This window comes from Saccharibacillus endophyticus (genome assembly GCF_013185185.1).
GTDB lineage: Bacteria > Bacillota > Bacilli > Paenibacillales > Paenibacillaceae > Saccharibacillus > Saccharibacillus endophyticus.
The window spans coordinates 115,343-1,038,088 of record NZ_JAAZWE010000002.1 but is presented as its reverse complement, the minus strand read 5'-3'; the positions used below and the strand labels follow the sequence as shown (position 1 = coordinate 1,038,088).

Sequence of the window (922,746 nt, the reverse complement as noted above, 5' to 3'; positions counted from 1 at the left end):
TGCGGCGTACGAAGCGCCGATCGCCGTTACCGTTCCCAGCGGGATGGCCCATAGCAGACGGCTGCGCAGCGGTTTGAGCATTTCGATCAAGCGGAGTTTGGGAGGCGAAAGTTTACGCCTGCCGCGTTCCAAGATTCGCATCGCCTTTTTCGCATCGGCTTGCTGCATGTCCGTCCAAAGCCGTTCGTATTCGGCTCGGATTTCGTCGAGCTCCGGACTGTTTTGTACCGTCGCGCGTCTGCCCATAAGATCATCTCCTTTGCTTTCATTACTTGTTTAACCCTTGTACGAGCCAGATCGTTACGAGCATCGCCGAAATTTTTTACATGCGGATAAAACCATGTCTTTAGTCTAAAGTTCCTAGTTCTTTTTACCGATTAATAAAGGGTGTGACGAAAACAACCGGGGATGTGAGCGCATTGAAAGACTGGAACAAACTGCGTTACGAAGATTTACGTCTCAAAAACCGTCTCGTGTTTTACTCGCTGGCGATTATCGCCGCGCTTGTGGTGCTGATGTATCTGTCGGTGGAGATGGAAGCAAGCGATCGCTATATTTTGATGGCCGGCGATCTGACCTGCGCGATTGCCGTGGGCATCATGCATTTCGGCCGCAAAAAAGAGAACGCGATTCCGTACGTGGCGCTCGGCGTTTTGGCGCTCACCCATACGGCCGCCAATCTGATCGTGCCGAGCCCGGTCAATATCGTGCCGGTCTATCTGCTGCTCGTACTGTCTCTCGTGTATATGCAGCGCGGTCCGCTGTACGTCGGATTCGCGGGAGCGGCGTTGATGCTGACCACGTATATTCAGAGCGGCAGCACGTTCGGATTGGAAAAGGACCATATCGTCGCGCATCTGTTTTTCTTCGTGATCATCAGCGTCATTTTGTTCAATTTCCAGCGCATCGCGAACCGGATGTTCCGTCAAGTGGCCGAATTGCAGCAGGAAACGCAAAAGCTGTTGGAGCGCACGGAACGTCAAAGCGCTTCGCTTCGGGAAAACGTCCGGGTCGTCTCGGATAATATGGAAGTCGTATCGGCCGGCAGCCGCGAAAACGCGACGTCGTTCGACGAAATGAATATCGCTGTGCAGGAAGTGACGCACGGCGCGGTCTCGCAAAACGAGCTGCTGGGCGGCGTTACCGAATCGATTCGCGTCAGCGGCGACCAGCTCGGCGGCCTGATGGAATCGCTGCGCCAGCTGCGCGAGAAAAGCGGCGCCGCGGCCGATTCTTCCCATCGGGGCGACGAGATCGTCGAAGGGCTGCATCGCCTGATCGGCGAATTCGAAAGCCAAGTGCGGGCCGCGGCGGACGAAGTGAACCGCCTGGCCGGACAAGTCTCCGCTTCTTCGGAGCTGATCGGGACCATTCAGGAAATCTCGTCGCAGACCAATCTGCTGTCGCTTAACGCCAGCATCGAAGCGGCCCGCGCCGGAGAATCCGGCCGGGGCTTCGCGGTGGTGGCGGACGAGATCCGCAAGCTGGCCGATCTGTCCGCGAAAGCGGCGGAGCAGATTTCCGGCAACTTGACGCTGGTCGGCGGCCATTCGGACATCACGCAGCGCAGCATGCAATCGATCGCGGTGCGGATGCAGGAATGCATGGGCATGGTATCGGAAACGCGCGACGTGTTCGCTTCCATTACGTCCGCCGTGGATCAAGTCAGCGAATCCGTGCTGCACTGCGACGATCAGATCGGCACCGTCCGGGCTTCGTCGGACGAGATCGAGCGTTCTTCCGAAAGCCTGGCCGCGATCGGCGAGCAGTCCACCGCCGCCATGCAGCAGGTGTCCGCTTCGCTGGTCGAACTGGTGCGCAAAAACGCCGATATTCTGGAACGCATCCGCCATAACGAAGCCGCGCTGCGCGGCATGATCGACGAATCGGCGGAATCGGCATCGGGCGACGAGGATCAGCCGCAAGCGCGCCTCGGCTGATTTCTGTTTGCCGCATCGACGCCGAGTTTTCCTTGCCGAATCATGAAAAAGCGCGTCGTCCGACGAACGGACGACGCGCTTTTTTGCTGCGGACCTATCGGTACGGCACGTTCGCGAGAAGCCGGACATGCCTATCGTCCGGCGTCCGCGCGACGAAGCATCGCTTGGCTGCCGGCACGGATCAGCCGTCTTCGGCTCGGCGTCCGATTCCGTCCAGCATCCGTGCGGCGGAACGCTCCGAGCGTTCGGCGCCGTACGACGAACGGTTATCGATATCGGCCAGCTCCCGAATTTCCGCGCACAGCCGGTACAGATTACTCAGCGATTCCCGCTGCGATTCGTTCGGCACGAAGCGCACGCCGGACGGCCCGGCGCCGCTTGCGGCCGCTGCCGATTCCAGTTTGCCGAGCGCCCGGCCGCGGTTGGCCGTCGCCGCGGTCGGCGCGTCTGCCGGGGGCAGCGATTGGAAAGCGGCGATCCCGTTGAACAGCAGCAGCCGTTCCGGTTCGACCAATCGGCTTTTTTCTTCGTTGCTTAGCGCCCGGTACAGATCGGCGTACGCTTCGATTAGCCGATGCTGCTCGCGCTCGATCTCCAACGGGAACGAGGCCGGATAACTTCCTGCCGCCGCCGCTTCCCGCGAAGCCATCTCAATCATTCCGGCGAGGGTATCCGCGGAAGCAGCCAGCCGATCCGTCGTTTCCCCGTTGAAGTAACGCTTGACCGCGCGGCGACGTTCGACTTTTCGCACGGCGGAGATCAGCGTGGCCGTCAGCAGGAAAGCGGCCGCGCCCGCGATCAGCGCCGCCCGGTTCGGCTTCGATTCTGGCTCGCCGTTCAAAACCGTCGATCCCGTTCTTCGCTGAAGCGAATATTCGCGGGGATCTTGCATGGGTGTCAATTCCGGTAGGTTCATCGGATACGTCCTCCTTTGTCCCTGATGAGGGGTCGCTTTTCCAGTTAAGGAAGAGCGAATTTTTTATCGCGTTTTATCTTTTTCGCCGCGACGCAACCCTTACTTTCTTTTCACCCCGAAATCCGATTCCGCAATCTGTTCCGAAACGAAAAGGCGTAAAAATTCAGGCTGCGGTTGATTGGACGGCAAAAAAGCTCTTAAACGACGACCTTTCCCGAAAAGATTGCGCGTAAAAGGCCGTTGGGTTTAAAGAGCTTTTTGAGTTCTTTTTTATACGATCGGCAGTATTAAAATGTACACGCCGAGCACTGCTACTGTGACAACCGTCGTCAACAGCGTCGCGACATGCCTGCGGGATTCGCGGATATATCGCCATTCGAGGAAAGCGTAGTAGCCGCCGAGCAATGCCAATAAGCCGAGCAGTATGCCTTGAGCGGTCGCGACATCCAGTCCCCAAAAGCGTAAGCTGAAGCCCAGGATAATGACGATGAGACCACCGAGCGTCGTTGAGATGTATCCTTTTACCGTCTGATGCAATTTGCGCGAATCGCTGCGGTTGACGAACAGTTTGCCGAATAAAAGCCGGGCTCCGATGATGATCGCGAGTAGAATCATTGCGGCTGTACCTTCTGGTGTCATGGATAGTCCTCCTTTTTAACTGCATTCAGCTTGGATCGCAACTCCATTCGCGTCGATCGTGATGGTGGATTCCCCGCTCAATCTTGACGTGTAGCCGCAGGCGATACCTGTGTAACGGCGACCTTCGGCGTCCGCGGCGGTAAAGGTCATCTCGCCTTCGACCAGATTCTCGAACTCCGGTCGGATATTGCGGCTCTCGCCAGCGGGGACGGTTCGTTCGAATACGTACGGAGTGTCCATGTGGGTCATACGAAACTCGACGGAAATGATTTCGGAATTCGTATTATTTTTCAACGTAACGGTGAGCGGGCGCATCGAGTGAAGAATTCCGAAGGCCTGCGTGGCAATGATGACGATCGCGCAGACAGAGACGACGATGGTGATTAACGACAGCAGCCGATTTCTTTTTAGCTTTTTGGACGGAGGCGCGGATTTAAGTTCGGTCGGATTCATGCTTTTGGCTCCCTTCGATCATTCGGACAGATTGGTTTGCAAAGAAGACGAAGGGAATCGCATTTTTGTATCACCGAGCCGTTCAGAAATAAGCGACCCATCCATAGATGGCGAACACGATGCACATCCCTGCGACCCAGCATAACGTGACCCAATAACGCCTTGTGCCGGGCAAATACTTTTTCTCTAATAGGGCAAACGCAATCCCCGTCACCGCAATCAACGCGAAGAAGATCAGTTCCATTTGCGGTCGCGGAAGTTCCAAGACAACCGTTACGAACATGAGCACCAGCTGCGTCCAAGCCACGATATTCAGGTAACGATTAAGCTTCGGCACGTCTTTGTGGATGAGCTTGCCCGGTCCGGTAACGACGATCCAGCGCGGCAGCACGGCGTAAGCCAATATGGATACGATAATGATGCCGGGGAGCACGATAGAGAACAAGGTGGCAGTCATGCGGCAGGCCTCCTATTCATGTTTTAAAAATAAGCGACTCCGAAATAAATGCCGAAAAGCACGCACGTAAAGCCGATCCAGCACAGCGTGACCAAGTGGCGACGCGTTGCGGGCAAATATTTTTTCTCCATGAACAGGATCAGAAGACCGAAAAGGATCGCGAGCGGAAATCCGACAAAGTCGAGATTCATATTCAGGGCGGCCGCTATGAGCAGGATGACGATCACGGAAAAAAGAGCGATTTTCACAGCCAGATCCAATCGCGGAATGTCTTGAAGCCTGCGCTGGTCCGGCCCCGTTACGATAAAGCGCGGAAAGACGAAATAGATCAGCAGCACGACGACCAGGTTACCTAACGTGATGATCGGGAAAGCGGCGTAGTTCATGGTAGGGGTCCTCCTTTTGCGTATAAGATTGGCGAATCAGGCCATCGGATAAAACAGCATATAAGAGCCGAGCACGATTATCGCGCACCCGATCGAAAGCAAGGTTGCGATATGACGCTTGGTATTCGGCAGGTACTTCTTTTCCAGCCACGATTGAGATAGACCGAACAGCGCAAAAAGGCCAAGGGCAAGTCCTACGAATAAAGGCGTATCTCCGACGAAAATAATCAATGCAATAATCGAGGCGATCACGACTCCGTTGATGATCAATGAGTAGATTCGCGGCTTATCCAGATCGGTAAGCCTGCGACGATCTTCGCCGCGAACGATCAGCCGATCCATAAGAAATCGCAAAGCAACAATCAATACAATGACGATCAAATTCGAGTAATCTCCCATAAGCGTTCACCTCTATATGAATAAACGCTTTATAAGTGGAATTAGTTGGGTGATCGATTCAAAAATTTAGGTATAATACCGCAGACGTTCCGATATAAAGCACCGACAGAATCGCGGACGCCAGATGCTGCCTTTTTGCCGGTGCGTATTTGCGTTCGGCTGCGGCATTCAGCGCAAAGGTCAATGCGATCAAGCTCATGACCGTCGGCCACGCTTCGCGTCCTTCGAAAGGGTAAAGCAGCGGGAAGATCGAGTCAGCAGGCGGCCCGCCGTTATTCGATCATTTGAAAACGCGGGTCGCTCAGATGCTGAACATTGCGCTCGGACCATTGCTTTAAAAGATTCTTCATGTCCCGCTCCGAACGCGGTTTGTTGATAAATTCGTATCCGCTCTCTTGATTCAGCAAACGAATATCCAGGCAGATCGCATAGAGGTCTTCCAACGCTTTACGGTTCAGTCCGTCGGGTTCGATCAGAGCGTTCGCCGCCGCCTTGTACGGATCGTGTTCATTTTCGACCGGGCGGTAATAACCGGCGGGATCGAAGCGGATCAGATACTCCGGGCGGAACAAGTCGCCGCCTTCTGACGGTTCGAACAGCAGATAGACGCTCTCGTAAGCATCCCGAAGTTCAAACTGCAAACGATCGATCTCCCGTAGATCCGAAGCTTTATAGCTTTCTTTTAGCTTTTTCGAAGTGTCATCGCTTGTCCCCTCTTCAATCAGAAAGACGAGCTCGTCGGCCGGAACCATCATGCGTTGAACCGTTTCCGCGTAAAAGACTTCGCTGACCTCCCGGTAATGCAGCATGCGTACGCTCGTATAGGTCAGCGCTCCGATCAGCAGCAGAACGGCCGCAAGCCCGATTAGCCCGCTTCGCGTACGCAGCAGCTTTCGGACGGACTCCGCGAAAGTCGTAGGCGGAATCTGTTGTTCTTTTTGCCGATCAAGTCGGTGATATACTTCTTCCGGACATTCATTCGTCATCACAGTATGCCTCCTTATATGTAAAACAATGTATTATGTTTGAGGCTTGGTTCTTTGTTCTTACTTTTGAATAGACTCTCGGGAGAATGGCGAAGTTACGATTTTTATCTAATTCCGAAGGAGGGTTTTTCTTGAAAAAGGTTCATTCCGGCGCCGGAAAAACAGATATATAAAAGGGAAGAAATAAACAGGGTCATCACGGCTGACGGAAATCAACCTTCAACGAATAAGCAGAGGCAAAGGGGATAGGGCTCACATGAAAAAGGGGTTAAAAACGCTGCTGGCGATCGCGCTGGTTGCAGGAACGATCACGACAGGCGCGGTGCCGGGAGCGGAAGTTGCCACGGCGGCAGCTGCGACCTCGTCCTCGGCCAAAATCTTCGGATACTCGGACCCGGCGGCGGGCCGCACGTATATTCCGATCCGCGTGCTCAGCACGTTCGCCGGAGCGAAAGTCAATGCGGCGCAGGATGCGAGTAAGTTGGAAATCGTGAAAGGCAACAAGAAGATCGTGCTCCATATCGGAAAAAAGAAAGCGGAAGTGGACGGCAAAAAGGCAAAGATCGACGCGGCGCCTTTTGCCTATGACGGGGTGACTTACGTGCCGCTCGGCTTTGCCGCGCAGCATCTGGGATTGAACGTCAAATGGCACGAATCGACTTCCTCGATGCGCATCGCGAGCGGCGGACAGTCGATGGATCTGCCGATCATCGCGCGCGGTTCCTTGACGGACAAGCCGGTAACGTACCGCCAGCAGGTGTTCTACTCCGGCGGTGCCGCGTTCCGGGCGAATATCGTCACCGTGCAGCTGATGCACCCCCGGGTGTCGCTCGATGCGGCTTTTGCCCATAACAAAGCGGGAACGGTGCAGAATCTGAAATGGATCGCTTCGGAAAACTATGCGTATGCGGCGATCAACGCGACGTATTTCGACGCGTACAGCTCGGCGCTCTACAGAGCGCCGTACGGGTATCTGGTCAGCAAAGGGAATATGAAGTTCGTCAATGGCGGTTCCAACCTGACGGTATTCGCGTATGACCAGAACCATATGACGCGTCTGATTCCGGGTCTGAAATTCGGCCAGGCGTATGCAGCGGGACAGGTGGAAGGAGCCGTGCAAGCGGGACCGCTGCTGGTGCAAAACGGCGTCGTCGCGGTCAACGCGCCGAGAGAAGGCTTCCGCGATCCGGCGATCCTGCGAGGTCAGGCGGCGCGCAGCGCGATCGGGATCACGCGGAACCATGAGCTGATCATGGTGACGACGCCGAGAGCCTCCATGCCGCAGCTTGCCCGGATCATGAAGCAGGCGGGCGCGTATCAGGCGATGAACCTTGACGGCGGCGCTTCGAGCGGATTGTACATGAACGGGAAGTATATTACGAAGCCGGGGCGGCCGGTGAGTAATGCGCTGTTGGTGAAGGTGAAGAAGTAGAAGGTGCCGAGCGGGAAAGCAGACCGTGCTTCGATAAGAAAAAAGACCGGCGTCGGTGTTTCCGCGACGCCGGTTTGTCATGTTTTGGGCAAAAAGCGATATGCGACAAATTATTTTCCAATCCTCTAGAGGATCGTATTCAAACTTGTCCAACGCTGATATAGTAATGACAGTAAACATGCAATGAAAAATCATATACGGAGCGTGAGCGATGCAGCGGCAGAGGTCAGAAAAAGAAACGGGAAAGTATAGCAAGCGTGTGTTTAACATAGCGACCAAGTCCGCGTTGAGCGCGGTATTGATTGGAACGCTGGGATGGCCCGCAGGTTTGTCGCATGCGGCGGAAAGAGAAGTGTTGGATCAGGTAAGCAAGAAAGGCGGGGCAGGGTACTCAACAGCAGACGGATTTCAACGACAGACTTTTATGCCCGGTTATTCCGGAAAACTAAGTCGAGTCTCATATGAGATAAGCATCTCGTCTACGCAAGTTATGAATAAACCCGTATTTTTTGAGTTGCAAATCGTGGATCAAAGCAATTCCCAAGTGATCGCTTCTCAAAAGCTAGAGAAAGACCAAATTAATGGGGGGATGCAACTCGAATTCAAATTCGATTCTCCTCCGAATTTGATTAAAGATCAAACTTATTTGTTCGTAATTCAATCTTCTGAATCCTTTATGTTCAATGCAAGTTCTTCTAATGGGTATCCCAGAGGAGAGATGCAGGGGATTCCGAACTGGGATCTTGCTTTTGAAACTTATATGCTGATCGGCGACGCAGCTGATCCGCAAAAGTCCTCGATCACGCCTACCTTGAGTAAAGTCGAAGGTGACGGAATCGAAAATTCAATGATTCAGGTACAACTTCGGGACGCTTACGACAACCCGTTTGCCGACAAGTCGATCAAGTTGATTTCCGATTCTTCCACGGCTCAAACCCAACCTTTGACGGCCAAAACCGATCAAGACGGCAAAGCAGCGTTTACCGTGACCCATACAGCTGCCGAAAAAGTGAAGTACTATGCTGCCGATGCAGTCGATGAGACCCGATTGACCGCAGATACGGAAATTCAATTCGTTTATGAGAAAAAGCCTTCGATCAAACTAACCGAAGCTGCCGGAACGGATACGTTCTCGCGCACGATCAACGTACAAGCTGAAGCCAGCGGAGGCTCCAACTCGATCGTTTCGGAAAAATGGGCATCCGGCGAAAAAATGCTCACCGATTTCCAAACGGGGGGAACAGTCGTGACCGACCACCAATTCACCGTTAACCGCGACGGCGTGTATTCGGTCTACGCCAAAGACGCGGCAGGCAACGAATCGGTCGAAACGATCACCGTCTCAGGGATTACCGTTCCGTTTTCCGCATTTACAAGCACGGTTACAACGGAGCAAACGACGTTGAAAGCGGGCGGTACGTCGACTATCGCGATCAATTTGATCGACGAAGACGGTCTGGCTTACTCGGCCGCTTCGGACGTGCAAGTCCAACTTCAATCCGAGCTCGGCACGATCAGCGGGATCAAGTCGCTCGGAAAAGGGCAATATGAAGCAGTGTTCCAAAGCACCGGCAAAGTCGGCGAGGAACAAGTTTCCGTAACGGCGGACGGCAAAAAGTTGGAGCAAGAACTTCGACTCACGATTTTGCCCGAAGAGCTGGACGCCCGGCAGTCGATTGTAACGGCGAGCCCAGAATCGGTAAGCGCGGACGGTGAAAGCTTCGCTACCGTGACGGCGTCCGTTTACGACAAGTATCAAAATCCGCTTCAAGATATCGAAGTAAGGTTGGAGTCCGATCCGGTCGAAGCCGACGTGCTTCCGCAGCGTTCGATTCGTACCGACGAGTCAGGTCGAGCGGTATTCAAGGTGACCAGCGAAACGGCGCGGAAGATCGACTTAACGCTGTACGCCGTGCAAAACGGCCATCAACCCGTCGTTCTCGGCAACCCGGCCCAAGTCACGTTCGTGCATAAGAAAAAGCCGGAAATTACAGTCTTGTCCGAATTGAACGCAGGACTGCCGATCACGAAAAAAGTGACGGTGTCCGCAGACGTGTACGGCAAGCTCAATCTGCTGGAATCGTTAAAATGGGCGGTCGGTGAGCAGACTGCCGAATATTTCTTGAACGAAGGAACCCAGCTGGCGAACGGACAGACTTTCGACGTATCGACAAGCGGAACTTATACGTTCTACGCGCGTGATGCGTCAGGCAATGCAACGGTGAAAACGCTGGATATCGACGTCCCCTTATCGGCGGATACGGCTCTTGCAGGTATTTGGTGGAGTAAGGCGGCCGAAGATCCGCAACAACCGCTTGCATATAACGCGGACACCCGCGCTTACGAAGCGACCGTCACCTCTGACGTGTACAGCGTGAAGTTGACGCCTTTCACTCTAGATCCGAACGCTTCCGTCGCATTGAACGGCGAAACTATCCCTCAGGGAGAGTCTTCGAAAGAGCTGGTTCTGCAAACGGGAGAAAATCGGTATGATCTGGTCGTAAGCGCGCAAAACGGCGAAGCGGATCAGTCGTACACGATCGTCATCGTACGAGACGCGGTCAAACCGGAACCTCAGCCGCAACCCCGGCCTCCGGTAAGCGGTAACGATTCGGGCAGCGGATCGAATGCCGCCGTAACGCAAAGTCCGGTTCCCGTCACGATTACTCCGCCTTCTTCATGGAATCTGCCCGGTCTAAACGGTGAGTTTTCCGTTTCCCGTCAGGACGTGCTGAACGGCAATATATCCTTGACCAGCGAAAACGCAGCTTCGGCAGCTTCGCTCGACGCAGGTCTGGTCCAAGCCTGGTATGAGCTGAATCCGAAAGCGCAAGTCACGCTCCAAACGGCGGGAGGAACGTTGTCTTTGCCGGTTGCGGCTTTGCAAGAAGCATTGAGCGGCGCAGCTGGCGGTTCCGCGCCGCGCACGGTCGTATTAAGCGCTTCGCAGCCTGCGGAGTCCGCGATGCAAAGCGTTCGTTCGGAAGCCGCGCGTCTGGGCGCAGACATGCTGAACACTCCCACAAGCTGGTCGATCACTCTGACCGGGGAACCTAGCAACGCAGCCGACAAGGCGTCCGCAGCCTTGCGCAAGGCTGCTAAGGCTCGACTGGTCTGGGCAGCGAACAAGACGGATTCCGGCACTTCGTCGATATCATCGATCTTGAAGGGACAGCGTGCCGGGCTGTTAGGTGCATCTGTTTCGAATACGGGTGAAACCGCGCAACCAAGCGGTACGCTGGTGCGTTGGGATACTCAAGCCGGCGCGTTCCGTTTCGTCACGGCGGCACTTGGAGCCGGCGAAGTCGGCGTTCCGGCGGACGGCGGCATATATGCGATCGTGAACCGTCCGGTCAACTTCACGGATCTGTCCGATCATTGGGCGAAAAAAGAAGTAGATCGATTGGCGTCCAGCTTGATCGTCGAAGGCCGCACGTCATCGACCTTCGATTCGAACGGTAAGTTGACCCGCGGCGAACTGGCTGCTTTGCTGGTACGGGCGTTAGGCCTGAACTCGTCGGCCGAAGCCGTGCCGTTCGCCGACACTGCCGACGGTTGGTATACCGACGCGGTCAATACGGCTTACGCCGCAGGATTGATCCGCGGCAGCGAAGACGGTTTCCGTCCGAACGCCGAAGTCACGCGAGAAGAAATGGCCGTTATGTTGGAACGGGCGTTGTCGTTACAATACGCGTCGCAAGCTGCGATGAACGGGTCGACTTTGCCCGGCGCAGTTGCAACTTCGGCTTCGATGCCGAAAAATGCGGCCAATGAACAGATATCCTCGTGGGCCGAAGAAGCGGTTCAGAATCTGCGCCAGCTTGGTATCATGCAAGGCGATGCAGCCGGTAAGCTTCATCCTCAAAACGACGTCACACGCGCTGAAGCCGCAGCTCTGATCGTGCGTCTGCTGCAATACGGCGGCCGGATGTAAAACGTTTTGACATAAAATCATGCTGCTTGGCCAAATGCTGAATGTACAGCGTTGAATTGAATACGGAATTCATGTTAACAAAAAGACCGGCATGGGCGCACGCTAACCCACACTGCCGGTCTTTTTGATCAGAACATGCAAAGAATCGAGGAGCCGCGACGCTCATAGCGCACCATCGTTCCAGCCGAATACATACAGCGCGATCGCAAGCACCACATATACGGCGGCCATGATCGCGGATACGAGATGTTCTTTCGTGCCGCGTACATACTTGAATTCGACCAGAGCATTCGCCAGATAGATCGAGCCAAACACCAAAATCGCCGTAGGCAGCGCGACTTGATCCGGTAGCAGGTAAAGACATAGCAGCGCCGCAATAATCAGCAGTGCGGTCAGCCCGGTGTGCGTCCAGACGTAACGCCTTTTCAGGTTTTTGTCGATGAACTCGGCTTTGTCTTCCACGATAAACAGTCGAAGCGGCATTTGGATAATGAAGAGCAGGCTGATCAGAGGGAAAAAGATGTTTGTCATAGAAGGTAGGCTCCTTGAGCAAGTATGGGATGAAAATCGTGCAGATGCAGTTGGCTTCAAGCTACTTGTTAAACGCCGCAGCATCATTAAAGTTACGTTTTAAAGAAAGTGACTCCACTCACTCAAATTGACAAATTAACAATCGTTCACTGATTTGTTATTCCCATTTGTGTCCAGACCAAGTACAATAAGGTCAGCAAGCAAAGCAGTCTTACGGCCTATGACATTCGAATCATTCTTGATATAGAGTTATACCTTGTATTTTTTTACGCACGGATCGTCTTCTGACGGCTCGATGCCTCATCTCGCCCAGATTCCGGAAGCACCGGACCTATACGGGATCTGCACGCATCAAGGAGTGACACCTTATGGCTTATATGATCCCGGAGACCCTTCCCCGTGGCGCGAAAGTTACCGCAGGCGAACGCCTGCTATTCGGTACCCTCAAAGAACACCTGCCCGACGATTACATCGTCTACTACGAACCCGGTATCTTCGGCCGCCAGCCCGACTTCGTCGTGATCGGCCCGGACCTCGGCATGCTTGTGCTGGAAGTGAAAGACTATACCGAAAGCACGCTGTACGAACTTTTTCCCAAAGAATGGCGCATTTATACCGAACAGGGCGAACTGCAAACAGTCGTCAATCCGCTGCATCAAGCCCGCACGGATGCTTTTAATATCGTGGATAAACTCAAAAAAGATAAAAGCCTGATTCAAGTCGGCGGCAGCTATTACGGCAAACTCAAATTCCGATTCGGCTTTGGCGTCGTATTTACCCAGATGCGAGAAACGCATATCGTCAAACACCAACTGCATCGGGTGATCGAGCCGCAGTTTATGCTGACCCGGGACGATATCGATGCCGATCGCGAAGACTTCGACGGCACGACGCTGCTGGAGCGGATGCTCGACATGTTCACCGTTCCTTTTCACCAAAATCAGATGCTCAGCGAAGACGATATCAAAGCGATCCGCTACCATTTGTTCCCCGAAGTGCGGATCAGCGCGGAGTACATGCCTCCCGTGCATCACGATGATCAATTGCTACTGTCGTTACATAATCTTCAGGCGATGGATTTGCATCAAGAATCGCTGGCGCGTCAGCTCGGCGACAAAAATCGCTTGATTCGCGGCGTCGCCGGAAGCGGCAAAACGCTCATCTTGTCCGCCCGCGCCCGCCTATTGTCCAAAGAACATCCCGAATGGAAAATTCTCGTGCTCTGCTACGGCATTCCGCTGTCTCGCGTGTTGAAGTCCATGATCCACAACATGATGGAAGAACCGGAAGATTTGTTCGACTTTGCGGAGATGAGTGCGGAAGAAAGCGGCAATTCAGCTGCCAAGAAGCACAACATCGAGACGGCGACGTTCCACGAATGGTTGAAAAATACGCTGCGCATCCCGGATGCCGGAATCGAGCCGCTGCTGGAAAAGGTCAAACTCGGCGAAGCGATCCTCCCGACGTATGACGCGATCCTGATCGAAGAAGGCCAGGACTTCGAACCGAGCTGGTTGGAGCTGCTGAGCAAAGTGCTCAATCCGGAAACGCAATCCCTGCTGCTGGTTGAAGACAAGGCGCAAAACATTTTCAGACGCAAAAGCAGCCTCTCGTCCAGCACCGGTCTCGATTTCCGCGGACGGTCCAAGATCCTGAGCATCAACTACCGCAATACGTCGCAGATCGTGAACTTCGCCTGGGACTTTTATCGAACGCATTCCGCTCTGAAAGACCGCGTCAAAGAAGGCAGCAGCGTCGACGGCGTGGAGATCATCCCGCCTCAAAGCACCAAGCGCAAAGGCCCGGAACCGATCATCAAGCAGTGCGCCAACTTTGGCGAAGAAGCCGCTTGGGTCGCCCGCGCAATCCGCAAGCTGCATGAAGAGAAAAAGGTGCCCTACTCGGAGATCGCGATCCTATACCGGGTGCGGAATCGCTATTCGTATTCGTACGTGGATCGGCTGCGGAAGGAATTGGATCGGTTGGAGATTCCGCATGACTGGATCGCGGAGGATGCGAATTCCAAGCGGGTTTACGATCGGACGGCGGATACGGTGAAGCTCTCGACGATCGATAGCTCGAAAGGGCTGGATTTCCGCGCGGTGTTTATCGTGAACGTGGAGAATATGCCGTTTAAGTTGGAAGAAAATGTGAAACGGGAAGTTTCGTTGTTTTATATTGGGATGACGAGGGCGATGGAGTGGTTATTTCTCAGCTATTGTAAGGCGGAGGGGTTTGCAGTTAGTATGAAAAACTTGAGATCAATAAAAGTATCTATTAGTAAATTTGAAATATCAAGAACATAATAATTGAAAAGCTATAACAAGTTTGTATATCGGTATTTTAATTTGAATGGCTGATTATTTATTAAATACGGAAAATAGTTTATATTTTCTTTCATCTGTTGAGCCTCTCTAAGATAGCTGTTGATAAGTACTCTGGTAAAAAAGCTGAATTGATACAAGTAGAAAACATAAAAAAGGAGCTTATCATGAGCTTGCAAAACTTACAAATAAAAAGGGCATATCGTACCTCAACTGATAGAATACCAACGGATTTTTATATTCCGTTACTTAGCGAAGCGATTTTATACAAACGAGCAGTTGGATTTTTTTCTTCTACAATTCTTAGCAAAATATCTATAGGTATATCCAACCTTGTAAATAAAGGAGGTAAAATCCAAATTGTAGCTTCTCCAAAATTATCAGAAGCTGATTTTGAAGCTATTAGAAAAGGTTATCAAATGAGAGATGTAGTGTTACGTAATGCTATTATTCGCGAAATGACTGAACCTCAAACAATTTTCGAGGAAAAGTGTCTAAATCAACTTGCAAATCTTATTGCAGATGGAATATTAGATATAAAAATTGCTTTTACAGAAATCAATAATAGCATTGGCATGTATCATGAGAAAATGGGATTGATTTCAGATCATAAAGGCAATACCGTGGCATTTTCAGGCTCCATGAATGAAACGTTAACTGCCGTATCCCTTAATTATGAATCAATAGATGTATTTTGTTCATGGAAAGGAGATGAACAGTTTGAACGTGTCCAGGACAAAGAGGCTACGTTCTCTTCAATATGGAGTAACAGTGAATCTGATATTACGGTATTAGAATTTTCTGAACTAACAGAAGAAATTATTCAACGGTATAAAAAAGAGAAGGTTGAGCAATATGAGAATTTTGAAAATGAGATTGAAAATGAATATTTTGAAGTAGTTTTCCAAAGGAAAAATATACCTTCTATTCCTGTGGATGTTATACTTCGCTCATATCAATTAGAAGCAATTGATGAGTGGGAACGAAACGGATTTCGAGGAATATTTGACATGGCAACGGGAACAGGAAAGACATATACGGGGCTTAGTGCGTTAGCTCGTTTAAGCGATACTGTAAATCATAAAATGGCTGTCGTTATTGTCTGCCCATATCAACACTTAGTTGAACAGTGGGTTGAAGATATTGAGAAGTTTAATATTAAGCCAATCATTGGATATAGTGCTTCGCCGCAAAAAAACTGGTTAAAGCGCTTGGAGATAGCTATCCGTGACCAGAAATTGAAAATTAAAAACAGAGAATTTTTCTGTTTAATTTGTACAAATGCAACCTTTTTAGCAGCTAAAGTTCAAATGTTACTTAAAGAAATTGGTTCGGATGTATTGCTATTAGTGGATGAAGCTCATAATTTTGGAGCAGAGCGGTTGAGTAAAATGATGTCTGAAAGATACAAATACCGACTAGCTCTATCAGCAACTATTGAACGGCACAATGATGAGGAGGGCACAAATCGTCTGTATGATTATTTTGGGGAAAAGTGTATTGAGTATCCAATTGAACGTGCTATTAACGAAAAGAAATTAACACGGTACAAATATCACCCTATAATTACCACGCTGAGTGAAGACGAAATGAGTGTTTATACTGATTTGACTATTCAGATGAGTAAATGTCTTGTAAAAGGAGGAGATGGTGGATACAAGTTGAATGAACGTGGGAAAAAGATAGCATTGAAACGAGCAAGACTTGTAGCTGGAATTGAAGATAAACTAATAAAACTTAAAGAATATATTCAGCCGTATTTAAATGATAACCATCTGCTTGTATATTGTGGTGCTACTACTCTTTTGCAAGATAATCGAGATCGTACAGATACAATTAAGGATGATTTGCGTCAAATTGATGCTGTAACAGATTTACTAGGTAATGAATTAAATATGAGAGTTTCGCAGTTTACTTCTAAAGAAGATGTAGAGGAACGAGAAGTCCTCAAACGTGAATTTGCTACTGGAGAAACATTGCAAGCTTTAATTGCAATAAAATGTCTAGACGAAGGTGTGAATATACCAGCTATAAAAACGGCGTTTATTTTGGCGAGCACCACTAACCCTAAAGAATATATACAAAGACGTGGGCGCGTACTTAGGGTATATAAAGGCAAAGATCACGCTGAAATTTATGACTTTCTTGCTTTACCCAGACCACTCGAGGAGGTCGCCTCCTTAACAGAGGAGGAGTTAAAACGGGAATTAAGCCTTGTGCGAAATGAACTGACTCGTGCTATGGAATTTGCACGAATTGCAATGAATATGGGTGAAGCTGAGCAAATTATAGATGAGATCAAAGCAGCTTATTCAATCAATGATTACAAAATAGAATTTGAGGAGGACTATAGCTATGCTGAATGATAAAGAAGTCCAAATAGTTAACGGTATCAGCGTGGATATCAAAAAAGCAGAAAAGATACTGGCTTGGCTTATACGAAAAGAAGCTGAAAATGTCAGAACGAAAGCCCTCTCCGATGTCAGGATGATAGCAGAGATCCAAGATCGCATTAAGGAGGAAAAGCAGTGTTACTAAAATCACTGAAGTTAAAAGATTTCCGACAGTTCAAAGGTGAACAATTTATAACTTTTGCTGATGATCCTGTGCAAAACGTAACAGTAATTATGGGGGATAATGGGGCGGGGAAAACAACCCTTGCTCAGGCGTTCACGTGGTGTCTCTACGGGGAAACTTCTTTCAAAGATAAAGTTTTGTTGTGCAGATCGACTTCTTCACAAATGTTACCGGGACAATTAGAAAAAGTACGTGCAGAACTTACGTTGATACACAAGAATACGGAATATACTATAATCAGCGAACAGAATTATAAGAAGACAGATAAAATTGACAAGCCTGTAGAAAGTGTCGGACAACGTGAGGCTACCATCATATTCAAAAAAGATGGTCAACAAGAATATGTTAAGACTTCTCAACGCGATGGTCGGCTGAAAGAGATTCTGCCTGAAGAATTAGCAAGGTACTTTTTCTTTGACGGTGAGAACATTAAAGATATGGGTGATGACCTAAGCCAAGGCAAAGGAACTGAGTTCGCTAGAGCTGTCAGAAGTTTGCTTGGTCTTGACGCCTTTACTGCAGCTATTGATCATTTGAATAAGACAATAAAAAGCTATAAGCCTAATTCGGGGGCTAATCTCATGATCGAGCAATATAATCAGCAAATAGAGGACTTAGATAAGGAAATAGATAAAATAGAGAAACGTCTTGAAGACATTAGGAAGCAAGAAGTTCCTATGGACGCAAAGATAATTGAATTACAAACGTTAATTGAGAAAAACAAAGCAAGCGAACAACTTGCTGCCAATAGGAAGAAACTCTTAACGCGTCATGAAGCATTAGAAGCTTCAAAGTCTAGAAATATTGGTGAGCTGCTTTCTGTTTTTAAACAGGCACCAGCTTACTTCTCGAAAAAAATGATGAAAGACAGTTTGCATTTAGTGCAGGACGCAGGAAAGCTTGATAAATCTGTTCCTTTTGTGAGGGCTGAAACGATTAAGTATTTGCTTGAACGCAATCGTTGTATTTGCGGGACGGAACTTAGTATCGGCAGCGATACTTATGCTGAGCTTAATAGTTTATTCAATTACGTGCCACCAAAATCAATTGGGGATTCAATAAACGATTTTAGAAAGAAATGTCGTGATAGAGTTCGCAGTTGTGAAACTATGCTTGAGTCCATGGAAGCTAAGTATGCAGACATTTGTTCTTTTGATAGTGAATATGAAGATGTTGAGCAAGAACTTATCGAAATAGACAAGCAACTCTCTAGCTTAGATGATGTAGGTAAAGTGCAAGCTGATTTAATGCGCTATAAAACAGAGCTTCGTAATTTAGATAAAGAAAAAGACGAGCTAAATGTTAAAAAAGGCATTAAAGAATCAGAGAAACAAAGGAAAGAGAAAGAACTTTCTACTCTTGCTCTTCAAGACAAGCAAAATCGCCAAATTATGCTTTATAAAGCATATGCACAATATATGTATGATTCCCTACGGATGAAATATGAGGAAGAAGAAGCAAAAGTGCGTGAAAAACTCGAAAAAACGGTGAATGAAATTTTTCACGATATTCTTGGAGAAGGATTCTCATTAAAGCTAAATAGTAAATATGATGTTGAAGTTGTATTAAACGAAATTGGGGGTTCCTCCGAAACGTCTACAGCACAGAATATATCTATTATCTTTGCATTTATTGCAGGTGTTATTCAAATGGCAAGGGACAGCCAAAATGACGATGTTGGTTTATTGGTATCTGAGCCATACCCTCTTGTTATGGATGCGCCACTCTCTGCATTCGACAAGACACGTATTCAGACTGTGTGTGATGTTCTGCCCAAAATTGCTGAGCAAGTTATTATTTTTATAAAGGATGCTGACGGTGAGATAGCTGAGGAACATCTTGGGAACAGAATCGGCCGTCGTTTGTCTTTTAATGCAGTTAATAAGGTCGAAACATATGTTACGTCATAAGGAGGAATAGGAGAATGTTATTTCAAGGTCAATACCGATTTTTAGGTACTCATGCTGATAAAGCGAAAAAACTCACATCAGAATTTGACACTAATAAACACAAGTTATTTTCTAATGGATATGAAGTATTTCAACTTGCACCTATTGTGGGGTTTTTGTATAAAAGGAAGGCGAACCAAAATAGAGACATTCCAGGAGATTACAGTATATTCGATGAACAGATGTCAAGATATAATGATATTTTCCAGTTTCATTACCATCTGATTATCTTGCTTGACGAAGAACATGAACCAAACTTTGAAATCCGAGTGGACAAAGCATTCAAATTTTATGGTACAGATAGAGCTGCTCCTGATGAAGAGCTTTATGAACAGTATCTTCGCGGAGGAGTTGATGTGCTATATGAAAAACTCATTGAGCCTTCAACATCAGCTGATGATTATACAAAAAATTTATATGAATTTATGAAAGACTTTGAATTTCGATATGGTCAGAATACGGATGAAATATTAGATTTATGCCAAATTGCAAGGAGTTAAGAGCATATGAGTTCAGCACTTAGCCAGCAAATGATTATAGATAAGTTGTATGCTCTATATAAACAAAACGGCTATTTGCGTGAAGAGGATGCTCTTGACCTAATGATTACTGAAAATACTCCTCTTGTAAGAATAAGCCGAATAACCGATAAGTTAATTGAAATGGGCGTAATTTTTCTTGAAGATTTCTCTAATGAAGACGATGAAGAATATTATGATCGAGCACAAGTTGATTATGATTCTATTTACAAGGAAGTTCTAAAAATTTCTCCTCAACAAGAGATATTTATAAGTTATTTGCGAGAAGTTAGACCTGCACAGAATAATGAATGGAGGATACTTCTCAAGCAAATAAGTGATGGAAATAATTATGCTTATAGTCGTCTTTTTGAAATGCATTTACGAGTAGTAGTTCGAATCGCGCTGCGCTATGCAAAAGATGAAAATATCGAACTTGATGATGCGATTCAAGAAGGAGCAATGGGTTTGATGCGTGCTATAGAGAAATTTGATCAAACTCAACATGAGAATTTTGGATCGTATTCACCTTTGTGGATTCAACAATATATTAGTAGAGCCGTGGCTGATACAGGGAGAACAATTAGAATTCCTGTGCACATGTTAGAGACAATGGATAGGATACGAAAATCCAAAAAAAAATTGGTTGCTTTGCATAGTAGTGAGCCAAACCTTAAACTGTTGTCTATAGAAAGTGGTATTTCCATCAAAAAAATAAGAGAAAGCGTACGTATAATTAAGAACATTTCAGGTTTGTTATCCTTAGAAGAATTAGCTGAGAATATGCAAGAAGACAATGTTTTTAACTGTAAGGAAAATAGCTATTCAATTGACAAGGCTATTGAATATATTTTTCTTCGTCAAGATTTAATTGAAGTGATGAAAACTTTAAAATCACGTGAAGCAAAAGTTCTTTTGATGCGCTTTGGTTTAGTAAATGGTTTGGAATATACACTAGAAGAAATAGGTGCCGAGTTTGCTGTCACCCGCGAACGTATACGTCAAATTGAAGTTAAATCGCTGGTGAAAATGAGAAGTTCAAAATCTATTGTCAAACTAAAAGATTATATTTAAAATTCATTTTATTAAAAAATTGGATAAAATGAAAATAGTGAGAAATAAAATCTGAGTAGGATAGAACTGTTTTGCTAAACTTATATATGAATAAATCTCGAGTTATAGAATTGGTGAAATAATTTAAATTCGTATTTAAGAAAGTTTTACTGCGAATATACGTTCCTTAAAGTATTGTAGATCAGTAATAAGTCCTGTATAATTACTCCTGGAGAATGATATCCAGGAGTAATTATAGTTATATAGGAGATGATATATATATGGCATATGCAAGACATCAAAGCTTTTATATAAGGGATAAATGGTTTAGCAAGGGCCTTAGAGAAGTGAAGCGTAATTCTAGGTTTTTATTAGAAGAAGGTTCTTTTGAAAAAATTGGACTAGGAAAGAATATGCTAGAAGCACTAAAGTATTGGTTGTTAGCTCTTGGAGTTATAAATGAAATACAGAAGCACGGTCAACGCAGCCATGAGCTTACTAAACTAGGCAACTATTTTTTTGAAAATGACAAGTTACTTCAAAAGCCAGAAACGCTAGCCATATTGCATTATAACTTGGTAAGAAATAAAGAAGATCAATCTACAATTTTTGAATGGTTTTTCAATGTATATAAAGAGACAAGTGTCAGTAAGCCTGATCTCATTCATTCTTTTACAACATGGGTTGAACAAAGAGAGCCGAAAGCCATTTCAGAAAAAACGTTAAAAAGGGATCTTGATTGCTTAATTCAATTTTATGCAAAGGGTCCAAATGAAAATGATCCAGAAGATATGATATTTAGTCCTTTTTCTTCTTTATCTCTTATAAAAGTTGAAAAGTCTGGAGAAGGATTTGATCGCATCAAAAAAAAATCTCTTTCTATAGAAAACATAGGAACCCTGGCTCTGTATTATGTTTTGTTAGAATATGCTGAAAATAAAAAAGTTGATCTTATAAGCATAGATGAGATTCTTAATGGAGATTTTTTATGGGGTAAAGTATTCAATTTTTCTAGAAATAAAGCAGTCGAAGCTTTAAACCTACTCGCAGAGGATCAAAAAAAACCGATTCAATACGTACGAACCAATAATTTAGATTATATTAAAGTGCCTAAACTCTCTCCTACGGAATTACTTGAAGTCGGTGTAAACGAAGGAGTACTGAAATGACTTTTAAAACTAGTGTAAATATTAAATTTGATATAGGTAATAATGAATTAATAGAGAGGTATATTCCTACTCCTTCTCACGCGGAAGCTATAAAGGGTATCCTAGAAGGTTTTACCGAAACAAGTACTGACCATTCACATATGATTTTGGGACCTTACGGGACTGGTAAATCATTAATAGCTAATATCGTAGGCACACTAGTTTCAAAGCAAGGTAAAGAACTAGAAGTTAATGGGTTGCTTAATAAGTTTAGTCAAGTTGATGATAGCATTGCTAAGCAAATTGACAAAGCGACTAAACTCGATATTCATTATTTGCCTATATTACTGAGTGGTAATGAAGGACGATTTAGACAATCTATAATTTCTGCAATACTCAAACAACTTAAGCAGCTAGGGATCGAAGTTGTGTTACCAGGGTCATCTTCTAAAATCTTAGAAACTGTAGACCTTTGGAAGCATGAATATCCTTATACCTATGAGGCTTTAACCTCTAGATTGATTTCAGATAACAAAGAGTATGAGAGTTGGATGCAAGCTATTAAAGATCAAAATGCAGAAGAAGTTAAATATTTTTCTGCTATTTATCCAGCTCTTACTTCTGGAGCCTCCTTTGAAATTGGTTATGAGTGTGGATTTATTTCGCAAATTGAATTCTTATTATCTACTCTCAACAAAAATAGTTTAGGAATCTTTGTAGTTTATGACGAATTTGGACGCTTTCTTCAGGGACTGAGTGCTTCACAGTTTAATGAAGCTATGCAAGATATACAAGACCTAGCTGAACTTGCAAACCGCGTAGAATCTCTTCATTTTCTTTTGATTACTCATAAAAGCTTACGACTTTATTTCAATACAAATAGTGAAGAGTATAATAGGGAATTTCAGAGAATAGAAAAGCGATTTAGACATTATCTTGTAAAAAGCGATCAAGCTACTTTTTTGAGAATAGCGGAAGCTATTGTATCTGAAAACTTAGAAAATAAACCTAAGATTCCTTCAGATATCTATCAGTACATTCAAAGCATAATGCGAAAATTCCCGTTGTTTCCTAGCATTAATCAAACGGAAAGAGATGAGTTAGTCATTAAGGGAATGTATCCCTTGCACCCAGTCTCTCTATTTCTTCTTCCTAATTTAACGCGCATATTTGGTCAAAATGAGAGAACTTTATTTACCTTTTTGGAAAGTAAAGAAACAGGTGGCTTGCTTAATCATATTCAGAAAAGTAAGAATTACTATCTTTCCTATCAATTATTCGATTTCTTTTTCCCAGAAACAAACGAATATATTAATGAAGAAATCACACAACATATCTTGCTTTACAAAAAAGCTTTAGCTCGTATGCCAGATGATTTGCAAAATAAAGACTTAGTATTGAACGTAACGAAATTTATTACACTTTGGAACTTATGTGGATTACAAAATGAGCAGAGGTTAAATAATGAATTTCTATCTTTTGCAACAGATATAGACTCGAAGCAGCTAGAAGAAATGCTTGCGATACTTAGCTCTAACAAAATTGTCCGCTTTAATCGGATCAATAATTATTGGGAATTATTTTCTGGGAGTTCTGTAGATTTACATGAACGTTTAGAAAATGAGAAGCAATTGATTAAGGGGAACAAGATTAGTGAAATGAATGTTTTGTATCAAAACCTTCCTGCAAAATATTACTTTCCTGACCGTTATAATGACGATAAAGGGATGACTCGCTTTGCCAAGGTGGAGCTCCTTCTTGCTAAAGATTTAATTGATTTTAAAATTCATGAAGATCAAAAATCTTCTGATTTGATTCTTTATTATGTTTTATTTGAGGAAGAAATCAATTCAGAGACATTGTTGCAAAATGCAAAATTGATCAGTGAACAACGAACAGACCTTATATTCTTTTTCCATCCAGAGTCTGTTCAATTGATAAGTAAAGAAATCCTAGACTATATTGCATTGGAGTCACTGCAAAGAAATAAAGAACTGAATGCTGAAGATAAAGGGATTAAAGAAGAGATTGAGCTTTTATTGCTAGAAGCTAAGTATACAATCGAGAATTATTTGAGAGAGCTTTCTTTGTTCAAAGAACAAGAGAACTGGTGTATAAATGGGGAAATTTCCAAAGTTGATAGTCGTCAAAAACTAACTGAGATTTTATCGAAGAAATGCTACATTCTTTATGGAGAAACCCCCCAAATTTTAAGTGACTCTTTCAATCGAAATCAAGTATCGGGTGTTCAAAGAAATGCTGCAATTAAGCTGATTGATCAGATGCTGGGAGAACCTCAAACTGAAAGATTTGGCATTGTGGGGAACGGTCCTGAGTATGCTTTATACGCAGCTATATTTAAAAATAATGATGGTCTTGATCAGCATGTGAATCAACTTGATTATACGAATATTCAAAATCCTCATTTTGCACATTTACGGACCAATTTAATCGAGTTCTTAGAACAATCTCCAACAGGTAACTTAAAAGAAGTCGTAAGTCTTTTCATGGGTTCACCGTTCGGAATTAGAAAACCCTTAGTTCCTATTTTGTTAGTAGCTTTGCTTAGAGACAGATGGAGCGAACTGATGCTGTACAGGAATCAAATGTTTGTTCCAGGACTAGACGGAAGCAAATTATATGAAATCATTGTAGAGTTAGGTGCAGAAAATTATGAGTACGAGTATGAGCAAATTGATCAAAATCAGTTAGACTTTTTCAATAGGATAGAAGTTGCTTTTGCGGATTCAATAGAAAAGCGTTTGGAAAACCAATCAAAATTGCTTTATATTTGCGGGACTTTAATGAAATGGCTTAGAAGTCTTCCTAAAGTCATTCAGACTACTGAACGTGCAAGTGCAGAATTTCAGCTTCTTAGAGATTTGATCCGAAGATCTGAAGTTCAGCCTCAAGAAGTGATTGCTAGAATTTACGAGCTTTATAGCAATAAATTTGAAGATCTTCTTCGTCTCAAGTATTATGCAGAATCGTACCTGGAAAGTTTCCAGAATGAGTTAGTAGAAGTTATGCTAGATAAAGCTGAAGTCAGAACTATCGATGAATTCGAAGGGTTAGTACTTGCGCAAAAAAGAAACAACAATTTTAGTAACAAACTTACAAGACATATTTCCACCCTTGGAACTACTATTTCTGATCCACAAGAGAGAATGATAATTTTTGCGAAAAATTATATTGGCGTAGACATAGAGAGCTGGTCTGACGTGACTTTTGACTTGTTCTCGAACCAGCTTAGTTATGATCTTAAGCAAATCTATATGGATGATGCTCAACAAGTTGACGGAGCAAACGAAAATAAAGTAATGGTGCAATTAAATCATGAAGTGAAAGCTATAGAAAAGATTGAATTATCTGAAAAGTCTAAGAGTGTGTATACAAACTTAGAGAGAATGGTCAATTCAGCTGGTTCTAGATTGCCTCGACAGGAGTTAGAGTATTTGCTTTATCAACTGTTCGAGAATCATGTGATGAAATGAGAGTGGAAAATATGAGTAGTACAAGTGAGAAAAAAGTCGTTCATATAGCGATGTTTAGCGGCGGGGCAGGTAGCGCTTATGTCGCCAATCACATGGTGCAAACCTACGGGAAAGAGAACTGCATTTTATTTTTCACTAATACGCTTTGGGAAGATGAAGACAACTATCGTTTCATGGACGAAGTTGCTAACCATATCGGTATTGAAATTACAGAGCGAATAGATGGGCGTACACCAGAAGAAGTGTTTCACGATGAGCGCTTTTTAGGGAATGCTAGATTAGCAAAGTGTTCGGAAGAGCTTAAAGTGCGGCAAACAATTATCTTCTTAGAAGAGGAGCTTCGTAATCAACAAGGCTTAGAACCTATTCTTTACTTTGGTATTGGACCACATGAAACCCATCGTGCAGACAATCTAAAAGAATTCTACAGTCACTTCCCTCTTGAACCGATTGAAACTCGTTTTCCATTAATCGATTTGATGCGCGCTGACTTAGATGCAAAAGGTATTATTCAGGAAGAATGGGGAATCAAGCTGCCGCGGATGTATACGATTGCGGAAGAAATGGCAGACCAGGGAAATGAGAATGCGAAAGTTGTTTTGAATAGCGGGATTAAGGGGTTTTCTCATGCTAACTGCGCTGGGAGATGTGTACGAGGTGGTTTCCAACATTACGCGCTTCTTTACGCAATTTGGCCAGAACGTTATAAGCAACAAGAAGATATGGAAGAAAATTTCCGCGCATCATTCAAAAAGAATGTATCAATCTTGAAGAAGAATGCAGGGCCATATACTTTGAAAGAATTTAGAGAAGTAATGGAGAGAGAGGGGTTTGAACAATTTTTATTCAAGGAAGATGCTGATATTCCTTGTGTATGCTCATTCTCTTAAGTTTTTGATTAGGAGATCTAAAAAATGATCAAACAAAATCAAAGTTGGTGGAAGGACAGCGAGATCCCTGACCTGATAGGACGAAAAAAGGTAGATCCTTCAATGCTAAAGTTCGGAACACACATACCTGGTGATTTTCACTCGGATTTTAGGGTTGCCAATAAAGGTGACCTTCCTGAAGTCGGAGAGAGTCATGCTATAAAGTTACTTTATCAAGATGGAGCAATGAATTTATCATTTGATGCAGAGCTGAAGTATATAGATCAGCACTCCTACAATCGTAGTTCTTTGCACCTTCGGTATGATTCTAATAAGGACCTTCAAAAACTTTTCCAAAGCATTTTCAATTTTTCGTATAATTATTTTTTGGATCATATGCAAGCGAAGGAGCCAGGCCGCAAGAATAAAATTATTATCCCAGATGAAGAAGCTGAGTATATTTCATTTTATATGACCTCTATATCCTATACTTATCGCATCATATTATCACAGCATAACAAGAATAAGTATTGAGTGGAATTTATAAAGATCAATGGAAATCATCATTGATCTTTTTTCTTTCATCCAAAGCCTACCTCTTCGACTACGAAAACGGGGAAGGGCTGCTGATCGTCGGCTCTTCCAACTTTTCGTTTTCGGCGCTGAAGACGGGGTATGAATGGAACCTGGCGATGAACGCGCAGGCGGAGCCGTATACGTTTCAGGACGCGATGGATCAGTTTATGGAGATATTTGTATCACGATGCCACGCTGCCGCTGACCGAGGATACGATCGCGCTGCACGAAGAGGAGTATCTGCTTAATCACCGCAAAAATTCCGAATTGTAGCGTCAGGTAATCCAGACGGAGGAAGCCGAAGTGGATGTCGGAGAGGTATAGGTCGAAGCGCAGGCGTAGGAAAAAAGCACGGATACCTCTATTCAGCTGAGGCCCGCTCAAGCTATGGCGCTAGATGCACTAGACTCGACGATCGAGGAAGAATACGATCGTGCAATGGTAGTGATGGCGACCAGGCTGGGTAAAACGTATCTGGCCGCTTTTTAGCGAAATGTTATCGAAGAGTGCTGTTCGTCGCTCACCGCGAGGAGCTTCTTCAGCAGGCTACGTATTCGTTCCGGCATGTGCTTCCGGAGCGCAGCTACGGTCTGTACAACGGACAGAGCAAAGACGGCCAAAGCAACTGCGTATTTGCCTCGATCTATACTCTGGGTATGAAAAGCATCGCGAAGCCTTTTCCACAGATAATTTCGATCTGATCGTCATCGACGAGTTTCATCATGCAGCGGCGAGATCTTATCGATCGGTACTCGACTATTTCCGGCCGCAGACTCGTACGACCGCATTTTGCTCGTCGATTCAGCAAGCGGATTATCTAAACGATTATTTCCGCATTCGGGGCAGCCGCACGCTGAGCTTGCACTCGTGTATCAAGAAAATGAGCAGGGAAGAAGACATTCGGCGGTTAGACGCGAGAGATTTGTGAGTATCGGCTGCATGTGCATTTTGAGAGGCGAGCATTCAAATAAAGAAAGGAGATAGTGAATGCAACATTTTCGAAGCGACTTAGAAAAAAAAATTGATGATTTTATCAATAAATTTAATCTAAGTGAAGAGATTAAAAAGTCCATTATTTGTGGAGAAGCTTCTTTTTTGAATGAAAACTATGGTTTTGATTTTGACGCTTATTCTGAACAATGGTGTTTTCGAAGCATGAGAAAAGATGAGGAATTTTCAGAAGAATGTAAGGAGGTTGATCATACCTTTTCAGAACGAACAGAGGACCTTGAGAATTATTTGATTAATACAATATGTGATTTAAGAGATTCTATTAATGATAACGAATTGAAAAAAAGTAAAAATCCTAGTTATAGTAAGTTTCTTGCAGCACCACTTTTCAAATATAAAAGAGGAAATGGACCTTTAGTGATAAATAAACTTTTTTTGAACTCTGTAGGAATAGGTTTAAATGTACACTGTTTTGATTGGATTGGAGAGAAGGATATCGCATTTGATCGTTTTGGGAATGAGAGACAACGATATCACATCGAAGATTTTTACATTATTGTTCCCTTTAAAGATCTTTTTTCAAAACAGAAATTAAAAAATTATATTTATGATGAACTGAAATATGTATTTGAAGAAAGAAATGGAATGATGAGTATAGATAATATTACTTTTGTTATAAAAAATATAACTCTGGATGTATCTAAGGTTAGTAGAAAAGTATTTGATGATTTTTTGAGGAAATATGGGGGGAATTATCACTTAAAAAGGTATGCAAGCTATAAGAAGGATCAAGAAGTTATCACGACTCATGAAGGAGCTTTATACAAAGCGTTTGTTTTAAGAAATCAGAAAGCCATTCAAATGGTTAGGTTCATTTATTTGTTGAAAATAGGAAATTGGTATAATGACTATATAGACGATTTTATATCTTCCATGCTGAAAAACACATATTCTCATTTTCTAAAGCTCGATTATAAAGACATTGAAGCTATTCGTTGGATAATAACTTATCTTAGCTGTTCAAGTAAAGTAGCTGAAGAGCGTGAAATATATGCAAATACTTTAAAAAAACGTGCACCTTATAAATTCACTGAAAAAGATAGTATATCAAGTATTTTCAATTTTGCAAAAAATGAAAATTATTTTGAGAGAGATTTCGAAGAAGAATTGCTTGAAATTTTGAATTAGTTTTATTGAATGGAAAATGTGAAGGCAAGAGAATCTAAATATCCTCTTGCCTTTAGTATGATAAGTACTAACCTCGAACCAAATACCCATACAACTTACTCTCCACCGCATTCTCCAACACCAAATTCATATGCACAACGGGAATTGAATTGCCATCTTTATCCGACATAGTGCTATCTACGGCGCTTTTCCCGTCATAATGCGCTCTGCCCAGGTAGTAAAACTCCGTTCCTTCCGCATCATCCTTCTTCACAAAGACATGCAGCTCGATTCCTTCCTGATCGGCATCCAGAATCATCCGAACTTCCGGAGACATCGTCGTGCGCCGGCTGCGGGTCGACCACTTCAGCACTTCCGGATTGATGAGTTCTTCCTGGTACTTCGTGCTAGCCTCGATATCGGAATGTTTCTCGTAGGTCACGAAGATCGGGCATGTTCCGTGCTTGGTCTTATACCCGTACATCGTCGAACTCTCGTCGTTTTCCCAATTCAGCAGCTTGCAGGAGTCTTTTCGCGAATATTTCTTATGCAAAGTCATAGGAGCTTGGCCGTCGTACTGTTCGTTTTTGGAAAAGGCCGTTTGGATCAGGTCTACGATAAGCTCTCTGAAGTATTCTCGTTGCTGCAACGCTTCTTTCATCACGGGATGGAGGCTATACCTTTGATCGTCATGCAGCTCGACTATCGGTGTGGTACCGTACTTTTTCCGCGTCGGATCGGTGAAGAATTCCATACTCAGAACGCGCATGACCGAATACAACGTGTCTACGCCTACCCGGCAGTTCTCTGCTCGAAGACGTTCGACGTATTCTTGTTTGGTCACGTGATCTTGAGTCATGAGCATGTCCAGCAATACAATCTCATGCCGGCGCTTTCCGTTTAGCACTTCCGAAGAAAGCATCATCAAGTACTGTTGATCCTGCTCGGATAAACTCGGAACCGGCTCCTTGATCTTCAACAAGAAGTGATAATAACTTGAAAACTCGTCAGCGAAGATCAGTGGGTCGAGCGAGTTATTTTGCATGAAATCCAGCAGCAGCGGAATACGGTTCAATCGATTTTTAAGTTCGATATACGCTTCGCGAAGCACCTTGAGCGCTGTGAGGTTGCTATTGCTGATCGATTTGAAAATTTGTTGCTTGGCGACTTCTTCGAAGTTGATCGAAGAGACGCCTTTGATGTAACTAGTATCTTTCATATGGCGCCGAATATTATCTTTGTTCTGCGACTTGTCTCCGGAGAGGGCGATCGGGATCATATAGTTGTTTTTGTAGTTGCCGATGAAGTCAATCACCGTAACGAATTCTTTATCCTCATGCTTACGTAATCCGCGACCGAGCTGCTGTACGAAAATGATGCTGGATTGCGTTTGGCGCAGCATGACCACTTGGTTAATGTATGGAATATCGATGCCTTCGTTAAAAATGTCCACGGTGAGAATATAGTCAAGCTCTCCGTTTTCCAACTGCGTCACCCGAAGTTCGCGTTCGTCTTGATCGTGGCTGCCCGTCAGCGCTGCCGTACGATAACCGCGAGCGTTAAGCATATCCGACAAGTCGCCGGCTTCATTCAAGTTCGCGCAGAAGATCAGACCTTTTACCGCTTCTCCCGAATGCCCGTAGTAGACGATTTTCTCTAGTAAATAGTTCACGCGTTCTTCTTGATCCAGCTGGGTCAAACGAGTCGGATCGTCGATCAGTTCGCCGTTTTGAATGAAATCCGTCACGCCGAAGTAATGGAACGGACACAACATATCTTCTTCCAAAGCTTGTTGCAGCCGGATCTCATACGCGATATTGTAATCGAACAATTCATAGATGTTGAATTCGTCCGTACGTTCAGGCGTAGCCGTCATGCCGAGCAGGAACTTGGGTTCAAAATGGTTGATCACTCTCAAGTAGGTATCTGCGCCCGATCTATGTACTTCGTCGATCAAGATGTAATCAAAAGCATCGGCGGCAAAGTGACTTAGATTGTCTGCTCGGGATATGGTCTGGATCGTGGCGAATACGTATTTAGCTTCCGTTTCCCGACGATTACCGGAGAAAATGCCGAAGTCCGAATCCGGTCCGCCGATGATTTTCTGATAGTCGCTCATTGCCTTTTTAAGAATTTGCTCTCTATGCACGATAAAGAGCATTCGACGCGGAGCGGCGTTTCTGACATCAAAAGCAGACAGATACGTTTTTCCGGTTCCCGTCGCCGAGATCACCAAGCCTCTGCGGGCTCTGCTGTCTCTTAATGCGCTAAGATTCTGCAAAGCCTGAACTTGCATTTTGTTGGGTTCGATTCGTCGAAGCGTGTTGTAAGGAACCGCGACTTCCGGCAAGAAAGGAACAGGAAGCTGAATCCGCTCGTTCGCTTTTTTAACTTCTTCATACAGAACTTGATAAGCCTCGATCCAATACGGAGTGAGCGGGGTCGCGGTTTGCCAGGCTTTGTCGAATTCGGTATGGAACTGGCCCAACAATCCGCCGTGTTCGAAAGAGGTGAGCTTCACGTTCCATTCATAATTCGTTTTCAGAGCAGCCGAAGTCAGGTTCGAGCTTCCCATGATGATTGTGGAATGGTTCGGATGCTGGAATACATAGCCCTTTGCATGGAATCCGTCGAGATGAGTAATGCGGACTTCTACATTCGTAATCTTCAGCAGCTCCCGGAAAATCTTAGGCTGGTTGAAGTTCAAGTAATTCGAGGTCAGAATTTTGCCGCGAATGCCTTTGGCGTTAAGATCCGCAAGTTGAGACTTCAATACGGCCAGACCGCTCTCCGTGATAAAAGCTACGGAGAACGTAAAGGTCTGGCATTGCTGAAGCTCTTCAAGCAACGGCGTGAGGACGTGATCGCCTGTGTCTTTATTGTTGATCAGCAGCTTAGGCTTATATTGATCCAACGATTCTTGCTCGTGATTGATGAATCCCCAACTCAGGGAGTCGTTCAAATGCTGCATCGAATTGTCCATCAGTTCTTCATCTGCTCCTGAATTTTCTCAACAGCCGGAATATCCGCAGGAGCCCAGTCTAGCGTCATCAGCTCGGAAGCGGCCAGCCATTTGATATCGACATGTTCGGTCAGCGTAGGTTGTCCGTCGATCAACGTACAATAGAACGTGGACAGATGAACAAAGCCGAATTCGTATTCGTGCACGGTCGTTTCGATGAACTCGCCGATCTCCACCGTGCAATTCATTTCTTCGTCGATCTCGCGTTTTAGAGCTTCTTGCGGCGTCTCGCCTTCTTCGATCTTTCCGCCGGGGAACTCCCATTTGTAAGATAGGGTTTTAGTATTGCCGCGCTGCGCGCAAAGGATTTTTTCATTTTCGATGATGACTGCTCCAACTACGTGAATATGTTTTTTCATGAATGCCTCCGGTATGCAGCTTAGGATAGGTTGTGCTTGTTCTGCATCTATATTCCTATTCTATTATGGAAATGGGGAAGAGGCTAGAAGGGGATGTATGGTGTTCAAAATGTGATTGACTTCCCGCATAATGTGTTCGAATTCTTGATGCTTGAAATCAAAAGACCATTTGTAGATCGAGTTATAAAGGCCGCTTCGATTTTGCGTTTGTCGCCCGCTGTAGGGAAGGTTTTGCTGGCAAAGCTGCACTACGGTTTGTCTCAATGTGCTTAGATCGCTTTGCGGCAGCCGATTCTTCTCGTCGATCTTCACTTTCAAAATAAAGTCTTGATAATTGAATTCCCAATAGAAATGAACGGGATAACCGTTAATTTGCTTGGCAAGCCAGCCCGGGTTCCAATTCATCACGGGATTATTTCCTCCGCTATAAATCTCCCATTGATCGTTCGTGCTCGAATGTCTTTTCAGTTCGTCGTAGATATAGTAGAACAAGGGGAACCACAATCGATAACCCTGACCTCGCCAGTATTCGTTCTCCTCTTCATTCAGCTTCATGCTCGGTGCAAGCTTGATCTTCTGCTCCAACCTATGTGATCTTGAGTTTTCTTCTTGCAACGAATCCAGCCATTCCGTGTATGCGTAATAAGGCACATTCAGATTGGCGAATACGTCCATGATTTGTGGCAATCGTAAAACATGAAAGGAATAAAGCTCAGGCTGAATGCAAACTTGCGAAGAGCCGAACAATAAGAGCAGGAATAAAGCGTCATTTTCCGCAAATCCTTCGGTTTGACTAAAGTCTTCGATCGTGCCGGATAATTGCTCCTTATAAGGAATAGAATCGACTTTCATCTCCATGACCAGGTATTTGGGAGATTGCTCCCGCAGCGCGATTTTCACGACCAGATCGATTTTGCGCCTGCGTCCGAACGAATGCTCCGGCTTGCAGACGATCGAATGAATATCGGACAGTTCAAAAGGAACAGCTTGATTGGCGGCACTGTATATTCTGCTTAAGATTTCATATTTCTGTCGAGGCGTTACTAACGGGTTTGTCCAATCCAACAACCAAGCGATCATTCCGGTATGTACGCGTTCGAATTGATAGCCGACAATATTAATGAAGTTTGGGCTCAATATGTGCACGCTCCTTTTATTTGAAGATCAGAATCGCTAAACTCTACTCTATAGTAACGTTCCTCATGCCAAACAGCGCCCGCCTCGAAACTCCCGAAGCGAACGCTGCATCTTTTTTAACCGTAAACTGCTTATTCCTTATCTTCGTCCTCTTCTTCGTCTTCCTCGTCCGCATGCTCGGAGAACAGTTCCAGCGTCTCCAGCAGCATCGTGACGTCTCCCGACACTTTCATGAGCACGGTGTTTTCGTCCTGCACGCCGACGCGTTCGAACTGCACGTCGGTCAGCAGATCGCTGTCCGTCAATTGGATCGAAAGGTGGTCGGCCAGTTCTTCGGGAGAGAGATCGGAAACGTCCTGCAAACTTACCGGGAGAACAGCGGCAATGCGATTGTTTTCCTGAATGTCGTGAATCTGTTCGAGCGTGAGCGGTTGAGTCTGGATGTCTTGCGCGGAACCGGATGTCGTTGCCATAATGTAGCGCTCCTTTGGGTAGGGGGTGAAAAGCCGGACTTGCATGGAAATTGAGGAAAAGTTGAGGCGGACGTGCGAAATACGAAATAAGCGGTAATATGTAAAAAATTGAGGATACATCCCCAGTGTAGGAGCAGATACCTAATTTAGGTACTTAGCAATACGATATCTGCAACAAAATGTTACGGTGGACCCAGGGATAAGAGATAACTGGTCTATGCAATGGATAAGGATGTTTTCTCATCTAACGCCGCACCGTATTGAACGTGCCACATGTCCGATCACAAAAACCAAGAATTCAGCACCGCTATACAGCGACACAACGACCAACAACACAATCCACGGCTTTTTCGATCGCTTCATGGCTCAATCCTCTTTTCCCGGTCACGCTCGCACTTTCCTTCCCTTCAACACCCAACCGACCACCCAAGCAATTGCCCCATAAGCCGCGCCGTAAATCACCCAACTATCCACATTCGCTTTCAGCGTCGACCAATCCGTCCAGATAAAAAGCAGCGGAATGAACAAGCTCGCCGCTACGCTCCACCCGGCATGCAGCTTCAACCGTTTACCGATCAACACCAGCGCCACGGCCAAGATCGGAGCGATCACAAGGATCATAAGCAGCGGATTCAAATCCGGAAAAAGTTCAAATAACATGGTTAACCCCTTTTTGCATGCATATGCTAAACGCATTTTTTCTTTTTCTATAAAGATGAACCCGCCGCCCGGTATAATAGTTATGGAAAGGCTGAACGAACGGCCAAAGAACTTATTTTTACCCGCAGAAAGGAATTTTATCGTATGAAAAAAATTATCGTCGTCGGCTCCGGCATTCTCGGCGCTTCGGCGGCTTATCACCTATCCCGCTCGGACGCCGAGGTGACCCTGATCGACGCCAAGCATCCCGGACGCGCGACGGACGCGGCGGCCGGGATTATTTGCCCGTGGCTGTCGCAGCGCCGCAATCAGGCCTGGTATCGGCTCGCCAAGGCGGGAGCCAGGTACTACGCCGAGCTGACGGAGCGCCTGCGCGCGGAAGGCGAGCATGATACCGGATATGCCCGAGTCGGCGCGCTGAGTCTGCATACGGACCCGGGCAAGATTGAGCAGATGCGAGAACGTGCCGAGAAACGCAGGGAGGATGCGCCGGAGATCGGGGAGATTACGGTGCTGGACGAGACGCAAGTCCGAGAGCTTTTCCCGCTTTTAAACGAAGGCTATCTGGCGGTTCAGGTCAGCGGAGCGGCTCGGGTGGACGGGCGTGCGCTGCGGGATGCGATGGTGTCGGCAGCCGTGCGCAATGGCGCGAAAGTGAAGGAAGGACAAGCGTCATTTGAAGCGTCTGAAGGGCGGATAACCGGAGTGAACGTGAACGGGGAGACGGTGGCTGCGGACGAAGTGGTCATTTGCGCAGGTGCATGGTCCGGCGAGCTGCTTCGGCCTCTGGGGCTGGATTTCCAAGTGACGTATCAGAAAGGGCAGATCCTGCATCTCGACGTTCTGGGCCAGCCGGATAGCGGCCGTTGGCCTGTAGTAATCCCGCCGACCGATCAGTATTTGCTGGCGTTCGATGACGGGAAAATGGTCGTTGGCGCAACGCACGAGAACGGGGTGGAGCTGAGCGACGTGCGCGTAACGGCGGGCGGCATGCACGAGGTACTGGACAAAGGACTGGCGCTTGCGCCCGGGCTGTCAGACGGAGAAGTAGAGGAGGTCCGCGTCGGATTCCGTCCGTTCACGCCGGGGTTTTTGCCGGTGATCGGACGCGTTCCGGGCTGGGAAGGACTGATCACTGCAAACGGCTTGGGCGCGTCCGGCCTGACGATGGGACCGTTCCTCGGCAGCCAGTTGGCGAAGCTCGCGCTGGGACGGGAGACGGATTTGCCTTTGGAAGATTATGCAGTGGAGAAGGCGCTGGGGGAGAAATAATCCGGAAGCCCATTTGAATCTATCAATAAAGAGACCTTCATCGCCTCGATAAGGTCTCTTTGCCATGCCTGAATCCCGGTCTAAATCCCTTGCTCCAACAGCCCGATTTCCACCGGATCGAAGCGATACAGCGGACGCGCATACGATTCGGTGCTATGCCCCTCCATCATTTCGCGCGCGGAAAGCTGGATCTCGATCCCTTTTACCGCTTCGTCTTCAGTTGGGAAAACGTATCGGATTGCCCCGTCAAGCGCATGTTCCGCTGGCGTTGAGGAAGCCGTACCGATGATGGGATCGGCATCGGAAGCGACCCTTGACGGCGGCGCAGCAGCTTGACCCGCGGGCAAATACATCGAGAGAAATAACACGGCACACGCCGCTCCTTTTTTCAACACGACCATCTCGATCCCTTCTTCCCTCATATTCCTTTATTTTACATGAAAAAAGATCGAAAAGAACCCCTCGGCCATACAAAAGACCGCTTCGCAAAGAAACGGTCTTTTCATCCTGCTTATTCGGTTCAACCCGTCATTTCAAATGCTTATCCGCATTCGCCGCCGCTTTCAATGCCAATCGGGTCAGCGTCGCCAGCTCCTCTTCGGTAAATCCTTCCGTCGTCGCCTGCTCCACCTGCTGCCAGACCGCCGTCACGCGCTGCTCCAACGCACGTCCTGCATCCGTCAGCGATACCAGCGTGACGCGGCCGTCTTCGGGCGAGCGCGAGCGTGAGACCAACCCAGATTCTTCCAGCCTTTTGACGGATTTGGCTACGGTGGAATGGTCCAGTCTCAGCGCGCGTCCCAGACTATTCTGCGATTGCGAGTCGTTGTCCCAGAGCTGGAATAACAGAATCTCTTGCCCGGCAAACAGCCCGATTTCCCGCAAAAGTTGAGCAGCTAATCCTTTGTGCGAGCGCCCCATGGCAAAGATCGCGAAGCTGACCGGATACCGCTCGCCGGCGCTGAACTCTCGGGGAGCGGGTAGGGAAGAAGGAGTTGCGACATCGGAATCTGCCGACGTGCCGGTTCGATGGTTAGGTTGAAAATCTTCAGGTGGCTGAGCGTGTTCATGAGTCATCGCGTTTTCCTCGTTTCTGCCTGGTCTGCGTACGGAAATCTCAAGTTTGCGGACTCCCGTACGCGTCAAGGCACTGCTGCTTCTATCATACAGCGTATGCCGGCATTTTGTCCCGCTTCAAGCTGCGTTCACGCTTCGGGATTCAACAGAATCCGTCCGCGTCCGCGGCGCTGTTCGCTGAAGCGCTGCGCTTCTCCGGCTTCGCTCAGCGGATAGGCGCGTCCCGTTTCCATTTTCAAAGTGCCGTCCGCAAGCAGGTCGACGATCTGAAGCAGATGCTCGCGAGCGGCAAACACCGTGTTGAACTTCGCCGTCACCCCGTGCGCGGCGGCCTGCTGCGCATCCGGATCGCCGACGAGGGAGACCAGAATGCCGCCGCGCTTCAGCACGCCCCATGAACGCTGCTCCGTATCCCCGCCGACCGTATCGACCACCAGATCGACATCTTTTACAAGTTCGGAAAAGTCTTCGCTGCGGTAGTCGATGACCATATCCGCGCCGAGCGATTTCACGAATTCCAGATTGTCCGCCGAAGCCGTGCCGATCACGGTCGCTCCTTTCCACTTGGCGAGCTGAACGGCGAATTGACCGACTCCGCCCGCAGCGGCATGGATAAGCACGGTTTGCCCGCTTTGCAGATTTCCTTCGAGGAACAGCGCTTTCCAGGCGGAATCGGCTCCGGCTTTGATCGCGGCGGCGTCTTCGAGCGAGATGGAGTCCGGCAGCTTGACCAACGCGTCTTCTTTGGCGACGGCATACTGGGCGTAAGAGCCGCGCAGATCGCCGAAGACCCGGTCGCCCGGTTGAAGCTCCGCAACCTGCGAGCCTACCGTTTCGACGATGCCCGAGGCGTAAAAACCAGGCGTATAAGGGAACGTCGTCGGGAAGACCTGCTCCAGCCAACCGTTGCGAATTTTCCAATCCAACGGGATCATGGCAGCGAAGGAGATGCGTACAAGCACTTCGTCTTCCTGCGGCTTAGGGCAGTTCGTTTCGCGCAATTCCAGAACGTCGGCGTCTCCGTATTGATCGACCAGAATAGCTTGCATCTTAGTTTGATTCATGTTTATCGTCTCCTTTTTAAGTGGGAAGTTGGTTATAAAATCGATTAATGTTGCCGGCCACATAAATATAAACCTAATTTAAGTGGTTGGCAACATATTTTTTGAAAAAATAAAAAAACGATATTCCTCGCCGCTGAAATTGGGGTCGATTCGGGCGGGAATATCGTTTGTCGATCAGGTGCCGAATAGGTACAAAAGAGGCGTGAGCAGCAGCAAATACAGCACCGACACCGCTGAAGAGGCGTATAGCGATACCGCGTACAGTCGGGAGCGGCGGCGATACGGAAGCAGGAAAAACACGCTGATCTACCGATTAACGCGATCAGGAACCCGGGAAGCCATTGCGAGGCGAGCAATTTCAGGATTCGACCGCGTCGCCTCGGAGCGTGTACCGTTGGTTTTTCGTCTGCGTCTGTCCGTTAGCCTTTGCCTCGCGCACTTCCATGTAACCGCCGCGAACCAGATCGCCCACCTTCATGAGATAAAGGTCTATCCGATCCTGATCTTGCAGACTCAACTGCTTGCGAAGCTGCGGATGATCGGCGGAAAACTTGTACGTGTTGACGCGCTGGCCGTACAGCGATGCGAGATCGGCTTCGGCCGAACTTCGATACGAGCGGAGAAGCTTCGAGGCTTCCGCATTTGCGGCAAGTACCGAAGAGTCCGTCATCCCCAGCCTGTTCACGTCGGTAAACCCGTACGCTTCCAAAAAGGCGGCATACTCCGCGTTTTGCGCTTCCCGATCGACCAACTGGGGAGGAATGCGGGAGTCCAACAGCACGAAGTTCCCGGGCTGCTCTTCGTCGGGTTTGAACGTGTAGGCGCGATCCGGATCATGGGCAAAACGCACGAACACCGGGTATGTCGGCAGCATGGAGCGCTTGGCTTCGATGCCTACAATCTCTGATTCGGCAACGCCGTGATCGACGAGATACAAGCGCATGTCGCGTTCGAATCCGTTTAATTTGAGCTGAAGCAGCACGTAAAAAGCAGCGGCCAGCAGGACGGGAATCAGGATGAATCCGAGCAAGACTTTCCTTTTTACGGTGGAAAACACGATGAATTGCCCCCTTGCGAAGCGATAAGCTCCTTTTTAATCCAATAAACGCCGGGACAGGCGGCGGAGTTGTCGCATTCGAAAAAAAATTGCAAAAGCGGATGTGCATCGGCTCTGCATTAGGAGGAAAACCCTATTGCTGGAAATCGGTAATCCGTCGTTTTTGAAAGCGGCAAAAAAGTAGAGCGAGGTAGATCGATCAAGATTGTCCGTCTGCTGAGTACAAATCGGCAAATTTTTTTACGAAAAATTCCAAACGTTTCGATTGTCTCCTATATATGAAGCAAAAGAAATTCATTTTTAATATTTATCAGTTACTTTACCTGACATGAATAAGGAGTTATAGAAAAAAATATTGCGAATCAACCGCTGTTCATGTAAGTTATATTCACTCGACTCGGAGCCAATGCTCAAGCGATCACACCAATATACATAATAATTACAAAATGTTGGGCTTGGCGGGCGATGTGCGCGGGCAGAATGCAATCTTGAGGGGAGCGTACTGTTCATGAGAAAAAGATTGGGATTGCTGCTTACGTTAATGTTGTCATTGGTGCTGGTGCTTGCCGCCTGCGGAGGCGGAGGGGAAAGCGCGACGGAACCGGCAGCTTCGACGGAAACGGGAACGGAAGCGACGACGGAACCTGCAGCCGAGCCTGCTGGAGAAGCAGCCGGCGGCACATTGATCGTCGGACGGGGCGGGGATTCGGCAGCGCTTGATCCCTCGATCGTAACGGACGGCGAATCGCTCAAAATCGCGCAGCAGGTATTTGATCCGCTGCTCGCTTACAAAGCGGGCACGACGGAAGTCGAAGGCGCGCTCGCCGAAAGTTGGGAAATTTCCGACGACGGCCTGACGTATACGTTCAAGCTGCGCCAAGGTGTGAAGTTTCATGACGGAACCGACTTCAACGCCGACGCGGTCGTATTCAACTTCAACCGTTGGAACGATCCGGACAGCGAATTCAAGTTCGAAGGCGATTCCTTCGACTACTACGACTCCATGTTCGGTCCGGCCGAAGCCCGCGTCATCAAAAGCGTAACGGCTTCCGACGAATCGACGGTAGTGTTCGAACTCAATCAACCGCAAGCTCCGTTCCTGCAAAATCTGGCGATGCCTCCTTTCTCGATCGCCAGCCCGAAAGCCGTTCAAGAATCGGGAGCCGACTTCAAAGCCAATCCGGTCGGAACCGGCCCGTTCGTGTTCAAGGAATGGAAACGCAGCGACTCGATCACGTTGGAAAAGAACCCGGAATACTGGCAGGAAGGCCTGCCTAAGGTCGATACGGTCATCGTGCGTTCGATCCCGGACAACACGGCGCGCTTCAACGCATTGCAAAACGGCGAGATCGACCTGATGGAAGACCTCAGCCCGGACGATCTGGCGACGCTGGAAAGCAATCCGGATCTGCAAAAGTTCAACCGCCCGCCGTTCAACGTCGCTTACCTGGGCTTTAATGTCACGAAAAAGCCGTTCGACGATCCGAAGGTGCGCATCGCGCTCAGCCACGCCGTCGACAAGCAGGGCATCGTGGACGCGTTCTTCGCGGGACAAGCCGAACCGGCCAAAAACCCGATCCCGCCGTCGCTGTGGGGCTACAACGACAGCATCGAAGATTACCCGTACGATCTGGAGCAGGCCAAGCAATTGCTTGCCGACGCCGGATACGCGAACGGAATCGAGCAGCCGCTGACTTTCTACGCGATGCCGGTATCCCGCCCGTACATGCCGGACGGCCGCAAAGTGGCGGAAGTCATTCAAGCCAGCTTCGCGCAGATCGGCGTGACGGTCAATATCGAGTCGCCGGAATGGGCCACATACCTTGACGACCTGAGCAAGGGCGAAAAAGACGATCTGTTCATCATAGGTTGGACCGGCGACAACGGCGACCCGGACAACTTCTTCTACCCGCTGCTCGACAAAGATTCCATCGGCGGCAACAACTACAGCCAATACGCCAGCGATCCGCTGCACGAAGTGCTGGTGAAGGCGCAGCAGGAAACGAATCAAGACGAGCGCGCCAAGTTGTACGAAGAAGCGCAGGTCATCGTGCATGACGACGCGCCGTGGGTACCGCTGGTACACTCCACGCCGCTCTTGGCCGCTTCGAATAACGTCCAAGGCTACGTGCCTTCGCCGACCGGCTCCGAGCCGTACGCGGAAATTTCGATCACGCAGTAAACCGTATCGTTTCTGAATATCAGCTACGGCCCGCGAGGTGCGCCGCTCACAGCGGCAGGCTTCCCGGGCCGTAATTGATCTGTTGATCCGGTATCGACCTTGCACCGATTCCCGATTCATACCAAACCGACAGCGGGTGACGCACAATGACTTCCTACATATTCAAACGGTTGGCCGTACTGATTCCGGTACTGCTGGGCATGACGATCATTGTCTTTTCGATCATTCACGCGATTCCGGGCGATCCGGCCGATACGATCCTGGGCGAAAAAGCGACCGAGCAGTCCAAGCAGGCGCTGCGAGACCAACTCGGACTGGACAAGCCCTGGCTTCAGCAGTATTTCAGTTATCTTGGAGATTTGCTCACGGGAGATCTCGGCAATTCGATTCGAACACGCGCGCCGATCTCGGAAGAGATCGTGCCTTATCTGGCCGCGACATTCGAGCTTACGGTTGCCAGCATGCTGTTCGCGGTGTTTTTCGGCGTTAACGCGGGCATCATCAGCGCCTGGAAGCATAATTCGTGGTTCGACTATATCTGCATGCTGATCGCGCTGCTCGGCGTGTCGATGCCGGTCTTCTGGCTCGGCTTGATGGAGCAGTGGATCTTCGCCAACGAGCTGCATTGGCTGCCGTCGAGCGGGCGGATGAACGCGCGCGATCCGCTCGACGCGGTGACCGGGTTCTACGTGCTCGACGCGATCATTCAAGGACAGTTCGCGCAGCTGTGGACGGTATTCAAGCACCTGATCCTGCCGGCGATCGCGCTCGGGACTATTCCGATGGCGGTCATCGCCCGCATGACGCGTTCCAGCATGCTGGAAGTGATGCAGCTCGATTACGTGCGCACGGCGCGGGCCAAGGGACTGTCTCAGTTCGCGGTCGTGTATCGGCACGCGCTCAAAAATTCGTTTATCCCCGTGCTGACGGTGATCGGCATCCAAACGGGCGCTTTGCTCGGCGGCGCGGTGCTGACCGAAACGATCTTCGCTTGGCCGGGAGTAGGGCGCTACATCTTCGAAGCGATCAGCAACCGGGATTATCCGGTGATCCAATCCGGCATCCTGATCGTCGCCGTCATTTTCGTGCTTATCAATCTGCTGGTGGATCTGCTGTACGTCGTGTTCGATCCGCGCATCCAGTACAAATAGGGGGACTCACATGAGCGACGCATTCTTGAAGGCCGACGTCCGGCCGAACGCCGACTCCAAACAGAGTAACGTGCAGCATGGCCCCTGGCGGGATGCGGCCCGATCGTTCGCGAAAAACAAAACGGCGCTGGTCGGTCTGTGCCTGGTGATCTTCTTCGTCCTGCTGGCTTTGGTCGCACCGTTAATCGCGCCGTTCGATTACAAAGCGCAAGTGCTGTCCGACCGGCTCAAGCCGCCGTCCGGCGAGCACTGGTTCGGCACCGACGACCTCGGCCGCGATATCTTCAGCCGCGTGATCTACGGCGCGCGCATCTCGCTCTGGGTCGGCCTGCTCTCCGTCGTCGGCTCGATCGTGATCGGCACGCTGCTCGGGATTATCGCGGGCTTTTACGGCAAATGGGTAGACATGCTTATCTCGCGCGTGTTCGATATCCTGCTCGCGTTCCCCGGCATCCTGCTGGCGATCGCGATCGTCGCGATTCTCGGCCCTTCGCTGCAAAACGCGTTGTACGCGATCGCGATCGTCAACGTCCCGACCTACGGCCGCTTGGTCCGCTCCCGCGTTCTATCGCTGCGGCAGGAGGAATTCATCACCGCCGCCCGCGCTTTGGGAGCCAACGACGGCCGCATCCTGTTCAAGCACATCCTGCCCAACAGCTTGACCCCGATCATCGTGCAGGGCACACTCGGCGTCGCCACCGCGATCATCGAGGCAGCCGGCCTGGGCTTCCTCGGTCTCGGCGCCCAACCGCCCGATCCCGAATGGGGCAAAATGCTGTCCGATTCCCGACAATTCATCCAAACCGCCCCGTGGACCGTTATCTTCCCGGGCTTGTGTATCCTGCTGACCTCGCTCGGCTTCAACCTGATGGGCGACGGCCTGCGAGACACGTTCGATCCGAAGATGAAGGGGAGATAAACGATTCAGGATCTTCTCGAAAGTTTCGTTGGTGGGGGAAGCGAGAAGACTCCGAGAGAAATTGTCAGCATAAGCTTCCGAAGTGCATTTCTTCGAAATGCTTCAGGTCGCGTGTTGAAACCGGGAAAATAGGATTGAACTTTTATTTGTATTTTCCCGATTTCAAAGGCGAACATTTCATTCCTTCACTGAATTTCTCTCTCCGTCTTCTCGCTTCCAGTTACGTTGGATTTTCTCGACACGTAGAGCGTTTTTTTAAAGTTCTCTAGTCAACGTCTTACAATAGCTATGCAGACTCGAGTCACAAGGGCAGAGGTCAGCTTAATCGATCTGTAAGTCGACCTCGCTTGAAGTCAACAGCCGATTGCCTCCATCCCAATATCAAATGTTGACGCGATGTCAGCAAATAGTGCTCCAATCCTGTTTTCTGAGCAAAAATGCTGACATTACGCTCACATTTTTGCTCGAAAAACGTCATAATACCTCTTTTCTCTGAAACATTTGAACGAAACGTCAACATTAATCAAGCAGCAAGCAGCAGTCATATCTAAAAAATTGAACCGCCCTTCCCAAAGGGCGGTTCAATGCTTTTTAACCCCCTCCATGCAAGCGGTAAGCGAAGGGAGAAATTCAGTGAAATACAGGATTTCGAAGAAAGCCTGCGGTAACGTCCGACAGCACGTTGGCCTTTGAACGCGGAAAACTGAAAGTTTTCTGCGTGAGACAGCGACTTGAACGAATTTCTCCCGCAGCGCCTCCCCTTGCACGTTGACAACAACTCCCGTACAATCCTTTTATAACACATTCGTATTAAAAAAGGAGGCATCATGCAAAACTCAAAACGCATCGAACTACTCGACATCCTGCGCGGCTTCGCGATTCTCGGCACGCTGGGCACCAACATCTGGCTGTTCGCCACCTATTCGGACCTCACGACCTTCCTCGACCTGACCGACTGGAGCGCATCGGCCGAAGGCATCGTGACCGCGCTTCAGTCCGTTTTCGTCAACGGCAAAATGCTCGGCCTGCTGACCATTCTGTTCGGCGTCGGCCTGGAAATGCGCTACCGTAAAGCTCAGCGCACCGGGATGCCCTGGCGGCGATTCATCCTGTGGACGATGCTGCTGCTTCTGCTCGACGGCCTGCTGCATTACGTGTTCGTGTTCGAATACGACGTGCTGATGAGCTATGCCGTAACCGGCATGATCGTGGCGATGCTGATCGGATTATCCGAACGTAAGCTTACCGTCATCATGATCGTCTGCCTCTCGCTGCACGCTCTTCTGATGCTGCCGCTGTCGCTCGGACTCGGCTGGATCATGCAGGATGCCGGTTTTCAAAAGGAGTTATTGGCGCTCGGTCAGGAAACGAAAGTTCTTTACGCAGACGGCAGCTATATGCAGCAAATCTTGTATCGCCTGAACAATTTCCTTTCGCTGCGGGCCGAAGGCGTGATGATCGGTCTGATGAATATCGGGCTGTATATCGGCGGGATCAAGCTGCTGCGCGGCGAGGCGTTCCAAAACACCGACAAAGGACGCCGGACGCGCGGCATGCTGCTCAAAGTCGTGCTGCCGATCGCGCTTGTGCTCAATATCGTTCCGTTGTTCGCAGGCGGCTATCTGGATCTGGCCCTGCGTTATATTTTCGCTCCGCTGCTGTCGGTCGGCTATATCGGATTGCTGGGCTGGCTGGCGGAAAAGAAACAACTGCGCGGTCTCAACGACCGTTTTGCGGATATCGGAAAAGCGGCGCTCAGCTGCTACGTGCTGCAAAACGTTCTGGCGTCGGTCTTTTTCTACGGCTGGGGATTGGGACTGGGCGAACGCTACAGCGTGTGGCTGACGCTCGGCATGTTCGTCGTCATTGCCGTATTGATCGCCATCGCCGCCAACCTGTTTGTGCGCAGGTGGCAGGCGGGGCCGCTGGAGTTGTTATGGCGCAAGCTGTCCTACGGTCCGTTCCGGAATTCGCGATCGTCCTGAGTCGGTTCGCCGCTGCCGTTTGGGTATAACTTCTATAATGCTTGTTGCGTATACAGCTTTTTGGGGGTCATTTTGTATATAATACGGGTTATAGAAAAGACCTTCGGGTTTCGACCCGACAATCGGTAACGGAGGAGCCTCATGATTAAACAAAACGGAAGCTGGTGGAAAGACGATCGCATCCCCGGCCTGATCGCGCGCAAACAAGTGGATGGATTTCTGTTCGGGCACGGCTTCGAGATTCCTCCGGACTTTCGTGCGGATTTTGCGGAAGAAGGAGGCTCGCTGCCCGCGGTCGGAGAAAGCCGTCCGGTTCGTCTGCTGCACCAAAGCGGAGATACGATTGCCACTTACGAAGCAAGACTGGAGCATTGGCGAATTGCCGTGCCGAGCGGGAAGTCTTCATTAGAGATTCGTTACGATTCCAATAAAGAATTCAAAGATTTTTTGCGGTCCGCTTTTCAAATGACCTATCGGGAAGTGGAGGAGTGGGCCGCTCGATTTGCGAGGCAGCAGGGAGGAGACGGCGACGGGAAGGAAACGGGCTCGTCTGCGGAACATACAACTCAGCAGACGGCAGTCGACAACGCGTCCGCTCGATCTTCGGCTTCGACTGAAAACTCTTCCGGTTCCGCAGAACGCGGCGGTTCGTCCGGTGCACGCCGGATTCCGCCGCGCGGATCGGTCGAGATCGCGGCCGTGCGGAATCCTTTCGATACGCCGGATGCTTATTTGCCGCGGGAAGAACGAGCGGAGTATCTGTATATCTACGAGACGGATACGCCGTTCACTTACCGGATCGAACTGCGAACGCTCGGCGGACGCGAGTTGAGCCGGGCTCATTTTCATATCGCGGAAGCCGGGGCCGAATATTCGGTTGAAGGGGAAAAGGCAGAGGGTGAAGCGGCCGAAGCTTCGACTTTGAACGCGATTCCTGTTCCTCGGCCTTTGCCGCATATTCCCGACAAAGAGGTTCGAGGCGCTATCGCAGGCGTATCCGCCTACATTCGGCAGCGCGGCTTTTCGTTTCCGGACGGACTGGTGGAGCATTTTTATTTGTCGCTCAAAACCCGTCCGTTCGTCATCCTCGCAGGCATCTCCGGCACGGGAAAAACGCAGCTTGCGCGCCTGTTCGCCGAAGCGCTCGGTTCGACGCCGGACAACGGCCGCTTCACGCTGATTCCGGTGCGGCCCGACTGGAACGATCCGGCCGACCTGATCGGCTACAAAGACCTGTCCGGCGCGTTCAAGCCCGGTCCGCTGACGCTGGCGCTCAAAGAAGCCTCGCGCCCGGAAAATGCGGAGTACCCGTATTTTATCGTGCTGGACGAGATGAATCTGGCGCGCGTCGAGCATTACTTCAGCGATGTACTCAGCCTGATGGAGACGCGTCGGCGGTACGTTTTACAAGAAAGAGACGGCGCACTGGATGTATCTCAAGTCGGCAGCATCGTCACCCAACCGCTGCTGCCGGAAGCTTCGCTCGAACGGGTGCAGGATCGGGCGTTGTACGGCAATCTGGCCATTCCGGGCAACGTGTACGTGGTCGGTACCGTCAACATGGACGAGACGACCTATCCGTTCAGCAAAAAAGTGCTCGACCGCGCCGGAACGATCGAGTTCAATCATATCGACCTGATGCGGCTGCCGCAGCTTTTTGCCGAAGTCGAACAAGAAGCGGAAGTGCTGTCGGCCGACCGCCATCTGCTGGGCAGCGATTATTTGCAGCTGGTGGACGCGATGGAGAACCACTCCAAGCTGATCGAACGAACTGCCGAAGAGTTGGCTCGGATCAACGGCATCCTGGAAGAAATTCAGGCGCATGTCGGGTTTCGGGTGCGGGACGCGGTGTGCTTTTACCTGATCTATAACGAACGCTTCGGCCTGATGACCCGCGCGGAAGCCTTCGATGCCCAGCTCATGCAGAAGATTTTGCCGCGGATTCAGGGAAGTCGTTTTTTGGTCAAAAGAGTGCTGCTGGATTTGCTGCGCCATTGCCTCGGAAGCGAAGCGGAAAAAGCGTTCGATTGGCGCGAGTTGGAGGATTCGGCGGAAAGCGTCTACTCCGGACGGCGCAGCCGAGAAGCGCTGGCCGCCGCCCGTTATCCGCAAAGCGCTCGCAAAATCGCGTATATGCTGCGGCGATTGGACGAGGACGGGTTTACTTCGTATTGGCTGAGTTAATAGCTTGTCCCACTTTAAATGGTAGGCTTCAGTCAAACTTAACCTTACATTAGCCTGGAACAAGCTACGAACACTACGCACCCCTACGTTCACTTGTAACAAAGTACCGCTCCCTCGCCCCGTCGCCTTATCGCTGGCAAGGTATCGAAATAGGCGATATAATACAGGAACACGCCGGGGCGCGAGCGCCTCGCGCTCCCAAGTTATCCTATGCCAAGAAACAGGTGAATCCCATGAATGCCAACGAGTCGAACGGACTTTTGAATAATTGGTTGGAGCTGGCGAACCTTCAAGCCAAGATCTCGCAGCGTTTGGAACAAGCTCTTGACGAAGAGGCCCGCCTGTCGCTCAACGAGTTTTACGTGCTGCACTTTTTGTCCTTGAACGAGGATAAAAAGCTTCGCCTTCAGCAGCTTCAAGAACGCGTCGGCCTGAGCCAAAGCGCGATGTCGCGGTTGGTGCTTCGGATGGAAGCGCCCAAATGCGGCGCGCTGCGCCGCCATATCTGCGAAGACGACCGCCGCGGGATTTACACCGAAATGACCGCCCTCGGCGAAGACAAACTCAAACGCGGAACGGAAGCCGTAAAAACCGTTCTTCAATCCCTAAGCACCCCTGGCGAACTGCCGCCCGAACTAAATGCTTTCCTTGTCCGAGCCGCAAGCACAGTCGAATAAAACCACTTAAGAGACCGGAACCCTACCGGTCTCTTTTTTTACTTCCCCCAAATGCTGACAGCGAAGCTAGGCGAAGGGAGAAATTCAGTGAAAGACGCCTTTGAACGAGGAAAGCTTTCTGCGTGAGACAGCGTCTTGTGAAGCATTTCGAAGAAATGCACTTCGGAAGCTTATGCTTGCAATTTTTCCCGCAGCCGCCCTGCCGATTCTCCCCGAATAGGACCTCCCTTTGAGTTGACAACACGAAAAACTAAATGCTAATATACATGCAGGCGCATGCATTTTATTTAATCCAAAAGAAACCGAGGCGAGTTCTCCATGAATAATCTCTTCATCCCGTATCGTTTGAAAAACCTGGAACTGAAAAACCGCGTAGTCATGCCTCCGATGTGCCAATATTCTGTCGACCTGAAAGACGGAATCGCGACAGACTGGCATTATGTGCATTACGTCAGCCGCGCCATCGGAGGCACGGGCCTGATCATCGTGGAGATGACCGACGTCGAGCCGGACGGTCGGATCAGCGACAATGATCTGGGCTTGTGGTCGGACGAACAGATCCCGGCTTTGAAAAAAATCGTCGACGCCGTCCATGCTCACGGCGCGAAGATCGGAATCCAGATCGCTCATGCCGGACGCAAAGCCGAAGATGCCGAAGTTCCGGTCGCGCCGTCGGCGATCGCATTCGACGAAGGCTGGAAAACGCCGCGCGCGTTGACTACCGAAGAAGTCAAAGAAATGGTCGCCAAATTCGGTCGTTCCGTTGAACGCGCCGTTCGTGCCGGGTTCGATACGATTGAGCTGCACGGGGCGCACGGCTACTTGATCCATCAATTCCATTCTCCGCTGACCAACAAGCGCGAAGACGAATACGGTCAAGATCGTACGTTGTTCGGCCGTGAAATCATTCGCGCCGCTCGCGCCAATATGCCGGCGGACATGCCGTTGATCATGCGCGTTTCCGCGAAGGAGTATGTGGAAGGCGGTTACGGAATCAAGGAAAGCCTGGAGTTTGTTCGTGCTTATCGCGAAGAAGGCGTGGACATGTTCGATGTCTCGTCCGGCGGCGAAGGCCCGATCGGCGCATCCGGCAAACCGGGCACGCATGCAGGCTATCAGGTTCCGCTCGCTCGCGAGATCCGCGACACGCTGGATATTCCGGTAATGGCGGTCGGCCGTTTGGACGATGCGGTGTTGGCGAATGCGGTCGTGGGCAACGAAGATGCGGATTTGGTCGCAGTCGGGCGCGGGATGCTGCGGAATCCGTATTGGGCGATCGAAGCGGAGAGCATTCTGCGTCAGCCTTCTACTGCGCCTAAACAGTATGCGGGGGGGTTCTGATTGCGCTACTCAGGAGGCGCTGCGGGAGAAATTCGGTCAAGACGCTGTCTCACGAAGAAAGCTTTCAGCTTTCCTCGTTCAAAGGCGTCTTGACCTGAATTTCTCCCTCCGCTGGGCTTGCTGCTCAGATGAAGGGGTTATAAAAGAAAGCCGATCTCCTTTTTTGGGAGATCGGCTTTTTGCTGCGCAATGGATTTGATGCAGTTCATTTATTACCTTAAACCACAACTTTTTAATCGTCCGCGTTTACGGTCGAGATGCCGGGCATGCCGGATTTGGATGGGGTGAACCAGATGTCGCCGTCGTCGACGGAGGCGCCTTTCCAGTTGACGAGCAGTTCGGAGAACGAGGTTTCGGCCAGGTTTTCGCGGACGTCGTCGGTGAAGATTCGGTTGTAATTATTCAGGAACTGGGCTTTGGTTTTGATCACCAGTTTTTTGTTGTTGTCGTCATCGTCGTCATCCATGAATACGGTGAGCGGGTAGTGGACGCGCGCGGCTACTGCGGCTTTGTCGCCTTTGGCGACGGCGCGCTGCAAGTTGGCGTAAAAGGCTTTGAAGTTCGAAGCACTTTTGAAGCCGGCGACGTTTACCAGGCTGTTCTCGACGGTCGAGGCTTTGGATGAAGCGGCTGCCGAGACGGCGGATGCCGAGCCGGAAGCGGATATGGAAGCTGGAGCGGCGGATACCGGGACGGCGATCGCGGCGGCCAGCAAGCTAGTCGTTGCCAAAGCGGTTGTTTTCTTTCTCCATGCGTTTTTCATCGTAAATCCCTCCAGTGATTGCTGTAATTATCGAATGTCGAATAATGTGCAGCTTTGTCAGGTCGGCGTTACAGTATGGTTTTGGACGGAATCGGGCAATTTGAATCATCGTCGTCCCGTTTTCGTTATGCGCCGCTCTCGGGTAATATAGAGGAATCCATATTAACCGAGCAACGGAAAGGGGAACGCCGCATTTGAAACTGTTCATTCACCGCAAAGACCTGCGCACCGAGGATTTGGTCGCTTTCGATTATTTGAAGGAAGCCGGCGATCCCGTGCTGCATCTGCTGATTCTCGATCCTTTTTTGCTGCAAAAAGGCCGGGATCAAGAGCACAGCGGCGTCAACTTTCTCCGTCACGTCGTCCGTTTGCGCAAGCTGTACGACCAAACCGGGCGCATGCTGCATATCGCGCACGGCGATCCGGCGGAAGTGCTGGAATGGCTGCTCGATCAGCAAAAAGGCGGCGAGCACGAGATCGACGAAGTGGTGGTGCACCGCGACTTCACGCCGTACGCGCGCGAGCGCGACCGCAATTTGAAAAAGGCGGCGGAGAAGCACGACGTCGCGTTCACGCCGCTGATGGATACGTTGATGATCGATCTGGACCGTTTCGCCGAATTCACGGGCAAAGACGGATACTACAAAGTGTTCGCGGCGTTTCATAAAAAATGGCTGGAGTATTTGGCGCATTCGCCGAATCAGCCTTCCTCGGTATCTCTCGACGATCTGCCGAAAAGCGAAGCGGAGTTCGAACTGCCGAAAAAGTATCAGCCTTCACTAAATCTCGACGAGATCGAACCGGCCGACGAATGGGAAGACAAGGTTGCCGACTTTTTGGAACACAATATCCGCGAATACGGCGACAAGCGCGATTATTATCCGGAACTTCCGGCGAGCGGCGTCAATCCGCACGTGAACGCCGGAGCGGTGTCGCTGCGGGAACTGTATGCCCGGGCAAAACGCCGCAAAGAGCATGACGAATGGGTCCGCCAGCTGTCTTTCCGCGACTTCTATTATTATCTGGCGATCTACGACGAGAACTATTTTTCCTACGAGAAAAAATACGATCTGTCCGCGCTGACCGACGAGCATTTCGAAAAATGGGCCAAAGGGCAGACTGGCATGCCGGTAATCGACGCCGCTATGCGGCAGTTGAACGAAACGGGATTGATGCCGAACCGGCTGCGGATTCTGTGCGCCATGTTTTTGACCAAAAACCTGCAATGTCCGTTCACGCTGGGAGAGAACTATTTCCGCCGCAAGCTGCTCGATTACGATAATATCCAAAACCGCGGCAATTGGCTGTGGTGCGCGTCGCTGGGCGCCAACTCGGCTCCGTATTTCCGCGTCGTCAACCCGGTCACCCAGTCCGAGAAATATGATCCGAACGGCGAACATATCCGCGAATGGCTGCCGGAGCTTGCGGACGAGGACGTCAAAACGGTGCACAAGCCGCGCAAAGACGCCATCGTCGATCTGAAGGCTTCGCGGGCGGCGGCGATCGAGACGTATAAAGGCATCGTGAACGGTAAATAGACGACGAACCTTTTCGTTCAACACGCAAAAAGAAGGAGGCTTAAGTCATGCGGATCATCGATTTGCACTGCGACGCGTTGGCTAAGATCGAAGCGTCCCGCGGCGCGTTATCCTATACGAATGCACCGGAGCTTGCGAGTAATCGGGATCGATTGAAGGAAGGCGGCGTGGCCGTTCAGGGTTTTGCGGTGTTCGTCGATCCGGCATTGCCGGGCTCGATGCGTTGGCAATCGTGCCTGGATCAGATTCATTATTTTTACGCGGAGATTCTGGAGAAGCATGACGATATGCAGCTGATTACCGAATGGTCGCAAATCGGGAAGTTGCCTGAAGGAACGATAGGGGCGCTGCTGACGTTGGAAGGCGTAGACCCGATCGAGAATGACCTGAAAAGGCTGCATTTGCTGTACCGCCTGGGTGTTCGTTCAGTCGGATTAACATGGAATTACGGCAATCAAGCCGGAGACGGCGTACTGGAGCCGCGCGGCGCGGGACTGACGTCGCTGGGCAAAGAAATGATTGCGCTCCATAACCGCTATGGCATATTGACGGATGTTAGCCATCTGAATGAGCGCGGGTTCTGGGAAGTCATGGAGCTGGCGAGCTATCCGATCGCCAGTCATTCCAATGCGAGAGCGCTGTGCGATCATCCGCGCAATCTCACCGACGAGCAGTTGACGGCAATGTTTCGTCGCGGAGCTCCGGTTCATGTCGTGTACTATCCGGAATTCGTTATTGATGCGCGGAGCTCCGGTCCTGCGACGATTGCCGATCTGATTCGCCATATCGATCATATGTGCGGGCTGGGTGGGGAGCATCATATCGGCTTCGGCTCGGACTTCGACGGAATCACGCTGACGGTCGAAGGATTGGAGCATGCGGGTAAAAGCCAACGTTTGATTAGCGAGCTGCTGAAGCACTACAGCGAGGAGCAGGTGCGCGGATTCGCATTCGATAACTTTGTGCGGTATACGGCGGAAATAAATTTAAATTCTTAACATAGACGTCCGACTTTGCTAAACTTCAACGTAAGCGTTACCTTTTCATTGATTTATTCCCTGAAAACAGGAAGGAGCGATCAAATGAAAGCAACGAGAACGGAAGAAAAGCAAGTGGCGAGGCGAAGGTGGAGAATAGAAAGCAGAGGCTCAGCCGGATCTTCGGCAGGGCCTTTTGGCCGTGCAAGCTGGATGTTCCGATGCATGATGATGATTCTTTTTGTCGGGGTAGCCGTCGGAAATTCGCAGGTAGAAGCAGCAGAAACGTCGCCGATTCGGGTGATGCTCAACGAGGAGACAACGCCGTTATCCTTTACGGTCGATCCGATCAGTCGGCAGGGAACCACATTGGTTCAGATGCGACCGCTGTTTGAAAGGCTGGGCATGGAGCTAACTTGGAACCAAGCAACGGGAACGGTCAAGGCTGTTAAAAGCGGAACGGAATTGACATTGAAGTTGGGCTCCAAAACCGCTACGGTTAACGGCAAGAACGTTGCGTTGGATTATCCGGCAACTAGCATCAACGGCAATACGCTGGTTCCGCTGCGATTTGTCGGTGAAGCGACAGGGGCTATCGTGCACTGGAACGGTGCCGGGCGGCAAATTCTGGTCGTTACGACAGAATGGATGCAGGAGAACGGCGTGACGCCTGCTCAGGTCAAAGAAGAGCTGGCGAAACTGCAAGCGGATGCCAATGCCAAGCATGCGGAAGCCAAGGCATCCGAGAAAGCGGAAGCGGACAAAAAGGCAGAGGCCGACAAAGCGGCTTTCGGCAGTGCCGGCACGACTCCGGTCAATGTGAGCAAACTATCCGGCATGTACTATGGCGCCGAATACGATTATGCCGGGTACGAATGCGGCGGAATCTGCTGGAAGTTCTATACGTTCCTCCCCGATAATAAAATCGTGGTGGGCGAACCCGTCGGCGGAGGCCCGGAAACCGTCAATTGTTCCAAAGATCAGTGCCGAACCTATTCGGTCAGCGGCGGGCAGTTGAAGATTCAAGGCGGTGAGACGCTGCCGATCTCGATCAGCAAGGAAGGCCGGTTAGTGATTGATGAAGTTTCTCTCGACTCCGTAAAGCCTGCTGCGGCAGGGACCAAGTTGAACGGTGAATACATTTCCCGAGGGTACTACGGTCTAGTGGGCATTACTCCGTTCTCGACGTCTTGGACCGATTATCTCACCTTCTACTCGGATGGACGATTTACGAGTGATACCCTGACTATTGCCGCTTTGGATACAGGAGCAGCGCGGACGGACAGTAGTTCTTCGGCCAAGACGCTCAACGGAACCTACACCATTTCCCAAAATACGATTACGCTGAAATACAGCGACGGCAAAACGGAAAGCTATGTCTTCTACAAGCTTCCTCCCGACAAAGAAGGCGTGGTCTACGTCCAGATCGGCGGTCGAAGCTTCCATTTGAAATAATACAACCGAAAACACGTCCGTAACGAGGAGAACTCTTCTCGATAACGGACGTGTTTTGTTTAGGGATAAAGTTTCAAGGAATCATTCCGGTTCCCGTGTATTTATGTTTGGCAGCGTTCCAAGTATAAACCGCTTCGACAGGATACCAACCTCCGACTTCCCATTCCCGGTATTTTTTCCAATGCTGATGAATACGGCCCTTGCTGTCTATTTCCACACCTTGGTCCCCCATGACATCCAAGGTTTTTACCAAAGTGCCGCCTTGAAGACGATAGACTTTTGTCCAAGTGTTAGAAGGGCCGAAGGAATGAAACGTGGCGATTTGCTTTTCGGTCGGACTCACCGCGAAAACTTGCAGGGTCGGATTTTCAAATCCTTCATTGCTCAGAATTTCGGTTGCGATCGGAATCAGGTAGCCCTTGGAATTATAAAGAAAGAAATTGCCGGTCTCGGTCAGCATGAACGATTCATATTTTTTGTCATTATTCAAATCTGCTGTACGAATCGAATAGATATGTTCATGGGGGTACTTTTTCGCAAGTGCTTTTCTGGCTTGAACGGCTTGAGCCTTGAGGTCTGAACTTTGGGAGGCGGAAGCCGACGGCAACGGGGCTAATGAGGCTAAGGAAGTTCCGAGCCATACGGCGCCCAATAATGATAAAATGAACTTATTACGCATGAATACTGTTCTCCTTTGCGCTTTTTGACGAGTATAAGAAATTTCCTTTTTTTATTTTTCCATATTATGTATAAATAAGCAAGCAAAATGATTTAAAGGATGGATGAGCATGTCGATATTGCCGGCGTCTTTCGACTCCAGCACCGAACTGCTTCGGATCGAAAGCAATCTGTTTGAACTGTATATTGCCGGAGAACCGCTGCACGAGACGGCGGAGCAGCTTGGGCTGCATCGCGATTCCGAGACGGGAGAGCGGTTGAGCGCTCATTTTGATGCGGAAGTGCGATCACTGCGCTTGACGGAATGCCGCATTAGTTTGTTCTCGCCGGAAACGGGAAAAGCTGAACGATGGGAGCCTGGAACGCTGGTGTTTCCGTGTTTTTATGAGACAAAAGCTTACGAGTTGACGCTAGTTAAAGCCGATCCCGCGTTAAACCTCACTTTCTATCACGAGAACGTCAATCTGCGCCGCCGGATTAAGCCGAGAGGCAGCCGCGTGTTGTCGGGAACGCTCGATTTCGGAAACGAGATCGGAGAGACGGAGCTGGAGATTCGGCTGAACGATCGTCCGCTGCTGACGATCGGGATCGAGATTTTTCCCGCGAAGCTGGATTATCGCCGGGATTACATGCGGTTGATGGAGGAGGTCAGCGAGGAAGGGTATGATCTGACCTTCGACTTTCTGCGCCGAACGTACCGGCCCGCCGAAGAGCGGGAGACCTCGCGCCAGAGTCTGACCGAGTTTCATACGATTTTGCGGCGGGTGTTCGAACGCTTGGAGAATGCGATGCGGCGCATCGAAGCCAATCCGCATCAACGGCTGGACAACGAGCACCGATTGGTCGACGCCGGAAAAGCCCGCCGCGCGGATCGCCGAACGTTGGCCGACTTGCGACGCCATCCGCAGCGCTTGCAGGCGGATCGACAAGGATGGTTGCAGATCGAGGGAGCGGGAGAGCGAGATCGGACGTATTTGCCGGGGATCGGCGACGGAAGAAGCATCGGCGAATCGTTAAGCCGTTTCATGCCGACCCGCCTGCTGGAAGCCCGCCGGGTCATTTCGACCGATACGGACGAAAACCGGTTCCTGCGCTGGATGCTGGAACGTACGGCGGGCCGCGTCGATGCGCTGCGGCGCGAGTTGAAAGAAACCCGACCCGGCCGCGATCCGCTGCTCGACCGGGAGCTGGAGCGAATCGGACGCCGGATCGGCATCATGCTGAACATGGACTTTTTGCGGGACGTCGGACCGATGCAGCGGGTAAACGTCAGCCTGGTTCTCCAGATGGCACCGGGATACCGCGAGATGTACAAGTTGCATCTGCTCCTGCTCAAAGGCCTGTCGCTGCGCGAAGGCATGATGCGTTTGTCGCTCAAAGACATGGCGCAGCTCTACGAATATTGGTGCTTCCTGAAGCTGCACCGACTCTTGTCCCGCCGCTGCCGGGTGATCCGCCGCGAAGGCGCATCCGTTGACCGAGCCGGATTGTTCCCGTCCCTGATCCGCGGCGGCGCTTCGCGAATCGAATACGAAGACCCGGAACGCAGCGCGCAGCTGTCGCTGGTCTACAACCCGTCCATGCTGGGCCGGGCGCGTCCCACGACCGAACAAAAGCCCGATCTTCTGCTGACGCTTCGCTCGGATAGCCGGGAAGTTTCTTATGTGCTCGACGCCAAATACCGAATCGACCCGGCCGTTCCGGGCAGCTCCTACGCTTCGCTCTACGGAACGCCCGGCCCGCTGGAAGAAGACATCAACGTCATGCACCGCTACCGCGACGCGATCGTCAAACCCGGCGCGTCCGGTTACGAGCGCAGCGTATCCTCCGCCTGCGTGCTGTTCCCGTACGCGGACGAACGCGAATATTCCGGCCACCATTTCTATCAAAGCCTGTCCAAAGTCGGCGTCGGCGCCCTGCCGTTTCTCCCGGGCTCTACCCGATTAGCCGAACGCTGGCTCGATGACCTATTAAGTCGGCCCTAAGGTTTTCAGGCTATCGAAAAATTTACGTAGGCGGGGGAAGCGAGAAGACTGCGAGAAAAATTGCCAGCATAGGCTTCCGAAGTGCATTTCTTCGAAATGCTTCACAAGCCGCTGCCTCACTCGGAAAATGGATTGGATTTAAATAAGGAATTTTCCGAGTTCAAAGGCGTCAACATCGCACTGAATGTTACCGCAGGTTTTCTTCGAAATCCTGTATTTCACTGAATTTCTCTCTCCGTCTCCTCGCTTCCAGTTACGTTGGGCTTTCCAGATACGTTTAAGGCCTTACCCTCTATAGCATAGAGGGTAAGGCCTTCTAATAGTTCTTATATACAAAATCCGGTTGAGGGCTAATACCCCGAAACCAGTCTCTTCACCCTACCCTAAAGTAGGAGAAAAGTTCATATGCCTGAGCGAAGCAATAGGCGGAGGGAGAAATTCAGTGATAGGCGCCTTTGAACTCGGAAAACTTCCACTTAAATTTCATTCCAGTTTTCCGAGTGAGACAGCGCCTTGAACGAATTTCTCCCGCAGCCGCCCCAGCTTCCCTCCCGAATAGGAACTTCTCCCCCTACTTCGCCAACGCCGCGATTTCCGCCGCGCTCAGCGCTTTATCGTAAATCCGCACTTCGTCGAGGCTCCCTTTGAAGTAAGCGTCTGCCGCGAATCGGCTTTTGCCGAGCCAGGCTTCGCTCGTTTGCAGATCGCGCGGATTATACGTCATCGCCGCGTTCGTGCCTGCCGCTTTTCCGTCGATATACAGCGTTCCCGTGTCGCCTGCAAGCGTCACGGCTACATGAACCCATTTGCCCGTCGGCAGCGGGGAAGAGGTCAGAATGCTCTGATCTTTGCCTTCGCTGTGGATCGTGAATTGCGCGCCCTGCCCTTGCGAAGGGGTAAGGAACATATGGCGGGTCATGTCGTTGCCGAAGTCGAAGACGCGCTGCCAAGCGGCTCCGCCGTCCCATTTGACCCAAGTCGCGAACGTGTAATCCGAAGCGTCCGTTACCGAGCCGGGCAGCTGGACGTATCCGTCTTTGCCGTCGAGCTGAACCGCTTTGCCGTTTTTGCCGCCTTTTACGTACGAAGCGCCTTTTTCCAGCGTGCCGTTATACCCGTTCGGGGAAGCGTCCTTGAGGCGGTTTTTCGACGCGTCTTCAAATCCGTAGGAGGCGATCAGCGGGCTTTGCGCTTTTTCGGCTACGTTGAGTTTGAATGACTTGGTTTTTTTGGCGCTGCCGTTCGTGATCGTGGCGGTCAGCGTCACTTTGGCATCGCCTTTGCCCGCAGCCGGCCGAGTCACCGTACCTGTGCCCGAGATGACGGATGGCTGCGAAGAAGACCAAGCAATCTTGGTGCCCTGCGTGCCGGATACCGGAAGCGTCACATCATAGTACACGTCGCCGGATTTGCTCAGACTGAGTGCTTTTTCGACAGCGGCCACCGTTTCCTTGGCGTTGCTTGCGGTTGCTTTCGTGCCCCAGACGCTGGTCCCTTCCGCGGACAGTGCCGTCAGAGTCAACGTTTTGTCGCCGGACACGGGATTCGTTTCGCGTAAAAAGACGCCTTTATACGTTTTGCCGCCTGTCGTGATCGTCACGTCGTTGCTGCCGCTGAGCTGCCATGTACCCGCTGCCGCGCCGCTCAGCGTTCCGTTCGCGTTCAGCGTAACGGATACGTCGGTGACGATGTCGGCGCTGATTTCTTTGCCCTGCGCGATCCAGCGATAATCCCCCGGAATCTCCGAAGCCTGAACGGCTGCATCCGCATCGCTCTCGCCCGCATACCGATAAGGTGCGACAACCGGCCAGCCGTCCGCGTTCATGAACATTTCGTGTACCCGAATCTCGTGTTGCTCGCCGCGTCCCGGGAAACGCGAGTGGAAGATCAGGAACTGTTTGCCGGTTGCTTCGTCGTAGTAGGCGGAGTTATGCCCCGGCGATACGGCGCCGATACCGAGACCCGTGCCCGGATCGCCCAATTGGCGCTCGAACAAATAGTTGCCGATCAGCTTGACGCCGTACGGTTCGATCGACTTATCGTCGAAAATCGGTTTGGTCGGATCTGCTTTTACATTGGCCATGTCGTTGCCCTGCGCATCGAGGAACGGACCGTCCGGCGTTTTGGAGCGTGCCACGCGCACATTGTAACCGCCGACCGCATCAAGACCGCCGAACGACAGGTACATGTAGTAGTAGTCCGTTTCCGGGCTGTACAGCATGTAAGGCCCTTCAATGCGACTGTGGTTGCCGCCCATTACCTTTTTGCCGTAGCCTTGGTTGGGGAGCGGTTTGCCGGTGGTCGGGTCCATTTCCATAATGAAGATTCCGCCGGAATACGAACCGTAGACCATCCACAGCTTGCCGTCTTTATCGAAAAAGACATCGGGATCGACCGCGTTCGGATGTTTGGTCGCGTCGTAGATCGTGCCGTCCTCGCTGATCTGATCCCACATGCCCGATTTCAAAAAGATGCCGGTATCTTTATAAGGGCCTTCGACGTTATCCGCGACCGCGATGCCCATTGCCGAACGGGGGGAGTCGCCTTTACAAGCGTTGTAGTACATGTAGAATTTACCGTCCGCCAATTGGATGACGTCTGCCGCCCAAAGCGTGTCGGTCTGTGCCCACTCCAGCGTTTCCTTCAGCTCGGTGGTTACGTTCGGAATGATCGGATTCGAATCGGTCACGCCGGAAGCGATCAGGTCCCAGTTCATGAGATCCTTCGACTTGGCCGCTGCAAGGTGAGAGCCGAACACGTAGAAGGTATCGCCCACTTTAATAACGGAAGGATCGTGGACGGACGCTTCGCGGAAGGTAGGGGATTGCGCGTTAAAAGTCGGCAGGGTTACGGCTTTTTGTATAACCGAAGCGGAAGTCGAAGCTGCATGGCCGGGTAACGGAGCCGCTCCGGCAGATAGAGGCAGCAGCAGGGCAGCCGTCACGGCCGTAATTCCGGTTTTGGTCCAAAGTGTTCGAGTCATTAGAATCTCCTTTTCATTTAAATTAATTTTTTTGTTAATTTAATTGTAGTTATGTCTAAGTTGATTTATTAAAAAAGAAACTTTGATATCGCTTACAAGAAATAATAAACACAGAATCTACCTTTTTACAAGTGTTTATTTCAGTAATCAGAGAAAATTCTTTTTAAAGGATAACAAAAATATTAATTAAAATTACATGTAAGCAAGCTTGAATCTCTTATGCGAAGCCTACAGGTTTTCAACGTACAGCAAAAACCCCGAATTCCGACAGGGCGGATTCGGGGTTTTGATCGTTCATAAAGGAAGTGGCTGATGGCATGACGTAACAGGCTGCTTCGCGTCCGTCATCCGTTTGGAGGTCAGCCTACGGCAGGGAAAGGGTTGTGTTTCAAGCAGACGAGCGTGACGTAACCGTCATGGACGGATACGACGGCGCGGGTCGTGCGAACGCCGTACAAAATGTACGAGCAGCCGTTGTCGCGCCTTCCTTCGTACTTGTCGATCCGGCGCGGCGCACGGAGGAACTCACCCAGCATCTCGTCGTCGAAATGGGCGCGTTCCATGTCTCGTTCCGCACGTTCTGTGAGAAGCAGCCGATTTTTCTCCAATGCCTCTTTTAAATGTGCCGCAATCACTTCCGATTCCAATTCGGGGGATTTGATCATTAGTAAGCCTCCTTGTGCTTTTTTGCGTTTCTGCTTTTTAGCTGTTTCGCTTTAATGAGTGAATGCTGTTTGCTTAGCTTCTATTTTGCACACAAAAGCTTGTTTCGTAAAGAAGTTTAATAAAACAGCGGTCAGATTATCTGACGCAAGTCGTGGAGAAATCGAACGAAATGCCCGTTGTTATTGCGATTTTGGCGATCTCTCTATCCATAATAGTTCCACTTTTAACCAGATTGATAGGAAGCATATCATTGCTTTTTAATTTTGTAAGCGCTTTAAAATTTGAAAGAAGCAAGTTGCGTCGTTGAAAAAAAGTCGGGTTAATGGGGATGTAAGTGGCTGCTTGATTGGTTGACTGCAATTGTTTTTTTGTTTAATCTGGAAAACGAATTGCGCGTGAATCGGACGTCTAAAATAAAATGTAAAATTAACAATATTTTTACTTTTGCAAAGATCGAATATGCTATTCTCGTGGGCAAGGAGGTGTTCAAGCTGAGCGGCATCGTATTGTTGTCAGTCACGACGTTTATCATCCTGATGGGCGCTTCATACTTGATCTATAAAAGGCATCCTTATCAGCAGCAACTGGTGTATATTCCGTCGGGGATAGCGTTACTGGTAAGCTTTCTGATGATTTTTATAAGTTTTGATCTGAATCGGATCGACGGCTTGACGATGAGCGGCATGAGCGTGGCGGTCGGGTTGGCCAGCCTTGCGGCTTTTATGTGTTCGCCGTTGATCGATTATTATTTGCGTTATCGGCAGCATTGACAAGAGCGGACGTGAACGCTAGAGTAGACACGTAACGTCGACCGCCTAGGGCGTGTCTTCAATCGAATAGCGTATTCCACTGGGGGGGCCGCACTGCGGCTGAGACAAGAACTGTTCTTGGACCCTTAGAACCTGATCCGGCTCGTACCGGCGTAGGGAAGTGGAGCAGGTCCTTTTTCAAAACATCCATTCGCTTGAGCGTGGTCCCACCGGATTGCCTTAGGTGCTCGTTTATTCCTGATCGGGAAATAACGCGCAGCCGGGGAATCGATCGGTGCGTGATAACGCGGGCTTTCGACTTTGACGGGAACCGCTCCATTTCGGAGCGGTTTTTTTGCGTGCGCTCTTCCGGTGAGCCGTATTCGAACGATAAACTTATTTTTGAGAGGTGCGTGACTTTTATGTCTTTTACAGAAGAACTTCGCCGCGGGGCGGACCCTATTTACGAAGCGATCTTCAAGCATCCGTTCGTGCGCGGGATCGCGGACGGTACGCTGGCGAAGGAGCAGTTGATCCACTACGTGAAGCAGGATTTCGAATATCTGAACGCCTATATGCGGATTTACGGCATCGCTATCTCCAGATGCGAGCAGCGGGAGCATATTCAGATGTTCAACGAGCAGATCGGTTTTATTTTGAACAGCGAAATCCATCCTCATCAGAACTTTTGCGATCGTGCGGGCGTGACGTACGAGGAATTGCAGGGGTATCCGCTTGCGCCGTCGGCCCATCATTATACCCGGCATATGCTGAACGCGGCTTACGAAGGCACGCTTGAAGATATTTTGGCCGCGCTGCTGCCTTGTCCGTGGACGTACATGGAGATCGGGCAGCGGCTGCTGGATGAAGTGAAGCCGGGGCCGGAGCATCCTTTTTACGAGTGGATTCATTTCTACGGGGATCGTGAAGCAGGCGTAACGGACAAAATGCGCGCGCTGCTCGATGAATGGGCAGAACCGCTCAGCGAGGCGCGCAAGCGCAAGCTGAAAGAGCAGTTCGATGCCAGCTGCCGCTTGGAGTACATGTTCTGGGACATGGCGTATAAGTTGGAGGATTGGCCGGTTTAGAAGCTTGAAGGAGCATCGACAACCGACAAACAACGGAAGCGGGAGGTTGAATCGTATGGAAAAAGAACTGGGCGAACGGTTGGGAAAATTGAGGAAAGAGCGGCCTTTGGTACATAACATCACGAATACGGTCGTTACCAACTTTACGGCGAACGGATTGCTTGCGCTGGGCGCATCCCCCGTTATGGCTTATGCGCGCGAGGAAGTTGCCGATATGGCGAAGGTTGCGGGCGCCTTGGTACTCAATATCGGAACGTTGACGGCCGAGTTGGTCGAAGCTTGCATCATTGCCGGAAAAGCGGCGAACGAAGCGGGCGTGCCGGTGCTGCTCGATCCGGTCGGAGCCGGAGCGACGCCTTATCGAACGGAGTCTTCTTTGCGTATCCTGCGCGAAGTGAAAGTGGCGATCGTACGCGGCAACGCGGCGGAGATCGCGCATTTGGCGGGAGAAGTTCGCGAGATCAAAGGCGTGGATGCCGGAGACGGCAGCGGGGAAGCGTCGGTGGAACTGGCGGTGAGAGCTGCGGATAAGCTGGGAACGGTGGTGGCGGTGACCGGGCGCGAAGACGTCATTACGGACGGCAAAAAAGGGTTTATCGTGACGGGCGGCGATGAACTGCTGACGAGAGTCACGGGCAGCGGATGCCTGCTCACCTCGGTCATGGGCGCGTTTGCTGCTGTGGAAAAGGATCCGCTTCAAGCGGGGGCGGCCGCCTTGGCTTGGTATGGAGCGGCAGGCGAAATAGCGGCTTCCGCGGCGGGAGGCCGAGGTCCCGGCAGCTTCCAAGTCGCTCTGCTGGATGCTCTGGCGGGTCTGGGCGAGGCTAACGTGCCTAAGGGAGTCGTGCGCACGCTGCATATCTCTCCGGTGACGGGCGGAGGCGCCAGATGACGGCCCCGCGCGCGCTGACGATCGCAGGCTCGGATAGCGGCGGGGGTGCGGGCATTCAAGCCGATTTGAAGACTTTTCAAGAATTGGACGTGTTCGGCATGTCGGCCATCACGGCGGTTACGGCGCAAAATACGCTCGGCGTGCACGGCGTATACCCGATGACGCCGCAGGCCGTCGCGGCGCAGATTGACGCGGTCGGTCAGGATCTGGGCGTCGATGCGCTGAAGACGGGCATGCTGTTCGACGCGGCAATCATCGAAGCCGTTGCCGAACGAATCCAATCTTTCGGCTGGAATCGGCTGGTGGTCGATCCCGTCATGATCGCCAAAGGCGGAGCCGAGCTGCTGCGCGCCGAAGCGGTGGAAGCGTTGAAAAAGCACTTGCTGCCGCTGGCGCTCGTGGTCACGCCGAATATCCCGGAAGCCGAAGCATTGACCGGGATGAAGATTGCAACGATGAACGATCGTCGGGAAGCCGCGCGGCGAATTGCCGATTTCGGAGCCGCCATGGTCGTGATTAAAGGCGGTCACGCGGTTGTCGAAACCCAAAAGCGGGAAAAACAGCTTCAGGTCGTTGATCTCGTTTATGACGGTTCCGAATTCGAAGAGTTGGTCGGCGAACGGATAGATACCCGGCATACGCACGGAACGGGCTGCACTTTTTCCGCCGCCGTAGCGGCACGGCTGGCTGCCGGTTCGGATACGCGCGAGGCGGTACGGACGGGGCGGCGCTTTATTCAGGCCGCAATCGAAGGTGCCCCGGCTTTGGCTTTGGGAAGCGGGCACGGCCCTACCGATCACGCGGCTTACCGAAGATCCCGCAAGCTTTGATTCGAAGCGATCGGGCGAATCGTTCCGCCGCTTTCGCCTTCGGCCGATCGAATATGTTTTCCGCGAGGCGGACCTGACGGGTCCGTCTTTTTGCATGCGCGCGCCAATTTCTTCGATGTTATAACCGCTGCAGCAAACTTTGCGCCGCGCCGACCACTCCGGCGTATTCTCCCAGCGTCGCCGCATGAAAACGGATGCCGTCGCCCCGATATACCGGCATGATCCTGCGTTCGGTTTCGGCGGCGATCCGATCCAGCAGAAACCGGCCCTGCGCGGCGATCGCTCCGCCGATCACGAAGTCTCCCGGATTCAGTGCATGAATCAGGTTGACCAGCCCCGTAGCGACGCGGGCGGCGTATTCGTCGACGATCGCGACGGCCTGCCGGTCGCCTGACCTGGCCGAATCGAACAGGCGTCTCGGATCGACGGCGGAATACTCGATCGCGGCAATTCCGGTCCGGCTGGATCCTTTTATCGGCAAGCCCTCGTACGTCCGGCCGGCGCGTTCGACCATAAGTCTTTTTAACGCATTGACGGAAGCGTACATTTCCCAGCAGCCGGAGGCTCCGCATCCGCAAGCAAGACCGCCTTCGCTTTGCACGATCTGGTGACCGAATCCTCCGGCGTAACCGTCGCGTCCGCGTACGATGCGGCCGTCTTCGATCAAGCATCCCCCGATTCCGGTCCCCAAAGTAATGCACACGAAATCGCGCAGGCCGAGCAAAGCCGGCCCGCCTTTCCAAGCTTCCCCCAGCGCCGCCGCATGGACGTCGTTCAATACGGAGACCGGCAGATCGGATGCCTGTTCAAGTTCCGAACGAAGCCTGGTTCCCGTCCATCCCCGCAGATTGTCGGTCGCGTAGGCGATATGTCCGTCGGTATCGACGAATCCGGCTGTTCCGATCCCGATGCCGATCGGAAGAAGACCGAGCAGTCTTGCTTCGCCGACGGCTTGTTCGCAGCTTCGCTTGAGTTTCTCAAGCAGGTACCCCGGGCCTTTTTCGCTTTCCGTGGGAAACGATCGAAAAGCCGATACTTTTCCCGAACGGTCCACAAGGCCCGTTTTGATTCGGGTGCCGCCCAGGTCCACGCCGATCACGGTTTCCTTCGAGTCGTTTTCGTTCATGAAGATCCTCCTTTTATACAGGTTCCGCTTTAACGTTCTGACAGTTTTTGCGCGAATATTCGCGTCAACGTGTGCGGCCGGGTGATCGCCGTTCCGACGACGACGGCATGCGCTCCCGCCGACAGCGCCTCGGACGCGAGTTCCGGCGTATCGTAGCGTCCTTCGGCAATCACCGGAAGCCGGCAGCGTTCGGAGAGCTTCGCGACCAATTCCAGATCCGGCCCGGATTCTTGGCGGCTGTAGGAGGTATATCCCGATAAAGTCGTAGACAACAAATCAAATCCCAAAGCTTCGGCGGCGATGCCTTCTTCGAGCGTCGATATGTCGGCCATCAGCAGGGGGAGCGCAGCTTGAGGCGGATCGTTCATGAATTCGGCCCGCCGGATTTCGCCCGAAAAAGCTCGTACTTTTTCCAACAGACTTTTCAGCGTGCCGCCGTTCGGCCGCGGACGCGAAGTGGCGTCGAGGGCGACGATATCCGCTCCCGCGGCGAATAAAGCCATGACGTCTTCCGCGGAAGGCGTAATGTAGACCTCGGAATCCGGAAACGTTTTTTTCCAGATACCGATGACCGGAAGTCCGCTTTGTTCGCGAATCGCGGCCGTATCCTGCGGCGAATTGGCGCGGATCGCGACGGCTCCCCCGTCTCGGGCCGCCCGTGCCATGGCCGCCATGTGATGGCTGCCGTACATGGCTTCGCCGGGATAAGCCTGGCAGGAAACGATCAAGCCGCCCCGCAATTTAGCCAACAGTTCATGCATAAGGGATTCCTCCTTGGGATGGGAAAAGATGAATCCAGTATAAATTTCATAAACCTAACGTGTAAAGAAAAATATTTTCTAAAAAAACGGATAAAAAGAAAAAAATAAACGAAAAGCGTTTACATTCTTCTGTCGCTCTGCTAATTTAGAGGCATGGATTTTCAAGATCCTGGATAAGCCTTACAAAACTCAGTCGGCTAAGGAGGGATTCGCGAATGAAATCGTACGACGTAATCGTCATGGGCGGAGGCGTGTCGGGAGCCATGGCAGCCTGCGCGGCGGCCAGAAGCGGAGCAAGCACCCTGATCATCGAATCGCAAGGTTATCTGGGAGGGACGCTGACGGCGAACGGGGTCGGCCCGATGATGACCTTTCATGCGGGAGACAAACAGGCGGTTCAAGGGGTAACGGACGAGCTGATCGAGCGGCTTAAAGCCGTCGGCAAATCTCCGGGGCATATTTTCGATACCGTGGGTTACACCTACTCGGTCACGCCGTTCGACGCGGAAGCGATGAAGGTGGAATTGGAATCCATGGTATCGGAAAGCGGCGGCGAAATTTTGTACCATACGATGCTGGCGAAACCGAAAACGGAAAACGGAAAGATCGTCGGAATCGAGGTTTGCAACAAGTCGGGAATCGAACAACTCGAAGCGAAGGTGTTCATCGACGCGACCGGAGACGGCGACCTGTCGGTTCGCTCGGGAGCGGAATTCACTAAAGGACGCGAGTCGGACGGAGCGGCGCAGCCGATGACGCTCAACATGAAGATGAGCGGCGTCGATATCGCGAAAGTGAAAGCTTACATTCACGCCCACCCGGAAGACTTTCCGATCTACAAAGGCGACACGTCGATCATCGAGAAGTCGCCCCGGTTGTCGACGGCGGGATTCGTGGGACCTTTCCGCGCGGCCAAAGCCCGGGGGGAAATCCATATTCCGCGCGAAGACGTGCTGTTTTTCGAAACGAATACGCCCGGCGAAGTCATATTCAACACCACGCGCATTCTGGGACATGACGGCACGGATGCATGGAGTCTGAGCCGCGCCGAGATCGAAGGACGCAAGCAGTGCCGGGAACTGGAACGTTTCGTTAAAACGTATATTCCCGGATTCGAAAGCGCCGTCGTCGTCTCGACGGGACCTTCGATCGGCGTGCGGGGCTCCCGCCAAATCAAGGGCCTGTATACGTTGAATGCCGACGATATCCTGAATCAGACGAAATTCGAGGACGCGATCGCGCATTCCGGGTACCCGATCGATATTCACAGCCCCGACGGCGAAGGAACGAACAGCCGCAAGCTGGAATGGGGAGGCATGTACAGCATTCCTTACCGGAGCCTCGTAACGGACGGATTGTCCAATCTGATCGTGATCGGCCGCTGCCTTTCCGCCACGTTCGAAGCGCAGGCGGCTGTCCGAACGACGCCGACCACGGGAGCGATCGGACATGCGGGCGGCGTTGCCGCCGCATTGGCGGCGGCCGGAGACGGCGATGTGCGAAGCGTGAACGTTTCTGACGTGCAGGAGCTGCTTAAGAAACAGGGCGCTTATCTGGAAGTGTAAAAGCTCCGGCGGCGAATACGGGATGCTCCGAACGAAACATATGCAGTTCACCTGAACAAGCAAAGGGGAAAATTCAATGACTACATGGATGTGGGTACAGGCCGTCGGGATTCTGCTCGTTTTTCTGCTGTTCGTCGGCTTAATGATGGCGCGCAAGATGCCTACCATTCTTGCCCTGCCGAGCATGGCTATTCTGTTCGCGCTGATCGCGGGCGTTCCGTGGACCTCCGCCGATCCCGAAACGGCAACCATCAGCGGTACGGTGCTGGCGCAGGGAGCGATGAGGCTGTCTACGGCGATCGCCGGCTTGATCTTCGGCGCCTGGTTCGGTCAGATCTTGAATAAAGTCGGCATTACCAAAGCGATTATTCGCAAAGCGGCGGAACTGGCCGGAGACAAGCCGATTCTGATCGCGCTGCTCTTTTTCGTCACCGCCTCGATCATCTTTTCGGCCGCGAACGGCCTGGGCATGGTGATCCTGGTCGGCACGATCGTGATTCCGATCATGCTGACCGCAGGCATTTCCCAATTCGTCGCATCCATCGTCGTATTGGCCGCCGTCGGAATCGGGGCGCTATTCAACGTTTCAACCTGGGCCGTTTACGTCGACGTGCTGGGACTGCCGGTATCCACGATCGCCGATTACACGTTGATCGCCGCCGTGCCGTTATTCGTAGTCAGCGTGGCGATGATCGTGTTTCATATTAAGCGCGGAGGACAGGGACGCCGGGCATGGGCGATGCCTAACGGGTCGTCTTCGGGCGAAGGCCGCAAAGTTCCGACCGTGGCGCTGATCAGTCCGATCGTGCCGGTGCTTATGGTCTTCATTTTTAAAATGGATATCGTGCCCGCCGTCATTATCGGAGCGCTCGCGACTTTGATTTTGTCGCTGCCGAAGCGTCCGATCCATATTTTGTCGAGCGCGCTCGTGGAAGGAATCCAGGACGTGGCCGGCGCCCTTGCGCTGATGATCGGGATCGGCATTCTGCTGAATTCGGTTATGGCCCCGCAGGTCACGGCCGTTATTTCTCCCTTGATCGAAAGCGTGCTTCCGGGCAGCCCCTGGACGTATATCCTGTTCTTCACCATCCTTTCCCCGCTTGCGATCTATCGCGGGCCTCTTAACGTGTGGGGACTCGGAAGCGGAATCGCCGCTTTGTTCGTCGGAGCCGGCATGACCCCGGTCGCGGCCATGCTTGCGCTTCGGGTCGTCAGCAACGTGCAAGCCGTGTCCGACCCGACCAACTCCCACAACGTATGGGTGGCCGACTTCACTAAAAGCGATATCAATGAAATCCTCAAAAAAACGCTGCCTTGGATGATGGCATCGGTGTTGCTGTCCATGCTGTGGGGAGCATTCATGGTATTTTAAAAGTCGTCTGAAAAGCAAGCCGATGAAAGGAGTGGAGTCATGTCCCGGAAAGTGAGGGTCGGAATCGACGTCGGCGGCACGTTTACCGACGCCGTTGTGCTCGATAACGAAACATTCGAAATCTTGGAACAAATGAAAATTCCGACGACCCACCATGAAGAAGAAGGGGTAGCGCGGGGAATCGTCGATATTTTGCAGGCCGTTTTGGGCAAATGCGGGGTCTCTCCCGAAGACGTTGCTTTTATTGCGCACGGTACGACCCAAGCCACTAACGCTCTGCTTGAAGGGGATGTGGCTTCGGTTGGCGTCGTCGGCATGGGCACCGGAGTGGACAAAATCAGCGCGCGCGGAGAATCGAATCCCGGACGGATCGAACTTGCGCCCGGCAAGCTGCTGGAGACGCGCCATACGTATCTGGATTCCAAAAATCTGACGGAGGAACGGGCGGCGGCGGCGGTCGACGAGCTGCTGGGACAAGGCGCCGAGGTCATCGTTGCTTCCGAAGCGTACGGCGTCGACGACCCCGGAGCGGAACTGAAAGTCATCGCGGCGGCAAACGGCAAAGGCGCGTTCGCGACGGGCGGTCACGAAATTTCGCAGCTGTACGGGTTGAAGACCCGAACCCGAACCGCGGTGGTCAACGCCAGCCTGATTCCGAAAATGATGGAAACCGCCAACATGACCGAAAAGTCCGTCAAAGACGCGAATATCGTATCGCAGCTTATGATTATGCGCTGCGACGGCGGGGTTATGAGCATCGAAGAAGTACGCAAGCGTCCGATCCTCACCATGCTGTCGGGACTGGCCGCGGGCGTCGCCGGCGCGCTGATGTACGAAAAAATTTCGGACGGCATTTTCTTCGAAGTCGGCGGAACCAGCGTCGATATTTCCGTGATCAAAAACGGCAAAGTCATGATCCAGAACGCTCAAGTCGGCGGTCACCGCACGTATTTGCAGTCGCTAGACGTACGCACGCTGGGCATTGCCGGCGGCAGCATGATCCGGGTAAAGGATGGGCAAATCGTCGACGTGGGGCCGCGCAGCGCGCATATCGCCGGATTGGCTTACGAATGCTTCGCGGATACGGCCTCGTTGGAACGCTGCGAAGTCACATTCGTCAGCCCCCGTCCGGGCGATCCCCAGGAATACGCGATCGCGAAGTCGGGAGCGGGAGAGCATTATTCGTATACGCTGGCCGGGGCCGCGAATTTGCTCGGTTACGTGCCGGAAGGCGATTACGCGCATGCGGGCCGCGAAAGCGCGGCTGCGGCTTGGCGTGCGTTCGGCGAATATCTGGGCATAAGCATGGAAGAAGCCGCGCGACGGGTGCTGGATCTGGCGATCGCCAAAACGATGAAAACGGTAAACGAAATGATCGCCGATTATGAGCTGGACCGTTCCTTCATCACGTTGGTGGGAGGAGGCGGAAGCGGGTCGGTGCTGGTGCCGGCCATGGCGGAGAAAGAAAGCCTGAAATGGAAAATCGCCGATAACGCGCCTTACATTTCCACGATCGGGGTCGCGCTGGCCATGGTCAAAGAACAGATCGAACGCACGGTCGTCAATCCGACGGAAGAGGATATCAAGCGGATTCGCAGCGACGTCATGGATAAGATCGTCCGTTCCGGAGCGAATGAAGAAACGGTCGAAGTCTCGGTCGAGATCGACGCGCAAAAAAACGTGCTCCGAGCCGTGGCTACCGGTTCGACGGAGCTTCGTTCGAAAGATTTGGCGCAGGCCGAACTCGGCGAGCCGCAGATGCTGGAGATCGCCGCCGCTTCGGTGGACGCTTCGAAGGAACTCACGCGGTTGAACGCCAAAACGGGAAGATGGAGTTTGTTCGTGGCCGAGGAGATTCGCAAAAGCTTTTTCGGCCTTTTGAAAAAACGACGGTCGTCCGTCAGCGTGTTGGACCGCGAAGGGGTCGTGCGCTTCAAACAAGCAAATGCCCAGTACGGATTGTTCCGGAAAAGCGAAAAAGACGGCAGGTTTGCGGAATTCCTCGACGACAGCACGATTTACTCCGACGCGAACGCGACGATTCCGAAAGTGTTTTTGTTTTATCGGGAGAAAATGCTGGATCTGACGGGCATGCAGACGAAAGATCAGTTGATGTCCATGATAGAGCTGGAGACGGAGCGTCTGGACGGGGAAGAACAATGGATCGCGGTGGCTTATCATTAAAAAGGCGAAATGCCGGACAAGGAGGAGCGGAGGATGAAAAGCAGCCATGATGAAGACGAAAGCGCGTTTTGGCGGCAGCTCGGCGACGGCGGCTGCTCCGATTCGATTCTCGGTCTGATGGAACTTAAGCGGGATCCGTTATTTCGCCGGATTCCGAAAGATCGCGTGCGCGAGTACGTGGATCGGTCGCTCACGTTCGGAAAAAGCGAAGCGGCCGAAAAAAAACATCGTCCGATCCGGTACTGGCTGGAACAAGAAGGCATTTCGGTCGAGACGGACGAATCGTCGGGCAGCATGTTCGGGACGGTTCTTCGTGCCCAGATCGACTGGACGGGAACGGTACCCCGCATCCGCGTGTACCGCGATTCCATGAACCAGTTGGCGGAAGCCGCTTCGGCGTACCCGGAAGCATTCGGCACGCTGAAGCCCGGGACGGCGGAAGATATTCATCTGGCACACGAATATTACCATTGGCTCGAATATCGAAGCGGCCGGTTCACGGCGGATCGGCTCGAATCCGTCGAGAAGCTTCGCTGGGGCCCGTTTAGCCTGAAAGCGTCTGTTCGTCAAAGCGGAGAGGTAGCGGCCCATGCTTTCGCGCAAAGCCTGCTCGATTTGCCGCATATGCCGAATCTGCTCGATTATTTGTATCTTCTTCGGCAGGGCGAATGGGAATGGCGAACGTTCGAGCGGGAAATGGAAAAATGCAGGGAGGCTTTGGGCGTCGAACGTCGGCATATGGTATAATGGGGCAATCGTTGATGTCGCAAGCGCGATTCGCGCCCTGTCCGTTACGGACAAGGGAAGCAGCGGGCGCTTCGCGCTGTGCAGGAGGACAAAACATGGCTCAGGAAGTACCGGCTGTCATCGCGAAAATCGTATCGCTACAGCAAAAATTCACTTACGGCGAGAACCAGATCGCCAACTTCGTTATCGAACACGCCGACTTCATTACCCGGCATACGATCACCGCGCTGGCAAACGAAATCGGAGTATCCGAAACGAGCATCAACCGCTTTTGCAAAAAAATAGGGTTCAAAGGGTTCAACGATTTCAAAATCGCGGTTGCCCAAGATTCGTTTTACCGGGAAATGCAGACGCGAAAAAAAGAACGTCGGGAAGTGACGCTCGTCGACGGCCTGGCGCTGGATTACAACGAGTTGATCGTCAGTACGGCAGCGATGGTGGACGAACAGGAGCTCCGCCGTTTGGCCGATCTGCTCAAGAATGCCCGTCGCGTCCATTTGTTCGGCATATTCGATTCGTTTCTGGCCGCGACGGCGCTAAAAAACCGCCTGCTGCTGCTCGGCATCCATGCCGAGGCGGTCAACGACAGCCGGGCGATGAAGATCGTCGCTTCGCAGTGCACGGAAGAAGACGCAGTGATCGCTTTTACCCGTTCGGGAACGACGGAAGAAATCGTGGAGTCCATCGCTACGGCGCGAGCCAATCACGCACAGACTGCGGCGATTACCTGTTACCACTCCTCGCCCGTAACCGAATCGGCGGCGATCAACCTGATCGTGCCGGATAAAAAATCGGTAAGCAGCAGCGCCATGATGTCCAACCATATCACGTTTTTGTTCGTGGTGGACGCCGTGATGAGCTTGTTGATTTCTTCGGACAAGACTTATTTGAAAAAGAAACTGGATAGCGAAGGGCTGATCTCCAATCGCCCGCGCTTGAGCGATTATTACTGAATATTCGAGACCATCTACCAGGCTCGGCCGTTTAGACCCCATGACGCTGCGGGGTCTTTTTTTGCGGCTCGCGCAATAAGGGATAAGATCTCCGAGAAAAACGGCGCAGCCGGAAGGCGGGTTATGTAAAGGAAGAAAAGGCTGCGGCAGATTTGCCCGATCTTGCGCTCAATCGTTGAACGTCAAAACGGAAGACGGCGAAGAAGGGACTTGGACGGCCAGCGAAGCGGCTTCATTGCTCCACGACCATGCGCTGATCAGCAGCAGTCCGGCAGCCAGAACGACCATCCATTTATTTTTGTTGCGGTTCGGCATCAGGGTTCTCCTTTCTTAGGGAAGGACGCAGCATGAAAAAACCTTCAATTGTGTCTATTTTAAAACAGGTTTATGCATAAAGCTATGATTTCCTTCTCTTCAAACAAACAGAGGACGAATTCATGCTGCCGTGAGTTCGTCTTCTGTTTGCTCCGCATCCTCCGAATTTCTAAACTTCGTGCAGCAGCACTTTGAATATTCCGTCATCGGACGAAGGCGTGATCCGAATGCCGTGCTCGCCGGGAACGTATTCGGCCCCTTCGACCGATTCGATCCCGTCGATTCCGCGCAAAATCAATTCCCAAGGCCTGCGCGACCCGACGCTTTCGCGCGGCCGTGCCGCTTCGGCGTTTACGATCAACCGACGCCCTTCGCGTCTTGCCGACACGGTCAGTTCCGGCGTACGCTTCGCGCCGGTCCGGACGAGTTCGTCGAAATCCGCCGTCTTATGTTCGGCTTTGCCGTCGCCGGCCTCTTGGTAGATCGTCGCGGCTGCTTCGCATCCGTCTTCCAGCGCGAACAAGTGCAGCTGCGCACCGTCGAGATAATCGTAATCCGGACGCGATTCTTCGCTGCCGAGGGCAAGCAGCGTATTCGGACGCACGAACAGAGGCAGTCCGAAGTAGTCGTATTGCTCGCGCCGCCAGCGACCTCCAAATACCTCTTCGCCGGTAAGCAGATGCGTCCAGCGTCCTTCCGGTAAATAATACAGACCTTCGCCGCGTTCGTTGAAGATCGGCGCAACCAGAAGCGATCCGCCGAGCATATACTGGCGATCCAGTTCCTCGACCGCCGGATCTTCGCCGAATTCCAGCAGCATCGCCCGCATCATGGGCAGTCCGCCTTGGACAGCCTCGATCGAAGCGGCGAACAGATACGGCATCAGCCGCATTTTGAGCCGGGTAAAATGCCGCAGCACGTCGCTCGCCTCGTCGTCGAACAACCACGGCACGCGGTACGACTGGCTGCCGTGCAGGCGACTATGCGAAGAGAGCAGGCCGAATGCGCTCCAGCGCTTATAGATGTCCGGCGAAGCCGTGTTTTCAAACCCTCCGATATCGTGACTCCAAAATCCGAATCCGCACAGCCCCAGCGACAACCCGCCCCGCAAACTTTCGGCCATCGAGACGTAAGACGCCGTGCAGTCGCCGCCCCAGTGTACCGGGAACTGCTGGCCTCCCGTTGTCGAGGAGCGTGCGAACACCAACGCCTGGTCCGGGCCTTTGATTTCTTCCAGCACTTCGAACACGGCTTTGTTGTACAAGAACGTGTAATAATTGTGCATCTTGACCGGGTCCGAACCGTCGTGATACACCACGCCCGTCGTCGGAATCCGCTCGCCGAAGTCGGTTTTGAAGCAATCGACGCCCATGCGGATCAGCGGACGAAGCTTGGACTTGAACCATTCCGCCGCATCGGGGTTCGTGAAGTCCACCAGCCCCATGCCGCCCTGCCAACGGTCCCACTGCCATACGTCTCCATCAGGCGTTTTGACCAGATACCCGTGCTCCATGCCTTCCCGGAACAGGTAAGACTTTTGTCCGATATACGAATTGATCCAAACGCAGATGTTCAGTCCTTTGGCTTTGAGCCGATCCAGCATGCCTTGCGGGTCCGGGAACTGCGACTCGTCCCAACGGAAATCGCACCATTGGAATTCCTTCATCCAGAAGCAGTCGAAGTGGAACACGTGCACCGGAATGCCGCGTTCGAACATGCCGTCCACGAAGCTGTTTACTGTTTGCTCGTCATAAGAGGTGGTAAACGAAGTGCTGAGCCACAGTCCGTACGACCAGGCCGGAGGCAGCGCGGAGCGTCCGGTGAGCGCGGTATAGTTTTTCAGTACGTCCTTCAGCGTTTCGCCGCCGACGATATAGTAACGCAGCCGCTCGCCCGGCACGCTGAACTGTACCTTTTCCACCTGTTCCGAACCGACCTCGTACGAGACTTTTTCCGGATGATCGACAAAGACTCCGTAGCCGAAGCTGGATAGGTAAAAAGGGACGTTTTTGTACGCCTGCTCGCTGCACGTCCCGCCGTCTTCGTTCCAGAGATCGACGACCTGTCCGTTTTTCACGAAAGGCGTGAAGCGTTCGCCCAGGCCGTAAATCCGTTCGCCGACGCCGAGATCAAGCTGGTCGCGCATGTAGACGTCGCCGTCGGGAGTCCGAACATGCGCAGGACCTTTGTACCCGCTTCCGGTCAGTCGTTTGCCTTTGTAGTCGAAATGCGTGCTCCAGCCGTTATTTTTATCGATGCGCACGCTTAAATTGCCGCTAGTTAAGGTTGCAAAAGACTCATTTTCTGCAATGCGGACTTGAGTCGTCGGATCGGTTGCTTTTTCAAAATGAGGACCGAGTACCCGCTTGCCTTCGTGATGCACAGACTCCACGCAGATTACATCGGGGAGAGGAGAGGAATAGCGGAAAGTGAGAATGGCATTGTTGAGCGTATCGCCGCGGGAGACGATCTTTTTGGAGGCGGCAAAAACTTCGATGTCTTCCTCATGGGCGTGCAAATCACGAACTTCTGTAGCGATGTTAAGCGTCATGCCCGGGCGGACATGCCAGTAACCGTCGGTGAACTTCATCGGGCTATACACCATCCTATATATAATAGTAGAGAAAAATAAAAACGGACTGCCCGTGCTGCTTCAAATAAGTAAAAGAGAGACTGTTTATCAAAATGACGTACGTACATCATTTTTTCTAAAAAGGAGGAGTGTCCGTCGGGTACGGAACTCCAAGAGAGGGTTTTGGCTGGCCTGGGTGAGCGTTCAGATGTAGTAGCGTGCGTTTTCCTTGGTAACCAGTTCTAATTTCGTGATGTTTTCGCGTGTATCAGGCAGCTTTCTTGAAGATAGATACTCGAACAGCGACTTTACGATCAGATAGCCTTGGTTAAAAGGGTCTTGGCAAATCGTGGCGGTGACGATGTCGCGTTGAAGACCGTCGTAAATCTCTTCGTTCATGTCATGCCCGATCAAAGCGACGCTGCCCGCAAGTCCTGCCGTTTCCAAATGCTGCGCAATAATGTGCAGCTTGGCGCTTGCCACATAAACGCCGTCCAATCCTTCGAAATATTCGGCAAACGTCTCGAACGACGTGTATTCCTCCTGATCGACTTTCAGCGGCGCGCGCAGTCGGATTTCCGGGTAGCTGCCGATCACCTCGCGGAATCCGGTCACCTTTTGCTGCATCTGAAAGTTGGTGTAGGACATGATCAGACCGATCCGACCGCGGCGTCCGGCAAGTCTGCAAAGCGTATCCGCGGCGAGACGGCCAGCCACCCGATAATCGCAGCCGACATAGAACATGCGTGAACTAAGCGGGGAATCACTATTGAAGGTGCCCACGGTCAGATTGCGGCTTACCGCATGATCGATTACGTCGGTCATTTCTTGCGGATCATTGGGAGATATCGCAATGGCATCGTATTCGCCGGAATCGACAAGTTGGAGCATCGTCTTTTTTTGATCCGTGAGATCATAGTCTTTGGAGCGAATCGTGTGGACCTGAAGACCGAAATCGCGAAATTCGCTTACCGCTGCATCGATGCCCGTCTCCACTTGATTCCAGAAATATGCCGGCAGTTCCGGATAGGCGACGGCTAAAGAAATGCTGCGGCCCTTCGATAGAAAGCTCGCGGAGAGGTTGGGGGTGTACTCCATCTCGCGAACCTTGTTCATGACAAGTTCCGCGGTCTTCGGCTTGACGTTTCCCCGATTGTTGAGCACGCGATCCACGGTAGCGACGGAGAGTCCGACTTCTTCGGCGATTTCTTTGACGGTTAAGCGTTTCTTCGGTTTCATGGCATCGAGTCCTTTGCATGTAAAATTGGCCGGAATCGGCAATAGAGAGGGAACGAAATCCATGTATCGGTTGGTGAAGATGATAGACTACGCAGTGAAAGCTGTCAATCGAAATGATGGCTTGTTCGTTTGAATTTTGATGGAAGTACATCATTTCGGGGATCGCTTAATGGGGTCGTTATCGGACGTGCTTTTATAGGAAGATTCGGGGCTTGGACGCGTCTGCTTAGTCACGGTAAAATGAGAATAAAGGGGTAGCGGTTCTTTAGCGGTTTCTGGAAAGGGGAAAGCGATGAACGAAGGCAGAAAGTTATTTATTACGGACATTCACGGCGAATATCAAGGGCTGATCGAGCTGCTGCGGGAAATGGATTATGACGCCTTCACGGATCAGCTTGTCGTGGGCGGCGATCTGATCGATCGAGGACCGGACAGTGCGCTGGTCATTCGTTATCTGCGCACGCTTCAGCGGATGCACCCGGATAACGTGGTGGTATTGACCGGGAATCATGAGGAGATGCTGCGCTGGTACCGGCAGAATCAATCGGATATGTGGCTGATCCATGGCGGAGCGGAGGCTTTGAAAAGCTTCGAGCATACTTTTGCGGACGACGCGGAGAGCCGCGAGAATCTGGATTGGCTGCTGACGCTGCCGATGGTGGCGGAAGATGAAGAATATGTGTATGTTCACGCGGGATTCGTACCGGATCAGCCGCTGTATACGCAAAGCCGGGATATTTTATGGATGTCGGAAAACGAGTTTTATGCGTACGGAGTCGAAGATGTGCTGAACGCGACGGGCGGGAAGACCGTCGTGCATGGCCATACGCCGTGCGAATTCATTTGCTTCGACGGGGCGAGGTTGAACTGTGACCTGGGATCGCATACGTATGCGATCGCGGAGTCGCGCGGACTTGCGCTCGTAGATCTGACGGGCGGGGAGTATGCGGTGTATAACTGCGGCAGCCGGGAGATGACGCGGCGGACGTGGCGGAGAAGCCTATCTTAAAACGGTAACGGAACGCATATCCTTTAGAGCCCCTTTTTTGCATCTTTTTGATTTTTAACGGAACAGATAGAGTACGACTTTGCCGACTTCTGATTGCAAAAAAGAAACAGGGACGGTTTGTCTACTGACAATGGTCCCTGTTTCTTTTCCGTTCTGAACTTGAAAATTCCCACTCATGAACAAGTGAACATCCCAGCTCAAGAAGTCGGAGCGGAAGGCCATTCTTTCTTTTTCCGTTTACGACGCACCAGCCAGAACACGATTCCCCCGATTACCAAAATCAACCCCGCAGATGCCGCATAAATAATCCGTCGAACATTCGGTACATCCAGCGTAAGCTCAATCCGATTCTCGCGGGTAGCCGCAAGGTTCCAAGTCAACGTACGTCCGTTATCCGACACGATATCCGCATTGTTCTCGCCAGGCTTGATCGGCAATGTCAGTTTAAAACGGAAATCGAATTCGTTTTCAACAAATCTTCCCAACAGCTTCGATCCGAGAAATCCCGTGAGCGACGAAGATTCGCGCGGAATCAACTCCGGCGGATCGGCTACGATTACGAAATGATGGGTCGTGGAAAACAATTTCTCTTCCTTGCGATCTTCAACCGTAATCCCGTCCGGCATCTCGGGAAGAGGCCCGCCGTCAAACTCTACCGTTCGCGAAGCACTGATGCCGGATTGCCCGTCTTGCCGAATCGCCTGAGCCTCCAAACCTTGTTCCCGCAAACTTGCAGCAATCTTCTCCGGCAAATCCCCTTGTCCCAGCGTGTTCAATGCAGAGTCATCGATCGTCGCGTTCATTTTAATATCAGCAGTGCCGTCCGTCTTGACCGTCACGTCAATTTCTCCTTGCGCGCACGCGCTCAACAAAATTCCCAATGCCAAAGGCAGAAGCAGCATCGGCCAACGAACACGAATTTTTCTTGCAGACTGCTTCGATTGATTCATCAAACTCGCCACTTCCTTTTCCTCATCCGAATTCACGTTCTAACTATACCCGATTTCGCGAAATAGTTCACACCCCTACAAAACCTGGACACAATTCGGAGCGGGAAACGAAGATTCGGTTCGAAGCAGATTTACCCTCGAATATCCCTGCTTTTCCAAAAGAAAAACCGCCCGGTAACGGACGGTTTTCACAGCAATGACGGAGTTGAACTAAGGCGTCGTTTCGCGTTCCAGCCATTCAAGGTAAGCAAAAGCCTCCTCGGTAGACGTTCCGCACATTTCAAGCGAAGGCGGCAGGCCGCCGCAGACCGCCGGGCGTTCGGGACTTCCGAACAGCTTGCAGCGTTTTTTCTCATTGAGCTGCACGCAAGGCACGCCGGCGGGCTTGCCGTTCGGCATGCCGGGAATCGGCGAAGCGATCGAGACGGCCGTGCAGCAGGCTCCGCAGCTTTCGCGACATTCGAAATCGGTGCTCATGTTACTGGATTTTCTCCGGCTCCGGATACTCTTTGCCGAAGGTGTCCACCGTTACCGTCTTCATAGTCGCTCCTTCCGAAGAGGTCGGTTTATCGGCGCCGTCCGTCGGCAGTGCCGCGATGGCGTTAACGACGTCCATCCCTTCGATCACTTTGCCGAATGCCGCGTATTGCTCGTCGAGACTCGGTTGTTCGGCCAGCATGATGAAGAATTGCGAGCCGCCCGAATCCGGTTCGGATGTCCGCGCCATCGACAGTATGCCTTCGGTGTGTTTCAGGTCGTTGGTGAAGCCGTTCGACGTGAATTCCCCTTTGATCGCGTAACCCGGCCCGCCGCCTCCGGTGCCGTCCGGATCGCCGCCTTGAATGACGAAGCCCGGAATGATGCGGTGGAAACCTACTCCGTCATAAAAACCGGATTTGACCAGCGCGATGAAATTATTGACGGTATTCGGCGCGACGTCCGGATACAGCTCCAACTTGATCAAGCCTCCGTTGTCCATTTCGATCGTCACAACCGGATTTTGCGTGCCGTCGGCAGAAGTGCCGGAGGTTGCCGGGGTGGTACTTGTCGAACCTTCTTCGGTCCGGGTTGGTGTTTGGGTCGTTTCTGTTGCCGGGTCGGCTTGCTGCTGAGGTGTCCGGGTGCCGCAAGCGGCCAGCAGAAGCAGGGTCAGCATCAGGAGTACGACCAGCGCGGATTTGCGTCCGGTTCTCCCGTGTTTGTGCATGGATGTTGCCCCCTTGATTGTAATTGTCGGCGATCTTTCGCCTTTTTGCGTATCGCTGCATCTGATTATAGCACAGCCTTGTACGAACTCCATTGCGCAGTAGGTAAAATCTCATTAAGATGGAGGGGAGAGGGGGCAATCAGACATGCAATATCAAATTTTGTATCAAGGTGCTTTTCCGCTGCTTCAGGTACAGCTTGATAGTGGCGAAAGTATCAAGGCCGAGTCCGGCGCGATGGTATCGATGTCGCCGAATATCGAGTTGAAAGGCACGACGGAAGGCGGCATCATGCGCGGCTTGGGACGGATGCTCAGCGGAGAGTCGTTTTTCTTCCAGGAGTTGTTGGCAATGGGACGTAACGGCGAAGCCACATTGGCTCCATCAAGCCCGGGCGCGATCGAAGCGGTGGAGCTTGACGGTTCGTATAGTCTGCTTGTACAAAAGGACGGATTTTTGGCGGGGACCGCCGGTATTCAAGTCAATACCAAAATGCAGAATTTGAGCCGGGGATTGATGTCGGGCGAAGGCTTTTTCATCGTCGAAATCAGCGGCAAAGGTACGGTGTTCCTGTCTTCGTACGGAGGCATCCACGCCATTAATCTGCAAGCGGGGCAAGAAGTCGTCGTCGATAACGGGCATCTGGTCGCTTGGCCGGATTACATGCGTTACGAGATCGAAAAAGCGTCCAAAGGTTGGGTATCCAGCTTTACGAGCGGCGAGGGTCTGGTCTGTCGCTTCCGCGGCGAAGGCGTCGTGTTGATCCAGACTCGCAGTCCGAAATCGTTCGGCGAATGGATCAGACCTTATATTCCGGGCGGACGCAGCTAGTATATCTGACGTTGACAAGGTACGAGTCGTTGTTCGTCAGAAGCCTACATAAGCGAAAGCTGACGATCTTGCATGAATTGAAAAAGAAGGCTTGGGCGTTCGATTCGACTTAACTTGAATCGGCGCCGTTTTTGCTTGCGCATAGTTTGATCCTCCGGATTGGCCATGCCCTTATTTTGTCATATTTTCGTATCCGATACGTAACTTCTCTTGGCATGTCCGGTGATAAGATGATGGCGAGGCCGGGAAACCGGCTATTTGAGAACTCGACATTCCTTAACAACCATCTTCGAGAGGAGAATCGATCATGAAGACCATCAAACGGGAATTCCCCGCTTCGAGAAAAACGGCGGCTGCCGTATTGGCAGCGGCCATGTTGTGTTCGCCCGTCCTTGCTACTCAAGCAGCGGCGGCGGAAACCGGCGAATCGATGAACTTTACGACGTCAGCGTTGACTCGGGCCGTGCCTGACGGCGCGAAAGTCTCGTCGGCCGAAGCGGCAGCGGCCGTACAGAAATTGTTCCCGACGCTCGCGTCGGCTCAAGTGACCGCTGCGGATTACAGCGCCTATTACGAGGCGGACAGCAGCCCGATCAAGGCATGGAGACTTACATATGTAGGATCCGACCGGGAAAACGCGAATGCGTCGGTGTCGGTTGATGCCGTGAGCGGAATCGTGACGGATGCCTATCTGCCAACGCCGGCTCCCGGACAATCGGATCGCGAATTGACCGCAGACCAGGCGTCAGAGCAGGCGATTGCGTTCTTGCTGCGGGCGATGCCGGAGCAAAAAGCTTCTGATTTTGTCAAAGAAGACCTTTCCTATGCCTATCATGAGGGCGCGTCCGTTACTCCGCTTTTCGGCAGCCCGAGTTATTCATTCTCCTTCCGAATCAAAGTAAACGGCGTCCCGTCGCAAAACGAAACGGTCTTTCTGTCGTTGGGTCAAAGCGGCGATGTGACCGGATATACGCGAAGCATCAATCGGCTCCCTTACCCGTCGGCAACGCCGAAGCTATCCGCGACCCGAGCCAAGCAAATCTTCGAGTCGGAGTTTGCGCTGCACCTGGCCTATCTGCCTATTAACGGCTGGGGCGCGCCTTCATCCGGCTATTACCTCGGTTACGTCCCTTACGATGCCTCGTTAGCACCGATCGACGCGAATAGCGGCAAGCTGCTTAATTCGCTGACCGGCCTGCCTTATACCGAATCGATTGCCCGGGAAGGGATCGCGCTCAAGGTTGGGAATTCTCCGGCGCCGGCTGCTCTTCGTACGGAAGAGGCGGCACAGCTTCAGTTGAAAAAACTGGACTTGATTCCTTCCGGTTACAAGCTGACGGGACAGCAGACGTATACGCAGGACTATCCGCAGAAGAACACTAAAGTTTGGGTACTGGATTTGAACCGTACGGTCAAAGGCAATCTCGGAAATATCAACGTGCAGCTGAATGCCCAGACGGGTCAAGTGTACAATTACTATTTATACGAACAGGATGCGCCGACGGGAGAACCCGTGAAGCCGACGGAAGCGGATCAATCGCGGGCTGTAGCTTGGGCCTCCAAGTTGCTTGCGAATGCAGGCGAGTGGAGATTGATCTCCGCGCCGAAAGAAGGAGATTGGAACCTGACGTATACGTTCTTGCGGTATGAATCGGATATTCCGGTCATGGGAGACACGGCTAGCGTTACGATCGATAACGAAGGCATGCTGACCGAATTCAATACGAGCGAACCTTCCGTTTCGATGACGGGCCGATTCCCTTCGGCCAATACGGTCAAGCTTACGGCTGCCGAAGCCGAAGCGAAGTTCCTGGAAGCCGTAACGCCGGAATTGTACTATAGTCGTTTTGACCGCCAATCAACGGACGAGTCCGAAAAGGGCGAGTCGGAGATTGGATTAACGTATCTGCCGATGCTCAAAACAGGCGGTCAATTAAACGGCTTTAACGTATTGGATGCTTCCGATGGAACATGGAAGACTCTATACGGGGCAAACTCGCCGCAGCGTCCGTCTGCTGCGACGACGGATATTTCGGGACATGAACATCAGGCCGCATTGCAAGAGATGTTGGATCATGCCGTGCTTGTGGCGGACGAGTCGGGTAAAGTGAATCCGGACGCCCGGTTGACGCGCGGAGAATGGGCCGATATGTTAGCACGCGCGATGCAGCCGGATTACTCAACCTACAATGCTTATGCAGGGATGTCTTTGTTCCGGGATGTAAGCGCGGATAGCCCTTATCAGGCGGCGATCGGCTTCCTCGTAAGTCAAAATTGGCTGAAACCCGACAAGTCGGCCGACTTCCTGCCGGATACGCTGCTGACTCGCGACGAGATGGCGCATGTCCTGATGGGGGTATTGAATTACGATAAGCTGGCCTCCTATTACAATTCGACGGTCGATCTGCCGGGAATCGCGGATGCTGCCGGCATCTCGCACAAAGGCGACGCCGCGCTGGCGATCAAGCTCGGTCTGCTGCCGGCAGTCGACGGCTATTTCCTGCCTCAAGAAACCGTCACTAAAGCGGACGCTGCGGTCGTATTAACGAAGCTTGCGGACTTGCAGGGGAAGACCGATACGTTCATGAATTGGAATTCGTGGTAAAGCAAGAAGACTTTCTCGACTGCTTGACGCTTGAGCACGGCATCTTTCTCGGATGCCGTGCTTTTTGCTATGTCATCCGCAGTCAATCAAGCATTATACGGAAAAAGAATTAATTCCGACTAAAAAACTGCGAAATAAAACACAATCAAATTCCAAAAACGAAATTTTGAGCCTTATGTAAAGCAAAATGTACAGGGTTTGGTTATATCTAAATTCCAAAAGGTTGCACATTGTCGAAACTTTAAGTCCTTTTACTCATAAGCAAGAGAGCAATAGCAACCAAAAGTCTTATTCAAGTTTGTTTGAATCTGACAGATGCATAACACGAGTGAGACTTTTGCTTACTGTAAAAGGAATTCAGTTCAAGAAAAAGGATAAAAACACTTTAAATTTTCGACAATTTTTGTCGATTGGAACATTTGAAACACTTTTCCTTAAAAATTTACAGGTGGTCAACTCTTTTGGCTGATGCTAGCATAGGTGGCAAGCTTTTTGACGAGGGAAGGAAGGAGGACCGTTTTAAAACGTATTATTGGATGACCTGTAAACATAGCTGACAGGAAGTGTGCTTAAGCTCCACGAACGCGATTATATTTCACGAATAAGAGAGGGGAAGTTGCATTGAAAAAAGAGCAGCATCTGTTCCGTAAACTGTCTGGAGTATCGCTAAGTCTGGCTTTGGTTTTGGGTGCAGCACTCCCGACCGCAGCCTCCGCGCAATCGCCGAGCGGGCTCGTTCCGTTCAATCTATCCAAAGATTCGATCAATAGCGGGGCCGCGGATGGCGCGATCAGCACGTTTTCCCTCAAAGGCCGGGACCCGGCTTCCATCATTTCGCCTAAACTGGACACCAAGTCCCTACATACCGTGCGTGCGATCGTGCAGCTCAGCCGGGAACCGGTAGCTGCTGCGGAATCCTCCGCCAGCGAAGCCGGATTGCGAAGCTTTTCCGCAACCACGACGGAGCAGTTGGTCGACAGCGAGCAAGCCGACTTCCTGAGTCAAGCCGCGGCGCTGGGCATCAACGTGAAGGTCAACTATCAATATAATACGGTCCTGAACGCACTTGAGGTGACGGTGTCGTCGAAAGATCTGTTGACGCTGGCATCGATTCCGAACGTGGTCGCGATCGACGAGAACCAGACGTATTACGAAATTCCGATCGACGAGACGGAAGCCTCCGCAGGGGATAATTTCGAGATTCAGCCGCTGAAACAGATGGGCGTGGATGAAGCATGGGCGGACGGATTTACCGGAAAAGGATTGAAGGTCGGCGTCATCGATACCGGCGTCGATTATCTGCACCCGGATCTGAAAGACGCCTACAAAGGCGGTTACGACTCCTTCGAGCAGGATAACGATCCGTACGAAGAGCCGCCGGTCGAAATCAACGGCACGTCTTACGCCGGAACGAGCCACGGTACGCACGTCTCCGGCACGATCGTCGGACGCGGAACGAACTCGACGTCGGAACTCGTGCAAAAAGGCGTCGCGTACGAAGCCGATCTGTACGTGTACAAGGTGCTCGGCCGCAATATCGAGACGGGACGCGCTTCCGGTTCGTCCGCCCAGGTCATTGACGGCATCGAGCACGCGGTAAAAGACGGCATGGACGTCATCAACTTGTCGTTGGGCTCGGATTCGAACAAAGATCCGAACTCTCCGGATGCGGTGGCGATCAACAATGCGGTATTATCCGGCGTCACGGCGGTCATTGCCAACGGCAATGCGGCCGACTCGGGTCCTTACTATTATTCGATGGGTTCCCCGGCCTCGTCGCAATTGGCGATCTCGGTCGGTGCCACGACAAGCGAGAGCAGCCACTACACGGGCACGTTCTCGGCTTCGGTCGGCGAAGCGCTGGCGGAAGAGACGCCTGTGGAAGAAACGCCGGATACCGTACCGGCTCCGGAAGAAGCGGTAGAACCGGAAGCTCCGGCGGCAGACGCAGAGAACGCGGAAGAAGCAGCGGCTCCGGCATCCGAACAACCTGCGGCTGATGAATCGGCGGCAGAGGACGCGGCCGTCGAAGCTCCGGCCGCGGAAGAACCGGCTCCGGCTGCAGCGCAAGAGCCTGCTGCCGATACGGTATCACAAGCGGTATACGGCAGCGAATACGGTCCGTACACGCAAGACATTCTGGCTTGGAAACTCGGTCAGGAAGACTTCGCGTCGCTGCTCGGCACGGAGCCGAATGATGCGGTCTACGCAAATCTCGGCACCGATGCCGACTATGACAAGTTGGCTGCCGACGGCATCGACGTAACAGGCAAAGTGGTAGTGGTTTCCCGCGGCAACTTGACGTTCGACGCCAAAGTGCGCGGAGCTGCGGCGCACGGCGCCAAAGCGATCGTCATCTTCAACGGCAACACGCTAGCCGGCAATCCGAATCAAGCGGACCTGTCCGAGTCCATTCCGGGACGCGATGAACCGGTCGGTTCGGTCGCATTCCTGGGAGACAGCTTCGATTACGTGCCTTACTTCGATATGAGCGGCGTCGAGGGCCGTAAGTTGGCCCGCGAATTGGTCGAATCGGGTTCGCCTGAATTCGATATTACATTCGGAAGCGAATATCCGAAGACCGTCGTCGAAGGCGACCGGATGGCAAGCTTCAGCTCGCGCGGCCCGAACGGCGACGACGATCTGAGCATCAAGCCGGACGTGGTAGCGCCGGGCGTCAATCTGTTGTCGACTTATCCGGAATACGGCAAATTCGACAGCGGCGTCAGCTATGATGAAGCTTATGCTCGTTCCAGCGGCACAAGCATGGCTTCGCCGCATGTCGCGGGACTTGCCGTGCTGCTGAAACAAAAGTATCCGGAGTGGACGCCGTTCGATGTTCGCGCGGCGCTGGCGAATACGGCGGATACCATTTCCGATGAAGACGGAACGCCTTACGATGTGTATTCCCAAGGCGCGGGACGCGCTTATGTAGCGGATGCGCTGGATACGCCTGCACTGCTGCAAGCGATTGAAGAAATCAAGATTCTGAACACGGATTTGGTTGAAGTTCCGGTGACGAACTATGCCTCCTCGACAGCGTTCGGCGTACTGGGCGCGGACAGCGAAGAGGTAAGCCGCGAACTGCAATTGAAGAGCGTGACGGGAGCGCCTGTTTCTTATTCGGCAAGCGTCGTATGGCACGATGACGTAACTTCCGATCCGACGAACCCGATCGCTACGCCGGATACGAGCAAGATTTCGGCCGAACTGACAGGGCTCGGAGCAGGAAACACGGTTACGGCTTCCGCGGGAGCGCCGGGAACGTTCGAACTGGCGATTGATCCGGCATCCGATGCGGCTCAAGGCGTGTACGAAGGCGAAGTGCTGCTGAAATCGGCAAACGGACCCGATCTGCATCTGCCGTTCGCGGTGCATATCGGCGACGAGAAACCGTCGACCGGCTTCGGCATCCAGGATATCGAACTGTCGGAACGCATTATTACGCCTGACGGCGACGGCAACCGCGATACGACCGATGTCTCCTTCACGCTGTCGGCGGATGACGTGAACTATATCCAGATCGCGGTATACGGCATCGACGACAAGTATATCGGCCTGCTGGATCAGATTTACAACGAAGACGCGAACGGCAGCTTGGCGCTGCTTGAACCGGGACGTTATACGTTCGAAGATCTGGATGATTATTACCTGAACGAGAATACCGGCAAGGTCGGCCAGCTCGCTCCGGGAACGTATCAGCTCGAAATTCTGGCTACCCAATTGGATGACGCCGGATACGTGGTCGACGAGATCCAATACCTGGCTTACTCCAGCTACCGGATCGCGGATCGCAGAGAGCTGCTGGTCGACGAAGCGATTGCCGCATTCGACAAGCAAGCCGCTGTCGTGAACACGACGCGCATCGGACCTAACGTGCTGGAATTGAAATCCACAAGCGAAGTCAAATTCCAAGTCACGGGCAGCGACCATCCGAACCTCATCAACAGCAAGGGAGCATTGCGCGCCCTGCCGAATGAGCCGACGGTCGTGAACCTGGAGGTTACGGCTTCCTACAAGAAAAATTCCAAGATCAACGAGACGTTCACTGTACCGGTGACGCTGCTGCCGAAGAAGTAAGCGGCGGCCGACGATTCGGGCGCCTTTACGGGATTATCCGTAAAGGCGCTTTTCTTTTGTGCGGAGAGTGAGGAAGTCGAGTTGTTTTTCGTTCATTTTATTATAGAAGGAAAAGGATTTGATCCGGCTTCGGCATTCCCGCGGATCGATTGGGAACAAATCGAGGGTCAGTCGGTATATTTGCGCAAAAAAGGAGTGACGTTCGAGCAATTCGATCATGAAAAGAACGGAAAGATTCCGGAAGGCGTATTTTTCGTGCAAGATCAGCCGACGACGAATCGTACGCTGGATGCCGTACGGCATGAACTTGCGAAGCGATCGTGACATACAAAAAACCGACTCTAAGCCGCGCAGCATAGGGTCGGTTCTTTGCATTGCATCTATTACGAATCGAACAAAGCTGCCTCTCAAGCGGCCTTGATTCTTATAGCGTTACTCCTTCGTCGTTCGAATCACGACTTTGCCGCGCGTTTTCCCGGATTCCGCAAGCTCATAGGCCTGACGCGTTTCGTCCAATGAAAAAACGGCTTCGATCAGCGGCTTCAGTTGACCCTCGTCGCACCATTTTCGCATCAGGCTCAGGTCCGTATCGTTGGAGTTCGCCATGACGAAACGGGCTTTGCGGCCTTTTGATCCGGTCAGTGCACGCCGAAGCATCACGGAAGGGCCCGGTATCGTCGTGACGTAAGTACCTTGCTCTTTCAAAAGGGACCGGCACTCGCCGAACCCGGATTTGCCCGCCGCGTCGAAAATGACGTCAAACGCCTGTCCGCTCTGCCTAAAGTCTTCTTGATCGTAAGCAATTACGGCGTCGCAGCCGAGCGCTTTGGCCGTCGATGCGCCGGAAGACCGGCAAACGCCCGTCACATGAGCTCCCGCGATCGCGGCCAGCTGCACCGCATAATGACCGACGCCGCCCGTTGCGCCGATCACGAGCACCTTCATGCCCGACTTCAAGCCGCCTTCGCGCATCAGTGCCTGGTAAGCCGTCGAGGCCGCCAGCGGGACGGCAGCGGCTTCCTCGAAGCTGAGCGAAGCCGGCTTTTTCGAAGCGACCGAAGCTTTGCAGCACAGCACCTCCGCCGATGCGCCGCCTTGCGAAGCGCCGTTCGTGAATCCGTAGATTTCATCGCCTGCTGCAAATCCGCTCACCCCTTCGCCGCACGCCTCCACGATCCCGGAAAAGTCGGAGCCCAGAATCTTGGGGAAGCGAAAGCCCGATAAGAAAAACATATATCCTTTGCGTACCTTGAAATCAATCGGATTGATCGAGGTAGCCTGCATGCGCACTTTGAGTTCGCCTGCGCGGAGTACGGGTTCCGGTCGATCTTGGATCTGAAAAGCGTCGGGTCCGCCGTACTTGGTGATCACTGCTGCTTTCATGGTTGGAATCGCCCGCTTTCTGTCGACTTTCTGCGTACGACTCGATCATACCCGTTTTCCGATCAAAAAAGAAGCTTCGCTCGCGACCGGAACACCGATAAAAACCGGCATGCCGACCGCAGGCAAAGCTTCTGGATAGGAAAGGGATAAAAAAGAAATGCCGAACTTACAGTCCGCTCGTTACCGGCGCTTCCGCGCTGTCGAACAGGAAGTCTTCGTCGCGCAGCGGCTCCACGTGTACCGTGCGCACATAACCGTTGCCTTTTTTGGAGAAGAAGTCGTGCTGCTTGGTTTGCGTTTTCAGGCCGTTGAGGACGATCGGGTTAATGCTTTCGTCGTCTTCTTCGAACTGCGGCTCGAGGCCGAGGTTCATCATCGCTTTGTTGGCATTGTAGCGGACGAACTTGTTCACTTCTTCCGTCAGGCCGATCTTCGTGTACAGCTGCTCGGTGTACTGTTCTTCGTTCGCTTGCAGCGTATGCAGCAGCTCGTACAGTTCCTTCGTCGCCGCTTCGGCTTCCGATGCCGGGAGGTCGCGCAGGATTTCTTGAGCCAGCACGCCGACGTACAGACCGTGGATGCTTTCGTCGCGCAGGATCAAGTCGATGATCTCGCCGCTGCTCGTCATTTTGCCTTGTCCGGCGAGGTAGAGAGGGTAGAAGAAGCCGCTGTAGAACAGGTAGCTTTCCAGCATGACCGAAGCGCCCATTGCCAGGTACAGGTCTTTTTGCGTCTCGATGTTTTGGTAATACTTCGAGATGATCGAAGCTTTTTTCTGAAGCAGCGGATTTTCTTCGACCCAACGGAAGACTTTGTCGATCTCTTCGGTAGACGCGAGCGTCGTGAAAATGCTGCTGTAAGACTTGGCGTGGATTTGCTCCATCATGCCCATGAAAGCCAGAACGGCTTTGCGCTGAAGGTTCTCGACGTGCTCCATGATTTGCGGCATGCCGACTCCGCCTTGTACCGTATCCAGCAGCGTCAGGCCGCCCAGCACCTGCATGTAGGCTTCCTGCTCGTCCGGCGTCAGCGTGATCCAAGACATTTTGTCGTCGGACAGCGGGATTTCGTCGTCCGTCCAGAATTGCATAATATTTTGGTTCCAGAACATCAGGGTGAAGTCGTCGGCAGGACGGTTCCAGTTAACGGCTTTGATCATGTTCGGTCATCCCTTTCTCTCGTGGAGTATGATTTTATATATAAAGGTATTAGTGGACGATTTTGGATGGATCGCTCATAAGCAGCAGCCGATCTCGTTGGAACGGCGCACAAGTTACTTATTATGGCGGATAAATAAGCAAAAGTAAAGCGGGGCGTTTTACTCAGACCGGCAGTCCGGATCGTGAAAGGCGCCCCGCAGTTTCTGAAGATCATGTGGATCGAACAGGCATGAAGCCGTAACGCTCAAGGTGAAGCTTACCGCTTGAACAAACTTAGATCGCGCAGCTGATGCACTCTTCCACGCTCAAGTGGTTGGTACGCGTGTAGTAGAGAGCTTTCAGGCCTTTGCGTGCCGCGTACAGGTAGTAACGGGCCAGTTCGCGCGTCGTCACGTTGCTGTTGACGTGCAGGATCGCCGAGATGCCTTGGTCGATATGCTCTTGAATGACCGAGATCATGTCGATGACTTTGAACTGGTCCATTTGATACGCGGACTTGTAGTAGAAGAAGTTATCCTGCGCCAGATAAGGCATCGGGAAGTACGTCGTCGAGTTGGCGTACGTACGCGTTTCGATCGCGTCGACGATCGGCATCACGCTCGACGTCGAGTTTTGGATGTACGAGATGCTTTGCGTCGGCGCGATCGCCAGACGGTAGGCATGGTACAGGCCGTTCGCTTGAACAAGCGTGCGCAGATGCGCCCAGTCGGCAGTCGTCGGGATGTGCATGTCGCCGAACAGCGCTTTGATTTTATCCGTGCGCGGGCTGTAATCGGTCTGTACGTACTTGTCGAAGTATGTACCCTTTGCATATTCGGATTGCTCGAAGCCTGCGAACGTTTCGCCCCGATCGCGCGCGATTTCCATGCTTTTTTCGATCGAGTAGTAGTTCATCATCATGAAGAACGTACGCGCGAAGTCGATCGCTTCGTCGCTTTCGTAAGCGATTTTGTTTTTTGCCAGGTAGCCGTGCAGGTTCATCGCGCCGAGGCCGACGGAGTGCATCTCGCGGTTCGCTTTGGCTACGCCCGGAGCGTTTTGCACTTCGGTCATGTCGCTGACGGCCGTAAGTCCGAGCATCGCTTCGTGTACCGACTCCTGCAGCTTGCCGTGATCCATCACGTTCGCGATGTTCAGGGAAGCCAGGTTGCAGCTGATGTCGCGGCGGATATCGTTGGCTTGTCCGTAATCGCCGATCGTCGACGTTTCTTGCAGTTGGTAGATCTCCGTGCACAGGTTGGACATTTTCACCATGCCCAGATCTTTCAGCGCGTGATTGTTGTTGGCGTTGCTCTTGTTCATGATATACGGATAACCGGATTCAAGCTGAACCATCGCGATCTTGACCAGCATGTCGCGCGCGCTCATCACGGTTTTTTTCTTGATTTTGTCGTTGGCGAGCAGTTCGTCGTACATCTCGTCGATGTCGAGGTCGTCGAGGTGCTTGCCGTATTCTTTGTAAACGGAGTACGGTCCGAATACCACGAGCGGCTTGTTCTCTTCCGCCAGCTTGTAGAAGCGGTTCGGAACGATCAAGCCGATCGACAGCGTTTTGAGGCGCGATTTTTCGTCGGCGTTGATTTTTTTGCTGTCCAGGAATTCAAGCACGTCCCAGCCGAAAATGTTGTAGTACGCCGCGCCGGAGCCTTTGCGCTGACCCATTTGATCGGCATACGAAAAAGCGTCTTCCATCAATTTCAGTACCGGCATAACGCCTTTGGCCGCGCCTTCGACGCCTTTGATCGGCTCGCCGCGTCCGCGCAGCTTCGACAGGTTGACGGCTACGCCGCCGCCGATTTTCGACAGCTGCATGCAGGTCGACAGTACATAGTTGATCGAGTTGAGCGCGTCGTCCATTTCCAGCAGGAAGCACGATACCAGCTCGCCGCGGCGGCTTTTGCCCGCGTTCAGGAATGTCGGCGTCGCAGGCTGCACGCGCTGCTCCATGATTGCCGTCACGAGCGACTTCGCCGTTTCCACGTTGCCGCCGCCCAGGTGCAGGGCCACGATCGCCGAACGGTCCGCGTACGTCTCGAGGTACTGCGCTTTGTCGTTGCTTCTCATCGCGTAGTCCGTGTAGAACTTCGAAGCGGCCATGTACGAAGCGAATTCGAACGGCACGTTGTGCGAAGTTTCGAATACCGAGACGACTTCCTCGCGGGTGTAATTCGCGTACACGTTCTCGTAGTAGTCGTTTTCGATCATATAGTCCACTTGGGAACCGAAATCAGGGAAAGTCAGGCTGCGTTGCCGTACTTCTTCCATGAATGCGGCTACCGCTTCTTTATCTTTCTCGAGACGGAAAAATCCGTCGGCGTTTCTCAGCATCAGTTGGTTGTTCAGTTCAATATGCCGCAAGGGTGTTCAGCTCCTCTTTGAAATGTAGAATGTCTTTATTCGTTCCCGATAATTCGAATTTGCACAATACCGGTACGCCGTAAGTTTGGGAAATCGTGTCTGCGCTTTTGGCAAAAGAAAGTCCCCAGTTGCGGTTGCCGCTGGCGGATACGCCGCGCAGCTGCTGTCCGTTGTTCTGGAGAAACTGATTGACTTTGTCCGGTATTTGACCGAAGCCCGTTGTATAAGTGACGAGGATGAAAGGCTCTTCCAGCTTCATCGTTTCGTCGATTTGAACCGCGGGAAGATCCAGTTTTTCGATAAATCTCCGCACGTTTCCTGTTCTGGAATCGTAAGCGATCACCATGTTCTTTCACGCTCCTTGATTGCCCGGTTAAATCTATATCTAGTTTTATCCGGGTCAGTGTTACTCATTTTATAACCAGATATGGGGTTTGTCAAAGCACAAATTTTAGAAAATAAAAGAGTCGGAAGTGGGAGAAAAGGCGAAAACGGGAGCAATTAAGGGAAAAAAGGCGCTTTTACGACGGAACTTTCCCTAAACGGGGATTGACGGACAAAAGAGTAAGGAGGCTTTTTCGGAAATGCCGCAATGGTGCGGGGTAGAGGATTGATCAAGACAGAAAGAAGGTCTTCAGTCGACAAGAAGTGCAAATTAATTTTTTTGAACAAAGTGATAAAAAGTTAGTTGTGCGGGAAAAGGATGGGGATAAGCCGTGGAAAACCGGTAGGATCGAGCGGCGCAAACTGTGGATGGCGGGGATAATTCAACGCGGTCGATTGTGGACGGCGGGGATAATGGGGATAGGGGGGATGACGGGAGACTGGGTTCGGCGGGTAAGCGAGGGGCGCTGCGGGAGAAATTCGTTCGAGCCGCTGTTTCACTCGTAAAGCCGCGGGATGAAGAATCAGGGAGTAGCTTTCCGAGTTCAAAGGCGTCAACATGACACTAGATGTTATCGCAGGTTTTCTTCGAAAGCCTGTATCTCACTGAATTTCTCCCTCCGCTTGGCGCTTGCACCGAAAAGGCTCCCGGCATCCGGGTGGATGGAAGGGGAAAAGAATAAAAGCATAAAAGATATAATTGTGATCAAAACATCCAGTAAGTAGAAAAGGAATAAGCCTAGCTCTGCTGGGCTTATTCCTTTCGTGTAAAGGTTGAGCGTATGAACGTGGTTGTGGTTGCTTCCAAAGTGATGCGTTCAGGCGTGAGAACTGATCGGTTTGATCATGCGTTGGTATCGATGGCCGCTCAGCTCGAGCCAGCCGTCGGGGCGGTAGCCCAGGCGTTCGTAGAGGGCTCTGGCTTTGGTATTTTCGCTTTCGACGAGGAGCATGGCTCGGGATTGGCCGAGGTCTGCCGCGCGTTGTTCGAAGGCTTCGATCAGTCGGGTGCCGAGACCTGCGCCGCGGTAGGCGCCGCTTACGGCTACGGAGTCCAAATAGTATTCGCCGGGGTTGGCTTCGGGAACCAGTCCGTCCGTCGGCAGGCCGCGTTCTTGCAGGCGACGCAGCAAAGGGATATCCAGCGCTATGGCTTGTTCGCCGGGATAACTCAGGACGAAGCCCGCGATGCCGCCGTCTTGGTCTTCGCAGACCAGAGCGTTGTCGTAGCCGAGTCGACAGTCCGGCAATTGAAATAGTTCCTCCAGTACCTCCAGCGTATCGGGAAGGTCGGTCGTTCCCGCGATAGTGTGGGCGATATCGCCGATTGCTTCGTACATGAGCAGCGAGACCGCTCTTGCATCGGTCGGCACGGCAGGGCGAACGGTAAAGTTGCCGTTCATGTTAAACACTCCTTTTTGGCTCGGATAGTAATCAATCGGGATCGTGGTTCGGATCGGCGGCTTGACGTTTTTTCTCTTCGACGTGCGTCGGATGGCCGAGATAGAAGCGGCGGATCGGTTTCACGTCGTCGTCCAGTTCATAGACGAGCGGAACGCCGGTCGGGATATTCAGATCCAACAGCTCGTGTTCTTCAAGATCCTCCATGAATTTGATCAACGCGCGAATCGTATTGCCGTGCGCGGCAATCAGGATATGATGACCGTCTTGCACCAGCGGCACGATTTTTTCGTCCCAAAATTCGCCTACGCGCTCGATCGTATCCTGCAAGCTTTCGCCGGCGGGCAGCCGCTCGGTCGGCACATCGGCGTAGCGGGGATCGAACTTCGGAAGCCGTTTGTCGTCTTGTTCAAGCATCGGCGGGCGTACGGAAAGGCTGCGCCGCCATAAATGAACCTGCTCCTCGCCGTATTTTTCGGTCGTCTCGGGTTTGCTCAGTCCTTGAAGCGCTCCGTAATGACGTTCGTTCAGCTTCCAGGACTTCTCTTCGGGAATCCATAACAGCCCCAACTCGTCCAGCGCGTAGTGCAGCGTCTTGATCGAGCGTTGAAGCACCGAAGCGAACGCGATATCGAAGCCGTAATCCGACTCCCGCAAAATGCGTCCGGCGTCTTTCGCTTCCTCGATTCCGTTCTCGGTCAGGTTAACGTCCGTCCATCCGGTAAACAGGTTCTTTTGATTCCATTCACTTTGCCCGTGTCTGATCATCACTACCCGATACATATCCGCATCTCCTTTTGGCAAAAATTCGGCATCGTTCAAAAAGCCCCTTGCAGCGAACCGTCAGGTCCGCAGACCTTAAAAATCCCCCTTGTCCGGCCGAAGCCGGGCAGAGAGGGAGCAGTGCTTACGCAAGCGTGTTATTCGAGTCAGGTAAAAGGTTCGGTTACTTGGCTTCTTTGATGTCCGTGATCGTCAGTACCTTCGTTTCGGAATCAAAGTCTTCTTCCGTATACGTGAACGTGACTTGGGCATCCGCCGGAATTTGACCGAGCTGCGCTTGGGCTTCTTCGGACAACTGGTACATGACCGGCTCGCCGTCCACTTCGATCTCCGCGCTGTGGGCGTCGGCAAGGCCGACGTACGATCCTTCGCCGCTTTGCTCGTCCGCCGCAGGCGTAGTCGCGGGAGCGGTTCCGGTCGTTCCTCCTGTCGCTGCGCTGTTCGTCGAACTTACCGAATCGGAAGCGAACTCGTCCGGCTTCGTTTCGGCAGGCGTGCTGTCGGTTTCCGCGTTATCCTTCGACTCGTCGTCCGCAGGAACAGGATCGCCTGTGGTCGCGTCGAGGTCCGTTTCTTCCTGAGCTTCTCCGATCGCCGAATCGGTAGGGGACTCCGTGCTGTTTTCTTTGTCGATGTCCACTTCGTCTGTCGGGTGCGCGTCGTTGTCTTCTCTGGATTGGTCGTTCGCCGAGCTATCCGCCTGGGAATCCGAAGACGTCGACGGAGACGGCGAAGCCGCTTGATCGTTGCCGCATGCGGCCAACACGCCGGTCAGCATCAGGGTAAGAGCCAAAACGGATAAAGATTTCATTTTATTCATACAGTCAAACACCTCCAAAAGGTTATACGCTTGAGTTTATTAAAAGTTACACAGTCGGCAGCCTTTAGAAACAACGGGGTCGAAAAACCGAAAGCCGCATCCGTCGTTCCGAAAAAATCCTTTCTTCAATATTGTTACCCAAAAATGACCCTTGATGCAAATCTGGCGGCAGGACTGAAAATTATTAATTGGAATAACTCCTTAAATAAATGTGGCTTTTATTATTTAGTGAAAATATTCACTAATGATAATGTAGACATTGAAGTACGACTCTTTTCAAGCCGTAACCAAAGAAGCGAACGAGAAAGGAAGATGAATTTGACTACGCATGTCTATTATGTTCCTCCCGTTAATCTGATGGGCCGAGGTTGTCTGAATGAGGCCGGCCTGCATTTTACCAACTCGGCGGCCGCAAGGCGCTCGTTGTCACCGACGCATTCCTGCTTGCGAGGAAGGATGCCTGCGCTCCGGGCAATCCGTTCCAACGGACGAAGGAAGAAGTCGTGAAGATGTTCGAGCATATTTTATAAGTAAACAGCTTGCTGTTATTAATAGAAGGAAAAGTTAAAGTAGATACTGTAAAAAACTGCACATCAGCATGAGTCAGGCGAAGAGTAAGCATCTTCAAGAAAGATTTATTAGTCGTTCATTCGCAAAGAGGACACCGTCAGCGACCGAGACCGATTTGTTTGAAATTAACTTCCGCTTCGCATTCTCCTCCTCGATTCGGTACAATGAATAGAAGTTTTCATTACCGAGCCGTATCGAAAGGAGTTTTTCATCATGACCCAAGAACAAAACCCGCAACAACAGCAGCAGGTACGCGAGGCTGCGGATCTGGCCGCGCATTTCGACGTAACGGTGGAGCAGGCGAGAGAGCTTCCGTTCGCGGAAGGACAGACGTTGATCTGGGGAGAGGCATTCAAGCTGGACAGCTGGTTGATTCTCATGCAGCCGAGCGATAACCCGCAGCAGCCGGAGCCGTTTTTCGGCAACGTTGACGGACAAGGCTGGGCGTTCCTGTTCACCGATCCGATGCATGCCCAAGTGTTCGCGCGCAATAATCAGTTGATGACGCCGGGCGGACAGGTGCTTATTGCCAAAATGCAGGTCGATCCGATGATCAATTGGCTGCAAGAGATCGAAAAGTCCGGCTTGTACGGCGTGCGATTCAACGAAGGCGAGCAAGGGTGGTTTTCGCCGATCTCCAACTTGCGCGACATGCAGGAATACGTGGAGCAGCGGAGATCCTAGTACTCTTCCAGTTAAAATAAGGCGGGTCGAGCTGCCGGATCGGTGAAGCGAAAAAAATCCGTAAAAAAGACGCGTACAGGGAAGTCTTCCCGTACGCGTCTTTTCGCATGTTTTGACGTTTCGTTTAAAAAGCTAACGTTTCTCCGTCAGCCGGGATGCGTACCCGATCTTGAAGTCCCTGCTGCTTCATTTCGCTTGCCAGCGTCTCCCGCGTCGTCTGGCAGTGGTTGATCGCCTCCAAATGCACGGCCACGATCGCGGTATCCGCATTATGGCGGCAGAGCGACGCTACGTCCTCCGGCGTCATGATGATCGGATCGCCTTCGCCGAATTGCGCGCCGCCCGCGTTGACGACCGTCACGTCGGGGCGATGCGTGTCGAGCGCCTGAACGGCGTCGTCGCACCAGATCGTATCGCCCGCGATGTACAGCGTCGGTTCATTCCGGGCGCGAAGCACGAACCCGGATACCCGGCCCATCTTTTGACCGATCTCGCCGATGCCGTGTTGACCGGATGTGCGCGTGATCGTAACGTCCCGATAAGTCAGCGTTTTTTCGATTTCGGTCACATCAGAGAAGCCGAATGAAGCGATGCGTTCGCGGTCGCCCGGTTGGGCCAGAATCGGAAGCTCCGAACCGCCGCGTCCCGCAAGCAGAGCTTTGGCCGCAGGTTCGTCCCAATGGTCCGGATGCAGATGAGTCAATAACAGGATATCCGGCGAAGAAAGACTTTCGGCCGTCGCCGGAAGCGGGACGAGCGGATTGGGACGCGAATCGGGAACATGCGGAATTGCCGGAGTAGAGCCTTGGTCGGCGAAAGAGGGATCGACGAGCCAATTCAGGCCGCCGTATTCCAGCCATAATGTGGCGTTGCGGATAAGGGTGATTTTCATGATGAACCTCCTGATGGCCGCTTGTCTCGCGATCTCAAAAGAGGCCGAGAGCGGTAGGCCGTGATATACTTTTCATTATAAAGACGCCAAATCCGCCAGGACACGCTTCGGTGAAACGATCCGGAGCTTTCGGTTTTCGGCGTGAAAATAAAGATGACGAAAAGGAAGGAAGCGACATGATTAACGATGAAAATCCGCAGACGGAGCGTGAACGGATACGGCAAGAACGCAAAGAAGCAAGCGTGCGGCATAGTGACAGATTGATGAGCGAAAAACGTCTGTCTTCGGGTGCCGACGCATCGTTTGACGAAACGGATCTGCGGATTTTGGATTTGCTGACCGAAGACTCTACCCGTACGTACAAAGAGATCGGGGAAGAGGTTCATTTAACCGGACAGGCGGTTGGCGCAAGGGTAAGGCGAATGCGCGAAAGCGGCGTGATCGAAGGGTATACGCTGCGCTGGAATCCCGCGAAAGTCGGGCTAGCGGTCGAAGCGTACGTGACCGTTTTTCTGGATGCGGGGACGATTCACGCCGCGTTTCTCGCGTTCGCTCAAGCGGATGAACGCGTTGTGCGAATGGATCGGACGAACGGCGAAGGGTGTTATTTGTTGTTGACGCGTACACGTACGATGGAGGAACTGAACGGATTTTTGCAGGATATGTTGAAGTACGGGAACTATCGGGTGAATCTGTCGATGGGGAGATTGAAAGGTTGAGTAAAAAAGGAAAAAGAAAGACGCAGGCGATCCGGCTTTGATCCGGCTGCCTGCGTCTTTTGGTGTTCTACTTCGGCACTACGCCCGGCGTTCCGTCCTGCGGAATCTCGAAAGACCATTCGCCGTCGCGGTACAGATGTTGAACCTCGGTACGCTTGAGCGTCAGTTTGCTCGGCATGGTCTCCAGACCCTCGACGATGAACGTCTGGCTGCCGTCCAGTTTCGGATCTCCTATGGTTAAGGCTCCGCGGAATTGAACATGATACTCGTTTCCTGCATCGTCCAAAGCGATCCAATCGTCGGTCGGGAAGCCAGGATTGTTATAACTTCCTCCGAAAGTGATGATCCCGGCAGAAGGGATATCGGAAGCTCCGCTACCCTCCCAGTTGGGGTCGGGACCGACGGTCATCCCGGTCAGTTCGAACTCGTCCCCGGAATCTTTGAACACCGCAGGATTTTGTGCAGAAAGGGAAGACGGGTCAAAGGTGACCGAAGCGTCGCTTTTTTCCCGAATCATATAACCTTCCAGTACAAAGCGCAGCGGTTCCGTATCATACGAGAAATTGCTGAACCGATAAAACCAGCGATTGATGCCGGTCCAACGATCGAAAACGGGAGAAGCGAAATCGTAAGAGCCGTAATTCCAAGGCAATTCTTCGCCGTCTGTCCGTTCGATTCGGTACAGAACCTCATGCTTGCTTTGGATGCCTTCCGTTCCTCGCTTTTGCGCTTCCGGCGTCAATGAAGTTTCGAATTCGAGCGCGCCTCCGCTGGGCGTGCGAGCTGCTCCGAGCATATTGATTTTCACGCCGGAAGGCGTTTCGTAAGATTCGTTCAAACGGGTTATTAAGGAAACGTCTGCGGCCTTGATCAAGTCGATGTCGACGTTTAACGTCCAAAGGCCGCCGACTTTCTGTCGTTTGGAATCGCTCAATAATTCGCCGGGGCTGATCAGAAGTTCTCTTGCGTCAATTTCCAACGATAGGCTTTGGCCGACAGCGGCACGCCCGAACCTGAATTCGATCTGGTCAAGACTCGAGTTCCCGCCGATCGAGCTGGTATATGCGATCTCTCCCTGACTGTCCCGAATCCGAAATTGATTACCCTGTCCTTGGGTCAACTGACCCGCAACTGAATTACCGTGCTTGTCCGATACAGTAAGCCCGACAACCAACCGGGTGGAATCCGCGATCAGCTCTTCGACTTTGACCGTGTACCCGCTCGCTTCATCCGTAGCAAAAACGTCGGTGCGGGTCAAAAATCCGGCGTCTCTCGCTTCGGACATCCCTTTATCGGCCATGGAGTCTTTGGAGAACAGAGAGCGTACATGTTCGGCGATCGTAGGATGGGTAGACAGCAGGATGCCTCCGGCAAGGAATACGACGACGGCCGCTGCCGTCCATATACGTTTGCGACTTTTTCGTTTTTTTGGAACTTTCCGTTCGACAGGGCCCTCCGACACCGAGTCCATCCCGATCCCTTCCAGTTCGGCCATAAACCGCTCCGTAAAATCATCAGGCAGCTTTTCCTGCGAGAAGAGCGATGTCCACTGCGCGTCTTCGCGAGTCGCGCGATCCTCATGGTTCCGTGTGTCCTCGCGTACCGCATCCTCATGCTTTTCCGAAAAACGATCGTTCGAATTCTCTCCGTCGGCCCGCCCGCTTCCGTACCCTTCCGCACTGCGTTTATCGTGCGGAACTTTTGCCGTTGTCGACTGCGATCGGAAATTCATAGCGCATTCCCTCCTTCGCTTTGATCTTGCCGCGTAAGCTGCATTTTGCCCGATACAGCGCGTTGTTCACCTGACTGACGTTCATGCCCGTAAGCTCCGCTATCTCGTCGTGACTCAATTGCCCGGTATAGCGCAGCACCATCGCCAGTCGATAATGCTCCGGCAGCGTATCGAGCAAGCGATCCAATTCTTCGCGCAATTCGGCCCGAATCATGCTTTCTTCCGGCATTTCTATGTTTGGAGCAGCAGTCTCCAAGATCGGTTCGTGCGGAACAGGAACTTTCTTTCGCCCGCGATCCCGAAACAAATTAAGCGCGATCGTATGCATCCAGGCGGAAAAGCTTTGTTCGGTCCGCTGCGAGTCCAGCTTTCGGTAAGCCTTGAACAGCGTTTCCTGCGTCAGATCCTGGGCATCCGCTTCACCCAGTCCCATTTTCCGAAACAATCCGTACAATTTATTTTTATACCGATCCACGATGCCCGCGTAAGCCTGTTTATCGCCCGCGAGTACGGCATCCACGATGATCCGGTCATCCGGTATTTCCACGCATTCTCCTCCTCCGTGATGATTTACTGCTAAGACGCATGCTGCTTCGAAGTTCTCTCGCTTCGTTTTCCGATTTTTTTACCGCCCTGATTTGGGGTATCATAATAGAGATTATAATGGAGAATGGAGAGGAGCGAACATCATGCCTAGCGCCCTGGAACAGATCCGCAGCTATATGGAAAAGGAAGAGGAAGAAGCCCGCAGAGTCGATCTTCCGGCGTGGCTGAATATTTTGGCGTCCGCCGAAGAATACATCGTCAATTACGAACGGATCGGCTCGATCGGGGAACTGGAGCAGTTGAATCCGGTACTGGCTTACGTGGAGCGTAGTCTGGAGCTTTTGCAAGGAGAGCCCATGTCCTTTTGGATGAAAGAGCTGCTCGAAGAAGTGCTGGCCTGGAGCGAAACGGCAAAAGGCGGCAGCAGGCTGGATCGGATCGGCTGGCAGCGCCAGGGCATTAACGTATTTGTACATAATGAAGGTTCGGCGGATTTGTATCTGCAAAAGTCGACGGATAGCGCCGGGGACCGCCGCCGCTTGACCTCGCTATTGATCCGCACGCACGGGCTGCTCGGCCAATATTTGCGGGGCGAAGTGCCTTTTGCCGCGAATATGCCGCTGCACGGCCCGGTAGACGAAGGGCTGTTGACAGAGACTGAACTGGCCCGGCTGCTCATGGCGCTCAACCGCTGCGTTATCGGAGCCGTGTCGGAGGAATTATGGGAAACGGTCGCTGCCGATCTCGAAGCTTGCGTGCTGCATGTCTCGCTGGGCACGGTGCCGGAGGGGGACGGATTGCAGCGGCGGTTACGGCGGTTGCGCACGGAATCGATCCGGCGCGGCGAAGACTTCGACGGCGAACTGGCGGAAGTGGAGCAAGCGTTGAAAAAGGCCGGCGTCGAAAAGGGGTTGGAGCAGGCTTTTGCGCGCTTGAACGATAAAACGCTCTGGTACGTCGAGGCGGCATTGAGCGAGTTTTCGTTGGAGGAGTTCGTCAAAATGATGCTGCTGGCGCTGCGCGGCGCAGACGAAGGCACTGGAGCGCGGCATATCAGCTTCGAACGTTTGATGCACGGCTTGTACTACGATTACAAAGGCGTCAAAAAGATCAATCTGTACAAAAAGCGGATCATCGAAAAGGTTTTGCGCGAGCTGGACTGGGCGGCGGTACTGGAAGGCGGGCAGCATGCGGACAGTCCCCATCTGCACCATCGGGTCAGCCGGGAAAAAGGCAATACGGATACGTGCTTTTTCGGCTTCGTGTTTTCGCCGGCCGCGGAAAAGCTGATCGATTTCTGCGTGGAAGCCGAGAAATCGCCGCTGTACGAACGGGCCGTGCTGATGCTGATGGACCTGTTCGGACTCCGGCGCGACGCGTATGACCGTTTTCATAACGAAGACGAATATCTGGAGTCGATGAACAGTTCGGCGGACGATAAAAAAGTGCTGCTGTCGTACATTTCCGGTTCGCGCGTGCTCGATATCGGTCCGGGCGGCGGCGTGCTGCTCGACCTGATCGAACAAGAACTGCCGGACAAAGAAGCGATCGGCGTCGATATCAGCGAAAACGTGGTGGAAGCGCTGGAGCGCCGCAGAAGATTGGAACGCCGCAATTGGCGGGTGCTTAAAGGCGACGCGTTGAATCTGACCGAAAGTATCGAGCCGGGCAGTATCGATACGGTCGTATTTTCCTCTATTTTGCATGAGCTGTATTCGTATATTCCGTTCAACGGGAAAAAGTTCAATCTGGCAACCGTTCGTGCGGCGCTGCAAAGCGCTTTTCAACTGATTCCCGTCGGCGGGCGCATTCTGATCCGGGACGGAATCATGACGGAGCCTGCGGAGCAGATGCGAAGATTGACGTTCTCCGACCCGGAAGCGCTGGAGAAGTTGGAACGTTACGCCGCGGATTTCGTCGGGCGCGAGATCAAGTTTGAGCAGGTTGGCCCGAACGAAGTCCGAATGCCGGTCAACGACGCGATGGAGTTCTTATACACGTACACGTGGGGCGAGGAAGCGTATGTGCACGAGGTGCAGGAGCAGTTCGGATACATGACGCCGTCGCAATATGAGTCGTGCATCGCGGAGTTGTTCGGAGAGCAGGCGAGAATCGTGGTCAGCCGTCACTTTCTGCAGGAAGGCTATACGCTGGCGCTGCAAGACCGGGTGAAGGTAACGGACGACGCAGGCCATGAACTTCCGCTGCCGGACAGCACCTGCCTGATCGTGATCGAAAAGGTGTCGGGGAGCTGAAATTCGGGGTATGCTTAAGCGTCGGTTGAACCTTTTTCAAGCAAAAAGCGGAGAAGCCGGAACCTTGCCCTGCGCTTGGTCGTAACATAACGAGAACACGTTGAACGCATAAAGGTATGCAGAAGTTTTGGAAAGTCACCGCGAACCGTTCAGGGAAGGCGGCGGTTCGCGATCCGTTCGAGGAGGTTGTTTCATGCCAAAATGGGCAAAACTGGTGCTGTATCTGCTGGTCGCGGCGGTGCTGACCCGACTGATTCCTTTTTCATCGTTATTTCGCAATCTGAACACGATGATCCATGAATTCGGTCACGCGGTGGTCGCGCTCGCCACGTCGGGTCATGTCTCTTCGATCGACCTGAACGCGAACCACAGCGGAGCCACCTACGTCATGACGTATTCGACCTGGAGTTCGATTCTGGTCTCCTTGGCCGGATACATGTCCGCTTCGTTATTTGCGGTCCTGCTGTTCTACGGCTATTACAAAAAGCAGCAAAAGCAGGGCTTGATCTTGATGACGGCCGTTGCTTTGATCATGTTGATCCTGTACGTGCATGACGGCTTCGGCGTGGTCTGGCTGATCGGATTTATCGCATTGAATGCGTTGATGTACTTCGTTTGGGAGCCGCTGCGTAATTTCTACTATATGCTGCTCTGCTTCCTGACGCTGGAGGAGTCGATTACGAGTTCCTTCTACCTGGCGTGGGTGTCGGTCACGTCTCCGCGAGCGGCGGGCGATGCGGCGCTGCTGGCGCAGGACACCTTCGTGCCGGCAATCGGCTGGTCCATTCTGTTCGTCGCGTTCTCGCTGCTGTGCGCCAACTGGTGCATCCGATTATTTGCGAAAACGCATGAGGGACGTTCGAGTAATCGCAGTTCGAGCAGCGGTTCGCGGCGATCCAAGATACGGGCTTAAACGAAAAAAAAGTTTGGCAAGCGCGATGTGGTTATGAAAGCGAAACGAGCGTATCTGCATGGGATAGCCGCTCGAAAAATCGTACACAGGAGGTCATGCCGATATGGCGGATAAAAAAAGCTGGAAAGACCGCGTGTCCGATTACGGCCGCGACAAACTCGGAATCGGCGTGAATGCCAAAGACCCGGCAGGCGATCCGATCAACGAGTCCGAATTGAACGAACGGATCAAAGGCTATGGCAATCAGTATTCGGAAGATTCGTTCTGGGAAAAAGTCAAAAAGTTCGGCAAAAAAGCAGGAGTCAAAGTCGTGTACGCGGCGCTTCTGCTGTTCTACACGCTTAAAGACGCGGACGTTCCGCCGTGGGCGAAATCGGTCATCGTCGGCGCGCTGGCCTATTTCATCGCCCCGATCGACCTGATCCCGGACTTTATTCCGGTGGCCGGATACACGGACGATTTCGGTACCCTGATCGCGGCCGTAGCCGTCGTCGCGAAGCATATCAACGACGATACGCGCGGCAAAGCCCGTGCCAAACTGGTCTCCTGGTTCGGCGAAAGCGCGACGCTCGATCTGGGCGAAGTGGAAGCGAAGTTGGAGGACAACATACAGGATAAGTAAGGAGGAAGCTCATGGACAAGCATCCAAGCAGTTCGGGTACGGAACGATTGATCAAGCTTATGAATGCCGCCGACTTCGTCTTTTTCCTGATCGGAGCCGGGGCCATCGTGTATTTGCTGAATGACGATCTCGTCATGGACAACAAAATCATCTATTTCATTTTGTTCGGCTTGATCATGCTCAATAGTATGTTTCGGATCGGATACCGATATTGGCGGAGGGGGAGACGTGGATGAGGTGGGAGGCGGAGGCGCTGCGGGGTGAAGGGTCTTCGATCGCGTGTTGAAAATGGGTTTCCTCGGATTGTATAAAACAAGCTGGAGGTAGGAAATCCATTTTCAAAGGCGAACGCTTCGCTTCTACGACTCCTTCACCCCTCCGCTCACCTCAGCACGTGGTAGGTAGTTTTTAAAGGGCAAGGACAAGGGCAAAAGAAAAAGCAACAGCAACAGCAAGAAAAAGGCACAGCCGATTATGGGGCTGTGCCTTTTAGTTTGGCGTATACTGCTATTCATGCCTTTATCTATCTTCCAAACACCTAAAACGGCCTTCAAACCGTCCTTAATGTTAATCTTTTTAACTAATTTATCTAAGGAAGTGCCTGCACGGCGAGCAGCAGCGGAGGGAGAAATTCAGGTCAAAATGCCTTTGAGCGCGCTCTTTGCGCGAGACAGCATTTTGACCGAATTTCTCCCGCAGCGCCACCTAAGCCCGCAACCGTCCAGCCGCTTCCACGCCCAAGGCCACTGAGCCGACTAAGCCGGCGTTGTCGCCCAAACCCGGAGGTACGATATAGCGGTCCAGATCGTCCAATGCCGAAGAAGCCACATATCCGTTCAGGTTCTTCGCCACCTTTTGACGGATCAGCGGGAATAGCTGGTTTTGGTACATGACGCCGCCGCCGAGGATGATCTTTTTCGGCGACAACAGCAGGATGGCTCCCGTGATCGCTTCGGCCAGATAATGGGCTTCGATATCCCAAGCGGGATGATCTTCGGAAAGGCTGTCGCCGCTTTGTCCCCAGCGCTTGGCGATCGCGGGGCCTGCGGCCATGCCTTCCAGGCAGTCGCCGTGGTACGGGCATGCGCCCGCGAATGTGTCGTCCGGATGACGCCGGACAAGGACATGTCCGCCTTCCGGGTGGATCAGCCCGTGGATCAATCGGCCTCCGGCATAGACGCCGACGCCGATTCCGGTACCGACGGTGTAATACAAGCAGCTGTCCAGGCCTTGAGCCGCGCCCCAGCGGGCTTCGCCGAAAGCGGCGGCATTGACGTCCGTATCGAATCCGGCAGGGACGTTCAGTTCTTTTTTCAAATGCCCGAGCAGATCGTAGTTCGCCCAACCCGGCTTCGGAGTCGTGGTCACATGGCCGTAAGTCGCGCTGCTCGTATCCAGGTCGAGCGGACCGAATGAGCCGACGCCGAGTGCTTCGATCCCTTTATCCTTGAAGTAGTCGGCGGCTTTTTGCGTCGTTTTCCCCGGTTCTTCCGTAGGAAAGCTGATGCGATCCGAAATCTCTCCGTGCTCATTGCCGATTCCGCAAACAAACTTCGTTCCGCCTGCTTCGATTGCTCCGATAATCATATGCAGCGCCTCCTCTAAAAGATGATGATCGTACCTTATTATACGCGTTCTTCTGTTCACCTTCACCGCCTTATGCTATTTTAGATGAAGAATACTGAAAGCGTTATCTCGAAAAGGGGGAACTCAAGCATGGACACGAACGACAGCGGCGCGGCAATAACCACAGAGTTGAACGGGAGCTGGAGAATCAAAGACTTCGCGCCGGGGGCTGCGCCTTCGCAGGAGAATGCGGCACCCGGATTGGATGATCGGTACTGGATGACGGGACGGGTACCGGGAGACGTACATAGCGCGTTGACGGAACGTCGGGTGATCGATCCGCCGTACTTCGGGCATAATGATCTGAAAAGCCGCTGGGTCGAAGACCGGGAATGGTGGTATCGGCGCGGCTTCGAATACAGCGGCAAACTGACGAAGGACAAAGCCGAGCGCTTCGAGCTGACCTTCGACGGGCTGGATACCTTTGCGACGATCTTCGTCAATGGACACGAAATCGGCCGGAGCAGCAATATGCTGATGGCGCATACGTTCGACGTGACACGGGTGATTCGTCCGGGCTGGAACATGGTCGCCGTTCGTTTCGATCCGCTGCTTCCGCATCATAAGGATAAGGAACGCTTCGACTGGTCTTCGTATACGAAGGAACGTCCGTGGCTGCGCAAAGCGGCGATGAATTTCGGATGGGACTGGGGTCCGCGTCTGGTCACGGTCGGGATCTGGGGCGGCGTGCGATTGAAACGGCATATCCAAGCCAAGATCGAAAGCGTATTCGTTGAAACTCTTTCGATTACGGAGCAGGAAGCCGAGCTGAATATTTCGGCCGAGATCCAGACGTATCGCGGAATGTCGGATGTGCCTCTTACGTTAAAAATGAAGCTTGCGGATGCGGAAGGAAAGATCGTGTACGAGGCTGCTGCGAAAGAGGAAGGAGCGTCCGTATCCGCGAGCGCGTCATCCGAAACCGCGCGTCCGGCAAACCGCCGCAAAGCGTCGTTCGCCGCGGCGGTCGTTCTGCCCGATCCGAAGCTCTGGTGGACGCACGACTTGGGCGATCCGCATCGCTATACGCTGACGGCGGAGCTGCATGCGGGGGACGCGCCGATCGATACGGTGACACAGGCAGTCGGGGTGCGCATGATCGAACTGCGGACCGAAGACGAAGAGGGCCGCGCGGCGTTCCGCTTTTTCCTCAACGACCAACCGGTTTACGCCCGCGGCGCCAACTGGATTCCCGCGGACAATATGATCGGGGCGATTCCGGATTCCCGTTACCGGGAGTTAATTGCGCTGTCGGCCGAATCGGGGATGAACATGCTGCGGATCTGGGGTGGCGGCATTTACGAAAAAGAAGTCTTTTACGAGGAATGCGACCGTCAAGGGGTGTTGGTCTGGCAGGACTTCGCTTTCGCCAACGCGTTGTTCCCGGACTTTAATCAGGATTTCATGAACAATGTGCGCGCCGAAGTACAATACAACGTGAAAAGGCTGCGCGGACGACCTTCGCTCGCGCTCTGGTGCGGCAACAACGAGATAGACTGGCTGTACGATATGAAAACGGCGGGCGGAGATATCAAAAGCGACTTTTACGGCGAGCTGATCTACCACGAGCTGATTCCGGAAGTGCTGGAGCTGCTCGATCCCAATCGTCCCTACTGGCCGTCCTCGCCGTTCGGGGGCAATGACGCCAACGATCCGGAGGTCGGCGATCGGCATAACTGGCAGGTGTGGCATGGTTCCGTTTACCCGCGCAAATTTGGCGAAGCGCCGATTCTGGATTACAGCATTCAGGGTGTGACGTTCAAAAATTACAAGCAGGACATGGCGCTGTTCAGTAGCGAGTTCGGCATGCACGCTTCGGCCAACCGCTATACGCTGGAGAAAAACATGCCGCCGGGCGAGCTGGTCTGGGGCGGCGAAGAGATGGCGTACCGCAACAAGGACACCAATCATCTCAAAGGCATTTTGCTGATGGAAGGTTATACCGGCATCCCGCGCGATATCGAGGAATACATGAACTTCTCGATGCTGACCCAGGCGGAAGGACTGCGTTACGGAGTCGAGCATTATCGTCGCAATCCGCGCAGCGGGGGCAGTCTGATCTGGCAGCTCAACGACAGTTGGCCGGGAACGAGCTGGGCGATGATCGATTACGAGCTGCTGCCGAAGGCTTCCTATTATTACGCGAAAAAGTTCTATCATCCGCTGTTGTTGTCGCTGGAACACGAACCGGGAGAGCCGCTGAAAGTATGGGCGGTGAACGACGGGCTTGAGCCGATCGAAGCGGAAGCGGCGCTGGAAGTGTGGTCTTTCGACGGGGAAAAGATCGGGGAGTATCGTTTCTGCTCGGAAAGCGCGCTGCGCGGGCCCGAGCTGCTTGGGGAGATCGGCGAAGCTGAAGCTTTAAACGGCACGGATGCGGCTGAAGCGGTAGTCCGGCTGCGCTGGATCAGCGGGGGAGAAGCAGAGTTCGAACAAACGTACATGCTGCGCGACCATCGGGAGCTGAAGCTTAGAGCGGCGGCGTTGGCATGGAGCTTAAACGAGTCGATAGACGCCGCGCGGACGATCGGGAGAAACGCTGCTTCCGCTTCGGCATCGGAAGAGCGCGCGACGGGCTGCACAGTAACGGTCAGCGCCGCCGGTTCGCTGGCCCGGATGGTCAAGCTGGAACTGCCGCGGGGACGGGTGCACTTCAGCGACAATTATTTCGACCTTCTGCCGGGAGAAAGTAGGACGGTGGAGCTGTCGATGCTGGACGGTTCGGAGCTGCCGGAAGATTTCGTACGAACGGAGTTGAGAGTGAGCGTGTTAAACGCTTAATAGATTCCTTTTAGTGTATAAAGTAATTAAATTTTATTCTTGAATAGTTAGACTAATATCTTGTTATATACGGATATTAGTCTTTTTTTATTACATTTCAGTGACTGAATTCCGAAAATATTTCCTAAAAAAGTAAATCAATAAAGGAAAACAAGCAAGTAAGATAGAAATGTAAATATAACAATGAAAAGTTATCCATTATATCTATATACATTTGAATTTTGGGGAACTTTGAAATTCGATGTCTTATCAAAAAATGAAGGAGTGTCAAAATGAGTACAAACGAAAATCATTCTAAAAAACAGCCGGATGTTCGAATTGGAGCACGTGACTTAAAAGAACAAGTCTACAAAATTATACCTACTTATGACTTGTTATTGGAGCAATTAAAAGAGATTGAAAATTCGGCTACATATTATTCAGTTTATAGAAATAATGAGCAAAATCAAAAAGATAGGCAGGATTTCAATAATACGATAGGGATTTTTGGCCCGAGAGGAACCGGTAAATCTTCGGTGTTGTACACGCTTCAAGCAAAATTGTCAGAGAGAAAAACAAATATTCTGCTTCCTCTGATCGAACCAGACAATTTTGGAGAGAATACGAAAATCATCGGTTCGATTGTAGGTTTATTATGCGAGGAAGGAAAATCGCTGTTAAAAGCGTTGAAAAAACAACAGGCTTTTCATGAGGATCCTAACCCGTATTTTAACAACGGAATACTGAAGCCCAACAATCCGCTTAAACAAATTATCGACGAGACGATCGAGTACCATCTCTACACCGAACGTCAATACCGCGATATTATCGGACAAAATTATGCCGATTTTGCTACCCATATACGCAAATCCGAAAGAGTATTGATTCCGGATATCGAATTCAAAAAAAAGCTTATGACGTTGATCAATACGATAATCGAAGTCAAGCATTTCCTGGTCAAGCAGGAGCCTTGCCAAGACGAGAAGGAAGGAAACAAAGTTCAAACGGATGAAGCTATACTGATCTACATTTTCATCGACGATATCGATTTGAAAACCTCCAAGACGCGAGAATTAATGGATGCTTTGATGCAGTATACCAATCATCCTAATATTGTGACCGTCTTATCAGGAGATTACGAAATTTTGACAGAATCGCTGACACTTGCATTGCTCAAAGACGAGCCTTTGCAGCAGCTTGGCTTAACAGCGATAAGTTCGCTGAAAAGATTCAAAGGAAAACTTGAAGATTTGGAAAGCGAAGGAGTATCCAATGAAGCGATGACTATCTTGGAACGAAAAACGGGATTAGCCCATGAATACATTAAAAAAATTATTCCTCCTGCACGGCGGCATCAATTAATCAAATGGAACGAAAAAACAATTCCGAACTTTGCTTTTGGAGAAGTGACGTTAGCAGATCAATTAGCTGAAGCATTAGGCGAATGGTCGGTATTCGGTTATCCAGTCGAAGAACAAGAACAAAAATCTCCTACAATAAAAGCTAACAGTAGAGGTTACATTATTTTCGATGAAAGACCACGAGGAATTGTAAATGCTTATTATCATCTCAACCAATTGGTGAAAACTAAGAACAATAAAAACAAGGATGTAAAAAAATACTTTCAATTAGTAAAAGCATTTGTCGATACATTGATTTTGTCCAATAATAAGCTATCGCTTTATCAAGGATTTATTTATGAAAGTTTTTTGATATGGGGGAGCGATGAAACAAATTCCGTCATAAAATATGAAATTCTTAACGAATTAGAGACTCAAACGGCTACTACAAACGACCATTATTATCTTCGCATGGCGCTGTATACGATCGCAGAACTTGTCACGGCATTGCTACCGCAGATGACTAAAGACTCGAACCATTATTTCGGGTGGCGTAAACAAGTGATGGACAATGTATTATCAGAGCCAGAAACTATTCAAAAATTAAACGAACAAGAAAAAAATAAAGAAGCGATAAAAGAACAGTATATTGTATCCAATTATCTGAATCGAAACCAATATGCAGAATATAGATTGTTCTTTTTATTAGAAAGCCTGGCTGTTTTTTCTGACCCAACAATTGCCGCAATTTTTGCAGAATCAGTAGTCGATTTTGTGAGACCAGAATTCTATTATCGCACCCGATGGGACGCCAGCGATGCTCAATCTAAAGATGAGAATGCTATTCGGGCGATTCATGAGCTTTTGCTTAAAGAAAAAAAATTGAGAAAGTACAAAAAGGATCTGAAAGAAAGTGTGGCATTTCCAGAACGTGCTCTGATCCAAGAACTTTATTATCAAGCTTATTACGCCCAAGACCTTTTCAGAAAAAGTTTGGCTAACTTTAGTATAAATCTTATGGAATCCCTGTGTGCAGAAACGGCGGAGTCCGTAAAAGCCGAAAGACAATTTGATCTTGTCATGCAAGTATGGAACTCTAAAATGTCTGAATTTAGTTATACAGATCGAGAAAAACAAAAAGGAAATACTAACTTTGGCTTGCAAGCCAAAAGGACACTATTTTTGAATACAATTGTAGAACTCAAAAAAAGTCCACTTGTTTATGCTAAATTCAGAGAGACTTCTGCTCATGCTGGAAAACTATTGAATACGATTAATGCCGAAATAAGTAGTAAAGGGAGTTTGTTAGGATTGCCGGAGTCTTTATTTTTTATGGTAGAAAGCAGAATGAAAAAATTTTCTAGCGATCTTATACAAAAACTGTTTGATCAAGAGCTTTTTATTGATCTGAGCGCAATGAACAAAAAAGAGTCAGATGATTTTCTCAATGCTTATTCGGGAGTGACGTATACCCGATACGACGAAGCCAAAGCTATTTATAGTCAAATCGCTAATAAAGAAAAAGTAACTTTCTTATCATATTATAAAGCGCTTGAAAAAATAGAAAGTTTGGCTCAAAATAACAGAGTTTATTATGGAAGGACGGACGCTAACAAATTTTTGCCGGAACTCAGAAACGGTGCCAAATTATCAAACGCTTTTTCGAGACAAGAATCATTTACGATTCAGCAGTATTCACTTTATGTGCAAGCAAGTGAATCAGAAGTGAATATAGTGGCTTACGAAGAAGCAAAAGAATTTATTTCAGAAGAGTTACGGTTTGCACAAAATACTTTTCAGAAAAAGACTGCTCAATATATTCAAGAATACAATATTTTGATGAACGAACTAGACGAAGACCGATTGAATCAAGAAGAAATTCAAGAACTTAAATTGAGTATCGACGGAATCAATCATAAGGACTTTTGATGATGATCAACAAAATCACCTTACTTATCAACGTTTCGCTTTTCCCTTTTCAGAACCTCCGTTTTGTTGATCATTGTGAGATTTTGGAAGTATTAGGCTATACAAGTGGAACCAATACGGTCGGCAAAAAAGGGCGCGAAAAAGCGCGTAAACATTTGCATACGGAAATTCAGAACGAAATTCTAAGAAAAGCGCGTCCAAAAAGTATAGACGAAATTACTTTACTATTGCAAAAATTTTACCCTATGCTGTGCGATGACGAAGAAGCGGAGAAGAACGGATTCCGTTTTCAGTCCGGAGAATCATCAACAGCACCTGAAAAAAAGCTTTATTTACATTATTTCAAAATATTAGAGGAGTTCGGAAATGCATTAATTTCTTATCGAGATGGAGATGTGGTTTTCAAATACTGGAAAAATGATATTAATCATGATAAAAAGTGGAGATTTATCGACTTTATGGAGCAATACAGCGCCCCCCACAAAGTCCATTTCTTTCATACTATCAGTCGGTTCATTCCTCTAGATTTGATGATCATATTGCATTTTGTAAAGAACGGACTGCTTGACCCGATCCAGCTCCATGAGTTTTATCAACATGTTAATTTGGCGGATGCGGCGTTGGATGATATTTTACGACGCGGGGTAGCGGAAAATCATATCCATGCTTCGGCTGCGTTTAACTTTTCGATTCTGTGGCAAGCCGTGATGAATGGGCGCATAGAAACAGACTATTTAAAAAAGTTCCAGCCAAATCATCTGTCTTCTGACAAAAACGTCGAATCTTATATTTTGACGGCACGACTACTTCGATTTATCATGACCTTGTATCTTAAAGATCAAGAAGAAGGTGACAATCAAGAACTTACTTCACGGGAGTCCTTCAGAAGTTCTCGGCAACATTTATTTGATTGGATAAAAAGTCAATTTAAACAAGAAGACCCCGACACTTTCTATTTACTGATGGATATGCTTAGGGATCGTAAACGCGAATTCGCGTCGATTGAACGATTGACGCAAGCAATCGACCGGATTAGACTTGCTTTCACAGAGGTTCGAGAAATTGAAGAAACGGATTTCATTTTCGAAATTTTCCCGAATACTCGAGGCATAAATACTTACGGGGAAAATGTTTTTCTTCATTTTGCCTTGTCTTATAAGCATCGAATCGAGAACGATCCTATGTTAAAAGAACACTTCGAACAATTTTTTCGTACCTTCTTTTGGTATCTGTCGATTAAAAACGAGTTTTATCAGCAAGTCACACAGCCCACCGTACTTCATGGCCTCGATTTTTTCAGAGGCTACTTCTCCAGAGCGACAGACGGCTTAGCCAAAAGTCAAGATTATTATAAAACAATGTTGCGGACATTGTTCCAGAACCGCTATTTAAAAAAAGTTGAACTGAGGATATCGATCCAAGATGAGTTGCAAAAAAACAAGCAAATTTTGTTGAATATTTTGAAGTCTTACAAAGAGATTCTGCAAAAAGACTACCATATCGACAAAGATCCTCAAGTCGATTTCCCAGTAATCGGAATCGTTTATCATCTTATCAAGAAAACGGACAACTTAAGCAAGGACTTGTGGACATACGACGAAGAAAGAGACCATACGTTGCACAAATCATTACGCTTCGGTAAGTTGCAAGAGCAATATATCAAGCAAGTCCAACATCTTCAAGAACTTCGTAGCGAAGTGCCTATGGCCACAAACTTTATTATCGGATTAGACGCGGCTAGTCTCGAAAATAACACGCCGGTACAGGTATTCGCTCCTGTATTCGAGGAAGCGCGGGATAGCAGGTATGATGCCTTGCGTATCGTGGATCCGCAAGGCAATATCCTACCGAGACAGAGTTTGTTCTTCACGTTTCATGCAGGTGAAGATTTTCGTCACTTGATTTCAGGCCTGCGCCGCATCGATGAAGTACTCCGGTATTGCAAGCTCCATGCTGGCGATCGGATCGGGCATGGAATCGCGCTCGGTGTAAATATCTCGGAATGGGTCAGACATAATCCACTGGTCGTTTTACCACGCGGTGAGTACCTGGATAATTTGCTTTGGGTATGGGGAGTCTACAGCTATGCACCCAAAATCCAAATGGAAACGCTGGTTTATTTGGAGCGAACGATCGATCGGATTGCGGTAGATTTGTTCGGCGATTTTATATCTGCAGGTGACTTACGTATTCCAGTGTTGTACGACGTTTATGAACGCAGGTTTAAACGTATAATAATCGAGGCTGAGAAGCTGCGATACGAAAAAGAAAACTCGGCCGATCCGCAAGAATATGAACGCACGATGAAACTTCAAGACAAGCTCTATATCACTTATCATCAGGAGAAGACTCTTCGGAGGATGGAAGAACCAATTTATGTCATGACGAACGAAATCGAACAGATCATGATGAACGATATGCAGGATTACCTGATTCGTAAAGTCGCCGCCGAAGGAATCGTAATCGAAGTTAACCCTTCTTCGAATGAGGCAATTGGAGAAATCGATTCGGTATTCGGAAATCAGCTTTTTAAACTGCAAGCTGCAGGAAACCCGGAGTTGGGCAACGTATTGGTCAATGTGAATTCAGATGATCCGATGGTATTTAATACGAACGTGAGTAACGAACTCGTATATATGTATTACGGAATGCTTCAGCAGGGAATGGGGAGAGAAGCTGCTTTAGATTGGATTGAAAAGTTGAGAAAAGCAGGGATGGATACTTCTTTTATAAGAGGTTCGCAAAGTAAAAAACAATATCTTCATATTCTAAATATGACGATCTCTGCTTTGGAAACTTATGGGTCTCCAAGATAAAAAATGCGAATTCGGTTTACGCCGAATTCGCATTTTTTAATAGTGTTAACCTATACAGCTTATTTTTTCACCATTTCTAAGGCCGTTCGTCCGGCAAAATTTCGATCGAGACGCCTTCCATGTGCCTACGTTCCATCTTATGCCGTTTTTTGCGATTTTCCTTGGAGTCCAGCACGATGCTGAGATCGTAATCGTCCGGGTACAGCGATTCGCGAGCGATATGCGGTTGAAGACGTTTGCGGGCGATGCGAACTTTTTTACCCTGAATCTGTACGCCGATATTGCCCATGCCGTCTTCCTCCGCATAGATGATCCCCGTCTTCCCGAGGTAAGGAATCGAGACGCTGTCCCCGATACGAAAGGCTGCGGATTTCGAAAAGGTTTCTTCGGAATCGGAAATCCCGTCGCTTGTCACCTCTGTTGATTTCGGAGACGTTGCAGTTTCAGGTTCTGCACGCCGCAGCGAGGCTCCCGGCAAAAGCGCTGGATCTTCGCGTATGACGTTACGGGGCGCAGTAGTCAGGTCAGCGGAAACTAGCTCCCCAGAATCGCAAAGGTTCTCCGTCGTTCCTGTCGCTATCTGCCTAGATGGACCGACTTCCAGTGTCTTCGTGCGCCGCGTCAATTCCTCCGCCCGCCGAGTCACGGCATCCGGGATACCGAGCTTCTTGGCGATGGCGAACGCATAACTGCGCCCGGCTTCGCCGATCGTCAAGCGATACAGCGGCTGCAGCGTCTCGGCGTCGAATTCCATTCGGGCATTTTCGCAGCCGGGCGTCGACGAAGCGAAGTTTTTGATTTCGGTAAAATGCGTCGTCACGACCACGCAGGAATCGCGTCTTCGCAGCTCTTCCAGTACGGCGATCGACAAGCCTACGCCTTCGCCCGGGTCGGTGCCGGAAGCCATCTCGTCGATCAGCACCAAAGTGCGGCGGTCGGCCGTTTCCAAAATGCTTTTGACCCGGCGGATATGGGCGGAAAAGGTGCTGAGCGCTTGTTCGATGCTTTGTCCGTCGCCGATATCGGCTTCGATGCCGGTGAATACTGCCATTGTGCCGCCGGTCTCGGCCGGGATCAGCAGGCCGGATTGCGCCATCAAAGTAAGCAAACCGACCGTTTTCAGCGCCAGCGTTTTGCCGCCCGTATTCGGTCCGGTCACGATCAGCATGCGGAATCGTTCGCCCAGTTCGAAATTCAGAGGAATCATCTTCGATCCCATCAGCGGATGGCGGGCGCCGCGCAAAATAATGATTCCGTGTTCGTTCAGCTTGACGTTGACGGCATCCAGCGCCAGCGCGTAACGGGCTTTGGCAAACAGGAAATCATATTCGCCGACCAGCTGCGCATTGACGACCAGCTCGCCGCGGAACTCTTCGGCAAGCCCGGTCAGCTCGCTGAGAATCTTCGTTTCTTCGCGTGCCTCCTCGGTTCGCAGCAGCTCCAATTCGTCGTGGAACTGACGGATTTCTTCCGGTTCGACATAGACGGTCTGGCCGCTGGAGGATTCGTCCAATACCGATCCTTTCACCATTTTCCGATACTCCTTGCGCACCGGAATCGCGGAGCGGCCTCCGCGCTGCACGGCAAGGCTTTCCTGCAAGATCGAGCGGTGTTTGGCCATCAGTTCGGCGAGTCGGCGCGAGCTGCGTTCTTCGACGGTTGCCATGCGGCGGCGGACTTTCGATAATTCGCGGCTGGCGGAATCCAGCACGCGGCTGTTGCGAATGCAGCGCTCGATTTCTTCTTGCAGCCGTTCCAGCCGGTGCATGCCGGAAGCATAAGAGGCGGCGTTAGGTGCCCAATCGGCTTTTGCGCGCATATAGTCGATCAACTGGGTGCAGCTGCGCAGGAACTGATGCAGATGCGTGAAATCTTGTTCTTGGAAGACGTAACCGGAGCCGAGCAAATCGAGGATCTGCTCCATGCCCGTCAGCGACGGAAGCGGAATGCTGGCTCCCCGTCGCAGTACGCTTGTCGCTTCGTCGGTCTCGTCCAGGCGCCGCCGCAGGATTCGGGCGTCAGTGATCGGCTGGAGTTCGACGATATGTCTTTTGCCCAAATAAGAAACGGCATAGACGGATAATTCATGTTTGACGCGCTCGTATTCGAGGCGTTCCAGTGTTTGAGGTTGAATCGTCGAAATGGTGGTCATGATCGGAATCGCTCCTTCGTGTTGGTCTTAGTATTAGCATATGCAGTGTTGAAGCAGACATAGCCGGAAAACAAAAAAAGACGGAAGACAGGCCGATTCAGTCGGCGTCTTCGAAATCGATGGTTCGATTTCGAAGACGCTCTGATCAGCTTATCTTCCGTCTTCCGAGGTCTGGTTCCGGCACTCCCGTGCCTCCGAACGCGATGCTTATCGTGCAGATTCGGCGTTTCGCCGAATTTTCGCACCAAAAGCCGCAACGCGTTCGTTTCTTTCAAAGATTCGTCCGCACTCCGCAGTATCCGCGCGGAGCAGGCGTTCGGCGCGTAAGGAAGGAGACGGCACCGAGCCGCCGATCCTTTCTTGCGCGCAGACGCCAAAAAGGCCGCGCTTCAGCTACAGCGCGGCCCGAAAACTCGAAAGAGTAAAATACCCGCCTCAAGTTTATGGAGAAATGATTCGCTGTTCTTAACTGAATTCCGGACAGCTTCGAGCAGGCAACGCGAAATAAAACCGCTTGACGCGATTTTTCGATCGTTCCCGATGAATACTATCCATTATGGAATTGATTAGTTAAGAACATACCCCGTCATCAAAATTTCCCCTTTGCACTCAAAGTTATCCTCATCATAAAGCGGAGGGTCGAGCCGGTCAAGCTTATTTTGGCGCGGACGAAAAAACGCACCGGGCAGCGGCTTCGTACGGAAGCTTTTTGTCCGGTGCGTTTGCCTATGCAGGCGATCTTCATTCAATCAGGTTTTACTCGTCTTCGTCCGTATAGACTTCGTCGCGATAGCCTTGATCCGTCTCGGAATCGATCAGATTTTTCTGAACTTCGTCCGGCAGGGAAGAAGGGAAAGAACCTTCGCGGAACAATCCGTTTTCCGGATCGGTATCGCGTTCGGTCACCAGGTTATCCGGATGATGCACGGTCTCGCGGTCTCCGTCGGTGATCAGGGGCCGGTCCGGATCTTCGGATTCTGCAGATAGTTCCGCGCGGCCTTCTTCTCCGCCGGCGCCGTTAAGCAGGTCCGTTCCGTGAGGTTCGTCCTGAGCGGGAGCCGCCGGATCGACGGGACTGTCCGGATGCAGATCGTCGGCGTCCGGTACGTCTTCCAATAACGGAGAGTCCAAATGCGGATCTTCTTCCGTACGGTTCGGGTACGCTTCCGGGTCGGTTATCGCCTGACCGGCATCGACGGGCGCGCCTTCTTGAACCGTATCGACATATTCCAGCGTTTCGTCAGGAATGCCGCGTTCCTCGGAGTAAGGGGTATCCCGTTCCAATTGAAAACGCTCGTGCGCGCGGTCGGATTCGTTTCTCGGATCGAAAGCCATGATGTCATCTCTCCTTCGTGTTCATCGTATTCGTTGTATACATACGTTTACCCGAAAGGCTGCGGATGTAACCTTCTTGCCGATTTACGACCCGGTTTCCCGGGAATGCGAGTTCAGCCTGTTTTCGCCCGGTGCAGGGGAATCCGAGCATCCGGCCGCGATCCGTCATGCTTTTGCGCTTTGCGGAGCCTGCTGCGTCATATGACCTGAAATCGGGTTTAGTTTCGCTAGAACCCTCCGGGTTCGATTGGGAATTTTTATCGAATAGGAGTAAAATTAATAGGTTAGAAACAACGGGCGTTTGCGGCGTGGCGATTGGGTCGGCGGAGGTATCGCACGCATTGTAGCGAATGTCGACTTCGGCAGGGCGGCGGACCGATCTCTTCGGATCGCTTTCGGATCATCGGGCGATATCCCTATAGGAGCGGACGTCGTCTTGCATGCGAAAGGGCGTGCGGACGGATGGAATTTTCATGGAAGAAAAACTTGATCGTATTATGGGCCGGCGTATTTTTTTGCAGCATGGCCTATTCGATCTCGATCCCTTTTTTGCCGATTTTCATGCATGACGAGCTCGGCGTAGGAAATCAATATTTATCGATCTGGGCGGGCGTGGCTTTCGGGATCACGTTTTTGTCGAGCGCGTTGATTTCCCCGTTCTGGGGATCGCTTGCCGACAAGTACGGGCGCAAGCCGATGTTGATTCGCTCGGGCTATAGTTTGGCGGCTTTATACTTCATCAACTTTTTCGTACAGGATCCGGTTCAGCTTGTGGCGCTTCGCCTCTTCCAGGGCCTGCTTGCCGGATTCATTCCGGCGGCGATTGCCCTGGTCGGTACGAACACGCCGGAAGAAAAGACGGGGTATGCGCTCGGCATCATGGCTACGGCCAGCGCTTCCGGGAACATTATCGGACCGCTGATCGGCGGCGTGGTCAGCTTTACGCTCGGCAACCGGAATGCTTTCCTGTTCTCCAGCGCGATCGTCCTGATCGCGGCGTTGGTCGCGACGTTCCTGGTGCACGAAAAAGAATTCAAACGGCCGAAGGTTCGCTCGCGGGTCAAAGACGATTTGAAGCAGGCGGCAGGCATTCCGGTATTTTTCGCTTTGCTCGGACTCGTCGCGATGAGCAACTTCTCGGTCATGATCCTGGAACCGCTCATTACGATCTACGTGCAGGGCATGGACATCGCGTCCGACCGAATATCGCTGGTATCGGGCGTCGTCTTTTCCGCGGTGGGCGTGGCGACCGTCATCATGGCGCCGCGTTGGGGCAGAATCGGCGGCAGGATCGGTTACGGCAAAGTGCTGATGATCGGCTTGATCGGCGGCGCGGTGGGCAATCTGCTGCAATTTTTCGTGACCGGTTATGTCGGATTCGGCATTTTGCGCTTTGTGTACGGATTATTCTTCGCGGCTGTATTCCCGGCAGTCAATGCCATGATCGTGCAGGTGACCAAGCCCGAATTCCGCGGCCGGGCTTTCAGCCTGAATCAGTCGGCGACGCAGATCGGCACGATGGCCGGACCGCTGATCGGCGGCGTGCTGGGCGCGGTGATTCCGATCCACTGGATTTTCGTGATCAACGGCGTGGCGCTGCTGGCTTGTGCCTTTATCGCTCATTATAAGAAGATCGACCAGACCGCTCCGTTCCGGAAGACGAATATCGCGGACGGCAAATCGAAGTAAGCCGGAAAAATCGACTTTCGTAAGCGGTTGACAAGACAGTCGCTTCGTCTTACCATTACCGAAGGCTGCGGTGTATTCCGTTAATCGGGCGCAGCATGAACAGACAAGCAGGCCGGCAGTTCGGATCTTCGATCCGCGCTGCCAACAGGCTTACAATATAGACCCAGGAGGCGTTTGGAAGATGACGATACCTAAAGTTTTGACGATTGCCGGTTCCGATACAAGCGGGGGCGCAGGCATTCAAGCTGACCTGAAAACATTCCAGGAGTTGAACGTATACGGAATGACCGCGCTCACCTGCGTGGTTACGATGGACCCGCAGTTGTGGAGCCATCATGTAACGCCGATGTCGGCAGAGTTGTTGGAAAGCCAATTGGACACCGTGTTGAACGGGATCGGCGTGACCTCGGCCAAAACAGGCATGCTGAGTACGGTTGCGATCATCGACGCGGTTGCGCGCAAGATCGAAGAACGTCCGTTGGAGCATTTCGTCGTCGATCCGGTCATGGTCTGCAAAGGCGAGAACGAAGTTTTGAACCCGGATACGGCGGAAGCCATCTTGGAAAAGCTGGTTCCTAAAGCGACGGTCGTCACGCCGAACCTGTTCGAAGCTTCCCAGCTTGCGAAGACGGCGCCGATCCGCACGGTAGAAGACATGAAGAACGCGGCCGCGAAAATTCACGAACTTGGCGCGAAACATGTCGTGATCAAAGGCGGAGGCAAGCTGCTGCACGAGAAAGCGGTCGATCTGATCTACGACGGCCAAGAATTCGAGCTGCTTGAGTCCGATCGCATCGAGACGAATTATATTCACGGTGCGGGATGCACGTTCTCGGCGGCCATTACGGCTGAATTGGCAAAAGGCGCGGATGTGCGCACGGCAGTCAAAAATGCAAAAGCATTCGTGACCGCAGCCATTCGCCACGGCTTCCCGATCAACTCCTTCGTGGGACCTACGCTGCACGCGGCTCATCGGTTATATCGCGACTAAGAACAGGTCCAAGGACTTGCGATGTCGGAACACCGACTGATAAAACGACAAAAAACGGATTTCCGGGGCAATCGCCAAGGAAATCCGTTTTTTTGCATATCGGGACGTTTGAACGGCCCTGCTTTACGGTTATTGGAACATCGGGAAGACATAACGAACGAGGAAATACAAGATGCCGAACGTGATGATGATATACGCGGCATACTTGATGAATGTTGAAGCAACCATGCTCGAGTCCGACTTTTTCTCGATTCTGCGTTCTTCGACATCCACGTCTCTATGCGAATTATTCATGTTGAATTCCTCCTTGATGTATCTTGTTTTCGCTTAGCCCCAAGTTGCAGAGCAGTTAAGTTGATAATTTATACACAGGACCCCCGTACCTTGAAACAAGGGCTTTTTACCCGTAATTCCGAAAGGAAGAAGAAAGACGGCAGGGAACCGGGGGGACGACGGCGAATGGTACATAAGGGCAAGGATCGAAGGTTAAAGGATCAAGGGATCAAGAGATCAAGGGATCAAGGGATCAAGGGATCAAGGGATCAAGGGATCAATAGATCAAAAGATCAAAAGATTAAGGTCAAGAGATCAAAGTCAAGAGATCAAGATCGTTTGAATAGAATCGCTTGTCGCGGGTTCATTCGATCTTCTTGCCCGGAGGGGTCGAAGATCGAATGGACCTTATAGGAGGGCTTATGCGAACTTTACCGAAAACAATAGCCGTTCTAATCGGAGTCATGATCATTATTTTTTTGTGCATAAAAGCTTTCCCCGGCGAAAAAGACGAAGCGGCGGCGGTCGAAGTCGGGTCATGGCAATTTTTATGGGATCCGGGCGGTTGGGAGCAAGGCTCCGTCACGCCGCCCGAACGGGTGCTGCATTCGCCGGATTGGATCGCCATGGACGAGGAGTCGATGCCGCCGTCCAGACCGCTCGGAGCGGCTTGGGCCTGGGTAAGGATCGATATTCCCCAGCTCGACTGGCCGATTCCCGCCGTGTTGATCGAGAAAGCGTACGCCCGCAACGTGGTGGTGTATACCGAGTATCGGGAGCTGTTCGATTCCCATCGGCAATACCGTTACGCGATGAACGAACTGCTGCTGCCGCTTCGCGCGGAAGACGCGGGAAGCTCCGTCTATATCCGCCTGCAGCTCACGGAAGAACGATCGGGAATCGTGCAGAACATCGTGTTCGGAAGTTTTTATGAACTGCTGACCGTATATTTGACCAAGGACATGCTGGATATCATGCTCGGCGGCTCTTTTGTGCTGATCGGGGTGGTCATGCTGATTTGCGCGCTGTTTTTGCATCGAAGTTATGTTCAGGCCTGGTTGTCGCTCAGCTTCGTCATTTTATCGATCGGCCTGCTCGTCGCGACGTATTCTCCGTTCTTATTCACGCTTTACCCCGAATACGGACGAATGCTCCAGTTGTTGTTCGATGTGGGACTCTTCGCGCTTCTGCCTTCCTTCCTGTATTTTTTCCAGCTTATCTTCGGAAAAGGATACAAAAACTCTATCTTGTATCTAAGCCGGTTCCAATTAGGCTACTCGTTCTTCTGTTTGCTTCTTTTACTCGGAAACGTGTTGACGAACGAGCGCTTTTTCTCCGTCTACTATCTCCTGACAACGACGGTGCTCGGGGGATTAATGATCGTTGAGCTGCTGACGATGCTGGTCTGCTCGGTGGTATACAGCCTGCAAAAGAACAAAGACGCATGGATTTTCAACGCGGGCTTGGCCGTTTTTGCGGGAGTGGGAGTGTTCGAATTGTTCCGTTATTACGCGACAGAGGAGCAATACGATTTGTACTGGTGGAAATGGGGCATGGTGGTCTTCGTTATTTCGCTGATCGTGGTCTTGGGTCGGCGCTTTGCCGAAACGCATAATCAGGTGCTCCAATACTCGAAGGAACTCGAAATGTTCAACAATGAACTGCAGCATGCGGAGAAGATGGAGATTATCAGCGAGCTGGCGGCATCGGTTGCCCACGAGGTACGCAATCCGCTTCAAGTGACCCGCGGGTTTTTGCAGCTGCTGGGCGAGCGCTCGGCTTCGTCGGACAAAGCGTACATCGATATGGCGCTGGACGAACTGGATCGGGCTTCGGGAATCATTACCGATTTTCTGACGTTTGCCAAGCCGGGTGCGGAAAATATAAAAACCTTGTCGATTGCGGAAGAATTCCGTCATATCGAAGGGGTATTGACGCCGCTGGCCAGCATTCATCACGGAACGATCGTTATGGATATTGCTCCCGATCTTTACGTCAAAGGCAATTCGTCCAAGTTCAAACAGGCGTTCATCAATATGATCAAAAACAGCATCGAGGCGTTTCAGGACGAAGGTCAGATTACGATCGCGGCATCCAAGGAAAACGGCGAGATCGTGATCCGCATCCGCGACGACGGGGTAGGCATGGGACCGGAGGAGTTGAAGCGGCTCGGCGAACCTTATTTCTCCAATAAGACAAAAGGAACAGGCCTTGGGCTTATGGTTACATTCCGGATTATCGAAGCCATGCAGGGAACGTTAAAATTCAGCAGCGAAAAAGGAGCGGGAACCGAAGCAACCATTCGTTTACCGGAAGCCTCCGAGTAGGAGGGTTCCGGTAGATCGAGGTCGCGGGGGTCCCGCTCCTTGCGTGTTTGGATCAATATGCTGGATGAATATCGCTGTTAGCCGCCTGTTCCCCACATGGCTGCCGGCTCGATGGTGATTCGCTCGGCTTTCGGAATAATGTCGGAAGGGTTCGGAGGGATAACCAGATAGAAATCATTCGCTGACTCTTCGACTGCGGTCAGGCGAATATGGTCAGGCAGTTCGATGCCGAAAGCGTCGCGCAGGGCGCTCTTCGGATCGGCCAGCAGACGGGCCCGGAATTCGGGATCTTCCCATGCTTTTTGAATCACTTGGGTTTTGATCAAAGTTTCCGTTGTCAGGGTTGCCATTGAACATCATCCTTTCGCGTGCGAATTCATGATTGTTGAACAGTAGGACAAGTGACGTTGGGTCCATCCGAGGCCGATCGAAAATTCATGGGATCGCGATCGAACTGAGAAGGTTTTGTTTTTATGGCAAATCATAACATGGATAAGAGGGGATAGCAAGCGGGAAAGCAACGTCTTGAAAAGAGCTGAAAAGAAGGCTACTGACCGAGGAGCCAGTAGTTTAATCCGCCTAGCGACAGCTTCTGCTTTTCTTCTTCGATCCGGGCTGCGATGCGTTCCAAATCACCGGCCAGAGCAGCATGAAAGCCGATCAAGCCAGGGAAGTCTGCACGGTAGTCCTCAAGTTCAGCTTGTCTGGCAGCCGAAAATTCCGCGTAGCGCCCGAGCATGCCTTTTTCATAAACGGCAGCTTCGATATCGCGAGAAGAGATCGGGGTTTCGATTGCGTTTGCGTATTCTTTGCGATAGAGCGAGACGAGGCAGTTGTAGGAGCCGTCGTGCAGGTCGTCCGCATAATCCGCCCAATCATCGGCCATTTGGAGGGTAATCAGAGTCTCGCGAACCGCATGCAGCGCACGTGCCTGCAAAGCTTGGTTTTCAGGGAATAAGGCTAGCGGGCATAGCAGTAGCGGAGCGGATCGGGCTGCAATATCTTGCGTGCGTTCGTAAAAAGGATCTGTGCTTCGTTCAGCGGCAAGCCCTGCTGCCCATTCGGCCGTGCAAGAAATCAGAGCTTCGCGGAAGGTGCTTGCGGAGCGGAACAGCGCGGCATATCGAACGGTCATCTCTGCGTTTAATAGTTGGGACAGTGCGATGTGAGGGCGATCCGGACCGGACTGACGATCCATTCGTTCGTCCTGAATATGGAAATGCAGCATGCCGAAGATGTTGGCTTCGGCGATTTCCCGACAGTGTTCAAGCGCGGCTCCTGCCGCCTCGCGCAGCCAATAGGGGAGCAGGCAGCAGATGTAATTGGTGGGGCCGTTTCCCAGTCCCGGATCGAATCGATCCAAATAACGAATGCCGAGCCGGGCGAAGGGCTGGGGAAAACCTCCGATCGTCTCCCGGCAGGCTTCGAATGCGCGCTGCATTTCCCGCCTTGTTTCTACCGATAGTTGCATGGAATCTCTCCTTACGGCAAGGTTTTCGTTCTGCCCTTATATACCCGTAAATCAGATGCTGCTCCCGTAAAATTTCATACGGTCTCGCCGAGCATGAAACACAAAAATCGTTTGGTTGAAAAGCCGATAGTATAGTATGCTGGAAATCAGAAATCTTTACTAGAAAATCTTTATTGAAGGAAGGAAGAACCTTACCCATGAATTCAAATCGATCATTCCAACTTTCCCCCCTGGTTGAACTGTTGGGACTTGAAGGTCATATCGAAGGCGGATGGCATAAAGAGCTGTGGAAATCTTCGTTCACGATTCCGCAGAGCGTGCTGCCGGAAGAATACACGGGAGACCGTTTCGCGGCAAGTTCGATCTATTTCCTGCTGCACCCGGGCGAAGCGTCGGAATGGCATGTCGTGCATTCCGACGAGCTTTGGCTCTGGCATACGGGCGGTCCGCTGGCTCTGACGCTGGGCGGCGACGGGGAAGAACCTGTTGAGGGCGAAGAAATTATCTTGGGTCCGGATACGGCCAACGGCCAAACTTTCCAGGGGCTGGTTCCGGGCAAACACTGGCAAAAAGCTCGGCCGATCGGTGACGAGCCCGTGTTGGTGACTTGTATCGTGGCGCCGGGCTTCCACTATGATGATTTCAAAATGATCGAACGGAAGTAGCATGAACTGGTACACGTTCGGCCAGATGCTGCACGCGATCAAGCTCGGACAATTAGCGGAAGCGGCTGACGGACACCGGAGGATCAGGCTGCTTCCGGAAGGAATGATTTGGATAACGGGACCTTATGCAGATCGTCTTGTAAAAGTGGAAGGGTATCTGCTGAGCGATCTCTGGACGATCCGCGAAGACGAGACATCCGAACGATTCGCAGAGCAAAGAGCGGATTGGGAACGCAAGCGTATGGAAATGCTGGAAAACCAGTTGTTCGAACAGCGTGCGCGGCGGCTCGATCCGCCAAACATCAAAGATTAAACTGAGCGAAGCGGAGGGCATGGAAGTGCCGAAAAAAAGACGTTTTAACATTCGCGCGAAAATACTGGCCGGGTATTTGTTTATTCTGGTCTGCCTGGGATTATCGCTGCTCGCGGTATCCGCACAGGTGCGCAGTCTTCAGGAAGCCAATGCGTTTATCAGCGATCATGATATTGCCGTGCATGACGAACTGAGCGCGCTGCAAAAAAACGTGCTGGACATGGAGACCGGTCAGCGGGGGTATCTGCTGACCGGAGACCGCGATTATCTGCAGCCGTACACCAGCGGACGTACCGAATGGGAGACGACCTACAGCCGATTGTACGAGCTGGTCGGCGACAATATGTCCCAGCAGCAGAGCCTCGGGCTTATCCGTTCCAATATCGAGAGCTGGATCGCGGAGATGGGCGATCGCACGATCGAACTCAAAACCGAAGGCAAAGAAGCTGACGTATTGGCTTACTATACGGGTGACGCGGGCAAGCGGGAGATGGATCAACTGCGCGTTCAATTCGATGCGTTTCGCGATACCGAGCAGCGGTTGACCGACGCGAGAGTGGCCGAATTGAAAGCGGACAGCGACCGGATGATTTATGCGATGATCGGACTGTGGGCCTTGGTCGGGATCGTGTCCATCGTGGCAGCTCTCGCTATTGCAGGCAATATTTCAAAAACGATTTCCCGAGTGACGGACGCGATTCGCTCGATCACGGTCGGCGGCGATTTGCGCGAACGGATCGATGTTCGTTCCCAAGACGAAGTGGGCGATCTGGGCGATTCGACTAATCTGCTGCTCGCGAAGATCGAGGCCGAAGATCGGCATAAAGAACGGCTGATTCGCCTGGCGGAGCTGCTTCAGGAGAAGTCTTCCGGTTCAAGCACCGAGCTTGCCGAAGCTTTCTTGTCGAAAGTGTCCGAGACGACGGAGATTCCGGTCGGCATTTTCTACGTGGTGGACGCGGAACGCAAGATGCTGTCGAAAATCGCGGCTCTGGCCGAAGACGCCGAGCATGCGGCACGAACCGAATCGGTCGATATTCGATTCGGTGAAGGCTTGATCGGGCGCTGCGCTCTTGAAGGAAAAATACTGCATCTGAAGGATGTGCCTGCGGATTATGTGAAAATCTCTTCCGCGCTCGGTTCTTCGTCGTCGGCCGAAGTGCTGCTGATTCCGGTATTCTATGCAGGCCGGGTGAAAGCCGTTATCGAATGGGCGTCGCCGAAACCGTTCGAAGCGGACGAGATCGAACGCCTGCAGCGAAAAGCCGAACTGCTCGGCAGTACGCTTCAAACGGTGGAAGCAAGGCAGGAGATCGAACGTCTGTACCGGGAATCGCAGTCGCTCAATGAAGAACTCCAAGCTCAATCCGAAGAGCTTCAAGTGCAATCGGAAGAACTTCAGGTACAATCGCAGGAGCTGATGACGCAGCGCGACGAGTTGGAGAGTATCAACGAGCAGCTCAGCGAGCAGAAGCATGCAGCCGAAATCGCGGTGGAAGAGACCGAGAAGTATGCGCAAGAATTGCAGATCAGCTCCAAGTACAAATCGGAATTTCTGGCCAATATGTCGCATGAACTGCGCACGCCGCTTAACAGTATGTTGATCCTTTCGCAGATCCTTGCCGAAAACGAGAATCGCACGTTAACGGCGAAGGAAGAGGAGTACGCTTCGAGTATCCACGAGTCCGGCAAAGATTTGCTTAATCTGATCAACGACATTCTTGACCTGTCCAAAGTCGAAGCCGGCAAAATGCAAATCGAGGTAAACACTGTGCATCTGGCAAAAGTAGCTTCGGATATGGATCGTTACTTTGCCGAGATCGCGATCCGCAAACGGCTTGATTTCCGAATCGAGATTGAAGAGAACGTGCCGGGTTACATTTTCACGGATGAGCTGAGGCTTCAACAGATTCTGCGCAATTTGCTCTCGAATGCTTTCAAGTTTACGGAACGCGGGGAAGTGGTGCTCCGAATCGGCCGCGTACCGGGCAAACGAGTGAATCCGGAAGGCTCGGCGTATGATCAGTTGGCATTCAGCGTGAGCGATACGGGTATCGGCATCAGTGAGGAAAACCGTCAGTTGATCTTCCAGGCTTTCCAACAAGCAGACGGAACGATTGCCCGCAAATACGGCGGCACGGGCCTAGGCTTGTCGATCTCGACGCAGTTGGCGTCCTTGCTGGGCGGCGAAATTACGCTCGATAGCCGTTACGGTGCGGGCAGCACATTCTGTCTGTACGTTCCATGCGTGAAGAATGACGGGGAATCGGCGGATTTGTTCCTTCCGCTGAACGCTCGCCGATCCTGGTCAAGCATCGCATCCCTGAAAGAGGCATTGTTACCGGAGGAAGCCGATTCGGCGGCAGCCGCCCAAGAAGAATCGGAAGCCTCTATCGAATTATCGACTCCCGATTCCCAACGATTTATTCGAATCGTGCCGGATTCCGCAGGCGGAGAAGGCGGGGGGGCGTATGCGGGCGGGATGTTATTCCCGCCGACTCTGCATGAGCCGGACATGCCGTTTGAAGGGATGCGCATGATGATCGTGGACGACGATATTCGTAACGTTTATGCGCTGACAAGCATGCTGGAGAAGCATGGCGTGGAGATTATCGTTGCTTTGACCGGGTTGGACGCGTTGGATAAGTTGAACGCGGAAGGACCGTTCGACATGATCTTTATGGATATCATGATGCCGGAGCTGGACGGGTTCGAAACGATGCGCCGTATTCGTTTGGAACCGGGACTTGCGCATATCCCCATTTTGGCCCTCACTGCAAAAGCAATGAAGGAGGATCGGGAGAAATGCCTGAATGCGGGAGCTTCCGATTACCTGACCAAACCGCTTGACATGAATTTGGTCGTAGAACGAATGAAGATATTGCTGGATATGTCCGGCCGAATCGCTGATTAGGCGTTTCGACTCGACATAGCGGCAGCGAAAAGGAATAACGGCAGCAACCAAGAAGCCCCTGAGACCGGATTGTCGGTTTCAGGGGCTTTTTTCGATATGGAAATATAAGGTCTATTTTGTTCAACCGGGTAATTGCTCGCGTCCCGATTGCCTTGCGTGTCGGTACAGCTCCGCATAATGACCGCCGCGCGCCAGCAGTTGGGCATGCGTGCCCTGCTCCGTCAATTCGCCGTCCTGCATGACCAGAATGCGGTCGGCATGCATGATCGTCGACAGACGGTGGGCGATCACGATCGTGGTTCGGCCTTGCGCGACGGAAGAGAGGGCTTGCTGGACAAGCTTTTCCGTTTCCGAATCGAGATTGGCGGTCGCTTCGTCGAGAATCAGAATTTTCGGCCGGAATACGACGATGCGGGCGAAGGAAATCAACTGCCGTTCCCCGGCCGACAATCCGCTGCCCCGTTCGGACAAATGCGTATCGTAACCGTTCGGCAAACGAAGAATCATCGGATGGGCGCCTACGAAACGACACGCTTCGATCACCTGCTCCCGCGTGATGTCCTCACGGAACAAACGGACGTTATCGATGATCGAGCCGGCGAACAGATAAGGGTCTTGTTGAATCAATCCTACGGCCGCGTGCAGATCGTTTTGCGTTACTTTTCGAATATCGACGCCGTCAATTTCCACTGTGCCGGCATCCACGTCGTAAAAGCGGTTCAACAGGCTGATCAGCGTGCTTTTGCCGGCTCCCGTCGTTCCGACGACGCCGATCATTTCGCCGGGCTGGATATGCAGGTTGAGATTTTTCAGCACGGGACGATCTGCGCGATAGCCGAATGTCACATTGTTGAAATTCACTTCGCCGCGCAGAGAAGAGGACGGGAGTCGGATTTGTTCTTTTTCTCCGGGCTCGCGCACGTCCGGTTCGGTCTCCAACACCCGCTGAATGCGTTCAACGGCAACCGTCGTCGATTGGAATGTATTCCACTGCATGGTGATCTGGTTGATCGGCTGGAAAAATTGGCGGATATAACTGACGAACGCGTACAGCACGCCGACTTCCATGCTTTGCCCGAGTACGGCGCGTCCGCCGAGCCAGACCATCAGCACGAGCGCGGCGTTGCCCAGAATATCGAAGGTACGGTTAAACAGCACGTTGGAACGAATTTGCCGCAGATTGGCGTTCCAGTAGTTGCGGTTCTGCTCGGTGAAGCGCCCGAATTGTTCTTCTTCCTGACGGAAAGATTGAATCAGGCCCATACCCGACAGATTCTCCGCGGTAAAAGCGATCAGGCGGGACAATCGGCTGCGCGCCTGCTGATACGTGCTGCGCAAATAGGAACGGAACAAAGCGGCGACGATAAAAATGACCGGGAGGATCAGCATCGAGAACATGGCCAACTGAGCGTCGAGACTGAACATCAGTACAATGATAAGCACCAGCATCATGCCGTCGCGCACCAGACTCAGCAGCACTTGGGTGAAAAATTGGCTGATCGTTTCGGTGTCGTTGGAGACGTTGGTCACGAGACTGCCGCTGTGCGTCCGATCGAAAAACGACATCGACATTTTCGAAATATGCCTGAACAGGTCTTTGCGAATCCGGGCGATAATGCTTTGTCCCGCGTATTGCAGCAGGTTGTTTTGTAAATAGGTAAACAAGAAGCTGATCACGGCAATGCCCAGATAGATCAGGCCGAGCCGCAGCAGCGAGCTTCCGCCTTCGCCTTTGGCCAGATGGTCGTCGATCGCGATCTGGACGATCAGCGGCTGAAGCAGTTCCGCCGATATGCCCAGCAGCGCGCAGACGGAGACGCCCAAAAACGCCGTCCGATGAGGTTTGGCATACCCGAGCAGCAGCTTCAACGTGGAGGAAGTCGACGGCTTGCGTTCCTGCGAAGGGCTTGAAGCCGTTTCGGCCGACTGTCGTTTATTCAAGTTCGTCATGTTGAAGTCCCTCCTCTTGAAGCCGGTGCATCATCGCGTACGCGCCTTCGCGCCGCAGCAGCTCTTCGTGCGTTCCTCGCTGAACGATCTGTCCTTCGCTCAATACGACGATCTCGTCCGCATGTTTGACGGCGCTGATCCGGTGCGAAATGATAAGCGTGGTTTTGCTGCGGCGTTCGCGCACCAGATTGTCGAGGATGCCGGTCTCGGTGACGGCATCCACGGCGCTCATGCTGTCGTCGAGGATCAGCACCTGTGCTTTTTTCGTCAATCCGCGCGCAAGGCTGGTCCGCTGCCGCTGCCCGCCGGAGAGCGTTACGCCTCGTTCGCCGAGCCGGGTCTCGAAGCCTTCGGGGAAACGCGAAATGTTTTCGTAGATCATGGCACGTTTCGCGCCCGTCTCTACTTTTTCCATCGGAGCGTCCCGGTCGCTGAACGCGATGTTGTCGCGAATCGTCGTGCTGAACAGGAATCCGTCCTGCGGAACGTAGGCGACGCGTCCGCGCAAGCTTTCCAGCGACAGGTCGCGAATATCCGTGCAGCCGAAGAACAGCGAGCCGCGAGGCGGTTCGTAGATGCGCAGCAGCAGCTTGACCAAAGTCGTTTTGCCGCTACCCGTCCGACCGACGATGCCGATCGTTTTTCCGGGCTCGATCGTGAGATTGATATCTTTCAGCGCGGGTTCGCGACTGCCGGGGTAAGAAAAAGTCATGTGCTCGAAACGAATCTCTTTCGGCTTATCCAGCGTGCGCGCGTTCTCTTCGTCCTGCACGTCGGGTTCTTCGTTCATCAGGCGGTTGACCCGCTCGAGCGAAGCGCCGGAACGCTGCATCATATTGATGACGTTGCCGATCTGTTGGAGCGGGCCGACGATAATGCGCATGTACAGCGTCAGCGAAACGAAGCTGCCGAGCGTGATCGCGCCATTGAGCGTTTGCGCGCCGCCGATCAGCAATGCCAGCACCAGCGACAGAGCGCCGAGAAACGGAATAGCCGCCTGAAACAGCGAGGACAACCGGACGAGGAACAGTTGGGCGCCGCGGATCAGATCCACCTTTTCCCCGAACCGACGACCCGAAATTTCTTCCGTACCGAACGTCTTCGTGACGCGAATCCCGCCGAATTGCTCCTCGGCGGACTCCGTCATACCGGCCAACGATTCCTGTACGTGCATCGAACGCTCCCGTACCTGCGGGCCGATGCGGACAACGATCAACGGTATCAAAACGAGCGGGCTGATGCAGATCAGGATAAGCGACAGCGGAATGTCTCCGATCATCATCATGACGATGCAAGAAAGCAGCAGCACGACGGCATTGGTGGTCTGCGTCACGCCGTTCGAGATCGATTCGCGCACGGATTGCACGTCGTTGGTGACGTAGCTGAGCAGCTTGCCGGTGCCTTGTTTGGAAAAAAAGTGTTCGCTGAGCGTGGCGAATTTGCCGAACAGCTTCTGACGGACTTCGAATTCGAAGCGACGGCCCAGCCGCATGACCTGATATTGGCCCAGACCGAACAGTACGCCGTACGAGAGGCCGATCCCGAGGAGCAGAAGAGCGAATCGGGTCACGGAATCGTAATTGAGCGTTCCGGCCTGAAGATCATCGGTAAAGCGTCCCAAAACGAGAGGGAGTGCAGACTGGATAACGTTGGCAACGACGATGAGCAGCACGGCGGTCATGTACCCGGGGATATGCGCCGTGACATAATCCTTGAGTAATTCTTTGCCTTTCAAGTCTTCTTCAACTCTCTTTCGGACCGCCCGGCGGCCGCCGAGGCTTATACGCGAAGCCGCGACGCATTGCTGGCCGCTCGGGTCGGAAATGGGGTGGAATGATAGGTGAACACGGGTATCGTCTCCGGCGATGCGACTTTTAGGCGCGATGACGGAAAGCGCGCAGGTGACGAAGAGGCAGAGCGTAGGCGCATGCTGCACGTCTTCGCTTTGCCTCTTCTTCGAGATTCACTGAGCTTGCCGCTTCACGGGTCGCGTTCGCGGGAGGTTAATCTCCTATTTCATCATATACATATTACCCTTAGCTGGAGAACGCAAACGCGTAAAGGCGAGGGAAAGGAAGTCCGGTTTGGATGAAGGTTTTTTAAAAAAACTCAGATATAATGCAAGCCGTAAGGATTCGGGAGAGGAATAGGGTCGAACCAAATAGGGATGTCGCCGGGACGAGGGTAATTCGGATCGAACAGCGTTCCGTACCATTCCGTTCGGCTGAGTTCTCGGTTGCTGGTTGTAGCGAATACGCGGCCGTCGGCATCGACGCGGAGCGCTTCTTCCCAAGGCAGCGGCCAGAGATCGTAGGCTTGTTCGAGCATAAGGCGAATGTCGGTTACGAGCAGGGTACCGCCGTTGCGGATCGATTGAAGTTCGGCTCCTTTTTGTTCGAGCAGCGTTTCCAGAGCTTGATCTTGCCAGGGAATCTCGACATGCAGTTCGTCCAAGCGGCAGAAGTCGGGCAAAGCATGGATCAGGTTAGCCGTATTTTGAGCATCGCCGCCGTAAGAGATAACTGTTGCGGGGTTGCTTGTTTCCGGTTGGATTTCTGATGAAGGCATGGAGCTGCTTTGGAGTGCCGATCGTATAGGATGCGGGACGCCTATTACCGCATAGGCGGCAAGGCCGTTTTGATTTTCGGCAACGACCGTAAGCTGTGCCAGTCCCAATACGTTGCAATAGGCAGCGGCGCCCAACAATTCGCCCAGGCCTGCCGCGCTTTCTTCGAATCGCGTGTCGTTCAACTCATGAAGATGATGCACATGCAGCAAATCTTGCGGTTCAGCAAGACGGAGTCGAACCGATGGCTGCGCCGGAACCGATGAATCGGTTGCAGCGGAAGACGCATCGATCGAACGGCGAAGGATCGCTTTTGCGGCCCGTCCGAAATAGGCGCTTCCTGCGCGTGTATATAACGAACGCTCGCCGGAGATAAACAGCAGCGGGGCTTCGGCTTTTTGCGTATGCGCGATGCAAAGATTCAGCAATTCGCCCGCCAGCCCGGCTCCCCGATGCTCCGGTGCGGTAAGGACCGAACCCATCGAGAAAGCGCGAAGCGAGGCTGCTCCGCCTATGCGCAGCGTCGAAGGAGCAAGCCCCATGAACGCGGCCAGCGTGCCTTCTTCGGTAAATGCGCCATAGGATTGAATAACGCCCGGCGCGAACAGGCGTGGAAACATGTCGGCCATCGTCGGTTGAATATCCGGACGGAATACGGAATTGGAAAGCTGCGCGGCATCGGTAAGTTCGCGTGTTTCAAGCAAACGAAAAGTAGTCATCGGTCAAGGCTCCTTTGGTGGGTCGATATCTGCCGCGAATATAACAGAAAGCGCTTTGATTTGCAAAATGGGTCAGCAAAGTAGGTACAAAAACAGGTGGAAAATTCTCTTTGAAAAAGTTCTGTTTCTTCCAGAAAATAAATTGACATTTCATTAAAATTCTATGTATAGTTACTTAGTCACAAATTAATGTCTATATATGATAGTGGAGGGAACCGAATTGGGATTTCCGGAGTTGTTTTCTGGGCCTTACGGCCTTGTAACAGGATTTGTTTTTTGGTATCCGTTTGTTATGGCTCTTTTTTGGATGGCCGGTTCTCTTCTATTCCTTAGAACGAAAGAATCCAAAAGCAATCTTTTGAACATCGAGGAAATCGATTGGCCGATGATCAGCATATTGGTTCCTTGTTATAACGAAGAAGAGACGATCGAAGAAACCGTACGTAACCTGAACGGACTTTCTTATCCCAAGAAAGAGATCATTTTGATCAATGACGGTTCGAAAGACAGAACCGGGGAAATCATCAAAAGATTGTCGGAAGAATACGAGATTGTCAGATCGATTCAACTGAATGAAAACCGCGGCAAAGCCAATGCTTTGCAAGTCGGATTGTTCGCTTCAAGGTCCGAATACCTCATCTGCGTCGACTCCGACGCCCTCCTTGCCGATACGGCTCCCTATTATTTGATTCGCCATTTCTTTAAAGGCGGCGAAAGACTCGGTGCCGTAACCGGCAATCCGGCGATCCGCAACCGAAACAATCTCCTTAGCCGAATGCAGTTGGTCGAATACGCCTCGATTATCGGAGCGATTAAGCGCACGCAAAGACTTCTCGGAAAAGTAATGACAGTCTCCGGAGTCGTGGTCGCTTTCCGCAAAAAAGCGCTCGTGGATGTCGGGTTATGGGACCGCGACATGATTACTGAAGACATTGCGGTGAGTTGGAAACTCCAAAAACGCTTTTGGGATGTTCGCTATGAGCCGCAGGCTATTTGTTGGATGCTTGTGCCGGAAACCTTGTCCGGCATTTGGAAACAGCGCGTTCGTTGGGCACAGGGCGGCCAAGAAGTCATTCTTCGCCATTGGAAAATCTTGTTCAGCTGGAAACAACGCAGAATGTGGCTGATTTACCTCGAACAATGGATCAGTATCTTTTGGGCATTCAGTTGGCTTTTTGTTACGCTATTATTATTGGTTACGGCCGACAGCGTAACGGATATGCTGCTTTGGTTTACGCTTACTTCATTTGCGTTGGTATTCATTAGCTTGATTCAATTGTTGATCGCGCTTTTGATCGACTCCAATTACAACCGCGTGTTGAAATACTATTTTTGGGCAGCTTGGTACCCGGCCATTTACTGGATGGTGAATACATTCGTGGTAATGGCTGCTGTTCCCAGAGCGATCTCGTCGCGTCTGAAAGGAGGTTACGCCGTATGGAACAGTCCGGACCGCGGAATGAAGAAGAAAGCTTCCTGATCGTAGGTAACCGATCTTGGTTTCGAGCCTGCCTTGATTTCTTTTTCTCTTTACTTTTTTGGGCGTATGGATTAGTGGTCGTTTTGTTTTTCGTATCGGCTACTTTCGGACTGCCTAACGGTTTGACCAAAATTTTGCATGCTTCCTTCCATACCATGGATCAAGATGTTCGTAATTTGGTTATATTGGCTTTCGGCATCTTCCTTTTGTTTTATGCAACCCTTTATATCAACCGCGCATACAATAAAAAAAGATTCGGCACTCTGCAAAGGCGAACTTATCCTGCTGCTGTCGATAATCTGGAACTTAAGTCTTTGGGCTTGCTGGATCTGGAGATCATCGAAAAGTTGCAGGCTAACGATTACACCGTTTTTGAAACCAATCCGATCGCCCCGCTCGGAAGTAAAAAGCCGTGATCACACGCATCGGACGGGCGTAACTTTACTTTTAACGTTAACAAGGTACTAGTGGCTTGACCGCATTCAATTTATCGAAAAGGGACCGACGGCTATCTAACAAGCTGTCAGTCTCTTTTTCTATTTGATTCGGAATCGTTTACGAGAAAGCTCTTACCCGATTCGCTATGTGGATTTTTGCAAAATCTTTGACTATGATAAGAGAAGGTGTTTTCATATTCGAAATTTTCATTTTACATAAGGATGAAAACTTGGGGGTCGCAAAGAAATGGATGGATTTACGCAGAAACTGGAACAATACGCGGAGCTGGTCGTAAAGGTAGGGGTCAACATTCAGAAGGGGCAAGTGCTTCATCTGCAATCCCCGATCGAAGCGGCGGAGTTCACGCGATTGGTCGTTCAAAAAGCATACGAAGCGGGAGCGAAGTATGTCGAGATCGAATGGGAAGACGAAGCGTCGACGCGCCTGCGCTACGAATACGCTTCGGAGGATACGTTCGACTATTACCCGACGTTCAAAGCCGAAGCGCTGGAAAAGCTGGCCGCCGAAGGCGGAGCGGTCATGCATATCAAAGTCCCCGACCCGGAACTGTACCGAGGCATTGACTCTTCCCGCGTGGCGCGGGCAACCAAAGCGGCGGCCGCGGCACGCAAAGGTTACCAGCAGTTCGTGCGCACGAATCAACTGGCATGGTGCCTGATCAAAGCGCCGACTCGGGCCTGGGCGAACAAAGTATTTGCGGATCTGCCGGAGAGCGAACGCGTGGACGCGATGTGGGAAACCATTTTCCGAATGAATCGGGTCGGCGAAGGCGATGCGGTACAGAATTGGCAAAACCATATTCAGACGCTGAAAGACATGCAGGCCAAATTGAACGAGAAAAACTACAAAAGCTTGCACTATCGCGCGCCGGGTACGGATCTCAAAGTCGAGCTGGCACCGAATCATCTATGGCTCGGCGGCGGCGACACCAATCGTGCAGGCGTGTATTTCGTAGCCAACATGCCGACCGAGGAAGTGTACACGATGCCGAATCGCACGGGCGTCAACGGAACGGTCACGTCCACCATGCCGCTTAACCTGAACGGGCGTTTGGTCGAAAAGCTGTCGCTGACTTTCGAAAACGGCCGCGTGATCGCATTCGATGCCGAATCCGGACGCGAGCATCTGGAGTCGCTGCTCGATACGGACGAAGGCGCGAAATATCTCGGCGAAGTGGCACTGGTGCCGTACGACTCGCCGATCTCCAACCTGAACCGCGTCTTTTACAACACGGGAATCGACGAAAACGCGTCCTGCCATTTTGCGCTCGGCAGCTGCTACCCGGTCAATATGAAAGGCGGAGCGGAACTGACGCAAAACGAGCTGCTGGCACGCGGCGGCAACTCGAGCCTGACTCACGTGGACTTCATGGTCGGCTCGAACCAGATGGACATCGACGGCGAACTGCAGGACGGGACGGTCGAGCCAGTGTTCCGCGCAGGGCAGTGGACGATTTGAATTCTGATTTTGCAAAATCTTTTAATTAAAAATTCATCAATCTCGTCACATAATATGATACATTAAAAGAAGGAGGGATGGGCATGGAGGAGCAGTATCAGCGCCAACTTGAGGAGCAAAAGCGGCTGTTCAAACAGCTCGGCATCAAGCTCGACGCTTTGCAAATTCATGAGAAGGACTTTCCCGTCAAAATGCGCGGGTATACGAAAGAGGACGTCGATGCGTTTCTGGACGACGTCATCCTCGATTACGAGCGGTTTTATCAGGTGATTTCCGACTTGTTGGACAAGTACAACGCGCTTCAGCGCCGTCAGGGTTACGATCTGGAGAAGAAAGACGCCGAGATCGCGAGACTTGCGGAAAAAGCGAAAGTGCAGGACTATCTGGTTGACCGTCGCATCGTGGATGAAGCCGTGCAGGACATGGAACGCGCGCTTCAAGCGGCAAAACGTCGGATGCGTCCGGGTGCGGGCGATTCGTACAACGATCCTTACTGAAGCGGCGGGCGTAACCTTTTACGAGTATATCCGATCAGCGCGGACGGACCCTTTCCCGAAACCGAGAGGAGAATGCGCATATGGAACGAATCGAGAGCTTGGAACAATATAATCAACAAATCGGCGGAGACGGCCTGACCGTCATCAAGTTCGACACCAATTGGTGCCCGGACTGCAAAAACCTGGACCGTTTCATCGGCGGCATCATCGAAAACAACCAGGACAAGCAGTTCTTCGCGATGGACGCGGAGAAATTCCAAGAGGTAGCCGAGTCGAACGAAGTACGCGGCATCCCGAGCCTGCTCGTGTTCAAAAACGGCGAAAAAATCGCCCACCTGCACAGCAAATTCGCCAAAACCCCGACTCAAGTATCCGAATATCTGGAGTCGATCGGCAAGTAAATAAGGAAAAAAGAGCCGTTCGATCACGATCGAACTTCGCTCGACTGGAAACGAACTCGCCCCACTTAATTGTGGAGCGAGTTCGTTTTTCTTTGGGAAAGAAGGACGGCTTTCGTCCGGTTCTTTTAAGAGTGAAGAAGAATTTTCGTAAAAGAAGCGAACCTAGCGGAGGGAGAAATTCAGTGAAAAACGCCTTTGAACTTGGAAAACCTACACTTAAAATTTCATTCCAGTTTTCCAAGTGAGACAGCGTCTTGAACGAATTTCTCCCGCAGCGCCTCTCTGCTCGCACGAATAGTATTTGGACGGTCCCCAGCCGTCCTTTTTGCTATGAAAAATTCGAAGCGAAAATGGAACCTATTTGATCCCCCGCGTGTTCTTATGGTCGAGTGATCACTACACAGAGGGGCAAAGGAAGTGAGAAACGTTGGACGATAAAGAACTTTTTGAAACCCATAAAGAGGCGGTCTACCATTACTGCCTGTACATGCTTCGCAGTCGCGCGGACGCGGAGGATGTCTGTCAGGAGGTATTCGTCAAAGCACTGATAGCGGACCGAAGTGGCATCGAATACGTGAAAGCATGGCTGATGAAGATCGCGGCTAACGAGTGCCATTCGATGCTCCGGCGCAGAACGAACGGCGAGATCAAGGAAAAGCGGGCGTTCTGGCTAGGCATGCCGCTGCGTTCTCCGCAATCGGTCGAGCAGGCGTACGAACGGCTCGAGACGTCGGGCGAGTTCGAGGAACTGTTGGGACGACTGAAGCCGAAGCTGCGCGAGGCGCTGCTGCTGTATTATATGGCGGACCTGTCCACGAACGAGACGGCGGATGCGCTAGGCGTACCGATCGGAACGGCCAAGTCAAGAATCAGTCGGGGATTGAAATCGTTAAAAAAGTTTGCGGAAAAAGAATCGGCGATGCCGGAGAAAGAAGGTGACGGTCGTGCTTCGAGCTACTGAAAACGAAACGGAAAAGAAGCTGCGCGGATTGAAAAAAGAAAATCCGAACTACGACGCGATGTGGAGCCGGATTCGATTGGAGGCGGACAAGAGGGGATCGGGTTGGCAGGAACAGACTGCCGCGCCGATCCGCAAAGAGTCGCCGAAGAAAAGATGGGTCATGCCTGTAGCATGCGCGGCGCTTGCAGCCGTAATCGCATTGGGAGCCGCAGCTTCTCAAGGGTATTTGGAACATTTGATTCCGGATACGAAAGCCGCACCGCTCGGTCAGTCGATTGGCGCACAGGCGGAAGTGGACGGGATTATGTTGAAAGTGAACAGTGCGGTTCAAGGGATGGATCGAAGCTACGGACAAAGCGAAGCGCAAAAAAGAATGGTACTCGACTTGTCGCTCAGCGGTTTCGGCAGCGAAAACGTGCGCTACGCGGCATTCGATAAAGCGTCGATCACCGATCTCGATACCGGCAAAAAGCTGGAATTGAGCATGGGCGATTTCAATACGGACGATGTTCGCAGCGTCGGAGATTGGGAAGCCAATCGGACGCTGAACACGACGTCGAGAGTGACCGGAGATCTCGACGATACGGAAGGGCAACATCGCTATCGTCTGGAAACGTCCGGCTTGTACATGATTCGCCGCGCGACTGTTCCGATCGAGGGCAGCGTGAAGCTGGGCGAAGAATATACCGTGCTGCCGGATCGGGATTTCAAAATCAAAATCACTGATATCGATTGGGATCAGAAGCAAGGGCTGATGAAGATCAAGTTCCTGCCGAACGAAAACGTGCCGAGACTCGACACGGAGGATTCGGCCACGCTCGGGATGGATCGGGGGATTTCGGTCAACCTGAAAGTGGGCGATAAAGATCTGGGACCGGGCAGTTGGGGCGAACCCGTCGAACCGGAGCCGGGCGTGAGCGAAGCGGAAGGCGAGTACAACATTCAAGGACTGACCGAAGACCAGATCGCCGACATGACGATGACGTTCAGTTACGCGGAGCCGGTCCGGGTCATCGAAGGGCCGTGGACGATCGATTTCACGCTCGATTCGTCGAAAGCCATCGTTCAAACGGAAACGATTCCCGTCGAAGACGCGTCGGAGCTGACGGAGAAGACCGGCTGGACGCTGGGCGACGCGCAGTTAGACGCTTACGGCGTTACGATTCCGGTTTATCGGAATGAAGAAGATTCGGAAACCGGATGGAAAGACGGTCAGGTCGTCGATTACAGCATCTCCATCACCGACGGCGAGGTCACGACTTCCGGTTCTCAAGATCCGGTTCCGAGCATGCGGATCCTGCAGGGACGGGAAGGCGAGCAGGAGTATATCAAATTCGGCGTGCAGGGCATGTCCAAAAACGCGACGGCCGGTCAAATGACCTATGACTATTGGGAAAGTTATGATTTCCGAAACAAGCCCTTAACCGCCACGTTCAGCAATGCTTGGGTCGTGCGCCGGCACGACGACTATTGGAAACAGATTCCGATTCCGACGGAAAAAGAACAACCAACGACGGATACCCTTCCGGAAGGTCTGCCGATCAAGTACATCGTGCACCGCGAAGGAAGCGACGTGCTCGTGCAGGTTCAAAGACCGGACGGCATGAATATCTATGAAGGCATCCGATTGAAAGTCGACGGAAAATCCTATGCTCACGATACGGATGCATTCGAGGAAAAGTCGATTCGGAATACCGAAACGGGATTTTACGATCGCGTGTACGTTTTCGACAACGTGCCGGAAGGCGAGAAGTTCGAACTCGGGCTTCAAGCCTACGGCACGGTCGACGACTCGAAAAACGCTACAGTCATCATCCGCAAATAAAACATCGTTCGAAAACCGCCCGGGATTTGCGACCCGGGCGGTCTTTTTTGCGTATATAGAAGATCAGCATGAAAGAGGTGAGAGCATGATTGTTATTCCTCCGATCGTCGTCGCTTTGGCTGTTCTCCAGTGGCTGCTGGATCGAATCCTGTTGCAGAGCAAAGAAAAACTGTGGGACGTGGACGGAGACGGTTTTAAACCTTATGTAGGGTTCATGATCGTCAGCGCCGTTGCGGTCATCGCTTTTTTGATTGGATTCTCCGCGCCTCACGGCTATTTCTGGTTTGCAGGGCTGATTACCGCGCTGTTCGCGGTACGCTCCGTGTTCGAACGCAAGTATATACCGGGAGCGCATGCGCATATCGTGTCCTATTGGATGGGCGGCTTGGCATTTGTGGTAACCGTGCTGCTCGCGATCGGCATTTACGTTTAACGGTTGGTTGATCATCGAGTGAAGGCGGCCGTCGGGGAAATTCCCGGCGGCTTTTTCGCGTTCGCCTTTTTGGAAGCAGGCGTATCATTAAAGTTTTCGGCGAATCATCAAACGGGAACTTCTTCGCCGTTTCGGAAGTCCTCTATACGAAGCGCGCGCTCATTCATGATCTTGAAGGAGGCAAACGGAAGTCGATAAGGATGTGAGAAGAGGGATGAACGACCTGGAGTTGTTCGAACATTATAAAACGACGGTATATCGATACTGTCTGTACATGCTCAAACATAAAGGCGATGCGGAAGACATCTGCCAGGAGGTTTTCGTGAAAGCGATGTTGGCGGACCGAAGCGATCTTCGCAATGAAAAAGCTTGGCTGCTGAGGATCGCGGCCAACGAATGCCACAGCCTCATGCGGCGCAGGAGCCGAGGAAGGGATAAGGAGCAACAAGTTTTTCTCCAGAACGATCCGCTCCGGCATGCCCTATCGGTTGAAACTGCTTATGAACGTCGCGAAACGGCAGTCGAATTCGGTTCGCTGCTCGGGCAGGTCAAGCCGAAATTTCGGGAAGTCCTGCTGCTGTATTACATGGCGGATCTGCCGATGGCGGAGGTGGCCGAAATGCTGGGTCTGCCGCTCGGAACCGTCAAATCAAGAATTAACCGGGGATTGCGGTCGCTCAGGAAGCTGAAGGAAGAACAAGATATACACGTGAAGAAAGGAAGCGATGTTCATGTCTCGAATTACTGATCCGGCTGCGGAGCAGGAACTGCGCGAATTGGAAGACGACAATCCGGATTACGCCGGCATGCGAAGACGGATTCTCCTCGAAGTCGACAAGCGAAGATCCGGATGGAAAGCCGAAAGCGTATCTGCGGAAAAAAGATCGTTACGCCGAGGATGGACCATGTCTGCGGGAGCGGGCGTGTTGGCTTGCGTAGCCGTTGCAGGCGTACTGTTTTGGCAAACGGACACAGCGACCGAACCTGCATCTACAGTGACTTCAAACTTAAACGAAACGAGCAAAGCCTACACGGCGCCTGCCGGGCAAGCATTGGAAGCTTCGGCTACGGTCGACGGGATCAAGCTGACGATCAACAACCTGATTCAAGGACATTTTCAAGGCAGGTCTACAACGGAAAAACCAAGCGACAGACTGGTGCTGCAAATGAGTCTGAGCGGTCTGAATGTGCCGAACGCCGAATACGCCGGGTTCGCATCCACGCGCCTGACGGATCTGGACAGCGGAGCAACGCAGGAATGGAAAGGAGCCAGCTTCGACCTGCGGCAAGGCATGCAGAACGTGTCTGACGCTCAAGTGTTCGACGGGGATTGGGCCGAGGAAGGGCAGGCTCGCCGTTTCCGTTTCGAAACGAGCGATCTGTATACGGTACGTCGCCACGATATTTCGCTTGAAGGTGTTGTTAAGGATCAAACCGAATACCCCATTCCTTCACTCCAAGGCGCGTCCGTATTGCTCACCGATTCGAAATGGGACGAAGAGCAAGGGCTGTTGACCTTAAATTATAAGCTTCAAGGAACGGAGGCTTACAGTTTGTCTTCGCTTCCGGAATCCTTGTTTTCCGAGACTCAAACACAGCTTCTTTTAAATACCGGCACCCGAACCATAGCACCCACTTCAGGCACTAGGGGAGATGATGCGTTCAGTATGAATTACGAGTTGTACGACATGAGCGCCGAAGAGCGTCAAGCTTTGACTTTAACTTATAGTTACGCCGAAACGGTTGAAAAGATCGAAGGGTCTTGGCAGATGGATTTCACGCTCGACGGAACGCAGGCTCAAGAACGGGTGGTTCAAATCACGCCGGAAAACGCTTCGGAAATCGAACAAAAAATCGGATGGAAGCTTGGGCAAGCCGATGTCAGCGCCTATGGCGTGTATCTTCCGATCGAAAGAGAACGGAAGGACCGGAAGCTGCACGACGGTCTTGTTCTATATTATGAAAAATCGGTACTTGTTGCGGAAGGTTTCGAATCCTGGCAAGGTGAACATGCAGAACATCCTTCGCTCCTATCTTCCGGCCAAGCGGCTCAAGGGCAGGAGGCGTTATCTTTCCGATTCATGAGCGAAGCCGTGCGCAATCTGACTACGGGGCCGCTGGCGATTCGTCTGCAAAATGCCCTAGTGGTTCGCGAAGCACCGACAGGGAGCGGAACCGTTCTTGCCGCTCCGACGCAACAAGAACAACGGATCGATGCCGAACTTCCGGACGGCAGCATCTTGCATTACCGTTATTCGCGCGAAGGCGACGTTCTTAAAGTCATTACGGAAACGGAAAATTCGCTGCATCTGCTGGAAGCCCCTATCGTGAACGCAAACGGCGATACCTATCGGGCGGACGGCAAATCGTCTTATGCGCATTACCGTCCGAACGGCGATTACCGGGTCGACGTGTACCCGAACGTTCCGCAGGGCGTTGATCCCGAACTTGTATTGGGCTTGTACAGTCAGATCGATCCGTCGCTGGATACGGAGATCGTGCTGCGCAAATAACGATCGGCCGGCCGCGTGTTCGCGCATGCCGTCGCGTCAAACCCGTTTCTTTCCGATCCGGAAAAGAAACGGGTTTTTCGATTTGTTCAAAAGGCGAACCGTTTTTCCCGCCCGCAAGTCTCTATAACGAGCAAACGATAAAAAAGAGACAAAGGACGTGGGAAACCGTGGACGATCATAAGTTGTTCGAAACGTATAAAGAAGACATATACCGATACTGCTTGCATATGCTGCGAAGTCAGTCGGACGCGGAAGATATTTGTCAGGAAGTGTTCGTCAAAGCGATGCTGGCGGACCGGATCCAAGTCGAATATATCAAAGCCTGGCTGATGCGCATCGCGGCCAATGAGTGCCATTCGTTGATGCGGCGGCGCAGCAACGGGAATCAAAAAGAAAAAAAGGCGTTCTCGATCAACTTGCCGCTGCATCCGTCGCCGTCGGTGGAGCAGGCGTACGAACAAGCCGAAACGGCCGACGAATTCGGCAGGCTGCTGGACAAGCTGAACCCCAAACCCCGGGAAGCGCTGCTGTTGTATTACATGGCCGATCTGTCGACGAACGATACGGCACGGACGCTGAACGTTCGGGTCGGGACGGCCAAGTCGAGAATCAACCGGGGATTGGGAGTATTGAAAAAACTGTACGAAAAATTACCGGAAGCGCAGAGGAAAGGAAGTGGGCATCGTGCTTCGAGTTACTGAGCAGCAGATCCGTCAAGGACTGCGCGGGCTGCCGGACGGCAGTCCCGATTATGAAGCCATATGGCAGCGGATTTGCACGGAAGTAAAGCTGCGGCGTTCCGGTTGGAACGAGCAGCCCGGTTTGCCGGCGGAAAAGCCGACCGCCTCGCGTGCCCGCCGATGGGTGGTAGCGGCGTCCGCGGCGGCGGTCATGGCCGCGTCCGGAGGAACGGCCGTGTATTTCGACCATGCCGCGAACCGGGCATGGACTGCCGCCGACGCGGGACAAAAGTTGGAAGCTTATGCCGAAGCCGAAGGCGTCCGGTTGACGTTGAACAACGCGGCGATCGGTCGTCAACCTTTAACGGAAGAAGAGCAGATGTCGCTTCGCATGAGTTTGCGAGAGACGGCGGGCAGAAGCTTCGAACTCGCCGAGTTCGGAGAATCGACTTTAACGGATCTGGATACCGGACAAAAGCTGGAGATCTCGGGAACGAAGCGAAATATCTTCCGTCGCGACGCGCAAGGCGAAGAGCCCGTGTTGACCCAGTATTTCTCGGGCAGCCTGCCCGCGACCGGAGAAACGAAAAGGTACCGGTTGACGATGAAGGATTTATTTTTCAATCAGACGGTCGAGACGCCGCTGGAAGGCGAGTTTGCGGCAGGCAGCGAATACGTCGCGATCCCGGAAGAGGATCTGAAGATCAAGATCACCGCTTACGACTGGGTGTCGGGCGGCAATCGGCTGAATCTGAAATACGAAGCGAATCGGGACTGGCCGGATTCGCAAAGCGGCGATCTGCCGTCCGTTTTTTCCAAAGAACCGGGCAAGATCGTGATCAAAAACGGCGAAAAGCCGCTGACTTCGCCGGTATGGGGGTCGATCGGTGCCGAACAAACCTGGTCACGGAACACCTCGTTCACGTTCCGAAAACCTGAAGGGCAGCAGATCGAAGACTTATCGTTCGCTTATGCGTACGTGAGAACGACCGACAAAGCAAGCGGCGAATGGACGATCGATTTCGCGGTCGAAGGATCGCAAGCGGCCGAATCGAATTACACCCTCAAGATCGACGGGCAGCAGGCGCTTGAAGAGCGGACGGGCATGACGCTGCCGGAAGCCGTCGTCAGCCCGTTCGAAGTGAGCATTCCCGTGAATCGCCAAGAGGGGAATAACGGGCTGCCCGGCGGGCGATTTTTGTTTTATCGGGATATCTTATTACAGGTGGATGATCTGGAAATCACCGGCTTTCAGGCTCCGATACCCGGCCAACCTTACGTGCCGCCGGGCATCGATCCGAAAAGCCCGGAAAACATCGCGTTCGATCTGGTTCCCGACGCCGTCACCGATCTGAGCGGGAAGACGTTGACGCTGAAGCTGCGAAATGCGGTAGTCGTGAACGAATATCCCGACGTGTGGACCGGGATCGAGCCGCCGGGCGATCAAGGTCAGTCGTTTTCCGAAACGATGCCCGATCAGAGCGTAATGGCTTATAAAGTCACGCGAAAAGGCAAAGACGTGCATGTCCAAACGCTGACCGAAAACAAATTCTACCTGATCGGCGGCACGCATTTGAAAGTCGACGGCCGTATGTACGAAAGCGATCTGAACGAAACGTCGAGCAAATACGGCGGCGATTTCGGCTACCGGATCGACGTGTTCAAAAACGTGCCGGAAGGCAGCGATTTTTCGATCAACGCGGGCTCTTACGGCGTTTACGATTCTTCGCGCGATCTCGATCTTCCGATCTCCGATTAAGCCTTCGGAATCATACCGAACATTCCGCTCCTTTTCGCACGATGAAAAGGAGCGTTTTTTTGAATTTTTTTGAAAAGCGAACTGTTTCTCCGACTCGCGAGTCTCTATAAAAGGGATAAATCATAAAGAGGGGCGAAGGGCGTGAGAAATGGTGGACGATAATACGTTATTTCGGACGTACAAAGAAGACGTATACCGATACTGCTTACATATGCTGCGCAACCAGACGGACGCGGAAGATATCAGTCAGGAAGTGTTCGTCAAAGCGATGCTGGCGGATCGGAGCCAAGTCGAATATATCAAAGCCTGGCTGATGCGCATCGCGGCCAACGAGTGCCATTCGTTGATGCGGCGGCGCAACAAAGGGAATCAAAAAGAGAAAAAAGCATTTTCGATCCATCTGCCGCTGCGTCCGTCGCAATCGGTGGAGAACGAATACGAGCGGGCCGAGACCGCCGACGAGTTCGGAGAGCTGCTCGCCCGGTTGAAGCCCAAAGTTCGCGAAGCGATGCTGCTGTACTATATGGCCGACCTGTCGACGGTAGAAACCGCGAAAGCGCTGGATATTCCGGTAGGGACGGCCAAATCGAGAATAAACCGGGGCTTGAAAATGTTGAAAAAGCTGTACGAAAAATCGTCGGATTCGCGAGGGAAAGGAAGTGACCACCATGTCTCGAATTACTGAACAGCAAGTACAACGGCGGATGCGCGAACTTTCGGACGGCAGCCCGGATTATGACGAGATGTGGAGTCGAATTCAATTGGAAGTGAAGCGTCGGCGTTCAGGTTGGAGCGAACAGTCGAACACGCCGCCAAAAGAAAAACGCGGCATTTCGCGCGCCCGCCGTTGGGTGATGGCTGCATCTGCCGCCGCAATTCTCGCGACGGCCGGAGGAGCGGCCGTTTATTTCAATCCGTTGACGCAGCAAGAAGACATCGCGATCGAAATGGGTCAACAGGTCGGGGTTTCGGCCGAGGTCGACGGTATCGAAGTGACGTTAAACAGCTTAGTCGTAGGGCGTAAGCCGTCGGAACAGGACAATCAACTCGCGCTGCACCTGAGTCTGGCCGATTTGCAAAACCGCGGGTTCACTACGTTCGAATTCGAACAAATGACATTGACCGATTTGGATAGCGGCGAGAGTCTGCCGATGCTTGGAGAACGAAGTTTGTTCCAACCGGACGGCGAAGATCTGACGAACCAGACGCTTACTCAATATTTCGAAAGCAATCTGTCCGCGGACAGCCAGAATAAAAAGTATCGGTTAACGCTAAAAAACTTAACCTATTCAACGATCCGGATCGTCGATACGATTCCTGGAGATTGGAACATCGATTTCACGGTCGAAAACGGGGAAGCTGTCACTTTCGGGTATACCCTGCCGATCGAAGAACAGGCGGCTCTCGAAGAACGCACGGGAATGAGACTGGAAGCGGCGGAAATCGGTCCTTTCGAACTGCGGATTCCGTTGATTCGCGCACAAAAAAACGCCGCGGACGGTTCCGAATTTCTGTACTATGAAGAGGTGAGTCTGCGAGTGGACGAAAAAGAAGTCAAAGGCAGATGGGATCCTAGGCCGATGAATGCGAATATGCTCGCAGATACCGGCCCGAACGCTCAGGAAGCTCTTTACTTCAATTTCGTGGATTACGCGGTGGACGATGTGAGAGATCGATCTTTGACGCTTCAATTGCGGAATGCGGCAGTGGTCAACGAATATGCCGATATTTGGACGCCTATTGCTCCTCCGACCGATCAAGCGCAGCGTCTCCAACAAACGATGCCGGATCAAAGCATCATGGATTATAAAGTGACCCGAGAAGGCAATGACGTACATGTTCAGACGTTGACCAAAAACAAGTTCCAAATGATGAGCGGAACAAAACTCAAAGTCGACGGCAAGACGTATCCGTCCGACCCCAAACAAGCCAGCAACAAGTACACCGGCGACTTCGGATACCAAATCGACGTATTTCCGAACGTTCCGGAAGGCAGCGAGTTTTCGATCAACGCGGGAACGTACCGCATTCAAGATTCTTCGCGGGATTTGGATATTCCGATTTCCGACTAATTATCGGCAAATCAAAGGTTGAAGCATGTTGGGGCATGCGATAAAAGGCAAAAGAAAAAGGAAAACCTTTGCGGTTTTCCTTTTTTGCGCGATGTCGGCGCATCACGGTCAAGAACTTAAACTTCCGCCCCGTTTTCCTTCGCCCATCCGTTCAATTTCGCATCACTCGGCAGCAGGAACGTCAGCACGCCGAGCAGCGGCAGATAGCTGCAAAACTGCATGACCGTAGCAACGCCCGCGACGTCCATCCAATTGCCGAGCACCAATCCGCCGAGACCGCCCATGCCGAAGGCAAGGCCCGTGACCAGACCGGACACCGCGCCGACGCGGCCCGGGATCAGCATTTGGGCATAGACGACCGATACGGAAAAGCTCGACAGGAGCGCGAATCCGATCAGCGCCAGCAGAATGCCTGTCCACGTCAGATCGGCGTACGGAAGCGCCAACGTCAGCGGGGCGGCGACGATCATGGATCCGAACAGCACGTTGCGCTTGCCGATCCGGTCGGCCAACGGTCCGCCGAAAAAGGTTCCGACCGCTCCCGCGGCCAAGAACAGAAATACGTAAATTTGCGCGTCGGCGATGCTGACCGCAAATACGTCGCGCAGATAAAACGCGTAATAACTGCCGACGGAGGTCACGTACCACGAGCGGACGAATACGAAAAGAAGCAGAACCGTCATCGCGGAAGCCACTTTCTTGCGAATCGCCGGGTCCATCGCTTTTTTGACGACCGTCTTTTTCGTCTGTGCCGCCACTTTCAGCGTGCGTCCGTACCAGCGGGCGATAAAGATCTGCACGACGATCCCGAGCGCCGCAAGCCCCGTGAACCAGATCGCGCCGAATTGACCGAGCGGGATAAAGATCATGCGGGTCAGCAGCGGAGCCAGCGATTGGCCCGCGTTGCCGCCGACCTGGAAGATCGACTGCGCCAGGCCGCGGCGCGGACCGGCGGCCATATGCGAGACGCGCGAACCTTCCGGGTGGAAGGCCGCGGAACCTAACCCTACGAAGATGACCGCGATAATGACGCCGGCGTAATTCGGCGCGTACGCGAGCAGCAGCATGCCCGTCAGCGTCGAAGCCATCGCCATCGGCAGCAGCGCGGGCGTCGGCCTTTTATCCGCGAACAATCCGATCACCGGCTGCATGATCGAAGCCGTGAAGTTGATTGCGAACAAAATCCAGCCGAGCTGCCCGTAGCTCAGCTGCATGGAATCCTGCAAGATCGGCATGATCGCCGGAATGACGGATTGCATCGAATCGTTGAACAAATGCACCAGACTGATCGCGAACAGCACGCCGTATACCGTATTGCGGGAACGTCCGTCGGACGCGCCGGGAGCGGAAGATTCCTTCGAGGCAGAGCGATCCGAGGCATCCGGATCGATCCGTTCGGCTTTGGCGCCGTTTTTGACAAGCATAATAGAAGTACCTCCAAATCGACGCAGGTCGTTCGAATGAGCAAAAGCCGAAAGGCTTTTCGCTGATGAACGAAAGGCCGCATTGACTGAATTTTCCGGTTATGTAGGGTTTACGTTCGGAATGTGTATCATTTTAGGCCAAGCTGCGGTATCCGGCAAGACTTCTTTGAACGATTCGAACAAGCAAGTAAATCGGTGAATGCGGTTGACGCCGTTTTCGGCTAGTGCTATGATAGCCGCGAGGCTTGTTACCGGTAATGCGGGCAATACCCACGATGAATTGACGAGACGTACAGACGGGAGTCCAGGCTCCTTTATCCGGACGTACGCTTTTTTCATTGTAGGTATTGCCCTTTTTGGTGCTTATCCCGAACTAAGCTGCTTCCGTCGAAGACGGCGGGACGATCGCCCGGCTTTTTATTTCGGGATAGGCACTTAATCCTCAAAAACAGGTGGTCCATGTGATAATTAAGCAGATTTTCAATAACAATATCGTCAGCACCGAAGATGAAAAGAATCAAGAACTGCTGATCCTCGGCCGGGGAATCGGGTTCAATTCGAAAGTCGGCGATCCCGTCGATGAAGAGCGGATCGAGAAAGTCTTCCGTTTGCAGGACGAGGTGCTGTACGAGAAGTTCAAAGCCACGATCATGGAAGTTCCGATCGATATTCTGCAAGCGACCGACGATATCGTGACGCTCGCGCGCATGCAGCTCGGCAAAACGATCAGCGACGGCATCTACGTTTCGCTGTCGGATCATATCCATTTCGCGATTCAGCGGATGAAGGACGGCATGATCGTTCGCAACCCGCTGTCGTGGGAGATCCAGCATTTTTACAAAGCGGAATATGACGTGGCCAAAGAATCGCTGAACGTGCTGAAGGAACGTCTCGGCGTCGATTTTCCCAAAGAAGAGATTTGCAACATCGCGCTGCATTTCGTCAATGCGGAAGTCAACGACTCGATGAACGACGTGACGCATCTGATGCAGCTTTTGCAGGAGATCATGAACATCGTCAAGTACCACTACGGCGTGGAACTTGACGAGGACAGCGTGAATTACTTCCGTTTTATCACGCATCTCAAATACTTCTGCCAGCGCGTCGTGACGCATTCCAGCCATGAGGACGTCGAGGAATATCTATACGAGATCGTAAAAAAGAACTACCCGGAAGCCTTCGCCTGCATCGGGAAGATCGAACGTTTTATCCGCAAAAATTACCAGTACGACATGACCCACTCCGAGCAGCTCTATCTGTCTCTGCATCTGGAGCGTCTCATGAAAAACCGAACTTCATAACGCAAAGTGTGCGGATCCCAAAGCCGATTCGCACACTAAAAGGGCTTGTTACTGTTCAATCAGGCAATACCCGGACGAATACGGATGCACCGCAGCGCGGGAGACGTCTATTCGTTCGGGTATTTTTTGTGCCTGCGCATCGCAATTCACATTATGGGGGAACGAACATGAACAATCAGGAGACGGCCAAAAAGATTATCGAATCCGTCGGCGGACTACATAACGTCAACTCGGTCTATCACTGCATCACCCGTTTGCGTTTCAGTCTGAAAGACAATGACAAAGCGAACGCGGCCGAGTTGAAAAAGCTGGACAAAGTGATGGGAACCAACATCGCGGGCGATCAATACCAGGTCATCATCGGAAACGACGTGGCTAAAGTATTCAACGCCATGGCGCAGGAATACCCGTCGCTGAAAGGCGATGCCGCGCCTGCTCCCCAAACTTCCGGTCAAAAGAAAACGAAAAATCCGATCTCGCGTTTGTTCGACTTTATCGCGGGCGTATTCGCGCCGATCCTTCCGGCGATTGCCGGCGCGGGCCTGCTCAAAGGTTTCGTGGCGCTGTTCGTCGCATGGAACTGGATGTCCGTCGATACCGACGTTTACCGCATCATTTCGGCGATCGGCGACGGCGTATTCTACTTCCTGCCGATCCTGATCGCCGTCAGCGCATCGCGCAAATTCGGCGCCAATCCGTACGTCGGGATCGCCGTCGTCGCCGCGCTGCTGTACCCGGATATGGGCGCGTTGTTATCGTCCGGCAATCCCGTATCGTTCCTCGGCCTGCCGGTCACGGCGGTTACGTATTCGTCGACGGTCATTCCGATTCTGTTGGCGATATGGCTGATGGCTTACGTGGAAAAATGGGTCGATAAAATCATGCCGTCTTCGGTCAAGCTGCTGTTCGTTCCGCTGATTACGTTGGTCGTCGTGGTGCCGATCACGCTGATCGCGATCGGACCTCTGGGTACCGTGATCGGTAACGGCCTGTCCGGCGGCATCAACTGGCTGCTTGCGAGCGGCGGGGTTGTCGGCGGCGTCATCCTGGGAGGTGCCATGGCCCTGATCGTCATGACGGGCATGCACTACGCGATCGTTCCGGTCATCCTGAGCAATCTGGCAACGGTAGGCTTCGATAAATTCCTGCCGCTGACGTATATCTCGAATATGGGTCAAGCGGGCGCGACCTTCGGCGTATTTTTCCGTGCCAAAGATAAAAAGCTCAAATCCGTAGCGCTCTCGACCAGCTTCACAGCTCTGATGGGCGTGACCGAGCCTGCGATGTACGGCGTCAACATGACGTACAAAAAGCCGTTCATCGCCGGCATGATCGGCAGTGCCGCAGGCGGGGCATTCGCGATGGGCTTCGGCGTCAACGCGTATGTCTTGGCGGGTAACGGCGGTCTTCCGGGCCTGCCAGCCATGATTGGACCGACATTCATTTATGCGATTATCAGTATGGCAATCGCCTTTGTCGTAGCAACGGCAGTGTCATTGATCCTGGGCATCAAAGAAGACATTCCGGTTCCGGACGCGACCAACTTCGGCGCTAAAAAAGCAGAGCCTGCGCAAGCCGCGACTTCTTCGCCGGCAGCATCCGATATCACCGTCGTTGAAGAGCCTGCCAAAATCCCGGCAACCAACGAAATCATTCTGTCGCCGATGAACGGCCGTTCGATTCCGCTGACCGAAGTGGCCGATCCGACCTTCGGCGACGAACTGATGGGCAAAGGGATCGCCTTCGTTCCGTCGGAAGGCCTTCTGACTTCGCCGGTCAACGGCACCGTAATGAATATTTTCAAAACCAAGCACGCCATCGTGATCCACAGCGACTCCGGCGCGGAGCTGCTGATCCACGTGGGCATCAACACCGTCAAGCTCCGCGGTCAATACTTCGAAGCGCTGGTGGAATCGGGTACGAAGGTCATGGCTGGTGATCCAATCTTGAACTTCGATCTGGAGAAGATCGCGGCAGAGTACGATACGACAACCGCGATGGTCGTGACGAACACGCCGGATTACGCGGTCGTGGAAGCGCTGGAAATCGGCGATGTAGCCGTGACGAAGCCTGTACTGAAGGTTGAAGTGTAAAGCGAAGCACGCAAAAGGTGAAGCTGCTGCAGATGCAGCAGCTTCACCTTAACTCTCAATCATTTCTGAATTTGAAAACGAAAAGGAGCGCTAACCCATGACAAAACCAACAATGTTCCCTGCCGATTTCCTCTGGGGCGGCGCGATTGCGGCCAGCCAAGCAGAAGGCGGATTCGACCAAGGCGGAAGAGGCATGTCCACGTCGGATATGGTTCCCTACTTCAATAAACAGAATTATACGGACCTGAGCTCCCAAATGAGCCGCTCCAGCGATTCGATCGCCGAAGCCATGGCCTACAAAAGCGCAAAAGGCTATCCGAAGCGCTACGGCATCGACTTCTACGGCCGCTATAAAGAAGACATCGCGTTGTTCGCCGAACTCGGCTTCAAAACGTTCCGCATGTCGATCTCATGGAGCCGTATCTTCCCGACCGGAACCGAGACCGAGCCGAACGAAGAAGGACTGCGTTACTACGATTCGGTGTTCGAAGAGCTGAACAAGCACGGCATCGAGCCTCTGGTGACGATGTCGCACTATGATATGCCGATTCATCTGTCGCTTGAATACGGCGGTTGGAAAAACCGTGAAGTGATCGACTTGTTCGTCCGCTACGCCGAGACGCTGCTGACGCGCTACAAAGGCAAAGTGAAATATTGGTTGACGTTCAACGAGATCAACACGACGATTATCGAGCCCTACACGGGCGGCGGATTGATCATGGACCGCGAAAGCAACCCGCGCGAAGCTTCGTATCAAGCGGTGCATCACCAATTTATCGCGAGCGCGTTGGCGACGAAAGCCGCTCGCGCCATCGATCCGAACGTTCAAGTCGGCTGCATGCTGGCCCGCATGATCCATTATCCGGCGACAAGCAGCCCGGACGACGTGCTGGCGGCGCAGTTCGAGAACCAACTGAACCTGCTGCACACGGACGTTCAGGTACGCGGGGCTTACCCGCCGATCGCCAAGCGCTACTTCGCGGAAAACAACATCAATCTGGTCATGGAACGCGGTGACGAAGAAATCCTCCGCCAGCACACCGTCGACTTCATCTCGTTCAGCTACTATACCTCCCTGGTGGCCGCAGCCGATCCGAGCAAATACGGCGTCACCGGCGGCAACCTGTACAGCACGATCAAAAACCCGAACCTGCCTGTCACCCAATGGGGCTGGCACCTCGACCCGGTCGGTCTGCGCACCACGCTCAAAGACATGTACGACCGCTACGAAGTGCCTCTGTTCATCGTCGAAAACGGCCTAGGCGCCAAAGACACCCTGGAAGCCGACGGCTCGATCAACGACGATTATCGGATCGACTACATGCGCCAACATATCGAGCAGATCGGCGAAGCCATCCTCGACGGCGTCGACGTGATGGGCTACACCGTCTGGGGCGTCATCGACATCGTCAGCGCCTCGACCTCCGAAATGTCCAAACGGTATGGAGTAATCTACGTGGATCAGGACGACGAAGGCAACGGCACGCTGAACCGTTCGAAAAAGAAGAGCTTCGATTGGTACAAAAACGTGATCGCGACGAACGGGGTGGAGTTGAACTAAAAACGTTCACTCATTCCTCTGCGCATCTCGATCGCTGCCAATAGTCCTGCTGTTTGATATAAATAAAAAAAGCCTGCTTTCGGAATCTACCGAAAGCAGGCTTCTTCATGTTCTTCTTCCTTACCTCTAACCGGAAGCGTACCGGTGCGGAGGGGGAAATTCAGTGTAGGAGCGTTAGCGTTCGCCTTTGTATTTGGGAAGCTTCCTTGCAAAATCCAATTCTGCTTCCCAAATGCAACACGCGACCGAAACGAATTTCCCCCGTAGCACACCTTCTTACGCTTCCTCCACCTCAAACCCAGCCTGCTTCCAAGCCGCAGTCCCGCCGTCGATAAACGCCACGTCCGTAAAGCCCATCAGCTTCAGCGCGTAAGCTCCCAGAGCCGCTTGTCCGCCTGCGCCGCAGGTCACCAGGATCGGACGGTTCCGATCGCTTAACCGCTCGTCGCGCAGTTCCGCAGGCACGCCGAGATCGGCGCGGATCGGCAGCATGCCGAGCGAAATGTTCGCGCTGCTCGGGATCAGTCCGCAGGCGCCGGCGTCTGTCGCGTCCTGTACGTCGATGATGAACGTATCCGGATTCGCGTTGATTTTCTCGCGCGCTTCCTGGGAAGAAACAGCGGGTACGTTGTTTCTCGCTTGGGTTACCATATCCGTAAATGTCAAAGCCATGTTTATTCATCCTCCTCGAAATAGGGTTGCATCCGTTACTCTTTTACCCAAAGTCAGCTTCTTCCAAAGCAGCTTAGATAAAGTTTTGCCAAATCTTATTTTACACAAAAAATGCCTTGCGCACCAGAATTAATTCGGATGCGGCAAGGCAGTCGTCTGTTTTGGTCGAGTAGCAGGGCGAGAACGCCCGGATTTCCGCTTTAGCGGTTGTCTACCTTTTCCGGGTAAAGATCGTGGTTCGTCAGTCGGTTGAACGCCATCTCTTCGTATTTCGTGCCCGGCTTGCCGTAATTCGTATACGGGTCGATCGAAATGCCGCCGCGCGGCGTGAACTTGCCCCATACCTCGATATAGCGCGGGTCCATCAGCTCGATCAAGTCGTTCATGATGATGTTCATGCAATCCTCGTGGAAATCGCCGTGATTGCGGAAGCTGAACAGGTACAATTTAAGCGATTTGCTTTCCACCATTTTCACGTCCGGGATGTAGCTGATGTAGATCGTGGCAAAGTCCGGTTGACCGGTAATCGGGCACAGGCTGGTGAACTCCGGGCAGTTGAATTTCACGAAGTAATCGCGGTACGCATGCTTGTTGTCGAACGATTCCAGAATGCCCGGGTCGTATTCGAACGCGTATTTCGTGCCCTGATTGCCCAGCAGCGTCAAATCTTCAAGTCCGTCTTGGCGGGAGTGGCTCATGTGTCAGTCTCCTTTATATGAAAAAAGTAAGGTCGAACGAATCTATACGCCGCGCTTATTGCCCCATACGAGCGTATGAAGCTGCGGAAGCGCGCGGGCGTCTTTGAGGTCGGCAAACTCGGACAATCGTCCGATCAACCATTCGTAACGGTTCAGCAGGGAAGCGACGTGGTCGTCGGATTCATGCGATACCTGAGGATTTCCGGTTTGCAAAATGAACGGGATATCCGGGTATCGCTTATGCACGCCGCGCGCGTACGTCAGATCGTCTTCGTCGAAGATGACGATCTTGATGCACAGGTCGCGTCGGCCGGAAGCCTCGCGCAGACGGGAAACGATATCGTCCAGCGCTTCGAAATCCGTTTCCATGCCGGAGCTCGGGGGCTTGGGCGACAGCGTCACCTCGTCGATGCGCACCAGCCAATCCTGCCAGCGGGATCCTTGCGTTTCGACGGCGATGCGGATGTTTTTCTCGTGCAGCCGCTGCGTAAGCAGCGCGATCTGCGGAAGCAGAAGGGGATTGCCGCCGGAAATGGTGACGTGATCGAACGTGTCTCCGCCGATCGAGAAAAGCTCCGTGACGATCTCGTCGGCGGACAGCATGCGGATCTCGTCTTTGGCGCTGCCGTCCCAGGTGAACTTGGAGTCGCACCACGAGCAGCGGTAATCGCAGCCTGCTGTGCGGACGAACATCGTTTTGCGTCCGATCGCCATGCCTTCGCCTTGGATCGTCGGACCGAACACTTCGAGCACGGGGATCGGGCGGGCGGACGGATGGTTGGAGGACTCGCTCATTCTTCCATCCACTCCCGTCTGGCTTCCGCGTACGACGTCGGCGTTTCGAACAACCGGACGAATTCCGTGCGCGCGCCGAGTGCCGCATAAGCATCCGACGTCAGCGCTTGTTCCATCTGTTCGTAAATCCAGACCACCATGTTTTCCGCCGTCGTGTTCATCAGCGGAAGCGTCTCGTTCAGGTAACGGTGATCCAGATAGGTTTCGATGCGTTCTTTCCAAATGCTTTTGATCTCGCCGAAGTCCACGGCGATCCCGTTGGACGAAGGGACGCCCGAGATGCCGAACACGACCTCATAAGTGTGCCCGTGCAGGTTTTTGCATTTGCCCTCGTAGTCATGCAAGTGATGGGCGGCATCGAAAGCGAACGACTTGCTCACCAACACGCGTTTGCGATGGTAGCGAAGCTGCTCGCCCGTGATGTCTTGTCCGAAGACTTGAAGTTGCTGCACGATATGAAAAGGTCCCGGTTGGCGTGTTTCTTGATTGTGTCCGCTCATACGCTTGCCTTCCGTTCCGTAAGATATTTTTCCAGGCCGGCGCGTCGCAGCTGGCAGGCCGGGCATTGTCCGCAGCCGTCGCCGATCACGCCGTTGTAGCAGGTCAGCGTGCGCTCGCGCACGAAATCGAAAGCGCCCAGCTCGTCGGCCAATCCCCAAGTTTCCGCTTTGTCGAGCCACATGAGCGGGGTATGGATCACGAAAGGATAATCCATGGCGAGGTTCAAGGTGACGTCGAGCGACTTGATGAACGTGTCCCGGCAGTCCGGATAACCGCTGAAATCCGTTTCGCAGACGCCGGTAACGATGTGGCGCGCGCCGGACGTTTTGGCGAGAATGGCGGCAAAGCTCAGGAAAAGCAAATTGCGGCCTTCCACGAACGTGCTCGGCAGCTCGCCTTCTTCCTGCGTGATTTCGATATCGTCGCGGGTTAACGCGTTGGGAGCCAGTTGGTTGAGCAGGCTCATGTCGAGCACCGTATGCTTGACGTCCAGCTCTTCGGCAATGGCCCGGGCACATTCGATCTCGAGCTTGTGACGTTGTCCGTAATCGAAGGTAACCGCTTGAACTTCGGCAAACGTTTGCTTGGCCCAGAACAGGCAGGTCGTGCTGTCTTGGCCGCCGCTGAACACGACGACCGCTTTTTCGTTTTTAAGCATGCAAAAAACCTCTTTCTTCTTCATGAAATGGGAAGGAAAGAGGTCCAGGAACTTGCCGGTAAAAAACAGCTGACGACCGATTTTGGGCATAGATGTCCCTCAGGTCGCAGGATCGCGCTTCGAATACGCCGAAAAAGCCTCGGTATCGGCGGGGCAGCGATTAGTTTTTTATAGAGGGAGTTCTCGAACCTCTCCCGTACTTGGAAAGTACGGAGTCTCTTCGTCTATGCGATTGTGCGCCGCGGAGGAACATCTCTTCGCAGCGTGCTATAGTATAGCACAAATTTGTTGCGCGCGATACAAATAAGAGTCCGCTCCGCAGCTTTTTTTGCCCGAACCGACTCATAAAGATCCCCGAATATTCGTTCGCGAAAATGCGGTGTTCGTATTGAGGTGCGAACACGGCTATGATATGATTGGAGCAGCAAAACATACATAGACTTTGCCAAAAGGTTTTAAATAAATCAAAGGTGTCAAGGAGCGTGTTTCCGTTGTAAAAGTGGACTAATTTTTGAAATTTTGAAGAATGACAAATTCCCTATGAGCATCCCAACCATCTACGGTATCATGAATGTTTCCATAAGGGGATGCCCGAGCGAGATCGTAGATGGCGACAAGAGGAAAGGACAACCAAGACTATGATGGGAAAGGCTCACTTCATCATAGGGACCGGCGTTTCGCTGTCCCTATTGGCATTAACCGGAGCACCTGTGACGTTCGGGGCAGTCGCGATTGCGGGCATCAGCTCGCTGCTGCCGGATATCGATCATCCCAATTCGATACTCGTTACCCGCGCGCTGCCGGATCGGCTTCTGCGCATTTTGCAGTCGGCGATGCTGCTGATCGCCGCGGCGCTTTTGTTTTACGCGCCGATCGAACAACCCTGGAACAGCGTGCTGGCCGCGATCGCGGTCGTCGCCATGTTTTTGCCCGAGCAGGCCCTGCGCAAAGGCGCGTTCGTGCTGATCGGGTTGGCCGTCATCGTGCTGGGAGAGAAATATGCTCCCTGGAATCGCATGGGCGGCATTTTGCTTATCGTTTTTTCGCTGGCTCCGCACCGTGGCATTACGCATACCTTTTACGCGACAGCGGCCTGGACGCTGCTGTTATACGGACTGACCGGCTCGCACGGACCGTCGATTTGGCTGGCCGGAGGCATGGCTTATGCGCTGCATCTGATTTGCGATTCGCTGAGCAAGAACGGCATTCGGCCTCTTCCTCCTTTGAAATGGAAGATTCGTTTCGCGATCATGACTACGGGCAAAAAGTCCGGAAAGCGGATCGAACGGATCGGAATCTGGATCACGATCATTCTGTTTGCCGCCGTGTTCGGCATTCGTTTGATCGAGTACGGCGCACGCTTGTATCTCCAATGGACGGCTTGAGTGGGCAAAGACGGTTTGATTGTCAGTCATACGTTCTTTGACATTTTCATATTCCAGTACCTTAGGAGAGAATCCAGTGATGAAAAGACAGTCTTTTTATTGGCTATGGTCGTCGCAAACGATGTCCAACGCGGCCGATATTTTATACGTGACGGCGTTGACCGTACTCGTTCTTCAAGGCACGGAATCGGTGGTCTCAACCATTCTGGTGCCCTTTTTCCGTATTTTTTCGCAGATCATCAGCGGTTTTTTGGCACCGCTCATGCTGCGCAGGTTCCGTTTGCCTCGCCTGATGCTGTTATCGCAGGGCGGTCAATTGCTCTTTTTTGCGGCGTTGGCCTGGTATTTGCAGTCTGCCGAAGGTTTGCCTTCGCTGATCGTCGTGTTTACGCTGGTGTTCCTGATGTCTTTTCTCGATGGATGGACGACGCCCGTACGCAACGCTTTGGTTCCGCGCCTCGTCGAAAAGGATTGGTTGATGCGGGCTAACGGATTGATCTCGGTCAGCGACCAGACGGTCCAGTTTGCAGGGTGGGGCGTTAGCGGGGTTCTTGTAGCGTTTGCCGGTGCTCCTCGGGTGATGGGGATCGCTTTTGTGTTGTATGCCGCAGCTTTCGTTTTCACCGCGTTGATTCGGGAGCCTTCACGGCGCGATCGGCTCGAAGGTCAGGTATCCGCAGCGACTGAAGGAGTCGAAGGGGATCGGCCTGCGAATCTTCAAGCAACCGTAACGCGCCGCGAAGCCTTGCTCGAAGGGTGGAAGTTGATCGGTCGCAGCCGAAAACTTCGTGCCCTGACTTTGATCGACTCCATCGATATGCTGGGCGGTTCGGTCTGGGTCGGCGCGTTTACGCTGTTGTTCGTTCAGGAAGCTTTGGGGCAGGGAGAAGAATGGTGGGGATTCATCAACGCCTCGTACTTTGCGGGTGCCGTGCTGGGCGGAATCCTCGTAGTCGCTTTGGTCAAAAAGTTGCAGCGGCGCCTATTCGATTCCATGCTGGCCGGGATTTTCGTTTATGCGGCGATCACGCTCGTTTATGCGCAAACGACTTCACCGGCCGTCGCGCTGCTTTTGGTTCTGATCATGGGTCCGTTCGCGGAATTGTCGATGATCTCGCGCCGTACATTGATTCAGCAAAGCGCAAACGAAGAAGAACTGCCCAAAGTGCTGTCCGCGCAAGCGACCGTGCTTAACCTGATCTTCTGCGCGTCGCTTTTGGGCATGGCCAAGTTGGCGGAAACGATCGGAATCGTCAACTTGTACGTCTATGCGGGCGGCATGTCGTTATTGGCGTTTGCCATCGGAATCGCGGTGCGCCGTCATTTTGCGGTTCGAACCCAAACGGAAGAGAGCATCCAATAAATTCCTTTTAGAAAAGCCCCTGCAATGTTAGAGTGAGAGGCAAAGGCGTCTGTCTCGGGCCGTGCGTTCACGTTCCAAGCAGGCGGAAAGGGGATGCAAACATGAGTATCGATTTGCGCAAAAAGGCAGAGGAGAACCTGATCAGCCTGTCCAAGACGGCCACGATTTCGCTGGATAAAAGAGGGCTGGGCAATCAACGGGCCAAAGTGGCGTTGGCGCTCGACATTTCCGGTTCGATGACGGGACTGTTCTCGAACGGCATCGTTCAAGCGGTCTGCGAGCGGACATTGGGGCTGGGCATGAACTTCGACGATAACGGAGCGGCTGACGTCTTCCTGTTCGGCGTGAAGGATTACGAGGTCGGCGAAATCCAGAAGGATAACTTCTACGAGTTCGTCAGTCGGGAGATCCGTCCCAATTATCCGCTGGAAAACGGGACGAATTATGCGGGCGTCATGCAGCGGATTGCCGATTTCTATTTCCCCGGCGCGACCAGCGTGAAAAAAGGGCTGTTCGGACTCGGCAAAGGAAAAGTCACCGTAAACGCGACAAGGGTCGAGGAAGAACCGGTTTACGTGATTTTCGTGACCGACGGCAACTGCTTCGATGCGGACCGCGCCGCCGAAATCGTACGCCAAACGTCGCGGCTCGGCATCTTTTGGCAGTTCGTCGGCGTAGGCCGCGAGAACTTCCAGTTCCTCAAGCAGCTCGATGATCTGGACGGCCGCCTGATCGACAACGCGAACTTTTTCCAGGTCAACGATCTCAAGAAAATCTCCGACGAAGAGCTGTACGACCGGCTGCTCGGCGAGTTCCCGGACTGGCTGAAAGCGGCGAAGGAGAAATCGCTGATTAAATGAGTTATACTGAGGTTACAACAGAAGCAAGCGGCATCTTAGAATAAAAGCGAAGTTCCAACCATTTCATATAAAACGGAGGCGCATGCGATGAGTTCGTTTCAAAGCTGGTTGAACAAGACGAAGACGGGTTTGCAGGATCAGGTAAGCCGTTTCAAAAATAAGGATCTGATGGATGCGATCGTGGCAGGCTGCGCAATCGTATCAGTAGCCGACGGCACGATCGACGCAACGGAAAAGCAAAAAATGGCGGGTTATATCGGCCGCAACGAGCAGCTTAAAGTGTTTAACATGAGCGAAGTCATCGACCGCTTCAATCATTTCGCGGGAAACATGGAATTTGACGTCATGGTCGGCAAGCAGGAAGCGCTTCGCACGATTGCGAAATTCAAGTCGAAGCCGGAAGTAGGCCGCGTCATCGTAGGCGTGTGCTGCGCGATCGGCGCGGCCGACGGCGATTTCGACGAGTTGGAAAAAGCCGCGGTACGCGATATTTGCAACGTGTTGAATCTGCAACCGGGCGAATTCGGTCTGTAAGATCTTTTTTCGCGCCGCTTTATTCATTGAGCGTTAAGATGGAGGAAGAACCTCCGGCTTGTCCGTTTTACGGTCCGGGCCGGAGGTTTTTTTTAAAGAAAAGCTTAATTTCGAAACCTGCCGAGTCTTGCGGCGTATACCTATACCATGCGGCCAGGCAAGGACAATCGAAACCGGTTCGTCCGCGCGAAGCAAAGTTGTTTTGTACCCTGGAGAACAGGTATAATTCAAGGTATCTTGAATTACGCCCAGTTGTAACCATCCGGCGCAATTCAAGCAGGCTTCTATCACACCATTCCACTTGGGAGGGCAATAGACAGCAATGACAATTTCTTTGGTAAAAGGTCAGAAAGTCGATCTGACGAAAGGGAATGCCGGCTTGTCCAAGATTACGGTCGGATTGGGCTGGGACCCAGCCGAGTCGGAAAGCCGCGGCCTGTTCGGCATGAAGAAGAAGGCAGCGAACATCGACTGCGATGCGTCGGTGCTGCTGCTGAGCGAACAGGGCAAGCTGACGAACGGCAAGCATGTCGTCTGCTTCCATAACTTGCAGAGCCCCAACGGTTCCGTCGTACACGGCGGGGATAACCTGACGGGAGCGGGAGACGGCGATGACGAGCAGATTCATATCGATCTGTCCGCCGTGCCGGCCGACGTGCATCGTCTGCTTGCCGTCGTGAACATCTACGACTGCGAAGCGCGCAAACAGCACTTCGGCATGATCCGTTCGGCATTCATTCGAGTGTTCGAATCCGGCAGCGGCCGCGAATTGATTCGCTTCAACCTGACGGACGATTACTCCGGCATGACGGCGCTGCTCGTAGGCGAGATTTACCGTCATAACGGCGAATGGAAATTCAGCGCGGTCGGCGAAGGCGCGCAAGCTCCCCATATCGATCTGCTTGCACGTCGCTACAGCTAATCCGTCCGTATTCAAGCTTCACCCAAAACCAAACGAAAGAAGGAATTTAACATGGCAATCAGCTTATCCAAAGGTCAAAAAGTCGATCTGACAAAAACAAACCCGGGTCTGAAAAAAGTTCTGATCGGTCTGGGTTGGGATACCAATAAATACGACGGCGGCGCGGACTTCGACCTTGACGCTTCCGCGTTCCTGCTCGGCGGCAACGGCAAAGTAACCGCAGACACGGATTTCATTTTCTATAACAATCCGAAAAACGCCAACGGTTCGGTTGTACATACGGGCGACAACCGCACGGGCGAAGGCGAAGGCGACGATGAGCAGTTGACGGTCGAGCTGGCAAGCGTGCCTGCCGAAGTCGAAAAAGTATCGTTCTGCATCACGATCCACGACGGCAACGGCCGTTCGCAAAACTTCGGCCAAGTCTCGAACGCGTTCGTGCGTATCGTAAACGAAGAAACGAACGAAGAACTGATCCGTTATGACCTGGGCGAAGACTTCTCGGTCGAAACGGCAATCGTGGTTGCCGAATTGTACCGTCACAGCGGCGAATGGAAATTCAGCGCTGTAGGCAGCGGCTACCAAAACGGTCTGGAAGGTCTTGTCCGCGACTTTGGTTTGGCCGTAAATTAATTTTTAAAGAAGTCCGCGACCGGGCTTTAAGCGTCAAAACCGAAGGCCGTCTTTTACATAGACGGCCTTCGGTCGTCATTACAGGTTTGATTTGAATTTTCAATAATGGAAACGGAGGGATTTCTCATGACGATCAGCTTATCCAAAGGACAACGGATCGATCTCACCAAAACAAACCCGGGCCTGCAAAAGGTCGTGATCGGCCTTGGTTGGGATACGAACAAATACAGCAGCGGCGCGGATTACGACTTGGACGCTTCGGTATTCCTGCTTCATGAAGACGGTCGCGCGAAGGGCATTGAAGACTTCGTATTCTATAACAACCCGAAAACGCCGAACGGCGCGGTCGAGCACACGGGCGATAACCGCACGGGCGAAGGAGAAGGCGACGATGAGCAAATTATCGTAGACTTCTCCCTGGTTCCTCCGAACATCACGCGTCTGGGCATTACGGTTACCATTCACGATGCCGAAGCTCGCGCGCAGAACTTCGGACAAGTCTCCAACGCTTTCGTTCGCGTGGTAGACTCCAGCGACAACCGCGAAGTGCTGCGTTATGATCTGGGCGAAGAATTTTCCGTCGAGACGGCCGTTGTCATCTGCGAATTGTACCGTCAAGGAAACGACTGGAAATTCCAGGCCATCGGTTCCGGATTCGCGGGCGGTCTTGCCGCTTTGTGCAAAAACTACGGCCTCGACGCCCAATAATTCAGATCGTACCTTAACGAGAGCGAAAGGCGGAATTCCCAGTGACGACCACGATCATCAGGGGGCAGAAAGCCGACCTGACCAAAACTAATCCCGGTCTCGACCGGATCGTCGTCGGAATGGGCTGGCAAGGATCGCCGGGAGTCGACATCGACTTCTCGGCGTTTCTGCTTGGTCCGGGTTCCAAAGCGACGGCCGATGAAGATTTGATCTTCTACGGTAACCCTGCCGGAGCAGGAGGCGCCGTTCAGCTTCAGACGGAAAACCGAAACGCTTACGCGGGCGTTACGGATAATGAACAGGTTTCAATCTCATTAAGCGGCGTGCCGGCTGCGTATGAACGCATCGCTTTTTCTTTGACGTTGTACGAAGGCGAGAAGCGGCGGCAGAACTTTGCGGGCGTGAACGGCGTATATCTTCGTATCGTTGATGCTCGCAGCGGTTCCGAGTCGGTGCGTTTCACGCTGGATAAGACATCCGGCGTGGAGACCGCCATCGTCGTTGGCGAGTTATATCGGTATAACGGCGAATGGAAGTTCAGCGCTGTAGGCAGCGGCTACACGGGCGGACTCGAAGCGTTATGCAGCAGCTTCGGCATCGACGTGCAGTCGGAACCGGAGCCTGCACCAACGCCTGCTCCTCCAGCGCCGACTCCGTCGGCACAGCCGTTCAATCCGGTTCCTTCGCAGCCGCCGCAGCCTCAAGGAGGCAATCCGTCACCGCTGAATCTCGGGCGTCCTTCGCAACAAAGCGGGGGTAATCCTCCTGCATCTTCAGACGGCGGACAAAACGGTTCTTCGCCTCGCGTGATTCCATCACCGGGCAGTGGTGCTGCTTCCGGAACTTCGAGCGGAAATCCAACTCCTGCGCCCGCACCGACTTCGACTCCGCAGCCCGCATCGCCGAGTCTCCAGAAGATCGAGTTGACCAAGCGCGGAGACAAGATCAGTTTGGAAAAGAAAGCAGGCACGAATTCCATCGGAGAAATTCTGGTCAACCTGAATTGGAACCAACGTCAAGGAAAAGGATTCTTCGGCAAGACATCCGGGGTCGATCTGGATCTTGGCTGCTTGTTCGAACTCAAGGACGGCCATAAAGGCACGGTTCAGGCACTCGGACGCGCTTTCGGATCGCTGAACGACGAACCGTACGTCATGCTCGACGGCGACGATCGGACGGGAACCAAAAGCGGCGGCGAAAACATGCGCATCAACGGTGCTCGTTTGCGCGATATCAAACGAATAGTCGTCTATGCCTTCATTTATGAAGGAGCGGCGAACTGGGCGCAGGCGGACGGCGTCGTCACGATCAAAGGCGGCGGCCCGGATATCGTGGTCCGTATGGACGAACACGGAAGCCGCAAAGGCATGTGCGCCGTGGCCATGATTACCAATGTCGGCGACCAGACGTTCAGCATCGAACGCCTCGTCGAGTACTTCTCCGGTCACCGCGAGCTGGATCAGGCTTACGGCTGGGGGCTTCGCTGGACGACCGGCAGCAAATAAGTTTTTCGGCATGAGCGATACCGCTAACCAGAAAAAGCACGACGGTTCGATCCGTCCTGTACACAGGTCTCTGCCCGCATGACCATGCTCGCAGTCTCCATAGCAGGCCGCCTCTGAACCGCCTTGAAGGAGAGAGACATCATGGCGGACTTTTTTCAGAGTTTCTTCGGCAATTTCGCCAATTATTTTCAATGGGAGCATGTCGGCGCAGTCTTGAGCCAACCGGCAACCTGGGGCGTGATCGGCACGCTGGTCATTCTTGAAGGGCTGCTGTCCGCCGATAACGCGCTGGTACTGGCTGTCATGGTGCGGCATTTGCCGCCCAACCAGCGTAAAAAAGCTTTGTTCTACGGGATCATCGGCGCGTATATTTTCCGTTTCGTCGCAATCGGCGTCGGGACGTTCCTGGTCAAGATCACCTGGGTTAAGATCGTCGGCGGGATTTACCTCCTTTGGATCGCGATGAGCAATCTGTTCGGCCTTGAATTGCGGTGGGGCCGTCTCGGAGGGGTTCCGCTCATTCCGAAGATCGGACGCAAAGACGAATCGGCTGACGAATCCGAAGGGGAAGAGAAGAATTACGGCTTCTGGCGCACGGTTCTTGCCGTCGAGATGATGGATATCGCCTTCAGCATCGACAGCGTGTTGGCCGCTTTCGGCGTCAGTCAGGAAGTCTGGGTGCTCCTGCTCGGCGGAATGATCGGCGTGCTGATGATGCGCGGCGTCGCCCAATTGTTTCTCAAGCTGCTTGAGAAGTTTCCGGAATTGGAGCGCGCGGCTTTTATTTTGATCACGATCATCGGATTGAAAATGATCGTGGCCGCCGTATTCGATTACGAATTGCCGCAAGCCGTCTTTTTCCCGATGTTGATTGCCGTCTTCGTCGGTACGATTTTATTGAGTTTGGTTCGCCGACGGCGGCAAAACCGGCAGGATAATGGAAGCCGGCCCGCGAATTAAAACGTGAGCGAACAACGAATAGGATGAATCGCCTTCGCCGTGCGTCAGGGATTTGGCGCACGGCGGTTTCATGGCGAATATCCGAGTTTATAAATTTTATTCCTCCGCATGCGGAGAAAGGCTTCCTGCTTTAGGAAAAGTCCTCGTCGATTTGAAATTCGGGCTTTTCTCGAAGCAGAAAGATTTTCTCCGTTCGGCGGAGTTTTTTCAAATATGCCGCTTGTGGGAGGGGAACTCATTCATGCATTACTTTGATTATTTGTCGGTCGAAGAGATCGAAAACTTGTTCCATTTGGCTCCCGCACCGTTCTGCAACCGTTCGGAAAAAGAATTGCTTTCCCATGCGATCGGAGCGGCTTTGTACATGCCGGCCACCCGGCCGACAATTGCACGGGATCTAAGTACGGGCAAACATAAAGGATTAACCTCCGTCGTGATCGATTTGGAGGACGCGGTAGGGGATCTGAAGGTAGAGGAGGCCGAAGCTTCTCTCGTCTCGCAGATTCATAGTTTGGACGAATGGGCGAACGAAGGCGTGATCGATTCGGAATTGCTTCCGCTGATCTTTATACGGATTCGCACGCCGGAGCAGGCAGAGCGGATCTTGGAGCAGATCGGCAGCGCTGCAGTCCGATTGACCGGACTCGTATTTCCGAAGTTCGATGTATCTACGGGCGAGGGCTATCTGAAAATCCTTCGTGATTACAACGAGTCCAGACCCTCTGACAGTCCCGTGTTGTACGGTATGCCGATTCTCGAAAGCGCAGAAGTCATTTACGCGGAGACGCGAAGACAGACGCTGCTCGGAATCAAAGCGTTGCTTGACCAGTATCGCGAATACATATTGAACGTTCGCATCGGAGCTACCGACTTTTCCAGCCTTTTCGGTCTGCGACGCAAGCCGGATATGACCATTTACGATATCGGGGTCATTCGGGATTGCGTGGCGGACATCGTCAATTTGTTCGGCCGGGCAGGCAGCGGTTACGTGATCTCGGGACCGGTCTGGGAATATTTCAAAAGCGACCGTGTACTGAAGCCGCAACTTAGAGAGACTCCTTTCCAAGAAACGGCGGGCCCGGAAGGACTTCGGTTGCGCATGCAGTATATCAATAAGTACGTGGACGGCTTGATCCGCGAGGTCGAGATGGATAAAGAGAACGGCATTATAGGCAAAACGATTATTCATCCTACGCATATCTGCCCGGTTCAAGCGATGTATACGGTCACCCACGAAGAGTACATGGATGCTTCACATATTCTATCCAGCAGCGGCGGCGAGATCGGCGTCGTCAAAAGCGGCTATGACAATAAAATGAACGAGATCAAGCCCCATATGAATTGGGCGCGGCGGATCATGATTCGTTCGGAAATTTACGGGGTGCTGAATGAAAACCAAAACTTCACCGCATTACTCGTTCGCTAAGAACGATTCGGAAACCCATCGATCGACAACTGAAGAACCTGTTGTCGGAAAAGCAAACTCTCGGCAGGATGAATATGTATACGCAATGCCGGAAGGATTAACGGTACGCGTTCGTTTGAATGCCAACCCGTTCAATCTTCATCCCGACGACCTTTTTCAAATGGCGGCCCGGATCAACAAAAAGCGCAGCTTTTTGTTCGTGAGTCGGATCCTCGGCAAGCATATTCCCGTTGACCCGCACAAATCGTTGCTGGGAGGCGCGGCGCTCGCCCTGCTGTGGCAGCGCCGAAGAGCAGAATCGTCGTTGAACGATGATGCGGAGATTGCAGCTAGAGAAGCGAATGCGTACAGCCTGGAAGCAGTATGCGAAGCAATCCGCAGCGACGGCGTTGCGGCAAGCCGGCTTTATGCCAAACTGCAAGCGGACAAGCTGCATGTCGAGATGCCTGCTTTGTTTATTGCTTTTGCGGAAACGGCCACGGCGCTCGGCCATGCGATGTATGACTGTTTTGCGGGGGATACGCGATTTCTGCATACGACGCGCGAGGAACTGGTGGGACAGCAACCCGTGTTGAGCTTTGAAGAAGAACATTCGCATGCGACCGCACACCGCTGCTATGCGCGAAAAACGTCGTTTTTTGCGGGAGAAGATACGGTTGTGCTCGTGGATGACGAAGTCACGACCGGCAATACGGCGCTCAACATCATTCGCGATTTGCAGAGCAAGCATCCGCGCCGCCATTATGTCGTAGCGAGTCTGCTGGACTGGCGAGGGGCTGAAGATCGCGAACGTTTTGCCCGACTGGAAAAGGAACTGAATATTACGATCGATACGATCGCGTTGATCGAAGGAGAGATCGAGGTCGAAGGAGGGCCGGTCGAGCGTCTGCCGCAACCTGCGCCGGATCGACGGAACCGCCAAGAGATGAAGCTGCTTACGCATGATGCATCTGACTTTTTCACGCATCTGAAGGTTAGTTCTTCCGATTCTTCGGGTACGGTCTCCGATTGTCCTTATCTGGAATGGACAGGACGGTTCGGCATGTACGAAGCGGATAATGCGGCGTTGAGCGAGCAGGTGGCGAAAGCTTCGGCTTATCTGGCGGATCAGCGTCTGGGAACGCGTACGTTGTGCATGGGTACAGGAGAATTTATGTATGTGCCGATGCGAATCGCGGCCGGCATGGGTGACGGCGTTTTGTACCAATCCAGCACCCGCAGTCCGATTCACGTGCTGGATCAAGAAGGGTATGCCGTACGCAGCGGATTCCCGCATGCGTCGCCGGACGATCCGGGCGTGGCGAACTTTTTCTATAATGTGCCGGAAGGACAATATGACGAAATTTTTGTTTTTCTGGAGCGCGCGTCAATCGAAGATCGCGTAAAGCCGTTGTTGCATGCTTTGGAAAATAGCGGAGTGCCGATTGTGCATCTCGTCGTTGCGGGAACAGGATCAAACGAGCTTAACGTATCGGAAGGGGAAAAATAATATGTCGAATCACGTATCCTCCAAACTGCTGCCCGCGCCTGAACGATTGGGTAGTTACAGCCCTGACGATGTTGTCTTTTTGCTGAAAAACTTAAGCGACGTGAATCTGGAGCGCGGAACCGAAGATCGCGAGGAAGCGATTCAAGGCGGCACGCATTATTCCGAGATGCTGCCGGTGGAATACAAGCCGACCGCGGAGTATTTGAAGTTGTTCCACGAGACATTGGAAGCGACCGCGCGAAAAGTGGCTAGGGACGCAGGCATTGTCTCGGAACGTTTGGCAGCCCGGCACGGTACGGACTTCGTATTGGCTTCGCTGGCTCGTGCCGGCACGCCGATCGGGATTCTGATCAAGCGTTATTTCCTGGCGGTGTACGGGGCGGAACTGCCTCATTACAGCATCTCGATCATTCGCGGCAAAGGAATCGACGAGAACGCGGTGCTGTATATGCTGCGCGAGCATCCGGGACGTCGCATTCAATTCGTGGACGGCTGGACAGGCAAAGGCGCGATTCGGGGCGTATTGGCCGAAGCGAAGGAAACGATGCAAAGCAAGTACGGCATCGAACTCGACGACGATTTGGCGGTTCTGGCCGATCCGGGGCGCTGCTCGGAAACGTTCGGCACGCGGGAAGATTTCCTCATCCCGAGCGCTTGCCTGAACTCCACGGTATCCGGGCTAATGAGCCGTACGGTGCTGCGCGACGACTTGATCGGGCCGGATGATTTTCACGGAGCGAAATATTACGAAGAGTGGCTGGAAGACGACGTATCCAATCTGTTCGTGGACGCGGTATGCAGTTACTTCGACGAGATCCGCGAAGAAGCGAAAGCGGAAGCGGAGCGGCTGGAAAATCTGCCGGAAGCGAACGTATCGAGCTGGCAGGGGATGAAAGATATCGCGCGCATCCAGCAGGATTACGGGATCGCGGACGTCAACTTGGTCAAGCCGGGCGTGGGCGAGACGACGCGCGTGCTGCTGCGCCGCGTGCCGTGGAAGATTCTCGTGGACCGTCTGGACAATCCGAACCTCCGCCATATTTTGCTGCTGGCCGAAGATCGCGGCGTGCCGGTCGAAGTGTATCCGGAATTGACTTACTCCTGCTGCGGGATCATCAAGCCGTTGAACGGAGGACAATCATGATCTTCGCAAGCGATCTCGACCGTACGCTGATTTATTCGAAAAAAGCGATGGGCGAAGCTTTCGGTTCGACGGAAGTCATTCCGGTCGAGTTGTACCAAGGCGAGCATATTTCGTTCATGTCGCCGGAGACGGCAAGATTGCTGATCGAGTTGTCCAAAACGGCGCTGTTCGTGCCCGTGACGACGAGAACGATCGAGCAGTATGAGCGTATTTTTTACATAAGGGAGACGTTTAAGCCCAAGTACGCCGTGACCAGCAACGGAGGCAATGTACTGATCGACGGCGTGCCTGATCCACATTGGCAGCGCCATGTGGCGGAGGCATTGACTCGCAGCGAAAATGCGGAAAAGGTGATTGAAGCCTTCGATCGCATTTCCTCGCCGGATTGGGTGAAATCTTACCGTCACTCGGACAGCCTGTTCTACTCCATCATTTTGGAGCGGGAGAATATGCCTTTGGACGTCGTCGAGGATTTTCGAAAAGAGCTGGCGGACATGCGCTGGAATCTTTCCGTGCAAGGTCGCAAGATGTATCTGGTTCCGGACGGCGTGAGCAAGGGGGACGGACTGCTGCATGTCAAAGCTTTGGCAGGCGCTTCCCGGATCGCGGCTTCCGGCGACTCGCTGCTGGACGAAAGCCTGCTTAAGGCTGCGGATTACGCGATTGTTCCGAGGCACGGGGAAATTTATGCGGCGTATATGGAGGCAGGCCTATACACGTTCACGGATCGCGACGGAATGGGCGCTGCCGAGGATCTGATCGCAAAGATTGCTGACTGGTTTGCTTTGCCTGCCGAGGAAGAGGCTTCAGAATCGCCAAAAATGCGCTGAAGCGAAACCGGGCAGCCTTTTCGAGCGTAGTACACCGTAATTCCGACACCATCATTGCGTTGACCGTATAGGCTAACAAGCTGAACCCATGTACCGGAAGCGCTGAAAAAGGAAGATGACAATGAGAAAAATATGGATGAATCGCTGGTTTTCCGTCGCTTATCATTATGTGAATCTGATTCGTGAGAACGAAGAAGGAGAACGTTTCGAGTTTTACGGGACGCATCCCAACATTGATCATGTCTCGCTGGGAGCAAGCGACGTCAAAGAAGTCGAGCCGGAAGTCGAAGGCGAAGCCTATATCGCGTTCTGCCTCGACTTTTGCAAACGGCATGGCATAGACTTGTTCATTCCGCGTCTGCATATGGAATCGATTGCGCAAAATATCAAACGGTTTGAGGAAGTCGGCACGAAAGTCATGGTCTGCGGCGATATGGAATTGCTGCAAAATATGATGAATAAGGAAAAGTTCTATCGCTCGCTGGAAGGAAAAGGCGTCGTGGAGATTCCGGACTATCGGGTCGTGCGGACAGCGGAGCAGTTTGCGCAGGCTTACCGGGAGTTGACGGAAGCGGGGGAACGCGTCTGCTTCAAACCGACGGAGGCCGAAGGCGGCATGGGTTTCCGGATCGTGAAGGATAAAGCCGGCGATCCGCTGGAGGAACTGTACGGTTACGTGACGCTGGAGACGACCTATGAAGAGGCGTACCGAACGCTCTCTTCCGTGGAAAGCTTTCAAGATCTGATGGTTATGGAGCTGCTCGAAGGCGAAGAGTACAGCATCGATTGCCTGGCGGATGCGGCGGGGAACCTGTTGACGGCCGTTCCCCGGCGCAAATCGGAAGGTCGCGTGTATCACCTGGAGTATTCGGAAGAGCTGTTGGCGCTCTCGCGCCGGATTGCGGAAAATTGCCGCATTCCCTATGCTTTTAACGTGCAGGTGAAGTACAATAAAGGTATTCCCAAACTGCTGGAAATCAACCCTCGCATGTCGGGAGGGTTGTACATCACCTGCCTATCCGGCGTGAATTTCCCTTACCTGGCCGTCAAATCGGCATTTGGCGAGACATTCCCGATGCCGCATCCGCAGTTCGGAATCAAAGCGAGTTACGTAGAGCAAGCCGTAAGGCTGGACCCTGTTCGCGGCGAGGCGGGAGCGCACGGCCTCAAGTAACTTGTCTGAACGGACAAGCGACCAAAGCGGACGTGGGCGGGGCGGCTTAGGCTCTGCCATCAAGCTGGAGGTGTTCAAGGCATGATTGATTATATCAAACGTTACGGTCTGGCTATTACGGCCTTTATCGCGGGTTATGCGCTTACGATTGCGGGGAACGATTTTTTGCCTGTATGGGTTTCGGCATTGATTCCCGGCGGCGCGGTATTGCTGAGCATCGGCGCGTTCAAACGCCGCAAGCCCAAACCAACCCCGATCGACGTGTCTCCGCAGTCTCAGCCGCAGCCTGAAGTGCTTCCGCCAAGCGGAAGGCGCACAGGTATTCCGGCAGTCGATCAGGCGGTAGAGCGCCGTCTGCGCGAGGAGCAGGCTGCTCGGCGCGAAGAGGAGAGTCGGAAGGCAGCAGCCGCTGCCGCGAATCCTCCGGCGCCTCCCAAGCCTGCCGCGGAACCTGACGAGATGTGGGACCCGGTTCACGAGTATATCTCGGTGATCGAAGAGCTGATTATTTCGGAAGGACAGAAAAACGCGCTGGATGACGAGATCGTCGAAAAGACGATGTCGCTGCTGGCCCGGATTTCCCGCCTGATTCCTCAGCTCAAGGAATTGAACGACAGCAAAGTCAATCATAATATTCAGCGTCTGGTCTTCAAAGACCTGAATGGCGCAATTAACCCGTTCTTGAAGCTAAGCGGCGAAGCCAAGCGCAAAAACCGCCGACTGCTTCTGGACGGAATCAAAGACATCAACTCCCGGCTATCGTTGTATGTGGAGACGATCGAGCATCGCGACTTGATCGAGTTGCAAAGCCGGATCGATCTGATTCAACAGCGATACCGGACTTCTGATTAAGGTTCGTTCCATCTTCGACCCCTCCGGGCAAGAAGATGGGATAGGCCCGCGATAAGCGACAGTATTTGTCTGCGTATACCGGATTAAAAGGAGGAACTTTTATGTCGATGAATCTTGCGGTAGATTTGAAAAAAGACGATGCGGCCAAGGTGGAGCAAGAAGCGAAGCAGGTTATTCAAAAAGTCGCGAATACGGATAATCTCCAGCTCGACGAGCTGATGGATCAGATCGGCCGAATGGGTCAACGCACGATGGAAAAGGCAGGCCAGTCGCTCGAAATGCTTCAGCGTCCGGTCAACGATATGGTGTCCGGCAAGCGTTCCGAAGTCGGCGGCAACATTTTGCGCCTGCGCACCGAGATCGATTCGCTGAGCAAGAGCAAGCAGTTGGGCTTTTTCGATAAGATCATGCGCAAGACGCCGCTCAAGAACTACATTTACAAGTATCAATCGGTTAAAACGAACGTCGATGCCATCGTCGTATCGCTGCGCAACGGCAAAGATACGCTTGAAGAAAACATGGCGTATATGCGGAACCTGAAGCGGACTTCCATCGAGGAAGTGTACAATCTGCAAATGCGGATCGCGATGGGCAACCGTCTGAAGACGTTATTCGAGGAAGAGATCGCCAAGCCGGAAAACGCGAATCGCAAAACGACGCTGGAGCGCGGCCTGCGCAAAGTCGTAACGCGTATCCAGTCGTTCACGGAAATGATCATGTTGTATCAGCAAGCGATTGCCGGTACGGATATCATTAACGACAATAACGACAAGCTGATCGACTCCGTCGATGCGACAATCGATAAGACGCAGCATTTGATTACGGTGTCGGCGATGATCGCGATGGCTCTTCAAGATCAGATGGAGACGATCGAAGCGGTCAATACGGCGAATCAGACGCTTCAGAACATGTTCGAGGAGAACTCGCGCATGTTGAAAGAAACGACGCAAAAAACAAACGAACTGCTCGGAAAACCCGCTATGCAGCTTGAAGCGGTGGAACGCGCGATGGGCGATCTGTTCACGGCTATGGATCTGTACGAACAATCCAACCGTACGATCATCAAGTCGGCAACCGAGCAAACCGGCCGCATGACGGAAATCAACAAAAAGATGAACGACCGCCTGGGCCTGATGCAAAGCGGGGGTTCAGCAGGACCTGAGCGCGTCACAGCCGGGCAACAGAGCGAAGCACAGCGGTTGCAGTCCATTTCTAATTTGCTGGATTAAAAAGATGATAAGGCCTGTTCGGCAGGCATGAAGACGAGAGAGGGAGGACTGCGTGGAATGAACATCAAGATCCTTAATGCACGTATGGAGCGCAGGGAAGATAAGAGCTACATGGGGAAGGTCGAAGCGGAAGTTGAGGGTCATAAAGAGCCTTACGAGCTAACGATCTACAGCAAAAAGGGAGATGCGTGGGAATATAGCCTGCATTTCTTGCAACAACCGGGGCCGGAGGAAGAAATTCTGGCGTTCGAGGAACATATCGAAAATGATGACGAAGCCTTTGACATCATGGTCGATGCGGCTTGGGATTCGATGGAGCCGGAAGAAGCATAAAAACAAAAAGAGCCGCCTTGACCGCGTATGCGGCGAGGACGGCTTTTTTGTATGCGTATTTATTTGATAAAGATATTCCCGAAAGGAATGGCTTCGCGCAGAATACGCTTGACCAGCCCGTCGTCTTCCATATGCTCGCGGAGTTCTTGGCTGCGCGTACCGCCCGCCTGAAGCAGCACATGGCCGCGCCCGGTCATTTTCCAGTGATAGTTCATATGCTGGCTGGCGAGATGGTTGCCGTAGACGGCGAGGTCCAGCTTGGCGTTCTCCGGATAGGCCAGGATGCTTCCTGCGTTGACGAACAGCGGTTCTTTCTCGTGCAATTCGGCTTGGAATACGGTACCTTGGGTCATGATGCCAATCTGTCCGTTACCGGAAAACTTCATTTTGATCGCGTCTTGGGTGATGAGCATATTTTTCAGTTTCAATATGCGGCTCTTCATCTCAATGCCGTCCGTATAAAAAAACAATTGGCGGAAATCGTACAGCATATCGCTGCCGCCGGATAGATCAAGCATTTGCAGGCCAAAGCCGGCTGGCAGCACGGCGGTAAAAGTACAGCGTCCTTTGAAATCAGCGCGGATCAGCTTGCGTTTGCGCATCATGCGGCTGATCTCCAGCAGACGGTCGCTCCGTCCCCGGGGATGCCCGCGGTAAGACATGACCTGCTGGGGGTGCAGGATATGGACGCCGTCGTCGTGTTCAAGCTCGAACGTGTAGGCTTGCGCACCGAAGGAGTCGCCGGATTGTTCATGGATGATATTCATGCAAGTCCTCCGTTCATCGTCTGCCGCGCAGGCCGAGACGAAGCACGCGAATAAACAGGAAATAACCGACGAACAGGCCGATCAGAACGAAAATAATGATTTTCATGGTTCTTGCGCTGCGATCGCGTTCTTCCTGTGCCGCATTCAAGGCCGCGACGGTCTGCTGAAGCTGCTGGTTTTGTTGGTCGAGCCGTTGATTTTGTTCATTTAACTGGGTCACCTGATCCCGATAACCTTCCATGTCTTCCCGGTAGCTTTGGATATCGGATTTAGCGTCCTCGAGCTGATTCACGGTTTCCTGGTAGCTTTGCCTGAGCTGATTGACTTCGCTCGGCAGTTCGCCGAACATTTCCAATCCGTTGACGAAGTTGTCGAACGGTTCCCAAGCATGCGCTTGGCGTCCCGCAGGCAGGAGCAGGATTCCGACCAATAAGGCGACAGGGACGCATTTGCGTAAAGCGAAGGAGAATCTATGCTTCATGATGAAAAGGTCACCTCGATTTAAGATGTCGAATAGCAGTAGGGTCGATTTAGGGCGTATGCGTTTTATAAGGAGAATGTTTAATCAAGCAGTCAATCGGGTATACATAAACAACAAGCGGACAAGACGTTATGCCGAATGTGTCCGTCATTTGCAGTGCTTAAGATTGTACGTCATTAAGTGTACCGAAGTTTCCGGACAAACACCAATTTCGGTTAAAAAAGATCACTTCTGGCCGTACGATGAAAGCACGCTTACATTAATCATCGAACGGGAGCGAATATATATGTATACGACAAACTCGAATTTTACGAAAATCACGGTCACGCTTAACGGAGAGCCGGTCGGAAACGAACTGCTGCTCGATAGCGTGACATTCCGCCCGGTGACTACCGAAGCGGCAGCGCTTGAAATCGAAAGCAAAGTTGCTTCGAAGCATTGATTAGAAGCGAATTCCTTCGACCATTCACGGACGAAAATCGAAAAAAGCTGTCATGTTCACATCCGTTCAGACAACGGAATGAGCAGGCAGCTTTTTTGTTTAGATTTTAAATCGGTCTACCAGCGTGAACAGGTCTTCGGACAGATGCGAGAGCATCGTGGACGAAGCCTGAATTTCCTGCATGGAAGCATGTTGATCGCCTGAAGAACCCGCCAGCAATTGCGCACGTTCATGCGTACCGTCGGCAATCGAGGCGCTGAGTCGGATTCGCTCCGAGACGGAGTTGGCGTCTTCCGCGAGGCGCTTGACGTCGATCATCGCCGCGCCGGCATTTTCTTTGGAGACGGACCAAGCACTTTGAATGGCAGCGAATGATAACGAAGCCGAGGCGAACGTCTGGGTGCCGCGGTCGGCGGCGGAGGATACGGAGAACATCGCACCGGCAGCGGCTTCGATTTGACCCAGCGTGGACTCGATAATTCCATGGATTTGTCGCACCGCCGATCCGGATCGATCCGACAGTTTGCGAATATTGTCCGAAACGACGGCGAAGCCGCGTCCATGTTCGCCTGCGCGGGCGGATTCAATGGCTGCATTCAAAGCAAGCAGCTGAGTCTCTTCCGAGATTTCTGTAATCACGCCCAGAATTTGACGAATCTTCTGCGAATGCGAGCGCATGTCTTCAATGGCAGCCTGCAATTCGCTTAATGCAGCGTCCGTCAAGTTCAATTCATGAGAGGCTTGATCCAGGTCTCTTCCAGCCGTGCGCGAGTGCCGCTCCGATTCGGAAGCGCTATGGGCCAAGTCTTCAACCCGTCCCAATACCTGCTGGGCAAAGGTTGTGATTTGATCCAGCAACTCCGAGCTTTCCGTCAGCGAGTGATGCTGGAGCGAGGCTTCTTTTTCCAAAGCCATGGCAACATCGTGAATTCGTTCTCCGGCAGAACCCGTTTGTCCGGCGCTTGCGGTAAGCTGCTCCGAAGCGGAAGCGACCTGATACGAACTGTCCCGAACCTCGGTCAAAATGCTGCGGAAACTGCCGGCCATTATATTAAAGTCGGAAGCCAGCATCGATGCTTCGTCGCGCCCCCGTACCGGGATCGCCTTCATGCTGAGATCGCCCTGTGCCAGCAAACGAGTCTGTTCGGATAAATGAACGACAGGAGAAATCATTCGACGGATGATGAAATAAACCGCAATCAATGCGATGGTGAGCAGGATAGCCCCGATCAGCAGCGGAATTTCGAAAACGGAGAGCGTGCGTTCCTGAATAATCGAGGAATCGAAGTTGATTGCCATCAATGCGACGACTTTCTGGTTTTCGCCCTCGCCGGAATAAATAGGGCCATAACCGGTTTTGAGTCCGACTCCGTCATAGGCATAGACTTTCGAGTAAACGCCGTGCGACATCGTCGTTGCCATGTTCCGATCTTCGTCGGTGAAATAGAAGCTGTCTCCTGCCTTGTAGCCGCGTTCTCTCAGATTGGAGTCGGCTGCGAGGATTTTTCCGTCCACGGATAGAATAAAGGCTTCTTTGAAAATCGGTTTGTGATCGTGAATCCAGTTGATTTTGTTTTGGATTGCTTCCAGTTTCGAGGTATCGCCTGCGGCTAGCGCTTCGATATCGGCGGGAGCTACCAAGCCAGTCGTAATATTTGCGCAGCCTACCAGCTCGATTCCGACGGCTTCGTCAACTTGGCCGTAAGCCGCCCGATAGGCCAGCAAGCCGACAGCTAATCCGATCACGAGAAATAAAGATACGATAGCCGTTGTGATTTTCCCGGCGAGTTTCATAATCGATTTGATCCCCCTTTGAATTGTACGTTAAACAACATCGTGCTTACCGCTGCCGTCATTGAAGAGGGATGAATCGGAGAGGGCGAGGGGATCGGAATCGAGTTGTCATACGTTCATATCCTGCAAGATTAAAGAAACGGTCGCTATGATAAAAATCTCAAAATGCTCTATTCCATGATTTAAATTAGTGGCGCATGTTCTAACGGTAAACAAAGTTGTTCAGGTTAAACAGCGGGGATACAAAGTATAAAGCATGCAAAAATGCCGCTCCTTCCGAAGAAGGAACGGCATTTCTTTGATCAATCAGAATAGGATCGAAACCTTTAAAATCTATTATTTCTTCACCGTTACCGAGATCGTAACGGTCTTGTTGCCGAACTTGCCTTTGATCGTTGTTTTGCCTTCGGCTACGGCCGAGATTTGACCCGCAGCCGAGATCGTGGCTACGGACGGTTTGGAGCTTGTCCATGTCGTTTGCGCAGCTACGCTGGCTGTTGCACCGGTATCGTAAGCAGCTGTGACGATAACCGTTTTTCCGGCGCCGGGAGCCAGTTTCAACGATTTCTCGTCAACCGTCAACTTCGTCAGCTTCGGTACTACCGTCACATCTACGGATACGGCAATGTCTTGGTAAGAGCCGCTCAGCGTTGCTTTGCCTTCGGAGACGCCTTTCACGGAAGTCGTCTTGATCGAAGCAACCTCGGGATTGGAAGATTCCCAACCTACCTTGCTGCCCAGCGAGATCTTGGAACCGTCTGCGAAGAAGCCGGTCACCTTAATCGATTTGCTGGATTTGATATTGAGTTCGATCGAAGTCGGTTCGACCACGATTTTAGTGATTTTTTGTTCGATCTTCACCGGAACGGTGATCGACTTGTTCAGGTACGTGCCTTTCAGCGTTGCGGAACCTTTGAGCAAGCCTTTGATTTCTTGGCCTTTATCGGTTGTCTTGATCACGGCATTCGTGCCGCTTACGGTCCAGGTAATCAGCGAAGAAACGTCTTTCTCTTGGCCGTCTTCCCAAACCGCATTCACGGTCGGAAGCTCGGAAGAATCGCCGACGATCAGGTTCAGTGCTTCGTCCGGACCGATCAGGACCAGAATTTTTTCGTTGATCGTGACTTTGAATTCAACTTGTTTGCCTCGTACGGAAACGTCGCCCGAAGGCGTGTTTACGGAAGTGGAGTCAGGCAGAGAAGCAGTCAGCGTAACGGTACCTGCCGACTTCGCAATAACTTTGCCATTTTCAATATAAGCAATCTCTTCATCGCCCGAGGTCCATTTCACGTCGTTGCTCAGATCCAGCTTCGAATCGTCGAGCTTCAGCGCATTGACCTTTGGAAGAGTCTCCGACTCGCCCTTGTACAGTTCGGTTTCTGTCTTTGCCGCTTCAAGCGACTTCAGCGTCGGATAAACCGTCACTTTGATTTCTTTGGAAATCCCGCCGTAGTCGGCTTTGATCGTGGTGCTGCCTACAGCTTTAGCCGTAACTTTGCCGCCGTCGACGGTAGCGGCCAACAAGCTGCTGGACGTCCATTTGGAAGAAGCGGATACGTCGAGCGAAGAGTTGGCACGGTCGCGAACTTCCGCTTTCAGATCAAGCGTTTCGCCCAGGAAGATCGTTGTCGCTTCGGAAGGAACCAACAGCAGTGCTTCGTACGGTGAACGCACATAAACGTCCAGCGTGCCGGTTACGCCCAAATATTGAACCGTAATCGTAGCTTTGCCCGCAGCTTTTACGGTAAGAGCGCCTTTTTCGACGGCAACGACGGATTCATTGGAAGTTGTCCATGTTGCATCGGCCGTAACATCATGCTCTCCGCTGCCGCCGGCAGCCGGAGCAATGGATTTCAGTTTGATTTCATCGCCGACGATCAATTCAAGATCCGTTGCTTTTCCTTTGTCGTCGCGGATTTCAAGAGAAGAATAAGGCAGGGCGACCGTAGCTTTGAATGTACCTGTTTGACCTTGGTACTTGGCCGTGATCGTTGCCGTGCCTTTGCCGACCAGCGTGATTTGTCCCGCTTCGACCGTCAATACGGAAGAGTTGGAGCTGGTCCATGTCGCGAGCGAAGTGACGTCGGTGACTTTATCTTTTTCTTCGCCGCCTGTGAGCTTGGCTTTGATTTTCAAATCGTTTTCGGAATCGCCCAGTTGATATGTACCGCTTTTGACCGGTTCAAGGGCGAGCTTGGTATACGGATACGAAGCTGCGATTTCTACCGTTGCGACTGCGCCTTCGTAAGTGGCCGTAATCATGGCCGTGCCTGTATCTTTAGGCGTGACCAGACCTTTGACAACCTGCGCGACGTCTTCGTCGGAAGAAGTCCATGCTGCGGTTGCCGTAATATCTTTTTTGGAAGTCGAGCCTTCGAGGGTCGCATAAACCTTCAACTGTTTGGCCGATTGGCCGATCACCAATTCTTTTTTCGTCGCGTCGTCGAACGAAATCGAGGTGACGTCTCCCGTGGCGGCAAAAGCATTCGCAGGGAACGCAATCGCGGCAATCATAAGCAGCAGAGCCAGGGTTCTCATCACTCTTTTTTGTCGGATCATGATCTTCTCCTTCAATAAATAAGTTTTTTGAATCAAAGTGGAAGGCGGGTTCAGCCGTTCCGTCTTCTTTATTATCGGAGAAAAACCCTAGAACGTTACGTTTTGAATATAAAAAAATGGAAATGGGCAATATGTCCTAATCGCTTCTGGAACGTATGTTCGATCATTGGACAAAAAAATAAACGCATTCCGCCGGAATTCCGCTGCGCAGCAAAAACCGTTCGAACGATTCGCCGGGAATCGGTTCGGTCTTGCTCGTAAGCAGCAGCATGGCGAAGCGATTGGCCTGCCGTTCAAGCTTGCCTGCGCTGAAAAAAGAATGCTCCTCGATAAAAAATCGATTCACTCCCTTATGCAGGCGGTCATGCCCGAGCTCGTGCGCGCAAACAAAGTTACGCCATTCCTCGGGAAGATGTTCGTTGATCACGATAAAACGCCTGCGGAGCTTCCGGTAATAAAGCCCTTTGGTCGATTTGCCGAGGTCCATGTAGCGGATATGGATACCGAGCGCCTCCGCCATGGCAAACGGATCGGTCGTGCGCGTCATGCGGATAAGTCGGTTGACGAGTTCGTTCATTGAATCCACCGTCCGTGCCCTCCTTTTGGCGGAATATTCGGAATCGGAAGTAATCAGACGATCAGCTTTTGCGTTTGTTCATTTGCTTGGCTTCCCAGAAAAGGCCGGTCAGCACGTCCTTGATGCGCTGCTTGTCTTCCCGGTCCAACGGGATGCCGTCGAACATCAGCTCTCCGTCTTCTTCAAGCATCTTTTTGAAATCCCGCTTGTCGCGCGAGCTGGCCCACTCCGGCGTTGTCCCTTCATGAGCATCGGGCAAATAACCGGCTTCGTTCATCATTTCTTCGTACGGAACGCCGAGCGCTTGCGCGATCTTGGTGATCGTCTGCGGTTTGGGCACGCCCCGAAGGCCATGCTCGATACGGGAGATCTGCGACGTGCTGACACCCGCAGCTCCGGCCAGACGGTTAATGCTCCAGCCTTTGCGTTCGCGAACTTGTCTCAAATAACTGCCGAATCGCTTTTCCATATGCGCATCCTTCCTCGCTTCGTCAATTTAGGGCATGTTTCAAAACTCGGCAACACATCCTTTACCGTCTTTTCGCCCGGCGTTCCCTCTCTGTTTAATATACCCAATATCCGGTGCCGGGTAAATGTGTTAACAAAAAATATTGCCAAAAGGCGGAAAATACAAAAAAATTCATGTATGGCGCTGATGTGGAAGAAAACGTCAAAATGGTTCTTTACGAGTTTGGAAAAGATGTGGTAAGGTTAAAACATAATACGAACAAGATGCGAACAAAACCTTAAGAAAACGGAGTTTTTTGCTTTAAGTATTGCCAAAAGACAACAAAAAGGAGAGATAAACATGGATGCCACATTGAATTTGCCCAAGCTCGATCGCCGAAAAACGCAGGCTGCTATCGAGGCCGCCATGGAAAAATACCGAATTTACAAGACGATCACGTTCGAGGAGCGGGAAGCCCGCGTCACCTCTTCTTATAACGAGATCCCTTCGGGTTACACGGGGACGACCGGCGACTCCACGGCTCGAACCGCCATTTATAACGTCGATATGCCGGCTGCCCGCGTCGCTTACTGCGAACGGATCGAGCGGATCGTGGAGCGGTTGAACGATCGGGAACGGCTGCTGCTGCGCGAACGCTACATGAAGCAGGACGACGTATTCGACTATAAGGTGTACAATCACGTGTTCGATCCGCCGATCAGCAAGGACACCTATGTTAAAGTACGCACGGGTGCTTTTTACAAGATGGCGCTGACGCTGTCCGCAATGGGACTGATCGAGCTGGACGAATTGTTGGCGAAGAAGCCGGAAAGCATTCACGGCAAAGGAAACAAGAAGCAGGCTTAATCGACTGAACGCCCAAGAAAATACCGTTACGTTTTAAACATCGGAAGTTTTTCGGGAAAAAAGGGAACGATCTTCGCCCTGTCTTGTCTAAAAGAGTAGAAGAGGTGAGCAGATGGATAAGACGAGAGAACATTCGGACGCGAATATGCAGGCTGCCGATCCGGATACCGTCATACGCACTCATTGGGGCGAGGTGTGGAAATATCTCTTCTTCATGACGGGGAGCCGCTCCACGGCCGACGATCTCACGCAGGATACGTTCGTGCGGGCGCTGCGCGGGTGGAAATCTTTTCGAGGAGAGTCTTCCGTCAAAACGTGGCTGATGACGATCGCGCGGCACGCGTACATCAACCACAAACGTTCCGCGTTCGTGCGCCGGGTACTGCCTTTTTCAAAAGTAGAACAGGGCGGCACGGAAGCATCGGCGGAAAAAGCCTATCTGGCCGAGGCGGGCGAGCGGCGTATATGGGAGTTCGTGTTCCGGCTTCCGGATAAATTGCGCGAGACGCTGCTGCTTGAAGCGCATTACGGCATGACGGCGCGCGAAGGCGCGGAAATGTTGGGCATCCCCGAAGGCACGTACAAGTCCAGATTGTCGCGGGCGCGAAGCCGGATGGAGCGCATGATGAATGAGGAGGAACAAGCATGAACCGATTCAATGAACCGGACGACAGTCGGAAAAAGGGACAAGATCGGGACGTGCGGCCGAATTGGTACGATACGCTTGGCCGCGAGCCTGGGCAGATGAGCAAAGAGCCTACGCTCGCGCAAATGCGCAAGATCAAGGAGGAGTCGACGATGAAAAACGCATATGTACCGACACGGAATAAAGGGAAAACGGCTCTTGGAGCGATAGCAGCAGCCGGAGTGATTTTCGGAGGCGTTTGGGGAGCGAATTCTGCGGGGTGGCTGGACGACGGAATGCCGAACGCCGCGCAGACGCAGGTTGCCGGGCAGGCACAGAACGGTCCGGGATCGGGCGGAAATCAGGCGGGAGGCGCAGTCGGCGGCGGACAGACGGAGGAGCAACATACGCAGATATCCGCAGAGGCGTCGGCCGAGGCGGAAGCCCGGAAAGCGGCGGAGACGTTCAAGCGGGAAGATTTAACGGTAACGCAAGCGCAATTGGATGTATTCAAAAGCGAATTTCAATCGGGAGACGAAGACGGAGAAGGCATGCTCGCTTGGATCGGAAGGCGTCATGCAGAGTTGTCTCCGTACGCGGAGAGCGAATTCTTGACGATCTATTTTAACAACCAAGCAGGTAATATGCCTTATCACGTAGCCATAAGCACGGATTCGGAGCTGGCGGTTGAAAATATCGAAATGAAGACGAGAAGCGTGGACTTGGAGCAGGAGCAGGCCGTGTTTGATTATACGCTGGATATCGTGTTCTCCGGGGGTCATGATCCGCTCCCCATGAAAGGTTCGATCCGCATGCAAAAAGGAGAAAACGGATGGAAAGTGCTAAAAGATACGCCGCAAAAAGCAAGCTATCTGGAATTTTATAAGATCGCTTGGCCGGAAATGGCAGGCGACGAATAAGATTCAAGAAGATCGGATTCCATTTGAATAAAGAAAAGCCGCGATTCCCGTTTCGGGTGTCGCGGCTTTTGCGTTCTGCTCAAAGAAACCTTACGAAAAAACGCAAAAAAAACAGGCGTCGGAAGATTCCGCTGCCTGGTCGTAGAAGTTCGCTTGCGCGAGCTTGATCTTACAGGTTGTATTTCTTTTTGAAACGCTCGACTTGGCCGCCGGCGTCAAGAATCTTCTGTTTGCCAGTGAAGAACGGGTGCGAATCGGAAGTGATTTCCACTTTGATCAGCGGGTAAGTGTTGCCGTCTTCCCAAGCTACAGTTTCATTGGATTTACGAGTCGAAGCGCTCAAGAACTGGTGTCCTGTGCTCGTGTCCATGAATACTACCGGTTGGTAGTTAGGGTGAATTCCTTGTTTCATCTATTTTCAACTCCTTCTTAAAATAATCAATAATCACATACACTATATAGTAGCATAGGGCAAGCATCTTGACAATATTGAAATATGGAGAAGCTGTTGAATTTGTTTGAGAGGGAGGTGCCAAGGCGACAAATCGTACATCTTATATAGAAGAAAGACGAAGTAGCTCGGCCCAATTAAAAGTAACAGCGGTCCAGTCGGCAGGTTGGGCAAACAAGTCCGGATTATGGCGCATTGGAAAAGTTCAAGCATCTAAAAAGTAGCAGAAATCCCGTGGTTAAAAGGTTTGCAGAAGTGATTCGCTCTTTTTCCGCCGAAGACTCGTCTTTTTCCCGCTTTTTATCGGACAAAAGTCGGACGCTTCACCGTCTTCGTTTGGCGAAAAAGGCGGTAAGATTATATCATCGGGAAGTTGAGCGAGAGGCCGGGCGCCGAAAGCTCAGAGAAGCTCATATCCGCTGAAAAGACGGGTGCGGCCCTTGCGGGCGACGCAGCCGTCTTTGTCATGCAACAGGCGGCGCGAAAAGGATCTGGCGAGACTCCCGAGGTTAGCAAAAGTATCAGAACTAGACGCGAAACGGTTCGAACCGTCGTCGGATTACCCGTCGGCGGTTTTGAGCGTGGAGCGGGAAAGGAAGGAGGGCGTGTCATTCGCGAGACGATCAAAAAAGTATTGGAAGAACGAATTCCGGAATTGGCGGATCGCGTTCACGATTTGCCTTCATCGGGACAGACGTATACGGGGCTTGGCGCGGTGGTCACTTTCGGCGAGGAGATTCGCAAAAACGATTGGGCCGGTTATCGGCGTATCGTGAAGATTTGGCCTTATGCCGATGAGGCTGCCGGCGGCTTTGACAAGGTCGAAGAACTGGCCGGGCAGATCGAAGCGGCACTGCACGAGTCGGTGCTCGGCGGTGATACGGTTGAAGAAAGCTTGCCTAATTCTGTTGAGCAAACGTCGAGCAGCACAAGCAACTTTGCCAAACCGGCGTTCACCTGCGTGTTTGCCGGATCGGCTGACGGGGATCGCACAGACGCTGCGTTCGGTAGCGGCAGTATGACGCGCGGCTTGCGGTTTGCGGTATACCGACAGCCGACGAACACGATTGCATCCGATACGGGCGAAGCAGGCGCAGAGTTAACGAGCTTGACCAAGTTGACGTCTGAATTGCTTGGAAGCGATTGGCAGATCCATACGGATCGCTGGTCATCTGCGGTTGCAAGACCTTGCGTATTATGGCGGCTGGCAGGCAGTCGAAAAGTAACCGCGAAGCCGTCCGCATTCGACGTACGGCGGACCTACGCCGCGCATGTATTGGGGCGTATGCCGTCCGAAGAACGCGAGGCGCTTTCGAGATTGGCTGAACGACTTAGCGCGGCGCAGAGATTGAAGCCAACGGCGCCAGGACGTCGCGGGGCAACGATTGCGGACGTGGTTGCGGATCTGGAAGCCGACGGTTTTTTGAAAGGTCAGCTCCGGCTCGACGTTCTGGAGCGTGTCGTTGATCCTGGAGGTCGACCTGGAGAGACCGACCCGCCCGTATTAATCGGACGAGTCGGACTGAAGCAGGGAGATTGAAGCGCCCTTTGAACCTACCGATCATTATGGACAGTAAGGCGGGATGAATATGGCAAGTACCACGAAGATGGCAGCCGATACTCGCCGAGAAGCGGCCTTGCATACGGCAGACGAACTGATGTCGCATGCGGAAGATCTATTCGGTGTACGCAAAGAAGTCGTGCACGCTGCGCTCTTCGGCGAATCGGAAGAACGTTTTACAGTCGAACAAGTCATGCAAAAGATCAAACAATTTATGAAAGCGAAGGTGAAGTAATATGGCAGGCGGAACTTGGAGTGCAACGGAAAAACCGGTCCTTCCGGGACTTTACATGAATTTTCAGGCGGCAGCGGCTTCGGCGGTACAGCCGGGCAGTCGCGGAACGGTAGCGGTATTGGTCAAAGGCAACTGGGGACCCGAGCGGCAGTTTGTCGAAATCGGCAGCGAGGCGGCGATCAGCCGTACGTTCTCGAACGAAGCGGCAAACGGCGCCACGGCTTACGATTCTTTGTATCTGGCTTTGCTGGGCGGGCCGAAAAAGCTGCTCGCTTACCGCGTTGCCGACGATAAGGCAGCTGCGGCATCGCTGTCACTCAAAACGGGTGAAACCGATGTGCTTCGTCTGACCGCTTCTTACACCGGCAGCCGCGGCAACAGCTTCCGCGCCGCGGTTCAGCCGAACGTTGCGAACGAGAATGCACTGGAGCTGCGTCTGTACGAAGGCGCGAAGCTGCTGCGTACATTCGTTTCAGAAACCGGCAGCGCAGCGACATTCGTTGAGGCGATTAACTCGGATGCAGAAAACATTTGGGTGAAAGCCGAAGCGCTGGCACCGGAATCGATTCTGTCGCAAGTTTCCGGCGTAGCGTTTACGGGCGGTGCAAGCGGCAATGGCGAGCTGACTAACGCGGATTACATTGCGGCGCAGTCGGCCTTGGAAGGCACGGACTTTGACGTATTGTCCTTGGATTTCGCAGCCGATTCGGCCCTGCTGCAAAGTTTTGCGGCATTCGTGAAGCGTCTGCGCGGAGAAGGCCGCGGCGTAACGCTGGTTGTCGGCGGTACCGAAGCGGACGATAAGGCCGTCAACGCGCCGGAGCTGGCCTCCGCCCGTTCGACGGCACTCAACCACGAAGGCATTATCAATGTCGGTACAGGGGTCAAACTGGGCTCGGCTTCCTACAGTTCCGCACAGACAAGCGCGTATGTCGCAGGTCTGATCGCCGGACAGCGTTTGAACGAATCGACGACGTACCATGCGGCTCCGTTCGAAGACGTGACTCGCCGCTGGACGCGTTCCGAGCAAGAAACGGCGGTCAAAAACGGCGTATTCCTGCTGTTCCATGACGGCCGTCAGGTCAAAACGCTGCGCGGAATCAACACCTTGGTTACGCCGGCCGCAGGTCAAAACAACGCCTGGAAAAAGATTCGCTCCGTCCGCGTGATGGATGCGATCAGCAGCGACCTGCAACGTACGGCGGAAGACTCGTACATCGGCAAGGTCAACAATACGGAAGAAGGCCGTCTGGCGCTGATCGGCGCGATGAAGGAATATCTGGCCCTGCTCGCTCAAAGCGGCGTGATCGAAGCCAACGGCTTCGACGTGCTTTTGGACCCTGCCTACTACGGCGACGCTCCCATCATTAAGCCGGAGGCGGATCAGGTCTTCCTGCAATGGAACGTGAAGCTGGCCGACGTGATGGAGCAATTGTTCGGTACGTTCAACGTCCAGTAAAAGCAGGCTGAGGAGCGTTGGCGCAAAGTATGAATACCGCGCAGCAGCTCCTTTTTCATCATCGATATTCATTAAAATAAACCATTCCCAATTTCAAGGAGGAAATATTATGTTGGATGCTTCGAAAGTCATTCTCGGCACGTACGGTCAACTGCATATCGACGGGGTGTGGCAGTCCCATATCAACAAGCTGGAAGCCAGCGTGGAGATCGAAAAGCGCGAGCTGAACCTGACCGGTACCGATTGGAAAGTGCATAAAAAAGGCGCGAAAAAAGGCACGGGCACGATGAGCGGCTACAAAGTCACTTCGGACATGATCCGCCGCGGCTTTCAAAAGTTCGATATCATCTCCAAACTCGACGATCCGGAATCGTACGGCCACGAACGCGTTCGCTTGATCCGCTGCATGCCGGACAAGATTCAGTTGGCGAACTGGACGGCAGGCGAAGAAGTCGCGGAAGAAACGACGTTTACCTTTGAAGGGTACGAGCTGCTCGATCCGATTCGCGCGAATTGATTCGTTGTCATATCGATCACTGCTTGGTGATTGAAAAGCGTTGCCGAGCTGCCGATTGCAAGAAGACGTACGTATGATAAAAGCAAGCAGCATCAATCAAACATTTGATCCGGATCGCCGTCTAAAGGGCTAAGATGCCTTACGCGCGATCTTTTTTACGTAAACGAATCGGCGTGTGCGGCAGAAGACTTCTTCCGGCACGTCGTTTGCGTTTTCGCTCCGCCATCACATCCAAATCCGAGGAGGAATTATCAATATGAGTATCAACGAAAACCTGTCCGAAGAACAAATCCTGGACGTGCTGTTCGAAGCAGCGGACAAGCTGCCTGAAGAAACGGTCGCGATCCGTCGTCTCGACCTTCGTATGACGCTGCGCGGCCTGACGTCCAGCAAGGTGGACAGTATCCGCGAGCGCTGCATGGTGCGCAAGACGGTCAAAGGCCGCACGGAAGAAAAAGTGGACAGCGAGACGTTCAACGCCCTGCTGATCTCCGAAGCGACGGCGAAGCTCGAAGTCAAAGGGCTGGAACTGAACGGCTGGGGCGATCCGCGCATCACGAGCCGGCTCAAGCTGTCCGGCGGCGAGCAAGCTGTGCGCCGGATGCTGCTGGCGGGCGAACTGGATGCGGTAGGCGATAAGGTCTTGGAGCTGTCCGGCTTCGGCGTGGAGCTGGCTGACGTAAAAAACTAATCCGCTCCGGCGGGGTGACGACGATGATGTACCACATGTGGGTACGCCATCATCTCCGTCCCGGAGAGTTTTGGAAGCTGCCGCGCGGGGAGAGGCTGCTGCTGCTGGCTTTCTCGGAGGAGGAGCTGGAAGCGCTGAGCACCCGCGCCTAGCGATCCATCGATATAAGGAGGTGAAATGATGGCAGATCCTAACGGGTTCGCAATGAATGCCGGTGAACTCAAAGCCACGGCGCGTTATTTCGACCAGATCCAGCGGGCTTCGGATCGACTGGGTAGAACGCGCTACCAGAATATTATCAAACTGAATAACGAATTGAAGTTCACGGCGCGGCATTTCGATCAGATTTATCGGACGGCGCTGAAGCTGTCGAGGTTGAAGTTGATGCCTCGGGTAACGCTGGACGATAAGGCGTCGGGGGATATTGATCGGTTAATCGCGAAATTGGGGCAGGTTAAGTCGAAGCGAGTGCAGGTGGCGGCGGAGGCGAAGATGCCACCGGTAGTAAAACCCCCGTCTGTAATTCAAGAAAAAACAAAGAAACTTATTGAAAATAAAGAACCTATTCAGAAAAAAGAACCGCCGGCTTTGAATGATGTAAAAGAAAATAGTAACAACCCTAATCGACAGTCTAGTCCTATAAATACGCAATCTACTACTGCTGTTGTGTCTGAGCAGACAATCACTGTTACAATGCCTGATTTTCAAGCGATTACAAACGCCCTATCTTCAAACACAATAGCTATTGATCGATTATCCAGCTCTTTAGGGAATTTAAGTTTTGCTTCCAGTAGCGGAGGAGAAAGCGCCCCCGAAAAAGAGAAAGGAATATGGGACCGTATCGAAAGCGGGCTCGGCAATACCAAGAAGATAGGATCAGGCTTCAAAGGAGTAGGCGAAGGAGTTAAAAGTGGAAACGACTTTGTAAAAGCTTGGAAAGACCCTGCTGGTCCTGGGTTCAAAGGGAAAGTAAAAAAAGGTGCTCTTTTAAGCGAACATTTTGGTAAATCACTTGTTTCGTTTTCTGATGCAGGATTAGGATTCATTGGTGGAGCTAGAGGGCTTGCGAGCGATTTCAGCTCATTAGCTTCGTCTTCTTTGATTCAAGATGCGCTTCCATCTTTTGCGAAAATGGGAATGAAGAAATTGCTGGGGCCTATCGGATATGTTGCAGATATCGCCAATATTGCTCAAGCTACTGAAGGTAAGGAAAGATCTCAAGCAATTGGTGCAACCGTAGGCGGCATGATGGGATCTGCCATTCCGTTTGTTGGGCCTGTCACTGGTGCAATAGGAGAATGGGCAGGTAATACGATAGGCGGTGCTCTATACGATCACAAAGACTCTATCAAAAAAGGAGTCACTTCACTAATTGGAGAGAATAACTTCAATAAGCTTGAAGAGGCAGGCCAAAAAGTAACAGATGGCTTCAATTCTGCAATGGATACGGTCTCTCAATTTGGCGATTCGGTAGCATCATTTTTCAAATGGGGAGATAAAAAAGAAGAAACAAAACCAGTTATCGAACCGGCAGTACCTCCCGTTACGGAGCCTGTTCCACCTCAACCTTATGCTGGAATGATAGTAAATAAGCCCAACATCATGGATATGAATTCACCATACAACCCGGGCGCAATATTGAATCATCAAATGAGTAAACAAAACGCGCCTCAAACTTTTTCACCGATGATGGTACAAGCTACTCAAACGGTAAAAACAATTCAAGCGATGCCATCTAGCACGAATCCAGCAGTACCAATAGACCAAACAATGAACGTTCAACTCAGTGAAGGTCAAATCGGTACTCTATCCGGCATGATCCAAGACGCCAAAGCCGAAGTCACCAACCAAATCTCGATCAACATCTCGCCCGGAACGGTACAACTCGATATCCACGAAGAGATCGACTATGCCGAAATCGAAGGCAAGATCGGAGCGGCGATCGTGGCGAAGGTGCGTCAAGCGTTCCAAAACTACAAGCCGTCCGGCGGAGGCGGAGGTTCGGCCGGGCCTGCGCAAGCTATGGCGACGTAAGAAAGCGGACCGGGCTGCACAGCCTTGGTCCCGGAAAGGAGGACAGCCGTGGAGATTTATCTGTTTTACGGCGACAAAAAGTATTTTCATTTTCCCGTCAATCCCGAAGAAATTCATTTTTCTCGTTCCAAAGGGTACGAGACGGTCAACATGCTGCAGCATGGGGAATTCGATTTCGCGCAGGGTGACAAGATCAAGGAGATCAATTTTTCTTCTTTTTTCCCGAAAGAATACGATCCGTCTTACTGCCGTTTCCGCAAGATTCCCGATCCGATGGTCGCGGTCAACGTGCTTAATCGTTTTCTCGTTTCGGCCGAGCCGGTTCGCTTGGTCATCTCGCATACGGGCATCAACGTGCCGGTGTATCTGATCAGCTACAACAGCTCGTTCCGCGGCGGAGAGCCAGGGGACATTTATTTCGATCTGACGTTCCGCACGTGGCGCGATGCCAAGCTGCAAAGCAAGTCCGGCGGAGTCAAAGCGCTTAAACGAACCGATCTTAAGCCGACAGGCAAGACGTACACGGTCAAAAGCGGAGACTCGTTGTCCAAGATCGCCAAGTTGGAACTGGGTTCCGCCAACAAGTGGAAAGCCCTTTATGCGCTAAACGTGAAAGTGATCGGTCCTGACGCCAACCTGATCAAGCCGGGACAAAAGTTGGTGATGCCGAAATGAGTTACAAAGTAATCGTAGGCAGCAACACCGATATCACGCCGATGGTCGAAAGTATCAGCATGCGCGACGCGCTCGACCAGATCGCTTATCAGGCGAGCGTTCGACTGGCCGTATCGACAGCGAAAACGCTGCCCGACTTCACGCCGGGAACGCCAATCCGTGTGAGTGGCGTTCCTTTCGGCAAAGAAGAACAACTTTTTCCTTTGCTCAACCCCGGCGTGATCTGGGAAGCGGAAAGCACGAACAGCGGCACTAAACGTATTTCGCTGACGCTGTATGACCGGATGATCTATCTGGAAAAGTCCGAAGACGAATACCTTTTCCCCAAAGACCAGACTGCGACGCAGCGCCTGCAAAAGTACGCCAAAGACTGGGGGATCACGCTCGGCAATCCGACGGACACGAAAACTAAACTGGCGAAGGCCGTATATCGGTCGCAAACGATTTTTTCCATGTTGTTCGCGGATCTAAAGGAAACGTCCAAGTCGGGCGGCGCCATGTATCATCCCCGGATGACGAGCCGCGGATTGGAACTGTTCGAGCTGGGCAGCAATACGCACGTGCATGAGCTGGACCGCCTGATTGACGTCGCGCAGATGCGTACGCTGGAAGGCGCGGTCACCAAGGTGAAAGTGCTTGCCGCAGCCGAATCTTCGAACGGGAAGGAAGTTGCGTCCAAAATCCTGACTGTCGAGGAAAAGGGAACGAAAGAACTCGGGACGCTGCAAAAGGTAGTCTCCGACGATCAGGTCAAAACGGCGAAAGCAGCCAAAAAGCTCGCGCAAAGTTATCTGACCGGAATCCAGGAGACGTTTACCGTAACAGCCCCTGACGTCAATACGATTCGGGCGGGCGACGCCGTGAAGCTGAGCGGAATGAAGCTGCTTGTCACGTCGGTCGGTCACGATCTCGGCAATCCGGGTACGATGACGTTGGAGCTGGCGACCGAATCGTCGGTAAAAAGGAGGTTTTATCTTGACTAAAGATCCGTATGGGCAATTCGCCGACATGATGAGTTCTGCGATGAAGGGGCACACCAAGCAAATGGCGAGCGGTCTCGGCGGCGTGCTGGGGACGATGACGGCCTCCGGCGTGAAGCTGGATGATTTCAAGCATGAAATGCAGAATTACATGATCGCGGAACTGCCGGGCACGATGGAAGCCGGAAAAAGCGGCGGAATTGCTGTACCGAACGCCGACGATTCCTTAGGCAGTCCGGGTGCGGGAGGCGAAGTTACGCTGCAAGTCAACGGATTTCAATCGGGTGACCGCGTGCTGGCGATCCGGGTGAACGGCGGCAGCGATGTCGTCGTATTGTGCAAGGTGGTGGGCGCGGATGGCTAATCTTTTTCCGGATAACGGAGGTTTTTTCTGGGGAGACGAAGAGACGGACGTTGAAGCCGATTCCGCTGCGGTCACGTTCGGTCGGAGTTGGAAGTTCGACTACGACCGCGGTGAATTTGTGACGACACCAAGCGGACGGATCGCGGCGGCGAATCCGAGAGAAGCCTGGGTCGAGTGGTGTGAAAAGGCGATCCGTACTCCGCGCTATCGGCATGTGATTTATTCCCGCGACTACGGCAACGAGCTGGAAGACCTGCTCGGTAGCGATCATCCGCGTTCCGTTATCGAAAGCGAAGTCGAACGCATGGTGACGGAAACATTGCTTGCGGATGATCGAACGGGATCGGTGGATCAGTTTTCTTTTGCCTGGATCGCAGACGGGTGCACATTCAGTTGCCAAATCACCAGTGTACAGGAGGACGTTGAAATTTTGGAAAGCGAGGTGATTGGATTTGGCTGAGTTTCCTTATTATTTGGAGGAACAAACGGAGGAGGCGATCCGAAGCCGGATGTTGGATCGTTTGCCGGATGACCTCGATAAGTCGGAAGGATCGTTTTTGTGGGATGCGCAGGCTCCGGCGGCTTTTATGTTATCGGAAGCGGCGTTATGGGCACAGGAGCTGCTGCGGCGAGGATTTGCGAGCACGGTTGCCAGCACGGATGAAAACTTTCGTTCGGAAGAGCTGGATCTGCGGGCTTCCGAGCATGGCGTGACGCGCCGGACTGCGACTTTTGCGGAAGGCAGCGTCACGTTTACCGGGGAGCCTGGGAAAATCGTACCGATCGGAACCACAGTCTCATCGCCTTCGGACGAAGAAATCGGCGAGGCATCGAAGGAATACGAGACGATCGCAGCGATCACGATCCGAGAAACGGGCAAGGCGTCAGTCGCCGTACGTGCGGTGATCGCCGGAAAATCCGGAAACGTTCCGCCCGGCGCGATCTCGCTGATCTCCGATTCGATTTCCGGCGTGACGGGAGTAACGAATACGGCAGCGATGACAGGCGGGACGGACATCGAATCGGATGCCTCGCTGCTCGAACGCTTTTACGCCAAAGTTCGCAATCAGGGTACGAGCGGCAACAAGGCGCAGTACAGACAATGGGCGAGCGAGATTCCCGGCGTCGGCGCGAGTCGCGTCGTTCCGCTTTGGAAAGGCCCGGGCACCGTAGGGATTTATCTGTTGGACAACGAAAAACGCGCCGCCGGCCCTTCGATTGTTTCTGCGGTGCAGAACTCTATCGATCCGACGCAGGACGGGCAAGGCGAAGGTACGGCTCCTGCCGGCCCGATCGTGACCGTTATGCCTGCAGAAGAAGTCGCGATCGATATCGAAGTAACGCCGACGCTGGCTAGCGGAGCTTCCGTAGCGGACGTGAAAAGGCAGATCGAGGAAGGCGTGACCGCGTATCTGAAACAGTTGGCTTTTCAAGATCCGCTGGTTCGTTATACTCGGATCGCCGCCATTCTACTCGATATCCCGCCGCTGATCGACTACGTTGACCTAATCGTAGGCGGCGCCAGCGACCGGAATATCGAGATGGAAGAGCATCAGGTGGCGGTGTTGGGGACGGTGACGGTGCATGAGTGAAGTGGTAAAAGATACGGTCAAAGGCGTCTCGACGCTCCATGCTGTGAATGTCGACGGGCTCCCCCTTTCGGAGAAAGGACAGGAGCTCTTTTCTTACCTGCCGTATTATTACGAGACTTCCCGGATCATGCGCGCGGATGCCGAGACAAAAGGTCGGGAAATGGATCTGCTGCATCAGGCGCTGGAAGAAACGCGGGATCAGTTTTTCGTGCGGACGGCGACATGGGGCTTGGATATCTGGGAGCGGGAGCTGGATATTGCGGTCGATCCTGTCAAGCCGATCGAGCAGCGACGCTCCGTCGTGGAGTCGAAACTGCGCGGCGGAGGCGTATTTTCCGGAAAAATGGTGCGCAATGTGGCAGCGGCGTATGAACGCGGCACGGTGGACGTGACGTTCCGGCCGGAAGAATGGGCATTCACGATTCATTTCGTCGACACGATCGGCTTGCCGCCGAACCTGGACGATCTCAAAGCTGCGATCGAAGCGATCAAACCGGCGCATCTGGCTGTGGAGTACGAGTTCAGCTATTTGCTGATTCGCGATGTGCACGGCGTGATGACGCTGGGACAACTGGATCGGACGACGCTCGACAAGTTTGCTTTTAACTAGCACGTTGACCGCATCAAATCAAAGGGTTGCGTTCATCGGAAACACGCACGGTTCAAGCGGGTTTTTGAGGAACGTAATCTGACATCTTAAGCGGCCAACATACTAAAGCTTTACCATTAAAGGAGGGAAAGGCATGTCTTCGAAGACACCGAATGTGGATCTGTATAAAGCGGACAAAGCTGCCGACGCGGATCAGACTTTTAATATCGACACGATGCTGAACGAGAACTGGGACAAGCTGGACACGGCGATCGGGGAAATGCGTACCGAGATCGGCGAGATCGAACCTGAGATTCCGGATGCATCGACGACGCAGAAAGGGATCGTGCAACTGGATGATACGACGAGTAGTACGAGTAAGGGGAAGGCGGCTACGGCGGATGCGGTGCGGCGGGTGAAGGAGATTACAGATACGAAAATAGCAGGGGATCGACCTGCTAATTTACTGCCTAATAGCACAGGTGCATATGGACTGGCTGGTTGGAGAAAAGTTGGAGGGGAAAGCGGATGGTATGCTTCTATAGATGCAGGAATTAATCCGGCCTTCTTTCAATTTACAGAACCTTCGGGTGCAAATTGGCGTATGCTCGAATCGGACCAGATTCCTGCAATCGAAAACATGGAATATACGGTTGGAGTAAATTTTAATGGTGCAACCGAATCAAATCAAATGTTTTTGGAAGTTGTAGATCAAAGTGGAACTCCAATAAACAATATTTATGCCACTGGAAAAGGTGGATATCATCGAAAAACGCTGACTATCAAAACTCCATTAGGAACGAGTGGACTTCGAATTCGTTTAGGAGTTGCTCCTAATGTAGCAGCTTCTTTCAAGGCCTTTTCTTTAGTCACACTTCATTATGGACCATCGCCCCACCCTTGGAATGATGACGTAGATGCAAGAATTGTACAAGCTAGTGTTAAAAAAGTTCGAGCTCTTGAACTGGGGATGGACGTAGCCGGAGAAGGACCTGCTTTTATTGATTTTCATTCTGGAGCACAGCAAACTGATTACGATGCTAGAATTATTGCCCATAACGGGAATGGTACTACTGGTAAAGGGGATTTGACTTATTATGCAGAGGGGGGGCATTATTTTGATGCTCCGATTTATGTTCAAGGTATAGACCTAAAAAAATCTGTCAGTGATGGCAAACTCGCCGTTCGCAATGCAATCACTGGTAAAGGGGGAACAGTAGCAGACGCAGACGGCGACGGCGTCCCTACGCATGTAGAGTTGGTAGCAGGAATAAATACCATCTCAAAACGTATTTATTCCAGAAGTGACTACGGAACGATGAATCCTGGTTCGGGTACTCGTACAGTTAATTTTGCTTTTGTACCCAGAATAGTTGTTATAAGTGGAACAAGTAGTTTTGGGAATGAAGCTTTACAAGTTTTGTTTAATACGGTAAGAGGGAGCGCAGTTAATAATGCATCTAACGGATCATGGTATTACGTCAGCAGTGCTCTTTCAGCAACGTCTACTTCTATTACTTTCCAAGTTCAAGGTGGGATCTCTGAACTTTACAATATTGTTGTAGAAGCATGGCAATAAATAATATGTATACAAAAATATCCATGATCGACCAATTACCAAGATACGCCGCCGTACTCCTCGGAGCGGCGGCCGGCTTTTTGAGAGGAGGGATGAATATGCTAATCGCACTGCTGCTTGTACTGGTCAGCATTGATTGGGCAACGGGGTGGGCGGCGGCGTGGGTGCGGGGGGAGCTGAGGAGTCGAACGGGGTTTGTCGGGATCATGCGCAAGGTGGCGATCTTCGCGGTCGTTGCCATCGCGCACCTGATCGACGGCGTACTGGGAGAGTTGCACATCTTCCGGGACGCCGTCGTTTTTTTCTACCTGGCCAACGAACTGCTTTCGGTCATTGAAAACATGGGCAAGATCGGAGTTCCGATGCCGGACTTCTTACGCAATGCCGTTCAGATTTTTGAATCGAAGTCGAATCCGGCAGAAAACTCGCAGTTGACCCCGGACGCACAACCCGAGCCAATCAAGTTAGAAAAAGAAAGCGAACATCCTGAATCGGATGACTCGCCAGAGACGCCGGATAGCAACCGAACTGCCTAGCACCAAGTCGTTCCGCGATTACTTTATAACGTGATAACACAACGAACAAGAAAGGAGTCTTTTCCTTGAACGTGCAAAAATACCCCATCCAGCGCCGCTACATCGCCAAGCGCTCGAACACCAGGCCAGGCCTCCGGCTCATCACCGGAGTGCCGGCTTTTTTTGTCGCCCACGATACCGGCAATCCCGGCGCGAGCGCGGATAACCACTACCGCTATTTCAACGCGCTCACGGACCGTTCCGCCTCGGCGCATGTCTTTATCGACGACAAACAAATCCTTGAAATTATCCCGACAGGCACAGCTTCCGACCCGGCCGAAAAGGCTTGGCATGTGCTGTACAACGTGACGACCGACAACGAGCGCTTCGGCTACGATGCCAATGATGCCGCGCTCGGCATAGAGCTATGTTACGGAGGCAGCATTAATTTTGACGAAGCGTACAAACGCTTCGTCTGGTACTTGGCTTTCTGCTGCAAAAGGTGGAACAAAGACCCGCGTCTGTTCATTCCGAGTCACAAGCAACTCGATCCGGCCCGGAAAATCGACTGCGATAACGCGCTCAAGTCGGGCGGTCGCACGCTCAAAGACCTGATCGCAGACGTGACAGTTGAGCTACAGACTCTCAACGGCGGAAACGCAAGCGGTAATCCAACGACAGGAAGCGCGACCTCGCCCAAACCTGTTCTGCCTACCGATCCCGCGCCGAATGAGCCTGCCGATTTTGTCCCGCTTCCCACTGAGATCGCCCTAGCGCTGATCGCCGAATACGTCCGCCCCGCTTGGGCATCTGCGCGGGCAGCCGACCAGCAGCCGGAAGCGGACCATTTCCATCGGCTGGCCGTCAATCTGCGCTCCGCAGCCGGAATCGACGACGCAGGCCGGAAGCTCGCAAGTGCCGTCCAATTGCACAAGTCGAATGTACAAGAGTTGGTCTTTCGTTGGCTGTCTCCGGCTTGGTATCGAGCGAAAAGCGCAGGCGATACCCAAGCGGCGAATACTGCTCACGATCGCGCCAATCGCCTGCGGCGTGCAGCCGGATTGCCTGAACAGTAATGATCATTCAAACGCACGCATTCAAACCTCGATATGACTTCCCATCCAGACGGGAGGCGTATCGAGGTTTTTTGTTTTGTGCAAAATTCTATGAATTGGGTCAAGCGACTACAGTGTGACGCTTGTCCGTGCAGCAGGGCCGTCGAATGTTTTAAGCTGGACCTAGCAACGAAAATCCCTTTGCCAATATGCGATGCTCAACAGCAAACGGCGGACTCTGACTCCCGCATACTCTCACCACGATCGCGCTACGCGAAGGAAAAGGAATAAGAGAGGTGGCTTCCATAATGACAAACTCGAATCAAGCACGCTCCCGCAAGACCCAATCCGCAATACATGCAGCCAACCCCAGCCGAACTCGTCAAGCATCATCCAAGCAAAAGTCTACCCCCGCCGCAGCGATCTTCCTCATCCTTTTACACGCAATCCTCGGCTTCGGTGCCTTGGGCGGCGGAGCCATGCTGATCTTCGACCCGACCGGAGAAGCAATGGGCATGCCCGTCTCCATGTTGGAACGCACCTTTTTCCCAAGCTTCCTGATCCCCGGCATCTTACTGCTAGTCGTCTTCGGCCTATTCCCGCTGCTCGTCGCCTACGCCATCTGGCGCCGCCCCGATTGGAAAGCCGCCCAAGCTCTCAATCCCTACCGAAACGACCTGCATCCCGCCTGGGCTTTGTCCCTATACGTCGGCTTCGGACAAATCATCTGGATCACCGTACAAACCTACATGATGAACGCCGTGCATATCGTACATCTCGGTTACACAGCTCTTGGCCTCATAATCCTGATCGTAACCTTACTCCCTTCCGTACGAACCTATTTGCTAAAAAATGAGTAGTCTTCCTTAACCCAAGAATGTAAGGTTATGCTCAGCCAAATGTAAACCCAAAAACTAAGAAGCCGATATTCTAACCTCAAGCACAGCGCCCTCTCATTCCTTCATTTTTCTACTACAAAAAAGCAACAAGCGGAGGGAGAAATTCAGTTCGAGACGCCTTTGAACCCGGGATTTGCAGTTGGAATGTACATTCTAACTGCAAATCCCGGGTGAGACAGCGGCTCGTGAAGCATTTCGAAGAAATGCACTTCGGAAGCATACGCTTGCAATTTCTCCCGCAGCCCCCTGCTTTTCCCCCTCCCCTCTTTTACAGAATAGCGAAAACAGGTATAATCGACTCCAACTGATTCAACCTGATTTAAGAGACAGAGAGGGCGGCTGGACCGATATGAGTTTGACGGAAAAAAGAGAACACCGGCAGCATGCCGAAGACAAGCACGAAGCTTCGCGTTCTTCGTTCGAGCGCGACTATTCGAGGCTGATCCATTCCCCGACGTTCCGCCGCTTGCAGGGCAAGTCGCAAGTATTCGGCGCGGGCACCGGAGATTACTACCGCACGCGGCTCACGCACTCGCTCGAAGTTGCGCAGATCGCGCGTCAAGCAGCGAAAAATCTTGTTTTCCAATATCCCGAAATCACGTTGGAACGGGCAGACAGTCCGGGACTGGTGCTCGATCCGGAAGTCGTGGAATGCGCGTCGATCGCCCACGACTTCGGCCATCCTCCGTTCGGGCACAAAGGCGAAGAAGTCTTGGCCGACATTTTGGAGAAGCTGATCGAAGAACGCACGCGCAAAGAACTCCGGGGCAAAAAGGAAAATGCGGACAAAAAACGGGAAAAACATAACGAAATGCGCTACCGCTACGAACATTTCGAGGGCAACGCGCACAATTTTAGGTTAATGATGTTTTTGGAGAAGCGGGAAAATCTCGACGGGCTGAACCTGTCGGACGCGGTGCTGCTCGGCATCAACAAATACCCGTTCTCCGGACTTGAAAATAAAAAAGGCATGTACCGCAACGAATGGAATTACATTTCGGGCATTCGCAAAGAGTGGCAGATCCCGGAACGCAAAACGACGCTGGAAGCCCAACTGATGGATCTGTGCGACGACATCGCGTATTCGGCGCACGATCTGGAAGACGGCATCAAGGCAGGCAAGATCGAGGTCCACGAGCATTTCATGCACGACGAAGGCACGCACCGCTTGATTCTCGAAAAGATTCAAACGCTCGAAGACCGGGTATGGCAGGGCGTTGACCGCGAAGCGATCAGCATGAAGGTCAGCGCGGTGCTCGACGATTACCTGCAGGCGTGGAATTCCAAATGGCCGGTGTGCGATCGGGACTTTTCACGGACGCGGCGCGAGGTTAAAGCTTATTGGGTGAATCATTTCGTCAGCAATCTGGGCGTGATCGACGACGGCAACTGGAAAAAAATCACGTTCGTCAAAGACGGCGCTGAAAACGACGATATGCTGCGGACGGTGAGCGTGCTGAAAAGTTTCGCTTGGGTGACCATGATCCGCGATCTGCGCGTGCAGCGTCTGCAAAAACGCAGCGAGTGGATCATCCGCAGGCTGTGGGACGCGTTCGTCGATCCGAAAACGGCGACTTCGATCATTCCGAGCGACTGGATTCACCGTTTCGAACGGGATCAGAAGCAAGAGACGCCGGTATGGACGTGGGAGCGCATGGTGATCGACTATATCGCGGGTATGACGGATATGTTTGCGGAAAAAATTTACAATGAACTGTACGGACTGAAAGTCGGTTCCATTTACGATATCGATTGATTTCCTTGCTTCGCGCAACAAAAACAGGGAATTTACGTCAAAAGAAGCAGGAATCAAAAAGCAGGAATCACAATGATGGAAGCACCGCGGCGAATCGGGGAAACCCGGGCGCCAGGGAAGGGGTAAGTCATCATGACGAAAATGGCATTGGGAATCCTGGATATGTCGCCAAGGTTCGATCAAGTCTCGGACGAAGAAGCGTTGAACCAGTCGGCAAGGCTGGCGAGCAGCGCGGAAGAGTGGGGATACGGCCGATATTGGCTGTCCGAGCATCACGGGATGGATTCGCTCGCTTGTACCGCGCCCGAAGTAATGTTGGCGCATATCGGAGCGCGCACGAGCCGGATTCGGATCGGAGCCGGTGCCGTGCTGCTGCCGCATTACAGCCCGCTCAAAGTGGCCGAGTGCTTCAATTTGCTGGCTGCCTTGTATCCGGGGAGGATCGATCTCGGCATCGGCCGGGCGCCGGGCGGCGACGCGCATACGACGATGGCGCTGAGCGGCAACTTCCTGGCGCATGTAGGGGAGATGCCGGATAAGGTGCATCAGCTCTGCGAGTTGATGGACGGCAGCTATCGCTACGACGGCGAATCGGTACGGGCGCGTCCGCAGCCGAAGCAGCCGCCCGAGTTATGGATGCTGGGCACCAATACGAAAAGCGCGAATATGGCGGCCGCTTGCGGCTCCTACTACGCGTTCGGACAGTTCATGAGCGCAAGCGACGGGCCGGAGATCGTGCGAACCTATCGCGATGCGTTCAAGCCTTCGGCGCAGCGCGAAAAGCCGCATGTGATCGTCGCGGTAAACGTGATCTGCGCGTCGACCGACAGCAAAGCATTGACGCTGGCCGAAAGCTTCCGCGACCAATTTCCGGAATCGCCGATCGGCCGGTCGGAATTGAAAGGGAACGATGACCGCATGTCGTTGATCGTGGGAGACATGAAGCGCGTGCGGGAACGTCTTCTGGATATTCGCGATACCTACGAAGCGGACGAAATCATGGTCGTTTGCCCGGGGATCGGGTACGAAGCCCGAATGGAATCGTTCCGTTTGATCGCCGAGGCGGCAGGTCTGGAAGCATCGAAATAACCGCATCAGACGCAAATACGCAATCTTTTAAAATCGATAAGCGGAAAACAAAGCGAGCTTTTTTGTTTTCCGCTTTTTTCGTGCGCTTTTTCTTGCTTGTTCGGACTTTGGCACCCAGGGCTTTTTACACGGGCTGCGCCTGCGCCAAGATGATTGAAACCGCTGCTCCGTCTTCGGTCGCCAGCCGACTCGGTCCGCGGACGGAGAACAAATCAGGTCCGGCGTCCAATTCCTCATCCTTCTTCTTTCCTTATACTGGATATAGCAGCAACAAAACAGGAGAGCGGAGGAGATTACGATGAAAAAAGGGACTGACAGAGCGGTCGACGGTGCGTCGAAGGGAACATTCAAGCGGTTAGCGGCATACATACGTCATTACAAAACTCTCTACGCAGGACTTGGTATCATTACGCTGGTCAAAATAGGCCTGAGCTTAAGCATTGCCTGGTTTTTGGCACTGGTCACGAATGCGGCCGTCTACGGTTCCGAACAATCCTGGCCGACGCTGCTCATGATCGGCGGCGGAATCTTGGTCGGCGAAGTGATCGTGCATTATGCGGATCAGGTGCTGCGGACCAAAGCTTCGGCCTCTATTCGAAAAGACCTTCGGGAAGATACGCTGAATCATATCCTTCGTCTTCCGGCCAAGTGTACGGACAAGCATCACTCGGGTGAATTTTTATCACGGATGACCAGCGACAATCAGGCGGTCGGCGAGGCGATGGGCACGACTCTTTTCGGCTTGATCAGCAATCCTTTGCTTGCGCTCGGCGCATTCATCTATCTGTTGACGATCAGCTGGCCGATGGCCCTGCTTTGCTTCGCGATGGGACCCGTCATGATCCTGATCGGCGGCCTTACAGGCAAAGCGATACGCCGCAGCGCAGCGGGTCAACAGGAAGCGATCGGAGAAGCGACCGTGTATTTGCAGGATGTTTTCGGCGCTCCGTCCGTCGTCAAAGCATACGGCATGGAACGCCGCACATTTACTGCTTTTCTCCAACGCAGCCGTGAAATTTTCGGATGGGAAATGAAAAGCGCACGAATTCAAGGAGGCAGCGCATCGGCGAGTGCTTTTGCGGGCAACCTGATGTTCGTCGGCGCAATCGTGGCTGGCGCTTATCTGGTTCATATCGGCAACATTACGGTAGGTTCGATGCTGGCGTTTATTCAGCTCATGAACTACTTGGTGATGCCTTTTACCGTGCTGCCGAGCATGTGGGCGGGCATGCAGCAGGGCTTGGGCGCAGCCGACCGAATCTTTAAAGTCACCGACGCTCCGGCAGAAACCGAAGAACTGCTAGAAGACAACGCTGCAGTCGAGTCCCTGCAGGAGCTTCGTTTGGAAAACTTAAGTTTCTCCTACGATACAGAAGGCGGGAATGAAACGGAGAACGAGCAAACTCATGAAGGCAAAGGATTGAAGGATGTCACTCTTACGGCAAAAGCAGGCGAGACCGTCGCGCTGGTCGGTGAAAGCGGCGGCGGCAAAACCACGCTTTTCAAGCTTCTGCTCGGCATGTATCCACCCCAGTCAGGACGCATGCTGCTGAACGGCGAAGATGCCCGGCAAATGGATCTCGGACAACAACGCAGCCACTTCGCCTGGGTGCCGCAAGAGGCGCATCTGTTCTCCGGCACGATCCGCGAAAATATCGCCGACGGAAAGCCGGAAGCCAGCGGGCAGGAGATCGAACGGGCAGCAAAAATGGCCGAAGCCCACGACTTTATCCTCGAATTCCCGGAAGGGTTCGATACCAAGATCGGCGAACGCGGCGCCCGCCTCTCCGGCGGCCAACGCCAACGAATCGCCATCGCCCGTGCCCTGCTTCGAAACGCGCCGGTTCTTCTACTGGATGAAGCGACCTCCGCCCTCGACAACGAATCGGAACGCAAAGTCCAACAAGCACTCGAACAGTTGAAAAAAGGCCGCACTACCTTCGTCATCGCCCACCGCCTCTCCACCATCCAGGGCGCAGACCGTATCATCGTCATGGAAAAAGGCCGCGCCGCCGAGACCGGAACCCACGCCGAACTCATGACCCTCCGAGGCCGTTACTTCGACCTCTACCAAGCCCAACTTCGAGAAACCCAAGCCGAACATCTAGACACTGTCCCCGTTTCTTGAGAGCAAGCATAATTGTGAATGCGATGCGATGCGATGCGATGCGATGCGAGCAGTGCAACAAAACGCAAAAGCGTCCGGCCTTAGGCCCGGACGCTTTCTTTTTTATATCCCAAACATATACGAGCAAACCGAAGCAGGATTTTAGTTGTAGACGAAGCGAGAGGCGGAGGGAGAAATTCAGTGAAGGAGCGTTAGCGTTCGCCTTTGAACTTGGGAAGCTTCCTTATAAAAATAATTCAGCTTCCCAAGTTCAACACGCGACCGAAACGAATTTCTCCCGCAGCCTCCCAAGCTTCCCTCAACGAAAACCCTGCTTTTCCGCATGCGCTCGCAGTAGCGCAACACCTTCCGAGATCCGCCGCTCGTTCAACATCGAGAAGCTCAGCCGAATATGCGGGTCGGGCCGGCTTTCCGGATCGAAAAACGATCCCGGCACGAACGATATCGTGTCCTCGCCCGATCCGCTTCCCAGCGCGTCGGCGAGCAATCGCTGCGGACTGATTCCTTCCGGGAGCTTAATCCATAAATTCAACCCGCCCTGCGGCGAATGCCAGGTCCAGCCCGAGCCTTCCAAAGCTTTTTCCATCGCTTCCTTACGCAGCTGCAACGCCGTGCGCAATTTATGCAGATGGCGGCGCGAACGCTCCGACTGGAATTGATGCGCGAACACCTTCTGATTGAGCAGCGGCGTTCCGCCCGTGCTGCGTGCTTTTGCCGTCAACAGACGGCGCATCAGATCGGCACGCGCGGCGAGACACCCGATGCGCAGACCCGGAAACACATATTTGCTGAAGCTGCGGATATAAATCGTATTGCCCGCCGTATCGTAACTATATACGGGAGGAGGCGGCGGGGTATCGAAATACACGTCGCGGAAAGCATCATCCTCCACCAAAATGCAGTTGTACGTTTCGGCCAGATCGGCAAGGCGCTTGCGCTGCTCGGCGGGCACGCACCATCCGGTCGGATTATGGAACGTCGGATTCAGATAGAACAAGACCGGACGATGGCGGCGCATCAGCGCTTCGATCTCGTCCATCCTGTAGCCGTCCGGATGAATATCGACCGGAACAAGGCGCGCATTGCGATGCTTGAACATCTCGATGGCGACGCTGTAGCTCGGCTGCTCGATCAGCACGGCGTCGCCGGGACGAACGAGCGCTTCGCAGGTCAAATGAATGGCTTCCTGCCCGCCGCTCGTAACGAGCAGTTCCTGGCCTTCCGGCACGAAGCCGCAGGTCTCCGACATATAGCGGCGCAGCACGTTCAGCAGCTCTTCGTCGCCCTGCAAAGGCGCATACGTCCCGAGCACGCGCGGATATAGATCGAATACATGCTTGGCTTCCTCGGACAGATAAGAGTTGGGCAGCAGCAGCGGATCGATCAACGCCTGCGAGAACTGATAACGGCATTCTACGCTGTGCAGCTCGCCGAGCAGCGCAGGCTGCGGAGCTTCCGCGCCGGGCGATTCGTTCTCTGACTGCTCGGGCGATCGAAACCGCTGCACGCTGCCGAACCCGGTTTCCGCAGGGCGACGGGGCACGGTCAGATAATACCCCGACTTTTCTCGGGATTCGATCAATCCTTCGTCCTTGAGACGATTATACGCTTTATACACGGTCAGGCGGTGCAGCCCCGTTTCTTCCGACATGCGGCGAACGGAAGGCAGCTTTTCGCCTTCGATCCAGTCGCCGCGCGCAATGCGAATACGCAGCTCGACCGCAAGTTCGGACGAATTGGCAAGGGGGAGAAGAAAACCGTCGGGAACTTCCGCAGAACGTCCCGATCTTGAATTCGCCCGGACGGAAGTGCTGCCCGCCGTGCGATCTCGTTTATTTGAATGAACGGAAGAGTTATGTTCCATGTGCGTTGCTCCCTGCTTCCGGATTTGCCGGATCGAAGTTGGGTTTCCTTTTAAAAAGTATACTCATCATAGCCGATTTTGCGACGCTGCGAATTTGATCTGTTCTGCGTTCGTCCATCTGTTCTAAGGACTCCCCTTTACAATAAGGCAAACGAAGGAGGAAGAACAGATGATTATTCTCGGCTATGTCGCGATGTGCCTCATTTTCGGGACGACTTTTTTGGCGATCAAGTTTGGCGTCGAAGCCGGTTTGCCGCCGTTTTTGGGCGCAGGACTTCGATTTTTCGCGGCAGGCTTGCTGGTGATGTTGGGGATGTCGGCTCGGCGCAAGATCAGTTTCTCATTATTGCTGCGCAAGGAGACGCTTTTCACCGGTTTCGGACTTACTTTCTGTACGTTTGCAGCGTTATATTGGGCCGAACAGTATATCTCGTCGGGACTGGCTTCTGTTCTGTCGGCGACAGGCCCGGCTTTTATCCTGCTGCTGCAAGCGGGCGTGTCGCGGATTCGCATTCCTCGGCTTGCGCTGACGGGAACGCTGGTCGGTACGGCCGGCGTCGCGTTGCTGCTGCTTCCGGGGGCGGAAGGGGTGCACGGGCAAATGTGGCTGATCGCAGGCCTTGTCGTAGTTGCGGGAGAGATCGGTTATGCCGGCGGAGCCTTATTAGCCAAATACGCCAGCAAAAAGCTGCCTGATGCTTCGCCGATCTCGCTTAATGCGGCGCAGATGATGCACGGGGGCTGGATGCTGCTGTTGTTGTCGGCGTTGACCGAAGGAGGAGCCGCCGGTATCAGCAACTTCTCGCAGGCGATGATCTCCTTGCTCTATCTGACCTTGATCGGCTCGATGGCTGGGCATACGCTGTTCTATTGGTTGGTGTCCCGCACGCATCCTGTGTTTCCGACGACATGGCTTTACGTTTCTCCGTTTATCGCGCTCGCGCTTGGCGCCCGCCTGTACGGCGAACCGCTGCACTGGAATGCGGCGTTAGGTTCGGCGGTCGTCTTGGTCGGGGTGCTGCTGACGAACGCGGAATCGATCCGTTCGCTGCTGCGTGCGCGCAAAGCTTCAACGGCGATACGCAGCGAATCCCGAGACTCGGCGTAGACAGGGAAGATTCTTATTTGATGCAAAAAGCACGGCATCCGACGCTTGCATGCGGATGTCCGTGCTTTTTCCTTCTAAAATAATAGGTTGCCGTCGATCGGTATCAGTACTTGCGCGAGTAATCCACCAGGTTGCACGGCAGCGTTTCCCCATTTACGAAGGCTTTCAAATTGTCGATAAAAATCTCCGTGGCGCGGACATCGTAGTGGTCCGTGTTTCCCGCGACATGAGGCGTAATGATGACGTCTTCGCGTTTCCACAGCGGATGGTCTTCCGGCAGCGGCTCCTGCTCGAACACGTCGAGCGCGGCGCCGGACAGTGTACCTGAATCCAGTGCCGCCACGAGCGCATCCGTATCGACGCTCGGCCCGCGGCCGACGTTGATGAACAACGCTCCTTTTTTCATGTAACCGAAGCTGTCTTTGTCGAAAAAGTGGCGGGTATCGTCGGTGAGCGGCAAAATGTTCACGATCACGTCACCCTTACCGAAGGCTTCCTCGATTCCGTGCGTTCGGTACATCTCGTCGATATACTCTTCGGGGCGGCCGGAATGGCGAACGCCGATCGTGTTCATGCCGAACGCTTTGGCAAGCTTGGCGGTGGCGCGTCCGATATGGCCCGTGCCGACAATGACCATCGTGCGTCCGGCAGCTTCGCCGTATGTGCCGTTTTTATCCCATTTACCGCGGACTTGGCTGCGGATGTTGAGGTGAACGCTGCGGGTCATGGAGAGCAGGACCGCGAAGATATGCTCGGAGATCGGAATCGCATGCACGCCGCCGGAGTTGGTGAGCAGCACGTTTTTCTCGGCAAAACGATCCATCGGGAAATAATCGACGCCCGCGGACCAGGACTGTACCCACTTGAGCGTGTCGCTCTCGACAGCCGCTTGCTCCATTTTACGGTTCCAGCCGACCAAAATATCCGCCTCGCGGATTTGTTCGGGAGTAACCTCCTTGATCGGAACGGTCTTCAGCTCGTAGTCCGGCGCAATGTCCCGGATCTGCTTCGCGTGTTCATCGGAAAATTCATACAATGTCAAAATCGTCGGCATTTCGGGTATTCCTCCTTCGGCTTCGAAAAAATCTACCTGTTTATCTTAGCAAAGTTTGCTTCATAAATCTTCCTGCCGCCGCGTTGACGCGAGAAGGGAGGTGAAAACGGGTATACTACGAGTAGGCAAGGAAGCGATAACTGCCCGAAGCGGAACGGGTTTCGCTGCGAATCCGGCCCAATAACGCGTGAAAAGCGCTTATAAGGAGCGATTTATGATCGGAAAATACGCCATGTACGCTTTCGATTTCGGTTACCGGCTGTTCGTGCGCATTCGCGACGACGAGGTGAGCGGGATCGGTGCCCAGCTTGCTTATTATTTGCTTTTGTCTTTTTTCCCGTTTCTGATTTTCATCGTGACGCTGGTCGGCTATGTCGATCTGTCGATCGAGGAAATGATGCGATTGGCGCGAGAGATGGTTCCGGGAGCGGCCATGGATACGGTGGAAGGGATTTTGAGCGAAGTGACCCAAGGCAGCGGCGCGCTGCTGTCGATCGGCATGATCGCGACGCTGTGGACGGCTTCCAGAGGCATCAACGCCGTCATCAAAGGATTGAATAAAGCCTACGACGTCGAAGAGAGCCGGAAGTTCTGGCAGATCCGTCTCGTATCGCTGCTGTCGACGCTCGTGCTGGGCGTCGTGCTGCTCGTCAGCGTCCTGCTGCTCGTATTCGGACGATGGATCGGCGGACAGTTGAATCAGCTGCTGAACGACCCGCCGGGTTTCGAACGCGTCTGGGGACTGCTTCAGTACTGCATCCCGCTCGTGGTATTGATCGCGGTATTCACGGCGCTGTACTGGATCGCGCCGAACCGGCAGATCAAACTGCGCGAAGCGATTCCCGGCGCGGTATTCGCGACGTTGGGTTGGATCGTTACTTCGCTGGCGTTTTCGTTTTACGTCAACAACTTCGGCAATTTCACGAAAACGTACGGCAGTCTCGGGGGGATCATCATTCTGCTGACCTGGTTGTACCTCAGCTCCATCATCATAATGGTCGGCGGAGAGGTCAATGCTACGCTGAAAGCGGGCAAAAGCGAGCGCGTACCGGTGCGGCACGCGACGAAAAGGAGCGGATAAGCATGAACGAACAGGGGGAGAACGTTCAGGGCCGCGAAAACGAACTTTCGATCGGAAAAGACCGGCCGCGAATTTTTGTCGCGGTGCCGGTCGGCGCAGAAATCGCGGATATTTTGGCGTCATGGGCAGAGCTTGCTTTCGGCGCGGATGCATTTCGCCGCTGGACGGATCGGCGGGATACTCATTTTACGCTGAAGTTCCTCGGCGATGTGGAACAGGGGAAGATTGCGGCGATCGAGGCCGCGCTGAGGGAAGCTTTTGCGCGCGAGACGCCGTTCGCGCTGGGAGTGGCGGGCGCGGGAACTTTCGGCTTGGCCGAAGCGCCGCGCGTGTTGTTCGCCGAGCCGAATGAAGGCTCGGAAGGGTTGAGTCGCTTGGCCGAGGCGACGGAAGCGGCGCTTGCGCCGTTGGGTTTTGCGCGGGAGAAGCGAAGCTTCCATGCGCATTTGACGCTGGCCCGCAAATACGCGGCAGGCGAGAAAGCTTTTGAGCCGTCGAAGCTCGCGACGGCTCCGGCCTTGTCCGTCGGGACGGTGGACCGGGCGGTGCTGTACCGGACGCATATGCATCAGCGTCCGATGTACGAACGTATTGCGGAGTTTCCGTTAGGGTCGGAGGATCGGCATGCATAATTCGCATAGCCCTTGTTGCAGCAACAATCCCGAATAGCGTTCAATAGCCGGTTTGCCATTCAGACGATAGCCGGCTTTTTGCAATGTCGGAAAAGCATCGCTCCAGGCAGATTGTACGCCTTCGGCAGTATGAGGAATACGGAACACGACATAAGCATGCAAAGAACCCCTGAGGTTTCCGCGGAGAATCGCGGAAACCTCAGGGGTTCTTTTGTTTCGACATCTATCTGGATGGAAGGAAACTTAAGTCAAAGCTCCGGTCAAAACCATTCGTCCGCGAGGTTGGTCGCCTTCCGCATCCGGTTCCAGCGTAATCGCGACCATGTCGTAATCGCCCGGCTCCATCGTGTACGTCAAGGCTCCTTTTCCGTCGCCTGACAGGAAAGTGCCTGCATTGATCGGCTGTCCGTCTTTGATCAGCCAGACTTGATAAGCTTCATTGCCGCTTAATGCAGGCAAATCGCTGGCTTGAACCACCAGACGGGTACCGGTTTCGTCTTGGACCATTGCGGCCATCCCGGAGGCGTTCGGATCGTCTTCGCTTCCGACGAGCGCGACCGTACGATCTACTTGAGCACCCACGGCAGGCTCGTTCGCGGCCGCCAACTGCTGCTCCATATCCGATGCGCGTTGCTCCATCGCTGTCAGGTTAGAGCGCATCTCGTTCATCTCGCTGCGAAGCTGCCCGGAATAGATGGCTAAAATAACGGCTGCTGCGGCCATAAGGGCAGCCGCACCGGCCCATAGGCTGCGGCTGATCCTTGCTTGTAGATTTCGCGGCTCGCTATCCGTCCGTGCCTCGGAAGGAAGTTTTTTCTTCGAGTCGCTAGCGGTCGTCTGATCTCGAGCACGATCAGGCAAGCTGACGACATTGGCTCCCTGACTTGTTTTTGCTCCGGCAGATCCTTGTACGGCATCGGTTGCTTGAATGATATTGCTGCGTTCTTCGGCGTCCCGTCGGATGGCTTCAGCTTCAATCGTCTGTTTTGCTTGCTCGAGCAAAGCTTCCGGCTCATGTCCTTGTTGCGTATCAACCGCGCCTGAGCTGCCCAGCACATTCGCCAAAATCCGCCCTTTCATTCCTGTTGGGGGAGCCGCTGGTCTTACGGCGAGCGCCAACATGCCGGTCGTGTCCCGCAATTCGGTTACGCGTTGTTTTTCTTGGGCATCGTCATGTAAAAAAGCTTCATATTCTGCCTGTTCCGTTGCGTCCAGTTCGCCAAGCACATAGGCTTCGGCGAGTTCCATCATTGATTCTTTGCGTTCGCTCATGCTTGCGATTCCCCCCTTTCCATTCCCGCCAGTCGCTTATGCAACTGTTTCAAGGCCAGTCTGACCCGGCTCTTGACCGTTCCGAGCGGGATTGCGCAGCGATCGGATACTTCCTGCTGCGTCAATCCCTTGTAGTAAATCAGGTCGATGACCTGTTGTTGTTCGTCGCCAAGTTCTTGCAGCGCGGCCAAGACGCGTTCGCCTTCCAGCGTTCGCTCTACAGTCAGCTCGGTGTCCGATGTTTCGTCGAGTACGGCATTCAAATGTTCGTCCTCGACCGGAATGGCTGCTGCTCTTGCGCTGCGCCGTCTAAGCATATCGATTGAAATGTTGCGCGTGAGCGCGAACATCCAGGTCGACAGCTTGCCATGTGAGGAGTCGTAACGTCCTGCATTGTTCCAGATGCGCATGAATAGCTCTTGTACCGCTTCCTCTGCCGCCATCGAGTCGTTCAACAACCGATAGGCAAATGCATAAACAGGTCGTTCGTAGGTGTCGTATAAGTGTTCGAGCGCCCCCGCGTCCCGATCCGCGATTCGCTGGATCAGTTGGAGGTCTTCCGCTTGTTCGTTCATCCAGGAGCTCCTCTCAGTATTCTCCCTTCTATTATAACGTTCGCAAAATCTTTTACTATGGATGACTCTATTTTCAAATAAAATTTCCGACTCCTAAACTTTTAATGGCTTAAAAGGATATAAATGGTTATAATAGGAAATGGTAAGCTTACCGTACAGGCTGCCTAGTCCATAAAAAGGAGTTGTCAGAGAATGGGAAAAAGATTGGCGAAGTCGATTTCGGTTTTGTTGGTGATCCTGCTGCTTGTTCCGACGCTTGCATCCGCTGCACCGACCACGCAGGGGAAAGCGGAAGATTTGCGCAGCGCATTAGGAAGCGTTCTCGGCGAACATGCACTGCTCGCCGTTATCGCGATGCAGAAAGGTTATGACGGAAAAGGCGATTTTGCTCAGTCCGCTGCCGCGCTCGGTGCGAACACGGACGATTTGACCGCCGCGATCGCTTCCGTATACGGCGCGGAGGCCGGAGCCGCTTTTAAACCGATCTGGGCTTCGCATATCGGATTCTTCGTCGACTATGTTACGGCAGTCAAATCGGGGGATGCGGCAGGCAAGCAAAAAGCTCTGGACAATCTGGATGCCTACCGCGTGCAGCAAGCGAAGTTTTTTGCCGACGCTAACCCGAACTTGAATCAAGCTACTATTGAGGCAGGTTTAAAAATGCATATCGATCATTTGCTCTCCGCCTTTGATAGTTACGTAGCCAAAAATTATACGCAAGCCTATTCGCAAGCAGACATGGCCTATAAACATATGTACATGACAGGCGATGCGATCGCCGGAGCCATCGTCAAACAATTTCCGGCCCAATTCCCCGGGAATTTGACCAGTCCGTCTTCGAATCTTCGCTCCGGATTGGATCAAATTCTTGGCGAACACGCCATTTTGGCCGTATGGACGATGCAAAAAGGAATTGACGGCGCGCCGGATTTCCAAAATGCAGCGGCTCTTCTTTCGAAAAATACGGATGAACTGACAGCGGCAGTTTCTTCCGTATACGGGAATGAAGCCGGTGCGGCGTTCAAGCCGATCTGGGCTTCGCATATCGGATTCCTTGTCGATTACGTAACCGCGACGGGAGCCAAAAACACAGCCAATCAACAGCTTGCCAAAACCAATCTCGCCGATTATATCGTCAAGCAAGCAACCTTCTTCGCCGGGGCCAATCCGAATCTGCCGCAGGCCACGCTCGAAGCCGGTTTGCGCGAACATATCGACCAATTGATCAGCGCTTTCGACGGCTATGCGGCAGGCAATTACGCCAATGTATATCCGACCGCGCGCGAAGCTTACCATCATATGTTCATGTTCTCGGGCGCGCTCGGCGAAGCGATCGTCAAGCAGTTCCCGGCCAAGTTCGAACCCGCAACGACGACGCCTCCGACGACGACCGATCCGGGAACGCCGACTATGCCGGACATGACTCCGCAAGTGATCAAGCTTAAAGTCGGCAGCCGCACAGTAACCGTAGACGGCATGGCGATGACGATGGATGTATCCCCTCTTATTCGCAACAATACGACCTATATTCCGCTGCGTTATTTGGCAGAGAGCGTAGGCGCTGAAGTGAAATACACAAAATCTTCCAAGACTGTGCAGCTTAAGCAAGGCGGAGCTGCCGTAACGTTCCAAATCGGTCAAGATGCTTTTTGGGTAAATGGAGCTAAACAAAGTTTGGGCGCGGTTGCGATTGCCGAAAATGGACGAACGCAAATCCCTGTTCGAGCTGTAACGCAAGCCCTTGGATGGACGGTCGGATGGAGTGCTTCAAGTGGTGAGATTACGCTTACAAAAACTCCATAAAAAATTTTTTCAAAGCGGAAAAAGCGGCTCTGCACGCTACTTTGAAGGTACTGGAAAACATTGAGAAATGAAAAAAAGATGAAAAAAACGCACAACTGGGCTATAATAGTCTTTGTGCGTTTTTTTGATTTTCCCTTTCTAACCGTAAAAACACCAAAAAACACGAACGTACTTTCGGCAAAATTCGGATTCAAATGCGATTCGAACGGTTACATAGGAAGGGAGTATGCCGAGAGCAAGGAGGCAAGGAGGACATTATGGAACAACTTAAAAATAATCGTTGGGTCGTGCTATTGGTAGGCGTGATCTTAATATTCGTTTGTGCAGGGACCGTATGGGCAGTGAATGGGGTACGCCCGTCGTATGCGGAAGCTGCGGAAGTAACAAGCGCGGGCATGGGGGCCTGCGAACTGACTGACGTGGTGATCGAAAACGCGTTGCATCCGGAATTTAAGGCAAGGACCGCCGCTTGGACGCAACATGAAGGGCAGAAGGTGGGCTCTTCGGCGAACAAGCAGCAAAGCGATCATAAGTCCGCTGCCCAAGAAAAGTCTGTTTCGGGACAAAAAACGGCTTCCGAACAAAAGTCCGTTTCTAAACAAAAGTCCGAAAACCCGACGACCGCCGCTTCGAAAACTACTCAAAAAGAGACTACTTCGAACGTCTCTAATCAAAAAAAGAGCACACAGGAAAAGGCTACGTCCACGCCGGTTTCCGCTCAGAAGTCCGCATCCGCGGCACAAGTCGATTCGAAAAAAGAAAGCGCGGCAAAGGCCCAAACCGCTGCAGCCAAAGAATCGGCAAAATCTCTTACTCCCCCAACCCAACTGTTTTTCACTAGGACTGCTCTGCTCAGTCAAGATCAGGCTTCCCAGGCAACCTGGACCTATGATCTGTCTAATGAAGACCTGCTTTTGCTTGAACGAATCGTCATGGCAGAAGCGGAAGGCGAACCGTACGCAGGCAAAGTGGCTGTCGCCAACGTTGTCCTGAACCGTCTTCGGTCTGCCAATTTTCCCGATACCGTAAGAAAAGTGATCTACCAGAGATATCAGTTTTCGCCTGTCCAAAACGGACGTTTTGATCGTGTCGCGCCATCCGAGGATTCCGTTAAGGCTGTTGCCGAAGCTTTGAACGGCCGCAAGGAAGTTCCGGACGACACGTATTATTTCGTGTCCATTTCGTTGGCTACAGATATGACGATTCCCAACACGCGCACACCGGTCAAGAAGATCGGGCATCACACCTTTTTCAAATAACTCATGGATAAAGGCAAGTCTTTAAGCGAATCGATTGCGAATTTGGTATACATATCTTTACGCGTTATAATAAAGCGAAAGTCGTATACGCAAAACCGTTTCTTGAACACGTGGCCGCACGTTATTCAAGCACGTCCATTCGAACGCGAAAGGAGCATGTCGTTTATGAAAATTACGTTTCTCGGGCACTCTGCATTATTGGTGGAGGGCGGGGGTAAATCCGTCATCATCGATCCGTTCCTGACCGGCAACCCGAATTCGGGAGTCAAGCCTGCCGATATCAAAGTGGATGCCGTATTGTTGACCCATGCGCACGGCGATCATTTCGGCGATTCGATCGGCATTGCCAAAGCTAACGATTGCCCGATTGTTGCCCCGGTTGAACTGGCCAATTATTGTCTGGAACAAGGCGTAAAAGCAGTCGGGATGAACATCGGCGGTTCGCATCAATTCGATGGTTTTAAAGTCAAGTATACGCTGGCTTTCCATAGCTCTTCGCTGACCGTGGGCGACCGTGTCATTTATGGCGGCGAACCGGCAGGAATTCTGCTGACGCTGGGCGGCAAAACGCTGTACCATGCAGGCGATACCGCGTTGTTCGGCGATATGAAGATCATCGGCGAATTGAACGACATCGATATTGCGGCACTTCCGATCGGGGATTTCTTTACGATGGGTCCTGAAGATGCTCGCATTGCAGCCAAGTGGATCGGAGCGCCGAAGGTTCTTCCGTTGCACTACAATACGTTCCCGGCGATCGAACAGGATGTCGAGGCTTTCTGCGCAGGCTTGAAGGAAGACGGCATTGAAGGCGTTCCTCTTAAAAATCGTGAAAGCGTCGACGTATAACGGAAGGTTGCCATCATTGGAGTTTCGAAATTAAGAAGCTTGAGGCAGCATTCTTCTGACAGGTCCTTTCCGTCAAGACGGAAAGGGCTTTTTTCAAATCATAAAGAATCGAATAAGAGAAATAGCTTGCCATTCGGAAAAGGCTATGATAAATTGAGATTGACCGAATGACCATTTTATTTTTTTAGTCATATAATTAAAAGAAAGAGGAGGGGGAATATGGCTGTCGTCGACCGCCGCGAGCAGGTACTGCATGCGGCTGCCCAGTCGTTCTCGCTATTCGGATACAAAGCGACCACGATGGACCAGGTTGCGAAGATCGCCAATGTGGGCAAAGGGACCATCTATACCTTTTTCGAAAACAAAGAAGAGCTGTTCGACGAAATTTTGCTGGGTGCGATTCGCGAGCTGCGCCGTCGGGCCGAAGCCGAGATCCACGCCGAACGACCTTTTTTCGAAAATGTTTATCAAGCGTTGGATGCGATTCTGGAATTCCGCGAGGAGCATGAGCTGTTCTTGAAGCTGTCGCAGGAACTGCGGGATATCGGAACGCCGCAGGCGAAGGCCGCGCTGTTCAAGGTGGAGAGCGTCGTTCTGGAATTCCTCGAACGCGTGATCCGCGAATCGATGGAAAAAGGTTCGATCCGCGAAGGCAATGCCGAGGTGATCGCTTTTGGCATGCTGAAGCTGTTCGTTGCGTTAACCGGCGAATGGGAGATGCATCACCCGCCGATGTCGAAGGAAGAGCTGAAGCGTCATATGTTTACTTTTTTGACGCAAGGATTTACCGCCGCACCCTGAGGTTTAATTTCGGGAACGACGGGCCTGCTGCAGAGGCGGGCCGTTTTTTTGTTCTCAATTGACCAAATGATTAATATGGTCATTCGGTTCTGTTGAAAAGAAAATAGAAAAGTTTGAAACCGAGGAGAGAAACGAAGTGAAATCTTTAGCCGTATTTTTCAACGATTTGAAGACGCACTTGAAAAATCCGAAGATCCTGATTCCGATTATTGTCGTGTTGTTTATTCCGGTGCTGTACAGCGGATTGTTCCTCAAAGCTTTTTGGGACCCTTACGGCAAAATGGACGAAATCCCGGTTGCCGTAGTCAATCTGGATCAAGGTGCGCAATATGACGGGACGACCTTGCAAGCGGGGCAGGATCTGGTCGATGAGCTAAAGAAGGACGGATCATTCGATTGGCAGTTCGTTGATGCGGATATGGCTGCCCAAGGCATGGAAGACGAGACGTATTACATGCGAATCACGATCCCTGAGGACTTCTCGCAAAAAGCGACGACTGTACTCGATGAACAACCGCAGACCGCTCAGATCGAATTTTCGCCGAATAAAGGCTATAATTTCCTCGCAGGTCAAATCGGCGAGACGGCGATGAAGGAAATCAAAACAAAAGTATCGGAAAAAGTCACGAAGACATACACCGAGAAGCTGTTCGTCAAGTTGGATACGATCTCCGAAGGATTCGGCGATGCGGGTGAAGGCGCCGGCAAGCTGAAGGACGGAGCCGGAGAACTTGGCGATGGAGCCGGCGCACTCAAAGACGGTGCTGCGCAATTGAAGGACGGCCTGGCGCAAGCGGGCGACGGGGCGGTTCAATTGAAAGACGGCGCAGGCCGTTTGGAAGAAGGAACCCTCAAGCTTCAGAACGGGACCGTAACGATTCAAGAAAACCTGGACAAGCTTGCTGCGGGGGCCGTAACTCTGCAAAACGGGCAAGCCGAACTTGAAAAGGGTGCAGCCCAATTGACGGCGGGAACCGGCTCTCTGCAAACAGGGGCCGGCCGGTTGGCAGACGGTCTGGGCAAGTTGTCGGATGCGCACGGTGCGATCGAGACCGGTTCGACGCAGCTGATGCAGGGAGCGACGCAGCTTCAAGCCGGAATCGGTCAAGCGACCGAAGGCGTAGGCAGCCTTCGGGATGCGTTGAAGCAAAGTGCCGCTGGCAGTACGCAGTTGAAAGAGGGCCTTGTCGCTTCCGGCGCAGCGAGCGCGCAATTGAATGCAGGAGCGCAAGGAGTGGCCGACGGGCTGGAGCAGCTGCTTCAAGCATCGCCGCAATTGGCACAAAGCCCGGATGCGCAGAAGTTGCTGGCTGCGGCGAAGACCGTGGCTGCGGGCAGCAGCGAATTGAGTGCGGGCCAAGCCGAATTAAGCGCAGGAGCCGAGCGGCTTGATGGTGCGCAGCAGCAAATGCTGAGCGGAGCCGAACAGCTTGCCGCCGGAGGCGCGCAGCTTCAAAGCGGTGCGGCCGGGCTGGTTGCCGGGCAGCAAAAGCTTGGCGAAGGTCTGAAGCAGTTCGGCGTTAAGCTGAATGAAGCGGCGACCGGCGGACAGACATTAAGCGCAGGAGCAGGCAAACTCGCTGCGGGTAGCGAACAACTGTATGCCGGGCTGGGTCAAGCCAAAGCCGGAGCAGGCAAATTGGCGTCCGGTGCGGAGCAGCTGAGCGCAGGAGCAGGCAAGCTTGGCAGCGGAGCAGGAGAATTAGCCTCCGGTGCTGCGCAGCTTGGTGCCGGCACGGATGCATTGGCTTCCGGAGCGACGAAGTTGCAAGACGGAGCAGGCAAGCTTGAAGACGGTGCGGGCAAGCTGCAAAAGGGTGCAACCAAGCTTGCTGACGGTTCCGGTGAACTGCAAACCAAGCTGGGCGACGCGGCCGTCGAGACTGCTGAGGTCAACAAAGCCGATGCCAACGCGCAAATGTATGCCGCTCCGGTGGAATTGAACGAAACCGTCTATCACGATGTACCGAACTACGGGACCGGATTCGCGCCGTACTTCTTGTCGTTAGGCCTGTTCGTGGGGGCTTTGATCTCGACGTTGGTTGTTCCGCTTCGAGGCTCTTCCGTCGCGGAGACGACAGGATGGAACCGATTCGTCAGCCGTTTCCTGTCGTTCTTCGGGATGAGTTTGCTGCAATCGGCGCTGGCGATCGTCGTGACCTTGTTCGTATTGAAACTCGAAGTTCAAAGCGTCGCGTTGTTCTGTCTGTTCACATGGGTAACCAGCTTCTCGTTCACCATGATGATTCAGGCGTTCGTCACTTGGTTGGATAATCCGGGGCGGTTCATGATGCTTCTGCTGCTGATCTTCCAACTCACTACCAGCGCAGGCACGTTCCCGCTTGAGCTGATCCCGGATTGGATGAAAGCCTTCAACCCTTGGATGCCGATGACCCATACCGTAATCGGTTATAAAGCCGCGATTTCCACCGGCTTGACCGAACATGTATGGAGTCAGACCCTTCTGATGGCCGCGATCGGCGTCGTCTGCATGATCTTGACGCTGATTTACTTCCTGCGCAACCGCGATGTTCGCAGCCCGGAGACGAGCGTAAAAGCGGCTCCGGTACAAGCACACGCTTAAGCGTTTAGGAAAGCGAGCAAGCATAACGGAAATATCGCTCTATTCGATACGCTCTATATAATGGTAGATAGGCGATTTTGTTAAAACGTGTACGATGGACGGACATCCTCATCTTCGCGTTAAAAGCATCCTTGATTTTAAACATAATCAGTGTTCGAACCCATCGCCGACCCTTTGCAAAAGGGTCGGTTTTTTAGTACAAGTTAGTCCAAACTCGGTAATTGGCTCTGCTTCTGTTGAATCGGAGTCGCCGTAATATCTTGAGTCAATCTCTAACGGAACGAGACAACCCTTAGCGGCCTTTTTTGGGCTTCTGAAAAATCTAACGGAAACAGATGACGCTTAGAATGGAAAAGGCTCTGTTTTTGGCATGAAAAGCGGCAAAATGAACATGTAAGGGACATGCGATCCGTCAAAATCGCAGCAGGGGTTGATTTGGGCTTTTAAAAGACATACAATCCTTTAGCCCAGCCCAGCCCAGCCCAGCCCAGCCCAGCCCAGCCCAGCCCAGCTGTTGAACTTTGCTTTCCAAACTTTTGCCTTTCGTTCTTCAGTCTTCGTTCCTTTGATCTTCGTCCCTTCCTCCCCCAAAAAGAAGGAGCCTCGTTTCGCCGCGCAGCCGGCCGAAACCCCGGAAGCCACAGGTCCGGAGGGAGAGAGCGGTGTAGGAGCGCCAGCGATCGCCTTTGCCTTCGGGAAGCTTCCATCCAAATACAAGCCCGGCTTCCTGAAGGCAACACGCGACCGGAACCGTCCTCCCCCGCAGGCCCGCCCGTGCTTCCCCCGGTTTCCGCCCTGCCGCGCCGACAACAAGGCGCCTTCCCTTTTCTCATCCTTTTGCACATTTTGCATCATTGCTTGGACTAATCGCCAGAAGCGTAGGCAAAGCCTTTTTTTTGTCGTATAATGACTCAAAATCATACCTGTATTTCTCTGTAATCCTTTCGGCAGGTTATCGTCCCGCTTAACGCATCACTGCACTAATGCTTCTCCGTACCAGTAAGTTTGATCAGGCGTATAAAAGATTTGAATTGCACGTCTTGTAAGCCGAATGTTACAATGGGGGAACTAAAAATCCAACTGCGAACCTGCTTTTTTTGCAGGATGTGGAAGACTGCTTTTTGTCCCCTGCGGAGCCTCCGTCGGGTGCGAAAAGGAGTCTGTTCTCTTATATCTATGGCTTTTCAGCAGCGCGCTGCGTGCGAGCGCCTGATCTCTTTGTCGGGATGAATGAATTTCATTATAGAAAGGTTGTTTGATGAAATGACTGGATTGCCTCCGAAACAGGGTCTATACGATCCGCAGTTTGAAAAAGACGCCTGCGGCATGGGCTTTATTGCCAATATCAAAGGAACGCCTGCCCACAATATCGTTCGCGACGCGTTGACGATGCTGGAGAACATGGAACACCGCGGCGGTCAGGGCGCGGAGCCGAACTCCGGCGACGGAGCGGGCATCATGCTGCAAATTCCGCACGACTTTTTCGCGTCCCAAGATCTGGGCTTCGAGCTTCCGGCGGAAGGCGATTACGGGGTCGGCATGTTGTTCCTGTCCGTGGACGACAAGATCCGTGCCCGTCACGAGTATCTGCTGGGCGAGATTATTCAGGCGGAAGGACAGAAATTGCTCGGATTCCGCACCGTACCGACGGACGACAGCACGCTGGGCTTCTCCGCAAAAGCGGCTAAACCTTGCGTTCGCCAAGTATTCATCGGACGCGGCGAAGTGAACGGGACGGACGATTTGGCTTTTGAACGGAAATTGTACGTCATTCGCCGTCTGGCCGAGATGTCGATCCGCTATGCGGAAAGCGAAGGCGCCGAGTCGTTCTACATTCCGAGCTTGTCGAGCCGCAAGATTGTCTACAAAGGCATGCTGACAACCGCGCAGGTGGGATTGTTCTACCCGGATCTGGCGGACGAAAAGTTGGCTTCGGCAATCGCGCTGATCCACTCCCGTTTCAGCACGAACACATTCCCGAGCTGGGATCGCGCCCACCCTTACCGCTTCATGATCCATAACGGCGAGATCAACACGATGCGCGGCAACGTCAATTGGATGCACGCGCGCCAAGCGCTGTTCGAGAGCGAAGTATTCGGTCCCGATCTGGACAAAGTAAAACCGGTCATCAACCCCGACGGCTCCGATACCGCGATGTTCGACAACACGTTCGAATTCCTGTACTTGAGCGGACGCTCGCTGCCGCACGTCGCCATGATGATGGTGCCGGAACCGTGGAGCAAGCACGAGACGATGGACGATACGAAAAAAGCCTTTTACGAATACCACAGCTGTCTGATGGAGCCTTGGGACGGACCAGCCGCGATGGCGTTTACGGACGGCGTGCAAATCGGCGCGATTCTCGACCGCAACGGACTTCGCCCGGCACGCTACTATGTAACCAAAGACGACCGGATCATTCTGTCTTCCGAAGCCGGCGTACTGGATGTCGCGCCTGAAGACATTCTGTACAAAGACCGCCTGCGTCCGGGCCGCATGCTGCTGATCGACACCAAGCAGGGCCGCATCGTGTCCGACGAAGAGGTGAAGGAGCAGATTTCGTCCGAGCAGCCGTACCGCGAATGGCTGAACGAGCATATGATCAATCTCGACGAACTGCCTGACGCGCAGGAGGCACCGGCTCCGAAGCATGAGAACGTGACGCAGCTGCAGCTGTCGTTCGGCTACACCTTCGAGGAACTGCGCAAGACGCTCGAACCGATTGCCTCCACAGGCATCGAAGCGACGGGCTCGATGGGCTACGACGCGCCGATCGCGGTGCTGTCGGACAAGCCGCAGCGCCTGTACAACTACTTCAAGCAAATGTTTGCCCAGGTCACGAACCCGCCGATCGACGCGATCCGCGAAGAAATCGTAACCTCGGCTTCGACCGCAATCGGCGCGGAGCGCAACCTGCTGCTCGCGGAACCGGAAAGCTGTCGCATGATCTCGCTCGATACGCCGGTCCTCTCTAATGAAGACTTCGCGAAAATCCGCCATGTGCACCGTCACCGTCCGGGCTTCCGCGCGATGACGATCCCGATCTTCTTCGAAGCCGCCCGCGGCGCGGAAGGTCTGCGCGACGCGCTGGACGAGATGTGTAAAGCAGCCGACCGCGTTATCGATAAAGGGCATAACATCCTGATCTTGTCCGACAAAGGCGTGGATCGCGAAAACGCGGCGATTCCGGCACTGCTGGCCGTCGCGACGCTGCATCACCATTTGATCCGTCAAGGCACGCGCACTAAAGTGACCATGCTGCTCGAATCGGGCGAACCGCGCGACGTGCATCATTTCGCGCTCCTGCTCGGCTACGGCATCAGCGCCGTGAACCCGTACCTGGCGTTCGAGACGCTGAACGACATGATCTCGCAAGGCATGCTGAGAGGAATCTCGCACGAGAAAGCCGTCAAAAACTTCATTAAAGGCATGACCAAGGGCGTCGTGAAAATCTTGTCCAAAATGGGCATTTCGACGATCCAGTCTTACCGCGGCGCACAGATCTTCGAAGCCGTAGGTCTCAAATCCGACTTCGTGGACCGTTACTTCACTTGGACTCCGACCCGCATCGGCGGCATCGGCCTGGAAGAAGTGGCGTTCGATACGCTGCTTCAGCATAACCGCGCGTTCTCCGACAAAGACGGCATCGACAAAGTGCTGGATTCCGGCGGCGATTACCAATGGCGCAGCGACGGCGAGGAGCATTTGTTCAACCCGCAAACGATTCACCTGCTCCAGCACGCCGTCCGCACGGGCGATTACGAAACGTACAAGAAGTATGCGAGATTGGTCGAAGGCGAGTCGAAAAAGCATCTCACCCTGCGTGCTTTGCTGAACCTCAAGCCTGTCGGCGAACCGGTCCCGCTTGAAGAAGTCGAACCGATCGAGTCGATCATGAAACGCTTCAAAACCGGCGCCATGTCGTTCGGTTCGATCAGCAAGGAAGCGCATGAAGCCTTGGCGATCGGCATGAACCGCATCGGCGGCAAAAGCAACACGGGCGAAGGCGGCGAAGATCCGGCGCGCTTCGTGACGGACGAAAACGGCGATTCCCGCCGCAGCGCGATCAAGCAGGTGGCTTCGGGACGCTTCGGCGTGACCTCGAACTATCTGGTCAATGCCGACGAAATTCAAATCAAGATGGCGCAGGGCGCGAAACCGGGCGAAGGCGGACAGCTGCCGGGCCGCAAAGTGTATCCTTGGGTAGCCGAAGTCCGCGGTTCCACGCCGGGCGTAGGTCTGATCTCGCCGCCGCCGCACCATGATATCTACTCGATCGAAGACTTGGCCGAGCTGATCTATGACTTGAAAAACGCCAATCCGCGCGCGGACATCAACGTGAAACTGGTATCCGAAGTAGGCGTCGGCACGATCGCGGCAGGCGTTGCCAAAGGCCGCGCCGATATCATTCTCGTCAGCGGTTACGACGGCGGCACCGGGGCATCGCCGCAAGGTTCGATCCGTCACGCGGGCATGCCGTGGGAGCTGGGGCTTGCCGAAACGCACCAGACGCTGATCCTGAACAATCTGCGCGACCGCGTCGTATTGGAAACGGACGGCAAAATGCTGTCCGGACGCGATCTGGCGGTAGCCGCACTGCTCGGAGCGGAAGAATACGGCTTCTCGACAGCGCCTCTGGTAGCGGTCGGCTGTATCATGATGCGCGTCTGCCAGTTGGATACATGTCCGGTCGGCGTTGCGACGCAGAACCCGGAACTGCGCAAGAACTTCATGGGCGATCCGGAGCATGTCGTGAACTTCATGAAATTCGTGGCCGAAGATCTGCGCGAACTGATGGCAACCCTCGGCTTCCGTACCATTCAAGAGATGGTCGGGCGCACGGATTGCCTGGATGCCGTAGACGCTTCGCACCATTGGAAAAAGAAAGGCCTGGATCTGACTCCGCTGCTGCATATCCCGCAGCTTCCGGAAGGCAGCTCGCCGTTCCGCACGCAGACGCAAAATCACGGTCTGGAGCACACGCTCGATATGCGCGAACTGCTGACTGCCGCCGCTCCTGCATTGGAGAACGGAGAGAAGGTTGAAGCGAACTTCAAGATCACGAACGTAGACCGCGCGGCGGGTACGATTCTGGGCAGCGAAGTCACTCGCAAATACGGAGCGGACGGACTTCCGGACGATACGATCACGCTGAGATTTACCGGTTCGGCGGGTCAAAGCTTCGGGGCATTCGTGCCGAAAGGCATTACGCTTCAAGTGTCCGGCGATTCCAACGACTATGTGGGCAAAGGTCTTTCCGGCGGCAAAATTATTGTGAAGCCCGATCCGAAATCGACGTTCAAGTCCGAAGAAAACATCATCATCGGCAACACGGCTCTCTACGGCGCAACGGGCGGCGAAGCCTATATCAGCGGGATCGCCGGCGAACGGTTTGCCGTTCGCAACTCGGGTGCCAAGGTTGTCGTCGAAGGCACGGGCGATCACGGTTGCGAGTATATGACCGGCGGACGCGTTGTCGTACTCGGCACAACGGGACGCAACTTCGCGGCAGGGATGTCCGGCGGCGTCGCTTACGTCTATGACGGATCAGGCGACTTCGTGGACCGCTGCAACCTGGAGATGGTGCTGCTTGAGACGATCGAAGACGCGGCGGAAAAAGAAGAAGTCCGCGGCATGATCGAACGTCACGCCGAGCTGACCGATAGCGGCGTAGCGAAGCTGATTCTCGACGGTTGGGAACAGACGTCGGCACGTTTCGTCCGCGTTATTCCGAAAGACTACAAGCGCATGCTGGAGCAGATCGAGAAAGCGGAATCGACAGGTCTGACCGGCGAAGCCGCGCTGCTTGCGGCATTCGAAGCCAATATGCGCGAGCTGGCTCGTACAGGCGGTTAATTACCGGTTTACTTTTCAAGCAATGATTTGACAGCTGCAAGCCTACCCGTTTCTCTCAGAGAAGCGGGTAGGCTTTTTTGATGAAAATAAATAGACGGGGCGCCAAGCTATGTTACATTGTTAACGTAGGGGTTTTTCAAGGATTATCAAAAGGAGGCATGCATATGGAACCCATCAGCGATAAAATTGCTCACGCCAACGACAACGGCGCTACAACCGGAGAACCCGTCGTCCGCTTCACGAACGTCGTCAAAAAAATCGGGCGCAAAACGATCATCGAAGGGCTGACGCTCGACGTTCCGCCGGGACAAGTATTCGGATTCCTCGGACCGAACGGATCGGGCAAAACGACGACGATCCGCATGATGACCGGCTTGATGAAGCTCACCGCGGGCGATATCGCCGTTGGCGGACACAGCATTGCGAGAAATTTCGAGCAGGCGATCACGCAGGTCGGAGCCATCGTCGAAAATCCCGAAATGTACAGTTATCTCAGCGGCTATGCGAATTTGCGGCAGTATGCCCGAATGAGATCCGACGTATCCAAAGAGCGGATCGACGAGGTTGTTCGGTTCATGGGCTTGCAGCAGAGGATTCATGACAAAGTGTCCACCTATTCGCTGGGTATGCGCCAACGATTGGGCGTCGCGCAAGCGATCCTGCATCGGCCCAAGCTGCTGATTCTCGACGAACCGACCAATGGTCTCGATCCGCAGGGCATTCGCGAATTGCGAGACTATCTGCGTGAGCTGACGCGCCGCGAAGGGACAACGGTCTTCGTGTCCAGTCACCTGCTCAGCGAAATGGAACTGATGTGCGATTCGGTCGCGATCATCCAGGCGGGCAAGCTGATCGACGTTCGGCAGTTGAACGCAGAATCAGATGCCGAGACCCTGCTTGAAACGATTTTCGATGTAGAGCAAATAGAGGAAGCGATCGCCTTGCTTGAGGGAGGCGAAATTCGCGAGGGTCGATTGGTCGTGCGAACGAATCGCGAAGGGATTGCCGAAATCAATGCGCGTCTGGTGCAAGCAGGCATCGCGGTATACGGCATTCGTCCGCAGAAGCGTTCGTTGGAAGATCAATTCCTGGAGATGACGGGAGGCGGGCAGATTGTCTAACTTTTTCCGATTGGTGCATAATGAAAATATTAAAATCCATGCCCGGACGCGTACGTGGATCATGCTGGGCATTCTGCTGCTGGCCGCGATTCTGATGCCTGTATTGTTCCACTTTATCAGCGACGGAATCGGCGTATGGAGCTCCATGAACACGATGCTGCAATTCTGGTTCCTGCCGACGGTATTTTCGATCGCCGTCGCGGCGGATTCGGTAGCCGGCGAGTTTTCCCGCGGGACGATCAAGCTGCTGTTGATTCGCCCGTGGAGCCGGATCAAGATCTTGCTCTCCAAGTACGTATCGATATTGTTGTTCGTTTTGACCGTGTACGCCCTGCTTATGTTGGTCAGTCTGGGGATGTCCGCGCTGTTATTCGATACGTCTTCGGGTCCTAGCGATATTTTGGGAGAATTGGCGGGAAGTCTGGCCGATTATTTCTGGTGGGCGTTGTTATACCGTCTGGTCGATACATTGATGTACGTGACGATGGCCTTTATGTTCGCATCGCTGTTCCGCAGCAATTCGCTCTCCGTAGCGCTGACGATCGTATTGATCTTCATGGGCTCTTTGGTCACGCTGCTGGCGAATCCGTCCCAATACGAGATCGGTCGTTATTTGATCTTCGCCAACTTGAATCTCGGTCAGTATCTGGCATCGGACACGGGGAATTATGGCGTTACGACGCTCGGGTTTTCGATCGCCGTCTTGGCTGTCTATTATATAGTGTTCCTTGCGCTGACTTTTTGGGTATTCCGGAAAAGGGACGTTGCATAAAGGGGAGTGTTGGGCATCCGTCATTTGCGCTATAATGAGGAGATCAACAAACCGGCCGGCTTGAACGTCATGAGTCGACCGGACAGGAAGCGAAGGTGGAAGAAAGCGTGCACGCATATGAAAAAGTAACGAAATCGTGGGTATCGCACGGTGAAGCCGACACCGCCGCGCTGGCCGAATATTTTGCGAACTTGGCTAAGCCGGGGACGATCCTTGCGCTCGACGGCGATCTGGGCGCGGGGAAAACGAAGTTTTCGCAAGGTTTTGCCGCCGCGCTGGGAGTCAAGGGTGTCGTGAACAGTCCTACTTTTACGTTAATCAAGGAATATGAAGGGCGTCTGCCCCTCTATCATATGGATGTTTACCGAATTTCGCAGGATGAAGCAGAAGATCTGGGATTGGACGAGTATTTCGAAGGCCGCGGCGTATCGCTGGTCGAATGGGCCTCGATCATTCCCGGTCTGCTGCCGGAAGAACGCCTGAACTTGCGCATCGAGCATACGGGAGGCGAAGGCCGAATCATTCATTGCGAAGGCGTCGGTACTCCTTATGCGCAGTGGATAGCAGCGCTGCCTGAGTCAGCACTAATGATGACTCAACCAGGCGCAGGGCAAGGAGAATCGAAGAAGGATGGGGAATTAGAAGATGGAAAAGCATAACCGGCCGCAGGGTCGGATTCTCGCGTTGGACACGTCCAGCGCCGCGCAAGCCGTGGCGGTGCTGGACGGGGCCGACGTATTGGTCGAAAGCAATAATCTGGCGGAGCGCAACCATTCGGTCAATCTGCTGCCGGAGATCGAGCGTGTCCTGCATGAATCGGGGACAAACAAACGCGAGCTGAACGGAATCGCGGTCGGCGTGGGACCGGGATCTTACACAGGCGTGCGCATTGCCGTAACGACGGCGAAAACCTTGGCTTGGGCGTTAAAGCTGCCTGTAGCAGCCGTATCCAGCCTGGAAGCGCAAGCCGCTTCGGGATTCGAGACTGCGGTTCTTCGTGGACGGACCTGGATCATCCCGCTTGTCGACGCCAGACGCGGACAGGCTTATACCGCGTTATTCGAAGCGAACGTACCGGGAGAAAAAGAATCGGTTTCCGATGCGTCATTAAGCGATTTTTCCCTGCATCGTCTGGCAGAGGATGCCATTTTGCTTACCGGCGAGTGGACGGCGAAGCTTGCCGAACGATTCAAGGCGCTTGCTCCGTCCGAGCGACCCGATCATATCCTGTTTACCGGAGAGACGGTCAAGCATGCGGAGACCGTACTTGCGATTGCCGAGTTGACCGGATTATCTTCGGAGCAAGTACGCTTGCAGGATTGCGTAACCGAAGCGCGTTGGATCGGTCGCATCGGACAACGCAAGCTTGCCGCAGGCGATACGGCCGAAGCGCATTCGCTGCTGCCGAACTACACGCAGGTCACCGAAGCGGAAGCGAATCTGCTTCGTAACCCGCAATAATTTTATCCATAAAAGGGGGCCGCATTTTATGCAGCATCGAGAAACTGAATCGGCAGAGCCTTCGGGCGAGCCGTTTGTAACTTTTCGCGCCATGCGGCTCGAAGATATTCAGGATGTCATGATTATCGAACATGAGTCTTTTTCGCTGCCGTGGACGGAGCAAGCCTTCCGCAGCGAGCTGACCATGAACCATTTTGCCCGTTATCTGATGATGGAAGTCGACGGGGTTCCGGCCGGCTACGCAGGAATGTGGACGGTCGTCGACGAGGCGCATATTACCAATATTGCGGTGCGCACCGCGTATCGCGGACGCAAGCTGGGCGAACAGCTGCTGAGTGCGCTGCTCAACGTAGCGGCAGCGCAGGGGCTGGAACGCGCGACGCTCGAAGTCCGGGTGAGCAATGAAATAGCCCGCAATTTATATGCTAAAATGGGATTCCGGGAGATCGGAATCCGCAAAGGGTACTATTCCGACAACAACGAGGATGCCGTGATCATGTGGATCGATTTTCAAGATCATCCGCAAACGGCCGGAAATACGGAAGGAAGCGTGTAACAGGCATGAATAACGCATCAACTGAACAAGAACAGCACGTACCGGGCAAAGACGTGCATATTCTGGCGGTAGAGACCAGCTGCGACGAGACTTCGGTCGCCATCGTCAAGAACGGCCGCGAGGTGCTGGTCAATCTCGTGGCAAGCCAGATCGAAACGCATAAAGCTTTTGGCGGAGTCGTGCCGGAAGTCGCGTCAAGACAACATGTCGAGTGCATCACGCTGCTGTTGGAACAAGCGATTGCCGAGTCCGGTCTTCAGCCGGATGATTTGGACGCGATTGCGGTGACCGAAGGTCCGGGGCTGGTCGGCGCGCTGCTGGTCGGCATTATGGCAGCGAAAGCTTTTGCTTTTGCGCTGGACAAGCCTCTGATCGGCACCCATCATATTGCCGGACATATTTACGCCAACCGACTGATCGAAGACGTGCAATACCCGGCAATCGCGCTGGTCGTTTCCGGCGGACATACGGAGATCGTGCGGATGGAGAGCGAAGGACGCTTTGAAGTCATGGGGCAGACGCGCGATGATGCGGTCGGCGAAGCTTACGATAAAGTGGCTCGTGCATTGGGGTTCCCGTATCCGGGCGGCCCTCATGTCGACAAAGCGGCACAAGCTTCCGAGTCCGCGGTACCGCTGCCGCGCGTATGGTTGGAAGAAGGTTCCTATGATTTCAGTCTGAGCGGCTTGAAGTCGGCCGTGCTGAATCTGGTCAACCAGAGCCGGATGAAAGGCGAAGAAGTCGACAAAGGCGGTATCGCCCGAGGCTTCCAGGAGTCGGTAGTCGAAGTGTTGGTCGCAAAAGCGATTCGTGCCGTGCATGAGTTCGGCGCGAAGCAGCTGCTGCTGTGCGGCGGCGTTGCGGCGAACGGCGGTTTGCGGAGCGCCTTGACGGCACGCTGTGCGGCAGAAAGCATCCCGCTGCTGATCCCTCCTATGAAATATTGCACGGACAATGCGGCGATGATCGGAGCGGCGGCTTATATCAAATGGATACGCGGCGAAGTCAGCGATTTGTATATCAAGGGAGAGCCGGGCATGTCGCTGGAAGGCTGGTCGGTCGAAGCCGCGGCCGCGCCTTAACCGGGCACGCATTATGCGAAGCATCAACGTTAAGCATCCTTACGAACGCGATTCGCGTTTGTCGGGATGCTTTTTTGTTGAAGAAATCCGTCAGCGAATTGTAAAAAAGAATCTTGAATCCGATAAAGACTTTTACGCACAGTTTACCTCCGCTTGTCAATCCCTGAATAAACTTATCCACATATCCCCTTCAATTTGTGGAAAAGCACCTCGAATGCCCGTCAAATAACGTCTCGATTTTGTCTGCAAAAGGGGATATGTTTTTCAAATCACAAACTTAAAATCTGTGGATAATGTGGATAAAAAAGTGGATAAAATTGGTTTGGAGTTAAAAAAGGCCGCGAGAAAACAAAAAAACCGACCAAAATGGCCGGTAAGCTAGCGAGTCAACTCTGTTTTCTGTGGATAAGACGGTGGATAACAGGGATAGACGAAAAAGTCTCTTGACAAAAAAATTATTCTGCCGCTAAGGCTTCCCATTCATCGAAAGCGGCGGCAAGCTGCGTTTTGTTGGTATCGATCGCCGACTGACGTTCTTGAATCGCCATGTAGTCTTCGTAAATTTCCGGAAGTGTCAACTCCAGTTCAAGTGCCGCTATGGCGCTCTCAAGCTCCACGATCAGTACTTCCAACTGCTCCAGGCGACGCTGACGGTTTCGCTCTTCGCGCTTGGCCTGTTTGCTTTCCTCGAACGAAGCTTGCGTATTGTTCGCTTCCTGCGCGACATCGTTGGCCGCCGCCGAAGCCGAGCTGAACGTAGAAGGCTTTGGTCGATTGCCGCTCAGCACGGCCGCTTCGCGCGCAATCTCTTCCAGCTCCTGCTTCTTCTCTACATAATCGTCATAGTTGCCCAGATAAGCGTCAATGCCGTTCGGGCTTAATTCGATCACGCGCTCTGCCATTTTGTTCAGGAAGTAACGGTCGTGGGAAATAAACAGCAGCGTGCCGTCAAAATCCATTAACGCCGATTCCAGCACTTCTTTACTGTACAAATCCAAGTGGTTGGTCGGCTCGTCGAGCACCAGCGTATTGGCTTCGAGCAGCATGAGCTTGGAGAGCAGCACGCGTGCTTTTTCCCCGCCGCTGAGTGCCGAGATTCGTTTCAATACGTCTTCGCCGCTGAACAGGAAGCTGCCCAGCACAGTACGGATACGGGCTTCTTCCATATGCGGATAAGTGCCCCATAGTTCTTCTAATACCGTATTTTGCGGATTCAACGTATCCTGGTCCTGGTCGTAGTAGCCGATCTGGATTTTGGCTCCCCAGGTGATACGGCCTTCGTCCGGTTGGCGTTTGCCGATCAGCGTCTTGAGCAGCGTGGACTTGCCGACGCCGTTCGGGCCGATCAACGCGACCGTCTCGCCGCGGCTCAGCGCGAACGAAGCGTTGCGGAACAGTTTGTCTTTGCCGTCGTAGGAAGCGGACAGGCCATCGACGTGCAGCACGTCTTTGCCTGAAGAGTATGCGGCCTGGAACGAGAAGTTGGCCCGCTTCAGATCGCCGGCCGGACGGTCGAGGCGTTCCATTTTTTCCAGCGCTTTGCGCCGGCTCTGCGCACGCTTGGTAGTCGAAGCCCGGACGATATTTTGCTGGACGAACGCTTCCATTTTCGCGATCTCGCCTTGCTGCTTTTCGTACTGCTTGAGATCGGCTTCGTACTCGGCAGCTTTGACCTCCGTATAGCGGCTGTAGTTGCCTGTATAACGGCGTGCGCGGTGACGTTCGATCTCCACGATCGCCGTGACCGTTTTGTCCAGGAAGTAGCGGTCGTGGGAAACGATCAACAGGCCGCCTTCGTAACTGCGCAAATAGTCTTCCAGCCAGGTCAGCGTCTCGATGTCCAAATGGTTGGTCGGTTCGTCGAGCATGAGCAGGTCGGGACCTTGCAGCAGCATTTTCGCCAAAGCCAACCGGGTGCGCTGACCGCCGCTCAGCGTCGATACGATCGTGGCCGGATCGAATTCGCCGAAGCCCATCCCGTGCAGCACGCTGCGGATTTTGGTGCCGATCTCGTAACCGCCGCGGTCGCGGAACCAGTCGGAGCGCATCGCGTAGCGGTTGAGCAGATCTTGGTACGCTTTGTCCTGCTCGGAATGGGAGGAACCTTCGGTGATCTCCAGTTCCATCTCGCGGATTTCTTTTTCGGCATCGAGCAGGTCGGCGAACACGTCCAGCATTTCTTCCTGGATGGTTCGATCCGACTGCAATCCGCTGTTTTGGGCCAGGTAGCCGAGCGTCGTTTCTTTGTTTTTGAAAATCTGGCCTTCGTCGTGCGACATTTCGCCGGCCAAAATTTTGAGCAGCGTCGATTTGCCTGCGCCGTTTACGCCGACCAGGCCGATGCGTTCGCGTTCGAGCACTTGAAACGTAATGCCTTCCAGGATGCTCTGAACGCCATATCTTTTCGTGATTCCCGTAGCTTGCAGTAGCATGATTCCGTATCCTCCATCGCTTCTCGCGGGTCTTTTATTTTTTTATTTTACATTAATAGCGTCGAAAAACCAAAAGGAAGAAGGACATTTAACGAGAAAAAGCCACCTATGGCCTATGAGTGCTTCGTCAGCGGTGGTTATTTGCGCAAAACAATGATAAACTTGAGCATGTGAGAACAAAAAAGAGAACAGAAGAGAATTCGGGAGGCGAGCGGCATCGAACCTGTAGCGGATAAGGCGGAGCTTCGGAGCCGAATGGAGCGAATCAGGGAGGAAGTGCCGCAATCGCTGCGTCCGTTATACTCGGCTGCCGTGTGCGAATTGGCTGCAAGCCGGCTGGATACGCTGCGCGAACGCAAAGGGAAACCGTTGGTCGTGCTCGGCTATCTGTCTTTTCGCAGCGAGCTGGACGTGCGTCCGCTGCTGGCCGAGTGCCGACGGCGCGGCGATATCGTTCTGGCGCCGCGGATCGAAAAAGGAACCCGCCGCATGCGGCTGCTGGAAATGAGCGATGCTGCGGACGAAGTGCCGGGGAGTTGGGGCATTCCCGAGCCGAAAGCGGAATTGCCGGAGTGGCCGGAAGAGCGGCTTGGCGAACTCGACGCAGTGCTCGTACCGGGACTGGCCTTCGATCTTAAAGGAGGACGGATCGGTTACGGGGGCGGCTTCTATGATCGTCTGGCCGAGCGTTTCCTCGTTGCCGGAGCCGCACCCGCATATTGGGCATTGGCCTTCGACGAGCAGATCGTGGCGGAAGTGCCGATGGAGCCGCACGACTTTCGACTGGAACTTCTGATCGTGCCGGCCGGTATGACGAGTACGACAGGCAATGCCTGAATATCCGATGATCGGCCTTGCGGAGCCATATAGATTTAGAGATGAACGCGTCCTTGCGTGATACGCCGGGAGCAAGAAGAGCGATGGATGAGAAGAGGTGACCTCATGCTGTGGAAAGTGGCAATCTTGACGGCCAGCGATAAGGGAGCACGAGGCGAGCGGGAGGATACGAGCGCGCAGGTGATCCGGGAGCTGGTGGAAGAAGAAGTGGGCGGGGAGATTATCGAATACCGGATCGTACCCGACGAACTGGATGAGATTATGGCTGCATTGATCGAAATGACCGATTATTTTCAAGCGGATCTGGTCCTCACGACCGGAGGCACGGAGCTGGCTAACCGCGACGTGACGCCGGAAGCGACCAAGCGCGTCATCGAGCGTGAAGTACCGGGGATGGCTGAGGCCATGCGCATGAGCGTCATGCAAAAAAATCGGGCGGCGATGCTGTTCCGCGGCATATGCGGAATTCGCGGACGTTCGCTGATCGTGAACCTGCCGGGAACGCCGAAAGGCGTGCATGAGAACTTTGCGGCGATCATGGATCAACTGCCGGAAGCTCTGTTGATGGTTACGGGCCAATATCGGCAGTAGAAGATTCGAGTACCGATTCCTTGGGGAATAGGTTGCTGGGGTCTTTAAAGAAGCGCCGAACAAGAAGGACGACCCTGGGCATTCAAGGGAGTCTTTTTTTGTGCGGGGGGACTTGAAATTTTGCGCGGAGACTAGTAATATAAAACTTGGCTGTTAGCACTATACGTTGTCGAGTGCTAACAATGAAGCTATACCGCTTTTCTCAATTAACCTTTCAAGGAGGCTATTTTTCATGATTAAACCGTTGGGTGAACGCGTACTCGTAGAACCGATCCAGCAGGAGGAAACGACTTCGTTCGGCATCGTGCTTCCGGATGCTTCGAAAGAGAAGCCGCAAGAAGGCAAGGTTATCGCCGTGGGCAGCGGCATTCTGAAAGACGGCGTGCGCACTCCGCTCGAAGTCCAAGAAGGCGACCGCGTCCTGTTCTCCAAATATGCCGGTACCGAAGTGAAGTACGAAGGTAAAGAATACCTGATTATGAAAGAAAGCGACATTCACGCCATCTTGGCTTAAGTGTCATCCTTACACATAAGCGTTTCGGCAAGACTCGGATCAAGCAAGACAAGTTGCTCCATCATCCATAATTTCAGGGAGGTTATTCGATAATGGCTAAAGATATTCTGTTCGGAGAAGAAGCCCGTCGTTCGATGCTTCGCGGCGTGGACGCATTGGCAAACGCGGTAAAAGTAACGCTCGGTCCAAAAGGACGCAACGTGGTGCTGGAGAAAAAATTCGGCAGCCCGCTGATCACGAACGACGGCGTTACGATCGCGAAAGAAATCGAACTGGAAGACGCTTTCGAAAACATGGGCGCTCAACTGGTTAAAGAAGTCGCGACCAAAACAAACGACGTAGCCGGCGACGGTACGACTACGGCGACCGTTCTGGCTCAAGCGATGATTCGCGAAGGCCTGAAAAACGTAACGGCAGGCGCCAACCCTATGGTTATTCGCAAAGGGATCGACAAAGCGGTAAAAGCGGCCGTAGCCGAACTGCAAAACATCGCGAAGCCGATCGAAGGCAAACAATCGATCGCTCAAGTCGCGGCAATCTCCGCAGCTGACGAAGAAGTCGGCGAACTGATCGCGGAAGCCATGGAAAAAGTGGGCAAAGACGGCGTTATCACCGTTGAAGAATCCCGCGGATTCGCTACGGAGCTGGAAGTCGTGGAAGGCATGCAATTCGACCGCGGCTACATTTCCCCTTACATGATCACGGACACGGACAAGATGGAAGCGGTTCTGGAGAACCCGTACATCCTGATCACCGATAAAAAAATCAGCACGACTCAGGACATCCTGCCGCTGCTGGAGAAAATCGTGCAGCAAGGCCGCGCCCTCGTCATCATCGCCGAAGACGTGGAAGGCGAAGCTCTGCCGATGCTGGTTCTGAACAAACTGCGCGGCACGTTCAACGCGGTTGCGGTCAAAGCTCCTGGCTTCGGCGACCGTCGCGAAGCGATGCTGCAAGATATCGCGGCTCTGACAGGCGGTCAAGTGATCACCGAGAAGCTCGGCCTGGAACTGAAAGCGGCGACGCTGGATCAACTGGGTACGGCTCGTCAAGTACGCGTAACGAAAGAAAACACGACGCTCGTGGACGGCGCCGGCGACAAGTCCGACATCGATGCTCGCGTGAACCAAATCCGTTCGCAGCTGGAAGAAACCACTTCCGAGTTCGACAAAGAAAAACTGCAAGAGCGTCTGGCTAAACTGGCCGGCGGCGTAGCGGTTGTCAAAGTCGGCGCGGCGACGGAAACGGAACTGAAAGAACGCAAACTGCGTATCGAAGACGCACTGAACGCGACTCGCGCAGCCGTTGAAGAAGGTATCGTATCCGGCGGCGGTACGGCTCTGGTTAACGTATACAAAGCCGTAGCGGCTCTGACGGTAACCGGCGACGAGAAAACGGGCGTGAACATCGTTCTGCGCGCTCTGGAAGAGCCGATCCGCACGATCGCGGCTAACGCCGGCGAAGAAGGTTCCGTTATCGTGGACCGTCTGAAAAAAGAAGAAGTCGGCATCGGCTACAACGCCGCAACCGGCGAATGGGTCAACATGTTCGAAGCGGGTATCGTAGACCCTGCGAAAGTAACGCGTTCCGCTCTGCAAAACGCGGCTTCCGTAGCGGCTATGTTCCTGACGACCGAATCCGTAATCGCGGACAAACCGGAACCTGCCGGCGCTGCTGCTCCTGATATGGGCGGCATGGGCGGTATGGGCGGCATGATGTAATAAATTTCCAATACCGAGCGTCAAACTCTGATCATCAGGGTTTGGCGCTTTTTTTTGCTATCTGAGTCTCTTTAATGAAATAAAGGGTAATAGCATTAGAGAGCACATTTTAGCAACGACCCACGACCCACGACCCATTAGCTTGACCAAGCTAAATTAAGGTTGGTCAAGCTACTGTTACCTTGTCAACACTAAATGTAAGGTTACGCCCAGCTGAACGTAAACCTCTGATTAAGAGTTGACAAGCTCCTATTCAAACGGTAAAAAAAGCGAGGTTATCTTATTGTTCACTCTTATGGCTGCAAGGTTGCTTCGTCTCCTGCCCAATCGGGCGCTCAAAACGCCCATGCTCCCTTTCGAGCCGGTGAAAGAAAAAAAAGAACTGAAGGTCGAAACATCGGTAACAACCGCGGATATCTCCTTTTATTATCCCTTGGAAGCCGAACGCGATAAGCTCCCCGTTTACATGAATCTTCACGGCGGGGCTTTTATCATGCACGACAAGGAAATGGACGATCCGTACTGCCGTTATTTGGCCAACCGGGCCGAATGCGTCGTGGTGAACGTGGAGTACGCCAAAGCGCCGGAGTATCCTTTTCCGAAGCCGATCGAACAGCTGTATGACATTTTTCGGTGGATCAAAAAAAACGCCGACGATTTGAATCTCGATGCGCGGCGGATCATGGTCGGCGGACAAAGCTCCGGCGCGAATCTGGCGGCCGCTCTTTGTTTGTATCTGGAAGAAAAAGGGGAGACGCAGCCGCTGCTTCAAGTGCTGAACTGCCCGATGCTGGATTTTGCCACTCCGCATTCGAACAAGCCGGAAACGGATATGTGGCGCGCCCGGTATCCGCAAGCCGCCCATTTTTTGAACATGTGTTACGTGCCCCAAAAAGGCCAAGCGGAAAATCCGCTTGCTTCTCCCGTTTACGCGACGGTCAGCGACCGATTGGCGCCGGCGCTTATCTTGATCGCGGGACAGGACGCGTTCAGGCCGGAAGCCGAGCGTTACGCGGAGAAATTAAAAGCAGCCGGGGTGAAGGTGGAAGCGAACGTATTCAAAGACTGCAAACATGCTTTTACCCATCTGGGCCCCAAGGAAAAATCGGAGCAAGCCTGGGCGATAGTCGCAAGGAATCTCAAGGATTACATAAAGGCAGCAGCGCACATTTCGGATCGACGGGAAGGGGAAATCAATTAAGTGAACACGACAAAGAAAAGCGTAATGGTTATCGGAGGCGGGCTCGGAGGATTGTCGGCGGCCATATCGTTGGCGCAGGCGGGATACGAGGTCTCATTGTACGAAAAAAACAATCATATCGGGGGCAAGCTGAACCGGTTGGACCAAGACGGGTTCGGTTTTGATTTGGGACCGTCCATCCTGACGATGCCCCGCGTGTTCGAACATTTGTTCAACGCCAGCGGGAAATCGATGAACGACTACGTGCGGATCGAAAAGCTGGACCATCAATGGCGTTCTTTTTTCCCGGACGGAAACGTGATCGACTTGTACGAAGACTTGAAGCAAATGGGCGAGAATAATCCTTCCTTGAGCAAAAAAGACATGCGCGAGTACGGGAAGCTGCTGGAGTATTCCAAAAAGATTTACGACATGACGGATCAGACTTATTTCAAGCACGGCGTGGATTCGACGAGAGAAATCATGAAGCATACCACCCTGCTTGGCGCGTTGAAAAATTTCGATCTGTTTTCCACCGTTCACGAAGCGATCGATAAACGGATCAGCAATAAGCAGCTGCGCGACATGCTGTCGTACTTTATCAAATACGTCGGTTCGTCGCCTTACGACGCGCCGGCCGTATTGAACATGATGATCTACATGCAGCATGATCAAGGCTTGTGGTACGTGCCCGGCGGATTGAATAAGCTGGCGGACGGTTTGGTAAAGCTTGCCGAAGAGATCGGAGTCCGTTTCCATTTTGGGATGTCGGTTACCAAACTCGAAAAAAAGAAAGACGTCATCACGGGTGCTTGGCTGGAAAACGGAACGCGGCTTACCGCGGATTATTACGTGTCGAATATGGAAGTCATTCCGGTGTACGAACGTCTGCTTGAGGAAGACAGCCGCTTCGTGGACAAATTGAAGAAAAAATTCGAACCGGCAAGTTCCGGTCTCGTGCTGCATTTGGGCGTGAAAGCAAGTTATCCGCAGCTTCGCCATCACAATTTCTTTTTTGCGAAAAACATGAAGAAGCAGATGCAGTCTATTTTCCATGACCACAAGCTGCCGAATGATCCGGTCATTTATTTGGTCAACGTCAACAAAACCGATCCTTCGCAGGCGCCGGAAGGCCATGAAAATATCAAAGTACTGCCGCATATTCCGTATATCCAGGATAACAAACCGATCAGCCGTCAGGAATACGAGCAGTTCGCCGAGCGCGTCCTGATCAAGTTGGAGAAAATGGGCTTGCACGATTTGCGAGCCAATATCGTCACCAAAGACATGTGGACGCCGGAAGATATCCGCAACACGTACGGCTCGGACCGCGGCGCCATTTACGGAACGGTATCGGACCGCAAAAAAAATAAAGGATTCAAGCATGCCAAAGAAAGCGAACTTTACAACAACCTGTATTTCGTGGGCGGAACGGTGAATCCGGGCGGCGGAATGCCTATGGTGACGCTGAGCGGTCAGCTTGTCAGCAAAAAAATCGTGCAAAAGGATGCCTCACATGCCCGACGCTGAACCTTTGACGGATGATCGAATCCTTTTTTTGAAAAGCCTGCCCGAAAAGCAGCGGAAAGAAGGATTGCCTGAAGGCAGTCCTTCTAACGAAAAGCGCAAAAAACGGCTTTTGAAGCTGAAGGCCCTGCTGACGGAGCACGAAAAAGCACTGACCGACGCTCTTTATGCGGATCTGGGCAAGCCGGCTTTCGAATCGTTTTCCTCGGAGCTTGCCGTTCTCTTGAACGAAATCGATCATGTGTGCAAACATTTGAACAGATGGAACCGATCGACAAGCTCCCGGCATCTGAAATTGGGCTATCTGGAAGTTCTCCGAAAAAAAAGGCAGCCGCACGGCAGCGTCCTGATCATCGGTTCGTGGAATTATCCGGTCCAGCTTACGTTGATGCCGGTAATCGGAGCGATCGCCGGCGGGAACTCCTGCGTCGTCAAACCGTCCGAATACGCGCCGGCAACGGCCGAACTGCTCCAAACCGTCATCAATCAAGCGTTTCCTCCCGAACAAGTGTATGTGGTAACGGGAGACGGACAGGTCGCCGGCACGCTGACCTCGGCTTCTTTCGATCTGATTTTTTTCACGGGCAGCGGGCAAACAGGGAAGCGGGTCGCCGACCAGGCCGCCAAGCGGCTGACGCCGGTTATTTTGGAACTGGGCGGCAAAAACCCGTGCATTATCGACGAAACGGGCTTTTCCGAAGCGGCCGTCAAAGACATCGTTTGGGGGAAATTTCTGAATGCGGGCCAGACGTGCATCGCGCCGGATACGCTTTTCGTGCATCAATCCGTGTACGAGCAAACGCTGAACGAAATTTCAGCCGCGCTGTCCGCTTTTTACGGCGATCAGCCTCAGGCAAGCGCGGATTACGGACGAATTTGTACCGATGCCCATTTTCAAAAAGTTGCCGGCTTTATCGGTCAGGGCACCGTACGGCACGGCGGCGATCACGATCGCGCCGACCGGTTTATCGCGCCGACCGTATTGACGGATATTCGGCCGGGAAGCCCGGTTTTGGAGGAAGAAATTTTCGGTCCGGTTCTTCCGGTCATTCCTTATGCCGATCTGGATGCATTATTGTCCGGCGGCACTCTTCAGCGCGACGCGTTGACCGGCTACCTGTTCAGTACCGATAAGCATCATATTCAACGGTTCAACGACTATATGCGGTCCTCGACGACCAGCGTCAACCAAGTGATCCATCATGCCGCCAGTCCCCATATCGCGTTCGGAGGGGTGGGACAAAGCGGCTACGGCGCTTATCACGGCAAAGCCGGTTTTCTGGCGTTCAGCTACGAAAAAACGAGCGTCCGCACGTATCATTACCTGCGTTTTTCGGGTAAATTCCCGCCTTATTCCGAACGGAACATGAAAGCTTTGAAGAAATTTAGAAAGCGGATTCTGTAAGGGAACCGGTATCGGAATCAAGCAAATCGGATTTGGAAATGAGGATTTTGCATGAGCAAAAAGGTGATTGTCATCGGAAGCGGAGTGGCGGGGCTTGCTTCTGCCATCAGGCTTCAATCCGCGGGCTACCAGGTGGAAATCTACGAAAAAGGATCGAAGCCCGGAGGCAAAATGAACCGCATCGAACTGGACGGGGGATACACATTCGATCTGGGACCGAGCATCGTGATGATGCCGGAGATCTACCGGGAAATATTCGAAGTATGCGGACGCGACCCGGACGATTATATTCCCATGCAAAAATTGGACCCGATTTATCGGGCTTATTTCAGCGATATTCCCGACCGGCCTTTCGATATTTCGTCCGACATGACCAAGCTGACCTCAACGATCGAGTCGATCAGCGAAGAAGACGCGGCGGGCTTTTTTCAATACATGCACGACATTTATCAAAAATTCATGATCGCCAAGCATCATATCCTTTCGAGGCCTTTCCGCAAAAGAAGCGATTTTTATAACCTCCCGATGCTGAAAAAAGCGTTGAAGCTGAAGCCGTACGATACCGCGGACAAATTCGTCGGCCGGTATATCAAGGATAAAAGGCTCAGACAGATGATCAGCTTTCAAACGTTGTATATCGGGATTTCCCCTCTAACCAGTCCTTCTTTTTATACGATGATTCCTATGCTTCAATTTTTATACGGCGTATGGTTTATCAAAGGCGGCATGTATACGATGGCGTTGTCGATGGAGAGACTGTTCAAAGAGCTCGGAGGCGTCGTGCATTACGGCAAAGACGTGCAGCAGATCGTCATTCGAAATCAAAAGGCGGAAGGGATCGTCGTGGACGGACAAAACGTCTTTTCCGATTTCGTCCTTTGCAACGCGGATTTCCCGTATGCGATCAAGCAGCTGGTCCAAGACAAGCCGGCCAAAGGGAAATTTACCGACGAGAAAGTGGACAGCATGCAGTATTCGTGTTCCTGTTTCCTGCTGTATCTCGGCATGGATCGAAAGTATGAAGAAACCGACCATGTGCATAACTTCATTTTCAACGAGGATCTCGACCGCAACCTGAAAGATATTTTCGACGGCAAAAAACTGACGAACGCTTCGTTTTACGTGTACATCGCTTCCAAGGCGGATGCGTCCATGGCACCTGAAGGAAAAGACGGACTGTATATCCTGATGCCTGTATCGAACGCGGCCGAATCCGATTATGAATGGAACGAGGAAACGGTTGCTTATTACCGCGGGTATATCTTGAGCGAATTGAAGAAAATCCGCGGCTTCGAAAACGTCGAAAACGAGATCGTGACCGAAACGCATATTACGCCGCTGGATTTCAAGACCAAATTCAATGCGCATAACGGAGCCGCGTTCGGCCTGCAGCCTATATTGAAGCAAAGCAACCACTACCGACCGCAAAGCAAAGCGAGCCACTGCGAAAATTTGTATTTTACCGGAAGCAGCACGCATCCCGGCGCCGGCGTCCCGATCGTGCTTCTGTCGGCCAAAATCGCCGCTCAGGAATTGATCCAGGACGATACGGGCGAACCGTTCGATTATTCGGTAAAATGAAAAAGTCGGCAAAGATACAAAATACCGCGCGCGCACGCATAGAAAGGGGGTTGATCGCATGACGACCGTGGAAATCGTCCGGCTGGTCATCGGATTCGCGGGAATGGCTATCGGCGTTTTTATGTTCTGGTCGCTGCCGGTGCCCGGTTCTTCTTCCAAGTCCAAGGCCGACCTGCCGTTTCTGTCCATCATCATTCCGGCCAGAAACGAAGAAAGCCGAATCGTGCCTTTGCTGCAATCGTTGAAGCAGCAGCGGTTCAAGTCATTCGAAATTCTGGTGGTCGACGACGATTCGTCGGACGGGACGGTCGCCGTCGCGCAAAGCTACGGCGCCAACGTGCTGCGTAACGACGGATCGGGCAAATCGTCGGCCTGCTGGTACGGCGCCGAACAGGCCCGGGGAAAATGGCTGTTATTTTTGGACGCGGATACGAAATTCGACAGCGAAGACGGCTTAAGCCGTTTGTTGGAGTTTTACCAAGGCAAGGGAGCCCGAGGCATTACGGCGCTTCAGCCTTTTCATACGGTAGAACGGTTGTATGAGCATATTTCCGTCATCTTCAACATCATTGTGGTGGTCGGGATGAACCTGTTCACGATCCGGGGCTCCAAGCTCAAAACGGCCGGTTCGTTCGGTCCGTGCATTTTATGCGACCGCGACGATTATTTTTTGTCCGGCGGACATCAAAAAATCGAAGGCGCGATCATGGACGATCTGGCGCTGGGCGAAGCGTTCCTCGAACAGGATCTTCCCGTTCGCTGCCTGGGCGGCAAAGGCATCATCTCGCTGCGCATGTATCCGGAAGGCGTAGGCAGCTTGATCGAGGGTTGGTGCAAAAGCTTCGCCGTCGGCTCCAAGTCGACGCATCCCCTTGTGATGCTCATGGTCATTTTCTGGATTACCGGCAGCTTCACGACATTGGGAGCCTTGGTGTCTTCACTTGTCGAGCAAAACCCTGCCGCCATCGCGCTCAGCGGGATCTTGTATGTGCTGTATGCCGTTCAAACCGCATGGTTTGCCGGGCGGGTCGGAAACTTCAAAAAAGTAATTTTTCTTGTCTATCCGGTATGGTTCGCGTTCTTCATCGGAATCTATCTCTATTCCTTCATCCGGGTGAACGTGTTTCACTCCGTCAGTTGGAAAGGGCGTAAAATCAAGGTCTGAATACGGGCTGATCCGATGTCCTGCGCGTCTTCGATGCCGCGAATAGGGGAGACATGAGCGGCCTGACGTAAACAAGCTTTCAAAACCTGATAAGCAATACCGGCGACGGATCCCCAAAGGGCTCCGTTTTTTTCTATATTAGACTCCATTTTACAATGAAGAAAATTTTATTTGCTTACTATTGAACGTTCTGACGAATTTTTATAAAATTAAGGCGTACATGGATAAGGGCGATGGGGCGCTTCGATCTTATGGTACAAGGGGACCCTGTAATGAGCGACAAAGAACGACTAAGAAACAAGCTGCAAGCCATTTTGATTTTGATCAAAGCGTTCATGAAAGATTCTTCGATGACGTATATTGAAGGATCGTCCGAGATCGTGGAAAGCGGCGCTTACGAATGGCTGCCTTTGACGCCCGGACAAGCGCTCGACCAGGCCGAGATTTGCAAACAGTATACGGTCATTTTGCAAGAAACGACTCATTTGAAGCTGGACGGGGAACTGCTGAAGCAGTTTAACGAAAGCGGAGAACGCGTGCTCAGTTTCTTGAGGCAGGATTCGATCGTGTGGCAAAGCACCGGTCCCGAAGTGTATGAAGAGATCGTTAGAGAACTGGATGCTCAGTTGGAACTGAGTCAAAGCATTTGAACGCATAGCCTGTCGCCGAGCGGCAGGCTTTTTGTAATAATGATCGTATCGAATCGGTTAACCGGAGGTGCAGACCAATATGATTCATGAACGCGGCGAAACTTTTTCGAACGAACAGCGCATTCAGGCCGATACGGAAACGAAACGGCTGGCTTCTTTGGTCGCTGCCCATATCCGTGAAGACGGAACGGGCGAGTCGTCGATTCCGGGCTTGTATCTGAACCGTTATTCGCGGATCGAGCCTTCCCATTATTCGTATACGATGTATTGGCCGACGGTAGGCATAGTCGCGCAGGGTAAAAAAACCGTCAAAGTCGGCGAAGAGGAAACGGAATACGGCGGTTCGAAAGTCATCGTGGTGCCCGTAGCGATTCCCGTGCGGATGCAAACGGTTCAGGCCAGCCCGACGGAGCCTTTTTTGGGCGTCGGCGTGTATCTGAATCCGCAAAAAATCGCCGCGTTGATTCCTCGCGTTTTTCCGGACGGACTGCCCAAATCGAAATCGTACCGTGCCAAATACGTGCTGGAATCGCAGCCGGAGCTGATCGCCGCGATTTCGCGCTTGGTCGCCTGTCTGGATGATCGGCAGGACGAAGGCTTATTGGCTTCGCTCGCCATGGACGAAATTTTCGTTCGCCTGCTGCGCAGCTCGATCGGCGTCCATGTGGCGGAAACGGCATTGGCGGAATCGAGCGTGCGGCGCATCGCCGAAGCGATCGCCTGGCTTCAGCAGCATTTTGCCGAACCGTTGAAAATGGCAGACTTGGCGCAGCGCGCGCATTTCAGCGAATCGTCGTTCCGGGCGCAGTTCAAATCCGTCACGTCCATGAGCCCGCTTCAGTACCAAAAAGAGCTGCGTCTTCAGGAAGCACGCCGTTTGATGCTGGCGGGCGAATACGACGCGACGACGGCCTGCCGGCTGGTCGGTTATATCAGCGACGCTCAGTTCAGCCGCGATTACCGCCGATTGTTCGGCAGCCCGCCGAGCCGCGATATCGCCAAATGGAAACAAATCGAATTATCCTCCGGTATGCAGGCGAACGCGAACGAAGCGAGCTTGTAAGATATTCGCCGCCCGTCGTTTACCGCTTCTTGAATGATTTTTCGCTTTCAACCCGCAGCTTCAGGCTTTGCGGGTTTTTCGGTTTATCCGCTGATTCGTCGGATCGGGCAAAAAACGGCGCGAAACGGTCAAAGATCGTTCGGGCGAACCTTATATACTGATCACAAGCGGAATATACGATTCGCAAAGCGGTCGGTACGAAGACTCGCCGATACGAAAAAAGCGTCAGGATCGACAAATCGAAGGAGATGGAAAAATGAAGGTGTTGGTAACGGGAGCAAACGGATTCGTAGGTTCCGCGATCGTACGGGAACTTCAAAAACGCGGGCATGAAACGGCGGGACTGGTCCGGTCGAAAGAAGCGGCCGAGCAGTTGGAAAAAGCAGGGATTCGGGCGATCCGAGGATCGATCGAACGCGAAGAACTGCTGCGAAACGCGGCGAAAGAAATGGATGCGGTCATTCATACGGCTTTTTTCCATAAGTTTTCGCAGGCCGGCTTATCCGCGAAAACGCGCATACTGCTCGGCGGAAGTCCGGGCCATATTCCGGCGCGGTTCATGAAGGAAGCGGTCGGCGCGGAGTGCCGCGCGATTCGCGCGTTGGGCGAAGGCTTGTCGCGAAAAAGCGGATCGATCGTGATCGCCCTACCCACGATGACGTTAAAAGCGGGAACGGTCGGAAAAGAAAGCGACGACGGCGATCCCGGTTCGGTCGGAGGCGGGAGGGTCGCGTCCGAACGGACGCTGCTCGAGCTTGCCGGGCGCGGCATTTCCGCTTCCCTGGTCCGTTTGCCGCCGATCGTATACGGAACGGGCGACCGGGGCGGCCTGCTGCCTTCGTTGATACGGATCGCGCGATCGAAAAACGCGGCCTCTTATATTGGCGACGGCATGAATCGTTGGGCGGCCGTGCACCGATCGGACGCGGCGAAGCTGTTTGCCCTGGCCGCCGAGCAAGGGGAAGCCGGTTCGCGGTTTCATGCGGTCGGAGAAGCCGGCATGCCGTTCAAGCAGATTGCCGAAAGCATCGGCAGGCATACCGGAACACCGGTCCGATCGCTGCAGCCGGCGCAAGCCGGAGCGTACTTCGGCTGGCTGGCGTCTTTCGCGGCGGCGGATAACCCGGTTTCTTCCGAACAAACGCGGGAACGGATGGGCTGGAAGCCCGAGGAGCGGAGCTTGAGCGAAGAAATGGAGCAGGGAGACTATTTTAAATCCTGACGTGTAAGCCTTGCCTTGACGCGTCTACGGGGTCAGCGCGCGGACGAACGTCCGAACGCTCTCCTCGATCACGGCATCCAGGGACAAGCCCGGGAAGCGGGTTCCTTCGACCAAGTCGCTGAGAAAAATCCCGTAATTCATAGAGATGAAAGAGAAGGCTTGAAGTTCGGCATTCGTTTCGATCAGTTTGCCTTCGACATTCATGCGCTTGAAATATTCCGTCAGAAAAGCCATGAGCTGACGGGGGTGTTCGGACGTGTTTTCCAGAAAACCGGGGAGATTTTCCGCTTCCTTGAGTCCGATCAAGATCATCTTGCGGTTGCGGTTCATGATCTCATGATAATTGCGGCTGATCAGCAGAAGATCCGCGTGCAGTTCTCCGACCAGTCGTTCGCTGAAGATCCGGCTCATTTCTTCCTTATAATGAAAACGGCCGAATGCCGCTTCGAGCAGATTCTGCTTGCTGCCGAAGTTGCGGAACAGCGTTTTTTCGCTTAGGCCCGCAGCCGTCGCGATTTCGAGCGTCGTGACGCTTTTATACCCTCTGCTTGCGATCAGATCAATCGCGATCCGCATCATTTTGTCGCGATTATTGTCTTTTCGATCTTCGTTCATTCCTTCACCTCATCACGGGTACGCTCCGATATCCATGCGGACCGGAGCGTCATCTGGATGATGATATACGATCCCGCATAGGTTGTCAATGATCGCTCAAGCCTTGCGCCGCGCGGCATTATCGAAGAAAATCCGATAAAAAACCGTCATTCCGACCGTCAAAAACGCAAGCGTGATCAGGATATTGCTGTGCAGCAGCCCTGCGCCGGCGGGCGGAATCGGGTTCAGCCGAACGGCGGTGTTTCCCAGATCCAGCACCTTGCCGGTCACGGCCGTAACGGCGGCCATCGCGATGAAGTTGGACATGGACAACAAGCCCATTCCCGTGCCGACCTGTTCCGGAGCCAGTGCCCGGGACACGGTGTTCGATAACGTAATTTGCATATAGGATTGACCGAGCACGCCGAAGATCAGGAAGACGGCAATCCAGATCGGCGAGAATCCCACCGCGGACGACAAGCAGAGAAAGCCTGCGATCAGCAGCGTTGAAGCGACGTAGAGCAAAGCCGCATTCCCTTTTTCATCCGCAAGCTTGCCGCCCCGGCGTCCGAGAAATGCGGTAATAAGCGCCGACGGAAGCATCGCGGCTCCGATCATCACGGGCGAGAACGCGTACACGCCGGCCAGAAGCTGAGGCGCGATGAAGGGGATGCCGGAGCTGATCGCCATCATGAAAAAGGCAAGCAGCAGGCTGGACGAATACGCGCGGTTCCGGAAGATCGCCGGCGCGATAAAAGGTTCGGCGGCGGAGCGGATACGCCAAACGAACAACACCAACAGCACGGTCCCGATTCCGACGTATCCAATTTGCAGATTGCTTAACGCCAGCAGCATGGACGCCACGGTTCCCGCAAGCAGCAAGCCGCCGAGCAGGTCGATCTTTTTGCCGGAACCTTTCGCATCGTCCAGATATTTGCGGTAAAAAGGGAGCGTCAGCAGCGACAATACCGGAATCGCGAACAGCACCTGCCAACTCCATGCGCTGGTGACGAATCCGGCCGTGATCGGTCCGATCGCCGAACCGAGCGAGATGCCGACGGCCATGGTGCCTAAAGCCCGGCCTCTTTTGTCGGGCGCGAAATAGCGAACCGGAATGATCATGGCAACCGCAGGAATGACGGAAGCGCCGACGGCCTGCAGAATACGCGCGACGATAATCATCCCGTACGAACCCGCGACCAGCCCGATCAACGACCCGAAGACCAGGAAACAAAGCCCTGACGTCAGCAAATTTTTCAGGCTGTATTTCTCGGAAAGTTTGCCGAACGTCACGGTTCCGATCGCATACACGATCAGATATCCGGTGACGATCCAACTGACCTGCGAAGGAGAGAGCGCGAACTCCCGGCTGATGACGGGGAGCGCGACGTTAAACATCGTTCCGTTCATCACGGATAAAATCAAAGTGAACACGAGAATGCGCATGAGCGCATTCCCGTTTTTCGGAAGGGCGGAGGGAGCGGTAGACATGGATGTTCCTCAATTCTTTATCGAGTGTAATGACTGTCAGTACTTACTGTCATTCGGTATGATCATAGTCGATTGGGACGGGAACTGTCAATCTGAAATCAAAAGCGAGCAGCAGGCAAAAAAAGTTCTATGCCCGTCTGCTCGTCCGAAATTGCTCCGGCGTCATTTTTTCCGCTTTTCGAAAACATTGAATAAAATAACTGCTTTGCGAAAAGCCCGAGGCAAGCGCGATGTCCTTCACCGTCAGGTCGGTGGACATCAGAAGCTGCTTGGCGCGCAGTACCCGGGCTTCCAACAAATAGACGCTTGCCGTCCGGCCCATCAGCTGATGGAACTTGCGGCTGAAGTACGGAGTACTGTAACCGCTGGAAGCGGCGATCTCGGCGATCGAGAGTTCTGGGTCCGTGCATTGGCCGCGAATCCGGTCGGCCGCGGCATGAATGCCGGGGATAGACGGATCGCGGGGCAATGCCAGCGGCGAAGCTTCGTGCACCAGATTTACCAGCAGCTCGTACAAGAGCGCGGAAGTTTCGGCTTCTTTTCCGAAATCGGAGGCCCGTCCGAGCGTAAGCAATCTTTCCATGCATGCATGCACGCGCGTCTCGTCCGGCAGTCCGAACATCCATACCTCGCCCAGTCCGCGATTGCCGAGCAGCCGATCCGCGACCGCGCACGAAAAGTGAATCCAACGAATATCCCACGGTTCCGCGAAATCCGAAGCGTAACGCTGCGCGGTGCCCGGTCCGTATAAAAATCCGCTGCCCGCGCCGAGTTGGAACGCGCGTCCGCCGAAAGTCACGGTTCCTTTTCCGCTGCGCACGATATGCAGGTTGTACAGCCTATCCAGCTGAAGATCGCCGCTTCGGGCCGGGCGGTCGACGGCATGCGCCGGATGATCGCCATAGCCTCCGATAAAATCCGGATAACACAGCAAATGCGTCAAAGAAGGCGCAGGGAAAAAATATGCTCCTGCATGAAATAATCTCCCGTCATGAGAAATGATTGATATGTAGCCGATTAATTGTATCATCAAAACAAGATGAAGCAGAAGGAATAATCGCAAAAAATTGATAGATGCGCAAGAAACCGTTATATCGAGTTTCCCGGGATCCGTTTACAATCAAAAGTACGGAGGACCGTTTTCGGTCCGGAAGAACAGAAGAATTCCCGTACGCGGAAAAAACGGAGGACTCGCATGATGGCGAAATCGATCAAGCTTCACACGCTGCAATTAGGCGTCTGTTATTACCCGGAACATTGGTCCGAAGAACTATGGAAAGAGGATTTCGAACGGATGCGGGAGATGAACATTTCCGCGATTCGGATCGGGGAATTCGCTTGGGCGTTATTCGAACCCGAAGAGGGCGTGTTTGAATTCGAACTGTTCGATCGGGCATTGAATGCCGCGCATCGTTACAGCCTTCAAGTGATTATGGGAACGCCTACCGCGACGCCGCCGGCTTGGTTGACGCATAATTACCCGGAAGTATTGAATGCTGCCGCGGACGGTACCTTGTATCGGCACGGAATGAGGCGCCATTACAACTATAACAGTCCGAAATATCGGGAATTCTGCGCAATCATTACCCGGGAAATGGCCGAGCACTTCAAGGATCATCCGGCAATCATCGGTTGGCAGCTCGACAATGAATTCAACTGCGAGACGAATGTCTTCTATGCTGAAGCCGATCATGTCGCGTTCCGCGAATGGGCAAAGCGCAAATACGGTACATTGGATGCGCTCAACAGAGCTTGGGGAACCGTCGTTTGGAGCCAAACTTATACGGAGTGGGAGCAGATTCATTTGCCGCGCCCCACGGTTGCCGATTCGCCGAACCCGCATCTGGCCCTGGACGAAAAGCGATTTATTTCGGACAGCGTGATCGAATTCGCTCGTATTCAGGCCGATATTTTGCGTGAAGTCGCGCCGAACCATTGGATCACGACCAACGGTTTGTTCGGTCATTTGGATAGCCATGCGCTGACTGACGAGCTGCTGGACTTCTTCTCGTATGACTCGTATCCGCAGTTTTCGACCATTTTCCCGAGTGCTGACGAAAATTCGCTGTTGGATCGAAAATGGAGTCTGAATCTGAGCGCCACGCGCGATATCTCGCCGAATTTTTGCATCATGGAGCAGCAGGCGGGGCCGGGCGGTTGGGTGAATAGGATCGATATGCCTTCGCCGCGTCCGGGACAGATGCGGCTCTGGACGTACCAGTCGGTACTGCACGGTGCGGATCTGGTACTGTATTTCCGCTGGCGCACGGCAACGGTCGGTACGGAAATCTATTGGCACGGACTGAACGATTACCACAATCGGCCCAACCGGAGAGTTCACGAAGCGGAACAGGTGGGACGGGAGTTTGCGAAGATCGGGGATATGATCGCGGGCACGACGTACAAAGCGAACATCGCGATTCTTCGCGATTACGACAATGAATGGGATGGGGAGTTCGATGTCTGGCACGGACCGTTGACCGCGCGCAGCACCAACGCCTGGTTTAAAAGACTTCAGTATCGGCATATTCCGGTCGATTATGTCTCCTTGTCTGCAATCGGCGCGGATGTGGCCAAGCTGCTGCGTTATCAAGTGCTGGTGTATCCGCATGCGGCTATTTTGAGCGAAGAAACGGCAGCGCTGCTGAAGACTTACGTTGAACGCGGCGGCAAGCTGATTTTCGGTGCACGGACCGGTTATAAGAACATCCACGGACATTGCCGGATGCAGCCGTTCCCGGGACCCGTTGCGGAGCTGTGCGGAATCACGGTAGAAGACTTTACGCTGATTAAGGGAACGGTAAAAGCGCCGGCACTGCGTTGGACAACTTCGACCGGCGCATCGCAGGAGGCGTTTGCCGAAGCTTTCAACGATATTTTACAGGTGGAAGATCCTACGGTCGAAGTATTGGCCGAATATGCAAGCGATTATTACGCAGGCCGCCCGGCATTGACGAGACGCAAGCACGGATCGGGCGAAGCCTGGTATTACGGAGCGGCATTCAGCGACCAAGCGGTCGATAACCTTTTGAATTTGCTTGCATTGAGTTCGCCGATTTCCGCATGGCTGCAAGCGCCCCAGCAAGTAGAGGTCGGCATTCGCGAAGCGGATGACGGATCGGAACACGTCTTCCTGCTGAATTACGGAGCCGATTCCGCGCTTATCGGAGTAAAAGAAGATTATACGGATCTGCTCGGCGCTTCGATCGCGGAAGGATCATTGGAACTGCCGGCATACGGCGTAGCGATTTTGGTGAAAAGTTCGGCTTCCGATTAACGGATACACGGATACAAAAAGACCCTTCTTCGGCTATTGAACGGAGAAGAGTCTTTTTCATGTTTGAATGATTGGTCAGAGGACTTTTTATCGATACCCATCAGCATCACGTACGTGATCAACAAGTTGGAGAAGCAGCAGTTGGTCGAGCTGTTGAAAAAAGTGGGGTTGAACGCTCCGAGGTTGGACGCTTAGGCTTCGAATAGAGCATCGCCGGGAACCGGAAATGTCCGCTGGAGACATTTCCGGTTTTTTGGCGCGTCTGCGGATTCTTGAATCATTGTTCTGGTATTCGTACGCCTGCTAAGATAAAATTAAGTATTTCGATCCATCTTTTGTTACAGCAGCCGTAAATTAAGGTACTTTGAGATAAGAGGGAAAGCGAAAGGGTAGATGATCAGTCATGGACGAATCGGAGAAAAAAGGACAATCGCCGCAAAGGCATCACGAAGACGTTTCCGGCTTCACGGAAAAGCAGCAATCGGAATCTTCCGTGCATGATGCCAAAATCGCCGTTTTTTCGCTGCTTGCGGAAGAACAAAACATTTACCGTTCGCTGTACACCTACAGTACCGATGCCGTTTTTTTGCTGGATGCCGAAGGCAATATCATGGATATTAATCCAAGCGGCGAAAAAATGAGCGGATACAACCGGGAAGAGCTTCGGTATTCGGATTTCAATCGCTTTCTGCTTCCCGCGGACGTACCGAAATCCAAAGATAGCTTCCAAGCTGTTTTTTCGGAAAAACGTACGGAAACGCTGGAATTCTCGTTCCGTTCGAAAACGGGCGGGTTGGTCACGGTCAACGCGACCATCGTTCCGATTTTGAAAAACGGCGAAGTCGTGGCCTTGCTCGGCATTTCCCGGGATATCACGGAGCAGGAGCAGTCGGTCCGCATATTGGATGCCCAAAACAAGGTGCTCGAAATGATCGCCAAATCGACTCCGTTGGAAGAAACGCTCGACAATCTGCTGCGCATGGCGGAATATCAGACCGGAGCAAAATGCTCGATCCACCGTTACGACAAAAAAAGCCGCACGCTGTCCAACCTCGCCGCGCCGAGCCTGCCGGACGATTACATGCAAGCGATCGAAGGCATGAAGATCGGCGAACTCGGCGGTTCCTGCGGCGCGTCCGTTTCGCGGAAAGAAATCGTGATCGTGGAGGATATCGGGCGCAGCGAACTGTGGGAACAATATCGGGACATCGCGCTTCGAAACGGGCTGCGCGCGGGGTGGTCGCTTCCGCTGATCGACGGGGAAGGCGAGATTCTCGGCACGTTCGCCATGTATTACGAAGTCAAGCGGCTGCCGACGGAAAAAGAGATGGAGCTGATTCGCAAAACCGGGTATTTGGCCCGTTTGGCGATCGAACAGGACCGTTCCGCGTCGCTGATCTACCGGATGGCGTATCATGACAGCCTGACGGGTTTGCCGAACCGGCGCTCTTTTCAGGAAAAGCTCAGTCGTTCGATCGCCGAAGCTTTGCGAAGCGGCGACAAATTATCGATTCTGTACGTGGATCTGGATCGGTTCAAAACGGTCAACGATTCACTGGGGCACGGCGCGGGAGACGCGCTGCTCGCGCAAATCGCCGCCCGTTTGAAAAGTTCGCTGGACGGCGAGGCCTTCATCGCGCGTCACGGCGGCGACGAGTTCGCGATTTTGACGGAAGATTGGCGGGCGTCGGAAGCCGGAGCGACGGCTCAACGGATTCTTGACGCGTTCGCCGAACCGTTCGAAGTCGGCGGTTATGAATTGTTCGTGACGCCGAGCGTCGGGATCAGCATCTATCCGGAACATGGCAATAATGCGGCAGCGCTGCTGCAGCATGCGGATGCCGCCATGTATAAAGCGAAAGAAGCCGGCAAAGACACCTATGCCGTGTACGAAGCGGAAGACGAGATGAAGATCGGAGCCAGAATCCTGTTGGAGAACGACCTGCGCAAATCATTGGAAAAAAACGAACTGCATCTGTTCTATCAGCCGCAAATTTCGCTGTTCCCGGAGCAGCGAATCGGAGCCGAGGCGCTGCTGCGCTGGCATCGGGGCAACAGCGAATGGGTATCGCCGGTCGATTTCATCCCGTTGGCCGAAGAAACGGGCTTGATCATTCCGATCGGGGAGTGGGTGCTTCGAACGGCTTGCAGGCAGGGCAAGCGCTGGATCGACGAAGGGTACGAACCTTTTATCATGGCGATCAATTTGTCCCCGAGACAATTCAGGCAGCGCAACCTGGTCGAGCTGATCCGTACCATTTTGGACGATACCGGCTATCCGCCGGAATTTCTGGAGCTGGAAATCACGGAAGGGTTGACGCTGGACGTGGAGTCCGCTTCGGAGAAAATGAAACAGCTTCGCGATTTGGGCGTCCATATTTCGATCGATGATTTCGGGACCGGCTACAGCTCGTTGAATTACTTGAAAAGGCTGCCGATCAGCCGATTGAAAGTGGACCGCTCGTTCGTGCGCGATATCGAGACCGATCTGGGAGACCGCGACATCGTCAAAGCCATTATCTCGATGGCGCATAATCTCAAAATCACCGTGATCGCGGAAGGCGTGGAAAACGAGGAGCAGCTCTCTTTCCTCAAAGAAAACGGCTGCGACGAAGTGCAAGGTTACCTGTTCGGACGCCCCGTCCCCGCCGACGAGTTTAGGCAGGGCATGGACGTACAGAATGCGCCGAAGCAATAAAATCAGCGCCGAATGAAATATGTTCTTTTTATGCATTTGATCGTTGTGCGAAGCGGCAAAGCCCGTTACCGCGCAAACGAATCGTCGCGCGAAGGATTGATCGAAATGCTGCTGCAAATGAAGGCGCGCAGCGCAGTTTGGCCGAGCTGGTTCGTATCCTTTCGGATAAAACGGAATACCCGTCTCTGAAAGTCAAAGCCGCTTCTTGATACATATAGAAGCGGCTTTTCCGATGTTTACGTTTCGTGAAATAATGGCGGATGGTTTCGGGACGGATTCATCGCTTTTTTGCTGCGTACGCGTACGCCTTCGAACTTCAAGTTGTCCATGTCGGCATTTTCTTTTCTGCGCAAATACCGTTCGAAAAAAGCAAGATGATACGATGACAGAACGTCGCGCAGCAGCGTCTTGTCGCGTTTGCCGAGCAATTTCAGCAGCTTGAGCTGCGGCGCGTAGAAAATCATATCGGTAAAGTCCATATGCTGCGTGCTTTCGACGATGATGAGATACGCGTCGTTCGAATTCGCCAGAAAGTTAGGCCGCGCCAGCAGGTCCATCAGTTCGCTGCCCAAAATCATGAACGGCTTTTGCAAATCCCGATCCCAATAGTCGCCGTAAGTGGGCGCGTCGATATTGACTCCGCAAGCAAACCGCGCATCGTCGAGACAGACTTGGCTGGCGGTGCAACCTCCATAGGAATGTCCGGTAATGCCGAAGCCGAGTTCCAAATCCAATTTGCCTGCGAAAGGGGAGCCCGACGATTGTTCGTTCAGCTTCTCCAGCATATCGGCGATAAACATATTGTCATCGGCCCAAATTCGGATATGGTTCCATACTTTCGTGGATTTGAAATTTTCGAAAAAATTTGCGGCGGCAGGCCGTATTTCTTCATCGCTGTAGCTTCGCTTTTTCATGGTTTTGAACGTCGGTTGATTGCGGGCCATCGTGTGCTTGAATTCATTGCCGATGGCTTCGTCCGCCATCACGATCCGGCCGTCGGGATATCGGATCGCGCCGGCTTCGTACGGGTGGCCGACAGAAACGACGATATATCCTCGACTGGCCAAATCGCAGCACAGAACGACGTTTTGCATCATATGGCCGGAGTATCCGTGATTGAAAAAGACGACCGGATACCGTTCTTGATTTTCGGAGATAGGCAGATCGCGGTACGCGGGAATAGGCATGAATCGGTTATTGGCGGATACGATTCCTTTGCTTGCCTTTTTGAACGATTCCGCTTCTTCTTTGAAAGAATACAGCGACGGTTCGCGGTTTTGCGCGTCGTCGGACGGATAGAAAATCAGAATAGGAACTTCCCTGAATTCGTCAGGCGCGAAGTCGAAAAGGCCTTGGCGCGCCGGATCGGTAAAAGACATTTCGTTCAAGCCGACGATATATTCGCCCGGCGGTTCGGGAAATTGTTTATTTTTACGCAGCATTGCGATTCCTCCGTTTGCATGATTATGTGTCAATTCTATATAAACACAAAATTTCCGATTCAGAGGGTTGAATTCAAAAAAGGTTGCGGGAGATGACGATTGAAAGCGAGCGAAGTAAGGGTGCTGCTGGCAATCCGAAAAGAAGGAACGCAGGAGCGCCAGGCGACCGTGACCCAAATGATCAATAATTTGATTCCAAACGGTTATGTGTCGCGCGTCAAGCTTTCCGGCGACCAGCGGATATCGCTGTTGACGCTTACGCAGCGGGGCGAAGAGTGCGCGGACGAAGCGAACAGGAAGTACACGGCGCTGTTTCAAGGCATGATCGATCATTTGGGCGAAAAAGACAGCGAGCATCTGATCACACTGCTGGGGCAAGTGTTCGAGTACTTGGAAGATCATGATTTGGAGTAAAATTCATCATTTATAGTCGAATGATTAACAACGCAAAAAGCCTCTTATAAAGAGCATAAGAGGCTTTTACGAAATCAAAGGGTTTTTTGCTTAAGAAACTTTGTCCGATTCCGCGTCGCTCCCCGGAACCGTCTCCAGCAGTTCGTCCCCGGCCTGTACCTCGCCTTGCTGCAGCGGCAGTACGTCGGCATAATCGAACGTATTGGTCACGATTACCGGCGTAACGGTCGGATACCCCGCAGCGCGGATCTTCTCGATATCGAATTCCAGCAGCAATTGTCCGGCTTTGACGCGGTCGCCTTCCTGGATATGCGAAGTGAAGTGTTCGCCGTCCAGCTTGACCGTATCGACGCCGACATGGACCAGAATTTCCGCGCCTGTGTCGGATACGACAGCCAGCGCATGTTTCTTTTTAAACGCAACGGTTACGGTACCGTCGAACGGAGCCACGACGCGACCGACGCTTGGCTCGATCGCAACGCCTTTGCCCATTGCTTCAGCGGCGAAGGCCGGGTCCGGTACATCAGCCAAGGCTACAACTGTTCCGCTCAGCGGGCTAAGAGCCGTCTCGCCGACGCTGCCTGCTGCGCTTGCCGTTGCTGGAGCGCTGTTCGAAGCTGGTGTCGTGATGCTTTTGCCTGTAGAAGAAGCATCGGATTTAACTTTTTCTCCTTCGCCTTCTTCGACCGGGTCTTTGAAGCCGAGGATGTAAGTCAGCGTCGCCGAGATGACGAACGAAGCCACGATACCGATGATCAGAGCCGGGAAGCCTTGACCGCCGGGGCCGTAAAAGATCGGCAGGGTCAGCAGGCCGGGTGCGCCGGAAGCGAAAGCCTGCGTACCGCCTTGACCGATGATCGCGCCGCCGACCGCGCCGCCGATGATGCCTGCGATAAACGGACGTTTAAGCGGCAAGGTTACGCCGTAGACGGCAGGTTCGGTGATGCCGAATACCGCCGATAAGGTAGCGGAGCCGGCCAGCGTTTTGAGTTTTTTGTTTTTCGTTTTCAACATAACGCCGAATGCGGCACCGGTTTGGGCGAAGATGGAAGCGGTAGCGGCCGGCTTGATGCCGTCGCGTCCGTAAACGGCGATGTTGTTGATGAACACCGGAACCAGACCCCAGTGAACGCCGAAGATGACGAGCAGCTGCCAGCCTGCGCCGAGAATGGCGCCGGCGATCAGCGGGCTGAACGAGAAGGCGGCGAGCAGGGCGTCCGCGATGCCGTTGCCGACGTATACGCCGAACGGACCGAAGACCAGCAGGGTCAGAGGAACCATGACCGCGAGCGAGATCATCGGAGTCAGGAAGTTTTTCACGCTCTCATGGATGACGCGGTTGAAGAATTTCTCCAGCTTGCTCATCGCGATAACGGCCAGGATGATCGGAATGACCGTCGAGGAGTAGCTCATCATGACGACCGGAATGCCGAAGAACGTCACGTCGGTTTCGGCGCCGTTGAGCGCGGTGACCGAAGGAAGCAGCAGCGCCCCGGCGACGGTCATCGCGGTGAAGATGTTGCCTCCGAATTTGCGCGCCGTCGTGACGGCGAGCAGGACGGGCAGGAAGTAGAACAAGCTGTCGGCCGCGCCGAACAAGATAATGTAAGTCGAGCTGGTTTTAGGCAGCCAACCGAAGTTGTCGGCGATCAGCAGCAAACCTTTCAGGATACCGGCACCGGCCATAACGCCGAGCAGCGGAGCGAAGATGCTGGAGATGACGTCGATCACCGCGCCGAAGCCTTTTTTGCCGGCCGAAGCTTTGTCTTTCGAGCTTTCGCCGTCTTTCGATTCGTTCAGAATTCCGGAAACTTCGCCGATCGCGGCATAGACTTCCGGAACTTTGTTGCCGATGACGACCTGGAACTGCCCGCCGCTTTCTTTGACCGTAATAATGCCGTCCGTTTTTTCCAGTGCGGCTTTGTCCGCTTTGGCATTGTCCTTCAGCGTAAAGCGGAGCCGGGTTGCGCAGTGGACCAGGGAAACGACGTTGCTTTCGCCGCCGACGCCCTGCACGATTTCGCGCGCCAATTTTTCTTGACTCATGAGTTGCACCTCCAAATATTTTCTGAACATGAACATTTTGGGTGATTTTGACAAACAAAAAACCTAAGCCTCGAAAAAGAGCAGAAAGAAAAAATCCGCTATTTTTCGCGACTTAGGTTTTGCCTGCATCACCAGTAACAATCCCGATCGATGATATTCGGTTTGGATGTGTTTAGGATATAACGCTTTCAACTGCTTGTCAACGCATACATTGCGATTCTTTTTATTTTTTCGCGAAAATCGTTCGGCTGATGCTGAAGTTAACGATTCACGACACGCTCCAGATGCACGGTCAGATACAGCATTTCCTCGTTCGTCAGCTCGTGATTATATTCTTTTAACACGAAATTGCGGATTTTTTCCGTGCAGCGGGCGGCTTCGGGATGCTTTTCCTTAATTGCGTCATAAAGATGATCGTAGTTGTTTTCGTAATGCGTGCCTTTGAACACCCGCTGCGCGAAAAACTTCAGATGGGTGATAAAGCGGAAGTAGCTCAGCGACTCCTCGTCGAATTCCGTTTTGAAATGGTATTTGACGATGTTGATGATCTGCTGCATGAATTTGGTAATGTTCATCGTCGTCGAGACATCCTCGTTCATCTCGGCATTGACGATATGGATCGCGATGAACGCGGCCTCGTCTTCGGGAAGCTCCAGCCCCATTTTGACGCGGATTTGCTCCAGCATTCTAAGACCGATGCCGAACTCGTCCTTATAAAGCTGCTTCACCTCCCACAGCAGGGCATTCTTGATCTCGATGCCTTCGTTATGCCGCTCGATGGCGAAGTTCACGTGGTCGGTCAGCGACACGTACAAATTTTCGTTCAGCTTTCGGCCGAGCGTTTGTTTGGCATGACCGATGATTTCTTCGACGATGACAATGAGTTCGATCGGTACTTCGCGCAGCAGCATTTTGAAGTTGTCGGAGGTCTGTTTGTTTTTGAGCGCGAAGACTTTTTGGACATTGCGTTCGTCTACCGGGTCGCCCGGCTTTTTCTTGAACGCGATGCCCCGGCCCATGACGACCAGTTCGGTGCCGTCCGCCTGATAGACGCTGACGACGTTATTATTGATGACCTTGGCTATTTTCACGGTGCTTCCCCTTTCCACGCAAAAAAACCAAGGCACGACAAATCGGCAAGACTCGCAATTACGCTCGGCGTCTCGATCTGCTGCGACTTGGGTTTTGCCTGCGTTTGCAGTAACAATCCCGTTTGGACTTATCAAGTTATCATCTAGTGTAGCGGGAGGTTGTAAGGCTGTCAACGCTTTCAGTGAAGTTGATGTCAGGAATAGCGGGAAAAAGGCCCGATTCCTTGACGGAACCGAGCCGGGTTGCCTCATCGCATCGAAGTTTGAAAAAAGCCCGAATAAAGGAGTTTAGCCTTCCAGATCGGTTCCGTCGCTTGCGATCACGGTTTTGTACCAGTTGAAGCTTTTCTTTTTGGAGCGTTCCAGCGTGCCTTCGCCCGCATTGTCGCGGTCGACGTAGATATAGCCGTAGCGTTTGCGCATTTCGCCGGAAGAAGCGCTGACGATATCGATCGGGCCCCAGCAGGTGTAGCCGAGAATGTTGACGCCGTCTTGAATCGCTTCGCCCATCGCGGCGATATGGCGTTTGAGGTAGTCGATCCGGTAATCGTCGTTGATGGAGCCGTCTTCTTGCGGCTCGTCATGCGCGCCGAAGCCGTTTTCCACGACGAACAAAGGTTTTTGGTAACGGTCGTGCAGTTGGTTGGCCGTGATGCGCATGCCGAGCGGATCGACCGTCCAGCCCCATTCGGATTTCGCGAGATAAGGGTTGGCAACCGAACCGAACACGTTGCCGCTGGTCATGTTTTTGTTGATTTCGGGGTCGGTGCTCGTCGTGCGGCTGGAGTAGTAGCTGAAGCCGATGTAGTCGACGGTGTTGTTTTTCAAAATCTCGGCGTCGCCGTCTTCCATCACGATATCAAGGTTATGATCGCGGAAGAAACGCTTCGCGTAACCCGGATATTCGCCGCGCGATTGCACGTCGATGAAGAAGTACGATTCGCGGTCTTTTTCCATCCCTTGATACACGTCTTCCGGGTTGCAGGTGAACGGATAGAAGCTGCCCGCCGCCAACATGCAGCCGATGATCGCGTCCGGCGCGATCTCATGGCAGGCTTTAACCGCCAAAGCGCTCGCGACGAGCTGGTGGTGAGCCGCTTGGTATTTGATCTGCTCCACGTTGTCGCCTTTTTTGAAAACGAGACCCGCTCCGAGGAACGGCAGATGCAGCAGCATGTTGATCTCGTTGAACGTCATCCAGTATTTAACCTTATTTTTGTAACGCTCAAGGACCGTTTTCGCATACGTCTCGAACAATCCGACCAGCTTTCGGTGACGCCAGCTTCCGTATTTTTCGACCAGGTGTACCGGAACGTCGAAGTGGGCAAGGGTGACGACGGGTTCAATGCCGTTTTTGATCAACTCGTCGAACAGATTATCGTAAAATTGCAGACCTTCCTCGTTCGGCGTTGCTTCTTCGCCCGTCGGGAAGATCCGTGCCCAAGCGATCGAGACGCGCAGCGACTTGAAGCCCATTTCGGCAAACAACGCGATGTCTTCCTTATAGCGGTGATAGAAATCGATCGCTTCGTGCGACGGATAAAATTCGCCTTCGATCGGAGTCAGCGAAGGAACGTCGCCTTTCATGATGGCACGACGCTTGTCGCCGGTCGGCAGCAGATCGACGACGCTCAGTCCTTTGCCCCCTTCGAGATAAGCCCCTTCAGCCTGGTTCGCCGCAATCGCGCCGCCCCACAGAAAATCTTTTGGGAATGCATAGTTAGTCATGTTATTTCTCCTCCCGGTTAATCGATATAAAGCGAATGCATCCTTGTTCGGACAAATAAAAAACCTGAACCGGCCTCGCCGCGCGCGTGCGCAGGCCAAGCCGATCCAGGTTATGCCCGAAAGGTAACATCCCTGAAACATGATGAAGTTGATGTTCAAACTGTATCAAGACGGTATCGGGATGTCAAATGGCAAAGCGTTCAATCTTTGTCGCGATGACGTCTCACGCGCGCCACGTTGCCGCAGATGTCGCTGCTGCACCACTGCCTTTTGCCGTTTTTGGTGTCGTCGTAAAATACCCATTTACAAACGCTGTTGCGGCAGGTTTTCACGCGTTTGATTCGGCCTTCTGCCAAAAGCGAGGCGAAAGACAAAGCGACCTCGGACAAAAAGGCATCCCAGTTTTCTTCGGCGGGCTTGTCAGTCCATGCGTATTCGCCGCCGATTCTCGTCAATTCTTTGCGCCTCCGCGCGCGGGCGAACCAGCCGTTCAATGCTTCGAGCTGTTCGTCCGCGATCGCTTCGCCTGCTGCCTGAAGGTCCGACATTTCGCGAAGCAGGCTTCGAAGGCGCTTGAGCTGCACCAACTGCTCAAGGTCGGGTTGGAGAACGGGCGTGTTCCAATCCCGAAAAAAAGACTCTCGCCATACGGGCACGTCCAAGCGATCTTCGGATCTCGTGCCGAGATGGTCGTGCCACATCGAATTGATGACTTCGATCGCCAATATGCGTCCGCTCATTTCGTTATCCTCCTCGGTCGAAAAAAGCTTGTCTTTCGTCAGTATATCATGTAATGTTCTAAAATGATATAGAGTGTTACTTCATTCGAGAATTCGGATTCAAGCACAAGAGTCCGGTTATTTTTTTAATGTGTTGTAACGTTCTAAAATTATTTTAAACATTACATAAGACAGGGGTACTAAAAATGGAAAAAAATCGATTGCCGCGAAAGCCTTGCGCCGGATCCGGTCTGCTGCGCAACAGGGATTTCATCGTTTTCTGGTTCGGAGAAACGCTCGCGATGTTCGGCGGCCGCATCACGGCTCTCGCGATCCCGCTTGTCGCCGCGGTTACGCTGGGAGCGACGCCCTGGCAGATGGGCATGCTCAACGCGGTGCAAATCGCGCCGTACCTTGCCGTCACGCTTTTTGCAGGAGTATGGGTCGACCGCATGCGCAAACGCCGATTAATGATCGCGGCCAACCTGATTCGGGCGCTGCTGCTCGCTTGCGTTCCGGCCGCTTACGTTTCGGGAATTTTGGGCATGGGAACATTGTACGCATGCGGCTTTCTTATCGGCGCCTGCACGCTGGTGTTCGATCTTTGCTACCAGTCCTATCTACCGAGCCTCATCGAAAAAAAAGAGCTGGTCGAAGGCAACAGCAAGCTTGAAATCAGCCGCTCGGCCGCGGAGATCACCGGTCCCGGAATCGCCGGAGCCATGGTCGGGCTGCTTGCCGCCCCGTTCGCGATTCTGGTGCATTCCGGCATGCTGCTGCTGTCGGCGATCTCGATCTTCTCGATCCGTCGTCCCGAAAAATCGCCGATCGGTTCGGACGGGCGGAGACGTCCCATGTTGGCCGAGATTCGCGAAGGTTTATCGCTCGTATTTCGGAATCCGTATCTCAAAGCGATCGCTGGAGAAGCGACAACCTATAATTTTTTCAGCCAAATCACGTGGTCGGTCATGATTTTGTACGTCACCCGGAATCTCGGCATCGGCTCGGGCGCGCTAGGCTTCGTCATGAGCGCGGCAGGCATCGGCTCTTTTGCGGGTTCGTTGTTCGCCGCGCGTCTCGCGCGGCGTTTCGGGTTGGGCGCGACCGTATTCGGCGCGATGCTGATCGGGTGCGGAGCGCCGCTGTTGGTTCTTTTGACGGGAGGCCCCGTCTGGGCATCCGCCTCAATCCTGTTCGTTTCTTTTTTCCTGGGCGGATTCGGCATCGTGGTTTCCAATATCCACGTGGTCAGTTTGCGGCAGACGGTCACGCCCGAGCACCTGCTGGGTCGGATGAACGCCAGCTACCGCTTCGTCGTCACCGGAGCCGCGCCGGCCGGTTCGCTGATCGGCGGATGGATCGGACAATCGTTCGGGCTGTATCCGGCTTTGGTCGCGGGAGCGGCGGGAACGCTGCTCGCGCTGCTATGGATCGCGTTTTCCCCTATTCCGAAACTTAAAGAACTGCCGGCAATTTAGAACGGATCGTCGCATCGATTTCACAAAATGCTCAAAAAATGCTAGCGCTTTCTTGATTCAGTCCTTTATATTTAGGATTGTGAGTGAACTTCTAAATTGCAGCGGTATACAGGAAGGGAAGATTGGCTTATGAACAGTGAAGAAACGCTTCAGCTTGTCATTGTCGGATTCGGCGGAATGGGGAGTTACCACGGGCAATTGGTCGAACAAGCGGAAGGCATCGTCGTTCGCGGCGCCTATGATCCGATCGAATACCGGATGGAACTGGCGAGCACCCGGGGCTTCCGGACGTATGATAGTTTCGAAGCGGTGCTGAGCGACGAAGAAGTCGATGTCGTCTTGATCGCTACGCCGAACGACGTACATAAAGAACTGGCGATTCAAGCGCTGCAAGCCGGCAAACATGTGATCTGCGAAAAGCCGGTTACCGTTACGGGTGCGGAATTGCTGGAGATCGCGGAAGCGGCGGAAAAAGCGCAGCGTCTGTTCACCGTGCACCAGAACCGGCGTTGGGACGAAGACTTCCTGATCATCAAAGACCTGATGTCGCAGAAAAAAGTCGGCGACGTGTTCCATCTGGAATCCCGCGTGCAGGGCGCGAACGGCATTCCGGGCGACTGGCGTCAGCTTAAAGCCTACGGCGGCGGCATGCTGCTGGACTGGGGCGTGCATCTGCTCGATCAACTGCTGCTGCTCACCGACAGCAAGATCGAGAGCGTTCACGCCGATCTGAGCTATATTTTGGGAACCGAAGTCGATGACGGGTTTACGACCACGATCAAGTTCAAGGACGGGCTGACCGCCGTGATCGAAGTGGGCACGACCAACTATATCAAGCTGCCGCGCTGGTATGTCAAAGGTACCGAAGGCACCGCGGTCATCTACGACTGGGATCTGAGCGGGGAGATCGTGACGCGCAACCGCGAGGTTGCGCATGTCGAACCGACACCGATCCAGGCCGGAAAAGGACTCACCAAAACGATGGCGCCGCCTTCCGAGGAATCGACGATCCGTCGTCCGATCGAGAAGGCGGAAGACTTGTCGGACGGCTTCTATACGAATCTCGTATCGACGCTGCATGGCGCTTCCCGGCAGGCGGTGCCGAACCATGAAGTACACCGCGTATTGACGCTGATCGAAACGATTTTCGAATCGGCGGAGAAGAACGCGGTCATCGTGCGGGAGATTTAAAAACAAGATCGTCAAATTCGCGGCTCGGCCGCTTGGGAGGAACATCGTCCGATGAGAAAATATCCGCTGCAACATCTGGAACAATTGCGAACCGAAACGTCCATGCTGCCGGGGAAAAACATCGAAATCATCGTCAAGCCGAGCCCCGGCGAAGACCGCCCCGGTTATATCGATCCGGCGGAATTCGCTTTGCTGAACGAACACTGGGCGGGCGCGACGAAAAATCCGGAAGAGCAGCCTGCCGAAATGCCGCCGATCGAAGTCATGCTGCCCGCCATACGCGAAAGCATGGGCTTTCCCAACTACAATCTGAACACGGTGGAGATCCATACCCGTTACGAAGAATTGAAGGGCAGCGGCAATCGGGTGGGCCTGTGGCGGCATTACCCGAGAAAATCGTCCGGAAATGTTAAACGTCCCGCGCTGGTCTTTTTCCACGGCGGCGGTTGGATCGGCGGCAGCGTGTACACCGTAGAGAATATTTGCAGGCTGATCGCCGAACTGGCGGATGCCGTCGTGTTCAACGTCGATTATTCGCTGGCGCCGGAAAAGCCTTATCCGCACGGATTGAACGATAATTTCAACGCGGTCAAGCATGTGTACGATCACGCCGAGGCTTACGGAATCGATCCGGAACGGATCGCCGTCGGCGGAGACAGCGCGGGCGGCAATTATGCGGCGGCCGTGGCCCTGAAAGCTCGCGACGAAGGATCGCCCAAGATCGCGCTGCAAGTATTGATCTATCCGTGCGTGGTGATGGCGGACGCCGCGGCGGAAGGGTACGAATGGAAAGAAGAGCTTTTCGATATCTCGCCGGAGCACGAAAACATTCTTCGAGGCGGATTGCTGGCGCTGGGCAAGCCGAAAAAGCTGCAGGACGATCTGGTAGCCGCTTTGTACGTATCGGACGAAACCGATATTCGGAATCCCTACGTCAGTCCGATGCTGGCCGATTCGCATGCCAGACTTCCCCGGGCGCTGGTGGTGGGAGCGGAGTTCGACGGCTTGAGGGTGCAAACGGAGTTTTATGCCGAGCAGCTTGCGCAAGCAGGCGTCGAAGTGAAATGCTTGCGCTACAAAGGCATGACGCATGCTTTTATGGACAAGTTGGGTCACGCGGCGCAAGCCGAAGATTTGTGCACCGAGATCGCGGAAGCGATCAAAGATTTGTAAGCGAATACGGTTATTGCGGCGCGCGACGCCGAAACGGAGAATCCCGACGAAAGGGTTCTCCGTTTTTTTGCGCTTTATTCGATCCGATCTGATCGCGCGTCAGGTGGAAGATCGCTCGATCAACTCGAATTCCAACGTATGCAGCGCAGGCGCTTCTTGGCCTAGCCGATCAAGCAGGATAGCAAAAGCATTTTCGGCCTGCTTGTCGGACGGGTAATGCACGGTCGTCAGATCGAGCAGCCGGGCCAGATTATTGTTGTCGAAGCCCAGGATCGCAACCTCGCCCGGAACGGATACGCCTGCGCGCTTAAGTTCGGTCAGCAGTCCGGCTGCGACGTCGTCGTTGGAGCAGGCGATCGCATCCGGCTTGTCGGTCTGTTCCACCCATGAGCGCGCGATCCGTTCACCGTCCGTAATCGAGACTTTTCCGTGCAGATCCGCGAAACCGCTGTCGTCTAACCAATATTTTTTCGAAAAGTCGTCGTAGGCCCGCATGCGCTGCGGCGTGTTCAGCCCTTTTGACGAATATACGTTCATGATGCGCCGATACCCGCGGGCGTGCAGGTGCTCCAAGCCCAGCATATATCCTTGGTATTGATCCATGAACACGGAAGGAATAAGATCATTGACCAGCCGCTGCCAGGTCACGATCGGTCCGTATTTGGTATACGATTCGATGATCGGCCATTCGTTGGCGCGATGCAGGCAGACGAGCGCGTCCAACTGTTTGCTGCGCAGCATTTCCAGGGCGACCAGCTCTTTGCCGCAGTCGTTATCGGTAAGAAACAGCATGACATGAAAGCCGTGCTGCTGCGCGATAATGTTAAAAGCCTGAATGAACGGCGTTGAAGAGGTCGTATACGCTCCGCTCACGACTCCGACGATTCGGGTCATGCCTTTTTTGAGGGATGTGGCACTGGAGTTCGGCACATAGTCCAACCGACGAATGATCTCTAATACTTTTTGTCTTTTTTCTTCGTTGACGTAAGGGTGATCGTTGATCACGCGCGATACCGTCGCCGTGGACACGCCGGCCAATCGCGCGATTTCACGAATATTTGTCATGGGATTTCACCTCTCGATTAAGCATACCATACCGGGTTCATGCTCGCGTCGGGCGCTTTTTCTTCCAACAGCTTTTCTGAAACCGCTTTAAAAAAAGGGCTTGACCTGTAATGCATTACATAAATTAAGGTGAAAACATGAAGTGGATCACCGATTAAAAACTTGAATTCAGGAGGCATTCGCGATGAAAAAAGGACTGAAGATTGTGACGATCGGCGGGGGATCGAGCTATACGCCGGAATTGATCGAAGGGTTTATCAAACGGCATGCCGAGCTTCCGGTACGCGAGCTGTGGCTGGTCGATATCGAAGCGGGCAAAGAAAAGCTCGAGATCGTAGGCGAGATGGCGAAACGGATGGTCAAAGCGGCCGGCATCGACTGCGACGTGCATCTGACGCTGGATCGTCGCCATGCCCTGCAAGACGCAGACTTCGTTACGACGCAATTCCGCGTAGGCTTGCTGGACGCGCGAATCAAGGACGAGGCCATTCCGCTGAAACACGGCATGATCGGACAAGAAACGAACGGCGCGGGCGGCATGTTGAAAGCGTTCCGTACCATCCCGGTCGTGCTGGGCATCGTCGAGGACATGAAAGAACGGTGTCCGAACGCTTGGCTGATCAACTTCACGAATCCGGCAGGCATGGTGACGGAAGCCGTGCTGCGTTACGGACAATGGGAAAAAGTCATCGGTTTGTGCAACGTTCCGGTGATGGCGGTCAACACGGAATCGGCGCTGCTGCAAAAAGAAGAGAAAGACCTGTTCTTCAAATTCGCGGGCATCAACCATCTGCATTGGCACCGCGTCTACGATAAAAGCGGCGGCGAAGTGACGGCGGAGCTGATCGACAAGCTGTACGGACCGGATGCCGATCCGGGCAAAATCGTCGAAAACATTCGCGACATGCGCTTCCTGTCCGACCAAATCGCTCAACTGGGCATGCTGCCTTGCCCGTACCACCGCTACTACTACATGACCGGCAATATGCTCCAAGAGGAACTGGAAGAAGCGCAGCATGAAGGCACGCGCGGCCAAGTGGTCAAGAAGTTGGAAGAAAGCCTGTTCGAACTTTACAAAGACCCGAACCTGGATTACAAACCGAAAGAATTGGAACAGCGCGGCGGCGCTTACTACAGCGACGCGGCCTGCGAGATCATCAATTCCATCTACAACAACAAAGGCACGCAGATGGTCGTCAACACCCGCAACCGAGGCTCCGTCAGCGACCTGCCGTACGACAGCGCCGTCGAAGTCACCAGCCTGATCACCGCGCACGGAGCGGAGCCTGTCCACTTCGGCGCGTTCCCGCCCGCACAACGCGGCCTGCTTCAAGTGATGAAGGCGATGGAAGAACTGACCGTCGAAGCCGCAGTCACCGGCGACTACGCGACGGCGCTTCAGGCATTCACGTTGAATCCTCTCGTAACGAGCGGCGATGTCGCCAAGGTCGTGCTGGACGAGCTGCTGGAAGCGCATAAGACTTACTTGCCGCAGTTCTTCAGCACAGAGCTTGCTCCGGTAGGCGACTGATCGTTATCCCGTCGATTCTCGGACGAGTAGATCAGTATATGCATGAACCGAAACCTTTCCCTCATTTTTGGGAGAGGTTTTCGGTTTGTCTGATCGCCGAGCGGAAAACGCTCAAATCAACCGGGTTTTCCGAGTTCAAGCGCGCGAAACCGGAGTCCCGTTTATATGCTCAAGGCCCCAGTCTTGAAGTTGAAGAAGAATCGGGGTCAGGCTGTTTCCTTTTTCCGTCAGCGAGTACTCGACCCTTGGCGGCATTTCCGCGTAAGCGGTCCGATTTACGAGTCCGTCGGCTTCCAACTCGCGCAGCTGCCGGGTCAAGGTTCGTTGGGTAACGTTTCCGAGCGATCGTTGCAGTTCGTTGAAGCGAACCGTATCTTGACGCAGCAGCCGATATAAAATCAGGATCTTCCACTTGCCTCCGATCAGATTGACGGCAACTTCTACAGGGCAGACGCCGCACGATTCGGGAGGCAGCAGCTTTATCGTGTTCATCGCATTCAGTCCTTTCCTCGCGTTTTAGTATCCCGAAGGATACCTGATATCTTCAAAGTGCGTACTTACATAAAGTTTTAGAGTTTCCTATGATAAGTTCAACGCTCGAGAAGGCAGCGAGCGAATTTCGAATCAGGATAAGGGGCATGAATCATATGGAACGAGTTTTAGTATACGGAGCATCCGGCGTTCAAGGCGGAGCGGTGGCGCGTTTGTTGATCGAACAAGGATTCGGAGTAAGAACGGTAACGCGCAGCGAGCAAAAAGCCGAGGCTTTGCGTCAGCAGGGAATCGAAGCTTTTGTCGGCAATATGGATAATCCGGACGCGCTGGTCGAAGCTCATGTCGGCGTAGACAAAGTTTTTCTGAACCTGCCGATCGAATTCGATCTTTCCAATCTGTCGACTTACGCGGCAAACACGGTCGAAGCGGCCAAACGTGCAGGCGTCAAACTGATCGTCGTCAATAGCAACGGCTTTTTGCCGGAAGAACCATCAGGCTTTGAGAGTCTGGATATCAAACTGCAAATGATCGAGCAGGTCAAGGCAAGCGGTATTCCTTGGATCGTCGTTAAGCCTACTTTGTACCTGGAAAATCTGCTGATTCCGGGAGTGGTCGGTCAAGAAGCGTTGGCTTATCCGATCCCCGCCGACAAGCCGATCGCTTGGATCAGCTCCGAAGACGCCGCGCAATACCATGCGTACGCGTTAAGCCATGCCGAGCTGGCGGGTCGAACGCTGCACGCGAGCGGCGGCGAAGCATTGACGGGCATCGAATTGGCAGCGCGTTTCAGTGAAGCGTTGGGACGCAAGATCACTTTCCTTTCGCTGCCTTACGAGCATTTCGAAGCCGGGTTATCTGCCGTGATGGGCGTGGAAACGGCAGCGGGCGTAACCGGATTTTACCGCTGGATCGGCTCCGAAATCGACAGTTTGGTGCTTAAAAATGAAGACGATCGCGCTACCCGCTCTTTGTTGAAATTGACTCCCGTTGCGGATTGGATTCGCAAACCGGACATTTTGCCCGCATTCAACGGTTAAGTCGACGTTCACGAATGGCGAACAAGGTTAAGCAGCAAAGGCACGTCGCGGGTGGAACCTACGGTTATAATCGTTTTTCCGGCTTCGTCGGCGAACTTTTGCAGCTTTTCAGCCAAGTCCGACCTTGTAACGATCACGTCCGCCGCACCGATCGCCCGAATAGCGTCTTCTTCCGATAACGAGGAGATATCCAAGCTTTGAACGTCGGCGGAAGTCAATCGTTTGATTTCGTCCAGATAGAAGATGCAAGAGCTGTCTTTGCACTCGATAAACAGGTAGCGAGGCTTGCGTTGTTGACGTTCGCCGAACAGCTGCACATACGCGAAGCCCGAAAGCAGAAGATCGTCCAGCGCGAGATTCTCTTTTCGGGCTTCTTCGATCATTTTTTCCGTGAAAGCGAAATGGGGATGATCCATTTTGAACCGTTCGATCTGACGCTCGTCGGCCACCCGTGTTCCGCGTCCTTTTTGCATAAGCAGCAATCCGTCTTCTTTTAATTGGGCGTATACGCTCTGGATCGTATTTCGGTTGATGGATAACTGGTCGGCCAATTGATTGGTGGAAGGAAGAGGATCGCCCGGTTTAAGCAGTTCTTTTCCGATCAACCATTTGATTTGTTCTTTGATTTGGACATGAATAGGGAGCGGGGAACGCGTATCGACATTGAATAATGCACCCGAATTTTCCATGCGGTACAACCTACTTTCTTGATTGCCTATTGATTTAGATAACCTAAGCTTAAAAAAGAACACGTTAAAAATCAAGCCTCCCTTGACAAGCCGGATAAAACTGATTATTCTTTATGTATAAATGATTGTTTAACTAGTTAATTGAATTTTGGTTAGCGGTTATAAGGAGTATCGGAATAAGGCCTATGCAGGAATTGACTACAATCAACGAAGTCGATACGTTCGTCGAAGGTTCGGGTTTAAGCTTTTTGTACGTATCGACGCCGAATTGCAGTACTTGCCATGCGCTGCTGCCGAAACTTCGGGAACTGCTGAACGGTTATCCTTCGATCCGCTTCGGGCATGTCGACGCGACCAAAGTCGAAGAAGTCGCGGAACGGTTTCTGATTTTGGCCGCTCCGATCATGCTTCTGTTGATCGACGGCCAAGAGTTTTTGCGGGAAGACCGCTTTGTGCGCTTCGGTCTTTTGCAAGAAAAGCTGGATCGCATCGTTGAACATTATTCTTAAGTCCAATCACTTAAACACCCCATAGGAGGAATAGAACATGGCAGTTACGCATACGTCCGATCAGACTTTCATGAACGATATTCAAAACGGCTTGACCCTGGTCGATTTCTGGGCACCGTGGTGCGGCCCTTGCCGCACGATCGCTCCGATTCTCGACGAACTGGACGGCGAGCTCGCAGGTTCCGCCAAAATCGCCAAGCTGAACGTCGACGAGAACCCTCAAATTTCCGACGCGGTCGGCGTGAAAAGCATTCCGACGCTCGTGCTGTTCAAAGACGGCCAACCTGTTGAAGGCGTGGTCGGCGTGCAGAGCAAAGCAGCGTTGAAGCAGCTGATCGAGAAGCATCGGTGAAGCTTTTCGATCGCATAAGAAACCGATAGGCGCTGACGAAAAAAGCCCAGACCGTTGTCTGGGCTTTTTTTCGTCAGCGGTTCTCGGATATCGATACGCTCCAATTGCATGAATGAATCGAACTCCTTTCGCGGCGAAACCATTTGAGGTTAAAGCGTTTCGCGAGATTCTGTACCGCTTCGTTCATCTTATCTACAATTATAAGGGTAGACAAACTTTTGAAGAGGTGAACGGAATGACGACAGGTTTAATTTTGATCGATATTCAAAACGATTATTTTCCGAACGGAAAAATGGAATTGAGTCAACCCAAGCAAGCGGCGGCCAATGCAGCCGAAGTTTTGGAACGGTTCAGAACCGACCGGAAAGATTTGATTTTCCACGTTCAGCACATCGCTGCAGACCCGGCTCAAGGATTTTTCTTGCCGAATACCGAAGGAGCCGAAATCAACGAATCCGTCAAGCCGGCGGAAGGCGAAAGTCTTACCGTCAAGCATTTCCCCAATAGCTTTTTGCAGACCGATTTGGAAAACAAACTGAAAGAAAAAGGCGTAACGGAACTTGTGATCGTCGGTATGATGACGCATATGTGCATCGATGCCACGGTTCGCGCGGCAGCCGATCTGGGCTATTCGACGACATTGATCGAAGACGCTTGCGCAACGAGAGAATTGTCGTATCGGGGGCGGACCGTTTCCGCTCAGCATGTTCACGATTCGTTTATCGGCGCGCTTGAAGGCGCGTATGCACGCGTCATTTCCACGAAGGATTTCCTCAATTAACAAGCAGGCATCAAACGGCGATCGAGTTTCGGCTTTTGGCCGAGACTCGGTCTTTTTTGACGATATCTTAAAATAACCGCTTCGAAGCTGCCGCGTCAATCGCTATCCGTGCATGGACAAAGCCGAATGCGAGTGCTGTAAATGCGATAATAAAGTTTTGCGAAACGAGGAGATTCTTATGACAATAAATTTTAAAAAAGTCGATCATCAAAATAAAGACGAGATAAAAAAGATTTATACGGACTCGTTCCCTTTAGACGAAATGTTCCCGTACGACCTGTTGATCGAACTCAGCAATGATACGGATCATTTGTTTTTTGCCTTATACGAGGACGAAGCATTGATCGGAATGAACTATCTGATTCTCGAAAAGGATTTGCTCTACGTTTTATATTTGGCAATCGGTAAAAACAATCAAAGCAAGGGTTACGGGAAATCGGTCATTCAAGAAATCCTGCGAAAATATCCTCAAAAACGAATTTTTCTCAATATCGAAGAGGTCGATTCCAAATATGAAAACTACAATCAACGCGCGAAGCGGAAATCTTTTTATCAATCTTTAGGTTTCATTTCCCAGAACTATCTGTATGTAAGCGGGAAAGGAGTGTCCTTTGAAACGATGGCGGTCAACGGTTCCGTTTCTCGCGAGGAAGTAGGCGAATTGTTCGATTATTTCAAAACATTGGATTAAGGCGTTCGCGCAAAGGCATAAATTTGACATCGCTTTCCCCATCCTGCAAGGTTAATACATAACCAGCAAGACATTCCGCCGAAGGAGGACGTCAAGCATGTGGGGTAAACGAACGGGGCACGAAAAAGAAGGCCGCCGAATCACGGTTCAATACGAGGGCGGCGAAGGTCGGATCGAGGTCATCAACCCTTGGGTCATCCATGTATTCGCGCCGCTGCATACGCAGGAGCCGGAATCGCGGGCGGTCGAGCAGCCGAATCCGGCATTCGAGGCATGCGATTACCGGGTCAGCGAACGCGAAGGGCAGTTGGAGATTTCGACGGAAAAGTTGACGGTGCGCGTATACGATCATTTTTACGTGGATATTTACGATGCTGCGGGAACGCCGCTTTGTTTGGATTACCGGGGCGGCCGGGATCCGTTCCTGCGTCGCGGCAACGTGAGCATCGCCGAGGGCGAAGGTCATGAAGCCATGCGCACGAGCGGCCATCATAAGATCGAAGTGCTCAAAGCGATGGAAGGCGAAGAAAAGTTCTACGGGCTAGGCGACAAAACGGGTCCGCTGAACAAACGGGGCTACGAATACGAAATGTGGAACACGGACGATCCGTCGCCGCATGTCGAGAGCCATAAAGCGCTGTACAAAAGCATCCCGTTTTTCATCACGTTGAAGGAGCGGGCGGCGTACGGACTCTTTTTCGATAACCCGTTCAAAACGTTTTTCGATCTCGGCAAAGAAAACTCGGCGTATTACTATTTCGGCGCCGACGACGGCAATTTGGACTATTATTTCATTCACGGCCCGAGCGTAAAAGACGTGGTGACGCGCTATACCGCGCTGACCGGACGCACGCCGCTGCCGCAGCTCTGGACGCTCGGCGCGCATCAGTCCAGGTGGTCGTACGCGCCGGAGTCGAGAGTGCTCGAAGTCGCGGAAAAATTCCGGGAACACGATCTGCCGCTGGACGCGATCCATCTCGATATCGACTACATGGACGGGTATCGCGTGTTTACGTGGGACAACGAACGCTTCCCGGATCCGGCCGCGCTTGCGGCAAGATTGCGCGATATGGGCATCAAGCTGGTGACGATCATCGATCCCGGCGTGAAAAAGGACAAAGGCTATTCGATTTACGACGAAGGTTTGGAAAAAGGCTATTACGCGACCGACAAAGACGGCGTAACCTACGTGAATACGGTGTGGCCGGGCGACTCGGTTTACCCGGACTTTTCCGACGAGCCGGTGCGCAAATGGTGGGCGGACAACCAGAAGATCATGTTGGACGCCGGCGTAGCGGGAATCTGGAACGATATGAACGAACCGGCGAGCTTCACGGGGCCGCTGCCGGATAACGTACGGTTCAAAAACGACGGCCGCCCGACCGACCACCGCGAAATTCATAACGTTTACGGCCATCTGATGTCCCAATCCACCTTCGACGGACTTTTGGAGGCGACGGGGAAGCGGCCTTTCGTCATCACCAGAGCGGCTTACGCGGGAACGCAAAAGTATTCCACGGTATGGACCGGCGATAACCAAAGCTTCTGGGAGCATCTGCGCATGTCGATCCCTCAACTGATGAATCTGGGCCTCAGCGGGTTTGCGTTCAGCGGCTGCGACGTCGGCGGTTTCTCGCACGACTGCACGCCGGAGCTGTTGGTGCGTTGGGTGCAGGTCGGCGCGTTCAGCCCGTTGTTCCGCAACCATACGGCAATCGGCACGCGCGATCAAGAACCGTGGGCTTACGACGACGAGACGCTGGATGCGTATCGCCAAGCGATGAAGCTGCGTTATCGGCTGCTGCCGTATCTGTATGATTTGATGCGCGAAGCGGAGAAAACGGGGCTTGCGCCTTTGCGTCCGCTGGTGTTGGAGTATCCGCAAGATCCGAAAGTCCGCGAGATCGACGATCAGTTCTTGTTCGGCAGCCGACTGCTGGTCGCGCCCGTCGTGGAACAAGGAAAACGGCATCGTTCGGTCTATTTGCCTGAAGGCGTCTGGTTCGATGACCGTACCGGAGAGCGTTTGGAAGGCGGTCGGGCCGTTCTGGCCGAAGCGCCGCTGGACGTCTGCCCGATCTACGTGCGTGCGGGCACGCTGCTGCCGGCTTATCCGGACCGACGTTATGTAGGGGAGCGAAAAGTCGACGAGCTGCTGCTCTACGCCTATCCGGGAAACGGCGAATACACCCATTTCGAAGACGACGGGGAAAGTTACGCGTACCGGGACGGCGGATACAACGAATTCCGGTTTGCGCAGGAAGAGAAGGACGGCGGTCTTGTGCTCAGTTTGGAAAAAGTTCACGCCGGCTATACGGAAGGCTACAGTTCGATTCGGGTTGCCGTGCACGGCGTCGTCGCTTCATCGGTTATTTTGGACGGGCAGTCGATCGAGTTCGAAACCGAGGACGGCAATACGTCATTCAACCTATCGGCGAGCGGCGGAGAGGTTCGATTGAACGTCTAGCCGGCTCGCGGAAAGCGCTATTGAGTCGATGATCAACGCATGCATTTCTTTTTGCGATGATGAATATGGCCGCTCTCTCGGTTTCAGCAGCAGACAAAACGGGGAAATGGATGACGGATGGCGCAGAACGCTTGTGTGCCTGAATCATTCCATATACCGGAGGTGCCGACCATGGCGAAGATTGCAGTGGAACAACCGTTTGCAGACGTGAAAGAAGCGCTTGAGGAAAAAGGATACGAAGTACAGCTGTTCGAGAGCGACGAAAACATCAGCGGATTCGATCTCGGTGTAGTGCGTGCGTTGAACGACGGCAATACCGATCAATTCGATTTTCCGGTGATCAGCATTGAAGGACTCTCGATCAACGATGTGGTAGCGCGCGTCGAGCAGAGCCTGAGCGGCGTATAATAATCGACTTGTAACACGCATCGCAAAAAGTCGGGAGCATCGAAGCATGCATTCCCGTATATAAAGCTCCGTGGCAGAACGGTTCCGGCTTATCCGGACCGCCCGCTGCGGAGCTTTTTGTACATAAAAATCGCGCAGGTTGAAAAGATGGGGATGTTCGTATTTTGTTCCTGCGGGTTTAGGCTATATAATAGAAGAAAGTGTAAACGAACGACCTGACTACACAGAATGACCTAACTACAATGAAAGACCTAACTACAATCGCTTAGCGCGGGTTCGTCTTTTCTTCTTGCCCGGAGGGGTCGAAGATAAGGGGAACCGTATGGAGGAACGAATGAAAACGATCAAAGAATTTATCGAAGGCGACGATATTACGGGATTCTACCTGTTGAAGTCGGCAGATTTGAAGCAAACGAACTCTACGCCGCCGAAAGATTATTTCGATCTTGTGCTTGCGGATGCGAGCGGCGAGATTCCGGCGAAAATGTGGGATGTCAGCACGACGGACAAAGAAACGTTCTTCGCGCCGATGCTGGTTAAAGTGCGCGGAATCGTGCAAAAATACAGGGAAAAGCCGCAGTTTAAAGTCACCAAGCTGCGCGCGGCCGATCCGGACGACGGATACACGCTGACCGACTTTATCCGCTCCGCTCCGGTGCCGCCGAACGACTTGGTGTATACGATCAAAACAACGGCAGCGGGAATCGCGGATACGGACCTGCGCCGCATCGTCGATTACTGCATCGAGAAAGTCGGCGACAAGCTGATGCATTATCCGGCGGCAAAAGGGATGCATCATGCGTTTTATGCAGGCTTGGCGTATCATACGGTACGTATGTTGGAATTGGCCGAGTTCATCTGCAAACAGCGTCCGTTCCTGAACCGGGACATGCTGCTGGCGGGGATTATTTTGCATGATATCGCCAAAACGGAAGAAATGACCGCCGAGCTCGGCGTCGTGTCCGAATATAGCTTTACCGGCAAACTGATCGGGCATTTGGCCTTGGCTTCGACGTGGATCACGGAAGCGGCGATCAAGCTGGAACTTGATCCGGCGTCGGAAAAAGTCATCTTGATGCAGCATTTGGTACTGGCGCATCATAACAAAGGCGAGTGGGGCAGCCCCGTGCAGCCGCAGACGGCCGAAGCGATCGCGCTGCATTATATCGACCAGTTGGATGCCAAACTTCAAGCTGCCGAGGATGCGCTCGATATGATGCCGGACAACGAAGAGTGGACGATTCCGCTGCGCGTGCTGGAAGGCAAAGCGCTTTATCGCGGACCGAAAGATCAAGAGTAAAAATTGAAAAAGCAGTCTTTCACGACGAAGAAATCGTTGGCGGAAAGGCTGCTTTTTTGATTTTTTAAAAGGGAGTTGACAAAATGGATCTAATGTAACTATAATGGTTACAAATGAACGATGCGATCGGATCACCGGCTTTCGCTAACGCCGGCCGGTGCAAGGCGCATCCCAATCCCAAACCAATGGAGGTTTTATATCATGAAAATCGCAGTAATCGGCGCAACCGGCAAAGTAGGAAGCTTGATCGTGAAAGAAGCGAAAGAACGCGGCCACGAAGTCACGGCATTCGTCCGCAACGCGTCCAAGTTCAACGAAGAAGGCGTGCAGGCCGTGCAAAAAGACGTACTGAGCCTGACGGCCGAAGACGTAAAAGGCTTCGACGCCGTGGTGAACGCGATCAGCATGCCTCCGGGCCAAGAATCCGGTCACGTGGAAGCCGGACGCACGCTGATCGAAGCCTTCAAAGGCGCTCCCGAATCCCGTCTGATCGTCGTCGGCGGCGCGGGCAGCCTGTTCGTGGACGAAGCGCAAACGACGCGCCTGGTCGATACGCCGGACTTCCCGGATCTTTACAAGCCGACAGCTTCCAATCAGACGCAAAACCTGAAAGACCTTCAAGCGTCCGAAGGCATCAAATGGACCTTCCTGAGCCCGGCCGCTTTCTTCGACGCCGACGGCAAAAAAACCGGCACCTACCAAGCCGCAGGCGAAGTGCTGAGCGTCAATGCCGCAGGCGACAGCTACATCAGCTACCCGGACTACGCGATCGCGATCGTCGACGAGATCGAAAACGGTAAACACGTGAACGCGCGCTTCAGCGTCGTGGGCGAAAAAGCCTAAGCTCCGGGTAGGGCGATTGACAGCTGGGGGCGCTCCGGAGGGAATTCGTTTCGGTCGCGTGTTGAAATTGGGAAGCTGATTGGAATTTTATAAGGAGGCTTCCCAATTTCAAAGGCGAACTATAGCCTATGCTTCCGAAGTGCCTTTTCTTCGAAAAGACTGTAGCTCCTGCACTGAATTCCCTCCTCCGCTGGCGCTGTCAAAACGGCTGCGCCTTTTTTGAAAATAATATAAACGATAAAGGCCCGACGCGATCTCTAACCAGATCGCGTTTTTTGTTTTTCCACTCCCTATTTTTTTGGAGTTGCTTTGAGTGGGCATGCAGCGCCTAGGCGGAGGCAGGAGGTTCAGTGTAGGAACGAAGTGTTCGCCTTTGCCTTCGGGAAGATTCCTTGTAAAATTCTAATCCAGCTTCCCGAAGGCAACACGCGACCGAAACGAACCTCCTGCCGGAGCCGCCCCGCCGCTGTCCTACCACGAATAGGAACTACAAAAAAACGACCCTCATCATGAGGGTCGTTTCTCGAGAAAAACAAGTCGGCGTTACTCGGCAGCAGTAGCGAGATCTTCGATCGAAGTCGCGTCCACGTAAGCCGGAACGACAAGGCCGGTTTTGACGCCGGTCATGTTGGCGCCGAGGTCTTCGATCTTGCCTTCGTACTGGCTCAAGTAGTCGGCGTGAGTCAGCGGCAGCCATGCGGCGAGGCTGGCATCGGCATCGCCTTGAGCTACGCCCAGCCACATCGGGCCGGCATCGACTTGCAGGCCTTTTACTTTGAAGCCGAGCTTGTCCTGCATGATTTGCTGCACGACGTTGAAGCTGGCGATTTCGGAGTCCCAAGCGACGTAAGTCAGCGTGATTTCTTTGCCGTCGACCGGCGTGATGCCGTCTGTCCATTCCGCTACGCGGTCCGGATGGGCTTCGATAAAGTCGGAAGCGGCTTGAGCTTCAGGCGTGCCGTCTTGAATCGAAGTCATCACCTCGCCCATTTCTTCTTCGGTCCATTCGAAGTTGCTCAGGAATTGATAAGCTTCCGGTTGATCGTCTTTAAGGCCGAGACGAGCAATAGTGTGAATCTCTTCGGCTTCGCCGTACGATTTTTTCGGATCTTCCAGATATTTCAGATCGTATTTGGAGAACATCCAGTGCGGAGTCCAGCCTGTAATCACGATCGGCTCTTCTTTTTTGATGGCTTTATCGAGCGTGGCCGTCATAGCCGCGCCGGAGCCTTCGACCAGGTTCCAGTCGCTCAACCCGTAATCTTCAATCGCTTTTTGCGTCGCCGTCATGATTCCGGCTCCCGGATCGATACCGATGATTTTGTGACCGACTTGATCGCCCAACGAAGCGTCGGAACCTGCCGCATTGGAGGACGAACCTCCGCCCGACGAACAGGCACCCAGTACCAGTACAGCAGCGAGACTTGTCATTCCGAGGAATTTCTTCGTTCCGAAGTTAAACTTTTTCATTATGCATTTCTCCTTTTCTGTGCGGGTTTGAAAATATTTTGGGACAAACGGTCAAGTACGATAGCAAGTACGACTACGGCAAGTCCGGCTTCGAAGCCTTTGCCGATTTGCAGCTGCGTAACGGCGCGGTAGACCTCGACGCCGATACCTTGCGCGCCGATCATGGATGCGATAACGACCATCGACAACGACAGCATGATCGTTTGGTTGATGCCCGCCATGATGTTCGGCATCGCCAGCGGAAGCTGAACCTTGAACAGCTTTTGCGTGCCGGTCGAACCGAACGCGTCCGCGGCTTCGACCAATTCGCCGGATACGTGCTTGATGCCCAGGTTGGTCATGCGGATCGTCGGAGGAATCGCGAAGATAATCGATGCAATGACGCCCGGCACGACGCCGAGACTGAAGAACGTAACGGCAGGAAGCAGGTAAACGAACGCCGGCATCGTCTGCATGAAGTCCAGCAGAGGCGTAATGACGCCGGATGCGCCTTTGCTTTTCGCGCACCAGATTCCGATCGGAATCCCGACAACGATCGAGATCACGCCGGAGGTTAATACGAGCGCGAGCGTGCTCATCGTCGCGTCCCAGTAACCGAGGTTCCAAATCAGCAGAAAGCCGAGTACCGTGAACAGCGACAGTTTCCATTTACCGGCCAAGTAGGCGATAGCCGCCAAGATGACGATAAACAAGATGGGGTGCGGCAGCATGAAGACCCACGTAAAGGCATCCACGACGTTTTCAATCGCGACCGCAATGCCCTCGAACAGCCCCTCCAGATTCAAGCTCATCCAGTCGACCGCGGTATCTACCCAATCCGCGATCGGAAGCTTCGGCATCTCAGCCGATATCAAGTTGTTCAGCATTTGCGTTCACCCCTTCGTTATTCGCTCCTCCGGCCATCGCGCCCAGCAGGCTGCCTCTGACCACTACGCCCATTAGGCGATTTTCTTCGTCCACGACCGAAATCGGAATCGGGGACGTACTGCTTTGTTCGAACATTTCGCCGATCAGCTTGTCGGGAGGACAAACCGGACATTCCGGAATCAAGATGTCTTGAATCGTCAATTTGTCTTTAACGGCGCGCGAAGCGTCTTCGGCCGTAATCGCGCCGAGCAGTCGCTTGCCGCGATCGATCACGAACAAGTTGGACACGCCGCGTTCGCGCATCAACTCCAGCGCAACGCGGGGACCGCGATCCGGCGTGATCGTTTCGGGACGACGCATGACGTGCGAAGCGGTAAGCACCTTCGACAGATCGACGTCTTCGACGAAGCGTTCGACATAACCGTTGGCCGGCTGCATCAGAATTTCTTCCGGGGAACCGATCTGCACGACTTCGCCGTCTCTCATCAAGGCGATACGGTCGCCGATGCGAAGGGCTTCGTCCAGGTCATGCGTGATAAAAATGATCGTTTTCTTCATTTTTTCTTGCAGATCGAGCAGTTCGTCCTGCATGTCGCGGCGAATCAACGGGTCGAGCGCGCTGAACGCTTCGTCCATCAGCAGCACTTCCGGATCGTTGGCGAGCGCGCGGGCCAAACCGACGCGCTGCTGCATGCCGCCGCTGAGTTCGTCCGGCATTTTGTCTTCCCAGCCTTTGAGACCGACCAGTTCAAGCGACTGTTTCGCTTTTTCGCGGCGTTTGGATTTTTCGACTTTTTGCACTTCCAGTCCGTATTCGACGTTGTCGATCACGCTGCGGTGCGGGAAAAGCGCGAACTTTTGGAACACCATGCTGATCGTTTTGCGGCGCACCTGACGCAGCTGTTCGGCGTTCATTTTCATAATGTCTTTATCGTGCACGAGAATTTGTCCCGCGCTCGGATCGATCAATCGATTGAACATGCGGACAAGCGTCGATTTGCCGCTGCCGGACAACCCCATGATGACGAAGATCTCGCCTTGTTCGATGTCCATGTTCACCCGGTTGACGCCGACGGTGATTTGTTTCTCCTTGGCTAACTGCTGTTTGTTTTGACCTTGCTCCAGCAACTTGACGCCCTGGGCGGCGTTAGGTCCGAACAATTTGCTTACATTACGGATACTGAGTATCGGCATTTCGTTCACCCCTTCTTTTTGTTTAACGAAATATCCTATCAGGATTTTCGACGTACGGCACATGGGCAAAGCATCATAGCGTATCTCCTGTTCTTATAAAGGAAGAAAAGAGAGACCTGCAAAAGTTTGTCTTGCCAATCAAATGGATAGAACCTTACGCGTTGCAGGTTGTTCGAAGCTTTGCGCATATGCCCGTTGGACATCTCTTTCGACGTAAACGCCAATGGTAGAAAGCGGCTCGGAAGCAAATAGCGATTGCGTTATGGCAAAAAGCCAGGCTCCCGGAACCAACCGAGCTGCGTGATACCAACGTCCTAAATTGTAACAAAGCAATTTTTTCTTTTCAACCTTCATATCCGTTCGTTAAGTTCGTACAGAAAAAACTGTACAAAGTTATAGTCGAAAATACTCGTATATCCTCCCAAATACTCTTTTTTTGAAATCTTTACAATTGACAAACGTTCTCCTAGAATAAAAATGACTAATCGCGCGCCTTTTAGCGTGCAGTAAGATTTACCGCTGCTAAGCAGGCGTAAGCGAAGCGCGTATCGAAATCGTATAAAGATTCTTTTATATAGAAGAAACGCGCATTAAACATCTATGCAAACATGTACAGGAAGACTCATATATCCGAGTTTGAATGGAAGAGAAGAGATTACGGAAAGAGATTAAGGAGGTTTCAGGCATGGGCTTGGACCAGATGCAGTGGAGTGAAGAGGAACAAGACGTTGTGCAGCGCATTCGCAAACGTGTCATTGAGGTCGTCGGCCGCAATATGGAACTGTACGGAGTCACATTGTCGACAGGGCATCTATACGGATTGCTTTTTTTCGCGGATAAACCGATGACTCTCGATGAGATGGGCAGCGAAATGCAAATGAGCAAGACCAGCATGAGTACCGGCGTGCGAACCCTGCTTGACTTGAATATGGTTAATAAGGTCTGGGAAAAAGGATCTAGAAAAGACCTTTATGAAGTGGAATACGATTGGTATCAGACGTTCACCGACTATTTTGCCAATGAGTGGAGACGCGCGGTGGAAAGCAACCTTCAAGCGCTCCGCAGAGCGATGAAAGAGATCGATCGTATGCTGGAGTCGCCGGAAACAAGTGAATTCGTAGCGGAAGTATTGAAAAAAGACCGTGAAAAAATTCGCCAAGCGGACAGTTATTACCGTTGGCTGGACCGGCTGATCGATGCGATGGAAGACGGTGCGATTTTCGACCTGGTACCGCGCGAAGCCGAGTAGGGCGTGTACGCAAACTCCGACGGAAGCAGATTTTGCTGAATTTTTGTTCTCTGCAAGGAACTTTTCCGAAGGCGTGCCGGGGCACGTCGAGGGAAAGTGACGCGGTAGAGGGCGAAAAGGCAGCAAAAGATGCACGTCGTTGAGTTTGCGTACACGTCCTAGTTTCAGGTTTGCGAAGGAATGAAACGCGCGCCGTTTTCGAACCCGGCATCAAAGCAGGATTTTTCCCGTCTTTAATTTTGGAACCGGGGGCGCGGCGGCGCTTCTAAAAAACCCGACAAGGGTAATGAGTTGATTGTAGGCGGATTTCGTTCTCTGGCCTTCTTTTCGTGCCATATTCTTCGTCCGTGTGGACTGGTCTGCCGCATTGACAGCCCCGCTTCGCGAGTTTACGCTGGAATTAATAAATTTACGTTAGAGGTGGCTGTTTTGCCCATGCAGTATCGTCCTACCGAAGCCGTTGTGGATTTGGATGCGCTTCGCTCCAACTACGAGGCTTTTCGTTTGCACTTACATCGTTCGACCCTTCTTTTGGCTTGCGTCAAAGCAAATGCCTATGGACACGGGGCCGTGGAAGTCAGCCGTGAATTAGAGCGCCTTGGCGCCGATTATTTGAGCGTGGCTTTTCTGGATGAAGCGTTGGAGCTTCGTTACGCGGGCATCACTCTTCCGATTCTGGTATTGGGTTATACGCCGCCGGAAGGACTGGTTATCGCGCGGGAACATGACATTACCGTGGCTTTATTTAGCGACGAAGTGTTGGAAGCGGCTCGACATCTGGAACATGCTTCTACAGGTTCTCGGCTTAAAGTTCATGTCAAAGTGGACAGCGGCATGGGACGTCTGGGCCGGATGGCGGGAACGGACGCGGTGTCTTTTGCGAAGAAGGCGATCGAGGTGGACACGATAGAAGTCGAAGGGCTTTTTACCCATTTTGCCAGAGCGGATGAAGTCGACAAAACCTATACGTTGACCCAGTACGAAGCATTCCGGAACGTGGTCGACGCGCTTGTTCGGGAAGGGATCGATATCCCGTTGATACATACCGGCAATAGTGCCGCTGCGATCGACATGCCGGGGTTGTCCCCCAAGATGGTTCGAATCGGGATTGCGCTGTACGGTCTTTACCCTTCCTGCGAAGTGAATCACGCCGTTGTCGCCCTTAAGCCCGTGCTTACGCTCAAAACTCGTGCCGTATTCGTGAAGACCCTGCAAGAGCCGATGGGAATCAGTTACGGTTCGCTCTATACGGCGGAAGCGGGCGAGCGAATCGCGACGCTGCCGATCGGTTACGCCGACGGTTACTCGCGTATGCTCGGAGGCAAGGCCGAAGTGTTGGTTCGAGGGAAGCGGGTTCCCGTTACCGGAACGATCTGCATGGATCAATGTATGGTATCGCTCAAGTCTTTCGCGGACGCGGAAGATATTCTAGCAGGCGAGGAGGTTGTTCTGCTCGGCAGCCAGTCCGGCGAAAGCATTACGGCCGACGAAATTGCCGCCAAGCTGGGAACCATCAACTACGAAGTGGTATGCATGCTCGCACATCGGATACCGCGAATTTATGCTCGAAAAGGCATGATTATCGAAAACTCCAACCCCCTTTTAAACGCCTCTGCGACAAGGTTTTATGATTTTTCCGAGCCGATTGTGAAGAAATAGGCTGTACGGATGAAACTTTGTGAGCTATAATGAGTGGCAGCACAGGTGATATACGCATCGTATATACGCTTTTTCAACAGTTCCCGATAGATGGTTGTTTTTTTAGGAGCCGTTGACGGGGTATAAGCTCATGGGGGTGGAAGAACGGTGGCGAACTTGCAAAGCACCAAGAGAGTGATGATTAGCTTGCCTGATCATCTTCTGCAAGAAGTGGATGGTATCGCAGCTTTGGAAAATTCCAATCGCAGTGAACTGATTCGGCTGGCAATGAGACAGTATTTGGTCGACCGTAAAAAGCGGTATATCCGCGAGTCGATGCAGCAAGGGTACATGGAAATGGCCCATATCAATTTGTCGATGGCCTGTGAAGCGTTTCATGCGGAGGAAGATGCAGACATCACTCTGGTTCGCTTAGTAAGCGGGGTGTAACTATTGCTTGTAAAACGCGGTGACGTATTTTTTGCGGACCTGTCTCCAGTGGTGGGGTCCGAGCAGGGCGGGGTGCGTCCGGTTCTGGTGATCCAGAACGATATCGGCAACCGCTTTAGCCCTACGGTCATCGTCGCGGCGATTACCGCCCAGATTCAAAAAGCCAAACTTCCGACCCACGTCGAGATCGATGCGAAAACGCACGGGTTCGATCGGGATTCCGTCGTTCTGCTGGAACAGATCCGAACTATCGATAAGCAGCGTTTGACGGACCGGATTACGCGTCTCGGCGAAGAGACGATGAAAAGAGTCGACGAGTCATTGCAGATCAGCCTGAGCCTGGTCGATTTTTGATCCGGGATGCACTGTTCGGCAGATAGGTTCGGGCTTGGTGTCGGGCACGGACTTCAAACGGAACGAAAAAGGAGCACGACTGTGCGATGCATTTCGCATGGACGGCTCCTTTTTCGCTTTTTTGCGTGCAGGGAATAAAGTTCGGTATTTCCTGCACGCAACCAATTAAATTAACATAAATCTAACATTTGACATGTCATAGGGGAGTTTTCCTGCGAAGGCAAAATAGACTTCGCTGCGGCATCGAAGCAGCGTGCCGTAGTCGACGGAAAAGCATCCGGCGTGTAAAATAGCGATATAAAGCTTGAAAACAAACGATTATATTCAGGTTGTCGAGAAAAGATAACAATGATTCATAAAGCGAGGAGAACTTGTCGATGCGTTTTAAAAATGTGTTTTCTATTATAGGACCTTCCATGGTCGGTCCTTCTAGCTCACATACGGCGGGAGCGGTGCGAATCGGCCTGATTGCCAGACAACTGCTTGCCGAGGAGCCGGTCAGCGTCAAAATCGCTCTCTATGGTTCGTTTGCCGATACCTATTGGGGACACGGAACGGATCTGGCATTGGCAGGAGGTTTGCTGGGATATGCGACCGATGATTCTCGCGTGGCCGAAGCACTGGAAGAAGCGGAGCGCCGCGGTATTGAAATTACGTTTGTTCGGGGTGTAGGTCTGGCTCCTCACCCGAACACGGCGAAGCTGGAACTGGTTGCGAAGGACGGAAGAACGGCTCAGGTTATCGGGGCATCGATCGGCGGCGGCAACGTGATGATTCATGAAATGAACGGCTTTACCGTACGCTGCAGCGGCGAGTATCCGACGATCGTGGTGCTGCATGACGACCGTCCGGGCGTTATCGCTTCGTTGACGACCGTGTTAGGCGAAAGCAAGACGAATATCGGCTACATGGGCGTTGACCGCAAAGGACGCAGCGCCGAAGCGATTACGGTCATGGAGCTGGATTCCGTGCCGGATGCGGATTTGCTAGGCAAGCTGCGAGAGATCGAAGACGTTAAAGAAGTGACCGTAATCAATCTGAACAGCAAGGAGGCGGAACATCAATGAGATTTCGGACGCTGAAAGAATTGGCGGCAATCAGCCTGGACGAAAACAAAACGCTGGCCGAAGTCATGATCGAAGAGCAGGCGGCGGAGACCGGGGCGTCGCGCGAAGAGATCGTGGCGCAGATGTCTGATTATTATGAGAAAATGAAGGAAGCCGTACGCCGAGGGTTGAGCGAGCAAAACGTATCGCGCAGCGGTCTCAGCGGCGGCGATGCCGTTAAAGTTCTGGACCTGGTAGAAAACGGCACGCCGTCTTCCGGCGATCCGTCTTCGCGCGCGATGGCGTATGCGCTCGCCGTATCCGAAGTGAATGCTTCGATGGGACGGATTATCGCAACGCCGACGGCGGGTTCCTGCGGGATCATTCCGGGCGTATTCGTCAGCTCGCAGGAGCGCTTCGGTTGGAGCGACGAGCATATGGTCAACGGACTGTTCGCCGCGGGCGCGATCGGCTACGTCATAGCGAACAACTCGTTCATATCCGGAGCGGAAGGCGGCTGTCAGGCCGAAGTGGGTTCGGCGATCGGCATGGCGGCGGGTGCGCTGGTCGAGCTTCGCGGCGGCGATGCCGAGAAGGCCATGCACGCGGTCGGATTGGCTTTGAAAAATACGCTCGGACTGATCTGCGATCCGGTAGCGGGTCTGGTCGAGATTCCGTGCATCGTGCGCAACGGTCTGGGCGCGGTCAACGCATTGGCCGCGGCGGATATGGGCTTGGCAGGCGTGCGCAGCGCGATCCCGTCCGATGAAGTGGTGAGCGTGATGCTTGAAGTGGGGGCAGCGATGCCGAGCGGACACCGGGAAACGGGTCAAGGCGGGTTGGCTCAGACGCCGACGGGCCGCAAGTTGACCGAGAACCTGATGCGCGGCCGTAAGCCTTTGGAGCCGGAAACGGAAGAACCGGCAGGTCAGGCGGTCGAATAAAAGGTAAGGCGGAGCGAATGACGGCTGCTGAAGAGCCGGGCGCTCCGCCTTTTTTGATGGAAAGGAAATGGGGAGACTGGAATGGCGACGTATGGGTATGTGTACGATTATGCTTGTCATGAAGATGAACGTTCGCTATGTCTGATGGAACTGCGTATATTGTTGAACGCGCATCCCGAAGCGAATCATGTGAAATCGGAGCGGGAAATCGATCCGTCTCGAAGTCCGTTTATCCACGGGAGGCTTGCGATTGAACGGAGCGGCGAGAGTCTGGAAGACTTGGCGAGGCAGGCAGCGGAGCTGGAGCTGAACGGAAAGACCTTTAAACTGCGATACGTGAAAACGGATCTGCGCACGGATTACGACGAGTGTCGGCGGATCGAGCGCGTAATCGGTTCGAAGATTCGCGGAAAAGCCGATATGAAGCATCCGCAGCGACTATACGGGATTGCGTGCATCGACGGGGAATGGCTGTTGGGCGTTTATGAGGAAAGTCAATCGATCTGGTTGCAGCATAATGATAAGCCGAGACAGTATTCGACGGCGCTGGGCACGCGTACGGCCCGAGCGATTGCGAACATTGCGGTGCCGGAACCTGCGGGAATCCGAGCGGTTGATCCATGCTGCGGCATCGGGACGGTTTTGTTGGCCGCGCAGTCGATGGGCATCGCGATGGACGGTTTTGACTTGAATCCGCTGGCAGCGATCGGCGCGCGCGAAAATCTGGCCTATTTCGGTCTGCCGGGTACCGTAACCGTAGCGGATATGCGAACGTTGGAAGGTCATTATGATGCGCTCGTGCTCGATTTGCCGTATAATTTGTGTTCCGTTCTGGCTTCTGACGAACGAACCGAAATGTTGGCGAGCGCGCGGCGATTGGCGTCACGCGGCGTAATCGTAGCGACGGAAGATATCGGCCCGGAGATCGAGGCGGCGGGTTTTTCGGTGATCGAATCCTGTATCGTGCGCAAAGGACGTTTTGCCCGGTATATTTGGTTGGCTGAATAAGCGTAAAAGCGATTTTAGTTTGCGGAAACGAAGGAACGTCTGTCATAATAAAAACATCGTTTTTATGGATGATTTGGAGAACAAGCGGCAGCAGAAAGAGGGAGATTTTGTGTCGGATCTGGAACAGACTACAGCAATCGGCTCGTCCGAAATGACGGGAACCGAGATTGAAGCAATGTTCCGCCGGACGGCGGAAGCATTGAATATTGCGGGGAAACAGGTCAGAGCGGCGGTATCGCTGCTTGACGAAGGCAATACCGTACCGTTTATCGCGCGTTACCGCAAAGAAATGACCGGAGAGCTGGACGAAAACCAGCTGCGCGATATCGAGGAAAACGTGCAGTATGCGCGTAATCTTCACGTGCGCAAAAACGAAGTGCTGCGCATCATCGACGAGCAGGGCAAACTGACGGAAGAACTGAAGCGTTCCGTTTTGGAGTCGGCGAAGCTTCAGCAGGTCGAAGACCTGTATCGTCCTTTTCGTCAAAAGCGCAAAACGCGTGCCAGCGTAGCGAAAGAGAAAGGTCTGGAACCGCTGGCCGAATGGCTGTTGAGCCAACCGGGTCGCGCCGACATCGACAAAGAATCGGCTCGCTACGTGTCGGAGGAAAAAGGCGTGGCTTCGGCCGACGAGGCTCTTCAAGGCGCGCTCGATATCGTAGCCGAACACCTGGCCGACGATGCGAAGATTCGCGCTTGGGTGCGGACGTACACGTTGGATCATGCGATTCTCGTGACGGAAGCGAAAGACGCCTCGGCGGAATCCGTATACGAGATGTATTATAAATACAGCGAGCTGGCCAAAAAAATGCCGCCTCACCGTATTTTGGCCATTAACCGCGGAGAACGCGAGAATGTGCTGAAAGTTTCGCTGGAAACCGACTCCGCTCCGATCCTGCGTTATATTGCCAGACGTTTGATCAAAGGGACTTCTCCCGTACACGAGCTGTTGGAGCGCGCTGCCGAAGATGCGTACAAACGTCTGATCGCGCCGTCGATCGAGCGTGAAGTACGCAGCGAACTGACGGAAAAAGGCGACGCGCAAGCAATCTCCATTTTCGCGGGCAATCTGCGCAGCCTGCTGCTTCAGCCGCCCGTACGCGGGAAACGCGTGCTTGGCGTAGATCCGGCATTCCGCACGGGCTGCAAGCTGGCGGCTCTCGACGAAACGGGCAAATTGCTCGAAGTAGCGGTTACGTATCCGACGCCGCCGCGCAGTCAGATCCGCGAAGCTTCCGAGAAGTTCCGCGAGCTGGTCGACAAATACAATCTGGAACTCATCGTGATCGGCAACGGTACCGCTTCGCGCGAAACCGAGCAATTCGTCGCGGACTGGATTAGCGATTACAAGGAACGTAAACTGGCTTACCTGATCGTCAACGAAGCGGGAGCCAGCGTCTATTCGGCTTCGAAAGTCGCGCAGGAAGAATTCCCGGATATGGACGCCGCCGAACGCAGTGCCGCTTCGATTGCCCGCCGCGTCCAAGATCCGTTGGCCGAGCTGGTCAAAATCGACCCGAAAGCGATCGGCGTCGGTCAATATCAGCATGACGTGTCGCAAAAGCAGCTTGAAGGGCAGCTGAAGGCAGTCGTCGAGTCGGCGGTTAACCACGTCGGCGTCGACGTCAATACGGCTTCTCCGTCGCTTCTGTCTTATGTGGCGGGCATCAATCAGACGACGGCTCGCAATATCGTGAAATACCGCGAAGAGAACGGTTCGTTCGCAAGCCGCGCGGAGTTGAAAAAAGTACCGCGTCTCGGCGCGAAAACGCTGGAGCAGTGTACGGGCTTCCTGCGCATCGAAGGGACGAATCCGCTCGACCGTACCCCGATTCACCCGGAGTCGTACAAGGTCGTGGATCGTTTGTTCAAGGAACTGGGCGTAAAAGCAACGGATCTGGGCACGGCGGCGATGACCTCGGCGCTGGAAGCGGCTGACGCTCAGGCGCTTGCGGACAAGCTTGAAGTGGGCCTGCCGACATTGCGCGACATCATCGAAAGCTTGCAGCGTCCGGGTCGCGACCCGCGCGAAGAGCTTCCGGCTCCGATCTTCCGTACGGATGTCCTGAAGATCGAAGACTTGAAGCCGGGCATGGAGCTTCAAGGCACGGTGCGCAACGTGATCGACTTCGGCGCGTTCGTGGATATCGGCATCAAAAGCGACGGCCTCGTGCATATTTCGCAGCTCAGTTCGAAATTCGTCAAGCATCCGATGGATGTCGTGTCCGTCGGAGATACGGTGACGGTCTGGGTACTGAATGCGGATCTGAAAAAAGGCCGCGTAGGTCTGACCATGCGCGGACCGGTAGAGAACGGCTGAGTTTTGGAGATTGCGATCCATTGCGAATCATGGGCGCAACAAAGGAAAGAGCGTTCCGGAGATTGAATTCCGGAACGCTCTTTTGCGTATGATAGGGGCTGTTACGGCTTGATTCCCAGCTCGGTTAACGATTCGAACGCCGATACGGCCGGAGTTCCTTGCCGCAGCGAAAAACCCAAAAATTCGCTGCTTGAATATTCCGTTTCCGTGGAATCGGTATACGTATAATCGATCTGGATGCCTTCGCCTTTGAGTGTCAGGTTATAATCGGTCACCCGCGGGCCGGACCAACGAATAACCGTACTGTCGGCGTCTCCGTTCTCCTGGAGTTGGGTCTTGCGGAAATCCGTCAACATGTCGGCACTCATGATTGAGGTGCGTACTGAACCGTCCCGCGCTTTCCAAGCCTCCGCCCAACGTTGAGCCGGTTCTGTTTTTTCGGAAACGGAAATCTCAGGCTCGGCGTCTGCGTCGAAAGTAAGAAACGAAAGGGTGCCTGCGGCCAGGAGAAGCGAACAACCGGCGGTAATAAGAATTTTGGAAGTTTTATTCATTTTTAGTGAAATACCGTCCTTTCCGCGAATAAGAAATGAAGAAGGCTTCTATAGGAAAGAACGGTTTGCTCGAATAAAAAGTTTTAGGAAAGATATTGGTTATTCGCTTGGATTTTCGGCTGTTCCGATCAGCTGCGTCTCTTTCTCGTTCAGCTCGGCATTGCCGTGTTCCTTCAATTGCAGCTTGTCGCCGTCAAAAACCAATGTCCAATCCAAAAGAATCGGTTCTTCGGCGAAGCGGATCGCCAAACGTACCGAACCGTCCGGACGTCGGCTATTCCAGGCATAAGCCGCACCTGTATCCGGAGCGAAGCCCGGTGCGCCCGGCGGTACCGGAGATTCATTCTTCTGCCATTCGCCTGCGCCGCTGAGGAGCGAAATGTTAAACTCGTCCGAAGATGTACTTGCGCTGTTCGGACTCATCCAAGCCTCGATCCGAATAGAAAGATCTTCATTTGCGGTGAAACGTACTGCCCTAAGCTTGGCTCCTTCATTGGAATCTTCGCTCAAACGATACGTGCGACCCGACCAAGATTCATCCGTCGCGGTTTCTCCGGCCGGCTCAGGCAAATTTTGCAGCTCGCTCAATCGTTTGGCCGCTTCGTCGCCCGCTTCTCCGACCGTTAGAGGATGATCCTGCATAGCAGGCAATAGATGGTTCCAGACTTCGTCCAGCAGTTCTTTGGTACGCGAGATCGCGGAAGTCAGCACAACGACGGCTTCCTGATCGGGAAGCACGAGGCAGAACTGTCCGTACGCTCCGTCGGCGCGGTAAGCGTTGTGTCGGCAGACCCAAAACTGGTATCCATATCCTTGTCCCCAATCTCCGTGGGGGTCATCTCCGTTATCGATACGTTTCGATGAAGCGAGATCCACCCATTTTTCCGACACCAACCGCTGCCCGTCCCATATTCCTTTTTGCAGATAGAACTGTCCGAACTTGGCAAGGTCTTCGCTGGAAAGCTTGAGTCCCCAGCCGCCGGTCGTATAGCCTTGCGGACTTTCCTGCCAGGTTTTGTGCTTGATGCCTAACGGGGCGAATAATCGGGATTCCAGGTAGTCGACGACTTTTTCTCCGGTTAACGTCTGCAGGATCACGGACAGCATGTAGGTCGCGCCGCTGCTGTACGAGAAGGTGCTGCCCGGAACGTTTTCGACTTCGGCGGCCAAAAAGATTCGGGCCCAATCGGACTCCGGGTTCGGGCGTGCTTTTTCAAGCGGATCTTGCTTATGGCCCGTGCCCATGACTAATAGATCGTGTACGGTCATTTTCAACAAATTCGGGTGAGGATCGGTCGGCATCAGTTGGGGAAGCAGATCGGCGACTTTATCTTCGACTGTAAGCAGTCCTTCGTCGACGGCCATGCCGATTGCGGTCGACGTAAAGCTTTTGCTGACCGAATACATGGCATGGCGATCTTCGGAAGAGTGCGGGCCCCACCAGCCTTCGGCAAGCACCTCGCCTCGACGCAGCAGCATGAAGCTTCTCAGATCGAATTTTTGCTCGGCTGCGGCGTCCAGAAAGTCGATAATGCCCTGCGGGTCGACACCGGCTTCTTCCGGGCGGCGTCTTGGTAGTTTCGTTGATGGCATAAATAAGTTCCTCCAAAGAAATAGATTTGATCGATTAGCGGATATACGCATAGCCTTTCCTTGACAGTGTAGTCCAATCTCAAGTTACAATTCAATATAAGGACGCATAGAAAGAGGGATGGGTGTGCAAGCTAAACCAAACATGACAGACGCAGAACTTCAACAATGGATCGAAAACGTGTCGCTTGAACACTTCGGCATACCGTTCCGGCATCGGGCTTTCTTCAACGGAAGATTGAGGTCGACGGGAGGGCGTTACGCGCTTCGGTCCCACCATATCGAGATTAACCCGCACCAGCTTGAGGCGCATGGCATCGAAGCGGTGGAGGGAATTATCAAGCATGAGCTTTGTCATTACCACTTGCATATTGCGGGTCGGGGTTACCGCCACCGGGACGCCGACTTCAAGCTTTTATTGGCAAAAGTAGGCGGGAGCCGTTATTGCCAAGCACTTCCCGACAAGGTGAAGCGGACGCTGCCGTTCAAATACAAGTTGATCTGCTGTGATTGCGGCATGGAGTACAAACGCAAGCGTCGAATGGATGCTTCGCGTTATCGCTGCGGGCGTTGTGCGGGCAAGCTTCGTCTGGAAGAATTCAAAGAGAGCGCTGACGGCGGCGGAGCTTAAAGTTTGGCGATATTTCGCTTTTTTCTTTTGAAATCCGATATAATAGAAGAAGCTCGCGCTTGCGTGGGCGAATATCTTTTTTTTGAATAATGAGGGAGGTTTCGCACATGGCCAAATCGGCATCCAGAAAAATGCGGGATAAACGAGTCAGAGAAGGCAAGGCGGATGTAACGGAATGGAGAAGTCCTTTTGCGGCAGTCGACATGCGCACGCGCAGAACGAAAACAAAGCAGGATATCTTGAATCAAATCGCGCGTAAAGGACGTCATAAGAACCCGAATTTCACCGGAGGTGATGAGGGTTCTTTTTATTTTGCACATTTTTTCGAAATAAGGTTGACGAAAAAAACCTAGCATGGTATATTATTTCTTGTTGAAACGTTAGCCAACATTCAACGCTAAACAATGTTCCCTGATAGCTCAGTTGGTAGAGCACTCGACTGTTAATCGAGTTGTCACAGGTTCGAGTCCTGTTCGGGGAGCCATTTTTATGGAGAGATACCCAAGTGGCTATAAGGGGACCCTCTGCTAAGGGGTTAGACTGCGTTAGCGGTGCGAGGGTTCGAATCCCTCTCTCTCCGCCATTTCTGTTTTAAACAAAGTGGTTTATATACGTAAATGAGCGAGGAACCTGAGTAGGTTCCTCTTTTTGTTTGTTTTGAAGACGGAAGATCGGCGTGAAAAATAAAATGAAATTAAAATAAAAAAACACTTGCATTATAGATTGAATATTTGCTATACTCTTACTTGTGCTCAGTTGAGAAACGCTGAGCCGCAAGATATTAAGGCCCGTTGGTCAAGGGGTTAAGACACCTCCCTTTCACGGAGGTAACAGGGGTTCGAATCCCCTACGGGTCACTTTGAGCCATTAGCTCAGTTGGTAGAGCACCTGACTTTTAATCAGGGTGTCGAAGGTTCGAGTCCTTCATGGCTCACCATTTCTTTTTCTCCTCAGAATGAAATGGTGATTGAGATTCGCGAGACGGATCATTCAAATATGCGGTAGTGGTGGAATGGCAGACACGCTATCTTGAGGGGGTAGTGGGTGTATACCCGTGGAGGTTCGAGTCCTCTCTACCGCATCGAATAAAAACGCAGACTCTCTATGGAGTCTGCGTTTTTTGTTTTACAAATATCGACGTCGATCGTGTGCTGAAGCTTGGGTAACGAGCTGATCTGCAATGTGCGCATATGAGGGATATAGTTGGCGAATGCAGTCCGGGCAAATATCGTGGGTGATCTGAGAATGGTTAAGCTCGCCCGGGGCTGGCTTATGCCAGCCTTTGAGAGAATGTACGCGGTCGCAACTGGCGCAAACGGAGTTCCATGGTCGTACATTTGTTTTTTCGGGATTGGAAACTCGATGAACTAATTTTGGATTCTTCATGGTTTACCTCCCTGTTCCGGCTGTTTCTGCGCTCCGGGATTCCTCTTCGGTAAATAACGAAAGATTTGGCGAATCGGAGAGACCGAGCAGGGTCGAGACTTGTTTGCGGTACCTTGCGGCTTTGCGGCTTCCGTTAATGAGGTTGGATAGGCGGGAAGGCGGGATATCGTAAAGTTCGCAAAACGTCTTCTGGTCCATCTCAAGTTCGGCCAAGCGCCGTTTGATTTCCCATCCGAATGGGGTGATCGGTTTTTTTCTTTGCAACGTAGCGCTCCTCCTGTTCATGCGCAAAAAGATGAATTATAATCGATTAGAGACGAATGAGGGATCATTTACCATAAAACCAATTATATACGCAAATACGTAAACTTTCAATGTAATGTTGCGTTATTACGTAATATTGGAGTGGAAACGGTTTTGAAGGGGATGGTGTTTTGCAGTCGATTTACGCTCGGATTGAACAATTGATCAAAAGCAGCGGCATGACGAAAAAGGCGTTCGGTGAACGCCTGAGTATCAGTGCGGGGAATCTTGGAGATTGGCGCAGAGGAAAATCCACGCCGAGTACGCACAAATTGATCGAGATTGCGGCTTTCTTTTCCGTGAGTCTGGATTGGTTGATGACAGGTAAAGAATGGCAGCCGGAATCGGTTAAAGAAGCGGGAAACCGTTATTTTTTTGAAGATTCGAGGCAATTGAATTGCCAGAATGATGAGCTTTCTGCGGAAGAACAGGCATTTGTGCGTGAGTATCTGGAATTTGTGGCTTATCGGCGCGAACGGAAAGCATCAGACGAAGGGCCGGGCGGAACATCTACATAAGGCGTCGTCCCAGTAGCTTGTCTTGAATAAATTGCAGGTTTATGTTCGTTTGAAACGCGCGTGGTTCTAGTGCGTTTCAAGCGGGCGAAACCATTCATTAATCCGAGACAAGCTACTATGACGGAATTGCGCAAAAAAACGCTTTGAAGCATTTAGCTTCAAAGCGTTTTTTGAATAGGTGATTCGTACGCTGTTTCGGATATGAAGGAAGGGAGGCTCGGTTGGCGCGTGTGCAACCAGCGTTCAGATACGTCGTCGATCATGCGAATCAATACTTTGCGGCGAGTGACATCGTCAAGATGGAGCAATCGCGAGCAATGCTCCACATAAGCCGTTGTATGGTGGTAGAGATAAGCCGGAACAGCTTCCTTACACTCAATCTCCAATTGAAAGTTGATCCAGGCATAGAAGATTGCCGGGCACCCGAAAGCTTTTTCGGCCTGTAGGGCTTCGATGATGGGGGTGAAGTTCATCCAGGGGTAAAGGGACTTTGATAGCTTGAGCAGCTTGCGCCCGGCGCGCCGCATTTCGGCGTCGATCTCGTTCGGGCTTGTGCGTGTTCGGAGATTACGATCAATCCGGAATACGGTCTCGTAGTCCCCCCTTTGCAGAGCAGTGTAGATATCTTCAATTGCGCGACCCTCAATATGCGTCAGTCTAGGGTGAATGTACGAACGCATGACTTCTTCAAAAGCTTCGGTGCAATTGAGCTGCTTGCCGTTCAGGTCTTCCTTGATGCAGCCGATAGGTGACGGGGACGACGATTCGAGCAGGGTCATGTAGTTAAGTAACTTTTGTCCGCTATGCATGTGCCGTACCTCCTTGGATTTAAAGTATTTAAAGTGAATTAGATTTGTGTTATATGAATGTTATGTTTTTAGTTTTTTTCGCTTTTAAAAAGACTTCTGGCTTCATTCTTACATGGTTTTTAGAAAAAGGTCAAGGTTTATTGCGGAAATATCAGATTTTCTTTAATTTATGTAAATTAAGTTATCTCATTATGTTATATAAAATCACATAAATAATGAATTCGAAAAAATAGGTTGACTGCATGCTTGAAAGAAAGTATAATATAGAAGTTGACTCAATTCATTGATATGCGGTAGTGGTGGAATGGCAGACACGCTATCTTGAGGGGGTAGTGGGTGTATACCCGTGGAGGTTCGAGTCCTCTCTACCGCATACGAAAAGAAACCGGAAAGTTCCATTATGGGACTTTCCGGTTTCTTGTTTTTAATGTCTATACAAATAAAGCCCGCCGTATAGACGGCAGGCTTTTACTCATTAACCGAGCAGTTTTTCGATATCCTTTTCGAGCTGGTCCGGAGAAGTCTGCGGAGCAAATCGTTTAACGGGTTTGCCGTCTCTGTCGATCAGGAACTTGGTGAAATTCCATTTCACGGATTTGGAGCCCATGAGCCCCGGCGCTTCGTCGCTCAGGTAGCGGAACAACGGATGCGCGTTTTCGCCTTTGACGTCGACTTTTTCGAACATCGGGAATTTTACGCCGTAGTTCAGTTGGCAAAACTCCAAAATCTCTTCGTTGCTGCCCGGATCTTGCTCTTTAAATTGGTTGCTCGGGAAGCCCAAGATTTCCAGACCGCGATCGTGGTACTTGTCGTACAGCTCTTGCAGGCCTTGGAATTGCGGCGTGAATCCGCATTTGCTTGCCGTATTCACGACCAGGACAACCTTACCCTGATAGTCGGACAGCTTCACTTCGTTTCCTGCGGAAGTGCGAGCTTCGTATTCGTAAACGGACATGATCAAAATTCCTCCTCGAAGAAAATGATTACTCTCTTTTTGATTGTAAACAATTTAATCGAGCTTTGCAAATCGCTTTTTTCGTTTCATTCGGCTTCGTTTGCTTTATAGATTAGGTAGTTTGGCAAACGGGCTATGGCTCAAATTCCATATAAGGAGTGAATGATACATGGACGCATTGTATACAGCAACAGCAACAGCACGCAGAGGCGGAAGAAGCGGCGTGGTCGAATCGGCGGACGGTGCGCTGAACTTGCAGCTTTCCGTACCGAAAGGACTCGGCGGAGGCGGCGGTACGGGCACGAACCCGGAGGAATTGTTTGCGGCCGGCTACAGTGCATGCTTCGAAAGCGCTCTGTCCAACATTGCCCGCAAAGAAAAAATCGATATTCCGGACACGGAAGTGACCTGCCATATCCATATCGGCAAAGACGAGTCGGACGGCGGCTTTAAACTCGCGGGAAAACTGGAAGTGCGCATTCCCGGACTCGATCCGGATAAGGCGAAAGAATTGGTGGAAAAAGCGCATGCTTTTTGCCCGTATTCCAAAGCGACGCAAGGCAATATCGATGTGGAGTTAAGCGTGATCTGAATTCGTTTTTTTTCAAAGGCCGGAAGCTCTCCTTAACCAGGGGAATTTCCGGCCTTTTTTCATCAATAAATGGGTTTCTGCGCGGTTGACACAAAGAGTGAAATTCATTAAGCTATATAAGCACGCGGCGTGGGTGAAGCATTCTCCCCATGTCGAGACTATGAAAACGGGTGATACTAAACATGGCTTACAGACCGAAAGTCGTAGATGTAGACAAGGCCGGAAGCAACGATAAAGACGGACTGTACGAATTCGTTCTGCATTTGGAAGACGGCACGATGTGCCGCGTCTTCTATAACCGTTTCCCGGAGTGGAAGTTGACTAATGTCAGCCGCCTGCTCAAAACGCCTTGCCCGATCTGCCGCAAAGACTATATCTGCAACTGCTTCGAAAAGTTCAAGGTCGAACTCGACGCGCAGATGCAGGACGGAAGACTCGAACAACTCGTGTAGGCGGACAAGCTGCCCGTCAAGCACGTGCTTGAGGGGCAAGCCGAATACGCAAACCGAGCAAAACGAACGTCGGGAATCTTCCTGGCGTTCGTTTTTTTGTTGCTGGCCGGAAGTGCATGTTATACGGTTGAGGGTAAAGAAGAGAGAAGCGAAACGTTGAACCGAAGGAGGAATATGCAGATGGAATCGAAATCCGGAATTCGAGCGGAAAACTCTTTTGTAGTGCTGATCGACGGCGTATGCCATTTCTGCCAGGGAGCCGTTCGGTTTATCGTCAAGCGTGATCCGAAAGGCGTTTTTGGCTTCGCCTCTCTTCAATCCGAACTCGGAGGACAACTGTCCGGCGGCGAAGGCTTTGAAGCATCGGGGGAACCGAATACGCTGGTACTGGTTGAAAAAGGACGACGATATGTTCGCTCGACCGCCGCTTTGCGTATTGCGCGCAAGCTGCGTTTTCCTTGGCCGCTGCTGTATGCGCTGATTATCGTGCCTCGTCCGCTGAGAGATGCCGTATATCGCTATATCGCGCGCAATCGGTACCGTTGGTTCGGAAAAGACGACGTTTGTCCGCTTCCTCCGCCGGGCGTGCGGGAGCGCTTTTTGGATACGGGGCAGGTTTGAACCGATAAGCGAAAAAGAAAAAAATGGGTCTTGCCTGCTCGCAAGCTCTATGCTATTGTGAGATTAAATTAATGGAACACGGCGGAAGCACCGCTCCTTACTTGCCATAAACGGCAGGTTTGCGAGCGGTGCTTTTTTGTGTTGCGTGGAAAAGTGAGGGGACATCATATGCGGAATTTGCAGATTACGCTGGCGGTGGCGGACGAACAGTATATCGAGCCGTTCCTGCTGTACGCACGCACCGGGGAATTTGCCAAGCAGGTAAGCGTGAGAGCTTTTTCGAAGGTAGAGGCTTTTTTGGCGGCAATGGGAGAGGGACGTCCGGACTTTGTGCTTGGCGAGCCGGATTTTCTGTCACCGTGGCTGGCGTCTGAGGGAGGGAAGGGCGTTCCTTGGGCCGTGCTGGGCGGAGGCGAGGAAAGTATTGCGCTCGGCGGTCCGGTGCTGCTGCCGTTTCAACCGTTGAACCTGCTGCTGACGGCCGTAATGGACCTGGCGGGCAGTGCACAAGCTTCTTCGGCAAACGGAGCCTTAACTTTATCGGGAAAAGCGGAAGTGCTTGCTGTGTACTCGGCTGCGGCGGGGGCGGGCAAGACTACCGTCGCGCTGAATCTGGCGAAGCAGCTGGGCGGTCGCGGGCTTAAAGTCTTCTATCTGAACCTGGAGACGGTGGACAGTTCGGTGACGTTCCGGAGCGGAAGCGGCGGACACCAGGGACGGGAAGGCGGCTTGCCTGAGCTGCTCTACGATCTTCGTGCGGCACGGGAAACCGGGGAACTTTTCCGCTCGCCGTTATCTCGCTACGCGTCTTTTCAGGAACGGATGAAGTGCGCTTCTTTCCCTCCGCTGGATCGTCCGGACGAACTGCTTCAGATGGATCAAGCGGACACGACGGCTCTGATCGATTATCTCGCAGCAAGCGATATGTGCGACATCATCGTGGCGGATACGGATACCGAAAGCCATGAACGTTCCGAGGCGCTGCTGGATCGGGCGGATCGGGTTCTCTGGATGCTGACGGATGATTTGCTGCATTTGCAGAAGGCGGCGGGCTGGATGAATCATTGGGAAACCCGTCAACCCGAGCGGTTCTATGCCTTGCTGGGGAAAAGCCATTTTATCGTGAATCGGTATGGCGATCATTTGGAGAATACGTTGCCAAGACCCGAAATCCGCCCTTTTGCTTTCTTGTCTTACATCCCGTCTTGGAAATACGTGTCGCGCGAGGATGTGCTGTTGGGATCGCCTATTTTCCAACGTGATATTCTTGCGCTGTGCGAACAGCTTGGACTGGGCGAGCGGGGGAATCGCAGCGCTACCGGCAGAGAACTGGCACAAGCCGCGGGAGGTTGGCAATGAAGAGTGCAGCCGAGGAGGAACAGCTTCAGGAAGAGATGTTCCGCGAGATGCGGGCCGAGGTTCGATCTTCGCTGGATGTCACGCAATCGGCGGATGATACGGAGCTTATGAAGTTGATCGAGCGCAAGGTGTTGTCCGACGTTCGGGCAGCTTCGATGACATCGGGGGAAAAGCGTGCGTTGGTGCGCCGAGTGTACGATTCGTTTCGCGGACTCGATATTTTGCAGCCGCTGGTGGACGACAAAACGGTGACGGAGATCATGATCAACGGGCATACGGAAATCTTTATCGAGCGTCATGGTGAGGTACGTCGTGTGCCGCAGACCTTTGAATCGAAGGAGAAGTTGGAGGATATCGTGCAGACGATCGTATCGGGCGTCAACCGCGTCGTCAACGAATCGTCGCCGATCGTCGATGCGCGTCTCAAAGACGGCTCCCGGGTGAACGTGGTGCTGCCTCCGATCGCGCTCAAAGGGCCGACCATGACGATCCGGAAGTTTCCGGAGAAGCCGATGACGATGAACGATCTCGTCGGTAGGGGAGCGTTAGATACGGATGCTGCGGACTTTTTGAAGACATTGGTGCGCAGTCGGTACAACATTTTTATCAGCGGGGGTACGGGTTCAGGCAAGACGACGTTTCTCAATGCGCTGTCGCAATACATACCGCCGGACGAACGGGTCATCACGATCGAAGACTCGGCTGAGCTTCAGATCGTTACCGTGCCCAACCTGGTCTCGCTGGAGACGCGCAATGCGAACGTAGAGGGAAAAGGCGAGATTTCGATCCGGGATCTCATTCGTTCTTCGCTGCGGATGCGCCCTAACCGGATCGTGGTCGGGGAAGTTCGGGGTGCGGAGGCGCTAGATATGCTTCAAGCCATGAATACAGGGCATGACGGTTCGTTATCCACAGGCCACGCCAACAGTGCGAAGGACATGCTCAGCCGTCTGGAAACGATGGTGTTGAGCGGAGCCGACCTGCCGGTCGAAGTGGTACGCCAGCAGATCTCCTCGGCGATTGATTTGTTCGTGCATTTGTCTAGGCTGCGTGACCGTTCCCGGCGCGTCGTGGAAATCAGCGAAGTGCTGGGGACGAAAAATGGTCAAGTTGAGCTGAGACAGCTGTTCCGATTCGAAGAAGAAGGCGAGAAGGAAGGCAAAATTATCGGAAAGTTGCGGCGGCGCCCTGAACCGATGATGCATACGGACAAACTGCAAGACGCGGGAGCAGCCGATTGGCGCGAGGTTGCCGGGCTGCCTGAAGGGGGGTGAATCTATTGCTGGGTATGAACGCAAGCGGAGCCCGCAGGCCGGCCACGGGCAAAGCCGCGTCCGGGAAAGGTGCTCCGCAGCGCGGAGGTCCGCCTGGTTCGGGTGGGACGTCAGCCGCAAACCCCGTTTCGCCGGCGGACAAGTTGCGGGACTATACCACGTATAAACTGGCCGGATACGAGAAAGTGTTGAGCATGATCGTAGTTGCTGGCGTGCTGTTTGCTGTCGGCATGATCTTTTACAACATGTGGTTGCTTGCTCTCCTATTGACCATCCCTGCGTTAAAAGCGCCGAAGATGTGGCAGAAGCGGCAGATCGAGCGCAAGCGTATGCTGTTGAAATTGCATTTTAAGCAGGCGCTCTATTCGCTGTCCTCGTCGATGGCGGCTGGCCGATCCGTTGAAAATGCGTTCCGGGAAGCGGCAAAAGATCTGGAGCTGTTGTACCCGGGAGGGAACAGCGACATGATTCGCGAGCTGGACGTGATCACGACGAGATTGGAGTACGGCGAACCGATCGAATCCGCGCTGCTCGACTTCGGTCGGCGGGCGAAGATTGAAGATATCGACAACTTTATCGACGTCTTCGTGACTTGTAAACGCACGGGCGGCGACTTGATCGAAGTTGTGCGGCGCACCTCGACGGTGATCGGGGAGAAGATGGATATCCAGCAGGATATTTCGGTCATGATCGCGCAAAAAAAGTTCGAATCGAATATTTTGCTGGCAACGCCGTTTATTTTTATCCTGTTTATCAACGCTTCGGCACCGGAATTTATGGCTCCGCTGTATGGCACTCCGATGGGGATTATTCTGGCTAGCGTCGGCCTCGGCTTGCTGTTTCTAAGTGCTTGGCTGATGGGACGCATCATGAATATTCAAATCTAAGCGGGGTGAAGGCATGATTGCAACGCTGATTTCGGGAGTTCTGCTGTTGGTCCTGGTTATTGTGTTATTGATCGCGGCGACCAAACTGACGAAAGCGCACAAGAAAATCGCTGCACTGCCGATGGACGGCATTCGTTTAAGAGGATTGCTGCCGTTGATGTTAGTGCTGGTGGAGCAGATGCGGATTGCCGCGAGGTTTCCGATCTTTTTCCACAAGCTTCAATCTTCCGTGCAAAGAGGAGAAGGTCTGCGCGACAGCGCGGAGCGGACGATGCTATTTATGGCGCAGATGCTGCTCTATGCGGTGCTGCTGCTGATATTCGGCTGCGCGATGGCTATCGGCAACGGCGGTTCGGCAGCTTGGTTGGCGGTCGGGGCAGGGATGGCTGTGGTCCTTCCTTTTGCCCTGATCAAAGACCTGGCGTCCAAGGTGAAAAAACGCGAGGATAAGATACTTATGGAGCTGCCGGAGATGCTGAACAAGATCGTGCTGTTGGTCGGCGCGGGGGAGACGGTGCAGCAAGCGATCGTGCGCTGTTCGCAGCAGAAAGAAGGAAGTGACCATCCGCTGTACAAGGAGCTGGACCGGATGGTGACGGAATGGCGCAGCGGCGATCCGTTTCATCAAGCGTTCGAACAGTTCGGCAAACGCTGCGGCGTGCAGGATGCGACGGTCTTCGTGACGACGGTTCTGTTGAACCATAAGCGCGGAGGCGGAGAGTTCGCGATGGCGCTGAGGGATTTGTCGAGAACGCTGTGGGATAAGCGAAAGGCACTAGGGAGAATTCAAGGGGAGAAGGCTTCGTCGAAGTTGGTTTTTCCGATGGTGCTGATTCTGTTGGTCGTGATGCTGATGGTCGGGGGTCCGGCTATGATGCTGATTCAAATGTAAGGGGAATTCAGTTTTTTATTTTAAGTTTTCTATTCTAAGGAGGAATATTCATGTTGCAAGCAATCGGTAACAAGGTCAAAGGAGTTTGGAAAGAAGAAAAAGGTTTGGGAACGTTGGAAGTTATTTTGATTATCGGAGTCACATTGATTATTGCACTGATTTTCAAAACGCAAATTACTACTTTAGTCAACAAATTGCTTGAAAGTGTAACGAAAAAAAGCGAAGACTTCTTCAAGTGATCGCTGATGAAATGTCGAGCGAAGCTTTTTTTGAAATCGATCATTTACGACAATCGTGCCAGTTTCACGATAGAATCCGTCCTTGTCATGCCAGTTGTTATGCTTTCTGTCATCATGATCCTTATGCTATGCCTCTACCTCTACCAAAGCGCCATGCTCGTCCAAGCCTCAGCGATTACGTCGGAACGTGCCGCATACAGCTGGAACAACCAGCATAAGGACGCGCGTACAGGCAGTTTCAGTGAAAATCCTGAGGATAAAGAAGGACTCTACTGGCGCTTGACTGACGACCAACTGCTCGCAGCGCTGTTCAGCGGTGTAGGCGGAGAGACGGCAGCAGAAACGATCAATGTTCCGGGAGGGGCAGGCGGATCGCTGAGTGCGACCAAGATGGCAAAAGCGGCTGAGCAACTCCCCGCAGGCATGGACGGTACGATGACCAGCAAGCGCGGACTGCTGCATCCGATTACGACGGTATTGTACACTCCGCTTAACCTGACTCCGATCAAACGCATTGCCGGAGACAAAATGGGCGGTGCGCAATACTCTACGGTCGTGGAACCTGTGGAATTTATTCGCAATATCGAGTTGGTGCGTTATTATGCCGGCAAGTTCAAAGCGGATAAGGCTGTTCCTGCCGAGGAAAAAGGCGGGGAAGCCGTAGCAATGACGCCGAAGAACGCTGGCGTGCAATTGAGCAAAGTAGCCAAGAAGTAACAGACAAACGAACAAAAGCCGGGCTGTACGATAGGGGATGCATTCCGGCTTGGGGGTGAAAAGTTGAAATTCAAATCAAGTGAAAATAGACTTTGGCGTCTCTTTACGCCGAAGCCTCGTCTTTGGAAAAAGGAACACGGTTCGATTACTATTTTTCTAAGTTTGGTTCTGGCTGTAGTATTGGCGTTCGTTGCGATCTTTATCGACTATTCACGTATGGCAGCGTTGAAAGCAAAAGCGGAACGGCTTGCCCATGCCGCAACGCGTTCCGTCATGTCGGCCTATGTGCCGGAATTGCAGCGTACTTATGGATTGTTTGCTTATGGCGAAACAGACCCTTCCATGATTTTCTCCGGTGTGCTTGAACGAAGCCTGGAGTACAAAGCGCGCGAGGATATGCTGCCGCTCATGGATGCAAAGTTGGTGTCTTCTTCGGTAGAGCTTAGTCGCGAATTGGGCAATTATGAAGTTTTTAAAACGCAAATTAATGAAGAAATGAAATATAAAGCTCCGGTCAATTTTGCGATCGAAGTCGTGGGGCGATTCAAACCGATGTCGCAGGCGATGAAAGAAGCCTCGGGTGCGGTCGAAGTGCTGGAAAAAGTGCAAAAGCTCTATGACAAGCGTGAAGCCGAGTTGGACAAAATGCTGAATTTAATGAAGAAAGCCGGGCAGCGTACGGATGGACTGGTAGAGAACATTGGGACAGCCGGAAGCGGCGGTACTGGCGATATCTCGGATATTCCGCTTAGCGGAAGTGTATCAACAGCGACCGATATGGCTGCACAATACCACGATTACAAGGTGCAGAAGGAGCGGGTTTCTACGGAAACTCCGCCGCCTGAAAAGATACCCGTACCTTCAGCGATAGAAGGAGAAACGACAGAAGAGGATAATCCTGGTTTTTTAGAATGGCTCAATTTGCTGATCAAGATTGATCAGTATGAACGAGGATCAGGAAGCACTACGTCACGCATTAATAGTATCGTCGGCAGGGCTTTTCCTCCGCATAGCAATGACATGGTCAAGGCCAGAGAGCATTTGAAAAAAGCTGAAGAATTGAATGCAGAAATGGCGGCGGTTATCGCAAGGATCGGTACCCGAAGTGCGGACGGTGCATATAACAACGTTACGAATTCGGATATTCCGGGTGCAGAAAACGGACCATCCGGCGATACGGCGAAGATTCGCGAAGAAATGGAAAAGCTGCCTTTGAAAGCTGAATTCTTCACGGAGATGGGAAACCATATTACGAAGCAAGAAGAAGACTTTGTATGGATGAAGTCGAAAGTCGAAGCACTGGAAGGATTGTTGGCGCAAGCTTTTAGCAATTCCGGAATGAGTGCGTATAACTTGAAGTTGAGCGTCGCTACTGCGGGTCAGGCGTCTTCCAAGTACAGAGATCGATATGGGAGCGGCGGAAGCGTGATTAAGGAAATCGAAGCAACGTTTGCCAAACACCGGGCCGATGATGAGAAACGCAAAGGTTTTGAAAAAGATGCGAAAAACGAGCTTGAAAAAGCAAATGAACTGATTAAGTTCCTTTCCGAATCCAAAGGCAATCTTGAAAATTTTAAAGAGGTTGAGAAATATTTTCAGGAAAACGTGGATCTGAATCGAGCGTCCGTCGAAGCTTTGGAGACGACGACGCGAGAAGAAGATCCGGCAGCCGCAGGAAAAGATTCGATGGAAAAAATGGATGGATTTTTCGGCGGGATTTCGGAACTTTTGGATGCGACAGGCGATCGCTTGCTGCAAAACGAATACGCTTCCGATCATTTTTCCAACTTTGATTTTTCCAAGGTTGAAGCTTTTATGAAACCCGGTGCCCCGATCGACGGAGCGGCGGCAGCGGAACTTCTTTCGATCGACCAGCAGGAGCTGGAGTACATCATCTATGGATTCGGCAATCCGGGCGGAAATCTGGCGGCAGCTTACGGTGAGATTTTCGCGATGCGTTTGGCGATTCGAACCATGGAAGCGTTGATCGATCCGGATATTCTTATGTACGGCAATCCGCTCGTAATCCTGGCGAAAGCGATTTTAGAAGGTTTGATCGCAGCAGTAGGGGATATGACCAAGCTGGCAACCCAGGGACATATCGATTTAGCCAAGACCCTTCCGATCAAGCTGACTTATAAAGATCACTTAAGACTATTTTTATTCGCCCATCCCGGCAACGATAATCGCTTGTCGCGAATGCTGGCCCTGATCCGTTTCGATACAGGCGTCAATCCGGACGATCACTATACCTACCTGTCCGGCGATACGGCGATCTCCATGCCGATCTGGTTCCTGCCGGGCGTCATGAAGACCTTCGGCGTTGGCGGCGGTACTTGGACAGGCAAAGAGTATACGGTTGACCTGCAAGCGGACTATTCTTATTGATTGACGGAGGCGGAACATGAAGCGAGTGTACAACAAGCTCCGGCGAACAGCCGGTGAACGGGGCAGTATCGCCGTAGAAGCGTCGCTTGTCCTGCCTATTTTTCTTTTTACCTTCATTTTCTTGGCTTATATCGTGCAGATGACGGCTTATTCAACCGTGTTGCAAACAACTGCCTCCGAAGCCGCCAAACAGGTGTCCACGCACTTGTATCCGGTCCAAATGGCAGCGGATCATTTAAGTAAAACAGAACCTATTGCGAAGGGCCTTCAAGGATTTTCAAAGATCTCTTTCAGCGAGTTGGCGGCTACCTACGCGTCTTCGCTTCCCGAGCCGATCGGAGGCTGGGTGTCGGAAGCCGCGGCAAGCGGAGATGTTCCTTTGCAATCGCTCAAAGACGAGATTTCTTCGGCTGTGCTTGATCCCGTTATTAAACCGTTGCTCCAGCCTTTGATTAAGGACGGACCGCTCGATATGGACAAGCTTCATGTGATCGGGATTACCATTCCGACGACCGGAACAAGCAACCAGCCTTATTTCGGCGTAGAACTCACCTACGAAATGCCGCTTAAGGTTCCGTTTACGGGGAAAGTGATGTCCATTCGCGCGAAAGCCGAAGAACGGGCATGGATCGGCGACACGGGAGAAACGGCAGCGACAGACGGAACAGCAGCGGATGCGGGCACCGGTTCCGTTTCGATCACTTCCGTACCCAGTCCCGCTTATCGGGGCAGTCGGGCAACGGTCACGGCAAAAGTCGAACCCGGACAGATCGCCACGATCAAGGTCGTTTACAAAAGCGGAAACAGCCGGGCGCGTTATCTCGGACAGCAAACGGCAGACGCCTCCGGAAACATTTCGTGGACATGGCTGGTCGGAGGCAATACGACACCGGGAGAATGGGCGCTTGTGGTAGAAGCCGGCGGCGGAGCGACGGCGGAAGCTGCCTTCGAGGTTAAATTGCCTGAGTAAATATCGAACAAAAGGCGGGGCTTAACGCCGGCGATACCGCAAATCGGACTTCATACACAAGGATCGGTGCGGTATCGCGGGCGTTAGGACGAGTCAGGAAAAAGAAACGAGGGGAACGAAATGAACGATATCTTGGCCTACATCGGCTGTGGTTGTTTTTTGGCGGTCGCATTCATGACGGATGTTCGAACCCGAAAAATCCCGAACCGGCTTAATTTGGCCTTTGTCCTTACCGGGCTGATTTATCAGGGGGCCGTTCACGGGCTGGACGGATTGTTATTTGCGGCGAAAGGATGCGCGATCGGGTTTGTCGTCCTGTTCGTGCTGTATTTGCTCGGTGCCGTAGGAGCAGGAGACGTGAAGTTGTTTGCCGGGATCGGTGCTTGGACAGGAACTTTATTTGCTGCCCAAACGCTGCTTTACTCTATTTTATTTGCAGGCGTCATCGGCCTCGGGATTTTGATCTGGCGTCGTGAAAGCATGCGCCGGATCAAAAGGATTTTTAGCAGCTTTGTAGGCGTGTTCATGTTTCGCAGTTTTGCACCGATTGCTTCGGATCGGGCTAATCATCTGACGTTTCCTTTCATGTGGGCGGTTCTGCCCGGCGCTTTGGCCGGATACTTTTATATGTACTAAGGAGTGTTGGATGTGGAAGAGTTTGTCACCGATTTCGTTCAGAGGGATACGACTTACATGGTACTGAAAAATAAACGCAAACTGAGCGGGGATGATTTGAACCGCGTTCAAGTCAAAATGTTGGCTTCTTCCAACGTTCCGCATGTTCTTGATCTGCATGTGCGCGAGGTGGATGCCGAAGCGGAACTGCATTACAACATCGGCGGCAAAAGAATGTTGTCGACTTGCATGAGAACGGAAAAGATCACATTGGTCGAATATTATGCGCTGCTGCTGCAAATTGTTACGGCGCTTGAATACGGGATGACTTATATGCTGAATCCGAACGGCTTTTTGCTTAAAGAAGACTATATGTTCGTGGAAGGACCTTTATCGGAAGGAACGGTCTACCTGACTTACTTGCCGCTGAACAAATCAGTTGAGCTTGCGCCGAGTCGCGAACGGATCGGCGGACTTGCGGCACGTTGGATGGCTTCCGTAGACGACTTGCGAGGAAGCGGAGTTCAACGTATTTTGCAAATGTGCGAGCAATCTTCGTTTTCGTTGCAATCTCTGAAAAATCTGTTGATCGGTCTGTTGGCGGGAAGCGGTAAGCAACCCACGGGGGGCTTGGCGGCCGCGGGTGCGGCGGCTCCCAAACCGTTTGCGCCAATGGGAGACTATAGAGACATGCAAGGAACACTAGGCTCTCATAACAACGGCAACGGTTACGGCAGTTCTACGCCACAAGCCAGCTGGCCGCAAGAAAATACATATGGAGCATTCTCTGCCGCATCAAGCGGAGGCGCTGCTTACGGAGATCAGGCTTTGGCGTTTCCGATGAATAATCCTAACGCCATGCAGCACCAACAAGCTATTCCGGCGGGTAATGTCCATACTCAAGCGCGTGCTGCACAATGGAGATCGGAGTCGATGGCTGAAGCTTCGACCGTAGAGGAGGATGAGGCTGCCGGGCGTCGCGGTCTATTCGGCGGCAGCCGCCGAAGCAGTAAAGATAAAGGGCGGTCAACGGAAAAACATTCGGGAAGTGACGTGCAAGCTGAAGATGCTGTCGAAGACACTAAAAATGGACGACTGGTCATTCCGTTGATTTGTGTCATGCTGCTGGCTGTTTTGTGGAAATTTTTATATTTGGATAGTCCTGCAACCTTTACTTTATTGATTTGCGTAGTAGCGACGCCTATTCTTCTCGTATTTGCGTATCTCGGCTGGACGCGCAAGTTGAATTTTGGAAAACATGGTACAGCTCGTATGCAGGAAGAAGAGGAAGCAGCGGCACTTTCCGCATCGTGGCAGGAACCGCGAGGAGCTTCGGGTCATCGTGTCTTCTATGGGCAGCAGGAGAATGGAGCTGTTCCGGCCGCCAACAAAAACGGTGCCGGGGAACGGAATGCCCCGGGAGACTCGGGCAATGAAAAATTTCAGCTTCCGGATTTCCTTAAGCCTTCGCAGCCTTACGGCGGGCGCCAGGGCGAGGACGGATACTCCAAAGATAACGTATCGCCTAATGAATTCAGTCCCTCGCCTCCTGCGGTTCCGGGAACAGGCATGCTGGTTCCTCCGGCTTCGCAGCCAACCGTAATGTTGGACGGAGGACGCGGATTAGGAGATCCGGGCAGTATTTCCAGCGGCTCTCAGTATCGCTTGGAACGGTTGGAAAACGGTTCATTGCCTAAAAGCATTGTTTTGCCGATTGGAAGCTTCACCATCGGTCGTTCGCAGGAGGTGTCCCAGCATGTCGAAACAGCAGCAGGAATATCGCGGGCTCATGTCGAGCTGGAGCTGACCGGTACGCAATGCACCATCAAAGATATCGGTTCGCGCAACGGTACGATTCTGAACAGCGAAGCGTTGACGCCTTATAAAGCTTATGATTTGAATGAGGGCGATACGTTTAAAATTGCCGGGATTTCTTATACGCTGCGGTGCGGATAATCCGAAATTTGGCATAATAAAAAAAGAAAAAATCGGGGCTGAATGCCAGCTGATTAATATCGAGATGCAGTTGTTCAACAAGTACGATATCGAGAAACGCACATTGTTTTATTGGAGCAGACGTTACGGAGCGCAGCTTAGCGAAGGCGATCCGTACCAAACCTTGAAAAAATGCGCGACCATCCATATTTTGAATTACTCCGCTTTACCCAATCAGCAAGTGCATAACGTATTTCATTTGCGGGAAGATCGTTCGGCGATCACGTTGATCGACGATTTGGAAATTCATTTTTTGGAATTGTCCAAGCTTTCCGATACCCTTCCGAACGATGGCGGCTTGGAAAACGGGTTGTGGTTTCTCAACGGAATCGAACTTGAGCACTGGGAGGCGTTGAAAAAGTCGCTCGAAACCTGCTGAGGTTGAATTTGGATTTGGACACGATCATGCAGGCTACCGGGTTGACTGAGCAGGAAATATTGGCGTTAAAAGAATAAATGGTTCGTGCGCGACATACCGAAAAGAGTCTGTTCAGAACCACTGAATCAGACTCTTTTTTGATTTCGCTTTCTATCGGTCGCAGGCCGTTTGAACAAGCTATTCGAAATCGTGCTCAGCCCGGTTCCTTTTCCAAATCCCGAATCGCCTGTTCCGCATCCGTATACGAAAACTCGAACCCCGCACGCTCCGCCGCCGTCGGAACCACATGCTGGCCGCCCAACACCATTAGCGACATTTCGCCGAGTACGGCCTTCATTAGCGGAGACGGAACCGGAAACCAATGCGGGCGATGAATGACGCGCCCGATCGTCCGGCCCAATTCAGCCTGTCTGACCGCTTTGGGAGCAACGGCATTCACCGGGCCTGCGATCTGCGGATGGGTCAGGCAGAACTCGAACAGAGCGGTCAGATCGTCGATATGAATCCAGGACATCCACTGCTTTCCGCTGCCCAGGCGTCCTCCGCCCATCAGTTTGTAAGGCAGCTTCAGCACCGGATATACGCCTGCCTCTTGCCCCATGACCAATCCGATTCGCATTTTAACGACTCTGACTTCCGGCATGCGTTCGATGTCGTTCGCTGAACCTTCCCATTTTACGGATAAACGAGAAGGGAAGTCTTGTCCGCCCGGCGGCGAAGACTCGTCGAATACCTTCGTCTCATCCGTTCCATAGATCCCGATTGCGGATGCCTGGATAAACACGGACGGCAGCTGCTCCAACCTCCGAATCGCTTCGGTCAATTTTCGCGTCGCTTCCAGCCGGGAACGCTCCATCTCCGCTTTGGACTTTTCCGTCCAGCGTTGACTGAGCGACGAGCCCGCCAAATTAACGATGCCGTCGCACCCGCCAAGGCGCATCGGGTCTTGAGCGATCTCGTCCCAGGTTAGCGTCGCAGGACCCGAATGATCGGCTTGCTCTGCTTTTTTTCGTGAAATGATGATGACTTCGTGCCCCGATCCAATCAGTCTTTCCGTTAATTTCCGTCCGATGAATCCTGTTCCTCCGCTGATCGCGATCTTCATGTTTGACCTCCCTATGTGCCTGCTTCTCCTATTATTAAACGCCGTTCGCCTTCGGAATACAAATCAATGATAAATGCGTTCTGCACTTGATGCTTATTCGTGGATTTTTTGCCCGCTTCACGTTAGAATAAAACAAGGTTTGGACGTTCGTTGTCGTTATCGGGCAGCGACCGCAGACGAAGAGGAGGATGAACCATGCTTAAAATCGGCTCCCACGTGTCCTTTTCGGATAAGGGACTGGTGAGCGCGGCGAACGAAGCGAACAGCTACGGATCGACGTCGTTCATGATATATACCGGGGCTCCGCAAAACACGCGGCGCAAGCCTATCGAGACGATGAATATCGAAGAAGGACGCCTATTGATGGAGAAAAACGGCGTGCCCGAGATCGTGGTGCATGCGCCGTATATCGTCAATCTGGGCTCGTACAAAGACGCGACGTACGAACTGGGCGTCAGTTTTTTGCAGGAAGAAATCCGGCGCACGCACGCGATCGGAACGAAACAAATTGTGCTGCATCCCGGCGCGTTTACGGATAAAGACGCGGAATACGGCATCGAACGCATCGCGGCAGGCCTGACCGAAGTCTTGAACGGCGTAGCGGAAACGGATGTCAATATCGCGCTCGAAACGATGGCGGGCAAAGGCACGGAAGTCGGCCGCTCGTTCGAGGAACTGGCGCGGATCATCGATAAGGTTCCGGACAACGGCCGGTTGAGCGTTTGTATGGACACCTGCCACATTCACGACGCGGGTTACGACGTTGCGGGCGATTTCGACGGCGTGCTGAAGCGGTTCGACGATATCGTGGGCTTGGATCGCTTGGGCGTCATGCATATTAATGATAGCAAAAATCCGTCCGGAGCGAAAAAAGACCGTCATACGCCGATCGGCGCAGGCTTTATCGGCTTTGACGCAATCAACAAGGTCGTGAATCATTCGTCGTTGAGCCATCTCCCGTTCATTTTGGAAACGCCGTGGATCGGCAAAGACGTCAAAACGCAGCGTCCGATGTACGAAGTCGAGATCGCGCTTCTGCGCGGCAACGTAGGTGAGCGTTTCGGTCCGGGTTTTGCGGAAGACGTAGAGAAGCTGCATGCGTTCTTCGCGGCGCAGGGAATCGATCCCCGGGCTTTCACGTTGGATGTATGGTCGGTGCTGAAAAACGACGCGAAAGCCAAAAAGGCCGATCCTCGCGAGCCGCTTGACCGGTTGTACGATTTAGCCGTAGAAGCGGCGGTTCTGCCGAATGCTTCCGAAGAAGATTTGAACAAACGTTTGATCGGCGTGCTGGCAGGCAAGGAAGCATTGACACGTTTTTAATTTCCGGGCGCGAAAAGCGTCGTTACCAGACCTAAGGGGGATTCAAGAATCATGGAGCTTCATATCAAAACTGCGGGTTCCGCAGGTCATCAGCAGCCGGAAAACCGGGCGCGCATGCTTATTTCATGTCCGGACGGTCCGGGAATCGTGTCGGCCGTATCCCGTTTCTTGTTCGATCACGGAGCGAATATCGTACAGTCCGACCAGTATACGATGGACCCGGACGGCGGCATGTTCTTCATGCGGGTCGAGTTCGATCTGGAAGGATTGACGGAAAAGCAATCGAAGCTGGAAGCGGATTTCGAAGAGATCGCGCAGCGTTTTTCGATGGATTGGAAAATCTACCGCGCGGCCAAAAAGAAAAAATTGGCGATCTTCGTCTCCAAAGAAGACCACTGTCTGGTGGAGCTGCTGTGGCAATGGCAGGCGGGCGACCTGGACGCGGAAATCGCGGTCGTCGTCAGCAATCACCCTGATATGCGCGAATACGTGGAGTCTTTCGGGATCGAATATCGCCATATTCCGGTCACCAAAGACAATAAGCCGGAAGCGGAGCGTCAGCAGTTGGAAGCGGTCGGCGACGATATCGACCTCATCGTATTGGCGCGCTATATGCAGATCGTCTCGCCTTACTTCATCGAAAACTACCGCAACCGCATCATCAACATCCATCACTCCTTCCTGCCGGCATTCGTCGGAGGCAAGCCGTATGCGCAAGCGTACGATCGCGGCGTGAAAATTATCGGCGCGACGGCTCACTATGTGACGGAAGAGCTGGACGGAGGCCCGATCATCGAGCAGGACGTGCAGCGTGTCAGCCACCGCGACGACGTGCCCGAACTCAAGCGGATCGGACGCACGATCGAACGGGTCGTATTGGCACGTGCCGTGAAATGGCATGCGGAAGACCGCATTTTGGTGCATCACAACAAAACGGTCGTTTTTAATTAAGACAAAACCGTAAACTATTGTTTTCGTAACAAAAAGCTGCTGAAAGTCGTCTTTAATAAGGGGAAGTCTCAGCAGCCGATCCCATATCATCTTGCAGCCGAAAGGCGCATAAAGACGGCCTGTTGAGCGATCAACAGGCCGCTGTCGTTGCTGGGGTTGTAAAATTTAGCTATTTATGGCGTGCATGCGCTCTGAAGGCTTACAAGGCGAAAGGAGAATATTATGTTTGCATGGACGAAAATAGCAGCCAAAAGCTGCATGGCGCTTCTGCTTCCGCTTGCGCTGATTATGGCCTTATTGCCGATCCTGCCTGCGGAAGCGAGCGCGGCAGCCGCCGAAGGCGGTCTCAAAGTAACGACCGAGTTCGGTTACGGGGGCAAGATTAATGACGGTCGATGGAATCCGCTTAAAGTGACGTTGACCAGCGATCGGGACTTATCGGGCGACCTCGTGGTGCAGGTCGCGCCTCAAAACGGAATGAGCGAAAGTACATACGTGCGCCGCGTCGAGCTTCCGGCCGGCACGGCCAAAGAAGTAACGCTGGCTATTCCGGGCGGTTCGTATTCCCGGAATACGAGCATGGTCCGGTTTTATTCCGGCTCGGTGGAAAAAGGGGATTCGCTGCCTTTCCGCGAAGGCCGCTCTTACCTTTCGAGTTCCAGTCAATACGGGGGGGTGGTAGGCGTGCTGGCTTCCGATCCCGACACGATGAATTTCCTGAACCTGCTTCAAGGCAGAGGACAGCAGGTGAGCATCGTCCCGCTCGACGCGGCCGATATCGGCGACGATGCGATGCTGCTCGACGGTCTTGACGTATTGGTCATGAACGATTTCGCTTCGGACACGCTGAGCGAAGAACAAAATAACGCGATTCGGACCTGGGTAGAGCGCGGCGGCGCGCTTGTGTTCGGGGGCGGCGCGGGGTATGCCAAAACGGTCGGCGCGTTGGCCGATCTGTCGCCGGTGGAAGCATCGGGCGGAACGGTGTCGGTATCCGCGGCGTCCCTGGCATCCGGAGGCGGAGGCAAAGAACTTCCCGCCGGCGCTTCCATGACGGCCGCGCAAGCAACCGCAAAGCCCGAAGCGGACGTCCGTTACGATAACAACGGCCTCCCGCTAGTCGCTTCGATGTCGGCCCAAGCCGGCCAGGTCTGGTATTCGGCTTACGATCTCGCGCTCGAACCTTTGTCTTCCTGGGCGGGCAGCGCGGATCTGTGGGGCGGCTTGCTGCAAGCCGATCTTCAGACCGTGAACATGAACGGCGGCATGTACGGAAACTCTTATTACAACATGTCGTACATGCTCGATTATTTTCCGTCGCTGCATATGCCGAAGCTCAGCGGACTGGTATGGATGCTGCTGGTTTACGTGATCGTCGTAGCGCCGATCCTGTATCTGGTGCTGCGCAAGTTCGACAAGCGCGAATGGGCGTGGGTGTTCATTCCGTTGGTAGCGATCATTTCGAGCGCCGCAATCTATATGGCCGGTTCTTCGGATAAAACGAACGAGCTTGCGCATACGATCAGCTATGTGAATATGGACGGCGAGGGCAAAGGAGTAAGAAGCAGCTCTACCGCTTTGTTCGTGCCGAATTCGGGCAGTTACACGGTCGATTTTCCGAAAGGAACGCAGGTATCGATGATGAGCACCGATGCTTTCATGGGCAATAACGGTCTGGTCAGCGGCGAACTGGGCAATTTCGTTCGCGAAGAACCCGACGCCACGCAGCTTCGCCTGGGTGATATGTCGTACTGGTCCGTCGCCAAATTCGGCGTGGAAGAACCGGGCAGCATCGAAACAGGCCGGTTGAACGCGAAACTTACGGCCGACGAAAAAGGCCAAGTCAGCGGCAGCGTGGTGAACGAAACGGACATGCCGCTCAGCGACGCCGCGCTGATCGCCGGCGGCAAATTGTATAAGCTGGGCACTTTGGAGCCGGGCGGATCGGCGTCGCTCGGAAATTCGGTCACGTTGTCTTCCGGTTATTACGATATCGGAAGCTATCTGTTCCCGTCGCAAAGCTCGGCGAACGATCCGTATATCCGTCAACGCTCGATGACGCAAAATATTCAAGCCGGCAGCGCGGTCAACGGCGATACCGGGATCGAAAATGCTTTCCTGATCGCTTTCGCGGAAAATTCGGACGATACGCTGGATGTCGGCGGCAAGTCGATCGACAACGACCGGATCAGCATGTACACGCAGCCGGTGTCGGTAGAACTGGTACAAAACGGCGAGATCAATATCCCTTACGGTTACGTGGGCGGTTCGGTCATCCATACGAATACGACGCAGGTCAGCGATGACGGCATGGGACGGCTCAGCGCTTCGCCGGGCACGATGACGATCGGCTTTACGCTGCCGTCCGTCGGCGAGGTCGATTACAAGCAGTTGGACGTGAATTTGCCGGACGGACGGACCCAGACCGCGACTTTCGAGCTGTGGAACGAAGCTTCGGGCGATTGGGAACCGGTCGATTGGAAAGCGGGCGGCGCCTCCGACACTTACGATAACGCTGCAGACTACGTGACCGACGGCAATACGGTGCAAATTCGCGTTCGGGTGAACGAATGGACCACGATGGCGATGCCGCAAATCAAATTGAAAGGAGCGGTGCAGCCATGATCGAGATCAAGGACCTAAGCAAGCGCTATGGCAATTTTCAGGCGCTGGACAACATTAGCATGAATATCGACGCGGGTACGGTGTTCGGTTTCGTCGGTCCCAACGGGGCGGGCAAGTCGACGACCATGTCGATTCTGGCCACGCTTCTGCTGCCGGATTCCGGCATCGCCAAAGTCAGCGGCTTCGACGTGACCCGGCATCCCAAAGAAGTACGCCGCAGAATCGGCTATATGCCGGACTTTTTCGGGGTGTACGACCGCTTCAAAACAGACGAATATCTTCATTTTTACGGAGCCAGCTACGGGATTGCGCGCGCCGAGCGGGAAAAGCTGATTCCGCAGCTGCTCGAACTCGTCAATCTTTCGGATAAAAAAGACGCCTACGTGGACGGCTTGTCCCGCGGGATGAAGCAGCGTCTGTGCCTGGCGAGAAGCCTCGTGCATGACCCCGAAGTGCTGATTCTCGACGAGCCGGCTTCGGGTCTTGACCCTCGGGCCCGGATCGAAATGCGCGAGATTCTCAAAGAACTTAAGCGGATGGGCAAAACGATCATCATTTCCTCGCATATCTTGCCTGAACTGGCGGAAATGGTGGATCAGATCGGCGTGATCGAGCACGGCCGAATGGTCGCGCAGGGCAAAGTTTCCGATATCCAAAGCCGGATGCGGGTCAATCGGGTGCTGCATATTCGTACGCTGGGTCGTCAAGACGAGCTGGCGGAGCGTCTGCGCGACGAAGCGCACGTGAACCGGGTGCTGAGCGACGCGAACGGCATTCAGGTACATTTCAGCGGACAAGATCCGGAGCAAATGCAATTGCTGCGGCGCGTGCTGGAGTGGGAATACGAAGTGGTATCGTTCAATGAAGCCCAGACCAATCTTGAGGACGTCTTCCTCGAAATCACGAAGGGAGGAGCGGCGACATGAAGATGAAAAACAAAACCGGAAGCGGCGGCAGTCTGTGGATTAATCCGGTGCTGGATAAAGAGTTTCGGCTGCGGATGCGCACGCCGCGCTCGTTTATCGCTTTGCTGTCGTATGTGTTGATTTTGGGACTGCTCGCGATCGGGTTCATTTACGTCAGCATGGGTTTTCAAAGCCAGCAGTCGGGGATGCGGTTCGATCCTTCGGTCAGCCGGATTCTGTTCTACGTCCTCAGTATTGCGCAGCTTGTGCTGATTGCCTTCATGACGCCAGCCCTGACTGCGGGGGTCATCAGCGGCGAACGGGAAAAGCAGACGCTTAACATCCTGCTGACGACCCAGCAAAGCTCGTCCGCGATCGTATTGAGCAAATTGGCTTCGTCGCTGGCGTTCATGGTGCTGATCGTGCTGGCGACTTTGCCGGTGTACAGTATCGTGTTTTTATACGGAGGGATTTCGCCTTCGCAGTTAATGTTGGTGTTCTTGTTCTATCTATTTACGATGCTGCTGTTGGGCGCGATCGGGATCATGTGCTCGACGTTGTTCAAGAGAACGATTATGGCGGTCATTATGACCTACGGCATCACTCTGGTGATCTTCGTTGTGACGGGCGTCGCTTATCTGCTGCTGTACGCGGTCGTTCAGCAGTCCTACTATAGCGGCTCCGTGCCTCCCAAATACTCGTGGGTCGGATTTATTTTGGGGCTCAATCCAGTCGGCGCATTGATCAGCATTTTTGAACCGAACATTTCCAAGCAAGCCTTTCTCGTGAACAGCGGGAATTTGCAGGACGATGCGCCGATCGCGCTCTGGCTTCAATTCTTGTTGGTTTACGCAGTCGCGATCGTTGCGGCGCTATGGGTGGCGATTCGCCGTATTCGTCCGGTGCGCCGCAATCGGCACGCGGATGATTCGGACAATGCTCTAAATGTCGGCGATAAAGGAGTTTCGGAAGGCGAAGTCGCGGAAATGAAGCCGACGCGGACGCCCGAAAATTAATCGTGAAGCACTCAGACGGATAGCGGGAAGGAGAGGGGAATCGATATGGAAAACATCATGACTTCGATCCGTTCGGTACGGCTCAGGCTGCAGCTTTTCAAAACGGGATCGTTTGCGCTGCGCGGCCTGGCTATAGGCCTGATTGCTGCGGCGATCCTGCTCGGCGCGGCTTATCTGATCCCGATCCCGCATGCTGCGATATGGGCACTGGCTTTTGCGCTTTTGGGAATGGCGTCGGGAGCAGCGGCTGCTTTTCTGAAACCCGTTCGTCCGGAAGAAGCCGCCCGGGCGATGGACGCGGCAGATCCGGCGGAAGAACGCCGCGATCTGATGATGACGGCGTTGGAATTTCGGCAGCAGGAATCGACGGCGGCAAAATGGCAGCGGACACAGGCGGAAGCTTACGGACGCGAATTCGCCGCCAAGCGTAAAGAGCGTCTGCCGTTTGTTTGGAAGTTCGGCAGGATGTCTGCGGCTTCTTCTACGCTTGCGGCAATCTGCGCCGTACTGCTTTTATTGCCGAATCCGATGGACAGGGAACTTCGCCAGCGTGCGGAGCAGCAAGCCATGATCAATGCGGAGCAGAAAAAGACGGAAGCGTTGGCAAAAGAATTAAGCGAGGCTCCGATCGAACCGGAAGCACGCGCGCCATTGGCTGAAACGGCGTCCGCCCTGGCTCAAGAGCTCGGGGATTCGAAGCGTGCCGAAGAAGCTTTGGACAAGATGGAAGAAGCGATGAAAAAGCTTGGGAGCCAAGCGGACGAAGCGGCTCGGCAGCAAAAGGAGTTGCAGGATTGGGGACGCCGCCTTGCCGCGCAGCAGGCTTTGCAGGAAGCGGCCAAGTCTACGCCGATGGATGCAGCGGAACGTGCGGAAGCGTTAAAAAACGCGATGTCCAAAATGTCCGAGCAGCAAAAGAAAGAACTGGCGAACGCGTTGAAAAATCTCGCCGAACAAGCACCGCAAAGCGGGAAAGAAACGGCGGCTTTGCAGGAAGCGATCAAAAAAGCGGCGGAGGAATTGGCGGCTTCGGGACAGTTGACGGATGAACAAATCCAGGAACTGGCCGAGAAGCTTGCCGCGGCTGCCGCCGAGTCCGGATCGCTCGGCGAACAAAGCGAACTGGCCGCCGCTGCCGCCGCGCAGCTTGCCCAAAGCGGCATGAATATGGCGGGCGAACTCGCGGCAGCGGGGGTATCGTTATCCGATACCTGGGGCAGCGGAGGCACGGCCGAAGCGCTTGCGGACGCGGGTTCCGCAACCGGAGAAGGATCTTCCGGCGAAGGAGGTTCGGGCGAGGGCACAGAAGGAGAAGAAGGAGAGTCGGGTTCTTCCGGCAGCGGACAAGGCGAAGGCTCGCAAGGCACGGCTTCCGGGCAAGGATCGGGACAAGGTCAGGGCCAAGGAAATGGTCAGGGTTCCGGTAATGGCTCGGGCTCGGGTTCCGGAGGCAGCGGAAGCGGGCAAGGCGGCAGCGGCGCCGGATGGGGAAGCGGCGGACGCGAATTGGTCACGACGCCTCGGGATTTGCAGGGCGAAGGCAATATCCAATCCGACAACGGCCCGTCCAGCGGCGGCGACAAACAGACCGGAGGCGTATCGCCTACGATTGACGGCGTGAGCCGCCCTTATGAAGAAGTGTATAGCGAGTATTCCGAACGGGCGAAAGATTCGATCGGCCGTAGCGATCTGCCGCAAAGCGTGCAAGGTTTGGTCGAGAGCTACTTTACCGAAATCCGGCCTGAATCGTAATTGAACAACAATCGATCCGGCCCGCAAGGGGCTGTCAAAGGGGGAAAATCCATGCTGCAAGAAACCGATCGGATCGAGACCTGGAGAAAAACGATGGACGATGTACGCGAGGAGATCGGTCAGGTCATCGTCGGACAAACGGAAACGGTCGAACAGATGTTATGGTGCGTATTCGCAGGAGGGCACGCACTGCTGGAAGGGATACCGGGATTGGGCAAAACGATGCTGGTTCGCGCGGCCGCGGATGCGCTCGACCTGCCTTTTTCGCGGATACAATTCACGCCCGACCTGATGCCGAGCGATATTACGGGTACCGACGTGATTCATTTCGGAGGAGAAGGCGGCGTGTCCGGCGAGTTCCGCAAAGGCCCGTTGTTCGGCAGCATCGTGCTGGCCGACGAAATCAACCGGGCTACGCCCAAAACGCAAAGCGCACTGCTTGAAGCCATGCAGGAAAAGACCGTAACCATCGGCGGAACGACGCACCGGCTTCCGGAGCCGTTTTTCGTACTGGCTACGCAGAACCCGCTCGAAAACGAAGGGACGTATCCGCTGCCGGAAGCGCAGTTGGACCGCTTTTTGCTCAAATTGGACGTGGATTACCCGTCGCCGGACGAGCTGAAAGAAATCATTCGGCGCACGACGTCTTCGAAGAACCGCCAAGCCGTCAAGCAGGCTGATGCGGCGGCGCTGCTGGATATCCAGCGCGGAGCCAAAGAAGTGCTGGTTGCCGAAGACGTGCTGGATTACGCGGTTCGGCTGCTGATGATGACGCACCCGGATCAGGCGGCGTCGCCGGATTCCGTGAAAAGGTTTGTCCGCTTCGGTTCGGGACCTCGCGGCCTGCAAGCCATGATCGCCGTATCGAAAGTCCGCGCGATCGCGAAAGGCCGCATGCATGTGTCGACCGGCGATATTTTGGCGGCGGCCAAACCGGCGATGCGCCATCGTTTGCTGCTCAATTTCGAAGGACAAGCCGAAGGCATCTCGCCCGATACGTTGGTCGCGGATATCGTCGACCGTCTGGAGTCTTCAAGATGAAGCCGGAGGAGCTGCTGAGCGCGGACTGGATCGCGCGTTTGAACCGGTTGACCTTATCGACGGGTCAGCGCGTGCGCGGAACCCGGCAGGGCAGACGGCGTTCCCGCGAACTGGGGGCTTCGCTCGAATTCGCGGATTACCGCGAATACTCGCCCGGAGACGACGTGCGCCGATTCGATTGGAGCGTGTACGGACGCACCGGGCGGAAAGTGGTTCGACAGTACTTGGACGAGCAGGAACTTCAGGTCACCTTATATCTGGATGTCTCGCAGTCCATGGCGTTCGCCGACGAAGGAGAGCCTTCCAAACTGCTGCATGCGGCTAGACTTGCGGCAAGCATCGGCTATATGACGCTCGCCGCATACGATCGACTGGGCGTCTATCGGGTAGACGAGCGGATCGGCGACGGCATGCCGCTGCTGCGCGGTCGTCCGGCGACCCATCGCTTGCTGGAGTTTTTGGCGGCTTCGGAAGCGGGAGGACGAGGCGACTTGGCCGAAGCGTTCAAAGACCGGGCCCGTTTGCCCAAACTGCCGGGCATGACTTGGATTTTCTCCGACTGCTGGACCGAACGCGGCGAAGAAGAGCTGGAAGAAGCCGTGGCGAGACTTCAGGCGGCCCGTCAGGAAGTCGTATTGGTTCAAGTGCTGACGCGGGGAGAGATCCAGCCGCGCCTGAGCGGGGACTTGAAGCTGATTGACGCGGAATTGGGAACGTTTAAAGAAGCGGCTTTGACCGGACGTTTGATCGAAGCTTACGAACAGGAGTTTACTGCGTATCGGGGGAGATTGGCGGAATTTTGCGCGCGTCGGGGCGTAGCTTACGTGCTGGCTCCCGTCGATGTGCCGCTGCGCGAAACGGTACTGGGAACGATGCGGGAATTGGGCTTGGTTCGTTAGAGGGAGGAGGTGCGAACGATGGGAATCGGTTCGTGGGCAGGACTGTGGTTTGCACTCGGCATTCCGTTGATCTTGATGATGTATTTGTTAAAACGGAAATTTATCGATACGCCGGTACCCAGTCATTTGTTATGGAAAAGGGTGCTGGAAAATACGGAGGCGAATCGTCCCTGGCAAAAGCTGCGCAATCGTCTGCTGATGTGGCTGCAGATTTTGGCTGCGGCTTTGCTGGCTTTTGCGCTGATGCGACCTTTTTTGTGGGCGGAAGCGGGAACGGGCGGAACCTTGGTCGTGGTCGCCGACGTGTCGGCAAGCATGAGTGCCGTGTCTGCTTTGGAGCCGAACAACAGCGAAGCGAGTGCACAGACGCGATTGGATGAACTCAAACGCGAAGTTTTAGCCGATACGCGGCAGGCGGACGGAGCCTTGACGTTGATTCGTATGGGGGGAACTCCTCAAGTCGTCGCCTCGGCTGCGGATGATCGCGCTGCTTGGAATCGTGCCGTAGAGGAATTGGAAACCGACTATGCGCGTACTTCTTACCGCGAAGCGATCTCTTTGGCGTCAGCGGTAGCGGAAGGTCAGAAGGATGCGCGGATTATCGTCTATACGGATGGGCAATGGAGCGAACGGGTGGACGACTTGCCTGTATCGGTTCCGGTAGAGGTACGCCGGATCGGCGGAGAAAATTATCGCAACGCGTCGATCGAACAGTTCGGTACGGAAGGCAGTCGGGCGGTCGGCGTGGTTGCCAATACAGGAAATTCGGCGCTTGAAGTCGGAGTCGAATTATCGGGCGACGGAAAGGCGCAAGGCAACGAGACCCTGACCCTTCAACCGGGCGAGCGCCGGACGGTGACGTTTGATCGTGCGGAGGCCGCAGAGGTTTACAGGCTGAGTTTAACGGGGCAGTCGGATGATTATGCGGCTGACGACGATGCTTTTGCTTTCCCGGAAACGGGCGGTACGGTGAAAGTGCTGCTGTTATCGGACGGGAATCTATTTTTGGAAAAGGCGCTTCGTCTATCCGGCGCAGAAGTGACCCGGCTCGATTTGTCGGGAAATGTTCCGACTGCCGATGGGGATGCCGAAGCTTCAGAGACCGAAAAGGACACGGGAACCACGGCAAGCAAAACGCCATCTCTTCCCGAAGAACAGCCGGATATTGTCGTGGTTGAGGGGGAACTGCCTGCTGCTTTGCAAAGCGGAGCCTGGGGAGAATGGCTCGGCAGCGCCGCGCTTTGGAAGATCGGCGGAGAAGAAGCTTCTCGGCAGCCCGGCAATCGGCGCGCGGAGTTGAACGCTCATCCGGTGACTCGTTATTTGTCGTTGAGCGAGCCGTACTTCGGACCTTTAACGGAAGGCAAGCCGGAGGGACTTCAAACAGTCATGAGTATCGGCGGGCGTCCTGCTATTGCGGCGGGTATGGAAAACGGTCAGCGCGCGCTTTGGTTCGGCTTCAATCTGCAAAGCGGAGATTTGCCTTTGAACAGCGAGTTTCCGGTGCTGGTCAGCAATGCGACAACCTGGTTGTCCGGGGGCCGCGGAGGCGGGTTGGGCAGAGCGGTTTCGGGAGCCGCAGTGGAGGTACCGATCGCGACCGGAGCAGAGTCTGCGCTGTGGCGTCCGCTGCAAGGAGCTGCTTTTGAAATCAATAACGGGGCAACCGAGGCAGTAAACGAAAATCAGACTTCGGATTCGAGCGGAGGTACAGGGCTTGCTTCTTCGCAGATTGCGCCGGGTATTCCGGGGCTGTACGCTTTTGAGCAAAGCGGGAACGGGTTGGACGATGCGCCGGTCTATCTGCTTGACGTTCGGGCGGATGCTTCCGAATCGGCTGCGCCGACAGCGGAGAACCCTGTATTTGCAGCTGCCGAAGTTCCGAACGCAGCCGCCGGAGATCATCGGAGCCGGCTGCCGCTTACGATTCCGCTGGCCGCTTTGATTGTTGTTATCATGTTGACGGAATGGGGGGTGTACCGACGTGGGCGTTCAATTTAATCATCCCTGGCTGTTGGTTCTGTTGATTCCGTTGGTCGCTTTTGCGGTCTTTGCTTTTCGGGGACCGTCAAGGGTCTCCCTGTTCCGGCATCGAATGGCTGCCTCGCTGCGCACGTTGGCTTTGCTGCTGCTTGTACTGCTGCTGGCCGGGGTTCAACTGTACACCGTGCAGCGGCAGCACGAAGTCGTCTATGCCGTGGACCGTTCTTCAAGCGCGGATGACGGCGAGAAGGATCGGGAATGGATCTCTTCATCGTTGGAAAATAAAAACCAGCGCGACGATTATGCCATGATCTCGTTCGGACGGGACGCTTCGGCCGAGCAGACGTTCAGCAGCGAAGCTGCTTTGGGCGGACTGGATGCGGCTGTCGATCCGGATTACACCAACGTCCAGCGCGCGCTTCAGCTGGCTTCGGGCATGCTGGGAAGCGGCGATCCGCGCATCGTTCTGATCAGCGACGGCGATGAAAACATCGGGAATATGCTGGAAACGGGACGGCTGCTCAAAAATCGCGGAATCGCGGTAGACGTGTTGGAAAAGCCAAGCAGCACGGAGCGCGATGCCGCGATCGATTCGTTGTCTGTGCCGGGAAAATTATACCTGGGCGAAGCTTTTACCGTCGAGGCCAGATTGCGCAGCACGTTTTCGGGCACGGGCGAAATTCGTCTATACGAAGACAATGTGGAAATCGGTTCGCAAACGGTACGCGTGGAGCGGGGAGAAAGCAGCATATTGCTGCAAGGGCTTGCCAAAAGCTCCGGTCTGCACCGTTACCGGGCCGAGCTTAGCTTGCCGGGGGACGAGCAGTCGGCGAATAACGCCGCATTTGCTTTTACGCGCGTATCCGGCAATCCGTCCGTGCTGGTCGTCGAGGGCAAACCGGACACGTCGGCCAATATTGCCAATGCGTTAAACGCGGGATTGATCGATACGACGGTCATTGCGCCCGGACAGCTTCCTGCCGAACTGGCGGATTACGCGCAGTACGACAGCATTTTGTTCAACAACGTATCGGGCGATTCGTTGGGTCAATCCAAAATGGATGCGATCGAAACGGCGGTTCGCAGTTACGGGATCGGATTTATGATGAGCGGCGGCGATCAGAGCTTCGGACTCGGCGGATACTTCGATACGCCGATCGAGCAGGCGCTGCCGGTATCGATGGAGTTGGAAGGCAAACGCGAAATTCCCGAACTCGGTCTGATTCTGGTCATCGACCGTTCGGGCAGCATGAGCGGCAGCAAGATCGAATTGGCGAAAGAAGCGGCGATGCGCACCGTCGAGCTGATGCGGGCGAAAGATACGGTCGGCGTCGTCGCGTTCGACGATGCGCCGTGGTGGGTCGTCGAGCCGCAAAAGCTGACGGACAAAGAATCGGTGCTGGAACAGATTCAATCCATACCGAGCGGCGGCGGGACGAATATTTATCCGGCCATAGCGTCGGCCGCGGAATACATGAAAGAAATCGACGCCCAGCGCAAGCATATCATTTTGCTGACGGACGGCCAGTCTGCGGGAGGCGGAAGCTATGAACAGCTGCTGTCCGATTTGGGCGAAGAAAACGTAACCGTGTCGAGCGTAGCGGTGGGTTCCGATGCGGATCGGGGACTGCTTCAACGCGTAGCCGATTGGGGAAAAGGGCGTTTCTACGACGTGCAGGACGAGACGACGCTGCCGGCGATCTTCAGCCGCGAAGCCGTTCTGCTCGCTCGGACTTACGTGGTCGACAAACCGTTCACGCCTGCCGTCGCCGACGCGGGAGATTGGACTTCGTTGTTCGCGGAGAGGGTTCCGCAGATCAATGGCTATATCGCCACAAGCGCAAAACCTTCCGCCCAGACCGCGTTGGTCAGTCCGGAACCGGACCCGCTGCTTGTCAGATGGCAATACGGTTCGGGACGCACGGTGGCTTGGACCAGCGATTTGACGGGCGAATGGTCGGGGCCTTGGGTTTCTTGGGACAAGTTTGCCAATGTGCTGACGCAAACCGTCAAATGGACATTCCCGCAGTTCAGCGCTTCGCCGTACCGGATTGAAACGTCGCTTGCCGAAGGCGGGACCGAATTAGTGGTGACGGCCGCGCAGGAAGATGCTTCGCCGCTGCCCGACGAGCTGATGGCTTCGGTAGGCGGAGACAGCGGCGAACAGACCGAACCCGTGACGCTGGTGCAAACGTCGCCGGGACGTTATACGGGAATGCTTCCGGCCGGCGAGCCGGGGGCTTATCTGCTCAATCTGTCTCCGTCGGATAAAGGGAGTGAAAATGTCGGAGATTCGGGCAGCGGAGCGGATACGGGGGGGAGCCCCGATTCCGAAGATCCGGCAGGAGGAGCCGAATCGTCGGTCGAAGAGGGAGAAGCTCAGCCTGTCGCGGCGGCTTCGACCGGAACCGGCTTGGTCATTCCGTATTCGCCGGAATACCGGATCTCGTCCGCTTCCGACGAAAGTTCGGCGCGTCTGGCCGAATTGGCCGAATTGACAGGAGGACGCGTATTGTCCTGGGACGATCCGGCGGCCGTTTATGCGCAGCCGGCCGCTCCGCATAAACAAATGCGGGATTGGACCTCGCTCTTGTTGGCCGTTGTTCTGGCCTTGTGGATCGCGGATATCGCGGTCCGCCGCCTGGCCGTCCCGTGGGGACGGGTTGCCGCATTCTTGGCGGCACCGTTCGCGGCGGCCGGCCGGCGGAGCTCCGGCGCCGCTTCAAGCGAAGCCGCTCCCGCGGAAGAAGGCGCGCTTGAGCGCCTGTCCGCCGCCAAGCGGCGCAGCGCGGCTTTCCGCGGCGGCGAGAAACGCGCCGCCGAGGGCCCTGCCGCGCCTTCGCGGGGCGCGGCGGACCGGCCCGCGGAGCGGCCGGGCAAAGCTCCCCGCGCCGCAGGCGGGGAGCCCGGTCCCGCGGCGGAGGGAGGCATCGCCTCCGCCGTGGACCGTGTCCGCGCGGAGCGCGGAAGCGGCGGCGCTGCGAAGCCGCCTGAGCGTCCCGCCGCCGGCGGGACGCAGGGCGCGGGCGAAGCCTCCCGCGCCTCGAAACCGTCCGGCCGCGACGCAGGCCGAACGGTTTCTCCGCCCGGCGCGGCCAAGCCGCCGGGCGAGCCTTCCCCGCCGACGGAGTCCGGCGGCAGCGCCATGGAGCGGCTGCTGGCCGCGAAGAAGCGCGGAGGAAAATAAGCTTTCCATAAGCCGACGCATCTTTTCTTTCACCGGTTTCAAAACGAAAAACGTCCTTCGAAATTGCCGGATCGGCATATTTTCGAAAGACGTTTTTTAATATTCGGAATTATTCGCGCCTGCGTGAAGCAACCTTTACTATCTGCGCAATTCAAAAAATTCGCAAGCCTGTCGATCATAATAATCCAGATCGCTGACGCTTGATTGAATCGCGACCATGGAAGCTTCGAAGCGAACGATCAATCCGCCTGAATTAATCATTTCATCGTCGCGAAACACGCGGACAGTTCGTTCCTGGTCCATCGCTTCCTGAAAATCCAGCTCAGTGTCGAGCCTGCGATTGCTGGCCATGAAAATCCTCCTTTAGTGTTAACAAGGTACTAGACCGTGTACGCAAACTCGGGCGCCGTGCATCTTGACCTACCTTTTTGCCCTCTGCGGATGTCTACTTGAAGCGTGTAGTCATCCGCCAATGGCGGCGTCATTTTCCCTTGACGTGCCCCGGCACGCTTTCAGAAAAATTCCTTGCCGAGAACGAAAATTCAGCTCAATCTGCTCCCGGCGGAGTTTGCGTGCGCGCCTTACACCGTTTCTGTTTAAGCAGCATAGGCATTATTGTAACACAGACCCTGACAAAAGCGTTCCCGCAGAGACTTCAATCCGTCTGAATAATGTCAAAAGGCAATGGATAACCTGAATTCGAAACCGTATTCGTTTTTTTATAAAACCACTATGACTCTTTTCGTGAAAGCGTATAATATAAAGAGCAGCCAAACATGACAGACCGAATTTCAACCGGGTACCTTAAACGGATTAGATTTGAGGTTCGGCGTGGTCCATCCATCAAAACCCGCTCCGCATCGTTTCGTTCAACCTGATCGGACAAGCGCAATCCGGAGAAGATGACGTGTAACGGAACGACATGACGCTTAGCGCTCCAAATTGGGGAATTGAGATTTTAACGGAACGACGCGACGCTTAGCAGTGAAAAAAGCCGATTTTCGTGCGGATTTCATCCGTTTTTCCGGTTTAAGCGTCCCTACGATCCGTTACGGATTTCAGATCGCGAAAAAGAGCGTTCGAACGGATATGCGATCCGCTAGCCGCCGATCACGGACAAAACGATTCATGAAAGCGAAGTTGCGGGGCGAAGCGGCTGTTCGTTTCGCGCTCAAACCTCAGATGCTATGCGGTCAAGGGACTAGCAGCTTGTTTCGGATTAGTGAATGGTTTCGCCCGCCTGAATCGCACACGCCCTAGAACCATGCGCGTTTCAGGCGAACGTAAACTTTCGAGTTGTTCAAGACAAGCGGCTGGGCTTTAACATTCAGTTTAGAGTCTGTCAGCGACTTTTAGGAGGATGAAATAATGAATCCCGTAATTTTATGGCCGGAAGGTGCGCCGAATGCGTTGGGCACCGCCGATGAAGATGTACCTGCAATTTTCCCTTACCTGGTTGAAGGGGACAGCAACGCAGCCGTAATCGTGTGTCCGGGCGGCGGCTACGAGTTCCGTGCCGACCATGAAGGCGAGCCGATCGCGTTGTGGTTGAACACGCTCGGAATTTCGGCTTTTGTCATTCGCTATCGGGTGGCTCCTTACCGTTATCCAAGCGCTTTATCCGATGTCAAACGTGCCGTACGCACCGTTCGCCATCGCGCCGGGGAATTCGGCGTGGATGCGGCCCGAATCGGAGTGTTGGGCTTTTCGGCAGGCGGACACTTGGCTTCGACAGCGGGGACTTTGCATGATGCGGGCTTGCCGGAATCGGAAGATCCAATCGAGCGTCAGTCCAGCCGTCCCGACTTGTTGATGCTTTGCTATCCGGTGATCACATTGCAAGAGCCGTATACGCACGCCGGATCGCGGATCGCGCTGCTTGGAGCCGAAGCGACCGCAGAAGAGATCGAGTCGCTCTCCAGCGAGCGGAACGTAACAAGCGATACGCCGCCGACTTTTCTTTGGCATACGTCCGAAGACGGTCTTGTTCCGCCGGAAAACAGTCTATTGTTCGCTTCCGCGCTGGGACGCGCGGGCGTGCCGTTCGACCTGCACGTCTATTCGCTCGGCGGGCACGGCATGGGGATGGCCGACGGAGACGAACATGTTCGGCGTTGGACGGACGAGTGTGCTTCATGGTTGAAGCTGAACGCTTTTTCCCGATAACCGGCATAAGGCTTGAAAACCCGTGATCAACACTTTTGAAGCCGAAGCAGCGATGCTGTTTTCGGCTTTTTGGCGTGCAATCGTTCGAACCTCCCACGCTATGTAATTCTCGAACCGCAAAGGAATTCGGCTTACCGTCATGCAAGGTTGCTTTTCTGTGCGACCGAAGCGGGATTTAAATATTTCAAATAAACTGATTCATTAAAATGGCAATGGGTGAATAGGGAAGTGAAAAGGAGGTGGAAACGTTTCCTATGAGAAAAGTGAAAAAATCAATTCGAATGTTTTCCGTTTGATCATAAATGGCAAAAAGTCAAAATGTAACCGTTTACTACCTTAAAATTTTAGAGATCGTGACCATTTTGTTGGATAAGACTGGAAGAGGTTCGAAGAGAGCTATTTTTCATTTTAAAAATTTCATGGAAACGGTGTTGACACTTCGAATATTGAGGTTTATGATGTGTATCGAAACGATTCGACGGCTTGAGAAAACGCTTCCTGCATTATGGGAAACGTTTCCTATGAGCTTCGACGAATTTAAAACCAGTTCGGCTTTACCTTGATTTTCCAAGCAGCCGACTGACAACCGAGGTGAGGCGGCGAACGAGATGAACATCAAGGATATTGCCAAAATTTCCGGAGTGGGCATATCGACGGTATCGAGAGTGCTCAATAACAGCGGAGTCGTCAGCGATACTACCCGTGCCAAGGTTCTGGCTATCGTGAAGCAGTACAATTACGTGCCGAACAGCAATGCCCGCAACTTGAAGAAAACCCAGTCGAATACGATCGCTTTGATGGTCAAAGGCATTTCCAATCCGTTTTTCGCCAATATGATCAAAGAAGTGGAACGTCAGGTACACCTGAGAGGTTGTCCGCTGATGATTCAACAAGTCGAAGACGGAGTCGACGAGATTGCCGCGGCGATGCAGTTGATTCGGGAAAAAAATCTGTACGGCGTCATCTTTATGGGCGGCACGTACGATCATTCCGAAGAAGAGTTCAATCAGCTCGGCGTTCCTTTTGTCCTGACCACGATCACGACGATGAAAGATGTTGATCCGTCCGCATTTTCCAGCGTATCGATCGACGATGTACAGAGCGCTTACAAAGCGACGAGTTATCTGATCTCGCTGGGACATCGCAACATTTGTTTTTTGGCCCGGTTCCCGTTCATGGCGAACACGATCGGCAACCGCCGGTTACTGGGTTACAAGAAAGCGCTTGAAGAGCACGGAATCGAATACGATCCGGCTCTCGTCGAAGATTGCGAGTACGCGCCGAGTTTCGGCTTCGCGGCCGCCAAGCGTCTGCTAAGCAAAAATCTGGGCGTCACGGCGATGTTCGCCGCATCCGACGCGATCGCGATCGGAGCGGCAAAAGCCGTATTGTCCTCGGGGCTGTCGATTCCGGGCGATGTATCCGTCGTCGGCTTCGACGGCATCGAGATGGCGGAATATTATCATCCGTCGCTCGATACGATCAGCCAGCCGGGCGTCGAAATGGCCCACGTCAGCGTCGAGATTTTATTCGATCTGATCGCGGGAGAGACGGCGAACCGACATGTGGTATTCGAATCCATGCTCGTCAAGCGAGGGTCCAGCCGCAAAGTCAATTGAAAGTCCGCAAGGGCTTTTCGATCGCAAGAAGAAGTAACCGCTTGCTGAAACCGCTCGCTTTCGCGGGGAAATCAGCCGGTCTTCTCACGCTGATCGAAACGTTTCACCGAAGATTATGACTTTCGGCAGTTTTTTCAACAGCAAGACAAAGACTCAAGTAGAGTGAGGAGATGCCGTGTGAAACCCGCAACGATAACCCCGGGTTCGTCCAAAGGGGAAGAATCGAAATTCAAACGATTGTTCATCGAAATCTGGAAGTACAGAATGACTTACACGCTGCTGCTTCCCGGATTGATCTGGTTGATCTTGTTCGCATACCTCCCGATGGGTGGCCTGTCCTTGGCATTCAAAGATTATCGGGCCAACGACGGAATTTGGGGCAGCGCATGGATCGGATTCGAAAACTTCAAATACGTATTCCGCGATCCGGCGTTCGCCGATGCGGTATGGCGTACGCTGTACGTGAATATCATCAAGCTGTTCATCACGTTCCCGTTCCCGATCCTGCTGGCGCTGCTGCTGAACGAGCTGCGGATGCGCCGTTACAAAAAGGTGCTGCAAACCGCGTTCACGTTCCCGCACTTCCTGTCGTGGATCATCGTGTCGGGTATCATCATCAACGTGCTGGCGTATGACGGATTGGTCAACAGCTTCCTGGCTCTGATCGGACTGCCGACGATCAACTTCCTCGGCTCCGAGCAAAACTTCTATCCGATGATCATTCTCACGGACATCTGGAAATCGACCGGTTGGGGCGCGATCGTCTTCATGGCCGCCATCTCCGGTATAGACCAAGAACAATACGAAGCGGCGCAGATCGACGGCGCCACGCGGCTGCAGCAGATGTTCCGGGTCACGCTTCCGAACATCATGCCGACGGTCACGATCATGTTCATCCTGTCGGTCGGCGGCCTGATGTCTTCCGGTTTCGACCAGATCTTCAACTTGGCGAACGCGGCCACGCAAAACGTATCGCAGGTACTCGACGTCTATATTTACCGGATTACATTCCAGTCCTCCACGGACTTCTCGTTCTCGACCGCAGTCAGCTTGTTCCGTTCCATCGTGAACATGGTCCTGCTGCTGCTTGCCGATAGAGCGGCGAAGTGGCTGGGCGGAGACGGCCTGTTCCGATAAGAGAGGAGAAGGAAAGCCTTATGAGCACTTTGGCGAGAAAACAGAAAAAAAGCAAATTCAATACGACCCGAGTCACGGGACTGGATATTTTCATCTTCATCATCTTGACGCTCGGCGCGCTGTCGATCCTGATTCCGTTCTGGAACGTGATCATGATCTCGTTCGCCACCCAGCGCGAATATGCGGAAAATCCGCTGCTGATGTGGCCGAAAGAACCGACGTTTTCTTCCTATCAAGCGTTGTTCGCGGACGGAAGCATCCTGACCGGTTACTGGAATACGATCAAGCTTATGGCCGCCGGCCTGCCGCTCAGCTTGTTCCTGACGGTCAGCATGGCTTACGGCCTGAGCCGTCCGAAATTCCCGGGCAAAAAGCCGATCTTCTTCCTGGTTCTGTTCACGATGATCTTCAACGGCGGGATCGTGCCGCTTTACCTGATCATGAAAGACTTGGGCCTGACCGGTTCGTTATGGGCCGTTATCCTTGCCGGAAGCTTCAGCGTATTCAACATGATTCTTATGATGAACTACTTCCAGGGCCTGCCTGAATCGCTGATGGAATCCGCGAGACTGGACGGCGCCGGCGAATGGAGAATCCTTCGTTCCGTCGTGCTGCCGCTGGCCGCTCCGATCATGGCGACCATCGCCTTGTTCTACGGGGTCGCTTTCTGGAACAGCTGGTACGACGCGATGATCTTCCTGCGCAAAGCCGATCAGCTTCCGCTGCAAAACGTGCTGCGGGCGATCATCGTCGAATCGCAAACCAATGCCTCCAACGCGACCAGCGTAGGTCAAGGCACGGCGCAATCTTTCTCGACGGGTATGAAAATGGCAGCGGTGTTCGTGACCATGCTTCCGATCATGGCATTCTTCCCGCTGCTGCAAAAGCACTTCGCTAAAGGGGTATTGACAGGGGCTATCAAGACCTGATGATACGATAAAGTTTCAAAAGGCAAACATGGGGTGTCAAAAATCCAATTCAAATGGGGGTACAACATGAAGGCGAACAAAATGTTTTCGGTCAAATCGCTGTTCCTGCTCGCATTATCCGTCCTGATGGTTCTGGTTACGGCTTGCGGCAGCGGCGGTAACGACGCAGCTACGGGAACGGCGGACGAAAAAAATGAAGATGGCACATACGCAAACAATCAGACCATCTCGTATGCCAGCGTAACCGACGTATCAAAAGCCAACATGGACGACAAGTTCCACAAATTCTTCACCGACAAATTCAACATCACTTGGGATTACAACTATATCGATTGGGATTCATGGCCGGAAAAAATGCGCCTGTGGATCAACTCCGGAGACCTTCCGGACTTCGCGAGCTGGAACTACGTTCAAGGCGACGCGATGAACTATATCGACCAAGGATTGTTCTACAAATTCCCGGACGATTGGAAAGAACGTTGGCCGGAAACAGCCAAGGCTTATGCTTCGACAGGACTCGGCGAACGTCTGGAAGAGAAAGTGGGCGGCACGTACGTCCTGCCTAAACCGGTCTACTTCCAAAACCAACCGGCAGATCCGCTGCTCAACCAAATCGGCGTTATCGCGATTCGCAAAGACTGGGCCGAAAAAGTCGGCTTCGAGCTTAAGGACGCATACACGGTTACCGAGCTGATGGAATTCGCCAAACTCGTAAAAGAACAAGATCCGGGCAAAGTCGGCAACCGACTGATTCCGATGTCCTTCAACGCCGGCGACCTTCTTACAGGCTTCATGATGGCGAACAACGAACATTCCCGCGTGGAATCGGCGTTCTACAAAGGCGAAGACGGCAAGTACGTTTGGGGACCTGCCGACGAATCGACGCTTACCGGTCTGAAACTGATGCAGCAAGCGTATAAAGACGGTCTGCTTGACCCTGAATTCTACACTTGGAAAAACAGCGAAGGCGGCGACGCGTTCAAAGTAACCGGCATCTCCGGCATCGCGGGTCTCGGCGGTCTGGCTTCGTACAGACAAGACATGGACACGGCGATGAAAAAGAACCTGAACCTGGACAGCTCCGAAGTCGTGCACGAAGCACTGATTATCGGCGAAGACGGCAAATACCGCAACCTGGAGCAAGTCAACTTCTGGTCGTCCCTGATCTTCTCCCCGGATATCTCGCAAGAGAAATTCGAGCGCATCATGGATATGATCGAATATTCCGTTTCGGAAGACGCGCAGCGCATTCTGAACCTGGGCTTCGAAGGCGAAGACTGGAAAGAAGAAAACGGCGAGCTGGTCAGCACGCTGCCTGAAGGCACGACGCTTGAAGACAAATACCCGGGCCGCTTCGAAGGTCTGTACGTATTGGGCGACGACTTCAGCGTAATCAACCCGGCGATCAAAAAAGAATTCCGCGACCGTTCGGTCGAGCTGTACAAAGAAAAAGCTTCCTTGAGCACCGAAGGCGGCGCGATGGCCGATTACGATTGGGACTTCCAACTGTACACGTCCAGAGCCAAAGACCAAGCGAACTTCGATTACGCGACCGAGTATGCGAACCTGATTCTGCAACCCGGCGATCTCGAAGCAAACTGGAAGAAATGGGTAGAAAGCAAGCAGTCCCTGGTACAACCGGTTCTCGACGAACTGAACAGCGGCGACTTCGCAAGCAAATAACCCGAGCTGAATCACCCACCTGCAACATCCGGGTCCGGACGGCACCTTGCCTATAGGCCCGGCCGTAATCCTAACCCGGTGCGCGCGGAATCTCCGCACGAACCGGGTTTTCTCTTCTAAGATGAGGAATTTGCATAATTACCGCGCTTCCCGTTTCTCTGAGAAAAACGAGAAGCACGGCCAAGGTTTAAGATCAGATCTCCCTAAGTTATCCATAGGTCTTTGATAGGGTATCCATATGGTCTTCCAACCAACCCATTGTGCAAAATCCTGAAAAATGGAGAAACACAACATCTTTATTTTCAATCTGATCTTGATCTCAATCTCAGCCTTATATCGCTTAATATCACAACGCTTGGAGGACTCGACATGGACAATCAGCAGCTTCTTGACCTGATCGGCAAGATGACGCTCGAAGATAAAGTCGCTCAACTCGTCCAGCTCGCAGCTCCTTTTTATGAAGGAGCAGGCGACGAGGGTCAAATCACCGGCCCGATGCAGGCAATGGGCATCACCGACCCGATGATCGCAAACAGCGGCTCGATTCTCGGCTATGCCGGCGCGGAAGGCGCGATCGCCGTGCAGGAAGCCCATATGAAGAAAAATCCGCACGGCATTCCGCTGCTGTTCATGGCGGACATCGTGCACGGATTCAAAACGATCTTCCCGGTACCGCTCGCGATCGGCTGTTCCTGGGATACGGATCTGGCGCAAAAAAGCGCTGAAATCGCGGCTCGCGAAGCGGCCGTTTCCGGTATCCACGTAACCTTCGCGCCGATGGTCGACCTCGTGCGCGATCCGCGCTGGGGACGCGTTATGGAATCGACGGGCGAAGACCCTTACCTGAACAGCTTATTCGCCCGGGCATTCGTGCGCGGCTTGCAAGGCGAAGACCTGACCGAAGAAGTCGAGCGCGTCGCGGCCTGCGTGAAGCATTTCGCCGCCTACGGCGCTTCCGAAGCGGGCCGCGATTACAACACGGTCGATCTGTCCGAACGCCAGCTTCGCGAATATTACTTACCGGCTTACAAAGCCGCTCTCGACGAAGGATGCGAGATGGTCATGACGTCTTTCAACACGATCGACGGCATCCCGGCCAGCGGCAACGAGAAATTGATGCGCGACCTGCTGCGCGACGAATGGAACTTCGACGGCGTGCTGATCTCGGACTGGGGCGCCGTGAAGGAACTGATTCCGCACGGCGTCGCCGAAGACGAGCGCGAAGCGGCTTACAAAGCGATTCGCGCCGGCGTCGATATCGAAATGATGACGGCCTGCTACGTGCATGAACTGCCCGAACTGGTCCGCAGCGGGAAAGTGGACGAAGCGCTGGTCGACGAATCGGTCCTGCGCATTCTGCAATTGAAGCAAAAACTGGGATTGTTCGATAACCCTCACCGCGGCACGAATCCCGAACGCGAAGCGGAAGTCGTGTTCAGCCGCGAGCATCGCGAAGCCGCTTACGAATTGGCGACCCGCTCGACCGTGCTTCTGAAAAACGACGGCATCCTGCCGCTTCGGCCTGAAGCAAAAGTTGCGCTGATCGGACCGTTTGCCCAAAGCGGCGATATCCTCGGTCCGTGGTCCTGGAGCGGTTCGACGGAAGACGCGGTGAAGCTGGATGCCGCGCTGAACGAACGTTTGGGCGGGCAAAACGTAACGGTTGCGGTCGGCTGCGGCATCGAAGAAGGCACGGAAGAACAGCTTCGTTCGGCCGTGGAAACGGCGGCTCAAGCCGATATCGTCGTGCTGGCGCTGGGCGAAGCTTCCGAGATGAGCGGCGAAGCCGGCTGCCGGACGGATATCCGGCTGCCGCAGATCCAATTGGAGCTGATTGCGCGAATCGCCGAGCTCGGCAAGCCGACTGCGGCGGTGCTGTTCAACGGCCGCCCGCTCGATCTGCACGGCGTGTACGACAAAGTCGGCGCCGTGGTCGAAGCCTGGTATCCGGGCAGCGAAGGCGGCGCAGCGGTAGCCGACATTCTCGTCGGCGCGGTCAATCCTTCGGCGCGGCTCACCATGTCGTTCCCGCATTCCGTCGGACAGGTTCCGGTGTATTATAACCATTTCAACACCGGACGTCCGCAGGGAGCCGCCGACGCGCAGGTTCGTTACGTCTCGCAGTATCTGGACGCTCCGAACGAAGCGCTGCTGCCGTTCGGTTACGGATTGTCGTACACGACCTTTGCCTATGACGAACTCAAGCTTTCTTCCGAACACATGACGGACGAGTCTCCGCTCACGATCTCCGTGAACGTAACGAATATCGGAGAGCGCGCAGGCGTCGAGACCGTACAGCTGTATGTCCGCGACGTATCCGGCGAAGTGGTGCGTCCGGTTCGCGAGTTGAAAGGCTTTGTCAGACTTGAGCTTGCCCCGGGCGAGCGCGGAACGGCCGTATTCACTTTGAACGAAGAACAGTTGCGCTATCACCATGCAGATCTCGGCTTCAAAAGCGATCCGGGCCGTTTCGAAGTCTTTGTCGGCCGCAACAGTCAGGATACGTTAAACGATTCTTTCATTTTAAATTGATTAATTAGGAGTGAACGCATTCATGGCGACTATCGCAAACACGAACTCGAAATTCAACGTTCAGGCGGGCAGCTTGAACTTCACATTCTGGCCGAGCGGCGACCTGTATCAAGCGCTCGGCGGCAAAACGATGCTGAACCAACTGCTGTCTTCCCCGCTGGACGGCTCGCTCAATAATCTGTTCCTGCGCATTCACCGCGAATCGGGCATAGCGTTTTACCCGCTGCTCGGCATTCATTCGACGAGCAAAGTCAGCCAAAACGGCAAACGCGTCGTGTGGGCAGGCGAAGCAGGCGGCGTCGCTTATACGGTAACGTTTGCCGCAACCGATCGCGACGTATGGTTCTGGGACGTTCAAACGCGCGGCGAAGGCGTCGACATCGATATCGTGTACGGTCAAGACGTCGGCGATGCCGATCCGGGCGCGGTGCGCAGCAACGAGGCTTACCTGTCGCAGTACATCGATCATGCCGTTTTCCAAGACGAGCAAAAAGGCTACATCGTATGCTCGCGTCAGAACCAACCGCAGGGCGGCGCATTCCCTTACATGCAGCAGGGCTCGCTTACCCGCGCAGCCGGATACTCGACCGACGGATTCCAGTTCTTCGGCAAATCCTACAAAGAAACGAACGTACCGGAAGCGTTGACTCAAGGTCGGCTTGCGAACGAAGTCTACCAATACGAATTCGCGTATACGGCGCTTCAATCCGAACTGGTGCCGCTGAGCAGCGAAGAACGTTTCGTGTTCTACGGCCTGTACCGCGCAGATCACCCGGCAGCGATTACGGAAGCCGAGTTTGCGCAGGAGATCCAGGCAGCTTGGGACGCTTACGACGCGGAAGAAACGGGAGAACTGCGCCCGCTGCCGTCCGTATCGTTCCGATCGACGATCGGCGAACCGCTGCAAACGCTGGATCTGACCGACGAAGAAGTCCAAGCCCTTTTCCCGAACCGTTATGAAGAAGAACGCGAGAACGGCAAGCTGCTGGCCTTCTTCACGGATACGTACGAACATGTCGTTTTAAAAGAAAAAGAACGTCTCGTCGAGCGCCCACACGGCCATATCCTGATGAGCGGCGGCAACGTGGAGTTCGGCGTGCCGGTTCTCGCGTCGACTGCGTACATGTACGGCATTTTCAACTCGCAGCTCGTGCTGGGCAACACCAACTTCAATAAAATGATGAGCAATGCGCGCAACGCGCTCAACGTGCCGAAAACGGCGGGTCAGCGCATCTATATCGAAGTCGAGGGCCAATACCGCCTGCTGACGATGCCGTCGCTGTTCGAAATCGGCTTCAACTATGCGCGCTGGACGTATAAAACGGAAAGCGACACGATCTTCGTGACGACTTCGACGACGGTGGACAGTCCCGAACTCCGTCTGTACGTGTCGTCGAAAAGCGGCCAAGCATACCGTTACCTGGTGACGACGCAGATCACGATGAACGTGAACGAGTACGAATTCCCGCTGCATATGACCGAAGACAACGGCAAATTGACGTTTACCGCGGATTCGGCTTCGCTGAGCGCGAATGCTTATCCGAACCTGACTTACGTGATGGGCGTCGAAGGCGCGGACGTATCGGTCGGCGACGAATCGGCGATCGCGGACGGCGTGAACTCGGGCGATGCTTCCCTGGTGGCGCTGACGCTCGATTCGAGCGCGGAGTGGACATTGACGATTCAAGGACTGCTCGACGGAGCAAGCATTTCCCCGGCAAAACGTTCGCTGGATGAAGAAATCGCGGCTTACCGCGACTTCTACCAAGACGTGATGAACGGGTTCCGTTTGTCGAAAGACGGCGACGCGACGCGCGAAGAACTGTTCAAAGTCAACGCGCTCGCTTGGTGGTACACGCATAACATGCTCGTTCACTACTCTTCCCCGCACGGATTGGAGCAGTACGGAGGCGCGGCATGGGGGACTCGCGACGTCTGCCAGGGACCGGTGGAATACTTCATGGCGACGCAAAAATACGGCCAGGTCAAAGACATTCTCAAAACCGTTTATTCCCATCAATACGAAGACGACGGCGCTTGGCCGCAGTGGTTCATGTTCGACAAATACTTCGCGATCCAGCAGGAAGAAAGCCACGGCGATATCATCGTTTGGCCGCTGAAAGTGTTGGGCGATTATTTGAAAACGACGCGCGATTTCGGAATTTTGGAAGAAAAAGTACCGTATACGGTCAAGCACGAATTCGGATTCACGAAAGACGCGTATACCGTTCTGGATCATGCGAAAAAAGAAATTCAGTATATCAAAAACAATTTCCTGCATGACACGTTCCTGTCTTCGTACGGAGACGGCGATTGGGACGACACGCTGCAGCCGGCTAACGCGCAGCTCAAGCAATATATGGTGAGCAGCTGGACGGTGGCGCTGACGTACCAGACGATGAACGTATTGTCGGGAGCGCTCAAAGACGCGGATTCGGCGTTCGCGGCAGAGCTGGCGGGACTGGCCGAAGGCATTAAAGCCGACTTCAACCGTTACATGCTGAACACGGACGTTATTCCGGGATTCGTGTACATGGAAGAAGCCGACAAGCCGAAGCCGATGCTGCACCCGAGCGACAACGAGACGGGCATCAACTACCGCCTGCTGCCGATGACGCGCAGCATGATCGGGGAACTGTTGACGCCGGAGCAAGCGAAGTCGCATTATGAACTGATTAAACGCGAATTCTTCTGCCCGGACGGTGTACGCTTGATGAACCGTCCGGCGCAATACGCCGGCGGCGTCAGCACCCACTTCAAACGCGCCGAGCAGGCATCGAACTTCGGCCGCGAGATCGGCCTGCAATACGTGCACGCCCATATCCGCTACGTGGAAGCGATGGCGAAGCTGGGTCTGGCCGACGAGACGTGGAACGGACTTGCGATCATCAATCCGGTCGGCATCCGCGACGTCGTGCCGAATGCGGAACTGCGTCAAAGCAATTCGTACTTCAGCAGCTCGGACGGCAAGTTCAACAATCGTTATGATGCGCAGGATCGCTTCGGCGAGCTGAAAAGCGGCGACGTGGCGGTCAAAGGCGGATGGAGAATCTATTCCAGCGGTCCCGGGATCTACATGAACCAGCTGATCGGCAACGTGCTTGGCATCCGTCAAGACGGCGGCGACCTGATCGTCGATCCGGTTCTTCCGGCATCGCTCGACGGTTTGAGCCTCGACTTCAGTTATGACGGTATCCCGGCGACATTCGTATATCGGATCGGCACGAGCGAGTCCGGAATCGTCAAATTGAACGGTCAACCGATCGGCGAAAAAGCGGGAGACAACCGTTACCGCGAAGGCGGAATTCGGATCGCTCGCACCCAATTCGAAGAATTGGCTGACAAAAACAGCAATAAAATTGAAATTTTCGTATAAAATTCACCAAAAAACACAAGGCGATCTTGACGGATCGCCTTTGTTGTCTGTTAGATGGGTATAACAAGAAAAAGGCAACCAGACAGGGGAGCGAGTGGATTGGTAAGTATCAAGGATATCGCCAAGAAGGCGGGAGTATCGATTTCGACGGTGTCTTACGCGTTAAACGGCAGCAGCAAGGTGACGGACGAGACCAGTTCGCGCATCCTGGCTATTGCCGAGGAGCTGAATTACGTGCCGAACGCCGCGGCGCGCACGCTGAAGAAGCGAGAATCCCGCATCATCGGCGTATTCTTGACCGATTTCCGGGGCGACGTTTACGGCGATCTGCTGGACGGCGTCAAAGACGTGCTGAATCAGCAGGGTTACGATCTGATCGTTTGCAGCGGCGTGCAGTCGCATCGCATGCTGCCCGAGCGGATGATCGACGGAGCGATCATTCTCGACTCCGGTTTCGACAGCGAGGAAATTTTGCGTTACGCGGATCGCGGGCATCGGATCGTCGTGCTGGACCGCGAGCTGATCCATCCGAACATCAATCGCGTGCTGCTCGATAACCGCTCCGGCGCGGCTGCCGCCATGAATCATCTGCTCGCGCAGGGACACCGGAAGCTGTACGTCGTTACGGGCCCGGAAGATTCGTACGATTCCAATCAACGTCTGGCGGTCGTCCGCCAAATCGCGACCGAACATCCGGATGTGGAACTGATCGAGATCGTCAGCAATTTCGAGAAAAAAGGCGGTGCCGCGGCCGCTCAGCAGATCATCGGCGAGTACAAAGAGCCTGTAGCCGTATTTTGCCTCAATGACGAAATGGCGGTCGGCATCTGCAACGTGCTTGGCGAGACGGAGCTTGAAGTCGGCGAGCATGTCCATATCATCGGATTCGACAATATCGAACTGACCAAATATCTGCAGCCTCGTTTGGCGACGGTCGACTATTCCCGCGCCAAGTGGGGAGCGGCGGCGGCCGAGCATTTGCTGCGCATCTTGGCGGGCGATCCGATCGAACACGAATTGATGCAGGTTAAGCTGATCGAAGGCGGTTCGGTCGGCAAACGTTAAATGAATGTCGACAAAGCTGAGCGTTCTTCATTGAGAAGAACGCTCAGGCTGTCGAGAAAGTAGCTGCGACGCGGGAAGCGGGAAGACTCCGAGAAAAATTCGTTCCAGTCGCGTGTTGAAATCGAGAAAAGGATTGAAATTTTAGTGGGATTTTCTCGATTTCAAAGGCGAACGCTATCGCTCTTACACTGAATTTTTCTCTCCGTCTTCCCGCTTCCAGTTACGTCGGGCTTTCTCGACACGTTGAGCGTTCTCCCTTGAGGAGGACGCTTTTCTTTGTATGGGGGAAAAAAGTCTCGCCGTCGGTATTTGAACCGCATACATGCGCTGTGCTTAAATGGAAGAGAAGTCAATCGCCCGATTCGGAAAGGCAGGAGAGACGATGGAGTATACAATCATTGAAACAAAACAAGGACAATTGCGCGGAGCTTCGGCAAACGGCGTCAAAAGCTGGAAAGGAGTACCGTATGCGCAGCCGCCGATCGGCGATTTGCGCTTCCGTGCTCCGCATCCGCCTGCGGAATGGGATGGCGTGCGGGATGCTTTGGCCTTCGGTTCGATCGCTTTGCAGGCGCAGCCGCCGGAAGATTCGATCTTTGCTTCTCCGGGCGTCACGATGTCCGAAGATTGCCTGTATCTCAATGTGTGGACGCCGGAAGATGCAGGAGAGAGACTTCCGGTCATGGTTTGGATTCACGGGGGCTCTTTCATATCGGGGTCTTCGAGCCTGCCGCTGTACGACGGAACTCAGCTTGCCTTACGCGGCGGATGCGTAGTCGTCTCGCTCAATTATCGTTTGGGTCCGCTCGGATTCATGCATCTTTCGCCGCTCGGCGAAGGCTTTGATTCCAATGCGGGACTGTCCGATCAGGTGCAGGCGCTGGAATGGGTGAAAAACAATATTGCGGCATTCGGCGGGGACCCCGGCAATGTCACGTTGTTCGGCGAATCGGCAGGATCGATGAGCATTGCCGCCGTCTTGGCCATGCCTGCGGCCAAAGGATTATTCCATAAAGCGATCATGCAAAGCGGCGGCGCGCAGTCCATGTCGTCCGCTCAAGGCGAGATCGTCGCGGCCGCGTTTCTGCGCCGGTTGGGCGTGGACGGAGGAAACCTGGAGCGCCTCAAAACGTTTTCCCCGCAAGAGCTGCTGACCGCGACGGCCGAAATGCGTCCGGCGGAAGGGGAAGAATGGCCTGCGCTGCCGTTTCAACCGGTCGTGGAACCGGAAACGCTGCCGCAGGAACCTTTGTCGGCCGTATCACAGGGAGCCGCCGAAGGCATTCCGTTGATTATCGGCACGAACCATGACGAAGGCGATTTCTTTATGCGCGACGAATCGCAGCTTGCTTCTCCAGAGGAATTCGCGCACATGATCCGCGCGCTTACCGGAGTCGAGGACGCGGAGGCATGGACGAGCCGTTATGCGCCTACGGTACAAGGTCAAGCCCGGGCAATGACCGAGCTGTATTTCTGGCGTTCGTCGCTTGCTTTCGCCGAAGCGCAAAGCCGATATGCTCCGGTATGGATGTATCGGTTCGATTGGACGCTGCCGGGCCATCCGTTTTTTGGCAAAGCCGTTCATGCCGCGGAAATGCCGTTCGTGTTCGGGAATCTGGTGCTGCTGCCGAGAATCGGCATTCGCGTCGAGCCCGCGATGCAAAATTTGGCCGACGCCATGCGCGGCGCTTGGCAGGCGTTCGCGGCTTCCGGAGACCCTTCCTTGCCGTCGCTTCCGTGGGCCCGCTACGAGACGGAAGCGCGGCAGACGATGATCTTCGATCATAATCCGATGCCGCAAAACGATCCGGAGCGAGCGAAGCGGGAAGCGTTGTTTAGCTAACGTCCGGCTGTCGTTCGAAAGCATGACCGCGCTCCCGGCCGTTCCGGGAAGCGGTCAAGCGGCGCTTGCGTGGACATGACGCGACCGGCGAAAAGTCTTTTTTTCCGAATTCGCCGAATTCCGAGTATGCAGGCGGCGCAGAGGGTAAAGTTCCATGGGTCGTTCCGAAGGCGGTGCCGGATTTTTCGTCGCCGTGCTTCAAATTTCCGCCTTTGTTTCGAATCCTATGGAAATGAATGTTTCAAAATGATATACTGGACAATAGCAGTCTTCACAATCCGTTTCCGGTAATGCCGGAAGCGACCGAGGAGGATATTAGAACATGGCTAACAATATCAAAATCGACGATCTGTCGATCGCAACCGTACGTACCCTTTCGATCGACGCGATCGAGAAAGCAAACTCCGGTCACCCGGGCATGCCGATGGGATCGGCACCGATGGGCTACCAACTTTTCGCCAAAACGATGAACCACAACCCGTCGAACCCGACTTGGGTTAACCGGGATCGCTTCGTGCTGTCCGCCGGCCACGGTTCGATGCTGCTTTACAGTCTGCTGCACCTGTCGGGTTATGACCTTCCCATGGAGGAAATCAAACAGTTCCGTCAATGGGGAAGCAAAACGCCGGGTCACCCGGAATTCGGCCATACGGCCGGGGTTGACGCAACGACCGGACCGCTGGGCCAAGGCGTGGCGATGGCAGTCGGCATGGCGATCGCGGAAGCGCACACGGCTTCGGTATACAACAAAGGCGACTATAAACTGATCGACCACTATACTTACGCGATCTGCGGCGACGGCGACCTGATGGAAGGCGTTTCCCACGAAGCGGCTTCGATGGCCGGCCACATGCAGCTCGGCAAACTGATCATGCTTTACGATTCCAACGATATCACGCTGGACGGCGAAGCTTCGCTGTCGTTCTCCGAAAGCGTGCAAAAACGCTTCGAAGGTTACGGCTGGCAAGTGCTGCGCGTCGAGGACGGCAACGATCTGGACGCGATCGCCAAAGCGATCGAAGACGCGAAGATCGACACGGGACGCCCTACGCTGATCGAAGTCAAAACGATCATCGGCTACGGCAGCCCGAACAAACAAGGCAAAGGCGGCCACGCGGGTCCTCACGGTTCCCCGCTGGGTTCCGACGAAGTGAAGCTGACGAAAGAATTCTACGAATGGGTTCATGAAGAAAACTTCTTCGTGCCGGACGAAGTTCGCGAACACTTCGCCAAAGTGAAAGAAAAAGGCGAGTTGACGAACAAAATCTGGGACGATCAATTCGAGAAATTCCAAAACGAAAATCCGGAATTGGCTGCTCAATTCCTGACTGCGTTCAATGCCGACCTGCCTATAGGTTGGGACAAAGACCTGCCGAAATACGCGGCGTCCGACAAAGAAATGTCGACTCGCGTAGCTTCCGGCAAAGCACTGAACGGCGTTGTGCAAAACGTGCCGCAGCTGTTCGGCGGATCGGCTGACTTGGAAAGCTCGACGATGACGCACCTGAACGATGTCACGGTGTTCACGCCGCAGGATCGTGCAGGACGCAACATCTATTACGGCGTGCGCGAGTTCGGCATGGCGGGCGCAATGAACGGTATCGCCCTGCACGGCGGGATCAAAGTCTTCGGCGGTACGTTCTTCGTATTCACCGACTACCTGCGTCCGGCAATCCGTCTGGCTTCCCTGATGAAGCTGCCCGTGACTTACGTGCTGACGCACGACAGTATCGCGGTCGGCGAAGACGGCCCTACCCACGAGCCGATCGAGCAGCTGGCTTCGATCCGCATCATTCCGGGTCTGACGGTTATACGTCCGGCAGACGGCAACGAGACGTCCGCGGCTTGGGCCTACTCGCTGCAAAACAAAGAAAATCCGGTTGCGCTGGTATTGACTCGTCAAAACCTGCCGATTCTGGAAGGAACGGTTGAAGGCGCATGGGAAGGCGTGGCACGCGGTGCTTATGTCGTATCCGATGTAACAGACGGCAAACCGGCCGCGCAAATCATCGCGACCGGTTCCGAAGTTCAACTGGCTGTCAAAGCCCAAGCGAAGCTTGCCGAAGAAGGCATCCAGGTTCGCGTCATCAGCATGCCGAGCTGGGATCTGTTCGAGAAGCAGGACAAAGCCTACAAGGATTCCGTTATCCTTCCTGAGGTCAAAGCCCGTCTTGCGGTCGAAATGGCCAGCCCGTTCGGTTGGGAACGTTACGTCGGCGATCAAGGCGCGATTCTCGGCATCGACACGTTCGGCGCTTCGGCTCCGGGCGGCAAAGTAATGGAAGAGTACGGCTTCACGCCGGATAACGTGGTAGCTAAAGTCAAAGCACTGCTTAACTAAATTCTTACCGGGGTTTTAAGCTTGTTGATCGGCTTTGCAGCGTTCAACAAGCTTTGCCCTGCTTTTATTCGCCCCTGCGGCGTCCAAGCGAAAGTGAGCATCCGGTGATGGACTCCTGCTGGATGACGTCAGGGGTGTTTTTCCGTCTAAAGTGTGACCTGTCGCGCTTGTCAGTCCCCGCGAAATCCAGTATGCTGGTTCTGGATGTTTAACAATGCAAGGTGACTCAAGCAGCAAATTCAGAGGAGGCTTTTCCATTATGGCTAAAAACGTTCATTTCGATTACAGCAAAGCGCTCAGTTTCGTCGGGCAGCACGAGGTTGATTACTTCGCAGAGCCGATCAAGCTTGCTCACGAGCAGCTTCACAATAAAACAGGCGTAGGTTCCGATTACCTCGGTTGGATCGATCTTCCGAAAGCCTACGATAAAGAAGAATTCGCACGCATCAAAAAAGCCGCCGAAAAAATCCAAAGCGACTCCGAAGTGCTGATCGTCATCGGCATCGGCGGTTCGTACCTGGGTGCGCGCGCCGCGATCGAAATGCTGACGAACTCCTTCTACAATGTGCAAGACAAGTCGCAGCGCAAGACTCCGCAAGTCTTCTTCGCGGGCAACAGCATCAGCTCGACGTACCTGGCGCATCTGCTGCAACTGGTAGAAGGCAAAGACTTCTCCGTAAACGTCATTTCCAAATCCGGCACGACAACGGAACCTGCGATCGCTTTCCGTATCTTCCGCGCCGCTCTGGAGAAAAAATACGGCAAAGAAGAAGCGCGCAAGCGCATCTATGCAACAACGGATACCGCTCGCGGCGCTCTGAAAAAGCTGTCGACCGAAGAAGGCTATGAATCGTTCGTCATTCCGGACGATGTCGGCGGTCGCTATTCCGTGCTGACGGCTGTAGGTCTGCTGCCAATCGCAACGGCCGGCGTAGACATCGACGCGATGATGCAAGGCGCTGCCGACGCATCGGACGAATTCTCGAACCCGAACGTGGCCGAGAACCAAGCGTATCAGTACGCGGCTGTTCGTAATGCGCTGTATCGCAAAGGCAAAGGCACGGAAATCCTCGTGAACTATGAGCCGTCGCTGCACTTCGTATCGGAGTGGTGGAAACAACTCTTCGGCGAAAGCGAAGGCAAAGACTTCAAAGGCATCTACCCGTCCTCCGTTGACTTCTCGACCGATCTGCACTCCATGGGTCAATTCATTCAAGAAGGCAGCCGCAACATCTTCGAGACCGTGATCCAAGTAGAAAACGTATCCGAGCAAATCACGATCGAAGAAGACGCGGACGATCTGGACGGCCTGAACTTCCTGGCAGGCAAAACGATGGACTTCGTCAATAAAAAAGCGTTCCAAGGCACGATGCTGGCGCACACGGACGGTCAAGTGCCGAACCTGATCGTCAATATCAAAGACTTCAGCCCGTATACGTTCGGCTACCTGGTGTACTTCTTCGAGAAGGCATGCGGCATCAGCGGCTACCTGTTGGGCGTGAATCCGTTTGACCAACCGGGCGTTGAAGCGTACAAGAAAAACATGTTCGCGCTGCTGGGCAAGCCTGGCTTCGAAAAAGAAAAAGCGGAATTGGAATCGCGTCTGTCCGAATAATTCTACGGAATAATTCTGACATGAATCTTTACGCCAACGTGAATTCCTGTTTTAATAAGAGAATAACCACCGGTTAATTCGCCGAACGGCGGGTGACCGGACCAAACAGAAGAAAGCAGTTCACCCGTGTGCATCGCGTCTCTGGCGCGTATGCGAGCACGGGGAACTGCTTTCTACTATAAGGAAAGGTTCGAAAAACTTTATGCTGGAACGTTACAAGACAGTCAGGCACGAGGGGAACAAAGAAATCGTCATCCGTAAATCGCGGTTTATCGGTCATATTCGTCCTGTCGAAACGGAAGAAGAGGCGATCGCGTTTATCGACGAAATCAAAAAACTTCATCGCGGCGCTACCCACAATTGTTCGGCTTACCTACTCGGCGAACGTGATGAAATTCAAAGACAGTCCGACGACGGAGAACCAAGCGGTACGGCGGGCAAGCCTATTTTGGAAGTATTGAAGAACCGGGAACTGAAAAACGCGGCCGTTGTCGTCACCCGCTACTTCGGAGGCATCATGCTCGGTGCGGGCGGCCTGATTCGCGCTTATGCGGACGGAGCCGTAGCTGCGATCGAAGCAGGCGACGAGATCCTTCGGGTGCTGCATACGCAAGTGTTCGTTACGATCGATTACACGTGGCACGGCAAACTGGAAAACGAGCTGCGCGGACGAGACGTTCGTACAGGCGAAACTACGTTTACGGACAAAGTAACGCTGCTCTGCTTACCTCCGTTTGCGGATACCGATCGTTTTATTTCCTGGATCACCGATCTGACGCAAGGGCAGGCCGACATCGTGCAAGGAGATCCGGTTTATTACATCGAAGGGGAATAACGACTATGGCGAGAAGAGCAGTAGAGCAGGAACTGTCGCGCGAGCGAATCCTGGAAGCGGCGAGACACTTGTTCATCACCAAAGGATACCGTGCCATTTCCATGCGCAGTATCGGACAGCATCTCGGTTACAGCCATGGTTCGCTCTACTATCATTTCAAAGAAAAAGCGGAGCTGTTTTACGCCATCGTCATCGAAGATTTCGGCTATTTGTCGAGCTGTTTGAACAGCGTGATGAACGCGCCGGAGATGGAAGGATTCACGCGTACCGAGCTGCTGCTGCTGGAATTCATCCGTTTCGGCCTGGATCATCCGCATCAGTACGAGATCATGTTCATGACGCGCGACGAAGAGCTGCTGGCTTACTGTCGAAACGAACAGGGCCGATGTCTGGAGTTATTCGCATCCATTGTCCGCGGACATCTGGATCAAGAAGGGCAGCATACCGAAGAGTCATTGAAGAGCATCCCGCTCAGTCTCTTTTTATCTGCGCACGGTTTTGTCTCTTACTACATTCAAGAAAAAGCTTCGTTCGACGAAATACGTCCGGCAGCCTTGGCGCATGTACGCATTTTGTGCGAAAACCTGCATCTGCCTGCTTCACGGCGCTGAATGAGTGCTTAAAAGACGCGTTGATGCGTCGGCGCGAGAAACCATGTCTTTTGAGATGTGGTTTTTTGCGTTTGCTTAAGGCTGCATCCCTGTAGGTCGCCAACACTCAAGCTGCACATTCAAAATTGTACAAGATTCGATTAGCAGCGTTTTTTTTCATCTATCCCTGCATAACCTTTACTTTAAACGTCCGAGAACGCGGTCCGTCGAACTCGCAAAAGTAAACGCCCTGCCAAGTCCCCAACACCAACCGCCCGCCGTCAATAATAATCGTCTGCGACGAGCCGCAGGTAATCGCCTTCAGATGCGCAGCCGTATTTCCCTCCGCATGCCGATACTTGGGATGCTCCCACGGATACACCTCATCGAGAATCATCAAAATATCCTTTTTCACATCCGGATCCGCATTCTCGTTAATCGCGATCCCGGCCGTCGTATGCGGACAATACACCATCACGATCCCGTTCTCAACCCCGCTTTGCCGTACGACTTCCCGCACCTGCGGCGTAATGTCCACAATCTCGTCCCGTTTCGATGTCGACAATTTTAGCGTATGTAACATATTTTTTCCTCCTTGACCGATCGTATTTTCACCTATAAAAATTCTGCCGCTATTCAACTTGAACCACTTTTCGTTCCAATCTTTTATTCCTGTCCTTTATCGCTTTTGCTTTGTCGCTCTTTTCTTTTTATTACCCATCTTTCTCTCCGATTCCCCCAGCCGGGAGCGTGTTTCGAACCGAAGCGCCTTTGTACTTGGGAAGCACAACGAAGCGCAGGTCGAAACACGCTCCCGGCGCCGCGCAATCGTTCCCCTCCCATTTATTCCGTTTTGAGAAAAAGCGTATTGACGCTGTTCGTTAACCCTGATACATTATGCAGTAAGTTAAACCGACTAGACTAATGGGAATAATGCGATGAGACTTCCGGCGAAAATAACGCAATCGTTATCCTTCGTGCAAGTCTCCAAATTGGAGGAAGATCCGGTGCAAACGTCATGGCTGCGTCACAAAGGTTGGACCTACGGTTTTCGTACGACGGTCCTGCTGTATTTCGTTGTATTGATTGTCCTTCCGATCGCGGGCGTGTACGTTTATGCCTTCACCGACGGCTGGGCGCCGTTTTGGGAAAGCATCTCCGACCCGATCGCCTGGAAAGCGGTACTGCTCACGCTTAAGCTTGCGCTGATCGCGACCGTCATCAATGTGCTGATCGGGACGATGATCGCCTGGGTGCTGGTGCGTTACCGCTTTTACGGGCGAACGGTACTCAACAGCCTGGTGGATCTGCCGTTCGCGCTGCCGACCGCGGTAGGAGGACTGATGATCCTGCTGCTGCTCGGACCGAACAGCTGGGTAGGCGGGATGGCGGAAAAGCTGGGCTTCGATATCGTGTTCCATCAGCCGGCAATCGTGATCGCGATGGTATTCGTCACGTTTCCGTTCGTGATCCGCGCGATCCAGCCGCTGCTGGAAGAGATGGACGCGTCCGCCGAAGAAGCTTCGTACACGCTGGGGGCATCGCGCGCGGCGACCTTTTTCCGGGTCATTCTGCCGCAGATTGCGCCGGGTATCGCCGGAGGAGCGATGCTGGCATTCTCCCGCGCGTTGGCGGAGTTCGGCGCGGTCGTGCTGGTCGCGGGCAATATTCCGGCCAAAACGCTCACCGCTTCCGTTTTTATTTACGGCGAAGTCGAGAGCGACAACAATCTGGGCGCGGCTGCCGTATCGGTATTGCTGCTGACCTTATCGCTTCTCATTCTTTGGTTCATTAACCGGGTACAGCGGCGGGGAGGGAGAGCCTAACCGATGAAAAAATTATGGATTATCCTCACTTATTTCGTGTTCGCGATCCTGCTCGTTGCTCCGCTGGTCAAAATGACGCAAAGCGCGTTCGCTGACGGTTGGTCGGGCTTCGTCGAATCGATCAGTCGGCCGGAAGCGCTGCATGCTCTGATGATGACCGGATTGGTCGTGCTGTGCGTGACTGTGCTGAACGGCGTGTTCGGCATCATGACGGCGCTGTATCTCGTGCGGGGAAAATGGCTCGGCCGCAGACTTCGCAGCGTCATGAACAGCATCGTTGATCTGCCGTACGCCGTGTCTCCCGTTATCGGCGGTCTCATGATCGTACTGCTGGTGGGACCGGATACGGCAATCGGGGCTTTTTTCGAAAAAATCGGAGTCAATATCGTCTATGCGTTCCCCGGAATGGTCATCGCGACGCTGTTCGTGACGTTTCCGCTGATGGTGCGCGAGATCATGCCGGTGCTCGAAGAAATCGGCGACGATCAGGAGCAGGCTTCGGCAACGCTGGGCGCGTACGGATGGACGACGTTTCGCCGCGTAACCTGGCCTTCGATCCGCTGGGGCGTAGCTTACGGTGCCGTATTGACCATAGCGCGCTCGATGGGCGAATTCGGAGCAGTACTCGTCGTATCGGGCAATATCATCAACCGAACGCAGACCGCGACAACCCTTGTGTATCAGGACGTGGAGAACTTCAACATCGCGGCGGCAGGCGGGATTGCGCTCATTCTGGCGGCGTTCTCGGCGGGTCTGCTGCTGTTGATGGAATGGACGAAGAAAAGAAGGGAAGTGCACTGATATGCAGCATGTGGAGGTCCGCGGACTCGATAAACATTTCGGCAGTTTCCATGCGGTAAAAGACGTCTCGTTCAATATTCGAAAAGGGCACCTGATCGGCCTGCTCGGCCCGAGCGGCGGCGGCAAAACCTCGATTCTGCGCATGCTGGCGGGACTGGAAAGTCCGGATGCGGGCGAGATTCTTTTTCACGGCAAAGTGGTCAACGAGCTTCCGCCGCAGGAGCGGGGCATCGGCTTCGTATTCCAGAATTACGCATTGTTCAAGCATATGAACGTATTCGAAAATATCGCATACGGCTTGAAAGTCCAAAAAACGCCGAAAGCGCAGATCCGCGAACGCGTCATGGAACTGGTCGAGCTGACCGGGTTAAAAGGCTTCGAGCAGCGTTATCCGCAGCAGTTGTCCGGCGGTCAGCGTCAGCGCGTAGCCTTTGCCCGAGCGCTTGCGCCGGAGCCGCAATTGCTGCTGCTCGACGAGCCGTTCGCGGCGATCGACGCCAAAATTCGGCAGGAGCTGCGTTCATGGCTGCGGGAATTGATCGAGCGCGTAGGCATCACGTCGATCTTCGTCACCCATGACCAGGACGAAGCGATCGAGGTAGCCGACGAAATCATGGTCATCAGTCAGGGACAAGTCGAGCAGAAAGGCACGCCGTGGGATATTTACAAAGAACCGGCTACGCCGTTCGTGGCTTCGTTTATCGGGGAATCGACTCAAGTGGAGCACGCGGTGAAGCTGCACGGATTCGATCGCGCTGCCGAAACGGCGGGGACAAGAGCACTGATTCGTCCGGAATATGTCGAAGTCGGACGCCCAAGCGAGTTCCCGTTGCTCTCCGCTACCGAAGAAGGCGTCGTGCATCATTTGCATTTCCGCGGCAGCCAATGGCTGGTTGAAGTCAAGGTCGGCGATCAGACGCTGATTACGTATCGTTCGCTGGAAAAAGAGCCTTTGCAGGTTGGTGACCCGGTTCGCGTCATGGTGCATCGGGCTTATCTGTATAACGAACAACGCAGCTGGATCGCGGAAAATCGCTTCAAAGTCGATCCGATGTCCATGATGATCTGATTGCGGCAGAACACTATTCAGCAAGGGTGTGAAAAAGATGGAAAGCGGACATGAAAAGCGCATGTATGCCGCAATAGTCGAGCCTGATCGGTACCTTTCGTTACAGAGAGCTGCCACCACGCCGAACGGTACGTCGAAATCGGGACAAGCAGGAAAGCTCAAACGCTTATCGGCTGTCGCGGCATCTTTGGCCTTGCTCGTTTCCTTACTGGTTGGCTGCGGCCCGGGCGAAAGCACGGCGGAAAGCGTTGGAGGTACCGCTCAGCAGGGCGATGTGACGTTAGTCATCGGTGCGTACAGCGTGGTCAAAGACTCGGTACAGGACATTATTCCGTTATTCCAGCAAAAGTGGAAAGAAGAAACGGGGCAGACCGTTACCTTCGAAGAGTCGTACGAAGCGTCGGGTACGCAGGCTCGCGCGATCGTCGGGGGCTTCGAAGCCGATGTGACCTTGCTGTCGCTCGAAGGCGATATCGACAAGCTGACCAAAGCAGGGCTGGTGAGCGAAAACTGGAAAGAAAAGCCTGACGGCGGCATGATTACCCGTTCGGTTGCCGTCATCGGTACTCGCGAAGGTAATCCTCTTGGCCTCAAAAGCTTTGCCGACTTGGCAAAGCCGGGCGTTAAAGTCCTGTATCCGAATCCGAAAACGTCCGGCGGCGCGCAGTGGGACATCAATGCGATCTACGGAGCGGGCCTTAAAGAATCAGAACGCGAAACGGGGCAAAAAGATCCGGCATTCGCCAAGCAATTTTTGGAGTCCGTGCACGCCAATATCGAGTCTTTGGATAAAAGCGGACGCGCATCGATGGCAGCATTCGAATATGGCGTCGGCGATGCGCTCGTAACCTATGAGAACGAATTGGTCGCACGGATCAAGCAAGGCGCGAAATATGAAATCGTTGTGCCGGACGATACGATCCTGATCGAAAATCCGGCCGTCGTCGTCGACGCCAACGTGGACAAGCACGGCACGCGCGAAGTCGCGGAAGCGTTTCTCGATTTCCTATGGTCGTCAGAAGCTCAACAGGTTTTCGCGGAAAACGGATTCCGACCTACGGATCAAGCCGTGTACGCGAAATTCGAGCAAGATTATCCGGTCCCGCCGGGATTGTTCGATATCAAATATTTGGGCGGCTGGAGCGAAGTTCGAGAAACGCTTTATTCGAAACGGGGAATATGGTATCAGGTGTTGGCGGGGATCTGAACGGGGGGCGCGGCGCGGTGATTTCGACTTTCGCTTAGGCTCGTTTTCCTGGCGGAAAGCCGAAAGTCGCTCAATTCGAAATCACCGCGCCGTGTTCGATCGTCCGCGTTTTTTTTAGGGAAGGGAAAAGCGAACGGTGTTTTGCTTTGCACCGTTTTTTTAATTTAGAGGCACCAGGGGAAGCGATATCTGAAAACATCGGGTTTACGTTCATAATGTAAATCCGATGTTTTTTTAATATTTTTAACTTACGAATTTTTTTCATGCTCCCTAAAAAAGCCCTTATTCTTTTCAGAACAAATCAACGCAGGGCAGAGAGAGAAATTCAGTGAAAGACGCCTTTGAAGTCGTAAAGCCGTAGGCTTTATGACTGAGACAGCGTCTTGAACGAATTTCTCTCTCCGTCCTTTTGTTCGTTCAACGAATAGGATCTTAAAAGATCGCGAACTTTTTTACGGAGGAGAATTTGGGTTATAATTTGAACAATATCAGACAGCATGCAGCGGAAAGGTGAGAAGAATGGCGGAAGACGAATTGGTTTTTTGGGGGACCGGAGACGCGATGGGAGTTCCTCGGGTGTACTGCGACTGCACCGTGTGCGAGGAGGCGAGAGCAACCGGAGTTAATCGGCGGCTGCGTTCACTGGTGTCGGTAGAAGACGGGGAACGGCGGTTTTTGATCGACTGCGGGCCGGATTGGCGGGTGCAGATGGAGGCAAGAGGTATTCGGACGGTGGATACCATTTTGGTCACGCATCCCCACTTCGATCATATCGGCGGGCTGCCGGAGTGGGCGGATCAATGTCGTTGGACGGGAACGCAAGGAAAACTTTACGCTCCCGGCGAAGTATTGGAAGCGATCGAGGATCGATATCCGTGGCTGGAGCGCAATTTGGAGCTGATCCGAGTGGAGCCCGGGTTGATGCTGGGCGGTTGGTCGATTGCAGGTTGGAGGGTCAATCACGGCAAGAACGGGTATTCGTATGCATATAGGTTAGAAAAAGAAGCCTTCTCCTGGGTGTACTGTCCCGACTCGATCGGGCTGTCCGCAGAGGAGATCGAGCCGATGCGAAATGCCGATCTGCTGGTGCTTGGAACGAGCTTCGTCCAAGAAGACGCAGAATATTCGACGCGTTCGGTATACGATATGCGCGAAGCGGCAGAATTGCTGCGGGAAGTTCGACCGAAACATGCGATTTATACCCATATGTCGCATGACGTCGATCTGAATCTTTTGTCCGATCTTCCTGAGCACGTATCGGCAGCCAGAACCGGGCTTCGGGTAAAGTTGGGAACATGAAAAAGCAACTCAATTCGATTTACGGAGGGATATGAACATGACCGAATACGAGAAGAAGAATACGCACACGAATGATCCTTTGGAAGAAAGAATCGATCCGACGGAAGATGATCCTACCAACCTCAGAGACGACGGCTCCATGCATCCTACCCATGCCGAAGAAGAAACGCCTCTCGGCGAACGGCCGGACTTCCATGAAGGCACGACGCCCGGAAAAGTCGATCCCCGCATGGCGGAAGCGGCTGCAGCTTTCCAAAACGAGCACGACGAAGAAGACGCAAGCCGGAAAACGTTTGATCGGCCGACCGAAGATACGGAGTAAGCGGGATGGGAAAAAACGAACAAAAGCAGCCGGATGGAAGCTCGGCGGAGGAAGCGACAAATCTCAGAGACGATTCCTCTGCCGAAGAAAGGTCCACTCCTTCCCGCGCCTTCTTCGGCGAGCGGCCGGACGCGCATATCGGTACGACGATCGGAGAAGTGGACCCGCGCATGGCCGGTCGGTCCAAGGATCCTCAATTCGAAGCTGCTCTTTCGTCCGATTCATCAAAAGACCCATGGGTAGACGAAGCTTGGGAACATATGATGCAAAAGACGCAAAAGTTAGCCGAGCGAATCGGAGCTTCCTTCCCGCACGCGGCGCCGAACGGGCGTTACGATCAAGAGTCGCCCGGTTGGTGGACCGCCGGATTTTGGCCGGGCATTCTGCGCCTGATCGAACAGGATGCGGCGGACGAACGGCTGAGCCAAATTGCCGATGAATGCGAGAGGCAGTTGGAGCAGGTGCTGCGCGATCCGGAACAGGTCGATCATGATCTCGGGTTTTTATGGCTGCCGACGGGCGTCGCCAATTACAAATTGAACGCCGATCGCGAATCGCGCCGTCGCGGGCTGCTAGCTGCGAATCTGCTCCTGGCGCGCTTCAATGTTCAAGGCCATTTTATCCGTGCTTGGAACTTCGAAGGACGAAATATGGACACGCGCGGCGTCGCGATTATCGACTGCATGATGAATCTGCCGCTGCTGTATTGGGCCTCGGAAGAGACGCAGGACCCGCGTTTCAAACAAGTCGCCATGCTGCATGCGGATATGGTATTGAAGCACTTCGTTCGGCATGACTGCTCGGTTTGCCACGCGATCGAGTTTGATCCCGAGACGGGGATGAAGCTTAAGGAACACGGCGGACAAGGGTTTGCGGAAGGATCGGCTTGGGCGCGCGGCACATCCTGGGCACTGCATGGATTTGCCCTTTCCTACGGCTATACGGGCAAACCTCAGTATTTAGCGGCTGCCGAAGGCATAGCGGACTTTTTCTTGGAGCAGCTCGGCCGGGATATCGTTCCGGTTTGGGATTTCCGTGCCGCCGAAGACCATCGCGTCGCCTGGGATTCGTCCGCGGCAGCCATTGCGGCAAGCGGTTTGTTAGAGTTGGCGCGTCACTCGTCCCGCGGAGCATTTTACCGGGAAACGGCATCAGGTTTGCTGCATGGTTTGTATCGGAATTTTTCGACGCCCGACCACGAAGAAGGATTGTTGGTAAAAGGAACCGTCCATTATCCCGAGCGTCGTCACTTGAACGTTCCGATCATTTACGGCGATTATTTCTTTGCGGAAGCGCTGGCCAAGCTGCGCGGATACCCGGGGTTCTTTGAAAAAACGGGGAAAGCTTGAATGGTCAGCGATCCGAATCCGCGTAGACATTCGCACATGCAGCTTTTTTAGGGAGATCCGAGCAAAAGGCTGCGTAGTCCGAACAAGAATAGAATCATAAGGAAGGGGAGAAGAGGCAATGTGGTTGATCAACCCTGCCGAAGCGTTTCCCGATCCGTTGTTTCGCTTGATTTGGATAGGGGAACTGCTCATATTGCTGGCTTTGATTGCGGCGGCCATGCGTTTCTCTCGTCGCGCCTGGATCAGCTGCGGCGTGCTGCTTGCGATCGGCCTTTTGGCAACCTTGCCGGGGTGGATTTATCAGTTGGCCAACCCCGACTACATCGGAGCGATGATCGACATTCCTTTGCTGGCGATGTTCCCGTTGATGGCCGTAAGTCTGGGCTGGGCGATTGCGGCTTGGGCGATCCGCCTGTACGGCGGCCGGAAAAGCAAAAGCAGCTCCGTGTCCCGGTAATCGCGGTAAAAGATACAGCAAGTCCGGAGCCAAAAGGCTTTCGGGCTTTTTTTATGTGAAAACACTTCTGATTTGCACGAATATGGTAAGCTGATAGGTTAGAGGAATAGAGTGAGCATACATAGAGGGGATTGAACAGAATGAGGGAAAAACGACAGGCGGGGCATTCGGCGTTTCCAACGGGTGCGAAAAAACGTAAAGGAATACGGGTTATTGCCTTGGTATTGAGTTTGATACTCGGACTGTCGGCATTCGCTGCTTGGCCCGGCGAGCGAGCCGAAGCGGCAGGCACGACGATTGACGCGGCTAAGCTGAAATCGATCAGCCGTTTGTATTTCCCGATGCGGGACGACAAAAAGCAGCTGTATACTTTGTACCTGTTCGCGGCCGATGAGAAAAAAACGGTAACGACCCAGGATGGAGCGTGGGCCGGAGCGAACGCGGGAGATGTCGTTTATTCGGGAACGTACCGGGCGGCATTGTTGAAAAGCGGGAAAAAGACGGGAAGCGTGCAAAACGTCAATCTGAATTTCTATTCGTTCAACGCCACGCGCAATGAAAGCTTCCGATTGCCGGGAGACGGCAAGAACCGGCCTGATTTGGTATTTCTGTCCGAAGCCGCAAGTTCCGACGTGAATTTGATCCAAGGGTTCGTGATTACCGGAGGAACGCTGCATTCTCTCGACGTTGCCGACGGAAACGGCAAAGTTTGGGGCAAAGAAACGGCGGCTGCTCCGAAAAACGCAATGAGAGGGTTAAGCGGCGATCGGATGCAGACACGGGTTTACGACAATTCTTCGGGCCGTTACCGGTTCGATACCTACAAGCTTGATCTCAAACAGTTGAAGCTTCGGCATGCCGACGATTTGTATGCCCCGTCCAATGCTTGGCCGACCGGACAAGGCGCGCATGCGCTGCTTGATTCGATCAAGCAGTCCGCCTTGAAGCACGCCCTCCACGGTAAACCCCAGGTGAAGATCGGCATGACGGAAAAACAGGTCCGTTCGATCATGGGCAGTCCCAAACAAGTCGAAAACGGCGAATGGGGCGGTTATTTCGGTTACGGAAACTTGTGGGTCGGATTCGACGATTATATGGATCAAGGCAAAATCCCTGCCCATGCGCGGGTCGGGGAACTGACTACCCGGTTGAATGGCACGTTCATGCGGACTCATCAAGTCAAGGAATGGCTGGGAACCCCGCAAGAAGAATACGAGGATGAATTGGAAGGCGGCTACGTGATGCTCTACCGCTGGAAACACGCTTTACTCGTGTTCCGCTACGAATACGACGGAGAACCGATTCATTCGTTCAGCATTTATTGACGCGAGGCGGTTGAGGATCGGTAAGCATGAAAAAAATCCCGGAAGCCTATCGCTTCCGGGATTTGTCGTATGCGGAGCTATTTTTCGGTTATGCGGAGTCCGTTTTACTTATTCAGCACGAACTTATCGATCACGACTTTCACGCCGTCCTCGTTGTTGCCGGTCGAGATAAAGTCGGCGATCGCTTTCAGCGGCTCGATGGCATTGCCCATCGCTACGCCGAGACCCGCGGCTTCGAGCATTTCGTGATCGTTCCACGAATCGCCGATCGCGATGCATTCTTCCAGCGTGCAGCCGAAGTAGTCGGCCAGGAATGCCAACGCATGTCCTTTTGTTCCTTCGCGGTGCATAATTTCGAGGAAGTGCGGCTTCGACTTGGTAATATGCACTTGGTCGCCAAGCAATTCGTGCAGCTTCGGCGCCAATTCGTCGAGGAACGCCGGATCGTCGATGATCAGCATTTTCGGAGTCGGCTGCGAGAACAGCTTTTCGAAATCAGGCTCCAGGTAGAATTGCGTATTGTTCAACTGGGCGTAAGCGACCAGCTTTTCGTTTTCTTCGCGCGCGTACAGCTTATCGTCGATATACGTTTGCAGATGAAGATTATTTTCCAGGCAGTATTTGCCCAGTTTGAGCGCGGCTTCGACCGGAACGTGACGCTCCAGCAGCACTTTGCCGTCGAGCAGGTTTTTCACGAGTGCGCCTTGATACGTGATGATCGGCACGTTCAATCCGGTTTGAGCGGCAAGCTGCTTCGCGGAAGCGTAAGCGCGTCCGGTTGCCAGCGTCACCACGACGCCTGCTTCAACCGCTTGCTCCAGAGCAGCTTGAGTCGCGGGCGTCACCTGTTTGTCGTCGTTAATCAGCGTGTCGTCGATGTCGATAGCAATCAATTTGTAAGTCATGGTTTCTCTCCTGTTTCGATCTGTATTTTTTTAGTCTTCCAAGAACACGAGTCCGATAAAGTCTTCCGTCTCGATGTTGCCGAAATAATGCTTCAGGTTCACGCCTTCGAGCGCGGCGCGGATTTCGGATTCCTCGTAGCGCTTGCCGCGAAGCAGATCCGCCACTTCGGACGCATCGCCCACGCCGAAGAAATCGCCGAAGATCGTGATATCTTCGATATGGCCGTTTTTCACGTCCATGCGCAGATCGATGATGCCTACCGGGAATTTTTTCGCGTGCTTGACGTTATATGCCGGCGACTGGCCGTAGTTCCAATCCCAATTCCGGTAACGTTCTTCCGAAATTTCGCGGATCTTTTTCCAATCGTCTTCGGTCAATACGTATTGCGGCACTTCATTCGGCTCGACCTTGAAAATGTGGCGCAGGATGTTGTCCTTGAATTCCTGCATCGTCAGCTTCTCGTTCATGAACTCCGAGATGTTGGCGACGCGGCTGCGGACCGATTTCGTGCTTTTGGACTTGAATTTCTCCGGGTTCGCTTTCAAAGCCGAATGCACGTTGTCCAGTTCGGAGTCGAACATGAGCGTGCCGTGGCTGAACATGCGTCCGCGCGTGGAAAACTGGGCGTTGCCCGAGATTTTCTTTTCCCCGACTTGAAGATCGTTACGGCCCGACAGCTCGGCTTCGACGCCCAGTTCGCGCAGCGCTTCGGTCATCGGCAGCGTGAACTTGCGGAAGTTGTGGAACGACTGACCGTCATCTTGGGTCAGGAAACTGAAATTCAGGTTGCCCAGGTCATGGTAGACCGCGCCGCCGCCGGACAGCCGACGCACGACGTGGATACCGTTTTCTTTGACGTATTCCGCATTGATCTCTTCGACCGTGTTCTGATGCTTGCCGATGATGATCGACGGTTCGTTGATGTAGAACAGCAAGTAGCTGTCGCCGTCCATCGGCAGATGGCGCAGCACGAATTCCTCGATGGCCAGGTTGATCCGCGGATCATTGATGCCCTGATTGTCGATAAACAGCATGGTATGGCCTCCCGTTTTGACAAAGTAATAGATTCGCCTTTATCATTGTAAACCATACAAATCGGGGAAGACCAGTGCCGAAGAAAGATTACGGGGCGGAAAACCGGACTTTTTAATTTGAAAGCGGAGTTGCGGCAGAAATTTGGATGTTATTGGTTTGAGAAGATGCGAGAGGGTAATACATAACTATCTTCACCCAACACCAATAGGCGACGGACGCGGGAAGCGGACAGCGCATAGGAGGTTGAACGAAAATGGACGAAAAAGCCAAAGAACTGCTTGACCGGAAAAAGGAAAACGAGCATGGCGGACAGTTGAAAGGTTTTGTCGAGAATCAGGTGGAGGGAACCGGTAAATCTATTCCCGAAGGAATCGAAGCCACCAAGGATCAAATGCAAGATCAGCAAAATAGGCTTAAAGACACTCAAAATATGCGCAAGTAGCAACATGGAGCGGACGCTGTAACCCGACTTTTGACGATATTCGCAAAAACCGTTTTGCGGGACTCCAAAAGTAATAGCCTGTCAACCATAATGGTAAGGTTACGCTCGTCTAAATCGCACCTAAAGCGTGTGCGTTTCAGCCGGACGTAAACCTCTGATTAAGAGTTGACAATCTATCAGGAGAGTCGCAAAACGGTTTTTTTATGCTGTTTATGCAAGGCTGTCCGTATTGTGCGTCTGCGGGCAATCCTCTATAATCGGGGGACGAGGTTCCGATAAACGGACCTTCACGATTTCATAAACGTACAGCTGTCGAGGTCCCGAGCGGCCGAACCGAACTTTTGGCGAATAACCAAACGAAGTCCGGATCGCTGCCGGGGTTAAAAGGGAAGCCGGTGCAAATCCGGCACGGTCCCGCCACTGTAACACGGGTGGAATCCAAAAGCCATTGCGCGCCGAAAGCGTGCGAGAAGGCGGATTCCGTTTAATCTGATCGATCATCGCATAGGTGCGGCAACGCATTTATAGTACCTTATCAACGCTAAAGGTATTGGATATGTCGATCGGCCCGTGGAGTCAGGAGACCTGCCTCGCAGACCCGTTGCCGGTCCGGTTCTTCGCGGAAAGAGCGCTCCACGCACGTACGCCGATTTTCGGTCCGCCCGCTTTTTTGAAGCAGGGCACGGGCTCTTGTTGGCGTGCGTCCGAATGAAGCTCTCTTCGCAGGCTGCGGCCCGGGAGGGCTTTTTTTGTTTCGATTGGCGGGGACAGACGCTGAGTCAGACGGAAAACGAAGGCTGTACCCGAAGTCGAATCAAAAGGGGGAAACGTGAAGATGAAGACGGGTTTAGAAGAAAACAGCAATGAATTCGCCGGGCAGGAAAAAGCAGATCCGATGCAAAACGAAAGGTTGAATTCAGGCAAGCGTCCGGCTCCGGCGCATCGATTCGGCCGAATGCTGCTGACGGGTACGGCGGCTTTGCTGCTGGCATTGAGTCTTGCGGCATGCGGACAAAGCCAATCGGTTGCGGCTCCGGAGCCGACCGAGACCGAAACGCAAACGGCCGAACAGGCTCCGGCAGAGGCGGCTGACACGACGGAAGCCGTCGAAGCCGCAAGCCAAACCGTTTATCCGTTGACGTTGACCGATGCGACGGGAACCGAGGTGACGTTTGACGCCGCTCCTGCCAAAATCGTATCGCTGGCGCCGTCGGAGACGGAAACATTGTTCGCGTTGGGATTGGACGAGCAGATCGTGGGCGTGTCGGATAACGACGATTATCCGGATGCCGCCAAGTCCAAGCCGAAGATGGGCGGGTTTGAATTGAATACGGAGGCGATCGTCGCGGCGCAGCCGGATATCGTATTCGTCGCCGATGTTACGGACGACGCCACGGTCGAATCCCTGCGCGGCTTGGGACTGAGCGTGTTCAAATTCAATCCGGATACGTTGGAAGACGTGATTAACGACATCGCGACGTACGGCGAGATCACGGACCGGCAGGCGGAAGCGAAAGACGTAACGGACAAAATGCGTGCCGATATGGAGAAGGTTCGTACCGCGGCAGCTTCGATCGACGAAGCGGACCGCAAAACGGTATACCTGGAATTTTCGCCGGGTTGGACCGTCGGCAAAGGGGAATTCATGGACGAGCTGATTAGTGCCTCGGGTGCGATCAACGCGGCCGAAGCGACGACCGGTTGGAGCGAGGTGGACGCGGAAGCGGTCATTCAGGCCGATCCGGACGTGATCCTGTACAGCCAACTTTCGGTTGATCCGAAGACGATCAAGGATCGCAGCGGTTGGGCAGCGATCGCGGCCGTGGAAAATGACCAATTGTTTGCGATCGACGATAATTTGGTCAGTCGTCCGGGTCCTCGTTTGTCGGAAGGGCTGATCGAAGTCTTTAACGCGATCTACCCTGATGCTTTGCAATGATTCGCAGACTGGGCGGTTACGGAGGAGCGGGAGTTTTACTGCTTCTCCTCAGTTTGATCTTTACGCTTCGGATCGGATCGGTCGAGCTGCCTGCCGGGCGAATCTTTTCTATCCTGATGCATGAACTGCCCGGAATAGGGAAATGGTTTCCTCGGATTTGGGACGCGGGAGAAGCGCAGATCGTATTGAAAGTCAGGCTGCCGCGCATCGTGCTGGCGGCTTTGGTCGGCGCTGCGTTGGCCGTGGCCGGAGCCGCTTTCCAGGGCGTGCTGCGCAACCCGCTGGCCGATCCTTTTACGTTGGGCGTCTCGTCGGGTTCTTCGCTGGGCGCGGCACTGATTATCTTTTTCGGATTGCGAACGGCATTGCTCGGGCAGTGGACGCTGCCGTTGACCGCATTCGTCACCGGAGCGCTTACGCTGGCAATCGTTTTGGCGTTAGCCAGGGATCGGGGGAAGCTGCCGATTTACGGGTTGCTTTTGGCAGGCGTGGTCATGCAATCTTTTCTCGGCGCGATCGTCACCTTTCTGTCGGCCTTGTCGGATCGCCCGGTCAACGAAATTTTGTTTTGGACGATGGGCAGCTTGAATCTTAGAGGTTGGAGCTATTCGTTGGTGCTGCTGCCTTACGTGCTGATCGGCGGAATGTTCTTGTGGGCAAACGCAGGGGCTATGAATCTTTTCGCATTGGGAGAGCGTCGCGCCGGGCAGTTGGGCTTGAACACGGAACGAACCAAGATGACCGTATTGCTGGTAGCGACGCTTGTCACGGCTGCCGCGGTATCGGTATCGGGCGTCATCGGGTTTGTGGGATTAATCGTGCCTCATATGATTCGGTTGATCGCCGGACCCGATTATCGGCTGCTCGTACCTTTGTCTGCGCTGGGCGGAGCCTTATTCCTGATGTGGGCGGATACGCTGGCTCGTTCTTTGCTCGGGGGGACGGAAATTCCGCTGGGCGTGATCACGGCTTTTGCCGGAGCGCCGTTCTTTGCGTTATTGCTTCAACGAAGCAAACGCGGGAAAGGAGGGTACGGATCGTGGACTGGATGAAAAGAAGTCGTGCGAAAAAGCAGCAGCGTCGAAACAATCCGCCTTCCGAAGCTTCCCCTGCCGTTTCGCTGCATGGAGCGGCTTGTGCCTATGAAGGGAAGCAGGCCGTTCAACCGTTGGACTGGATCGTTCAGCCGGGAGAATTTTGGGTGATACTCGGACCTAACGGAAGCGGGAAATCCAGTTTGTTGGGGCTGATCTCGGGAGCAGAGCGTGCTTCGGCGGGCGGCGTGAACATACAGGGGCGGCCTCTAGCCGAATACGGTCGGCGGGAGTTGGCTCGGGAATTGGCCGTGCTGCCTCAAGAAGGACTGCCGCCGCTTGGGATCACGGTCAAAGACGCGCTGGAGATGGGACGTTTTCCTTACCGGGATCGTTTTGGACGCGAACCCGACGGGGCTGCTGCGCAAGCGCTGTTGACCCGGATCGCGGAGCGGCTTGCATTGACTGAGCTGTTATCTCGCCGATTGGACGAATTGAGCGGCGGGCAGCGTCAGCGCGCAGCGCTCGGTCAGGTTATGGCGCAGCAGCCGAACGTATTGCTGCTGGACGAACCTACGGCGTATCTGGATATTTATTATCAGTTGGACATTATGGAGTTGGTGCAGCAGTGGCGGGCAGAAGAGGGGCTGACCGTCATCGCCGTGCTGCATGATCTTAATCTGGCCGCGCAGTATGCGCAGCGGTTGCTGCTGCTTCGCGAAGGCGCGCGCGTAGCGGAAGGGAGGCCGGAAGAAGTGCTTACGCCCGAGGTCGTAGGCGCCTTATACGAGGTAATGCCGCCGATCCGAGTAGGGCATGAGGAGATCGGCGTACCGCAAATGTTGTTTCGTGCACAGTCCGCGAAGAACGGCAAGCGGCCCGGTTCCGAATAACCGTCCGCGTTTATGCCGAATCGCTGTTTTTCCAGGGCATGCATGCCCTGAATAACAAAAAGCCGGGGTTCCCTTTCCCCGGCTTTTTGTTATGTTTCACGAATTCTTTATTCATCCCGGTGATCGGAACCGGACGATTAGATTTTGAAGCGTCTGACCGTTTCTTCCAGCTCGTCTGCCTGATGCGTGAGCTCGCCGACGGTGCGCGCATAGTTTTCCATCTCTTCGACCTGGCGCGTGCTGCCTTCGGACACTTCCAGCACGCGCATCTGCACGCGTTCGGTAATGCGGGCCGTTTCCTCCACGGATGCCGTGACCTGCTGGCTGCCGGCGGAGACTTGTTCGGTCGAAGCGGATACTTCCTGGACGGATTGGTTGAACTGCTGCATCAGGCTCATCAGTTCGTCGAATGCGCCTCCGGCACTGCGTACCGCTTCCGCGCCGGACATGATCTCATGATGCACCGAACCGATCGCCGCAACGGAGCGTTCGGAATTTTCGCGCAGCGCGGACAGCGATTGCTCGATCTTCCCTGTCGCTTCGCGGGACTGATCCGACAGTTTGCGAACTTCGTCCGCGACCACCGCGAAGCCTCGGCCGTGTTCGCCGGCGCGTGCCGCTTCGATCGAAGCATTCAGCGACAGCATTTGAATCTGTTTGGAGATGCTGGTGATCGCTTGCAGCACTTCCGTAATCTCGTCGGAGCGCGAACCCATCGACTCGATATAGGAACGGGCTTCGATCGTAATCTCTTGAACGCGGTTCATCTGGCCGACCGCTTGCTGGGCCAGCGTATTGCCGGATACGGCCTGCTCGGAAGCGCGGGCGATCTGTTCATTGACTTCGGCGGCGGACTCGGCAATGTGTTGAATCCCGCCGCTGATTTCTTCCATCGCTTTGGCGTTTTCGGCAGCGCTGGTCGCTACGGATTGGCTGTTTTGCGCGATTTCGACTGCCGACGAAGAGGTTTGGCCCCCGATTTCGTACAGTAAACCGATTCCGCGCGACAATTCGAGCGAATCGCTTTTAACGCGATCCGTCGCTTCAAGCACTTGGCCGATCATGCCGCGAAGATTGCTCGTCATCTGTTGGAAAGCCGAAGCCAGTTGGGCGATTTCGTCGCGACCTTTCACTTCGATATTTTCCTGAAGATCGCCTTCGGCTACGAGACGCGCATGCTTGACCAATCGGCCGAGCGGCTTCGTCATCCGGCGGCTGACCGCCGCGGCCACGAGCGCGCCGATCACGATGACGATCGCGGTGATCGCGATGCTTGTCCAAAGGATCGCCTGCGTGACTTCCGTGACGAAGTTCGCGTCCAACGTGCCGCCTACGAGCATGGTGCTGCCGGCGATCGCCAGATAACCTTCAAGCTGAGCGTCGTCGCTGCTCGTGTTCAGCGGCGTCACTACGGCTTCTTTGGTGTTTTTCAATGCCTGCTGCATATACGGAGTGACCGGGAATTTGTCTCCGGGCGCGATCTCGGCTCCTTTGCTCGCGAGCACGACTACCGCTTCCTCGTTTTGGATGTTCAGGATATAAACGTTCTCGAGGCGGAATTCCGCGGCGGAATCGTTGAGGTACGTTTGCAGCTTCATCGAAGATGCCGCATTGGCTTTGGCGGCCATGCCTGCTTGCGTTGGGTCGATGCCTCCTTGAATCTCGGAAACGCTGAGGTCGAGCGTTTTGCTGAATTCCGGTATGATTCGGCTGTGCAGGGTATTATTGAATATGAAGAAAAAACTCCCGCACAGCAGCAGGCTCGCGACAAGAATAATCGCTCCCGACAAGACGATGATTTTGCGGCTGATGGAACGGTTTAACATAATAAGCTCCCCCTTCGTTATGAAAAGCAAAACGCAATCCTGAACGTGGCGCTTGGGCTTACGTGCGAACGGAACCGGGTATTGAAGGTATGTAAAAGAGAAACCGGGACCAAAGTTCATGATAACGTGAAGCGAAATAGGGCCGAAGAATGAAAAAAGCAGGTGTAACGTTCGGAAGTTATGCTTGGTTAATCCCTATCATACATGAGCATAGCCAAATTTGACCAGATTCATGTAAGCTCTTTTCGCAAATTCCGAATATTTTCGTTGATTTTCCGACATTTGCCGAAACCGATTTATAGATCCAAAAAATAAGTCTATCAAAATGATCGGAATAATGGTATTATGATTCACGAATTTGAAAAAGTCTTACATAAATTAGACAGGTTGACCACTGTTCGAAAACAAAGAGAAAAGAGGGAGTAAATTTTGGAGACCTTTTTCGTTATTTTGAACATCGCCGTTTTGGCAGGCTTGGCCTTTTTGCTTTATGTGATGCAAAAGCGCCATGTCTCGTTCAGCAAACGCGTGTTTACCGCACTCGGCCTCGGCATTTTGCTGGGCATCGCGCTGCAATGGATCTACGCGGCCGACTCGGAAGTCGTCGCGAAATCGATGGATTGGTACAGCCTGCTCGGAAACGGATACGTCCGTCTGCTTCAGATGATCGTGATCCCGCTGGTGATGGTCTCGATCATCACGGCAATCATGAATATCAAAGGCGGCAAAAAGCTCGGCAAGATCAGCGCATCCGTCCTGCTGACGCTCGTATTGACGACGGCGATCGCCGCGGCGGTCGGCATCGCGTCGGCGACGGCATTCGGTTTGAATGCGAACGATCTGCTCGACGGAAGCGGCCAAGCGGAACAGGATCGCAGCGCGGCGTTGGAAACGCGTCTCGGCGACGTGGAAGGCTTGACGCTGCCGCAGCAAATCTTATCCTTCATTCCGACCAATCCGTTCGAAGACATGACGGGAGCAAGACCTTCTTCGACGCTCGCGGTCGTGATCTTCTCCGCCTTCATCGGATTGGCCGTGCTCGGCCTCGATCGTAAAAACGCGCAGCAGGCCGAGACGTTCCGCGGAATGGTCAATGCGGTACACGGGATCGTGATGCGCATCGTGACGATGATTCTTCGCTTGACGCCTTACGGCATCCTGGCGCTGATCGCCAAAATGATGGCGACGACCGAGCCTGCCGGCATTATACGTCTAGGCGAATTCGTGATCGCTTCGTATGTCGCGCTGATCGTCATGTTCGTGATCCATCTGGTTATCCTGCTGCTGTTCGGCTTGAATCCGGTGACCTACGCCAAAAAAGTCGTTTCTCCGCTCGTTTTCGCTTTCACGTCGCGTTCGAGCGCGGCCACGATCCCGCTCAATATCGAAACGCAGCGCAAAAAACTCGGCGTATCCGAAGGCGTAGCCAACCTGTCCGCCAGCTTCGGAGCTACGATCGGCCAAAACGGCTGCGCAGGCATCTACCCTGCCATGCTGGCCGTCATGATCGCGCCGACCGCAGGCGTTACCGTCGACCTGCCGTTCATCCTGACCTTGATCGCGGTCGTCGCGATCAGCTCCTTCGGCGTAGCCGGAGTAGGCGGCGGCGCGACGTTCGCAGCCTTGATCGTCTTGTCGACCATGAACCTGCCCGTAGCCCTCGCCGGCCTCCTGATCGCCGTCGAGCCTCTGATCGACATGGGACGTACGGCCCTGAACGTCAACGACTCCATGGTCGCAGGCGTCGTAACCGGCAAAGTCACGGGCGAACTCGACAAAGACGTCTACGACTCCAACGACACCCCGGAACTCGAAACGGCGCAAGCTTGATTTGGATGAAGCGAAAAGCCGTTTGCACAGCATAAGGTGCATACGATGAGGTTAAAAAAAGCAGGATCTGCATTGAAGCATGCAGATCCTGCTTTTTTGCAGTTGTTAACCTACAATCTTGCCCCTACACGAAATCTTCTTGGTTTACCCCAGCCGATGTGGCGAAGGGAGAAATTCAGTGAAAGGGGCCTTTGAACTCGTAAAGCTGTAAGCTTTATGAGTGAGACAGCGCCTTGTGAAGCATTTCGAAGAAATGCACTTCGGAAGCCTATGCTGGCAATTTCTCCCGCAGCCCAGCTTTTCGGCGGTTTAACCAAACAAGATCTTCCCAAACCTTCTTCCTCATGGTAGACTAAAACGTCCATTACGCGGTTCGTAACCATCCCGCGATACCAAAACTAGGGGGATTCACCTTGTTCAATTTCACGTGGGGCGTCTTTTTCGTCCTGGTCAATTTTGCGTTTTTCCTGCTTTGTTTCAAATTTTTCGGTAAAAAAGGGCTGTATGCCTGGGTCGGCGTCGCAACGGTCGTCGCCAATCTCCAGGTCGCCAAAACGATCGATATGCTGGGCATCACCATGACGCTCGGCAATACCATGTACGTCAGCATCTATATGGCAACCGATCTGCTCAACGAACGGTACGGCGTCAAAGCCGCGCGTAAAGCCGTTTGGTTCGGCTTTTTCATGCTGATCATGACCACGGTCATCATGCAAATGGTTCTGGCTTTCCGTCCGTCGGAAGTCGACTTTGCCCAAGAACCGCTGCAAGCTTTGTTCGGCCTGCTGCCTAGACTGGCGCTCGGAAGCTTGGCGGCTTATCTGGTCAGCCAACTGCTCGACGTCTATCTGTATGCGGGAATCCGCCGTCGCTTCGCTTCGGCCAATCAACTGTGGATTCGCAATAACGGAAGCGGGGTTGTCAGTTCCTTTATCGATACATTGATTTTCTGCGCGATTGCATTCACCGGACCCGAGTATGGAGGCTTCTCCGTCTGGATTCAATTGTTCATCTCCACGTATCTGTTCAAATTCATTCTTACCGCAGCCGGCACGCCGGTGCTCTACTGGGCACGCGGGTTCAAAGTACCTGCTGTAGAAGCGGATTCGGGTCTGCCGACGATCGCATCCAAATAAAGACTCGGCAAGAACATGAATCATGCGAATCGGATTTGCCGACAGTGGTAGGGCTTCCTTATCGATTGTGGTAAAATGGAGGCGTGTACGTATCGCCGCGGCGACGCGTCAGCATTCCATCTAATCGATCCAAGGAGGCAGTCGGCAAATGAGTGCATTCATCCACATGGTGACGTTCACCCTGCACGCGGGCAAGGATAACGAGGAAGCGGAAGCTTTTTTGCGGGAAAGCAAAAAGCTGTTGGCCGTTATTCCAGGCGTGCAAGATTTCAAGGTGCTTCGCCAAGTCAGCGCCAAAAATGATCATGATTACGGATTCTCGATGAACTTCGCGGATCGCGCGGCTTTCGAAGCGTACAATGTTCATCCGGTACATGCGAAATACGTCGCCGAAATTTGGGAGTCCAAAGTAAGCAGCTTCCAGGAAACCGATCTGGTCGAGTACGAGTAAGCCCATCAAGAGCCCGAAATCAACGCAATGCAACGCGAAAAGCCGGTTCCCGAGCCGCCTGTTTGGATCAGAATGACGTCATCGTCCATCTGACCGAATCAGGCCAATGCTCGGAAACCGGCTTTTTTTCGCGTTAAAAAAGGATTAGCCGCCGATTACCGCGAGTTCCTTCGGGAACGTGGTCAGCACGTCGACGCCGTCCGCAGTCACGATAATATCGTCTTCGATCCGCACGCCGCATTCGCCCGCGACGTACACGCCCGGCTCGACGGTGAAGCACAGGCCTTCCGTAATCAGCTCTTCGTTGGCTCCGTGCACCGACGGATACTCATGCACGTCCATGCCGAGTCCATGACCCAGACGGTGCATGAAGTACGGGCCGTAACCCGCTTCCGTAATCACTTCGCGCGCAGCCGCATCGACCGAAGCGAGCGTAACGCCCGGACGGATCTGCGCGATGGCCGCCAGATTCGCCGCCAGCACCGTTTCGTAAATCTTGACCGACTCGTCGTTTGGACGTTCGCCTACGGCAAAGGTGCGCGTAATATCCGAGGCGTAACCGTCCAGATACACGCCCATATCGAACATCAGCATATCGCCGGATTGAATTTTGCGATTACCCGGATTGCCGTGCGGCAAAGCCGTTTTGTCGCCTGTAAGCACCATCGTATCAAAAGAAGGACCTTCCGCGCCCAGCTTTTTCATCTGATACTCCAACTCGGCCACGATCTCGATTTCCGTCGCGCCTACGCGCACGTGCTTCAAGCCTTCGGTCAGAACCGCTTCGATCAGACGTGCGGCACGGCGCAGCTTCTCGATTTCTTCCGGCGTTTTGGCGGCGCGAAGCGCAGTCAGCACGCCGCCGACGTCCGCGTAGCTTGATGCGCCGAGCACGGCGTTCAAGCGTTCGAAACGCGATACGGACAAATGATCTTTTTCGATCCCCACGATGCCTTTTCCGCCTCCGAGCCAGCCTTGAAGCAGGGCATACGCGTCGTCGGTATCGCTGTGCGTGCGGATCGTCAATACGGACGATACGGCTTTGGCCGCTTCCAGATCCAGGGCAGGCACGACGAGGAACGGCTCATCGTTTTTCGGAACGGCAAGCCCCAGGAAACGTTCATGCGGGTTCGAGAAAAAGCCGGTCAGATAGCCGACATGCTTCGGTTCCGTGATCAGCAGGCAGTCGAGCTTGTGTTCGTCCATATGATTTCTGATTTTGTTCCAACGTTGATCGTTCATGAAGGGTTCACTCCTGTTCGTTTTTGCATCCTATTCGGCTTCCGTTTCGCAGCCTTTACGTTGTCTATTATAGTCCATTATTCAGCCGGCGGCCAAAAAAAGAAGAAGGGCTTCCAGTATTAGGGTTGACAGCGCTCAAGAGAAAAGGCTATGATAAGTTTACTATTTGGCAAAGGAGGATGGCAGCAATGATGGTCGTTAATCGTTTGAAGGCTCATTTGAAAACTGAACAGACGTCTTTCGTTCTGACTGTCCTCGACGGGTACGGTTTGGCTTGAATGGTTCTGGCGGCGCAGTCCATCTTTGCGGAATTCTCACTTTCGCGACGGATGGCGTATGCGCGGCTTTGATTTCCATCCATCTATGCCGGCATAACCGCGGACGGAAAGTTCGCGGTTTTTTGTTATGCTTTTTTTCAAAAATACTCGATTTGCCCTATAGGAAGGAATGGATTTTTTACTTTATGTCAAATTTAAACCCAATGAACCCAACAACAACGAACTCCTCTTTTTATCGACAAGTGCAGCTTGCTTCCGGTCATGTCCATGTGTATACCGACGAAGAAATGTTTGCGCAGCTCGACCCGAGAGTGTTCGATATGGCCGAACGCAATCTGCAAATTCCCGATATCCGTTATATGGGCTACACGCCGGACGTGCATGTCGGAGTCGGAACTTGTATCGGAACGACGGCGGTATGGAACAAAGACGGCGGAATCGTGTCCCCGTCGATCGTGGGCAGCGATATCGGCTGCGGCATGCGCGTGCATTTGACGAACCTGCATCGCAGCGATGTTCAGGATTTGCGTTTGCGCCGCAAGCTGGTCAACCGGATCGAAAAATATTTGCCGATGGAAGCCCATAAGCGCAGTCCGTTCTCCGATTTGAAGATGGAAAATATCGTGCAAAAAGGACTCAGAGGACTACCCAACAAATATTTGCCTGACGGCGTGTCCGCCAAATGTTCGCCTTCTTTGACCCATGTGGAGCGCGCGCGTTTCGACTTTGATCCGGAAGAGTTGAACGCCGTGGCCAACAACTATTGGGTAAAAGGATTACGTCAGCTGGGTACGCTCGGCGGCGGCAATCATTTTGCGGAAATTCAGTATTTGGAGATCTCCGAAGAAAACAGGGAGCTTGCGGAGAAATGGGGCATGTACGACGGCCAGGTCGTCGTGATGATCCATTCCGGTTCCCGTGCCTGGGGCGCGATGGTCAGTCAGCATTATACGTCGATGGCTGCCCGGGCCATGACGCGTTTGGGACTAGGCACCGCCGATCCCAAACTCATTTTCGCACCGCTGGATTCTCCGGAAGGCGATCGATACGTCAATATGATGGCTTCGGCGTTGAACGTGGCGGTGGTGAACCGTCATTTGATCGCTTTTGCCATTCGTGAAGCTTTTCTCGACGTATTCGGTTCCGAATTCGAAATGAATATTTTATACGACCTGATGCACAATTACGCTTGGGACGAACAACACGGCGGGCAAGATTGGTTCGTGCATCGAAAAGGAGCAACGCGCGCTTCCGGCCGGTCACCTGGACAACCCCGACGTTTATAGGGAAACCGGGCATCCGGCGCTGATTCCCGGATCGATGGGCACGTCTTCCTATATTATGGTCGGAGAGCCGAGCGGGGCGGATAATTATCATTCGATCTGCCATGGTGCAGGACGTACGCGTTCGCGGACCGCAACGAAGAAGCTGGTGACGGTGGACGAGTTCGCGGCGGCGCTGAAGGTCGGAACCGAAGAAGAAGTGATCGTGAACCACAATTCGCTGGGCGTCATTTTGGATGAATCGCCTCAAGCTTATAAAGACGTAGATCGAATTATCAACAGCGTGACGGGGGCAGGACTTGCTTCCGTCGTAGCCAAATGCAAGCCGCTTGCGGCAGTGAAAGGGGCGAAATCTTAATGGAACGAAAAGTACAATCGGATCAAGGCCTGCGAATTGCGGGAATCGATATTCCGGCCAATGAAGAACGAACCATCGTAGCGTATGAGCCGGGCAACGTGAATATGGCCGAATACGAATCGTATGCCCGCGTAACGCGGGGAATCGAAGCGATGCTGGAAGAGAGATACGGCGTGACCTATACGCTGTACGCGAGCGATGACGGAAATAACGATTACTGGGATCTGCTTGAAGAGGACGTGAAAAAAGGTTCGCCCGACGTAGAGTGCGCAGGCCGCATCTACGAAGGGATCGAAGGTCGCACGTTCGCCTACGACGAAGACAGCCTTACGCCGGAATACACGATTCATCCGGCGATTCGCAACAATGTGTTCGTGTATGCCGATCAGGGCGTTGCCCTGGCCCGCATTCCGATGTTCCGTCAGCACGGCATTTATAGCGAAGACTTCGTGTTTGCGACAGGAGACGAAGCGATCAGCGAGTTCCTGCGCAGCGTTCGCATTCGCCAGCGTAATCGGGAGCAAGATCGGATTACGGTGTTCACCGATACGAATAACGGCATGCAGCGGGAAAGCGAGCCGATCACGCGCGCCGTATCGCGTGACGACGTCATTCTTCCCGAGCCGCTGAAAAAAGAAATCTACCGCTCGCTGGATCAGTTCTTCGCCTCGGACCGCAGCTTTTACCGCAAGCATAATCTTCCGTTCAAACGGGGCATTCTGCTCTACGGCCGCCCGGGTAACGGCAAAACGACGCTGGTGAAATCGATCGCGGGCAGCGTGCCGGGTCCGGCCGCTTACTGGCAGATCACGGAATACACGTCCAGCGGCTCGGTGCAGGAGGTCTTCGAGACCGCGGCGCGTCTGGCGCCGATGGTACTGGTAATCGAGGATATCGACTCCATGCCTCAAGGCGTCCGTTCGTTCTTCCTGAACACGTTGGACGGCGCGACATCGAAAGAAGGCATCTTCCTGATTGGCACGACCAACTATCCGGAAAAGATCGATCCGGGCCTGATGAACCGTGCCGGACGCTTCGATCGTTCGTACGAAATCACGCTGCCCGACAAAGACATGCGCCGGATCTTCCTGGAACGCCGCGGACTGACGGACTTCGTATCCGCGGAAGCGTTCGAAGGCGCGATCGCGCTGACCCAGGGCTTCAGCATGGCCCAGCTCGGCGAACTGTATGTCTCGGCGGCTCTGGAATGGAACGAGCAGGGCGAGGTTGATATCGCCGCCATCGTCCGCTCCATGGGCGGCGAGATGAACAAAGAGAAAAAAGGCAGCTGGATGGACGCCAAAAACGGCGGGATCGGTTTCCAGTTATAATAGAAGAAAAAAAGCGTTCCGAGCATTTCGGGGCGCTTTTTTTGTTGGACTCAATACGACAACCTTGGTGCGGGGGAAAAGGCTGGAGGTGCGCTGCAGGTGGGGGTTCATTAGCGTATTCTTACGATGTGCCTTTCTGTAGAAAGGCTTTAGGTCGCGTGTTGCCTTTGGGAAGCTGGAATTGGATTTGAATAAGGAAGCTTCCCAAAGGCAAAGGCGAACACAGCATATGCTTCCGAAGTGGATTTCTTCGAAATGCTTCAGCTCCTTCACTGAACATCCCCCTCCGCCGCACCGCCTTTTCCTGGTTGTCGGATTTCATCGACAACAAAAGCCCCTCAAACAGGAACGCTTTGAGGGGAGGGCAGGAGAAGGGCAAGAGAAAAGGCAGAAGAAAGAAGGGAACCGACAATATAAGCAGAAAACAGGGAATAGGGAAAGATAAAACTACAAAAGAAAAGAGCCGAATCCAATTAAGATTCGGCTCCTCTTACTAAAAAAAGAATTTGCTGCGAAGCAGCGGCGGAGGGAGGGATTCAGTGAAGGAGCGTTAGCGATCGCCTTTGCCTTTGGGAAGCTTCCTTGTTATAAATCCAATCGAGCTTCCCAAAGGCAACACGCGACCGAAACGAATCCCTCCCGCAGCCGCGTCTCCCCGCATCCAAAGTCAACGTCAGATAATCCGACGACGCAGCCACCCGGAAATGAGGTCAATAATAATGACCAACACCACGATGCCGAGCAGAATAATTCCGACCCGACTCCAGTTGCGGGTTTGCAGGGCGAAGATCAGCGGGGTACCGATGCCGCCTGCGCCGACGAGGCCGAGAACGGTTGCGGAACGGATGTTGATCTCGAAGCGGTACAGCGCGTACGAGATGAACTGCGGGATAACCTGCGGGAGCACCGCGAAGCGCAGTACTTGCAGTTTGCTCGCGCCGCTGGCAACCAGCGCTTCGCGAGGGCCGTTATCCACGGCTTCGATCGTTTCCGAGTACAGTTTGGCCAACATGCCGATCGAGTGGACGCCGAGCGCCAATACGCCGGCGAATGCGCCGGGGCCTACGGCCACGATGAACAGGATCGCCATGATGATTTCCGGGAAGACGCGAATCACGGTCAGAACGAACTTGCCGCTGCCCGATACGATGCCCAGACGGCTCATGTTGCTCGAAGCCCAGAATGCGAACGGAATACACAGGAATGCCGAAATGAAGGTACCGAGGATCGAGATAATCAGCGTTTCCAGCAGGCCGCGCAGCAAATCCTCGCCTTCCGGCATGTAGACGTAATCCCAGTCCGGGTGGGTGAAGCCGTCCCAGATCGATTTCATGACCTGAGCGCCGTATTCTTGAATGCCGTCGAATTGAAGCGAAGACAGCGACCAAACGAACAACACGATAATGCCCGCGCCGACGATCCAGTTACGGATCAAAGAAGAACGGGATTTGGAAGGATCGGATTGGTTCATAGCAATTTCCTCCGTAAGTAAGTACTCGCGTAGTCGATCAGAAGCACGATGACCAGCGTCAACAGGATGATCGTCGAAGCGCGGTCATAGCGCAGCGAGTTGAGCTGTTGGTCGAGGTGAAGACCGATACCGCCCGCGCCGACGAAACCAAGCACGGCAGCTGCCCGAACGTTAACTTCGAAGGTATACAGCACGTACGAGAAGAAGTAAGGCAGGGCTTGCGGGATAACGCCGAAAACGATCAATTGAATTTTGTTGGCACCGGACGCCGTCATCGCTTCGAGCGGACCCGGATCGATCGCTTCGATCGCTTCGTAAGTCAGCTTGGCTACGAGACCGAAGGAGAAGAACACGAGCGCCAGCATGCCGGCGAACGCGCCGATCCCGAAAACGGCAACGAAGATCGCGGCGAACAGCAGGTCGGGAACGGTACGAACCAGGTTCAGTACCATGCGAGCCGGAATCGAAACGATTTTCTTGGGCATGATGTTGACTGCGCAAAGAAGAGCTACCGGAACGGCAAGGACCGCGCCGATGATCGTGCCCGCGATCGCGATTTGCACGGTTTCGACCATCGGTTTCCAGATATGCGAAGCATAGCTCCAATCCGGACGAAGCATTTCGCCGAGGATCCGGCCCATATTTTCGCGGGCGCCTTCACTGAATAGAGCGAGGAAGTCCGCGTCTACTCCGACGAAGCAGACATAAAGTACGCCGATGAACAATATCCAAGTGACCAGCGCTTTATAGCGCTGCGGGCCTTTGGAATCCAGAGTAGGCGCCGGCTTTTTGGACGGCGGAGGAGTCGGTGCCCCGCTCGCCGCCGCTTCCGGCGTAGGAGCGGGTGTCATACCGTGACTCCTCCTTTCGGAGCGTCGGCTGCCAGCAGCTCGTCTTCGTTGATCGGGCGTCCGTAGATTTCGGAGAATTTGGCATCCGTCGCTTCGGACACAGGGCCGTCGAATACGACTTCGCCTGCGCGCAGACCGATAATGCGCGTGGCATACTCGCGAGCCAGGTCAATAAAGTGCAGGTTGACGATGGTCGTAATTTTCAATTCGCGGTTGATGCGCTGCAGGTCGTCCATGACTTGACGGGTCGTCAACGGGTCGAGGGAAGCGACAGGCTCGTCGGCCAAAATGACTTTAGGCTTTTGAGCCAACGCGCGCGCGATCGAGACGCGCTGCTGCTGGCCGCCGGACAGTTGGTCGGCACGCGTGTAGGCTTTCTCTCGGATGTTCACGCGGTTGAGCGCATCCAACGCGATATCATGGTCTTCTTTAGGGAAATAACCGAACATCGTCGAGAACGTGGAATGGTAACCGACGCGGCCGGACAACACGTTGCGAATGACGGTTGCGCGTTTCACGAGGTTGAAGCTTTGGAAGATCATGCCGATATCGCGGCGAATCCGGCGGAGCTGCTTGCCGCTCGCTTTGGTTACCGATTTTCCGTCGATCAGGATTTCGCCCGAACTGATATCATGCAGGCGGTTAACCGACCGTAGTAGCGTAGACTTACCTGCGCCGGACAGACCGACGATGACGACAAACTCGCCTTCGTTGATCGTGAGGTTAATGTTATTGAGGCCGATCGTGCCGTTGGGATATTGCTTGACTACATTTTTAAATTCAATCATCGTTGCCCGCTTTCTCCGGCTTGCCTTCTCTGTTTGTCAGAGAGGAACCGGTCAGATTCGTCCACTCTCCAAACGCCGCACAGCGCCGCTTGCGGCTGTAAAAACCGCAAGCGGCGCTGCATGGAAAAATGGAGAGGGCGCACAAGAAATGGTTTTGTCAAAACTATACCATAAAGCCCCTTAATTGGTGAAGATGACTATTCGATCTTTTGACCGACAGCTTCGGCCGACTCGCGCACGATTGCGAAGTTCGCATCGTCGCCTTTTTCGTAACCGACGTGCGTGTACACGTCGTTGATGATTTTTTGACCTTCCGGATCGTTGCCCAGAGCGATGAACGCGTCGGAAATCTTTGTTTTCCACTCGTCCGTCATATCGCTGCGCACGCTGATCGTGTCGTTCGGGATCGGATCCGTAGCGAACAGGATTTCGGTTTGGTCGAACACGTCCGGAATGTCGCCTTTAACGGTGTTGCGAGCGTCTTGGAAGACCGCAACCGCATCAACTTGTCCGTTCAGCAGAGCCAGTACCGCTTGGTCGTGGCCTTTCAGCGTTACGCCTTGAACGTCCGTGCCCGGATCCATTCCTGCTTTGACCATGGCAGCGGCCGGGAATACGTAACCTGCGGAAGACGTAACGTCCTGCCATCCCATTTTTTTGCCTTTCAGATCTTCCAGGCTCTTGATGCCGGAATCCTTTTTAACGAGGATCAGCGATTTGTAGAAGTCTACTTTTTCTTCGGTCGGTTGGCCTGTCGCTTCTTCAACGCCGTAACGTTGGGCTTGCAGCAGCAGATCAGCCGATTTTCTTACGTCGTGAGCCAGAACGTACGCGTTCGGAGGTAGGAAGCCTACGTCGACTTGCTTCGCGGACATGGCTTCGATGATCGTGTTATAGTTAGGAGATACGCTGACTTTTACCGGAATGCCCAGCTCGTCGCCGAGAAGTTTCTCAAGCGGTTTCGCTTTGGCTTCGAGTGTTTCCGCGTTCTGCGAAGGGACGAATTGTACCGTCAATTCTGTAGGCGCGTAGCCTTCAGCCGCCGGAGCGGTACCCGCATCCGTGGACGTGCCGCCCGATGCGTTGTTGCTGCTGCTTCCGCAAGCTGCCAGGCTCGCCGTCACTGCAAGAGACATGCAGATCGTAAGTACTTTCTTAAACAAAATCTTTTCCCCCTTGATCGATATGTTGTTTTTGCAATCTCCGCGGCCCGAAGCCGACAAAAAGAAGTGTACCAGCATTTTCCTGAGACTGAGTAAAGTGGGAGGACGATTTTTGTTAAACCTACGTAAAATTACAAGTCCCACTCTTGCGAAAAACATGGTTAAATGTCATTCTAATCAAGTCGGAAACGAGAGGTACGCTCCTGATGAACGTTTCGAGAAGCGAACATTTGCGCGCCATATGTTAGTTAATGTTTTGTTTTTTCACTAACTACCAGCGGTAAATTAATCTTCATAAAAGATAGTACCACAAAAAACGAAAATTGCACGAGTTTTATCTGAAAAAGTCACGGAAAAAAATGTTAAAAGCATGCGGAAAAGAAGTTGCGTTATCTTAGCTTACATATTGGAGGAGAGTAAACTGAATATTAAAGCAAGCCTTCGGGTACTGGAAACAACGGACCTTCACGTCCATATGATGAATTATGATTATTACGGAGACCGCCCGGTATCGGAGTACGGATTCGCGCAGACGGCAGCCCTGATCCGGCAAGCGAGAGCGGAGAAGAAGAATGTCCTGTTGTTCGATAACGGCGATCTGCTGCAAGGCAATCCGATGGGTGACTATATGGCTTCGGGAGGACTTGACGCAAGCGGCGGCATCCATGCGGTTTATCAAGCGATGAATGCTCTCGGTTATGACGCCGGAACCTTGGGCAACCATGAGTTCAACTACGGATTGGAATATTTGGACAAGGTGCTTGAAGGAGCCGCTTTCCCTTATACGAATGCCAATCTGTATCTCGATGGTGAAAATGTTCCGAAAGGCTCGCATTACCTTCCGCCTTATCTGCTGCTGGAGCGCACGATCGAGGACGAGGACGGCAATTCCCACCCGATCAAAGTCGGCGTGATCGGATTGGTCACCCCGCAGATCATGAGTTGGGACAAAGCCAATCTGGAAGGCAGGCTGCGAGCGGAAGACATGGTCGAGACGACCAAGACTTTTGTTCCCAAGCTGAAAGAAGAAGGAGCCGACTTGATTGTACTGTTGGCTCACTGCGGTTATGAGGACGTCGCAGAAGCCCCGATGACGGAAAATGCCGTACTGCATCTCAGCCGAATTCCGGGCGTGGATACGATTTTGTTCGGCCATGCGCATAAGGTGTTTCCGAGTGCGGCTTTTGAGGGGAAAACGGGGGTCGATCTGGAGCGAGGTTCGATCAACGGAGTTCCGGCTGTCGAAGCGGGCTACGCAGGCGACCATCTGGGCGTCGTGGATTTGGAGCTGGTTTTGGGCGAAGAAGGTTGGAAAGTGTCTGATTTTCACGTCGAAGCACGTCCGGTCTTCGATGCGTCCAAAGCCGTGTCGCTCGTGCGTACGGACGCTGAGACCGCGGAAGCCGTGCGCGAGGGACATGAAGGCACGCTGACCTATATCCGAACCGCGGTAGGCGAGACGACCGAACCGATCGACAGTTTCTTTGCTTTGATTCAAGACAGTGCTTCGGTGCAGATCGTCAATGACGCGCAGCGGTGGTATTTGAAAAAAGAACTTCAAGGATCGCCTTACGCGGATCTTCCGATGCTTGCTGCGGGCGCGCCGTTCAAAACGGGCGGACGTTACGGTCCCTCGTATTATACGAACATTCCTGCTGGCCCGCTGGCTGTGAAACATATCGCGGATTTGTATAATTATCCGAATACGTTGTGCGCCGTCTTATTGACGGGAGCCGAGTTGAAAGAATGGCTGGAATGGGCGGCAGGACTGTTCTTGACGATCGATCCGCAAGGCGGAAACGGCCAACCGTTGATCGACCCGGACTTCCCTTCCTTCAACTTCGATATCATCGACGGCGTGACGTATACGATCAATGTGACGCAGCCGGCTAAATATTCATCTTCATGCGAACTCGTGAATCCGCAATCGGAGCGAATCGGAGACCTGCGTTACGAAGGTCGCCTGGTCGAAGCCGAAGAGAAGTTCGTGATCGCCACCAACAACTACCGTGCTTTTTCGACGCCGATTGCCAATCCGGACGGTCAACGGGTCGTGCTCGATTCGCCGGATGAAAATAGACAGATTCTCACTGATTACATTCGCGATTCCGGCGTGCTCACGCCCAGAGCGGATGGCAATTGGAAAATCGTCGGACTACCGGCAGGGATGAAAGTCGAATTGCTGTCTTCGCCGGATGCGCGTGAAGCGGGCATGCCGGCAGGCGTAAGCTTTGGCGGAATGGCCGAAGGCGGATTCGCGCGGTTCGAGATTGAATGGACGGCCAAAGAATCGGAATAGAATTATTTTTGCCTATCATAAAAAGGCTGTCGATCATCGAATAAACGATGTCGGCAGCCTTTTTCATATAAACTCGCTGATCAATCAGTCAGTCAGATGGTACAAATCGGAGGTCAGGTTGATTCGATCCTTCAAGCCGCTCGTTGCATGGATGCTGTTGTCGTCCATGATGAAGAAAGCTTCAACGTCGGGCTGTTTCTCGATATAGGCCATGCCTTTTTCCAATCCCATCACGAAAGCAGCGGTGGAGAGCGCATCGGCGTCTGTTGCGTTGTCGCTGACGATGGTGATGCTCATCAGGCCGTTTTGCGTCGGATAGCCGGTACGGGGATCAAGAATATGATGGTACCGGATGCCGTCCTCCATAAAGAATCGTTCATAGACGCCCGAGGAGTCGATCGTCTCGTTGTTGATCTTGACCGTTCCAAGCTGGCTGCCGCGGCTTTTGACCGGATCTTGCAGGCCGACGTTCCAATCCGCGCCGTTCGGCTTGCCGCCGACCGCGTTGATGCTGCTGCCGCCGAGGTTGATCAAAGCGCTGTTCAGATCGTGATCGTGCATATACTTGGCTACTTGATCAGCCGCATATCCTTTGCCGATCGAGCCCAGGTCGAGCACCATGCCGGGTTCTTCGAGCTTGATCGTCAAGTTGGCTTCGTCGAGAACGACCTTTCGGTAGTCGGTTAGCTTGCGAGCCGTTTCCAGGTCATCTTTATCCGGCACTTTCGCGCCTTCATGTCCGATATCCCATAGATTAATCAGCGGGCCGATCGAAGGATCAAGCAATCCGTCGGTCTCTTCGGCATAAGATAGCGCAAGCTTCACTACGTCGAATGTTCCTTGCGAGACCTTAACCGCTTCTTTGCCGGAGGCGGCGTTGACCTTGTACAGATCGCTGTCCTTATTCGTCCGGCTCAGTTCCAGGTCGATTTTGCTCAACAGATCACGGATTTCGTCTATGTTTTGCTCTGTTGCCTTCTCGTCATAGATCTTGATCGTTGCCACCGTATCATAGACATAGAAAGTTGCCGAGATTGGATCGGAATTTGTCTGTGCCGCTGTTGCTGCTCCGTCTTTGGCTGGTCCGCATCCGCTAAGCACGGCCGCGAGGGTCAGAACCGCCGCTGCCGCTTTTATTGTCTTGCCTGCATGCTTCCACATCGTGAAGTCACCGTCCCGTTAGAATGGAGCTTTCATCAGGGTACCTTTTACGGAAAAAAAGTACGTGAAAGTCCTCACATTCATCATACCTTAAGAAACGGTGCGGCATGCTGCGAAAATTAGTCAAATTTTTGATTATTTTTGTTGCGAGTATTTTTGGTCGGCAGGGAAGACAAGACCGAACTGTTGACGGGCTTCTTCCATGACTTCGGCTGCGGCCAACGAACACGCGTGCGAATTGACGGAAGACTCGCTTGCGCCTGAACGGATCACGTCGACAAACTCCTGAATTTCGTAAGTCATTACAGGTTTGCCGGCGGGTTCGCTGAGATCTTCCACGCTGCCGTCCCGATAACGGATCTGCACATTGCGCGGTTCGCTGATCTTGTCGATCAGAATGCTGCCCAGCTCGCCCTGGATCTCCGACGGGACATGCGAATCGGTAATTTTTGAAAAAGTCACGACGCCCTCCATATCCGGGTAGCGGGCGAGCAGACTACCTTCGCCGTCAACGCCGGACTCCAGCATATACGCGCTTGCTTTGACCTCTTCCGGTTTGCCGAACAGCAGTACCATCGGATAAATACAGTACAAGCCGAGATCCATCAGCGCGCCGTTGGAGAATTCGGGCCGGAACGCGTTCAGCACCATGCCTTCCTTGTAGGCGTCATAACGGGACGAATACTGGCCGTAATTGGCAAAATAACGCCGAACCGTGCCGATCTTGTGCAGGTTTTCTCGCAGCAGCGCGAAAGAAGGCAGCAGCGTCGTCTTAACCGCTTCCATCAGCACGGCGCCGCTTTCTTGAGCCGCAGCAAACATGTCGCGTACTTCCCGAGCATTGGAAGCCATCGGCTTTTCGCACAATACATGCTTGCCTTGCTTCAGGAACAAGATCGCCTGCTCGGCGTGGAGCGAATTAGGGCTGGCGATATAAACGGCGTCGATCCGGTCCGAAGCGGCCATTTCATCCAGGTCCGTAAAAGTAAGCCCGATCCCGTAACGGTTCGCAAACTCCTGCGCGCGATCTTCCGTGCGCGAGTACACCGCAGTCAGTTCCAGTCCTTCCGCCTGCTGCGCCGCATCGATAAAGCGTTCCGTAATAAAATTCGTGCCGATCATTCCGAATCGAATCATGAATAAATCCACTCCCAGTCCACGTATTGAAAAATCCGATAACATTAATGTCCATCATAACATGAACGGTCAAGTTAGCATTCATTTTTTTGGATCGCGTTGAACCTTCTCCGCAGTCCTTCCCCGAGCAAACTGAACGCCAGCAACGCGTACACGATCGCGAACACGGGCACCATGATCGATCCGAAGTGACCGAATTTCAAATCCGGCAAATGATCGGAGATCATCGAGCCCCAGTCGTGCGCGGTATTGACGAATTCGAAATCGTTGTTCATTCCCGCTTCCGCCGATCCGGGATTCAAGTACGCGGCCAATACGCCGAGCTGTCCGATCGGACTGAGCACTTTTCCGAGGTCGAGGCAGAAATGAACGATCATCTCCTGCAGAAGCGCGGGGATGTAATACGCTTTGAATAAACGAAACGGCCGAAGTCGGCCGCCATCGCGATCTCCAAAGATTCCCAGCCTTCGCGGGCGAGAAAACGCATGCCGCCGATCGGGTGATGGATCAGATACCAGCGTGCAACCGGCAGCAGGAATCCGACCGATAGCGCGCCTGCGATCACGGGCAAGCTGAGAAGCAGCGCTTTGACGACGACGGGACCTACAGGCTCGCCGTAACGGGTAGTGCCGAGTGAACCGTTTTCGAAACAGGTTGCGGCAAAGCTTCGAATGTTTTCGCCGTAAGCCTGCTTATCCAATCGGCCGTCGGGCACAAGCCGGTAATCGGGAGCGACCGTCACGGTAAAGGTGCGAGGGATCAGGGCGATCAACAGAGAGCGGATTGAAGCAGCAATCAACTCGACCAGACAATCGTTTCCAGTAGGCGACCAAAAATCGGGGTAATGAACAGAGAACAAGATCGGCATAAAAAACCACGCAGAGGAAGGAAGAGGGATCATGCATGAACAATCTCCTTGGGAGTTATCCATTCGCGAATTCGTAGAACGAGCGGGAAGCGCGAAAGCCACGCCGGGCGGAGGCAGCACATCGGCGCTTGCGGCTGCCCTGGGTTCCGCGATGACATCGATGGCCGCGCAGCTGTCGCATCGTCAGCGCACGTCCGAGCAGCGCGAATACATCGACGACGCGGAGCGGGAAATGAAAGAAATCGCGGCTGAGTGCGAGCGATTGATGAAGGCGGATATACGCGGTTTCGCCGAATACATCGAGGTCAGCGAACAAGCGGAGTCGGAACAAGACGAATCGCTGATCCATGCCGTCAAAAGGACGATCGAAGTTCCGCTGGAGCTGATGGAGGTCGGCGTGCGCGGTCTTCGAAGCGCCCGGGGAATCGCCGAAGCCACCCGCGAACATGTGCTGTCGGATCTGGGAATCGGAGTGGTCATGTTCGAAGCGGCGGTTCGTTCGGCCTACTTGACCGTCCGGATCAATCTGCCCGCGTGCAGCGATAAGCGTGCGCGCGAAGATTACGGCGATCGGGCGGATCGGTTGATGCTTCGAGCCGAACGCTTGAAAGAGCTGGCTTTGAACGAGGTGATGCAGGCAATGGAAAAAGAGGCGCAGCAGCAATCGGAGTCTTGAAGAAGATCGGATCTCTTGTACCCGGGACGATGGCGCCGCCGCTTCAGGAATGGCATAATGGAAAGATCGGACCGGAGGTTGGAGTGATCGGGCCTGCCGGTCTTCGGGTTGCGGAAGGAGCGAGCATCATGGAAGACAGACAACCGGATCAAGCGATTCCGGAAGAAATGATCATCAGCAGTCAGACCGCCGAACAATGGAACCGTCGCAGAACGGAGCTTGGACGCTGGGCGGAACGCGAAAAGATTCGCCTTTTTCCGAAAAAGGTCGGTCTGCTGGATGGTGTTGAGGTAGATATTGAGTTATTGGAAGCTTTGAAGCTGTTAAACGCGGCCGGCATCGTCACCGAATTCTCCTGCGCAGGCGTAAGCCCGCTCGACGAGCCGGAAGAACATTCCTTATATGCGTACGTGATTTTGTTGGAAAATGAATCCGCAAAGAAGTTTATTGACTATGCAACGCAGCGGATGGGGCGTCGGCTGCTTGTTACCTACGAGCCTGCCCATCATCGTTATGATCTATCTTCCTTTATGCTGGGACAGAATCGTTCGTTTTGCTTTTTGCTGGAAGCATGCGCGCGGGAGTTCAAGCCGAAACGAAGCAGCCGTTAGTATGGAAAAGGAGTTGGAATCGGTAATATGCTGAGTCTGGAAAAAAGAAGTCGTCAACTTGTCGGGAAAGTCGCGGCGCAGGCCGCTTCGCGCGAGCGTCTGCCGAGCGGTCTATGGTTTCATGACGATATCCGCGACAATTTTTATTATGCTTCGTATCTGCATGCCGCTTCGCTGGACCCGGACATTCGCGTTCGTTTTGATCGCGAGCAGGCGAAGGCGACGGCGGAGCAAGTGCTCGGACTTGTGTTGGAGCTTCAAGATCGGCGGGAAGGAAGCGAGACGTACGGTCATTGGCCTTTGGCACTCGGTGAAGATCCGAAGCAGGCATCGCCGCACCCGCTTCCGGTTGAGCTGATGGGCAGTTTGATGTTGTATTTTGCCGAACGGAGCGGGGAGACATTGCCGGAAGATCTTCGAACGGCTTTCGAAGTGGCGCTTAAAGCCGTGTACGATAGTCGTTTTTATGACAAACCGCTGCGGGAATACGGGCATCACGAAGCGAAATATACGGCGGCCAAGCTGTTGTTCGGATCGTTTTACGGCGATGACGAGCTGTTGGAAGACGGACGCCGTTCGCTTAAAGCTTTGCTTGCGCGCGTTCGCGATCGGGGCATGCACGAATACGGTTCGCAGCCCTGGTTCTGGCACTGGGTACAGGCATTTGCATGCGCTCGGCTGCTGCTGGATGATGCGGACATTACGGCCGATCTGAACAGCATGCTGGATTATTTATGGAGCGAGCGTTCGCTGCACTATATCGGAGGCGCTTGGGCCGGACCGCACGCGCGGGGGTTGTCCGCGGATGCGCCGAAAGACGGCAACGTCGGATTCGATTATTTGCAGTATGGAGACTTCCGTTTGCCGCCGCAGTTGGTTCGCGCCGAATATGCGGGGTTCCTGTTTTACGAAGCGCCGGAAGAAGCGCGGATTGCGGCGATGGACCGTCTCGTGCCCGTCGAGGTCAAAAAGAAAGTGCTCAAGCCGCTTGAAGACGGATCGGACCGCGAACTGCATAGTTACACGTATCTGACCGATGCGTATGCGGCAGGCGGGATGTGGGAGCGCTCGGAAGAATTCGATAACGAACAGCATCGCTGGGACGTGACGCTTCCGTTGTCCTACGAACTGGGCAGCAGCGTCAACCAAGCGTATTTCATCCATCCGGGCGAAGGGTACGGCGAAGGCGATCTGCGCCATGAAAGTCCGTATACGCGCATTTTGCCGGATCGCAGCGTGGTCATGGCGTTGTATCCGGTGCCGGAAGGGCAAGATCCGGGTATCGTCGGCGTTCTGCCCAAAGGAGAATGGATACGAGACGAGCAAGCCTTGTTCGGACTGGTCGGAGGCGTGTATCTGGCAGTATTCCTGCGTTACGGTTACGAAGCCGACGAGCAGGAAGACCGGGTGAGCGTGCGCAGCACGGGCGCGTCCAACGCCGTCGTGATCGAAGCGGCAAGCGTGGAAGAAGCCGAGAGCCTGGATATCGAGGATCTGGAAGGCTTTGCCGAGCTGATGCGCGAGCGTGCGCCAATTTTCGGTGAAGGCGGAGGCAGCGCGAGTTATCGAAGCCTGCATAGCCGTCGACTGGAGTTGGCTGTGAGCGAAGATGGCACGACGCTGGCGCGGATCGACGGGCAAGCGGTCGGATTCGGGGATTACCTCGTTTAAACAAGCAAGACCCGATACAGCCTGGACGCGATTTTCATCCCTGTCTATATCCGGCGTAAAGTCGTCGTCAAGCATAAAGCCCCCGATCTCTACGCTTTTTCGCAGAGGTCGGGGGCCTTAATCTATTCTTATCGAGTCTTAGTTTTCCTGGAACAGCGCCAAGAACGTCTTCGGCACTTCCGTCTCGAACTTGGTCGTGCGGCCGCTGGTCGGGTGAACGAAGGTTAGCTCGTGAACGTGCAGACCCAGCCGACCCATATTGCGCAGCGTCGAACCGTATTTCTTGTCGCCGACGATCGGATGGCCGATGTCTTCGAATTGGGCACGAATCTGGTTTTTGCGGTTGGTGTCGGTCGTGACTTCGAGCAGAGAGACTTGGCTGGCGGCTTTAAGGAGCTTATAATGCAGCACCGCGTGCAAGCCGTCGCCTTCTTTGCGGCTGGCGTACATTTTGAGCGTCTTGGTTTCGCGCAGCCAGGAAGTCACGGTATCCGCTTCGCGTTTCACTTTGCCTTCAACGAGAACGGTGTAGGCTTGTTTGGCCGTGCCGCTGCTCCACTGTTCCAGAATCGCTTCTTTGGCCGCTTCGTTTTTGGCAAGCAGCATGACGCCGGAAGCGTCTTTTTCCAGCAGTTGAAGAGCGAACAGGCGACCGTGCTGGTCCGTCAGCCGGATATGACCCATCAATTGACGGTAGACCGTATTGTCTTCCTCGCGGGAAGAAGACATCGACAGCAGTCCCGCTTCTTTGCGTACTACGATCACATCGTCGTCTTCATGCAAAATGCGCAGTCCGGTAAGTCTCGCTTTCGGCTTCGCGCGCTCTTTGCCCACGACCACCGTTTGTCCGGGCTGCAATTCATGATTGTGCCGCGTGACGGCTACGCCGTCCACGCGAACCTGACCGTGCGACAGGATCGACTTGACCGAGTTGCGGCCCGTGCCGCTCATCGCTTCCAACAGGAAAGCAAGCAGCTCGGCAGGTTCTTTGACCGTAAAACTGCGGGATTGAGCGTCCGCTTTTTCTCTTCTTGCTTGTTCGCGTGCGGCGTAGGACGTATCTTTTGCGACGCCGGGAGGGCGCTTCTTGCCCCCGGGACGTTTATTCGTATAAGCCATAATCGGATGAACTCCATTCTTGGAAAAAGGATCTCGGCGCAAGCGCGGGAGACGCGCAAAAACCTTTTTGCACAGCCGCGATTCGCCGAATCCACTATACCAGAGCCGCCGCCAAAAGGCTAGGAATAACGAAAACGGACAGCCATTTCCAATTGGACAGGCTGCCCGCTGAACGAAACTCGATTCCGTATCAAGGTATCTTTCTTCAATCTGTCCGTTAAACCGGCATCAGCCGGGTCGATACCGCGATCCGGTTCCAACCGTTAATCGCGACCAACGCCATGATCAGCTTCGCCGTACCTTCGCGTCCGAACTGCCGAGTCGCTTCGTCGTACACGTCATCCGGCACACCGTGACCGTCCAATCGGGTAACCGCTTCGGCCAACGCCAACGCCGCCCGTTCCCCATCGTTGAAAAACGGCGCCTCGCGCCATGCGGGAAGTACATAGATCCGCTGTTCCGTCTCCCCAAGCTTGCGCGCATCCTGCGTATGCATATTCAAACAAAACGCGCACCCGTTCATCTGCGAAGCCCGAATCTTGACCAACTCCAAAATCGTCTTATCGATTCCCGCAGCCCCGATCGCCATTTCAAGTTCCATCATTTTTTTATACACGTCCGGCAGCACCTGCTGCATGTTCATTCTCTGTTCCATATCTTTTAATCACCCTTATCCTAAATTTGTCGAATCGATCGACATTTCAAAAAGTTCTGTCCGTCAGCGAAGCGCTAGGCGGAGGGAGAAATTCAGTGAAAGACGCCTTTGAACTCGGAAATTTGGGATTGGAAAGTATTCCAACCCCAAATTTCCGAGTGAGACAGCGTCTTGAACGAATTTCTCCCGCAGCCGTCCAGCTTACTCAACGAACAGGAACTTTTGTCCCTTGTCGATCCATAAGACAAAACACCGTCTTTTGTTGTGACGGCTTTTTCAAAAAAAGAATATTCGTTCGCATTCAGCGGTTGCCCCAATGCCCGATGCCCGGTAAAATATAGAAAGAACGCGTCCCGTGCGCCGATCGGGCAAGCAGCTTGATCGCGCCACCCTTGCCGAAGTTTCCACATTGAGACGGACTTCCAGCCGGGCGCTTGGGGCTTGTCTCAAGTAGATGTAAGGTTACGTTCGGCTGAATCGCGCTAGAGTCGTGCGCGTTTCAGCCGAACGTAAACCTGCTATTGAAGTGAGACAAGCCACTTGGAAAGCAACGAATACACGGGGATGTCGACTGCGGCATTCCCTTTAAGGAGTTTTGCATAATGGCTATCGAAGAAAACAAATTAATGGAGCAGGCCGGCGAGCTTCTGCAGAAATACTACGGGTATCCGGATTTTCGCGAAGGGCAAAAGAAAATCGTCGAAAGCCTGCTAACGCGCAGCGATACGCTCGGCATCATGCCGACGGGCGGCGGCAAATCGATCTGTTACCAGATTCCGGCGCTCATGATGGACGGACTGACGCTGGTCGTCTCGCCGCTGATCTCGCTGATGAAAGACCAGGTGGACGCGCTCGTGACGAACGGAATCGCGGCGGCGTACATTAACAGCACGCTCAGCGGCCGCGAAGTGAACGAACGCATCCGCGCGGCGCAGCGCGGCGAGCTGAAGCTGTTGTATGTCGCGCCGGAGCGTCTGGAATTGGACTGGTTCAGAGGCGAGATGGCGAATTTGCGCATCGATTGCGTCGCGGTCGACGAAGCCCACTGCGTATCGCAATGGGGGCACGATTTCCGGACCAGTTACCTATCCGTCGCGCCGTTCGTCGATTCGCTGCCGCTTCGTCCGACCGTAGCCGCGTTTACCGCAACGGCGACGCCGCAGGTCATGGACGATATCGTCCGGCTGCTTGAGCTTCAGGAAGCGAATATGTTCGTCACCGGACTCGGTCGCGATAATCTGGCGTTTTCCGTGTTACGGGGCGAGAACAAAAAGGAATACATTTACGACTATGCCAAAACGCACGCCAGCGAAGCCGGGATCGTCTACGCCGCGACGCGCAAGGAAGTCGACGAGCTGTATTCGCAATTGTCGATGAAGGGATTGGCCGCCGGACGTTACCATGCGGGCATGACCGACGACGAACGCGAAAGCGCGCAGGAAGCCTTTTTATATGACGATGTGCAGGTTATGGTCGCGACCAACGCGTTCGGGATGGGGATCGATAAGTCCAACGTCCGCTACGTCATCCACTACAACATGCCGAAAAACATGGAAGCCTATGTACAGGAAGCCGGTCGTGCGGGCCGTGACGGCGAGCCGAGCGAATGTATCTTGCTGTTCAGCGCGCAGGACATCGTGGTGCAAAAGTTCCTGATCGAGCAAAACGGACAGGAGGAAGAACGACGTCACAACGAATACCGCAAGCTGCAGCTCATGGTCGATTACTGCTATACCACCCGATGCCTGCGCAGCGCGCAACTCGATTATTTCGGGGAAGAACATGGCGACGAGCCGTGCGGAACGTGCAGCTCTTGCCGAGACGACCGCGAGATTATCGATATTACCGTGGATGCGCAAAAGATCTTCTCTTGCATTTACCGGATGCGCGAGCGGTTCGGCGCTTCGATGGTCGCAGGCGTGCTGAAGGGATCGCGGAACAAAAAAGTGCTGCAATACAAGTTCGATCAACTGTCGACGTACGGCATGTTGAACGGCAAAACGGAAAAAGAAATCGTCGATATGATCAATGTGCTGGCATCGGAAGGGTATCTGGAGCTGACCGAAGGACAGTATCCGGTCGTGAAGCTGCGTCCGCTAGCCACGGAAGTGCTCAAAGGCGGCCGCCAGGTGTTCCAGCGCGAAGCTCGCAAAGCGTCGTTCGCCGCGTCGTCGTCCGGATCGCGCAGCAGCCGTCCGCGCGCGGAAGTAAAACTCTCGGCGATGGAAGTGACCATTTTCGAGCAGCTTCGTCTGATCCGCCGGGAGCTGGCTTCCAAAGAGCATGTGCCGTCGTATATCATTTTCAACGATGCGACTTTGAGCGAAATGAGTGTCCATAAGCCGAAAACCGAGTTCGAAATGCTGCGGATCAAAGGCGTGGGCGAGGTCAAATATCGGAAATACGGTCAGCCGTTCCTGGAGTTTTTCCAAAATCGCGAAGGCGAAGCGGAAAGCGGCGGAGGCTCGGATGACGGGTATTATGAGATGGAAGCGCCGCCCGAGGATGCTTCGAATCTATTTGCTTACTATGAGGATTATGAGACGTAATTCGCATATCCATACAAAGAAGACCTCAATGTCCGTGTAAAAGCGAACGTTGAGGTCTTTTTGATGCGTAAAATAAGCGGCGGTTACCGATTTGTTTCAAGTCGTGCGGATTGGCGGGTGGAGGGTTGGGAAAAGTGGCGATCCAGCCAACCGATCCAGTCCTCGGTCACTTCGCTGCGGTTCGTCTCGAAAGCCAGTTCATGCCGGGCTTCGCGATACAGTCGGCATTCCAGATCATCGATTCCCGCAGACTCGTAGAATTCTTTTAAACGAGCCAGACCTTCCGTGCCGCCAACCGGATCATGTTCGCCCGAGCAAAGCAATACGGGTTTGGATCGGTCGAGACGCTTGGCGTGTTCCGGCTTTTGAATTTCCAGCAGCAGCCGGAAAAAGTCGCGGAAGAATCCGCAGCTGAATAAGGTTCCCCCATAGCGGCGAATAAAGTCATCCACGGCTTCCGCATCGCGGGATAACCAGTCGAAAAATGTACGGCGCGGACCGAGTCCCCGTCCGAACGGACCGAATATGAGGGCATTCAAGGCGGGTGAGGCAAAAGCGGGAGACAGCACCCGCGCTTCGGCAGCAGCCAGAGCACGGCCGACCCGAAGAGGCATTTCCGCACGGGGTCCGCTGCTGCCGGTCAGAATGAACCCCTGATACATCGACGGGTTGTCGGTCATCAGCTTTTGAGTCAAAAACGAGCCCATGCTGTGCCCCAACAAGATAATAGGGATACCTGGATGACGTTGAGAAATTTCTTTGGCAACCGTCAGCAAATCGCGGCACATTCCGTTTATCGCGTCAGGCCCGGCGTAACCTTGGCGCAGCGGTCCGGCCGGCGTGCTGCCCGTCGTACGTCCGTGTCCGCGATGATCGCCCGCGTATACGGCGTATCCGGCAGCGTTCAACGTTTCGGCGAGCGAGACATATCTTGCGCCGTTCTCGCCCATGCCGTGAGAGATCTGAACGATGGCTTTCGGGTTCGAAATCGGCCAAACATTAACGCAGATCGAGACATCGTCCGTGCCGCCCAACATGAAGAACGAAGTTCGTTCCATTTCCGTTTCATGGGGTTGAGAGCGGTTAACGGGCTGACGTCTGGGTTTGAAAGGTGCCGTTATTTTTTTGCGCTTGGGCTCGAGACGAGCCGAAGTCGACTGTAATCGCGATCGGTTGAATAACATAACATGTCGTCCCTCCCTGAGTTCGAATAGGTCCGATTTTTGCTGGAGATCAAGTGTTTCGAAATCAATGCCTTTAGATGATGTATACCCGCTTTTGAGCAGGTTGATCGAATCGGAATGAGGATGCGGTCCTGGGACAGGGCATGTATGATTTTTTATATCTTCTCTACGGCAATCAGGTAGGGCGCATCCGGTCTTTGCGGCTGGCGGTACAGAATCACCCGTGCGGTCGTGACAGGCAGTTCGCCGGCCCATCGCTCGACAGCCGAAGCTTCGGCGCCGCCGCCTTCATGCCCGGGGTAGAGGATCGCAGTCAAAATGCCTTTGGGACGCAACAGGGACAGAGCTGCGTGGAGAGCCGGCAATGTCGAGGCCGGAACGGTCATCACGCTCAAGTCCTCGGCACCCGGCAAATAGCCAAGATTGAACATCACGGCGCCAATCTTGCCCTGCTGCTCGGCAGGCAGAATTTCCGCCATTTCCGAGTGGCTGCGCAGTACCAGTTCCGTAGCCGCAAGGCGCTTCCCGGCTTCCCGTTCTTTTTCCAACCGTGCTCGTGCCTGGTCCAATGCGGCTTGTTGAATATCAAACCCGTAGACCGTTCCGCGCGCGCCGACTGTTCGAGCGAGGTATAACGTATCCGCTCCCGTGCCCACTGTCGCATCGATGGCGATTTCGCCGGGTTGCAGCCTTTTTTGAATCAACTGTTGGGCAAAATTGAGTACCGATACAAATCCCATGACGTTAGCCCCTCCAGTATTTACCCTGCCAGGTATTGCGGTTTTTCAGTTCGTCGTCGATTCCGTTCAAGACTTCCCATTTTTTCAAACTCCACATCGGTCCGACCAACAGGTCGCGCGGCGCGTCTCCGGTCAGCCGGTGCACGATCATTTCCGGAGGCAGAATTTCCAATGTATCAACAATGAGCTTGATATATTCGTCGCGTTCGAGGAAACGGAGCAGTCCCGCTTCATATTGTTTGACCATCGGCGTTTTGCGCATGAGGTGAAGCAAATGGATCTTGATCCCCTGCACGTCCATGTTCGCGACGGCGCGTCCGGTGTCCAGCATCATCTCGTGCGTTTCCTGCGGGAGGCCGTAGATGATATGCGCGCAGACGCGAATGCCGCGCGCTCGCAGCTTGGCAACCGCTTCTTCGTAGCAGGCGGTATCGTGCGCGCGGTTGATGAGCGTCGACGTGGATTCGTGGATCGTTTGCAGACCCATCTCGACCCACAGATAAGTTCGCTCGTTCAGCTCGGCCAAATAATCCACGACGTCGTCGGGCAGGCAGTCCGGGCGTGTAGCGATGGCAAGACCGACCACGCCGGGCTGCTTCAAAATTTCTTCGTAGTATTCGCGCAGCGTCTCGAGCGGGGCATACGTATTGGTATATGCTTGGAAATACCCGATATATTTCGCGCTCGGCCACTTCAGATGCTGGCGGTCGCGGATATTGTTGAACTGCGTCACGAGATCGTCGCGGCGGCTTCCGGCGAAGTCGCCCGATCCGCGTGCGCTGCAAAACGTACAACCTCCTTTGGCAACGGAGCCGTCACGGTTGGGACACGAGAAGCCGGCGTCAAGCATGACTTTGAAGACTTTATCACCGAATTGATCGTGCATTTCGGTGTTCCAGGTATGGAATCGTTTATCGCTCCATAAAAGGGGCGATTGCGGCTCAAGAGTCGAAATAGGTGAAGAAATGCTCATGATAAGAGTCGAACTCCTTTCGGTATGAAAACTATTACCCTGTATCCAATGAAGGTAAGGTTACGTTTGGCCGAAACACACTAGACCCGTGTGCGTTTCGGCCAAACGTAAACCTACTATTTGAGAGGGTACAGAGCACTATCGGTCAATCTTTAATTTTAGCAAAATTGCGTCCGTTAAAAAAGGTTGATTCCGTGAACAATAATTTGAAACGTTAAAAATAGTGATAAAAAAATAAATTTTGCGCTTGATAAATATTACATGGATGTGTTATATTTATCTCAAGATCGGAAGACGGGAAAACAGCGTCGCATCAACGATGGTAACGCTCTCTTTTTATCCCGACACAAGCCGATTATCCTATAGAAATGAAGAGGTGATTGACAATGACGACTCAATTTGCACCGGATCATTCGGAAGAAAGAATCTCGGTTGAGCTGACTCGCGAAGAAGCACTGGCACTGACCGGCGTACGTTTCCATAGCGGTCATAAGATCGAAATTGATGCCCGCAAGAAAATTCGTACTGCTTTTGAAAAGACATTCGATATTGCCGCGGATCGCACGGAGTAAACGAGCACAGGGAGCTGTCAGCCCCTTTTCGGTTAACCGGATCATTATCCCGGCATAGATCGACGGCTTGCTTGGAACAGCGGGTCGTCCCACGAAGTCCTTCTTTCGCGAAGGGCTTCTTTTTCATGCAAGCAGCTTGCTTTTATCTTTACTTTTAGCGGGAAGTTGGGCACAATAAGGCGGAGGCTGCGGCATCTTTTCGGATCCAGGGCGTATCGGCATACTATTGGGCCGAAAGCAAGACGACACCGAGATCACCGGGCCGAGATTTTTATAGCGGAGGAATGACATGCGTTTACGCGGAAGAAAAGGAATCCTGGAAAACCTGCAGGCACAGCCGGAACTGGTTGTCCTCGAACCGGAACAGTATAAGGGACGTTGGGCCGAGTTGTTCGGCAACGACCATCCGATCTTTGTAGAATTGGGCATGGGCAAAGGCCGCTTTATCAGCGGAACCAGCGTACGCATGCCGGAAGCCAACTTTATCGGCATCGACATGTACGACGAACTCGTTCGCCGTGCAAGCGATAAAGCAAGAGCGGCTTGGGAAGAGCAAGGCCACGAGACGCCACCGAGCCTGATGCTGGCGCGCGCCAATGTGGAAAAGCTTGAAGACATTTTCGCGCCCGGAGAACTGGATCGCATTTACCTGAACTTCAGCGATCCGTGGCCGAAGAAAAAGCACGCCCGTCGTCGTCTGACACACCCGCGTTTCTTGGAGATGTACAAGCGCGTGCTGAACGCCGACGGACAAATTCACTTCAAGACCGACTCGGAGACCTTGTTCGAATTCTCGTTGAACTCGTTCGCGGATTCGGGGCTGCAAATGACCAATATCAGCCTGAACCTGCACCGTGACGGAATCAACGAAGAACACGTCATGACCGAGTATGAGCATAAATTCATGGGCAAGGGCATGAACATCCACCGCTGCGAAGTCGTGATCGGCGAGCGCGCGCTGGAACGCTACGACGAAATCCGAATGGAGCCGTACCGGATCTCCTCCGATGAACGCGCCGCCTTGGCCGCTGAAGAGGCCGGAGAAGAATAAAATCTTCTTCTTCGAGGGGGGTGAGTTACGCTTGAGCCGCTGCGGGAGAAATTCGTTCGAGCCGCTGTCTCAAGCCGAAAGCCTTCGGCTTTCCGCTTTCAAAGGCGTCTCGAACTGAATTTCTCCCTCCGCTTCATCACGCATCTCAACCCGAAGTATCTTTTATTCTTTTGACGACCCCTTGAGCGGGGGCGTCTTTTTTTATGGAGTTCGTTCTTTTTTTGAAAAAAAGGAAGGCCGAGAGGCGGAGGGGATGTTTCAGTGTAGGAGCTAAAGCATTTCGAAGAAATGCACTTCGGAAGCCTATGCTATAAGCGTTCGCCTTTGAACGGGGGAAGCCTCCTTGCTAAAATCCAATCCGGCTTCCCCCGTTCAACACGCGACCGAAACAAGACATCCCTGGAGCCGCCCCTAGGCCTTCCACCCCAAAAAACGAACAGGAACTGCAAAAGAAAAGGCGCCCCCAAGCGAATACGCTTATTGGGGCACCTTGTTTGTGGTTTCCAGGATTTCGATGATACGCTTGGCGCTTTGCATCGGGCGGAGCTTTTCGATGTTGCGGCGGCTCTCGGCGCGTCTGCTCGCGAGTTCCGCATATTGTTCCTCGTCCGTCAGGCGGGTCATCCATTTGCCGACCACCTCCAGCGAAGACAAGCGTTCTCCCCAACCTTTGCTGGTGAAGTATTCGCAGTTCTCTTCTTCCTGGCCGGGCAGCGGATTGTGGAATAACATCGGAAGGGCTTTGGCCAAGCCTTCGGTGCAGGTCATCCCGCCGGGCTTCGTAATCAGCAGATCGGAAGCTTCCATCAGCTTGTCGATCTCTTTCGTATACCCGATCACGTGAATGTTTTCATGCTGGAAACGGGGATCTTTTTTTAACTTGCGCATCGCTTTTTCGTTGCTTCCGACGCAGAAGACCAATTGGACGTCTTGCCGCCAACGGGTCAGATAGGGATTCAGTACATCACCGTTCATCAGGCCCCAACCGCCGCTCATCACGAGCACGGTCGGCATGGCTTTAAGGCCCATTTCCTGCAAGATGCTTGCTTTGACCGGATGTTCCCAGAAGCTCGGATCCACCGGAATGCCGGTCACGTCGATCCGAAAAGGCGATACTCCGCGTTGCAGAACTTTGTTTTTCACTTCTTGCGTAGAGACCAGATAATGATCCACGCCCGAGCTGATCCAGGTTCCGTGAACATCGTAATCCGTTACGACCGTGCAGAGAGGCACGCGCAGTCCCAGGCGCTTGAGGCGGGAAATCACCGCGCTCGGAATCGGATGCGTGCACACGATCAAATCCGGCCTGAGCTGCTCGATGACTTCTCTTGCATGCGCGTAAAACAAGCGGTGAAGAGCCAGCGTCGTCAGACGATTGAGCGACTTTTTATACTGCTGCTTGTACATCATGCTCACGAAACGGGGTTGGGTCACCACCGTTTTTTTGTAAGCATTGATGAACAGAGGAGCGACCTTGGGGTTCAGAAAGCTTCCGAGTTCGAGCACGCGGGTCTGAACGTCGGGGCAAAGCCTGCGAAGACTGCCGGACAAGGCGTAAGCGGCCCGCGTATGTCCGGCGCCGAAGCCTTCCGACAGGATCAGGACTCTGTATTTGGACACGTTTTTCGTCACCTTTTTCGGAAAAGCCCGTCGCCGACGCCATGCAGCGCGGAAGACGGGCCGATTTTTCGATCTGCCCGGCCAATGTCCGGGCAGGTTCGGCTGTTCGTTCGAGCGGTTTACAAGCCTGCCGAATAGCGTACTTCATACCCCTCTACGATAGCCGCTTTAAGGCCATAATGCAACCGTCAACCAAGCGGTCAACGAACCGATAACCCCGCCGGCCAGTACATCGGACGGATAGTGCAAACCGAGGTACATGCGTGAAGTTCCTACAATTAAGGCGATCGGAAGCAGTATGGCCGTGCTCCACGGAATGAGCAGCATGATCGGAACCGTGACCGAGAAAATCGCTGTCGTATGTCCCGACGGGAACGAATGATCCACGAGCGGGTTGCGGAACGTGTTCGTCTCGGGCAAAGCCAGGTGCGGTCGAACGCGCGGGTAAAGCTTTTTGACGACGGCCACGGGGACGTGGCTGACAGCGAGTGCGACGAGCGAATGCAGGGCGGCGGAATTCCACGGCGCCGGCGCGAGCCAGGACGCGAGAACCGTCGCCGTGATCGTGAACGTGGCGCCGCCCAGATGGGTCAAATAGTAGAGCAGGACACTCAGAACGCGATGGTGCAGACGTCCGTTGACCCATTTGAAAATGCGCTGGTCCAATTGGCTCAGCTTGATCAGCAAACTACGCATAACATCCCTCCGGATAAAGAGCCCGGGCGATTGGAGAAGGCGACGGGGCTGTCTTTTTTTGCTACCGGAGCTTGCCTTTGCCTAAGACGCTGCTTATTCTTCGAATACGCCTGAGCTACGGTCAAGCCGAACGGCAGTTCCACATCTGGTTGTAACTTTGACTCTATCAACCCCGAATTATACAATGATTCAAGGCAATTATAATAGGGTTAAAAAAAATTAACCGAAATTGCCCAACTTTTATCAGTGCTCTCGCGTTTAATTAAGAGCGAGAAGAACGGGAGGTGGGCAGGTCCCCCGATTCGGAACGCTGAAAAGGGACCAAAAGCGCGAAAGCCGGAGCAAACCGCAGATAAACAAGGTTGCGGAAGCGAATCAGCAGGCCACTGTGATGAATTTGACGGCAAGGCGCTCTTTTTTTGCCCCGCATCGCGATTTCACGGTTTTGACAAATGTCCGCAAAATCGCCAGAATCGAAAAGAACGATTTATGCCAAGCCTAACACAAAAAACGGGTCATTCAAGGTCGCTACGGAAAACAAGGCACAGAAGACAAAAATAAAAAAACGATCTTACTGTGTACATAGGGGTAAAAAAAGGGGGTTCAACCAACCATGCTGCAAGGAATATTTATGACGCTCCAGGTGCTGCTGGCCGTAATCGGAGTGTATCAGTTCGGATTTGCATTGTTCGGACTGTACAAAAAGAAAAAAGAAAAGTCGTTCGAGCCGCAAAAGTCTTTCGCTATTTTGGTCGCCGCGCACAACGAAGAAGAAGTGATCGGGGCTTTGATGGAGAACCTTAAAAAACTGCGTTACCCGAAAGAACTGTACGATGTGTTCGTGATCTGCGATAACTGTACCGATAAGACGGCCGATATCGTGCGCCAGCACGGTTGGAACGCTTGCGTTCGGGTCAATCCGAATCTTCGCGGCAAAGGTTACGCCATCGAGTGGATGCTGGAGGAACTGTGGAAGCTGGATCGCGAGTATGACGGGATCGTCATGCTGGATGCCGACAACCTGGCACATCCGGACTTCCTGATCGGCATGAACGATGATCTGTGCAAAGGCGCGCAAGTGATTCAGGGTTATATCGACACGAAGAACCCGAACGACTCGTGGATCACGGCTGCTTACGGGATTTCCTATTGGTACATCAACCGTCTGTGGCAGTTGTCCCGCCATAACCTGAACATGGCCAACTTCCTTGGCGGTACGGGCATGTGCTTCGACAATAAATTGTTGAAGGATATGGGATGGGGCGCGACTAGCCTTGTCGAGGATTTGGAGTTCACGATGCGTTGCGTGAAACGCGGCGTGTATCCGAAGTTCAACTATCACGCTAAAATCTACGACGAGAAGCCGCTGACGTTCAAAGCTTCTTCCGTGCAGCGTCTGCGTTGGATGCAAGGGCACTTTACCGTAGCGCGCAAATACTTCTTCCCGCTGTTGTGGCAGAGTATACGCGACCGCAGCATCGTGAAGTTCGATATGGCGCTGTACGCGGTTAACGTCTACATCGTACTGTTGACCCTTCTTCTTACAGCGGTTCTGTACGGCGACATCGTGTTGTTTAACGGACCTCATATCGTGACCATGTACAGCTTGCTTCCGTTATGGGTAGCTGCCGTCGCGATTCTGGCTCAGGTTGCGGTGTTCTTCGTAGCCATGATTCTGGAAAACGTGAAGTCGTGGAAAGTGTACGCGTACATGCTGCTCTTCCCGATCTATCTGCTGTCGTGGTTCCCGATTACGTTTTACGCGTTCTTTACGCAAAACAACAAGCAATGGAGCCACACTAAGCATACTCGCGTCGTTCGGATCGATGAGATGCAGAGCGAACAAAGCTAATCAAGACAGATTCGGAGAAAAAGTTTTGAAAAAGACTTTACAATTCTTTCTGTCTCGGGTATAGTAGTTCAAGTGTTGTTTAACTATTAGGATTCAAAAGCAGAAGCTTCCGCTTCTCACCTGTCCGGTATTTATCGGCTGGTTCCCGATCCGATCGTTTATGAAGAGTTTTTTCTCATGAAGATTGAAGATCACCGGGATGCGGACTGCTTGTCCGTATCCCTTTTATTATGGGCAAATAAGCCCTTGTAACAAACTCGATTCGGAGGTGGACGGTTATTAGTAAGGACCATATGATCAATGAGGAAATCCGGGCGCGCGAAGTACGCCTGGTAGGCGCGGAAGGCGAACAGATCGGAATTACGCCGATTCGTGAAGCGCTTCAGATGGCAGCGGACCTGAATTTGGATTTGGTGAACATGGCGCCACAAGCAAAACCGCCGGTTTGTCGGATCATGGATTACGGCAAGTTCCGTTACGAGCAACAAAAGAAAGAAAAAGAAGCACGCAAAAATCAAAAGATCGTCGAGCTCAAAGAAGTTCGCTTCAGCGCGAACATCGAAGAACACGACTATCACACGAAATTGCGCAACGTGGTCAAGTTCCTTGAAGCCGGCGACAAAGTGAAATGCTCCGTGCGTTTCCGCGGCCGCGAGATCACGCATGCTTCGCTTGGTCAAAGAGTGCTGGAACGCGTACGGGACGAAGTGACGGAAATTTCGATCGTCGATCGTCAACCGAAGCTCGAAGGCCGCAGCATGATTATGATTTTGGCTCCGAAAAACCAATAGGGGGAAAGTAAAATGCCTAAAATGAAAACACACAGCAGTCTGAAAGGCCGTTTCAAAATCACAGGTACAGGTAAAGTGACGCGTTACAGCTCGCACAAAAACCACCTGCTCTCGCACAAATCCAAGCGCGCTAAGCGTAACCTGAAAGCCGATCATCTGATGGCTCAAGGCGACGTTAGACGTCTGGCACAACAACTCAAGCAACTCAAATAGTTTCAACATAATCGACTGGGAGGTCTTTAGATATGGCAAGAGTTAAAGGCGGTTTCGTGACGCGTCGTCGTCATAAAAAAGTACTGAAGCTGGCAAAAGGTTATTTCGGTTCCAAACACCGCATTTTCAAAACAGCAAAAGAGCAAGTCAACAAATCCCTGATCTATGCTTACCGCGACCGTCGTCAGACAAAACGCAACTTCCGCAAACTGTGGATCGTTCGTATCAACGCGGCAGCACGTCAAAACGGTTTGTCGTACAGCAAAATGATGCACGGCCTGAAATTGGCGGGTATCGACGTAAACCGCAAAATGCTGGCTGAGCTGGCTGTTAACGACCTTACGGCGTTCAACACGCTTGCATCCGCAGCAAAAGAAAAAATCAACGCTTAATTGAAGCGTAGACAAGATCCTTCATTCGAAATTTAATTTCGGGATGAGGGATCTTTTTTTGTCTTCATCTATAAAGAGATCGCGCGGAATCCGATGTATACAAGTAAGGAGGAAAATGAATAATTCGGTTCATTGCAGTAAAGCGTTTGGGCGATGTTTCCTTAAACGAAAAAAGCGATTGTTCGTTATTAAGTCACAGCATATGTTAACTATGACTGAGGTAAGCGATTTCAGATCAAAAAATACGAATTTTGTCTTGGAAATTGATTTTTAATAGTAGATTTTGCGGCGTACTGAATGTATAATCTGTAAAGCGAAAGCAATCCTGCTGAGAAAGATACTTATGCAGGCAAAGATCCTAAGGGGGAACTATCCAAAATGAAGAAAGCTGTAAAACTCTCGCTTTTCATGCTACTGGCCTTCTCGCTCGTTCTGGCTGCTTGTGGCAACAATAGCAGCAACACTGCTGCGACAACAGGTGGCGACAGTGAAGGAACTGCTGCTGCAAGCGACATCAAAATCGCTATGGTTACCGATACTGGCGGCGTAAACGACAAGTCGTTCAACCAAACTTCTTGGGAAGCTCTGCAAGCTCTCGAGAAAGAACAAGGCGTTACAGTCAAGTACCTGCAAAGTAAAAGCGAAGCGGATTATCAGCCTAACCTGAACCAATTCGTTAAAGATGGATATAACCTGACTTGGGGCATCGGCTTCGCGCTGGAAAGCGCGCTGGGCGAAATCGCCAAGCAAAACCCGGACTCCAACTTCGCGATCATCGATGCTGCCGTCGATGCACCGAACGTTGAATCCGTTCTGTTCTCCGAGAACGAAGGCGCGTTCCTGGTCGGCGTAGTTGCCGGCAAAATGACGAAAACGAACAAGATCGGTTTCGTGGGCGGCATGGATTCCCCTACAATCAAGAAATTCGAAGTTGGCTTCAAAGCCGGCATCGAAGCTTCGAATCCTGATGCTCAATTCACGGCTGTATACGCAAGCGGATTCGATAAGCCGGACGAAGGCAAATCGGCTGCTGCAACTCTGTACAACGACGGCGCGGACATCGTGTTCCAAGCTGCCGGCGGCACAGGCACGGGCGTATTCAACGAAGCTCTCGACCGCAAAAACCAAGGTCAAGAAGTATGGGTTATCGGCGTAGACAAAGACCAATCGATCGAATTCGGTACGGACATCACTCTGACTTCGATGATCAAGCGCGTAGACGTTGCGATCAAGACGGTATCGCAGCAAGTCATCGACGGAACGTTCAAAGGCGGCACGATCACCACTCTGGGTCTTAAGGACGACGGCGTAGGCATCGCGGATACTTCGAACGTCAACGTACCTCAAGAAGTTCTGGACGAAGTTCAGTCGTACAAAGAAAAAATCGTGAACGGCGAAATTACGGTTCCTGCCGAATAATCACCGCGCGATGATATAATACTAGTGACAAGGCCGGTTCCTTGAACCCGGCCTTGTCGTTACGTTTACGGTTAAAAAATGCACGCTGCTCGCGCGAAACGAACCGTTTCCCGTTTCGCTTTTGCGTCATACTATTATGAAAGATAAGGGTGATTCCATGGCTGCAACTCCCGTAGTCGAGTTAAAGCAAATAACGAAGCGTTTTCCCGGAATCGTCGCCAACGATTCGATCAGCATCAAGCTTCAAAAAGGCGAGATTCATGCATTGCTCGGCGAGAACGGCGCGGGTAAATCGACACTGATGAACATCCTCTTCGGCCTGTATCAGCCGGACGAGGGGCATATCGAAGTGAATGGGGAAGCCGTCGCGATCGACAGCCCCAACAAAGCGATCGAACTCGGAATCGGAATGGTCCACCAGCACTTCAAGCTGGTTCAGTCATTCAGCGTGACCGAGAACATCATCCTGGGTATGGAGCCTTCCAAAGGCGGTATACAGATCGACTATAAGACAGCCACGGAAAAGGTCAAAAAGCTATCCGACCAATACGGGTTCCGCATCGATCCGAATGCTAAAATCGAAGATATCTCCGTCGGCATGCAGCAGCGTGTCGAAATTCTCAAAACGCTTTATCGCGGCGCGGACATCCTGATTTTCGACGAACCGACCGCCGTATTGACTCCGCAGGAAATATCGGAACTGATCGAGATCATGCGCAAGCTTGTGGCCGAAGGCAAATCGATCATTTTGATTACCCATAAACTGAAAGAAATCATGTCCGTTTCCGACACCGTGACGATTATCCGTCGCGGCAAAGTAATCGACACGGTCAAAACGAGCGAGACCAGCCCATTCGAGCTTGCCGAGAAGATGGTCGGCCGTAACGTTTCCTTCAAAGTAGACAAAAAGCCGGCCGAGCCGGGCGAAAAAGTCATCGAAGTGAAGGATGTCTCCGTTAAAAACAAAGAAGGCATCACTCTGCTTGACGGCATGACGTTCGACGTGCGCCGCGGCGAAATCGTCGGTGTGGCGGGGGTTGACGGCAACGGCCAAACCCAGATCATCGAAGCTTTGTCCGGACTGCGCAAGATCGATAGCGGATCGATCGTGCTTAACGGCAAAGAAATCGGCAACCATACGCCTCGTCAGATTTCCGAATCCGGCGTCGGCCATATTCCGGAAGACCGTCACAAACACGGCCTTGTACTGGACTTCTCCGTCAGCGAAAACATGGTGCTCGAGAGCTACTACAAAGAGCCTTACACCAAGCGCGGCTTCCTGAATTTCCGCGCGATCAACGACCTCGCCAAGCGTCTGGTCGATGCTTTCGACGTGCGCACGCCGAGCATTCAGACCAAAGCCCGTTCCTTGTCGGGCGGCAACCAGCAAAAAGCGATCATTGCTCGCGAAATCAATAAGAATCCGGACTTCCTGATTGCGGCTCAACCTACGCGCGGCCTGGATGTCGGGGCAATCGAATTTGTACAGACTCAGTTGATTCAACAGCGGGATCAGGGGAAAGCCGTTCTGCTTGTTTCGTTCGAATTGGACGAGATCCTGAACGTGTCTGACCGAATCATCGTCGTCTATGAAGGCAAAGTCATCGGTGAAGTACGGCCGGAAGAGACGAATGACCAGGAGCTCGGCCTGATGATGGCGGGCAGTCGGCAGGGAGGAACAAAGGCATGAATAAATTTCTGAAATGGTTCGCGAGCGATTCGTTCATCGTATCGCTCGCGGCCATCGTAATGGGCCTGCTGCTGGGAGCGGTCGTCATGATGATCGGCGGCTACAATCCCATCACGGCTTACGGTGCGTTGATTTCGCGCGTATTCGGCGATTGGTACGGCTTCGGCGAGGCGCTGCGCGAGATGACGCCGCTCGTTCTGACGGGTCTGGCGGTTGCTTTTGCTTTCCGCGCAGGGATGTTCAATATCGGCGCGGAAGGTCAAGTGCTTATGGGCATGACCGGCGCTTCTTTAATCGGAATCAAGCTCACGGGACTTCCGGCTTTGATCCATGCGCCGCTTGCGATTATCGCGGGCGCATTGTTCGGCGGCCTTTGGGCGGCTCTGGCCGGTTATATCAAAGCCAAGCGCGGCGTCAACGAAGTTATCACGACGATCATGCTGAACTGGACGGCGCTGTTCCTGTGCAACTACATCGTTCGTACGTTCCTGCTGATGCCGGGTAACCAGCGTTCGGTAGAAATTCAGCCTTCGGCTTCCATTTCTATCGACTGGTTGTCCCAGATGATGGGCAATGCCCGCGTGCACTGGGGCATTTTGCTGGCGATGCTGGCTTCGACGTTCTTCTATTACTTCTTGTGGAAAACGAAACAAGGCTTCGAACTGCGCGCGGTCGGCAGCAACCCTGAAGCCGCTCGTTATGCAGGCATCAACGTAAGCAAAAACATCATGAAAGCGATGTTCATCAGCGGCGTGTTCGCAGGCCTTGCGGGCGCGTTCGAGACCTTGGGCGTTTTCCATTATCAAAGCGTGTATTCTTCATTGCCGGGTTACGGCTTCAACGGGATCGCCGTCGCATTGCTCGGCATGACCCACCCGTTCGGCGTATTGGCCGGCGCGGGACTGTTCGGCTCGCTGACCTACGGCTCGGCAGGCATGAGCTTCGATGCCGGCGTTCCGCCGGAAATCATCCAAATCGTGATCGGGTCGATTATTTTCTTCATCGCGGCACAGGGCATTGTACGCTTCATTCTCAAACCTGTGTATAAGCGCAAGAAAGAGAAGGTGTTGTAAATGGATTCTCTTCTTATTTTCGGCAACCTGCTGAATACGACGCTCGTCTTTTCGACGGCTCTGATCTTCGCGGCACTCGGCGGCTTGTTCTCCGAACGCTCGGGTATCGTTAACATCGGGATCGAAGGCCTGATGGTGTTCGGCGCGTTCGCCGCGGCCATCGGCACGCATTACGCGGAAGAAGCGGGCATGGGCGGAGCTTCGCCTTGGGTCGGCCTGATTACGGCAGTCGTGGTCGGCGTGCTGGGCTCGCTGATCCATGCCGTCGCGACGATTACGTTCAAAGCGGACCAGACCATCAGCGGCGTCGTCATCAACTTCCTGGCGACCGGCATTACGCTGTATCTCGTTAAGCTGCTGTTCGACGGCGCCGGCGAGACTCCGCTTCTGCTGCACCGTCTGGCGAAGTTGAACTTCCCTGATTTCGCTTCGATTCCGGTTATCGGTCCGATTCTCGGCACCGGTATCCTGAACTCGTATCCGACGACGTTCATCGCGATCATTTTGGTGTTCGTGACTTACTATGTCCTGAACAAAACGACTTTCGGCTTGCGCCTGCGTTCCGTCGGCGAACATCCTAGCGCGGCGGACACGATGGGCATCAACGTCAACCGCATGCGTTATATCGGCGTTATGCTGAGCGGCGCGCTGGCGGGTCTCGGCGGCGCCACGATCACGCTGACCACCACCGGTTTGTTCTCCCACACGACGGTCTCCGGCCAAGGCTTCATTGCCATTGCCGCTCTGATCTTCGGTAAATGGAACCCGCTCGGCATCATGGGCGCGGCGTTGTTCTTCGGCTTCTCGCAAGCGATCCGGAACTATGTCCAGCTGTTCGAATGGTCGGCTAGCATTCCGCAGGATTTCATCCTCATGCTGCCTTACGTTCTGACGGTTATCGTTCTGGTTGTTGCGATCGGCAAATCGAGAGCTCCGGCGGCGCTCGGGGAAGCGTACGACCCCGGAAAACGCTGAGGATACGTATACGATTTTCAAGGTTTTCAACGTCTCCCCAGCATCTTTCACTCATGAACAAATAGAAAAGCTGATTTCCCCAAACTGCTCTTGCAGACGGGGAGTCGGCTTTTTTTGTTCGCGTGGAAAGGACATGGAATACGTGCAGCGTGTATGTGTCTGATCAATTTTTTATTTTTTGTTGAAAATAGGTGTTGACTTCCCCAAAACTTAAGTCATATAATAACCCTAACATTCAGCACCAAACAGAACTTGAATAACTGATCGGCTATGAAGAGGACGAAGTTTTAAGGGCCCTTTTGCCAGAGAGCGGGGAAGCTACATGCTGCAATCCACCGCCAAAATCCCTTATATACGAGCTCACCTCGGAGCTGTTTTCCTGAAAAGCGAATGAATCACTGTTTGAAGCGGTCATTCGGGTATTAGGGAAAATCGTGAGGTTCGCGTTACGAACCGCGAGTTTGGAATCGGACATCCGATTTTAAACCCGCTTGAGGCTGTGCGCTGCGAGGCGTCGGCAAATTTGGGTGGTACCACGTGAGGATTATAACCTTTCGTCCCTCGAAGCAGATTGTCTGCTTTGCGGAGCGAAAGGTTTTTTGGTTTTTCAGACCTATACAAATTCGTAGTCCGCCTAGCAAAGCCGCTGCCGATAAACGGGGAAAACTCGTTTTGAAGGCCCTTTACAAACTGACGATGTGAGATTGATGTAATCTTTGGAAGGGGGAAAAACGATGAGCGCACAAATGCCAGAAGCGAGATCGACGGAAGAATTGAAAGAAAAATGGGTGGATAAACAGGAAGTCTTGACAGGTTCGGATATCCTGCTCCGCAGCCTGGTACTTGAAGGTGTCAAATGCGTGTTCGGATACCCGGGCGGTGCGGTATTGTATATCTACGATGCGATGTACGGCTTCAAAGATTTCCACCACGTGTTGACCCGGCATGAACAAGGCGCGATTCACGCGGCGGACGGTTACGCTCGCGCAGCCGGCGAAGTCGGCGTCTGTATCGCAACCTCCGGTCCCGGAGCAACCAACCTGGTAACAGGGATCGCGACGGCGTACATGGACTCGACTCCGCTGGTCGTCATTACGGGCAACGTAGCCTCCACGCTGATCGGAACCGACGCTTTCCAAGAGGCGGACATCACAGGCATCACGATGCCGATCACCAAGCACAGTTACCTGGTACGCAGCGTAGACGAGCTTCCTCGGATCATTCACGAAGCTTTCCATATCGCGAACACAGGTCGTAAAGGTCCGGTATTGATCGATATTCCGAAAGACGTATCGGCGGCAATGACGCTGTTCCAGCCTCATACCGAACCGGTAGCGCTGAGAGGATATAACCCGCGCATGGCGCCGAACAAGCTGCAAGTCGAGCGTTTGGCCGAAGCGATCTCGCAAGCGGAACGTCCGCTGATTCTCGCAGGCGGCGGCGTCGTTTACTCCGGCGGTCATGAAGAACTGCTGGAATTGGTCGAAAAAACGGGTATTCCGATCACGACCACGCTGCTTGGACTCGGCGGTTTCCCGAGCGGAAACGACTTGTGGACAGGCATGCCGGGCATGCACGGAACGTTCGCTTCGAACATGGCGATTCAGGATGCCGATCTGTTAATCAGTATCGGGGCACGCTTCGATGACCGGGTAACCGGCAAGCTGAACGGATTCGCGCCGAAAGCCAAAATCGCGCATATCGATATCGATCCGGCAGAAATCGGCAAAAACGTGAAGACGGACATTCCGATCGTAGGCGACGTGAAAACCGTATTGGAACTGCTGAACAAGACGGTGACTCGAGCTGATCGTGCGGACGCATGGCGCTCGCAGCTTCAACAATGGAAAGCGGAGAAGCCGTTCCGTTACAAAGACGATTACAAGGAAGACGAGATCGGCCTGAAGCCGCAATGGGTAGTCGAATTGCTCAACGAGACGACCAAAGGCGAAGCCATCGTCACGACCGACGTCGGTCAGCACCAAATGTGGGCCGCCCAGTATTACAAGTTCAACCACCCGCGTTCATGGATCACTTCCGGCGGCTTGGGCACGATGGGCTTCGGACTTCCGTCCGCGATCGGCGCTCAGATGGCTCAGCCGGACCGTATGGTCATTTCGATCAACGGCGACGGCGGGATCCAGATGTGCTCGCAAGAACTTGCCATCTGTGCAATCAATAATATTCCGGTCAAGATTGTGATCCTCAACAACCAGGTTCTCGGCATGGTTCGCCAGTGGCAGGAATTGATTTACGAAAACCGCTACAGCCATATCGACCTGGCGGGTAGCCCTGATTTCGTTAAACTGGCTGAAGCTTACGGCGTCAAAGGCTTGCGGGCATCGACCAAAGCGGAAGCAAGAGCCGTTTGGCAGGAAGCGATGGATACGCCGGGACCGGTCGTCATTGATTTTGTAGTCGAAAAAGGCGAGAACGTGTATCCGATGGTACAGCAAGGCATGACGCTGGATCAAATGTTGATGGGAGACGAATAACGATGACGAATACGACGCAGACCAGACACACGATTTCAATCCTGGTGAATGACCAACCGGGCGTGCTGCAACGGGTATCCGGATTGTTCGGCCGCCGCGGATTCAACATCGAGAGCATTACAGTGGGCCAATCGGAAGAGCAAGGGCTTTCCCGAATGGTCATCGTAACCACGGGCGACGACAAAACCGTTGAACAGATCGAAAAGCAATTGTACAAAATCATTGACGTCATCAAAGTCGTCGACTTGAGCGCAAACCCGATGGTCGGCCGCGAATTGGCGCTGATCAAAGTCAAATCCGAGCCGACCGCTCGTCCCGAGATCATGGGATTGGTCGAGACCTTCCGCGCCGCGGTCGTCGATATCGGTACCCACAGCCTGATGGTTCAAGTTGTCGGAGACACCGAAAAGATCGACGCGATGATCGAACTTCTGTCTCCTTACGGCATCCGCGAACTGTCCCGCACCGGCGTGACCGCCATGATCCGCGGCAACGCCTAAAGGAAACCAGTAACAAGCAGGAAAACGAGCTTCGCCGGCGAATCGAATGATGTAGACGATCTATTGTACAAACGGTATACACGACGGACAAGTCGGATTTCCCGGAAGCGGCATTTAATATCGCTTCCGGAATCCATACACATATGCCCCGACCAAGCGGGGAGCTGAACGGAGTTTTTTTACCTACATTAAAAAGAAAGATCCGCAAAGTTTCAAAAATAATGATGGTAAAGGAAGCCTCTGAGCTGAGGGAGAAATTCAGTGAAAATCGCCTTTGAACTCGGAAAGTATTCATCTGAAATTTCAATAACCTTTCCGAGTGAGACAGCGATTTGAACGAATTTCTCCCGTAGCGCCAAGCTTCTTTTGCGGACAGCATTTTTGATCCTTGCAAAGGGTCGTAGGCAAAACTCCGCTGAGCTACCCGCTTGTTTGGGCAGGGTTGAGGCTTTATACACAAAGGAGGAAATAAGAATGGCAATTACTACTTATTACGAAAATGATGCAGACCTGAGCGTGCTTCAAGGAAAAACGATCGCGATTATCGGCTACGGAAGCCAAGGACATGCACACGCACAAAACCTGCGTGACAGCGGTCTTCAGGTAATCGTCGGTCTTCGCGAAGGCAAATCGGCGAACAAAGCAAAAGAAGACGGCTTCGAAGTGCTGTCGGTTGCGGAAGCAACGAAGCGTGCCGACGTCGTTCAAATCCTCATGCCTGACGAAACGCAAGCCTCCGTGTATAAAAGCGAAATCGAACCGAACCTGAAAAGCGATGCGACACTGTTGTTCGCACACGGCTTCAACGTTCACTTCGGTCAAATCGTAGCGAAAGAAGGCAACGACGTTCTGTTGGTTGCTCCGAAATCCCCAGGTCACATGGTTCGCAGAACCTATGAAGAAGGATTTGGCGTACCGGGTCTGATCGCGATCCACCAAAACGCGACAGGCAAAGCGCAGCAAATCGGCCTGGCTTACGCAAAAGGCATCGGTTGTACGCGTGCCGGAGTTATCGAGACTTCGTTCCGCGAAGAAACCGAAACGGACCTGTTCGGCGAACAAGCCGTACTGTGCGGCGGCGTAAGCGCCCTGGTTAAAGCCGGATTCGAAACACTGACTGAAGCTGGCTACGCGCCGGAAATGGCTTACTTCGAGTGCCTGCACGAGCTGAAGCTGATCGTTGACCTGATGTATGAAGGCGGCCTTTCCACAATGCGCGATTCCATCAGTAACACCGCGGAATACGGCGACTATGTAACGGGTCCCCGCATCGTAACGGAAGACACGAAGAAAGCGATGAAAGAAGTGCTGAGCGATATTCAACAAGGTAAATTCGCACGCGACTTCATGCTGGAAAACCAATCCGGCCGTGCATTCCTGACTGCGACGCGCCGCAACGAATCCGAGCACCAGCTCGAAGTTGTAGGTTCGCAGCTGCGCGACATGATGCACTGGATCAAAAAGTAAGATACCTGAAGCTTGATGCCTGTTGTCGCCGGGCCGTGAATACGGCGCAAGGCGATGACAGCGTATCGGGACGGGGCCTATCCCGCGCCGCAAAAATGCGGCGTCCGGGGTGGCCCCTTTGCGCATTCATTCGAACTTCATGAAGGAGGCCAAATCGTGCGGAAAATTCATATCTTCGACACGACGCTGCGCGACGGCGAACAGTCGCCCGGCGTCAACCTGAACACGCGAGAAAAAGTCGAGATTGCCCATCAATTGGAAAAGCTCGGCGTCGATCGGATGGAAGCCGGATTCCCGGCTGCTTCTCCGGGAGACCTGGCAGCAGTCAACGCGGTTGCACGCGCCGTGAAAAATGCCAGCGTCGTCGGCTTGTCACGCTCGCGCGAAGCCGATATCGACGCGGTGCGTGAAGCACTGAAAGGCGCAGCTGACCCATGCCTGCACGTTTTCCTGGCAACTTCGCCGATCCACCGGAAATACAAGTTGAAGATGGAGAAGCATCAGGTGCTGGAAGCGGCTCAATCCGCGATTCGTTACGCCAAAAAATACTTCTCGAAGATCGAGTTCTCGCTAGAGGATGCAGGTCGTACCGAAGCGGACTTCCGTGCCGAGATGGTAGCGATGGCGATTCGGGAAGGGGCTTACGTCGTCAACATTCCGGATACCGTCGGTTATTTGAACCCGGAAGAGTACGGCGCCATTTTCCGTCACTTGAAAGAAACCGTGCCGGGCATCGAAAAGGTTCAACTCAGCGCGCACTGCCACGACGACCTCGGCATGGCAACCGCGAATACGTTGGCGGCCATTCTGAACGGCGCGGATCAGATTGAAGGCACGATCAATGGAATCGGCGAGCGTGCCGGCAATACGGCGATCGAGGAAATCGCGATGGCATTGGAAACTCGCAGCGATTACTTCGGCGCGAAGACCGGATTGGTGCTGAGCGAGATTGCCCGCACAAGCCGCCTTGTCAGCAAATTGACGGGAATGAACGTACCGGGCAACAAAGCGATCGTCGGCGCCAACGCGTTCGCGCACGAATCGGGTATTCACCAGGACGGCATGCTCAAGGAAAAGACGACCTACGAGATCATGTCTCCGGAAACGGTCGGTTTCAAAGAAAGCAAGCTGGTACTCGGTAAACACTCCGGCCGTCATGCTTTCCGCGAGCAATTGCTTGAATTGGGCTATAAGCTGGAAGAAGAGCAGTTGAACGAAGCTTTCGCCAAGTTCAAAGACCTGGCGGACAAAAAGAAAGAAATCACCGACGAAGATCTGCTGGCTTTGCTCGAAGAGCGTCTTCCGGATGCGCCTGAGCAATACGGGCTGGAGTCGCTCAGCTTCTCGTTCGCCACCGAAGCCGCGCCGAAAGCCAGCGTAACGGTTTCTGTCGCGGGCGAAGGCAATCGCAGCGCCGAAGCAGGCGGAAACGGTACCGTCGATTCGATCTACAACGCGATTGATCAGGCGGTAGGCGAAGAAGTGACGCTGGTCGATTATTCGATTCAGGCCGTCACGCTCGGAAAAGACGCGCTCGGCGAAGTGCATGTTACGATGCGCCAAGGCGAGACCGAAGTCCGCGGTCGCGGCGTAAGCACCGACGTACTGGAAGCCAGCGCTCGCGCTTACATCGACGCGCTCAATCGTTTGGCAGCGGAACGCCGTTTGCCGGGCGGGCGTAAAGGCGCCGAAAAAGTCTGGTAAACGTTTAGGCGAACAAAACGTGAACGCGATCGAGACAGGGGAAATTCGATTCGCTCGATCCGCACAAGGTGTCTTTATAAAAAAACCGACTTCCTTCAGCAAATGGAAGTCGGTTTTTTTGTTGAAAAGCTGAGCTGGCTTGAGGCGAGATTCGCAGCTAGAAAAATTTCTAACGGATTGAAATGACGCTTAAAGGGCATTTGGAGCGGCTGCGGATTTTTAACGGATCGAGATAACTCTTAGCGTAAAAATTTGCTGAATTTCGGCGGGAAAGACGAAGAAAAAAGCGTTTGACGGATATGCGAGCCGTTAAAATAGCGGCGGGGGTTGATCTGGGATTCTAAAGGACATACAATCCGTTAGCCCAGCCCAGCCCAGCCCAGCCCAGCCCAGCCCAGCCCAGCCCAGCCCAGCCCAGCCCAGCCCAGCCCAGCCCAGCCCAGCCNNNNCCAGCCCAAAAAAGATGCCCCGAAAATCGGAGCATCTCTCGTTTGTTTTTCGCTTTTATCAAACAAATCCTCGAACGTCTATCCATCGCATTGGTCATGCTCTTCGTCATTCTCGCACCGCACAGGCAGCAAGATCCGCTGCCAACATACTCGCTTGATGCACATGCTTCGCCTGATCTTAAGCTAGTTGTACGCCCGAACGTTTACCAAGCGTAAGCGTTCGGAGCCGAACCGCCCGGCCCCGGGAAGATTTCGTCCAGACGCTTCAACGCGTCTTCGTCGAACTTCACGTCGAGAATGCGCAGCGCGTCTTCGAACTGCTCCAGCGTACGCGGCCCGATGATCGGAGCGGTAACCGCCGGATTCGCCAACACCCAAGCCAAAGCCACCGTATCCTGCGGATGGCCCAATTCGGCGCTGAATTCGGCAAACTGCTCCAACTGCTCTTTATGTTTTTCGACGCGTTCGGCATTGCCGCCGCTGCGCGAGCCTTCGATTTTTTTCAGCGCGTTGCGTCCGAGCAGACCGCCGTCGAGCGGACTCCAAGGAATCACGCCGAGACCCAGCGATTGCGAAGCCGGCAGTACTTCAAGCTCCGGTTGGCGGGTAAGCAGGCTGTATTTATGCTGTTCTGAGATCAAGCCGAGGAAGCCGCGTTTTTCCGCTTCCTTTTGCGCGACCGCAATATCCCAACCGGCAAAGTTGCTGGAGCCGACATAGCCGATTTTGCCCTGCTGCACGGCTACTTCAAAAGCGCCCCACAGCTCGTCCCAGCCGACGTTGCGATCGATATGGTGCATTTGGTAAAGCTCGACGTGATCGGTTTGCAGACGCTTCAGCGAACCTTCCAGATGACGGCGGATCTTGTAAGCGGACAATCCGCGATCGCCGTTCGGTCCGTCGTGCGGATCGCTCATGCCGCCGTAGACCTTGGTCGCCAGCACGACTTTTTCCCGGCGTCCGCCGCCCTGCTTGAACCAGCGTCCGATGATTTCTTCCGTCAGGCCCGCGTTGTCTTTGCCTCCGTAAACGTTTGCAGTATCGAAGAAATTGACTCCCGCTTCAAGCGCGGCATCCATGATGCGGAACGAATCCTTTTCGTCGGTCTGTCCTCCGAAATTCATCGTCCCCAAACAAATACGGCTCACTTTCAGCCCCGATTTTCCCAGGTATGCGTATTCCATGCTTTTGGCTCAGCTCCTCGATCTCGATTTGGCGAAAACGTATTCCTTCATCATTACCCTTAAACTGTAACAATGCGCTTAATCAGAAGCAAATTTCTTTAGGTAAGTCGCATGAATTCGTTTATAGGCAACTCCTATCAAGCTGATAGTTTCTATATCTTGGTCAATCTCTGACGGAGTATGTTACTGTTTTTGAATAGAGGTTTACAACCGGGACGGTAACGGAACGCTAAGCTTTGGCCGGCCGGAATTCCATGGAGAATAGGGAGTGCGACAGATGGCTGAGACGAAAAAGATCGCGGTAATCGCAGGAGACGGCATCGGGCCGGAGGTAGTGGCGGAAGCGGAGAAAGTATTGCAAAAGGTCGGCGAAGTATTCGGTTATTCTTTCGAAACGGAACATGCGTTGTTCGGCGGAATCGCGATCGACGAGAAGGGTACGCCGCTTCCGGCGGAAACGCTCGAAGTCTGTAAGCGTGCGGACGCCGTGCTGCTCGGCGCGGTCGGCGGGCCGAAATGGGACAACAACCCGAAAGAGCTTCGTCCGGAAACCGGGCTGCTCGGCATTCGCAAAGAGCTCGGCCTGTTCTCGAATCTTCGTCCGGCTGTCGTGTTCGACTGTCTGAAAGACGCATCCACTTTGAAGCCTGAAGTACTGGAAGGCACGGATCTGATGGTCGTGCGCGAGCTGACGGGCGGCATCTACTTCGGCGAAAAATTCCGTCGTCAAACGGAACACGGCGAAGAAGCGGTCGATACTTGCGCATACAATGTAACCGAGGTTGAGCGGATCGCCCGCCAAGCTTTCGATATCGCCATGAAACGCCGCAAAAAACTGGCTTCGGTCGATAAAGCGAACGTCCTGGAAACGTCGCGCCTATGGAGAGAAACGGTCATTCGCATCTCGGCCGACTATCCGGAAGTCGAGCTGGAGCATGTACTCGTCGATAACTGCGCGATGCAGCTGCTGCGCCGTCCGTCGAGCTTCGACGTCATCGTGACGGAGAATATGTTCGGCGATATCCTGAGCGACGAAGCCGCGATGCTGACCGGTTCGATCGGCATGCTCGCGTCGGCTTCGATGGGCGAAGGCAGCTATGGCCTGTACGAGCCCGTCCATGGTTCCGCGCCGGATATCGCCGGACAAGGACTGGCGAACCCGATCGCAACGATCCTGTCTACGGCATTGATGCTGCGCCTGACGTTCGGATACGGAGAAGCGGCGGACGCGATCGAGCGTGCGGTCGCCGAAGTTCTCGATGCCGGGCACCGCACAAGCGACATCGCCGCAGGACGCGGAGATGCGCTGTCCACGACGCAAATGGGCGAGCAAATTCTCAACGCAATTCGCAAATGATAATTATTATAAACAAATAAGCGTTATAATCTTGACTTCGAAAAATCCCGGTGATAACATAGTGTCATGAGTTTCAGAATATTCAGAAAACACTCTTCACCGGGTGTCATTTTGAAGGAGGATTTTCGACAATGGCAGAACGTTTGGTAGGTAAACCGGCTCCGGCCTTTACAATGGAAACCGTATCCGGAGACGGACAGGATTTCGGCAAAGTATCTCTCGAAGATTACCGCGGCAAATGGCTCGTATTCTTCTTCTATCCGCTTGATTTCACGTTTGTTTGTCCGACTGAAATTACGGCAATCAGCGACGCTTACGGCGATTTCCAAACGCTGGACACCGAAGTTCTGGGTGTGAGCATCGACTCCGTGCACAGCCACAAGGCTTGGATCGCAGCTCCTACGGAAATCGGCGGCCTGGGCAAAATCAACTTCCCGCTGGCTTCGGACATCACGAAAAAAGTGGCAAGCGACTACGGCGTTCTGATCGAAGAAGAAGGCGTTGCACTGCGCGGCCTGTTCATCATCGATCCTGAAGGCGAACTGAAATACCAAGTCGTTAACCATAACGATGTAGGTCGCAGCGTCGAAGAAACGCTTCGCGTGCTTCAAGCTCTGCAATCCGGCGGTCTGTGCCCGATGAACTGGAAGCCAGGCGACAAAACTCTGTAAGACGCGTTCGCTAAGCAGCGACGTTGCTGCTTGAACCTTGTATAGCTTAAGCCTTCTTTCCGACATTTGTCGGGAAGGGGGCTTTTTTGTCCCTTTGCCCTCTGGCATGCTCGGAAATTCCATGCTAAGATGAAAGCCAAGCCTATGTAAATGTCCCAAAAATGGTTAAGTATAATAGAAGTAAGCCAACAAGGAGGGTGAACGGCCATGAGTTTCTGCTGCGGAGCTAGCATGATCGGAACAAAAGGAACGCTGACCCACTATCGAACCCAAGTTCATAACGTTCCCTTGCTCTATTGTCCGGTATGCCAACGAATCGAAGTTCATTATAAAGTCGAGAGCGAATACGAGGTGCTGGCCGAATATGCGCATGGCGACGGTGAGTCGGAGATCGATTTCCAAGATTATATTTTGGAAGACGACGAAGAGATTTTTGCCAACTGCGTCAGTCTTGATAGCGAAAACAAGACGGAATCGATCCGCAACCAGATCGATTTGTCGCTTGATCTGCTCGGTGTCGCCAAACAGATGGGCGATAAACGTTGGCAGCTGGATTTAAAGCGCCGCCTTGCGGTAATGAGCCAAAAGCTCGAGAAGCTCGAGCACCAGAAATAATCCAAATGGTTTTATGCTTGTTCAGCCCGACCGATACGGGAGAGTGGAATAAACCGGAAGCGATCTTTTGATCCTTCCGGTTTTGTGTTAGTCGGAGGTCGAACGGAGGCGTAAACGGCTGTTCGCTGATCGGATGTTTGGAAAACGCTATCGTCTTTGTTAAAATAGTAGGGTAGGAAGAATTAGGAAAGTCCGACCGAATATAAATACATATCCCGGCATTGGGAAAGACGGAGGAATGTTCATGCAAAACGTACAGGAACTCGCTTCGAGACTCAAACAGAACATCGGAAAAATTATCGTCGGGAAAGACGAAGAAGTCGATTTGCTTTTGACCGCATTGCTCGCTTCCGGTCATGTGCTGCTTGAAGACGTACCGGGAACGGGAAAAACGATGTTGGCCAAAAGTCTGGCTTCTTCGCTCAGCCTGACCTTCCAGCGTATCCAGTTTACTCCCGACCTTTTGCCATCGGATCTCACGGGCATTCATTTTTATAATCAAAAAGACGGCGAATTCCACTTTCGTCCAGGTCCGTTGTTCGCGCGCATCGTCCTGGCCGACGAAATCAACCGGGCGACGCCGCGTACCCAATCCAGTTTGCTGGAATGCATGGAAGAACGCCAGATCAGCGTAGACGGTCAGACCATGAAGCTCGAACAGCCGTTCATGGTACTCGCTACGCAAAACCCGGTGGATAACCAAGGGACATTCCCGCTGCCGGAAGCGCAGATGGACCGTTTTATGATTCGGATGAAGCTCGGTTATCCGTCGGCGCCGGAAGGTCGCGAAATTCTGCGTCGTACCGTGCAGGCGGAAGGCCTGTCGGCAGAAACAACCGCGACAACCGCCACAGCGGAAGAAGTGATCTCCGCGCAGCAGGAATGCCGCCGCGTCACGATCGCCGACGATCTGCTGGACTACATTGTCGAACTGGCTGACGCTTCGAGAACTCACCCGGAGCTGGCTTTGGGCATCAGTCCGCGGGGCACCCAGTCGCTGCTGCGTGCTTGTCAGGCCTACGCGGCGCTCAAAGGGCGTAATTATGTATTGCCGGACGATATCAAAACGCTGCTTGCTCCGGTATGCGCCCACCGCCTTGTGTTGAACAATCGTTACGATCTGCAAGATAACCCGGCAGAACGCATTCTGGCCGAATTGACGGACCGGATTCCCGTGCCGAGCGAAGCGGGATTGGAAAGCGAAGTGAGATAAATGGCGCTGCTCGGATTTCTTATCCTTGTCGGGCTAATCGTTGTCGTGCAGGGCTGGTTGCTGGGCAAACCGGCACTGGCGCGACTTGACTATAAGCGCGATTTCAGCAAATACACCTGCCGTGCGGGGGAGCGAATCGAAATGGTCGAGACGCTGTCCAATCGCAAAATGCTGCCTGTTCCGTGGTTGAGGCTGGAAGCGATGCTGCCGTCGGCCTTGCTTTTCGCGCGCAGCGACGATACGAGCGTGAGCGAAGGCAACATTTATCAGAACCATACCAGTCTGTTCACTTTGCCTCCGCGCACCAAATTGACGCGCACCCATCGCATCGTTTGCCAGACCCGGGGGATTTACAAGATCGACTCGGCAGCGATGACGGGCGGCGATTTATTCGGTTTGTATGCGCCTTCAAAAAAAATCGACCTGAATATGCGCATGGTCATTTACCCGAGTTTGCTCGGAGACGGCGAACTGCCGATCTCATGGAAAACGTGGCAAGGGGAACTTGCGGTGCGCCGCTGGATCGTGGAAGATCCGTTTTTGATCACCGGAGTGCGGGAGTATGCGCAGGGTGATCCGATGAATCGGATTCACTGGAAAGCGAGCGCGCGAACGGGCCGACTTCAAGTGCATAAAAGCGGACATTCCGCCGACCCTCGCGTCATGATCCTTTTGAACGTCGAAGATTCCGAATCCATGTGGAGCGTCGTGACCCGTACCGAACTGATCGAACGTCAGCTATCGTTGGCCGCGACCTGCGCCTCCGCATTGATCGGTCAGGGAATGGCAGCCGGATTTGCGCATAACGGCGGTTCGCAGTTGGGCGATGAGGGAATGAGAATCGAGATGGATTACGGTCCTGTTCATTTGAATCGGATGATGGAAGCGATGTCGGGATTCGAATTAAAGTCGAGAATACCTTTTCAGGAACTGCTTCAGCTTGAAGAACAGCGCGAGTTTCATGAGCCGATCGATTATCTGGTCATCACGGCCCACCGTTCGGAGAAGCTGGAACAAGCCGTCGAATCGCTGGAAAAACGAGGTCATCGGGTAGGTATTACAGGCTTCGGGACAACCGATTCGGGTCGGACTTCGCCGAAAATCCGTTCTTCCCAAAACCGCGTATCGGCGCGTAACGAGGAGGCGGTCTTATGAGCAAACGAGCCGAAACGCCGCCTGTTTCTACCCGTATTCCCTTGTTAAAAGACTTCGGCCGCCCGGCTGCCTACTCGCTGCTTGAGACGCTGTCGGTGTATGCCGTTGTCGTTTTGCTGGCGCACTATGTATTGAAAATACCGGATATCCTGCTGGTATTGCCGATTTTTGCGATTCATGCTTTGGCGAGCTGGATCGGGCTGAGACAAGCGGAGAAGCGCGTATCTGCTGCATTGTCGTTTTTGCCGTTCGGAGTCGCATTGTTGTCGCTGCTTGCGTTCCCGGGCGGATGGTTGGAAAAAGGAGCCGGCGCGGCGGTGCTGATTCTGATCGCTTTGCGGGGGCTGATCGTCGGTCGTCGACAGCTTTGGGACAATATGTGGTTGCGTATTCCGTTAAGCGGGGTGGCCGCGATATTGATCGTCTATATCATTGCCGGACGGGGCATCGGCTTGATGGACTACCGACCGTTTTTATATTTGGTTGCGACGTTGATTCTGGCTCTGACGTTATTACTCTTAAACGGCGATCGTGTTCGTAATGCGGCCGGCGAACAAACGTCCGCGCTCGCGAATGTATTGGCGGCCAATCGGAAGTTAACGTGGATCGTGGCCGTTCTTATTGTATTGGCCGGAATCATCGGCGGGCCTACAGGAGTATTGAACGCGATTCGGGAATGGTGGCTTTCGATATTCGGCGGGTCTTTGCCGGGGAATCCGCCGGGCGTTCAACCCTCGTCCCAGATGCCGACCGTCGATTATTCCCAACTGGATGAATTGGGAGACGCAAGCGGACCTCCGTTGTGGTTGAAAATCATCGGCTACGCGCTGCTCGCTTTATTCTGGATCGCGGCTGCGGTTGCGGTCGGTTGGCTGCTGTACCGTTTGTTCGGCCGCTGGCTGCCCAACGGCATACGCAACCTGATCCGAAATCTCGCTTCCAAATTCGGCCTCATGCGCGAATTGCGTTCCGCTCAGAGCGATTCGAATTATACCGATAAAGCGGAAAAGATCGCAACCGAGAAAAGCGGGGGACTGATGCGCTTCCTGCGTCGCAAGCGGCACGAACCGGAGTATACGGGCGACGATCCGAGATTGCGCTATCGCAGCGTGCTGCTAGGTGCCTCTCGCAAAGGGTATTCCCTTCGATCCAGTCGGACGCCTTCGGAAAACGGAAAAGAGCTGTCGTCGGGCAGCTACACGGAAATGTCTCCGATCGAACTCGAAAAGCTGGTCGAACGCTATAACCGCGCACGTTACGGCGGCAAGCAAGAGCGAGATTGAATACGTTCGTTTCAACGTAGTTTCCGACGTCAAAAGCAGCAAATCTCCCTTTTCGTTCAAACCTGATATTCGTGCTGAAGCGACTGCGAGAAGAAGCTGCCAACGTGTCAAAAAATCCAATGTAACTGCAAGCGAGAAGACGGAGAGAGAAATTCAGTGAAAGACGCCTTTGAACTCGGAAAACTCTTTATTCAAATCCAATCCAGTTTCCGAGTGAGACAGCAGCTTGAACGAATTTCTCTCGCAGTCTTCTCGCTTCCTGTCCCAAAGTAACTCTCTCGACATTCCGGCGGCTTCGATAAGAAGCCGCTTTTTGTTCTGAAAACTGACACGCTTTTGCCTGAATACGATCTTTACGGCTATAATGGGGGAATAAGGAAAACGATCAGAACTTATGATAGCAACGAAGGAGGGGAACATTTGGCTTTAATCTGGATGATGTTGACGGCTGCTTTGTTGGTGACGCTGCAAGCACAACTGCTGGGGCGTTTTTCGATGCGGGGGATCCGGTATCACCGGAGCTTTAATCACGATCGCTGCCATGCAGGCGAGGACTTGGAAATGATTGAAGTCATTGAAAACGATAAGCGTCTTCCGGTTGCCTGGCTGCGTCTGGAGTCGGAGTTTCCCGCAGCGTTCCGTTTTCGCGGGCAGCCTTCCCAGAAGATGGAGCTTGGGAGCGTATATCAGACGCATACAAGCGGATTCGCGCTGATGCCCCGTCGCCGGGTCATTCGCCGCCACTTTTTGACCTGCGAAGGCCGGGGCATTTTTCAACTCTCCACGGTGTTTATGACTTCGGGCGATTTGTTCGGTTTTATCGAGCAGGCGCGCTCCGAAAATATCAAAACTCCGCTTATCGTGTATCCGGCTCTGTTGGACCATGCTCGCCTGCCGTTGTCCTGGCACAACTGGCAGGGGGATTTGTCCGTCCGTCGCTGGATTATGGAAGACCCGTTCCTGATCGAAGGCTCGCGCGAGTATGCGGCAGGAGACCCCATGAATCGGATCGACTGGAAAGCAAGCGCGCGCACGGGCGGTCTTCAAGTCTATAAACAAGGATACTCGGCCGATCCGAATGTGATGATCGTGCTGGATATCGGCAAAGTCGTGCCCGGGCTTCAAAGCGGAGGCGGCGAGGCTGAAGCGGAACATGCGATTAGTCTTGCCGCGACCTGCGCAACCTCTTTGAGCGCAAGCGGAGTTCCGGTAGGATTCGTACATAACGCGCACAGTTTGAACGAACGGCGTATTCCTTCAGGCAGCGGAGCGGTGCAAAGGCAGCTGATCATGGAGGCAATGGCGGGTATTCGACTTCAGCAAAAAAATACCTTGTCGGATTGCCTGATCGAAGAGGCGAGGCAGTCAAGGCAAGGACTTGCCAAAGATTATCTCGTGATTACGAGCGCTGATCCCGCAAATATCGGACAGGCATGCAAGCAGCTCGAGCATCTTGGCCATCGGGTCAGCGTCATTGATCCCGGCGAACCTTCTGCTGTTACTCTTGCCAAAAGCGCGAAAGTTGATAGAGCCGCCGACCGCAAGGAGGTCGGAGCATGAAATTACTGTTGAAAAAAGCTTTGTTTGCCGCGATTCGCGATACCGCGCTCGTTTATTCGCTGCTTTTGCTGCTGGCTTTGTATGTATTCGATCTGTCACCGTATTTATTGGCTGTCCTGATCGGAATCAGCGTGTTCGCCGGAGGCGCTGCGGGCTATCGGCTTCGCACGGAAGCGGCGTATCTGGCAGCGATGGCTTTTCCTGTGCTGTCCGCGGCGTTATTGATCGCGGTCGGCCTTATGGACGGCCGGGGCATTTTGTTGCTGGTCGTGCTGGGATTGGCCGGAGCAAGAGGCGTTCAGCAAGCCGGACGGGCTTCCAGGGATCGAAAAGAAACGTTGATCGTTTGCTGTTGGTTGGTTGTCGGAGCTTTTGTTTACGCTTGGACGCTGCAGCACACTCTTCTATCGCCGTACAGCTTGTCGGTCTATATCGCGTTGACGGTCGCGCTGCTCGGCTTATTCCTGCGCTGGAACGAGCTCAGAGTCCGCGAAGCGATGGGGGTTTACAGGGATGAAGAAGTGCCGATGAATCGTTTGAAGCGATTCAATGCGGTGTTCATGATCGGCTTCATGCTGCTGGTTTTGCTGATCGGAGGAGCGACGCAGCTGGCTGTGGTGCTGGATTGGATCGTGCATCTTTGGCGTCTTTTATGGAGCGGTACCACGGACGGTCAGACGATCGAGCCTCCGATGTCGACGGGAGACGAATTCGCGGAGCCGGAAGAAACGCCTTCCGACGACGAGAACGAGATGGAGGATCAAGAGGTCGGTTGGATGCGCTGGATAGCCTGGGGAGTCGCGGCGATCGTTTTGGCCGTAATCGGCGCAACACTCTTTTTCCTACTCAGATGGTTGTACACGATTCTGGCGGAATGGCTGCCGGACTGGTTGAAGCGGCTGTTGGAGAATCTGCGTATCACGGTACGTGCGATTCAAGAACCGGAGCAGGTTGCGTATGCGGATACGACGGAGAAGCTGGAGCCGCGCAAAAGGTCCCGAAAACGATCATCCGCAAAGGTTGACGAGCCGCCGGACGGACCGAGACGCGAGTACTTCAAGCTGGTGCAAGCCGCGATCCGCCGCGGTTACGTATTCCGACCGTGGAAAACGCCGACCGAAACGGGACGCGAGATCGAAGCTTTGATCGCTGCCGATCCAGAGAATTCCGCCCGCGTGGAGGATGTTGTTGAACGATATAATCATAGTCGGTACAAGCAAGAAAACAATCGATCGTAATTATTCGAAAGACGTGCGTCCGCGCATGTCGACTCAAGACTTAAACCCCGAGCCTCCGTATATGCACAACGGAAGTTCGGGGCTTTTTGATTACCGGCAGCCTTACTCGGAGTGACGGTTATGCGCGGCTTGGCTTAACCGTTCGGGCATTCGCGTTACGCTTGATTCGATAACGGGGCCGTAATCAATCCGGAAACTGCTTTTTTCGGATTGCGCGAGACCGCCAAGAGCTTGAAGAACATCGGCGCATCCGGTTCCTTTGCGTGCGACGATGGAGACGACGGGAACGCCCAGCTCCTTGTTGCAATAAAGCTGCGTCCACCGTGATATTTCGGCTGCGCGCCACATCGACCATATTCAAGCCGATCAGCATAGGACGCCCGCATTCCGGCAGTTGGATGGTGAGATACAGATTACGTTCCAACTGCGAAGCATCGACAATGTTGAGAAGAGAGGCAGGAGATTCTTCCATTAAAAAGCGTGCGGCAACACCTTCGTCTTCGGTCAACGGCAGAAGCGAATATAATCCCGGCAAGTCGACAATCCGTCCGCCGCGTCCGCGTAATACACCGACTTTTTTCTCGACCGTGACTCCCGACCTGTTGCCTACCGTTTCGCAAGAACGGGTCAACATATTGAATAAAGAAGTTTTTCCGGTATTCGGATTGCCGAGCAGCACGCTACCCTCCGTTATGCCAAGATCCCGTAATTGACGGCGCAGCAATGGACTTGCGCGATGCAGCGCATGAAGTTTGACAGTATCGCCCGGCTTCATATGACCCAGTACGAGCTGATGATAATCCGATCCATGTTTGAGCAACATAAAAATCCTCCAATATCGGTCAATCTTCGGTGAGAATGAATATCAATTATCTTTTTTTGTAATGTATCACCGACCTTTAATAACAGCCGTGATAATTGTCATAAAAACGCAGGATTTCCGCTTTACTTTATGCGGTGGCTTAAGTATGATGAAAAAGCAAAAAAATGGCCGTTCATTATTTTTTTCATAAATGTACCGGTCCAAAAGCGTACGGGTAATACAGGTTCCGAAACAGGAGCCTTTTTTCTTGCTTGTTCAAAGAAATTTGTCTGATTTTGACGAAGCTTAGCAGGAGTTAGCAAGACGGCGTGGAATTTAAACAATGAAGGTGAGACTGATCGTATACTATGACATCCCTTGCAGGACGGAAGTGAATTTATGAATACAACTTCGGCATCGCGCCAACTGACCCTCTACACCCTTTCCGTCTTTGTTCTTATTCTTGCGTGTGAAGCAGTCGAATACTTCTTCTATGCCGCTGGAGCAGAGAGCCGCTGGGCTTCTGCTTTATTGCTGTTAACGGCTTGTTTTTCGGTGACTGCATGTTTAACGGTGTACTTCCACGCAACGCCGTTATTTGACCGTCGTATCGGCAGCTACAGCAAGCGAATGGTTAAGTTGATGGGAGCCGCAGGCTCAATTGAGCTTTTGTATCTGTTGACGAGTTTATATCATTTTACGAATGAGCCGGTAACGGGCCGAGTCGGCAGTGAATGGTTGCTGTCGCTGTCGGCTTTCGTTTACGCGTTCGGACTGCTTCTGCTTTTTGCTTTGCCTGAGCGTCCGGGCCGCGTTCCGAGCCGAGCTTTATATTTCGGACTGCCTTTGTCGACGGCGGCATTGGCCGGGCTGTTATTCTTCGTGCGCACAGAGCTTCAGCCTGCGGGCGTTGCGGGGCTGGAACTGACGCTGATGATTCTGGCATTAGGCGTTGCTGTGCTCGCGGCGATCACGTTGTTCCTGCGCTATCGTCAAACACGGAGCAAAGCCCCCTGGATTGCGGTGCAGTCCCTCGGAATCGTCGTTGTCGCCCAGATTCTGCTGCTTCAGGCAGGCAATTCGTCGGGGCTTCCTTTATTAATGGCTTCGGGGCTGCATGCTCTGGCTTATGCGATTCTGGTGAGCCAGGGGTTGCGTTTAGCGATTGCCGAGCCGCTGCGAGAGCGCCGCGAAGCGGAGGAACGGATTGAATTTTTGGCCTACAATGACGATCTGACCGGACTTCCGAACCGTCGCAGCCTGCATGCAAGGTTGAATCTGCGTTTTGATGAGGCTTATTCCGGCAAGACGGCTCTGATGGTACTCAACATCAATCGTTTTAAAACGATCAATGATTCGCTCGGTTACGAAGCAGGCGACCGTTTGCTCGGAATCGTATCGGAGATGCTGCAAAATCACGTGGAAGGGCCCGAAGAGGTTTTCCGCACGGGCGGCGATGAATTTGCGGTCGTTTTGCCCGAGAGCGGCGGCGATGAGGCGATGAAGCGCGCGCACGCACTTTTGATCGAATTCGAGAGGCCCGTTAATGTCGGAGGCATGGAGCACTATGTAGCGCTATCCGCCGGGATCGCCGTTTATCCGGAAGACGGTCATGCTGCGGACGGCTTGCTTCAAAGCGCGGATGCAGCCGTGCATTTAGCCAAGGAACAAGGGTCTGAAGTCAAACGTTTCTCCAAAGGCATGACGACCATTGCCCGGGAGAAGTTGATTTTGGAAAGCGATCTGCGTAAAGGCTTGGAGCGCGGAGAGTTCTTTCTGGAATATCAGCCTAAAATGTCTGTCGAGCATGGAAACATTTTGGGGATGGAGGCGCTTGTGCGTTGGAATCACCCGGTGCGCGGACCTGTTTCTCCCGGCGAGTTTATTCCTTTGGCGGAGGAGAGCGGCCTGATCGTACCGCTCGGCGAATGGGTTCTCTATGAAGCTTTCCGTCAAAATAAAGAATGGCAGGATAAAGGATATGATCCGCTTTGCATGTCGGTCAACCTCTCGATTCGCCAATTCCGTCAGCCGAGGCTTGCGGAACAGATCGGTCGAATGCTCGAGGAGGTCGGTCTTGATCCGCAATATGTGGAGCTGGAGATTACGGAAAGCATGACGGTCGATAAAGACGCGGCTTTCGAGCAGCTAAAACGCTTCAAACAGCTTGGGCTGCATATTAGCATCGACGACTTCGGGACAGGCTACAGTTCGCTGCATTATTTGAAAAACATGCCGATCGACCGACTGAAGATCGATCGCTCCTTCGTGAGCGAAGTCATGAGCGGACAAAGCGATGCGGCGATCGTTTCGACGATTACGTCGATGGCGCATCACCTGAAGTTGAAAGTGACGGCTGAAGGCGTGGAGAACGAGGAGCAGCTCGAGTTCTTGCGGAGTCAGCATTGTCATGAGGCGCAGGGGTTTTTGTTCAGCCGTCCGGTGCCGGCGGGTCGATTCGAGAGGATGTTTTTGCAGAAGTTGGGGTGACGCTAGCTAGGGGAGGCGCTGCGGGGAAAATTCGTTCAAGACGCTGTCTCACCCGGAAAAGATGATTGAAATTTTAGCAGAATTTTTCCGGGTTCAAAGGCGTCTTTCACTGAATTTTCCCCTCCGCTTGGGTAGCTGTTGGGAAGACACATCTTCAAAATAGTAGGGATAAGGGTAAAGAGCTAAGATGATGCGATAAAAGGCAAAAGTGTTTCGCCAATCATCGGCGAAGCACTTTTTTAAAATAATGCTTGCAATGCGTCTTGGTACATGGTATATTATTTCTTGTCCCCAAGAGGACAACGCAAGAAAAAAGTTATACATCATGTCGGGACGTAGCTCAGCTTGGTAGAGCACCTGCTTTGGGAGCAGGGGGTCGCATGTTCAAATCGTGTCGTCCCGACCATTCATTTTTACTTACATACGCGGGTGTAGTTCAATGGTAGAACTCCAGCCTTCCAAGCTGGTAGCGTGGGTTCGATTCCCATCACCCGCTTCACGAAAAGAAGTCCTCACTGGGCTTCTTTTTTCGTTATGTTATGCATTACAGAGTTGCTCCGCTCATCAATAAGGCTTATCCCAAAGCTTATGAATATATATGAAAAAGAACCTTCATTCCGACCATTTTGGCGGAATGAAGGTTCTTTTCGTTTCCGGATTAAGCAGATTGCGAAGCGGAGACTTGCACACCAAGCACGCTTTGCTCCCCAGCCGTTACTGCACCTTCAACCTGCGGCTGTACGTCCAGCACGGCGTCGATACCGTCGGGTACCAGGATCGGCGTGATAGAAGACAGTCCTGCTGCTTGAATGACGTTCAGGTCGAACTCCAGCAGCAGTTGGCCTTCGCTTACGCGATCGCCGCTTTTGACATGGGTCGTAAAGCCTTCGCCTTTCAGCGAAACGGTGTTGATGCCGACATGGATCAGAAGTTGGGCGCCGTTATCGTGTTCGAGGATGACGGCATGTTTGCTTTTGTCCATGACGTGAGCGACGGTACAATCGAAAGGAGCGAAGACTCGGCCTTCGGACGGTTCGATGGCGATTCCGCTTCCCATATGGCCTCCCGAGAAAGCCGGGTCAGGCACTTCCGACAGCGGAAGCGCGCGTCCGGTCACAGGTGCTTTGACGTGCAGCATGACGGGCTGAGTATCCGTAGCTTTTACTTCTTCTATGTTTGATCCTGCTCTGTTCGCCGCAGCCGCCGAATCGGTTGCGGACGATACCGCTGCACTGTTCGACGCTTTTGCGGCAGAAGCGGAAGGAACAACGGGTTCATTTTTCGACACAGAGCTTTCGTTTCCGTCTACCGCCAGAACCTGCTCGTCTTTATAACCGAACAGCCAAGTCAGTGCAAAGGCAACGGCCGCGCCGACCAGGTTGCAAAGAATATACAGCGGCAGTTGGTTGTTCAGGTACAGCAGCGAACCCGGGATAACCGTGACCGCCATGCCCGTACCTGCCAAGTGCAGGAACGAAGCCAGGAAACCGCCTGCCGCGCCGCCGATCAGACCCATCACGAACGTCTTCATGTAACGCAGGTTGACGCCGAAGATCGCAGGTTCCGTGATGCCGAGGAACGCCGAGAAGGAAGAAGGCAGCGCCAGCGCTTTGAGCTTGGCGTTTTTCGTTTTGAGGCCGACGGCGAGGCAGGCAGCGCCTTGAGCCGCCATCGCGCAGGTAATGATCGCGTTGAACGGGTTGGAGCCGGTTTGTTCAAGCAGTTGAATCTCCAGGAAGTTGAAAATGTGATGCACGCCGGTAACGACGACGATCTGATGGAAGAAACCGATCAGCAGGCCCGCGATGCCGAATGGCAGATCGAGCAGGAACGTGGTCCCGTGCAGCACGACGTTTTCCAGCGAGTGGAACACCGGTCCGATCGCGAACAGTCCAAGCGTGATCATGACGAGCAGGGTGATAAACGGAGTCAGGATCAGATCCAGCGCTTCCGGTACCCGTTTACGCAAAAACTTCTCGAACTTCGCGCCCAATAGGCCGACGAAGAAGGCGGGCAGCACCGACCCCTGATAGCCGACGACGGGGATAAACCCGAACATCGTCAACGCTTCCGCGCTGCCGTCAGCGACCGCATACGCATTCGGCAGAGCCGGGTTGACCAGCATCAAGCCCAGCACGATCCCGAGTACGGGACTGCCGCCGAATACGCGGAATGCCGACCAGGCGACGAGCGCGGGCAGGAACGCGAATGCCGTATCGGTCAGAACCTGGGTGAAGAGCAGGAAGTTGGGCGGAATGCTGTCCGGCGTCGCGCCGAACCAAGAGAGCACAAGCTCCTGGGTAAGCAGGCCGCGCAGACCCATGAACAAGCCGGTGGCGACAAGCACGGGAATGATCGGAACGAATACGTCGCCGAACGTGCGAATCGCGCGCTGGAACGCATTGCCCTGCTTTTTGCCTTCGCTTTTGATTTCTTCTTTGGACGTGCTTTCGATCCCGAGCTTCTCCACTTCTTCGAAGATCCGGTTTACCGTGCCGGTGCCGAAGATGATTTGATATTGGCCGGAGTTGAAAAATGCGCCTTTGACCTTGTCCGTATTTTCGATACGGGCTTGATCGACTTTATTCTGGTCCCGCACCATAATGCGCAGGCGCGTCGCGCAATGCGCGAACGAAGCGATGTTTTCTTTGCCGCCGATCGCTTCGACGACTTCGAGGGCGATATCGCGATTTTCAGACATGATTGTCATTCCTTTCCGGATAGGGGGTTATACGTGTTGAGACTGCATAAGTGCTTCGACGGCGGATTTTTCCGGCAGTGCGGAGATCGCGCCTTTGTTCGTTGTCGTCAGCGCGCCGCTGGCGTTAGCAAAACGGAGGATCTCCGTATGATGCTCGTCGAGCAGGGAAGCCAGGTTCGACGGTACGGCTTCTTTTTGAAGCAGATGGAACAGTAACCCGCCTACAAAAGCATCGCCTGCGCCGGTCGTATCCTGAGCATCGACTTGGAAGCCCGGAGCCGTGTAGCTGCCGTTAGCTGTATACAGCTCGGCTCCATGCGCGCCGCGAGTATAAACAACGGCCTGCACATCGCCTCGGAACAACGAAAGGATTGCCGTTTCTTCGTCTTGAATACCGGTGATGAACGAAAGTTCTTCGTCCGATATTTTGACCAGATGCGCTGTCGGCAAAAATTCCAGGATGGCACGTCTGCAATCTTCGGCATCGTTCCACAGCGGCAGCCTCACATTCGGATCGAAGCTGACCAGACCGCCTGTCTCCTTGACCGCGCGAATGGCTTTGCGATGCGCTTGCTTCATCGGGCTGTCGACCAGATCGACCGAACCGAAATGCAGGATGTCTCCGGCCTGGAAAGCTTCCGCGTCAATCTCCGTTTCCGACAACAGCAGATCGGCGGAAGGCTTACGGTAAAAAGAAAAATCGCGTTCGCCGTTGTCTTTGAGCGAAACGAACGCCAGCCCCGTATTCGCTTCGTCGGTGCGCTTCACATGCGTCGTGTCCACGCCGGCATTTTGCAGCTCTTCCAGCAGAAAATCGCCGAAAGCATCGCGTCCCAGTTTGGTCAAAATGGATGCGCGCGCGCCGTACTTGGCTGCGGCCGCCGCGACATTAGCCGGTGCGCCGCCAGGAGCGCGTTCGAACGAACTCACGTCTTTAAGCGCGCAGCCTTTTTGCAAAGGGATAAAATCGATCAATACTTCGCCGATCGCATACAGCCGATTCATGGTTTCACCTTCCCGTGTTCCAAAATGCCGGTCGGCAATCCGCGCGGAATCGAGCCCTCGCGAAGCGACCAGTACGAACCTTTAAATGCTGCTGTGCCGCCGTTCGCGAAAAGCGAAATCCCGGTGCTCGCGGAGTCGGGGAACAAGCGGGCGGTAAACGTCTCTTCGCCGTCGTTCACGAACACTTCCACGGACGACGTATCGACGAACAAGCGGAATTCGATCGTTCGGCTTCCATGTCGGTCGCCCAGCTTACAGCTTCGAGCCGTGCCGTAATCCGGACCCGGCAAAGCGCCGGACTGCGAACGATCCAGCGTGACTCGGCCGCTTGAAGCTTCATAGCTCAGCACGGTACGTTCGTTTTCCCCGGTGCGGAATTGAATGCCGAACGTGCCGTGCTTCGAATCGGACGCGGAAGGAGAGATCGCCACTTGAAGCTCGTAAGCCGTGCCTTCGACTCCTGCAAAGCTGCGGCTTTCCTCGTTCAACTCGGCGGAAAATTCGATCTCCCGATCACGTAAGCCGATCAATCCCGCTGCCGGACGCTGGATCAGCTTGCCGTTTCGCAGGGACAACTCTCTGGGCAGCGTCAGGCAATGCGCCCAGCCTTTGTCGTCCGTCGGATACTCCAGATCGGGCAGTCCCATCCAGCCGACCAAAATACGCTGCCCGTCCGGACCTTTCGTCGTCTGCGGGGCATAAAAGTCGAAACCGCGATCCAGCTCGACAAATTCGCCGTGTTCAAAATTTCGTCCGTTCGACTCCAGCGGCTTGCCCAGCATATAGCCCGACTGATAAATATTGCGGAATCGTTCGCCGTCCGGCTGTATCCCTTGCGGACAAAACAGAAGCACGCCTTGATCGCCGAGTTCGAAATAATCCGGGCACTCCCACATATAGCCGAACGAAGAGAGCGACGTCTGCAGCTCGCCTTCGAACGTCCAATCCAGCAGATCGTTCGAACGGTAAAGCACGGCCGTCCCGGTCAGATCGTCGCGCTGCGCGCCGATTACGCACCGATACCCTTCGCCGTCCCGCCATACTTTTGGATCGCGGAAATGCTCCGTGTACCCCGGCGGCACGCTTCCGATTACCGGCTGCTCCAGCTTTGTCCCCATGCTGTTACCGTCCGTAATCGCCAGACACTGATACGGATGCCGAACCCAATTCTCGTCCCGCACATTGCCCGTATACATCAGATGCAGCTTCCCGTCCTTTTCAATGGCGCTGCCCGAATAGGCACCATGCGAATCGTATGGTCCACCCGGCTCAAGTCCGATTCCCGCATCCGTCCAATTTGCCAGATCCGAAGACGTCACGTGATACCAGTACTTCATCCCATGATCCGTTCCCAACGGAAACCATTGATAAAACAGATGATATTTCCCGCCGTAAAAAGCAAATCCGTTCGGATCGTTAAGCAATCCCATATGCGGCTGAATATGATAGCTTTGCCGCCATTCGCAGCTCTCTGCCCGTGCAGCTAGCTTTTCCAGTTCCCCGGGCTCGGCCTGCTCCAACAGCCGATACTTTTGTTCTTTTGTCATTTTCATAGATGCACACATTCCTCCATATCCTTGAACGGAACCGGTTCCGTTTTAACTTGAAATAAACAAACTCTTGTTCTTTTCCGAAGCGATTAGACGGAGGGAGAGGTTCAGTGTAGGAGCGATAGCATTCGCCTTTGAAATCGAAAAAAAACAATACGCGTTTCAATCCGCTTTTCTCGATTTCAACACGCGACCGAAACAAACCTCTTCCGCAACCTCTAAGCTTCAGCCTAACGAACAGGACTTTAAAGGAACCGGTTCCAAAAATGAGTAAAAATAATCCTTCTGCGTGGGGCAGACTTCCCGGCTCCGAAAGATCAGCGTGTTCCGCTTTTTTCGGAACCGGTTCCGTTTGCATTATACAGAAGGATTGTTCAAATTGTCAACGCTTTCTCGGATCAGCATTTCCACGTCCATCACGGTCAGCCGTTCCACTTCTTCGCCGGCGGTCAGCTTCAGCATATGACGCGCCGCAAGCTTGCCGGCTTCGAAATACGGAAAATGAACCGTCGTCAGCTCCGGGTGAATGATCGACGTCACCTCGTACCCGCCGAAGCCCGTAACCGATAACTCCGAAGGGATCGACAACCCTCGCACATGCGCCGTTTTCACCACGCCCAGCGCGATATTATCGGTTGCGCACACGATTAGCGTCGGGGAGCATTCATCCAAAATCCGTTCCGCCGCAAGGCGCGCATCCGCTATCTTGAAGCTGCTCTCATAATAAAAAACTTTGCAATCCGTGCATTCCAGCAGCGCCTGTTTAAATCCTTCTTTTCGCCGCCGACCGACCGCTTCGTCTTCTTCCGTAACGCCGAGATAGGCGATGCGCCGATGTCCTTTTTCCAAAACATAACGTCCCATGAGCAATCCGGCTTGGTAATCGTCATACACCAGGCTATGCAGCGCTTCGTTTCCTTGACCGACCAACAGAACAGGAATTCCCGCCGCTTCGGCAGCCCGCAGATGCTCGTCCGTCACCTGGGCCGGCATCAGAATGATTCCCGCGACTTTTTGCCTTGCCAGATCATGCATGGCTTCGATCTCCCGCTCGCGTTCCTGTCCGGCGTTATACACGAGCATTTGACCTCCGGCTGCGCGCAGCTCCTCGTCGATCCCGGTCATCGTTTGCGCGGCGGCGAACGAGTCGAGCCGGGGAACGATCGTGCCGATCAGATTGGTACGCTTGGCTTTCAGGCTCTGGGCGAACGTATTGGGCACATAGCCGGCTTCCCGGGTGATGCGCTCCAGCTTTTGCTTCGTTTTGACGCTGACCGAGCCGCCGTTCAAATAACGCGATACCGTGCTTTTGGCGACGCCCGCCATCTGCGCGATATCCGATATGGTCGTATTCATGTCCGCTCATTCCTTTCGCTTTCGCTATGCCGATTTTACCATGTTCACAGAACTTTTGCAGATATGGGGTATCGGGAAGTCCGTTTGGCGCCGATAACATAAAAGAAGGGCTTTTTACCGGGGGAGAAGCATAGGTGAATAAGCCCCATCGGAGCAACGGGGAGTGGGACGGATATGGAAGACCGCATGCACGGAAAACGGGGAAACGGAATCGGTTTGGCTTTGATCGCAGGAGTCGGTTTATTGACGTATCTGGCATTTTTGGGCGGCGTGCTGTTTCTGGCGGGGACCGGGCTGCACGCTGTTTGGGGCTACATGTTCGGATGATTTGGAGAAAAAAGGTTGCGGCAGCGCGAAAGCTTGGTTATAATGGCGTTGTTCAATTGATTTCACCGATTCATCCATTCTGTAGAATTTGAGAGGTAACCACTATACGATGAAGTTTACGACGAATGTCCTCATCTAACTCAGCATTTTCGCGTTTTTCGGCTTGTCCAAAAAAGCGATACGACACAGGCGGACGGCAATTTGTTCGGCTGCGGCATGAGTGCGAGAGGAATACGTCTGTCTTCCATCGGGAGCTGGCTGCCTTTTTTGCGTACCCAATACCTTACTTCTAGTGTTGACAAGGTACTACGCTTAAGCTCCGATCGAAACGTACGTTTCTTTTCTGTGATTCACTCGAAGTCCGCAGCGGCGTTTGCCGCCCTGCGGACTTTTTTTGAACCCGGAGAGGATGAAGAATTTATGCGTACATGGATGATCGCAAGAGATATCGAGAAAGAATGGGACGGACGTTTGCTGTTTGAACAGATAAATTTGGAAGTGACGGAAGGCGAGCGACTGGCGCTGTTCGGGCGTAACGGATGCGGCAAAACGACGCTGCTGCGCATTCTGGCCGGCATGGACGAAGCGACGGGCGGAACCGTGGAGCGGATCTTGCCGATCGAAGAGTGGGGCATGATGAAGCAGCACGAAGAGGTCTCGGCAGAGACGACGGCATTGGAGCGGGCGTATCGGGAAAATGGAAAGTTGTACGAACTGAAAGTCCGGTTGGAGCGCCTGATGCACGATATGAGCGGCTCCGGCGAAGCGGCGGAAGCCGCGCTTGCGGCCTATGGGCCGACGCTGGAACAATACGAGGCGGAAGACGGATTTAATTGGGAAAACGAAGTCGAGAAGCAGCTCCAGCGCATCGGCATGCCGAAGTCGACGTGGGAGCTGCCGTACGCGTCGCTCAGCGGTGGACAGAAAACGAGAGTGCGTCTCGCCGCCTTACTCGCCAAGTCGCCTAAGCTGCTGATTTTGGATGAGCCGACCAATCATTTGGACGAGGAAAGTCTGCATTGGTTGGAGGAACAACTCAAAAGCTACGCGGGCACGCTGCTATTCGTCTCGCATGATCGGCAGTTTATCGACGAAGTGGCGACCGCCGTCTGCGAGCTGAACCCCGACGGAATTACGAAATACCGGGGCGGCTATACCGATTATAAAGGCCACAAAGAGCGCGAGCTAAGAGAACATGAAGCGCTGCACAAAAAGCAGGAACAGCAGCGTAAAGCGCTCGAAGAGTCGATCCGCAATTACCAACAGTGGTTTTTGCAGGCTCACAATTCCGCGACGCATCAGAATGAAGTCAAGATCACGCAAAGCTTTTACAAAGCCAAAGCGAAAAAAAACGTGTCCCGCTATCACGCCAAGCAAAAACAGCTCGAACGTCTGGACGCGGAGAGCGTAGGCAGCGTGCGCAAAGCGCCGCAGTTGAAAATGAATTTAGAAGACGAAGGATTCGAAGCGCGGACGCTGCTGCGATTCGAACACGCGGATTTTGCGTATGAACAGCAGTTGATTTTGAAAAATGTCCATTTTCAGCTCGATCGCGGGGATCGGTTGGCGGTGCGCGGGCCGAACGGGAGCGGCAAAACGACGCTGCTGCGACTGGCGAACGGCAAGCTGTCTCCGACAAGCGGCGAGGTCGTGCTCCATCCGGGCGTGAAGATCGGGTATTTCTCGCAGGAGCTTGAAGGCTTGCCTGTCGATCAGACGCTGCTGGACAGCCTTTTGGAACTGCCGAACATGACGCAGACGGAAGCGCGGACGCTGCTGGGCTGCTTCCTTTTCCCGAAAGAAGACGCGTTTAAAAAGATCGGTGATCTGAGCATGGGCGAGAAGTGCCGAGCGGCATTTATTCGATTGTACTTCGGCGGCGCCAATCTGCTGATTCTTGACGAGCCGAACAACTATCTCGATATCGACACGCGCGAGGTGATGGAGTCGGCGCTGGTGCGGTACGAAGGCGCGCTGCTGCTCGTCTCGCACGACCGGATGCTGGTGCGCAAAGCGGCCAACCGGATCATCGATCTGGACGGAAAAGGCGGCTTTGCGCTTTTCGAAGGGACTCTTGAGGAACAGGAAGAGAACGACAAACTGCGTGCGAAAAATCCGGGCGGACGCGAGGAAAACGAACGGCGGTTGATGCTGGAGCTGAGGTTGGCGGAATTGCTTCGGGGAGAAGCGGAGAACCTGAAGAATATTAACGACAAGAAACAATTCTCGGTAGTTTTTTCAAACGATGAAATTGAAGAAATTCGCAAAGTAAAAAGGGAGTTGGAAGAGAGTTAGTAGAAAAGATTTAAAATTATCATAAATAAATTCTTTTTGCGGCTATATTGTTCATCTTTTTTCAATCTAATATTGAAAAAAGATGAACTTAGTGTTAGATTATTTTTATCTAAGGGGGGATAAAAATGCGAGATCTAATCACTAGCAATAAGAAGTTTATAGGCATAACTTTATTATTGGTGATTATGGCTTCGATCACAGCTACGATTGTTCCAGTTCTTATTCAGTTTTTTTCGAAGCAAACTGACAAAATCGACGTTAGATTATTTGTTTTTGCAGTAATTGCTATGATTTTCTCTTTTCTAATACAATTTCTTCTTCTTATTTACCGACAAAATTATGCAGCTAAATTTAATACGCAACATCTATCATCGCTTATTAAAAAAATGTATAAGTTGAAATATGACCAATACAATAAATTTGAGCCTACATACTTGATAAATAGAATTTTCACTGCTGTCGATACACTCTATATTTTTTTAATAACCAGTTTTGAAAGTGTAATTCAAGCGATATTTCTTATATTGTTCTCTTTAATTCTTTCTTTTTCTATACATTGGTCGATAGCTACGATACTGCTCTTTTTAATTCCGATAAACTTTTTCGGGTTTCGATTTATTAATAATAGCTTGAAATCAAAAATGGAAGAATTACAATTTATGGGCGCTGTATCTAACAAGGATTTGGTAGCTACATTATCGAATGTTGACTATATTAAGCAAATTCCTGCATATCAGGACTTAGAAAAAGCCATTATACCTAAAATAGAAAAGTTGTATAAAGTTTTGTCTAAAACGAATAAATTTGCTCAGGGATCAAGTTCTATAATTGATTTCGTTAATCAAATTATTCAAAATATTTTGTATATTTCGGTTACTTATTGCATTATTCAGAAATGGCTTCCTATAAGCAGCATCATTATGATCGGAGTTATTTTTCCTTTATTTTTCAGTTCATTGAAAAAGTTAACGGAAGTAAACATCAATTTAAAATCCTTGGAGACGAGTAATGACTTTATTAAAAATGATTTAGAAGATCATGCTGAAAATGATGGGTTGATAAAAATTGAAAAAATCGAGAAAATAACTTTAAAAGATCCAGAGTTTCGAATCGAAGATTCTCGATTTAAATTTTTGATAAATGAAGTTTTATTAAAAAATCAAATTGTTTATGTACAAGGAGATTCAGGGTCAGGTAAATCATCTCTTTTAAAACTTTTAATTAAATTTAGAGAGAGTTCGGGAATTGAAATTAATGAAATTCCAATTCATTTAATAAATAATGCTTCTTTAAGGTCCAAAATCGGCTATATTTCTCAAAATACTACGATTTTATCAAGAACAATTGAAGAAAATATTGGATTTGGAAGACTGTTGACTCGAAAAGAAAAGGACATTATAGAAGAATCGAAAATATTAGAACCCATTTTTCAAACTAAAAAATGGAGTACCTTATTGACGGAAAATGGAGCGAATTTATCGGGAGGGGAAAAGCAACGAATCGCAATTGCTAGAATGCTAATTAAGGACGTTGATGTGTACATATTCGATGAAAGTACAAGCAGTATTGATGAAGTCTCGGCTAAATTTCTTTTTCAGTCTCTTACAAAGTTGTCCAATGGAAAAATAATGATTTATACTTCTCATGATAAAATGTTTAAATCCTATGCTACACATACAATTTTGATAGAAACGGTGAGAGAATGAAAACTTATTGGACGATCGAAGAAGTCGCTCAAGAATTAGGCGTTACGACCAGGACCATTAGAAATTATTTAAAATCAGGCGAACTTTCCGGCACAAAGATTGGAGGTCAATGGAGGTTCACAGTAGAAAACATTCGTAAATTGGTAGGCGCGAATAGTCCTCTTATTTCTTTCTCGGAAAATAAGGTAATAGATAATAACTATCAGGAAGTAATCATGGCTTTCAATCTTCCAATAAAGAGTGAAAAGGAGGGCTCCGATTACCGAAATTTGTTACTTGAACAATATAATGAAGTTTATTCTGGCGAAAACCGAAATTTTTACTATGAAATTGTTTCGCCTGAGTTAATTAGAATCATTTTATCAGGATCAGCAAAATATGTTTTAAATTTTGGAACATGGATCGAACAAAAATTGTATTGATTTTTTAAAGTTGAATATTATAAACCTTTATATTTTTTTGAAAGATAGAGTTAAAGCTAAGATTCGGCTTTAACTCTATTTTTTAATTCCAAATGTGATTTTTTTCATTTATACATAAAAAAATACAAGGTATTTTTAAGAAAAGGAGGTGATTTATGTGAAAGAGTATAGCAAGCCAGAAGTACTTATAATGTCAATTAAAGGTCAAGCAGCATGTGCATGCGCATGCGGTTTTGTGACAGGAGCAGGATCCGGTTAGAATTTTAAAAATTCATTTAAAAGATCCGCTTATTCTTAGACTTCTATATAGAAGAGTGAGCGGATTTTTAATTGTATTTTAGTTTCTACTCTTTAAGCAAAGGAGCAGTCGGAATGCAAAAAATTTCATTTCCTAAATTAGCTGTTTATAAAGAAAAGAAGGACTTTATCGTCCATAACTTTCAATTAAATAGTTGGGTAGTTTTTGACGAGGCTGAATATGAGATTGTATTTAAAATTATTTTTCAAAATTGCTCCGAACAAGATTTGATTTTTGAAGGATATGAGAAAAGCAAAGTCGTTCATATTTTGAACTTGCTTTTGCTTTACAAAATCGGATATATAGAAGAATCATCTAAAGAATATAAAGAGTATGAAGAATATAGGCAAGAGAATTTAGAATTTGAAAAACCAAATACTATGTATTTTATAACCACTTACAAATGCAACTTGAATTGTATATATTGTTACGCTGAAAGCAGTCCTGAACGTTCTACATGCGGAGATCTGAATACTGAAGAAGCAATGGACATGTTTAGGAGTGTTCAGGAACTTGGAGTCAAAACGGTTGTTTTCACAGGAGGAGAAGCATTTTTACGAAAAGACATTTTCAAATTGATAGAGTTTGTAAAAAGTTTGAAGATGAGAGCGAACGTCATAACAAATGGTTCTTTAATTCAAAATAAAAGTATTGCTAACAAACTAGCTTCTTTGGCAGATCTTATTACAATTAGCTTAGATTCAATGGATGCTACAGAGCATGACTTAAACAGAGGCAAAGGAACTTGGGAAAAAGCGAAAAAAGCAATTGATTTATTACTAGAAGAAAAGGCGAATTTGAAAATTAATCAAACTATTACAAAAAATAATTTAGACGCTTCCGAAAAAGTTTTTCGATTCGCTAGTTTAAATAATCTTCAAGTTAAAGTCATTTCGACTTCTTCGTTAGGGAGAGGGAAAGACTTTACTTTTAGTCAATCTTTAAATCGTTATGAAAGAATTAAATTAGATGAAGAATTATTTGATTTTAATAAACAAGCAGCCAATAAATCACCCATCAAACAATTTGAGCACAAAAAACATTGTGGGCATGGCGTAGGAGAGTTTTCCATAGATAGTGCAGGAAACATATATTTATGCAAGTTGTTACACGAAGATAAAATGCTGGCAGGCAATATCAAGAAGGATAATTTAAAAACTGTTTTTTACGAATCGGATTTATTTATGAAAGCAAAAAAACGAACAGTTCATAATATTGCCGGATGTAAAAACTGTACTTTTAAAGAACTGTGCGGAGGGGGATGCAGAGCTATTCAAGCATCTAACAACAAAGATTTGGATCAAACAGACCCACATGAATGTTTTCACATACGTAAGAATTTCAAAAAACAAATGTGGAATTATTTTAAAATTTGAAAGGCGGTTTATGTATGAACATGTATTCTTTGAATAATTCTATTTTTTCAAATGCTAACACTGAAGGTATTTTTATTCTATCGCCTGCTGGCGAAACATTAATTTTGAAAGATGAAGTTTCTTGTTTGATTTTTAAAGGATTTAAAGAAGAGGACACTCAATCCTTGGAACAGATTTTTGAAGTCGTACGTCATAATTTTAAAATATCGATTGAAGAAGAACAATTTCAAAAAGACATATCTGAATTTGTAGAAGTTTTAATTCAGCATCAAATAATTCAAGTGAAGAACCTATGATAAAAAAATTTGTTAAACAAGCTCTGTTTGCTGGAAAAGATGTCATGATAGAAGTTGAAGGAAATTGTATGGTACCAATTATTATGGAAGGAGAAAAAGTTTTAATACATTCAATAAAAAACGATGAACAAATCGAGGTAGGGGATATCGTTTTATTCGAAGATAAAGTTTTAAACAACTTAGTGCTTCATAGAGTGAATTATATATATGACGATCTTATTATAACAGCAGGAGATAACAATCCGTTTTTTGATCCTATTATGGATAAAAGAAAAGTTATTGGAAAAGTTGAATCCTTTGATAAAAAGATAGAGAAAAGCTCAGCAAACATAATCTACGTAATTAATTCTTCTTCGAATCAAATAAAAAAAGAAAACGTGTATTATACAGATCGTCCGAATGAAACGATTGATAAAATGAAAGCTTTAAATTATTCGATTGTTGTAATACATAGTCAAGCGAAATCTCACTTGTTCGAATCCGATGTTTCCAAACTGAATAAGATTGCTTATTTTTTCGGTTATGAATTTAGCAATGAATTAGACAATCACATTTTTAAATCTAAGGTTGATTCGGTTTTAAGAACAGAAATATTTCCTGACAAGACAGACTTGAGCAATCAAATTAAATCAGTAGAATTTTTGCATGCAAAACACAACATCGTACCTTTTTTGCATAGTAATTGACGTTATGCTTAAAATTTTAGTACAATATTTCAAGAACTATTTAAAATCTAACGCCGCGATGATGGAGAAGAGTAAGCAACGCCGCCGTACAGGGAAAAAATGCCGTGGATTGAGAGCATTTTTACGACAACGACGCTGCCGAAGTTCGCTCCGGAGCCGCTTTCTGAACGGGACGCCATGCGTTTTTCAGTAGGAAAGCCGGGTTGACGATCCGTTATTTTCGTCTCTGAGAGAAGTCCGGCCGCTGCGGCCGCAGGTTTCCCGTATGCCGATCATCGGCGGGAAAGCTTCTGAATTAGGGTGGTAACGCGATCTTTTCGTCCCTTGGGGCGGGAAGATCTTTTTGTTTTTCGGGTCTTTTTCATAAAAAAGCAACCATTATTACTCCCCGAGCGGGAAAGGAGTCTGCGGACGATGAGAGAACGTTTGGAACAACTGAAGGCCGAGGCGCTTGAGCATTTGAAAAGCGTGGCGGACGCGAAACAGCTCGACGAGCTGCGCGTGAAATACCAGGGCAAAAAAGGCAAGCTGACCGAGATTCTGCGCGGTATGGGCGGATTGTCGGCGGAAGAGCGTCCGGTGATCGGACAGCTCGCCAACGACGTGCGCGACGCGATCGATTCGGCAATCGGTGCGCATAACGAGCGTTTCGAGCGCGAAGAAACGGAACGCCGCCTCGCTTCCGAGACCATCGACGTGACGCTGCCGGGACGCAAAATGCCGCGCGGCGCCGTGCATCCGCTCACGCGCGTGATCGAGGAGATCGAACAGATCTTCATCGGCATGGGTTACCGGATCGCGGAAGGCCCGGAAGTCGAGACCGACTACCATAACTTCGAAGCGCTGAACCTGCCGAAGGATCACCCGGCGCGCGATATGCAGGATTCCTTCTATATTACGGAAGATCTGCTGATGCGTACCCAGACGTCCCCGGTTCAAGTTCGCACGATGGAAGCGATGAGCGGCGAAGTGCCGGTCAAAGTCATCTGCCCGGGCAAAGTGTACCGCCGCGACGACGACGACGCGACGCACTCTTTCCAGTTCAACCAGATCGAAGGACTCGTCATCGGCAAAAATATCCGCATGAGCGACCTGAAAGGCACGCTGCTTCATTTCATGCAGGAGCTGTTCGGCAGCGACACCCAAATCCGCATGCGTCCGAGCTTCTTCCCGTTTACGGAACCGAGTGCAGAAGTCGATGTGACCTACAAGAAAAAAGGCGCGACGGAAGCCGGATGGCTGGAAGTGCTCGGCTGCGGCATGGTGCACCCTCGCGTGCTGGAGATGAGCGGCTACGATCCGGAGAAATACAGCGGATTCGCGTTCGGTATCGGCGTGGAACGCATCGCGATGCTCAAATACGGCGTTGACGACATCCGTCATTTCTATAACAACGACGAACGCTTCCTGGAGCAGTTCGCGCGTCAATAGAGTTCGTTTTGCAGGAAAAAAGAAGATCAGATCAAGATCAAAACCAGATAAGGAAGTGAGCGGGCAGTGAAAGTATCGACGCAATGGTTATCCGAGTACGTGAATATCGACGGCGTGACGCCTGAAGAATTGGCAGAAAAAATCACGCGGTCCGGGATCGAAATCGACGAGATCGAACAGCGCAACCAAGGTGTAACAGGCGTCGTCGTCGGTTACGTGAAGCATAAAGAAAAGCACCCGGACGCGGACAAATTGAACGTGTGCACGGTCGACGTCGGCTCCGGCGAAGATCTGCAAATCGTATGCGGCGCGAAAAACGTGGACGCCGGTCAAAAAGTTCCCGTTGCCGTCGTAGGCGCGGTGCTTCCGGGCAACTTCAAGATCAAAAACGCCAAACTGCGCGGCGTCGCTTCGCAAGGCATGATCTGTTCGGCCAGCGAGCTGGGCATGAACGACAAGCTGCTGCCGAAAGACCAGCAGGAAGGGATTTTGGTTCTGCCGGAAAATACCGAACTCGGCCTGCCGATCACGCAAGTGCTGGGTCTGGACGATTCCGTGCTGGAATTCGACCTGACGCCCAACCGTTCTGACTGCCTGAGCATGATCGGCGCGGCTTACGAGACGGCGGCGATTCTGGGCCGCGACGTGAAGCTGCCTGCGATCGATCTGATCGAAGCCGGCGGTTCCGCTTCCGAAAAGGCTACCGTTACGATCGAAAACGGCGATCTGTGCTCGCACTACGCGATCCGTTACATCTCCGGCGTGAAGATCGGTCCTTCGCCGCAATGGATGCAAAACCGTCTGATGGCGGCTGGCGTTCGTCCGACGAACAACGTGGTCGATATTACGAACTACGTGATGCTGGAATGCGGACAGCCGCTGCACGCGTTCGATGCCGACAAGCTGGGCAAAGACATCGGCGTGCGTTCGGCTCGCGAAGGCGAAGTACTGACGACGCTCGACGGCCAGGAACGCAAACTTGATCCGTCGATGCTGCTGATCACGGGCAACGACCGTCCGGCGGCTTTGGCAGGCGTCATGGGCGGCTTGGAGACCGAAGTGACGGAATCGACCGTGAACATCGCGTTGGAATCGGCGAAATTCTCCGGTTCTTCGGTACGCAAGACCTCGAGAAAGCTGGGTCTTCGTTCGGAAGCCAGCCTGCGTTTCGAAAAAGAAGTCGATCCGTCTGCGGTGATTGCGGCACTGGATCGCGCAGCGCTGCTGCTGGCGCGCCATGCTAGCGGCTCGGTCGCGCACGGCATCGTCGAGCAGCGCAGCGGCCAAATTCAGGAGAAAAGAATTTCGCTGTCCCTCTCGAAGCTGAATGCCTACCTGGGCACGGACATTTCGATGCTGGAAGTGAAAGCGATCTTTGCGAGATTGAACTTCAAATGCGCGGACAGCGCGCAGGATATCATCGAAGTCCAGGTGCCGACACGCCGCGGCGATATTACGCGCGATGTGGACCTGATCGAAGAAGCAGCCCGTATCCACGGATACGATAATATTCCGACGACCGTGATCGAAGGGCCGACGACGCCGGGCGCGTACACGAAATCGCAGGCGGTTCGTTATTCGGTGCGCCGTACGCTGACGCACGGCGGATTCCACGAAGCGATTACGTATTCGTTCACCCGCCCGGAGAACACGCAACGTTTCACCGCCTTCTCGGCAGGTACTCATGCGGTTCCGCTGGCGATGCCGATGAGCGAAGATCGCAGCGTGCTGCGTACGAGCCTCGTGCCGCTGCTTTTGGAATCGGCGCAGTACAATCGCAACCGCAAAAACGCGAACTTATCCTTCTTCGAGATCGGAAAAGTCTTCCACGCCAGCGAGCAAAAAGTGACGGTGCAGCCCGTTGAACTGACCATGCTGGGGCTGCTGCTTACAGGCAATCGCGCAGACGGTACGGTCGGTGCGGCATCGCGCAAAGTGGACTTCTTCGACTTGAAGGGTGCGGTCGAAGCCGTATTGGACGAGCTGGGACTTCAAGCGGAATTCCGCGCCGACGCGCCGGACGGCTTCCATCCGGGACGTTCCGCGTCGCTCTATCTGACAAGCGCGCCAAGCAAACGGATCGGCGTGTTGGGACAACTGCATCCGCAGCTTCAACGAGATTACGATCTCGACGATACGTATGCGGCCGAGATTTGCCTGGACGAACTGTATGCAAGCGCGACGCCGGAGATCGAATACCGCGATCTGCCGCGTTATCCGTCCGCGCAGCGCGATATCGCCGTCGTCGTGGACCTGACGCTCGAAGCGGGCAAACTGATCGAAGTCGTGCGTCAATCCGCGGGCGAGCTGCTGGAAGACGTCAGCGTATTCGACGTCTACACGGGCGATCGCGTCGCTTCGGATAAGAAAAGCGTTGCGCTTGCTCTCACGTACCGTCATGCGGAACGTACGTTGACGGACGAAGAGGTCGCGGCGTCTCAGCAAAACGTTGTGACTCAGTTGGAGCAAACTTTCGCCGCGGAATTGAGAAAGTAAGCAGGTTCCGGCAGGAGAAGAGCAAAACCGCATCGAATTCTTTAGGAGTCCGGTCCGCCCTGCGGCCCGGAGCCTTGAAGAAGGATGCGGTTTTTGGCTGTACAAGCACGAAAAACCTCGTTTTCCGAAATCAGGATGCTCAAAGCCTTCCTATGCAACGATTTGATGAACAAAAAGCAACTTTCGGAACAAAAAAGCGTCATAACCCGATAGGGTTATGATCCGGCGGGACTGCCGAAAAGGACGATCCGCCGGAACTTTTTGAAAACGTTCAGCAGCGAACGGACGATTCGACGAAATCCGATAACGAAATCTAATAATGAAAAAAATCGATAAAAGAAACCTAAACATTTCAATGACGGAGAGGAGCGGGCGAAGATGGCTGAAGAACGGAAAACAGTCAGCGTGGAAATTTACGGGACGTCCTATAAAATTTTCGGAAGCAGCCAGGAGTATGTCAAACGGGTAGCCCATCTGGTCGACGAGCGCATGACGGCGATCGCGACCGGGCATCCGAGATTGGATACGGTACGAATCGCGGTGCTGGCCGCGGTCAATATGGCGGAAACGAATGTCATGAATCAGGATTTGCAAGGACGCTTGGACGAAGCTTCGGCGAAGTCGGAAGTGATTCTGGCAGAATTGGAAGAACTTCGCGAACAGCGCGAAGCGGATAAGCTGGCGGCGGAAGAGCTTCGCGCGGAAAATGTGCGATTGGCGGAAGCGCAAACCGAATTGGCCGCGCGCAACGAAGAAATCCAAAAAGCCAACGCGGAACTGGAACGGTTGAACGGACAGAAAAAGCAGTTGGAAAGCAAACTGGCCGAAGCGGAAAAATCCGGCGGCGAGACTCGGACGGCGCTCAAAAGCGTTAACGAGAAACTGGCTGCCGAACGCAAAACGAATGAAGGACTGTCCGGCGAATTGAAAAACGCTCGTTCGGAGCTGGGGCGCGGACAAACGGCGCTGGCCGAAAGCCGCAAGCAGATCTCCGAACTGGAAACGCAGGGACAGGAATTGCGGCAGCGCTTGTCGGTCGGCGAATCCCGGCGCGCGGAGCTGGAATCGGAGTTGGGACTGCTGCGCGAAGAAGAAGACAACCTCCAAGCCGTGCGAAGCAAGCTGGAAGCCAGAGTGCAAGAGCTTGAGCAGTCGGAAACGCAGGCGGCTGAGCAAAACCGCAAGCTCGATGCCGAGCTGGAGGAGATGCGTTCGCGAGGACAGGAGCTGCAAAAGCAGCTCGAGCAAGCCGAAACGCGGACTTCGGAGCTGGAAGGATCGCTGCGCGAATCGGCCGGGCTTCGCGAGAAGCTTGAAGCCCGCGTGAACGAACTGGAAGAAAGCGAGAGCGTCTGGAGCGAGGAACATGCCCGTTTGGAATCGGAACTGAGCGAGACCCGAAACCGCGAGCAGGAGTTGTCCGAGCGTTACGAAGACGCTCGCGCCAAGCTTCAGGAACTGCGCGAGCGGGAAGCGGAAGAGGAAGCGCGCCGCGGCGAGTTGGAAGCCGGACTTTCGGAACTGCAGGAAACGGAGCGGGAACTGAGGGAAGAGCAGGAACGTTTGCGTCTGGAGATCGGGCAGCAGCGCCAAGCGCACGAGCAGTTGGAGCTTCGGACGAACGAGTTGGCCGAGACCGAAGCCGCTCTGGCGAAAGAAAACGCCGGCCTGTCGGCGAAGTTGGTTGCGTGGGAAGAACAGGAACGCGTTTGGAACGACGAAAAAAACACGTTCGAATCGCTGCTTGAAGAAGCGGAAACTTCCCGTTCGGAACTCAAAGAAAGTTTGGCCGAACGCGAAGAAGAAGCCGGTCGTCTGGGCAGCGAACTGCAAACGCTGGGCGAAGTCAATACGCGCCTTGCCGCCGAGCTTGAGGAAGCCTCCGGCGAGAAAGCCCGTTTGGAAAACGAATTGGAGATCGTTTCGGCGGAGAAACAGCGTCTTCAAAGCGAACTGGAAGCCGTGGATGCGGAGAAACAGCGGATTCAAGGCGAATTGGAAGCGGCGGATGCGGAGAAGCAGCATCTCATTCTTGAAGGGAATGCTTTGTCCGCGGACAAAATTCGTCTGGAAACGGAATTGGGTGCCGCCAACGAGCAGGCGACCTCTTTGGAGCAGGCGCTCCGAAACGCGACGGACGAGAAAGGTCTGCTTGAACGGCAAGCGGAAGCGCTCAGCGGCGAAAAGCAGGTTCTTGAAAGCCGCCTACAAGCGTTATCGACCGAAAAAGACGAGCTGGAAAGCGAATGGATGTCGCTGAGCGAAGCCAAAGAAGCTTTGAAGGCCGAGCTGGAAGCATCCAAAGCGGAAATCATTCGTTCGGAAAGCCGGTCAAGCGACCTGTCGAACGAAAAATCCGATTTGGAACTCCGGTTGTCCGAGCTGCATAAGCAGCTGGCCGAAGCCGAGGAAGCAGGCTCGGCGCTTCGCGTTCGTTTGGACGAATACGGTCTGGCCGAACAGGAGTGGGCGTCGCGGCGCGAGGCGCAGGAACGCGAAGCGGCCGAACGCGCATCGCGGATCGCGGAACTGGAAAGCAGGCTTGCCGAGGCGCAGGCGCGCGGCTCCGAGCTTGAAGCGGAGCGCGCGGGTCTGGAAGCGCGCGTCGGCGAGCTGGTCGGCAGCGAGGAATATCTGACCGGCGAAGCGGTCCGCCTGGAAGAAGAGCTGAACGAGCTGATCGGGCGCGAACGCGCGCTGGATAGCGAGCTGCGGCAGCAAAACCAGGCGGCGGGCGAGCTTCGGGCCCGTATCGGCGAGCTTGAAAGCGAGCGGGACGCGTTGGGCGAACAGCTGCGCGGCGAGCGCGAAACGTCCGGACGCCTTGCGGAAGCGCAGGACGAGCTGGAGCTGCGGTTGTCGGCGCTGAATGAAAGCGCCGAAGCGTTGGCGGCCGAGAAGCGGACGTTGGAAGCCGAACTGGCGGCGGCCCGCATCGAAACGGGAGCGTTGGTCGAGGCTCAAAACGCATTGGAGCGGCGCCTGGAAGAATCCGCGGGATTCGTCGAAGCGCTTCGCGGCGAGAAGCAGGAACTGGAAGCGGAATTGGCTGCGCGGAGCGAAGAGTTGAGCGCGACGCGAAGCTCGCTGGAAGAACGCATCCGCGAGCTGAACGGCAGCGAAGAGTATTTGACCGGCGAGACGATTCGCCTGGAAGAAGTCAAATCCCGTCTGGAATCCGAGCTGTCCGAAGCGCGGCAAAGCCTTGAATCGCTGGAAGAATCGCGAGCTCAAGCAACTTCGGAACTTGCGGTGCTGCACGAGCGGATCGATGTTTCCGCGGCCGAGCGGGAATCGCTTGCCGGCCGATTGCATGAAGCGGAAACGCGCGAAAGCGAACTGGCGGAAGCCCGGGACGACGTTCGGCGGGAACTGGAACAGATTCGCGCCGAGCGCGATTCCGCCGTATGGCGAAACGGCGAACTGACCGCGGAAACCGATCAGCTGCGCGTAAGCTTGAGCGAACTGGAGCAGCGCTTGTCGGAACTGTCCGGCCGATTGGAAGACTATGCGCGCCGCGAAAGCGATTGGAACGTGGAACGCGAACGCCAAGAACGTTTGATCGGGGATCTGGAAGAGCAGGCGAACAGCCTGCGCGTTCAAAAAGAAGAATTGGAGAACGGCCTCGAAGCGTTGACGGCCGGCGAAGAAGAGCGCGCCCGGGAATATGCGCGGCTTGAAAACGAATTGTCGGCATCCCGCGAACGCGAAGCGGCGGCGGAGCTTCGGGAAAGCGATCTGGGCGAACAGCTCGAAAATCTGCGCCGCTCGGTCGATAGGTGGAGCGAACGGGCTTCCGGTCTTGAAGCGCAGATCGCCGGATTGGAAACCGAACTGCAAGCGGAACGCGACACGGCACGTCAGACTTCCCGAGCTTTGGAAGAAGCCGAGCGCGAAGCGCAAAGCCGTCTGGACGCCGAAACGCAGTGGCAGGAAGAACGCGAGAAGCTGTCCGCGCGCATGGCGGAGTTCGGCGGACGCGAAGCCTCGTGGCGGATCGAGACCGCGCGTCAGCGCCGCGAGTTGGAAGAGTTCAACGAGCGCGAGCGATTGTTGATCAAACAAAAGAATGCGGCAGAACGCAAGCTGGAAGAAGCTGCGGCACGCGAAGCGCAAAAAGGGAACGAGAATAGCGATCTGCGAAACGAACTTCTTGTCGCCGAGAAATCCGTCAAGGAGCTTGAAGGGCAGGCTCGTCGTTTGCAAGCCGAGTTGGAAGAGTTTAAGGAGCGCCGGCTTACGTGGGATGAAGAGAAGGCCCATCTTGAAGAACGGCTTTCCGCGTCCGAGAGCGGCGCATTAAGCGAAGATGCGCAGCGCGAAAGGCTGCAAAACGAACTGGGGCAGGTGACGGAGCAATATGAAGTTCTTTCTCATCAGCTTCGCATTCTTCATGTCGAACGCGAATTGGATAAAGACAAGCGCGAAGCGGCCGAACGGGAATATGCCCGGCTTCAGGAAGAGCATGCGGCCCTTCGCAAAGAATACAACGAATGGATGGAAATGCTGGAGCAGGAGCAGCGTTAGGGTGAGTCATGGGTAATGTCGATAACCTGAACCGGCAGATTCTTAACGCCTATTGGATTGTGGCCGCAATGGTGTTGGCTGTCGAAGTGAGCTATTTCTTCTCGGGGTACGGCAACGACGTGCAGCGTGACGTAGGCTTGCTTATCGGCAAAAGCCTGATGGTGTTATTGATTGCCGGACTGGGCGAAGTATTGTATGTAGGGCTGCGCCGTTACGGCAGGCAGGTCGTGGTCGGCGTCAGCTTGACGCTGGCTTACGTCAATTACTTGAATTTGGGCGTATACATGGAAAATGCGCCGGGCATACTTCTTATTCTCCCTATGTTCGTTCCGCTCATTTATTTCGACCGCAAGCTGATGGAGATGTTCGGGGCGTTGAATATCGCGATCTACACGGTATTTTATTTCACGGTAGAGCGCTTGTTTTACGAACGGAGCATCGAGGAGTTTTTGCTTACGGCGTTCATGTTGGTCGCCTCGTTGATTCTGGGACGCACGGTGCTGGTTCGCGCGATCGAGATCGGCAGGCAGGTCGAACAGTTGACGCAGTCCCAACAGGATATGATTATCGACAAAGTCGTTTCCCAGCGGATGCTGAAGACGGACGCTTTGACCCAGTTGTACAATCATGTCACGTTTTATGAGTATCTTGAAGATCTGGTCGATCAGAGCAAACGCAACGGACTGCAAATTCAGGTAGCGGTGTTCGATATCGACAACTTCAAAAAAATTAACGATACGTACGGTCATCTGATCGGCGATTTGGTGCTCAAAGAGGTCTCGATCCGAATCGGCATGAATATTTCGCTGAATGATTTTGCCGCCAGGTACGGAGGCGAAGAATTCGCGGTTATTTTTACTGAGAAAAGCATCGAGGAGTCGGCGGAGTATGCAGAGCGAATCCGTGCTGCCGTAGAAAGTGCCAACTATTCGTACATGGGCAACCACCCCGTTACGGTCAGCGTAGGATTATGCACTTACGAACCGGAGGATACGGCGGAAAAGATGTTCAGCAAAGCCGACGCTGCGTTGTATCGCGCCAAGCGCTCGGGCAAAAATCGAGTGGAGCAATACGAACCGGGCCGCGATATTGCTCAGCAGAGACGATAGAACATCTATTGAAAAAAACGCAGAATCGACAGGCCCTCCCCCAAATTCGGCGACGCCGAATCCGGGAGGGCTTTCGCCTGTCGGGAAACGTCTATGCCCGATCATGGTTTCGCTGCCGTGAATCCGCTATAATCAAGGGACGGAGCGCAAGTTCAGGCTCCAGAACCGATAAGGAGTTGTCACGTTCTTGAACGATAAAATATTCGAAATTTTACAATATGAACGCATATCAAGCGCACTGGCCGATCAGGCTCAGACGTCGCTCGGCAAAGAAGCCGCGCGCGCATTGAAGCCGGATACCGATCTGTCGTCGGTACAGAAGCTGCTTCAAGCGACACACGAAGCGTTTCACGTCGACCGTTTGAAGGGATCGCCGCCGTTCGGCGGCATTGTGGATATTCGTCCGGCCGTGCAGCGCGCGCGAATCGGCGGCATGCTGAACCCGCACGAGCTGCTCGGCATCGCGACTACGCTGTACGGTTCGCGCCGTCTGCGCCGGTTTATCCAGACTTTGCACGAGGAGCATCCGGTCGAGCTGCTGGACGGGCTTGCCGAGCTGATCTCGGAGCAAAAAGATCTGGAGCGTCTTATCAACTCGTGCATCGGCGAATCTGCGGAAGTGATGGATTCCGCCAGCCCGACGCTTGCCAATATCCGGCGCGAGCTGCGCGGCGGAGAATCTCGCATCCGCGAAAAGCTGGAGTCGATGATCCGTTCGTCCAGCGTAGCGAAAATGCTTCAGGATCAGTTGATCACGATCCGCGGCGACCGTTTCGTTATTCCGGTGAAGTCCGAGTACCGCTCGCACTTCGGCGGGATCGTGCACGACCAATCCAGTTCGGGCGCGACGATGTTCATCGAGCCGGAAGCGATCGTCGCGATGAACAACAAGCTGCGCGAGACGAGACTGCGCGAGATTCAGGAAGTGGAAATCATTCTGCAAAAGCTGACGGCTGCCGTCGGCGAACAGGCGGATCTGTTGGCGTACGACGTAGACGTGCTGGCGCAGTTGGACTTCATTTTTGCAAAAGGCCGTCTGGCCCACCGCATGAAGGCGACCGAACCGACGATGAACGACCGCGGTTATCTGCGTATTCGCAAAGGCCGTCATCCGCTTATCGACGCGAAGGCCGTCGTTCCGCTTGACGTCGAGCTGGGCGGAGAATTTTCCAGCATCATCGTGACCGGTCCGAATACGGGCGGCAAGACGGTCACGCTGAAAACGATCGGCCTGCTCAGCATGATGGCGATGTCCGGATTGTTCGTGCCTGCCGACGAAGGCTGCGAGCTGTGCGTATTCGACGCGATCTATGCCGATATCGGCGATGAACAGAGCATTGAGCAAAGTCTCAGTACGTTCTCCAGCCATATGACGAACATTATCCGCATTCTGAAAGACATGACGCCGAAAAGTCTGGTCCTGCTCGACGAGGTCGGCGCCGGTACGGACCCTGCGGAAGGTTCGGCGTTGGCGATCGCGATTTTGGAATATATTCACCAGTTCAACTGCCGCATGGTCGCCACGACCCATTACAGCGAGCTGAAAGCCTATGCATACGAGCGTGATGGCGTAATCAATGCAAGCATGGAATTCGACGTGGCAACGCTCAGCCCGACGTATCGACTGCTGGTCGGCGTACCGGGACGAAGCAACGCGTTCGCGATTGCGGAGCGTCTGGGGCTGCCGGGCAAAATCTTGAGCTTTGCCCGCGGCGAAGTTAAAGAAGAAGATCTGCGCGTCGAGAACATGATCAGCGCGCTGGAAGAAAATCGGCTTGGAGCGGAAGCAGAGCGCGAAGAAGCCGAGCGTCTGCGCCGCGAGATGGAAGAACTGCGTGCCCGGCATGAGCGCGAGCTGGAGAAGCAAGAAGCCCAACGCGAAGCAAGACTCGAAAAAGCCGAGAACGAAGCACGCGACATCATCGCCAAAGCGCGCAAGGAAGCCGATGAGGTTGTATCCGAGCTGCGCCGCCTGGCGATGGAGGAAGGGGCTTCGGTCAAGGAGCATAAGCTGATCGCGGCCCGCAGGCAGCTTGACGAAGCCGAACCTGAAGCTCGTGCGAAAAAGGTCAAAAAACCGACCGGAGCGAAAGCTTCGCAAAAAATCGGAGCAGGCGACGAAGTCATTTTATCGAACCTGGGGCAGCGCGGACACGTCATCGATCTGGATGGCAAAGAAGCGCTGGTACAGGTCGGCATCATGAAAATGAAGGTGTCGCTCGACTCGCTCGAACGCGTGCAAACGTCTCCGGTCACCGCTCCGAAGCAGAAGCCGGTTACCGCGGTCAAGCGTACCAAAGACGACAGCGTGCGATCCGAGTTGGATCTGCGCGGCACGAATCTGGAAGAGGCATTGATCGAGACCGATCGCTTCCTCGATGAGGCATTTTTATCGAATATGGGTCAAGTATATTTGATTCACGGCAAAGGAACGGGCATTTTGCGTACGGGTATCCAAGAGCATTTGCGCCGCCACAAACTCGTTAAATCATATCGGTTGGGCAACTACGGCGAGGGCGGCAACGGCGTAACCGTGGCTGAACTCAACTAACGGAAGGAACGAGGTCTCAAACTCAATGAACACGTTTATCGATCCGTTGTTGGCCACTCCGATGGGAGCAGCCGTCGCTTATTTTTCCGTAGCCGTTCTGGAACTGGTCGTTTTTCTGTCTATTTTCGAATGGGTGACCCGTTACAAATGCTGGGACGAGATCCGTAAAGGGAATCTGGCGGTCGCGATGGCGACCGGCGGCAAGGTGTTCGGGATCTGCAATATTTTGCGTTTTTGCATCGAGTCGGGTTCGACGATTTACGAAAGCATGCTATGGTCGCTGGTCGGCTTCGTGCTGCTGCTTCTGGCTTACTTCCTTTTCGAATTCGTGACGCCGTTTTTCAAGGTGGATGAGGAGATCGGAAAGGATAACAGGGCGGTGGGCTTGATTTCGATGATCTTGTCGGTGTCGCTTTCCTACGTCATCGGGGTTTCGGTCCTTTGATCGGACTTCCTGCGGATGTGGCGCACTGGAGGCGCTGCGGGGGATGATTCGTTTCGGTCGCGTGTTGCAGTCGGGAAGCTAGATTATATTCAAGTGGAGGCTTCCCGACTGCAAAGGCGAACGCTTCGCTCCTGCACTGAATCATCCCCCTCCGCTACTGCGGCGTAAATCCTTAGGAACCTCTCAAAAGCTAAACCCCCGCTTCCGTCGGAAGCGGGGGTTTTTGGGTAGGGAAAAGAAGCGAAAAATCCGCTTGAAGCGCTTTTTGGGGTAGGGGCGGTATGCTTGAATTGGGCGGGGACGGTGGCGGAGGGGCATTTTTTGGGGTAAGATGGGGTACAACAAAGCAAGTCGAAGCTGACTCAAGAAGTCACTTATCAAGCGAAATCATCTGGAGGCATGCGTAGTGAAGGAAACGAACAAGCTGAAGCTGGATATTCTCGAATTGTTGGAAGAAGACGCGCGGCGGACGCACGGGCTGCTGGCGACGATGCTTAACGTGTCGGAAGAAGAAGTTCGCGAAGCGGTCGCGGAGCTGGAGCAGGATCACGTGATCGTGAAGTACGCGACGGTCGTGAACGAAAGCAAGGTCAACGACGAGAAGGTGACCGCGCTGATCGAAGTACAGATTACGCCGGAGCGCGGACGCGGCTTTGAAGGAATTGCGGAGCGCATTTACCTGTACCCGCAAGTAAAGGCCGTGTTCCTGATGTCGGGCGCTTACGATTTGCTCGTCGAAGTGGAAGGCCTCAGCCTGAAAGAAGTCGCGAGCTTCGTTTCGGACAAGCTGTCGCCGATCGAATCCGTACTGTCGACCAAAACGCATTTCATTCTCAAAAAATACAAGCAAAACGGGATCATTTTCGAAGAGCATGAAGAAGATCGCCGTCTGCTGATCTCGCCGTAAAGGATGCGAAACGATGATTACTAACCGGGAATTGAACGTAAACGGAACGCAGCAGCCTTCGGACTCCGAACATGGCTCGATGGAACGTTATTTGTCGCCGCTGGTGCGCGATATCAAGCCTTCGGGCATCCGCAAGTTTTTCGATCTGGTGAGCGCGAGCAAGGATATCATCACGCTCGGCGTAGGCGAACCGGACTTCGTCACGCCTTGGCATGTGCGCGAAGCTTGCGTATATTCATTGGAGCGCGGTTATACCCGGTACACGTCGAACGCCGGCATGCCGGAGCTACGCGAAGCGATCTCGTCTTATTTGGACAGTTCGTTCGGAACGTCCTATGATCCGGAAAAAGAGGTGCTGGTCACGGTAGGCGGCAGCGAAGCCATCGACCTCGCACTGCGCGCCTTGATTCGTCCGGGCGACGAGGTACTCGTGCCTGAGCCTTGCTATATCTCGTATTCTCCGATCACGTCGATCGGAGGCGGGATTCCGGTCGGGATCGAGACATTTGCGAAAGACGGATTCAAGCTGACCGCCGAAGCGCTGGAAGCCAGCATCACGCCGAAGTCCAAAGTGTTGATTCTGTGTTATCCAAGCAATCCGACAGGCGCGACCATGACGGCCGAAGATTGGCTGCCGATCGCAAAGGTCGTGGAAAAGCACGATCTAATCGTAATCTCCGACGAAATTTATGCCGAACTAAGCTACGGAGCGGGCAAGCATGCGAGCTTTGCTGCTGCACCCGGGATGAAGGACCGGACGATTCTAGTCAGCGGTTTCTCCAAAGCGTTCGCGATGACCGGCTGGCGGATGGGCTATGCTTGCGGACACCCCGAGCTGATCTCCGCCATGTTGAAAATCCACCAATATACCGTGATGTGCGCGCCGGTTATGGGTCAGGTTGCGGCTTTGGAAGCTTTGACTAACGGTTTGGGCGAAAAGAATAAGATGGTCGAGTCGTATAACCGTCGTCGTCGCCTCGTTGTACAAGGACTGCGCGACGCAGGTCTGGAGTGCCACGAACCGGAAGGCGCGTTCTACGCGTTCCCGAGTATCCAGTCTACAGGCTTGACCTCGGAAAACTTCGCGCAGCGGCTGTTGGTCGAAAATAAGGTTGCGGCTGTTCCGGGCAGCGTGTTTGGTCTCGGCGGCGAAGGCTTCCTGCGCTGCTCTTATGCAACTTCGGTAGCCCAATTGAACGAAGCGCTGGACCGAATCGGGCAATTTGTTCATAAAGTAAAGCGCGAAGGCGCATAAAGGTATTATTTGGGTAAAAAACGGAAAAGGTGAGTAAAACCTCCTTCTTGAAGAAGTTGCTTTTGTTGGAATCCTTCTATATAATGGGGACTCGAACAGGTAACTTTTTCAAGGGGGAATTTTTTTGTCTGCCGCTTCGTTCCAAAAGCCGAGGTATGAACAAGGCGATGCACCGTCACGTGTACAACGCAATGCTCAGGCTTTCGGCGCAATGGCGGAACGCGAACTTTTCCTGCAGGAGGAGATTCGGGTTTTGCGCGCCCAGATGGAAGAAACGTTCGGACGTGAACAATCGTTCACCGCTGCGACCGTTGTCGAAATCAGCAGCCGGCTGGATCTGAAGATCAACGAATATATGCTGCTCGTACGTTGACTGAAGAGGTTGGCGTATGATCCCGCTCCAACATACTTATTCCAAATCCATTTGCATACCGGCCAGAGAGGAAGAGACTTCGCATCGAAGCTCTTCCTTTTTTTGTTCAGCCCAAGCTGCTAAAGTGCCAGAAATGCTTGCAGGCGGTCAGGTATGATATATTGGTTAAGACACACTTTTTATGGCGTGCATGCGCATGAGTGACGAAAGGAATTGTCCAAGGAGGAATACGAGTGAAGCGGAAAAAGGCGGGAATCTGGCTGCTGCTGATCGCGACGATCATGCTGTTGGCCGGGTGTGGTAAAGAAGACGGCGTTTTGATCTTTATGTCGGATAAAGGATCGTCGAGCCGGGAAGGCATTGATGTCATTCAGGAAAAGCTGACGGCCGAAACGCCGGATCTGAAAGCGGAATTCAACTATTCGCCGCTGTTTGATCTGCAAAAAGTGCTGGTTGAGTACGCGGCAGGAGGTAATTCGATCGTGATCCTTCCGAGGGAAACGGTTGAACTTTACGGCAAAGACGGGGCGCATATCGTGCTCGACGACTATTTCGACCAAACGGATTATCCGGACGGCGTTTTCGAAAGCGGCGTTTTGAAAGACGGGGAAAAAGACGCGGTTCAAGAAAAGCACCTTTTCGGGATTCCGGTCAAGGATATGAAGATGTTCCAGGATGCGGGCTATGTGCCTGAAGATATGCTGGCTTGCGTTCTGGTCAATGCACCGAATAAGGACGCGGCGGTAAAAGTATTGCAAAAGCTGGCGGAAGGTTAAACCGTTTTGCGAAGCATCCAAAAAGCAAAGCCGGAGGGGAGGACGCGGATATGCGCATTTACACGAAAACGGGAGATCGCGGTCAAACGTCCGTAATCGGAGGACGCGTACGCAAAGACGACGCTCAAGTGGAAGCTTACGGCACGATCGACGAATTGAACAGCTTTGTCGGCCAGGCTGCGTCGCTTCTTCAGGATGACCGTTTCAAGGATCTGCGCGAACAACTGGCCGTCGTCGGTCAGGAATTGTTCGATTGCGGCTCGGATCTGGCTTATACGCCGGCGACGCAGCAAGCGTACAAGACCCATGCGGCGATGACCGAGCGTTTGGAACTGTGGATTGACCGATTGGAAGCGGATAATCCGCCGCTGGAACGTTTCATTCTTCCGGGAGGCAGCCCGCCTGCGGCAGCATTACACATTTGCCGCACCGTGTGCAGGCGTGCGGAGCGTCGGGTCGTGGCGTTAACGGACACGGCCGAAGTGAATCCGGAAGTGCTCAAGTACCTGAACCGGTTGTCCGATTACTTTTTCAGCGCGGCACGCGCCGCCAATCTCAAGCTTAGAGTGGACGACGTCGAATACGTGCGCAGTGCCCGCGTGTTTTCCGACGATAAAAATGAACAAGAGCAGGGTGAATAGAGATCGAACCGTATGATTTTCCGAGAGAAAAAGGGATAGAGCCGCAGCATGGTTATTATGATCCCATTGTGTATACCGTAACGGCGCGCGAACAGGGCTGGACGCTCAAGACGTTGATGAGCACCCGTCTCGGCGTATCGCGCAAGTTGACCTCGCGGCTGAAAATGACCGAACGGGGCATTACGCTTAACGGCGAACGGGTGTACATCAGCGTGCGCGTACAGGAAGGCGATATAGTCGAACTTCGTATGGAGCGGGAAGAATCGGATGATATTTTGCCGGAAAAAATGCCGCTGGATATTCTGTACGAAGATCGGGATCTGCTGATCATCAATAAAGCGGCAGGCGTGATCGTGCATCCGACGCATGGCCATTACACGGGGACGCTGGCGAACGGCGTCGTGCAGCATTGGCGCGAACGCGGCGAGCAGGTGCGTTTTCGCCCCGTGCATCGCTTGGATCGCGAGACGTCGGGCGTGCTGGCCATTGCCAAAAATCCGTACGTGCACCAGCATATTTCCGAACAGATGATTGCAGGAACCGTGGACAAAATGTACCGCGCGTTCGTGCATGGCTGCCCGCAGCCGGAAAGCGGCCGAATCGAAGGCGCGATCGACCGCGATCCCGAAAATCCGCATGTGCGGATCGTCACCGAGTCCGGCTATCCCGCCGCGACCCGTTACCGCACATTGGAGCAGTATGAGGCAGGTCGCGCGTCTCTCGTGCAGCTTGTATTGGAAAGCGGACGCACGCATCAAATCCGGGTGCACATGACGCATATCGGCTGTCCGTTGATCGGCGACGATATGTATAAATATGCGCCTGAAGCTCCGCTTACGCCAGACGAACGAAAGGCTTCGGAGCGGCTGGACGGTCTTCTTGGTCGTCAGGCTTTGCATGCATTCCGTCTGGCTTTCGTTCACCCCGGCACGAATGAGCGAATGACGTTCGAAGCCCCTTTGCCGCCTGACCTGGAAGAGTTAAAGCAGCGATTGCAAAACGATGAATCAAAGAAAGAGATGTGATTGACACCGATGACCCGACTAAAAGTGTACCACTACGCCAAATGCAGCACTTGTCGCAACGCGATCAAATGGCTGAAAAACGAAGGACATGAGCTGGAGTTGATTCCGATCAACGAGCAGCCTCCCGCCAAGGATGAAATGCTGGACCTGATCGCGAAAAGCGGTCTGGAATCCAAAAAGTTTTTCAACGTCAGCGGAGAAGTCTACAAGACGCTCGGACTCAAGGATAAGCTGGCCGACCTGAACGAAGAGGAACGCGCGGAACTGCTGGCTTCGAACGGCATGCTGATCAAGCGACCGGTCGTGACGGACGGCACGAATGTTACGGTCGGATTCAAACCTGAACAGTATGAACAAAACTGGAGCAAAGGGGAGACCGGTCAATGAGCGAACATAACGGGATCGAAGCGCTTCCGGAAAACGTGATGGCACGCAAACCTACGTTGATGCTGGTCGACGGCATGGCGCTGCTGTTCCGCGCTTATTACGCGACAGCGCTCAAAGGTTATATTCGCCGTACGACGACGGGCGTGCCGACCAACGGCATTTACGGCTTCGTTCGGTATATGTGGGACGCCGTTCAGCAATTCGACCCGACGCATATCGCGTGCTGCTGGGATATGGGCGGCCGCACGTTCCGTACCGAGCAGTTCGAATCGTATAAAGGCAACCGCTCCGCCGCTCCCGACGACCTGATTCCGCAGTTCGATCTGGTCAAAGAAGTCGTCGAAGCGATGGATATCCCTAACATCGGCGTGCCCGGCTACGAAGCGGACGACTGCATCGGTACCATCGCCAAACGCTGCGCCCGCGAGCAAAACATGGACGTACAGATCCTGTCCGGCGACAACGACCTGCTTCAGCTGACCGACGAACGGATCAAGGTCATCATCATGAAAAAAGGCTACGGCAACTACCAAGTCTACACGCCTGAGTTTTTGATGGAGGAAAAAGGCTTGAAGCCTTCGCAGATCATCGATATGAAAGGCTTGATGGGCGACGCCAGCGACAATTATCCGGGCGTCAAAGGAATCGGGGAAAAGACGGCGATCAAGCTGGTGCAAGAGTTCGACGATATCGACGGCATTCTTGCCAATCTCGACAAGCTGACCAACTCCGTTCGCACCAAGATCGAAAACGACTTGGATATGCTGCATATGTCCCGCAAACTCGCCGAAATCCATTGCGAGGTTCCGGTGGAATGCCCGATCGATCCGTGCGAGTTCAAGCTGGACGACGCGAAGGTGGCCGCGAAGTTCGAGGAACTCGAGATGAGCAGCCTAACGAAGATGCTGGGCGCTGACGTGTTCGGCTGACCGCTTTGGGTGCTTGTGCTTGGGAGACGCTGCGGGTGGGAGGGGACTCGATCGCCGCTAAAATCCGATTCCCCCTGATTGGAGTAAGACATGGCTGGTAGTAGGGAATCGGATTTTAGATGCGAGCGCTCCGCTTCTTCGTCTCCCTCCCACCCTCCGCTCCTGCGCACGCACGCGATCAACCGAAAAGGCTCGACCTCTTCCTTATTGGGGAAGAGGGGGAAAGGGCAAAGCGAATGCCCATAGATCAATGGGCATCGCTCCACAAGATGTACCTGCAGAGTCCCAAAAAGCGCAGCACAGCTGCCTAAGCCAAAAACCGGGCGGAAGCGTGCGACAAGAAATTCCTTGTCGCACGCTTCCGCCTTTTACCTACCCTAACAGCAAAAAATACTCGCTTTTTTTGCTGTTAGGGAAAGGCGTTTCCGCTTTAAGTGGCGGAAATGTGCGCAGGCCCTTTCCCCCGCAGCGTCACCCCGGCGCAAATTTCCTGCCGCCGAGAAGCAGGAAATCGCCTCCTCCATCGCCAATTAAAGAGAGTAGGCAAGCAAAAATCAATAAAGAGTTAAGGGGAGAAGATTCGTGATGAAAAGCAAGAAATGGGGAACGATGCTGCTGGCGGGGGTGCTGGCGGTAACGGGAGTGTTCGGTCTGATGGGGGATCAGAAGGCCGAAGCGGCAGCGTCGATTACGACGGCGGTGCGCAAAGTGTCCGTGTCGGGGCGCACGTACAGCGTACAGACGGTCACGATTCCGAAAGGTACGAAAGCAGCACTGGGCTTGGCCCAAGGACAAGTCGGCCAAACGCAAAGCTTTGCTTCGATCATCAAAAACAGCAATGCGACGGCGGCGATTAACGGAGCTTTTTTCAACTCGTACGGAGGTCCGGCCGATCCTTACGGGACATTGATCTCGAAAGGACAAATCGTGCATACCGGTTATTACGGCACGAGCATCGGATTCAAAAAGGACGGTACGGCGCTTATGGATTCGCTTCGCGCGAATATCCGAGGCACCGTAAGCAGCAAACCGGACAAAGCCGGCAAAAGCAAAACGCTCGGCTGGTATGCGACTTTCGTGAACCGGACGCCGGAAGCAAGGCAAAACGTCGTCTTGATGTATAATACCGCGCGCGGCAGCAACGTCGGATTCAGCGGCGGGATCGCGGTAACGGTACGCAAAGGCAAAGTCGTCAAAAAAGGCGCAAATACCAACACAGCGATTCCGTCCGACGGCTATGTGCTGGTTTATCACGGATCGGAGAAAGATAACGCCGGACGTTTTGAAGTCGGGTCAACAGTCGATATGGAGATCACGTACACGGATGCCGCAGGCAAAACGATTGCGTGGGAGGATGTCGTAACGGCTGTCGGAGCAGGTCCGCGTTTGGTTAAAGACAGCAAAGTATCGCTCGATGCAAAAGGAGAAGGCTTCAACGATCCGAAGATTCTGACCGCCTCCGGCGCCCGCAGCGGAATCGCGATCATGCCCGACGGTTCGGTGATGCTGGCGACGGTAAGCGGCGCGACCATGGGACAGTGGGCGCAGGTCATGCAGAAGCTCGGCGCGAAGCAGGCAATGAATCTGGACGGCGGCGCATCGTCGGCACTGTACGCCAACGGGCGTACGCTGACCGGTGCGGGACGGCAGCTAAGCAACACGTTGGTGTTCGGGCAGTGGGTAGCCATGCAATAAGATCCATGCCATAATGAATCTCAGAATAAAGGAGGCGGACGGAATGAAAGACGTGCGGATTGCCGCAGTGAATGTCGGATTGCCCAAGGCGGTGCCGAACGGCAAAAAGGAAGTCGAGACCGGTATTTTCAAGCATCCGGTAGACGGGGCCGTGTACTTGAGCAAATTGGGCTTTGCAGGCGACGGACAGGCTGATTTGAAAAATCACGGCGGCGCGGATAAAGCGGCATGCGTTTATTCGACGGATCGCTTTCCTTTCTGGGAGAACGGCGTGCTGCCGAAGCTCGGCCCCGGTGCTTTTGGCGAAAATCTGTCGATCGAAGGCGGAGCCGAAGAAGATTTCTGCATCGGCGACACGTTTGCGATCGGCGAAGCCGTGGTGCAGTTGAGCCAGCCGCGGCAACCGTGCTTCAAGCTGTCGGTACGCTACGGCGTCCTGGAGCTGCCTGCGCAGGTGCAGGACACGGGCTACAGCGGTTTTTACTTCCGGGTGTTAAAAGAAGGTGCGGTTCAGGCGGGGGATCAAGTTGAGCTGCTGGAGCGTCACCCGGCAGGGATGACCGTCATGCGTGCCAACGAAATCAAGTATAAGCTGAAAGACGACGCGGAAGCGATTCGCAGTCTGCTGGCCATCGAAGAGCTGGCCGACGGCTGGCGAGGTTCTTTGGTAAAAAGGCTGGCCGCTTTGGAAGCTGAACTCTGAGAGCATGCGCATGCGCGAAGCAACTTAGCTTGACGACCCTTCCATATAAAGGGTATGATAAGCCTAACAGCATACAAGCGCGGAGGAAGCACCTCTCTTACATATCCATGTAGGAGGGGTGTTTTTTTGCGTTTCGGCTGAAAAATTCGCGAAAAGGCGGGGGATTGAGATGGGAATCGTTTTTTTAAACCGAATGGAAATCGAACGGGAACACGAAGTCGGCGGCGCGCAGGTGTGGATCGAAGAAGAAGGCGGATTGTGGACATGCGGTTGGCATGAAGAAGCCGGCGGCAATCGGGAACAGTCGGAGCGCGAAATCTGGTACGAAGGCGATATGTGGAACGAGATGCTTGCCGTATACCGGCACAAGCTTGCGGCCAAATTGTCCGAAGGGTATCGCCCGATCATTCGAGACACGTTTCAGGAATTCCTCGAATCCGGTCAGCGCGGCCGCTATACGCAGAAGCTGATCTGCTACAGCGAACTGCGCGCCGACGAAGAGTTGTATGCACGATTGTCTGCCTGGCGCCGGGTGAAAGCGACGGAAGAACATCGCGCGCCTTATCTGATCGCGACCAACCGCGCGCTGCGTTTGATCGGTACCTTTTTGCCGCAGACGCTCGAAGAACTTCGGGAACTGCCGGGAATCGGCGAAAGCACGGTGAACCGTTACGGCGAAGATATCCTTGAGCATACGCGGCCGATCGAGCGCAAGCATTCGTTCCCGTTGGATTGGGTAGAGCATCGTCTCGACGAAGAAGAATTCGAAGCATGGACGTACAAAAGCAAAGAACGCAAATTCAAACGCGAAGCGGAGCGAGTGCGGGCAACCCGTCTTTTGCTTGAATCGACGCGTTCCGGCAGCACCTGCGTTTCGCTGGCCCAGATCAGCCAGGAAAGCGGGTTGGAGCGGCGCGAGTTGGTCGAAATGATGGAGTCGCTGGAAAAGAACGGCTATTCGCTCGAAGCGGTCATCGAACACGAAATCCAGTTGGTTCCGCAAGAGCAGCAATTGGCGGTCAAAGAGGCCTACGCGGAACTGGGCGACTCGTTCCTCAAACCTGTTTTGAAAAAGGTTTACGGAGAAGAACCGCCGAGCGAGCCGGGACAGGACATTTTATACGAACAACTGCGGCTGCTGCGTATCCGATACCGTCGGGAAGTCCAGCGAACAACGGAATCTGCTTCCACGCACGCCGCGGAAAACGGTAGCAAGGCCGATGCGTCGTCGCCGCAGGTTGTTATCGCGCCTGCTGCGGTCAAACGTTCCAAGACCCAACGCGCAACCGGATCGGACTGAACGCGCAAACGGTACGAATCAACCTCGACGCCAGCCAAAGAAAAGACCGTTTCGGACTCCCGGCAGAGGAAGATCGAAACGGTCTTTTGCCGTCCGTGAAAGGAAACCCGTCACAGCCAGCCTTTTTTGCGGAACAACAGATACATCGTCAAGCCCAGCACAATCATCAGACCGATGACCATCGGGTAGCCATAAGTCCAGTGCAGCTCCGGCATATGGTCGAAGTTCATCCCGTAGATGCCCGTCACCACGGTAAGCGGCATGAAGATCGTCGTAATCACGGTAAACACCTTCATGATTTCGTTCGCGCGGTTCGAGATACTGGACTGATAGGCTTCTCGCAAGTTGCCCATCAGATCGCGGTACGTATCGAAAGCTTCGGAGACTTTAACAGTATTTTCGTAGATGTCGCTGAAGTATTTTTGCAGTTCGTCGTCGATCAAGCGCAGGTCTTTCTTGTTCAAGATGTTGATCACCTCGCGCTGCGGAACCAGTACTTTTTTCAACCAGAGAATTTCCGCCCGCAGACCGATGATATCGTTCAGATGCGTACGTTTGGTGTTCATCAAAATATCTTCTTCGAGCTGTTCGATCTGGTCTTCGATCCGGTCGCCGACCGCGAAGAAGTTGTCGACCACGCGGTCGATCAGCAGATACATGAAGCGGTCGGGCGTATTGACTTCCTCTTCCCACATGATCGGCTTGACCGTGCGCAGTTCGTGGATTTTTTGCCGGGTGACGGTAATGACAAAATGCCGACCCAGGAAAATGTTGAGCGCGCGCATAAAGATTTCTTCATTATCGAAGCGGATGCTGTTCACGACGGTGAAATAGTGATTTTCGTAAATTTCGATCTTCGGCCGTTGTTCTTCCTCGCCGAGCATATCTTCCACTGCCAGATCATGCATACCGAACGTGACTTGGAGCAAGGTAATATCGTCAAGGTCGGCATCGATCCAGTAAAAGCCTTCCTCGGGTGCGTTTAAAGTTTCAGCGAGATTTTCATTTTCAATCAGCGTAAATACGCCGTTTCTTACATGCCGGATTTTCATGCCGTTCACTCCTTCGAAATGGGACATCGGTCGTCCATGAATAGTCTCGAATTTGCGGGAGAACGCAGGAAAAAACAGGCCGGCGCCAAGAAGCGTGCGTCGTCCCGACACGGCTGAAGCAATCAGTCGCCAGGAAGGCCTCTGTCAGCGAATGTCCAGAAGTGGAGGCAGTGCGCCGGTTGGCCGTTTTTTCTGCTGTTGAACTAGAGTCTGCGTTCTCTTACGCTTGGGCCTCGGGTCGCCGTCCATCTGAAATTCACCTCTTGCTTTCAAAATTGTTTTCATAAAACCCTCGTTAAGTATACCTTGCCCCCTGAGGGCTTTCAAGGCTTTGTTTGTGAAGGTTTATGCTTACACTATCGGCTTCAAGAACGTTAAAATGTAGAAAAAGATCGAGGGCGGAAAGGAAGCGGCAAGCATGGCAATCCAAGCAGCGAAGATCATCCGTGAAACCTTGGAATTACAGGGATTCGAATTAAGCGGGACGTGGCCCAGATGGTGCTTGCGGCGCGAGATCGACGGCTTTATGGAAAAGGTAGAATTATTGACGGAAGCGACTCAAAAAGACGGAAGCGACGTTCGGCGAATGAATGTCAATTTTGCCCTGCGCCGACCTCATTCGGAAGTGGATCTCTGGATGAATCGACCTTATGAAGAATGGTTTGATTATGATTGCGAAGAAACATTGCGGGCAGAACTGCACAGCTGCATGTCCAGAATTCAGAGCGAAGTTTTGCCTTGGATGAAAAGGATGCGTGAAGGTCGGCAGTAAGTCTTTACAACTACGTCAATTCGAAAACGGCCCTGAAACCATTCAACTGAGCATAGGCCCTCATGATTCAGCGTTTAAACTTCATGAATCGAACTTTGTATTGCCTATCGAAAAAATAACAGAGCCCGTCAGCTATACCGAAAAGCCCGAATGTGCGAGCATACGGGCTTTTTGTGCATACCCCGGTATCTTTATTCACGAATGTGTGCAAAAAAATGGTTAATTCCTGTATAAGCTGCTTCTTGCCTGAATACTGATTTCGTGTATAATTGATCTAAAGTTCTTCCGGCGCAAGCTGGAATCCAACAATTGAATACTTCCTCCGGCGTTCGCGCGCCGGTCGAAAAGTGGAATCTTATCAAGAGCAGGTGGAGGGACTAGCCCGATGAAACCCGGCAACCGGCGACTTCGTCGTACGGTGCTAATTCTTGCAGTTACCATGCGATCCGATGACGAGGCACGAGTCATACAGTGTCTATCATCATGGAAGCAACCATGCGATCCAAGGCGAGGCACGAGCCGTTAAGAGTCATTCTCATGGGCGTCATTAAGGTTGTCAGAGTGCGATCCGAGGCAAGCGACCAGCGGGCCGACAGCATTTATCGTCACGACAACGTAACGCTCATGTCCGACTTTGCGAATAACGCTCAAACTTTCTCGTCATGGAAGCAACCATGCGATCCAAGGTGAGGCACAAGCCGTTCAACGCCTGTCGTATAGGTCAACGTTTATCCGTGTATCCCAGTGAAGTCCGAGTTCGACGTCGTTATGCGCCGATCGGAGTTCCCGTCACAGAAACGTTGCGCCCGTGCCCGACTTGCCGTTAGACGCTCGTACCCAATCTTTGGAGAAATCGCGCAGCCGAACGAAATCATGCTTCCGTTCGCGCAATGCGCCTTTTCCGTTCGCAACGTATGGTAACTGACAGATGAGAGAGGCGCTAGCTTTCTATAGACCTTTCTCGGCTTGCCCGGAAAAGGTCTTTTTTGTACCCATTTGTACATTCGAAAGGTGCTTCGGCTGCCGAATGCCTGATAGATCGACGCTCAAATTCAAGGTTCGAGAAAGTCCAAAAAACAAAAAGGAGTGAATGGTAGATGCCGATTAAAGTACCTGATAATTTGCCGGCTATGGAAGTACTGTTGAAGGAGAACATCTTCGTCATGGACGAGAGCCGAGCGTACAGCCAGGATATCCGTCCGCTGCGCATCGCGATTTTAAATTTAATGCCGACCAAAGAAACAACCGAAACGCAGCTACTGCGCTTGATCGGCAACACGCCGCTCCAAGTCGACGTTGCACTACTCTACCCAAGCTCTCACACATCCAAAAACACATCGGAAGAATACCTGAATACCTTTTACAAAACATTCGACGAGATCAAACACCTGCGCTTCGACGGCATGATCATTACCGGCGCGCCGGTCGAACAGCTTGAATTCGAACAAGTCAGCTATTGGGAAGAAATTCGTCAGATTTTTGAATGGACGAAAAAGAACGTGACTTCGACCATGCATATCTGTTGGGCTTCGCAGGCGGGACTGTATCACCATTTCGGCGTGAGCAAAATTCCGTTGGCCGAAAAATGTTTCGGCGTATTTCCGCATACGATGAATAAAACCAATGTGCAGCTCCTGCGCGGATTCGACGAATCCTTCTACGTGCCGCATTCCCGTCATACCGACGTGCAGCGCGAAGACATTCTGCGCAGCGAGGAATTGGAAATCCTGGCCGAATCCGAAGAAGCCGGCGTCTACCTCGTCGCAACCAAAGACGGCAAACAAATCTTCGCCACGGGCCATTCCGAATACGACCCGCTCTCGCTCAAATGGGAATACGACCGCGACGTCGCCAAAGGCCTTGACGTCGCCGTTCCCAAAAATTATTTCCCGGGTGATGACCCGACCAAAAAGCCGTTATCCTCATGGAGAGCCCACGCCAACCTGTTGTTCTCCAACTGGCTAAACTACTATGTCTACCAAGAAACGCCTTTCGACCAGGTCGACCAATCCAAAGAAGCCGAATTCAGCGACTACGGCGCAGGCATTTAAAAAAATCTTTTAACTCTTTTTGCTTACATCCCATCCCGCCGAAGTCCGTCTGTCAAGAAGTTCCTAGTCGAAGCAAAGCGATAACGTGGCGGAGGGAGAAATTCAGTGAAATATAGGTTTTCGAAGAGAACCTACGGTAACATGCATTGAGATGTTGGCCTTTGAACTTAGAAAGTTTCCTTATAAAAATTCCAATCAGCTTTCTAAGTGAGACAGCGACTCGAACGAATTTCTCCCGCAGCCCCCAGCGAAGCAATGCGAATAGGAACTTCAAGACAGCCCGACCCAGGCGTCTCACCCACCCTTAGGAGGAATGAACATGAAGGACGACAGACAGCTCAAAATCGAAAGCGCATTGGCCCAGATCGGTTCCCTTGAAGATCCGCAGACAGGCGGGGTCACTTTCCCGATTTATCATTCGACCGCTTATCGCCACCCGGGGCTGGGCCGCAGCACGGGCTTTGACTATACGCGCACCAAGAACCCGACCCGCGCCGTGCTGGAAGAAGCATCGGCGAATCTTGAATCCGGCGACGCCGGCTTTGCATGCAGCTCGGGCATGGCCGCACTGCAAACGATCTTTGCTCTGTTCAGCCAAGGCGACCATCTGATCGTATCGCTGGATCTGTACGGCGGAACATATCGTCTGCTTGAACGGATTCTGTCCAGATTCGGCATCACCGCTTCTTACGTCGATACGAATGATCTCGAAGGCATCGAAAAACTGCGCACGCCGAATACCAAAGCCGTATTTATCGAGACGCCGACCAATCCGTTGATGATGGTAACCGACATCAAAGCCGTAGCCGACTGGGCCAAGCCGCACGGTATTTTGACGATTGTCGACAATACGCTGCTCACGCCGTTCTTCCAACGTCCGATCGAGCTTGGCGCCGATATTATCGTGCACAGCGCAACCAAATACCTGGGCGGTCATAACGACGTTCTTGCGGGCTTGATCGTGACTAAAGGAAAAGAATTGTCCGAAGAAATGTTCTTCCTGCATAATTCGATCGGCGCGGTACTCAGTCCGAGCGACTCTTACCAATTAATGCGCGGAATGAAAACGCTGGCGCTTCGGATGGAACGCCACGAGAGCAACTCGCTTGCGATGGCCCGTTTCCTGCAAACCCATCCCCAGATCGAAACGGTGTATCACCCGGGCCTGCCGGAGCATCCGGGACATGAAGTTCAAAATAGCCAGTCTAGCGGAAATACGGGCATTTTCTCCTTCAAAGTCAAAGACGCGCGTTGGATTGAACATATCCTGAGCAACATCAAGCTGGTCGCTTTCGCGGAAAGTCTGGGAGGCGTCGAGTCGCTGATGACGTATCCGTCGATCCAAACGCATGCCGATATTCCGCAGGAAATCCGCGATGCCATCGGCGTGGACGACAAATTGCTGCGATTCTCGGTCGGTATTGAGCATATCGACGATCTGATCGCCGATATCGACGGTGCATTGAAAGCCGCATTGCGCGAGACGGAAGGAGTAGAGGCTTAGTATGAGTAACGAAAACCGCGAAGAAAGTTTGAAAACAGGAACGGAAAAAACAGCTCAACCGCAAGGACGCACGCCGGAGCAGGCCGAGCACGCGCCTTCTCAGCTCCAAACGCCCGAAGAAGCGGCTGAAGCACTCAAAGACTGTCATTTCGATACCAAGCTGATTCATTTCGGCGCCGAAATCGATCCGACCACGGGAGCTTCCAGCGTACCGATCTATCAGGCATCCACGTTCCACCATTTCGATATTTATGATCCGCCGCAATATGATTACAGCCGTTCGGGCAGCCCGACGCGTCAAGCGCTCGAAGATTATATCTCGCTGCTCGAAGGCGGCGCAGGCGGTTACGCATTTGCATCCGGCATGGCAGCAATTTCTGCGGCATTAATGATCTTCTCGGCGGGCGACCACTTGATCGTAACCGAGGACGTCTATGGCGGAACGTATCGCCTGCTGACGACGATCTTGAGCCGGATGAATATCGAGACGACGTTCGTCGACATGACCGATCTTGAGCAAGTCAAAGCCGCGCTGCGTCCGAATACCAAAGGGGTGTTCATGGAAACTCCATCCAACCCCACGCTCAAGATTACCGATCTCGGCGCGGTGACGGCTTGGGCCAAAGAGCATGATCTGCTGACGCTGGTCGACAACACGTTCATGACGCCTTATTACCAGCGTCCGATCGAACAAGGCGTCGATATCATTCTGCACAGCGCGACCAAGTTCCTCGGCGGACACAGCGACGTATTGGCGGGACTTGCGGTTGCACGGACTCCTGAATTGGCTGTGCAGCTGAAAAAACTGCAAAACGGTCTGGGAACGGTGTTGGGACCGCAGGATAGTTGGCTGTTGATCCGGGGCATGAAGACGCTCGGCGCACGGATGGAACGAAGCGAAGCGAGCGCGCGCAAACTGGCGAAATGGTTGTCGGAAAGAGACGATATTGCCTCGGTCTACTACCCGGGGTTATCGGATCATCCGGGGCGTGAAATTCATGAAAAGCAATCCGCGGGTTACGGCGCGGTCGTATCGTTCGACGTAGGGTCGGAAGAGCGCGCCAAGCGCCTGCTCAATAAAGTGAAGCTGCCGCTGGTCGCGGTCAGCCTCGGTGCTGTAGAGAGCATTCTGTCTTATCCGCCGATGATGTCGCACGCGGCAATGCCGCGCGAAGTTCGTTTGGAACGGGGAATCGGAGACGGTTTGCTGCGCTTCTCGGTCGGCTTGGAGAACATTGATGACCTGATTGCCGATTTGGAACAAGCTTTGATTGACTGACTTTGTTCGGATAAAGGGAGTAAGCTGTTTTTTCTGCTAAAATAGAGAACGCAGATACATACCTTGAACGAAAAGAGGGAAATCGATGGAATGGGTAGCGAACATACTCGTTGCTTTTATTGCGCTTCTGCATGTGTATATCCTGGTATTGGAGATGTTCATGTGGAATAAGCCTCGCGGCATGAAAGCCTTCGGATTGGAGCAGAAATTTGCGGACATGACCGTATCGCTTGCGGGCAATCAAGGCTTGTATAACGGTTTTCTCGCAGCCGGATTGATCTTTGGTTTGGTCTATCCGAATGCGGAGGCGGCGTCGCATATTCAAATCTTCTTCCTGGCTTGCGTCATGGTCGCGGGGATTTACGGCGCAGCGACAGCCAAGGTTAAGATTCTGTTTATTCAGACTGTTCCGGCGTTGATCGCACTGATTGCGGTACTGCTTGCTTAGAATGATCGGCTTAAATAGAAGATAAACGGCATCATCACGTAAAATCGGCTCGCTCAGGCTTGTCTCATCCTATTTGAGGCAAGTTGTCGACGAGTCGATTTTTCTTTTTGCAAGTCTGGTAACGTTCACAAATATTTAAATCTTGTGTGAAGTGTGATAGGATTAATTGTATTGCAGTACCCTTTATAATTTTAACTTTTTAAAATAGAGATTTTGCAGTACAGCCTGAACGGATTCGACCAACTTTATTTGAACTTATTTTCACAAAGGAGGCTGCATGCAATGAGTGCGGTTGATGCAATATTGGAGAAAGCTTTAAACGGGGGACGTTTGAGCGTGGAAGACGCGATCGCCCTGTATGAATCGGATGACGTCGAGAAGCTGGGCCGGGTCGCGAACGAATTGATGATTCGCAAAAATCCCGAGCCGATCACGACTTTCGTTATCGGACGCAACGTCAACTACACGAATGTGTGCGACGTGTTCTGTCGTTTCTGCGCGTTCTATCGCCGTCCGGGTTCGGCGGAAGGCTACGTATTGTCCGATGAAGTGATTTTGCAAAAGATCCAGGAAACCCAAGATGTCGGAGGCACGGAAATCCTGATGCAGGGCGGAGTCAATCCGGATCTGCCTTTCCAATACTACTTGGATATTCTGCGCAAGATCAAGCAGCATTTCCCGGATATCACGATGCACTCGTTCTCTCCGGCCGAGATCATGAAGATGCAAAAGCTGTCGGGCATGTCGATGGAAGACACGATTCGCGCGATTCACGAAGCCGGTCTCGATTCGCTGCCGGGCGGCGGAGGAGAGATCCTCGACGACCGTACACGACGCAAAATCAGCCGTCTGAAGGGCTCTTGGCGCGATTGGATGGACGTGATGCAGACGGCGCACAAGATCGGCATGAACACGACGGCAACGATGGTCATCGGCTTTGGCGAGACGTATGAAGAGCGTGCGCTGCATATGCTTCGCGTACGCGACGCCCAGGACGAATGCATCCAGAACGGCTATGACTCCGAAGGCTTCCTGGCATTCATTTCCTGGACGTTCCAACCGGATAACACGAATATGAAGGTGGAAAAGCAAACACCGGAGCAATACCTGAAAAACGTGGCGATCAGCCGTATTTTCATCGATAATATCAAGCACTTCCAGTCTTCGTGGGTGACGATGGGGCCGGAAGTCGGCAAAATGTCGCTTCAATACGGCTGCGACGACTTCGGCAGCACGATGATGGAAGAAAACGTCGTCTCCGCCGCGGGTACGACGCACAAAGTCAACATCGAGCAAACGCTGGAAATCATCCGCGCGGCGGGCAAGATCCCGGCACAGCGCGATACCAAATATAATCTGCTCAAAGTTTTCGATGATGAGAATGTCAAAGTACAACGCGACTTCATCATGCAAAACTAGAAGCTTATCGACTCCCATGCAAAAATCCCGATGCTTACCGCATCGGGATTTTTCTTTTTCTTCAAATATGAAGCTTATCGCTTAGCTTGGCTTTTTCAACAGCAGATACAGGAAGTACGGCGCTCCGATGAACGCGACGACAATACCCGCCGCGATTCCGTCGGAGTCTCCCAGGTTTCGGCCGATGGTATCGGCGAGCAGCAGGAGCCAACCGCCCACCAGCACGGAGATCGGCATGAAGCGCTGATGGGCCGGACCGACCAGACCTCTGGCGATATGCGGAGCCATCAGACCGATAAACGCGATCCCGCCTGTCACGGAGACTGCCGAAGCGGCGAGAGCGACAGCGGCGAGCAGCAGCAGGATACGATCTTTTTGCACGGTAACGCCTGCGCCGACCGCCGACGATTCGCCTAACGACAGCAAGTTCAACGCTTTGGACTTGAACAGTGCGTACGGAACCAGCACGACCAGCCACGGAAGAAGAGCGAGAACGAACGGCCAGTCCGTTCCCCAGATATTCCCGGCCAACCAGGTCGAAATGAAGTCCACTTTGACCCGGTCGACAGAGGAGATCAGCACGATCATGATGCCGGACAATGCTGTGGAAAAGCCGACGCCAGTCAGAATCATTTTGAGCGGCTGGACGCCTTCGCCGCGCTTGTAAGCAAACAGATAGATCAAGGTTGCCGTCAGCAGCGCGCTGGCAAAAGCGACAACGGGAAGCAAATACACGAAGGTTCCGACTTCAAGCGGAGCGAACAGGAAAAAGATCGCTACGCCCACGCCCGCGCCGGAGTTGATCCCGACGATACCCGGATCGGCCAGCTCATTGCGGGTGATCCCTTGAAGAATCGAGCCCGACAGAGCCAAAGCCATCCCGGCCAGCAGGGTGATCAAAATACGCGGCAGCCGAATCGAGAACAGGACGAATTCATCCTTGAACGTTCCTTGTCCGAATAATGTCGGCAGTATGCGATCAAACGAGACGGTCGACGAGCCGAGGCCCAAACCGACCACGAAAGTAGCCAGAATCAACAGGATAAGCAGCATGGCGACCCACTGCGGTTTTTGCAATAAAGAGAGTTTTTTGGATACGGGCTTCATGACAGCGACTTTCCTCCTTTGCGTACAATAAACAGGAAGAAGGGCAGTCCCAGTACCGCAACAATGGCCGCAACCGGCGTTTCGAGCGGTGCATTAAGCATCCGACCCAACGTGTCGGCACCGACCATGAACATGGCGCCGAAGATTGCGGAGAGGGGAAGAACCGTCCGATAATCGGTTCCCGTGAAGACGCGGACCAAGTGCGGAATCATCAGCCCGACAAAAGCCAGGTTGCCGACCAACGACACGGCGGCACCTGCAAGCAGCGTAACCACGATGCAGAGCACCAGTTTGATCCAGCCTGTATTCAGTCCTAGGCCGACCGCCGTCGATTCATTCAGGCTCATGATGGTCAGTTGGCGCGAAAGCAGAACAGCTACGAGAATACCGGCCAGAATGATAGGAGCGATGATCATAAGCTGACCCCAGGTCGTGCCGATCAGGCCGCCCGAGGTCCACATGGATACGCTTTTCGAGATTTTGAATTCCAGGCTGATCGCTTCCGCGAGCGCAGTCAGCAGTGCGGATACCGCCGCGCCGGCCAGCACCATGCGCAGCGGCGACAAAGTTTTGCCGCGCAGCGCCAGTATGCCGAATACGAACATCACGCCGACGGCAGCTCCGATAAAGCAGGCGACCATGACGCTGAAGTAACCGGCAGCCGGAAGAAAAGCGAACACTACGGCCAGCGCCGCATTGGCGCCTGCCGTGATGCCGAGCAATCCGGGATCGGCGAGCGGATTACGGGTCAGCCCCTGCATGATCGCACCGGAAACGGCTAACGCGGCACCGACTAGTAACGCGCCGATCTCCCGCGGAAGCCGAAGCTCCCGAATAACCGAAATATCGTCGTTGGATACGCTCGGATTGGTAACAGCCAACCAGATATCCGAGAGGGAAACGCTTTTGGCGCCCATCAGAATCGCGCCGACGAACACGGCCAGAAGCAGGATGATAGAAGCGAGAAGCTTAACGGGAAAGGAACGGAGCACGTTAGGCGAAGCGGATTTTTTCATTCCGCCGCATTACTCGCCCAGGAACGACTTTTTGAAGAAATCGAGTTGGTATTCCAGCGACAACGCATCGTTGAAGTAGAAGCCCGTAGCATCGACTTCGTAGACATGGCCTTCTTTGACTGCCGGAATGTTTTTGTACGTATCGGTTTCCTGGAAAGAATTGTCTCCGGCAAGCGTCTTGCTGAAGATGACGTAATCGCCCATGTACTCAGGCAGCACTTCAAGCGACAGATCGTAATAGCCTTGAGCCGATGTCACTTCTTTTACTTTTTCCGGCATTTTCAGACCCATGGCTTGATACAGGATTTCCGTACCGCGACCCCAAGCATCGCCGAAGATGTAAAGGGCCTTGGCGTCGCCTTCCATAACCGTAACGGTTTTGTCTTCGCCGATTTTGGCTTTGATTTCTTCGCCGGCAGCTTGAGCTTGCGCTTTGAAGTCGGCAACCCAGGCTGCGCCTTCTTCGCCTTTGTTAACGGCTTTAGCTACTTCTTCGATTTGAGTCAGATAGTCGACTTTATTGTATGTGTAGGTGACAAGGGGAGCGATTTGCTTAAGCTTATCCGCATTTTTCACGTCGCTCGAAGCAATGATCAGATCCGGCTGCAGCTCGATGATTTTTTCCACGTCGTCCGCGGATACTTGCTCCACGTCTTTCAACTGCTCCGCGAAATTCGGGTTGCTTTTGGTCCATTGGTCAACGCCGACAACCGGAACGCCGAATTTGAGCAGACTGCCTGTATAGCTGGACAGATCGACCACGCGCTGAGGATTGGCAGGGACTTCGATCGGTCCGTTTTCGGACTCGTATGTAACGGTGCCTGTAGCGGCTTCGCCTGTCGTGTCGGCGGCAGGTTCCGAGGTTACCGTCGTTTCGGCAGCGGCATTGCTGCTTGCTGTCGGCGTGCTTGTTTGGTTGCCGCAAGCGCTGAGGATCAGAAGCAGGGTGAATAGAAGAGGCAAAAACAGTTTTTTCATGGTAGACACTCCCTTGGTATAATGTCGAGTTGACAACGATAATCGTTATCAATCAAGCGCAATATCCCAACATTACGGTGGCTCAGACACTTTGTCAATAGGGGAAGTGGGTAAAATGATGATCCAGCCATGATGCTCAAACGGCGTAAGCCGTATTGGGAAATTCGTGTTGAAAAAAGAATAGGCTCGCTCTCCTGCCGAATCGACGGCAACAAAGCGAGCCTATGAGGCGAAGAGAAGAATAAACGAAAGTCAAGATTGGACGCTTGCAGGCTGTTCCTTGATCGCTTTCTCCAGGAATTCCAGCACGGCGCGGTAAACCCGCATTTCGTTTTCTTTTTTCGAGAATCCGTGACCTTCGTCTTCAAGCACGATGTATTCGACGTTCGCGCCTTTTTCGTGCAAAGCTTTGACGATCTGATCGGATTCGGCTTTGACGACGCGAGGATCGTTGGCTCCTTGGATAACAAGCATCGGCTTGGTCATCCCGTCCAAATAGGTGATCGGCGAGAATGCGATGAGCTTTTCCTTGTCCGCTACCGGATCGCCGACCCACTTATTCATGATCGGCTTCCAATGTTCAGGCACCGATTCGATGAACGAGAACAGATCGCTCGGTCCGAAGATATCGACCACGGCTTTGAAGTAATCGGCATGGCGCCCGTGCAGCAGAAGTGCCATGTATCCGCCGAAGCTTCCGCCCATCAGCAGCAGTTTGTCGCGCTCGGCATAGCCGTTTTCCGCGATCCAATCCAGACCCGCGATATTGTCCAATCTCGGTCCGTCGCCCCAATCGCCTTCGACCAGCTTGCAGAACGCCAGGCCGTAACCTGTCGAACCCCGGAAGTTCGGTGCGAAGATGTTGAATCCGCGACTGACGAGGAACTGGAACAACGAACGGAAGCCCAAACGCTCCGCTGCCTGAGGTCCGCCGTGCGGCCACAAAATGGTATGTCCGTTGGACGTCTCCTCGGGTGCCCGGAAGAACAGCGATTCGATCTCCAGACCGTCGAACGACGGATAGGTCAGCACTTCGGGACGAACCAACTCCGATTCCGAGATGCCGGGTACGCCGTAATTCGTGCAGCGCGTCCATTCTTCGGAGAACCGTTCTTTTTTGAAAATGTTTGTCGGGCTTACCGAGCTTCGTCCGAGAATGTACAGATTGCCGCTCTCGGCCACTTGAACCGAGGCGAGCGTGTCGACAGGAAGCGGAACGCCGCCAAGCGAGCCGGATTCCAGGTCATACGTATACAAATAATCGGAAACGCCTTTGCTGGCCGTCAGGTACAGCAGCTTGCGTTCCTTGTCGTAAGTGATCGAAGTGAAATCGACGCCTTCCAGATCAAGCAGCTTGGTCTTGGTCTCCGACTCGATATCGAAGCGGGCCAAGTACGTAAAATCGCCGCCTGCATTGGTCAGGAAGTGCAGCTCCGCATCGCCAGTAAATACGCTGTCCGAGACCGTATATTCGCCTTCGGCTTCCGGATCGAGCGAGACGTGCTTATCCCCGAAGCAAATAAAGGCAGGAGCGTAGGTATTGGCAAAATGTTTGCTGTATACGAGATATTCTTCTTTGGGACTAATGTCGCTCAAAAAAACGGAAGCGTCGCCGGAGCCTTGCAGCACGGAGACTTCTTGCCCCGTGTTCAGGTCGCAGCAAAGGGCGCTTAGATAAGTCGCGTCTTCTTTGGTCGACGTATAATAGAGACGTTTGCCGTCTTCCGACAAGATCGGTCCCATATGGCGATGTCCTTCTTTCACGCAAAGCGGAAGCAACTCCCCGCCTTTGGGCTGAAGCGCGTAAAGCTGTGCGTTCTCGTCGCCGTCTTTGTCGAACGCGACCACGAGAAAACGTCCGCGTTTGTCGTATTTGACGGCATGGCAGCTCTGTCCGTTAAAAGTAAGCGGATACGGAAAAGCGTTCGGAAGATCCATGGCCCACAGATCAAACTTTCCGCTGAGGTTGGTGCTGAACACAAGCTGTCCTTCGTCCGGGCTAACCGCGAAAGTCTCGATCGCGAACGTACGGAAGAACTGCTCGACATCAGGTTTTTTGAACGATAGCATGGAATCCTCCTTGTGTCGGCCTATAGCCTTGAATTGGGTAACGCAGATCGTACACGTAACCTATTCGCTATTGATTTCCGAAATCCTGCCCGCATCCGATGAAAATCCACTCGTTTCCATATATAAATCAAATAATAGTCGTTCCGAAGTAGAGGCAAAAGATTAAAATCGGGTATAAGAAAGGATGGACATATTCTATTTCTATCATATAAAAATCAGGAGGGCGCGCACATGACCCAAACTCAATCAAAAGAAAACCGCACGACATTCGACGCGGCGCAGATCAAGGTGATCGCGTTTGACCTGGACGGAACCTTGATCGATACTTCGCAAGCGATGCTGGACGTGAATCACGAAGTGTTCAGCGAAGCGATCGATAACGGAGACGCTAAAAAGCAGCCGACGAAAGAAGAAATATACTCGACGTTCGGAATGATCGGAGACGAAGCCTGGAATACGCTGGCCTCGGAAATACCGGACGGCCGATCGGATCATTATAAAGAGCGGCATAACGAACTGCTTCGAGACAAGATGGATACTCAATCCTACGTACTGCCCGGCGTGCCCGAACTGCTGAAATCTTTGGCCGACCGCTACGATCTGGCGACGGCCAGCAACTGCGGAGAAGCCTATCTCGCACGCGTGCTTGCCAAAGACGGCCTGAAAGAACTGATTACTTATCCGTTTTGCGCGGGAAGCGTAGACGCCGAACAAAAAAGCGACGTGCTGCGCGAACTGCTTCGCCAAAGCGGATTGGACACGTCTCAAGTGCTGATGGTCGGCGATCGAAAATCGGACGTTGACGCCGCCAAAGAAGCCGGAATCCCCGTCGTCGGCGTCCGCTCCGAATTCGGGGACGCGGACGAACTCCAAACGGCCGACGTCGTGATCGATAAGATCGGCGATTTGAAAAAATTATTTGAAAAGCAGTAAACGTGTCGAAAAAGTTTAAGGTGACTTGAAAACAGAAAGCGCAGAAATAAATTTGGATATCAGTGAAGTGAAGGCTAAATGTATTAAGAACGCCTAACGTAACTGGAAGCGAGAAGACGGAGAGAAAAATTCAGGTCAAGACGCCTTTGAACTTGGAAAACCACATCTTAAATTCCAATCCAGTTTTCCAAGTGAGACAGCGAATTGACCGAATTTTTCTCGCAGTCTTCTCGCTTCCAGCACTATCGTAACTTTACTTACCACACCCATCGCTCTTGACGCTTTCCACGTTGCACCTTATAATGAACAGCAGCAAAAGCGACGACAAAGACATGAATGCCGGCACACGGCACCGTTCCAGAGAGAGGGAACCTCGGCTGCAATTTCCTCCGGACCGGCCCGCATTTACCCCTTTCGAGCTGCGTTTTCGAACTTCCGCTTACGATCATCGCTTTCGCGAACCGTCGAGCGGAGCAGTAGATCACGCCGGAACCGCACTTCCGTTATTGACGTGCTCAATGAGGGCTTTCGTCCCGCCGAGATCGAAAAGATCGAACATATGGCGGAACCGGGCCGAATCAGGGTGGAACCACGGGTATAACGCTCGTCCCTTCGCGGGACGGGCGTTTTTTGCGTGCCGATTCCGTACTTGCTTTTTTCAAAATCAAAGGAGGAATTATCATCATGGCTATCTCTATCAGCTTGCCGGACGGCTCCGTTCGGGAATACGAAGCAGGCAGCACCATCGAGGACGTTGCGGCATCGATCAGCAGCAGCCTGCGCAAAAACGCGCTTGCGGGCAAACAAAACGGAATCGTCGTCGATCTGAGCACTCCGCTCGAAAACGGCGCGCAAATCGAAATCGTAATGCCGGGTTCGCCGGAAGGTCTTGAAGTGGTTCGTCACAGTACCGCTCACTTGACCGCGCAAGCGGTACGTCGCCTGTTCGGCACGAACGAAGTAAAACTGGGTATCGGCCCCGTGATCGAAGAAGGTTTCTACTATGATATGGATCTCGAACACGGGCTCAACCCGGAAGATTTGCAAAAGATCGAGAAAGAAATGGAACGCATCGTCGGCGAAAACCTGCCGATCACGCGTCGTGAAGTCAGCCGCGAAGAAGCGCTGAAAATTTTCGGCGAGCTGGGCGATCCTTACAAAATCGAACTGATCGAAGCGCTGCCGGAAGATTCCGCAATCACGATCTATGATCAAGGCGAATTCTTCGACCTGTGCCGCGGACCTCACGTTCCTTCGACAGGCAAGCTGAAAATTTTCAAACTGCTCAGCGTAGCGGGGGCTTACTGGCGCGGCGACAGCAAGAACAAAATGCTGCAGCGCATCTACGGTACGGCATTCTTTAAAAAAGCCGAACTGGACGAGCATCTGCACTTCCTCGAAGAAGCGAAAAAGCGCGATCACCGCAAACTGGGCAAAGACCTGAAAATGTTCACCTTCAACAACCTGGTCGGTCAAGGCCTGCCGATCTGGCTGCCGAACGGTGCCAAACTGCGCCGCACGCTGGAGCGTTACATCGTGGACCTGGAAGAAAGCTTGGGCTACCAACACGTCTATACGCCGGTGATGGGCAACGTGGAACTGTACAAAACATCGGGACACTGGGAACACTACCAAGAAGACATGTTCCCGCCGATGGAGCTGGACAACGAGTCGCTCGTACTGCGTCCGATGAACTGTCCTCACCATATGATGGTTTATAAAAGCGACATGCACAGCTACCGCGAACTTCCGATCCGTATCGCGGAGCTGGGTCTGATGCACCGTTACGAAATGTCCGGGGCGTTGACAGGCTTCCACCGCGTGCGCGCGATGACGCTGAACGATGCGCATATCTTCTGCCGTCCGGATCAGATCAAAGAAGAATTCGGCCGCGTCGTGAAGCTGATTGCGAAAGTATACGAAGACTTCGGCATCGACAGCTACCGCTTCCGTCTGTCGTACCGCGATCCTCAGGATACGGAAAAGTATTTCCAAAACGACGAAATGTGGGAAATGTCCCAACGCATGCTGCGCGAAGTCGTCGAAGAGCTGGAACTCCCGTTCTACGAAGCGGAAGGCGAAGCGGCGTTCTACGGGCCGAAGCTCGACGTGCAGATCAAGACGGCACTGGGCAAGGAAGAAACGTTGTCGACAGCGCAGCTCGACTTCCTGCTGCCTGAGCGTTTCGAGCTGGAATACATCGGCGATGACGGTCAAAAGCACCGTCCGGTCGTTATCCACCGCGGCATCATCAGCACGATGGAGCGTTTCACGGCGTTCCTGCTGGAAAACTTCGCGGGCAATCTGCCGCTCTGGTTGTCGCCGATGCAGGCCAAAATCATTCCGGTATCGGGCAACTACAGCGAATACGCGGAGCAGGTGGCGGATCGCTTGAGAGAAGCCGGAATTCGCGTGGAAACCGATGTGCGCAACGAGAAGTTGGGCTACAAGATCCGCGAAGCGCAGCTTGAAAAAGCGCCGTACATGTTCGTGGTCGGCGAAAACGAGAAAGAAGCCGGCGGCGTATCCGTGCGTAAGCGCGGAGAAGGCGACCTGGGCGCGAAGCCGCTGGACGAAGTGATCGCTCTGTTAAAAGAAGAGATTCAAACTCGCAAGATCTAAGCTTAACTATTCCAACCCAGCCGCTCCTTCGACAGGAGCGGCTTTTTGGCGCGTCGTTTTTCGGCGATACGTCTTCGCTTGGCTTTTGCTCGGTCGCAAGGCGGAAAACGGCAGGGCCGGAGACGGGACGAAAGTTCGCTCTCGGGCCGGAAAAGCAAATCATTCCCGCGCCGCTTAAGAGAAATCGCTTTTTCGCGCATACTGGAAAAAACGAAGAGGAGGCGCGGGATATGAGAAAACATAAGATGAAGAAATTGCTGAAAGAAGCTTACGGTCGGCTATTCGGACAAGGGTTACAAAAAGAGCGTCAAGGATTTGCGGCGAGGATCATTGCTCGGCGCGGTCAAGATTGGAAGCATTCAAGCCAAGAAGACGTTAAGCAGGGGTTAAATGAATCATTGGCCATGGATTCGATCCGGATTCGATTGTAACGTCCATATCGGTCTTGAGACCGAGGCGGTTTTCATTCTTGGGCCGCTTTTGCCTTGATCGGGCTTCCGGTAGACTGAATATAACAAGAAGAGAGTTCCCGGAAGCGACGATCGAAGTTTCCGGTCCCACATACAAGGAGGAGAACGTGATGAAGAAAAGCGGAGCCATATGGCTGATCGCGATCGGCGGCATTTTTCTGGCCTATCAACTCGGTTATATCAGTTACGGCATCGGAGATTTGATTCGGACGTTTTGGCCGACCATTCTGATCGTGACCGGAATTTCGCAGCTGCTGAGTGCCAAAAAGCACAGTTCAAGCATCGTCGGCCATTTGATTTTGATCGCGATCGGCGGATATTTCCAGGCTCGCAACCTTGGAATTACCGATCTCGGCACAGGCGAATTTTTCAAATTCCTGATTCCTGCCGGACTTATTGCGATCGGCATTTATACGCTGGTCAAACCGAAGCGCGTTCCGGAATATCCGTCTACCCGTCCGGAAAGTCCCGACGATTTTTCGCCTATGGGCAGTAAAGCGAACCCTCAACCCCCGATTCCGCCAGCTCCGATCGAGCCGTTGGAATCGCCTTTGGATCGCATGTTCGTCAACCTGGATAAAGACGAACCGGAAAGCGAACCCGGGCATGCACGCAAACATGACGGTAAACGTTATGACTGGGAACCCGAAGCTCGCCGTGAATTTGATCGGGAAGATCGCGAACCCCGTCCGGACAACGCGTCGGAATTTCAGAAGATCGGAGACATGGCTCGCGAATTCGGCAAACAAACAGCCGATCAGGTGCGCAAAATCGACTTTTCCCGTATTGCGGACGAAGTGAAAAGCGAAGTCGACAGTGCCATGAAAGATTTTAAAAAATCGATGAATCACGAGCAGGACAAGAAAAAGCGCGGCACCGTTTCGCTGGAAAAAGATCCTTTTCAAGAAGATTTTTCGGATGCCGGAAGGTTTTACGCCGACTGCGACGAAGATAGTAGACATGCTTACAGCAGTTATGATCGTGAACAGATGCGTAAAGCCCGTCAGAAGGCGGATAAAGAAAAGAAAGACAAAACGGTTAACGAGTCGAGCTTTATCGGCGACTACTATATCGGCAGAGACTACTTCCGGCTCAAGCCGTTGAACGTTTCCCATTTTATCGGAGACACGGTCATCGATTTGACGAAAGCACAGATTCCTTACGGAACAACGAAAATCAATATATCGAGCTTTATCGGAGACGTCGTGATCTACATGCCGAACGATCCGGAAGTCGGAGTCAAAGTAAACACCAGCTCCTTCCTCGGTAACCACAACGTACTGGGCAACACGCGGAGCGGCATGGTCGGCGGCGCCGACGAAACGCGAAATTATGACGATTGCGCGAAACGGATCAAGATTAACGTCAGCTCGTTCATCTCGGACGTCAACGTCAATATCGTAGGGTAAAGGCGGGCGGTTATGGGAAACCTACTGAAAAACACGAAATGGGAGCTTATGTTTTACTTTCTGCTAAGCGGCGGGATTCTCGCCGCTTTGCTTTATTGGTTCAGCCTGTACGGTTTCGTACGGGTTTTTCCTCCGAGAATCTGGGTGTTTTATCTGCTTGCCGCCGTATTGGTCGCCGTCGTTACGGGATACATCGCGGGACAGCGGATTCAACGGCGGATCGACGTGCTCCATTATACGATGCTCCAGGTGTCGCAAGGCAATCTGGCGCTGCGTCTCGGCGATACGGACGATCAGTCTTTTGCGCGCGTGTACAGTGAATTTAACGTCATGATGGATTCGATCGAGACCAAGACCAAGCTGCTGCAAAAGCTCGGGGAGAGCGAAGCGATCGGCAAGGAGCAGTTGGTGGAGAGCGCCGTGCGCGAAGAACGCCGCCGGATGGCGCGCGATCTGCACGACTCGGTCAGCCAACAGCTTTTTGCCATCCATATGTCTGCCGCTTCGCTGCCGAAAGTCTTGGAATTGAATCCCGACGCCTCCGTGCAGGTGATGCAGCAGTTGATCCAGATGTCGAATCTGGCCCAGAAGCAGATGAGGGCGTTGATCGCCCAGCTCCGTCCGGTCGAACTGGAAGGCATCGATCTGCCTGCCGCGCTGGATCGTTGGTTCCCAGATTATTGCATCCAGAACGGGTTGAAAGGCGTGAAGGATGTCGAGCTGTGCGAAGGACTGTCCGAAGCGATCGAACAACAGTTGTTCCTGATCGTGCAGGAAGCGATGGCGAACATCGTCAAGCACGCGCAGGCCGGCATCGTCAGCTTGTCGCTGCGCGAGAACGAGCGTCAAGTGCTGCTGTCGATCAGCGACGACGGCAAAGGGTTTTCCGGAAGCGCGGCGCAAAAGCAAGGTTCGTACGGCTTGATGACCATGCGAGAACGGGCGGAGAAGTTGGGCGGCCGGGCAGAGATTATTTCGAGACCCGGAGCCGGAACCACGATTCGCGTACATATTCCAAAATTCACAGAAGGAAAGGCAGTGGAAGAGCATGGAAAAGATCAAGATCCTGCTGGCGGACGATCACGACATGGTGAGGATGGGACTGAAGACGTACTTGATGCTGGAGCCCGGGTTTGACGTGATCGGAGAAGCGGGCAATGGCCTGGAGGTCATCGAACGCTTACGCGCCATTTCCGCCGAAGGCGGCGACATGCCGGATCTGATCCTGATGGACCTCATGATGCCGGAAATGAACGGAACGGAAGCCACGCGCCACGTCGTATCCGAATTTCCGGCGGTACGCGTGGTCATGTTGACCAGTTTTCTTGAAGACAAGTTGGTCATGGAAGCGATCGAAGCCGGAGCGGTGAGTTACGTGCTCAAGACCGTTACGGCGGAAGAACTGATTTATGCGTTAAAAGGAGCGTTCCGCGGCATGCCGGTCATGACCGGAGACGTCTCCCAAGCTTTGACCCGGGGCATTCGTCAGCGTACCGTCGAAGCCGATTCTTCCCCGCTGACCGAACGCGAAAAAGAAGTGCTGCTGCTCATCGCGGAAGGCATGGGCAACAAAGAGATCGGCGAAGAACTACATATCAGCATCAAAACCGTCAAAACGCACGTCAGCAACCTGCTGATGAAATGCGAATTGGAAGACCGTACGCAGCTTGCCATCTACGCGCACCGGCAGGGCATGATTCGTTCATAAAAGGAGAATGGGGCATGGAATGATCGGGCACCTATTGTCTTAAACGTCTTCGAATAAAATCAGATTTATTTTCGAGCACTCCGCATACGATCTTTTGCCCCTGCTCCTTCCCCCGGAAGGAGCTTTTAAGCATGGAGAAGTTTTTGCTTAGCGGAAGCGACAGCGAAGGGAGAAATTCAGTGAAAGGCGCCTTTGAGCCCGGAAAGCTGAAAGCTTTCTGGTCGAAACAGCGCCTTGAACGAATTTCTCCCGCAGCGCCCCCAGCTTCCCAAAAACCTCCTCCATGCTTAAAAGAAAGCGAATTCAAACTTTTCTTATCTATCTTTATGCCTCTTTTAATGTTCAATTAAGGTTCTTGGGCGAAAATAACTACAGAAGCAAACAACGAACAAACAACGCGATGTCGGATTCACGTCAACGATTTACGAAATGCCCCAACAAACTTACGTTATTCGGCATAGCCCGAAGGCGAGGAGGAAAATAGACATGGACGAAAAGAAATACGGAAACTCTTTCGAAGACAACAACGCAGCAGGCAGCAGCGGTGCCAACAACGATGAACGCGGCAATCAATCGAATGCCGGCTCCTCCGAGCAATCGGGCAGCAACCCGGACGGCTCTTCGTACTACTACTCCTACGGTCCGTTCCAATCGGTAGGTTCTTCCGATCCGGAATCGGCAAAAAAAGTGCAGGACGTCGAAGTGACGCCGCCGAGTCCGGTTCGCAACTATGACTCTTACGGCGCACCGACCGGATCGAACGGTTCGTCTCCGAACGGGAACTGGAACTATAATCAAAAACCGAAATCTTCGTTCAAAAATATGGTGACTTCATTTGCGGCAGGCGCGCTTGGCGCAATCGTCATTACGGGATCGGTCTTCACGGCAGGACATGCAGGCTGGTTCGGCGGCGATGAGGCAGCGGCGACTCAAGCCGCGACCGCGACTACCGCGGCAGCGACAAATTCCAGCGGCGTGTCTACGGCGGCTTATACGATCGCTTCGTCCAAAGATATCTCGGACGTCGTAAATCAAGCCAGCCCGTCGGTCGTCAAGATCGAGACGCTGTCCAAAGGCGGCTCGTCGAGCACTCAAGGCAATTACAACGACCCGTTCTTCCGCTACTTCTATGGAGATTCCCAAGGCAACAGCAATAACGGAAACGGGAGCAACGGCAGTTCCGACTCGTCCACTTCGGGTCAACTGACTCCGCTCGGTCTGGGAACGGGCTTCATTTTCGATAAAGCAGGCTACATTTTGACGAATAACCACGTGGTTGAAGGCGGAGACGTCATCCAGGTTACGCTGGACGGTACGACCAAGCCTTACGAAGCGAAACTGCTCGGTCATAGCGCCGATCTTGACCTGGCCGTTCTGAAGATCGAAAGCACGGACGGAAGCGACTTCCCGGCGATCTCGCTGGGCGACTCCGATGCGACCGCGATCGGCAACTGGGTCGTCGCGATCGGCAACCCTGAAGGTTTCGAACACACCGTAACAGCGGGCGTGCTCAGCGCGAAAGAACGCGAAATTTCGATCGCCGACGAAACGACGGGCGCAACGACGGAATACAAACACCTGCTGCAAACGGATGCTTCGATCAACCCGGGCAACTCCGGCGGCCCGCTGCTTAACCTGAACGGCGAAGTCATCGGCATGAACACGGCGGTAAGCACGGAAGCGCAAGGGATCGGATTCGCGATTTCTTCGAACACGATCAAAGGCGTCGTCGAACAATTGAAAAACAACGAAGAAATTCCGAAGGAAGCCGTTCCGTTCATCGGCGCAAGCTTGACGACCATGTCCGAAAGCATCGCGCAGCAAATGGGCGTCGATACGACTGAGGGTTCGCTCGTCAGCGAAGTGCTGTACGGTTCGCCGGCTTATAAAGCCGACCTGCGCAGCTACGACATCATCACGGGCGTCAACGGAACTCCGTATGCGACCAGCCAGGATCTGATTACCGCGATTCAGGCGCTGAAAGTCGGCGACTCGGCTACTCTGAACGTAATCCGCAATAATCAAAAGCTCGACGTGAAAGTGACGATCGGCGACCGTAACGAATACGAAAAGTCCAATGCGGCTCAGCAAAACAATAACAGCCAAAACAACAATAGCCAGAATGAGAACGGATTCGCCAACCCGTTCGGCGGCCAATAATGTTGTTCGACGGCGAAAGTCCATAAGCTTGGCGGAATGCGGGAGGGGCGACCCTCCCGTTTTTGCTGCTTGGGTGCTACAATAATAAAAAAGAACGTAGAGGGGAACGAAGTACAAGATGCGATCGAATATACTGGTTGTGGATGACGACGAGAAAATCATTTCCATGCTGAGAAGAGGGTTGGCTTTCGAAGGTTACGAGGTTCACACCGCGCCGAACGGAGCGGAAGGGCTGAAGCTGATGCGAACGACCGATCCCGATCTGTTGGTGCTTGACGTGATGATGCCGGAGGTGGACGGGTTCGAAGTCGTGCGCCGATTGCGCGAGGCGGGCAGTGCCGTTCCGGTACTGATGCTGACGGCCAAAGACGAGCTGGAAAACCGAGTAAAAGGTCTTGACCTGGGCGCGGACGATTATTTGGTCAAGCCTTTTGCTTTGGAAGAATTGCTGGCGCGAGTACGTGCTTTGCTTCGGCGCAAAACGGACAATGTGCGCGAAGACGACGGAGAACGCCTGACCTTCGAAGATTTGGTCATGAATGTCGATTCGCGCGAAGTCACCCGGGGAGACAAGCGAATCGAATTGACGGCCAAAGAATTCGAACTGCTGCACTTGTTCATGCTCAATCCGAGACGCGTGCTTTCCCGTGACCTGATCATGGATAAAATTTGGGGTTACGATTACAGCGGCGAATCCAACGTATTGGAAGTCTACGTCGCCATGTTGCGGCAAAAAACGGAAAGCGCCGAGCACAAGCGCCTGATCCAGACCATCCGCGGTGCAGGTTACATCTTAAGAAGCGATTCCTAAAAGGGGGCAGCCCTCTGTTATGTCCATTCGTTTACGCCTGACCGCTTGGTATTCGGGCATTCTCGCGCTGACGCTGCTGATGTTCAGCGCGATCATTTATACATTCGTATACTACAATACCTACCAAAATACGTACGATACCTGGCAAAGCCGGATTCGGGAGCAAATTCGGCAAAGTATCGTGGAGCAAAACGGCATGGTCACTTCCGATATCAATATTGAAAATTTGTTGAAAACGATCGACAGCCGGCTGTATGTGCAGATGTATTATTACGATACGGGCACATTGAAGCAATCGACCAACATGGCTTTCGTCAGCAACACGTTCAAATTCGATATTCCGGAGTTCGGCAACGTTACCCCTGATTTTAGCCGCGTTTATAAAGACGGCAGGCCGTTTCTGATGTATCAGCAGGTTCTGCAAACGAAAGCGACAGGCTCTCCCGTTCTGCTCCAGATTGCAGCCAGCACGGAGGAAGCGGAGAACCTGCTGTCCGATCTGCGGTTCATCCTCGTCTTGGGATCGCTTTCCACGTTGATCCTTGCTTTCACGCTGGGTCTGTTCCTGGCCCGTAAATCCATGGCGCCCATAGGCAAAGTGATCGAGGCGGCCAATGCCGTCCAGACGAGCAGCGATCTCAGCGTGCGAATCGATTATACCGGCCCGCAGGACGAGGTCGGGCAGTTGATCAGCACGGTCAATCGGATGCTGGGGCGCACGGAACACTTTTACAAAGATCTGGAGGAGTCGTACCGCACGCAGCGGCGTTTCGTGTCGGATGCTTCGCATGAGCTGCGTACGCCGCTGACGACCATACGGGGCAATACCGATTTGCTGAAAAAGATTTGGACCATGCAGAGCGCGCCTTCGGGTCTCAGCGAAGAGGATTTGAAGCAGATGTCGGTCGAGGCGATCGGCGATATCGCGGACGAATCCGAGCGAATGAGCCGTTTGATCGGAGATATGCTGTCGTTGGCGCGCGCGGATGCGGGGCAAACGATGCAGAAAGAACTGCTTCAGTTGGGGCCGCTGGTCGAGGATGTCGTGCGCCGCGCGCAATTTTTGCCTCACCGGGCGGAGTGGGCACCGGGCGACTTGAGCGCGCTCGACGGGATCGCGGTAGTCGGAAATAAAGATTATTTGCAGCAGATGTTGTTTATTTTTATCGAAAACGCGTTCAAATACACGGCGGAGGGCCAAGTGTCGCTCGATATCCTGGTTTACCGTCAACAGGTCGGGATTCGCGTGAAAGATAGCGGAATCGGGATGGACAAGGACGAAGTTCCGCATATCTTCGAACGCTTCTATCGGGCGGACGAATCGCGCGGCAAGACGCCGGGAACCGGATTGGGGCTCTCGATCGCGAAATGGATTATCGACGAGCACAAAGGCTCTGTCGAAGTCGTGACGGTCAAAGGCGAAGGAACCACTTTCATTATTTGGCTTCCGGCGTTATTCCCGGAAATCCAAGCTGCGTCTGCTGCCGAGACGTCTTCCGAAGAGGAAGTCATCGATGTCGAACCTGACGACATCGAAAAGAACGACCCGGAATCCGAAGACGCAAAATCACGGCGTAACGCTAAATAATCCAATAAAAACAGGCGATCTTGCCCACGGAGAAATTGCCGTGAGCGGGGTCGCCTTTCTTCGGCCTTCCGAATACGTTATAATCGGGGTATGCGTGATCGTTCACGCTTAAGCCATGAATCCGAAAGCAGGTGCTAATAGATGGAAGTTCTACGTATCGCGCCCCGCGGTTACTGTTACGGAGTAGTCGACGCGATGGTGCTCGCCAGACAAGCGGCCAAAAACCTCGATCTGCCGCGGCCTATTTATATACTCGGGATGATCGTGCATAACGCGCATGTCACCCAATCGTTCGAGGACGAAGGAATCGTGACCCTTGACGGACCTAACCGGTTGGAGATTTTGGAGCAGGTGGACAAAGGCACGGTCATTTTCACCGCGCACGGGGTATCGCCGGAAGTACGCAAGCGCGCCCGGGAACGCGGCCTGACGACGGTCGATGCCACATGTCCGGACGTGACCAAAACGCATGACCTGATCCGCGAAAAAGCGGGCGAAGGGTACGAGATCATTTATATTGGGAAAAAGAATCACCCCGAGCCGGAAGGCGCCATCGGCATCGCTCCGGATAAAGTGCATCTGATCGAAAAAGAAGAAGAGATCGAGCTGCTTGACGTCCCTGCCGGCAAGATCATTATCACCAATCAGACGACGATGAGCCAGTGGGATATCAAAAATATCATGAAGATGCTGCTGGAACGTTATCCGGGCGCCGAAGTGCATAACGAGATTTGTTTGGCGACGCAGGTACGTCAGGAAGCCGTTGCCGAGCAGGCCGGCCAAGCCGATCTGGTTATCGTGGTCGGCGACCCGCGCAGCAATAACTCCAACCGCCTGGCGCAGGTGTCGGAGGAAATAGCGGGCACGACCGCTTACCGCGTATCCGACGTGAGCGAGATCAAGCAGGAATGGCTGATGGGGATTTCCAAAGTTGCGGTGACGGCTGGAGCATCGACGCCGACGCCGATCACGAAGGAAGTTATCACCTATCTGGAACAATTCGAAGAAAGCGATCCGTCCACGTGGGAAATCAAGCGTACGGTCGATATGAAAAAGCTTCTGCCGCCGGTGCGCGAGAAAAAGAAAGTCCAAGCACAAGCCGAATAACAGAAAAAAAGAGTGTCCCGACAGTCGGAAGCCGACGCGGGACATTCTTTTTTTATAGGCTTTGTTAACTACATTTTTCGATTAGCCCGCTTCAAATCAATACGTATGTCGCCTTTAACGGGCCGTGAACGCCTACGACAAGCTGCATCTCGATATCTGCCGAGTTGGAAGGGCCGGAGATCAGGTTGAGGCAGGAGCCGAGCGTTTCGCCGTTCTCGTATCGACGGTTCAGTTCGGCCATCGCTTGGGTGGAACGCGGCACGATCCGATCACGCTCGATCACCGCAATGTAGTGGGCCGGGAGGAAATGCAGCGCGCGTCCCTGATCGGGTCGACTTTCCAGCACGACGGTTCCGGATTCGGCAAGCGCATGGTCGGCGAAGACGATCGCGACATTGGCGGCTTCCGCTTGACGGATATTTTCCTCGCGTGCTGCTTCTGCCGACCAGGCAAAATCATTCGGGAAAGATAAGCCGTATCGGGAAAATCTCCGATCGCCGGAGCGAATGATCGGACCGCCGCCATAACTGCGGATCAAGTCGTCCAGCGTGGCTTGCAGCAGCTCGGGAGTCGATTCGATGACCTGGGTGTGAATGAAAAAGCATTGCTCTTTCAACACCTCGACTAGCTGCTCCGGTGCGGAATCGGCCAACGTATCCAGATGGACGGTATGTTTCCAATCGGGTCTCGTTACATCGTCCGTCCGGCGGGGACGTCCGAGGCTTTCGGCAACCCGATTCAAAAAAGAGTTGCGGTTAGACGTATCGGCAGTTCTATTTTCGCTTTCGGTCCGGCTCATGGTCGTCTCCCTTCTTTTCCGATCGGTGAAGCCGCTTCCTCTACCGAAGTATCGCGTCCAGGGCCGGCTTCCGGCAAAACGGCAGCGTTGAAGTCACCGTGCGCGGACGGAGCTTTTTTGCGAATATCCGCGGCAGTCATGGACGAGACTTCCGAACGATCGACACGTTCGCGCTTTTCGTACCATGAACGGAAGCCATCCTGTTTTTTTACCGGCTGAGGCATATCGCGTATCCCGATCCAGCCTTCGATCGGACCCGGACCGCGTACGATGCGACCATGCCGGCTGAGCAAACGGGTCATCGAATACGCGACGCGCAGCGTACCGCGGAACATTCCCGGCGAAGAAAGGAGTTTGCCGGCAGCTTTCATTTGTACCCGATCCGCGACGCCTGTCCGCCCTTGGGAGACTATGTTCTGCCTATGCATGACAAGCTGCTCATGCAGCGGAATTTTGACCGGGCATACATCCGTACAAGCGCCGCATAAGCTGGAGGCATACGGAAGTTCCTTGTAGTCGTCATAACCGCCCAATAGCGGGGTGATGACCGCGCCGATCGGACCGGGATAGATCGAACCGTAGGCATGTCCGCCGATATGCCGATAGACCGGACATACGTTCAGGCAGGCACCGCAGCGGATACATTGCAGCGCTTCATGAAATTCGCTCGCCAAAATCTCGGATCTGCCATTGTCGACGACGACCAGATGGAACTCCTCGGGACCGTCGACTTCGCCGGGTTCGCGCGGACCCATAACCGTGATATAACTGGTCAACTTCTGCCCGACCGCGCTTCGGCACAGCAGATTATCCAGCACTTCCATCTCTTCCAGCGTGGGCACGATCCGTTCCATGCCCATGACTGCGATATGGGTTTTCGGCAGAGCCGCGGTCAGGTCCCCGTTGCCTTCGTTCGTGACCAGATTGATCGCGCCCAGATTGGCCACCGCGAAATTGCAGCCCGTGATGCCGATCTCCGCTTCGAGAAACTTTTCCCGCAAGATGTCCCGCGCGAACCGGGCCAGATGCTCCGGCGTCTCGTCTCCGGCATAACTCAGCTTGGAGGCGAACACGTCGCGAATCTGCTTGCGGTTTTTATGCAGGGCGGGCGCGACGATATGCGAAGGCGGGTCCCAATCGTCTTCCTGCAAAATATACTCGCCCAGATCGCTTTCGATCACTTCGCAGCCCGCTTCCATCAGAACGTGATTCATTTCGATTTCTTCGGTAACCATCGATTTCGACTTGACCACTTTGCGCGCGTTTTTACTCTGAACGACGTCTCGGATGTAGGCACTTGCTTCTTCTTTGGTCCGCGCGAAAAAGACATGTCCGCCTCGCCGCTCCACGTTGTCCGCCATTTGTCCCAAATAATAGTCCAGGTTCTCCAACGTATGCTGCCGGATCTGTTGACCCAACTCGCGCCATTGCTCCCAATCCCCGAGCGCCGTCGCCGCAGTCAGTCTTCGCGTCTTAAGGCTATCCTGCGCCGAACCGACCGCGCCGCGCATAAACGCGTCTTCGATTCCGGCCGCCGTGCGCGCATCGAATTTCCGATCGTCCGTTTTTAAACTCATGCGAAAGCGCCTCCTTCCAAGGCACCTCGACGTTCCGGTTCGGCCGGAATGCGATTCAGCACTTCTGCGATATGCATAACTTGGATCTCTTTGCCGGTTCGAGACATCCGCCCGCCGATATTCATCAGGCAGCCCATGTCCGCGCTGATCAGATACTCCGCTCCCGTGTCCGCGACGCAGGCGCTTTTTTCATCCACCATTTGTTCGGAAATCTCAGGCATTTTGACGGAAAAGGTTCCGCCGAAGCCGCAGCAGTTGTCGGCGTTCTTCAACGGTTCAAGCTGAAGCCCGTCCACTTTTTCGAGCAGCATAAAAGGAGTCTCGGCTTCGCCCAGCAATCGCGTCATATGGCAGGAACGGTGGTACGTCGCGCTGCCTTCAAGACGTGCGCCGACATCGGTAATGCCGAGTACCCGAACGATAAATTGAGTGAATTCGAATGACTTTTCTTTTAAAGCAATCGCTTTCATTTCCCAATCCGGATCGCCTTTGAAAATATGCGGGTACTCGTGGAACATCGCGACGCAAGATCCGGACGGACCGACGACGTAATCGGAATGTTCAAAAGCGTTCATCATATTGATCATGGCTTGCTTGGATTCTTCCAAATAACCGCTATTGTAGGTCGGCTGCCCGCAGCACACTTGAGACGCGGGAAAATCCGTTTCGCAGCCGAGACGTTCCAGAACTTCGACCATGTCTTTGCCGACGCCGGGGAACATGAGGTCAACCAGGCAGGTCGAGAAGATGCTGACTTTCATTCGCGATCCCTCCGTTTCTCCTCTATTGTACTCCGCGATTGTTCCATTGAAAACCATAAAAACAGAAAAATAAAATAAAAAACATCACAAAACCACAGATAAAAAGAACTAAAATGTTGACAATAAAAATTGATAACGTTTACAATACAATAGAAGAAACAAACTTTAACCCATTTCTGAGGAGGCAGGTTCGGTGCAAAAACATCAGATGTACATTAACGGTCAATTTACCGATGCGGAAAACGGAGAATGGATGGATGTGACCAATCCGTCGACGGACGAAACGGTTTCCCAAGTACCGAAAGCGACGAAGGCGGACGTGGCCCGGGCGATCGACGCGGCGGAAGCGGCACAAAGCGCCTGGGAAGAAACACCGGCAGTAGAGCGGGGCGTCTATCTACATAAGATCGCGGACGGCATCCGCAAGCAGTCGGACGAGATTGCCCGCCTTATCTCCGAAGAAGTGGGCAAGACGCTGGAGCTGTCGACGGTAGAAGTCAATTTCACAGCGGATTACATGGATTACATGGCAGAGTGGGCGCGGCGTTACGAAGGCGAGATCGTCCAGAGCGACCGCGACAATGAAAATATCTTTGTTTTCAAAAGAGCGATCGGCGTTACCACGGGCATTCTCCCTTGGAACTTCCCGTTCTTCCTGATTGCCCGAAAAATGGCTCCGGCGCTGATTACCGGCAATACCATCGTCGTGAAGCCGAGCGTAGAATCTCCGAACAATGCGGTCGCTTTTACCAAAATCGTCGACGAAGTCGGTTTGCCGAAAGGCGTATTCAATCTGGTAACCGGACGCGGCGGCGAAGTGGGCAACGAGCTGGCCAGCAACCCCAAAGTCGGCATGGTCAGCTTGACGGGCAGCGTGCCTGCCGGACAGAAGGTGATGGAGGCCGCGGCCGAAAATATCATCAAAGTCAGCTTGGAACTGGGCGGCAAAGCCCCCGCGATCGTGCATAAAGACGCCGATCTCGATATCGCAGTCAAATCCGTCGTGGATTCGCGCGTGATCAACACCGGGCAAGTATGCAACTGTGCCGAGCGCGTCTATGTGCATGAAGACATTAAGGAAGAATTCACGAACCGTCTCGTCGAAGCGATGAAAGCCGTGAAATACGGCGATCCGTTGAAAGATTCGGATATTCATATGGGACCGTTGATCAATAAGGATGCTCAGGATTCCGTACAAGCCAAGGTTGACCGTGCAGTCGAGCAAGGGGCGAAGGTTCTTTTGGGCGGCAAAAAGGTCGAGGGCGCAGGCAGCTTCTACGAGCCGACGGTCATCGCGGACGCAAGCAACGAGATGGAGATCATCCAGGAAGAAATTTTCGGCCCGGTCATTCCGATCGTCTCGTTCAAAACGTTGGACGAAGCGATCGAGCTTGCCAACGATAGCGAATTCGGCTTGACATCGTCGCTGTATACGCAAAATCTCAATGTAGCGATGAAAGTCGTGAAGCGTCTGAAATACGGAGAAACCTACATCAACCGCGAGAACTTCGAGGCGATGCAGGGCTTCCATGCCGGCTGGCGCAAATCGGGCATCGGCGGCGCGGACGGCAAGCACGGACTGAACGAGTATTTGCAAACGCAGGTTGTCTATTTGCAGTACGATAAGGATATTCAGTAAAAGCGTCCGAAGGGCGAAAACGGAATAACAGGTTCAATCATCCCAATGCGGAGGGCTGCCAAGAGGCGGTTCTTCGCATTTTTCTTTTTTTACGCCAAACTACTTTACCTGTCGTAGTAACCATGATACATTGAAGATACAAGTTTACTACGACAGATGAAGTACGACAGACATAGTAAAAAGAAAAGGGGGAGGCCTTTGATTAGCAGCGATGTCATCCGCGGCTACAACGATACGATGATTCTGTACATGCTGCTCGACGGAGAATCGTACGGCTACGAAATCTCGAAAAATATCCGCAGATTGTCGGAAGAAAAATACGTCATGAAGGAAACGACGCTTTATTCCGCTTTTACGCGTTTGGAAAAGAACGGTTATATCTCTTCTTTCCATAAGGATGGGGAGAGCGGGAAGCGGCGCACCTATTACCGGATTACCGAAGAGGGTCTGGCCTACTATCAGGAGAAGTGCAGCGAATGGCAGATCACTCAAGAAGTCGTCAATAAATTCATAAAGGAGCCGTGAAGACGATGGACGTACTGCATGCTTATTTGGACAGCTTATTTGCCGCATGGCCGCGTACCGCTCAAGTGTTGAACTTGAAGCGGGAGATGTCGGATACGATGGAGGACAAGTACGAAGAATTGAAGCAAGACGGCAAAAGCGAGCATGAAGCGATCGGAATCGTCATTTCGGAATTCGGCAGCATCGATGAATTGATGGACGAACTTGGAATTTTGCCGGCCGCCGAAACCGGGGAAGAAATCAGCATCTCCGAACAACAAGCGCTGCAATACGAAAACATCGTTCGCCGCTCCTCGCGCCTGCAGGCGATCGGTTGGCTGTCGATTTTGTTCGGCGTCGCCGCCACAATGGTCGTCGCGGCATTGAACGAACACGGCGCTTTCGGCAGTTGGTCCGGCGGTCAGGCTTACCTGTTTGCATTGATCGTCTTGTTCGTTTTCGCGGTCCCGGCGATCGGCTTATTTATCGCAAGCGGCAGCGGCAAAGAACGGTATAAGATGCTGGAAGGCGATTTCGAACTTTCTCCGTGTGCCAAATCGAACACGGAGCAGCATATGGAAGCTTTTCGCCCCGTCCATTCCCGTTGTATCGTTATTGCGGCTTGCTTGGGTACGCTGTCTCCCGTGGCTTTATTGATCGCGGGCATAAGGGGAAAAGGTCAACTGCCTTACGGAGCCGCGATCATGCTGGCTTTGTTGGGGGGCGCTATTGCCTTGTTCGCGTATGTCGGAGGCATTCAAGGCGGATTTCAAAGATTGCTTCAGTTGGGCGAGTACACGCGGGAAAAGAAAGAAGAAAACCGAGTCATCAACCGTATTGCCGCGGTCGTTTGGCCGATCGCGTTCGTGGTTTTTTTCGTCAGCGGTTTCGTTTATCAGCGTTGGGACGTGAATTGGGCGATATTCCCGATCACCGCTGTTTTGTTCGCGGCGATCGGCGGCGTATACGGCATGCGCCGAAAATCGAAAAGGAAAGCCTGAATGCCGCATGCGGCAGGCCAAACTTCGAGGCGTTGCAAACAAGAAAAGGATTCGGTGCTCTTCGGGTTGACGGGGAGCCTTTTCTTTGCTAAGATTACTTTAACGAATAAAAGCCTAAAAGCATAAAAGCGTTTAAGTGCGAAAGAATTTGTTGGATTTTTATTGATCGGGAACCTCATTCCCATTCCCATAACGAAAGGACGAAACGATTATGATCGCTATTTTATCGAACCAAGCTCCCGAGGAGCAGCTGCAAGAAGTTATTCGCGTCATTGAAAAAGAAGGACTGACTGTTCACCTGTCCAGAGGAGCGGATCGTACGGTCGTAGGTCTGATCGGCAAAGCCGAGCCGAGATTGGCCGAGCACCTGCGTCAGATGAAAGGCGTCGAAGACGTTGTCAAAATCTCCAAGTCGTACAAGCTGGCCAGCCGCGACTTCCATCCGGAGAATACGGTGATCCAGATCGGCGACGTCAAGATCGGCGGGGGCGAGCTGGTCGTGATGGGCGGACCTTGCGCGGTAGAATCCCCGGAACAAATCGACGAGATCGCTCGTTTGGTTAAAGCTGCGGGCGGACAAGTGCTGCGCGGCGGCGCGTTCAAGCCGCGTACAGGTCCGTACAGCTTCCAGGGCGTTGGCGTGGAAGGTCTGATCATGATGGCCGAAGCCGGTAAAAAGCACGGTTTGCTCACGATTACCGAAGTCATGACGCCGGAATACGTCGATATCTGTGCGGAGTACGCGGACATTCTTCAGATCGGTACCCGCAATATGCAGAATTTCGACTTGCTGCGCAAATTGGGCACCTGCGGCCGTCCGGTCCTGCTCAAACGCGGGTTCAGCGCAACATACGACGAACTGTTGAACGCGGCCGAATACATTTTGGCAGGAGGCAATCCCGACGTGATGCTGTGCGAGCGCGGCATCCGCACGTTCGAATCGTACACGCGCAACACGCTTGATCTGGCGGCAATTCCGGCGCTGCAAAGCCTGAGCCATCTTCCGGTTATTTCCGATCCGAGCCACGGCACGGGACGACGCGAACTGGTGGAGCCTATGGCCAAAGCTTCCGTTGCCGCAGGCGCGGACGGTTTGATTATCGAAATGCATACCGATCCGGACAATTCCATGACGGGCGACGGCGTTCAATCGTTATTCCCGGACCAATTCGCGGGTTTGATGCGCGATTTGGAACAATTGTCGCCGATCGTCGGCAAAAGCTTCGCTACGCCGAAGGCGGAAGCCGCTGCTTTTAAAAATTGGGCGATCGTCTAATTTTTGAATGCTGGTAAACAAAAAAGCATGCTATTTTCATCTGCTTGCTAAATCGAGAAAGCCCGCGTCGTGCCGCTATTTGTGGTCGATGTCGGGCTTTTGTTTCAAACACCTTTAAATTTCACCAAAGTGTGAGCATAACTTACATTGCCATAAAAAATACCTGACATGAGTATTGACTGCTAAATAGTGCCGTTTTATAATGACGACAGCGAAAAAAGAGCATGAACGTTTCATAACGCATATCCGTTCAATGTTCGGAAATTTGGGAGGAAAGTGACATGTCGGTAGAAAAAGTATTGAAGCTTATTCAGGAGAACAACATCGAGTGGGTTGATTTCCGTTTCGTGGATCTGTCAGGCAAAACTCATCACATTTCGGTCCCTGCAAGTGCGGTTGAAGAAGAAACTTTTGAAAACGGCGTAGCCTTCGACGGATCGTCGATTCCGGGCTTCCGCGGTATCGAAGAGTCGGATATGGTCATGATGCCGGATACGGAATCGGTATACATCGACGCTTTCACCGCTCATCCAACATTGAACATTATGTGCAACATCTATACGCCGGACGGCGAACATTACGACCGCGACCCGCGCGGCATCGCAGAGAAAGCCGAAGCTTTCATGCAGGCGAGCGGCGTAGGTTCCGACGCGTTCTTCGCGCCTGAATCCGAGTTCTTCATCTTCGACGACGTTCGTTACCACAGCGGAATGAACAGTTCTTCGTACTCCGTGGATTCCGAAGAAGCGGCGTGGAACACGAACCGCCAAGAAGAAGGCGGCAACCTGGGCTTCAAAGTAGGCGTCAAAGGCGGCTACGTGCCGGTCGCTCCGGTCGACAGCCAACAGGATATCCGCAGCGAAATGTGCCGTCTGCTCGAAGAAGCGGGTCTCGTGATCGAACGTCACCACCACGAAGTGGCGACGGCCGGCCAAGCGGAAATCAACTTCCGTTTCGACACATTGAAGAAAACGGCAGACAACCTGCTCAAATACAAATATATCGTGCACAACACGGCTCGCCAATACGGCAAAACGGCTACGTTTATGCCTAAACCGCTCTTCGGCGACAACGGCAGCGGCATGCACGTTCACCAATCGATCTTCAAAGACGGCGAGCCTTTGTTCTACGAAAAAGGCGGCTACGCGAACCTGAGCGAAATGGCGCTGAACTATATCGGCGGCATCTTGTACCACGCTCCGGCGCTGATCGCATTGACGAACCCGAGCACGAATTCGTTCAAGCGTCTGGTTCCGGGCTACGAAGCTCCGGTTAACCTGGTGTTCTCGAAAGGTAACCGCTCGGCGGCTGTTCGTATCCCGGTTGCTGCCGTGACGCCTAAGGGCTGTCGCATCGAGTTCCGTACGCCGGACTCCACCGCTAACCCTTACCTTGCTTTCTCGGCCATGCTGATGGCGGGCCTTGACGGAATCAAAAAGAAAATCAATCCGGTTGAGCTGGGCTACGGTCCTGCCGACAAGAATCTGTACGATCTGCCGGACGAAGAGAAATCCCAAATCCGCAGCGTTCCGGGTTCCCTGGAAGAAGCACTGGATTCGCTCGAAGCGGACAGCGCGTTCCTGACTGAAGGCGGCGTCTTCTCCGAAGACTTCATCGCGAACTATATCGCCTTCAAGCGCGCGGAAGCGAAGCAAGTATCGATTCGCGTTCATCCGCACGAGTACAGCCTGTACTACGATTGCTAATCCGCCGCGAATTCGTTCCGTGAAAGCAAATACGGCAAAAAGCCTCTATCCGGTAAAAGGATAGAGGCTTTTTTTCGCTCAGCCCTAGTACTCTGCACCACCTCAAACAGTAGGTTTGCGTTTCGAACGAGCGTAACCTTACCTTTATCGGGTACGGAGTACTGGGCAAACGCGGCACTCGTGCGCCGATTTCGCTCAAGCGCGCGACGTGAAAAAAACGACCCTGTTTCCGCTTATACGGAAACGGGGTCGTTCGTTAATGTATTCGGCCGATGCAGGCCTCGCCTTGCTTCTCAGCCTTCCGTCGCCGACTTGAGCTCGGCCGACATGCGGTTCAGATCCTCGATCAACTCCGAGAAGCGTTCAAGCGAAGCGGCATAGCTTTGATTCATTTGCGCGATTTTGCCGGCTTCTTCTTCGGACAGCTTCGATAATCGGCTGAGTTCTTCCATCGAGGAATTCACCTGCTGCGCGCCTGCCGAAATTTCTTCCGCCGATGCGCTCACGCTTTGAATCTGCATTTCCGAGCGTTCCGTCGCCTGAAGAATGCCGCGGAACTGCGCTTCGTTGTTTTCCATCCGGCTCATTCCGGCTTCGACTTCTTTGGTGATCGACGTCATGTCCGCCGAAGAACGGCTGATCCGCTGACGGATATCGGATACGACCTGCTCGATCTGCTGCACGGCGCCGCCGGTTTCTTCGGACAGTTTTCGCACTTCCGTCGCCACCACTTCGAAACCGCGTCCGTGTTCGCCGGCATGCGCAGCTTCGATCGCGGCGTTCAGCGCCAGAAGCTGCGTTTGCGAAGCCACGTCGCGGATAAAGCCGATGATCGAAGAAATCTGTTCGGACATCGTGTCCAACTCGTCGATCGAAGCCGAAGACGTATCGACTTTTTCCCGGATCTGCTGCATCTGCGCTATCGATTCCCGGATCGACTGTGCGCCGATCTGCGATTGCCGGGTCGTCGTTTTGGCCTGCTCGGACACGTCGCCGCTCATTTCCGCCACATGCATGATGCCCTGCGAAATCTCGTTGATCGCCGCCGAGCTTTCCAGCGTTCCTTGCGATTGAAGCAGCGAATGATGCGCGATGTCTTGCATGGCGGACACGATTCGGCTGTTCATTTCTTTGCTTTGATTTTGCAAGTCGGACAGCTCGGCGGCCATATGCACGATACGGTCCGAAGCGCTGCCTGCCTGGATCATGATCTGTTCGAGCTGCTGCTTTTGACGCAAAATATCCGTACTGGCTTCAGCGCGCTTGAATTGGAAGTACATGCTGACCAGCAGGCCGATCAAAACAAGAATATAGCTGACTTTTTTCAATAAATGGGCCAGGTCGAAGTTGACGTCATAGGAAGCATGCGAAAACGACATGAAGCCGAGCTGCGTCAAAGCCGCGGTAATGATTGACAAGATGAGCCAGTGCTCAAAATGACGCGTTTTCCAATGGCCGAGCTTCAAATGCCCGTACAACGCGACCAGGAAAAGCAGTCCCGGAACGATTTCTTGAGGGCGTCCGACGAATCCGCCTTCGACGTAAGCTTTCGGAAGCGGAACGAAAATGAAGAACAGGAAGCAGGCCAGCGTCAGCAGCGCGGTCATGCCGTAAACGAGACCTTCGGTGCGTCGGCGTTCGGCGGCTTGTTCTTCGCGCCGATTCCACAGCAGCCAAGCCAGTACAAGCAGCACCGACAGAAAGATGCGCGAAGCCAGCCAGCTCCAAGCGACGAGCGAAGAAGAGACCGACGGGAACATATCCGCGAAAAAGGAAGAGGTGACGATCGCATGATAACCGTCAAGCAAAGCCGTACCGAGAAAGCCGCTGCCGATCAGCAGCATGGACGTCCGGTTTTGCGTATAGTAGTACACAAGGGCAAGAATACCGATAAAGCCGGCGAGCATCGTCGCCATGATCTCCATCGAAGTATGCAGAACGGTTCCGCCCTGCCATTGGATATTGCGCAGCGGAATTTCGGCCAAAGCTAAAACGAGGAATAAAGCGGCATAGCCCCAGGCACGTTTGTTGACGGTTTGCATGTCGGGTCTCCTTTTGAATAAACAAGATAGTAGGAATAATGGTATAGGACTATTGAAGTATATAAGGCGATTTACTTCCAGTCAATGGTTTTGCGAAATTATTTTGTGAAAAACCTAAAAACACGAACGAATAACGGTTTTTGACGAAAAGAGTACAGCTTGAAAAAAACGACTCGTTATCGCTTTATCGCGTCATAGTTTTACTTGAAGTAATGTTAGATTGCTGTTATGATTAACCCTAAATTATGGGCTTGAGGGGGCATTTGATTCATGGGCAAACGGGCTTACAACTTTAATGCGGGGCCGGCTGCATTGCCGCTCGAAGTATTGGAGCGCGCGCAGGCGGAATTTGTGGAATTTCAGGGTACGGGCATGTCGATCATGGAAATGTCCCACCGTGGAGCCGTGTACGAGAGCGTACATAACGAAGCGCAGGAACGCTTGCTGAAACTGCTGGGCAATCCTTCCGGCTACAAGACGCTTTTCCTTCAAGGCGGAGCCAGCACGCAGTTCGCAACGATTCCGATGAACCTGTTGACGGCAGGGAAAACGGCGGGTTACGTGATGACCGGGAGCTGGGCTTCCAAAGCCGCTAAAGAAGCGAAGCTGATCGGAGATATTTATACCGCCGCTTCGGCCGAAGGCGACAAGTTCACGCGCATGCCTTCGCAAAGCGAAATCGAAGTGCGCGAGAATGCCGCTTATGTGCATATTACGTCGAACGAGACGATCGAAGGCACGCAGTTCGCGGAATATCCGGATACGGGCAGCGTGCCGTTGATCGCGGATCTGTCCAGCGACATCTTCTGCCGTCCGCTCGATATCGAGAAGTTCGGCATGATTTATGCGGGCGCTCAAAAAAACCTCGGTCCGTCCGGCGTAACCGTCGTGATTGCCAAGGAAGAACTGCTGGCTCGGGAAGCGAAGAACATTCCGACCGTGTTCCGCTACAGTACGCATCTGTCGAACAATTCGCTGTACAACACGCCGCCGTCTTTCTCCATTTATATGGTCAATCAGACGCTGCGCTGGATCGAAGAACAAGGCGGCTTGGAAGGCGTGCAAGAGAAGAACAATGCGAAAGCCAAGCTGCTGTATGATGCAATCGACGGCAGCGGCGGATTCTACAGCGGCGTTGCGCAAACGGATAGCCGTTCGATCATGAACGTAACGTTCCGTTTGGGCTCGGAAGAACTGGAGAAGGCTTTTGCCAAAGAGAGCGAACAGCAAGGTTTTGTCGGCCTGAAAGGCCATCGCAGCGTCGGCGGCCTGCGCGCTTCGATCTACAATGCCGTTCCTCACGCAAGCGTAGCGGCGCTTGTCGACTTCATGAGCGATTTCCAAAAACGTAACGGTTAACGTTATAATCTTCCCTTAAACAGGCGATTCGGGTACTATAGAAAAGAAGAGACGGAAAAGCCGCCCAACCTTCGGGCGGCTTTTCTGCGTGCATCTATGCATCTAATAGAAGCATCGAATGTTATTAGTCTTATTTTTCGAAACGGAGTGAATACACTTATGGCTTTGCATATCGTATTGGTTGAACCGGAAATCCCGGCGAATACCGGTAATATTTCACGAACTTGCGCCGCGACGGACACTCATCTGCATCTGGTGCGTCCGCTCGGCTTCCGCACGGACGACGCTTCGCTTAAACGCGCGGGTCTGGATTACTGGCCTTCCGTCAAACTGGAGTATCATGACTCGTTTGCCGAGCTTCAGGAAAAATATCCGGAAGGCCGCTTTTTCTACGCGACGACGAAAGCGACCAAACGCTACAGCGACGTTCAATTCCGTGACGGGGATTTCCTCGTTTTCGGCAAAGAAACCAAAGGGCTGCCCCCTGAACTGATCGCCGCGAATCCGGACACCTCGATCCGCCTGCCGATGCGTACCGAGCACGTTCGTTCGTTGAACCTTTCCAATTCGGTAGCGATCATGCTTTATGAAGCGCTGCGGCAGTTGGATTTTCCGGATATGAAATGATTGCTTGATTAGATAAAAAACCGATAATTAACCAACGTTTCTTTTTTTTGCTCAACAAGAAGGAATTCGTAATCGAGCCTCGAATATCTAGTGTTGGGTTTGCAGAATCATTTCTGCAGGTGGGGCAGAAACAGCAAACTAAAAACAGAAGAGGTGTTTTCAATCATGAAACCTGCTGGAGTAGTCCGGAAAGTCGACCAATTGGGACGTATCGTCCTCCCGAAATCGCTGAGAAAAAGATACCAAATGAACGAAGGCGATCCGGTCGAAATTTTGGTCCAGGGAGATCATATCATTTTGGAGCGTTACCGTCCGAAATGCGTGTTCTGCGGTTCTATCGATGAAGTCAGCGAGTTTAAGGATCGTTATATCTGCGGAGCTTGCGTGGTCGACATGATGCATCTTCCCAAACATGGCTGAGCGGCATTGAAAACATCCGTATCATGCAAAAAAAGAGCCCTTGGGCTCTTTTTTTATAACCGATCTTTACTTGTCGGGCGAAGTTATTCGAAGAACAAAAAGTTGGTCGGCACAGGGCGTAACGTGCCGTCCGAAGGATGGTTCACGACGCGGCCGTTCATCACGAGCGAAGATGAACCGCCGCCATCGAGATTGTACGCATTGATGACGCCGATTTTGTACAGCTGGCCTTGAATCTCTTCCAGCGTTGCGCCGGAACCGCCGCCTTCGTTATAGCCGTCGATCACGAAGATAATCAACTGGTCATCTTTGTAGCTGCCGATGATCGTACGCGGGGCGCGCTTCGGAGAAGCTTTCCATTTTGCCGGAATCGCCGTCTTCTTGCCGTCTTTGAGCAGAATCGGCACGAATGAAGCGCCGAATTGCGGCCGGAGCTTATCGAGCTGATCCTGACGATCGAATTTGCCGCCGATCAGCTTGCCGGAACCGTTGAGTCCGACAAAGTATAGATCTTTGAAGCTGGACTGGAATCCGGTCAGATACTGGCCGTCCATCATCGTTGTGCTGAGCGGATAACGTTTGCCGTCTTGGTCCGCGAATCCGCCTGCATTGATGCCTGCGATCGCGCCGTGCCGTTGTACGGCTTTGAGCGTCGTCTCCGAGCTTCCGAGCGTCTCGCCCGCCAGACTCATGCGCATCGCGGAAGGGTCTTTCAGCTTTACTTTCATCGCATAGCCTTTGTAAGTGACGGCATTGACGCGGAACAACTCAACCCGGATCTTGTCGCTATCGACCGTCTCTACCGGCAGTCCCAGCTTGGAACGGATACGTTTGTCGTAAATATTTTCGGGCCGGCTCGCTTGAATGGACGCTTTCTGCACGATCGAAGACATCGTTTGCGTCGTCTGGTTGTACAGGTTCAAAGTCTGCTGCAGCGAGTCGGAAGTCGATTTGGCGCTGATTTCTGCCGTATCCAGGTCTTGCAGCAGTTTAGCCGAAGAAACGCTTACCCTGCTCTCGGACTTGTAGGCCTGGGTATCAAGCTGCAAGTCGAGCTGCGGCGGAAACAGCAACAGGCACAGCAACAGGCCGATTGCCGGAGCCGCCAGGATCAGGAAGAAGCGATTCACGTGTTGGACGCGCGTCATTTCAGCAGATCCATTTTCTTCTGAAGTGCGTTCAGTTGGGTTTTGACCTCGTCCAACTGCGTGTAGAGCTTGTTGCTGTTATCGGTTTTGTTGCTCGCATTATCTTTTGTAAAAGTTAGCAGCTCGTTGAACGAGTCCACTTTGCTTTGCAGCGCAGCGATTTGCTTGTTCAAGTCCGTATTCAGGGCGGCAAGCTGCTTTTCGTAATCGGCTCGAAGATCGGCCATTTGAGCCTGTGTTTGCTGCTCTAAAGCAGCAACGGTCTGGGCTTGCAGCCTTTGGCTGTACTCGTAAGCGGCATAAACGAAAAGGGCGATCAGAACGACCCATACCAGCAAAAACCATCTGGCTGAAAGCCTGCCCTTTTTCGTGCTGCGGGACGGGGCGGAGGTAGGTCCCGTTGAAGCTTTCATTCCATCACCTCATTAATGATTTAAAAAAGGCAGAGCCTCAAATTTCAGTTTTCATTCTATCATGGAGGGTTTTATTTCGCAAAAGCCCTTTTGTCCGATTTGAAACCGAAGCTTTCAATTTTCATTGCAAAGCGTGCAGCCGGTTTTTCCTATTTCTCGGGCCAGGCCGATACGACGGTCGCATACTCGTCGAGCGCGGCGAGACCCGTCTCCGTCAATTTGTAACGACCGCGGGATACCCGTTCGAACCAGCCGTAGTAATTAGCTTGAAGCACGGCAGCCGCTTTGCCTACGCCGCTGGCTTCTTTCAGCATGACGGGGGACGCTTCGCCGAACATCCACAGCTGCCGAGCGACTTTCAGCGCATTTTCCCGGTAAGCGGTCACGATTTTTCGTCGGGTCGAACCGCCGGTGTTGTGGTCTCCGCTGCGGGCATCGAACTCCGTGCGCAGCCGTTTGGCCTTTTTCCCGAAGAGTTTGCCTGTCTTGCCGGGAGCATCGCCTGCTTCGCAAAGCACTTCGACGAACGGAGTTTTGGATTTGTAAAAGGTAACGACGATCAGTCCGATCCCCAATCGTCCGCAGAGCAGCGCAATTTCGCCGAATCTCTGATTATGGGCCCCTTTTTTTGCTCGATTGCGCTCCACGGCCAAATAAACCAGCCCGCCGGTACGCTGGCGATCGGCTCCCTGAAGCAGCAATTCAAGCGTAAACGTTCGTTTCATCTCCACGATCAGCGGACGTTCTTCGCCTTCGAGGTAACCGACCAGGTCGCAGTGACGGACTTCGCTCTTGACCGAGTACCCTCGTGCTTCGAAGAACGATTTGAGCGGCGGATACAACTCCGTTTCATACTTCACAGCCATCTGTCTGACTCCTTTTATGTCGCAAATTGCCTGAATTCAATATCTTATCATACCCTTAAAGCAGTCGGTTGGCAAAAAAGCTTGTCGCGCAAACGACACCTATATATAATAGAAGGAAAAAACATGGGTTTCCGGACGGGGCGTCGCAAAATTGTACAATCCGACCGCGAAGGAGGTAAAAAAATGGCTTCGATTCATGACGTGGCCAAAGAAGCGGGAGTTTCAGTCGCAACCGTTTCCAAGGTAATCAACAACTATCCGGATGTGAGCGATAAAACGCGCAAAAAAGTCAGCCAAACGATCAAAGAGCTTAAATATCATCCTAACGTGGCTGCAAGGGGATTGGTGAAAGGCCGTTCCTGGACCGTCGGCGTTTTCGTGACCAATTCGTTCAAAAATCCGTTCGTCTCGGAGCTGCTCGAAGGGATCAAGACGGCGCTGCAAAACAGCGGTTACGATTTGGTCCTGTTGTCCACGCGTTTCGACGATCCGGGATATTCGTTCGTCGAGCACTGCCTCAGCCGGAACGTGGACGGCGTGGTCGGCTTCGGCGTGGCGCGAAACGATCCGCATCTTGAAGAATTGCTCGATTCCGATATTCCGACGATGTTCGTCGACGCGGACATTCGCGGCCGCCGCGCCGGATATATCACGACGGAAAACAAAGCGGGAATCATGCAGGCCGTGGAGCATCTCGCGCAGCTGGGACACTCGCGCATCGCGTTTATCTCGGGCAAGCTGGACAATGCCGTCGGCTCGCTGCGCCACGAAGGATTCACGGAAGGCATGAAGAAGCATAAGCTGCCGGTCCACCCGGATTACGTGCGCGTCAGCGACTATTCCATGGAAGGCGGCACGATCGCGATGAATGACCTGTTGACGCTGAAAGAACGCCCGACCGCCGTCGTTTGCACGTCGGACATGATGGCGTTCGGCGCAATCAATGTCATTCATCGAAACGGCCTGTCCGTGCCAGAAGATATTTCGGTGATCGGTTTCGACAATACGTATTATTCGGAAATTTTCAGTCCTGCACTGACCACGGTGAACCAAAACATTCCGTCGATCGGCTCGCATGCGATTGAGAACTTGATCGCAATGATCGAAAACAGCGACTTCGCGCCTTCCGTCGTGACGGAACCGTCGAATCTCATCGTTCGCTGCACGACGGCCGAGCCGCGCAAGTAATACCTTGTCAACTCTTAATCAGAGGATTACGTCCGAATGAAACGCACACGCTTCAGGTACCTTTCATTCGGACGCAACCTTACTTTTAGCGTTCACAAGGCATTAGAGGTTTGCAAGCATATCAAGCACCGCACGGAAAACCCTGACCGTATACGGCAGGGATTTTCTTTTGCTAACGAACCTAACAAAAATCAAAATATGAAATTTTGTTTTCCTAAAAAAATAAAAATGATATAAAAAAACGAGATTATATTGAAATTTAGTGCGGAGAATGATACGGTGTTGATGGAAATTAAAAGCGGTTACACTTTCAGTATTGGGGGAAAACATCGTGAACGAAATCAAATGGGAATTGAAAGAGTGGACGTTTGCAGCTTCAGGAGAAAACGAACGGCTGCCGGCCGTCGTACCGGGCTGCGTGCATAGCGATCTGTATCGAAACAACAAAATTCCGGACCCGTACTACGGAACAAACGAACATGATTTGCAGTGGATCGACAAGCAGGACTGGGTCTACGAGACGACCTTCACCGCACCTTCCGAGCTGCTTCGCCAGGACAATATCAGCCTCGTGTTCGACGGTCTGGACACCTACGCTGACGTGGAACTGAACGGCGAACGCATCTTGTCGGCCGATAATATGTTCCGTACTTGGAATGTACCGGTCAAGACGCATCTGAAAGACGGAGAAAACACGCTGCGTATCCTTTTCCGTTCACCGATCAACGAAGATCTGCCGAAGCTGGAGAAGCTGGGTTACGCACTGCCTGCGTCCAACGACCAATCGGAGCTGGGCGGCCTCGGCGATAAGCGGGTCAGTATCTTTGCGCGCAAAGCCCCTTATCACTACGGATGGGATTGGGGCCCGCGTTTTGTCACGAGCGGTATCTGGCGTGCGGTCCGTCTGGAAGCTTGGACCGGGCAGCGCATTACCGACCTGTTTATCCGTCAAAATGAAGTCACGGCGTCCAAAGCGAAGCTGACCGCGATCGTAACCGTAGAATCGGACCGCGACTTCGAAGGGCGTCTGCGCATCTCGGCGGAAGGTTTGGACATTGATCGCACCGAGCAAATTAGCCGCGGCGAAAATACGATCCGCTTCGAATTCGAAGTCGACGATCCGAAGCTATGGTGGTCGAGAGGTCTGGGCGACGCGCATCTGTACACCTTTACCGCAGGGATTTTGGAAGGCGAATCGCTCAGCGCCGAGAAAAGCGTGCGTACCGGCCTGCGAAGCGTCAAGCTGAAGCGGGAAAAAGACGGTGCGGGCGCGTCCTTCTATATTGAGCTGAACGGTGTTCCGGTCTTCGCGAAAGGCGCGAACCACATTCCGAACGATAACTTCGAGACGGACGTGACCCGCGAGCGTTATCGCTACGAGATCGTCTCGGCGGCCGAAGCGAACATGAATATGCTGCGCGTTTGGGGCGGCGGGATCTACGAGGAGGACGACTTCTACGAGCTGTGCGACGAGTACGGCATCATGGTCTGGCAGGACTTCATGTTCGCGTGCAGCATGTATCCGGGCGACGAAGATTTCCTGGAAAGCGTGCGCCATGAAGCGGAAGACAACCTTCTTCGTCTGCGCAATCACCCGAGTATCGTGCTGTGGTGCGGCAACAACGAGATCGACTCCGCATGGGCGCACTACATTCCGGACGGCGGTTGGGGCTGGAAAAAGGACTATACCAAGGAGCAGCAAAACAGCATCTGGGCGGACTATGAAGCGATCTTCCACCGTCTGCTTCCGACCGCGATCTCGAAAATGGCACCTGGCGCAGAGTACTGGCCTTCTTCGCCGCTCGTCTCGCTCAGCAATGACGAGAAGCAGCACGCGCACCCGGGCACGTCGGAAGGCGATATTCACTATTGGGGCGTATGGCACAATTCGGAGCCGTTCGAGAACTATAACAAATACATCGGCCGCTTCATGAGCGAATACGGTTTCCAATCGTTCCCGGAACACAAGTCGGTCCTGCAATATGCACCGGAAGACGCGCTTCAGCTGGATTCGAAGATCATGCTGGCGCACCAGAAGAACGGGCGCGGCAACTTCCTGATCAAGGAATACATGGACAAATACCTGCCGGAGCCGAAAGACTTCGTTTCGTTCCTGTACATGAGCCAGGTGCTGCAAGCCGAAGCCATGAAATCCGCGATCGAAGCGCACCGCCGCAGCATGCCGTACTGCATGGGGACGTTGTACTGGCAGATGAACGACAGCTGGCCGGTCGCTTCCTGGTCGGGCATCGACTACTACGGCCGTTGGAAGGCGCTGCATTACTACGCCCGCCGCAGCTTCCGCGACCTGTCCGTCTCGATCGACGGCACGAACGGGGAAGACTTGAACTTCCATATCCTGAACGATCATTTACAAGTGGAATCCGTATCGCTGCGTCTCCGGCTGCTGAGCTTCGGCGGCGACGTGCTTCATGAGCAGGTCCTTCCGATCGAAGCCAAAGCCAACAGCGCGGAAAAAGTCCACTCGGTCAAAGTTACGGAAATGCTCGGCGAAGAAATTCCGGAGCGTACGGTACTGCTTGCGGAACTGGAGCAAAACGGCCTCGTCATCGACCAGCGTACGCATTATTTCGTGCCGGCACGCGAGATCGAACTGGCTGCGCCGCATATCGCGATTACCCGTAACGACGACGGCGAAGGCCGTACGACGATCACGCTCGAAACGGATATTTTGGCAAAACAAGTCTGGCTGACCGCCGAAGCCGAAGGCGTCTTCACCGACAACTACTTCGACCTTCTCCCGGGCGAAAAAGCAACCGTCGAATTCCGGGCGCGCCAAATCGACGGCACGCTGTCCCACGGTGCTCCAGGCGCCGTGGCCGTCCAATCGATGGCTGATTTTATTAAACTTTAAAAAGTGAGTTCCTATTCGTGAGAAGCTGGGGGAGGCGCTGCGGGAGAAATTCGTTCAAGACGCTGTCTCACGCAGAAATCCTCCGGCTTTCCGCGTTCAAAGGCGTCTTTCACTGAATGTCTCCCTCCGCATCCGCTTCGCCGGGAATATAAAATCATTTTTAAATCTGGGCGCCGTCTAAAAAGAGACGGCGTCTGTTTTTTTAAAATAAAAAAACAGATCGAGCGAGGCAAAAGCCGATGCTTAGGGAAGACCGCGCAGCGGAGGGGAGAGTTCGTGTAGGAATGAAATGTTCGCCTTTGAAATCGGGAAGCCTCCTTTGTATAATCCAATCCAGCTTCCCGATTGAGACAGCGACCTAAAGCCTTTCAAAGAAAGGCACATCGTAAGCATATGCTAACGAATTCTCCCCGCAGCGCCCTCGGGTCTTCCACGCGCTGCATCGGATTTGTACGCCTGATTCACGGAGGCGTATAATGGACAAACGAGATCATCAACACAAAGAAGGAAGTGCAAGAGATGAAAGGGATTCCGATTCGTACGACGAGAAGTTATAAAATGGCGCGCGTGTTTCCGACCGATGTCAACAGCTATCAGACGCTGTTCGGCGGGAGGTTGATGGCGTATATTGACGATATCGCTTCGATCGCGGCAGCGAAGCTGTCGAGAGCGAATACGATTACGGCTTCGACGGATTCCGTCGATTTTCTGTATCCGATCTACATGACCGATTCGGTGACGTTGGAATCGTTCGTGACCTGGACGGGGCGCAGCTCGATGGAGACGTTCGTGAAGGTCGTTCGCGAGGATCTGAAAACCGGGGAGCGTCAGATTGCGGCGACGGCTTTTTTGACCTTTGTCGCGCTGGACGACCACGGGCGCAAGACGGAAGTTACGCCTGTATATCCCGAGACGGAAGAAGAACGGAAGCTGCACGAAAGCGCGCCGATCCGTGCGGAAATGCGCAAGCAGCGCAGAGAAGCAAGCCGAACATTGGCCGAATTTTTGACCAAGAGTTATCCATGGGAACCTGAAGAAAGCGGCGAAACGGACAGCGAAAATTCGCCGTAAAAGAATACGCAACCCGGAAACTAACTTTATTTTATTCAGCAGCTTGTAAAAGTGTGTAACATGGTTTATGATGAAACCAGACTTGAAAGACTGAACGCAGATGAAAGTTTGCGAAAGCCGACATTATTCTCGATCATTTTCACGAATATCGGGAAATGTGCGAATATCGTGACAATTTTCACATGCGTTTGGCCTGGATTTGTTTTAAAATAAGATTATAAAAAATAAATGAATAAAGGATCTTCGGGGTAGGGTGAAATTCCCGACCGGCGGTAATGGTTTGCGACGCAAACCTAGCCCGCGACTCTCGCATCGTTTGCAATCAAACGATCGGGACTGATCTGGTGCGATTCCAGAGCCGACGGTACAGTCCGGATGGGAGAAGATCAAGCGCAGACATGCCGGTGCGAACCGACTGTAGGTTTATTTAAATAGCCTGCCGTAGGATATTTGCTTCGTGTTTGTTGAACCGCTCGAACCTTCGATTAACGTAAAAACCGCCCCGAACGCCGGATCTTCCGGCCTTCGGGGCTTTTTGCGCGTATGATCCCCCTTATTCAGATGAGGAGACTAGGGAAATGAAAACAGCCAATCGCAACGACTTTACTCAAGCAAGCACAGGCGGCAAAGGAAACTCTTTTTTCTCCAAAGCAGGAAGCGGATTTTGGTTGATCGTACTCGGTGCGGCCATGTGGGGCATCGATCCGTTGTTCCGGATTTTGCTGCTGGAATCGATGACTTCTTCGCAGATCGTTTTGCTGGAACACGTCATTATCGGATTGGTGGCAGCGCCGATTCTTTGGAAAAACCGGACGGAATTGAAGGGTCTGGGATTGCGTCAAGTCGGTGCATTGTTGTTTATTTCCTGGGGCGGTTCGGCTCTGGCGACCTTGATGTTCACGCTGGCTCTGCAGCATGCGGGCGGAGCTTTTAATACGGTACTTCTGCTGCAAAAGCTTCAACCGTTGTTCGCGATCGTCTTGGCGCACTTCATGTTGAAAGAATCGCTGCCGCGCCAGTTCGGTCCGCTGTTCCTCGTTGCGCTGGGCGGTACGTATCTGCTGACCTTCGGATTCACGATTCCGTTCGGACATGCAGGCGAGTTTATGCAATTGGGAAGCCTGCTTGCTCTGGGTGCCGCGGCACTGTGGGGCGGATCGACGGTTATGGGACGCTATATGGTGGGCAAGTTGAAATACGAGACCGTGACTTCGCTCCGCTTCATTCTGGCTCTGCCGCTGTTGTTCGCGATCACAGCCGGCGAAGGTGCGGCTTGGGCTTTGCCGGCAGGCGGCGTTGCTTTGACATTGGTTGGCGTCAACTTGCTTCTGCAAGCTTTGCTGCCGGGTCTGCTCAGCCTTTTGGCTTATTACAAAGGCTTGAAAACGACCAAAGCTTCCGTAGCGACACTGGCCGAATTGAGCTTCCCCATGGTCGGCGTGCTGGTGAACTGGTTGTACGGCGGCGAGGTAGTCACGCCGGCGCAAGTGATCGGCTTTATCTTGATCTGGTCGGTGCTGTTCATTATCTCTCGTCAACAGACGCAAGAGATCGGTCCGGGACGATTGGCGCAAGAAGCGGCTTAAGCTTGGCATTGATGAGATTTATTCGAAGTTCAGGTTCTTTTCCAATCTTTTTGGAAGAGAACCTTTTTTCATGACTGGCAAGGGTTTTATGATCCTCGGTCGGATATGCTATGATAAACATAATGAAAGTTACAAGTCATTGGAGAATTTGATATAGAGAAACGGAGAGAGTGTTCATGAATGGAGAAGTAACCTGGCCGGCGCGCAAGCCGGACCAAGCTTTTGTCCGACTTGTACCGGATGTTCAGTTCGCACGGTTTGCAGGAGGCAAGACGCTCAGTATGAACCTGCTGCTTCCGGCTGCGGAAAGACCGGCGCCGCTGATTATATGGATTGTCGGCGGAGCTTGGGTCAGCTGTAATTCGGCGCGCAATTTGCCTCAACTTGTTCGTTTTGCCGAGCAGGGGTATGCGGTAGCCGCGATCGAGTATCGGTTGGCGCATGAAGCTCGTTTTCCCGCACAAATCGAAGATGTCAAGAGTGCGCTGCGTTTCCTGCGTGCCAATGCGGACAAGTACGGGATTGATGGAAGCCGCGTCGGCGTATGGGGACATTCCGCAGGAGGGCAGCTCGCGGCGCTGCTCGGCGTGACGGGCGGTTCGCCGGAATTCGAGACCGCCGATGATTTGCAGCAGTCTACGCGCGTTCAGGCGGTTGTCGATTTCAGCGGTCCGATCGATATCGAGCTGGATTTCCAAAGCGAGTTCCATATGCCTGTAATGGCGCTGATGCTCGGCGGTACGATTCGAATGAAGCCGGAGCTTGCGCGCAGCACCAATCCGACACACTATCTGGACGGTCGCGAAGTTCCTCCGTTCCTTATCGTACATGGAGATGCGGACACGACCGTCCCTTTGCGCCAAAGCCGAATCTTGCATGATGCGCTTACGCAAGCTGATATTCCTTCCGAATTCTGCTTACTGGAGGGAACGGGGCACTCTACGGCGGAGATGTTAACCCGGAGCGACGTGCTTGATAAAGTCGGCGAGTTTTTCGACAGTCATCTTAAATCGTAACAGAGCCGTTTATCCAAATTCGATTTCATAGGACATGACAAAAAATGCAGCTCGTTCCGTTATCGGAGCGAACTGCATTTTTGATATTTCCATAGACAGCCTGCCATTTTTAAAACGTCGTAAATCCGAGCCTCATCTGTATCCGGTACAAAATATCTTTGATCCAGGTCGTCGCTTCCAAATGCTCGTCGAGATCCAGCGTATAGTCGGCGCCGTCATTGTTCCAGATCCGTTCGAAGTAGCCGCGCACGTCGTCCGTCAATTCGCTGTCCGTCGGCGCTTCCACGAACAATTCGTTTTCCAGGTTATAATCTTTCAGATTGCGCGGGGTGAAATTGGTCGAACCGGCCAGGATGCTGCTTTGGCCTTCGGTCCGGTCGATAAACAGCATTTTGGTATGGTATTGTTCCTTGGTCGTGTTATACCAACGAATCTGAATGTCTTCCGGCGACTTTTCATGCAGCTCGGCGGCGACGGGGCGGTTCGGAATCCCGATCTTGTCCCGGCCGAACGCATTTTCGTTGGGATCGAGCACCAAGCGAACTTCCGCGCCCCGATTCGATGCCTCGATCAGCGACTGCATCACATCGTAATCCGCAAGATAAAACATGCCCATCCATACCGTATCGCCTTCGTTAGCTTTGTCGATTTCCGCCAGTACATGCCGGTGCACTTTGCCTTCGGTCAGATATTGTACCGCGTAAGGCGCGCCGGCATCTTCTTCGGTGCTGCCCGTATACGCGGGAAGAGTGCCGCCGCCGGAGAAGTCCAACACCGCTTGTTCGGCCTTCAGCAGATCGCCGATAATCGGGCCGCCGACCTCTAACGCGACATTGGAATGATAGGCGCTCGCATCATGAATATTGCCGCTGGAGACGATCGCGCTTTTTTCCGTGATAAAGGCTTTGCGATGGTTGGCTTTGACGTTCAACAGCTTCAAGTAAGAGCGAAGCGTGATATCCGGACCGTCGCTTGCCATCAGATTCGGAATATGACCGTTGCCCGACTGTCCGAACCATTGAATAAACGTACGCCAAACGGCCGAGTAGATCGGAGTCGAATCGCGCAGCGGACCGGTATCCGTGATAACGACTCGAATCCCGGCTTTTTTCATGCTTTCCAGCAGCGCGTTGGAAGACGAGCCGTAATTGGTGTTGACCTCATCCGTAATGAACACGATATCGAGCTCCGGCACCGCTTGTTTGCGTTCGATCAGCGTTTTGGCCAGTTTGGCGCTGACCTTCGGATACTGCTGACCTTCATGCGTATAATCGTTGAAAAGAAACACGTCGATCACGATGAACTGTTCCGCTTCTTGAATCATTTCGAGGGTTCGATCAAAAATTTGCCTGTCCTGCGTGAACTCGCGAGTCTCCGCCGGGTAGGTCAAATCGTATAAGAAATCGACCTGGTCCGTGCGATAGACCGGGCTTTCGTAAGAAATTCCGTCCGGCAGAGGCTTATTCATCTGATACAACAATACCGCGAGCAGCCACACTGCCAGCAAAATAACGAGTCGCCCTATGATCTTTCCGGTCGTCAGCGGAGTGTGGTGTTTGTTTTTTTTGCCGCGAGGGTGCTTGGGTTCGTGTTTCGTTTTGCCAGACGCGCGCATGATCGTGCCGCTGCGATGCGTCATCCATAATTCATCGTTGCCCATTCCGTTCGTCCCTTCTATTTATGCTCTACCTCTATATAACAACAAGCAAGCGTGACTGACGCAACAGGAAAAAGGAAGCGGAATAAATTCGGGAAACCCGTTCGGTACTCCCTGTTCTTTAGTAAAAAGTTAAGATAAAATGAGTGAGGAGAAGAAAGAAAAGACGAAGGGAGTCCGCCTTGAACAATTCATTCGGTTTGTTAGGAGAAACGTTTGCGGAAAGTGAAATGTACCGACCGCTTTTTGTGCACCATCCCGACGCCATTTACGTGATGAATATGGCAGGGGACTTGATTTACGCGAATCCCGCGACCGAGCATATTACCGGGTACGCTTTCGAAGAATTGCAGAAGATGAAGCTTCGGGATTTCTCCGCCGACCGCGAACAGGGAAGAACATTGAAGTATTGGAATGCGATGAATTCGGAAAAAAAGCTGGAATTCAAACTCGATATCATACGCCGGGACGGAAAAGAAGTCACGCTGTCCATCACATACGTGGCAATCGAACAAAAAGGCGTGCGAACAGGCATTTACGCGATTGCCAAAGACGTTACGGAGCAGGAGCGGCGGAACCGTAAACTGCGGGAACAGGAGAGAATATACCGTTCGTTGTTCGAATATAATCCTGCGGGCATTCTGTCTTTCGACACGCAAGGATCCTGCCTGTCGGTCAATCCGAATTTGGAAGCCATGACGGGATATTCTCAGGTCGAACTGTCCGCGCGACCGTACACCGGTTTTTTCGTGCCTGAATTGTCCGAACTTTTGGAACGCCGTTTCCAATATGCGCTTAGCGGCCATTCGGGCAATTTTGAAGCCCAACTGCTCGGAAAAGACGGTCAACGGACCGACGTGAACATGACCAGCCTGCCGATCATCGTCGACGAACAGGTGCTGGGCGTGTACATGATCGCGCTCGACATTACGGATTGGAAAAAACAGATGCAGCGGAGTCAGGAATTGACCGACCAATATACGTCCATCCTGAACGCGGTATCGGAAGGCATTTTCGAGATCAACCGCGAAGGCCGCTCGGTGTTCATCAATCAGGCCGGCGCGCGGATGTTGGGTTATGAGAAAGAAGAATTCCGTAACGTCTACAATCACGATCTGATCCATCACAGCCGCTCAGACGGGAGTCCGTATCCGATCGAAGAATGCCCGATTCACCGCTCGATCCGGCAGGGCGTTTCCCAAGAAGTAACAGGCGAGGTATTCTGGCGCAAAGACGGAACCAGCTTTTTGGTGCAGTACCGGGTCAATCCTTTGTTCGAAAACGGGGAGCCTGCGGGCGCGGTCGTCGTTTTCAAAGACGTGACCAGCGAAGGCGAGATCGTTCGGCAAAAAAACGAGGCGGAGCGCGGATTGGCCGCCAAAACGAAATTTTTGAGCCTGATGAGCCATGAGCTTCGGACGCCGCTCGGCGGGGTGCTCGGCATGGCGGAATTGATGCAGGGGACGGAGCTTACGCCCGAACAGCAGGATTACATGGAAGTTTTGCTGCTTAGCGGCAGAGGCTTGCAGACCGTGGTGGATCGGGTTCTCGACTTCAATGCCGCGGAGAGCGGAACGCTGCGCTTCGAGAGCAAGCCTTTTCCGGCTCGACGCTTGATCGAGGAGTCGGTCGAAGCATTTTCGGTTCAGGCGGAAGCGTCTGACGTGGAGTTATCGCTTCGGATGTCCGAAAATTTTCCGTCGGAATTGGTCGGCGATGCCGGAAAACTCCGGCAGATCGTAGTCGGACTGATCGGCAATGCGGTCAAATTCACGCCTAGAGGCAAGATCGAAGTCTTCGCGGAATGTCTGGTCCGGCCGCGGACGGGGCAAGAAGAAATGGCTCGCTGCGTGCTGAAAATCGAAATTCGCGACAGCGGAATCGGGATTCCGGCGGATAAGATGGAACTGCTGTTCCAGCCGTTTTCCCAAATTCATTCATCGATTCTGGATCGAAGCTACGAAGGGACGGGTCTCGGTCTTGCGATCTGCAAACGTTGGATCGAGCGGATGGGCGGAACGATCTGGGCAGAAAGCCAAGAAGGGATCGGATCGATCTTCTCCTTTACGCTGCCCATGTTGAGCGAAGAATAAAAAAACCGTCGTCTCCGCTCCCGAACCGGGGAGCGAAACGGCGGTTTTTCGTTCGGTTCATCGCTTCGAACCGATTTAGCTTTTTTTGGCGTACATCAGACCGATCGTGCCTGGACCGCAGTGCGTCGAAATGACGCATCCGGCCGAAGGCATCAGCACTTCCGTTACATTCGTTTCCCGAAGAATGAATTCGCGCATTTGAATCGCGTCTTTCTCGGCATGCGCGTTCACGACGACAACAGGCCCGTCGATCCGGTCTTTGTTGACCAGCAGGTTTTGCAGCATCTTGTCGATCGCTTTTTCCCGCTTGCCGCGAACTTTGTAAGCCGGCGTCATTTTGCCGTCGTTCACTTTGATAATCGGGCGAATGCTGAGCAGGCTGCCGATCAGATTTTGCATGCCAGAGCAGCGCCCGCCTTTGTGCAGATATTCCAGCGTGTCGATCGCGAATTCGGTCTCCACCTCGGGACGCATGCGTTCCAGCTTGCGCACGATCTCGTCAATCTCCAGACCGGCTGCGGCAAGACGGGCTGCTTGAAGCACTTGAATACCGATTGCCGTCGAGAGATTTAGCGAGTCAAAGACCGTTACGCTGCCCGGATCGAAGTCGTCGGCGGCAATCCGGGCGTTCTGATACGTGGATGACAGCTCGGAAGAGAGACTGATATACAGAATACGCTCCCCTTTTTCAATATAAGGAGCAAACGCCTGACCGAAATCGGCCGGCGAAGGAGCTGCGGATTTGGGTAGCTTGCCCTGACGGGCGACTTTATCGAATAGTTGGGACGGGGTAAGGTCTACGCCATCACGGTAAGTTTGATCCTCGAAAACGACGTACAGCGGTACGATTCCAATGCCGTATTGCTCGATTAGCCCGGCAGGCAGGTCGCTGGTACTGTCAGAAAAAATTCGAATGTTGGGCATATTCATCTCCTCATGGACGCTCCCGCACACTTAAAAAGCAAGCGGGCGAAATAAGCGAAGCTGTTACATTGTCTTCGGCAGGCAATCGATGTCGGGTTGCAAATCGGGCGAGGCAACGTATGTAGAGACATCCTCCGCAGCTAACAGTATATCATGATCTGAAGCAAATCGGCAGACGAAAGGCCGACGCTGGTGAAGCGTCGGCCTTTTTTGAGAATCACGCTGCTGTTGCGTATGTTGGCAGAAGAGACTTTTTACAGGCCGCCGGCTCCGATCACCGTGCTGAAGATAATAAAGCCGCCTCCGCCGAGCAGGCACAAACCGTTCAATACGGTACCGATGACGGCAAAGACTCTTTTGCGCGTCTTGGACACGATACCGACGATGCCCAGGATCGCGCCGACCAGATTGAGCACGGCCGCGCCGAGAACGCTGAAAATGAGGACGATGGCGCTGAGACCGACGCTCATCAGCTGTTCTTCCGTAGCCGAGTTTACGTCGAAATCTACTGTGCTTCCCACTTCGGCAAGCGAATACACGACGCCGATAGCCGAAACGACAAAGACTACATACAAAGCAATGCTGATTAGCGAAAGAACGAACGAAGCGATGCCTACTCCCGAATGTTTGAGACGTTCTTGCGGATAATCGCTTTGCGGATACGAATCGTACGGACTGAACGGCGGGTTAACCCGGTCGTCATAACCGCGTCCGTCCGGTTCGCTGCGATACGGATCTCCGAAATTGTTGTTGGGTTCAGATTCGTTACGGTAAGGATCTTTGCGAAGATCCGGCCCGTTTTGACGGTCATCTTTGCCGTCGGATGGTGGAAACCGATTATCCATGCTTCAACTCTCCTTTATTTTGGAAGCTTTTACGTGATTACTCTTTCATATTCCGCATCAAAAAGCAACCCTGAATTGCCGACTGTCTCCCGTAATACGCAGCGAACAAGCATCGGGTTTCAGTTAAAATAAGGATTTGAGGCAGGCAGGAAATTAAGAAGTATTACCCAGAAAGAGATGGACGGGTCATGAAAAATAATGAAGTTTTCGGCTTTTTCTGGCCTTTGCCTTCATAACATCCTATAATGAAAGTCGATTTGCAAGGCGAAACGAAGAGCCTTCAAACAGGTTTCAAGTCAACAGGAAAAGAGGGAATGTATGCAGCGGAAAATTGCGATCGTCGCTTGTATCGTCGCTATGATCGGCGTTGGATTAGGAGCTTTCGGCAGCCATATTCTTGGCGAACAGATCGGTGAAGATGCGTTGAAGACGTTCCAGACCGGCATTCAGTATCATTTTATCCATGCACTTTCCATGTTGATCGTGTCTATTGCGATGGGAGTATGGGGCGAATCCAGAAGACTGACTTGGGCGGCTTGGTTATTTTTTGCCGGCATCGTCATGTTCTCGGGCAGTTTGTACCTGCTGAGCACAACCGGGCTTAAAATCTTCGGACCGATCACGCCGCTGGGCGGAGTCGCTTTTATCGCGGGGTGGATTTTGCTTGCGTTGTCGATGGGGAAGCGAAAACTAACTTAGGTGGGGAGAAGCGAAAAGACTCCGAGAAAAATTCGTTCCAGTCGCGTGTTGAAATCGGGAAAAAAGATTGAATTTTGAATGGTGTTTTCCCGATTTCAAAGGCGGTACATAGCATATGCTTCCGAAGTGCATTTCTTCGAAATGCTTCAGCTCTTTCACTGAATTTCTCTCTCCGTCTTTTCGCTTCCAGTCACGTTAGGTTTTGTTGAGAGTTTATTGAGAAAAAAAGACCGAGTGAACGTTCCCGTTCACTCGGTCTTTTACTTTGTAGATTTAGTTTGTCTTGTTAAAGACTCTGGACAAAGCTTTTAAGTAAACTTTTTACAAAAAAACTATTGGCCCGTCAGCTCGTCGATTTCGTTTAGCGAGAAGCTGTACACTTGTTTTTCATCGACGTGATAGACACTCAGCATTTGGGCTGCTTCGTCGAAGTTGAGGATCCGGCAAGGAATGCTCAGTCGAGTGCCTCCCGGTTTATTGACGATCAGGCGAACCAAGCGATTTTTGCTGATGCTATCTCGAATGTCGTCAGGCGTTAAAAACGAAGCCGGTGGCGAGGCCGATACGGGTTGAGCTGCTTTTTGCGCAGCTTTTAGAGCGCTTTCGGCAGCAGCGGCATGTTTGATTTGTAATCCTTTTGCCGAGGAAAGGCCTGCCCTGGATTTTTCAACGTAATTCGTTTTGAGATTGGACAAAGAGGCTTCGATGATTTGACCGAGCTCAAGGCCGGAATTCACGCGAAGATCGACGACCTTGTCCGAGGCGTTGAGAAGTGCCAAAAGGGACTGTAAAGCTTGGGCGTTTGTCGAACCGTCAATCAGAATGTCAACATTGAATAAAAATCCGGAACGTTCTTGCGATGTCTTATTGTTCATAATTCCCCCGGTCTTAACCAGTTCAAATTTGGATCCGAGCTTTATCGAAATCGGAATCCCGCGTCCTTCCATAATACCATGACTTTTGGCATAATCCTAGTCCCGGAGGATCTGCTGAGGCGGAAAAATATCCAGTTTAATGGATGCGAGCGGAGCAAGCGTTCTTCTGTATGCTTCTGTATATAAAAAGGCTGCGCAAACTCGTCGCAAAACCGACATCGTTCGAAGCGGCAGTTTGTTTCGCCTGATTTTCGTACGGGTAAAAGGTAACTAGAGGCGGCGATAACGAAAAAGGATCGCCGCGATGATTTGCCAGCAATCCTCCAGGCTCGTATCTTCGGGACGGCGGATAAAATTCAACGAAAGCAGGGATTAATCATGGATAAAACGAAAACGGAAGCACAAACCAAAACAATCGAGGAAATCCTGAACCGCCAGGTCGCGAACCTGAACGTTCTTTACGTTAAAATCCATAACTTCCACTGGTACGTCAAAGGCGAGAACTTCTATACGCTGCACGTGAAGTTCGAAGAACTTTATAACGAAGTAACGGAGAAGATGGACGAAGTGGCGGAACGCATGCTGACGATCAAAGCCAGCCCGGCCGCTACGATGAAAGAATACCTGGAGCTGTCCACTATTCAGGAAGCGGCAGGCGGCGAAGATTATCGCACGATGGTACAGACGCTGATCGAAGACTTCGCGACGGTAGCCGAAGAAATGCAGGAAGGTCTGGAGCTTGCCGAAGAAGCGCATGACCAAGCGACAAGCGATATGCTGATCGCCATGAAGCAGGACCTCGAAAAACATATGTGGATGCTGCGTTCGTTCCTCGGGCACTAAAAGCCGGGTTCACGCGAGGCAAGGTACTCTTTTATATCGAAAAAAACCCGGTCCGAGGCGGACCGGGTTTTCGTTTTGAGACGTGTCGATTTTCATACAAATGGTTGCACAACATTCATTATTAACATGATTTAATTTTTAAATGTATGTCGATTCGTTGAACTGCAAAATAAATTCAGGTAAAATAAATTGAGTATCAACGATAATCAGTTTATAATCATTACAAGGTTATAATTATTTTGATTAGAGCGTTTGATCAAAAGGATATCACGGATTCACCATTATATTTCTGGAGGGACGCTGAACATGGCAACTAAATTCGTCATCGAAGGACTCAAAGCTGAGATCGAAGGCAAGGAAATTCTGAAAGGTATCAACCTGGAAATGAACGGCGGGGAAATCCACGCGATCATGGGACCGAACGGTACCGGCAAAAGTACGCTGGCTTCCGCACTGATGGGACATCCGAAATACGAAGTCACCGAAGGTTCGGCTACGCTTAACGGCGAAGACGTACTGGAAATGGGCGTCGACGAGCGCGCGCTTGCGGGCCTGTTCCTCGCGATGCAGTATCCGAGCGAAATCGCGGGCGTAACGAACTCCGACTTCCTGCGCAGCGCGATCAATGCGCGTCGCGGCGAAGGCAACGAGATCTCGCTGATCAAATTCATCCGTCAAATGGAAAGCAGCATGAAAGGGCTCGAGATGAACCCCGAGTTCGCGCACCGTTACCTGAACGAAGGTTTCTCCGGCGGCGAGAAAAAACGTAACGAAATTCTGCAAATGATGATGCTCGATCCGAAAGTCGTCATCCTTGACGAAATCGATTCGGGTCTCGACATCGACGCCTTGCGCATCGTGGCGAACGGCGTGAACGAAATGAAGAACGAAGATCGCGGATTCCTGATCATTACCCACTATCAGCGTTTGCTGAACTATATTACTCCCGACTTCGTGCACGTAATGATGCAGGGACGTATCGTGAAGTCCGGCGGACCGGAACTCGCGGCGCGCCTGGAGCAAGACGGTTACGATTGGATCAAGGAAGAGCTCGGCATTACGGACGAGACGGTCGGACAAGAACAAGAAGCATAATTCAATAAGAAGCGGAAGGAGGAACACCGATTATGACCTTACAAACCATTCTTCCGGTACAGGCCGCGCAGATCAAGGAATGGGCGGAAGCCCGCGGCGAAGCCGCATGGCTGACCGAACGCCGCCTGCAAGCGCTGGAACTGGCTGCTTCACTGGAGCTGCCGAAGCCGGAAAAAACCAAGCTCGACCGTTGGGACCTGAGCGCTTACGGCGCGTTTAAATCGGTTGCCAAAACGGCATCGAGAGAAGAACTGCCTGCCGCGACGAAGGAATTCATCGAGGAAGGCACGCATAACCTGATCGTTCAGCACAACTCCGGCGTCGTGTACACGGAATTGTCGGAAGAGCTGCGCGCAAAAGGCGTAATCTTCACCGATCTGGAGACAGCCGCGCGCGAACATGAAGTGCTGGTCAAAAAACATCTGGGTACCGCCGTGAAAACAAGCGAGCATCAGGTGTCCGCGCTTCATTATGCGGCATGGACGGGCGGAGTCTTCCTGTACGTACCGAAAAACGTCGAGCTGGAAGTCCCGCTGCAAGCCGTATTCCTGACCGACGACGCTTCCGCGACATTCGCGCCGCATATTCTGGTCGTGGCCGACGCGAACAGCCGCGTGACTTACGTGGACAACTACGTATCGACGGGACTGGACGGCAAAGTGCTGCATAACGGCGTAGTCGAAGTCATCGCGCTGGACGGCGCGAAAGTCCAATACGCGACGGTGCACCAGTTCGGCAAAGAAGTGACGGATCTTTCTTACCGCCGCGCCCTGCTGTCGAACGATGCGGATATCGAATGGATCGTCGGCGAAATGAACGACGGCGACACGATTGCCGATACGGCGACTTCGCTGAACGGCAACGGTACGCATTCGGACGCCAAAATCATCGCGATCGGTTCCGGTACGCAAAAACTCAATTTCACGACGCGCGCCGTCCATTTCGGCAAATCGTCCGAAAGCGACATGTTCACCCGTGCGGTCATGCGCGAAGAAGCGCAATCGATCATCAACGGCATCACGAAGATCGAGCACGGCGCAACGAAGGCTAACGGCCAGCAAACGGAGAAAGTGCTGATGCTGAGTCCGGCGGCCCGCGGCGACGCGAACCCAATCCTCTTGATCGACGAAGATGACGTTATGGCCGGACACGCGGCTTCCGTCGGCAAAGTCAATCCGGAACAAGTCTACTACCTGATGTCGCGCGGCATTTCCAAAACGGATGCCGAACGCCTGATCATTTACGGCTTCCTGGCTCCGATCATTGCGGAGATTCCGCTCGAACTGCTGCGTACCCGCTTGCAGCGCATCGTTGAAAGAAAGCTGGGGCAGTAATGAACGCCTCGGTTCGGGAGCAATTCCCGATACTCAACCAGGAAGTGAACGGGCATCCGCTCGTTTATCTGGACAGCGCCGCGACTTCGCAAAAGCCGCGCGCGGTTCTGGATGCGGTACGCCGCTACTACGAGTTGGACAACTCCAACGTGCACCGCGGCGTTCACACGCTGGGCAGCCGGGCAACCGATGCCTATGAGGGCGCACGGGAAAAGGTCGCGGCGTTTATAGGCGCGGCCCATCCCGAAGAGATCGTATTCAATCGCGGGACTACGACAGGTCTTAACCTGGTCGCGGCTTCTTACGGGGATGCCAACGTGAACGAAGGCGACGAGATCGTTCTCACGCCGATCGAGCACCACAGCAACCTCATTCCGTGGCAGCAGTTGGCGAAACGCAAAGGAGCGGTTCTGAAGTATATCGAGCCGAATCCTGACGGGACGATCAACGTCGAGGCCGCGGCCAAGGTCATTACCGACAAGACCAAGATCGTGGCGATCGCTTACGTATCCAACGTCATGGGCGTCGTGCATCCGGTCAAAGAGATCGGAGCGCTCGCGCATAAGCATGGCGCCGTCATCGTCGTGGACGGCGCGCAAAGCACGCCGCATACGAAGGTGGACGTGCAGGATCTGGATTGCGACTTTTATGCGCTTTCCGGGCATAAGATGTGCGCACCGACCGGCATCGGCGCGTTGTACGGCAAAAAGGCGCTTCTCGAGAAAATGGAACCGGTCGAATTCGGCGGGGAAATGATCGACGAAGTCGGCTTGTACGAATCGACGTGGAAAGATCTGCCGTACCGTTTCGAAGGCGGCACGCCGATCATCGCGGGAGCCGTAGGCCTCGGCGCGGCGGTCGATTTCCTGAACGAGCTGGGCATGGACAACATCGCCGAGCACGAGCACAAGCTCGCCATGTACGCCATGCGCCGCATCAACGAGATCGAAGGCCTGAGGGTCTTCGGTCCGCAGGAACGCAAGGTCGGCATCGTAACCTTCAACCTGGACGACGTCCATCCGCACGACGTCGCGACCGTTCTGGATTCTTACGGCGTCGCGATCCGTGCCGGCCACCACTGCTGCCAGCCGCTGATGCGTTGGCTTGAAGTCAGCTCGACGGCCCGCGCCAGCTTTTATTTGTATAATAACGAACAAGACATCGACCGTCTGATCGACGCCTTGATCCGGACAAAGGAGTATTTTGGAGATGCAACTTGACGACCTGTACCGCCGCGTCATCATGGACCACTACAAAAACCCTCGGAATAAAGGCAAATTCGAAGACGAGGGCGTAACGATAGACCTTAACAATCCGACCTGCGGCGACAAGATCTCGCTTCAGCTTCAGTTGGAAGAAGGAATCGTCAAAAACGCGCGTTATACCGGCGACGGCTGTTCCATCAGCATGTCTTCCGCATCCATGATGACGGAAGCGGTCAAAGGAAAATCGCTGCCGGAGGCGCTCGAACTGGCCGAACGTTTTTCTTCCCTGATGAAGGGGGAAAGCGTCGAGTTTGACGAATACGAAGACATCGAAGCCCTATCGGGCGTTAATAAATTCCCTGCCCGCATCAAATGCGCGACCTTGGCCTGGAATGCCCTGCGCAAAGGAATCGAACGGGAAACCCACTAACGAAAGGGAGGCATCAACATGGCTAAAGAAGCACCGATCAGCGACGAGTATCAATATGGCTTCCACGACGAGCACGAGTCCATTTACAAGAGCGGTAAAGGCTTGACCAAAGAGATCGTGATTTCGATTTCGAAAATGAAAAAGGAACCGGAATGGATGTTGGACTTCCGTTTGAAAGCATTCGAGCAGTTCCTGAAGATGCCCATGCCTACATGGGGCGGCGATCTTAGCGAATTGAACTTCGACGAGATCCAATATTACGTCAAGGCATCCGAAGGACAAAGCAAAACGTGGGAAGAAGTGCCGAGCGAGATCAAGGAAACGTTCAATAAGCTGGGTATTCCGGAAGCGGAACAAAAGTTCCTCGCCGGCGTATCGGCGCAGTACGAATCCGAGGTCGTTTACCACAACATGCAAAAAGAACTGGAAGACCAAGGCGTTATCTTCATGGATACCGATACGGCTCTCAGAGAGCATCCGGAGATCCTGAGAGAACATTTCGCCAAAGTCATTCCGCCTTCCGACAATAAATTCGCGGCGCTGAACAGCGCGGTATGGTCCGGCGGCAGCTTCATCTACGTGCCGAAAGGCGTGAAGTGCGAAGTGCCTCTGCAAGCCTACTTCCGCATCAACTCGGAAAACATGGGCCAATTCGAACGCACATTGATCATCGCGGACGAAGGCAGCTTCGTGCACTACGTCGAAGGCTGCACGGCTCCGGTCTACGGCACGAACTCGCTGCACAGCGCGGTCGTCGAGATCATCGTGAAGAAGGACGCTCGCGTTCGTTACACGACCATCCAAAACTGGTCGTCCAATATCTACAACCTCGTTACGAAACGCGCGGTTGCGGAAGAAAACGCCAATATGGAATGGGTCGACGGCAACATCGGCTCCAAGCTGACGATGAAATATCCGGCCGTCGTTCTCAAAGGACGCGGTGCCAAAGGTTCCGTTCTGTCGATCGCCGTTGCCGGCAAAGACCAGCATCAGCACGCGGGCGCGAAAATGATCCACTTGGCTCCGGACACGACGTCGACGATCATTTCCAAGTCGATCAGCAAGCACGGCGGCAAGGTTACGTATCAAGGTCTGGCTTCGTTCGGCCGCAAAGCGACGGGCGCCAAGTCGAACATCAAATGCGATACGTTGATCCTGGATAACCAATCCACGTCGGATACGATTCCGTACAACGAAATTCTGAACGACGACGTTATGCTCGAGCACGAAGCAACGGTATCGAAGGTATCCGAAGATCAACTCTTCTACCTGATGAGCCGCGGCCTCAGCGAGAACGAAGCAACGCAGATGATCGTTATGGGCTTCATCGAACCGTTCACCAAGGAACTGCCGATGGAGTATGCGGTCGAGATGAATAGATTGATCAAATTCGAAATGGAAGGTTCGATCGGTTAATCGATCGCTTTCCTTGTACGAAGCAGGAAGAGGCAGCTTTCGAGCTGTCTCTTTTTTATCGATTGAAGTTTTTGCGACTCGCCCCAAGTGCCTTCTGTCTGTTATACTGAAAAGGCTGACATTTTCTTTTAAATTTGCGCGATTAGCAGGAATCAATCCGATTGTGCCGAATTAGTTGGCTACGGCATGTACGCAAATGGCGCATGATGCAGGTCTGCCGCTTCTGCTTGGCTTGGCGAATGACGGCTGCCGTCGTTTGGCATGGGCCGCGGTATGAGCCATTTGCGTACGTGCTTTTAGAGAAGGAGGAGTATAAACAGATGAGCTTCATTTCCGTAATCGCAAAAGAGAAATTCATAACCGTGATGAGCGACAATGGCGCCGCCGGTTCGGAAAATACACCGCAGCCGGAAGAGCATGTGGTGAGAGTGGGAGATCGCGAGTTCGTGGCTACGGCCGGAGGAGATCGCGAAGCGCGCGCGGTTATTGCTAAGCACGTCGAGGATCTGCTGAAGGAAGGCACGCCTTATGATCGCATTCTGGTGATTTTGCAGATGACGCTGTCCGCTTTTTCCGAAAAAAGCAAATCCATCATGACGGCGTTCGGCGGCGTGAACAAAGACGGAGACGTGGAAGTGTGCACGTATGACCACAACAGCCGTGCAGAACGCCATTTGAAGCCGCGCGGCGAAGAGATCGCTTATTTCTTCCTGGCGGAAGGCGCAGGCAAGTACGGCAATTTGTACGAGCTGCTCCAAAGCTATTGGAAAGAGACGGGAACGGAAACGCCGAGCGCGATGATCCAATCCCAAAAGCTGCTGAATCGTTACGTCGCGTCCAAGGACGAAGACGTTCATGCGTCCACGGTCAAATTGGTGTTGAAGAAATAAAGCAAATAAAAACACGTGCCCGCTTTTGGCGGATACGTGTTTTTTCTGCTGCAATGCGGTAAAGGAATTAGGATTCCGTATCCGAGAACACTTCTTCGATGTCCAGATCGCGTTCGACGGAGAGATCCACGAAACGGTCGCTGACACGAATAAGAGGACGGAAAAAGTCGGTTGGATGGTTCATCACGATATAACCGAACTCCCCATTGGTCAGCTTCACTTTTTTGTTGATAAAGTAAGGCAGCATATTGCGAATGAACGTATGCGTAGGTTCGGCGGACAACTGCCCGAAGCTGAGCGAATAAAGTTCTTTCAGCACGTTGATGAGTTCCTGCTTGTCTTGATAAACGCGGTTGCTGGTCATGGCGCTGTAAACGTCCGCCACGGCAATAATGCGGGACCAAGGATGCATTTCCTCTTCTTTGATTCCGTAAGGGTAACCGCTTCCGTCCCCGCGCTCGTGATGCTGGAGGGCTGCGGTCGCAGCGACCGTATCGCCCAGCGAGTTGCGAATGATTTCATACCCGTTTACGGTATGCGTTTTGATGATCTCGTACTCTTCGCGCGTCAACCGACCCGGCTTGTTCAGAATCTCGCTTGGAATGGTCGATTTGCCGATGTCGTGCAGATAACCTGCCTGACAGATGGCGGAAGCTTCATCATGCGGATGGCCAAGCCAGAGAGCAAGGTAGTAAGACAGCATACCGACTTGCATGGAGTGAACATACGTGTAGTTGGCGTCCCGGTTCAGCAGCAAAAGCAAAGCTACGGCATCTTTTTGGGAAGCCAGCACATTGAAGAGCGGCTGCATAATGTCCTCGACGAGTGCGCTGTTGAAAGTGCCGGTCGTCATGGATTCGTGGAACAAAGATTCGAACATGAGGACTGCATCGTCGAACGTCGACTTGATTTCAGGAAAGAAGTAAGCGGCTGAGCTAGCATTGGTATAAGCTTCTTCCACATTGGGTTGAACTTCGACATAATCAATACTGTGCTGAACAAGACGGGCGATTTCCGCATCGTGCAGGGCAGTGCCTTTGGCGAGAATGTGTACGCCGTGTCGGTTGAAGGTGTCGGCGATCAGGCGGTCGCCGGGCTTGAGATCGGTTACGTAAACTTTCAAAAGCGATGTCTCCTTTCTGTAACGAACGAATGCTGCGGAGAACGATGGAGACTGCCGGGGATATCGCTTCCCGCAAGACTTTGTCGTCTCCGAGATCTCAGGTTTTGCAGATCGGCACGATCCGGTCCCTCAATCGCGTCGGCTGAAACGAAACATGGGGCGCGAAGTCCGCTCGAAGACCGGATCAAGCGCATCATGGAGTTATCGCTTCGTTATCTGGGCCAAAATGCGCAGATAACGTCTAACTCGTATATCGGCAGTATAGTTCCGATTTGTTTGCTTACTGCTTTAGTACCTTGTTTTATTCTCATGTACGTTCTCAATATATCATATTCCACCCTTGAATTGGAGAGTAATGTACTAGACAATTCTATCACACAAGTACAAAATATCCTTATTTTTCATTTTATTTTATAAGTGTTTAATCAACATTTTGGATGCAAGGAAAGTCTTATTCTTTTCGAGTGCCCGGCGTCATGTTAAAATGCTTGCATGGGGCCCGCAAACAGACTTGTTTGTTTCCGGGTATGGCCTTATGATTGAGTGTCAAAACGAATACGATTTCGCGTCGGCGCATCGCCGGGAATTTCGGTGCTGCGTCGCTCGCGCAGGATGCAAGGTCCGAAGGAGGACGGCCTCAATGGGCTCAAAGACAGAAGAGCGAGACACGTTGACGATTTTGCATACCAACGACCTTCACAGCCACTTTGAGCAGATGGGCCGGATCGCCGCGTTTATCGCTGCGGAAAAATCGCAAGGTAAGCCGGTATGCACGCTCGACGTGGGCGATCATATGGATCGAATGGCGATCGAGACGGAAGGCAGTCTGGGATCGGCCAATGTCGATATTCTCAATCGCACGGGCTATGATGCCGTAACGATCGGCAATAATGAAGGCTTGACCTTTACGCCGCAGCAGCTTGGAGAGGTCTATGCACATCTGGACTGTCCGGTCGTGTGCGGTAACGTAAGGATGGCGGATGGTTCATTGCCTGCTTGGCTGCAAGAATCGGCAGTCGTTGAAACCGGCGGGTTTAAAGTGGGCATACTGGGCCTGACCGCCCCTTTCTCCGATTTTTATCGATTGTTGGGCGTCGAGGTATCCGATCCTTTTTCGCTTCTTCAGCAGCAGGTAAGCGAACTGCGCCAACGCGTCGATATTATCGTATTGTTATCTCATCTGGGACTTGCGTCGGATGAGCGAATAGCAAGCATGATTGAAGGGATTGACCTGATTCTGGGCGGGCACACGCATCATCTGCTTGCGGAGCCTATTTCAATCGGGACAACCGTCGTGTGCGCGGCCGGCAAGTTCGGTCAGCATATCGGACGAATCGTGGTCGAACGCGATACCGCTTCGGGCCGCTGTAAAGTGAAAGAGGCAGGCCTTATCGCACTCGACGACGCTGCCGTCTCTGATGATCGGATCGATCGTGCCATTTCGAAGCATCATGAAGAGGCAGCCGAACGGCTTCGTCGGGTCACTGCCGTCTCCGAACGCGAATTGGGCGTCGATTACGAGCAGGAGTCCGAGCTTGGCAATTTGCTTGCCCAATCGGTTCGGCGTTTTGCCGGAGGGGAATTTTCGCTGGTCAATTCCGGTCAAGTGCTTGGTCCGCTGCCTCCGGGAGAGATTACGGAAGGCATGCTGCACGCGCTTTGCCCCTCACCGATCAATCCGTGTGTGGTGACGCTTCGCGGCAGTGATATTTTACGCAGTTTGGAACAGTCGCTCTTACCGGAATATACCGGTAAGAAACTGACCGGATTCGGATTTAGGGGCGAACGGCTTGGCGGTTTGTGCGCGGACGGATTATCTGTGCGCTATGATCCGGAAGCCGAGCCGTATTCGCGCATTTTGGAAGCTCGGACGTCCGAACGGACAATCGAGCCCGACGAGGAATACCGGGTGGGGACGCTGGACATGTTTACGTTTGGCGCCGGTTACGAATCGCTCAGCCGCGGAACGGATAAGACGTTTATCCTGCCTGAATTTTTGCGCGATCTGCTGCGTATGGAACTCGGGCGTCCCGGCGCCGCCGGAGAAGCCTCCGCTTCGCGTTGGATACGCGCCTGACGGCTGGAAGCGTATCGCCGAGGGAGCGGCGAAGACTCGTCCTATAGCAAAGTTCAAAATATCAACGGCCCTCGCCGCCGGGATCGGTTGCCGCGCGATCCGGATTGCGGGACGGCTTAAATGGAGTGGAAGTTTGTGCGCCTGCTGTCGATCGGACAAGTAAAGCCCGGCATGAAGCTGGGCAAACGCATTTATAATGAAGAGGGTTTGACGCTGCTGGCCGAAGGGGCCGAGCTGACGGCTTCGATCCTCCGCAGACTGGAAAGGCTCGGGGTCGATATGCTGTACATTCAGGATCAATTGACCGACGACATCGTACCGCCGGAGATGATTTCCGACGAAACGAAACGCCAGGCCATCAAGCAAATCCGAACCGTTTACCGCAGCATGATGAATGATACGATGGGACGCATGTCTTATCCGCATCTGGGCTACAGCTTTCGCAAAATGACCGAAGAGATTCTGAACGATCTGGGCTCTCGGGAAGACGTTTTGATTATGCTGGGCGACATTCATACGACGGACCATTACCTGTACACGCATTCTTTTAATGTCTGTCTCTATACGCTAACGCTGGGAATGGCCGCGGGCTATTCACGGGAAGATCTGTTTACGCTCGGAATGGGCGCTATGCTGCACGATATCGGAAAGACCCGTATCGAGCCGAAAGTACTGTTGAAGCCGGGCAAGTTGTCGGATGACGAATTTTCGGAGATGAAGCGGCACACCGAATTGGGCTACGCGATTTTGAAAGACGAACCGTTCGTGCCGCTGCTTGCCGCTCATTGCGCGTTTCAACATCATGAACGACTGGACGGCAGCGGGTATCCGCGGGGGATTCATGATGGCGAGATTCATGACTTTGCCAAGTGGATTGCCATAACGGACTCTTATGACGCGATGACGACCAACCGGGTATACCGTCGGGGAATGCTGCCGCATCAAGCCGTGGACATTTTATACGGAGGATCTTGCACCCAGTATGATCAGCGCAAGCTGGAAATATTCCGGGACAAGGTAGCCCTGTATCCGGTGGGCTTGACGGTGAAGCTCAGTTCGGGGGAAACGGGCGTAGTCACGAGCGTTCCGTCGAAGACGCCCAATCGTCCGATCGTGCGGATTATCGAAGACGCGGAAGGCGGCAGCGTACAACCTTATGAGGTCGATCTTTCGCGGCATCTTTCAACCATGGTGGAACGAATTGCGGATCGCTAAAAATCCGGTCCGGCAATCGTTAGCTGCAAAACGGTTATAATAAAGAAAAGTAGCTTTTACCCTTTTGGACTGCCGCGACTTTTTTCGCAGCGGTCCGAAGGCAGTTCTTAATCATAAAGGTGGTCAACATGACAGTAATCAATAACAGTGGTCAGAAGCTTCGCGATTTGTCTCCCAGTTACGATCCGTGGGATCCGATCCGTTCGCTGCGCAAACACGGGCGTCACCGTCTGACCAGCGTGGAAATGACGGTGACCAACCTGTGCAATATGCGATGCGAACATTGCGCGGTCGGCGATACGCTCGTCTTGAACGAGCCGGATATGATTCCGCTCGATCTGATGCTGCGTCGTCTGGATGAGGTCGAGCACTTGGAAACAATCAGTATTACGGGCGGCGAGCCGTCCTTCCGTCGTCAGACCGTCGATAATGTGATCGTGCCGCTGCTCCGTTACGCGCGGGAGCGCGGCATCCGTTCGCAGATCAACTCGAACCTGACGCTGGATCTCGAGCGTTACGAGAAACTGCTGCCTTATTTGGACGTGATGCATATCTCGTTCAACTACACGGGACCCGAGAATTTCCACGAAACCGGCTTTGCGAACAGCGGTCATCCCGTTCCGTTTGCCGCGGCCGAGAAAATGTATAATCGGATGATCGATAACGCGAAAAGCCTTAGCAAATCGGGCATGTTTATTTCCGCGGAAACGATGATCAATTTCCGTACGCATAAACATTTGCCGCAAATGCACCAGGCCGTGCTTGATATGGGCTGCGTGCGTCATGAAGTACACCCGATGTATCCTTCGGCTTTCGCGGCTAATCTGCCGGTATTGTCGCTGGATGAGATGCGGGTAGCGATCCATGATTTGCTGGATCACCGCAACGAGGATGTCTGGATGTTGTTCGGCACGTTGCCGTTCTATGCTTGCGGAAGCAACGAAGAAGAGCGTGCATTGCTGCAGCGTCTGTACAGCGCGAAAAACGTAACGGTACGCAACGACCCGGACGGGCGCAGCCGCGTGAATGTCAACATGTTTACGGGCGATGTCTTTGTCACGGACTTTGCAGCCATCCCTTCGTTTGGTAGTGTATATAAAGACAATCTCGATTCCATCTTCGAAGAATGGACGACCAACCATCCGCTCAACCGCACCGTTAACTGTTTTTGCGATGCGGCCAGCTGCTGCGGACCGAACCTGCTCGTAGCGGACATGTATTACAAAGGGGTGGACTTTAAGTCGCGCCGCGCGATTTTGGATTAGAAAACACCGGATTTTCGGCATGTGCCGAAGAAAAGAGGAGATTTCATTGGACCACGAGATAGAGATAGGGACATTGGCGATCAATTTGTTTTTGGTTCTGCTGCTGGTTTTTCTGAACGGCGTATTCGTCGCTGCGGAATTTTCGCTCGTCAAAGTTCGGCATTCCCGGCTGATTCAGCTTGAAAGCGAAGGAAACCGCTTGGCTCCGTATGCTTTAAAAGTAGCGAATCGGCTGGATGCCTATCTATCCGCCACGCAGCTGGGCATCACCTTGACTTCGCTCGGACTCGGCTGGCTCGGAGAGCCGGCCGTTTCGGAGCTGTTGGTCGAGCCGCTGATGTACCAAATGGGCTTCACCGATCCGGGCCTGATCTCGGGGATCTCGGTCGCGATCGGATTCGCGATCATTACGTTCCTGCATATCGTGCTCGGCGAATTGGCACCGAAATCGTTGGCGATTCAAAAGTCCGAAGGCACTTCGCTCGCATTGGCAGGGCCGCTGCTCGTTTTCTATTACGTGTTCCTTCCGGTGATCTGGCTGCTCAATCATGCGGCTAACGCATTTTTGCGCATATTCGGGATTCAGCCTGCTGGGGAAGCCGACGCAGCCCACTCGGAAGAAGAAATTCGTATTCTGATGAATCAGAGCGCGAAAAGCGGAGCCATCGATCTGGAGGAAGTCAAACTGATGGATAACATCTTCGACTTTTCCGATATGCTGGCACGCGAGGTCATGCTTCCGCGAACCGATATGGATTGTCTTTACGTGAACCTTCCGTTGAAGGATAATATGAAAATCATTACCGAGACGCGGCACTCCCGTTATCCGGTCGCGATCGAAGACAAAGACCAAATTATCGGCTTCGTACATATCACGGATATTCTGCTTTGGCCGCAAGGGACGGAGCCGAATCTGCGAAAACTGGTTCGGCCGATCTTGAACGTGCCGGAATCGATGGAAATCAGTCATGTGTTACGGTTAATGCAGCAGAAGCGTGCGCAGCTGACGCTCGTCGTCGACGAGTACGGCGGCACGGCCGGCTTGCTGACGGCGGAAGAGATTCTGGAAGAAATCGTCGGCGACTTGTATGATGAATTCGAGGACGTGCGTCCGGAAGTCGAAGTCGTGGGAGACGTTATCTCCGTCGACGGTCGGATGCTGGTCGAAGAGGTCAATGATTTGACCGGAGCCGGCATCGATGACGAGGAAGTCGATTCGATCGGCGGCTGGATGTTTAAGGAGCTTGAGGGCAACCCGCTGCCGGGACAGATCGTTCAGTTCGGCCGCATTCGATTTGAAGTGGCGGAAGCTGAGCGGCTGCGCATTACCCGCGTTCATATTCACAAGCCGCACAAAGAGGCGGACGAGAACGAAGAAAACGGGGAGGAAGACGAACGAGGAGAGGATTGAACTGAACATGCAAACGGCAACCAGCCTGCAAAAACCGGAAGCGATGATCTTTGATATGGACGGAACATTGTTCAAGACGGAGACCGCATTGCTTCCGGCGTATCACAAAATGTTCGACGTGCTGCGTGCCGAAGGGCTTTACGAGGGAGAAACGCCGCCGGAACGATTGATTCTGGGAAGTCTCGGCATGCTGCTGGAGGAAATTTGGAAGATCGTCATCCCGGATGCCGACGAAAAACTGCGCAACCGGGCCAACGACCTGCTGCTGGAACTTCAGCTTGAAGTGTTGAAAGGCGGAGAGGCGCTGCTCTATCCCGACGTCAAGGAGACGCTGGAAAAGCTTCGCGAACGCGGCGTACGTCTTTTCGTAGCCAGTAACGGCCTTGAAGGGTATGTAAAAGGAGTCTCGGCTGCGCTTGGCATCGAGAAGTTGTTCGAATCCCAATACAGCGCAGGAGAGTACCGGACCGCGACCAAGGTGTTACTGGTGGAAATGCTGCTCAAAACCCACGGGGTACAAAGTGCCTGGATGGTCGGTGACCGATCCTCCGACGTACAAGCCGGCCGCGGCAACGAGCTTGGCGTCATCGGCTGCGCTTATGCGGATTTCGGCGCCAATCACGAGCTGGAAGATGCCGACGTATTGATTACCGAATTCAGTCAATTGATCGAACTGTACGACAATGCACCGTCTGCTTAGAAGGTAAAGCGTACCCTGACAGCACGGTCAAAAAAGATACGGGGACACCCCGAAAAGAAGGAGACTTACCTCATGACGAACGTTTACGATAAGGCTCACGACCTCGCAAAATCGCTTCAAGAAAGCCAAGAGGTCCAAGATATTACGGCAGCCCTGAAACTGATCGAAGCCGATCCGGAAAGCAAACGCATGCTCGACGACTTCCGTACGCGCCAAATGAATATTCAACAACGCATTATGGGCGGAGACGTTCCTCCTCAAGAAGAGATGGAGCAAATGGAGAAGCTGTTCGAAGTGTTGAGTTTGAACTTGAATATCCGTCGCCTGTTCGAGTCCGAACAACGTCTGAGCGTCATCATTCAGGACGTGAACAAGATTATTTCCGATAGTCTGGCCAATATGTACGATCCGCGCTGATTTTTTCGAAAGCGAATCTTCTGCACGATAAACAGCTCCGTTTTCCTTTTGGGAAAATGGGGTTTTTTGTCTTCTTTCAGCTTATTGCTGTCGATTTTCAATACGGATATTTATGGTATAATGAATACAGTCTAATACAGATTTACGGAGAGGAGTGCAACAGTTGGAAGGGCATGAACAGACCGTGACGAAGCACGAACAATTGCTTCAGCATATCGAACAGCTCAAAGTCGGTACGAAGATTTCGGTGCGTAAGCTGGCGAAGGAGCTGGGCGTCAGCGAAGGCACGGCTTATCGGGCTGTAAAAGAAGCAGAGACGCTCGGCATCGTCATCACGAAAGAACGGATCGGAACCGTTCGCGTGGAGAAGAAGCCTCGAAACATTACGGATCAACTGACCTTTGCGGATGTTGTCGATATTGTGGAGGGCCATGTACTCGGAGGCAACGAAGGCTTATCCATCACGCTGCACAAGTATGTGATCGGCGCCATGAAGGTGGATGCGATGGCCCGCTATATCGATACGGGCAGCTTGTTGATCGTCGGCAACCGGGAGAATGCCCATTCGCTGGCGATCGAGCATGGGGCAGGAGTGTTGATTACAGGCGGTTTCGGCACAAGCCGCGAGGTAAAAAGCCTGGCGGATCGATTGGGGCTGCCGATCATCTCGTCGAGGCATGACACGTTTACGGTGGCCTCGATGATCAACCGGGCCATTTTCGACCGATTGATCAAAAAGAAAATCATGCTGGTCGAGGATTTGGTGGGCTTGAAGCCCAAACCGTATTCCCTCAAAGCAACGAGTACGGCAGAAGATTTTTGGCGCGTGTCGGAACGGACCGGAACCACGAGCTTTCCGGTGACCGACGAGTGGAATCGCGTGCTTGGCATCATCAGCCGCAAAGACATCGAAAGCATCGAGCCGGGCCATACCATCGAGCGTTCCATGGTGCGAAGTCCCGTCACGGCGGGGCTGCTGACCTCGCTGGCTTCGGCGGCGCAGATCATGACCTGGGAAGGCATCGATTTCCTTCCGGTCGTCGACCGCAACCGCAAATTGGCCGGCGTGTTGACCCGCCGCGAAGTGCTTCAGGCGATGCGGGACGCGCGCGAGCAGAGCAGTCTGGGCGAGACGTTCGACCATCTGATCTGGAACGGGTTCGCGGAAGAACGGGATGCCGAAGGGCGATTGTTTTTCCATGGCTTTATCACCCCGCAGATGGCGACGGATCTCGGTACCATCTCGGAAGGCGTGATGACGTCCGTGATGATTCAAGCCGCACTGCGCATGGCTAAAGATTACAGCGGCAACGATTATGTCGTCGACAATATGAGTACCTATTTTATCCGCCCGGTTCAGATCGAAGACGCGGTAACGGTGATGCCTCTCGTGTTGGAAGTGGGCCGCCGGATCTGCCGCTTGGAGATTGCGATCTCGCATGAGGAACAGATCGTCGCGAAAGCGATGATGACCTTGCATTCGATTGAAAACGGGTAGTCGAGAAAAGAAAAAGGGGGAACGCCTGCATGAACGATTTTGTCCATCTGCACGTGCATAGCGAATACAGTCTGCTCGACGGAGCGGCAAGGATCAAGGAACTGGTAGGGCGCGCGGCGGAGTTGGGCATGAAGTCGCTTGCGCTGACCGATCACGGCGTCATGTACGGCGCTATTCCGTTTTACAAAGCATGCCATGCAGCCGGGATCAAGCCGATTCTCGGCTTCGAGGCTTATTATACGTCCGACTCCCGCCATGAGCGGGGCAGTCGCAAAGATCAGCCGATCTACCATTTGCTGCTGCTTGCCAAAAACGAAGTCGGGTACCGCAATCTGATGAAAATGTGTTCGATCGGTCATTTGGAAGGGTTCCATTATAAGCCGAGAATCGACCGCGAAGTGCTCCGGCAGCACAGTGAAGGCATCATTTGCACCAGCGCTTGTATCGGAGGGGAGATTCCGCAGCATTTCCTGAACGGACGTCCCGAGGAAGCGAAGATTGCGGCTTTGCGGTACAAAGAGATTTTTGGCGAAAACTTTTATATCGAGCTGCAGGATCATGGATTGGCGGAACAAAAAAAGGTAAACCCGATGCTGATCGCGTTGGCCGAAGAGATCGGCGTGGAGCTGATTGCCACTAACGATTCCCATTACCTGGCCGAACCGGATGCGGAAATTCAGGATGTTCTGATCTGTATCGGCACGGGCAAAACGATGGAAGACGAGGAACGGTTCCGTATTCCGACGCGCCAGTTGTATCTGAAAAGCGGCGACGAGATGGCGAAGCTGTTCCCGCACCTGCCGCAGGCGCTTGCGAATACGGCAAAAATCGCGGAAGAGTGCGAGCTGGAGTTGGAGCTTGGGCAATCCATTTTACCGGAGTATCAGCCATTGCCCGAAGGCAAAACCCCGCACCAGTATTTGATCGAGCTGTGCCGGCAAGGATTGGAACGCCGATACGATCAATTGCCTAATTGGAACGATGCCGAAGAGCGGCGCAAGCTGGACGAACGATTGGAGTATGAGCTCGGCGTGATCGGAACGATGGGATTCTCCGATTATTTCCTGATCGTCTGGGACTTTATCCGTTACGCGCATGAGCAGGGAATCGTGACGGGTCCCGGCCGGGGATCGTCAGCGGGCAGTTTGGTCGCCTACACGTTGAATATTACGGATGTCGATCCGATCAAATACAATCTGTTGTTCGAACGTTTCTTGAATCCGGCGCGGATCACGATGCCCGATATCGATATCGACTTCAGCGACGAGCGGCGCGACGAGGTGATCGCTTACGTGACGGACAAATACGGGTCCGACCGGGTGGCGCAAATCATCACGTTCGGAACGTTGGCGGCACGGGCGGCCGTGCGCGACGTCGGTCGCGTGCTGGCGCTGCCTTACGGCGAGGTCGACAAAACGGCCAAACTTATTCCGGTGCAGGTAGGGATGACTATCGACAAAGCGCTGATGCAGAATACGGCGCTGCGCGAACGGGCCGATCAGTCGCCGGATATGAAAAAGCTGATCGACACGGCCAGACGCGTCGAAGGGATGCCGCGCCATGCTTCCACGCATGCAGCGGGCGTCGTCATCGCGCGCGGGCCGTTGACGGACTATGTTCCTTTACAGGAAGGCGGCGAGAAGACGGCGCTGACGCAGTATCCGATGGAAAGCCTGGAAGCGGTCGGTCTGCTCAAAATGGACTTCCTGGGGCTGCGAACCTTGTCGATCATCGAACGCTGCCAGAACTGGATCGCCGAGCAGGCCGGCGCGCCGGTCGATTTCAAAACGGTACCGGATCACGATCCGGGCACGTACGAGCTGCTCGGGCGGGGAGACACGCTGGGCGTGTTCCAGATGGAATCGCCGGGCATTCGCCGCGTAATGAAAGAAATGAAGCCTTCGGTAATCGAAGACATCATCTCGGTCGTGGCGTTGTACCGTCCGGGTCCGATGGAGTTCATCCCGAATTATATCCAGGTTAAGCACGGAGCGGTCACCGCGCATTATCCGCATGAAGATTTAAAGCCGATTTTGGAAGACACGCACGGGATTATCGTCTATCAAGAGCAGATTATGCAGATCGCTTCGACGATGGCCGGATTCTCGCTGGGCGAAGCGGATTTGCTGCGCCGGGCCGTATCGAAGAAAAAGCGCGAAACGCTGGACGAGGAGCGCGAACACTTCGTGCGCGGCAGCTTGGGCCAGAACTACAGCGAAGAAGATGCCAACAAGGTATACGACATGATCGTGCGTTTCGCCGATTACGGCTTCCCGCGCGCGCACGCGGCGGCATACGGCGTGTTGGCGTTCCAGACCGCTTATCTCAAAGCGCATTATCCGGTCGAATTCATGGCTTCGATGCTTGCGGCCGTGACCGGGAATCACCGCAAGGTCGCCGAATATGTCGTCGAGACCCGACGCATGAACATTCCGGTGCTTCCGCCCGACGTGAATAAAAGCGGCATGCTCTTTACGCCGTCGGAAGAGGAAGGCATACGCAGTCTTCGTTTCGGCTTGGCAGCCATCAAAAACGTCGGCACGAACGCGATCCGCAACATCATGGAAGAACGCGCCAAGCAGCCGTTCGAAAGCCTGCTTGATTTCTGCCGCCGCGTCGATACGAAAACCTGCAACCGGCGCGTGATCGAAGCACTGATCCAAGCAGGGGCTTTCGATTCGCTGCCGGGCCATCGGGCACAGCTTCTTGCCATGCTGGACGAAGCTCTGGATGCGGCAACCAAGTGGCGCAAGGAGCGCGAGGACTTTCAAATCCAGATGTTCGACTTCGTGGAGACGCCGAACTGGGAGATCGAATATCCGAACGTGCGCGAATACACCGTAACGGAGCAGCTGGATTTGGAACGCGAACTGCTGGGTTTGTATTTGTCCGGGCATCCGCTCGACGATTACGAACGTTTGTTGAGCGAGACGGGCGCGCAAAAACTGGTGGAGCTGGGCGAGGCTCCCGATGAAAGCCATGCCGTGACTGCGGGAATGGTAGTCAGTCTCAAAACGATTACGACCAAGCAGGGCAAGGCAATGGCATTTGCCGAAATCGAGGATCAGATTGAGCGGTGCGAGTTGGTCTTGTTCCCGGAAGTATGGAAAAGAAGTCAGGATGCGATGCAGCCCGGAGCGTTGATTGCGCTTCGCGCGAAAGTGCAGCAGCAGGACGAGGGCTTCAAGCTTCTGGCCGATACGGTGCTGCCGCTTGCGGAAGACGCCGTTCATGGATTGATCGCGCGCGGGGAAGCACGCGCAGCCGGATCGTCCGGTCGGCCGTCGCGTTCCGCAAGCGCGGGCAAATCCTCCGAAGAAGGATCGTCGAGAGCGCGCAGCGCGGGTTCAACCGCTGCCAAGTCCGGCAATCCGCGCAGTTCGGCAGCTGAGACCGGCAGCCGGCAGCCTTCAAACGCATCGCCTGCTGAAGTTTCGTCTGCGCCGCCTGCTTCAGGCCGTCAAGCCAACGCCGTGGAGCAGGAATCGCCGCAGCAACGGGCCTTTGTGAAAATTGCGGCGGATCGCCGGAATCCCGAACTGCTGGAGACGCTGAAAACCATGCTGCAAAGCCATCCGGGTCCGATGCCGACGCTGCTTTTTTACGAAGATACGCAAAAGTTGATCGCGCTTAGCGACGCCTACCGGATTCAACCTTCGCCCGAGTTGTTTGAGCAAATGGAAGCTCTGCTCGGCGGAGGAACCGTTCGAGTCAAATAAAACCGACGGATCGGCCGACATGCCTCAATAGGGCTGTCGGCTATTGATCTTTTCTCGCTGATCGGATCCGCTCCAACTTTATGATTTTTAATTTTTTGCTTGATTTTTGCGTCTGGTACCATGACCGCTTAAGATGTTAGGTTCCGCCCATCGAAAACCCGCTTGAACCGTACGTGTTTCCGATGGACGCAAAGCTTAAATTGAATGCGTTCAAAGTACTGGGTTCAAGGTTCGCAAGTTTATCGCCGCTTGTCCCCGCGCCGATTCTGTTGCTAAAAAAAACAGCCTTATGGTATCATTAAGCCATTATGCGGGGATACGGGTTCATCCGGGCAGTCGACAAGGGGGACATATTTGTTCATGTGGACGGTGATCTATATCGCCTCTACCGCCAAATTGGCGGAGAAGCTCCAGAGCAGGCTGACCGAAGAAGGTTTTCTCGTCAAGATCCGTCCCGTCAACATGTCCAAACAGCAGTTCGAGATTTTGGTTCCTTCCGGCGAGCTTGAAGAAATTCAGGAGGTGCTGAATTCGATTTTGCATCCTTGAATACCTTGTCGACTAATATTGACGAGATATGGCCTCGTCCGGCCGGGGATCAAATGCGAGAGTGCACGGTTTAAGAACGACCTTCAAGGCGAGGCCCGCCAAATAACGGCTGAAGAGGTGTAGTGGTGTTCAAGGATTTGTTTCAGAAAAAGAGAAAGTACGCGACCCTTCCTCCCGACCGCAGCGCCGCAAACGGCAGCTCGGAAGCGCAGCAGCGCCCAAAACGGGAGATTCCCGAAGGGCTCATGAATAAATGCGGCAAGTGCGGCGCGATCCAGTACAGCAAAGAGCTGGAGAAAAATTTGAAAGTCTGCCCGTCTTGCGGACATCATATGCGATTGAACGCCATGGAACGCATTGCGATGACGCTGGATGAAGGAAGCTTCGTAGAGCGTGACGACGATGTCGTTTCGATCGATCCGCTGCAATTTCCGGGTTACGCCGGAAAGTTGGAAGAGCAGAAGCTAAGATCCGGATTGAAAGAAGCCGTCGTCACGGGAGAAGGCGCCATTAACGGCCAGCCTGTTGCCGTCGCGGTCATGAGCTTTGATTTCTTTAGCGGAAGCATGGGTTCTGCCGTCGGCGAGAAGATCACCCGGATTATCGAGCATGCAGGCGCATACGATTTGCCGCTGATCATTTTCTCGACTTCCGGCGGCGCCCGGATGCAAGAAAGTATTCTCAGCCTGATGCAGATGGCCAAAACAAGCGCTGCACTGGGGCAATTTTCGGAAAAAGGCGGCCTCTTCTTGTCGGTCATTACCGATCCGACGATGGGCGGGGTGTCGGCCAGTTTCGCCATGCTCGGAGATATCATCATCGCGGAGCCGGGCGCCATGTTCGGATTTGCGGGCCGGATTGTAATCGAGCAAACCATTCGCCAGAAACTGCCGGAAGATTTCCAGACGGCGGAATTTAATATGGCGCACGGACAGCTTGATATGGTCATACACCGCAAGGAAATGAAGACGACGCTGGGCAAACTGATCGGCATGCACAGTACAAAGGAGGAGCTCTAGGCGGATGGCAGGAGAATTGGCATTTGAGCAGCCTCTCGTAGAGCTGCGCAAGAAGATCGACGAGCTCAAGCAGTTCGGACAGGAAAAAGGCATCGATTTCAGCGACGAAATCTCTCGGCTGGAGGAGCGTCACGCGCAGCTTCAGCATGAAATTTATACAAATGTAACGCCGGCGCAGAAAATGCATCTGGCACGTCATCATCAGCGTCCGACGACGCTTGATCTGATTCCGTTCGTGTTCACGGATTTCGTGGAACTGCATGGAGATCGGATGTTCGGCGACGATTTGGCGATCGTAGGCGGCTTGGCCCGGTTGAACGGGACGCCTGTTACGGTGATCGGCCATCAGCGCGGCAAAGACACGAAAGATAATATTGCGCGTTTCTTCGGAAGCCCGCACCCGGAAGGCTTCCGCAAGGCGCTTCGCTTAATGCAGCAGGCCGAGAAATTCGGCCGTCCGATTGTTACCTTTATCGATACGAAGGGAGCCTATCCCGGCAATACGGCCGAGGAGCGCGGACAATCCGAAGCGATCGCCCGCAACTTGCGCGATATGGCGATGCTCAAAGTTCCGGTCATTTGCGTCGTAATCGGCGAAGGCGGCAGCGGCGGCGCGCTGGCGCTTGGCGTGGGAAACCGCGTATTGATGTTGGAAAACGCCATCTATGCCGCGATTTCTCCGAACGGTGCCGCGTCGATTCTGTGGAAAGACGCTTCGAAAGCCGATCAGGCTGCGGAAGCGATGAAAATCACGGCGTCCGATCTGCTTGAGATGAACGTCATCGAAGATATCGTACCGGAGCCGAAAGGCGGAGCGCATCGCGATTACGAAGCAACGGGTCTTGCGATCAAGGACGCTTTGACGCGTCACTTGGGCGAGTTGTCCGCTTTGGATGCGCAAGGGCTGATTACGGATCGCTACGAGAAATTCCGTAAGATCGGGCAATATGCTTCCGAGCAGGCTTTACCGAATTCCTAAGCAGTTTTTACTTTAAAAACCTATACAAATTCGCGATTTTAGTGTAGATTTAATTGTTGGTGAGGATTTTATAACCTTCCGAAAACCGACTTCTGCATGCGTAGGATCAAGAGGTCGGCGTACCACGGAACCGGCCTCTTTTTGCGCGGAAAGTGGAAGGATGGACATAGATTCCCTTTTTCAGAAAAAAGCAAGAAAACAGAGAGAGTCCCCGAGAGGGGAACAAACAGAGATCGACAGAGATCAAAAAACGGAGGAACCCAAATGCGTAAAACAAAAATCGTATGTACGATCGGACCGGCGAGCGAATCGCTCGAAAACACGAAAAAGTTGATCATGGCGGGCATGAACGTGGCTCGTATGAACTTTTCCCACGGCGACTTCGAAGAGCACGGCAACCGTATTAAAAATATCCGCCAAGCAAGCCAAGAGCTCGGTAAGAGCGTGGCATTGCTGCTGGATACCAAAGGCCCGGAAATCCGCACAGGCAAAATCGCGGTTGAGCCTCTGGATCTGGTAGAAGGCGAAAACATTACGCTGACGACGGAAGAAATCGCCGGCGATAAAAACCGTTTGTCCGTTTCCTACGCTGACCTGCCGAAAGACGTATCGGTCGGCTCCACGATCCTGATCGACGACGGCCTGATCGGGCTGACCGTTACCAAGGTTGAAGGCACCGAAATCGAATGCAGCATCGTCAACGGCGGACAAATCAAAAGCCGTAAAGGCGTAAACGTGCCGGGTGTTAGCATCTCGCTTCCGGGCATCACCGAGAAGGATACGAACGATATCGTTTTCGGTATCGAACAAGGCGTGGACTTCATTGCGGCTTCGTTCGTACGTAAAGCTAGCGATGTGCTGGAAATTCGCGAACTGCTGAAAAAGCATAACGCGGAACATATCCAAATCATCTCCAAGATCGAAAACCAAGAAGGCGTCGACAACCTGGATGAAATCCTGGAAGTATCCGACGGTCTGATGGTTGCCCGCGGCGACCTCGGCGTAGAAATTCCTGCCGAAGACGTGCCGATCGTGCAAAAACAAATGATCGAGAAATGCAACCGTGCGGGCAAACCGGTTATCACGGCTACGCAAATGCTGGATTCGATGCAGCGCAACCCTCGTCCGACTCGCGCCGAAGCGAGTGACGTAGCGAACGCGATCCTCGACGGTACGGACGCGATCATGCTGTCCGGCGAAACCGCTGCGGGTAAATATCCGGTCGAATCGGTACAAACGATGTCCCGCATCGCCGAAAAAGCAGAATCCACGATCAACAACCGTGAGATCCTGAAAAAACAAAGCGAAGCTCAACAGAAATCCGTTACCGAGTCAATCAGCCAATCCGTTGCTCACGCGGCATGGAACCTGGACGTTAAAGCGATCGTTACTTCGACGCAATCCGGTACAACAGCGCGCATGATCTCCAAATACCGCCCGGTAGCTCCGGTTATCGCAGTAACGACTCAAGAACAAACCCTTCGTCGCCTGGCTCTCGCATGGGGCGTTATCCCGGTCAAAGGCGAAGTTGCCGAAACGACTGACGAACTGTTCGAAAGCGCACTGCAAGGCGCGAAAAACTCCGGCATCGTTCAAGACGGCGACCTGGTCGTCATCACTGCCGGCGTGCCACTCGGCCGCTCCGGTTCGACCAACCTGATCAAAGTCGATCAAATCCACTAAGATTTGATTCGCCGATCATAGATTCATTGTTTTTTAAGAAGCCGCCGTGCCAAACGGCGGCTTTTTTTATATTTTTTGGTTTTGTCTTGTTGCTTTTTCTTCCCTCCCCTTAACTCCAACGTCGGAGTACCTGGCGGAGGGAGAAATTCAGTTCGAGACGCCTTTGAACCCGGGCTTTGAAATTTGAATACCCATTCAAATTTCAAAGCCCGGGTGAGACAGCGGCTTGAACGAATTTCTCCCTCCGCCCCCACTCACCCCCACGTTGGAAATCCCCCCTATATTTCGTATACAATATAGATAGGCTTAAGGGCGCATGATAAACGAACGAAGCGTCCGGTTTGACCAAACGAGGAGTGGGGAGTCATGGGGAGTTTCGAAGGAAAGCCTGCCGGAGGGCAGGGAGGCTGGTTCCGTACAGGCCTTAAAGTGCGCTACCAGGAAACCGATAAAATGGCTGTGGTCTATCATGCCAATTATTTGAACTGGTTCGAGATTGCGCGAACGGAAATGATCCGGGCGATCGGTTTATCGTATCGGGAAATTGAAGAACAGGGTGTGTATTTGCCCGTGCTGGAAGCCCATGCACGCTTCGTAAGCCCGGCGCGTTATGATGACCGCATCTGGATTTATGCGCGGATCAGCGGATTTTCTCCGCTGCGTCTGGAATACGAATACGAGATTCGTCGCTGCGAGAACGAGTCCGATTGGAGTACGGATTCCGTCGAACTTGCTCAAGGCGAAGAACGGGCGGGAACGCTGTTAAATACCGGAAGCACGGAACACATTTGGCTTAGCGCCGATTGGAAGCCGATCCGTCTGCATAAGACCGCGCCGGAACTGTACAAGCGTATCGGAAATTGGGTTTCTGCCGGATCAACGACATAAGGAGGGTGCACGAATGAAAAATAGAATGGCCATTTTATTTATTCTCGGCGTCGTGATCGAAGCGGCGGTGTTTGCTTGGTTAATCGAATACTTCGGGTTTTTCAAAACGCTCGTACTGGCGCTTGCGACAACCGTAATCGGTATTGCCATGGTACAGTTTGAAGGACGCAAAGCCATGAACGATCTTAAACTGCTCGCGGAGAGCGGACAGCCGCCCGGCCGAAAACTGGTCGACGGCGTCTGCATCATGGCCGGCGGAGCATTCCTGATCGCCCCCGGCTTTATTACCGACCTGATCGGCATCACGATGGTGTTTCCGTTGACGCGTCCGCTGTACCATCGCGCCGCCATGCGTTGGATCGAGAAACGGATGAAAAACGGCAATATTACTTTTTACCGTCGCTGATTCGCTGACTTGTCCAATCTGCCGTCCGCATCCAGCGGACGGTTTTTGACTGTTTGGCAAACTTGCAAACGCTTGCTCTCTCCTGTAACATAGATCATTGTAAGGGGTTTCAAATTATGTTTATCACCCCAATAAAACAATTTGATTCCTCGTTAACGCGCAGAAACGTTCAAAAAATTGACAAAATCCGGTATGATAACGAAGAACTAAGGTTACACGCCTTGTTGTTTTCCTCGCAAGGTTTTGATACTGGAGGTCCAAACGTTTGTTGATCGGTAAAAACGGTTACAACTATTTGGGGTGTGTTTCAAACCCGAAGACCCGTGGAAGTTCTGCGGGTTGCAAACACATTGCATGCCTCCGAAAATTAACGCCTGCATGTATCCGTTCCATTCGTAAAGGAGAGATGTACGATGACAGCGACTAAAGGTCTGGAAGGCATTGTAGCCGCAACTTCTTCGATCAGTTCGATCGTGGACGGTGTGCTTACATACCGGGGGTATAACATCGACGATCTGGCCGTTAACGCCTCGTTCGACGAAGTGGCGTACTTGCTCTGGCACGGCGCGCTGCCGAACGAAGAGCAACTGGCTGCATTAAGAAGCAACCTGGAAAAGTACGCGGCAGTTCCGACGGAATTGATCGAGCAGATGAAGTTGTATCCGAAGGACATGAACATGATGGCTGCACTGCGTACCGCGGTGTCGGGACTTGCTTTGTACGATAAGGAAGCCGACGACATGAGCCGCGAAGCGAATCTGACGAAGGCAGAGCGTCTGCAAGCGCAGCTGCCGACTTTGGTGGCGGCATTGGCTCGCATTTCCGAAGGTCAGGAGCCGATCGCGCCGAAGGAGGGACTGGGTCTGACCGAGAACTTCCTGTACATGATGAGCGGGGAAGTACCTGAGCAGACCGCTATCGAAGCTTTGGACAAAGCCCTTGTTCTGCATGCCGACCACGAGCTGAATGCTTCAACATTCGCGTCCCGCGTAACCGTTGCAACGTTATCGGATATTTATTCCGGCGTAACCTCGGCGATCGGCGCGCTCAAAGGACCGCTGCACGGCGGCGCGAACGAAGCCGTTATGCGCACGCTTGAAGAAATCGGCACTGTCGACAACGTAGAGAGCTACATCAACGACAAGCTCGCCAATAAAGTCAAAATTATGGGCTTCGGCCACCGGGTCTACAAGAACGGCGATCCGCGCGCGAAGCATCTGATGGAGATGTCGCGCCGCCTGGGCGAAACAAAAGGCGATACGTCGCTGTATGAAATGTCGGTCAAAGTGGAAGAACTGGTCACTTCGAAAAAAGGCTTGAAGCCTAATGTCGATTTCTATTCCGCTTCCGTCTATACGATGCTCGGCATTCCGCGCAAGCTGTTCACGCCGATCTTCGCGATCAGCCGGGTTTCGGGGTGGACCGCGCATATCCTTGAGCAGTATGAAGATAATCGTCTGATCCGTCCGCGCGCCGAGTATGTAGGCGAGCTGGATCTGACTTACGTGCCGATTCAACAGCGTTAAGCCAAAGAGGGCCGTCCGACGGCTAATAGAGCGACGGACGGTTTTTTTCGGCCTAAAACTTCAAGTTTTGTTCAAAATAGGCTCGTTATAAGCTACAATGTAAGAGATTGCGGGCGCGGAGCTGTTTTTTAGCGGCTTGCCCCAAGCTTTACCAACACTTTGAAGGAGGAATTCCATTCATGTCTACATTTGAAAAATTCGCCGCACCGACTGAGGGAGAACAAATCCAGATCGATAACGGTACGCTCGTTGTTCCGAACAATCCGGTTATTCCGTTTATCGAAGGCGACGGCACGGGTCGCGACATCTGGAAGGCTTCCAAACGCGTTCTTGACGCGGCGGTGGAGAAAGCTTACAACGGCGAAAAGAAAATCGCCTGGTACGAAGTATTCGCAGGCGAGAAAGCATTCAATACATACGGAGAGTGGCTGCCGGCAGACACGCTGACGGCGATCCGTGAATATATCGTAGCGATCAAGGGACCGCTGACTACGCCGATCGGCGGCGGCATTCGTTCCCTGAACGTAGCGCTGCGTCAAGAACTTGACCTGTACGTCTGCCTGCGTCCGGTTCGTTACTTCGATGGCGTCCCTTCTCCTGTTAAGCGTCCGGAATTGGTCGACATGGTTATTTTCCGCGAGAACACGGAAGATATCTATGCGGGCATCGAGTACCAAGAAGGCAGCGAAGAAGTGAAAAAAGTGCTGGAGTTCCTGAAAAACGAAATGGGCGTGAACAAAATCCGCTTCCCGGAAACATCGGGTATCGGCATCAAGCCTGTTTCGGAAGAAGGCTCCAAGCGTCTGGTTCGCGCAGCGGTTCAATACGCAATCGACAACGGACGCAAGAGCGTGACGCTCGTGCATAAAGGCAACATCATGAAGTTCACCGAAGGCGCCTTCAAAAACTGGGGCTACGAAGTGGCTGAAGCCGAATTCGGCGATAAAGTGTTCACATGGGCACAATACGACGAAATCAAAGAAAAAGACGGTACGGATGCCGCGAATGCCGCGCAAAAAGCCGCAGAAGACGCCGGCAAGATCGTCGTGAAAGACGCTATTGCGGACATCGCGCTGCAGCAAGTTCTGACGCGTCCGACAGACTTCGACGTCATCGCGACGCTGAACCTGAACGGCGACTATCTGTCCGACGCTCTGGCTGCGCAAGTCGGCGGTATCGGTATCGCACCGGGCGCCAATATCAACTACGTGACGGGCCACGCGATTTTCGAAGCGACGCACGGCACGGCACCGAAATACGCGGACAAAGACGTCGTGAACCCGGGTTCCGTCATTCTGTCCGGCGTTATGATGCTGGAGCATCTGGGCTGGCAAGAAGCGGCTGACCTGATCTACAAAGGTCTGGAAACGTCGATCAACAACAAAACGGTCACTTACGACTTTGCTCGCCTGATGGAAGGCGCGAAAGAAGTGAAGTGCTCGGAGTTCGCCGACGAAGTCATCAGCAACATGAAATAAGAAAGACCAAGACCGAGAACGGATGAAGAAAGGGCGGTAACAGCTCGTTTTTCGTCCGTTCTTTTTTTATGAAATCCGATTATTCATTCACCAGGGGAGGCAGCAGGATTATGACGATTACGCGCAAAAAAATCACGATTATCGGCGCAGGCTTTACCGGAGCCACGGCGGCATTGATGATCGTCCAACAAGAACTGGGCGACGTCGTTTTATTGGATATTCCGCAGCTCGAGAATCCTACCCGCGGCAAAGCGTTGGATATGCAGGAAGCACTGCCTGTTCTTGGTTTCGACGCCAGAATCAAAGGCACGTCGAACTATGAAGATGCCCGGGACTCCGACTTGGTGATCCTGACGGCAGGCATTGCGCGCAAACCGGGAATGAGCCGCGACGACCTCGTCAATACCAATGCCGGCATCGTTCGTTCGGTCTGCGAGCAGATCAAGCAGGTAGCGCCGGAATCGACCGTGCTGGTGCTCAGCAATCCGGTCGACGCGATGACGTATGCCGCTTATCGGACGCTGGGTTTTCCGAAAAATCGGGTCATCGGGCAGTCGGGGGTGCTGGATACGGCCCGCTATTGCGCATTTATTGCCGAAGAGCTGAACGTATCGGTGGAAGATGTACGCGGCTTCGTATTGGGCGGACACGGCGACGATATGGTCCCGCTCGTACGGTATTCCAGCGTCGGAGGAATTCCGATCGAGACTTTGATTGTGAAGGAACGCATCGCGGAGATCGTCCAACGTACCCGTACAGGCGGCGGGGAAATCGTCAACCTGCTCGGAAACGGCAGCGCTTATTACGCTCCGGCAGCTTCGCTGGCACAGATGGCGGAAGCGATTTTAAAAGACAAAAAGCGGGTACTGCCTGTCATTGCGCTGCTGGACGGAGAGTATGGATATCAAGACCTGTTCCTTGGCGTACCGGCAGTATTGGGCGGAAGCGGTATTGAGCGGATCTTTGAATTGGACTTGACGGATGAAGAAAAGTCGGCGCTCGACGTGTCGGCCGATTCCGTCCGCAGCGTGATTTCGATTGTGGCTGCGGGCCTGCCTGCCTGAATTTTTTGAAAATATCAAATCTTTAACTCAAGCGTCCGCTCCGGTCCCAAACATCGGTAGTCGGACGCTTTTTATCAGGCTGCAATCACTGACATTCTTCTTCTCATGGGGTAAAATAAAATGCTGAAGCCTGTTTACCGGCAAACAAACGCTTGAACGGGTAAAAGGCGGCGACATTGAATCGAAAAGGGGGAGAAGAATGGAAAGGTTCATTTTGTTTCTGCACGTATTAGGTGCTGTAGCCATGGGATTCTATCTACTGGCACCGCTTATCGTCTCGCAATTGAACAAGCTGGAGGGCGAAGCGAAAAAAGGTATGCTGTCTGTCATGCGTTCACTCAATACATACGCGCAATACGGTTTGGTATTGGAGTTGTTAACGGGAATCTACCTGTTCGCCCAAGATGACTACTCGGTACTCTGGATCGTGCTGACGTCCTTATTATTTGTTCTGATCGGCGCATTCGGCGGCATGATGGGCGGCCCGCTGCGACGCGCGCTCGACGGACTTACAGAGAAGCGCGACATCGCCGCGGAGCTTCGCAAGCTGCGCGTCTTCGGCACAATGGTGTGCGCGTCGTTCGCGGCTATTTTATTCGTTATGATGTTCCACCGCTTGTTCGCTTAAATTCAAATTATTGCATTCAATCCCTTTTATGAAAAGAGCATGGAGTTCGGAAGAACTTTCTCTTTTTGTAAAAGGGATGTTTTCGTTGGGGCTAGGCGTGGTAAGTAAGAGACGGAAGCTCGAAGACAACTACGGATAAACGCGAAGGGAGTTTTCAGTATGCCAGCCAACGAACAGCAAGCCAACGAATTGAGACCCAAAAGCCCGCCCGCTCAACAGCTTGAAGGACACGGTTCGGAATCGGATATGACGCCGAGACCCGAATATATTTCGCCGAGTTATAAAGCCGCGGGCAAGCTTGAAGGCATGACTGCATTGATTACCGGAGGAGACAGCGGAATCGGCCGCGCCGTTGCCGTGCATTACGCCAAGGAAGGTGCGGACGTGGCGATTCTTTACTTCAGCGAACACGGAGATGCCGAGGAAACGAAGCGTCTGGTCGAAGCCGAAGGCAAGCAGTGTCTGCTGCTGGTCGGCGACGTGGGCGATGAAGCGTTCGCGCAGGAATCCGTCAAACGCGTACTCGAAAAGTTCGGCAAACTCGATATTCTCGTGAACAACGCCGCCGAGCAGCATCCGCAGGAATCGCTGACGGATATTACGGCGGAGCAGTTGGAGCGCACGTTCCGCACTAATATTTTCGGCATGTTCTTCATGAGCAAAGCGGCGCTGCCGCATCTCAAGGAAGGTGCATCGATCATCAACACCACTTCGATCACGGCGTATCGCGGCAGTCCCGAGCTGTTGGACTATTCGTCGACCAAAGGCGCGATCACAAGCTTCACACGTTCGCTGTCGATGAGCCTGGCGGAGAAAAAGATCCGGGTGAACGGCGTGGCGCCGGGACCGATCTGGACGCCGCTTATTCCTGCCACGTTCCCCGAGGAAAAAGTCGAATCGTTCGGCGAAAGCCAACCGATGGGCCGGATGGGACAGCCTTCCGAACTCGGACCCGCTTACGTCTATCTGGCTTCGCCTGACGCGTCTTACGTCAGCGGACAGATCATTCATATCAATGGCGGAGAGATTATTAACGGATAAAAAGAAATACCCGATAAGCTGGACAGCCGTTCGCAAGAGGGATCGGTCAAGGTGTTAGCAGCTAAATCTAAGATTGGTCGAGCTATCAGGCAGATCAAGCCAAAAAGCCGTTTCCCGAGCGCATCAGCGCGCCGAAGGAACGGCTTTTTCTTTTTTAAAACGTTCAATGGTTTGGATATCGGACTTATCGAACTTCCGGACGCTGCGCTTCTTCGCCGATCTGCGCCGACAATTCATCCAGCGTCATCTCGAAGGCGGGAGCCATATGCTTCAGGAAATATTCGACCTCCGGCATAGCGGATTCCGCTAACTTCTCTTCCGTTTGCTGTTTGGCTACCGCAAATTCCCGGTTGCCCGCCGCGACTTCCCATGCACATTTGAGATAGGCGTCTATGCGGTCCGCGGCTTTGACGTAGGCATGCAGCTCCCGGTCTTCGGCGCTCGGCTCGCTTGTGCCGATCAGCGGCGCATAGATGGGTTGGAGCGCTTCGGGAGCCATGTCGGTCAGCCGCTGCGCGCCCATTTGCTCGATCAGGCGGAAATTGGACAGCAGCGCTTCGTTGTGATGCTTGACCGGAGTCGGGATATCGCCGGTGAAGACTTCGGGGGCATCGTGGAACAGCGCAAGCGTGGCGGCACGATCCGCGTTGAGCGATTTGCCGTGCATTTCGTTGCCGATCGTACATAATAGATGCGAGAGCAGCGCCACATGGTAAGAGTGCTCGGCAACATTTTCAGTCATGGTACTGCGCATCAGACTCCAGCGCTTAATATGCTTAAGACGGTATAAATAAGCGGAAAACGGATAAGTAGTCAAAAGAAGGCACCCTTTCTTTGCTGCGTTCGCGACTTTCGGTCGCCGGACTTTGTGGTAAGATGAATAAGGAATGTCAGACAAGTACGTTACCCATTATAGCAGGATCGAAAGGAAGGGACGCAAGTGAAAATTGCAGGAATGAAGCGGAAGGACAAGGGCCGATGAAGGAAAAAGCCCTGGCGTTCAGCAGTTGGGTCGATCGGGGAATGTTTTGGATCACTCCGTCGCTGCTGGTATTGGGCCTGGTCTTTTCCAAGCCGTTTCTTCCGCTTGTACCCGCCATACCGTACTTGTTCGCCTATATCACATTCGTGATGGGCGTCGGCTGCGGGCGCGAGCATCTGAAACAAGTCTTCTCCCGGCCGATGCCGATCGTGTTGACGCTTGTGATCAGCCATTTGGTGGCGCCGCTTGCCGCTTTTGCTCTGGGAAGCGCCCTGTTCGGGTCTTCCTCGCCTTATACGATCGGATTGGTTCTGTTCACGGTCATTCCGCTCGGCGTATCCTCGGTGCTGTGGATCGAACTGTCCGGGGGAAGCTTGGCTCTGGGCTTGGCGATGGTGTTGCTCGATTCGGCGCTCAGTCCGATCGTCGTACCGGGCTTGATCCAATTATTCTTCGGAGCGGATCTGACGTTCGATACGCTGCATCTGATGCGAGACCTTCTGCTGATGGTTGTTGCGCCGACCGCTTTGGGCGTCGTCATCTATGAGCGCTCGGGCGGCAAGTTCAAGCAGCAGGCAGGACCGATCCTGCTTCCGATTTCAAAAGTATTCTTCATGCTGGTGATCTTGCTGAATGCGGCAGGCATCGCGCCGTATGCGTACGAGCTGCGCGGCGATTTGGTTTCGGTCATTCCTGCGGTGCTTCTGCTGGTAGGCATCGGGTACATGTTGGGCTACTATACGCCGCTGCTCTTCAAGCAGCGGACGCCGGAGTTGCTCGTGACCGTCTCGTTCGCGACAGGGATGCGCAACAATTCGCTCGGTCTGGTGCTCGCGCTGGGTTATTTTTCGCCGCAGGCAGCCGTTCCGGTTGTGCTCGCCATTTTGGTTCAACAGCCGCTCGCCACATTGCACCAATTCGTTTTACGTAAATTCAAACCGTATCCGTTGAAGGAGAGCCTCCGTTCATGAAACCCTTTCGTTCCCGTCTTACCTTGATTTTACTGCTTCTCGTCGGCATCTCCGTGCTGGCTGCGGGACTTACGATGGCCAAAGTATTCCGGGACTCGCATATTCGTTCGCTGGAAGAGTATATGGGGCGCGAGATTGCTTTGCTCGAAGATTTATTGGTTCTCCCGTCTTCCCCCAACGAGGGCGAGTCGATCCCGCAGACCTTCGCCGAGAACGCGCGTCGTCTTGCTTCCTTGACCGATTCCCGGGTGACGTTCATCGCCAAAGACGGCCGCGTAATCGGCGACTCGCAAAGCGATCCGGCTTCGATGGACAATCACCTGGATCGCGAAGAGATTCGAACCTCGCGCGCCGACGCGCCCGGACATGCCGTGCGGTATAGCGATACGCTTGGGCGGGATATGCTTTACGTCGCCGCGCCGATCGTCTCGTCGGGAGGCTTCGACGGGTATATCCGGTTGTCCATGAGTTTGAAGATCGTCGAAGAAGGATTGCAGCGGGGTTGGCTCATCATGGGCAGTGCCTTGGCCGCGTTGTTCCTGCTCTCGGCGGCGCTCAGTTATCGTTTGGCCGGAGGGCTGACCAAGCCGATCGAACATATCATGGATACGGCGAACCGGATTTCCAAGCTGGACTACGATGCGAGGGTCGGTCCGATGCGCCGCGACGAGATCGGACAGCTCGGCGCTTCGATCGACAACATGGCTGACAGCCTTCAAGCGCAGATGCACACCATTCGCGATAACGAGAGTCTGCTTCAGAACGTGCTGGACAATATGACCGGCGGGATTCTGATGATCGACGAAGAGAAGCGAATCGGTCTGGTCAACCGTCAGGCCGAGCGGATGCTCGGCATTCGGGCGGATCGCGTAGTAGGGAGGCCGTATACGGAGTTAAAAAGGTTCTACGAGCTGACGCGCTTTATTGAAGACGGGCTGCACCACAAAAACCGCATGCACGACGAGCTGACGCTGTTCGTGCCTGAGGAACGGTTGATTTCGCTCGACGGGGTACCGATGACGGTGCTGCACGACGATTCGTATCACGGCATGCTGTTCCTTTTCCAGGACGTGTCGGATATTCGCCGTCTGGAGCGGATGCGCAGCGAATTCGTCGCCAATGTGTCGCACGAACTTAAGACGCCCGTGGCGGCCGTGCAGGGGTTCGCGGAGACGCTGCTTTCCGGCGGGGTAAAAGACGAAGATACCGCGCGTTCGTTCCTTAAAATCATTTATGACGAAGGAGATCGGTTGAATCGGCTGATCGGCGATATTTTGGACCTGTCGAAGATCGAGTCGAGACGCATACAGCTTGATTACGCGCCCGTGCACGTGTTGACGTTGTTCCAATCGGTAAGCAAGGTATTGGAAGGATCGGCGGAGCACAAACGGATCGAGATTCGTCTCCAAGTTCCCGAGGAGTTGTTTGTCGAGGCGGACGAGGATCGGATGCGGCAAATCTTCATTAACCTTGTCGGAAACGGAATCAGCTATACGCCGGAAGGCGGCCGCGTTACGATTAAAGTCGAGGAGTTCCTGCATGAAGAGTATGAAGAAGACCGTGTGCGCTTTAGCATTTCGGATAACGGCATCGGGATTCCGAAAAAAGACCTGCCGCGAATCTTCGAGCGCTTCTATCGGGTGGATAAAGCTCGCTCGCGTATTTCGGGCGGAACCGGTCTGGGTCTATCGATCGTGAAACACTTGGTGGAACTGCACCGCGGAACCATTTCGGTCGAAAGCGAATTCGGGATCGGAAGCACGTTTATTGTCGAACTTCCCGTGCTTCAGGAAAATCCGTAATTTTTTACACAGAGTTAACAATGCCGTGATATGCTGATGAAGGTCAAAAATAGACATAGGCAAAAGCCTGTCATTTTTCGCCCGAAGAGCGTTAAACAGATAAGGGTAAACGTGACTTGCGGCTTCTTGCTTGAATGTTGAAGGCAAACGAAATGGGGGATCGAGCCAATGGCTAGGAAACTGCTCGTGATCGAAGACGAGCCGACGCTGTCCCGGTTGATTTCTTACAATCTGTCTCAGGACGGCTACGAGGTTGTACTCGAGGAGCATGGGACAGGCGGATATGAGCGGGCTCGCAGGGAATCTTTCGATTTGATCCTGCTGGACCTGATGCTGCCGGGCATGAACGGCATTGAAATTTTGGAGAAGCTGCGCGTTTCCGGCGTCAAGACGCCGATTGTTATTCTAACCGCCAAAAACGCTGAAGAAGACATCGTGCTCGGATTGAAGCTGGGCGCGGACGATTATATTACCAAGCCGTTTGGCGTATCGGAAATGCTGGCGCGCGTGGGTGCGGTGATCCGGCGTACGTCGGGCGAGGAATCGGAATATACGGCTCCGGCAAGTTCCGAATCCAAAATCAGCTTGGGTGCACTGACGATTTACCCGGATAAATACGAAGTCATGCTCGGTCAGCAGGCGATTAATTTGAGACCGAAAGAATTCGAAGTCTTGTTGTATCTGGCGCGTAAGCCTGGCGTCGTCATGACACGCGATGATTTGATGAACGCGGTTTGGGGCTTCGATTACATCGGCGGCCAACGCACCGTGGACGTTCACGTCAGCTCCTTGCGTAAAAAGCTGGAGCTTGATCCGGGTTCCGTGCATATCGACTCGATTCGAGGCGTAGGTTATAAGTTGGTGGTGGCTCAAGCCAAAGCGGACTCCAGACCCTCCCTTTAAGGGAAGGTCGGAGTCTTTTTTTTGCGTCTTTTTACCTAGTGTTAACCGAGCGTTGACACCAAAGTAACGAGTCCGCGCTATAATTGAAAAAAACACAACGGGGGCGAAGCATTTATGCCTGGAGCGGGAACGCTTGAAAGAGAAGAAGTGGTTCAAAAGTCTGGGTTAGAAAAACTTCTGCCCAATGGGCAAGCCGAACAACGCGAGCGGACAGGGGCGTCTGCCGCAACGGATGAACTTCGAGCGGAAACGGCACAAACTCCCGCTCTCGCTTCGCTTCTCCGCGGCAAAGGGCCGATGGAGCATCGTGCAAGACTTGCAAGGCATGCCGAACGGGAGCTTGAGTCGGAGGCTTCCGTGAAGGAATTCACAAAAGAGGCTTTAAGCAAGCCAACGGTATCTGCAGAAGAGGATATATCGTTTAAAAATGAGCTTGCTTTAGGGGATGAGCCGGGAGCGAATGAAGAACCGCTATCGTTATCCGATTATGCGCGCATAGCTCCGGTCATTGGGCCGGAACTTACTTGTTTTGAAGCTTTGCAGGTGTTTAAAAGCGAGGCCGAAGCACCTTGCGTGGTGGTCTGCTCGTCAAGCGGCCAACCGATGATGCTGTTGATGAGGGACGCTTTTTACCGCAAGTTGACCGGGCGTTTTGCGCCGGAGTTATTCTATGATCGCCCGGTAGCGGAAGCGGCCGGCTTGCCTCCGTTGACCTCGGAAGCGGATACCTGTCCGGCGGACCTGATCGATACGGCACTGGCAAGAGGCGACGAATCGTTCGCGGATTGCGTCATCCTCACGCGCGAAGGGCGTTATGAAGGCGTATTGACCGTTCGGGACCTTATTCGTTTGTCGCGCGACCTGCAAGAGCGTTCCGCGAAGGAACGTCAGAATCAGATCGCGGGAAGCCGGCGCATGCTGGGACAGGTATCGGGTTCGTTAACAGAGATTCATGATGCTGCCGGCAATGTGATGCGCGAGGCAGAGCGGATGAACCGCCGGACGGAAGACGGTCGTAAGGCGCTTGCCGATGCAGGTTCGGCTTTTTCCGATGCGGCTTCGGCTATCGCGGATCAACGCGAGTCGATCGGCGACATGCTGAGCTGCGCCAAGGAAATCGCCCAAGCAACCGGCTCGATTCGCGGGATTGCGGGCACAAGCTCGCTGCTCGCCCTGAACGCTTCGATCGAGGCTGCGCGGGCGGGCGAAGCGGGACGGGGCTTTGCGGTTGTTGCAGGCGAAGTGAGGGCTTTGGCCGAATCCACGCGTTTGCTTTCCGATGAAATCGGCAGCCTGTTGGAACGGATGAACACATTGAGTCAAGGCGCAGCAGCCGGCATGGAAGCAGCCGAGACTCGAATCCGCAGCGCATCGGACCGAATGGGCGCCGCGGACGGAGAGTTTCAAGAAGTGTCCGCGTCGGCTCGCGGCTCTGAAAAAGGCGGGCGTGTCACCTTCGGATTGACGGAAGGGGCGCTTCGCGAAGTCGAGGCGGTTCGCTCCGCATTGGAACAATCGTTAAACGAGCGATAAGACCAGATTTTACCCTGCGTTTACAATTCTTCTTAACGTCCTTAACAAACCGACGATACACTGGCTTGAGGAGAATCGCGAAGGAGACTCAGAAGAATGGAACCGATTATTCGTACCGAAAACCTGGATCTGTATTACGACCAGTTTCATGCGCTGAAGAGCGTCAATCTTGATATTCCCGAAAAAGCGGCGACCGCTTTTATCGGTCCTTCGGGCTGCGGCAAGTCGACGCTGCTCCGAACGCTTAACCGAATGAACGACCAAATCGCCGGGACGCGAATCGAAGGACTCGTGTCGCTTGGCGGCGCTGATATTTATGATAAAAACATGGAAGTCGAAGATTTGCGCAAGCGGGTCGGAATGGTCTTCCAGCAGCCGAATCCTTTCCCGAAATCGATCTATGAGAACGTAGCCTACGGCCCGCGCCTGAAAGGCATCAGCAAGAAAGCCGAATTGGACGAGATCGTCGAAGAGAGCTTGAAGCAATCGGCCCTCTGGGACGAGGTTAAAGATTTCTTGAAGCGTTCGGCGTTCGGATTGTCCGGCGGCCAGCAGCAGCGTCTGTGCATCGCGCGCGCGCTTGCGGTAAAACCCGACGTATTGCTGATGGACGAATCCACTTCGGCCCTCGACCCGATTTCGACGGCGAAGATCGAAGAACTGATTCGCGAGATCAAGCATAAATATACCATCGTCATGGTGACGCACAACATGCATCAAGCAGCACGGGTTTCGGATAAAACTGTCTTTTTCCTGAACGGCGTAGTCGTTGAAGCGGCGGAAACCAAGACCTTATTCTCCACGCCGGAAGATTCGCGCACGGAAGATTACATTTCCGGCCGGTTTGGTTAATCACATTATAAAGTATAAGGAATAAGGAGGTCGTTTCGATATGGTCCGCAGAACAGACTTTGACTCGGGATTGAACCAGCTTCGCGAACTGCTCATCAAGATGGGCACCCGAATGGACGAAGCGTTGCAGGAAGCCGTGGAATCGCTGAAAACAGCCGACTTGGCAAAAGCCGAAGAGGTGATCCGCCGCGACGGCGAGCTTAACGTGCTGGAAGAAGAAATTTTGGAACTCGGCTCGCAGTTGATCATTACGCAGCAGCCGGTTGCCAAAGACTTGCGCCGCATTATCGTCGCTTTCAAAATTTCGAGCGATCTGGAACGAATGGGCGATCTGGCCCGCGATATCGCGAAAGTGACCGTACGCCTGGATGGCGAAGCCGTTGTTAAACCATTGGTGGATATTCCGCACATGGCCGGCATCGCTTCGACCATGATTTCGGAGTCGATTCGTTCCTATATGGACGAAAATACCGATCTCGCGTACAAAATGGCGAAAGACGACGACGAAGTCGACGAGCTGTACGGCTCCATGCTGCGCGAATTGTACGCGCTGCTGATCGACAAGCCGGAAGCGGCGCCGCAAATGATGCTGCTTCAGATGGTGGGCCGTTACATCGAGCGTATAGCCGACCATGCGACGAATATCGGCGAAAACGTCGTATTCCTCGTAACCGGACGCCGCCCTGATTTGAATTCTTAATCGTTCCCCGCTGCCCGCGTTCTCCGGTATTCCCTGCCGGAGAGTGCGGGCTTTTTAATTTGGTTTGCAGAGTGAATCCGGCAGGGTAATGGATAAGGCGGACATGAGTATGCAGGGAAGGAAGAATGGATATGGATAAGGATGATCGGCTTCGCATACATAATAAACGATCGGAAGACGAAGATAGCTTAGACCGGGACTGGCGGTGGTACCGTTTCGTCGACCACGCGGATGCCAAGGAACGGCTCGGATATGCAGCCGACCAAGATATCGTCGATTGGCTGGAGGAAAGCACGTCGAGAACGCGCAACCGCACGCTGGCGATCGCGCGGCATGCCGGGGATGACAGCGTGCTTAACGGAACGTTGTCGCTCGACATGGCGCCTGACAAACGCGATAATAATCTGCTCCTGCACTATTTCGTAAAAAAAGACGTGTTGATTTTAATCGGCGGTACGAACTTGACGCTGACGCGCACCGATGAGGACGGATTACAAAAAGCAATGCTGGCCTGCGTTTCGCCGATCGATGCGCTTCTGGTGCTGTTAAGCGAAATTCTGGAATTTTTTTTCGTGCAATCCGATCGTTTCGAACAAAGCCTGCATGCGCTGGAAGAAGAGATGCGGGGGCGAAATGACCGACGCATCCTCAAACGCACCATCGATTTGCGCAACGATCTGACGTATTGGAACGCGCAAATCATTCCGATCAAGGAAATGCGCTACGCGTCCGACGAGACGTTTCGCAGAGATATGCAAGATTCCGACTGCAAACATATCATCGACATGCGCCTTAAGCGAATCAGCATGCTCCAGCGCGAATACGACGAAGAGATCGATTCGCTGCTTCGGGTAGACGAGAACATTACGAATTATCGCTCCAACGATATCATGAAAGCTTTGACGTTATATACGGTGCTCCTTACGCCGACGACGGCGCTCGGAGCGATCTGGGGCATGAATTTCGAACATATGCCGGAGTTGTCCTGGCCGCTCGGTTATGTTTTTGCGTTAAGCATTATTTTGGCTTCGACCGGAGCGACTTATTGGTGGTTGAAGCAGCGAGGGCTTACCGCGGACATTCTCGATATGAACATGGGTGCCGGCCGTGCGCGTACTCGCAAGAAAAAAGATAAAAATAATGAACGTTGAACGCAGCCCGGCATCATGCAAAAGATGCAGCATTCGAAAAAAATCCCCCTTATTTTTTGCCGGATTTCGCATAAGCGGGATTCGGCTTTTTAGACGTTTGATGGTATCATAGAGGAACGAAGATTACGCCAAAGCGGAGGTTGGGCATGAACAAATTAATGATGATCGACGGCAACAATCTGATCTACCGGGCATTCTACGGCATTACCGCCCCGCTGCAGACGGCCGACGGACGGCCGACCAACGCGGTGTACGGTTTTATGCTGATGCTGCTTCGGCTGCTGCAAGACGAGAAGCCGACACACATCCTGGTTACGTTCGACGCGGGCAAGAAGACATTCAGGCACGATACCTACAGCGAATACAAAGCAGGACGTCAAAAGACGCCGCCCGAGCTTTCCGCGCAGTTTCCTTTGCTGAAGGAACTGATCGAGGCGCTGGGCATCAAGCAATACGAATTGGAAAACTATGAAGCCGACGATATCATGGGAACGCTCGCGGATCGGGCCGATGCGGAGAAATGCGAAACGGTCATCGTCAGCGGCGACCAGGACGTACTTCAGCTGGCATCGGAACATGTGCGCATCAACTTGCTCAAGGGCAAGGGAGTAGGCGACGTGCTGCCGCACGGGCCCGAGCAAATCATGGAGCGTTTCGGCTTGACGCCGGCACAGATCGTGGATCTCAAAGGCTTGATGGGCGATTCGTCCGATAATATTCCCGGCGTGCCGGGAGTCGGCGAGAAGACGGCGTTGAAGCTGCTGCACGAATTCGGTTCGGTCGAGAATCTGTTGGACAATACCGACAAGCTGAAAGGCAAACAAAAAGAAAAAGTCGAAGAAAACAAAGACAGCGCGCTGCTCAGCAAAAAGCTGGCGACCATTTTCCGCGAAGTCCCGCTGCCGCTGGAATGGAACGAGCTTGCTTACGCCGGGGCGAACCGCGAAACGGCGGAACCCGTCCTGCGCAAGCTTCAGTTTAATTCATTGATCGAAAAAATCCCTTACGCGGGCGAAGAAGACGAAGATCCGTTCGCGGAACCGGCTCCGAAAGCGGAAGACCGTGCGCCGCTCGACGTACGGATCGTGGACGAAGACACGCTGGGCGAACTGATCGAATTCCTGCCGGACGTTAGCGTCCTGCATGCGGAAACGCACGGCGATAACCCGCATCACGCCGAGGTCGCCGGACTGACGCTTCACGGGCAAGATCGGTATTATTACGTGCCGTTCGAGCTGCTGCGTTCGCCGAAAGCTTCGCCGGTGCTGGATTGGCTGGAAAACGCCGACGCGCCGAAAAGCGGCTACGACCTGCACCGCACCGATCTGGCGCTGCATTGGAACGGCGTTCATTTCGCGGGCGCGGCATTCGATTCGCAGCTTGCGGCTTATCTGATCGATCCGACGGAAACGGCGACGACGGTAAGCGGCCTTGCGGTCAAATACGAACTGCCGACGTTGGCCGAGGACGAAGCGGTCTACGGCCGTCTGACCAAGTTCGCGTGGCCGGACGTCGAGACGCTCGCAGCTCATTCGGCACGCAAAGTCGAAGCGCTCGAAGCGATCATTCCGAAGCAGCGCGAGCTGCTGGAAAGCTTCGAAATGAACGATCTGTTCTACAAGCTGGAGATGCCGCTCTCGCGCATTCTGGCCGATATGGAAAAGCAGGGAATCGCCGTCAATCCGGACGACCTGGAAGCATTGGGCAGCGAATTCGAAGTTGAAATCAAACGTCTGCAAGGCGAGATTTACGAGCATGCCGGAACTGAATTCAACATCAACTCGACGCGCCAACTGGGTGAAATCCTGTTTGATAAATTGGGTCTGCCCGTGAAAAAGAAGACCAAAACCGGCTATTCGACCGATGCGAAAGTATTGGAGGAATTGGCGCCTTACCATGCGATCGTGCGGACCATTTTGCAGTATCGCCAATTGGCAAAGCTGCAATCGACGTATATCGACGGCCTGCTGAAAGAAATTCGTCCGGAGACCGGCAAGGTGCATACGTATTACCGTCAGGCTTTGACCGCCACAGGACGTCTGAGCAGCCAATATCCGAACCTTCAGAACATCCCGATTCGTCTGGAGGAAGGTCGCAAAATCCGTAAAGCCTTCGTTCCGTCGGAGCCGGGCTGGACGATTCTTGCCGCCGACTATTCGCAGATCGAACTTCGCGTATTGGCGCATATTTCGGACGACGAAGGATTGAAGGAAGCGTTCCTGCACGATATGGATATTCATACGAAAACGGCGATGGACGTATTCGGCGTGAAAAAAGAAGAAGTCGATTCCAACATGCGCCGTTCGGCGAAAGCCGTTAACTTCGGCATCGTTTACGGAATCAGCGATTACGGACTGTCGCAGAATCTCGGCATCACGCGGAAACAAGCCGCCGAGTTTATCGAGCAGTATTTCGCCGCTTTCAAAGGCGTTCAACAATATATGCACGATATCGTCGAAGAAGCGAAAAAAGACGGCTACGTCAAAACGATGCTTGAACGCCGTCGTTATCTGCCGGATATCCATAATCGGAATTTCGCGCAGCGTTCGTTCGCCGAGCGTACCGCGATGAACACCCCGATTCAAGGCACTGCCGCGGATATTATCAAGCTTGCGATGGTTCAGGTCGACGCGGTGCTTGCCGAGCGCGGATTGAAAAGCCGCATGCTGCTTCAAGTGCATGACGAATTGGTATTCGAAGTGCCGGCCGACGAATTGGAACTGATGAAGAAACTTCTACCGGAAACGATGGAAGGCGCGCTCAAGCTGTCCGTGCCGTTGAAGGCGGACGTCAGCTTCGGCGACAACTGGTACGAAGCGAAATAATCGCATTGCCGGATAACCCGGTTGCCATACGGAAAGGTGATAAAAGCATGCCGGAATTACCAGAAGTCGAAACAGTCAGACGAACTTTGAATACGCTCATTACGGGCAAAACGATCGAGCGCGTTACCGTGTCTTTGCCGCGCATCATTCGTCGCCCGGAAGACCCGCTGCTGTTCGCCGCGCTGCTCGAAGGACAAAAAGTACGCAATATCGAGCGCAGCGGAAAGTTTTTGCGTTTCAATCTGGACGGTTGGGTCATCGTGTCCCATTTACGCATGGAAGGCCGCTACGGGCTGTACGCGTCGAGTGATCCGGTCGAAAAGCATACCCATGTCATTTTCCACTTTACGGACGGTACGGAGCTTCGCTATCGCGATGTTCGGCAGTTCGGGACGATGGACCTGCTGCCTGCCGGCGAGGAATTTGCAGGCGCGCCGCTACTCAAGCTCGGTCTCGAGCCTTTGGTGCCGGAGTTTACGGCAGATGCCCTGGGTGCGAAGCTGGAAGGGAAGAAGACTCGTCTGAAGACGGTGCTGCTCAATCAAGAGATTGTGGCGGGTATCGGGAACATCTATGTGGACGAGACGTTGTTCCGTGCAGGTCTGCATCCGGAAAGAGCGGCAGGCAGCCTGAGTCGTCCGGAACTGGAACGTTTGCATCGCTGCATCGTGGATATTTTAAATGAAGCGGTCGCTGCCGGCGGCTCTTCGGTGAAGTCCTACGTGAACGGTCAAGGCGAATCCGGTTCGTTTCAGGATCAGCACCGAATCTATGGTCGCAAAGGACAGCCTTGTCATACCTGCGGCACTCCGATCGAGCGTATTGTGGTAGGCGGGCGAGGTACCCACTACTGTCCGACTTGCCAGAAGCCGCATGAAGGAGGACATCAAGCATGAGAATCGGATTGACCGGCGGCATTGCGACGGGGAAAAGCACCGTCTCTAACATGTTGGCGGCACAAGGCGTTCATATCGTCGATGCCGACATCATTGCGCGCGAGGTGATGAACCCGGGGCAACCGCTTTTGGCTGCCGTAGCCGATCGATTCGGTCCGGAGTTCCTGCTGCCGGAAGGCGGCTTGGATCGGCGGAGGATGGCGGAGCATATTTTCAACCGGCCCGAAGAACGCGAAGCGCTCAATGCGATCGTCCATCCGGCCATCCGTGCAGAGATTCGCAGACAGGTCGACGCCGCGGAAGCGGCTGACCCGACAGGAATCGTGGCTGCGGATATTCCGCTTTTATACGAGTCCGGTCTGGAAGGGTTGTACGAGAAGATCGTCGTTGTCTACGTCCCGCGTGCCGTGCAGCTGGAGCGCTTGACGATGCGCGACGGGCTGGCGCCTGAACAAGCGGAAGGACGCCTGAACGCCCAGCTTGATATCGAGGAAAAAAAGCGCAGGGCAGACTTCGTGATCGACAACAGCGGTACGCTTGAAGAGACGCAGCGTCAGGTCGGGGTGCTGTTGGAGCAATGGGTGGCGCGATGAGGATGCTGAAGAAGAGATTCGTGCTGCCGCTGTTCGTCTTGGTGCTGGGAGCGCTCTTTTTCAATAGCGGATGGATGTCCTGGGTGTATCCGATCGGCTATAAGGAAGAAATCCGTGAGCAGTCCGACTCTTATGAAATCGATCCGTTTCTGATCGCGTCGATCATTCGGGTCGAGACAAATTTCCGGCCCAGCAAGGAATCGCGGGTCGGTGCGCTCGGCATTATGCAGCTGATGCCGGATACGGCAACCTGGGCGATTGAACAGGGCAAGCTGCCGGAAGCGACGACCGAACGGATCAAGCACGAGCCGGATACGAATATTCGAATCGGAACTTGGTACCTGCGCAATCTGTCCGACCAATTCGGCGATAATACGTTGGCGGTAGTGGCTGCGTACAACGCGGGACCGGGCAATGTGAAGAAGTGGCTGGAGGAAGGGACTTGGGACGGGAAGCTGGAAAGCGTGCGGGATATTCCGATCGGAGAAACCCGGCACTATGTACAGCGGGTCGTTTACTATTATAATCAGTATACGAAGGTTTACGAGACGTTCTGAAGCGGACGGAGAACCCGTGCCTTGTCAACACTAAAGGTAAGGTCACGCCCACCGGACGTAATCCTGTGATTAAGAGTTGACAAGGTACCAGGTAGAAAGGAAGTGAAAGCTTTGAAATGCCCTTATTGCGATTACAGCGGTACCCGCGTGTTGGATTCAAGACCGGCCAACGAAAACAAATCGATCCGAAGAAGGCGCGAATGCGAAAGCTGTGCCCGAAGGTTTACCACATTCGAGATGGTCGAGGAAACGCCGCTGATTGTGATCAAAAAGGACGGAAGCCGCGAAGAGTTCAGCAGGGATAAAATTTTGCGCGGCCTGATCCGGGCTTGCGAAAAGCGTCCGGTGTCGGTGGAGCAGTTGGAGACGGTGGTCTCGCGCGTTGAACGTTCCTTGCGCAATACGGCAGTCGCCGAGATCGAAAGCGGTCAGATCGGCGAGCAGGTCATGCAAGAGTTATACCCGGTGGACGAAGTGGCCTATGTGCGCTTCGCTTCGGTTTATCGGCAGTTCAAGGACATTAACATGTTCATGAAGGAACTGAAGACGCTGCTGTCGAAGGATGAGCAGTGAAAAGGAGGAAATCCGATTCGTAAGGAGGCGCTGGGGCGCTGCGGGAATCGGATTTTGATACAAGAATAAGTTTAGCGTTCATTTGCCTTAGGCATATGAACGCTTTTTTATTTTTTCGAAAAATGGTTTACAGTCTCTGTGTATCGGTGTACTATATAAATATAACACTAGTACATGGAGGTAGGGATTATGAATTTGGCGCAACCGAATCATCCGGATTCCTCGCAGCAAGAAAGACTTGAAGAACCGGTGCTTACGTTGGATCAAGTGACCAAACGGATCGGGAAGAAGACGATCGTGGATGGATTGTCGTTTGAAGTGCGTCGCGGCGAAATCGTGGGGCTGCTTGGGCCGAACGGTGCGGGCAAGACGACGGCGATTCGCATGATAACGGGATTGATTACGATCAATGAAGGCGATGTCCGCATTGCGGGGCACAGTATCCGGAATGCGTTCAAGCAAGCCATCGTTCATGTGGGAGGCATTATCGAAAATCCGGAATTTTATCCGTATATGAGCGGGTTCGATAATTTGAAGCAGGCGGCGCGCATGACGGATACGGTGACGGATGCCCGCATCATGGAAGTAATCGCTCTGCTCGGTTTGCAAGAAGCGCTTCATAAAAAGGTCAAATCGTATTCGCTCGGCATGCGGCAGCGTCTCGGGATCGCTCAGGCACTGCTTGATCGGCCCAAGCTGCTGATTCTGGACGAACCGACAAACGGGCTTGACCCCGCCGGCATACGCGAAATGCGCGATTATCTGAAGAGGATTTCGCAATCCGAGGGGATTGCCGTCCTGGTGTCCAGCCACCTGCTGTCGGAGGTCGAGCAGATGTGCACGCGCGTCGTCGTCATTCAAAACGGCAAATGGGTAACGGAGCACCGTATCGGGGATCGAAAGAATGCGACATCGATGCCCGAGCTTCGGCTTCGCGTCGATCGTCCTTCTGTAGCGGCGCGCGTTTTAAAAAAGTTGGAGCATGTGCAGGTGACCGAGGTCAAGGAAGAAACATCCGAGCTGGCATGCCGAGTCGCGGACGCGGATATGCCGATGCTGATCGATGCGCTTCGGGAAGAGAAGATAGCCGTATACCGGATTACCGAAACGAAAAAATCGCTTGAAGACGAATTCCTGCAATGGACGGGGGGCAACCAAATTGCGTAATATGACGGGATTGGTGCACAACGAATGGTTGAAGCTGACGAAAAAGAAAAGCTTTTGGGTATCGCCGGGTCTGCTGGCTGCGCTTACGGTGTTGGTGACCGTGATGCTTTACCGGTTTTCGGCAAACGTGGCGGGGATCGAATCGGGAATCGCTTATGCGGCAGGGATGCTGGGCGCTTCGGGAACCGGACAGTTCGTCACCGTTTTATCGGTGGTCGCTACGGCGGGAATCGTCGCTCAGGAGTATGCGCAGGGCACGATTAAATTCCTGCTTATCCGCTCCCGCAGCCGCGGAGAGATTCTCGTTTCGAAATATTTGGCCGTCGTTTTGTATATTTTGATGATGACCGTCATCTCGTTCGCGGTTCTTTTTATCGCAGGGGGGGTTACTTTCGGATTCGGCGGTACGGGCGAGCAGTGGATAGAAGCATTGAAGCAGGGGGCATACGGATTCATCTATTCCCTTGTGTACGCTTCGCTCGCTTTTATGGTCGGCGTGCTGACGCGTTCGTCAGGCGTATCGATCGGAGCAGGATTGATCGGCACGATGTTCGGCGCGATCGTGATCCAGAAAGACTTTTATAAATACGTATTGCTTCCGAATGCCGATCTGTCGGTCTACGGGACAAGCGGACCTCCGCTGCCGGGAATGACGGTCGGATTTTCGCTGACGGTGTCGGCGGTGTACGTGGCGCTGTTTCTGCTTGCGGGGTATACTGTGTTCAGACGCCGGGACATAGCCTGATCAAGCCGCAAAGGCATCGGAAGAACAATCCCTCGGCGTACGGGAAAACAAAACCGATGCAGGCTGCTTCAGCGTATGTCCCGGCATGCGGAAAGGTGTGAACGTCAGACGTGACTATCGAATTCGACAACAATCTGCCCATCTATCTGCAGATCATGAATTACATCAAGCTGCAAATCGTGACGGGCAAACTGGGTCCCGGCGAGAAGATTCCTTCGGTGCGCGAGCTGGCTTCCGAACTGAAGATTAATCCGAACACGATCCAGCGGACGTTTCAGGAACTCGAACGGGAAGGCGTAGCCGAGAGCAAGCGGGGCTTGGGCCGGTTCGTGACAAGCGAGGATGAGAAGATCATGAGCATTAAAAAGGAAATGGCTTCCGACCTGCTGCAACGGTTTATAGGCGGGATGAAGGAATTGGGATTCGACAACGACAATATCGTGAAAATCGTGGCGGAGTCCGTAAAAGACGAACAGGGCGAAAAGGAGGGAAGCGGGCGTGGAACAACTGCTTGAACTGCAATCCGTAAGCAAGGCGCATGGTCAAAAAACGGCGCTTTCCGACGTATCGCTGAATATCGGTCCGGGTCGGATCGTCGGTCTGCTCGGCAGCAACGGGAGCGGAAAGTCGACGCTGCTCCGAATCGCGGCGGGGCTTGAGCGTCCGGATTCGGGAAGCGTGCGCGTCTTGGGCGAGCCGCTTGGCGCGCGCTCCAAAAGTACCGTTTCGTTCATGCCGGATCGCCCGCAGTACGAGCCGTGGATGACCGTGGGCGACGCGCTCGATTTTCAAAAGGACTTTTTCGCCGATTTCGATCCCGATAAAACGCGGCGCATGCTCGAGTTCATGAAGCTGTCGAAGCGGGACAAAGCGTCTTCGCTGTCCAAAGGCATGGGCGAGCGGCTTCAGTTGACGCTCGCGCTGTCGAGGCGCTCTTCGCTGTACCTGCTCGACGAGCCGCTGGGCGGCGTCGATCCGGTAGCCCGCGACCATATTCTTGACGCGTTGGTCGAATTCTACGAAGAAGACAGCACCGTGATCGTGGCGACGCATTTGATTGCCGATATCGAGCGGATCTTCGACGAAGTGATAATGCTTAGGGGCGGAAGCCTGGTGCTGTACCGGGAAGTGGAGCAGATTCGGTCGGAGACGGGACAAAGCGTGGATCAGCTGTTCAAAGAGGTGTATGCCGAATGCTGAAATTGTTGAAATACGATTTGAAAAGGGATCAGTTCATGCTGCTGGGAGGCGCGTTCGCTCTGATTCTGGCGCTGCTGGCGATCGAATTCGCAGGACGGCGCGCAGGCATCGCGATCGATGCCAGAGCCGTATTGAGCTTTATGGTCTATGCCTTTATGGGTCTGTTGATTCTGATTGCGGTGTGCAACAGCTTCCGAGGCAATATTCGTTCGGCCGGCCGCCGATTGGTTCCTCTGGGCAGCGTTCATCACGTTTTGTCGGAGCTGCTGTACGCGACTTTGCTTGTCTTGTCGCTGATGGCGATCGCAGGGCTGCATTTCGTTTATTATGACGCGAGCGGGATTTTGCGAAGTCTCGAGCAGTCCGGCAGCATAACGGTTTCCGGGGCGGCTTTCGTGCCGCTCGCGATTCCGTTCAATATGTTGTGGAGCACGTTGTTTTTGACGACGCTCCTGTTAGGGGTTACGGCGTTCACGGAAAGTTTGAATATCAAAGGGAAAAGCCTAATCGCCCTGATTTTGATCGTGGTCGTGCTCAGCGTGATCGCCGGCGTGGAAAATAGCCTGCTCGGCGGACAAAACCATTCGATGTTTCGGTCATTTTATATCGAAGACCAATCCAATTTGTCTTTCCGTAACGAAAGTGTCGGCATCCATGCATGGTCGTTCGGTTTCGAACTATTCATTGCCGCTTTTTGCATTTGGATCACGACCAGGCTGATCGATCGCAAAGTTACGATCACTTGAACTTCGTAAAAATAAAAAAACGCTTTTCGTCTCCTTGAGGATTCGAAAAGCGTTTTTTGTGTTAATCGTAAAGAATGCCATTAAACATAATAAAAACATCTTTCCCGGTTGCTTTCCATCGAGAAAGATGTTATACTAATAGCTGTCCGTAATTTAGTTGTTATAAACAAATATATTAAAATCATAGCACGGATTGATTTTATTGTCAAATAATTTTTAGAACGATTTATTAGGGAGTCAACCCTCAATTTCTGGAAGGAAGGGGAACTATAGATGGATCGAAATATGGAAACCGAGTCCGCTCAGATTCCGGAAGAAGCTGTTCTAACCGGCGCGGGAAGCGACGATTCGGTACGCATGTACCTGAAAGAAATCGGACGCACGCCCCTTTTGTCCGCAAATGAAGAAATTTCCCTGGCGGAACGCATTGTTCAAGGAGACGAAGAAGCAAAAAGAAGATTGGCCGAAGCGAACTTGCGTCTCGTCGTAAGCATTGCCCGCCGTTATGTAGGACGCGGCATGATGCTGCTCGACCTGATTCAGGAAGGCAACATGGGCCTGATCAAAGCCGTAGAAAAGTTTGACCATACCAAAGGCTTCAAATTCAGTACCTATGCGACTTGGTGGATCCGTCAGGCGATTACCCGCGCTCTGGCCGACCAAGCCAGAACGATCCGTATTCCGGTGCACATGGTCGAGACGATGAACAAGTTCATGCGCGTCTCGCGTCAAATGCTTCAGGAACTCGGCCGCGAACCTTCCGTCGAAGAATTGGCAAAAGCGATGGAAATGACCGAAGAGAAAATCCGCGACATCATGAAAATCGCGCAAGATCCCGTCTCGATCGAGACGCCGATCGGCGATGAACAAGATTCCAAGCTCGGCGACTTTATCGAAGACAAAGAAGCGATTGCACCATCCAAGTTCGCGGAAGCCGGCCTGCTGCGCGAACAGCTTGAAGAGGTACTCGATACGCTTACCGAGCGCGAAGAAAACGTGCTTCGTCTGCGCTTCGGTCTGGAAGACGGCCGCGCCCGTACGCTCGAAGAAGTCGGAAAAGAGTTCGGCGTTACCCGCGAACGGATCCGCCAAATCGAAGCTAAAGCACTGCGCAAACTCCGCCACCCGAGCCGCAGCAAAATCCTGAAAGGCTACCTGGAGTAGACTTTCGATCCTTTGAGACCGGAACCATTCGTTCCGGTCTTTTTTCTATGCAGGTGGGGGAAAGCTTGGGCGCTGCGGGATAAATTCCAGCATATGCTTCCGAAGTGCATTTCTTCGAAATGCTTTAAAACGCTGTCTCACTCGGATACTGTAGGCAGATTCAAGAAGATCCGAGTTCAAAGGCGTTTTAACCTGAATTTCTCCCTCCGCTTTTCGCTTTTTTGTAAGGAGTAAGATCTTTGTCGGTCTATCGGCCAGGACGGAACGTCCCGGTCTCTTTCTACTGAAAAAGTGCGCTGTACATTTTTTCAAAAGTATTTCGTATTAATCTTTTCTTTTTAAATAAAAAAGGATTAAGGAAAGGCGGAGGAAGAGTTTCAGTGTAGGAGCGATAGCGTTCGCCTTTGAACTAGAGAAGCCCCATATAAAATTCCAATCAGGCTTCTCTAGTTCAACACGCGACCGAAACGAAACTTTTCCTCCGCCGCCTTTAAAAGGTTGCGAAAGGTGCAGAAATGTTGGAGATGCGACATAGGCCGCCAAGCCTTTTCCCCTCTACAATAAAAAGGAAGCGATCTCAAAACTTAGGGAGGGGAAGAATTGGGAACAAAACGATGGGGAATTAAAGGGGGCCTTCTGGCGCTATGCGCCGGCTTGGCATTAAGCGGATGCGGCGGCGGAGGAACAAGCAGCGAAACGGCGGAAAGCAGCGATTCGCCGAAAGTTGAAAACGTATACAAAGAGAGCTATGATCCGCCGGTGACGATCACCACCGCCTGGGGCATCAATCCGATCGCCGAATTCAAAAACGGAGAAACGATCGAAAACAACGTCGCGACCAAGTGGGCGAAGGAAAAGTTCGGCATCGACATCAAATCGCTCTGGTCGGTAACGGACGCGAACAACGCATTCACGACGAAGATGAGATTATCGATGTCTTCGGGACAGGAAATGCCGGAAATCGTGACCGTGGGCGACGATTTGTTGGCGCAGGATTTGATCGACTCCGGCATGTACCAGGAAGCGGGACCTTTGTTCGATGAATATGCTTCGGATACATGGAAAAAAGCGATGGAGCTCGACCCGAATATTTGGAACCCGTATACGCGCGACGGCAAACGAATGGGGATCCCGATTCTTGATTACGCTTACAATAACGACTACCTGCTGTGGATTCGTCAAGACTGGCTGGACAAGTTGAACTTGCAAGCGCCGAAAACGATCGATGAACTGGAAACGGTCATGGAGGCTTTCAAAACCGACAATCCCGACGGCTTGGCGCCGGATAAAGTGATTCCGCTCAGCATCGGGTTCAAAACGACGATGAACACTTGGATGGGCGACCCTTCCTGGATTTTCGGCGCTTACGGCACGCTGCCGCAGCAGTGGAACATGGGCGAGGACGGCAAGCTGGAATACGGATCGGTCAACCCGGCGATGAAAGAAGGTCTCGTCAAAATCAAAGACTGGCTCGATAAAGGATATATTCCTCAGGAAGCGGCTTTATGGGATGCGAACAAAACGGCAGAGCCCGCGGTGGCCGGAACGGCCGGCATCATTCCGGGGCCGTATTGGATGAGCGGATGGCCGCTTCAAGACACCGAGCAAAACGTGCCGGATGCCGTATGGAAACCGATCGCGATTCCGTCAGGTCCGGACGGTACCGCCATGCGCCACGGGACGAAATTTTCCAACGGCGTCATTTTGATCAAAAAAGACATGGCGCATCCGGAAGCGTTTTTCACGTATCAAAACTATTTATTCGACAACTACGCGGACCCGGCGCCGGGAAGCCCGTACGATTACGGTCTGTTCGAAGGCTACGACTACGAGTTGGATGCGCAAGGACAGCCGATTCCGGGCGAAGAGAGCAAAGACGGCGCCTACGTCAACGTTACGCTGTACCTGCTCGTTCATGACGGGGCCCGCATTCCGGATGCCCAGATGAAGGCGCTGCTGAAGCTGGCGGACGGCGAAGAACCGGTGAGCAAGATGGAAAAAGACGTCGCGCTCAACTATGGGCCGGAGACTCCTGCCGCGGCCAAAGTTCTGCTGAGCCAGGAAGAGATCTCCAAGAAAAACATGTTTACGGGACCGACTACCGAGACGATGAAATCCAAACTCGATTATCTGAATAAAATGGAGAATCAAGTATTCAACGAAATCATTTACGGGAAAAGTCCGGTCGATGCGTTCGATGCGTTCGCGCAATCCTGGCAATCAGGAGGCGGCGAACAAATCACGCAGGAAGTCAACGAATGGTACGACAGCGTAAAGTAAGCCTTTCGCATGCGTATACACGGACAGATGGAGGAATAGAATCTTGAATATTCGAAACAAGGATTTTTGGGTCGGCATGGATTTGTCTTTCATGGATGAAATCGAGCACGGCGGAGGACGCTATTACGACGAAGAGGGCAATGAACGCGAACTGCTCGGGCTGGTCAAGGAAAAAGGCGTCAATGCCGTGCGGCTGCGTATTTGGAACGATCCGGTCGGCGGCTTCTGCAACTTGGAGCGTACGGTCGGAATATCTAAACGGATCAAGCGACTGGGCTTGCATTTTTTGCTCGATTTTCATTACTCCGACAAGTGGGCCGATCCCGCGAACCAATGGAAACCGGCAGCTTGGGAAGATCTTTCGTATGAGCAGCTGGAACAAGCCGTTTACGACTATACGGCGGAAGTGCTGGAGGCGTTGAAAAAAGAAAACGCGCTGCCGGATATGGTACAGGTCGGCAACGAGATCACGCCCGGCATGCTGTGGAACGAAGGCAAAGTGGACGGCGAAGCTTACGACAACGACCGACAGTGGGAACAATTTGCCGGATTGGTCAAACGGGGCATCGAAGCCGTGCATGCGGCAAGCCCGGATATTCGCGTCATGATCCATATCGATCGGGGCGGCGACAATGCGTCCAGCATCAAATTTTTCGACCGCTTCGAGCAGCTTCAAGTGAAGTTTGACGTGATCGGTCAATCTTTCTATCCATGGTGGCACGGAACGCTGGACGATTTGCGCGGTAACCTGCATGATCTGGCCGCCCGTTACGGCAAACCGATCAACGTGGTCGAGACGGCTTATCCGTGGACGCTGGAAGAACCGGAAGGGTCGAAATGGGTGATGAACGGCAAAGAAGGGTTGCTCCCGCTGCCGGAATACCCGCCGACAGTCGAAGGGCAACAGCGTTATCTGGAGGAACTGATCTCTATCGTACATGCTGTGCCGAATGGACTGGGCGAAGGATTTTATTACTGGGAGCCGGCTTGGATTCCTTCGCAAAAAGAATGGTCCGTGGGGCATCCGAACAACTGGGCCAATCTGACGATGTTCGATTTTGAAGGAAAAGCGTTGAAGTCTTTTGCGGCATTGGCCGGACAGACTGCGAAATGATCGCCGGCCGGAAGTGCGTCCGAACGACTTCCGGTCGAGTTTTTCAACCCATACCTTGTCAACGCTAAAAGTAAGGTTACGCTCGTCTGAAAAGCACCCAAAGCGTGTGCGTTTCATACAAACGTAATCCTCTGATTATAAGTTTTCAAGGTACCAGGAGGGATAGAATGGAGACAAGAAAGCCGATCAGAACCCTAATGTTGACGGTGTTGTGCGCCGTTTTGCTGATCTCGACGTGGAGTGTCGCCGCTCCGAACACCGCTTCGGCCGCCGCGCCCGCATTCGCCAAAGGCGCGGACATCAGTTGGGTAGCCGGACTCGAAGCCCAAGGTCAGACCTGGAAAGACAAAACCGGCAAGCAAAAAGACATTCTGCAAATTCTCAAAGACGATTATCAAATCAATTCCGTGCGTATTCGCGTTTGGGTCAATCCGAACATGAGCGACTACAAAAACGGATACTTGAATGCGGAAAAAGCGGCAGATCTCGCGGCGCGCGCAAAAAAGCTCGGGATGAGCGTCATGCTGACGCTTCATTATAGCGATTCTTGGGCCGATCCCGGTCAGCAGACCAAGCCTTACGCATGGCAAAATTTCAACTTTACCCAATTGATGGACGCCGTATGGAACCATACGGTCTACGTGATGAATACGATGAAAAACAAAGGCGTGACGCCGGATTGGGTGCAAATCGGCAATGAGACGAGCGACGGTATGCTGTGGCCGGACGGCCGTGCTTCCCAAGGCGGGATGAAAAATTACGCGTGGCTCGTAAACACGGGCAACAACGCGGTCAAATCGGTCAGCAGCAGTACCAAAACGATCGTGCATCTGGCCAGCGGCCATGATTCGGCACTGTTCGAATGGAACATCGGCGCATTGATCAACAACGGCGCAACGTTCGATATGGTGGCGATGTCGTTGTATCCGAGCGCGTCCGATTGGCAGACCAAAGTCAATCAAGCGGCGGCGAACGCCAACAATATCATCGCCAAGTACAACAAAGACGTCATCGTTACCGAGATCGGACTGGAGTATAATCAAGCCGCTGCGACCAAAAGCTTTATTTCGGATATCAAGCAGAAAATTCGCAATATCCCGAACGGCCGCGGCAAAGGCGTCTTTTATTGGGAACCGGAAGCGCCTCCGGGCTACAACGGCGGATACAACAAAGGCGCTTGGGGAACCGACGGCAAGCCGACGCAGGCGCTGGAAGGTTTCTTGAATTAAGTCTTGATGAACGGCAAAGAACCGATCCTTCTTTTCTAAAGGATCGGTTCTTTTTGCTTCGGATGGCAAGATGCAATCTTACTTGATCAGATCCGCAAACGAGGCCTGAGCCGCTTCGGCCAGACCGCGAGGAGCAAGCTTCATTTGAAGCCCGATCTTGCCCGCGCTGACTGCCATGTGCTCCAAGGCCTCGCCGCCGGCATGTATGAACGTCGGGAAATGCTTTTTCATGCCGATCGGCGAACAGCCTCCGCGCACATAGCCTGTCCATTTTTGCAGTTCTTTGAGCGGAAGCATTTCGATCTTTTTTTCGCCTGCGGTACGGGCCGCTTTTTTCAAATCCAACTCTTCGCCGACCGGAATCACGAAAACGAAGCCGTTCGGGCCCGAATGCGCGACCAGCGTTTTGAAGACCGTTTCCGGCGAGAGTCCGACCTTTTCCGCGACGGCCGTGCCGTGAATCTGTCCGTCTTCGTTATCGTAGCTGAACACCTCGTACGCAATTCCCAGATCGTCGAGTTTGCGCATGGCGTTTGTTTTGCTTGCTTTGGGTGCTGACATAAAAAGACCTCCTGATTAAGCCGTTTTTAAATTAAACCAAGATTATCCATGCTGTTCGTGCTTTTTCCACATCATAAAATTATAAGCAAAAAAAGTAACATAAATGACCGTGAAAAGCACAGCAAAAGCGATAAAGGTTCTCGAATCGCGAATATCGGCCGTGTAAAAGAAACCAGCTACGAAAAGCAATGCGAAAGGCAAGGTTATCAGGTCTCTTAGCATTCTTCTTCGGTAGCTTAACTTGTAGTAAACGAATTGAAAGCCTTTATCGGTTTTATGCTTTCCTTTATTGGAAAACAGCAAAACGATGCTTACACCAATTAACACGGAGAGAAAAACGATAACGATCGAAAAATCGGCCATGATTCTCCTCCTTTTTCTGTCATGCAATGTATCTTTAGTTTAACATATTTTTTTGGTACAAACTTCCTCTGCTTCAATAAGCGGATTTGTTCGAACAGGGCCTTTTCTTGACATGAAAATGGAAGAATGCTATAAAAGAAATTGGATTAGCACTCCGCGATAAAGAGTGCTAACAATATGAGTCTCAACCAATCGGAGGGAAAATTACGCATGGAAAAGAAGCAGTTCCAGGCCGAATCCAAACGCCTGCTCGAAATGATGATCAACTCGATCTACACGCAAAAAGAAATCTTTCTGCGCGAACTGATCTCCAACTCGAGCGATGCCATCGACAAGATCTATTATCGGGCACTGACCGACGACAATCTCACTTTCAACCCTGAAAATTATTACATTAAATTATCCGTGGACAAAGAAAACCGCAAGCTCACGCTGACCGACACCGGCATCGGCATGACGCGCGAAGACTTGGAGAACAACCTCGGCGTCATCGCCAAAAGCGGATCGCTTGCTTTTAAAAAGGAAAACGAAGCGAAGGACGGCCATGATATCATCGGGCAGTTCGGCGTAGGCTTCTATTCGGCGTTCATGGTCGCGGATCATGTATCGGTGACAAGCCGCGCGCTGGGCGAAGACCAAGCGTACAAATGGGAATCGGACGGCGCCGACGGGTACACGATCGAGCCTGCCGAGAAAGCCGAAGTCGGTACGGAAATCGTATTGACGATCAAGGACAACACGGAAGACGAGAGCTACGACGAGTTCCTGGAAGACTACCGCCTGCGCTCCATCGTCAAGAAATACTCCGACTTTATCCGTTATCCGATCAAAATGGATTCGACCGTTCGCGTACCGAAAGAAGACGCGGAAGGCGAGTTCGACGAGAAAACGCAAGAAGAACAAGTCAACAGCATGGTGCCGATCTGGCGCAAAAACAAAAGCGAGCTGACCGAAGCGGATTACGAGAACTTCTATGCCGAAAAGCATTACGGATTCGACAAGCCTCTCTCGCACGTGCATATCAACGCCGACGGCGCCGTCGTGTACCGCTCGATCCTGTTTATTCCGGAAACGCCGCCGTTCGATTTCTACTCCCGCGAGTACGAAAAAGGGCTGGAGCTGTACGCCAACGGCGTGCTGATCATGAACAAATGCGCGGATCTGCTGCCGGACTACTTCAGCTTCGTCAAAGGCATGGTCGATTCCGAAAGCTTGTCGCTGAATATCTCCCGCGAGATGCTGCAGCACGACCGCCAGCTCAAGCTGATCGCCAAAAACATCGAAAGCAAGATCAAAAGCCAACTCAAATCGCTGCAAAAAGACGACCGCGAGAAGTACGACAAGTTCTTCGAAGCGTTCGGTCGTCAACTGAAATACGGCGTATACAGCGACTACGGCACGCATAAGGACGCGCTGAAAGACCTGCTCATGTTCTACTCTTCGACGGAGAAAAAGCTGGTTACGCTGGACGAGTACGTTTCCCGCATGCCGGAAGAACAGAAATACATTTACTACGCCGCCGGAGCTTCGCATTCGCGGATCGAGAAGCTGCCGCAGACCGAGATGGTCGCGGACAAAGGCTACGAGATTCTGTACTTCACCGACGATATCGACGAATTCGCCGTGAAGGTGCTGCTGAGCTACAAAGAAAAGGAATTCCGTTCCGTTTCTTCGGGCGATCTCGGGATCGAAGAAAGCGAAGAAGAGAAGCAGGATGAAGCGGAAGCCGCAGGCGACAAAGAACTGTTCGATTACATGACCGAGCGTCTGGCCGGAAAAGTATCGAACGTGCGCGCGTCCAAGCGTCTGCGTTCGCATCCGGTGTGCCTGAGCAGCGACGGCGAGGTATCGATCGAGATGGAGAAGATCCTGAGCATGATGCCGGACAATCCGAACGTCAAAGCCGACAAAGTGCTGGAAGTGAACGTGAACCATGACGTCTTCGCTTCGCTGAAAGCTTCGATGGACAGCGACAAGTCCAAGCTGGATTTGTACACGGACCTGCTGTACAACCAAGCGCTGTTGATCGAAGGACTGCCGATCGAAGATCCGGTGGAGTTCACGAACATGATGTGCAAGGTAATGGTGTAAAGATTAGAAAAGATTGAGCGGCTGCCGGGGGAGGTTCTTAGCGTACGCTTTCGATGTGTCTTTCTTCGAAAGACTTTAGGTCGCGTGTTGTCTTCGGGAAGCCGGAATTGGATTTAAGTAGAAGCTTCCCGAAGACAAAGTCGAACGCTTCGCTCCTGCACGAACTCCCCCTCTGCCGCTCTATCTTTTCTTGGTAGGTAGGGAAAAGGAAAAGAGATAAGACATAAAAGCGATGATATATGAAGCTTGGAACTGTCAGAGTTCCGGGCTTCTTTTTTATTGGGCGGCTTGCCTTTGCAGTGGGGAAGGGGAGAAGAAGGACGGGGGCAGCAGAAAACAACTTCAGTGTCCCGGGTTTCGGGGCGGCGGAGTCCCGGGGTGAGAGAGCAAGTCGGGAAGAGAAAGATATTTTTTATAAAAAGCCCCAGGCGTAAGGCCTTGGATTCGGCAGAAATGAGCTCATACTGGGACAAAAGCCTATCGGACGCTGGTGGCTTTTTTTATGTACGGAAACCTCCTATACTGGAAGCAACTGAGAAAAGACTTGAAGAACAGGAGGAAATCCGTATGAGTCTGATGAGGCAGGCGGTGCTGGGGCCGCGAGAATCCCGGGTGACCGGTTCGCATTTGTCGGCGGCGCAGCGATTGATCGATTATTATTTGCTGCCGGTGGAAAAGGAGTCTTGGAGCTTCAGCAAGCAGATGATTCATCTGGAGCGCTATGCCGGTGAAGTAGGGTTCGAACGTGCGGCGGGAAGGTTACGGATTGCCGATTATGCGCTTAACGGGTTATCCCTGCTGATCTTGGTCGGCATGTTGGGAACGGCAGGACTTGATCTGGTCTGGCCCTCGCTAGGGTTGCGCGAGTCGATCCTCGGAGGAGTTGCGTCCAATCTGGAAGCGGTGCTTTTGGCGGTAGCGGCGCTGCTTATGCTGACGATTGGTTTGATGGGGGTTCGTCGTTCACTTGGAAAAGAACTCGAAGAACGTCTGGTTGAATTGTGGCAGCGCGTGCTTGAGGTTGTCAATCCGGCATTGGATATGCCTTCGGATTCGCCTTATGCTTTATCCGAAGCTTTGAACGAATGGATGAGCCGTCAGGCTGTGCGGGATGAAGAAGCCAATCCGGACGCTCTTTTTTAAACTACATAGAATGTAAAAAGGTTGAGTCCCGTCTTTTCAAGGGCATCGATTTTGAAGCGAAAACGGCTTGCGTACGGGAATTTCTCGTTCTGAGCCGTTTTTTTGTCGTGTTCGGCAAGCTTCGCGACATGCGAACACGATGCAAACACTTCGGGCTTCTGGTAAACTGGGACTCAGACTACACGCAATGGAGGACGTGCATTGAGAGAACGAACGGCGGAGAGGGAATGGAATGAACGGATGATCAAGTCGTTGTGCGGAGCAGGCGCCTACCGGAAAGGGGAGACGTTGTTTCGCGCAGGCAAAGCGGAAGTGCGGCGGCTTACGGAGGAAGGCTCGGGGGCCTATGAAGCTTTCGTGCGCGACGGCGATATGCTTCGTCTGACGCTGCGCTTCGGAAGCGATGACGGGATAGCGGCGCAGTGCGAATGTTCGGCCGGGTTTGCTTTCGAGCGCTGCTGCAAGCATACGGCGGCGGCTTTGTTGCAGCTTCTTCATTTGCGAAGAGAAGGATTGTTGAGTCATGAGGGTGGAGATCAGTTGACGCTTAATAGAGCAGAAGATGCGCAGAGCGCAGAGACTCTGCATGCATATGATGGGGACGGCGATGAGCTGCAAAGCTTTGCGGAAGACGTGCAAGACGAGCCAGGACGCTTTGAAGCTGATGCAGCGGAAGGGGAAAGAGGACGTTCGGACGGGGAGACCGTCTTGAAGAAAGAAGAACGGGCAGAGAACCGGTTGGTAGGTCGAGTGATGGATTTGTTCCGCCAGCAGCCGCGCGCATTGGCCGGATCGCGTTCGATCTTCGAGTCGCGACAAGAGTTAAAAGCGGAATTTTGGATTGCTCCTTATCCGCATGGACCGCGGCGGGGATTACTTGGTGTAGAATTGCGAGTCGGGCTAGACCGAACATACGCCGTATCGGATATCCGCGAATTTTTAACCCGATTCGAACGCGGGGAACGTTATTCTTTCTCCCGTCATTTTACCTACGATCCTGCGGATCACTGCTTCGGGATTCGGGATGATGCCGTGCTGCTGAGATTGGCGGAGATTCGTCGAAGCGAGAAAATGCAGCGGGCTTCGGCAGGTGCATTGTATACGGGAGAAATCGGAGATCCCCCTTCGCTGCCTTTGCCGCCGCATGCTTGGGAAGGATTGGTGAGCTTATTGGGAGCGGCACCCAAAGCGGCGATTCGGGCTCAAGGGCGTACGCATTCGGGAATCAACGTCTCGAAGGAATTGTTGCCGCTTCGTTTCGAGTTTGATCGCGGACAAGCGGGCTCGCTGCGTATGCGTGCGCGCGGCATGGATGAGACGACCGTGCTTGAATCGTACGGACTGACGCTCAACGCCGGAATCTTTTACCGTATCGGTTCGGCGGAGGCGCGTCGTTTAGCTGAATTGAAGCAGATTCTGGCGGCGGGTACAGAGTCGGGCGATAACGGTCTTGACGGGGATACGGTGGATATTCCCGAGCCGCACATTCGTGCGTTTATGGAACGTGTCGTACCGGGACTGATGAAGCTGGGCGATGTGTTTTTTGCAGGCGGCGTATCGGATCAGGTGGTGCAGATTCCGCTGTCTGCACGCGTTTACCTGGACCGGGTGCATGATCGATTGTTGGCCGGATTGGAGTTTCAATACGGAGATATCGTCATCAATCCGTTGGAGCGCGGAGGAGAACGGCGGGGAGAAAGCCGGATTCTTGTGCGGGAAGGCGGCAAGGAACTGCAAATTTTGGAGTTGATGGAGCAGGCTGGCTTTATTCGTACAGAGGCCGGTTATTATATGCAGGACGAAGAACGGGAATTTGCTTTCCTGCACGGGATCGTTCCGCATTTGGAAAAAATAGCGAAGGTGTACGCTACGACCTCAGTCAAGGAACGCGTGATTCGGGCCAGTCCGCCGCCGAAAATCTCGGCTGCGCTGGACGGACGATCCAACTGGCTGGAGTTTCATTTTGCCATCGAAGGAATCCCGGAAGCCGAAATTCGTTCTGCCGTCGAGGCATTGCTGGATAAAAGAAAGTATTATCGTTTGCGCAGCGGTGCGCTGCTTCCGCTGGAGACGCAGGCTTTTCGAACGCTGACTGAATTCCTGAACGGGCATCGCCCTTTTTTGTCGGAGGAAGACGCGGCGTCGTTCCGTCTACCCGTGGCAGAAGGACTGCATTTGCTGCAAGAGCATGCAGAAGGTTCGGATGGCTTAATGCGGCCTGATCGAGCCTTACGCCGATTGTTGGATAGTCTTCGAAGTCCGGATCTGCTGAATTTCCCTGTGCCGGAATCTCTGGCTCCAGTGCTTCGCGATTACCAACAAACAGGCTATCGCTGGTTGAAGACGCTGGCCCATTATCGTCTGGGCGGCGTGCTTGCCGACGATATGGGATTGGGAAAAACGGTTCAAAGCATCGCCTACCTGCTGTCCGTACTGCCGGAGATCCGAGAAAACGGCCGGCCTGCGCTTATCGTGGCTCCCGCATCGCTGTTGTACAATTGGCGCAGCGAGTTGGAGCGCTTTGCACCGCAGCTTCGCGCCTTGATCGCGGATGGGAGTAAAGCTGAACGGGAATCGCTGCTGTCTCCTGAGCATACGGCAGAGGCAGATGTGCTGATCGTCTCTTATCCGCTATTGCGCCGGGATCTGCCGCATTACGAAAGCATGGAGTTTCACACGCTCGTGCTTGATGAGGCTCAGGCAATCAAAAATGCGGATACGCAGACGGCAAGGGCCGTTAAGTCGTTGCGAGCCGGATTCCGCTTTGCTTTGACCGGCACGCCGATCGAGAACTCGCTCGACGAGCTTCGATCCATATTCGATGCCGTGCTGCCAGGTCTGTATCCCAACCGCCGAAAATTCGCAGAGTTGACGCGCGAGACCGTGGCTAAACGGGCCAGACCGTTTCTGCTGCGTCGATTGAAGGTCGATGTGCTCGGCGAGCTGCCGGAGAAGATTGAATCCGTGCGCGTAACGGAACTGCTGCCGGAGCAGAAGCGGCTTTACGCAGGTCAGCTTGCCAAGCTCAGATACGAAACATTGAAGCATTTGGATAACAGCGAAGAACTGGGACGCAGTCGTATCCGTTTCTTGGCCGGTTTGACCCGGCTTCGCCAAATTTGCTGCCATCCTGCACTATTCGTGGAAGGATACGAAGGACGTTCGGCCAAGTTCGAGCAGCTGCTGGAGACGTTGGAGGAATGCCGCCGCGCAGGGCGCCGCGTGCTGGTGTTTTCGCAGTTTACGGAGATGCTCGGCCTGATCGGACGCGAATTGGGGGTTCGGGAGATGCCGTTCTTTTATCTGGACGGTCATACGCCGCCGAGAGAACGACTGGACCTATGCGAACAATTTAATGGAGGTCAAAAAGATATTTTCCTGATTTCGCTCAAGGCAGGCGGAACCGGACTGAACCTGACCGGAGCCGATACCGTCATCTTGTATGATCTGTGGTGGAATCCCGCCGTCGAGCGCCAGGCCGAAGACCGCGCGCACCGAATGGGCCAGACCCGAGTGGTTCAGGTTATCCGGCTAGTGGCACGCGGAACGGTAGAAGAGAAAATGCATGAACTCCAACAGAAAAAAATGACCCTGATCGACGATGTGATTCGCCCTGGCGAAGACAGCCTAACGTCGTTGACGGATCGCGATTTGTTAGAGTTGTTGGGACCGGAATAAGCATTGTGCGAAATCGACATCCTCAAGAGAAAAAGGAAGACGTCCCCGAAGGGATATCTTCCTTTTTTGCGTATCGATGTTTGTTTTGCCGCTTGCGTCTTCGATTAAACTTTGAAGCGTTCGATCGATGTTTGCAGGTCCTGCGCGAGTTTGCTGAGATAAGCGGCGGAACCTGTCACTTCCTGCACGGAAGCGAGTTGTTCTTCCGTTGCCGCGGCTACGCTTTGCGTCATGTCTTTGGCGCTGCCCGCGATAGCCGCGGACGATTCGACCGTCGCCAATACCTGTTCGGAGCTGGCGGACATTTCTTCCGTCACCGCGGATACTTCGTGCAGCTGCACGGATAGATTGCGCGAGCTGTGCATGATGCCGTCGAAAACGCGGGACACGTCGTTCATGACGACGCGGCCGTTTTCGGCTTGCGCGCGGCTGAGTTCCATGCTGCGGAACGCGTTCTGCGTCTCGCTTTGAATCTGATGGATCAGGCCCGATACGTTCGCCGAAGATTCCTGCGTTTGCTCGGCCAATTTTTTCACTTCGGCAGCCACGACGGCGAATCCGCGTCCTTCTTCGCCTGCGCGCGCCGCTTCGATCGCGGCGTTCAGCGACAACAGGCTGGTCTGGTCGGCGATCGCTTTGATCGTATCGGTAATGTCGCCGATGCTGGCGGATTTTTCGTTCAACGAAGTCACGACTTCGGACAGGCTGCCGATCGAACGGTGAATCTGTTCCATTTCCCGGATCGCTTCTTCCAGTTTGCGATGGCCTTCCGTTACATTGGCTTCCGAATCTTGAGAATCCGCCGCGAGTTCGCTCGCCGATTCGGCGATCCGCTGGATGCCGACGTTCATTTCTTCCATCGTCCGGTTCATCTCGGTCGTGCCGCGGGCCTGGGATTCCGTGCCTTCGCTGATCTCCTGCACCTGCGTGGAAATATGTTCCGTCGCTTGCGCGCTTTGCTCGGAGCTGGCAAGCAGCTGTTCCGAACTCGCAGCCAGCGTGACGGCATTTTCGGAAATTTTCTTGACCAGTGCAGACAGCGAATCGACCATCGTATTGTAGGAAGAAGTCAGCGCGCCGGTTTCGTCTTTGGCAGCGTTCGTGCCTCTCGACGTAAAATCGCCTTCGGCCGCCGATTGCATCAGGTTTTGCAGATCGCGGATCGGACGGGTAATGGAACGGATGATCAGCATCGACAGCAAAGCCAGCAAAATGACCGCGGCAATGACGCTTGCCGAACTGACTACTTTAGAGATCTGGCCGGCCTGTTCGTTTTGTTCGCTGCTTTTTTTAGCCGCGTCTTCGGCCAGTTGGGCCAATTGAACGTACAATTCTTCGGTTTTGTTTTTTAAGGGTTCCATTTCCTCTACGTAAAGCCGATAAGCTTCGACATTATCGTTTTGTTTGGCTGCGGCGACGACTTTGTCTTCGGTCGCGCGCAAATTTTTTCGGTTGCTGATGATCTCTGCATAAACGGCTTTTTCTTCCTCGCTTAGGTTGAAATCCGCATAAGCGGTCAGGATGGACGAGTTTGCGGCGAAAGTTTCTTCGAAATGAGCGGTAAGCGCTTCGTTTTTCGCGGCGTCTTTCGTGATCATCAACTGCAAAATATCGTTCATGATCCGGTTGAAATTGGTCATGACCTGATTGATCGATTTGACTTTCACCAGACTGTCCTCGTACATGGAACGCGAATTCGCGGCCATTTGATTCACGTAAACGAAGCTGACCGTTCCGATCAGCAAAATAAAAGCAATCGCCGTCGCGTTTAAGATCAATAATTTGGAACGAAGTTTGAGATTTTGAAATCCTTTCATTTTGTTCACTCCCCATCGCATGAAATAAGTATTTTTCGTCAACTGTCGCTTTAAGGCGTAAGTTATCGTCTTATGTCAGTTTTATCGGCGATTTTCGACAAAAAGTTAGGAAGCGAAGTAGGAAAAACTTCTTATCTTTGACGCGGGAAAGCGACCGTTTTTCGACTAAATCGCTTTCGAACAAAAGAAGACGCCGGATGCGCCTTTCGAAAAGAAATCGGCAACAGTCGGGCTTAAGACACGCTGCGGACGAGTCCGACGTCCGCCCGCATAGCCAAGCCGTCGACGGCCGACGAAAAAGGACTTGTCAGGCAAGTCACGAAGTGGACGGTTTCTCAGGGAAGGATTAAGAGGTGAATGACGGAAGTCGGGCGGATTTCCAGCATGAATTTATTCTCCGCTTCTTTCCGACTCAACCTCTGGAGGGAGTACAGCGTCTCCAGCATCTTCTCCACGCCTTCGCTCATCGCGATTCCTCTTTGAACGAAAAAGGGAATGCCGGCCGCGAAGCGCGGGCAAGTGCCGTTTCGGCATCCGCTATCGGGTCTTCCGGATGAAGAATCCGGAAATTGCTTACGCCGATCGCTTTGACGCGGCCCGACCGCTGCAAATGTTTCAACGCGTTCCGAGCCTGTTTGTACTTGCCCGTCACCGGCCGTCGTTTCGTCGTAACCCAGATCGTTATTCCAGACTTTGGAGGTGATGAACAACGCTTCACGCTTTTGACGGTTTCGACCAGTTCTTGTCCTTCTTCCGCTTTGAATACCCCTAGGCCGAGCAGGGATATTAGTTAAAAGTCACGAAAGGCAGGGCGAAAACCGAAAATGTCGGCGTGAAAAGCCGGAGCGGCGATGCCGCCTTTTTTGACTAACGTAAAATGGATATGATCCTCAACATTTTGCTTGGCGTTACATGCTCCGAGACACCGTATCCGCCGCAAACGCGATGCCCGCTTCGCGGCGCGCTTTCGTCGCGATGTCCATCACGAGCACGGAATGCCGCAGCATGTCCATGCTTTTTTCCCATTCCCGGTTCCGGTACATCCGAGCGAAGGCGCGGAACTCGTTCGACATATGATTGTCCGGAACTTCGAACGTAAACGTTTCTTCGCGTTCGCGAGTCTTCAACGTGATCGAGCTGCACATATTCGGCGGGCCGTCCACGCGGATGCTGCCGTTCTCGCCTTGAAGCAGCGTGAAGCAGTCGCCGTCGGAGTCTTTGCCTGCCAGGCAGGCGGCTGCAAACCCGTCGTAGGCCAGCGTCAGCACGCCGGACGTGTCGATGCCGTTCGGACCGAGATTCCCGATATAGCGGGCATCGTTCGGGCGACCGAACAAGCCGAGCGTGAAATGCAGATTGTAAATGTTCAGATCATACAGCGCGCCTCCGGCCAGTGCCGGGTCGAACGCGGGCAGCACTTTGCCTTCCAGGTAGTCGCCGTAGCGGCTGGAGCGTTTGGAGAAATTGCTTTGCACCAAACGAATACGGCCGATCTCCGGCAGCAGTTCGCGGACTTTGAGGTAATCCGGCGAATACGGCGTCACGACAGCTTCGAACAGGTAAAGCTTTTTCGACTCCGCCAGTTCCAGCAATTCCTGCGCTTCTTCGACGGTCGACGTGAACGGTTTTTCCACCAAAAGATGCTTGCCCGCCTCCAGCGCGCGTTTCGCGTAATCATAATGCAGGCTGTTGACGATCCCGATATAAATAAATTCGACGTCCGGATCTTGGAGCATCCTATCGTAGTCGGTGTGCACGGTATCGATATGATAGCGTTCGGCCAGTTCATGCCCGGTCTGCTCGCTGCGCTCCCGTACACAGATCGCCGTCACTTTTGTCCCTTCGATTGCTGCCAACGCATCCAATGCCACGCGCACGATCATGCCGCTTCCCGCGATTCCGATCTTCATCTGTCATTCCTCTTTTCAAATTAATTTTGCGAAAAGTGTAATACGTCCATGCACACCCCCGTCTAATGCATCACAAGGAACGGGACGCTTTGATTTCCCCGTTTCCCAAACCCCATTCAGAGGAGTGTTCAATCATGAAACGTACATCCAACCAACCATTCCGTAAAATCGCCGCGTTGACCTTTGCTTTTTCTTTGGCCGTCCCGTTTGCCGCTTCCGATAATGCCCTGCTGTCCAATGAGGCGCATGCGGCAGGCACGACCTCATCAATTGCGGCTGCAAGCTCCGCATCCGCCACGAGCAGCGTGCGCCCGGCGACCCAATCGTTCGCGCTGATGGTCAAAGGCGAATACGTCAACCGAACGGCCTATCTCAAGCAAGGCAACGGTTACTCGCTGTACGTGGCAAACGGCTATACGTTCAGCAAGGCGAAAAACAAGATCCATCTGACCCAATACCCGTCGTACAATGCGCAAATCGAGAAACTTCCGGCTAACTTCAATCTGCAAAAGGTGAGCAAGCAGGGCAGAGCCGAGCTGAAAAAGTACGGTCAAGTCCGCAGCTATAAAGGCGATCAATTATTCGAAAGTCCGATGTCTTCCGCCCGACTGCTGTTGCAGGCGAGCGATACGAAGGGCAACCTGCATAACTACGTCATCTGGACCTCGAAAAAAGGCGATTCGTACCTGTTCCGGATCAATGCGCCGACAAGCGAATTCGCCGGAACGTTTATCGAGATCATTTCGAATTCGTTGACCAGCATTTTGGCCGACAAGTAAGATCGAAGCCAAAGGTCTGACGTCTTCATTATATGCTCTCCCCGTCTGTTGCGGCCTGATCCGGCGGACATTATAATTGAGGTACAAGAAAGCGGGCAGAACGTTCGCGGATACGTACTTTAAGTACGCCAGAGTCTTTGAAGTTCGGAGTCGGCACGGGAAAAGAGGGAGTTCATTGCTGCTTGAAAAATTGCGCCGCGGCGAAGGGTTCTCCGAGGCGGAACGGGAGATTGCCGGTTATGTGCTGGAGCGTCGGGAGCAGGTGCTCGGCATGACGATCGGACAATTGGCGTCGGCGGCTTACGCGTCCAATCCGACGATCGTACGGTTGTGCCGCAAGCTCGGCGTCAGCGGATTTCGCGAATTCAAGATCGTGCTGGCTTCGGAGCTTGAACGGTCGGCCGGGATAGAAGACGTAGATGCCAACGTGCCTTTCGGTTTGAAAGAAAGCGCGGAGACCATTGCCGGACGCATCGCTGATTTGACGCAGGCGACCGTTCGGGAAGGTTCGCAGCTATTGCAGGGACCGGATCTGGATGCTGCGGCTGCTCTGTTGGATTCGGCCAAGCAGGTCTATCTGTTCGCAACAGGCGACTCGATGGTGCGGGCGCTCAGTTTTCAGGGGAAGCTGCTGAAGGTCAATCGCCTTGTGCATGTGACCCATCTGATGCAAGAGCAGGGCTATTATGCTTATAATGCCGGAATTGAAGACTGCGCGGTGTTTATTACGTATCACGGTCAGCAATCGGGATACGCAGAATACGCGGCTACGATGAAGCAGAATGGAGTCAAGCTGATCGCGATTACCGCCAACAGCGAGGGGACGCTGGCTGATCTGTGCGATCTGGTGCTTCCTTTGCCGCTCAGTGAAGATCCGATAAGCAAGATCGCGACCTTTTCCTCCCAGATTGCGATTGATTATGTGTTGAACGTCTTGTATTCGTGTATGTTCAATTTGCGCTACGAAAGCAATTTCGAGATGAAGCAGTCCGGTCAGACTTATGTCGAACGAATGAATGGACTGTGAGCAACACGGTGAAGAAAAAGAAAACTGCCCTGAACCGGTAATCGGTCCAGGGCAGTTTTTTTGCATCTATAGGGTTGAAAAGAAAAAGGATTAGGCTTCTTTGTGCAACAGAGGAGTTACGCTCGTTTGAACATCCTCGTTTCGCACGACCACGATCTGATCGTCGACCAACTCGACCGTAATCGCGGTGACGTCCTCGTCATCCAGCAGCAGATCGGTCACGCCGTCTTCCACATGCTGTTGAATCATGCGGCGCAGCGGACGGGCACCGAAGGAAGGATCGTAGCCCAGCTCGGCCAGTTTGCGTTTCGCTTCGTCCGCGACGTCCAGCGAGATGCCGCGCGCCGACAGATTGGACTTGATCTCGCCGAGCATGTTGTCGACGATGCTCACAAGGTCTTCTTCCTTGAGCGAAGCGAACGGCACGATCCCGTCGAAGCGGTTCAGGAATTCGGGACGGAAATGCTGACCCAGCGAATTCATGATCGAGCGCGTTTCTTCGGTTTTCGCCGTGAAGCCCATCGTGATTTTCTTTTCGGCCGCCGTGCCCGCGTTGGACGTCATGATGATGACCGTGTCTTTGAAGCTGACCGTGCGGCCTTGGCTGTCGGTCAGGCGTCCGTCATCGAGCACTTGCAGGAACATATGCTGAACGTCGGGATGCGCTTTTTCGATCTCGTCGAGCAAAATGATGCTGTACGGATTGCGGCGCACTTTTTCCGTCAATTGACCCGCTTCTTCATGGCCGACGTAACCTGGAGGCGAGCCGATCAGTTTGGAGACGGAGTGGCGTTCCATGTATTCGCTCATATCGAGACGGATCATCGCGTCATTGCTGCCGAACAGCTCGTCCGCAAGAGCTTTGGACAATTCCGTTTTGCCGACGCCGGTCGGGCCGACGAACAGGAAGGACGCGATCGGCTTACTATCGTTGCGCAGTCCGGCACGTCCGCGGCGAACGGCCTTGGCAACTTTGTCGACCGCTTCGGCCTGACCGATGACGCGGCTTTCCAGGCGCGAGGCCAGATTTTTCATTTTGCCGCGTTCGTCCGCTTGCAGCTTGCCGACCGGGATGCCCGTTTTGCGTTCAATGATGTTTTGAATATCTTCGACGCTGACTTCCAGCATTTCTTCGGCCGGAACTTCGCCGTTCAAGCGAGCGGTCAGAGCCGATTCTTCATCGCGCAGCTTGGCGGCACGTTCGTAATCTTCTTCGCGGGCAGCGGCGTCTTTTTCGATCTTGATTTGTTCCAAACGAGCTTTGATCTCATCGGTTCCGCCTGTCGAAGCACGCAGATTCAATTTCGCGCCGGATTCGTCCAGCAGGTCGATCGCTTTGTCCGGCAGGAAACGGTCTTGAATGTAGCGGCTCGACAAACGCACGCATGCTTCGAGCGTCTCGTCCGGGTAGCGAACGCCGTGGAACTGCTCGTATTTCGCGCGCAGTCCTTTCAGAATCTCGATCGTTTCTTCGGCAGTCGGCTCATCGACGGTTACCGGTTGGAAACGACGTTCCAGCGCGGCGTCTTTTTCGATCTGACGGTATTCTTTGAGCGTCGTCGCGCCGATCACCTGCAGCTCGCCGCGAGCGAGTACCGGCTTCAGGATATTGCCCGCGTCCATCGAGCCTTCCGCGGAACCCGCGCCGACCAGCAAATGAATTTCGTCGATGAACAGCAGTACGTTTTGGCGCTGCTCCAGCTCGGCGATCAGTTGTTTGATCTTTTCCTCGAATTGACCGCGGACACCTGTGCCTGCCACGAGGGAAGCGACGTCCAGCGAGTACACTTCTTTATTCAAAAGCTTTGCGGGAACCTGACCTTCCGTGATGCGGAGCGCAAGGCCTTCGGCGATTGCCGTTTTGCCGACGCCCGGCTCGCCGATCAAGACCGGATTGTTTTTGTTGCGGCGGTTCAGGATTTCGATGACGCGATCGATTTCTTCGTCGCGTCCGATGACGTTGTCGATCTTGCCGCCGCGAGCCGCATCGTTCAAGTTGCGGCCGAGCTGGTCGAGCAGACCGCCGCCGCGGCGACCGCTTTGAGCTTGAGCGCCTTGCTGGCGGGATGGCTGTCCGTTGGAAGACTGACCTTGCATGAAGCCTCTGAATAACTCCTCGAATGGAGATTGGCCCGACTGTCCCATGCCTGCCGCGAACGGCACGCCGCCGCTCACTTTGGCGTAGCAGTCTTCGCAAAGGAACATTTTTTCGGATTTATTGTTAAGGGTGAGGCTCAAACCGACGGTTGCTTGATTATGGTTACAGTGTTGACAGCGCATGAAGGCATGCCCCTTTCATTGTAGGATTTAAGTATTTCTCATGTGATTCAGGAAACGGCGGTCCCTTCAGGAAGAAGGGGCCTGCCGGAATAGGGGGAACGAAAGTCAAAGGCTGCACAGAATCGAAGATCGTGAATCGGAGGTCACATTCTTCAATGTCGTTCGCAAAAGTACAAGTTTGATCTTTCGACCTGACTTTGACTTTCTTTGACCTTATTATACCTCGTGCACAATCAATGTCAACACTTTTTCGGTTATTTTTAGTAAGTTTGTTGAAAAAGGTGGCAAACACGAAAATACGACTTGAAGATTGACCTTAGGTCTGACCTAACCTTTATAGTGAAGAAAGGAATCGGAAAGGGGAAAGGCCATGAATGATTTTTTGAGCATCCGCGAATTTGCGCAGTTGATGGGAGTGTCCGTGCATCAGGTGCGTTATTTTGAAGAAAAAGGGCTGCTGCTTCCCGCGCATATCGAAGCCAACGGTTATCGGCGCTACGGCGTTGACGAAATTTACCGACTGTCGCATGTTCTGCTGCTGCGTAATTTGAACATCCCGGTAGCGCAGGTCGGCCGGGTACTTGACGACTACGAGTCCGAAGCCCATGAACGGCTGCTGCGCGATTCCGTGCAGCAGCTTCAAAGCGAGATCGCCCGCTTGCAGCGAATCGAGCATTTTACCCGGCACATTTTGGAGGAACGGGCGAACATGCAAAAGCAAACGAACATCCGGCGGGAATTGCGGCGTAAGCCGGATCGCAAACTTGCGCGGTGGACGGCACTCGGAGATCGAACCGAGCCGACGGCAAGAATGCTGTTCGAGGCGCAAGAACGTCCGACGAATCTGTTCGAGGCAGACTTGTACTATATGCAGAGCGATCAAGGAATGATTTTATATTTTGATGCAGAAGAAGGTCAGAAGGAGTATTCGGTCGATCGGATTCTTGAACGCGGTTTGTATTTATGCGAGAACTTCGATGCTGTCGATAACGCGGAGGTTGGCCAAAGAATAGAAGAGGCTTTTCTCTATATTCAAGAAACCTTCGGCTTTGAGGCGGAAACCTTCGTTTTGATCGAAAAATCGTATCTCTCGCTGTTCGGCGGAACGTCGATGAAGGTCGAGCTGCAAGTCCGCGTGGGAGAGTGGGGAGAAGATGACGAATCTTGAAGTCTTATCTTCTCTTCGGATTGAACCGAGCACTGCGGATCATCATCTCGATTTGACTCAAGGCATGAAGGAAGGGGAATTCGAAGCAAGATGGAGAGAAGACAAGCGATTGAAGATCAGAATCAGATTGCGGAGCAGCAGAAACCGTACAAGCAAATCCAACCATCTCGCCGCAGAAAACGGCTTTGGATCACCGGGGCGGTTATGCTTGCGATTGTCGCGACGGCCGTCGCCTTGTTCCTTGTTCAAAATACGTTCCGTTTTGACGAGCGGCAGGTGTCGATCGAGACGCCGGAGGGGATATTGACAGGCGTGTTAGCGTTACCGGAAAACAGTTCCGGACCGTTCGGATTGGTTGTCTTCGTCCACGGGGACGGTCCGACGAACGCCACCTATGACGATGCGTACAAGCCGATCTGGGAAGCTTTTGCCGAGGAAGGCTATGCGTCATTGTCGCTGGATAAAAGAGGGATCGGCGGCTCCGAGGGAAAATGGCTGAATCAGAGCATGGAGGATCGGGCGAACGATACGCGGCATGCGATAGAGTGGGCGCGCGCTCAGCCGAAGATCGACGCTTCGCGCATCGGCCTATGGGGAGCAAGCCAGGCAGGATGGGTCATTCCCAAAATCGCCCGCGAAGAGCCTGATCTGGCGTTTCATATTCTCGTAGCTCCCGCGGTGAACTGGATTCGGCAGGGACAATACAATACGCGAAAAGAATTGGAGCAAAGCGGAGCATCCGAGGCGGAAATCGCAAAAGTCGAACAAGAAGACGCCGTTGTGCTGGAACTGTTGAAGCAGCGTGCAACTTATGAAGAGTATCGGGAGAAAGTCGCCTTATCCGATGAAGAAGCCATTTCACAAGACCGCTGGACTTTTATCGGGAAAAACTTCGAATCGGATTCGACCGATGAATTAGCGAATTTTAAAAGTCCCGTGTATCTGGTGCTGGGCGGCAAAGACATCCATGTCGATTCGGACGATACCGAAAAGGTATACCGTGCCCGGGTTCCCGAGTCCTTGCTGAGTGTACGGCGTCTGCCGGAAGCGAACCATTCCATGCTGAAGCCGCAGATAGCCGATTCGGAGCTGCTGACGACGGCCACCGCAATCTTCATGCCCGGAAAATTGTTCGATCAAGGATACTTAAGCGGAATGCGTACCTTTTTGCGCACGATTCCTATACAGTAGATCCTATACAATAGAAACAAGGAGTTGAGTTCATACATGCCCGTACCGTTCAAACGCGTCAGCGTTGCCCATATTTTTTTGATCCAACAAGACCAAGTCCTTCTTCTGAACAGGCAGAACACAGGCCATGACGACAACCGATACGGACTTCCCGCAGGCAAAATCGACCGCGGAGAAACCGCTCCTCAAGCCGCTGTCCGAGAAGCTTTCGAAGAATGCGGCGCCGTCGTCGATCCCAAAGACCTGCACCTCATCGGAGTCTTGCAGATCGGCCCCCCTCATTCGGAAGCCGACGAACGCATCAATTTCTTCTTCCGAGCCAACCGCTGGACCGGAGCAATCACCAACCGCGAACCGGATAAATGCCAAGAACTAAGCTGGTTTCCGTTAAACAGCCTTCCCGACACGACGATTCCTTTCATCAAACAAGCCTGGAAAAACGCCCAACAAGGCGAGTGGTACGGTACTTTCAACATGAAGCCATACGCCCGTGACTGAGCCTATTCAAAATCTGAGGCTGTCCCGCAATCCCACCGGTTAGAAATTCGTATCATCAAAAAGCATAAAAAAACAAAAAGCCACTCGGCGCGCCTATCATCTTCAAGGAAGATCGCAGACGCGCCATACCCTGAGGGAAGCAGGGAGCGGCTTTAACATGCAAGTATTTGATTCCATCCAACAATCAAAAATCTTTCCTAACCTAACCTTTCAAGAGCTGACAATAAGCTTGAGGAACCTGTCCGATCGCGGACGAAGCTAAAAGCGGAGGGGGAATTCAGTGAAAAATGCCTTTGAACGCGGAAAGCTGCAAGCTTTCTGCGTGAAACAGCGTTTTGAACGAATTCCCCCGCAGCGCCCAAGCTTCCTCCCCGAACAGGACGTTCCCGGAAGCTTATTCCAAAGCTTCCCCATTACTGGAGATTACTTTTTTGTACCAATGGAAGCTGTCTTTCCGCGAACGGTCCAGCGTGCCTTTGCCTTCATTATCCTTGTCGACATGAATGAAGCCGTAACGCTTCTTCATCTCGCCGGTACCCGCGCTCACCAGGTCGATGCAGCCCCAAGGCGTATAGCCGATCAAGTCGACGCCGTCGATAATCGCTTCCTTCATTTCCTTGATGTGCTCACGCAGATACTCGATCCGGTAATCGTCATGGATCGAACCGTCGGCTTGAACTTCGTCCACCGCGCCCAGACCGTTTTCCACGACCATCATCGGCAGACGGTAGCGGTTATAGACATTGTTCAGTACCCAACGCAGACCTTGCGGGTCGATTTGCCATTCCCAAGCGCTGGCTTTGAGATATGGGTTTTTGAGGCCCATCGACATATTGCCGCCGATTTTTTCCTGCTCCGGATCAGCGCTGACGCAGACGGAAGAGTAGTAACTGAACGTATAGAAGTCGACCGTGCCTTCCAGCAGCGTTTGTTCGTCGCCTTCCGCAATTTCAAGTTCGACGCCTTTTTCGGCAAAGTAACGCTTCGCGAAGCCCGGATATTCGCCGCGTACCTGAACGTCGCCGCACAGGAAGTTGCCGATATTGTCTTTTTGCTGCGCCAACAGAACGTCGTCCGGGTTGCTGGTCAGCGGGTACGCGCACATGTAGGCGATCATGCAGCCGATTTTGAAGTCCGGATCGATCGAGTGTCCGAGTTTGACGGCTTTGGCACTGGCTACGAATTGGTGATGCAGCGCTTGGAAACGAGCTTGGTCGGAGCTGGAGTTCGGGTTGGTCAGCTCCATGCCGCCTTCGGGAAGCATCGCACCGGCCAAGAATGTTCCGAACGGCATGGTCAGGATATTAATTTCGTTAAAGGTCAGCCAATATTTCACGACGCCTTTGTAACGATTGAACAGCGTCTCGCAGTATTTGACGTAAAAGTCGATCACGCGGCGATCGGACCAGCCGTTGTATTTTTGCGCGAGAGCGAAAGGCGCTTCGTAATGGGAGATCGTGACAAGCGGCTCGATGCCCTGCTTTTTCAATTCGGCGAAGACGTTGTCGTAGAACTTCAGGCCTTCTTCGCTAGGTTCCGTATCGTCGCCGTTCGGGAAGATTCGGCTCCAGGCAATAGACAGACGGAAGACTTTGAAGCCCATTTCGCCGAACAAGGCGATGTCTTCCGCATAGCGGTGATAGAAATCAATGGCTTCGTGACTCGGGTAGTTCTCGGTCGGCAGCAGCTCGGTCGTGATGCGGCGGGGCACCGTATGCGTACCTGCGGTCATCATATCGGAAGTGCTCAGGCCTTTGCCGCCCTCATTGTACCCGCCTTCAAGCTGATTGGCCGCGGTAGCGCCGCCCCATAGAAAGTTTTCCGGAAATCCGGTCGGGATTTTATAGCTCATGCATATATTCCTCCTCAAAAAGTAAAGGGCGCGGAAGCTCGGAACATGTAGTCGCGAGCTTCCGGAACGCCCCGGAATGCGGATGATTCAAAGTTTCTTGACGGACAGCATTAGATGACCACGGTCAGCAGACCGTCTTGGTATCCGATATCTTTCTTTTCCGTTTCGATCACGTCGAGATAGCTTCCCGTGTTCGAAATGATGATCGGAGTCGTCAGGATATATCCTTCTTGACGGATGGCGTCCATATCGAACTCCATGAGCAGATCGCCTTTTTTTACGGTATCGCCTTGTTTGACTTGCGGCGTGAAGTATTTGCCTTTGAGCTTAACCGTATCTTGTCCGACATGGATCAGGATTTCGACGCCCGTGTCGCTCGTGATGCCGATCGCGTGACCCGAAGAGAAGAGGGAAGTCAGCACGCCGTCAACCGGCGAATACACTTTGCCTTCGATCGGTTCGATCGCGACGCCTTTACCCATAGCGCCGGTGGAGAACGCTTCGTCTTTGATCGTGGACAGCGCGATCACATTGCCTCTCATCGGGCTGCCGACGGTTTCTTGTTGGATAACGGAATCGTCTTTTTTGGTTGGAGCATTGTCTGTTGTTACTGCGTCGTCTTTGAACATGAACAGCGTAATGACGGTGCCGAGCACAAAGCTGACTACGATGCCGATAATCGCGCCGTAGAAGCCGGCATCGATTCCGTTCGGTCCGATGTAAGACGGAATACCGAAGATACCCAGACCGCCGATACGATAACCTTGCGTACCCATAGCGCCGATGATGCCGCCGCCTACAGCTGCTGCGATACAGCTGATAATGAACGGTTTTTTACGAGGCAGCGTAATACCGTAAATGGCAGGTTCCGTTACACCGAAGATTCCCGAGATGAAAGCCGGAATCGACAACGATTTGAGCTTTTTGTTTTTCGTTTTGAGCAGGATTGCCAGAACAACGCCTGTTTGAGCGAAAGAAGCGCCGAACATGCCTGCAAGAACCGGGTCTTTTCCGAGAATAGTCAGGTTGTTGATCGCGATCGGCACGAATCCCCAGTGCAGACCGAAGATCACGAATACCTGCCAGAAAGCGCCCATGATAACGCCTGCGGCGATCGGACTGAAGTTGTAAACCGCGAGCGTGCCGTTGCCGATCAAAGTACCTGCCCAAGTCGCGATCGGGCCGATAAAGATGAAGGTCAGAGGAACAATAACGAGCAGGGTGCAAAACGGTACCAGGAAAGTTCGGACAACGCTCGGAATCGTTCTTTTGAAGAAGGCTTCAATCTTGGAACCGACGTAAGCCGCGATGATGATCGGAATAACGCTGGACGAATAGGTCATCAGAATAACCGGTATGCCCAGGAACGTAATGAAGACCGGAGATTCGAATATCGTGCCGCCGAATAACGTATACAAAGGTTCCGCGCCCGAGGTCGTGATGCCCGCGATATTCGGATAGACAAGCGAGGCGCCGATCGCCATGCCGATAAAGTGGTTGCCGCCGAATTTTTTGGAAGCCGTGAATCCCAGGAAGATCGGGAAGAAGTAGAAGAGACAGTCGCCGATGGCATTCAGGATTTGATACGTACCCGAAGCTTCGGTCAACCAGCCCAACGTCAGGAACAAAGCATTGAAGCCCTTGATCATACCGGTTGCGGCCAGTACGCCGAGCGTCGGCGCGAACACGCCGGAAATCATATCGACGAAGCGGTTGAACAAGCTTATCTTTTCTCCGGAACCCGAACTTCCGTCCGAACCCGATTCTGCCGCAAAACCGCCCGCGGCGTTTACTTCGGCATAGACGTCAGGTACATGGTTGCCGATGACGACTTGATACTGTCCTCCGCTTTTCACGACCGTAACGACGCCGTCCATATTTTTGAGCACGTCGGTGTTGGCTTTGTTTTCGTCTTTCAATCTGAACCGAAGTCTGGTGACGCAGTGCTCCAGACTGTTGACGTTTTCTTTGCCGCCTACGTTTTGGATGATGTCTTTCGCTAATTTTTCGTATTTCCCCATTGTTCTCGCCCCTTTTACGCGAATGATGATCAAGGATATAAAAAAGGCGAGACCAAGCAAGCGCGCGTCCCTCGGCATTCCGAAGGAACATGCTTGCTGTTGGTCTCGCCTGCATTACCAGTCACGATCCGTAATTTTATGAAATTGATAACGCTTACTGAATACGTTCTCTTTTATTGCGTCGGGACGTCCCGTCAGGGGGCCGATTCCCGGGTAACGCGGTGAATGTGCAGCGTCAGGTACAATTTTTCTTCGTCGGGCAGTTCGATCTGAAGGTACGTCTCGACTTTGAGCATGCAGGCGTAAGCTTTTTTGTACTTCGACTTGACCTGCTTGAGCAAAAAGTCGTCTTCGAGTTCCCCGCGCGGGGGCTTGCCGATCCGCTGAAAGAAAAAACGCAGATGCGTCACGAAGCGCTCGTAACTGATCGAACTCTCGTCCGGCGATTTGCCGTAGCTGTACTTGATGATGTTTAAAATATCGCTGATCTTTTCCGTCTGCGCCGTCACGTTTTCCGTTCGACGGGAAGATTGGTCGATCTGCGCATTGATCAGGTGGAGAGCGACGTTGGCCGCTTCATCCTCCGGCAGCTTTTTGCCGACCGAGTCTTCGATGAACTCCAGCGCTTTCTTGCCGATCGCGAATTCCTTCGGATAAATGCGCCGTATTTCCCAGATCAGCGGGTTGGTCGTCGTGATGCCTTCCTCCAGCAGCTTAAGCGCATTGTTCATGTGGTCCGTCAGCGTCACGTAGATGTAATCGCTCAGCGGCACGTCCAGCATGTTTTTGCCGTATTCGATGATGTCGTAGCATAAGGAGATATACTCGGGCGGCACATCTTCCAGCAGGAGCTTGAATTTCTCCGAAGCGTCTTTTTGCTGCAAAACGAAAATTTTTTCGACCAGGTCTTGATCCACGGCCTCACCGACCTTTTTTTTGAACGCGATGCCGCGTCCCATAACCACGAATTCGCTTTTACCCGCGTCACTGGCTATTATGGCGTTGTTGTTGAAAATTTTCCCGATGATCACCTGCCGCCCTCCTTATCCTGCGAAATCATGAAACGGGCGATATAAGCGCTTACACCCAACTTGTAGAAAAGAGATTGGTACGAAAAGAAGGCAAAACCCAACACATATACGGCTAGCATATGCGGTGGGTTTTGCCTTCTTCAGTAACAATCCCAAGGCAATCATAGCAAGAACTAGATGGTTTGACAAGAGAAAAGAATACGCTTTCTTTATGTTTTTTTCGAGACCGTTTTCGATCGAATTGCATGCTAATAGAAGAAAAGTCGCGTTTTTACGAAAAATTTTCTTCGTCCATCAGGCGCCGTAATTTGCTTTCGGTGGGTGTATCCGGCGCGGGCGTGTAAATGCTCAAGCGAAGATCATCCTGTCCGGACACGCTCAGCGACGTCAGCTCGTAAACCATTTTCCCGGCTTTGGCGTGGCGGAATTCAAGGTGGACTTCCGGCGCGTAACTGACCTGTCCGTGCTCCCACATCGATCGGAATTCGGGATGGGTTTCGCTCATTTCCCGCAAAAACCGTTCGTACCATTCGTCGCTGACGTAGCGGCCGTAGTAAGAGCGGAACATGGACAGAAAGCCGCTGGCGAATTGTTGCCAATTGACGGCCAACCGACGAAATTCCCGCCGCGAAAACAGAAGACGAATCATGTTGCGTTCTTCCGGCGGAATGCGATCGAAGTCGAGGAAGACATGGCAGGCTGCCTGATTCCATCCGACGATATTGCACATCCGATCCGAGACGATGACGGGGCAGTGCCGAAGTCCGGTGATGATTTTTTGCAAAGAAGGACTGATTTGAAGAGCATCGTTCTCGGGTGTGTAAGCAGTCGAACCGTCTTCGATCGCGAGCGAGTACAAGTATTTGCGTTCGTCGGCATTCATCTTGAGCGCGCCGGCAACGCAATCGAGCACGGAAGGCGAAGCTTGGATATCGCGTCCTTGCTCAAGCCAGGTATACCAGGTGGTGCTTACGCCGGCCAATTGGGCCACTTCTTCGCGGCGCAGCCCGGGCGTGCGGCGTCTGGTTCCTGCGGGGAAGCCGACGGATTCCGGAGAAATTTTGGCCCGTTGGCTTTTGAGAAAGGCGGATAAGGCTTGAAGTCTGGCCGTTGCATTCATGGACGATCAACCTCCTTTAATAGGAATCAGGCAGTTTTTATACCCTTATAAACGGTAACTTGTACTAGGATATTTTACGTGACATGATAGCGGTATGCAAAGCCTGTCGTTAACGTCAAAGGCTAAAATTCAAGGAGGAACATAGAGAATGGAAAGAGTGGTCATCACGGGAACGGGCGTCGTATCGCCGCTGGGGATCGGAACGGAAAACTTTTGGTCGCATTTGGTTCGTGGAGAGTCCGGCGTTTCGTTTATCGAAGCTTTTGAAGCCGGCGGTTATAAGGTAAATATCGCGGGAGCGGTAAAAGATTTCGATGCGTTGGGCTTGCTCGGAGCGAAAGAGGCGCGGAAGCTGGATCGATTCTGCCAATTCGCGCTGGTTGCGGCCGAGCAGGCGATCGAGCAGTCGGGACTTGATCTGGAAAAAACGGACCGGGAGCGTATGGGCGTCTATGTCGGTTCCGGGATCGGAGGGATCGGGACGCTGATGGATCAGGCGGGAACGCTGGCAAACCGCGGGCCGGGACGCGTCAGTCCGATGCTCGTTCCGGCGATGATTCCCAATATGGCGGCGGCTTTGATCAGTATTCGCTATGGGGCCTTGGGAGCGTCGATGTCGCCGGTAACGGCCTGCTCGATCGGGAACACGGCGATAGGCGAAGCTTTTTTTCAGATTCAAGCCGGGCGTTCGGATGTGATGATCGCGGGTGGAACGGAAGCGGCGCTGCACGGGATTGCGCTGGCGAGCTTCTCCAATGCGACGGCGCTGTCGACACGGAATGATGATCCTACCCGGGCAAGCCGCCCATTCGATCGGGAGCGCGACGGCTTCGTGATGGCGGAAGGCGCAGGGATTTTGGTGCTGGAATCGCTTAGTCATGCGCTGGAGCGCGGAGCGGCGATTCTGGGCGAAGTGATCGGATACGGGGCGAGTTCGGATGCTTATCATATGGTGGCGACGCCGGAAGACGGACAGGGGGCGGCGCGCGCGATGCGATTGGCGTTGAAAGAAGCGAAGATAGATCCGGGAAAAGTGGATGTCATCAGCGCGCATGCGACGAGTACGGTACTCGGCGATCGTTCGGAGACGGCAGCGATCAAAGCGGTGTTCGGAGAAGCCGCGTATGAAATTCCGGTGACGGCGAATAAATCGATGACCGGGCATATGCTGGGCGCATCGGGAGCGGTAGAAGCGATAGCGTTATTGAAGTCGCTGCAAACGGGCATCGTGCCGCCTACGATCAACTTGGAGCATGGGGAAGAAGGATGCGATCTCGATTATACGGCGGGAAAGGCGAGAACGGCAGAGCTGAACATCGGCATTTCGAACTCGTTCGGGTTCGGCGGGCATAATTCGGCGATCGTGTTGAAAAAGTACGAAGGCATTTAAAGAAACATTCTCCCCGATGCGTCAAAAGATAACGGTGAATTTCATTTACAAACCGACGGTCTGTTTTTATAATGAAAAGATACATCACCGTTTTCTTATCCGACGGCGCAGGAGGGATCATTTTGAAACAGGAACAACGCAGGCGGCAAACGACCGCGCTTTTATCGGATACCGTCAAAAAGCTCGTAACGGCCAAAGGCTGCGGCGCAATCACCATGAAAGACATCATGGAAGAATCGGGTCTGTCGAAAGGCGCGATTTTTCATTACGTCAAAAGCAAGGACGAATTGTTCGTTCAAGTCTTGCGGGAGCGCCTCGAAGAAACGAATCGGCAATTCCGAGAGGAGGTACTGCAGGGAGGAAAGTCGTTTGCCGAGCCGATGCAAAAAATTTCGGACAGCATCGCCGCTTATGCCCGTACGGAAGAGGTGACCAACAAGATTCTGCTGTATTTGTTGGGCAAAGAAGAACAACCGCTGATCGCGGAAGCTTTAAAAGAATACGACGAACGCACTCGGGCTTTATCGGCGGAATGGATACGGATCGGTCAACGGTACGGCTTGATTTCCAAAAAGGTCGACGCGGACCGTACGGCGGACATGTTCGTGCTATTGACGATGGGGCTGCGCGTGCGAGCTTCGATTGCGGGAACGTCCGGCTCGTTCGACGCTTCGCATCTCTCCGAGTGGATCGCCCGAACGCTTCAACCGCACGATCATGCCGCAAAGGAGAGCCGGACATGATTCCTTTTTACGCGTTGATCGGTTCTTTCCTGTTGTTCAAAACGTTCGGACTGATCGGCATCTCGCATTTCGAAGGCTGGCAGACTTCGCTGCAAGCTTCGGTCGCCGTGATGTTCGCATTGGGCGCTTCCGCGCACTGGGGAGCGAAAAGAGCCGACTTGATCCGAATGGTCCCTCCTTTTTTTCCGAAACCAGCCGCAATCGTGACGATCACGGGATTGCTTGAAATTGCCGGCGCGATCGGACTTTTGTTTCCGGCGACTGCCGCCGCGGCTTCCGCCGGTTTGGCTTTGCTGCTGCTGGCGATGTTTCCCGCGAACGTGTTTGCGGCACGAAAAAAAATGACGGTCGGAGGGAGAGCGGTTCCGGGCTTGGCGGCACGCGCGCTGCTGCAAGCCGTTTTCATTGCGGCTGCGGTCGCGGCAGGAATGGTTTGATAGGAGAACAAAGCGATATCCGCAAAACGAAAACAGGAGAAAGCCGGTAACATCGGCTTTCTCCTGTTTGTCGATTTCAAACAATCAAGACACTTTGAAATATTGCACGGAGGCTTGCAGCTCGTCCGCCATTTGAGACAGATTGCGTATCGCGCCCGCGATTTCTTGGATCGTGGCGCTTTGCTCTTCGATCGCGGCTCCGACTTCTTCGTATCCGGCCGATTGCTCTTCGGTGATGCCGGATATTTTTTGCATGGAATCCGTAATCAATTCGAACGAACGATCTGTCTTATCGAGCGAGTTTTTCAGATGGCCGATTTGGGAAGAGAACGAGGAGACGCCGTTGAAGATCGTATTGAAGTTCTCCGACATCTCGTTAATCCATTCTTGTCCTTTTTCTACAGCCTGGTTGCCTTGTTCGATGCTCGTAAGCACGGATTGGCTGTCCAACTGCGTGCTTTGAATCAGTTCGGTGATCGAGTTGGCCGCATTGGACGATTGTTCGGCCAGCTTCTTGACCTCTCCGGCAACGACCGCGAAGCCTTTACCGTGTTCGCCGACGTGTGCGGCTTCAATGGAAGCATTCAGCGCCAGCAGGTTGGTCTGCGTGGCGATATGCGTAATGACGGTGATAAATTCACTAATCTCTTTCGAGCGCGTATCCAGCTGGGCAGCTGCATCTTGAGATTGTCTCATTTCCTGTTGGATGACGTTCATTTGGTTCAACGTCTTCTCAACAAGTACTTGACCGTCTTTGGAGTAGGAGCTGACCTCCCGGACCATTTGCTGCATGCCCGCGACCTCGTTCGTTACCTTAGCCAGTTCTTCGTTGACTTCCACGATCGAAGAGGTGCTGTCGTTGATCGAAATCACGACTTCGGATACGCCTTCGTTCACGCTGTTCATGGAAAGGGCAACCTGATGAGAGCTGGCTCCCATTTCATTGGACGATTGATTGATATTGCCGGCTGTCGTCGAGAAGACTTCGGAAGAACTTGAGATTTGATGAATCAAAGTCTCCAAGTTGCCCCGCATCGTATTGAACGAATCAGCCAACGTACCGAGTTCGTCCTCGCGTTTGAGTACCAGTTCCTCGGTCAGATCGCCTTCCGCGACTTTTCGGGTCGCGTTCACCAGTCGGTTGATCGGGCGAGTCAGGCTGCGGCTGAGCAAGAAGGCTACGGCGATACCGATGACAAGGACTACGGCAACGATAATAACCGTGAACCAGAAAATGAAGGTTTGCGTAGCCGGGATGACGCTTGCGTCAATATCGATTCCCGCAATCCCGAATGTATTCCCGTCACGATCTTTGAGAGGAAGGAAGACCGATTTGTGAATGCCGTACTCATCTTCGTAGATCGAGCTGTACGTCATCTTCTGTGAATCGATAGCCGTCTTCATTTCATCCGAAAACGCATAGTCCGTTCCGAAATCATCGTCTACGCCGGTCAGGATCACGAGCTGTTCCTTGCCCGTGTTGTTGCTGAGAATGTACACATTTTCCAACGTATCGGTTACGAGTATGTTCTCCAGCTTGGCTTTGATTTTCTCGTGCGCCGCACTGCCCGTTCCGTCAATGTCTGCCGGATTTTCGGGGATCGATTCCAAATAAGCATTGATCGACTGGATGCTGGTCGCGAGCCGCAGGTCGAACTGACCCTCCAATTCACTTGTGAGCCGGTTGCTGATTTGGGACTCTGCAATGGAGAACGCCGCACAAGTAAACACGATCAACAAGATAATCGAAGAAATCATTTTCGCCGAAATGTGTTTCTTATACCAGCCGAACAAGGACTTCTTGGCTGGATTCGATGGTTGCTTTAACACGTGTTACCCTCCGATTGGTTGCAGTGTATCTGCATAGGAATGAAATACGGTGTCGATATTTTGTTTGAGATAGTCCACGATTTCCGGCACGTGCGCAACTTCCGTATAAGGCGAAATCACGAAAAGTTTAGCGGCGGACAGGGAGGTTTGGCTTCCGTCGCTCGTGGGCACGACCAAATGCTTTTTCGTATCCCCGAAGAACATGATCTCACGTTTCTGGCCTAAGACTTCAAACAGCTGTTCGTTCAAGCGATTCGTCTCTTCGATGCGAGCAAGTGAGCATTGACCGGACAATTCCGCTTGGAAATCGTTCCGGCGATCCGGGTAGATCCGGAACAGCGTCATGATCGCCGGATTTTCGTCATTGACGATAACAGCCTCGGGAACTTCCCGGCGCAGCGTCTCGCGGAAGGCCAGATTGACTTCGACAAACTGAGCCAGCAGACGCTGGTAACCTGTCACGCCGAATGCCAGAAGCGCGCTGTAGATACTGATGGAGCTTGCCATGCGCGAGCATTCCAACGTGTAGCCCGTATGATAATCTCCGTAACCCCGGTGTCCGACATAAGGCGTTTCTTCTTCGGCAAGATCGACGAGTTGAAGGTCAGCAGCATTTTTCACCAGGAAAAGGCTTGTCGAATACGGAGTTTGTCCGAGCTTTTGGAAATCGAAGCAGAGCGTATCGGCCAGCGACATGTACTGCATTCTGCTTTGGATCTTCTGCAAAGCTTCCAAGACTTGCGGCGTGAATCCTAGCGGATTTGCAAGGAAGTCATACTCCCGGAAAAAGGCAAAGAATCCGCCGAGCGCAGAGTCCGCATGAATATGCGGGCGTTGGATGCCGTATTTGCCCGCAACTTCGGCAGCCGTCTGAAGCACCAGTTGGACATTATCGATACCCATCGCGTCCGTAGTGCCGGTGGTGGCTACGACGTAGACCGGAATGCCGCCTTCGGCGATGACTTTCTCCATCTTTTGACGAAGGTCTTCCGTGTCCATCGAACTGTCGGAATGCGTGCGAACCTTGATCAGGTTATCGCTGCCGAGTCCTGTTGCTTCCATGGACTTGAACAAGCTGTAATGAGCGGATTCCGAGCAGAAAGCGTACAGGTTGCGAGGAACGCCTTTACGGGGAGCGTCCGGCGCGACTTTGGCGATCGCCAATCTCAAACCCGTGAAAATAGCTCCCTGTCCGCCCCATGTCGTGTAGCCGCCGCTCAACTGCGGATCGTACCCCACCAGCTTGGACATCATGCTGATGACTCTCACTTCCGCTTCGGCACCTGCAGGACCATATACGTCCCAAAGGTTATTCCCGTTCACGAGGAATGCCGTGATCATGCCCAAAATTCCCGGAGTGCTTGCCATCGGCAGGATATTCGTCAAGAAATACTTGGAATGGTAAGGGTGATTGTGCAGCAGCTTCAGCAAATGCTCATTTACTTCTTTTTGGTCCGTGCTGTCCGTCGGGATTGCGCTATTTCGAATCAAATCGGTATAGAAAGATTTCGAACGTTCTTTTTCGCCCGACAGATTGACGCCGTTCGGATTTTTCAAATTATCGACGCCCGTGATCAATTGCTCGATGAGCTGCATAAACTGCTGACGTTCTTTTTGATTGCCGTCCTCGCTCGGAAAAAAGGTTTGTACGGAATTCTCTTTGTAGTTGGACACGCCTGGGTTCCTCCCCGATCTAAAATGTAAAAAAGCGAAAGTGGGTACAAATACCTACTAATCGCCGATTGATAAATGCAACTGGCTGACTACTCCGGCGGATTTAGTCCCTATAGCTTTGCGTCCTTATTTTTCAATAAGTTTGCTAAAATATGAAATTAGGATCAAGATTTTTACTTGGTTACAAGTACATAAATCCCATTCTGGAGCCAAATAGAATTATAGTATACCTATTTGAAAGTAGCAATGAAAATTTACATACTGTGTCAATTTATTATAAGCAAGTTCTGTTTGAGGGATTATATTAAGTCTTTGGAACTAGTTTTATCGATTAAAGAAGAGCACAAAAAAAGAAACGACATTTTGTCGTTTCTTTTTGGGATGGATTCTCAGGGGCTCGAACCCTGGACCTGTCGATTAAGAGTCGAATGCTCTACCAACTGAGCTAAGAATCCATATTTTACTGGTGGAGCGTAGGGGGGTCGAACCCCTGACCTCTTCGCTGCCAGCGAAGCGTTCTCCCACTGAACTAACGCCCCAATTAAATTATCGGCAAGAAATAATATACCACAAAAAAAATGCCAGGTCAATAGTTCTTTACTAAGTAAATAATCATGGCAGAGATTAAAAAAGTAGCTACATTTTATCGAGTATCAACTAAAGCACAACTCGAAGGAAACGATATACCTATGCAGAGAAGGGCCTGTCAAGAATTCGTAGATAAACAAGGGTGGACATTAGTAAAAGAATATACTGAAAAAGGTGTATCGGGCTATAAGACTTCAGTTGAAGATCGAGATGAAATTCAAAGAGCTAAATATGATGCAGAAAACGGATTATATGACGTACTTCTATACTTCATGTTTGATCGTTTAGGGCGTAAAATCTACGAGACTTCCCTTTTGCTCAAATGGTTCAGTACAAAAGGGATTGAAGTATGGTCCGTCAAAGAAGGAGAACAGCAATTTCAAACTGAAGGCGACGACGCTGCCAACTTCCTTAGATTCTGGCAGTCAAATCATGAATCTAAGAAAACGTCTATTCGTATTGACGAAAAACATGTACAAATGGCTCAAGACGGTTTGTACCGTGGAGGCACTGCTCCATTTGGTTATTGTCTTGTTAAATCTGGCGTTATAAACAAAAAGGGTAAAGAACTTATGAAGCTCGCAATTAATGAAGACCAGGCAGTAATAGTCAGGCAAATGTTTGCGTTCGTAAAAGAGGAAGGCTATGGGAGTAATCGAATTGCTAAATACCTTTTATAATAGCAAGACTTACAAACTTGCATCTGGAGAAATTCAGAAATGGAAACGCGCTGTCTATAGATGTAGTGGAAAAGCGCTTAGAAAGAACGAATGTATCGGGCAAACAATTTATTCTCAAAGTAAAATTGAAGACGCAGTTCTTGAAGAGGTAACTCGCTATTTAAATCATATGAAGAAAATTGATTATAAAAAGTTTGCCAAAGATTATAATCAAGAAGAGTATGGGCTTATTCAAATAGCTTTAAATGAAAAAAACAAAGAGTTACAAGACGCATATGCGGAAATCGATACTTTGAAAAAAGAGGTCACTAAAAGCATTCTTGGCAAAAGCGCCTTCAAGCCTGAATTACTAAACGAAATGATTGAGCAAAAAGAGACGGATATCCAACGTATTGATTCCGAAGTAAGAAAGCTTGAAGAAGATTTTAAAATTAAAAAACTAGAACTTAGCGATATCAGAGAACTTGCAGAAAACATCAGGATTTGGCTTACTAAATTCAATGAGTCTACTCATGAAAAAAAGAAAGTAATGCTTAGGGGATTGATTAAAGGGATCACTATATTTAAAGACTCTATTGAAATTAACTTTAGAATCGACGTCGTGCAATTCCTTTCTACCGCAGGTAATGGTAGTATTTCAGATATAAGTACTAGAGCGCATAGCTGGCGGCGATGAATCCCTTACGCTCCACCAATATCATACGAATAATTAGCTTAGTTATCGAACATTCGACTTTTAATCGACAGGTCCAAGTTTCCAGCTTTTGAAAATCCATCTCAAAAAGAAACGACAGAAATGTCGTTTCAGATTGTCTGCACACTCAAATTCTTGAGTTTGCCTACATTCTGAAAAAGGATCCTCTCTAAATTAGAGAGGATCCTTTTTCATGCTGCTTTAACTTGAAGAGCAAGTATGATATCAAATATGACAGCTCACTCATCAATATTCTTGAGAGTGGTTTGATAGGTAGAATTTGAATTATCTATAGGCAATTCTTTGTTTAAGAAATCAATATACATATTAAACTTAAGTACTAGCTGGCTTTGCAAAATGAAAGCGAACAGATCTTTTCGATAGCCACGGACGATGTGAAATTCTTAAAAGTAACTTGTATTTATAGGTGTAGCCTGTTTGTAAAGAAAAACACAGAGTATACATAGAGCTGGCTAAAACGTTTCATATCTGCCAAAATGGAACGTGAAAGCGGATTATTCTTTATGCATACAAGAAAAAACGCTAACTAACGGAAAACGAGGCGATAAAAATGGCACAATTCGATCATTTATCCGCGCTGCTGAAGTCTTTTACGGAACAAGGGCCTTCCGGCTGCGCCTGTATGATCGCGAAAGACGGAGAAGTCGTATATGAAGGATATTTCGGGCAAGCGAATCTGGAAAAAGGAACCGCAGTAAATGCCGATACGGTGTTTCGTTTGTATTCGATGACCAAAGTGATTGTCTGCACGGCAGCGATGATTTTGTTCGAACGCGGCAAATTTTTACTGAACGAGCCATTACATCTGTATCTGCCCGAGTATAAGAATGTACGGAAGACCGTGACGCAAGCAAACGGACAAGTCCATACCGAACCTGTACAAAATCCGATCCTGGTCCGGCACGCCTTCGGCATGATGACCGGGCATCCGTATCCATACGGAGAATCGCTGACTGCGCGCGAGATTACGCGTTTGCGCCAAGAACTGAACGAGAAGACGGGCGGACGCTACACGCTGCAGGAAGAAGTCAACGCGACAGCGCAAGCACCGGTCATGTTCGAGCCGGGCACGCGCTGGATGTACGGATACGGTCACGATTTGGTCGGAGCGCTGATCGAAGCCGTTTCCGGTAAAAAGCTCGGCGAGTTTTTGCAGGATGAAATTTTCGAACCGCTCGGAATGAAAGACACTGCTTATCGCTACCGCGACGATATTAAGGAACGGATGGCCGTCATGTACGAGCGTGCCGAAGACGGCACGCTCACTCCGGCATCGGAAGAGATGGATGCTCTGCACCAGCCGGATGCATTGCTGGAACCCGGCGGTCAAGGCTTATACGCAACCACGCGCGATTATATGAAATTCGCCAGCATGCTAGCCGCAGGCGGCACGCTGAACGGCGTCCGGATTTTAAGCCGCAGCACTATCGACCTGATGCGCACCAACCAACTGAATGACGCGCAGCTCGCCGATTTCGCTAACTCGTACTCGGCAGGTTACGGCTACGGCCTCGGCGTTCGCACCCTCATCGACCGCGCCGCGGGCGGCAGCAACAGTCCGCTTGGCGAATTCGGCTGGACGGGCATGGCCGGGACCTGGACTTCGATCTCGCCGGAAACAAATACGGCCATCGTCTACATGCACCAAATGCTGCCGAACATGGAAGAGCATCATCACCTGCGTGTCCGCGCTGCCGCCTACGGCGCTCTTTAAGCCGCTCGCTGTCTTTTATCCAACTTTCATCGGCGTTTCAGGTTGTTTTCAGGTTCCGGGGTTATTCTATATTCAATCCCCTCTAATCATAGAGCTTGACCCCGACGAAGCCACCTCGTCGGGGTCCTTTTTTTACGATTTGCTTCTCCCGATTTTTGTTCCAGAAAGAAAGATCGAATTTTAAGCAAATCTTTAAGTTACAGTCAGCTTCTTTTCAGCTTGAGCGCTTAATATACACGTAACCCCTCTTTGAGAGATATATGTATCCCCGTCGGAGCCACCCCGACGGGGACTTTTTTTGTTCGTAGATCTTTTTTCCTTTGTGTCGATCTGCTTCAATACTTTCAGCGCAGCAAAAAGACCGAACCGCAAACCCCGGTTCGGTCTTCTTACTTTTAAAAAAAGTTCTGCAAACGAGCGCAGAAGCGGAGGGAGAAATTCAGTGAAAGACGCCTTTGAACTCTGAAAAATCCCGCTAAAAACTTCAATCGATTTTCCGAGTGAGACAGCGTCTTGAACGAATTTCTCCCGCAGCGTCACCCAGTGCCACCCGCCGCACCGAAACTACTGAACCTTCGGCGGCATGATAGGCGGCTCCCCTTTCTTCTTCGCGGAAACTTTCCCTCCCGGCTCAAGCGGAACCTCCAAAATATCAAGCAGGAAGATAAAGATCGGCACCCCGACGATCAATCCCCATGCGCCGAGGAAATGCTCGCCCAGCAGCAAGATCAGGAACGTGAAGAAGATCGGCAGATGCGTTTTGTTCGACATGAACTTCGGATTAAGCACATAAGCTTCGATCGCATGCAGTACCACGATCATGATCAGAATGTACAGAATCATTTTGAAGCCGCCGATATTGAACGCAATCGCGCAGAGCGGGATGAGCGAGATCACGACGCCCATGACCGGTACCAGACCGAGCAGGAAGATCATGAGCCACAGCGCGAACAGATTCGGGAATCCGAACGCCCACAGGAAGATCAGCGAGAGCAGGGAATTCGTCAGCGAGATCATGAATTGGACTTCAAGCACTTTGCCGAACGAAGCCACGAACTTGCGACCGAAGTATTCCAGCTCCGTGAAGAAGTAAGCCGCTTTGCTGTAACGGAACTTCGACATGAGCGAAGAGACTTTGTCTTTTTCCAAGTTAAAGAACAAGCTCAGAATGAACGCGATAAACAGGTTAAGGCTCCATTTGCCGATGTCGGTGATCGTATGCACGATGAAATCCAGACCGCCTTCGACGTAGCTCGCGATATCGAATTCCTTGACGGAGTTCATGATATAGCGCGTGAACGTATTGTCGGGCAGAGCCAGATTAGACAGATTGTTATAGAAGGAGATGACCTGATTGATTAACTGCTGAATTTCATAGATGAAGACGGGCAAGTAACGGTAAATCCCGAATCCGAGCGCAAATACCAGCAAGGCATACGTCAGGACGAGCACGAGTTTACTGTTGAGCTTGATGCGATCCGTTCCTTTTCGTATAAAACGGTGCAGTCGGTTCATTAGATACGTGAGGATAAATGTGATGAGCAGCATGCTCAGCATGCTCCGGAGCGAAATGAGCAGGACGAGGGCCAAAATCAGCGCCAGTGACCTGCGAATTCCCGGAATGTAGAAAAAATCTCTAAGGGCCTTCATGAAATCGCGGTTCTCTCCTTCGGAATCAGACTTTCGGCTGCCCAGAAACGTTTTCGATCTTTCGATTAAAACACGGACAACCGATGCGTTATGCAAACTCTTTCTATGTAATAGTTTAGAGTCTCATGGGTAACAAAAGCAAGCACGCAAACAGTACATCGGTTATAAGCGGGAAGAAATTTCTCAACGGTTGACGGGGCCACTTATTTCCGTTTTATAATGATAAGACAGACCTTAATCATTCATGAAAAAGTAAACGGATCGGAGAGGGAACGATGCAGAGTACCAATCGAACCTGCAGAGGATGCAGCGAAGAGTTTGCGGTCAGCGAAAAGCAAATGGAGCGATTGCTTGCTTCGGCGGCTTTTGCACCGGAGTTGAGGGTTGATGTAGAGGCGTATGAGGCGAGACTGCAAGCTTGCAAAGCCTGTCCGAAGTTTCAGGGAGGGACGACCTGCATGCTATGCGGCTGCCTGGTTCCGGTGATCGCCCATTTAAAAAGCAAAAACTGCCCGTATCCCGGCGGAGGCCGGTGGGCAGTTCAGGCATGAAGTGAGCCTGTCGGTTTCGGCTCTATCAGGCATGCGCTTTGACATGATATTGCAGCAGGCTTTGAGACAGATCCTGCATCGAGCTGCCGGTCTGCTGCAAGCGCTCGATTACATCGGTAAACGAAGAAACCAACTCGGCCTGTTCCTTCGAAGAGGCGACGATCTGCGCGATCTCGGCTTCCATCGTGCGGATGGAGTCTTGAACGTCTTTGAGAGCCGTCTCGATGTCCGCTGTTGCTGATTTGGAATGCACGGCCAGCTTGCGTACCTCGGCGGCAACGACGCCGAATCCGGCACCCAACTCGCCGACGCGGGCAGCTTCGATTGCGGCGTTCAGCCCTAGCATATTCGTCTGGTCGGAGATTTCCTTGATCAGCGTCGCGACACTCGTGATCTTGCCTGACTTTTGCACGGCCGTCTTCGTATTCTCCAGAATTTGTTCACTGGTTGCCTGAAGCTGTTGCGAATGTGCGGCGATGCTTTGGGTCATGTCGCCCAGCTGTTCGGCAATCGCGCCGTTCGTTTTGACGATCGAATTCAATTCGTCGCGGCTCTTCTGATTATATGTAAGATTTAATACGGCGATCACTTTGTTATCTTCGAGAATCGGAACGACGACGGATTCGAGGGGGGCGCTGTACCAGTCTTCCGGAAACTTTAAAATGAACGGCTCTGTACGGCCTTCCAGGGTCACGAAGTTCTCGAAGCCTTCTTTCATCGGTTCTCCCGTATGATAGCCCAGATGGAAGCTTCCCGCTTGCTCGTAATACAGGACATGCGCAGCATCATAGATGGTGACAGCAACCTCTTCGCGGGCTACCGTGCTGAATAAAGGAGCGGCTTGCAGCAATGCTTCTAGCTTGTTCATCGTTTCACATTCCTTTCCGTATATAAACGCCTACCTACCTAATTATCGGAAAAAGAACGGAATTTTGAAGACGTTTTTATAAAAAAAGAAAGCCGCTTGCTCCTGGACGGAGACAAGCGGATCTTATTGTTAAGGCAAGTAATCGTTGTTAGTCCTCGGCCTGAATTTCCGGTTAGCGGACATCTTTATGATAACGGGTCAGACTGGATGCCAGATCCTGCATGGACTCTCCGGTCTTTTGCAAGCGTTCGATCACGTCCGTAAAGTTCGTCACGAGATTGGCTTGTTCTTGCGAAGACGATACGATCTGGGAAATTTCGTTTTCCATGACGCGGATCGAATCTTGTACGTCTTTCAGCGCCAGCTCGATATCCGCGGTAGCCGATTTGGAGTGGACGGCCAGTTTGCGCACTTCGGCAGCGACGACTCCGAATCCGGCTCCGAGCTCGCCGACACGGGCAGCTTCGATTGCGGCGTTCAAGCCGAGCATATTCGTCTGGTCGGAGATTTCCTTGATCAGCGTCGCGACGTTATTGATTTTGCCCGAGTTCTGTACGGCTGTTTTGGTGTTGACAAGGATCTGCTCGCTGGTGGCTTGAAGTTCTTCGGCATGAGCGGCAATATGTTGAACCATATCGACCAGGTTCTCGGCGATCGAGCGGTTGTCGTTGGCAAGCGTTTGGAGCTTCTCCTGGTTGGTTTGGTCGTAGCTGATCGTCAATACGGCTGCGACTTCTCCGTTTTCGAGCAAAGGGATGGTTACGGAATGCAGCGGATAACCAAACGTGAACATCTCCGCCGGGTATGCGTCCAGACGGGCTTCTTTGGAACCTTTCAACGCAGCGAAGTTTTCAAAGCCCGGATATAATGGATCTCCGGTTTTGTAACCCATGTCGAAGTCTCCGTGCTGCGCATAGTAGAGCATATGGGTGCGATCATAGATGATGACCGCTGTGTTCTCGCGCATCATTTTTCCCAGGTAAGGGGCTACGGCAAGCATTGAATCGACGATACTCATTTCTAAGTCACTTTCCTTTCCGTATAAAAGCAAGAGTGGATAAAATAGGGATAAGCTTAAAAAGTTACGATGGATGATTAAGTAAAACAAAATGGGAAATAGAAAATATGAGTCTTAAGTACGGATCGAATATAAGGGTAATTTGTGATTAATTCAATATTAAAAGCGAATTTTGTTGAAAATACAGGGATAAAGAACTAGGTTATTTTTATGAAAAACGGTTTCGGATAAGCGGATTTTTGGTAAAAAGAGGAACAAAAAAGTCTTTGCCATAGGCAAAGACTTTTGCGGGAAGCATATGGAACGAGGATACTTAAGAAGCCGGACGGGTCTCCTGCCGAGCTTCCGGAGCCTCGTTTTGAACGGATTTGCGAACCGGGGAGATCGTCCAATATGCGCAAGCGACGAAAAATGCACCGCCGACGATATTGCCGAGCGTCACGGGAATCATGTTGTGCAGCCAGCCGACCAAGGTGATCGTTTCCGGATGGCCAGGCAGCAGCAATGCGGTACTGAGAAGCGTCATATTCGCTACGCTGTGCTCGTAACCGCTGGCGATAAAGGCGAACAGACACCACCAGATCAGCATGATTTTGGCGATATCGTTCGTGGTACGGCTTGCCATCCAGATCGCCAGACAGACGAGCCAGTTACACAAAATACCGCGGAAAAACAGTTCCATGACGGGTAAACTCATTTTTTTGGCAGCAGCGGCGAAGATCAGATGCTCCGGTGCGATCCCTTTGAAAAGTCCGGTTCCCAGCACCAGCAGGCTGAGTACGACCGCACCGGCCAGATTGCCGAAAAAGACCAACGTCCAGTTTTTGCCGAGATCTTTTACCGACGTGCGACGCGCCAGAGTCGAAGCGGTGAAGAACATATTATTTCCGGTAAAAAGCTCCGAGCCTGCAAAAATAACGAGGGTGAGCGCGATCCCGAACGAAGCCCCCATTACCAGCGATTGAACAGGCGATTTGATTGCGGCGAGCGGAGCGCCTAACGAGAAAATCAGAATGATTCCAAGCCCGACATAAGCTCCCGCCAACACAGCGCTAATGAAATAACGGAGCGGGTGTTCGTTCATGAAATCTCTTTTTTTAGCAGCAGCTTCGACAATGGAACGTACACTTTCGGTAAACATAACCTTCAGCCTCCTGGGCGCGCGAATAGGCAAATCAGGTGAAGCAAAAGAAGCTAAAGAGCCGCATTCGGCTCTTGCCTTACTTCGTGAACAGAATCACTTGCTCGTCCGCGATTTCAGTGCGGAACGTACGAACTTGTCCGCTATCCGGTTCTTGAACAAGACCTGTTTTCAAGTCGATTTTCCAATCGTATAACGGATCGTAAATATAATGCCCGGATACGATGGCTTCGGCCAACGGGCCGCCTTTTGGATGGGGATTCAGGTTCTCGACCGCATACACTTCATCTTCCGATGTGCGGAATACGGCGATTTCGGTCTCGCCGACGATAAAGACACGACCCATGCGGCTTGGGAATCGATCGATTGCATCCAGGCTAACGGTGCTTACGGCATTTAATTGTGGGCTCATAGTCAAGCTCCTCTCGGGATTATAAGTAGGGTCAAACGAGAACGAAACGGGGGAGAAGAGAGGACTGCTTGATTGAATAGGCAGCTCTCTTCCGAGACGTTTCGTTTGACCAGATTGCACAAAGCGGTAAATCTTACGCTTGAGTAACGGCCGGTTTCGCGGTTTCGAACAATTCGCTGCGCATTTTCTTGTCGTTCAGCACTTGTTTCCAAGGGTCTTCGACGAAGGTCAGCGCATGTTCGATACTGTCGATCAGCGTGCGGCGATACTCGACGTCTTCAACGGTCTTTTTATAAATGTCTTCCAGGCCGATCCGTTCCACCCATTCCGACGTCCGTTCCAGATAGTTGCCGGTCTCGCGGTAGTATTGCATAACAGCGGCTACCGTATCGGTCAACTCTTCGTCCGTTTTCACTTTGCAGAGCGAGTCGGCCAGTCTTGCCTTAATCCCGCCGTTACCGCCGATGAAGATTTCCCAGCCGCCGTCGTTGCCGACGATCCCGATATCTTTCGTGCACGATTCCGCGCAGTTCCGCGGGCAACCGTTAACCGCGAGCTTGAACTTGGCCGGGAAGTCGAGACGTTCGAATTTGCGTTCCAGCATCGCGCCGACAGCCATCGAGTCCTGCGTGCCGAAGCGGCAGTATTGCGAACCGACGCAAGTCTTGACCGTGCGCAGCGATTTGGCGTAAGCATAACCCGAAGGCATATCGAGTTCTTCCCAGACTTTCGGCAGGTCTTCCTTCTGCACGCCGATCAAGTCGAGACGTTGTCCGCCGGTCACTTTAACGGCTTTGACATTGTATTTGACCGAGACATCGGCGATTTTTTTCAAATCTTCCGGTGTCGTGACGCCGCCGTACATTCTCGGAACGACGGTATAGGTGCCGTCTTTTTGGATGTTGGCGTTCATGCGTTCATTGACGAAGCGCGATTCTTTCTCGTCTTTATGTTCGCCCGGATAGATGACGCCCAAGTAGTAGTTGACGGCCGGCCGGCATTTCGAGCAGCCTTCCGGGTTGTGCCATTCCAGCACGTGCATGACTTCTTTCGTGGTGCGCAGTCCTTTTTCCTTGATGCTGGCTACGATTTCTTGACGGCTGAGCGGCGTGCACGCGCAGATGCCGGTTTTGGCTGTTTTCTTGAATCCGTCGCCGAGGACGAAGCTCAGGATTTGTTCTACGACTGGTTTACAGCCGCCGCACGATCCGGTAGCGCCGGTGCAGGCTTTAATCTCGTCGACGGTGGTCAATCCTTTTTCATTGATCGCATCGACGATGACTTTCTTCGTAACGCCTTTGCAGCCGCAGACGATTTCGTCGTCCGCCATTTTTTCGACGGCTGCCGTCTTGGACTTGCCGCCGCAGTGGCCGCCCGTGCCCATCAGATCGCCGTAGATTTCGTCCGTCATTTCGGTGCCTTCGCGAACGTACTTTTGCAGCGAAGCCGATTCCGTTACGTCGCCGAACAATACGGCGCCGACGATCTTGCCTTGATCAAGCAGAACTTTTTTATACGTGCGTTTCCATTCGTCTTTGGCCGCGATCACGGTATGCCGAGGACCTTCGATGAATTCGCCGGCCGAGAACACGTCCACGCCGGAAATTTTCAGCTTGGTCGACGTGATCGAACCTTCATAGCCTGCCGTTTCGACGCCGCAGATATGTTTAGCTAAAATATTGCCTTGTTCGAAAAGAGGAGCGACGAGGCCGTAGCAGATCCCGCGGTGCTCGGCGCATTCGCCGACCGCATACACGTCCGGTGCCGAGGTGCGCATGAAGTCGTCGACCAGAATGCCCCGATTGGTCTGGATGCCGCTGACTTCGCCGATTTGTTTGTTGGGACGGATCCCGACCGCCATGACGACGAATTCCGCATCCAGCTCTTCGCCGTCGGTGAATACCAGTTTGCGTACGCGATGATCGCCCTGCATTTCCGCGGTCGATTTGCCCATGGCGAATTTGATGCCTTGACGTTCCAATTCCGTTTGGAGCATGGCCGAAGCTTGCGTATCGAGCTGGCGTTCCATCAGATCGTTCATCAAATGGACGACGGTAACGTCCATGCCGAGTCCGACGAGACCTTTGGCTGCTTCAAGGCCGAGCAAGCCGCCGCCGATGACGGCTGCCGTCTTGTATTGTTTGGCGGCTTCAAGCATTTGGTCGCAGTCCGCGATATCGCGGAAGCCGACAACGCCTTCGCGTTCGCTGCCCGGAATCGGAAGCATCAGCGAATTCGAACCGGTCGCGATCAGCAATTTATCGTAAGATGCAGTCATTCCGCCGTCCGTGACGACTGTTTTATTCGCAGTATCGATGTTCGTTACGGTTTGTCCGGTATGAAGAGCGATTCCGTTCTCCTTGTACCAGTTCCAATCATTGATGACGATATCGTCGATGGTTTTGCTTCCTTCAAGCACGTAGGAGAGCATGATCCGGTTGTAGTTGGGGTGAGGTTCACTACCGAATACGGTAATGTCAAAACGATCGGTCAGCTTCAAAATTTGCTCCAGCGTATTGATGCCGGCCATGCCGTTGCCGATCACGACGAGTTTTTCTTTTGCGTTCGTCATAACGATGTGCCTCCTTGGCGTTTGAATTCGGTGTAGGAAAATCGCGACCTGTAGTTGAATAGGCAGGAAAGGCGATTTGTCATCATAATGTGACTTTATTCACAAGTTAACATTCACTGAACGGCGGGACCGGAAGATCCGGCGAGCCGCCGCTATTTCAAATTTGATCTAACTTACATTCTCATTATAATTAATTAAAATTCAAGGGGTTGGTGATTGTAGTCACATCAAATGTGAAATTATTCACTTAAAATTGTCACAATTATTTTGGATGCTTGCCTACGTAGTCTTGATCGTAATAAAGATGTGTTAAAATCAATAAAAAAAGTACCGAGTCAATGCCAAAGATGCTGTTGGAAAGGTGGGTTTTAATGAAATGGACGTATACGGAGTCGGGCGATCCGAATGCTCCTTTATTGATATTCGTGCACGGCGGCGGGGTAGGCGGTTGGATGTGGGATCGTCAGGTAAAGTCTTTTCAACAATATCATTGCTTAGTGCCGGAACTTAAGGAATCGGAAGATCCGAAAGAAAAGCCGGGTTTCGCTATTGAACGAAGCGCGCGGCAGTTGATCGATCTGGCGGGGCGAAAAGGCGCAGGCCGCCCCATTTACGCGGTCGGTTTTTCGCTTGGAGCGCAGATCGTGATTCAAATGATGAACGACAGTCCGCATCTGCTGCACGGAGCCATGATCAATAGCGCTTCGGTTGCTCCGATTCCTTTTGCCGGCAGAATGATCGGTCCCGTGGTTCGTTGCAGTTTTCCGCTGATTCGCAATCGACGCTTTTCGGCTCTTCAAGCCAAAGCTTTGCATATTCCGCCCGGGCAATTCGAAACGTATTACGCACATAGTTTAAAAAGCAGCCCGGATGCTCTGATCGGCATATTGCGGCAAAGCTTGACCTATCGGTTGCCGGCAGGATTCTCGCGTTCCGACGCTCGCGTTCTCGTCACGGTGGGCGAAAAGGAAAAAAGAGTCATGCATAAGTCGGCGGAGCAGCTCGTGTCGGTACATCGAAAAGCGCAAAAAAAGATTTTGCCCGGCGTCGGACACGGCATTCCTTTGGCGCAACCGGAATGTTTCAACACGATCCTCAGAGAATGGCTGGAGGAAGGAGAAGAGAGGAAATGAAAACAACGCGCAGAACGATTGTGGTCGGAGATCGAGCCTTCGTGTATTGGCATGCGGGCGGCGCCCGATTTACGCTGTATCTTTCGCCGAAAGAACAAAAGAATACCAAACTCGTGCTGGTCTTCCCGGCTTTTCCGCCTGACGAAGATCCTCATACCTCTTGGACGTTTTATGAAATCTCGGCGCGGCAAAACGGAGAGTCCGCCAATATTCACTTGGGAAGACCTCGATCTATTGCGGAGATCATTGCCCATTTGCAGCGGCGACGACCGGAGCTATGGCAGATCGGGCAGACGAAGTTAATCGAAAATGCGTGGACGCTGCTTGACGAGATGGGGTATACCGAGTGTAAACCGTTATGGAAAGGGGAATTTTAGCTTGCATTTTAAGTGAACCGCAATTAAGATTTTCTTGTACGTACCCTTTCGTAAAAATACATATTTATCTTAAATGTATGTACAACTTCATTCTGCATATTCGTAAATGAAACCGCTCTCTTTTTAGTTTGAACCGTGATCGTCAATCATAGACCGAGGTGAAATCCAATGAGCAAGCGGCTTCCTAAATATATCCTGTTAAAAAACGAACTGTTGAGCCGGATCGAAAGCGGAAAGCTTTCTCCCGGCAGTCAGGTTCCGTCCGAAAACGAGATAGCCGAGCAATTTTCGCTCAGTCGGCAAACCGTCCGTCAAGCCTTTTCCGAGTTGGAACGCCAGGGCTTGCTTGAGCGGGTGCAGGGAAAAGGAACGTTTGTCCGACATGCCGCTGTTCGCGCAGAAGCGATGCAGCCGCGCACGATCGGGATCGTAACAACGTATATCTCGGATTATATTTTTCCTCATATTGTAAGGGGAGCCGAAGCGGAGCTGCGCAGTCGGGGGTATCGATTGCTGCTGGCGAGTACGGACAATGACAAGGAAAAAGAGATGGAGTGTTTGCGCCTGATGCTGAGCGAGCCGTTAAGCGGGCTGATCATCGAGCCGACCAAGAGCGCCGAAGGCAATCCGAATCTTCCGTTTTACCTGTCGATGCAGTCGAAGAATTTGCCGTTCCTGATGATTAACGAGCGTTACCGCGAGCTGGAAGTACCTTGTTTGAGAGTAGATGACGAGCAGGGTGGACTTACGGCCGCGCGTTACCTGATTAAGCAAGGACATCGCCGTATCGTCGGCTTTTTCAAAACGGACGATCTGCAGGGGGTTAACCGTTTGAAAGGATTCATGCATGCCCACCGCGAAGCCGGAATTCCGTTAGATCCGGAGCATGTAGTCACCTATACGACGTCGCAGAAGAGCGAGCTGCCAGTGAAAAAGCTGCGCGAGCTGCTAGCCTCTACGGATCGCCCGACCGCATTATTTGCTTACAACGATGCGTTGGCCGTTCCGCTCTTGAACACGGCTCGCGAGATGGGAGTGTCCGTGCCCGGCGAGTTGTCGATTGTCGGATTCGATGATTCGGCACTTGCGCTGGCGGCAGGAGTTCCGCTGACGACGCTTACGCATCCGAAAGAAGAATTGGGGCGGGAAGCGGCCAGGCGGTTAATCGCGATGATCGAAAATGAAGCGGGCGCGCCGAGCGAAGATACGGGAGAGTTCTTATATGTGCCGAAGTTGATCGAGCGAGATTCCGCATCGCCATTGAAGCGATGAAAGTTGGATGTACGAATACTCGCTAAAAGGGATCGGTAGATTCGACGAACAACTTTTTGCCAAAAGGGCTTGCGCTTTGCCTGCTCGCCGTGTTATATTATTTGGGCAGGACATTTTGTCCGCTGCATGATATGCGGTCGTGGCGGAATTGGCAGACGCGCACGGTTCAGGTCCGTGTGGGCTTACCCCCGTGGAGGTTCGAGTCCTCTCGACCGCATCATTGAATAAAAATCCCTTGAATTCGTCTTAGGACGGTTCAGGGGATTTTTGTTTTTCTCGGCAAAAGAATCGTATTCGAAAGACAGGCGCAATAACAGACTGCAAAAGTGTCGCAAAAACGGATTCCTTCGGGAATCCGTTTTTGATAGGGTAGAAATAGACAAACCGGAATGAAAAGGAGTCGCCAGCTATGAAATTGGGAATTATTGCGACAGTTGAAGAACGCAGCTTCGTCGAAGCCAAGCGCAGAGGGCTTAGCTTCCTGGAGTTTTGCGTGAACGAAGGAGACGACGTGGACGCGTTCTGCGATCGTCGGGAACAGATTGCGCAGTGGAGCAAGCAGTACGGGATCGAGATCGGTTCGATCGGACGCTGGAAGTCGGAGCGGATCGATAAGAACGGAGAGATCCTTGCGGAAGAGTTGGATCGTTGCCGCAAACTCATCGATATCGCTTCCGCGCTGGAATGCCACAGTTTCGTCGTGGGCTGCAATTACGTCGAAGAGCTGTCTTTTTATGCGAATTGCACCGCGGCGATCCGATTTTTCGGCAAGCTGCTCGATTACGCGCAAGACAAAAACGTGAACGTTTCCACCTATAATTGCCGCAAAGTGAATTTCGTGAACAAGCCGGACGTCTGGAAAATCGTGCACGGCCATCTGCCGGAGCTGGGCATCAAGTTCGATCCGTCGCATGCCCGCTTTTTCGGGGGAGATTATTTGCAGGAGGCGTTGGATTGGGGACATCGTTTCTATCACGTTCATCTCAAGGGGTCGCTGTTGGTGAACGGAGTAAAAGTCGACGAGCCGCCGGCAGGAATGGATCAGACGGATTGGCCTTCATTCCTGGCAGTGCTAAGAAGCACGGGATATAACGCCGGACTTAGCATCGAACCGCGCAAATCGGCTTTGCCGGACGAGCTGGCAGCAGCAGGCATCGATTATTCGGCCGATTACTTCCGCAAGCTGCTGCTGCAACCGTAAACGAATCCTATTGCATCGTTTGAAAAAGGGGGACAACCAGCATGGACAAGTTGAAGTATGCCTTGATCGGAGCCGGAGGCAACGCCGAGAAAAAGCATATCCACGGCTACAAGGAACTGCATGATATCGAAGTCGTGGCGATCTGCGATGTCGATATCGACAAGGCATCCGCGATGGCGGCTCGGCACAACGTACCGAATGTCTATAGCGATTACAAAGAAATGATACAAGCGGAGCGACCGGATATCGTCAGCGTCGTCACGCCCAACTTTTTGCACGCCGAGATTACGGAATATGCATTGTCTCATGGCGTGAACGTGCACTGCGAGAAGCCTCTGAGTCTGCATGCGGAGGAAGCCCGGCATATCGTGGAAGCGAGAAACCGTTCCGGCAAGCAGGTCATGATCGGTCTGAACAACCGTTTTACGAACGAAGCGATCTATTTGAAAAAGTGGATCGACGACGGCAATCTCGGCCATATCTACAGCGCCAAAGCCGGTTGGGTGCGTCGCAGCGGCATACCGGGGCGCGGCACATGGTTCACGGACAAAGCCCGCGCCGGAGGCGGCGTGTTGATCGATCTCGGAGCGCATTATATCGATCTGGCGCTGTATTTCATGGGCATGCCGAAAGTCTCGTATGCAGCGGGGCGAATTTACCAGAACTTCATGCAGACCGGAACGCGGAATCGGCATGGCTATACCGGGATCGAGAATGGCATTTTCGACGTCGAAGATGCTGCGCACGGCTATATCGCTTTGGAAAACGGGGCAAGCCTGGCACTCGATTTCAGTTGGGCCGCGAACATCGAAGAAGAGCGGTTCTACGTGGAACTGATGGGAACCAAAGGCGGGGCTACTCTGATCAACGGGACCTTGAATTTGTTCGGGGAACACAACGGAATTTGTCTCGATATGAAGCCCAAGCTTAAAATCAACCCGTTTCTGCAATTGACCGGAGAATTCCGTCATTTTGTCGATTGCATCAAGGATGAAAAGCAAAACCTGATTGCTCCGGCGGAGCATGGCTTGTATTTCGCGGAGGTCGTGGATGCTTTTTATGAAAGTGCGGAGACGGGACTGCCGGTAGTGCTGAATGCGGGAAGCACGGAGAAATCGATCGGTAACGAGGCGAATGCGTTCAATGCCGGAGGGAACGTCTAGTTTTTCATGTCAGGGGAGACTGTCTTCAAGCCTTGCTGCGGCCTGAAGCCGGTCTTTTTTGTGTTCGAAAAGGTTTCGGCAGTTTCGAGCGGTCGGAAAGCGCCCAACTGATTTAAGCACTTCCGAATGCGGTAAACGTATCAGGACAGGATCGGTTGCCGATCTTGTCCGAGAACGAAAATCCGCAAAAGGGGGTCTTGATCATGAATGCCGACTTTTTCTCTTCACGCTCCGAGCGCCGACGCGAATCCGACGGCATGATCCGCGTGCGCGGGGCGAACGAAAACAACTTAAAACATGCCGATCTCGATCTTCCGCGCGATTCGCTGGTCGTTTTTACCGGCGTGTCCGGTTCAGGCAAGTCGTCGCTCGCTTTCGGCACCCTGTATGCCGAAGCGCAGCGGCGCTATCTGGAATCGGTCGCACCGTATGCGCGAAGATTGATTCAGCAGGCGGGCGCGCCGCAGGTCGAAAGCATCGAAGGACTGCCTCCGGCGGTCGGGCTTCAGCAGCAGCGGAGCGTGCCGCAGGAACGCTCGACCGTAGGCAGCTTGACCGCCGTGTCCAACGTGCTTCGCATGCTCTACGCGCGGGCCGGCGATTACCCGGACGGCCAAGGCGTGCTGTACGCCGAAGACTTTTCGCCCAATACGCCGCAAGGCGCTTGCCCGGAATGTCAGGGACTCGGACGGATTTACGACGCGACCGAAGAATCGATGGTGCCGGATCCCGGACTCAGCATCCGGCAGCGCGCGATCGCGGCTTGGCCGGGAGCCTGGCATGGACAGAACTTGCGCGACATTCTGATCTCGCTCGGGTACGACGTGGACAAACCGTGGAAAGACCTCCCGCAAAAAGACCGCGACTGGATCCTGTTCACCGAAGAAAAGCCTTCGGCGCCGGTCTTTCCCGATCTGAGTTACGAGGAAATCCGGGAAGCCGTCCGTTCCGGACGACGTCCCGACTACATGGGCAACTATACCGGCGCCCGGCGTCAACTGCTTAATATGTACGCCTCTGCCGATACGCCGGGACGCAGACAGCGGTTGGAACCGTATCTGGCAGTCCGTCCTTGTCCCGCGTGCGAAGGCAAACGTTTGAAACGCGAAGCGCTCTCCGTGACGTTCGCCGGACTGGATATCGCGGACTTGTTCCGCTTGCCGGTCGCGGAGCTTCGGGAAAAGCTGGAAGAAGGCGTTCGCTTGCATCGCGCGGATTCAAAGAAAAGGAAAAGCGCCGAAGGTCCCGAACGCGAAACCGAAAAAGCGCAGGTCGCCAAACGTCTGGTCGACGACGTATCGAGCCGGCTGGAACGGCTGATCGCGATCGGCGTCGGCCACTTGTCGCTGGATCGTCCGGCGCCTACGCTGTCGTCGGGCGAGCTTCAGCGCCTGCGTTTGGCGACGCAGCTGATCTCCAAGCTGTTCGGCGTCGCTTACGTGCTGGACGAGCCGTCGGCAGGCCTGCATCCCGCCGACGGCGAAGCGCTGCTGGAATCGCTCGCCGCGCTGCGGGACGCGGGCAATTCGGTACTCGTCGTCGAGCATAACCTCGACGTGATCAAGCATGCCGAATGGTTGGTCGATATCGGACCGGAAGCGGGCGAACGGGGAGGACGGGTCTTGTACAGCGGACCGCCCGAAGGTCTGGAATCGGTCGAAGAATCGATCACCCGCCGATACTTGTTCGCGGAAGCTCCTTCGGTGCTCAGGGAGACGCGGCAGCCTGAAGGCTGGTTGAAGATCCGGCAGCTTTCTTTTAACAATCTGAACGAATTGGACGTCGATATTCCGCTCGGCTGCCTGACGGCGGTGACCGGCGTATCCGGTTCGGGCAAATCGAGCCTCGTATCGACGGCGCTTCCGGCGCTGCTGTCTTCGCGCCTGGGCGATCTTCCGAACGATCCGGAAGAAGAAGAGGAAGAAGAAGAGGAAGAAAACCAAGGCCGGCAGGTATCCGGGCAAGTCTCGGGCGATTTGGATTCGCTTCGCCGCCTGGTGCGAATCGATCAGAAGCCGATCGGACGGACGCCGCGCTCGAACTTGGCGACTTACACCGGATTGTTCGACCATGTACGCAAGCTGTTCGCGGACGCGCCGTTGTCGCGGGAGCGAGGATACAAAGCGGGCCGCTTTTCGTTCAACGTGGCGGCGGGACGCTGTCCGAACTGCGAAGGACAAGGTTTCGTCCAGATCGAGCTGATGTTTTTGTCGAGCCTGTACGTGCCTTGCCCGGAATGCGGAGGGGCGCGTTATAACGCGGAGACGCTCGAGGTGAAATGGAACGGCCTGACCGTTGCCGACGTGTTAGGGCTCACCGTGGAAGAAGCGGCCGGGATTTTCGCGCAGCAGCAGTCGATCTCCCGTCCGCTATCGGTGCTGCTGGATCTGGGACTCGGCTATCTGAAGCTCGGACAACCGGCGACCGAATTGTCGGGCGGCGAGTCGCAGCGCATCAAGCTGGCTTCCGAGCTTCAGCGCGCGCAGCGCGGCCGCGCGGTCTACTTGCTGGACGAACCGACCAACGGCCTGCATCCGGTCGACGCGGACCGGCTGCTGCGCCATTTGGACGCGTTGGCGGAAGCCGGGCATGCGGTCATCATGGTGGAACACAATATGCGGATCGCCGCGCAGTCCGATTGGATCATCGATCTGGGACCCGGAGCGGCGGCTCAAGGCGGAAAGATCGTGGCGGCGGGAACGCCGCATGAAGTATCGACGAGCAAAGACAGCCGCACCGCTCCTTACCTGGCTCCGCACCTGGTTTCGGGCGCGGGAGAAACCGCGGATTGAGCGAACTTGTTGCCGGCGATTCCGGGCGGGTGATACAAGTTAGCGTCTGCGGGGTAATAGAATAACGTGAAGACGACGGAAAGCCCGGCCAGGCCGGTATCCCAGTTCTTTCCTAATCGTCGGTTTGTCCAATTCCGAGGAGGTCGAGTAATCATGAGTAAAGCACTTGAAGCTGAAAAAAGAAGCGGTTTTAAACGTTCCGATATCAGAGTTCTGCGCGAAAGCGGACGCGTTCCGGCTGTCGTATACGGCAAGAAAGCGGACGGCATTCCGGTTCACGTCGATGCCAAAGATTTGCTTCGCCACGTTCAACGCGGCGGCGCGGACATCTTCTCGTTGAAAATCAAAGACGGTTCTTCGACTCAAGTCATGATCAAAGACGTTCAACGGATCAACGGACGGATCGTGCATGCGGATTTCCTGCAAATCGACAAAAACACGACGGTTCGCGCGACGATCGCCATCGATTATCAAGGCGAAGCGAAAGGCACGAAAGAAGGCGGAATTCTCCAAATTCAATCGACTGAGCTGGAAATCGAAGCGTTGCCCGACGACCTGCCGAGCTCGTTGGAAGTCGACGTTTCGAACTTGGAAATCGGCGACAAATTGACGGCGGCGGATCTTCATCTGTCGGATAAAGTCAAACTGTTGTCTTCCGAAGAAGAAGTCATCGCATCCGTCATCGTTCCGCAGGTTATGGAAGAGCCGGAAGCTGCTGCTGAACCGGAAGTGGCACCGGAGCGCGTAGGCGACGAGGAAAAATCCGAGTAAGCCGAGTACTTGTATATCATGAAATAAAGCAGAGCCGTTTTCCTTCGGGAAGACGGCTCTTTTTTTGCATGCCACTCCGAAAATAACAAAAAAAATTTTAAAGCAAGGAAGCCGGATAAAGAGCGAGTTGTTCATTTTTCACATATGGGATCTTTTTACTTTTTGCTCAAAAATGAGTTTCGGCACAAAAAATGTATGGTAAAAAAGAAGTAGACACAGTTGGACACTTTGCAATAAAAAGGTCGAATTGGGTCGAAATCAGGAAATGTCGAAAGCAGAAAGGAGGTGAATCAGTGAAAAAACGAATGCTGGCAATCGTCTTGGCGGCATCATGGATACTGGTCTTCCAGACCCATTCTGCCGAGGCCAAATTTGCCCCGGGACTTCTGGACAATGTGCTTAAAGGAGCGGTTGATGTCGTCGATCAAACGGTCGGCGGCGTATCCGATTCGGTCAATCAGAAAGTAAGCGGCGCGACAAGCGCGCTGGAGCAAACGGTAAGCGGAACCTTAAATCAGACGCAGCAAGCGGTCCAAGATACGTTGGATGTTGCGGGAAAAGCGACCGGAGGGCTGCTTGAACCGGTTACGACTCCAACAACAGACAGTGCAGGCAGTGTGGTCAATACCGTGGAACAAGTAGTGAAAGACGCGAATATCATCGTTAATGAAACCGTTGACATTCCGCTGAACACGGTTCCTCAAGTGACAGGAGCATTAAACGGCAAGGCTGCCGATCCTGTAGGCACATTACTGGAAGAAACGGGGCAGACCGTCAAAGCAGTCGAACAGACGGTCAAGAACACGACGGAAAATGTCGGAAGCATCGTGGAAAGTGTCGGACCTGTAACGGAAGGGGCCGGCAATACGGTAGGCGAGGTCGTCGAGACGGTGGCAGATACCGTGAAAGAAACGGTGAAGCCGATCACCCGGCCGGGAAAGGGAGGCGGCACACCAAGCTTGCCTACGGTTCCGATTGTTCCGACTAACCCCGGAACACAGACTCCGACGCCTTCGCAACCGGATAAAGAGCCGGGTAAGGGGAACGGTCAGGAGCCGGGAAGCGGACAACATCCGTCAGCGCCAACGACAGGAACGGAGACGACGGCGCCTATCTCAACGACGACCGAATCTTCGGGTAGAACCGGAGCATCGGACGAAGGACGCACCACAGTGAATCCTTCCGAGGTAGCCGGACAGGCTGTGCACGTTCAGGAAGCTCAACGTATTGTCGCCGGAGAGGTGCTGATCCCCGATTTACCGGAGAATCAGCCTTCCTTGACCGAGGAACCCTCGACTGAACCGAATCAATCCGTATCGATTGCGGGTTACGGACGGGATGATGCCGAAGAACTTTCGTTGGATGCACAGCCGGCAGATATGACTTCGGAGCGATTACCCGATCTGTCTGCCGTAGAGGTATTCGGCGTATTCCCGAATGAAAAAGCGGCAGATACGTCTTCGCGAGACGGGGAAGCTGCTCCGATTCGCGAGAACAACACGCCTTCCGCGACTTCTTCCGCAGAACTTGCAGAGCCGAAGGACAAGCAGGCAGCGCCTCTTGCACCGCGCGAAGGCCGTCAGCCGCAAGCACCGGTCGTACCGGGATTGCTAAGCGAAGGCTCGCCGACACGCGGCGCTTCGGGACCGTCGCAAGGCGGCTCGGGATTTGCGGGGCCTCAGCCTCCGATCGCGCAGCTGTACGCCGGCTTCATGCCGACAGTCTCGGACCCGTTATATCGTTTGAAAGCAACATCAGATACGGAAGGCAGTCAATGGATCAACGCGCCGCCTTTTTCACCACCGAAGCAAGCTCCCTTTTTGACGTAAAAATCAAAAAAATAAAAGGGAGCGATAACTAATGAAAAAGACGGTAAAAGCACTGATGACAACAGGATTTGCGGCAGTCACGCTCGTATTGGCTCAAGGAGCCGCATCGGCTGCGGACGTTACGACGACCGACAGCGGCGCGCCTCAGACGGAAAGCCGTTCGCTGCTGAACCTCAACGCCGACGGCCTGCTCGGTGATACGCTGCAAGTCGACGTATTGCCGAGTGAGACAAGCAACGCTGGAAGCAATGGTGCGGCAACGAATTACGATGCGCTGGTCAACGTAGATCTTGGCGGAGTGCTGGGCGATGATGTGCATGTCGGCGTACTGGAGAACGAAGAATCGAACACAACTTCGGGTGCGGCAACGGGAACGCCAGCCGCTGCAACGAGCACGGAATCGAGTTCACTCGTTAACGTGAACCTCGATGAAGTGTTGGGCGAAAATGTTCAGGTCGGCGTACTGGAGAACGAAGAATCCAACACAATCTCCGGTGCAACGACAGGAACGCCAGCCGCTACAACAAATACGGAATCGAGTTCACTCGTTAATGTAAACCTCGATGAAGTGTTGGGCGAAAGTGTCCAAGTCGGCGTACTGGAGAACGAAGAATCTAACGCAACTTCCGGTATAACGACAGGAACGCCAGCCGCTTCGACAAGCAGTGAATCGAGTTCACTGGTCAATGTGAACCTCGACGAAGTGCTGGGCGATACCGTTCACGTCGGCGTATTGGAAAACGAAGAATCCAACACAACCTCCGGTGCCGCGCCAGGAACGCCAGCCGCTTCGACAAGCAGTGAATCGAGTTCGCTGGTCAATGTGAACCTTGACGAAGTGCTGGGCGATACCGTTCACGTCGGCGTATTGGAAAATGAAGAATCCAACACGACTTCCGGTACAGCGCCAGGAACGCCAGCCGCTACAACCAACACGGAATCGAGTTCACTCGTTAACGTGAACCTCGACGAAGTGCTGGGCGATACCGTTCATGTCGGCGTATTGGAAAATGAAGCAACTAACACGAATTCGGGCGCAACCAATGGATCGAACCCGACAACGACGAACAACAGCTACGATTCCCTGTTGAACGTAGACCTTAACGAAGTTTTGGGCGACAATATTCATCTGGGCGTGCTGGAAAACGAGTCCAACAACGCGAACTCTGGTACGACGAATCCGGCAACGCAAAGCAATTCCGATTCTCTGCTGAACCTGAATCTCGACGATCTGCTCGGTAACGACGTCGGACTGACGGTTCTGGGCAACAATGATTCCGTGAACGGAGATGGAACGTCCAACAATTCCTCGCTGCTCGATCTGAACTTGAACGGCATTCTGCCGGGCGTTCAGGTGTCGGTGCTGGAAAGCTCTACATTTACTCCAGCAGTACCGGGAGGAAATAACGGAGGAACGACTCCGAATCCGGGTAACGGAGACGATGACGGCGGCACTACGCCAAACCCGGGTAACGGTGGGGACGATGATGGTGGAACAACGCCTAACCCAGGAACAGGCGGTAACGACGGCGGTACGACACCTAACCCAGGAACAGGCGGTAACGACGGCGGTACGACACCAAACCCGGGAACAGGCGGTAACGACGGCGGTACGACACCAAACCCGGGAACAGGCGGTAACGACGGCGGTACGACACCTAACCCAAGCACGGGCGGTAACGACGGCGGTACGACGCCGAACCCAGGCACGGGTGGTAACGACAGCGGAATCACGGTTGACGGCGTGGTCGCAGCATCCGTACCGGGAACCGTAATCGCGTCTTCGGGCAACACGCCAAGTGCGCTGCCTGCTGACGATGAAGACGGAGAATCGCTTGGAAACAACGTTACGACAGCTACAGCATCCGAAGGTGACGAGTTTGATGCATTGTCACCGGAAATGGATGAGAACCGCGGCGTGACGGATGGAACGATTGTAACAGCGGAGGCAGCGACGGCCGATATCGGAGAACGTCCCGTAACGATCGCAGCGACGCCAACCGCGGAAGTTTCGATGGACGCTGCGAAAACGGATACAGCGAACTCTGCGGCTTCGATGAATTGGACCGGCGTTTCCGAACTGCCTCAAACGGGAGAAGCCGGCAGCGACACGATGTTCTTGTACGCAGGCTTGCTGCTGATGGTATCCGGTGCTGCAATTCGTTTTCGTCGTTCGCGTTAATCGTTAAGGAAAACACTTGGCTTGAGCGGAGAAGGACCGTTTGTCGGAATCACGGCAAACGGTCTTTTTCTTTGCGCTGACTTTGACAAAGGACGACGCATTTTCGCTAAATCGCCGTGTTCGATTTTGGCTGTAACCGCTCTCCTTATGATATAGTTTCTTTATGAGCTTTTTTGAAGGTCAATTCAACGGTAGGGGAGATGAATACGATGATTAAACATATCGTCTTTTTTAAATTGAAAAACCGTTCGGCGGAAAGCGTAGCGGAGGCGGCAGACGTTTTGCGCAGCATGGAAGGCAAGATCGAGCAGCTCAAATCGCTGGAGATCGGAACGGATATCCTGCGCACGGAGCGCTCTTACGATATCGCGCTGACGGCTACCGTAGAGACGCTGGATGATCTGCAAGGCTATCAGGCGCATCCGGAACATCAGAAGATCATCGAATACATCAACGGCGTCAAAGAAGTCTCGTACGCTGTGGACTACGAAATCTGATATCGGTTTGCGCGATTGCCCTATATCGCAAAAAGACGAAACGCGAAAATCCAGGAACCGTGCGGCTTGCGAAACATCGGCCGCAGCGGATGCACAGGAGGAACCGGCATTGTATTACGTCAATCGGGAACAGATCGAGAAGCGTCTGCTGTCGCTGCCGCAGACGATCGAAGCGATGCGTCTGGTCGCCGCGCAGTGGGAGGGAACGCTCCTTCAAGGACTTGCGCAAGAGCGCGCTTTGCATCTGGCATTGGAAGCCGTCACGGATATCGGAAGCTATCTGATCGACGGATTCATCATGCGGGATGCAGGCAGTTACGAGGACATTATAGACATTATTCACGGGGAGACCGTGATCGACGACGAGCTGCACGAGATGCTGCTGCGACTGGTCAGGTTGCGTCGTCCGTTGGTGCAGGATTACTACGAATGGGATCGTAAAGCCCTGCACCCGTTGACGATGGAGCTGCCTGCCGCTTTGGAGCACTTTGCGGATCGGGTGAACCGGTATTTGCTTAGCGAGCTCGGCGGGAGCACCAAGCCGAACTGAGCAGGCGCGCCGGACAGACACGGAGGGGGAAGCAGACACATGGCCGATTCGGCAGGACAACAACCAAAAGAAGGCAAGAAAATGAAACCGGGATTCCTTCCGGTATATGCAGTCGAGTTATTATTCCGGGAGGAGCCGAAGCTGGAACCTTCGCGGATCTTTGAGCGGATTCATCAACGCATCCGCAAGACGGCGATCAACACGGGACCGTTTCGGGAGACGGAACAAGTGGAGAACGAGGCGCTGCGTCGCAAGGAGACGACCGGCAGCGATCGCTTCGAGCTGGCCGCCGTTTTTTATCATGGCGATTACACCGTGAATTTCACGGATGCGGAAGTGCCCGCGCAGACGAGAGTCTTCGAGCCCAGAGAGATTCGCGAGGATCTGAATTGGGAAGGCGTGCTTCAACAAAGCTGGAAATGGGAAGGCGGAGCGGAGCGGCTTGAAGAGTATCGGTATGCGGTAACGCTGTGCGATTGGTACGCGGCCATGCTGCCGTTTGAGCGTCGGATTGAGATGTTCCAGTCCGTCTTGGCAAGCGTGATCGAGACGACAGGCTGTGATGCGATCTATTGGCAGCCGAGCGGACAATTGATCGATGCGGGAACTTTCCTGGCCTCTTATCCGAACGAGCCGCTTTACGGGGCGCTGAACGTCAGAGTCTATCAGATGCAGCGGCAAAACGAAGTGCTGGTCGATACGCTCGGCTTGACCGCTCTCGGCGTGCCGGACATTCAGTGCCGGGTAGTGGATATGACGCCGGATCGGGTGATTCCAATGATCTACGGCGCCTCCTACTACGTTTACGGAAATGCAGGCGAAGCAGCAGACGGACAACTGCTCGGCGGCGCCGGACTCAGATGGCGCTGCGAGCGTCAGCGCTCCGTCCTGGCTCCCGAACGCGCGGTGATCGACCTCAATCCGGGCCATCCCCATTATGCCGGAACACAAACCGAAGATCCGGTCGGGTATGATAAGGATGAAGCGAACGCTTGGCAGGATGACGAAGAAGATTCAGGCTCGGGCTATCGGTTGCGGGAGGAAGACGGAACCGAGTTCCGCTCCGAGCGCGAATACCGAATGCAAGAGAATCGCCAGACTCCGCTAAGGCAAGATTCGCATTCGTCGACTTCCGAAGAGGAGTAATCGATTCGTCCAAAAGTTGCTTGCGGCGAGGGAGTCGCTTCGCTATGATAGAGTTTAGGCTTAATTTTAACCCCGGTCCACCTCTTGCGGCGTTTTGTCCGTACGAGGCGGATGTTCGGGAAAACGATATGAAGGAAGCGTGTACTCGTGCAGCAAGCTATTGCGATAATGGATTCGGGAGTCGGCGGCCTGACCGTGGCCAGAGAGGTCATGCGTCAATTGCCGAGAGAACAAATCATCTATTTCGGAGATACGGCGCGTACCCCTTACGGACCGCGCGATCTCATGGAAGTCCGCGCATTTACGGAGCAGATCGTTGATTATCTGATGACGTTCAATCCGAAAATGATCGTCATCGCCTGCAATACGGCCACCGCCGCTGCGCTCGATACGATTGCGGAGAAGGTGGATATTCCGGTTGTCGGCGTCATCCATCCGGGTGCCCGCGCGGCGATCAGCAAAGCAAACAACGGCATTATCGGAGTCATCGGCACAAAAGGAACAGTCGATAGCGGGGCATACGCCCAAGCGTTGAAACAGATCTCTCCTTTTGTCAATGTGGTCAGCCGTGCTTGTCCGTCGTTTGTTCCTTTGGTCGAGCAGGGGCATTTTAGCGGTCGGGCCACGTATGAGATCGTCAAAAACGAACTGCTCCCATTGCGTGCGCTGCCGCTCGATTGCCTGATTTTGGGCTGCACCCACTATCCGTTCCTTGCGGACACCATTCAGCGGGTAATGGGACCGTCCGTGAAGCTGATCAGTTCGGCGGAGGAGACGGCTCGCGAGGTCAGTACGATTTTGTATGAAAAAGGACAGTTGGAGACCGGCGATTCCATTCCCGAGCATCGGTTCCTGCACAGCGGAGAATCGGATATGTTCGAGAAAATCGCACAAAAGTGGCTGGCCGAGTATATCGCAAGAACGAAAGCCATTTGGCAGGTTGCATCCATGCAAGGTTGAGTGCTGCCTTTTGCTGCATCATTATTTTATGAAGAGCCGCGGTTTGAAACCGCAGGCGGGAGGAGTCTGTCATGAAGGTCAAAATTACGCGCAACGCTGCGAAGAAACTGCTGGAAGAGTTGAACAAGGAAGAAAACAAAGAAATGAACGTTCGCGTATTCATTACGCATTCGCACGGCGACCATGCCCACTACGGCATGGATCTGGATAAGCAAAAAGACGGCGACGAATTGGTTGCGACCGACAAGGACATCAGCGTTCTGGTCGATGCCAGCGAACCGCTGCTCGACGGAATCAAGATCGATTATCTGTACAGCACCCAGGAAGAAGGATTCGTGATCACGAATCCGTCGAAAGGCAACCACGGCGACCACTAAGAACCGCCGAAGAAGAAGGGAAGAATCATGGCTAACGATATTCGCGTTTGCGACAAATGTCAGCACGTGCGCATGAAGACCATCGTGCCGAAGCTGCAAAAAATGGCTCCCGATGCCGAGATCAAGGTCGGCTGCAAGTCGTACTGCGGTCCTTGCGGCAAACGGGCATTCGTCTTCATCAACGGCCGTTACGTCAGCGCTCCGACAGAAGCCGAAGTGCTGGAGAAGGTCGCGCCTTTTATTAAAAAATCATAATCGGTACGTCGCGGCTCGGCATTGAGCTGCGTGTATGGCCGATTTCCAAAAAGCCCCGAGTTCCGGATTGACGGAATTCGGGGCTTTTTATGGGATATTGCGAAAAAATTTGGCGCGGAGCGAGACGTTATTTTTTCAAATCCAGCGTCGGAATCAAATCTTTCGCCAGCACATCGTCCGAAATCGCCAGACGCTTTACCGCCTCGTCGTACCCTGCCCGTGCTTGTTCCACGTCGGTCGGTTGTCCGGTTGCGAGATCATAGCAGATTCCGTTTTCGAACATGCCGTCAGGAGAAGGTTCGTAGTAGATCTTGCCGTCGGTGAATGCGCCTGTTCGCAGCGCGACGAGTCGTTCCTGCTCGGAGTCGTTCAGCAGATTGCTGCCCATCAGCGCGTAATTCCCGGCATCCACTCCGAGCAGCGACAGCAGTGTAGGCATGATATCAAGCTGACCACCGGGCTGTTCGTAAGTGCCCGCCAGCTGTCCGTCCGGCAGGTGCATCAGCAGCGGGACTTGGCCCATCATCTGCGTGTACTCGAACTCCGACACTTCGCGTCCCAGTAATTTGCTTACGGATTCGCGCTCGTCGAGGGAGTAGTCATGGTCGCCGTAGAAGACGAAGATCGTATTGTCCCATAGCCCGTCGCTTTTCAACCGCTGCACCATATCGCCCAAAGCCGAATCGACGTAATGCACGGACTGCAAATAATCGCCGAACGTCGTGCCTTCAAACTCGCCGACCGGAAGCTTGTCTTCGTCTTTCAGTGCCAAATTATACGGATGATGGCTGCTGAGGCCGATCAGGAACGAGTAGAACGGCTCCGGCGTTTTTTCCATAAACCCGACAGACTGATTGAAGAACGAGCGATCCCCGAGCGACCAGCCGAGCGGTTCGTCGATCTCGTAATCTTTTTCCGTATAAAAACGATCGTAGCCCATCTCCTGATACATCCGATTCCGATTCCAGAAGCTGCCGTCGTAAGCGTGGAACACGTTGGCCGAATAGCCTTGTTCTTTCAGGATGGAAGGCAAAGTTTCGAATTCGTTGTCGGCGTACCGGATAAACACGGAACCCGAAGGCAGCGGATGCAGCGAGAAGTTGGCAGCAAGGTCGGCATCGGAGGTACGGCCTTGCCCGGTTTGCTGGTAAAAGTGATCAAAATACAGACTGTCCTTCATCAGCGCGTCGAGATTCGGCGTGATCGGCTGTCCGTTTACTTCTTTTCCGACAAAAAAGTTCATGAACGCCTCGCCTTGCACCATGACGACGTTGCTGCCTTTATACTGTCCTAGCAATTCCGCCGGACCTGTGCGAGACGCGCGGCCTTGCTGAAACCAGTCGCGTATTTCCGTCAGACGTTCATCCGATAACGATTGCCCTTTACCGATCGCGGTCTTCGCATAGCGGTAAGCGTCGATCGCGTGAAAGCCGAGCAGCCCGGTCACGTTGTACATGGACATGTTCCACCAGTTGTTTTCCAGCAGGTTTTTGGCCCAGGTCTGGGAAGCGTGTCGGATCGGGAAAAAGGCGGCGGAGAACCCGATGACCAGCACCAGAAGTCCGGCCGCAAATCGTTGGAGGAAACGGACGCTTCGGCGCGAAGACGACGGCGTACCCGTTCCGAGCGAGTACGCGGATGTGCCTGAGAAGACCCGAACATTTTTACGCAGTCTAGACCAGTCCCACAGCGCGGCGGCCAGAATCAGCGGCCAATCGGCGAACAGCCACAGGTCGCGCCAGCGCAGCAGTTCCGCGATGCTGCCGCCGAGTGATTCCACCTGCCCGGCTTGCAGCAGCACGGGAACCGTCAGAAAGTCGCCGAAGTAGCGGAAATAAACGAGGTCTGCGAAGATCAGCGCCGTCAGCAGCAGGTCTAGCAGTGCCAATGCCCATAAGCGAGCGCGCACAGGCAGCCAGAATACCCAAAACGAGAGAGCCAGCACACAGCCCGCCGCGATCAGAAAATCCGTAGCGCCCATATTGATGTACGGAAGGTGCAGATTGCCGTGCAGCAGACGCAGCTTGCCCAGCATAAGAATCACGAACAACACGTAAACGATAGAGGTAAAGAGAAGACCCGGCTTGGGGCCGGGTCTTGTCGATAAAGAATTCAATATTCGCAACGTAGTCACTCCTTAACGACGGGGAGGCAGAGGTCCCAAGAACTGCAGGAACTGACACTCGATCCGTCCGTTGAACAGCTTGCGGCGCTTGTCGGCTTTTTTGCCGAAGTTTTGCTCGAAGTTCTCGGTCGGGGTAATCGCGAAGAACGACCAGTCCTGCAGATCGAGCGCGGCGCGTCCGAGCTGGCGGATCATTTTCTCGACTTCCTCTTCTTCGCTGAGACGTTCGCCGTAAGGCGGGTTGGTGATCACGCAGCCGAATTTGCCTTCCGCTTTGAAGCGGGCGACAGGCTGGACGCTAAACGAAATCTCGGTGCCGAGACCCGCGCGTTTGGCCGAAGCTTTGGCGATCTCGACCGCTTCCGGATCGATATCGCTGCCGCCGATGTTCAGCGGAATCTCGTCGCGCACTGCGTCGAACGCTTCGTCGCGCGCTTGGCTCCACAGTTCCTCCGGCACGAAATCCCAACGTTCGGACGGGAAGCTGCGGCGCAGGCCCGGCGCGATGTTCCAGCCGATCAGCGCCGCTTCGATCGGCAGCGTGCCGGAACCGCAGAACGGATCGTAGAACGGACGGTGGGGGCCCCAGCGGCTGAGCAGGATTAGCGCGGCGGCCATCGTTTCTTTCAACGGCGCTTCGACGGTCGTTTTGCGGTAGCCGCGTTTGTGCAGCGAAGGGCCGGTCGTGTCGAGCGTGATCGTGGCGATATCGTTCAGCATCGTCACTTCGAGCGTGAACAGCGGACCGTCTTCGTTGAACCATTCGGTGCCGTACGATTCCCGCATTTTCTCGACGACCGCTTTTTTCGTCACGGATTGGCAGGCGGGAACGCTGGACAGCTGCGATTTGTGCGAGCGTCCGTTGACCGGGAATTCGCCGTACTCCGGGATGAAGGCGGCCCAATCGACGGCTTTGACGCCTTGGAACAGTTCTTCGAACGTGACGGCCGGGAATTCGGCCATTTTGATCAGGACGCGATCGGCGGTGCGCAGCCACAAGTTGGCGCGGCAAATATCGGCAGGCGTGCCGGTGAAGGTGACGCGGCCGTTTTCCGTGCGGGCATCGGCGTAGCCGAGGTCTTTCAATTCGCGTGCGACGACCGCTTCGATGCCCATGGCACAAGTCGCGATCAAGGTTAATTGTTCAGGAATTCTCATAAGTTCAGCTCCGTTTATTAAAGGTGAAAGCAGGCGGTAAAGATCCGCGGCGCAGCGAAGAAAATCGGTTAAGCCGCTTGTGAAGCCTGCGATAAAATCGTACAATGATCAGATGAAGACAGACGTGTCCGGGCGCAATATGCGCTTCCGGGGGTATTCGTGCGCCCAATGCTCAATCTAGTATAGGGGAACACTGCTGCGGTTACAATATATTCGGAAACAATGGATAAGCGAAAACGGAGAGTGAATAAAATGAACGACTTGCATACGAGCGCTTCGGCTGCCGAAATTTATATGGACGATCTCGCCCGCGAGGACGACCTTTTAATCAGAATCAAGGAAAGAATCCACGCCGCGAAAATGCCGGACGTGTCGGTAGCGCCGGGATACGGCAAAATGCTGACGCTGCTGGTGACGTTGACGGGGGCGAAGCGCATTTTGGAAATCGGCGCGCTCGGCGGATACAGCGCGATCTGCATGGCTCGCGGCATGGCGGAAGGCGGCTCGATCACTTCGCTGGAGATTCGGCCCGATTATGCGGAAGTCGCGAAAAACCATCTGATCGAAGCGGGCTTCGGCGATCGGACGCGTTACATGATCGGACCTGCGGTGGACAGCTTGGAGCAGTTGAAGGCGGCCGGCGAGAAATTCGACTTCTTTTTTATCGACGCGGACAAATTGAACTACCTGAACTATCTGGATATGGCGATCGAAATGGCGAATCCGGGCGCGGTAATCGTGGCGGACAATCTGCTGCTGCGCGGACGCACGCTGAATTTCGAGCGCAACGGTCCGGCGATTCAAATCGTGCGCGAATTCAACCGCCGCATGGCGGACGACCCGAGATTGCTCGGAACGCTGCTGCCTGCTTACGACGGATTGGCGATCGCAATGGTGAAGAATAAGTGAACGTTGAATGAGAAAATGCCCGAAGCGGTTTCCAAACGGCTGCTTCGGGTGGATAATATATAGGTAGGAAAACGTCAAACAATCGTCGCAATCCTAGCTTGTGACAAACGTTTCAAAAGCGCATAATTAAAATTGAATGTATTTTATAGACCGTTATCAACCGATATTGGAGGCTCTCGTCGACATGACTTATAATGATCGTTTTATCCGGGCCTGTTATGGTCAAGAGGTCGATCGTCTGCCTGTCTGGTACATGAGACAGGCCGGCCGATACGACCCGGAATACCGCAAAATCAAAGAAAACTATTCGCTTCTCGAAATTTGCCGCCAACCGGAACTTGCGGCCGAAGTCACGCTGATGCCGGTGCGCAAGCTGGGCGTGGACGCGGCCATTTTGTATTCGGACATCATGAATCCGGTTGCCTCGCTGGGCATCGATTTCGATATCGTGAAAGACGTCGGTCCGGTCATCGACAATCCGATCCGGGATCTCGCCGACGTGGAGCGCCTGCGCCCGATCGACGTCGAAGGCGATCTCGGCCACGTGCTGGAAACGATCCGGATACTGGACCGCGAGCTGGACGTGCCGCTGATCACGTTCGCCGGGGCTCCTTTTACCATCGCCAGTTACCTGATCGAAGGACGTCCGTCGAAAAATTACATCCGCACCAAAACGATGATGTACAGCGAGCCGAAAACCTGGTTCGCGCTCATGGACAAGCTGGGCGACATGGTGATCGCTTATCTGCGCGCGCACGTGCAAAACGGCGGCAAAGCGTTCCAGGTGTTCGATAGTTGGGTGGGCGCGCTGTCTCCGGCGGACTTTGCCCATTACGTGCTGCCGACGATCACGCGAATCTTCGACGAGCTGTCGGCAATGCCGGAAATGCAGAACGTGCCGAAGATTTACTTCCCGGGTGTCGCTTCGGGCGAGCTGCTGCCGACATTGCGCGGACTGAAAGCCAACGTGATCGGACTGGATTGGCGCGTATCGATTGCCGAAGGCCGCCGAAGACTGGGACCGGGCTATGCCGTGCAAGGGAATCTCGATCCGTTCGTGTTGACCGGACCGCAAGAACTCATTCACGAGCGCGCCGCGAAAATTATCGATGAAGGCGTGCAGCAGCCCGGATACATTTTCAACCTGGGGCACGGCCTGTTCCCGGAAGCTTCGCTGGACAAGCTGCGCGAGCTGACCGGATACGTGCATGAATACTCGGCTCAGGCGCTGTCGCGCGTTATCTCTAGGGGTTAAATAGTTAAATAAAGGAAAGAAACGACAATACGGCGGGAATCCGCATGCAAGTGCGTCATCAAGGCACTCGCGGCTTTTCGCGGTTTGCATAACGTTAACGCTTCAACCAAAAGATCGTACGGACGCGAAAAAAGGTCCCGGAGCGGCCGAAGCCGACTCCTATCATGGCAAGAGAGGGGAAATCAAGTTGAAGAAAAAAATCGGAGTACTCGTCATGTCTTACGGAACGCCAAAAAGTCTGGACGACGTCGAAGCGTACTACACCCATATCCGCAGAGGCAACCCGCCCGCGCCGGAGCAGCTCAAAGAACTGAAAGACCGCTACGAAGCGATCGTGGGCGGCGTGTTCCCGCTGCGCGAAAATACCGATCGTCAGGTCGAAGGCATTCAGGCCGAGCTGGACCGCCTGGAACTGCCGGACGCGGAATTCGTGTGTTATCAAGGCTTGAAGCACGCGCATCCGTTTATCGAAGACGGCGTGCGCAACATGGCGGCCGACGGGATTGCCGAAGCGGTCGGCATCGTGCTCGCTCCGCATTATTCGACGATGAGCGTGGGCAGCTACATCAAGCGCGCGAAAGAAACGGCGGAAGAGACCGGAGTCAAGATGAGCTTTATCGAAAGCTACCACCTGCATCCGAAACTGATCGAAGCGTTCTCGAAGCGCGTGTCGGCCAAGCTGGACGCGTTCGTGGAAAGCGGCGCGCCGCGCGATGAAGTCAAAGTGCTGTTCAGTGCGCACAGCCTGCCGGAACGCATCCTGTCGATCGGCGATCCGTACCGCGACCAGCTGCTGGAAACGTCGGAAGCGGTCGCGGCCGCGGCAGGCGTGACCAACTGGCAGTTCACGTGGCAGAGCGCCGGACGCACGGCGGAGCCTTGGCTCGGTCCGGACGTGCTGGATACGATGAAGGAGCTGTCGGAAAAAGAAGTTCGCTATATGCTGGTGTCGCCGCTCGGCTTCGTGTCGGATCACCTGGAAGTGTTGTACGATTTGGATATCGAAGCGCAGGACGTGGCCGCGGAGCTGGACGTTCGCCTGATGCGCATCGATTCGCTGAACACCGATCCGCTGTACATGCAGACGATAGCCGACTGCATCGTGACCGAATGCAAAAAAGGGGCGCTGGTTCATGGCTGAACAGCGTAACGTCGTCATCATCGGCGGAGGCCTTACGGGCCTCAGCGCCGCCTTTTACACCCGAAACTTCCTGCGCCAAGCCGGCTTCGAGCCGAACGTGACCGTGCTGGAAAAAGGGAATGCATGGGGCGGGAAGATCGAGACGCTGCACAAGGAAGGCTTCGTTATCGAAAAAGGCCCGGATTCGTTCCTGGCGCGCAAGACGGCGATGGTCGACCTGGCAAAAGAGCTCGAGATCGATCATGATCTGGTGACGACCAACCCGGATGCCAAAAAAACTTACCTGCTGCATAAAGGCAAGCTGCACGAGATGCCTTCGGGACTCGTGCTCGGCATTCCGACGCAAATCAAGCCGTTTCTCGCAAGCAAGCTGGTCTCGCCCGCGGGCAAGTTGCGCGCGTTGATGGATTATATGCTGCCGCCGCGCCGGAGCGAAGAAGACGAATCATTGGGCAACTTCATCGAGCGCAGGCTGGGACACGAAGTATTGGAAAACGTGACCGAGCCGCTGCTTGCGGGTATTTACGCAGGCGATACGCGCAGCTTGAGTCTGGAATCGACGTTCCCGCAGTTCGGCGCGGTCGAACGCGAACACGGAAGCCTGATCCGGGGCATGATGACGGGGCGCAAGCCGGTGGAGACGCATACGGGCACGAAAAAGAGCATGTTCCTGACTTTCCGCCAAGGGCTGCAAAGCTTGATTCATGCTTTGATCACGGAGCTGTCGGGAACGGTCGATCTGCGATTGAACACGGGAGCCTCTTCGATCCGCAAGCGGCCGGAAGGCGGCTACGACGTGGAGTTGGAGGACGGAAGTCTGCTTGCCGCGGACTCTATCGTGGCGACTACGCCGACCTTTGCCACATCGAGGCTGCTGTCGCCTCACGTGGACGCGTCGGCGCTGGATGCGATAAATTACGTGTCGGTGGCGAACGTCGTGTTGGCCTTCGATAAAAAGGATATCCGAACGACGTTCGACGGATCGGGCTTCCTGGTTCCGCGCAAAGAAAAACGTACGATTACCGCCTGCACCTGGACATCGACCAAGTGGCTGCACACCAGCGCGGACGACAAAGTGCTGATGCGCTGTTACGTAGGACGGGCCGGCGAGCAGGAAGCGTTGAAGCAGGATGACGCCGGATTGGTAGAGTTGGTTCGCAAAGATATTCTCGATCTGATGGATATCGATGCACAGCCGCTGTTCACCGAAGTGACGCGCTTGAACAACTCCATGCCGCAGTACCCGGTAGGTCACAAGCAGCAAATCGCCAATTTGCGTGAGCAAATGGCGCAAGAACTGCCGGGGGTTTATATTGCCGGAGCCGGTTACGACGGTGTAGGTTTGCCGGATTGTATTCGTCAGGCGAAAGAGATTTCGACGGAAATGGCGAGCGCGGTTCCGGCGATGTCTGCGGTGTGAGAGGCAGAAAGCGAGCGTAAACGAGCAGCAGATTGAGACAACGAGCAAAAAGCTGTTTGTTTTGCGAAAAGCGTCTGTTTTTATTCCCGAAAATGAAATCAGGCGCAAGCCGTTTCCGTTATCTTCAGGATAAGGAGGCGGCTTTTTTCGTTTTTGCGGGCGCTTATTCTCCTTCTGCCGGATAACCTGCTATAATGAAGAATAGTTTTCGATATCGGTTGTACGTTTTGAGAAATGCCCGAATAAGCTGAAGGAGATTCCACGTCTTGAATGATTCCCCGCGTTCGAGAAGCACTCGAACCCAAAAAGCCCGGAAGCGCAAGCGCCGGGTATTGTTGACGGTTAATTTGATATTGGCGGTATTGGTGGTTGCAGGCGGCGCGCTGGTGTATGCGCGCGAACATGCTGCCAGAGAAGCCGGCACGGCTGCGGCTTTGCGCGCGGCAGCCGCGCAGAATGAATCTGCGCTGGCTTCCGCGGCCGGGATCGCGGAAGAGCCGGGCTTGGCGGACGAAGAATTATCGTCCGGGGGTCAAGAGCCGGCCGCTTCCGAAGCGGCGGCCGGGGAGCAGATCGGCAGCGATGCAGCCGATCCGGAAGAGCCGTCCGGCACGGATACGCAGCCGGACGTGGAGTCTCCGGCCGAAGACGAGGCCGGAGACGAGGCCGGAGACGGGCTGCCGAACGGCGGCGAAGCGGATTCCGAAGACGGGAATCCGCCTCTGACCGTCGGTTCCGCCATAGGCGCGGCCGTGCCGTCGGCAGGCGACCTGGCCGACGAGTTGCGTGCTGACGATGCAGGCGATGCTCAGCCGCAAGACGAAGACGTTTCGTCTGGAACGGAAACCGAAGACCAGGCTGCCGACTTCGAGGCGACGGCTGTTCCCGAGCCGCAAGACGTCGCGGCTTCGTCCAAGACAGACAGTGGCAAGGTCGTCAACCTCACCTTTGCCGGAGACGTGATTTTTTCCGGCAAGGTACAGTCGTTGTTAGAGCAGGAAGGCTACGCCTACCCGTACGCTTATGTGCAAAAGCGGTTTAAAAACGACGATTTGACGGTTATAAACCTTGAAACGCCGGTTACGGCGCTGAGCACGACGGGGGCGGACAAATCGTTCGTGTTCAAGTCGTCGCCGAAGGCGCTTGGTCCTTTGAAGGATGCGGGCGTGGATGTCGTCAATCTGGCGAACAACCATACGCTCGATCAGGGAATCAAAGGGTTATTGGATACGATCAAGAACCTGGACGCAGCAGGCATCGCGCATGTCGGGGCAGGCAAAGACGCTTCGGCCGCTTATGCTCCGGTCTATGTCGAACGCAAAGGCATCAAGATCGCGATCGTCGGCGTCAGCCGCGTGCTTCCGGAAACGAATTGGGCCGCGGGCCCGGATCATCCCGGCGCGGCAAGCGCCTACGATCCGAAAGCCGCCGCCCGAGCCGTAGCGGAAGCTCGCAAACATGCGGATGTCGTGGTCGCGATCGCGCACTGGGGCAAAGAACGGGTCGATATGCCCGACGAAAATCAGAAAGCATTGGCGCACGCCATGATCGACGCCGGAGCGGATCTGATTGTCGGCGGTCACGCGCACGTGCTGCAAGGCTTCGAGCCGTACAAAGGCAAGTGGATCGCATACGGAACCGGCAACTTTATTTTCACCAAATCCGCGACGGCCAAGACGTGGGAAACCGGCGTTTTCCAGGCGGAGTGCAGCAAAAACGGCGATTGCTCGATGAAGCTGGTTCCGTATTGGGCCGAGCTGGGTCGTCCGGTTCCGATGCAGAAGGCGGATGCGCAGAAGCTGCTGAAGCGTATCGATAATCTGTCGCCCGGCGTACGGATCGATGCCGACGGACAGGTTCGCGCGAATTGACGAGTACTCTGTATCGGATGAATGTACGGTTACGCTCGTCCGAAACGCACTAGACCCATGTGCGTTTCGGCCAAACGTAAACCTACTATTTGAGTGATACAGAGTACTAGTACCTTGACCGCTTAAGAGGTTAGGTTACGCCCCTCGAAAACCCGCTTGAAGCGTGCGGGTTTCCGATGAACGCAAACCTTAGATTTGATGCGGTCAAGGTACTAGGGTATTCGGTTAAATGTTCGCGGGAGATGACGAATCGGATGTTGAATAATCGCTGCGTCGCGCACCGGGGATTTTCGGGCGCGGCGCCTGAAAATACGCTGGCCGCGATGCGGCTGGCGATGAAGATACGGGAAGTCGAATGGATCGAAATCGACGTTCAGCTGTCGAGCGACGGCGTGCCGGTGGTCATCCATGACTTTACGCTCGGCCGTACGGCGGGAGGTAGCGGGATCGTCCGCGATCATACATTGGCCGAGCTGAAAAAAATGGACGCCGGGCGTTGGAAATCCCGCTGGTATGCCGGAGAACGGATTCCGACGCTCGGCGAGCTGCTGGACGAGGTTCGCGGACGATTGAAGGTCAACATCGAACTGAAAGCCAAAGCGGACAGCTATACGGGACTTGCGGCGGCCGTGTTGAAAGAGGTCGCGCTGCGCAAGATGGAGCAGGACGTGGTCTTGACCTCTTTTATTCCTGACGCGCTGCTTGAAGCCCGTGCTCTCGCACCGGGTGTGCGCCGCGGACTGATTATCGATACTCGTCCTCCGGATCTGGAGCAGAGACTGGAAGAATGCGGCTGCAAGCTGCTATCGATCGCGCATGGAAAAGTGGATGCGGCGTTCGTCCGCTCGACGATCGAACGCGGCATCGACGTCATGGTCTGGACGGTGGATCATATCCGCCGCATGCGCGAACTCGGCTCCATGCACCCGGATCTGATGATCTGCACGAACCGGCCGGATCGCTGGCAGCTCGCGCGCAAGCTGCCGGAGATCCGCGAACGGGCGATATGGCGTCGCTGGATGCCTTTTTAACTCAAAATGATGAAGGTGGGGATTTTCAATGATCGCTGTCAATAATGTGTACTGCGTAGGACGCAATTATAAAAAGCATGCCGAAGAACTGGGTAACGACGTTCCTTCCGAACCGATGATCTTCCTCAAGCCGTCCCATGCCATCTGCGCGCTGGACGACGGAACGATCGCTTTGCCGCAAAATGCGGGCGAGGTTCATTTCGAGACGGAGCTTGTGCTGCGGATCGGCCGTGCGTACGAGCCGGGCATCAAAGTTGAAGACATCGTCGCTTCCGTCGCGCTAGGCATCGACTTCACGCTGCGCGACGTCCAATCGAAGATCAAGGCCAAAGGGCATCCGTGGACCGCGGCCAAAGGCTTCCGCAACTCCGCTCCGTTGACGCAAGAGATCGAATTCCCGGGTTTGGACGCGTTGAACGAAGCTTGGTTCTCGCTGCGCAAAAACGGCGAAGTCGTGCAGCGCGGCAGCATCACCAACATGATCTTCGACCTGCAAACGTTGATCGATTACATCGGGGAGCACTACGGCCTCGGCGAAGGCGACCTGATCTATACCGGCACGCCGGAAGGCGTCGGTCCGACGGTTGCGGGCGACGTGCTGGAGCTGTATTGGAACGAAGAAAAATGGGGCGGCTGCACCGTCGGCTAATAGACGGCGAATGCGGATTCCGCGCGGGAGGCGTATCATCAAGTGGATTGGATCATCGGAGCGGTCGGCGCCTGCCTCGTAGCGGGCGCCGCTTACGCCAAACGATCGTTGTCGGCATCCGGCGCGATCGCGGCGATTATTATGGGCACGATTTATTACGGGGCGGGCGATTTGTTCTGGTTTGGCCTACTGCTGCTCTTCTTTATCACATCGAGCGTATTGTCCAAGGTCAAGCAGGCCGAGAAGCGTCAAGCCGAGCAAATGTACGAAAAAAGCGGTCGGCGCGACGCGGTGCAGGTGCTCGCCAACGGCGGGATCGGCATGGTGCTGTGTCTCGGTAACTATATCTGGCCTTCTCCGCTCTGGTTCGGCGCGTTCGTCGGCGTGATGGCGACCGTGACCGCGGACACTTGGGCAACCGAATGGGGCAGCCTGAGCAAAAGCCCGCCGCGCTCGATCGTGACGTGGAAGCCGCTGCCTGCGGGGACGTCCGGAGGCGTGTCGCTTCGCGGCAGCGCGGCTGCGGTCGTCGGCGCGGGCATGATCGGAACTGCGGCGCTCGTATTGCTGCTCTGGACGAAAAGCGGGCCGGATTGGCCGTGGTGGGCATGGATTCCCGCGGGAGCGCTGGGCGGAACCGTCGGCGCTTTCGTCGATTCGTACCTGGGCGCGACGGTGCAAGTGATGTACCGCTGCCCGGTATGCGGGAAAAGCGTCGAAAGCCGCACGCATTGCGGAGCGGCGACCACGCGTTATCGCGGATGGTCTTTCATGAATAACGATGCGGTAAACCTGCTGTCCTCGGTCGCGGGCGGCGGGCTGGCATTGACGATTATGGTTTTGGCAGGGAGGTGGTTCGGATGAGCGGAGCGCAGCGGGAAAAGCATGAAGCGATTCTGGACTCGGCCTTTGAGATTTTCGGTCAAAAAGGGTTCTATGAAACCAAAATTTCGGATATTACCGAGCATGCCGGAATCGCTAAAGGGACGATGTATTTATATTTTAAAAGCAAAGAAGAACTGTTTATCGCGGTGACCCGGCGGGATTGGGAGACTTTTTTACGCAATCTGAGTTACCGGGTGAAGCAGGCGGACGGGCTGCTGCCCAAGCTGCGTCAGGTCGCCGAGCATCATTTGGAGTATTATTACGAGCGGAAATCGCACGGCAAAATCTTTTTCCATGCGCCCAACAACGACTCCGAGCTGATGAAAATGATGCACGGATTCCTGACCCGCTATATGGCGATCGTAAAAGACGTGCTGGAAGAAGCGGGCATGCCCGATCCGGACTTTTACGCCAAAGCGTTTATCGGGATGCTGGATCGCTTGAAAATGGACATTCTGTTCGAAGGCGAGTTCACGCGCGAAGAATTGGAGCTGCGGGTGGATCAGACCGTGCGATTGTTCCTGCGCGGAAGCGAGCGGGAATTGAACTGAGATTTTGGAGGACGAACGGGCTTCCGCAGGCAGCGGGGTCCGTTTTTTTATAGAAAAAGAGCGTGAGCATGAAAGGGGACTGAACGGCGATGAATATCATGACCGTTGAACGTATATCCAAAAGCTATGGGGAAAAGGTGCTGTTCGACGAAGCTTCGTTCGGCATGGAAGATCAGGACAAGATCGGCGTCGTCGGCGTGAACGGCACGGGCAAATCGACGTTCCTGAAAGTGATCGCGGGCATCGAGCAGCCGGATTCGGGTCAGGTGGTCAAAGGCAGCGGCATGCGGATTCGTTACTTGGCGCAGAATCCGGATTTCGATCCGGAATTGACGGTGCTCCAGCAGCTTCTGCACGGCGAAGGCGACGAGCTGGCGGCAGCGCGCGCTTACAGCGAAACGGCGTTGAAGCTGGAACAGGAGCCGGATTCGCATGAGCTTCAGCAGAGTCTGCTCAAAGCCGGACAAGAGCTGGATCGGCTGAACGCATGGAGCATCGAAAGCGAAGCCAAAAGCGTATTGTCCAAGCTGGGCCTGGATACGTTTGACGTGAAAATGGGGACGTTATCCGGCGGTCAGCGCAAACGCGTCGCGTTGGCGGCGGCGTTGGTGCAGCCGTCCGAGCTGCTGATCCTGGACGAGCCGACCAACCATATCGATTCGGAATCGGTGGAATGGCTGGAGACGTATTTGAAAAAACGCCGCGGCGCGCTGCTTATGGTGACGCACGATCGCTACTTCCTGGATCGGGTCGCGGACGTCATGCTGGAACTGGATTACGGAAAAATGCATCGCTATACCGCGAACTATTCCCGTTTCCTTGAACTAAAAGCGGAACGCGAAGAGCGCGAAGCCGCGACCGAAGACAAACGGCAAAACCTGCTGCGCAAAGAGCTGGCCTGGATCCGTCGCGGCGCGAAAGCCCGTTCGACCAAGCAGAAAGCGCGGATCGACCGTTTCGAACAGCTTCAAGACGACAAGCCGCAGCAAAAAGCCGGCGATATGGAAATGGCGACGTTATCCGCGCGTTTGGGCCGCAAAGTGCTCGAACTCGACCACGTCGGCAAGTCGATGGCCGGACGCCTGCTGATCGACGACTTGACCTACATGACCGTCCCGGGCGACCGGATCGGCATTGTCGGCCCGAACGGACGCGGCAAATCCACCCTGCTCAACCTGATCGCGGGCGACTTGGAACCGGATAGCGGCACCGTGGATAAAGGCTCCACCGTCCGCGTCGGCTACTTCCGCCAAGAAGCCGCCGAGATGGACCCGAGCATGCGGGCGATCGATTATATCAAAGAAGCGGCCGAGACGGTGAAAACGGACGAAGGCACCGTGACCGCGTCGCAGATGCTGGAACGCTTCCTGTTTACGCCGACCGCCCAGTGGACGCCGATCGGCAAGCTGTCCGGCGGCGAGCGTCGTCGCCTGTACCTGCTGCGCATTCTGATCGCCGCGCCGAACGTCCTGCTGCTCGACGAGCCTACCAATGATCTGGATATTCAGACGTTGACGGTGCTGGAAGATTATCTGGACGATTTCCCGGGCGTCATGATTACCGTATCCCACGATCGCTACTTCCTGGATCGGGTGTGCGATAAGCTTTTTGCTTTTGAAGGCGGCGGGAAAGTGGCGATTCATGCGGGGAATTACAGCGAGTATATGGAGCGTACGGGCGGAGGCTCGTTGAAAGATGGGTTTTCAGAAGGCGGGAAAGGGGCTGGCGGGGTAGGTTCGGCGAACGGGTCTTCGGGTGCCGGGAAAAGCAGCGGTGCAGCGAACACGGCTACTGCCGATAACGCTGCTCCCGCTCCTGCCGCGAAAAAAGCGAAGTTCACGTATAACGAACAGCGCGAGTACGACTCGATCGACGAGACGATCGAAGCGGCCGAGAAGAAGATCGAGGACATCGCCGCCGAGATGGAACGCTCAGCCAGCGATTCCGCGAAGCTTCAGGAGCTGATGCAGCAGCAGGCAGCAGCGGAAGCGAAGCTGGAAGAGCTGATGGAGCGTTGGACCTATTTGAATGAGCTGGCGGAGCAGATTGAGGCGGGGAAAGGCTGATTTTCGTCGAGAGTAAGTCGGATAGAGAATACATTTAGGCATAAAGGATCGAGGTCTTGGAATGGTTATCCATCTTAAGACCTCTTTTTGCTGCGAAAATTTATATCCAAATTTCCCTAACGATGCTAAAATGGAAAAAGTAAGCGATTAGGCATTGGGAGAATGTATAGAAGAAAAAGAGGGCCGTGAATAATCGGAAGAGTGCTAGATATACGAAATTCGTGAATAATATAAATGAAATGGTGTAAGCGAAGTTCGTGAATAAGACGTTAAGTGAAATTACTAAAGTCTTATTCACGGAGGCAATTACATATGTTCATTTCAAAAGATTAACAAACAAAAATTAAAAAGCTCAACCAAATTCTCGGAATGAAGCATCGAAGTACCCCTTTCGATTTCAATAAAAAAGAAGATTGGATAGAAGCCATTGAAATGATTACTGCGGAGTATGTAGACTTTTGCGAATACTGGGGTAGATTATCCGATTTGAATTCAAGTTTAGATGAAAGTATTGAGTATTTTTACCCTGCTAGTTGGATAGAAATATCTCAAGAAGGCAGAGCAAGAGATAGTAAATTAAATAACGCAATAAAATCAGTAAGTAAAGCTGAAGATGCCTTGCGAATATTATTGGATAGAGCAGAAGAAAAGTGTAGAAAGATTTGGATTTAGTTTTTGAAAGTGAACAAAAAGCAGTCATAAAAGAATTATTAGGAGAAGAAATAACATGTAGTACACAGGAATTGGAAGGGATTTTTGAAGAAGAAATTTTTGAAATAGCAGCAGAGATCAATTACACAGGAAATGTTCAAAATTCTACAAGAGAGTTTTCAAAAAATTTAAAACAAAGAATCGAATTGAAGAAATTAAAGCAGTAACTTCACTTAACATAATATTCACGCTGCGGACATTCGTCCTTGGTCTGGCGTTCGCCAGACACCCGACATACGTCGAGTCGTGAATACGGGAACGTTAACTGAAATTATTACTGAACAGTAAAATATAGAGGTGAACATAATGGATGAAGAAAATAAATTAATCAAAATTTTCGAAAAAGCTAATACTACATTTTTAAGAAATAATTCTGACTTGCTTTTATCGCAGGTCTCGGAAAGAACTTTATGTGGTGCACTCATGATGCATCTAAGAGATTCTATTCAAGACACCGAGTTCTCAAAGTACAATGTAGATGTTGAATATAATCGTAATAAGAACAGTACAGTGGAAACTAAAATCAAAAGTATACCTGGACCTGGTGGGACCAAAGTCAAAATAAATTGCGATTTGATTTTACATAGCCGTGGTCAAAACTTAAAAAAAGATAATTTGATTGCCATTGAAATGAAAAAGTCTAGTAGATCAAAGAGTGAGAAGGATAGTGACCGAATAAGAATAATGGCTTTAACTCAAGATAGATACGGCGGGGGAAGGTCGCTTGATAATACTGTTTCGTTTGAACATGTCTGTGATTATACATTAGGAATTTATTACGAAGTAAATTATAAAAGAAAAAGTATACTCGTTGAATACTATAGAAAAGGATACATATTTAACAAAAAAGTTCTTCAAAACTGTTGGTCGACTTAAATATAACTCCGGTAGCTAATTCATATGCTTTGAATTTTTTCATAAAGAAGAAAAAACTTCAGTTAACATTATATTCACGCTACGGACATTCGTCCTTGATCCGGCATTCGCCGGATACCCGATATACATCGGGTCGTGAATACAGGAACGTTATGTGAAATTATCCTGATGTGTGTCTTCAAACCTACTAATGTTTAGTTTTTTATTATTATATTCTCTAGGGAATCATACTTAAAACGCATTTTATTTTCCAATTCCATGTCACTACCCCCTTATGTAAACCTTTATAGATAAAAAATGGAAAGAATAAAAATTCGATAATATCTATTTCCATTTAGGTTTGAAGACATGTCTAATTGAAGAATCGTTGCTTTATTGAAAGTACATTTTGTGAAAAAGGAGTAGATGTTATGAATAAAACTGAAAAATACTCTCCATACAAAGTAATTGATAAAAATTTTGCCGCTGGCGGGAATGCAAAAGTTCTTTTAGTCAAAAACGAAAAGGGTGAAAAATATGCATTAAAGAGTATGAAAATGAATTCGGCTGAAGATGTAAGAAAAATAAAGCGATTTTTGAATGAAATTAAGATTGTAGAGAAGTATCAATATAAAATAAAAGGAATAGTACCTATTGTATTTAAATTTATTCCTGAAAAAATAAATGGGGATTTTGAATATACGAAAGATCTTAAAGGAGTAGAAGTTTGGTATGTAATGGAATTAGCTGAACCTGTATCTGAAAGGTTGTCTGACTGTGATGATCTGAAAGAGATTATTGATTGTGTTATATCTTTATCTGAAACATTAGAAGAATTACACAGAAATAAAATCGTTCATAGAGATATTAAACCTAGTAACATTTATTATTATAAAAGTGAATGGGCTTTTGGTGATTTTGGTTTAGTCGCATACCCAGATTTCGAAAATGATGCCTTGACAAAAATAAATGAGAGATTAGGTAACCATGCTACGATTGCTCCAGAAATGAGACGTGCTGGGCAAGTTGAAGATGCTAGACCAGCAGATGTATGGTCGTTAGCTAAGACATTGTGGATGTTACTTACTAAGAATTCAGATTTGTGTTTTGAAGGTACCTACAGTCGTTCTGATAAGGAAATTTCTATAGCTAAATATTGGAAGGAGTGGCCGATCAGTTCTTTACACGATATTCTTGAAATTTCTACTTCTTATGAACCAAAAAGTAGAATTGATATAACAGAATTTTCTACATTATTAAAAGAATACAAAGAAATGATAATGCACAAGGGCCGGATTTTAAGTTATGAAGAATTGAAGTTACGTGAGAGTAAGTCTAAAGATAGAATATATTTTCATAATTCTGCTAATAGCATCATCAGTAGAGATGAAGTGATCAGGGAGCATTATTCACAAGTATGCCAAGAAGCATACTTCATTAAACAAGATCAGGCAGAGGAAGCAACAATTTTAAAATATATAAAGAAAGAATTAGAATTTTTCTATACTAAAAAGTATTTGATTTCTCCTATATTGAGACATTTCAGAAATGAGAACCTTCCTTCAATAAGAATTTATGTTGAATACACAGATTTTATGTATAAATTTGTAACAGCACTTGTTTGTTCAGAAAAAATGATTTCTAGTTTTAATACGCCTTTATTATTGGAAAATTATTATGATTCAAAAGGGGAGGTTGACTATAAAATTATAGATAAGTTTATCCAAATAATAGATCTAAACTCAATGAATTCTGTATAAATGAAAGGTTATTTAATTTGTAATTATTAATGCGCTATGTAGTTTATTATTTTCAAACATAATAGAAATAAGTTCATGTATTAGTATAAAGAAGAATTTAAAGAATAGAGAACTTCACATAACATAATATTCACGCTGCGGGCATACGCCCTTGATCCGGCAGTCGCCGGACACTCGACATGCGTCGAGTCGTGAATACAGGAACGTTATACGACAGAATCAAACAAAATGAGATTTATTAAAATTGAATGGAGATTGATGATGAGATTAACAATATATAATTTGATTAAGTGTGGGTTTTTTTCGGATAATCTACCATCTCAAGTATTTACAAGCATTGAAATAGCAGATTTTCTTAAGGACAATTCATCAATGATAAATTTAAACTCAATAAGTTTGAAATCTAAGAGGATTGAGTCTGCTCCTTGTTTGTTTATTTCAAGTTACAAGAGCGATCTTGAAAGAAGGATTTTAGCTATCCCTCATATAGATTTGTATCTTATGTTATGCGAAGCTATTGAAAAACATAGAAGAGTTATAGAATCTAAGCTTCGCCAAAACCAACATTCGTACTCTAATATCATTGCACCTAATCAAATTATAGGGTACAAGGTATTTTCTAGATTTATGAAAAATTATCATGACCGCACCATTTATTCTGCTGGTTACAAGTATCTTTTGAAAATTGATTTAAGTAAATGTTACGAGAACATCTATACGCATAGTTTAACATGGGCTTTATATGGTAAAGAAAATTCAAAAGATGAACTTAAAAAAAGTCCATCAAAAAGAAATCCAACATACGCAATTTATGATGAGTTTGATAAGTTAGTTAGATCTATAAACAATAACGAAACTAAAGGTATTCCAACAGGCCCTTTAAGTTCTCGAATTGTTTCGGAAATTATTTTAACTTCTATTGACGAAATTTTAAGTAGGAAAGGTCACCACTTCAAGCGTTATGTGGACGATTATAACTTCTATTTTAGAACTGAAAGTGAGATCAATGAGTTTATCCCTCTGTTTCAAAATATACTCTATGATTACAAGCTACATGTTAATACAGAAAAGACACAAATAAGCAAATATCCATATCAGTTGAACCAAGATTTTACTAAGATTTTAAAAGAACATGATTTTTCTAAGGATGGTTACTTGAAGTATATAGAAAAAATGATAGAACTACATCAAGGTAATAAAGGTGTTCTAAAATATGGTTTGAAAATTTTGAGTAGTCACACTATTCCGAATAAGGAGAAGAAACTCGTCTTTTCACACCTTGTTAATATAATCTTATCGTTCCCCAATATGGCTGAATATGTATATGACATAATCTTGAATAATAGTTTCACTTTTGATAGATCAATACAAAAAAATATAAACAACATATTGGCAAGTTGCCTTAATTATAAACACGAACTTGAAACTATATGGTTACTTTGTGTAATGGGCTCTCTTGATATGGAGATTGAAGTCGAGAATCTCGTTAATATTATTGATCATGCAGAACCGTTATCTACGATCATAGCTTTAGACTATGTTCAAAAGAAAGGTTTGAATAGAGAGAATGAAATTAAAATTAGCAAAAATAATTTAAAATCTAAACTGAATAATGAAACTATCTACGGCGATAAGTGGATTCTCATATACGAAATCAATAGAAATCAATGGATTACAGGATTAAAGAAAATTCTAAATCAGAGTAAACTTTTAGAGGAGGCATTAAGTAATAATGTGAGGTTTTATCTTAGCCTCTTTAATTAAATAGTAAACACACTAATACATGCCTCGTTGGAATTTTAATCTGAAAGCCTATCGAATCATATAGAAGATCAATAATAAAATAAGAATATTTGTGCGCTATTCAAAGATGAGATTCCGTCGTATAACATAATATTCACGCTGCGGACATTCGTCCTTGGCCCGGCAGTCGCCGGACACCCGACATACGTCGAGTCGTGAATACAGGAACGTTATACGAAATTTAAAATAAAGGAGAATACAAATGAATATTAAAGAATTACTAACTATCATCATTGCTAGTGTTGCTGCAACTGTGTCAATAATTGCATTAATTAAAACACATTACGATAAATTCAAACCAGTATTCTCTGGTAGAGATATTACTTTTAAAATCAACAAATGGAGAAATGAAAAAGATGATTGGTATCAAATATTCATATTTCTTCCTCTGAAAATTGCAAATTCTAGTAACTCGATTGGTAAAATTGAATCTATGAGAATGAAATTGATTTATGAAAATAAGCTGATGGCTTCAATCTATGAAATTTTCCCTGTAGATTTTGAATTGATACCAGAGAATCATAAAAATTTTTCTTACAAGCTCAAAGGAAATTCTTTAGAAAAAATCATTCAAAATGATTGGCATCCACTAATCCTTAAAAATAAGGATGTAATCGAAACGCATCTTCTTTTTTCAGGCAGATGGAATAAATTACTCAATATTAGTAAATTTAAAGTTCAACTTGAAGTTAAAATGAGCCAAAGACTAGGTTGGAAAAAAGTTGAGGAATGGGATGGAAACTTAAATGCGATATTTTGGAGTGAATTAATACATAAAGATACAGCAGTAGATTTCCAAAGGTCATATATTACTGTATCACCTAAAGATAAGCGAAATAAGAAAAAGGCTCATAAAATGTTTGAGGAAGATTTTGAGATTCGTCAAATAAATATACCACCTTCAATCTCAGATAAATAAGGTTTGAGAAGTGTAATGGAAGTGCGTTTAGGTAAACCTAAACTTCGTCTAAAAGACGTTAGACGACAGAATCTAAAAGGAGAATGGAATGAAAGAGTATTACTACGAAAAATTTAAGTGGTTTAGTTTGATATTTTCTATTGTACTAAGTTGTATGATTACGGTTACAACCTTCAATCCATCAGAATATTTAGATAATGAATATGTTCGTGGTTCATTAATTTGTTCCTTTATGGTTTTCATTTTTGTCATTGCATTTTTTGTTTTTAAATATCTTGTTGTATATCCAAGTACATCTGTACGCTTTAGATTTTTTAATGTAATTATTGATTTAGGTCTTATTTACTTTTCGTTTTCGCTAATATCTATAAATTCAATTCAATTTCATATTAATTGGATCGAAGATATTGGATATACTTTTTTGTTGATAGAGTTCTTTGGGATGCTTTTATTCAGTCTGATTTTTTTATATTATAATTTCTTTATGGTAATGAATAAATTGCATCCGAAAAAAAATAAATCTCATATTAATTCAAATAGACTTATAAAAATGTTTATTTGTTTTTCTGTATTCACAGTACTATTAGTATCACTTTTTACATATTACGGAATGATGTTCGATGGAATTATTGGCGATAAGTTGTTGCAATTTATTGATGAGCAAAAAGACGAAGTTGATCCTGGATTTTGGGAACGTTTTTATTTTCATTTTGTAATATATATGGGGTTAGGCAGTAGTGACCTGATTGCTGTTGATCCTATAATGAAGATAATTGTTGTATTAGAATTGATGGTAAGTTTCATTAATACTACATTATTTTTAGTTATTATTTTAGATAAAAACATCAATTTTGTGCCATTACCAAAATCGAAAAATGAGAAGTTATTTAAACAACTATTTTTCGTAATTTTTTTAATCATCGTGACAACTACAATATTAGTATACATTTTCAATCATTTGAAACCAGCTTGGGCAAGTTCAATGTAGTAGATTCCGTCGTCTAACATAATATTCATGCTGCGGACATACGTCCTGGGTCCGGCATACGCCAGACACTCGACAGTCATCGGGTCGTGAATACAGGAACGTTAAGTGAAATCCTGCTAAACATATAATTCGAGGAGTAACTCAGGATGGAAAGAACGAATGTAAAAGTTGAATTCAGTATATTTGGAGAACAATTTGACCCGAAAATTCTGACCCAAACACTTTTAATTACTCCTACAAGAACATGGTTTAAAGGCGATCCGATACGAAGAGATCTAGTTCGTAAGGAAACATGTTGGGAACTATCCACAGACTATGAAGAGTCTTTAGATATCAATGATCAAATCAATAAGGTTAAAGCTTTAATTCAGGATCAAAAAGATAAAGTCGTACAGTTAATTAAACAAAACAATCTTGAATGTAAATTTGAAGTCGTCATTAATATTGAGAACAATATAAAGCCTGCCATGTATCTAAATAAAGACACAATAAAGTTTATTTATGATCTGGGGGCGGAAATTGATTTTGACTTATACCTTTATAGTTAAGACCTGATGCGAGAAGACTCAAAGAAGAGCAGGGCATCAGCTAACATAATATTCACGCTGCAAACATTTTTCCTTAGCCCGGCATTCTCTGGACACCCGACATACATCGAGTCGTGAATACAGGAACGTTAACTGAAATCAATGAGGAACTACTATAAAGCCTACTCACTTCCAGAAAGGATGAACATGTACAAATTAATAACTGTATTGATTTTGGTGGTTTTACTAGGCTGTTCGGATCATACACGTAAGAACCTCGAACAAGATAAGCCAATAAATGATAATCCTTTGAAAGGGGAGCTAAATGAAGTGTATACCTACAAAGCTATTTCTGAAGATTTAACATTAGGATTCTCGAAGTTTCTTGATCCCGGCATTTATGAAGGTGAAGAAAGTGCGAGGTTTAGAGGATCGCTTCTTGCTTTGTTTGGCGAACCGTTATATCAATCAGATAATGCTGAAGATGCCTACCACTATGTAATTGAAGTAAGCGATGATACAAGTAAATGGCATTTTATGGTTTATGATGGTCCTTCAGGGCCTGCAATCGGTTACGATCAGAAGGAAAATCAACCCAATGCAATAGAGTCCGCAAAAGTTTTGTTAGAAAAAATTAGAGAAGCACCGCCTTCTGATTTTAATGAAATCATCTATTACGAAGACTTTGGCTCAAAAATTACCTATGGATGTAAGAATGGAGAATGTTTTTACAAAGAAGAAAATGAAGAAAGTCACTAGAATCTGAAGGCATTTCATAGAGGACATCAAATATGAATAATTTAAAATTAGTTAAACCTCGATTAGAACTAAAATAATGAGTACTTATCTTTTTATCAAGAATGGAAAGAATCAGGTGAGGACATGGTTCCTTGGGTCATTAGTAAAGATCCAAGCGATTTCCAAGGAATGTTGAAATCGCTATCGGATAGTGAGAAGGGGATCGGACTGCCAGAGGGATGGGTGTCAGATTCAACATTTTGGCTGGTGAATGATTACGATAGAGTATTGGGTGCAGTTAATATCAGACATCGGCTTACCGAACAGTTGTTTAATGCGGGTGGTCATATCGGTTACGGCATCCGTCCATCTGAACGTCAAAAAGGTCTCGCGACAATTCTGTTAAAACTTTCTCTTATTGAGGCAAAGAAACTAGGTGTCAAAGATGTTTTAGTGGTCTGTGATGCGAGCAACATAGGGTCTGAAAAAACAATTGTCAAAAACGGCGGGAAGCCGGATTCTGATTTCATTGAAGAGGATGGCAACGTCATTAAGAGATATTGGATAAAGAGTGTGTGTGAGTAGTTCGAATTAAATTCAACTGAAAGAGAGTGGATCATAATGGCTTATGCAATCCATATTCAAAGAAAAGACGAAGACAACCCGATCACGATACAAGAGTGGAAAAGTTATATCGAGAAGGATGCGGAACTAGAAGAGACCGATCATATCGAAGTCGAACTTCCGAATGGAATGACGATGGGGATGTCGGGAGAAGGAATGGCGGTCTGGAAAAAGAAGATTGAAGATGAAGAAATTAAAGTCACGTTTACTTTTAGAGAGGGAGAAGTATCAGCTCGTTATTCAAATGATGATCAAATTGAAAAAATGTAGGCTATCGCGAGTAAGCTGGATTCAATTGTAGTAGGGGACGAAGGTGAAGAGTACTGATCGTTGAGGAGACCGATAATGGAAAATAATCTTTAATTTCCGAAGAACGAATCTTGCAAAAGAAAATATAAATGCCAAATCGAGAGGAACGAAAAGGATGGAATTTCTACTAGTCATATTGGCCGCTTTCGTCGCTTATCAAATCTACGTCATGGTCTACTTCAAAAGCGAAAAGTTCAACACCCTAAAACGAAGCGTGGAAGCCTACACCGCGAACTGCAACGACCTCAATCATCACATCCAAGAACTCAAGAACGCCTATGTCGACATCAACTCTTACGATTACGGCAAAAGCACACTGCAAGACAACAGCAACTACAACTTCAAACGAACCGAGTGGAACAAAAACATCAAAAACCGATACGTACATAATTGCTCGGCAACGGTATGTAAAAACGCGAACGATCAGCCGTTTAAATACCTTTGCAAATATTTCGATATCAAGGTCACAGAAGCATCCCTTTCGAGTTTCGAAGCCGTGCTTAACGATTTCGACGCTGCCGAACAAGGCAAAGTGCTGTTAAAACAAGAACACGATTCCATCGTCGAAAATATCAAAAACTCGATTCCGGCCATGATCTACAGATTCAATAAAGAAAAGCTAAAAAGAAAGCTAGGCTTTGAACAGATCGACTTTAGCACCTTATATTTCCCGGTCTATACGTTCCAATATGTTTCCGCCGGCGGCAACAGTTCGGCTAAATGCGACATTACATTGGACATCGATAATTTGAACCGGTTTGTAGGTTACTTGAGTACGCTGGTCAAATTCAAAAAAAGTGTTGCAGGCCAAAGAGCGTTAATGACTTCGGCTTTGCGGGAAAAAATCAAGATACGCGATCATTATGCTTGTCAGAGCTGCGGCATCTCGGCTTATGACACGAAGCATTTATTGCTGGAGATCGATCATATGATTCCTTTGTCAAAAGGCGGAGAAACGACCGAAAGCAACCTGCAAACGCTATGCTGGAAGTGTAATCGAACGAAAGGTGCCAAAATCATTGCTTAAAACATTCCGAACAAGAAAGGCACACCCATGAATAGAGAACTTTTAGACAAAGCTATACAACTTCGCGAAGAAGGACGGGCCAAGCAGGATCAGGCGATGCTTGCCGAAGTGCGGGCCATGCTGTTGGATTTGGCAGCCGCTTATCCGGAGGACGCCGAGATCAACTACCAGACCGCCGTCGCTCACGACAACTCCGGCATGGGACGGGACGCGATTCCTTTTTACGTGCAAGCGATCGATCAAGGGCTGGCCGGAGCGGATCTGGAAAGAGCGCTGCTCGGCTTGGGCAGCACGTACCGTTATTTGGGCTTTTACGAGGAGGCGGAGAAGACGCTGCGCCGAGGCGTGAAAGAGTTTCCGCATCATCGAGGGCTTCAAGCGTTTTTGGCACTGGCCCTTTACAATACGGGCAAACACCAAGAATCGACCGAGCTTTTGCTGACGAATCTGTTGGAAACAACCTCGGACGAAAAGCTTCAGTATTTCAGCAGACCGCTCGCCTACTATGCGTCCCATTTGGATGAAGTCGGCGAATGAGCATCAGCTTTCAAATCTTATGCAAACGTCGAGTCGGTTATCGGCGTTTTTTTGTTGGGCAACTTTCATCGTTTCTTTTGCGTTAGATAATCAAACCATCTTTGATCATCCAACCGCTTCATTCCAAGGAGGATAACGATGAACCTAAGCCGAATCCGGATATGCCTGTTAGCGATGATCCTGACCATGACGACCGCTTGCGGATCTTCTTCCGATCATCCGAAAACCGGTATCGATCCCGCAGACATTCAGGCATACAGCCGTATCGTCAAGCAGGTGTATTACGATGTGCCTTTTTCCCAAGACGGAACCTTTTACACGGATTCGCAATCGGGCAAGATCATAGTCGGAATCAAACAAGACAATGATCGTACCCGCAAGCTTAAACATGAACTTCGACAAAATCTTCTGGATCAAGTCGAATTCATTGAAGTGACGTATTCGCGAGCCGATCTGAACAAAGTGTTCGAGAAAATCCAATCCAAGCAGCAGGACATCGAAGAAGCAGGCATCCAAATGACGCATCTAGGCATACAGGTCTCCGAGCAAAAGGTCAATTTCGTGTTCAACGCATTCGATCAACAAAAACTCAAAACCGAAAAAAAAGTCCAAACCTTCATGGAACAATTCGTCGCCAAACAAGAAAAGGCAATGCTGAACGTCACGTACGAACCGGGAATGACAAGCGAAGTAGGCGGGTAACCCTTTACGTCATTCGCAAAAAGATGTTTCCCGGGACTTATAGCCATGATGAAAAATAATCGGGTTTAGCCGCATTTCCGAGCAATCGATTTGTCGCACCGAGCCGTCCTATTTCAGAAGGAATATTAATATTCGGATAAACGATTCGTATGCGAATACAAGATTAAAAAAGACCCAAAAGGATGACGCTGATGAAACGCTACGACTTGAATCCTGCACCCGGCATGACTCCCGTGATCGGCCTGCTGCATGCCACCATTGATTACAATTACCGCAGGCTTCTTCGGCTGGTGCAAGGAACGGAAGACTTGATCGACTACAAAGGCACCGATGCCGATCTCAACAGTATCGCTCAGCTTCTGCGTCATATGGCGGTCGTGGACATGCATTGGGCGTATCGGCTGCAAAGCAGGGAAGTTCCGGGCGAAGTGCTGCAAAAGTTCGGCCCCATGTACGACGAAGAAGGCAAACTGCCAGCCGTCAAAGATGTGCCGCTGCAAATCCTGCTTGCCGAATACGACGACGTACAGCGGCAGTTGAAGCAAGTTTGCGCACGGTTAGTCGATTCCGATCTGGAAAAGACCGTTCCGTTCGAAAACGGAAATACCGCGTCGATCCGTTGGGCGATCTGGCATATTGCGGATCATAGTCGGCATCATTACGCGAACATCGCCCATCTGAAAAAAGTTCATGCATCGCATTCGATTCATCATAACGGAAGGAGGGAAGCCAAGTGACCATTATCAGCATCGAAGGCGCCAGCGCCGCAGGAAAAACGACGACTTCCGCCGCACTGGCCGCTCAAACCGGAGGTTTTCATATCCCCGAAGTCGCCATGTGGTGGGAAAAGCCGCAGCGCGAATATCCGGAATGGTTTTTCGAACGGCAGGCGGATCGGTGGAAGATCGCGACCGAAAAAGAAGGCGACGGTCTCGCCGTGATCGATATCGATCTGTTTCAGCCGTTTTGGTACAACTGGTCGTTCGGCTTCACGTTGTTCGACGGGCAGTCGCTGGACTTCGTCGCCGACTTTTACCGCCCGCTGATTGAGCAGCGCAAGCTGGGCTTTCCCGATCGGTATTTCATTTTGCATACTGTAGAAGAGCAATTAAGACAACGCAAAGCCGGCGACGTCACGCGAATGAGAAGAGGCTTCGAGATGAACCTGACGTTTATCGAGCCGCAGAAAAGGTATTTCGAAGCGCTGAACGCATTCATGCCCGGACTGGTAACATTTGTTCGCTCGGACCGGATCGAAGAAAATGTACGGATCATCGAGAGCGAGCTGCCTGGCATGCAAACCAACCATCGCTATTCGCTTGAATTATTCGATTACATGGTGGAATGGTTGAAGCGGCATCCTGTAACGCAGTTTTTACAAGAGGAGGAAAAAACTCGTGACGGAGCAGAAAAATGAAAACAATCTCGACGGATCGGTGATCGAGAGAGCCGTAGACATCGGAGGTTTCTCCAAAGCAGAACTGCTTCAAAAGTTACGAGAAAAGCATATTTTGTTGAACGCATACGCGGAAACATTATTTGCCGACGAACGATTTACAACCTCGAACGTTCGCTGTACGGTGGTGATCGTCGAATTGTCTGTCGGAGATCTCGGGTTTCCCGAAGGAGCGACGCTTCTACAGGTATTTGAAAAAGCGGCTCAACTTAATTGGACGTTATGCCCACTGGAACTGGCTCCTCATTTACGGATACAGTACACTGAGCAAATAGACAGCAGCTCGGCAAGCATGCCAAGTCAAAACAAAGCGCCTGAAGGGTCGATCACGATCGCCTCTAAGCCATTGACCGACAATCATGAGTTTCCGAAAGGTTTTTACTTGAGAAGTATCGAGGGGAAGTTGTGGTTACGAGGATACCGCTGCGACTTTGAGCATGTTTGGCAGGCCAAAGATCGGTTTGTTTTCGTAAAGAACAAAGGAAGAAGCCATTCTGTAGGGGAAGCGAGTACTTGACCAACAATGAAATAGCGAAGAACAGACCGAAATTCGTCAGCTGTTTAAATGCTGCTTATGTTGATCCAATCGGAGAAAAAAGAACCTTCGCCGTCTAAAAGCAAGCGCATCGCGCGTGACTTAAAAGAAGGGAAGGCTCTTTTTAATAAAATAAGCTTACTGATTTGCTGAGGACACCCCGATCATCTGCACCACCATCCGGCCATCCCCGGTCAGCACCGCTTCGTCTGCATTCATCTGCGACGAACCGTCCCCGTCCAAGAAAATGCCTTCGCGCCCTTCGCCGGGAACGCCCGCGAGCAGCGCCGAACGGAACTCCGCAGCCGTGATCGGCTCCGGCGCCACGATCAACCACAGCTGCCCGGCGTCATTATACACAAGCCCAGAGCGCATCCGCCGATCTTCGGCAAAAGGCAAATGTTCGCGAGCGCTCTGCTTTTCCCAGCCTGCGTCGTCCGCAAGGTTCAAACTCACGCCGCCTTGAGCAAAATAGTTTCCGCGATCGCTCACCCGAAGCTCGTCGGCGGACGAAACGACTTGTACCGAAAACTTCTTCGCCGCTCCATCCCATACCAGCGTGCCCCGTGCATATTTGGCGTTGAACCAACCCGATCCGTAATCGCCGCGTTTTCCGTTAACAGGCTTATCGTCCATGACCGCAATCGACAACAGCGTATCTTCGTAAAAGAACCCGCCGTTGATCCCGTAAGCCGGAATCTGCCGCAGCGTAAGCTTGTCCGCCCGCAGCTCGATATTCTCCGGCGCGACGGCTATCATATGCAGCTTCGGCAGCCCGTCGGTTTCCGCTTCCGCATACGTATAACGATGAGGCAGTCCGTCGAACACTTCCGCAGGCTTGGACGGAACAAGCAGCAGCCACGCGGCGAGCGCAGCCGAACAAGCCAAAAGAGCGGCTGCGCCGATAACCCACCGCTTGCGCGCCTTCCGTCGGCTCGACTCACCCGCACCGCTAACAGTTCCCGAACCGGAAAAAGCTTCGACAACCGTCGAAGCTTTTTCCGAGACCTTTTCGCTTTTTCCCTTCTTATCCTTGAACATAAGCACAGAGCAGCCGAGCCGTCCCGATGACCGCCCGCGTATGCGTCCGCTCCATCGAGTGCGAGGCGTGCACGCCCGGTCCGATCAACGCCGCCCGGATATTGCTTCCGCCGCGCAGCGCCGCCGAGGCGTCGGAGCCGTAGAACGGATAGATGTCTACTGCATGCTCAATCCCTTGCGCTTCGCATAATTCGATCAGTTTTCCGGTCATATGGTAATCGTACGGACCGGAGGAATCTTTCGCGCAGATCGAGACATCCGTCTCTTTACACGTCAAATCCTCGCCCATGCAGCCCATATCGACCGCAATCAACTCCGCGATGTCAGACGGAATATAAGCCGCGCCGTGACCGACTTCCTCGTAGTTGGAGATCAGCAGCTTCACGTTTTGCTTCGGCTTCCAGCCTTCGCGCTTCGCCGACTCCAGCAGGCCGAACAATGCAGCCACGCTGGCTTTGTCGTCCAAGTGGCGAGATTTGATATACCCGCTATCCGTAACCACCGCGCGAGCGTCGAACGAGATGTAGTCGCCCGTGCGAATGCCCAAGCCTTCCACGTCTTCGCGGGAAGAGACCAGCTCGTCGATCCGGACTTCCATGTGTTCTTCCGAACGTTTGAAATCCCGTGCATCCGCATAGACGTGTACGGAAGGGTGCTGCGTGAGGATGGTGCCCGTGTACGTTTTACCGCCGCGGGTATGGATGATACAGTATTCGTTCTCGATGCTGGACATCGCGAACCCGCCGAGCGACGTGATTTTCAGCGTGCCGTGCGGCGTGATCGAACGGACCATCGCGCCCAGCGTATCCACGTGACCGCTCAGGCCTACCGTGTATGAATCGTTTTCGCCTTCCATACTGATAATCGCGCCGCCTTTTTCGTTAAAGGTCACCGGGAAACCGAGCGATTCCGCTTCTTCGCGGATCATATCGATAATATGATGCGTATAGCCCGTGGGACTCGGCGTATCCAGCAGTTTTTTTAAAAAGGAAACCACGTATTTTTCGTCAATGTTTACAGTCATAATCGGCAAGCCTCCAGTAAGATAAAAATCAAGTGAGTCAAATCAAACTTTGCATAGATCATGCGAATCAGAAAAAGTGTGCAAAAGGTCAACAATTAGGCGGTAACCGTCGGTCACTTGCTTCGAGCCGAGTAAATATTCCGCTCATCCTTAAACCCTATGTTGCACTCCACTTTCTATTGTAATCGATCGCGAGCGCCGACAAAACCTTTCCGTAGCTTCGAGACCGAGAAAAAAACCGCGCGCTGTAAAAGCGGCGGTTTTCGTACAAAGCCATCGGCAGGTCCTCGCGATCGGTTGGATCTACGGTCCGTTAGCCTTTTTGAAGAGCCTGCGAACGGCAATCTTACAACTTCTTCAACTTATCCGAACGAAACCCGCGCGACTCGGAACGGGAATCCAGATCATCCGAGATCGGCTCAAGCGGCGTCGGATCGGCGGAGACGGTAGGCTCGTCGTAAGCCGGCGGCGGTGTCGTCGCGGATACGGGAGCCGAAGCAGGCGCGGAAGACTGCGTGCGCAGCTGATCGTTTTCCGCGCGCAGGCGTTTGACTTCGCGCCGCGTTTTGATCAAGCGGTAAAGGCCGAACATGCCGACCGCCAGACCGCCGAACAGCGCGCTACCGAGAATCAGCAGAACAAGCGGCACGTCCGCGTAACCGAACAAGAAGTTGACTTCGACGGGATTGACGTTGATCACCGCGAAGATGGCGATGATGACCGCGAAGACGAGCATCAAAATCAAAGACCATTGAGCTTTCATAAAATATGGACAACCCCTTTCGCGCTACGTTGCTTATTAGCATCATTAGCCGTTACGGGGAGTTTTGACGCAGGAAGCTTCGCCCTTATTCGGAGAGCTGTTCCATTTGTTCGATCAGCGCTTCGAATACGCTCATCGCTTCGCGAACAGGTTCAGGCGAGGACATGTCCACGCCGGCCTTTTTCAAAATATTGATCGAGTAGTCGCTGCCGCCGCTCTTCAGGAAGCTGAGGTAACGTTCGACCGCAGGCGTGCCTTCTTCCAGAATCTGCTTCGAGAAGCTGGTCGCGGCCGAGAAGCCCGTCGCGTATTTGTATACGTAGAAGCTGTTGTAGAAGTGGGGGATACGTGCCCACTCCATCTCGATATCCTGATCCACGACCATGTCCGGCCCGTGATACTGCACGTTCAGGTCATAGTAGATGCTCGACAGATCCTGCGGCGTGAGCGATTCTCCGGCTTCGGTGCGCGCGTGGATGATCTTCTCGAACTCCGCGAACATCGTCTGACGGAACACCGTCGTGCGGAACTGATCCGCGTAATACGTCAGCAGGTACATTTTTTCTTTCGGATCGGTCGACTTTTTCAGCAGGTAATCCATCAGCAGCGCTTCGTTGGTCGTCGAGGCCACTTCGGCCAGGAAGATCGTATACTGCGCGTCGCGGTACTTCTGCGTCGTGTCCGAATAGTAGGAGTGCAGCGCGTGGCCCATTTCGTGCGCCAGCGTGAACATGCTGTTCAGGTTGTCTTTGTGGTTGAGCAGCACGTAAGGGTGAACGCCGTAAGCGCCCGAACTGTATGCGCCCGTACGTTTGCCTTCGTTCTCGTAAATGTCGATCCAGCCGTCTTTGAAGCTGTCTTCGAGCACTTGGAGATAATCGGCGCCGAGCGGCTGCAGGCCGTCGATCACGGTTTGCTTCGCTTCATCGTACGTGATGTCCATCTTGAACTCGTCCACCAGCGGAGCGAACAGATCGTACATATGCAGCTCGTCCACGCCCATCAGCTTTTTGCGCAGCCGCATGTAGCGGTGCAGGATCGGCAGGCTTTCATGGATCGCGTCGACGAGGTTGTCATACACGGATACCGGAACGTTGTCGCCGTACAGCTTCATTTCCAGCACGGACGGATACTTGCGCGCGCGGGAGTAGAAAATGTTTTTGTTCACGTTGGCCGTCAGCGACGCGCCGATCGTGTTTTTGAGCTTGGCGTACGTGCCGTAGATCGCTTGGAAAGCCTGGCGGCGCACGTCGACGTTCGAGCTTTCCAGGAATTGAATATAGCTGCCGTGCGTCAATTCCACTTCGTTGCCGTTCTCGTCCTTAATGTTCGGGAACTTCAAGTCCGCGTTGTTGAGCATGCCGAAAATGTTCTGCGGCGCCTGCGACAAGTTGCCGACTTGAGCGAGCAGCGCTTCTTCGGCTTGCGACAGCACATGGGCTTTTTCGCGCTTCATTTCCTGCAAAGTGAACCGGTAATCTTTCAGCGACTCGGCTTCGATCAGCTTGTCGAGCTGCGCGTCGTCGAGCGACAAGATTTCCGGCGTGATGAACGACATCGCTTCGCCGGCGTCGACCAGCAGCTTGCGTCCTTTTTGCGTAAGAGCCTGGTAGGTCGGGTTAGCCGTGTCTTGGTCATGGTACAGATGCGTATAGACGTAGAGCTGCTCCAGCTTCAGGGATACCTCATCTTCGAACTTGAAGCATTCGCCGATCGAGGCTTCGTTATTCAACTTGCCGCGGAAATCTTCGAATGTTTTCAACTGGGCTTTGGTTTCTTCGTATGTAGCATCCCAGGCAGCTTGATCCGCGAACAGATCGGCCAGCTTCCATTGGTGCTCGGCAGGGACTTCGCTTCGTTTCGGCAGGGATTTAGGCGTTGTGCTCATAGATAAAGACCTCCTCGGGGATTGTGCGATGATCGTCTAGGAAGGATTGGCATGATGACGCATATTCAAAATCCCGCATCGTTGACCCGCCGAAGGCGGCAGGAACGATGCGGGCGAACGCACGTCTTAAGAGCCCATGCTGAAAAGCGTATAGACCGTCAGGATGAACGAAAGGAGCAGCATGACGGCGGCGGAGATCGCAAGACCCCGTTTCAATTTGGGAGGAATCGAGTCCTTGTAAAACACGACGACAGCGCCGAGCAGAAGAGTCAAGATCAGCAGGGCGGCGATATTGGTCGTATTCATGAAAGGTTACACGCCCTTAAGGGCGTCCATGATGCTTTGCCATTCTTCGTCGGTGCCCTCGAATTTGTCTTTGGCAAAACGGTTCTCTGCCCAATGCATCATCTCCGGACGACTCATGAAGTGGTGCGTTTCCTCGCCCCATTGGTCGGAGATTTCGCGCAGCACAAGGTTACGCCCGTGAACTTCCACCGTCATCATGTTCCAATTATCCGTCTTGTAAATACTGTGCTTTTTAATCATGTAAGCCATTCCTCGTTTCACATCGTTTCTTATCTAAAATCATACCCTACCCGCATAACCAAAAGCAACGCCTATAGAAGAAAGCCTTTGCACGTTTTAACTTTCCAATTGCCAAAGGTTTTTTCTTGCAGTATAATAACGATATTCACCATAGATGGTGATATTTTTAGGAGGTTGTTCATTTGAAAGGTACAGTTAAATGGTTTAACGCAGAAAAAGGTTATGGTTTCCTTTCCGTAGAAGGCGGCGAAGACGTATTCGTACACTTCTCGGCAATCCAAGGCGACGGATTCAAAACTCTTGACGAAGGTCAAGAAGTAGAATTCGAAATCACTGACGGAAACCGCGGACCACAAGCAGCTAACGTAATCAAACTGTAAGAATTTATTTCTTGCCTTATTTGATGACATAGCAAACCACAGGCACAGATCCTTCACGGGAACTGTGCCTTTTTGCATGCTTTTAATAAAAAAGTCCCCGCAACGCCAATCCGAACATCGGAGGCGCAGCAGGGGATGCGGATATGCGGATTACGGCGCGGCAGTCCGGTCCAACTTCGGCTCTCTGCCCATACGGCGAACGACGAGGAAGATAATCACCGCTTCGGCCAGCAGTCCCAAGGATTGCGCAATAGCGCCGACCATGCCGTTCCAGTGCGGGAAAAGCGCGACCAGCAGGAACAAGAAGCCGATGGTGCAGATCGCATTCGCGAGTTGGGAGCGGAACATGACTTTGGTTTGTCCGCCGAGCAGAATCAGCCCGTTGCCGTAATCGAGCCAAGGCATGACGAGCGGATAAAGGATAAAAGCCCTCAGCGTGTACAGACTCTCCTGAAGCAGCTGTCCCTCCACGTTCATCACATGTCCGAATACCCAATAGCCGAGCGGCGTATAAGCGATGATCGCAACGAGAGCAGCGGGGATGAAGCCGATCGCGAGTGCAAACTTGCGGACAAGCACCGGATCGACCTTATAATAGTTGAGTACGATCTGATGGATATAGATGAAGAAACTCAACATGAGCTGCATCAGACTCGCTGCGACGGCAAAAGACGAAATCGCCAACGCAACGCCGTCCGTTTTGCCCAGCATGATGTTCAGCGCAGGGCCGATAAACATCGCGACGAGCGACGAATACAGCAGCGGCTTGTAAAAACGGAACACGTCGCCGCGCGTCTCGATGTGATGGTCCGGCTTTTTGACAGGTAATCGGCGGGCGATGTTGCGTCCTTCAAGGAAACTTACGCTCGCCTCGATCACCATGCCGGCCAAGAAGATGACGGCGCCGACGATCCCGCTGGTCACGCCCTGAATATTCACGAAATACAGGGAAAGCAGATACATGCCCGCCAGACGGATCACCATGCCGATTGTCAGCCACTTGGTCCGGTTGTTGGTAATGATGATTCCTTGGTAAATATTGCGGATAACGGAAAACACGCTGACGAACATCAATACGCCGTATACCGCGATTACGCTCGGCAGCAGCGCTTGATCGACGCCGAATAAGGTGCCGAAAATGCCGCGCCCCACGGGAGTATAGACGATAATGCCCCCGATCAGCAGCACGCAGACGAGGAATACGTAAGTAACGAAAGTCAATGCTTTAAAAGAAATCTTGTCGCGCACCAGCGCGGAGCAGGTCTGCCGCAGCAGCGTGGACGGTCGTTCGGTAACGGCCAGCAGGCTGCCGGCTAGCGCGTAGCTGGCGATGACCGTCTCCGGCGAGGCGGCGGAGGCCAGCGTACGGTTGATAATGACATGGGACAAGGTAACGAGCGAAGCGGACAAGCCCAGCGGAACGAAAAACAGGAGCAGGCGCTTCCAGGATAACGGAACGTCGGACATGATGGACCCCTTTCTCGAGAATCGACCGAATAGATCATTCTCCAGTATAGCACGACTGAAATCGTTTGCAGCGCGCGAACGGAAAGTTTCCCGAAAATGAACGTTTTTCGGCACATCCGGCGAGCGGCGCGGGGGGATTGCCGGAAGCGATGGCTTTTTGCAGAAAAAACGCTGAAAAAAGCCGAGAATATGACGAAGGTTATTTGTACAAATTACACCCTCATATTATAATGGAAAGTGAATTTGGGTACGGGAGCGTGCGAAACAAGCAATTATGCCTGTCCGACAGGCAAACGCATGCGCCACAGACTTAAGACTGGTATTTGGAGGTACGTTTTGAACCCACTCAGAACCGCTTACACCGTTCCCGAAGAACCCATCAGTTTGATGCGATGGGTGTACAAGTTTGCTTTGCCGGGCGTTAAGGACGCACTCGGGGGCTGGAGGGATCGCGCGGCGACCATTCCCGATCCCGAACTTCGAACTCAAGCGCTGGCGAGCATCGCGGACAAGGAATTTCATTGTCAGGGCGGCTCGGTCTATGCAGCAATCAACTCGGACAAAAAAGACGTACTGATTCCGCTGATCGTAGCCCTTCAGACCATCAGCGATTATCTGGACAATTTGTGCGATCGAAGCACATCGCTGGACCCGGAAGATTTTCGTCTTTTACATAAGTCCATGCTGGACGCGGTCGATCCGTCCGTACAGCCGGAAAATTACTATCGCTTCCGTGACGAACAGGAGGACGGAGGGTATTTGAATGCCCTCGTGACCACCTGTCAGGAAAATATCCGGCAGCTGCCCGGTTATGCCCATGCCCAGCCTTATGTGCGCCGTCTGGTCGGTTTGTACGGCGATCTTCAAGTCTATAAGCATATCGCCCCGGAGCTGCGGGAGCCGTCGCTGACGACCTGGAGAGCCGAACATGCCGATCTGGCACCTGATTTGCATTGGAACGAATTCGCCGCTGCCACCGGTTCGACGCTCGGCATGTTCATGCTTTTTGCCGGAGCGAGCCGTGACGATTTCGATGAACAAGCGGCAAAATCGGTCTACGAGTCGTATTTTCCTTACGTCTGCGGGCTCCATATCATGCTCGATTATTTGATCGATCAGGAAGAGGACCGCGTCGGAGGCGATCTGAATTTCTGCAATTACTATGATAGCGGGGAAGATATGCTACAGCGCGTCGAGTTTATCGTGGGCGGGGCGCGCCGCGACGTGGCCGGGCTTCCGCATGCCGCTTTCCACCGCATGGTGATCGAAGGACTGATTGCTTTGTATCTGTCCGACCCGAAAGTAAGCCAACAAAAAGATGTGCGAACCGTGTCTAAACGCTTGATGAAGAAAAGCCCGCTGACTCGCCTGTTCTTTTTCGTCAACAGTGTATGGATCCGCAAACATAAGCAGCATTAACAAGGGGGAAGCAATATGTCAGCAGTAAAAAAAATCGCAGTATTGACCAGCGGAGGAGACTCCCAAGGAATGAACGCCGCGCTTCGCGCCGTCGTGCGCAGCGGACTTTATCACGGAATCGAGATTTTTGGTATCCAACGCGGTTATCAAGGCCTGCTCAACAATGATATTTTCTCGATGGATCTTCGCAGCGTCGGCGATATCATTCAACGCGGCGGAACCGTGCTTCAATCCGCTCGTTCGAAAGAGTTCTATACCGAAGAAGGACAACGCAAAGGCGCCGAAATCCTGCGCAACTACGGAATCGACGGCCTGGTCGTAATCGGCGGCGACGGTTCGTACCAAGGCGCGAACAAGCTGAGCAAGCTCGGCATCAATACGATGGGCCTGCCGGGCACGATCGATAACGACATCTCCTTCACGGACTACACGATCGGCTTCGATACGGCTGTAGGCGTTGTCGTCGACGCGATCAACAAGCTGCGCGATACGATGTCGTCGCACGAACGCGCTTCCGTCGTTGAAGTCATGGGTCGTCATTGCGGCGATATCGCGCTGCACGCGGGCCTTGCTTCGGGCGCGGAAACGATTCTCGTTCCTGAAGTGCCTTACGATCTGGACGAAGTCGCGCAGCGCATGACGCACAACTTCGCAATGGGCAAACGCCACAGTATCATCGTTGTTGCGGAAGGCGCAGGCAAAGGCGAGGATATCGCTACCGAATTGTCGCAGCGCTCCAAGCAAATCGATGCGCGCGTAACGGTACTGGGCCATATCCAGCGCGGCGGTACGCCGACTCCGTTCGACCGTAACCTGGCAAGCCGTCTGGGCGACTTCGCCGTACGCTCGCTGATCCGCGGCGAGAGCGACAAAGCTTGCGGCATTGTCAAAGGCGAGCTGACGCTGACGGATATCGATAAGGTTGTCAACACGCGTCCTACGTTCGATCACGAGATGTACGAGCTGGCTCTGCGCTTGTCGCAGTAATCGGTTTGTCCAACGAAACCTTTGCTCCGAAGCGGCAGCCGTTCTGCCGTCTTGGACGGCGAAGGTTTCTTTTTTTTTACAAAACGGGTAAGTGACAACGAGGCAAGCCATTCGGCATGAAGGAGGTGCGGCAGATGATCACGATCGGGTTGACCGGCTGGGGCGATCACGATTATATCTATGCGACGAAGGAAGCGGCTAAGCAGAAATTGGTCACGTACGGGAAGATGTTCGGAACCGTCGAGGTGGACAGCATGTTTTATGCCGTGCAATCGAAGCGCAATATGGAAAAATGGGTGCAGGAGACGCCGACAGACTTTCGTTTTGTCGTCAAAGCCTATCAAGGAATGACCGGGCATTCGCGAGGGAAAATCCCGTTCGATAGCGAGGCCGAGATGTTCGAAGCGTTCAAATTGTCCATTAGCACGATGCAGCAGGCCAATAAGCTGAAGGCGGCGTTGTTCCAATTCCCGCCTTGGTTTGATTGCACGCGGGAAAATGTAGCCAAGCTGCGAGAGGTGCGCGAGCGGATGGAAGACGTACCTTGCGCGCTGGAGTTTCGTCATCAGAGCTGGTTCCAGCCGGTCATGCGGGAGCGTACGCTCAAGTTCATGCGCGAGGAACGTTGGATTCACAGCGTATGCGACGAACCGCAAGCGGGAGTCGGTTCGGTGCCGATCGTGGAGGAAGCGACGGATGATCAGCTGACGATCGTGCGCATGCACGGTCGCAACGTATCCGGTTGGCAGTCGTCCAATCAGCCCAACTGGCGCGAAGTTCGCTATCTGTATCGCTATAACGCGCAGGAGCTGGAAGAGTGGGCGGAACGGCTTCGCAGACTGGAACAGCAGTCCAAGGAAGTCGTGATCATTTTCAACAATAACTCCGGAGGCGATGCGGCGGAGAATGCGCGCGAGTTGATGGCGATTCTGGGCCAGGATGTGCCGAAGCTTCTTGGCGAGGACGAGCCGGAGCAGTTGGATTTATTTTAACTTTGGAAAAAGGCAGCTCCGAGCGTCGAAGGTGACGACGCGGGAGCTGCCTTTTTGCATGGAAAATCAACGTCGCGTTTAAGCGAAGGGCGAATAAACGGTACAGTTTGACCTTTTAAACAACGGATGACGGCGCAGGAGAGCTGCCGTGCATCCGTTGAACTTTGAACAAGCGCAGCAGTAACAGAACAGCCCCGACAGCCAGACCCGCGATCAAACCGATCCAGTAGCCGAACGGGCCGAACGAAGTGTATACGGCCAACACGAATCCGAGCGGAAGTCCGATACCCCAGTATGCGATAAGCGTGATGAAAAAAGCCGGAGTCACGTCTTTGTATCCGCGCAGCGCGCCCTGGATCGGCGTCGCCAAAGCGTCGGATAACTGGAAAAAGATCGCGTAGGCCAAAAATTGCACGATCAATGCGGTGACGGCAGGGTCGGTCGAATAGATCAACGCGACTTTGTCGGCAAACAGCAGCAGCACGACCGCGGTTACCAAAGCCATCAGCACGGCGGAGCCGATTCCAATCCAAGCATACTGGCGAGCGTCTTTGTTTCTTCCGGCGCCCGCTTCGTAACCGACCAAAATGGTCAGCGCCATGCAGATCGCCAGCGGAATCATGTACAGCGTCGAAGCAAAGTTGATCGCGGCGGAGTGCGCGGCAACGGCGTTTGTTCCGAAACGATTCATGAGCAGCGTCACCGCGGCGAAGATGGATGTCTCGAAAAAGGTCGCGAAGCCGATCGGAATGCCGAGTTTCAGCAATTCCCCTTGCTTGGCCCAAGAGATGCGATGGCGTTTGCGGAAAAAACCGTGGCCGGCAAACGGTTCGACGCGGTGCATCACGACAAGCGCGATCAGAAAAATGACCCAATAGGTGACGGCGGTCGCCACGCCCGCGCCGACGCCGCCCAGCTTCGGAAAGCCGAAATTGCCGAAGATCAGCAGGTAATTGAGCACGAGTTGCACGGGAAGCGAGCAGAGCGTAATCGCCATGGAGACGCGCGTCTGGCCCATGGCATCAATGCAGCCTCGAAGCACGGTGTAACCGAACAAGGGCACGACGCCGAATGCCAGGCAAAGCAGGAACTTATACGCGGTATCCGCGACTTCGGCTTCTGCATTCATGAATCCGAGCGCAGGCTTGAGCAGCAGGGCGCCGATCAACAGCACCGCTGCGGAGAACAGAAGAGACAAGATCAATCCCTGGAACAGATTGAAACGGATATCGCGCTCCCGCCCCCCGCCCATAAGCTGCGAGACGATCGGCATGATTCCGTTCAACACGCCGTTCAAACCCGTCTGGATCGGAATCCATAGGCTGACCCCGATCGAGACTCCCGCTTGTGCGGCCGGACTGACATGTCCCGTCATGCTGGTATCGAAAAAGGCCATGGCGGACAGAGCGATTTGCGTGATGAAAATCGGAAGAAAGACAACGAGAAACTGTGCGAATTTTTGCTTGAAGCTTGAAGTGGCATGCATCGGTTGGCAGATCCTTTCAGATAACGATAATGACGCTCGAAACGGACGCAGGCAAAAACCCGGCCGTGGCAGGCCGGGCTGTTGCCGCGCGTTTGCGTCCGCATGAACGATCAGTCCTTCGGACCGTAATTGGCGTCTTTGGTGTAGCGGTTAGATGCGTTCCAGAGCAGATACTCGTCTACGCCCATATCCGCCATGGCCTTGATTTGCGCGTCCACTTCGGCTTTGCCGTACTTCGTATAGTGGCCGCTGCCGAGCCAGCTTGCGGTAAAGTCTTGAATCCACGGACGCACGATCGGACGCTGCGATTCTTCCTCGATCTCGTCAAGCTTTTTGAACGTGTCGACCATCGAGCCTTTGATCGTCACGTAAGGTTCTTTGTCCGGGTCTTTCGCGCCGAACCAGCCGGTCGAGTAGTGACTCGGATAGACCATCGGCGCGATGACGTCGACGTTTTCCGAAATTTTGGTGAAGTCTTGTCCGATGCCGTCGGCAGCGGGAACGGAGGCCGCATAGCCGAAGATGTCGACGGAGACGCGGACGCCGAGCGGCGCCAGTTCTTTGCGCGCGTACTGCACGAATTCGGATACGGCTTCGGTACGCGATTTGTCGCCGTCTTTTTCGTATTTGAGCGTGTCGGCGCGTTTCTCGAAGCCTTCCGCGAAGCGGACGTAGTCGAACTGGATTTCTTTGAATCCGAGCGCCGCGGCTTCTTTGGCGATCGCGACGTTATAATCCCAGACTTCTTTGCTGTACGGGTTGACGAACGCGTCGCCGCCGCCGTTTTTCCATACTTTGCCGCTGGAATCCGTGAAGGAAAGCTCCGGATGGTTCTCGGCAAGTACCGTATCTTTAAACACGACGATCCGGGCGATCGGGTAAACGTTGTGGTCTTTCAGCTTGGTCATCAGCGCGTCGATGTCCGGAATGAACTTTTGCGCCGTGCCCATTTTCAGCAGTTCCTGATTTTCGGTTTTGTACGTTATGTACCCCAGGTCGTCTTTGATATCGATAACCATCGCGTTAAGACCTGTATTGTCGAGCAGATCAAGCAGTTCGGTCATTCTTGCGCCGCCCGCGCTGTAAGCCGTAGCGTAAATCCCTTTGACCGTAGGGGCGTCAGGCTGCGGATCGATTTTGATCGGAGGGTTGTCCGCATCGATGACCACGCTGTCTTTTTGAGCCGTCAGCGTGCTGAGATTCCAAGCCGATTCGACCGCGACCGTAATCGGGTTGGGGTTGACCGGCGCTGCCGGCGCGCTTTCAGGGTTGTGGCTGCTTACGGTGAGAGCCAGCAGGCTCCATAAAATATCCATGATTGTATTCTCTCCCTCGTCTGTAGGTGATTCTCGGCTGCGAAAGCCTTTACCAGTATAGCGTTTTTCACGTCAGTTGAAGCAACAAATTTGTCACGAATGCCTGATTATTCCGGGAAATGCAAAATCCTCTTCATGGCCGGAAGGCACACCTTCAACCTTTAACCTTCCGAAGAAGCGACGAATCCACGATCTTGCCAACTCTTAGTCAGAGGGTTGCGCTCGAATGAAAGGCACGCGCTTCAGGCGCGTTTCATTCAAGCGCAACCTTACTTTTAGCATTGGCAAGGTACTACGATCTTTTCAATTCGCTTGTCAACGCTCATATGTAGGGCCGCCCCTTCCCTAAGGAAGAGAGCGGCCTATTGGAAGAACTTATTGAAAAGACTCAACCCAATACCTTGTCAAAGCGGATCGTCAATGCAAAACTTCCGGCGACTGATGTTCGAGGATGCTGTGATGGATAATGTCAAGCGCGTCTTCGGCTTCGAGAATACCGAGGCCGTCACGAAGGACAATCACGGAATCCAACTCTTGCTGTTTCAAGAACGAAAGCATGTCGGGGTACCATTTCATCACGATTTGTTCAAGTTTTACGGCTTCCATTTCCATAGTCGTCACCCTTTCTTTTCCGGAATCGTGCGTCATTGTCTGACTCGAATACCTGCGAAAAGCGAACCATGAAGTTGGTACGGGGTTATTATATCACATCGCGGTTGTGTTCGCGAAAGAAGCGTGTGGGAGGGGGCTGCGGGGGGAATTCGTTCAAGGCGCTGTCTCACTTGGAAAACTGGATTGGAATTTAAGTTGTAGGTTTTCCAAGTTCAAAGGCGCCTTTCACTGAATCCCCCCTCCGCCCCCACGCTCCGAAGCTTTCAAAACCTTGAAAGGATCTAATGAACTTTTGTTTGCGCAGTTTTTATTAGGTCGTGTACGCAAACTTACTGAAGTGCATCTTTGCCTGTCTTTTCGTCCTCTGCCGCGTCACAAATTTCTCGACGTGCCCCGGCACGCCTTCGAAATCGTTCCTTGCATAGATCGAAAATTCAGCCAAATCTGCTGCCTTCGAAGTTTGCGTACACGCCCTGAAAAATTACACCACAAAAAAAGAAGCGCCTGTAAAGGCCGCTTCGGTCTTAAGAAAGTTCTTGAGCGGGGTTGCCGCGCAAGGGCGGAGGATCAAGTGCAGTGCAGGAGCGCCAGCGTTCGCCTTTGAATTCGGGAAATCCCATATACATATTGAATAGAAATTTCCCGAATTCAACACGCGACCGAAACGCACTTGATCCGCAGCCCGCCAAGCGGTATTCCCCAGCGAACAGGACTTTCCCGAAGCCGAAAAAAGGCTTCACACAGAGCGCTTCCGAAACGAGCCCATTACGCCTACGGTTTCGACGATGTTGACGAAAGCGAGAGGGTCGGCTTCTTTGATGATGCGTTTGAGTTCGGCCAACTCGTAGCGTGTGGTAACCGTCATCAGCATGTCTTTTTTGGCATGGGAGAACGCGCCTTCGGCGGGGATTCGGGTAACGCCGCGTTCGATCTGAAGCAGTCGCTCCAACATTTTGTCCGTATCGTTCGTCACAATGAACAAGGTGACTTTGGTATGGCTGATATGGATCATGTCGACGACTTTTCCCGTGATATAGATGGAAACCATCGACAGAAGGGCCAGGTTCCAATCGCCCTGAAGGTAGCCCATGGCGAGAATGACCAGCGCGTTCAGCGCGACCAGGACGCTGCCGACGGGGAAGTCGCGGTAGCGGGTGACGATGGAGCCGAGAATATCGAAGCCGCCGCTCGATCCGCCGACCCGGAACGAGATGCCGGCTCCGACGCCCACCAGTATGCCGCCGAACACGGAAGAAAGGATAGGATCGGTAGCGACCATTCGCTCGGGCACGACGGTGATCAATACCGTGACGGCGGCGACGGACACGATGCTGAGCAGAATGAAGCGCCGCCCGAGCAGGAACCAGCCGGCAATCAGCATCGGGACGTTATAGACGAAGTACAGCACGCCGATCGAAAGAGGGGTGAAGTAACCGGTCAACATGGATAAACCGGATACGCCGCCGCTGAGCAGTTGATGCGGAATCAAAAACAGGTTGAAGCCGGCCGCGATTAATAGGGCTCCGACGACCGTTGTTACGATATGACCGATACGAATAAACAAACCTCACCACTCCTGAAAAAGAAAATGAAAAAACAAGAACGAAAATGAAAATCGTGAAAAAATGTGACAATCCGTTGAAAGGTTTACTGGCTTTTTTATAGTCGCTTATGCTATAATGATTTAGATGTTCTTGAGTAGATCTTTCTCGTTTCCGTAACCGTCAGCGGCTGAACGGAAGAATCACGAGTTAAAGGATAAACGGTATATAATATAGCTTCAGCTTTTCAGCTTCGGCGTTGAAGAAGCTCCTCCCTTGTCCAAGTAGGTGCGGAAAACTTGGTGTCATCAGCATATGAGGAACCCTTCGGTTATCGATCGGTTGCGGCTACTTAAGAATACAGAATACGAAAGCGGATTGTCCATAAGTAAAGTGGCGGTCCGCTTACAATAAAAGGAGCATGAATCTATTGGCAAATTTTGTAGACTTCGATTTGGAACCAAAGGTATTGCAAGCAATTACGGAAATGGGCTTTGAAGAAGCGACACCGATCCAATCGCAGGCGATTCCGATCGCCCTGAGCGGAAGCGACATGATCGGACAAGCTCAAACGGGTACAGGTAAAACGGCGGCTTTCGGCATTCCGATGATCAGCAAGATCGCTCGCGAAGAAGAAAAGATCTCGGCACTCGTTATGGCGCCTACTCGCGAACTCGCGATTCAGGTTGCCGACGAAATCGAGAAGCTTGCGCGTTTCAAAGGACTTCGTTCCCTGGCAATCTACGGCGGACAAGACATCGTTCGTCAGATCCGCGCGCTGAAAAGAAAGCCGCAAATCATCATCGGTACGCCGGGACGCCTGCTTGACCACATCAACCGTAAAACGATCAAGCTCGACGACGTTCAAACGGTAGTACTGGACGAAGCGGACGAAATGCTGGACATGGGCTTTATGGAAGACATTCAGTCGATCCTGAAGCTGGTTCCGGAAGAGCGTCAAACATTGCTGTTCTCGGCTACAATGCCTGCGAACATCAAGCGTCTGGCTGAGCAATTCCTGAGAAACCCGCAGCATGTATCGGTTATCCCTAAGCAAATCAGCGCTCCGCTGATCGACCAGGCTTACATCGAAGTGCCTGAGCGTCAGAAATTCGAAGCTCTGACTCGTCTGATCGACATGGAATCGCCGGAATTGGCTATCCTGTTCGGACGCACAAAGCGTCGGGTTGACGAGTTGGCAGAAGCGCTGCAAAAACGCGGCTACTCCGCTGACGGCCTGCACGGCGACCTTTCGCAGAACCAACGCGATGCGGTTATGCGCAAATTCCGCGACGGCAGCATCGAAGTTCTGGTCGCGACGGACGTTGCGGCGCGCGGTCTCGACGTATCGGGCGTGACGCACGTTATCAACTTCGACCTTCCGCAAGATCCGGAGAGCTACGTTCACCGTATCGGCCGTACGGGTCGTGCCGGTAAAGAAGGCAAAGCATGGTCGTTCGTAACGCCGCGCGAGCTGGATCACCTGAACTTCATCGAACGCGTAACGCGTCACAAGATTACGCGCAAACCGCTCCCGACCATGAGCGAAGCCATCGAAGGCAAACAACGCATCCTGGCCGAGCGTCTGCTCGAAGTGGTACAGGACGGCGAACTGAACGAATACAAAGCAATCGCGATCCAAATGCTGGAGCAGTACGATTCCGTAAACCTGCTGTCGGCTGCGATGAAGCTGATGACCGGCGAGAAAAAAGACGCCAAGGTCGAGCTGACTCCGGAAGATCCGGTTCGCGTGAAGCGTCGCAAGCCTTCGGGCAGCTACGGCGGCGCTCGCAGCGGCGGCGGATACAAAGGCGGAAGCGGCGGCGGATATAAAGGCGGCGGCTACAAAGGCGGAAGCAGCAGCGGACGCAGCGGCGGTTATCAAGGCAACCGCAGCAGCGGCGGAACCGGCGGTTACAAAGGCTCCAAAGAAGGCGGATACCAAGGTCGCGGAGGCAAGTCTTCGTACCAAGGAGATCGTCCGGCTCCGAAACGCGACAACTTCGAAGGTTAATTTTTAAGGTAAGCAAAAGGCGGCGCAGCGATGCGTCGTCTTTTTTTTGTACGGAAAAGAAGCAATGAAGCCAACAAATAAACGTTTCGAAAGCCTTTTTGATAAGAGTGGTTTTTAGCGGATATAATCGGTATAATTGAACTATCAATATGGTAGTTTAGCGATTATGCGATTTTGAGGAGGAATACCTGTTGGAATTTAGGGGGCTTACGGGGGGCATTTATCGCCTGACCGAGTGGATTATGCGCATCTCGGGAACGAATCTGCTCTGGGTGCTGTGTTCGGCGCCGTTTTTATTCATCTTGTACATGCGATTGGCGATCGATCCGCAGTACGTGAACGAAGCACTTACATTGAATTGGGCATTGGGAATTCTGGCGCCGCTTACATTATTCCCGGCAACTTCGGCCATGTTCACCGTTACGCGAAAATGGGTGATGGGGGAGCCGGACGTCAAAATTTTCCGTACTTATTTTAGAGGTTACAAAGAGAACTATAAGCAAAGTCTGGTAGGAGGCATCTTCTATACGCTGTTGTTCGTGGTCATGTACGTGGATATCACGGTCTACATGGTCCAGTTCCGCAACATGCAGCTGTTCGGCATCCTGATGTTGATCCTGATGATTCTGCTGTTCGTATCGCTGTTCAATTTCTTCTCCATGGTTGCCCATTACCATATGAAAATCGGCGGTATTTTGAAAAACGCGATTTTGCTTACGCTGCTGCGCCCGTTCCGCGTATTCTCGACGCTGATCGGCGCAATCGCGGTCATTTATATTTGTTGGACGTATATGCCTGTATTGTATGTGATTGCGGCCGGCAGCGTTATTGCTTGGTTTGCTTTCCTGAACTTCTATGCGACCTTCCAGAAGATGCAGGATCAGGCGAAAAAGCGGGAAGAGGAGCAAAACTCGCAAGACGAGCCGGAACTGATCGAACTCGGCAAAGAGAAAAAAGAGAGAAAAGAAAAGTGAGCGTTTTTTAATAAAAGAGCGCGGTAGAGTTTACATTGCGTGTCGTAAGCGCTATAATAATTTTACATCCTGCGATGTACGTTTCGGTCTTTCGTTGTTTTGAACCAATGATAAAGTCTCGGGAGATCTACATTAGGCGCCGCAATGAAAAGCCCTGTCTATACGACATGGGGACTTCAAAGCCCGTCTTGCGGTCACCCACCTGCGATAGCAGGTTCGAGACAATGTTACCGGACGGCAGAGCGGGATCTCTTTCTGTCTACATCAGGGAGTGATCAGTTACATAGGCTGAAGCACCCTTTGTCCCAGATGGGATCAAGCGTTCTTGCGCCGGGGAAGTTCCCGGAGCGGGAACGCTTTTTGGTGTGTTTTTCTTTTGTTATTAATCGAACAATGCTAAACTAGAGAGTAGAATGAGGGTAACGTCAAAGGAGGAAAGATCTTGTCGTTTAAACGTACATTGATCGGAATCATTCGCAGCCAGGAAGGCACGAGCGATCGCGCGACCGATCCTAAAATGAAAACGAGATACTATAGCCTTTCCAGGGACAAAGCATGGGAAGAAGTCAGCTCGACGCTGAAAAAGATTCCCGGTTACAAAGTGCTGCATGAAGTGCCTAACGTGGGAGAGATTATCTTGGAGAAACGTACAAAGTTCGGTCGGACGATGGATATCACCGTTTCCGTTTTGGCTGTAGGTCCGGTCAAAAGCGCAGTCGATATCTATTCGGCGTCCCGCGGTTCTTTGGGTGATCTGGGTGCAAACTATCGGACGATCATAAGTTTGTTCACGATTCTCGACAAAAAGCTGGCATCCCATAAGACGACAGGGTAGAGGACTGAAGGCATTCGGTAGTCGATTGGAGTTCGACTGCGGAAACGTCAATTTTCAAAAAAATGGACAATGCCGTTTTTCGGCTTTCATGTAAGCGTACCCGCTCCGCGGAGTTCCGAGGGCGGGTACGTTTTTTCGTGCTTATGTGTGAGGAACGGCGGATTACAGCAAGGCTTTCACGGCTGCAATCGCTTCTTCGTAGTTCGGGTGTTCGCTCATTTCTTTCAAATATTCAACGTAAGTAATGCGATCATTCGCATCGAGTACGAAGATTGCGCGCATGTCCAAATGGAATTCTTCGATCAGAACGCCGTAAGCTTCACCGAACGAATGCCCTTTGTAGTCGGACAGGGTGATCACTTGATCCACGCCTGCCGCTCCGCACCAACGGGCTTGTGCGAACGGAAGATCGGCGCTGACCGTCAAGATCACTACATTCTCGCCCAGATCGGCAGCTTCCGTATTGAAACGACGCGTTTGCGCATCGCAAGTGCCTGTATCAAGCGAAGGAACGACGCTAATCAGTTTCACTTTGCCGGAAAAGTCTTTCAGGGAAGCTTCCTCCAGCAGATTGCGGTTCAGCTTGAAGTCCGGTGCCGAATCGCCGACTTTCAGTTCGGGACCGATCAGGGTGATCGGGTTGCCTTTAAACGTGGCGACGCCGGTTCTTTGTTGTGCCATAGTGAATAACCTCCTTGGATTTTCCTGCAAGTACGTGCTCATGACTGAGATCGACGTACCATAATCGGGATTTTGGATTTTCCCGTACGATTTTATTATAATGTTTTTAACGGATCGTTTGCAAAAAAGAGAATAGGGCATGTCCGAAAATGAGCCCGAGTGAGCTTTCTTCGGAACTTTCGGACATGCTCTGTTGGAAAAGAGGAAAATGATGATTTTTGTAAGGTACGAAAAATGGAACCAGTACCTGAAGTTTTATCCGGTCACGGCTCTTCTTGTGTTGGTCAATGTCGTGATGTTCATTGTGTTGGCGGTGAACGGAGCTTACAGCCGAGACGCTTCGGGCTCGATCCTGCTTCAATATGGAGCTTTGTCCAATGTTGTCGGCGTTCCCGGTATCGAAAACGTCGATTCCCCTTGGCGCTACCTGACCTCGGTCTTCCTGCACGGCAGCTTTGAGCATTTGCTCTTCAACTGCTTTGCCATTCTGGTCTTCTTACCGCCGCTTGAACGATTGTTGGGACATGTGCGCTACGCCGTTCTTTACCTGGCTAGCGGAATCATTGCTAACTTAATCAGTATGGGTTTTTACAATCGAGCCGGCGAATATTTCATCTCCGTCGGAGCCTCGGGCGCGATCTACGGCGGTTACGGCGCTTTCTTGTACATGGCGCTGTTCCAAAGAGCCAAAATGGATAAAGGATCGCGGCAAACGGTCTATATCCTGCTCGTCATGGGCTTGATCATGAGCTTCGCGACGCCGAACGTCAATATCTCCGCCCATATCGGCGGCGCCATTGCCGGTTTCTTCCTGTACGGGTTGCTCGTACGTCTGCCGATCGGGAAAAAGATCGGCTGAGAAATATCGGTTGAGCTTCGGGAGGCCGCTGCGCGCCGTAAGATGGCTTCGATCGCTGTCGCACCTTCGCTGCAAAGGCGAGCGCTCCGCTTCTCAGCCATTCTTACGGCGATCTGCTGCTGCTGCGTTGACCGATAAGTGAGTGTAGTTAAAAAGACATGTCTACTATGTATTATAGTAGACAAATCAGTTAGAAAGTCCTGATAGTCTGAGCGAAGCGATCGGCGGAGGGATCGGCGGAGGGAGAAATTCAATGAAAGACGCCTTTGAACGCGGAAAGCTGTAAGCTTTTTGCGTGAGACAGCGTCTTGTAAAGCATTTCGAAGAAATGCACTTCGGAAGCATATGCTGGAAATTTCTCCCGCAGCCGCTTTCAATGTTCTCCACAACGAATAGGACTTTCAAAAGGCAAAAGCCGCCTCCTCTTAAAAAGGGAAGCGGCTTTTTTAATGTTCAGCATCTCAGCGATAAAACTGCCATACAATCAGCAATACGATCAAGATAACCCAGAGCAGAATGGAAACCCCTACGCCAACTTTAGAACGCCTGCCCAACAGCGGCCGTCGTTTGATTTCCAAAAGAAGCACAATCAGAGCAACCAAGCCGGATCCTGCAAATACGCTGTTTAAGATCACCTGCGGCAGCACATCGCTGTATGGCCGCTCGTTTTGACTCAGCATCCGATAAGCAAGCAGGAGATTGTTAGCAGCCAAAAGCGTTCCGCTGAATATAAAGATCAGCGTTTTGATCCGCAGCGGAGTGAAGCGGCCGCCCGTTTGTCCTTTTCGTTTAAACCATGTAACCGACAGCAATACGAACGGAGCGGTCAGGAAGAAGAGCAGGGCAGCGATAGCGGCAATCCCTTGCACAGTGAGCAGAGGGAGGGAATGGCTGGTGGACAAAGGCAGATAATCACTCGTATAAAGCGAAACTCGCGTTACAGATCCTTGATCCGTTTGGAAAAAGATAAAAGGCCAGGCCCCCAGCTCGGAATCGCCGCCGGTTCTTTGGTATAAATAAGGTCGAACTTGTTCGTACGCACCTTCGTATCCGGCGAGCTTAACGGTCAGAGCGTTTTTTTTGTCGGAGGTGACGCGCATCAGCGATAAATAGGGATAGACGCTCATAAATCCTTGGTCGGGACGTCTGGCTGCAACGAAGCTTCCTGTGACCAAGGAGGATTCGGGTAGCATTTGATCGGAAGCAGGAATCTCCGGGCTTCCGATCAGAGCCTGTGACAGCCCGTGTACCAGATGGGATTCTCCAGCTTGATTCGTGAGCACTACGACGGCAAAATGTTCGTCAGGCGCGAACTGGAGGCTGCTGGAGAAAGCCATCGTATTGCCTCCGTGTCCGAGTGTGCGGGATGCACCCGGATATTCCCAAAATCCATGAGCGATTCCGGGCATGTAAGGATCATCGGATTTTGAAGAGCTGAGCATGTCGGATAAGGTATTGGATTGCCTAAATAATGAAGATTGTTCATTAGAGGCCGGCATTAAAGCCATCGCAAAACGAGCAAGATCTTCAGCCGTGCCGTTAGCGCCTCCGTTCGGATACATGGACATGTAGTTCCAGGGACCTTCGATAAGTTGTCCGTCTTCAACGGATAAATAACCCTTGGCTTTACTGCGCAGCAAGTCCGGTCGATCATCCAAAACGGAGCGGATTTCGGTATGATTCATTTTTAACGGGAGTAGGATATGTTCGCTCACGTAGTCGGCATACGACTGCCCGGATATCCGTTCTACGATATAGGCAGCCAGAGAATTTCCGTAATTCGAATAGGCAACCGTTTGTCCGGGAGGATAGATTTGTGCAGGTTCTGCTTTTAAAAGACCTTCTTCCAAGGAGGATACTTGCTCAGGAGTCGTATAAGCCATATCGAACATATACTCTTCAAATCCAGCGGCATGATTCATCAGATGGAACAAAGTGATCGGTTCGTCATAACGCAATCGTTTTAAAAAATGATCGGGCAAATATTCGCGGATATCCGTCTGCAGATTCAGTTGATTCGACTCGACCAGCTGCATCACTGAAGTCCAAACAAACAATTTGCTGATCGAACCCCATTCGAAGATATTGTCCGGAGTAGCTGGAATTTGGTTTGGAATATCGGCGTAACCATAAGCTTTGGAGAAAACCGTACGTCCGTCCTGAACCACGGCGATCGAGGCGGCTGCGGTTGTTTTCCCGATGTAAGGTTCGACGAATTCGTCAATATAAGCTTCTAAATCTTGAATGGAAATTCCGGAAGGGGTTGCATGACGGAGATCGGAGCCGGCAAATGAAGAGGTGGGCAGTGCGGTCAACAAGAGCAGTAAAGTCAGGAACATGAATAAGTAGCGCCTTGTTTGCATCAGATTCGGAAGTGAAGTAGGGATAGGCATCGGAAATCTCCTTTGGAATAAAGTCGATCATTTATGGTTAGTTGGTACATTAACTAACCATAAAACTAAGACTTGCAGCTGTCAAGCCGCTTTAACCCATAAAATGAAAAAAACATCGAATAAAGGCTTTATAGGCAGCCTTACTCGATGCTTTTTTACATTCTTGCTTCAAACGTTCCGTTATCCGAAATCCGGCTAATTTCGGCGAACTCGATTCGGTTGCGCCCGTTCTTCTTCGCCTGATATAACGGTTTGTCAACTTCAGTGAATAACCGTGTCAGGTATTCTTCTAAATTATCCGGTACGTATTGATGTTCGAAGTCTTCGATCGACAATACCCCTAAGCTAACGGTAACGCTCACGGGTTCTGCGGACGGGTCAAGCTTGACACGGTTGCTTTCAACGGCAGCCCTGACCTGTTCGGCAATCTTCTCGGCCATTTTCCGATCCGTGCATGGCAGGTACAAAATGAATTCCTCTCCACCGTAACGGGCCAAAATGTCTGTGCTTCGAATACACTGCTTGACGATCTGTGCAGTGCGGTATAAGACTTCATCTCCTGCCACGTGACCGTGACGATCATTGATCATTTTGAAAAAGTCGATATCGAACAGGACAAAAGAAAACGGAATGCGCTGCTCGACGTTTGCCGTCATTTCCCGCGTCAGGCGTTGGGTCAAATAATGGCGGTTGTAGCAGCCAGTCAGACTATCGGTCAGCGCCATCTCCTCCAGCTTGCGGTTGGCCTGCGACAGTTCAAGACGCGTCCGGTCCAGCGAGCGGTTGCGCTCATGGAGAACGTCGTTCTGACGGTTCAGCTCCTGCACCAGGCGCCGCTCCTGCGAAACGTCCTGGAAGGTCAGGATATGGCCGATCGGCGAACGCGAGGCATCGAAGATCGGCGACGTTTGCAGAATGAAATGAAGCCCGCCTCCGCGATTCGAAGTCAGCTCGATCTGGAACAAATCCTGCTCTTTCCGTTTATAGTGATCCAGGAATTGACGACTGTCTCCCGTTGCGCGAACCGAAGACAGAAGAGCTTCGATATCGAATAACTCTCCGACTTCAATATCGATAAAAAGCCGGAGTGCGCGGTTCGCTTCAACCACGGCATCGTCTTCATCCAATACGAGAATGCCGTGAGGAATCGTATTGATGATGTCTTCGTGCGCAATCGATACCAGATCAAACACTTTGTACCGGGTAATGACGAAAATGAAAAATAGATCGGCAATAAAAATACCGAGCGAAGTCAGTCCGGGGATGATCGGTAAGAACTGGGCAAGCACGACGTTGAGCAGAATATCGATCACGACAAAAGAGGCCAACGCGCATATGCCCCATAGAACGATGCGAATCTGCTTTTTAAGGCTTGGAGAAGACGAACGAGATCGTACGGCACGCAGGAGGACAACCAACGAGGTGAGGAAATATCCGGCGATGACCATCATGGTTAGCCAGAACAGCGGACCGTAGGAACGGTCGACGTAATTGTCGGTCGTGGGACTGGCGAACAAATGGAACGGGTTGATCATCGTCCCGAGCGAGGCAACGGCTGCGGGAACGAACAGCAGTGCAATGGACTTGGGGGTTAATCGTTTCTCGTCTCCCGCAAGGAACAACGTGAAGAGCAGCCAGCCGCTTGCGAGCATGAGGGATGCTACGAAGGATAACGACACGTAGACGAACTGCAATTGAACATCCTGTACGATGTGCGTAGCGAATTGACAAAGCGGCCATAACATCATGAAAAAGTGAAAAACGAAATAGACTTTATGTAGGTTCGTAATCCGAACCGTGAAGAAAATGTAGACCAGCAAGACGGACAACAAGGCGAACAAGAAGAGATCATACCACACTGATAAGTTCACAAGCCTTCTCCTTTTGGTTGCGAAAGCTGCAATCGACTGCAATGTTAAAGTAGATGTATAGTACCATAAAACCAAGAGAATTAGCCACTATTTATCGTCCGTCAGACGAAGATTATAGTCTTTTTACACTTGTCTTACATAATTCCATCCAAGAAAATACAAAACCGGCGCAGTCGTTCAGACCGCGCCGGTTTTGTATTTTTTATTCAGCCGTCATTCAAAACGAATAGCGGCTGCGGAGCGTTGGAATCAGTCGCGGCTATTGAAGATGCCGACCAGACGAATCAGTTCAAGCAGAGCGACCAATGCGGCAGCTACGTAAGTCAGCGCGGCAGCATTCAGGACTTTACCTACGCCGCGTTCTTCTTCATTGGTGATGTAGCCTTCGGAGACCATGATTTCTCTGGCCCGGTTGCTGGCGTTGAACTCGACCGGCAGCGTGATGAGTTGGAAGATAACCGTTACGGCGAAGAACAGAATACCCAGGCCGATCAGTGTATGACTGAAGAAGAAGCCGGCCAAGATCAGAAACGGCGCGACGCCGGAAGCGAAGTTGACGACCGGGAAGATCTTATGGCGCAATGCCAGCATCGGGTAAGCTTGTTGATGCTGGATGGCGTGGCCGATCTCGTGACACGCGACCGAGACGGAGGAGATGCTGTTTCCGTAGTAGACATCCTCGGATAAGGCAACGGTACGATTGACCGGATTATAGTGGTCAGACAGCGTTCCCGGTACCGTTACGATCTGTACGTCGTGAAGTCCGTGCGTATCAAGCATGTGGCGTGCGGCTTGATAGCCGGTAATACCGCTGTTCACCGGTACTTCGCTCCATTTTTTAAACGTCCCCTTGACCCGGAACTGTGCCCAGATGGTCAAAATGAAGGCCGGAATGATCAGGATGTACATAAACGCGTTAAAACTCATGTGCTTGTTCCCTCCATATTCAAATAATAGATCATGGCTGCCCCAACAGCAGTTTGATGGCTTCCATGCAAGCGATGCCTTGCGGAAGGAGTTGGGAGAAGGTCTTGCGCGCTTGCGCCGGATCGAGATCCTGGAGCAGCGGTTGCAGTTCCTTCAATTCTTTCTCGACTTGCGCCAAATGGCTTTCGAGCAGGGTCAGCTTCTCCGAAACGCGTTCGTCTCCCGAAGCGGCGCTCCATTTGTCGAGTCGTTCGCGAATTTCTTCCAATGTAAACTTTTCGTCTTTCAACTCATGAATACGCTCAAGACGAAGCAGGGTTTCAGGTCCGTATAATCGATAGTTGGTCATCGAGCGGTCCTGCGGATGAATCAATCCCAACTTGGTGTAATAGTCGATGGTGCGTTCGCTGGTTCCTGCGGCACGGGCCAGTTCTCCGATCCTGAACAGTTTCATATCCCCATCGCTGCCTCACCCTTTCTTCTGTCGATGATAAAAGGTAGTAAATATAAAAAAGAAACTCTTGACAAATTCAATTATATCCAACCCAAAGCATACAGTCAAACGTCATGCTTTCAAACCGAAAGTGTGCATCACCGCATTAACGCGGGTGAAATTTTTAATAGCGAAAAAAACTCTGAAATAAATTTTCTTTTTTTATGAAAATACACTTGTCAGCTTTCTTGCCGCGGTCTATAATGACATCAAGGATTTCACATTGTGTTAGAAAAAATAACATGAAGAGGGCGTGGGGAATTTGAAAAAGAAATGGTGGTTGGCACTTGGGGCACTGACGGCGGTATCGGCTTTTCCGGTTAGCGCATATGCGGCGGAAGCGGTAGACGGCGAAGCATTGACGGTAGGCGTGAACTCGGCTTTCGTATTTATCGCAGCCGTACTGGTTATCTTCATGCAAGCGGGATTCGCTTTGCTTGAAGCGGGTTCGGTACGCATGAAGAACGCCGGTCACGTTGCGGGCAAGACAATCCTTTCTTTCGGTGTCGCGAGCATCGCGTTCTGGGCTTTCGGATTCGCGTTCGGGTTCGGTAACGGTAACGGATTCTTCGGCTTTGAAGGCTTCTTCTTCGGAGGAGACGGACAAGCTTCATCGTTCAACTCCGTTAACGAATTAGGTGTTCCGGTATCGCTGATGTTCCTGTTCCACCTGGCCTTTGCGGGCGTATCGCTGGCGATTGCGGGCGGCGGTCTCGCAGAACGTGCCAAACTTAGCGTATACATCGTTTTCGGCGCTCTCTTCACGATCATCATCTACCCGATTATCGCGCACTGGGTATGGGGCGGCGGCTGGCTTGCGCAAATGGGAATGCAAGACTTCGCAGGCTCGACAGTCGTTCACTTGACGGGGGCTACAGCGGCGCTTGTGGCGACGGTTATGCTCAAACCACGCTTGGGTAAATACAGCAAAGAAGGTAAACCGAACAGCATTTTGGGACATAACCAAGTGTTGTCGGTACTCGGCGTAATCATTCTGTGGGTAGGCTGGTTCGGCTTCAACCCGGGCAGTGCCCTGAGCGTAATGGACGGCTTCTTCGCTTACGTGGCTCTGACGACGAATATTGCGGCGGCAGCGGGCGGCGTAGCGGCACTGTTGATCTCCTGGATGGTATTCGGCAAAGCCGACATCCCGAGCATGTTGAACGGCGTATTGGCAGCGTTGGTCGCGATCACGGGCTCTTGCGCCTTCGTTGAACCGTGGGCAGCCGTAGTCATCGGTCTGGTGGCGGGCGTACTGACATTCTTCACGGCACAATGGTTCGAAAAAGCAGGCGTCGATGATCCGGTCTTCGCATTCTCCGTACACGGGGTAGCGGGCATCTGGGGCGCGCTTTGCACAGGCTTCTTCGCAACGCCTGCGCTGGCTACGGATAAAGGTCTCGGGCAAGCGGGCCTGTTCTACGGCGGCGGATTGCACCAACTGGGCGTTCAAGCGCTGGGCGTTGTCGGCACGCTGGCCTTCGTAGGCGCCGTAACCTTCGTCATCTTCGCGATTCTCAAAGCAACAATGGGCATCCGCGTAACCGAAGAAGAAGAAATGATGGGTCTGGATATCAGCGAGCATGGCAACTATGGTTACCCGGAACAAATGAAAATGGCCGGCGAAACCACTTTCCATGGTCCTACAAGCCCGGAGTCGGGTAACAAACGTACACCGGCTAACGCTTAAGCTTTCATTGCAGATATGAGGTTGTCGCATAAAGAGGAAAACCGAAGTTAAAATGAGAATATGTTAGATGTATGTTTAGATGTATGTAAGGTAATAGAAAACTCCGAAATTCGGAAACAAGCGCTTATGATCAGAAAGGGGGAATCCGGTGAAGCCGACTCATTCGTACAAGGGCCCTTCATTCGTATCCCGCGAAGATTTATCGCAGATCCGTTCCCCCGAAGCGCTGCGCGCAAAAAGGGTCGAGATGCAACGAGAGTTAGCGGAAGCGGGAACCGGCCTTGATATTCTAGGCCGGAACGCTTCGATCAACGATATGCATGACCGCCTGATGAAGCACGCGGTCGAATTGTGCGAGCGTGAGATGGGGGAGGCGGGCTTCGGTCCGCCTCCCGTGTCTTATGCTTTCGTCGTATTCGGCAGTGCGGGCAGGCAGGAGCAGACGCTTTGGAGTGATCAGGATAACGGATTGATTTTGTCGGACGCGGAACATATCGACAAAGAAGCGTATTTTGAAGAATTCGGTCGTCGACTGACGGATATTTTGGAGGCGGCAGGTTATGAGAAGTGCGAGGGAAAGGTCATGTGTTCGGAGCCTAGATGGCGCCGAACTTCTTCCGAATGGACCAAGCAGCTGGAAGAATGGCGCAGTGATCTTAGCTGGGAACCCGTACGATATCTGATTATTGCTTCTGATCTTCGCTTGATTGCCGGCGATGCCGGATTGGCCGGCAAATGGCGCAGGGACTTTTACGACGGAGTACGCGGTAATGCTGCTTTGCATGCCGCCATTTTACGCAATACCGTTCGCCATAAGAAAACGTTAAACGTGCTGGGGCAGGTCGTGACCGAACGCTTCGGCGATCATGCGGGTGATTTTGACGTCAAATACGGGATGTATATTCCGCTTGTGAATGCCGCCCGCTTTTTTGCGATTCAACACGATGTGGAAGAATCCTCCACATTGAAGCGACTTGAACGGTTGATTCAGTTCGAGGCCGCTTCGTTACCGCTTCTGGAGCCGACCTATGAAGCTTTTCGTACGGCGCTCCGCCTGCGCGGCTTGACTGAGGCGACGGAGCGAGAGGGGCTGCTGGAGAGTTCCGGGTATCTGCTCAGCGACGAATTGAAGAAAAAAGAGCAGTTCTATGAACTGCGCGACGGCCTGATTCTGGTACGCAAGCTGCATCGCGTGCTTCAGCGTCAGCTCAGATTCGCAGAAAGGAGACGGGCATGAAGGGACCGGCTGGGTCGAGAAGCGGATTTTGGAACATGCTGCGCGGCGGGGGCGTTCCTTCGGCGGTAGCGTCGGTATTCGGGGGACAGAGTGCCCATCAGATGGCATTCATCCGCTCGCTCAGCCGGGAACAGCGAAGACCGGAAGCTTTGATTACTCCGCTGAATGAATTGGAGACCGTGGTGTTCGATTTGGAGACGACAGGTTTCAATTGTCAAAAGGGGGACGAGATTCTATCGTTCGGCGCCGTCAAGATGAGGGGAGGAGAGGTGCTGGAAGACGAGACGTTTTATACGCTGGTCAATCCGCGCATCGATATTCCTCCGCACATCACGGATTTGACGGGCATTACGCCGGCGATGGTGGAAGATGCGCCTTCTTTGATTGAAGGGCTGCATGATTTTATGGCTTTTATCGGACATTCCGTGTTAATCGCGCATGCCAGTGCCCATGACAAAGCTTTTTTGAATACCGCGCTTTGGAAAACTTCCAAGGCTCATCTTACGCACCGCGTGATCGATACCATGATGATCGCGAAGCTGCTTGACCCGACAAGATCGGGATATGGTCTGGACGAGTTATTGGTAGAGGAGGGCATCGAAATCAAAGAACGCCATCATGCCTTGGGCGATTCTTTGATGACGGCAAAGCTATGGGGCGGTTATATGGAGCGGGTGAGGGAAAGTCAAATCTCTACGCTTGGCGATCTGTACGCCCATCTGAGCCATACCTGATGGAATGAATGGCATCTGAAAAATACCGCATGAAGTTCGGCCGGATTTCGTTTTAAGCGAAACAGCTGCCTGGCTTTATGCGGGATCATGCAATTTGATGAACGGCAATCAAAATCGGAAAAGCGGCGGGTCTGGCGCTACGGTGCGAAACGGATTACGAGTCCGCTTCGCATGCCGCCCGCTGCGAAATTCCCTGCACCGAAATGATGTCCTTCATTTCGAAGCGGGTTTTGAACACCCAATGTTTGACCCGCAAGCCTTGAACGGAGCGAGTATGGATTGTAAGACCGGATTCCTGACCGGGTACCGGTACTGACGATCAATCCAAGCGTTGTTCCCTCGAAGCTTGCCACCCATGTTTACCCCTCTCATACTGGGCTTTCCGCTACGGCGGAAAGCCGCTTTTTTGTTTGCGGGTTAATGGTTGAGCAGACCGGGGCGCGGCTCCGCGGCTGCTACGGATGCAGCAGGTTCTTGACCGAGGAGCGCGTAACGCATACTGTCGACGAGGGCTTCCCAACTGGCTTCGATGACATTGCCTGATACCCCGACGGTGCTCCATACGTCTTCGGCATCTCTGGACTCGATCAATACGCGAACTTTGGAAGCTGTCGCTTCCTTGTCATCGAGCACCCGAACCTTATAATCGCTCAAGTGCATATCGGTGAGCTGCGGATAGTACTGAAGCAGCGCCTTGCGCAGCGCATTGTCGAGCGCATTGACCGGACCATTGCCTTCTCCGGCGGTATACAAGCTTTCTCCGCCGATACGAAGTTTAACGAAGGCTTCCGATACGACCGGTTTTCCCGCCGACTTTTCCACAAGCATTTTGAATGACTCGAAAACGAATAATTCCCGTACTTCGCCGCCGGCTTCGCGAAGCAGCAGCTCAAGCGAAGCGTCGGCGCCTTCGAATTGGTAACCGCGATGCTCAAGCTCCTTGATTCGTCCGATTGTTTCGGCGGCTTGCGGGCTTTTCGGATCAAGTTCAATCCCCAGTTCTTTTGCTTTGGAGATTAGGTTGCTTTGACCGGCAAGTTCGGAAACGAGCACCCGCTGCTTATTGCCGACAAGCTCCGGAGCAATATGCTCATAGGTACGGGAGTCGCGCAGGATGGCGGAGACGTGAATGCCGCCTTTGTGCGCAAATGCTGAACTCCCTACATAAGGCTGACCGGTCGGCATGTGTACGTTGGCAATCTCGCTGACATAACGGGCAACCGGAACGAGCTGCGCGAGCTTTTCTTCAGGCAAACAGGGCAAGTTGAGTTTGAGCTGAAGATTCGGGATGACCGAACACAGATTGGCGTTGCCGCAGCGTTCTCCGTAACCGTTAATCGTACCCTGAACCTGTAACGCTCCGGCAGATATCGCACTGAGTGCATTGGCGACGGCCAGCTCGCAATCGTTATGCGTATGAATGCCCAAGCGTGCATCCGGCATCTCGGCCGCAAGAGCCGTTACGATCTCGCGGATCTCGTGCGGCATCGTTCCCCCGTTGGTGTCGCACAGCACCAGCCAATCCGCTCCTGCTTCGGAAGCCGTTCGCAGCACGGTTTTTGCATAGTCTCGGTTATTTTTGTATCCGTCGAAAAAGTGCTCGGCGTCGAACAAGACTTCCAGTCCCCGATGTTTCAGATAAGCAATCGAATCGCCGATCATGGCCAAATTTTCTTCCGGCGTCGTCTGAAGCGCCGTATGGACATGGAAATCCCAAGCTTTTCCGACCAGTGAGGCAGCCTGCACGCCCGATTCGGCGATCAGTCGCAAATTTTCATCGTCTTCGACCGAGGCGCCTTTGCGGCGCGTGCTGCCGAAAGCGACGATCTTCGCCCGGAGATTCAGCTCTTTGACTCGACGGAAGAACTCCACGTCCTTGCCGTTGCTGCCGGGGTTGCCTCCTTCGATATAATGCACGCCGAGTTCGTCGAGCTTGACGGCGATCTTTAACTTGTCATCGGCAGACAGGCTGATGCCTTCGCCCTGTGTGCCGTCCCTGAGTGTCGTATCGAAAATGGTGATGGAACGCGTCATGGAACTGCTCCCTTCCGTCCGTATTAATTGTCGATTATAGCATGAACGCTTTAAACCGGTATAGTACTCGGGTTAACAAATTTTACGGAAGAAAAGGAAGCCCGAAAAGACTGTCCGCACAAGGCGGACGAAGCCTTGCTCAACTATCGTGCGATTGAAATGGAAACGTTACCGAATTGCTCGCCGGAAGTCAGCCTGTCGAAGGCTTTGGCTGTATCGGAGAGCGGGTATACGGAGTCCACGACAGGGCGAATACGATGGGTCTCGATAAAATGAAGCATTTCGATAAATTCTTCCCGGCTGCCCATCGAAGTTCCGATCAGACTAAACTGGGAAAAGAATAATTCGCGTAACGACAACTCGATTTGCGCTTCCGTGCCGGCTCCGAGACTGACGATTCGTCCGCCTGGATTCAATAAAGGGAAAAAGCGGGGGAAGACGGCTCCGCCGATGCTGTCGAGAATCAGATCTACCTTATGCATATTCGGGTCGGCAGCCCAATCCGCTCCGCTGTCCATTCCATAATCTGCTTCCAGTTCTATCGCTTTGCGCAGTTTTTCTTTGCTTCTTGAAGTGACGGTCACCGATGCCCTTATCGCTTTTGCCATCATCAGCGCATAACTCGCCACGCCTCCGCCGATGCCGGGAATGAGCAGATGTTCTCCCGCTTGAAGTTTTCCTTGGCTGAACAGCGCCCGATAGGCAGTGAGCGCGGATAACGGAAGAACACCCGCTTCTGCCCAACTTAGAAAGGTCGGTTTGGGAAAAACGTTTTCCGCCGGGATCGTCACAAATTCGGCAAAGGTTCCGTCTGTAGGTCCGCCTAAAATTTCAGGAACTTTAGGGAGATCGGCTGAGCGCTTCCAACCCAACGTAGGGTGAATCACGACTTCTTTTCCAACCGAAAACCCTTCAACCTCCGGGCCGATTTCTTCAATCGTTCCTGCACCGTCCGAACCCGGAATCCAGGACAAGTCCGGCTGCGGGCGATCCTGCATAACAAATAAATCCCTGTGATTGAGCCCGGCGCTTTTTAGGCGAACCTTGATTTCATTCGAGCCTGGACGTCTGTCTGCCGCATCGGTGAATTTCAGCCGTTCGTGGCCGCCCGATCCTTCATGCGTGATTGCTTTCATGGCCATATCATCCTTTCCATAACCTTAGATTTAATTGGGGCATGCTGCTAGTATAGAAAGAGGTAAGCAGGATTGAAAAGTACGCAGAATTTTCAAACTCACTACTAAAAAACGTACTATGCAAAGGGTGGAGAAGATGCGCGGATCGAAGCTTGTACCGACACTCGAAGGCTGTCCCGTGGGCACGACGCTTACTGTAATCGGCGGGAAATGGAAAGGGATTCTGCTGTATCATCTGCTGGAGAGTCCAAGGCGATTCGGCGAATTTCGCAAACTATATCCGGAGATCACGCCGTTCATGCTGACCTTGCAATTAAGGGAGTTGGAGCGGGACGGGATCGTGCATCGCGAGGTGTATCCTGAAGTACCGCCGCGAGTCGAATATTCGTTGACGGAGTTCGGAGAGACGTTGGCGCCCATGATTTTGTTCATGAAAAATTGGGGCGAGGCGCATGGGGATCGATTGAAAGATTCAAGGACGCGGCATGCAGAAGAGAAACCGGAATAATGTCGGAAATTTATAGTCGGAAAACGGCCGGTACGGCTTCCGATGTTGTAAAATAGAAAAATGGAAATCAACGAACCCGACAAAAAGGAGGTGGGTAGGAATGGAGAACGTCGAGCGGTATTATCCGTCAAAAGGGCGGGTTATTTTGCATGTCGATATGAATGCCTTTTACTGTTCGGTGCATGAAGCGGAGCAGCCGGAGCTGTATCGCGGTAAAATGACGGCTGTTGCCGGGGATAGCGAGAAGCGGCGCGGCATTGTCGTCACCAGCTCCTACCCGGCGAGGCGGAAAGGCGTGCGCACCGGCATGACCGTGAATCAGGCGCAGCGGCTCTGTCCGTCGTTGATCCTCATTAAGCCGGATTTTCGGTTGTATCGGGCATACTCGAGAGCTTTTCGCGAGATTCTCTATAACTATACGCCTCTGATCGAAGCAACCTCCATTGATGAATGTTATATGGACATCACCGGTTCCAGGCAGTTCGGCACGCCGCTCGAAATTGCAGAAGAGATTCAGCGGCGTATCCAAAACGAGCTGTCGCTGCCTTGCTCGATCGGCGTAGCGCCGAATAAGCTGCTGGCGAAGATGGCTTCGGATATGAAAAAGCCCAGCGGCATCTCCGTGCTTCGGATTCGCGATTTGCCGCAAACGCTGTGGAGCAAGCCGTGCGGGGAACTATTCGGCATAGGAGCCAAAACGGCCGAAAAGCTAAACCGCATGGGAATTCGAACGATCGGGGAGCTGGCACGAACAGACGAAAAGCGCCTTCAAGTTTCGTTCGGCGTATTCGGAGTCTGGATGAAGCGTGCCGCGAACGGAAAAGATCATTCGGAGGTACAGTCGGTTCCCGAACCTAGCAAATCCGTAGGGCATACAACCACGCTTCCTTACGACGTGGCCGAATCCGCCGAAGCGCTTCGAGTAATATTGAATTTGAGCGATCAGGTAGCCAGGCGTATGCGCAAGCAGCATTTGCTGGCGGGATCGGTGCAGATCACGATTCGCACGCCGGAAATGAAAACGATCACGCGCTCGAGAACGCTGGATATTCCGACCGAAGCCGCCGATGATATTTATAGGGAAGCCAAAGCCTTGTATCTGCGTCACTGGGGCGACGGCAAACCGGTTCGATTGCTTGGCGTAGCCGCGCAGAATTTATCGGACAAAAGCACGGCGGCCATCCAGCTTGACCTGTTCGATTACGAGCAGCAGCCGAAAAAGGAAAAGCTGACCGAGATTATGGACAAGCTGCGCGATAAGTTCGGGGAGGATGCCTTGATGGTCGCCGGGATGTTGGAAGAAGACGGGACCAAACGATTGAAAGCGGGACGTTCGCCGGGGATTTCTTTTCACGGCGAGCGCAGCAAGGATCAGGAAAACCGATGAAAATGAAGCGTAAGAATGATTGAAATCAAAAAAAGTTTATATTATAGTTAGAGGGATGAAGGCTCTTACGGGAATGGCTTCTTGACAAGAGAATCAGTATTGCCGATATAGAGTATACAGGAGGGAACATATATGGCTAAATTTACGTGGGTCGACAAGGACACTTGCATCGCGTGCGGCGCATGCGGCGCGACTGCTCCGGATATCTACGATTACGATGACGAAGGACTGGCTGAAGTGATTTTCGACGGCGACGGTAACCACGGCATTAAGGCAATTCCGGAAGATATGCACGAGGATATGCTCGACGCATGCGACGGTTGCCCGACCGATTCGATCATCATTGCGGACGAACCGTTCAACAAAGAAGGCTGATTCGACTCGAAAGCGCCGAATACAGGGCAGATCCGAGATAAAGCGTCTCTCTCCTGAAGTACAGGCGGGAGGCGCTTTTTTACGGAATCCGCTGAATGATAATGCGTACTTTTCCGGCAAAGGAGCGAAGGGCCATGACCCGTTTTCGCGATTTGAAGCAGTATGTGCGCGAACATCCCGATAACAAAATGGCCTGGTACTTGTTAGGCAAGGAATATGCGGCCGACGGTCAAGAAGGCAAGGCCAACTACTGTTTCAATCAGGCTCAGGAAGTCTACGAGGCTTATGAACACGTGCATGTGCCGGAAGATATTTTGGCCGAGTATGAGGAAAAATTGCGGGAAGCGGCTCAAAAGCGGAAAAAGGCGATCGCCAAGCGCCGAGCTTGGCTGCTGGCTGCCGTGCTGCTATTGCTTGCCGGCTTCCGTTATGCCGAAGCGCCGGGGATGAGCGCGCCGAGGTTTACGGCGGGAATGGATGAAGATCCGGGTATGCCGTCAACGGTCTTCACGGCGGCCGAGATCGGCGTACCTAGAGCTATCGGCATCGCGGCTGCTGCTTATATGGAGGATGGACGATCCGTTCCGGCCTCCGTGCTTGGCATGGAGCGAAACGGAAAGTGGCTGCTCTGGAACAAGAATATGCCGGTGATCGCGGAGCTTGAGCCGGGCGAAGGATCGGCGGAAAGCCTGATTCGAAGTTACGATCCGACCACCTGCGATTGCGAAGCCGACGTCTCAAGGGGAGAACGTCGAGCCGCTCAAGCTTGGGTTAGCGAACAAGAGAGCTTGGCCACCCTCGCTTCGGCCGTTGCCGTTTACCGCGAAGGGGGCGGCGGCATACCGGAGGATTTGAAAGAATTGAACCGGCCGTTTCCCGATAACGTCATGTCGGGTTCGACGCCGATCATGAGTCGATCCTTCGATCCCTTTGCCACGATGCTAAAAAGGCAGGCTTACGGTCAGGAAATGCCGCCTTTGTCCGAAGAAGGTGCGCGTCCCGTCTCGGCCGGGACGCTTGGCGGTACCCCTTATCTGGACCAGCCGCTTGAGATTATCGTGGACCGAAGCCGACATCGTCTTGCGGTTGTGAGCGGAAATGTGCTGCTTCGCAATTACGAAGTGGGACTCGGCGGCAGCAAGACGCCGACGGGAACGTTCGCGGTCAGCGACAAAGTGGTCAATCCGAACGGGAAGCCGAACGGAGAATTCGGCAGCCGCGGGATGCAATTGTCGGATACCGACTATGCGATTCACGGCACGAATGTGCCCAGCAGCATCGGCGGCGACGAGTCGCACGGCTGCGTGCGCATGAACAAGGATGATGTCGAGGAGTTGTTTGACATGGTCCCTGCCGGAACGAAGGTTACGTTGACGGACGATGTGCTGCCCGAGGAAATCGCGATTCCGAAGCAGCGCTTCCAGACGGAAGACCGTCAGGACCAGACGAACGATCGGAAGATCTATCACTGGCTGAATTAAGACGTGGACGAACCGGATTCCAACAGACGAAAAGCCCGGCTACGGCATAAAAACCGGAGACCGGGCTAAGTGCCGGGAATCGAATCCGAGACGAACAGACTCAGAGTTGAGCCCAAACAATTAAGGCGCTTACGACTAAAATGATCAAAGCAAGACTAGCGCCGATCCAGAGGGCGGCTTTGCGGTTGACTTCTTCCTTTTTTTGTTGGAGGGCGGGTGGTTTGCGTTTAACGGCCATTGTCATCGTCTCCTTCGGATATCGTATACCTTTATTGTAAGTCTCTTTTCGCGGAATTGTAAGAGGGAACGGAGCCTGCTATTTCATGAAAACAAGCGACTGGAATGCTTTCCTTTTAACGCGGTTCCGAGTAAAATTAAAGAGTCAGAAGAGAAGAATGGGAGTGAACCGCTTGCTGTATGAACGCCTAGCCAAACCGCTGTTTTTCCGGATGGACCCTGAAAAAGCCCATCACCTCGTCATTGACGGCATGCGTGGAGCTTCAAGCACGCCTGGAGGACTGACTCTGCTGCGCAAAATGTACGGTACGGAGCATGACGAAGCGCTGGCTTCCGAAGTGGCGGGACTGTCGTTTCCGTCTCCGATCGGCTTGGCTGCGGGACTGGATAAAAACGCCGAGGCGGTTCCCGGATTTTCGTCGGTCGGCTTTGGCTTTATGGAAGTCGGCACCGTGACCCCGCTGAGTCAACCCGGCAACGAACAGCCGAGATTGTTCCGTCTTCCGTCGGATGAAGCTCTGATCAATCGCATGGGCTTCAATAATGAAGGCGCGGAAGCAATGGCGGCTCGTTTGGCTGCGTTGAAGGATCGTCCCGTGCCGGTCGGCGTCAATATCGGCAAAAACAAGGCGACCCCCAACGAGGAAGCCTATCTCGACTACGAGCGCTGCATTCGGGTACTGTACCCCTACGCGGATTTCTTTATCGTCAATATCAGCTCTCCGAATACGCCGGATTTACGTCGTTTGCAGCACGGCGATGAATTGCGCAAGCTGTTGACCGCGGTGACGAGCGAACTGGCAAGCCAGGCAGGAGAGGCTTCGCCCAAACCTGTATTTGTCAAGATCGCGCCGGATTTGGGTGACGAAGAGTTGGAAGAGACGGTGGATGCTATTGCTTCGAGCGGCGTATCCGGTCTTATCGCGACCAACACGACCTTGTCGCGCGAAGGTTTGACGCATGTCAACCGAGCGGAGGCGGGCGGACTCAGCGGACGACCGTTAACCGGCCGTTCGACCGAGATCGTGCGTCGGGCTTACGCCCAGACGCAAGGACGCCTGCCGATCGTGGGCAGCGGCGGAATCTTTACGCCCGAAGATGCTTATGCCAAAATTCGCGCAGGCGCAAGCCTGATCGAGATTTATACGGCCATGATCTATAAGGGACCGGAGATTAACCGCCAATTGCATACCGGACTCAAAAGGCTGCTGCAAACAGACGGGTTCACCCGCATTTCCCAAGCGGTCGGCGCTGACCACCGCTGAAAGGGTGAAGGAAGACGAGGAGGCACATAGCATGGGTATGGACGGTAGAAACTGGGAAACCTTTTTGCTTCCCTATGAACAGACAGTCGAAGAATTGAAAGTCAAGTTCAAAACGATGCGATCCGAATTGAAAAAGCGTGAAGAATACGCGCCGATCGAGTTTGTCACCGGGCGAGTCAAACGGATTACCAGTATTTTGGAAAAGGCCGAACGATTGGACGTTCCGTTGGATAATCTCGAAGAAGGAATAGAAGACATCGCCGGGATTCGCATCATGTGCCAGTTCGTCGAAGATATCCGCCGCGTGGCCGAATACATCCGAGCTCGGAAAGACTTGACGGTCTTGTACGAGAAGGATTACATCACGAATTACAAAGAGAGCGGCTACCGCAGTTTCCATATGATTATTCGTTATCCCGTGCAGACTGCGCTCGAGCAAAAGATCGTGCTGGCCGAAATTCAGATTCGCACGCTCGCCATGAACTTCTGGGCGACCATCGAGCACTCCCTGAACTATAAATATCGCGGCGGGTTGCCGGGGGATATGCGCCTTCGCCTGCAAAAGTCGGCGCAAGCCGCATCGGTACTCGATAGCGAAATGTCCAGCATTCGCGAAGAAATTCTTGATGCGCAGAAGCTGTTCGAGGATGATGCAAACATCGTCTCCACGTTGCTGAAGACCATTCATCGCTTGTATGCGTATCATCTGGTTGCCGAAGCCGTGGCTTATCAGGCCAAGTTCGGCGAGTTGTTCCAGGCACGCGATTTCGAAGGCATGAAACAAATGATGGCCGAGATCAAAGCGATCATCGCCTCCAAGCATGAGGAAGACCCGGAAGAATATGAAGGTTGAACCGAAGTTTGCCGCGTTCCTGGTGTACTTCAATCGGGATCGCGACTACTTCGAGTGTCATGAAGTGCTCGAAGAATTGTGGCTGGAACGCGGTCGCGACCCTTTATATTCGGGGCTGCTTCAGATCGCCGTAGCGTTGTATCATTTTCGCAACGGCGGAATCACGCCCGCTTACAACAAGATTGAAGGCGCCAGGAAGATGATGCGCAGTGCGGTAAGCAAGTTGTCGAATTACCCGGATGATGCGCTGGGCATTCGATTGGATAAGCTTGTGTTGCAGGCACAGGAGTATTTAAAGCAATTGGAGCGCTACGATCAGGAGCCGTTTGATTTCTATCCGTTTGAAATCGAGATGTTCGATCCGGAACTTATCGCCCGGGTCGAACTCGCGGCGGAAGAGATTCGGCCGAATGTGCCGCAACGTACGGGATACGCACGCGGGCCGAAGGCCAAACCAAACTCTTGAACGTATCAGTCAGGCCCGCTCCGCCGGGCCGCGGCAAGCAGCCGCGCGGCGGGGCGGGCCGTTTTGCGCCTAAATGATGAGAATCATTCGAACCACCGGGTACAGAGTAATAGAAACAGGAGGAATGCTTAATGAGCATCCAACTTCCGAAGTTGTTCGAGTCGCGCATGCAGCGTTGGCTCGGAGACGAATACGAAGATTTTATTGCCAGCTATGAACGGCCTCGTCATGCGGGGATTCGCGTGAACATGCTCAAGATCGGACTTGAAGACTTCAAAGCCGCAAGTCCGTTCGAGTTGAAGCCGATTCCATGGTGCGAGACCGGATTTTACGTGGACGAGAATGAACGGCCCGGTAAACATCCGTTTTACCATACCGGCCTTTATTATATTCAGGAACCCAGCGCCATGGAGCCGGCCGAAGCGCTGAATCCCGAGCCGGGCGATCGCGTTCTGGATTTGTGCGCCGCACCCGGAGGCAAATCCACGCAGATCGCGGCGAAGATGCGCGGTCAAGGCGTGCTTGTAACGAACGATATCAGCACCGAGCGTACGAAGGCATTGGCGAAAAATATCGAGATGAGCGGCGTTCGCAACGCGATTGTGCTGAACGAGACGCCGGATCGGATCGCCGAGAAGTTCCCGGCGTATTTCGATAAGATTCTGATCGACGCTCCTTGCTCCGGCGAAGGCATGTTCCGCAAAGATCCCGATGCCGTCCGGCAATGGGAAAAGCATTCGGTGGACGTCTGTACCGTAATGCAGCGGGATATTCTCGATACGGTCGCTTCGATGCTCGCTCCGGGCGGGCGAATCGTTTATTCGACCTGCACGTTCTCGCCGGAAGAGAACGAGGCCATGATCGCGCTGTTCTTGGCGCGCCATCCGGAATTCGTCGTAGGCGAATTGAAGCATTCGCCGCTGCTTTCTCCGGGGCGGCCGGAATGGGTGGCCGGCCTGGCGGAAAGCGGCGGCTGGCTGTCGCCGCTGCTTGAGCAGGAGGCTCGGCAAAGCGAGCCGGGCTTTACGCGGCCCGAAGCGCTCGCGCAAACGGCGCGAGCGGCGCGGATATGGCCGCATCTCGCCGAAGGCGAGGGGCATTTCGTGTGCGTGCTGGAGCACACGGGGGAGAAGGCGGCGCGAGCTGAAGGCGCCGCGGGAACGGCTTCCGGCCCGATCATCGGGGCCGGGGAAATACTGCCCGCCCCTTCCGAGGGCGGGCGCAAAAGCGGCGGCCCTAAAGGCAAGGGCCGCCAGGAAAGCCGCTTTGCGGCTGCGCCGCGCCGCGAAGACAAGTCCGCGCGCCAAGCCCGCGGACGCCGCCAGGACGCCTATATCCGCGAGGAGGCGTCCGAAGACGACGTGCGCCGCGCGTGTCTTCAGTTCCTGTCCGAGCAGGTCACGGTGCCGATCTTCGGCACGCTGCTGATCTCCGGCGACTATGCGTACGCCTGCCCGGTCGAACCGGAGCGGCTGCGCGGGCTCAAGGTCCGCCGCTCGGGCTTCCAGCTCGGCATGGTCAAAGCCGGAGGCCGCTTCGTGCCGTCCAACGCGTTGGCGGCGGCTTTATCGCCGCGCGAATCGGCGCGGTCGCTGAATCTCAGCTCCTCGCTGCCGGAGGCCGTGTCCTACCTCAAAGGCGAGACGTTGACGTTCGGCGAGGAACGCATCGAACGCGGCGAAGGCACAGATGCCAAAGGCTATGTGCTGGTATCGATCGACGGATACTCGGCAGGCTGGGGCAAATGGGCCGCAGGCGTACTCAAAAACGAATACCCGGCAGGATGGAGATGGAACGGATGAGCAACCAATCAGGCAATAAAAGCGCAAAAAAATTGCGCGTGGATAAAATACTGTCGCATCTCGGCATTGCCACGCGCAGCGAAAGCAAAAAGCTGGTCAAGCAGGGCCGCGTTATCGTGGACGGTAATCCGATCAAGGACAGCGGCCTTCAGGTTGATCCTGAAGCTTCGACGATCGAGGTCGACGGACAATCCGTGCGTTACCGGGAATTCGTCTATCTGCTGCTCAACAAGCCGCAGGGCGTGGTTTCCGCTACGGAAGATAAATGGGATCGCACGGTAGTCGATCTGCTGGATGCCGAATATGTGGCATTCGAACCGTTCCCGGTCGGACGTCTGGACAAGGATACGGAAGGACTGCTGCTGCTGACTAACGACGGACAGCTCGCGCACGAGCTGCTGTCGCCGCGCAAGCATGTTCCGAAGACGTACGAAGCCAAAGTGCTCGGCGCCGTGGACGAGACGGACGGCGAAGCGTTTAAAGCCGGCGTTACGTTGGACGACGGATACGAGACGATGCCGGCAGAACTTGAAATCGTGCGGCATTTCGAAGAAGAAGGCGAAGCGCATACCGATATTCGGTTGACGATCATGGAGGGCAAATTCCACCAGGTGAAGCGCATGTTCGAAGCCGTGGGCAAAAAGGTCGTGTTCCTGAAACGAATCTCGATGGGGCCTTTGCAGCTGGATCCTGCGTTGTCGCTCGGCGAATATCGCGAACTGACTTCCGAAGAATTGGACGCGCTGCGCAATCGGTAACTTTTGCCCGGGCAATCCGGCAAGTATTCCATACCGCAACCGATCGGAAAAAGAGCCCGCTTGCCCTTTACCTTGAGCGGTCTTGTGGGCTATCATCATATAGAAAGAGCGTGCGAAGCGGAAGGGGAGACTGGCTGTGAGATTGCTGCAAGCTTTATTTTTTCCGCCCGAACAGCCGGGGGGCGTATCATCGATGATCCCGTATCTGCAAGAGAAGTTTTCTTCGGCCCGTTGGGAGATGGAAATTTTTTCGCTGCCCAAGCGGATTCGGGGCAAAGGACGCGAGGAAGTCGTGTTCGAGACTTTTGATTGGACGGAGTACGGAGACAGTCCGATCGTGCAAAAATACATGCAGACCTATCGCGATTACCTATGGTGGACGCGTCTGCGTTTGCAAAAACCGTATGATCTGATCCATGCCCATCATCCGATAGCCGCGCTGGCGATGAAGACGGTATTTCCGGAGACGCCCGTGCTGCAAACGACGCACTCCAGTTATGAACGGGAGTTGGTGCTGAACGGAAAGATTGAAGAAGGCGGACCCGAACATCGTTTTCTTTTAGCCATGTATGGAGAACTGGAAGCCAAGACGGATCAGTTGATCACCGTATCCGATGCGTTCCGACGTTACATGGCTCCGCATATCCGGCATCCGGAAAAGGTTAAGATCATGCCGAACGGTTACGACGAACGCCGCTTCAAGCCGGTGCCGCACGAGAATGAGGTTCCGCAGTTGATGGCCGTTTGTCGCCTTGTGCCTGCAAAAGGATTGGATATTCTGCTGCAGGCTTGCGCACGTCTGAAAGAGCGAAATGTCCCGTATGTGCTGCATCTGATCGGTGACGGCCCTTCGCGCGAAGAACTGGAACAGATGGCGCAGGATCTCGGCGTATACGACGATACGATCTTTTACGGGTATACGCTGCATCCCGAGGAATTCATGCCGTTCTTCGATATCTTCGTTCTGCCTTCGCGAGCAGAAGCGTTCGGATCGGTATTTGCCGAAGCGGCGCTCTGTTGTCTGGCGCTTGTGGGCACGAGCGTAGGCGGCGTGCCGGAACAGATCGAACACGGCGTGAACGGACTGCTTGTGCCGCCCGACGATGCCGAAGCGCTGGCCAACGCCTTGGAGCAAGTCATCGTCGATCCGTCTTACCGATATGAATTGGCTCGTACCGCGTGCGAAAAAGCAAAGTCGAACTATTCGCTTAACCGGGTCGCGATCGAACTGAAGCGATTATACCTCAGTTACGAGGGACGCGGCCGGCAAACGGTTTGAGCCTGAAATTCCGCACATGCCGTGTCATCTTGAAAAAAATCAAACAAAATGCTATTTTTTACGAAAACGTACCTGGCGCGCGCGCCGAAAAGGTATCTGGAGGAGAGCCTATGGAAGAGTTAAAAGAACGGATCAAGCTAGAAGGGGTCGTTGCGTCGCAGCAGGTATTGAAGCTGGACGCAATCCTGAATCATCAGGTTGACCCGGCGCTGACCATGGAGATGGGGCGCGCATTCGCTTCCCGTTTCGCTGCGGAAGGCGTGACCAAAGTTGTGACCGTCGAGTCTTCAGGTATCCCGGTAGCCTTTGCCGTTGCGCTTGAGCTGGGTGTTCCGATGATCTTCGCCCGTCGCAAGAAGACGCTGCTGGCCGATCCGGATTCGTATGTGGAACGCGTGCCTTCTTTTACAAAAGGAATCGTAACCGATTTAATGCTTCCCAAACGGTTTATTAAAAAAGAAGACAGGGTTTTGCTGATCGACGATATCATCGCCAACGGCGATGCCGCTCGGGGTCTTGTCAAAATCATTCACTCGGCGGAAGCTACGCTCGTAGGCGTGGGCATCGTAGTGGAGAAATGTTTCCAATCCGGCGCGCAAAGCCTGCGGGATCAGGGAATCCGTCTGGAATCGCTGGTTCGTATCCAGTCGCTGGGCGAAGAAGGGGTCGTTTTTGCGGACTGAGAGAATTTGAGCCAAAAGCTTCATTTCCCACTTTACCCCTCCGATAATGTTACGTATAATACCTTTTAAGTAGGGAGAGGAGGAAGACTAATATGAGTGATCCAACAGTAAATGCTGAATTTTTCATTAAAAAAGTCAACGATGCCAAGGTACATTTCGAACGTGCCCTCGACTGCAAGCACACGGAGTTTGATGACCTTTATCCCTATATGATTGAACATCCTCAATTCTTTTGGTATAAGCGCTATGTCGCCTGGTCCGAACTTCTGACGCTCGCCGATTTGTGCGAAGAATTGTCTTTCCCGTGGAGAGAAGAGTTCACGCCTCAGCAGATTGAATACGTTGAACAGCGTGTGATGTCGGCGAAAGTTCTCGACTTCTGGTTCGAAAATGCGGATTCGAAAGAAACGGCTCAACAATAAGCTTTTTCTTCCGCAATACAGATTCCAGCATCGCTTTTTAGACCGGTCCGCCCGCGCGACGCGCGTGCGGGCTTTTTTCGTTAAAAGGTAAACGATAAACAGAATGGAGGGAGTCCGCAATGATCGATGACGAGCAGCTCAATGCCTACCGAATATCCGGGGAAAAGGTTCGGGTCGTTCGCGACGGGTTGAAGGAGAATGATATCAGAGGCATCGTGGTGGCGTGGGACGATACGCATGTCCTGATTCGTCGTCCTAATCGCAACGTAGTCAAGTTGGATCGCAATTATATCATTCAGCCATCCAAAGAAGAACGGATTGATCCGTTGGCGAGCTTGGACGAGCTTAAATCCGAGAACTGATTATTTTAAGCTGTCGATAAAGTTACTTCGGCGGGGAAGCGAGAAGACTGCGAGAAAAATTCGTTCAAGACGCTGTCTCACTCGGAAAATGGATTGAATTTGAATAAGGAATTTTCCGAGTTCAAAGGCGTCTTTCACTGAATTTTTCTCTCCGTCTTCTCGTTTCCAGTTACGTTAGGCTTTCTCGACACTTTAAACTGATTTTTTGATCAGCGTCTCAGAGTTTGATTCTTCTGGATCAACAAGCTTGTGAGGAAAGTAGGACATGAGCATAATAAAGCCCGGTTGCACTGAAAATTCAGTGCAACCGGGCTTTATTGTTGCGGGGGCATAGCTTTATTTATTTAATATCCCCCCATATCGGCCGATCGCCGGGGGATGGCGGTCGGATCGACATAAGGGAGAGGGGGGCGATGTTCAGGCGTATGCTCCAGCCGAATAAGGACGCGGCGTCTTCTTTTTGGCTGAGGCTCCCGGGATCGATGCGCGATGACTGTAACTGCGAACAGGCACGGCAGATTGACGGCCGGAGTCGGTCACGATCGGTTCTGCCGAGCGGTTCTCCGTAGTCGAAATTCCCAGATAAGCACGCATACGCAAATCCGCTTCATGATGGAAAGAGGCATGATCAATATGCATGGTGCCATGAAGTCCGCGGCAGATATAATCGGCATCTACGCCCTTCTCCGAGTGCTTGACTTCGCATATGCGGATGCTTCGTTTTTTGAATTCGCGGCGAATGCCCGACAGCAGCACAGCCGCGCACCGGGAAGCGTTGCGAATCATTTCTGTATATAAAGTAGAGGTCTGCATCGGTGCATCGGACTCCAGCTTTTTGGCGTCGTTCTCGAATGTTTTCAAAATATGCGTCAATAACAGGTAACTTTTGATTAAAGACAGTTCGTCTCGGGTCGTCTGTACAGCGGTCATGCTCTTCACCACCTTGTAGGAACTTGTGTTCTGTTTTCAGTATAACCGAATAGGTGTTCGCATGCAAGCATATCCTTACTTTTTTTGAAAGTTGTTGACTGAAACTTTTGCTTTGTGTTATGATCTGTCTTGTCGCTATAATAGCGATCATGATATGCGGTCGTGGCGGAATTGGCAGACGCGCACGGTTCAGGTCCGTGTGGGCTTACCCCCGTGGAGGTTCGAGTCCTCTCGACCGCATCTTTTATTAAAAACAAGGTTTCCATTTTGCTTCGGGCAGAATGGGAACCTTTTTTGTATGTTTCAGTACCTCGGCAAATCTTTTATTGGCTCGGGAAGCCGTCCAAGTCGATTATAGTCAAATTTCGTCATCTTCCCTTCGCTCATTTGTCGTATAATAGGTAGAAAGTTAAAATTCAAGCAAAGTCGCGGGGTGCATAATGAGCGAGCGCATAATGGAATTGAATCGGCTGGTCAGCGTATCGACGGGCGGCCATATCCTATACCTCTATGACGACGTCGACGCCTATGCGGACAATGCGTCCGCTTATTTGATTTCGGGCGTTCAGGACGGCGGCTTGGCGATTTTGATCGATTCCGCAGAACGGATCGGCCGAATTCGCAGTCTTGTTTCGCCGGCATTAAGCGCGGAAGAGAATAAACGCGTCGTTTATGTGGACGCGGATCGATTTTACGATACAACGCAAAGTTTTCATTATAAAAAAGTAATCGGGCATTTCGGCGAATCGTTGAACCCTTATATCGGCCAAGCGTCGGAGATTCGCACTTGGGCGCATGTCGCTTGGAAAAGCGAACCGTTCATCGAGCATGAGTTGAGCGTATTCGAGGCTTTCGCCGACCGGACGGTGCAGGGAATGCGCATGGTATCGGTATGCGCTTATCAGGCAGGTTCGATCAGCGCTTCCCTGCAAGTGAAAATGTTGAGAACGCACGATTACGTGATGACCGACGACGAATTCAGCAGTACGGATCTTACCGGAAAAAGCGGCGGCGCTCTTTTTCCGTCTTTGTCCGCGCAGCGCGAGAAAGACCGGCGGGACAACGTTGAACGGCTGCGCTTGGAAGCGGCGGCCCGGCAGTTGGAAAGGATCACGGCAAACAATCTGGACCCGGTAGCCTTGTTCGACGAAAAAGGCGCGCTTGTCAGTTTGAACGCGGCCTTCGAGCGCGTATTCGGCTGGGATACCCAAGAATTTGCAGGCATGAGCGAAACAGGCGTCCGGGAGAAAATCGGGTTGCAGAACGTGTCCGAAGGGGAACTGGCTCCTTTGTCGAAAGCAAATTCGCTGCCCGATCCGGCTATTCAGGCCGAGGACGCCGTACGTGCGGAAGCGATTGCCCTTTCAAGAAACGGCGAGATTCTGAACGTATTGGTGACAGAATTCGCACTGGGAGACGAGGAGAATCCGGCCGGTTATGCGGTAATTTATCGCGATATCACGGACTTCCGTGATTCGGAACGCAAACTGCAAGAGTCCGTGGAACGCTATACGTCCCTTAAACGGCATAACCATGATGCGGTCTTCTCGATCGACGGCGAAGGACGCGTGATGAACACCAATCCCGCGGCACAGACATTGATCGGATTGGCTACGGAAGAGATGATCGGCCGACTTTTCTCCGAATGGCTGGCGGAAGGAACGATGGACGATATTTTGCGCAACAACGTGGCGGGAGACGAATCTTTGCGTCCGACCGTTCGAATCCGGAATGTTGACGGAAACGAGTTTGAAGTATTGACCTCTACGGCGCCGATCATTGTGGGCGGGCGCAATGTGGGTTGTTACGTTTTGGCCAAGGATATTACGGAACACAAGCGTCTGCTTATCGAAAAACAGGCAGCGGAAGAGATGAACCGGGCCAAAAGCGACTTTCTTGCCGTGATGAGCCATGAAATTCGTACGCCCATGAACGGGGTCATTACCTTAACGCAGTTATTGCTGGAAACGGAAGGACTTACTGCCGAGCAGCGCGAGTACGTGGAAGTGATTCGTCGAAGCGGCGATTCGCTGCTGGGTATCATCAATGACATTCTCGACTTTTCCAAGATTGAAGCCGGCAAGACGGGGCTTCAGCTTGAACCGATGAATTTGCGTGAAGACGTGGCGCGTTCGTTCGATATCCTATTGGCCGACTCCAGGGCCAAAAAGCTGGAACTCGGCTTGTCCATCGCCCCGCATGTGCCGGAGATCGTGGTAGGCGATCCGAATAAGCTGCGCCAGATTCTCGTCAATCTGGTCGGCAACGCGATCAAATACACGGAAGAGGGCGGCGTGTTCGTTTCGGTAGATCTGGAAGAGGGAGCGCCGGAAGGCTGGGCTCGTCTGCATTTTCGCATTCGCGATACGGGCATGGGCATTCCTGAGTCTCATACGGAGCATTTGTTCGATCCCTTTTATCAGCTGGACAACTTCATGACGCGCAAATCCGAAGGGTCGGGGCTGGGGCTTGCGATTACCAAAAAGCTGATCGAACTTATGCATGGGACGATCGGCGTCCGTTCGAAGCTTGGAGAGGGCACGGTGTTCAGGTTTTCGATCGATATGCAGCTGCCCGACTTTGACGCGATGCCTGAAGAGCCGGTTGAAGTTGCGGAAGCGCCGGTTGACGTTTCTGCTCCGCTGCGGATTCTGGTGGCCGAAGACAACAAAATCAATCAACTCGTCATGGAACGATTGCTCGATCGGCTGGGCTGCGAGTCCGATATCGCCGAAGACGGAGTCGAAGCGCTGACGCTGGCGGAACGTTCGCGTTACGAAGTGATTTTGATGGACGTCAGAATGCCGAGGATGGACGGGTTCGAGGCTACGCGCCGGATTCGAAAAGCGCCCGGGCGTTACGGCAAACCTTATATTATTGCGGTTACCGCGAATGCGATGCGCGGAGATCGGGAACGCTGCCTGGACGCAGGGATGGACGAATATATGAACAAACCGGTCGATTCCAAGCGTTTGGCTGAACTGCTGTCGGAGGCAGAGGCGCAGATTCGGCATTCGGGTAAAAATAGTGGTAAGATAATAAGCGAATCGAAACGAACGACAGAGGAACACGACTAATGAGGAGGCAGATGGATGATCGATTGGCAAAAGGAAGCAGAATCGCGGCGCGAGGACCTGCTGCGCGATCTGGACGGCCTGCTTCGAATTGAGAGTGTCAAAGACGCGGCTGCGGCTTCGACGGAGCGTCCGATGGGACAGGCAATCGGCGAAGCGCTGGACTATATGCTGCAACTGACGGAAAAACTCGGCTTGGACACGAAAAATGTAGACGGCTACGCGGGACATGCGCAATACGGCAGTTTTGACCCGGATACGACAATCGGCATCTTGGGTCATGTGGACGTCGTGCCTGCGACCGGCGCATGGACAAGCCCGCCTTTTGAACCGACGATCCGCGGCGGGAAGCTTTATGCGCGCGGAGCCATCGATGATAAAGGCCCTACGATCGCGGCGCTGTACGGACTGAAAATCGTCAAGGAGCTAGGTTTGCCGTTAACCAAAAACGTACGCCTGATCTTCGGAACCGACGAGGAAAGCGGCATGAGCTGCATGCGTCATTACGCGGAGCGCGAGCAAATGCCGACCGTCGGTTTTGCCCCGGATGCCGAATTCCCGATGATCTATGCGGAAAAAGGACAGTTTAACCCGACGCTCGTACCCAAAAACGGATTGGAAGATTCCCGATCGTTGATCACTTTGGAATCGTTCGAGTCGGGCGTTCGCATCAATATGGTGCCTGAGCGTGCGCATGCCGTACTTAGCGGCGACATTCGACCGTTGGTGGAATCTTTCGAGGACTTCTGCCGCAAGCATCGCGTGAAAGGCGAAGCCGAGATCAATGCGGGACAAGCCATGTTTACGGTAGCCGGCGTATCCGCGCATGGTTCGGAACCGGAAAAAGGCGTCAATGCCGGCACAGTATTGGCTTTGTTTTTGCGGGATGCGGCTCTTCAGACGGAAGCCAACCGCTTTATCGGGTTGTTAAACACGATGCATGAGGACTTCCATGGAGAGAAGCTGGGCATTGCGTTCCGCGATGAGATGACCGGTCCTTTGACCGTTAATCCCGGCGTCATCCGCTTCGGTACGGAAGAAGGCACGCAAATTCAATTGACGGCCCGTTGTCCGGTGCAATCGGACCACGATCGGATTCGCACGCAGCTGGAAGCGACGCTGGACAGATTCGATTTCCGCGTCTCCGACGTTCAACAAAAAGGCTCCCACCATGTCGGCAAAGACGAAGCGGTTATCCGCTCGCTGCAAACCGCTTATGCGGAACTGACGGGCGATGAACCGACGCTGCTATCGACGGGCGGAGCGACATATGCCCGCTTCATGGAAAAAGGCGTCGCCTTCGGAGCCTGCTTCCCGGGCAAAGAAATGACGGCTCACCAAGCCGACGAATATATCGAGGTCGACGATCTGCTCAAAGCGACCGCGATCTATGCGCGAGCGATTTACGAGTTGGCCAAATAAATTAACATTACACACAGAAAGAAGAGATTAACCGATGTCGCAGGATGTACAAGTTACCCGAGGCCGATATGTAGAAAGCAACCATGAAATTCACGCAGCCGTCGTCGACAACGAAGGCCGTTTATTATATGCGGCGGGCGATCCGGATCGTCTGACTTTTCCGCGTTCGTCCATGAAGCCGTTTCAGGCGGTACCGCTGATCGAATCGGGTGCTGCCGATGCTTTCGGATACGGCGATGCGGAAATTTCGCTAAGCTGCGCGTCGCATAGCGGCGAGCCGATTCACCGTCATGCGGTGCTGGACGTATTGTCCCGCGCGCATTTGTCGGAGGAGGATCTTCAGTGCGGAACGCATATCCCGCGGGACGGCGAAAGCTATCGGGAATTGATTCGCGAGGGCCGGGAACTGACGCCTGTGTTCAGCAACTGTTCCGGCAAACATTCGGGGATGCTGCTGACGGCGGTTCATCTGAACGAAGATACGCTGACGTATCGGGAGATCGAGCATCCGCATCAGCAGCGCATCTTATCTGTTATTGCTGACGTCTGCGATTATCCCGCCGAAGAGATCGGCATCGGCGTAGACGGCTGCGGCGTGCCCGTGCACCGTTTGCCGCTTCGTCATGCCGCCCTCGGTTTTGCGCGTCTGGCGAAGCCGGAAGGCACAGTGTCCGAAACGCGTGCGGATGCGCTGAACCGCGTTCGCCGCGGGATGACCCGTCGGCCGGAAATGGTAGCAGGCAAAAATCGCTTCGATACGGATCTGATGCGCGTCTTCCAAGGCAACCTTGTGGCAAAAGTCGGCGCGGAAGGCGTTCAGTGCATCGGCGTGGCCGATCGAGGGATCGGAATCGCGGTCAAGGTCGAAGACGGCAGCGAACGCGCGACTTTCGTGGCGGCCATGGAAGTGCTGAAGCAATTGGGGATCGGGACGGATCAGCAGTTCGCGGAGCTTGCGGATTATGTGCATGCGCCCGTGCTGAATGCCCGCCGGGAACGCATCGGCGAGATTAAGCCGAACTTCGTGCTGCGAAATATGGAAGAGATAAGGGAGTCGAAGATTCATGACTGAGAAAAAAAATATTCAACGGGCGACCTTTGCCGGAGGTTGCTTCTGGTGCATGGTCACGCCATTCGAAGAAATGCCGGGTATTCATGGAATCGTATCGGGCTATATGGGCGGAACCGTGGATAATCCGACATACGAGCAAGTAAAGACAGGCACGACAGGCCATTACGAAGTGGTGCAAATCACATTCGAACCGGATGTATTCCCTTATGAGCGTTTGCTGGAATTGTATTGGCCTCAGACCGATCCGACAGACGGCGAAGGCCAATTCCAGGATCGGGGCACGCAGTACAAGCCGGCAATTTTTTTCCACAACGAAGCGCAACAAGAAGCGGCATTGGCAACCCGCCAAGAGCTGGCCGACAGCGGTCGTTTCGATAAGCCGATCGTAACGGAAGTTCTGCCTGCACAAACTTTCTATGAAGCCGAAGACTACCATCAGGATTACCACAAAAAAAATCCGAAGCATTACAAAGAAGACCGCCAACAATCCGGCCGCGACGAGTTTATCGACGCGAACTGGCAAGCGTAAGCAGAGTCTTCTCGCTTGCTGCGTCAGAGTGACTTTCTCGACAGCCTGAGGGCGTGCTGGTGCACGTCCTTTTTCCGCTGTATTTTGAAAAGGTCGACTTGCTTATTTCCTCCAAATGGGACTAACTTCGCATGCCCTATTGCAAGCTTTCTTGCGGAAATAGGAAAGAGCGGGGTTCTCAGCCGTGCACAGTACCGATAAAATAAGGAAACATAAGGGTAAATGTACCAAATGGCCGCAAACGGCAATGAACATCATGAAAGGGCTACCGCATACTCTTTGTTAACTTTACATAAAAAGGGGAATTCTTATGCTGATTCCGGACAATGAACAAACTATGGAACGGCTGAAAGCGTTTATTTGCAAATGGGCAGGACCGGCAAAGCCGGAGTACGGAATCCGTCGGGAAAGCGTGCCGACGGATCTGCCTGCTGCTTTGAGAGACTTTTATACATTTGCAGGAAACTGGCCGAATCCTTCTTATGAGGCATCAGCTTATTCGGCTGGATTTCGTCCCAAGCTGTTTGAAGCCCAGGATATTTGGCTGGAACCGGAAAAATTGAAACGCGAAAGCGGTCGGATTTCGTTTCTGTTGGAGAATCAGGGCAGTTGGAGCTGTGAGGTCAATGCCAATCAGGATGACTCGCCTGTATACAGCGATGCTGCCCGTCTATGGGATGAGCGATTGGAAGAAAGCGAAGTCGTTTGCCCGTCGCTGACCCACTTTTTGACGACATTTTGTTTGCAAGAGCTGGTCTTCGGCAGTCGTTATTTCGGGAAGCTGGAAGGGGCTCTCGATCCGGATGTGTTTCGGGCCAAACTGCATCCGCTTTGGTTGGATGGGTATTACGTATTCAAGGAGCCGTCGCATTCCTTCTATCTGTGCGGCGATAATTTATTGATTATGGATTATTATTCGGATGTTTGGTACGGTTGTCTCGAAGAAAGCGCGTTGTCGCTCATCCTTGATCCGAGCATGGTCAAGCCGATCGAGCCCTAACCCTCTACTCCATGGCTATCTGCCCGGCGCGCAGTAGCGGCGTCCGGGCTTTTTGCATATTACGATTGCGACCGACAACAAGGAGGCTTCGGACACATGGTGGTCATCAAACTGCATACGGAAAAACCGATTCCCCCGCTTCAATTAATGCGGCTTTATCAGGATGTGGATTGGTGGCCGACGCGAACGAAAGACGGAATTCGCAAGCTGCTGGCACATGGCGTCGTTTTGGGCGCCTGGGAGGAGAAGCAATTGGTGGGCTTCTGCCGGGCGGTGTCCGATGGCGTTTATCGGGCTTATGTGGAGGACGTCGTCGTACTCCGTACGCATCGGGGTCAGGGGATCGGTCGGCATATGATGGACAAGATGATGAAGGAACTAAGCGGCATTGAAGCGGTCAGCTTGTTTTGTTCGGCGAAACTGGCTGATTATTATCACGGCAGTGGTTTCCAAGAGACGAAGCAGACCGTAATGCATCGAAATAAATCTTAAAAGGAGGGACCTCATGATTCCGATCAAGTTGCCCAAGGAACAAAAGGATGAAATGATCGAAGAGCTGCAAAACTTTTTTTACGATGAACGCGGCGAAGAGATTGGCACGATTGCGGCAGAGCGATTGCTCGATCATATGATGCACCAGTTCGCCCCATACATATACAATCAGGCTGTACGCGACGCGAAAGCGGCCGTGAACGAGAAGTTAAGTCAGATCGAAGAGGAATTGTATGCACTGGAGCGTCCGATTAATCGAAGATAACCAGCCTTGGCGGAAAGCGGTGTAGCATGACAGAACAGAATTGGAGCAAGATCGGCGACGGAGGAACGGCCGAGATTTTTGCGGCCGAGCATGGCCGGGTCGTAAAGCTGTTTCGGGAATGGTTCGGTAAAGAAAGCGCAGACCATGAATACCGTAAAAGCCTATGGGCTTATGAGCAAGGCTTGCCGACGGCAGAGCCGTTAGGCAGAACGCGATACGACGGTCGCGAAGCCATTTTGTTGAAAAAGATCGAGGGAGAATCGCTGCTTCAGCGTTTGCAGCGCGAGCCGCAAACAGCAGCCGAAGCGGCGAAGACGTTTGCCGCTTATCAGGCGCGGTTGAACAGCCTCGAAGCCGCGACGCTCGGCGACTCCCAACGGGAGCGTCTGGTGCAGCGCTTGTCGCGCGTCGAACAGTTGAATGAGGCGGAACGCGCCGCTGTTCGCGCGGAGCTGGAGCAATTGCCCGACGACGAACGATTATGCCACGGCGATTTTCATCCCGGCAACATTATGGAAAATGAACAGGGCTGGCAGGTCATTGACTGGATCGACGCGAATTGCGGCCATCCCCTATACGATGTCGCGCGCACTTTGCTGCTGCTCGGCTTCGGTACGGAAGCAGGCGGCCCCAGAGGAAGCATGGAAGAAGCCGCCGAAGTGTTCCGAGAGGCATACCTGCAAACCTATATCGAGCTTACGGGTTTCGAAGAGTCGGACGTCAAACGTTGGATGCTCCCGGTAGCGGCCATTCGTCTGATTGAGCCGATTCCGGAACCTGAAAAAGAAAAATTGCTCCGATTTATTCGTACCCGGTTATCTAGTACTTTGTCAACTCTTAATCAAAGGATTACGTTTTCCTGAAACGCACACGCTTTAGGTGCGATTCAGGGGAGCGTGACCTTACCTCTAGCGTTGACAAGGTATCGGGTGGTACCGCATAGTGATTTCATAGAAATAAGAAAACGGAAGGGGCACGCCGAATATGGAAAAGCAGCATGAAGAAATCGTTATTCGCGTGGCATCCGTAGCCGACCTGGACCAATTAGCTCCGCTATTCGATGCCTATCGCGTATTTTATGAACAGCCTTCCGACCTTGAAGGAGCCAAGCATTTCCTTACAGACCGATTGGGACAGCTGCAATCCGTCGTGCTGTTGGCGGAAGAAAAAGCAACAGATCGCGCCGCGGGATTTACCCAGTTATATCCCGTCTTCTCCTCCGTATCAATGCAGCGCTCCTGGATTCTGAACGATCTGTACGTCGACCAATACTTCCGAGGAGCGGGAGTCGGCAGCGCCCTGCTGGATGCCGCTGCCCGTCACGCCCGACTGACCGGAGCCAAAGGAATCGCCCTATCCACGGCCCCGACCAACAAAACCGCCCAACGCCTGTACGAAAGCAAAGGCTACAAGCTCGACGACGAATATTTGAATTACTTTCTAACACTGTCCAAAAAGTGATTCTTCCTATGCGCACGGGACCTTCCCCCTAACACCCAAAGTGTTGAGGAAAGGCCTATGTCTAAACAGAAGCGATAGCGAAGGGAGAAATTCAGGTCAAAACGCCTTTGAACTCGGAAAGCTTCTCCCTGAATTTACATCCATCTTTCCGAGTGAGACAGTGTTTTTACCGAATTTCTCCCGCAGCGTCCTAAGCTTCCTCCTCGAATAGGCCTTTCTCCGCAACACGCGTCCACACCCACAATAAGCACCCTCCCGCACTAACCATCGCCCCGATCACACATACCCCGCTCCAACCATACGCCGCATAAGCCCACGTGGATAGCATGGCTCCCGTCGCGCTGCCAATCGAGTAAAACACCATGTATGCACCGGTCAATCGACCGCGGGCTTCCGGAAGTGCCGCGAACAGAAGACTCTGATTCGTGACATGCACCACCTGCACCGCAAAATCGAGCAGTAAAATACCCGCAATCAGCAGAAGCAGGGAGTGATGCAGCATACTGATCGGGAGCCAGGATACGAGCAGCAGAGCAAGCGCGATTCCGGTTGCCCGGTGCCCCATTCCACGATCCGTCCATTTTCCGGCGCCAGCCGCTCCGATTGCGCCGGCCGCGCCTGCCAATCCGAAAGCACCGATCAGCGAAGGGGATAACGATAAAGGGGCCTCGCTAAGCGGAAGCGACAGCGGCGTCCATAACATTCCAAAAGCCGTAAAAATGAAAAAAGCAAAAGCAGCCCGAATCCGCAATAATTTTTCCTGAACGAATAATTTCAGCATGGAGCGCAATAATTGATTGTAGGAAAGGCCGGACTTGCCGGAATTATCCTGCGGCAGCATGACAACCAATGCCGATGCAACGAGAAGCGTCAGGACGGATGAAGTTAAATAAACGGCACGCCAATCGGCCAACTCGCTGATTGCGCCCGCGAAAAATCGCGCCAGCAAAATACCGATGACGACGCCGCCCGTGACAACGCCTACGGCTTTGCCGCGTTCAGTTGACGGAGCCAATGCGGAAGCGAAATTGACCAGAACTTGAGTGACGACGGCCATCAGCCCTACCGCGGCGAGTCCGGCGAGCAATCCTGCATAATCGCGGGCGAATCCGACAAAGGCAAGAGCTAGCGTGATTCCCAGCAGCTGCAGAAGGATTAATCGTCGGCGGTTCATCAGATCGCCAAGCGGCACGATCCATATAAGTCCAAGCGCGTAAAAAAGCTGAACAACCGCAATGATGTAACCGACGGCCGCATGCGGAACTCCGAATTCTTGAGCCAGCTGTCCGAGCAGCGGTTGGGCATAATAGATGTTGGCGACGGCCAAACCGCAAGCCAGTGCAAAGAGCATCGATAATGAGGCGGACCAGCGCGTTGAAATCCGAGTTTTGAACATGCGAAATAACCTCCGACAGTCTGTGGGTTTATTTTGTACCGATCGGTATGTAACGGCACCGGATCACTATAGCTCTTCAATTGCCAAAGTGTCAACCCCTTTACCCGCGCTCGGCGTTTGCATTATACTGATCGGTATAATATTCGCGAACATCCGGTATTGACTAGGAGGAATCAGCGTGAGACCGCGAGCTTTCGATGAGGAACAAGCGCTTGATGCCGCTATGCGCGTGTTTTGGGAAAAAGGATACGAAGCGACGTCTTTAAGCGAATTAACGGAAAAAATGAATATTCGCAAGCCGAGCCTCTACGCAGCGTTCGGCGATAAGCGCGAATTATTCGGCAGATCGTTGGATCGCTATATGGCCAAGCATTTGGAGTATATGAAGCGGATACTGGAACAGGAGCGTGCAGTCGTCCCGGCATTTAAAAGTCTGCTGAACGATCTGGCCGAAGGAGGCAGCGCGGGCGATCCGGCATTGGGCTGCCTGGCGGTGCTGACCCTTGACGAGCTGGCTCCGCAGGAAGCGGAATGGACGGAAAAAGCTTGGGCGCATCAACTGCGTCTTGCCGAATTATTTTGCAACAAAATTGTCGAAGGACTGCAATCGGGCGAGCTTGCACAAGGTCAGGATGCCGAAGCATTGGGTCATGCGCTGCTCGCGTCGGTGATCGGATTGACGGTGATGTTGAAGACCCTGCCCAATGCCGCTTTTATCGAATCGACCATCACTGGAACATTGACTCTGCTTAAGGAGGCGAAATGATGAATGACGTTACCGTATATCATTATGAGGCTTTTTCCTCGATTCCAGGCAAAGGCAATCCTGCGGGAATCATGCTGGATGCCGACCATTTAACCGATGCGCAGATGCAGGAGATCGCGACCAAAGTCGGCTTCAACGAAACGACATTCGTTTGCCGCTCCCGTGCGGCCGATGTTCGTTTGCGTTATTTTACGCCGGGATACGAGATGGATCTGTGCGGGCATGCGACGATGGCGTCTCTGTACGCACTTCGTACACGAGAACTTTTGCAAAAAGACGCGGCGACGATCGAGACGCGGATCGGCGTGCTGCCTGTCGAATTAACGCATGGCGAAGACGGCAGCGAGAAGTCGTTATCTATGCGCATGCGTCAGGGCAATCCGGAATTCATTCCGTTTGAAGGGGACGAACATGCGCTGTTGGCTTCGATGGGTTTGTCTGCGTCCGACCGGGACGAGCGCTATCCGATCGTCTACGGCAGCACGGGATCGTGGACGGTGCTGATCCCGATCCGAAATTTGGAAGCTTTCTCGCGCATGGTTCCGGACAACGCGTCATTTCCGAGCGTGCTGACCCAAAATCCGAAAGCTTCGCTGCATCCTTTTTGCCTGGAGACCTCTGATCCGCAGGCGCGTATGCACGCCCGCCATTTTTGCCCGCCGCATTCAGGCATGATCGAAGATCCCGTGACCGGAACGGCAACAGGGGTGATGGGCGCTTATGCGCTGACCTATATGGAGGCTCATTTGCCGCGTACCGATTTTATTGTGGAGCAAGGCTTGGAGATGGGGCGGGACGGACGCGTCAAAGTCGAAGCCGAGCGACTGTCGGACGGCGGAATGGATATTCGGGTATCAGGCGGTGCATCTTTTGTAACCGACATGCAAATTGTACTGAACGAGAGCGAATAGCGTTAGAACGGAGGCCGTTATGGAAAAAGTCATCGGATATTACGAAGGATACGACGAAGGCATCCGGCTGGGACGGGACCGCGTGCGACAATTGGAATTTGCTACGACGACGCATGTGCTGGAGCCGTATTTGCGATCGGGCGGAAACTTATTGGATATCGGAGCGGGGACGGGAGCCTATGCTTTTTATTATGCGGCGCGCGGCGTTGAAGTGATTGCGGCGGACGTGACGCCGGGACATGTGGACATGATGCGGGAACGGATTTCAAAAGAACGGATCTCGGGCGTGACTGCGGAGCTCGCCGATGCAACGGATCTGTCGCGATATTCGGCCGAAAGCTTCGATACCGTGCTTTGTCTGGGGCCGTTGTATCATCTTCGCACAGCCGAGAATCGGCAAAGCTGCCTGAAAGAGTGCATGCGGGTATTGAAGCCGGGAGGCGTGTTGGCAGCAGCGTATATCAATCGTTTTTTTATTGCGGAATATTTGATTGCTTCAGGCGCGAAAAAGTCCGAGGCGTCTTGGCTGAGTCGGGTGGCCGAGCAAGGTACGTTCGGCACGGACGAGCAGGATCCTTTTCTCTCGGCCGCTTATTTTCATACGCCGGGCGAAGCGGAGACGGAGCTGCGATTTGCCGGATTCGATGTACGGGAGCACGTGGCTGCAGAAGGTAACGTATTTTTGATGAGCGAAGCGGTCGGGAAAATGAGCGAGGAAGAATATCGAATCTGGACGGAACATCATTTCCATGTCTGCCGCGAACCTTCGAGGCTGGGAAGCAGTAACCACGGGCTGATCGTAGCGCGGAAAACGTAGGCGGATTTTAATGTTTTTCGTAACGAATCGCTTTTATGAACCGTTTAATGAGTAAGTCCGGCAATTCCGATAAACGGGAGGATTCGAGATGGAACATGCACAGCGAATATTCGGAGTACGAACAGCTTATCCGTTAACGATAGCTTTCGCTTATGGGATTCAAGCAACTTTATTTTATGTATTGGCTTATCGAGGATACGAACAATATCATCTGTTTAAGAATTGGTCAGAAAGCATCGCTGAAAATAAATTCTCGTTTTTATTTTATGCGGGTGTGGCGGTTCTCATGACGGGTGCAGCGGTTTTCGCGATTTGGCAGGCATTCCGACCGCCCTATCAGTTGGAGGTCGAAGAAGATCGCATCAAGCTGCGTCGCTGCGAACTGGAAAGCGATCGGATCAAAAGCATCTATGTTTCTTGGGCGGACAATCCGTCGATTGGCATCAAGCCGAAAGGCAAGTGGATCGTACCTAACGACTTTTCGTTCAAGTTCGAAGAAGGCGAGGATCAGGAGCGTCAGGTTCGAGAGTTGTTGAACTGGGCCGAGCTTCATGGAATTCCGATTATCAGAAGAAAGGCTTCGCGCTGGATTTGATTCAAAGGAAAGCAATAAAAATGCCGCCGGAACAATCTCAGGCGGCATTTTTTCGAAGATCGTACCGTGACCGATCATAATGTTAGATTTAGTCAACGTACGGGCTCCTGCTATTTCTCGCAAGCGATAAAGTCTTTATCCCGATCCTTAGTCTTGTTTGCTTCGTACAATTCGGCGGACACGAACGGTTTGTGTTTGGTTTTGCCGCCTTTGTTTTTGACGGATGCCGATTTGGCGACGCCGCCTTTGTAATCCTTGTTCAGCTCCGTACAGTTTTTATACGTTTTGGCAGCAGCGCTGACGCTTTGGGTAGATACGGGCACCGCGACCGCAAGCAGAAGGGCGAAGCTCAAAACGTAAGTAAGACTCTTTTTCATGATGTATTCCTCCTTATTCTATCAGCTTGGTTAAGCTTCTGGGATGATGGCATACAAAGTCTTTATCGGCAGTATTGGGAGTATATTGAAGTGGAATCTAATCCGAAAACGAGGAGAGGATCGTATGGGAACGCTCGGACAAGAAAGTCGTTCGTACGACGTGCGGAGCGCGTATCCGGTGGATACCGCTATAGCGTCGGGTCTTTATTTGATCGGGTGGTCATCTGTTGCTTATTTGTATATCATCGGACGTTACCAGCCTTGGCTGAGCAGCGATGCTTTGATGGTCATGTTCGGAGTTATTCTGGTGTCGATCGCCGTCAAACCACATGGAGCATGGCTGGTGCCGAACGATTATTCGATCAAGTTCGCGGAAGACCGCGAAGGCGAGCGTCAGCGGTGGGAGTTGTTGTTGTGGGCGGAAGAACATGATGTACCGATTGTTCGGGGAAAGGCCATTCGTTGGTTATAAGTCGCGCAGCGCCGATAAGGAGATGACAAATACGGCATGAAAGCTCTGCATGAATTGTTGTCCGAAAATTCGGCATGGAATCCGACCGAAGAAGCGATTAAGTCGGCGGATAATGAAGTTGTTGTGCTGGAAAGAGATCGCCCGCAGGCCGAACAGACGCTGGTTGATCTGCAAATGAGCGACAAGGCGACGTTGGGCGCGGTTGTGCTGAATACCGGAGGATTGTTAATAGATGGCGGATGGCTGCGCGTGCTCGGCTCGGGTCATCCGGAGATCGCGGGCGATATTCGTTCCTGGAATGCTCTTGGGCCCGATCCGATTGCGTTGAAGTTTAAACCGGAAAGCTATGTGATTGTGGCGTATGATGTCGCGGGCGGATTTTTTGCGGTGAACAACGGGGCGTTTAACGATCATTCGCCGAACATTCATTATTTTGCGCCGGATACGCTGGAATGGGAAGATACGGAGAAAGGCTATACCGATTTTCTTCATTGGGCGTTGAACGGCGATCTGCAGCAGTATTACGCGACATTTCGGTGGACCGGCTGGGAAAAAGATGTGCGTATGCTGAACGGCGGACAAGCGATGATGATCTATCCGTTTCTATGGTCCGAGGAAGGTCGTGACGTGAACAAAGCGGATCGAAATCCGGTTCCGGTCGCGGAATTATGGGACATGCAGCAGGACATGAGGAAGCAGCTGTTCGGTTCGTAATCGATTGCGGAGGTGCAGGGATGAAGAAGAAAGCCGAACATTTTTATAATGAAGACTGGCAGGGACTGAGTCGGCGCTACGGTCTGACAAGACTGTATGTGGCCTACTATTTCTGTCGATTCATGCAGCGATTTTCATCGAAAAAGGCTGTCTACGCGCAGCATGCGTACAAGTTGGCAAAAGCGATTGCGAGAGCGAGAGAAATTCGATTCAACTCGGGTATCTTAAACAAGCAGGAATAGGAGAGATTTAGACATGTCAAAAGCATTGGTGATCGGCGGCGAAGGAACGCTCGGAAGCGCGATCGTCGCGAAGTTGAAAGAGCACGGCATCGAGACTTTTACGGCAGGACGTTCCGCGGGGGATTATAAGGTGGATATGACCGATACGTCCAGCATTTCCGCACTGTTCAACGAAGTTGGGGAGCTGGATCACGTCATCATCGCGGCGGGGTCGACGCATTATGACGCCGTTCCCGATCTCACCCCGGAAAACAACCTCAAAAGCATCAACAACAAATTGCTGGGTCAGGTGAACACGGTACTGCTCGGCCAGCATAAATTGAAGGACAACGGCAGCTTCACGCTGGTCAGCGGCATTTTGAAAGACTACCCGATTCCGCGCGGCGCCTCCAGCTCGATGGTGAACGGGGCGATCGACGCGTTCGTACAGGCGGCGGCGCTTGAGCTTCCTCGCGGTATCCGATTGAACTCGGTAAGTCCGGGGCTGCTAACGGAGTCGGCGGAAAAGTATGCGGATTTCTTTAAAGGCTTCAACCCGGTTCCCGCCGATCGCGTCGCCAACTACTTTGTTCGCAGCGTACTCGGAATCGAGAGCGGCCGCACGTATCATATTTATGAATAAACGAACCGATGAAGAAGTTGGGCGATACACCGGCTTCTTTTTTTACTATTTTTCAAAAAATAAATGTCCACTAATGGAGGATTCATGTCCATGGTAGAGGTTACGAAAGAGATCGTGATCCATGCTCCGATCGAAGTTTGTTTCGACGCGGCGAGAGACGTGGGACTGCATCCGCAAACAGTTTGGCCCCGTACACGCGAACGGACGCTTCCGGGCGGCCGGCTGCAAGGACTGATGGAGAAAAACGAAATCGTCGTGTTCGAGGCCGTGCATTTCGGTGTTCGCCAACAGCTGACTTCGCTCGTCGAAGAGCTGGACAGACCTTGCTTTTTCGTCGACCGGATGCAAAAAGGCGCGTTTCGCCACATGATGCACCGACATGAATTCGAGCGATGCGAAGAAGGGACGCTCGTGCGCGACATTCTGGAGTTCGCTTCGCCGTTCGGGCCTGCAGGCCGATTGTTCGATGCTCTCGTGCTTCGGCGTTACATGCTTGCTTTTATCGATTATCGTCAGCGGCAGCTTAAGGTCGTTGTGGAAAAGAAGTACGCGGCAGACGGACAACGTCGGCATGGCGGCGCGTTTTCGCATTGAACAAGCAACGATTTTTAGACGAAAATGTAAAAAAAGACTGTCATCGCATGTCGGTTTCGGGGTATGATTATTGAAATATTCTCGACACAATTGGGGGCTTTACGATGAACTACATCAGTACAAGAGGTCAAGTGGAACCGAAAGGCTTTATCGATACCGTCCTGATGGGCTTGGGCGAAGACGGGGGACTGATGGTCCCGGAGCAAATTCCGGCCGTATCGGCAGAAACGCTGGATCGTTGGAAAACACTTCCGTTCCGCGAGCTATTTATCGAGATTTTCTCGTTGTACGCCAATGACGAGATTCCGCAAGAAGACCTGAAGCAATTGGTAGACGCCAGCTACGCGACCTTCCGCGATCCGGAAGTGACGCCGGTGCGCAAACTGAACGATTCCCTGTACATCTTGGAACTGTTCCACGGACCGACGTTTGCTTTCAAAGACGTGGCTCTGCAATTCATGGGCGAATTTTACTCTTACGTGTCGAAGACGCGCGGAGAGATCATTCATATTCTGGGCGCGACGTCCGGCGATACCGGCGCGGCCGCGATCCAGGGCGTGCGCGGCAAAGAAGGCATCAAGATCTGTATCCTGCACCCGCACGGCAAAGTCAGCAAAGTGCAGGAATTGCAAATGACGACCGTCAACGACGAGAACGTGCTCAACCTTTCGGTGCACGGCAACTTCGACGATTGTCAGCGGATCATCAAAGAACTGTTCTCGGATCTGGAGTTTAAAAGCAAACACCATCTGCGCGCGATCAACTCGATCAACTTCGTTCGCATTTTGGCGCAGACCGTTTACTACTTCTATGCATACTTCCAAGCGGAAAAGCAGATGGGCGACGATTCGAAAAAAATCAATGTCAGCGTGCCGTCCGGCAACTTCGGCAATATCTTCTCGGGATTCCTCGCGAAAAAGATGGGCCTGCCGATCAACAAGCTGATCATTGCGACCAACGAAAACAATATCCTGGAGCGCTTCGTGACGACGGGCGAATACCAACCGGGCGAGTTCCGCAAAACGCACAGCCCGTCTATGGATATTCAGGTGGCAAGCAATTTCGAGCGTTACCTGTATTATTTGCTGGATGAAGATGCCTTCGAAGTGTCGAAGTACATGCAGCAGCTTGCGGACGGTCGGAAGATCGTTGTGGAAGGCGAACTGCTTCAGCGCGTGCAATCGGAGCTTCACGCTCTGGGCGCGACCAACGAGCAGAATCTGCAGCTGATCGGCAAGTACCGTTCCGAAACGGGTTACCTGCTCGATCCGCATACGGCCTGCGGCGTGGCGGCTTCCGAAGCGTTTACCGAAGAAGGCGAAGTGACGGTATCGTTCGCGACGGCGCACCCGGCGAAATTCGACGAAGCGATCCGTTTGCTAGACATCACGCAGGAATTCCCGGTCGAAATCGCGGAATTGATCGCCAAAGATCAGTACCAGACCGTGATCGATAACGACAAAGCCGAAGTGACGCGTCAGCTCGAAGCTTTTTTCGCGGGCGGTAAGGTCAGTCAGGCTTAAGATTCCGACTTTGAAAAAAAGAAGCTTTCCGAGGCATGAGAAAATGGTGCATCGGGAAGCTTTTTTATATGCCTGTGAAAGCGATCAAACATGCATATCGGTAAATAAGTGCTCTACGGAAACACAAAAAAGGTTAAAATGGAAAGAAAGAACTTAAAAAAGAAGGATGAGGGTGCGCGATGGATTCGGGTTATAAGAAGCAGGTCGTCAAGTTAAGGTTGATCGGATGGATGAATACGCTATTTTTCGGTTTGTGCGCGGTGGTCGGTTTGGCAGCGGGCGAATTGATCATGACGCTGCTCGGACTGTTGATGACGGGAGCCGGCATCTGGGTGTTGATCCGGGCGGAAAAAATCAAAAAGGTGAACAGGCATCACGATTTTCAATACATTCCCGGTAAAGGCTTCAAGCGCTACCGTCGAACGAAATCGCAAAAATTGCGTATGCTCACCATCAGCCAATGGTCGACGGCGGCTTTGATGCTGGTCGTTTTGTTTATGGGAATAGGCAACGTGCTGACGAATTTGACGATCGGGTTGATCGTGTTCCTGTCTATCCAGTTTTCGATCAAGGAGCGTATCAAGCGCCATGTCCGAGTGGATCCGTACGCGGAATCAGGCCTTAGACATGCCGGAGCGATCGAGCCGCACGAAGAAGTACGCGCGCTGTACCGGGATTTCGAGAATTGGGCGGATATTCGGGTCGGAACGGTTCTTTTGGCCGTTACGCGCTATGAATTCGCAGCCTTTTATCCGCAGCCGAACGGAAGCTTTATCGTCGACTGCATTCCGTTGAGCGAAATCCGCCGCATGACGGTGCAGACGCTCGGGCTGTCGGGCAGAAGATTGTTGTTGTCGGTCGGAGACGGCCGAAACCATGAAATCCGATGCAGCCTGAACGGACGGAGCCGCCTGGATTCCCCGGAAGAATTCATGTCCGATTTGCTCCGCGCGGCGGACGATGCCCTGCTCGGCTTCGATCCGCGTCCTCTGGACGATCATTCACGCACGGCGTAATCACGAACAAACTCTTTCAAAAAGACGATCTTAAGCCCGTTCGGCCTTTGGACCGTCTTTTTTCATAAAACCCGATACCGCACAAAAGAAAGGGTGACGCCTGATGATCATTTTGTTGACGGTGCTTGCGGTTCTGTTGGTTGCGCAGACGATCTATCTGCTGCATTATAAAGCTCAAGTTCGAGATATCGGCAACCAATTACATTTCATTATGCAAAACGGTTCCTTCAAGCAGGTAGACGCCCAACTCAGATCGAGAGAGATGATGACGCTTATCCGAGGCTGCAATCGACTGCTCGATCAGCAAAAAAAGGCAGACCGGCAGTATACCCGCAAAAACGAAGAAATCAATGCGACGATCGTCAGTTTGTCGCACGATATCCGCACGCCTTTGACCGCGCTTGACGGTTATCTTCAGTTGGCGCGGCAGGCTGAAGAGTTCTCCGACAAAGATCGCTATATGGCGCAGGCCAAATCCCGTATCGGGCAGTTGTCCAAGCTGATCGACGAACTGTTTTTATATACGAAGCTGCAAAACCCCGAGTACTTGATCGAACAGGAACCGCTCGATATTCTGGCTTTGCTCCAGCATAATTTGTTTGCGTTTTTCGACGATTTTTCCCGGCAAGGTACGGAACCCGAACTTCGGCTTCCGGATTCGTCCGTTCGGGTGAACGGCAATATCCATGCCGTAGACCGCGTGCTCGCCAATATTTTGAGCAACTATTTCGCGCATGGGACAGGATCGTTATCGGTCGTATGCGAAGAAGAGGCAGAACGCGTGCGGATTTGTTTTGCCAATCGGCTGAGAAAAGGAGAACGAGTGGATACGGAACGCGTGTTCAACCGCTTTTACAAAGAAGACGCTTCGCGCGGCGTTCGTTCCTCCGGGCTTGGCTTATCGATCGTGAAGTCGTTGATGGAGAACATGCACGGACATGCGGAAGCCGACAGCGAGCAGGGCATGTTCGTTATAAGGCTCATCTTTGTCAAAGCGCGAAAGGAATGATTTCATGCAGAAACACGGACAAAATCAACCGATCTTGATCGTGGAAGACGACGAGTCGATCAACGGGATCATTCGCGACGGATTGACCCGCGTAGGCTTCCTGTGCACCTCGGCGTATTCGGGAACGGAAGCTTTAATGCGGCTGGATCAGCAATCTTATCGGCTTATCGTGTTGGATTTGATGCTGCCCGGATTGTCCGGCGAAGCGTTCATGCGGCAGATTCGCAGCGAGCTGGGATTGGCTGTTCCGGTAATCATATTGACGGCAAAAGACCATTTGGACCATAAACTGAATTTGTTCGCGCTCGGCGCGGACGATTACGTGACCAAGCCTTTCGAGTTGGAAGAGTTGATTGCCCGCATTCACGTACATATCGGAAAAAGCGCGAGCAGCGCCGATTCCGGACCTCCAGCGTACCGACATAAAAACCTGACGCTCGATTGCGGCGCGTACAGCGCCTGCGTCAACGGTACGCCGCTTGCTTTGACTCGTCAGGAGTACAAAATCCTTGAACTGTTGGTCAAACATCCGACGCGCGTATTCACCAAGCAGGATTTGTACGAATTGGCTTGGGATGACGTTTATTTGGGCGAAGACAAAACGATCACCGTGCATATCAGCAATATTCGCAACAAAATCAAGACTTACGACCCGGAGCCGTATATCGATACCTTGTGGGGAATCGGATTTCGGTTGAGCGGTTGATGGGAATCGTCTTTGACATTTCTTTGCTTTTTGTTGGCGATCTTTTGGCGTTCATCCTGTTCAATAGGAATCAGGAGGTGAGGTCATGCCGGATACGATCATCGAGATGAAAAACTTGACCAAAGCATACGGAAGCAAAACGGTTGTGAAAAGTATAGATCTTTCTGTCTATCGGGGCGAAATCGTAGGGTTGATCGGGAAAAACGGGGCAGGCAAATCGACGCTGCTCAAAATGGTCGCCGGGCTGGTTCATCCGACCTCGGGCGAACTGCATTTTTTCAATCGCGCTTCGGCCGACGGGCAATCTTTTTTCGAACGCATGGGCGTATTGATCGAGCAAGCAGGGCTTTATCCCCATTATTCCGCTTTCGAAAATTTGAAGCTGTTGGCGATCGCTTACGGTCTGCCGAACGCGAACGCGCAAATCGATCGGCTGCTGAAAACGGTCGGATTGGAAAACAGCGGTTCGGCCAAAGTAAAAAGTTTTTCGTTAGGCATGAAGCAGAGGCTGGGCATCGCGGCCGCACTGCTTGGAAGTCCCGACGTTCTGCTGTTGGACGAGCCGGTTAACGGATTGGACCCGCAAGGGATCGTCGAGATTCGCGCGCTGATCCGGGAACTGAACAAAGACGGATTGACGATCCTGATTTCCAGCCATATCTTGGAGGAACTGTCCAAGATCGCGACCAAATACGCCATTATCCATCAAGGCGAAATGGTCGAAGTGATTTCGGCGGACGACCTTCTGCACAAATGCGAAGAGCGGATCGAGCTGAGATTGGAAGCGATCGAGGCGGCGATTCCCGTTTTGGAGCGCGAATTGAAGATTACGGATTATAAAGTATCGGATAACAATACGGTGTATGTGTATGAAGAAGGCGCGCAGATTCGGCAGATTTCGAAAACGTTGATCGAACACGGGATCGAGATCGATTCGATTCACAAGCATCAGCAAAGTCTGGAGCAATATTTCCTGGCACGAACCGAACAGGCGGGTGAACGGCATGCTTAATCTTTTGAAAATGGACGCGTACCGTTTTATCCGCAATAAAACGATGTATATGCTGCTGTTGTTGTTTTGCGCTTTTCAGATTTTCGGCATTTTCATGATGGGGCAGTATTCGCAGGAGATGGAAGCAGGCGGAGGCGTCGCGGTCGGCAGCCTTGACGCGAGCGAATTTATTCAGTACACGCTGTCCCAGCCGCCTTCCTGGATGCTGCTCTACATTACGGTGTTCGTCGTTTACTTTTATATGAGCGAATATCAATCGGGCTTCGGAAAAAACTACATGTCTATGCGCCGGGCGCGAATCTACACGATCTTGGCTAAAATATGGATCTCGGCGCTGTTCGTCGGACTGCTTTTTTTGACGATGCTGGTGTCCGATTGGATCGGTCGCGGGTTGTTTTTCGACAATACGACATGGGGAGATGCCGGTTATTTCGTCAAATTGCTGATCGGACAATTTTTGCTGCATTGGGCATTCGCGATCTTGATGTTATGCATAACGGTGTTATGCAAAAATCTGTTAGCCGGCGTCATCATCGGATTCGTGCTGGCTTTGAACATTCCGGGCATGCTGCTGGGCGCTTTGGAGTCATTGATGAACGGAGTGAATATTTCGCAGTATTGGCTGGTCAACACGCTGGTTGCCGTCAAAGACTTCAACGACGCCGGCGAATTCGCGCAGACGCTGCTGGTGGCGTTCGTCTTTATCGTTTTGTTCGCGGCAATAGCCGTTCGTCACAAAATACGGGAAGATTTGAACTGAATAAGATCCGAAAAAGTCAGGCGCATTTCTGGCGATCCGGTACGGATCGTCCGGGAATGCGCCTGACATGACTCCGGCTGCCGATTCGGGTATGCTGTAGAAGAGATTCTGCACGCAAAGCCGAAACAACCCATCATGAATCGCGGAAAAGGAGTGCATAGGAACATGACAAAATTGGCGTGGATCGGAACCGGATATATGGGGCTGCCGATGGCTCGGAATTTGTTGAAAGCCGGACATGAAGTTAACGTCTACAATCGGACTCCGGCAAAAGCGGAGCCGCTCGCAGACGATGGCGGCAAGATCGTTTCTTCGCCGAAAAAGGCGGCGGAAGAAGCCGAAGCGGTCTTTATCATGCTGACTAAAGGAGCGGCGGTAGAAGCTGTTCTGGAAGGGGAAGAAGGGCTGCTTGCAGGGTTGGCGCCTAATGCCGTCGTCGTAAACATGAGCACGATCGCGCCGGGAGAAGCGCGTGAATTCGCACAGCGGATACAGTCGGCCGGAGGGATTTATGTCGACGCTCCGGTATCCGGATCGGTCGCTCCGGCGGTTAACGGCCAGTTGGTCATTCTGGCCGGAGGTGCGGAAGCCGCGGTGGAACAGTGTCGTCCTTTCTTCGACGTCTTGGGGAAAAAGACGATTGTTTTCGGGGAAGTCGGCGCCGGAAGTTCGGCCAAGCTGTCGATCAATCTGCTGCTCGGCGTGATGGCGCAGGGGATTTCCGAAGCGCTGCTGGCCGGGGAGCATGCCGGGTTGCGGCGCGAGCAGTTGATGGAGATGATCGGGGAATCCGCGGTCAATACGCCGATGCTCGCCGCCAAAAAAGACATGTGGATGAACGAGGAGTTCCCGGCCGCGTTCATGGTCAGCCTGCTGTCGAAGGACTTGGGTCTGCTGACGGCCGAAGCGAAGCGCGAAGGACTGGATTTGCCGCTTGCGGAAGCCGTAGACCGTACCTACTCGGACGCCGTGCAAAGCGGCAAAGGGGAGTTGGATATGGCTGCCGTATGGCTGGAGCTGAAAGAGGGGCTTCCGGGCAGCAGCGATTAAAAAAGAGAGTCGGAAACGCAGGGCGGATAGGCGTTCCGGCTGAGCGTCAAAAAGGAGTTTTGCTGCATGAAAGCCAAAGTAATCGTCGTTAAAGTGTTGGCCGGCCTGGTCTTGCTGGGTTACGGAGGGCTGCTGCTCTATTGGATGTTCTGGGGCTTCGGCCGTTCGGCGCATATTAGCGGCGATTTTCGTTATAACATCGTACCGTTCGAGACCATTCAGTTGTTCGCCCGTTCGGCAAGCTGGGATAATCTTCGGGCTCCGCTGATTAATTTGGCGGGTAATGTGGCGGTATTCGTTCCGTTCGGGGTGTTGTTTCCGATACTTTTCGGAAAATGCCGGAACTACTTCGGGTTTTTGACTCGTTTTCTGTTATTCATCGTGATTCTGGAACTGGCACAAGGCGTGCTTGGAGCAGGAGTTGCCGATGTCGACGATGTAATTCTGAACAGTATCGGCGCAAGCCTTGGTTACATCGGCTATCGGTTGATTGCCGGTCCCGGGAAAAAAAGGAACGGGCGCGGACATGCAAGAACCCGTTCCGCCAATGCCCGCAGCCGCTCCGGCCAAGAGCGGAGGAGATAAGATATGATCGTGCAAACCGTGCTGATCCGCTGAATGAAAGATACGCGCGGAGAACCTTATGCGTCTTTGCGTACTCATCAACCGGCTGCTTTTCCTCTTCCTGCAGCAATCCCGACGAATCCTTATCCACTGGAAAAAGAGCGGATACTTGTACATCGGCTTGTTTTCCATCAAACGGTAAAAGGAATTGAGCAGGTAGACGATACCTGTGAATGGCTGCCTATGCCTGCTGCCGACATGGAGATCAGCCACGCAAAACTTCCTGGTTTATTTCCGCGGCGGCATGCAGAATATATAGCGGTTCGTTTCGGCTATGATCCATCGTTCGGGAAGCCGGTTCGCACGGATGATCGGAGCGGTCTGCTGGATGAGTTGGCTTTTGTATTGGGAAAAGGGCAATACGGCCGAATCATCATTAACGGTAGGCGCACGATCGAAGAGGGCAGCGTATATGTACTTCGAACTTTCAACTTATGGAATACGGAAGATGCTAGTAGCTTGTCAACTCTTAATCAGAGGATTACGCTTGGCTGAAATACACACGCTTTAGGTGTGTTTTAGCCAGGCGTAACCTTACTTTTAGCGTTGACAAGGTGCTGAAGTGTTGAACAGCGATCGATTGTATCGAGACCCGGACTATGTCCGTACTTACCTCGCCTCTTTATGGTAATCGAACAAGCAACAAATTTCGGGAGGACGCAACTTGCGTCCTTCTTTTTGCGTTTAGAGAATAATGAGACAAGGACAGAGGAGGGAACCCGCTATGAACGCCAGCAGACACCGAGGAGTCCTATCTTTGCTGCTGCTCCTGATGATCGCCGTTACGACGCTGGGAGCCGGGCTTACGATTGCTGCAAAGCCGGCTATCGCATGCAGCTGCGCGATATCGGATACGAACAGTTCCATTGCTTACGCAGACCGCATTTTTGCCGGAACCGTCGCGGAACGGCGAGAAACGCCGCCCGATTTAAGCGGCCTTCGTTCAAGCGCCGATCCGGTATATTACGTGTTCGAAGTCGATCAAGCCTGGAAAGGCGAAGTTTACGAAACGACGACGCTCTACAGCGCTGCATTTTCCGCATCTTGCGGCATGGAGTTTGTGCAGGGAGAAAAATATCTGGTGTTTGCTAAACAAGGAAACGGAATGCCTACCACCACATTGTGCTCCGGCAGCGAAGCCTATCAGGGAACGACCGATCCCGCAGCCGTGAAAAAGTTGGGCGAACCTGTTGAGCTTCTCTCAGGCTCTTCCCCCGGAACTCCCGGCGGAGACTGGGGAACCTTGGACGGAGCTTCATCGTTACTATGGTGGGCCGGCGGTGCGCTTGTCCTGCTGCTTACGGTATTTACGGTAATCAAAGCCGTCCGCGCCAACCGCCGCCGTTAAAAGCAGCTGCGGATCAACTGCGGTACGTTGATGCTTAATGCGCGCAAAAAGCACGTAACCGCGAGGGCTGCGTGCTGGCTGCGTTCAAACGTTGATTTTGTTTATTCGGCTATCCATTTGTTAACGCGTCGGTTTTCCGCCCAACAGTTCGAAAATGATCTTCGCATTGTCCGTGTTGTCGATCAGACCCGCGAACCGATCGCTGCTCGGGCCGTAAGCATAGACCGGAACATCTTCCCCCGTATGGCCGCCGGTCGTCCAACCGGTGAACGAGCGGGCATTGAAGATCGCTTCGATCGCGTTATCGATCGTCGTCGCGTCTTTGCTTTCGGCTGCTTTTTTCACGGAGGCCCGTTCTGCGGCCGTTAGCTTCAGCTTGATGTTCTGGAGCAGCACTTTATCGACGGACTCGCCGGCCGCGATTTTGGCTGCCATATAGTCCGGGGTACGAACGGCCGCTTTGATCGGCGCGACGTTGAAATTGTATTCGCCGTTTGCGCCGAGGCTAAGTCCGCCTGTCGAATGGTCGGCCGTAGCGACAACGAGCGTATTGCCGTCTTTTTTCGCGAAATCGATCGCGGCTTGGAACGCGCCCGCGAAGTCTTCCATCTCGCTCATCGCTCCGACGATATCGTTATCATGGCCTGCCCAGTCGATCTGACTGCCTTCGACCATCAGGAAAAAGCCTTTGTCGTTGTCGCTCAGGCGGTCGAGTGCGGCATTCGTCATTTCTTTCAGGGAAGGCGTGGCGGACGTGCGATCGATCATCTTATCCAGGCCGCCGTCGGCGAACAAGCCCAGCAGCTGTTCGTCTTTATTGGCCAAAAGCCCTTTGCGGTCCGTTACATAACCGAAGCCCGCTTTTTTGAATTCGGCAGTCAAATCGCGGTCTTTACGCGCGAAATTGCTTTTTCCGCCGCCGAGCAGGACGTCGATCTTGTGCTGTCCGCCGATCATTTCGTCGAAATAGTCGTCGGCGATGGCGTCCATGTTTTTCCGGCTGATATCGTGCGCGCCGTAGGCAGCCGGCGTAGCATGCGTGATCTCGGAAGTCGCGACGAGCCCGGTGGACATTCCGTTTTCTTTGGCTTGTTCCAGAACCGTCTTGACTTCCGTCTGGTCGTTATCGACAGCGATCGCTGCGTTATAAGTCTTGACGGCTGCCGACATCGCGGTCGCCGCCGAAGCGGAATCGGTAATGTTCTGATGCTCGTCTTCAGGGTACGTGGTTTGCATGCCGACAAGGTACGGATCGAATACGGTTTTTTCCATCGTCGGCGTAGAGGCTTTATCGATCATGTAACGGTATGCGGCCGTGTAGGAAGGACCCATTCCGTCGCCGATCAGAAAGATGACGTTTTTGACCGTGCCGTCTGCTTGAGCTTGAGTCGCGGTTGGTGCGGCAGGAGCTGTCGGAGTCGTGGCACCGATCCATGCGGGAGCCGCGGCAAGCGTTAAACCCAGTACGGCAGGCAGTCCTTTTTTTAACAAGCGATTCATCGTAAAATCCTCCTCTGAGTATGTATCTTTCGGAACGAAAATAATTGAACACATGCTCAAGTATATCCATGAATATGAAATCACATACATACTTGTGTAAAAAATATGCAAAACGCAAAACGCTGAAAGCAAGAAGATTTTGGTACGAACGGCGCTTCCATTTTTAATGAAGGGAAGGTACAGTGAAAGCAAGCCTGACCGTGGAGGGATCGAATACAGAATTTCATATGCGGCGACGTGATGCGTGATGTGATCGCGCATGAGATTCATCATATCGGGCCGCTTTCGATCCGGTCGAGAGAGTCGGGAAAAAAATCGGTTACTGCGAATTTGATTTTGCAGGCCCGGTTGAAGGAAAGGTGCGAAGAAATTGACGATTTTTTATTTGATTCGGCATGGCGAGCCGGATTGGCATACGTACAAACCGCTTAATCTTAAAGGCAACGGACGCGACTTGGTGCCTTTGACGTCGCATGGGCGCAGTCAGATTCTGGAGACGGCAGAAGATCCAAGGCTGGGCCGCGCCGAGCTTATTCTCTCTTCGCCGTATACCCGCGCGATGCAGACGGCCGCGATCTTGTCGAGGCGGCTGGATCTGGATATCGCGGTCGAATACGATTTACGAGAATGGCAGCCCGATCTGACGTTCGAATACAATAGCGAGGAGCGGATGCGCGAGCTGCGTGACGATTACAATCGTTACGGCGGAACGCACCCGGCGGGCGAACGGAAATTATGGGAAAGCCGCGATTCCCTTCTTCGTCGGATCGAAGGCGTGCTGGATCGGTACCGGGAATATTCGAAGGTGATCGTGGCCGGGCACGGCACGATATTCGGCACGCTGGTCGGGCGCGCCGATATCGCTCAAGGCGAGATTGTCGAGTATGAGGGATACGGGAAATGAGAAGCGAACGCAAAACTCGTCATCGCAAGCGATTTGATCTGCGCAAGCGCACGTTCTACCTGATCGCGCTGATGATTGTAATGCTGCTGGGGTTAGCTTCGAGAGCCTATGCCGGCATGCTGCCCGAATTTTGGGCAAATCATGCGGGAGACGCGTTATGGGCAGCGCTGGTTTATTTGCTTGTTCGTATGCTGATTCCCGGTTATCGGACATGGATATGCGCGCTCGGTGCATTGCTGCTTAGCTTCGGAATAGAATTCAGCCAGCTTTATCGCGCGGAATGGTTGGATGCGCTGCGCTCCACGACACTCGGTGCGCTAGTGTTGGGACGCGGGTTTCTGGCGGTCGACTTGGTACGTTACGCGGCAGGGATTATTGTGTGTTGGGGCGCGGATATCAGCGTGTTGCACCTATGGAGCCGGAACACGGATACGAATTCGAGCAAGGAGGAGAATAGATGAAAAAAATCATAATCGGCTCTGTGCTTACGCTTGCGGGAACCTGGATCGTCGGCTTCATATTCATCGCGGCCGTGCTGTTCGTGCCGAATATGTCTTCATGGGACGGAACGCGGGTCTGGTATGCGATCTTCGGCGGAGGGCCTTACGAAGCGGATTTGAAGCAAAGCATGGCACTCGGACTTCCTTTTGCCATCGGTGTGTTAATGTTTGCCGCGGGCATCGTGATTCTGGCTATCGAGTTTTTCCGCCCGGAGTCTAATCGCGAACGAATGCCTGCCCCGGTTCGCCCGGTTGCGAGCGAAGGGAACGGGGGGCCGAAGCTTCCGACCTTCCCCGCAGATCAACCGCGGGCCAAAGAAAACGAAGATATTCCGACCATGAAGGAAGTTCAATCTTGAACGCAAATGCGGGTTCGCGCGCGTCGGCATTCGCAATCCCGGACATCCGCGCGACGAGAGCTTGATTTTTGAAAAAGCGGTTTTGGAGGAAAAATAAATGATCGAAATTCGTATGCTGCAAGTCGGCGATCTGCCGCAGCTTGCTGCCCTCTACGGGGAATTGGTTGAAGAAAAATCGTCGCCCGAAGCGATGCGCGGCACCTTTGACAAGATTGCGTCCGACGACAATTACCGATTGCTGGGGGCTTTTGAAGACGGACGGTTGGCAGGGAGCCTCATGGGCGTGATTTGCGAAGATTTAATTGGCGAATGCCGTCCTTTTATGGTTATTGAGAATGTGATCGTATCGGAAGCTTTTCGCGGTAAAAAGGTGGGCAAGCTGCTGATGCAAGAGGCGGAGCGGATCGCTCGCGAACGCCGTTGCGCCTATGCGCTGCTTGTATCAAGCGGGTTCCGCAAGGAAGCTCATGCGTTTTACGAATCGCTCGGCTATACGGAAGATGTGCGCGGATTTCGTCAAAGACTGGACTGAGGGGCTTTCCCTCGTCCATTGTCCTTTTTTCAAAAAAATCAAGCTTGCGTCTTGTAATCGCTTTATACGCTGTGCTACAATGGGGCAGACAACAGGATTGTGACCGGTAATGCGGGCAATGCCTAAGTTAACTCAAATATTATTAACTCCGGGAGTCTTTTCGACTGCCCGACTTGATGATATTTGCATTAACTTAGGCTTTTTTTATCTCTGAATTGCTCAAAAGCTTCGGCAGCGGGCAATCTTAAATGCGCGATGGCAGTCGGGAGTGAGAAGAATGATTATAGAAAAAGTGCTGAATAACAATGTGCTGCTGACCCGTAACGCGAAAGGGAAAGAAGTCATCGTGATGGGACGGGGAATCTCTTTTAACAAAGTCATCGGGGACGCCGTCGATGAACATAAGATCGATAAAATCTTCATGTTGAACACGAATGAGCTTACCGCGAGATTGACCGAACTGTTGAACGATATTCCGGTCGCGCATTTGGAGACGGTGAAGTCGATCGTCGAACACGCGGGCCGGGTGCTCGGCGAAGAATTGAACGATAATATCTATCTGTCGCTGACCGACCATATCTCGTACGCGATCGATCGGCACAGCAAAGGCATCGATTTCAAAAACGCGATGCTGTTCGAAATCAAGCGTTTTTATAAAAAAGAGTATGCCATCGGGCAGGATGCGCTCAAGATGATCAAAGAGCAGCTGGACGTTCGGCTGCCGGAAGACGAAGCGGGCTTTATCGCCCTGCATATCGTCAACGCGCGTACCGACGGTGCAGAGATGCGCCTGACGATGGAGATGACGGAGATCGTGCATCATATCCTCAATATCGTCACCTACCACTACGGCATCGTGCTCGACGAATCTTCGCTTAGCTACTCGCGGTTTCTGACGCATTTGCAATACTTCTCGATGCGGCTGCTGCGTCATGAGGTGCAAGACAGCGGTGAAGATTTCTTGTACGAGCAGGTGCGCAAAAGCTATGTCAAAGCCTTTGATTGCGTCAAAAAGATCGACGATTACTTGCAAAGCACGTACCATCAATCGCTCAGCAAAGACGAATACGTTTATCTGACGATTCATATCCAACGCATCACGACGCGCGGGGAAGAATAAGATCCGCACCATCAATTCCATATTTTTTTATCGGACGCAGGGTGTAACTGGTCATGCAGGCAAAACCTGAGCTGGTGAGAGAACGAACGTTTTTTGCGAAAGTCTTTTTGCGCGAAAACCGTCTGTTCCGTCACGAGTTCAGGTTTTTCTGCGTTTTACGGGGAAAGCAACGGGCAGCCGGCGCTCGTTGGTTCCGGGATAAAACGCAGCAAAGCGAACTCGGCGGTCGATCGGTAACAGGCATGTCATTATCCAATAGGGAGGCCTCATCATGAGCGCGAAAGATCAAGAAATTGCGAAAAAAGTTATCGAAGGCGTAGGCGGCGAAAGCAATGTCAGCTCCGTTTTCCACTGTGCGACGCGTCTGAGATTCAAGTTGAAAGATACGGCCAAAGCGGATAAAGAAGGATTGAACAATACGCCGGGGGTGGTTACGGTCGTAGAGAGCGGCGGTCAGTTCCAAGTCGTCATCGGCAACAACGTGCCTGAAGTATTCAAGGGCATCATGGATCAAACCAGCCTGAAAGATGCGGAGAGTGCCGATAAAGCCGAAGAGTCCGGCGAAAAAGGAAGCTGGCTGAACCGCGCGGTCGACATGATCTCCAGCATCTTCTCGCCGCTGCTCGGCGCGTTGGCCGGAGCCGGGGTACTCAAAGGTCTCGTCGCCCTGTTCCTGGTCATGGGTTGGATCTCCGAAGATTCGGGCACGTACCTGATCTTGAACGCCGCGTCCGACAGCGTGTTCACGTTCCTGCCGATCTTCCTGGCGATCACGTCGTCGCGCCGCTTCAAGACCAATATGTTCGTCTCCGTCGCCATCGCGGGCGCGCTCGTGTATCCGGCGATTGCCGCCGCGCAATCGGCCGGAACCGCGCTGAACTTCTTCGGCATTCCGATCGTGCTGGTCACGTACACGTCGACGGTCATCCCGGTCATTCTGGCGGTATGGGTCCAGTCTTACGTCGAGAAATTCTTCGCGTCGTTCGTGCACCAATCGGTCAAAAACATTCTCGTGCCGATGCTGACGCTGCTCGTCGTCGTGCCGCTTACGTTCCTCGCGTTCGGTCCGGTCGGCAATATCATCAGCGAAGGCTTGGCAAGCGGCTATACCTGGTTGTACAACCTCAGTCCGATCGTCGCGGGTCTGATCGCGGGCGGATTCTGGCAAGTGTTCGTGATCTTCGGCGTTCACTGGGGCTTCGTGCCGATCATGCTCAGCAACTTGGGTACCATCGGTTACGACACCATGCTGCCGATGCTGGCCGCACCGGTGCTGGCTCAAGCCGGCGCGCTGTTCGGCATTTTCCTCAAAGCCAAAAACCGCGATCTTAAAGCCCTGTCCGGTTCGGCAACATTGGCGGGGATCTTCGGGATTACGGAACCGGGGATCTACGGGATTACGCTCAAGTATAAAAAACCGTTCATTCTGGCTTGTATCTCCGGCGCGGTCGGCGCGGCAATCATCGGCGCCGGCGGCGGACGCGCGATCTCGTTCGCTTTGCCTAGCGTATTGGCGATCCCGGCTTATGTCGGAACGGGTTTTGCGACTACGGTCATCGGGATCGTCGTCGCGTTCGCGTTGGCTGCGCTGCTGAATCTGTTCCTGTTCAAAGAACCTGTTGCGGAAGCAAACGCAAACCATGCGCCTGCTAAGACTTCCGACGGACAACCGGCAGCGGCTCGCGTTGAAGAAGCCGTTACGACTCCGGCAGAAAGCCTGCTCAAAAAAGAAATCATCGTCAGCCCGCTGGAAGGCGCGATTCAAGCGTTGGACACTTTGCCTGACCCTGCATTCTCGTCGGGCGCGATGGGACAAGGCATCGTGGTCGATCCGACCTCCGGTCATCTGACTTCTCCGGCTGCGGGCACCGTTACGACGGTATTCCCGACCGGACATGCTATCGGCATTACGACGGACGGCGGCGCGCAGTTGTTGATCCACGTCGGAGTGAACACGGTTCGCCTCAAAGGCCAATTTTTCGATAAAAAGGTCAAAGAGGGCGATCGCGTCGAAGTCGGTCAACTGCTGCTTGAATTCGACCTGGAACAGATCAAAGCCGCAGGCTACGTGACGGCGACTCCGGTTATCGTAACCAACTCGGCCGAATATCTCGACGTGCTGAAGTCGACGGAATCTGCCGCGAAAAACGGCGACTACCTGCTGAGCACTGTCGTTTAAACGGTTCGCCGTCCGTCTCGGCAGTGCGGTTCGGCTGTCGATAGATGCCGCATTCAAAGCTCCGCGATCCCTTTACAAAAGGATCGCGGAGCTTTTTGTTGTTCAACGCCCGCCGTTTGCCGAATCGGCTGAACGATCCGTCGATCCATTTTTGAAAAAAGTGTGAATATGGAGCGATTTATTCGCTTTTTTTGTTTGAAAAAATCCCGGGGGTTTAATAGTGCATAGTTATACACTTCATCTACGATTGGGAGGAAGACTTGCATGTTCAAACGTATGGAAGAGATCATGATCGAAATTCCCGATGTTGAAAAGCCGGATCCTAACGCCGCCGCCGCGGTGCACGAGCTGTTGGGAGGCAAGTTCGGCGAGATGTCCACGTTGAACAACTATCTGTATCAATCGTTTAATTTCCGCTCCAAGTCCAAGCTTCGCCCGTTCTACGATCTCGTGATGAGCATCACGGCCGAGGAGCTGGGCCACGTCGAGTTGGTCAGCCACGGCATCAATAAAATTATGCAAGGATCGACTTCGCCGGGCGACCCGGATAAAAATCCGCTCGAATCCGTAAAAGACGCCCGCTTCTCATATCCGTTCCTGGCCGGCGCGCAAGGGGCGATGCCGTTCGATTCCATGGGGAACCCGTGGACCGGCGCCAACGTTTTCAACAGCGGCAATCTGGTGGAGGACCTGCTTCATAATTTCTTCCTGGAATGCGGGGCGCGTACGCACAAGATGAAAGTGTACGAAATGACCGATCATCCTGCTGCCAGAGCCGTGGTCGGCTTCTTGTTGGTACGCGGCGGCGTTCACGTGGTGGCCTATGCCAAAGCGCTCGAAGTGGCAACCGGCGTCAATGTCACCAAGTTGATTCCGATTCCTTCGCTGGATAACCGGAAATTCAATGAATCCCGGAAGTACGAAGAAAAAGGCGTGCACACGAAGCTGTACACGTGGAGCGATAACGATTTTACGACGATCGATCAGATCTGGAAAGGGACCCACCCCGAAGACGGATCGGCGCTCGAAGTTATTCACGGCGTCCCGAAAGGCGTGCCGATTCCGGAAGCGCCGCCGCTCGACGAAGAATTCGCGCCGGGCATTTCAGCGGACGAATTCAAAGAAATCGCGAAGCGCCTGAAGCAATCCGGCAACATCAAAGAATAAGTCAAAGCGCGATATAGAATAAAAAAGAAGCCGTGTTTCTCGTAAAGAGAAGCACGGCTGTTTGTTTTGCGTATATAATCGAGTCAAGCGCGACGGTCCGACGTTTCAAAAACGCCCTTCGATCAGCTTCGCCGTCCGGACCAATTCTTCATTATCTTTGGCGGCAAGGCCGGAGAGCAGCATGCTGCCGTCTTCAAGTCCGATTCGACCGCCGAATCCTTGCAGCATCGCCTCTATGTACATGGGCCACATGGTCGCATCGGAGCCGTGCAGCAGAATAGGCAGCGTACACCCTGCGCGCTTCAATACTTTGCGGATATTGCGCACGATGGAAGACTCCCGCCCGGGATGGGGATTATGAATCCCGATCAGCACTCTCAGGCATGATTCGCAGCCGGGCATGGCGACGAAGCGTTCCGCATCCGCTTCGGAACAAAGGCCGGCTTCAACATCGATTCCCCGGGACATCGCTGTTGCAATGATCCATTCCGCATCAGGCTCATGGATATTGATCGAGACGTAGTCCGGAACGACATGCCAAGAACGTAGAAGCTGCATGCGCGCCGCACTATCCGGCAATATCGACCAGGCGGTCGAGATTCCGATAGGGACGCCCGGCACACGTTCGCGTACTGCCAAAAGAATGCGAGCGACGTCGTCCGCCGTAAGGCTTTCTTTGCCTTCCCGGTCACGAATATGGATATGCAGCTCGGCTGCTCCGGCACGAACCGATTTTTCGGCGTCGCTTGCGATTTCCTCCGATGTATAAGGAACCGCCGGATGGTCTTCTCGGGTCCGGGAGCCGTTCAAACAAGCTTGCAGCATGCGGCGTCCTCCTTCTGGTCAACGAGCGCTAATACTAGTATATTCCAATTATCGGAAGGTGATAGCGTTTTTTCAAGTCCCCCAATGCTTATATTTTCTTTTATTTATGTCTATATTTTTCCAGTAAATTCATAAAAGGATAGTCACTTTGCCTTATTTATCGCTCTTTTTACCCGACTAAAGTCGTCATTCGCGCCTGCTTACTAATAAAAAAAAATTTGTATCCGATATTTTTTATAAAAGGAAGTTGTAAGTAAATCGAGGGGGTTGTCCATTGCGAATCCATGTAACGGATCTTCAACAAGGCGATATGCTGAAAGAAGATGCATTTAACCCGGCGGGTTTGCACGTACTGCCAAGAGGAACAGTCGTGAAGATCGAGGAGACCGATCTGCTGAACCGGCACAAAATCGACTATGTCGAGATCGAACCGCGTGGTTCCGAGACAGGACCGGGCGTACTGAGCGCCGTTATGCAGAGTCATATCGAGCTTGCCATTCGCGGTTATCAGTCCATCTTCTTGGAAGCTTTGACCAGCGGGAAGTTCGAGGAGTCCACGGTCGATCTTCAGCTTGAACCGCTGCTGCGTACCGTCGACGAACATCGCGATATCGTATCGCTGCTGCTCGTGCTCGAACGCGAAGACGTAAGTTTGTATAATCACTCGATGCAAGTCGGCATGTTGTCGTATTACATGGCGACCTGGCTGGGTTATTCGCGCGAAGAGTGCTATGCGGTCAGCAAAGCCGGTTATTTGCACGACATCGGCAAAAGCAAAATTTCGCCGACGATTCGCAATCGGACGGATTATTTGACCGAATACGATATGCAAGAACTGCGCAAGCATGCAAAACTGGGCCATGACGTGATCAAAAATTCGATGAATGACGAAACGACCGCTCTTGTGGCGCTTCAGCACCATGAACGCGAGGACGGTTCGGGTTATCCGCAGGGATTGACCAAACCTGACATTCATCCTTATTCGCAGATCGTAGCCGTAGCCGATACATACTTGAGATTGTCCGAAGGCAAAAAGGGCGAGCCGAAGCGTCCGCTGCTCGATATTTTGCGCGAAGTGAGCGAGTTGGGCTTCGGCAAATTGAACGAAAAGCCGGTGCAGGCGCTCGTGCAGCATCTGATGTCCAATCTGATCGGAAAAAACGTTCGTTTGAGCAGCGGAGATACGGGCACGATCATTTTGAATAATCCGTCCGACATCTTTAAGCCGCTCGTGCGCGTCGGCGATCATTTCCATGATTTGTCGCGGGAACGGAATTTGGCGGTTGAAGAAGTTTTTTTGTAAACGAACCCTTTTAAAAGGCTTTCCGAAATTTTTCGGAGAGCCTTTTTGCATCGGAACGTGCATAAACTCGGCGAAAAGAAAAGGAGGGATTTTATTCATCGATCTCGAACGAACAGTAATGGTATATAACTATGTACGAGGAGGAGCGCAGATGCAACCGAAGTGGTTGGAGTGGGCCAAACAAATCCAGGCGATCAGCCAGGCGGGATTGGAATATTCCAAAGACATCTACGATCTGGAGCGTTTCGAGATGTTGAGAACGATCAGTCTGGAAATCATGCACGAGTATACCGGAGTCGAGACTGCGCAGCTGCGCGAGCTGTTCGCGGGAGAGACCGGATACGCGACACCGAAGGTGGATGTGCGGGGCGTCATTTTCCGAGAAGGTAAAGTACTGCTGGTGCGCGAACGTCTGGACGGAGCTTGGTCTCTGCCGGGAGGCTGGGCGGATATCGGTTTGTCGGCTAAGGAGAATGTCGTGAAAGAGATTGCGGAGGAAACGGGATACACGGCAGAAGCGGGAAAACTGCTGGCCGTTCTCGATAAAAAGTTCCACGATCATCCGGTTTCGCCTTTTCATGTGTACAAAATGTTTATCCGCTGCGAAATTACGGGAGGGGAGGCCGCCGCGACGATGGAGACGAGCGAAGTCGGATTTTTCGGCGAAGAAGACTTGCCGCCGCTCTCGATCGAGCGAAACACGGAGCATCAAGTGAAAGAAATGTTCGAGTACCTGCGCAATCCGGAGCGTGCGGCATGGGTGGATTGACAGAGGACGCTTTGACGAATACGCGATAATCGAGCTATAGCGCTGTATATTTCCTATAATTAAAAATCAACACATGAAAAATTCATGATAGAATCTACCGATTGATTGAACCGGAAAAAAGGACGACAATAAAGATATGGGATACACTATAGCGCATATTGGGGGATGAAACACTGATGATAGAATTGTTGGTCGTGCGGCACGGCGAGTCGCAGGCGGATTTGGAAGACCGCCACGAAGGCCGGGCGGATTTTGAATTGACGCCGCTCGGCGAGCGTCAGGCGGGTCTTGCCGCAGCCTGGATCGCGAAGCGGTATCGCCCGCACGAGATCCTGGCTAGTCCGCTGAAGCGCGCCGCGCGCACAGCCGAAGCGATCGCTCAAGAGTGCAAACTCTCGGTCGCGTATGATGAAGATCTTATGGAGTGGGATAATGGACTATTGGCCGGTCTCAAGCGCGACGAAGCACGGCTTCGTTATCCGCTGCCGAGCACAGGTCGTCAGCCGCATGATACATTTGCCGGCACCGAATCGGAAATTCAGTTTCGTGCCCGGGCGGAATCTTTTTTGTCGAAGCTTCTTTTTGCCCAACAAAACAAATCGGATCTGCACCGGATTTGCATCGTTTCGCATGGAGGCATGATCAATATGTTATTCCATAGCTTAACGAATCTACCGTTCCAATCGGAGATTTCTCTGGCAACAGGGGATACGGGAATCCACCTTTGGCGCATCGACGGTTCTCGCAAGCGAATCGTGTTTATGAACGCGCAGGAGCATTTGCGGAGTTAATCGAAGACGGGATGATCCATTGCTTTAAAGGAGGAAAGAACTTGGCCGCAGTTATCGAATTGAAAAACGTCTCCTGGAGACGCGGAGAGAACATGATTCTGCAAAACATCGACTGGACCGTCGAAGAAGGCCAGCATTGGGCGGTGCTCGGGCTTAACGGTTCCGGCAAAACAAGCATTCTGAACATGATCAACGGGTATATGTGGCCCACAAGCGGCGAAATATCGGTGCTTGGACATAAATTCGGTACGATTGATTTGCGTGAACTGCGTAAATCGATCGGCTGGGTAAGCTCATCGCTACAGGAGAAAATCCGTCCGAACGAACAAGCGCTGGAGATCGTCATCAGCGGTCGTCACGCCTCGATCGGGCTCTATACAGAAATTGAACAGGCAGACCGGGAAAAGGCTGAAACGCTCATGCGCGATCTGGGCTGCTCCCACTTGGTCGGACGCGCCTATCAGACCTGCTCGCAAGGCGAGAAACAAAAGCTTCTGATCGCACGCGCCCTTATGGCTTCCCCGAAGCTGCTGATCCTGGACGAAGCGAGTAACGGCCTGGACTTCATCTCCCGCGAAGCGCTGCTGCAAAGTATCGATGCCTTGTCCTCGCGTCCCGACGCGCCTACATTGCTGCTCGTCACGCACCATACCGAAGAGATCTCTCCGGTATTCTCCCACTCGCTATTGATCCGCCGCGGAGAAATTTTCGCCCAAGGCCGCTCAAACGAAATTTTAAGCGATAGCAATCTGTCCGATTTCTTCGAAATGCCCGTCGGCGTGGAATGGCGCGGCGGCCGAGCCTGGCTGTCCGTTCGCTGATACCGGAAGCAAGTCTTGAACCCGTCGTTCGTCCGTCATTTCGAAAGCCCGTGTTTTCTTCTCGGTGAAGCGGGTAATAATACCTTGTCGAAACAAAGACCAGAACCCACCGAGGAGGAAAACAACATGACAGATTCCAACCAAGATCCGAATCAACAAAGCGCCGGCGAAGATACCCTGATGGAAAAAACGCGCAAAGAAAACGGAGCCAACGTCGAAACGCAGGCCGACGAGTGGGACAACAAACCTTCTCCGAAAGCCGCCGGCGACGAAGACGACAAAAAGTAACCCGCCCGAAATCTTGAAGATTTCGTTGCGGCAACACCCATAAACATAGCTTTATCAAAAAACGACGCCCGAACATCGGCGTCGTTTTTTACGTCTTTTATCTTTTCCTTTCCCCTCAAAGTGGTTAGCTTGCATCTTTCGAGTAACCAACGTGCGACTCCCGCAGCGCCTCCCGGCACCCACTTACGAAACCACCGGCAAACTAACCTCCACGCTGTACATTTTCTCCGTCCTCACCACATCAAAGCTCCCCCCGTGATTCTGCACGATCTGCTCGCACACTTTAATCCCGATACTGTTGCTGTCCGCATGAACGCTGCCTTGCTTGATCCGATTTTTAACATGAATATACAGCCACTTTTCCTGCAAGGTACACGCGATCGTGACAGGCTCGGACTTATCCGCATACTTGAGCAGATTGGAAAACAGATTATCGAACACCCGCTGCATCGAAATGACATGGATGCTCAGCGTGAACGGATCATTGCAGGGAATGAACTCCAATTCAAATCCTTCATCCATCAGCAGAGGCGCATGCGTGCCGATCATCTGATCGAGCAAAGGCAGCCCGTCGTATTCGTCCAACTCCAACAGATCGTTTTGATTGTAAGACACCAAAAAGTATTCAAACAATTGATCGGACAGATGCTTGATCCGGTAGGCGTTGTCTTTGCTGTTCGCGATATATTTGAAAAGTTGTTCGTCCGACTTGTATTTGCGATATTGAATAATGTCGAGGTAGCCGATCAGCGCGGTTAGCGGAGTACGCAAATCATGCGACATCGCGGTAACCAGCTCGTTGTTGGCTTTTCGGGCCAACTCCTCGTTTTCCAATCGTTCGATAAAAGATTTTCTCATCTCGTTGATGCTTTGCGCCAGAGACGACAACTCGTCTTTCCCCTTGATCGTGATCGGATATTCCAGATTGCCGCCTTCCAAAATTTTGATTTCATTTTCCAACACTTCGATGTAAGAGGTCTTGACATTAATCAACAGCAGCACCGCACATAGGAAAAACGCGAATGCGACAGCCAAAGACGCAAAAGTGACCATCGTGTAATAGCGGTACTCCGCGAAGGACTCGATGAAGACCTGAGCATCGGCGTCCGTAAACGGAACGTTATACAGGGATTCGTCAGAAACAAAAGGCTCGGCGTTTTCTCCTTCAGCTTGCACATAGAACCCGTCCGAGGAATACACCAGCTTTTTATCCTCATAAATATACATCGTCACATATTTCTTTTTACTCGACCAGTCGTTCAATCGTTGATCGTCATGGATGCTTAACCGATTTTGCGAAACGAATTCCGACAACTCGGCGATCATCTTCTGGTTCTGCTGCGCTACGAAAGAAGGTTGGCCGAAGTGACGGTCAAGCAAAGTGGAGCCGAGCGATTGCAGCGCAATGAACAGCAGAAAGGCCAGCACGACCGCCGCCACCAAGGCCGCAGTCAACTGGACCTTCAATTTTAAGCGAAAAGAAGGCCTACTCAATGCGATACCCCTTTCCCCATACGGTCTTGATCAGCTTGGGCTCCTGGGGATCGTGTTCCGTTTTCTTTCTCAGATTGCGGATATGAACCATGACGGTATTGTTGCAGCTGTAAAAGTAAGGTTCTTCCCACACGCTTTCGTACAGATTTTGAGCGGAAAAGATTTTACGTTGGTGTTGCGCCATGAGCAGTAAAATTTGATATTCGATATCGGTCAGCACGATCTCTTTGCCGTCTACCGTAACTTCATGAGAGTCCGTATTGATCGACAAGTCGCGAATTTGGATCAGGTTGGAGGAAGCTGCAGCCTTTTCTTTACCCCGGTACACATAGTATCGCCGCAGCAGCGCCTTAACCCGATAAACCAACTCCGTATAGGAAAAAGGTTTGGACATATAGTCGTCGCTTCCGACGGAAAAGGCCATGTATTTATCCGAATCCTGCGTTTTGGCAGTGAGGAAAAGGATAGGGGCGCTTGTTTTTTCGCGAATATCGATGCACGCTTTGAAGCCGGATTTGACGGGCATCATAATGTCGAGAATAATCAGGTCGATCCGGTCCGTGACTTTGTTCACCGCATCTTCGCCGTCCACGGCTTCGATCACTTCGTAGTTCTCGCTCTCCAACAATACGCGCACGATTTCTCGAATCTCGTTATTGTCGTCGGCGATCAAAATCGTTTTGGGATCATTCATAAGCGTTCCTCCATGTGCGGAGCTGATTTTTCTTGGTTGATTGCATGCTTTTGTCGTATGGTTCATTCTAACTTGTTTGTCGGTCAAAGCTGAACTCTACTTAAGAATTATTAAGAATTGGCATTGGCGGTTCTTAAGGTTGCTTCGGTAACTTTTCAAGGTGTGTATTCGACAACCCAACAAGAAAGGATCGAACCTGGAGATGAATAGAATCGGACAAATTTTCAAGCATAAATGGATATGGATTACGCTGTTGTTCTTGGCCATCGCCGCATGGTGGATTTGGTCTTCGATGCTGAGCGCCAAAAGCGCGGAAGGACAAGGCTTGGAGAGCCTGCAGACCACGTCGCTCGAAAAAGGAGAGATTACCCGCACGCTGCTCGTCTCGGGCAGCGTGCGCAGTCAAAATAGCCGCAATATCTATGCGCCTTCTTCGCTCAAATTGACCGAAGTGCTGGTGAAGGAGGGCGATGTGGTGAAAGCCGGACAAAAGCTGGCTGCGCTCGCTACCGCGGATCTGATTTTGGATATCAAATCGGCTGAATTGAACTTGCAGAACTCCAAAGAATCGCTGAAAAGCGCAGGTACGGACAATAAAAACGCGATCGCGACCGCGAAGGTCAGCGTAGACTCGGCTGCGCTTGAAGTACAGACGGCTCAACGCCAATACGATGAAGCGAAGGCGCAGGCCGAGAAAAATCCCGGTACCGCGGTACTGTCGGCCCGAGCTGACGTGAAGACCGCCGAGCGTCAGCTTGCCGTTGCCCGGAGTCAAGCGGAAGGAGCGGCAGGCAGCACATTACTGTCGGCCAAAAAGGACCTGGAAATCGCTCAGCGCCAATATGATGCACTGCTGGGTCAGGATCAAGGACAATCGGGCACGACAGTGGTTTCGGCCAAAAAAGAGCTGGATATCGCGCAGCGTCAGTACGATGCGTTGGCAGCCCAAAGCAAAGGAAACTCGGGCAACTCCGTATTGTCCGCGAAAAAAGACGTAGAGGCAGCCCAGCGCGCCTATGATCAGTTGGTCGCGCAGGGGAACTTCACGCCGACCGTACAGTCCGCAAAAAAAGATCTGGAAATTGCGGAGCGGGCTTATCAAGAATCGCAGCTTCCGATCGAAAGTACGCCGACGGTTAAAATAGCAAAAGCGGAACTGACCTCGGCAGCCAACAAATACGCCCAACTGCAAAAAGGAAAGCCGCTTAGCGAGCAATCCGCATTGAATCGATACAACAGCGCAGTCGATGCTTTGAACCAAGCGCAAAGCGGTACCAACAGCCAGGTGAACCAGGCGACGATTGCTTTGCAAAATGCGGATCGGGAATATAGAGCGGCGTCGGCTGCCTACGAAGCCAGCAAAACCGCTGATCTGCCTGCCGGTGATCCCGCGCTGAAAAGTGCAGCCGATCAAGCAAGCGCGAACGTCAGCGAGAAGCAAGCCGCACTTACGTTAGCCAATCAAGCGCAGCGCGACAGCATCAAATCGGCTCAAGATGCCGTGACCAGTTCCGACCTGGATTACAAACAGTCCGCGGAAAGTTCCGCCGAAGCGCTGGAACAGGCCAAGCAGGCTGTGGACCGTGCGCAGCTGAGCTATGATTCAGCATTGAAGAGCGCCGCCGATGCCAAAATAAACGCAAAAGACACATGGGACAAAGCCAAGCAATCTTTTGACGGTACCTGGAACAGTTCCCAAGAAGCATTGGCCAATGCCGGAGATGCACTAGAGAAAAGCAAACAAGCGTACGACGCGGCGCTTAAAGGGGCATCCGAGTCCCTGGTCGGTGCTCAAGATAGTCTGGACAAAGCTAAACAAGCGTATGATAACGCCGTAAGCAGTTCCAAAGAGTCGTTGACGACAGCGCGGGATGCCTTGGACAAAGCCAAACAAGCTTACCAAAATACGGGCAACACCGCGAATGAAGCTCTTGCGGCCGCACAGGAATCCCTCGAGAAAACAAAACTTGGCTATGAAAGTGCGTTGAAAAACCAAAGCGAAGCTTTTGCCGCCGCGGCATTAGCCCTGGAACGCGCCAAAAACAGTTATGAGAGTGCGCAGTTGAGCCGGCAAATTGCCGAATCCAAAACGGAAGGTGCTGCGCAGCTCAGTATCGAATTGCAACAAGTAAGCTTGGACAAATTAAAGAAACAGCTTACGGATACCGTGATTATATCGCCGATTTCCGGAACCGTAACGTTTAAAAACGCGACTGTGGATCAATTTGCGGCAGGACTGATGTTCACGGTCGAAGATACTTCGAAATTGACGGTATCCGCGGCGATCGGCGAAGCGGATATCGGCTCTATGCAGGTCGGTCAGCCGGCCTTCGTGCAGACGGACGGCACGGGCGATGAAGAGTTCAAAGCCAAGCTGGCTTACGTCGGCGCATCCGCGGTGAAGAATGCGACTGCAGGAGATTCGACGGCAGCGGCGGCAGCAGTCAATACCAGCGTGCAATTTGCGGCTAACGTGGATATCGACAAAGCAGATCCGCGTATTCGCGTAGGAATGAACGCGCGGATGACCATTGTGCTGGATCGGAAGAACGACGTATTTTCAGTACCTTTGGACGCCGTAACAACGGGGGATAGCGGAGATATCATCTATGTTCTGCAGAACGGTCAACTTCAGGAGCTTCCGGTTACATTAGGTATTCAAAACGATATCAGCGTCGAGATTCAGTCGCCTCGGCTTTCGCCGGGAATGACGATTATTTCGGCCGCACAGGAGGCAAGCGACCTGCTTACGGCTTCACCCGAACTCAAAGGGGAGGCTGCTTACAATGATTGAGATCCGTAATGTGGTCAAGCGCTATTTCGCGGGCACGCCTAACGAAATTACGGTGCTTGACGGGATTGATTTGCACATTGCTTCCGGAGAGTTTGTCGCGATCGTCGGACAATCCGGTTCGGGCAAATCCACGCTGATGAATATTATCGGGGCGTTGGATCAACCGAGCAGCGGAGAGTATGAGTTAGGCGGCACTCCGATCCAGCGGATGAACCGGGATGAATTGGCACAGATTCGGAATCGGAAGATCGGGTTTGTTTTTCAATCGTTCAATCTGATCCCGCGCAACAGCGCTTTGAAAAACGTCGAGCTGCCGATGGTGTATGCAGGCGTCAAGCCGGCCGAGCGCAGCCGTCGCGCCAAAGAATTGCTCGCCATGATGGGCATGGACGAACGGATGGATCACCAACCGAATGAGTTGTCCGGCGGTCAAAAGCAGCGGGTCGCTATTGCGCGTGCGCTGGCGAACAATCCCGATATTATTTTGGCCGATGAACCTACGGGAGCTTTGGATTCCAAAACGGGCAATCTGGTCATGGAGATCTTCTTGCGCATTCACCGGGAAGAGAAAAAGACCATTTTGTTCATCACGCACTCGACCGAATTGGCAGAGCTGTGTCCGCGCGTGGTGACCGTCAAAGACGGACGGATTGTTTCGGACAAGGCCGGGTCGAATAGGGGAGGCACCCTTTCATGATTGAAAATCTTTTGCTTTCCCTGGAAAGTCTGCGCGCCAACAAAATGCGTTCGTTTCTCACCATGCTGGGGATCATCATCGGGATTTCGTCCGTCATTGCCGTTATTTCCGTAGGCAATGCGATGACTTCGTCGGTCACGAATCAATTCGCGGAGTTCGGCATCAATAACGTATCGATCGGCATGCAAATGCGGGCGGAAGAAATAAGCGGGGAATTCAGCGCGGCAGCGGCAAAAGTACCCAAAGACTCCGATCGAATCTCCAATGAGCAAATCGACGCGATGCTGAGTCGTTTTCCGGAGATCGAGACCCTTTCCTTATCCGAAGATGCGGGACGCGGGAAAGCCAAACTAGCCCGCAAATACAGCAACGTCTCGATAAGCGGCGTCAACGCAGGTTATGCCAAAGCCAACAAGGTCAAAATGGCGGAAGGGCGTTACGTCAGCGATACGGATATCAAGGGAACGCGTAACGTCATTGTGGTATCCGATCGTACCGCGGATGCGCTATACGGATCGAATAAAGCGGCGATCGGCAATAATATGATCATTTACACGGATAAAGCGATTAAGCAATTCACGATCATCGGCGTCTATCAGTATGCCCAGCCGTCCGGAATGGGCGCGATGGCATCCGATAAAGACCTGGAGACAAGCAGTTATATCCCGGTCAGCACCGCTAAAAAAGATTCGCAGTACAAGGGATTTACTTCGTTAACGGTTGTTCCCCGCACGGGTACGGATCTGACCGTCTTTACGGATAAGATCAGCGTCTACTTAAGCAAGATGTACGAGAAGAACAAAGAATGGGAATCGTATGCCTACAATATGAAAAGCGAGCTGGAATCGACCAATTCGATGATGAAAACTTTATCGCTCGCGGTCGCGGCAGTTGCCGGCATCGCTCTGATCGTCGGAGGGATCGGCGTCATGAATATCATGCTGGTTTCCGTAACGGAGCGGACGCACGAGATCGGCGTGCGTAAAGCCTTGGGAGCCAAAGATGCCCATATTCGCACGCAATTCGTGGCGGAGGCGGTATTTCTGTCCGTGACGGGGGGCTTGATCGGAATTACGTTGGGCTTGATTCTCGGCTTTATCGGTTCCAAGCTGATGGGTGCAGAATTCGTCTTGTCTCCGTATATCATCGTGGGAACCGTATTATTTTCGATGTTCATCGGAATCTTTTTCGGTTACTACCCGGCAAACAAGGCAGCCAAATTGAATCCGATCGACGCACTGCGTTACGAATAGATCCGCAATGAAGCCGAAACCTTTCTCCATGCGAATCCTTTTTGCCTAATGACTGGAATTTTAGTAGAATAAAAAGGGCTGATGGTCCGATTGCGCCTTCGGCGGGCAACCCATAACAGACGGGAGCGGATTAGGATGAGCGAGTTGATTATGCGTACGGCCGGGTCTGACGATATCGTGCAGTTGGCCGAAATGCGATACGATTATACGCTGGAGGATCATCCGGAATTGACAGTAACGGACGAGCAGAAGCGGGATTATACCGACGAGATGCACGAGTTTTTGGAAGAAGCGATCGGTTCGGAAAACTGGGTCGTCTGGGTAGCCGAATACGGCAGCGAGATTGTCGCCCATGCCTATCTGGAAATGATTCGCAAAGTGCCGAGACCGGGAAAAGCGACCAAGCCGTTTATCTACATGACGAATGTCTATACCCGTCCCCGGCATCGCGGACTGGGCATCGGAACTCGTCTGACGCAGGTCATCGAGCAATGGTCGCGCGAGTTGGAGCACGACTTTATCGTCGTTTGGCCCAGCGGACGCGGCGAAGATTTTTATTCGAAAAACGGTTATACGGCTTGCTCGGTTCCGATGGAGCTTAAGCTTTCATTCGAAAGCGCGCAGCAAAGGGGTTCCTTCTTGTAACGCGAATAAACCAGGAAAGCCGAAATATCGAAAGCGCGCGGTCATGGCCGCGCGCTTTTTTTTCGGTTAAGCTGTATGCGGAAAGGCGGACAAAAAATGGAGAAGTTCGAAAAAAACTTCAGCCGGGAAGCGATCCGTGCCGCGGAAGCATTCGGAATCGGCAGGCTGCTTAAGGAAAACCGGATCAATGGCGGCATGACGTCAAACGCCAGGCGATTGGATACGGAAAACGGTTTTTACGTACTGCGCAAGTTGTCCGGCATCGCCCAAGCCCGAAACGAGCATCGCGTTTCTCAAGCCTTAAAAGGACTGGACGTTTGTCCGGAGATCATGACACTCGCAGACGGATCGGGCTGGATGCATAGTCCGGACGGATATTACAATATGCAGCGTTGGATCGAACCTTTGCCGAATAGGCCGACGGTACCCGATTACGCGGAGCTTGGAGCAAAGGTCGGCCTGATGCACGCGGCGTTGAGAGGGGAAGGACTGGAAGCGCAGGCGGACCGATTCGATCTGGAACGGACATGGTCTTCTTTCTTGTCCGAACATGCAAGGATGGATGCCGAATATAAACCTTTGATCCGGCGAATGGCTCGCGATATAGAGGCCTGCCTGATCGAATCCGAAAATTTGATGCCGTCCGTTCCGATTCACGGCGACTTGGGCGTTTGGAATCTGGTGTTCGGCTCGAACGGCGTACGCATTATCGATTTCGGCGAACTTAGGCACGGTAATCCGCTGTTCGATCTGGGCTCGCTATTGGCTTCGACGTTGAACGTTTGGGACCAAGGGGCCGAAGATCGCCTGACGTCTTGCATCCGCGTCTATGATATCCATGCGGAAAGCTTCGAACCTAATGTTTTGGCACGGCAGATCCGACTATGGAATATGCGGGGAGCCGCGGCGATCTTGAAAAAGAACGGGTTGAACGCCGAAACGGCCCGATACGCCAATCATGTCATGCAGCAGCATGAAGCGTTCGCGGTTTTGTTAAATTCAAAAGGAGGCTGATGTAATGGACCAAAAGGCGAGCGGTCGTGCGGATTATGCGATTCGAGACGAGATCGAAGGGGATGCAGGTCGATTGATCGAATTGTTCGGCCAGCTGGGTTATCCGGTTTCGGAGGAAGAGCTGTCTCTGCGGTTGACCGCTTTGCGCGGCCGCGAAGATTATGCGATACGGGTCGCGGAGCGGGACGGGAAATTGATCGGCATGATCGCTTTCCATAGCGAAAAGGCGCTGCTTCAGCCGACCTGCGAAGTCCGCGTCATGGCGCTCGTGGTGGCGGAGCAAGAACGCGGAAGCGGGATCGGCGGACGTTTGTTGGCCGAAGCCGAAGATTGGGCTAGGGACCGGAACGCTTCTTACATGCGCCTGAACAGCGGGATAAGGGAAGAACGAAGCAAGGCCCATATTTTTTATCGAAGCCGCGACTATGATTCGGGCTCGATCGGATTTTCCAAAAAACTGCGCACGGATTTCGAACGGCCGAGCGTAAAGTCGAAATAAATAAAAATAATTATGGAAAACACGAATAAAAATGCTTGTGCGGTCGTATAGATACGTACAAGATCGGTTGTCGGAGCCAAAAAGCTCCTGACCGGTTTTGCGAATTGTTCCGAAGAACTCAGACGCCTGCTTCATCGACACCCGATTTCGAGAGGAGAATGGAAAATGTTCCAACAAGGACCATTCGGCAGACACGCGGAAGAAATTTTCGATCAAATGGCAAAAGCTTTCGGAGGCACGTTCAGCGAGGATTTTGCGGACAAGTTCCGGGAACGCGCCTTATCGTTCCGGACCGACATTTATGAACAAGACGGCAGGTACTATCTTGAAGCGGAGCTTCCCGGTTTCGACAAAGAAGACATCGATATCGATTATACTGCTTCTTATCTGACGATCCGTGCCGTCCGTCGAGACGGAAAGCTTCAAGACGATACGCGCCGAATTATTTTAAGCGAACGCCGCTACGGCGAATTCGTCCGCCGTTTCTATCTGGAAGACGCCGACCGAGAAGGGATCCGCGCCCTGCTGAAAGACGGCGTGCTCAAACTCGACATCCCGAAAAAAGACAGCCCGGGCAGCAAACGAATCCTGATCGAAAGCGAAGATTGATTTTCGCGAACATAAAAAGACACCGGCAACGGTGTCTTTTTATGTCTATAAAACTAACCCACCAAAGCCCTGCTTTGATAAAAGAAGCGAAAGCGAAGGGAGAAATTCAGTGAAAAACGCCTTTGAACGCGGAAAGCTGCAAGCTTTCTGCGTGAGACAGCGTTTTGAACGAATTTTTCCCGCAGCGCTCCCCGCTTCCCTTATCGAAAAGCATCTCCCCCTCAACGTAACGTGGATTGGAATCGAACGACCGCTTCCGCGAGCGTTGTACGCGCTTCTTTCAGTTGAGCCTGCGTGGACGTTCTGGACAGCGTCAACGCGGACTTGTTGATCGCTTTGCGCAGCTCGCCGAAGGACGAACTCGGATACTGTCCCGCGCGGATGCCTTTCGGCGAATCGAGCAGTTTGCGTGCCTGGACCAGTTCATCGGACAATAGCGCAGCTTCCGCAAGCTTGTCGTAGGTCGTTTGCACATTGCGTTCGGCAGCTTCCACGGCCAACAGGCCGGACGTGCCGTTCAACAAGGATTCGAGCCCGTTCGCTTGGGCGCAGAAATCGTTCAACAGCTTTTGAACGTACGCGTCGTTTGCTTGACCGGCCGCCAACTGCTCGGCTTCCTGACGTTTGACGCCGAGCGCATCATGCTTTTCCGCGCGATCGAAATGCATGGCGTCGCGCAGCGCCGCGGCACCGTCGATATAGTTGCGGTATTCCTGCCTGAACTGCTGCACCGTTGCCGTCTCGTCATAAGCGACTGCCTGAGCCTGATCGATAATCGTGAACATGCGATCGGCGGCCGACTGCGGATACGTTCCGGGAGTCGTTCCGATCGAATCATTCAGCATTCGGACCATTTGGAAAGTTTGCCGTTCAAGAAGGGAAGCGTCGCGAATGTATTCTTCGATGTAGGCAGTAAGGGCGGAATCGAGGGTGGCGGAGGCGGCATTGAGTTTGGAGGTCGAAGAGGTCGAATCGAGCAGCAGGGCGTAACATTGATCCGAAGCGGCTTTCACGGCTTGATAACGGGCATTGTCCGGGTCGCTGTAAAAGTCGCCGGCTGCCCAGGAACTCATCGCCAACTTTTGAAGCATCGCGATTTTCTCGGGTTTATTCCAATCGATGCTGTGGGTCTGCGAAGCTTGAACGTTTACAGAATCGGCAGCTGCGTATGTAGAAGGGGTGAATGCGTTACCGTAGAATGTTCCGCTGAAGAGAATGCCGCAGACCAAAGCCGACGAAGCGCATTTTTTCATGCTGGGTAATGTATAAGTTTTCAAAAGAACTCCTCCTCGTGTCGATCGTGGTGCAAGTCTGGATGACGGATGTCCTTATAGCGATCAAAAAGTTAAGAAGTGAATTTTCTTCCCCATCTAAATTAAACCAATGATCGAAAACGAAACGTCATTATGAAGAAAAAAACGGAAAATGTATGACCATATGGATGCTTTTATGTCCATCTGGCATCATTTTTCGTTTTTTTGAAAGGGTTTGCGATATTTTGCGTCGAAAAACCGAACCGATACGTAATGAGAGAAAGGTGCAAGCCTGTCTGGCTTCATATAAAATAAAAAGAAATCAGGGTAAAGGATAATAGAAGAAACGGGCTTTGCACGGCCCGTAAGGGGGAGGATGGCCATGCCGGACAAAAACCATTACGACGTACTCGGAGTCGACGCGAACGCCTCCCAGTCGGAAATCAAGAAAGCGTATCAAAAATTGGCGAAACAGTGGCATCCCGACGTAAACAAGGCGGAGGGAGCCGAAGCCCGCTTCAAAGAAATCGCGGCTGCTTACGAGATTTTGGGCAGCGAGGAAAAGCGCCGCGACTACGATGCTTCGCGACGCCGATCGGCTTCCGGATTCGGGGGAGCCGCGCGCGGGCGTTCATCCGGTTCGCAGGAACCGGGCTTCGGCGGCGGGAGCAATTTCGACTGGATCAACGATCTTCAGCATGAAGATATTTTCGATATGTTTTTCAACGAGCGCATGGGCGGCATGGGCGGAATTCCGGGCGGCTTCGGCTCGGCAGCGGCGGATGCGGGTCCGCGCCGCCCGACGCAATCGACGCTCGAAGTTACGCTCGAACAAGCTTACGCGGGCGAAAAAGTTCGTATCGAGCTGGGCGGCAAACAGATCGGATTGCGGCTGCCGGAGCGTTCCAGAAACGGAAATACCATCCGCATGACCGGAAACGGCAGCAACGGCCTGGCGATCGGCGAAGAACTGTTGATCGTGCTGAAGATCGCGGAGCACGCTGTTTACTCGTTGGAGGAAGAAAACCTGATCGCGGCGCTTCGTATCGCTCCTTGGCAGGCCGCGCTCGGAGGACAAGCGAGAATCGTGCTGCCGGACGGCGCCGCGGTAAATATGAATATTCCGCGGGGAATCGCCGCTCGGCGGCGGCTGCGCATTCCGCGCCGCGGCCTGAAAAAAGCGGACGGCACGTACGGCGACTTTTTTGCCGAGATCGAGATCGCGATTCCCGATCCGTCGAAAGAAGAAGAAGAGTTGTACCGCCGTTTGGAAGCCCTCTCGAAATTTAATCCGCAGCTGACCAAACGAAAATCTTGAGATCGGACTCGTTGAAAAATATGACGCGTGACGGAGCGTGCACGAAAAATGCCGTTATGATTGTCTGGAGGAGAAAAAAATGGACTTTAATCGGTTGACGCAAAAGCTGGAAGAAGCGATCACCGATGCGCAATCGCTTGCGGCGGCAAGCGGTCATCAGGAGATCGACACCCCGCATCTGCTCAAAGCCCTGCTGAGGCAAAAAGACGGCCTGCTGCCCCGGCTGCTGAGCCGTGCGAATATTTCGCAAGAAAACATGGGTCGCAAAACGGATGAACTGCTGCGGCGGAAAGCCCGGGTTAGCGGAGGCGTTCAGCCTTACTTCTCGGCCGATCTGCTTGCCGTGTTGGAGCAAGCGCAGCGTGAAGCGGAGAAGATGCGCGACGAGTTTACGGCGGTTGAGCACGTCCTGCTTGCTTTTGATCAGGACAAACGCGGCGGCGTACGCGAACTGCTGCGCGGGGAAGGGATTACGCAGAGCAAGCTGCTGGAGGCGCTCAAAGAGATTCGAGGCAACCAGCGGGTAACGGGGCGAGAGCCGGAAGCGACCTATGAAGCTTTGGAAAAATACGGCCGTGATCTCGTCTCGGAGGTTCGCGCAGGCCGAATCGATCCCGTAATCGGGCGCGATGCCGAGATTCGCCGGGTCATTCGCATCCTTTCCCGCAAAACGAAAAACAATCCGGTACTGATCGGCGAACCGGGCGTCGGCAAGACGGCGATCGTCGAAGGACTGGCGCATCGCATCGTGCGCCGCGACGTGCCGGAAGGGCTCAAGGACAAAACCATCTTTTCGCTCGATATGAGCTCGCTCGTCGCGGGCGCGAAGTATCGGGGAGAGTTCGAAGAGCGGCTGCAAGCGGTGCTGCGCGAGATCAAGGAAGCCGACGGACGGATCATTTTGTTCATCGACGAAGTGCATACGATCGTCGGCGCGGGCAAGTCCGAAGGCGCGATGGATGCGGGCAATATGCTGAAGCCGATGCTTGCGCGCGGCGAACTTCACTGCATCGGAGCGACGACATTGGACGAGTACCGGGAGAATATCGAGAAAGACCCCGCGCTTGAACGCAGGTTCCAGCAGGTGCTGGTCGGCGAGCCTGGGGTTGAAGATACCATTTCGATATTGCGCGGCCTGCGGGAACGGTTCGAAGTCCATCACGGCGTCAAAATTCACGATAACGCGCTGGTCGCGGCCGGCGTGCTGTCGGATCGATATATCTCGGACCGTTTTCTGCCGGACAAAGCAATCGATCTGGTGGATGAAGCGTGCGCCATGATCCGGACCGAGATCGATTCCATGCCGGGCGAGATGGACGAAGTCACGCGCCGCATGATGCAGATGGAAATCGAAGAAGCGGCGCTGCGCAAAGAAACCGATCCTGCCAGCCTGCGACGCCTGGAACATTTGCAGCGCGAGCTTGCGGATCTTAAAGAAAAGCATCTGGTGATGAAAGATCGTTGGGATCGGGAAAAAGCGTCGATCGAACGCGTTCGCGAGCTTCAGCGGAGCCTGGAGAAAGCGCGAAAGGATCTGGAGGACGCGCAGGAGGAATACGATCTGAACAAGTCGGCGGAACTCAGCTACGGCATTATCCCGGGGCTTGAACGCGAATTGAAGCAGGCCGAAGAAGAAGCGCACGGCAGCGGCGAAGATCGAATGCTGCGCGAAGCGGTGACGGAGGAAGAAATTTCGGATATCGTGTCAAAATGGACAGGCATTCCGGTCAGCCGTCTGGTCGAAGGCGAACGGGAGAAATTGCTGCGTCTCGAAGACATTCTGCGCGAACGCGTAGTCGGTCAAGATGAAGCGGTGAGTCTGGTGACGGATGCCGTGCTGCGCGCGCGTGCCGGAATCAAGGATCCTCATCGCCCGATCGGTTCGTTTCTGTTCCTCGGCCCCACCGGCGTCGGGAAGACGGAGCTGGCCAAGACCCTTTCGGCAGCCCTGTTCGACCGCGAAGAAAACATGATCCGCATCGATATGTCCGAGTACATGGAAAAGCACAGCGTCTCGCGCCTGATCGGCGCCCCTCCCGGTTATATCGGCTATGAAGAAGGCGGGCAATTGACCGAAGCCGTCAGACGGCAGCCGTATTCGGTCATTCTGCTCGACGAAGTGGAAAAAGCGCATCCGGACGTGTTCAATATTTTGCTGCAATTGCTTGACGACGGGCGCTTGACCGATTCGCGCGGACGAGTCGTGAATTTCAAAAACACCATCGTCATCATGACTTCCAATATCGGCTCCGCGCATCTGACCGCAGAGGCTTCGGTATTCTCCGTTAAGGGAAGCGAGTCGGCGAATGACGGAATCTCCTCGGCAATCTCGGAGGCCGCGCGTGAACAGGTCATGCGCGAATTGCGAAACCATTTTCGTCCCGAATTCCTGAACCGCGTCGACGACATCGTGCTGTTCCGACCGCTCGGCCTATCCGAAATTCAGCGAATCGTCATCAAGCTCGCAGGAGAACTTCGCAGCCGCTTGGCCGAACGCCGAATCGAACTGGAACTAACCGACCGGGCCGCCGGCTTGATCGCCCAAGAAGGCTTCGATCCCGTCTACGGCGCAAGACCGCTCAAACGCTTTATCCAACGTACCCTGGAAACCCGCGTCGCCCGCGCTCTCATCGCCGGAGAAGCGCAGGACGGGGACAAATTGCTGGTGGACGAGACGAACGGAAAATTGAACGTGACGGTTTTGCCCAATCAAGAAGATCTGATCCCGAAATCCAAATAATTCGTCTTGATCTTCAGTGGAAGCATAGGCTGGCAATTTTCACGAAGCGCCCGCACTTTCTCCCCTCGGCAGCACTTTTGAGCTACAATAATAAGATCACGCAATAAAGGAGCATGAAATGATGCACGACAACCGTTCTACCCAAGCGAGACAGGCTGATATTCTTCAAGCCGCGGCCGCCCTCGCCAAAAGCGAACTGGAGCACGAAGGCAGCGGACACGACTGGTGGCATATCCATCGCGTGACCGAGCTTGCCAAAAGAATCGCGGCAGCCGAAAAAGCGGATTTGTTCATCTGCGAACTGGCCGCGCTGCTGCACGATCTGGTAGACGAGAAGCTGGTCGACGACCCCGAAGCGGGCATGAAGCGGACGGAGAGCTGGATGCTGGAAAACGACGCAACGGCAGAAGAGGCCGCGCATGTCGTGGAAATTATTTCGACATTGTCTTTCAAAGGCGGAGCAGGCAAGCCCATGACGACGCTCGAAGGTAAAGTCGTTCAGGATGCGGACAGACTGGATGCGATCGGAGCGATCGGGATCGCGCGCACCTTCGTCTACTCCGGGAAAAAAGGCCGTCCGATGTACGATCCGAATATCCCGGTTCGTCAAGAGATGACGCCCGAAGAATATCGGAACGGAAAAGATACGGCGATCAACCATTTTCATGAAAAATTGTTGAAGCTCAAAGACCTGCTGAATACCGATTCCGGTCTTGCAATCGCCGAACGGCGGCATGCTTTCATGGAAGAGTTTCTGGAGAGATTCGACCGGGAATGGAACGGAACCGACGGTTTGTGACTTTGATTATCGCCTGACGGAGAGATTAAGGGAGAAAGCGAACATGACAGAAAGTTTCGATCCGATCCTGCTGGATTTTCCCGAACAATTCGAGACGCCGCGATTAATCGTTCGGGCAACGCGCCCCGGCGACGGAGCGGAGCTGAATGCGGCGATTCGCGAAAGCAGGGAAGAGCTGGTTCCGTTTATGCCTTTTACCCGGGTACTGCCGGAACCGCAAGCGACGGAAGCGATGGCGCGCCGCAAAAGGCTGCATTTTCTGGAGCGAGCGGTTCGGATTTTTAGGTTCAAACAAGATTCACGCATGTAGAAAACGGAGGATTATCGATGAGTAAATTTGCTATTATATCCGACATTCACGGCAATCTTCCGGCATTGGAAGCGGTACTCGACGATATCGGCAGTCGAGGAATCACGGAAATTTATTGCTTGGGCGATCTGGTGGGAAAAGGACCGAGCTCGGACCTTGCGGTTGATCTGATAAGTCGTCACTGCCGGCATGTGGTTCGAGGCAATTGGGACGAGTTTTTGCCGCAGCCGACGGAGTTTCCGACGCTGCTGTGGCACCAGAAGCTGCTCGGCGAGCAAAGAATGGATTATTTGCGGTCGCTGCCTTTTTCGATCGAGTTCAGGTTAAGCGGCCGATATGTGAGGTTGTTCCATGCTTCTCCGCGCAGCGTCTATGAGCGGGTACAACCTTGGGACGATTATGAGCGCAAAATCAGCCTGTTCGAATATTCGGATTTGAACGCAGAACCCGTGAAGGCCGATGTGGCGGGATACGGGGATATTCATAACGCCTACATGCAGCATATGGAGGGGCGAATGCTGTTCAATGCCGGCAGCGTGGGCAATCCGCTCGATATGACGCAGGCCTCTTACGCGATTCTTGAGGGTGATCCCGGCGAGACGCGCAGGACCCGGCTGGACCTGACGTTTGCGCGCGTGCCTTACGATATCGAACTGGCCGTGCGCCAAGCGCAGGAAGCGGACATGCCCGATTTGGAGCCTTATGTGCGCGAGATTACGACAGGGCGTTATCGCGGACTGAAAGATTAAGAGGAAGACCGAGAAGCTCTGACGATGAAAAGAACCTGTATGCCCGGATTTGCGCACGAACGCGCAAGTCGGCATAACGGGTTCTTTTTCGCGAAAAAGGGTAATGAACATCAGCGGTAGATGAAGGATGTTGGCTACTGAACCTTGCTTATAGACATCGGAGAAAATCTCATACGAAGAAGGTGCGCATATGGACAAGGAGACGAACGATCAACAACGCCCCAAGGTTATCCTGACCGGAGCAAGCGGCTATATCGGCCATAACCTGATGCAGAAACTTATAGAAGATTATGACGTAATCGCGCTGTCGCGCCACGGAGACTCGCATGAAGACGAAGAGCACGTGGAATGGAGAAGCTGCGATTTTTATTCGATGGACGATGCGCTGGAGTCGCTTCAAGGAGCGGATTATGCTTTTTACCTGATCCATTCCATGATGCCGACCGCCAAGCTGACCCAAGGCGACTTCGAAGACATGGACGCGATTCTCGCCGATCATTTCGCGCGCGCGGCCCGGAAGAATGGCATCAAGCAAATCGTATATTTGAGCGGGATCGTGCCGGACGACGTGCCGGAAGAAGAATTGTCGCGCCATTTGCGAAGCCGATTGGAAGTGCAGCGCATTCTCGAATCGTCCGACGTTCCGGTCACGACGATTCGCGCAGGACTGATCGTAGGCCCGCAAGGTTCGTCGTTCCCGATCCTTTACAAGCTGGTGCAAAGGCTGCCGATCATGACGCTGCCGACCTGGACGCGCACCAAGACGCATGCCATTGCGCTGGACGACGTGCTGAATTCGCTGAAAAACAGTCTCGGTAACGAGGACGTCAAAGGGCGCGCGGTCGATGTGGGCGGACCGGATATCATGAGCTACAAAGAAATGATGCAGCAGATGGCGGAAGTGCTCGAAGTGAAGCGGCGCTTTATCGACCTTCCGCTGCTGACGGTCAATTTGTCGAGACTGTGGGTTTCGCTGATTACCGGATCGCCGAAAGAAATGGCTTATCCGCTGATCGAGAGCCTGATTCATCCGATGGTTGCCCACCCCGACCTGAAAGTCGAAGGGATCAGCGACGGCAAAGTCACGTTCAAGCAGGCGGCGAGAGATTCGTTGGAAGAAGAGGAAAAGAAGAAGCAAGACGCCGAGCGCAAGCAGCGGGAGTCTTCGCGCAACGAAGAGTCAAAGCCGACGGAGAACGAAAAAAAGGTGGAAAAATCCGACGTTCGTTCCGTGCAGCGCGTCACGCTTCCTGAAGGCAAGGATGCGCGTTGGGCGGGCGAATATTATATCCAATGGCTGGGCAAATCGATCATGCGACCGTTTATCCGTACGGAGACCGGCGAGGACGGAGTCAGCCGAATCTATATTCGTTTCTTCAGCAAGCCGATTCTTGAATTGAGTTACGACGCGTCCCGAAGCGATAACGAGCGTGCCGTATACCGGATTACCGGAGGCATGTTCGCCAACGCGAAAGATGCCCATCACGGCAGGCTTGAATTTCTTATGATTCCGGGGTCGAGCGACTGCGTCGTGGCCATTCACGATTATATGCCTTCAATGCCTTGGTTCCTGTACAAATACACGCAGGCAAAGCTGCATTTGGCGGTCATGTACGCGTTCCGGAAGCACTTGGAGCGAAAAGGCAGTCTCGGCAAATCCAGCACGTCCAACAAAGCAGGAGGATCGGTCGGCACGCCGGCTTCATTGGAGGCGAAAAGCTGATTGCTTCATAGATAAATGTTCGCGACGGACGGATACAAGAAATGAATTACGTTTGCTGCGAGAAGATAACGATAATGAAAAGCGATTCGCGGGCCATCGGAGAAATCTCTATCGCCTGCGTTTCGCTTATTTTGCGCGTTTCTCCATATAAATAAGAAGGAATATGAAAGAGCGCCGCCGGCAATGTGATAAAAATCTTTGCGCATTGCAGTAATTTGCGTTATTATTAAATTATAATCATTCTAATTAAACGTTAAAGCTGAAAGCCGACTGAGCGGTGAACAGACAGCATAGAAGCTCAAAGGAGGTTGAAATCTAGTGGTTAGTGTGGAAGAACAATTGAAATCAATGAAACAGCAGATGATATCAAAAGGGTATAAATCAACGATTCAGCGCGAAGCGACGATGCGTGTTCTTTTGGAACATGAACGGGATCATATGAGCGCCGAGGATGTATATATGCGGGTGAAGACACGTTTTCCGGAGATCGGCCTGGCAACGGTTTATCGGACGCTGGAGCTGTTGACCGAACTTCATTTGGTGGAAAAAATGAATTTCGGCGACGGCGTAGCCCGTTTCGATCTGCGCAGCGAGGATCATGAGCATATGCATCACCATATGATCTGCTCGATCTGCGGCGAAGTGGAAGAGATTCAGGACGATTGGCTGAGCGAGTTGGAGCAGCGCGTGAAGCGCGAATACGGTTTTAACGTGTCGGATCATCGGCTTGATTTTATCGGAACGTTCTCGTCTTGCAAGCACGGGGATTGCCACCGGCATCGGGAGAACGCCTCGTAAAAAGGCGCGGATTCTATGTAGTGGAGAAGCGAGGCGCTGCGGGGAAAATTCGTTCGGGACGCTGTCTCACTCGGAAAAGTTGATTGGATTTAAATAAGGAAGTTTTCCGAGCTCAAAGGCGTTCCTCTCTGAATTTTCCCGTCCGCTAGGCTTCTGCAAATAGAATTGTAAAGTAAAATCTGGATGGCCTTCGTGCCATCCAGATTGTCGAGAACCCTGGCCTCCGTACGGAGGCTAGGGTTCTTTTGCATGAAAGATTTCTTTTTCCACAGTTGCCAGACCAAGAAGGCGTTCTCAGTCTTTTTCGCCTGCCGGTTCAGACCGTTTGCCATCTGCTTCATATTCTTCTGCCAGCGGTGGACAGGGGCCGATTTCGTCATATTTGCAGATCTACCATCTATTTTCGAATTAAATCGGACGCCTTTTTTATCGATAAGCGAAAAATCAATGTACTAACCGTTTTGTGCAACTATAGTATTTCAGAACCAGATCTTCAATGGAGACAAGTCCGTTCATCTGTTGTTTCTCTCAATTTTAGTGCGGCGCGAAACATTATCCGCTCGTCAAAAGTCACTTCTACTCTATAAAATTAACGCAAAGTGATTATCGATCAAAAATAAATAAAAAAGTCTGCTAACAAACTCCACCATGACTGGAAGCGAGAAGACGGAGAGAGAAATTCAGTGAAAGACGCCTTTGAACTTGGAAAACTTCAACTCAAACTTTCAATCGACTTTTCCAAGTGAGACAGCGAATTGTGAAGCATTTCGAAGAAATGCACTTCGGGAGCCTACGCTTGCAATTTATCTCGCAGTCTTCTCGCTTCATGCGCCCACCTAGATGGCCTTAGCTTTATCTTTATTATTATGTCAATATTGACAATAAGCTAAAAAATGAATACATTTGTATACATAAGCATACAATTAGATAAATACGAAAGCGAGGCAATGATATGGACGAAGAGAAAGAACGGAGTCCGGGAAGGAAAGGGAAGGCGGAAGGAAGGACGGAAGGCGCGCAGACGTTTCGTAGAGGGAGGGCACTGCATTTTTTGGAGCGGCTGGAGCTGAAAAGGGAGACGCTGGCGTCGCAGCTTGAAGAGAATGCGTTTGAAAGCATTCGTCCTGTAATCGCAGGCGAATTGAAAGCGGTGGACGGTATTATTCGGGAGTTCGTTCAGGTGTTTGAGCTGCATGAGAAGCCGGAAGGGTGCGAACGCGGTCATGGGGGACGCCGAGGATATCAGGGATCCGGTCGAGGGCGTCGGCATGGCGAACAGCGGGATTCGGAGTCGGGACTGGAGGAATCGAAAGCTTCCGACAATGAGGAGGCCGGGAACTGAATGTGGCGTTTGGGGAAATACTTAAAGCCGTATTGGCTTCCTGCATTGCTGGCGCCGCTTTTTATGGTGCTGGAGGTCTGTATGGACTTGATGCAGCCGAAGCTGCTTCAACGGATCGTCGATGACGGGATTGCGGCAGGAGATGCGGGGGAAATTCGGCGAACCGGGATGTTGATGCTGGGCGTTGCCCTACTGGGGGTAATCGGAGGCGTCGGTTGTACGATTTATTCGAGTATTGCTTCGCAAAATTTCGGCCGTGATCTGCGCGGGTCTTTATTCGGCAAAGTCCAGTCTTTGTCTTTTCGCAATCTGGATAATCTGCCCACGGGGACGTTGATTACCCGGATTACGAATGACGTTACGCAGCTTCAGACCTTTGTGCAGATGCTGCTGCGCATGTTTGTCCGTTCGCCGATGCTGATCATGGGCAGCTTGATTATGGCAGTGACGATCAATGCCAAGCTGACGTTGATCCTCGCCGTATCGGTTCCGTTATTGTTTCTGTTTCTTTTTTTCCTCGTCCGCTTTTCGCTGCCGATGTTCGCGAACGTACAGAAACGACTGGACGGCGTCAATGGCCGATTGCAGGAAAATTTGAACGGGATTCGCGTGGTGAAGGCGTTTGTCCGTTCTGACTATGAGGAAGAACGTTTCGGTGAGGTCAATCGCGATTATACGTCCGTGATGACGCGCGGCATGCGCATCATGGCTCTGAATATGCCGATCATGACGTTGATTCTGAATATCAGCATTATCGCGGTGCTCTGGTACGGAGGGGCTTTGAATCGTTCGGGGGATTTGGCTGTCGGCGAGTTGGTGGCCTATATCAACTATGTGACGCAGATGTTGTCCTCCATGCTGTCGATCGGCATGATTCTGACCTTTATTTCGCGGGCCAAAGCTTCGGCTGACCGCGTGAATGAAGTATTCGACGAGCATTCCGATATCGAAAATCCGATCGATGCACGTCAAGCCGAACAGACGGGCGGACAGGTTGACTTTGATCATGTTTCTTTCGGCTACGGAAAAGAAAAAGGCGAGTTGGCTTTGCGCGATATTTCTTTTACCGTACTGCCGGGGCAGACGCTGGGCATTTTGGGAGCGACGGGATCGGGCAAAACGTCTTTGATCAGCTTGATTCCTCGTCTATATGATCCTCGCTCGGGTGAAGTCCGCGTTGACGGGACGCCCGTATCGGAGCTTGAACTGTCTTCGCTTCGGGAAAAGATAGGGGTCGTGCTTCAGGAAGCGAATTTGTTCAGCGGAAGTATTGCGGACAACATTCGTTTCGGCCGACCGGAAGCGACGGACGCGGAAGTGGAGCGTGCAGCCCGTTCTGCGCAAGCTCACGAGTTTATCGAACGGATGCCGGATGGTTACGCCACGAAGCTGGGGCAAAAAGGCATCAATCTGTCCGGCGGACAGAAACAGCGGATTGCGATTGCCCGCGCGCTGTTGATGCGGCCCGCGGTGCTGATCCTGGATGACAGCACAAGCGCGGTCGATTTGACGACGGAGTCGAAAATTCGCAGCGCGTTGGAGCAGGAAATGAGCGGAACGACCAAGCTGATTATCGCGCAGCGGATCTCGGCGGTTCGCGGCGCGGACCTGATTCTCGTGATGGATCGCGGCGCCGTGGCGGCGCTCGGCACGCATGAGGAATTAATGCACGATAGCGATATCTACCGGGAGATTTATCGTTCCCAGGTCAGTGAAGGGGGCGAAGCCTATGCCTAGGGAAGAACAACGAGAACGCCGCGATCCGAATAAGCTTCCCGGCGGATTATCCATGCGCGGGCCGGGAGGCCCGGGGCGCGGCGTTCCCGGTCCCAAGGAACGCGCACGCAATACCGGAGCGACGATCCGCCGGCTATGGGCTTACTTGAATCAGCAGCGTTCAGGTCTGATCCTGGTCTATATCCTGACTGCGGTCGCGGCGTTAGTGACGATGATCAGCCCTTATTTGCTCGGCGTGGCGATCGACCGATTCATTACGCCGGGACGTTCCGAAGGGCTGCTCGGGTTATGTCTATTGCTCCTGGGTCTGTATGCGGGCGGAGCAATCTCTTCGTGGCTTCAAGCGTACGTCATGACCGGCGTTGCCCAACGGATGCTGCAATCGCTGCGAGGGGATCTGTTTCGCAAGTATCAGCAGCTTCCGGTCTCGTTTTTCGATACGCGTACGCACGGCGAACTTATGAGCCGCAATACGAACGATATCGAAAACGTATCGAACGGCTTGAACCAGACCGTCACCCAGATGCTCACAAGCTTGATCGTGGTCGTCGGTTCTTTGATCTTGATGCTAAGTCTGAATGCGTGGTTGACTCTGCTCAGTCTGGTGACCATTCCGCTCGTGATGCTGGCAACCCGAATGATCGGCGGCGCGACTCGGCGGAACTTCAAAGCGCAGCAGGAGCATCTCGGCGCGCTGAACGGGCTGATCGAAGAATCGGTCGGCGGTCAGCGTACGGTGCAGATTTTCCGTCGCGAACGAGCGATGCAGACGGAATTCGGAGCCATCAACAGCAAACTGAACCAGGCAGCGGTCAAAGCGCAAATCGTCTCGGGTCTGGTTGGTCCGGTCATGAATATGCTGAATAACGTTAACTTTGCCCTAATTGCGGCAGTCGGCGGATGGATGGTATGGAAGGATTGGACGACGGTCGGGATCATTGTCAGCTTCCTGAATTATTCGCGTCAGTTCGGTCGTCCGATCAGTGATCTGGCGAATCAATATAATCTTATTCAATCGGGCGTGGCGGGTGCGGAGCGGGTGTTCGAGATTCTGGATTTGGACACGGAATATGAAGCGGGCGGCCGCTCATTCAAGGGACGCTCGATACGCGGCGAAGTCACTTTTGACCAGGTGTCGTTCGCTTACAAGCCGGAACAGCCGATTTTGCAGCAGGTAACTTTCGAGGCACGGCCAGGACAAAAGATTGCGTTGGTCGGGCCGACCGGTGCAGGAAAGACGACCATCGTCAATCTGCTGACTCGATTTTATGAGATTTCTTCGGGCCGGATCGCTATTGACGGACAGGATATTCGCGAGCTGGACAAAAATGATCTGCGGCGCAATGTAGGGATGGTCCTTCAGGACGCCTACGTCTTCGCGGGAAGCATTCGTGACAATATCCGCTATGGACGTCTGAATGCATCGAACGAAGAGATCGAGCGCGCAGCAGAGTTGGCCAACGCGGACGCTTTCATTCGTGCGTTGCCCAAGGGTTATGACACGCCGCTCGCTATGGGAGGCTCCAATCTAAGTCACGGGCAGCGTCAATTGCTGACCATTGCCCGTGCCGTGCTCGCAGACCCGGCTATTCTTATTCTCGACGAAGCGACCAGCAGCATCGACACGCGGACGGAGATGCATATTCAGGAAGCGATGCGGAGTCTGATGAAGGGGCGAACCAGCTTTGTGATCGCTCACCGTCTCAGCACCATTCGCGATGCCGATCGGATTCTTTTTATGAGCGGAGGAAAAGCCGAAGAGCAAGGCACGCATGAAGAATTGATTGCAGCCAAAGGACTTTATTACGAGCTCTACCAGAGTCAATTCAAGCGATCCGGCTAAATTTTTGCGAGCTCTGACAGCAAGCTCAAACTGATCCAAGGTGCGTTCACCGATGCCGCTCTTGCCGTGGCCGTAGAAGAATAATTTGAAATTTTGAATGGTTGCCGTGCAATTTATGTCAAAACCGTCACAAGACGCCGAACGGCTTTTGTGTTATATTTATTCAAATATCATTTTGCTTGAACATTTTCGGGCCGATCCCCGAAGCGTTCGCGGAAGAATTTGTTTACTCGACAGGCTTGCAGACAAGGCACTCGGTTGAAAGCCGCCACTGGCACAGAAATTGCGTCACTGGAAAAGACAAGACTAATCGGACAAAGGAGGATGTACGCATGCAAATCATTACGTGTACGGAAGAACACAAGGACCGGTTGACGGAAATGTGGTTAATCTCGGTGCATCGGACGTTGTACGATCTCGATCCAGGCGATATTGAAGGCTATGTCCATTTGTTCCAGGAAAACATTGTCGACAAGATGGAGCTGCATGGAGTACGCAGTCGTTTCGGCGGAGAGTTGACCGGTTTCATCGCAATGAACGGGCCGAAAGTGGAACTGCTTGTCGTTCATCCTCACTATCAAGGCCAGGGAATCTCCGACCTGCTGCTTGAACATGTAGCGGAGCGCGGCGAACTGGTCGTAGACGTTACGGAACAAGCACCGGACGTTTACGAGTATTACCAGCGTTTGGGCTTTATTGAAGCCGGTCGTTCGGGAACGACGCTGCATCTGATCCGTCCAAGCTTGATCCAACAGACCGGGGCCTAATGGCTTGACCGAATTGAATCCTTTGAGGGGAGTAACCCAACATTCTTATCGGTCATGGTACTCGTTATTTTAGCCCTTACTTGTAAAGCTTCTCGTAGGAGTCTCTATCCGACTCCTACGAGAAGCTTTTTTTGTATAGTCAGGAAGAAGTCGAATAATTTCGACAGCAATGACTTTCGAAAACCTTTTCCAAATACTTATATAAAATGGATGTCCGAATAAGCGGTAAAACTGACATGAAGACTTCAAAAATAAAGCGAAATGCCCTTATTAGGCGTTTCGCTTTATTTTTCATATATTCGAAAAAAAATTTTACCGTAGTATAAATTTCCATATTGACAAGATATATAAAGGAGAGTACAGTAGAGGCAGGCACAAAATGTCGAATAAAATCGAATAACGACGATCTTTTGTCGACAACTAACATTTTAATCGAAATGGGGAATTATAGCAATGAAAGCAACAGGTATCGTAAGACGCGTAGATGAACTCGGACGGGTTGTAATCCCGATTGAACTTCGTAGAACAATGGGTATCGACATCAAAGACGGACTGGAAATTTTCGTTGACGGAGAGCGCATCATCTTGAGAAAATACGCTCCGACTTGCATCTTCACCGGCGAAGCTGAAGACCTCGTATACTTCAAAGGTAAAATGGTCAGCAAAGCGGCAATCGAAGAACTGATCGAGCTGTACCAAAGTTCGGAAGCTAAGTAAGACCTATTCTGAATAAAATCCGCTTTTAAGCGATTATCATAGAGCCCGCCCTACTCATCGAGAGTAGCGGCGGGCTTTTTGAATGGCGTATGGATAGGAGCGGTCGCGAGCGTCATGCCCGTTAATGCGGCAAATTGATGCTCAGCGTATACTCTGCACGGTCATTTTTTAAGGAAAGCTGATTTTCGTCCTGCTTCCGGATCTCGAGCTCGTTCAACACAATCTCGTACGTATCGCCGGGAAGCGGAACGGATTCGCCGTCGCCGTTCACGATGCTGCCCGATCCGTGAAGCAGGAATGCTCGCTCCAGATAGTCGTCGACCGGATTGTCTTGTTCTCGTTCGCCGATCTCTCGGAGCTCGAAATGAACGATGTCGGTGTCCCCGCTTTCTTGTTTTTCGATTTTTAACGTTTGTCCGGTTTTGTCCGCTAACCATTCATTGAGTGCTTGAATTTGTTTTTCCATCGTTACCACCCTTTCATTCGACGATGCTTGATGCATCGTCTGCGTATTCTCCTTTTACCCCGCAAGCGAATCCGGCAAACGGGCTTGCCCGCCGCCTTTACCGACGAAGACCGAAGCGGTACGCCGCATAAACGATCAGCAGGAACCCTCCGTACAGACCCAATACCGTCAGCGTTTTCGGCAAATCCGTAAATAAGTTTTGTCCCACGAAAGCAAAAACGAGCATGGCGGGAATTTTGCCGAGAGCCGAAGCGGTGATGTAAACGATCGGTCGAATATTCAAAAAGGCCGGATACAGATTAACCAGGGCTTGCGGTAATAAAGGGACGAGCCGGGCCGCCAAAATGACCAAGAACGGCCGACGTTCCATCAGCTGTCCGGCCCGTTCCAGACCGGAAAACTTCGATAACGCGGCGCGGCCTTGCTCCCGGAAAAATCGACGAACCAACGCATATTGCAGCAAAGAGGCCATAGTGACGGCAAGCCATGCAGTGAGCGCGCCGAGCGCAGGTCCATATAGAAATCCCAGCGAACCGATCACGAGCTTATACGGGAGCACCGGGAAAAAGGCGAACAGAAAAGCAAGTGCGAATCCGGTGGAGACCGGCAAAGAGACGTTTTCCATCAGAGCCTGAAGCTCGTGACGATAGATCAGAATCAAAAGCAAAGCTGCGGCATAAACGGCAAGAGTAACCCATTTTTTCATAGGCGCAAGGCTCCTTCAGCGTGACATGACTCATCATTTTTGCACAAAACCCGTATACCGATTGTATGTCATGGATCAAGAAGAAGTCGAGAAGCGGACAAATGCCGAATTTTACCGCTTGATCCGGAAACGTTATACTTAGCGAATGAGCGTGAAATGTAGGCTGAACCGAGGTCGCGGAAGGAGAACGACTAGATGCGCAGAACGACAATGACGGATAAGCATGAAAAAAGTTCGTACGGAACTTATGGTCAAATGGCGGGCCCGGGCGCTTTACGCGATCCTTTATGGGGAACGGTCATCATGCCGAGCCTGATCGAGGTTGAGCTGCTGCGGACGAGTGCGGTGCGCCGATTGCATTACGTGCGCCATGCAGGCCCCGCCTCGCTGCATACTCAGCATACGTCGACAAGATTGCAGCATACGCTGGGCGTGTTTGCATGCGTGGCTCATTTTGCTCCCGGCTGGCCGGAACTGCGTGCGGCCGCGCTGCTGCATGATGTAGGGCACGGACCGTTCAGCCACGCATTGGAAGGGTTAGAAGGCTTCGATCATCATCGGCATTCCGAAAAGGTACTGGCTTCGGAAGAGATTCATCGCGCGCTCGACGGACTGAATCGGCAGACGGTGCTTGATCTGATCGAAGGAACGATACCCAGTCCGCTGCGAAGCCGCGAAGGCGTGCTTCATGCCGATCATTTGGATTCGTGGGTGCGCAGCGCGGCGGCCTTCGGAATCTTGTCGAGGCCGGCGTCCGAGCTGCTGCGCGGCTTCAGGCTGTCGGGTCCGCATCTCGAAGCGGATACGGACACGGCGGCACAGATGCTCAAGCTGATCGTGCATGAAGCGCATTATCATGCTTCGGCCGACAATATCGGCCCTGTTGCCGTTCTTCGAGCGCTGACGCAGCGCCTTATTGATGCCGGAGGTTTAAGCGGAACGCAAATGGGCAATCTGGCCGACGAGGAGCTGCTTGCCCTGCTGCGTCGACATCCGGAGACTGTGGAGGAAACTCATCGGTTTTTGTATCGTCCGCAGGAGCTGCGTGTCGTTCGGAGCGAACAAGAAAGACCGGCCGAAGCGTATCGACATCGTTTGAATAAACTATATCTGACGTTGCCGCGCATTCAAAATGCGGTCGATCCGGCTATTTTGCCTGATTATCCGCAGCTGGAGACGTTGGGAGGACTGCTGGGCGAGTATTATGCATTCTGGGAGGCGAGCGATATTGTCGGACATCAATGACGGCAGCCTGAACGAAGTCGAAAAAGAGACCGTATTGTACTTTGTGCGTCATGCCCATTCGGCGTACGAACATGGGCGAGAGCTGGAACGCCGGTTATCCGATAGCGGGAAAGCAGAAGCATCGGCCGTATGTCGTCGATTGGAACAGGAAAATATCGAAGTTTTCGTCTCCAGTCCTTATCGGCGGGCCGTGGATACGATTGCTCCGTTGGCCGAATATGCCGGGAAAACGATTGAGCTTCATGACGCACTGCGCGAACGGCTGGTATCGGGGAAGCAGGATCTCGGTCCGGAAGGATTCGCCGAAGCGAAACGTCGTTGTTACGAAGATTTGGATTACTGTCCGCCGGGCGGAGAGAGCAGCCGGCAGGCACGTGCGCGGGCTTTGCCCGTCATCCGGCAATTGCTGCGGGAGCATGCGGGCAAACGAATCGCGGTCGGAACGCACGGCGATGTGTTGACGTTAATGCTTGGCAGTTGGGATGAGCAGTACGGCTATTCATTTTGGCAGGGGCTTTCCATGCCTGATGCGTATCGTGTTCGTTTTGAGGGGGAAGCTTTTGCGGGAGCGGAGAGAATCCGGTACACGAACATTTTATGAAAAGTCGCGGCAAGGTGGACTTAACGATTACAAGCTGAACATCGGATTCAAAAAGCCATACGGAACCGATTCCCAATCTTCAGTGAACGTCTCGTAGGCAAGGACAATGAGAGCTTTGCAAATGAGGTTGATTTGGAGGCTGTTCTGCAAGTTGAACCGGAGTTGATCATTCCTGCTGACTCAAAAAGATCGTATTCGATGATGCGGGGCGTTCGGAAAGCTTTTTTGCTTATCATTTGACTGATCTGATTACGTTGGCGTTGACGCTATTGATGGAAGTGTTGTGTCTCGCTCTCATGGACTAAAAAACGACGCTCGCGGTCTTGTTGCCGATTCCGGGTGAAATATGCGCGTGCAATGCCGCTGATCCGATCGTTCAATCGTACCGGAAGCACGTCGAGTCGATAGGAGCAGGCAGAAGAAATAGAATGGAAGTCCGGCGTTCAAGCAGAGGGCAGGTTGACGCGAAACCGGATTCTGGTATACTTGCCCAAATGCAAAGGAGTGAGCAGCCATGATACTGGAAGCGGCTATGTTACAGGTCAAACCGGGTCGTACCGAAGATTTCGAACGTGATTTTCGTCTGGCTTCGACGTATATCGGCCAGATCGAAGGATACCTGAACCATGAGCTTCAACGCTGCCTGGAAGACGATCAAAAGTATCTGTTGTTGGTTCGTTGGGAGACGCTTGAAGCACATACGGAAGGCTTTCGCGGCTCGGCACAGTATCTGGAATGGAAAAGGTTGCTGCATGATTATTATGATCCTTTTCCGGTTGTCGAGCACTTCTCGACCGTACATCCTTAATCTTCAATCCGGAAATTCAGGGTTGACAAAGATCAGGTAACAGGATTAGAATGACACAAAACTGACACATGAAAACGCAATGAACGGGATCAGTAACCGAAAGCGGTCGTCAAGAGAGCTGCGGATTTGGTGCGACGCAGTCGGCATGCTCGGTGAAACTCGCCCGGAAGCGGTCAAACCCAATGGTTTCCGCAGCGTCGAGCTGCAAAGGAATCCCAAGTTTGAACGGACTCGCCCACGTGAGAGGGCCGACGAGCGGATTTCGCTTTGTCCCCGGGACAAACGGAATCAACGAGAGTGGTACCGCGACAGCACAGCCTGTCGTCTCTTGAACCAAGAGACGACGGGCTTTTTATTTTACCTGTAGAGTCATAAATCAACCTAATGAACAAGCGCAATGAACGGGAGTAGTAGGATCGGAAACGATGCACAGAGAGCTGCGGGTGAGTACCTTTGGCGTTAACAAGGTACCGGGTGCGACGCGGCGTTCGTTTCCCCGAACTCGCCCGGAAGCGCGGAAGCCGAGCTCCGCTGAGCATGCTTGATCCTAAGCGCAAGCGGAAGTAAGCTGACTGGCCACCCGACCGTTATCCGGGTTCAAGCGGGTCTTCGAGCAGCTTACAGGCGGATCGAAGATCAACGAGAGTGGTACCGCGGCGGCTTAAGCCCGTCGTCTCTTGAACTAGAGACGACGGGCTTTTTTATATGTCGGCAAAGACGCGTTTTAAAACGCGTCCCAGCAGCGCAATAGAACATCAACTTACTTTCGGAGGCGATTGACGATGAAAAACGAAACAGGAATCAGACAAATCAAAATTTTCGATACGACGTTGAGAGACGGCGAACAGGCGCCTGGCGCTTCGCTGGATGTCGAACAAAAGATCAAGTTGGCTCATCGGTTGGCCGCGCTGGGCGTAGACACGATCGAGCCGGGGTTCCCGATCTCCAGTCCCGGCGATTTTCAGGCCGTACAGCGTATCTCACGCGAGATTCAAGGCGTCGAGATCTGCGGATTTGCCCGCGCCGTGAAGGCGGATATCGACTCGGCGATTCGCGCGACTCAAGACGCGGAGCGCAGACGACTGCATATGTTCCTGTCTTCATCGAATATCCATTTGGACTTCCAGTTGAAGAAGACGCGCGCGGAAGTGGTGAATCTGGCTCGCGAAATGGTATCTTACGCGAAGCGGTTCGTAGACGAGGTCGAGTTCTCGCCGATGGATGCGACGCGGACCGGCGATGAATTCCTGTTCGAAGTGCTGGAAGCCGTCATCGAAGAAGGAGCGACGATTCTGAATATTCCGGATACGGTAGGCTTTGCGCTGCCGGAAGAATACGGTGCCATGTTCACTCGGGTGATGAAGGGCGTGCGCGGAAGCGACCGCGTGGAATTCAGCGCCCATTGTCACAATGACCTGGGCATGGCCGTGGCCAACAGCCTGGCCGCGATTCGGGCAGGAGTCACGCATGTCGAAGTGACGGTTAACGGAGTCGGCGAACGCGCAGGCAACTGCTCGCTCGAAGAACTGGCGATGGCTTTGGCGACGCGCGGTGATCATTTCGGCGTGACGACGAATATTCGCCCGGAAGAAATTTATGCCACCTCGCAGATGGTCAGCCGCATGATGGGAGCGCCGATCGCGTTCAATAAGCCGATTGTCGGCCGTAATGCGTTTCAACATGAGGCGGGCATTCACCAGGACGGCTTGCTCAAAAATCGCAATACGTACGAGATCATGGACCCGGAACGTCTGGGCATCCCGCGCAGCATGATCGTGCTGGGCAAGCACTCGGGACGGCATGCGCTGCGCCATCGGGTGGCGGAGTTTGGCGTCGAATTGAACAACGAACAGTTGGAACAGCTGTATACGGCATTCAAGGAAAAAGCCGATCGCCAGAAAACCGTGCATGACCACGAGTTGATGCAATTGGCGGGGCAAGCGGTGGATCGGGCGTTGGAGCCGTATACGCTGGAGGAAGTACAGATTGTGACGGGCAACGGAGCGCACCGCGTGGCTTCTTGCAAAATCCGCAATAACGAAGCCGGAAGTACTACGGTGTACACGGGCGGCGGAGAAGGGCCTGTTGAAGCAGCGGTCGACGCGATCCGACGCGCGATTCCGGAGCCGATCGAGTTTGCCGATCTGGAGTTGTATTCGGTATCCGCCGGGGAAACGTCTGCGGGAGAAGCAACGGTGACGGTTCGCTTGGGCGAAGCGCTGCATCGCGGCACGGCAACGAACCGCGACATTCTCGTAGCCGCGGCCGAAGCGTATATGGCGGCCTGCAACCGGGCGGTACGCGAAGCGCGTTCTGCCGGGTCGCAGACCGCGGATAAGCAGACGGTGTCTTAAAAAACCAGCCGGATGCCTGCGTACTGAAAATCCGGACTTCAAGCGCCGGTTTGGTCGATCAATGGCTTAGAATAAGCTCCAGTCCATGCGCTGCGACAAGCGTTCGATCAGATGCACGCCCGCGCTGCTGTTGCCTTTTGCATTCAATGCCGGACCGACCAAGCCGATACCGAGAGCGCCGGGTACAAAGGTCAAAATACCGCCCGAGACGCCGCTTTTTGCAGGAAGTCCGGCTTTGATGGCGAATTCGCCGGAAGCGTTGTACATGCCGCATGTGATCATGAAGGTCTTGGCGATCTGCACATAACGGCGGGGGATCAGATTTTCCCCGCTGAGCGGATCGGTGCCGTCGCCGGCCAGAATCAAAGCCATGCGCGCCAGATCGCGGCAGGTCGCTTCGATCGAACAATGACGGAAGTAAATGGAAAGCACTTCTTCGACGCTGCCGTTCAGCACGCCGTTCTCCACAAGGAAGTACGCGATCGAGCGGTTGAGATTGCCCGTCTCGAATTCGGAGCGATAGACGGCTTCGTTGACTTCAAGAAGGCTGCCGCCGGATAAACGCCGGAAAAAGTCGAGAATCCGTGCTGATTTTTCTTCGGGCGAGGAGCCTTTGATCATGGAAGATATCGTAATGGCCCCCGCGTTGATCAGCGGATTGAACGGAATGCCGGGACGCACAAGCTCAAGCTTGAGCATGGAATTGAAGTTGTCTCCGGTCGGTTCCATGCCTACGCGCTCAAATACGGCTTCTTCGCCGTTGTCCATCAACGCAAGGATCAATGTGAATACTTTCGAAATGCTTTGCAGCGTAAAGGCCATCCCGCAATCTCCGGCGGAAGCAGAGTCGCCTTGAATATCGAGCAGATGAATGCCCAGAGCGGTATGGGAGGCTTTGGATAGTTCGGGAATATAGGAAGCCACTTCTCCGGAGGCGGCTTCCTTGCGGCTTTCCTCAAGCCATTGGGGCAGGAATTGTCGGACTTCCTCCAAGCGAGCTTTTTTATTTGTCATGGCATAGCCTCCTTATCGTTCCAGTCTGTTTTTCATCATACATCATTTCTTTTTTTACCGTCGTTTTTTTGTGTAAAGTCCTTCGGGTGCAGACACCTAACATCTAATGTCTGCTTGACTGCCAGATACGCAAGCAGTTACAATATTACATACGGTTTCGTAAAATAATGTTCTCCTGAATCATACCAAAACGTTCGGAAAAGCGAGGTTCGCGGCTGCGGACGACTCGCGAGAACGATATGCGAAAAGCGACAATCGGCCCGTTCCTCCGTGAACGGGCTTTATAGGGAGTGGAGATAATGGAGAGACTTCTCGAAGTCAAAGATTTGGCGATTTCATTCAGAACCCGCGCCGGCGAAGTTCAGGCGATCCGTGGCGTTAACTTCCATTTGGATAAGGGCGAAACACTGGCAATCGTAGGCGAATCGGGCTCGGGCAAGAGCGTAACTTCGCAGGCGATCATGAAGCTTGTGCCTGAACCGCAAGGTCAGTACAAGCGCGGACAAATCTTGTTCGAAGGCCAGGATTTGGTTAAGAAAACACAAAACCAAATGCAAAAAATGCGCGGCAAAGAGATCGGCATGATCTTCCAAGACCCGATGACCTCGCTGAACCCGACGATGAAAGTGGGTAAGCAGATCACGGAAGTTCTGTTCACGCACGAAAAAATTTCCGCGGCCGATGCTCGTGCACGCGGTCTGGAACTGCTGAAGCTGGTCGGTATTCCGAACCATGAAAAGCGCTTCAACCAATATCCGCACGAATTCTCCGGCGGTATGCGTCAACGTGTCGTGATCGCGATGGCACTGGCCGCAAACCCGAAGCTGCTGATTGCCGACGAACCGACAACGGCGCTTGACGTAACGATTCAGGCTCAAATTCTTGAATTGATGAAGGATCTGCAAGCGAAGATCGGAACTTCGATCATCTTTATCACCCATGACCTTGGCGTCGTGGCGAAGATGGCTGACCGTGTCGCGGTTATGTACGCAGGCCAAATCGTCGAAATGGGAACGGCTGCCGAGATCTTCTATGATCCGCGTCATCCGTACACATGGGGTCTGTTGTCCTCGATGCCTGCACTGGACAGCAACGGCGAAGAGAAACTGACGGCTATTCCGGGCACGCCTCCGGATCTGCTGCATCCGCCGGTCGGTGATGCATTTGCTCTGCGCAGCAATTATGCGATGAAGATCGACTTCGAGAAAGAACCTCCGATGTTCAAAGTCTCCGACACGCACTTCGTGAAGTCGTGGCTGCTGCACCCGGACGCTCCGTCGGTTACGCCGCCGGAAGCGGTACTGCGCCGTCAGCGCAAGCTGGATAACGCTTACGAGACGCCGGTATTGGTAGAGGCTTAAGCAGCCAATATCGCTGCATAAGCAATATCGTTAGATGAAGAAATCAAGTAAAAGGGATGACACCGATCACGATCGGCGTCATCCCTTTTTTTATTGATGCGATTGAAGTATTGAAGCCGAAACGGCGTATTTTTTCGGCATTCGATTAAGAAAAGTTGATCTGTTAAATAGAGCGCCGTGCATTAATGCGCAGCGGTGCGTATCCGCTGAGCCGGGCGTTCGCGGAACTTGAAGTAATAAAGCAGCGAAGCCGTCACATACAGCGCGCCCGTAATGCTGAACGTAATGGCGTACCCCCAATAGTTGCCGTACGTCGTAACCAAAAACGATTGCACGGGTCCCATGCTTGCCCAACCGAGCATGAAAGCGGTCTGGGTCAGCGAATTGGCGATGCTGCGTTTGTTGTCCGGAATCCGGTCGACCATGACGGCGGACTGGATCGGGTTGGCCGCGTTCATCAGCGCTTGGCGGAACAGGAAGGCGATGGAGGCCACCAAGGCGATATTGGTGAATCCGGTCGTCAGCAGGAACGGAAGCGACAAAAGCTGGAAAATGACGACGGCGCGCACGGGACCGACCTTTTTGGACAAAGACGGACCGATCAGCATCGACACGATGGTCATGATTTGTCCGAGCGAGATCAACAGGCTCATCATGGAGATCGAGACGCCGAAGCGGTTGGTGAAGTACAGGTTCAAGTACGGAACGACGAGTCCCGATCCGAGGCCGATCGGGAGCTGCGCCAATACGAACCAGAAAATGATGCGCGAACTTCCGTCGGAAGCTTTTTTTCCTGCCGTATCGGCTTTGTTCGGTTCGGCGCTCGGCTGCGATTGTGCCTGCGGCGCTTCGGAAATTTTCGCCGTCTCGGACTGTCTGCGCTGTTCGCGAATAAACAACATCGGCACGAAGGCCGCGAGCGTCGCGATTCCGCCCATGAACAGCGTGAAGCGCAGGCTGAGCACATGATCGATTCCGTAATGCTGAAGGCTGTCCGCAAGCACGCCGCCGCCCATGCTGCCCAGTACCTGAGCGGCCAGCATCAACGAGGAGTAGGCGCTGAACAAAGCGAGCCGCTGCGACTTTTTGACGCTTTCGGCCAAAAACGGGATCGCAAGCACTTGGAAAAAGGCCGCGAACACGCCGGAACAAACAGCCAAAATCAACAGCAGCGGTTCGGCCTCGGCGAATGCGCGAAGCGCGAACACGATCCCGCTGAACAAAGCGCCGATGACCAGCAGCGTTTTCCGGCTGAGCCGATCGCCGAACAAACCGATCGGGATGAAAATGCAGGCCGTCGCAAGCGACTGGATACTGACGACCCGGCCGTTCATGGCGTCGTTATAGCCGATGCCTTGAATATAAAGATTGTAAAGTACCGAAAACATCCCGCCGCCGATCTGATACAGCAGGTTGGCAAGAAAAAATAGTTTGACGTTGCGCGGCCATCTGGCGATACCGGCCGTCATGCGCCTGAACGATTGCAATTGCGGACCTCCTTTTTAAACATAACTTCTCTATTCTACCAGTTTGGAAAGAAGTTCGAAAGGAAATGCGTCAGTTCAAAACCGCTTTGCCGCGTATCGGTTTTTTTATCCCTGCTTTTGTCGGTTAGAAATTCACCTTGGCTATCGTATATACTTGAAAAAGAAAAGCGAAAAAGAAGACATCATGATGTTGAAGGAAAGGATGGGAAAAGAATGGCTTTAAGCGAAGAAAATCGCAAATACCTTGAGCGGGTGATCGAAGAAAATGATTTTGCCCACGCGGCCGAGTACTTGCAGCGCACGGCCAAACAGACGATCAAGCTGTCATGCGCGGGAGAAGAAACGTACAAGGCGGTCGGGAATTCCAGAGCGGCCGGCGAGCCGGACCTGCCGGAGAATGCCGATTGGCCGCTCGATTCCTCCGGAACGCCCATGACTTTCGTTTTGCAGTTGAATCTGGGCGAACTTGCAGGACTGGATCCGGAAAATCGACTTCCCACTGAAGGGATGCTGTTCTTTTTTGCCGGAGATTACGATTCGGTCGTGGAGCACAAAGTCTTGCATGCGTCCCCTGCGGAGATGACGGGGGCGGTACGCAAAAGTGCTCCTTCACCCACCGTGCATGAACGGGAAGACGGCGCGTATCTCCCTCATCGGCTGAGCGCGCGCGCTGCGATCGACCTGCCGGGATATGCTTACGCGGACAACGACGAGATCGAAGACGAAGACCACGAATGGGACGAATACGAGGAACTGGGCTTTGCGTTAGAAGGAGACAAACCATTTACGACCGTTCGGATGTTCGGTTACGCCGAGGGTCAGCATGGAGACGACGAGTATATGGCCGCATTGGAGCTGTTCGGGTGCGAGTCGACGTATTATCCGAACGAAGCCATCGAGCGATTGACCGAAGCGTTCGGCGGCGATCGGGAGCGCGCGGAACGCGAAGTCGCGGATATCGTCATGCTGGCGGAGATCGATTCGGATCAAGACATCGGTTTCCAATGGGGAGATTCGGGCGTGCTGCATTATTTTATTCGCAAAGAGGATTTGTTGAACGGCAACTTCGAGCGTACGACCTGTTCTTTTTATTCAAGCTGATAGGTTGTCCCCTTGCACCAAGCCTTATCTATCGATTACGGGAGGTATGCGGACATGACGGAGGAACGGAACCGTTCGGACGGGAACGAGGAAGAGACGGAGATGGACCGGCAAACGGAGGAGATGCTTGCCGCCGACCAGGATTTCGGCTTCGCGCGCGTCTATACGATCGAGTTGAAGTATAAAGAAAAGCCGAAATTTTCGCGTAAACGGCTGTATGAAAAAATGGCGCTATATACGGGAGAACTTCGGCAGCCGGAGGAGCAGAAATCGGGATCGGGCTTGGCTGTCTGGGAGCCGTCGGAAAAGTCGGAAACGGACATGCTGCACTTTTTCCATCTGAACTATCTGGTTAGTTTTGCCGATGGGGACATGCCTGCGCAAACGTCGTTGATGCCGACCAAGAACCGCCCCGCTTCCGAATACGAAACGGCGGTGCAGCAGGCGTGGCATTGGCCGGACGCCGGCGCCGTGGTGGAAGAATGTAGGCATTCGCTATTTTTGACCGACATGATGGCTTCCGGCCTTGAGCCGAAAGATCGTCTTCGTCTGATTACCGGAACGCTGCGCGCGGTGCTGGAAACGGCTCCGTGCGACGCGGTTTATTTCCGGGAAAGCGATAAACTGCTGGAACCCGGCGATTATTTGACGGCGATCGAAGCAGGGGCGACTTTGTACGGAGCGATGAACGTGCGTTTTTTCAACGTGCAGGGTACGGGCAGCGAACGCGAAGAAATGTTGATGGATACGGTGGGGCTGGCGGCGCTCGGCGTGCCCGACGCGCAGTGTCACTACTTTGATCTTGAGCCGGGCGAGGTCGCGCAATACTTGACCAATCTGGGCTATTATTTGTTTGATCGCGGCGACGTGATTCAGGACGGCGAGACGTTCGGACCGACCGAAGACGTACGTTGGCGCTGCGAGCATCAATATGCGCTGGCAGGTCCGCATCGGCTCGTGCTGGACGTCGATCCGGGGCACCCGAATTATGCAGGAAGACAAACAGCTTTACTTGCAGATGAATCCGAAAAATAGGGATCAAATGATATGTAAAAATTTAAATAAAATTTTACAAAATTGTGTCGGGTTTGTGTGAACATGCATCTGGCTGTATACTGATTGAGACAGCTACGATGATATACCTTCCGATGCGATGAGCGGCGGCGGATGTTGGCTGATCGCATACAGGAGTGTGACGAATGCGCAAAATTAAAGTGGTTACGGATTCAACCGTAGATTTGAGCGATGCGGTATTGGCGGAGCACGGAGTAGAGATGGTGCCGCTTTCTTTCACTATCGACGGACAAACGTATACGGATCGGGTGGATATCACGCCCGAGACTTTTATTCAGAAAATGACTCAAGCCAATGAGCTTCCGAAAAGCTCGCAGCCGGCTGCCGGAACATTTGTCGAGCTGTATGATCGTTTGGGCGCGGAAGGTTATGATGTTCTTTCGATTCATATGACGGGCGGCATGAGCGGAACCGTACGTTCCGCGGCGATGGCTGCGGACATGACGGACACGAACGTGACCGTGGTCGATTCCAAATATATTTCCAGAGGGCTCGGGTTCCAGGTAATCGAAGCCTCTCAGATGGCGGCGGAAGGTCGGAGCATGGAAGACATCGTTGCGCGTCTCGACGAAATTCGTGCGGCGACGCGGCTGTATGTCGTAGTCGATACCTTGGAGAATCTCGTAAAAGGCGGGCGGATCGGCCGGGGTAAAGCCTTGATCGGATCGCTGCTGCACATCAAGCCGATCGGCACGCTGAATGACGGCGTGTATACGCCTGTCATGAACGCGCGCAGTCATGCTCAGGTCGTGAAGCATTTGGCTAAACAATTTGCGGACGATGTGAAAGGCAGCACGATCAAAGGCGTAGGTTTGGTTCACGCCGAAGGCTGCAAGCTGGCGGAGAACCTGAAGGAAAAAATCGCCGAATTGACAGGGTATTCGAACATCGAGATCGATTATACGGGGCCGGTGATCAGCACGCATACGGGACCGGGGGCAATAGGTTTTACCTACTATTTCGAGTAACGATAAAGGCGGGTTGGCTGCCTTGCCTGGGTAGATCCTGTTCGTTTAAGGGAAGGGCCTGGCTGCGCGGCGGAGGAATCCATTAGCATATGCTCCCGAAGTGACTTTCTCCGAAAGTCTTGCCTGCACTGGATTCCTCCTCTGCTTCGCAACCCCTTGCTAAAAACGAAAAGGATCTGGCTGAACAGCCAAAAACCGTTCCTCAAAAGGGAACGGTTTTTGTGTTAGCAAGAATAAGTCCTATTCGATTTACTTAAACGCTTTTCAAATAATGCACGAGCGTCAGCAGGCCTTTATCGAAGTTCTCCAGGTTGAAGTGTTCGTTAGGGGCATGCAGGTTTTCGTCGGGAAGACCGAAGCCCATCAGGACGACCGGAGCTTCAAGGACGCGGGAGAAGGCTTCGATGATCGGGATGGAGCCGCCGTCTTTGGTGAATAGGGCGCGAGTACCGTATACGGCTTCGTAAGCGTCGGCCGCTTTTTGCAGGAACGGATGCGTCGGGTCGATGTTGAACGCGAATGCTTTTTCTCCCGGTACGAGCGTCAGCTTGGCGCCGACCGGAGTGTGGGCATGCAGGTGACGTTCGATTTTGTTCAGGATATCCTGCGGGTCTTGGTTGGCAACCAGCCGGCAGGTGATTTTCGCGTGAGCTTCTTTCGGAATCACGGTTTTCGTGCCTTCGCCCTGGAAGCCGCCGTAAACGCCGTTCAGTTCAAGCGTCGGGCGTACGCCGGTGCATTCGAGGAAGGAGTAGCCTTCTTCACCGAACAGCGCTTCGAGACCGAGATCGCTGCGCAGTTTTTCTTCGTCGTACTGCATTTTGACCAGTTCGCCGCGAAGCTCGTCGGTCAGCGGCAGGACGTCGTCGTAGAATCCTTCGACTAGCACTCGGCCTGTTTTTTCGTCGTGCAGCGAATTCAGCAGGCTCACGATGGCGTGCAAGGCGTTCGGAACGCCGCCGCCGAACGAACCGGAGTGCAGGTCGGTATTCGCGGTGTTCAAAGCGATTTCGAGCGAGCACAATCCGCGCAGTCCCGTACTGATCGCAGGCTTGCCGCGTTCGAGCAGGGAAGTGTCCGAGATCAGAACCGCATCGGCTGCAAGAGCCGTCGCGTTGGCATCCAGGAATTCTACCAGGTTCGGACTGGATACTTCTTCTTCGCCTTCGATGCACAGCTTCACGTTGACCGGAAGTTTGCCTTCTTGCGCGAGAATCGCTTCAAGCGCCTTCACGTGCAGGAAAACTTGACCTTTATCGTCCGTTGCGCCGCGGGCGTAAAGCTTGCCGTCGCGTTCGTTCGGCTCGAATGGAGGGGTATCCCACAGATTGAGCGGATCGACCGGCTGAACGTCGTAGTGGCCGTAGATCAGCAGCGTCGGCGCGCCTTCCGCATGCAGATGATCGGCCGTCAAGATCGGATGTCCTGCCGTTTCATGCAGCGTTACGTTCTCAAGGCCGGCACGCACCAGGGCGTCCTTCAGCCACTGCGCGGCACGCAATACGTCTTCTTTGTGCGCGGACAGCGCGGAGATGCTAGGAATGGACAGCCATTCTTTCAGCTCGCCGAGATGTTTGTCGCGGTTTTGTTGGAAATAAGTTGTATAGTTGTTCATCAGGTAAAAATAGGCCTCCTTGTACAATCGTCTCGGGGCTTATTGTACTACAAAAAAACGCATGCCGGAAAGGCATGCGTTTTTTGCATATCGGAAAAAGGTTCCATCAACGGCGGACATTCATCGACAGGCCCCTTATTCGTGCAGCGAGAAGTTGATCGTGCCGACCACCGTTCCGCTGCGGGCGAAGGTCAGTTCGTAGATTCCCGGTTCCCAATCCGCGTTTTCCAGATCCATGCGCAGCTGCTTGGTCGAGGCGTCTTCTTCGACTTGCAGCTTTTGAATCACTTCGCCGCTGCTTTCGGAAATGACGGACAAGATTGCGGTATGGTCAAGCGTTACGCCTTCTTCCGGATAATCGGCAATCGCATAAATCGGCTTGGTCCGGCTGAAAGATGTCGCGTTATCCGTTACGCCCGTCTCGTCTGCATTCAACGTTTGACCCATTTGCAAATTAAACGGATTTTCCTGCGGCGTCGAGCGTTCGTACACCAGGAAAATAACCAGCGCCAAAATGGCAACTACCGCCACGCTTCCGCCTATGATCGCGATCGTTTGATTCCGTTTCGTATTCATCTATTCGGTTCCCTCCCGAAATTTCGTTCCGCTATCCAGTATACGCTAAAAAATAAACTCCCCGCAAAAAAAAGTGAAAAACATAACACACTTTACGTCTAAATGTGACAATCTTTCTTCAATTTACGGATTTGTTTTCTCCATCATAAAAAGCCCGTTACACAACGGGCTTCTTCTATCGTTAACGTCACTTCGGCGTAGGAAACGAGAAGACTCCGAGAGAAATCCGTTCGAAATGCTGTCTCACTTGGAAAACTGGAATAAAATTTGAGTAGAAGTTTTCCAAGTTCAAAGGCATTTTTCACTGAATTTCTCTCTCCGTCTTCTCGTTTCCAGCTGCGTTGAACTTTCACAACATGCTTAAAGCCCGTTTAAATAACGGGCCGGATTCTGGGAAACGTGCTTGATGAGTGGAGCCGAGCGGAGGGGGAAATTCAGTGAAAGACGCCTTTGAGCGAGGAAAGCTGGAAGCTTTTTTCGCGAGACAGCGTCTTGAACGAATTTCCCCTGCAGCGTCTCCTTCATAACCAGTACCTTTCACGGAAACGTACAGATATTTCGGCTATCCGATTCGGCGGCGGCTTCTTCTGCGAAGCAGATATACCTGATCGCGCAACGCCAAATGAAATTGAATACTATGCATTAACTCCGGGTTATCCTCCCGTTCGACTTCTCGGATGCGCTGCTCTTTGACGGGGTCCGGACTGAGTAAAAACTCGGTCATCCACAAAGAATGATTTGATCTGCCTGTCATAACGGTCCCTCCTCGAAATTTGGGGTGAGGTGCGGTAGGTCTTGTTTCTATTATACGCCTCCCGCGGAAAAAAAGATGAGTCCCGGATTAAATTTTATCGTCCGTTTTTCAGGTTCTTTTAATCTGCGGAGACAGCGGATTCCTCGCTATGGAGCACGCGGCTTAACGCTTCGGTCGAGATCGCGGAAAAGCGTCCGTTAGCTGATCCGACATAAATCGTATCCCTATCGCGATTGAGGAAATGGTTGCGCATCAGTTGAGCATTCGACTCGTTATACAGCGTCGAAACGCCGTCGATTCGTCGAAGCAGCTCTCCGGTCTGGGCGTCGATCGCCAAGAGATCGGGTCCGTAAGGCAAAAGAAGGTTGTCCTCGAACCGGAGGAAGCTTCCGGCCGGCGCAGAACCGCGAAGGCTGCCCAATGCAAATTCCGCTGTCTCTGTTTTCCACATAGGTTGTCCGTCTTCAACGGATAGCGCTGCAGGAATGCCGTTCCAGAGCACGAACATCCGATCTTGATCGAGCAGCGGTCGGTCTGCTTGGCCGGCAATGCTCCATAGTTCGCGTTCCGACTTCACGTCGTACAGCACCGTTTCGAATAACGAGCCGGACGAGTAGGCGGAGGAGTCGAGTGTGCGGCGAATCAACAGATAATCGTCACCCAATTCATCGACTTGTTCGTTTTCCGAAATCGGATAACGTCCGGTGATCTCGCCGGTCGAGGCGTTCAAGCGCACGCGGTCTTTCCCCAATGCGACCCAGCGAAGGCTCTGGTCGGTATCGAACGGGCTTGCAAGCTGGCCGCTGAACAGATCGGAAGCAGCCTGCGGGTCAACTGCCGTGTTTTCATCGGCTTTAAGACTCCAGACGGCTTGTCCGCTGTTCGGGTCAAGGGCTTGTATCCAGCGACCTTGCCGAATCAAGATATACGGATCATCGGAGCCCTGGTTCAAGATCTGATAAGGATCAGCAAACTCCTTCGTCCAACGCACTGAACCGGAGTGTTGGGACATAACGGTCAGCAGACCTTTTTGCGTTTCGTTTGGCTGAATAGCCGATATGACTGAGGTGCCCGCTGCAAACAATGGGGTGGATGCACCCGAATTCGTTTGTTCGACTTCGCGGCTCCAGCGTACAGCACCGTCGCGCAGTCGAATGCTGCGCAGCATAGGCTTTTCATCCTTTTCCGGGTCGGATCCTGTAAAAACGAGGGCGGATCGTTCATCGCGGCTAATCAGGGCATGGATCGAACCATAGCCCGCGTCGCGACTCCATAGCCGTTGGCCGCTGGTACGATCAACCGCGTAGATACCGCCTTCCAGATGACTGCCGCTAACATAACCGTCGTCTTCTTGCATCACCAACACCTTTTCCGAAGCAGCCAGCAGATATTGGGCATCAAGCTTGGATTCGCTCTGCCACAGCAGCTCCGGCGAGGCTGAGGCTACAGGAGGCAGGATTCGAAAATCATAGCTGAACGCATAAGGCGGCTGATTGGAATTCACGCCTGCCTGAGCGGCTTCGGAGGTCGGGAGAATCCAGTTCCAGCCCAGCAGCTTGCCATCTACTCCGAAGGAGAGGGTTAACTGGGCATCGCTGCGTTCGTACCGCCATTTCTCGCCTCGTTCCCCTTCGCTGCTTTTTGTCTGAGTTTCGGAATGAGACAATGGCGTACGGGAATAGGGTTCGCCAAGCAGATCCAGCGTCTCTGCTTGCGTGGTACCGATCTGAAGCGATGTCTCCGTTATGCTGCGAACCATAGCCGTCGGTACGGTCGAGTCAGCGGACAAAAGTCCGGATATCGGTTTTTGCGTACTCTGAATCTGACTTTTTTCTACCCAGAGCAGTGCTGGACGAACAACCGAGCCATTGGCATAACCCGGATCGGCAGGCAGCGTGATTCCGTACCAATCGCCGGATCGAACAGCCGATATCGCACCGGATGCGGCATATTCGGCAGGCCATGCGCTTTCGCTGTCGGGGAACAGATGCAGGGCGGCTTCCGGTTTCAAATGAAGAATGATCGGTTTGATGCTTTCGGTGTCGGCAGATCGACTTTCCGTGTACCAGATTGGCACATGCACTTGCTCGCCGAAAGACGTTTGGACCTGAAGCAGCTCGCCCGAAACGTCCGTTGTCTTCAAGATCGAGCCTGTCTCTCCGTAATAGCTGACGCCGAGCGAACTGCGATCCTGAGCGTTAGGCCTTGTCTTGAAATAAGGAGCAGGAAGGTTAAGCGTAGTTTTCTCCTCAGACCCGTTTTCGTTTTGCTGCTGCGCGGTTGCTGCTGCATAAGCAGGCGTGATGGTTGCGGGCAACAAAAGGAACGGTACGCATAACGCTATGGCGAAACGCTTTGCAGGCAAGGGGATGAGTTTCGCCTTCCGCAGGTTTTGTTTATTTTTAAATGCCGCGTCATGCGACTTGTTGGACTGTGAATATGTCATGATAACCTCCTAAATTGCACGGGAATTCGAATAGCGCCGTTATCTTTTATTGTACATGCTTTACGGTGCTTCCTCTCTTAATTAGACCGATTTTGTTCTTTTAGACGCTGGAACGGGCAAAAAAGTTCATGAGTTCATGCAAAAATCAGGCGGGGAAGTGTCCGGTGCTGCGAATTCGTCCTTTGCGCGAAGGGCGTAGTATAATAGAGCAATCATAACGAAGCGGAAGTCATTCTATCGAAATACTTCCGTTCACTGGGGGGAGAGCCAATGAATAATCCGAATAAAACGCGCTCGCTTCTTCCCTCAAGGCAGATGGTGGACGGCCTTCATGCGCAGCTTTCCGGAACGCCGAACACTGCATATCCTCCTGTTGTTTTTGAACATGGGTGCGGCGTTTCTTCCGAGGTCTGGGCGTTGGTGTGTCCGGAGCTTGCGGAGCTAACCCAGACATTGGCATATGATCGGGCGGGATACGGGTTCAGCGAGCCGGGGGCATTGCCGCGTACAAGCGACCGCTGCGTGGAAGATTTGCGCAAACTCGTGGAACGCTTGGAGATCGCGCGTCCGTTCATTCTGGTCGGTCATTCATTAGGTGGGTTTTATGCGAGATTGTACGCGGAGCGTTATCCGGAAGACGTGGCGGCCCTGGTCCTGATCGATGCTTCGCATGAAGACGAGATTCGGGGGAATTTCCCTATTCCGCATTTGAAAAGGCAAAAATTCAGCGTTCGCTTATACGGCTTCGCCAAATGGGCTGCCCGAATCGGCGTGCTGCCTTGGTTGGCACGACGTCACTGGATTCCCGGCTTTGGCAAGTTTGTCGCAAAGCTGCCGCAAGCGTCCCGCGATGCGATGTGGGAGCGGGTATTCAGCGCAAACAGCATGGAAGCTGCTGAAAGCGAGTATGACTGCTTTGTAGGCGAGACGGGCAGCGTGCCGCATTCGCGTTTTGCGCGTCTCCCGCTCGCAGTCGTCAAAGCAGGCGTATATTTGCCGGGAAGAACGCGAAAAGCGACTTTGCGCCAGCAAGTCGAACGTACCTTATACGATACCGCGGTCAAAATGCAGCATCTGTCCGAGTCCGGTCGCCTGATCGAAGCAGGCGGCAGCGGCCATCATGTGCAGGTGGATAAGCCCGGCACGGTGATCGGCATCGTCAAGCGATTGTTGGAACAAACGCGCGTCTCGATTTAACTTGCTCCATCCAACTTACTCAATCCGGGAGGAAACGATCATGAAGAGTATGCCATTGAACGCAAGAGGAATTCCCGCTAGCCGACTGGTACTGGGTTGCATGCCGTTCGGCGGGGAGTGGGATCATTCTTCGCTGACGGAAGAAAGAGTCAAGCTGTCGGAAGCGGCCGTGGAGGCAGCCTTGTCGATCGGCATTAATATGTTCGATCATGCAGACATCTACACGCGCGGCAAATCCGAGGAGGCTTTCGGTCGCATCTTAAAAGCAAGACCGGGTCTGCGCGACGAGATCGTGCTGCAATCCAAATGCGGGATCGGTCTGGAAGGGGACGGCCTGCCGTCTTTGTTCGACTTTTCGCGGGATCATATTCTGGAATCGGTCGACGGATCGCTCAAACGGTTGGGGACGGATTACCTTGATATCTTGCTGCTGCACCGTCCCGATCCGTTGATGGAGCCGGAGGAAATTGCCGAGGCGTTCGCCAAACTGAAAGCTTCCGGCAAAGTGCGTTACTTCGGCGTATCCAACATGAGCGTCGCTCAAATCCGGTTTATCGAAAGCGAGCTGACCGATCGGCTGATCGTCAATCAGTTGGAAATGGGGCTTGGTCGGCTGGACTTTGTGGAAGAGACCGTGCGCGTCAATCAAACCCGGGGAACGCAGGTTCATTTCTCGGATGGATTGATGGAATACAGCCGCTCGGAAAAGGTTCAGCTTCAGGCTTGGGGACCTCTTGCGCAAGGGAAGTTTACGGGGCGCGATGTCAGCGGCGAGCCTGAGCATGTGCAAAAAACAGCCGAACTGGTTGCTCGAATGGCTGAAGAGAGAGGCGTTGCGCGCGAAGCCATCGTGCTGGCCTGGCTGATGAAGCATCCCGCGCATATTCAGCCTGTAATCGGCACGATGAACCCGGAACGAATCGAAGCTTGCCGGGATGCCCAGCGCGAAGCGGATCGGATGAGCCGGGAAGACTGGTATCGATTGTACATGACGGCGCGGAGAGAGTAAGATTGGCTGTTCGTGCCGGGTAGGAGGAATTCGTGAATAAACTCAAAACGCTGCAATATCCATGGAAACTTTATATTTGGCTTACGTTACTGCTGCTGACGATCATTGATCTGGCTGTGTTATTGGATATCCAAAACGGAGCCGGAGGACGACCCTATCGGTTCATGCTATGGAACTTTTTCCTGGCTTGGATTCCTGCAGCTGCCGCTGTCGGATTGGATCTGCTGTCTCTGTTGAAAAAAGGAACGATGCGTACCGTATTATTGGGCCTGGGCGGATTGACTTGGCTGTTTTTCCTGCCCAATGCGACCTATCTATTGACCGATCTGCTGCATGTGTTCCGTATTTACTCGTTTGATCCGCAGGATCGGTATTGGGGAGATATTGGATTCTGGCGCCATCTGCTTCCCATGCTGCTCGCTTCCATGCTGGGATTGCTGATTGCCTGCGCAGCGCTGTATTCGGTGCATCGTCTGGTCGAGCGCGCGTTCGGCGGGTTGAAAAGCATTATTTTTGCGGGTATCGTCCTGCTGCTGTCGAGCTTCGGCGTGTATATGGGGCGTTTCGTACGCTGGAACAGCTGGGACGTAATCGGTAATCCGCTCATGATGGTGAAGGACATGCGCGACCTGTTTAGCGATCCGGAATGGGTTCGTCATTTAATCATGTTCGGAGGCGGCATATTGGCGTTGCAGGCGGGGATGTACGCGGTCCTGTATCTATTTGCGAAACTGGGTCCGGGGGAGAAAAAGAGTGAAGCTTGAACGCGAAAAGCCGCAGCTGGTATTCGATGTAGGCGGCGTCTTGGCAGAGAATCTGGACGCGTTCTGGAGCGGCATGGCTCAGGCAGCCGGAATCGAAAGGGCCGATCTGCGCGCGCGTTACAAAGCGGAGATCGGTGCCGCATTATGGCGAGGTTCCGTGACGGAAGAAAATTTTTGGCTGTGGTTGGGTGAAGCTTGTCCGGCCGTGCAGGCTTCGGAAGCCCGGGAACTGTTGAAAAAGGTGCTGCTGCCGCTTCCGGCGCTCGGATTATTGAAAGGCTGGAGCGAGCGGGCGGATATTCATATTCTCAGCAACCATGTGACAGGATGGATTTTGCCTCTTTTTTCAGGGATCGAGGATTGCCTAAGCAGTATCGTGGTCTCCAGCGAAGTCGGATACGAGAAGCCTGATCCCCGATTGTTCGAGTGGGCAGCGACGAAATTGAAAAGCTCCGATGTCTGCTTCGTCGACGATAAGGAGTCTAATCTTGAAGCGGCGCGGCGCCTGGGCTGGGATACGGTTCTTGCGGACCCCGACGGACATTGGATTCGGGAGATCGAGCATCGGTTGAAAAAGTAAAGCTGCTTAATCGAAAAATCGTTCATTTCTCCAAACTTTTTGCACGATCGAACGCTCTAATGTAAAACGGGCACGTATTGCCGAAGTTTTGCGGAAGGAGAACCGAAGATGTGGGATTTCATTTTGGGAGTCGCGGTAATTGCAATCGGATTACGGTTTTTATATGGAACCATCAGCCGAGGGAGATCGATTGTAACGGCGAAGATCTTGGGGATGCAAGTTCCGATTCGGGTGATTCAAGTTGCGTTGTCGTTGTTTGTCATAGGCGGCGGTCTATATTTGCTGCTGCGTTAAACGATCACAAATTCAGAGAGCGGGGCGGATCGAATGGGGCAGCAGCCGGAAGTGTTGATTCAAGGCGCGAATACGACGTTGGGGGCATCGGGCAAAGCGAAGGTCATACTGGAGTGGGCGGCATCGCCGTCTCCGATTGACGCAAGCTGTTTTATGTTGGGCCCGAGCGGAACCGTATCTTCGGACGCGCATTTCATTTTCTACAACCAGCCTCGAAGTCCTTTGGGAGAAGTCGAATTGACGGCAAGCGGCGAACGGGCATCGGTTTTCGAAGTCGATTTGGCGGGTCTTAAAGCAGGGCATGTCGAAAAATTCGTGTTCGCTGCCGTCTTGGACGGATCGGGGACTTTTGGAGACGTGCAAGGATTCTCTGTAAAGGTAGAATACGCCGGGCGAACCATATCCTGTCCTTTTGCGGGAACGGATAAAGAAGCGGCTCTTGTGCTGGCGGAGATTTATCTGTATAAAGAATCAGTAAAGCTTCGCGCGGTCGGAAAAGGTTTTGACGGCGGACTGGGTCCGCTGGCGAAGTCGTTCGGCGTCGATGTGGAGGGCGATCCTGCGGAGAATGAGCTGACCGATGTTGCGTCCGCCGCAGCTTCTTCGTTTTCGCCGGATATCGTTCCGTCAGCGGCTTTAACGTCTTCTGCATCATCGGCGGTGGAAGAGCAGCCTGATCAGCCTCTCGGACGCATCGACCTGCTGAAGAAAAAGGTCGCGATTTCGCTGGAGAAAAAGCAGATTGCCCGTCAAAAAGCGAAAGTGGCGGTCGTATTCGATGCTTCGGGTTCGATGAACAAGCTCTACAAAAACGGCACGGTGCAGCGGGCGTTCGAGCGCATTCTGGCGATTGCGGCGAATATGGATGACGACGGCACGCTGGACGTGTGGATGTTTGCGTTGGAATTCGTGCGCGCGGCGCCGGCTCATGCGAGCGATTACGAAGGCTACGTCAATCGCGTTTATCCGTTCAAAGGAGCGGGCGGACGCAATAACGAACCTGCCGTCATGCAAGACGTCATTCAAAAGTTCACGGTCGAGGATTCCGATCCTTCGATTCCGGTGTACGTCGTTTTCTTCAGCGACGGAGGCGTAGCCGAAACGAAAAAAATCTCCAGGTTGTTGATCGAAAGTTCGCTGCATCCGATCTTTTGGCAGTTTGTCGGACTCGGCGAATCCAATTACGGGGTGCTGCGCAAATTGGACGATCTGCCGGGTCGAATGGTGGATAACGCCGGATTTTTCGCGCTGGACGATATCGATACGGTCGGCGACGAAGAGCTTTATGATCGGCTGTTCGAAGAATTTCCGGATTGGTTACGGGAAGTCAAGGCCAAAAACATATTAAGGGAGTAATCCTGATTCGGGTATCGGGATGGATGGAGGACGCAATATGAACATTAAAGAGTGGGTGGAGGCCGCGCAGCGCGGCGAAGTGACGGAAGACGACGTGCAGCAGGCGTTATGGCTGTTATCCAATACGCCGCTGTTATACGATACGGGAGAAACGGTTGCGGTCGAAGATTATATGCGCGGGCTTGAGCGTCAACCGTCTGCGGCGGAAGCGGAAGCATATGGCGAATTGTTCGACTTGGCAGTCGCGTTGTCCCGCCGTTATGCCGAAGCGACCGACTACGACCGGATGCAGGACGTACTTAGCTTGCAGTTCGACCTTTGGGCGCGCGGCGTGCTTCGGTTGGAGGATTGGATCGCTTGGCTGCAAGGAGCCGTTCAAGGACGGATCGATCTGCCCGTATATGATTTCGACGAAGTATTAGGCAGCGCGCCGGAAGAATTCATGATTCAAGATTTCCATGACGAACTCAATTTTCGGTTAGAAGATGCGCCTGAAGACGAGTGGGCGTTGTCGCATCTTGACGAATTGTACCGCAAGGTCGGCGTAACCGGAAAAGCATAAAATTGCGAATAAGGGTTGACGCTACTGGGTAAAGTGTATATGATGGGACACAACGAGAGACGAGCCGATAACGGCTTGTCTCTCGTTTTATTTTGTTAACGGGTAATTTGGCCGTGGCATATGGCGAATAAACACTCTAAAAGTCGAAACAGCGCGAGTTCGAAAGAGATTTGCCGGATTCGACGTGGAAAAACCGGGAAAAGAGCGACGCCCATGTTCAAGGTCATCGCAACAGCCGGAGCGAAACGCCGCCCGATCATACCCTCCCCCGCTCCCGCGCTGCCTGCGAACTCAAAGCCGTTAATCTCCCTCGCAGCGCCGAGAATCAAGTGTGAGTCCATGCATTTCGTCCGCAGCCTGTAATACGAACAGTCCTCATCATGAATCGTCTTTCTTGCCGGAAGGCGATTTTTTCTGCCGAAAATGATATTTTCCCCTCATTCATGCACAAACGTTAAGTCGTTTTCCTCTATTTGCCTTCAAAAGCGTTCCTTTTCGGCGTATAATCAAGCACAATCTATAACGCCCGCACGGTGAGGCCGTGCCGAACGAAAAGGGAAGTATTCGGCAGCGTCATTTTCGCAAAGAGCGCTATCATGAAATCGTGGAGATGAGGATTTTGAAGTCGGAATACGAACAAGAGCCTGCCAAGTAAGCTCAGACTATACGCATACGAACCCTGTACAGGCTGCTGAGAGATCAATTAAACGATAAACAGAGGGGAGCGGGGAGAAATTGAACGACTTAAACAAAGCCGATGAGATCAATAGCAGCCAGGATGGCGTGAGCGGACGCGTGCCGGAGCTGCTGGGTCGCGACATCGCTCCGCTGGGAGAAATAATCGAAGCATATCCGATTCGAACCGGAGTGTCCGCAGACCGAAAATACAAGGTGCATTTCTACGGCTATGACGGAGCTTACTTATTACGTTTGTTTGACGAGACTGCACTTGCTTTCAAACGTTCGGAATTCGAAGCGTTACATCGGATGCAGGCCATGACGGTACATTGTTCTCGGCCGATCGCGATGGGACGTTGGGAGACGGAGGGCACGTACTTCCTGCTGGTCTCGTATATCGACGGAGCAGATGCGCAGCGCACATTGCCCGCTTCGCCCAAGCCGCAGCAATTGCGCGTGGGGATGCAGGCAGGAGAAGAATTGAGCCGGATCAGCTGTTATCCGGCGCCGGAAGGCACGGAATCTTGGAGTAACCGTTACATACGCCGCACACGTCATGAGCTGGACCTTCTGAAGGCAAAGGGTATCACCTCCCGCGGGGTAGAAGCGGCAACAGCCAAAATATGTTCCAGCGCAAACTTAACCGCAGCACGTCCTTCCGTCTTCCTGCATGGAAGCTTTCAGCCTGCGAATCTGATCGTGCATGGAGGCAGACTTGCAGGCGTGGTCGGGTTCGGCGGTTTTGACTGGGGAGATCCCTTGTATGAATTTGCGAGGCTTGGCTTGTACAGCCGCGGAGTAAGCACGTTGTTTTGCACGGGACAAATTCTGGGTTACCATGGCGGCCAAGAGCCGGACTCCGAATTTTGGGAACTATACGCGCTTTATGCTGCTTCAGGTGCTGTTTCGCTGCTGGCAAAGACCGCAGAAAACAAACATGGCGGATTGAATACGGCAATCGAATGGGTGGACCGGCTGGCAGGGGATCACGACGGTTTTTCCAACGTTCGTCCTTCTTGGTTTGCTGCGCTTTGAATGTGACAAGGGGGGGGGGCGAAAACGCATATTTCGGTTTATGACGGTTTCTCGCAGTTCGAGGTCGGACTGTCCACGGAACCGATTGTCGCACATGAAGGATTTCGAATTTTGCCGCATGCGACGATCGAACGAGCAGAAGCCTTCTCGGTCGGATCGGGCATAATCGGCCTATCCGGCCTCTTTTGCTTGGGATTTGCTTCGGCTTACGGTATAATTGGCCTATATCGCTCGGTTAGCCGAGCCGTCGGCAGGCGCCGGGAGACAAAGCCGTATTCGCGGAAAACGCGGCTCGCGGCGTTTCTTTTCTGCGGATTACGGCAATGAGAATCAGGAGGAATAGTCATGACACAAGTTCAAAAAATGCTCGTTTTCGTCGGCTCTTATGCCGAGGCAAATACGAGCGGCGTATACACGTACGAGTTTGACGAAAAAGAAGGAAAGCTCAGCTTGCTGGACCAGACGTCCGATCTGAAAAATCCGACGTTTCTGAATGTGGATGTCGAAAACCGACACATCTATGCGATCGGCGAGACCAAAACGGAAAGCGGAAAAGCCGGTGAAGTCATGATGATCCAGTTCAGCGAAGAAGGTACGTTGACCCGATTCAACCGTACGATCACGACTCCGAACACGACCTGCCACGTACAGCGGGATTCGGAAAATCGCTTCCTGATCGTGTCGAGCTACCATGGCGGAATGGCCGGGCTGGTTTCGCTGAAAGCCGACGGCCACGTTGGCGAACTGCTTGACGTAGCCGCGCATCAATCCGTTGACGGAGCGACGCCTCGCGTACACTCCGTATTCTTCAGTCCGGACGAGAAGTTCCTGTTGGTTCAGGATCTGGGCCTGGATTTGATTCGCACGTACTCGCTGGATCGCGAAGCGGGCAAGCTGATTCCTCAAGGCGATACGCATGCTGCCAAGGGCGCGGGCCCGCGCCACCTGGCCTTCCACGCAAGCGGCAAGTTCGCGTTCGTGATCAACGAGCTGAACTCGACCATCGCTTCGTATCGTTATGATGCGGAAAACGGGTCGCTCAGCGAAATCGAAGTCGTGCCGACTCTTCCATCCGACTACACGGGCGAAAACGGCTGCTCCGAAATCACGGTTTCCGCGGACGGGCGTTTTGTCTACGGCGGCAACCGCGGTCATGACAGCATCGTAGTCTACGCGTTCGACGAAGCTTCCGAGAAGCTGACTTTGGTTGAGCATGTTTCGACTGAAGGCGGCCATCCGCGCCACTTCGCGCTGACGCCGAGCGGCGATCATGCGCTCGTGGCCAACCGCGACGCGAACAACATCGTCGTGTTCAAGGTAGACAAAGCAACAGGACGCCTGACTTCGACGGGCAACTCGGTTTCGGTCTCGAAGCCGGTCTGCGTACGTCCTTACTATATCTAAAATATTTTTCAAATTTTCGAATTTTAACGGTTTTTCCGTCATGCGGAAAAACCGTTTTTTTAATGGAATTCTGATATAGGACATAGCCGGGATTGCGTAGATTTGTCAAGACATGTTCTGGCAACCGACAAGCCAAATATGGTACGCTGATTGAGATGGGGTCGAACAGGATTCATTATTGAGGAAATCAGCTAAGGGGGAACCGAAAGATGAATGATTTGCCAGCTTCGAAACCGGATTGGCCGCATATCATCGGGGAGCTTCGCTCTTCGGTCACGATTACGGATGCCACGGACCCGAAGCAGCCGCTGATTTTCGTCAATGAGTATTTTTTGCAGCTCACGGGTTATTCGCGCGAAGAGGTGATCGGGCGCAACTGTCGTTTTTTGCAAGGCGCCGATACGCGCAGCGAGACGGCTCGCGAGATTCGCGAAGCGTTGTCGAAATGCATGCCCGTCCGAACCGAGATCTTGAATTATCGGCGCGACGGCAGTACGTTTTGGAACGAACTGAATATTGATCCGATCTTCGATACGGAAGGACGGTGCGTGCTGTTTGTCGGCTTGCAATACGATGTAACCGACAGGAAGCTGCTTGAAGAAGAAGCGACCCATGCGGCGCGTTCGGCACATTCGCAAAGTCGTGCGCTGATGGAATTCATGGGTAAGCTCAACCATGAAATGCGCAATAACATGAACGGCATGCTGGGCATGATTGATGTCGTATTGATGGACGAAAGCCTGCCCGAAGACGTACGCGAATATTTGGAGATTGCCAAAGGAAGCGGAGATACGCTGCTGAACATGGCGAATGACGCTCTTGATTTTGCCGGAGCCGCCGATGGTCGAATCAGGCTTGAGCACATCGAGTTCAATCCGAAGCATGTGCTCGATTCGATTGTCAAAACGCATCGTTTGCGGGCGGAAGAAAAGGGATTAAATTTGATTTTGGATACGCAAAGCCTGCACAGCCAGCGTCTTTACGGCGATCCGCATCGACTGCGCCAAGTGCTGGATAATTTGATCGGCAACGCGCTCAAGTTCACGCAAAGCGGCAGCATCACGCTGATCGCGGAAGAAATTCCTGCTGACCGAAGCAGCGGTTTGACGCCAATGCGGTTTTCGGTACGCGATACGGGGATCGGCATTCCGGAAGAACATATGGACAAGTTATTCAAAGCATTCAGCCAGACCGACGCTTCGCATGCCCGCGTATACGGCGGCAGCGGACTCGGACTGAAAATTTGCGAGGAACTCGTGCATGTGATGGGCGGCACCATTTCCGTGGAAAGCCGACAAGGCGAAGGCAGCACGTTCCGCGTGGAACTTCCGTTTTCGTTCGAAAATCCGAATCACCTGCTGAGTTGAGCAGCAAGCATCCTTCGAATAAAGATCGATCACCCGATTTTTATTCGAAGGATGTTTTTGCGTTGCATATTCACGCATTCGTACCGGCGAACAAGATAAGTACGGGCAGCACGACGAACGAAGCGAGGGTTGTCCATAAAATGCAGCGCGAAACGAATTTGGGCGACGCATTGAACTGTTCGGCCAGAATAACCGCGTTCACCGCTGTCGGCATCGAGGCCAGCACCAGCAGCACGCCGAGCAGAAGCCGATCCGCGCCCAACAGGGTCAAGGTCAGCCAACTGAGCAGCGGAGCGATAGCCAAGCGAAGGGCGAGTCCCGCTTGAAAAGCTCGCTGCAGCCGAGGTTCCCATTCGCCGCCGGCACGGCTTGCCATTTGCGCGCCCAGGATGACCAGCACGACCGGAGAATACGCGGCTGCCAGCAGATCAATGCCTGTGGCGAACGATTCCGGCAGAGCGGTTCCGCTCAAACGCAGCAGTCCGGCCAGCGCCGCAACGTACAAGGCAGGCAGTTTCAACACGGCTAACCCTGCTTTTTTGACGGAGAAATGAGACCTTGCCGCGAAAAAGACGCCGATCGTGTTCACGATGATGATTTGAAGCACGATATAAACGGCCGCCTTGTCGAGTCCCGCCTGTCCGAAAGCCAGCAATACGAGCGGAAGGCCGTAATTGACGCAGTTGGTGAACGAAGCGACCAGCGTAAGTCCCGACTTTTCCGAATCTCCAAGCTTCAGCAGGCGTCCAAGCAGCACGGAAACGCCCCACATGGTCAGCAGATTGATAAAGCTGAACGATACCGTGATCCCGATATCTTCCGCCGACACCTGCGCGTCAAGCAGCGTAGTGAAGATGATCGACGGACTGAGGAGATAGAGTGCGACGACGGACAAAGGCTTCGTATCGAGGCTTTTGATTCGTTTAAGCAGGATACCCGCAACGACAGGGAAGGCGAGCGGAACGAAGACTTGAACAAGAATAGACACGAAAGAAGACGACATACCGGACACCCACCTATCCTTTTTGACCTATCGGCAGCGTGTAACGCACGCCCTGAGCCGATTCATGTCTTTTACTGTACCGAAGGGAGTTGCCGGCGTCCAATATCTCCTGCCTATCAAGCTTATTGGCCATGGTTTTTGCGTTCTACGAATCGGTGCAGCTGATCCAGCAGACCTTCGCGCCGCAAGATCTCCGCCTGCTTGGAGCCGATAAGATCAAAATGCGGATAACGGTCGCGGTGATGAATATAGTCGGGGCTGAGCCCGTTGTCCAGACACCAGCGCGCAAGGCGGTCCAGATCGGAGCAGCCGACTTTGGTCACCGAGGTAATGCCGGGAAAACGGGGATCGAGCCAGAAATGCGTCAGGTAGGCGATCTCGCCGCGCTCGACGGATGCTTTCCAGCGGGAGAGTTCTTGCCTGTTGATGCCGAATGCCATAATAACCCTCTTTTCCTTAAACGTTCTTTCATTATAACAGTCTGCGGAAAGCGACAGCCAATGTGTGACGTAATAAGCTTGTTCGCAGGGGAGTTAGCGCGTAAACTGGAAGAAGCTTGATGATAACGCATACAAAAAAGGCAGGTATACGCTGAAGCGGAAGGTGGAAGGCGGCGGTGGATACCGGGAGGAGGCAAACAAAGATGCAGGATAATCGGGTAGACGTGGTCACGCTCGGGGAAAGCATGATTTTGTTTCAATCGTATAACCAGGGAGCATTGCAATACGAACCTTTATTCACCAAATCGCTGGCAGGCGCAGAGTCCAATGTGGCGATCGGGCTGTCGAGACTGGGCAAAAAAACGCGCTGGGTAGGTCGGCTCGGCAGCGATCCGTTCGGCGATTTGGTGCTGACCACGTTGTCCGGTCAAGGCGTGGACGTGTCGCATGCCGTTCGCGATAACGAGGCGCCGACCGCCGTTTATTTCAAAGACTTCAAGCGTTACGGCGATCCGGCCGTTTATTATTACCGCAAAGGCTCGGCTGCAAGCCGGCTTTCGCCGGAGATGGTCGATGAAGCATGGCTTGAAGGCGCCGGCCATCTGCACGTGACGGGCATTACGCCCGCGCTCGGCGACCATACGGCGGCCGCGACTCGGAAACTGATGGAGTCGGCGCGTGAAAAAGGCTTGACCGTCTCGTTCGATCCGAATTTGCGGCGCAAGCTGTGGAGCGAAGAGACGGCGAGAGAAACGCTGCTGTCGCTGATTCCGCTATGCGATATTTTTATGCCGGGCGACGAAGAAGCGGAATTTTTGCTGGGCAAGCTTGAGATCGAGGCCTACGGCGAAGCTTTCCTGAATATGGGGCCGAAGCTTGTGGCGATGAAACTGGGCGCGGAAGGCTCGATCGGTTTTACGGAAAAAGCTTCGGTGCGGGCGGAACCGTTCGCGGTGGATCGCCTGATCGATACCGTCGGCGCGGGAGATGCTTTTGCTTCGGGATTGCTGTCCGTGCTGCTTGATCATCGGGAAGAAATCTCGGGCGGCCTGGGCGAGGAGGCGCTGCATGAAGCGCTGCACCGCGCGAATCTGCTCGGTTCGATGGCGACTCAATTCAAAGGAGACTGGGAAGGATTGCCGACGCTTGCGGAAGTGCGCGGAATTCTCGACGGGGAAAAGAGCGTAACGCGCTGATTAGGGAGTTTTCAAACACGGCCTAAAGTCCGTTGGATTTTCTCGACGGCCTGACGGTCAGCACATGAGGGGTTTTATTCGCTTGGCGATTGCATTATGCTGAGTGACGTAGCAGCCGCAGAAGAGATCGAATACGCGGCGATACGACTTTTGGCAGGCGAAGGGGAGGGCTTAAATCGTGACGCAGAATGTGTTGGTATTGGGAGGCACGCGTTTTTTCGGCAAGGTTCTGGTGGACAAGCTGCTTGAAGCCGGACATGCGGTGACGATCGCGACTCGAGGAAACACGGAAGATTCTTTCGGAGATCGGGTGGAGCGAATCAAGGTGGACCGTACCGACGAGGCAGCGTTGGCCGCCGCGACGGAAGGTCGCCGTTTTAACGTCGTGTACGACAATATCTGTTACACGGCCGATGAAGCACGTGCCGCGATTCGCGTCTTCGAGGGCAAAGTCGGTCATTATGTACTCACATCAAGCTTGTCGGTGTACGGAACCGGTTCGGCCGATATGCAGGAAAGTCTGGTGGACACCTCCGCGCTTGCAGTGCCGCCAAGTCCGGTCGGCCAAGTTCCTTACGGGGAAGGCAAAGCCCAAGCCGAAGCGGTATTTTTCCGCGAAGCCTCTTTCCCGGCGTCTGCGGTGCGGTTCCCTATCGTGCTGGGCCCGAACGATTATACGAAGCGGCTGCATTTCCATGTGGATCGCATCAAAAACGGCGTCTCGTTCGTGATGCCGAATACCGAGGCCCGAATCTGTTTCATTCATGAAGAAGAAGCGGCGGATTTTTTGAAATGGCTGGGCGAGAGCGGCGTAACCGGACCGTTCAACGCGGCGTCGGCAGGCAAGCCCAAGCTGCGCGAGTTATTGGCGGCAATCGATCGGGAGACGGGCGGATCGGTCATCGTGCTGCCGGAAGGTCCGGACAGCGAGGCTTCGCCGTTCGGCATCCCGGACGATTGGGCGATGGATACCTCGAAAGCCGAGCAGCAGGGGTTTGTTTTCCGCAAGCTGGACGAGTGGCTGCCTGGATTGATCGGGATGATTGCGAGAGAGGAAGCTTGAGTTTGCCGACCGGTCTCGCCTTGCTGCAGGTCGGCGTTTAGTCCGGCGAAGCAAACCGCGAGCAGGTCTGCTCCCTCGATGAACAAAAAAGGCCTTTCCCGAAGAGAATTCGGGAAAGGCCTTTTCGTTTTTTCGCAGAATCGCTTCAGGACTCCAATCTTCCCGGCAGCGGTGCGATCGGAGCGGCGGAAGCCCAGGTCGTGCGCCATTTCATCTGCATGACCGTCAGCAGTCCGAGTGCGATCAGCACGATGACGCTGAGGCCGATAAAGCCCGGCGTATAACTTCCGGTCACCTGATACAGCTTGCCGAGCAGCATCGGCAGGGCATATCCGCCCAAGCCGCCGGCCGCTCCGACGATTCCGGTCATCAAGCCGAGTTCGTTGCCGAAGCGTTGAGGAACAAGCTGGAATACCGCTCCGTTACCGGCACCCAGACACATCATGCCGACGAACAGGATCACGATCACCATAGCCAGGGGAGGCATTGTCGCGATCAACGCGAACATGACGCCGGCTCCGCCGTACAAGACGGTCAGCATTTTGATTCCGCCTAATCGATCGGAGAGGAACCCGCCAAGCGGCCGGAAAAAGCTGCCCGCGATGACGCATAACGTCGTGAAGTCGGCTGCCCGGACCGCCGACAGCCCGTACTGGGCATTGAAGAAAATCGTCAGGTAATTGGCGAGTCCGATAAACCCTCCGAACGTGACGGCGTAAAACAAGCAGAATGCCCAAGCGTCTCCCTGACGCAGTACCGACGCGTATTGGGACAGCTTTTTCGGAGCGGGACGGTGGGGACTATTGCGGGCGAAGAGGGTAAACAAGACGAATACGACGGAGATCGGGATGATAGCCAGGCCGAATACGATTTCCCAACTGCCGAAATGCTGGGCGATCCGGTTGGCGAACAAGGTGGCCAATACGGTTCCGCTATTGCCGGCCCCGGCGATTCCCATTGCCAAGCCTTGATGTTCCTTGGGATACCATTGCCCGGCCAAAGGAAGTGCGGCTGCAAATGAAGCGCCGGCTACGCCGAGCAGGATCGCGACGACATACAGTTGATCGAGCGATTGCACGAACTGCCATCCGATAATCAAAGGAACCAGAGTCAGAAGCATGCCGATTTGCGCGGTCAATTTCGGACCTATGTAATCGGTCAGCGCGCCTAGCACCAATCGCAAAATGGAACCGCCGAGGATCGGAAGCGCCACGAGCTGAGCTTTTTGCATCGGGTCCATCGGATAGTCCGCCGCGATCACGACGGCCAACGGGCCGAGCATGACCCACACCATAAAACTCATGTCGAAATACAAAAAGGCGCTGAACAACGTCGGGGTGTGCCCGCTTTTCCAAAAGCTTGTCTTCTGTGTCTCCATCTTCTCTCATCTCCTCGCGAATAGTATTCTGTATCAAATGAAGGTAAGGTTACGCTCGTCCGAAACGCACTAGACCCGCGTGCATTTCGGCCAAACGTAAACCCGCTATTTAACCTGATACAGAGTAATAGGTTCCGCCGTGAACGTCGAATGCGCCATGAAATCCGAAAAAGGCCGCAATTCGCCCTAAGTTAAGGAAAGGACGAATCGCGGCCTCGTTGCCGGATAAAGACCGTACATCGTTGTGCGGCCTCGGAATAAGCAAAGTATAAAAATTAAAATAAACAATGTCAATATAACTCACAAAATTTAATTAAATTTATAGTAAAGCTGATCTAACAAGGATATAATCAATAAATAGTTATCATTTTATGTTATTTTAAATTACATATATATTGACTTCCATAGTTTCATCGCCTAATCTGTGAATAGTCATTCGGTACAACGGTGTACCGCATCGCATCGGCAGCGCAGCCTACTCTTCTTTCCGCGCGAAAGAAAGTAGGCTTTTTATGTCCGCATTTATAAGAAACGACGAATCTGGATGGATAAGAGAGGGATGAAGCATGCTCAAGCAAAAACTCAGGTTGGTCGTGGTCGGCAACGGCATGGCAGGCATCCGCTGTTTGGAAGAAGTATTGAAACTGGACGCCGAGCGTTACGAGATTGCGGTAATCGGGGAAGAACGCCATCCCAACTACAACCGCATCCTGCTGTCCAAAGTTCTTCAAGGCAGCGCTTCTATGGACGAGATCGTGCTCAATCCGTACGAATGGTACCGCGAACATGGCATCGCTTTATATACCGGCGAACGCGCGACGCGTATTCATGCCGGCGAACGCAAAGAGGTCGAGACGGCATCGGGGCTTAGAATCCCTTGGGACCGCTTGATCATCGCGACTGGTTCCTCCGCTTTCGTTCCGCCTATACCGGGCGTCGAGAAAAAAGGCGTCATCTCGTTCCGGAATCTCGAAGACTGTTCGGCCATGATCCGCGCTTCGGAGACGGGACGCAGAGCCGCGGTCATCGGAGGCGGCCTGCTCGGATTGGAGGCGGCCCGGGGACTGCTTAATCTCGGCATGGAAGCGGAAGTGATCCACAATGCTTCTTTTCTTATGAACCGCCAGTTGGATTACGCATCGGCGGGCATGCTGCGGCGGGAATTGGAAAAGCAAGGCATGACTTTTCGCTTGAATGCCGTTACCGAAAGCATCACCGGCGTAGGACGAGCGAAAGGTCTGCTGTTTGCCGACGGAAGCCGGACAAAAGCCGATCTGGTCGTTCTGGCGGTAGGGATTAAGCCGAATACCGCGCTGGCTTCGGCCAGCGGGATCATCGTCAACCGCGGGATCGTGGTCGACGATGATCTCCGGACGAACGTTCCGGGCGTTTATGCGATCGGCGAATGCGCCGAACACCGGGGAATCGCTTACGGTCTCGTATCTCCGCTCTACGAGCAGGCCAAATTATTGGCGCGAAGATTATGCGATAAGCCGTCGGAGCCGTACAAAGGTTCGACGGTATATGCGCAGCTCAAAGTTTCCGGCGTGGATGTGTTTTCCGCGGGCGATATCCGCGAAGAAGCCGTCGACGTCGCGCAGCGGAGCGAAGACGGAATCCGCGGCGTTTACCGGAAAGTGACGATGAGAGAAGGCAGGATCGCCGGCGCGATCCTGTACGGAGACACCTCCGAATCCGGCGCGCTGCTGAAGCTGATCCGGAATGAAGCCTTTGTTGCGGCGCTGCCTTCCGGTTGCGGCGAACAAAGTCGAAGCGGCGCGCAGGAAGCCGCGGCCGCGCTGCCCGACGAAGATAAGGTATGCGCCTGCAACGACGTAACCAAAGCGGCGATCCTGATGGCGGTGACGGGCGGAGGAGCCTCTACCGCCGACGGCGTCAAGCAGGCTACGGGCGCTTCCGGTTCCTGCGGCGGCTGCCGACCGATGGTCGCCGCGCTCGTCGAGTACGCCAAATCGGGCGGCGTCTCGTCTGCAAAGACGGAGGCAAAAGAGAAAGAACCGATCGAAGAGGCGTTGTGCGACTGCATGCCGTTCGGCCAAGCCGGGCTTAAAGCCGCTGCGCGAGAAGCACTGCGTGCTCTGCCTTCGGAAGCTTCCGTCGACTTGGGCGAATTGAGGCTGGTGCCGGAGAAAAAATGGGCGGAAGGCTGCGAAGTTTGCCGGCCGGCCGTGTTGTATTACGTAAGCGGAGGCCTGTCGAAGAATGAAGCTGAACCGTACGGCCGAATCCGTAATCATGCGAGAGCCGAAGCTGTCGTGCATACGGCGGGGCCCGACGGTCGATCGATGCCGCCGAGCGAAGCTCTGAGCATCGGCAGCAGGTGGAACGCGCGCTGGAAAGCCGCCACGCTGCCTGCTTCGATCAAAGCGGCCGTGTCGGACGGGCCCGGATATCCTTCGGGCGTCCTGGTCCGCGATATCGGACTGAAGCGCTGTCCGGCGGGCTGGGAGCTATACGCCGGCGGGCATGCGGAGCATCCGGTCCGCCAAGGGGAATTGATCGGCATCGCGAACAACGCGGAAGAAGCCGCGGTTTTCGGCGAAGCGCTGCTTCAGTTATACCGCGAAGACGCCTATTACGGCGAAGCGCTCTGGGAATGGTTCGCCCGGGCGGGTCTGCGGTCTGTTCGGGAGACGTTATCCGACCGCGGGCTTCGCGAGCAGCTCGCCGATCGCTTCGAACGGCAAACGCAGTCCGTGCCCGCCATAAATTGAATCCATGAAAAAATCGAATGATCGAACAGGAGGAATTACCATGTCAGGCGCTTCGCTCGGCAGTCTATCCCTCGACGTCCCGTTTTTCTCGAAGAGCACGCAATGTCCATTTTGCAGCGTGCAGTGCAAGATCAGGCTGGAACGCCTCGAAGAAAAGAATGAACGCCCCGAAATCAGCGCGCGGGGAGAAAACAACGCCGCTTCCGAAGGCCGGCTCTGCGTCAAAGGCCAGAACGCGCATCAACATGCGCTGAGTCGGGAAAGGTTGTTGCACCCGATGATTCGGCGGGATGGGAAATTAGTCCGCGCGACTTGGGAAGAGGCGCTGACGGCGGCGACGGGATTGCTGGCTTCCTCTTCCGAGGCGTACGGGCCGGACTCCGTCGGCGTTTACGGCGGAGGGTCGCTTTCCAACGAATCGGCGTATTTGCTCGGCAAATTCGCCCGACTTGCGCTCGGGACGAAATATATCGACTACAACGGCAGGTTTTGCATGTCCGCGGCGGCTTCCGCAGGCAGCAAGACGTTCGGCATCGATCGCGGGCTGACGTTTCGGTTGTCGGATATTCCGCGCGCGGAATGCATCGTGTTGGCCGGCACGAACGTGGCGGAATGCCAGCCCACGCTGATGCCCTACTTCAACAGGGCGCGCGAAAACGGGGCTTGCATCATCGTGATCGATCCCCGCGCCACCGCGACGGCGGCCGCTTCGGATCTGCATCTTCCGATCCGTCCCGGCACGGACGCCGCGCTTGCGTCCGGCATGCTGAACGTATTGATCGAAGAAGGCCTGATCGACGAAGCGTTCATTGCCGAAAGAACGCGGGGCTTCGACGAATTGAAACAGCGCGCGCTTCGGCAGATGCCGTTATCCGAAACGGCGCGGATTTGCGGCGTGGACGAACAAGCGATCCGCAGGGCGGCGATCTTGTACGGAAGCGCCCGCACCGGCATGATCATGACGGCGAGAGGCGTCGAACAGCAGACGGACGGGCATCTGGCGGTTCGAGAGTTCTTGAACCTGGTACTCGCCACCGGCAAGATCGGGCGGGAAGGCTGCGGGTACGGCGCGATCACGGGGCAAGGCAACGGCCAAGGCGGACGCGAACACGGACAAAAAGCCGATCAACTGCCCGGGTACCGCTCGATCGAAAACGAAGCCGATCGGGCATATGTCGCTTCCGTCTGGAAAGTGGACCCGGACCGCATTCCGAGAGCCGGAGTATCCGCGTACGAGATGATGGAAAAAATCCATCGGAACGAAATTCGCACGTTGTTCGTGATGGGTTCGAATCCGATCGTTTCCAATCCTAACGTTTCGTTGGTCGAAGAAGCGCTGAAGAAGCTGAACGGGCTGATCGTGGCGGACATGTTCCTGTCGGAAACCGCGGTGCTGGCCGACGTCGTGCTTCCGGTCACTTCGTACATGGAGAACGAAGGCACGCTGACGAACCTGGAAGGTCGCGTTCTGCTGCGCGAAGCGGCGCGTCCTGCTCCGGGGGAATGCCGGCACGATTGGGCGATCCTGTGCGACGCGGCAGCTCGGTTGGGCAGCGGCGACCTGTTTTCTTTCGATTCGGCCGAATCGATTTTCGACGAGCTGCGGGCTGCCAGCCGCGGCGGGCGCGCCGACTATTCCGGTATCACGTACGCGCGGCTCCGCCGGGAAGAAGGCATATACTGGCCGTGCGGGGAACAGGAATCGGGCAGCGGATTGATGTTCGAAAAGACGTTCGGCCACGTAGACGGCCTGGCGGTTTTTTCGTCCCCGGAGCAGGAAGAAGCGGACGCCAAAGCCGTATCCGCCGATTATCCGCTGCTGCTGACGAACGGCCGGGTGTTGGCGCATTATTTGACGGGCGTGCAGACGCATCGAAGTCCGACGCTGGAAGCACGGGAAGTCGCGAACTTCCTGGAACTGCATCCCGCCGCCGCAAAAAAAATGAAAATCCGCGACGGAGACTGGGTGCAAGTCGTATCCGAAGCCGGAGAGTTCTACGCGCGCGGCCGGGTGACCGACAAGATTCGCGAAGATACGGTATTCGCTCCCATGCATTGGGGAGGCATCCAGAACGTCAACCGCGCAACGCTGCCCGATCTGGACCCGAACTGCAAAATGCCCGGCTTCAAGACGACGCCGGTCCGCGTGCTTCCTTACGCGGGAAGCGGACAAAGGTAACCGTGCATCCGTCGGAGGCAAGCTTCCGTGATCGAAATCTCGCCGAATATTCCATCGTATGATGTCGAGCCGAGAGCATGTAAAAAAGCCTATCCGCATAGCAGTCGCGGACAGGCTTTTTCGTTTCGGCATCGGATGTCCTTCGCGACTGATTATTCGCCGCGTTTCGATTCCCGATGCGATCAAGCGGGGTCAGACGGTTTTCGGCCGACGGCGCAGCATCTGGTTCAATACTTCCGACAGTACAAGGCCTGCCGCGATCGCGCCCGCGATCATCAATGTCTGCGCGCCGATCTGGAGCGCTTCGTCATACCGATTCTCGACAAAGCGTCGCATCGCGTTGTACGCCATGCCGCCGGGAACGAGCGGGATAATGCCGGCGACGCTGAAGATGATCACCGGCGTCCGGTAAAATTTCGCGAACAACTGGCACAAAATGCCGACGAGCAGCGAAGCGGCGAGCGTCGCGGGCGCTTCCCCGATCTCGCCGCGTATGAACACGTACAGCACCCAGCCGAGCATTCCGACGAGGCCGCAGTGAAAAAGCGACTTTTTCGGCGCATTGAACAGGATCACGAATGAGGCGGCGGCAAAAAAACTAGTCAAAAAATGAGCCCACATTGACGTTTATCCTCCTAATGGAAAAAGATTAAAGCGACGGCGATGCCCGCGCCGATGGCGAAAGCCGTCAGGCAAGCGTCTGCCCCTTTGGAAATGCCGGATACGAGATGGCCTGCCATCAGATCGCGAATCGCGTTAGTAATGAGCAAACCCGGCACGAGCGGCATGACGGAACCGACCGCGATCCGGTCGAATTCATATCCGAACCCGCCCCAAATGAATAGAAGAGCCAGCAGTCCCACTAACAAAGCCGCGGAGAATTCCGCGAAAAACTTGACCTGTACGATCCGGTGCAGCCAGACGGACGCGGCGAGTCCCGCCCCGCCCGCGATAAAAGCGGCAGGAAAGTCGGGCCAACTGCCGCCGAACATAATCAGGAAGCAAGCGCTGGTCAGCGCGGCGGCGAGGATCTGAACGGGAAGCTTATAACCGAACGGTGCCGACTCCGCTTGGAGCAGCAAGGTTTTGGCATCGCGCGCCGATAATTCACCGGATGCGATTTGACGGGAAATGGCATTCACTTCGGCGATTTTATTCAGGTCGGTCGTGCGTTCTTCGATGCGGATCAGCTTGGCCGGCTGTTCCCCGCTGGTCGAGAACATGATGACGGTCGGCGTCACGTAACTATGACTTTCGGTCAACCCGAAAGCCGTGGCGATCCGTACCATCGTATCTTCGACCCGGTAGGTTTCGGCGCCGCTTTGAAGCATGACTTTTCCAGCCAGCAGACATAACTCTATCGTTTCGTAAATGGAAGTTTTTTGTTCCAAAACGTTTATTTCTCCTTCGTCTTTTCGTTCATGACAACACATGGCAACTTATTGTAACACAACTGAAATCTGATTTTCAGTTTGTTTTAAGCTTTCGTGTTTATTCTATACCTACAACCCCCTTAGAAATATATATTCAGGACCGCGGGCGCTAACGAGCGCTGCGGTCCCCTTTTTTTGTTCGGATTTTTATCGGGCCTTTGCGTCGACGGGGAGGGAACGGTTATACTAAGAAATCAAGCGATCGTTCGGAGCAAGTTTGCGTACACACCTAATGTGTAGCACCGCCCCGATAACGGGTAATATGGGGGAATCGACCCGTACGAACAAAGGAGGAATCGGCGTGAATTTCGGCGCACGCATGCTGAAAACGGGGATTGCGGTAACCCTGGCTCTATATCTGACGACGCTGCTCAACCTGACGCCGCCCGTCATCGCTGCGATTGCGGCTATTTTTGCCATGCAGCCTACCATTTACAAGTCATGGACGTATTTTCTCGATCAATTGTTGACCAATACGTTGGGGGCCGTTATTGCGGTTACGGCGGGACGACTGTTGTCCAGCGAACCGATCGCGGTCGGATTAACCTGTATTGTGGTCATCATGATCTGCCTGAAGATGAAGCGCGCCGACACGATCGGACTGACGCTCGTGACCGTCATCTCCGTTATGGAAGCGTCGGGAGATTTGGGTTTTGCGCTCAATCGCTTCCTGATCAGCGTCATCGGGATTTTTTCGGCTTTCTTCATTAATGTGGTTGTTCTGCCGCCGAAGCCGCGCGAGCAGTTTATCGGTCAGATCCAATCGACGTTCAGCCAGCTTTCGCTGCTGATGCGTACGGCTGTCTCGGACGAGATCAAGGAAAATGTATTCCGCGACGAACAAAAAGCGTTGGAAGGTTCGATCCAGTCGTTGACGGAAAAGTATAATCTGCTGGAAGAGGATCAACATAAACGCAGACGTCCTTCCTATACGGAAAGCCGCCATCTCGTCGTTTACAAACAAATGCTGCATACGTTGCGCAAAGGAACAGAGGTCGTGGAGGCGGTCGAGGAGCATTATTTCCCTACGGCAAGAACATTGCTGCTCGACAAATTGTTCGACGACCAGTTGGAGTACATGATCAAGTATCACGAGCACGTATTATTGAAGTTCGAGGGCAAGCTGAAGCCGGACGACCTACCTTGGCAAAACCTCGAAGAAGAAAATGAACGCTTCTCGCAGGCCATGAAAGAATATATGCAGCAGCAGGAAGGCAGCACGATGCGATTGTCGATCGTAGCCGCCGAAATCCAAGCCTACGGCTATCAGTTGGAGCGCCTTAACCGGTTGGTCGAGCATTACGGCGACAGCAAACGGAATGCGCCGAAGCCGTGGACGCACTGGCTGAATCCGAAAAATTGGCGCAATCCCAAATCGTAAACCTTCGAAAATCCCGTTTATGCAAAAAGCCCCGGGGTAATGATAGAAGACGACTTTACTTCGGATTGACATAAAGGAGGAGAACGTGATGACGAAAGAAGAAATGCGCCGATGTATCGACGAATGCCTGAAATGCATGGAAGCGTGCAATACCTGCTATGACGCCTGTTTGCAGGAAAAAGATGTGGCGATGATGAAAGAATGTATCCGCCTGGATCGGATGTGCGCGGATATGTGCGAATTCGCCGCGAAAGCGATGACGCAAAACAGTGCGTACGCGGCGCAAATTTGCGGACTCTGCGCCCGAATTTGTCAGGATTGCGGCGACGAATGCGCCAAGCACGATATGGAGCACTGCCGCCGCTGCGCGGAGCAGTGCAAACGATGCGCTGAAGTTTGTCGGGAAATGGCTTCGCAAGCAGCCTGAAATTCGGATCCGAATGCAAACAAAGGGAAGGAACGGCCGGAAAACGGTGCTCCTTCCCTTTTTCTGCGGGCGGATTTTCCGGTATTCTATAATTAGGAGAAAACATACCGCCTGACGAATCGTTTTCGAATACGAAATGTCTTGATCGAGTTGATTTCATCGGAGCGCAGGCGTACAATAAAATTCTGTTTATTTGAAGTTTATATTAAAATTACATTAAATCCATAAATTTCATGTTGATAAATCGGGATCGCGATCAAGCACAGGGGGATATCATAATGGAAATCACGGATCAAGAGTGGAAACGGGAGCAAGAGCGCGTCGATGACGTAACAACCAAGATCGGACGCCGTATTCGCGGTCTGGAAGCCCAGGTGGGCGAGATGCGCGGCGACGTCGTCGGTTTGCGCAAAGAATTTTGGGATGAGGTTACGATGAACTTCGCCGAACCGGACGATTTGGGCGAGACGTCGACCAGCATGCGTCAGCAATCTCAGGTATTGGCGGAGCGGGAATTCGGGCATAAGCGCGCCTTTTCCCAACTCGGCAAGCTGCGCAGATTGCAGCATTCGCCTTATTTCGGCCGGATCGATTTCCGCGAAGCGGACGAGAGCGTCACGGAGCCGATCTATCTGGGCATCGCGTCGCTGCTGGACGACAACGAGCAGGACTTCTTGATTTACGACTGGCGCGCGCCGATCTCCAGCCTATACTATGACGGATCGCCGGGCGCGATTTCGTATCGTACGCCGGGCGGCAGCGTCGAAGGCGAGATGGAATTGAAACGGCAGTACGTGATACGCGATGCCAAAATCCGCGTCATGTTCGATACGGGGATGACCATCGGCGACGAGCTGCTCCAAGAAGTATTGAGCCAAAGCGCGGACGACCGAATGAAAAGCATCGTGTCCACGATACAGCGCGAGCAAAACGCCATCATTCGCAACGAGCAAAGCCGGCTTTTGGTCGTTCAGGGCGCGGCCGGCAGCGGCAAAACATCGGCGGCGCTTCAGCGCGTAGCGTATCTGCTGTACCGTTACCGGGATACGCTCAGCGCCGATCAGCTGGTCCTGTTCTCGCCCAACTCGCTGTTTAACAGCTACGTCTCGACCGTGCTGCCGGAACTCGGCGAAGAAAACATGCTGCAAACGACGTTCCAAGCGTATCTGGAACGTCGAATCGGCCGCGAGTTCGAGCTGGAGGATGCATTCGATCAACTGGAATATTTGCTGCGCGGAGACGTATCGGAAGACGGGGAGTATGAAGCGAGATTGGCAGGCATCCGCTACAAGTCCTCGCTGGATTACCTGGAGGTAATCCGGGCTTATCGCGAATATTTGTCGGAGCGCGAAATGATGTTCCGTCCGATTCGTTTTCAAGGTCATGAGATCGTGTCTGCCGAAGACATGCGCCGCCGGTTCTATGAATTCGATCCTACCGTCAAAATTCCGAGCCGGATCGAACAGATGAGCAAGTGGCTGATCAAAGAAGTCAGCGAATACGGCAAAAGCCAGCGCGACGAAGAATGGGTGGACGATCAGATTCAACTGCTCGACTCCAGCGCGCTGCACCGGGCGTACAACCTGATGCGCCGCAAGCAAAAAGGAGCGGCCGACACGTTCGACGATTTCGATCAACAGCGCGAAGCTGCGGCGCGCATGATCGTGAACGATTGGCTGAAGCCAGTGCGCAAATGGATCAAACGTCAACGCTTCGTCGATGTCAAAGGGATGTATCGCCGTTTGTACAAAGACGAAAGCCTGTTTATGAAGCTGTCCGGTGGGCGTCCGCTTCCGGCGATGTGGCATGAAGTTTCGCGCCAGACGCAAGATCGGATCGCCAAGTCGGAGCTGATGTTCGAAGACGCCACGCCGCTGCTGCTTCTTCGGGAGCTGCTGCAAGGCTTTATCACCAATACGGCGATTCGTCACGTCATCGTCGACGAGGTGCAGGACTACACGCCGTTCCAGCTCGAATTCCTCAAGCGGTTGTTTCCGCGTGCCCGCATGACGGCGCTCGGCGATCTCAATCAGGCGATCTACGGTCACGATTCGGCGCTGGACGACTACGATCCGCTGCTGAATCTGTACGGCCGCGAAGAAAGCATGGTGCTGCGCTTGACGCGGAGCTATCGTTCAACGCGCGAGATCACCGAATTCACCAAAGCCATGCTGCCGGAAGGCGAAGACATTCTTGCGTTTACGCGCAGCGGGGAAAAGCCGGTGCTGCACCGATTCGCCGAAGATTCCGTTACGGGGATGGAAGAGGCGATCGCCGCCGATATCGAAGAACTGCGCAAGCAAGGGCTCGATTACACGGCGATCATCTGCAAAACGCAAAGCGAATGCAACGAGCTGCATCAGCGGTTAAAAGACCGATTGAACACGCGGTTGATCACGAAAAACACGCCGGCATTCGAAAAAGGGACGGTTATCGTTCCGGCTTACCTGGCCAAAGGAATCGAATTCGACGCGGTGCTGCTGCACAATGCTTCGGCCGAGCGCTATTCGCGCGAATCCGAACGCAAGCTGTTTTATACCGCATGCACGCGGGCGATGCACGTGCTGCATTTGTATGCGGCGGGGGACGTGAGTCCGTTCGTGACGGGCGTGGATTCGGAGTTATATGAAGTTCATTGAACCTGTGAATGGAAAATGTAAAGCGGATCGCAACGATTGGATATCTTCAAAAGGTTGTTCGGGAATTTCCCGGACGGCCTTTTTTTGCATACCGCCTTGTTGTCGATCTACCCGATGTTGACTTTGACGCTGCGTCATAGTTTAACGTAGCTTATAAACGGACCAAAAGGAGAGATTTTGATGAAGATTACAACGCTGCGTTCCGACAAGGTTTACCGCCGAATCATGCAGCTGCCGCAGAACGAGAAAAGAGAAGCCTACCGGGAACAGATGCTGGCTCCGTTCAAAGGAAAATGGGAGATTCAACAGATTCCGTTTCGCTCTGACCCGCCCGGCGGCTTCGACGTACTAATGCTGAACGATCTGATGTATCTGCCCGCGAATGAGATCGACGAATCGGCGCTGGCGCAGGTGAACGAAATTTCGTCCGACGAATTTTGGGCAGCGTGCGAAAAGGTCGTGAGCGACAGCTTTTCTTCTTTCGAGCAGCAGGGAATAGCGCTTCCGGTGCAGAAGGTTGTGTTTACGGTTCTGCTCGGCAATGCAAGCAGCGAGCTGCTCCGAATCAATGAAGGATATTCGGGAGACGGAGGCATTCCGGGTCATATCCTGACGGTGCTGACTCCGAACGCTTATACGCTGCCGCGAATCACGGCCGCTCTCGCGCATGAATGCAATCATAATGTGCGGTATCAGTTTATCCGGTGGGACATGAACGTGACGCTTGCCGAACTGATCGTGAGCGAAGGGTTGGCGGAGAACTTTGCCGTTTCGCGCTGCGGGGAAGAACGGCTGGGACCCTGGGTATCCAAAACGGATATGCAGACGCTGAACCGCATAATCAAACCGATGCTGAAGCCTTCGCTGCACATTCAAGGTTGGGACAATATCGCGCCGCGTCTATACGGGGACGAGATCGCCGCCTTGCAAGGCATGAGTCCTGCAGGTCTGCCTTACGGAGCCGGTTATGCCTGCGGCTATCATCTGATTCGGCATTATTTGCGCAAAACCGGAGACAGTATCGAACAGGCTACTTTAAAAAGCGCGGATGAAATTTTGAGGGCCACGGAGGATTATTGGCATGCCGAAAGCGTTGTTGACGGTACATGAGGTTGTAAACATCACGGGCACGACGGCGCGAACGCTGCATCATTACGACCGAATCGGTCTGCTTAAGCCCGCGAAGGTGAAGGAGAACGGATACCGCTTGTATGATCGTGCTAATCTGGAACGGCTCCAGATCATTCTTTTTTTAAAAGAAACGGGCTTGCGCCTTGAAGATATTGCGATTGTATTGGAGCTTCCCGAACCGGAACGCCGACAAGCGCTGCATAAGCATCGTGAACGGTTGATGGATAAAAAGAATCGGCTGGAACGCGCCTTGCATGACTTCGACCGGTATTTGGAAGCCGGAACGATCTTCGGGCCCCGGTCGCCGGAAATGCCGGGTCCCGCGCTGCGCGAGCAATATGATCGCGAGGCGGAGCTGATCTACGGAGACACGCAAGCGTATGCCGTTTATAAGCAGCGCATGCAGGACTTGGAGCAGCGACCGCATGGCGAACGCGAGTCGCATCTGCAACAAGCCGAAGAGCGGATGAACCGCGCGTTCGCCGAACTTTTTTCCCTGATAAAAAAGGCGCCCGATTCTCCCGACGTTCAGCTTCGGGTTGCGGAATGGGCGGACGCTCTAGGAACGTATATGGAGATTACGCCGCAGTTATTGATACACGTGGCGGAAAACTATGCGGGCGATAACCGATTCCGCACGTTTTTCGATACGTTCGGAGGAGAAGAGGGTCGGTTTGCTTCTTTTTTGCATCAAGCCATTTTGGCCTACAGTTCGTCGTTGTCGCATCGGGAAGGAGAGAGCGAGTTTTGAAAAAAGCGGATATCCCAGTTGTGCCGACAGACGGCTCTTATACGCATTTGCCGGGCGTGCTGGTCGCGGATCATTATCGCATGTCCGACGATTACGTCTGTTACCGCCCGGAAGGCACCAAGGACTGGTTGATCATGTACACGTTATCCGGCAAAGGAACGGTACAAACCGAAGAAGAGGGCGCGCTGCATTGTTCGACAGGTACGGTAACGCTGATTCCTCCGGGTACGATGCACTATTATTTTACGAACGAAGGCGAGGTATGGGAAAAAATCTGGGCTCATTATACGCCGCGGCCGTCCTGGTTGGATTGGCTGCCGTCGGATTCCGGTAACGGAGCGATCGATCAGGTGCGGATCGAGGATTCGCGCAGCCGGGAAGCCGCGGAAAAAGCGTTCCGCCGGATCCTCGCTTACCGGTTCGATGCGGCGGGAGATTTTCGGGAAGAGCTGATGCTGAACGCGCTGGAAGAAATCATTTTGCTGCTGGCCGGTCTGCGTGCGGAGCGGCGAACCCTCGACCCGCGGATTAAGGAAGTGTTGGATCTTCTTGCGCACGATTTTTCGGAAAATTTCGCGATTGAAGACCTGGCCCGCCTTGTGCATCTGTCGCCTTCCCGGTTATCCCATTTGTTCAAAGAGCAAGTCGGAGATTCGATCATCGCCATTTTGAACGGATTTCGCTTGAAGCAGGCGGAGAAACTGCTGCGTTATACGCCGCATCCGATTACGGAGATCGCGTTGAGCGTCGGCTTCAATTCGCCTGATTTTTTTACCCGGCAGTTCGTGCACTACTACGGAATGAGTCCGCTGCAGTATCGCAAGCGGCATATCGCGAAGCGCTGAGAAGCGGTTTTGCGGCGGAAATGTTCAAAAATGCTGCACCAATCCGGAAGCGCTCTCCAGTCGTTTCCGGTACTGCGAAGGCGTGCATCCTTGATGCTGCTTGAATACCGAAATAAAATAACTCAAATTGTCGAATCCGACCTCCATCGCGATCTCGACGATTTTATGACCGCTGGTTTCGAGCAGTCGGCAGGCTTGCTGCGTGCGATAGCGGTTGAGGTAGTCGACAGGCGTTTTGTGGACCATGCTTTTGAAAAAGCGGCAAAAGTAGCCTTCGCTCATATCCAGCAGCTCCGCGAGGTCGCCCAGTTTGATCGGAGACGCGTAGTGCTTGTGCATGTAGCCCAGCACCTTTTTTAAACGCTCGATTTTCTCAAGATCGCCGCCGGCTGCCGTCGGGACGTTTTCCCGCATATGACCTTGCAGCAGCGCGAAAATCTGATACAGTCTGGCTTTGGTCGTTAATTGGTAGGCGGGAGCAGAGCGTTCGTTGTCTTCGATGATCGCGGCGATCAGCTGCAAAATCTCGCGTTCCCACGGTTCCTGTCCGGTGATATGGGAAGGGGGAAGCGATTTTTTTTGCAGCAAAGGTTCGATAAACTGCTCCTGCAGATGGTCGTAGCCGCGGCTGGATAAAAACTCTCCGTCGAAGACGACAGCCGAGAATGCGCAAGCTTCGTCCCCGATCCGTCTGCCCGCATGCAGCTCGCCGCCGTGAACGAACATGGCTTGGCCCGTCTGCACTTCGTGATATTCGGTGCCGATCTGGAAGCTGATGGTGCCGCGCGTAACGATCGTGAATTCCATCTCTTCATGCCAGTGGGAGTCCATAATGGTGGTGTAATCGAGGTCTTCCATGACATAAGAACTGACCGGATACATAGGATTGCCGTGGATGCGTTCTTCCTTTAATAAAGCACGGTTCATGAGGGGTTCTCCTTCTTTTCGGCTTCAAATATGAAATCGTTTCCAAATAGTGGTCGATAAATGAGTGTTTTTTGAGGTTATGGTCAAAATATTGATATTTTATATCAAAATAGCGGAAGAAAATTGTTTTAAAGATCAATATCATTATAAACGTAGTCACGGCGATCGGACAAGAACGCCGAAGGCATTCGACAACTGCCAAGGGGGCTTATTACGAATGAAATTTACTGATGGATATTGGATGGTCCGCGACGGATACAATCTGCAAAACCCGGTTGATATTCGCGACGTCGTACAGAAGGACGATTCCTTCACGGTATACGCGGCAACGAAAAAAGTAGAAAAACGGGGCGATACGCTGAACGCGACGCTGCTGAAAGCGACATACAGCTCGCCGATGCCGAACGTGATCCGCGTCCGCTTGAACCGTCACGCCGGCGGCGTGAAACAAACTCCGGAATTCGAACTGTACGGCTCGGAAACGAACGTGCAGATTACCAATAACGACGATCTGCTGGCGCTGCAAAGCGGCGAGCTGAAAGTCAGCATCAACCGCAACACCGGCTTCGCGTCCGAGTTCCACTACGGCACTCGTCGTCTCACAGGCAGCGCGTTCCGCCGCGCGGCGCATATCGAGAACAAAGCGCAAGGCAAAACGTACTTCCGCGAGCAGCTCGATCTGGGCATCGGCGAATACGTGTACGGCTTGGGCGAGCGCTTCACTCCGTTCGTGAAAAACGGACAAACCGTAGATATCTGGAACGAAGACGGCGGCACGAGCAGCGAGCAGTCGTACAAAAACATTCCGTTCTACCTGTCCAACAAGGGCTACGGCGTATTCGTGAACCACCCGGAAAAAGTATCGTTCGAAGTCGCTTCGGAAAACGTGTCGAAAGTACAATTCAGCGTGGAAGGCGAAACGCTGGAATACTTCATCATCGGCGGCGAGACTCCGAAAGACGTGCTCGATAACTACACGAAGCTGACCGGCAAGCCCGCGCTTCCGCCGGCATGGACGTTCGGCCTGTGGCTGACGACTTCGTTCACGACGAACTACGACGAAGAAACGGTCAACCACTTCGTCGACGGCATGAGCGAACGCGATCTGCCGCTGTCCGTTTTCCACTTCGACTGCTTCTGGATGAAAGAATACCAGTGGACCGACTTCGAATGGGACAAGGACGTTTTCCCCGATCCTGCGGGCCTGCTCAAGCGCCTGAAAGACAAAGGACTGAAAATCTGCGTCTGGATCAACCCTTACATCGCGGAAAAATCCGTGCTGTTCGAAGAAGGCATGGAAAACGGCTACCTGCTCAAGCGCAAAGACGGAAGCGTCTGGCAATGGGACATGTGGCAAGCGGGCATGGGCATCGTGGACTTCACGAACCCGGCTGCGGTGAAATGGTACCAAAGCAAGCTTGAAGAACTGGTCGATCAAGGCGTGGACTGCTTCAAGACGGACTTCGGCGAAAGAATTCCGGTAGAAGACGTCGCATACTTCGACGGTTCCGATCCGGTTAAAATGCACAACTACTACACGTTCCAATACAACAAAGCGGTCTTCGAAGTGCTGGAAAACAAACTCGGCAAAAACGAAGCGGCCCTGTTCGCCCGTTCGGCAACGGTCGGCGGCCAACAATTCCCGGTTCACTGGGGCGGCGACTGCTCGTCGACGTACGAATCGATGGCGGAAAGCTTGCGCGGCGGCTTGTCGCTCGGCGTATCCGGCTTCAGCTTCTGGTCGCACGATATCTCCGGCTTCGAGCAAACGGCTCCGGCCGACGTCTACAAGCGTTGGGTACAATTCGGCCTGCTGTCTTCGCACAGCCGTCTGCACGGCAGCGACTCGTACCGCGTGCCTTGGTTGTTCGACGAAGAAGCGGTGGACGTGCTGCGCAAGTTTACCAAACTCAAAAACTCGCTCATGCCGTACCTGTTCAACCAGGCTGCGGAATCGGCGGAACGCGGCATTCCGATGATGCGCCCGATGTTCTTGGAGTTCCCGGAAGATCCGACATGCGCGCCGCTGGATCTGCAATACATGTTCGGCGATTCGATTCTCGTCGCTCCGATCTTCAACGAGCAAGGCGACGTGACATACTACTTGCCGGCCGGCAAGTGGACAGGTCTGCTGGACGGTCAAGTGAAGGAAGGCGGACGCTGGTACAGCGAAAACTACGACTTCATGAGCTTGCCGGTCTTCGTAAGACAAGGCACGCTGCTTGCTGTCGGCGCTCAAGACGACAAGCCGGATTACGATTACGCGGAAGGCGTAACGCTGCATCTGTTCGAGCTTGAAGACGGCCAAACGGCTTCGGCGAACGTGATCGGTCTGGACGCGAAGCAGTTGGTCGAAGCTTCCGCCGTGCGTAACGGCGGCGAGATCAAAGTCAACGTTTCCGGCGGTCAAAACGTGAAAGTCGTACTGCGCGGCATCACGTCGGCGGCAGGCGTGGAAGGCGCTTCGCAAGAAGCTGGCGAGCAAGGAATCGTGCTGACGCTCACAGGCGGCAGCGCAACGGTCAAGCTGTAATAAGAACGCATATAAGGGGTAGAGCTTCTTCCTTACAGGAGAAGCTTTACCCCTGCTTGCGTAGGAACGAAAACTTGCACTCGGCAGCAGAGCTTGCAGGATCGGATATATTTTTCGGACAAAAATATGAGAGCGCTTTATTCATAAGGAGGAACGAAAATGACGGAATTATTTTCGGATATCGAAAAGCCGCTGGAGGATCGGGTTCGCGATTTGGTTTCCCGGTTGACGCTTGAAGAGAAATTATCGCTGCTGCCGACGCGTCAAGCCGCGGTAGAACGTCTGGGCATACCTGCTTATAAGGTCGGAGGCGAAGCTGCGCACGGCGTGGCATGGAAAGGCGTCGCGACCGTGTTTCCGCAGCCCATGGGCTTGTCGTCCACGTGGAACAAGGAGCTGCTGCGCGAGATCGGCTCGGTGATCGGGGACGAGGCGAGAGCCTATCATCATAGCGCGCCGGAGAAGCATGGGTTGACACTGTGGGCGCCTACGGTCGATATGGAGAAGAACCCGCTCTGGGGACGCACGGAAGAAGCTTACGGGGAAGATCCGCATTTGACGGGCAAACTTACGGCAAATCTGGCGCAAGGCATGCAGGGCGAGCACGAGTTTTATTTAAAAATGGTGGCGACGCTGAAGCATTTCTTCGCCAATAATAACGAAGTCGGGCGTCTGGACGGTTCGTCCAGCGTAACGCCGCGCAATATGCGCGAATATTACCTGGAAGCGTTCCGTATTCCGTTCGAAGAAGGCGGTGCGTTATCGATGATGACCGCCTACAACTCGATCAACGGCACCCCGGCGATCGAAAGCCCTTATGTGCAAAAGTTCGTCAAGGACGAATGGAAAATGGACGGGTTTATCGTCTGCGACGGCGGCGATTTGTCGCAGACGGTCAACTTCCACAAGTATCACGAATCGCATGCCGAATCGGTGGCGGGCGCGCTGCTTGCGGGCGTCGATTGCCTCACCGACGACGTGGAGCTGGTGATTGCCGCGGCACGCGAAGCGCTGGAGCGGCGCCTGATCGTCGAAGCGGACGTGGATCGCGCACTGATCAACATTTTCCGAGTACGCTTCCGGTTGGGGCAATTCGATCCGAAAGAAAACAATCCGTATGCGAAGATTCCGGAATCGGTATTATGCGCTGCGGAACATGCCGAGCTCGCCAAGCGTGCTGCAGAGCAATCGGTCGTGCTGCTGAAGAACGACGGCATTCTGCCGCTGCGCCGCGCGGAGGTGAAGAGCGCGGCGGTTGCAGGACCTACCGCAGACGCCGTTTGGGCAGATTGGTACAGCGGAACTTTGCCGTATCGCGTATCGATTTTGGACGGTATTGCAGCGAAGCTGAGTGAAGAGGCGAGCGGTTATGGTTCGGCAGGCGAACTAGCCCGGCATTCCAGAGAAGCGCTGACCGTAGAAGAAGCGAATGATGCGATTGCGGCCGTGGATGAGCCCGCCCGCTGGATGGCGCTGCGCGAGCAGGCGGCCGCCGGACTGACGAGCACCCATGCAGCAGAGCGGAAGGGAGTCGTTCGATATGCGGAAGGCAGCGATACGGTGCGCTTGGTTGACGCCAATGACGGGAAAGCGCTTCGAGTGCGCAGTGATGAGACAGGTGTTCTCGGCGTTCAATCCGAGGAATCCGATGCTTCATCCGATGCCTCGTTACTTGAATTGACCCGCTGGGGTTGGGGGCAGCATACGCTCCGCGCCCATGCCAACGGTCGATTTGTCAGCGCGCAGGATGATCAGGCAATCGGCGCTTCGGCCGAGCATATCGGAGGCTGGTTCGTCAAAGAGCTGTTCGATCTTGAAGCAGGCTTGGACGGCGAGATCACGCTGCGTCAGTGGAACGGCGCTCCGATCGGTTGGGGTTCATCTACGGAAACGCTTCGGGCTTTGATCACGGAAGGCGCGGATGCCGCTGCTCCGCTGCGATTGGAGACTGTACAAGACGGAATCGCTCAAGCAGCCGAAGCGGCAGGTCTGAGCGATGTCGCGATCGTCTGCGTAGGCAACAGCCCTTATATTAACGGCAAGGAAGAGATCGATCGGCCTTCGCTGTCGCTGCCTCCGAGTCAGGAAGCTTTGATTCGCGCCGTGCATGCAGCCAATCCGAATACGGTTGTCGTGATCGTGGGCAGTTATCCGTTCGCTCTGGGCGAAATCGCGGACTTGGTTCCGGCTATTCTGTATAATGCGCACGGCGGGCAGGAGATGGGATCGGCGCTGGCCGATATTTTGTTCGGGAATACGGCTCCGGCCGGTCGTCTAAGCATGACCTGGTATCAGTCGGAACAGGATCTGGCGCCTATGCTCGACTACGATATCATCAAAAGCGGCCAGACTTATCAATACTTCGAAGGCGACGTCTTGTATCCGTTCGGACATGGACTGACTTACGGCAGTTTTGATTACGGAGCGCCGACTCTCGAGCAGGAATCTGTAGCGGCGGAAGATACGATTCGCGTGACGTTCGAACTGACGAATAAGGGCCGTATCGACAGCGAAGAAGTTCCGCAGTTGTATGTTCGGGCAGAGGCTTCTTCGGTCAAACGCCCATTGAAGCAGCTCAAAGGCTTCGAACGTATCCGCGTTCCGGCCGGGCAGAGCGTGACCGTAGCCTTCGAACTGCCTGTGCGGGAGTTGGCCTTCTGGGATGTGTCCAGAGATCGGTTCTGCATCGAATCCGGCGTCTATGCGCTGCTGATCGGTTCGTCGTCATCGGATATCCGTGTGCAAACGGCTGTGACCGTCGTCGGAGAACTTGTTCCGCCGCGCAATCTGTACGAGGCAACCCGTGCCGAGAACTTTGATGATTACGAGCAGCTTCTGCTGGATGAAGGCGAACACGGAGCAACAGCGGCGGCTCCCGTTCGCCCCGACGCGCCGGGCGAGTTGATTTTCCGGAATGTCGATCTCTCGCAAGGAATTTCGGGTTGGAAGCTGCGGGTGCGAAGCGGGGAGTCGGCAGGGCGCATCGAATTGCGTCTCCAGGGATCAGAAGGAGAGCTGCTGGGAAGCGCAGAGGTCGCGGCTTCCAGGATCAATACCTGGAGCACGCTGGATGCTCGGCTGCTCAAGGGGATTTCCCGATCCGAGAATCCGGCGCTGCTGCATATTACGCTTCACGGGCCGATCCGTTTAAGCGAACTGACTCTGATCCCGGTTCGTTCCTAATCTAACGGTTAACTTGACAGCTTTGGAGCCGCCCCTTATGGTCAAGGGGCGGCTTATTTATAATCAGAAGAACGGAGCGATTAAGCATGGGGGTTAAGTCGATTACGGAATCGATTCGAAGCGTAGGCGTCTGGGTAGGGCTTCCGATCCATGTATGGATCGTGGCGGAACAAGACGGAGTCACGTTGGTAGATACCGGGATGTCCTTTATGACCAAGGGGATTTTAAAAGCTATTGAAGGCATGAATGCAGGCCCGCTGAAGCAAATTCTGCTGACGCACGGACATTCCGATCATGTCGGCGGACTTCAAAATATTTTGCGAGTCCATGATGTGCCGGTCTATATGCATGCTGCAGAGATTCCTTATGCCGAAGGGGAAATCGCGTATCCAGGCAAAGATAAAGCTCATGTTCATGTGGAAAAGGGGATTTTACGGCCTCTTCCGCTTGTTCAAGGGAAAAGCAAGGAACTGGCTGTTCACGGATCGTTAACGCCCTATTGGACGCCCGGGCATTCTCCGGGACATGTCGTGTATTTCCATCAAGGGGAGAACGTGCTGCTGGCCGGGGATTTATTTAACGGTAAGCGCGGCAAGTTGATTCAGCCTCGCTTTACGCCTGACCCCGAAATGGCGATGCGCAGCGCTTTCGATATCGTGCGGGAACTTGATCCGGAACGAATCGAGGTCTGCCATGGATCTACGGTGTATCGACCTGTAGGGCAGCTTGAAGATATGGAGGCGGATATTCGGCGTGCACGCGAGCTGGAAGCCAAGCTTAAAGCGCGGAAAGATGCCAAAGCCAAAGCTCGATAACTTTTCTTTTGGAACATGCGCCCATGACGATTCGCATGCTAAAAAACCTCCTTTTCGCGGCTTGCCGTACGAAAAGGAGGTTTTTTTTGGAAAATGTTCGAACCGCGCAGACTTGCCGAAATGCTCGGCAGCGCAGGGCCTTTCACGGTTATCCGGATTAGCGATATTCAGGTCTCGATCGCGGGGCCGTCGCCGTACCGCTCGGCGTTGCGTTCGATTTTGCGGAAAGCTTCCGCCAGCAGTTCCAGTTGTTCCGGCGTAAAGTCCTCGATCATGGCGGCGTTGTGGTGCCGCTCGATCACGGACGTCTCTTCGGTCACCTGACGGCCTTTTTCGGTCGGATAGATCAGGTAAGCCCGTCGGTCCGCCCGGTCGCTGCTGCGCATGATCAGCCCTTTGCGATGCAGGACATTGAGAATGCGGGTCACGGTCGGCTGATCCTTGACCGTGCGCTCGGCGATTTCTTTTTGGTTCATGCCTTCCTTGAAGCAGATGCAGCACATGACGGACCATTGCTCGGGCGTCAAGTCGTAATCTTTAAGGTTGGCGGCGAGACGGTTGCTGACTTTTCGATAAATGACGCCCAGTTGAAAACCGATCGAATCTTGCGGCTGATACAAGGCTAATCCCCCTCTTGCGCGGCCGAATTCCGCGCCCGCGGGTCGACCTGCTTGTTCTGGCTTTGGTGCTTGCTCACGCAAGTATACGAAGTTCGGAAAGCGGTGTCAAATGTCCGATCAACCAAACGAAGCCGATCCGAAAAAAACGGGAAGCCCCTTACGCGAAAAGGGGCTTTTCGCATGCCGCGTTTCGGTTCGTCGGTCGCGACGCTTTTACGGGTTCCGCTTTTCGGCTGCGGTCGGCGCCGGGCGAAACGCGTCGCCGACTTCGGGAAAACGCAGCGTGATCGACGTGCCTGCTCCGGGCTCCGCCTCCACGGCGATCGTGCCCCGGTGCGCGGCGACGATCGCGTACGCGATGCTCATGCCCAGCCCCGATCCGTCGACGCTTTCGTCGGTGCTCGTTCCGCGGAAGTAACGGTCGAACAAACGGGATTTCGTTTGTTCGTCCATGCCGACGCCGTCGTCGCGCACGTTCACGAGCGCGTTTCCGTTCTCGGACGTCACGCCGATCGATACGGTCGTGCCCGGTCCGTTGTGCTTGACCGCGTTGGAGATCAGGTTGTCGAGCAGCCGCTGAAACCATTTGGCGTTCGCCATGATCGCGATCCGGTCGCGGCTTTCTTCGAAATCGAACGCGACGTCCGTGAGCGTGGCGTCGTTCACGTAACGCAGTACCGCCCGGCGCACGAACTCGTTCAGTTCGAGCGGCTCCAAATTTTCGCCGGGCGTATGGTTTTTCAATTCGAAGGTCAGCGAAAAATCTTGAAGCAGCTCAAGCATGTAATCGCTCTTTTCGCGAACGGTCGTACCCATGTCGCGCAGCTCGGCCTCGCTCCAGCGGAATTGGCCGCTTTCGAGCAGATGTCCGTACCCTTGGACGGCCGATAGGGGCGTGCGCAAATCATGCGAGATGCCGGCCATCCATTCCTCGCGCGAACGCTCCAGCTTCAGGCGTTCGCTGCGCGCTTGCTCCAGGCGGGCCGCCATGTCGGAGAAGCCGGCGATCACTTCGCGGTACAGCTTATAGCGGGTGCGGAAGCGTCCGTTTTTGCGGAAAATTTTGCGCTTTTCTTTTTCCGTGAATACCCGCTCGTATTCGCCGCGGCCCATACGCTCGAAGCCGCGCATGAACAGCAGGAGCGGACCGCCGTAGCGGTAGCCGTGCCAGACGGCAAGGGCGAGCGCCAGCAGCAGAATCGCGCCGCCGACGATCGCGGAGACGGTCAGAATCGTGCGCAGCATCGGCTGTTCGGGCGAAGAAATGCCGGAACGGGGCGACTCGAGCAGCCAGGTGTATCCCGTAGCCGCATCCTCATACGACGAAATCCTGAAGGCCGCGTCGTAGCGATGCTTGACAAGATCAAGCGCCCCATAGCTGTCCGTATCGACGCGAAGTCCGACGCTTTGAATCACCTGCCCGTTCGGGTCCAGCACGCGAAGGGACTCGCCCGAACGTTTGGTTTCGGCGTCCAGGCGCGCCGAAGCCGTTTCGTCCCCGATCCGTCCGTTCCGGGAATACAGGTCGAACCACTGTTTCAACTGCTCGCCTTCGACATCTTTGCGGCCGAGCATATACAAGCTGTTGAAGCCGTCGAATTCTTCGTACAGCGTGGTGACTTGGTAATCGTCCAGTCTTAGCGAATCGGCGATTCGGAGCAATTGGATATCCGAATAGCGGTCGGGCACGTCGTCCGGCACGTTCGCTGCATAGATCGCTTTGCCATCTTCGTTAACGATCTGAAGCCAATAGCCCATATCCTCCAGCTGTTTGTCCCATAACGAGGACAACTGCGCGCCGCCCCCGTCCACCATCGTTTCCAACGATAAGGAATCCAGGATTTTGGAAGGCGAATCGCTTTGCAGTTGGCCTTTGCCCATGAAATAAAGCAGGACGAACAAGGATACGAATACGGTAATCAATACCGAAAGCCAGATTGCGAAAAATTGCAGCGTAAAATGCAGCCCGAGCCTTCGGGCGATTCGTCCGGTTTTGAGGTTCAAGTTCTTTTTCATGGCGAAGACGGGCTTCGGACCAGTTTATAACCGAGCCCGCGAACGGTCAGCAGATGTCTCGGCGCGCCGGGATCGGCTTCGATCCGCTCGCGGATTTTGCGAATATGGACCATGACCGTATTGTCGTCGCTCACTCCGTCGAAGCCCCAGACCGATTCGTACAGCTGCGATTTGGAAAAAACGATATTCGGATTGCGGCACAAAAACAGTAGCAATTGATAGGCTTGCGCCGGGCAAGGAACGGGATCGTCGCCGACGCGCAGTTCCCCGGCCCGTTCGTCCAGCACGAAGCCGCCGAAATCGTAGCGCTGCCTTGCATCGGCGGGCGCGGCGGCCGGAGCGGGCTCGGCGTTTCCCCGCCGCAGCCTGGCTTTGATCCGCGCCGCGATCTCGAGTGGGTTGAACGGTTTGGTCACGTAATCGTCGCCGCCTACGGCAAAGCCGGTGAGGCGGTCCAAGTCGGTCGTGCGGGCGGTCAAATAAATCAAATGGGCATCCGACCTCGCACGAATCTGCGGTCCCAGCTCGAAGCCGGTCCGATCCGGCAGCATGACGTCGAGCAAAATGACGTCCGCGCCGTATTCGCCGAGCAGCCGCATACCTTCGGCGGCCGTACCCGCGGTATGGATATGTTCGAAGCCTTCTTTGCGCAGGACCATCTCGATCATCTGCACGATAGCTTTTTCGTCGTCCACGATCAAGATTTTGGCTGGGTGCATAAGCGTATTCCTCCTGACGATCATCCGGATCGATTCGGTTCGACCCGGTTTTTTCAGTGTACCAGACAAATCTTAACTCGCGTTAAAGCAACGGGGATCTTTTTTCGCCGAGTTAAGCAAACGTTAAGATACGCTTTAGCGTCTATTCAACGCGGGACGTTAAGCTTGATGCAGAGGTGATGGAGATGGAGTTGACGCAAAGTAAAAGGATTCATTTGATTGACGGTTTGAGAGGATTCAGCTTGTCGGGAATCATCGTGGCGAACATGCTGATTTTCCAATACGGCCTGCTCGGGGAAACCATGCCGGAGCTGTTCGGGATCGCGGGAGCGGATTTCGCGTTCCATTCGTTCCTGTTCATCGCGGTCGTCGGAAGCTTCATGCCGATTTTCGCCTTCATGTTCGGACTCGGCATGGTGAAGTTGGCGGATAGCCTGAAAGCACGGGAATTGCGTCCGAAATGTCATTTGGCGCGCCGTTTTCTGCTGCTGTTCATTTTGGGTATGCTGCATGCGACGTTTTTATGGGAAGGAGACATTTTGACTTTTTACGGGGCGACCGGATTTTTCCTGCTGTTGTTCTTGAACCGCAAGCCTAAAACGCTGCTTGTCTGGGCCGCGCTGCTGCTGGCAATCATGGGCGTGCTGGGTGCTTTTCCTTCCGATACCGGCGTGACGGAGTTCGGAGACTCGGAGCATACGCGAACGTACGTCATGCAAAGCCGCGACGTGTACGGAAGCGGAACCTATGAGGAAATCAAAGATTTCCGCAATAACGCCGATCCGTTCGGAACGGGCGAGGCATGGATCATGGCGGTCGCCGTCCTGCTAGCGCCGCTGATGATCGCGCCCATGTTCCTGCTGGGGATGAGGGCGGCGAAGGTCGGCACGTTCGACGACCCCGTTGCCATGCGCCGGACGTACGCGCGCCGAGCCGCCGTTTTCGTTTCGGTCGGCTTGCTTACCAAATCGTTCTCCGTGATCGCGCCGCAGTTCGGCGCAAGCGGACTTCCGGGGGTGGGGATCGGCGATACGCTGGGCGGATCGCTGCTGGCGTTGGGTTATATTTACGCGTTCGCGCTGCTTTACGCAAGCAGCCGCCGCTTCGCGATTTTGAAGCGATTCGAGGCGGTCGGACGCTTGTCCCTCACGAATTATCTGATGCAAAGCGTCATATGCACCACGATTTTCTACGGGTACGGCCTGGGATTATTCGGGCGCGCGGGAGTAGCGGTCGGAACGCTGATCGTGCTGGCCGTATATGCGGCTCAGCTGTGGCTCAGCCCGTTGTACCTGAACAAATTCCGCAGCGGTCCGGTCGAGAAAGCGCTGCGCGTCTGGACGTACCTGTCTTGGAAAGGGCAGCCGAGGAAGCCGGTGCGCGTCGAACCGCCTGAGAACGCCGAACTTTCCGAACGGATTCGCGCCTGACGCAACGTCAAAAAAGCCCGCTCGGGAAGAGCGGGCTTTTGTTATAAGGAAACGAGCCGGCCGTGCGAAAATCAAGCTTTCGTATCGGCTTTTTCTTTGACGGAGTCGGCGGCTTTAGGGACGCTTTCCCAGTCTTTGAGGAATTGCTCGATGCCTTTGTCCGTAAGAGGGTGAGCCCACAGTTTCGGCAGGATCGAACCCGGAATGGTCGCGATATGCGCGCCTGCCAATGCGGCTTGCTGGACATGGCCGATATGGCGGATGCTGGCTGCGATGATTTCGGATTTGAGATCGTACGTGTCGAGAATGGTACGAAGATCCGAGATCAGCTCCATGCCGTCCACGCCGATATCGTCGAGGCGTCCGATGAAGGGGCTGATATAGGTCGCGCCCGCTTTGGCCGCCATGAGTCCTTGCGCCGCGGAGAAGATCAGGGTCACGTTGGTCCGGATGCCTTTTTTGCTGAGCTGGCTGCACGCATACAGGCCTTCTTCCGTCATCGGAAGCTTGATAACGACGTTCGGTGCCCATTGTGCGATTTCCAGCGCTTCCGCGATCATTTCGTCGCCCTTGAGCGATACGACCTCGGCACTGACCGGACCGGGAACGATAGCCGTGATTTCCTTGATTACATCCTGAAATTGGCGACCTTCTTTGGCGATCAGGGAAGGGTTCGTCGTCACGCCGTCCACCAAGCCCAAACGTACGATCCGTTTGATTTCGTCCAGATTACCGGTATCCAAGAAAAATTTCACGTCGATTCCTCCTTAAACGAATTAGGAAGTTTTCGTGCTCTTTCCGCGAAAAACCCCGCACCTATTATTTTCACCTTTTCGATTGATTATGACACATTTTTCTCGGAACTATGCTTGGAAGCTTGAATCGAACCCTTAAAACTCGATATAATTACAAATAGTCGACTCTGTACGCTGGCGGCATTCTGTCGTGACGTAAGAAACGGACAAACTCGAGGATAAGGGGAAAAAGGATGAGTAAAAACAAAAAGCCGGCGCCGAAAAACGGCAAGCCGCAGGGCGCGAAGAAAAACACGGGGGGAGCGGCAAGACCGCAAGGCACGCCGAGACCGCAAAATCAAAATACGGCCGCTTCCCAGTGGACGTCGGGTTCAAAGCGCAAAAAGAGTAATTTGGGCGTTATCGCTTTGGGCTTTGTCGGTCTGATCGTGGTGTTGGCGGTACTGATCTTCGTGCTGACGAAGGTAGGCGAAAACCAAACCACCTCTTCCGCGGAGCCTGTAATTTTGACCAGCTATGACGCTTCCAATCAACCGACGCTCGGCGATCCGGATTCGAACGTGCAAATCGTAGAGTTCGGCGATTACAAGTGCCCGGATTGCAAAATCTGGACGGAAACGGTACTGCCGGAACTGCAAACGAAGTACCTCGATACCAATGAAGCTTCGTTCCAATTCGCGGACTATCCGTTCCTGGCTGACGACTCCATGCTGTTGGCGCTGGGCGGACAAGCTTTGTACGAGCAAAATCCGGAGTACTTCTGGGCATACAACAAAGCCGTCTATGCGAATCAGGACACAAGCAAGGTTCGTGAGAGCTGGGTTACCGAAGACTACATCGTCAACCTGGTCAAAGAAAACGTACCGGATGCCGATATCGAGAAATTCACGAATGATCTGAAAAATAAAACGTACCAGGCAGCCGTCGATGCGGACGTCAAAGCCGGGGACGATAGCAAAATCACGGGTACGCCTTCCATTTTCGTGAACGGAACGAAGGTCGAAAACCCGACGCTCGAAAACGTGGAAGCGGCCATCGAAGCGGCGAAAGCAAGCTAAATCAATTTGACGCCTCATGCATAAGCACCCTCGACAGACGATGACCGGAAATTCCGGTACGCTGCCGCAGGGTGCTTTTTTTAAAAACAAACGATACGGGCGAATAGAGCGTTCTTACAAAAGAATCGCAAAGAGAGAAAGGATGATCGGAATGGGCTGGCCGGATGGAGAATTCAGACAAGATATTAACGGAAACGTCGTGTATGAGACGACTTCGCACGAACCCGGAATCATGGAACGGATCAGCGGGTTTTTTGACGGGGCGCCGCTTTGGTTCGTGATTCCGTTTATTTTGATTATGGTCTTGATTACTTTAACGTTTGTATTCGGCATCGGCTCTGCAATCATCAAATCAGCCAAGGAAAAACGCAATAATGAAGCGGCAGGTATTTTGACCGTGCCCGCACGCGTATTCGGCAAGCGCGAAGAGATGAGAGGCGGCGGAGAATCGAGGGTTCGGACGGTTTATCATCTTGCGTTTGAATTAGAGAACGGCGAGCGCAAGGAATTTCAAGTAGAAGGCGAGCGTTACGGCGTTACGGCTGAAGGCGATTCGGGTATGTTGACCTTTATGGGGACGAAATTCGAGAAATTTGAACGTGCACGATAATCCGGAGCCCCAATAAGGAGAGAATCGACTGATGCAGATCAAGATTAACGAGGTGACGATCAAAATCGTCCGCGGCGATATCACCAAATACGCCACCGATGCGATCGTCAACGCCGCCAACTCGTCTTTGCTCGGCGGCGGCGGCGTCGACGGAGCGATTCACCGCGCGGGCGGGCCAGCGATTTTAGAGGAATGCCGCAAGATTCGCGATCGCCAAGGGGGCTGCGATACAGGGGAGGCGGTCGTGACGACGGCAGGCAAGCTGCCCGCGAAATTCGTCGTGCACACCGTAGGACCTGTGTATCAAAACGGGAACAAAAGCGAGGCGGAGCTGCTGAAGCGCTGTTACGTGAACTCGATCCAAGCAGCCGTAGACGTCTCGGCACGGCGCATTTCTTTTCCGAACATTTCGACGGGCATTTATGGATATCCGAAAAAAGAAGCGGCGGAAATTGCCGTGACGGCTGTAAAAGAAGTCATTCAAGCGTATTCTGCCGATTCCGGCGAAACGTTTCTGGAAGAGGTGGCCTTCGTCTGCTACGATGAAGAGAACGAACGACTTTACCGGCAGCTTTTGGAGAAAAAAGATCGGTAAATCGGCAAAAGGAGAACCCGAATCACGATGACTCATGCGATTAAAGCACGAATTCAGGATCTGGAGCGCTACAACCCGTCCCAGACGGCGGAAAACGACCTGGAAGAATTTTGGTCGAATACGCTGGCGGAATACGCGGAAAAACCGTTGAACGGGAAAAGAGAACCCGTCCGGACTCCGATGAGCGGCATGGACGTTTACATGACTACTTACGAAGGCGCAGACGATACGCCGCTGCATGCCTGGTATTTGACGCCGAAAGCCGAGCAAGGAACGAAGTTTCCGTGTATCGTGCATTATCACGGTTATACGGGCAGCAAAGGAATGCCGGAGCATTTCGCGCATTATATTCTGATGGGTTTCGCTGTGCTGTCGGTGGACGTCCGCGGGCAGGGCGGAGATACGGGCAATCGCCAGGAGCAGTCTTACGGCGCGATCCGGGGCTGGGTCACGCCGGGCATTTTACGGCGGGAGACGGCTTATTATCGGGCGATCACGGTGGATGCGATTCGCGCGGCGGAGTGGGCGGCCGCTCAGCCGGAAACGGACGCCGAGCGTATTTTCGTCATCGGCGGCAGCCAGGGAGGCGGACTTGCCATGATCGTTCCCGCACTGAGCGACGTGCCGAAAGCGGCGGTCGCTCATATCCCGAATATGTGTCACATGGATTTCGGAATCTTGAATTCGAACAGCTCGTTATCCGAAGCGGCAGAATTCGTGAGTCGGCATCCCGAACATTTTGACGCGGTACTGAAGACGCTGAGTTATTTCGATAACTTGAATTTGGCGCCGCGCATTCAGATTCCGATTATGGTGTCTTGCGGCCTTAAAGATCCTTGCTGCATGCCGGAAACCGTCTACGCCGCTTATAACCGGATCATGTCGGAAAAGGAAATGCGCGTGTATCCGTTCGACGGACACTGGGTATCGGATGGGCAAAACCGCTTGGCGATGGAGTTTTTGGCCCGGTACGCGGGATTGGTTTAATCTTACGTACAGAAGCTTCTGAAACTGCGCAATCGGCGCAGGTTTCGGAAGCTTTTTTTGCGTAAAAGCATTTAGGCCGTGTCTTCAAACCTGCCAATGTGCATCTTTGGCCGCCTTTTCGTCCTCCGCGGATATCGACTTGAAGCATGTCGCTATCCACCAATGGCAGCGTCACTTTCCCTTGACGTGCCCCGGCACGGCTGCGAAACTCTTCCTTGTCGCGAACGAAAATTCGGCTTCCTTCGGAGTTTTCAAACAAGCCCTAATTTTCTTTAAGTCACATACTTTACTTTTGTAACCTTGTGTATTATGATGAAGGTACAATAAATATTACTCAAGAAAAACAAATAATGATATAAGTAAACAAAATGGAGGCTATTGATATGAGCAGCTATCGCATTCATCCGGAAGCCCATATGGGACGGGTTCAATTGAAAGTAAGTCAAATTGAACGGTCGGTACATTTTTACAGTGAAGTGATCGGACTCGAACTGTTGGCTCGGACGGAAAAAACAGCAGAGTTCGGCGCAGGCGGCAGCGAGGTGCTGCTGGGGATCGAAGAAGTGCCGCAGGCACAGATCATGCGTCCTCAATCGGTCACGGGTCTGTACCATTTCGCTATCCTGCTTCCCGACCGCGCGGCGCTGGGGACAACGCTGCGTCATTTGGCCGAAACCGGCATGAGCATCGGGCAGGGGGATCACCTCGTCAGCGAAGCCTTTTATCTGAATGACCCGGACGGCAACGGAATCGAAATTTATGCGGACCGCCCGCGTTCGCAGTGGCAGAAGGACGCCAAAGGCGAGTATGTCATGGCGACCGATCCGGTCGACGTGGAATCGCTGCTGAAGCTTGCGGGCGCATGGAACGGTCTGCCTTCGGGCACGGTCATCGGCCACGTTCATCTGCATGTCGGCAATTTGTCGGATGCGCGCAAGTTTTATGTAGACGGACTCGGCTTCGACGTGGTGCTGCACTTCGGCAATGCGGCTTTATTCGTATCGGCAGGCGGTTACCACCATCATATGGGCTTGAATACCTGGGCGGGCGTAGGCGCTCCGGCTGCTCCGGCCAATGCCGTCGGGTTGAAGTACTTCACGATCGTATACCCGAACGCAGGCGAACGCGATCAGGCCGTCACGGCGCTTCGCGAGGCCGGAATCGAAGTTGCGGATACGCCGGAAGGCCCGTCCGCGCTTGATCCTTTCGGAAACCGCGCGGTACTGGTAACCGCTTCGCTGAGTTAAAAATAATATATTGTAAAAAGCCGAACTAACCTGGCATTAGGTTAGTTCGGCTTTTTTTATACAAGAAAATAGAAACCAGCCTTAGCGGAGGGGAAAATTCAGTGAAACAGCGTCTTGAACGAATTTTCCCGCAGCGCCCCGCTGGTTTCCATTTTCAGTCACACCTCATCTTTTTCGACAAAAATCCTTTGACAACAAGTTGGCGGTATGAGACGGTTTTAAAGTGAGCAAGATCATTAAGCGAAAAAGGATGGAAGAACGATGGCGTTGATCGAAGTCGTAAAATACAGCGGGCCTTCAGGTATGCTCGTCTGGAAATATCCGAATGAAGAGCTTGGTACATGGACCCAATTAATCGTAAACGAATCTCAGGAAGCGGTACTGTACAAAGGAGGCCGTGCCACGGATGCATTCGGTCCGGGACGTCATACGCTTAGTACAGCGAATATTCCGATCCTCAACCACATCGTCAACATTCCGTTCGGCGGCGATTCTCCGTTTACTGCCGAAGTTTGGTATATCAATAAAGCAACCGTGCTTGACGTCAAATGGGGAACGTCTTCGCCGATTCAATTGCGAGATCCGCAGTATAATATTATTGTTCCGGTGCGCGCTTTCGGACAATTTGGAGTAGAGGTCGTCGATGCGCGTTCGCTGTTAACGAAGATCGTAGGCACGCTGCCGCAGTTCGATCAACTGTCGCTCGTGAAGTATTTCCGCGGCATTCTGATGATGAACATCAATGAATTGATCTCGGGCTATCTGGTTCATAAAAAAATCGGCGTATTGGAAATTAATGCGTACATCACGGAAATTGCTGCCGAAATCGAGTCAAAGGCCGGTGTTGTATTCGAAGAGTACGGAATTCGTTTGAAGCATTTCTCCTGCGATTCGATCAGCGTACCCGAGGACGATTCGTCAGTGGCGCGGCTGCGCGAAGCGCTCGCCAAAAAGGCCGAGATGGATATCGTGGGCTACACGTATCAGCAGGAACGTACCTTCGATACGCTGGAAGGTGCAGCGACCAATGAAGGTTCGACCCAAGCGGGCGTGATGGGAGCGGGACTGGGACTCGGCATGGGAGTCGGAATCGGCGGAGCGTTCGGAGGTCAGACTTCTGAACTGGGAAAACTTCTGAATACAGGCTCGACACCGTCCAACGTGGCTCCGGCACTTAAGCAGTGCCCGGATTGCCACACGGGTAATCCGGCCAGCGCAAAATTCTGTTCGGGTTGCGGCAAGGCGCTCAGTGTGCCGCAAGCCCAAGAGCAACAGATGCATCCATGTAACGCGTGCAGTCATCCACTGCCTCCGGACGCAAAGTTCTGCCCGAATTGCGGAGATCGATATCATGCTTGCGCAGGCTGCGGAGCCGATAATGCTGAAGATGCCGCGGTATGCGGAAATTGCGGGCGCGAGCTGCCTAAGCCGTGCGTCCACTGCGGCGAGGTAGTAGATGCTTCGGCGAAATTCTGTCCGAGTTGCGGAAAGAGCCAGGGAGTTGCGGTTTGTTCCGGTTGCGGCCGTGAGTCAGAAGCCGGACAAAAGTTCTGCCCGGAATGCGGGCGGGAGACAGGGCAATAAGAAACGGGGGTGAACGGTAATGACGTTTCTGATAAGGATTGTCGCCTATGTGCTATGTTGGGCAGGGGCGGCTTGGGCTGCTATCGCTTTGATCGCATTGGAGCCAAGCGATATGCCGGGTCATCTTCGTTTTGTCAAAGCTCTTGTCGGGTTCATCATACCGGGCGGTAGTGCTTTGTTGCTCGGATACTTCATGTTTCGTTGGTCCAATCGACGGAGCAAACAAGATCAGCAGTGTCATGGGCAAGAGCCGGATCGAAAGCGCGAAGAGGAACAGCGTTTGCTTGCCGACTTTTACAAGGATAAAGGAAAGCGGTACAAGAGCGGCTTTCCTTTACCCGGTACGGATGTTCGTTCCGAAACATCGAAAACTCCGAAAGTCTCGGCCATGACGTCAAGCATCGCTGAAGGTGTCTGCCGCTCCTGCGGGGCGCGCAAGACGTTGAGAGACGGAATGTCTGTGGAATGCGATTATTGCGGTTCGGTAATCAGCGTCAATTAAACGTTCATAGCAGCACGTCTCCGATCAAGGCGAGGCAAGCGAAGTAAGAATCGAGGTGAATGATTATGAAGGTTATCGGTATCATTATGAATGTATTGGCTGGGCTTTGGGCGGGATTGGGTCTGTTGATTATGCTGATTCCGGATGAAGATTTTACTCCGCTTGAGGATTTTATCGCTTCAACCATTTTATTTTATGCCCCGGCGCTCATCGTCATTGTGATTGGTTCGTTTATGATCCGTGCAGCCAATCTCAATCGAACCAGAGAAGAAGAATACCGCTCCAATCAAGCTTATAACCGTCGCCTGAGCGAAGCGCGAGCCGATTACGATGCAGCTGCGGGCTACACAGGGCCGAGCAGTCGGAACGATCCGCGCCGCGAAAGCGAGTTTGCACCGCCCAATCTTCAGGGAACATACACTTCGAGTGGCAGTGCTTATGACAGAGGGAGTTCCGGCCGTCCGATGCGGCCGACTCAGGCTCCGACCATCGAAGCGGCTTGCCGTTCCTGCGGAGCGCGCAAAACGATGCGAGTCGGAAAGTCGATCGAATGCGAATATTGCGGTTCGACGATTACGGCCGATTAAGAACTCAGCAGGACGACGAAATCTTTCCCGGAAAGGATTTTTCGAGTAATGAAACCGATTTTTGAAAATGACTGGGCAGATATTCTGCACCCTGAAATGCAGAAACCTTATTATCTGGAACTGCGGCGCAAGCTGGCTGACGAGTATCGTTCGCGTACCGTCTACCCGGATATGTACCGCATTTTCAGTGCCTTCCATCTAACCCCTTTCGCGGATACGCGGGTCGTCATTTTGGGACAAGATCCGTATCACGGGCCGAATCAAGCACATGGACTAAGCTTCTCGGTACAGCCGGGCATTCAGGTTCCGCCTTCATTGGACAATATTTATCGCGAGCTTCAAGATGATTTGGGATGCCCGCCGGTGCGTCACGGGTTTCTGGAGCATTGGGCCAAGCAGGGCGTATTGCTGCTCAACAATGTGCTGACGGTACGTAGAGGCGCGGCGGCTTCGCATCAAGGCATGGGCTGGGAAGCGTTCACGGATGCGGCGATTGCGGCGATCAATGAACGGGAAACGCCTGTTGTCTTCATTTTGTGGGGCCGCAGCGCGCAGGAAAAAGGTTCGTTTATCGACGGCACCCGACATCTGATCATCAAATCGGCGCATCCGAGTCCGCGTTCGGCGGATCGAGGATTTTTCGGCAGCCGTCCGTTTTCGCGAACCAATGCCTTTTTGCGTGAAAAAGGATTGTCGGAGATCGATTGGTGTCTGCCTGAATCGCCGGAAGGGTTGAAGGAAGAAGGGAAAACGACGACATGAAAAATTATCAATATATTTTGTTCGATGCGGACGATACCTTGCTCGACTTCCAGCGCTGCGAGCGTGAAGCTTTTACCGCATCGTTGACAGAGTCGGGCTTCGGCTTGGATTTCGATCTGTGCTTCAATCGTTATACGACCATTAACCGGGCGCTTTGGCTCGATTATGAACAAAACAAAGTGACGCAAACCCAGCTTCGCAGCGAACGTTTCCGCCGATTATTTACGCAATTGGCTATCGAAAGCGACCCTGAAGCATTCGGAGCGACCTATTTGCGTCATTTTGCGGCCGGATCATTCTTGACGCCCGATGCGCTTGCGGTCTGCGATGCGCTGAAGCCGAAGCTGCATCTATCGATCATCACCAACGGGATCGGCGACGTGCAGTTCTCCCGTATTTCGGGTTCGGAACTGAAAGACCATTTTAAGCATATTATCGTTTCCGACGATGTAGGCTCGGCCAAACCGGCACCGGAAATTTTCGATTACGCGATGCGCAAAATCGGATGCGAAGACCAATCGCGGGTACTGATCGTCGGCGATTCGCTGTCTTCCGATATTCGGGGCGGGCATGACTACGGTATCGACACGTGTTGGTATAATCCGGGAGGACTGGAGAACAAAAGCGGCATTGTACCGACTTACGAAATTGCAAAGCTGACCGACTTATTGGCGCTGGTGGGAAGCGAGACGGAAGCGGCAAGCAAAGTGTAAAAAATGAAAAGACGGAGCATCCGCGGATGCTTCGTCTTTTTTTTCGCTTCTGATGATCAATGCGCCTTCAAACTCGAAGTACCCGATAATGATGCCGCGCGACAACTTCGAATCCTAGCGCTTGATACAATGCAACAGCCGCAGCATTGTCTTGCAGCACCTGCAAATACAGCTCGGCAGCTCCGCGTTCGACTGCCCAACGCGCCAATTCCGCCGTCATGCGCGCAGCAAGTCCGCGGCGTCGGTAACCCGGGGCGACCGTCAGGTTGCTGATGTAACCGAAGCTGCCTTGCGACACGACCGTCCCCAACGCCGCGACTTCTCCGTTTATTCGCAGGCTGGCAAAGCACTTGTCGGCTTGGATGCCATCGAAGATCGAAGCATAAATCGCGCCGCGTTCGGCAGGAACGTTTTTCAAAGTAATGAATTGTCGCAACCAGTCTTTATTCTCCGGCGTCTGATTCGATCTCGGCAGGTCAACTGCGATTTCGCCGGATTGCGCAGCAGCCGGGCGTGCGGCAATCCGCTCCAACGCAAGCTCCGCCGAACCGGCCATCAAATAACAACGCTCGCTTAGCGTATACCCGGCAAGTGAGAGTTGTTCGTCCAGTCCCGTCGGCGATGTCTCGCTAACGTAGAAGCAGGGATCGATTCCGTGACGCGCAGCAAAAGCTTCGGCTTGTGCCAACCAATCTTTTTCAATCTCGGGGAACGGACCGACTGCCCACACGCTGTTCGCGCGGCGGCTTACTCCGCTTGCCGCGCGCAGCTTCCAACTGCCCAGCGGTTCCAAAATCTGCGGGGGCCAAGCCTCGATCGTCAATTGCTCCAACAGGCGCGCCCGCTCCAAACGATTCGTTATTTGCTCAAATGGCATCATTGGCGGTGCTCCTTTTCAATCGGATGATGCAGCCGATTATAACGTTTCGGTCGCATTTCCGGCAACCCTTCATTTTTCATGATAAAAATGTTGGCCGGAAAGCTTTCTTTTTGACTGTTGAAAACGCTACAATTACAATCAGAGTGAGAAGAATGCTTTGTCTGTATCAAATGTTACAAGGATCATCATCCAGACAACGCAAATATTTTGGGATAGCGACGAAGGAGGAGACGGATTTTGGATTATCGGATCGAAAAAGACACGCTTGGAGAAATGAAGGTACCTACGGACAAAATGTGGGGTGCCCAAACGCAGCGCAGCAAAGAGAACTTTCCGATCGGCCAGGAGAAGATGCCTTCCGAAGTGATTCGCGCTTTCGCGATTTTGAAAAAATCGGCGGCGCTCGCCAACCGCGATCTCGGCAAACTGTCGGAACATAAAGCAGGCGCGATCGCGCGCGCGGCAGACGAGATTCTCGAAGGATTGCTCGACGAACATTTCCCGCTGGTGGTTTGGCAGACAGGCAGCGGCACGCAGTCCAACATGAACGTCAACGAGGTCATCGCGTATCGCGGCAACCAAATGCTCGAAGGCAAAGGCGGCACGGACGAGCGCCTGCATCCGAACGACGACGTCAACATGTCGCAAAGCTCGAACGATACGTTCCCGACCGCGCTGCATGTAGCCGGCGTGATCGCGGTCGAGGACAAGCTGCTGCCGGCCATCGCGGTGTTGAAAGCAACCCTCGACGAAAAAGTCGAAGCGTTCAAAGACGTCATCAAAATCGGCCGTACGCACTTGATGGACGCGACGCCGCTGACGTTGGGCCAAGAAATCAGCGGTTGGTCCGCGATGCTGGAGAAAAGCGGCAGCATGATCAAGGAAAGCGTGCAGCATATGAAGGAATTGGCGATCGGCGGCACGGCGGTCGGCACGGGCATCAACGCGCATCCGGAATTCGGCGATCGCGCCGCTGCTTATATTTCCCAATTCACCCAAGCCAAATTCACGTCGGCCAAAAATAAATTCCATGCGCTGACCAGCCACGACGAGACGGTCTACACGCACGGAGCGATCAAAGGTCTGGCGGCGGATCTGATGAAGATCGCCAACGACGTGCGCTGGCTCGCAAGCGGTCCGCGCAGCGGTCTGGGCGAGATCAGGATTCCGGAAAACGAACCGGGCAGCTCGATCATGCCGGGCAAGGTCAATCCGACCCAGCCGGAAGCGATAACGATGGTCGTGGCCCAAGTATTCGGAAACGATACGACGATCGGCTTTGCGGCAAGTCAAGGCAACTTCGAGCTGAACGTATTCAAGCCCGTCCTCATTTATAACTTCCTGCAATCCGTCAACCTGTTGGCCGATTCGATTATCGCGTTCAACGACAAATGCGCGATCGGCATCGAAGCGAACCTGGACAAGATCGAGCATAACCTGAACAACTCGCTGATGCTCGTCACTTCGTTGAATCCGCATATCGGTTACGAGAACGCGGCCAAGATCGCCAAAAAAGCGCACGCGGAAGGCACTTCGCTGAAAGAAGCGGCCCTGGCTACAGGATTGCTCACCGAAGAAGAGTTCGACCGTTACGTCGATCCGAAGAAAATGATTTAACGAAATTCCTGCGCCCGGTCCGGCTTTTTGCCGGATCGGGTATTGTTCGGTTGAAAACTGAATATAATTAATATATAGTATAATGAGAATAGAAGGCGAGGATGAAGCAAATGGCGTACTCGACAGCATTGTCGCAAGCGACGGCGATTTTGATTTATGCGCACGGGCTTATCGCGGACGGCTGTTCCGATTATTTATCGACGCGGTTGATTTCCGAGCAGCTTAGTATTCCCGTGCCGACTACGGTTAAAGTGCTGCGAAGTCTGACCGATGCCGGTCTGATCCGCACGAAAGAAGGCGCGAAAGGCGGCATTTTACCTGCAAAGCCGCCGGAGCAAATCACTTTGCTGGAAGTGTTCGACGCCGTCGAGTCCGGCAAGGCGTTATTCAAAGTCCATACCGACGTGGCTTTGCAGGGCGAAGCGACCGATACGGTCAAGTTCAAACTGACCGAAAGTTTGCGGCAAGCGGAGACCGCGATGCGCGATTCGTTGGAAAAGGTAAAACTGAACGAGCTTCTGGGATGAATTTCCGGAGAGCCGGGCGGTTTTCTTTTTGGTCATAACTATATAAAATAAATATCTATTTTAATTAGAATGGAGCTTCGCTTATGAATTCGCCTTCGGTACAAGCACGCAACGGCGTTGAAATTCCGTTGTTAGGTTTCGGCGTCTACAAACTGAATCGGAAAGAGCATCTCGAGCAAGCGGTGGACGAAGCGATCCGAACCGGATATCGGCATTTCGATACGGCCCGGATCTATAAAAACGAACATCATCTGGGCGAAGCCGTTCGCCGCAGCGGGATCGATCGCAGCGAGTTTTTTTTGACTTCGAAAATCTGGAATACGGACCTGGGCTATTCATCGGCGAAAAAAGCATTTGAACGTACTTTAAAGCAGCTCGGAATCGATTATCTCGATATGTATCTGATCCACTTTGCCGCTCCCGGATACATGGACACATGGCGCGCGTTGGAAGAGCTTTACGAAGAAGGCAAAGTTCGGGTCATCGGCACGGCCAATTTCGGCAAAGCCCGGCTTGAGCGCTTGATGGACGGTGCCCGAATCCCGCCTATGCTGAACCAGATCGAAACGCATCCCGAATATGCGCAAAAAGAACTCCATGCGTTCATGGACGCTCACGGCATTCTGCACCAAGCTTGGGCGCCGCTGGGACAAGGCAATCCGGAGCTGCTGCGGCATCCTCAACTTCTAACCATCGCGGCACGTCACGGAAAAACGGTTGCGCAAATCATACTCCGTTGGCATTTGCAGCGAGGAATCATCAGCATTCCCAAATCAGCGAACCCCCGCCGGATTCGCGAGAATTTCGATATTTTCCGTTTTACCCTGGAGGAAAAGGATATGCGGACCTTATATGCGCTGGATCGCAACCGACGTTACGCAATCGATCCGGACGGCTATATCGTCAACCCCTTGTATAACAAAGCGATGCGCTGGTTCTTGTAAGAACTTCAAAACCTGCCGAAAAATTCGAAAAAGTTGCGCTCGGTACGGCATGCGCATAAAATCGAATACAAGCAACCGCTTTTGCCGACATTTAAAGGGGGATACAAGAATGACTGAATCTACTCATGACGAAAACGAACGGGAACGCCTGCGTTATCCGATCGGCCGTCCCGCGGACGCGGCGGAATCGAATCCGCAGCAGCGCGAAGAATGGATCGAGCATATTCGCCGCCTTCCGGACCGGTTGGAAGAAGCGATCGAAGGGTTGAACGAAGAGCAGCTCGATACGCCTTATCGCGACGGCGGATGGACGGTAAGACAGGTGGTGCATCATTTGGCGGACAGCCATATGAATGCGTATATCCGTCTTAAGCTGGCACTAACCGAAGAAGAACCTACGATCAAGCCTTATGCCGAAGGGGATTGGGCCAAGCAGCCGGATGCTTCGGGAATGTCCGTCGGTGCTTCATTGCTGATCCTCCGCGGCCTGCACGCGCGTTGGACGTTTCTTTTGGAATCGTTGACGGCCGAGCAGTGGGAAAGAATGTTTTATCACCCGGAATCCGGGGAGCGGATCCGCCTCGATACGCAGACTTCGCATTATGTATGGCACGGCCGGCATCATACCGCGCAAATCTCGATGCTCAGAGAACGTTCGGGCTGGACGTGATCAATTTTGCAATAAAAAGGACTTCATTCTCCATGAATCAGGGAATGAAGTCCTTTTTCCTGTATATCGGCTGCTGTTCTATCGGAACAAAAGGGCCGGTGCGCGCTCGGTAGGGGTAAGCTGCGCATCGATCTTTTAGCGGAAGGTGCCGTTTTCGGCAGATAGGGAATTTTGCATGTTGGTTTGGCTTTTCGGAGTTATGGAGTTGTCGGAAGCTGCGATTGTTTCAGTAGACGCATCGCGTACAGCGGGCGTTGAAGACTCCGGACGGTCTGCGAGAACCGAATTTTTGCCAATCAGGCGATCAAACGAAATCATTCCGTAGCCGTACAAGTTATCGCGGCCGCTTGCGCCCAAGTCTACCGCGCTGTTTTGCAAAGCGGTGCGGATTTGTTCCGCGCTCAGATTCGGATAAGCCTGCTTCATGACGGCCACCATGCCGCTGACAAAAGGTGCGGCCATCGAAGTTCCGTCGCTGATTTTGTACTTGCCGGATAGGCTTGTGCTGACGATGTCGACGCCGGGAGCAGAAAGCTCGACGGAAGAACCCGTGCCGGAAAAGACGGCGCGTTTCAGGCCGGAGTCAACAGCCGCAACCGTGATGGTTTCCGGAGACTTAGCCGGAAAAGCCAGAGTGTCGCCCGTACCTTCTGAAGTACCTGCATTGCCTGCGGCAACGATCACTGTAATGCCTTGGTCCGCGGCTTTTTTGAGCAGGTCTTGAACGGCATCCGATTGTTGCGGGAACGAGAGCGAGAGATTGATGACATCCATACGTTGACGAATGGCCCAGTCAAGTCCTTGAGCAAGTGACTGGGTGGATCCGTTACCGTCTTTGTCCATCACTTTGACGGCGTAGATCGAAGCGTCCGGCGCAATTCCTTTGTAAGCTTTGCTTTTGGCTCCGATGATGCCGGCAACCACAGTACCGTGCCCATTATCGTCGTTGTAGGAAGTTACGCCTTCTACGGTCGAGGTTCCGCCGCTGATTTTCAATCCGGACTTATCGGAGATGCCGGTATCTAGAATCGCAATCCGTACTCCTTTGCCCGTATAGCCGGCAGTTTGCGCTTTGGAAGCATCAATTGCGTCATAGCCCCATGCGCCTTGTTTGATCTTGGAAGCGGAAGATGCGGCCGAAGAAGCAGGAGCGGCGTCGTCCGATAAGGAGGCAAGGCTTTGAGCGATGCCTTTGTAGTTTTGGCTCAGCTCGATCGATTGGATCGAATCGCTGGAACGAAGCTTGGCGAGACCGGCTTCGTTCGTGCGCAGGGACATCATGTTGGTATTCCAGTAGATGTGATATTTCAAATCATGCGTGACGTTCAACGCAAGGCGTTGGCCGTCTCGATCGGAGTATTTGACGAAAATGTCGAAAACCGGCTTTGGAGCAACAACCTCTTCGACATTTGTGACGCGGTTGGACAGTTGAAACGCAGCGAAGGCAGATAGTAAGAAAATGGCGGAAATAGTGGAAAAAATAAGTTTTTTGCCTTTAATTTGTCGAAACATCTAGAATCCCCTACCTTTTTATGACATTATTCGACTTTATTCGTTAAAATTATTATCGGGTGACTAATGATTTGTTTGAAGAGGAATTTTGTCAAAAAGAGAAAATTTATTTCAATAAACGATTATTTTCGACAAAAATTGCAACTATCTGTATAACGGAGTCGACAAGCATTTGGATCATAATAAAAAAGATTGTTTTAAGAAAAACATTTGCCTAAAATGAATGAGCAAGGCTTTTTTTGAAAATTGTCGAATGGAACGGAGTGATCGGAATGAATACGAAGAAGCTGGCCGCCGAACGGGCTGTAGAGTCGATAGAAGAAGGAATGACGGTCGGACTCGGAACGGGGTCGACGGCTTATTTTGCGATCGAAAAGTTGGGACAGCGGGTGCGGGAAGGATTAACGATTCGTGCGGTAGCCACCTCGAAGCGTTCGGAAGAGCAGGCGCTGGGCTTGGGGATCCCGATCGTGCCTTTTGCGGAAGTGGGAAGAATCGACATCACGATCGACGGCGCGGACGAAGTGGACGGGGATCTGCAACTGATCAAGGGCGGCGGAGGCGCTTTGCTGCGCGAGAAGATCGTGGCGGCGCGCAGCGATAAAATGTTCGTCATCGTGGGCGAAGACAAATTGGTGGAGACGTTGGGAGCCTTCCCGCTGCCGGTAGAAATCGTACCTTTTGCGCATGAGTGGACTTTGGATAACCTGAAAGCGCTCCATCTTAATCCTAAGCTGCGACTGGATAACGGCGATTTGTACGTGACCGATAACGGGAACTACATAGCGGATTGCCATGATGTATCGATTACCGACCCTGCTGCGCTGCATGCGAGCTTGAATGCCATTCCCGGCGTCGTGGAAAACGGGTTGTTCGTCGATATGGCGCACACGGTCATCGTAGGCCGCGAGAACGGAAGCATCGATACGATCACGAAATAAGCCGAAGGTTCCGTTCGGATTCCGACCGAATAGGCAAACGGCGCATAGCCGAACCCATTTGAACAGGAACGGGGAACTTATATAATGGAGAAAAAAAACAGCGGGTCCTTTTTTGCGGACCTTTCGGCCGATCATTCGGCAGCGGCGACGATTCTGGAAGGAGAGCGCGTCACGCTGCGAAGCGTGACGCCGGACGATTGCCGCGAGCTTTACGATCTGGAGTACGGGAGCAAAGATCGGGCATGGACCGATTGGGACGCTCCGTATTACAAAGACGAGGAAAAGCAGGAGACGTTCGAAGAGTTCGCGCAAGGATACGAGAAAATGAAAGAAGCGAAACTCCATTGGGAACCTCGCCTTTTGATCGAAACGAAGGAAGGCGTTATGCTTGGCGTGGTAACTTCGTATTGGGAACATAAACCGTCCAACTGGCTGGAATCCGGCATCGTGCTGTACCGCTCGGGTACATGGAGCCGAGGCTGCGGAACGGAAGCGCTGCGTTTGTACGTCGGTTACCTGTTCGCGCGTCTGGACGTGCCGAGAGTCGGCATCACGACCTGGTCGGGAAACGAGCGGATGATGCGGGCCGCCGCCCGCATCGGGATGCGGATCGAAGGCCGGATGCGCCGATGCCGAATCGTGCGCGGAGAGCTGTACGATTCGATCCGAATGGGCGTGCTGCGCGAAGAATGGGAAGCGCTGCACGGCCCGTCCGAACGCTGATTTTTCAAATGTCAAGTTGCGTATACTTGTCCGGTGTGGGAAGATGAACCCAAGGCGGTAAGGGGTCATCGGCGAAAAAAAACCGGGGAGGGGTGCGTTCATGAGTACCTTGATCAGGATAGGCCGGCCGCGATTTTCGCTTTCGCGAAGCGGGTGGTCGGCATGACGATTCGCGAAGAACAATTGTTGTTGGCGGATATGGATGGGCTGGCGGCGCGGGTCACGAAGGAACATTACGATATTCAGCCGGATCTTTTCGAGCGCTACGGAAAGCCCGGTTTCGAGAAATCGCGGCGGGACACCGTATATACGCTGCATTATTTGGCGGAAAGCGTCCGAATGGACAGCCCGTCGTTGTTCGTTCATTACATCGGATGGCTGAAGCAGCTGTTATCCGGTTACGGTCTTACCGATGCGGATATCCGGCTCAAGCTTGAACTCGTGCTTCGCTGCGTCCGCGAGGCTCGCCGCGACGAATGGACGGATCGAACGGTCAGGATTCTGGAGATGGGCATTTTGCGCACGTCGGAGCCTGCCGAGACGCCTTCGTTCATTGTCGAGAAACATCGTCTCGGACGCGAAGCCCGAACGTATCTCGACGCGCTGCTGCGGAGCGATCGGCTCGAAGCGTATGCATTGATCGATCGGTTGATCGAACGCGGCGAGAGCGTCCGGGACATTTATCAATACGTTTTTCAAGTTTCGCAATACGAAGTCGGACTGCTTTGGCAAACGCAGCAGATCAGCGTGGCGGACGAGCATTACTGCACCGCGATCACGCAAAGCGCCATGTCGCGGCTTTATCAGCGTTGGATCGGCGAAGAACGTCCGTCTCGCGGGGGCGTGTTCGTCTCGGCTTGCGTCGGCGGGGAATTGCACGAAATCGGACTTCGCATGCTGACGGACGTTTTCGAAATGGAAGGCTGGGATACGCATTATCTCGGCGCCAATACCGATGAAGACCAACTTCTCGACGAAGTGCTGCATCGCGGCGCCGATATCGTGGCGCTATCGGCGACCATGACTTTCCACGTGCATATTATGAAAAAATTGATCGGCGCTTTGCGCGCCGACGAACGATCGGCCAAAGCGATGATTCTGGTCGGCGGCCTTCCGTTCAACGTCGATCCTTCGTTATGGAAAAGAATCGGCGCGGACGGTTACGCTCCCGACGCGGAAAGGGCGCTTGCGGAAGCCGACCGTCTGCTGGCCGCTCGCGCTCGAGGCGCGGAGCGCGAAGCGAACCGGCAGGAGGCCGCCTCGGAAGGAGGGCATGAGCTTGGAAGTTGAGGACAAGAACGAAATTCAACGTTTGCACGCGATCATCGAAAAACTCAACGACCGGATCGTGCGCGGTCAAATGAAAGAAGAGAAAATTCTGAACGAATTTTCGTCCATGAATAACGAATTGGTGACCCTTCAGCGCCAGTTGGCCAAAAGCAACGGCGAATTGGAAAAAGCCGTTCGCGAAGCGCAGCGGGCCAACGATTCGAAAAGCCGGTTTTTGGCGATGATCAGCCATGAATTCCGTACGCCGATGAACGGAATACTCGGCATGACCGAGCTGCTGCGCGAAAGTCCGCTTGCCGCCGAGCAGCGCGGATGGACGGACTTGATCGAAGAATCCGCTTCCGAGCTGCTCGGCATGGTCAACGATCTGCTCGATTTGTCCAAAAGCGACGCTGGCGCGTTGACGATCGAAGAGAAGCCGTTCGATCTTCGCCTGGTGGTCGAGCATGTCGTGCAGCTGCTGCAGCCGAAAGCCGAGTCCAAACGAAATACGATCAAAGCCGAATTCGAGCCGTCGATCGCCGGGATGCTAAGCGGCGATCCTACGCGTATTCGCCAAATTTTGATCAATCTGATCAATAACGCGAACACGTTCACGGAAAGCGGAACCATTCAAGTCGCGGTGTACCCGCTACCGGGATACCGCGGCAAGGTCCGTTTCGAAATACGCGATAGCGGCATCGGCATTTCGCAGGCGAATATCGATACGCTGTTCAAGCCGTATGCGCAGACTCAAGCGGGCAAAGCCAAAGAAGGAACCGGGCTCGGCCTGATGATCTGCAAATCGCTGGTCAAGTCGATGAAAGGCGAAATCGGGGTGTTCAGCCGGGAAGATGCGGGTTCGACTTTTTGGTTCGAGCTTAATCTTCCCGAGACGGACGAACCGAAAGAATCGGGAACCGTTCTGTATGCCGTATCCGATCAAGTGCCGATCGCGGCGAACATGAACATATTGGTCGCGGAAGACAATGCCGTCAACGGCCGCGTGATCCGCATGCAGCTTAAAAAGCTGGGCTTGGAATCGGTGGATGTCGCGGAAAACGGAGAAGCGGCGGTCGCTGCTTTCCGCAGCGGTTCTTACGGGTTGGTTCTCATGGACAAGCAAATGCCCGTGATGGACGGGACGGAGGCGGCGCGCGCGATCCGCGAGTTCGAACGCGACGAGATGCGCAGAGCCGTGCCGATCGTCGCGCTGACGGGCGAGTCGACCGAAAGCGAACGGGAAGCTTGTTTTGCGGCAGGCATGAACGATTTCTTGTCCAAACCGATCAATGTGGAGACGTTGAAAGCCGTGCTTCAAAAATGGATGCCGAAAAACTCGCGGCAAGCGCTCAATCCCGACGTGGTTCGCGAGTTGATCGAACTGGATGAGGGAAACGATCCCGAAATTTTCCGTTCGCTGCTGGAGGTATACGAAGAAGAAACGCCGGCGAAGCTGCTGCAGTTGGAAGCGGCGGTGTTGGCGGGCAATCTCGAACAAGCGATGAGAACCGCGCATAGCCTGAAGTCGGGCAGCCTGAGCCTGGGCGTCCATTATTTTTCGGAACTGCTGGAGCAGATCGAACAGAGGCTGAAGGCAGGTCGGGCGGAGCAGGCGAAGGACATGCTGCCGGGACTGAACGGAGCTTATGAAGCGGCTTGCGCCGAATTGCACCGGTTTGCCTGATAGCGGGCGGACCGGTTGTTTCGTCTTAAATGGCGGAAAGCGGGTCCGCCGCAACGATTGATCATACTTTTTAGGAGGGTTTTTATGCTGCAATCCATTACGGAACAGGTGCGCGATCCCAGAGTCGCGGCTTTGCTCGAATTGGCCGTTTTCCCCGATCCCGAACAGGTAGAACGGGCGGTTGCTTTTTACGAACAAAACGCGGAAGCGGAGCTTCTTGCTTATATCGAACAAGGGGAAATGCTTGGCGTCGTAGGCTTCAAACCCAGCGGCGACAAAGAAATCACCATCACGCATATCGCGGTCGATCCGGGCAGCCGGGGACTCGGTTACGGACGGGGAATGCTGCTTGATCTGATGGTTCAAGAACGTCCCGAACGCGTGATCGCCGAAACGGACGAGGAAGCGGTCGACTTTTACCGCAGCGTCGGATTTTCCGTTACGGGACTCGGCGAAAGTCCGTCCGGGCTGGAACGTTTCCGATGCGTTTACGAAGCCGACGAAGAAGAATAAATCGGACGCGTTAGAACAAAATCGAAAATGCCGGGAGGGTCTGCCGTATGGGAACGCTGCTGATTCAAGGGGCTCAACTGGTAACGATGAACGAAGCTCAGGACGTGTTGACAGGGGATTTGCTGATTGAAAACAATGTAATCGTCCGAATCGGAACGGACTTGTCCGAGGTGCAGGCGGACCGGGTGATCGATGCGCGCGGGAAGGTGCTGTTACCGGGCTTCATCCAGACCCATGTCCATTTATGCCAAACGTTGTTCCGCGGCAGGGCCGACGACCTGGAACTGCTCGACTGGCTCCAACAGCGGATATGGCCGCTTGAAGCGGCGCATGACGAGGAGTCGGTCTACTATTCGGCGATGCTGGGCATTGGCGAATTGATCTCCAGCGGAACCACCACACTGCTCGACATGGAGACCGTGCATCATACGGATTCCGCGTTTCGCGCCATGGCGGAGACCGGCATTCGCGCCGTATCCGGCAAGGTAATGATGGATCACGGCAGCGAGGTTCCGAAGGCGCTTCAGGAAGATACGGCAGACTCTCTGGAGGAGAGCGTTCGACTGTTGGAGAAATGGAACGGCTACGACCGAGATCGCCTTCAATACGCTTTTTGCCCGAGGTTCGTCGTGTCCTGCACGGAAGAGTTGTTGATCGGCGTTCGTGATTTGTCCGAGCGTTATCGGGTTCGGGTACATACGCATGCTTCCGAAAACCGCGGCGAGATCGAAGTGGTGGAAAATGAACGGGGAATGCGAAATATCGTCTACCTCGATCATCTGGGGTTGGCCAAGCCGAATTTGATTCTGGCGCATTGCGTCTGGCTGGACGAGCAGGAAAAAGAAATCATTCGCGAGCGCGGCGTCAAGATGACGCATTGCCCCGGCTCCAACTTGAAGCTCGCCTCCGGCATCGCTGAAGTTCCGGACATGCTGAGTCGGCATGTTCCGGTAGGGTTGGGAGCGGACGGCGCGCCGTGCAACAATAATCTCGATATGTTCCAGGAGATGCGATTGGCAGCCTTGATCCAAAAACCGATCCACGGACCGACCGCCATGGATGCCCGAACCGTGCTGCGGATGGCGACGATGGGCGGTGCGGAAGTGCTGGGCATGGAGAAAGAGATCGGCAGTTTGGAAGTGGGGAAAAAGGCGGATTTGGTGCTATTGGATCTGTATGATTTCCATACCTTCCCTTCGCATGAAGTCGACGTTTACTCGCGCGTCGTATATTCGGCTACGCGCGGCAACGTCCATACGGTAGTGATCGACGGCAAGATCGTGATGGAAAACCGTTCGATGCGCACGCTTGACCGCGATATCGTGCTGCGGGAAGCGGATCGTTCCATTGCGCGTCTGGTCAAACGGATCTAGCGAATATAAAGCGCAAACTCGTTTTTCGCGTAATCTATCAGCTTGGCCAACCTTGCATTTAACTTGGTCAAGGCATTGAGGGGTGTACGCCTTAATAAGTTTTTTTAAAAGTCCTTTCCCGATTCGGGGAGGGCTTTTTTGTTTTTTTATCAGATCGTTCAATGAACAAAAGACGGGAAAGTGCGGTTGACAGCCATATCCGAAAGTTTTATAGTTTCACTATTGAATAGTTTCATAGTCGAACAATTCGATTGGAGAATCAATTCGAAAAAGGAGGGAATGCAATGGACGAACGAACTCGCAAAAGCGAAGAGCTTCCGCACGAGGATACGAAAAAGCTGATCAATCGGTTCCTCGGTTCGTGGATGGCGATCGAACGGGAGATGGGTTCGGTCGTGCGCAGACAGATGCCCGTAGATTTGACGAACGATCAATATTATCTGCTTCAGCATATTATGCAGTTCGGACCGCGCACATCGTCCGAACTTGCCGATACGTTCAAGGTCGTCAAAAGCTCGATTACGGCGATCGTTACGCGATTGGTCGATCGCGGACTGATCGAGCGCACGCGCAGCGAAGAAGATCGCCGTACCGTCTACCTGTCGCTCACCGAGCGCGGCCAACAAATCGCCGAGCAGGTGGAACGGCGAATCTCGGAATCGGTCGGCGGTTACCTGAGTCATTTTGAAGAAAAAGAAATTTCGATGGTCATGGCGGCATTCGAAAAGCTGGCCGAACTGGTCATCGAAGATGGAGGCAGAGAGAAAGAATGAGAACTATACTGAAAGCCAGATGGATCGTGTTGGTCATCTGGCTGGTTGCGGCGGTCGGACTGTTTTTGACTGCGCCGTCCATGTCGGATCTGGTCCGGGAAAAAGGAGGGATTGCGGTTCCGGAAGGATATACGTCCACCGAAGCTTCGGCGATTTTGTCGGAACTGGCTGCCCAGGAAGGCGGAGCGGAAGGGACGACCATCGCGCTCGTGTTCCATAATCCCGACGGTTTGACCGCCGAGGAGAAAGAACAGGCGAAGCAGGCCGTAGACGCGATCGAAAAAGATAAAGAGAATCTTCATGTCACGGCGATCCTGAGTCCGTTCGATCAACCTGAGCTGGAAGATCAGATGATTTCGGAAAACGGGCAAACGATTCTCGTGTCGCTTACCGCCGAAGTCGCGGAAGGCGAGGCGGCAGAGGTTCAAAGCGGCCTGGACGCGACGCTTGCTCCGTACGAAGTCGGGCATTATCTGACCGGCCAGTCCTTGATTAACGAAGACACGGTTCGCAGCTCGGAAGAAGGGCTGAAGAAGTCGGAATATATCACGGTCGTTTTCATTCTGTTGATTCTGGTATTGGTGTTCCGCTCGGTGGTCGCGCCTTTCGTGCCGCTGCTTACGGTGGGACTCAGTTATATCGTCTCGCAGAGCATCGTATCGTTCCTGGTTGACCGATTCGACTTCCCTTTATCGAACTTTACGCAGATCTTCATGGTTGCGGTCATGTTCGGGATCGGGACGGACTATTGCATTTTGCTGATCAGCCGGTTCAAGGAAGAAATGGGCCATACCGATAACAAATGGGACGCGATCGTCGAAACCTACCGCACGGCGGGACGCACGGTTATCGTATCCGGGATTGCCGTACTGGTCGGCTTTGCCGCGATCGGATTGTCGCAGTTCATGCTGTATCGCTCGGCGGTAGCCGTAGCGGTCGGCATCGCGATCATGCTGCTGGCGATGGTGACGATCGTGCCGTTCTTTATGGCGGTGCTGGGTCAAAAAATGTTCTGGCCTTCGCGCAAAGCGATGGGACACAGCGAGAATCGCCTCTGGGGCTGGGCCGGCAAGTTTTCGATCAAGCGCCCATGGGCTGCCATGCTGATCGTACTGGCGGTATCGCTGCCGTTCCTGCTGACTTCGAGCGGCAAGCTATCGTTCAACAGTCTTGAAGAGGTTCCGGGCAATTACGAATCCGTTCAGGGCTTTAACATCATTGCAGACAGCTTCGGTGCAGGACAAGCGATGCCGGCCAAGATCGTGATCAAAAACGATCAGGCCATGGATAACGCGGAGTACGTAGCGATTGCCGAACGCATCAGCCGCGAGATTCTGAAAGTAGACGGCGTAGACAGCGTGCGCGGCGCCAGCCGTCCGACAGGCGAAGCGCTGGAAGACTTCAGCGTGGCCGATCAGGCGGGCACATTGAAAGAAGGACTTGGCGAAGCCAACGACGGTCTCGTCAAAATTCAAGACGGTCTTGCGGATGCCAGCAAGCAGATGAGCGATAACGCGCCGCAGATCGAAGAAGCGGCTTCCGGCGCGGATCAACTCGTCAGCGGAACGGAAGACCTGAAAACCGGCGTGACGCAGCTCGGCGACGGCCTGACGCAGATCGAGGACGGCATTCGTTCCGGCGCGACCGGTGCGGGCGACCTGCAAGCCGGCCTGGCTCAAATGAAAGCCAGCGCGCAGCAGCTTGCCGATGCGCATGCGCAGCTGTTGGCAGGGTATCAACAGGTGGGCACGGGCTTGACCGCGCTTGACGGCGGGTTATCTCAGATCGGAGAGCAGTTGAATACCGTTTCCGGCGCGCTCGCAAGCGTTCAAGGCAGCTTCGGCAGCCTGGAGCAAAAATTCCCGGCGCTGCTTCAGGACCAAGATTACCTGACCATTCGCGGAACGGTAACGCAGACCGGCCAAGGCACGGCCGCGTTGGCTGAAGCGTTCGGCCAAATTCAAGGACAGGTTTCGCAAGTCGCGGCGGGAATCGGTCAAGCCAACCAAGGCTATGCCCAAGCGATCGACGGTCAAAATCAGTTGACCGGCGGCTTCGATCAATTGATCGCGGGCATCGACCAACTGCAAAGCGGCTTGAACCAGGCGGCGGACGGCCAAGGCCAAATCGTCGATCAGGTTCCTGCGCTGACGGACGGACTGGATCAGCTTCAAGGCGGTCAAGAACAGATCGGTCAAGGCTTCCGGGACCTGTCCGGCCAGTTGACGCAGTTGACGGACGGACTCGACCAGAGCGTGGACGGCCTGAAGCAGGTCGGGGACGGTCTGGGATCGGCCCAGGATTATTTGACTCAGCTTCAGGAAAACTCGGACTCGGAACTCGGCGGTTGGTTCATGCCGCAGGAAGCGCTCGAGAACGAAGACTTCCAACAAGTATTCGATACCTACATGTCCAAAGACCGCAAAATCATGACGCTCGACGTGGTGCTGTCGGATAACCCGTACAGCGCCGAAGCGTTGGCGAATATGGATGATATCCGCGCAGCCGTGGATCGCGGTACGAAGGGCACCGCGCTGGAGCAGGCCGATGTCGCGATCAGCGGCGTGACCAGCACCTTCGCGGATCTTCAGACGGTATCCAACGCGGACTACAACCGAACCGTTTATCTGATGATGGGCGGCATTCTGATCATCTTGATCCTGCTGCTTCGTTCCATCATCATGCCGCTGTATCTGATGCTGTCCCTGTTCGTGACGTACTACGCCGCGATCGGGGTAACGGAAGCGATCTTCGTGCATCTGCTCGGATACTCCGGAATCACCTGGACGACGCCGTTCTTCGGCTTCGTCATGCTGATCGCGCTCGGCGTCGATTACAGCATCTTCCTGATGGATCGCTTCAACGAAAACCGCGATCTCGATCCGAGAGAAGCGATCGTGCAAGCGATGCGCAGCATGGGCACCGTCATCCTGTCGGCCGTCCTGATCTTAAGCGGAACGTTCGCTTCGATGATCCCTTCCGGCGTCTTGTCGATGATGCAAATCGCGACGGTCGTATTGGCGGGACTGGTGATTTATGCGCTGTTCATGCTTCCGTTCTTCGTTCCGGTTATGGTAAAGACTTTCGGCAAAGCCAACTGGTGGCCGTTCTTGAGGGATACCGAAAGAGCGGGCAGCAGCAAGGAGTAGGTTTTAGCTTTTGTGCTGCGGGACGGCGCTGCGGAGGTTGGTAGGCGCTGCGGAGTTGCAGGGCCTGCGATCGCTGCTTCAATTGGATTCCCTCTGATTGGATAAAAGCGTTGAGGGAATCCAATTTCAAAGGCGACCACTTCGTTTCTTCGGCTCCTGCAACTCCTCCGCTGGGCTAGGCGCGTGCAAGTTACATTCTCTTCCCTCAATAACTAGGGAAGAGAAAACATAAAAGAAGAAGCGTTTCCCTATGCATAGGGAAACGCTTCTTCTTTATTATTTTATTATAAAAAAATGTGCAGAGTGAAGCGCCAAGCGGAGGGAGAAATTCAGTGAAGGAACGAAGTGTTCGCCTTTGAACTTGGGAAGTCACCTTAAAAAATTCAATCCGACTTCCCAAGTTCAACACGCGACCGGAACGAATTTCTCCCGCAGCGCCCGCTCTTCCCGGCGAATCGAAGTTCGCCAGGTCAAGGGATGGCGTGTGCTTTGCACGACGCATGATCATTATCTCACAGTGCGCTTCGCGCGCTCAAAATGTACTTCGCCTCATCAAGCGGGTTGATGCCGTTCCGGGTTCTTGACGCTTCCGTATCTTCAGGCGCTTCCCGATAGCCGTTGAAGGAGGCGGTCATTACGCCTTTTCCGGCGCTGAACGAGCGCAACGTAGCCGAGTAGTCCATAGAAGTCGAAGCGGGGACGGTGCCCTCGACGATAAAGCGTTCGCCTTCCGCGGAAGGCGAAGCAAATTCGGCTCTCATGCGGGAAAGATCGCTGAGTACGCGGCCCGCGTGTTCTTCGGGAACGGAAATTCGAAAGCGCAGGATCGGCTCGAGCAGTTTGGTGCCGCCGGAAGCCAAGCCGTTCATGATGCCCATCGGCGTGGCGATCACGAAGTCGAGCGGATGGGTGTGCCAGACATGGTGTTGGCCGTAGGTCAGGGTGACGACGAGGTCGGTGACTTCCCAACCGTGCAGCCCTTGCTTTAGAGCTTCGGGCACGCGGCGCTCCACTTCGTTTTGATAAGCAGGCAGGATATCGTCGGCGCGCGCTTGCGAGCGGTAGACCAAGCCGCTGCCGCGTTCGCCGGGTTCGATCGTGAAATGCAGAATCGCCCAGCAGGGCTTGGGTGCGAGGTAAGCCACTCGACCTTCGCAGACTTTCGCCGGCGTTTCTTTGTAAATGACGGCGGGAGGGCCGAAGCCGACGTTCAGGTCAAAGCGGGATTTCAGCATGCTGGATAAAACTTCGAGCTGGATCGCGCCCATCATGCGGACATGCAGTTCGCGCAGTTCCGGCAGCCAGGCGAGATCGAGCAGGGGATCTTCGTCGGTCAGTTCCCGAAGCGCTTCGGCCGTGCGTACATAATCGGCCTCGCTATCCGGAAGCACGCGTGCGGTCAGCAGCGGAACAGCCATTTCCGGCGTCTTCGGCACAAGCACGGGATCGCCGATGATATCTCCGATCGCGGCATCCGGCAGGCCGTAGACGGCCGCGATATCGCCTGCCCCGATCTCGCCCGCATCGATGCGTTTGAGTCCGTCCAGCACTCGGATTTGCGTGACTTTATGCTCTTCTTCATGACCGTTCAGCCGGACGATGTCGCGGTTGCGCAGCTTGCCTCCGTACAGACGCACCCAAGCCGCGCGGCCCATGGAACGTTCGCGTTCGATTTTGAACACGATGCCTGCCAGCTCCGTTTTAGGCGGCGGTGCAGGCAAAAAGGCCAGCATCGCGTCCAGCAGCTCCGTGATGCCGATTCCTTTTTGCGAGCAGCCGCAGCAGACCGGGAAGATTCGAGCGGCAGCGGAATGCTTGGCGAGCAGCAGCGTCAGCTCGTCTTCGTTCGGAATATCGCCTTCGATATAACGAAGCATCAGCTCGTCGTCGAACTCGGCGATGATTTCGGTCGCCGCGCCGCGAAACTGTTCTTTTTCTTTATTTTCAAAAGCGTCGTACGGTTCCCTTTCCGGGCGACCGTCCGATCCGGCATTCGTTTTCCACAACTCCCGAATCGCGTAAAAGGACTCGCCCTCTGTATGCAGCGGCATCTGCACGGGCAGTGCGGAAGGCGATAACAGACGACGAATATCATTCAGCGCACGTTCGAACGAGGCCCCGATCCGGTCGAGTTTGTTGATATAGATTACGGTCGGAATGCGCATCAATTTCAGCGCCTGCCACAGCACTTCGGTCTGCGCCTGAACGCCTTCGGCGGCGGAGACGATCAATACCGCTCCGTCCATCACGCCGAGCGAACGTTCGACCTCGGCCAGAAAGTCGGCGTGCCCCGGCGTATCGACCAGATTCATTTTATGACCTTTCCAATTCAACGAAGCGGAAGCGGCTTTCACCGAAATACCCCGTTCGCGTTCCACGTCCAACGAATCGGTGGATGTAGTGCCTTCATCGACGCTTCCGAGAGATCGGATACTTCCGCTGCGGTATAGCATGTATTCGGTTGTCGTGGTTTTTCCGGCATCGATATGAGCAAAAACGCCGATGTTTCGAACGGTTGGATCCATATTCAAAAAGGCTCGACCTCGATTCCGTGCAGAATAATTTCAACGCTTCATTGTATCACGATAACGCTTTCTTTTGGAATTGCCGTTTTGTTCCTGAAATTCACGCTTATGCAGATAAATATAAAAAGCGCCGTTTCTTCCGGATCGGATTGCTCGATCCGGAAGAAACGGCGCTTGAATATGTTCGCCTGCGGAACATGGGGGCTTCGGGTCATCGATTAATTGCGTCCGTTTTGGTAAACAGCCGCGGAAACGTAAGCAATCTGACTGATCACGAACAGGGCCATCATGACGAAGAACGACAATCCGATTCCTTCGAACAGCGTGACAAGCACCCAGCTCAACATAATTGCCGGAATAAGCAGGTTCCAAGAAAATGCTTTGGCGCGCGCCGTAATCGTTTCCGCACGCTCATCCAGACCGCGGTTTTTACGCTGCATGTAGCGACCGAAGCCCCAACCCAGCAGCCCTAACAACAATCCTCCGAATAGTCCGATCATTCCTCCGAGATTCATGGGTACCGCCATTTGCGTCATCAGTTCATTCAATATTCTCATCTCCTTCGAAAATGAATAGTTCTTCGATCGAGCAGTTAAAGATTTGCGAAAGCTTATGGGCCAAAATCAACGACGGCTTATACTTGCCTTTTTCCAATGAAATGATGGTTTGTCTGGAGACATTCAGTCGTTCCGACAATTCTTCCTGCGTCATGTCGCTCTCGGTACGTTTCTCGCGGATTCGCGTTTGCACGTCGCACCTCCTTTTTTGTAAAGCTGACTTTACGTAAAGTATACTTCACAATTCCTAATTTGTAAAGGGGGCTTTACGTAAAATAAACTTTACTTTTTTCGAACCATCCAAAATCGAATTTCAGGGCTCGATTGCTCAACCTGTCGCTTTCTGGGTAAATGGGGGAAGAAAGGGCTTGCTCGCCGATGTGGCAGCCGTCGTACAACCACCACTAGCAGGGAGGAATGAATATGGGAACAGGAACGGAAGCTAACGGGAACCGGGAATTTTGGAAAGAAGCGGTCGTGTACCAGATCTATCCGCGCAGCTTCATGGACAGCGACGGAGACGGAGTGGGCGATCTGCGAGGCATTATTTTGAAGCTGGATTATTTGAAAGAACTCGGCGTGGACGTCATTTGGCTGTCACCCGTGTACAAATCTCCCAACGATGATAACGGCTACGATATCAGCGACTACGAGGACATCATGGACGAATTCGGGACGATGTCGGATTGGGAAGAGCTGTTGGAAGGACTGCACGAACGCGGAATCAAGCTGATGATGGATTTGGTCGTCAACCATACCTCGGACGAGCATCCCTGGTTTATCGAGTCGAAAAACAATCCGGACGGCGAATACGGCGACTATTACGTCTGGCGCGACGCGGCTCCGGACGGCGGCCTGCCGAACAATTGGGAATCGTTCTTCAGCGGTCCGGTCTGGGAATACAGCGAAGAACGCGGCCAATACTATCTGCATCTTTTTTCGAAAAAGCAGCCGGATCTGAATTGGGAAAACGAAAAGGTGCGCCAGGCGGTCTACAAGATGATGAAGTTCTGGCTCGACAAGGGCGTGGACGGATTCCGCATGGACGTGATCAACCTGATCTCCAAAGTGGACGGACTGCCTTCGAACGGAACGGCTCCGATCGCGGACGGAAGCATGTATTACGTCGACGGACCGCGCATCCACGAGTTTTTACAGGAAATGAATGCCGAAGTGCTATCGAAGTACGACATCATCACGGTCGGCGAGATGCCGGGCGTTACGGTGGAAGAAGCGAAAAAGTACACGGCCGAAGAACGCAAGGAACTTCAGATGATTTTCCAATTCGAGCATATGCGTCTGGACGGCGGGCCGGGCGGGAAATGGGATATCGTGCCGTGGAAGCTGCCCCAGCTCAAAGCCGTCATGCACAAATGGCAGATCGGCTTGGCGGAAAAAGGTTGGAACAGCTTGTACCTCAACAACCACGATCAGCCGCGCATGGTGTCGAGATTCGGCAACGACGGCGAATACCGCGTTCAGTCGTCCAAACTGCTCGCGACGCTGCTGCATACGCTTAAAGGCACGCCGTACGTGTATCAGGGCGAAGAGCTGGGCATGACTAACGTGAAGTTCCCGATGATCGACGAATACAAAGACATCGAGAGCCTCAATATGTACAACGAGCGGGTCACGCACGGCGGAGCCGATCCCGGTACGGTGATGGCGGCGATCCAGACGAGAGGACGCGACAATGCCCGGACTCCGGTACAGTGGGACGATAGCGAGCATGCGGGATTTACGACAGGCACGCCGTGGATCGGAGTGAACCCGAATTACAAAACGATCAATGCCGCGCGGCAGCTGGGAGATCCCGAGTCGGTGTTCCGTTACTATAAAGAGCTGATCGCGCTGCGGAAAAAGCATCCCGTCTTGACTTACGGCGATTACGAACTGCTGCTGCCGGATCATGAAACGATCTATGCGTATACGCGTACATTGGGCGATGAAACCTGGCTGATCGTGCTGAACTTCTCGACAGAGCCGAGCGTATTCGAATGGCCGGGTAATCTCGAAAACCGCGAAGCGACGCTTATCATCGGGAATTATAACCAAAGCGATGCGGATCCGAAAGAATGGCGTCCTTACGAATCGAGGGTTTACAAGCTGAATTGACGAGACTTTCTCGTCAAGCGTAACTTTTGCTTCGAACGAATCGTTCATGCTTTGGAGGCAAAGGTCACGCATGATTTCGAACGTCGCGGAAAAACGCGCAAAACGGGTGACGAGTACCCGATCAGACAAAGAAACGGTGGGGTTGGAAGATGGACGGAAGACATGGAGATAACGGAAACGAAGGCGGCCGAAACGGCGCCGGGCAAAAAGAAGGCGGGTTGTTCGGGCGCGACGAATCGCAAAACCGAAATCCGCGGTCGGACGGGCACGGCGCTTACGGCCAAGGGTCTTATCGCGACGAGCCGAACGAAGAAAATCGTTACGGCCGTCAGCCGAATGATCCGTACGGCAAATCGCCGGGCGAGCAACACGGCAGTCGTCGGGAAGAAGACCGGGCGCGGGGCGGGTTGTCGCCTTGGCTGCGCGTATGGATTCATCCGAGACAGGTGACGCGCGATTTCATGCGGTCGTCCGATCCTCTACGCGGCGCTCTGCTGCTGGCTTTGATCGCCGGCGTGTTCAATGCTTTGAATACGGCGTCTACCCGGAATTCGGGCGACGTCATGAGCGCCGGCAGCTTGGCCGTCTCGGTATTGTTGGGCGGCCTGATCGGCGGCCTGGCGACTTACTATATCGGGGCTTGGTTGATGAAACTGGTGGGCGGCTGGCTTGGCGGAGTCGGATCGACGCGGGACATGCGGATCGTAAGCGGCCGGATCAGCGGGATGCTGGGTATTATGGTGGGGCTGTTCTGGATTCCGGAACTGCTGATCGCAGGCATGGAAAACTTTACGTATTTAACTCCGAATCTGGACGCAAGCATGCCGCGTACTTTGCTGTATCTGTTATTCGTCCTGTTGGAATTCGCGTTCAGCGCTTGGTCGTTCGTGGCGATTTTGCACGCCGCGGGCGAAGCCCATCGTTTTTCCGCATGGAAGGCTTTGCTGATGTTCGTGATTTTGGGCTTCTGCGTGTTCCTTTTGGTCTTCATTGTCATCTTGGTTATCGCTTTGACGTTCGGCGCGGCATTCGGCGCGTTCGGATTTTAAACCGGATAACCTTGAACGCATGTCCATGCGATGAAGAAAGGAGGACTCGATCATGGAAGAAAAAAGCGCGAATTCGGATCGTTCGCATGCGCGCGACGGGCGTTCGCCCTGGTTGGAATTATGGCTGCATCCGAGGCAGGTGACGAGGTGGTTCCTGCATTCGGGCGATCCGTTGAAAAATGCTTTGCTGCTGTCCGTGATCGCGGGTGTGCTCAGCGCGTTCAATACCGCTTCGGGGGGCAATTGGGGAGACGAATCTTCCATGCCGGTGTTGGTCGTTCGAGCCGTTCTTACGGGCGGCATAGCAGGACTGCTCGGCTATTACGTCGGTGCATTTTTCCTGAGATGGGTCGGCAGTTGGTTCGGAGGCGAAGGATCGACGGAGGATATGAGAGTCGTCATCGGTCAGATTTCCTCCCGGGCAAGCATTTTGTTGGCCATGCTGTTGATTCCGGAACTGCTGATCGCGGGCACGGAATTATTTACCGCGGCTACGCCGAATTTGGATGCCGACTCTATGCGAAGCACGCTATTGGCCGTCGTGCTGTTTATCGAATCGGCATCGGGATTTTGGTTATTCATCGTGACGCTGCACGCGATCGGGGAAGCACATGGATTTTCGGCCTGGAAAGCGTTAGCGGTTGAATTGATTCTCGGCGTTGCGATCTTTATCGTTTTGTTCGCGGTTTTAATGATCGTTTTTGCAGTCTCCGGAATTCCTTTTTTCTGAATGTAAAAGACCGACGGCGAAAAAAAAGCCCGCGTAACCGATATTTCGGTACGCGGGCTGTGTTGATTTTGGCGGAAATTTGTTTATGTTTAGGTAAGCGCTACTTCGCGGGACTTAAAATCTGCACGTCGCGTCCCGCAATTTCGGTTGATCCCTTTAAGGAGTCGCCGTTCAGCAGATTGACGTAATTGCCGCCCAGTTCATAAATCGACGCTTCGGCGTTGTGGTTCATCACGAAAAGGAATTCTTCGCCGTCTTTCACGCGTTTGGTCACTTCGACTCCCTGCGGCGTATTCAGCAGCGGTTGGATGCCTTTATCCTCGCACAGCTGCTCCAGCAGGCCGTTCAAGAAAGCTTGTTCCGGATCGGAAGCGACGTAGTAAGCCTGGCCTTTGCCGAACGAATTGCGGGTCAACACCGGCATGCCTTTGTAGAAATCGTCGCCGTATTCGGCCAGCGTCTCGGCGCCTTCCGTATGCAGCAGATCGCACAGCATGCCGCATTCGTATTCGCCTTTGAGGCTGCCGATCTCGCCGTTCAATACGATCTTGTTGCGCATATCGGGGAACAGGGCGTCGATCTCTTCCGCCCAGATGCCCAGCAGCTTGCGCAGTTCGCCCGGATACCCGCCCGTTTTGACCAGGTCGGATTCGTCCACGATTCCGCTGAAGAAGGTCGTCAGGAACGTGCCGCCTTCTTGGACGAAGCTTTCCAGCTTATCCGCAAGGCCCGGCTTCACCATATAAAGGACAGGCGCCACGATGATATCGTAGTTGGAGAAGTCGGAATCGACGCTGACGATATCCGCTTGAACGTTGCGGTCGTAGAAAGACTTATAGTATTTGTGGATTTGGTCTACATAGTTCAATGCCACGGTAGGTCCGCTGGATTTTTCGACGGCCCACCAGTTTTCCCAATCGAACAGGATGCCGACGCGCGAAGGCAGGCGGGAGTCGAGCAGACGTTCTCCCAGTTCCCCGAGCTCGCGTCCCAGTTCTGATACCTCGCGGAAGACGCGGGTGTTTTCGTGGCCGACGTGCTCGATCACGGCACCGTGGTATTTCTCGCAGGCACCCACCGAGCGGCGCAGCTGGAAGAACATGACGGTATCCGCGCCGTGCGCGACCGCCTGGTAGCTCCACAAGCGCATCACGCCCGGACGCTTCAGGGAGTTATACGGCTGCCAGTTCTGTTGGCTCGGCGTTTGCTCCATTAACATGAATGGATCGCCGTCTTTAAGGCCGCGCATCAGATCATGGGCCATGGCTGTGTAGCTAACAGGCGTTTGCAAACCCGGATAGTTGTCCCAAGAAACGATATCCATTTCTTTTGCCCATTTGAAATAATCCAACTGCTTGAAAAATCCCATCAAATTGGTCGTGACGACCGAATCGGGAACATGCTTTTTGATCTCGGCATGCTCCAATTTGTAGCATTCCAGCATGCTGTCGGAATTGAAACGGGAGTAGTCGAGCGAGATGCCTTGGAAAGTCGAGTTGTTGTCGCCCCAATGCTCGCTTAAATTGTTCGGTACGACGATTTCGTCCCAATCATAGAACGTATGGCCCCAGAAGTTGGTGTTCCAGGCCCGGTTCAATTGCTCGATCGTATTGTAACGTTCGCGCAGCCATACACGGAAAGCCTTTTCGCAGTTTTCGCAATAACAGTCGCCGCCGTATTCGTTGGATACGTGCCAGACCAGAACGGCCGGATGGTCTTTGTAACGCTCGGCCAGTTTCCCTGCAATCGCTTTCGAAAATTTGCGGTAAGTGGGGCTGTTCGGACAGGAGTTGTGACGACCGCCGAATTTGCGCTTGCGTCCGTCCGCGTCGGTGCGCAAAACGTCCGGGTAACGCTTGGCCATCCATGCCGGGTGGGCTGCCGTGCTGGTCGCGAGGCAGACGTAAGTACCGTTTGCATGCAAGCTGTCGATCAGTTCGTCCAACCATTCGAAGTTGTAGGCGGTCTCGTTCGGTTGGTTCAGTGCCCAAGCGAATACGTTGACTGTCGCGATGTCGATGCCGGCCAGTTTGAACATGCGAAGGTCTTCTTGATGCGTCTCAGGGTCCCACTGTTCCGGATTGTAGTCGCCGCCGTAAAAGATTTTGGGAAGTTTATTGCTGATCATTAAAAATCACCTCAACATATAAGAATAAGTCTATATTAATCTAACCCTTAATATTATAAAATATAATAAAAAGGGACGAGAGTATAAGAAAAAAGAAATATTCGGTTCTGAAGGGGATACGGCGATGCATAGCGCGCACAGACGATATTTTACGGAGTTCAAAGACCAGCCGCTGCCTCTGTACATGGAGAGCGTCGGCTATAATCCGGATCAAGAAGCATTTGTTCGGCCGAACGGTTACAACTGTTATCATTGGCTGCAAACGGTAGGCGGCAAAGGCGAATTTACGATGGGCGGAGCGAAGTACGTGATGGAAGGCGGATCGGGAATTCTGCTGCTGCCGGGCGAGGCGCACGAGTATCGACCGTTGGAAGGAAAATGGCAGACGTATTATATGACATTCGGCGGAGCGCAGGCAGGAGGCATTCTCGGGACATTGGGCTTGCCTGTTTCTTCTTATTACGGTTGGGACGAAGCGGCAGAGATGGGAGCCTTTGTGCCCGGATTGTTGAATCGAATGAGCAGCGAACGCGATATTTCAGGTCTCAGCGTCTCCGTGGAGGTCTATCGGTTTTTGACTTTGCTAAAAAAAGACGGCCGCGTCAATCGTCTTCCTTCGCTTTCGAATTCGGTCCGCCGCCTGACGCCTGTGCTGGAATTTCTGGATCGTTATTATGCGGATGCAGATATCGGACTCGAGGATATGGCATACCGGGCCGATATCACGCCGCGCCATCTCAATACGTTGTTCAAACAGGCCTTCGGAATGACTGCCTATGCGTACCTGATACTGCTGCGTCTGCGCAAAGCCAAGGAAATGATGACGCTGCATCCGCGCATGACGGTCAAAGAAGTATCGGGTCTGGTCGGCTTTCGCGATGCCAGCCACTTTGTTGCCACATTCCGGAAGCAAGAGGGAGTGACTCCCGAACAATTTCGTATGCTGCATTGAACGTCGCAACAGAAAATTCATCAATAAAACATGCAAAGCAACAGGAATAAACAGAGTAAACCGCGAATTCTTGTTTCATTACACGCGAAGTACGCGAATCGGGAGATGAACTTTTTCATGAAATTGAATACGAATGACAAACTGCTGCTGATCGGAGATTCGGTTACCGACGCGGGTCGCGCTTACCCGATCGGTTACGGAAACGGTCTCGGAAACGGTTACGCCGCATTGGTGGACGCGCTGCTGCGTACCGGTTACCCGGAATTGAACACGCTTGTGCTAAATGCGGGCGTCGGGGGTAATACCGTACGTGACTTGAAAAGCCGTTGGCAAACCGATGTGCTGGATCTGAAGCCGGATTGGCTGTCGATCATGATCGGAATCAACGACGTCTGGCGGCAGTTCGATACGCCGGAAGCCATGCAATCTTTCATTACGCCGGAAGAGTACGAGGCGACGCTGCGGGAACTGCTGGATGCCGTTCAACCCGGACTCAAAGGCTTGATCTTGATGACGCCGTACTACATGACCGGGCAGGAAGATCCCATGCGTTCACGGATGGATCGGTACGGGGCCGTGATCAAGCGTCTGGCCGGCGATTACGGCGCCGAATTGGTCGATACCCAGGCGGCGTTCGATCGGATGGGGCATCATGTCATCCAGTCTTCGTTGTCGAACGGTTGGGATCATGTGCATCCGAACACGGCGGGCAGCATGGTATTGGCGCGCGGGCTGCTGAATGCGCTGGATTTTGAATGGGAACGAAAATAACGACGTCGAACGCAAACCAAATTTCCGACACGGAAGGGGCATTCTTATGCATGAATTGAAGGACATCCAGCTGCAACCGGCATCCGATTATCGAGCGGTGCTCGGCGAGGGACCTTGCTGGCTGGAAGACAAACAAGCTTTGATGTGGGTGGATATTGAAGGAAAACAGCTGCGTTTTTATTATCCGGGCGACGGTCGCGAAGAGGTCTACGAGCTGCCGGAACGCGCAGGAGCCGCAGTCGGCTTTTCCGATCGCAAGGTTGTGCTGGCGCTGGAGAGCGGTTTTGCCTATTATGATTTGGATGCGCGCGCAACGACGCCGATCCATGATCCCGAAAATCGGGAAGACAATCGCTTCAACGACGGGAAATGCGATGCTGCCGGACGCTTCTGGGCGGGTACCATGAGTCTGGTCGGCAAAGAGAAGCAGGGCAATTTCTACTGTTTGGAAGGGGATTTGTCCGTCCGGCATATTTTCGGCGACGTCTCGACGTCCAACGGCTTGGGCTGGAGCCCGGACGGCACGGTGATGTATTACATCGATACGGGCACGAGCAAAGTACAAGCTTTCGAATTCGACGTGGAAAAAGGAACGCTCGGAGCAGGACGTACCGTGGTTTCGTTCGAAGAGGAAGAAGGCTGGCCGGACGGCATGACGGTAGACGCCGACGGCAATCTGTGGATCGCCCACTACGGAGGCGGCCGCGTCAGCAAGTGGGACCCGGTAGCAGGCTTGAAGCTCGAAGAGATCATGGTTCCGGCTCAGAACGTGACAAGCTGCGCTTTCGGCGGAACGGATTACAGGGAGCTGTATATCACGACGGCTGCCGACGGAGTCTCGGACGAAGATCGGGCCAAGCTGCCGCTGACCGGTGCTTTGTTCGTTTGCCGCCCGGGGGCGCAGGGGCAGCCGATGCATGTGTTCAGACCGCAATCGATCTAAAAACGAGCGAACAAGAAGGCTGCACGGCTCCTGCGGGAGGCTGGGCAGCTTTTTTTGTAGGTCTTGCTGATCGGCTTTCAAAGCCGATTCGCATCGTTTTCCTCGCCGCCTCGTTGTGTTACGATGAGACAAGCCGATATTCGTGATCTTGTCTCGAATTAAGGTAAGATTAAAGCGATACGGAGCCACTAAGGCACAGCATGAGTAGAAACGGGAGGATTTCACGAGTGAGAGTTGTAGCGGGAGAAGCCAAAGGAAGACCGCTTAAAGCCGTACCGGGCAAGGGAACGCGTCCGACTACGGATAAAGTCAAAGAAGCCATTTTCAGCATGATCGGCCCCTTTTTCGATGGAGGAGTCGCGCTTGATTTGTTCGCGGGAACCGGAGGGTTGGCGATCGAGTCGCTGAGCCGGGGAGCGGAACGAGCGATTTTCGTTGACGCAGACGCAAAAAGTATCGAAGTGGTACGCGCGAATTTAAAAGCAACCGGATTCGAAAAACAGTCCGAGGTCTATCGAAACGACGCGGAGCGTGCGCTAAAAGTGTTGGCCAAACGGGATACCGCGTTCGACTTGGTGTTCCTTGACCCGCCTTACCGGATGAAAAACGGCGATGAACTCCTGCTTCGGATGGAAGAATCCGGTCTGCTGCAGCCGGGTGCGGTGATCGTGTTGGAATACGAATCGTCGCATGAATATCCGGAAGCCTTCGGTTCGTTCAGCTTGAGACGCAAAGCCGTATATGGAGACACGGCCGTTTCCATCTATGATTGGGAACCGCAAAAAGATGCGGAGGAGCAGGAAGATTCCGCGGAGGAGGATTCGGAAGCCTGATGGAACAAGAGAAGAAAATCGAACGCATTGCGGTCTATCCGGGCAGCTTTGATCCGGTGACGCTCGGGCATATGGATATTATCCACCGGGCAGCCAAGCAGTATGACCGACTGATTGTGGCGGTCCTCAACAATTTGAGCAAAAAGCCGTTATTCAGCGTCGAAGAGCGGGCGGAGCTGCTGCGTCAAGCGACGGCGGATCTGCCGAATGTCGAAGTTGACGTATTCCGCGATTTGCTTGTCAACTACGTGGATCAGAAAAAAGCGCAGGTCGTCGTACGCGGCGTGCGTTCGGTAACGGACTTCGAATACGAGCTTCAGATTGCGACTACGAACCGGAAGCTGAACGAGAATGTGGAGACCATTTTCATGATGACCAATCCGATCTATTCGTATCTCAGTTCCAGCGTGGTCAAGGAAATTGCCCAATTCGACGGCGACGTGAGCGAATTGGTTACGCCTGAGGTTCGCGCGGCCTTGAAAGCCAAATTGCACGGGGAATGACCGCCTTCACGTAAAGGAGATGAACGACCGTTATGCTGCGTTCCAGACTGCCGCGGATTCGGACTCTGGCTTATTTGCTGTGTCTTGCCTTGCTGGTTTATGTCGTGGTCTACATGCCGACGTCGTACACGATCGAACGACCCGGCAGCGCGGACGATGTCAAGCCTATGGTTCGCGTAGCGGGCGCTGACACGGAAGAGCTGGGAACGTTCATGATGACGACCGTATCCGTGACCTATGCGAACCTGGCTTTGCTCGGAATGTCGTTATTCGACGACAATGCGGATATCGGCGAACGCAACAAAGACCAAGACGACGACGAATACCGCATTACGCAACAATATTATATGAATTCTTCCCAATCCTCGGCGATTGCGGCAGCGTACCGGGAAGCGGGCGTTGCTTTCGACGTGGAGACGGAATACGTCTTTATCACCACCGTGCCCGATCAAGACCCGCAGCAGAAGGAATTCGTGGCGGGGGATAAGATTACGGAAGTGGACGGTCAAGCCGTGGCTACGCTGGAGGATCTGCGCAAGCTGCTGGAAGGCCGTTCCGCCGGCGATGCCGTCGCCGTATCGCTGGAACGCGGCGGTAAGACGGTTGAACAGCGCGTGAAGCTTGTGGATATTCCGAACGGCGACGGGACGACCCGTTCGGGGTTCGGCGTGTCGACGGGGGAAGTGCTGCGCATCGACCCGGACAATCCGGCCGACGAAGTGGAGTTCACGCAGACCCAAGTAGGCGGGCCGTCGGCAGGCTTGATGTTTACGTTGGAGATTTACAATCAGCTGACGCCGGGAGATTTGACGCGGGGCTATCTAATCGCGGGTACGGGCACGATCAAATCCGACGGCACCGTGGGAGAAATCGGCGGCGTCCAGCATAAGATCGTAGCGGCCGAGCGAAAAGGGGCAGAGGTCTTTTTCGTGCCGGAAGGCAATTATGAAGCGGCGAAAAAGAAACTGGACGAGACCGGCGGCCAGATGCGGCTCGTCCCTGTGAAAACGTTGGAAGACGCGTTGAATGATATTCAAACGCTGCCGGATAAACGTTAGAAGTCGAATATGAAGAATAAAGGCGGGCATGCGTTTATTGTCCGCATGATCGGTCCTGGTCCCCTTACCTTGGCCGAATCCAATTTGAGATTTGCGTTCGAAGCAAGCCGACGATTCGCCGACTCTAAGCGTCATCTCGATCCGTTATAGGTGATCGCCTCCTGAGCAAGCTTGCCCGATCGGGTCTGACGCATGCAGGTTGAGCGGGGACCGGCGCATGGACTGGGCTAAAAACGACGGTCTGATCCGGCGCGGAGCGAACAGCCGATCATTTCAAGTCGCCTTTTAGCGGCCGTCGCTGTCCGAATCGCCGAAAATGATCGGCGGCGCGTAATAATCGGCGTACATCTCTTTGGTCTGCGAAGAAGGAAAAGCGGAAGCATGAACGGCAGAAGCCCGAATATCGAGCTGAAGTTGCGGATGATCGAAATCCGCAGCCCGCACGACGATCGGAAGCTTGGCCGTTTTTTTCATGGTTTTGAGCAGGGCGCGGCCTTTCGGCGAGAAGCCGAGCACGCGGATGTACTGCGGGCCCCGGGCGAGGCTGTCGCGGCCGAACAAGGGACCGCCGTGGTTCAGCAGCGCGTGCGCCAGCAGCCGCTGAAGACGGGTGCGCGTGTAGCGCTTGGTCTTGATCGCGGCGAGCAGCGCCTCCACGCCCGGTACGGGCAGGCGCGGCAGCGCGGCGGCGATGCGGTGCTCCAGGCCCTCGGCGACTTCGGGGACGAGGGCGAGCTCTTCCGGCGCGCGCGTGATCAGCGCGGCTAGCAGAGGCTGCGCCAGCGCCTCCCAGCCGGCCGTCAGGATGCGGCCGGCCTCCGCTTCGCGGCGCAGCACGCGCAGCGATCCCGCAGGGAGGTACGGGGCGGCTTCGTCCAGGCCGCCGGTTCCGCGCGCGAGCGCGGCGCGCACGGCGGTGGCGCTGGCGATTTCGCCGCCGGCGGGCAGGCCGGCATCGTGGTAGCCGGCCTGCTCGCGCCGCACGGCGAGCGGCGCCATGGTGCTGGCAAGGCGGCGCAGCGCCAGCACGTAATGCAATCCGAGCGTATCGTTCGGATTGCCCAGCAGGGAGGCGGCTTGCGATCCGCCGCCGCCCTGCTCCGAGGCCGCCTTCGCGTAGGCGGCCGGAAAGCTCAGGCCCTCGGCCAGGGCCTGCTTCAGCGCCGCTTGCATGACGGGCGACTCGCCGCCCTGCATGCGCGCAGCAAGCTCTTCGAGCGGCGCGACCTCGCCGCTCTCGCTGCCGAAACAAATACTGCCTGCGACGCCTGTGGCGTCCAGCAGCGCTACCGCGCCGAAGGCGAACCATTCCGCGGGCTGAAGCGCGTAAAGAACCGGCAACTCAATCACCAGGTCCACCCCTGCCGCCAAAGCCATCTCCGCGCGAGCGCGCTTGGACAGCAGCGCCGGTTCGCCGCGCTGGGTAAAAGGACCGCTCATCACGGCGATCGAAGCTTCTGCGCCTGCCGTTTGGAGCGATCGCTGCAAATGCAGTCGATGTCCGTTATGGAACGGATTGTACTCAACGATCAATCCGACCGTTTTCATATGAAAGATCAACTCTTTTCTCTTAACAAGATGGAATTTATGTGGTAGAATAAACCTTCGTCCGGGATTTCCCGGAATATTTTTTTACGCCGCGAACGAAAGTGCCGAACATTGTGGTTTCGGATGACACAGTTTGTCCGTTGATGCGAGCTGAGTGGAAAGCCGTAATCAGCATGCGCTTCTCCTAGCTTACACGTGCAAAAGCTTCGGCGAAAGGGTGAAAAGACTCTTCAAGCCGCGCCGCGCGCCGAAAAGGGCGTAAATGAAAAATACTTGACTGACTGTTGACAAAACAGAAGTTAAGTCGATATAATAACTTTGTTTGTTTGGAGTGATGAATATGCGTCTGCACTTGCGCAGAACGATTCAAAACGGCGAACCGGTTCAGTTGAGCGGCAATGTGCCGATTGAACGAACGATCGAAGGTCGTACGGACGTGATTTCCGCTTCTCCTGTTTTGGCCGAACTGACGGCTTCGCCGTCGCTCGACGGAACAGTAGGCGTGAGCGGAACGCTTACGGGACATTTGGATATGGTTTGCTCACGTTGTCTGGAGACGGCTCATATCGAATTGGATATTCCGTTCGAGGAACGATTCAAGCAGCGTGAAGAAGACGAAGCGGACCTTGAAGACGACGAGGACATGATCCTCGCGGACGACGACGTGATCGAGCTGTCGCCTTATCTGGAAGAATACTTGACGCTGGGCATGCCGAGCGCGCCGCTGTGCAAAGAGGACTGCAAAGGACTCTGCCAGACGTGCGGAAGTAATCTGAACGAGACGGCCTGCGGCTGCGACAATACGGTAATCGACCCCCGGCTTGCCGGGCTCAAAGATTTCTTTAAGTAAGCTCGTGAGTGATCGGGCAGCAGCACCCGGCCTTCGGGCCGGTTGACTTGAATAAGGAGGTGTTAAACATGGCAGTACCTCAACGGAGAACGTCCAAAACGCGCCGCGACAAACGTCGCACGCATTTCAAGCTGGCGGTGCCGGGCATGGTGAAGTGCGAACAATGCGGAGAGCTCAAACTGGCTCACCACGTATGCAAAGTTTGCGGAACTTACAAGTCCAGAGAAGTTATTTCCCAATAATTCTCGAACGATGATCGCTTGTCGATCTTGAGGAAGCCTCGCCATTCGGCGGGGCTTTTTTCATTGCTTTTCATATTGGAACAAGAGGGGACGAACGCTTCGGCTTTCGTTCCCTCTTTCCTTTTTTGGCGGAATGATTTATACTAGCGGTTAGTACCAGGTTCTAAAAGTCTTCGCGGCGGACCTACATAAGAAGCGCACAAGATTGCGCGGCCTTCGCGAAGCTCTGATTCAAAGGGGAAGCGGCCCGGTAACGGGCGCATATAATCGGACTTAGTACCTTGTCGACTCTTAATCCTTACTTCTAACGTTGACAAGGTATAAGTACCTTAACCGCATCAAATCTAAGGTTTTCGAGAGGCGTAACCTAACCTCTTAAGCGGTCAAGCTACTCACATTATCATTAGGCGCTTTGCGGATCTGGGACGCCCCGGGCGTCCGGCAAAGGAGGAGACCGGCATCGAACGTTTACCAAAACGTCAGCGTCAACAGAGACTTGTCGAGTTGATCGACGAGAATCCGTTCGTGACTGACCGGGAACTGACACGCCGCCTTAAAGTCAGCATCCAAACGATTCGCCTCGACCGGATGGAGCTCGGGATTCCCGAGCTTCGCGAGCGAATGAAGCTGATGGCGGAACGGTCTTACGATCAAGTGCGGTCGCTGGCTGCGGAAGAAGTCATCGGCGACATTATTGATCTTCAGCTTGACCGAAGCGGGATTTCGATCTTTGAAATTCGCGACGAACATGTATTCAGCCGCACGCAGATTGCGCGCGGACACCATATTTTTGCCCAGGCCAATTCGCTTGCGGTTGCGGTGATCAACGACGAGATCGCGCTGACGGCATCCGCGGACCTGCGCTTCGTGAGGCCGATTCATCTCGGCGAGAAATGCATTGCCAAAGCTTATGTCCGAAGCAGTCCGGGCAAGGCGGGAAGAGCCAAGGTTGAAGTGCTGTCCTATGTCGGCGAAGAAATGGTATTCCAAGGAAACTTTATCATCTACCGGTCCGACGACAAGAACCGGTAATACGGTCAAAAGGAGGACGCGGAAATGATTATTGCAATAGACGCGATGGGCGGCGACCATGCACCGGATAGTGCGGCGGCAGGTGCATTGCAAGCGGCTGCCGAGTGGAGCGACGTCACGATCAAGCTGGTCGGCGATGAAGCGAAGCTGGCGCCGCTGATCGGCGAAGGCAAGCCCAATCTGCAAATCGTTCATGCTGGAGAAGTCATCTCCGGCGACGATGAACCGGTTCGGGCCGTTCGCCGCAAAAAGGATGCTTCGATGGTCGTGGCGGGACGCATGGTCAAGGAAGGCGAAGCCGACGCCATGATCTCGGCAGGCAACACCGGCGCCCTGATGACAACGGGACTTCTCGTCGTCGGACGAATGAACGGCGTGGAGCGCCCGGCGCTGGCGCCGATGATTCCGACGCTCGACGAAAGCGGGCAAGGTACATTGGCACTTGATCTTGGAGCCAACATGGATGCCAAGCCGGAACATTTGGCGCAATATGCTCTGATGGGGAGCTTATACCGCGAAAAAGTACACGGCATCGCCAATCCTCGCGTCGGCTTGCTCAATGTGGGAACGGAGCCGGGAAAAGGCAATGAGCTGACGAAAGCCGCATTCCCGCTTATTTCCGAACTGCCTATCAACTTCGTGGGCAACGTTGAAGCTCGTGACATTTTGGACGGGGTTTGCGACGTGCTTGTGTGTGACGGCTTTGCAGGAAATATCCTGCTCAAAGCACTCGAAGGCACGGCAGGAGCCGTATTCAAATTATTGAAACAGGAATTAACTTCTTCATTCAAAGCTAAGATCGGCGCGGCGCTTGTGATGCCTCAGCTTCGCGGCCTCAGATCGAAGATGGATTATAAAAAGCATGGTGGCGCGCCCTTGCTCGGCCTGAACGGGTTGGTCATCAAGGCGCACGGGTCTTCTGACGCCGAAGCCATCAAAAACGCTGTGCGTCAAGCCAAGATCGCATTGGAAAGCCAGCTGGTTTCAAGTATTTCCAGCAGTATGCAAATCATGGTGCGCGAGCAAAAACAGACAGATGAACAAGACGCGGCATACGAACAAGAAAACGAGCAAATCAGCGGGAAGCGAGTGACGGATTAATGAAGAACTTACGGCCGGTCGGCGTGATCGGAGCGGGCAAGTACGTGCCGGAGCGGATTTTGGATAATGCAGAGCTTGAAAAAATGGTGGAGACGAACGACGAATGGATTGTCAGCCGTACCGGAATTCGCGAGCGCCATATCGCCGCGCCGGAACAAGCGACATCGGATCTGGCTTACGAGGCTTCGATCAAAGCGCTGGCTTCGGTGGGCATCAAGCCCGAAGAGTTGGACTTGATCATTGTAGCTACGATTACGCCGGACACTTCTTTCCCTTCGACAGCCTGCATTTTACAAGATAAATTGGGCGCGAAAAAAGCGGCGGCGTTCGATCTGAGCGCGGCATGCTCGGGCTTCGTATACAGCTTGGCGGCGGCAACCGGATTTATCCAAAACGGCATGTACAATAACGCGCTGGTCATCGGTGCGGATACGTTGTCGCGTATTACCGACTACACGGACCGCAACACTTGCGTCCTTTTCGGCGACGGAGCCGGCGCGGTAGTGCTGGGCGAAGTTCCTCAAGGTCGCGGCTTCCAATCGTTCGATCTGGGAGCGGAAGGCGCAGGAGGCGATCAACTCAAGCTGCCTGCCGGAGGTTCGCGTTTGCCTGCTTCTGCGGAGACCGTCGACGCCAAACAGCACTTTATCTACATGAACGGCCGCGATGTATTCAAGTTTGCGGTGCGCGTCATGGGCACTGCAACGGAAGAAGTGCTTCGCAAAGCCGAAATGACCAAAGACGATATCGATTTATTCATTCCGCACCAAGCTAATATTCGCATTATCCAATCGGCGATGCAGCGTTTGAATCTGTCCGAAGATCGGGTGATGATCAATGTTGATAAATATGCCAATACGTCGGCAGCATCCATTCCGCTGGCTTTGGTCGAAGCTTACGAACAAGGACGCATCAAAGAAGGCGACCGCGTCGTTATGGTCGGCTTCGGCGGCGGCCTGACTTGGGGCGGAGCTGCATTGATCTGGTAATAGGGTAAAAGGACTTGATCGGCTGCATATCGCAATTTGGGTTTCCCGAAAGACGGTGCGCGATTCCAACAGAAACGAGGAATATTCACGATGGGCAAAATAGCATTTGTTTTTCCCGGACAGGGTGCGCAGAGCGTGGGCATGGCCCGCGATGCTTATGATGCACTTCCGGATGCCAAAACGCTGTTCGATACGGCGGACCGTACGCTCGGATTCGATTTGACCAAGCTTGTCTTCGACGGACCGGTCGAAGATCTGAAGCAAACCGCCAATACGCAGCCTGCGTTGTTGACGGCAAGCCTTGCTTTGCTGCAAGCTGTTCAGGCTAAAGGAATCGAAGCCGACTATGCAGCGGGGCACAGCTTGGGCGAATACAGCGCCCTGGCAGCGGCTGGCGTGCTTTCTTTCGAAGACGCGGTCGCGGTCGTGCGTGCGCGCGGCCAATTCATGGAAGCGGCCGTTCCGGGCGGGCAAGGCGCAATGGCGGCCGTGCTTGGCGCAGACCGCAGCAAGCTTGCGGAACTGTGTGCCGAAATTTCGGCGGCAGGCACGATCGTGGAACCGGCCAATCTCAACTGTCCCGGACAGATTGTGGTGTCGGGCTCGTCAGAAGGCGTGGAAGCGCTCAGCGCCCGCGTCAAAGAAGTCGGAGCGAAGCGCGCGATTGCTTTGGAAGTTAGCGGGCCTTTCCATTCTTCCTTGATGAAAGAAGCGGCAGAAAAGCTTGGAGAGAAGCTTGCGGACGTGACTTTCAATGAAGGACGTCTTCCGGTTGTCGCGAATGTTACGGCACGTCCGGTCAATGGAGCGGAAGCGGTACGAGACTCGTTGATCAGCCAAGTTTATTCCCCCGTTCTGTGGGAAGATAGCGTACAATGGTTGATTAGCGAAGGCGTGGATACTTTCGTCGAGATCGGACCGGGCAGCGTATTGGCGGGACTGATCAAGAAAATCGACAAATCCGTACAGGTGTTCAGCGTGAACAGTCTGGCAGCCGCGGACAGCTTGGCCGAAGCGCTGGCTTAAGCGGCGCGATAATGACCGAACAGGAGGTTAGCATTGAATATGGAACAGCCGATCAAAGGACAAAATGCACTGGTTACAGGCGCTTCGCGCGGAATCGGTCGGGCGATCGCGCTCGAACTGGGACGCCGCGGAGCGAACGTGGCGGTCAATTACGCCGGCAACGAAGCTTCCGCGCTGGAAGTGGTGCGCGAGCTGGAAGCACTCGGCGTAAAAGCCGCGGCGTTCAAAGCCAATGTAGGCAAAAGCGCGGAAGCGGAAGAACTGGTCAAAGCGGTAGCCGCCGAGTTCGGAAGCGTGGATATCCTGATTAATAATGCGGGAATCACTCGCGATAACCTTGTGATGCGCATGAAGGAAGAAGAATTCGACGACGTGATCGAGACGAATCTCAAAGGCGTGTTCAACTGCATCAAGGCGGTAACGCGGCCGATGATGAAGCAGCGCTCCGGCAAGATCGTCAATATTTCTTCGGTCGTCGGCGCGATCGGCAATGCCGGTCAAGTCAATTATACGGCGGCAAAAGCGGGCGTGATCGGCATGACCAAGTCCTGCGCGAGAGAGTTCAGCAGCCGCGGCATCACCGTGAACTGCGTGGCGCCGGGCTTCATCGATACCGACATGACGGATGTTTTATCCGAAGAAATCAAGACGGGACTGCTTGCGGGAATTCCGCTGAATCGTCTCGGCCGTCCGGAGGAAGTCGCGACGGCCGTTGCTTTCCTTGTTTCGCCTGACGCTTCGTATATGACAGGACAAGTCCTGCATGTCGACGGCGGCATGTATATGTAAACCCTAGTAGCTTGACCAATCTTAATCAGAGGTTTGTGTTCATCTGAAACGTGCACGCTTTAGGTACGCTTCATCTGGACGCAACCCTAAATTTAACTTGGTCAAGCTGCTGGATGGAAATGGGGTTACAAACGTTTGTTTGCAAGCCCGGTCCGTAAACAGTGGCATTTTGGCGAAGCTTCTCGTATAATACCATTTGAAGAGGAGGTGAATCGGATGTCTGATGTAATGGAGCGCGTAACTCGCATCGTCGTGGACCGCCTGGGTGCCGACGAAGCGGAAGTTACGCCAACAGCTTCTTTCAAGGAAGATCTCGGAGCGGACTCGCTCGACGTGGTCGAATTGGTAATGGAGCTTGAAGACGAGTTCGACTTGGAGATCTCTGACGAAGACGCAGAGAAAATCACGACCGTAGGTGACGTTGTAAGCTACATACAATCGCATACCTAAGGACGTTTAAGGGTCCCGCACCGTGCTTTTTACGAAGCCGGCTCGGGACTTCTCCTACATTATGGAACAATAATAAGACTTCCCGTCAAGCGGGAACTCGCAAATATAGAGGTGGCCCATATGGAGCAGCAACATAGAGTAGTCGTTACCGGTATGGGAGTCGTGACTTCCCTCGGCAAGGACGTGGAAACGTTTTGGAACAGTTTGCTCGCGGGCAAATCGGGGATCTCGAAAATCGAGAGCTTCGACGTCAGCGAGTATCCGACGCAGATTGCCGCGGAGATTCACGACTTCAATCCCGAAGACTACGTAGAACGCAAGGAAGCGCGCAAGATGGACCGCTATGTGCAGTTCGCTTATGCAGCCTCCGCGCAAGCCCTGCAAGATAGCGGATTGAAGATCGGCGATTCGATCGAAGCGGAACGTATCGGCGTGATCGTCGGTTCGGGTATCGGCGGTCTGGGCACTTGGGAAGACCAGTTTACGACATTGTTGCAAAAGGGACCGAAGCGGGTCAGCCCGTTCTTTATCCCGATGATGATCGCGAACATGGGTTCCGGCGACGTATCGATCAAATTGGGTGCTAAAGGCCCTAACACATCGGTCGTGACCGCTTGCGCGACAGGCACGCACTCGATCGGCGATTCGTTCAAGCTGATCGCGCGCGGCGATGCCGACGCGATGATCTGCGGAGGCGCGGAAGCGACGATTCGTCCGACGGGACTGGCCGGATTCTGCGCGATGCGGGCCATGTCCACGCGCAATGACGATCCGGCCAAAGCAAGCCGTCCGTTCGACAAAGATCGCGACGGATTCGTAATGGGCGAAGGCGCGGGCGTATTCGTTTTGGAATCGCTGGAACATGCTCAAGCCCGCGGCGCGCATATCTATGCGGAAGTGGTCGGTTACGGTCTTAGCGCGGACGCGCATCATATGACCGATCCCGATCCGGACGGCGCCGCTCGCTGCATGACGATGGCTTTGAAAAGCGCGGGTCTTCAACCGGAAGACCTGGATTACATTAACGCGCACGGCACATCGACTCCGGCGGGCGACAAGTCGGAAACGACCGCGGTCAAAAAAGCGCTCGGCGAACACGCAAGCAAAGTTGCGGTCAGCTCTACCAAATCCATGACCGGACACCTGCTCGGCGCAGCCGGCGGCGTGGAAGCCGTAATCTGTGCCCTGTCTCTGGAAAATCAGATCATGGCACCGACGATCAATATTGACAATCAGGACGAAGCGTGCGATCTCGACTACGTACCTAACGTGGCTCGCAAAGCGAACTTGAACGTAGTGATGTCCAACTCGTTCGGATTCGGCGGACATAACGCTTCCGTCATTCTTAAAAAATTCGAAGCGTAAGGAGCCGGAACGTTGAGCGGAGATCTGAAACAACTGCAGCACAAACTAGGAATCCAGTTTGCGGACAAGCCTCTGCTTAAACAGGCTTTTACGCATGCGTCGTATGTCAACGAACACCGGTTCAGTCAGCATCATGATAATGAGCGGCTCGAATTTTTGGGCGACGCGGTACTAGAGCTGACGGTGTCGGAATTTCTCTACAATCGTTTCCCTGGCCGTCCCGAAGGGGAATTGACCAAGTTGCGTGCCGCTATCGTGTGCGAGCCTTCACTGGTCAAGTTCGCGGAGGTGCTGAATTTCGGTGCTTACGTGCTGCTTGGCAAAGGCGAGGAGCTGACAGGCGGACGCAGTCGTCCCGCGCTGCTTGCGGACGTGTTCGAATCGTTCGTGGGCGCGTTGTATCTCGACCAGGGGCTTGAAGCGGTTCGGGGATTCCTCGACCGTAATGTATTCCCGCAGGTTGCCTGGGACGGCAAGCTGCAAATGAGCGACTTTAAGACCGAACTTCAGGAATTGACCCAACACCATAATCTCGGCGTGCTGGAATATCGGATCGTGGAAGAACGCGGTCCGGCGCATGAGCGGGAATTCGTGTCCGAAGTCTACATGGGCGAACGCAGCCTGGGGCGCGGAACGGGACGTTCCAAGAAGGAAGCCGAGCAGCAAGCTGCGGCCGCGGCGCTGGAGACGCTTAAACTGTAGAGCATGTCATACAAGTGAAGAGCAAAGAGCGGCCGCAAGCTTTATGTCGGAATCGTCCGAATCAGCCTATGCCGCTTTTTGCTCTTTTGCGTTGTAGAAGCTTGCTTCGCCTAAATCATGGTTTATGCCTGTCTGAATCGCACATGCTTCAAGTGCGATTCAGACAGGCATAAACTTACATCTAATCGAAGTAAGCAAGCCAAGCATCAAAACTATAGTCAGCCAAACATCAACACTATAAAGGGAGGTGAGCGCCGGTCATGTATCTGAAAAGGATCGAACTCGCCGGATTCAAATCGTTCGCCGACAAAACGGAAATGGAATTCGTCCGCGGCATTACCGCGGTCGTCGGTCCCAACGGAAGCGGCAAGAGTAATATTTCTGACGGCATTCGTTGGGTACTGGGGGAGCAAAGCGCGAAAAGTTTGCGCGGCGGGAAGATGGAAGATATCATTTTTGCCGGAAGCGATGCGCGCAAAGCCGTCAACTACGGCGAAGTTTCGCTGACGCTCGATAACGCCGATCACGTGCTGCCTTTGGATTTTTCCGAGGTCACCGTCACGAGACGCGTCCATCGCAGCGGGGACAGCGAGTATCTGATTAACCGTCAGCCCTGCCGCTTGAAGGATATAACGGAGTTGTTCATGGATACGGGCATCGGCAAAGAAGCGTACTCGATCATCGGACAAGGTCGGATCGAAGAGATTCTGAGTACCCGTTCGGAAGATCGCCGCGGTATTTTCGAAGAGGCGTCGGGCATCGTCAAATATAAATCGCGCAAAAAGGAAGCGAACCGCAAGCTGGCCGACACGGAGCAAAATCTGCTGCGTATTCACGATCTGGTTACGGAGCTGGAAGATCAGATCGGCCCGCTGAAAGCGCAAGCCGAGAAAGCTCGCCGTTATAAAGAACTGAAGGAAGAACTGAAAGACAAAGAAATTTCGTTGTTCGTTTACCAAATCGGCGAGATTCATGAAGCCTGGACAGCCGCGTCGGAAAAATTGGCGGAGCTTGAGCGGCAGCGCGAACGATTGGCCGCTATCGTGGACGAACATGATCGGACGCTCGAAAGCGACCGTCAAGCTCTTCGCGCGGTAGAGAACGAAATCGAAGAGCTTCAAGGTCGTTTGCTTCGCTACAGCGAACTTTCCGAAAAGTCGGAAGGTTATGCTCAACTGCTGGAAGAGCGGCGCCGTAACCTGGAGCAATCGCGCGAGCAGTTGAAAGAAGCGATCGAGAATGAAGGCGAACGTTTCGATCAACGCAAGCAGGAAAGCTTGTTCGTGCAAAACAAGCTGGATGCGGCGCGTTTGGAGCTTGCCCATTTGCAGACCGAATTGTCGGCCGAACAAGCCAAGTTGACGGGCGTGACGGAAGGCATCAGCCATGAACAAGAAGAAACGCTGAAAGGCGAACTGCTTGAGCTGATGAACAAAATGGCGCAGACCCGCAACGAAATCCGCTATGCCGACCAGCAAAAGGAAGGCGTCATGCGGCGAATGAACCGCGTAGACGAGGAATCCGGACGCTGGGAAGCGGAGAAAAAGCGGCTTGAAGAAGAGCATGCACAGCGTAAAGCTGCATTGGATCAGGCTTCCGAGGATATCACGGTATTGCGCCGCTCGTATATCGAAGAAAGCGAGAAGCTGCATACGCTGCAAAAAACGGCGTCCGACAGCTCGGCTTCGGCTCGCAAGTGGGAACAAAAGCGCGAAGCGCTCGTTTCCAGACGCGATACGATGCAAGAGATGCAGGAAGACTTCGAAGGCTTTATGATCGGCGTCAAAGAAGTGCTGAAAGCATCGAGAAGTCATCAACTTGAAGGCGTGCACGGTGCCGTCGCGGAATTGATTACCGTGCCGCAAAAGGTAGAGACGGCGATCGAAACGGCGCTGGGTGCTTCGCTTCAACATGTCGTCATGGAAAATGAAGCGGTATCGCGTAAAGCGATCGGCTATCTGAAGCAGCGGCAGCTCGGTCGAGCGACATTCCTGCCGTTGGACGTTATTCGTCCCCGCCATATGTCCGAAAGCGATAAACGTGCGGCTTCCGGCGCTCAAGGCTTTGTCGGCATCGGTGCCGAGCTGGTGGAAGCGGACGCGCGTTACGCCGATATCGTAGGCAGTCTGCTCGGCGGTCTGGTCGTCGCCGAAACGCTGGAGGATGCCAACGGCATCGCTTCGCGTTTGAACTACCGCTATCGCGTGGTAACGTTGGAAGGCGACGTGGTGAATGCCGGCGGTTCGATGACGGGCGGCAGCCAAAATCGGCGCAGCGGCAGCTTATTGGGTCGCAAACGCGCGTTGGAACAGCTGGAGCGCGAGATCAAGGAAAGCGAACGCGAGATTGCCCGTCTTTCGCGCGAAGAACGCGAAAACGGCGAATTGGCCGTAGCCAGCGAGCAGCGTTTGACGGAACTTCGCGAGCGCGGCGATTCTTTGCGCGCGCAGCAGCAGCAGCTGGATGGCGAGTTGAAGCAGACCGAGCACGGACTGCGCCATGTCAACGAGCAGTTCGCGCTGCACGGCGAAGAACGCTCCGGTTATAACGAAGAGCTGGAAAGCGCCGGCGAAAGCCGCAAAAAAGCGGAAGAAAAGCTCAAAGAGCTGGAAGCCGAAGAGGCCGCGACCCGGCAGGCGATCGGAGCGGCGGAATTTGCGCGCAAAGCAAGCGAGTCCGCCAAAGAAGAGCTTCAGGATCACCTGACCGAACTGCGCGTGCGCGAAAGCCGTCTCGTTCAGGAGACGGCTTCGCTTGAAGAGCGCTTAAGCCGTCTGGGCGAAGAAACAGGAACGGTGTCCAACCAACTAGCCGACCGACGGAAGATGCTTCGCGGAGCGGAAGCGGAGTTGGCGGCGAATCGGAAAGACGCGGAAAATCACGTGCGCGAACTTCAGGAAGCCAAAGATCTGAAAAGCGTGACGCAGGAACGTCTCGAAGAAAAGCGCGGAGAACGCGCGGAGCGCCAGCGCAAGCTGGAAGAACGCGAAGGCGAGACCCATAAGCAGCGCAGCGAGCTGAAGACGGTCGAAGAAAATATCCGCCATACCGAAATCCAGGCGACCCGGCTGGACGTAGAACTGGAGAATACGCTGCAAAAGCTGACCGAGGAATACGGAATCGGCTACGAATCGGCGCAGCAGCGTTACGAGCTGCCGGAAGATCCGGAAGCGGCCCGTCTCGATGTGCGCGAAATCAAACGCAAGATTACGCTGCTCGGCGAAGTGAATCTGGGCGCTATCGAGGAATACGATCGCGTAAGCGAACGTTATACGTTCCTGGATGAACAGAAGAATGATCTGATGGAAGCCAAGGCCAAGCTGTACTTGGTCATTCGCGAGATGGACGACGAGATGTCCAAGCGCTTCAAGACGACGTTCGATGCGATACGCCGGCAGTTCGGCACGGTCTTTTCCAAGCTGTTCGGCGGCGGCCGAGCAGATCTGGTATTGATCGATCCTGACAATCTGCTGGAGACCGGAATCGATATCGTGGCCCAACCTCCGGGGAAGAAGCTGCAAAATCTGCAACTGCTTTCCGGGGGGGAACGCGCATTGACGGCGATGGCTTTGTTATTCGCGATTCTGCACGTGAAGCCGGTTCCGTTCTGCGTGCTCGACGAAGTGGAGGCGGCGCTGGATGAAGCGAACGTGGTTCGGTTTGCCCAGTATTTGCGCGAGTTCGCGGAGCAAACGCAGTTTATCGTCGTTACCCACCGTAAAGGCACGATGGAAGAAGCCGACGTGCTGTATGGCGTGACCATGGAAGAAGGCGGCGTATCCAAGTTGGTATCCGTGCGTTTGGAAGATGAAGAAGTCGGGATTGCCTGACGTTTCATATACGATTGGAGGACGGGAAGCATGAGCTTTTTTCGTAAATTAAAAGAAAGCATCGCGGGCAAAACGGACGCGGTGACCAAGCAGTTCAAAGACGGTCTGGAAAAAACGCGCAAAGGCTTCGTCGAGCGCGTATCCAACCTGATGGTTCGCAGACGCAAGATCGACGAAGAGTTTTACGAAGAGTTGGAAGAAATTCTGATCGGTGCGGACGTCGGCGTCAATACGGTGATGGGATTGATCGACGAACTGCGCGTGGAAGTGAAAAAGCGCCGCTTGAACGATGCCAGCGAGCTTCGTCCGGTGCTGTCCGAGAAGCTGGTCGAATTGCTGCGCGGCGAACAGGATAACTCGCTTAACATGAGCCAAGACGGACCGACCGTTATTTTGTTCGTCGGCGTCAACGGCGTGGGCAAGACGACGACGATCGGCAAGTTGGCACACAAGTTTAAAAGCGAAGGCAAAAAGGTGCTGCTCGCCGCGGGCGATACGTTCCGCGCGGGCGCGATCGAGCAGCTTGAAGTTTGGGGCACGCGTACGGGCGTCGAAGTGATCAAGCAAAGCCCCGGCTCCGATCCGGCGGCCGTCATGTACGACGCGGTGCAGGCTGCCAAGCAGCGCAATGCCGATATCCTGATTTGCGATACGGCCGGCCGTCTGCAAAACAAAAGCAATCTGATGGACGAACTGAACAAAATCTTCCGAGTTATCCAGCGTGAAATTCCGGGCGCGCCGCACGAAGTATTGATGGTGCTGGACGCGACGACCGGACAGAACGCGCTCAGCCAAGCCAAACTGTTCGGCGAGAAAAGCGGCGTAACCGGCCTTGTGCTGACCAAGCTCGACGGTACAGCCAAAGGCGGCATCGTCGTAGCGATCCGTCAGGAGCTGAACATTCCCGTCAAATTGGTGGGATTGGGGGAGAAAATGGAAGACCTGCAGGAATTCGATTCCGAGCAGTTCGTGCATGCTTTGTTCGCAGGTCTGATCGAGGAAGAACTGATCGAGGGCGAAGACGGCGAATCCAACCCGTCCGAGCAATAAAAAAAGATAATCCTGATACGGGCCGCGCGAACCTGATTTCGAACGCGGCCTATGCAGCAAGACAGGCGACCTGACGGCGGAGCTTTACTCCGATCGCGCGGTTTGCCTGTTTTTTTATGTAAACAAAAAAATGTCCGAAATTCCTCCTGAAAAGATGACGTTTGTAATTGGTAAAGCGCCGTCCGAACGTTTATAATGAAATCAATTGTTGTGAAAACGGACAGGTTTTGCAGAAACAATTGGAAAACAGATCTGAATGAAGAAAGAGAGGGATGGCCATATGGCTAACACGCATACGTATTCCCGTCGGGAAGAGGTTGCCAACGCGGTCACGCACGGAATCGGAGCCGCTTTGAGCGTTGCTGCACTTGTGCTGCTGATCGTTTTTGCCAGCTTGAAAGGAAATGCCTGGCATGTCGTCAGCTTCACCGTGTACGGCGTAACGATGCTTCTTCTATATATGAGTTCAACGTTGGTGCACAGCTTCAGGGAAGGCAAAGTGAAAGATTTCTTCGAGTTCATGGACCATTCCTCGATCTACTTATATATTGCAGGCACCTACACGCCGTTCATGCTGACCGCGATCCGCGGCCCGCTCGGCTGGACCTTGTTCGGGATCGTCTGGGCGATCGCGCTCGGCGGCGTCGCGTTCAAAGCCTTTTTCGTCAAAAAGTTCTTGTTCATGTCGACTTTGTTCTACCTGCTGATGGGCTGGCTGATCGTGCTTGCCTGGGGCGCGCTGACTCAAGCCATCCCGGCCGAAGGCATCCACCTGCTCGTCGCGGGCGGCCTCATGTACACCGTAGGAACGATCTTCTACGTCTGGCGAGGTTTCCCTCACCACCACGCCGTCTGGCATCTGTTCGTCCTTGCAGGCAGCATCTTGCATTTCTTTTGCATCCTGATGTACCTGCTGCCTTAAAACCTGTTTGTCGAGAAAGTCACGTGGGTGCGGGAAGCGAGAAGACTCCGAGAGAAATTGCCAGCGTAGGCTTCCGAAGTGCATTTCTTCGAAATGCTTCAGGTCGCATGTTGAAATTGAGAAAATGGATCGAAACTTTTATAGGTTTTTTCTCGATTTCAAAGGCGAACATTCCATTCCGTCACTGAATTTCTCTCTACGTCTTCTCGCTCCCAGCTACGTTAAGCTTTCTAGGCAAGTCAAGAAGCCGGGGCAATTTCCCGGCTTCTTTTTTTACCTTCCTACCATTTGCAAATGGTGACTGGTCATGCAGGCAAAACCTGATTGCTACCGCTTGCCCTTTTGGGTGTGCGGCAGCAATCAGGTTTTTTTCGTAAAGGGTCCTTACGAGGAAATGCGCTGCCGGGCGGTCGAAAGATCAATCAGAGAGGGTGCTGACGTAATAAATAAAGGGAAATGGGTAAAAACATTATTGGCATTGAATCTGAGTGCAGTGCTGGCAGCCGGTGGCGGCGTGCAGGCATTTGCGGCAGATACAGGAGTAACTTCGTCGGGTTCAAAGCCGCTCACGCCGCAGCAACAAACTCAATTGAAGCAAAGTCAAGCCAGAACGGTCGTTACAAACGACGGCGAAGTGGACGACATGAATTCCATGCTGCGTTTTCTTTTATATTCGAACGAGATGGACTTGGCGGGGATTGTACTGACCAGTTCGGTTTATCATTATTCAGGCGATCTGGATGGCGATAACCTGACTTAACGCTGGTGGCGTTACCATAAAGCCGATACGTACAACGATTCTCCGGTCGAGCCGTTAGAAGCGGTCAAAGAGATGGCCGGCGATCTACAGCTAGGCTTGCATCGCGAGAAAACAGAGGGCGAACATCGCAACACGATCGGGATGCGCGGGGCGGATACCGAAACCGTTAAGTTCCGCGTTCCGACCGATGCGAAATCCGGCGATACCATTCATATGATCGCGGAGGTTAAAGACGACGGGACGCATAATCTGAAGCACTATCAACGAGTCATCATTACCGTGAAATAACAGGCTGGTAGCTTGACCAAGTTAAATGTAAGGTTACGCCCGGCTGAAACGCACCTAAAGCGTGTGCGTTTCAGTCGAACGTAGACCTATGATTAATGTTGGTCAAGCTACTGGACCAGGGGAAAAACAAATTTTGATTCATGAAAGAAGATGTTAAGCAAAAGCGCTTGACATCTTCTTTTCTTTTCGGTATGATAGGGAACGTTGATTGGTGTGTAAAGTGTTTTCCCTTGACGAGAGGAGTGTTCCGGATGAGTCAAGAAAATCGTCTGGAGAAGACGAATCGAATCAACCTGCTGTTCGCTTTTTACGAACGGTTGCTGACAGAGAAGCAGCAGACTTTTCTCAAGTATTACTTCCACGATGATTTCTCGCTGGGCGAGATTGCCGCGGAATTCGAAATCAGCCGCCAGGCGGTGTACGAACATATCAAGCGTGCCGAGCAGACGCTGGAGAATTACGAAGCGAAGCTTGAACTGCTGCAGCGGCATGACCGTCGCATGCAGGAGATTCGCGAGTTGGAGATCTTGGCTAACGACGAAAAGGTACCGGAGCAGACGCGAAGGGAACTCGGAGTCATTGCGCAAAAGCTTCAGGCTCTGGAATAGCGGTTACGCGATTTTACGAATTCGATAATGGATCGGCTTTCGGTATATAATAGAGAGAATAGATACGGAAGCGGGGTGAACATATGGCATTCGAAGGATTAACGACGAGATTGCAGAACGTCTTCGGCAAACTTCGCGGCAAAGGCAAAATTTCCGAGGACGACGTTAACGATGCGATGCGCGAAGTGCGACTGGCCCTGCTGGAAGCTGACGTCAACTTCAAAGTCGTCAAAGATTTCATCGGCAAGGTGAAAGAGAAGGCGCTTGGAAAAGAAGTAACGGAGAGCTTTACGCCGGGCATGGTGATCATCGACATCGTCAATAAAGAATTAACGGAACTGATGGGCGGCACGCAGTCCAAACTCAACAAGAACAATCGGCCGCCGACCGTCATCATGATGGCAGGCTTGCAGGGCGCGGGTAAGACGACGACGACCGGCAAGTTGGCCAAAATGCTTCAGAAGCAGGGGAATCGTCCGCTGCTTATCGCAGGCGATATTTATCGTCCTGCGGCGATCAAGCAGCTTCAAGTTCTTGGCGAGCAGCTGAACGTGCCGGTCTTCTCGCTTGGCGATCAAGTGAGTCCGGTCGAGATTGCCCGCCAGGGTTTGCAGGAAGCCAAGGATAAAGGTCATGATTACGTAATCATCGATACCGCCGGCCGACTGCACATCGACGAACAGTTGATGGAAGAATTGAAGCAAATTCATACGGAAACCAAACCGGATGAAGTGCTGCTGGTCGTCGATGCGATGACAGGTCAGGATGCGGTAAACGTCGCGGCAAGCTTCAACGAGCAGCTGTCGTTGACCGGCGTCGTGTTGACCAAGCTTGACGGCGACACCCGCGGCGGTGCGGCATTGTCGGTTAAGGCGGTAACGGGCTGTCCGATCAAGTTTATCTCGCTCGGCGAGAAACTGGACGCGTTGGAACCGTTCCACCCGGAACGCATGGCTTCGCGGATTCTCGGGATGGGCGACATGCTGTCGCTGATCGAGAAAGCGCAGTCCGGCATCGACGAGAAGAAGGCGAAGGAAATGGAGCGCAAAATGCGCAACGCGGAATTCACCTTCGACGATTTTCTTGAGCAGATGGAGCAGGTCAAGCAGCTCGGGCCGCTGGATCAGATCATGGACATGATTCCGGGCATGAACAAAATGAAGCAAAAGAGTGACCTGAAGGTCGATGACAAGCAGGTCGGTCGAATCGAAGCAATCGTGCATTCCATGACGAGCGCGGAGAAGCAATCGCCGGACATCATCAATTACAGTCGCCGCAAGCGGATTGCGACAGGCAGCGGCACGTCGCTGGCCGAAGTCAACCGTTTGATCAAGCAGTTCGACGAGATGAAAAAGATGATGAAGCAGCTTTCGGGCATGATGGATCCGAAAGGCGGCAAAAACAAAGCGATGAAGCAAATGCAAAAAATGAGCAAAGGCATGAGGTTCCCGTTCCGTTAAACGGAAAAGGAGCATTTCCATACAGGCTGAACAGCCGCCGCGGTTTTTCGAAGCCGTTTATTTCTTGAAGGAGGTGATTTTCTTGGCAACTCGTATTCGTCTTAAGCGCATGGGTGCGCATAAAGCACCTTTCTATCGTATCGTGGTATCGGACTCCCGTTCCCCGCGTGATGGACGCTTCATCGAAGAAATTGGTTACTACAATCCGGTCGCTGAACCGCAAGTAGTGAGCATTAACGAAGAAAAAGCTTTGGCTTGGCTGCAAACAGGCGCGCAAGCGTCCGATACTGTTCGCAACCTGCTGAGCAAAGCCGGAATCATGAAGAAATTCCATGAATCCAAACTGCAAAAATAAGACAGTGACTCGGAGGGGTTGACATGGAACAGTTAGTAGCGGTTATCGCAAAAGCTCTGGTCGATCACCCGGAAGACGTTAAGGTCCGTACGGTAGAGAAAGAGTCTTTGGTGGTGTATGAACTCTCTGTGCATCCCGATGATATCGGTAAGATTATCGGGAAGCAGGGGCGAATCGCCAAAGCGCTTCGTACGGTCGTAACGTCGGCAGCAGTCAAACTGGACAAGCGGGTTACCGTGGATATCCAGTCTTAAAAGGGAAAGCTTAGACTTTCCGGTCTTAAAGATATACGAAAAGGGGTTAGGAGGTTATCTTCCTAGCCCCTTTTCGTACATTATCAAGACTGTTATCGTATATGTATAGATAAAGCAAAAGAAGCGAAAGGATCGAATACAAATGACAAACTCGAATGATAAACTGGATTTTTTAAGCGTAGGCAAAGTGGCAAACACTCATGGAGTACGCGGCGAACTGAAAATTTTCCCGTTTACCGATTTTCCCGAAGTTCGTTTTGCTCAAGGCAAAGAACTGCTGCTGATCTCGCCGGAGGACGGTAAAGCGTTGAAAGTCAAAGTCATCTCCGCACGCGAGCAAAAGACCGTTTATATCGTGAAGCTGGAAGGCTACGATAACATCAATGAGGTCGAAAAATATAAAGGTTGGGAAGTAAAAGTACCGAAAGAAGAAGCCGTAGCAGCAGAAGATAACGCTTATTACTTCCATGAAATCATCGGCTGCTCCGTATTGAGCGAAGAAGGCGAAGAGTTGGGAACCATTACCGATATTCTGACGCCGGGCGCCAACGATGTCTGGGTCGTTAAGCGCAAAGGCGGCAAAGAACTGCTGATTCCGTTTATCGAATCGGTTGTGAAAGAAGTAAACGTTGCCGAGAAAAAAGTACGTATCGAGGTTATGGAAGGACTGCTGGACTAATGAGTGCACGGATGCGGATTGATGTACTCACTTTATTTCCGGAAATGTTCGACGGCGTATTCGGTGCGAGTATTCTGGGAAAAGCAAGGGATAAAGGAATCGTAGAGCTTTCTGCCGTGAACTTTCGCCAGTACTCGACCAGCAAGCATGGGCAGGTTGACGATACGCCGTACGGCGGAGGGGGAGGCATGGTGCTCAAGCCGGAACCGATCTTTGCTGCCGTAGAGGATTTGCTGCGTGGACGCGAGAACGAAGGCGGGGGTATCGCAGCCGAACTTCCGGCAAACGAATCACCTTCGCGTCCGCGTATCGTTTTGCTGTGTCCGCAAGGCGAGACGTTTACGCAGAAAAAAGCGGAGGAATTTGCCAAGGAAGACCATTTAATTTTCATCTGCGGACATTATGAAGGTTATGATGAACGGATTCGCGACGGTCTGGTAACCGACGAGATCTCGATCGGCGATTATGTACTGACCGGCGGCGAGCTGCCTGCCATGGTAATGATCGATAGTACCGTTCGGCTGCTTCCGGGTGTGCTGGGCAATGAAAATAGCGCCGTGACGGATTCGTTCAGCACGGGACTGCTGGAGTATCCGCACTATACCCGTCCAACGGAGTTTAGGGGGATGAAAGTGCCGGATATTCTGTTGTCGGGCCATCATGCGAATATCGAAGCTTGGCGTAGACGGGAGTCGCTTCGCCGTACGCTTCAGCGCCGTCCGGAGCTTCTGGAACGGTTGACGCTGACTAAACAAGAGCTGAAGTGGCTCGAAGAGTTAAAGCGTGAAGAGGCAGCTGCGGACGAGTAGCAGACCGCCTATTTTCAAAAATTTTAGATGAAGATAAATGAATATACCCCCTACGGAATCGTCCAAAAAGACGGATCATCGCAGGGGGTATTTGCTTTAGAATCATTGGGTCACCAAGTATTGAATCGTGCAAGAAGGTAGAGATCGCAGATGTTCTTATCGTTTTTTGGCCGAAGATGGTAAACTGGAAGGTAGATGAAGCTAATGTGATTAAACGACATTCGGTTAAGGAAACAGGAGGATTAAAGGATGCGAAGAATCGATTGGAGAAAGGTGCTGCCCGTATTGGCGGTCGTATTGTTGATGTTGACGCCGATCTTGTCGGTATCCGCGTCAAGTCCGCAGCGAAGCGGCATTGTCACGGACGAAGCGGGTTTGTTTACGGACAGCCAGATCAGGCAATTGGAAAATGAACTCTCTGACGGAAAATATACGGTCTACGTGTTGACGGAGAGCGGCATGAGCGAAAACGAAGCTGCCCGGTTGTCCGCACAGACCTACGATGCCTGGGGATTGGGTTCGAATGAGCTGCTGCTTTTAATCGTGACGGACCCGAACTTGGTTTATTTAGAGTTGGAAAACTCCGCTTTGGGAAATGCTCAACGTATCATCGACCGTGCGTTCGTTCCCGCGGCGCAAGACGACGGACCGGCAGCGGGCGCTTTGGCCGTCGGCGAGTACGTCAACGGTGCAGGAGGCGCTTCCTCGGGCTCCGGCGGTCCGGCGGGACTGTTGGCCGGAGGGACTTGGCTGTATGCGATCCTGGCGCTTGCCGTGCTTGGCATCGGTGCTTATGTGCTGTTCAGCATGTTCCAGTCGGGATCCAAGGTGAAAAAGCGCGCAGAAGAGCTTCGCAATCGGCAGAAGGCGACATCTGCCGTGGTGGACGGCATTATGGTATCCGAGCTTTTCCGTGAGGTAGAGATGGGCTTTGTTCAAGGAGAGACGTTAAAAGAAGCCGAGGGAATCAGCCGCGAAGCGGTAGAGCTGCATCAGAGCGCGGAGTCGCTGTCTACGCGCCTTGCCGCATTCCGCCCGGGAACTTTTGCCTCGCGTGCACAAAGAAAAGAACTGGATACGTTAACCCGCGAGGTTCAGGATTGGGAAAGTCGGGTGACGGCTTTGAACGAACGCTTCGAGCAAGTATCCGCCAGCTTCGCCGAAGTTCGCCGCAGAGTCAAGGAAGGCAAAGAAGTGGAACGGCAAACGCGGCAGGCGTTGGAAAAACTGAAGACGGATACCGGATATCCCTTGACTACTCTGCAAAGAGAGCTGGATGAGGCGGCGGCGCTGCTCGCGAAGGCGGACGGTCTGGATGAATTCGATGTCATGCAGGCGTCTGCTCCGGCCGAACAGTCGTTGTCGCGTCTCCAGGAAATTTCGGGCTATGTGGAATCGCTGAGCAGTTTGGCTTCGGAAGCCGCGCAGTGGCCCGGAAAGATCGTTCAGACCGAACGGGAGCTGCGTCCTGTCACGGAGCGCGAAGGACTCCTGCTGACCGAGGAAGATCCGTTCCGCGTTCTCAGCGAAGCGGGAGCGGAGACGCAGCGCTTGAACGAGTTGATTCAGGCGGGAGACGTTCCGGCAGCCAAGCAATCGGCCGAACGAATCGCTTCCCGTATTGCGGAGGCCAAAGATATCGTAAAGCGTCGCCTGGAGAGTCGAAGCACGTCGGCCGAGTCGCTTCAGGATGCGCAAAGCTTGCTGCGTGAAATCGAAGGGTTTGCGCCTCGTTACGAGCAGGAGCTGAATGAATTGAGAGGTCGTTACGCCGAGTCTCATTTAGGGGCGCAGCGGGGACGTCGCGAGGAGGTTGATCGGGCGGAAGAGGAAATTCGTCGTTTGCTGCCGGAGATTCGTTCGGCTCTTAATCCGCAAGTGCAATATTACAAAGCCGCCCGGGAAAAAAGCGATCGCGCAGACGAGCTGGCAGCGCGGTCGCGCGAGCGGATGCGCGAAGCATTGGGATACGCGGACGAACTGGATGCGCAGCATCGCGCTTCGCAGCAGCGCTTCGAAGGGGCTCGCAGCATTTTCCGGCAAGCGGGATCGACTTACCGGGCCATGGGCGTCCATATGCCGGAGTATGACCGAGCGCTTCAAACGGCAGAAAACGAAGGAGAGGCCGTGGCCGCAGCTTTGAAAAGCGAGCCGATCGACTTGCTTCGCGCAGAACCTCTTTTGGCGGCATATGAACGCAATGCTTCCGATTTTGCTCAACACATACGGGATTTGCAGGAACGTCGGGACCAGGCGATGCGACAGTTGGAGCAGCTAAGCGGCGATTTTGCGGGGCGCGAGCAGACGTATCGTCGTTACCTGCGCACGAATTCTTACGCAGGTCGTTACGGCGGGTTCGAAACCGAAGCACGCCGTCTGATTGCGGCAGGGCGCTTCGAAGATGCGCTGGCGCAAGCCGCTTTCGGGCGTCAGGTGCTGGAAGAGATGGAGCGCGATTATCGGCGTGCCGTTCAACGGGCCAACAATAACAACCGCGGAGGCGGAGGCTTCGGAGGCGGATTCGGCGGGCCTGGCGGCGGAAGCCGTCCCGGAGGACGTTCGTCCGGCGGCTCAAGCTGGGGCGGCGGCGGACGGTCCGGCGGTTCTTCTTCATGGGGCAAAGGAGGAGGCGGAGGCCGCTCTTCGGGATCTTCGAAATGGTAAGACATTTTCTTTCGGTTTATTTTTAAGTAATGTATTGCCTTTTCATACGACTTCATGGTAAAATCAATCCGTTGTGTAATCTTGCGGTCCTCTGCGAATGATGAGGCGGAATTGTTTTCCGAAGAAGACGTATGAACGCATGAGTGGAAGGAGGAAACAAATCATGAATCTGATTCAAGCTCTGACTCAAGAACAACTTCGCAAAGATATCCCGAGCTTCCGTCCCGGCGACACTTTGAAAGTGCACGTTAAGGTTATCGAGGGAACTCGCGAGCGTATCCAGTTGTTCGAAGGCGTAGTCATCAAACGTAAAGGCGGCGGTATCGCCGAAACTTTCACCGTTCGTAAGATTTCTTACGGCGTAGGCGTTGAAAGAACGTTCCCGATCAACTCGCCAAAAATCGACAAAATCGAAGTCGTACGCCACGGTAAAGTGCGTCGTGCGAAACTGTACTACCTGCGCGAACTGCGCGGTAAAGCAGCAAGAATTAAAGAAATTCGTCGTTAATCTTCCCCCGCGGAAGGCTAAGCGAGCGAAAAATGGGGAGCTTGGAAACAAGCTCCTTTCGTTTTATTCTCAAAAGCGATTCATAAGTAAAAAGGGACGTATTAGCCCCGTAAATATGAGCATTTCTCAAAACCGGCTGGATCCAGTACCTTTTAAAGGCACGGATGTGCGGTTTTGCAAAATGCTGATGTTTGGATATCAAGCGTAAGGAGAGGGCTATCCATGGAAGAAAACGTAAACCGCCCTGCAGCGGAAGAAGCGCCGAACAATCCGAAAAACAAAGTGAAAAGCGAGACGCTCGAATGGGTAAAAGCCATTGCGATTGCATTAGTGTTGGTGTTTGTCATCCGCTGGCTGCTGTTCGCGCCTTATATGGTTGATGGTTCCTCTATGCAACCGAATTTCCATGATGGCGAACGCGTCATCGTCAACAAGATTTTGTATGACATCCGTGCTCCGAAAAAGGACGAGGTTATCGTGTTCAAAGTTCCTTCCGAGGATAACAAAGAGTTCATCAAACGGGTTATCGCTTTGCCGGGAGACACCGTTAAGGTTGAAGGCGACGAAGTGACGGTCAATGGTGAAATCATCGAAGAACCTTACATTCAAGACGTTCTCGACCAGGCGCATGCCAACGGCGAAACGTATAATAACAACACGAACTTCCCGAATGCGACATTCCCTGACGGTACCGTACCCGAAGGACACGTATTCGTAATGGGCGACAATCGTCCAAACAGCAAAGACAGCCGAATGATCGGTTACGTCCCTTACAGCGACATTACCGGCCGGGCCGACCTGGTCTTCTGGCCGTTCAGCGACATGCATATCGTCAATCATTAGCATGACCGTGCCGGAATCCGTTCCGTTTTCCGGCCGTTAGGAGAGGTGAAATACCGTTATGACCATTCAATGGTTCCCCGGTCACATGACTCGTGCACGCAGACAGATTGAAGCGAAGCTCGGCTTGATCGATCTTGCGATCGAATTGCTTGACGCCCGCTTGCCGCTGTCCAGCCGTAACCCGATGATCGGAGACATTCTCAAGGACAAGCCCAGACTGATTTTGTTGAACAAGTCCGACTTGGCTGATCCCGAAGTTACGAAAAGATGGATCGAATATTTCCGCGAGGAAGGCCACTTGGCCATCGAGACGGATACGCCGGGAGGTCGCGGCGTCAAAGATATCTCGGTGTATGCCAAACAACTTCTCAAGGAAAAGATCGATCGTCAGATTGCAAAAGGCATGAACCCTCGTGCTATTCGCGGCTTGATCGTCGGCATCCCTAACGTGGGCAAGTCGACCTTGATCAACAAACTGGCCGGCAAAAGCATCGCGGAGACGGGAGACCGTCCAGGCGTAACCAAAGGCCAACAGTGGATCAAAATCGGCAAGGAAATGGAACTTCTCGACACGCCGGGGATTTTGTGGCCGAAGTTCGATGACCAAAACGTGGGCATGAAGCTTGCAGTGACCGGAGCGATCAAAGAAGACGTACTGAACGTGGAGGAAGTGACGTTCTTCGCGATCAAGTATTGCGCGGAGCATTATTGGGAACGCTTGTCCGAGCGTTACGCGCTTGGCGAACGTCCGACCGTTTTTGACGATCCGGACGAAATCGTGCAGATCATGGAAGAAATCGGACGTAAACGCGGCTGTATCATGAGCGGCGGCCGGGTCGATCTGACCAAAGCGTCGGTATTATTCTTGCGCGATCTTCGTTCGGGCAAAATGGGCCGCTTCTCTTTGGAAGAGCCTTTCTAAGCATTGGATACAGGAAACATGAGCCGTGCAGGCAGCGCGGGATTGGATCGCCGAGCAGTTCGGCGATCCTTTTTGCATAACGGGAACGGAGGAGAACATCATGCCGAAAGCTAAAAAGAGTGAAGAGACGACAACGACGGTCAGTAAACCCAAAAAGATCAAAGTGGAAGTCGATCGTCTTCTGTTGGAGAAGGAACTGTGGACGGAAGGATTTGAAGCTGTTGCGGGCGTGGATGAAGTAGGTCGCGGCTGCATGTTTGGCGATGTCGTGGCTGCGGCGGTCATTTTGCCTATAGGGCTTAAAATCGAAGGAATCGATGATTCGAAGAAATTGTCCGAGAAAAAGCGGGATGAACTGTATGAGGTCATCCTGCGCGAAGCCGTTGCTGTCGGAGTGGGTCGCGTTGATCCGAAGACCATCGATCAGATCAATATTAAGCAGGCGTCTCGTTTGGCCATGAAGATGGCGGTAAAAGCGTTGACGCAGCAACCGGATGCGCTGTTGGTGGATGCGGAGAGCATTCAGGTGGATCTTCCGCAGCGTGCGATCATCAAAGGCGATTCGCTCAGCCAGAGCATCGGAGCCGCTTCGATCGTGGCGAAGGTTACGCGGGATCGTCTTTGCGCGGGAGAATGGGAACAGGATTATCCGGGGTATGGCATTGCCGTACATAAAGGTTATGGAACGGCTGTTCACCGCGAGAAAATTTTGGAGCTGGGAATCAGCGATCTGCATCGGCATAGTTTTTTGGTTAAAATGAAGGCAGAGCATGAGCAGTTGCGTTGATCCGACCATTCAAAACGAACGCAAACGCTTCTTATTATAAGAGGCGTTTTTTCCGATATATTAGTCATAACGGAAAATTCGACCGCAAAGCGGGACGAGTCGTACCTTTTCAAAGCTAAAAGTAAGGTTGCGCCCGCCTAAAACGCAAACCTGTGATTAAGAGTTAACCAAGTAGTCGTTAGGGAGGTGAGCGAGATGAACATCGGTTCGTTGTTTAAAAGTATTATCGGAGATGCTAAGCCGGGGGAAGCCAAGCAAGTGGATTTGCGTGCCGGGCAAGTGGTTAGAGGCGTAGTCCAATCGGTATCGGAAGATGGCAAGGAAGCGGTGGTTCAGATCCAGGGCGTGAAGGTGAACGCGAAGCTTGAGACGCCTTTGCAGGCCGGACAAACGGCTTTTATGGAAGTTCAGCCTGCCGCCGAAGATGGCTCGATCGTGATGAAGCCTGTTGCGGCCCCTCCGGGTGCAGCCGCGGGCGCACAATCGATGGAAGATACATTAAAGCAGCTGGGAATGCCGGATAATAAGCAAACCCGTGAGATGGTTCGCATGATGCAGCAGGCAGAAATTCCGATGACCAAGGAAAATGCCGCTGAAGTACGTAATATGCTTGCACAGAAGCCGGCTTCCGTCGATGCTCAGCAATGGGTGCGTTCGATCGGGATTTTACAGCAAAGAGGACTGCCGATTACGCCTCAAAGCGTATCGGGAATGCAGCAAGCCGTATTCGGCGCTCCGGCTTCCGCCGTGTTGCAAAATCTTGGACAGCAGGTTGCCGCGGCACTGGCGCAGCTGGGCGAAGGATCGGTTGAAGGAACAGCTTTGCCGGGTCGCGGATTAAGTGCTCCGCAGCCTGGAGCCGCTTCGGGACCGGCCGCTACCGGAACTGCCGGGACTTTGCCGACTAACGGGCAAAATGCGTCGGGAAATATGGCGACTGGGAATACAAACAATATTTCTGCTGCGGCTGCTGGCTTGGCGGCGGCTGCGACACCGCCGGAAGACGGGAACCCGGCGCAGATTCGTACCGCTGCCCAAGCGGCTGCGGGCGCGACTTCGGCTGCTGGAGGTTCCGCTGCACCGGATGCCGCGCAAACGACAGGTGCAGCTAAAGCGGCGGAGCGCACGACTTCCGCTGCCGGTACGACAGGCGTGAATCAAGCTTCAATGGGAAACGCGGCGCAGCAGGCCTCGCAAGGACAATCTTCAACTGCTGCCCAGGCAGAGGCAGCTGGTCGGAATGCAGGAGCATCAGAATTGCCGCAAACGGATGCCGCTTTGCTGCGTAAAGTACAGACACTGCTTGGCGAACTGCGCACGGCTGCTGCAGGCAGCACGGAGACGGCAAATGCAGCGGCCGCCCGGAATGGTCAAACCACTGCGCAGGCAGACGAAGCGGATGCCGGACCATGGGTCGGGCGTCTGCTTAAAATGTTGGGTGCCGAGCACGAACAGCAGACTGCACGTTCCACATTGTTAAATACGCCGCCTTCTACGCCGACGCAAGCGGCAGCAAACAGCACTCCATTACCGCAGTCTGCACCACCTGCTGCTCCGTCTCCGGCTGCCGGACAAACGGCAGCGCAGCTTGCGCAGACTTCAGCAGCACAGACCCAGCAAGGAGCAACAGCTAATGCGGCTTCCACGGCGGCTGCAGCCGCGACAAACGCAGAGGCTCGCCCCGAAGTCTCCGCTGCGGTCCGAAATGCTGCTGAGCAGGCGCTCCGCACGGTGCCAGGCGAAACTGGGCGTCCGGATGGAGCCGCAACTGCGGATAGCCGAGCTGTTACCCAAACGCCTGCCGCACAGCAGTCCGTCGCAGAAGTACGCGAGACGCTGAAATCTCTCTTGTTGCAGTTGTCTGCTTCCGATTCGCTGCCTGCTGGCCTAAAGGATGCGGCACAGCAAGCGGTCCAGCAAATGACCGGACAACAGCTGCTGCTGAACACCGATCGTACAGCGCCTTTTGCCCAAGTCACGATGTTTCTCCCGTTTGTAGGCCCGGATGGTAATCAGACAGCTTCTGTACAGATTGAATCCCGTAGAGGACCCAAAGGAGAGCTTGACTCGTCCAACTGCCGTCTGTGGTTCGATTTGGACATGAAATCGTTAGGGCGTACGTTGATCGACGTCCAGGTCGTGGACCGTAAAGTCAGTCTTAATTTCCGCAATGACGAAGACTGGGCACGGCCTTTGCTGGAAGCGGGGCAACCTCAGATTGCTTCGGCATTTGAAGCGGCGGGTTACCAGTTGTTGGCTCTGCGCACGGATGCTTTGCCTGAACGCAGCATGGAAAGCAACGGAGAGTCCGGAACGTCGCTATCGTATGCTCCGCCTTCGTATCGGGGAGTGGACGTGAAAATATGAAAGAAACCAAATCCGAAGAGACGGCCCGCAAACGCGCAGTCGCACTCAAATACGCGCCGGAGCAGATGTCCGCTCCGGTCGTTGTGGCAAAAGGCAGCGGCAGTATCGCGGAATCCATTCTGGCACGGGCTCAAGAAGCGGGAGTTCCGATTCAAGAAGATGCGGCTTTGGTCGAAGTGTTGTCAAAGTTGGATCTGGATCAACAAATCCCCGCCGAGTTGTACGGGCTTGTCGCCGAGTTGCTTTCGTTCGTGTATCGCAGCGATCGCGAAGCCGGGAGGCGCAAAGGACTATGAACGATTCATCGAAAGCAAAGCCATCTGCAACTGCGGACGGCTCTGCCGTACATAAAAAAGTTGCATCTCCTACCCGCAAAGACAAAGGCAGAGCCGCTGAAGAAGCAGCGACTTCCTATTTGCAACGGCAAGGCTGGCGTATTATCGAGCGCAACTGGAGCTGCCGCTCCGGGGAACTGGATATTGTTGCTGAGCAGGGAGAAATTTTGTTGTTTGTCGAAGTACGGAGTCGGAGCGGGCTAGGCTACGGAATGCCGGCCGAGTCGATCGATGCACGCAAAATCGGACAAGTCAGACGAACCGCTGAAGTTTATCTGCATCGCTTCGGAGTCTCGGACCGCCAGATTCGCTTCGATGCCGTTGCGGTTATGTTGGGGCGTAATTTGGAGATTCGATCATTGGAGCATATTGAGGACGCGTTTTAGCAGGGCGCATGGCGTGCAGGTCGCTGCATAAAAAGGAGCTGTCCTTATCGAAGGACAGCTCCTTTTTATTTCTATTCGTCTATTCCCGCATTCTCCGATCCATCTGCCGATATTGAAGCGCCTCCGCAATATGCTCGGTACGAATTTCATTCGAATCTTCCAAGTCGGCAATCGTTAGAGCCAGCTTCAAAATGCGATCCCGCGAGCGCATGCTCAGCCCTAATGCGCTAATGGCGGTGTCGAGTAAAACTTGTGCCTCACGGCCCGGATTCGCATGTTTGCGCAGCAAAGTCCCGCTTAATTGACTGTTACACTCCACGTTTAACGAGCGATAGCGCGTTTTTTGGCGCTCGGAAGCGAACAAAACTCGTTCACGAAGTTCGGCGGAAGAGGAGCCTGGACGGACGAGATCGCTAGGCGGCGGCTGAGGAACCTCGACCTGCATATCGATGCGGTCGAGCAGCGGACCTGAAATCCGGCTGCGGTAACGCAGGATCGTCGACGGCGAACAGGAACAAGCGGATTGACCGTTCTCGTCAAGACCGCCGCCGCAAGGGCAGGGATTCATGGAGCAGGCCAGCATGAAGTGTGCGGGAAAAGTGAAAGCGGCTCGTGCGCGACTGATCGTTACCGTTCGGTCTTCAAGCGGTTGTCGCAATACTTCCAGCGCGCCGCGAGAAAACTCCGGCAGCTCATCCAGAAACAACACGCCCCTGTGGGCCAGACTCACTTCGCCGGGTCTGGGGATCGAACCTCCGCCTGCCAGTCCCGAGGGCGAAATCGTATGATGCGGCGCACGAAACGGACGACGTCGCACAAGGCCGTGCCTGACATGATTCAGCCGACCGGCGGCACTGAGAATTTTGGTGGCTTCAAGCGCTTCGTTCTCGGAAAGATCGGTCATGATACCTGACAGGCGCTTGATCAACATCGTTTTTCCGGTACCGGGAGGTCCGGAGAGCAGGATGTTATGCATGCCCGCTGCGGCGATCATGAGTGCCCGCTTGGCATGCTCCTGACCCAGCACGTCGGCATAATCGTCATGGGTTGCCGAGAAGATACTTGATTCTTCGGACGCGATTTGCGCATAACGCAGGCCGTCGGCGTCAAATTCGTAGCGTTTTTCTTTTCCGGCAGATAACTCTTCGCGCTGGGATTCCGGTACAAGCATACGCAAATGAGGCAGCGAATAGACCGTCAACCCGTCTACCAATGAAGCTTCGTCTGCATTGGCAGAAGAGGTCACGATCGCGTCGAAACCTTGCCTGCGCGCGCAATCGGCCATAGCCAACACGCCCGCAACCGGGCGCAGGGAGCCGTCAAGAGACAGCTCGCCGACCGCGATCAGTCGACTGCCTGCCGGCAACGCGAGCTGTTCATCCGTCAATAAAATGCCGATCGCAATCGCCAAATCAAGCGAAGAACCTTCCTTGCGCAAATCCGCGGGAGCCAGATTGATGGTGACGCGTCGACTCGGAAACCGAAAGCCGCAATTTTTGAGCGCCGCCTTGACCCGATCCGTCGATTCGCGAATCGCGGAGTCCGGCAATCCGATGATCGTCGTCTGCGGCAGTCCGTTCGTAATATCGACTTCAACTTCTACAATGACGCCGTCGACGCCGTACAAGCAAGCGCTATAACTTTTTCCGTACATGACAAAACACACCTCTTTTTCTGAAATAGCGGACAATCCGCCAGACCGAAAAAGGGTGCTTCCTCTTTTTTCGAACCGTTTAGCAACGTAATAGTATACTTTTATTCTAAACGCAGCGTTTCGAAAGTCAAGATACGTTGTATGCAAGTTTTTTCATGAATTCGACCCAAACGTATTTACAACAATCAAATTTAATGCGATTATGTTTGTAAGAGATTTTCGGAAAAAACCAGTAGTTAAAGGGAGGAGTGCGCAGAATGGGCAAAGTCAATGAATATCCGCAGCTTCAGTTGGACAATATGCTGTGCTTCTCGATCTATGCCAGCTCGCGCGAGATCACGAAGATGTACCAGCCCTATTTGGAACAATTGGGCGTGACTTACTCGCAGTATCTCGTATTGATCGTATTATGGGAGCAGGATGAACGGACAGTAAAGGAGCTTGGCGAGGAATTGTTCCTGGATTCGGGAACGCTGACGCCGCTGCTCAAAAGATTGGAGGCCGCAGGGCTTGTCGAACGCAACCGCTCAACTGAAGACGAGCGCAAAGTTTTTATTTCGTTGACGGAAAAAGGGCGCGAGCTGCAAGAACAGGCCGCACATATTCCGGAATGCATGGCGCGCGACCTGCGTATGGACGTGCCGGAATTTGTGGAGCTGCTTGGCAGATTCCAAAATTTGTTGGCGCGTGCGCATGACGTGAACGTTTCTTCTTCGGGCAAATAAGCAACGCATACTCGAATATTTGCTTGATTTCCGGAAACCGAAAGCCTTCGAGGCTTTCGGTTTTTTTGTCGGAAATACATAAACTCTGCGTCCTGTGCGCTTTTCGATCCTTTGAAAAATGTCGAAAAAAGCGGAATAGTTCGAATTTTAAGAAAGCGTTTCAATTTTGTTTGCCAGTCGTGCTATAATGATTGAGGTTGTACTTTTCTGCCTGGCAACCCGCCTGGTGCGAGCCAATTTGATAGGAGGATTCACGAATGAATATCCATGAATATCAAGGCAAAGAAGTTTTGCAGCAGTACGGAGTAACCGTGCCTCGCGGCAAGGTAGCGTTCAGCGCGGCGGAAGCCGTAGACGCAGCCCGCGAACTCGGAACTCCGATCGTCGTCGTAAAAGCGCAGATCCACGCGGGCGGACGCGGTAAGGCCGGAGGGGTCAAAGTGGCCAAAAGCCTGGATGAAGTACGTACTTATGCCGAAGAATTAATCGGCAAGGTGCTCGTTACCCACCAGACAGGCCCGGAAGGCAAAGAAATCAAGCGGCTCCTGATTGAAGAGGGCTGCGATATCAAGAAGGAATATTATGTCGGTGTGGTCGTGGACCGGGGAACCGGCAGCGTCGTGCTGATGGCTTCGGAAGAAGGCGGAACGGAGATCGAGGAAGTTGCGGCCGCGACGCCTGAGAAGATTTTCCGCGAAGTGGTCGACCCGGCCGTAGGGCTTCAGCCTTTCCAGGCTCGTCGTCTGGCTTATGCGATCAATATTCCGAAGGAACTGGTCAATAAAGCTGCGAAGTTCATGTTGGCCCTGTATGAAGCGTTCGTGGATAAGGACTGCTCGATCGCAGAGATCAATCCGCTTGTCGTAACCGGCGACGGCGATGTCATTGCGCTCGATGCCAAGCTGAACTTTGATTCGAACTCGTTATTCCGTCACAAAGATATTTTGGCGCTTCGCGACCTCGATGAAGAGGACGAGAAGGAAATCGCCGCATCCAAATTCGACCTGAGCTACATCGCGCTTGACGGCAACATCGGTTGCATGGTCAATGGCGCGGGTCTGGCGATGGCAACGATGGATATCATCAAATACTATGGCGGCGAACCCGCCAACTTCCTGGACGTAGGGGGCGGCGCGACGAAGGAGAAGGTAACTGAAGCCTTCAAAATCATTCTGTCCGACCCGGAAGTCAAAGGAATCTTTATCAACATCTTCGGTGGGATCATGCGTTGCGACGTAATCGCGGACGGTGTGGTTGAAGCGGCCAAGCAGATCAAGCTGGAAAAACCACTCGTTGTACGTCTCGAAGGCACGAACGTCGACCTCGGCAAAAAGATTCTGAACGAATCGGGACTCAACATCGTGTCGGCAGACTCGATGGCCGATGGCGCGAAACGAATCGTGGAGCTGGTATAGTCGACGGAATCACCGCAGCAGTGCCTTGTCAGTTTTTTAACGCTGACAAGCTACTAGACTTCGCAAACTGACTTTAAACGGAGGATGTGGACTGGCATGAGCATTCTGGTGGATAAAAATACGAAAGTCATTACGCAGGGGATTACGGGCGAGACAGGGCTTTTCCATACGAAAGGCGCCTTGGAGTACGGTACGCAGATGGTAGGCGGCGTAACTCCCGGCAAAGGCGGCACTGACGTTGAAATCACGCTCGAGAACGGCAGCTCCGTCAAGCTTCCGGTGTTCAACACGGTCAATGATGCAGTCAAAGCGACGGGTGCGACGGCGAGCGTGATCTATGTACCGCCAGCATTTGCCGCGGATTCCATCATGGAAGCGATCGACGCCGAACTCGAACTGGTGATTTGTATCACGGAAGGCATTCCGGTGCTGGATATGGTTAAAGTCAAGCGTTATCTGGAAGGCAAAAAGACGGTGCTGATCGGACCGAACTGCCCCGGCGTCATTACGCCGGAAGCTTGCAAAATCGGCATCATGCCGGGGTATATCCATAAAGCGGGCAAAGTAGGTGTCGTTTCCCGCAGCGGAACGCTTACTTATGAAGCCGTGCACCAATTGACCACGCGCGGCATCGGTCAATCGACGGCGGTCGGTATCGGCGGCGACCCGGTTAAGGGCTCGGAATTCATCGATATCCTGAAGCTCTTTAATGAAGACGAAGGCACGCAAGCGGTGGTGATGATCGGCGAGATCGGCGGCACGGCAGAGGAAGAAGCTGCCGAGTGGATCAAAGCCAACATGACCAAACCTGTCGTGGGCTTCATCGGCGGCGCTACGGCTCCTCCGGGCAAACGGATGGGTCACGCGGGTGCCATCATCTCGGGCGGCAAAGGCACGGCTGCGGAGAAAATTGCCAAGCTGGAGGAGTGCGGGATTCGCGTCGCTCCGACTCCGGCCGAAATGGGTGCGACTCTCGTAGCCGTACTCGAAGAGCGCGGCGTGCTCGAAACGTTTACAGCGGGTTGATTCGTTGGCGTTTTTCTGGCACAATGACAAGGTGAAAGTTTAATTTGGAACTGAACGGAACCAAGGCAGGCAGCCTTTCTTTCCCCATGGGGAGGAAGGGCTGCTTTTTGTATTTTCCGGGCAGTCACTGGAAGCTGGGAGAGGTGAAGCAGTCATGAAACAAGAAGGGTTGCCTGAAGCGCTATGGGTTATGGCCTTGCATGAGACGACAGGAATCGGTTGGCAAAGTATCAGCACGTTGATGAGAATCGTGTGGCATAAAGGGATTCCTTTTGACGAACTTTTTCGGATTCCCGAGCAGACCTGGTTAGCACTGGGTGCACAAACCAAGCTGGCGAAAGCAGCAGGGAATATTCGACTTGAAGAAGCTCGTGAACGTCTTGGACGGTTACGGCTGCGCGGGATCGAACCGATGTCTTATTTTGATGAGGCATATCCTACTTTAATGAAGGAATCCGCCAAACCGCCCTGGATGCTTTACACGATCGGACGGCGAGAACTGCTGAATGATTTCAGCATCGCGATTGTCGGGACAAGATCGCCGACCGCTTACGGACGGGTCGTTTGCGAACGGATAGCGGGGGCATTGGCGGAAAGCGGAGTTTGTCTCGTCAGCGGAATGGCTCGGGGCATCGACGGTTATAGCCATCGCGAAGCACTTCGTCGGGGCGGCGCAACGATTGCGGTGCTAGGTGCGGGCGTCGATGTCGCCTATCCGCCCGAACACAATCATTTGCACCGGGAAATCGCGGAGCAAGGGCTGATCGTATCCGAGTTTCCTCCGGGCACGCGTCCTTCGCCGGGACTATTCCCGCTGCGCAACCGGATCATTGCCGGGTTGTCGAGAGGGGTATTGATTGTCGAAGCCGCGGAAAAAAGCGGTTCGCTGATTACAGGCGATTATGCGCTCGATTGCGGCCGAGACGTCTTCGCCGTGCCGGGACCCGTAACCTCGCCGAAGAGCTTGGGAACTTTGCAATTGATTAAAAATGGAGCAAAACCCTGTGCCGACGCTAACGACATTTTGGAGGAGTATACTCATCTGTTCGTTCCGCCTGCGCCAAGAGCCGCAAAAAAAGAGGTACATGAAAAATTGACAAAAGAGGAGCGGAAGATATACGTTATATTGGAGCAAGGGGATGCGAGTATCGATGAGCTTCAACGGAAGACGTCCTGGGATTTTGGACTTTTACATTCCGTTCTGCTATCGTTAGTCATAAAAAGTCAGGTAAAATCGCTCTCCGGAGCCGTATATGCATGGATCGGGGAGCCGGTCCGCTGACCTCATCCGTATACCTACCACCTTGTCGACTCTTAATCAGAGGATTGCGTTTGGCTGAAGCGCACACGCTTTAAGCGCGTTTCAGACGGGCGTAACCTTACTTTTAGTGTCGACAGGGGACTACTTACATTTATATTCTATGGAAGCAATTGAAGAATAGGCGCGGTTCAGGGCAAGGGGCCCGGAAAGCCGCGCTTGCAAAACTTGAGAGGAGGACGAACCTATGGCGGATTCGCTCGTCATCGTGGAATCGCCTGCAAAGGCTAAAACGATCGGCAAATACTTAGGCAGCAAGTTCATCGTCAAAGCATCAATGGGGCATATTCGGGATCTGCCGAAAAGTCAGATCGGCGTTGATGTGGAAAACGAATTTAATCCGAAATACATTACGATCCGCGGAAAAGGCTCTATCCTGAAAGAACTTAAGGATGCCAGCAAAAAAGTCAAAAAGGTCTATCTCGCAGCCGACCCCGATCGCGAAGGAGAAGCAATCGCATGGCATTTGGCGCATGCGCTCGACATCGATAACGTCCAGGATTGCCGCGTTGTGTTTAATGAGATTACGAAGCAGGCCGTGAAGGATGCATTCAAGACGCCGCGTCCGATCAATATGGATCTGGTTAATGCTCAACAGGCACGCCGTATCCTCGACCGCCTGGTCGGTTACAAGATCAGCCCTTTGCTTTGGAAAAAAGTCAAAAAAGGACTTTCCGCCGGACGCGTACAATCCGTCGCCGTCAAACTGATCATTGACCGGGAAAATGAAATCTCCGATTTTGTGCCGGAAGAATACTGGAGCATCACGGCTCGCCTGGCTGTCAAAGGCAACGATTTCGAAGCTAAATTCCATCAGTTGAACGGCGCCAAAAAGGAACTTCACAGCGAGCAGGATGTTAAAGAAGTGCTGGCCGCTTTCGAAGGAAAGGATTTTGTCGTAGGCGAAGTGAAAGAGAAAGAGCGCCAGCGCCATCCATCCCCTCCGTTTACGACAAGCTCACTGCAGCAGGAGGCTGCGCGCAAGCTGAATTTCAGGGCGGCCAAAACGATGTCGGTCGCTCAGCAGCTTTATGAAGGCATCGATCTCGGCAAAGAAGGCACCGTCGGCTTGATTACGTATATGCGTACCGATTCCACGCGGATCGCAGGCAGTGCGCAGGAAGAAGCGAAAGCTTTTATCGGCGAACGTTACGGCGAAGAATTCGCTCCGGAAACGCCGCGCCAATATTCGAAAAAATCGGCAGGCTCTCAGGATGCCCACGAAGCGGTTCGCCCGACTTCGATCGCCCGCGATCCGGAATCGGTCAAAGCGTTCATGAGCCGTGACCAATTCCGCTTGTATAAGCTGGTTTGGGAACGCTTTGTAGCCAGCCAGATGTCTTCCGCCGTGCTGGATACGCTATCGGTCGATATTGCCGCAGGCGATGCAACGTTCCGTGCCGTCGGCTCGAAAGTACGCTTCCACGGCTTTATGAAAGTGTATGTGGAAGGCAATGACGACGGAAGCGTGGAAGAAGACAAGTTCCTCCCTGCACTTGCCAAAGGCGATCAACTGGAGCGCAAAGAGGTCGAGCCGAAGCAGCACTTTACGCAGCCGCCTCCGCGTTATACGGAAGCACGGCTTGTGAAGACGCTGGAAGAACTCGGAATCGGACGTCCGAGTACGTATGCGCCGACGTTGGAAACCATTCAAAAACGCGGATACGTCGCGATCGAAGAGAAGAAATTCGTTCCGACGGAGCTTGGAGAGCTGATCAACGAGCAAATGGAAGAATTTTTCCCGGAGATTTTGAATGCCGAGTTTACCGCCCATATGGAAGCAAGCCTCGACCATGTGGAAGAAGGCGACGAACAGTGGGTCCGCGTGCTTCAAGAGTTCTACGGGACTTTCGAAAAACGGCTTGAGTTCGCGGAAGAAGAAATGAAGGAAATCGAAATTCAGGACGAAGTCTCGGATGAGGTTTGCGATAAATGCGGCAAGCCCATGGTTTATAAAATGGGACGCTTCGGCAAATTCCTCGCATGTTCGGGCTTCCCGGATTGCCGAAACACTCGCCCGATCGTCAAAAACATCGGCGTAACCTGCCCGAAATGCAAAGAAGGGCATGTGGTCGAGCGCCGCAGCAAAAAAGGACGCGTGTTCTACGGCTGCGATCAATATCCGGAATGCGATTTTGTATCATGGGATCGCCCGTCCGCTAAGCCTTGTCCGGTCTGCTCTTCACTCATGATCGAGAAGCGCAGCAAACAGGGAACGAAGTTGCAATGTACGTCATGCGATCATACGGAAGTGTTGGAAGACAACGAAGATACAGCTGAAGGATAAAGCAATAGGGGGAACATGAAGTGAGCAACAACGAAAGTTCGAACACGCAGCGGGTAACGGTAATCGGTGCAGGGTTGGCGGGAAGCGAAGCGGCTTGGCAAATCGCCAGCCGCGGCGTTCCGGTCACGCTCTACGAGATGCGTCCCAAAGTAAAAACGCCGGCGCACCATACGTCTTATTTTGCGGAATTGGTATGCAGCAACTCGCTGCGCGCCAACGGATTTACAGGCGCGGTAGGCGTGTTGAAAGAGGAAATGCGCAGACTGGATTCGCTGGTAATCGGCAAAGCGGATGCGAGTGCGGTTCCGGCAGGCGGCGCTTTGGCCGTCGACCGCGACCTTTTCTCCGGCGGCATCACGCAGGCTCTTAAAGAGCATCCGCTGGTGGACGTTCGCGAAGAAGAAGTGACGGAAATCCCGGAGGACGGCATCACGGTCATTGCAACGGGACCTTTGACTTCTCCGTCACTTTCCGCGCAAATCAAAAGCTTTATGGGCGAAGAATATTTCTACTTCTATGATGCGGCGGCTCCGATCATCGAAAAAGATTCGATCGATATGGACAAAGTGTATCTGGCTTCCCGTTACGATAAAGGCGAAGCGGCTTACCTGAACTGTCCGATGACCGAAGAAGAATTCGATCGTTTCTACGAAGCATTGATTACGGGCGAAAAAGCGGAACTCAAAGAATTCGAGAAAGAAATCTACTTCGAGGGCTGCATGCCGATCGAAGTGATGATGCAGCGCGGACGCCAAACGGCATTGTTCGGACCGATGAAGCCTGTCGGCTTGCCTGATCCGCGCACGGGCAAGATTCCTTTCGCTGTCGTTCAGCTTCGTCAGGATAACGCAGCAGGAACGCTATACAATCTGGTGGGCTTTCAAACGCACTTGAAATGGGGCGAGCAGAAGCGCGTATTCCAGATGATTCCGGGACTCGAAAATGTGGATATCGTTCGCTACGGCGTCATGCACCGCAATACATTCATCAATTCGCCGCGATTGCTTGAACCGACCTACCAGTGCAAAGCCCGTCCGAACCTGTTCTTTGCGGGCCAGATGACCGGCGTTGAAGGATATGTGGAATCGGCGGCTTCCGGTTTGATTGCCGGCATCAACGCGGCGCATCAGGCTTTGGGCCGCGAACCGATCGTATTCCCGGAAGAAACGACGCTCGGGGGCATGGCTCGTTACATTACGGAAGCTGACCCGGAGCATTTCCAACCGATGAACGCGAACTTCGGTCTATTGCCGAAACCCGAGAAAAAAATCCGCAACAAAAAAGAAAAAAATGAAGCTTTGGCCATGCGAGCACTCGATAAGCTGGCGGCCTTCACGGAAGAACATTCGTTGAACGTTGTTCGCAATTAATTGCACAGCCCGAATAGGAGGATCACGATGGAAATTTCGTTTCACGCGACGACCATTTGCGCGGTGCGCAAAGACGGCAAGGCGGCTATAGCTGGCGACGGCCAGGTTACGATGGGACAAAATGTCATCATGAAACAACATGCCAAGAAGGTACGCAGATTGTATCGCGGGCAGATTCTTGCCGGATTTGCGGGTTCCGTAGGCGACGCGATCACGTTGTTCGAGAAGTTTGAAGCCAAGCTGGAAGAGCATCAAGGGAATTTGCAGCGTGCAGCCGTTGAATTGGTCAAGGAATGGCGCACGGATCAAATGCTGCGAAAACTCGAAGCTCTGATGATCGTGATGGACAAAGACGGCATGTTGTTGATTTCGGGCAATGGGGAAATCATCGAACCGGACGACGATATTATCGCGATCGGTTCGGGCGGCAACTTCGCGTTGTCGGCCGCTCGTGCTTTGAAGCGTCATGCGGAGCTGGATGCGAAAGAGATTGCGCAAGCGTCGCTGAAGATCGCTGCCGAGATTTGTGTGTACACGAACGACAACATTATCGTCGAAGAACTTTAATGCCAATTACGGCGGTACTTAAACGAGCAGACTCGATGCGTTTGGGTGCGCGCCCTAGAAGTGGAGGGTACATGCATGAAAAACGAAGCCCTGACGCCGCGGGAAATCGTAGCGGAGCTGGACAAGTACATCGTCGGACAGAAAAAGGCAAAACGCTCGGTTGCCGTTGCCCTGCGCAATCGTTATCGCCGCAGCCTGCTGCCCGAAGAAACACGGGATGAAGTAGCGCCGAAGAATATTTTGATGATCGGACCTACAGGCGTCGGTAAAACCGAGATCGCACGTCGTTTGGCAAAGCTTGTCGGTGCGCCTTTTATCAAAGTCGAGGCCACCAAGTTTACCGAAGTCGGCTATGTGGGACGCGACGTCGAGTCGATGGTGCGCGACTTGGTTGAAACGTCGATTCGCATGGTGAAAGCGGAGCGTACGGAAAAGGTCAAGGATCGGGCGGAGGAAATGGCTAACGAACGCATCGTTGAAATTTTGGTACCGTCCGCAAAATCTTCTTCCACGCAGCGGAATCCGTTTGAAATGCTGTTCGGCGGCCAGTCGAAGACCGCGCCGGAGCCTGAACCGGAAAAGCCCCGTTACGAAGAGGGCTCGCTCAGCGAACGCCGACGCCAAGTGCGATTCAATCTACTGTCGGGCAAGCTGGAAGACGATATCATCGAGATCGATGTTGAAGACGCTATGCCTAACATGTTCGATATGTTGGCCGGTCAAGGCAACGATCAAATGGGCATGAACATTCAGGAAATGCTGGGCAACTTCATGCCGAAGCGTACGAAGCGCCGCAAATTGCCGATTCGCGAAGCACGCAAAGCCCTGACGCAGGAAGAAGCTTCGAAGCTGATCGATATGGACGACGTCAATCAGGAGGCCGTGCGCCGCGCCGAGCAAGCTGGGATCATTTTCATCGACGAAATCGACAAGGTTGCCGGCAGCGGTCGCGGACATGGTCCTGACGTTTCCAGAGAAGGAGTGCAACGAGATATCCTTCCTATTGTCGAAGGCTCGACTATCGTGACCAAATATGGGCCGGTGAAAACGGACTACATCCTGTTTATGGCTGCGGGAGCCTTTCATGTGTCGAAGCCTTCCGATTTGATTCCTGAATTGCAGGGACGATTCCCGATTCGGGTGGAGTTGGAGAGTTTGACTCTGGAAGATTTCATTGCAATCTTGACGGAGCCGAAAAATGCGTTGACCAAACAATATACCGATCTTCTCAAAACGGAAAATATCGAAATTGGCTTTTCGGAAGATGCGATTCGCGAGATTGCCAGCATCGCGGCCTCGGTGAATCAGAATACGGAAAATATCGGCGCGCGTCGTCTGCATACGATTTTGGAGAAGCTTTTGGAAGACCTGTCTTTCGAAGCGCCGGAACTTAATTTGGAACAAATGATGATCACGCCGGAATATGTGCGGGAGAAGCTGGATGACATCGCGAAAGATCGCGATTTGAGCCAGTACATTCTGTAACGGTGACTTTTTGTTAAACTGGAAAAAACGAGGGGGAAATTAGGTTGAGGTCCGGATCGGCGAATGAAAGCCTATTCAATTTGACCTGAAATCAACACTTTTACCCTTACTATCGAAATAAGAAAAAGCCCTGTCTTTCAACTAAGGAAAGATAGGGCTTTTTTCTCATTGTTTTATAGGTCCAACTCGAAGAAACTTAGGTTAGACGTAATATGGATGGATTGGTTAGGGTTTTTCCCAATCGTTGGGGTTCGGAAAGTCTTTTCAACAATTTATCGGCCTCATTACAAAAAAAACAATAGTTTAGTCGAATTTAATTTTGTATAATTTATAAAGCGCACAAGGCTTATTAACTAAAGGAGTGGAATCGATGAATATTTTGAACGATACCGGTTTTAATCGTCTGCGCAGCGCAATCGATGCATCGAACACAAGGCAGCAAGTTATTTCCAACAATATCGCCAATGCGGATACGCCTTATTTCAAGCGTTCCGAAGTATCCTTCGAGAGCCTGCTTCAGTCAGAGATGAACGGTGTAAGTTCGATTAAGGGACGAATTACCAATTCCCGTCATATTGCCATCGGTTCGGCCGGTTCCATTCCTACTGCAAAAGTTACGAATGACGACAGTACTGCGATGAACAACAATAAGAACAATGTGGATATCGACAGCGAGATGACGAGTTTGGCCGAAAATCAGTTGCGTTATAACACGTACCTCGAAGAAGTCAATCATCAGATTAAAATGATGCGCACCGCGATGGGAGGCAATGCATAACTATGAGAATCAGTAACGGATTTGATGTCAGTGCTTCCGCTCTTACGGCACAGCGCCTGCGCATGGATATCATCTCGTCCAACATCGCGAATGCGGATACGACGCGGGCACAGGTCGTCAATGGCGAAGTTCAACCGTATCGCCGCAAAGTTGCCGTTTTGGCCGAAAACAGCCAAACGCCGTTTGCTCAAACTCTTAACGCAGCGATGAACGGCAAAAGTTCTGCCAGCGGCGTGAAAGTAACCGGAATCAAAGAGGATCAGGAGCCGTTCAAGTTGGTCTACAACCCGACTCACCCGGATGCGAACGCAGACGGTTATGTACAAATGCCGAACGTTGATATCGCAAAAGAAATGGTAGACATGATTTCGGCGACGCGTTCTTATGAAGCTAACGTAACGGCGTTGAATGCCACGAAGGCGATGATTACAAAAGCGTTGCAGATTGGCAAGTAAGCATAAACGATAATAGAAAGGGAGATTGCAATGATCCAAAATCATATGTTCAATCCTGTTCAACTCGCTAATCGTGCCGTTTCGGCGACTCAAGAAACGGCTTCGGCCACTCCAAATGAAGCGATGCAAGGTTTTGGCCAGTATCTGCAAGACGCGCTTCAAGGCGTGTCGGACATGGAGAAGACAGCGGATCAAACCGGGAAGCAATTCATGCTCGGACAAGCGAGTGTCGACCAGGTCATGATTACTTCCGAGCAAGCCTTGTTAGGGCTTCAATTGACTTCGCAAGTCAGAAACAAAGTCATCGAAGCTTATCAAGAGATCATGCGTACACAACTGTAATCTTAAATAACCTTAAGTATAATGCTGCGTAGTGGGGTGAAACTGTGAATGAAAGACTAACCCGAATAAGGGATTCGCTCTTGGGTTACTGGAATCGGCTTAGCAAAACTCAAAAGGCCCTGCTGGTTTCGACGGTTGCGATTACGCTGCTGACGATCGTAATTCTGACCATGCAGTTTTCCAAGACGGAATATGAAGTGGCTTTCCAGGATTTGAACGGGGAAGATGCAGCGGCTACCATGACGTATCTGGATGGAGCCGGCATTCCGTATAAGTTGAGCGATGATGGTAAAAGCATCTCCGTACCCAGCACGAATGCGGCGAGAGCACGCGTAGATGTGGCCTCGCAGGGGATCATTCAAAGCGGGTCGATCGGGTTCAACAAGATGTTCGGAACGACGACGTCTGCACTCGGGATGACCGAAAATGAATTCAACGTTAAATACAAAAGCGCTTTGAACGGCGAAATCGAGTCCTTGCTGAAATTAATGAGCAACGTGGAAAGCGCAAGAGTGCTCGTCAATCTCCCTGAAGAAAGTTTGTTTGCCAACAGCGAAGATCAAGAACAGGCTTCCGCTTCGGTCGTCATGACATTCAAGCCGGGTTTCAGACCGAGTCAGGACGTCATTGATGGCTATTTTAACATTGTGAAAAGTTCGGTGCCTAATCTTCCGATCGATAACATCACGATTACCAGCGATAATACGATACTATATGCTTCCAATGCAGGCAGCGGATTCGGTGCAGGGGCGGCAAGTTCCATTCAGGATAATCTTGCGATTCAACGCAAATATGAGAGCGATATCGAAAAAAGCGTGAAGATGTTCCTCGGTACGATCGTGGGCGCGGACAAGGTAAATGTCCTTGTCGCTTCCAAGCTCAACTTCGATCAGGTCAATGCGAACGAAACTACGTATTCGCCGGTCGATGTGGACAACATGCGGGGGATCGAAATCAGCGTGCAGGATATTCAGGAGAGTTATACGGGTGCAGGCGATCCTACGAGTGGAGTAGCCGGAACCGGTACGGAAGCCGTACCTACTTACCCGGGAGATACCACAACGGGGCAGACCACTTCGGAAAGCTCGAATAAGATCGTCAACTATCAAGTCAACCAAATTACCAAGCAAATCGTGCAAAGCCCTTATATTGTAAAAGACTTAACCATAAACGTGGCGATTGAACCACCTGACGGTGAGACAACGCTTAACGGAACAATTGAAGACAATATAAAAGGTATTTTGAGAAATATTGTTGCTGCTTCTCTTGCTGATTCGGGAGTAACTTATCAGCCAACAGATCTGGACTCAAAAGTTCTGGTCATGTCGACAGCTCCTTCTGCTGAAACGGCCGCGACCGACACCGGAATTTCCAGAGTGCTGCTATGGAGCATCATCGGCGGACTGGCTGCTTTACTGGCAGTTGCCATTTTCCTCGTGGTACGCCGCAGAAGAAAAAATCGCGAAGAAGAATTGCTCGAAGAAATGGAGCTGCCGACACCTGCGGAGATGCCGTCCATCAACCTGGATACGGTCAGCGGAGAAAGCCAAATGCGAAAACAGCTTGAATCGCTCGCCAAAAAGAAACCGGATGAGTTCGTCAATCTGCTGCGCACATGGTTAGCCGATGAATAGGAGTGAAGAAGTGTGGCTAAAGCAAGCGCGCAAACGCTGAGCGGAAGACAGAAAGCGGCGATCCTGCTGATCTCGCTCGGGCCGGAAGTTTCGGCTCAAATCTTTAAACATTTGCGGGATGAAGAAATCGAACAACTTACGCTTGAAATTGCAAATGTAAGAAAAGTGGACAGTTCGGAAAAGGATTCGGTACTTGCCGAATTCCATCAGATTTGTCTGGCGCAAGAATACATCTCACAGGGCGGTATCAACTACGCTAAAGATATCCTGCAAAAAGCGCTTGGCGAGCAAAAAGCCTTGGAAGTTATCAATCGCCTGACTGCCACGCTTCAGGTACGTCCGTTCGACTTTGCGCGCAAAGCCGACCCAAGCCAAATTCTGAACTTTATTCAGAATGAAAACGCGCAAACGATCGCGCTTGTACTTTCTTACTTGCAATTTGAACAGGCATCGATCATTCTTTCTTCCCTTCCTCAGGAGAAACAAGCCGAGGTCGCCAGACGAATCGCCATGATGGACAGCACTTCGCCTGAAGTTATTGCTCAAGTCGAGCGTGTGTTGGAACAGAAACTTTCGTCTACAGTCACTCAAGACTTTGCAACGGCAGGCGGCATCGAGTCGATCGTATCCATCCTGAACGGCGTAGACCGGGGAACAGAGCGGACCATTCTCGACTCGCTCGAAATTCAGGACCCGGAGTTGGCAGAGGAAATCAAAAAAAGAATGTTCGTATTCGAAGATATTGTCAATATCGACGATCGTTCGATTCAGCGGATTATCCGCGACGTCGAAAATGCCGATCTTCAGCTTGCGCTCAAAGTGGCCAGCGAAGAAGTTCGCGAAGTGGTATTCAAAAACATGTCCAAGCGTATGGCCGATACCTTCCGCGAAGAAATGGAATTCATGGGACCGGTTCGGCTGCGTGATGTCGAAGAAGCTCAAACTCGCATCGTAACGATTATCCGTAAGCTTGAAGAAGCGGGCGAGATCATCATCGCACGCGGTGGAGGAGATGATATCATTGTCTAACCTCATTAAATCTTCGCAGTATGTGCCCAAAGAGGACTTTGTCAAACTGGATTTGCACCGGCACTATGCTTCGCAGCAACCACATGCCGAGGAGAATGAAGAGTCCCCTTTAGCGGTTGCCGATCAACAGACGATTATTCTGAAGGATGAAATGATCCGTGATGCGAAAGAATTCGCGGAACTTCAGATTCGGGATGCGGCGCAGCATGCCGAGCAGATGCTCGCCGAAGCACAGCAGCAGATCGAAATGTGGTGGCAGGAGAGGCGCGATCAGGATGAACACCTTGTAGAAGCGGTTAAGACGCAGGCGTTCCGCGAAGGTTATGAGGAAGGCAAGGCACAAGCGGAGGCAGAACTTGCCGTTCGCATGCAGGAAGCGTCAGAAGAAGCCCAAACGTTGATCCAAGAGGCTATTCAAAGCAAAGATGCAATCATTCAGGAGTCCGAGCCGTTCCTGGTTGAACTCAGTTCGGCAATCGCGGAAAAGATCATCGATCAAAAATTG

Annotated in this window: 801 protein-coding genes, 12 tRNA genes, 1 other RNA gene, 7 pseudogenes, 6 riboswitches and 1 other annotated feature (2 of these 828 only partly in view); of the genes and pseudogenes, 613 read left to right on the top strand and 208 right to left on the bottom strand. The window is 53.1% G+C overall.

Features of this window, described 5'->3' with window-relative positions; genetic code table 11:
* Positions 1 to 246: the 5' portion of a hypothetical protein gene (locus HRQ63_RS10470; RefSeq protein WP_172242890.1), read on the bottom strand. It extends 30 nt beyond the left edge of the window; only the first 246 of its 276 coding nucleotides appear in the window; it begins with the start codon at positions 244 to 246; its stop codon lies off the left edge, out of view.
* 173 nt (positions 247 to 419) lie between these two features.
* On the opposite strand from HRQ63_RS10470, the gene HRQ63_RS10465 reads away from it, so the two are divergent.
* Positions 420 to 1,940, top strand: coding sequence for a methyl-accepting chemotaxis protein (locus tag HRQ63_RS10465; RefSeq protein WP_172242887.1), 1,521 nt, complete (start codon positions 420 to 422; stop codon positions 1,938 to 1,940).
* Between the two features lie 181 nt (positions 1,941 to 2,121).
* Here the strand turns inward: HRQ63_RS10465 and HRQ63_RS10460 are convergent, their stop codons facing one another.
* The 7 genes from HRQ63_RS10460 to HRQ63_RS10430 all read right to left on the bottom strand — a co-directional run bounded on the left by HRQ63_RS10460 (position 2,122) and on the right by HRQ63_RS10430 (position 6,176).
* Positions 2,122 to 2,856: a hypothetical protein gene (locus tag HRQ63_RS10460; protein ID WP_172242884.1), complete on the bottom strand. Its 735-nt coding sequence runs from the start codon at positions 2,854 to 2,856 to the stop codon at positions 2,122 to 2,124.
* A gap of 270 nt (positions 2,857 to 3,126) precedes the next feature.
* Positions 3,127 to 3,495 carry a DUF4181 domain-containing protein gene (locus tag HRQ63_RS10455; RefSeq protein WP_172242881.1) on the bottom strand — a complete coding sequence of 123 codons (369 nt, stop codon included), beginning with the start codon at positions 3,493 to 3,495 and terminating at the stop codon, positions 3,127 to 3,129.
* A 15-nt stretch (positions 3,496 to 3,510) separates the two neighbouring features.
* Positions 3,511 to 3,948, bottom strand: a complete 438-nt coding sequence (locus HRQ63_RS10450; RefSeq protein WP_172242878.1) for a hypothetical protein — start codon at positions 3,946 to 3,948, stop codon at positions 3,511 to 3,513.
* A gap of 82 nt (positions 3,949 to 4,030) precedes the next feature.
* Positions 4,031 to 4,405, bottom strand: coding sequence for a DUF4181 domain-containing protein (locus HRQ63_RS10445; RefSeq protein WP_172242875.1), 375 nt, complete (start codon positions 4,403 to 4,405; stop codon positions 4,031 to 4,033).
* 23 nt (positions 4,406 to 4,428) lie between these two features.
* The gene (locus HRQ63_RS10440) at positions 4,429 to 4,791 is read right to left on the bottom strand and encodes a hypothetical protein (RefSeq protein WP_172242872.1); all 363 of its coding nucleotides are present in this window, start codon (positions 4,789 to 4,791) and stop codon (positions 4,429 to 4,431) included.
* Between the two features lie 36 nt (positions 4,792 to 4,827).
* On the bottom strand, positions 4,828 to 5,190 hold the full coding sequence (locus HRQ63_RS10435; protein WP_172242869.1) for a DUF4181 domain-containing protein: 363 nt from the start codon (positions 5,188 to 5,190) through the stop codon (positions 4,828 to 4,830).
* Positions 5,191 to 5,462: 272 nt separating this feature from the next.
* Positions 5,463 to 6,176 (bottom strand): hypothetical protein, encoded by a 714-nt coding sequence (locus tag HRQ63_RS10430; protein WP_172242866.1) that lies wholly within the window; start codon positions 6,174 to 6,176, stop codon positions 5,463 to 5,465.
* 256 nt (positions 6,177 to 6,432) lie between these two features.
* Between HRQ63_RS10430 and HRQ63_RS10425 the strand changes: the two genes are divergently transcribed.
* Entirely contained in the window at positions 6,433 to 7,608 is a 1,176-nt protein-coding gene (locus HRQ63_RS10425; RefSeq protein WP_172242863.1) for a phosphodiester glycosidase family protein, read from the top strand.
* A gap of 718 nt (positions 7,609 to 8,326) precedes the next feature.
* The gene (locus HRQ63_RS10420) at positions 8,327 to 11,542 is read left to right on the top strand and encodes an S-layer homology domain-containing protein (RefSeq protein WP_172242860.1); all 3,216 of its coding nucleotides are present in this window, start codon (positions 8,327 to 8,329) and stop codon (positions 11,540 to 11,542) included.
* 162 nt (positions 11,543 to 11,704) lie between these two features.
* Here HRQ63_RS10420 and HRQ63_RS10415 read toward each other — a convergent pair whose 3' ends face one another.
* Entirely contained in the window at positions 11,705 to 12,073 is a 369-nt protein-coding gene (locus tag HRQ63_RS10415) for a DUF4181 domain-containing protein (RefSeq protein ID WP_172242857.1), read from the bottom strand.
* A gap of 368 nt (positions 12,074 to 12,441) precedes the next feature.
* Here HRQ63_RS10415 and HRQ63_RS10410 point away from each other — a divergent pair, with 368 nt between their 5' ends.
* The 14 genes from HRQ63_RS10410 to HRQ63_RS10355 all read left to right on the top strand — a co-directional run bounded on the left by HRQ63_RS10410 (position 12,442) and on the right by HRQ63_RS10355 (position 28,720).
* Complete coding sequence (locus HRQ63_RS10410; RefSeq protein WP_172242854.1) at positions 12,442 to 14,379, top strand: 3'-5' exonuclease; 1,938 nt, start codon at positions 12,442 to 12,444, stop codon at positions 14,377 to 14,379.
* A gap of 185 nt (positions 14,380 to 14,564) precedes the next feature.
* Positions 14,565 to 16,763, top strand: coding sequence for a DEAD/DEAH box helicase family protein (locus HRQ63_RS10405; protein WP_172242851.1), 2,199 nt, complete (start codon positions 14,565 to 14,567; stop codon positions 16,761 to 16,763).
* The gene (locus HRQ63_RS10400; protein ID WP_172242848.1) at positions 16,753 to 16,935 is read left to right on the top strand and encodes a hypothetical protein; all 183 of its coding nucleotides are present in this window, start codon (positions 16,753 to 16,755) and stop codon (positions 16,933 to 16,935) included. The genes HRQ63_RS10405 and HRQ63_RS10400 overlap by 11 nt, the downstream gene beginning before the upstream one ends.
* Positions 16,926 to 18,884, top strand: coding sequence for an AAA family ATPase (locus HRQ63_RS10395; RefSeq protein WP_172242845.1), 1,959 nt, complete (start codon positions 16,926 to 16,928; stop codon positions 18,882 to 18,884). The genes HRQ63_RS10400 and HRQ63_RS10395 overlap by 10 nt, the downstream gene beginning before the upstream one ends.
* A 14-nt stretch (positions 18,885 to 18,898) precedes the next feature.
* A complete protein-coding gene (locus HRQ63_RS10390) occupies positions 18,899 to 19,423 on the top strand; it encodes a hypothetical protein (protein WP_172242842.1) in 525 nt (174 codons plus the stop codon).
* Between the two features lie 6 nt (positions 19,424 to 19,429).
* A complete protein-coding gene (locus HRQ63_RS10385; protein WP_172242839.1) occupies positions 19,430 to 20,515 on the top strand; it encodes a sigma-70 family RNA polymerase sigma factor in 1,086 nt (361 codons plus the stop codon).
* Between the two features lie 260 nt (positions 20,516 to 20,775).
* A complete protein-coding gene (locus tag HRQ63_RS10380; protein ID WP_172242836.1) occupies positions 20,776 to 21,663 on the top strand; it encodes a DUF4007 family protein in 888 nt (295 codons plus the stop codon).
* Positions 21,660 to 25,136, top strand: coding sequence for a hypothetical protein (locus HRQ63_RS10375; protein WP_172242833.1), 3,477 nt, complete (start codon positions 21,660 to 21,662; stop codon positions 25,134 to 25,136). The genes HRQ63_RS10380 and HRQ63_RS10375 overlap by 4 nt, the downstream gene beginning before the upstream one ends.
* A gap of 11 nt (positions 25,137 to 25,147) precedes the next feature.
* Entirely contained in the window at positions 25,148 to 26,026 is an 879-nt protein-coding gene (locus HRQ63_RS10370; protein WP_172242830.1) for a hypothetical protein, read from the top strand.
* Positions 26,027 to 26,050: 24 nt separating this feature from the next.
* The gene (locus HRQ63_RS10365) at positions 26,051 to 26,539 is read left to right on the top strand and encodes a hypothetical protein (protein WP_172242827.1); all 489 of its coding nucleotides are present in this window, start codon (positions 26,051 to 26,053) and stop codon (positions 26,537 to 26,539) included.
* A 429-nt stretch (positions 26,540 to 26,968) separates the two neighbouring features.
* Complete coding sequence (locus tag HRQ63_RS25885; RefSeq protein WP_229714125.1) at positions 26,969 to 27,070, top strand: hypothetical protein; 102 nt, start codon at positions 26,969 to 26,971, stop codon at positions 27,068 to 27,070.
* Positions 27,071 to 27,087: 17 nt separating this feature from the next.
* On the top strand, positions 27,088 to 27,282 hold the full coding sequence (locus HRQ63_RS26270) for a DEAD/DEAH box helicase family protein (RefSeq protein WP_342355252.1): 195 nt from the start codon (positions 27,088 to 27,090) through the stop codon (positions 27,280 to 27,282).
* On the top strand, positions 27,207 to 27,509 hold the full coding sequence (locus tag HRQ63_RS26265; RefSeq protein WP_342355255.1) for a DEAD/DEAH box helicase family protein: 303 nt from the start codon (positions 27,207 to 27,209) through the stop codon (positions 27,507 to 27,509). Before HRQ63_RS26270 ends, HRQ63_RS26265 begins: the two co-directional genes overlap by 76 nt.
* Before the next feature lie 59 nt (positions 27,510 to 27,568).
* Entirely contained in the window at positions 27,569 to 28,720 is a 1,152-nt protein-coding gene (locus tag HRQ63_RS10355; RefSeq protein ID WP_172242824.1) for a hypothetical protein, read from the top strand.
* Positions 28,721 to 28,787: 67 nt separating this feature from the next.
* On the opposite strand, the gene HRQ63_RS10350 is transcribed toward HRQ63_RS10355, so the two are convergent.
* From HRQ63_RS10350 to HRQ63_RS10330, 5 genes are all read right to left on the bottom strand, one after another.
* A complete protein-coding gene (locus HRQ63_RS10350; RefSeq protein ID WP_172242821.1) occupies positions 28,788 to 31,682 on the bottom strand; it encodes a DEAD/DEAH box helicase in 2,895 nt (964 codons plus the stop codon).
* Positions 31,682 to 32,080: a (deoxy)nucleoside triphosphate pyrophosphohydrolase gene (locus HRQ63_RS10345; protein ID WP_172242818.1), complete on the bottom strand. Its 399-nt coding sequence runs from the start codon at positions 32,078 to 32,080 to the stop codon at positions 31,682 to 31,684. Before HRQ63_RS10345 ends, HRQ63_RS10350 begins: the two co-directional genes overlap by 1 nt.
* A gap of 63 nt (positions 32,081 to 32,143) precedes the next feature.
* Positions 32,144 to 33,217, bottom strand: a complete 1,074-nt coding sequence (locus tag HRQ63_RS10340) for a PDDEXK-like family protein (protein ID WP_172242813.1) — start codon at positions 33,215 to 33,217, stop codon at positions 32,144 to 32,146.
* Between the two features lie 131 nt (positions 33,218 to 33,348).
* Positions 33,349 to 33,690 (bottom strand): hypothetical protein, encoded by a 342-nt coding sequence (locus tag HRQ63_RS10335; protein ID WP_172242810.1) that lies wholly within the window; start codon positions 33,688 to 33,690, stop codon positions 33,349 to 33,351.
* A 384-nt stretch (positions 33,691 to 34,074) separates the two neighbouring features.
* Complete coding sequence (locus HRQ63_RS10330) at positions 34,075 to 34,350, bottom strand: hypothetical protein (RefSeq protein WP_172242807.1); 276 nt, start codon at positions 34,348 to 34,350, stop codon at positions 34,075 to 34,077.
* A 144-nt stretch (positions 34,351 to 34,494) separates the two neighbouring features.
* On the opposite strand from HRQ63_RS10330, the gene HRQ63_RS10325 reads away from it, so the two are divergent.
* Complete coding sequence (locus HRQ63_RS10325) at positions 34,495 to 35,622, top strand: NAD(P)/FAD-dependent oxidoreductase (protein ID WP_172242804.1); 1,128 nt, start codon at positions 34,495 to 34,497, stop codon at positions 35,620 to 35,622.
* 80 nt (positions 35,623 to 35,702) lie between these two features.
* Here HRQ63_RS10325 and HRQ63_RS10320 read toward each other — a convergent pair whose 3' ends face one another.
* From HRQ63_RS10320 to HRQ63_RS10305, 4 genes are all read right to left on the bottom strand, one after another.
* Positions 35,703 to 36,023 carry a hypothetical protein gene (locus HRQ63_RS10320; RefSeq protein WP_172242801.1) on the bottom strand — a complete coding sequence of 107 codons (321 nt, stop codon included), beginning with the start codon at positions 36,021 to 36,023 and terminating at the stop codon, positions 35,703 to 35,705.
* 127 nt (positions 36,024 to 36,150) lie between these two features.
* Positions 36,151 to 36,699: a MarR family winged helix-turn-helix transcriptional regulator gene (locus HRQ63_RS10315; protein ID WP_172242798.1), complete on the bottom strand. Its 549-nt coding sequence runs from the start codon at positions 36,697 to 36,699 to the stop codon at positions 36,151 to 36,153.
* A gap of 128 nt (positions 36,700 to 36,827) precedes the next feature.
* Entirely contained in the window at positions 36,828 to 37,763 is a 936-nt protein-coding gene (locus HRQ63_RS10310) for an NADP-dependent oxidoreductase (RefSeq protein ID WP_172242795.1), read from the bottom strand.
* A 358-nt stretch (positions 37,764 to 38,121) separates the two neighbouring features.
* Positions 38,122 to 38,820, bottom strand: a complete 699-nt coding sequence (locus HRQ63_RS10305; protein WP_172242792.1) for a hypothetical protein — start codon at positions 38,818 to 38,820, stop codon at positions 38,122 to 38,124.
* 508 nt (positions 38,821 to 39,328) lie between these two features.
* On the opposite strand from HRQ63_RS10305, the gene HRQ63_RS10300 reads away from it, so the two are divergent.
* The 7 genes from HRQ63_RS10300 (at position 39,329) to HRQ63_RS10270 (ending at position 49,259) form a co-directional block, all read left to right on the top strand.
* Positions 39,329 to 41,002 (top strand): ABC transporter substrate-binding protein, encoded by a 1,674-nt coding sequence (locus HRQ63_RS10300; protein ID WP_172242789.1) that lies wholly within the window; start codon positions 39,329 to 39,331, stop codon positions 41,000 to 41,002.
* 146 nt (positions 41,003 to 41,148) lie between these two features.
* Complete coding sequence (locus HRQ63_RS10295; protein ID WP_037283857.1) at positions 41,149 to 42,153, top strand: ABC transporter permease; 1,005 nt, start codon at positions 41,149 to 41,151, stop codon at positions 42,151 to 42,153.
* A 10-nt stretch (positions 42,154 to 42,163) separates the two neighbouring features.
* Positions 42,164 to 43,072: a nickel transporter permease gene (gene nikC / locus HRQ63_RS10290; protein ID WP_172242787.1), complete on the top strand. Its 909-nt coding sequence runs from the start codon at positions 42,164 to 42,166 to the stop codon at positions 43,070 to 43,072.
* Between the two features lie 827 nt (positions 43,073 to 43,899).
* Entirely contained in the window at positions 43,900 to 45,057 is a 1,158-nt protein-coding gene (locus tag HRQ63_RS10285) for a DUF418 domain-containing protein (RefSeq protein ID WP_172242784.1), read from the top strand.
* Positions 45,058 to 45,198: 141 nt separating this feature from the next.
* On the top strand, positions 45,199 to 47,241 hold the full coding sequence (locus tag HRQ63_RS10280; RefSeq protein WP_172242781.1) for an McrB family protein: 2,043 nt from the start codon (positions 45,199 to 45,201) through the stop codon (positions 47,239 to 47,241).
* 233 nt (positions 47,242 to 47,474) lie between these two features.
* On the top strand, positions 47,475 to 47,918 hold the full coding sequence (locus HRQ63_RS10275) for a MarR family winged helix-turn-helix transcriptional regulator (protein WP_172242778.1): 444 nt from the start codon (positions 47,475 to 47,477) through the stop codon (positions 47,916 to 47,918).
* A 318-nt stretch (positions 47,919 to 48,236) separates the two neighbouring features.
* On the top strand, positions 48,237 to 49,259 hold the full coding sequence (locus tag HRQ63_RS10270) for an NADH:flavin oxidoreductase/NADH oxidase (RefSeq protein WP_172242775.1): 1,023 nt from the start codon (positions 48,237 to 48,239) through the stop codon (positions 49,257 to 49,259).
* Positions 49,260 to 49,491: 232 nt separating this feature from the next.
* Here HRQ63_RS10270 and HRQ63_RS10265 read toward each other — a convergent pair whose 3' ends face one another.
* Complete coding sequence (locus tag HRQ63_RS10265; RefSeq protein WP_172242772.1) at positions 49,492 to 50,022, bottom strand: hypothetical protein; 531 nt, start codon at positions 50,020 to 50,022, stop codon at positions 49,492 to 49,494.
* A 194-nt stretch (positions 50,023 to 50,216) separates the two neighbouring features.
* Between HRQ63_RS10265 and HRQ63_RS10260 the strand changes: the two genes are divergently transcribed.
* From HRQ63_RS10260 to HRQ63_RS10250, 3 genes are all read left to right on the top strand, one after another.
* A complete protein-coding gene (locus HRQ63_RS10260) occupies positions 50,217 to 51,560 on the top strand; it encodes a cryptochrome/photolyase family protein (protein ID WP_172242769.1) in 1,344 nt (447 codons plus the stop codon).
* A 47-nt stretch (positions 51,561 to 51,607) separates the two neighbouring features.
* Positions 51,608 to 52,558 (top strand): dipeptidase, encoded by a 951-nt coding sequence (locus tag HRQ63_RS10255; protein WP_172242766.1) that lies wholly within the window; start codon positions 51,608 to 51,610, stop codon positions 52,556 to 52,558.
* Between the two features lie 204 nt (positions 52,559 to 52,762).
* Entirely contained in the window at positions 52,763 to 53,992 is a 1,230-nt protein-coding gene (locus HRQ63_RS10250) for a stalk domain-containing protein (protein WP_172242763.1), read from the top strand.
* A gap of 73 nt (positions 53,993 to 54,065) precedes the next feature.
* On the opposite strand, the gene HRQ63_RS10245 is transcribed toward HRQ63_RS10250, so the two are convergent.
* Complete coding sequence (locus HRQ63_RS10245; protein ID WP_172242760.1) at positions 54,066 to 54,671, bottom strand: hypothetical protein; 606 nt, start codon at positions 54,669 to 54,671, stop codon at positions 54,066 to 54,068.
* 109 nt (positions 54,672 to 54,780) lie between these two features.
* Here HRQ63_RS10245 and HRQ63_RS10240 point away from each other — a divergent pair, with 109 nt between their 5' ends.
* Positions 54,781 to 56,655 (top strand): DUF2357 domain-containing protein, encoded by a 1,875-nt coding sequence (locus HRQ63_RS10240; RefSeq protein WP_172242757.1) that lies wholly within the window; start codon positions 54,781 to 54,783, stop codon positions 56,653 to 56,655.
* A gap of 571 nt (positions 56,656 to 57,226) precedes the next feature.
* Here HRQ63_RS10240 and abnB read toward each other — a convergent pair.
* Both abnB and HRQ63_RS10230 read right to left on the bottom strand, forming a co-directional pair.
* Complete coding sequence (abnB, locus tag HRQ63_RS10235) at positions 57,227 to 59,638, bottom strand: arabinan endo-1,5-alpha-L-arabinosidase AbnB (protein WP_172242754.1); 2,412 nt, start codon at positions 59,636 to 59,638, stop codon at positions 57,227 to 57,229.
* Positions 59,639 to 59,997: 359 nt separating this feature from the next.
* Positions 59,998 to 60,303, bottom strand: a complete 306-nt coding sequence (locus HRQ63_RS10230; RefSeq protein WP_172242751.1) for a hypothetical protein — start codon at positions 60,301 to 60,303, stop codon at positions 59,998 to 60,000.
* 471 nt (positions 60,304 to 60,774) lie between these two features.
* Between HRQ63_RS10230 and HRQ63_RS10225 the strand changes: the two genes are divergently transcribed.
* The 4 genes from HRQ63_RS10225 to thiD all read left to right on the top strand — a co-directional run bounded on the left by HRQ63_RS10225 (position 60,775) and on the right by thiD (position 63,863).
* On the top strand, positions 60,775 to 61,074 hold the full coding sequence (locus HRQ63_RS10225) for a hypothetical protein (protein ID WP_172242748.1): 300 nt from the start codon (positions 60,775 to 60,777) through the stop codon (positions 61,072 to 61,074).
* Between the two features lie 71 nt (positions 61,075 to 61,145).
* Positions 61,146 to 61,250: riboswitch (TPP riboswitch) on the top strand.
* A 225-nt stretch (positions 61,251 to 61,475) separates the two neighbouring features.
* On the top strand, positions 61,476 to 62,141 hold the full coding sequence (gene tenA, locus HRQ63_RS10220) for a thiaminase II (RefSeq protein ID WP_172242745.1): 666 nt from the start codon (positions 61,476 to 61,478) through the stop codon (positions 62,139 to 62,141).
* Positions 62,142 to 62,196: 55 nt separating this feature from the next.
* Entirely contained in the window at positions 62,197 to 63,033 is an 837-nt protein-coding gene (gene thiM / locus HRQ63_RS10215) for a hydroxyethylthiazole kinase (protein ID WP_172242742.1), read from the top strand.
* Positions 63,030 to 63,863, top strand: a complete 834-nt coding sequence (thiD, locus tag HRQ63_RS10210; RefSeq protein ID WP_172242739.1) for a bifunctional hydroxymethylpyrimidine kinase/phosphomethylpyrimidine kinase — start codon at positions 63,030 to 63,032, stop codon at positions 63,861 to 63,863. Before thiM ends, thiD begins: the two co-directional genes overlap by 4 nt.
* Before the next feature lie 118 nt (positions 63,864 to 63,981).
* Here the strand turns inward: thiD and HRQ63_RS10205 are convergent, their stop codons facing one another.
* Both HRQ63_RS10205 and HRQ63_RS10200 read right to left on the bottom strand, forming a co-directional pair.
* Entirely contained in the window at positions 63,982 to 64,989 is a 1,008-nt protein-coding gene (locus HRQ63_RS10205; RefSeq protein WP_172242736.1) for an ROK family protein, read from the bottom strand.
* A gap of 29 nt (positions 64,990 to 65,018) precedes the next feature.
* Entirely contained in the window at positions 65,019 to 65,750 is a 732-nt protein-coding gene (locus HRQ63_RS10200) for an N-acetylmannosamine-6-phosphate 2-epimerase (protein WP_172242733.1), read from the bottom strand.
* 215 nt (positions 65,751 to 65,965) lie between these two features.
* Between HRQ63_RS10200 and HRQ63_RS10195 the strand changes: the two genes are divergently transcribed.
* The 5 genes from HRQ63_RS10195 (at position 65,966) to HRQ63_RS10175 (ending at position 72,571) form a co-directional block, all read left to right on the top strand.
* Positions 65,966 to 67,315, top strand: a complete 1,350-nt coding sequence (locus HRQ63_RS10195) for an FAD-dependent oxidoreductase (RefSeq protein WP_172242730.1) — start codon at positions 65,966 to 65,968, stop codon at positions 67,313 to 67,315.
* Positions 67,316 to 67,391: 76 nt separating this feature from the next.
* Entirely contained in the window at positions 67,392 to 68,687 is a 1,296-nt protein-coding gene (locus HRQ63_RS10190) for a citrate transporter (RefSeq protein ID WP_172242727.1), read from the top strand.
* Between the two features lie 39 nt (positions 68,688 to 68,726).
* On the top strand, positions 68,727 to 70,871 hold the full coding sequence (locus HRQ63_RS10185) for a hydantoinase/oxoprolinase family protein (RefSeq protein WP_172242724.1): 2,145 nt from the start codon (positions 68,727 to 68,729) through the stop codon (positions 70,869 to 70,871).
* Positions 70,872 to 70,904: 33 nt separating this feature from the next.
* Positions 70,905 to 71,618 (top strand): hypothetical protein, encoded by a 714-nt coding sequence (locus tag HRQ63_RS10180; RefSeq protein ID WP_172242721.1) that lies wholly within the window; start codon positions 70,905 to 70,907, stop codon positions 71,616 to 71,618.
* 95 nt (positions 71,619 to 71,713) lie between these two features.
* Positions 71,714 to 72,571 (top strand): MurR/RpiR family transcriptional regulator, encoded by an 858-nt coding sequence (locus HRQ63_RS10175; protein WP_172242718.1) that lies wholly within the window; start codon positions 71,714 to 71,716, stop codon positions 72,569 to 72,571.
* A 168-nt stretch (positions 72,572 to 72,739) separates the two neighbouring features.
* Here the strand turns inward: HRQ63_RS10175 and HRQ63_RS10170 are convergent, their stop codons facing one another.
* The 3 genes from HRQ63_RS10170 to HRQ63_RS10160 all read right to left on the bottom strand — a co-directional run bounded on the left by HRQ63_RS10170 (position 72,740) and on the right by HRQ63_RS10160 (position 76,697).
* A complete protein-coding gene (locus tag HRQ63_RS10170) occupies positions 72,740 to 72,886 on the bottom strand; it encodes a hypothetical protein (RefSeq protein ID WP_172242715.1) in 147 nt (48 codons plus the stop codon).
* Positions 72,887 to 73,055: 169 nt separating this feature from the next.
* On the bottom strand, positions 73,056 to 75,476 hold the full coding sequence (gene yicI, locus HRQ63_RS10165) for an alpha-xylosidase (RefSeq protein WP_172242712.1): 2,421 nt from the start codon (positions 75,474 to 75,476) through the stop codon (positions 73,056 to 73,058).
* Positions 75,477 to 75,662: 186 nt separating this feature from the next.
* Complete coding sequence (locus HRQ63_RS10160) at positions 75,663 to 76,697, bottom strand: LacI family DNA-binding transcriptional regulator (RefSeq protein ID WP_172242709.1); 1,035 nt, start codon at positions 76,695 to 76,697, stop codon at positions 75,663 to 75,665.
* Positions 76,698 to 76,989: 292 nt separating this feature from the next.
* On the opposite strand from HRQ63_RS10160, the gene HRQ63_RS10155 reads away from it, so the two are divergent.
* The gene (locus tag HRQ63_RS10155) at positions 76,990 to 77,706 is read left to right on the top strand and encodes a metallophosphoesterase family protein (protein WP_172242706.1); all 717 of its coding nucleotides are present in this window, start codon (positions 76,990 to 76,992) and stop codon (positions 77,704 to 77,706) included.
* 197 nt (positions 77,707 to 77,903) lie between these two features.
* Here the strand turns inward: HRQ63_RS10155 and HRQ63_RS10150 are convergent, their stop codons facing one another.
* From HRQ63_RS10150 to HRQ63_RS10140, 3 genes are all read right to left on the bottom strand, one after another.
* Entirely contained in the window at positions 77,904 to 78,656 is a 753-nt protein-coding gene (locus tag HRQ63_RS10150) for an LppM family (lipo)protein (RefSeq protein ID WP_172242703.1), read from the bottom strand.
* Between the two features lie 210 nt (positions 78,657 to 78,866).
* Positions 78,867 to 79,133: a YkgJ family cysteine cluster protein gene (locus tag HRQ63_RS10145; protein ID WP_037283813.1), complete on the bottom strand. Its 267-nt coding sequence runs from the start codon at positions 79,131 to 79,133 to the stop codon at positions 78,867 to 78,869.
* A gap of 1 nt (position 79,134) precedes the next feature.
* Positions 79,135 to 79,863 (bottom strand): peptidylprolyl isomerase, encoded by a 729-nt coding sequence (locus HRQ63_RS10140; protein WP_172242701.1) that lies wholly within the window; start codon positions 79,861 to 79,863, stop codon positions 79,135 to 79,137.
* A gap of 145 nt (positions 79,864 to 80,008) precedes the next feature.
* On the opposite strand from HRQ63_RS10140, the gene HRQ63_RS10135 reads away from it, so the two are divergent.
* From HRQ63_RS10135 to HRQ63_RS10120, 4 genes are all read left to right on the top strand, one after another.
* A complete protein-coding gene (locus tag HRQ63_RS10135; protein WP_172242698.1) occupies positions 80,009 to 80,692 on the top strand; it encodes a TIGR00266 family protein in 684 nt (227 codons plus the stop codon).
* Between the two features lie 307 nt (positions 80,693 to 80,999).
* The gene (locus HRQ63_RS10130; protein ID WP_172242695.1) at positions 81,000 to 83,297 is read left to right on the top strand and encodes a YcdB/YcdC domain-containing protein; all 2,298 of its coding nucleotides are present in this window, start codon (positions 81,000 to 81,002) and stop codon (positions 83,295 to 83,297) included.
* A 621-nt stretch (positions 83,298 to 83,918) separates the two neighbouring features.
* Positions 83,919 to 87,377 (top strand): S8 family serine peptidase, encoded by a 3,459-nt coding sequence (locus HRQ63_RS10125; protein ID WP_172242692.1) that lies wholly within the window; start codon positions 83,919 to 83,921, stop codon positions 87,375 to 87,377.
* An 81-nt stretch (positions 87,378 to 87,458) separates the two neighbouring features.
* Positions 87,459 to 87,701 (top strand): hypothetical protein, encoded by a 243-nt coding sequence (locus HRQ63_RS10120; protein WP_172242689.1) that lies wholly within the window; start codon positions 87,459 to 87,461, stop codon positions 87,699 to 87,701.
* A gap of 108 nt (positions 87,702 to 87,809) precedes the next feature.
* On the opposite strand, the gene HRQ63_RS10115 is transcribed toward HRQ63_RS10120, so the two are convergent.
* From HRQ63_RS10115 to HRQ63_RS10085, 7 genes are all read right to left on the bottom strand, one after another.
* Complete coding sequence (locus HRQ63_RS10115; protein WP_172242686.1) at positions 87,810 to 88,760, bottom strand: NAD(P)-dependent alcohol dehydrogenase; 951 nt, start codon at positions 88,758 to 88,760, stop codon at positions 87,810 to 87,812.
* Between the two features lie 166 nt (positions 88,761 to 88,926).
* Complete coding sequence (nrdF, locus tag HRQ63_RS10110) at positions 88,927 to 89,916, bottom strand: class 1b ribonucleoside-diphosphate reductase subunit beta (RefSeq protein ID WP_037291985.1); 990 nt, start codon at positions 89,914 to 89,916, stop codon at positions 88,927 to 88,929.
* A 277-nt stretch (positions 89,917 to 90,193) separates the two neighbouring features.
* Positions 90,194 to 92,278: a class 1b ribonucleoside-diphosphate reductase subunit alpha gene (gene nrdE, locus HRQ63_RS10105; RefSeq protein WP_172242683.1), complete on the bottom strand. Its 2,085-nt coding sequence runs from the start codon at positions 92,276 to 92,278 to the stop codon at positions 90,194 to 90,196.
* Entirely contained in the window at positions 92,265 to 92,624 is a 360-nt protein-coding gene (gene nrdI, locus HRQ63_RS10100; protein WP_037283802.1) for a class Ib ribonucleoside-diphosphate reductase assembly flavoprotein NrdI, read from the bottom strand. Before nrdI ends, nrdE begins: the two co-directional genes overlap by 14 nt.
* A gap of 856 nt (positions 92,625 to 93,480) precedes the next feature.
* Complete coding sequence (locus HRQ63_RS10095) at positions 93,481 to 94,065, bottom strand: GNAT family N-acetyltransferase (protein WP_172242680.1); 585 nt, start codon at positions 94,063 to 94,065, stop codon at positions 93,481 to 93,483.
* Positions 94,066 to 94,096: 31 nt separating this feature from the next.
* Positions 94,097 to 94,846, bottom strand: coding sequence for a 2,3-diphosphoglycerate-dependent phosphoglycerate mutase (gpmA, locus tag HRQ63_RS10090; RefSeq protein ID WP_172242677.1), 750 nt, complete (start codon positions 94,844 to 94,846; stop codon positions 94,097 to 94,099).
* A gap of 163 nt (positions 94,847 to 95,009) precedes the next feature.
* Positions 95,010 to 95,666 carry a hypothetical protein gene (locus HRQ63_RS10085; protein ID WP_172242674.1) on the bottom strand — a complete coding sequence of 219 codons (657 nt, stop codon included), beginning with the start codon at positions 95,664 to 95,666 and terminating at the stop codon, positions 95,010 to 95,012.
* 783 nt (positions 95,667 to 96,449) lie between these two features.
* Here HRQ63_RS10085 and HRQ63_RS10080 point away from each other — a divergent pair.
* Entirely contained in the window at positions 96,450 to 96,920 is a 471-nt protein-coding gene (locus HRQ63_RS10080) for a hypothetical protein (protein ID WP_172242671.1), read from the top strand.
* 124 nt (positions 96,921 to 97,044) lie between these two features.
* Here the strand turns inward: HRQ63_RS10080 and HRQ63_RS10075 are convergent, their stop codons facing one another.
* Positions 97,045 to 97,812, bottom strand: a complete 768-nt coding sequence (locus HRQ63_RS10075) for an MBL fold metallo-hydrolase (RefSeq protein WP_172242668.1) — start codon at positions 97,810 to 97,812, stop codon at positions 97,045 to 97,047.
* Between the two features lie 176 nt (positions 97,813 to 97,988).
* Between HRQ63_RS10075 and HRQ63_RS10070 the strand changes: the two genes are divergently transcribed.
* Positions 97,989 to 98,531 carry an Lrp/AsnC family transcriptional regulator gene (locus HRQ63_RS10070; protein WP_308809913.1) on the top strand — a complete coding sequence of 181 codons (543 nt, stop codon included), beginning with the start codon at positions 97,989 to 97,991 and terminating at the stop codon, positions 98,529 to 98,531.
* Between the two features lie 67 nt (positions 98,532 to 98,598).
* Here HRQ63_RS10070 and HRQ63_RS10065 read toward each other — a convergent pair whose 3' ends face one another.
* Together HRQ63_RS10065 and HRQ63_RS10060 are read right to left on the bottom strand one after the other, a co-directional pair.
* Positions 98,599 to 100,263: a DUF4179 domain-containing protein gene (locus tag HRQ63_RS10065; protein ID WP_172242665.1), complete on the bottom strand. Its 1,665-nt coding sequence runs from the start codon at positions 100,261 to 100,263 to the stop codon at positions 98,599 to 98,601.
* Positions 100,217 to 100,810 (bottom strand): RNA polymerase sigma factor, encoded by a 594-nt coding sequence (locus tag HRQ63_RS10060; protein WP_172242662.1) that lies wholly within the window; start codon positions 100,808 to 100,810, stop codon positions 100,217 to 100,219. The genes HRQ63_RS10065 and HRQ63_RS10060 overlap by 47 nt, the downstream gene beginning before the upstream one ends.
* Before the next feature lie 142 nt (positions 100,811 to 100,952).
* On the opposite strand from HRQ63_RS10060, the gene HRQ63_RS10055 reads away from it, so the two are divergent.
* From HRQ63_RS10055 to HRQ63_RS10040, 4 genes are all read left to right on the top strand, one after another.
* A complete protein-coding gene (locus HRQ63_RS10055; protein ID WP_172242659.1) occupies positions 100,953 to 103,064 on the top strand; it encodes a class I SAM-dependent methyltransferase in 2,112 nt (703 codons plus the stop codon).
* A gap of 193 nt (positions 103,065 to 103,257) precedes the next feature.
* Positions 103,258 to 103,977, top strand: a complete 720-nt coding sequence (locus tag HRQ63_RS10050) for a M50 family metallopeptidase (RefSeq protein WP_172242656.1) — start codon at positions 103,258 to 103,260, stop codon at positions 103,975 to 103,977.
* A 103-nt stretch (positions 103,978 to 104,080) separates the two neighbouring features.
* A complete protein-coding gene (locus HRQ63_RS10045) occupies positions 104,081 to 104,599 on the top strand; it encodes a YkvA family protein (protein WP_172242653.1) in 519 nt (172 codons plus the stop codon).
* Between the two features lie 11 nt (positions 104,600 to 104,610).
* Entirely contained in the window at positions 104,611 to 104,835 is a 225-nt protein-coding gene (locus tag HRQ63_RS10040) for a hypothetical protein (protein WP_172242650.1), read from the top strand.
* Positions 104,836 to 105,304: 469 nt separating this feature from the next.
* Here the strand turns inward: HRQ63_RS10040 and HRQ63_RS10035 are convergent, their stop codons facing one another.
* Positions 105,305 to 106,186, bottom strand: coding sequence for an ROK family protein (locus HRQ63_RS10035; RefSeq protein ID WP_216673881.1), 882 nt, complete (start codon positions 106,184 to 106,186; stop codon positions 105,305 to 105,307).
* A 129-nt stretch (positions 106,187 to 106,315) separates the two neighbouring features.
* Between HRQ63_RS10035 and HRQ63_RS10030 the strand changes: the two genes are divergently transcribed.
* The 3 genes from HRQ63_RS10030 to HRQ63_RS10020 all read left to right on the top strand — a co-directional run bounded on the left by HRQ63_RS10030 (position 106,316) and on the right by HRQ63_RS10020 (position 115,070).
* Complete coding sequence (locus HRQ63_RS10030; RefSeq protein ID WP_172242647.1) at positions 106,316 to 109,006, top strand: beta-mannosidase; 2,691 nt, start codon at positions 106,316 to 106,318, stop codon at positions 109,004 to 109,006.
* 272 nt (positions 109,007 to 109,278) lie between these two features.
* Positions 109,279 to 112,254, top strand: a complete 2,976-nt coding sequence (locus HRQ63_RS10025; protein ID WP_172242644.1) for a P-loop NTPase fold protein — start codon at positions 109,279 to 109,281, stop codon at positions 112,252 to 112,254.
* Positions 112,254 to 115,070: an amidohydrolase family protein gene (locus HRQ63_RS10020; RefSeq protein WP_172242641.1), complete on the top strand. Its 2,817-nt coding sequence runs from the start codon at positions 112,254 to 112,256 to the stop codon at positions 115,068 to 115,070. Before HRQ63_RS10025 ends, HRQ63_RS10020 begins: the two co-directional genes overlap by 1 nt.
* A 76-nt stretch (positions 115,071 to 115,146) precedes the next feature.
* On the opposite strand, the gene HRQ63_RS10015 is transcribed toward HRQ63_RS10020, so the two are convergent.
* Both HRQ63_RS10015 and HRQ63_RS10010 read right to left on the bottom strand, forming a co-directional pair.
* The gene (locus tag HRQ63_RS10015) at positions 115,147 to 117,204 is read right to left on the bottom strand and encodes an endonuclease MutS2 (protein WP_483407255.1); all 2,058 of its coding nucleotides are present in this window, start codon (positions 117,202 to 117,204) and stop codon (positions 115,147 to 115,149) included.
* A gap of 774 nt (positions 117,205 to 117,978) precedes the next feature.
* The gene (locus HRQ63_RS10010; protein WP_172240669.1) at positions 117,979 to 118,557 is read right to left on the bottom strand and encodes a hypothetical protein; all 579 of its coding nucleotides are present in this window, start codon (positions 118,555 to 118,557) and stop codon (positions 117,979 to 117,981) included.
* A 462-nt stretch (positions 118,558 to 119,019) separates the two neighbouring features.
* Here HRQ63_RS10010 and HRQ63_RS10005 point away from each other — a divergent pair, with 462 nt between their 5' ends.
* Positions 119,020 to 120,246, top strand: a complete 1,227-nt coding sequence (locus tag HRQ63_RS10005; RefSeq protein WP_172242635.1) for an MFS transporter — start codon at positions 119,020 to 119,022, stop codon at positions 120,244 to 120,246.
* A gap of 181 nt (positions 120,247 to 120,427) precedes the next feature.
* Positions 120,428 to 121,237, top strand: a complete 810-nt coding sequence (gene pdxK / locus HRQ63_RS10000; RefSeq protein ID WP_172242632.1) for a pyridoxine/pyridoxal/pyridoxamine kinase — start codon at positions 120,428 to 120,430, stop codon at positions 121,235 to 121,237.
* Positions 121,238 to 121,366: 129 nt separating this feature from the next.
* On the opposite strand, the gene HRQ63_RS09995 is transcribed toward pdxK, so the two are convergent.
* On the bottom strand, positions 121,367 to 121,531 hold the full coding sequence (locus tag HRQ63_RS09995; protein ID WP_166273239.1) for a hypothetical protein: 165 nt from the start codon (positions 121,529 to 121,531) through the stop codon (positions 121,367 to 121,369).
* A 401-nt stretch (positions 121,532 to 121,932) separates the two neighbouring features.
* On the opposite strand from HRQ63_RS09995, the gene HRQ63_RS09990 reads away from it, so the two are divergent.
* Positions 121,933 to 123,837 carry a sensor histidine kinase gene (locus HRQ63_RS09990; RefSeq protein ID WP_172242629.1) on the top strand — a complete coding sequence of 635 codons (1,905 nt, stop codon included), beginning with the start codon at positions 121,933 to 121,935 and terminating at the stop codon, positions 123,835 to 123,837.
* A 77-nt stretch (positions 123,838 to 123,914) separates the two neighbouring features.
* Here the strand turns inward: HRQ63_RS09990 and HRQ63_RS09985 are convergent, their stop codons facing one another.
* Together HRQ63_RS09985 and HRQ63_RS09980 are read right to left on the bottom strand one after the other, a co-directional pair.
* Positions 123,915 to 124,187, bottom strand: a complete 273-nt coding sequence (locus tag HRQ63_RS09985; protein ID WP_371873205.1) for an NHLP leader peptide family RiPP precursor — start codon at positions 124,185 to 124,187, stop codon at positions 123,915 to 123,917.
* A gap of 197 nt (positions 124,188 to 124,384) precedes the next feature.
* Positions 124,385 to 125,308, bottom strand: a complete 924-nt coding sequence (locus HRQ63_RS09980; protein ID WP_172242626.1) for a hypothetical protein — start codon at positions 125,306 to 125,308, stop codon at positions 124,385 to 124,387.
* Between the two features lie 197 nt (positions 125,309 to 125,505).
* Here HRQ63_RS09980 and HRQ63_RS09975 point away from each other — a divergent pair, with 197 nt between their 5' ends.
* Genes HRQ63_RS09975 through HRQ63_RS09965 form a run of 3 tightly spaced genes read left to right on the top strand, consistent with a single transcriptional unit; the run spans position 125,506 to position 129,200 of the window.
* Positions 125,506 to 125,973 (top strand): cupin domain-containing protein, encoded by a 468-nt coding sequence (locus HRQ63_RS09975; protein WP_172242623.1) that lies wholly within the window; start codon positions 125,506 to 125,508, stop codon positions 125,971 to 125,973.
* 1 nt (position 125,974) lies between these two features.
* Complete coding sequence (locus HRQ63_RS09970; RefSeq protein ID WP_172242620.1) at positions 125,975 to 126,286, top strand: hypothetical protein; 312 nt, start codon at positions 125,975 to 125,977, stop codon at positions 126,284 to 126,286.
* Between the two features lie 25 nt (positions 126,287 to 126,311).
* On the top strand, positions 126,312 to 129,200 hold the full coding sequence (locus HRQ63_RS09965; protein WP_172242617.1) for a CHASE3 domain-containing protein: 2,889 nt from the start codon (positions 126,312 to 126,314) through the stop codon (positions 129,198 to 129,200).
* Positions 129,201 to 129,320: 120 nt separating this feature from the next.
* Here HRQ63_RS09965 and HRQ63_RS09960 read toward each other — a convergent pair whose 3' ends face one another.
* The 3 genes from HRQ63_RS09960 to HRQ63_RS09950 form a co-directional block, all read right to left on the bottom strand.
* The gene (locus HRQ63_RS09960) at positions 129,321 to 131,150 is read right to left on the bottom strand and encodes an ABC transporter ATP-binding protein (RefSeq protein ID WP_172242614.1); all 1,830 of its coding nucleotides are present in this window, start codon (positions 131,148 to 131,150) and stop codon (positions 129,321 to 129,323) included.
* Positions 131,134 to 132,885: an ABC transporter ATP-binding protein gene (locus tag HRQ63_RS09955; RefSeq protein ID WP_172242611.1), complete on the bottom strand. Its 1,752-nt coding sequence runs from the start codon at positions 132,883 to 132,885 to the stop codon at positions 131,134 to 131,136. The genes HRQ63_RS09960 and HRQ63_RS09955 overlap by 17 nt, the downstream gene beginning before the upstream one ends.
* 374 nt (positions 132,886 to 133,259) lie before the next feature.
* A complete protein-coding gene (locus HRQ63_RS09950) occupies positions 133,260 to 134,435 on the bottom strand; it encodes a GNAT family N-acetyltransferase (protein ID WP_172242608.1) in 1,176 nt (391 codons plus the stop codon).
* Positions 134,436 to 134,634: 199 nt separating this feature from the next.
* On the opposite strand from HRQ63_RS09950, the gene pgaC reads away from it, so the two are divergent.
* The 14 genes from pgaC (at position 134,635) to HRQ63_RS09880 (ending at position 148,973) form a co-directional block, all read left to right on the top strand.
* The gene (gene pgaC, locus HRQ63_RS09945) at positions 134,635 to 135,915 is read left to right on the top strand and encodes a poly-beta-1,6-N-acetyl-D-glucosamine synthase (protein ID WP_172242605.1); all 1,281 of its coding nucleotides are present in this window, start codon (positions 134,635 to 134,637) and stop codon (positions 135,913 to 135,915) included.
* Positions 135,873 to 136,331: a hypothetical protein gene (locus tag HRQ63_RS09940; protein ID WP_172242602.1), complete on the top strand. Its 459-nt coding sequence runs from the start codon at positions 135,873 to 135,875 to the stop codon at positions 136,329 to 136,331. The genes pgaC and HRQ63_RS09940 overlap by 43 nt, the downstream gene beginning before the upstream one ends.
* A 268-nt stretch (positions 136,332 to 136,599) precedes the next feature.
* Positions 136,600 to 137,832, top strand: coding sequence for an aminopeptidase (locus tag HRQ63_RS09935; RefSeq protein ID WP_172242599.1), 1,233 nt, complete (start codon positions 136,600 to 136,602; stop codon positions 137,830 to 137,832).
* 83 nt (positions 137,833 to 137,915) lie between these two features.
* Complete coding sequence (locus HRQ63_RS09930; RefSeq protein WP_172242596.1) at positions 137,916 to 138,329, top strand: DivIVA domain-containing protein; 414 nt, start codon at positions 137,916 to 137,918, stop codon at positions 138,327 to 138,329.
* Between the two features lie 80 nt (positions 138,330 to 138,409).
* Positions 138,410 to 138,730: a thioredoxin family protein gene (locus HRQ63_RS09925; RefSeq protein WP_172242593.1), complete on the top strand. Its 321-nt coding sequence runs from the start codon at positions 138,410 to 138,412 to the stop codon at positions 138,728 to 138,730.
* Between the two features lie 427 nt (positions 138,731 to 139,157).
* Positions 139,158 to 139,691 carry an RNA polymerase sigma factor gene (locus HRQ63_RS09920; RefSeq protein WP_172242590.1) on the top strand — a complete coding sequence of 178 codons (534 nt, stop codon included), beginning with the start codon at positions 139,158 to 139,160 and terminating at the stop codon, positions 139,689 to 139,691.
* A complete protein-coding gene (locus HRQ63_RS09915) occupies positions 139,675 to 141,516 on the top strand; it encodes a hypothetical protein (protein WP_172242587.1) in 1,842 nt (613 codons plus the stop codon). Before HRQ63_RS09920 ends, HRQ63_RS09915 begins: the two co-directional genes overlap by 17 nt.
* Positions 141,517 to 141,601: 85 nt before the next feature.
* Positions 141,602 to 141,949: a DUF4181 domain-containing protein gene (locus tag HRQ63_RS09910; RefSeq protein WP_172242584.1), complete on the top strand. Its 348-nt coding sequence runs from the start codon at positions 141,602 to 141,604 to the stop codon at positions 141,947 to 141,949.
* A gap of 214 nt (positions 141,950 to 142,163) precedes the next feature.
* Positions 142,164 to 142,697: an RNA polymerase sigma factor gene (locus tag HRQ63_RS09905; protein ID WP_172242581.1), complete on the top strand. Its 534-nt coding sequence runs from the start codon at positions 142,164 to 142,166 to the stop codon at positions 142,695 to 142,697.
* Entirely contained in the window at positions 142,681 to 144,462 is a 1,782-nt protein-coding gene (locus HRQ63_RS09900) for a hypothetical protein (RefSeq protein ID WP_172242578.1), read from the top strand. Before HRQ63_RS09905 ends, HRQ63_RS09900 begins: the two co-directional genes overlap by 17 nt.
* Before the next feature lie 167 nt (positions 144,463 to 144,629).
* Positions 144,630 to 145,163 (top strand): RNA polymerase sigma factor, encoded by a 534-nt coding sequence (locus HRQ63_RS09895; protein ID WP_172242575.1) that lies wholly within the window; start codon positions 144,630 to 144,632, stop codon positions 145,161 to 145,163.
* Positions 145,147 to 146,901, top strand: a complete 1,755-nt coding sequence (locus HRQ63_RS09890) for a hypothetical protein (RefSeq protein ID WP_172242572.1) — start codon at positions 145,147 to 145,149, stop codon at positions 146,899 to 146,901. Before HRQ63_RS09895 ends, HRQ63_RS09890 begins: the two co-directional genes overlap by 17 nt.
* 148 nt (positions 146,902 to 147,049) lie before the next feature.
* Positions 147,050 to 147,586, top strand: a complete 537-nt coding sequence (locus HRQ63_RS09885; protein ID WP_216673880.1) for an RNA polymerase sigma factor — start codon at positions 147,050 to 147,052, stop codon at positions 147,584 to 147,586.
* Positions 147,570 to 148,973, top strand: a complete 1,404-nt coding sequence (locus tag HRQ63_RS09880; protein ID WP_172242569.1) for a hypothetical protein — start codon at positions 147,570 to 147,572, stop codon at positions 148,971 to 148,973. Before HRQ63_RS09885 ends, HRQ63_RS09880 begins: the two co-directional genes overlap by 17 nt.
* 116 nt (positions 148,974 to 149,089) lie before the next feature.
* On the opposite strand, the gene HRQ63_RS09875 is transcribed toward HRQ63_RS09880, so the two are convergent.
* Positions 149,090 to 150,397: an MFS transporter gene (locus tag HRQ63_RS09875; RefSeq protein WP_172242566.1), complete on the bottom strand. Its 1,308-nt coding sequence runs from the start codon at positions 150,395 to 150,397 to the stop codon at positions 149,090 to 149,092.
* Positions 150,398 to 150,858: 461 nt separating this feature from the next.
* Here HRQ63_RS09875 and licT (HRQ63_RS09870) point away from each other — a divergent pair, with 461 nt between their 5' ends.
* The 3 genes from licT (HRQ63_RS09870) to HRQ63_RS09860 all read left to right on the top strand — a co-directional run bounded on the left by licT (HRQ63_RS09870) (position 150,859) and on the right by HRQ63_RS09860 (position 155,352).
* Positions 150,859 to 151,698 (top strand): BglG family transcription antiterminator LicT, encoded by an 840-nt coding sequence (gene licT / locus HRQ63_RS09870; protein ID WP_172242563.1) that lies wholly within the window; start codon positions 150,859 to 150,861, stop codon positions 151,696 to 151,698.
* Between the two features lie 167 nt (positions 151,699 to 151,865).
* A complete protein-coding gene (locus HRQ63_RS09865; RefSeq protein WP_172242560.1) occupies positions 151,866 to 153,791 on the top strand; it encodes a beta-glucoside-specific PTS transporter subunit IIABC in 1,926 nt (641 codons plus the stop codon).
* A gap of 97 nt (positions 153,792 to 153,888) precedes the next feature.
* Entirely contained in the window at positions 153,889 to 155,352 is a 1,464-nt protein-coding gene (locus tag HRQ63_RS09860) for a glycoside hydrolase family 1 protein (RefSeq protein ID WP_172242557.1), read from the top strand.
* A 276-nt stretch (positions 155,353 to 155,628) separates the two neighbouring features.
* On the opposite strand, the gene HRQ63_RS09855 is transcribed toward HRQ63_RS09860, so the two are convergent.
* From HRQ63_RS09855 to queC, 5 genes are all read right to left on the bottom strand, one after another.
* Positions 155,629 to 156,024: a rhodanese-like domain-containing protein gene (locus tag HRQ63_RS09855; RefSeq protein ID WP_037283728.1), complete on the bottom strand. Its 396-nt coding sequence runs from the start codon at positions 156,022 to 156,024 to the stop codon at positions 155,629 to 155,631.
* 200 nt (positions 156,025 to 156,224) lie between these two features.
* The gene (queF, locus tag HRQ63_RS09850) at positions 156,225 to 156,722 is read right to left on the bottom strand and encodes a preQ(1) synthase (protein WP_172242554.1); all 498 of its coding nucleotides are present in this window, start codon (positions 156,720 to 156,722) and stop codon (positions 156,225 to 156,227) included.
* A gap of 42 nt (positions 156,723 to 156,764) precedes the next feature.
* Positions 156,765 to 157,517, bottom strand: coding sequence for a 7-carboxy-7-deazaguanine synthase QueE (queE, locus tag HRQ63_RS09845; RefSeq protein WP_172242551.1), 753 nt, complete (start codon positions 157,515 to 157,517; stop codon positions 156,765 to 156,767).
* A complete protein-coding gene (gene queD, locus HRQ63_RS09840) occupies positions 157,514 to 158,017 on the bottom strand; it encodes a 6-carboxytetrahydropterin synthase QueD (protein ID WP_172242548.1) in 504 nt (167 codons plus the stop codon). The genes queE and queD overlap by 4 nt, the downstream gene beginning before the upstream one ends.
* Positions 158,014 to 158,676: a 7-cyano-7-deazaguanine synthase QueC gene (gene queC / locus HRQ63_RS09835; protein WP_172242545.1), complete on the bottom strand. Its 663-nt coding sequence runs from the start codon at positions 158,674 to 158,676 to the stop codon at positions 158,014 to 158,016. The genes queD and queC overlap by 4 nt, the downstream gene beginning before the upstream one ends.
* A 154-nt stretch (positions 158,677 to 158,830) precedes the next feature.
* Positions 158,831 to 158,874: riboswitch (PreQ1 riboswitch) on the bottom strand.
* A gap of 440 nt (positions 158,875 to 159,314) precedes the next feature.
* Between queC and HRQ63_RS09830 the strand changes: the two genes are divergently transcribed.
* The 17 genes from HRQ63_RS09830 (at position 159,315) to HRQ63_RS09750 (ending at position 176,023) form a co-directional block, all read left to right on the top strand.
* Positions 159,315 to 160,061 carry a metal-dependent hydrolase gene (locus tag HRQ63_RS09830; protein WP_172242542.1) on the top strand — a complete coding sequence of 249 codons (747 nt, stop codon included), beginning with the start codon at positions 159,315 to 159,317 and terminating at the stop codon, positions 160,059 to 160,061.
* A 79-nt stretch (positions 160,062 to 160,140) separates the two neighbouring features.
* Entirely contained in the window at positions 160,141 to 161,424 is a 1,284-nt protein-coding gene (locus HRQ63_RS09825; RefSeq protein ID WP_172243472.1) for an MFS transporter, read from the top strand.
* Positions 161,425 to 161,525: 101 nt separating this feature from the next.
* Positions 161,526 to 162,284: a VWA domain-containing protein gene (locus HRQ63_RS09820; protein WP_172242539.1), complete on the top strand. Its 759-nt coding sequence runs from the start codon at positions 161,526 to 161,528 to the stop codon at positions 162,282 to 162,284.
* A gap of 87 nt (positions 162,285 to 162,371) precedes the next feature.
* The gene (locus HRQ63_RS09815) at positions 162,372 to 162,818 is read left to right on the top strand and encodes a tellurite resistance TerB family protein (protein ID WP_172242536.1); all 447 of its coding nucleotides are present in this window, start codon (positions 162,372 to 162,374) and stop codon (positions 162,816 to 162,818) included.
* A 322-nt stretch (positions 162,819 to 163,140) separates the two neighbouring features.
* A complete protein-coding gene (locus HRQ63_RS09810) occupies positions 163,141 to 163,740 on the top strand; it encodes a TerD family protein (protein WP_172242533.1) in 600 nt (199 codons plus the stop codon).
* 51 nt (positions 163,741 to 163,791) lie between these two features.
* Positions 163,792 to 164,373 carry a TerD family protein gene (locus tag HRQ63_RS09805; RefSeq protein WP_172242530.1) on the top strand — a complete coding sequence of 194 codons (582 nt, stop codon included), beginning with the start codon at positions 163,792 to 163,794 and terminating at the stop codon, positions 164,371 to 164,373.
* A 126-nt stretch (positions 164,374 to 164,499) separates the two neighbouring features.
* Positions 164,500 to 165,081 carry a TerD family protein gene (locus HRQ63_RS09800; protein WP_037283710.1) on the top strand — a complete coding sequence of 194 codons (582 nt, stop codon included), beginning with the start codon at positions 164,500 to 164,502 and terminating at the stop codon, positions 165,079 to 165,081.
* Positions 165,082 to 165,122: 41 nt separating this feature from the next.
* A complete protein-coding gene (locus HRQ63_RS09795; protein ID WP_172242527.1) occupies positions 165,123 to 166,586 on the top strand; it encodes a TerD family protein in 1,464 nt (487 codons plus the stop codon).
* 141 nt (positions 166,587 to 166,727) lie between these two features.
* Positions 166,728 to 167,546 carry a TerC family protein gene (locus HRQ63_RS09790; RefSeq protein ID WP_172242524.1) on the top strand — a complete coding sequence of 273 codons (819 nt, stop codon included), beginning with the start codon at positions 166,728 to 166,730 and terminating at the stop codon, positions 167,544 to 167,546.
* A 241-nt stretch (positions 167,547 to 167,787) separates the two neighbouring features.
* Positions 167,788 to 168,972 carry an HpcH/HpaI aldolase/citrate lyase family protein gene (locus tag HRQ63_RS09785; protein WP_172242521.1) on the top strand — a complete coding sequence of 395 codons (1,185 nt, stop codon included), beginning with the start codon at positions 167,788 to 167,790 and terminating at the stop codon, positions 168,970 to 168,972.
* Between the two features lie 85 nt (positions 168,973 to 169,057).
* A complete protein-coding gene (locus HRQ63_RS09780; protein WP_172242518.1) occupies positions 169,058 to 170,461 on the top strand; it encodes a phosphoribosyltransferase family protein in 1,404 nt (467 codons plus the stop codon).
* Between the two features lies 1 nt (position 170,462).
* Positions 170,463 to 171,605, top strand: a complete 1,143-nt coding sequence (locus HRQ63_RS09775) for a cysteine protease StiP family protein (RefSeq protein ID WP_172242515.1) — start codon at positions 170,463 to 170,465, stop codon at positions 171,603 to 171,605.
* A complete protein-coding gene (locus HRQ63_RS09770) occupies positions 171,602 to 172,435 on the top strand; it encodes an HAD family hydrolase (RefSeq protein WP_172242512.1) in 834 nt (277 codons plus the stop codon). The genes HRQ63_RS09775 and HRQ63_RS09770 overlap by 4 nt, the downstream gene beginning before the upstream one ends.
* A 115-nt stretch (positions 172,436 to 172,550) precedes the next feature.
* Positions 172,551 to 173,609: an ATP-grasp domain-containing protein gene (locus HRQ63_RS09765; RefSeq protein ID WP_172242509.1), complete on the top strand. Its 1,059-nt coding sequence runs from the start codon at positions 172,551 to 172,553 to the stop codon at positions 173,607 to 173,609.
* Between the two features lie 81 nt (positions 173,610 to 173,690).
* Complete coding sequence (locus tag HRQ63_RS09760; RefSeq protein ID WP_172242506.1) at positions 173,691 to 174,461, top strand: hypothetical protein; 771 nt, start codon at positions 173,691 to 173,693, stop codon at positions 174,459 to 174,461.
* Positions 174,462 to 174,562: 101 nt separating this feature from the next.
* Positions 174,563 to 175,690 (top strand): toxic anion resistance protein, encoded by a 1,128-nt coding sequence (locus HRQ63_RS09755; protein ID WP_172242503.1) that lies wholly within the window; start codon positions 174,563 to 174,565, stop codon positions 175,688 to 175,690.
* A 57-nt stretch (positions 175,691 to 175,747) separates the two neighbouring features.
* Positions 175,748 to 176,023: a hypothetical protein gene (locus tag HRQ63_RS09750; protein WP_172242500.1), complete on the top strand. Its 276-nt coding sequence runs from the start codon at positions 175,748 to 175,750 to the stop codon at positions 176,021 to 176,023.
* A 59-nt stretch (positions 176,024 to 176,082) separates the two neighbouring features.
* Here HRQ63_RS09750 and HRQ63_RS09745 read toward each other — a convergent pair whose 3' ends face one another.
* Both HRQ63_RS09745 and HRQ63_RS09740 read right to left on the bottom strand, forming a co-directional pair.
* On the bottom strand, positions 176,083 to 176,790 hold the full coding sequence (locus HRQ63_RS09745; protein ID WP_172242497.1) for an AIM24 family protein: 708 nt from the start codon (positions 176,788 to 176,790) through the stop codon (positions 176,083 to 176,085).
* Positions 176,791 to 176,803: 13 nt separating this feature from the next.
* Positions 176,804 to 177,271: a hypothetical protein gene (locus tag HRQ63_RS09740; protein WP_172242494.1), complete on the bottom strand. Its 468-nt coding sequence runs from the start codon at positions 177,269 to 177,271 to the stop codon at positions 176,804 to 176,806.
* A 286-nt stretch (positions 177,272 to 177,557) separates the two neighbouring features.
* Here HRQ63_RS09740 and HRQ63_RS09735 point away from each other — a divergent pair, with 286 nt between their 5' ends.
* The gene (locus HRQ63_RS09735; protein WP_172242491.1) at positions 177,558 to 177,713 is read left to right on the top strand and encodes a hypothetical protein; all 156 of its coding nucleotides are present in this window, start codon (positions 177,558 to 177,560) and stop codon (positions 177,711 to 177,713) included.
* 99 nt (positions 177,714 to 177,812) lie between these two features.
* On the opposite strand, the gene HRQ63_RS09730 is transcribed toward HRQ63_RS09735, so the two are convergent.
* From HRQ63_RS09730 to HRQ63_RS09715, 4 genes are all read right to left on the bottom strand, one after another.
* Entirely contained in the window at positions 177,813 to 179,507 is a 1,695-nt protein-coding gene (locus tag HRQ63_RS09730; RefSeq protein WP_172242488.1) for a methyl-accepting chemotaxis protein, read from the bottom strand.
* Positions 179,508 to 179,843: 336 nt separating this feature from the next.
* Positions 179,844 to 182,066 carry an Ig-like domain-containing protein gene (locus tag HRQ63_RS09725; RefSeq protein WP_172242485.1) on the bottom strand — a complete coding sequence of 741 codons (2,223 nt, stop codon included), beginning with the start codon at positions 182,064 to 182,066 and terminating at the stop codon, positions 179,844 to 179,846.
* A gap of 163 nt (positions 182,067 to 182,229) precedes the next feature.
* Entirely contained in the window at positions 182,230 to 182,643 is a 414-nt protein-coding gene (locus HRQ63_RS09720; protein ID WP_172243469.1) for an ImmA/IrrE family metallo-endopeptidase, read from the bottom strand.
* A gap of 61 nt (positions 182,644 to 182,704) precedes the next feature.
* Positions 182,705 to 183,112, bottom strand: coding sequence for a helix-turn-helix domain-containing protein (locus HRQ63_RS09715; protein ID WP_172242482.1), 408 nt, complete (start codon positions 183,110 to 183,112; stop codon positions 182,705 to 182,707).
* Positions 183,113 to 183,451: 339 nt separating this feature from the next.
* On the opposite strand from HRQ63_RS09715, the gene HRQ63_RS09710 reads away from it, so the two are divergent.
* The 3 genes from HRQ63_RS09710 to HRQ63_RS09700 all read left to right on the top strand — a co-directional run bounded on the left by HRQ63_RS09710 (position 183,452) and on the right by HRQ63_RS09700 (position 185,503).
* Complete coding sequence (locus tag HRQ63_RS09710) at positions 183,452 to 183,958, top strand: ArpU family phage packaging/lysis transcriptional regulator (RefSeq protein WP_172242479.1); 507 nt, start codon at positions 183,452 to 183,454, stop codon at positions 183,956 to 183,958.
* 112 nt (positions 183,959 to 184,070) lie between these two features.
* Positions 184,071 to 184,607, top strand: a complete 537-nt coding sequence (locus HRQ63_RS09705; protein WP_172242476.1) for an RNA polymerase sigma factor — start codon at positions 184,071 to 184,073, stop codon at positions 184,605 to 184,607.
* Positions 184,604 to 185,503, top strand: coding sequence for a hypothetical protein (locus tag HRQ63_RS09700; RefSeq protein WP_172242473.1), 900 nt, complete (start codon positions 184,604 to 184,606; stop codon positions 185,501 to 185,503). Before HRQ63_RS09705 ends, HRQ63_RS09700 begins: the two co-directional genes overlap by 4 nt.
* Positions 185,504 to 185,672: 169 nt before the next feature.
* Here the strand turns inward: HRQ63_RS09700 and HRQ63_RS09695 are convergent, their stop codons facing one another.
* Entirely contained in the window at positions 185,673 to 185,915 is a 243-nt protein-coding gene (locus HRQ63_RS09695) for a type B 50S ribosomal protein L31 (RefSeq protein WP_037283662.1), read from the bottom strand.
* 505 nt (positions 185,916 to 186,420) lie between these two features.
* Here HRQ63_RS09695 and HRQ63_RS09690 point away from each other — a divergent pair.
* The 20 genes from HRQ63_RS09690 (at position 186,421) to HRQ63_RS09600 (ending at position 205,672) form a co-directional block, all read left to right on the top strand.
* Complete coding sequence (locus tag HRQ63_RS09690) at positions 186,421 to 187,494, top strand: hypothetical protein (RefSeq protein WP_172242470.1); 1,074 nt, start codon at positions 186,421 to 186,423, stop codon at positions 187,492 to 187,494.
* Positions 187,495 to 187,543: 49 nt separating this feature from the next.
* Positions 187,544 to 187,750 carry a YqzN/YkzM domain-containing protein gene (locus tag HRQ63_RS09685; protein ID WP_172242467.1) on the top strand — a complete coding sequence of 69 codons (207 nt, stop codon included), beginning with the start codon at positions 187,544 to 187,546 and terminating at the stop codon, positions 187,748 to 187,750.
* Position 187,751: 1 nt separating this feature from the next.
* On the top strand, positions 187,752 to 189,209 hold the full coding sequence (locus HRQ63_RS09680; RefSeq protein WP_172242464.1) for a phage tail sheath family protein: 1,458 nt from the start codon (positions 187,752 to 187,754) through the stop codon (positions 189,207 to 189,209).
* Between the two features lie 109 nt (positions 189,210 to 189,318).
* Positions 189,319 to 189,726, top strand: a complete 408-nt coding sequence (locus HRQ63_RS09675; protein WP_172242461.1) for a phage tail tube protein — start codon at positions 189,319 to 189,321, stop codon at positions 189,724 to 189,726.
* Between the two features lie 256 nt (positions 189,727 to 189,982).
* A complete protein-coding gene (locus tag HRQ63_RS09670; protein ID WP_088486539.1) occupies positions 189,983 to 190,417 on the top strand; it encodes a phage tail assembly chaperone in 435 nt (144 codons plus the stop codon).
* A 23-nt stretch (positions 190,418 to 190,440) separates the two neighbouring features.
* The gene (locus tag HRQ63_RS26170; protein ID WP_268239449.1) at positions 190,441 to 190,569 is read left to right on the top strand and encodes a hypothetical protein; all 129 of its coding nucleotides are present in this window, start codon (positions 190,441 to 190,443) and stop codon (positions 190,567 to 190,569) included.
* A gap of 28 nt (positions 190,570 to 190,597) precedes the next feature.
* Entirely contained in the window at positions 190,598 to 192,451 is a 1,854-nt protein-coding gene (locus HRQ63_RS09665) for a hypothetical protein (RefSeq protein ID WP_172242459.1), read from the top strand.
* Positions 192,452 to 192,499: 48 nt separating this feature from the next.
* Positions 192,500 to 193,126 (top strand): LysM peptidoglycan-binding domain-containing protein, encoded by a 627-nt coding sequence (locus HRQ63_RS09660; protein ID WP_229714124.1) that lies wholly within the window; start codon positions 192,500 to 192,502, stop codon positions 193,124 to 193,126.
* Complete coding sequence (locus HRQ63_RS09655) at positions 193,123 to 194,109, top strand: XkdQ/YqbQ family protein (protein ID WP_172242456.1); 987 nt, start codon at positions 193,123 to 193,125, stop codon at positions 194,107 to 194,109. Before HRQ63_RS09660 ends, HRQ63_RS09655 begins: the two co-directional genes overlap by 4 nt.
* Complete coding sequence (locus HRQ63_RS09650) at positions 194,102 to 194,470, top strand: hypothetical protein (protein ID WP_229714123.1); 369 nt, start codon at positions 194,102 to 194,104, stop codon at positions 194,468 to 194,470. The genes HRQ63_RS09655 and HRQ63_RS09650 overlap by 8 nt, the downstream gene beginning before the upstream one ends.
* Positions 194,463 to 194,930 carry a DUF2634 domain-containing protein gene (locus HRQ63_RS09645; protein WP_172242453.1) on the top strand — a complete coding sequence of 156 codons (468 nt, stop codon included), beginning with the start codon at positions 194,463 to 194,465 and terminating at the stop codon, positions 194,928 to 194,930. Before HRQ63_RS09650 ends, HRQ63_RS09645 begins: the two co-directional genes overlap by 8 nt.
* Positions 194,923 to 196,062, top strand: a complete 1,140-nt coding sequence (locus tag HRQ63_RS09640) for a baseplate J/gp47 family protein (protein WP_172242450.1) — start codon at positions 194,923 to 194,925, stop codon at positions 196,060 to 196,062. The genes HRQ63_RS09645 and HRQ63_RS09640 overlap by 8 nt, the downstream gene beginning before the upstream one ends.
* Entirely contained in the window at positions 196,055 to 196,672 is a 618-nt protein-coding gene (locus HRQ63_RS09635; protein ID WP_172242447.1) for a putative phage tail protein, read from the top strand. The genes HRQ63_RS09640 and HRQ63_RS09635 overlap by 8 nt, the downstream gene beginning before the upstream one ends.
* A 133-nt stretch (positions 196,673 to 196,805) precedes the next feature.
* On the top strand, positions 196,806 to 198,230 hold the full coding sequence (locus tag HRQ63_RS09630; protein WP_172242444.1) for a phage tail protein: 1,425 nt from the start codon (positions 196,806 to 196,808) through the stop codon (positions 198,228 to 198,230).
* Between the two features lie 23 nt (positions 198,231 to 198,253).
* Positions 198,254 to 198,766, top strand: a complete 513-nt coding sequence (locus tag HRQ63_RS09625) for a phage holin family protein (RefSeq protein WP_172243459.1) — start codon at positions 198,254 to 198,256, stop codon at positions 198,764 to 198,766.
* A 71-nt stretch (positions 198,767 to 198,837) separates the two neighbouring features.
* Complete coding sequence (locus HRQ63_RS09620) at positions 198,838 to 199,821, top strand: peptidoglycan recognition protein family protein (RefSeq protein WP_229714151.1); 984 nt, start codon at positions 198,838 to 198,840, stop codon at positions 199,819 to 199,821.
* 287 nt (positions 199,822 to 200,108) lie between these two features.
* A complete protein-coding gene (locus HRQ63_RS09615; protein WP_229714121.1) occupies positions 200,109 to 200,660 on the top strand; it encodes a hypothetical protein in 552 nt (183 codons plus the stop codon).
* Between the two features lie 388 nt (positions 200,661 to 201,048).
* Entirely contained in the window at positions 201,049 to 202,455 is a 1,407-nt protein-coding gene (locus tag HRQ63_RS09610; RefSeq protein ID WP_172242438.1) for a deoxyguanosinetriphosphate triphosphohydrolase family protein, read from the top strand.
* A gap of 132 nt (positions 202,456 to 202,587) precedes the next feature.
* The gene (locus tag HRQ63_RS09605) at positions 202,588 to 203,544 is read left to right on the top strand and encodes an LLM class flavin-dependent oxidoreductase (protein WP_216673879.1); all 957 of its coding nucleotides are present in this window, start codon (positions 202,588 to 202,590) and stop codon (positions 203,542 to 203,544) included.
* A gap of 298 nt (positions 203,545 to 203,842) precedes the next feature.
* Complete coding sequence (locus HRQ63_RS09600) at positions 203,843 to 205,672, top strand: ABC transporter ATP-binding protein (RefSeq protein WP_172242435.1); 1,830 nt, start codon at positions 203,843 to 203,845, stop codon at positions 205,670 to 205,672.
* A gap of 298 nt (positions 205,673 to 205,970) precedes the next feature.
* On the opposite strand, the gene HRQ63_RS09595 is transcribed toward HRQ63_RS09600, so the two are convergent.
* On the bottom strand, positions 205,971 to 207,536 hold the full coding sequence (locus HRQ63_RS09595; RefSeq protein WP_172242432.1) for an aminotransferase-like domain-containing protein: 1,566 nt from the start codon (positions 207,534 to 207,536) through the stop codon (positions 205,971 to 205,973).
* A 169-nt stretch (positions 207,537 to 207,705) separates the two neighbouring features.
* On the opposite strand from HRQ63_RS09595, the gene HRQ63_RS09590 reads away from it, so the two are divergent.
* Positions 207,706 to 208,644, top strand: coding sequence for a DMT family transporter (locus HRQ63_RS09590; protein ID WP_172242429.1), 939 nt, complete (start codon positions 207,706 to 207,708; stop codon positions 208,642 to 208,644).
* 103 nt (positions 208,645 to 208,747) lie between these two features.
* Here HRQ63_RS09590 and HRQ63_RS09585 read toward each other — a convergent pair whose 3' ends face one another.
* Positions 208,748 to 209,698, bottom strand: coding sequence for a D-2-hydroxyacid dehydrogenase (locus tag HRQ63_RS09585; protein WP_172242426.1), 951 nt, complete (start codon positions 209,696 to 209,698; stop codon positions 208,748 to 208,750).
* A 214-nt stretch (positions 209,699 to 209,912) separates the two neighbouring features.
* On the opposite strand from HRQ63_RS09585, the gene HRQ63_RS09580 reads away from it, so the two are divergent.
* Positions 209,913 to 210,779 (top strand): YihY/virulence factor BrkB family protein, encoded by an 867-nt coding sequence (locus tag HRQ63_RS09580; RefSeq protein WP_172242423.1) that lies wholly within the window; start codon positions 209,913 to 209,915, stop codon positions 210,777 to 210,779.
* A gap of 2 nt (positions 210,780 to 210,781) precedes the next feature.
* Positions 210,782 to 211,411 carry an RNA 2',3'-cyclic phosphodiesterase gene (gene thpR, locus HRQ63_RS09575; protein ID WP_172242420.1) on the top strand — a complete coding sequence of 210 codons (630 nt, stop codon included), beginning with the start codon at positions 210,782 to 210,784 and terminating at the stop codon, positions 211,409 to 211,411.
* Between the two features lie 243 nt (positions 211,412 to 211,654).
* Here thpR and HRQ63_RS09570 read toward each other — a convergent pair whose 3' ends face one another.
* Together HRQ63_RS09570 and HRQ63_RS09565 are read right to left on the bottom strand one after the other, a co-directional pair.
* Complete coding sequence (locus tag HRQ63_RS09570) at positions 211,655 to 212,683, bottom strand: anti-sigma factor (protein ID WP_172242417.1); 1,029 nt, start codon at positions 212,681 to 212,683, stop codon at positions 211,655 to 211,657.
* Positions 212,680 to 213,258, bottom strand: coding sequence for an RNA polymerase sigma factor (locus HRQ63_RS09565; RefSeq protein ID WP_172242414.1), 579 nt, complete (start codon positions 213,256 to 213,258; stop codon positions 212,680 to 212,682). Before HRQ63_RS09565 ends, HRQ63_RS09570 begins: the two co-directional genes overlap by 4 nt.
* 192 nt (positions 213,259 to 213,450) lie before the next feature.
* On the opposite strand from HRQ63_RS09565, the gene HRQ63_RS09560 reads away from it, so the two are divergent.
* The 12 genes from HRQ63_RS09560 (at position 213,451) to tsaD (ending at position 231,402) form a co-directional block, all read left to right on the top strand.
* Positions 213,451 to 215,061 (top strand): copper amine oxidase N-terminal domain-containing protein, encoded by a 1,611-nt coding sequence (locus HRQ63_RS09560; protein WP_172242411.1) that lies wholly within the window; start codon positions 213,451 to 213,453, stop codon positions 215,059 to 215,061.
* A gap of 257 nt (positions 215,062 to 215,318) precedes the next feature.
* Positions 215,319 to 216,320, top strand: a complete 1,002-nt coding sequence (locus HRQ63_RS09555) for a cell wall hydrolase (protein WP_229714120.1) — start codon at positions 215,319 to 215,321, stop codon at positions 216,318 to 216,320.
* Positions 216,321 to 216,485: 165 nt separating this feature from the next.
* Positions 216,486 to 217,169: a metal-dependent hydrolase gene (locus HRQ63_RS09550; protein ID WP_037283629.1), complete on the top strand. Its 684-nt coding sequence runs from the start codon at positions 216,486 to 216,488 to the stop codon at positions 217,167 to 217,169.
* A gap of 219 nt (positions 217,170 to 217,388) precedes the next feature.
* Entirely contained in the window at positions 217,389 to 217,970 is a 582-nt protein-coding gene (locus HRQ63_RS09545; protein WP_172242408.1) for a TetR/AcrR family transcriptional regulator, read from the top strand.
* Between the two features lie 136 nt (positions 217,971 to 218,106).
* Positions 218,107 to 220,554, top strand: a complete 2,448-nt coding sequence (locus HRQ63_RS09540) for a YhgE/Pip domain-containing protein (RefSeq protein ID WP_172242405.1) — start codon at positions 218,107 to 218,109, stop codon at positions 220,552 to 220,554.
* 1,263 nt (positions 220,555 to 221,817) lie between these two features.
* Positions 221,818 to 226,410, top strand: a complete 4,593-nt coding sequence (gltB, locus tag HRQ63_RS09535) for a glutamate synthase large subunit (RefSeq protein ID WP_172242402.1) — start codon at positions 221,818 to 221,820, stop codon at positions 226,408 to 226,410.
* A gap of 164 nt (positions 226,411 to 226,574) precedes the next feature.
* Entirely contained in the window at positions 226,575 to 227,531 is a 957-nt protein-coding gene (locus HRQ63_RS09530) for an ABC transporter ATP-binding protein (protein WP_172242399.1), read from the top strand.
* On the top strand, positions 227,524 to 228,303 hold the full coding sequence (locus HRQ63_RS09525; protein WP_172242396.1) for an ABC transporter permease: 780 nt from the start codon (positions 227,524 to 227,526) through the stop codon (positions 228,301 to 228,303). The genes HRQ63_RS09530 and HRQ63_RS09525 overlap by 8 nt, the downstream gene beginning before the upstream one ends.
* A 107-nt stretch (positions 228,304 to 228,410) precedes the next feature.
* Positions 228,411 to 228,962 carry a tRNA (adenosine(37)-N6)-threonylcarbamoyltransferase complex ATPase subunit type 1 TsaE gene (gene tsaE / locus HRQ63_RS09520; RefSeq protein WP_172242393.1) on the top strand — a complete coding sequence of 184 codons (552 nt, stop codon included), beginning with the start codon at positions 228,411 to 228,413 and terminating at the stop codon, positions 228,960 to 228,962.
* Positions 228,949 to 229,764 carry a tRNA (adenosine(37)-N6)-threonylcarbamoyltransferase complex dimerization subunit type 1 TsaB gene (gene tsaB, locus HRQ63_RS09515; RefSeq protein WP_172242390.1) on the top strand — a complete coding sequence of 272 codons (816 nt, stop codon included), beginning with the start codon at positions 228,949 to 228,951 and terminating at the stop codon, positions 229,762 to 229,764. Before tsaE ends, tsaB begins: the two co-directional genes overlap by 14 nt.
* 28 nt (positions 229,765 to 229,792) lie before the next feature.
* Positions 229,793 to 230,320, top strand: coding sequence for a ribosomal protein S18-alanine N-acetyltransferase (rimI, locus tag HRQ63_RS09510; RefSeq protein WP_172242387.1), 528 nt, complete (start codon positions 229,793 to 229,795; stop codon positions 230,318 to 230,320).
* Between the two features lie 5 nt (positions 230,321 to 230,325).
* A complete protein-coding gene (gene tsaD, locus HRQ63_RS09505; RefSeq protein WP_172242384.1) occupies positions 230,326 to 231,402 on the top strand; it encodes a tRNA (adenosine(37)-N6)-threonylcarbamoyltransferase complex transferase subunit TsaD in 1,077 nt (358 codons plus the stop codon).
* A gap of 455 nt (positions 231,403 to 231,857) precedes the next feature.
* On the opposite strand, the gene HRQ63_RS09500 is transcribed toward tsaD, so the two are convergent.
* A complete protein-coding gene (locus HRQ63_RS09500; protein WP_172242381.1) occupies positions 231,858 to 233,834 on the bottom strand; it encodes an ABC-F family ATP-binding cassette domain-containing protein in 1,977 nt (658 codons plus the stop codon).
* A gap of 198 nt (positions 233,835 to 234,032) precedes the next feature.
* On the opposite strand from HRQ63_RS09500, the gene HRQ63_RS09495 reads away from it, so the two are divergent.
* From HRQ63_RS09495 to HRQ63_RS09440, 12 genes are all read left to right on the top strand, one after another.
* Positions 234,033 to 234,671: a 5-formyltetrahydrofolate cyclo-ligase gene (locus HRQ63_RS09495; RefSeq protein ID WP_308809918.1), complete on the top strand. Its 639-nt coding sequence runs from the start codon at positions 234,033 to 234,035 to the stop codon at positions 234,669 to 234,671.
* 105 nt (positions 234,672 to 234,776) lie between these two features.
* Entirely contained in the window at positions 234,777 to 235,262 is a 486-nt protein-coding gene (locus HRQ63_RS09490; protein WP_037283611.1) for a MogA/MoaB family molybdenum cofactor biosynthesis protein, read from the top strand.
* 232 nt (positions 235,263 to 235,494) lie between these two features.
* Positions 235,495 to 235,776 carry a co-chaperone GroES gene (gene groES / locus HRQ63_RS09485; protein WP_037283609.1) on the top strand — a complete coding sequence of 94 codons (282 nt, stop codon included), beginning with the start codon at positions 235,495 to 235,497 and terminating at the stop codon, positions 235,774 to 235,776.
* Between the two features lie 92 nt (positions 235,777 to 235,868).
* Positions 235,869 to 237,497 carry a chaperonin GroEL gene (groL, locus tag HRQ63_RS09480; protein ID WP_172242376.1) on the top strand — a complete coding sequence of 543 codons (1,629 nt, stop codon included), beginning with the start codon at positions 235,869 to 235,871 and terminating at the stop codon, positions 237,495 to 237,497.
* Between the two features lie 346 nt (positions 237,498 to 237,843).
* Positions 237,844 to 238,698, top strand: a complete 855-nt coding sequence (locus HRQ63_RS09475; protein WP_268239448.1) for an alpha/beta hydrolase — start codon at positions 237,844 to 237,846, stop codon at positions 238,696 to 238,698.
* Complete coding sequence (locus tag HRQ63_RS09470) at positions 238,699 to 240,207, top strand: phytoene desaturase family protein (RefSeq protein ID WP_172242373.1); 1,509 nt, start codon at positions 238,699 to 238,701, stop codon at positions 240,205 to 240,207.
* Positions 240,194 to 241,609 (top strand): aldehyde dehydrogenase family protein, encoded by a 1,416-nt coding sequence (locus tag HRQ63_RS09465; protein WP_172242370.1) that lies wholly within the window; start codon positions 240,194 to 240,196, stop codon positions 241,607 to 241,609. Before HRQ63_RS09470 ends, HRQ63_RS09465 begins: the two co-directional genes overlap by 14 nt.
* A 51-nt stretch (positions 241,610 to 241,660) precedes the next feature.
* Complete coding sequence (locus HRQ63_RS09460) at positions 241,661 to 243,190, top strand: phytoene desaturase family protein (RefSeq protein WP_172242367.1); 1,530 nt, start codon at positions 241,661 to 241,663, stop codon at positions 243,188 to 243,190.
* A 58-nt stretch (positions 243,191 to 243,248) separates the two neighbouring features.
* Complete coding sequence (locus HRQ63_RS09455; RefSeq protein ID WP_172242364.1) at positions 243,249 to 244,355, top strand: glycosyltransferase family 2 protein; 1,107 nt, start codon at positions 243,249 to 243,251, stop codon at positions 244,353 to 244,355.
* Positions 244,356 to 244,627: 272 nt separating this feature from the next.
* Entirely contained in the window at positions 244,628 to 245,005 is a 378-nt protein-coding gene (locus HRQ63_RS09450) for a hypothetical protein (RefSeq protein WP_172242361.1), read from the top strand.
* 79 nt (positions 245,006 to 245,084) lie between these two features.
* Positions 245,085 to 246,068: an AraC family transcriptional regulator gene (locus HRQ63_RS09445; protein ID WP_172242358.1), complete on the top strand. Its 984-nt coding sequence runs from the start codon at positions 245,085 to 245,087 to the stop codon at positions 246,066 to 246,068.
* A 256-nt stretch (positions 246,069 to 246,324) separates the two neighbouring features.
* Positions 246,325 to 247,290: an SDR family oxidoreductase gene (locus HRQ63_RS09440; RefSeq protein ID WP_172242355.1), complete on the top strand. Its 966-nt coding sequence runs from the start codon at positions 246,325 to 246,327 to the stop codon at positions 247,288 to 247,290.
* 24 nt (positions 247,291 to 247,314) lie between these two features.
* On the opposite strand, the gene HRQ63_RS09435 is transcribed toward HRQ63_RS09440, so the two are convergent.
* From HRQ63_RS09435 to HRQ63_RS09425, 3 genes are all read right to left on the bottom strand, one after another.
* A complete protein-coding gene (locus tag HRQ63_RS09435) occupies positions 247,315 to 247,905 on the bottom strand; it encodes a TetR/AcrR family transcriptional regulator (protein WP_172242352.1) in 591 nt (196 codons plus the stop codon).
* 96 nt (positions 247,906 to 248,001) lie between these two features.
* The gene (locus HRQ63_RS09430) at positions 248,002 to 249,375 is read right to left on the bottom strand and encodes an MFS transporter (RefSeq protein ID WP_172242349.1); all 1,374 of its coding nucleotides are present in this window, start codon (positions 249,373 to 249,375) and stop codon (positions 248,002 to 248,004) included.
* A 127-nt stretch (positions 249,376 to 249,502) separates the two neighbouring features.
* Positions 249,503 to 250,318 carry a helix-turn-helix transcriptional regulator gene (locus tag HRQ63_RS09425; protein WP_229714118.1) on the bottom strand — a complete coding sequence of 272 codons (816 nt, stop codon included), beginning with the start codon at positions 250,316 to 250,318 and terminating at the stop codon, positions 249,503 to 249,505.
* Between the two features lie 255 nt (positions 250,319 to 250,573).
* On the opposite strand from HRQ63_RS09425, the gene HRQ63_RS09420 reads away from it, so the two are divergent.
* From HRQ63_RS09420 to HRQ63_RS09415, 3 genes are all read left to right on the top strand, one after another.
* The gene (locus HRQ63_RS09420) at positions 250,574 to 252,652 is read left to right on the top strand and encodes a beta-galactosidase (RefSeq protein ID WP_172243441.1); all 2,079 of its coding nucleotides are present in this window, start codon (positions 250,574 to 250,576) and stop codon (positions 252,650 to 252,652) included.
* Positions 252,653 to 252,715: 63 nt separating this feature from the next.
* Positions 252,716 to 252,847, top strand: coding sequence for a hypothetical protein (locus HRQ63_RS26165; protein WP_268239447.1), 132 nt, complete (start codon positions 252,716 to 252,718; stop codon positions 252,845 to 252,847).
* 208 nt (positions 252,848 to 253,055) lie between these two features.
* Positions 253,056 to 255,350 carry a sensor domain-containing protein gene (locus HRQ63_RS09415; RefSeq protein WP_172242346.1) on the top strand — a complete coding sequence of 765 codons (2,295 nt, stop codon included), beginning with the start codon at positions 253,056 to 253,058 and terminating at the stop codon, positions 255,348 to 255,350.
* 236 nt (positions 255,351 to 255,586) lie between these two features.
* On the opposite strand, the gene HRQ63_RS09410 is transcribed toward HRQ63_RS09415, so the two are convergent.
* Positions 255,587 to 256,792: an alpha/beta hydrolase family protein gene (locus HRQ63_RS09410; protein ID WP_172242343.1), complete on the bottom strand. Its 1,206-nt coding sequence runs from the start codon at positions 256,790 to 256,792 to the stop codon at positions 255,587 to 255,589.
* Between the two features lie 99 nt (positions 256,793 to 256,891).
* Here HRQ63_RS09410 and HRQ63_RS09405 point away from each other — a divergent pair, with 99 nt between their 5' ends.
* Positions 256,892 to 257,206: a MarR family winged helix-turn-helix transcriptional regulator gene (locus HRQ63_RS09405; protein WP_172242340.1), complete on the top strand. Its 315-nt coding sequence runs from the start codon at positions 256,892 to 256,894 to the stop codon at positions 257,204 to 257,206.
* Positions 257,207 to 257,296: 90 nt separating this feature from the next.
* Here HRQ63_RS09405 and HRQ63_RS09400 read toward each other — a convergent pair whose 3' ends face one another.
* The 4 genes from HRQ63_RS09400 to HRQ63_RS09385 all read right to left on the bottom strand — a co-directional run bounded on the left by HRQ63_RS09400 (position 257,297) and on the right by HRQ63_RS09385 (position 262,811).
* Positions 257,297 to 259,252, bottom strand: a complete 1,956-nt coding sequence (locus HRQ63_RS09400; protein WP_172242337.1) for a beta-glucoside-specific PTS transporter subunit IIABC — start codon at positions 259,250 to 259,252, stop codon at positions 257,297 to 257,299.
* Between the two features lie 260 nt (positions 259,253 to 259,512).
* Positions 259,513 to 260,343: a BglG family transcription antiterminator LicT gene (gene licT, locus HRQ63_RS09395; protein ID WP_172242334.1), complete on the bottom strand. Its 831-nt coding sequence runs from the start codon at positions 260,341 to 260,343 to the stop codon at positions 259,513 to 259,515.
* Between the two features lie 288 nt (positions 260,344 to 260,631).
* The gene (locus tag HRQ63_RS09390) at positions 260,632 to 262,071 is read right to left on the bottom strand and encodes a 6-phospho-beta-glucosidase (protein ID WP_172242331.1); all 1,440 of its coding nucleotides are present in this window, start codon (positions 262,069 to 262,071) and stop codon (positions 260,632 to 260,634) included.
* A 200-nt stretch (positions 262,072 to 262,271) separates the two neighbouring features.
* A complete protein-coding gene (locus HRQ63_RS09385; RefSeq protein WP_172242328.1) occupies positions 262,272 to 262,811 on the bottom strand; it encodes a CGNR zinc finger domain-containing protein in 540 nt (179 codons plus the stop codon).
* Positions 262,812 to 262,996: 185 nt separating this feature from the next.
* Between HRQ63_RS09385 and HRQ63_RS09380 the strand changes: the two genes are divergently transcribed.
* The 3 genes from HRQ63_RS09380 to HRQ63_RS09370 all read left to right on the top strand — a co-directional run bounded on the left by HRQ63_RS09380 (position 262,997) and on the right by HRQ63_RS09370 (position 266,632).
* Positions 262,997 to 264,268, top strand: coding sequence for an MFS transporter (locus HRQ63_RS09380; protein ID WP_172242325.1), 1,272 nt, complete (start codon positions 262,997 to 262,999; stop codon positions 264,266 to 264,268).
* 129 nt (positions 264,269 to 264,397) lie between these two features.
* The gene (locus tag HRQ63_RS09375) at positions 264,398 to 265,459 is read left to right on the top strand and encodes a Gfo/Idh/MocA family protein (RefSeq protein ID WP_172242322.1); all 1,062 of its coding nucleotides are present in this window, start codon (positions 264,398 to 264,400) and stop codon (positions 265,457 to 265,459) included.
* 51 nt (positions 265,460 to 265,510) lie between these two features.
* Positions 265,511 to 266,632: an alpha/beta hydrolase gene (locus HRQ63_RS09370; protein ID WP_172242319.1), complete on the top strand. Its 1,122-nt coding sequence runs from the start codon at positions 265,511 to 265,513 to the stop codon at positions 266,630 to 266,632.
* A 99-nt stretch (positions 266,633 to 266,731) separates the two neighbouring features.
* Here the strand turns inward: HRQ63_RS09370 and HRQ63_RS09365 are convergent, their stop codons facing one another.
* A complete protein-coding gene (locus tag HRQ63_RS09365; protein ID WP_172242316.1) occupies positions 266,732 to 267,697 on the bottom strand; it encodes a LacI family DNA-binding transcriptional regulator in 966 nt (321 codons plus the stop codon).
* 184 nt (positions 267,698 to 267,881) lie between these two features.
* Here HRQ63_RS09365 and HRQ63_RS09360 point away from each other — a divergent pair, with 184 nt between their 5' ends.
* Entirely contained in the window at positions 267,882 to 269,228 is a 1,347-nt protein-coding gene (locus HRQ63_RS09360) for a 6-phospho-beta-glucosidase (RefSeq protein WP_172242313.1), read from the top strand.
* 135 nt (positions 269,229 to 269,363) lie between these two features.
* On the opposite strand, the gene HRQ63_RS09355 is transcribed toward HRQ63_RS09360, so the two are convergent.
* Positions 269,364 to 269,720, bottom strand: coding sequence for a winged helix-turn-helix transcriptional regulator (locus HRQ63_RS09355; protein ID WP_172242310.1), 357 nt, complete (start codon positions 269,718 to 269,720; stop codon positions 269,364 to 269,366).
* Positions 269,721 to 269,875: 155 nt separating this feature from the next.
* Here HRQ63_RS09355 and HRQ63_RS09350 point away from each other — a divergent pair, with 155 nt between their 5' ends.
* On the top strand, positions 269,876 to 270,760 hold the full coding sequence (locus HRQ63_RS09350) for an SDR family oxidoreductase (protein WP_229714117.1): 885 nt from the start codon (positions 269,876 to 269,878) through the stop codon (positions 270,758 to 270,760).
* A gap of 8 nt (positions 270,761 to 270,768) precedes the next feature.
* Here HRQ63_RS09350 and HRQ63_RS09345 read toward each other — a convergent pair whose 3' ends face one another.
* The gene (locus tag HRQ63_RS09345; protein WP_172242304.1) at positions 270,769 to 271,449 is read right to left on the bottom strand and encodes a GntR family transcriptional regulator; all 681 of its coding nucleotides are present in this window, start codon (positions 271,447 to 271,449) and stop codon (positions 270,769 to 270,771) included.
* A 185-nt stretch (positions 271,450 to 271,634) separates the two neighbouring features.
* Between HRQ63_RS09345 and HRQ63_RS09340 the strand changes: the two genes are divergently transcribed.
* The 8 genes from HRQ63_RS09340 to HRQ63_RS09305 all read left to right on the top strand — a co-directional run bounded on the left by HRQ63_RS09340 (position 271,635) and on the right by HRQ63_RS09305 (position 278,800).
* Entirely contained in the window at positions 271,635 to 271,958 is a 324-nt protein-coding gene (locus tag HRQ63_RS09340) for a thioredoxin family protein (RefSeq protein WP_216673877.1), read from the top strand.
* A 37-nt stretch (positions 271,959 to 271,995) separates the two neighbouring features.
* Complete coding sequence (gene trxA / locus HRQ63_RS09335; RefSeq protein WP_172242301.1) at positions 271,996 to 272,310, top strand: thioredoxin; 315 nt, start codon at positions 271,996 to 271,998, stop codon at positions 272,308 to 272,310.
* A gap of 235 nt (positions 272,311 to 272,545) precedes the next feature.
* On the top strand, positions 272,546 to 273,091 hold the full coding sequence (locus tag HRQ63_RS09330) for a cysteine hydrolase family protein (protein ID WP_172242298.1): 546 nt from the start codon (positions 272,546 to 272,548) through the stop codon (positions 273,089 to 273,091).
* Positions 273,092 to 273,269: 178 nt separating this feature from the next.
* Complete coding sequence (locus HRQ63_RS09325; RefSeq protein WP_172242295.1) at positions 273,270 to 273,782, top strand: GNAT family N-acetyltransferase; 513 nt, start codon at positions 273,270 to 273,272, stop codon at positions 273,780 to 273,782.
* Between the two features lie 97 nt (positions 273,783 to 273,879).
* Positions 273,880 to 276,249 (top strand): glycoside hydrolase family 31 protein, encoded by a 2,370-nt coding sequence (locus HRQ63_RS09320; RefSeq protein ID WP_172242292.1) that lies wholly within the window; start codon positions 273,880 to 273,882, stop codon positions 276,247 to 276,249.
* Positions 276,250 to 276,420: 171 nt separating this feature from the next.
* Positions 276,421 to 276,657: a YkuS family protein gene (locus tag HRQ63_RS09315; protein WP_172242290.1), complete on the top strand. Its 237-nt coding sequence runs from the start codon at positions 276,421 to 276,423 to the stop codon at positions 276,655 to 276,657.
* 334 nt (positions 276,658 to 276,991) lie between these two features.
* The gene (locus HRQ63_RS09310; RefSeq protein WP_172242287.1) at positions 276,992 to 277,957 is read left to right on the top strand and encodes a 3'-5' exoribonuclease YhaM family protein; all 966 of its coding nucleotides are present in this window, start codon (positions 276,992 to 276,994) and stop codon (positions 277,955 to 277,957) included.
* Positions 277,958 to 278,158: 201 nt separating this feature from the next.
* Positions 278,159 to 278,800 carry an NAD(P)-dependent oxidoreductase gene (locus HRQ63_RS09305; protein WP_172242284.1) on the top strand — a complete coding sequence of 214 codons (642 nt, stop codon included), beginning with the start codon at positions 278,159 to 278,161 and terminating at the stop codon, positions 278,798 to 278,800.
* A 543-nt stretch (positions 278,801 to 279,343) separates the two neighbouring features.
* On the opposite strand, the gene HRQ63_RS09300 is transcribed toward HRQ63_RS09305, so the two are convergent.
* Genes HRQ63_RS09300 through HRQ63_RS09290 form a run of 3 tightly spaced genes read right to left on the bottom strand, consistent with a single transcriptional unit; the run spans position 279,344 to position 282,331 of the window.
* A complete protein-coding gene (locus HRQ63_RS09300) occupies positions 279,344 to 280,270 on the bottom strand; it encodes a glycine betaine ABC transporter substrate-binding protein (RefSeq protein WP_172242281.1) in 927 nt (308 codons plus the stop codon).
* Entirely contained in the window at positions 280,270 to 281,136 is an 867-nt protein-coding gene (locus HRQ63_RS09295; RefSeq protein ID WP_280529295.1) for an ABC transporter permease, read from the bottom strand. The genes HRQ63_RS09300 and HRQ63_RS09295 overlap by 1 nt, the downstream gene beginning before the upstream one ends.
* Positions 281,111 to 282,331, bottom strand: coding sequence for a quaternary amine ABC transporter ATP-binding protein (locus HRQ63_RS09290; protein ID WP_172242278.1), 1,221 nt, complete (start codon positions 282,329 to 282,331; stop codon positions 281,111 to 281,113). The genes HRQ63_RS09295 and HRQ63_RS09290 overlap by 26 nt, the downstream gene beginning before the upstream one ends.
* Before the next feature lie 685 nt (positions 282,332 to 283,016).
* Here HRQ63_RS09290 and HRQ63_RS09285 point away from each other — a divergent pair.
* The 8 genes from HRQ63_RS09285 (at position 283,017) to HRQ63_RS09250 (ending at position 291,340) form a co-directional block, all read left to right on the top strand.
* Positions 283,017 to 283,580 (top strand): GbsR/MarR family transcriptional regulator, encoded by a 564-nt coding sequence (locus HRQ63_RS09285; protein WP_172242275.1) that lies wholly within the window; start codon positions 283,017 to 283,019, stop codon positions 283,578 to 283,580.
* A gap of 435 nt (positions 283,581 to 284,015) precedes the next feature.
* Positions 284,016 to 285,239 (top strand): alanine racemase, encoded by a 1,224-nt coding sequence (gene alr / locus HRQ63_RS09280; RefSeq protein ID WP_172242272.1) that lies wholly within the window; start codon positions 284,016 to 284,018, stop codon positions 285,237 to 285,239.
* Positions 285,240 to 285,386: 147 nt separating this feature from the next.
* Complete coding sequence (locus tag HRQ63_RS09275; protein ID WP_018975910.1) at positions 285,387 to 285,668, top strand: CopG family ribbon-helix-helix protein; 282 nt, start codon at positions 285,387 to 285,389, stop codon at positions 285,666 to 285,668.
* 3 nt (positions 285,669 to 285,671) lie between these two features.
* Positions 285,672 to 286,022 (top strand): type II toxin-antitoxin system PemK/MazF family toxin, encoded by a 351-nt coding sequence (locus HRQ63_RS09270; protein ID WP_018975909.1) that lies wholly within the window; start codon positions 285,672 to 285,674, stop codon positions 286,020 to 286,022.
* Between the two features lie 377 nt (positions 286,023 to 286,399).
* The gene (gene sdaAB, locus HRQ63_RS09265; protein WP_172242269.1) at positions 286,400 to 287,089 is read left to right on the top strand and encodes an L-serine ammonia-lyase, iron-sulfur-dependent subunit beta; all 690 of its coding nucleotides are present in this window, start codon (positions 286,400 to 286,402) and stop codon (positions 287,087 to 287,089) included.
* On the top strand, positions 287,086 to 288,012 hold the full coding sequence (sdaAA, locus tag HRQ63_RS09260; protein WP_172242266.1) for an L-serine ammonia-lyase, iron-sulfur-dependent, subunit alpha: 927 nt from the start codon (positions 287,086 to 287,088) through the stop codon (positions 288,010 to 288,012). Before sdaAB ends, sdaAA begins: the two co-directional genes overlap by 4 nt.
* Positions 288,013 to 288,093: 81 nt before the next feature.
* Entirely contained in the window at positions 288,094 to 289,020 is a 927-nt protein-coding gene (locus HRQ63_RS09255) for a THUMP domain-containing class I SAM-dependent methyltransferase (RefSeq protein ID WP_172242263.1), read from the top strand.
* 109 nt (positions 289,021 to 289,129) lie between these two features.
* Positions 289,130 to 291,340 carry a Tex family protein gene (locus HRQ63_RS09250; protein WP_371873204.1) on the top strand — a complete coding sequence of 737 codons (2,211 nt, stop codon included), beginning with the start codon at positions 289,130 to 289,132 and terminating at the stop codon, positions 291,338 to 291,340.
* Between the two features lie 101 nt (positions 291,341 to 291,441).
* Here HRQ63_RS09250 and HRQ63_RS09245 read toward each other — a convergent pair whose 3' ends face one another.
* Together HRQ63_RS09245 and HRQ63_RS09240 are read right to left on the bottom strand one after the other, a co-directional pair.
* Positions 291,442 to 291,894 carry a hypothetical protein gene (locus HRQ63_RS09245; protein ID WP_172242260.1) on the bottom strand — a complete coding sequence of 151 codons (453 nt, stop codon included), beginning with the start codon at positions 291,892 to 291,894 and terminating at the stop codon, positions 291,442 to 291,444.
* Between the two features lie 99 nt (positions 291,895 to 291,993).
* Positions 291,994 to 293,487 (bottom strand): serine hydrolase domain-containing protein, encoded by a 1,494-nt coding sequence (locus HRQ63_RS09240; protein WP_172242257.1) that lies wholly within the window; start codon positions 293,485 to 293,487, stop codon positions 291,994 to 291,996.
* Between the two features lie 142 nt (positions 293,488 to 293,629).
* On the opposite strand from HRQ63_RS09240, the gene HRQ63_RS09235 reads away from it, so the two are divergent.
* From HRQ63_RS09235 to HRQ63_RS09210, 6 genes are all read left to right on the top strand, one after another.
* Entirely contained in the window at positions 293,630 to 294,115 is a 486-nt protein-coding gene (locus HRQ63_RS09235; protein ID WP_172243429.1) for a SprT family protein, read from the top strand.
* Between the two features lie 408 nt (positions 294,116 to 294,523).
* Positions 294,524 to 294,599 (top strand) — tRNA-Asn (locus HRQ63_RS09230).
* 7 nt (positions 294,600 to 294,606) lie between these two features.
* Positions 294,607 to 294,698 (top strand) — tRNA-Ser (locus HRQ63_RS09225).
* A gap of 202 nt (positions 294,699 to 294,900) precedes the next feature.
* Positions 294,901 to 294,972, top strand: a tRNA-Glu gene (locus HRQ63_RS09220).
* A gap of 4 nt (positions 294,973 to 294,976) precedes the next feature.
* Positions 294,977 to 295,052: transfer RNA gene (locus tag HRQ63_RS09215), tRNA-Lys, on the top strand.
* A 61-nt stretch (positions 295,053 to 295,113) separates the two neighbouring features.
* Positions 295,114 to 295,196, top strand: a tRNA-Leu gene (locus HRQ63_RS09210).
* Between the two features lie 308 nt (positions 295,197 to 295,504).
* Here the strand turns inward: HRQ63_RS09210 and HRQ63_RS09205 are convergent.
* On the bottom strand, positions 295,505 to 295,765 hold the full coding sequence (locus HRQ63_RS09205; protein WP_172242254.1) for a hypothetical protein: 261 nt from the start codon (positions 295,763 to 295,765) through the stop codon (positions 295,505 to 295,507).
* A gap of 170 nt (positions 295,766 to 295,935) precedes the next feature.
* On the opposite strand from HRQ63_RS09205, the gene HRQ63_RS09200 reads away from it, so the two are divergent.
* Entirely contained in the window at positions 295,936 to 296,322 is a 387-nt protein-coding gene (locus HRQ63_RS09200) for a helix-turn-helix domain-containing protein (protein WP_172242251.1), read from the top strand.
* A 158-nt stretch (positions 296,323 to 296,480) separates the two neighbouring features.
* Here the strand turns inward: HRQ63_RS09200 and HRQ63_RS09195 are convergent, their stop codons facing one another.
* A complete protein-coding gene (locus HRQ63_RS09195) occupies positions 296,481 to 297,131 on the bottom strand; it encodes an urease accessory protein UreF (RefSeq protein ID WP_172242248.1) in 651 nt (216 codons plus the stop codon).
* Between the two features lie 290 nt (positions 297,132 to 297,421).
* Between HRQ63_RS09195 and HRQ63_RS09190 the strand changes: the two genes are divergently transcribed.
* A tRNA-Leu gene (locus tag HRQ63_RS09190) sits at positions 297,422 to 297,504 on the top strand.
* Between the two features lie 102 nt (positions 297,505 to 297,606).
* On the opposite strand, the gene HRQ63_RS09185 is transcribed toward HRQ63_RS09190, so the two are convergent.
* Positions 297,607 to 298,086 (bottom strand): glutathione peroxidase, encoded by a 480-nt coding sequence (locus HRQ63_RS09185; protein ID WP_172242245.1) that lies wholly within the window; start codon positions 298,084 to 298,086, stop codon positions 297,607 to 297,609.
* A gap of 169 nt (positions 298,087 to 298,255) precedes the next feature.
* Here HRQ63_RS09185 and HRQ63_RS09180 point away from each other — a divergent pair, with 169 nt between their 5' ends.
* The 14 genes and pseudogenes from HRQ63_RS09180 to HRQ63_RS09115 all read left to right on the top strand — a co-directional run.
* Entirely contained in the window at positions 298,256 to 298,678 is a 423-nt protein-coding gene (locus tag HRQ63_RS09180; protein ID WP_172242242.1) for an organic hydroperoxide resistance protein, read from the top strand.
* Positions 298,679 to 298,860: 182 nt separating this feature from the next.
* Positions 298,861 to 299,130: a hypothetical protein gene (locus HRQ63_RS09175; RefSeq protein WP_037283482.1), complete on the top strand. Its 270-nt coding sequence runs from the start codon at positions 298,861 to 298,863 to the stop codon at positions 299,128 to 299,130.
* Positions 299,131 to 299,310: 180 nt separating this feature from the next.
* Positions 299,311 to 299,751, top strand: a complete 441-nt coding sequence (locus tag HRQ63_RS09170; RefSeq protein WP_172242239.1) for a thiol-disulfide oxidoreductase DCC family protein — start codon at positions 299,311 to 299,313, stop codon at positions 299,749 to 299,751.
* A 168-nt stretch (positions 299,752 to 299,919) separates the two neighbouring features.
* On the top strand, positions 299,920 to 301,110 hold the full coding sequence (locus HRQ63_RS09165; protein WP_172242236.1) for a CpaE/TadZ family protein: 1,191 nt from the start codon (positions 299,920 to 299,922) through the stop codon (positions 301,108 to 301,110).
* On the top strand, positions 301,107 to 302,384 hold the full coding sequence (locus HRQ63_RS09160; RefSeq protein WP_172242233.1) for a TadA family conjugal transfer-associated ATPase: 1,278 nt from the start codon (positions 301,107 to 301,109) through the stop codon (positions 302,382 to 302,384). The genes HRQ63_RS09165 and HRQ63_RS09160 overlap by 4 nt, the downstream gene beginning before the upstream one ends.
* 14 nt (positions 302,385 to 302,398) lie before the next feature.
* Positions 302,399 to 303,271, top strand: coding sequence for a type II secretion system F family protein (locus tag HRQ63_RS09155; protein ID WP_229714150.1), 873 nt, complete (start codon positions 302,399 to 302,401; stop codon positions 303,269 to 303,271).
* 13 nt (positions 303,272 to 303,284) lie between these two features.
* Positions 303,285 to 304,163: a type II secretion system F family protein gene (locus HRQ63_RS09150; protein ID WP_172242227.1), complete on the top strand. Its 879-nt coding sequence runs from the start codon at positions 303,285 to 303,287 to the stop codon at positions 304,161 to 304,163.
* 50 nt (positions 304,164 to 304,213) lie between these two features.
* On the top strand, positions 304,214 to 304,402 hold the full coding sequence (locus tag HRQ63_RS09145) for a Flp1 family type IVb pilin (protein WP_172242224.1): 189 nt from the start codon (positions 304,214 to 304,216) through the stop codon (positions 304,400 to 304,402).
* Positions 304,403 to 304,489: 87 nt separating this feature from the next.
* Positions 304,490 to 305,119 carry a pilus assembly protein gene (locus tag HRQ63_RS09140; protein ID WP_172242221.1) on the top strand — a complete coding sequence of 210 codons (630 nt, stop codon included), beginning with the start codon at positions 304,490 to 304,492 and terminating at the stop codon, positions 305,117 to 305,119.
* Between the two features lie 63 nt (positions 305,120 to 305,182).
* Complete coding sequence (locus HRQ63_RS09135; RefSeq protein WP_172242218.1) at positions 305,183 to 307,507, top strand: pilus assembly protein TadG-related protein; 2,325 nt, start codon at positions 305,183 to 305,185, stop codon at positions 307,505 to 307,507.
* Between the two features lie 16 nt (positions 307,508 to 307,523).
* Positions 307,524 to 308,477, top strand: a complete 954-nt coding sequence (locus HRQ63_RS09130; protein ID WP_172242215.1) for a TadE/TadG family type IV pilus assembly protein — start codon at positions 307,524 to 307,526, stop codon at positions 308,475 to 308,477.
* Positions 308,478 to 308,597: 120 nt separating this feature from the next.
* Positions 308,598 to 309,113 (top strand): A24 family peptidase, encoded by a 516-nt coding sequence (locus HRQ63_RS09125; RefSeq protein WP_172242212.1) that lies wholly within the window; start codon positions 308,598 to 308,600, stop codon positions 309,111 to 309,113.
* Positions 309,114 to 309,125: 12 nt separating this feature from the next.
* Positions 309,126 to 311,048: a DUF6382 and FHA domain-containing protein gene (locus HRQ63_RS09120; RefSeq protein ID WP_172242209.1), complete on the top strand. Its 1,923-nt coding sequence runs from the start codon at positions 309,126 to 309,128 to the stop codon at positions 311,046 to 311,048.
* Between the two features lie 40 nt (positions 311,049 to 311,088).
* Positions 311,089 to 311,445 (top strand): annotated as a pseudogene (locus tag HRQ63_RS09115) (Rpn family recombination-promoting nuclease/putative transposase); the annotation flags it as partial.
* Positions 311,446 to 311,659: 214 nt separating this feature from the next.
* Here the strand turns inward: HRQ63_RS09115 and HRQ63_RS09110 are convergent.
* Positions 311,660 to 312,571 carry a TIGR01777 family oxidoreductase gene (locus HRQ63_RS09110; protein ID WP_172242203.1) on the bottom strand — a complete coding sequence of 304 codons (912 nt, stop codon included), beginning with the start codon at positions 312,569 to 312,571 and terminating at the stop codon, positions 311,660 to 311,662.
* A 195-nt stretch (positions 312,572 to 312,766) separates the two neighbouring features.
* Here HRQ63_RS09110 and HRQ63_RS09105 point away from each other — a divergent pair, with 195 nt between their 5' ends.
* The 10 genes from HRQ63_RS09105 (at position 312,767) to HRQ63_RS09060 (ending at position 328,253) form a co-directional block, all read left to right on the top strand.
* The gene (locus HRQ63_RS09105) at positions 312,767 to 313,894 is read left to right on the top strand and encodes a deoxyribonuclease IV (RefSeq protein ID WP_172242200.1); all 1,128 of its coding nucleotides are present in this window, start codon (positions 312,767 to 312,769) and stop codon (positions 313,892 to 313,894) included.
* A gap of 51 nt (positions 313,895 to 313,945) precedes the next feature.
* A complete protein-coding gene (gene purU / locus HRQ63_RS09100) occupies positions 313,946 to 314,845 on the top strand; it encodes a formyltetrahydrofolate deformylase (RefSeq protein WP_172242197.1) in 900 nt (299 codons plus the stop codon).
* Positions 314,846 to 315,067: 222 nt separating this feature from the next.
* A complete protein-coding gene (locus tag HRQ63_RS09095) occupies positions 315,068 to 317,470 on the top strand; it encodes a type 1 glutamine amidotransferase family protein (RefSeq protein WP_172242194.1) in 2,403 nt (800 codons plus the stop codon).
* Complete coding sequence (locus HRQ63_RS09090; protein WP_172242191.1) at positions 317,467 to 318,396, top strand: ABC transporter ATP-binding protein; 930 nt, start codon at positions 317,467 to 317,469, stop codon at positions 318,394 to 318,396. Before HRQ63_RS09095 ends, HRQ63_RS09090 begins: the two co-directional genes overlap by 4 nt.
* Complete coding sequence (locus tag HRQ63_RS09085) at positions 318,393 to 319,391, top strand: ABC transporter permease (RefSeq protein ID WP_172242188.1); 999 nt, start codon at positions 318,393 to 318,395, stop codon at positions 319,389 to 319,391. Before HRQ63_RS09090 ends, HRQ63_RS09085 begins: the two co-directional genes overlap by 4 nt.
* Positions 319,392 to 319,436: 45 nt before the next feature.
* On the top strand, positions 319,437 to 321,143 hold the full coding sequence (locus tag HRQ63_RS09080) for a phage tail tape measure protein (protein ID WP_172242185.1): 1,707 nt from the start codon (positions 319,437 to 319,439) through the stop codon (positions 321,141 to 321,143).
* A 51-nt stretch (positions 321,144 to 321,194) separates the two neighbouring features.
* Positions 321,195 to 322,184 (top strand): AAA family ATPase, encoded by a 990-nt coding sequence (locus HRQ63_RS09075; RefSeq protein ID WP_172242182.1) that lies wholly within the window; start codon positions 321,195 to 321,197, stop codon positions 322,182 to 322,184.
* The gene (locus HRQ63_RS09070; protein WP_172242179.1) at positions 322,181 to 323,083 is read left to right on the top strand and encodes a DUF58 domain-containing protein; all 903 of its coding nucleotides are present in this window, start codon (positions 322,181 to 322,183) and stop codon (positions 323,081 to 323,083) included. Before HRQ63_RS09075 ends, HRQ63_RS09070 begins: the two co-directional genes overlap by 4 nt.
* Positions 323,084 to 323,101: 18 nt before the next feature.
* A complete protein-coding gene (locus HRQ63_RS09065) occupies positions 323,102 to 325,084 on the top strand; it encodes a vWA domain-containing protein (protein ID WP_172242176.1) in 1,983 nt (660 codons plus the stop codon).
* Positions 325,068 to 328,253 (top strand): VWA domain-containing protein, encoded by a 3,186-nt coding sequence (locus HRQ63_RS09060; RefSeq protein ID WP_172242173.1) that lies wholly within the window; start codon positions 325,068 to 325,070, stop codon positions 328,251 to 328,253. Before HRQ63_RS09065 ends, HRQ63_RS09060 begins: the two co-directional genes overlap by 17 nt.
* Before the next feature lie 138 nt (positions 328,254 to 328,391).
* On the opposite strand, the gene HRQ63_RS09055 is transcribed toward HRQ63_RS09060, so the two are convergent.
* Positions 328,392 to 328,604, bottom strand: a complete 213-nt coding sequence (locus tag HRQ63_RS09055; protein WP_037283436.1) for a hypothetical protein — start codon at positions 328,602 to 328,604, stop codon at positions 328,392 to 328,394.
* A 1,017-nt stretch (positions 328,605 to 329,621) separates the two neighbouring features.
* Between HRQ63_RS09055 and HRQ63_RS09050 the strand changes: the two genes are divergently transcribed.
* From HRQ63_RS09050 to HRQ63_RS08990, 13 genes are all read left to right on the top strand, one after another.
* Positions 329,622 to 330,419: an alpha/beta hydrolase gene (locus HRQ63_RS09050; protein WP_172242170.1), complete on the top strand. Its 798-nt coding sequence runs from the start codon at positions 329,622 to 329,624 to the stop codon at positions 330,417 to 330,419.
* A gap of 608 nt (positions 330,420 to 331,027) precedes the next feature.
* Positions 331,028 to 332,038, top strand: coding sequence for a LacI family DNA-binding transcriptional regulator (locus HRQ63_RS09045; protein ID WP_172242167.1), 1,011 nt, complete (start codon positions 331,028 to 331,030; stop codon positions 332,036 to 332,038).
* Positions 332,039 to 332,302: 264 nt separating this feature from the next.
* Positions 332,303 to 333,175: an ABC transporter permease gene (locus HRQ63_RS09040; RefSeq protein ID WP_229714149.1), complete on the top strand. Its 873-nt coding sequence runs from the start codon at positions 332,303 to 332,305 to the stop codon at positions 333,173 to 333,175.
* A 20-nt stretch (positions 333,176 to 333,195) separates the two neighbouring features.
* A complete protein-coding gene (locus HRQ63_RS09035) occupies positions 333,196 to 334,104 on the top strand; it encodes a carbohydrate ABC transporter permease (protein ID WP_172242161.1) in 909 nt (302 codons plus the stop codon).
* 66 nt (positions 334,105 to 334,170) lie between these two features.
* A complete protein-coding gene (locus HRQ63_RS09030; RefSeq protein ID WP_037283415.1) occupies positions 334,171 to 335,787 on the top strand; it encodes a type 2 periplasmic-binding domain-containing protein in 1,617 nt (538 codons plus the stop codon).
* Between the two features lie 369 nt (positions 335,788 to 336,156).
* Positions 336,157 to 338,319 (top strand): beta-glucosidase BglX, encoded by a 2,163-nt coding sequence (bglX, locus tag HRQ63_RS09025; protein ID WP_172242158.1) that lies wholly within the window; start codon positions 336,157 to 336,159, stop codon positions 338,317 to 338,319.
* A 22-nt stretch (positions 338,320 to 338,341) separates the two neighbouring features.
* Positions 338,342 to 341,695, top strand: coding sequence for a GH36-type glycosyl hydrolase domain-containing protein (locus HRQ63_RS09020; protein WP_172242155.1), 3,354 nt, complete (start codon positions 338,342 to 338,344; stop codon positions 341,693 to 341,695).
* A 99-nt stretch (positions 341,696 to 341,794) separates the two neighbouring features.
* Positions 341,795 to 342,760 carry a LacI family DNA-binding transcriptional regulator gene (locus HRQ63_RS09015; protein ID WP_172242152.1) on the top strand — a complete coding sequence of 322 codons (966 nt, stop codon included), beginning with the start codon at positions 341,795 to 341,797 and terminating at the stop codon, positions 342,758 to 342,760.
* Positions 342,761 to 343,142: 382 nt separating this feature from the next.
* Positions 343,143 to 344,603 carry a carboxylesterase/lipase family protein gene (locus tag HRQ63_RS09010; RefSeq protein ID WP_172242148.1) on the top strand — a complete coding sequence of 487 codons (1,461 nt, stop codon included), beginning with the start codon at positions 343,143 to 343,145 and terminating at the stop codon, positions 344,601 to 344,603.
* Between the two features lie 322 nt (positions 344,604 to 344,925).
* Positions 344,926 to 346,944 (top strand): transketolase, encoded by a 2,019-nt coding sequence (tkt, locus tag HRQ63_RS09005; protein ID WP_172242145.1) that lies wholly within the window; start codon positions 344,926 to 344,928, stop codon positions 346,942 to 346,944.
* A gap of 259 nt (positions 346,945 to 347,203) precedes the next feature.
* Positions 347,204 to 348,559, top strand: coding sequence for a glucose-6-phosphate isomerase (locus HRQ63_RS09000; RefSeq protein WP_037283405.1), 1,356 nt, complete (start codon positions 347,204 to 347,206; stop codon positions 348,557 to 348,559).
* A gap of 202 nt (positions 348,560 to 348,761) precedes the next feature.
* Positions 348,762 to 349,394, top strand: a complete 633-nt coding sequence (locus HRQ63_RS08995; protein WP_172242142.1) for a YigZ family protein — start codon at positions 348,762 to 348,764, stop codon at positions 349,392 to 349,394.
* A 5-nt stretch (positions 349,395 to 349,399) separates the two neighbouring features.
* Positions 349,400 to 350,005, top strand: a complete 606-nt coding sequence (locus HRQ63_RS08990) for a TetR/AcrR family transcriptional regulator (RefSeq protein ID WP_172242139.1) — start codon at positions 349,400 to 349,402, stop codon at positions 350,003 to 350,005.
* A 160-nt stretch (positions 350,006 to 350,165) separates the two neighbouring features.
* Here the strand turns inward: HRQ63_RS08990 and HRQ63_RS08985 are convergent, their stop codons facing one another.
* A complete protein-coding gene (locus HRQ63_RS08985) occupies positions 350,166 to 350,567 on the bottom strand; it encodes a secondary thiamine-phosphate synthase enzyme YjbQ (protein ID WP_172242136.1) in 402 nt (133 codons plus the stop codon).
* A gap of 409 nt (positions 350,568 to 350,976) precedes the next feature.
* Here HRQ63_RS08985 and cysT point away from each other — a divergent pair, with 409 nt between their 5' ends.
* The 9 genes from cysT to HRQ63_RS08940 all read left to right on the top strand — a co-directional run bounded on the left by cysT (position 350,977) and on the right by HRQ63_RS08940 (position 359,639).
* Positions 350,977 to 351,810 carry a sulfate ABC transporter permease subunit CysT gene (gene cysT / locus HRQ63_RS08980; protein WP_172243426.1) on the top strand — a complete coding sequence of 278 codons (834 nt, stop codon included), beginning with the start codon at positions 350,977 to 350,979 and terminating at the stop codon, positions 351,808 to 351,810.
* A gap of 3 nt (positions 351,811 to 351,813) precedes the next feature.
* On the top strand, positions 351,814 to 352,611 hold the full coding sequence (locus HRQ63_RS08975; RefSeq protein WP_172242133.1) for a sulfate ABC transporter permease subunit: 798 nt from the start codon (positions 351,814 to 351,816) through the stop codon (positions 352,609 to 352,611).
* Between the two features lies 1 nt (position 352,612).
* Positions 352,613 to 353,680: an ABC transporter ATP-binding protein gene (locus HRQ63_RS08970; protein ID WP_172242130.1), complete on the top strand. Its 1,068-nt coding sequence runs from the start codon at positions 352,613 to 352,615 to the stop codon at positions 353,678 to 353,680.
* A 37-nt stretch (positions 353,681 to 353,717) separates the two neighbouring features.
* Positions 353,718 to 354,887 carry a sulfate ABC transporter substrate-binding protein gene (locus HRQ63_RS08965; RefSeq protein WP_229714113.1) on the top strand — a complete coding sequence of 390 codons (1,170 nt, stop codon included), beginning with the start codon at positions 353,718 to 353,720 and terminating at the stop codon, positions 354,885 to 354,887.
* A 519-nt stretch (positions 354,888 to 355,406) separates the two neighbouring features.
* Entirely contained in the window at positions 355,407 to 356,186 is a 780-nt protein-coding gene (locus HRQ63_RS08960) for an MBL fold metallo-hydrolase (RefSeq protein WP_172242127.1), read from the top strand.
* Positions 356,187 to 356,223: 37 nt separating this feature from the next.
* Positions 356,224 to 356,508, top strand: a complete 285-nt coding sequence (locus tag HRQ63_RS08955) for a hypothetical protein (RefSeq protein WP_172242124.1) — start codon at positions 356,224 to 356,226, stop codon at positions 356,506 to 356,508.
* A gap of 260 nt (positions 356,509 to 356,768) precedes the next feature.
* Positions 356,769 to 357,857 carry a glycoside hydrolase family 88 protein gene (locus HRQ63_RS08950; protein ID WP_229714148.1) on the top strand — a complete coding sequence of 363 codons (1,089 nt, stop codon included), beginning with the start codon at positions 356,769 to 356,771 and terminating at the stop codon, positions 357,855 to 357,857.
* A 118-nt stretch (positions 357,858 to 357,975) separates the two neighbouring features.
* A complete protein-coding gene (locus tag HRQ63_RS08945) occupies positions 357,976 to 358,314 on the top strand; it encodes a hypothetical protein (protein ID WP_172242121.1) in 339 nt (112 codons plus the stop codon).
* A 218-nt stretch (positions 358,315 to 358,532) separates the two neighbouring features.
* Entirely contained in the window at positions 358,533 to 359,639 is a 1,107-nt protein-coding gene (locus HRQ63_RS08940; RefSeq protein ID WP_172242118.1) for a hypothetical protein, read from the top strand.
* A 104-nt stretch (positions 359,640 to 359,743) separates the two neighbouring features.
* Here HRQ63_RS08940 and HRQ63_RS08935 read toward each other — a convergent pair whose 3' ends face one another.
* Positions 359,744 to 360,544, bottom strand: a complete 801-nt coding sequence (locus HRQ63_RS08935; protein WP_172242115.1) for a Cof-type HAD-IIB family hydrolase — start codon at positions 360,542 to 360,544, stop codon at positions 359,744 to 359,746.
* Positions 360,545 to 360,574: 30 nt separating this feature from the next.
* Positions 360,575 to 361,579, bottom strand: coding sequence for a lipoate--protein ligase (gene lplA / locus HRQ63_RS08930; protein WP_172242112.1), 1,005 nt, complete (start codon positions 361,577 to 361,579; stop codon positions 360,575 to 360,577).
* Between the two features lie 254 nt (positions 361,580 to 361,833).
* On the opposite strand from lplA, the gene HRQ63_RS08925 reads away from it, so the two are divergent.
* From HRQ63_RS08925 to HRQ63_RS08910, 4 genes are all read left to right on the top strand, one after another.
* Complete coding sequence (locus tag HRQ63_RS08925; protein ID WP_172242109.1) at positions 361,834 to 362,022, top strand: hypothetical protein; 189 nt, start codon at positions 361,834 to 361,836, stop codon at positions 362,020 to 362,022.
* A gap of 347 nt (positions 362,023 to 362,369) precedes the next feature.
* Positions 362,370 to 362,629, top strand: a riboswitch (cobalamin riboswitch).
* A gap of 348 nt (positions 362,630 to 362,977) precedes the next feature.
* Complete coding sequence (locus HRQ63_RS08920; RefSeq protein WP_229714147.1) at positions 362,978 to 363,961, top strand: ABC transporter substrate-binding protein; 984 nt, start codon at positions 362,978 to 362,980, stop codon at positions 363,959 to 363,961.
* Entirely contained in the window at positions 363,958 to 365,013 is a 1,056-nt protein-coding gene (locus tag HRQ63_RS08915) for a FecCD family ABC transporter permease (RefSeq protein WP_172242106.1), read from the top strand. Before HRQ63_RS08920 ends, HRQ63_RS08915 begins: the two co-directional genes overlap by 4 nt.
* On the top strand, positions 365,010 to 365,888 hold the full coding sequence (locus HRQ63_RS08910; RefSeq protein WP_172243414.1) for an ABC transporter ATP-binding protein: 879 nt from the start codon (positions 365,010 to 365,012) through the stop codon (positions 365,886 to 365,888). Before HRQ63_RS08915 ends, HRQ63_RS08910 begins: the two co-directional genes overlap by 4 nt.
* Positions 365,889 to 366,025: 137 nt before the next feature.
* Here the strand turns inward: HRQ63_RS08910 and HRQ63_RS08905 are convergent, their stop codons facing one another.
* On the bottom strand, positions 366,026 to 367,714 hold the full coding sequence (locus HRQ63_RS08905; protein ID WP_172242103.1) for a methyl-accepting chemotaxis protein: 1,689 nt from the start codon (positions 367,712 to 367,714) through the stop codon (positions 366,026 to 366,028).
* 429 nt (positions 367,715 to 368,143) lie between these two features.
* Between HRQ63_RS08905 and HRQ63_RS08900 the strand changes: the two genes are divergently transcribed.
* From HRQ63_RS08900 to HRQ63_RS08890, 3 genes are all read left to right on the top strand, one after another.
* Positions 368,144 to 369,544, top strand: coding sequence for an L-cystine transporter (locus HRQ63_RS08900; protein ID WP_172242100.1), 1,401 nt, complete (start codon positions 368,144 to 368,146; stop codon positions 369,542 to 369,544).
* A 413-nt stretch (positions 369,545 to 369,957) separates the two neighbouring features.
* On the top strand, positions 369,958 to 370,680 hold the full coding sequence (locus HRQ63_RS08895) for a queuosine precursor transporter (RefSeq protein WP_172242097.1): 723 nt from the start codon (positions 369,958 to 369,960) through the stop codon (positions 370,678 to 370,680).
* A gap of 148 nt (positions 370,681 to 370,828) precedes the next feature.
* Positions 370,829 to 371,131 (top strand): Dabb family protein, encoded by a 303-nt coding sequence (locus tag HRQ63_RS08890; protein ID WP_172242094.1) that lies wholly within the window; start codon positions 370,829 to 370,831, stop codon positions 371,129 to 371,131.
* A gap of 144 nt (positions 371,132 to 371,275) precedes the next feature.
* Here HRQ63_RS08890 and HRQ63_RS08885 read toward each other — a convergent pair whose 3' ends face one another.
* Positions 371,276 to 372,373, bottom strand: a complete 1,098-nt coding sequence (locus HRQ63_RS08885; RefSeq protein WP_172242091.1) for a M24 family metallopeptidase — start codon at positions 372,371 to 372,373, stop codon at positions 371,276 to 371,278.
* Positions 372,374 to 372,854: 481 nt separating this feature from the next.
* Here HRQ63_RS08885 and HRQ63_RS08880 point away from each other — a divergent pair.
* Together HRQ63_RS08880 and HRQ63_RS08875 are read left to right on the top strand one after the other, a co-directional pair.
* Positions 372,855 to 374,292: pseudogene (locus HRQ63_RS08880) on the top strand (RtcB family protein).
* 104 nt (positions 374,293 to 374,396) lie between these two features.
* Positions 374,397 to 375,623: an ATP-binding protein gene (locus HRQ63_RS08875; protein WP_229714146.1), complete on the top strand. Its 1,227-nt coding sequence runs from the start codon at positions 374,397 to 374,399 to the stop codon at positions 375,621 to 375,623.
* 673 nt (positions 375,624 to 376,296) lie between these two features.
* Here HRQ63_RS08875 and phnE (HRQ63_RS08870) read toward each other — a convergent pair.
* The 4 genes from phnE (HRQ63_RS08870) to HRQ63_RS08855 all read right to left on the bottom strand — a co-directional run bounded on the left by phnE (HRQ63_RS08870) (position 376,297) and on the right by HRQ63_RS08855 (position 379,896).
* Positions 376,297 to 377,094, bottom strand: coding sequence for a phosphonate ABC transporter, permease protein PhnE (gene phnE / locus HRQ63_RS08870; protein WP_172242085.1), 798 nt, complete (start codon positions 377,092 to 377,094; stop codon positions 376,297 to 376,299).
* Positions 377,091 to 377,945, bottom strand: a complete 855-nt coding sequence (phnE, locus tag HRQ63_RS08865; protein ID WP_172242082.1) for a phosphonate ABC transporter, permease protein PhnE — start codon at positions 377,943 to 377,945, stop codon at positions 377,091 to 377,093. Before phnE (HRQ63_RS08865) ends, phnE (HRQ63_RS08870) begins: the two co-directional genes overlap by 4 nt.
* Positions 377,942 to 378,733, bottom strand: a complete 792-nt coding sequence (phnC, locus tag HRQ63_RS08860; protein ID WP_172242079.1) for a phosphonate ABC transporter ATP-binding protein — start codon at positions 378,731 to 378,733, stop codon at positions 377,942 to 377,944. Before phnC ends, phnE (HRQ63_RS08865) begins: the two co-directional genes overlap by 4 nt.
* 197 nt (positions 378,734 to 378,930) lie before the next feature.
* Entirely contained in the window at positions 378,931 to 379,896 is a 966-nt protein-coding gene (locus tag HRQ63_RS08855) for a phosphate/phosphite/phosphonate ABC transporter substrate-binding protein (RefSeq protein ID WP_172242076.1), read from the bottom strand.
* Between the two features lie 370 nt (positions 379,897 to 380,266).
* Here HRQ63_RS08855 and HRQ63_RS08850 point away from each other — a divergent pair, with 370 nt between their 5' ends.
* Positions 380,267 to 382,195 carry a bifunctional 2',3'-cyclic-nucleotide 2'-phosphodiesterase/3'-nucleotidase gene (locus HRQ63_RS08850; RefSeq protein ID WP_172242073.1) on the top strand — a complete coding sequence of 643 codons (1,929 nt, stop codon included), beginning with the start codon at positions 380,267 to 380,269 and terminating at the stop codon, positions 382,193 to 382,195.
* Between the two features lie 84 nt (positions 382,196 to 382,279).
* Here HRQ63_RS08850 and HRQ63_RS08845 read toward each other — a convergent pair whose 3' ends face one another.
* The 4 genes from HRQ63_RS08845 to HRQ63_RS08830 form a co-directional block, all read right to left on the bottom strand.
* Positions 382,280 to 383,356, bottom strand: a complete 1,077-nt coding sequence (locus HRQ63_RS08845) for an FAD:protein FMN transferase (RefSeq protein ID WP_172242070.1) — start codon at positions 383,354 to 383,356, stop codon at positions 382,280 to 382,282.
* Between the two features lie 135 nt (positions 383,357 to 383,491).
* Positions 383,492 to 384,493 (bottom strand): Gfo/Idh/MocA family protein, encoded by a 1,002-nt coding sequence (locus tag HRQ63_RS08840; protein WP_172242067.1) that lies wholly within the window; start codon positions 384,491 to 384,493, stop codon positions 383,492 to 383,494.
* Positions 384,494 to 384,567: 74 nt separating this feature from the next.
* Entirely contained in the window at positions 384,568 to 384,870 is a 303-nt protein-coding gene (locus HRQ63_RS08835) for a hypothetical protein (protein ID WP_172242064.1), read from the bottom strand.
* Positions 384,867 to 385,394, bottom strand: coding sequence for a hypothetical protein (locus HRQ63_RS08830; RefSeq protein ID WP_172242061.1), 528 nt, complete (start codon positions 385,392 to 385,394; stop codon positions 384,867 to 384,869). The genes HRQ63_RS08835 and HRQ63_RS08830 overlap by 4 nt, the downstream gene beginning before the upstream one ends.
* Between HRQ63_RS08830 and HRQ63_RS08825 the strand changes: the two genes are divergently transcribed.
* From HRQ63_RS08825 to HRQ63_RS08815, 3 genes are all read left to right on the top strand, one after another.
* On the top strand, positions 385,393 to 386,037 hold the full coding sequence (locus tag HRQ63_RS08825) for a cyclodeaminase/cyclohydrolase family protein (RefSeq protein WP_172242058.1): 645 nt from the start codon (positions 385,393 to 385,395) through the stop codon (positions 386,035 to 386,037). The genes HRQ63_RS08830 and HRQ63_RS08825 overlap by 2 nt on opposite strands.
* Positions 386,038 to 386,165: 128 nt before the next feature.
* Complete coding sequence (locus tag HRQ63_RS08820) at positions 386,166 to 386,648, top strand: hypothetical protein (protein WP_172242055.1); 483 nt, start codon at positions 386,166 to 386,168, stop codon at positions 386,646 to 386,648.
* 27 nt (positions 386,649 to 386,675) lie between these two features.
* Positions 386,676 to 388,319 carry a hypothetical protein gene (locus HRQ63_RS08815; protein ID WP_172242052.1) on the top strand — a complete coding sequence of 548 codons (1,644 nt, stop codon included), beginning with the start codon at positions 386,676 to 386,678 and terminating at the stop codon, positions 388,317 to 388,319.
* A gap of 138 nt (positions 388,320 to 388,457) precedes the next feature.
* Here the strand turns inward: HRQ63_RS08815 and HRQ63_RS08810 are convergent, their stop codons facing one another.
* Positions 388,458 to 389,438: an RluA family pseudouridine synthase gene (locus HRQ63_RS08810; protein WP_172242049.1), complete on the bottom strand. Its 981-nt coding sequence runs from the start codon at positions 389,436 to 389,438 to the stop codon at positions 388,458 to 388,460.
* Positions 389,439 to 389,655: 217 nt separating this feature from the next.
* Positions 389,656 to 390,093, bottom strand: coding sequence for a carboxymuconolactone decarboxylase family protein (locus HRQ63_RS08805; RefSeq protein WP_172242046.1), 438 nt, complete (start codon positions 390,091 to 390,093; stop codon positions 389,656 to 389,658).
* Between the two features lie 602 nt (positions 390,094 to 390,695).
* On the opposite strand from HRQ63_RS08805, the gene recQ reads away from it, so the two are divergent.
* Entirely contained in the window at positions 390,696 to 392,642 is a 1,947-nt protein-coding gene (gene recQ, locus HRQ63_RS08800) for a DNA helicase RecQ (RefSeq protein WP_172242043.1), read from the top strand.
* Positions 392,643 to 392,725: 83 nt separating this feature from the next.
* On the opposite strand, the gene HRQ63_RS08795 is transcribed toward recQ, so the two are convergent.
* The 3 genes from HRQ63_RS08795 to mnmL all read right to left on the bottom strand — a co-directional run bounded on the left by HRQ63_RS08795 (position 392,726) and on the right by mnmL (position 395,539).
* Positions 392,726 to 393,826, bottom strand: coding sequence for an alpha/beta fold hydrolase (locus HRQ63_RS08795; RefSeq protein ID WP_172242040.1), 1,101 nt, complete (start codon positions 393,824 to 393,826; stop codon positions 392,726 to 392,728).
* A 155-nt stretch (positions 393,827 to 393,981) separates the two neighbouring features.
* Positions 393,982 to 394,566 (bottom strand): tRNA 5-(aminomethyl)-2-thiouridylate-methyltransferase MnmM, encoded by a 585-nt coding sequence (gene mnmM / locus HRQ63_RS08790; protein ID WP_172242037.1) that lies wholly within the window; start codon positions 394,564 to 394,566, stop codon positions 393,982 to 393,984.
* Between the two features lie 4 nt (positions 394,567 to 394,570).
* Positions 394,571 to 395,539 (bottom strand): tRNA modification radical SAM protein MnmL/YtqA, encoded by a 969-nt coding sequence (mnmL, locus tag HRQ63_RS08785; protein ID WP_172242034.1) that lies wholly within the window; start codon positions 395,537 to 395,539, stop codon positions 394,571 to 394,573.
* A gap of 386 nt (positions 395,540 to 395,925) precedes the next feature.
* On the opposite strand from mnmL, the gene HRQ63_RS08780 reads away from it, so the two are divergent.
* Together HRQ63_RS08780 and trmB are read left to right on the top strand one after the other, a co-directional pair.
* On the top strand, positions 395,926 to 396,111 hold the full coding sequence (locus HRQ63_RS08780; RefSeq protein ID WP_037283302.1) for a hypothetical protein: 186 nt from the start codon (positions 395,926 to 395,928) through the stop codon (positions 396,109 to 396,111).
* A gap of 289 nt (positions 396,112 to 396,400) precedes the next feature.
* A complete protein-coding gene (trmB, locus tag HRQ63_RS08775; protein ID WP_172242031.1) occupies positions 396,401 to 397,162 on the top strand; it encodes a tRNA (guanosine(46)-N7)-methyltransferase TrmB in 762 nt (253 codons plus the stop codon).
* 477 nt (positions 397,163 to 397,639) lie between these two features.
* On the opposite strand, the gene HRQ63_RS08770 is transcribed toward trmB, so the two are convergent.
* Positions 397,640 to 398,782, bottom strand: coding sequence for an MGDG synthase family glycosyltransferase (locus tag HRQ63_RS08770; RefSeq protein ID WP_172242028.1), 1,143 nt, complete (start codon positions 398,780 to 398,782; stop codon positions 397,640 to 397,642).
* A gap of 168 nt (positions 398,783 to 398,950) precedes the next feature.
* Entirely contained in the window at positions 398,951 to 399,478 is a 528-nt protein-coding gene (locus HRQ63_RS08765) for a phosphatase PAP2 family protein (protein ID WP_037283288.1), read from the bottom strand.
* 613 nt (positions 399,479 to 400,091) lie between these two features.
* Between HRQ63_RS08765 and HRQ63_RS08760 the strand changes: the two genes are divergently transcribed.
* From HRQ63_RS08760 to HRQ63_RS08705, 12 genes are all read left to right on the top strand, one after another.
* Entirely contained in the window at positions 400,092 to 401,330 is a 1,239-nt protein-coding gene (locus HRQ63_RS08760) for a glycosyltransferase family 2 protein (protein WP_172242025.1), read from the top strand.
* Between the two features lie 293 nt (positions 401,331 to 401,623).
* A complete protein-coding gene (gene infC / locus HRQ63_RS08755; RefSeq protein ID WP_172242022.1) occupies positions 401,624 to 402,121 on the top strand; it encodes a translation initiation factor IF-3 in 498 nt (165 codons plus the stop codon).
* 12 nt (positions 402,122 to 402,133) lie between these two features.
* Positions 402,134 to 402,334: a 50S ribosomal protein L35 gene (gene rpmI / locus HRQ63_RS08750; protein WP_037283278.1), complete on the top strand. Its 201-nt coding sequence runs from the start codon at positions 402,134 to 402,136 to the stop codon at positions 402,332 to 402,334.
* A gap of 32 nt (positions 402,335 to 402,366) precedes the next feature.
* A complete protein-coding gene (gene rplT, locus HRQ63_RS08745; RefSeq protein ID WP_037283275.1) occupies positions 402,367 to 402,726 on the top strand; it encodes a 50S ribosomal protein L20 in 360 nt (119 codons plus the stop codon).
* 378 nt (positions 402,727 to 403,104) lie between these two features.
* Positions 403,105 to 404,145: a BMP family lipoprotein gene (locus HRQ63_RS08740; RefSeq protein WP_172242019.1), complete on the top strand. Its 1,041-nt coding sequence runs from the start codon at positions 403,105 to 403,107 to the stop codon at positions 404,143 to 404,145.
* A 157-nt stretch (positions 404,146 to 404,302) separates the two neighbouring features.
* The gene (locus HRQ63_RS08735; RefSeq protein WP_172242016.1) at positions 404,303 to 405,835 is read left to right on the top strand and encodes an ABC transporter ATP-binding protein; all 1,533 of its coding nucleotides are present in this window, start codon (positions 404,303 to 404,305) and stop codon (positions 405,833 to 405,835) included.
* Positions 405,832 to 406,908: an ABC transporter permease gene (locus HRQ63_RS08730; RefSeq protein WP_172242013.1), complete on the top strand. Its 1,077-nt coding sequence runs from the start codon at positions 405,832 to 405,834 to the stop codon at positions 406,906 to 406,908. Before HRQ63_RS08735 ends, HRQ63_RS08730 begins: the two co-directional genes overlap by 4 nt.
* Complete coding sequence (locus HRQ63_RS08725) at positions 406,909 to 407,883, top strand: ABC transporter permease (RefSeq protein ID WP_172242010.1); 975 nt, start codon at positions 406,909 to 406,911, stop codon at positions 407,881 to 407,883.
* 734 nt (positions 407,884 to 408,617) lie between these two features.
* Positions 408,618 to 410,378 carry a biosynthetic-type acetolactate synthase large subunit gene (gene ilvB / locus HRQ63_RS08720; RefSeq protein WP_172242007.1) on the top strand — a complete coding sequence of 587 codons (1,761 nt, stop codon included), beginning with the start codon at positions 408,618 to 408,620 and terminating at the stop codon, positions 410,376 to 410,378.
* Positions 410,379 to 410,380: 2 nt separating this feature from the next.
* Positions 410,381 to 410,878, top strand: a complete 498-nt coding sequence (gene ilvN, locus HRQ63_RS08715) for an acetolactate synthase small subunit (protein ID WP_037283263.1) — start codon at positions 410,381 to 410,383, stop codon at positions 410,876 to 410,878.
* 474 nt (positions 410,879 to 411,352) lie between these two features.
* The gene (ilvC, locus tag HRQ63_RS08710) at positions 411,353 to 412,345 is read left to right on the top strand and encodes a ketol-acid reductoisomerase (RefSeq protein ID WP_037283260.1); all 993 of its coding nucleotides are present in this window, start codon (positions 411,353 to 411,355) and stop codon (positions 412,343 to 412,345) included.
* A gap of 156 nt (positions 412,346 to 412,501) precedes the next feature.
* A complete protein-coding gene (locus HRQ63_RS08705; protein ID WP_037283257.1) occupies positions 412,502 to 414,049 on the top strand; it encodes a 2-isopropylmalate synthase in 1,548 nt (515 codons plus the stop codon).
* Between the two features lie 652 nt (positions 414,050 to 414,701).
* Here the strand turns inward: HRQ63_RS08705 and HRQ63_RS08700 are convergent.
* Positions 414,702 to 415,682 (bottom strand): aldo/keto reductase, encoded by a 981-nt coding sequence (locus tag HRQ63_RS08700; protein ID WP_037283254.1) that lies wholly within the window; start codon positions 415,680 to 415,682, stop codon positions 414,702 to 414,704.
* Positions 415,683 to 415,959: 277 nt separating this feature from the next.
* Here HRQ63_RS08700 and leuB point away from each other — a divergent pair, with 277 nt between their 5' ends.
* From leuB to HRQ63_RS08660, 8 genes are all read left to right on the top strand, one after another.
* Positions 415,960 to 417,039: a 3-isopropylmalate dehydrogenase gene (leuB, locus tag HRQ63_RS08695; RefSeq protein WP_037283251.1), complete on the top strand. Its 1,080-nt coding sequence runs from the start codon at positions 415,960 to 415,962 to the stop codon at positions 417,037 to 417,039.
* 131 nt (positions 417,040 to 417,170) lie between these two features.
* A complete protein-coding gene (locus HRQ63_RS08690; RefSeq protein ID WP_037283248.1) occupies positions 417,171 to 417,710 on the top strand; it encodes a peroxiredoxin in 540 nt (179 codons plus the stop codon).
* 207 nt (positions 417,711 to 417,917) lie between these two features.
* Positions 417,918 to 418,325, top strand: coding sequence for a hypothetical protein (locus HRQ63_RS08685; protein ID WP_172242004.1), 408 nt, complete (start codon positions 417,918 to 417,920; stop codon positions 418,323 to 418,325).
* Between the two features lie 238 nt (positions 418,326 to 418,563).
* Positions 418,564 to 419,538, top strand: a complete 975-nt coding sequence (locus HRQ63_RS08680; RefSeq protein WP_172242001.1) for an AAA family ATPase — start codon at positions 418,564 to 418,566, stop codon at positions 419,536 to 419,538.
* On the top strand, positions 419,539 to 420,693 hold the full coding sequence (locus HRQ63_RS08675) for a DUF58 domain-containing protein (protein ID WP_172241998.1): 1,155 nt from the start codon (positions 419,539 to 419,541) through the stop codon (positions 420,691 to 420,693).
* Positions 420,690 to 421,976, top strand: coding sequence for a hypothetical protein (locus tag HRQ63_RS08670; RefSeq protein ID WP_172241995.1), 1,287 nt, complete (start codon positions 420,690 to 420,692; stop codon positions 421,974 to 421,976). Before HRQ63_RS08675 ends, HRQ63_RS08670 begins: the two co-directional genes overlap by 4 nt.
* Positions 421,977 to 422,396: 420 nt before the next feature.
* A complete protein-coding gene (locus tag HRQ63_RS08665) occupies positions 422,397 to 423,536 on the top strand; it encodes a DUF58 domain-containing protein (protein WP_172241992.1) in 1,140 nt (379 codons plus the stop codon).
* Entirely contained in the window at positions 423,533 to 424,774 is a 1,242-nt protein-coding gene (locus tag HRQ63_RS08660) for a DUF4129 domain-containing protein (RefSeq protein ID WP_172241989.1), read from the top strand. Before HRQ63_RS08665 ends, HRQ63_RS08660 begins: the two co-directional genes overlap by 4 nt.
* A 184-nt stretch (positions 424,775 to 424,958) precedes the next feature.
* Here HRQ63_RS08660 and HRQ63_RS08655 read toward each other — a convergent pair whose 3' ends face one another.
* Entirely contained in the window at positions 424,959 to 425,597 is a 639-nt protein-coding gene (locus tag HRQ63_RS08655) for a FeoB small GTPase domain-containing protein (RefSeq protein ID WP_229714285.1), read from the bottom strand.
* A 378-nt stretch (positions 425,598 to 425,975) separates the two neighbouring features.
* Between HRQ63_RS08655 and HRQ63_RS08650 the strand changes: the two genes are divergently transcribed.
* The 3 genes from HRQ63_RS08650 (at position 425,976) to HRQ63_RS08640 (ending at position 428,562) form a co-directional block, all read left to right on the top strand.
* Positions 425,976 to 428,066, top strand: coding sequence for a putative bifunctional diguanylate cyclase/phosphodiesterase (locus tag HRQ63_RS08650; protein ID WP_172241986.1), 2,091 nt, complete (start codon positions 425,976 to 425,978; stop codon positions 428,064 to 428,066).
* A 329-nt stretch (positions 428,067 to 428,395) separates the two neighbouring features.
* Positions 428,396 to 428,472: transfer RNA gene (locus tag HRQ63_RS08645), tRNA-Pro, on the top strand.
* A gap of 19 nt (positions 428,473 to 428,491) precedes the next feature.
* A tRNA-Gly gene (locus HRQ63_RS08640) sits at positions 428,492 to 428,562 on the top strand.
* Between the two features lie 162 nt (positions 428,563 to 428,724).
* Here HRQ63_RS08640 and HRQ63_RS08635 read toward each other — a convergent pair.
* The 4 genes from HRQ63_RS08635 to HRQ63_RS08620 form a co-directional block, all read right to left on the bottom strand.
* Entirely contained in the window at positions 428,725 to 430,767 is a 2,043-nt protein-coding gene (locus HRQ63_RS08635) for a sucrose-specific PTS transporter subunit IIBC (RefSeq protein ID WP_172241983.1), read from the bottom strand.
* Positions 430,768 to 430,794: 27 nt separating this feature from the next.
* Entirely contained in the window at positions 430,795 to 431,772 is a 978-nt protein-coding gene (locus tag HRQ63_RS08630; protein WP_172241980.1) for a carbohydrate kinase family protein, read from the bottom strand.
* Entirely contained in the window at positions 431,769 to 433,325 is a 1,557-nt protein-coding gene (locus tag HRQ63_RS08625) for a glycoside hydrolase family 32 protein (protein WP_172241977.1), read from the bottom strand. The genes HRQ63_RS08630 and HRQ63_RS08625 overlap by 4 nt, the downstream gene beginning before the upstream one ends.
* Positions 433,326 to 433,679: 354 nt before the next feature.
* Positions 433,680 to 434,678 (bottom strand): LacI family DNA-binding transcriptional regulator, encoded by a 999-nt coding sequence (locus HRQ63_RS08620; protein ID WP_172241973.1) that lies wholly within the window; start codon positions 434,676 to 434,678, stop codon positions 433,680 to 433,682.
* A 174-nt stretch (positions 434,679 to 434,852) separates the two neighbouring features.
* Here HRQ63_RS08620 and HRQ63_RS08615 point away from each other — a divergent pair, with 174 nt between their 5' ends.
* The 24 genes from HRQ63_RS08615 (at position 434,853) to HRQ63_RS08500 (ending at position 464,634) form a co-directional block, all read left to right on the top strand.
* Positions 434,853 to 435,005, top strand: a complete 153-nt coding sequence (locus HRQ63_RS08615) for a hypothetical protein (protein WP_172241970.1) — start codon at positions 434,853 to 434,855, stop codon at positions 435,003 to 435,005.
* 420 nt (positions 435,006 to 435,425) lie between these two features.
* Positions 435,426 to 437,300 carry a ribosomal protection-like ABC-F family protein gene (gene abc-f / locus HRQ63_RS08610; RefSeq protein ID WP_172241967.1) on the top strand — a complete coding sequence of 625 codons (1,875 nt, stop codon included), beginning with the start codon at positions 435,426 to 435,428 and terminating at the stop codon, positions 437,298 to 437,300.
* A gap of 125 nt (positions 437,301 to 437,425) precedes the next feature.
* Entirely contained in the window at positions 437,426 to 439,006 is a 1,581-nt protein-coding gene (locus tag HRQ63_RS08605; protein ID WP_172241964.1) for an ATP-binding cassette domain-containing protein, read from the top strand.
* A complete protein-coding gene (locus HRQ63_RS08600) occupies positions 439,003 to 439,428 on the top strand; it encodes a helix-turn-helix domain-containing protein (protein ID WP_172241961.1) in 426 nt (141 codons plus the stop codon). The genes HRQ63_RS08605 and HRQ63_RS08600 overlap by 4 nt, the downstream gene beginning before the upstream one ends.
* Positions 439,429 to 439,800: 372 nt before the next feature.
* Positions 439,801 to 441,102, top strand: a complete 1,302-nt coding sequence (locus HRQ63_RS08595) for a radical SAM/SPASM domain-containing protein (RefSeq protein WP_172241958.1) — start codon at positions 439,801 to 439,803, stop codon at positions 441,100 to 441,102.
* A 14-nt stretch (positions 441,103 to 441,116) separates the two neighbouring features.
* Complete coding sequence (locus tag HRQ63_RS08590) at positions 441,117 to 441,398, top strand: hypothetical protein (RefSeq protein WP_172241955.1); 282 nt, start codon at positions 441,117 to 441,119, stop codon at positions 441,396 to 441,398.
* Complete coding sequence (locus HRQ63_RS08585; protein ID WP_172241952.1) at positions 441,395 to 442,084, top strand: S24/S26 family peptidase; 690 nt, start codon at positions 441,395 to 441,397, stop codon at positions 442,082 to 442,084. The genes HRQ63_RS08590 and HRQ63_RS08585 overlap by 4 nt, the downstream gene beginning before the upstream one ends.
* A 414-nt stretch (positions 442,085 to 442,498) precedes the next feature.
* Positions 442,499 to 443,515 (top strand): phenylalanine--tRNA ligase subunit alpha, encoded by a 1,017-nt coding sequence (gene pheS / locus HRQ63_RS08580; protein WP_172241949.1) that lies wholly within the window; start codon positions 442,499 to 442,501, stop codon positions 443,513 to 443,515.
* Between the two features lie 66 nt (positions 443,516 to 443,581).
* Positions 443,582 to 446,011, top strand: coding sequence for a phenylalanine--tRNA ligase subunit beta (gene pheT, locus HRQ63_RS08575; protein ID WP_172241946.1), 2,430 nt, complete (start codon positions 443,582 to 443,584; stop codon positions 446,009 to 446,011).
* Positions 446,012 to 446,389: 378 nt separating this feature from the next.
* Entirely contained in the window at positions 446,390 to 450,538 is a 4,149-nt protein-coding gene (gene zapA / locus HRQ63_RS08570) for a cell division protein ZapA (protein WP_172241943.1), read from the top strand.
* Between the two features lie 8 nt (positions 450,539 to 450,546).
* A complete protein-coding gene (locus tag HRQ63_RS08565; RefSeq protein WP_172241940.1) occupies positions 450,547 to 451,647 on the top strand; it encodes a GGDEF domain-containing protein in 1,101 nt (366 codons plus the stop codon).
* Between the two features lie 187 nt (positions 451,648 to 451,834).
* Positions 451,835 to 454,198 carry an endonuclease MutS2 gene (locus HRQ63_RS08560; RefSeq protein WP_172241937.1) on the top strand — a complete coding sequence of 788 codons (2,364 nt, stop codon included), beginning with the start codon at positions 451,835 to 451,837 and terminating at the stop codon, positions 454,196 to 454,198.
* A 25-nt stretch (positions 454,199 to 454,223) separates the two neighbouring features.
* Complete coding sequence (locus HRQ63_RS08555; RefSeq protein ID WP_172241934.1) at positions 454,224 to 454,643, top strand: DUF350 domain-containing protein; 420 nt, start codon at positions 454,224 to 454,226, stop codon at positions 454,641 to 454,643.
* Between the two features lie 406 nt (positions 454,644 to 455,049).
* On the top strand, positions 455,050 to 455,550 hold the full coding sequence (locus HRQ63_RS08550; protein ID WP_037283179.1) for an Lrp/AsnC family transcriptional regulator: 501 nt from the start codon (positions 455,050 to 455,052) through the stop codon (positions 455,548 to 455,550).
* A gap of 79 nt (positions 455,551 to 455,629) precedes the next feature.
* Positions 455,630 to 456,805, top strand: a complete 1,176-nt coding sequence (locus tag HRQ63_RS08545) for an aminotransferase class I/II-fold pyridoxal phosphate-dependent enzyme (RefSeq protein ID WP_172243411.1) — start codon at positions 455,630 to 455,632, stop codon at positions 456,803 to 456,805.
* 124 nt (positions 456,806 to 456,929) lie between these two features.
* Entirely contained in the window at positions 456,930 to 457,178 is a 249-nt protein-coding gene (locus tag HRQ63_RS08540; protein ID WP_229714284.1) for an aspartyl-phosphate phosphatase Spo0E family protein, read from the top strand.
* Between the two features lie 233 nt (positions 457,179 to 457,411).
* Positions 457,412 to 457,954, top strand: a complete 543-nt coding sequence (locus tag HRQ63_RS08535; protein ID WP_172241931.1) for a hypothetical protein — start codon at positions 457,412 to 457,414, stop codon at positions 457,952 to 457,954.
* Between the two features lie 50 nt (positions 457,955 to 458,004).
* Positions 458,005 to 458,595, top strand: a complete 591-nt coding sequence (locus HRQ63_RS08530) for a cob(I)yrinic acid a,c-diamide adenosyltransferase (protein ID WP_172241928.1) — start codon at positions 458,005 to 458,007, stop codon at positions 458,593 to 458,595.
* 65 nt (positions 458,596 to 458,660) lie between these two features.
* Positions 458,661 to 459,620 carry an RluA family pseudouridine synthase gene (locus HRQ63_RS08525; RefSeq protein WP_268239518.1) on the top strand — a complete coding sequence of 320 codons (960 nt, stop codon included), beginning with the start codon at positions 458,661 to 458,663 and terminating at the stop codon, positions 459,618 to 459,620.
* 9 nt (positions 459,621 to 459,629) lie between these two features.
* Complete coding sequence (locus tag HRQ63_RS08520) at positions 459,630 to 460,007, top strand: arsenate reductase family protein (RefSeq protein WP_172241925.1); 378 nt, start codon at positions 459,630 to 459,632, stop codon at positions 460,005 to 460,007.
* On the top strand, positions 460,004 to 460,936 hold the full coding sequence (locus HRQ63_RS08515) for a 5'-3' exonuclease (RefSeq protein WP_229714282.1): 933 nt from the start codon (positions 460,004 to 460,006) through the stop codon (positions 460,934 to 460,936). The genes HRQ63_RS08520 and HRQ63_RS08515 overlap by 4 nt, the downstream gene beginning before the upstream one ends.
* 585 nt (positions 460,937 to 461,521) lie before the next feature.
* The gene (locus HRQ63_RS08510) at positions 461,522 to 462,631 is read left to right on the top strand and encodes a phosphodiester glycosidase family protein (protein WP_172241922.1); all 1,110 of its coding nucleotides are present in this window, start codon (positions 461,522 to 461,524) and stop codon (positions 462,629 to 462,631) included.
* 43 nt (positions 462,632 to 462,674) lie between these two features.
* Positions 462,675 to 463,334 carry an MOSC domain-containing protein gene (locus tag HRQ63_RS08505; RefSeq protein ID WP_172241919.1) on the top strand — a complete coding sequence of 220 codons (660 nt, stop codon included), beginning with the start codon at positions 462,675 to 462,677 and terminating at the stop codon, positions 463,332 to 463,334.
* A 169-nt stretch (positions 463,335 to 463,503) separates the two neighbouring features.
* Positions 463,504 to 464,634 carry an HRDC domain-containing protein gene (locus HRQ63_RS08500; RefSeq protein WP_172241916.1) on the top strand — a complete coding sequence of 377 codons (1,131 nt, stop codon included), beginning with the start codon at positions 463,504 to 463,506 and terminating at the stop codon, positions 464,632 to 464,634.
* A 110-nt stretch (positions 464,635 to 464,744) separates the two neighbouring features.
* Here HRQ63_RS08500 and corA read toward each other — a convergent pair whose 3' ends face one another.
* Positions 464,745 to 465,686: a magnesium/cobalt transporter CorA gene (corA, locus tag HRQ63_RS08495; RefSeq protein WP_172241913.1), complete on the bottom strand. Its 942-nt coding sequence runs from the start codon at positions 465,684 to 465,686 to the stop codon at positions 464,745 to 464,747.
* Between the two features lie 418 nt (positions 465,687 to 466,104).
* Here corA and HRQ63_RS08490 point away from each other — a divergent pair, with 418 nt between their 5' ends.
* The 6 genes from HRQ63_RS08490 to mqnC all read left to right on the top strand — a co-directional run bounded on the left by HRQ63_RS08490 (position 466,105) and on the right by mqnC (position 473,159).
* Complete coding sequence (locus HRQ63_RS08490; RefSeq protein ID WP_172241910.1) at positions 466,105 to 466,458, top strand: hypothetical protein; 354 nt, start codon at positions 466,105 to 466,107, stop codon at positions 466,456 to 466,458.
* A 352-nt stretch (positions 466,459 to 466,810) separates the two neighbouring features.
* Positions 466,811 to 466,917, top strand: a riboswitch (SAM riboswitch).
* A gap of 638 nt (positions 466,918 to 467,555) precedes the next feature.
* The gene (gene metA / locus HRQ63_RS08485) at positions 467,556 to 468,509 is read left to right on the top strand and encodes a homoserine O-acetyltransferase MetA (RefSeq protein ID WP_172241907.1); all 954 of its coding nucleotides are present in this window, start codon (positions 467,556 to 467,558) and stop codon (positions 468,507 to 468,509) included.
* 319 nt (positions 468,510 to 468,828) lie between these two features.
* Positions 468,829 to 470,013 carry an aminotransferase class I/II-fold pyridoxal phosphate-dependent enzyme gene (locus HRQ63_RS08480; protein ID WP_172241904.1) on the top strand — a complete coding sequence of 395 codons (1,185 nt, stop codon included), beginning with the start codon at positions 468,829 to 468,831 and terminating at the stop codon, positions 470,011 to 470,013.
* A 1-nt stretch (position 470,014) separates the two neighbouring features.
* Positions 470,015 to 471,292 carry a trans-sulfuration enzyme family protein gene (locus tag HRQ63_RS08475; protein ID WP_229714281.1) on the top strand — a complete coding sequence of 426 codons (1,278 nt, stop codon included), beginning with the start codon at positions 470,015 to 470,017 and terminating at the stop codon, positions 471,290 to 471,292.
* An 85-nt stretch (positions 471,293 to 471,377) separates the two neighbouring features.
* Positions 471,378 to 471,740: a DUF1304 domain-containing protein gene (locus tag HRQ63_RS08470; RefSeq protein WP_172241901.1), complete on the top strand. Its 363-nt coding sequence runs from the start codon at positions 471,378 to 471,380 to the stop codon at positions 471,738 to 471,740.
* Between the two features lie 282 nt (positions 471,741 to 472,022).
* A complete protein-coding gene (mqnC, locus tag HRQ63_RS08465; protein WP_172241898.1) occupies positions 472,023 to 473,159 on the top strand; it encodes a cyclic dehypoxanthinyl futalosine synthase in 1,137 nt (378 codons plus the stop codon).
* Between the two features lie 81 nt (positions 473,160 to 473,240).
* Here the strand turns inward: mqnC and HRQ63_RS08460 are convergent, their stop codons facing one another.
* From HRQ63_RS08460 to HRQ63_RS08445, 4 genes are all read right to left on the bottom strand, one after another.
* Positions 473,241 to 474,266 (bottom strand): FecCD family ABC transporter permease, encoded by a 1,026-nt coding sequence (locus HRQ63_RS08460; protein WP_172241895.1) that lies wholly within the window; start codon positions 474,264 to 474,266, stop codon positions 473,241 to 473,243.
* Positions 474,263 to 475,282, bottom strand: coding sequence for a FecCD family ABC transporter permease (locus HRQ63_RS08455; protein ID WP_172241892.1), 1,020 nt, complete (start codon positions 475,280 to 475,282; stop codon positions 474,263 to 474,265). Before HRQ63_RS08455 ends, HRQ63_RS08460 begins: the two co-directional genes overlap by 4 nt.
* A 9-nt stretch (positions 475,283 to 475,291) precedes the next feature.
* Positions 475,292 to 476,260, bottom strand: a complete 969-nt coding sequence (locus HRQ63_RS08450; protein WP_172241889.1) for an iron-hydroxamate ABC transporter substrate-binding protein — start codon at positions 476,258 to 476,260, stop codon at positions 475,292 to 475,294.
* 252 nt (positions 476,261 to 476,512) lie between these two features.
* Positions 476,513 to 478,330, bottom strand: coding sequence for a S9 family peptidase (locus HRQ63_RS08445; protein ID WP_172241886.1), 1,818 nt, complete (start codon positions 478,328 to 478,330; stop codon positions 476,513 to 476,515).
* Between the two features lie 231 nt (positions 478,331 to 478,561).
* Here HRQ63_RS08445 and HRQ63_RS08440 point away from each other — a divergent pair, with 231 nt between their 5' ends.
* From HRQ63_RS08440 to HRQ63_RS08390, 11 genes are all read left to right on the top strand, one after another.
* On the top strand, positions 478,562 to 479,263 hold the full coding sequence (locus HRQ63_RS08440) for an HAD family hydrolase (RefSeq protein WP_172241883.1): 702 nt from the start codon (positions 478,562 to 478,564) through the stop codon (positions 479,261 to 479,263).
* Between the two features lie 684 nt (positions 479,264 to 479,947).
* Positions 479,948 to 481,885, top strand: a complete 1,938-nt coding sequence (gene thrS, locus HRQ63_RS08435; RefSeq protein WP_172241880.1) for a threonine--tRNA ligase — start codon at positions 479,948 to 479,950, stop codon at positions 481,883 to 481,885.
* A gap of 230 nt (positions 481,886 to 482,115) precedes the next feature.
* Positions 482,116 to 482,316 carry a hypothetical protein gene (locus HRQ63_RS08430; RefSeq protein WP_172241877.1) on the top strand — a complete coding sequence of 67 codons (201 nt, stop codon included), beginning with the start codon at positions 482,116 to 482,118 and terminating at the stop codon, positions 482,314 to 482,316.
* Positions 482,317 to 482,465: 149 nt separating this feature from the next.
* Entirely contained in the window at positions 482,466 to 483,764 is a 1,299-nt protein-coding gene (gene liaF / locus HRQ63_RS08425) for a cell wall-active antibiotics response protein LiaF (RefSeq protein WP_229714280.1), read from the top strand.
* A 12-nt stretch (positions 483,765 to 483,776) separates the two neighbouring features.
* Positions 483,777 to 484,901, top strand: a complete 1,125-nt coding sequence (locus tag HRQ63_RS08420; RefSeq protein ID WP_172241874.1) for a sensor histidine kinase — start codon at positions 483,777 to 483,779, stop codon at positions 484,899 to 484,901.
* A complete protein-coding gene (locus HRQ63_RS08415; protein WP_172241871.1) occupies positions 484,813 to 485,472 on the top strand; it encodes a response regulator in 660 nt (219 codons plus the stop codon). The genes HRQ63_RS08420 and HRQ63_RS08415 overlap by 89 nt, the downstream gene beginning before the upstream one ends.
* Before the next feature lie 131 nt (positions 485,473 to 485,603).
* Positions 485,604 to 485,822 carry a hypothetical protein gene (locus HRQ63_RS08410; protein WP_172241868.1) on the top strand — a complete coding sequence of 73 codons (219 nt, stop codon included), beginning with the start codon at positions 485,604 to 485,606 and terminating at the stop codon, positions 485,820 to 485,822.
* A gap of 136 nt (positions 485,823 to 485,958) precedes the next feature.
* Positions 485,959 to 487,632 carry a S1C family serine protease gene (locus HRQ63_RS08405; RefSeq protein ID WP_172241865.1) on the top strand — a complete coding sequence of 558 codons (1,674 nt, stop codon included), beginning with the start codon at positions 485,959 to 485,961 and terminating at the stop codon, positions 487,630 to 487,632.
* 118 nt (positions 487,633 to 487,750) lie between these two features.
* Positions 487,751 to 488,443: a response regulator transcription factor gene (locus tag HRQ63_RS08400; protein WP_172241862.1), complete on the top strand. Its 693-nt coding sequence runs from the start codon at positions 487,751 to 487,753 to the stop codon at positions 488,441 to 488,443.
* Positions 488,444 to 488,462: 19 nt separating this feature from the next.
* Complete coding sequence (locus HRQ63_RS08395) at positions 488,463 to 490,031, top strand: sensor histidine kinase (RefSeq protein WP_172241859.1); 1,569 nt, start codon at positions 488,463 to 488,465, stop codon at positions 490,029 to 490,031.
* Positions 490,032 to 490,172: 141 nt separating this feature from the next.
* Positions 490,173 to 491,138: a 4-hydroxy-3-methylbut-2-enyl diphosphate reductase gene (locus HRQ63_RS08390; RefSeq protein WP_172241856.1), complete on the top strand. Its 966-nt coding sequence runs from the start codon at positions 490,173 to 490,175 to the stop codon at positions 491,136 to 491,138.
* 91 nt (positions 491,139 to 491,229) lie between these two features.
* Here the strand turns inward: HRQ63_RS08390 and HRQ63_RS08385 are convergent, their stop codons facing one another.
* From HRQ63_RS08385 to HRQ63_RS08375, 3 genes and pseudogenes are all read right to left on the bottom strand, one after another.
* Entirely contained in the window at positions 491,230 to 491,937 is a 708-nt protein-coding gene (locus HRQ63_RS08385) for a LutC/YkgG family protein (RefSeq protein ID WP_172241854.1), read from the bottom strand.
* 164 nt (positions 491,938 to 492,101) lie between these two features.
* Positions 492,102 to 493,514 (bottom strand): annotated as a pseudogene (locus tag HRQ63_RS08380) (LutB/LldF family L-lactate oxidation iron-sulfur protein); the annotation flags it as partial.
* Positions 493,511 to 494,275, bottom strand: coding sequence for a (Fe-S)-binding protein (locus HRQ63_RS08375; protein ID WP_172241848.1), 765 nt, complete (start codon positions 494,273 to 494,275; stop codon positions 493,511 to 493,513). The pseudogene HRQ63_RS08380 and the gene HRQ63_RS08375, both read right to left, overlap by 4 nt.
* 193 nt (positions 494,276 to 494,468) lie before the next feature.
* On the opposite strand from HRQ63_RS08375, the gene aldA reads away from it, so the two are divergent.
* From aldA to glnA, 5 genes are all read left to right on the top strand, one after another.
* A complete protein-coding gene (aldA, locus tag HRQ63_RS08370; protein ID WP_268239514.1) occupies positions 494,469 to 495,914 on the top strand; it encodes an aldehyde dehydrogenase in 1,446 nt (481 codons plus the stop codon).
* A gap of 198 nt (positions 495,915 to 496,112) precedes the next feature.
* Positions 496,113 to 496,439 carry a PadR family transcriptional regulator gene (locus HRQ63_RS08365; RefSeq protein ID WP_172241845.1) on the top strand — a complete coding sequence of 109 codons (327 nt, stop codon included), beginning with the start codon at positions 496,113 to 496,115 and terminating at the stop codon, positions 496,437 to 496,439.
* 5 nt (positions 496,440 to 496,444) lie between these two features.
* The gene (locus HRQ63_RS08360; protein ID WP_172241842.1) at positions 496,445 to 497,419 is read left to right on the top strand and encodes a permease prefix domain 1-containing protein; all 975 of its coding nucleotides are present in this window, start codon (positions 496,445 to 496,447) and stop codon (positions 497,417 to 497,419) included.
* Positions 497,420 to 497,630: 211 nt separating this feature from the next.
* Positions 497,631 to 498,695, top strand: coding sequence for a 3-deoxy-7-phosphoheptulonate synthase (gene aroF / locus HRQ63_RS08355; RefSeq protein ID WP_037283107.1), 1,065 nt, complete (start codon positions 497,631 to 497,633; stop codon positions 498,693 to 498,695).
* A 281-nt stretch (positions 498,696 to 498,976) separates the two neighbouring features.
* On the top strand, positions 498,977 to 500,401 hold the full coding sequence (gene glnA / locus HRQ63_RS08350) for a type I glutamate--ammonia ligase (RefSeq protein WP_172241839.1): 1,425 nt from the start codon (positions 498,977 to 498,979) through the stop codon (positions 500,399 to 500,401).
* A gap of 293 nt (positions 500,402 to 500,694) precedes the next feature.
* On the opposite strand, the gene HRQ63_RS08345 is transcribed toward glnA, so the two are convergent.
* Positions 500,695 to 502,443, bottom strand: a complete 1,749-nt coding sequence (locus HRQ63_RS08345; protein WP_172241836.1) for a methyl-accepting chemotaxis protein — start codon at positions 502,441 to 502,443, stop codon at positions 500,695 to 500,697.
* Positions 502,444 to 502,713: 270 nt separating this feature from the next.
* On the opposite strand from HRQ63_RS08345, the gene serC reads away from it, so the two are divergent.
* The 3 genes from serC (at position 502,714) to HRQ63_RS08330 (ending at position 504,849) form a co-directional block, all read left to right on the top strand.
* Positions 502,714 to 503,802 (top strand): 3-phosphoserine/phosphohydroxythreonine transaminase, encoded by a 1,089-nt coding sequence (gene serC / locus HRQ63_RS08340; RefSeq protein WP_172241833.1) that lies wholly within the window; start codon positions 502,714 to 502,716, stop codon positions 503,800 to 503,802.
* Positions 503,803 to 503,961: 159 nt separating this feature from the next.
* Complete coding sequence (gene trmL, locus HRQ63_RS08335; RefSeq protein ID WP_172241830.1) at positions 503,962 to 504,429, top strand: tRNA (uridine(34)/cytosine(34)/5-carboxymethylaminomethyluridine(34)-2'-O)-methyltransferase TrmL; 468 nt, start codon at positions 503,962 to 503,964, stop codon at positions 504,427 to 504,429.
* A 165-nt stretch (positions 504,430 to 504,594) separates the two neighbouring features.
* Positions 504,595 to 504,849: an AbrB/MazE/SpoVT family DNA-binding domain-containing protein gene (locus tag HRQ63_RS08330; RefSeq protein ID WP_037283097.1), complete on the top strand. Its 255-nt coding sequence runs from the start codon at positions 504,595 to 504,597 to the stop codon at positions 504,847 to 504,849.
* Positions 504,850 to 504,932: 83 nt separating this feature from the next.
* On the opposite strand, the gene HRQ63_RS08325 is transcribed toward HRQ63_RS08330, so the two are convergent.
* From HRQ63_RS08325 to HRQ63_RS08315, 3 genes are all read right to left on the bottom strand, one after another.
* A complete protein-coding gene (locus HRQ63_RS08325; protein ID WP_172241827.1) occupies positions 504,933 to 505,997 on the bottom strand; it encodes a phosphodiester glycosidase family protein in 1,065 nt (354 codons plus the stop codon).
* Positions 505,994 to 506,410 (bottom strand): hypothetical protein, encoded by a 417-nt coding sequence (locus HRQ63_RS08320; protein ID WP_172241824.1) that lies wholly within the window; start codon positions 506,408 to 506,410, stop codon positions 505,994 to 505,996. The genes HRQ63_RS08325 and HRQ63_RS08320 overlap by 4 nt, the downstream gene beginning before the upstream one ends.
* Positions 506,411 to 506,559: 149 nt before the next feature.
* A complete protein-coding gene (locus HRQ63_RS08315) occupies positions 506,560 to 507,276 on the bottom strand; it encodes a DUF2161 family putative PD-(D/E)XK-type phosphodiesterase (RefSeq protein WP_172241820.1) in 717 nt (238 codons plus the stop codon).
* A gap of 183 nt (positions 507,277 to 507,459) precedes the next feature.
* Between HRQ63_RS08315 and HRQ63_RS08310 the strand changes: the two genes are divergently transcribed.
* The 5 genes from HRQ63_RS08310 (at position 507,460) to HRQ63_RS08290 (ending at position 515,012) form a co-directional block, all read left to right on the top strand.
* Positions 507,460 to 508,464 (top strand): LacI family DNA-binding transcriptional regulator, encoded by a 1,005-nt coding sequence (locus tag HRQ63_RS08310; RefSeq protein ID WP_172241817.1) that lies wholly within the window; start codon positions 507,460 to 507,462, stop codon positions 508,462 to 508,464.
* A 331-nt stretch (positions 508,465 to 508,795) separates the two neighbouring features.
* On the top strand, positions 508,796 to 511,339 hold the full coding sequence (locus tag HRQ63_RS08305) for a beta-mannosidase (protein WP_172241814.1): 2,544 nt from the start codon (positions 508,796 to 508,798) through the stop codon (positions 511,337 to 511,339).
* Positions 511,340 to 511,858: 519 nt separating this feature from the next.
* Positions 511,859 to 512,410 carry an acyl-CoA thioesterase gene (locus HRQ63_RS08300; protein ID WP_172241812.1) on the top strand — a complete coding sequence of 184 codons (552 nt, stop codon included), beginning with the start codon at positions 511,859 to 511,861 and terminating at the stop codon, positions 512,408 to 512,410.
* A gap of 235 nt (positions 512,411 to 512,645) precedes the next feature.
* A riboswitch (FMN riboswitch) is annotated at positions 512,646 to 512,801 on the top strand.
* A gap of 187 nt (positions 512,802 to 512,988) precedes the next feature.
* Entirely contained in the window at positions 512,989 to 513,996 is a 1,008-nt protein-coding gene (locus tag HRQ63_RS08295; protein WP_172241810.1) for a DMT family transporter, read from the top strand.
* Positions 513,997 to 514,172: 176 nt separating this feature from the next.
* A complete protein-coding gene (locus tag HRQ63_RS08290; RefSeq protein WP_172241807.1) occupies positions 514,173 to 515,012 on the top strand; it encodes an alpha/beta hydrolase in 840 nt (279 codons plus the stop codon).
* Between the two features lie 109 nt (positions 515,013 to 515,121).
* Here HRQ63_RS08290 and HRQ63_RS08285 read toward each other — a convergent pair whose 3' ends face one another.
* Entirely contained in the window at positions 515,122 to 516,627 is a 1,506-nt protein-coding gene (locus tag HRQ63_RS08285) for a phospholipase D family protein (protein WP_371873244.1), read from the bottom strand.
* 224 nt (positions 516,628 to 516,851) lie between these two features.
* Here HRQ63_RS08285 and HRQ63_RS08280 point away from each other — a divergent pair, with 224 nt between their 5' ends.
* Positions 516,852 to 518,762, top strand: a complete 1,911-nt coding sequence (locus HRQ63_RS08280; protein ID WP_172241801.1) for a PAS domain-containing protein — start codon at positions 516,852 to 516,854, stop codon at positions 518,760 to 518,762.
* A 75-nt stretch (positions 518,763 to 518,837) separates the two neighbouring features.
* Here HRQ63_RS08280 and HRQ63_RS08275 read toward each other — a convergent pair whose 3' ends face one another.
* Together HRQ63_RS08275 and HRQ63_RS08270 are read right to left on the bottom strand one after the other, a co-directional pair.
* Positions 518,838 to 519,686, bottom strand: a complete 849-nt coding sequence (locus tag HRQ63_RS08275) for a DegV family protein (RefSeq protein ID WP_172241798.1) — start codon at positions 519,684 to 519,686, stop codon at positions 518,838 to 518,840.
* A 254-nt stretch (positions 519,687 to 519,940) separates the two neighbouring features.
* Positions 519,941 to 520,531 (bottom strand): DUF4064 domain-containing protein, encoded by a 591-nt coding sequence (locus tag HRQ63_RS08270; RefSeq protein WP_172241795.1) that lies wholly within the window; start codon positions 520,529 to 520,531, stop codon positions 519,941 to 519,943.
* A gap of 318 nt (positions 520,532 to 520,849) precedes the next feature.
* On the opposite strand from HRQ63_RS08270, the gene HRQ63_RS08265 reads away from it, so the two are divergent.
* Positions 520,850 to 521,230 (top strand): DUF423 domain-containing protein, encoded by a 381-nt coding sequence (locus HRQ63_RS08265; RefSeq protein ID WP_172241792.1) that lies wholly within the window; start codon positions 520,850 to 520,852, stop codon positions 521,228 to 521,230.
* A gap of 332 nt (positions 521,231 to 521,562) precedes the next feature.
* On the opposite strand, the gene HRQ63_RS08260 is transcribed toward HRQ63_RS08265, so the two are convergent.
* Positions 521,563 to 522,177, bottom strand: a complete 615-nt coding sequence (locus HRQ63_RS08260; RefSeq protein WP_229714279.1) for a hypothetical protein — start codon at positions 522,175 to 522,177, stop codon at positions 521,563 to 521,565.
* A gap of 306 nt (positions 522,178 to 522,483) precedes the next feature.
* On the opposite strand from HRQ63_RS08260, the gene HRQ63_RS08255 reads away from it, so the two are divergent.
* From HRQ63_RS08255 to HRQ63_RS08225, 7 genes are all read left to right on the top strand, one after another.
* Positions 522,484 to 522,948, top strand: coding sequence for a Dps family protein (locus HRQ63_RS08255; RefSeq protein WP_172241789.1), 465 nt, complete (start codon positions 522,484 to 522,486; stop codon positions 522,946 to 522,948).
* Positions 522,949 to 523,254: 306 nt separating this feature from the next.
* Positions 523,255 to 524,043 (top strand): Fe-S cluster assembly ATPase SufC, encoded by a 789-nt coding sequence (gene sufC, locus HRQ63_RS08250; RefSeq protein ID WP_037283067.1) that lies wholly within the window; start codon positions 523,255 to 523,257, stop codon positions 524,041 to 524,043.
* A gap of 32 nt (positions 524,044 to 524,075) precedes the next feature.
* Positions 524,076 to 525,377 (top strand): Fe-S cluster assembly protein SufD, encoded by a 1,302-nt coding sequence (sufD, locus tag HRQ63_RS08245; protein WP_172241786.1) that lies wholly within the window; start codon positions 524,076 to 524,078, stop codon positions 525,375 to 525,377.
* A complete protein-coding gene (locus HRQ63_RS08240) occupies positions 525,377 to 526,597 on the top strand; it encodes a cysteine desulfurase (protein ID WP_172241783.1) in 1,221 nt (406 codons plus the stop codon). Before sufD ends, HRQ63_RS08240 begins: the two co-directional genes overlap by 1 nt.
* Positions 526,587 to 527,012, top strand: a complete 426-nt coding sequence (gene sufU, locus HRQ63_RS08235; RefSeq protein ID WP_172241780.1) for a Fe-S cluster assembly sulfur transfer protein SufU — start codon at positions 526,587 to 526,589, stop codon at positions 527,010 to 527,012. The genes HRQ63_RS08240 and sufU overlap by 11 nt, the downstream gene beginning before the upstream one ends.
* 18 nt (positions 527,013 to 527,030) lie before the next feature.
* Entirely contained in the window at positions 527,031 to 528,428 is a 1,398-nt protein-coding gene (gene sufB, locus HRQ63_RS08230) for a Fe-S cluster assembly protein SufB (protein ID WP_172241777.1), read from the top strand.
* 320 nt (positions 528,429 to 528,748) lie between these two features.
* Complete coding sequence (locus HRQ63_RS08225; protein ID WP_172241774.1) at positions 528,749 to 529,318, top strand: hypothetical protein; 570 nt, start codon at positions 528,749 to 528,751, stop codon at positions 529,316 to 529,318.
* 67 nt (positions 529,319 to 529,385) lie between these two features.
* Here HRQ63_RS08225 and HRQ63_RS08220 read toward each other — a convergent pair whose 3' ends face one another.
* Positions 529,386 to 530,441, bottom strand: a complete 1,056-nt coding sequence (locus HRQ63_RS08220) for an HD-GYP domain-containing protein (RefSeq protein WP_172241771.1) — start codon at positions 530,439 to 530,441, stop codon at positions 529,386 to 529,388.
* 640 nt (positions 530,442 to 531,081) lie between these two features.
* On the opposite strand from HRQ63_RS08220, the gene HRQ63_RS08215 reads away from it, so the two are divergent.
* From HRQ63_RS08215 to HRQ63_RS08125, 19 genes are all read left to right on the top strand, one after another.
* Positions 531,082 to 532,518 (top strand): bifunctional metallophosphatase/5'-nucleotidase, encoded by a 1,437-nt coding sequence (locus HRQ63_RS08215; protein WP_172241768.1) that lies wholly within the window; start codon positions 531,082 to 531,084, stop codon positions 532,516 to 532,518.
* Positions 532,519 to 532,638: 120 nt separating this feature from the next.
* Entirely contained in the window at positions 532,639 to 533,733 is a 1,095-nt protein-coding gene (locus tag HRQ63_RS08210; RefSeq protein WP_172241765.1) for an HD-GYP domain-containing protein, read from the top strand.
* 128 nt (positions 533,734 to 533,861) lie between these two features.
* Positions 533,862 to 534,998 carry a radical SAM/CxCxxxxC motif protein YfkAB gene (gene yfkAB, locus HRQ63_RS08205; RefSeq protein WP_172241762.1) on the top strand — a complete coding sequence of 379 codons (1,137 nt, stop codon included), beginning with the start codon at positions 533,862 to 533,864 and terminating at the stop codon, positions 534,996 to 534,998.
* 46 nt (positions 534,999 to 535,044) lie between these two features.
* On the top strand, positions 535,045 to 536,409 hold the full coding sequence (locus HRQ63_RS08200; protein ID WP_229714278.1) for a hemolysin family protein: 1,365 nt from the start codon (positions 535,045 to 535,047) through the stop codon (positions 536,407 to 536,409).
* A 7-nt stretch (positions 536,410 to 536,416) separates the two neighbouring features.
* Positions 536,417 to 537,109: an HAD family hydrolase gene (locus tag HRQ63_RS08195; RefSeq protein WP_172241756.1), complete on the top strand. Its 693-nt coding sequence runs from the start codon at positions 536,417 to 536,419 to the stop codon at positions 537,107 to 537,109.
* A 72-nt stretch (positions 537,110 to 537,181) separates the two neighbouring features.
* A complete protein-coding gene (locus HRQ63_RS08190; protein ID WP_037283032.1) occupies positions 537,182 to 537,526 on the top strand; it encodes a YlbF family regulator in 345 nt (114 codons plus the stop codon).
* Positions 537,527 to 537,689: 163 nt separating this feature from the next.
* On the top strand, positions 537,690 to 539,024 hold the full coding sequence (locus HRQ63_RS08185) for a DRTGG domain-containing protein (RefSeq protein ID WP_172241753.1): 1,335 nt from the start codon (positions 537,690 to 537,692) through the stop codon (positions 539,022 to 539,024).
* A 29-nt stretch (positions 539,025 to 539,053) separates the two neighbouring features.
* The gene (locus HRQ63_RS08180) at positions 539,054 to 542,743 is read left to right on the top strand and encodes a DNA polymerase III subunit alpha (RefSeq protein WP_172241750.1); all 3,690 of its coding nucleotides are present in this window, start codon (positions 539,054 to 539,056) and stop codon (positions 542,741 to 542,743) included.
* A 360-nt stretch (positions 542,744 to 543,103) separates the two neighbouring features.
* Positions 543,104 to 543,292, top strand: a complete 189-nt coding sequence (locus HRQ63_RS08175; RefSeq protein WP_172243390.1) for a glutamate decarboxylase — start codon at positions 543,104 to 543,106, stop codon at positions 543,290 to 543,292.
* Between the two features lie 125 nt (positions 543,293 to 543,417).
* Entirely contained in the window at positions 543,418 to 544,311 is an 894-nt protein-coding gene (accD, locus tag HRQ63_RS08170) for an acetyl-CoA carboxylase, carboxyltransferase subunit beta (RefSeq protein WP_172241747.1), read from the top strand.
* 4 nt (positions 544,312 to 544,315) lie between these two features.
* Complete coding sequence (locus HRQ63_RS08165; RefSeq protein WP_172241744.1) at positions 544,316 to 545,290, top strand: acetyl-CoA carboxylase carboxyltransferase subunit alpha; 975 nt, start codon at positions 544,316 to 544,318, stop codon at positions 545,288 to 545,290.
* A 264-nt stretch (positions 545,291 to 545,554) separates the two neighbouring features.
* Positions 545,555 to 546,973 carry a pyruvate kinase gene (pyk, locus tag HRQ63_RS08160; protein WP_172241741.1) on the top strand — a complete coding sequence of 473 codons (1,419 nt, stop codon included), beginning with the start codon at positions 545,555 to 545,557 and terminating at the stop codon, positions 546,971 to 546,973.
* Positions 546,974 to 547,339: 366 nt separating this feature from the next.
* Positions 547,340 to 547,861, top strand: a complete 522-nt coding sequence (locus tag HRQ63_RS08155; RefSeq protein ID WP_172241738.1) for an acyl-CoA thioesterase — start codon at positions 547,340 to 547,342, stop codon at positions 547,859 to 547,861.
* 13 nt (positions 547,862 to 547,874) lie between these two features.
* Positions 547,875 to 548,267: an FxsA family protein gene (locus HRQ63_RS08150; RefSeq protein ID WP_172241735.1), complete on the top strand. Its 393-nt coding sequence runs from the start codon at positions 547,875 to 547,877 to the stop codon at positions 548,265 to 548,267.
* A gap of 413 nt (positions 548,268 to 548,680) precedes the next feature.
* Positions 548,681 to 549,793, top strand: a complete 1,113-nt coding sequence (citZ, locus tag HRQ63_RS08145) for a citrate synthase (RefSeq protein ID WP_172241732.1) — start codon at positions 548,681 to 548,683, stop codon at positions 549,791 to 549,793.
* A 179-nt stretch (positions 549,794 to 549,972) separates the two neighbouring features.
* Positions 549,973 to 551,271 carry an NADP-dependent isocitrate dehydrogenase gene (gene icd / locus HRQ63_RS08140; RefSeq protein ID WP_172241729.1) on the top strand — a complete coding sequence of 433 codons (1,299 nt, stop codon included), beginning with the start codon at positions 549,973 to 549,975 and terminating at the stop codon, positions 551,269 to 551,271.
* Between the two features lie 110 nt (positions 551,272 to 551,381).
* Positions 551,382 to 552,335 (top strand): malate dehydrogenase, encoded by a 954-nt coding sequence (gene mdh, locus HRQ63_RS08135; RefSeq protein WP_172241726.1) that lies wholly within the window; start codon positions 551,382 to 551,384, stop codon positions 552,333 to 552,335.
* Between the two features lie 199 nt (positions 552,336 to 552,534).
* Positions 552,535 to 552,963, top strand: coding sequence for a hypothetical protein (locus HRQ63_RS08130; RefSeq protein ID WP_172241723.1), 429 nt, complete (start codon positions 552,535 to 552,537; stop codon positions 552,961 to 552,963).
* A 159-nt stretch (positions 552,964 to 553,122) separates the two neighbouring features.
* Entirely contained in the window at positions 553,123 to 554,004 is an 882-nt protein-coding gene (locus HRQ63_RS08125; RefSeq protein WP_172241720.1) for an SDR family oxidoreductase, read from the top strand.
* A 184-nt stretch (positions 554,005 to 554,188) separates the two neighbouring features.
* Here HRQ63_RS08125 and yfbR read toward each other — a convergent pair whose 3' ends face one another.
* Positions 554,189 to 554,821, bottom strand: coding sequence for a 5'-deoxynucleotidase (yfbR, locus tag HRQ63_RS08120; protein ID WP_172241717.1), 633 nt, complete (start codon positions 554,819 to 554,821; stop codon positions 554,189 to 554,191).
* 161 nt (positions 554,822 to 554,982) lie between these two features.
* Here yfbR and HRQ63_RS08115 point away from each other — a divergent pair, with 161 nt between their 5' ends.
* The 21 genes from HRQ63_RS08115 to HRQ63_RS08015 all read left to right on the top strand — a co-directional run bounded on the left by HRQ63_RS08115 (position 554,983) and on the right by HRQ63_RS08015 (position 577,987).
* Positions 554,983 to 555,957, top strand: coding sequence for a bile acid:sodium symporter family protein (locus HRQ63_RS08115; protein WP_172241714.1), 975 nt, complete (start codon positions 554,983 to 554,985; stop codon positions 555,955 to 555,957).
* Complete coding sequence (pnpS, locus tag HRQ63_RS08110) at positions 555,954 to 557,759, top strand: two-component system histidine kinase PnpS (RefSeq protein WP_172241711.1); 1,806 nt, start codon at positions 555,954 to 555,956, stop codon at positions 557,757 to 557,759. Before HRQ63_RS08115 ends, pnpS begins: the two co-directional genes overlap by 4 nt.
* Before the next feature lie 168 nt (positions 557,760 to 557,927).
* Entirely contained in the window at positions 557,928 to 558,662 is a 735-nt protein-coding gene (locus tag HRQ63_RS08105) for a response regulator transcription factor (RefSeq protein ID WP_172241708.1), read from the top strand.
* Positions 558,663 to 559,019: 357 nt separating this feature from the next.
* On the top strand, positions 559,020 to 560,195 hold the full coding sequence (locus tag HRQ63_RS26260; RefSeq protein WP_172241705.1) for a methyl-accepting chemotaxis protein: 1,176 nt from the start codon (positions 559,020 to 559,022) through the stop codon (positions 560,193 to 560,195).
* Positions 560,196 to 560,291: 96 nt separating this feature from the next.
* Complete coding sequence (pstB, locus tag HRQ63_RS08095; RefSeq protein ID WP_172241702.1) at positions 560,292 to 561,047, top strand: phosphate ABC transporter ATP-binding protein PstB; 756 nt, start codon at positions 560,292 to 560,294, stop codon at positions 561,045 to 561,047.
* A gap of 40 nt (positions 561,048 to 561,087) precedes the next feature.
* Positions 561,088 to 561,747 (top strand): phosphate signaling complex protein PhoU, encoded by a 660-nt coding sequence (gene phoU, locus HRQ63_RS08090; protein ID WP_172241699.1) that lies wholly within the window; start codon positions 561,088 to 561,090, stop codon positions 561,745 to 561,747.
* 131 nt (positions 561,748 to 561,878) lie between these two features.
* Positions 561,879 to 562,898 carry a magnesium transporter CorA family protein gene (locus HRQ63_RS08085; protein ID WP_172241696.1) on the top strand — a complete coding sequence of 340 codons (1,020 nt, stop codon included), beginning with the start codon at positions 561,879 to 561,881 and terminating at the stop codon, positions 562,896 to 562,898.
* 146 nt (positions 562,899 to 563,044) lie between these two features.
* On the top strand, positions 563,045 to 565,723 hold the full coding sequence (gene polA / locus HRQ63_RS08080; protein WP_172241693.1) for a DNA polymerase I: 2,679 nt from the start codon (positions 563,045 to 563,047) through the stop codon (positions 565,721 to 565,723).
* Between the two features lie 47 nt (positions 565,724 to 565,770).
* Positions 565,771 to 566,619 carry a DNA-formamidopyrimidine glycosylase gene (gene mutM, locus HRQ63_RS08075; RefSeq protein WP_172241690.1) on the top strand — a complete coding sequence of 283 codons (849 nt, stop codon included), beginning with the start codon at positions 565,771 to 565,773 and terminating at the stop codon, positions 566,617 to 566,619.
* Positions 566,616 to 567,212: a dephospho-CoA kinase gene (gene coaE / locus HRQ63_RS08070; RefSeq protein ID WP_172241687.1), complete on the top strand. Its 597-nt coding sequence runs from the start codon at positions 566,616 to 566,618 to the stop codon at positions 567,210 to 567,212. The genes mutM and coaE overlap by 4 nt, the downstream gene beginning before the upstream one ends.
* Positions 567,209 to 567,769: a lytic transglycosylase domain-containing protein gene (locus HRQ63_RS08065; protein ID WP_172241684.1), complete on the top strand. Its 561-nt coding sequence runs from the start codon at positions 567,209 to 567,211 to the stop codon at positions 567,767 to 567,769. Before coaE ends, HRQ63_RS08065 begins: the two co-directional genes overlap by 4 nt.
* 111 nt (positions 567,770 to 567,880) lie before the next feature.
* Positions 567,881 to 568,342: a transcriptional regulator NrdR gene (gene nrdR / locus HRQ63_RS08060; RefSeq protein ID WP_172241681.1), complete on the top strand. Its 462-nt coding sequence runs from the start codon at positions 567,881 to 567,883 to the stop codon at positions 568,340 to 568,342.
* A 189-nt stretch (positions 568,343 to 568,531) separates the two neighbouring features.
* Positions 568,532 to 569,509: an ABC transporter ATP-binding protein gene (locus tag HRQ63_RS08055; RefSeq protein WP_229714277.1), complete on the top strand. Its 978-nt coding sequence runs from the start codon at positions 568,532 to 568,534 to the stop codon at positions 569,507 to 569,509.
* A gap of 1 nt (position 569,510) precedes the next feature.
* Positions 569,511 to 570,254 (top strand): ABC transporter permease, encoded by a 744-nt coding sequence (locus HRQ63_RS08050; protein ID WP_229714294.1) that lies wholly within the window; start codon positions 569,511 to 569,513, stop codon positions 570,252 to 570,254.
* A gap of 110 nt (positions 570,255 to 570,364) precedes the next feature.
* Entirely contained in the window at positions 570,365 to 570,769 is a 405-nt protein-coding gene (locus tag HRQ63_RS08045) for a GntR family transcriptional regulator (RefSeq protein ID WP_172241672.1), read from the top strand.
* Complete coding sequence (locus HRQ63_RS08040; RefSeq protein WP_172241669.1) at positions 570,753 to 571,454, top strand: ABC transporter ATP-binding protein; 702 nt, start codon at positions 570,753 to 570,755, stop codon at positions 571,452 to 571,454. Before HRQ63_RS08045 ends, HRQ63_RS08040 begins: the two co-directional genes overlap by 17 nt.
* Positions 571,448 to 572,200: a hypothetical protein gene (locus HRQ63_RS08035; RefSeq protein ID WP_172241666.1), complete on the top strand. Its 753-nt coding sequence runs from the start codon at positions 571,448 to 571,450 to the stop codon at positions 572,198 to 572,200. Before HRQ63_RS08040 ends, HRQ63_RS08035 begins: the two co-directional genes overlap by 7 nt.
* A 285-nt stretch (positions 572,201 to 572,485) precedes the next feature.
* Entirely contained in the window at positions 572,486 to 573,364 is an 879-nt protein-coding gene (gene rpoD / locus HRQ63_RS08030) for an RNA polymerase sigma factor RpoD (RefSeq protein WP_229714293.1), read from the top strand.
* A gap of 600 nt (positions 573,365 to 573,964) precedes the next feature.
* Positions 573,965 to 575,644 (top strand): type 2 periplasmic-binding domain-containing protein, encoded by a 1,680-nt coding sequence (locus HRQ63_RS08025; RefSeq protein WP_229714276.1) that lies wholly within the window; start codon positions 573,965 to 573,967, stop codon positions 575,642 to 575,644.
* Positions 575,645 to 575,687: 43 nt separating this feature from the next.
* Entirely contained in the window at positions 575,688 to 576,758 is a 1,071-nt protein-coding gene (locus HRQ63_RS08020; protein ID WP_244966271.1) for a glycoside hydrolase family 53 protein, read from the top strand.
* Between the two features lie 167 nt (positions 576,759 to 576,925).
* Positions 576,926 to 577,987, top strand: coding sequence for a glycosyl hydrolase 53 family protein (locus tag HRQ63_RS08015; protein WP_229714275.1), 1,062 nt, complete (start codon positions 576,926 to 576,928; stop codon positions 577,985 to 577,987).
* A 78-nt stretch (positions 577,988 to 578,065) separates the two neighbouring features.
* Here the strand turns inward: HRQ63_RS08015 and ybaK are convergent, their stop codons facing one another.
* A complete protein-coding gene (gene ybaK / locus HRQ63_RS08010) occupies positions 578,066 to 578,548 on the bottom strand; it encodes a Cys-tRNA(Pro) deacylase (RefSeq protein ID WP_172241663.1) in 483 nt (160 codons plus the stop codon).
* Positions 578,549 to 578,590: 42 nt separating this feature from the next.
* The gene (locus tag HRQ63_RS08005) at positions 578,591 to 578,911 is read right to left on the bottom strand and encodes a hypothetical protein (RefSeq protein ID WP_172241660.1); all 321 of its coding nucleotides are present in this window, start codon (positions 578,909 to 578,911) and stop codon (positions 578,591 to 578,593) included.
* A gap of 210 nt (positions 578,912 to 579,121) precedes the next feature.
* On the opposite strand from HRQ63_RS08005, the gene htpG reads away from it, so the two are divergent.
* The 3 genes from htpG to HRQ63_RS07990 all read left to right on the top strand — a co-directional run bounded on the left by htpG (position 579,122) and on the right by HRQ63_RS07990 (position 585,823).
* Positions 579,122 to 581,002: a molecular chaperone HtpG gene (htpG, locus tag HRQ63_RS08000; protein ID WP_172241657.1), complete on the top strand. Its 1,881-nt coding sequence runs from the start codon at positions 579,122 to 579,124 to the stop codon at positions 581,000 to 581,002.
* 567 nt (positions 581,003 to 581,569) lie between these two features.
* Positions 581,570 to 582,145, top strand: a complete 576-nt coding sequence (locus tag HRQ63_RS07995) for a DUF6097 family protein (protein WP_172241654.1) — start codon at positions 581,570 to 581,572, stop codon at positions 582,143 to 582,145.
* 201 nt (positions 582,146 to 582,346) lie between these two features.
* Positions 582,347 to 585,823: a DEAD/DEAH box helicase gene (locus HRQ63_RS07990; RefSeq protein WP_172241651.1), complete on the top strand. Its 3,477-nt coding sequence runs from the start codon at positions 582,347 to 582,349 to the stop codon at positions 585,821 to 585,823.
* 104 nt (positions 585,824 to 585,927) lie between these two features.
* On the opposite strand, the gene HRQ63_RS07985 is transcribed toward HRQ63_RS07990, so the two are convergent.
* The 4 genes and pseudogenes from HRQ63_RS07985 to HRQ63_RS07975 form a co-directional block, all read right to left on the bottom strand.
* Positions 585,928 to 587,640 carry a methyl-accepting chemotaxis protein gene (locus HRQ63_RS07985; protein ID WP_172241648.1) on the bottom strand — a complete coding sequence of 571 codons (1,713 nt, stop codon included), beginning with the start codon at positions 587,638 to 587,640 and terminating at the stop codon, positions 585,928 to 585,930.
* Positions 587,641 to 587,975: 335 nt separating this feature from the next.
* Positions 587,976 to 588,107, bottom strand: a complete 132-nt coding sequence (locus HRQ63_RS26160; protein ID WP_268239509.1) for a hypothetical protein — start codon at positions 588,105 to 588,107, stop codon at positions 587,976 to 587,978.
* Positions 588,108 to 588,166: 59 nt separating this feature from the next.
* A pseudogene (locus HRQ63_RS25870) lies at positions 588,167 to 588,427 on the bottom strand (aldo/keto reductase); the annotation flags it as partial.
* 121 nt (positions 588,428 to 588,548) lie between these two features.
* Positions 588,549 to 589,550 carry a Gfo/Idh/MocA family protein gene (locus HRQ63_RS07975; RefSeq protein ID WP_172241642.1) on the bottom strand — a complete coding sequence of 334 codons (1,002 nt, stop codon included), beginning with the start codon at positions 589,548 to 589,550 and terminating at the stop codon, positions 588,549 to 588,551.
* A 134-nt stretch (positions 589,551 to 589,684) separates the two neighbouring features.
* On the opposite strand from HRQ63_RS07975, the gene HRQ63_RS07970 reads away from it, so the two are divergent.
* Entirely contained in the window at positions 589,685 to 590,329 is a 645-nt protein-coding gene (locus HRQ63_RS07970) for a hypothetical protein (protein WP_172241639.1), read from the top strand.
* A 175-nt stretch (positions 590,330 to 590,504) separates the two neighbouring features.
* Positions 590,505 to 591,356 carry a MurR/RpiR family transcriptional regulator gene (locus tag HRQ63_RS07965; protein WP_172241636.1) on the top strand — a complete coding sequence of 284 codons (852 nt, stop codon included), beginning with the start codon at positions 590,505 to 590,507 and terminating at the stop codon, positions 591,354 to 591,356.
* 90 nt (positions 591,357 to 591,446) lie between these two features.
* Here HRQ63_RS07965 and HRQ63_RS07960 read toward each other — a convergent pair whose 3' ends face one another.
* Complete coding sequence (locus HRQ63_RS07960; RefSeq protein ID WP_172241633.1) at positions 591,447 to 593,636, bottom strand: ATP-dependent Clp protease ATP-binding subunit; 2,190 nt, start codon at positions 593,634 to 593,636, stop codon at positions 591,447 to 591,449.
* 370 nt (positions 593,637 to 594,006) lie between these two features.
* Here HRQ63_RS07960 and HRQ63_RS07955 point away from each other — a divergent pair, with 370 nt between their 5' ends.
* The 3 genes from HRQ63_RS07955 to HRQ63_RS07945 all read left to right on the top strand — a co-directional run bounded on the left by HRQ63_RS07955 (position 594,007) and on the right by HRQ63_RS07945 (position 596,493).
* Positions 594,007 to 594,804 carry a MerR family transcriptional regulator gene (locus HRQ63_RS07955; RefSeq protein WP_172241630.1) on the top strand — a complete coding sequence of 266 codons (798 nt, stop codon included), beginning with the start codon at positions 594,007 to 594,009 and terminating at the stop codon, positions 594,802 to 594,804.
* 204 nt (positions 594,805 to 595,008) lie between these two features.
* Positions 595,009 to 595,995: an alpha/beta hydrolase family protein gene (locus tag HRQ63_RS07950; RefSeq protein ID WP_172243378.1), complete on the top strand. Its 987-nt coding sequence runs from the start codon at positions 595,009 to 595,011 to the stop codon at positions 595,993 to 595,995.
* Between the two features lie 36 nt (positions 595,996 to 596,031).
* Positions 596,032 to 596,493 (top strand): NUDIX hydrolase, encoded by a 462-nt coding sequence (locus tag HRQ63_RS07945; RefSeq protein ID WP_172241627.1) that lies wholly within the window; start codon positions 596,032 to 596,034, stop codon positions 596,491 to 596,493.
* Positions 596,494 to 596,887: 394 nt separating this feature from the next.
* Here HRQ63_RS07945 and HRQ63_RS07940 read toward each other — a convergent pair whose 3' ends face one another.
* The 4 genes from HRQ63_RS07940 to HRQ63_RS07925 form a co-directional block, all read right to left on the bottom strand.
* Positions 596,888 to 598,345 carry a glycoside hydrolase family 1 protein gene (locus tag HRQ63_RS07940; RefSeq protein WP_172241624.1) on the bottom strand — a complete coding sequence of 486 codons (1,458 nt, stop codon included), beginning with the start codon at positions 598,343 to 598,345 and terminating at the stop codon, positions 596,888 to 596,890.
* A 110-nt stretch (positions 598,346 to 598,455) separates the two neighbouring features.
* A complete protein-coding gene (locus HRQ63_RS07935; protein WP_172241622.1) occupies positions 598,456 to 600,366 on the bottom strand; it encodes a beta-glucoside-specific PTS transporter subunit IIABC in 1,911 nt (636 codons plus the stop codon).
* A 194-nt stretch (positions 600,367 to 600,560) separates the two neighbouring features.
* On the bottom strand, positions 600,561 to 601,397 hold the full coding sequence (licT, locus tag HRQ63_RS07930; protein WP_172241619.1) for a BglG family transcription antiterminator LicT: 837 nt from the start codon (positions 601,395 to 601,397) through the stop codon (positions 600,561 to 600,563).
* Between the two features lie 271 nt (positions 601,398 to 601,668).
* Positions 601,669 to 602,517, bottom strand: coding sequence for a helix-turn-helix transcriptional regulator (locus tag HRQ63_RS07925; protein ID WP_172241616.1), 849 nt, complete (start codon positions 602,515 to 602,517; stop codon positions 601,669 to 601,671).
* Positions 602,518 to 602,665: 148 nt separating this feature from the next.
* On the opposite strand from HRQ63_RS07925, the gene fabF (HRQ63_RS07920) reads away from it, so the two are divergent.
* The 3 genes from fabF (HRQ63_RS07920) to HRQ63_RS07910 all read left to right on the top strand — a co-directional run bounded on the left by fabF (HRQ63_RS07920) (position 602,666) and on the right by HRQ63_RS07910 (position 605,087).
* Complete coding sequence (gene fabF, locus HRQ63_RS07920) at positions 602,666 to 603,907, top strand: beta-ketoacyl-ACP synthase II (RefSeq protein WP_172241613.1); 1,242 nt, start codon at positions 602,666 to 602,668, stop codon at positions 603,905 to 603,907.
* Between the two features lie 122 nt (positions 603,908 to 604,029).
* Positions 604,030 to 604,650, top strand: a complete 621-nt coding sequence (locus tag HRQ63_RS07915) for a TetR/AcrR family transcriptional regulator (protein ID WP_172241610.1) — start codon at positions 604,030 to 604,032, stop codon at positions 604,648 to 604,650.
* A complete protein-coding gene (locus HRQ63_RS07910; RefSeq protein WP_172241607.1) occupies positions 604,647 to 605,087 on the top strand; it encodes a DoxX family protein in 441 nt (146 codons plus the stop codon). The genes HRQ63_RS07915 and HRQ63_RS07910 overlap by 4 nt, the downstream gene beginning before the upstream one ends.
* A gap of 84 nt (positions 605,088 to 605,171) precedes the next feature.
* Here HRQ63_RS07910 and HRQ63_RS07905 read toward each other — a convergent pair whose 3' ends face one another.
* The 4 genes from HRQ63_RS07905 to HRQ63_RS07890 form a co-directional block, all read right to left on the bottom strand.
* The gene (locus HRQ63_RS07905) at positions 605,172 to 606,917 is read right to left on the bottom strand and encodes a methyl-accepting chemotaxis protein (protein WP_172241604.1); all 1,746 of its coding nucleotides are present in this window, start codon (positions 606,915 to 606,917) and stop codon (positions 605,172 to 605,174) included.
* A 3-nt stretch (positions 606,918 to 606,920) separates the two neighbouring features.
* Entirely contained in the window at positions 606,921 to 608,513 is a 1,593-nt protein-coding gene (locus HRQ63_RS07900; protein WP_172243375.1) for a pyridoxal phosphate-dependent decarboxylase family protein, read from the bottom strand.
* Positions 608,514 to 608,664: 151 nt separating this feature from the next.
* Positions 608,665 to 608,748, bottom strand: a riboswitch (cyclic di-GMP riboswitch).
* 225 nt (positions 608,749 to 608,973) lie between these two features.
* A tRNA-Lys gene (locus tag HRQ63_RS07895) sits at positions 608,974 to 609,046 on the bottom strand.
* A gap of 9 nt (positions 609,047 to 609,055) precedes the next feature.
* Positions 609,056 to 609,130: transfer RNA gene (locus HRQ63_RS07890), tRNA-Ala, on the bottom strand.
* Between the two features lie 75 nt (positions 609,131 to 609,205).
* Here HRQ63_RS07890 and HRQ63_RS07885 point away from each other — a divergent pair.
* The 3 genes from HRQ63_RS07885 (at position 609,206) to HRQ63_RS07875 (ending at position 612,288) form a co-directional block, all read left to right on the top strand.
* Positions 609,206 to 609,859, top strand: coding sequence for a recombinase family protein (locus tag HRQ63_RS07885; protein WP_172241601.1), 654 nt, complete (start codon positions 609,206 to 609,208; stop codon positions 609,857 to 609,859).
* Entirely contained in the window at positions 609,825 to 610,535 is a 711-nt protein-coding gene (locus HRQ63_RS07880; RefSeq protein WP_172241598.1) for a recombinase zinc ribbon domain-containing protein, read from the top strand. Before HRQ63_RS07885 ends, HRQ63_RS07880 begins: the two co-directional genes overlap by 35 nt.
* Before the next feature lie 589 nt (positions 610,536 to 611,124).
* Complete coding sequence (locus HRQ63_RS07875) at positions 611,125 to 612,288, top strand: serine hydrolase domain-containing protein (RefSeq protein WP_172241595.1); 1,164 nt, start codon at positions 611,125 to 611,127, stop codon at positions 612,286 to 612,288.
* A 564-nt stretch (positions 612,289 to 612,852) separates the two neighbouring features.
* Here the strand turns inward: HRQ63_RS07875 and HRQ63_RS07870 are convergent.
* A complete protein-coding gene (locus tag HRQ63_RS07870) occupies positions 612,853 to 613,938 on the bottom strand; it encodes an AI-2E family transporter (protein WP_172241592.1) in 1,086 nt (361 codons plus the stop codon).
* A 275-nt stretch (positions 613,939 to 614,213) separates the two neighbouring features.
* On the opposite strand from HRQ63_RS07870, the gene HRQ63_RS07865 reads away from it, so the two are divergent.
* Complete coding sequence (locus tag HRQ63_RS07865) at positions 614,214 to 614,489, top strand: DUF6171 family protein (protein ID WP_172241589.1); 276 nt, start codon at positions 614,214 to 614,216, stop codon at positions 614,487 to 614,489.
* A gap of 25 nt (positions 614,490 to 614,514) precedes the next feature.
* Here HRQ63_RS07865 and HRQ63_RS26155 read toward each other — a convergent pair whose 3' ends face one another.
* The 5 genes from HRQ63_RS26155 to nirB form a co-directional block, all read right to left on the bottom strand.
* Complete coding sequence (locus HRQ63_RS26155) at positions 614,515 to 615,357, bottom strand: methyl-accepting chemotaxis protein (protein ID WP_172241586.1); 843 nt, start codon at positions 615,355 to 615,357, stop codon at positions 614,515 to 614,517.
* A gap of 172 nt (positions 615,358 to 615,529) precedes the next feature.
* A complete protein-coding gene (locus HRQ63_RS07855) occupies positions 615,530 to 616,375 on the bottom strand; it encodes a methyl-accepting chemotaxis protein (protein ID WP_172241583.1) in 846 nt (281 codons plus the stop codon).
* Positions 616,376 to 616,688: 313 nt separating this feature from the next.
* On the bottom strand, positions 616,689 to 617,516 hold the full coding sequence (locus HRQ63_RS07850) for a formate/nitrite transporter family protein (RefSeq protein ID WP_172241580.1): 828 nt from the start codon (positions 617,514 to 617,516) through the stop codon (positions 616,689 to 616,691).
* Positions 617,517 to 617,595: 79 nt separating this feature from the next.
* Positions 617,596 to 617,928, bottom strand: coding sequence for a nitrite reductase small subunit NirD (gene nirD / locus HRQ63_RS07845; protein ID WP_172241577.1), 333 nt, complete (start codon positions 617,926 to 617,928; stop codon positions 617,596 to 617,598).
* Between the two features lie 133 nt (positions 617,929 to 618,061).
* Positions 618,062 to 620,500: a nitrite reductase large subunit NirB gene (gene nirB, locus HRQ63_RS07840; RefSeq protein ID WP_172241574.1), complete on the bottom strand. Its 2,439-nt coding sequence runs from the start codon at positions 620,498 to 620,500 to the stop codon at positions 618,062 to 618,064.
* Between the two features lie 371 nt (positions 620,501 to 620,871).
* On the opposite strand from nirB, the gene HRQ63_RS07835 reads away from it, so the two are divergent.
* The 16 genes from HRQ63_RS07835 (at position 620,872) to HRQ63_RS07760 (ending at position 637,005) form a co-directional block, all read left to right on the top strand.
* On the top strand, positions 620,872 to 621,633 hold the full coding sequence (locus HRQ63_RS07835; protein ID WP_172241571.1) for an alpha/beta fold hydrolase: 762 nt from the start codon (positions 620,872 to 620,874) through the stop codon (positions 621,631 to 621,633).
* Positions 621,630 to 622,010, top strand: coding sequence for a hypothetical protein (locus tag HRQ63_RS07830; RefSeq protein ID WP_172241568.1), 381 nt, complete (start codon positions 621,630 to 621,632; stop codon positions 622,008 to 622,010). The genes HRQ63_RS07835 and HRQ63_RS07830 overlap by 4 nt, the downstream gene beginning before the upstream one ends.
* Positions 622,011 to 622,178: 168 nt before the next feature.
* Entirely contained in the window at positions 622,179 to 623,282 is a 1,104-nt protein-coding gene (locus HRQ63_RS07825) for a GntR family transcriptional regulator (protein ID WP_172241566.1), read from the top strand.
* Between the two features lie 133 nt (positions 623,283 to 623,415).
* Positions 623,416 to 623,499, top strand: a tRNA-Leu gene (locus tag HRQ63_RS07820).
* A gap of 192 nt (positions 623,500 to 623,691) precedes the next feature.
* Entirely contained in the window at positions 623,692 to 624,483 is a 792-nt protein-coding gene (locus tag HRQ63_RS07815; protein WP_172241564.1) for a sugar phosphate isomerase/epimerase family protein, read from the top strand.
* A 41-nt stretch (positions 624,484 to 624,524) separates the two neighbouring features.
* On the top strand, positions 624,525 to 625,646 hold the full coding sequence (locus HRQ63_RS07810; protein ID WP_172241562.1) for a Gfo/Idh/MocA family protein: 1,122 nt from the start codon (positions 624,525 to 624,527) through the stop codon (positions 625,644 to 625,646).
* A 203-nt stretch (positions 625,647 to 625,849) separates the two neighbouring features.
* Entirely contained in the window at positions 625,850 to 628,438 is a 2,589-nt protein-coding gene (locus tag HRQ63_RS07805; protein ID WP_172241560.1) for an excinuclease ABC subunit UvrA, read from the top strand.
* A 153-nt stretch (positions 628,439 to 628,591) separates the two neighbouring features.
* Positions 628,592 to 629,209, top strand: a complete 618-nt coding sequence (locus HRQ63_RS07800; protein ID WP_172241558.1) for a 50S ribosomal protein L25 — start codon at positions 628,592 to 628,594, stop codon at positions 629,207 to 629,209.
* Between the two features lie 293 nt (positions 629,210 to 629,502).
* Positions 629,503 to 631,038, top strand: coding sequence for a hypothetical protein (locus tag HRQ63_RS07795; protein ID WP_172241556.1), 1,536 nt, complete (start codon positions 629,503 to 629,505; stop codon positions 631,036 to 631,038).
* 31 nt (positions 631,039 to 631,069) lie between these two features.
* Positions 631,070 to 633,220: an LPXTG cell wall anchor domain-containing protein gene (locus tag HRQ63_RS07790; protein WP_172241554.1), complete on the top strand. Its 2,151-nt coding sequence runs from the start codon at positions 631,070 to 631,072 to the stop codon at positions 633,218 to 633,220.
* Positions 633,221 to 633,429: 209 nt separating this feature from the next.
* Positions 633,430 to 633,717: a Dabb family protein gene (locus tag HRQ63_RS07785; RefSeq protein WP_172241551.1), complete on the top strand. Its 288-nt coding sequence runs from the start codon at positions 633,430 to 633,432 to the stop codon at positions 633,715 to 633,717.
* 109 nt (positions 633,718 to 633,826) lie between these two features.
* On the top strand, positions 633,827 to 634,267 hold the full coding sequence (locus HRQ63_RS07780) for a DUF86 domain-containing protein (protein ID WP_172241548.1): 441 nt from the start codon (positions 633,827 to 633,829) through the stop codon (positions 634,265 to 634,267).
* Positions 634,268 to 634,306: 39 nt separating this feature from the next.
* Complete coding sequence (locus HRQ63_RS07775; RefSeq protein ID WP_172241545.1) at positions 634,307 to 635,413, top strand: DUF4261 domain-containing protein; 1,107 nt, start codon at positions 634,307 to 634,309, stop codon at positions 635,411 to 635,413.
* Between the two features lie 147 nt (positions 635,414 to 635,560).
* Positions 635,561 to 636,373 carry a glutamate racemase gene (racE, locus tag HRQ63_RS07770; protein WP_037282878.1) on the top strand — a complete coding sequence of 271 codons (813 nt, stop codon included), beginning with the start codon at positions 635,561 to 635,563 and terminating at the stop codon, positions 636,371 to 636,373.
* Between the two features lie 71 nt (positions 636,374 to 636,444).
* Entirely contained in the window at positions 636,445 to 636,750 is a 306-nt protein-coding gene (locus HRQ63_RS07765) for an iron-sulfur cluster biosynthesis family protein (protein ID WP_037282876.1), read from the top strand.
* Between the two features lie 27 nt (positions 636,751 to 636,777).
* Positions 636,778 to 637,005: a YuzB family protein gene (locus tag HRQ63_RS07760; protein WP_037282874.1), complete on the top strand. Its 228-nt coding sequence runs from the start codon at positions 636,778 to 636,780 to the stop codon at positions 637,003 to 637,005.
* A 127-nt stretch (positions 637,006 to 637,132) separates the two neighbouring features.
* Here HRQ63_RS07760 and HRQ63_RS07755 read toward each other — a convergent pair whose 3' ends face one another.
* Both HRQ63_RS07755 and HRQ63_RS07750 read right to left on the bottom strand, forming a co-directional pair.
* Positions 637,133 to 639,130, bottom strand: a complete 1,998-nt coding sequence (locus HRQ63_RS07755; protein ID WP_172241542.1) for an LTA synthase family protein — start codon at positions 639,128 to 639,130, stop codon at positions 637,133 to 637,135.
* Between the two features lie 12 nt (positions 639,131 to 639,142).
* Positions 639,143 to 640,288: a THUMP domain-containing class I SAM-dependent RNA methyltransferase gene (locus HRQ63_RS07750; protein WP_172241539.1), complete on the bottom strand. Its 1,146-nt coding sequence runs from the start codon at positions 640,286 to 640,288 to the stop codon at positions 639,143 to 639,145.
* Between the two features lie 252 nt (positions 640,289 to 640,540).
* Here HRQ63_RS07750 and HRQ63_RS07745 point away from each other — a divergent pair, with 252 nt between their 5' ends.
* The 27 genes and pseudogenes from HRQ63_RS07745 (at position 640,541) to HRQ63_RS07615 (ending at position 665,539) form a co-directional block, all read left to right on the top strand.
* A complete protein-coding gene (locus tag HRQ63_RS07745) occupies positions 640,541 to 641,197 on the top strand; it encodes an O-methyltransferase (RefSeq protein WP_172241536.1) in 657 nt (218 codons plus the stop codon).
* A gap of 184 nt (positions 641,198 to 641,381) precedes the next feature.
* The gene (gene hemE, locus HRQ63_RS07740) at positions 641,382 to 642,452 is read left to right on the top strand and encodes a uroporphyrinogen decarboxylase (RefSeq protein ID WP_172241533.1); all 1,071 of its coding nucleotides are present in this window, start codon (positions 641,382 to 641,384) and stop codon (positions 642,450 to 642,452) included.
* 187 nt (positions 642,453 to 642,639) lie between these two features.
* Positions 642,640 to 643,593, top strand: a complete 954-nt coding sequence (gene hemH / locus HRQ63_RS07735; RefSeq protein WP_172241530.1) for a ferrochelatase — start codon at positions 642,640 to 642,642, stop codon at positions 643,591 to 643,593.
* Complete coding sequence (gene hemG / locus HRQ63_RS07730) at positions 643,586 to 645,013, top strand: protoporphyrinogen oxidase (protein WP_172241527.1); 1,428 nt, start codon at positions 643,586 to 643,588, stop codon at positions 645,011 to 645,013. Before hemH ends, hemG begins: the two co-directional genes overlap by 8 nt.
* 266 nt (positions 645,014 to 645,279) lie before the next feature.
* On the top strand, positions 645,280 to 646,884 hold the full coding sequence (locus HRQ63_RS07725; RefSeq protein WP_229714273.1) for a CapA family protein: 1,605 nt from the start codon (positions 645,280 to 645,282) through the stop codon (positions 646,882 to 646,884).
* Positions 646,885 to 647,141: 257 nt separating this feature from the next.
* Entirely contained in the window at positions 647,142 to 647,915 is a 774-nt protein-coding gene (locus HRQ63_RS07720; protein ID WP_172243369.1) for a glycerophosphodiester phosphodiesterase, read from the top strand.
* A gap of 28 nt (positions 647,916 to 647,943) precedes the next feature.
* Entirely contained in the window at positions 647,944 to 648,564 is a 621-nt protein-coding gene (locus HRQ63_RS07715; protein WP_172241524.1) for a fumarylacetoacetate hydrolase family protein, read from the top strand.
* Positions 648,565 to 648,606: 42 nt separating this feature from the next.
* Positions 648,607 to 649,428, top strand: a complete 822-nt coding sequence (locus HRQ63_RS07710; RefSeq protein WP_172241521.1) for a DUF92 domain-containing protein — start codon at positions 648,607 to 648,609, stop codon at positions 649,426 to 649,428.
* The gene (locus HRQ63_RS07705; protein ID WP_172241519.1) at positions 649,425 to 650,000 is read left to right on the top strand and encodes a TetR/AcrR family transcriptional regulator; all 576 of its coding nucleotides are present in this window, start codon (positions 649,425 to 649,427) and stop codon (positions 649,998 to 650,000) included. The genes HRQ63_RS07710 and HRQ63_RS07705 overlap by 4 nt, the downstream gene beginning before the upstream one ends.
* A gap of 89 nt (positions 650,001 to 650,089) precedes the next feature.
* Positions 650,090 to 652,066 carry an ABC-F family ATP-binding cassette domain-containing protein gene (locus HRQ63_RS07700; protein ID WP_172241516.1) on the top strand — a complete coding sequence of 659 codons (1,977 nt, stop codon included), beginning with the start codon at positions 650,090 to 650,092 and terminating at the stop codon, positions 652,064 to 652,066.
* Positions 652,067 to 652,498: 432 nt separating this feature from the next.
* Positions 652,499 to 652,738, top strand: coding sequence for a hypothetical protein (locus tag HRQ63_RS07695; protein ID WP_172241513.1), 240 nt, complete (start codon positions 652,499 to 652,501; stop codon positions 652,736 to 652,738).
* Positions 652,729 to 652,944 carry a hypothetical protein gene (locus HRQ63_RS07690; RefSeq protein WP_172241510.1) on the top strand — a complete coding sequence of 72 codons (216 nt, stop codon included), beginning with the start codon at positions 652,729 to 652,731 and terminating at the stop codon, positions 652,942 to 652,944. Before HRQ63_RS07695 ends, HRQ63_RS07690 begins: the two co-directional genes overlap by 10 nt.
* 139 nt (positions 652,945 to 653,083) lie before the next feature.
* A complete protein-coding gene (locus HRQ63_RS07685; RefSeq protein WP_172241507.1) occupies positions 653,084 to 653,653 on the top strand; it encodes a hypothetical protein in 570 nt (189 codons plus the stop codon).
* A gap of 410 nt (positions 653,654 to 654,063) precedes the next feature.
* Positions 654,064 to 655,392 (top strand): protein kinase domain-containing protein, encoded by a 1,329-nt coding sequence (locus tag HRQ63_RS07680; RefSeq protein WP_172241504.1) that lies wholly within the window; start codon positions 654,064 to 654,066, stop codon positions 655,390 to 655,392.
* 228 nt (positions 655,393 to 655,620) lie between these two features.
* On the top strand, positions 655,621 to 657,156 hold the full coding sequence (locus HRQ63_RS07675; RefSeq protein ID WP_229714272.1) for an RNA-directed DNA polymerase: 1,536 nt from the start codon (positions 655,621 to 655,623) through the stop codon (positions 657,154 to 657,156).
* Positions 657,157 to 657,397: 241 nt separating this feature from the next.
* Positions 657,398 to 658,114, top strand: coding sequence for a hypothetical protein (locus HRQ63_RS07670; RefSeq protein WP_172241501.1), 717 nt, complete (start codon positions 657,398 to 657,400; stop codon positions 658,112 to 658,114).
* 88 nt (positions 658,115 to 658,202) lie between these two features.
* Entirely contained in the window at positions 658,203 to 659,102 is a 900-nt protein-coding gene (locus HRQ63_RS07665; RefSeq protein WP_172241498.1) for a hypothetical protein, read from the top strand.
* A gap of 146 nt (positions 659,103 to 659,248) precedes the next feature.
* Positions 659,249 to 659,650 carry a DUF4279 domain-containing protein gene (locus HRQ63_RS07660; RefSeq protein WP_172241495.1) on the top strand — a complete coding sequence of 134 codons (402 nt, stop codon included), beginning with the start codon at positions 659,249 to 659,251 and terminating at the stop codon, positions 659,648 to 659,650.
* Between the two features lie 186 nt (positions 659,651 to 659,836).
* Positions 659,837 to 660,388: a hypothetical protein gene (locus HRQ63_RS07655; RefSeq protein ID WP_172241492.1), complete on the top strand. Its 552-nt coding sequence runs from the start codon at positions 659,837 to 659,839 to the stop codon at positions 660,386 to 660,388.
* 32 nt (positions 660,389 to 660,420) lie between these two features.
* Positions 660,421 to 660,952 (top strand): annotated as a pseudogene (locus HRQ63_RS07650) (GNAT family N-acetyltransferase).
* A gap of 36 nt (positions 660,953 to 660,988) precedes the next feature.
* Positions 660,989 to 661,261, top strand: coding sequence for a hypothetical protein (locus tag HRQ63_RS07645; protein WP_172241489.1), 273 nt, complete (start codon positions 660,989 to 660,991; stop codon positions 661,259 to 661,261).
* A gap of 154 nt (positions 661,262 to 661,415) precedes the next feature.
* Complete coding sequence (locus HRQ63_RS07640; protein WP_172241486.1) at positions 661,416 to 662,327, top strand: HNH endonuclease; 912 nt, start codon at positions 661,416 to 661,418, stop codon at positions 662,325 to 662,327.
* A gap of 27 nt (positions 662,328 to 662,354) precedes the next feature.
* Positions 662,355 to 662,864 (top strand): tetratricopeptide repeat protein, encoded by a 510-nt coding sequence (locus HRQ63_RS07635; protein ID WP_172241483.1) that lies wholly within the window; start codon positions 662,355 to 662,357, stop codon positions 662,862 to 662,864.
* Positions 662,865 to 663,002: 138 nt separating this feature from the next.
* Positions 663,003 to 663,566 carry a hypothetical protein gene (locus HRQ63_RS07630; protein ID WP_172241480.1) on the top strand — a complete coding sequence of 188 codons (564 nt, stop codon included), beginning with the start codon at positions 663,003 to 663,005 and terminating at the stop codon, positions 663,564 to 663,566.
* A gap of 191 nt (positions 663,567 to 663,757) precedes the next feature.
* Complete coding sequence (locus HRQ63_RS07625; RefSeq protein WP_229714271.1) at positions 663,758 to 664,303, top strand: DinB family protein; 546 nt, start codon at positions 663,758 to 663,760, stop codon at positions 664,301 to 664,303.
* Entirely contained in the window at positions 664,300 to 664,983 is a 684-nt protein-coding gene (locus tag HRQ63_RS07620; protein WP_172241477.1) for an ATP-binding protein, read from the top strand. The genes HRQ63_RS07625 and HRQ63_RS07620 overlap by 4 nt, the downstream gene beginning before the upstream one ends.
* Positions 664,964 to 665,539 carry a helicase gene (locus tag HRQ63_RS07615; RefSeq protein WP_229714270.1) on the top strand — a complete coding sequence of 192 codons (576 nt, stop codon included), beginning with the start codon at positions 664,964 to 664,966 and terminating at the stop codon, positions 665,537 to 665,539. Before HRQ63_RS07620 ends, HRQ63_RS07615 begins: the two co-directional genes overlap by 20 nt.
* A 156-nt stretch (positions 665,540 to 665,695) precedes the next feature.
* Here the strand turns inward: HRQ63_RS07615 and HRQ63_RS07610 are convergent, their stop codons facing one another.
* From HRQ63_RS07610 to HRQ63_RS07585, 6 genes are all read right to left on the bottom strand, one after another.
* Complete coding sequence (locus HRQ63_RS07610) at positions 665,696 to 666,598, bottom strand: phosphodiester glycosidase family protein (RefSeq protein WP_216673876.1); 903 nt, start codon at positions 666,596 to 666,598, stop codon at positions 665,696 to 665,698.
* Positions 666,585 to 667,622 (bottom strand): M42 family metallopeptidase, encoded by a 1,038-nt coding sequence (locus HRQ63_RS07605; RefSeq protein WP_172241474.1) that lies wholly within the window; start codon positions 667,620 to 667,622, stop codon positions 666,585 to 666,587. The genes HRQ63_RS07610 and HRQ63_RS07605 overlap by 14 nt, the downstream gene beginning before the upstream one ends.
* Positions 667,623 to 667,968: 346 nt before the next feature.
* On the bottom strand, positions 667,969 to 668,385 hold the full coding sequence (locus HRQ63_RS07600) for a LapA family protein (RefSeq protein ID WP_172241471.1): 417 nt from the start codon (positions 668,383 to 668,385) through the stop codon (positions 667,969 to 667,971).
* Positions 668,386 to 668,470: 85 nt separating this feature from the next.
* Positions 668,471 to 670,273, bottom strand: a complete 1,803-nt coding sequence (pepF, locus tag HRQ63_RS07595; RefSeq protein ID WP_172241468.1) for an oligoendopeptidase F — start codon at positions 670,271 to 670,273, stop codon at positions 668,471 to 668,473.
* 126 nt (positions 670,274 to 670,399) lie between these two features.
* On the bottom strand, positions 670,400 to 670,579 hold the full coding sequence (locus HRQ63_RS07590; protein WP_037282807.1) for a hypothetical protein: 180 nt from the start codon (positions 670,577 to 670,579) through the stop codon (positions 670,400 to 670,402).
* Between the two features lie 6 nt (positions 670,580 to 670,585).
* Positions 670,586 to 670,819: a hypothetical protein gene (locus tag HRQ63_RS07585; RefSeq protein WP_037282804.1), complete on the bottom strand. Its 234-nt coding sequence runs from the start codon at positions 670,817 to 670,819 to the stop codon at positions 670,586 to 670,588.
* A gap of 182 nt (positions 670,820 to 671,001) precedes the next feature.
* On the opposite strand from HRQ63_RS07585, the gene HRQ63_RS07580 reads away from it, so the two are divergent.
* Entirely contained in the window at positions 671,002 to 671,199 is a 198-nt protein-coding gene (locus HRQ63_RS07580) for a cold shock domain-containing protein (RefSeq protein ID WP_018975236.1), read from the top strand.
* 150 nt (positions 671,200 to 671,349) lie between these two features.
* Here HRQ63_RS07580 and HRQ63_RS07575 read toward each other — a convergent pair whose 3' ends face one another.
* Entirely contained in the window at positions 671,350 to 672,666 is a 1,317-nt protein-coding gene (locus HRQ63_RS07575; protein ID WP_172241465.1) for a multi antimicrobial extrusion protein MatE, read from the bottom strand.
* A gap of 336 nt (positions 672,667 to 673,002) precedes the next feature.
* On the opposite strand from HRQ63_RS07575, the gene HRQ63_RS07570 reads away from it, so the two are divergent.
* The 3 genes from HRQ63_RS07570 (at position 673,003) to HRQ63_RS07560 (ending at position 676,064) form a co-directional block, all read left to right on the top strand.
* Positions 673,003 to 674,085, top strand: coding sequence for a tetraprenyl-beta-curcumene synthase family protein (locus tag HRQ63_RS07570; RefSeq protein ID WP_371873238.1), 1,083 nt, complete (start codon positions 673,003 to 673,005; stop codon positions 674,083 to 674,085).
* Between the two features lie 15 nt (positions 674,086 to 674,100).
* Positions 674,101 to 675,072: a 6-phosphofructokinase gene (pfkA, locus tag HRQ63_RS07565; RefSeq protein WP_172241462.1), complete on the top strand. Its 972-nt coding sequence runs from the start codon at positions 674,101 to 674,103 to the stop codon at positions 675,070 to 675,072.
* Positions 675,073 to 675,206: 134 nt separating this feature from the next.
* On the top strand, positions 675,207 to 676,064 hold the full coding sequence (locus tag HRQ63_RS07560) for a DUF72 domain-containing protein (RefSeq protein WP_172241459.1): 858 nt from the start codon (positions 675,207 to 675,209) through the stop codon (positions 676,062 to 676,064).
* Positions 676,065 to 676,179: 115 nt separating this feature from the next.
* Here HRQ63_RS07560 and HRQ63_RS07555 read toward each other — a convergent pair whose 3' ends face one another.
* The 4 genes from HRQ63_RS07555 to HRQ63_RS07540 all read right to left on the bottom strand — a co-directional run bounded on the left by HRQ63_RS07555 (position 676,180) and on the right by HRQ63_RS07540 (position 681,042).
* A complete protein-coding gene (locus HRQ63_RS07555; protein ID WP_172241456.1) occupies positions 676,180 to 677,550 on the bottom strand; it encodes an MATE family efflux transporter in 1,371 nt (456 codons plus the stop codon).
* A 110-nt stretch (positions 677,551 to 677,660) separates the two neighbouring features.
* Positions 677,661 to 678,866, bottom strand: a complete 1,206-nt coding sequence (locus HRQ63_RS07550) for a putative glycoside hydrolase (protein ID WP_172241453.1) — start codon at positions 678,864 to 678,866, stop codon at positions 677,661 to 677,663.
* Between the two features lie 417 nt (positions 678,867 to 679,283).
* Complete coding sequence (locus HRQ63_RS07545; protein ID WP_037282788.1) at positions 679,284 to 679,478, bottom strand: hypothetical protein; 195 nt, start codon at positions 679,476 to 679,478, stop codon at positions 679,284 to 679,286.
* Between the two features lie 736 nt (positions 679,479 to 680,214).
* Positions 680,215 to 681,042, bottom strand: a complete 828-nt coding sequence (locus HRQ63_RS07540) for a YitT family protein (RefSeq protein WP_172241450.1) — start codon at positions 681,040 to 681,042, stop codon at positions 680,215 to 680,217.
* A gap of 464 nt (positions 681,043 to 681,506) precedes the next feature.
* On the opposite strand from HRQ63_RS07540, the gene cshA reads away from it, so the two are divergent.
* The 4 genes from cshA (at position 681,507) to HRQ63_RS07520 (ending at position 684,842) form a co-directional block, all read left to right on the top strand.
* Positions 681,507 to 683,033, top strand: coding sequence for a degradosome RNA helicase CshA (cshA, locus tag HRQ63_RS07535; protein WP_371873243.1), 1,527 nt, complete (start codon positions 681,507 to 681,509; stop codon positions 683,031 to 683,033).
* 191 nt (positions 683,034 to 683,224) lie between these two features.
* Complete coding sequence (locus HRQ63_RS07530) at positions 683,225 to 684,007, top strand: YesL family protein (protein ID WP_172241444.1); 783 nt, start codon at positions 683,225 to 683,227, stop codon at positions 684,005 to 684,007.
* Between the two features lie 63 nt (positions 684,008 to 684,070).
* A non-coding RNA gene (ssrS, locus tag HRQ63_RS07525) (6S RNA) lies at positions 684,071 to 684,260 on the top strand.
* A 189-nt stretch (positions 684,261 to 684,449) separates the two neighbouring features.
* Positions 684,450 to 684,842, top strand: coding sequence for a DUF1499 domain-containing protein (locus HRQ63_RS07520; protein ID WP_037282775.1), 393 nt, complete (start codon positions 684,450 to 684,452; stop codon positions 684,840 to 684,842).
* Between the two features lie 162 nt (positions 684,843 to 685,004).
* Here HRQ63_RS07520 and tpx read toward each other — a convergent pair whose 3' ends face one another.
* On the bottom strand, positions 685,005 to 685,523 hold the full coding sequence (tpx, locus tag HRQ63_RS07515) for a thiol peroxidase (protein ID WP_037282773.1): 519 nt from the start codon (positions 685,521 to 685,523) through the stop codon (positions 685,005 to 685,007).
* A gap of 211 nt (positions 685,524 to 685,734) precedes the next feature.
* Here tpx and HRQ63_RS07510 point away from each other — a divergent pair, with 211 nt between their 5' ends.
* A complete protein-coding gene (locus tag HRQ63_RS07510; protein ID WP_172243356.1) occupies positions 685,735 to 686,382 on the top strand; it encodes a rhomboid family intramembrane serine protease in 648 nt (215 codons plus the stop codon).
* 461 nt (positions 686,383 to 686,843) lie between these two features.
* Here the strand turns inward: HRQ63_RS07510 and HRQ63_RS07505 are convergent, their stop codons facing one another.
* The 4 genes from HRQ63_RS07505 to HRQ63_RS07490 form a co-directional block, all read right to left on the bottom strand.
* On the bottom strand, positions 686,844 to 688,721 hold the full coding sequence (locus tag HRQ63_RS07505) for a serine hydrolase domain-containing protein (protein WP_172241441.1): 1,878 nt from the start codon (positions 688,719 to 688,721) through the stop codon (positions 686,844 to 686,846).
* 209 nt (positions 688,722 to 688,930) lie between these two features.
* Complete coding sequence (locus HRQ63_RS07500) at positions 688,931 to 690,646, bottom strand: histidine kinase N-terminal 7TM domain-containing diguanylate cyclase (protein WP_229714269.1); 1,716 nt, start codon at positions 690,644 to 690,646, stop codon at positions 688,931 to 688,933.
* Positions 690,647 to 690,895: 249 nt separating this feature from the next.
* A complete protein-coding gene (locus tag HRQ63_RS07495; protein ID WP_172241438.1) occupies positions 690,896 to 691,573 on the bottom strand; it encodes a zinc metallopeptidase in 678 nt (225 codons plus the stop codon).
* A 31-nt stretch (positions 691,574 to 691,604) separates the two neighbouring features.
* Positions 691,605 to 692,027: a MerR family transcriptional regulator gene (locus HRQ63_RS07490; RefSeq protein ID WP_037282767.1), complete on the bottom strand. Its 423-nt coding sequence runs from the start codon at positions 692,025 to 692,027 to the stop codon at positions 691,605 to 691,607.
* Between the two features lie 301 nt (positions 692,028 to 692,328).
* Here HRQ63_RS07490 and HRQ63_RS07485 point away from each other — a divergent pair, with 301 nt between their 5' ends.
* The 3 genes from HRQ63_RS07485 to HRQ63_RS07475 all read left to right on the top strand — a co-directional run bounded on the left by HRQ63_RS07485 (position 692,329) and on the right by HRQ63_RS07475 (position 695,727).
* The gene (locus HRQ63_RS07485) at positions 692,329 to 693,756 is read left to right on the top strand and encodes an ammonium transporter (RefSeq protein WP_172241435.1); all 1,428 of its coding nucleotides are present in this window, start codon (positions 692,329 to 692,331) and stop codon (positions 693,754 to 693,756) included.
* Between the two features lie 148 nt (positions 693,757 to 693,904).
* Positions 693,905 to 694,993 (top strand): DUF294 nucleotidyltransferase-like domain-containing protein, encoded by a 1,089-nt coding sequence (locus tag HRQ63_RS07480; RefSeq protein ID WP_371873237.1) that lies wholly within the window; start codon positions 693,905 to 693,907, stop codon positions 694,991 to 694,993.
* The gene (locus HRQ63_RS07475) at positions 694,990 to 695,727 is read left to right on the top strand and encodes an exonuclease domain-containing protein (RefSeq protein WP_172241432.1); all 738 of its coding nucleotides are present in this window, start codon (positions 694,990 to 694,992) and stop codon (positions 695,725 to 695,727) included. The genes HRQ63_RS07480 and HRQ63_RS07475 overlap by 4 nt, the downstream gene beginning before the upstream one ends.
* Before the next feature lie 417 nt (positions 695,728 to 696,144).
* Here the strand turns inward: HRQ63_RS07475 and cimA are convergent, their stop codons facing one another.
* The gene (gene cimA / locus HRQ63_RS07470; RefSeq protein ID WP_172241429.1) at positions 696,145 to 697,761 is read right to left on the bottom strand and encodes a citramalate synthase; all 1,617 of its coding nucleotides are present in this window, start codon (positions 697,759 to 697,761) and stop codon (positions 696,145 to 696,147) included.
* A 143-nt stretch (positions 697,762 to 697,904) separates the two neighbouring features.
* A complete protein-coding gene (locus tag HRQ63_RS07465) occupies positions 697,905 to 698,897 on the bottom strand; it encodes a zinc-binding dehydrogenase (RefSeq protein WP_172241426.1) in 993 nt (330 codons plus the stop codon).
* A gap of 136 nt (positions 698,898 to 699,033) precedes the next feature.
* Between HRQ63_RS07465 and HRQ63_RS07460 the strand changes: the two genes are divergently transcribed.
* The 4 genes from HRQ63_RS07460 (at position 699,034) to HRQ63_RS07445 (ending at position 702,648) form a co-directional block, all read left to right on the top strand.
* Entirely contained in the window at positions 699,034 to 699,405 is a 372-nt protein-coding gene (locus tag HRQ63_RS07460; RefSeq protein WP_172241423.1) for a winged helix-turn-helix transcriptional regulator, read from the top strand.
* A gap of 100 nt (positions 699,406 to 699,505) precedes the next feature.
* Complete coding sequence (locus HRQ63_RS07455) at positions 699,506 to 700,792, top strand: DNA polymerase IV (RefSeq protein ID WP_172241420.1); 1,287 nt, start codon at positions 699,506 to 699,508, stop codon at positions 700,790 to 700,792.
* A gap of 132 nt (positions 700,793 to 700,924) precedes the next feature.
* Positions 700,925 to 701,167 carry a ferredoxin gene (locus HRQ63_RS07450; protein WP_172241417.1) on the top strand — a complete coding sequence of 81 codons (243 nt, stop codon included), beginning with the start codon at positions 700,925 to 700,927 and terminating at the stop codon, positions 701,165 to 701,167.
* A gap of 134 nt (positions 701,168 to 701,301) precedes the next feature.
* The gene (locus HRQ63_RS07445) at positions 701,302 to 702,648 is read left to right on the top strand and encodes a L,D-transpeptidase (RefSeq protein ID WP_172241414.1); all 1,347 of its coding nucleotides are present in this window, start codon (positions 701,302 to 701,304) and stop codon (positions 702,646 to 702,648) included.
* Positions 702,649 to 702,748: 100 nt separating this feature from the next.
* On the opposite strand, the gene HRQ63_RS07440 is transcribed toward HRQ63_RS07445, so the two are convergent.
* On the bottom strand, positions 702,749 to 702,886 hold the full coding sequence (locus HRQ63_RS07440; protein ID WP_172241411.1) for a hypothetical protein: 138 nt from the start codon (positions 702,884 to 702,886) through the stop codon (positions 702,749 to 702,751).
* 172 nt (positions 702,887 to 703,058) lie between these two features.
* Between HRQ63_RS07440 and HRQ63_RS07435 the strand changes: the two genes are divergently transcribed.
* From HRQ63_RS07435 to HRQ63_RS07395, 9 genes are all read left to right on the top strand, one after another.
* On the top strand, positions 703,059 to 704,150 hold the full coding sequence (locus HRQ63_RS07435) for a quinone-dependent dihydroorotate dehydrogenase (protein ID WP_172243350.1): 1,092 nt from the start codon (positions 703,059 to 703,061) through the stop codon (positions 704,148 to 704,150).
* Between the two features lie 37 nt (positions 704,151 to 704,187).
* A complete protein-coding gene (gene yjbM, locus HRQ63_RS07430) occupies positions 704,188 to 705,003 on the top strand; it encodes a GTP diphosphokinase (RefSeq protein WP_172243348.1) in 816 nt (271 codons plus the stop codon).
* Positions 704,993 to 705,469 (top strand): DUF309 domain-containing protein, encoded by a 477-nt coding sequence (locus HRQ63_RS07425; RefSeq protein WP_172241408.1) that lies wholly within the window; start codon positions 704,993 to 704,995, stop codon positions 705,467 to 705,469. The genes yjbM and HRQ63_RS07425 overlap by 11 nt, the downstream gene beginning before the upstream one ends.
* Before the next feature lie 131 nt (positions 705,470 to 705,600).
* Positions 705,601 to 707,271 (top strand): RsmB/NOP family class I SAM-dependent RNA methyltransferase, encoded by a 1,671-nt coding sequence (locus tag HRQ63_RS07420; protein WP_172241405.1) that lies wholly within the window; start codon positions 705,601 to 705,603, stop codon positions 707,269 to 707,271.
* The gene (locus HRQ63_RS07415) at positions 707,268 to 708,029 is read left to right on the top strand and encodes a pseudouridine synthase (protein WP_172241402.1); all 762 of its coding nucleotides are present in this window, start codon (positions 707,268 to 707,270) and stop codon (positions 708,027 to 708,029) included. Before HRQ63_RS07420 ends, HRQ63_RS07415 begins: the two co-directional genes overlap by 4 nt.
* A 136-nt stretch (positions 708,030 to 708,165) precedes the next feature.
* A complete protein-coding gene (locus tag HRQ63_RS07410) occupies positions 708,166 to 709,308 on the top strand; it encodes a glycosyltransferase family 4 protein (RefSeq protein ID WP_172241399.1) in 1,143 nt (380 codons plus the stop codon).
* Between the two features lie 110 nt (positions 709,309 to 709,418).
* On the top strand, positions 709,419 to 709,991 hold the full coding sequence (locus tag HRQ63_RS07405; RefSeq protein WP_172241396.1) for a xanthine phosphoribosyltransferase: 573 nt from the start codon (positions 709,419 to 709,421) through the stop codon (positions 709,989 to 709,991).
* Positions 709,992 to 710,083: 92 nt separating this feature from the next.
* Positions 710,084 to 710,413, top strand: coding sequence for a hypothetical protein (locus HRQ63_RS07400; protein ID WP_037282740.1), 330 nt, complete (start codon positions 710,084 to 710,086; stop codon positions 710,411 to 710,413).
* A gap of 119 nt (positions 710,414 to 710,532) precedes the next feature.
* Positions 710,533 to 710,775, top strand: coding sequence for a hypothetical protein (locus HRQ63_RS07395; RefSeq protein WP_172241393.1), 243 nt, complete (start codon positions 710,533 to 710,535; stop codon positions 710,773 to 710,775).
* A gap of 417 nt (positions 710,776 to 711,192) precedes the next feature.
* On the opposite strand, the gene HRQ63_RS07390 is transcribed toward HRQ63_RS07395, so the two are convergent.
* A complete protein-coding gene (locus tag HRQ63_RS07390) occupies positions 711,193 to 711,705 on the bottom strand; it encodes a YhjD family protein (RefSeq protein WP_172241390.1) in 513 nt (170 codons plus the stop codon).
* Between the two features lie 156 nt (positions 711,706 to 711,861).
* On the opposite strand from HRQ63_RS07390, the gene HRQ63_RS07385 reads away from it, so the two are divergent.
* The 10 genes from HRQ63_RS07385 (at position 711,862) to HRQ63_RS07340 (ending at position 721,020) form a co-directional block, all read left to right on the top strand.
* A tRNA-Leu gene (locus HRQ63_RS07385) sits at positions 711,862 to 711,945 on the top strand.
* A 200-nt stretch (positions 711,946 to 712,145) separates the two neighbouring features.
* Entirely contained in the window at positions 712,146 to 714,782 is a 2,637-nt protein-coding gene (locus tag HRQ63_RS07380) for an ATP-binding protein (RefSeq protein ID WP_172241387.1), read from the top strand.
* 15 nt (positions 714,783 to 714,797) lie between these two features.
* The gene (gene pepV / locus HRQ63_RS07375; protein ID WP_172241384.1) at positions 714,798 to 716,201 is read left to right on the top strand and encodes a dipeptidase PepV; all 1,404 of its coding nucleotides are present in this window, start codon (positions 714,798 to 714,800) and stop codon (positions 716,199 to 716,201) included.
* A gap of 34 nt (positions 716,202 to 716,235) precedes the next feature.
* Positions 716,236 to 717,273, top strand: a complete 1,038-nt coding sequence (locus HRQ63_RS07370; RefSeq protein ID WP_172241382.1) for an asparaginase — start codon at positions 716,236 to 716,238, stop codon at positions 717,271 to 717,273.
* A 10-nt stretch (positions 717,274 to 717,283) separates the two neighbouring features.
* Positions 717,284 to 717,802 carry a peptide-methionine (S)-S-oxide reductase MsrA gene (gene msrA, locus HRQ63_RS07365; RefSeq protein WP_172243346.1) on the top strand — a complete coding sequence of 173 codons (519 nt, stop codon included), beginning with the start codon at positions 717,284 to 717,286 and terminating at the stop codon, positions 717,800 to 717,802.
* Between the two features lie 310 nt (positions 717,803 to 718,112).
* Complete coding sequence (locus HRQ63_RS07360) at positions 718,113 to 718,802, top strand: hypothetical protein (RefSeq protein WP_172241379.1); 690 nt, start codon at positions 718,113 to 718,115, stop codon at positions 718,800 to 718,802.
* Positions 718,803 to 718,898: 96 nt separating this feature from the next.
* A complete protein-coding gene (locus tag HRQ63_RS07355) occupies positions 718,899 to 719,294 on the top strand; it encodes a GNAT family N-acetyltransferase (protein WP_172241376.1) in 396 nt (131 codons plus the stop codon).
* Positions 719,295 to 719,307: 13 nt separating this feature from the next.
* Positions 719,308 to 719,559 carry a DUF2164 domain-containing protein gene (locus HRQ63_RS07350; protein WP_172241373.1) on the top strand — a complete coding sequence of 84 codons (252 nt, stop codon included), beginning with the start codon at positions 719,308 to 719,310 and terminating at the stop codon, positions 719,557 to 719,559.
* A gap of 26 nt (positions 719,560 to 719,585) precedes the next feature.
* Positions 719,586 to 720,422: a phosphotransferase family protein gene (locus HRQ63_RS07345; protein WP_172241370.1), complete on the top strand. Its 837-nt coding sequence runs from the start codon at positions 719,586 to 719,588 to the stop codon at positions 720,420 to 720,422.
* A gap of 121 nt (positions 720,423 to 720,543) precedes the next feature.
* On the top strand, positions 720,544 to 721,020 hold the full coding sequence (locus HRQ63_RS07340) for a GNAT family N-acetyltransferase (protein ID WP_172241367.1): 477 nt from the start codon (positions 720,544 to 720,546) through the stop codon (positions 721,018 to 721,020).
* A 190-nt stretch (positions 721,021 to 721,210) separates the two neighbouring features.
* On the opposite strand, the gene HRQ63_RS07335 is transcribed toward HRQ63_RS07340, so the two are convergent.
* Positions 721,211 to 722,416, bottom strand: coding sequence for an MFS transporter (locus tag HRQ63_RS07335; protein WP_172241364.1), 1,206 nt, complete (start codon positions 722,414 to 722,416; stop codon positions 721,211 to 721,213).
* A 178-nt stretch (positions 722,417 to 722,594) separates the two neighbouring features.
* On the opposite strand from HRQ63_RS07335, the gene HRQ63_RS07330 reads away from it, so the two are divergent.
* From HRQ63_RS07330 to HRQ63_RS07315, 4 genes are all read left to right on the top strand, one after another.
* Positions 722,595 to 723,182 (top strand): TetR/AcrR family transcriptional regulator, encoded by a 588-nt coding sequence (locus tag HRQ63_RS07330; RefSeq protein ID WP_229714268.1) that lies wholly within the window; start codon positions 722,595 to 722,597, stop codon positions 723,180 to 723,182.
* Entirely contained in the window at positions 723,182 to 724,093 is a 912-nt protein-coding gene (locus HRQ63_RS07325; protein ID WP_172243341.1) for a PhzF family phenazine biosynthesis protein, read from the top strand. Before HRQ63_RS07330 ends, HRQ63_RS07325 begins: the two co-directional genes overlap by 1 nt.
* Positions 724,094 to 724,112: 19 nt before the next feature.
* Entirely contained in the window at positions 724,113 to 724,910 is a 798-nt protein-coding gene (locus tag HRQ63_RS07320; protein WP_172241361.1) for a class I SAM-dependent methyltransferase, read from the top strand.
* Positions 724,911 to 725,196: 286 nt separating this feature from the next.
* On the top strand, positions 725,197 to 725,505 hold the full coding sequence (locus HRQ63_RS07315) for a hypothetical protein (protein ID WP_172241358.1): 309 nt from the start codon (positions 725,197 to 725,199) through the stop codon (positions 725,503 to 725,505).
* Positions 725,506 to 725,615: 110 nt separating this feature from the next.
* On the opposite strand, the gene HRQ63_RS07310 is transcribed toward HRQ63_RS07315, so the two are convergent.
* Positions 725,616 to 725,882 carry an excalibur calcium-binding domain-containing protein gene (locus HRQ63_RS07310; RefSeq protein ID WP_172241355.1) on the bottom strand — a complete coding sequence of 89 codons (267 nt, stop codon included), beginning with the start codon at positions 725,880 to 725,882 and terminating at the stop codon, positions 725,616 to 725,618.
* Between the two features lie 124 nt (positions 725,883 to 726,006).
* Between HRQ63_RS07310 and HRQ63_RS07305 the strand changes: the two genes are divergently transcribed.
* From HRQ63_RS07305 to HRQ63_RS07235, 15 genes are all read left to right on the top strand, one after another.
* The gene (locus HRQ63_RS07305) at positions 726,007 to 726,354 is read left to right on the top strand and encodes a hypothetical protein (RefSeq protein WP_172241352.1); all 348 of its coding nucleotides are present in this window, start codon (positions 726,007 to 726,009) and stop codon (positions 726,352 to 726,354) included.
* Between the two features lie 36 nt (positions 726,355 to 726,390).
* Complete coding sequence (locus HRQ63_RS07300) at positions 726,391 to 727,068, top strand: DUF2625 family protein (RefSeq protein WP_172241349.1); 678 nt, start codon at positions 726,391 to 726,393, stop codon at positions 727,066 to 727,068.
* Positions 727,069 to 727,088: 20 nt separating this feature from the next.
* A complete protein-coding gene (locus HRQ63_RS07295; protein WP_172241346.1) occupies positions 727,089 to 727,310 on the top strand; it encodes a hypothetical protein in 222 nt (73 codons plus the stop codon).
* A 13-nt stretch (positions 727,311 to 727,323) separates the two neighbouring features.
* Complete coding sequence (locus HRQ63_RS07290) at positions 727,324 to 727,932, top strand: short chain dehydrogenase (protein WP_172241343.1); 609 nt, start codon at positions 727,324 to 727,326, stop codon at positions 727,930 to 727,932.
* Positions 727,933 to 728,022: 90 nt separating this feature from the next.
* Positions 728,023 to 728,526: an SRPBCC family protein gene (locus tag HRQ63_RS07285; protein WP_172241340.1), complete on the top strand. Its 504-nt coding sequence runs from the start codon at positions 728,023 to 728,025 to the stop codon at positions 728,524 to 728,526.
* A 104-nt stretch (positions 728,527 to 728,630) separates the two neighbouring features.
* Positions 728,631 to 730,049, top strand: a complete 1,419-nt coding sequence (thrC, locus tag HRQ63_RS07280) for a threonine synthase (RefSeq protein WP_172241337.1) — start codon at positions 728,631 to 728,633, stop codon at positions 730,047 to 730,049.
* A 179-nt stretch (positions 730,050 to 730,228) separates the two neighbouring features.
* The gene (locus tag HRQ63_RS07275; protein ID WP_172241334.1) at positions 730,229 to 731,065 is read left to right on the top strand and encodes a hypothetical protein; all 837 of its coding nucleotides are present in this window, start codon (positions 730,229 to 730,231) and stop codon (positions 731,063 to 731,065) included.
* Between the two features lie 103 nt (positions 731,066 to 731,168).
* Positions 731,169 to 732,074, top strand: a complete 906-nt coding sequence (locus HRQ63_RS07270; protein WP_172241331.1) for a sensor histidine kinase — start codon at positions 731,169 to 731,171, stop codon at positions 732,072 to 732,074.
* 4 nt (positions 732,075 to 732,078) lie between these two features.
* Positions 732,079 to 732,780 (top strand): response regulator transcription factor, encoded by a 702-nt coding sequence (locus tag HRQ63_RS07265; RefSeq protein ID WP_172241328.1) that lies wholly within the window; start codon positions 732,079 to 732,081, stop codon positions 732,778 to 732,780.
* Positions 732,781 to 732,865: 85 nt separating this feature from the next.
* Positions 732,866 to 733,792, top strand: coding sequence for an ABC transporter ATP-binding protein (locus HRQ63_RS07260; RefSeq protein WP_172241325.1), 927 nt, complete (start codon positions 732,866 to 732,868; stop codon positions 733,790 to 733,792).
* Entirely contained in the window at positions 733,785 to 734,552 is a 768-nt protein-coding gene (locus HRQ63_RS07255) for an ABC transporter permease (RefSeq protein ID WP_172241322.1), read from the top strand. Before HRQ63_RS07260 ends, HRQ63_RS07255 begins: the two co-directional genes overlap by 8 nt.
* Positions 734,553 to 734,717: 165 nt before the next feature.
* Positions 734,718 to 735,602: an NAD(P)-dependent oxidoreductase gene (locus tag HRQ63_RS07250; protein ID WP_172241319.1), complete on the top strand. Its 885-nt coding sequence runs from the start codon at positions 734,718 to 734,720 to the stop codon at positions 735,600 to 735,602.
* A gap of 66 nt (positions 735,603 to 735,668) precedes the next feature.
* On the top strand, positions 735,669 to 736,187 hold the full coding sequence (locus HRQ63_RS07245; protein WP_172241316.1) for a VanZ family protein: 519 nt from the start codon (positions 735,669 to 735,671) through the stop codon (positions 736,185 to 736,187).
* A gap of 66 nt (positions 736,188 to 736,253) precedes the next feature.
* Positions 736,254 to 736,721 carry a hypothetical protein gene (locus HRQ63_RS07240; protein WP_172241313.1) on the top strand — a complete coding sequence of 156 codons (468 nt, stop codon included), beginning with the start codon at positions 736,254 to 736,256 and terminating at the stop codon, positions 736,719 to 736,721.
* Between the two features lie 229 nt (positions 736,722 to 736,950).
* Positions 736,951 to 737,574 (top strand): hypothetical protein, encoded by a 624-nt coding sequence (locus HRQ63_RS07235; protein ID WP_172241310.1) that lies wholly within the window; start codon positions 736,951 to 736,953, stop codon positions 737,572 to 737,574.
* Positions 737,575 to 737,694: 120 nt separating this feature from the next.
* On the opposite strand, the gene HRQ63_RS07230 is transcribed toward HRQ63_RS07235, so the two are convergent.
* A complete protein-coding gene (locus HRQ63_RS07230; protein WP_172241307.1) occupies positions 737,695 to 739,074 on the bottom strand; it encodes an alkaline phosphatase in 1,380 nt (459 codons plus the stop codon).
* A 231-nt stretch (positions 739,075 to 739,305) separates the two neighbouring features.
* On the opposite strand from HRQ63_RS07230, the pseudogene HRQ63_RS25860 reads away from it, so the two are divergent.
* From HRQ63_RS25860 to HRQ63_RS07195, 8 genes and pseudogenes are all read left to right on the top strand, one after another.
* A pseudogene (locus tag HRQ63_RS25860) lies at positions 739,306 to 739,506 on the top strand (hypothetical protein); the annotation flags it as partial.
* The gene (locus tag HRQ63_RS07225) at positions 739,445 to 739,978 is read left to right on the top strand and encodes a histidine phosphatase family protein (protein WP_172241304.1); all 534 of its coding nucleotides are present in this window, start codon (positions 739,445 to 739,447) and stop codon (positions 739,976 to 739,978) included. The pseudogene HRQ63_RS25860 and the gene HRQ63_RS07225, both read left to right, overlap by 62 nt.
* Positions 739,975 to 740,439 (top strand): ribosomal maturation YjgA family protein, encoded by a 465-nt coding sequence (locus tag HRQ63_RS07220; RefSeq protein WP_172241301.1) that lies wholly within the window; start codon positions 739,975 to 739,977, stop codon positions 740,437 to 740,439. Before HRQ63_RS07225 ends, HRQ63_RS07220 begins: the two co-directional genes overlap by 4 nt.
* A complete protein-coding gene (locus tag HRQ63_RS07215; RefSeq protein ID WP_172241298.1) occupies positions 740,436 to 740,837 on the top strand; it encodes a hypothetical protein in 402 nt (133 codons plus the stop codon). The genes HRQ63_RS07220 and HRQ63_RS07215 overlap by 4 nt, the downstream gene beginning before the upstream one ends.
* A gap of 97 nt (positions 740,838 to 740,934) precedes the next feature.
* Positions 740,935 to 741,369: a GNAT family N-acetyltransferase gene (locus HRQ63_RS07210; protein ID WP_172241295.1), complete on the top strand. Its 435-nt coding sequence runs from the start codon at positions 740,935 to 740,937 to the stop codon at positions 741,367 to 741,369.
* Positions 741,370 to 741,646: 277 nt separating this feature from the next.
* Positions 741,647 to 742,489 carry a BglG family transcription antiterminator LicT gene (gene licT, locus HRQ63_RS07205; protein WP_172241292.1) on the top strand — a complete coding sequence of 281 codons (843 nt, stop codon included), beginning with the start codon at positions 741,647 to 741,649 and terminating at the stop codon, positions 742,487 to 742,489.
* A gap of 271 nt (positions 742,490 to 742,760) precedes the next feature.
* The gene (locus tag HRQ63_RS07200) at positions 742,761 to 744,668 is read left to right on the top strand and encodes a beta-glucoside-specific PTS transporter subunit IIABC (RefSeq protein ID WP_172241289.1); all 1,908 of its coding nucleotides are present in this window, start codon (positions 742,761 to 742,763) and stop codon (positions 744,666 to 744,668) included.
* A gap of 264 nt (positions 744,669 to 744,932) precedes the next feature.
* Complete coding sequence (locus HRQ63_RS07195; protein ID WP_037282664.1) at positions 744,933 to 745,835, top strand: manganese catalase family protein; 903 nt, start codon at positions 744,933 to 744,935, stop codon at positions 745,833 to 745,835.
* Between the two features lie 105 nt (positions 745,836 to 745,940).
* On the opposite strand, the gene HRQ63_RS07190 is transcribed toward HRQ63_RS07195, so the two are convergent.
* Positions 745,941 to 746,660, bottom strand: a complete 720-nt coding sequence (locus tag HRQ63_RS07190) for a 3-keto-5-aminohexanoate cleavage protein (protein ID WP_172241286.1) — start codon at positions 746,658 to 746,660, stop codon at positions 745,941 to 745,943.
* A 274-nt stretch (positions 746,661 to 746,934) separates the two neighbouring features.
* On the opposite strand from HRQ63_RS07190, the gene HRQ63_RS07185 reads away from it, so the two are divergent.
* From HRQ63_RS07185 to HRQ63_RS07165, 5 genes are all read left to right on the top strand, one after another.
* Entirely contained in the window at positions 746,935 to 747,963 is a 1,029-nt protein-coding gene (locus HRQ63_RS07185; protein WP_172241283.1) for an HD-GYP domain-containing protein, read from the top strand.
* A gap of 151 nt (positions 747,964 to 748,114) precedes the next feature.
* Positions 748,115 to 748,732: an NUDIX hydrolase gene (locus HRQ63_RS07180; RefSeq protein ID WP_172241280.1), complete on the top strand. Its 618-nt coding sequence runs from the start codon at positions 748,115 to 748,117 to the stop codon at positions 748,730 to 748,732.
* A 176-nt stretch (positions 748,733 to 748,908) separates the two neighbouring features.
* Positions 748,909 to 749,523: a histidine phosphatase family protein gene (locus tag HRQ63_RS07175; protein WP_172241277.1), complete on the top strand. Its 615-nt coding sequence runs from the start codon at positions 748,909 to 748,911 to the stop codon at positions 749,521 to 749,523.
* Between the two features lie 11 nt (positions 749,524 to 749,534).
* Entirely contained in the window at positions 749,535 to 750,344 is an 810-nt protein-coding gene (locus tag HRQ63_RS07170; RefSeq protein WP_371873236.1) for an ABC transporter ATP-binding protein, read from the top strand.
* Between the two features lie 126 nt (positions 750,345 to 750,470).
* The gene (locus HRQ63_RS07165) at positions 750,471 to 750,632 is read left to right on the top strand and encodes a hypothetical protein (RefSeq protein ID WP_169833742.1); all 162 of its coding nucleotides are present in this window, start codon (positions 750,471 to 750,473) and stop codon (positions 750,630 to 750,632) included.
* A 183-nt stretch (positions 750,633 to 750,815) separates the two neighbouring features.
* On the opposite strand, the gene HRQ63_RS07160 is transcribed toward HRQ63_RS07165, so the two are convergent.
* Positions 750,816 to 752,087, bottom strand: a complete 1,272-nt coding sequence (locus HRQ63_RS07160; protein WP_172241272.1) for a HAMP domain-containing sensor histidine kinase — start codon at positions 752,085 to 752,087, stop codon at positions 750,816 to 750,818.
* Between the two features lie 31 nt (positions 752,088 to 752,118).
* The gene (locus HRQ63_RS07155; protein WP_172241268.1) at positions 752,119 to 752,820 is read right to left on the bottom strand and encodes a response regulator transcription factor; all 702 of its coding nucleotides are present in this window, start codon (positions 752,818 to 752,820) and stop codon (positions 752,119 to 752,121) included.
* A gap of 202 nt (positions 752,821 to 753,022) precedes the next feature.
* Between HRQ63_RS07155 and HRQ63_RS07150 the strand changes: the two genes are divergently transcribed.
* The 7 genes from HRQ63_RS07150 to HRQ63_RS07120 all read left to right on the top strand — a co-directional run bounded on the left by HRQ63_RS07150 (position 753,023) and on the right by HRQ63_RS07120 (position 760,331).
* On the top strand, positions 753,023 to 755,614 hold the full coding sequence (locus tag HRQ63_RS07150) for an HlyD family efflux transporter periplasmic adaptor subunit (protein WP_172241265.1): 2,592 nt from the start codon (positions 753,023 to 753,025) through the stop codon (positions 755,612 to 755,614).
* On the top strand, positions 755,607 to 756,311 hold the full coding sequence (locus tag HRQ63_RS07145; RefSeq protein WP_172241262.1) for an ABC transporter ATP-binding protein: 705 nt from the start codon (positions 755,607 to 755,609) through the stop codon (positions 756,309 to 756,311). Before HRQ63_RS07150 ends, HRQ63_RS07145 begins: the two co-directional genes overlap by 8 nt.
* The gene (locus HRQ63_RS07140) at positions 756,308 to 757,564 is read left to right on the top strand and encodes an ABC transporter permease (RefSeq protein WP_172241259.1); all 1,257 of its coding nucleotides are present in this window, start codon (positions 756,308 to 756,310) and stop codon (positions 757,562 to 757,564) included. The genes HRQ63_RS07145 and HRQ63_RS07140 overlap by 4 nt, the downstream gene beginning before the upstream one ends.
* Positions 757,565 to 757,699: 135 nt before the next feature.
* The gene (locus tag HRQ63_RS07135; RefSeq protein ID WP_229714267.1) at positions 757,700 to 758,209 is read left to right on the top strand and encodes a GNAT family N-acetyltransferase; all 510 of its coding nucleotides are present in this window, start codon (positions 757,700 to 757,702) and stop codon (positions 758,207 to 758,209) included.
* A gap of 96 nt (positions 758,210 to 758,305) precedes the next feature.
* Positions 758,306 to 759,223, top strand: a complete 918-nt coding sequence (locus tag HRQ63_RS07130) for a phosphotransferase enzyme family protein (protein ID WP_172241256.1) — start codon at positions 758,306 to 758,308, stop codon at positions 759,221 to 759,223.
* A gap of 4 nt (positions 759,224 to 759,227) precedes the next feature.
* The gene (locus HRQ63_RS07125) at positions 759,228 to 759,722 is read left to right on the top strand and encodes a GNAT family N-acetyltransferase (RefSeq protein WP_172241253.1); all 495 of its coding nucleotides are present in this window, start codon (positions 759,228 to 759,230) and stop codon (positions 759,720 to 759,722) included.
* Positions 759,723 to 759,887: 165 nt separating this feature from the next.
* On the top strand, positions 759,888 to 760,331 hold the full coding sequence (locus HRQ63_RS07120; protein ID WP_172241250.1) for an Hsp20/alpha crystallin family protein: 444 nt from the start codon (positions 759,888 to 759,890) through the stop codon (positions 760,329 to 760,331).
* A 221-nt stretch (positions 760,332 to 760,552) separates the two neighbouring features.
* Here the strand turns inward: HRQ63_RS07120 and HRQ63_RS07115 are convergent, their stop codons facing one another.
* Positions 760,553 to 761,608 carry a hypothetical protein gene (locus tag HRQ63_RS07115; protein ID WP_172241247.1) on the bottom strand — a complete coding sequence of 352 codons (1,056 nt, stop codon included), beginning with the start codon at positions 761,606 to 761,608 and terminating at the stop codon, positions 760,553 to 760,555.
* A 358-nt stretch (positions 761,609 to 761,966) separates the two neighbouring features.
* On the opposite strand from HRQ63_RS07115, the gene HRQ63_RS07110 reads away from it, so the two are divergent.
* The 12 genes from HRQ63_RS07110 (at position 761,967) to HRQ63_RS07055 (ending at position 776,427) form a co-directional block, all read left to right on the top strand.
* Complete coding sequence (locus HRQ63_RS07110; RefSeq protein ID WP_172241244.1) at positions 761,967 to 762,902, top strand: DnaJ domain-containing protein; 936 nt, start codon at positions 761,967 to 761,969, stop codon at positions 762,900 to 762,902.
* A 79-nt stretch (positions 762,903 to 762,981) separates the two neighbouring features.
* Positions 762,982 to 765,642: an ATP-dependent chaperone ClpB gene (clpB, locus tag HRQ63_RS07105; protein ID WP_172241241.1), complete on the top strand. Its 2,661-nt coding sequence runs from the start codon at positions 762,982 to 762,984 to the stop codon at positions 765,640 to 765,642.
* Between the two features lie 118 nt (positions 765,643 to 765,760).
* Positions 765,761 to 766,441, top strand: a complete 681-nt coding sequence (locus tag HRQ63_RS07100) for an HD domain-containing protein (protein ID WP_371873235.1) — start codon at positions 765,761 to 765,763, stop codon at positions 766,439 to 766,441.
* Positions 766,442 to 766,484: 43 nt separating this feature from the next.
* Positions 766,485 to 766,751, top strand: a complete 267-nt coding sequence (locus tag HRQ63_RS07095; protein WP_188525553.1) for a hypothetical protein — start codon at positions 766,485 to 766,487, stop codon at positions 766,749 to 766,751.
* Positions 766,752 to 766,768: 17 nt separating this feature from the next.
* On the top strand, positions 766,769 to 767,500 hold the full coding sequence (locus HRQ63_RS07090; protein ID WP_172241238.1) for a metallophosphoesterase family protein: 732 nt from the start codon (positions 766,769 to 766,771) through the stop codon (positions 767,498 to 767,500).
* A gap of 190 nt (positions 767,501 to 767,690) precedes the next feature.
* Positions 767,691 to 769,223 carry an NAD(P)H-binding protein gene (locus HRQ63_RS07085; protein WP_172241235.1) on the top strand — a complete coding sequence of 511 codons (1,533 nt, stop codon included), beginning with the start codon at positions 767,691 to 767,693 and terminating at the stop codon, positions 769,221 to 769,223.
* Positions 769,224 to 769,541: 318 nt separating this feature from the next.
* Positions 769,542 to 770,021 (top strand): ferric iron uptake transcriptional regulator, encoded by a 480-nt coding sequence (fur, locus tag HRQ63_RS07080; protein WP_308809931.1) that lies wholly within the window; start codon positions 769,542 to 769,544, stop codon positions 770,019 to 770,021.
* Positions 770,022 to 771,072: 1,051 nt separating this feature from the next.
* The gene (locus tag HRQ63_RS25725; RefSeq protein WP_188525552.1) at positions 771,073 to 771,363 is read left to right on the top strand and encodes a hypothetical protein; all 291 of its coding nucleotides are present in this window, start codon (positions 771,073 to 771,075) and stop codon (positions 771,361 to 771,363) included.
* On the top strand, positions 771,364 to 773,100 hold the full coding sequence (locus HRQ63_RS07070; RefSeq protein ID WP_172241232.1) for an ABC transporter ATP-binding protein: 1,737 nt from the start codon (positions 771,364 to 771,366) through the stop codon (positions 773,098 to 773,100). It abuts the gene before it with no gap.
* Positions 773,093 to 774,943 (top strand): ABC transporter ATP-binding protein, encoded by a 1,851-nt coding sequence (locus tag HRQ63_RS07065; RefSeq protein WP_172241229.1) that lies wholly within the window; start codon positions 773,093 to 773,095, stop codon positions 774,941 to 774,943. The genes HRQ63_RS07070 and HRQ63_RS07065 overlap by 8 nt, the downstream gene beginning before the upstream one ends.
* Positions 774,944 to 775,275: 332 nt before the next feature.
* Positions 775,276 to 775,710, top strand: a complete 435-nt coding sequence (locus tag HRQ63_RS07060) for a GNAT family N-acetyltransferase (RefSeq protein WP_172241226.1) — start codon at positions 775,276 to 775,278, stop codon at positions 775,708 to 775,710.
* A gap of 453 nt (positions 775,711 to 776,163) precedes the next feature.
* Positions 776,164 to 776,427, top strand: a complete 264-nt coding sequence (locus HRQ63_RS07055) for an AbrB/MazE/SpoVT family DNA-binding domain-containing protein (protein WP_018975153.1) — start codon at positions 776,164 to 776,166, stop codon at positions 776,425 to 776,427.
* Positions 776,428 to 776,548: 121 nt separating this feature from the next.
* Here the strand turns inward: HRQ63_RS07055 and ymzB are convergent, their stop codons facing one another.
* On the bottom strand, positions 776,549 to 776,893 hold the full coding sequence (gene ymzB / locus HRQ63_RS07050; protein ID WP_229714266.1) for a protein YmzB: 345 nt from the start codon (positions 776,891 to 776,893) through the stop codon (positions 776,549 to 776,551).
* A gap of 97 nt (positions 776,894 to 776,990) precedes the next feature.
* A complete protein-coding gene (locus tag HRQ63_RS07045) occupies positions 776,991 to 777,599 on the bottom strand; it encodes a TVP38/TMEM64 family protein (RefSeq protein WP_172241220.1) in 609 nt (202 codons plus the stop codon).
* A gap of 195 nt (positions 777,600 to 777,794) precedes the next feature.
* Between HRQ63_RS07045 and HRQ63_RS07040 the strand changes: the two genes are divergently transcribed.
* The 4 genes from HRQ63_RS07040 to HRQ63_RS07025 all read left to right on the top strand — a co-directional run bounded on the left by HRQ63_RS07040 (position 777,795) and on the right by HRQ63_RS07025 (position 782,607).
* On the top strand, positions 777,795 to 778,844 hold the full coding sequence (locus tag HRQ63_RS07040; protein WP_172241217.1) for an HD domain-containing protein: 1,050 nt from the start codon (positions 777,795 to 777,797) through the stop codon (positions 778,842 to 778,844).
* Entirely contained in the window at positions 778,828 to 779,445 is a 618-nt protein-coding gene (locus tag HRQ63_RS07035; protein ID WP_229714265.1) for a histidine phosphatase family protein, read from the top strand. The genes HRQ63_RS07040 and HRQ63_RS07035 overlap by 17 nt, the downstream gene beginning before the upstream one ends.
* A gap of 514 nt (positions 779,446 to 779,959) precedes the next feature.
* Positions 779,960 to 780,253 (top strand): antibiotic biosynthesis monooxygenase family protein, encoded by a 294-nt coding sequence (locus HRQ63_RS07030; RefSeq protein WP_172241212.1) that lies wholly within the window; start codon positions 779,960 to 779,962, stop codon positions 780,251 to 780,253.
* Positions 780,254 to 780,323: 70 nt separating this feature from the next.
* Positions 780,324 to 780,585, top strand: a binding site (T-box leader).
* A 450-nt stretch (positions 780,586 to 781,035) separates the two neighbouring features.
* The gene (locus HRQ63_RS07025) at positions 781,036 to 782,607 is read left to right on the top strand and encodes a 2-isopropylmalate synthase (RefSeq protein WP_172241209.1); all 1,572 of its coding nucleotides are present in this window, start codon (positions 781,036 to 781,038) and stop codon (positions 782,605 to 782,607) included.
* 66 nt (positions 782,608 to 782,673) lie between these two features.
* Here the strand turns inward: HRQ63_RS07025 and glsA are convergent, their stop codons facing one another.
* On the bottom strand, positions 782,674 to 783,621 hold the full coding sequence (gene glsA, locus HRQ63_RS07020; protein ID WP_172241206.1) for a glutaminase A: 948 nt from the start codon (positions 783,619 to 783,621) through the stop codon (positions 782,674 to 782,676).
* A 299-nt stretch (positions 783,622 to 783,920) separates the two neighbouring features.
* Between glsA and HRQ63_RS07015 the strand changes: the two genes are divergently transcribed.
* The gene (locus HRQ63_RS07015) at positions 783,921 to 784,982 is read left to right on the top strand and encodes an ABC transporter ATP-binding protein (protein ID WP_216673873.1); all 1,062 of its coding nucleotides are present in this window, start codon (positions 783,921 to 783,923) and stop codon (positions 784,980 to 784,982) included.
* 182 nt (positions 784,983 to 785,164) lie between these two features.
* Here HRQ63_RS07015 and HRQ63_RS07010 read toward each other — a convergent pair whose 3' ends face one another.
* The gene (locus tag HRQ63_RS07010; protein ID WP_371873234.1) at positions 785,165 to 786,469 is read right to left on the bottom strand and encodes an MFS transporter; all 1,305 of its coding nucleotides are present in this window, start codon (positions 786,467 to 786,469) and stop codon (positions 785,165 to 785,167) included.
* 213 nt (positions 786,470 to 786,682) lie between these two features.
* Here HRQ63_RS07010 and HRQ63_RS07005 point away from each other — a divergent pair, with 213 nt between their 5' ends.
* The 3 genes from HRQ63_RS07005 to HRQ63_RS06995 all read left to right on the top strand — a co-directional run bounded on the left by HRQ63_RS07005 (position 786,683) and on the right by HRQ63_RS06995 (position 789,612).
* Positions 786,683 to 787,570 carry a YwqG family protein gene (locus HRQ63_RS07005; protein ID WP_172241200.1) on the top strand — a complete coding sequence of 296 codons (888 nt, stop codon included), beginning with the start codon at positions 786,683 to 786,685 and terminating at the stop codon, positions 787,568 to 787,570.
* A gap of 54 nt (positions 787,571 to 787,624) precedes the next feature.
* Positions 787,625 to 788,605 carry a DUF4261 domain-containing protein gene (locus HRQ63_RS07000; protein ID WP_172241197.1) on the top strand — a complete coding sequence of 327 codons (981 nt, stop codon included), beginning with the start codon at positions 787,625 to 787,627 and terminating at the stop codon, positions 788,603 to 788,605.
* Between the two features lie 164 nt (positions 788,606 to 788,769).
* Positions 788,770 to 789,612: a DegV family protein gene (locus HRQ63_RS06995; protein ID WP_172241194.1), complete on the top strand. Its 843-nt coding sequence runs from the start codon at positions 788,770 to 788,772 to the stop codon at positions 789,610 to 789,612.
* A gap of 253 nt (positions 789,613 to 789,865) precedes the next feature.
* Here the strand turns inward: HRQ63_RS06995 and HRQ63_RS06990 are convergent, their stop codons facing one another.
* The 4 genes from HRQ63_RS06990 to HRQ63_RS06975 all read right to left on the bottom strand — a co-directional run bounded on the left by HRQ63_RS06990 (position 789,866) and on the right by HRQ63_RS06975 (position 795,003).
* The gene (locus tag HRQ63_RS06990; RefSeq protein WP_172241191.1) at positions 789,866 to 791,227 is read right to left on the bottom strand and encodes a dipeptidase; all 1,362 of its coding nucleotides are present in this window, start codon (positions 791,225 to 791,227) and stop codon (positions 789,866 to 789,868) included.
* A gap of 135 nt (positions 791,228 to 791,362) precedes the next feature.
* The gene (locus HRQ63_RS06985) at positions 791,363 to 791,803 is read right to left on the bottom strand and encodes a hypothetical protein (protein ID WP_172241188.1); all 441 of its coding nucleotides are present in this window, start codon (positions 791,801 to 791,803) and stop codon (positions 791,363 to 791,365) included.
* 562 nt (positions 791,804 to 792,365) lie between these two features.
* Positions 792,366 to 792,557 (bottom strand): hypothetical protein, encoded by a 192-nt coding sequence (locus HRQ63_RS06980; protein ID WP_172241185.1) that lies wholly within the window; start codon positions 792,555 to 792,557, stop codon positions 792,366 to 792,368.
* A 118-nt stretch (positions 792,558 to 792,675) separates the two neighbouring features.
* A complete protein-coding gene (locus HRQ63_RS06975; protein ID WP_172241182.1) occupies positions 792,676 to 795,003 on the bottom strand; it encodes an outer membrane protein assembly factor BamB family protein in 2,328 nt (775 codons plus the stop codon).
* A 270-nt stretch (positions 795,004 to 795,273) separates the two neighbouring features.
* On the opposite strand from HRQ63_RS06975, the gene HRQ63_RS06970 reads away from it, so the two are divergent.
* From HRQ63_RS06970 to HRQ63_RS06925, 10 genes are all read left to right on the top strand, one after another.
* Positions 795,274 to 796,200, top strand: a complete 927-nt coding sequence (locus tag HRQ63_RS06970; protein ID WP_172241179.1) for an alpha/beta fold hydrolase — start codon at positions 795,274 to 795,276, stop codon at positions 796,198 to 796,200.
* Positions 796,201 to 796,240: 40 nt separating this feature from the next.
* Positions 796,241 to 797,209, top strand: coding sequence for an aldo/keto reductase (locus HRQ63_RS06965; RefSeq protein ID WP_172241176.1), 969 nt, complete (start codon positions 796,241 to 796,243; stop codon positions 797,207 to 797,209).
* A gap of 32 nt (positions 797,210 to 797,241) precedes the next feature.
* Positions 797,242 to 797,973, top strand: a complete 732-nt coding sequence (locus HRQ63_RS06960; protein WP_172241173.1) for a DUF1361 domain-containing protein — start codon at positions 797,242 to 797,244, stop codon at positions 797,971 to 797,973.
* Positions 797,963 to 798,553, top strand: a complete 591-nt coding sequence (locus HRQ63_RS06955; RefSeq protein ID WP_172241170.1) for an HAD family hydrolase — start codon at positions 797,963 to 797,965, stop codon at positions 798,551 to 798,553. Before HRQ63_RS06960 ends, HRQ63_RS06955 begins: the two co-directional genes overlap by 11 nt.
* A gap of 108 nt (positions 798,554 to 798,661) precedes the next feature.
* A complete protein-coding gene (locus tag HRQ63_RS06950; protein ID WP_172241167.1) occupies positions 798,662 to 798,847 on the top strand; it encodes a hypothetical protein in 186 nt (61 codons plus the stop codon).
* Positions 798,848 to 798,880: 33 nt separating this feature from the next.
* On the top strand, positions 798,881 to 800,203 hold the full coding sequence (locus HRQ63_RS06945) for a vWA domain-containing protein (protein ID WP_172241164.1): 1,323 nt from the start codon (positions 798,881 to 798,883) through the stop codon (positions 800,201 to 800,203).
* A gap of 37 nt (positions 800,204 to 800,240) precedes the next feature.
* A complete protein-coding gene (locus HRQ63_RS06940) occupies positions 800,241 to 800,765 on the top strand; it encodes a hypothetical protein (RefSeq protein WP_172241161.1) in 525 nt (174 codons plus the stop codon).
* Positions 800,766 to 801,500: 735 nt separating this feature from the next.
* Complete coding sequence (locus HRQ63_RS06935; RefSeq protein ID WP_172241158.1) at positions 801,501 to 802,478, top strand: phosphotransferase family protein; 978 nt, start codon at positions 801,501 to 801,503, stop codon at positions 802,476 to 802,478.
* Positions 802,479 to 802,823: 345 nt separating this feature from the next.
* Positions 802,824 to 803,882: a lactonase family protein gene (locus HRQ63_RS06930; protein WP_172241155.1), complete on the top strand. Its 1,059-nt coding sequence runs from the start codon at positions 802,824 to 802,826 to the stop codon at positions 803,880 to 803,882.
* 209 nt (positions 803,883 to 804,091) lie between these two features.
* Positions 804,092 to 805,249 (top strand): ATP-binding protein, encoded by a 1,158-nt coding sequence (locus tag HRQ63_RS06925; RefSeq protein ID WP_172241152.1) that lies wholly within the window; start codon positions 804,092 to 804,094, stop codon positions 805,247 to 805,249.
* Positions 805,250 to 805,319: 70 nt separating this feature from the next.
* Here HRQ63_RS06925 and HRQ63_RS06920 read toward each other — a convergent pair whose 3' ends face one another.
* Positions 805,320 to 806,252, bottom strand: coding sequence for an AEC family transporter (locus HRQ63_RS06920; RefSeq protein WP_172241149.1), 933 nt, complete (start codon positions 806,250 to 806,252; stop codon positions 805,320 to 805,322).
* 122 nt (positions 806,253 to 806,374) lie between these two features.
* The gene (locus tag HRQ63_RS06915; protein ID WP_172241146.1) at positions 806,375 to 806,692 is read right to left on the bottom strand and encodes a hypothetical protein; all 318 of its coding nucleotides are present in this window, start codon (positions 806,690 to 806,692) and stop codon (positions 806,375 to 806,377) included.
* Between the two features lie 203 nt (positions 806,693 to 806,895).
* On the opposite strand from HRQ63_RS06915, the gene HRQ63_RS06910 reads away from it, so the two are divergent.
* The gene (locus tag HRQ63_RS06910; RefSeq protein ID WP_172241143.1) at positions 806,896 to 807,888 is read left to right on the top strand and encodes a sugar kinase; all 993 of its coding nucleotides are present in this window, start codon (positions 806,896 to 806,898) and stop codon (positions 807,886 to 807,888) included.
* A 178-nt stretch (positions 807,889 to 808,066) separates the two neighbouring features.
* Positions 808,067 to 808,951: an NAD-dependent epimerase/dehydratase family protein gene (locus HRQ63_RS06905; RefSeq protein WP_172241140.1), complete on the top strand. Its 885-nt coding sequence runs from the start codon at positions 808,067 to 808,069 to the stop codon at positions 808,949 to 808,951.
* 145 nt (positions 808,952 to 809,096) lie between these two features.
* Here HRQ63_RS06905 and HRQ63_RS06900 read toward each other — a convergent pair whose 3' ends face one another.
* Positions 809,097 to 810,329 carry a nitrate/nitrite transporter gene (locus HRQ63_RS06900; RefSeq protein WP_172241137.1) on the bottom strand — a complete coding sequence of 411 codons (1,233 nt, stop codon included), beginning with the start codon at positions 810,327 to 810,329 and terminating at the stop codon, positions 809,097 to 809,099.
* A 566-nt stretch (positions 810,330 to 810,895) separates the two neighbouring features.
* On the opposite strand from HRQ63_RS06900, the gene HRQ63_RS06895 reads away from it, so the two are divergent.
* Positions 810,896 to 813,064 (top strand): FAD-dependent oxidoreductase, encoded by a 2,169-nt coding sequence (locus HRQ63_RS06895; protein ID WP_172241135.1) that lies wholly within the window; start codon positions 810,896 to 810,898, stop codon positions 813,062 to 813,064.
* A gap of 40 nt (positions 813,065 to 813,104) precedes the next feature.
* Complete coding sequence (locus HRQ63_RS06890; protein WP_172241132.1) at positions 813,105 to 815,243, top strand: molybdopterin oxidoreductase family protein; 2,139 nt, start codon at positions 813,105 to 813,107, stop codon at positions 815,241 to 815,243.
* 192 nt (positions 815,244 to 815,435) lie between these two features.
* Here the strand turns inward: HRQ63_RS06890 and HRQ63_RS06885 are convergent, their stop codons facing one another.
* Together HRQ63_RS06885 and HRQ63_RS06880 are read right to left on the bottom strand one after the other, a co-directional pair.
* Positions 815,436 to 815,864 carry a threonine/serine exporter family protein gene (locus tag HRQ63_RS06885; RefSeq protein WP_172241129.1) on the bottom strand — a complete coding sequence of 143 codons (429 nt, stop codon included), beginning with the start codon at positions 815,862 to 815,864 and terminating at the stop codon, positions 815,436 to 815,438.
* Positions 815,865 to 815,878: 14 nt separating this feature from the next.
* Complete coding sequence (locus HRQ63_RS06880; protein ID WP_229714289.1) at positions 815,879 to 816,574, bottom strand: threonine/serine exporter family protein; 696 nt, start codon at positions 816,572 to 816,574, stop codon at positions 815,879 to 815,881.
* A gap of 403 nt (positions 816,575 to 816,977) precedes the next feature.
* On the opposite strand from HRQ63_RS06880, the gene HRQ63_RS06875 reads away from it, so the two are divergent.
* From HRQ63_RS06875 to HRQ63_RS06850, 6 genes are all read left to right on the top strand, one after another.
* Positions 816,978 to 818,057, top strand: a complete 1,080-nt coding sequence (locus HRQ63_RS06875) for an FUSC family protein (RefSeq protein WP_172241123.1) — start codon at positions 816,978 to 816,980, stop codon at positions 818,055 to 818,057.
* 88 nt (positions 818,058 to 818,145) lie between these two features.
* On the top strand, positions 818,146 to 818,484 hold the full coding sequence (locus tag HRQ63_RS06870) for a four-helix bundle copper-binding protein (RefSeq protein ID WP_172241120.1): 339 nt from the start codon (positions 818,146 to 818,148) through the stop codon (positions 818,482 to 818,484).
* A gap of 278 nt (positions 818,485 to 818,762) precedes the next feature.
* A complete protein-coding gene (gene helD, locus HRQ63_RS06865; protein ID WP_172241117.1) occupies positions 818,763 to 821,123 on the top strand; it encodes an RNA polymerase recycling motor HelD in 2,361 nt (786 codons plus the stop codon).
* 180 nt (positions 821,124 to 821,303) lie between these two features.
* On the top strand, positions 821,304 to 822,233 hold the full coding sequence (locus HRQ63_RS06860) for a DUF2268 domain-containing putative Zn-dependent protease (protein WP_172241114.1): 930 nt from the start codon (positions 821,304 to 821,306) through the stop codon (positions 822,231 to 822,233).
* A complete protein-coding gene (locus HRQ63_RS06855; protein WP_172241111.1) occupies positions 822,205 to 823,005 on the top strand; it encodes a MerR family transcriptional regulator in 801 nt (266 codons plus the stop codon). Before HRQ63_RS06860 ends, HRQ63_RS06855 begins: the two co-directional genes overlap by 29 nt.
* A complete protein-coding gene (locus tag HRQ63_RS06850) occupies positions 823,002 to 823,850 on the top strand; it encodes a helix-turn-helix domain-containing protein (RefSeq protein ID WP_229714264.1) in 849 nt (282 codons plus the stop codon). The genes HRQ63_RS06855 and HRQ63_RS06850 overlap by 4 nt, the downstream gene beginning before the upstream one ends.
* Positions 823,851 to 823,874: 24 nt before the next feature.
* Here the strand turns inward: HRQ63_RS06850 and HRQ63_RS06845 are convergent, their stop codons facing one another.
* Positions 823,875 to 824,777, bottom strand: coding sequence for a helix-turn-helix transcriptional regulator (locus tag HRQ63_RS06845; protein ID WP_172241108.1), 903 nt, complete (start codon positions 824,775 to 824,777; stop codon positions 823,875 to 823,877).
* A gap of 217 nt (positions 824,778 to 824,994) precedes the next feature.
* Here HRQ63_RS06845 and yicI (HRQ63_RS06840) point away from each other — a divergent pair, with 217 nt between their 5' ends.
* From yicI (HRQ63_RS06840) to HRQ63_RS06830, 3 genes are all read left to right on the top strand, one after another.
* A complete protein-coding gene (gene yicI, locus HRQ63_RS06840; RefSeq protein WP_172241105.1) occupies positions 824,995 to 827,310 on the top strand; it encodes an alpha-xylosidase in 2,316 nt (771 codons plus the stop codon).
* Positions 827,311 to 827,469: 159 nt separating this feature from the next.
* Positions 827,470 to 830,493 carry a glycoside hydrolase family 3 C-terminal domain-containing protein gene (locus HRQ63_RS06835; protein WP_172241102.1) on the top strand — a complete coding sequence of 1,008 codons (3,024 nt, stop codon included), beginning with the start codon at positions 827,470 to 827,472 and terminating at the stop codon, positions 830,491 to 830,493.
* A gap of 86 nt (positions 830,494 to 830,579) precedes the next feature.
* A complete protein-coding gene (locus HRQ63_RS06830) occupies positions 830,580 to 831,308 on the top strand; it encodes an MBL fold metallo-hydrolase (protein ID WP_172241099.1) in 729 nt (242 codons plus the stop codon).
* Between the two features lie 167 nt (positions 831,309 to 831,475).
* Here the strand turns inward: HRQ63_RS06830 and HRQ63_RS06825 are convergent, their stop codons facing one another.
* From HRQ63_RS06825 to HRQ63_RS06815, 3 genes are all read right to left on the bottom strand, one after another.
* Positions 831,476 to 831,928, bottom strand: a complete 453-nt coding sequence (locus HRQ63_RS06825; protein ID WP_172241096.1) for a MarR family winged helix-turn-helix transcriptional regulator — start codon at positions 831,926 to 831,928, stop codon at positions 831,476 to 831,478.
* Positions 831,929 to 832,141: 213 nt separating this feature from the next.
* The gene (locus HRQ63_RS06820) at positions 832,142 to 833,944 is read right to left on the bottom strand and encodes a sensor histidine kinase (RefSeq protein ID WP_172241093.1); all 1,803 of its coding nucleotides are present in this window, start codon (positions 833,942 to 833,944) and stop codon (positions 832,142 to 832,144) included.
* Complete coding sequence (locus tag HRQ63_RS06815; RefSeq protein WP_172241090.1) at positions 833,941 to 834,663, bottom strand: response regulator transcription factor; 723 nt, start codon at positions 834,661 to 834,663, stop codon at positions 833,941 to 833,943. Before HRQ63_RS06815 ends, HRQ63_RS06820 begins: the two co-directional genes overlap by 4 nt.
* A gap of 185 nt (positions 834,664 to 834,848) precedes the next feature.
* On the opposite strand from HRQ63_RS06815, the gene HRQ63_RS06810 reads away from it, so the two are divergent.
* The gene (locus HRQ63_RS06810) at positions 834,849 to 836,093 is read left to right on the top strand and encodes a DUF418 domain-containing protein (RefSeq protein ID WP_172241087.1); all 1,245 of its coding nucleotides are present in this window, start codon (positions 834,849 to 834,851) and stop codon (positions 836,091 to 836,093) included.
* 71 nt (positions 836,094 to 836,164) lie between these two features.
* On the opposite strand, the gene fsa is transcribed toward HRQ63_RS06810, so the two are convergent.
* Positions 836,165 to 836,848, bottom strand: coding sequence for a fructose-6-phosphate aldolase (fsa, locus tag HRQ63_RS06805; RefSeq protein ID WP_172241084.1), 684 nt, complete (start codon positions 836,846 to 836,848; stop codon positions 836,165 to 836,167).
* Positions 836,849 to 837,081: 233 nt separating this feature from the next.
* On the opposite strand from fsa, the gene HRQ63_RS06800 reads away from it, so the two are divergent.
* From HRQ63_RS06800 to HRQ63_RS06755, 10 genes are all read left to right on the top strand, one after another.
* Entirely contained in the window at positions 837,082 to 837,906 is an 825-nt protein-coding gene (locus tag HRQ63_RS06800) for a DsbA family protein (protein WP_172241081.1), read from the top strand.
* 142 nt (positions 837,907 to 838,048) lie between these two features.
* On the top strand, positions 838,049 to 838,516 hold the full coding sequence (locus HRQ63_RS06795; protein ID WP_172241078.1) for a DUF2500 domain-containing protein: 468 nt from the start codon (positions 838,049 to 838,051) through the stop codon (positions 838,514 to 838,516).
* A 52-nt stretch (positions 838,517 to 838,568) separates the two neighbouring features.
* The gene (locus tag HRQ63_RS06790) at positions 838,569 to 839,111 is read left to right on the top strand and encodes an O-acetyl-ADP-ribose deacetylase (protein WP_229714288.1); all 543 of its coding nucleotides are present in this window, start codon (positions 838,569 to 838,571) and stop codon (positions 839,109 to 839,111) included.
* A 27-nt stretch (positions 839,112 to 839,138) separates the two neighbouring features.
* Positions 839,139 to 840,098, top strand: coding sequence for an acetylxylan esterase (locus tag HRQ63_RS06785; RefSeq protein WP_172241072.1), 960 nt, complete (start codon positions 839,139 to 839,141; stop codon positions 840,096 to 840,098).
* 383 nt (positions 840,099 to 840,481) lie between these two features.
* Entirely contained in the window at positions 840,482 to 841,345 is an 864-nt protein-coding gene (locus tag HRQ63_RS06780) for a VOC family protein (RefSeq protein WP_172241069.1), read from the top strand.
* A 261-nt stretch (positions 841,346 to 841,606) separates the two neighbouring features.
* Positions 841,607 to 842,929: an SPFH domain-containing protein gene (locus HRQ63_RS06775; RefSeq protein ID WP_172241066.1), complete on the top strand. Its 1,323-nt coding sequence runs from the start codon at positions 841,607 to 841,609 to the stop codon at positions 842,927 to 842,929.
* A 19-nt stretch (positions 842,930 to 842,948) separates the two neighbouring features.
* Positions 842,949 to 843,431 (top strand): hypothetical protein, encoded by a 483-nt coding sequence (locus tag HRQ63_RS06770; protein ID WP_172241063.1) that lies wholly within the window; start codon positions 842,949 to 842,951, stop codon positions 843,429 to 843,431.
* Between the two features lie 65 nt (positions 843,432 to 843,496).
* Positions 843,497 to 844,018 (top strand): hypothetical protein, encoded by a 522-nt coding sequence (locus HRQ63_RS06765; RefSeq protein ID WP_172241060.1) that lies wholly within the window; start codon positions 843,497 to 843,499, stop codon positions 844,016 to 844,018.
* Between the two features lie 48 nt (positions 844,019 to 844,066).
* The gene (locus HRQ63_RS06760) at positions 844,067 to 844,780 is read left to right on the top strand and encodes a uracil-DNA glycosylase (protein ID WP_172241058.1); all 714 of its coding nucleotides are present in this window, start codon (positions 844,067 to 844,069) and stop codon (positions 844,778 to 844,780) included.
* Positions 844,777 to 845,493: a YjjG family noncanonical pyrimidine nucleotidase gene (locus HRQ63_RS06755; RefSeq protein WP_172241055.1), complete on the top strand. Its 717-nt coding sequence runs from the start codon at positions 844,777 to 844,779 to the stop codon at positions 845,491 to 845,493. Before HRQ63_RS06760 ends, HRQ63_RS06755 begins: the two co-directional genes overlap by 4 nt.
* Positions 845,494 to 845,560: 67 nt before the next feature.
* On the opposite strand, the gene HRQ63_RS06750 is transcribed toward HRQ63_RS06755, so the two are convergent.
* A complete protein-coding gene (locus HRQ63_RS06750) occupies positions 845,561 to 846,373 on the bottom strand; it encodes a GNAT family N-acetyltransferase (RefSeq protein WP_172241052.1) in 813 nt (270 codons plus the stop codon).
* A 237-nt stretch (positions 846,374 to 846,610) separates the two neighbouring features.
* Between HRQ63_RS06750 and fumC the strand changes: the two genes are divergently transcribed.
* The 4 genes from fumC to HRQ63_RS06730 all read left to right on the top strand — a co-directional run bounded on the left by fumC (position 846,611) and on the right by HRQ63_RS06730 (position 850,131).
* Positions 846,611 to 847,990, top strand: a complete 1,380-nt coding sequence (gene fumC / locus HRQ63_RS06745; protein WP_172241050.1) for a class II fumarate hydratase — start codon at positions 846,611 to 846,613, stop codon at positions 847,988 to 847,990.
* Positions 847,991 to 848,091: 101 nt separating this feature from the next.
* A complete protein-coding gene (locus HRQ63_RS06740) occupies positions 848,092 to 848,517 on the top strand; it encodes an RrF2 family transcriptional regulator (RefSeq protein WP_172241047.1) in 426 nt (141 codons plus the stop codon).
* Positions 848,518 to 848,600: 83 nt separating this feature from the next.
* Complete coding sequence (locus tag HRQ63_RS06735) at positions 848,601 to 849,461, top strand: aldo/keto reductase (RefSeq protein WP_172241044.1); 861 nt, start codon at positions 848,601 to 848,603, stop codon at positions 849,459 to 849,461.
* Positions 849,462 to 849,570: 109 nt separating this feature from the next.
* Entirely contained in the window at positions 849,571 to 850,131 is a 561-nt protein-coding gene (locus HRQ63_RS06730; RefSeq protein WP_172241041.1) for a YfiT family bacillithiol transferase, read from the top strand.
* A 135-nt stretch (positions 850,132 to 850,266) separates the two neighbouring features.
* Here the strand turns inward: HRQ63_RS06730 and HRQ63_RS06725 are convergent, their stop codons facing one another.
* Complete coding sequence (locus HRQ63_RS06725) at positions 850,267 to 851,643, bottom strand: S8 family peptidase (RefSeq protein ID WP_172241038.1); 1,377 nt, start codon at positions 851,641 to 851,643, stop codon at positions 850,267 to 850,269.
* A gap of 272 nt (positions 851,644 to 851,915) precedes the next feature.
* Here HRQ63_RS06725 and rpiA point away from each other — a divergent pair, with 272 nt between their 5' ends.
* The 8 genes from rpiA (at position 851,916) to HRQ63_RS06685 (ending at position 862,071) form a co-directional block, all read left to right on the top strand.
* Positions 851,916 to 852,584, top strand: coding sequence for a ribose-5-phosphate isomerase RpiA (gene rpiA / locus HRQ63_RS06720; protein WP_172241035.1), 669 nt, complete (start codon positions 851,916 to 851,918; stop codon positions 852,582 to 852,584).
* A gap of 84 nt (positions 852,585 to 852,668) precedes the next feature.
* On the top strand, positions 852,669 to 853,307 hold the full coding sequence (locus HRQ63_RS06715) for a GNAT family N-acetyltransferase (RefSeq protein WP_172241032.1): 639 nt from the start codon (positions 852,669 to 852,671) through the stop codon (positions 853,305 to 853,307).
* Positions 853,308 to 853,469: 162 nt separating this feature from the next.
* On the top strand, positions 853,470 to 854,597 hold the full coding sequence (locus tag HRQ63_RS06710) for a cobalamin B12-binding domain-containing protein (RefSeq protein WP_172241029.1): 1,128 nt from the start codon (positions 853,470 to 853,472) through the stop codon (positions 854,595 to 854,597).
* Positions 854,587 to 856,263 (top strand): ATP-binding protein, encoded by a 1,677-nt coding sequence (locus HRQ63_RS06705; protein ID WP_172241026.1) that lies wholly within the window; start codon positions 854,587 to 854,589, stop codon positions 856,261 to 856,263. Before HRQ63_RS06710 ends, HRQ63_RS06705 begins: the two co-directional genes overlap by 11 nt.
* Positions 856,264 to 856,347: 84 nt before the next feature.
* The gene (locus HRQ63_RS06700; RefSeq protein WP_172241023.1) at positions 856,348 to 856,776 is read left to right on the top strand and encodes a GNAT family N-acetyltransferase; all 429 of its coding nucleotides are present in this window, start codon (positions 856,348 to 856,350) and stop codon (positions 856,774 to 856,776) included.
* Between the two features lie 47 nt (positions 856,777 to 856,823).
* Positions 856,824 to 858,149 carry a 5'-deoxyadenosine deaminase gene (locus tag HRQ63_RS06695; RefSeq protein ID WP_172241020.1) on the top strand — a complete coding sequence of 442 codons (1,326 nt, stop codon included), beginning with the start codon at positions 856,824 to 856,826 and terminating at the stop codon, positions 858,147 to 858,149.
* 284 nt (positions 858,150 to 858,433) lie between these two features.
* Entirely contained in the window at positions 858,434 to 858,922 is a 489-nt protein-coding gene (locus tag HRQ63_RS06690) for a MarR family winged helix-turn-helix transcriptional regulator (protein ID WP_172241017.1), read from the top strand.
* Positions 858,919 to 862,071, top strand: coding sequence for an MMPL family transporter (locus tag HRQ63_RS06685; RefSeq protein WP_172241014.1), 3,153 nt, complete (start codon positions 858,919 to 858,921; stop codon positions 862,069 to 862,071). The genes HRQ63_RS06690 and HRQ63_RS06685 overlap by 4 nt, the downstream gene beginning before the upstream one ends.
* A gap of 512 nt (positions 862,072 to 862,583) precedes the next feature.
* Here HRQ63_RS06685 and HRQ63_RS06680 read toward each other — a convergent pair.
* The 3 genes from HRQ63_RS06680 to HRQ63_RS06670 form a co-directional block, all read right to left on the bottom strand.
* Positions 862,584 to 864,596, bottom strand: a complete 2,013-nt coding sequence (locus HRQ63_RS06680) for a GTP-binding protein (RefSeq protein ID WP_172243331.1) — start codon at positions 864,594 to 864,596, stop codon at positions 862,584 to 862,586.
* A 218-nt stretch (positions 864,597 to 864,814) separates the two neighbouring features.
* Entirely contained in the window at positions 864,815 to 865,144 is a 330-nt protein-coding gene (locus HRQ63_RS06675; protein ID WP_172241011.1) for a hypothetical protein, read from the bottom strand.
* On the bottom strand, positions 865,137 to 865,346 hold the full coding sequence (locus HRQ63_RS06670) for a helix-turn-helix transcriptional regulator (protein ID WP_037282494.1): 210 nt from the start codon (positions 865,344 to 865,346) through the stop codon (positions 865,137 to 865,139). The genes HRQ63_RS06675 and HRQ63_RS06670 overlap by 8 nt, the downstream gene beginning before the upstream one ends.
* A 230-nt stretch (positions 865,347 to 865,576) precedes the next feature.
* Here HRQ63_RS06670 and HRQ63_RS06665 point away from each other — a divergent pair, with 230 nt between their 5' ends.
* The 3 genes from HRQ63_RS06665 (at position 865,577) to HRQ63_RS06655 (ending at position 869,047) form a co-directional block, all read left to right on the top strand.
* Positions 865,577 to 867,268 (top strand): glycoside hydrolase family 13 protein, encoded by a 1,692-nt coding sequence (locus tag HRQ63_RS06665; protein ID WP_172241008.1) that lies wholly within the window; start codon positions 865,577 to 865,579, stop codon positions 867,266 to 867,268.
* 149 nt (positions 867,269 to 867,417) lie between these two features.
* Positions 867,418 to 868,317, top strand: a complete 900-nt coding sequence (locus HRQ63_RS06660; protein WP_172241005.1) for a Yip1 family protein — start codon at positions 867,418 to 867,420, stop codon at positions 868,315 to 868,317.
* Between the two features lie 52 nt (positions 868,318 to 868,369).
* Entirely contained in the window at positions 868,370 to 869,047 is a 678-nt protein-coding gene (locus HRQ63_RS06655; RefSeq protein ID WP_172241002.1) for a YIP1 family protein, read from the top strand.
* A gap of 100 nt (positions 869,048 to 869,147) precedes the next feature.
* Here HRQ63_RS06655 and HRQ63_RS06650 read toward each other — a convergent pair whose 3' ends face one another.
* Positions 869,148 to 871,175 (bottom strand): beta-galactosidase, encoded by a 2,028-nt coding sequence (locus HRQ63_RS06650; RefSeq protein ID WP_172240999.1) that lies wholly within the window; start codon positions 871,173 to 871,175, stop codon positions 869,148 to 869,150.
* Positions 871,176 to 871,299: 124 nt separating this feature from the next.
* Between HRQ63_RS06650 and HRQ63_RS06645 the strand changes: the two genes are divergently transcribed.
* The 6 genes from HRQ63_RS06645 to HRQ63_RS06620 all read left to right on the top strand — a co-directional run bounded on the left by HRQ63_RS06645 (position 871,300) and on the right by HRQ63_RS06620 (position 876,235).
* On the top strand, positions 871,300 to 872,127 hold the full coding sequence (locus HRQ63_RS06645) for an AraC family transcriptional regulator (RefSeq protein WP_172240996.1): 828 nt from the start codon (positions 871,300 to 871,302) through the stop codon (positions 872,125 to 872,127).
* Positions 872,128 to 872,244: 117 nt separating this feature from the next.
* Positions 872,245 to 872,898, top strand: a complete 654-nt coding sequence (locus HRQ63_RS06640; protein WP_172240993.1) for an SGNH/GDSL hydrolase family protein — start codon at positions 872,245 to 872,247, stop codon at positions 872,896 to 872,898.
* A 46-nt stretch (positions 872,899 to 872,944) separates the two neighbouring features.
* Entirely contained in the window at positions 872,945 to 873,841 is an 897-nt protein-coding gene (locus HRQ63_RS06635) for an SMP-30/gluconolactonase/LRE family protein (RefSeq protein ID WP_172240990.1), read from the top strand.
* A 227-nt stretch (positions 873,842 to 874,068) separates the two neighbouring features.
* Positions 874,069 to 874,674 carry a 16S rRNA (guanine(966)-N(2))-methyltransferase RsmD gene (rsmD, locus tag HRQ63_RS06630; protein WP_172240987.1) on the top strand — a complete coding sequence of 202 codons (606 nt, stop codon included), beginning with the start codon at positions 874,069 to 874,071 and terminating at the stop codon, positions 874,672 to 874,674.
* Positions 874,674 to 875,177 (top strand): pantetheine-phosphate adenylyltransferase, encoded by a 504-nt coding sequence (gene coaD, locus HRQ63_RS06625; protein ID WP_037282478.1) that lies wholly within the window; start codon positions 874,674 to 874,676, stop codon positions 875,175 to 875,177. Before rsmD ends, coaD begins: the two co-directional genes overlap by 1 nt.
* 32 nt (positions 875,178 to 875,209) lie before the next feature.
* Positions 875,210 to 876,235, top strand: coding sequence for a SepM family pheromone-processing serine protease (locus tag HRQ63_RS06620; RefSeq protein ID WP_172240984.1), 1,026 nt, complete (start codon positions 875,210 to 875,212; stop codon positions 876,233 to 876,235).
* Between the two features lie 285 nt (positions 876,236 to 876,520).
* On the opposite strand, the gene HRQ63_RS06615 is transcribed toward HRQ63_RS06620, so the two are convergent.
* Complete coding sequence (locus tag HRQ63_RS06615; protein WP_172240981.1) at positions 876,521 to 877,783, bottom strand: nucleotidyltransferase; 1,263 nt, start codon at positions 877,781 to 877,783, stop codon at positions 876,521 to 876,523.
* Between the two features lie 340 nt (positions 877,784 to 878,123).
* On the opposite strand from HRQ63_RS06615, the gene HRQ63_RS06610 reads away from it, so the two are divergent.
* The 28 genes and pseudogenes from HRQ63_RS06610 (at position 878,124) to HRQ63_RS06475 (ending at position 906,156) form a co-directional block, all read left to right on the top strand.
* A complete protein-coding gene (locus tag HRQ63_RS06610; protein WP_172240978.1) occupies positions 878,124 to 878,633 on the top strand; it encodes a YceD family protein in 510 nt (169 codons plus the stop codon).
* 68 nt (positions 878,634 to 878,701) lie between these two features.
* Positions 878,702 to 878,875 (top strand): 50S ribosomal protein L32, encoded by a 174-nt coding sequence (rpmF, locus tag HRQ63_RS06605; RefSeq protein ID WP_018975076.1) that lies wholly within the window; start codon positions 878,702 to 878,704, stop codon positions 878,873 to 878,875.
* A gap of 459 nt (positions 878,876 to 879,334) precedes the next feature.
* Complete coding sequence (gene fapR, locus HRQ63_RS06600) at positions 879,335 to 879,907, top strand: transcription factor FapR (protein WP_037282468.1); 573 nt, start codon at positions 879,335 to 879,337, stop codon at positions 879,905 to 879,907.
* Between the two features lie 24 nt (positions 879,908 to 879,931).
* On the top strand, positions 879,932 to 881,008 hold the full coding sequence (gene plsX / locus HRQ63_RS06595; protein WP_229714263.1) for a phosphate acyltransferase PlsX: 1,077 nt from the start codon (positions 879,932 to 879,934) through the stop codon (positions 881,006 to 881,008).
* Complete coding sequence (locus HRQ63_RS06590) at positions 881,008 to 881,997, top strand: beta-ketoacyl-ACP synthase III (protein ID WP_172240975.1); 990 nt, start codon at positions 881,008 to 881,010, stop codon at positions 881,995 to 881,997. The genes plsX and HRQ63_RS06590 overlap by 1 nt, the downstream gene beginning before the upstream one ends.
* Positions 881,998 to 882,087: 90 nt before the next feature.
* Positions 882,088 to 883,023 carry an ACP S-malonyltransferase gene (fabD, locus tag HRQ63_RS06585; protein ID WP_172240972.1) on the top strand — a complete coding sequence of 312 codons (936 nt, stop codon included), beginning with the start codon at positions 882,088 to 882,090 and terminating at the stop codon, positions 883,021 to 883,023.
* A gap of 39 nt (positions 883,024 to 883,062) precedes the next feature.
* Positions 883,063 to 883,812 (top strand): 3-oxoacyl-[acyl-carrier-protein] reductase, encoded by a 750-nt coding sequence (gene fabG, locus HRQ63_RS06580; RefSeq protein ID WP_172243327.1) that lies wholly within the window; start codon positions 883,063 to 883,065, stop codon positions 883,810 to 883,812.
* Positions 883,813 to 884,028: 216 nt separating this feature from the next.
* Positions 884,029 to 884,262 carry an acyl carrier protein gene (acpP, locus tag HRQ63_RS06575; protein ID WP_037282458.1) on the top strand — a complete coding sequence of 78 codons (234 nt, stop codon included), beginning with the start codon at positions 884,029 to 884,031 and terminating at the stop codon, positions 884,260 to 884,262.
* Positions 884,263 to 884,382: 120 nt separating this feature from the next.
* Positions 884,383 to 885,627, top strand: coding sequence for a beta-ketoacyl-ACP synthase II (gene fabF / locus HRQ63_RS06570; RefSeq protein ID WP_172240969.1), 1,245 nt, complete (start codon positions 884,383 to 884,385; stop codon positions 885,625 to 885,627).
* Positions 885,628 to 885,639: 12 nt separating this feature from the next.
* On the top strand, positions 885,640 to 886,329 hold the full coding sequence (rnc, locus tag HRQ63_RS06565; RefSeq protein ID WP_172240966.1) for a ribonuclease III: 690 nt from the start codon (positions 885,640 to 885,642) through the stop codon (positions 886,327 to 886,329).
* 260 nt (positions 886,330 to 886,589) lie between these two features.
* On the top strand, positions 886,590 to 890,159 hold the full coding sequence (gene smc / locus HRQ63_RS06560; protein WP_172240963.1) for a chromosome segregation protein SMC: 3,570 nt from the start codon (positions 886,590 to 886,592) through the stop codon (positions 890,157 to 890,159).
* 30 nt (positions 890,160 to 890,189) lie between these two features.
* Positions 890,190 to 891,209 carry a signal recognition particle-docking protein FtsY gene (gene ftsY, locus HRQ63_RS06555; protein WP_172240960.1) on the top strand — a complete coding sequence of 340 codons (1,020 nt, stop codon included), beginning with the start codon at positions 890,190 to 890,192 and terminating at the stop codon, positions 891,207 to 891,209.
* 280 nt (positions 891,210 to 891,489) lie between these two features.
* Positions 891,490 to 892,131 (top strand): PAQR family membrane homeostasis protein TrhA, encoded by a 642-nt coding sequence (gene trhA / locus HRQ63_RS06550; protein ID WP_172240957.1) that lies wholly within the window; start codon positions 891,490 to 891,492, stop codon positions 892,129 to 892,131.
* A gap of 598 nt (positions 892,132 to 892,729) precedes the next feature.
* Positions 892,730 to 893,179, top strand: a pseudogene (locus HRQ63_RS26355) (nucleoside hydrolase-like domain-containing protein); the annotation flags it as partial.
* Positions 893,180 to 893,430: 251 nt separating this feature from the next.
* A complete protein-coding gene (gene ylxM / locus HRQ63_RS06540; protein ID WP_172240954.1) occupies positions 893,431 to 893,787 on the top strand; it encodes a YlxM family DNA-binding protein in 357 nt (118 codons plus the stop codon).
* Positions 893,788 to 893,870: 83 nt separating this feature from the next.
* A complete protein-coding gene (gene ffh, locus HRQ63_RS06535) occupies positions 893,871 to 895,247 on the top strand; it encodes a signal recognition particle protein (RefSeq protein WP_172240951.1) in 1,377 nt (458 codons plus the stop codon).
* 82 nt (positions 895,248 to 895,329) lie between these two features.
* On the top strand, positions 895,330 to 895,602 hold the full coding sequence (rpsP, locus tag HRQ63_RS06530) for a 30S ribosomal protein S16 (RefSeq protein ID WP_037282436.1): 273 nt from the start codon (positions 895,330 to 895,332) through the stop codon (positions 895,600 to 895,602).
* 23 nt (positions 895,603 to 895,625) lie between these two features.
* Positions 895,626 to 895,856 (top strand): KH domain-containing protein, encoded by a 231-nt coding sequence (locus tag HRQ63_RS06525; protein ID WP_087800850.1) that lies wholly within the window; start codon positions 895,626 to 895,628, stop codon positions 895,854 to 895,856.
* A 142-nt stretch (positions 895,857 to 895,998) separates the two neighbouring features.
* Positions 895,999 to 896,535: a ribosome maturation factor RimM gene (rimM, locus tag HRQ63_RS06520; RefSeq protein WP_172240948.1), complete on the top strand. Its 537-nt coding sequence runs from the start codon at positions 895,999 to 896,001 to the stop codon at positions 896,533 to 896,535.
* 11 nt (positions 896,536 to 896,546) lie between these two features.
* Entirely contained in the window at positions 896,547 to 897,344 is a 798-nt protein-coding gene (trmD, locus tag HRQ63_RS06515) for a tRNA (guanosine(37)-N1)-methyltransferase TrmD (RefSeq protein WP_172243325.1), read from the top strand.
* A gap of 249 nt (positions 897,345 to 897,593) precedes the next feature.
* Entirely contained in the window at positions 897,594 to 900,008 is a 2,415-nt protein-coding gene (locus tag HRQ63_RS06510; protein WP_172240946.1) for a TPM domain-containing protein, read from the top strand.
* 163 nt (positions 900,009 to 900,171) lie between these two features.
* Complete coding sequence (gene rplS / locus HRQ63_RS06505; protein WP_172240943.1) at positions 900,172 to 900,516, top strand: 50S ribosomal protein L19; 345 nt, start codon at positions 900,172 to 900,174, stop codon at positions 900,514 to 900,516.
* Between the two features lie 222 nt (positions 900,517 to 900,738).
* A complete protein-coding gene (lepB, locus tag HRQ63_RS06500; protein ID WP_172240940.1) occupies positions 900,739 to 901,359 on the top strand; it encodes a signal peptidase I in 621 nt (206 codons plus the stop codon).
* A 58-nt stretch (positions 901,360 to 901,417) separates the two neighbouring features.
* Complete coding sequence (gene ylqF, locus HRQ63_RS06495; RefSeq protein ID WP_172240937.1) at positions 901,418 to 902,281, top strand: ribosome biogenesis GTPase YlqF; 864 nt, start codon at positions 901,418 to 901,420, stop codon at positions 902,279 to 902,281.
* Between the two features lie 100 nt (positions 902,282 to 902,381).
* Complete coding sequence (locus HRQ63_RS06490) at positions 902,382 to 903,068, top strand: ribonuclease HII (protein WP_172243323.1); 687 nt, start codon at positions 902,382 to 902,384, stop codon at positions 903,066 to 903,068.
* Positions 903,069 to 903,263: 195 nt separating this feature from the next.
* On the top strand, positions 903,264 to 905,435 hold the full coding sequence (locus HRQ63_RS06485; RefSeq protein ID WP_172240934.1) for a hypothetical protein: 2,172 nt from the start codon (positions 903,264 to 903,266) through the stop codon (positions 905,433 to 905,435).
* Positions 905,432 to 905,731, top strand: coding sequence for an EscU/YscU/HrcU family type III secretion system export apparatus switch protein (locus HRQ63_RS06480; RefSeq protein ID WP_037282414.1), 300 nt, complete (start codon positions 905,432 to 905,434; stop codon positions 905,729 to 905,731). Before HRQ63_RS06485 ends, HRQ63_RS06480 begins: the two co-directional genes overlap by 4 nt.
* On the top strand, positions 905,728 to 906,156 hold the full coding sequence (locus HRQ63_RS06475) for a YraN family protein (protein WP_172240931.1): 429 nt from the start codon (positions 905,728 to 905,730) through the stop codon (positions 906,154 to 906,156). The genes HRQ63_RS06480 and HRQ63_RS06475 overlap by 4 nt, the downstream gene beginning before the upstream one ends.
* 79 nt (positions 906,157 to 906,235) lie before the next feature.
* On the opposite strand, the gene HRQ63_RS06470 is transcribed toward HRQ63_RS06475, so the two are convergent.
* Positions 906,236 to 907,810, bottom strand: a complete 1,575-nt coding sequence (locus tag HRQ63_RS06470; protein WP_172240928.1) for a YifB family Mg chelatase-like AAA ATPase — start codon at positions 907,808 to 907,810, stop codon at positions 906,236 to 906,238.
* 257 nt (positions 907,811 to 908,067) lie between these two features.
* On the opposite strand from HRQ63_RS06470, the gene HRQ63_RS06465 reads away from it, so the two are divergent.
* The 14 genes from HRQ63_RS06465 to HRQ63_RS06400 all read left to right on the top strand — a co-directional run.
* A complete protein-coding gene (locus tag HRQ63_RS06465) occupies positions 908,068 to 908,535 on the top strand; it encodes a MarR family winged helix-turn-helix transcriptional regulator (RefSeq protein WP_172240925.1) in 468 nt (155 codons plus the stop codon).
* A gap of 257 nt (positions 908,536 to 908,792) precedes the next feature.
* A complete protein-coding gene (gene sucC / locus HRQ63_RS06460; RefSeq protein ID WP_037282407.1) occupies positions 908,793 to 909,950 on the top strand; it encodes an ADP-forming succinate--CoA ligase subunit beta in 1,158 nt (385 codons plus the stop codon).
* 96 nt (positions 909,951 to 910,046) lie between these two features.
* Positions 910,047 to 910,976, top strand: a complete 930-nt coding sequence (sucD, locus tag HRQ63_RS06455; protein WP_172240922.1) for a succinate--CoA ligase subunit alpha — start codon at positions 910,047 to 910,049, stop codon at positions 910,974 to 910,976.
* A gap of 154 nt (positions 910,977 to 911,130) precedes the next feature.
* Positions 911,131 to 912,258: a DNA-processing protein DprA gene (dprA, locus tag HRQ63_RS06450; RefSeq protein WP_172240919.1), complete on the top strand. Its 1,128-nt coding sequence runs from the start codon at positions 911,131 to 911,133 to the stop codon at positions 912,256 to 912,258.
* A gap of 223 nt (positions 912,259 to 912,481) precedes the next feature.
* The gene (gene topA / locus HRQ63_RS06445; RefSeq protein ID WP_172240916.1) at positions 912,482 to 914,581 is read left to right on the top strand and encodes a type I DNA topoisomerase; all 2,100 of its coding nucleotides are present in this window, start codon (positions 912,482 to 912,484) and stop codon (positions 914,579 to 914,581) included.
* 20 nt (positions 914,582 to 914,601) lie between these two features.
* A complete protein-coding gene (trmFO, locus tag HRQ63_RS06440; protein ID WP_172240913.1) occupies positions 914,602 to 915,951 on the top strand; it encodes an FADH(2)-oxidizing methylenetetrahydrofolate--tRNA-(uracil(54)-C(5))-methyltransferase TrmFO in 1,350 nt (449 codons plus the stop codon).
* 27 nt (positions 915,952 to 915,978) lie between these two features.
* Positions 915,979 to 916,518 carry an ATP-dependent protease subunit HslV gene (hslV, locus tag HRQ63_RS06435; protein WP_172240910.1) on the top strand — a complete coding sequence of 180 codons (540 nt, stop codon included), beginning with the start codon at positions 915,979 to 915,981 and terminating at the stop codon, positions 916,516 to 916,518.
* 75 nt (positions 916,519 to 916,593) lie between these two features.
* Complete coding sequence (gene hslU, locus HRQ63_RS06430) at positions 916,594 to 918,003, top strand: ATP-dependent protease ATPase subunit HslU (RefSeq protein ID WP_172240907.1); 1,410 nt, start codon at positions 916,594 to 916,596, stop codon at positions 918,001 to 918,003.
* Positions 918,004 to 918,373: 370 nt separating this feature from the next.
* Positions 918,374 to 918,781 (top strand): flagellar basal body rod protein FlgB, encoded by a 408-nt coding sequence (flgB, locus tag HRQ63_RS06425; RefSeq protein ID WP_172240904.1) that lies wholly within the window; start codon positions 918,374 to 918,376, stop codon positions 918,779 to 918,781.
* Between the two features lie 2 nt (positions 918,782 to 918,783).
* Entirely contained in the window at positions 918,784 to 919,236 is a 453-nt protein-coding gene (gene flgC / locus HRQ63_RS06420; protein WP_172240901.1) for a flagellar basal body rod protein FlgC, read from the top strand.
* Positions 919,237 to 919,266: 30 nt separating this feature from the next.
* Entirely contained in the window at positions 919,267 to 919,578 is a 312-nt protein-coding gene (fliE, locus tag HRQ63_RS06415; protein WP_172240898.1) for a flagellar hook-basal body complex protein FliE, read from the top strand.
* A 44-nt stretch (positions 919,579 to 919,622) separates the two neighbouring features.
* Positions 919,623 to 921,212, top strand: a complete 1,590-nt coding sequence (gene fliF, locus HRQ63_RS06410; protein ID WP_172240895.1) for a flagellar basal-body MS-ring/collar protein FliF — start codon at positions 919,623 to 919,625, stop codon at positions 921,210 to 921,212.
* A 12-nt stretch (positions 921,213 to 921,224) separates the two neighbouring features.
* Positions 921,225 to 922,241 (top strand): flagellar motor switch protein FliG, encoded by a 1,017-nt coding sequence (gene fliG, locus HRQ63_RS06405; protein ID WP_037282380.1) that lies wholly within the window; start codon positions 921,225 to 921,227, stop codon positions 922,239 to 922,241.
* Positions 922,234 to 922,746: the 5' portion of a FliH/SctL family protein gene (locus HRQ63_RS06400; protein WP_172240892.1), read on the top strand. Its footprint extends 309 nt past the window's final position; only the first 513 of its 822 coding nucleotides appear in the window; it begins with the start codon at positions 922,234 to 922,236; its stop codon lies beyond the right edge, outside the window. The genes fliG and HRQ63_RS06400 overlap by 8 nt, the downstream gene beginning before the upstream one ends.

What these genes read in the sequence shown, in the direction of transcription:
- HRQ63_RS08845 (WP_172242070.1), bottom strand. Translation starts at nt 383,356, where the DNA reads ATGTGGAAGCATGCAGGCAAGACAATAAAAGCGGCAGCGGCGGTTCTG.
- HRQ63_RS09175 (WP_037283482.1), top strand. Translation starts at nt 298,861, where the DNA reads ATGGCTTACAGACCGAAAGTCGTAGATGTAGACAAGGCCGGAAGCAAC.
- HRQ63_RS08460 (WP_172241895.1), bottom strand. Translation starts at nt 474,266, where the DNA reads ATGAAGCCCGTATCCAAAAAACTCTCTTTATTGCAAAAACCGCAGTGG.
- sufB (WP_172241777.1), top strand. Translation starts at nt 527,031, where the DNA reads ATGGCTAAAGAAGCACCGATCAGCGACGAGTATCAATATGGCTTCCAC.
- HRQ63_RS07490 (WP_037282767.1), bottom strand. Translation starts at nt 692,027, where the DNA reads ATGAAACTGTTCAGGATCGGAGAACTGGCCCGTGCCGCAGGAACCAGC.
- HRQ63_RS08600 (WP_172241961.1), top strand. Translation starts at nt 439,003, where the DNA reads ATGAAAACTTATTGGACGATCGAAGAAGTCGCTCAAGAATTAGGCGTT.
- HRQ63_RS09075 (WP_172242182.1), top strand. Translation starts at nt 321,195, where the DNA reads ATGCTGCAAGAAACCGATCGGATCGAGACCTGGAGAAAAACGATGGAC.
- HRQ63_RS10270 (WP_172242775.1), top strand. Translation starts at nt 48,237, where the DNA reads ATGAATAATCTCTTCATCCCGTATCGTTTGAAAAACCTGGAACTGAAA.
- HRQ63_RS09635 (WP_172242447.1), top strand. Translation starts at nt 196,055, where the DNA reads ATGAGTGAAGTGGTAAAAGATACGGTCAAAGGCGTCTCGACGCTCCAT.
- HRQ63_RS07745 (WP_172241536.1), top strand. Translation starts at nt 640,541, where the DNA reads ATGAACGACTTGCATACGAGCGCTTCGGCTGCCGAAATTTATATGGAC.
- HRQ63_RS10205 (WP_172242736.1), bottom strand. Translation starts at nt 64,989, where the DNA reads ATGAACGAAAACGACTCGAAGGAAACCGTGATCGGCGTGGACCTGGGC.
- HRQ63_RS08810 (WP_172242049.1), bottom strand. Translation starts at nt 389,438, where the DNA reads ATGGCTTATACGAATAAACGTCCCGGGGGCAAGAAGCGCCCTCCCGGC.
- nikC (WP_172242787.1), top strand. Translation starts at nt 42,164, where the DNA reads ATGAGCGACGCATTCTTGAAGGCCGACGTCCGGCCGAACGCCGACTCC.
- HRQ63_RS09030 (WP_037283415.1), top strand. Translation starts at nt 334,171, where the DNA reads ATGAAGGCGAACAAAATGTTTTCGGTCAAATCGCTGTTCCTGCTCGCA.
- HRQ63_RS09130 (WP_172242215.1), top strand. Translation starts at nt 307,524, where the DNA reads ATGAAGCGAGTGTACAACAAGCTCCGGCGAACAGCCGGTGAACGGGGC.
- HRQ63_RS10320 (WP_172242801.1), bottom strand. Translation starts at nt 36,023, where the DNA reads ATGGTCGTGTTGAAAAAAGGAGCGGCGTGTGCCGTGTTATTTCTCTCG.
- HRQ63_RS06965 (WP_172241176.1), top strand. Translation starts at nt 796,241, where the DNA reads ATGAAGAGTATGCCATTGAACGCAAGAGGAATTCCCGCTAGCCGACTG.
- HRQ63_RS10355 (WP_172242824.1), top strand. Translation starts at nt 27,569, where the DNA reads ATGCAACATTTTCGAAGCGACTTAGAAAAAAAAATTGATGATTTTATC.
- HRQ63_RS08780 (WP_037283302.1), top strand. Translation starts at nt 395,926, where the DNA reads ATGACGACTCAATTTGCACCGGATCATTCGGAAGAAAGAATCTCGGTT.
- HRQ63_RS07165 (WP_169833742.1), top strand. Translation starts at nt 750,471, where the DNA reads ATGACAGATTCCAACCAAGATCCGAATCAACAAAGCGCCGGCGAAGAT.
- HRQ63_RS09550 (WP_037283629.1), top strand. Translation starts at nt 216,486, where the DNA reads ATGAAAATTACGTTTCTCGGGCACTCTGCATTATTGGTGGAGGGCGGG.
- HRQ63_RS09300 (WP_172242281.1), bottom strand. Translation starts at nt 280,270, where the DNA reads ATGAAAAAGTTTAACTTCGGAACGAAGAAATTCCTCGGAATGACAAGT.
- pnpS (WP_172241711.1), top strand. Translation starts at nt 555,954, where the DNA reads ATGAAACCCTTTCGTTCCCGTCTTACCTTGATTTTACTGCTTCTCGTC.
- HRQ63_RS07465 (WP_172241426.1), bottom strand. Translation starts at nt 698,897, where the DNA reads ATGAAAGCAATCACGCATGAAGGATCGGGCGGCCACGAACGGCTGAAA.
- HRQ63_RS07440 (WP_172241411.1), bottom strand. Translation starts at nt 702,886, where the DNA reads ATGGCCGTTAAACGCAAACCACCCGCCCTCCAACAAAAAAAGGAAGAA.
- HRQ63_RS08260 (WP_229714279.1), bottom strand. Translation starts at nt 522,177, where the DNA reads ATGGAAGGACGCGGGATTCCGATTTCGATAAAGCTCGGATCCAAATTT.
- HRQ63_RS07110 (WP_172241244.1), top strand. Translation starts at nt 761,967, where the DNA reads ATGCCGGACAAAAACCATTACGACGTACTCGGAGTCGACGCGAACGCC.
- HRQ63_RS09570 (WP_172242417.1), bottom strand. Translation starts at nt 212,683, where the DNA reads ATGAGCGAACGCAAAGAATCAATGATGGAACTCGCCGAAGCCTATGTG.
- HRQ63_RS07810 (WP_172241562.1), top strand. Translation starts at nt 624,525, where the DNA reads ATGGACAAGTTGAAGTATGCCTTGATCGGAGCCGGAGGCAACGCCGAG.
- HRQ63_RS09380 (WP_172242325.1), top strand. Translation starts at nt 262,997, where the DNA reads ATGGAAAAAAATCGATTGCCGCGAAAGCCTTGCGCCGGATCCGGTCTG.
- HRQ63_RS09055 (WP_037283436.1), bottom strand. Translation starts at nt 328,604, where the DNA reads ATGGCCAGCAATCGCAGGCTCGACACTGAGCTGGATTTTCAGGAAGCG.
- HRQ63_RS07200 (WP_172241289.1), top strand. Translation starts at nt 742,761, where the DNA reads ATGAGCGCGAAAGATCAAGAAATTGCGAAAAAAGTTATCGAAGGCGTA.
- HRQ63_RS09350 (WP_229714117.1), top strand. Translation starts at nt 269,876, where the DNA reads ATGGAACGAGTTTTAGTATACGGAGCATCCGGCGTTCAAGGCGGAGCG.
- HRQ63_RS09440 (WP_172242355.1), top strand. Translation starts at nt 246,325, where the DNA reads ATGAAGGTGTTGGTAACGGGAGCAAACGGATTCGTAGGTTCCGCGATC.
- HRQ63_RS06970 (WP_172241179.1), top strand. Translation starts at nt 795,274, where the DNA reads ATGAATAATCCGAATAAAACGCGCTCGCTTCTTCCCTCAAGGCAGATG.
- HRQ63_RS07635 (WP_172241483.1), top strand. Translation starts at nt 662,355, where the DNA reads ATGAATAGAGAACTTTTAGACAAAGCTATACAACTTCGCGAAGAAGGA.
- HRQ63_RS09295 (WP_280529295.1), bottom strand. Translation starts at nt 281,136, where the DNA reads ATGCTGAACAACTTGATATCGGCTGAGATGCCGAAGCTTCCGATCGCG.
- HRQ63_RS07155 (WP_172241268.1), bottom strand. Translation starts at nt 752,820, where the DNA reads ATGAATGATCCCAAAACGATTTTGATCGCCGACGACAATAACGAGATT.
- HRQ63_RS07425 (WP_172241408.1), top strand. Translation starts at nt 704,993, where the DNA reads ATGAAGGTTGAACCGAAGTTTGCCGCGTTCCTGGTGTACTTCAATCGG.
- sucD (WP_172240922.1), top strand. Translation starts at nt 910,047, where the DNA reads ATGAGCATTCTGGTGGATAAAAATACGAAAGTCATTACGCAGGGGATT.
- HRQ63_RS09790 (WP_172242524.1), top strand. Translation starts at nt 166,728, where the DNA reads ATGGCGGACTTTTTTCAGAGTTTCTTCGGCAATTTCGCCAATTATTTT.
- licT (WP_172241292.1), top strand. Translation starts at nt 741,647, where the DNA reads ATGATTATAGAAAAAGTGCTGAATAACAATGTGCTGCTGACCCGTAAC.
- HRQ63_RS09375 (WP_172242322.1), top strand. Translation starts at nt 264,398, where the DNA reads ATGAACAGTGAAGAAACGCTTCAGCTTGTCATTGTCGGATTCGGCGGA.
- HRQ63_RS08680 (WP_172242001.1), top strand. Translation starts at nt 418,564, where the DNA reads ATGTTCATGCAAAACGTACAGGAACTCGCTTCGAGACTCAAACAGAAC.
- HRQ63_RS10435 (WP_172242869.1), bottom strand. Translation starts at nt 5,190, where the DNA reads ATGGGAGATTACTCGAATTTGATCGTCATTGTATTGATTGTTGCTTTG.
- HRQ63_RS08175 (WP_172243390.1), top strand. Translation starts at nt 543,104, where the DNA reads ATGTGGACGGTGATCTATATCGCCTCTACCGCCAAATTGGCGGAGAAG.
- HRQ63_RS09305 (WP_172242284.1), top strand. Translation starts at nt 278,159, where the DNA reads ATGAAAATCGCAGTAATCGGCGCAACCGGCAAAGTAGGAAGCTTGATC.
- HRQ63_RS07925 (WP_172241616.1), bottom strand. Translation starts at nt 602,517, where the DNA reads ATGAATGCAACGGCCAGACTTCAAGCCTTATCCGCCTTTCTCAAAAGC.
- plsX (WP_229714263.1), top strand. Translation starts at nt 879,932, where the DNA reads ATGATTATTGCAATAGACGCGATGGGCGGCGACCATGCACCGGATAGT.
- phoU (WP_172241699.1), top strand. Translation starts at nt 561,088, where the DNA reads ATGGTCCGCAGAACAGACTTTGACTCGGGATTGAACCAGCTTCGCGAA.
- HRQ63_RS10180 (WP_172242721.1), top strand. Translation starts at nt 70,905, where the DNA reads ATGAAAAGCAGCCATGATGAAGACGAAAGCGCGTTTTGGCGGCAGCTC.
- HRQ63_RS08065 (WP_172241684.1), top strand. Translation starts at nt 567,209, where the DNA reads ATGAGGATGCTGAAGAAGAGATTCGTGCTGCCGCTGTTCGTCTTGGTG.
- htpG (WP_172241657.1), top strand. Translation starts at nt 579,122, where the DNA reads ATGGAAAAGAAGCAGTTCCAGGCCGAATCCAAACGCCTGCTCGAAATG.
- HRQ63_RS07100 (WP_371873235.1), top strand. Translation starts at nt 765,761, where the DNA reads ATGATGCACGACAACCGTTCTACCCAAGCGAGACAGGCTGATATTCTT.
- HRQ63_RS06715 (WP_172241032.1), top strand. Translation starts at nt 852,669, where the DNA reads ATGGAGAAAAAAAACAGCGGGTCCTTTTTTGCGGACCTTTCGGCCGAT.
- HRQ63_RS06910 (WP_172241143.1), top strand. Translation starts at nt 806,896, where the DNA reads ATGCAGGATAATCGGGTAGACGTGGTCACGCTCGGGGAAAGCATGATT.
- HRQ63_RS09040 (WP_229714149.1), top strand. Translation starts at nt 332,303, where the DNA reads ATGACTTACACGCTGCTGCTTCCCGGATTGATCTGGTTGATCTTGTTC.
- HRQ63_RS07290 (WP_172241343.1), top strand. Translation starts at nt 727,324, where the DNA reads ATGTCAAAAGCATTGGTGATCGGCGGCGAAGGAACGCTCGGAAGCGCG.
- HRQ63_RS06855 (WP_172241111.1), top strand. Translation starts at nt 822,205, where the DNA reads ATGCCGAAAGCGTTGTTGACGGTACATGAGGTTGTAAACATCACGGGC.
- HRQ63_RS10010 (WP_172240669.1), bottom strand. Translation starts at nt 118,557, where the DNA reads ATGGCTTTCGATCCGAGAAACGAATCCGACCGCGCGCACGAGCGTTTT.
- HRQ63_RS07760 (WP_037282874.1), top strand. Translation starts at nt 636,778, where the DNA reads ATGGCTAACGATATTCGCGTTTGCGACAAATGTCAGCACGTGCGCATG.
- HRQ63_RS07320 (WP_172241361.1), top strand. Translation starts at nt 724,113, where the DNA reads ATGGAAAAAGTCATCGGATATTACGAAGGATACGACGAAGGCATCCGG.
- HRQ63_RS09760 (WP_172242506.1), top strand. Translation starts at nt 173,691, where the DNA reads ATGATTGATTATATCAAACGTTACGGTCTGGCTATTACGGCCTTTATC.
- HRQ63_RS25885 (WP_229714125.1), top strand. Translation starts at nt 26,969, where the DNA reads ATGGCGCTAGATGCACTAGACTCGACGATCGAGGAAGAATACGATCGT.
- HRQ63_RS10080 (WP_172242671.1), top strand. Translation starts at nt 96,450, where the DNA reads ATGACCCAAGAACAAAACCCGCAACAACAGCAGCAGGTACGCGAGGCT.
- HRQ63_RS08500 (WP_172241916.1), top strand. Translation starts at nt 463,504, where the DNA reads ATGGGAATCGTTTTTTTAAACCGAATGGAAATCGAACGGGAACACGAA.
- HRQ63_RS10115 (WP_172242686.1), bottom strand. Translation starts at nt 88,760, where the DNA reads ATGAAAGCAGCAGTGATCACCAAGTACGGCGGACCCGACGCTTTTCAG.
- rimM (WP_172240948.1), top strand. Translation starts at nt 895,999, where the DNA reads ATGACAAACTCGAATGATAAACTGGATTTTTTAAGCGTAGGCAAAGTG.
- groES (WP_037283609.1), top strand. Translation starts at nt 235,495, where the DNA reads ATGATTAAACCGTTGGGTGAACGCGTACTCGTAGAACCGATCCAGCAG.
- HRQ63_RS07015 (WP_216673873.1), top strand. Translation starts at nt 783,921, where the DNA reads ATGGAGAGACTTCTCGAAGTCAAAGATTTGGCGATTTCATTCAGAACC.
- HRQ63_RS06795 (WP_172241078.1), top strand. Translation starts at nt 838,049, where the DNA reads ATGATCGGAATGGGCTGGCCGGATGGAGAATTCAGACAAGATATTAAC.
- HRQ63_RS06800 (WP_172241081.1), top strand. Translation starts at nt 837,082, where the DNA reads ATGAGTAAAAACAAAAAGCCGGCGCCGAAAAACGGCAAGCCGCAGGGC.
- HRQ63_RS09390 (WP_172242331.1), bottom strand. Translation starts at nt 262,071, where the DNA reads ATGACTAACTATGCATTCCCAAAAGATTTTCTGTGGGGCGGCGCGATT.
- sufU (WP_172241780.1), top strand. Translation starts at nt 526,587, where the DNA reads ATGCAACTTGACGACCTGTACCGCCGCGTCATCATGGACCACTACAAA.
- HRQ63_RS10170 (WP_172242715.1), bottom strand. Translation starts at nt 72,886, where the DNA reads ATGCCGAACCGCAACAAAAATAAATGGATGGTCGTTCTGGCTGCCGGA.
- HRQ63_RS07405 (WP_172241396.1), top strand. Translation starts at nt 709,419, where the DNA reads ATGGAAGAGTTAAAAGAACGGATCAAGCTAGAAGGGGTCGTTGCGTCG.
- HRQ63_RS08555 (WP_172241934.1), top strand. Translation starts at nt 454,224, where the DNA reads ATGAACACGTTTATCGATCCGTTGTTGGCCACTCCGATGGGAGCAGCC.
- HRQ63_RS10415 (WP_172242857.1), bottom strand. Translation starts at nt 12,073, where the DNA reads ATGACAAACATCTTTTTCCCTCTGATCAGCCTGCTCTTCATTATCCAA.
- HRQ63_RS09595 (WP_172242432.1), bottom strand. Translation starts at nt 207,536, where the DNA reads ATGGAACATAACTCTTCCGTTCATTCAAATAAACGAGATCGCACGGCG.
- HRQ63_RS06990 (WP_172241191.1), bottom strand. Translation starts at nt 791,227, where the DNA reads ATGAACAACTATACAACTTATTTCCAACAAAACCGCGACAAACATCTC.
- HRQ63_RS09655 (WP_172242456.1), top strand. Translation starts at nt 193,123, where the DNA reads ATGAGTTACAAAGTAATCGTAGGCAGCAACACCGATATCACGCCGATG.
- HRQ63_RS07125 (WP_172241253.1), top strand. Translation starts at nt 759,228, where the DNA reads ATGGACCAAAAGGCGAGCGGTCGTGCGGATTATGCGATTCGAGACGAG.
- pgaC (WP_172242605.1), top strand. Translation starts at nt 134,635, where the DNA reads ATGATAGTGGAGGGAACCGAATTGGGATTTCCGGAGTTGTTTTCTGGG.
- HRQ63_RS10315 (WP_172242798.1), bottom strand. Translation starts at nt 36,699, where the DNA reads ATGACTCATGAACACGCTCAGCCACCTGAAGATTTTCAACCTAACCAT.
- HRQ63_RS09810 (WP_172242533.1), top strand. Translation starts at nt 163,141, where the DNA reads ATGACAATTTCTTTGGTAAAAGGTCAGAAAGTCGATCTGACGAAAGGG.
- hslV (WP_172240910.1), top strand. Translation starts at nt 915,979, where the DNA reads ATGGAAATTTCGTTTCACGCGACGACCATTTGCGCGGTGCGCAAAGAC.
- HRQ63_RS10035 (WP_216673881.1), bottom strand. Translation starts at nt 106,186, where the DNA reads ATGATTATCGGAGCAATCGAAGCAGGCGGAACGAAGTTTGTTTGCGGA.
- HRQ63_RS07345 (WP_172241370.1), top strand. Translation starts at nt 719,586, where the DNA reads ATGACAGAACAGAATTGGAGCAAGATCGGCGACGGAGGAACGGCCGAG.
- HRQ63_RS07300 (WP_172241349.1), top strand. Translation starts at nt 726,391, where the DNA reads ATGAAAGCTCTGCATGAATTGTTGTCCGAAAATTCGGCATGGAATCCG.
- HRQ63_RS09785 (WP_172242521.1), top strand. Translation starts at nt 167,788, where the DNA reads ATGCATTACTTTGATTATTTGTCGGTCGAAGAGATCGAAAACTTGTTC.
- HRQ63_RS09370 (WP_172242319.1), top strand. Translation starts at nt 265,511, where the DNA reads ATGAGAAAATATCCGCTGCAACATCTGGAACAATTGCGAACCGAAACG.
- purU (WP_172242197.1), top strand. Translation starts at nt 313,946, where the DNA reads ATGGAGCTTCATATCAAAACTGCGGGTTCCGCAGGTCATCAGCAGCCG.
- rplS (WP_172240943.1), top strand. Translation starts at nt 900,172, where the DNA reads ATGAATCTGATTCAAGCTCTGACTCAAGAACAACTTCGCAAAGATATC.
- HRQ63_RS08115 (WP_172241714.1), top strand. Translation starts at nt 554,983, where the DNA reads ATGAAGGAAAAAGCCCTGGCGTTCAGCAGTTGGGTCGATCGGGGAATG.
- HRQ63_RS06470 (WP_172240928.1), bottom strand. Translation starts at nt 907,810, where the DNA reads ATGTACGGAAAAAGTTATAGCGCTTGCTTGTACGGCGTCGACGGCGTC.
- HRQ63_RS10200 (WP_172242733.1), bottom strand. Translation starts at nt 65,750, where the DNA reads ATGCATGAACTGTTGGCTAAATTGCGGGGCGGCTTGATCGTTTCCTGC.
- HRQ63_RS08360 (WP_172241842.1), top strand. Translation starts at nt 496,445, where the DNA reads ATGGACGTACTGCATGCTTATTTGGACAGCTTATTTGCCGCATGGCCG.
- thiM (WP_172242742.1), top strand. Translation starts at nt 62,197, where the DNA reads ATGGAAAAAGAACTGGGCGAACGGTTGGGAAAATTGAGGAAAGAGCGG.
- HRQ63_RS07960 (WP_172241633.1), bottom strand. Translation starts at nt 593,636, where the DNA reads ATGCGCTGTCAACACTGTAACCATAATCAAGCAACCGTCGGTTTGAGC.
- yicI (WP_172241105.1), top strand. Translation starts at nt 824,995, where the DNA reads ATGAAATTTACTGATGGATATTGGATGGTCCGCGACGGATACAATCTG.
- HRQ63_RS10055 (WP_172242659.1), top strand. Translation starts at nt 100,953, where the DNA reads ATGCCTAGCGCCCTGGAACAGATCCGCAGCTATATGGAAAAGGAAGAG.
- HRQ63_RS09355 (WP_172242310.1), bottom strand. Translation starts at nt 269,720, where the DNA reads ATGAACACGATAAAGCTGCTGCCTCCCGAATCGTGCGGCGTCTGCCCT.
- HRQ63_RS07610 (WP_216673876.1), bottom strand. Translation starts at nt 666,598, where the DNA reads ATGTTCAAGGATAAGAAGGGAAAAAGCGAAAAGGTCTCGGAAAAAGCT.
- ilvN (WP_037283263.1), top strand. Translation starts at nt 410,381, where the DNA reads ATGACGAATACGACGCAGACCAGACACACGATTTCAATCCTGGTGAAT.
- HRQ63_RS08215 (WP_172241768.1), top strand. Translation starts at nt 531,082, where the DNA reads ATGGGCTCAAAGACAGAAGAGCGAGACACGTTGACGATTTTGCATACC.
- HRQ63_RS09400 (WP_172242337.1), bottom strand. Translation starts at nt 259,252, where the DNA reads ATGAGTCAAGAAAAATTGGCGCGCGAAATCGTGCAGGGCGTCGGCGGC.
- HRQ63_RS08805 (WP_172242046.1), bottom strand. Translation starts at nt 390,093, where the DNA reads ATGGAACAGAGAATGAACATGCAGCAGGTGCTGCCGGACGTGTATAAA.
- sdaAA (WP_172242266.1), top strand. Translation starts at nt 287,086, where the DNA reads ATGAGATTTCGGACGCTGAAAGAATTGGCGGCAATCAGCCTGGACGAA.
- HRQ63_RS08315 (WP_172241820.1), bottom strand. Translation starts at nt 507,276, where the DNA reads ATGGCTGTGAAGTATGAAACGGAGTTGTATCCGCCGCTCAAATCGTTC.
- rpmI (WP_037283278.1), top strand. Translation starts at nt 402,134, where the DNA reads ATGCCTAAAATGAAAACACACAGCAGTCTGAAAGGCCGTTTCAAAATC.
- HRQ63_RS06695 (WP_172241020.1), top strand. Translation starts at nt 856,824, where the DNA reads ATGGGAACGCTGCTGATTCAAGGGGCTCAACTGGTAACGATGAACGAA.
- HRQ63_RS09950 (WP_172242608.1), bottom strand. Translation starts at nt 134,435, where the DNA reads ATGACTACTTTTCGTTTGCTTGAAACACGCGAACTTACCGATGCCGCG.
- HRQ63_RS10030 (WP_172242647.1), top strand. Translation starts at nt 106,316, where the DNA reads ATGGACACGAACGACAGCGGCGCGGCAATAACCACAGAGTTGAACGGG.
- HRQ63_RS07660 (WP_172241495.1), top strand. Translation starts at nt 659,249, where the DNA reads ATGGAAAGAACGAATGTAAAAGTTGAATTCAGTATATTTGGAGAACAA.
- HRQ63_RS07360 (WP_172241379.1), top strand. Translation starts at nt 718,113, where the DNA reads ATGCTGATTCCGGACAATGAACAAACTATGGAACGGCTGAAAGCGTTT.
- HRQ63_RS09340 (WP_216673877.1), top strand. Translation starts at nt 271,635, where the DNA reads ATGCAGGAATTGACTACAATCAACGAAGTCGATACGTTCGTCGAAGGT.
- pheS (WP_172241949.1), top strand. Translation starts at nt 442,499, where the DNA reads ATGAGAGAACGTTTGGAACAACTGAAGGCCGAGGCGCTTGAGCATTTG.
- HRQ63_RS09910 (WP_172242584.1), top strand. Translation starts at nt 141,602, where the DNA reads ATGATTGTTATTCCTCCGATCGTCGTCGCTTTGGCTGTTCTCCAGTGG.
- HRQ63_RS09420 (WP_172243441.1), top strand. Translation starts at nt 250,574, where the DNA reads ATGGCGAAATCGATCAAGCTTCACACGCTGCAATTAGGCGTCTGTTAT.
- HRQ63_RS06915 (WP_172241146.1), bottom strand. Translation starts at nt 806,692, where the DNA reads ATGGCATTCGGCATCAACAGGCAAGAACTCTCCCGCTGGAAAGCATCC.
- HRQ63_RS08955 (WP_172242124.1), top strand. Translation starts at nt 356,224, where the DNA reads ATGACCGAATACGAGAAGAAGAATACGCACACGAATGATCCTTTGGAA.
- HRQ63_RS10065 (WP_172242665.1), bottom strand. Translation starts at nt 100,263, where the DNA reads ATGAATTTCCGATCGCAGTCGACAACGGCAAAAGTTCCGCACGATAAA.
- HRQ63_RS10230 (WP_172242751.1), bottom strand. Translation starts at nt 60,303, where the DNA reads ATGATCAAATCCCCCGAATTGGAATCGGAAGTGATTGCGGCACATTTA.
- HRQ63_RS26170 (WP_268239449.1), top strand. Translation starts at nt 190,441, where the DNA reads ATGATGTACCACATGTGGGTACGCCATCATCTCCGTCCCGGAGAGTTT.
- HRQ63_RS08265 (WP_172241792.1), top strand. Translation starts at nt 520,850, where the DNA reads ATGCAGCGGAAAATTGCGATCGTCGCTTGTATCGTCGCTATGATCGGC.
- HRQ63_RS09090 (WP_172242191.1), top strand. Translation starts at nt 317,467, where the DNA reads ATGATCGAGATCAAGGACCTAAGCAAGCGCTATGGCAATTTTCAGGCG.
- HRQ63_RS09935 (WP_172242599.1), top strand. Translation starts at nt 136,600, where the DNA reads ATGGATGGATTTACGCAGAAACTGGAACAATACGCGGAGCTGGTCGTA.
- HRQ63_RS07315 (WP_172241358.1), top strand. Translation starts at nt 725,197, where the DNA reads ATGACGGGTGCAGCGGTTTTCGCGATTTGGCAGGCATTCCGACCGCCC.
- HRQ63_RS08615 (WP_172241970.1), top strand. Translation starts at nt 434,853, where the DNA reads ATGGAAGACCGCATGCACGGAAAACGGGGAAACGGAATCGGTTTGGCT.
- HRQ63_RS10275 (WP_172242778.1), top strand. Translation starts at nt 47,475, where the DNA reads ATGAATGCCAACGAGTCGAACGGACTTTTGAATAATTGGTTGGAGCTG.
- HRQ63_RS06640 (WP_172240993.1), top strand. Translation starts at nt 872,245, where the DNA reads ATGAAATTGAATACGAATGACAAACTGCTGCTGATCGGAGATTCGGTT.
- HRQ63_RS09245 (WP_172242260.1), bottom strand. Translation starts at nt 291,894, where the DNA reads ATGAATAAAACTTCCAAAATTCTTATTACCGCCGGTTGTTCGCTTCTC.
- HRQ63_RS09645 (WP_172242453.1), top strand. Translation starts at nt 194,463, where the DNA reads ATGGCTAATCTTTTTCCGGATAACGGAGGTTTTTTCTGGGGAGACGAA.
- HRQ63_RS07095 (WP_188525553.1), top strand. Translation starts at nt 766,485, where the DNA reads ATGACAGAAAGTTTCGATCCGATCCTGCTGGATTTTCCCGAACAATTC.
- fliE (WP_172240898.1), top strand. Translation starts at nt 919,267, where the DNA reads ATGATCCAAAATCATATGTTCAATCCTGTTCAACTCGCTAATCGTGCC.
- HRQ63_RS09490 (WP_037283611.1), top strand. Translation starts at nt 234,777, where the DNA reads ATGCTGTGGAAAGTGGCAATCTTGACGGCCAGCGATAAGGGAGCACGA.
- HRQ63_RS07830 (WP_172241568.1), top strand. Translation starts at nt 621,630, where the DNA reads ATGAAAACAACGCGCAGAACGATTGTGGTCGGAGATCGAGCCTTCGTG.
- ilvB (WP_172242007.1), top strand. Translation starts at nt 408,618, where the DNA reads ATGAGCGCACAAATGCCAGAAGCGAGATCGACGGAAGAATTGAAAGAA.
- HRQ63_RS07505 (WP_172241441.1), bottom strand. Translation starts at nt 688,721, where the DNA reads ATGTTCCTGACTTTACTGCTCTTGTTGACCGCACTGCCCACCTCTTCA.
- trmD (WP_172243325.1), top strand. Translation starts at nt 896,547, where the DNA reads ATGCGGATTGATGTACTCACTTTATTTCCGGAAATGTTCGACGGCGTA.
- HRQ63_RS07250 (WP_172241319.1), top strand. Translation starts at nt 734,718, where the DNA reads ATGACAAAATTGGCGTGGATCGGAACCGGATATATGGGGCTGCCGATG.
- HRQ63_RS07655 (WP_172241492.1), top strand. Translation starts at nt 659,837, where the DNA reads ATGTACAAATTAATAACTGTATTGATTTTGGTGGTTTTACTAGGCTGT.
- HRQ63_RS08650 (WP_172241986.1), top strand. Translation starts at nt 425,976, where the DNA reads ATGAATACAACTTCGGCATCGCGCCAACTGACCCTCTACACCCTTTCC.
- bglX (WP_172242158.1), top strand. Translation starts at nt 336,157, where the DNA reads ATGGACAATCAGCAGCTTCTTGACCTGATCGGCAAGATGACGCTCGAA.
- HRQ63_RS07955 (WP_172241630.1), top strand. Translation starts at nt 594,007, where the DNA reads ATGAATGATTTTTTGAGCATCCGCGAATTTGCGCAGTTGATGGGAGTG.
- HRQ63_RS10450 (WP_172242878.1), bottom strand. Translation starts at nt 3,948, where the DNA reads ATGAATCCGACCGAACTTAAATCCGCGCCTCCGTCCAAAAAGCTAAAA.
- HRQ63_RS06590 (WP_172240975.1), top strand. Translation starts at nt 881,008, where the DNA reads ATGAAGAACTTACGGCCGGTCGGCGTGATCGGAGCGGGCAAGTACGTG.
- HRQ63_RS06900 (WP_172241137.1), bottom strand. Translation starts at nt 810,329, where the DNA reads ATGGAGACACAGAAGACAAGCTTTTGGAAAAGCGGGCACACCCCGACG.
- HRQ63_RS08275 (WP_172241798.1), bottom strand. Translation starts at nt 519,686, where the DNA reads ATGCCCAACATTCGAATTTTTTCTGACAGTACCAGCGACCTGCCTGCC.
- HRQ63_RS07875 (WP_172241595.1), top strand. Translation starts at nt 611,125, where the DNA reads ATGGCACAATTCGATCATTTATCCGCGCTGCTGAAGTCTTTTACGGAA.
- HRQ63_RS09880 (WP_172242569.1), top strand. Translation starts at nt 147,570, where the DNA reads ATGTCTCGAATTACTGAACAGCAAGTACAACGGCGGATGCGCGAACTT.
- HRQ63_RS07195 (WP_037282664.1), top strand. Translation starts at nt 744,933, where the DNA reads ATGTTCAAACGTATGGAAGAGATCATGATCGAAATTCCCGATGTTGAA.
- mqnC (WP_172241898.1), top strand. Translation starts at nt 472,023, where the DNA reads ATGAGTGCGGTTGATGCAATATTGGAGAAAGCTTTAAACGGGGGACGT.
- HRQ63_RS07630 (WP_172241480.1), top strand. Translation starts at nt 663,003, where the DNA reads ATGAACCTAAGCCGAATCCGGATATGCCTGTTAGCGATGATCCTGACC.
- HRQ63_RS06730 (WP_172241041.1), top strand. Translation starts at nt 849,571, where the DNA reads ATGACTGAATCTACTCATGACGAAAACGAACGGGAACGCCTGCGTTAT.
- HRQ63_RS09860 (WP_172242557.1), top strand. Translation starts at nt 153,889, where the DNA reads ATGACAAAACCAACAATGTTCCCTGCCGATTTCCTCTGGGGCGGCGCG.
- HRQ63_RS08105 (WP_172241708.1), top strand. Translation starts at nt 557,928, where the DNA reads ATGGCTAGGAAACTGCTCGTGATCGAAGACGAGCCGACGCTGTCCCGG.
- HRQ63_RS08180 (WP_172241750.1), top strand. Translation starts at nt 539,054, where the DNA reads ATGAACGATTTTGTCCATCTGCACGTGCATAGCGAATACAGTCTGCTC.
- HRQ63_RS09665 (WP_172242459.1), top strand. Translation starts at nt 190,598, where the DNA reads ATGGCAGATCCTAACGGGTTCGCAATGAATGCCGGTGAACTCAAAGCC.
- HRQ63_RS08970 (WP_172242130.1), top strand. Translation starts at nt 352,613, where the DNA reads ATGCAGCATGTGGAGGTCCGCGGACTCGATAAACATTTCGGCAGTTTC.
- HRQ63_RS09985 (WP_371873205.1), bottom strand. Translation starts at nt 124,187, where the DNA reads ATGGCAACCCTGACAACGGAAACTTTGATCAAAACCCAAGTGATTCAA.
- HRQ63_RS07220 (WP_172241301.1), top strand. Translation starts at nt 739,975, where the DNA reads ATGAGAAGCGAACGCAAAACTCGTCATCGCAAGCGATTTGATCTGCGC.
- HRQ63_RS06755 (WP_172241055.1), top strand. Translation starts at nt 844,777, where the DNA reads ATGAAAAATTATCAATATATTTTGTTCGATGCGGACGATACCTTGCTC.
- HRQ63_RS10445 (WP_172242875.1), bottom strand. Translation starts at nt 4,405, where the DNA reads ATGACTGCCACCTTGTTCTCTATCGTGCTCCCCGGCATCATTATCGTA.
- HRQ63_RS09630 (WP_172242444.1), top strand. Translation starts at nt 196,806, where the DNA reads ATGTCTTCGAAGACACCGAATGTGGATCTGTATAAAGCGGACAAAGCT.
- HRQ63_RS10405 (WP_172242851.1), top strand. Translation starts at nt 14,565, where the DNA reads ATGAGCTTGCAAAACTTACAAATAAAAAGGGCATATCGTACCTCAACT.
- HRQ63_RS08055 (WP_229714277.1), top strand. Translation starts at nt 568,532, where the DNA reads ATGAATTTGGCGCAACCGAATCATCCGGATTCCTCGCAGCAAGAAAGA.
- HRQ63_RS09680 (WP_172242464.1), top strand. Translation starts at nt 187,752, where the DNA reads ATGGCAGGCGGAACTTGGAGTGCAACGGAAAAACCGGTCCTTCCGGGA.
- HRQ63_RS07910 (WP_172241607.1), top strand. Translation starts at nt 604,647, where the DNA reads ATGATTCCTTTTTACGCGTTGATCGGTTCTTTCCTGTTGTTCAAAACG.
- recQ (WP_172242043.1), top strand. Translation starts at nt 390,696, where the DNA reads ATGGCTATCGAAGAAAACAAATTAATGGAGCAGGCCGGCGAGCTTCTG.
- acpP (WP_037282458.1), top strand. Translation starts at nt 884,029, where the DNA reads ATGTCTGATGTAATGGAGCGCGTAACTCGCATCGTCGTGGACCGCCTG.
- HRQ63_RS07900 (WP_172243375.1), bottom strand. Translation starts at nt 608,513, where the DNA reads ATGCAGCTCATCGAGCAATTGATCACGGGCGTCGATAATTTGAAAAAT.
- corA (WP_172241913.1), bottom strand. Translation starts at nt 465,686, where the DNA reads ATGAAAATCCGGCATGTAAGAAACGGCGTATTTACGCTGATTGAAAAT.
- HRQ63_RS07985 (WP_172241648.1), bottom strand. Translation starts at nt 587,640, where the DNA reads ATGAAAGGATTTCAAAATCTCAAACTTCGTTCCAAATTATTGATCTTA.
- HRQ63_RS10460 (WP_172242884.1), bottom strand. Translation starts at nt 2,856, where the DNA reads ATGAACCTACCGGAATTGACACCCATGCAAGATCCCCGCGAATATTCG.
- HRQ63_RS08225 (WP_172241774.1), top strand. Translation starts at nt 528,749, where the DNA reads ATGAGCTTCATTTCCGTAATCGCAAAAGAGAAATTCATAACCGTGATG.
- HRQ63_RS06830 (WP_172241099.1), top strand. Translation starts at nt 830,580, where the DNA reads ATGGGGGTTAAGTCGATTACGGAATCGATTCGAAGCGTAGGCGTCTGG.
- HRQ63_RS10280 (WP_172242781.1), top strand. Translation starts at nt 45,199, where the DNA reads ATGATTAAACAAAACGGAAGCTGGTGGAAAGACGATCGCATCCCCGGC.
- HRQ63_RS09035 (WP_172242161.1), top strand. Translation starts at nt 333,196, where the DNA reads ATGAGCACTTTGGCGAGAAAACAGAAAAAAAGCAAATTCAATACGACC.
- HRQ63_RS08420 (WP_172241874.1), top strand. Translation starts at nt 483,777, where the DNA reads ATGGGAAACCTACTGAAAAACACGAAATGGGAGCTTATGTTTTACTTT.
- HRQ63_RS07175 (WP_172241277.1), top strand. Translation starts at nt 748,909, where the DNA reads ATGATAGAATTGTTGGTCGTGCGGCACGGCGAGTCGCAGGCGGATTTG.
- HRQ63_RS08440 (WP_172241883.1), top strand. Translation starts at nt 478,562, where the DNA reads ATGACCCAAACTCAATCAAAAGAAAACCGCACGACATTCGACGCGGCG.
- rimI (WP_172242387.1), top strand. Translation starts at nt 229,793, where the DNA reads ATGCAGCATCGAGAAACTGAATCGGCAGAGCCTTCGGGCGAGCCGTTT.
- HRQ63_RS08510 (WP_172241922.1), top strand. Translation starts at nt 461,522, where the DNA reads ATGAAAAGCAAGAAATGGGGAACGATGCTGCTGGCGGGGGTGCTGGCG.
- lplA (WP_172242112.1), bottom strand. Translation starts at nt 361,579, where the DNA reads ATGCTGTTTATCGACAATCAGGGCATCAATGATCCGCGGATCAACCTG.
- HRQ63_RS09170 (WP_172242239.1), top strand. Translation starts at nt 299,311, where the DNA reads ATGGAATCGAAATCCGGAATTCGAGCGGAAAACTCTTTTGTAGTGCTG.
- HRQ63_RS09600 (WP_172242435.1), top strand. Translation starts at nt 203,843, where the DNA reads ATGAAAAAAGGGACTGACAGAGCGGTCGACGGTGCGTCGAAGGGAACA.
- HRQ63_RS10150 (WP_172242703.1), bottom strand. Translation starts at nt 78,656, where the DNA reads ATGAATCAATCGAAGCAGTCTGCAAGAAAAATTCGTGTTCGTTGGCCG.
- abc-f (WP_172241967.1), top strand. Translation starts at nt 435,426, where the DNA reads ATGCGTACATGGATGATCGCAAGAGATATCGAGAAAGAATGGGACGGA.
- HRQ63_RS08825 (WP_172242058.1), top strand. Translation starts at nt 385,393, where the DNA reads ATGCATGAACAATCTCCTTGGGAGTTATCCATTCGCGAATTCGTAGAA.
- HRQ63_RS10185 (WP_172242724.1), top strand. Translation starts at nt 68,727, where the DNA reads ATGTCCCGGAAAGTGAGGGTCGGAATCGACGTCGGCGGCACGTTTACC.
- HRQ63_RS07000 (WP_172241197.1), top strand. Translation starts at nt 787,625, where the DNA reads ATGACGGAGGAACGGAACCGTTCGGACGGGAACGAGGAAGAGACGGAG.
- HRQ63_RS10155 (WP_172242706.1), top strand. Translation starts at nt 76,990, where the DNA reads ATGAACGAAGGCAGAAAGTTATTTATTACGGACATTCACGGCGAATAT.
- HRQ63_RS09155 (WP_229714150.1), top strand. Translation starts at nt 302,399, where the DNA reads ATGAACGCAAGCGGAGCCCGCAGGCCGGCCACGGGCAAAGCCGCGTCC.
- HRQ63_RS09500 (WP_172242381.1), bottom strand. Translation starts at nt 233,834, where the DNA reads ATGCTACTGCAAGCTACGGGAATCACGAAAAGATATGGCGTTCAGAGC.
- HRQ63_RS06780 (WP_172241069.1), top strand. Translation starts at nt 840,482, where the DNA reads ATGAGCAGCTATCGCATTCATCCGGAAGCCCATATGGGACGGGTTCAA.
- HRQ63_RS08400 (WP_172241862.1), top strand. Translation starts at nt 487,751, where the DNA reads ATGCGATCGAATATACTGGTTGTGGATGACGACGAGAAAATCATTTCC.
- HRQ63_RS09980 (WP_172242626.1), bottom strand. Translation starts at nt 125,308, where the DNA reads ATGCAACTATCGGTAGAAACAAGGCGGGAAATGCAGCGCGCATTCGAA.
- HRQ63_RS07455 (WP_172241420.1), top strand. Translation starts at nt 699,506, where the DNA reads ATGGAGAACGTCGAGCGGTATTATCCGTCAAAAGGGCGGGTTATTTTG.
- cshA (WP_371873243.1), top strand. Translation starts at nt 681,507, where the DNA reads ATGGGCTTTGAAGAAGCGACACCGATCCAATCGCAGGCGATTCCGATC.
- lepB (WP_172240940.1), top strand. Translation starts at nt 900,739, where the DNA reads ATGGAAGAAAACGTAAACCGCCCTGCAGCGGAAGAAGCGCCGAACAAT.
- helD (WP_172241117.1), top strand. Translation starts at nt 818,763, where the DNA reads ATGGAAATCACGGATCAAGAGTGGAAACGGGAGCAAGAGCGCGTCGAT.
- HRQ63_RS09820 (WP_172242539.1), top strand. Translation starts at nt 161,526, where the DNA reads ATGAGTATCGATTTGCGCAAAAAGGCAGAGGAGAACCTGATCAGCCTG.
- HRQ63_RS09385 (WP_172242328.1), bottom strand. Translation starts at nt 262,811, where the DNA reads ATGAGCGGACGCATATTGGCGATCGAAGTCATCAATTCGATGTGGCAC.
- HRQ63_RS09805 (WP_172242530.1), top strand. Translation starts at nt 163,792, where the DNA reads ATGGCAATCAGCTTATCCAAAGGTCAAAAAGTCGATCTGACAAAAACA.
- HRQ63_RS10175 (WP_172242718.1), top strand. Translation starts at nt 71,714, where the DNA reads ATGGCTCAGGAAGTACCGGCTGTCATCGCGAAAATCGTATCGCTACAG.
- phnC (WP_172242079.1), bottom strand. Translation starts at nt 378,733, where the DNA reads ATGATTGAATTTAAAAATGTAGTCAAGCAATATCCCAACGGCACGATC.
- HRQ63_RS09430 (WP_172242349.1), bottom strand. Translation starts at nt 249,375, where the DNA reads ATGTCTACCGCTCCCTCCGCCCTTCCGAAAAACGGGAATGCGCTCATG.
- HRQ63_RS09000 (WP_037283405.1), top strand. Translation starts at nt 347,204, where the DNA reads ATGGCTAAAAACGTTCATTTCGATTACAGCAAAGCGCTCAGTTTCGTC.
- HRQ63_RS08345 (WP_172241836.1), bottom strand. Translation starts at nt 502,443, where the DNA reads ATGCAAACCGTCAACAAACGTGCCTGGGGCTATGCCGCTTTATTCCTC.
- HRQ63_RS10160 (WP_172242709.1), bottom strand. Translation starts at nt 76,697, where the DNA reads ATGAAACCGAAGAAACGCTTAACCGTCAAAGAAATCGCCGAAGAAGTC.
- HRQ63_RS26155 (WP_172241586.1), bottom strand. Translation starts at nt 615,357, where the DNA reads ATGAACAAGCTAGAAGCATTGCTGCAAGCCGCTCCTTTATTCAGCACG.
- ftsY (WP_172240960.1), top strand. Translation starts at nt 890,190, where the DNA reads ATGAGCTTTTTTCGTAAATTAAAAGAAAGCATCGCGGGCAAAACGGAC.
- trmB (WP_172242031.1), top strand. Translation starts at nt 396,401, where the DNA reads ATGCGTTTACGCGGAAGAAAAGGAATCCTGGAAAACCTGCAGGCACAG.
- HRQ63_RS07140 (WP_172241259.1), top strand. Translation starts at nt 756,308, where the DNA reads ATGATTGAAAATCTTTTGCTTTCCCTGGAAAGTCTGCGCGCCAACAAA.
- HRQ63_RS08625 (WP_172241977.1), bottom strand. Translation starts at nt 433,325, where the DNA reads ATGAAAATGACAAAAGAACAAAAGTATCGGCTGTTGGAGCAGGCCGAG.
- HRQ63_RS07835 (WP_172241571.1), top strand. Translation starts at nt 620,872, where the DNA reads ATGAAATGGACGTATACGGAGTCGGGCGATCCGAATGCTCCTTTATTG.
- ybaK (WP_172241663.1), bottom strand. Translation starts at nt 578,548, where the DNA reads ATGTCAGCACCCAAAGCAAGCAAAACAAACGCCATGCGCAAACTCGAC.
- abnB (WP_172242754.1), bottom strand. Translation starts at nt 59,638, where the DNA reads ATGACTCGAACACTTTGGACCAAAACCGGAATTACGGCCGTGACGGCT.
- HRQ63_RS06685 (WP_172241014.1), top strand. Translation starts at nt 858,919, where the DNA reads ATGAGAACTATACTGAAAGCCAGATGGATCGTGTTGGTCATCTGGCTG.
- HRQ63_RS09710 (WP_172242479.1), top strand. Translation starts at nt 183,452, where the DNA reads ATGGATGCCACATTGAATTTGCCCAAGCTCGATCGCCGAAAAACGCAG.
- HRQ63_RS06860 (WP_172241114.1), top strand. Translation starts at nt 821,304, where the DNA reads ATGAAGATTACAACGCTGCGTTCCGACAAGGTTTACCGCCGAATCATG.
- HRQ63_RS08740 (WP_172242019.1), top strand. Translation starts at nt 403,105, where the DNA reads ATGAAGAAAGCTGTAAAACTCTCGCTTTTCATGCTACTGGCCTTCTCG.
- HRQ63_RS08945 (WP_172242121.1), top strand. Translation starts at nt 357,976, where the DNA reads ATGTGGTTGATCAACCCTGCCGAAGCGTTTCCCGATCCGTTGTTTCGC.
- HRQ63_RS09140 (WP_172242221.1), top strand. Translation starts at nt 304,490, where the DNA reads ATGCCAGTTGTTATGCTTTCTGTCATCATGATCCTTATGCTATGCCTC.
- glsA (WP_172241206.1), bottom strand. Translation starts at nt 783,621, where the DNA reads ATGACAAATAAAAAAGCTCGCTTGGAGGAAGTCCGACAATTCCTGCCC.
- yicI (WP_172242712.1), bottom strand. Translation starts at nt 75,476, where the DNA reads ATGAAGTTCACCGACGGTTACTGGCATGTCCGCCCGGGCATGACGCTT.
- HRQ63_RS08130 (WP_172241723.1), top strand. Translation starts at nt 552,535, where the DNA reads ATGGAAAGGTTCATTTTGTTTCTGCACGTATTAGGTGCTGTAGCCATG.
- pstB (WP_172241702.1), top strand. Translation starts at nt 560,292, where the DNA reads ATGGAACCGATTATTCGTACCGAAAACCTGGATCTGTATTACGACCAG.
- HRQ63_RS07025 (WP_172241209.1), top strand. Translation starts at nt 781,036, where the DNA reads ATGAAAAACGAAACAGGAATCAGACAAATCAAAATTTTCGATACGACG.
- HRQ63_RS08835 (WP_172242064.1), bottom strand. Translation starts at nt 384,870, where the DNA reads ATGATCGTTCATTTCTGCCTCGACCTCGGAAAAGTGCTCAGTCCGATC.
- HRQ63_RS10250 (WP_172242763.1), top strand. Translation starts at nt 52,763, where the DNA reads ATGATGATGATTCTTTTTGTCGGGGTAGCCGTCGGAAATTCGCAGGTA.
- HRQ63_RS08155 (WP_172241738.1), top strand. Translation starts at nt 547,340, where the DNA reads ATGGGGAGTTTCGAAGGAAAGCCTGCCGGAGGGCAGGGAGGCTGGTTC.
- HRQ63_RS06480 (WP_037282414.1), top strand. Translation starts at nt 905,432, where the DNA reads ATGAAAGAAACCAAATCCGAAGAGACGGCCCGCAAACGCGCAGTCGCA.
- HRQ63_RS07395 (WP_172241393.1), top strand. Translation starts at nt 710,533, where the DNA reads ATGATCGATGACGAGCAGCTCAATGCCTACCGAATATCCGGGGAAAAG.
- HRQ63_RS07705 (WP_172241519.1), top strand. Translation starts at nt 649,425, where the DNA reads ATGAGCGGAGCGCAGCGGGAAAAGCATGAAGCGATTCTGGACTCGGCC.
- HRQ63_RS09070 (WP_172242179.1), top strand. Translation starts at nt 322,181, where the DNA reads ATGAAGCCGGAGGAGCTGCTGAGCGCGGACTGGATCGCGCGTTTGAAC.
- HRQ63_RS09450 (WP_172242361.1), top strand. Translation starts at nt 244,628, where the DNA reads ATGAGCGACAAAGAACGACTAAGAAACAAGCTGCAAGCCATTTTGATT.
- HRQ63_RS09415 (WP_172242346.1), top strand. Translation starts at nt 253,056, where the DNA reads ATGGACGAATCGGAGAAAAAAGGACAATCGCCGCAAAGGCATCACGAA.
- HRQ63_RS08960 (WP_172242127.1), top strand. Translation starts at nt 355,407, where the DNA reads ATGGCGGAAGACGAATTGGTTTTTTGGGGGACCGGAGACGCGATGGGA.
- HRQ63_RS07545 (WP_037282788.1), bottom strand. Translation starts at nt 679,478, where the DNA reads ATGGAAATGGAAGCCGTAAAACTTGAACAAATCGTGATGAAATGGTAC.
- HRQ63_RS06810 (WP_172241087.1), top strand. Translation starts at nt 834,849, where the DNA reads ATGGAGTTGACGCAAAGTAAAAGGATTCATTTGATTGACGGTTTGAGA.
- HRQ63_RS06510 (WP_172240946.1), top strand. Translation starts at nt 897,594, where the DNA reads ATGCGAAGAATCGATTGGAGAAAGGTGCTGCCCGTATTGGCGGTCGTA.
- dprA (WP_172240919.1), top strand. Translation starts at nt 911,131, where the DNA reads ATGAAACAAGAAGGGTTGCCTGAAGCGCTATGGGTTATGGCCTTGCAT.
- HRQ63_RS07800 (WP_172241558.1), top strand. Translation starts at nt 628,592, where the DNA reads ATGAGTAAAGCACTTGAAGCTGAAAAAAGAAGCGGTTTTAAACGTTCC.
- HRQ63_RS06925 (WP_172241152.1), top strand. Translation starts at nt 804,092, where the DNA reads ATGAATGATTTGCCAGCTTCGAAACCGGATTGGCCGCATATCATCGGG.
- HRQ63_RS06655 (WP_172241002.1), top strand. Translation starts at nt 868,370, where the DNA reads ATGGAAGAAAAAAGCGCGAATTCGGATCGTTCGCATGCGCGCGACGGG.
- HRQ63_RS09830 (WP_172242542.1), top strand. Translation starts at nt 159,315, where the DNA reads ATGATGGGAAAGGCTCACTTCATCATAGGGACCGGCGTTTCGCTGTCC.
- infC (WP_172242022.1), top strand. Translation starts at nt 401,624, where the DNA reads ATGATCAATGAGGAAATCCGGGCGCGCGAAGTACGCCTGGTAGGCGCG.
- HRQ63_RS07970 (WP_172241639.1), top strand. Translation starts at nt 589,685, where the DNA reads ATGAAACGTACATCCAACCAACCATTCCGTAAAATCGCCGCGTTGACC.
- HRQ63_RS10385 (WP_172242839.1), top strand. Translation starts at nt 19,430, where the DNA reads ATGAGTTCAGCACTTAGCCAGCAAATGATTATAGATAAGTTGTATGCT.
- HRQ63_RS09555 (WP_229714120.1), top strand. Translation starts at nt 215,319, where the DNA reads ATGGAACAACTTAAAAATAATCGTTGGGTCGTGCTATTGGTAGGCGTG.
- HRQ63_RS10285 (WP_172242784.1), top strand. Translation starts at nt 43,900, where the DNA reads ATGCAAAACTCAAAACGCATCGAACTACTCGACATCCTGCGCGGCTTC.
- phnE (WP_172242085.1), bottom strand. Translation starts at nt 377,094, where the DNA reads ATGAACCAATCCGATCCTTCCAAATCCCGTTCTTCTTTGATCCGTAAC.
- sufD (WP_172241786.1), top strand. Translation starts at nt 524,076, where the DNA reads ATGACCTTACAAACCATTCTTCCGGTACAGGCCGCGCAGATCAAGGAA.
- HRQ63_RS06490 (WP_172243323.1), top strand. Translation starts at nt 902,382, where the DNA reads ATGCCGAAAGCTAAAAAGAGTGAAGAGACGACAACGACGGTCAGTAAA.
- tkt (WP_172242145.1), top strand. Translation starts at nt 344,926, where the DNA reads ATGGCTAACAATATCAAAATCGACGATCTGTCGATCGCAACCGTACGT.
- HRQ63_RS06665 (WP_172241008.1), top strand. Translation starts at nt 865,577, where the DNA reads ATGGGAACAGGAACGGAAGCTAACGGGAACCGGGAATTTTGGAAAGAA.
- HRQ63_RS08700 (WP_037283254.1), bottom strand. Translation starts at nt 415,682, where the DNA reads ATGGAATACGCATACCTGGGAAAATCGGGGCTGAAAGTGAGCCGTATT.
- HRQ63_RS09995 (WP_166273239.1), bottom strand. Translation starts at nt 121,531, where the DNA reads ATGAATAATTCGCATAGAGACGTGGATGTCGAAGAACGCAGAATCGAG.
- HRQ63_RS08430 (WP_172241877.1), top strand. Translation starts at nt 482,116, where the DNA reads ATGAGAAAACATAAGATGAAGAAATTGCTGAAAGAAGCTTACGGTCGG.
- HRQ63_RS09475 (WP_268239448.1), top strand. Translation starts at nt 237,844, where the DNA reads ATGCTCCCTTTCGAGCCGGTGAAAGAAAAAAAAGAACTGAAGGTCGAA.
- HRQ63_RS09290 (WP_172242278.1), bottom strand. Translation starts at nt 282,331, where the DNA reads ATGCCGATACTCAGTATCCGTAATGTAAGCAAATTGTTCGGACCTAAC.
- HRQ63_RS09360 (WP_172242313.1), top strand. Translation starts at nt 267,882, where the DNA reads ATGAAAAAAGGACTGAAGATTGTGACGATCGGCGGGGGATCGAGCTAT.
- HRQ63_RS08595 (WP_172241958.1), top strand. Translation starts at nt 439,801, where the DNA reads ATGCAAAAAATTTCATTTCCTAAATTAGCTGTTTATAAAGAAAAGAAG.
- HRQ63_RS09580 (WP_172242423.1), top strand. Translation starts at nt 209,913, where the DNA reads ATGATCGGAAAATACGCCATGTACGCTTTCGATTTCGGTTACCGGCTG.
- fabG (WP_172243327.1), top strand. Translation starts at nt 883,063, where the DNA reads ATGGAACAGCCGATCAAAGGACAAAATGCACTGGTTACAGGCGCTTCG.
- citZ (WP_172241732.1), top strand. Translation starts at nt 548,681, where the DNA reads ATGACAGCGACTAAAGGTCTGGAAGGCATTGTAGCCGCAACTTCTTCG.
- HRQ63_RS07825 (WP_172241566.1), top strand. Translation starts at nt 622,179, where the DNA reads ATGAGCAAGCGGCTTCCTAAATATATCCTGTTAAAAAACGAACTGTTG.
- fabF (WP_172241613.1), top strand. Translation starts at nt 602,666, where the DNA reads ATGGAAAGAGTGGTCATCACGGGAACGGGCGTCGTATCGCCGCTGGGG.
- HRQ63_RS08445 (WP_172241886.1), bottom strand. Translation starts at nt 478,330, where the DNA reads ATGCTATCGTTCAAAAAACCTGATGTCGAGCAGTTCTTCCGTACGTTC.
- HRQ63_RS07215 (WP_172241298.1), top strand. Translation starts at nt 740,436, where the DNA reads ATGAAAAAAATCATAATCGGCTCTGTGCTTACGCTTGCGGGAACCTGG.
- HRQ63_RS07670 (WP_172241501.1), top strand. Translation starts at nt 657,398, where the DNA reads ATGAATATTAAAGAATTACTAACTATCATCATTGCTAGTGTTGCTGCA.
- HRQ63_RS09110 (WP_172242203.1), bottom strand. Translation starts at nt 312,571, where the DNA reads ATGAAGATCGCGATCAGCGGAGGAACAGGATTCATCGGACGGAAATTA.
- HRQ63_RS07335 (WP_172241364.1), bottom strand. Translation starts at nt 722,416, where the DNA reads ATGTTCAAAACTCGGATTTCAACGCGCTGGTCCGCCTCATTATCGATG.
- HRQ63_RS10195 (WP_172242730.1), top strand. Translation starts at nt 65,966, where the DNA reads ATGAAATCGTACGACGTAATCGTCATGGGCGGAGGCGTGTCGGGAGCC.
- HRQ63_RS09285 (WP_172242275.1), top strand. Translation starts at nt 283,017, where the DNA reads ATGGGCTTGGACCAGATGCAGTGGAGTGAAGAGGAACAAGACGTTGTG.
- HRQ63_RS08015 (WP_229714275.1), top strand. Translation starts at nt 576,926, where the DNA reads ATGGAGACAAGAAAGCCGATCAGAACCCTAATGTTGACGGTGTTGTGC.
- flgC (WP_172240901.1), top strand. Translation starts at nt 918,784, where the DNA reads ATGAGAATCAGTAACGGATTTGATGTCAGTGCTTCCGCTCTTACGGCA.
- HRQ63_RS07625 (WP_229714271.1), top strand. Translation starts at nt 663,758, where the DNA reads ATGAAACGCTACGACTTGAATCCTGCACCCGGCATGACTCCCGTGATC.
- thpR (WP_172242420.1), top strand. Translation starts at nt 210,782, where the DNA reads ATGAACGAACAGGGGGAGAACGTTCAGGGCCGCGAAAACGAACTTTCG.
- HRQ63_RS09455 (WP_172242364.1), top strand. Translation starts at nt 243,249, where the DNA reads ATGACGACCGTGGAAATCGTCCGGCTGGTCATCGGATTCGCGGGAATG.
- HRQ63_RS06475 (WP_172240931.1), top strand. Translation starts at nt 905,728, where the DNA reads ATGAACGATTCATCGAAAGCAAAGCCATCTGCAACTGCGGACGGCTCT.
- HRQ63_RS06835 (WP_172241102.1), top strand. Translation starts at nt 827,470, where the DNA reads ATGACGGAATTATTTTCGGATATCGAAAAGCCGCTGGAGGATCGGGTT.
- HRQ63_RS06890 (WP_172241132.1), top strand. Translation starts at nt 813,105, where the DNA reads ATGTCAGGCGCTTCGCTCGGCAGTCTATCCCTCGACGTCCCGTTTTTC.
- HRQ63_RS06735 (WP_172241044.1), top strand. Translation starts at nt 848,601, where the DNA reads ATGAATTCGCCTTCGGTACAAGCACGCAACGGCGTTGAAATTCCGTTG.
- HRQ63_RS08910 (WP_172243414.1), top strand. Translation starts at nt 365,010, where the DNA reads ATGAAAAGAAGTCGTGCGAAAAAGCAGCAGCGTCGAAACAATCCGCCT.
- HRQ63_RS09545 (WP_172242408.1), top strand. Translation starts at nt 217,389, where the DNA reads ATGGCTGTCGTCGACCGCCGCGAGCAGGTACTGCATGCGGCTGCCCAG.
- HRQ63_RS09800 (WP_037283710.1), top strand. Translation starts at nt 164,500, where the DNA reads ATGACGATCAGCTTATCCAAAGGACAACGGATCGATCTCACCAAAACA.
- HRQ63_RS09705 (WP_172242476.1), top strand. Translation starts at nt 184,071, where the DNA reads ATGGATAAGACGAGAGAACATTCGGACGCGAATATGCAGGCTGCCGAT.
- HRQ63_RS09690 (WP_172242470.1), top strand. Translation starts at nt 186,421, where the DNA reads ATGCAACAGGCGGCGCGAAAAGGATCTGGCGAGACTCCCGAGGTTAGC.
- HRQ63_RS07325 (WP_172243341.1), top strand. Translation starts at nt 723,182, where the DNA reads ATGAATGACGTTACCGTATATCATTATGAGGCTTTTTCCTCGATTCCA.
- metA (WP_172241907.1), top strand. Translation starts at nt 467,556, where the DNA reads ATGCCGATTAAAGTACCTGATAATTTGCCGGCTATGGAAGTACTGTTG.
- HRQ63_RS08565 (WP_172241940.1), top strand. Translation starts at nt 450,547, where the DNA reads ATGGGTAATGTCGATAACCTGAACCGGCAGATTCTTAACGCCTATTGG.
- HRQ63_RS10295 (WP_037283857.1), top strand. Translation starts at nt 41,149, where the DNA reads ATGACTTCCTACATATTCAAACGGTTGGCCGTACTGATTCCGGTACTG.
- HRQ63_RS07210 (WP_172241295.1), top strand. Translation starts at nt 740,935, where the DNA reads ATGATCGAAATTCGTATGCTGCAAGTCGGCGATCTGCCGCAGCTTGCT.
- HRQ63_RS07090 (WP_172241238.1), top strand. Translation starts at nt 766,769, where the DNA reads ATGAGTAAATTTGCTATTATATCCGACATTCACGGCAATCTTCCGGCA.
- HRQ63_RS10245 (WP_172242760.1), bottom strand. Translation starts at nt 54,671, where the DNA reads ATGCGTAATAAGTTCATTTTATCATTATTGGGCGCCGTATGGCTCGGA.
- HRQ63_RS10040 (WP_172242650.1), top strand. Translation starts at nt 104,611, where the DNA reads ATGGACAAGCATCCAAGCAGTTCGGGTACGGAACGATTGATCAAGCTT.
- zapA (WP_172241943.1), top strand. Translation starts at nt 446,390, where the DNA reads ATGGCTGAAGAACGGAAAACAGTCAGCGTGGAAATTTACGGGACGTCC.
- HRQ63_RS09365 (WP_172242316.1), bottom strand. Translation starts at nt 267,697, where the DNA reads ATGACAAATATTCGTGAAATCGCGCGATTGGCCGGCGTGTCCACGGCG.
- HRQ63_RS07055 (WP_018975153.1), top strand. Translation starts at nt 776,164, where the DNA reads ATGAAAGCAACAGGTATCGTAAGACGCGTAGATGAACTCGGACGGGTT.
- HRQ63_RS06740 (WP_172241047.1), top strand. Translation starts at nt 848,092, where the DNA reads ATGAAGCAAATGGCGTACTCGACAGCATTGTCGCAAGCGACGGCGATT.
- HRQ63_RS07120 (WP_172241250.1), top strand. Translation starts at nt 759,888, where the DNA reads ATGTTCCAACAAGGACCATTCGGCAGACACGCGGAAGAAATTTTCGAT.
- HRQ63_RS06770 (WP_172241063.1), top strand. Translation starts at nt 842,949, where the DNA reads ATGACGTTTCTGATAAGGATTGTCGCCTATGTGCTATGTTGGGCAGGG.
- HRQ63_RS10025 (WP_172242644.1), top strand. Translation starts at nt 109,279, where the DNA reads ATGAGTACAAACGAAAATCATTCTAAAAAACAGCCGGATGTTCGAATT.
- HRQ63_RS07040 (WP_172241217.1), top strand. Translation starts at nt 777,795, where the DNA reads ATGCGCAGAACGACAATGACGGATAAGCATGAAAAAAGTTCGTACGGA.
- HRQ63_RS07700 (WP_172241516.1), top strand. Translation starts at nt 650,090, where the DNA reads ATGAATATCATGACCGTTGAACGTATATCCAAAAGCTATGGGGAAAAG.
- HRQ63_RS09325 (WP_172242295.1), top strand. Translation starts at nt 273,270, where the DNA reads ATGACAATAAATTTTAAAAAAGTCGATCATCAAAATAAAGACGAGATA.
- HRQ63_RS09560 (WP_172242411.1), top strand. Translation starts at nt 213,451, where the DNA reads ATGGGAAAAAGATTGGCGAAGTCGATTTCGGTTTTGTTGGTGATCCTG.
- HRQ63_RS09720 (WP_172243469.1), bottom strand. Translation starts at nt 182,643, where the DNA reads ATGAACGAACTCGTCAACCGACTTATCCGCATGACGCGCACGACCGAT.
- ylxM (WP_172240954.1), top strand. Translation starts at nt 893,431, where the DNA reads ATGAGTCAAGAAAATCGTCTGGAGAAGACGAATCGAATCAACCTGCTG.
- HRQ63_RS09930 (WP_172242596.1), top strand. Translation starts at nt 137,916, where the DNA reads ATGGAGGAGCAGTATCAGCGCCAACTTGAGGAGCAAAAGCGGCTGTTC.
- HRQ63_RS08875 (WP_229714146.1), top strand. Translation starts at nt 374,397, where the DNA reads ATGGCCGAATACGAATCGTATGCCCGCGTAACGCGGGGAATCGAAGCG.
- HRQ63_RS07450 (WP_172241417.1), top strand. Translation starts at nt 700,925, where the DNA reads ATGGCTAAATTTACGTGGGTCGACAAGGACACTTGCATCGCGTGCGGC.
- HRQ63_RS08285 (WP_371873244.1), bottom strand. Translation starts at nt 516,627, where the DNA reads ATGCGCGCGTCTGGCAAAACGAAACACGAACCCAAGCACCCTCGCGGC.
- HRQ63_RS07190 (WP_172241286.1), bottom strand. Translation starts at nt 746,660, where the DNA reads ATGCTGCAAGCTTGTTTGAACGGCTCCCGGACCCGAGAAGACCATCCG.
- pfkA (WP_172241462.1), top strand. Translation starts at nt 674,101, where the DNA reads ATGTCAGCAGTAAAAAAAATCGCAGTATTGACCAGCGGAGGAGACTCC.
- HRQ63_RS07945 (WP_172241627.1), top strand. Translation starts at nt 596,032, where the DNA reads ATGCCCGTACCGTTCAAACGCGTCAGCGTTGCCCATATTTTTTTGATC.
- HRQ63_RS09960 (WP_172242614.1), bottom strand. Translation starts at nt 131,150, where the DNA reads ATGACGAACTTGAATAAACGACAGTCGGCCGAAACGGCTTCAAGCCCT.
- HRQ63_RS10440 (WP_172242872.1), bottom strand. Translation starts at nt 4,791, where the DNA reads ATGAACTACGCCGCTTTCCCGATCATCACGTTAGGTAACCTGGTCGTC.
- HRQ63_RS09010 (WP_172242148.1), top strand. Translation starts at nt 343,143, where the DNA reads ATGGAGTATACAATCATTGAAACAAAACAAGGACAATTGCGCGGAGCT.
- HRQ63_RS08395 (WP_172241859.1), top strand. Translation starts at nt 488,463, where the DNA reads ATGTCCATTCGTTTACGCCTGACCGCTTGGTATTCGGGCATTCTCGCG.
- HRQ63_RS07605 (WP_172241474.1), bottom strand. Translation starts at nt 667,622, where the DNA reads ATGACTGTAAACATTGACGAAAAATACGTGGTTTCCTTTTTAAAAAAA.
- HRQ63_RS10390 (WP_172242842.1), top strand. Translation starts at nt 18,899, where the DNA reads ATGTTATTTCAAGGTCAATACCGATTTTTAGGTACTCATGCTGATAAA.
- HRQ63_RS08620 (WP_172241973.1), bottom strand. Translation starts at nt 434,678, where the DNA reads ATGAATACGACCATATCGGATATCGCGCAGATGGCGGGCGTCGCCAAA.
- HRQ63_RS09605 (WP_216673879.1), top strand. Translation starts at nt 202,588, where the DNA reads ATGACGAAAATGGCATTGGGAATCCTGGATATGTCGCCAAGGTTCGAT.
- HRQ63_RS10380 (WP_172242836.1), top strand. Translation starts at nt 20,776, where the DNA reads ATGGCATATGCAAGACATCAAAGCTTTTATATAAGGGATAAATGGTTT.
- HRQ63_RS06700 (WP_172241023.1), top strand. Translation starts at nt 856,348, where the DNA reads ATGCTGCAATCCATTACGGAACAGGTGCGCGATCCCAGAGTCGCGGCT.
- HRQ63_RS09975 (WP_172242623.1), top strand. Translation starts at nt 125,506, where the DNA reads ATGAATTCAAATCGATCATTCCAACTTTCCCCCCTGGTTGAACTGTTG.
- HRQ63_RS09750 (WP_172242500.1), top strand. Translation starts at nt 175,748, where the DNA reads ATGAACATCAAGATCCTTAATGCACGTATGGAGCGCAGGGAAGATAAG.
- HRQ63_RS09685 (WP_172242467.1), top strand. Translation starts at nt 187,544, where the DNA reads ATGGCAAGTACCACGAAGATGGCAGCCGATACTCGCCGAGAAGCGGCC.
- HRQ63_RS07555 (WP_172241456.1), bottom strand. Translation starts at nt 677,550, where the DNA reads ATGCATGCCACTTCAAGCTTCAAGCAAAAATTCGCACAGTTTCTCGTT.
- HRQ63_RS06620 (WP_172240984.1), top strand. Translation starts at nt 875,210, where the DNA reads ATGCTGCGTTCCAGACTGCCGCGGATTCGGACTCTGGCTTATTTGCTG.
- HRQ63_RS07305 (WP_172241352.1), top strand. Translation starts at nt 726,007, where the DNA reads ATGGGAACGCTCGGACAAGAAAGTCGTTCGTACGACGTGCGGAGCGCG.
- yfkAB (WP_172241762.1), top strand. Translation starts at nt 533,862, where the DNA reads ATGACAGTAATCAATAACAGTGGTCAGAAGCTTCGCGATTTGTCTCCC.
- HRQ63_RS07130 (WP_172241256.1), top strand. Translation starts at nt 758,306, where the DNA reads ATGGAGAAGTTCGAAAAAAACTTCAGCCGGGAAGCGATCCGTGCCGCG.
- HRQ63_RS07715 (WP_172241524.1), top strand. Translation starts at nt 647,944, where the DNA reads ATGATCGCTGTCAATAATGTGTACTGCGTAGGACGCAATTATAAAAAG.
- HRQ63_RS06870 (WP_172241120.1), top strand. Translation starts at nt 818,146, where the DNA reads ATGACGAAAGAAGAAATGCGCCGATGTATCGACGAATGCCTGAAATGC.
- HRQ63_RS06980 (WP_172241185.1), bottom strand. Translation starts at nt 792,557, where the DNA reads ATGACAGGCAGATCAAATCATTCTTTGTGGATGACCGAGTTTTTACTC.
- HRQ63_RS07045 (WP_172241220.1), bottom strand. Translation starts at nt 777,599, where the DNA reads ATGAAAAAATGGGTTACTCTTGCCGTTTATGCCGCAGCTTTGCTTTTG.
- HRQ63_RS08255 (WP_172241789.1), top strand. Translation starts at nt 522,484, where the DNA reads ATGGATAAAACGAAAACGGAAGCACAAACCAAAACAATCGAGGAAATC.
- HRQ63_RS07765 (WP_037282876.1), top strand. Translation starts at nt 636,445, where the DNA reads ATGAAGGTCAAAATTACGCGCAACGCTGCGAAGAAACTGCTGGAAGAG.
- HRQ63_RS07150 (WP_172241265.1), top strand. Translation starts at nt 753,023, where the DNA reads ATGAATAGAATCGGACAAATTTTCAAGCATAAATGGATATGGATTACG.
- HRQ63_RS09610 (WP_172242438.1), top strand. Translation starts at nt 201,049, where the DNA reads ATGAGTTTGACGGAAAAAAGAGAACACCGGCAGCATGCCGAAGACAAG.
- HRQ63_RS08150 (WP_172241735.1), top strand. Translation starts at nt 547,875, where the DNA reads ATGAAAAATAGAATGGCCATTTTATTTATTCTCGGCGTCGTGATCGAA.
- HRQ63_RS09235 (WP_172243429.1), top strand. Translation starts at nt 293,630, where the DNA reads ATGACAGACGCAGAACTTCAACAATGGATCGAAAACGTGTCGCTTGAA.
- HRQ63_RS07235 (WP_172241310.1), top strand. Translation starts at nt 736,951, where the DNA reads ATGAACGCCAGCAGACACCGAGGAGTCCTATCTTTGCTGCTGCTCCTG.
- coaE (WP_172241687.1), top strand. Translation starts at nt 566,616, where the DNA reads ATGAGAATCGGATTGACCGGCGGCATTGCGACGGGGAAAAGCACCGTC.
- HRQ63_RS07575 (WP_172241465.1), bottom strand. Translation starts at nt 672,666, where the DNA reads ATGTCCGACGTTCCGTTATCCTGGAAGCGCCTGCTCCTGTTTTTCGTT.
- HRQ63_RS09970 (WP_172242620.1), top strand. Translation starts at nt 125,975, where the DNA reads ATGAACTGGTACACGTTCGGCCAGATGCTGCACGCGATCAAGCTCGGA.
- HRQ63_RS07940 (WP_172241624.1), bottom strand. Translation starts at nt 598,345, where the DNA reads ATGAGCTATAAAATCCCGACCGGATTTCCGGAAAACTTTCTATGGGGC.
- HRQ63_RS08195 (WP_172241756.1), top strand. Translation starts at nt 536,417, where the DNA reads ATGCAAACGGCAACCAGCCTGCAAAAACCGGAAGCGATGATCTTTGAT.
- HRQ63_RS07645 (WP_172241489.1), top strand. Translation starts at nt 660,989, where the DNA reads ATGGCTTATGCAATCCATATTCAAAGAAAAGACGAAGACAACCCGATC.
- HRQ63_RS08240 (WP_172241783.1), top strand. Translation starts at nt 525,377, where the DNA reads ATGAACGCCTCGGTTCGGGAGCAATTCCCGATACTCAACCAGGAAGTG.
- sucC (WP_037282407.1), top strand. Translation starts at nt 908,793, where the DNA reads ATGAATATCCATGAATATCAAGGCAAAGAAGTTTTGCAGCAGTACGGA.
- HRQ63_RS08655 (WP_229714285.1), bottom strand. Translation starts at nt 425,597, where the DNA reads ATGTTGCTCAAACATGGATCGGATTATCATCAGCTCGTACTGGGTCAT.
- HRQ63_RS06465 (WP_172240925.1), top strand. Translation starts at nt 908,068, where the DNA reads ATGGGCAAAGTCAATGAATATCCGCAGCTTCAGTTGGACAATATGCTG.
- mutM (WP_172241690.1), top strand. Translation starts at nt 565,771, where the DNA reads ATGCCGGAATTACCAGAAGTCGAAACAGTCAGACGAACTTTGAATACG.
- HRQ63_RS08270 (WP_172241795.1), bottom strand. Translation starts at nt 520,531, where the DNA reads ATGGATAATCGGTTTCCACCATCCGACGGCAAAGATGACCGTCAAAAC.
- HRQ63_RS08890 (WP_172242094.1), top strand. Translation starts at nt 370,829, where the DNA reads ATGAGTGCATTCATCCACATGGTGACGTTCACCCTGCACGCGGGCAAG.
- tpx (WP_037282773.1), bottom strand. Translation starts at nt 685,523, where the DNA reads ATGGCACAACAAAGAACCGGCGTCGCCACGTTTAAAGGCAACCCGATC.
- HRQ63_RS08935 (WP_172242115.1), bottom strand. Translation starts at nt 360,544, where the DNA reads ATGACTTACAAATTGATTGCTATCGACATCGACGACACGCTGATTAAC.
- HRQ63_RS07355 (WP_172241376.1), top strand. Translation starts at nt 718,899, where the DNA reads ATGGTGGTCATCAAACTGCATACGGAAAAACCGATTCCCCCGCTTCAA.
- sdaAB (WP_172242269.1), top strand. Translation starts at nt 286,400, where the DNA reads ATGCGTTTTAAAAATGTGTTTTCTATTATAGGACCTTCCATGGTCGGT.
- HRQ63_RS07680 (WP_172241504.1), top strand. Translation starts at nt 654,064, where the DNA reads ATGAATAAAACTGAAAAATACTCTCCATACAAAGTAATTGATAAAAAT.
- HRQ63_RS10095 (WP_172242680.1), bottom strand. Translation starts at nt 94,065, where the DNA reads ATGAACGGCAACTTTACCGTTCGCCCTGCCGTGCCGACCGATGCAAGA.
- HRQ63_RS10375 (WP_172242833.1), top strand. Translation starts at nt 21,660, where the DNA reads ATGACTTTTAAAACTAGTGTAAATATTAAATTTGATATAGGTAATAAT.
- nirD (WP_172241577.1), bottom strand. Translation starts at nt 617,928, where the DNA reads ATGAGCCCACAATTAAATGCCGTAAGCACCGTTAGCCTGGATGCAATC.
- HRQ63_RS07230 (WP_172241307.1), bottom strand. Translation starts at nt 739,074, where the DNA reads ATGAATCGCTTGTTAAAAAAAGGACTGCCTGCCGTACTGGGTTTAACG.
- HRQ63_RS09530 (WP_172242399.1), top strand. Translation starts at nt 226,575, where the DNA reads ATGGAACCCATCAGCGATAAAATTGCTCACGCCAACGACAACGGCGCT.
- HRQ63_RS08450 (WP_172241889.1), bottom strand. Translation starts at nt 476,260, where the DNA reads ATGAAAAAACTGTTTTTGCCTCTTCTATTCACCCTGCTTCTGATCCTC.
- HRQ63_RS09105 (WP_172242200.1), top strand. Translation starts at nt 312,767, where the DNA reads ATGCTTAAAATCGGCTCCCACGTGTCCTTTTCGGATAAGGGACTGGTG.
- HRQ63_RS09345 (WP_172242304.1), bottom strand. Translation starts at nt 271,449, where the DNA reads ATGGAAAATTCGGGTGCATTATTCAATGTCGATACGCGTTCCCCGCTC.
- HRQ63_RS07640 (WP_172241486.1), top strand. Translation starts at nt 661,416, where the DNA reads ATGGAATTTCTACTAGTCATATTGGCCGCTTTCGTCGCTTATCAAATC.
- HRQ63_RS09735 (WP_172242491.1), top strand. Translation starts at nt 177,558, where the DNA reads ATGTATACGACAAACTCGAATTTTACGAAAATCACGGTCACGCTTAAC.
- HRQ63_RS09185 (WP_172242245.1), bottom strand. Translation starts at nt 298,086, where the DNA reads ATGTCCGTTTACGAATACGAAGCTCGCACTTCCGCAGGAAACGAAGTG.
- HRQ63_RS09905 (WP_172242581.1), top strand. Translation starts at nt 142,164, where the DNA reads ATGAACGACCTGGAGTTGTTCGAACATTATAAAACGACGGTATATCGA.
- HRQ63_RS07295 (WP_172241346.1), top strand. Translation starts at nt 727,089, where the DNA reads ATGAAGAAGAAAGCCGAACATTTTTATAATGAAGACTGGCAGGGACTG.
- HRQ63_RS09160 (WP_172242233.1), top strand. Translation starts at nt 301,107, where the DNA reads ATGAAGAGTGCAGCCGAGGAGGAACAGCTTCAGGAAGAGATGTTCCGC.
- HRQ63_RS09725 (WP_172242485.1), bottom strand. Translation starts at nt 182,066, where the DNA reads ATGATCCGACAAAAAAGAGTGATGAGAACCCTGGCTCTGCTGCTTATG.
- HRQ63_RS06930 (WP_172241155.1), top strand. Translation starts at nt 802,824, where the DNA reads ATGACACAAGTTCAAAAAATGCTCGTTTTCGTCGGCTCTTATGCCGAG.
- HRQ63_RS08085 (WP_172241696.1), top strand. Translation starts at nt 561,879, where the DNA reads ATGGATAAGGATGATCGGCTTCGCATACATAATAAACGATCGGAAGAC.
- HRQ63_RS09825 (WP_172243472.1), top strand. Translation starts at nt 160,141, where the DNA reads ATGAAAAGACAGTCTTTTTATTGGCTATGGTCGTCGCAAACGATGTCC.
- fabF (WP_172240969.1), top strand. Translation starts at nt 884,383, where the DNA reads ATGGAGCAGCAACATAGAGTAGTCGTTACCGGTATGGGAGTCGTGACT.
- cimA (WP_172241429.1), bottom strand. Translation starts at nt 697,761, where the DNA reads ATGACGCGTTCCATCACCATTTTCGATACGACACTCAGGGACGGCACA.
- HRQ63_RS10325 (WP_172242804.1), top strand. Translation starts at nt 34,495, where the DNA reads ATGAAAAAAATTATCGTCGTCGGCTCCGGCATTCTCGGCGCTTCGGCG.
- glnA (WP_172241839.1), top strand. Translation starts at nt 498,977, where the DNA reads ATGTCGGTAGAAAAAGTATTGAAGCTTATTCAGGAGAACAACATCGAG.
- HRQ63_RS06815 (WP_172241090.1), bottom strand. Translation starts at nt 834,663, where the DNA reads ATGCACCCAGCCAAAATCTTGATCGTGGACGACGAAAAAGCTATCGTG.
- trxA (WP_172242301.1), top strand. Translation starts at nt 271,996, where the DNA reads ATGGCAGTTACGCATACGTCCGATCAGACTTTCATGAACGATATTCAA.
- HRQ63_RS08480 (WP_172241904.1), top strand. Translation starts at nt 468,829, where the DNA reads ATGAAGGACGACAGACAGCTCAAAATCGAAAGCGCATTGGCCCAGATC.
- HRQ63_RS06650 (WP_172240999.1), bottom strand. Translation starts at nt 871,175, where the DNA reads ATGATCAGCAATAAACTTCCCAAAATCTTTTACGGCGGCGACTACAAT.
- queE (WP_172242551.1), bottom strand. Translation starts at nt 157,517, where the DNA reads ATGAGCGAGTCCTCCAACCATCCGTCCGCCCGCCCGATCCCCGTGCTC.
- HRQ63_RS08760 (WP_172242025.1), top strand. Translation starts at nt 400,092, where the DNA reads ATGCTGCAAGGAATATTTATGACGCTCCAGGTGCTGCTGGCCGTAATC.
- HRQ63_RS08675 (WP_172241998.1), top strand. Translation starts at nt 419,539, where the DNA reads ATGGCGCTGCTCGGATTTCTTATCCTTGTCGGGCTAATCGTTGTCGTG.
- HRQ63_RS09695 (WP_037283662.1), bottom strand. Translation starts at nt 185,915, where the DNA reads ATGAAACAAGGAATTCACCCTAACTACCAACCGGTAGTATTCATGGAC.
- icd (WP_172241729.1), top strand. Translation starts at nt 549,973, where the DNA reads ATGTCTACATTTGAAAAATTCGCCGCACCGACTGAGGGAGAACAAATC.
- HRQ63_RS06760 (WP_172241058.1), top strand. Translation starts at nt 844,067, where the DNA reads ATGAAACCGATTTTTGAAAATGACTGGGCAGATATTCTGCACCCTGAA.
- HRQ63_RS07070 (WP_172241232.1), top strand. Translation starts at nt 771,364, where the DNA reads ATGTGGCGTTTGGGGAAATACTTAAAGCCGTATTGGCTTCCTGCATTG.
- HRQ63_RS09765 (WP_172242509.1), top strand. Translation starts at nt 172,551, where the DNA reads ATGACAATGAGAAAAATATGGATGAATCGCTGGTTTTCCGTCGCTTAT.
- HRQ63_RS09045 (WP_172242167.1), top strand. Translation starts at nt 331,028, where the DNA reads ATGAACATCAAGGATATTGCCAAAATTTCCGGAGTGGGCATATCGACG.
- HRQ63_RS09670 (WP_088486539.1), top strand. Translation starts at nt 189,983, where the DNA reads ATGAGTATCAACGAAAACCTGTCCGAAGAACAAATCCTGGACGTGCTG.
- queF (WP_172242554.1), bottom strand. Translation starts at nt 156,722, where the DNA reads ATGAGCCACTCCCGCCAAGACGGACTTGAAGATTTGACGCTGCTGGGC.
- ilvC (WP_037283260.1), top strand. Translation starts at nt 411,353, where the DNA reads ATGGCAATTACTACTTATTACGAAAATGATGCAGACCTGAGCGTGCTT.
- HRQ63_RS10145 (WP_037283813.1), bottom strand. Translation starts at nt 79,133, where the DNA reads ATGAGCACCGATTTCGAATGTCGCGAAAGCTGCGGAGCCTGCTGCACG.
- HRQ63_RS08165 (WP_172241744.1), top strand. Translation starts at nt 544,316, where the DNA reads ATGGCAGGAGAATTGGCATTTGAGCAGCCTCTCGTAGAGCTGCGCAAG.
- HRQ63_RS06785 (WP_172241072.1), top strand. Translation starts at nt 839,139, where the DNA reads ATGACTCATGCGATTAAAGCACGAATTCAGGATCTGGAGCGCTACAAC.
- HRQ63_RS06895 (WP_172241135.1), top strand. Translation starts at nt 810,896, where the DNA reads ATGCTCAAGCAAAAACTCAGGTTGGTCGTGGTCGGCAACGGCATGGCA.
- HRQ63_RS08295 (WP_172241810.1), top strand. Translation starts at nt 512,989, where the DNA reads ATGAAAACAGCCAATCGCAACGACTTTACTCAAGCAAGCACAGGCGGC.
- HRQ63_RS09865 (WP_172242560.1), top strand. Translation starts at nt 151,866, where the DNA reads ATGAACAATCAGGAGACGGCCAAAAAGATTATCGAATCCGTCGGCGGA.
- HRQ63_RS06750 (WP_172241052.1), bottom strand. Translation starts at nt 846,373, where the DNA reads ATGATGCCATTTGAGCAAATAACGAATCGTTTGGAGCGGGCGCGCCTG.
- HRQ63_RS10420 (WP_172242860.1), top strand. Translation starts at nt 8,327, where the DNA reads ATGCAGGGGATTCCGAACTGGGATCTTGCTTTTGAAACTTATATGCTG.
- HRQ63_RS07170 (WP_371873236.1), top strand. Translation starts at nt 749,535, where the DNA reads ATGATCCATTGCTTTAAAGGAGGAAAGAACTTGGCCGCAGTTATCGAA.
- HRQ63_RS09310 (WP_172242287.1), top strand. Translation starts at nt 276,992, where the DNA reads ATGAAAACGATCAAAGAATTTATCGAAGGCGACGATATTACGGGATTC.
- HRQ63_RS08635 (WP_172241983.1), bottom strand. Translation starts at nt 430,767, where the DNA reads ATGTCTGAAAATCGCGATATCGCCCTCGAAGTCGTCGAAGCGATCGGC.
- HRQ63_RS07805 (WP_172241560.1), top strand. Translation starts at nt 625,850, where the DNA reads ATGAATGCCGACTTTTTCTCTTCACGCTCCGAGCGCCGACGCGAATCC.
- HRQ63_RS06950 (WP_172241167.1), top strand. Translation starts at nt 798,662, where the DNA reads ATGTGGGATTTCATTTTGGGAGTCGCGGTAATTGCAATCGGATTACGG.
- HRQ63_RS08925 (WP_172242109.1), top strand. Translation starts at nt 361,834, where the DNA reads ATGGACGAAAAAGCCAAAGAACTGCTTGACCGGAAAAAGGAAAACGAG.
- HRQ63_RS08975 (WP_172242133.1), top strand. Translation starts at nt 351,814, where the DNA reads ATGAAAAAATTATGGATTATCCTCACTTATTTCGTGTTCGCGATCCTG.
- HRQ63_RS06690 (WP_172241017.1), top strand. Translation starts at nt 858,434, where the DNA reads ATGGACGAACGAACTCGCAAAAGCGAAGAGCTTCCGCACGAGGATACG.
- HRQ63_RS06775 (WP_172241066.1), top strand. Translation starts at nt 841,607, where the DNA reads ATGGCGTTGATCGAAGTCGTAAAATACAGCGGGCCTTCAGGTATGCTC.
- HRQ63_RS07265 (WP_172241328.1), top strand. Translation starts at nt 732,079, where the DNA reads ATGCAGAAACACGGACAAAATCAACCGATCTTGATCGTGGAAGACGAC.
- HRQ63_RS06615 (WP_172240981.1), bottom strand. Translation starts at nt 877,783, where the DNA reads ATGAAAACGGTCGGATTGATCGTTGAGTACAATCCGTTCCATAACGGA.
- HRQ63_RS10335 (WP_172242810.1), bottom strand. Translation starts at nt 33,690, where the DNA reads ATGGCAACGACATCCGGTTCCGCGCAAGACATCCAGACTCAACCGCTC.
- HRQ63_RS07850 (WP_172241580.1), bottom strand. Translation starts at nt 617,516, where the DNA reads ATGTTTACCGAAAGTGTACGTTCCATTGTCGAAGCTGCTGCTAAAAAA.
- HRQ63_RS10020 (WP_172242641.1), top strand. Translation starts at nt 112,254, where the DNA reads ATGATGATCAACAAAATCACCTTACTTATCAACGTTTCGCTTTTCCCT.
- HRQ63_RS08905 (WP_172242103.1), bottom strand. Translation starts at nt 367,714, where the DNA reads ATGTTAAACCGTTCCATCAGCCGCAAAATCATCGTCTTGTCGGGAGCG.
- mnmL (WP_172242034.1), bottom strand. Translation starts at nt 395,539, where the DNA reads ATGAGCATTTCTTCACCTATTTCGACTCTTGAGCCGCAATCGCCCCTT.
- coaD (WP_037282478.1), top strand. Translation starts at nt 874,674, where the DNA reads ATGGAACAAGAGAAGAAAATCGAACGCATTGCGGTCTATCCGGGCAGC.
- HRQ63_RS08320 (WP_172241824.1), bottom strand. Translation starts at nt 506,410, where the DNA reads ATGAAAGCTTCAACGGGACCTACCTCCGCCCCGTCCCGCAGCACGAAA.
- HRQ63_RS26160 (WP_268239509.1), bottom strand. Translation starts at nt 588,107, where the DNA reads ATGAGCGAAGGCGTGGAGAAGATGCTGGAGACGCTGTACTCCCTCCAG.
- HRQ63_RS08920 (WP_229714147.1), top strand. Translation starts at nt 362,978, where the DNA reads ATGCTGCTGACGGGTACGGCGGCTTTGCTGCTGGCATTGAGTCTTGCG.
- HRQ63_RS06985 (WP_172241188.1), bottom strand. Translation starts at nt 791,803, where the DNA reads ATGAATACGAAACGGAATCAAACGATCGCGATCATAGGCGGAAGCGTG.
- trhA (WP_172240957.1), top strand. Translation starts at nt 891,490, where the DNA reads ATGGCTAACACGCATACGTATTCCCGTCGGGAAGAGGTTGCCAACGCG.
- HRQ63_RS07665 (WP_172241498.1), top strand. Translation starts at nt 658,203, where the DNA reads ATGAAAGAGTATTACTACGAAAAATTTAAGTGGTTTAGTTTGATATTT.
- pepF (WP_172241468.1), bottom strand. Translation starts at nt 670,273, where the DNA reads ATGAGCACAACGCCTAAATCCCTGCCGAAACGAAGCGAAGTCCCTGCC.
- HRQ63_RS08690 (WP_037283248.1), top strand. Translation starts at nt 417,171, where the DNA reads ATGGCAGAACGTTTGGTAGGTAAACCGGCTCCGGCCTTTACAATGGAA.
- sufC (WP_037283067.1), top strand. Translation starts at nt 523,255, where the DNA reads ATGGCAACTAAATTCGTCATCGAAGGACTCAAAGCTGAGATCGAAGGC.
- HRQ63_RS09320 (WP_172242292.1), top strand. Translation starts at nt 273,880, where the DNA reads ATGTGGGGTAAACGAACGGGGCACGAAAAAGAAGGCCGCCGAATCACG.
- HRQ63_RS07180 (WP_172241280.1), top strand. Translation starts at nt 748,115, where the DNA reads ATGCAACCGAAGTGGTTGGAGTGGGCCAAACAAATCCAGGCGATCAGC.
- HRQ63_RS10130 (WP_172242695.1), top strand. Translation starts at nt 81,000, where the DNA reads ATGAAGACCATCAAACGGGAATTCCCCGCTTCGAGAAAAACGGCGGCT.
- HRQ63_RS08520 (WP_172241925.1), top strand. Translation starts at nt 459,630, where the DNA reads ATGACCCGACTAAAAGTGTACCACTACGCCAAATGCAGCACTTGTCGC.
- HRQ63_RS09855 (WP_037283728.1), bottom strand. Translation starts at nt 156,024, where the DNA reads ATGGCTTTGACATTTACGGATATGGTAACCCAAGCGAGAAACAACGTA.
- HRQ63_RS10365 (WP_172242827.1), top strand. Translation starts at nt 26,051, where the DNA reads ATGATCAAACAAAATCAAAGTTGGTGGAAGGACAGCGAGATCCCTGAC.
- HRQ63_RS08545 (WP_172243411.1), top strand. Translation starts at nt 455,630, where the DNA reads ATGGAACGTTATTTGTCGCCGCTGGTGCGCGATATCAAGCCTTCGGGC.
- HRQ63_RS08840 (WP_172242067.1), bottom strand. Translation starts at nt 384,493, where the DNA reads ATGATTCGATTCGGAATGATCGGCACGAATTTTATTACGGAACGCTTT.
- HRQ63_RS08490 (WP_172241910.1), top strand. Translation starts at nt 466,105, where the DNA reads ATGGCAATCCAAGCAGCGAAGATCATCCGTGAAACCTTGGAATTACAG.
- HRQ63_RS08725 (WP_172242010.1), top strand. Translation starts at nt 406,909, where the DNA reads ATGGATTCTCTTCTTATTTTCGGCAACCTGCTGAATACGACGCTCGTC.
- HRQ63_RS07600 (WP_172241471.1), bottom strand. Translation starts at nt 668,385, where the DNA reads ATGAAAGCTCAATGGTCTTTGATTTTGATGCTCGTCTTCGCGGTCATC.
- HRQ63_RS07085 (WP_172241235.1), top strand. Translation starts at nt 767,691, where the DNA reads ATGGACAAGGAGACGAACGATCAACAACGCCCCAAGGTTATCCTGACC.
- fabD (WP_172240972.1), top strand. Translation starts at nt 882,088, where the DNA reads ATGGGCAAAATAGCATTTGTTTTTCCCGGACAGGGTGCGCAGAGCGTG.
- thrC (WP_172241337.1), top strand. Translation starts at nt 728,631, where the DNA reads ATGAACTACATCAGTACAAGAGGTCAAGTGGAACCGAAAGGCTTTATC.
- HRQ63_RS09730 (WP_172242488.1), bottom strand. Translation starts at nt 179,507, where the DNA reads ATGAAACTCGCCGGGAAAATCACAACGGCTATCGTATCTTTATTTCTC.
- HRQ63_RS08325 (WP_172241827.1), bottom strand. Translation starts at nt 505,997, where the DNA reads ATGACGCGCGTCCAACACGTGAATCGCTTCTTCCTGATCCTGGCGGCT.
- HRQ63_RS08850 (WP_172242073.1), top strand. Translation starts at nt 380,267, where the DNA reads ATGCGGAAAAGAAGTTGCGTTATCTTAGCTTACATATTGGAGGAGAGT.
- HRQ63_RS09675 (WP_172242461.1), top strand. Translation starts at nt 189,319, where the DNA reads ATGTTGGATGCTTCGAAAGTCATTCTCGGCACGTACGGTCAACTGCAT.
- HRQ63_RS09150 (WP_172242227.1), top strand. Translation starts at nt 303,285, where the DNA reads ATGATTGCAACGCTGATTTCGGGAGTTCTGCTGTTGGTCCTGGTTATT.
- HRQ63_RS07400 (WP_037282740.1), top strand. Translation starts at nt 710,084, where the DNA reads ATGAGTGATCCAACAGTAAATGCTGAATTTTTCATTAAAAAAGTCAAC.
- mdh (WP_172241726.1), top strand. Translation starts at nt 551,382, where the DNA reads ATGACGATTACGCGCAAAAAAATCACGATTATCGGCGCAGGCTTTACC.
- HRQ63_RS08515 (WP_229714282.1), top strand. Translation starts at nt 460,004, where the DNA reads ATGAGCGAACATAACGGGATCGAAGCGCTTCCGGAAAACGTGATGGCA.
- HRQ63_RS08475 (WP_229714281.1), top strand. Translation starts at nt 470,015, where the DNA reads ATGAGTAACGAAAACCGCGAAGAAAGTTTGAAAACAGGAACGGAAAAA.
- HRQ63_RS07750 (WP_172241539.1), bottom strand. Translation starts at nt 640,288, where the DNA reads ATGAGAATTCCTGAACAATTAACCTTGATCGCGACTTGTGCCATGGGC.
- HRQ63_RS09195 (WP_172242248.1), bottom strand. Translation starts at nt 297,131, where the DNA reads ATGCATAGCGGACAAAAGTTACTTAACTACATGACCCTGCTCGAATCG.
- HRQ63_RS08310 (WP_172241817.1), top strand. Translation starts at nt 507,460, where the DNA reads ATGGCTTCGATTCATGACGTGGCCAAAGAAGCGGGAGTTTCAGTCGCA.
- HRQ63_RS06940 (WP_172241161.1), top strand. Translation starts at nt 800,241, where the DNA reads ATGAACATTAAAGAGTGGGTGGAGGCCGCGCAGCGCGGCGAAGTGACG.
- ylqF (WP_172240937.1), top strand. Translation starts at nt 901,418, where the DNA reads ATGACCATTCAATGGTTCCCCGGTCACATGACTCGTGCACGCAGACAG.
- trmL (WP_172241830.1), top strand. Translation starts at nt 503,962, where the DNA reads ATGGCTTTGCATATCGTATTGGTTGAACCGGAAATCCCGGCGAATACC.
- HRQ63_RS06945 (WP_172241164.1), top strand. Translation starts at nt 798,881, where the DNA reads ATGGGGCAGCAGCCGGAAGTGTTGATTCAAGGCGCGAATACGACGTTG.
- HRQ63_RS06845 (WP_172241108.1), bottom strand. Translation starts at nt 824,777, where the DNA reads ATGAACCGTGCTTTATTAAAGGAAGAACGCATCCACGGCAATCCTATG.
- HRQ63_RS07030 (WP_172241212.1), top strand. Translation starts at nt 779,960, where the DNA reads ATGATACTGGAAGCGGCTATGTTACAGGTCAAACCGGGTCGTACCGAA.
- HRQ63_RS09435 (WP_172242352.1), bottom strand. Translation starts at nt 247,905, where the DNA reads ATGAACGAAGATCGAAAAGACAATAATCGCGACAAAATGATGCGGATC.
- HRQ63_RS06525 (WP_087800850.1), top strand. Translation starts at nt 895,626, where the DNA reads ATGGAACAGTTAGTAGCGGTTATCGCAAAAGCTCTGGTCGATCACCCG.
- rpiA (WP_172241035.1), top strand. Translation starts at nt 851,916, where the DNA reads ATGAATACGAAGAAGCTGGCCGCCGAACGGGCTGTAGAGTCGATAGAA.
- HRQ63_RS08820 (WP_172242055.1), top strand. Translation starts at nt 386,166, where the DNA reads ATGGAAGACAGACAACCGGATCAAGCGATTCCGGAAGAAATGATCATC.
- tsaB (WP_172242390.1), top strand. Translation starts at nt 228,949, where the DNA reads ATGGAAAAGCATAACCGGCCGCAGGGTCGGATTCTCGCGTTGGACACG.
- HRQ63_RS06920 (WP_172241149.1), bottom strand. Translation starts at nt 806,252, where the DNA reads ATGTCGTCTTCTTTCGTGTCTATTCTTGTTCAAGTCTTCGTTCCGCTC.
- HRQ63_RS06610 (WP_172240978.1), top strand. Translation starts at nt 878,124, where the DNA reads ATGCGTCTGCACTTGCGCAGAACGATTCAAAACGGCGAACCGGTTCAG.
- HRQ63_RS08035 (WP_172241666.1), top strand. Translation starts at nt 571,448, where the DNA reads ATGCTGAAATTGTTGAAATACGATTTGAAAAGGGATCAGTTCATGCTG.
- HRQ63_RS07255 (WP_172241322.1), top strand. Translation starts at nt 733,785, where the DNA reads ATGCTTAATCTTTTGAAAATGGACGCGTACCGTTTTATCCGCAATAAA.
- HRQ63_RS09050 (WP_172242170.1), top strand. Translation starts at nt 329,622, where the DNA reads ATGAATCCCGTAATTTTATGGCCGGAAGGTGCGCCGAATGCGTTGGGC.
- HRQ63_RS07145 (WP_172241262.1), top strand. Translation starts at nt 755,607, where the DNA reads ATGATTGAGATCCGTAATGTGGTCAAGCGCTATTTCGCGGGCACGCCT.
- HRQ63_RS07510 (WP_172243356.1), top strand. Translation starts at nt 685,735, where the DNA reads ATGATTTTTGTAAGGTACGAAAAATGGAACCAGTACCTGAAGTTTTAT.
- HRQ63_RS10410 (WP_172242854.1), top strand. Translation starts at nt 12,442, where the DNA reads ATGGCTTATATGATCCCGGAGACCCTTCCCCGTGGCGCGAAAGTTACC.
- HRQ63_RS07420 (WP_172241405.1), top strand. Translation starts at nt 705,601, where the DNA reads ATGAGCATCCAACTTCCGAAGTTGTTCGAGTCGCGCATGCAGCGTTGG.
- HRQ63_RS09145 (WP_172242224.1), top strand. Translation starts at nt 304,214, where the DNA reads ATGTTGCAAGCAATCGGTAACAAGGTCAAAGGAGTTTGGAAAGAAGAA.
- HRQ63_RS08730 (WP_172242013.1), top strand. Translation starts at nt 405,832, where the DNA reads ATGAATAAATTTCTGAAATGGTTCGCGAGCGATTCGTTCATCGTATCG.
- HRQ63_RS09755 (WP_172242503.1), top strand. Translation starts at nt 174,563, where the DNA reads ATGTCGATGAATCTTGCGGTAGATTTGAAAAAAGACGATGCGGCCAAG.
- HRQ63_RS10310 (WP_172242795.1), bottom strand. Translation starts at nt 37,763, where the DNA reads ATGAATCAAACTAAGATGCAAGCTATTCTGGTCGATCAATACGGAGAC.
- HRQ63_RS09020 (WP_172242155.1), top strand. Translation starts at nt 338,342, where the DNA reads ATGGCGACTATCGCAAACACGAACTCGAAATTCAACGTTCAGGCGGGC.
- HRQ63_RS07275 (WP_172241334.1), top strand. Translation starts at nt 730,229, where the DNA reads ATGGATTCGGGTTATAAGAAGCAGGTCGTCAAGTTAAGGTTGATCGGA.
- HRQ63_RS10005 (WP_172242635.1), top strand. Translation starts at nt 119,020, where the DNA reads ATGGAATTTTCATGGAAGAAAAACTTGATCGTATTATGGGCCGGCGTA.
- liaF (WP_229714280.1), top strand. Translation starts at nt 482,466, where the DNA reads ATGAAGAAAAGCGGAGCCATATGGCTGATCGCGATCGGCGGCATTTTT.
- HRQ63_RS07475 (WP_172241432.1), top strand. Translation starts at nt 694,990, where the DNA reads ATGAAGGGACCGGCTGGGTCGAGAAGCGGATTTTGGAACATGCTGCGC.
- HRQ63_RS08965 (WP_229714113.1), top strand. Translation starts at nt 353,718, where the DNA reads ATGGAAAGCGGACATGAAAAGCGCATGTATGCCGCAATAGTCGAGCCT.
- HRQ63_RS09715 (WP_172242482.1), bottom strand. Translation starts at nt 183,112, where the DNA reads ATGGAAAAGCGATTCGGCAGTTATTTGAGACAAGTTCGCGAACGCAAA.
- HRQ63_RS08990 (WP_172242139.1), top strand. Translation starts at nt 349,400, where the DNA reads ATGGCGAGAAGAGCAGTAGAGCAGGAACTGTCGCGCGAGCGAATCCTG.
- HRQ63_RS08915 (WP_172242106.1), top strand. Translation starts at nt 363,958, where the DNA reads ATGATTCGCAGACTGGGCGGTTACGGAGGAGCGGGAGTTTTACTGCTT.
- HRQ63_RS09125 (WP_172242212.1), top strand. Translation starts at nt 308,598, where the DNA reads ATGAACGATATCTTGGCCTACATCGGCTGTGGTTGTTTTTTGGCGGTC.
- HRQ63_RS10135 (WP_172242698.1), top strand. Translation starts at nt 80,009, where the DNA reads ATGCAATATCAAATTTTGTATCAAGGTGCTTTTCCGCTGCTTCAGGTA.
- queC (WP_172242545.1), bottom strand. Translation starts at nt 158,676, where the DNA reads ATGCTTAAAAACGAAAAAGCGGTCGTCGTGTTCAGCGGCGGCCAAGAC.
- HRQ63_RS08390 (WP_172241856.1), top strand. Translation starts at nt 490,173, where the DNA reads ATGGAAGTTCTACGTATCGCGCCCCGCGGTTACTGTTACGGAGTAGTC.
- queD (WP_172242548.1), bottom strand. Translation starts at nt 158,017, where the DNA reads ATGAGCGGACACAATCAAGAAACACGCCAACCGGGACCTTTTCATATC.
- alr (WP_172242272.1), top strand. Translation starts at nt 284,016, where the DNA reads ATGCAGTATCGTCCTACCGAAGCCGTTGTGGATTTGGATGCGCTTCGC.
- HRQ63_RS09700 (WP_172242473.1), top strand. Translation starts at nt 184,604, where the DNA reads ATGAACCGATTCAATGAACCGGACGACAGTCGGAAAAAGGGACAAGAT.
- ffh (WP_172240951.1), top strand. Translation starts at nt 893,871, where the DNA reads ATGGCATTCGAAGGATTAACGACGAGATTGCAGAACGTCTTCGGCAAA.
- HRQ63_RS09990 (WP_172242629.1), top strand. Translation starts at nt 121,933, where the DNA reads ATGCGAACTTTACCGAAAACAATAGCCGTTCTAATCGGAGTCATGATC.
- HRQ63_RS08985 (WP_172242136.1), bottom strand. Translation starts at nt 350,567, where the DNA reads ATGTTACATACGCTAAAATTGTCGACATCGAAACGGGACGAGATTGTG.
- HRQ63_RS10140 (WP_172242701.1), bottom strand. Translation starts at nt 79,863, where the DNA reads ATGCACAAACACGGGAGAACCGGACGCAAATCCGCGCTGGTCGTACTC.
- rpmF (WP_018975076.1), top strand. Translation starts at nt 878,702, where the DNA reads ATGGCAGTACCTCAACGGAGAACGTCCAAAACGCGCCGCGACAAACGT.
- HRQ63_RS06680 (WP_172243331.1), bottom strand. Translation starts at nt 864,596, where the DNA reads ATGGATCCAACCGTTCGAAACATCGGCGTTTTTGCTCATATCGATGCC.
- HRQ63_RS09590 (WP_172242429.1), top strand. Translation starts at nt 207,706, where the DNA reads ATGATTATTCTCGGCTATGTCGCGATGTGCCTCATTTTCGGGACGACT.
- HRQ63_RS08415 (WP_172241871.1), top strand. Translation starts at nt 484,813, where the DNA reads ATGGAAAAGATCAAGATCCTGCTGGCGGACGATCACGACATGGTGAGG.
- HRQ63_RS09330 (WP_172242298.1), top strand. Translation starts at nt 272,546, where the DNA reads ATGACGACAGGTTTAATTTTGATCGATATTCAAAACGATTATTTTCCG.
- HRQ63_RS10070 (WP_308809913.1), top strand. Translation starts at nt 97,989, where the DNA reads ATGATTAACGATGAAAATCCGCAGACGGAGCGTGAACGGATACGGCAA.
- HRQ63_RS07260 (WP_172241325.1), top strand. Translation starts at nt 732,866, where the DNA reads ATGCCGGATACGATCATCGAGATGAAAAACTTGACCAAAGCATACGGA.
- HRQ63_RS10265 (WP_172242772.1), bottom strand. Translation starts at nt 50,022, where the DNA reads ATGAAAAACGCATGGAGAAAGAAAACAACCGCTTTGGCAACGACTAGC.
- HRQ63_RS07685 (WP_172241507.1), top strand. Translation starts at nt 653,084, where the DNA reads ATGGATGAAGAAAATAAATTAATCAAAATTTTCGAAAAAGCTAATACT.
- HRQ63_RS10430 (WP_172242866.1), bottom strand. Translation starts at nt 6,176, where the DNA reads ATGACGAATGAATGTCCGGAAGAAGTATATCACCGACTTGATCGGCAA.
- aroF (WP_037283107.1), top strand. Translation starts at nt 497,631, where the DNA reads ATGATCGCTATTTTATCGAACCAAGCTCCCGAGGAGCAGCTGCAAGAA.
- HRQ63_RS08950 (WP_229714148.1), top strand. Translation starts at nt 356,769, where the DNA reads ATGATGCAAAAGACGCAAAAGTTAGCCGAGCGAATCGGAGCTTCCTTC.
- HRQ63_RS07950 (WP_172243378.1), top strand. Translation starts at nt 595,009, where the DNA reads ATGCTTGCGATTGTCGCGACGGCCGTCGCCTTGTTCCTTGTTCAAAAT.
- HRQ63_RS06725 (WP_172241038.1), bottom strand. Translation starts at nt 851,643, where the DNA reads ATGTTTCGACAAATTAAAGGCAAAAAACTTATTTTTTCCACTATTTCC.
- HRQ63_RS07855 (WP_172241583.1), bottom strand. Translation starts at nt 616,375, where the DNA reads ATGAGTATCGTCGATTCAATGCTTGCCGTAGCCCCTTACCTGGGAAAA.
- HRQ63_RS10350 (WP_172242821.1), bottom strand. Translation starts at nt 31,682, where the DNA reads ATGGACAATTCGATGCAGCATTTGAACGACTCCCTGAGTTGGGGATTC.
- HRQ63_RS07675 (WP_229714272.1), top strand. Translation starts at nt 655,621, where the DNA reads ATGAGATTTATTAAAATTGAATGGAGATTGATGATGAGATTAACAATA.
- HRQ63_RS07865 (WP_172241589.1), top strand. Translation starts at nt 614,214, where the DNA reads ATGCAGAGTACCAATCGAACCTGCAGAGGATGCAGCGAAGAGTTTGCG.
- HRQ63_RS09410 (WP_172242343.1), bottom strand. Translation starts at nt 256,792, where the DNA reads ATGCTGCGTAAAAATAAACAATTTCCCGAACCGCCGGGCGAATATATC.
- HRQ63_RS08670 (WP_172241995.1), top strand. Translation starts at nt 420,690, where the DNA reads ATGAGCAAACGAGCCGAAACGCCGCCTGTTTCTACCCGTATTCCCTTG.
- HRQ63_RS09080 (WP_172242185.1), top strand. Translation starts at nt 319,437, where the DNA reads ATGGAAAACATCATGACTTCGATCCGTTCGGTACGGCTCAGGCTGCAG.
- gltB (WP_172242402.1), top strand. Translation starts at nt 221,818, where the DNA reads ATGACTGGATTGCCTCCGAAACAGGGTCTATACGATCCGCAGTTTGAA.
- yjbM (WP_172243348.1), top strand. Translation starts at nt 704,188, where the DNA reads ATGGACGGTAGAAACTGGGAAACCTTTTTGCTTCCCTATGAACAGACA.
- HRQ63_RS07560 (WP_172241459.1), top strand. Translation starts at nt 675,207, where the DNA reads ATGATCACGATCGGGTTGACCGGCTGGGGCGATCACGATTATATCTAT.
- rpoD (WP_229714293.1), top strand. Translation starts at nt 572,486, where the DNA reads ATGGAAACCGAGTCCGCTCAGATTCCGGAAGAAGCTGTTCTAACCGGC.
- HRQ63_RS10045 (WP_172242653.1), top strand. Translation starts at nt 104,081, where the DNA reads ATGGCGGATAAAAAAAGCTGGAAAGACCGCGTGTCCGATTACGGCCGC.
- HRQ63_RS09565 (WP_172242414.1), bottom strand. Translation starts at nt 213,258, where the DNA reads ATGAACGAACAAGCGGAAGACCTCCAACTGATCCAGCGAATCGCGGAT.
- HRQ63_RS09465 (WP_172242370.1), top strand. Translation starts at nt 240,194, where the DNA reads ATGCCCGACGCTGAACCTTTGACGGATGATCGAATCCTTTTTTTGAAA.
- HRQ63_RS07785 (WP_172241551.1), top strand. Translation starts at nt 633,430, where the DNA reads ATGATTAAACATATCGTCTTTTTTAAATTGAAAAACCGTTCGGCGGAA.
- mnmM (WP_172242037.1), bottom strand. Translation starts at nt 394,566, where the DNA reads ATGGGATTTGTATCGGTACTCAATTTTGCCCAACAGTTGATTCAAAAA.
- HRQ63_RS10255 (WP_172242766.1), top strand. Translation starts at nt 51,608, where the DNA reads ATGCGGATCATCGATTTGCACTGCGACGCGTTGGCTAAGATCGAAGCG.
- HRQ63_RS07695 (WP_172241513.1), top strand. Translation starts at nt 652,499, where the DNA reads ATGATTACTGCGGAGTATGTAGACTTTTGCGAATACTGGGGTAGATTA.
- HRQ63_RS07310 (WP_172241355.1), bottom strand. Translation starts at nt 725,882, where the DNA reads ATGAAAAAGAGTCTTACTTACGTTTTGAGCTTCGCCCTTCTGCTTGCG.
- HRQ63_RS07005 (WP_172241200.1), top strand. Translation starts at nt 786,683, where the DNA reads ATGGCTTTAAGCGAAGAAAATCGCAAATACCTTGAGCGGGTGATCGAA.
- HRQ63_RS09460 (WP_172242367.1), top strand. Translation starts at nt 241,661, where the DNA reads ATGAGCAAAAAGGTGATTGTCATCGGAAGCGGAGTGGCGGGGCTTGCT.
- HRQ63_RS08995 (WP_172242142.1), top strand. Translation starts at nt 348,762, where the DNA reads ATGCTGGAACGTTACAAGACAGTCAGGCACGAGGGGAACAAAGAAATC.
- HRQ63_RS07415 (WP_172241402.1), top strand. Translation starts at nt 707,268, where the DNA reads ATGAGCAACCAATCAGGCAATAAAAGCGCAAAAAAATTGCGCGTGGAT.
- HRQ63_RS06635 (WP_172240990.1), top strand. Translation starts at nt 872,945, where the DNA reads ATGCATGAATTGAAGGACATCCAGCTGCAACCGGCATCCGATTATCGA.
- hslU (WP_172240907.1), top strand. Translation starts at nt 916,594, where the DNA reads ATGAAAAACGAAGCCCTGACGCCGCGGGAAATCGTAGCGGAGCTGGAC.
- tenA (WP_172242745.1), top strand. Translation starts at nt 61,476, where the DNA reads ATGTCTTTTACAGAAGAACTTCGCCGCGGGGCGGACCCTATTTACGAA.
- HRQ63_RS09875 (WP_172242566.1), bottom strand. Translation starts at nt 150,397, where the DNA reads ATGCTTGTCAAAAACGGCGCCAAAGCCGAACGGATCGATCCGGATGCC.
- HRQ63_RS09065 (WP_172242176.1), top strand. Translation starts at nt 323,102, where the DNA reads ATGGGAATCGGTTCGTGGGCAGGACTGTGGTTTGCACTCGGCATTCCG.
- HRQ63_RS08605 (WP_172241964.1), top strand. Translation starts at nt 437,426, where the DNA reads ATGCGAGATCTAATCACTAGCAATAAGAAGTTTATAGGCATAACTTTA.
- HRQ63_RS08375 (WP_172241848.1), bottom strand. Translation starts at nt 494,275, where the DNA reads ATGAAAGTCAGCATCTTCTCGACCTGCCTGGTTGACCTCATGTTCCCC.
- HRQ63_RS08830 (WP_172242061.1), bottom strand. Translation starts at nt 385,394, where the DNA reads ATGATCCCTCTTCCTTCCTCTGCGTGGTTTTTTATGCCGATCTTGTTC.
- HRQ63_RS06645 (WP_172240996.1), top strand. Translation starts at nt 871,300, where the DNA reads ATGCATAGCGCGCACAGACGATATTTTACGGAGTTCAAAGACCAGCCG.
- HRQ63_RS07790 (WP_172241554.1), top strand. Translation starts at nt 631,070, where the DNA reads ATGAAAAAGACGGTAAAAGCACTGATGACAACAGGATTTGCGGCAGTC.
- HRQ63_RS07585 (WP_037282804.1), bottom strand. Translation starts at nt 670,819, where the DNA reads ATGATTAAAAAGCACAGTATTTACAAGACGGATAATTGGAACATGATG.
- HRQ63_RS06885 (WP_172241129.1), bottom strand. Translation starts at nt 815,864, where the DNA reads ATGTGGGCTCATTTTTTGACTAGTTTTTTTGCCGCCGCCTCATTCGTG.
- HRQ63_RS06710 (WP_172241029.1), top strand. Translation starts at nt 853,470, where the DNA reads ATGACGATTCGCGAAGAACAATTGTTGTTGGCGGATATGGATGGGCTG.
- HRQ63_RS07065 (WP_172241229.1), top strand. Translation starts at nt 773,093, where the DNA reads ATGCCTAGGGAAGAACAACGAGAACGCCGCGATCCGAATAAGCTTCCC.
- HRQ63_RS10050 (WP_172242656.1), top strand. Translation starts at nt 103,258, where the DNA reads ATGCCAAAATGGGCAAAACTGGTGCTGTATCTGCTGGTCGCGGCGGTG.
- pdxK (WP_172242632.1), top strand. Translation starts at nt 120,428, where the DNA reads ATGACGATACCTAAAGTTTTGACGATTGCCGGTTCCGATACAAGCGGG.
- HRQ63_RS09180 (WP_172242242.1), top strand. Translation starts at nt 298,256, where the DNA reads ATGGACGCATTGTATACAGCAACAGCAACAGCACGCAGAGGCGGAAGA.
- HRQ63_RS07550 (WP_172241453.1), bottom strand. Translation starts at nt 678,866, where the DNA reads ATGGATATTTTATGGAGCCTGCTGGCTCTCACCGTAAGCAGCCACAAC.
- hemG (WP_172241527.1), top strand. Translation starts at nt 643,586, where the DNA reads ATGGCTGAACAGCGTAACGTCGTCATCATCGGCGGAGGCCTTACGGGC.
- HRQ63_RS07935 (WP_172241622.1), bottom strand. Translation starts at nt 600,366, where the DNA reads ATGGGGAAATACGAAAAATTAGCGAAAGACATCATCCAAAACGTAGGC.
- HRQ63_RS06880 (WP_229714289.1), bottom strand. Translation starts at nt 816,574, where the DNA reads ATGCTTCAAAGCGGCGCCGAAACCTACCGGGTCGAAGATACGATGGTA.
- HRQ63_RS08765 (WP_037283288.1), bottom strand. Translation starts at nt 399,478, where the DNA reads ATGCGTAGTTTGCTGATCAAGCTGAGCCAATTGGACCAGCGCATTTTC.
- HRQ63_RS07445 (WP_172241414.1), top strand. Translation starts at nt 701,302, where the DNA reads ATGACCCGTTTTCGCGATTTGAAGCAGTATGTGCGCGAACATCCCGAT.
- HRQ63_RS09775 (WP_172242515.1), top strand. Translation starts at nt 170,463, where the DNA reads ATGTCGAATCACGTATCCTCCAAACTGCTGCCCGCGCCTGAACGATTG.
- HRQ63_RS06820 (WP_172241093.1), bottom strand. Translation starts at nt 833,944, where the DNA reads ATGAAAAAGAACTTGAACCTCAAAACCGGACGAATCGCCCGAAGGCTC.
- HRQ63_RS09940 (WP_172242602.1), top strand. Translation starts at nt 135,873, where the DNA reads ATGGAACAGTCCGGACCGCGGAATGAAGAAGAAAGCTTCCTGATCGTA.
- HRQ63_RS08585 (WP_172241952.1), top strand. Translation starts at nt 441,395, where the DNA reads ATGATAAAAAAATTTGTTAAACAAGCTCTGTTTGCTGGAAAAGATGTC.
- HRQ63_RS08050 (WP_229714294.1), top strand. Translation starts at nt 569,511, where the DNA reads ATGACGGGATTGGTGCACAACGAATGGTTGAAGCTGACGAAAAAGAAA.
- HRQ63_RS10425 (WP_172242863.1), top strand. Translation starts at nt 6,433, where the DNA reads ATGAAAAAGGGGTTAAAAACGCTGCTGGCGATCGCGCTGGTTGCAGGA.
- HRQ63_RS08405 (WP_172241865.1), top strand. Translation starts at nt 485,959, where the DNA reads ATGGACGAAAAGAAATACGGAAACTCTTTCGAAGACAACAACGCAGCA.
- HRQ63_RS08815 (WP_172242052.1), top strand. Translation starts at nt 386,676, where the DNA reads ATGCTGAGTCTGGAAAAAAGAAGTCGTCAACTTGTCGGGAAAGTCGCG.
- HRQ63_RS07885 (WP_172241601.1), top strand. Translation starts at nt 609,206, where the DNA reads ATGGCAGAGATTAAAAAAGTAGCTACATTTTATCGAGTATCAACTAAA.
- HRQ63_RS10400 (WP_172242848.1), top strand. Translation starts at nt 16,753, where the DNA reads ATGCTGAATGATAAAGAAGTCCAAATAGTTAACGGTATCAGCGTGGAT.
- HRQ63_RS08455 (WP_172241892.1), bottom strand. Translation starts at nt 475,282, where the DNA reads ATGAAAAAATCCGCTTCGCCTAACGTGCTCCGTTCCTTTCCCGTTAAG.
- HRQ63_RS06485 (WP_172240934.1), top strand. Translation starts at nt 903,264, where the DNA reads ATGAACATCGGTTCGTTGTTTAAAAGTATTATCGGAGATGCTAAGCCG.
- topA (WP_172240916.1), top strand. Translation starts at nt 912,482, where the DNA reads ATGGCGGATTCGCTCGTCATCGTGGAATCGCCTGCAAAGGCTAAAACG.
- HRQ63_RS09255 (WP_172242263.1), top strand. Translation starts at nt 288,094, where the DNA reads ATGGCGACGTATGGGTATGTGTACGATTATGCTTGTCATGAAGATGAA.
- thrS (WP_172241880.1), top strand. Translation starts at nt 479,948, where the DNA reads ATGGCTATCTCTATCAGCTTGCCGGACGGCTCCGTTCGGGAATACGAA.
- HRQ63_RS08005 (WP_172241660.1), bottom strand. Translation starts at nt 578,911, where the DNA reads ATGGCCGATTTTTCGATCGTTATCGTTTTTCTCTCCGTGTTAATTGGT.
- HRQ63_RS07350 (WP_172241373.1), top strand. Translation starts at nt 719,308, where the DNA reads ATGATTCCGATCAAGTTGCCCAAGGAACAAAAGGATGAAATGATCGAA.
- leuB (WP_037283251.1), top strand. Translation starts at nt 415,960, where the DNA reads ATGGCTGAGACGAAAAAGATCGCGGTAATCGCAGGAGACGGCATCGGG.
- gpmA (WP_172242677.1), bottom strand. Translation starts at nt 94,846, where the DNA reads ATGTATCGGGTAGTGATGATCAGACACGGGCAAAGTGAATGGAATCAA.
- HRQ63_RS07460 (WP_172241423.1), top strand. Translation starts at nt 699,034, where the DNA reads ATGCGCGGATCGAAGCTTGTACCGACACTCGAAGGCTGTCCCGTGGGC.
- HRQ63_RS10300 (WP_172242789.1), top strand. Translation starts at nt 39,329, where the DNA reads ATGAGAAAAAGATTGGGATTGCTGCTTACGTTAATGTTGTCATTGGTG.
- HRQ63_RS08685 (WP_172242004.1), top strand. Translation starts at nt 417,918, where the DNA reads ATGAGTTTCTGCTGCGGAGCTAGCATGATCGGAACAAAAGGAACGCTG.
- rplT (WP_037283275.1), top strand. Translation starts at nt 402,367, where the DNA reads ATGGCAAGAGTTAAAGGCGGTTTCGTGACGCGTCGTCGTCATAAAAAA.
- HRQ63_RS10240 (WP_172242757.1), top strand. Translation starts at nt 54,781, where the DNA reads ATGTCGATATTGCCGGCGTCTTTCGACTCCAGCACCGAACTGCTTCGG.
- HRQ63_RS07995 (WP_172241654.1), top strand. Translation starts at nt 581,570, where the DNA reads ATGAGTCTGATGAGGCAGGCGGTGCTGGGGCCGCGAGAATCCCGGGTG.
- HRQ63_RS09770 (WP_172242512.1), top strand. Translation starts at nt 171,602, where the DNA reads ATGATCTTCGCAAGCGATCTCGACCGTACGCTGATTTATTCGAAAAAA.
- HRQ63_RS07390 (WP_172241390.1), bottom strand. Translation starts at nt 711,705, where the DNA reads ATGACCGCTGTACAGACGACCCGAGACGAACTGTCTTTAATCAAAAGT.
- HRQ63_RS10370 (WP_172242830.1), top strand. Translation starts at nt 25,148, where the DNA reads ATGAGTAGTACAAGTGAGAAAAAAGTCGTTCATATAGCGATGTTTAGC.
- smc (WP_172240963.1), top strand. Translation starts at nt 886,590, where the DNA reads ATGTATCTGAAAAGGATCGAACTCGCCGGATTCAAATCGTTCGCCGAC.
- HRQ63_RS09745 (WP_172242497.1), bottom strand. Translation starts at nt 176,790, where the DNA reads ATGAATATCATCCATGAACAATCCGGCGACTCCTTCGGTGCGCAAGCC.
- HRQ63_RS09815 (WP_172242536.1), top strand. Translation starts at nt 162,372, where the DNA reads ATGAGTTCGTTTCAAAGCTGGTTGAACAAGACGAAGACGGGTTTGCAG.
- HRQ63_RS07880 (WP_172241598.1), top strand. Translation starts at nt 609,825, where the DNA reads ATGGGAGTAATCGAATTGCTAAATACCTTTTATAATAGCAAGACTTAC.
- clpB (WP_172241241.1), top strand. Translation starts at nt 762,982, where the DNA reads ATGGACTTTAATCGGTTGACGCAAAAGCTGGAAGAAGCGATCACCGAT.
- HRQ63_RS07775 (WP_172241545.1), top strand. Translation starts at nt 634,307, where the DNA reads ATGGCCGATTCGGCAGGACAACAACCAAAAGAAGGCAAGAAAATGAAA.
- HRQ63_RS08530 (WP_172241928.1), top strand. Translation starts at nt 458,005, where the DNA reads ATGCGCATTTACACGAAAACGGGAGATCGCGGTCAAACGTCCGTAATC.
- HRQ63_RS08410 (WP_172241868.1), top strand. Translation starts at nt 485,604, where the DNA reads ATGGAGAAGTTTTTGCTTAGCGGAAGCGACAGCGAAGGGAGAAATTCA.
- HRQ63_RS08590 (WP_172241955.1), top strand. Translation starts at nt 441,117, where the DNA reads ATGAACATGTATTCTTTGAATAATTCTATTTTTTCAAATGCTAACACT.
- HRQ63_RS06765 (WP_172241060.1), top strand. Translation starts at nt 843,497, where the DNA reads ATGAAGGTTATCGGTATCATTATGAATGTATTGGCTGGGCTTTGGGCG.
- HRQ63_RS09900 (WP_172242578.1), top strand. Translation starts at nt 142,681, where the DNA reads ATGTCTCGAATTACTGATCCGGCTGCGGAGCAGGAACTGCGCGAATTG.
- HRQ63_RS08125 (WP_172241720.1), top strand. Translation starts at nt 553,123, where the DNA reads ATGCCAGCCAACGAACAGCAAGCCAACGAATTGAGACCCAAAAGCCCG.
- HRQ63_RS09585 (WP_172242426.1), bottom strand. Translation starts at nt 209,698, where the DNA reads ATGCCGACGATTTTGACATTGTATGAATTTTCCGATGAACACGCGAAG.
- HRQ63_RS07815 (WP_172241564.1), top strand. Translation starts at nt 623,692, where the DNA reads ATGAAATTGGGAATTATTGCGACAGTTGAAGAACGCAGCTTCGTCGAA.
- HRQ63_RS08630 (WP_172241980.1), bottom strand. Translation starts at nt 431,772, where the DNA reads ATGAATCGGCTGTATGCGATCGGCGAAGTATTGATCGATTTTATCCCT.
- HRQ63_RS07245 (WP_172241316.1), top strand. Translation starts at nt 735,669, where the DNA reads ATGAAAGCCAAAGTAATCGTCGTTAAAGTGTTGGCCGGCCTGGTCTTG.
- HRQ63_RS10455 (WP_172242881.1), bottom strand. Translation starts at nt 3,495, where the DNA reads ATGACACCAGAAGGTACAGCCGCAATGATTCTACTCGCGATCATCATC.
- HRQ63_RS09780 (WP_172242518.1), top strand. Translation starts at nt 169,058, where the DNA reads ATGCCGGAAGGATTAACGGTACGCGTTCGTTTGAATGCCAACCCGTTC.
- polA (WP_172241693.1), top strand. Translation starts at nt 563,045, where the DNA reads ATGAACAAATTAATGATGATCGACGGCAACAATCTGATCTACCGGGCA.
- HRQ63_RS07270 (WP_172241331.1), top strand. Translation starts at nt 731,169, where the DNA reads ATGATCATTTTGTTGACGGTGCTTGCGGTTCTGTTGGTTGCGCAGACG.
- HRQ63_RS10330 (WP_172242807.1), bottom strand. Translation starts at nt 34,350, where the DNA reads ATGTTATTTGAACTTTTTCCGGATTTGAATCCGCTGCTTATGATCCTT.
- ymzB (WP_229714266.1), bottom strand. Translation starts at nt 776,893, where the DNA reads ATGGAAAAACAAATTCAAGCACTCAATGAATGGTTAGCGGACAAAACC.
- HRQ63_RS08330 (WP_037283097.1), top strand. Translation starts at nt 504,595, where the DNA reads ATGAAACCTGCTGGAGTAGTCCGGAAAGTCGACCAATTGGGACGTATC.
- thiD (WP_172242739.1), top strand. Translation starts at nt 63,030, where the DNA reads ATGACGGCCCCGCGCGCGCTGACGATCGCAGGCTCGGATAGCGGCGGG.
- HRQ63_RS09095 (WP_172242194.1), top strand. Translation starts at nt 315,068, where the DNA reads ATGTTTGCATGGACGAAAATAGCAGCCAAAAGCTGCATGGCGCTTCTG.
- HRQ63_RS06975 (WP_172241182.1), bottom strand. Translation starts at nt 795,003, where the DNA reads ATGACATATTCACAGTCCAACAAGTCGCATGACGCGGCATTTAAAAAT.
- HRQ63_RS08660 (WP_172241989.1), top strand. Translation starts at nt 423,533, where the DNA reads ATGAAATTACTGTTGAAAAAAGCTTTGTTTGCCGCGATTCGCGATACC.
- HRQ63_RS07285 (WP_172241340.1), top strand. Translation starts at nt 728,023, where the DNA reads ATGGTAGAGGTTACGAAAGAGATCGTGATCCATGCTCCGATCGAAGTT.
- serC (WP_172241833.1), top strand. Translation starts at nt 502,714, where the DNA reads ATGGGCAAACGGGCTTACAACTTTAATGCGGGGCCGGCTGCATTGCCG.
- HRQ63_RS09315 (WP_172242290.1), top strand. Translation starts at nt 276,421, where the DNA reads ATGGCGAAGATTGCAGTGGAACAACCGTTTGCAGACGTGAAAGAAGCG.
- tsaD (WP_172242384.1), top strand. Translation starts at nt 230,326, where the DNA reads ATGAATAACGCATCAACTGAACAAGAACAGCACGTACCGGGCAAAGAC.
- HRQ63_RS07380 (WP_172241387.1), top strand. Translation starts at nt 712,146, where the DNA reads ATGAGCGAGCGCATAATGGAATTGAATCGGCTGGTCAGCGTATCGACG.
- HRQ63_RS09165 (WP_172242236.1), top strand. Translation starts at nt 299,920, where the DNA reads ATGCGGAATTTGCAGATTACGCTGGCGGTGGCGGACGAACAGTATATC.
- HRQ63_RS06660 (WP_172241005.1), top strand. Translation starts at nt 867,418, where the DNA reads ATGGACGGAAGACATGGAGATAACGGAAACGAAGGCGGCCGAAACGGC.
- phnE (WP_172242082.1), bottom strand. Translation starts at nt 377,945, where the DNA reads ATGACACCCGCTCCTACGCCGGAAGCGGCGGCGAGCGGGGCACCGACT.
- HRQ63_RS06995 (WP_172241194.1), top strand. Translation starts at nt 788,770, where the DNA reads ATGCGCAAAATTAAAGTGGTTACGGATTCAACCGTAGATTTGAGCGAT.
- HRQ63_RS07590 (WP_037282807.1), bottom strand. Translation starts at nt 670,579, where the DNA reads ATGAATACGACCAATATCGCCGCCCTGCTGATCTTGACTCTTCTGCTC.
- HRQ63_RS07370 (WP_172241382.1), top strand. Translation starts at nt 716,236, where the DNA reads ATGTCGCAGGATGTACAAGTTACCCGAGGCCGATATGTAGAAAGCAAC.
- flgB (WP_172240904.1), top strand. Translation starts at nt 918,374, where the DNA reads ATGAATATTTTGAACGATACCGGTTTTAATCGTCTGCGCAGCGCAATC.
- HRQ63_RS08885 (WP_172242091.1), bottom strand. Translation starts at nt 372,373, where the DNA reads ATGAACGATCAACGTTGGAACAAAATCAGAAATCATATGGACGAACAC.
- hemE (WP_172241533.1), top strand. Translation starts at nt 641,382, where the DNA reads ATGACTTATAATGATCGTTTTATCCGGGCCTGTTATGGTCAAGAGGTC.
- HRQ63_RS09885 (WP_216673880.1), top strand. Translation starts at nt 147,050, where the DNA reads ATGGTGGACGATAATACGTTATTTCGGACGTACAAAGAAGACGTATAC.
- HRQ63_RS08300 (WP_172241812.1), top strand. Translation starts at nt 511,859, where the DNA reads ATGAAAGGGATTCCGATTCGTACGACGAGAAGTTATAAAATGGCGCGC.
- HRQ63_RS09625 (WP_172243459.1), top strand. Translation starts at nt 198,254, where the DNA reads ATGATCGACCAATTACCAAGATACGCCGCCGTACTCCTCGGAGCGGCG.
- pepV (WP_172241384.1), top strand. Translation starts at nt 714,798, where the DNA reads ATGATCGATTGGCAAAAGGAAGCAGAATCGCGGCGCGAGGACCTGCTG.
- HRQ63_RS08470 (WP_172241901.1), top strand. Translation starts at nt 471,378, where the DNA reads ATGGAATGGGTAGCGAACATACTCGTTGCTTTTATTGCGCTTCTGCAT.
- HRQ63_RS07060 (WP_172241226.1), top strand. Translation starts at nt 775,276, where the DNA reads ATGCAAATCATTACGTGTACGGAAGAACACAAGGACCGGTTGACGGAA.
- pyk (WP_172241741.1), top strand. Translation starts at nt 545,555, where the DNA reads ATGCGTAAAACAAAAATCGTATGTACGATCGGACCGGCGAGCGAATCG.
- HRQ63_RS10345 (WP_172242818.1), bottom strand. Translation starts at nt 32,080, where the DNA reads ATGAAAAAACATATTCACGTAGTTGGAGCAGTCATCATCGAAAATGAA.
- HRQ63_RS08385 (WP_172241854.1), bottom strand. Translation starts at nt 491,937, where the DNA reads ATGAGCCGGACCGAAAGCGAAAATAGAACTGCCGATACGTCTAACCGC.
- nrdI (WP_037283802.1), bottom strand. Translation starts at nt 92,624, where the DNA reads ATGGTGATCGCTTACGATTCCAGAACAGGAAACGTGCGGAGATTTATC.
- HRQ63_RS07495 (WP_172241438.1), bottom strand. Translation starts at nt 691,573, where the DNA reads ATGAGTTTTAACGCGTTTATGTACATCCTGATCATTCCGGCCTTCATT.
- HRQ63_RS08795 (WP_172242040.1), bottom strand. Translation starts at nt 393,826, where the DNA reads ATGTTATTCAACCGATCGCGATTACAGTCGACTTCGGCTCGTCTCGAG.
- HRQ63_RS09240 (WP_172242257.1), bottom strand. Translation starts at nt 293,487, where the DNA reads ATGCCATCAACGAAACTACCAAGACGCCGCCCGGAAGAAGCCGGTGTC.
- HRQ63_RS10190 (WP_172242727.1), top strand. Translation starts at nt 67,392, where the DNA reads ATGACTACATGGATGTGGGTACAGGCCGTCGGGATTCTGCTCGTTTTT.
- HRQ63_RS09085 (WP_172242188.1), top strand. Translation starts at nt 318,393, where the DNA reads ATGAAGATGAAAAACAAAACCGGAAGCGGCGGCAGTCTGTGGATTAAT.
- HRQ63_RS07975 (WP_172241642.1), bottom strand. Translation starts at nt 589,550, where the DNA reads ATGAAGATCGGAATCGCGGGAAGCGGCATGATCGTGCGCGTGGCATTG.
- HRQ63_RS09925 (WP_172242593.1), top strand. Translation starts at nt 138,410, where the DNA reads ATGGAACGAATCGAGAGCTTGGAACAATATAATCAACAAATCGGCGGA.
- nirB (WP_172241574.1), bottom strand. Translation starts at nt 620,500, where the DNA reads ATGACGAACGCAAAAGAAAAACTCGTCGTGATCGGCAACGGCATGGCC.
- HRQ63_RS08735 (WP_172242016.1), top strand. Translation starts at nt 404,303, where the DNA reads ATGGCTGCAACTCCCGTAGTCGAGTTAAAGCAAATAACGAAGCGTTTT.
- HRQ63_RS07340 (WP_172241367.1), top strand. Translation starts at nt 720,544, where the DNA reads ATGGAAAAGCAGCATGAAGAAATCGTTATTCGCGTGGCATCCGTAGCC.
- HRQ63_RS10075 (WP_172242668.1), bottom strand. Translation starts at nt 97,812, where the DNA reads ATGAAAATCACCCTTATCCGCAACGCCACATTATGGCTGGAATACGGC.
- HRQ63_RS09445 (WP_172242358.1), top strand. Translation starts at nt 245,085, where the DNA reads ATGATTCATGAACGCGGCGAAACTTTTTCGAACGAACAGCGCATTCAG.
- HRQ63_RS07135 (WP_229714267.1), top strand. Translation starts at nt 757,700, where the DNA reads ATGAGCGAGTTGATTATGCGTACGGCCGGGTCTGACGATATCGTGCAG.
- HRQ63_RS08210 (WP_172241765.1), top strand. Translation starts at nt 532,639, where the DNA reads ATGGAGTGGAAGTTTGTGCGCCTGCTGTCGATCGGACAAGTAAAGCCC.
- HRQ63_RS07870 (WP_172241592.1), bottom strand. Translation starts at nt 613,938, where the DNA reads ATGAAGGCCCTTAGAGATTTTTTCTACATTCCGGGAATTCGCAGGTCA.
- HRQ63_RS09615 (WP_229714121.1), top strand. Translation starts at nt 200,109, where the DNA reads ATGACAAACTCGAATCAAGCACGCTCCCGCAAGACCCAATCCGCAATA.
- HRQ63_RS09740 (WP_172242494.1), bottom strand. Translation starts at nt 177,271, where the DNA reads ATGAAGCATAGATTCTCCTTCGCTTTACGCAAATGCGTCCCTGTCGCC.
- HRQ63_RS08290 (WP_172241807.1), top strand. Translation starts at nt 514,173, where the DNA reads ATGAATGGAGAAGTAACCTGGCCGGCGCGCAAGCCGGACCAAGCTTTT.
- groL (WP_172242376.1), top strand. Translation starts at nt 235,869, where the DNA reads ATGGCTAAAGATATTCTGTTCGGAGAAGAAGCCCGTCGTTCGATGCTT.
- HRQ63_RS08190 (WP_037283032.1), top strand. Translation starts at nt 537,182, where the DNA reads ATGACGAACGTTTACGATAAGGCTCACGACCTCGCAAAATCGCTTCAA.
- HRQ63_RS10085 (WP_172242674.1), bottom strand. Translation starts at nt 95,666, where the DNA reads ATGAATAAAATGAAATCTTTATCCGTTTTGGCTCTTACCCTGATGCTG.
- HRQ63_RS08505 (WP_172241919.1), top strand. Translation starts at nt 462,675, where the DNA reads ATGAAAGACGTGCGGATTGCCGCAGTGAATGTCGGATTGCCCAAGGCG.